This window comes from Actinobacillus succinogenes 130Z (assembly GCF_000017245.1).
GTDB lineage: Bacteria > Pseudomonadota > Gammaproteobacteria > Enterobacterales > Pasteurellaceae > Exercitatus > Exercitatus succinogenes.
This window is the reverse complement of sequence record NC_009655.1, coordinates 230,687-1,153,432: the sequence shown is the minus strand read 5'-3', so window position 1 is coordinate 1,153,432 and position 922,746 is coordinate 230,687. Positions and strand designations below refer to the sequence as shown.

Sequence of the window (922,746 nt, the reverse complement as noted above, 5' to 3'; positions counted from 1 at the left end):
TCTTTCCGTACTGCTTCGTTCCGGTGCGCTAATCGCGCCGATTCAAATTGTCGAGGAGCGGACGGTCGGTCCTTCACTGGGGGCGCAAAACGTAGAACAAGGGCTGAAAGCCGGTCTCTGGGGTTTAGCTATCGTGATAGTTTTCTGTTTAATTTACTACAAACTATTCGGTTTCATCGCCTGTCTGGCCTTATGCGTCAATATGATTCTAGTAGTGGGATTGATGTCTCTGTTACCGGGCGCAACGCTTACTATGCCGGGTATCGCGGGTATCATTCTGTCCGTCGGGATGTCAGTGGATGCCAATGTATTGATTTTCGAACGAATAAAAGAAGAAATACGTAACGGCCGTCCGATTCAGCAAGCCATTGATGAAGGTTATAACGGTGCTTGGACATCTATTTTCGATGCCAACTTAACCACGATCTTAACCTCTATCGTTCTGTACGCGGTGGGAACCGGTCCGGTTAAAGGTTTTGCCATTACCCTTTCGCTGGGGGTTGCGATTTCGATGTTTACCGCGATTACGGGTACGCGTATGCTCGTAAACTGGATTTACGGCGGTAAACGTGTTGAAAAATTATCAATTTAGTGCGGAGAACATATTGTGAGTTCAATAAAACAAAAGCACGAATATAAAGGCATCGGTTTACCGTTCAAATTAGTGCGCTTCATGCAATACCGAAAATGGGGCTATCTTTTCTCGATATTACTGACGACAACCTGCTTTTTCTTTATTTTTACCAAAGGTTTCAACTGGGGATTGGATTTCACCGGCGGTGTGGTAATCGATACCCATTTTTCTCAACCGGCAGATCTTGAAAAAGTGCGTTCGGCATTAAATCAAAACGGTATCGAAAGCGCGCTTGTTCAAACTACCGGTTCCACCAGTGATGTCATGATTCGTTTACCGGCAGCTGCCGGCGATGCGCAAATCGGAACCAAAATAAAAGAAATCATGACCGCACTTGATGCCGATATCGCTATCAAATCCGTAGAATTCGTTGGCCCGAACGTAGGCGATGAATTGGCGCAAAGTGCCGTCTATGCAACACTCACGACATTGGTGTTGCTACTCGGTTATGTCGCCTTACGGTTCGAATGGCGGTTAGGTGCGGGCGGCGTACTGGCATTAGCTCACGACGTAGTTGTAACATTAGGTATTTTTTCTTTCTTACAAATTGAAATGGATTTAACTTTTGTAGCGGCAATTTTATCCGTGGTAGGTTATTCTCTCAACGATAGTATCGTCGTATTCGACCGTGTACGTGAAAACTTCCGTAAAATTCGTCGTTTGGAAAGTGATGAAGTGATTAATATCTCGTTAACGCAAACCTTATCACGCACCATGATGACTTCTGTGACCACATTATTCGTGGTTATCGCCTTATTGTCTTTCGGCGGTCCGACTATTTACAGCTTCTCATTGGCATTGTTAATCGGTATTGCGTTCGGTACCTACTCATCCATATTAGTCGCGATTGCGTTGGCGTATGACCTCGGTTTAAAACGCGAACATATGCAAATTAAAGTGGCGGAAAAGGAAGACTTTGAAGAAGGTTTTTAATTAATTCTTGCCATAGCATGCAAAAAGCGATGAACTTGCTTCATCGCTTTTTGCTGTCGGACAATACCGATTAATTCTTGTAAAAAAATGGCAGCGATTTAGTCGCCGCCATTTTCAGTACAGTCATATATTATGCGGAGTGACGTTCGGCCACTTCTTTTAATAGGGTTTGTAATTCGCCGACCTGAAACATTTCCAATACAATATCGCAGCCACCGACCAATTCGCCTTCAACCCACAGTTGCGGAAATGTCGGCCAATTCGCAAACTTCGGTAATTCGGCACGAATATCGGCGTGCTGTAAAATATCCACATAACCGAACGGCACCTGGCAATTCATTAACGCCTCTACCGCACGGGCGGAAAAACCGCATGCCGGTAATTTCGGCGAACCTTTCATGTAAATTAAAATCGGGTTTTCTGCAATTTGTTTTTTAATTTTATCTAATGTTTCCATTCTGTTTCCTTGTTGTTACGATTCGGTAAAGTGCGGTCATTTTAGCATAAGTTTTTAAGAAACCAAGTGAAATTATAAGGTATTACCAACTTCCGCCGGCACCGCCACCGCCAAAACCGCCGCCTCCGAAGCCTCCACCGGAACCGCCGCCGAAGCCTCCGAATCCTCCGCCAAAACCACCGCCGCCCCCACGGCGATTACGTCGGCTGTTTTCAATCATAGAAGCAATAATTGCCGTATTCTGCAAATTGTTATGATTGGATGTCGGACTGATATAAGGTTTTCTGCGCCAATTCCATTCTGCCAGAATCACAAAGAACACAAATAACGCAATCATCACAAACGGAATATATTCATCTGCCGTGCTTTCTTCCTGTGCTTGCGGGGCAAATTCGCCTTTACTTGCCGCAATGATATAATCCAACGCTTTACTGATGCCGCTGGCATAGAATTCCTGACGAAAATTAGGCAGCATAACTTTACGGATCACTTGTGATAAAAACGCATCCGGCAACGCCCCTTCCAGGCCTTGTCCTGTCGCAATGAAGACTTTGCGATCATCTTTAGCAACCAGCATTAACACGCCGTTATTGTCATGTTTACGGCCAATACCCCATTTATCTCCCAACTCAAAGGCGTATTGAGAAATGTCATATTCGCCCGTACTCGGAATCAACACTACGGCGATTTGCGAACTGGTTTCTTGACCGTATTGAATCAGTTTATTTTCCAAGGCGTTTTTTTCATTTCCCGTCAACGTATGAGTATAATCGTTTACATAACGAAACGGATTCGGCGAACTCGGAAATTCTACCGCAGAAGCCAATGAAGAAAAGAAAATCAAACAGAAAATGACCGCACTTTTTAACCATTTACTCATGAATAATCACCTCGTTCGGTAATTCATTCACATTATCCGGATGACTCGGGTAATGCTCCGCCAGTTCTTTTGTAATCCGATAGATTGCTTGCACCACACCGTCGGTGTAATGTTCTTGTTTAAACCGAGCAATCATCGATTCCGTCGTCTGTTGCCAAAACTCATTACCGACAAACTGATGAATACCGATATCCCCGATGATGGCACATTGACGATCTTTATGGGCAATATAAATCAATACGGCGTTACGTGCCTGGGTTTTGTCCATTTCCAATTCATTAAACACCTGCAAAGTGCGATCTAGAACCGGTATATTTTGTACATGGCGCTCAATATACACCCGTAATTCGGCCGAAGTTTGTTGCTCTAGTCTGACGATTGCCTGTTCAATAGGCTGTTTGTCGAAAGGAATTCGGGAAAATAAAGACATGATTTTCTCGCCTTATAAGAAAAAAGGCGTGCAATTACACACCTTTTAGAAATTACTGAAAATTGACGGATGGCGCGTTTTCCGCACCGGCTACGGATTTAAAGTAAGGTTTTTCTTTAAAACCTAAAATCATGGCAGCCAATTTAGTCGGAAAGCTTCGGACTTTCGCATTATAAACTTTTGCCGCTTCGTTAAATTTATTACGTGCGACATTAATTCGGTTTTCCATACCTTCAAGCTGGGCTTGTAATGTCATGAACGCTTCACCGGCTTTTAATTCGGGATATTTTTCAACTGTAACCAATAAACGGGATAGTGCTGAGCCTACTTGGTTTTGAGTTTGCTGGAATTGAGCCAGTTGTTCTTCCGTTAAATTTGCCGGATCAATTTTGGTTTGAGTCGCTTTGGCACGCGCTTCCATTACACTGGTAAGGGTTTCTTTTTCAAAATTTGCCTGACCTTTTACGGTATTTACTAAGTTTGGAATTAAATCCGAACGATGTTGATATTGCGTTTCAACATTCGCCCAGACCGAATCGATTTCTTCTTCCGCTTTCACCAAACCGTTATAGCTAGACATCAGCATAAAACCGGCAATGACAGCAACAATAATCACGACTAACCATTTTTTCATTTTTCTATTCCTATTAGAGAAAACAATCTTATATGACAAAAGACCTAAACCGAGGTCTAGGTCTTTTTAACTGAGTTATCTAATCACTTAGATAAGTCCAAATTACATAGTAGCTTGTTTGTTACCTTGAACTTGAACTTCAACACGACGGTCCGGTGCTAAACAAGCAATTAATGCTTTACGACCTTTAACTGCATCACAAGTGTTGCCAGTTACCGGGTTAGCTGAACCGTAACCGGTCGCTGTGATTGCGTTAGAATCAACACCTTTAGAAACTAAGTAGTTAGCTACAGTTTCAGCACGACGTTGTGAAAGTTTTAAGTTAGCTGCATCTTTACCGATACGGTCAGCGTAACCGTTAACTGCTACTGCCGGGCTTGATACTTGAGCGATTTCGCTATAGATACCGTCTAAAGTTGATGCTGCTTCAGGTTTCAATGTTGATTTGTTGAAACCGAATGTTACATCACTGTTTAAAGTGAAAGTTTTGTTTACAACTTCAGGCGCTGCAACCGGAGCCGCACCTTGACCGAAGCGATAAGATAAACCGGCTGTTACAGAGTGAATATCCGGGCTGTAACGTGCGTTAGTACCGTTATAACCAGCGTCTTCTAAAGCAGAATCTAAGTTACCTGCTTTGCTTAACCATTGGTATTCTAAACGTGCTGCCAATTCAGGAAGAATTGCATATTCAACACCGGCACCTAAAATTAAAGATGCTTTAGTTTTGTTGAATTTCTCTGCATCACCGCTGGCACTAAGAGTTTCAGCTTTGTACATGTTACGAACTAACGCAACACCTACTTTACCGTAAACATCTAAGTCCGGGTAAATTTCGTAACTAGGTTTTAATGCTAGGCTTGCACCGTGTGCTGCGTGGTAGCCTGCTGCATCCGCTTTAGTTTTACCGAAGAAATCGTAACCTAATTCAGCTGCTAAACCAAAGTTATTTTGGTTTAAAATTTGATAGCCACCAAACACACCGTAAGTTACGGAATTACGGTTTAAGCCGCCATCTGTTACAAATTGATCAGCAATACGGTCTACGCCGTGATGCATTGCTGACCAACCCACACGGGCGCCAGCATAGAATGTGTTTTCTTGTGGAGCTGCTTGCGCAACTGACGCTGCTGCTAAACCAGCGATAGCTAATGCGATTGCTGTTTTTTTCATTGTGATGATCCTCTTTTAAATTTTAGTCATCTTAATTAAAAAATTATCAGCTGATATAGCTGAAAACCTAATACAGTCCCCTGTATTATTTGTTTATCTTAAATGTTTTTAGCAAAAAAGTGAACTTTTTTCTTCATTTTACATCTAAGACCTCGTTTGGAAAGGGATGACTTTACCCCCAACATCTTTTGACAAATTAGCGCTTTTATTAAAATGATGAAAACGCAAAAATGCTTCAAAAGTGTGCGTATTATCTATCATATAAATAGAAAATCAATTTTTTTTTCTTATTTTTGTTCATTTTTTAACCAAACAGTCCAAAATAATGAATGAACGTTCATTAATTTCCACAAAATTTTCCTCAAAATTGATCTATCGTAAATATCGCTATTTTATTCCTTATGTTAAAATCTCGTCACTTTTTGTTTTTTATCTAGAGTGATGATTTATGCTTCCCCGTTTAAAAAATGTTCCCCGACTTACGCCGTTAGCGGCAGATTTTTTAGCCGATTTAAAAAAACAGGCTTTTGAAGGCGATATTGCTTCCGCTTATTCAGATCGCCTGAGTCTCGCTACTGATAATAGCGTATATCAAATTCTGCCGCAGGCGATTATATTCCCGAAATCGGTGGCCGATGTGGTGCGCCTGACCAAATTAGGACAACAGGAAAAATATTCATCGCTTACTTTTACGCCCCGCGGCGGTGGCACAGGAACCAACGGACAATCGCTGAATAATAATATTATTGTGGATTTATCCCGCCATATGAACGGCATTCTCGAATTAAACGTAAAAGAACGCTGGGTTCGGGTGCAAGCCGGTGTGGTAAAAGATCAGCTTAATCGCTATTTGAAACCGCACGGTTTGTTTTTTGCACCGGAATTGTCCACCAGCAATCGTGCCACTTTAGGCGGTATGATTAACACCGACGCATCGGGACAGGGTTCATTGCAATACGGCAAAACGTCCGATCACGTGCTGGGGTTGAAAAGCGTACTGATTAACGGTGAAATTTTGGAAACAAGTGCGGTTAAAACACAAAACCTTTCTGAAAATTTACCGCCAAATCTGACCGCACTTGGTCGTCGACTACATGAGGAAATCTTCACCCGCCTCAAAGAAAAACGCCAAATCATCATTCACGACTTGCCGCAACTCAACCGCTTTCTCACCGGTTATGATCTGAAAAACGTCTTCAATCGGGACGAAACGGAATTCAATCTTACCCGGATTCTCACCGGCTCTGAAGGTTCTCTGGCATTCATTTGCGAAGCCGTATTGGATTTAACTCCTATTCCGCAATTTCGCACACTGATCAATGTAAAATACAGTTCCTTTAATGCAGCACTGCGTAATGCGCCTTTTATGGTGAAAGCCGATGCTCTTTCCGTGGAAACCGTGGACAGCAAAGTGCTGGGATTGGCAAAAGAAGACATTGTATGGCATTCCGTTAAAGAACTGTTAACAGAAGAAGAAAATAACCCGATTCTGGGGTTGAACATTGTGGAATATGCGGGCAATGATCAGACAAAAATTCAACAAAATGTGACCGCACTTTGTCACGCCCTAGACGAAAAAATTGCGAAGGGCGAAGACAATATTATCGGCTATCAAGTGTCGTCGGATTTAGCATCTATCGAACGCATTTACGCTATGCGTAAAAAAGCGGTGGGCTTATTGGGCAATACGAAGGGGGCACAAAAACCTATCGCCTTCGTAGAAGACACCTGCGTACCGCCGGAAAATCTTGCCGACTATATTTTGGAATTCCGTGCTTTGCTGGACAAACACAATTTGCAATACGGTATGTTCGGACATGTCGATGCCGGCGTATTACACGTACGTCCGGCGTTGGATTTAACCGATAAAGCACAGGTGAAACTGTTTAAGCAAATTTCTGACCAAGTCGCCGAGCTCACCCGCAAATACGGCGGTTTAATCTGGGGTGAACACGGCAAAGGCGTGCGTTCTCACTACGGCGAAAAATTCTTCACCCCGGAATTATGGCAGGAATTGCGTTACATCAAATTTCTGTTTGACCCGTATAATCGCCTGAATCCGGGCAAAATTTGTTCGCCGCTCGGTTCCGATGTGCCGCTTTACGATATACTGTCACCGATGCGGGCGGATCAAGATCGCCGAATTCCGATTAAAATGCGCGAAGAGTTCAGTGGCGCCATGAACTGCAACGGCAACGGTTTATGCTTCAACTTCGATGTTCACAGCACTATGTGCCCGTCTATGAAAATCAGCCGCAACCGCGTATTTTCTCCGAAAGGACGTGCCGGCATGGTACGCGAATGGCTACGCTTAATGGCGGAGCAAAATGTCTCGCCGCAACAATTGGATTTTCGCCGTACAGAAATCAAACTGTCCGAATTCGTGCAAAAGGTCAAAAACAGCTTTAATAAAAAGAAAGAATACGATTTTTCTCACGAAGTGAAAGCGGCAATGGACACTTGCCTCGCCTGTAAAGCCTGCGCCAGTCAATGTCCGATTAAAATTGACGTAGCAAGTTTTCGCTCAAAATTCTTCTATTTTTATCATCAACGTTACTTGCGTCCGGCAAAAGACTATGTAGTGGCGAACTTAGAAATCGTCGCACCTTATTTAGCTAAAGCACCTAGGTTCTTTAATTTTTTCAACCGCAATAAACTGGTACAAAATGCGGTGGAAAAAACCATCGGAATGACGGATTTACCGTTGCTTTCCACACCGAATTTGCAAACTCAACTGGTGGAAGTAGGTTATCGGGGCAAATCCCTGGAACAGCTGGAAAACTTAAGCGCTGTAGAAAAAGAAAATATGTTGCTGGTGGTGCAAGATCCTTGGACATCCTATTACGATGCCAAAGTGGTGGCGGATTTTGTGACGTTATGTCAGAAATTAGGTTACCAGCCGATTTTATTACCGTTCAAACCGAACGGAAAAGCGCAACACATTAAAGGCTTCTTAAAGCAGTTCACCCGTACGGCGAAAAATCAGGCGGAAATGTTGAATCGCATGGCGAAATTGGGTATACCGCTGGTGGGCGTCGATCCCGCTATCGTATTGTCCTACCGTGATGAATATCAAGAAGTGTTAGCAACCGAACGCGGCGATTTCCATGTAATAACGTCTCACGAATGGCTGTGTTCGCAACTCACGGCGAAACGCTTGCAAAGTGCGGTCAAAAACATGCAAAAATCCGACCGCACTTGTCACGAATGGCATTTATTCCCGCATTGTACGGAAGCGACGTTTATGCCGACCAGTCCTAAAGAATGGCAGCAGATTTTTACCGCATTCGGCGAACATTTGCAGATTCAGAATGTAGGCTGTTGCGGCATGGCGGGCGTATTCGGACACGAAGTGCAAAATCAAGTCATGTCGAAAGCTATTTATGACGCCTCTTGGGGTGAGAAATTAACCGGCAAAGATCCGAAATATTGTCTGGCGACGGGATATTCCTGCCGCAGTCAAGTAAAACGCATCGAACAACAAGTGCTTAAACATCCGGTACAGGCGTTATTAACGCTGTTTTAATCGTTCTGACAAACCGACTCATACGGCATGTACGGGTCGGTTTTCATTTTCTAAGCTTTATTTTTGAAATCCCTAATAGTCAGCACATATTGTGCAATTTTATCGAATTCATGCGTCGCGATATCATCCCACACAATATCGTAATAAGGCGCCAGTTCGTCTGCCGTACGATTGGCATTCAAACGCTCATCCAGACTGGCTAAAAATACCAGACAACGCCCTTTATTTTTCTCACGAAAACTGCTGACGCATTTCGTTTTAATGTCTTCAAATTCTTCCGGGCGATCAATTTTATGCTGTAAAGTTTCATTCGGGAATAAATCCGGATTAAATAACACTTGTTTAATCCCGCATAGAAACCCTATTCGCTCCGCCCAGTATCCGCCTAATCCCAAACCGCAAATCAGCGGTGATTTGTCTTCGCTGCGGGAAATCAGTTTATGTACTTCTTGCAACAAATGTTGCATATCGTGACGCGGATGCATGGTGCTGTAATTAATAAAACGCACATCTTCGTCAATATAATGCAGTTGCGTCATTTTTTCATAATCATTGGCATGACTTGAAGAAAAACCATGTAAATAAATAATCATCGGCACCCCTCCTGTTAATCCGTTCTGCTCATCTTACGCTAAAGTGCGGTTAAAAATCTTTATATTTTATCCGATTTGTGATCTTCGTCGTCAATTTGATACAAAATATCAATCGAACTATTCGGTAAAACCCGCTTTTTTCTTTTATCGGGAATCGGTAAAATACGGAAAACTTTAGGGTTGTTTATCTTTTATACCGACTGCGTTGCCATCTAAAACAGACCGCAGACCAGGAGTAAACGCCGTAAATAACAACCCTATCAACAAATTTTACAACAACGTATGCAGCTATTTTAGGCTCAACCCGAAGGGATGAGCTTATTTTTCGCTTGCTCCGCGTTGAAAACCGTTTGTTTCGAATGACTAAACGGCATATTTTTCGCCCTGATTTGGCGAAAATAAACGTCGTCACACCCATTTAAAAAGATAAACAAACTTACTCAAGGAGAAAAAAAACTATGTTTACAGTAATTTTTGGTCGCCCCGGCTGCCCTTATTGCGTACGAGCAAAAAATCTGGCAGAAAAACTGAAAAATGAAGTGGCGGATTTTGACTATCGTTATGTTGATATTCACGCGGAAGGTATCACCAAGGAAGATTTATCTAAATCAGTGGGCAAACCGGTTGAAACCGTTCCGCAAATTTTCATTGACGAAAAACCGATTGGCGGTTGCACCGATTTCGAAGCCTTAATGAAAGAAAAATTCGGTATCGTCGCTTAATCATCCGTCTCTCAATAAAGTGCGGTCAGATACCGCACATTTTGATTAAACCATTACCTTGATTCCACTACTGCCGGATCCGAAAGCAACTGTTCAAAATTAACATCTTGATACCAATTAAAAACCTTTACGTCATCAGGTATTTCTGAGAAAAACTGATAGCCGTTACTGAGTGTTTTTTCCTGAATTCCCAGCCAGTGGGCAAAACCATAAATAAAGTTAAATGCCGAACGTTGGGTTTTTATGATTCGTCGCTCCGAATCATCACCGGAAATACGAATAAAAGGTACTTGATAATTTTCTTTATGCTCATTACCTACCTGCAATGTCATCTTCTTGCTTTCTTTATCCCGATGAGATAAACCATGATCAGAAAAATAAATCAGGCTGTAATCATTACCTTCGGCTTGAACTAAATCCACCACATTTTTGATTAGCGCGTCAGTTTGTCGCAAAGTTTCTAAATAGCAAGACATTTCATTATTCTTAAACCATATAAATGGCGACATATCGATTCGACGGCAAAATACAGGATGAGATCCCATTAAATGAAGTACGAATAGTCTTGGCATTTCATCACTTTTCTGCAGTTCCGTTCTAAAAATTTGAAGTAACGTTTTATCATTAATATTGATTGAATCCGATGACAATTGGGTAAAATGCGATTTATCGCTTCCTACACCGACTCTTGCTGCAACCGAATCAAATTCCCCTGAAAATCCTTGATTTGACAACCAGTAAGTTTTGAATCCGGCTTGTTTCGCTAGGGTAATAATATTATTTTGGAATTGCGTGTCATTTTCTTTGTAAAGATATAAGGTTCTCGCCAGCGAAGACTGGGTATTCGGTGCCGCAGAAATATAGCCATCGATAATCAATCCTTTGGTTTTGGCTAAAAACGGTGTGGTTTCTATCGGATAACCGTACATAGAAAGATAATCCGCTCGCATACTTTCACCAATAATCACGACATAATTTCTATATTTAGGGCTAACTGAAGAAATCTCCCAAGTGGATTGTTGGTTTTTTACCGCGATCATTTCGGATTTTTGTCGCAAATAATCTTTAATTAAATGATAATTCACCCAATAAAAACCAATCAGCGAAACGCGAGTATCAGTCAACCGAAAGTCTCTACCTTTATGATAATTACTCCAGGGTTTATAAAGAACAGCAATAACAATCAAAAAAATCAGAGTGCTAACTGTGGTTTTCTTCATCGGCAAAAATTTCACTTTCAAAGCAAATACGGCAAACCCGACAGAAAACAATAAAAATAATAGCGAGATCACATAACTGTAAAGCGGTAACGATTGCAAATATTCCCAACTTTCCTGCATGTTGGTTTCAAATAATGAAGCAATGATTCCTACCGATGGCGAACCATAAAAAATGGCCTCGGGGATATAAACGGAACAAATCAGGCTATGAAATAATAAAACGGTAAAAAATAGAAACTTAGATAATCGAAACGCTAAAAATAACAATAAAAAATTACCGGCAAGGGCATAAATATTTGGCGGATAACCAAGAGAATAATTAGAAAATAGCGAATAAAGGATTAATAAAAAACAGAATATGTTTGTTTGTTTGTTTGTTTGTTCCATAGGATAACTCAAATAAAAAAGAAGGGGGAAATACTCCCCCGAACGTTAATGATAAGAAATTATAACATATTTTTTTCGCCACGAGAAAGGCTAATCAAGCCGGAACGGACAATTTCCAGAATACCGGTTTCTTCTTTCACCGCACTGACAAAAGCATCCAATTTATCTTTTGTCCCGGCTAATTGAATAGTGTAGGACTTGGTAGTGACATCCACGATCTGGCCGCGAAAAATATCGGTCAAACGCTTAATTTCATCACGTGTTGCGCCTGTTGCGCGTAATTTCAACAACATGACTTCTCGTTCCACGTGATCACAATCACTTAAACTAATCACCTTAAAGACATCAACCAGTTTATGTAATTGTTTTTCAATCTGTTCCAACACCTGTTCGTCGCCGGACGCTTCAATCGTCATACGGGAAAGCGTCGGATCATCCGTCGGTGCAACCGTTAAACTTTCAATATTAAAGGCACGTTGTGAGAATAAGGCGACAACACGAGATAATGCACCTGTTTCGTTCTCTAATAATACAGATAAAATTCTACGCATTTTGTACTCCTTATTTTGCTTCCGGTTTGCCTAATAACATTTCATCCATGGCGCCGCCACGAATCTGCATTGGATATACGTTTTCCGTCGCGTCAACACGTACATCTACGAAAACCAGACGATCTTTAATCGAGAATGCCTGAGTTAATTTTTCTTCCAATTCATCGGCTGTGTCAATTTGAATTCCGACGTGTCCGTAAGCTTCCGCTAATTTAGCGAAATCCGGCAAAGAATTCATGTAAACCTGCGAGTGACGGCCGGCATAAATCAAATCCTGCCACTGTTTTACCATACCAAGGAAACGGTTATTCAGGCTGACGATAACAATCGGAATATTGTACTGCATTGCCGTAGATAATTCCTGAATATTCATTTGAATGGAACCGTCACCGGTAACGCAAACCACCGTATGTTCCGGATGAGCGAATTTCACACCGATAGCCGCCGGCAGGCCGAACCCCATGGTACCCGCACCACCGGAATTAATCCAGCGACGCGGTTTATCAAACGGATGATGTAACGCCGTAAACATTTGGTGTTGTCCCACATCCGAGGCAATATATGCATCACCGTTCGTTAAACGGTAAATCATTTCAACGACAGCCTGCGGTTTAATATCTGCAGAAGTGCGGTCAAATTCCAAGCATTTTTTCGCTTTCCATTCATCAATCCGTTTCCACCAATCGGTTAAATCAGACTGCGATTTCATTAAATTTTCATCTTGTAATAAAGATAAAAATTCGGTAAATACATTATCTACACTACCGACAATCGGAATTGAAGCGGAAACATTTTTTGAAATTGAAGTCGGATCAATATCAATATGAATTACTTTGGCATGCGGGCAATATTTAGCCAGATTATTGGTCGTTCTGTCATCAAAACGAACGCCCACACCTAAAATCAAATCAGCGTTGTGCATAGCGGTATTGGCCTCAAAGGTGCCGTGCATACCCAGCATACCCAGCCATTGTTTGTCCGTACCCGGGAAACCGCCCAACCCCATTAAAGAAGCCGTTACCGGTAAATTCAATAGTTTGGCAAATTGTGTAACTTTTTCGCTGCAGTTATCAATGATCACGCCGCCGCCAATGAATAGTACCGGTTTTTTCGCAACCAGTAAGGCTTTTAATGCTTTTTTAATTTGTCCTTTATGTCCTTGAACGTTCGGGTTATAAGAACGCATGGAAACTTCGCTTGGATATTCATAAGTAAATTTATTCGCCGGGTTGACCATATCTTTCGGAATATCAATCACCACCGGTCCCGGACGTCCTGTGGACGCTATATAGAACGCTTTTTTAATGGTTGCCGGAATTTCTGCCGGATCACGAATAATAAAACTGTGTTTGACCACCGGACGGGTAATCCCGATAGTGTCGCATTCCTGAAACGCATCGGTACCGATTAAATTAGAAGGTACCTGACCGGTGAGAATAACTAACGGAACAGAATCAGCATAGGCCGTGGCAATCCCGGTGACAGCATTAGTCGAACCCGGTCCGGATGTCACCAGTACGCAACCTACTTCACCGGTAGAACGGGCGTAACCGTCCGCCATATGAACGGCGGCCTGTTCATGACGTACAAGCACATGTTCAATACCGCCAAGAGTATGGATGGCATCATAAATATCCAAAACGGAACCACCCGGATAACCAAATAAATATTTAACCCCTTGATCACGCAATGACTGTACAACCATTTCTGCGCCTGATAGTTTTTTCATTGTCTTCTCCATTATTACTTTAGATTGCTGATGAGGCTAGTTTACTGATTCAAAACACTTTGTCTAATAGTTTTTATTATTAAAATAATTAAATTTAAAGTATAAAAAACCAAAAATAACAAAATATTCAGACGAAAATAAAAAACATACCCTGAAAATACAAAAAAATGCGACTTTATGCCGCATTTTATAAATTACACAAAATAAAATTTTTTGTTTAAAAATGTGATTCAGATCACATTTACTACCGCTTTTTAGTCAATAAAATTAAAATTAACAAAATCCCACCGGTTGTCGCAAAACCTAATGTCCCCAATTTAGTAAATCCCACTACGAGATAACCCGACATACTTGCCAGCGCAATAATCAATGCGTAAGGCAGCTGAGTGGTAACGTGATCAATATGATTACACTTCGCACCGGTGGAAGAAAGAATGGTTGTATCCGAAACCGGCGAACAATGATCGCCACAAACCGCACCGGCCATGACTGCGGACAAACAAGGTAACAATAATTCAGGTGCCGCATTTGTCGCTATTGCCGCAGCGATAGGCAGCATAATCCCGAAAGTTCCCCAACTTGTTCCGGTTGAAAACGCCATCAGCGCACCAAGAATAAATAATAACGGCGGTAGAAATGCCGGGTTAAGATTACCTGAAATCAAACCGGAGAGATATTTACCCGTTTGCATATCGCCTACAACTTTATTGATCGTCCAGGCAAAGAATAAAATCGCAATCGCTCCTAACATTGATTTCATCCCAAGCAACCAGGACTTAGCATAATCGGAAGGTGTTGTCAGGCGATCAATCATAATCAAAACAGTGGAAATAATGACCGCACTTATACCGCCGGCTACAAGCGAAATCCCCACGGAAGTATTTTCAAACGCACCTAACACGCTAAACGCTTTACCATCAGCACTCAGCGCTTGATTTCCAGTGTACATCATCATAGAAACCGTACCGATAATCAGTGCTAAAATCGGTAAAATCAAATTACGGACATGCCCTTTAGTTTCATTTTGCGTATTTTGTTCATGATTCATCTGTTCCATTGCCAGTTTTTCATGGCGCGCCATCGGTCCGATATCAAAAGAAAAATACGCCACAATAAATACCGTCACTATAGAAAAAATAGCATAGAAATTCATAGCGCTCATAGTCATAAATGCACTGAACGGGGTATACCCCGTAATAGCATGTTCAGCCAATAGCCCGGCAATTAATGTCATGATATAAGCCCCCCAACTGGAAACCGGCATCATCACACACATTGGCGCAGCTGTTGAATCTAAAATATAGGCAAGCTTAGGACGGGATACGTGGAATTTATCGGTTACCGGACGGGCAATAGCACCTACCGCCAGACTATGGAAATAATCGTCAATAAATGTGACGAAGACTAAACACGCCGCCATAATTTTTGCGCCCCGACGATCTTTGATATGCTTTTGCGCCCACTCGGCAAAAGCTTGATTACTGCCGGATACGCTTAAAAGTGCGGTCAAAATTCCAAGTAATAATAAAAACAGAATAATACTTAAGTTGCTATCGTTTAATATGTGTTCTTCCACATTGTAAATCAATGCTAAAATTCGATCTGCCAAATAAGTTATTGCCATACCAATATGACCGTCAGTCAACATTAAAGCTCCAACAACAATACCGACGCTAAGCGATATTAATACTTTGCGTGTAAGGATAGCCAAACTCAATGCAAGAAGCGGTGGTAAAATTGACCATATTGACGCAGAAAAATCAGTGATTTCCATGTAATTCCCTAGTGTTATTTTAAATAAAAAGATAAAAAAGAAGATTACAACAAGATCACAAAAAAACCAACCCAAAATCATACTAATCCTGCATAGAAAAAAATAATTTACTTTAAATCATATTTTTCTTATTATTTGAAATCAGTAACAACACTCTTGTAAAAAATACATTTTGGAGAATATTATGTCTTTTAGTAAAGGTTTAAATAATATCCGAACATTGCGTGCTGCCGTCAATGAGTTGGGTTTGGAAAAATCGGAAGAAGCATTAAAAAAATTAACTCAAATTATTGCAGAAAAAAGAGAAAAAAATGCGGCATTAATTGCCGAACAAGAAGCGCGTCAGGCATTAATTGAAAAATATAAAGAAGAGTTAAAAGAAAACGGAATTAGTTTAGCTGAATTAGGATTAACCCCAACGGAATCAAAAGCCCGTAAAATCCGCCAACCTATGCCGGCTAAATATAAATATATTGATGAGAAAGGTGAAACCAAAACCTGGAGCGGTCAAGGCCGCAAACCTAAACCTATTCAAGACGCATTAAATGCCGGTAAATCACTTGCTTCGTTTGCAATTTAATAAATTATAAAAACCCATATATGAATGAATAATATATGGGTTTTCCTTGTTTTGAAATAACTAAACTAAATACAACAATGATTGAAAATAAGATTTTACTAACAGACTGTCCTGACGATAAAGGCTTAATCGCAAAAATTACAAATATTTGTTATAAACATCAATTGAATATCTTACACAATAATGAATTTGTAGATTTTGAAACTAAGCATTTTTTTATGCGTACCGAATTACAAGGTATTTTTAATGACGAAGTATTACTCGAAGATTTAAATTTTAGTTTACCCAAAGGAACAAATTGTCGCTTAATTAATGCCGATTGCCGTAAAAAAGTTGTTATTTTAGTTACGAAAGAAGCACATTGTTTAGGGGATATTTTAATGAAAACTTATGATGGCGGATTAGATGTAGAAATTGCTGCCGTTATAGGTAATCATGATAATTTACGCACACTTGTAGAACGTTTCGATATTCCATTTCATTGTGTCAGTCATGAAGGGCTAACGCGTATCAAACATGATAAAATGTTAGCGAAAACTATCGACCAATATAACCCTGATATTATTGTATTAGCTAAATATATGCGTATACTCAATCCTGAATTTGTCGCACGCTATCCTAATCGGGTAATTAATATTCATCACTCATTCTTACCGGCCTTTATCGGTGCCAATCCATATAAACGCGCCTACGATAGAGGGGTAAAAATTATCGGTGCAACTGCACATTTCATTAATAATGAGCTAGATGAGGGGCCGATTATCATGCAAAATGTTATCGATGTAGACCATACATACTCAGCTGAATCAATGATGAAAGCAGGTCGTGACGTGGAAAAAACGGTTTTAAGCCGTGCTTTAGACTTAGCATTGCATGATCATTTATTTGTCTATCAAAATAAAACTATTATTCTTTGAAAAGCCTGTAAGTACACAACTAAATGCTGTCGATCAAGTTTGATCACAGCTTTTTTTAGGCTTTAATACCTTTGGTCAACTATTTTATCTACTATAGTGTCATCTTCTTGGGGTTATATCAAAAAGCAATGACAATTGATGTTAAAAATATTGTGAGTGCGGGATTTAAAAAAACAGAAATCCGAAATGAATTAACCCGTCAGAGAATTTCAGCCGTCGAGAAAATAAAAAATTGTTATCCTTGATATAAAGAGACTCGCTATTATTCACGTTAAATTCTTAGAGCGTTTTAAGAAAAAACTGTCACGCTATTTTTCAACAAGCGATGCGTTCCGTATTATAAAAAACCCAAAAACCCCGGCTCATTTCTGAACCGGGGTTTCTTTATCGCTACCTGGCGGTGCCCTACTCTCACATGGGAATATCCCACACTACCATCGGCATTACGGCGTTTCACTTCTGAGTTCGGCATGGGGTCAGGTGGGACCACCGCACTGTCGCCGCCAAGATAATTCTGTTGTTCTCCGCTTATCCGCAACGCCTCTACCTCTCGATAGCCCGCGCCGCTTCCTTTAAAATTCGAAACAAGCCGAAAACATTTGAGCGTTGTATAGTTAAGCCTCTCGGGCAATTAGTATGGGTTAGCTCAACGTCTCGCAACGCTTACACATCCCACCTATCTACGTCGTCGTCTACAACAACCCTTACAGACCTAAAGTCTGGGAGAACTCATCTTAAGGCAAGTTTCGTGCTTAGATGCTTTCAGCACTTATCTCTCCCGCATGTAGCTACCCGGCAATGCGTCTGGCGACACAACCGGAACACCAGGGATGCGTCCACTCCGGTCCTCTCGTACTAGGAGCAGCCCCTTTCAATTCTCCTGCGCCCACGGCAGATAGGGACCGAACTGTCTCACGACGTTCTAAACCCAGCTCGCGTACCACTTTAAATGGCGAACAGCCATACCCTTGGGACCTACTTCAGCCCCAGGATGTGATGAGCCGACATCGAGGTGCCAAACACCGCCGTCGATATGAACTCTTGGGCGGTATCAGCCTGTTATCCCCGGAGTACCTTTTATCCGTTGAGCGATGGCCCTTCCATTCAGAACCACCGGATCACTATGACCTGCTTTCGCACCTGCTCGACTTGTCCGTCTCGCAGTTAAGCTTGCTTTTACCATTGCGCTAACCTGACGATGTCCGACCGTCATTAGCAAACCTTCGTGCTCCTCCGTTACTCTTTGGGAGGAGACCGCCCCAGTCAAACTACCCACCAGACACTGTCCGAGAGCGTGTTTTCACTCCTCGTTAGAACATCAAACGTTAAAGGGTGGTATTTCAAGAATGGCTCCACTGTCACTGGCGTGACCGCTTCAATGCCTCCCACCTATCCTACACATCAAAATTCAAGGTTCAGTGTCAAGCTATAGTAAAGGTTCACGGGGTCTTTCCGTCTAGCCGCGGGTACACCGCATCTTCACGGCGATTTCAATTTCACTGAGTCTCGGGTGGAGACAGCCTGGCCATCATTATGCCATTCGTGCAGGTCGGAACTTACCCGACAAGGAATTTCGCTACCTTAGGACCGTTATAGTTACGGCCGCCGTTTACCGGGGCTTCGATCAGGTGCTTCTCTTGCGATTACACCATCAATTAACCTTCCGGCACCGGGCAGGCATCACACCCTATACTTCCACTTTCGTGTTTGCAGAGTGCTGTGTTTTTAATAAACAGTTGCAGCCAGCGGGTCACTTCGACCGGTTCAACCTTCAAGAGTCTATCTCTACAATTTATCCCGGCGCACCTTCTCCCGAAGTTACGGTGCTATTTTGCCTAGTTCCTTCACCCGAGTTCTCTCAAGCGCCTGAGTATTCTCTACCTGACCACCTGTGTCGGTTTATAGTACGGTTCAGATAAACCTGAAGCTTAGCGGCTTTTCCTGGAAGCATGGTATCGGTTACTTCGGCTCCTTAGAGCCTCGTCATCACTTCTCGGTGTTATTAAAGAGTCCGGATTTGCCTAAACTCTCCACCTACCGGCTTAAACAGACATCCAACCGTCTGATAACCTAACCTTCTCCGTCCCCGCATCGCAGTTTATCCAAGTACGGGAATATTAACCCGTTTCCCATCGACTACGCTTTTCAGCCTCGCCTTAGGGGCCGACTCACCCTGCCCCGATTAACGTTGGACAGGAACCCTTGGTCTTCCGGCGAACGGGTTTTTCACCCGTTTTATCGTTACTTATGTCAGCATTCGCACTTGTGATACGTCCAGCAAGCCTCTCGACTCACCTTCTTCCGCTTACACAACGCTCCCCTACCCAACAATGTCTCCATTGATGCCGCAGCTTCGGTGACTAGTTTTAGCCCCGTTACATCTTCCGCGCAGGCCGACTCGACTAGTGAGCTATTACGCTTTCTTTAAATGATGGCTGCTTCTAAGCCAACATCCTAGCTGTCTAAGCCTTCCCACTTCGTTTCCCACTTAACTAGTACTTCGGGACCTTAGCTGGCGGTCTGGGTTGTTTCCCTCTCCACGACGGACGTTAGCACCCGCCGTGTGTCTCCTGAGTATCACTCTTCGGTATTCGCAGTTTGCATCGGGTTGGTAATCCGGGATGGACCCCTAGCCGAAACAGTGCTCTACCCCCGAAGGTGTCCGCTCAAGGCTCTACCTAAATAGATTTCGGGGAGAACCAGCTATCTCCCGGTTTGATTGGCCTTTCACCCCCAGCCACAGGTCATCCGCTAATTTTTCAACATTAGTCGGTTCGGTCCTCCAGTTAGTGTTACCCAACCTTCAACCTGCCCATGGCTAGATCACCGGGTTTCGGGTCTATACCTTGCAACTCCACGCCCAGTTAAGACTCGGTTTCCCTTCGGCTCCCCTATGCGGTTAACCTCGCTACAAAATATAAGTCGCTGACCCATTATACAAAAGGTACGCAGTCACCCCATCACTTAATCCCACTGCTTCTTTTGAAGGTTTGACTCGCTTCGCTCGTCTTACCATCATTAACGTGCGGTTAATTTCCATCACTTTCCAATTGGATTAAGTGATGGGGCTCCCACTGCTTGTACGTACAGGGTTTCAGGTTCTCTTTCACTCCCCTCGCCGGGGTTCTTTTCGCCTTTCCCTCACGGTACTGGTTCACTATCGGTCAATCAGGAGTATTTAGCCTTGGAGGATGGGCCCCCCTTCTTCAGACAGGATTCCTCGTGTCCCGCCCTACTTCTCGTCAGCTCAGTACCACCGCTCAGACTTCGAGTACGGGGCTGTCACCCTCTGTCGCTTGGCTTCCCAGCCAATTCCTCTGTCTATGCCGCTATCACTGACCGGCTGCTCCGCTTTCGCTCGCCGCTACTCACGGAATCTCGGTTGATTTCTTTTCCTCGGGGTACTTAGATGTTTCAGTTCTCCCGGTTCGCCTTTCATTACTATGGATTCATAATGAAATGATGGATTCTTCATCCATCGGGTTTCCCCATTCGGACATCTCGGATTAAACGCCTCTTATCGGCTCATCCGAGCTTTTCGCAGATTAGCACGTCCTTCTTCGCCTCTGATTGCCAAGGCATCCGCCCTGTACGCTTAGTCGCTTAACTATACAACCTCAAATGTTCTCTTTACTGTCTTTTGCAAGAAAGTGCCTTCAATTTGAAGTCGGTTTTTTAAACTAAACACTTGACTGCTTTTGTTCAGTCAAGATTTTTACTACTCAGACTTTCTTTCGAAAATCTCTTCAGTTTTTCAGCTTGTTTCCAATTTTTTAAAGAACAACGATTATGTCTTTCGACTATCATCATGACTAAATAAACAAAGTACGTCCAAATGCCGTCGAGCCTTCTTTTATAAGGCTGTCTTTATTTAACGCTTTATTTACTTAGTCATGATGATTGGTGGAGATAAGCGGGATCGAACCGCTGACCTCCTGCGTGCAAGGCAGGCGCTCTCCCAGCTGAGCTATATCCCCGTTATCACAACTACGCTTGTCATTTACCCTTTCGCTTTTCACTCATCATTCGGCTTGCCACTCGTATGAGTGGTGGGTCTGAGTGGACTTGAACCACCGACCTCACCCTTATCAGGGGTGCGCTCTAACCACCTGAGCTACAGACCCAAAAGGACGTCGCGTTAATACACGTTCGCTTTGCTTTCTTCTATCAAACAATCTGTGTGAACACCGGTAATCCGTTCTTTAGTAAGGAGGTGATCCAACCGCAGGTTCCCCTACGGTTACCTTGTTACGACTTCACCCCAGTCATGAATCATACCGTGGTAAACGCCCCCCTTTCGGTTAAGCTATCTACTTCTGGTACAACCCACTCCCATGGTGTGACGGGCGGTGTGTACAAGGCCCGGGAACGTATTCACCGCGACATGCTGATTCGCGATTACTAGCGATTCCGACTTCATGGAGTCGAGTTGCAGACTCCAATCCGGACTACGACGCACTTTCTGAGATTCACTCCCCCTCGCAGGCTCGTTTCCCTCTGTATACGCCATTGTAGCACGTGTGTAGCCCTACTCGTAAGGGCCATGATGACTTGACGTCATCCCCACCTTCCTCCGGTTTATCACCGGCAGTCTCCTTTGAGTTCCCATCTCTACATGCTGGCAACAAAGGATAAGGGTTGCGCTCGTTGCGGGACTTAACCCAACATTTCACAACACGAGCTGACGACAGCCATGCAGCACCTGTCTCTCAGTTCCCGAAGGCACTCCGATATCTCTACCGGATTCTGAGGATGTCAAGAGTAGGTAAGGTTCTTCGCGTTGCATCGAATTAAACCACATGCTCCACCGCTTGTGCGGGCCCCCGTCAATTCATTTGAGTTTTAACCTTGCGGCCGTACTCCCCAGGCGGTCGATTTATCACGTTAGCTTCGGGCACCAGGCTTATCGCCCAATCCCCAAATCGACAGCGTTTACAGCGTGGACTACCAGGGTATCTAATCCTGTTTGCTCCCCACGCTTTCGCACATGAGCGTCAGTACGTTCCCAAGGGGCTGCCTTCGCCTTCGGTATTCCTCCACATCTCTACGCATTTCACCGCTACACGTGGAATTCTACCCCTCCCTAAAGTACTCTAGCTACCCAGTCTGAAATGCAGTTCCCAGGTTAAGCCCGGGGATTTCACATCTCACTTAAATAGCCGCCTGCGTGCCCTTTACGCCCAGTTATTCCGATTAACGCTCGCACCCTCCGTATTACCGCGGCTGCTGGCACGGAGTTAGCCGGTGCTTCTTCTGTGGCTAACGTCAATCGAATAAGCTGTTAACTTATTCGCCTTCCTCACCACCGAAAGAACTTTACAACCCGAAGGCCTTCTTCATTCACGCGGCATGGCTGCGTCAGGGTTGCCCCCATTGCGCAATATTCCCCACTGCTGCCTCCCGTAGGAGTCTGGACCGTGTCTCAGTTCCAGTGTGGCTGGTCATCCTCTCAGACCAGCTAGAGATCGTCGGCTTGGTAGGCCTTTACCCCACCAACTACCTAATCCCACTTGGGCTCATCTTATGGCGGGCGGTCCGAAAATCCCACCCTTTAGTCCTTAGACATTACGCGGTATTAGCGACAGTTTCCCGTCGTTATCCCCCTCCATAAGCCAGATCCCCAAGCATTACTCACCCGTCCGCCACTCGTCAGCATGGAAAGCAAGCTTTCCACCCGTTACCGTTCGACTTGCATGTGTTAAGCCTGCCGCCAGCGTTCAATCTGAGCCATGATCAAACTCTTCAGTTCAAAAAGTTTTTTCGCTCAATATACTGACATTCATTAATGTATTAACTTCGGTCAGCACCTTAAGTCTTCATTTATTTTTTCTAAACGAATCTTTCCGGTGCCCACACAGATTGTCTGATAAATTGTTAAAGAGCAAAATTGGTCGGCGAGATAGGATTTGAACCTACGACCCACTGGTCCCAAACCAGTTGCGCTACCAAGCTGCGCTACTCGCCGTCGGAATCTTAATAAATAAGATGGGGTGGCTAATGAGACTCGAACTCACGACAACTGGAATCACAATCCAGGGCTCTACCAACTGAGCTATAGCCACCATTGATTTTATTGCATATACGCTGACTCTGGCGCGCTCGACAAGATTCGAACTTGCGACCTTTGGCTCCGGAGGCCAACGCTCTATCCAACTGAGCTACGAGCGCTCTATGCGTCGTTGCGGGGCGTATATTAAGGATTTTCGTTATGCTTGTCTAGCGTTTTTTTGAAAAAATTAAACATTTATGTTCTTTTGTTGCTTATTTATTCAAATTGTTTAATATTCAATAACTTTTTGGTTAAACTTTAGCTCATACTTTGATTTTTCTTTTCTTCTAACAGTTCCCAACGTTCAAACGCCAATTCTAATTCCCGTTCTTGTTCGGTTAATTCCTGTAATTTTGTCGTCGTATATTCATGTGATTGTTGGAAAAATTCAGGGTTGTTTACTTCATTCTGCAGTGCGGTTAATTTTTCTTCTAATTGTTCTAATAACTGAGGTAATTGTTCCAGTTCTCGCTGTTCTTTATACGAGAGTTTCACCGCTCGTTGACGCTCAGGTTGAAAAACCGGTTTAATTTCGACCGCACTTTCCGTGACTCTTTTCTGCTTAGACTGAGCTTCCGAGCGCTTTTGAGCCAACACATTTGCCTGTTGCTGTTTGGCATCAAAAAAACCGCCGACATATTTATTTACTACACCGTTTCCTTCGAATATATAACATTCTGTTGCCACATTATCAATGAACTGACGATCATGGCTGACAATAATTAACGTTCCTTGGTAATCCGCTAAAATTTCTTCTAGTAATTCAAGGGTTTCCACATCCAAATCATTGGTCGGCTCATCCAAAATAAGCAGGTTATTCGGTTTCAATAATAATTTTGCCAATAACAGACGATTACGTTCACCGCCGGACAATGCTTTGACCGGAATCATCGCTCGTTTCGGCGGAAACAGGAAATCCTGTAAATACCCCAATACATGACGTTTTACACCATTAATTTCAATATCCTGTTTACCGTCCGCTACATTATCCATCACGGTTTTTTCCGGATCTAAATCCACTCGATATTGATCAAAATACGCAATATCTAATTTTGTTCCGCAACGAATAGACCCCGAAGTTGGTTTCAGTTGACCTAATAATAGTTTAATAAAAGTAGTTTTCCCGCAACCGTTAGGTCCTACCAAAGCAATTTTATCGCCGCGCAAAATTGTGGTACTAAAACGAGAAAGCAAGGTTTTATCTTCAATTTCATAACCCGCATCTTCCACTTCAAACACAATTTTTCCCGAACGGCTTGAAGAATCCAACTGCAGTTTTACCGAACCCGGTACATCACGGCGTTGCCGACGTGCTTCACGTAATGCTTTCAACGCGCGTACACGGCCTTCGTTACGGGTACGTCGTGCTTTAATACCCTGTCGAATCCACACTTCTTCTTGTGCTAATTTTTTATCGAATAACTCGTTTTGCAAGACTTCTACCCGCAAATTTTCTGCTTTTGCAGTGAGATAAGTTTCATAATCGCCCGGATATGACACCAAATGCCCGCGATCCAAATCTACAATTCGGGTCGCCATTTTTTTGATAAAAGAACGGTCGTGCGAAATAAACACAATGCTGCCGCTAAACCCCAGCAGAAACTCTTCCAGCCATTCAATGGCATCCACATCCAAGTGGTTGGTCGGTTCGTCCAGCAGTAAAATATCGGGCGCGCGCACCAACGCTCTCGCTAACGCCGCTTTACGTAGCCAACCGCCGGATAATTCGGAAAGCGGCGTATCCGCGTTTAATTCCAATTTGCCCAAAACATCCTTAATTTTATTTTCAAACTGCCAACCATTTTCATGTTCCAGTTTTGCCTGCACTTGCGAAAGCCGGTTCAGCACGGCTTCGTCATATTGGGTTTCCAACCGTACCGAAATTCGATGATACTCTTTCAATAAATCCGCCAGGTGACCGATGCCCTCCGCCACATAATCAAACACATTTCCTTCCGCATGACGAGGCGGATCCTGTTCTAAGCGAGAAATTACCAAATCTTTTTCAAACAGCAGTTTGCCATCGTCCATTACTACATCACCGGATAAAATCTTTAACAAGGTGGATTTGCCGGCACCGTTACGACCGACCAAGCAAACCCGTTCGTTCGGTTCGATATGTAAATCGGCGTGGTCTAACAGAGGGGCGTCGCTAAAAGAAAGATATCCGTTGGTTAAGCTAATCAGTGCCATAAAAGAAAAATTCCGAGTAAAACATAATTTCGAAGGATTTTAGCATTTTTCAAACAAAAGTGCGGTCAAAATCTTTATCATTTTTTGACCGCACTTATCGTATTTTAAATTTTACGCGCCGTTTAGGCTTCCGGCATAAATTTTAATAACCGGTTGGCATTGGTGGCGACGGTAATGGATGAACACGCCATTGCCGCGCCGCCTACCATCGGATTCAACAGCACACCGAGAAACGGATAAAAAATACCGGCCGCCAACGGAATGCCCAGACTATTATAGATAAAGGCAAAAAACAGATTCTGCTTCATGTTACGTAAAGTGCCTTTGGACAAACTCAAGGCATCGGCGACCCCATGAATACTGTGGCGCATAAGCGTTAATTCCGCCGTTTCAATCGCTACGTCAGAACCGGATCCCATAGCGATACCGACATTGGCTTGGGCCAGTGCAGGAGCGTCGTTAATGCCATCCCCCACCATCACGATTTTTTTGCCCTGTCCCTGCAGTTGTTGAATGGCTTGCGCCTTACCTTCCGGCAACACTCCGGCAATAACCTGATCAATACCGGCTTCCTGGGCAATAGCCTGCGCCGTTTTTTCCTGATCGCCGGTTAACATGACCAAACGATAACCCTGACGATGTAAACGGGATAACGCCGCCACCGTGTCGTCGCGTAACGGATCGCGAATCACAAACATTGCCGCTAACCGCCGTTCTGCTGCCAAAAACACCACGGTAGCGCCTTTTTCGCTTTCCTGTCGGAACAGAGATTCGGCTTCTGCAATAACAATTGAATGCTGTTCTAACAACGCACGATTTCCCAATAAAACAGATTTATTATGAACCGTTGCCGTCACCCCCAAGCCATTTAAAGTGCGGAAATCCGTTACCGCTTGCGGTGAAATCTGTAAATCAGAGGCGTACGCTATAACCGCTTTGGCTAACGGATGGTTCGAACCCTGTTCTAAATCTGCCGCAAATTGCACCGCACTTTGGCTATTAAATCCATTAAACGTATAAAGTGCGGTCACTTTGGGCTCACCTTTTGTCAGCGTGCCTGTTTTATCGAACACTACCGTATCGGCGTCCGCCGCTTTTTGTAAGGCGTCGGCATCCCGCACTAATACGCCTAATTCCGCCGCCCGCCCCACACCGGCGATAATCGACATCGGTGTCGCCAGTCCCAACGCGCAAGGACAGGCAATAATCAGAACCGTCGTTAATACTACGAAAGAATAAGAAATTTCTTTCGTTACCGCATACCAAATCACGGCGGAAATAAACGCAATGGCTATCACTATCGGTACGAATACGGCGGCAATGCGATCCGCCAGCTGGCCGATTTGCGGTTTGCTGCTTTGTGCCTGTCGTACCAAGCGAATAATATTCGCCAATGTGGTTTTATTGCCGACTTGTTCCGCCTGAAATAACACCGAACCGTCCGTCACTAAAGTGCCGGCACTGATTCTATCGCCTTCTTGTTTATGTACCGGTAAAGGTTCGCCGGTAAGCATGCTTTCGTCCAACCAGGCTTCGCCTCGGGTAATAATACCATCCACAGAAACGCGGTTTCCGGTTTTCAACCGTAAAGTCATACCTCGTTGAACCCGGGTTAAAGGAATTTCACGTTCGCCCGCTTCTTCTACGATTAATGCGGTTTTCGGGGTGAGATCCAGCAATCGTTCCAAGGCTTTGGAAGAACGCTGTTTAGCCTTTGCTTCCAACATTTTCCCTACATTGATCAGGCCGATAATCATCGTGCTGCTTTCAAAGTACAAATGATGTGCGGTTTCGGGGAAAAAATCCGGCGCCAGAGTCACCGTCATGGAATAAAGCCAGGCGGCACCTGTTCCCAATGCCACCAACGTATCCATGGTTGCGGTTTTGTTGGTAAAACTCTTCAATGCCCGTTGATAAAAATGTCCGCCGGTGAAAAACATCACGATTAAAGAAATTATACCAATCCATATCCAGTTATTGCGATTTTCGGCGGTCACTTGCATTTGTCCGCCGGCCAGTCCCCAGAAAAGCAAACCGAACCCCATAATCAACGCTACAATCGCCTGCCATTTCCGTTGCCGGATTTCATGCTCCGTTTGCAAACGCTGTTTATCGCGACGTTTTTTTTCATCCTCAATCAATTCCGCTCCGTAACCGGCTTGAATAACCGCATCAATTAAAGATTCCGGCGAAACATTCCCCGTCACAAAAGCCGTCTGTTCCGCGAGATTCACCCGGGCTGTTTGAACGTTTGGCACTGCCTGTAATGCCCGTTCCACTTTCAACACACAGGCTGCGCAACTTAAACCGCTTAATAATAACGTGGTTTGCTCACCGGAAAACGCCGCCTCCGAAGATAACGCAACCGTCACTGATTCGGCCGTTTCTGCCAATTGTGACGGTTGTTCAGGCTTTGGGCGTCGGTCAATCTTTACCTCATCAATCGCCACCTTTTCAGACTTTTGGGGGATATTTTCAAGCGATGCCGCAAAGCCTGCCTCCACGATAGCCCGAATCGCCGTTTGCGGATCCGCTGCGCCATAAATTTTCGCCATGGTTTTGCTGACATCAAAAACTTCGACATTTTCCACCGCACTTAATGCTTTTTCGGTGGACTTAATACAATGTCCGCAATTTAATCCGTTTAACGCCAAGGTGAAATCCGGTTCAACCGGTTTCGCCTGATAGCCGGCGTCCGCCACGGCTTTAATCAAAATATCCGGTGCCACATCACCCGCTACTTTAGCGAAATGCAAGGTCACTTCCGCCGTTTCCACACCGTTGATTTTTTCCAATGCCGTTTTAACCGCTTTAATACAATGCCCGCAAGAAAGATCGCCGAGCGCTAAAATTGTTGTCATACCGTTCTCCTGACTTTTTTCAGTGATCATAAGATAAACCTTGACGTAAGGGTAAAGTCAATATATTTTCTAAATCCCGATCAAATTCAGATAAAAAATTATGAACATTACAGAAGTTGCTCAGAAAACTCAGCTTACGCAAAAATCCATTCGTTTCTATGAAGAAAAAGGGCTCATCACACCGCCAACCCGCGGCGTAAACGGTTATCGACAATATAATGCAAGCCATATTGAAGAACTGACGTTGATTCATCAAGCGCGTCAGGTAGGATTTTCATTGCCTGTTTGCAAAGAGCTGCTGGAATTATACAAAAATCCGCACCGCCGTAGCGCGGACGTCAAAGCGCGGACAATGACGCGAATTGCAGAGATCGATACGCAGATTCGGCAGTTACAATTTATGCGTGAAAAACTAATGAGTCTGGCACAGCAATGTCCGGGAGACGATTCTGAAAACTGCCCGATTATCAATGGGTTGTCTTGTCCTCATTGCGGTTAAACCGTTACTGTTCTTAATCGCCTGGTAAATTTAACCGACTTTTTAACCGCACTTCCAACTCATGGCGTTCGCTTTCCGTCAAAGCCTGATTCTGCAAATTGGTCAGCCTGAAAAAGTCTTCCGCTTTTTCGCCCGTAGTGGTAATTTTAGCGTTCAGCAAATTTAAATTCAGATCACCGAAAATTTGACTGACTTCCGCCAATAAACCGGCTTTATCCAGCGCAACCAACTCCATTTCCGTGTGCGTCTCTTTTTCCGTATTTAAGAAACGTACCTCGGTTTTCACATGGAACGGCTGTAATTTATGATTATGCAAAGTGGCTCGTTTCAAATTTTCAGCGTAAGTTAACGCTTCGGTAATGGCTCTTTCCAGCTCGCGACGGCGATCGCTTTTCAGTAACGCGCCGTTCAGTTCCGTTACCACGAAAGTATCCAGTACGTAACCGTCCAGACTCGTACTGATTTGTGCACTGTGAATACTGAGTTTTTTGGCACCGATAGTGGTGACGACTTTATGGAAAAGCTGCGCTTGATCCCGACAGTACAAGAACACTTCCGTTCCGCCCTGTGAAAATCGGTTACTGATTTTCACCAGCATATCGCCCTGAAAATCCGTCAATAACGTCGCATGCCATGCCAATTCTTTCGGTGTACTGCGCAGGAAATAATCGTCCGGACAACGTGCCCACAACGGCCCGACATCCTCTAAAAAGCCTTGGTTTTGTAAAATCGCCAACGCCTGCCGTTTATTTTTTTCCGCCTGTTCTTCGCTGTCGAGTAATTGATCCATACCTTGTTCGAATTGTTGGCGGGTATATTGATAAAGTGTGGCGAACAACGCGCGTTTCCAATCGTTCCACAAATTAGAATTGGTGGCGCAAATATCCGCTACGGTCAAACAAATCAGCAAATCCAACCGCACGGTATTGTGCACTTCTTCCGCAAACGCCATAACCACTTCCGGATCATGAATGTCGCGTCGTTGTGCCGTGACGGACATCAACAAATGTTTTTTCACCAGCCAGCACATAGTCTCGATTTCCCGTCCGTCGAAACCGTGCAGAGTAGCGAAAGATACCATATCCTGTGCGCCAAGTACCGCATGATCGCCGCCACGCCCTTTGGCGATATCATGAAACAACGCTGTAATATACAGTAAAGTGCGGTCGGAATTTTGCGAAAAAACGGCGCAACAAATGGGATGAATATCCCGCGTTTTTTCATCAAGAAAACTTTCCAAGTGTAACAACACGCGAATCGTGTGCTCGTCCACCGTGTAAGCGTGAAACAGATCAAACTGCATTAATCCGACAATGGCTTTCCATTGCGGGATATACGCCGTCAATACGCCGTATTGATGCATAGGCACCAAAGCACGGGCAACAGCTTTCGGTTGACCGAACAGGCGCAGAAATTTTTCCCGGGCTGCGGGCAGTTCGCACAACGGCGTTTGCTGCTGACGCAACGCAATATACAATTTGCGCAAGGTATCCGAATGAATTTCCGCATGGGGATAAGCGGTTAAATGATAAAACAAATCCAACATCACCTCAGGTTCCCGCTCAAAAATATCCTGTTGCATCAGCTGAATTTCGTTATTTTGTAACAAAAAATGGCGATCTAAAAAAATCTGTTGAATGTCCGCCGCACTTTTATCTTGCAGAAAATGTTCGCGATAATGGCGGGTTAAAATATCGCTCAGACCGGAAATATATCTCAAAGCCCGAAAAAAACGTTTCATCATCTGTTCGACGCCTTGATTACCTTCCCCGTGGAAATCCAGTAATTCGGCGACTTTAATCTGACGCTCGAACAGCAAGCGGTTATCATAACGCTTCAGAATCAAATGCAGGGCGAAGCGTACCTTAAACAAGAATTGCTGACTTTGCTGCAGCATCTCGTATTCTTCCGGATAAATAAACCCCGACTGTAAAATTTCTTCCAGCGTTAAAGTATTATTGTGTCGAAGGGCAATCCAGTAAATAAAATGCAAATCGCGTAAACCGCCCGGACTGTACTTAATGTCAGGTTCCAGATTATAGCTGGTGTTATGATAACGGGCGTAACGTTCGGTTTTTTCCTGCACCTTCGCGTTAAAAAAAGCCTCACGATTCCAAAAATCAGGTTGACTTAAAAGTGCGGTCAGTTTTTGAAAGGTTTTTTCGTTACCTATCAGCAGACGGCTTTCCAATAAATTGGTAGCGATAGTAATATCCGCTCTTCCTTCGCTGCCGCATTCCGCCAAAGTCCGCACGCTCGCGCCTACATCAAAGCCGCAATCCCATAAAAACTGAATAAAATCGGTAATCCTCCGTTCGACTTCCGGCGAATTTTTCTGTTCGCTTAAAATCAAAAAATCCAAGTCCGACAACGGAAACATTTCTTTGCGTCCGTAACCGCCCACCGCAATCAAGGAAACATTCGCTTGAGCCAATTCGAATTGCTGCCAAAGATGAAGCAATAAATCGTCATAAAATGCCGTGCGCCGGCGAATGAGCTCATTCACATCCGTTTGTAGAAAATGTTCGAATTCCGCTTGTTTTAAGCGCCGGAGTTTGGATTTAATGTCGTTCGGACTGAATGAAACCATGGACGTTCACCTGAATACAAAAAGGCGAACCCGTAAGTCCGCCTCAAATGTTATTACGCATTTACCATGAAACGGGAAATGCGACCTTCTTTTTCTTCCTCTTCACGAATCGTCATCACTTCGCAACCGTCGTCCGTGACGACGATTTCATGTTCGTATTGTGCGGAATGGCTGCGATCTTTGGTTTTAACCGTCCAACCGTCCCCCATCAGGCGCACTTCCTTTTTGCCGGCGTTAATCATCGGTTCAATAGTGAAGACCATGCCTTTGCGTAAAATCACACCGCCATCGTCCGCATAATAATGCAGCACTTGCGGTTCCGCATGATACACATCGCCAATACCGTGACCGCAATATTCGCGTACTACGCTAAAACCTTCTTTCTCCGCATACTCCTGAATAGCCTTGCCGATGGAATTTAAGCGAACACCCGGTTTTACTGCGCGAATGCCTTGATACAAACATTCCTGCGTCACCTCGCACAAACGCTTGTCGCGCGTGCCGGGTTCCCCCACGACATACATTTTAGAATTATCGCCGTAATAACCGTCTTTAATTACAGTAACATCAAGATTCAAAATATCGCCTTTTTTCAGTTTTTTCTCAAAACTCGGAATACCGTGACACACCACTTCGTTTAATGAAATGCAAGTGGCGTGTTTAAAACCGTGATAACCCACATTCGCGGGTTTACCGCCCTGTACCTTTTCGATATATTCATGACAAATGCGATCCAGCTCACCGGTGGTAATTCCTTCTTTAATGTGCTCTTCAATCATTACCAATACATCCGACGCCAATTTGCAGGCAATACGGATTTTTGCCAATTCTTCTTCTGTTCTTAATGGAATAGCCATAATTATCTCCTAAAAATATCGCGCGTATCATAGCACTAAACGGACACGAGTGAAAATATCCTTGAACGAATCAGTCGGTTATTAGATAATACACGGATTAATTTTTTGAGTAGAAAGTAGGAAAGCGATTATGACAGATATTTCGGTGCCGCTCACCTTTACTGACGCAGCGGCCAATAAAGTAAAAAGTTTAATTACCGACGAAGAAAATCCGAATCTAAAATTACGCGTTTACATTACAGGCGGTGGTTGCAGCGGCTTCCAATACGGTTTCACCTTTGACGAAAAAGTCAATGAAGGCGATTTAACCGTAGAAAATGCCGGCGTTCAATTGGTTATCGATCCTATGAGCCTGCAATATTTAATCGGCGGTACGGTAGATTACACCGAAGGTTTGGAAGGTTCACGTTTCGTGGTGCAAAATCCGAACGCATCCAGCACCTGCGGTTGCGGTTCGTCTTTCAGTATTTAATCGTTCGTCAGTTACCCGATGGATTTCCGATTTACCTCCCTGCAAGGCCATATTGTGGCGCAATGTTCTATGGAACATATTGCGCTGGCGAATTGGTTCAACACCGAAGTGCGGTTAAATTCCCCATTAATTTCTACCGCACTGGCGGAAACCGTAAAAGCAAAAAATTATAACGGTGCCCAGGAAACCCGCCTCATCGGCACGGAATACAGTCTGTTTATTCGTGCCGATGAAGTCGTTATAAAAGCGAACAATCTCTGCATTGCAGATAACCAAGAACGGGAATTGGAGCAGAATTTCCATTATTACGATGCGGAAAGTATCGCATTTTGCGGTTTAGAAGATTTCGAACATTTCTTACGTTCTTATCAGGACTTTATTCGATAGCCCATCCGCTTTACTCATCCCGATAACCGCCCCGCCCATTAACAAAGTGCGGTTATTTTTTTACTTGTTTTTTAGAATAATATGCTAAAATTCTTTCGTTCCTGAGAAAAATGAACGTTAAAAATGGCATTAAACATGGCAGACGAAAAACAAAATAATCCTAAAAAGCCTAACGACAACGCAAAAAACACAACGTCTTGGAGAAAAAGCCGAAAAATGACCGCCTTAAAAGTCGCATTTACCGGCGCAGTATTATTTGCGTTTTACGGCATTTATTTAGACGGGCAAATCCGTTCCAAAATGGACGGACAAGTCTGGCGTTTACCTGCCGAAGTATACAGCCGGATTCAGAGCATCCGTTTGGCGGACAGACTGACGCTTGAGCAAATCAAACGGCTCTTACTTGATAACGATTACCGCCAAACCACACTGGTCGCCGCACCGGGTGATTTCAAAATAGAAGACAATACCATCGTATTGCTACGACGCGCCTTTCCTTTTCCCGAGCATCCCGAAGCACAACGGGTTTTCCGTTTGCGTTTCGACGGCAATAATAAATTGGCGGTCATTGAAGATTTAATCAATCTGAAAGCTATCGACGAATTCCGCCTGGCACCGAAATTAATCGCTATGCTGCAATCGGAACAAGAAAAAGAAGAACGCTTGGCAATACCGCTGCAAAATTACCCGCGCTTGTTAATTGACACGCTGCTCCTCACCGAAGACCGGCGTTTTTATGAACACGGCGGCGTCAGTCCGCTGGGAATCGCACGTGCCATGTACACAAATTTCCGTGCCGGTCATACCGTTCAAGGCGGCAGTACGCTAACCCAACAGTTAGTGAAAAATCTATTCTTAACCAACGAACGGTCTCTCAGCCGTAAAATCAACGAAGCCTTTATGGCGATTATGCTGGATTTACGTTATGACAAAAATACCATCCTTGAAACCTATTTGAACGAAGTTTATCTCGGACAAAACGGTGATTCGCAAGTACACGGTTTCGAATTGGCAAGCCATTTTTATTTCGGATTACCGGTTCGTGAAATAAAACTGGATCAAATCGCACTTTTGGTGGGCATGGTAAAAGGTCCGTCGTTGTATAATCCTTGGCGTAATCCGAACAATGCCGTCGAACGGCGCAATGTCGTACTGCGTTTAATGCTGGAACACCGAATGATCGACCAGGAATTGTACGATACGCTCAGCAAACGTCCTCTTGGCGTACAAGATCGAGGAAAAATCGCTCGCCGTTATCCTGCATTCATTCAGGCAATGCAGACGGAATTACGGGCGAATCTGGGCGAGAACCGTGAAGGCCGCTTACAAGGTGCGCGAATTTTCAGTACATTGGATCCGAAACAGCAAAGCTATGCCGAACAAAGCGTAATCAACGCCACTGCGGAATTACAGTTACGTACTAAAAATTCGGCATTACAGTCCGCAATCGTCATTGCCGATTATAAAAAAGGTGAAATCCGCGCCATAGTGGGTGGCACCCAAACTAATTATGCGGGTTTTAACCGCGCCACTATGGCACAGCGACAAATCGGTTCGTTGGTAAAACCATCCGTTTATTTAACCGCACTTACGCAACCGGAATCTTTCCGCTTAAATACGCCGTTAAACAATCGTCCGATTACGATTAATGTAAAAGGCAGTCCGCCTTGGCAACCCCGTAATTATGACAAACATTACGGCGGTTCCGTCCTGATGGTTGACGCGCTGGCACGCTCTCTTAATATTCCGACTGTAAATCTAGGGATGAAAGTCGGTTTGAAAAAAGTCATCGAAACCCAACAGGCAATGGGCTGGGATAAAGTAAAAATTCCCCGCGTACCCTCTATGTTGCTCGGCTCATATTCCATCTCGCCTTACGACGTGACGAAACTTTATCAGGTTATCGCCAACAACGGCGGAAAGATTCCGCTTTCTACCATTGAAAGTATTAACGATCGCCAAGGTAACGTTATTTATCGACACAACACCGAAGCGGAACAGGTCGTGCCTGCCGAAGCGGCGTTCCAAACCCTTTACGCTATGCAACAAGTAGTGGAGCGCGGTACCGGCCGCAGTTTACAGAAAGACCATGCGAACCTGCATCTGGCGGGGAAAACCGGTACTACCAATGATGCGCGCGATACCTGGTTCGTCGGTATCGACGGTGAAAATGTCACGACGATTTGGCTGGGACGCGATGACAACGGCGAAACTAAACTTACCGGCGCCAGCGGTGCATTATACTTATATAAAGATTATTTAAAACGTACCGAGGCAATACCGCTAAAACCAAACAAACCTAACGACATAAAATGGGTAGGAATTAACAGCTACGGCGGCTGGGATTGTTATAGCCCCGTCAGAAATATTCCGGTTTGGGCGGATAAAAACCAGAATTTTTGCATTAGTGCCAGACCGGCAGTGGTAGAGGCTCAACCGGGCGGTGCCGCTCCGATTATCGTACAACCCGCACAACCCGTCGCTCCGCAATATGTTCCGATTGAAGATGCCAAACCGGCGGGTTAATCCGTCTGCTTGTCAAATCATTCGATGAAAGCCCATCCAAAGTGCGGTCAAATCCGACCGCATTTTTATGCCCGCAAACCTCTTATAAAATCAATTCCCGCCGCCATAAAAAACAGGCAAAAAAAGACCGCACTTTCATGCGGCCTGATTCATTCGGAATATAAAGAATTAGCCTTTGTAGTTATAAATGTGAGCTACTAAGTCCAATACTTTGTTTGAATAACCGGTTTCATTATCATACCAAGATACTAACTTCACGAAAGTATCGGTTAATGCGATACCGGCATCAGCATCAAATACGGAAGTTAATGCGCAACCGTTAAAGTCCGTAGAAACTACAGCATCTTCAGTGTAACCTAAAACGCCTTTTAATTCGCCGTTGAAAGTTTTACCTTCAGCCGCATCCTTGATTGCCGCTTTGATAGTTTCGTATGAAGCGGCTTTTTCCAAGTTAACGGTTAAGTCAACGACAGAAACGTTTGGAGTAGGAACACGGAATGCCATACCGGTTAATTTACCGTTTAATGCAGGTAATACTTTACCTACGGCTTTAGCGGCACCGGTTGATGAAGGAATGATGTTTTGAGCCGCACCGCGACCACCGCGCCAGTCTTTCATTGAAGGACCGTCAACTGTTTTTTGAGTTGCCGTCGTTGCGTGAACCGTTGTCATTAAACCGTCTTTGATACCGAAGGTTTCATGGATAACGCGTGCTAACGGTGCCAAGCAGTTAGTTGTGCAAGATGCGTTAGATACGATATCTTGACCGGCATAAGCATTAAAGTTAACGCCGCGTACAAACATTGGAGTTGCGTCTTTAGAAGGACCGGTCATAACTACTTTTTTCGCACCGGCGGTAATATGTTTACGTGCGGTTTCGTCAGTTAAGAATAAACCGGTTGCTTCCACTGCGATATCAACACCGATTGCCGCCCAGTTTAAGTTTGCCGGATCACGCTCAGCCGTTACACGGATTGTTTTGCCGTTAACTACTAAGTTACCGTCTTTCACTTCAACCGAACCATCGAAACGACCGTGAGTTGAATCGTATTTTAACATGTACGCCATGTATTCAACGTCGATTAAGTCGTTGATACCTACAACTTCGATATCATCGCGTTGTTGTGCGGCACGGAATACGATACGACCGATACGACCGAAACCATTGATACCAATTTTAATTGCCATAAGATTTTCACCTTCTTTTTAAGTTAAACAAAATTATTACAGTCCGATTTACTCATTATTGAGTATCTAGCTGTCACCTTTGCGATTATAGCACGGTTTCTTTTCAGAACAATCCAGACTATGGAAATAACTATAACAGATAAGTATTTCGTGATCTATGTCAAATTTTTCTTGTACAAATTCTAAACACTTAAAAATCTTAGAAAATTTAACCGCACTTTTATACAAAATTTGGCATAATGAAACAAAAAAGAACAGAGGTAAAACCATGTCTCAAGGTAATTTATACATTCTTTCCGCCCCAAGCGGTGCGGGGAAATCATCGCTTATTACGGCATTATTGGAAAAAGATACGCGAAACTCAATGATGGTGTCCGTTTCCCATACGACTCGCCGTCCCCGTCCCGGCGAACAAAACGGCGTACATTACCATTTTGTGGAAGTTGACGAATTCGAAGCACTGATTGAACAAGGGGCGTTTTTAGAGTTCGCCAAAGTGTTCGGCGGTAATTATTACGGCACTTCACTACCCGCAATCGAAAAAAATCTCGCCGCCGGTATTGATGTTTTTTTGGATATCGACTGGCAGGGCGCCCAACAAATCCGCGAAAAAGTACCGAATGTCAAAAGCATTTTCATTCTTCCGCCATCTTTACAGGAACTGGAACGGCGTCTTATCGGACGGGGACAAGACAGCGCCGAGGTAATCGCCGAACGCATGTCGAAAGCGATAGATGAAATTTCTCATTACAACGAATATGATTATGTGATTGTAAACGATGATTTCCAACAGGCATTGGCGGATTTAGTTCATATATTGCGTGCGGAAAAATTAACATTAACTTACCAAGAAACACAAAATCACGCATTAATTCAGGAATTACTGGCAAAATAGACCGCACTTTAGTATTATTAACAATCCGTTAAAACGAACTTAAAAGAATAAAATTGGAGTAAATAATTATGGCGCGCGTAACAGTGCAAGATGCAGTGGAAAAAATCGGTAACCGTTTTGATTTAATTTTAACCGCAGCCCGTCGAGCAAGACAGCTACAGTTAAACCATCGCGAACCATTGGTGCCGGAAGATAACGATAAACCGACAGTGATCGCATTACGGGAAATCGAAAAAGGTTTAATCAACAATGACATTATGGATGCGCAAGAACGTCAGGATGCGTTAATGCAGCACCAAGCGGAAGATGCCGCCGTATCTTTATTGACGGCTTAATTATTACTATTAATTTAAATTTAAAGTGCGGTCGATTTTTGAATAATTTTAAGGGGGACTTATGGATTTGTTTGAACCTTTAGAGCATATTATTCAGGAATATTTGCCTCCCGAGCAAATCGAATCAGTGAAACGGGCTTTCCTCATCGCCCGCGACGCTCACGAAGGACAATTTCGTTCCAGCGGCGAACCGTACATCACCCATCCCGTCGCCGTCGCCGCTATTATTGCGCAAATGCGCCTCGATCATGAAGCGGTTATGGCGGCACTCCTGCATGATGTTATCGAAGATACTCCCTATACCGAAAATCAGCTTGCCGCAGAATTCGGACAAAATGTTGCCGAAATCGTGGACGGCGTGTCTAAATTAGATAAACTGAAATTTCGCACCCGCCAGGAAGCACAGGCGGAAAGTTTCCGTAAAATGATTCTCGCCATGACGAAAGATATTCGCGTGGTGCTGATTAAACTTGCCGACCGTACGCATAATATGCGGACGTTGGGTGCTTTGCGTCCGGACAAACGCCGCCGTATCGCCAAAGAAACGTTAGAAATTTACAGCCCGATTGCTCATCGTCTCGGCATCGAGCATGTAAAAAATGAACTGGAAGATTTATGCTTTCAGGCCATGCATCCCAAACGTTATGCCGTACTGAACAAGGTAATTGAAAATACCCGCGGCAATCAGCACGAACTCATTGAACCTATTCTGGAAGAACTGGAACAACGCTTGCGTGCCGCCTATATTCCGTCACGGGTATATGGGCGCGAGAAACCGTTATATTATATTTATAAATCCCTGCGCCAACGGGAACAAAAATTCCGTTCGATTCTGGATATTTACAACTTCCGCGTGGTCGTTACTACCGTAGACGACTGTTATCGGGCATTAGGTTGTATTCACAGTTTCTATAAACCGAGACCGGGGCAAATTAAAGATTACATCGCAGTGCCGAAATCCAACGGTTATCAGGCATTACATACGTTCACCATCGGGCCGAAAGGCGTGCCGGTTGCCGTACAAATCCGCACGGAAGAAATGGATCAAATCGCAAAAATGGGGGTGACTGCGCACTGGGTTTACAAGCAAGACGGTAAGAACGACGGCACCACCGCCCAAATTAAAGCGCAAAACTGGCTGCAGAATATCATTGATTTACAACAAAGTGCGGGCAACTCTTTTGAATTTATCGAAAGCGTTAAATCCGATTTATTCTCTCACGAAATTTACGTATTCACGCCTAAAGGACGAATTATCGAGCTGCCCGAAGGTGCGACACCGGTGGATTTCGCCTATGCGGTACATACCGATGTAGGTAATTCTTGCGTCGGTGCAAAAGTGGAACGTGCCGATTATCCGCTGTCTCAACCGTTAGTTTCGGGGCAAACCGTCGACATCGTCACCGCACCGAATGCCAAACCGAGAGCCGGTTGGTTAAATTTCGTAGTAACCGGACGTGCTAAATCGAAAATACGTCAAACCCTAAAAACACTCGAAAATCCGACCGCACTTACCGGTAATAAACTACCGCTTCATTATGCGAAATGCTGTCACCCGATTCCGGGCGATCCTGTTGCCGGTTACGAAAATGCGTCTAAAGAAATTACCGTACATCATCAGCAATGCGCCAATTTACGCCGGCATAACGATCATCTCGTAGCCGTATCGCTGGATAACGAACAAAACGAATTCGAAGTGGAATTACGCATTCAAATGCAAACGCAATCCACTTTAGGGCGGCTGATGAACGCGATTTCCGCCGCACAAAGCGCAGTGCACAGCATCTGGACTGAAGAGGCGGATGAAAAAAGTCTGGCGATTTTATTAGTCACGGCAAAAGACACGGAACATTTAGCGCGCATTGTGCATCTTATCCGGCGCGTATCCGGCGTAACCGCCGTTAAACGTAATATTAACGCCTGACCCGAACAAAAGCGATGACAAACCAATTACTTGATGCCGTTCCTCTCACTACACTGTCAGGTGTGGGAACGGCGATCGCTGCCAAATTAAGCCGAATCGGCATCAATAATTTACAGGATCTGCTTTTCCATCTGCCTATCCGTTACGAAGATCGAACACACATCACTCCTATCGCCGATATTCGTCCCGATCAATACGCCACCATCGAAGGCATAGTGCAAACTTGCGACGTGCAGTTCGGACGTCGCCCGATTCTAACGGTTAGCCTGTCTGACGGCAGCTCAAAAATCATGCTGCGTTTTTTCAATTTTAATGCCGGTATGCGCAACAGTTTTCAGATTGGCGCACGGGTAAAAGCTTTCGGTGAAATCAAGCGCGGTCGGTTTATGGCGGAAATTCACCATCCCGAATATCAAATTATTCGCGATAATCAGCCCATTCAACTGGAGGAAACCCTCACTCCGATTTACGCCGCCACCGAAGGCTTAAAGCAAGCCTCCCTGCGTAAACTGACGGAGCAGGCGCTGGCACTACTGAATAAAGTCCAACTGACGGAAATATTACCTGACGCATTTAATCCGTATCCGTTCAGTCTGAAAGATGCATTGCATTTTCTGCACCGTCCGCCGCCGGACGTATCGCTGGAAATGCTGGAAAAAGGACAACATCCTGCACAAGTGCGGTTAATTTTCGAAGAATTATTGGCTCATAATCTGGCTATGCAGAAAGTGAGAGTCGGTACGCAGCAGCATTATGCCGTACCGTTGGTTCATCAAACGGATTTAAAACAACGTTTTCTGGCGCAACTGCCCTTCCGCCCCACCAACGCTCAGTTGCGCGTTACTGCCGATATCGAGCGGGACTTAGCGCAATCTTATCCTATGATGCGGTTGGTACAGGGAGACGTCGGTTCAGGTAAAACTTTAGTTGCAGCCTTGGCCGCCATTGCCGTTATCGATAACGGCAAGCAAGTGGCGTTAATGGCGCCGACAGAAATCCTGGCGGAACAGCATGCGGAAAACTTCCGTCGCTGGCTGGAACCCTTTAATATCCGCGTAGGCTGGTTAGCCGGTAAAGTGAAAGGCAAAGCGCGACAAGCTGTGCTGACTGAAATTCAGCGCGGTGAAGTACAAATGGTGGTCGGTACCCATGCACTGTTTCAGGAAGAAGTGAAATTTGCCGATCTCGCCTTAGTGATTATTGACGAACAACATCGATTCGGCGTTCATCAGCGTTTGATGTTACGTGAAAAAGGCGAAAATTCGGGTATTTATCCACATCAATTGATTATGACCGCCACCCCGATTCCCCGCACCTTAGCCATGACGGTTTACGCCGATTTGGATACCTCCGTCATCGACGAACTCCCGCCGGGACGCACGCCCATCACCACGGTGGTCGTATCGGAAGAACGCCGAGCGGAAATTGTCGCCCGCGTACATAACGCCTGCACCAATGAAAAACGCCAAGCCTATTGGGTGTGTACGCTTATTGAGGAAAGTGAGGTATTGGAAGCCCAAGCGGCGGAAGCTACGGCAGAAGATTTACAAAAAGCCTTACCCCATTTACGTATCGGGCTGGTTCACGGGCGCATGAAACCTGCCGAAAAACAAGAAATCATGGCACGTTTCAAAGCTGCGGAGCTGGACCTGTTAGTTGCAACGACAGTCATCGAAGTAGGTGTGGACGTACCTAATGCCAGCTTGATGATTATCGAAAACGCCGAACGCCTGGGTTTGTCACAGTTACACCAATTACGCGGACGGGTCGGACGAGGCAGCACGGCCTCTTTCTGTGTATTAATGTACAAACCGCCGCTGGGCAAAATTTCCCAAAAACGATTGCAAGTTTTACGCGACAGTCAGGACGGCTTCGTTATTTCGGAAAAAGATCTGGAAATCCGCGGACCGGGCGAAGTGTTAGGTACCAAACAAACCGGTATAGCCGAATTCAAAGTGGCGAATTTAATGCGTGATCGCCGTATGATCCCGACAGTACAGCATTACGCCAAACAGCTTATCGTGAAACATCCTGACATCGCCGAAGCTTTGATTAAACGCTGGCTGAACAACCGCGAAATTTACAGTAACGCCTGATATCGATATTTCGCAAAAAACGTTTCAAAAACAACAAAAAAATCGACCGCACTTTGAATCGGTTATCAAAGTGCGGTCAAAAAATACGATGTTTTTGATCGAAATTATTACAGCGCTTTCAGAATATCATCCACACGTTCTTTGGCATCGCCGAATAACATTTGGGTGTTTTCTTTGAAGAACAATGGATTCTGCACGCCGGCGTAACCCACCGCCATTGACCGTTTAAATACGATCACATTTTGCGCTTTCCATACTTCCAGCACCGGCATACCGGCAATCGGGCTGTTCGGATCATCCAATGCCGCCGGATTCACCGTGTCATTGGCACCGATAACGAGAACCACATCGGTATCTTCGAAATCATCGTTGATTTCATCCATTTCCAGCACCACATCATAAGGCACTTTGGCTTCCGCCAATAATACGTTCATATGTCCCGGCAAACGTCCCGCCACCGGGTGGATACCGAAACGCACGTTCACACCGCGCTCACGCAGTTTTTGGGTCATTTCCGCCACCGGATATTGCGCTTGCGCAACCGCCATACCGTATCCCGGCGTGATAATGACCGAACCGGCGTTTTTCAGCAATTCCGCCACTTCTTCCGCCGTTGTTTCGCGATGTTCGCCCTGCTCTGCATCGGAAGCAGAAACCGTATCATTACCGAAACCGCCCGCAATCACACTGATGAAAGAACGGTTCATGGCTTTACACATAATGTAAGACAGAATCGCACCGGAAGAACCGACTAGTGCGCCGGTGACGATAAGCAAGTCATTGTTTAACATGAAACCTGCCGCGGCAGCCGCCCAACCGGAATAGGAATTCAACATGGAAACCACCACCGGCATATCCGCGCCGCCGATAGAGGCCACCAAGTGCCAACCAAAGGCAAGAGCAATTGCCGTCATCAACAAAATCGGGAAAATATTTTCCGGATTATTTAAGAATGCCGCCATCAGCAACGCCGAAACCACTAATGCCGCTAAATTCAATTTATGACGATGCGGCAACATGAGTGCTTTGGAATTGATAATACCGCGCAATTTACCGAATGCCACTACGGAACCGGTGAAAGTTACCGCCCCGATGAAAATGCCCAAAAATACTTCCACATTGTGAATATTATTTAATACGGCCTGTTCCGCATCAAAGGCTTCTTTTGCCGCTTGTTGCGCCGCTTCACTGACGAATGCCGTACCGACCGGCGCCACAAATTCCGGTTCGATATGCAACCCGAAACTGTTAAAACCGACTAAAACGGCAGCCAAACCCACAAAGCTGTGCAAAATCGCGACCAATTCCGGCATTTCTGTCATTTCCACTTTTAACGCACGGTGAATACCGATGATCGCACCGATAATCATGGCTACGATAATCCAGAACTGACCTTCGGTTTGCGGTCCGAAAATTGTTGCGATTAACGCAATGGTCATCCCCACGATACCGTACCAGCAACCCGCTTTCGCCGTTTCATGTTTAGAAAGACCCGCCAGGCTCATAATAAACAGTAATGCCGATACAATGTATGCGGCTTGCACTAAACCTACTGACATTATATTTCTCCTTAACCTTTTCTAAACATGGAAAGCATACGCTGAGTGACTTTGAAGCCGCCGAAGATGTTAATGCTGGCAACTAAAATCGCGATAAACGCCAGAAGGCTGACATAGAAACTGCCCTGTGCAATTTGCAATACCGCCCCGACGATAATAATGCCCGAAATGGCATTGGTTACCGCCATTAACGGCGTATGCAACGCATGACTGACGTTCCACACCACGTAATACCCCACCACACAAGACAACACGAATACCGTGAAGTGAGATAAGAACGCCGCCGGCGTCACTGCCGCCAGCCACAGGAACAGCACGACGATTGCCGCCATAATACCGTATTTCACCCGCGGATTCGTCGGTTCTTTTTCTTTCTTCTCCACCGGAGCCGCCGCCGCTTTTTGTTGCGGTTGAGCGGAAACCTGAATCGGCGGAGCCGGCCAAGTCACTTCACCGTCGCGAATAACGGTTACGCCACGCAACACCACATCTTCAAAATTAATATCGATTTGACCGTCTTTATTCGGCGCCAGTAATTTCAACAGATTAACCAGATTCGTTCCGTAAAGCTGAGAAGACTGGGTCGGCAGGCGTGCCGGAAAATCCGTATAACCGATGACTTTTACCTGATTTTCCGTGACAACCACTTCACCCGCTTTGGTATATTCGCAGTTACCGCCGGTTAACGCCGCTAAATCCACAACCACCGACCCCGGTTTCATGGAATCCACCATTTCCTTGGTAATTAAACGCGGAGCCGGTTTGCCCGGAATAGCGGCAGTGGTAATGATAATATCCACGTCCTTCGCCTGTTCCGCATAAAGTGCCATGGCACGACGGTTAAATTCTTCCGACATCACTTTAGCATAGCCGTCGCCCGAACCGCCTTCTTCTTCGAAATCGATTTCCAGGAAATCGGCGCCCATGGATTTAACTTGCTCTTTCACTTCGGGACGAGAGTCAAAAGCACGTACGATAGCACCCAAACTGTTTGCCGCGCCGATAGCCGCCAAACCGGCGACCCCCGCACCAATCACCAGCACTTTCGCCGGCGGCACTTTACCTGCCGCAGTGATTTGTCCGGTAAAGAAACTCCCGAAGGCATTCGCCGCTTCAATGACGGCGCGATAACCTGAAATATTCGCCATGGAAGACAAAGCATCTAGCGCCTGAGCCCGGGAAATGCGCGGTACCGCATCCATTGCCAGCACATTAATTTTTTTCGCCGACAATTTTTCCATTAACTGCGGATTCTGCGCCGGCCAAATAAAGCTGACTAAGGTTGCGCCGTCTTTCATCAGCGCTATTTCCTCATCCGTCGGTGCATTCACCTTAAAAATAATATCCGCATTCCAGACATCCTGTTGGGAACCCACGGACGTACCGGCTGCGGTAAAGGCGTTATCCTCAAAACTCGCTTTAAAGCCGGCATCGTTTTCGACGATGACATCAAAGCCGAGCTTTTTAATCTGTTCAACGGTTTTCGGCGTCGCCGCCACGCGAGTTTCACCGTTGAGCCGTTCTCTTGGTACACCAATTAGCATAATGTTTCCTTCATTTGTTTGGTGATATTTCGTTTAAAGCAACCTGACGACCGCTTCAAACCCCCATAAGTCTCAAAACCCAGTGTTTCCACTTTATCATTAAAAACAAGAAAAAAGAAAAGTATTTTTGCCACAAAAAGCAATTAATTTAAAAGTGTAAACCGATTAAATTCCATCGCAAAAATGCACAAAATTCTGACCGCACTTTTTTATCCCGACGTAGGTTATTGAACGGATTGGATTTTACGAATTTTAACCCTAAGAAAACTTTTAACGTAAACTATTTTCAATTACAATAACCGTCCTTTAATTCCAAAACCTGATTGTTGAAAAAATTATGTTTACCGTTACCGATGTCACTTTCAAAGTGCCCTCCCGAACATTGCTATTCCCGATTTCCCTTTCTTTTAAACAGGGAAAAGTATACGGCTTAATCGGACATAACGGTTCCGGCAAATCGACATTGATCAAATTGCTTGCCAAACAAAATCCCTATTCTTCTGGCTTAATCACCTTCAACAATAAACCATTGCCGCAATGGACATCTCGAGAATTTGCCAAACAGGTTGCCTATTTGCCGCAGAATTTACCGCAAGCGACGAATTTAACCGCCCGAGAACTGATCGCCATGGGGCGTTATGCCTGGAACGGTTTATTCGGCACCGACAAAAAGAAAGATACGGACGCCATTAATCGCGCGCTAAACCTTACGCGAACGGAAAAATTTGCCGATCAACTTGTGGATACCTTATCCGGCGGAGAACGTTCCCGAATTTGGCTTGCTATGCTGCTTGCCCAACAAAGTCGTTTTTTGCTGCTTGACGAACCCTTGGCGGCATTGGATATCGCTCATCAGATTGAAGTGATGGAGTTGGTGACAAAATTAGCTCACGAGCTGAATTTGGGCATTATTATCGTGATTCACGACATCAATCTCGCCGCACGTTATTGTGATCACCTCATTGCCCTGCATAACGGCAAATTACTGGCGCAAGGTAATGCTTTCGATATGGTGAATACGACTAAGCTGCAGGAAATCTACGGCGTACGTCTGAATGTTATTGCACACCCCGAAACCCGACGTCCGGTGAGCTTTTACTAATGCGCATGCGGTTTAACCTTTTGCCGGCTTATAAACTGTCTGCCAAATGGCTGGCTGTTCTGCTTGCATGCTTGGCTTTGCCGCTGCAAGCCGCCTCGTCTCATCTCCGCATTGCCACGCTGGACTGGACGGTCGCCGAAACGTTAATCGCATTAGGTGAGCCGCCAATCGCCGTAGGTGATGCCAAAAGTTATCATCAATGGGTGACACAACCGCCATTGCCGATGAATACATTGGATCTCGGTGTAAGAATGCAGCCGAATCCGGAGTTGTTAATTCCACTGTCGAAAACAAACCGAAAAACCTCACTAATCTTTATTAATACCGGTTTTTACGCATCCGCCGCACCGTTACTGCAAAAATTCGCCGAACAGGTTCATAGCGTAAATTTCTACGGTGAAGGCGACGCCTGGCAAAATATCCTCACCGCAAGCAAACAGGTCGCCGTTCTCATTAACCGCCCGCAAGCCTTCGAGCAACTTATGCAACGTTATCGGCAAAAACTCGCCGAAATCCGACCGCACTTACAGCCTTACCGTGATCGTCCTCTGGCGCTGGTGCAGTTTATCGACAGTCGCCACTTGCGTATTTACGGCAAGAACAGTCCTTTCGGCGCGGTGTTGACACAACTCGGCTTGCGTAATGCCTGGGCGGGTTCGCAAAATATTTGGGGATTTGAAACCATCGATGCCACCCGACTGGCAAAACTGCCGAAAAACAGTCGTTTTGTCGTGATTAAGCCTTATCCCGTCAATATTCCGACGGCATTAAAATACAATACCTTATGGCAACGTCTGGCAATGGCGCGTGATCCGTTAATTTTGCCCGCTATTTGGACATTCGGCGGAATCCCGTCGGCACAACGCTTTGCGGAAGCCTTGGCAAACGGGCTGCAAAACGGAGGTGAAACATGGTAAAAAAACGTTTTATCACCTTCGGTGCATTGAGTTTTATCCTGTTTACCGGATTATTGGTTTTCCTGTTGCATAGTCAACTGCCCGCTACGGTATATTTCACCCGATTATGGGCAGCCGATGACAACCTTGAGATTTTATTAATAAACAGTTATACCTTGCCTCGAATCGGTATGGCTGTGTTGGCGGGCGGGCTTCTCGGCTTTGCCAGTTTATTGCTACAACAGGTAACGGCGAATCCCCTTGCTTCGGATAACACGCTGGGCATCAGCAGCGGCGCTCAATTCGCGTTATTTCTTTGCGCTATAGTCATGCCGGAACAATTGGAAAACGGCTCCGCCGTTATTGCCGTTTTAGGTGCGGCATTCAGCCTGATATTGGTGCTGACCCTCGCCATGCGGAAATCCATGTCCCCGTTATTATTGATTTTAGCCGGTTTAGTGATAAATCTGTATTTCGGTGCTTTTTCATCCATGATGATGTTATTTTATCCCGAAGAATCCCGCGGTTTAGCGCAATGGGGTGCCGGTTCGCTGGTTCAGGAAAGCTGGCGGGACAGCCAAGTGTTATGCCTGCAAGCCATACCGGCTTGCGCGATTATCGCTTTATTAATTCGTCCGTTAACTATTTTGACACTGAACGATGCTAATGCGCAAAGTTTGGGCGTGCCGGTGGGAAAACTACGTTTAATCGGCGTAGCCGTAGCGGCATTCTTAATTGCCGCCGTGGTGTCCGCCGTAGGAATGTTAGGTTTTTTGGGGCTTGCTTCCGCCACCATCGTGCGCCAACTCGGCGTACGAACCTTAAAAGGGCAGCTGGCTGCGTCATTCGTTACGGGCGCATTGTTGCTTGGCATAACGGATTTGTGTCTGCAACTGCTAGCGCAATTTAAAGGAATTAGTCTGCCAACCGGTGCCGTCACCGCCCTGCTCGGCACACCGTTGCTGCTTTGGTTAATGTTTCGCGCACTGTCGCATACCGGGCGTTTACAATCACAAACGGTAGAAAAACGACGAAATTTTTCACCGCACTTTTTTGCCATCATCCTTATTTTATTAATAATTTCCACCGTCACCGCCTTAATGTTAGGACAGAGCCTACAAGGCTGGCATTGGCTGGACATCGCTGACCAATGGGATCGGCAAATTTTTGTCTTACGCTATCCGCGCGTGCTAACCGCTTTATCCGTCGGAATTTTACTTGCCGTAGCCGGTGTCATTCTGCAGCGGCTAACCCTTAACCCGATGGCAAGCCCCGAACTGTTAGGCGTTTCATCCGGCACGACAATGGGCATTCTGGCGGTAATATTCCTGTTTTCCGCACAACAAACTCAATGGTTCTGGCTGGCGGGTATTCTAGGCGCGTTGATTGCGCTGTTTATTCTGGTCGCAATTAATCAACGTCAGGGCATGTTGCCGGAAAAAGTGCTACTGACGGGGATCAGTCTGTCCGCCTTATTGGATACGTTACAGCGATTAGCCATTGCCGGCGGTGATCCGCGCGTAAATCAATTAATCGCCTGGACATCGGGTTCCACGCAAAATATTCACCAGGATTTTGCGCTCGGTTATCTCTGCCTCAGTTTGTTGCTGTTAGCGGCAAGTTTAATTTTTTGCCGTTGGTTGGAACTGCTGGCATTACAAACGCCAATGGCGCAGGCTTTAGGATTAAATTTACCACGCACCCGTTGGATCCTAATATTTTTTACGGCAATTTTGACCGCACTTGCCACCCTGATTATCGGTCCGCTGACCTTTATCGGCTTATTGGTACCGCAAATCACCACGCTATTAGGGGTGAAAAGGGTGCGCAATCAATTATTGATTTCCGCTTGTTTAGGCGGATTCATTATGATGTCTGCGGATTGGCTCGGCAGACAGATTTTATTTCCCTATGAAGTGCCGGCAGGATTGGTCGCTACACTCATCGGCGGAACTTATTTTTTACTGACGGTAAGAAAAATTTAATCGTTAACTTTAGGAAAACAATCATGAAAAGAGCTTTCATCAATACTAGTATTGTAAGTGCGTTAGCACTTACCGCGTCTGCAGCTATGGCGGAAGAGACCGAACAACTGAACGAAATTGAAGTGGTCGGTTCCGTTGCCAAAGCAGGCAAAGTAGACTACATGACGCCGAAATCCGTCGATGTAATCGGCGAACAGCAAATCGCCGATGAAAACGCGCAAAAAGTGGATCAGGCTCTGCGCTATCAGGCGGGGATTGTCACCGAACCTTACGGCGGCGATAACGACACCGATTGGTTTAAAATCCGCGGTTTTGATGCGTCGATGACATTAGACGGCACGGCGTTGGGTAAAAACGGTTTCTTCGTATGGTTACCGAACACTTACGGTTTAGAAAGTATTGAAGTAGTGAAAGGCGCCGATTCCTTCACTTACGGCGCAATGGAAACCGGTGGTATTGTGAACTTAGTGAGTAAGCGTCCGGGCAAAGATCCGAAAGGCGAGATCAAACTGACTGCCGGCAATAAAGATGAACGCGGTATCGGTTTCGATGTCAGCAATAAATTTACAGACAATTTACGTTATCGTGTAGTAGGCGATTACAACAAACGCCACGGACAAGTGAACGGCACCTGGCTGGAAAGCTATTACTTCGCACCGAGTTTGACTTGGGACATCTCCGACAAAGCGGCATTCACTTTACTGGCAAGCGTACAAAAAGACGTAGGCGTGCCGGTTAATCCGTTCCTGCCGGCTTACGGTTCGTTAATCGACACACCGAACGGCACGATTAAACGTGGCATTAATCTAGGAGAACCGGATCAGGATTACACCGATCGCAGCCAATATTCTATCGGTTACGAATACAACAACAAATTCGCCGAAGGCTGGACATTTGCGCAAAACTATCGTTTCAGTCGTTTGAATATCGATCAATATAATACCTTTGCATGGAGTTCCGACACAATTTCCAACGCTTATCGCGGCTATTCTTACACCGTCGGACATACCACCAATCACACGATTGATAACCGTCTCAGCAAAGCCTGGAAACTCGGTGATGTGGAAAATCTCACTACGGTGGGCGTGGATTATCAACATTCCGAAACCAAAGGGTTGAATAACGGTTTTGGTACGGTAAATCCAATCAATATGTTCCACCCGGTGTATAACCAAACACCTTACAACCCAACGGGAACCGATTACAATCTGAAAAGTATTCAGTTAGGCTTATATGCGCAAAATCAATTACGTTACCAAAATCTGACATGGAACGTTTCCGCGCGTCACGATAAAGCCCGTGCCGACTCGGAAGCCAACGGCGCCGATACCAGTTACAATGTCAGTCATAACTCTTATTCCAGCGGATTGATGTATCAATTCGACAACGGCTTAGCACCTTATGCAAGCTATAGCGAATCCTTCCGAGCTATTGCCGGCAATGACGGTTACGGTCGCGCATACAAACCTTATGAAGGTAAACAATACGAAGTGGGTTTAAAATATTTGCCGAGCTTTGTAGACGGTACTTTCTCCGTCGCATGGTTTGATCTGGAAGAAAAAAATACCTTGGTGAACGATCCGTCTCAAATTCAAGTGCAAGCCGGCAAACAAACCAGCCATGGCGTAGAAGTGCAAGCCAACCTGGCTTTCAGCGACAACATTTCAGGGCAATTCGCCTATACTTATACCAAAGCAAAAACCGATTTAGCCTACAACCAAACCGTACGCACCGCATTAATTCCGCGCCACGCTTATTCGGCTAAATTAAATTACCGTTTCACCGACAATCTGCTTAGCGGTTTAACCGTCGGTGCGGGCGTTCGCTATACCGGTTCAACGGTGGACGAACAATATTACAAAGGTTATAAAGTCGGTAACTACACTCTTGCCGATCTTTTCGCCAAATATGAATTTGCCGATAACTGGATTGCACAACTTAACGTAGACAATCTGTTCAACAAAAAATATCTCGCCAGCTGTAGTTATTACTGCTACTACGGCGAAGGTCGTAAATTAACGGCTAATCTGACTTACAAATTCTAAATACGATAAAAAAGAAAGGCTTATTGCATTCGACAGTAAGCCTTTTATTTTCCTTTCCGCTGAAAAATTTCAATCGAAATAACCTTTTTCCCGTTATACTATAATAAAAAATTCATCACAATCAGGAACCGACTATGCAACTGCCTCTTCTTCAACCCGCGATTTTTATTCGTCGTTACAAACGTTTTATGGCGGATGTGGAATTGCCGAACGGCGAAATTCTGACTATCCACTGCGCCAACACCGGCGCCATGACGGGTTGCGCGGAAAAAGGCGATACGGTTTGGTATTCCGATTCAAAAAGTACTACAAGAAAATATCCTTGTTCCTGGGAACTCACACAACTGTCGAACGGCAGTCTGGTTTGCATCAACACCCATCGTTCAAATCAGTTAGTACACGAAGCCCTGCAAAATAAAGTGATTAAAGAACTCGCCGACTATTCGGAAATTTACCCTGAAGTCAAATACGGCGAAGAAAACAGCCGAATCGACTTCTTGCTGAAAGGCGAGGGTTTGCCCGATTGTTATGTGGAAGTGAAATCCATCACCTTGGTGAAAAACAGCATCGGTATGTTTCCCGACGCCGTCACCACGCGCGGACAAAAACACGTGCGCGAATTACTGGCTATGAAAAAACAGGGCCATCGTGCCGTAGTGCTATTTGCCGGCTTACATAACGGATTCGATTGTTTCAAAATCGCCGAACATATTGACCCCGAGTATGACCGCCTGTTAAAAGACGCCATGCGACAAGGGGTGGAAGCTTACGCTTACGCCGGAGCATTTGAAAAAACACAAGAAATTCCCACCGCCCTTTCGCTCACCGGTAAAGTGCCCTTTATCGAATGACGGAATATATTGGTAAACACATGATAAAAAGTGCGGTCGAAATTTCGTTTATTTTTTGATTAAAAAATACTTAAAATTTCGACCGCACTTATCGGTTTTAACAACTGCCGTTTTTGCCGTCACAACGATCACAACCGCAACATAGTTTGTTTTTCGCCGCTTCAGACTTAAACACGAACTTGCGTAATACATACAATATACACAAGCCGACGATGATCCCCACAACGATATATTGTCCCATTTTAGAAAACCCTTATGGAAATTTGATAGACCAAAAACGAAAAGACATAAGCTAACGCAAACAAATAACCTGCAATCATCAAGGTTTTCTTCGTCGAGTTAACTTCCCGTTTAATTACCGCCAGCGTCGCCATGCACATCGGCGCATAAACGTACCAAGCTAAAAAAGCCAGCGCCGTCGGAATTCCCCACTGTTCGTGCACAATCGGTATTAACGCATTCTGAACGGCTTCATCGGAACCGCTCGCCGTCACCGCATAAACCGTCCCCAACGCCGCAACCACTACTTCACGGGCGGCAATACCCGGGATCATCGCGATACACATTTGCCAAGTGAAACCTAACGGGGCAAAAATCGGTTGAATAAGACTACCCAGCATACCGGCAAAACTGTAATCAATCGCCGCGGCTGTCGCACCTTCCGGGGTTCCCGGAAAACTGACTAACGCCCATAAAATCACACTTAAGGCAAATATAACCGTACCCGCCCGTTTCAGGAAAGCCGCCACTTTATCCCACAAACTTGCAAAAATATGTTTGAAATTAGGCAAACGAAACGTCGGCAATTCCATTAACAGCGGGAATTGACGGATACTGCCTTTTCGATGTGCCAGCCGTTTCATAATATAAGCGACTAATCCCGCAGATAACACACCGATAAAATATAACCCGAATAAAACCAACCCTTGCAAGTTAAAAACGCCCCAAACCGTTTGTTCCGGAATCACCGCGCCGATAATCAAGGCATAAACGGGCAGCCTTGCAGAACAGGTAAGAATCGGCGCAATAGCAATAGTGACCAATCGTTCACGGGGATCCTGAATGGTTCTGGCAGACATTACCGACGGCACCGCACAGGCAAAGCTGGATAACAAAGGTATGAACGCCCGTCCGGATAGTCCGCTGAGGGATAACAGATTATCCAGCAGAAACGCCGCACGCGGTAAATAACCCGAGTCTTCCAGCAACAGAATAAACGCAAACAAAATGGCAATTTGCGGAACAAATACCAAAACGCTGCCTACCCCGGCAATCACGCCGTTTAACATTAAATCCTGCAATATGCCTTCCGGCATTAAAGCGGCGACCGACTCTCCCAGATTGGCAAAAAGTTCTTCAATACAATCCATAATAGGCGCCGACCAGGAATAGACCGCTTGAAAGACGAGCAATAAAATCAGCGATAACAGCACAAATCCCCAAAACGGATGTAAGGTGAGACGATCTAACTTTTGGTGCCATTGCGGCATCACCATTTCGCTTTTGATCGTTTGTGCCAGAATATCTTCTACCTGCTCATATAAAGTATTACTATCAAGCGATTCCAACAGTTGCGCCGCTTGTTCAGCGTTAATTTTCGCACTATTTCGCGACAGATTGGCGATAGCGTTTTTTACGCCGCGAATGCCGTCGCGCCGAATTGCTACCGTTTCCAGCACAGGAACCCCCAACAGTTCGCTAAGTTTTTTCTCATCAATCCTTAAACCGCGGGAACGGGCGACATCAATCAGATTTAACGAAACCACCATAGGCAGCCCGAGCATTTTTAATTCCAGCACCATACGCAATGTCATGCGTAAATTGGTTGCATCGGCAACGGCGATAATACCGTTAATTTTTCTGCCGTATTTCCCTAAAATTTCATCTCGGGCGACGGCTTCGTCAAGCGTCGTCGTGCGTAAACTGTAAGTACCGGGCAAATCAATAATGCGCACCGAAGGATCATCAACGAACACCCCTTCACGCCGTTCAACCGTGACACCGGGATAATTAGCCACCTTTGCATGTGAACCCGTTAAGCCGTTAAAAAGTACGGTTTTCCCACAGTTCGGCGCACCGACTAAGGCAAAACAGGTCTGGTTATCTTTATTCATTATGTTACTTTAGCTGACCATTAATAATGAGAAAATCATTAGTGTATTCCATACCGAATACATTGATTAGTTATTTATTTGATATCACAGAGAATTTTACTTGCTTCCGCAGCACGTAAAGAAAATTGAGAGAGGTTACTTAACCTTACGGCAAAAGGGCCTTTGCCAAAAACACCGACAGCTACCACTTCCAGCGGCATACCTTTAGAAAAGCCTAAATCCGCCAAACGACGACCGACCAGCGCATCCAACTCGCCAAATTCATGATTAGCGACGATAGAATCAATACATGCGACCTTTCCTTTGGTTAATTGGGATAAAGGAACAACCATTATAATATCTCCGTTTTAGCTTATTTATCCGAGGAGAGAATTATACATCGACATCAAGCATAATAAATGATAATTATTACTAATTTTGATTTTGATCAGTTTTTAGAGGGCATTAATCTCTTTCGCCGTCAGCCTAAAGAAGCTCAGACGGTTGTTTTTATCAGCCATCGCTGTACTTTTTAATGATGCCGCCTTTCAAGCGAAGCAGCCTTGCATGTTAACGTCCATTCCACCTTGCACGACAATCAGTCCGGATTGCTCTTCCACTTGAGCGTAATTGACTTTCCCTTTGTTCATGGAACTGCCGGCATAAGCGTTACTGCCCGAACCGTAAACGGCAATACTTGCACCCGCATTGGCTTGGCTTTGTTTGCTGTCGTAACGGTTGCTGTCCTGAAGGCTTTCGACGGTGAGATTACCGCCGATGTCCGCATGCAGTTTGTTCGCATTCACCACCGCACCCCGTAATGCGGTGTCTTGTCCGGAATGCAGGCTGACTTGGCTGCCCGTAATATGCGTGTTCACCTGTGTTATCGTGTCGCTGTTTTCCCTGCCTTTGCCCACTGCGCCCGAACCTTCGATACCGAAGCCGTAACTGCCGTCGCTTTTGCCGGCGAACACACCCGCCGACCAACTGCTGTTTTTGCGGTCGGTGCGGTGGGTTTCGCTATTTTGCACGGATGTCAGCAACAGGTTTCGAGCCTATGATAGCGCGCGTCTCCCGACGTGTGCTCTAATGAAGTGACTACAACAGATTGGTGTTAAAAGCACGCGTCAGGAGACGCGTTATCAAGGGGCTGCGCCATAAGATTGGCGGAGGTGTTGACCTTATCGCTTTCATCGGTGGTCATCGGCGGACTAGATAGCTCTAAACAAAAAATCCCCTTTTAAGTTTATAACCCATTGAATATAAGATTTCTTCATAATTATTCTTATACTTTTGTTTAAACATAAAAAGTATAATAATCAACTAATCCAACAGTTATATTTACTGCCTGTAGTAAAAATTATTTTTTCTTATAAATACTCGTACAGTGCTTAAAGGCGTCCATTACTGCTTTTCCTAATTCTTCATCAGATAAATTTATAGAATACCTAAATTCCACAGAATTCCCAACGTTATCTTTCACTGAAGTAAACGTTCCTAATCCATCTTGGTGAGTAGGTCTTATTATAAGATTATTATCGATTACAGAAACAGTTAAATAAACGGCATCTTTACAAATAGCTTTCACACTTTTATACCCATAACTCAACATTATTTTTTTTTCTTCATTTTTATTAAATAAAGACAAACCTGCGTCATCATTAAAATGATATATAAAAAATTCCTCTGAAATTATTTTGCTTTCACTTAATTTTTTCCTTATTTCTACACCAAAATCAGAAAAACTCACATCAGGCGCCAAATACTTTAAATTTTGTTTTGTATTCAAAAGGCTTATTCTACCAATCCAATAACTGCTTATTGATATATATTTACCTGTTTTCTCAATAAAAATCTGCTTCTGTAACATTACTTAATCTCCTTCACTATAAGTTTAACACCTTGTATTTTTGCATAATCAACTGATTTATTAATAGCTTGTATTTTTTCTTTAGATGTTCCATAAGGAATAGCCAAATACATTTCCTTAGATAAAATTTGTTCGCTCGAAATAACTCTCCCGCCCCGTTTACCATCTTGTTGAAATTTAACCATATCATCAACATATCTGTTTAACTGAGACGTAATTCGTCTCGGATTTTTATACCCTCCAACAGTATCCATCGTTTTTGCACTAACTGCCGTTCCATCCGGTAACAAATGATCAAATGCTTTAAAATTCGGCTTAATCGAATTCAGGTCGATAGTTCCTTCTGGTAAAATCGTTTGTAAGTAACTTTCCCATGCTTTACCTTGCTTCTGAATCGGTCCCCATTCAATCTTCACCTCTTTATTAGAAAGTACGCCTGTTTTCAAGGTTAACTTACCGACACCGTCTAATCCCAGTTTCGCTATTTTCGGAACCGCTTTCGCTATTCCGCTGACGCTGCTGATAACACCCAATTCACCTGATAAATACACTTCCATTCTCACCAAATCGGCTTCTCTTATCCGACCTTGTGCTTCCAGTTGTTCTGCTTCCGTGAGTTTTGCCGAAACTTCTGTGGAAATACTCTCTACTGGTGATTTAGCAAATTCTACAATAGCATTACCCATGGCTCTCACTTGCTGTTGGGCTTCATCATCGCCACCAACCGCTTTTGCGGTGATGGCAATTAATTCGGCGCTGTCTGTGAGCGTATCGACCGTAATTTTTTGCAAGGCTTCTTTTGCCACATCTTCCATATACTCGCGTCGTTTCTCTCCAAACTTCTGCGAAACATCCAGATATTCCGAACGTGTCGCCGGATCTTTAATTTCTATATCCGGATTGTCATAGCTGCGAAATGCCTGTTCTAAGGTGATCAATTCTTTCGCACAACTGCTCGTCATTCCGCTATAACAAGCTTGGGCTAAATTTCGATCTCTTTGTTCATCCAGTTTAACAATTTCAACCTCTTTATCTTTAATTGCCTGACAGTTTAAACCGCCGTTATTCACACATTCGGAATATTCTTTTCTTAATCGATTAAGCTCAACAACTTCTTCTTTAAAGAGATAATTATTCTCCACCGCCCGTTTCCCAATCTCCGTCGCACTCACTACACTTTGTGTGCTGTCGCCAATAACCACACCGGCTAAGCCGGCGGTAACTTGGCTTAATGTGGCAACCACTTGTTTTTGGTCGTCGGTGAGGTGATTGGAATCGGTGTGATAAAGTTGTTCGGTGATAAGTTTTGCCGCGACTTCGCTTGTGACGGCACCCGCCGCACCCGCGGCGGCGTGATTATCGGTAGCATAAGCTTCCAATGCGCCGAGGACGGCGTGCGCCATCAGGTTGGCGGCGGTGTTGACCTTGCCCTGTTCGTCCGTGGTGTATTGTTTGATAAGATTATTGGCATACGGTGATAAGCCGTTTACCCACGCGGCGTTTGGATTGCTCGTCGCCAAGCCCTGCAATACGCCGGTGACGGCGCGTGCCGCCAGTTGGTAGTCGCCGCCTTTGCCGTATTGTTGAATCACAGTTTCAGCCTGATTGAGTTCGACTTGGGCTTGGCGTTGTTGTTCTCTCGTAGCGGCTTTATCCTGCAACACAGCTTCCGCCTGCGCTTTCGTCGCTTCCGCCTCCCGCACTTTCGGCGTCCAATAAATATCGATTTGGTTTTGGCTGATGTCGCCGATAACCTGCGCCATTTCCAATCGCTCTTCGTAGTCCGCTTTGTCGAACTGCTGCACTTTGGCGTTGCTGTGTTCGGTGTCTCGCAAAAGTGCGGTCGGAATTTCACCCGTTTTGACTTCCAACTTGATATTGTCGCCGATAGCACTACGGGTGAGGGTTTTGTCGTCTCGGTTGACGCCGCCTAAAGCATTGACGACCGCAGACCAGCCGTTTGCCGAACCCAGTTTGCCTAGGCTGCCGACCATATCGCCGCTGAACATGTCGGTAGACATGCCGCCGCCCAGGCTCTGCAGGCTGATTTCGCTGTGATTTTCGATGTTTTCCGCCGTCAGACTGCCGGTAATGAAACGGTTGTTTGCCGCCGGCGCTTCGCTTCGGATAATGCCGCCCTCCATCCGATCTTTATCTGTCATATTGGAAATACCGTGTGCATACATTCTGGATAAAACTTATATCTTTAAACAATAAAGTGCGGTCAATTTTCGATAGTTGTAGTTAAAAATAAACTGAAAATTAACCGCACTTTTATCCTATACATAGATTAGAATATTCCTTTTAATTTACTTTCTGTACTTGTCATAGACCTTGCATTCTTCTTTTCTATGATAACAATAAAAAAAATCATTAGTCTTAAATCTATATCCTTTCTCATATAAACATTTACCATATCTATCTTGTGTAAATTCATTATTTTTATTTACTTTATCAAAGCAATCGTTTCTAACTTTCAATGATGCTATTTCTTTCGAATAAACATGCTCCCAATAAGCCATTTTATCAATAGTATAACTATCTCTGTAAGTTAATAAATCAACACATCCTGATAAGAATAAACACAACAAAAAAGAAATTATTCTCATTGTCCCTCCCCTACAACATTATATTGTCTAACACCATTATTATGAGTTTTATTTAAAATATTTAATTTATATTTAATGGTTTCTTTATCATCAACAAATTTTAAATTATTGATATTCTGATTAGCATCCGAATGTGCCTTACTAAAACTAAGCCCTTTAACTTGTGTAGCATTTTTATTATTCCCGATAAAATGACCGCCTAATATACCCGAATAAACCCAGTCTCCATCCACGCCGATATAACGGGTGTTAGCATTCTTAAAAATTCCTTTTGCCTGACGGTCAATCTCTTCCGACGAATAAGAACCGGCGGCATGTAAGTAATCCACTTCGGTATTTTTGTAATCCTGATTTAAATATTCAGACCAATTCAGCATATTTTTATTCTCCGATACCCCCAGACTATGTGCCGTATCCCGCAATTTATATTGCGCTTTGCTGTTTGCGGCGGCGTAGGCGTTATATTCATCCAGTTTCTTGGCAATTTGGGCATGGTCTTTTGTGGCATTGGAAGCGCCAAAAACCATCGGCATATTCACCCAGGCTCTGAACCGTTCAAAACCGGCATACAGTAATTCATTCCAATACCCTGCATTCCTCTGTTCAGAATCACCCCCAACTCATCTAAAGAAGCTAAATCGTCACCATATAAAATAGCGCTTGCCACTTTCTCTTCTCGCGTAAAATTAAGCATGCCTGCCATAGAAACCTTACTCAACAACTTAGCTTGTTCTTCCGTTAAAATATCATCACTGTAAATTAACGCTTTTAATTGCGGTGAATTGGCATTTTCTATATCTAAACAAGAAATATGTTCGCAATCCGACATCTTTTTACTCGTTGTGAAACTGGAATCTTCATTCTTTTCCGCGTTGTAATAAAGCTCGTCACCAGAACCCGAGATGTTTTTCACTAACGCAGTTGCTACATCCAAATCCCGTTCTAAATCCGATTTAACTTTTTCCACATCGGTTTTATTGACCCTTTGATGAAGATTTTCTCGATTAAGTTTGTGAATGGTTTCTTCCGAGCTTTCACCGAATAACCGCTGTTGACTTTCACCATCCCTGATTAAAATATTGTTAGTATTGACCGCACTTGTCGTGATGCCGGAGTCTCGTCCTTTATTCTGGAGAATAATCTAGAATAAAAACGCAGCCAACTTTGAATTTTAATTAAAAAAACTTTTAAAAGTTGATTGCGATTTAATTTATAAATAATGTTTAAATAGACTTGTAAAAGAAAAACTATCTAGAATATTTATTTTCATGTCGACATATATAAGTATTTCTATTGTTGGAATAAGAACACCATCCTAGCTCAGGTTTAAACCTATACCCTTTTTCATACATACAATTAGCCACATAAGGTGATTTTTTTTGTAGAATATACTCTCTTTGAGAGTATGGATATTTATTATAGTTTTTTAAAATAGAAAGTTCCTTACTAGTTAAAACCTCATTTGCTCTTTCTGAACACTTATTAAATATAGGAAATGAATATTCATTATTTTTCTTCCATTGTTCAACTTCACCGGGAACTCCTAAACCAATATGACGAACCTCTATACATCCTAATAATAAAAATACAGAGAAAATAAATATTATATGTTTCATAAAGACTCCTTATTTACTTATCAATGTTTTAATTTCAGGACCGAACTCTACTGAATCTTTATTTCTATTCCAAATACTCTGAAGATCAGGTTCTCTATATTCTTGACCATAAAAATTCAAAACTTCTCTATCCTTTACATAAGATACATGATGTAACAACAAATCCACTAACGGCATTCCAATCTTTGTATTTTCTGCCGTTGATGCCGTTCTGCCGATTAATAAACAGGTGCCAATGCAATCTCTCGGTGCAATCGAATAATCCAATTTTGTTTTTCCGAATAACCCGGTTGCCGTATCGAAATAACCGGTTTCAATATCGCTGGTTATCGGGTAAGACGTACCAAGTGCCGTTAAATTGGCGGTCAGGTGATTAAAGTTCATATCCTGTAAATTCGCCCAGTTCATCGCATTTTTCGTACCGGATACGCCGAGACTGTGCGCGACATGGGTTAAATTAACTTGATCAGCAGGGTTCACTTGATTGTATTGATTTAACTTATCCCAAATCGTCGCCTGATCCCGGCTGGCATTAGATGCCCCGAATATCATCGGAAGATCAAGACCTGCTCTTATACGTTCAAAGACAGCGTAAGTTAATTCTTCCGCCACACCCGCATACGCTTTACGAACCAGTATCGACGCATTATTTAACGTATCGGAACCGCCGTATAGAATACCGCCTTCCATCCGATCTTTATCTGTCATGTTGAAAATACCGTGTACATATATTCTGGATAGGATCTGAGCTTCTTCGTTGGTCAGTTCTTTATTTTTAATCCTGTCCATATCCAGCTCAAAAGTACGTAAACAACTCGGATCCGTACATCCTTCGGACTTATATTTCACCACAATATTGTTTTGTTTTTTCTCTACTTCGTAATAGAGCTTATCTCCTATTTGATTTAAGTTATTGACGAAATCCTGACTTATGTCTAAATCTCTTTCAATTTTAGATTTAATATCCTCTATATTTACTTTATTTACTGTACGATGTGTATTTTCCTTATCTATTTCAGATATCGTTTCTTCCGTAGTTAAACCGGTTAATTTCCGCTGCTCATCTCCGTCTCTAATAATGATGTTTTTTGTATTAATGCTACTTTTAGTCATACCGGTTTGGTTACCTTTATCACTAACTTGTCCTAAGACCGCTGAGGATAATGCTTTTGCAATTCCCCAGTTACCTTGACTAAAGATGCCTGCAACACCATTTAACTGTACGTTATCAACCACATTTTTATCTTGTTTATTTACATTCTTCGATATTTCGCGTCCACCCATATTCTCAATAGTTTGAACAACCCTTTTATCTTTATCTGTTTCAACTGTTGCTGAAGATATATTATCTGTATTGGATCCATTGTCTGATCGACCGCCTAATGGAATCGTAAAATCTCCCTCTACAGTAAAACCACCGCTTAAACCAAATCCTTTTGCGTCATAATTGCTGTAATTTTGAATATCCGCATAACTTAAGGTGCCGGTTGACAACATATTTTTTCCCGTCATTTCGGCTTTGTTCGTCGAAGTGATAACGGCGCCTTTTAAATCCGTATTATGCGCAATGTCGATTTGGTAACCTTCATCTCCCGCATAAATCCCGGATTGTTCCACGACGCTGGCATAATCCGCATCCGTTTTAGACCGATTATAGCTACCTGAAGCGGAGAATCCGTAACCCACCGTGACTTGTCCGCTCATATTCTGTTGCTTGCCTTCATAGGTCATGGTTTCCTGCAAACTTTCAATCCACAGGTTCTCTGCGTTCACTTTAATTCCTTTGCCCTGAATTTGCGCTCCTTGGATATGAGTATCTTGTCCGCTCCGTAACAAGGTTTGACTAGCACTATCACCTACATGGCTATATGCGTAAGTCACTTCGTCACCGTTACCGTATCCCTTGCCGTAGTTACCGCCTGCCGTCACGCCCATGGCAAAGCCGTTCTGTCCATAAGTAACGGAAACGCCGGCATTAAATCCTTCGGATTTATTCTTACTTCGCTCCTGATGGGTTTGTTTCGCTGCACTGATGAGAATATCATTATCCGCCGATAAATAGGTGCCTTGTTTGCCGCTGATGTCTGCGCCGATAATATGAATATCCGAACCGTTTTCATCACCTTTAGCAACAATATTCACCTGTTTGCCCGCATTAATTTTAGACACTGTTGCCGTCGAACCTTGCGTATGCGTGCTATCGACGTTTTTCTGCTGACCGTATGTTAACGATATACCGACATTTGAATTTTCCATATCGCCGCTAAGCAATGCCTGTGTCGGCGCAATAGCACTTCCGATACTTTCGGCTGCACGAGCCGCCTCCCAAACCGTATTTGCTCCCGCCATGAGATTAATACGTCTATTTTCGCTCTTACCTATTTGGGACATAGATTCTAACGCACTGTCTGTTGCCTGAATCGCCGAAATCACCGGCGCCGTTAAGGCTATCGTTAGCCCTTTCTGTTCATAAGTCTGCTTGTAATTGGTTTCATATCGGTCATCTGCTGCAACAATATCCACCTGTTTACCCGCGATATTCACATTGCCGTCCACTGCCGTTACCTGACTGGCTTGCTGGCGGTATTGATTTTCTGCGGTAAGACTTACGTCGCCGTTTAAGCTACCCACCTGACTACCGCTTGCATAATATTTGGTTTGGTCGGTTTCAAGCGTGGTTTTGCGTTGCCCGATAGTCAATCCTATTCCGCCTGAACCTAATAAGCCCGATTTCTTGGTTTGTTCATAATTTTCTTCATAAACCGCATTTTCCGCTTCTCGAATCAGAATATTTTTACCTGATATCGTTAAACCGTTTTCCGCCACCACATCGCTACCCGCAATCGTTACATTGCCTTGTGCGGAAGAAATCTGAATACGGTCGGCATCCAACTGCGAACCCTGTGCTAAATCGTAGTCGTGTTCGTGTTGTTTGATGGTGGTTTGTCGGGTTAAGAGTCCGCCGATAGAATCTTTCCACCCTGTAGAAAGTCGCTCTTGTTTACGGGATTCTTTAATACTGATGTCTCCTTCCGAAATAATTCGCAAATTACCGTCATGATGTGAAAAAACACCCGTTAAACTGACCGCACTTTTCCCTGTCAAATCGGTATCACCGGTTACATTTATCCGATTACCGATCTCTTCTTTCTGATCCAATTTATAATAATTATCCGCATTTTTTACATAATATTCTTTGTTCTCGGTTTCTATAGTTCCCATATCCAGTTTATTCAGTGCCGTCAAATCCGCATGACCGCTAATATTCATCTCAGCACCTTTTACCGTGATATTTTCATTAGCAAATAATATTGCTTTTCCCTGATTATTTTCTCCTACCGTAACGGTGGCGGTTTGCCCGATACCTTTATGGTAAAAATTATCGGTAGCAGGACTTTCTGCCGTCGTCGTTTCAATATGAATATTATTCGCCCGTGCGACTAATTGATTTTCAGCAGAAAGCGTGCCGCCTAAATTCACCAAATTATTTTTGGCAAATAAATAAAGCTCGCGACCTTGTAACCGCCCTCCGATATTTTCAATATTGTTCGCCGCCAAACCTGTAAGATTGCGACCGACAATCACACCGTTGTTTTCCACATTGCCTTTGGTGTTGATGATAATATCGTTGGCGGAAATCACTGCGCCTTGATTGTCAATATCCATATTACGGGAGACGATATAAACCTGAGGCGCTAACACTTCCATTTGCGTCCCGTCTGCCAGCGTCACTTCTTTTTTGACCAGCCAGACCATATCCGTTGTCAATTCCTGCATTTGAGCTGCGGTTAACGCAACACCCGGAATTAAATTGAATTTTTCCGCATATTCCAATCCGCGATCCATTAACGCTTTGTATTGTTCATAATCCGACGAGTAATTCTCTAGAAAACGCCGACCGGTAAGCTGATTGATCTGTTCGTTGATAAGCCGCTGTTCATAGAAACCGTCGCCCAGACGTTTAAGCATTATTTGGGAATCGGTACGCAAAGCATTCAGCATATAATCGGAACTTAACCATTGATGGCGATCGGCAAAACGCGGATCGGTTTCAATTAAATACTGCCCGGCATGAGGATTAATTTTATACAAACTTGCCTGTGGTAAACGAATATCCAAATAGGATTTAACTTTAGATAAATCAGGTTGTTGACCGAATTGATACGGTACGCTAACAGGATTTAACGAAATCGCATTCGCTGATGATTGGATATTAAGGGAAGAACCTCCTGTAAACAGCGGTTTTTGATTGCTGACATAATCCCACAAACCGAAATGTTTCGGTTCGATTTTTACCGAGCTATATCTATACGTATCCGATTTGGTCGTATCGTAATGATCAATACACGAACCAAATACTTTCTTAGCGCAAGCCCGTCCCCGATAGAAATTCCTCATTTCACCGTTATCCGTAGTAACGATTTCGCCGACGGTCTCATGATTGTCAAGATGTCCGTCTTTGACTTGAATATTACCGCCTGCAATAATCTTACTGTCGTAATTTTTGATATTCGCATCCGTAAAATTGATATTTCCGCCGCTTAAAATTTTGGCTTCGCTATATTTAGACGGAACAGGCATTGACTCATTAACGGTACGGATATAATCATATTCCTGCCAGTGTTCGCTTTCCCGCCCATCCGGTAAACGTAATGCATAAAGATTTTCAATTTTTTTATTGAAACTACCGCGATCACCGCGTTTAATAACGGTTAATCCCGCCGTTCCTTTATCATAACGAGTTGTCTCATTATCAAAGGTATACTCGTATTTATGCGTCTTGGAAGTTTCTTGCATTTCAATCTTTAAAAAACGATGAAGGTTTTCCAGGTTTTTTGTATTGAAGGAAATACTACCTAACGCTTCAATCACGGCATTTTCATTATGTACATAGTCGGATCTTTGTTGCGCATAACCTTGGTTATCCAAGGTAAGACCAAAAGATATATCGCCTAAGCTCATGATCAGACTATTATTCCGATTGAGAACCCGCTGAACGCCGATGTCCAATCTTTCCCTTGCGGCAATGGTCGCCGAAGCATTGTTTTCCTCTATATTGTTTAATGTTCGTCCATGCAAAGAAACATGATCGCCATAAATTCGTCCCGTGCCGATATTGGTGATTTCATCACTTTCAAGACGAGTTTGATGACCGTCTATCAAACCTCTGTTAAGCAGACGTTGCGCCGTTATTTCGGTATCCGTCGCAGATATTTCGCCGTTCGCAACATTCTCAATAGCATGAGCGGAAATTGCTGCTTTAGCGCCTACCCGTAAAACCGTATTGTTTTTCAGGTTACCTTCCGTACTGAAAGTCAGATTTCCATTTACACCAAAAGCCTGATTAAGCGTAAAATCATCCTGTAGTGCAATATTCGCATCACCCTGCGTTTTGATACTACCTTCATGTTCCAGCGTTTTCGCCTGTAACGTTAACTGATTACCCGCTTCGATTTTTCCGGCGGCATTATCCACCGTCAACCGCCCCTGTCGGTTAGTGATGTCTACCGCATTGGCGGAGAGCATTTCGCCCTGCATATTCCGTAAATGCTCTTCAACCGTCGTCTGCAGGCTGTCTTCCGCATATAATCCGCCCTGTTGGTTATTCAGTCGATTCGCCCAAATAGCCAGTTTACCGCCTAGAATGCCTTGGGTCGGAACGGTTTGGTCGGCTTTGGTATTTTGGTTGTTTAAAGTGTCGGCACGAACGGTAACATTGTCTCCGTTAATCAGAGAACCGGTTTTACCGATTGCCTGATTGTGAAGCGTTGAAGCGGTCAAATTAAGTGTGCTCGCCGCTATCATGCCCTCGCGATTATCCAGCGTCTGACCGGCGGCATCGAAAGTTTGCGCATAAATCCGCCCTTTTCGGTTATCTAAATATTCACTGTTCAAATCGATATTATCGGCATAAATTTCACCGTTGCGGTTATCCAGTTTTCCGGTTGCGGAGAATTGCGGGCTGTAGATCATGCCCTGACGGTTTTCAATGGTATCCGCTTGCGCGAATAACGCACCTTGTATCATCAATGCGCCTTGATTGTTTTTGATCTGTTGCGCATGAAGATTAAAATCACCGTTACCCGTTTGCGCCCACACGCCATAATCGGAATCAAAAACCTGTTGTCGGGTGACGAATTGTTTTGCCGTCACCTGGCTGTATTGGGCGGATAAAGTTTTCGGCGTACCGAACGTTAAACTTTCTTGCGCGGTTAAGTTGGCACGGTTCGCCTGAATATCCCCTTGACGAGCCGAGAGGTCAATGTTGTTCGCCGCGGTTTGGCTGTGATTTAAATCTATTTCAGAGCCCGTCACCGCTATATTCCCGGCGGCGATATTGTTGCCGTTCAACGCGACTTGCCGTTCGGCATTAATTGTTAAATCTTTGCCGTTATTGCCTTGTGCGGATAAAGTTCGCGAGACGCCTTGCACCGATTCTTTCACATCCACACCCGCCGCTAATAAAGCGGAACGGTCTGCTTGAACACTTTGCGCCTTAATGCGGATTTTGTTGCCTGCAAGCGTTTCTCCCGATTGCTTCACTTTGCCCGCAGCACGAATATCTACGTTCCCTTGACGCGCCACGACGGAGCCGCCTTGAGCAATGTCTTTGCCGCTGTCCAGCCGAATCTCACCCCGTTTACTTTCAATATTACCCTGATTATGAATATTTTTCTGCGCGCTTAACGTTACATGATGCGGGCTGTTGATAGTCCCCTGATTCACAATCTGCCCGCGGCTGTCGATTTTGACTTCGCCCGCCGTGGCACCGATATGACCGGCGTTGCGCACGCCCAATCCGTTATCGTTATCCACTAAGCGGATTTTACCGGCGTACATACCACCCAGTTCGCTCACATCCACGGCGTAACGGGCGGCGGAAGTGCGGTCGGTTTTTTCGTTGTTTTTTTCCGCCTGTTTATCTCCCACATACACCACATCGTCATTGCTGCGGTTCACTCGGTTTTGTCCGGTGGTGATTTTCAATTCCTGCGCCCACACGCCGCCTTGAATTTCCACTTCTTTGGCGATAATGTCCGTGTAATCCGCTCTTGAAGTGTCCATACCTTTGCCGGATATCGTCACTTTGCCTTTTTGAACATTAAATCCCTTTAGGTTGCCGTTTTCCAGTTCCGCTTTTCCGGTGGTGAAACCGGCTCTGCCCGCATTAATCACCCCGCAGCCGTCACAGTGAATGCCGGATGGGTTAGCAATAATCACATCCGCTTTTTTACCCGCCACTTCCATATAACCTTTCAAACGGCTCGGGTTGTTGGAATTCACTTCGTTCAGAATCACTTTGGCTTCGCCCGCCGCCAGATTCGGGTTGCCCTGCACCCAACCCGCCAATCGGGTTTGGGCGGCTTTGCGGGCATTATTGAAAATTGCGCCTTTCTCCGTTACATCCAGTTGTGAATAGACATTACGCGACACGCCCCCGGCACTCGGGGTTTGAATATTAACCTGCGGTAAACCGTTGGCGGTTTGCAAAACCGTCGCCTGTCGGTTACCGGGGGCGGTTTTGTCGGCATGAATCGCTAAATCCGCCGCTTGAGTTTCATTAATAAAGACGAAGCCCAACATTAAAAACAACGCAAAATTGACCGCACTTAAACCGCCGTTAAGCCCTTTTTGCACCGCGTTGCGGCTGAAAAGTGCGGTCGGATTTTCACCTGTTTTTTCCGACGCGCAACATGCGGCGACACTTTTTGACAATTCGGAGGTCACCACCAAACGTTGCAGGGTGCGGCTAAAAATCACCCGATAGCGATATTTGTTCATGTTAAGCCCTTAATTTATATAAAAAACAGAAAACTAAAACGATTCGATAAAACGATTCAGTGAATTCGTAATGTTAAAACCGGTAACTCAGATTAAAACCGGTGACCGCATGGGAAGTTTTAAACCCTTGCGGTTTATGTATCGGCATGCCCACGAAATAATCGTAGTTCAATCCGAAAACGCTGCCGCGCAGCCCCAGCACTCCGCCAACCAGGCGATGCCCTAATTGTTCTTCCTGTCGGCGGGCGCGCACTTCGCCCTGGTCGACGGCTAAATACAGCTCTTGTCCCCAATTCGCCACATTCCAACCCAATTCGTTACGCCATGTCCAACCGTTATCGCCGGATAAAGTCCATTCACCGTCAAATCCGCGCACACTGTAGCGTCCGCCGATGTCCAGTCTGTCCTGCAAAATCAGCGGGGTTTTACTCCATTGGGCATGCCAGGCGGTATTAAAACGCAACGGTTTTTGAACAGGCTGAAAGGATAATTAAAGACGACTTCCGCCGTCACAATTTTCGGCCGGGCGGTGCCTTCGCCGAAAGCCTCCTCCGGTGCGTGCAAGCTGTTCAACGCGCCGGTTCCCCGTTTATAACCGAATTCGAGATTCAGCGTGGATTGTCCGAAATATTCCAAATGCGATAACGTCGCCTGCCAGCCCGCCATACGACGGCGTTGTACATGAATTTCCGTATCGTTGATAAAATTGGAAGAACGGCGGTGCCACAAAGAAAATGCGAAGGTGGTTTTGCGTCGCTCGTCGCGGTACAGCAAACGGCTCAGCGTCCCTTTCAATTGATGGCTTTTACCGCTATAACGATAGTTTTCATAAGCGCCCGCAATAGTTTGACGATATTGATAATCGGAACCGGTTAAAGTGAGTTGCCAATATTTCCACGGCACGGAATAATACATGCTCAAATTATGGTTGCCGTGACTTCCTTCCGCCCCGTCACTGTGCCGTTTAATCCCTTCGCTGAATCCGACGTAAAACAAATCGTTCAGGGTGAACAGATTATCCCAGGACCCGGTGATACTGTATTGCAATCGCCCCGTGGCTTTGGTACCGCTGTCGTCCAGTCCCAGCGTTAAATGGACGGGACGGGTTTGTTTGTAACTGATAATGACATCGCTTTCCCCTACCTTTTCCGTAGTTTCAATCTGTATATCCGCCTCGGCGCTCGGGTTGCGTTTTAAATTTTCCAGCCCCTGTTCAAGATCCCGTAAATTAAGGATGTCGCCGTTACCCGTCGGCATCGCAAACCAGCGGGTGGCTCGGGTGGCAAAGGGAATTTCGCTGCCGTCCTGCAGTTGCAGTTGGCGGATGCGCCCGGGTATCACCGTAATAATCAGTCGCCGGCTGCGCAAATCCTGCGGTTGCACCACCACGCGCGTAGTGACGAATCCCTGTTCGATTAACCGGTTTTGAATGCGTTTTAATAAAATATTGATAGTTTGACCGCCCATACAATGGGGCAATGAAAAGTCTTTTTCGGCATAAACCGCATTTAAGGCGGAACGGAACTGACTGGTCGGCAGTCGGGCGCTCGGAACGGAAGAAAAATCGGTGATATGTTCGGAATAATCGGTCAGTAAAATCTGATTGACGGGATAACAGGGCGTTTCATGAGGCGGAATTGCCGTCGCTTCGGATTGCCGCGCAGTCAATCTCACCTCTCGGGGATTCACCTGTTGGCGCCGGCGGGCTTGTTCCTGTTCCGTCTGACGCTGTTGCTGAACGGCATCCATTCGGTTTAAATTTTGTTCATTCGGTGCGGAATAAGCGATGACCGGCAACAACATGCCCGCCGCTAAAGCCGTTGACTTCATGTATGATTTGTCCCTTAACGTTATAAAAAAATATACACATAACGGAGAATCCGTTTATGGCGGCTAAGCATAATGAAAATAAAAGCGGCGTCAACCTGTTTTTACATTAGACTTGAAAAATACAAAAACGAATACATATTTGTAACGTTGTCGTGATTAATTTTAACCGATAAAAAAAGCCGCAAGCTAATCGCTTACGGCTTATAAAAAGTGGCGGAGGAACTGAGATTCGAACTCAGGGAGGGCTCGCACCCTCGCCGGTTTTCAAGACCGGTGCATTCAACCGCTCTGCCATTCCTCCGTCGAAGTGCGGAGAAATATAATATAGTTTTGCAGTAAGGTAAACTAAAATATCAGAAATTTGTCTTAATAGACGATATTTTATTCAGTATTGTCGAAAATATCGTCAACAGCATAAAAATATTTTGACTTTTATCAATTTTAACCTTAATTTAACAACAATTTTATTTACTCTATTGAAGGAAAGACTATGCAACAATCCCGTATCGTTTTTGACTCGCGCGATCAGGCTTCTTTATTGTTAAGCACGCATAAAGTGTTGCGTAATACCTATTTTTTATTGGGTCTGACGCTCGCTTTTTCTGCGCTGGTCGCTTACATTTCCATGTCGTTTAATCTGCCGCGTCCGGGTATCTTGATTACCTTGGTAGGTTTTTACGGTTTGTTATTCTTAACCCATTCTCTGGCGAACAGCGCAGCCGGCATTTTGGCGGCATTCGCATTTACCGGCTTCCTGGGTTACACCATCGGCCCGATTCTTAATATGTACGTAGGCGCCGGTTTGAGCGATTTGGTCGTATTGGCTTTAGGCGGAACCGCGGCGGTCTTCTTTGCCTGTTCGGCTTATGTCCTGACGACGCAAAAAGATATGTCGTTCCTGTCCGGCATGATGTTTGCTTTATTCATTGTATTATTGCTCGGGATGATTGCCAATATCTTCTTAAATATGCCGGCGTTGCATGTCGCCATGAGCGCACTGTTCGTGGTGTTCTCCAGCGCGGCGATTTTGTTCGAAACCAGTAATATTATTCACGGCGGCGAAACCAACTATATCCGGGCAACGGTAAGTTTATTCGTCTCGCTTTATAATCTGTTTATCAGTTTATTGAATTTATTAACGATTTTCAGCCGTGATGATTAATTTGTCACAAATTACAGTAAACGCCCCGCTTCGGGGCGTTTTTGTTCTTCATTAGGGATAAGGAATACGATGTTAACGGTTAACCAACAACAGATTGAAACCGATCCGGCCGGTTATTTAATGGATTTGACTCAGTGGACGCCGGATGTTGCCCGTGCCATTGCGAAAAAAGAAGGTATCGAACTAACGGAAGCGCACTGGGAAGTCATTTATTTTGTGCGTGATTTTTATCAGGAATACAAAACTTCGCCGGCCATTCGCATGTTGGTAAAAGCCATGGCGAAAAAACTGGGGGAAGATAAAGGCAACAGTCGCTATTTGCAACGCCTTTTTCCTGACGGACCGGCGAAACAGGCGACCAAACTGGCAGGTTTGTCAAAACCGGCGAAATGTCTCTAATCGTCCGTTATGGCATAATTCTCAGCTCAGCGACGAAACGTAATTCCAAGGTGCGGTCTAAAAACATAAGATTTTTCGACCGCACTTTTTCTTATTTAGGGTTCGGCGGTTTACACTAACGTTCGATGGTAAAATCGCTGAATACCCGTCCGCCCGTGTATTCCTGTTCAAGTAAATTCGTCACTTCCGCCGTAGGCGGCCCCTGCTCCAGCCAGTCTCTGAATGCGGCGACTTGCCGGTCGGAACCTGCGGCAACAACCCGCACCGAACCGTCGGCTTGATTTTTCACATAACCCTGAATGCCTAATTTATTGGCTTCGCGGGCGGTAAAAAAACGAAAACCCACGCCCTGCACACATCCGTAAACGGTAAATTGTCGTTGTATCATCACGCCACTCCTTGATTTATTTCAGAAATTTGCGATTTTTTTACGGCTAACTATTCCTATTTCGTTGAAATTAGCATAGCATACAAACTAACACTTTCATCATTAAAGTGCGGTTTTATGTTTTATTTCTCCCAAGGAGTCACTATGAAATTTCGTTTAGCTGCCGTTGCTGCCGCAGCATTACTCGCGAGTTCCGCCAGCTTCGCAGGCATGGTTACCGGTTCATCGAATATTGATTTTTTAGCCGTAGACGGACAAAAAGCAAACAGATCTTTATTAAAAGAAACCCGTTCGTTTAATATCAATGATACTCACACTCACCAAGTAGTCGTGCGCGTATCCGAATTAATCCGTGAAGGTTCCGATCGTACTTTATTCGAAAGCGATCCGATTGTGGTGACATTCCAGGGTTCTACCGAAGATATTCGGATTTCCGCTCCGCGTTTAACCAACGAACGTGAAGCCAATAACTTTAAAGCGAATCCTAAAATCACCGTGAAAACCGTTTCCGGTGCGGAAATTGCCAGCAAACAGGATTATCTGAAACAGGAAGGTTTCCTGCCGGGCGTGAATTTAGAAGAAAACCTGTCTAACTACAACCAATCCGGCGCCACCGCTTCCGTTGCGGGTTTTGCGACTGCGTCTATGCCGGCGACCGTGGGTACGGTTCAAAACGGTAAAGTGAAAAAAGGCAAAGTCACCGTTCAAGGTGAAAACGCCGCAGAACAAATGCTGCAATACTGGTATCAACAGGCAGATAAAGAAACGCAGGAACGCTTCTTAAACTGGGTGAAAACTCAAAAGTAAGTTTTAACTGACGAAAAAAGTGAGCCTTGCTCACTTTTTTATTAGCGGTTTAAAACGGTTCTTGTTTATCATCGGTTTCGAAAAATTCCGTAATTTTTGACCGCACTTTGAAGACTTTTAACCTCCGATTGAAGACTATGGCTCTGATTCTCAATATTTTAAATTTTGTTCTCGGCGGGTTTGCCGTTACCTTAGGTTGGTTAATCGCTACGGCCTTCAGTGCTCTGCTGATTATTACCCTGCCTTATACGCGAAGTTGCTGGGAAATTACCAAAATGTCTCTCATGCCCTTTGGTAACGATATTATTCATGTAAAATACCTGGAACCGAAAAGTACGATGCAAAATACCCTCGGTTCCGTACTGAATATCGTCTGGTTTGTTCTCTTCGGCTGGTGGTTGTGCCTCGCCCATATTTTGGTAGGTATTGCCCAGTGTGTGTCTATTATCGGTATTCCCACCGGTTTGGCTCATTTTAAATTGGCACCGATTTCGATCTTCCCCGTAGGGCAGCGTGTGGTATCCAAAGAAACCGCCCGACTGATTCGCCGATACGCGGCAGAAAAAGAATTTGAATTAAAACGCAATGCTTAATACCAAAGTCATTACTTCTCTGCCTATGTTTATCGCCGTAAATATTGCGGCGTTATTAGTGTGGGGCTTGAATATTTCGCAACAAAGTATGCCGTTAGTGCTAGGCGTTATCGCCGGCGGCTTAGTGGATTTGGACGATCGCTTCAGCGGACGGTTACGTAATATTTTTTATACCCTGCTCGCCTTCACGGTTTCCTCTTTTCTTTCTCAAATTCTTATCAATCAAGGTATTTATTTCATCATCATGATGACCTTGATAACCTTTATTTTCACCATGGTCGGCGCCGTGGGGCAACGTTACAGCACGATAGCTTTCGGTACGCTTGTCGTATCCCTCTATACTACGCTTACTTATTTGCCGGAGACGGTTTGGTATATGAATCCGCTTATGATTCTGGCGGGTACATTGCTGTATAGTGCGGTAGCGGTGATAATTCACCTTATTTTTCCTAATCGTCCGGTGCAGGACAGCCTGATGAGATCTTTTCTGGCTCTGGCGGATTATTTAGCTGCCAAATCGGATTTTTTCGACCCCGACGATATCGAGCAGTTGACACAAAAGCAAATTTCTTTGGCAATGAATAACAGTCGACTGATTGCCGCCTTTAATCATTGCCGTAATCTGTTATTTAACCGTATGCGCAGCCAGCACCGCCATGCGCATACCAATAAAATGCTGCGCTACTATTTCGCGGCACAGGATATTCACGAACGCGCCTATTCCAGTCATTCCGATTATCAAGTTCTTGCCGGCAAGCTAAAAAATTCGGATTTAATCTTCCGTATGCAACGCCTGTTAGAACTTGAAGCGCAGGCCTGCCGAGATATTGCTACGGCGTTACAAACCAACAGTGACTACCGTTACAGCCCGCGCTTGGAGCGCACCATTGCGGGTACGCACCAATCTTTTGAATTATATGCGAAAACCTGTCAATCTCCGGAAGAAAAAAACAGTCTGCAAACCATCCGCACTTTGCTGGAAAATTTGCAGAATATAGACTGTCAATTACGTAATCTGGCGCAATCTCAACACAGCGAACAACAAAACGAACATGCCCGAATTCACACCGAACATATTTCCGGTTTAGGTAACATTTTCAGCCGAATTGCCGACCATTTCACAGTAGAATCCCAATTATTCCGCCATGCCGTACGCCTGTCCGTTACCGTATGTATTTGTTGCTGTTTGGTCGAAATTTTGGATTTACAGGCAGATCGCGGTTACTGGATTTTGTTAACTGTCGTATTCGTCTGTCAGCCCAACTACTCCGCCACAAAAATACGGGTAAAACAACGGATCGTCGGGACATTGCTCGGTGTATTAATCGGTTCCTGTTTGCCTTATATGACATCCACCTTAGAAGCCAAACTGGCAATGGTTGTCATCAGCAGTACCTTGTTTTATTTTTTCCGTACCAATAATTACAGTTTCTCGACTTTTTTCATCACCATTCAAGTGCTTGCCAGCTTTGATATTATGGGTTTTGATATTTATCAAGCTACCTTGCCGCGCCTGCTTGACACCTTAGCGGGTTCCGCCTTAGCATGGCTTGCCGTATCCTGTATATTTCCGGATTGGAAATATCTGCAGCTGGACAAAGTCAGGCACCAGGCCGTTATTAATAATGCGCGGTATTTATTGCATATTGTCGGACAGCTATTATTCGACGGCGGAGACGATTTGAAATACCGTATTGCACGCCGTCGCGCCCATGAAAGCGCCATGGCATTAAGCGCCGCACTAACGGCAATGAATACCGAGCCCCAAAAATACGCAGCATATCTACAGAAAGGCTTCGACTTTTTACAGATTAACACGACGTTATTGGGTTATATCTCCGCTTTAGGCGCATTCCGTCGGAAAATGCGCGAAATTAACCAAGACCGCGATTTTCTCAGCGAATTCTATCCCATTGCCAAACAGGTTATTTTGTTGCTGGAAAAGTCAGAGCGAATATCCGATGATGAATTTAACCGCCGTTACCGTCAGGTAGAAATGAAATTACAGCGTTATACGAAACAAAATCGGTACAAAAATCAACCGCACTTTAATGTGCCGTTGCAACAAATCCGGATGATTTCACAACTGCTTCCGCAACTGCGGCAAGCCGCAAAATAAAAAAGGCCGGATAATTCCAAGCCTTTTGTTTGATGTATCGAGACTTTATTCCGCTTCGTCCAACTCATCCGCCATCGCCGCCAATATTTCACGGGAAAGCTGTGCCAACGCACGATAAAACGGCAAACCGGCGGCCGCTTCCACTTTCGCTAAAAACGGATTGGCGCAGGGCAGCAAGAACTGTTCGAACAGTGTTTTCTGCGCTTCGACAGAATCAAGATTATCCTCAATCCAAGATGCGGTTAAAAAAACCAAGCCGAAATGATCCGCACTTTCCGCCGCAGGCATATTGCGTTCTTCGCGAAATGCCGTAAAAGCTTCTGCGTCAATGTTGTAGGCCGAAATTTCAACAGGAACGGCATTTTTTTCGGCGTCGAACAATCGTTGATATTCCGTATCCAACACGGCGGGCTCTATCGCCATCTGCAGGCTCTCCACAGCCCTGAGGCTATCTTTATCCGTATCCAACGGCCAAACCTGTTCCAGACCTTTTTGCTGTAACCAAGTAAAAACACCGTTAAGTACCGGATCTGACGGCGAACGATAAAATAAATTCCCGAATAACCGGCTGATTAATGAAAAATTGTTAACAGTTTCTGACATGATTTATCCTAATTCACGGCGTCCCAAAAACGAATGCGTCAAGGTTGTGCCGTCCACCGTTTCCAGTTCCCCGCCGACCGGAATACCGTGCGCGATCCGACTCACTTTGATATTGCGCTGCATACACATTTCGGCAATATAATTCGCCGTGGCATCGCCTTCAATAGTCGGATTGGTGGCTAAAATCACTTCGTGAAAATGCTCGTTTTGCAATCGTTGCTGTAACAAATCCAAACCGATTTCGCGCGGACCGATACCGTCTAAAGGGGATAAATGCCCCATTAACACAAAATACCGACCGGAAAACTGACCGGTCTGTTCGATCGCCTGAATGTCCGCCGGCATCTCTACCACACATAATAAACCTGAGTGCTGACGGCGAGGATTATCACAAATAGCGCAGGTTTCCTGTTCCGTAAAGGTACGGCATTGGCTGCAATGACCGATTTTCGACATGGCATCCGTTAACGCACGGGCTAAATTCATGCCGCCGCTGCGATCACGCTGTAATAAATGATATGCCATACGCTGGGCGGATTTCGGCCCGACGCCGGGCAGACAACGCAAATGCTCCACAAGATTTTCCAACAGCGGACTACTTTGCATAAAATTTCCTAAAAAATGGTGAAAAAATAAACCGCACTTTTGATATGACCATAAAGTGCGGCCACAAAACGCAACGTTTTGTATATCGATTCGATAATACTTCCCCGCAAAATCAAGCAAGGAGACGACAAATTAAAACGGCATCTTGAATCCCGGCGGTAATGACATACCCGCAGTCACCGAAGCCATTTTTTCTTTCTGCATTTCTTCCGCACGGCGTACGGCGTCATTAAATGCGGCGGCAATTAAGTCTTCCAGCATTTCTTTATCTTCTTCCATTAAAGAAGGATCAATCTCGATACGACGACAGTTATGCGCACCGTTTAAAGTTATTTTAACCAGTCCGGCGCCGGATTCTCCCGTCACTTCAAGTTGAGCAATCTCATCTTGCATTTTCTGCATACGTTCTTGCATCTGTTGGGCTTGTTTCATCAAGCCGCCTAATCCGCCTTTCCCAAACATAATTTTTCCATTTATATCTATTCAGGTATCGTTCATTCTGGTAAACGATACGTCATCAAACAAAAAGTCCGCTTAAGCAAACTAAGCGAACTTTTCAACAAAGTTAATCATTAAAAAATGATTATTTTTTGAGTGATAAAACTTCCGTTTCACCGGCAATCACGGACCCCACGCGTTTTTCGATATGGCTGATTTCATCCATATTGGAAATCACAATCGGCGTTAATACTGATTTCGCTTTTGATTTTAATAAATCCAAATCGAATTTCAATACGACATCACCGCGTTTGACCGTTTGACCTTCTTGAGCTACACGGGTAAAGCCTTCGCCCTTCAGTTCAACAGTATCGATACCGAAGTGTACGAATAATTCTACACCTTCGGTAGATTCCATAGAAAATGCATGATTAGTTTCGAAAATTTTACCGATAACGCCGTCTACCGGTGCGACAATTTCATTACCGGTCGGGTTAATCGCAACACCGTCACCCACAATTTTTTCTGAAAATACAACATCAGGAACATCTTCAATGCTCACGATTTCACCTGATAATGGTGCATATACTTTCACTTCCACTGCCTGACTTTCTTTTGAGCCAAATAATTTAGCAAAAAAACCCATTATAAACTCTCCATAATGATTGAAATCTCCGCAATATTTTAGCGCAAAAATTTCAGTTTGTATCTAGTTTAATGCTTTTTCTTTCAAGAAATCATCGACTAATTTTTCAATTTCAGCCGCAGTCGGAACCTGTAACGCTTTTTCAGCTAAAATTTGCGCATCGGCAAAGTTTACATTACGGATTAATTTTTTAATCCGGGGAACGGAAATCGCACTCATACTGAATTCATCCAAGCCCATACCTAACAACAATAAAGTCGCACGTTCGTCACCGGCTAATTCACCGCACATACCGGTCCATTTACCTTCGGCATGAGAAGCGTCGATTACCTGTTTGATCAGGCTTAATACTGACGGAGACATAGGGTTATATAAATGAGAAATTAATTCATTACCCCGGTCTACCGCTAAGGTATATTGGGTTAAATCGTTTGTACCGATACTGAAGAAATCCACTTCTTTAGCTAAGAATTTAGCATTCACCGCCGCAGATGGCGTTTCAACCATTACACCGATTTGGATACTTTCATCGAATGCTTTACCCTCATTGCGAAGCTCTTGTTTCAGCACTTCGATCACGGCTTTTAACTCACGAATTTCCTCAACAGAAATAATCATCGGGAACATCACCGCGAATTTACCGAATGCTGAAGCACGCAGTACGGCACGTAATTGCGCATGCAAAATCTCACGGCGATCCAAGGCAATACGCACGGCACGCCAACCTAAGAACGGATTCATCTCTTTCGGTAGATTCAAATACGGTAATTCTTTATCGCCGCCGATATCCATCGTGCGTAATACCACCAAACGACCGTTCATGGCTTCCACCACTTCTTTATAAGCGGTAAACTGCTCTTCTTCCGAAGGCAGGCTGTCGCGATCCATAAACAGGAATTCGGTACGGTATAAACCGACACCTTCCGCACCGTTACGATCCGCCCCTTCGCAATCACGAATCGTTCCGATGTTTGCAACCACATCAACCTGATGACCATCCAATGTTAATGCCGGCAAATCTTTTAATTTTGCCAATTCCGCTTTTTCCGCCGCAAGCTGTGCCTGCTGCGCTTTTAAGCTATCGATTTGTTCTTGAGACGGATTCACATAAACCGCATTGTTTACCGCATCCAGAATCAGGAAATCGCCGGTGTTGACTTTTTCCGTTACATTATTGGTACCTACAATCGCCGGTAACTCCAAGGAGCGCGCCATAATCGACGTATGAGAGGTGCGACCGCCGATATCGGTAATAAACCCTAATACTTTATCTAAATTTAATTGTGCCGTTTCGGAGGGGGTTAAATCGTAAGCTACCAAAATAGCTTCTTCATTAATTTCGCCCAAATCCACAATATACATTCCTAAAATATTTTTAAGCAGTCGATTACCGATATCCCGAATATCACCCGCACGCTCTTTTAAATATTCGTCATCAATTTCCGACAACATAGCGACTTGCTGATCGATAATTTTACTCGCCGCCGCCGCCGCATTAACTTTGTGCGAACGAAGGTAATCAATGATTTCTTCTTCCAATTCTTCATCTTCCAAGATCATTAAATGACCTTCAAAAATCGCCGCTTTATCTTCACCGAGCGATTTCAATGCACGATCGCGGATAGAACTTAACTGTTCCACTGCCGCAGCGCGCCCCTCATAGAAACGCGCTACTTCGGCATCCAGTTGATCGTCGCCGATTTTGCTATGATCGATAACAATTTTTTCTTCTTTAAGTACAAGTGCTTTACCGAAAACGATACCTGGAGAAGCTGGAATTCCTGAAATCATAATTTACCCTTCCAATATAATTAAGATACGTGTAAAAATAATAGCCATAACACAAGGTTTTCCATCACAAAGTAACGAAAATCCAATGTTATGGCTATCAAATCATTATTCTAAAGTCGGCATTAAAGCAACTAAATGATCAACGGCAGTTTGTTCGTCTTCACCTTCAGCCGAAATTGTAATGACGGTACCTTGCGTTAGACCTAAAGTTTGTAATTTAAATAAGCTTTTTGCGCTTGCACTTTTACCTGCTGATGTGACAGTAATGTCAGATGCGAATGCTTTTGCTTCCTTTACGAATTGTGCGGCGGGACGGGTGTGTAAACCGGCGGCAGCTGTAATTTCAACGTCTTTTGAATACATGATTTTACCTCGAGATAAAAGTTTAATAGAAAATTTTAACAAGCTGAAACGACTTATTAAATGAATATATCCGCCCGAAGTGCGGTCAAAATTTTAGTGATTTTCAATTACCTAATTTCAACAATAAGTATCAATATTCTGCCTAAATAATCAAGCTTAATCGTGACAATTTTTGAGTTAGCGCATAAAAAAGAGTTAAGTCTGATTATTTTTTAAGCTAAACATAATAAAAATTTTAAATATTATAAGATAATTTTATACCCTTTTCCGGTTACATCGTAAAGTGTCGCTGAGATTTTGCCTCATCTTTACTTGAAATCAATCGGTGATAATTATCAAAGCGTACGGGATGTATTTTCCCTTGTTCTACCGCTTCCCGCAATGCACATTGCGGATCGTTCAAATGCTTGCAATCCCGGAATTTACATGCGCCTAAAAAATGTCGAAATTCACGGTAGCCTTTGGTAATTTGATCCGCGTCCAAATGCCATAAACCGAATTCGCGAATACCCGGACTATCGATTAAATCGCCGCCTTGGGGCAAATGATATAAGCGGGATGAGGTCGTAGTATGTTGTCCCAAGCCTGAATTTTCGCTGATTTCGGCCGTTTGTGCGTTCACTTCCGGCATAATTTGATTTACCAGGCTGGACTTTCCTACCCCGGATTGCCCGACAAAAATAGAAGTGCCTTGCGACAAAAGCGCGGTCAGTTTTTCCATATTTTCGCCGGTTTCCGCTGAGATCATTAAAGTCCGATAACCGATATCCCGATAGATTTTTAACTGCTGCTCCGCTTCTTGACGGGCTTCGGCGGACAGTAAATCAATCTTATTCAATACTATCACCGGCGGAATATTCGCCGTTTCGCAGATAACCAGATAGCGATCGATAATGTTCAAAGACAGCGCCGGCAATACCGCCGAGACGATAATAATGCGATCGATATTGGATGCCATCACTTTCAATCCGTCATAATAGTCCGGACGGGATAATTCGTTTTTACGGGGTTTTACCGCTTCAATTACACCGCTGATACCTTGCAATTTTTCATGCCCTTGGCGCCAAATCACCAGATCGCCCACCACCACACCGGCTAACGTGCGACGTAAATTACAGCGAAAAACCTCACCCTGCGCATTTTCCACATCCGCATGCATGGAATAGCGCGTCACTACTACGCCGTCCTGCGTTTCGCCCAGCATATCTTCCTGCCAGTCAATCTGCTTCTTGGTTTGACGACGGTGACGATCCAACGCTTTGGCATTATTGGAATGGATGCGGCGTTTTTGATTTTGGGTTAATTTTTGTTTTGCCATTTAAAGTGCGGTCGGTTTTCGAGTAGAATTATTAACGTACATGAATTATAGGATACTGAAATTATGGCTCAAGATAAAGAAAATCTGATTTGGATTGATTTGGAGATGACAGGGTTGGATCCCGAACAAGAACGTATTATCGAAATCGCCACCATCGTAACGGATAAAAATCTCAATATTTTGGCGGAAGGTCCGGTTTTAGCCGTTCATCAACCGAACCAACTGCTCGACAAAATGAGCGATTGGTGCATTAAAACCCACACCGCCAACGGGCTGGTCGAACGGGTAAAAGCCAGCAAACTGACCGAACGCGCCGCAGAATTGCAAACCATTGATTTTCTGAAATTATGGGTGCCGAAAGGCGCCTCACCTATTTGCGGCAACAGCGTGGCGCAGGATAAACGGTTTTTATTCAAATACATGCCGGATTTAGCGGATTATTTCCATTACCGCCATCTCGACGTCAGCACGCTGAAAGAACTGGCGCGCCGCTGGAAACCCGAAATTTCAGACGGCTTTCAAAAAGCCAACACCCATCTGGCGTTGGACGATATTCGGGAAAGCATTAAAGAACTGGCATATTATCGCGAGCATTTCATTAAATTAGATTAAAAAATCAGCAAGCGGTTATTTTTATGAATTTTCCGCTTGCACGTCATGGAAACTTCCGTATAATACGCTCTGTTTTCGACGATAAGTCGTCTGCGGGAATAGCTCAGTTGGTAGAGCACAACCTTGCCAAGGTTGGGGTCGCGAGTTCGAGCCTCGTTTCCCGCTCCAAATTTTAAAGGACGTTTACAACGTCCTTTTCTTTTATCTCAAATTTAAAACGTCTCCTTTAAAACGTAAACCTAAGAACAAAAAAATGTGCCGTTTTTCGACCGCACTTTTCCGCAACGTATAGCCGCAACAAAATTATATCTATGGCAAAAATGAAAAATGCGGTACAATTTTGCCTATTTAATCCGTGAGTTACCAGCTTATGTCCACTATGTCTTACAGTCGTTTTTTAGCTGACGAACAAGCAACCCTCGACTTCGGTCGTATGTTGATTCAGGCCGTTTGCCGAATCACTTCTCCGCACGGGATCACCCTTTACCTTAACGGCGGGCTGGGTGCGGGCAAAACTACGCTCAGCCGCGGAATGATTCAGAGTTTAGGGTATCAAGGCAAGGTAAAAAGCCCGACTTATACGTTGGTTGAAGAATACCACCTGCAAGGCAAACATATTTATCATTTCGATTTATACCGTTTGAGCGATCCGGAAGAATTGGAATTTATGGGTATTCGCGACTACTTCAGCGCCGACAGCATTTGCTTGATTGAATGGGCGGAAAAAGGTATCGGTCTGCTTCCCGACGCCGATTTATCGGTCAATATCAATTACGCGGACGACGCGCGCCGAATCGAATTAATCGCACAAAGTTCTCAAGGTGAAAACATTATTCAATTACTAAAATAGCCAATGAAACAGATTTTATCCCTTTTATTCAACACCACCGATACATTCGTCCGATACGGCATTGAGGCCAGTAAAAAATTCGGACAAAAAACACTGTTTATTTTAACCGCACTTTGCTGCCTGACGGTTTATTCCCAACCGGCGCAGGCGGAAAAATGGACTATCGCCATCGATCCCGGTCACGGCGGGAAAGATCCCGGCGCTATCAGCCGAAACTTACGCATTTACGAAAAAAACGTCACGATTTCTATCGCGCGCGAATTAAAGGCATTCTTGGATAAAGATCCGAATTTCCGTGCCGTGTTAACCCGTAAAGGCGACTATTATATTTCCGTACCCGCCCGTTCGGAAATCGCCCGCCGTCAAAAAGCGAACTATTTAATTTCCATTCATGCGGATTCCTCCGAGAATCCGGCTTTACGCGGTGCATCCGTCTGGGTATTGTCAAACCGCCGGGCCAATGATGAAATGGGTCAATGGCTGGAAGATCACGAAAAACAATCGGAATTACTCGGTGGCGCGGGAAACGTACTTTCCAATCACAACAACGAAAAATACCTTAATCAAACCGTGTTGGACTTGCAATTCGGACACAGCCAGCGGGTCGGTTACGAACTGGGAAACGCGATTTTACGCCATTTCTCTAAAATTACGACGCTCAGCCGTAGCCGTCCGCAACATGCCAGTCTCGGCGTATTGCGTTCGCCGGATATTCCGTCGGTCTTGGTGGAAACAGGTTTTTTATCTAATCCCGAGGAAGAAGCGAAACTGAGTTCGCCGTCCTACCGTCGCCGTATTGCCTACATTATTTACCAAGGCATAGTAGACTACCGAAAACGTCACGGCGGTTTAGAAGTCAACACCGTGGTGCGCTCTGCAAGCAATCGGAATAGTGCTCAAACCGATAACGGGAAAGATCAAACCGACGGTAAACGGGAAAAGGATACAATAAAAGACAGCGGTGTGATTTATACCGTTAAATCCGGCGATCGTTTGAATAAAATCGCCAAAAAATACGACGTAAAAGAAAACGACATTGTCGAATTAAACAAACTGAAACGTAAAACCCTGCTTATCGGACAGAAACTCCGTATTCCGGACAACGGGAAAAGTGCGGTCAAAAATAACGCCAAATCCGATACAGCGAGCATAAAAGACAGCGGTGTGGTTTATACCGTTAAATCCGGCGATCGTTTGGATAAAATCGCAAAAAAATACGACGTAAAAGAAAACGACATTGTCGAATTAAACAAACTGAAACGTAAAACCCTGCTTATCGGACAGAAACTCCGTATTCCGGACAACGGGAAAAGTGCGGTCAAAAATAACGCCAAATCCGATACGGCGAGCATAAAAGACAGCGGTGTGATTTATACCGTTAAATCCGGCGATCGTTTGGATAAAATCGCAAAAAAATACGACGTAAAAGAAAACGACATTGTCGAATTAAACAAACTGAAACGTAAAACCCTGCTTATCGGTCAAACGTTGAAAATTCCGGCGAATAACAAACAAACCGCTAAAACTAATACTAAAACCGCAATAAAAGAAACGGCGCAGGATAAACCGAAACAAACGCCGAAATATCACGTTATTGAAAAAGATCAGACAATTTACGCCGTCGGTCGTTTATACGGTATTTCGCCGAATAAAATTTTAAAACTGAATCCAAACTTAAAAGACGGGAAAGTCCGTGTAGGTCAAAAAATTCAAATTAAGGAATAATTATGCCGATTCAAATTTTACCGCCACAACTCGCCAACCAAATCGCCGCAGGTGAAGTAGTTGAACGTCCGGCGTCGGTGGTAAAAGAATTGGTGGAGAACAGTTTGGATGCCGGCGCCACCCGCATTCAAATCGATATTGAAAACGGCGGCGCAACGCTGATCCGCATCCGGGATAACGGTTTCGGGATCCCCAAAGAGGAATTAAGTCTGGCGTTAGCCCGTCATGCTACCAGCAAAATCGCCACTATTGACGATTTGGAAGCGATTCTCAGTTTTGGCTTCCGCGGCGAAGCCTTAGCCAGTATCAGCTCGGTTTCCCGTTTAACTCTGACCTCCCGCACAGCCGACCAACAGGAAGCTTGGCAGGTTTTCGTACAGGGACGCGAGCAGGAAAGTACGGTCAATCCCGCCTCACATCCCGTCGGTACTACGGTAGAAGTGGCGAATCTATTCTTTAATATGCCCGCCCGCCGCAAATTTTTACGTACCGATAAAACGGAATTCGGACATATCGACGAAGTGATTCGACGTATTGCCTTGGCAAAATCCCACATTGCATTTACTTTGACTCACAACGGAAAAATCGTACGTCAATACAAAAGTGCGGTGGAAGACACCCAAAAATTAAAACGTCTCGCGGCAATCTGCGGTAACGATTTTGTACGTCAAGCCCTGTATATCGACTGGAAACACGATAATCTGCATTTATCCGGCTGGGTGACGACCCCGACGTTCGCCCGTCAGCAAAATGATTTGAGTTATTGCTACGTGAACGGTCGTATGGTAAAAGATAAAGTCATTAATCATGCTATCCGGCAGGCTTACGCCGAACACTTGGGAAGTGAGCGGTATCCGGCTTTCGTGCTGTTTTTAGATTTGAATCCGAACGACGTAGACGTGAATGTTCATCCTACTAAACATGAAGTGCGTTTCCAGCAAAGCCGCCTGATTCATGATTTTATCTTTCAGGGCGTCACAAACGCATTACTTTCGGCCGAACAATTCGATTTTTCCGCTTCAACCGAATCAGAAAAAAACAACGAAATCCGCGAACCTCAAGCGGATTATCAAAATGTTACGCCGACTATTCGCCCAAACCGAGCGGCTGCCGGTCAAAATATGTTTGAACTGAATTCACCGACACAAACAAAACAAACGAATGTACCGATTACCACAAAGGCTTATCCGACACCGGCACATTCAGGGCAAGCAGGCTATTCGACAACCCCGTCAAATCCGCCGCCGCACTTTATGCCGCAATCAGCGCGTTCGGTTTCGCCGTTTGAGCGGGAAAAAGTCACTAAAACGGAACAACGCATTTATGCCGAATTGCTCAAAACACCGGAAGTTGAAGCACCGCCGACGTCAATTCAGTCCTCGCTTTTATCATCAAGTTCATTGTTGCACGCTGTTGCTCTAGTGAATAATCAGGCTTTATTGTTGCAGCGGGATACCGCTTTTTATTTACTGCCCCTGAACAAACTGCAAAAAATGCGGTTAGAACTGCTGCTTACATTACCGAATACGCCCCAACAAATGTTGCTGATTCCCGTAGTTTTTCGTTTGTCGGATAAACAACAAGCCCAATGGCGACAACAAAAAATCTGGTTTGAACAAAGCGGATTTGAATTTATCGAAAATCCGGTTCAACACCGCATTACATTAAACGCAGTACCGCAATGCTTACGTCATCAGAATTTACAAAAAATTGTCATCGCGTTACTTAATCGTTCCCTGCAAAAAACGGAGAAATTTTTGACCGCACTTTTGGATCTGGTAGAACTTCCCGATTGTCAGGTATTGGCAAATGCCGTTAATATTTTACAGGAAACCGAACTGTTATTAGATCAGCAAACCACGATGAAACTTGATAATTTGCTGATACCCATTGATTTTTCATCTTATTTATCATAGCTATGCAAAATAATTCGACTTCATTTCCCACTGCGATTTTCCTGATGGGCCCCACCGCTTCGGGAAAAACGGATTTAGCCATTAAACTGCACGAAACCCTGCCGGTAGAAATTATCAGCGTAGACAGCGCATTAATTTATAAAGGTATGGACATCGGCACGGCAAAACCGAGTAAAGAAGAACTGGCATTGGCGCCGCACCGTCTAATCGATATTCTGGATCCTGCCGAAAGTTATTCGGCCATGAATTTTCGCGCCGATGCTCTGCGGGAAATGACCGACATTACCGCGCAAGGAAAAATTCCGTTGTTGGTCGGCGGTACGATGCTGTACTACAAGGCCCTGATAGAAGGTTTGTCGCCGCTGCCTAACGCCGATGAAAAAATACGTTCGGAAATTGAAGCGAGAGCGCAACAAACGGGGTGGGCGGTATTACATCAGGAATTAGCTAAAATTGATCCCGCTTCCGCTGCACGAATTAATCCCAATGACAGCCAACGTATTAACCGTGCACTGGAAGTATTTTATCTCACCGGCAAATCCCTCACCGAACTCACCGCGCAAAAAGGCGACGCCTTGCCTTACAACGTTTTGCAGTTCGCCATCGCGCCGGAAGATCGCAGCATATTACATGAACGTATAGAATTACGATTCAAAAAAATGGTAGAACTCGGCTTTAAAGCGGAAGTGGAAAAACTCTATGCCCGCTCCGACTTAAGTCCGGATTTACCTTCTATCCGCTGTGTAGGTTACCGTCAAATGTGGGAACATTTACGGGGCGATTACGGATTTGATGAAGCCATTTACCGCGGTATCTGCGCCACCCGCCAATTAGCTAAACGGCAAATCACTTGGTTACGCGGCTGGAAAACGCCGATTCGGTGGCTGAACAGCTTACAAAACGAAAAAAATCAAAAAAAGATCCAACAAGTATTTTATTTGTCTATGCAAAACCGTTAAAAATTGATATATTTGTCCCGACTATGAGACATAGTCGTAGACTATTCTAACTACAATAAATAATAAGAAGGAAAACAAGATGGCAAAAGGGCAATCATTACAAGATCCTTATTTAAATGCGCTTCGTCGCGAACGTATTCCCGTTTCTATTTACCTTGTCAACGGCATTAAATTACAAGGACAAATCGAATCTTTCGATCAATTCGTGATTTTATTGAAAAACACCGTTAATCAAATGGTTTATAAACACGCTATTTCTACTGTTGTACCGGCGCGCAGCGTATCACATCATAACAATAATGCGCAGCAGCAATATCAGCAACAGGCCGCTCAAGCCGCATCGGCACAATCAAACGAAACGTCTTCTCAAGCGGAATAATCTTGAATAGCGAAACATCCGTTCCAAGTGCGGTGGAAAATACTTCAACTTCCACCGCACTTTCCTTATCTGAAAACGGGCATGACAAAGCGATCATCGTCCACGTTTTTTTCTCACAGAATAAAAATTCGGAAGATCTTGCGGAATTTCAACTTTTAGCTCAATCCGCCCAAGCGGATATTCTACAAACCGTCACCGCCAATCGTTGTGCGCCGCAAGCCAAATATTTTGTGGGGCAAGGCAAAGCGGAAGAAATCGCCGAACTCGCGAAGCAGTTAAATGCCGATGTCATTTTAGTCAATCATCAGCTTACGCCTGCACAAACCCGTAATCTGGAAAGTTTATGCGGATGCCGCGTGGTTGACCGAACGGGTCTGATCTTAGATATTTTCGCTCAACGGGCGCGCAGCCATGAAGGCAAATTGCAAGTGGAACTGGCTCAGCTTAAACACTTATCCACCCGCCTCGTACGACGCAAAACCGGCCTGGATCAGCAAAAAGGCGCCGTCGGATTACGCGGCCCCGGTGAAACCCAATTAGAAACAGATCGCCGTTTAATCAAAGTCCGTATTGCTCAGCTGCAAAACCGCCTGGAAAAAGTATCCAGGCAACGTAACCAGAATCGTCAAACCCGGCAAAAAGCCGATATTCCCACCGTTTCATTGGTGGGCTACACCAATGCGGGAAAATCCACGTTATTCAATCGTTTGACGCAAGCGGACGTCTATGCCGCCGACCAGCTTTTTGCCACCCTGGATCCCACCTTGCGCCGTTTATCCGTTCAAGATGTGGGCACGGCTATTCTTGCCGACACTGTGGGCTTTATCCGTGACTTACCTCATGATTTGGTCTCCGCTTTTAAATCCACCTTGCAGGAAACCACAGAAGCCAGTCTGCTGCTACACGTGATTGACGCTGCCGATATGCGAAAACAGGAAAACATTGCAGCGGTTAACGCCGTGCTGAACGAAATTCAGGCGGATAATGTACCGACGTTGTTGGTGTACAACAAAATCGATCGCCTCAATGGCGTCCGACCGCATATTGAATTTAATGACGAACAACAACCGATCGCCGTTTACATTTCCGCACAAGCGAACGTGGGAATCGATTTATTATTCGACGCCATACGCCAACGTTTACGCAATGAAATTTTATCCTTAACCGTTTCATTAAAACCCGATCAGGGAAAAATCCGCCACGCATTTTATCAACTCGACTGCATCCGCCGCGAAAATACCGGCGAGCAAGGTGAGTATCTGTTAAAGCTTGAAATCGATAAAATCGAATGGCTGAAACTGCTTAAACGCTTCCCCGAACTGGCCCCCTTCAATCCCATTAAAAATCAGTGATAAAAAAGACCGCACTTTTAATTAATCCTAAAAGTGCGGTCGAAATTTTCATCGTTTTCCGGATTATTTTTTGTCTAATTGCGGTACCACGGCATCTTGACCTGCCGTAAGCAGACCGGCCTTCGAATAAACGCCGAGTTTATTACGCGTATCCGTTACATCTAAGTTGCGCATGGTTAACTGGCCGATACGGTCGATCGGATCAAACGGCGCATCTTCCACTTTTTCCATACTCAAGCGTTCCGCTTCATAAGTTAAATTCGGCGATACGGTATCCAGGATTGAATAATCGTTACCGCGACGTAATTCGAGTTTCACTTCGCCGGTAATTGCTTTAGCGACCCAACGTTGCGAACTTTCGCGCAACATTAATGCTTGCGGATCAAACCAACGACCTTGATACAATAAACGACCTAAACGCAATCCGTTGATACGGTACTGTTCGATAGTATCTTCGTTGTGAATACCGGTCAGTAAACGTTCGTAAGCGATATGGAACAACGCCATTCCCGGCGCTTCATAGATACCGCGGGATTTCGCTTCAATAATTCGGTTTTCGATTTGATCCGACATACCCAAACCGTGGCGACCGCCGATACGATTGGCTTCCATAAACAATTCCACCACATCGTCAAAACGTTTGCCGTTTAATTCCACCGGCACCCCTTCTTCGAAACGAACGGTAACCACTTCAGGTTTGATTTCAACGCTTTCGTCCCAGAAAGCCACACCCATAATCGGTTTAACGATGTTGATACCGGTGCTTAAATCTTCCAAATCTTTCGCTTCGTGGGTTGCGCCCAACATGTTGGAATCGGTGGAATACGCTTTTTCCACCGACATTTTGTAGTCGAAACCGTTGGCGATTAAGAATTGAGACATTTCGAAACGACCGCCCAATTCGTCGATGAATTGATCGTCCAGCCAAGGTTTGTAAATTTTCAAATTCGGGTTGGTTAGCAAACCGTAACGATAGAAACGTTCGATATCGTTACCTTTAAAAGTCGAACCGTCGCCCCAGATATTCACATCGTCTTCTTTCATGGCGGCGACCAACATCGTACCGGTTACGGCACGACCTAAAGGCGTAGTGTTAAAATAGGTGACACCGCCGGTTGAAATATGGAACGCTCCGCATTGAATGGCGGCGATACCTTCCTGCGCCAGTTGTGTGCGACAGTCGATTAAACGGGCGTTTTCCGCACCGTAAGCCATAGCTTTTTTCGGAATGGCGTTATAATCGTCTTCGTCAGGCTGACCTAAATTCGCCGTATAAGCATAAGGCACGGCACCTTTTTGACGCATCCATAATAATGCGGCGCTGGTATCTAAACCGCCTGAAAATGCGATACCGACTTTTTGACCTTCAGGAAGGTTTTGTAAGATTGTGTTTGACATTTTGGATCCTGCTTTTGTTGAAGTAAACGTTTGCTAAAAATCGGCTTATTATGCGTGAAAACCGCAAAATTTTCAACCGCACTTTATAAATTCGGATACTGATAAACGAAATCCAAATCCGCACAAATTTTATCCCCGCAAATCACGCGATTAGGGTCATCTTCCGAACAGATAAAATGAGGCGGTTTCACGTGAAATTGTTCCGCTGCCGCGGCATAATACTGCGCCCGCGCCGGATGATACGGCGCCACCAGATGATACAAACGGCACCCGCCCGACGTTTCCAGCAATAATTGCACGGCACGCGAACAGTCTTCCGCATGCACCAGGTTCACCGGCGTATTACCCTGTTTAAGACGTAACCCGCTCATGGAACGAACCGGATGACGGTCCGCACCGATCAAACCGCCGAAACGCAAAATATCCACATCAATTTGCTGTAAATGTTGTAACATTTGTTCCACCTTAAATAAGGCTTTTGCCGCCGGGGTTTTCGGCTGCGGCGTGCAACTTTCATCAAACTTACCGGTTTCATCACCGAATACCGAGGTGGAACTGATGAAAATAAAATGATTCACCCCGCACAATAACGCTTCCTGCACCAGATTCTCGATGCTTTTCTCGTAACTTTCCGGTTCGAAAAAATAATCGCTGGGCGGAATATTAATTACCAAGCTGTCCACGGAAAGCAGCACTGTTAAATCATCGGGATCCGCATTAATTTCCGGTGTCAGTTCAAGCTGATAAGTTTCCAGTCGCCGCAAACGCATTTCATCCACGCCTTCGTGAGTACGTTTACTGCCCTTCACCTCCCAGCCGAGATTGCGTAAATCCCGCGCTAACGGTACCCCGAACCAACCTAATCCGACAATCGCCACCGATCGCATATGTGCCTCTCAACTAAAAAAGTGCAGTCAAAATCATCACGAATTTCGACCGCACTTTACGCTTATTTCGTTAATAAATCCAAGGCTTCCTGATATTTCGCCACGGTTTTTTCAATCACCTCCGCCGGCACTTTCGGGGCTGGCGGTTGTTTATTCCAACCGCTTTGTTCCAGCCAGTCGCGTACGAATTGCTTGTCGAAAGACGGCGGATTGGTGCCTTCCTTATACGTATCCACCGACCAAAAACGGCTGGAATCCGGCGTCAGCACTTCGTCCATTAAAGTTAAAGTGCCGTTTTCATCCAAACCGAATTCAAATTTGGTGTCGCAAATAATAATGCCTTTGGTTAACGCATACGCCGCCGCTTCTTTGTAAAGGGCGATAGCCGCATCACGCACCTGCGCCGCCAATTCTTTGCCGATTAAGCGTTCGCATTCCGCATAACTGATATTAATGTCGTGATCACCCACTTCTTCTTTGCTGGACGGCGTGAAAATCGGTTCCGGCAGTTTACCGGCTTCCACCAATCCCTTCGGCAATTCCAATCCGCAAATAGTGCCGGTTTGCTGATAATCTTTTAGACCCGAGCCGGTTAAATAACCGCGCACGATAGATTCGATTTTAATCGGTTTCAGGCGTTTCACCACCACCGCGCGGTCTTTCAGCAAATCCGCCTCCGCTTTCGGCAACACATCGTAAACCGAATCTCCGGTAAAATGATTCGGCATAATATGAGCCAGTTTTTTGAACCAGAAATTGGAAATTTGGGTCAGAATTTCACCTTTGTGCGGAATCGGATCGTCCAAAATAACATCGAAAGCGGACAGACGATCCGACGCTACCATCAGCATGCGTTTATCGTCGATTTCATAAAGATCACGCACTTTACCGGAATAAATTTTTTTAAGACTCAGTTCAGCCATTGTGTTCGCCCTTTTGTAATAAGTAAAATTCGCGGCTAATTATAACGTAACCGGCAAACGATTGCATACGGATTTTTATGACAAAAACACAGAGAAAACTCATGAAAAAATAACCGCACTTTTCTCCAACTGTCGGCGATACGGGTTTTCAACGGGAAATTTCAGGGGGATTTATCCTTGCGAAAAGCCTGAAAATAACCGAAAATACGCCCCAATTTTAACCAAGTAAGAATCAATCATGTCATATCCACAAGAAGTCGATAAACGTCGCACCTTTGCGATTATTTCTCACCCCGATGCGGGTAAAACCACTATTACGGAAAAAGTGTTACTGTACGGAAACGCCATTCAAACCGCGGGTTCGGTGAAAGGCAAAGGGTCGCAGGCACACGCGAAATCCGACTGGATGGAAATGGAAAAACAACGTGGAATTTCTATCACTACCTCCGTCATGCAGTTCCCTTATAACGATTGTTTGGTGAATCTGCTCGATACCCCGGGACACGAAGACTTCTCGGAAGACACTTACCGCACGTTAACCGCCGTAGACAGCTGCCTGATGGTGATCGACGCGGCGAAGGGGGTGGAAGATCGCACCATAAAACTAATGGAAGTCACCCGCTTACGCGATACCCCGATTTTAACCTTCATGAATAAGCTCGACCGCGACATTCGCGACCCGATGGAATTATTGGACGAAGTGGAAAGCGTACTGAAAATCCATTGCGCGCCGATCACTTGGCCTATCGGTTGCGGAAAATTATTTAAAGGCGTGTACCACCTTTACAAGGACGAAACCTATTTATACCAAAGCGGGCAAGGTTCCACCATTCAGGAAGTGCGCATTATCAAGGGCTTGGACAACCCGCAACTGGACGCCGCCGTAGGCGCAGATTTAGCGCAACAACTGCGCGAAGAACTGGAATTGGTGCAAGGCGCGTCCAATGAATTTGATCAGGAATTATTTATCGGCGGTGAATTAACGCCGGTGTTTTTCGGCACTGCATTGGGCAACTTCGGGGTGAATCACTTCCTTGACGGCTTGACGCAATGGGCGCCGAAACCGCAAGCGCGCAAAGCGGATACTCGCATCGTAGAAAGTGCGGAGGAAAAATTCACCGGTTTTGTATTCAAAATTCAGGCGAATATGGATCCGAAACACCGTGACCGCGTGGCGTTTATGCGCGTGGTTTCCGGCAAATACGAAAAAGGGATGAAACTCAAACATGTGCGTATCGGCAAAGATGTGGTGATTTCCGACGCCCTTACTTTTATGGCGGGCGATCGCACTCACGCGGAACAAGCCTACGCCGGCGATATTATCGGTTTACACAACCACGGCACCATTCAAATCGGCGACACTTTTACCCAAGGCGAAGATTTGAAATTCACCGGTATTCCGAACTTCGCACCGGAACTGTTCCGTCGTATCCGATTACGCGATCCGCTCAAACAAAAACAATTGTTGAAAGGTCTGGTACAGCTTTCCGAAGAAGGCGCGGTACAGGTATTCCGTCCGCTGGCGAATAACGATCTCATCGTGGGTGCGGTGGGCGTGCTGCAGTTTGACGTGGTGGTCGCGCGCCTGAAAACCGAATATAACGTGGAAGCCGTTTACGAAAACGTGAACGTAGCGACCGCCCGCTGGGTAGAATGTGCCGACGAGAAAAAATTTGAAGAATTCAAACGAAAAAACGAACAAAATCTGGCGCTGGACGGTGGCGACAATCTCACCTATATTGCGCCGACCATGGTGAATCTGAACCTGTCGCAGGAACGTTACCCCGACGTAACATTCTTTAAAACCCGCGAACATTAAAAACGGGTGAAAAACAAAGCCAAAAACGACCGCACTTTTATAACTAATCCGTTATAAAGTGCGGTCATTTTTTCGCCTGTTTTTGATTCTCCAAAACAGCGCTAAATCTCACCGCACTTTGCCTGATATTTGTGATAGAATACCGCTCTTTTTAACGGCTTGCCTTCCGGCAGGCTACTGACTTGAACTCAGACAAACGGAAAATTTATGACATTCAAACCCGAACTGCTCTCTCCCGCAGGCACATTAAAAAATATGCGTTACGCTTTTGCTTACGGCGCAGACGCCATTTATGCGGGACAGCCGCGCTACAGCTTACGCGTGCGCAACAACGAATTTAATCACGAAACCCTAAAACAAGCCATCGACGAAGCGCACAGCTTAGGCAAAAAGTTTTACGTGGTGGTGAATATCGCACCGCATAATTCAAAATTAAAAACTTTCGTCAAAGACGTACAAAAAATCGTCGAAATGAAGCCGGACGCCTTAATCATGTCCGATCCGGGGTTAATTATGCTGGTGCGCGAAAACTTTCCGGAAATTGCCATTCATCTTTCCGTGCAAGCCAACGCGGTAAACTGGGCGACGGTAAAGTTCTGGAAACGAATGGGCTTAACCCGCGTGATTCTTTCGCGCGAACTTTCCATCGACGAAATCGCCGAAATCCGCCGACAAGTGCCGGATATAGAACTGGAAATTTTCGTGCACGGCGCTTTATGTATGGCCTATTCCGGACGCTGCCTGTTATCCGGTTACATCAATAAGCGGGATCCCAACCAAGGCACCTGCACTAACGCCTGTCGCTGGGAATATAAACTGCAGGAAGGTAAAACCGATGATGTAGGCAATATCGTGCCGAAATTCGAACCGGAAATCGACGTCAAAAACGTAGTACCGACTTTAGGCGAAGGCGCGCCGACGGATAAGGTATTCGTTTACACCGAACCGAAACACCCTGACGAACCGATGACGGCATTCGAAGACGAACACGGTACTTACTTTATGAATTCCAAAGATTTACGCGCCGTACAACATGTGGAAACGCTGACCAAATTGGGCGTGCATTCGTTAAAAATCGAAGGACGGACCAAATCCTTCTATTACTGCGCCCGCACCGCCCAGGTTTACCGTAAAGCCATTGATGACGCCGCCGCCGGCAAGCCTTTCGACGAAAGCCTGTTAACCACATTGGAAAGTCTGGCGCACCGCGGTTATACCGAAGGATTCCTGCGCCGTCATACTCATGACGAATACCAAAACTACGATTACGGCTATTCCATTTCCGAACGTCAGCAATTCGTCGGCGAATTTACCGGTAAACGCAACGAACAAGGCATGGCGGAAGTAGCGGTAAAAAACAAATTCCTGCTGGGCGACGAAGTGGAAATGATGACACCGAAAGGCAATATCGTATTCAAAATCAATCGTATGCTGAACCGTAAAGGAGAAATGACGGAAGCCGCCTTAGGTGACGGACATTTTGTCTATTTAGACGTGCCGGAAGACATTCGGTTGGATTACGCCTTATTAATGCGTAATTTGAAAGGTACCAATACCCGTAATCCCCATCAAAAATAATTTAGCCGAAGTCCTTTTTCGGTTTTTCGGAAAAGGACTTTTCTGTTTCTATAATTATTCCGAGAAAATTTTGACATATATCAAGTAAAAGCCAGATCAGGCTTTTCAAGCTGAAACTTTTCCGCTATTATCCGCCTCGTCAAGTAATTGCTTGATATTCATAAAGTTCCTAAATAAAATAATCATAAATAAATAGCTAAACTACTTTCCTACCGTCCTTTTGGACGGTTTTTTTTCGGTCGGAATTTGGTAAAATCGGATAAAATCCGACCGCACATTTTCACTAATTAATCCGATAAATCGCTTACAAATTCTTATGATTTCCAGTAAAATGCAGCGCTTAATTTAAATCATAAAGATGGAATCCGATATGTCATCACAATTTGTTTTTACTATGCATCGCGTAGGCAAAGTTGTTCCGCCGAAGCGTCATATTCTTAAAGATATTTCGTTAAGCTTCTTCCCCGGCGCGAAAATCGGCGTGCTCGGCTTAAACGGTGCGGGTAAATCCACCCTTTTACGCATTATGGCCGGCGTAGACAAAGAATTCGAAGGTGAGGCCCGTCCGCAACCGGGCATTAAAATCGGCTATCTGCCGCAAGAACCGAAATTAGAGCCGACACAAAGCGTACGCGAAGCCATTGAAGAAGCGGTTTCCGAAGTAAAAAACGCTCTGACCCGCTTAGATGAAGTGTATGCCGCTTATGCGGATGAAAACGCGGATTTTGACAAACTCGCGGCCGAACAGGCAAAACTGGAGGCTATTATTCAGGCGCACGACGGTCACAATCTTGATAACCAATTAGAACGTGCGGCGGATGCGTTACGTTTGCCTGAATGGGACGCCAAAATCGAGCATTTATCCGGAGGTGAACGCCGCCGTGTGGCGCTTTGCCGTTTATTGCTGGAAAAACCGGATATGTTGTTATTAGACGAACCGACCAACCACTTGGATGCGGAATCCGTAGCGTGGCTGGAACGCTTCTTACACGACTACGAAGGCACTGTGGTGGCGATTACCCACGACCGCTACTTCTTAGACAACGTAGCAGGCTGGATTTTAGAGCTTGACCGCGGCGAAGGTATTCCTTGGGAAGGCAACTATTCTTCCTGGTTGGAACAAAAAGAAAAGCGTTTAGCGCAAGAACAAGCGGCGGAATCGGCACGCCAAAAATCCATTGAGAAAGAATTGGAATGGGTGCGCCAAAATCCGAAAGGCCGTCAGGCGAAAAGCAAAGCGCGTATGGCGCGTTTTGACGAGTTGAATTCCGGCGAATATCAAAAACGTAACGAAACCAACGAACTCTTTATTCCGCCCGGTCCGCGTCTGGGCGATAAAGTAATCGAAGTGGAACACTTAACCAAATCTTACGGCGATCGTACGTTGATCGACGATTTATCGTTCTCAATCCCGAAAGGAGCGATCGTGGGGATTATCGGGGCGAACGGTGCGGGGAAATCAACCCTATTTCGTATGCTTTCCGGACAAGAGCAACCTGATTCAGGTTCAATCGTAATGGGCGAAACCGTGGTGTTGGCTTCGGTGGATCAGTTCCGCGATTCCATGGACGATAAAAAAACCGTGTGGGAAGAGGTCTCGAACGGACAAGATATTCTCACTATCGGCAATTTCGAAATCCCAAGCCGGGCTTATGTTGGTCGCTTTAACTTTAAAGGCGTGGATCAACAAAAACTCGTGGGCGAATTATCGGGCGGCGAACGCGGACGTTTACATTTGGCAAAACTGCTGCAACGCGGCGGCAACGTGCTGTTATTGGACGAACCGACCAACGACCTGGACGTAGAAACTTTGCGGGCTCTCGAAAATGCGATCCTGGAATTTCCGGGCTGTGCCATGGTTATTTCCCATGACCGCTGGTTCTTAGACCGTATCGCCACTCACATTTTAGATTACGGCGACGAAGGCAAAGTCACTTTCTACGAAGGCAACTTCACCGATTACGAAGAGTGGAAAAAGAAAACCCTTGGTGAAGCGGCAACCCAACCGCATCGTATGAAATATAAACGGATTGCGAAGTAAGCTACCTTAAAGTGCGGTCGATTTTGACCGCACTTTTTGCTATACTCCCCCACGATTTTTCTATTCAAAAAAACTCGGTGGAATCTCACCGCACTTTAAGCAATTATTATGACAGTAAACGATTACGATTCTATTAATATTACGGTGCTGAAAGGCTTGGAGCCCGTGCAAATTCGTCCCGGCATGTATACCGATACCACACGCCCGAACCATTTGGGCCAGGAAGTCATTGATAACAGTGTGGACGAAGCGTTGGCCGGATTTGCGTCAAAAATCGAAGTGGTTTTGCATAGCGATCAATCCCTTGAAGTCACCGATAACGGACGCGGTATGCCGGTGGATATTCATCCGACGGAAAAAATCTCCGGTGTCGAAGTAATTATGACCAAACTGCATGCAGGCGGTAAATTTTCCAATGCCAATTACGAATTCGCCGGCGGTTTACACGGCGTCGGCGTTTCCGTGGTAAATGCGCTCTCCGAACGGGTGGATGTCACCGTACGCCGTGGCGGCCAGGTTTATCACATTGCCTTTGCCGACGGTGAAAAAGTGGAAGAACTCGAAGTGGTCGGTACCTGCGGACGCCGTAATACGGGAACGTCGTTACACTTCAAACCCAATCCGAAATATTTCGACAGCGACAAATTTTCCGTCAGCCGCTTGCGCCATTTATTACGGGCTAAAGCGGTACTGTGTTCGGGGTTAGAAATTAAATTTACCGATCAGGTCAACAATACGGAAGAAAGTTGGTGCTACCAAGACGGACTCTCCGATTATTTGTCGGAAACGGCGGCTGAATTCGTCACTGTGCCGGAAACACCGTTCGTAGGCGAATTCAAAGGTTCCGGCGAAGCGGTGGAATGGGCGTTATTCTGGTTACCCGAAGGCGGCGAGCTGACGACGGAAAGTTACGTCAATCTGATTCCGACCATTCAAGGCGGTACCCATGTTAACGGCTTGCGTAAAGGCTTGATCGACGCCATGGCGGAATTCTGCGAGTTCCACAATTTACTGCCGAAAGGGGTGAAATTAACCGCCGACGATTTGTGGGATCGTTGCGCTTACGTGCTTTCGCTGAAAATGCATGACGCCCAGTTTGCCGGTCAAACCAAAGAACGCTTGTCTTCACGGGAAAGCGCAGTATTTGTCGGCGGTGTAGTAAAAGACGCTTTCAGCTTATGGTTGAATAACAATATGGAGCCGGCGAAATTACTGGCGGAAATGACGATTAATTCCGCTCAACGCCGTTTACGTGCCGCCAAAAAAGTCGTGCGCAAAAAACTCACCTCCGGTCCGGCATTGCCCGGTAAACTTGCAGACTGCTCGCAACAGGATTTGGAACGCACGGAACTGTTTTTAGTGGAAGGTGATTCTGCGGGCGGCTCGGCGAAACAGGCGCGCGATCGCGAATATCAGGCGATTTTACCGTTACGGGGAAAAATTCTGAATACTTGGGAAGTGTCTTCCGAACAGGTTTTAGGTTCCGAAGAAGTGCACAATATCGCCGTTGCCTTGGGGATTGATCCCGACAGTGACGATCTCAGCCAGTTACGTTACGGCAAAGTCTGCATTTTAGCGGATGCCGACAGCGACGGTTTACACATCGCCACCTTGTTATGCGCGTTATTCCTGCGCCATTTCCCTAAACTGGTTGAAGACGGACACGTTTATGTGGCTATGCCGCCCCTTTATCGCATCGATTTAGGCAAAGAAGTGTATTATGCCTTGGACGAAAACGAAAAAGATGCGGTACTCGATCGCTTAAGCGGCAAAAGAGGCAAGCCGAATGTACAGCGTTTCAAAGGACTGGGGGAAATGAATCCGAGTCAGTTACGGGAAACCACCATGGAACCCAGCACCCGCCGATTAGTGCAATTAACTTATGAAGAACCGATAGCGACGGAAAGTGCGGTCAAAAATTCCCAACAAAATGAGACTATCGAATTAATGGATATGCTGCTCAACAAAAAACGGGCGGAAGACCGTAAAAACTGGCTGCAAACCAAAGGTGATCAGGCTGATTTAGAGGTTTAAGCCGGCGCCGTTCCATCCGACAGAATTACGGAGTGCTTATGAAAAACACATTATTAACCGTTTTGCTCGCTTCTCTTTTCATGGTTTCCGCCTCGTCGCAGGCAAATGATCAAAGCGAAAAAACAATCGAAAAACCGACCGCACTTTTCGGTGATTCGGCAACAGCGGATTTGCCCGTTATAGAAGCCGAACTCACTTTCGCGCCTAATGTGCCTAAACCCATCACCCGCAAAGCGCCCGCCCGTGTAGTGGTAAAATTAGAAGCGCTGGAAAAAGTGATGGAAATTATGGACGGTGTACAATTCAAGTACTGGACATTCAACGGCGCAACACCCGCACCCTTTATCCGCGTACGAGAGGGCGACATGGTAGAAGTGCAACTCTCTAATCCGGTGAACTCGAAACTGGCGCACAGCTTGGATTTCCATGCCGTCGCCGCGCCGGAAGGCACGTCGTTAATCAGCAATACTCAACCGGGTCATACCACCACTTTTGCCTTTAAAGCATTGAATCCGGGGTTATATCTTTACCATTGCGGCGCCTTTCCCGGCCCGGCGACCCATATAGGGAAAGGCATGTTCGGTTTATTGTTAGTGGAACCGAAAGAAGGCTTGTCGCCGGCGGATAAAGAATTTTATATCGTACAAAACGAATTCTATACCCGCGGCGGTTTCGGCGAAAAAGGCCTGCAAGTTACCAGCATGGAAAAGGCCGGCTACGAATTGCCGGATTACGTCGTATTTAACGGACACATCAACTCGCTGATGGGCGATAATGTGCTGAAAGCCAAAACCGGCGAAAAAATCCGTTTCTTTATGGGCAACGCGGGGCCGAATAAAATCTCCTCGTTCCATTTAATGGGTAAAACCTTCGACACGGTCTATGTGGAAGGCGGCGATTTGAAAAATCATCATGTCCAAACTACGTTAATCCCTGCCGGCGGCGCTACAATCCTTGAATTCCAAATTAACGTGCCGGGGCAATACACCTTCCTCGACCACAGCATTAACCGCACGGAAAAAGGCGCAAAAGGCATGTTAGTGGTAGAAGGTAAAGAAAATCCGGAAGTTTTCAGCGGCAAAATTAAAGATGAAATTTACAACAAACGAAATCCCGAGGCTGATGTAGACGTGAATTTTCATATGAAATAACCGAAAAACACGTCTTGATTTCGATGCCGTTCTTCGCTTAATTAATATTTTCTACAAAATTTTAAGTCGCTCAGGCATCTCTGATGGAAAATTTGATTAATTATAACGAAAAAGTGCGGTCAAAAATTTAAACGTTTTAATAAATGATTTAAAGATTCCCCTGTCTTTAACGCCCTTTTTTAGAATTGATTTTTAGCTAAATTTCGTTGTTTGAGCGAAGCGAGTTTAGGAATTTAGCGTGAAAAAAATCAAAACTAAAAAAGGAAATAGCGGCAAAATCGGGGCGTATTTCTTTTGCCTACTTTGCTTTGCTCGGGCAAAGAAAAGTAGGTCGCCATCGGCGAAATTCGATATAAATAACCAAACAATTAATAAGTAATCCGCATATAACGGAAATAAAAATGACCAACATCAACTATGAAGGCATCGAACAAATGCCGTTGCGCACTTTCACCGAAAGTGCCTATCTGAATTATTCCATGTACGTCATTATGGATCGTGCGCTACCCTTTATCGGCGACGGCTTGAAACCCGTACAGCGGCGGATTATTTACGCCATGTCCGAATTGGGTTTAAACGCCGCTGCGAAGTACAAAAAATCGGCTCGTACCGTGGGGGATGTATTAGGTAAATTCCACCCGCACGGCGATTCCGCCTGTTATGAAGCCATGGTGCTTATGGCTCAGCCTTTCTCCTACCGTTATCCGCTGGTGGACGGACAAGGAAACTGGGGAGCGCCGGACGATCCGAAATCTTTCGCCGCCATGCGTTACACCGAATCCCGCTTGGCAAAAATTTCCGAAATGCTATTAAGTGAACTGGGACAAGGCACGGTGGATTATCAACCGAACTTTGACGGTACGATTGCCGAACCGCAGTACCTGCCGGCACGCCTGCCTCATATCCTATTAAACGGTACCACCGGTATCGCCGTGGGCATGGCAACGGATATTCCGCCGCACAATCTGAATGAAATCGCCGATGCCGCCGTGATGTTATTAGACAATCCGCACACCACATTAGATGATTTGCTCACGGTCGTACAAGGACCGGACTTCCCGACCGAAGCGGAAATTATCACGCCGAAAAGCGACATTCGAAAACTATACGAACAAGGTCGCGGCTCCGTTAAAATGCGTGCCGTCTGGAAAAAAGAAGACGGCGAAATCGTTATTACCGCCGTGCCGCATCAATCTTCGCCAAGCAAAATTCAACAACAAATCGCCGATCAGATGAATGCGAAAAAACTGCCGATGGTAGAAGACATACGGGATGAGGCGGATCAGGAAAATCCGGTACGTTTAGTCATTGTGCCCCGTTCGAACCGCGTGGACGTTGATGCATTAATGAATCACCTGTTCGCCACGACGGATTTGGAACGCAGTTATCGCGTTAATATGAATATGATCGGGCTGGATCACAAACCGGCGGTGAAGAACTTAGTGCAAATTCTCACGGAATGGTTGCAATTCCGCCGCGCCACCGTCACCCGCCGTTTGCGCCACCGTTTGGATAAGGTATTATCCCGCTTGCATATTTTAGACGGTTTGCTGATTGCATTTCTGAATATTGATGAAGTCATCGACATCATCCGTCACGAAGACGAACCGAAAACAGTATTAATGGCGCGATTCAAGTTAAGCGACGAACAAGCGGAAGCGATTTTAAATCTGCGCTTACGTCATTTAGCAAAACTGGAAGAAACGGAATTAAAAGCGGAAAAAGCCCGGCTTGAAGAAGAACGCCAACATTTAGAACAGATTCTGAGCTCAGAACGTCGGCTTAACACTTTGATAAAAAAAGAAATTCAGCAAGATGCCAAAACCTATGCCAGTACGCGCCGTTCTCCGTTAGTCGAACGTGAAGAAGCTAAGGCCATTTCCGAAACGGAAATGATGCCGGCAGAACCCGTCACCGTCATTTTATCGGAAATGGGATGGGTGCGTTGCGCTAAAGGACATGATATTGACGTCCAGAACTTGAATTATAAAGCCGGCGACAAATATCTCGCTCACGCTTACGGCAAAAGCAATCAGCCGGCGGTATTCATTGACAGCAGCGGGCGCAGTTATGCCGTGGATCCGCTCAGTCTTCCGTCCGCCCGTTCGCAAGGCGAACCGTTGACCGGTAAATTAAATCTGCCTGCGGGCGCTTCAATGGAACAGGTTTTGATCGAAAATGAAAATCAGCCTTTATTGATGGCATCCGATGCAGGCTATGGTTTTATCTGTCAATTTGAAGATTTAATCGCCCGTAACAAAGCGGGAAAAGCCGTGCTAACCTTGCCGGAAAACGCTAAAGTGCTACCGCCGAAAATCATTAAAAATTCGACCGCACTTTTGCTGGCGTTAACCCACGCGGGGAGAATGCTGATGTTCCCGGTACAGGAGCTGCCTTCGCTGTCTAAAGGAAAAGGTAATAAAATCATCGGTATTCCGGCTGCCGATGCCAAAGTGCGGTCGGATTTTGTGGTGAAATTATTACTCATTAGTGAAAATGCCAGTTTAGTTTTCCATTCCGGAAAACGCAAAATCACTTTAAAACCGGAAGATTTACAAAAATTCCGTGCCGAACGCGGACGGCGGGGTTCTAAATTGCCGCGCGGTTTACACAGCGGTGTAAAAATTGAGGTGATCGAACCTAACCGGGATTAAATTTGCCAAAGGCTAAGAAAAAGCGTCGTATTAAAATTTACGACGCTTTTTTATTTCTTTGTTGCCCATAGTAACATCACCAAAAACAAGCCCGAAACGGCGAATTCGATTAATCCTACTTGCTTGGCATTCAATTTTTTATGAGGCAGCCAAGCCGCTCGGATCAACGCCGGAGCAAATGTCAATGCCAGCCGCCAAGATTGACAACAACTCATTGCTACCACGCAGGCGAGGTGAAACCCGACGGAAAGACGAAAATACCGCGGATTTTTCCGTTCGCGTAGCATGGATTTCACATAAAAAGTAATGCCGATGAAAAACAGCGCAGGATAAACCGCCACTTGCAAAGCTTCGGCATTCAATTGCGCCGAACCGAAATAATACGCAGCGACACCGGCTAAAGCAAAAACCGCGATGCCGGCGAAATCGTTCAATAATGCCCGTTCATTCTTGGTTTTCGTATAATAAATATTAACCAGCAACAACGGCAACATTGCCACGCCGAACCATAAAATCTTACTGTTACACCGCAAAACGGGGACACAAAAGACCGCACTTGCCGCGCCGTAAATCCAACTCCAGCGTACATATTGTCGTTTATCTTTAATTTGCGGTTTGAACAGATTCAGAAAAGGATAGGTAAATAAATACAGCGCGCTCCATGCCAACAACAAAAACAGATGCATCCAACGGGGTTGCCCCAGCAGTAAACCGTACAAAAACGGTAACATCGCCATGACGATTGCGCCGTATTGATTTGAAACAAGCAATTTCATTATTGAGAATCATTCCTAAATAAAAGGATTTTAACGACAAAAACCTTAAATTGCTATAATTCCGAGGAATTATTTTGAGAAGAATATATGGACGAAAATTTAATAATGACATTTTAACGAATCAACTACGAAGCGGTCATTCGCTAAAGAACAGTTTATTTCAAAGCAAACGCCGGACCTATCCGCTTGTAAATAGTACCGACGGTAATTAATCAGCGGCCGTGAGAATTCAGTACACATAAGCAAAACATATTGATATCCGGATTTTCTGACCGGGATAGCGGATTACGACGATATAAATTAAGCTTAATATTGTTAAACATCTCAGGTAAATTCAAGTTACACGCCAGTGTGATTAATAAAATCAATATCACTTATATAATTGGCAAAATAAGACATATTTTGGCAAATCGACTTTCTAATTTCTTTGTCCCCAAAACTCTTTTTATATTAGGCTACATTCTTTTTACAACGTAGAAATATTATAGAGAAACATAGTAGCAGAATTATTTTGTGAAATAGATCACAAAACCCAAAGCTCCCCTTTGCAAGCGGTCGTTTTTTTCGCTAGATTTACAAATGTTAAAACACTTAGGGTGTTACGTTAATTCGGCAAGCCTAAGCAAATCGCGTTTAATACGTTGATTTGCTTAGGCTTTTTTATTGCCTTAAAGATTTGAAACTTTAAGAGGAAATGATTATGGCTAAAGATTTTAGCAAACTCGCACAAGAGATTCTCCGATTCGTCGGCGGAGAACAAAATATTCATTCGCTGGTACACTGCGCCACCCGTTTGCGCTTTGTATTGAAAGAACGTGCCAAAGCGGATAAAGCACGGCTGGAACAAACCGCCGGTGTTATTAGTGTGGTAGAAAGCGGCGGGCAGTTCCAAATTGTGATCGGCAATAATGTGCCGAAAGTATATGCGGAGATTATGAAAATCGCAGACATTCAAGCAGGCGATGCCGCCGATTTGCCTAAACCGTCATTGATAAATCGAGGAATCGATTTTCTTGCCGGTTCATTTACTCCTCTTATCGGGGTGATGGCGGGAGCCGGTATTTTAAAAGGCTTAATTGCAATTTTGCAGGTTTCGGGCTTATTGGATCCGGCTTCAGGCACATTCACCGTGCTGGACGCGGCAGCCAGTTCAACCTTCTATTTCTTACCTATTTTGCTCGCCATTACTTGTGCGGCCAAAGTGAAAGCCAGCCCTTATATTGCGGTCGCAGTTGCCGCAGCGTTAGTTTACCCGAGTATTGTTGAGGTGAGCTCAAGCGGCAAACCGTTAGACTTTTTAGGTTTTGAATTAGCTACGATGACTTATACCTACAGCGTAATTCCGATTCTGATTGCGGTATGGGCTCAATCTTATATTCAACGCTTTTTCGAAAATCTTTGGCACGAATCTGTCCGCAATTTCTTTGCTCCCGCCTGTACCTTGTTAGTTGTAGTACCGCTCACTTTAGCCGTTATCGGGCCTGTCGGCGGTGCTATCGGACATGGAATCGCAACGGTATTGGCTTGGCTATATGCCGCCAGCCCGATAGCCACCGGTCTTGTTGTCGGAGCATTATGGCAAGTATTGGTGATCTTCGGCATCCATTGGAGCATCGTACCGATTATGATCAACAATATGGCGGTTGTCGGTTTCGATTTAATCGGCCCGTTAACGGCAGCTGCGGTGTTAGGACAAGCGGGGGCAACTTTCGCCGTCTTCCTGAAATCACGCAATAAAGAGATTAAATCACTTGCCGGTTCAACCACATTCAGCGGCGTGCTTGGTATTACCGAACCCCTTATTTACGGCATCACCCTACGCTTTAAAAAACCCTTTGTATGCGGTGTGCTAGGCGGTGCTATCGGCGGTGCGGTTATCGGTTGGGGCGGCACTAAAATGTTTGCTTTCGGCTTCTCCGGTTTATTGCTTTACCCTGTTATTATCGGCGAAGGTTCAAATATTGTGATGTACACCGTTGGAATGGCCGTTGCTTTTATTGTAGCAGGCATACTGACTTATCTGTTCGGTTACAGCGATACAATGCTGCCGCAACAAACTGCGGATACGGCAACAAAACCTGAAAAACCGAATAACGCCCGGGTTTCTACGATTCCACTCGAAAAATTTAATTTAGTCAGCCCATTAGAAGGCAATATTCACAAATTAACGGATATTCAAGATCCGATGTTCGCCTCTGAAGCGTTAGGAAAAGGGGTGGCGATTGAACCGACCAAAGGCGAGTTAATTTCGCCGGTAAACGGCACGATCAGCTCCGTATTTCCAACTAAGCACGCCTACAATATTGTGTCTGACGACGGTTTAGAAATCTTAATTCATATCGGAATGGATACGGTACAGCTAAACGGAAAACATTTTGAAACTTTCGTGAAAGACGGCGATAGAATTCAAGTCGGACAACGGCTCGGCACCTTTGATATTAATGCTATTAAAGCGGCAGGTTACAGCATAGTAACACCGGTGATTATTGCCAACAGCGAAGATTACCTTGACGTTATCGCCAGCCAAGAGCCGCATATTTATCAAAACGAGCCGTTGATTAAAGTATTGCTTAATAAATCATAATCTTACAAGCGGTTAGATTTTTAGCACTTTTTGCAAAATAAATTATAAATTTAACCCCTTGTTTTTAGGAGAAATAATGAAAAAAATTATTTTTTTAGATGTGGACGGCACTTTAGTAAATTATCAAAATGAAGTGCCGAAATCTGCGGTTAAAGCTATTCAAACAGCTCGTCAAAAAGAACATAAAGTTTTTATCTGCACTGGACGGAGTCGGGCGGAAGTTTCGCCTGATCTGTGGGCAATTGGTCTTGACGGAATGATTGGCGGCAATGGCAGCTATGTGGAATATCAAAATGAAGTGGTGATGCACCAGCTGATCCCCGCAGAAACGGCGCATAAAGTGGTCGATTGGCTCACGGCAAGAGGCTTGGCTTTTTATTTAGAAAGCAATAACGGCTTATTCGCCAGCCCCGATTTTGAAGAAAAAGCCGAACCTGTGCTGGAAATCTACACCGCCCGTAAAGGAATGAAAAAGGCAAGCGTGCGTGAACTCATGCACGGCATTATTTTCGGCGGCGAACTCTACCGCAACGATTTAAACAAAGTGAGTTTTATCTTAAACAGCTACCAAGATCACCTGGATTCCGCCGCCGCTTTTCCGGAACTGAAAGCCGGCACTTGGGGCGGCGTGGGCGAAACCGCACTATTTGGCGATTTAGGGGTAAAAGAGATTGATAAAGGTTATGCGATTTCCGTTTTACTTGATCACCTTGGCGCAAGCCGGGCGGATACTTTTGCTTTCGGCGATGCCAAAATCGATATTCCGATGCTGGAATATTGTGCTATAGGCGTGGCGATGGGTAACGGCGGTGACGAAATCAAAGCAATGGCGAATTTTGTGACTGACGATGTGGATAATGACGGGTTATATAAGGCATTTGAAAAATTCGGACTTCTGTAATTTATTTTGTGAGGCGGATCACAAAACAGCATTATCCCCTTTGCAAGCGGTTAAATTTTTCGTTAGATTTACAAATAGTAAAAACACTTAGGGTGTTACGTTAATTCGGCAAGCCTAAGCAAGATAAAACACTACTTCAGTACTTTATCTTGCTTAGGCTTTTTTGTTATAAAAACAAATTGAGGATTTCAAAATGAGTAGCTTAAAACCATTTCCAACCGATTTTTTATGGGGCGGAGCCACCGCAGCCAACCAAATTGAAGGTGGCTTTGATCAAGGTGGAAAAGGGTTATCATCGGCAGATATGGTAGCCTATGTACCGAAAGCGGAACGAGGCGCCCACAGTGCGGCGATTGAGGTCGGTTCACAGCGTATTGACGATATTTTATCCGGTAAATTCCGAGCCCGTTTCCCAAAACGGGAGGGGATAGATTTCTATCATAAATATAAAGACGATATCGCCCTGTTTGGTGAAATGGGCTTTAAAATGTTCCGTATTTCCATTCATTGGGCGCGCATTTTCCCGAACGGATATGACGAGCAACCGAATGAAGCGGGTTTACAATATTACGACGATATGTTCGATGAAATGCTCAAACACGGCATTCAGCCGATGGTAACGCTATGCCATTATGAAATCCCGCTTGGTTTGGTGCAAAAATATAACGGCTTCGTTTCACGCGAAGTGGTCGGGCATTTTGTGCGCTATGCCGAGACAGTATTTAACCGTTATAAAGAAAAAGTAAAATATTGGCTGACTTTTAATGAAATCAATATGATTACAATGCACAGCCCCTACACCGGCGGCGGAATCGTGCTTGATCGTATTCCGGAAGCAGAACGTGAAAATGCGAAATATCAAGCACTTCACCATCAATTTGTCGCTAGTGCATTAGCCACCAAAGCCCTGCACGAGATCATTCCTGATGCGAAAATGGGTTGTATGTTAGCTCGCCAACTTCACTATGCTTTAACCGCAGATCCGCAAGATCAGCGTTTGGCTCAATGGGGCAATCAACAAAACTTATTCTTTACTGATGTACACGTTCGTGGCGAATATCCACGCTATATGTTACGCCACTGGGCGGAAAACAATGTGCATATCCAAAAAGAAGCAGGTGATGATGCCGTTTTAAAACAGTATCCTGTCGATTTTATTTCTTTTAGCTACTATATGTCGGTTTGTGTAACAACGCATGACGAAGGGGAAAAAGTAGGTGGTAACTTAATTGAAGGGGTAAGAAATCCGTATCTTACCGTTTCGGATTGGGGCTGGCAAATCGACCCTGTCGGGTTGCGTATTACCCTAAACGACTTATATGATCGCTACCAAAAACCGCTTTTTATTGTGGAAAACGGATTAGGTGCTTACGACAAAGTCGAAGCGGACGGGGCTATTCACGACAGCTACCGTATTGATTATCTCCGCTCTCACATCGCTCAAATGCAAGAAGCGATCAGTGATGGCGTTGAGTTACTCGGTTATTTGGAATGGGGTCCGATTGACCTTGTCAGTATGTCTACCTCGGAGATGTCAAAACGCTACGGATTTATTTACGTTGATATTGACGATGACGGCAACGGCACCGGTAAACGTTCGCCGAAAGACTCTTTCTATTGGTATAAAAAAGTGATTGCATCAAACGGTGCGGATCTGTCTTAATCCTTATCGACACAAGCGGTTGAATTTTGTAGAATTTTTACAAAATCCGACCGCTTGGCGAGGTTTTATTATGCTTAAAATTACCAAGATCTTTAATAACAATGCGATTCAAGCTGAAAATGAACTTCAAACCGAGCTTGTTGTGCTTGGAAAAGGTGTCGCATTCGGTAAAAAAGTCGGTGATTCGGCAGACGAAAGTTTGGTAGAGAAAACCTTTAGCCTTAATAAGAGCCTGTTTGCCGGCCGTTTAACCGAAATTTTAAGCGAAATTCCGCAAGAATATTTTCAACTCACCAATTGCGTAGTCGATTTTGCCAACCAACAACTTGGTACGACTCTGTCAAACAGTATTTTTGTCAGCCTGCCCGATCATATTTTCCACGCCGTCGAACGAGCCAAACAGAATCAAACCGTGCCAAACGGCTTATTGTTTGAAATTCAACGTCTTTATAAACAAGAGTTTGCCATCGGTTTATATACTCTGCAGTTAATTGAAAAACGTTTTGGCGTGCAAATGACGGAAGATGAAGCGGGTTTTATCGCGCTGCATATTTTTAATGCCCGCACCGACGGCTCGACAATGGCGGATACCTATAAAGCCACTCAAATGATCAAAGATATTTTAAATATGGTCGGCTACCATTTTAATTTAGTGTTAGATGAAAACAGCTACGATTACGCTCGTTTTCTCACCCATTTACAACATTTCGCCCAGCGTTTCTTTGTAAATTCCGAGCCTGCCTCAGGCGATGATTTTCTTTACCGACAAACAAAAATCGCCTATCCGAAAGCCTATCAATGCGTTGAAAAAATTAATAAATATCTTACTGCAAACTATCACAAACCGTTAAATGAGGATGAACAACTTTATTTGATGATCCATATACGGCGTATAATTTCGCATCAACAATAACTAGCTGAATTTACCGAAAATTTCAGTATTACGTACCGGTTGCGCAAACTCGGATCTAATATTAGCCACAGAAAGCTTAATCACTCCCGCCGAAAATGTTATAAAAAATCCTTCGGAATAAAGTTTCTTGTTAAGCTCCTGATAAAAATAACTTATCGGGAACCGATGATTGCTTAATTAGTTAATCATTACACAATGATTTACATGTCTATAAACCTTCAAAAACGGAAAAGTGTTCTGTCTCATAAAACTTATAACCGATTTTAGCTTATCAGGCCTATTATTTTTATCGTCACACCGGACGAATACTGTCCAAATCCAGATGCGCGTCGAATGCCTGCTGCAGTAATTTTACCTTTTTATCCGCCTGTAAATCCTGCCGTGCCCGCTCGCTGAGTTCATGATAAATCTGACGTCGATAATCCAGTGGCGTCGGTCGTCGTTCGTCATCGTTCAGTTCGATTTTTAGCCGCAAATCTTTGCCGTAATAAACTTTCAATGCTGCTTGCAAAGCTTCTATGGCACTTTCACGTTGCAGATGTTTTTGGTTGGAACGCAATCCCAGCACAATTTCAGAATCGGTTTGTGCCAAAATCACGGAATTCAACGCGATTTGTTTAACCAATTTCAAATGATCCAACCCTAAATGTTCCACGGTTTTTGTCCAATCATCCCGTTCTTCCGCCAGAGCAATGACCTTTTTCACCAGCTCGGGCGTTTTTTCTTTTAAAATCGCCTGTTTGATTTCCGAAGGACGAATCACATTCTCCGCTTCCGCCATTTCGGGATTTATCCACTCCCATCGGTAAGTCTCGGCAAGATTGGCATCGTCACTATCATCCTCATTCTCCGTTTCCTGCGTACTATCGGAGACGGGTTTCGAAACCGATTTACGCTTTACAGCGGGATTTAGGTTGTCCTGCGCTTGTTGTGCAAGACTTGCCAAACGGTCAATTAAATCCGTTTGCGGACGTTCTTTCTGCGGCATAGAAACCACCGGCAACTCATGCGCCTGTACAGCCGGCTGAGGTTGTTCGAAACCGGTTTTTTCTTCAGTTGATGCTGCGGACCGCACACTGGCACGCAAACGCTCAATTTGCGCTAAAGCATTTAGTGCGTTTGAAGTTGATTTACCGGAGAGATTACCGGGAGGGGATTGCTCGCGTTGAGGCGTAGCGGAAACACGTAAATGCTGATTATAAACAGGCATTTCCACCAAATTAATTGTTTTTTTGACCGCACTTTCCTTTTCCGGGTGAGCGCGTGCCGAGTCTTGTACGGTAGAATTTACTTGATGTTCAGCGGGCTCTGCCCGACTAAACTTTGGGTGGAAAGCTAACGCTCGCAATAATGTCATTTCCGCCCCGATGCGCCGATTCGGTGCAAATGCCAATTCTTTGCGACCCATGGTGACAATCTGGTAGAAAAATTGAATATTCTCGGGAGAGATGTGTTTTGCTAAAAATCCCAACTGACTTTCTTCGTCGATACGGTTCGGCAGCAATTGCAACATGGCAATTTGGTGCAAAGCCTCGCCCACTTCAATCAGCAATTCATCCCAATCCGCCCCATTATCCGCAACGGCTTGAATACCCTGCATGAGTTTTTCGCCGTTTCCTTGATGTAAGGCGTAAAGGATTTCGATAGGTTGGTTATCATCCAACAACCCTAGCATGATATTAACTACATCGACCCGAATATCGGCATTAGACATAGCAATAGCCTGATCCGTTAAACTTAAGCTATCGCGAACGCTGCCCTGCGCCGCTTTGGCGATCTTACCAAGTGCGGTCGGTTCGAAGGGAATTTTTTCCTGGGTAAGAATATTCGCCAAATGCTGAGCGATTTGCTGCTGAGACAATGCTTTCAGGTGGAACTGCATACAACGCGATAAAATCGTAATCGGCAGTTTTTGCGGATCCGTCGTGGCCAACAGGAATTTTACATATTCCGGCGGCTCTTCCAAGGTTTTTAGCAATGCATTGAAAGAATGGCGGGAAAGCATATGTACTTCGTCTATGAGATAGACTTTATAACGCCCCTGTACCGGCTTATACTGAACATTGTCAAGCAATTCGCGGGTGTCTTCCACTTTAGTACGGGAAGCGGCGTCGATTTCAATCAAATCGATAAAATTTCCGTTTTCAATGGCTTTGCAATGTTCGCATTCACCGCAAGGCTCGGCAGTCACGCCGTGAATACAGTTCAGCCCCTTGGCAAGCAACCGGGCGATGGAGGTTTTTCCTACGCCGCGCGTGCCGGAAAATAAATAAGCGTGATGCAGGCGGTTTTCTTTCAAGCCGTTAGCCAATGCGGTCAAGATATGCTCTTGTCCGATAACCTGATGAAAATTTTGAGGACGCCACTTACGGGCTAAAACCTGATAACTCACGCTTCTTTCCTGATAAAAATAAAATTAGTGACCGGCAAAATCCACTAAAGTAAAAGGCTCTACACCCTGTTTGCGTAACCGTTCACCGCCACCTAAATCGGGCAGATTGATAACAAACGCAGCATGCTTTACATCGCCACCGAGACGATTCACCAATTTAATGCATGCTTCCACCGTGCCGCCCGTTGCCAGTAAATCATCAATCACTAACACATTGTCGCCTTTCTGAATGGCGTCCGCATGGATTTCCAATTTATCTTCTCCATATTCCAGTTGATAGCTTTGTGAAATCACTTCGCGCGGCAGCTTGCCCGGTTTGCGCACCAAAATAAACGGCAAACCCAAAGCAACGGCAACCGGCGCACCGAATATAAAACCGCGGGATTCGGTACCGATGATTTTAGTGATACCTTTATGACGAAACGCTTCGGCAATCAAATTAACCGTTGCGGTAAACGCTTCCGGAATTTCCGTCAAGCTGGTAATATCACGGAAAATAATGCCTTCCTTAGGGTAGTTGGGAATAGATTTAATTGATGATTTAATAAGATCTAATTGTTTGTTCATAATATTGATAACAAAAGTGCGGCCGAAATTCCGACCGAATTTAATTGGAACCGAATTCTATCACAGCTAATGATAAATATCTTCCCCGTTTTTACGGGTTCTTAATAATTGTAAAATCCATACGTACTGCTCCGGTTGCGGAATGACAAAACGTTCGATTTCTTCATTCATGGCGCGTGCCGATTGTAGCGGGTCATCACTTAATTCCATAGGCGGATGAATTTCCATTTCATATTTTCCACGTTCGGCGTTGTATCGCGGGAACATGGGGATCACCACCGCTTTTGCCAGTTTCGCCATTTTATTCAAGCCCGGTAAGGTCGCTTTATAGGTGCCGAAAAAATCCACGAACTCACTGGCTTCCGCACCAAAATCTTCATCCGGCAAATAGTAACCCATATCGCCGTTGCGAATCATGGTTAAAAACGGCTTAATCCCGTTCTGACGGGCGTGCATTTTACCGCCGAAACGTTCTCGGGTAGCCGTCCAAAGCCAGTCTATCAAAGGATTGCGGTGAGGATTAAACATGGATGTCATCGGCATACCGTGGGTATGCAGTATAATTCCCGAAGCATCGATTGCCCAACCGTGCGGCACCATCAAAATAATATTTTTACCTTCGGATTTCGCCCGTTTAATGTATTCTATGCCGATAAATTCGCTACGCTTTTGCAAATGCGCTTTGGAACGAATGGCAATTTCTCCGATCCCCAACATGACCTGCGCAACGGTGGCAAACATTTTATCGATAACCCGCTCGCGCTGTTGTTCCGTCCAGTCGGGAAAGCAATAGGTTAAGTTTATTTGCGCGCGCCGGCGCTGTTTACGCGCTTTACGACCGATAATAACACCGAGTTTCGCCGCCAGACGATCTCGCCAGCGGAAAGGTATATATGCCAGTATGAGTAAGACTGCTACCCCCAGCCAAGTACCCCAATATTTCGGATGCAAATACGACCACGAGAAATGCGGCTCATATCCGACCCGTGCCGTTAAACGCATGTTTTCCTGTTCTGTCATTAGCCAAACCATCCTTGTTCATACGCCATTTTCGCCGTCATTACAAATGACATTAATACAACCATCGGACGAATTAATCCTTTTCCCTTACTGAGTACCATTTTCGCTCCCAAATGCGCACCGACAATTTGCCCGCACATCATGGCAATCCCTACCGACCACATGATTTGTCCGCCAATCAAAAAGCAAATCAACGACGCAAGATTCGAAGTAAAATTTAACACTTTGGTATAAGCCGTGGCTTTGATGAGATTAAACCCCAGTAACGTGACGAATACCAAGCTCAAAATCGATCCCGTTCCGGGACCGAAGAAACCGTCATAAAATCCCAATCCTAAAGCGGCTGTCAGCGCAAAAGTATGAAACGACAAACGTTGTCGGCGATCTTTTTCACCAAGTTTCGGGGTCAATAAAAAATAGAATCCTACAGCCAATACTAAAAAAGGAATCACTTTCTTTATTAACGAACTGTTTACCAGCTGAATTAAAACGGAACCTATCACCGAACCGGTGAAAGTACATAATAAAATAAACCAAATCGCCCGTAAATCAACAGCTTTCTTCCGAATGAAATACAAACTGGCGGAAAACGAACCACCGCATGCCTGTAACTTATTGGTCCCCAACGCCATTGCCGGCGGCATTCCAGTCATTAAAAGGGCGGGAATAGTAATTAATCCGCCGCCGCCCGCCAAAGCATCAATAAACCCCGCGACTATCGCTACCCCGAATAAAATTCCGATTAATTCGATACTGATTTCCACCGCACTTTCCTCTATTTTGAGCAAAGAACTAATCTAACCACTGATGGCGGTTCGGTGAATTCAGCACCTGGCGGCATAAAAACGGTTCGGGCGGAATCACTTTCGGTCGGTTTATCGTGGAAGACGGCGCTTTCGGTTCAAACCAAGAATACAATTCCGCACCGCAGCCGTCGCCGGCGGGAACAGGTGCCTGATTTTCACAGTGGCTTGCATCCTGCGGACAGGTTAACCGCACATGAAAATGACTATCATGACCAAACCACGGGCGGATTTTGCGCAACCAACCGCGATCGGAATGTTCCGATTGACATAATTTCAGTTTAATCGCCGGGTTTACAAAAATACGGGTGACAGCGGGATCCTGTGCGGCCAGTTTAATTAAATTAAAGTGATTTAAGTTCCAAATGTTCTCGTCCACCCGTTGTAAAGCGCGATTAACCACCAACAAGCCTTTACCGTCGGAATTCAGCGCATCCTGCTCGGACATTGCACCCATTCGCAACCAAATATCGGCATCCAACCCCATTTGATGACTGGCATGCCCGGTAAGAAAACGTCCGCCACCCGGCATAGCGATATCACCGATTAACATCGTCGGTAAGCCCGCCTGTTTCACCTGCTTACCGAGACGTTCAAGATAACGAATCATATTCGGATGACCGTAAAAACGGTTTCTATTCATTCGAATTACCTGAAACCCCTCTCCTTTTGCCGGCATCGGTACGGAACCAAGAATGCAGCCGTTACTATAGGTACCAATCGGTTCCGCCCGTCCCGACTGACTTGGAATAGGGCGTTTAATCGCCTGCCAGTCCGCCGGTGCAGCCTGCACCGTTAACAAACCTAAAACGGCGGAAAAAATGACCGCAGTTAAAATCTTTTTCATATATTCCTTCTGTCTACACGGATTGTTGAGGAGCGCGCCTCCATCTTTAATCGACTAAAACCGTCGTAAAACCGACCGCACTTTTATTTACACTGCGCTTTAAAGCGTAATAAGTGATCCAACAGAATAATCGCTACCATCGCTTCCGCAATAGGTACGGCGCGAATGCCTACGCAGGGATCGTGGCGTCCTTTGGTAATCAATTCTACCGGTTTATTATTTATATCCACTGTACGTCCGGGAATCGTAATGCTTGAAGTCGGCTTCAACGCAATGGTGGCGATGATCGGCTGACCGTTGCTGATGCCGCCTAAAATACCACCCGCATGATTCGACAGAAATCCCGCCGGTGTCATTTCATCGCGGTGTTCCGTACCCTTTTGCGCCACTACATCGAAACCGTCACCGATTTCCACGGCTTTCACCGCATTAATGCCCATTAATGCATGCGCCAATTCCGCATCTAAACGATCAAATACCGGTTCGCCCAGACCTACCGGCACATTTTCTGCCACTACGGTTAACTTCGCACCGATAGAATTGCCTTCTTTTTTCAATTTGCGGATTAATTCGTCGAATTTTTCCACCGCACTTTTATCCGGACAGAAGAACGGATTATCAGCCACTTGTTGCCAGTTGATTTTAGTCACATCCGCTACGGTTTGAGGATCAATTTTCACCTCCCCGATTTGCGACAAATAACCCCGGATTTCAATGCCGAACCGTTCGCGCAGATATTTTTTGGCAATTGCTCCCGCCGCTACACGCATAGCCGTTTCCCGTGCGGAAGAACGTCCGCCGCCGCGATAATCGCGAATGCCGTATTTTTGCTGGTAGGTATAATCCGCATGACCGGGACGGAATTTATCCATAATATCGCCGTAATCTTTTGAACGCTGATCCGCATTCTTAATGATTAACCCGATGCTGGTACCGGTGGTTTTTCCTTCAAATACGCCGGATAAAATCTGTATTTCATCCGCTTCCCGACGCGCAGTCGTATAACGGGAGGTTCCCGGTTTTCGACGATCGAGATCAGGTTGAATATCCGCTTCGCTAAGCGCCATATTCGGCGGCACACCGTCCACAATACAGCCTAAAGCAATGCCGTGGGATTCGCCGAATGTCGTCACTCGAAACAACTGTCCGATACTGTTTCCTGCCATGAATGGTTCCTTTTATTTTTTAAATTCTACCGTTTCACCGACTTTCACTTCTTCGTTGGTAGTCGGGTTCTTAATAAAAATATCTAATTGATTGAACGCGATTTCGATATTATTTTCCGCCAATAACTGATTAATCCGACGGTTGAGATAATCCAAAGTCGGATTTCGATCACCCACATGACCGACATAAACGCGCAACTCATGATCCAAGGTACTGGCGCCAAAATTCAGGAAATAAACGACCGGTGCAGGATCTTTCATTACTAATTCGCAATCGTCGGCAGCCTGTAACAATAATTTTTTGGTTAATTCCAAATCGGCGCCGTATGCGACTCCGACGTGGGCGATAACGCGTGTCACTGTATCAGACAATGCCCAGTTCACCAATCGTTCCGTTACAAAAGATTTGTTCGGTACAATCACTTCTTTACCGTCAAAATCCACCAATGTCGTGGCCCGAATTCGGATCTTCGATACGGTTCCGCTGAATTCGCCTAAGGTAATAATATCGCCGATTCGAACCGGTCGTTCAAATAAAATAATGATACCGGAAACAAAATTTGCAAAAATCTCCTGCATACCGAACCCTAACCCGACGGAAAGTGCGGCAAACAGCCATTGCAATTTACTCCACGACATCCCTAATGCTCCGAAAGCAAAAGTTGCACCGAATGCGATAATGGCATAGGTAAATAAGGTTGTAATGGTATAAGGCGTGCCTTGAGACAACTTAGTGTGAGAAAAAATCAAAGTTTCCAGTAACCCGGAAATATTCCGTACCAATACATAAGTCACTACAATAATGGCAATGGCGATAAATAGATTCAGCAATGTGATAGATTCCGTTACCGTGCCGTTCTCACCCACTGTCGTTTGCTGCCAAAGAGAAATACTGTCCAGGTAATAAGCTACTGTGACCAAATCCCACCACGCCCAATAGAACATGGCGAATAAGGCAATCCAAAGAAAGAAATCCGCCACCCGTAACATCTGAGCCCTAATTTCACTGATGGCAATACTGTCATCATACTGGATTTCCTGCATATCCGGACTAAGAGAACTGTTAGCTTCCGCAATCGCCTTAGCCTGTAATTGCTCCCGTTTTTCTTTCGCACGACGATACGCCATACGACGTGCCGCTACCGCAAAACCGCGATAGGCCAAGTTACGAATCAGCCACCATGTCATTACCACGAAATAAGAGGAAATGGCATGTTCGATCAAAACAATCGCCGTATAGTAGTACCCCATAACTGTTAAGCCAATCAGCACAAACGGGGCCAGTAGCAACACGACACGCAATATGGGTAGAAAATATTGACTCGTTACCGTTTGTTCTTTTGCTGATTTCTGATAACTCGACATTGCCTCACGGAAACGGGGTACCATAATCAATACCACAGTAATCAACACTATAATCATTGATGCCTGACCGATCACGTCATAGCTTAAACCTAAATCAATATGGCTGAAAATCGATACGTTCAACAACAACGCAATGATCCACGCCGAGCGTTTCAGCATATTACGGAACGCCTCATTGCTTTCTTTCGGCATATTAAAATGGTAGTGTCCGATACCGTTCGGGCGCAACATACCCAACATAAAAACAAAGCTCCACCAATATGCCGCCATTTTCATCCCCCAAGACCAAACCGTTGCAGGATCTTTAAAGCAAATTCCCGTTACCAAAATAAAGCCGGCTAAAAACAGGAAAGTACTCGGCAGACTTAATATAGCCACCCAGAAAATAGCTTTCGGCGTATGCCATTGGGTATCCGTAGCATAAATATTAATTTGCTGATTCAGTTTACTTAAACGCTTTTTAATATTTTCTTTTTTACGGCGAATAAGTGTAGTCAGAATCAGTAACAAACCGCTCATACCTAAAGCAGGCAACAGATTTTCTTTCCAATTGGAAAAGTCAAAATTTTTCTTTAATGCCCGACGTTGAAAATTCATGCTCACAGGAAAGGATTTAAACCAATCCAAATCCATTACCGAATTACTTTTAACCCAAAAACTTTGCTGTTGTAGCTTATTCTGCAACGAATCGCTGATTGATTGAACTTGTTGTTGGTTCAATTCAATATTAATCGACAAATTCAATTGGTTATTCAATAAACTTAAGTAATCCGCCAGCAATTTACGGCGTTCCTCAACCAAATCAATCAATTGAGCCCGATCTTTAGCCGAAAACGAAATTTTTTCCGTCTGTTCCAAGTCTTTAATATACTCGTCCGTATCATAAAGTTTATCGCGAAATTCGGTAATATCGAAAATCTTTACCCGCAAATCCGCAATACGTTTTCCTAACCCTGAAATCATTTTATCCTGAGGCAGAGATTGACGTTGTTTATTAATGATGCGGGAAAGTACCAAGGTACCTTGCAGAGAACTAATCTGTTCCTCGATATTACGTTGGGTCTGCTGTAAATTGTCCAGTACATTTTTAATGCGCAGATTGTCCTGCGACAAACTGTTCATTTGTGCGGTTTCTTCCAGAATACCTTTACTGATTTGTGTATTAAAATTCAACTGCGCCGCCACTACGGGATTGGCATTGGCTTCCGCATTTTTTTCCTGATTTTGCGTAGCCTGTTCGACTTGTTCTCTGGAAAGTTGCAGATTTTTTTCGTTAATCGCCGATTGCAGAGTATTTAATTCGCTCTGCAGCTGTTGTTGCTGTAATGTCCGCTCTTCGACGATTAGAGAATAAAGCGACGTCAAACGTGTCGTTCCCTGCAACAATGTCTGGTTATAACTGTTTTGCAGATCGAGTAATGCCTGTTCCGCTTCAAGACGCATTTTTCTGGATTTTGCCAGATTATCGTCAATTAATACCTGATTAATCGCCTGTGTCCGTTTAGCATTTTCCGTTAAAATCTTCTGAGCGCGTTCCGGGGAGGAACGTTGGGAAACCAAATCGGTATTTACCTGAGCCAAGGCCTCCTGCACGCGTTGCAATGCAATTTGTTTTTGTTCCAGTTTTTGTTGTAATTCCTTTAACGAATATTTGCTCAACTCCGTAACGGTCGGCAGTTTATCCGCTTTTAATTTGGCGATGTTAGTCTGTGAGGTAGCAATACCCTTATCCGCATTTTCAATACTTTTCACCAATTTGGCATTTTGCTCTTTCTGTTTGGCAATATCCGAAATAAAACGCTGAGTCGCCTCTAAATCTTTAACCAGGTTTTTACTGACCTCGTCAGTTTGCTCCGCCTGTTTTGCCTTTTCCAGCTGATTTTCAATCTCACGTGCCGAAGGCAAAGCGGAATATGCCGCCTGCGGCAATACAGCAATCAATAAAACACTCAATAATAATTGAGTTGCAACACGTCGTGTCCAAATAATTAATCGCATGATTTTATTCCTAATATCTTATTTAACTCTTGTTTTAACCGCACACGTGACAGTTTAATATTACCCTGTTGCGCCAGCGTTGCCGTATCAAGCGGAAAATACCGCACCGGCCGTTTGAATTTCTCTAATTTGTCGGCCAGCCAAACCTGTAAATTTTTGACCGCACTTTTGCTAAAACAGGATTTAAATTGCACCATGGCTACGGGGCGCTGCCCGAATTCCTCATCGTCAATCGGTAAAACAAAGGCCACTTCAACCTGATCATGGCGTTGCAGAATCCGTTCGATTTCTTCCGGTTGAATGTTTTCGCCGCCGGAAATAAACATATTATCCAAGCGTCCTAAAACCTGCAAATTTTCACCGTCCCAGACGCCTTTATCTTTAGTTTGCAGCCAGCCGGCGGAATTGGTCAACGGAACGGGTTTACCCTTTAACCAATACCCTAACCCCAATCCGGCACCGCGTAATTGGATTTCTTCATTCACCAGCTGAAATTCACGTCCGCGTAAAGGCCGACCGACACCGGCTTTACCGTCATATTCTTTAGCAAACACAGTGGACGCCATTTCCGTCATACCATATCCCACATAGGTTCGAATCCCAAGTGCGGTCAAATTTTCGGAAATTTTTTTCGTAATATGCGATCCGCCCAATAAAATATGCCGAATGTTGACCGCACTTTTCACGCCGTACGAAGTACGTTCCGCCAAATATTGCAGCAAACGCTGCGCCTGCGTCGGTACTAACGAGGCATGACTTGCCGTTATGACGCCGTGATAAAAATCTTCAGCCGGCAACTGTAACTCCGCACCTTGCAATAACCAACGCCATACGATTCCCTGTCCCGATACATGGTATAGCGGCAAAGAAAGCAACCACGACGAATCACGGGAAAAGTGCATTAATTCACAAACCCCCCGCGCATTATCCAAATGATTTCGTACCGAATGCAACACCGCTTTAGGCATACCCGCGGAACCGGAAGTCAGTGTCATAGTGCAAGCCGGCAATACAGAATCAATACACTCGCATTCGGCAACATTCTCGTTTTCGGATTTGATGAAAACCGATTTCGATTGCGTAAAATCAATCATCAGATCAATCGCATTTTGTCGGCAAAGTGCGGTCCGTTTTTCATGGCAAAATGCCGGGTTTAAGACTAAAACCCGCGCATTCAGTTGTAATCCCGCCAAATAGCAACACAGCAGGGCAAAACCGTTTTTACCGCATAACGCAACACCGGACTGAGTCCTAACGCCTTGCGCCACCAACATTTCAGCCGTCGAAGCAATTTTCTCCGTCAATTGTGTCCAAGTAAAAACTTCGCCCTGCGAAAAATCCCGCAAGGCGATGTTATGTTTATGGCTCGACCCGGCATTAATTTGCCAAGGAAACGGATGTGTGGTCATAAAAATATAAGAAATCAATTCACAATAAAGTAACCGCGGATATCTTCGATCAGCTCATCGGGCAATTGCATACCGTGCATTACGCCTTCCAGCATAATCATTTTGCGTCCGCTGTTATTATTGGTGATAACCCAATACGGCGTGTCCGGAATCTGTTTCGGTTTGGTATGCGTACCCGCCGCTAATAACGTGGCTTCATCCCGGGCAAAATAAACCCGCGTACGCCCCTGTACCTGTTCGCTTTCAATCGCCAGTGAAAAACCTTCGGGATTGGTACGGTAAAGTGCAGTCAAAATAGCCAAAAATCTCACTACCGCTTTAGTTTCATGCTGAAAAGCTTCGGATTCAATTACTTGTCGCACTTTGTTGACGATATGGCAAATAACCTGCTCAGGCTGTTTTTTAACCGTTTTTTCAAGCGAAGATTTCTCCGCTACCGGCTCTAAAACGAAATCATTTTTCACCGCGCTTGGCGTTTCAGGATTCGCCGCTTCGGCAGATTCGACGGCAACCGTTTCCAATGCAACCGAACTTACACTGGAAGTGGGTAAATTCAGTAACCGGCGCAAAATATCCGAGGCGCTTTCGCCGATAGATTGCGTGTGGCTTGCGATAAATTGGTAGAGTTCTTCGTCAACTTCAATAATCTTCATTTTTAGCTCTGACTTGAATTAGAAACAAATTTTCCGCATTATAACGTTTTATTGACAAATTCTCTATCAAAAAAAATGGCGACCAAACGACAACTTAATTATCAATTTCAACCCGCTACCAATCACCCCCATAACCCCGTTTTAGTTTTCCTGCACGGGTTATTCGGCGACATGAACAACCTCGGCGTCGTTGCCAAAATCTTTGCGGAAGATCATTCTATTTTGCGCGCGGATCTACGTAATCACGGGCGCAGTTTTCATGCCGACGAAATGAATTACGCAGCAATGGCAACGGATGTAATCCGGCTATTGGAGGATTTAAACATTTCTGATGCCGTTCTGATAGGACATTCCATGGGAGGAAAAACCGCCATGACGGCGGCGGCGCAACGTCCCGATTTAATTGCAAAAGCGGTGATAATCGATATTGCGCCGGTTGATTATAATATCTTGCACAACGATAATGCGCATGCGCAGGAATTTCAGGCATTATTTGCATTGAAAACGGCAAATGTCGAAACTCGTCAACAGGCAAAAAACGTGCTTGCGAATTATCTGAATTCCGAAGATACCATTCAATTTTTACTGAAATCTTTTGATGCGGCCGCGCCGCAAAAAACGCGCTTCAATTTAACCGCACTTTATACTCACTATGCACAAATCATGGGTTGGGAAAAGGTGCGTTACACTCGCCCCGTGCTGTTTATCAAGGGCGGACAATCCGACTATATTTTGCCGCAATACGGCGAAACGATTCTGGCCCAATTCCCGCAGGCGACATCATTTACTATTGCGGGCGCACACCATTGGGTGCATGCGGAAAAGCCTGAACTTGTCGCCCGCGCAATCACAAGATTTATCCAATCAAATTAATCGGGGATTATAGTTTAAATCCCCGGGGAATTATGCTATAGTCCATGAGAATTCCTTACAGTAGAAATCATTCTCAACATGAGAATGATTTTTAACAAATCAGCAAATTTACACATGGCAAAACAAAGCGCAGATTGCATTACGCTTGATCTATTCGCGGATGAACGCCGAGTCGGACGCCCCAGAAGTAATCCGCTGAGTCGGGAACAACAAATCCGGATTAATAAACGGAATCAACTCCGTCGGGATAAATCAAGCGGGTTAAAAACGTGTAGAATTAAAATTACACGTCTCGTTAGTTCGACAATTAGAAGAATTGGCGTCAACGCTCGACATTTGCCGGGCGGAATTAATCGAAAACATTTTACAAAATTACTTTAATAAGCAAGAAAACAAGAATAAATAGGTAAACAGAATGGCTATTGTTGGTTTATTTTACGGCAGCGATACGGGCAATACGGAAAATATTGCTAAAATGATCCAAAAACAATTAGGCAGCGAATTAGTGGATATCCGCGATATCGCCAAAAGCACGAAAGAAGATATCGAAGCTTACGATTTCTTATTATTCGGTATTCCGACTTGGTATTACGGGGAAGCTCAATGTGACTGGGATGATTTCTTCCCGACCCTGGAAGAAATTGATTTCACGGACAAACTGGTGGCTATTTTCGGTTGTGGAGACCAAGAGGATTATTCGGAGTATTTCTGCGACGCCATGGGTACTATTCGCGATATTGTTGAAACACGCGGTGCGATTATTGTGGGTAATACCTCAACGGAGGGTTATACCTTTGATGCCTCCCGCGCACTAATTGACGACAATACCTTCGTCGGCTTATGCATTGACGAAGATCGTCAACCTGAACTGACTTCGGCTCGCGTAGAAAATTGGGTAAAACAAATTTATGACGAGATGTGCTTAGCAGAACTTGCTTAAGGAGCAATTATGTCGGAAGAAAACATTAAATTATTAAAAAAAGCGGGATTAAAAATTACCGAACCACGCCTCACCATTTTAGCGTTAATGCAAGCGCATAAAATGCAGCATTTTTCAGCGGAAGACGTGTATAAACTTTTGTTGGAACAAGGGGAAGAAATCGGTCTGGCAACGGTTTACCGCGTACTTAATCAATTTGATGAAGCGCATATTCTTGCCCGCCATAATTTTGAAGGCAACAAATCCGTTTTTGAGCTGGCACCGTTGGAACATCACGACCATATAATTTGTGTGGACTGCGGTAAAGTTTTCGAATTTAACGATAAAGTTATTGAAGAACGTCAGAAAGAAGTCAGCAAAGAACACGGTATTCGGTTAGAATCTCACAGTTTATATCTGTACGGAAAATGCGCCGATATCGAACATTGCGATAAAGATAAATAACCAGAGAAACAAAAAACCGTTGAATTTGATTTCAACGGTTTTTTGATTTTATTTACCGATTCCGTATTGTTTCAATTTGTTGGCTATCGCCGTATGGGATATACCTAACCGTGCAGCCATTTTACGGGTGCTCGGATACTGCGCGTAGAATTTACGTAGCAGCCGGCTTTCAAAATCCGCCATAATTTGCTCTAACGATAGATTATCGAACCGTTCAAGCAAAAATTCATTCTCAATAAGATTGTTACCCGACGACAAATTCAGCCCCATAACAGTAAGCTGATTATTTTCCGCCAACGAACAGGCGCGATACAAAACATTGTGGAGCTCCCGCACATTGCCCTGCCATTGATAATTCCTTAAATAATCAATAAATGCCTGATCAAAGTGCGGTCGGGAAATATCCAGATTTTGACTAATTTGCGTGACAAACCAATTCGTTAACGGTTCAATATCTTCCTGCCGGTCATGCAGTGTCGGCAATTCAAGACTGAGGACATTTAACCGGTGAAACAAATCCTTACGTACCTTACCCTGTTCCACATATCGGACTAAAGGAACTTGTGAGGTGCAAATCACCCGTACATCCGCATAATGTTCCCGCTCTTCTCCCACCCGACGAAAAGTGCCGTCGTTCAGAAAGCGCAATAATTTCGCCTGTAATGATAAAGAAAGCTCGGCAATACTGTCCAATAACACCGTTCCGCCATTCGCATATTCAAAAAAGCCCTGAGTTGTTTTATCTCCTTTCGCCTGACCGAACATTTCGCTTTCCGCGTCTTCACCTGGCAAACCGGCACAATTCACCGCAATAAACTTATTATGACGACGTTCGCTGTGCTGATGACAGGCTTTCGCCAATAAATCTTTTCCGGTTCCCGTTTCGCCTTGAATTAATAGGGGCGCATCAAGCAATGCAAATTTTTTCGCTTGTTCGACTACCGCCTTCATTTGCGGACTTTCTGTAATGAAATCATTAAAACTTATTTCAGTTGCCAATGTGCGTATCCTATTTTCAGTCATTTCGTTCTGCGATAAATTTATTCTGTATCATACCGAAAAAAATAAAAACGTAAAAGCAATACGTCAACTTATCTTTACACGTTTTGCTTTTTTCGGGATTTATCGGATCTCAATACCACGCTTTTCAGACTAGTCAGTAATTCCCGGTGAATATGACTTAAACGGGGTTTTTCATCCTTATTGAATGTCAGCGGACGGCAAAATTCCATAGTTTTAATCCCTAGTCGTGCCGTCAATAAACCCACTCCCAACCCTTGCCCGATTCGACCGGAAAGCTTAGCGGTAATATCCTGTGATAACCAATCCAAACCTATATCCTGCACCAGCTCCGTCGCACCGGTAAATGCCATATTGATGAACACCATACGCATTAAACGTAAACGACTCCAATAACCTAATTCAATACCGTAAATATTGGCGATGCGATTAATCAAACGTGTATTACGCCAGGCCAAAAACAACATATCCACAATAGCCAGCGGGCTGATTGCTACAACAATGCCGTTTTCAACCGCACTTTGAGTAATCAATTTTTTGGCTTTGTTATCAATCGGATACAACACATTCTTACTGAAAAGTTCGCCCACTTCCCGAGCCGTCAAGCCATCATTCAATTGTTTTTGCCACTGTATAACAGTGGGGTGTTGCGCATCCATCCCTAACGAAGATGTAATTTCCCCGCATAATTTTTTAGCTTTATCTATCTCAAAATCGTCTTTAAATTCGACCGCACTTTCAGCCCGTAATGCCAAATGTTGCCGCAATTTACGCAAACGTAGAAATTCTCTGCCCAAAGCCGACAAACCTAGCCCGACAACCGAACAACCGACTACGGCGAAAGCAAAATAAATCCATTGATTAGCCTGCCAAGTATCGATTAACCACTGTACCGACTGTGCGACCGTCGCCCCTAAAAACAATACTGCAACGGCAATTACCGCGCGTTTCCACCACCGAAACCGAGGTCGCACCGCCTGTTCGAACTGTGAAGCCAGCAATTCGCCCTCCAATGCCTGCTTTTCCTCGCGTTCATCGTCAAGTGCGGTCAAATCCGGGATAATTTCTGCCGTTTCGGAAAACTCACGCTTTACCCGAAAAACCTCTTCTTCATTACCGGCGTTATTTTCTACATGATTGAATACCCGTTTATCGTTCATTTTTTTCTCCTGTTTTTGTGATTTCAGCAAAAATTACCCGTATACCGATTTAATGATCTAAATCACAAAAACTGTAATTCGTCCTATCCGACCTAACTCCGAAGTGTTAGAATCGACGTATATTTTACTTTAATCCAATAATAGATAGGTGATTATTATGACATTTCGTATTGAAAAAGACACTATGGGCGAGGTTCAAGTTCCTGCGGATAAATATTGGGCCGCACAAACGGAACGTTCACGCAATAACTTTAAAATCGGACCTGCAGCGTCAATGCCACACGAAATTATTGAAGCATTCGGTTATTTGAAAAAAGCGGCCGCTTATGCCAACGCGGATTTAGGCGTATTGCCGGCTGAAAAACGCGATTTGATCGCACAAGCCTGCGATGAAATTCTGGCTCGTAAATTAGATGATCAATTCCCGTTAGTTATCTGGCAAACCGGTTCGGGTACACAATCCAATATGAATCTGAACGAAGTTATCGCTAACCGCGCACATGTGATTAACGGTGGTAAATTAGGTGAAAAATCTATTATTCATCCAAACGACGATGTAAACAAATCTCAATCTTCAAACGATACTTATCCGACAGCAATGCACATTGCCACATATAAGAAAGTGGTTGAAGCAACGATTCCGGCCATCGAACGTTTACAAAAAACCTTAGCGGCGAAATCCGAAGAATTCAAAGATGTGGTGAAAATCGGCCGTACGCACTTAATGGATGCCACCCCGTTGACATTGGGTCAGGAATTCAGCGGTTATGCTGCACAATTAAGTTTCGGTTTAGCGGCAATCAAAAATACCTTACCGCATTTACGCCAACTGGCATTAGGCGGTACGGCAGTGGGTACCGGTTTAAATACACCTAAAGGCTATGATGTAAAAGTAGCGGAATATATCGCCAAATTCACCGGCTTGCCGTTTATTACCGCCGAAAACAAATTTGAAGCATTAGCAACACATGACGCTATCGTTGAAACTCACGGCGCATTAAAACAAGTTGCGATGTCCTTATTCAAAATTGCAAATGATATCCGTTTATTGGCTTCAGGTCCTCGTTCTGGTATCGGTGAAATTTTAATTCCTGAAAACGAACCGGGTTCATCCATCATGCCGGGTAAAGTTAATCCGACCCAATGCGAAGCGATGACAATGGTTGCCGCACAAGTATTAGGTAACGATACCACTATTTCATTTGCCGGTTCGCAAGGTCATTTCGAATTGAACGTATTCAAACCGGTTATGGCGGCAAATTTCCTGCAATCCGCTCAATTAATCGCAGATGTTTGCATTTCTTTCGACGAGCACTGTGCAAGCGGCATTAAACCAAATACGCCGCGCATTCAACACTTACTTGAAAGTTCATTAATGTTAGTGACCGCATTAAATACTCATATCGGTTATGAAAATGCGGCGAAAATTGCGAAAACTGCGCACAAAAACGGTACAACATTACGTGAAGAGGCTATCAACTTAGGTTTAGTGTCCGCCGAAGATTTCGATAAATGGGTTCGTCCGGAAGATATGGTTGGCAGCTTAAAATAAGCGGCAGATATGAATAAAAATTGAAAGGCGACAGAAGTCGCCTTTTTTTTCTGGCTAGAGTTGGTATAATTTTGCCAATTCGTTTATCTTGGATTCTTTATGAAATTGAAATCACTTTTTATTGCCATTTTATGCTTAATTCCCACCGCACTTTCGGCGAATTGGCTGCAAGTGGGAAAAGCAGATTATAACTGGGGTCCGTTCCACGTTTATACTATATCAGTATTCACCGAAGACGGTCAGTATAAAGAAAACCAAACCCCGCTTATGCTCTCGTTCGACTTCGGCAAACCGGTGGAAGGCAAAAACTTTTCCATTATTATGATCAAGGAAATGGCAGCTCTCGATGTCGATCCCAAACAATCTGAAACCTGGCTTGCTCGATTACAGAACACATTGCCTGATTTATCGCCTAATGATCGCTTGAATTACATTGCTTTGCCGGATACGGGTTATTTCGTTGTAAATGATCAAGTATTGGAACAACAGTTTGATCAAGCTTTCAATCAAGCTTTTATTAATATTTGGTTGTCAGGAAAAACAAACTTTGCGGCATTAAAAGATCAGCTTACGGGTAAAGAAAAATCCAACGCTACAGGCATTCGCCATAAAGTTCCCCCCAAGGTGCCGATGACCGAAGACGATGCCAATCCGCAAATTCCGCCTACTTATGAACTACGGCAAAAACGGATTCCGGAAATTTAAGCTTATTTGATATATTCTCTAAACAAGAAAAGAGTCGATTGAACCGACTCTTTTTTATTATCCGAATCTTAAGCCCATGGCGCGATTTTCATAAGCAAAAAATTTTATCCTGTCTGATTGCAAATTTACAGTATAAAAAAAGCCGCTTTAACAGCGGCCTTAAAATAGTATTTATCAATGGTGCCTAGGGTCGGACTCGAACCGACACACCCGCAAAGGCGGCGGATTTTGAATCCGCTGCGTCTACCAATTTCGCCACCCAGGCTTCATTGATAAATATCATTCAGTTTGTGTGCTGTGCATTATACGGGTATTCATCGTGCTTGCAAGCAGAAATTGTTATTTTTGATTTATTCGCTTTAAAATTCACCAACTTTTGACCGCACTTCGCAAATAACGGCAAAAGTGCGGTCAAATTTATTATTATTTTTAATCCCGTTTACGGCTGAGCAGCCACCAGGTAATCACAAGAAAGAGAATACTCGGCATTAGCGCACCGACAATAGGCGTCACATTATAAACCAAACTTAGCGGACCAAAAATTTCATTAATCACATAAAACAGAAATCCGAAACAAATTCCAGTGACAATACGTGCGCCGGCAGTAACACTACGCAACGGGCCGAAAATAAATGACAGCGCCAGCATCATCATCACACCCACCGAAATAGGTTGAAATAATTTCCGCCAATAGGTCAGTTCGAACTTTTTGCTGTCTTGTCCCGTTTGGTGCAAAAATGCAATATATTCCGACAAACCGGAAATGGAAAGCGAAGTAGGGCGTAAAGATACAATGCCCAATTTATCCGGCGTTAATGAAGTTTTCCATTCCTGCGAAACATAATTTTTAGTGAAAATTTGCTCCGCTTGAATATCGGATACATTCAACTGATGCAGCTGCCATTTACCCCTCTCGTAAGTCGCACTATTGGCGTGGCTGAGACGCTGTAGCTGACGATTGTCAAAATGATAAATGTAAACATCCCTCAGATTCGCATCTTCCCGCACCTGACGAACAAAAATAAAATCATTGCCGTCTTTCGCCCATACACTGTTTTTCACAGACATTAAGGAACCGCCGGAAATCGCTTTTGCACGCATATCACGGGCATACTGTTCCGTTTGCGGAATTCCCCACTCACCGATAACCATGGTAATCAACACCAAGGGAATAGCGGTCTTCATGACGGCGATCCCGATTTTCAAACGAGAAAATCCTGCCGACTGCATAACGATTAATTCACTGCGGCTTGCCAGATTACCTAAGGCAATCAATGCACCGAGCAATGCCGCCATCGGGAAAAAGGTTTCAACATCTTTCGGTATGGTTAAAATCGTATACAGCACAGCCTGCAAGCTGTCGTAAGTGCCTTTTCCCACCGAACGGAACTGCTCCACGAACTTAATGATGGCGGACAATCCAACCAAAGTCAGCAAGGTGGCAAAAATCGTGCCTAAAATACTTTTGCCGATATAACGTTCCAAGGTATTCATACGTTACTTCCCTGCCGCCGCTTGATTACTAAACATACTGCGAATCTTATACATAAATGCGCTTTCCCAACTATTGAGTACAATGCCCAGCAACAGAAATACTATATTGACTAACGGCATAAAAATACCGGCATCCAATTTTCCCGCCGTTCCGGCAGATTTTAACGAACTCTGTGCCAGAAAATAGATTAAATACAATAATAATGCCGGCAACATTTTGGCAAAACGTCCCTGGCGGGGATTTACACGGCTCATCGGCACGGCAATCAACGCCATTAACGGAACGGCTAAAATTAAAGTTAAACGCCAATGTAATTCGGTTTTCGCCGCCGGGGTATTTAATTGGGTCAAGGTATTAAAATCCAATACTTCCGCTTCATTCTCTATCGCTCCCGCAGATTGATGGCCTAAATACGCCTGATATTCGTCAAAACGGGTAATTCGGAAATCCGGTAATGCGGCAGACCCTTCAAACCGCTGACTGTTCGCCAAGCTCAAGATTTGATCGCCGTTCGGTAAAGATTTAAGTTCTCCTTTTTCCGCCGTTACTACCGACGGTTTGGCATTTCCTTTCTGGCGGGTTTGAAACAGGTATACGTCGTTGATTTGGTTATCTTTGATATTATTGATAAACAATACGAAATCGTTATTATTCGACACCATAAACTGACCTGCCGACAATGCCGCCATACGTGGATTAGCTTTCGCGTCTTCAACGATTTCCGTTTGCTTCTGAATTGCCCAAGGAGACAGCCATAATGCGTTATAAGCGGCAAGTATGGCAGTAAAAAACGAAAGTAGTAAAACCACCCGCACCAAAATTCGCTGTCCCACACCGCAAGCGCGCATCACGGTAATTTCGCTCTCCGCATATAAACGTCCGAAAGTTAATAAAATGGCGATAAACAAGCATAAAGGCAACATCAGTTGCGCCATAGCGGGCATACCTAATCCGAGCAGAGAAAAAACAAGATCCGCCGGTACATTCCCGTTAGCTGCCGAACCCAATACGCGGACAAGTTGCTGGCTAAAAAATATCAATAACAAAATGAACAAAACCGCCGCCTGACTTTTGAGCACTTCCCTGGTTAAATATCTGGTTAAAATCACGTTATCTTTTTTCCGCTTGCAATTTATTGAAAATTCGTTAATCCTACGAACCGTATGTCAACCATGAACAGTTTCTCTCGTAAAGCTTGATAGGATTTGACCGCATATCATAGCTTATTTTCACGTTTAAAAACAGTAGGAAGAAAAATGAAATACTCAGCAAATTTGACTGCACTTTTACAGACGGATACCGTTTTAGTCGCCGTTTTTGAAGACGGCAGCCTATCACCAAGCGCACAACAATTTGATGGACAAGGCGAGGTATCCGCATTATTAAAATCCGGCGATATTTCAGGAAAAATCGGAGAAATTGCTACATTTCGCCGTCAAAATCAGCGTATTATTGTGGTGGGCGCCGGCAAACCGAACGACATCAATGAACGCCAATTCAAACAAATTACGCAAAAAGCCTTTCAAGCCGTAAAACCGACTTCCGCTCAAACTCTTGCCAACGCATTGACGGAAGTGCAAATTAACGGACGTGACCTCTACTGGAATATTCGCTTCGGGTTGGAAACGATCGCGGCAGAAAGTTATATTTTCGATGAATTTAAAAGCAAAAAAGCGGATCCTGTCAAACTCCGGAATGTGATTTTCCATGCCGACGATAAACAAGCGCAACTGGCCGTTCAGCATGGTTCGGCAATTGCCTTAGGCGTGAAACTGGCGCGCGATATTGCAAATTGTCCGCCGAACGTATGCAATCCGAATTATTTAGCGGCACAAGCAAAAAAACTGGAAAAACAGACCGCACTTTTAACCACGGCGGTGCTGGGCGAAAAAGAAATGGCAGAATTAGGCATGCATGCTTATTTGGGCGTTTCCCAAGGTTCAAAAAATGAAGCTCAACTTTCCGTAATGACCTACAAAAACCATCCTGATCCTCATGCAAAACCTATCGTTTTAGTGGGAAAAGGGTTAACTTTCGATGCCGGCGGTATTTCTCTTAAACCCTCGGCAGATATGGATGAAATGAAATACGATATGTGCGGTGCGGCGTCTATTTTCGGTGTGATGAACGCTTTAGTGGAATTACAACTACCATTGAATGTCATCGGAGTGATGGCGGGGTGTGAAAATCTGCCGGACGGCAATGCTTATCGCCCCGGCGATATTTTAACCACCATGAACGGATTAACCGTTGAAGTACTCAATACCGATGCGGAAGGGCGTTTGGTATTATGCGACACTCTGACCTACGTGGAACGTTTCGAACCGGAATGCGTAGTCGATGTCGCCACCTTAACCGGCGCTTGCGTAGTGGCATTAGGTCAGCATAACAGCGGCTTGATTTCTACTAATGACGAACTTGCCGAACAACTGTTCCGCGCATCGCAACAAACTCAGGACAAAGCCTGGCGTTTACCGTTAAGCGACGAATATCAGGAACAGCTGAAATCGCCATTTGCCGACCTTGCCAACATCGGCGGACGTTGGGGAGGCGCCATCACTGCCGGTGCTTTTTTATCCAACTTCACCAAGCAATACCGCTGGGCGCATTTGGATATTGCGGGAACAGCATGGCTGCAAGGCGCGAATAAAGGCGCAACCGGTCGTCCGGTAAGCCTGCTAACGCAATTCCTGATCAACCAGTGCCAATAAATAAAAAAGGGCGTAAAACGCCCTGATTATAATCGTTAATATTCACAAAAGTGCGGTCGAAAAAAACAGTATTTTTCACCGCACTTTCCATCGCTTCAATCTTATCATGCCGGTTGCGACAGGCTGTTTCGCGTTTTCTCCTCCACCTCATCCAGCATTGCACTACGGGCTGCGTCATCAATCACATACAAACTGCCGAATAAACTGTGCCGAATATCCGTAATTCCGCAGAAATTAAACAATCCGTTCACCAAACAAACATCCAGTCCCTGCGCATAACCGTTTTCCTGATAGGTTTGTACGTTACTGCCGATGTTGATGAATTGTTGCATTTTCTTACCGCTCAGCAATCCCACCGAACCTGTTTCATCGGTTTTATAGGCAAAACCGTGCGTGAGAACCCGATCAAGATAACCTTTCAGAACGGCCGGAAATCCCATCCACCACAACGGATAAATGAGCGTAATAAAATCCGCTTCACGAATATATTGTTGCTCCTGTAAAATTTCAGGCGGAACATCCCCCTTCAATTCCGCCAAAGATAAAACAGGATTAAAATTCATGTTATATAAATCCCGAACCACGGCTTTAACGCCTTGCCGGACGGTCGCCTCCACCACGCGTGTCGCCATGGCCCGCGTAAAACTATCGGAATTAGGATGGGCAAAAATAATCAAATGTGTCGTCATGATTTAAATCTTTTTCACAATTAGCGTAATACCTTTCACCGCCAATACTTCTACCGTGTCGCCGACAGTAAGCTCCGAACCTTCAATTCGCCATGTAGTATCACCGAAGCGACCACGACCAATACCGTTTTCACCAATATCCTGTACTACTCCGCGACTTGCCAGCATGGCATTATTCCGCTGATTCAACACGGAAAGCTTTTCATCCGCCAAATCGCGTTTATGCTGATACTTCCACCATAGAACGCTGAAGATCGTTGCCAGTATGGCATATATCATCCCCAGAACGGGCAACGTCAATGCCGTAATGAACGCCATTAATCCCGCCACTACGATTGCCGCCAAGCCCCACCAAAGTAAAAAAATACCCGGAATAAGGATTTCGGCAATCAACAGCACAAAACCTAAAATCAGCCAGTGCCATGCCGTCCAAATTGTTAGCCACGCCATCCTGTATCCTTATTTTTTATCGCCTTTTAATAATTCTGCGACACCGGCTACGGAACCGATTAAATTACCCGCTTCTAGCGGCATTAATACCACTTTACTGTTACTGGCGCCGCCGATATCTTTCAACGCCTCAGTATATTTTTGCGCAATAAAGTAATTAATCGCTTTGGTATCGCCGTTAACAATGGCTTCCGATACCATTTGCGTCGCTTTAGCTTCCGCCTGAGCCGCACGTTCACGGGCTTCCGCCTGTAAAATCGCTTCCTGTTTTTCCCCTTCCGCGCGTAGAATACGGGATTGTTTTTCTCCTTCCGCACGCAAAATTTGTGCCTGACGCACCCCTTCCGCTTCCAAAATTTCCGCCCGTTTATTCCGTTCCGCCTTCATCTGTGCATTCATGGCTTCGCTTAATTCCCGTGGCGGGCGTACGTCGCGGATTTCAATACGGGTCACTTTCACGCCCCACGGATTTGTCGCTTCGTCCACAATAGAAAGCAACCGCCCGTTAATGCTGTCCCGTTGCGAAAGCATTTCGTCCAATTCCATTCCGCCCAATACGGTACGGATATTGGTCATCACCAGATTGATAATCGCCTGTTCCAAATGGTTCACTTCATATGCGGCACTGCGTGCGTCAATGACTTGCACGAAACACACCGCATCAATGGAGACATTGGCATTATCTTTTGAGATGACTTCCTGTGACGGAATATCCAGCACCTGCTCCATCATATTGATTTTTCGCCCTACGCGATCCACAAAAGGCACTACGAAGTTCAAACCGGGAGAGAGTGTCTTAATATAACGACCGAAACGCTCGATAGTCCAATGATACCCTTGCGGCACGGCTTTAATGGTAGAAAGCAGTGCTACAAAAACTAAAATGACAAATACTGCCGCAACGGGGTAAGTATCAAAAATATCCATAAATCAGTTCCTTCTATCGCCGAATTCTGACAAAACTATAGCAAATCAGACCGCACTTTGTACATATTTATAACTTTCGTTATCGGGTACGAATTCAAACATATGGGTGATACAATTCGGTGCATCCTGATCCTGATGAGAAACGAACAATAGCTGGGTTTTACTGTTGGTTACCAGCTGTTCAATAAAACTTTTCACCAGTTTACGGTTCACACCGTCCAATCCTTGTAACGGCTCGTCCAAAATTAACACCGGAGGATGTTTTACCATGGCTCGGGTAATCAACAGTAACCGTTGTTGTCCCCAGGATAACGAACGAAAAGGTTTCTTCGCCAATGCGTTCAAATTCAGCCGGGCTAACCACTGCATCGCTTTCACTCGTAATGCGTCGGGTGTCTGCCGATAGACACCTATACTGTCAAAAAAGCCTGAAATAATCACATCCAGTACGGAACAATTAACCCGATAATCCATATGCAACTGGCTACTGACATAACCGATTTTGGACTTGATATCCCAAACCGTTTCGCCACTGCCCCGCTGGCGTCCGAACAACACCACATGATTATTGAACGCTTGAGGGTGATCACCGGTAATCAACGACAGCAGAGTCGATTTCCCTGCGCCGTTCGGACCTTTGATCCACCAGTGCTGGTTCGGTTCAACACGCCATGATAAACGATCCAAAATAACATTATCGCCATACTGAACCGTGACATTCCGCAAATCAAAGTGCGGTTGATTTTCCGGTAGTTTTTGTAACGGTGCCGCCGCCTCCGGCAATGCCGCATCCACTGCATTTTCCGCATAAGCCAACTGCTGAAAAATACTTTGTTGTTCTATTTCCCGCCGTTCGCCCTGTAAAATTAACTCCAGATTTTCTAAAACGGCAATTTTTTTCGCCGCTGTCGGAATATCACCGAAGCGGTTGACTATTAGAACTAACGCCATTTTTTCCGTCAACTGATCGAGCAACCTCATCCAATCCTTTACCGATTGGTGATCCAAACCTTCAAACGGTTCGTCTAAAATCAGCACGTCTGGCTCGCTTACCAATGCCTGTGCTAACAATACTTTGCGGCTTTCGCCGGTGGAAAGCTGCATAAACGGACGTTCTAACAAGGATTCGATGTGCAGACTTTTGGCATATTCTTCGCACAAGGCGTTTTTATCCGAACCGTTTAAAATCATCTGGCGGGCGTTTTTTCCGAAATCATCAGGACTCACCATGTCGTTATTTCGATCTTTAAAAGTTTGTTCTAAAATCTGCTGTTGTTTTTCAAAGGAAAGCAGATGTATATGCTGAAAATCCTTTTCACAATGTCCCGAATACAGTGGCAACGAGCCTTCCAACGCCAGTGAAAACGCTGTTTTACCGCTGCCGTTACTGCCCACCACGACCCAATAATCGCGCGCGGAAATCTCAAAGTGCGGTAAAATCAAGAAACGGTTTTGGTACAACTTGAATCGTGCATTATCGAAATTAAGCATGTCATTTCTCCGAATACAAAAAAAGCGGATAACGAATCATCCGCTTTTTCAAAAAATAGAATTATGCGTTATTTTTACGCTCTTCCGCCATACATACCGCTGCTGTAAATAATACATCGGTCGACGAATTTAACGCCGTCTCCGTCGAGTCCTGTAAGACGCCGATAACGAAACCGACCGCAATCACTTGTGCCGCTACATCACCGGAAATACCGAATAAGCTACATGCTAACGGAATCAATAATAACGAACCGCCCGCCACACCGGAAGCGCCGCATGCACATACGGCAGACACTACACTCAATAAAATCGCGGTAGGAATAGAAACCGGAATCCCTAATGTTTGTACAGCGGCTAAAGTCAATACCGTAACGGTAATCGCGGCTCCGGCCATATTAATGGTCGCTCCTAACGGAATAGAAACGGAGTAAGTTTCTTCGTCTAATCCCAATTCTTCCGCAAGATCGATGTTTACCGGAATGTTAGCCGCCGAGCTGCGGGTGAAGAAAGCGGTTAAACCGCTCACACTGATACATTTCCAAACTAACGGATATGGGTTGCGGCGAATTTTCCAATAAACGATAAACGGGTTAACTACCAACGCCATAAATAGCATAGAACCCAGTAATACTAACAATAAGTGGGCATAATCCCAAAGTGCTCCTAACCCTTTGTCGGCAAGAGTTGCCGCGACTAAACCGAAGATGCCGAACGGAGCGAGACTAATAACTAAATGTACGATTTTCGATACGGCTTCGGCAAGATCATTCACCGCATTTTTTGTAGCTTGTGCCGCATGGCGTAACGCGATTCCCAGAGCAATCGCCCAAGCCAAAATACCGATGAAATTACTGGTTGCCAATGCTTCGATCGGATTGGCAAAAATATTGGAAATCACTACGACAAAGACTTCCGAAACACTGTTAGGTGGTGTTAAGGAATCCGCCACAGTAGTTAGCGGAATATACATCGGGAAGGAAAAACTGGCTAAAACCGCAACAATAGAGGCACCGAATGTCCCGATAATATAAAGCATTACAATGTCTTTCATATTGCTTTTAGAACCGACTTTTTTATTCGCAATCGCTGCAATAACCAATACAAAGATTAAGATTGGTGCGACAGCTCGCAGACCTTTAACAAACAACGAACCTAAAATGCCGACTTTTTCAGCAAGATTAAATCCCAAAACCGGTTCCAAATCCGGGCTGATTAATGCGGTAACCACGCCAAGGACTAAGCCGACAATAATACGCTTCACCAAACTGCCGTGAAAAAAAAGAGAAATAAAACGTGAAGTATTCATAATAAAACAAAAAATTTATGCAAGCGTTTGCCTGCCAGTTAAACACAATGATCTCGCGATCCGATAAAACGTTCTAAAGATAACGGAAAATCCCCCCGTTGGGAATCAAAAATTAATATTTTCTGCCATTCAATTTTTATCCGTTAAAAAAGATCTAAAAATACTGTTGACACCCTGTTTAAGAAAACAGTAATATACAACTGTAAATTAAATCACACTGGTTTTATTTTTAGTACCCTAAGGAGATTCATCATGAACTATGCGATTCGGGCTCAAAATGATTTTTCATATCAACCTATACCGTTTTTCGAAGATCATGCAATGACATCCAACTACAGTCGAAAACTGGATCTGAATTTATACTGCATTAAACGCCCGCAGCAAACCTGCTTTATTCGTGTAACCAATCCTGACATGCTGGCATGGGGAATAGAACAAGGCGATATGTTGGTAGTTGAGAAAAGCGAAGAATTAGCGGTCGGCGATCTGGTCGTAATTGAAAGCGGGAATAAAATGGAGATTTATGAATTCGTTACGCAAAATAACGGCGAATTTGTATTATTTTCACTCAGCTCGAAATCAACTAACATTAAAACCCATAATTTAACGTCTCTAAACATTGTCGGCGTGGTAACCAATACGATTCATCAAATAAAGCCCCGTCGCAATACGATAAAATTCGTTGCATAACAAACTAAATTGCAATTCAAGAACGAATTTAACGAAGATACCTAAATGTAAAAGTGCGGTCAAAAATTCAACTATTTCCAACCGCACTCATAATTTACGTTCAATAAATTTTGAAAATTACATATTATAAAACCCGGCGGGATTGCGTATAAGTTCTTGACCAATAGCTTTCGTTCAACGAACTGATTGTGACACCCTGACTTGAACTGGCATGCATAAATTTATTATTCCCTATATACACACCCACATGATTATTACGACGGAAAAAAACTAAATCACCTTGTTTAAGCTGATGTTTTTGAATACGCTGTCCTAAAAAACGTTGTTCGGAAGTCGAACGAGGCAGGCTCATACCGAAAGCGGTAGCAAATGCCGTTTGCATAAATGCCGAACAATCGATACCGCCTCGTCCCGTACCACCTAAACGGTAACGCGTACCTACCCACTTATTATAAACTTGCGCTAATTTTTGTCCTCTTTGCGCCGGAGAAAAGGTTGAAGAATGATGACCGAATGGGTTAGAAGTGATAGATTGATGAGGACGGTTTGTTTTTAATTGACCGATAAAAGAACTAAGCTCGGCATCATTTCTTTCATCAACGGACGGATAAGCTGCCGTATTTAATTTCGAAGACGATGAACAGGCCACTAAAAATAATGTACCGCAAATAACTAATAATTTTTTTAGCATGGTAAAAAGAAGGCTATATAATAAACATGGATAAAACTTTGTCATTGTATCAAATAACCCTGTTTATTACCAGTTTCCATGTAATTTTTATCATATTTTGTGAGATAAATCACATTTTATATCAAATTAGAAATAAGCAACCAATTTCCATTTTAAATCCAAACGAAAAACCGCACTTTTTTAAAAAGTGCGGTCAAATTATTTACTGTTTTTACAGATTATTTTTTCTTGGCTTTCGCATTTGGTAAATCCGTAACGGAGCCTTCAAATACTTCCGCCGCCAAACCGACCGATTCGTGTAAAGTCGGGTGGGCGTGGATAGTTAAGGCAATATCCTCCGCATCGCAACCCATTTCGATGGCTAAACCGATTTCACCCAGTAATTCGCCGGCATTAGTACCGACAATCGCACCACCTAAAATACGGTGCGATTCTTTGTCGAAAATCAATTTCGTCATACCGTCAGCACAATCGGAGGCGATAGCACGACCGGATGCCGCCCATGGAAATGTCGCCACTTCATAATTCAGATTTTCAGCTTTGCACTCTTTCTCGGTTTTACCTACCCAAGCCACTTCCGGTTCGGTATAAGCGATGGAAGGGATTACTTTAGGATCAAAATAGTGTTTTTTGCCCGCAATTACTTCGGCAGCAACATGACCTTCATGTACGCCTTTGTGCGCTAACATCGGTTGTCCGACAATGTCGCCGATAGCATAAATGTGCGGCACATTCGTGCGCATTTGTTTATCGGTACGGATAAAGCCGCGTTCATCCACTTCTACTCCGGCTTTTTCCGCATCTATCAGCTTACCGTTCGGTGTACGGCCGATAGCCACCAATACTGCATCATAAACACGGGTTTCGTTTGCCGCTTTACCTTCCATGGAAACATGAATACCGTCTTCTTTCGCTTCAACGGCAGTTACTTTGGTTTCAAGCAATAAGTTAAATTTATTTTCGATACGTTTAGTAAAGATCTTAACGATGTCTTTATCCGCCGCAGGAATTACTTGATCGAACATTTCCACCACATCTATCTGCGAACCTAAAGCACTGTAAACCGTTCCCATTTCCAGACCGATGATCCCACCGCCCATAACGAGTAATTTTTTCGGTACTTCACGTAACGCGAGGGCATCCGTAGAATCCCAAACGCGTGGGTCCTCATGCGGAATAAACGGAAGTTGAATCGGACGAGAACCCGCCGCAATAATCGCATTGTCAAATTTAATTGTAGTCGCATTACCTTCACGATCCGTCGCCACCAGGGTGTGGCTATCTGCAAATTTTGCCAAGCCTTCCACTACGGTAACTTTACGCATTTTTGCCATACCGGCCAAACCGCCGGTTAAACGGCCTACCACGCCGTCTTTACCGGCTCGGATTTTATCCAAATCGATTGTCGGTTCACCGAATACTACGCCGTGGTGTTCGACGTGTTTAGCATCTTCAATTACTTTTGCCACGTGCAATAAGGCTTTGGATGGAATACAGCCCACGTTTAAGCATACTCCGCCAAGCGTTGAATAGCGTTCGACCAATACGGTTTCCAATCCTAAGTCCGCACAACGGAATGCGGCGGAATACCCCGCAGGACCTGCACCCAACACGACAACTTGTGTTTTAATTTCTTTGCTCATTTGTTTTCCTCAATTCAAAAACGTGCGGATTTTTCACCGCACTTTTCGGAATAACCATTACATGGCTAAGCGACGTAAGTCGGAAAGCACACCGTTAATAAAAGTAATAAAGCGTGCACCGTCCGCACCGTCGATCACTCGGTGGTCGAAAGATAATGACAACGGAAGCATTAAGCGCGGCATAAATTCTTTACCGTTCCACACCGGAGCCATTTCGGATTTAGATACCCCTAAAATTGCCACTTCAGGCGCATTAACAATCGGTGCAAAGTGAGTCGTACCCAAACCGCCGATACTGGAAATGGTGAAACAACCGCCTTGCATATCGGATGCGGTTAATTTACCCTCACGGGCTTTTTTCGAAACTTCCATCAATTCGCGGGAAAGTTCGATAATGCCTTTTTTGTTAACATCTTTAAATACAGGTACCACTAAACCGTTCGGTGTATCCACCGCTACGCCGACATTGATATATTTTTTCAGAATCAGACGTTGCGCATCTTCGGTAATTGAGCTGTTGAAACGCGGGAACGCTTCTAAGGCTTTTGCCACCGCTTTCATAATAAACACAACCGGTGTAATTTTCACACCCAGTTTTTGTTTTTCCGCTAAAGCATTTTGTTCTTTACGGAACGCTTCTAAATCCGTAATGTCCGCGCGATCAAAGTGGGTTACATGAGGAATCATCACCCAGTTACGATGCAGATTTGCACCGGAGATCTTGTTGATACGGGTCAATTCGATTTCTTCTACTTCGCCGAATTTGCTGAAATCGACTTTCGGCCATGGCAACAAGCCTAAACCGGCGCCATTTGCCGCACCTGTCGCAGCACCGCTTTCCAGTTGTTTAAGGGCATTTTTCACATATTCCTGAACGTCTTCTTTCAAGATACGTCCCTTACGACCGGTACCTTTTACTTTATCCAGATTCACGCCGAATTCACGCGCTAAACGACGAACGACCGGTGTTGCATGGACAAATGTTGCGCTTGATGTTACCGCATCCTGACTGGCTGCCGGCGCGGATACAGGGGCGGCGGCAGGTGCGGATTGTGCCGCCGGAACCGCTGCCGCAGGTTGAGATACCGGTGCAGGTGCGGCTGCTGGCGCTGCTCCCGCTACTTCAAAGCGCATAATTAATGAACCGGTTGACACTTTATCGCCGGATTTCACGATAATTTCTTTTACCACGCCGGCAAACGGTGCCGGTACTTCCATTGACGCTTTATCGCCTTCAACGGTGATTAATGATTGTTCTTCCGTCACCGTGTCGCCGACTTTTACCATGATTTCGGTTACGTTGACTTCGTCACCGCCGATATCCGGTACGTTAACATCTTTTACCGCGGCCGCTGCAGATGCCGCCGGAGCCGCTACCGCAGGTTGATCAACTGTAGCCGCAGGTGCGGAACCCGCTACTTCGAATTTCATGATTAATGAACCGGTTGACACTTTATCGCCGGATTTCACGCTGATTTCTTTCACCACGCCGGCAAACGGCGCCGGTACTTCCATTGACGCTTTATCGCCTTCAACGGTGATTAATGATTGTTCTTCCGTCACCGTGTCGCCGACTTTTACCATGATTTCGGTTACGTTGACTTCGTCACCGCCGATATCCGGTACGTGCACATCTTTCACTTCGGCAACTGCAGGTGCCGCTGCCGGAGCGACTTCGGCCTGGGGTGTAGGTGCTGCGGAGGCTGAACCTGCGGCTTCCAATATAAACATCGGAGTGCCGGTGGTGACTTTATCACCGACTTTCACTAATAATTCTTTCACGACGCCGGTTTCCGGAGAAGGAACTTCCATTGATGCCTTATCGCCTTCTACATTAATAATCGATTGATCGACTTCAACGATATCACCCACGTTTACCATCACTTCAGTAACCGTAACTTCATCCGCACCAATATCTGGAATTTGAATTTGTTTTGACATGATTTATTCCTTTTAAAGTGCGGCCAAAATTCTCATTATTTTGACCGCAGTTTCTCTTTATTATGCGTATAACGGATTTGCACGATCTGCTTTAATGTCGTACTTAGCGATGGCTTCCGCCACCACTTTCGCATCGACTTTGCCTTGTTTCGCTAATTGCGATAGTGCGGCAATCACCACATAATGTGCATCCACCTCGAAAAACTCACGTAAGTTTGCACGGCTGTCCGAGCGACCAAAACCATCGGTACCTAATACGTGATAATTTTGTGCCGGAATAAACGCACGAACCTGTTCCGCATAAAGTTTCATGTAGTCGGTTGCGGCAACGGCCGGCTTATCGGACATCACTTGCGCAATGTAAGGTACGCGTTGTTGTTCGGTCGGATGTAATAAATTCCAACGAGCCGCTTCCGCACCTTCACGGGCGACTTCGGTAAATGACGTCACGCTGAATACATCGGAAGTAATACCGTAGTCATCAGCCAAAATTCGAGCCGCTTCACGAACATGGCGTAAGATTGCGCCGGAACCCATTAATTGAACTGCCGCTTCGCCTTTACCGACGGTTTCAAATTTGTAGATACCTTTACGGATACCCTCTTCGGCACCGGCCGGCATTGCCGGTTGATCATAAGTTTCATTTAATGTGGTGATGTAGTAGAACACGTCTTCTTGTTTTTCACCGTACATACGGTTAATACCGTCTTGCATAATCACCGCAACCTCAAACGCGAATGCCGGATCATAAGATACGCAGTTCGGGATCACCGACGACTGAATGTGGCTGTGACCATCTTCATGCTGCAAACCTTCGCCGTTCAATGTCGTACGGCCGGAAGTACCGCCGATAAAGAAGCCGCGGGCTAATTGGTCGCCGGCTAACCACATCATATCGCCTACACGTTGGAAACCGAACATGGAGTAATAAACGAAGAACGGAATCATCGGCAAATTATTTACGGAATAAGATGTTGCGGCGGCAACCCAAGATGAAGTCGCACCTAATTCGTTAATTCCTTCCTGCAATACCTGACCGTCTTTCGCTTCTCGGTAATAAGCCACTAAATCCCGGTCCGAAGGTACGTAATTTTGTCCGTGCGGATTATAAATACCGATTTGACGGAATAAACCTTCCATACCGAAAGTACGCGCTTCATCCGCAATAATCGGTACGATTTGTTTACCGATATTTTTATCTTTCAGTAAAGTATTCAATACGCGAACAAAGGCCATAGTCGTTGAAATCGGGCGCGCTTGTGCGTCTAACAACTGGGCGAAGTCCGTTAATGCAGGCACTTTAAACTCAGTATCGAATTTTGCTCGACGTGCCGGCAAATAACCGTTTAACGCTTTACGTTGACCGTGCAGGTAGTTATATTCGTCAGAACCTTCAGGGAATTTAACGTATTCTAAGTTTTCAACCTGCTCATCCGTTAATGGTAACTGGAAGTAGTCACGGAAACCTTTAAGGCTTTGTTGAGACATTTTTTTCGATTGATGAGCGGTATTTTTACTTTGCGCTTCAGGAATTTTATAACCTTTCACTTGGTGAGCTAAAATGACAACCGGTCTGCCGGCAGTTTGCGCTTTAGCATATGCCGCATACATTTTTTCCGCATCATGCGCACCGCGGCGTAATGCCCATATTTCATCGTCTGTCATATCCGCCACTAACGCTGCGGTTTCAGGGTAGCGACCGAAGAAGTGTTCGCGAACGTAAGCACCGTCTTTAGATTTAAAGGTTAAGTAATCGCCGTCCAGAACCTCCATCATCAACTGAGTCAATTTACCGGAGGTATCTTTAGCGAATAATCTATCCCAGTTGCTGCCCCACATGACTTTAATCACTTCCCAGCCCGCACCGGTAAATAATCCTTCTAATTCTTGTACGATTTTACCGTTACCGTCGACCGGACCGTCTAAACGTTGCAGGTTACAGCTGATTGTGAAAATCAAATTGTCTAATTTTTCACGGGCAGCAAAAGCTAATGCTCCCTTAGATTCGATTTCATCCATTTCACCGTCGCCTAAGAAAGCATAGACTTTTTGGTTAGAAGTATCTTTCAAACCGCGATTGGCAAGATATTTCAGAAAACGAGCCTGATAAATGGCATTTACCGGGCCCAATCCCATAGAAACGGTAGAAAACTGCCAAAATTCGGGCATTAAACGCGGATGAGGATAAGAAGATAAACCGTCGGCAAACGCTTCCTGACGGAAATTATCCATTTGCTCTTCAGTAATACGGCCTTCTAAAAATGCGCGTGCATACATACCCGGTGCGGCATGGCCTTGGAAAAATACTAAATCACCGCCGTCTTGCTCGGTAGCCGCTTTAAAGAAATGGTTAAAACAAACCTCATACATAGTTGCGGCCGCTTGATAAGTAGAAATATGGCCGCCTAAATCAAGATCTTTTTTCTGACTGCGCAGAACCGCCATAATCGCATTCCAACGTACAGCGGAACGAATGCGGCGTTCAATTTTTAAATTGCCCGGATAAGCAGGTTGTTCTGAAAGCGGAATAGTATTGACATAATCCGTGGTAATTGCTTCGCCGACAGGCAAACTGACATTCTGACCGTGTGCGTGATGCATTAGTTTCTCAATAATATACTGAGCGCGTTCAACGCCTTCCTCGCGAATAATGGAATCGATAGCTGATAACCAATCCTGAGTTTCGATTGGATCTACGTCATTCTTTAACATTTCTGACATAGTTTTTTCCTTCTTAATTAGTTGATAAATCATTTAGACCGCAAGCCTAAACACGGATGATCACTAAATACTTAACAAATCAAATAAATTTTATAAAAAAATTTGAGCTAAAGATAGCTAAATTTCATATTTTTAACAATTTTATTACATTTTGATGAAAATGCACCAATTTTCGACCGCACTTTCGTGCGGAAATACAGTATATTTAACAGAAAAATAACGCTAACAACTTACAACGTTCAAACTCTATTTAACATAATAAAAAAACCCTTCAGTATAAAACTAAAGGGTTAAGTGAAATAGTGAATTATTTTGCTGCAGCGGCCGGTTGCTCACCGTATTTTTTATCTAATTCGGCACCAAGTTCGGCAAATTCTTTCACAGCTTTTTGTAAATCGGCCACCTCTCCCTGAATTTTTTGCATTTCTTCCGGAGAAGGTTGTGCAATGGCGGATTTAGCGCCTGCCGACGTCACCGCTTTAGAACGTAATAAAACATCTTTGGTTTTTGCTTTAAAAGGTGCGATTTCTTTACTTTTCACTTCAACTTTATCAAGTGATTGAATAATTGCATCGGTACCCGCTTCATAAGTTTTAATCGCTTCATCCGCAGCTTGCGCATTTGCATTCGCTTTTGCAGTCGCAATATTCTGTTGTAATTCGGCAACGATTTTTTGTTGCGGTTCGGCTTGTTGCTGATTCCATTCGACCAATTTTTTGTAATCGGCTTTCGGATCTTCATTGTTACAAGCAGCCAAAGTTAATGCAAACAGTGCAACCGCACCCATTTTTAATAAGTTTTTCATGTACTATCCCTTATTTAGTCAAATAGCCCACCCAAATGCATAAAACGCAACCAATGCAACGGCAATAATCACTGTTCCCGCATTCAAGTTTTTCATATCGCCGGAAACGATACGTCCGATAACCAACGTAGCGAACCCTAGCATAATACCCGTAACGATATTGGCGGTCAATACAATAAATACCGCACAAACCAATCCGGACATTGCGCCGACGAAATCGTCAAAATCCAATTTAGCGACGTTACTGAGCATTAACAATCCCACATACATCAATGCCGGTGCGGTTGCATAATTCGGAACAAGTGTTGCCAACGGTTGGAAAAACAACATCAGCAGAAAACCCAATCCCACCACAATGGCGGTAATTCCGGTCTTACCGCCTGCCGCAGTTCCGGCGGCTGATTCAATATAAACCGCCGCCGGAGCCGTACCGAATAAGCCTGAAAAAATACTACTGACGGAATCCGATGTCAACGCTTTGCCACCATTAATAATTTGCCCGTCTTTATCCAGCAGATTACCTTGCCCCGCCACGGCACGAATAGTTCCCGTCGCATCAAATACCGCCGTCATAACTAAAGCGAAAACTACAGGTAAAATTGCCGGCTGTAGCGCCCCCGGAATATCCAATGCAAGGAAAAGCGATTTTTCACCGAAACTTGGTATCTTAAAGACTTTACCGCTGAATATTACATTTGGATCGAACATCAAACCAATAATCGTAATAGCGATAATCACCCATAAAATTGCGCCTTTTACCTGCAATTTTTCCAAACCGACAATCAACGCCAGACCAATCAACGCCATTAATACGGGGAATGAGGTAAAATCACCTAATGCGACAAGAGTACCGGTTCCGCTGGCTTTTATAATGCCTACTCCGCTCGTTGCAATCAGCAATAAAAATAAACCGATACCGATGCCGGCGCCGTGTGCAATGCTTGCAGGTAAATTACGCAAAATCCAGGAACGGATACCTGTTGCCGAAATTAAGGTAAATATCACGCCCATTAGGAATACGGCACCGAGAGCTACGGGAATGCTGACTTGCTGCCCCAATACCAAGCTGAATGCAGTAAAAGCGGTTAAGGAAATGGCGCAACCAATCGCCATCGGGGCATTCGCCCACAAACCGATTAAAACAGATCCCAAACCGGACACCAAACAAGTGGCGATAAAGACGCTTTCGGCCGGAAAACCGGCCGCACCCAGCATATTCGGTACCACAATTACGGAATACACCATGGCGAGAAACGTGGTTAATCCCGCAATAATTTCTTGACGAACATTAGAGCCACGAGCCGTAAGTTCGAAAGTTTTTTCTAGAGACATAACTATCCTATATGATTAAATAAAGAACGATTAACAAAAATTGCGCGTATTCTACCCTATTTTGCTCATAAAAAAACCTGCCGAAGCAGGTCTTTTTACTATCAAATAATATTTGCTCTATTTATCGATTTGGCTGCCGATTAAACCGCCTAATGCCGCGCCGCCCAGCGTCGCACCGGTCGAATTACCGATTACATTACCGGCCACACCGCCGACAGCCGCTCCGATGGCGGTATTTTTTTGTGTTTTACTCATACCGCCACATGCTGTAACTGCAGTCGCAACCAATGCAACTGCGAATAATTTTACGATTGTTTTCATTCAAATAAACTCCATTTTTCCGAGTAACGTAAACGGGACCCCCTGCTTACACTGCATGAGACAAAATAAAGGTTCAAAAGTTCACTGTCAATATCAAAAACAGTTGTATTTTTTACGTTTAAATTTAGACCACTTTTTCGTCAAACAAAACAGAAAATGTGATCTAGTTCAAATTTTCAGAAAATAACTATCGCTGAAACGTGCAAAGCAACTTAATTATCTTTAGAATACGGACAATTTTGAAAACTAACAAAGGAGTCGGTTATGACTATCGCGATTATCATCGCAACTCACGGTACGGCGGCTAAAGAGCTGCTGAAAACTACCGAGATGTTGATTGGTGAGCAGGAAAATGTGGCGACCATTGACTTCGTTCCCGGGGAAAATGCCGAAACGATTATAGACAAATATCAAGCTTTAGTAGAAGGATCGCTGTCAAGTTGCAAGCAAATTCTGTTTTTAGTTGATATGTGGGGAGGCAGTCCGTTTAATGCGGCAAATCGCTTCCAGGAAGGAAAAGCCGGTATGGATGTGGTAGCCGGTGTCAACATTCCAATGCTGGTGAATACCTGCATGGCACGTGACGATGTAGAAAGCCTGGAAGAATTGGTGGAAGTCGCGCTCGAATCGGGTTCAACGGGCATTAAAGCGTTAAACAATCAACCTGAAGAAAAACCGGCGGTAGCTGCGGCTGCGCAAACTCAAGCTTCACCGGCCGTAGTAACCGATAAAGAAGGACATCTAGTGATCGGTTTGGCGCGTATCGACGACCGCTTGATTCACGGACAAGTAGCAACCCGCTGGACAAAAGAAAGCCGTGTAACCCGTATCGTGGTGGTAAACGACGACGTGGCGAAAGATTCCGTGCGTTCCACCATGTTAAAAAGCGTAGCGCCTCCCGGCGTAACGGCTCATGTGGTGGGCGTGGATAAAATGATCCGCGTTTATAATAATCCGGAATATGCCGACGAACGTATGATGTTATTATTCACTAATCCCTCCGATGTGGTGAAATTAATGGAAGCCGGTGTAGAATTTAAATCGATCAATATCGGCGGTATGGCATATAAAGACGGTAAACAAATGATCACCAGCGCCGTTTCTGTGGACGACAAAGATATTGCGGCATTCAAAGCACTTGATGCGAAAGGCATTGAATTGGATGTACGTAAAGTCTCCAATGACGCACGTCAATATATGATGGATTTATTAAAGAAAAATAATTTAATTTAAGGTAAACAAATATGGAAATTTCAACTTTACAAGTCATCCTTGTGTTCCTCGTATCCTGCGTATGCGGTGCAGGTTCAATTCTTGATGAGTTCCAAACTCACCGTCCGTTAATCGCCTGTACCTTAATCGGCTTAGTATTAGGCGATATGAAAAGCGGGATTATCGTCGGCGGTTCCCTTGAGCTATTAGCTTTAGGCTGGATGAACATCGGTGCGGCACTGGCACCCGATGCGGCATTAGCTTCCGTCATTTCAACCATCCTCGTTATCGTAGGTAAACAGGATATTTCAACGGGTATCGCTGTCGCCATTCCGCTTGCGGCTGCCGGTCAGGTATTAACTTATGTCGTACGCGCCATTACCGTGGGGTTCCAACACGCAGCGGATAAATCCGTACAAGACGGTAACTTAGCCCGTTTGGACTGGTTACATTTCGGTGCGTTGATGTTACAGGCCATGCGTATTGCAATTCCGGCTTTAATCGTAGCATTAACGGCGGGTACCGATGTGGTACAAACCATGTTAAACGCCATTCCAGAAGTGGTGACTACCGGTCTTAAGATTGCGGGCGGATTTATCGCCGTTGTGGGTTATGCCATGGTTATCAACATGATGCGTGCCGGTCATTTAATGCCATTCTTCTATGCAGGTTTTGTTATTGCGGCATTTACCGATTTCAACTTAGTGGCGCTTGGTGTATTAGGTACCGTCATGGCGGTAATTTACATCCAGATTCATCCGAAATATAACAAAAGTCAACAAGTGGTCGTAACGGCGGCAGCTAACAATGACCTTGACAACAGATTAGATTAATAGGGAAAACAAAATGACAACCGAAATCAAAAAAGTAACGCAAAGTGATTTAAATTCTGTTGTTCTTCGTTCTAACCTTTTCCAGGGGTCATGGAACTTTGAACGTATGCAGGCATTAGGATTTATGTACTCGATATCTCCGGTGATCAAACGTTTATATCCGGATCCTAATTCCCAAGAACGTAAAGATGCTATAAAACGTCATCTTGAATTTTTTAACACTCAGCCTTTCGTTGCGGCACCGGTATTAGGCGTTACCATCGCTATGGAAGAAGAACGAGCGAACGGTAAAGAAATCGACGATGCGGCAATCAACGGTATCAAAGTAGGTTTAATGGGGCCGTTAGCTGGCGTGGGTGATCCGATTTATTGGGGCACAGCGCGTCCTGTATTCGCGGCATTAGGTGCCGGTCTTGCCTTAAGCGGTAGCATTTTAGGACCGTTGTTATTCTTTGTCTTATTTAACCTAGTCCGTTTAGCCACCCGTTACTACGGCGTAACCTACGGCTATAAAAAAGGTTTGGACGTCGTAAAAGATATGAGCGGCGGCTTACTGCAAAAACTTACTGAAGGCGCTTCCATTCTCGGTTTATTTATTATGGGAGCTCTGGTACAAAAATGGACCAGTATTAATGTACCGCTTGTAGTATCCACCATTCAAAAACAAGACGGTACAACCGAAATCACTACCGTACAAACCATTCTGGACAGCTTAATGCCGGGTTTACTCGCGTTATTGCTCACCTTCGCCTGTATGTGGTTATTACGTAATCGCGTGAATGCCCTCTGGATTATCGTCGGCTTCTTCGTCATCGGTATTTTAGGGGCATGGACCGGAATTCTTGCATAATTTCGACCGCACTTTTTATGAGGGGCGAATATAATTCGCCCCTACACTACAAATCATTAAATAAACATCATGATTAACACCCTCTTAATCCTTTCCATTGTCGCCTATTTCGCCTACGCATTTTTCGAACAATTCGGTATCGATCGACTTAAAGGCAAAACACATTTAAAAGTGCGGTTAAAAAAACGCACGAAATTAGATAGTCTGATTTTTATCGCTTTAATCGGTATTATCATTTGGCAATCGGAAGGACAAATCGAACCCTTCACGCTTTACTTACTCGGTTTTCTGATTCTTCTCAGCCTTTATACCGCTTTTTTCCGTACGCCGATGTTAGTGATTAAACATAACGGATTTTTCTTTGAGAATATTTTCATCACTTTTGATAAAATCCACGCGATTAATTTAGCGAACGATTACAAACTGGTTTTCGATCTCAAAAACGGCAAGCGCATGATAGCTCAACTCACTAATCGGGCGGATACCGATGCGGTCGTTGCACTACTCGGCGGCTATAAATAAAGGACTTTCAATGACAGGCATTTATCCTCTAACCGGAACGTTACAACATTATGTTTGGGGCGGTGAAGATTATCTTCCTCGCCTGCTTCACCTCAATAAACAACCTCATACCCAATACGCCGAATGGTGGCTTGGCGCGCATATTTCTTCTCCGTCAACGATTAAAGTCGACGGTAAATTACAGTCGCTTACCGAATTTTTAACTCAAAATCCGACTGCACTTGGTGAGCAAAATCGTGCAGTTTTTGGTGACGAACTGCCTTATTTACTGAAAATTCTGGATGTAAAAAAACCGCTTTCCATTCAGTTGCATCCTACCAAACAACAAGCGGAAGCAGGCTTTGCGGAGGAAAATGCCCGTGGTGTGCCGTTAACCGATCCGCAACGGACTTACAAAGACAGCAACCACAAACCGGAAATGATGATTGCATTATCGGATTTCTGGTTGCTACACGGTTTCAAAACCAAAGCTAAAATCCTTGCCGCGTTAAAAACTCAGCCGAGTTTGACCGCACTTGCGGATAAACTGGCAAACCAAAGTCTGCATGACTTTTATGCGGATATTATGCGGGCACCGCAATCCGAGTTGGCTGCTTGGTTATTACCGGTTTTAGATGCGAATCAAGCCGCTTACCGGGAAGATAAACTGGATTTACATCAGCCCGAATACTGGATTTGTTACGTCACCGAATCCATGGCAATAGCACGCGATAAACTGGATGCGGGCTTAATGTGCTTTTATTTGTTCAATATCGTACACCTCCAAACGGGCGAAGGCATATTTCAAGATGCCGGACTTCCCCACGCTTATCTGCGCGGACAGAATATCGAATTAATGGCCTGTTCCGATAACGTAATTCGCGGCGGTTTAACACCCAAGCACGTGGATATTTCCGAATTATTGAAAATAGTGGATTGTCGCGAAGTGGAACCTGAAATTATTCCCGCCGCCCCGCAACATACCGGTTCATTCACATATCAGACGCCGGCACGGGATTTCGCGCTGGAAAATGTTCGTTTCGATTCGGGTTTCAGTGTAAACGGCACGGCCCAAAACGGCACGATTTTATGTGTGATGGAGGGCGTGTTACGGTTAACCGAAAACACCACGACACTTGAATTAAAACAAGGCGAGTCCGCTTTCATCTGTGCGCAAACCGGTTACCGAATCACCGGTATAGAAAACGGTTATTGCGTATTAGCCAAATTACCGTCATAAACGTATCGTATTATCGAACAGCAAGAAATCCGCCGAAACTGATCTGCACCCCAAAAGTTGAACTAAACTACCAACTGATTAAGGTGCGGATTGTTATTCCACATAAATCTAAGCGCAAACCGAATAAACCTTAAACTTATTAGTTTTCGCCAACACTTGGTGACTGCCGAAATGTTCGTCCAATAAATCGGGATACGGCAAAAAGGCGTTTGCCACAATGCGCAATTCGCCGTCCTCTTTTAATCGCCAACGCGCCTCTTTAATCAATTCGCTCACTGCGCGGTAGGCGGTACCGATACCGTCATGAAACGGCGGGTTGGAAATAATCAGATCGAACTTACCCTGAATATGGGAAAAAACGTCGCTCGCCAACACCTTACCCGCCAAACGATTTTCTGCTAAAGTACGCTCGGCAGACGCCAGTGCCATAGCATGAATATCCGTCAACATCACCCGAGCCTGCGGGTTTTGTTGTTTTACATAAGCGCCGAGAACACCGGCTCCGCATCCCAAATCCAGCACATCGCCGCGAATATGGGTGTTAATCGTAGATAACAATAATTCGGTCCCCCCATCTAATTCGTCGGCGCTGAAAACCCCCGGCAGGCTGTAAACGGTTAACGCGTCCAATTTAGGATTTCGATAGGTTTTCCAATAGGCATTGATATCGAAGTGCGGTCGTTTTTTCAAACGGAAATGGTACAGCCCGCAACGACGAGCCGAATCTATTTTTCCGATATCGCCGAAAGCGCTCAGCATTTTCTCCGCCGAACGCACACCGCAGCGATTCTCGCCAACGATCAAAATTTCCTGATTATCCCGCCCGTTCGCCAGTAGTTGCATTAACTGAAACTGCACTTCCGCTTTATTTTTCGTCCAGTAATACACAATCACATCCACCTGTGTGTCGCAAACGGGCGAAAAATCGACCGCACTTTTCCGACCCTGTGCATTCGCATAATCAAAATACCAAGACCATACCGTTACGGTTTTGGCTATTTTCTGAATCTGAACGGGAAAATCATCATTTACACCACCGGCAAATAACAGTGTTTTATCGGCAAAAATCGACAAATGGCGTTCTAAAACTTGGCTTTCAAGAGAAATCATGTTGGGAAATCCTGGGAGATAGGTTAAAATTATCGGCATTATAATAGAAAACGGAAGCCGAATGAACAAACGTGATTTTATCTTATGCGAAATGGGCATTATTCAGTGGGAACTCGTTCGTCCCGACGTATTGAAAGGTGCGGTGAATATTCCTATTTCCGAAAATATTCGGCTTATCGTTATTTCCGATAACCTGCCCGAGCGTCAGAATTGTTTACTGCAAGATATTTTACGCAGCGTTGAATTAAACCAATCCGAATGCCTGTTTACCGATTTCGCTCACATATCCCATTTGAATATTCGGCATCCGCTTAAATATTGGGTCTTAACTGAAAATCAGGAAAAAATCGACCGCACTTTGCCTCTGTGTAAACAGGCCGAGAAGATCTGGCAGTCTGCCGATTTAACTCGGCTCAGTGCCGACGGAAAACTCAAACGAGCGCTGTGGAAGCAGATCTGTAAGCTTTGATTGTACAGTTTTACCGCAAACGAACACTGTTTTTCAATTTTTCCTTGCAATATGTGCTGAAACGAGTATATTACCCCCATCGGACGCGGGGTGGAGCAGCTTGGTAGCTCGTCGGGCTCATAACCCGAAGGTCGTTGGTTCAAATCCGGCCCCCGCAACCAGATTTAAAAAAGGCGTTCCTGAAGAACGCCTTTTTGCTTTTCTATTACTAACTTCGCACCGTATAATCACCTGTCGCCACCCATTTATAAGTGGTTAACGCTTCCAATCCCATCGGGCCGCGCGCATGCAGTTTTTGTGTACTGACGGCAACCTCTGCTCCCAGCCCGAATTGTCCTCCGTCGGTAAAACGCGTACTGGCATTCACATAAACCGCAGCCGAATCCACCTGAGCCACAAACCGACGCGCCAATTGCAGGGATTCCGTTAAAATCGCTTCGGAATGCTGACTACCGTATTCACGGATATGCGCTACCGCCGCTTCAATATCTTGCACAATCACTACATTCAAATTTGTGCATAACCATTCTTTACGCAAATCATCCTCTGTCACCGCCAAAACCTCCGCTCCGGCGTGGTGCAGAATAGAATACGCCGTTTTATCGGCATAATATTTTACCGGTAATTCGGCGGCCAGTTTCGGTAAAAATTCATGCGCAATACTTTCCTGTATCAATAAGGTTTCCAACGTGTTACACGTACTCGGACGCTGGGTTTTAGCATTTTTAATGACCGAAATCGCACGATTTTGATCCGCACTTTGCTCAACAAAAGTGTGACAAACGCCGATTCCGCCAATAATTACCGGAATCGTAGCATGCTGTTTGCACAATGCGTGTAAACCGGCACCGCCGCGCGGAATAATCATATCTACGTAACGATCCAATTTCAGCAATTCCATTACTAGCGCACGGTCGGGATCGGTAATCGCCTGCACGGCTGTTTTTGGCAGTCCCGCCTTCTCCAGGGCATTTTGCACCACTTCCACCAAGATTCGGTTAGAATGGCGGGTTTCTTTACCGCCGCGCAAAATCACCGCATTGCCGGTTTTCAGACAAAGACTTGCCACATCAATCGTGACATTCGGACGCGCTTCGTAAATTGTACCGATTACGCCCACCGGCACGCGGATCCGTTCCAACTTCAAACCGCTGTCCAGTATACCGCCGTCAATTAACTTGCCTACCGGATCCGCCAATGATATGACATGACGTACATCGTTTGCTATGCCTCGCAGACGCTCCGGCGTTAACAATAAACGATCGATAATAGCGTCGTTTAATCCGTTTATCCGCGCCTCATCAATATCACGCGCATTTGCCGCTAAGATCTGTTGCTGCTGAGATTCCAACTGTTCCGCAATCATTTGCAATGCGTAATTTTTATCTCCGGCGGACAACTGGCTTAATTCAAATGCCGCCTGACGTGCCGCTTTTCCCATTACCTCTAAATTCGTCATTATTTTTATCCCTATTCGATTTTTTTTACAGCATACCCGATCTTAAAATATAAAAAAAGTACGGTCAAAAAAGAGCTAAAATTCAATACGCTAAATAGAGAAATACATTCTCAGATTATTTCACAAAAAATAAGCCTCTGATTCTTTTTCAGAAAAATCAGAGGCTCTCTAAACAATGTTAAGTTTATCTGTTTTTATGCTTTTCCAAAGACTTATGCTGAATCTTCACATGCTTGCCTTTATCCTGAAAATATTCGCCCAACTGTTGCGCAATATAAACCGAACGGTGTTTTCCACCGGTACAACCGATGGCAATAGTTAAGTAACTGCGGTTGTTTCGTTCCAGCATAGGCAACCAGGTTTCGATATAATTCCGAGTGGTATAAATAAAATTCGCCACATCTTCATATTTGGATAAAAAATCAATTACGGGCTGTTCCAGCCCTGTCATTGGCCGCAATGACGGATTCCAATGGGGATTAGGCAAAAAGCGAACGTCGAAAACATAATCGGCATCCAATGGTAAGCCGTATTTAAAACCAAAAGATTCCACTACGATTTTCAGTTCTTTATCCGAATTACCCCGCAAAAATTCGCGTAATCTTTCCGCCAATTCGTGAGTAGAAAGCACTGCCGTATCAATAATCAAATTGGCGTGCTGAATTAAGGGATCAAGTTGAATCTGTTCCGCATCAATGGCGGCCTCCAGACTGAGGTCCTGATTCTGAACGGATAGCGGATGAAGGCGACGGGAATCGCTATAACGTCGAATCAGCGTACTGCGATCCGCGTCTAAAAAGATAATTTTGATTTGGTGTTTATTCTCTAATTCCGTCAAAATTTCATCCAGATGCTGGCTGGAATTCGGTAAATTTCGAATATCCAGACTAATCGCAGCAGAAGCCTGACTTTGCGAGAGAATATCGGCTAACTGAGGCAGTAAATCAATCGGCAGATTATCGACACAATAATAACCGATATCCTCCAACGCACGTAATGCAACTGACTTACCCGCTCCTGAACGCCCACTGATAATAATGAGTTCCATAATTCGCCTACTAAAAACTAATTGTTTGTTACGGCAGCTTCCTCTTTGCCGCCCTCATCCAAATAAACATCGGCAAATTTAAAAACCTGCCAAATATCCTCCGCACTTTGTGCTGCGCGCAGTTTTTTAGTCAGACTTTTATCGGTCAATTTTTCCGATAATTCGGATAAATTCGCACTATAACTTGCACACATATCTTCCGGTACCAATACCGCTAAAATGAGATCCACTTTACGTTTATCCGGCGCATCGTAATCTACCGGCTCGGCCAATTGTAAAAAAACAGCGATAGGTTTATCTCCCGCCGGCAACCGTGCACGCGGCATCGCTACACCGTTACCGATAGCGGTACATCCCATTTTTTCTCGACCGAACAAACTCTCGAAACACTTTAGACTACTAAATCGTTCCAAATCCACTTGCTTGCCGACAATTCGTCCGATAAATTCCAATAACGCTTTTTTACTGGAAGAAACAACGCCCTGACGTATATTGTCGGGCGTTAATAATTCGGTAAATTTCATAGCTTATAATTTAAATCCCTCACCGAGATATACTTGTTTTACATGCTCGTTGTTCATGACTTCCGCCGGTGTTCCCGTCGCAATCATTTGCCCTGCGCTGACAATGTAAGCGCGCTCGCATACATCCAAAGTTTCACGCACATTATGGTCGGTAATAAGCACACCCAAACCGCGATCCCGTAAATCCTTAATAATTTTTTTAATATCGATAACCGAAATGGGATCCACCCCGGCGAAAGGTTCATCCAATAAAATAAATTTCGGATTTGCCGCCAACGCCCGCGCTATCTCCACCCGACGACGTTCGCCGCCCGATAAAGACTGTCCCAGGCTATCGCGAATATGTTCGATATTAAATTCTTCAATTAACTCTTGGGCGCGATCATGGCGCTGCTCCGGCGTTAAATCTTTACGAATTTCCAGCACCGCCATTAAATTATCATAAACGCTTAAACGACGGAAAATCGATGCTTCCTGCGGTAAATAACCGATTCCTTTTTGCGCCCGATTGTGCATAGGCAACAGACTGATATCTTCGTCATCGATACGAATCTTACCTTCGTCGTGACGGACTAAGCCCACCACCATATAAAAAGAGGTGGTTTTTCCGGCGCCGTTCGGCCCGAGTAAGCCCACTATTTCATTGGAACGTACGGTAAAACTCACATCGGAAACGACTTTACGCGCTTTATAACTTTTCGCTAAATGTTCGGCATAAAGAACGGTCATTCATCGTCTCCTTACTTCTTCTTATCGTTTAATTGAGCCGGAATTAAAACGGTACGTACGCGGGATTTCGCACTGCCGGTGGCTTTAAGCTGCTGTTTTTTCACATCATACGTGATAACATCACCGTTAATTTTACTATCCAGCTGTTTTAATTCGGCATTTCCCGTCAAGGTAAGAAATTCCGTGCCCAAATCATAATGGACTTTATTGGCCTTACCGTCGGCCGGTTTGCCGTCATCCAGCATCTGATGAAAAGTGACGGGCGAACCGTATGCATCCACCGTTTCTTTCTTACCGGAATTTTCCGGCGGGCGGGTAATCACCACTTTGTTCGCTTTAATTAAAATAGAACCCTGAGTGATCACCACATTATCGGTAAATGTCACTACACTGTTCTCCATATCTAATTCCTGATTACCTGAATCGATATTAATCGGTTTATCGGTGTCACCTTTCAAAGCGGCGACAGACAAGGACGTCATTAATAAGACTGCCGCCAGTAAAATTTTATTTGTTGATTTCATAATGAGTTTTCACTTGTTCCTTTAACGTTGCAATTTGCTGTTTCAGATTGCCGTCCAATTTTAGTCCCGAACTGACAAAATTCAGACCACGGATTGTTACTTCTTTATCCGAAGTAATGTCCTGAGTAGTTAAATTCACCGTCGCACGTTCGCTTTCCACCCGTTGCAAACGGGATTCCGGCAATAAACTTTGCGCCACCACCCTGCCGGTTAAATTCAACATATTATCTTTGGTTAGTTTCGCTTTGACCGCAGTTAATTTCCAGCTTTGCTTTAAATCCGTTTCGCTTTGTTCTGATTCGTCGGAAGTCGGATCATCCAACACAAACACGACGGGATTAAAAAAATCCGTATGTCCGTCTTCACTGTAGTATTCTACTTTATCCGACTTGGCAATATACTGCTTTTGACCCGTAGGAGAGAAAATAGTTGTCTCCATATTCCGCCCGATATACTCAGGACTGTCAGATCTTTTAATAAGATGATTTAACGAACCGTCTTCTTGATTTAAACTATAAAACCAAGCCAGCAACGCTAATGCAATCACACCTAAAATTAAATTCCAACGAAAATTCATCAACCGAATCATACTCTTGATAAAAAAATAATGGTGAATAATAGCATATTTTTTCAGAACAAAAGAAAAGTGCGGTCAAAAATTTTCAGATTTTTGACCGCACTTTGATCCGCCTGTAAAAAATTATTCAAATAATTCCGCGTGTAATGAGCGAACCACATCATCCGCCTGATTGCTGTGAACCAGCATACAGATGTTATTTGTGCTTGCACCGTAGCTAATCATACGCACGTTATAAGGTTCCAAGGAATTAAATATACGTTTTGCTACGCCGCCCGCTATATGTAAATCATTACCGATTAACGCAACCAATGCCAATCCCGTATCTACTTTCACCGTACACACTTCGCTTAACTCGGTCAATAATTCGTTAGACAGTAAATCCGCACCGGAAGAAGCGGAACCGGTTTTATCCAAGGTTAACGCCACGCTGACTTCAGATGTGGTAATGGTATCTACGGAAATTTTGTGTTTTGCTAAAATATTAAACACATTCGCCAAGAAGCCTTGTGCGTGTAACATATTTAAGCTGGAAAGGGTTAATAAGGTTTGATCGCGACGCAATGCGATGGCCCGGAATGTCGGGCGTGGTTGCGGGTCGCGCGTTACCCAGGTACCGCCGTCCTGCGGCGCTTTGCTGGAACCGACGTAAACCGGAATATTACTGCGTACCGCCGGCAATAACGTCGCCGGGTGTAATACTTTCGCTCCGAAAGTCGCCATTTCCGCCGCTTCGGCAAAGCTCATGGTATCAATACGTTTTGCCGACGGCACAATGCGCGGATCCGTCGTATAAATACCCGCCACATCCGTCCAGATTAACACGTCTTTGGCATTTAATACTTCTGCAATCAGAGCCGCCGAATAATCCGAGCCGCCACGACCCAACGTGGTGGTTTTTCCGTTTGGATCACGCCCGATAAACCCTTGAGTGATCACCAGTTCTCCGCGGTTAATTAACGGTTTTAAAATATTATCGCTGTTTTTCTGAGTTTGCTCATCATCCGGAGCCGCTTTACCGAAATTACTGTTGGTTGCGACCAGCGATCGTACGTCCAGCCATGTAGATTGTGCATTTAATTCGCGTAATACTTCTACAAACAAACGGGTAGACATCATTTCACCGTGACTGATTAATTCATCCGTTAACGCCGCTGAAGTCGCCAGACTTGCCGCTTCCGCTAAAGAATCGACATTATCCAGCAGACGTTCGATTTCGGGGCGGACAAAGCTGTCATCCTGCAATTCGGTCAAGATATTTTCCTGAATCTGACGAATATCGCCCAGCAATTTGGCACGTTGTTGCGCATCCGCACCGTTGGCTAACGCCACCAATAAATTCGTGACGCCGGAAGAGGCGGAAAGCACCACAACCCGGGTATTGGGATCGGCAATAACAATTTTGGCGCAAGCCGTCATCGCGGCATGATTCGCAACACTGGTGCCGCCGAATTTCGCAACAGAAAGATGAGACATACATAACTCCTGAAAACTGAAAATAAAAATATTTGATGACTTATACAAATAAAGACTTGTCGTCGTTTTGTCAAATAAAATCTAAGGAAAAGCGTAAATTTTTAAGGTTTCCCTCAATTTAAGGTTAAATTATTGTGAAATTCTTGAAAATTCATCAAAAAATGTCGGGAAGGTTTTCGCCGTACATTTCGGATCCAATATTGTCACCGGCGTGTCGGATAAGGCAATTAATGCAAAACACATGGCCATACGGTGGTCATTATAGGTTTCAATTTCCGCATGCTTAAATTCCGCTAACGGTAAAGGCTGTATACGGATAAAATCTTCGCCTTCTTCCACTGTAGCGCCAACTTTACGTAATTCCGTCGCCATTGCGGCTAACCGATCGGTTTCTTTTACCCGCCAATTATAGATATTGCGAATCACGGTTTCGCCTTTGGCAAACAATGCGGCAGTTGCGATAGTCATTGCCGCATCGGGAATATGGTTCATATCCATATCCACCCCCGAAAGCTCACCCTGCTCCGCCCGGATAAAATCCTCGCCCCAGGTAATCTTTGCGCCCATAGCTGTCAATACATCGGCAAACAAGCGATCGCCCTGAATGCTGTTTTTACCGACGCCGGTTACTTTTACACAGCCTTTAATCGCACCGGCAGCCAGAAAATAGGAGGCGGAAGAGGCATCGCCTTCCACTAAAAAAGTTTTCGGTGATTGATACTGCTGGCAACCTTTTACCGTAAAACGCTGATAATTCCGGTTTTCCACTTCAACACCGAAAATTTTCATCATATTCAGGGTGATATCGATGTAAGGCTTGGACACCAAGTCCCCGATAATTTCAATCTCGGTGTCGGCGGCGGACATCGGCGCCGCCATTAAAAGAGCGGTCAAAAATTGCGAAGAAACCGAACCGTCGATTTTCACCTTTCCGCCGTGCAGACCTTTATTGCGAATTGCCAGCGGCGGATAACCGTCTTGTTCCAAATACTCTATCTCGGCCCCCGCCTGTAACAGCGCATCGACCAAATGTTTGATGGGACGTTCTTTCATACGCGGTTCGCCGGTAAGTACAATTTCAGCGGGACTTTCGTTGCCTGAATTCGCCAGACACAAAGCGGCGGTTAACGGACGCATAGCGGTGCCGGCATTTCCTAAAAAAAGTGATAAACCGTTTTGCCATTCGAAAGCCCTGCCTAATCCCTGTACCTCACATACGGTTTTATCGTCGGAAAGCGTATAACTCACACCGAGCCGTTTTAGTGCGTTAAGCATGTGACGCACGTCGTCACTGTCAAGTAAATTGGTCACTTTCGTCGTACCCTTCGCCAGCGCGGCAAGTAATAAGGCGCGATTGGACAAGCTTTTCGAACCCGGCAGATTAACCGTACCCTCAACGCGGGCGATAGGATTTAAGGTGATTTTTTCCATGTTTTTCTATAAAAATGAGGGCGCGAATCTTGCGACTCGTGCCTGAATATTAATAAGCGACGCCCATTAAAAATGCGCGCCGAAAGACTGTCGATAGCTAATTTATTTCAAATTTAAAATTTTAATTAATGCGCTGAACAAACGATCATTTTCCTGCGGCAAACCGATGCTGACCCGCAAATGATTCGGCATACCGTAACCGGCTATCGGACGCACAATCACACCTTCGTGCAATAAGGCATCGTAAATCGATGCCGCCGGACGCTCAAAATCAATAGTAATAAAATTACCTTTGGACGGAATGTATTTCAATCCGTATTGCTGGCAAAATGCTTCATAACGTTTTAGTTCGTGACGGTTGTTCTCCGCCACTTTATCCACAAAAGCGTCATCGTTTAACACCGCCACCGCCGCAGCTAACGCCAAACTGTTCACATTAAAGGGTTGACGCACACGATTGAATAAACCGGTGATTTCTTCGTTCGCCGCCGCATAACCGATTCGCAATCCCGCTAAACCATAGGCTTTGGATAATGTACGGGATACGACTAAATTCGGATATTTTTTTAATAATGCGAAAGAATCCACGCGTTCCTCTTTAGCGGTAAATTCAGTGTAGGCTTCGTCCAAAACCACAATAATATCCGAGCGCACTTTTGCCAGAAACGCATCAATTTCGTTATGGGTTAAGAAGTTCCCCGTCGGGTTATTCGGATTAGAAATGTAAATTAATTTGGTTTTTTCATTGATCGCCGCTAAGAAGCCGTCCAAATCATGCCCCCAGTTTTTTGCCGGAATTTCTCGGGCGACGGCATTAATCGCTTTGGTAATCAACGGGTAAACGATGAAAGCGTATTGGGAAAAAATCACTTCGTCATGCTCTGAAACGAAAGTATGGGCAAACAATTCCACCAAATCGTTAGAACCGTTACCCAATGTGATTTGTTCCGGCTTTAAGCCGAATTTTTTAGCAATCGTCTGTTTTAAGGTAAAACCGTTGCTGTCGGGATAACGGGTGAGGGAATCCAATTGTTCGCGAATAGCGTTTTTGGCACTTTCAGGAAAACCGAAAGGATTTTCGTTGGAAGCCAGTTTAATGATGTTTGTAATACCTAACTCGCGTTCAAGTTCTTCGATAGGTTTTCCCGCTTGATAAGGAGAAAGGGATTGGACGCCCTGGTTGGCTCGTTGTAAAAATGTCATAATTTTCGACCGCACTTTTTTAAAGATTACCGGGCACAATACCGCCCGTCATAACTATTTGAAATCGAACGAATCGCATTCATCCGAAATTTATTATGCGTTTTCCGCTTCGAATTTTTTCATAAACTCGATTAACGCCTGCACGCCTTCAATCGGCATAGCATTATAAATAGAAGCCCGCATACCGCCTAATACCTTATGCCCTTTCAGTGCGTGTAAACCGGCCGCCGTCGCTTCGGCTACAAATTTCATGTTGAGTTCGTCGTTATCGGTGGTGAAAGTGACATTCATTACGGAGCGGTTCGGTTTCGCAATATAATTACGGTAGAATTTATTTTGATCTAAGAAATCATACAGCAGTTCGGCTTTCGCCGCGTTACGTCGGGCATAAACTTCGATACCGCCTTCCGCCAGCATCTGCTGGAACACTAAGGCGCATAAATACCACGCGAATGTCGGCGGTGTGTTGATCATAGAATCCGCGTCCACCTGCACTGCGTAATTCCAAATTGACGGCGTTACCTGACGGGCATGGCCGATCAAATCTTCACGCACAATGACTAAAGTAATCCCGGCCGGCCCTAAATTCTTTTGCGCGCCGGCATAAATCAAACCGAATTGGCTGATATCGATTTGTTTTGACATGATATCCGAGGACATATCCGCTACTAAAACCGCATTCCCTACATTCGGCACTTCTTTAATCTGCACGCCGGTAATAGTTTCGTTGGTACAGTAATGCACGTAATCGTATTGTTGCGCAATATCGCTAAAATCCGTGCGAGTCACGCCGATCACGCCGTTTACGTCTTTTCCGGTAATATTGATTTCATCGATTTCACAGAAGTTTCGCGCTTCTTTCGCCGCCATAGCGGACCAGTGACCACTGTTCAAATAAAGAGCCTTTCCTTTTGTACCGATTAAATTCATCGGCACTGCGGCGAACTGACCGCGTGCACCGCCTTGCAAGAAAAGGATTTTGTAATTATCGGGGACATTAAACAGCTGACGCAGGTCTTTATCCGCTTGCACGATTAAATCCATAAAATACTTGCCGCGATGACTGACTTCCATTACGGAAGTGCCTTGATTCCGCCAATTCAATAATTCTGCTTGCGCTTTTCTTAAAACCGCTTGCGGCATCATTGCCGGACCCGCGCTGAAATTAAACACCTGTGTCATAATTTGCATCCTGATTGTTTTGAGTATAATTCGGTATTTTTACCACCTTGAGTCCGTCTAGGCAACGAATTTCAGGCAAATTCGCAGAAAAAATTGATCTACTCCACAAATTCTTTTTTAACACTTTGACGCCATAATAAAAAAACGTTAGATTACTTTTATCTTTATCCAACCCTTAGTGAGTAAAATTATGGAAAATGTGAACAAACAATCCTTCCAAGAAGTTTTAGAATATGTCCGAATTAATCGTCAACGTAATAAATTATTACGTGAAATCGGTGACTGCGAACGTAAAATCCGCGACAACAAAAAACGCGTTCTGTTGCTGGATAATCTCACCGACTATATTCAAGACAATATGACTATCGAGGATATACGGGCAATTATCAATAACATGCATGATGACTATGAAAACCGTGTCGATGATTATGTGATTAAAGCGGCGGAATTGTCCAAGCAGCGTCGTGATTTGAAAACACGTATGAAAGAATTGAAGGCCTCGCATGCGGCATTGGCAAAAAAAGGAAAAGAATAAAACAAAAAAAGTGCGGTCAATTTTGACCGCACTTTTCACTATATTCCGGAGAATTAATTCCCGCCGCGTTCGTAGATAGTTTCTACGCCTTCATCATCTTCTTCCGACCAGTCGTCCCAGAAATCATCGTCTTCATCAACCGCACTTTCCATCGCTTGTTGGTGATAATCATCCCATTTGAATTTGACTTCGTCAGCCGGTTTGTCTTCTTCCGTTTCACGCGGATGGGCTTCAAGGAAATCCATGATATCATGGGTTAATTCGGAAACATTTTTGCCCGTTGCCGCCGAAATCAAGAAATAGTTATCCTCATAGCCGAGGCGTTCGACAATTTCTTCAACACGTGCCGTCGCCTCTTCGTCACTCATAGTGTCAATCTTATTGAATACCAACCAACGCGGTTTATCCGCTAACTTTTCGCTATACTGGAATAACTCGTTCTCTATAATAGCAATATTGTCGGCGGGATCACTTTCGTCAAGCGGCGCAATATCCACCAAATGGATCAATACGCGGCAACGCTCCAAATGTTTCAGGAAGCGAATTCCGAGTCCCGCCCCTTCGGATGCATTTTCAATCAGACCGGGAATATCCGCCACCACGAAGCTGCGATCGGAACCGACCCGTGCTACGCCTAAGCTCGGTACCAATGTGGTGAACGGATAATCCGCCACTTTCGGTTTTGCTGCGGAAACCGCCCGAATAAAAGTGGATTTACCGGCATTCGGCAAACCGAGCATACCCACATCGGCAAGTAACATTAATTCAAGCTGTAAATCGCGTTTTTCTCCCGGCGTACCCATGGTTTTTTGGCGCGGTGCACGATTTACCGACGATTTAAACCGGGTATTACCTAAGCCGTGGTAACCGCCTTTCGCTATCAACAGTTTACTACCGTGCTTAGTTAAATCCCCCAAAATTTCTTTAGTGTCATGATCAATCGCACGGGTTCCTACCGGCACGCGCAGGGTAATATCTTTCCCGCGCTTACCGGTACAATCCGAACTACGGCCGTTTTCACCGCGTTCGGCGGCAAAACGTTTCTCAAAACGATAGTCGATCAATGTGTTTAGGTTTTCATCGGCAATGAGATAAACATCGCCGCCGTCACCGCCGTCCCCACCGTCCGGTCCGCCTTTCGGAATATATTTTTCACGCCGGAAACTCACACAACCGTTGCCGCCGTCTCCCGCTTCAATACGAATCAAAGCTTCATCAATAAATTTCATTTTTATACCTTTTTATACTTGAACAATTTATATCCCACCGCAGAGATAATTGCTCCTAATACTACAACAAATGCCCCGATATAACTAATGTTATTAAGATGAGGCATAACAAAATGTTCCGGATTAATCTCATGTAAAAGATGAGAAAATAAAATAGTAAACAGCGGTACTAAAGTAATCACCACGCTGACTTTCGAGACATCCCACCGATTTAGCGCTTCAGCATAAGCACCGTAGCCAATCAGCGTATTTAAACAACAATAAATAAAACAGCCTAAAGTAAAACCGTTTAATGCTTCAATTTGTGAAAATTTTGCGAACGGGGTAAACACAATCACGCATCCCGCATACATAATCAATAGAATTTGCTGAGCGGTGAATACGCGCGACATCAATTTTTGCGCCATCCCGTACCCGACCCAGATGATAGCGGCCGATATGCTTAACATAATTCCCGTAGAATATCTATTAACACCGAACAACATAGTGAATTTATCATTAAAAAATAAACCCAATCCAAGAATTAAGATCGCCAAACCCAGTTTTTGATGAAATCCCAATTTTTCTTTGAATACAAAAACGCCACAAATTAACATCATAAAAGATGATAAATGAATAAAAATCTGCGCTACGGAAGGTTCGATATACTTCAGTGAAGAATTAAACAGAAAAAAGTTTCCCGCCAGCCCCAAAATACCCATTACGGATAATTGCCAATATCTTGAACTGAACTGTGTGAGACTTGGTAATTTTTTCTTCCACACCAATAATAGAAATAAAGCAAAAGACGCCACTAAAAAGCGATACCATACGATGCTTTCCGCATTCATTACCCGAAGCACATTTTGCAATGCAATAGGTAATGAACCCCACGCCATCGCAGTAATTAAGGCAAATATAAAGCCTAAAACAGGTTGCCGATTCATATTTTCACATTAAACAATATAAAAATGCCCCACAAAACTGTGGGGCATCCTAAATTTCATACAATTCGAAATTATTACGTTTTATCGATTACTCAGTAACGATACTGACGTATTTACGGCTTTTCTCACCCTTAACTTCAAATTTTACTTTACCGTCTGCAGTTGCGAATAAAGTATGGTCACGACCCATACCGACGTTACTGCCTGCGTGGAATTTAGTACCACGTTGACGAACGATAATGCTGCCTGCTAATACGGATTCACCACCGAAACGTTTAACACCAAGGCGTTTAGCTTCAGAATCGCGACCGTTACGAGTTGAACCACCAGCTTTTTTAGTTGCCATCTACTTGCTCTCCTCTGAAATTATGCTTGAATCCCAGTGATTTTCACTTCTGTGAACCACTGACGATGACCTTGTTGTTTACGACTGTGTTTACGGCGACGGAACTTAACGATTTTAACTTTATCGCCACGCCCCTGAGCCACAACTTCAGCCACTACTTTTGCGCCGGAAACAACCGGTGCACCGATTTTTACATCTTCGCCGTTAACGACCATCAACACTGAATCGAATTCAACTGTTTCGCCAGTTGCCAATTCAAGTTTTTCTAAACGAACAACTTGACCTTCGCTTACACGATGTTGTTTACCGCCACTTTGGAAAACTGCGTACATAAATACTCCGCTAATATCGTGCTTATAACATCACTTTGTTTATAGCACGTCAAAACCATATAAATAGGTCGCAAATTCTACGGAAAAATCCGAGGGATAGCAAGCGTTTCTTTATAAGAAAATAAAAAAATTGTGAAATCCGTCGGTTTCATTTTAGATATGATAAAAAATCGGTTAAACTTGACCGCACTTTTCATCAATCGACGCCCATTTATTCACGGATCGGCATAATGACAACACATAATAACCTCATGGACATTAAAGCGATTCAGGCTTTGATCGAGCCGGATATGCAAAAAGTGAACACGGAAATTTTAGCACAGCTCAATTCCGACGTCGCTTTAATTAACCAACTCGGTTTCTATATCATTCAGGGCGGCGGCAAACGTATTCGTCCGATGATCGCCCTACTGGCCGCCCGCGCATTGAATTACGAAGGCGAAAAAATGCCGGTATGCGCCGCCTTTATTGAATTTATTCATACCGCAAGCCTGTTACATGACGATGTAGTGGACGAATCGGATATGCGCCGCGGACGAGCCACGGCAAATGCGGCATTCGGAAATGCCGCCAGCGTCTTGGTGGGCGACTTTATCTATACCCGAGCATTTCAATTAATGGCTAAACTCAACTCATTGAAAATGTTAACCATTATGTCTGACGCCACCAATGTATTGGCGGAAGGCGAAGTACAGCAGTTAATGAATGTGAACGATCCGGAAACCACCGAAGAAAATTACATGAAAGTGATTTACCGCAAAACCGCTCGCTTATTTGAAGTTTCCACTCAAGCGGCGGCGATTATGGCAAATGCAGATGAAAAAATCGAATCGGCGTTGCAGCAATACGGGCGTTATCTCGGTACGGCTTTCCAATTGGTGGATGACGTATTGGATTATAGTGCCCAAGCAGAAACTATGGGTAAAAATGTAGGTGATGATTTAGCGGAAGGTAAACCGACTTTGCCTTTGCTGCACGCAATGCGTCACGGCACGGAGGAACAATCAGCACTTATTCGATCGGCAATCGAACAAGGCGGCAAACGGGAAATTATTGCCGAGGTGCTTGCCATTATGGCACAACATAAATCGCTCGATCACGCCATGGAACGTGCCAAAGCGGAAGCGCAAAAAGCGGTAGATGCGCTAACGATCCTGCCGGATAACGAATATAAACGAGCACTGATATCCCTGGCTTATCAATCCGTGAACAGAACGTATTAATCAGCATTTCGGGGCGTAAAAAACGCCCTTATTTTTTAGGAAAGTGTGATGACCGAAAAGAATATATCCGCACAAAGTGCGGTCGACAAAGACAATATTTCTTCCCGTTCCGAACAAATACAAAACGGACAATCTTCAACCCAACAGATAACGGGTTCCTTTGAACCGAAACGAAAAAAACGCAAACGGGATCCCGATGCACCTTATGTCCGTCCTCAACTCGAACTGCCGAACGGACATCGAAAATTACTACTACACACCTGTTGCGCGCCTTGTGCGGGCGAAATTATCGCTGCGGTAATGGCGTCCAATGTGGAATTTACCATTTTCTTTTATAATCCCAATATTCATCCGCATAAGGAATATTTAATCCGTAAAGAAGAAAATAAACGCTTTGCGGAAAAAAATAACATCCCTTTTATTGATGCGGATTATGACCGTGCAGAATGGTTTGAACGGGTGAAAGGATTGGAACACGAACCCGAGCGAGGTGCCCGTTGTACCAAATGTTTCGATATGCGTTTAGAACGTACAGCGCTTTACGCCCATGAAAACGGATTCCCCGTTATCGCCACCAGTCTGGGTATTTCCCGTTGGAAAAATCAGCAACAGGTTTACGATTGCGGACGTCGTGCCGCCGCCCGTTATGACGACGTGATATTCTGGGATTTCAACTGGCGTAAAGACGGCGGTTCCGCCCGTTCAGACAGAATCCGTAAAGAGGAAGGATTCTACAAACAGGAATATTGCGGCTGCGTTTATTCCCTGCGGGATGCCAACCAATGGCGCGAATCCAAAGGATTAGGCAAAATCGAAATCGGCAAAACCTTCTATTCTTTGGACGAAAAATAGTTTTAACTGATACATAAAAAACTGACCCAAAAAGCACCGCACTTTTTATTCCGTGCGGTGCTTTTGCACATTTTTACACGATTATGCTTGCGATTTAGCGCGCGCACCCAAAACCAAAGCGACAATAAAGGCTACGCTGAAAGAAATCGCCATGCCCACGGCATACATTCCCCAATCGCCCGCACGAATAGAGGCTATACCCACTAAACCGGCGGCACCGAGTGCGGTGGCTTTAACGTTAAAATACGCGATAAACGCCGCCGCCAAACCGGAACCGATCATCGCCGCATAGAACGGATAACGGAAACGTAAATTCACCCCGAACATCGCCGGTTCGGTAATACCTAATAAAGCTGAAATACCTGACGGCACGGCAAGTCCGCGGGTTTTCGCATCCCGGTTCAACACGGCAACCGCCAAACAGGCGGCACCCTGTGCGATGTTCGACATGGCGGCAATCGGGAAAATAAAGGTCGCCGCCGTACTTGCCAATAACTGGGTTTCAATCGCAATAAAGGTTTGATGCATACCGGTAATGACAATCGGTGCATACAAACCGCCGAATACGCCGCCCCCGATAAAACCTAAGGTATCATACAGCCAGGTTAACCCGGAACTCAGCAATTCCCCGGCGTCCCGCCCGAAAGGACCGATGACGGTAAACGCTAATAACCCGGTGATAAATAAAGAAAATAACGGCGTAATCAAATTATTTAATACGGACGGCACCACTTTAACGAAGAATTTTTCCAATGTCGCCAATACCCAGGAAGCTATCAGAACGGGAATGACCGTACCCTGATAACCGACTTTTTCAATACTGATCAAATCCAGAATATTCCAGGTTTGCAATGTTCCGTTTTGTACCGCTTCCGCATAACCGTAAGCATTGGTCAATGCCGGATGCACCAACAACATTCCCAGCGTTGCGCCCAGATACGGATTGCCACCGAATTTTTTAGTCGCCGTAAAACCGAGTAAGATAGGCAGAAACACGAAAGGCGCATTGGCGAAAGTATCGATTAATGCGGCGAGATCTCGATATTGCGGATAAAGATCCAGCAAAGACAGCCCTTCCCGAAACAAATCTTTGGCGGTAAAAATATTACCAATCCCCATCAGCAAACCGCCGGCGACGATAGCCGGAATAATCGGGACAAAGATTTCCGATAACCCTTTAATTAACCGCTGCACGATATTTTGCTGCGGTACGTTAGCGGCGGCCGCTTCTGCCGAGGCGGAAGATTCGCCGCCCATAATTTTCGCCATTTCCGCATGTACTTTATTTACCGTACCGGAACCGAAGATAATTTGATATTGTCCGGAAGTGGAAAACTGACCTTTTACGCCGTCAATATTTTCAATCGCCGCTTTATCAATTTTCGACTCATCGGCAATAGTCAAACGCAAGCGGGTCGCACAGTGAGCTAAAGTCGCTATATTTTCTTTGCCGCCGAGTTTATCAATAACCTGTCGGGCAATTTGCGGGAAATCCATAAAAAATCCTCCTGAAACGATTAAGTTATAGGAATTTTAACGAAAACAGGCGGATTTAACTAGAATAATTTTGTATTTTATTTGTTTATTGCAGAAAAATGCGGTCAAAAAACGCCGTGTTTTCCAAATTTAAGATGTCAATAGCTGTGAAAAGGCAAACGATTTACGGCACGTAACAATAATATAAAAAAACAACTGTTTTGAAGATTATTTCAAATTTCGACCATAAAAAAAGCCGGACTAAGGGAATCCGGCGTAAAAAGGGGTTTTATGAATAAAATACTTATATTCGTTTAACATCATCACAACGTTAAACGCGGTGAATTGTAAGGTTAATGTAAATCTATGTCAAGAAATTTATTCAAAATAATCTCAATATTTTGTAAAAATAATTTAAATGCTTATTTATCAATAAGTTATTAATCTTAAAATATATTAAAAAATAAAGCCGGTAATAACCGACTTTTAATTTATTAATTCTTCAACGTTAGAAATCAGAATGCCGCCAATGCTTTTGCGAGTTTTTCAATTCCCGTCATCACCTCTTCCTGTGAAATATTCAGCGCCGGCGCAAAGCGCAATACATTCGGGCCTGCGACTAAAATCATTAACCCGTTATCAGCGCAAGCTTTAACGAATTCTGCCGCTCTGCCGTGATATTTTTCGATTAACTCGGCGCCAATCAACAAACCTTCACCGCGCACATCGGTAAATAAATCGAACCGTTCGTTTAATCGGCGTAACTGAGCTTTAAAGAACTCGGAAGTGCGGTTAACACCGGCTAAAAATTCCGGCTGCGCAATAATATCCACCACTTTCGAGCCGATAGCGCAAGCCAACGGATTACCGCCGAAAGTCGTGCCGTGAACGCCCGGCGCAAAACTCTTAGCGATGTCGGCCGTAGTCATCATCGCGCTAATCGGAAATCCGTTCGCCAAGGCTTTTGCAGACGTTAAAATATCCGGCGTCACGCCGAATTTTTGATAAGCATATAATGCGCCGGTACGTCCGACGCCGGTTTGCACTTCATCGAAAATCAGCAGCGCATTATATTCATCGCAAAGTTCCCGTAAGCCCTGCAGAAATTCTTTTTTCGCGGGAATCACGCCGCTTTCACCTTGAATCGGTTCCACGATAATCGCACAGGTATGATCGTCGATCACTGCTTTTACGGCCTCTAAATCATTAAACGGCACATGAATAATGCCCGCCGGTTTCGGACCGAATCCATCGGAATACTTCGGTTGTCCGCCCACGCTGACAGTGAATAAAGTCCGACCGTGAAAACTCTGTTTGAAGGAAATAATGTTGTATTTTTGATAACCGAAACGATCTACCGCATAACGCCGAGCCAGTTTCAGCGCTGCTTCATTGGCTTCGGCACCGGAATTGGCAAACATCACACGTTCGGCAAAAGTATTGGCGACTAATTTATCGCCGAGTTCCAATGTCGGTTCGCTGGTGAACCAATTACTGGAATGCCATAATTTTTCGCCCTGCTCCTTTAATACGGCAACAACTTCATCCGCACAATGACCCAAGGCATTCACTGCGATTCCGCTGGTAAAGTCGATATATTCACGCCCGTTTTGATCCCACACTCGACTCCCTTTTCCTTTTACCGGTACAAAATTGGCGGGATTGTAGTTGGGTATCATTACTTCATCAAATTTACTGCGGGTATATTGTGTCATTTGTATTGTCCTTTTGGATGATGATGTTTGGTGGTAGGTTACGCCTTTTTGATTTATTATGCAATTATTTTGAATAAAAATTCAATTTGTTATTTACGTTCTTGCCCGTGCAAGCAAGTAACCAAAGAACACGCCCGACTTCGATGCGGCTCTTCGCTTGATTAAAATTTTCTTAACGGAAAATAAGTAAACTCGCTTGGCTCAAACAAACTTATTTTCCTGAAAATTTTAAGTCGCTCAGGTATCTCAGACGGGAGACGCATATTTTTGATCGAACACAGCAACAAAGTGCGGTCAAAAATTTAAATGTTTTTATAAACAATTTCAGAATGGAATTTTAGTGACAGCTCGACCCCGTTTTCGCTTACTTTTTTCTTTGGCAACGCAAAGAAAAAAGTAAGTTCCTATCACTGAGATTCGATTTCAATAAAAAAAGAAGAACTTAATTCGTTCCGCCCACAGTGATTTTTTCAATCTTACAAACCGGCTGGCCCACACCGACGGGAACGCTTTGTCCGTCTTTGCCGCATACGCCGATGCCGTGATCGATTTCCAGCTCGTTACCCACCATGGAAATCTGCTGCATCACTTCGATACCGTTGCCGATCATGGTAGCGCCTTTCACCGGTTTGGTGATTTTACCTTTCTCAATCAAATAGGCTTCCGACATGGAAAAGGTAAATTTACCCGAAGTAATATCCACCTGTCCGCCGCCGAAATGCGGCGCGAAAATACCGTAATCCACCGACGTAATAATGTCATCAAAACGGCTTTCGCCCGCCAGCATATAAGTATTCGTCATACGCGGCATCGGTAAATGGGCGTAACTTTCACGCCGGCCGTTACCCGTCGGCTGCACGCCCATCAAACGCGCATTCATTTTGTCCTGCATATATCCCTGCAGCACGCCGTTTTTAATCAGCACATTGCATTGGCTTGGTACGCCTTCATCATCAATAGTCATAGAGCCACGACGGTTTTGCAAGGTACCGTCGTCCACAATGGTACACAACGGCGATGTCACCAACTGCCCAATCTTGCCGCTGAACAACGAACTTTGTTTGCGGTTGAAATCCCCTTCCAAGCCGTGTCCTACCGCCTCGTGCAATAACACGCCCGGCCAGCCCGCTCCCAGCACCACCGGCATTAAACCGGAAGGTGCGGCAACGGCACCGACATTCACCAATGCCTGACGAACCGCTTCTTTGGCAAAATATACGGCACGCATTTCACCGTTGAAATCATCGAAGAACCAATTCAGACTAACCCGTCCGCCGACCCCTGCACTGCCCCGTTCCCGTTTGCCGTCTTTTTCCACCAGCACGGAAACCGATAACCGCACCAGCGGACGGATATCCGCCGCCAGCGTACCGTCGGTCGCCGCCACCAGCACTTCTTCGTAAAGTGCGGTCAAATTTGCGCTCACTTTTGTGACATATCGGCTTTCGGCACGCGCGGTGCGATCAACCAGACGTAATAAATCGATTTTCTGTTCTTTAGTTAAAGTATCCAACGGATTAATCGCGGCATAGCGTTGCACCGCTTGCACAGGCGTTAACATCACAGGCTGAATAATACGTTGTTCGCTCGTTACCGCAATTCCTTTCACCGCATTGGCACATTGGCACAAACTTGCCGAATTAATTTGATCGGAATAGGCAAAGCCGGTTTTCTCACCGCTCACCGCCCGCACACCGACCCCGCGATCAATATGAAATCCGCCTTCTCGGATAATTCCGTCTTCCAGCACCCAATTTTCATCCCGGCTGAGCTGAAAATAAAGATCCGCGTAATCAATACGGCGGTGAGACATTAAATCAAAAATATTCGGGATATCGGTTAAGGAGAGGTTGCTGTTGGTCAGTAAAGAACTTTGGACGGTATTTAACATATTCTTCTCTAAATAAAAAAATGATGATTCACGGCTTTTATTGAAGATTTATAAGTACAAAAGCCATAAAAAAGTGCGGTCGATTTTAACATAATTTTAAAACCTTGGAAAAAATCGACCGCACTTTGTTACACCACTGATGAAATTACATCACCACAACATCAAATTGTTCCTGGTGGTAAAAAACTTCGGATTTAATCTGCACTCGTTTACCAATAAAGACTTCGGTTTCCGCCAGCAAACCGTGGCTTTCTTCATTGATCAAATATTCCGCCACCGCCGGCGAAGCGTAAACCGTAAATATCTCACTGGCAAACAGATGATGAACGCGGATAATTTCACGCATAATTTCATAGCATACGGTTTCCACGGTTTTCACGTGTCCACGGCCCTGACAGGCGGGACAATCACTGCACAGAATATGTTCCAAACTTTCACGGGTACGCTTACGGGTCATTTCCACCAGACCTAACTGAGTGAAGCCGTTAACATTGGTTTTAACACGATCGCGCGTTAAAGCCTCTTCCAAGGAACGAATCACGCGGTTACGGTGATCGTCCGTTTGCATATCTATGAAATCAATGATGATAATACCGCCTAGATTACGCAATTGCAGCTGCTGGGCAATGGCTTTGGTAGCTTCGATATTGGTATTGAAAATCGTCTCTTCCAGATTACGGTGCCCTACAAATGCGCCGGTATTAATATCGATAGTGGTCATCGCTTCCGTTTGTTCGATAATGAGATAACCGCCGGATTTCAGGTTCACCCGTTTATTCAGCGCAGCATTAATTGCCGATTCCACACCGTACACATCAAACAGCGGTTGATTATTACCGGAATACAGCACTAATTTATCCGTCAGCTCCGGCATAAATTCTTCGGTAAATTCTTTCACTTCATTGAAACAAAGCTTAGAATCGATTCGGATTTTTTCGATACCTTGACCGATGAAATCCCGCAACACCCGTTGTGCCAGCGCCAGCTCGCCATAAATCATGGAACGGGTCGGATATTTACGTTTACGTTCCAATACTTTCAGCCATACACGCTTTAAAAAATCCGCGTCTTGTTTTAATTCCGCTTCCGTCACCCCTTCCGCCGCGGTACGAATAATATAGCCGCCTAATTCGTCACAATAAGGTTCTACCAAGGCTTTCAAGCGAGCCCGTTCTTCTTCGCTTTCAATGCGTTGCGACACGCCCACATGGCTGTTTTCCGGCATAAACACCAAATAGCGGGACGGCAAGGTAATATCGGTAGTTAAACGGGCGCCTTTGGTGCTGATAGGATCTTTCACTACCTGAACTACCAAATCCTGCCCTTCCCGCACCAGTTCCACAATATCTTTTACTACGAACTGCTTTTGTTCGTTTTCATCGACGCATTCCGTGTAACTGACAATATCCGATGCATGTAAAAATGCCGCTTTATCCAAGCCGATATCCACAAACGCCGACTGCATACCCGGCAATACCCGTGTTACCTTGCCCTTATAAATATTCCCGACAATCCCGCGTTTTGCCTGACGTTCAATATGCACTTCCTTTAATTCCGCATTATCCATTAATGCCACGCGGGTTTCGTTCGGCGTTACATTGACTAACAACTCTACTGAATTCATATACTACCTGAAAATTACATCTGATTAATCTTATAAGGATAACGAAAAGCAAAATAGAAAAACAAGCGGAATTCATGTAAAATGTGACCTTTCTCAAATTTAGCGTAAAAATCACCCTTCCATCGCCGTATACCGGTGCGGTCACAAAAAGCAAAACTTTTTGAATCAAACGCTGACTTTGTCGACGGACTAAAAGGGTGAGCAATTCTTTTTCAAGGATTACCAATAAAAAATCATAATTTCCGGAGTTTTTCATGTTTGGACTTGATCCAACCCTTATTACGTTTACTGTTTATATCATGGGTATGATAGCCATCGGCTTCCTCGCCTATCGTTACACCTCTAATCTTTCCGATTATATTCTGGGCGGTCGTCGCTTGGGTAGCTTTGTCACCGCCATGTCCGCCGGTGCCTCGGATATGTCCGGCTGGCTGTTAATGGGGCTACCCGGAGCGGTTTATGCGGCCGGATTAATCGAAGGCTGGATTGCCATCGGACTGACTCTCGGCGCCTATTGCAACTGGCGTTTTGTCGCGGGACGTTTACGCGTTCACACGGAATTTAACGACAATGCGCTCACGTTGCCCGAATACTTCCACAGCCGCTTCGGTACCAGCCATAAATTGTTAAAAATAACTTCCGCCACAATTATTCTGGTGTTTTTTACCATTTATTGCTCATCCGGTGTCGTTGCCGGAGCCAAACTGTTCCAAAACCTGTTTTCGGTGAATTATCATACCGCCCTCTGGTACGGTGCGTTGGCAACCGTTATTTATACGTTTATCGGCGGCTTTTTAGCGGTAAGCTGGACCGACACCATTCAAGCCACATTGATGATTTTCGCCCTGATTCTTACTCCGGTTTTCATTATCATCAACATCGGCGGATTGGATGCTTTCACATTCACTATCGCCCAGGCGGAACTGGCGGCAAACAAGGATTTCACCGACTTATTCACCGGAACGACGCCTCTCGGTTTATTCAGTCTGGCCGCATGGGGATTAGGTTATTTCGGACAACCTCATATTTTAGCGCGTTTCATGGCCGCCTATTCCGCCAAATCGCTCAATAAAGCCCGCCGTATCAGTATGACATGGATGATACTCTGCTTACTCGGCGCCATCGGTATCGGTTTTTTCGGCATCGCCTATTTTCATGCCAATCCGGAAGTTGCAGCTACCGTTAACGCTGAACACGAACAGGTCTTTATCGAACTGTCAAAATTATTGTTTAACCCTTGGATTGCAGGAATTCTACTGTCCGCTATTTTAGCCGCAGTAATGAGCACGCTCAGTTGTCAATTATTAATCGCCTCCAGCGCCATTACGGAAGATTTTTACAAAGGATTTATCCGTCCCGGGGCGTCCGATAAAGAATTGGTATGGCTGGGACGTATCATGGTGTTAACCATCGCGGGACTCGCCATTTGGATTGCGCAGGACGAAAACAATAAAGTATTGAAATTGGTCGAGTTTGCCTGGGCGGGTTTCGGCAGCGCATTCGGTCCGGTAGTGTTGCTCTCTTTATTTTGGAAACGTATGACCTCAAGCGGCGCGATGGCAGGTATGTTGGTCGGTGCCGTTATAGTTTTCGGCTGGAAACACTGGGTACCGGCAGACAGCATTTGGCATGGTGTTTATGAAATGATTCCCGCTTTCGGCTTAGCGTCGCTAAGCGTCATTATCGTATCATTACTGTCGCCAAAACCTGAGCGGCAAATTGAAGAGACCTTCAACCGAGCCAACCAAGCCTATAAGGACGCCCAATGATCGATTTTCGTCCGTTTTATCGGCAAATTGCCACCTCTAATTTATCCGCCTGGCTGGAAACCTTACCGTTACAGCTGAAAAACTGGGAAAAAAACACTCACGGCGAATATGCCAAATGGGCAAAAATCGTGGATTTTTTACCGGAATTAACAGCGGATCATCTTGATCTCAAAAATGCGGTCAAATCCGACCGCACTTTGCCGCTTTCCGAAGGCGAACGGCAACGTATTATTCACCATTTGCAACAACTGATGCCGTGGCGCAAAGGCCCTTACCATCTATACGGTATTCATGTGGATTGCGAATGGCGTTCCGATTTTAAATGGCAACGAGTACTGCCTCACTTAGCGCCGTTACAGGATCGCACCGTGTTGGATGTGGGTTGCGGCAGCGGTTACCACATGTGGCGTATGGTGGGCGAAGGAGCAAAAACGGTGGTGGGCATCGACCCGACCGAACTGTTTCTGTGTCAGTTCGAAGCGGTGCGTAAACTGCTGAATAACGATCGTCGCGCTAATTTAATTCCTTTAGGTATTGAAGAAATGCAACCTCTCGGCGTGTTTGATACGGTATTTTCCATGGGCGTGTTGTATCATCGCAAATCACCGCTGGATCATCTCACCCAACTGAAAAATCAATTACGCAAAGGCGGCGAACTGGTGCTGGAAACCTTGGTTATTGACGGCGATGAAAATACCGTCTTAGTGCCGGCAGACCGTTACGCCAAAATGAAAAACGTCTATTTCATTCCGTCGGTAGCCTGTTTAATCAACTGGCTGGGCAAATCGGGCTTCACTAATATTCGCTGCGTCGATGAAGCGGTCACTACCCTTGAAGAACAACGGAAAACCGATTGGCTGAACAATGAAAGCCTGATTGATTTTTTAGACCCGCAGGATCACAGCAAAACTATCGAAGGTTATCCGGCGCCGAAGCGGGCGGTGATTATTGCCAATAAATAAGCAAAAGTGCGGTCAAAAAAAGAAAAGTTTTTTAGGCAATAGGTTCGTCCTACATCATAAAAACACAAGAAACGCTTTCAACGGATTACAAAGCGATTTTGGCTGACAAAACAAATCGATAAAATCACATTTTTTCAAGATTATCCCTTGACAGCCACAGCCTAAATCCGTATTATTCACCACGCTTAAATCGCGGAGGAATGGCAGAGCGGTTGAATGCACCGGTCTTGAAAACCGGCGAGGGTGCGAGCCCTCCCTGAGTTCGAATCTCAGTTCCTCCGCCATCTCATTTAAAAAAACGGTACGTTACAGAACGTGCCGTTTTTTTGTTTCGTCTAAATTTTATTTTGCGTTAATATTCTGAATAGTTGAATTAATTATAAAGAATAAACCGAATGTTTATTAAGCCGATGGTTAATAAAGTTGAGGCAATACCAGACAACCAGACTCCCTCTTAACTAATTGTTTTAAAATGGGAATCTGAGATTTTATATTACTGTAATTAAAAACGCTATTCTCATTATTTAAATACTGTTCAAAATGCGCTTTGGGAATGCCGTTAAACTTGCGTAAATGGCGTTTTGCTTGGTTCCCCAAATTCTCAATTCCGTTATTCGGCAAAATGTGTGTTGTGATTAATACAAATTTACATTCACAAGCTCAGCAGCTGTTCGAGCAGTAACACCGGCAACTGAAAGCTCAATAAGTTTGTTTTGTTCATACTGACTTAGGTGACTTTTTCTCATCGGAATAATTTATTCTAAATGGGATATTTGTCAGTTATCTAATATAATCCCAATATTTATTATTGAAATAATACGAATAAAGCTTTCAAATCCTATTCGAATTTAAATGGTAGTTTATATAATATTTTTAATAGCCTTAGCAAGGCGGCTAACCGAGCTTTTATCGCGATCTAAATACAACGCAGGTTCAATCAATTCCAATTCATTCAGCAAAAAACGTTCCCCGATAATAGTGCCGTCCACCCGTGCGTAATTCGGCATTTCGGGCAATGTAGTTAAAACGTTTTGAGCTTGTAGGATAATATTTTCACTCACTTTTTGAGCGGAAATCTGTACTCCATAAGCAGAATTCGCCCGCCATTCATTTTCAGCTGGTTGGCGTTTAATAGCGTGGCTAAATTCCCCGCCGAAAAAGATCAGGCTGGTTTCGCCATTGCTTGCGACTTCAGGAATATAGGGCTGCAAAATAATGCCCGATTGATAATGATCTAGCTCTACAATCGATTGATTTTTAAAAACTTTTTGTACAAAACGACCGCTTTGCCCGATTGCAGGTTTAATTACTGCCTCTTGCCAGCCTTGTTGAAGCAAGGTTTGCTGTAGAACATTCTGATCTGCAGGTAAAATTTGACTAGGAATCACATCAATACCCCACTGTTGCAAATCCACTAAATAACGTTTATTCATATTCCATTGCATTAAGGCTATGGAATTAAGAAAAACAGCCCCTTGTGCCGACATTTTATGCAACCATTGCTGAAACAGTTCGGGTTGATCGGCATAATCCCACGCACAGAGCGGCAAAATCACATCGCTTTGTGCCGTATTCTGCCAAGGGCTGATTTCCACCTTGAAATCACAGCTAAGTTGATTAACTAAAGGCTGTAAATTTTGCGGTAGTTGAGGGTATTTTCGGCAAGTTGTGAAAGCCAGTGTTTTCATTCGGATAACAGGGTTTAAAAAGCACAAGCATTCGATGCCTGTGCTTTTATTTAAAATAAATAGTTATTCAACCAAATCCATATAATCGAACAAACGTCCTTTATTTTCTTTGGTGCGTTTCTCGATTTTCTCGACTTCTTTTTGAGCTTGTTCACGGTTTACCGCTTTACCTGCTTGGATAATACCGCTCATATTCATTGTACGGTGTGGCGGGCAATAGTAAACATATACGCCTTCATGCGTGAGCGTGATAGTAAATTCTTCATCTTCTTTAGATAAAAATTTCTCCGCCCCTTCCGGAATTGCTCGGCTTTGTACCCAATGCCCTTTGTGAGTCGGCACGAACGTAACGGTATCGCCTACTTCCGCTTTTAGGTAACCCGGCTCAAAGACCATTCCGCCTTCGGCATTATTATCTAACATTTTGATTTCGTGATGTGCAGCCATTGCAACTCCCGAAAAAGCCACAAGGGTGGCCAATAATAATTTTTTCATTGTTATTTCCCTCTAAATTATCAGGTTTTCTTTTTACGTAACGGGCGAATCACCGGTTGCCCTGTGCGATCGTATAAAATTTCGGTTTCGACATTATACAATCGGCTGATTAAATCTGCCTGTAAAACTTGTTTTGCGTCTCCAAAACCTTGTAGTTTGCCGTTACCAAGCAAAATAATATCATCCGAAAATTGTGCCGCTAAACTTAAATCGTGTAGTACCATAATCGTAATCAGTTGATTTTGCTTTGTGTACTCGCAAACATGTTCAAGCAGGTTGATTTGGTGGTGCATATCCAACGCACTCACCGGTTCGTCCAACATTAAAATTTGCGGGCTTCGTAGCAATACTTGTGCAAACATTACCATTTGCCGCTGCCCGCCGCTGAGCCGCATAATATCTTTATGAGCTAAATGAGCAATGCCCAATTTTGCCATAATGGTTGCAGCTTCGGTTAAAAGTTCATCACTCACGTGCATATTAAGGGCATCTAATCTGCCGAGTAAAATCACTTCCAATGCGGTTAAAGAGGCTTCCACTTGAGTATCTTGCGGCATATAGCCAATCGCTTTTCGCCAAGCTAATAAATGGTGTTTATTTAATGTTTTATCGTTAAATTGGATATTCCCCGTAAAGGGAACTTCGCCAAAAATCGTTTTAATCAGCGAAGATTTTCCTGCTCCGTTTGGGCCTAAAATCGTATAGATTTTGCCACGTTCTAAATTAAACGACAAATCTTCGGCAATCACTAAACTCCCACGTTTAATCTGTAAATTTTCCAGTTTTAACATTATCCGCCCCGTTTGCTCAGCACAATCCAGAAGAAAAACGGCACACCGACAAAAGAGGTAATAATACCGACAGGGAATAACGCCCCCGGAATAATCACTTTCGATAACACCGATGAAATGGATAAAAACGCAGCCCCGACTAGCATTGCTCCGGGTAAGAAAAAGCGTTGATCTTCGCCTAATAACATTCGAGCCACATGCGGTGCCACTAATCCAATAAAACCGATAATACCGACAAAGCTAATGGCGGTGGCGGTCATAATTGCCACGATAATCAAGGTTTTTAAACGCAATAACTGCAAGTTAATACCAAGGCTTAATGCTCGTTCTTCCCCCAAGCGTAAAGCGGTCAATTTCCACACATCTTTTGCAAGTAAGGTGGTACAAACAATAGTAACCACCGTTGTAACGGCTAAATTCTCCCACGTGGCTTTGGTTAGACTGCCAAACAACCAGAATAAAATCTGTTGGGAAATTTCAGGTGCGGCAATAAATTGAATCAGTGAAAGCAACGATTGAAATAAGAAAAGTAATGCAATTCCGACTAACACCAGCATTGCCGAATTAAAACGCCGCATTGAAGCGAAAATAAAAAGCACAGCCGAGGCAATCATTGTCATTACAAATGCCCCAATCGGTACGGAAATAGAAGAAGGAAGCCCAAAACCGCCGAAAGCAATTACCGCCGAGGCTCCAAGCCCTGCCGCTGCTGCTAAACCTAAGGTATAAGGGCTTGCCATCGGGTTATTCAGCAAAGTTTGGATTTCTGCCCCACCTACACCCAGAGCGGCACCCACCACTAACGCCATTAACGCCATCGGTAAACGCAGGTTATAGACAATCACATTAGTTGTTTTTTCTACTTCACCGATATGAAATAAAGCCCAAACCACTTCATCAAGCGGTAACATTGAAGGGCCTGTTACAATATCAAAGATCATTCCGACTAAACTAATCACAAGGAAAGTAAGCACGACAAGCCAACGTTTACGTTCAAGTAAACGTTGGCTTTGGACGATCTGTTCAACTGTTCCCTGAACGTTATCAGTTGAAGCTTGCATTACTTACTCTCTGGCTCTAAGTAGAATGCACCTTTAGGTACGATAGGAAGATATTTTTTATAGAATTCGACGTAGGTTTTGGTCGGGTCAATATCTTTAAATAATTCAGGGTAAATCGCTTTTGCGATAAATTGAATTGATGCACCGTCGGAAACCGTACGGGAGTTTGCGTGATAAACACCGTACAATCTGTTATTTTTAATTGCCGGCAATTCAGACCAACCCGGACGTTTTGCAAAACCGGCTAAGCGTTTACGGGCTTCTGCTTCATCAATATTAAAGCCTGCAACCATTGCATCCGGATTTTTCTTCAACTCTGTTTCACGACCGCTGATAATAACCACATCAGGTTTTGCTGCCACCACTAATTCAGGGTTGATAGGGCTATAAAATTCCACCGCATCTTTGGCGATATTATCACCTCCGACTAAATTAACCATCGCCCCCCACATACTCTTACCGAAAGTAAAGCTATGCTCTGCCGGACCTTTGTTACCGAATTCAACATAGACTTTCGGTTTTGGCAGATTTGCTTTCGCTACCCGGTCTTGAATCTCTTTGGTTAATGCAGAATATTCTTCGTTAATTTGTTTCGCTTTTTCTTCTTGTCCGGTTAATTTACCGATAATCTCGGTCGATTGAACGTGTTTATCCACCGTTTGCGCAAGATAATCAACAATAACAACCGGAATACCCGCTTCTTCTAACGGCTCCAAATCCGAATCTAAAGCTTCAAACTGCCATTTTGCCATCAATACATAATCCGGCTTTAACGCTAATACTTTTTCGACGGAGAATGTGCCGACTTCAACCTCACCGACATCTTCCAATTCATTTAATTTTGGCACGGCTTTAGTAAACTCTTCCCAGCTTGCCGGAGCCCAATCCGACCATACCGCTTTAGAAAAGCCGACCACATTATCTAATGCTTTTTCACCGCCGACTGCCATATAGTCTTGATAGTTAAATGCTAACACCACTCGTTTTGCGGGTAATTCGACGGTAAGTTTACGATCCATTACATCGGTAATTTCAACTGGGGCAGCTAATGCCGAGCCTGAAATTGCAAGTAGGGTCGAAAATGCGATAGCGCTGAATTTCATATAATACTCTCCTGTTACTTTTACAAATCGAAATGATTATAGCTTAAATAAATTTTCATAAATAGGAATTATTATCATATAGTATAAATTATTTGATTTATGTCACATAATTAAAAAAATCACAATAAAATCATCATGTTACCAGTTATAATAAAATCACCTACAGAGAAGATCATAAGGAGTACCTATGAACATTCCATTCTGCTTACCTGAAAAACATTAGCCCTGAAACGTTTTTGCGTGAATACTGGCAAAAACAATAAAAGTATTCAAACAGCGTTTAATCGAATTATTACAAAATTCCGAGCAATTTGATGATCTCTTTATCCATAGCGTTGCAACAGCCGCAAGCGCACGACGTTATGAGCTGTTACAAACTTCTAATGAATACTACCCTGATGAAGTACAGGAAGTATTAGAAGAAGGCGGTTGGCTCCAACAAGATACAAATGTAAAAATGCTCAAATGTAAAAATGCTCTATACGGAAAACCCACAACGTATCTATGTCAATGGAGAATGGATTGATGAACTCAATGAAGCGGAAATGGCGTTACTCACACGTATAGCGAACGGAGACTCCATTTCTTGGAACAAACTGGCTTCAAAAATGCAAGATCAGACAGAATTAGAACTAATGCTTGATTCCATCTGTGATTGGTTAGACAGCGGTTGGATCGTATTAAAAGAAGCCGAATAGGCAAAACACGCCCTACAAGCGGTTGAATTAGTAAAAATTTTTGCAAATTCGGCCGCTTGTTTATTTTTAATGAGGAAGTATGAAATGCAAATCGAACAATATCAACAATGGGTGCGAAAGTTTTATCAGAATCAGGGCTGGTATGAACGTAACCCCTTTATGCGAATGACTTATTTAGCAGAAGAAATGGGCGAAGTCGCCTGTGCGGTGAGGGCAATCGAAATCGGGCGCGAAAGGCCCGATGAAACCGAAGCCTCTCAACAGCAAAAGCGCGAGAACCTAATTGAGGAACTGGGCGATGTAATGGATAATTTATTTGTACTGGCCGATAAATACGGTATCTCAATGACGGAAGTTATTCAACGCCATCAAACAAAATTTGAAGCGCGCTATTTGCAAAATACTAAGAAAAAATAACCACTTGCAAGATTTATAGCTATTTGTTCGATCATTCTCCGGCAATCGTATTACACAGCCAGTGTAAAAAAACAATTAACCTATTTCAAATTAATAAAAAACGTACCTTTTGGCTCAACAGGCAAATAATTGCGGTGGAAATCTAAATAGGTTTTCTCAGGATCAATATCCGCGAAAAGTTCAGGATAAAGTGCTTTAGCCATAAATTGAGCACTTGCTAAATCAGCAAGAGAGCGAGATGCGGTGTGGTATAAACCAAATACTCGCCCTGTTTTTACTGCAGGCAACGTTTGCCAGCCGGTACGATTAACAAAGCCTTTTAGACGGCGCTGGGCATCTTGTTCTTCAATATCAATCCCCATCGCCATAATCTCTTGGTTCTCTTTTGTACCAGCCTCTGTACCTGAAATCATAATAACATCCGGCTTTGTAGCAAGCAGCTGCTCAGGATTAATCGGCCCCCAGTTTTCTACAAAAGGTGCGGCGATATTATCGCCTCCAACCGTGTTAGCAATCGCTCCCCACATATTGTTACCGAAAGTAAAACTATGCTCGCTTGGGCCTTTATTACCAAACTCGATATAAATTTTAGGTTTAGCAACTTTGGCTTGGGCAATACGATCTTGAATCAGCTTAATACCTTGTGCATATTCTGCAGCGACTTTTTCGGCACGTTCTTCTTTACCAGCTAAAACACCGAAAATTTTCGCACTTTGGGTATGACGTTCTACAGTTTGTGCATTAAAATCAACCACAACAACAGGAATGCCGGCTTGTTCTATACGAGGAATTTCACTGGCTAAGGTTTGATATTGCCAATCTGCAAGAATCAGTACATCCGGATTTAAGGCGAGTGTTTTTTCAGTTGAGAATGTACCGGTATTGATATTGCCTACATCGGCGATATCTTTTAATTTAGGCATTTTTTCACTAAATAATGCCCAACTGCCGGCGTTAAATTTTTCCCAAAACTCACGAGAAATACCAACTACATTATCGAAATTTTCTACGCCAGTGGTGGCGATATAGTCCGGATAATAAAATGCCAACACGGCACGTTTAACCGGCACATCGACTTTAACATCACGCCCTAACACATCTTGAATGGTTTTGATTTCAGCTTGAGCGGAAAATGCTCCGAGTAAAAGCGAACAAGCAAATAAACCGCGATATAAATGAGAAAAGAAAGTTGATTTCATATAGTCTCCAAATAAAAAATTCGAATTGATTGTAACCAACTCTACACACCCCCTCAATGAGAATTATTATCAAAATCATTAATAATTGTTAGGCAAGCGATTAAATTTCTTAAAAATTTTGCAAAACCGCAAATAACAGTTTAACCAAAATAGGATAGAAGTTTGTGCGGATATTCGTCTTTTCTGTTTTTGCGGCAAATTGAGGGAACCAAGTGAGTAACTGTTGCTGAATAAACTCTTTTGCTTCCGTTGTTTTATTTTGTTCGAGCAACTTAATCAATACTTCTAAATAAACAACCAGATGATCGCTTGGCTCATTGGTTTGGCGGTTGATTTGTAGCTGGAAATGTTCAAGGTATCGATCCATTTTTGCCAGATTTTGTTTTAGGCTCTGCCCATCTAAATAGGCTGAAGCATAAGGCAAAGCACTGACTTTACCTTCAAGTAAGAAACATTGGGTAAAATCGGCGGCTAACTCTAAACGAGGGTGTTGGAATAAAGCGATTTTTTGAATCTCTTGTTGCAGGGCCGAACTTTGCTTCTCAAAGCCGATTTCAGCTAAAAATGCAAAAAACTGAGAAAATTCGACCGCTTGTAAGGTTTGTAATTGCTCGTCTGAGAGTTCCCGAGCGAGCAGATTACGTAACCAGTTTAGAATAAGCAGTTTTTCATCTTTTTCTAACGCAATCATTGGTGGGTCACCTCAACAGGGCCGGTAAAACCGTTCGGTACAGGTACATCGCCTTGCCATTTTTCCACATTGACTAAACAGGTGCTGACACAAGTGGCTTGTGAAAGTTTTGAAGCCCCGATATCAAGGGTAAGCGTATTCGGGCAACCGTAGGTATCTAATGCCCCAATGCTTTCATCGACAGGCGAATACCACGCTCCTTCTTGTAAGCGAACCACACCGCTTGGGAAATCATCGGATAATACCGCCCCAACCAGCACTTGTCCTCGCTCATTAAATACCCGCACTAAATCGCCGTCTTTTATACCCAGTTTTTCCGCATCTTGCGGGTTCATATAAAACGGCTCTCTGCCTTGTACACTATATGTTTCACGTAAATTTTTAGCTTCACAAAGTTGTGAATGCAAGCGTTTGTCAGGGTGAACAGACTGCATCCAGAACGGGAATTTGTCTGATTTTGGACCGCCGTGTGAACGCTCGTCTTTTTCAAACCACATTGGATGACCTTTACAGTTATCATAGCCATAGTTCGCAATTTTGGTACTGTAAATTTCGATAAAGCCGGACGGTGTGCCTAAAGCGTGTAATTCCGGATCTTCACGGAAATCGGCGTGGCGAACCCAAGGTTTGCCTTCAGGGAATAACACGTAGCCGGTTTTCCAAAACTCATCAAATTGTCTCGGCATTTTAAATCTGCCACGGTTAGCACGACGGCATTCGGTATATAAACGGTTCAGCCAGCCCATTTCATCTAAGTTTTGGCAATATTCTTCCGCTTTTCCTTCGCCATAACGGCTGCATAAATCTTTGAAAATCTCAAAATCGGAGCGAGATTCATACATCGGCTCAACCAGCTTGTGCATTGCTAATACACCACGATTGCTATAAGAACCGTAGGTATCAATATCATTGCGTTCAAATGGGGTGCAGGCAGGCAACACAATATCGGCAAAGCGACAGGTTGCCGTCCAGCTATAATTTAGCGTTACTACGGTTTCTAACTGCTGAAATGCCTTTTTCATTTTATTCAGATCGGACTGTCTGCCCCATTGGTTACAGCCTGTGAAAATTGCCATTTTATAAGGGGCATAAACAATTTTCTTACCGTTGTAATCAATGCTTTCCCCGGGTTGTAAAAGTGAATCGGTAACACGAGCAACAGGAATCACATCGCTATAACCTTTGTAATCTTTATTGGTATATTTCGGGGTTTGTTCTTCACCTAAATTAGACGGGAATGATCCCGGCGTTGCCGCTCCAGAGGTTGGCACGCCGATAGAACTATAATGATGTGCATAGCTAATGCCGCCGCCCGGTAAACCAATCTGCCCGAGCATTGCCGCCAGAACCGCTCCCATCCAGTAAGGCTGTTCGCCGTGTTGTTGGCGTTGAATTGCCCAGCCGAAAATTAACTGAGTACGTTTGCCAGCCAACATTCTTGCAAATTCACGAATTTTTTCCGCCGAAATACCGCAAATTGGTACCGCCCATTCCGGTGTTTTTTCGATTTTATCTTCGGTTTCCCCTAACAAATACGGTACAAATTTTTCAAAACCAAGGGTATAAACATCAAGAAATGCTTTATCGTATAAATTCTCTTTATATAGAGTGTGGGCAATCGCCAACATAAACGGCATATCCGCTTGCGGATTGACATAAAGCTGTTCACAGTCTAAGAAATTCTGGGTTTTGCTTTTGACTGGATCAACGGAAATAACATTGATTTTTTTCTCTGCCACCTTCTGTTTTAGCTGCTCTAAATAAGCGTAAGCCTCATGCGTTTCACAGTTCCAACCGACTTGCAGATTTTTTACCGGATCACTTGCCCAGAAGATTAAATTTTCCGTTTCTTTTAAGATAATCTCCCACGAAGTCCCTTGCGAATAGACTTCGGTATCGCCCAATACATACGGCAGAATAGTTTGGCCCGCTCCGGTAGAATAGTCACTGACTGTACCGACACTTGCCCCGTGCATTGCAATCGCCCGAATCATATGATTACCGCAACTGTGGAACTGCCCTGACGAACGCCAGCCAACGTTACCCGTATGCAATGCCCACGGGCCGTAATCTTTCTGCATACGCTCAAGCTCTTCATAGAATAGATCTAACGCCTCTTTCCAGCTGACTCGCACAAAACGGTTATCGCCACGGCGTGAGCGGTCGCTATTTTGACGGTTCTTCAGCCAATCCACCCACACCATCGGATAACGCACACGGGTTTCGCCATAGAGAATATCTTTAATACCGTTAATCATCTCGGTTGGGTGTTTATCAAATTCAAAAGGTTTGATTTCGCTGACACGTCCATTTTCCACCTTGGCTCGCACAGCTCCCCATTGACAACCTGTTACCTTCCATTCTGGTGTAGGCAGTTGAGCATTCGCTTCACGAGGAATTAAAAAACTCGGCATCGCGAAGCTGCCTGCTATAATAGACATATTTTTTAAAAATTGACGGCGAGACTGTTGCATAATTCTTTCCTTTATTTGGCGGTGTCTGCATCAGAAGCATTCATTTGAAGATAGCGAAGCACCTGCTTTTGTATTTCTTCATCCATATCGGTAAAACCGACCATCCCATTAAAAACAGCAACCCATTCATTGGCATTATGCATTTTAGTATCGCGCTGTTTATGGCAAACGCTGCATTCGCTCTTAAAGGTATTTGACGCATTTGCCCAAAAATCGGTTAAATCATTGGTAAAATCTGACTTTTTAACCCAAGCGTCCATTTTTACTCTTTGCCACATTAGGCCTGTGTTCGGGTCTTCTTTTTGTTCGATAATTTCTAAAGGCGGATTATTTTGCATAAATTCTTTACTCAGAACGACATCGGTAATATTTTTAGCAAAACTATGATACCAAACTCGCCCAAAGCCTTTAGTCTTTCGCCATAAATTCAGCTCAATTTGACTGGCTTTTGCGGTGGATTGCACTAATTTTATTTCAGCCCCGGCTTCTAATTGCCCGATTTCTTGGCTTAAATTTTCATCGGCAAATAAAGGAATAACTTCTTCCGTATAGAGAGGAGAATGTGCCGACGTACCATTCGGAAAAAATAAGCCGATTGGCATTAAGAGCAATATGACCTGTAATAACTTTTTCATTCGTAAATCTCACAGAAATTAATTTTATGATAGATTGTATATTACACAACTTTGCTAAAAAGTGCGTTGATTTACATCACAAAATAAGATTTATTCTTATTTACGAAAATTTTTGCTAAAAAATGACCGCTCACAGCTATACATAAAACTATAATAATCAGCATTTTTGAATATTTTCGTAATAAATTAAGGGACTATCCTAGATATCTAGGATAGTCCCTTAATTAAAAGGCTTTTTGAACAAAGAGTGAGTAAAACCCACACTTTTATCCATTATGCCTAATTATCAACCTACTCCCACTCAATCGTTGCTGGCGGTTTTCCGCTGACGTCATACACCACGCGGGAAATGCCGTCTACTTCGTTGATAATGCGGTTGGAGATTTTACCTAATAAATCATACGGCAGCTGCGCCCAATGTGCGGTCATAAAATCGATGGTTTCTACTGCACGTAAACTGACCACCCAGTCGTATTTACGCCCGTCGCCCATCACACCGACCGATTTCACCGGTAGGAATACGGTGAATGCTTGGCTCACTTTGTAGTACCAGCCCGAGTTGTACAATTCTTCGATGAAAATGGCGTCGGCTTTACGCAGTAAATCGCAATATTCTTTTTTGATTTCACCCAATACACGTACACCTAAACCGGGACCCGGGAACGGGTGGCGGTTGAGCATTTCGGCAGGTAAGCCGAGTGCCAAGCCGATTTTGCGTACTTCGTCTTTGAACAATTCACGCAACGGCTCGACCAAGCCGAGTTTCATATAATCCGGCAAACCGCCGACATTGTGGTGCGATTTGATTACGTGAGCTTTGCCGGTTTTACTGGCGGCGGATTCGATTACATCCGGGTAAATCGTACCTTGCGCCAACCATTTAACGCTGGTTTGTTTGTGAGATTCTTCGTCGAATACGTCCACAAATACTTTGCCGATCATTTTACGTTTAGCTTCCGGATCGTGAATACCTTTCAGAGCGTCTAAGAAGCGTTCTTCCGCATTTACGCGAATAATGTTCAAACCGAATTTATCACCGAACATTTCCATCACTTGGTCGCCTTCGTTAAGACGTAATAAACCGTTATCCACGAATACGCAGTGCAGATTTTTGCCGATGGCACGATGTAATAACAATGCGGTAACGGAGGAATCCACGCCGCCCGATAACCCTAAAATCACTTCATCGTCGCCCACTTGCGCTTTAATACGGGCAACAGCGTCCTCGATAATATTTTCAGGCGTCCAGTTGGTGGCACAACCACAAATGTTAACAACGAAATTAGTTAACAACGCTAAACCGCTTTTGGTATGGGTGACTTCCGGATGGAACTGTACACCGTAGAAATGACGCTTTTCGTCGGACATCGCGGCGATCGGACAAGTCGGTGTGGTTCCGGTCACCTGAAAACCTTCCGGTAAACGGGTTACTTTATCACCATGGCTCATCCAAACGTCTAATTTCGGTTGAGCTGAATCTAAATCATCATTTAATTGTGCGAATAAACTGTCCGTTGCCTGTAAATCCACTTGTGCATAACCGAATTCTCGATGAGCCGAACCTTCGGTTAACCCGCCAAGCTGCATCGCCATAGTCTGCATGCCGTAACACACACCTAGCACCGGCACGCCGGCGTCGAATACATATTCCGGCGCTCGCGGACTGTCATTTTCCGTGGTACTTTCCGGGCCGCCGGAAAGGATAATCCCGGTCGGGTTAAATTCACGGATTTGTTGCTCCGTTACGTCCCACGCCCAAAGTTCGCAGTAAACCCCGATTTCGCGCACACGGCGTGCGATCAGTTGGGTATATTGTGAACCGAAGTCGAGGATTAAGATTTTATGGTTGTGAATGTTGTCCATTTTGTTCTCTGTTTTATCAAAAATGCTAAAAATTTAACCGTCTGCTATAAGCCTAATTTAGCTAAAAACTCTTTTTCCGTTAATTTAGGCACATCATTGCCCAAATAATAAAAACCTGGTTTTTTATCAATATAAATTTCTTGTTCTAAATTAAATTCATTTTCCGCTGTAAATAAACCGACGGATAATTCATAATTATCCGTGCCGAGCAAATGATAGTACAAATGTGTGCCGCATTGTTTACAAAAAGCACGTTCGGCCCACTCGGAAGACTGATAACATTGAATAAAGTCAGCCCCTGAAATATCCGGTTTCTGTTGACAGCTCAACGAAAATAACGGGCTGCCGCTCCATTTAATACACATTCCGCAATGGCAGGCATGAACATTTTTATTTTTCGGTACGGTTACAGAGACCGCTCCACATAAACATTGACCTTTCATTTAGTCGCTCCCTGATATTACGCTAACGCATTGAAATTTTTACTGTAAAACAGTCTTATTCTACTTTATCCCGATACGCCTGAATATTATTTTCTCAACGCAATAAAGCATCCGAGCATAACCGATATCATGGCAATCACCTGATAAAAACTGACGGTTTCGCCCAGCATAATAAAACCGATAATCGCGGTGGAAACAGGCACCAGTAATTGCAAAATATTGAAGAAAACCAATCCTTGTTTTTGCACGATGTAAAAGGCTAAAAACATCCCCGTCATCAAACAATAAATACCCGCCACTATCAGAATAATTAACATAGACGAACCGACTTCGGATAACTGATATATCACACCGGTCCGGCTGGCTGTAGCCAGATAAATTAAGCCGGACAGGGTTGCCGTTGAAGCGCTGATGACAATAGAATGAATATTTTTCGCTACTTTTTTCACAATAAGATTCTGAATCGGTTGAACAACGATCCAGCCGGTCAGCAACAACGTACCTTTCACCAAATCGATACTTTCGCCCTGATTATCGTTACCCAACACAAAAGCGAAAGAACTGATAAGCGCGATTAAAGCGCCCAGATAAAAACGTGATGATTTTAAATGTTCGCGCTCGTCTCGATAAAAAAACGCAGCCATAATCATTGCTACCGGCATCATAATAATACCGAAGATACTGCCCGTCAGCGCTGTCGTATATTTCAGTCCTTCGGTGGAAAGATAAATGTTAAAAAACATAATCACGGCAATGATCAACAAATTAAACATCACCTTAGGATTTCTTAATACGTACTCGACCTGTTGTCGGAATTTCCAAAGGGCAATAAAAATAAAAACAATACCTGCGGATAAAAGCCTTACCGCATTATTATTTAATACATGAAAATGCAAACTGACATAACGAATAATCGGAAATGCCAATCCGCTAAGCACCATATAAACGATGGCAATAACAAAACGGTTATTCATGTTTAATTAACGTAAAACTGAAATTCCCGGCAAAAACTTTACAAATTTCAACCGCACTTTAACTCAAAAAGGTGGGCTAACAAGCCCACCCTACGGTTAATTTAAACGCTTAACCCATACGATAATTCGGCGCTTCTTTGGTAATGGTCACATCGTGTACGTGACTTTCTTTAATCCCCGCTCCGCTGATACGGACGAATTCCGCTTTGGTACGTAACTCATCGATGGTTGCGCAGCCGGTTAAGCCCATGCACGAACGCAAACCGCCCATTTGTTGCAGAATGATTTCTTTGAGGAAACCTTTGTAGGCAATGCGGCCTTCAATACCTTCCGGTACCAGTTTATCGGCGGCATTGTCGGTTTGGAAATAACGATCGGCGGAACCTTTCGCCATGGCGCCTAATGACCCCATACCGCGGTATGATTTGTAAGAACGGCCTTGATATAATTCGATTTCGCCCGGCGCCTCTTCCGTACCGGCAAACATAGATCCCACCATCACACAGGTCGCACCGGCGGCGATCGCTTTAGCGATATCGCCGGAAAAACGGATACCGCCGTCGGCGATAACCGGAATACCGGTGCCTTCCAAGGCGTCCGCCGCCTCAGAAATTGCGGTGATTTGCGGCACGCCGACACCGGTTACGATACGGGTGGTACAGATAGAACCCGGTCCAATCCCCACTTTTACCGCACTGGCACCGGCTTCTGCAAGAGCTTTTGCGCCTTCTGCAGTAGCGATATTACCGGCAATAATCGGTAAATCCGGATATTTCGCACGGGTTTCGCGCACCCGTTGCAATACGCCTTCGGAATGACCATGTGAAGAATCGATTAACAGCACATCCACGCCCGCTTTGACTAACGCTTCGATACGCTCTTCGTTACCCGCACCGGCACCTACCGCCGCACCCACACGCAAACGGCCGAATTCGTCTTTACAGGCGTTAGGTTTTTGTTCCGCTTTCTGAAAATCTTTAACAGTGATCATACCTTTTAATTTGAAGTTATCGTCCACCACCAGCACTTTTTCTACGCGGTGGCTGTGCATTAAAGCGATAATATCTTCGCGTTTCGCCCCTTCTTTCACCGTAACCAGTTTGTCTTTCGACGTCATCACTTCCGCTACGGTTTTGTTTAAATCTTTGACAAAGCGGGTATCGCGTGCGGTGATAATGCCCACCAAATTATCATTTTGATCAATAACGGGATAACCGGCAAAACCGTTTTTCTTCACTAATTGTGCCAGTTCGCCAAGAGATAATTCAGGAGAAACCGTGACCGGTTCGGACACGATACCGCTTTCAAATTTTTTCACCCGACGTACGCGATCCGCCTGACGTTCGATAGACATATTTTTATGGATAAACCCGATACCGCCCTCCTGCGCCAGCGCAATCGCCAATTTCGCTTCCGTCACGGTATCCATCGCGGCGGAAAGCATCGGAATATTCAAGCGGATTTCTTTGGTTAATTGAGTGGAAAGATCTGCGGTGTTAGGCAGTACGGTAGAATGTGCAGGGACAAGAAGCACGTCGTCAAAGGTTAAAGCTTCCGTTTTAATACGTAATGACATTGCAATATTCTCTCTGAATTTAAGTTGAAGTTAAAAAATATTGCGGACGGATTATACAGATAATAAATTCCCTTGTGAACGTTTTTTTCAAGAAAAATTTATCTTTTTATGTAATTTGTGATAAAAAATGCTAATCGTTTGCTGAAAGGAATTTACATGACTTCATTGTTAGACATTCTGGCGGACTGCCAGCCTCATTCTTTTGAAAATCTGACCGCACTTTTTGCCTGTTCCGACAACGAATTACTCGACCGTATCCGCACATTGCAGGAGCAAGGCTTTCTAATCGACACCGGTTTCGGCGAAATACGGTTAATTCCGCAAACTCCGTTATTAAGTGCGGCCCAAATTCAGCAAGTTTTTCCACACCAAAAAATCATGTATGCGCCGGTGATTGATTCCACCAACCGCTTACTGCTTACCAACATGAGCCGTCTGAACAAAGGCGATATCTGCATGACGGAATACCAAAGCGCGGGACGCGGACGGCGCGGACGACGCTGGCAATCACCCTTTGCCGCCCAGGCGATTTTCAGCATGGTCTGGCAGGTGGACACAACCGTCCCCACGGACGGGCTAAGCTTAACGGTGGGTATGGCGATTCATCGGGCAATCCGTAAATTGGGTTCTGATCAAACAAAATTAAAATGGCCGAACGATCTGTTATTACACGGACGCAAACTGGCGGGAATTTTGATTGAAACGGCGGGAACGGAAAACGGCAGGTTGAATCTGGTCATCGGTGTCGGCATTAATGTCGCCGTCCCGCGTGATAACAATCAAATCGATCAGCCTTGGGCAAATCTGCACGAAATATTGCCTAAAATCGACCGCACTTTGCTGCTGATTACCGTATTTGAGGAATTAATTCGGGCGTTAACCGCATTTGAACGGCAAGGCATTACACCCGAATTCCGCCAGCAATGGCGGCAAAATGACGCATTCTTTCAGGACGAAGTGAACATTATCACGGAAAGACAGGTTATTTCCGGCATTGAGCAAGGAATTGACGAACGCGGATATTTACGTTTACAGGTCGGAAACGAGCTGATGACCTTTAACGCCGGCGAAGTTTCCTTGCGAAAAAACGTCGGTTAATCCTTCTTGCGTAAAAAAACATGCTATTTTTTAACCGCACTTTATGCCTAAAATCCGCTTCGGCGGATTTTCCTCTATTCGCTGGGTTCCGTTAAATTCTGAATCAGTATTTTCGAACGACGCTGATAATTGTAATGGTCGCGCTTATCTTTCGGCAAATCTTCCACGTTTGCCATGTGAAAGCCGCGTTCCTGAAACCAATGCACCGTACGGGTGGTGAGTACGAACAATTTCTCGATATCCAGATTTTTCGCACGTTTCCGAATTTCCGCCAGCAGAACATCCCCGCGGGAAGAACTGCGATAATCGGGGTGCACGGCAACGCATGCCATTTCCGCCATTTTTTCATCTTCGTACACATTCAGTGCGGCGCAGGCGATAATCACGCCGTCGCGATCGATAATAGTATATTTTTCAATGTCCATTTCCAACTGTTCGCGCGAACGCTTCACCAAAATCCCCTGTTGTTCCAACGGATGAATCAGTTCAAGCAGGCTTGGAATATCGCGTGCCGTAGCAATCCGAATATCTTCCGAACTTTCCATAGAAAGCTGGGTTCCGACCCCGTCACGGGTGAATAATTCCTGCAATAACGAACCGTCCTCTTCATAACTGAGCAAATGGGAACGGTGCACGCCGGCACGACAAACATCAATCGCCGCCTGCAAAAAACGCGCCTGCGAGCTGTGATATTGATCCCGTTCAATAAATTGTTGCAGATAATTCGCCGCTTGCTGCGGCAATAAATCGGGAATGGATACGCCGTCTTTATCCAAAATCCCCTGGGTATTACTGAAACCGATGAGTTTTTCCGCTTTCAGCTTAATCGCCACCTGCGTCGCTACTTCTTCGAAAGGTAAATTGAAACTTTCGCCGGTAACGGAAGGGGCGACCGGACCGATCAACACGATGGCGTCATTTTCCAGCTGTTGTTTGATATTTTCTACTTCAATTCGGCGAAGTTTGCCGCTTAGCATATAATCTACACCGTCGTCTACGCCGATAGGCTGCGCCAGAATAAAGTTACTGCTCACCACATTCAGCAACGGCGAATGGGGTAAGCGCATGGAAAGGCGGGACATAATGTCGTAATTGAGTTGGCCGGCGGCTTGCTTCACCAGTTCCAATGTGCGGAGATCCGTTACGCGGATATTTTTATGGTAAACAGGCCGGATATGGTTTTTCATCAATAAATCGTTAATCTGAAATCTGGCTCCGAACACGATAATCAGCTTAATTCCCAAACTGTGCAGCAAACGTATATCACTGATAATATTAATGAAATTTTCACTTGCAATGGTGTCCCCATCCAACATGATGACGAATGTCTTGCCACGGTGCATATTCACATAAGGGGTGGATTGACGGAACCATTGGACTAATTCTGTACTTCGCATAGGCGTCTCGATAAATAATTATTCATTTATTATGAATTTATATGCAAATTAAATAATATGCAAGCAAAAAGTGCGGTCAAAAAAGCCACGTTTTTTCATCAGCCGTTTTCCTTTTCCGCGAAAATCTCCGCCGCAAGCGGGAAATAACGATAGCCTACGATTTTATCGCATTCTTTTCACCCGATAAACCTGCTATAATCGCGGCAATTTTTTGATGAACAGAGAAACCCGATGAAACCACTTTTCGCCACCTGTGCCCGCGGCTTTGAAGAATTATTGAAAACCGAACTGACCGAACTCGGGGCGCAGGATGTCCGTATCGCCCAGGGCGGCGTCCATTTTGGCGCAGACGATGAAACCCAGTACAAAACCTTATTATGGTCGCGTCTGGCGTCCCGTATTTTATTGCCTATCGCGCAAAGTAAAATCTACAGCGATTTAGATCTCTACTCTACCGTCGTCAGTCAAGCATGGTTAGAGCATTTCGACGAAAGAACACATTTTTTTGTAGATTTTAACGGCACAAACCGCGAAATTCGCCACAGTCAATTCGGCGCTATGCGGGTCAAAGACGGCATTGTGGATTATTTCGAACGCCACGGCAAAGCCCGCCCTAATGTAGATAAAGAAAATCCCGATGTGCGCATTCATGCCTATTTAAATCGCGACGATTTAATTCTTTCGCTGGATTTAAGCGGCGAAGCGCTGCATATGCGCGGTTATCGCGAAGACAGCGGACAAGCGCCGTTACGGGAAACCTTAGCGGCGGCATTGGTGTTGCGTTCCGGCTGGCAAAAAGGTACGCCGTTGGTGGACCCCATGTGCGGTTCCGGTACCTTGCTGATTGAAGCCGCACAAATGGAAGCGCAAATTGCGCCGCAATTACACCGGTCGCACTGGGGATTCGATTTCTGGAAAGGACACAATCAGGCGGTTTGGGAAAAGGTAAAAGCGGAAGCCGTCGCCCTGGCGGAAGCGCAAATGGAGAAAAATCCGCTGCGAAACGGTGAAAAAGGAACGGTTCTGTGCAACCCGCCATACGGTGAACGATTAGGGACCACGCCGGCGTTAATCGCCCTATATTCTGTGTTTGGACAGCGTTTAAAACAGCAATTCGGCGGCTGGAACGTATCTGTTTTCAGCTCGGAACAAGGTCTGCTGGATTGCCTGCGCATGCGTTCATTCCGTCAGTTTAAAGCGAAAAACGGTCCGCTGGATTGCGTGCAAAAAAACTATCGAATTTCCGACCGCAGTTCGGTACAAACCGACGAACGTGCGGCGGAAAATCCGGCAGTTTCCGCCGACAGCGCTCACACCGATGTAGCGACGGATTTCGCGAACCGCTTGCAGAAAAATATTAAAAAAATTGAAAAATGGGCGCAACAGCAAGGCTTAGATGCCTATCGGCTGTATGATGCGGATTTACCCGACTATAATTTAGCCGTTGATCGTTACGGCGATCACATTGTCGTACAGGAATACGCGGCACCGAAAAATATTGATGAAAATAAAACCCGTCAACGCTTATTGGATGCGGTAACCGCCACCCTTGCCGTCACCGGCGTAGAAACCAGCAAGTTGATTTTAAAAGTACGCCGGAAACAAAAAGGCAGTAATCAATACGAAAAACTGGCGAATAAAGGCGAGTATTTTTATGTGACGGAATACGGGGCGAAATTATGGGTAAATCTGACCGATTATTTGGATACCGGTTTATTTTTGGATCACCGTTTAACCCGTAAAATGTTAGGCGAAATGGCAAAAGACAAAGATTTTCTCAATCTGTTCGCCTATACGGGATCCGCAACGGTACATGCGGCCCTGGGCGGTGCAAAATCCACTACCACTGTAGATATGTCGAATACCTATTTGAACTGGGCGGAGCAAAATCTGATACTGAATGATGTGGACGGTAAACGGCATAAACTGATTCAGGCGGATTGTCTGCAATGGCTGATGCGCTGCGATAAGCAGTTCGATTTAATTTTTGTGGATCCGCCGACATTTTCCAATTCCAAACGCATGGAAGACAGTTGGGACGTACAACGCGATCACATCAAACTGATGAAAAATCTGAAACGGATTTTGCGCCCGAACGGCACCATAGTGTTCTCCAACAACAAACGCGGGTTCAAAATGGATTTCGACGGTTTGGCGCAATTAGGCTTAAACGCGCTAGAAATTTCCGCTAAAACCCTGCCGTTGGATTTTGAACGCAACAAGCAAATTCACAACTGTTGGTTACTTACCCGCAAGGTCTGATTTAGGCTTTATTCGGTAAAGTGCGGACAAAAAACGGCGAATTTTTCGCCGTTTTTTATTGTGATCCAATTCACATTTTGCCGAAAAGTCGATTGCAACCCCGTGGCTACGAACCTAGGATAGTAACAGAATTTTGCAAACAAGGAGTATACGTTATGACCGGTATATCACTCATTATTTGCTTTGTTATCGCCATTATCGTCATGATTCTGATGATTTCAAAGCTCAAAGTTCACCCGTTCTTAGCCTTGATGACCATTTCTCTCGCCCTCGCGTTCGCAGCGGGCATAGGCCTGGCCAAAATCCCCGGCATTATCGGGGACGGTTTCAGCGGAACCTTTAAAAGTATCGGTATTGTAATTATCTTCGGTGCCATTATCGGTACCGTATTGGAAAAAACCGGCGCCGCCCTGAAATTGGCGGATATGGTAGTAAAAGTAGTCGGCCAGAAACGCCCCGAACTCGCCATGCTGATTATGGGCTGGGTTGTCGGTATTCCGGTGTTCTGCGACAGCGGATTCGTCGTACTGAATCCGATTAGGGAGGCCATTCACAAAAAAATCGCCGCCAATCCTGTAGGTATGGCGGTGGCATTAAGCGCCGGTTTGTATGCAGCGCATGTTTTTATCCCGCCGACGCCCGGTCCTATTGCCGCAGCAGGCGCAGTCGGATTAAGCGGTAATATTTTACTGGTCATGGTTATGGGTGTAGCGGTTTCTATTCCCGTATTGCTTTCCAGCTATCTTTTCGCTAAATACATCGGTCCGAAAACTACGCTCGACGAATCGGAAACCGACGAAGTCATCAGTAAAAGTTATGAAGAACTGTTGGAACATTACGGTAAACTGCCAAACGGCTTTGTAAGCCTGGCACCGATTTTCATGCCGATTTTATTTATGGCGCTCGGTTCCATCGGCAAAATTATGGGTATTGAAGGGGAAGCCGGTATCTTGCTGCAATTTTTAGGAAATCCGATTATCGCTTTGGCAGTAGGCGTGATTTTCTCTATTTTTCTGTTGCTGAACACCGACAAAATCAGCGAATTCGATGCCTTAACCAACGACACGCTCAAAATTGTCGGACCGATCCTGTTCATCACCGCCGCCGGTGGCGTGTTGGGCAAAGTAATTACCGAAGCGGGCTTTGTGGAATATATTAAACAAAATGCAATCGCTATCAGTTCCGCCGGCATTTTCTTCCCCTTCATTATTTCGGCAATCTTGAAAACCGCACAAGGCAGCTCGACCGTCGCCATTATTACTACCGCATCCATTATGGGAATGTTTAATGCGGACGATTCCTTGATGACCGCCTTGAACCTCACCACCGAAATGGCGGCGGCATTAACCGTTATGGCGATCGCCGCCGGTGCCATGTGCGTGTCTCATGCTAACGACAGCTATTTCTGGGTAGTGACTAATTTCACCAAAATGACGCCGCAACAAGGCTATCGCACTCAAAGTATGTTGACATTCATCATGGGGATGGTCGGTATATTGACGGTTTATGTTCTTTCTTTAATATTATTATAATTTACCGTTACGTTCTCCGTAACGGTAGGAATTACCCGCTCCGTTATAATAAAAAACCGAACTCCGTCTGACGGAGTCCGGTTTTGACAAATCTTTCCATCTTATCGAAACAAAAGTGCGGTCAAAAACATAAAAGATTTTGACCGCACTTAAATACTATTTTCCGAAATTATTTTTCATAACGGCGGAAAACCAGGGTAGCATTGGTACCACCGAAACCGAAACTGTTAGACATCACGGTTTTCAAGCCGGCGTTTTCTTTAGTTTCAGTAACAATGTTTAACCCTTTCGCCTGTTCGTCTAAGGTTTCGATATTGATGCTCGGCGCAATGAAATCATTGTGTAACATTAATAATGAATAAATAGCTTCGTGCGCACCCGCCGCACCCAATGAGTGACCGGTCATGGATTTCGTAGAAGAAATCGCCGGCGTTTGCTCGCCGAATACCGCTTTAATCGCCGCTAATTCTTTCACGTCTCCAACCGGAGTTGAAGTACCGTGGACATTGATATAATCAATCGGGCCGTCAATATCTTTCATGGCTTGACGCATGCAGCGTTCCGCACCTTCACCGCTTGGCGCCACCATGTCGTAACCGTCGGAAGTCGCACCGTAACCCACGACTTCCGCATAAATTTTCGCACCGCGGGCTAATGCGTGTTCCAATTCCTCAACAACCACTACCGCACCGCCGCCGGCGATAACGAAACCGTCACGATTTGCATCATAGGCGCGAGAAGCTTTTTCCGGCGTTTCGTTATATTTGGTCGAAATCGCACCCATGGCATCAAACTGAGCCGCACCTTCCCAGGATAATTCTTCCGCACCGCCGGCAAAAACAATATCCTGTTTACCTAACTGAATTAATTCTACCGCATTACCGATACAGTGCGCAGAAGTCGCACAAGCGGAACTGATAGAATAGTTCACGCCTTTAATTTTAAACGGTGTCGCCAAACAGGCAGAAACGCTTGAAGACATGGTTTTTGTCACCGCGTAAGGTCCAATGGCTTTCACGCCGCGCGGACTGCGTACCGCATCGGCCGCTTTCACCTGATAATGTGCGGAACCGATACCCGCACCGATAACCAAACCCGTACGTTCGTTAGAGACTTGTTCTTCCGTTAACCCCGCATCCTCAATGGCTTCTTTCATGGAAAGATAAGCATACGACGCCGCATCGCCCATAAACCGGTAAATTTTACGGTCAATTAATTCCGCCGCATTTAATTTAATCGTTCCCGCAACATGGCTACGCATGCCGATTTCGATAAATCCCGGAACGGTTTCAATTCCGGATTTACCCGCTTTCAATGACGCTAACACTTCTTCTTTATTGTTACCGATGCTAGAGATAACCCCGAAACCGGTGATAACCACTCTTTTCATTCTGTCTTCCTTTAGTTGGATTAAATAAATTCACCTTACACTTGTAAGCTGAATGCTAATTTACTATGAAATCGAAATATTGCAAGCATTTATTGCCATATTCGACCACTTTATGCCGGCAGAGGATTATAATAAACGGTGAAATCAGAAAAAAGGAATAAAGACATGCATCATATTCAAACCGCCGATTTACGCTTCAGCGCCGACAATACGCCGGTATCCGACCGTTTTGACGATATTTATTTTTCCACCCAAGACGGTGTGGCGGAAAGCCGTTATGTTTTCCAACAAGGCAATGCTCTGTGGGAACGTTGGTCAGCCTGCCAAGATATCCATTTCGTCATCGCGGAAACCGGATTCGGCACCGGATTGAATTTCTTCGCCGTCACAACCTTGTTTCGTCAGTTCCGGCGGCAAAACCCGCAATCGCCGTTGTCACGATTACACTTCATTTCCTTTGAAAAATACCCGATTTCCGCCGAACAATTAGCCATAACCTATCAAACTTTTTCCGAATTTTCCGCATTGGCGGCACAGTTACAACAATGGTGGCAAATTAACGGCATACCGATCGAAGGCTGTTACCGTTATCATTTCGGTGAAACCACTCTGGATATTTGGTTCGGTGATGTTAATACCCAATTACCGCAACTGGGCGATTATATGCAAAACCGCATCGACGCTTGGTTTTTAGACGGTTTCTCGCCAAGTAAAAATCCCGATATGTGGAACGAAACGGTTTATCGTCTGATGTACCGTTACACCAAACCGCAAGGCACATTCGCCACCTTTACCGCCGCAAGTGCGGTCAAAAAAGGATTGGAATCCGCAGGATTCCGCGTCGAAAAACGTGCGGGTTTCGGCAAAAAACGGGAATGTCTGTACGGTGAAAAACCGGCGGAAAACGCACCGCACTTTACCGCCTCGCAAGTCAATACGCCTTGGTTTTTACCGCAAGCCGCGAAATTTGACGGAGCCGCCGATGTGGCGATTATAGGCGGCGGTATCGCCTCGCTGTTCAGCGCTCTGTCGCTGCTCGAACGAGGTGCCGACGTCACGCTCTATTGTGAAGACGATGAATTGGCGCTTAACGCTTCCGGCAATAAACAAGGTGCGTTCTATCCGCAACTCAGCGATGATGACGAACGCAATATCCGTTTTTACATTCATGCCTTCGCTTACGGTCTGCAACGACTGCAATGGGCCGTCGCACATAACGTTCCGTTCGAACACCGGTTTTGCGGCGTAGCGTTATGCGGCTACGACGAAAAAAGTGCGGCCAAACTGGATAAAATTTCCGCTTATCAATGGGATAAAAAACTATATGCCGGCATGAATCGGGAAGAACTCGCGCAAACCGTCGGTTTGCCCTTGCCGTGCGGCGGCGGATTTATCCCGAACGGTGGCTGGCTGGCACCGCGACAATTTGTACAAAATGCTTTTCGGTTATTAGAAAGTTCGGGTTTATCCGTAAAAACGGCACAAAAAATCACCGCACTTTCGTCGACGAAAAATGGTTGGACGCTACAAAATGCGCAAGGTGAAACCTTCCGGCATAATATCGTAGTATTGGCAAACGGACACCGATTACACCGTTTCGAACAAACCGCCCGTTTGCCTCTTTATCCCGTACGGGGACAAGTAAGCCAAATAGCCACCGGCGAAAATCTGCTCAAGCTGAACAGCGTGATTTGTTACGACGGTTACATGACGCCGGCAGACGAGGCGAAAACCAGCCATTGTATCGGTGCAAGCCATGTGCGGGATTGCGAAAACCGCGAGTTCAGCACAACGGAACAACAGGAAAATCAGGCGAAAATTCAGAAAAATCTCGCTATGGACTGGACTCATGATGTGGATACTTCAGATAATCGCGCACGCGTCGGCGTGCGTTGCGCGGTGCGGGATCGTATCCCGATGATGGGTAATGTACCGGATTTCGACCGTCAAACGGAAGAATACCGCAATCTGTTTAATCTGCGTCGTCGCAAACAACCGGTACTCGTCGCAGCGAATTTCGAAAATCTGTATTTAGTCGGTGCGCTGGGATCGCGAGGATTAACATCAGCCCCGATTTTAGGCGAATGCCTGGCATCCTTGATTTACGGCGAACCCTTGCCTTTAAGCGAAGATATTATTCACGCACTTTGCCCTAATCGCAGTTGGATGCGTAAATTATTGAAAGGCACGCCGGTGAAATAACAAAGTGCGGTCAAAATCTCTAATGTTTTGACCGCACTTGATTTGATTTCGTTAAAATCAGCAACAGATTATGCCGCAACCATGACCATTGCAGGACGAATAACGCGACTGTTCAGCAAATAGCCTTTCTGTAAAACAGTCGTAATTTGATTAGTTTCAAATCCTTCCGTCGGTTGCATGGAAATAGCTTGGTGAAATTCCGGATTAAAGCTTTCGCCCACTAAACCTACCGGCTCAATACCGAAACGTGCTACCGTGGCAAGTAATTCTTTTAGCGTTAATTCCACACCGTCGAATAAACCTTTCACGCTTTCGTCTTCCACATTTGCCGGCGTAGCCAATGCGCGTTCAAGATTATCGATAGTGTTTAAAAGGTCTTTCGCGAATTTTTCCAACGCAAATTTATGGGCTTTTTCTACGTCCTGTTCCGCACGACGACGCATATTATCCACTTCCGCACGGGCCCGCAACAATGCGTCCTGTTCTTTTTTCGCCGCATCCGCCAACTGTTCTTCCAGCTCCTGTACGCGTGCAATGGCTTCTTCTAACGGATCCGTCACGTTTTGTTCGGTTTGTACATCCGTTTCAGTTACCTCTTCAGGCTTTTGCGCCGAATTTTCAGCTGCATTTTCAATCGGTTGTTCTTGTTTCTGCTCTTGTTCTGACATGTTTTACTCCGTTCAATAGCGAAAAGTGCGGTCATTTTAACAAAGGATTTCAGGAATGTTAATCTTTGCGCGTCTACCGTTTCGATGTAATATAAGGGCTAATCGTGATTATTCAAGAGAAATCTATGAAAACGCAAAAAAAGTCCGTCGATACATTACATACGTCTTTCAAAATCATCGGTTTGGTCGGGCGCCCCCGTAACGACGTCACGCTGCAAATGCACCGTAACATTTTTCAGTGGTTGCGAGAACAAGGGTATGAAGTACTGGTGGAAGACAGCGTAGGTGAAGCGTTAAAGCTATCGCCGGATCACATTGCCTCACTGGAACAAATCGGTCAGCGGGCTCAACTTGCCATTGTTATCGGCGGTGACGGCAATATGTTGGGGCGTGCCCGAGTATTATCCAAGTTTGATATCGTTATGATAGGTATTAACCGGGGAAATCTGGGTTTTCTTACCGATATTGATCCGAAAAATGCCTACGCTCAATTGCAGGCTTGTCTGAACGGTGAATTTTTTGTAGAAGAACGTTTTCAGCTTGATGTCGACATCATACGCGACGGCAAAGTCATTGCCAGCGGTAATGCGATTAACGAAACGGTTATACACCCGGCAAAAGTCGCGCATATGATTGATTTTCACGTATATATTGATGATAAGTTTGCTTTCTCACAACGTTCCGACGGTTTGATCATCGCCACGCCGACAGGTTCCACGGCTTATTCGCTTTCCGCCGGCGGTCCGATCTTAACTCCCCAGCTAAATGCTATCGCCTTAGTATCCATGTTCCCGCATACGTTATCTTCCCGCCCGTTGGTTATCGACGGTAACAGCAAAATATCCCTACGTTTTGCCGAGTATAATACGCCGCAACTAGAAGCAAACTGTGACGGACAATTCGCCTTGCATTTTACCAGTGATGATATTATTACAGTAAAAAAAGCGCCTCATCCGCTGCGTTTACTGCATTTAAAAAATTACAACTATTACAACGTATTAAGTTCAAAACTGGGTTGGTTAAAGAAGCTGTTTTAACTGTACTTTAAAAAACACTTTACTGTATATCCATATGATATATAATATATTTATACAGTACAAGAGGTTCACAGATGCTTATACAACTCACTATCAATAATTTTGCCATCGTTCGTCATTTGGATATTGAACTGACAAAAGGCATGTCCGTTATTACCGGCGAAACCGGAACGGGCAAATCGATTGCTATCGACGCTTTGGGATTGTGCCTGGGTCAACGAACCGACGCGTCAAGGTTACGTAACGGGCAAGAGCGGACAGAGGTCTGTGCAACCTTTTACATTGCGCCACAAAGTCCGGCGGCTCATTGGTTAAAAATGCAGGAATTAGAAGATCAGGACAACTCGGAAAGTTGTATTTTACGGCGTATCATTAATAATGAGGGGCGCTCCAAAGCCTTTATCAATGGCACGCCCGTTTCCGCCGCATTATTAAAAGAATTAGGACGATATCTGATTCACATCAACAGCCAGCACGCTTCTCAATTACTGCTGAAAAGCGATTATCAACTGCAACTACTGGACAATTTCTGCGACCACCGAAATTTGCTGTCGCAAATGAACGATGATTATCAACACTGGAAAGCATTACAACACCAACTTACCGTTTTTAAACAAAAAGTTACCGAAAACGAAGCCAAAAAACAATTGTTGCAATATCAGGTAGACGAATTAGATGAATTTAACCTACAAACCAATGAATATTTAGAATTAGAAGAGGAACATAAACGCCTTTCAAACAGTGAAGAATTGACCGAGCTAACCCAATCCGTATTGCAAGTACTCAGCGAAAATCAAACGGTTAGTGCCGACAGTTTAATCTATCGCGCTACCCAACAATTAGATGAGCTGGTCGAATTGGATTCGCAATATGCCGGTGTAAAAAACATGTTAAACGAAGCGCTGATCCAAGTGCAGGAAGCCGTCAATGAAATGCAAACACTGGCTTCCGGTATTGAACAAGATCCGCATTTGCTTGAAGAAATAGAAAACCGAATGAGCCAGGCTATTCATTTAGCCCGCAAACACCATGTACAACCGGAAAAGTTGGTAGAATTTCATCGCACCTTAAAAAACGAATTGATACGGTTAGTGGATTTTTCCGAAAGCGAGGACAAATTACTGGCTCAAGAAAAATCGGCATTCGAAAAAATGCAAAAAACCGCAATGGCGCTGCATCAAAGCCGTCAGACGGGGGCGGATAAATTAGCGCAAAACGTAACAAAATCTATTAAACAATTAGCCATGGAAAATGCACAATTTTTTATCGGGCTTAAAACGGATTTTAATAAAATAAGCGCAAACGGTGCGGACACTATCGTTTTTAATCTACAAAGTAACCTGGGACAAAATGTTCAACCTCTGGCAAAAACCGCCTCCGGCGGCGAACTGTCCCGTATCGCCTTGACATTACAGGTTTTAACCTCCGATAAGAGCGCAATTCCTACACTGATTTTCGATGAAATTGATGTCGGCATCAGCGGCGCTACGGCCAATGTGGTCGGTAAATTATTGCGTCGGCTGGGACAAAAATGTCAAGTGCTGTGCGTCACTCATCTCCCGCAAGTAGCTTGTCATGGCAATCAACATTTTTCCGTTGAAAAAATTACCGTTGACGGAAAAACCGAAACCAAGATGACCGCACTTTCTCCGCAACAACGGGTAAAAGCATTGGCAAAATTATTAGGCGGAACGCAGATAACCGACAACGCCCTGGCTAATGCGCAGGAATTACTAAATTCAGCCGGTTAATAACTTTTATCGCAGGAGAATGCCTTACTCGTTCTCCTTTAATTTATTCCTCTCAAATTCCCTATATTGGCTGGTTTGCAAACACCTCAACCCGCTTTAAATCAAAATGAATAACTTTAGTGATTTTTGTATAAAATGAGTATAATCTTATCAATTTTGTAACAATTCTAAATTTAAGGATCGCAATGGCAATGCCAATTAATTTCACTCAACTCTTTCGCGACAGCTGGAATTTTATGCGTAATCAACGCGGATTCGTCATGAAATTTATGCTGATATTACTCATCGCCTCCGCCGGGATGAGCTTGCTTGCTTCAACTCTACAATCCTCCGTGACGAATCCGGAGCAAATGGATCAAACTCAATTAGCTCAGGCGATGCTTGAACAATCACAGCAACCATCCAGACAGTTATTTTTCTTATTTAATCAAGGCATAACACTGTTTATCTCCAGTTGGGCATTAGCGGTTATTCATTCAATCAATCAACAACGCGGTATAAATCTGGTTACATCCGCCGCTTTCACGGCTCGCCGTTTTGTTGGTGTCGCGTTGTTAAGCATTTTAAGCGTTTTTCCGTTATTTATCGGATTATGGTTTGCATTCGGCAACATGAGTAATAATCAATCACCATCAATCCTGTCATTAATGTTGATGATTGCCGGCATCATTCTGTTTATTCGTCTCTGCCTGGTTTCGGTTGAATATTTGCTCCAACCGGTCTCTATGCAAAGTGCGGTCAAAAATATTTTAATTTTAGGCGCCAAACGGACAGGTACGCTGTTTTTTTACTGCCTAATCGTAAACTTTTTTCTACCGCTTATCGGTATACAGCTTTCCGCAATGGCAGTTAATACGGTATTCAGCGTGATTGTATTAGCGGCCATCGCTTTAGTCAGCCTCTTTTCGTTAATTTTTACTTATCGTTTTTATTCTATTTTCAGTAATCAGGCGATGTAATATGAAACAATTACTCGAATTTATTCCTCTTATCCTATTTTTTACGGTTTACAAATTATCCGGTATTCGTGACGCGGCCATAACTTTAGTCATTGCCACCATCGTACAAATGCTTATTCTTAGAGTTAAATACGGAAAAATCGAAAAACAGCAAGTCATCATGGGCGTTGCCGTGGTCTTTTTCGGTTTGTTGACGGCTTATTTTAATGAGGTTAAATACTTACAGTGGAAAGTCACCATAGTATACGCGCTATTCGCCGCCATCTTGTTAATAGGACAATTTGTATTCAAAACCCCGTTAATCCGGAAATTGCTCGGAAAAGAAATTGAACTTCCCGACACCGCTTGGCAAAAACTCAATTTAGGCTGGGCAGGATTTTTTGTGCTCTGCATGCTTGTCAATATTTATATCAGCCAATATTATTCGGAAGACATCTGGGTCGATTTCAAATCATTCGGCATCATCGGCATGACGCTTCTTGCCACACTGATTACAGGTGTGTATATTTATCGCTATCTTCCAAAGGACAAAGACTGAACATGACAGAACAAATTAATTTCCGTCAACCGGAAGGTGCCCTGATTTTACGAACGCTGGCGATGCCTTCCGATACTAATGCGAACGGTGATATTTTCGGCGGCTGGATTATGTCGCAAATGGATATGGGCGGGGCCATTTTGGCAAAAGAAATAGCCAAAGGACGTGTCGTAACCGTCTGTGTAGATAAAATTACGTTTTTACGTCCTATTTCCGTAGGCGATGTGGTATGTTGTTACGGTAAACTGGTTAAAGTCGGACGCACTTCTATGCAGGTTAAAGTAGAAGTTTGGATTAAACAAGTATATACCGGTGTGCGTGATCGTCATTGTGTAACCGAGGCCTTGTTTACTTATGTCGCCATTGATGAAAAAGGGAAACCTCGCGCCGTACCGCAGGAAAACAATCCTGAATTAGAACAAGCGATTGCATTAATGAATACCTGATTTTCAGCAACATGAAGGAAAATAAAATGGAATATTTTGTTATTTTTGCCCAAGACAAACCGAATACGCTGGAACAACGTCTGGCAGTACGTCCGCAGCATTTAGCCCGCTTAGAGCAATTGAAAGCCGAAGAGCGACTATTGACGGCGGGGCCGAATCCTACGGTAGACGGCAAAAGCGTTACCGGTTCGACCGTGATTGCAAAATTTGCCACATTAAAGGACGCCCAAGACTGGGCGGCAAAAGATCCTTATGTAGCGGCGAACGTTTACGGAGACGTCATTGTCAAACCGTTTAAACGCGTATTCTAATGCCTAAATATAAGTTTGAATGTTGAGGGCTGCAATGCCCTATTTTTTATGATCTAAATCATAAAATTTACGGCTAATTTTCAGATTTCGTATTTCTTACTTGTTACAAGAATGTTACATAGGTAAAATCCTCTTCCAGAAATACCCCATATTAGGGATAAAAATTTAATAAAGGAAATAAAAAATGACAACGCCTCATATTCTTGTGGTTGAAGACGAAACTATTACGCGAAATACCTTAAAAAGTATTTTCGAAGCCGAAGGCTATCACGTTTTCGAAGCAACTGACGGTGCCCAAATGCACCGTGTTTTAGCCGAACATACCATCCATCTAGTGGTAATGGATATCAATCTGCCGGGCAAAAACGGATTAATGCTTGCCAGGGAATTGCGTGAAAACGCCGATATCGCCTTAATATTCCTAACGGGGCGCGATAATGAAGTGGATAAAATCCTTGGTTTGGAAATCGGCGCTGACGACTATTTGACCAAACCGTTTAATCCGCGTGAACTGACCATCCGGGCTCGTAACTTACTGCAACGTACCATGAGCGAGCATAAAAGCGCGGTAGAAAATACTGAAATTTTCCGTTTCAACGGCTGGACTTTAGATTCCAATCAACATGCCTTAATCACCCCGGAAGGAGAAGCGATTAAATTACCCCGCAGTGAATTCCGTGCTATGCTGCATTTCTGTGAAAATCCGGGAAAAATTCAAACCCGCGAAGAATTGCTACGTAAAATGACGGGACGGGAACTGAAAGATAACGATCGTACGGTTGACGTCACCATCCGGCGCATTCGCAAACATTTTGAAAATCACGGTAATACGCCTGAAATTATCGCTACTATCCATGGCGAAGGCTACCGTTTCTGCGGCGAACTGGAATAATCCGCAACCTGTCTTGAAAGTGCGGTCAAAATGTTAAGGATTTTGACCGCACTTTATCTTTTTACGCGGAAATTGTGTTCATTCCGCTTATTCGGTACAATTCCGGCAAATTAATTAATCACAACAATTATGGCAAAGAAAAAAAATAAAGCGGGCGACAATACGATTGCATTAAACAAACGCGCCCGTCACGACTACTTTATAGAAGAAGAAATTGAAGCGGGACTTTCCCTGCAAGGCTGGGAAGTCAAATCTATGCGGGCGGGTAAAGCCAACATTAGCGATAGCTACGTTATTTTTAATAACGGCGAAGCTTTCCTGTTCGGTGCGACCATTCAACCGCTTTCTGTCGCCTCCACACATGTGGTTTGCGATCCGACCCGCACCCGCAAATTATTACTTAATGAACGCGAACTGGCGTCCTTATTCGGCAAAGCCAATCGGGACGGTTATACGCTTGTAGCGCTTTCTCTTTACTGGAAAAACGCTTGGGCGAAACTCAAAATAGGCTTAGCCAAAGGGAAAAAACAACATGATAAACGCGAAGATATTAAAGATCGCGAATGGAAGGTACAAAAAGATCGCATCATGAAAAATGCTCATCGAGGCTAATCCTCCTACCTGCGAAAAATACAGTATATTTTCCGAATATACTGTATTTTTTGTATTCGTAGGTTGTATATATAGTAAAAACTGTATAGAATATCAATCATTGTATACAACCACAGGGAAATATTATGTCATTAGTCAAACCACTTACCGCGCGCCAGCAAGAAGTTTATAACTTCCTCAAACATTATATCGAAACAACCGGTATGCCGCCGACACGTGCTGAAATTTCTCGCGAATTAGGCTTTCGCTCCCCCAATGCGGCGGAAGAACACTTAAAAGCTCTTGCCCGCAAAGGTGCCGTGGAAATTTTAGCCGGAACCTCTCGCGGAATTCGTTTATTACTTGATGCGGCCAACGACGAACCGGAAGGTTTACCGTTAATCGGTCAGGTTGCCGCCGGCGAACCGATTCTGGCAGAACAACATATTGAAGGCACTTACCGTGTAGACCCCGACATGTTTAAACCACAAGCGGATTTTCTGTTAAAAGTAAACGGACAATCTATGAAAAATATTGGTATATTAGATGGCGATTTACTGGCTGTACACAGCACAAAAGATGTACGCAACGGACAAGTTATTGTCGCGCGTATTGAAGATGAAGTAACGGTAAAACGTTTGGAACGTAAAGGTGACGTTATTTATCTCCATGCGGAAAACGAAGAATTTGCCCCGATCGTCGTTAATTTGCGCGAACAAGAACGTTTCGAAATTGAAGGTATCGCTGTAGGCATCATTCGTAATAATGCGTGGATGTAAATTTCGTTATTCGGGAACGCGCGCCGGAAACGACAAAGTGCGGTAAAAAAACGTTTTTATTTACTTTAATAACAATACTGTTAATTACCTTATAGTTAATAGGATTTTCAACCGCACTTTAATTATTGTCTCAGCACATATCGTCGATAAATCAAAAGCGGATTTTGGTCACGCCGAACGCTGCATTTTAATCCTGTCGGTAACCTGTATCTTCTAATGTCGGGTTCTCCGCTCCCTGTTTTGCAAGTTCATCGCACATTTCATTTTCACGATGACCGGAATGTCCCTTCACCCAACGCCAATGAATCGTATGAGGCTGAATGGCGGAATCCAATGCTATCCATAAGTCCTGATTTTTAACAGGTTTTCCCGTACTGGCTCTCCAATTATTTTTTTTCCAGTTGAAAATCCATTGGGTTATACCGTTTTTCATATACTGACTATCACTGTGCAGAATAATCTCACAAGGTTCTTTCAATAAGTTTAATGCCTCAATAACGGCGCGTAATTCCATGCGGTTGTTTGTAGTTTGAAAATAACCTTTCGACAAAGTTTTTTCATGCTGTTTATAACGTAGCACCACGCCGATCCCACCGACTCCCGGATTACCGAGACAGGAGCCATCAGTAAAAATTTCAATCTGTTTTCGCATAATCTGTTACAATCATCTTATAAAGTGCGGTTGATAATACCGCAATTGAACCAAAATAGACAGAGAGCCCAATGAAAGAAGAAAATGAAATTATTCGCCAAATAGTACTCGATACCGAAACGACGGGCATGAATCAGTTTGGTGCGCATTACGAAGGACATTGCATTATTGAAATCGGCGCGGTAGAGCTGATTAACCGTAAATATACCGGACGTAAATTACATTTGTATGTCAAACCTGATCGCCCGATTGATCCCGAAGCGATAAAAGTTCACGGCATCACCGACGAAATGCTTGCCGATAAACCGGATTTTTCTACCGTTGCGCAGGAATTCATTGATTTTATCAAAGATGCGGAATTGTTAATACACAATGCACCGTTCGATGTTGGATTTATGGATTATGAATTCCGTAAACATCATATTGATATCAAAACGGCAGATATTTGTACAGTAACGGATACGCTCCAAATGGCGCGCCGACAATATCCCGGTAAACGCAACAATTTAGATGCCTTATGCGATCGCCTACATATTGACAACAGTAAACGAACCTTGCACGGGGCATTGCTGGATGCGGAAATTCTGGGTGACGTTTATTTAGCGATGACCGGTGGTCAAGTCAGTCTGTTTGCCGAAGAAGAGACCGAAATATCGGTTCAGAAAACAGAAGAAATTGAAGAAGAGTTTATTCCCGTGCAAGTTTCCTCGGAAGGCTTAATCGCTTTACCGCTCACTGAAGAGGAATTAGCCGCCCATACGGAATATCTTTCGCTAATCAACAAAAAAAGCAAAGACAACTGTATTTGGATAAAAAGATTGTCGCCAGATTCCCATGAAACCGTGCATTAATTAAGCAAGCAAAGCGAAAGGACAGAAAAAACAGTTGACGAAAGCGCTTATGACAAGTATTATTCGCAACACTTAGCGGAGTGGTAGTTCAGCTGGTTAGAATACCTGCCTGTCACGCAGGGGGTCGCGGGTTCGAGTCCCGTCCATTCCGCCAACTTTTTCAATTTGATTCCTTACGGATTAGCTGCGGAGTGGTAGTTCAGCTGGTTAGAATACCTGCCTGTCACGCAGGGGGTCGCGGGTTCGAGTCCCGTCCATTCCGCCAACTTTAAAAAAGCACAGTTTAGGCTGTGCTTTTTGCTTTTATGAAATATAAAAACGCCTAGAAATCTGATATACTTCCACGAATTTTATTCCGAATTTAAGAGATATTTTTTATGACAACTCCTGTTGTGGCGCTCGTTGGTCGCCCTAATGTAGGTAAATCTACCTTATTCAACCGTCTAACACGCACACGCGATGCCTTAGTTGCGGACTTTCCCGGTTTAACGCGTGACCGTAAATACGGTCAAGCCAATATTTCGGGTTATGATTTTATCGTAATTGATACCGGAGGGATTGACGGCACCGAGGAAGGCGTCGAGGAAAAAATGGCGGAACAATCTTTACTTGCAATCGAAGAAGCGGATGTCGTACTGTTTTTAGTGGATGCGCGAGCAGGTTTAACGCCTGCCGATATCGGTATTGCAAACTATCTGCGTCAACGTCAGAGCAAAACCACAATCGTAGTCGCTAACAAAACCGATGGTATTGATGCCGATTCACATTGTGCGGAATTCTATCAGCTGGGATTAGGTGAGATCACCCAAATAGCGGCAGCCCAAGGTCGCGGCGTCGCACAATTGATGGAAGCCGTTTTAGCGCCATTGGCCGAAAAAATAAAAAAAAATACGGAAGAAATTGAGGATACTAAAGATTCGGATGAATGGGAGCAAGGATTCGATTTTTCCGACGAAAACGATACGGCATTACTAGATGAAGCCTTAGAAGAGGAAAATACAAAACCGGATCACAGAAACATTAAAATCGCCATCGTCGGACGTCCTAATGTCGGGAAATCCACGCTCACCAACCGTATTTTAGGCGAAGATCGCGTAGTGGTTTACGACTTACCCGGTACAACGCGCGACAGTATTTATATTCCGATGGAGCGCGACGGACAGCATTATACGATTATCGACACCGCCGGCGTACGTAAACGCGGTAAGGTTCATTTAGCCGTAGAAAAATTCTCCGTCATTAAAACCCTGCAAGCAATTCAGGATGCGAATGTGGTGTTATTAACTATCGATGCTCGAGAAGGTATCTCCGATCAGGATTTATCATTATTGGGCTTCATTCTGAATGCCGGCCGTTCATTGGTCATTGTAGTAAATAAGTGGGATGGTTTGGATCAGGATATTAAAGATCGGGTTAAATCCGAACTCGACCGACGTTTGGATTTTATCGATTTTGCTCGGGTGCATTTTATTTCCGCTTTGCACGGTAGCGGTGTCGGCAATTTATTTGAGTCGGTGCGTGAAGCCTATGCTTGCGCAACACAAAAAATGACGACCTCATTACTTACTCGAATTCTACAAATGGCAACGGATGAACACCAACCGCCGATGACAGGCGGCCGCCGTATTAAACTGAAATATGCACATCCGGGCGGTTATAACCCGCCGATTATTGTGATACACGGTAATCAAATGGACAAACTGCCCGACAGTTACAAGCGTTATCTGTCAAATTATTATCGCCGTAGTCTGAAAATCATAGGTTCGCCGATTCGTATTCAGTTCCAGGAAGGCAGTAACCCGTTTGCCGGCAAACGCAATAAATTAACCCCAAATCAATTGCGTAAGCGTAAACGTTTAATAAAATTTATAAAAAAATCCAAACGTTAAAAAAGTGCGGTCAATTTGACCGCACTTTTTCGTTGCGATTTGCCCCGAAACCACATGAGGTGCAGGGCTTTATTACCATACGTTATATGAAATACTGTGAACGGCACCATCCCCAGCATACCAATCAACGCCTACAAAAACAATATTTGCCAACCCTAAAAACAGCATGCGCTCAGCTTATCGTTCAACAGCGTCGGTACCGGGCATTATAAATGCCCGAATAAACCGCCATGGCAATAATCCGCCAATAGCCAAGACGGTCAAATTTTAAGCGTTAGGCATCATCTAAACTTTTCACGTAGAAAATCTTTTAACTGATGGCGAAAATCGCGATTGAATTTCACTTTGTATTGGGGAGACTTGCAATCACCGAAAAAATGTACCGGTAAAGTCAAGCCTTTATAACGCACGTCATTAGATGAAACGTATGTCATAAAATCGCAGGAACCCGTAGTTAAATCTACATCCCCTTGACCTTGCGCCGTAAAGTTGCGATGTAATAATCGTGTATTTTCAACGCGAATACCTTCAGGTTCCCATTGAAATTGCGTTTCCAATAAATCAAACGACGTTTCGATATTCTTATCATTCAACACGGTTTCATCATAATTAATCGGCACATACTGGCTAATCAATGCCGCCAGTCCTACCCCTTTTAATTTGCCGTCCGATACCAAGCCGGCAAACGTACCGCGCCGAGGCAAAGCATCATGTGAAAATAAATCCGCTTCTACAGACACATTCCCCGAAACCACATCCGGAATATCGAACGCTTTCAGCCAATCCGCCAGCACTAAATCCTGAGCGGAAATCATTAAATGATGCGAATCCGGCTGCGTTTGTTGAGTTTGAGATTCAAACTTTACGGCTAATCTGCCGGAATCCGATATGGCCGGAAACCGAATATCGCCGTTAAACCAAGGCTCGGTTTGAATTCGCGCATTTACATCATTCAACGCAACATTATTCAAGACCGCCGCCTTCAAATTGACAATATAACCTTCTTGCGGCAAGCGTAAAACCTCACCATTCCTCCAGCTTAAGGCGACCCGTTCGGCATGAAATAAGCGACGTTTTTTCAGCTGAATCGTCGCCGCCACGTCATTTAAATGAGCGCCTGATGAAATCGGTTTTAATCTGCCGGTGAAAGTCCATTTATCCTCTTCGGCATTCAATCCCGTAAAATCCACAAGTAACTCAGGCATATTTTCGGGGAAAACACCGTCTTGATGATGTTCTGATAATAATGCGGGCAACGATGCCCATTTTAGATTTTTCGGCGTAATCACCGCATTAATTTGATGAAAATGCAAATTATTCTTTGAACCTGACCGCACTTCGCCCCTTTCCAGTCGAAGCTCATCAATTTCTGATTGTCCGAATAGTAATCCCCACCAGCTCAGGTTTAAATGAATCTGCTCGGCAGATAAAGAAAAATCGTCCGTAATATAAACCGCCCGCATCAAATCAATACCCGGCGAAGGCAACCAACTCACATGAGATTGCGCGACTTGAATATGATTATCCCGCAAAAGTGCGGTCAGTTTTTGTTCGATTTTGCCTTTCTGCACATACACAAAAGCCAAAAAGGCAAAGACGATCGCAAGAAAGCCAATGCCTAATTTTTTCATCATTATCTATCCTGATTAATACGGCTTGCCACCGCACTTTGTTGGTTTTTATATTTTGCATCCTGCCGGCTGTTATAAGGACGAGCCGCCGGTCCGCTTAAAACTTCAAAGCTTAATGCACCGATAATCATATTGGGGCGCAAAGCGAGCGGTAATTTGCCCGAATTATAGAATTCCAATACGATTTTACCTTCCCAGCCCGGATCAATACGATGTGCCGTGACATGCACCATCAGGCCTAATCTCGCCAAGGAAGAACGTCCGTCCAGCCAACCGATAATATCGGCGGGCAATTTCACGCTTTCCAAAGTTGTCGCTAACGCCAATACGCCGGGATGCAGAAAGAACGCTTCATTATCCGCAACGATAATTTCATCGCTCATCACCCGCTCAAGTTGCTCCGCTACAGCCTCCTTCGGCCCGCTTACATCAATATAAGGCGCGGAGTGTTCGCGAAATACCCGAAAAGAATTACCCAGACGTAAATCAATGGTCGCACCGTTGATTTTGCCGTTATCCGGACGCGGAGAAATGGTGATAATGCCTTCATCCAAATGTTTTTCAATGTCAGTATCACAAAGTCTCATCTTATTTTCCTAATAATTTTAAAATTTGTGCTTTTAACAATTCAATAGCGACCCTGTTTTTGCCGCCACGCGGAATAATTACGTCCGCATATTGCTTGGACGGTTCGATAAACTGCATAAACATCGGTCTGACCGTCGTTCGGTATTGCTGAATAACGGATTCCATAGAACGTCCGCGCTGCACCATATCCCGCTGCAAACGGCGGATAAAGCAAATATCCAGCGGCGTATCCACGAAAACCGACATAGACAATTCGTTGCGTACGCGTTCATCGGTAAGCAGCAAAATTCCCTCTAAGATAATAATCTTGCGCGGTTCAAAACGGGTTATTTCTGCGGAACGGTTGTGCTCGGCATAATTATAAACGGGAATATCCACTGCATTGCCGGCTTTCAACGCGCGTAAATGTTCGATGAGCAAATCGCGATCCATAGAATTCGGATGGTCGTAATTGGTTTTGGTACGGGTTTCAAAATCCAAGTGACTTTGATCTTTGTAATAACTGTCCTCCGTAATAATACCGATGTCGCCACAACCTAATTCGCGTAATAATTCATCATGAACCGTGGAGGCGATTAAACTTTTTCCTGACGCGGATGCGCCCGCAATGCCGATAATGATGCAAGATATCTCTGCCATAAATCCTGACCTGAGTAGGGTAAAATTGAGAGAATTATACGGGAAAATTGTGCTTTTTGATAGCTATAGACATAAAGTGCGGTCAAAATCACAGGAATTTTGACCGCACTTGGGTTATTCGTATTCATCCAGCCATTTTAATAAAACAGCTTCAAGAATTTTTTCGCTGCTGGCTTCGGGATCATCGTCAAAGCCGTCCAATTCGCAAATCCACTGATGCATATCGGTGAAACGAACGGTTTTCGGATCTAAATCCGGATCTCGATCATACAAGGCTTCCGCAATTTCTTGGGTATCCGTCCACTTCATTAATGCGCCGCCTCATTGACTTGGTTAATATTATATTTCGGAATTTCCACCACCAGATCTTCATCACCGATAACACATTGACAAGACAAGCGGCTTTCCATTTCCAATCCCCAGGCTTTATCCAGCATATCTTCCTCTTGGTCGCTGGTCTCGTTTAAGCTGTCGTATCCTTCGCGAATCACTACATGACAAGTCGTACAGGCGCAAGAACCGTCACAGGCATGATGAATTTCCACGCCGGCATTATGCGCCACTTCCAGTAAATTATCACCGGCTGCCGCATCCACCACCATGCCTTCGGGGCAAAATTCCTCATTGGGAAGAAATACAATTTTTGGCATAATACTTTCCTATAAATTATAAACTGTCTACCGACTGGCCGGACAAGGCGCGTCGGATGGATTTGTCCATACGGCGGGCAGCGAATTCCTGCGTTGCCGCATCCAGCGCTTTAATGCCTGCTTTGATGGCCTGAGTGTCTGTTCCCTGCTGTAAATTATCCAGCGAAACCAAGGCATTTTTGACCGTACTTAATTCCTCGTCATTCAGTAAATCCTGATCGTCCAGCAAAGCGGATAATACGGCTTCAATCACTCGACGGGCTTCAACCCGCTGTTCCGCCAGCATACGGGCACCAATATCTTCTTTGGCATTTTCCATCGACGCTTTCAGCATTTGGGTGATTTCATCATCGGTTAATCCATAAGAAGGTTTCACTTGAATACTGGATTGTACGCCGGTGGATTTTTCCATAGCCGTGACGCTTAACAAGCCGTCCGCATCCACCTGATAAGTCACGCGAATATGCGCCGCACCCGCCGCCATCGGTGGAATGCCGCGCAAGGTGAAACGCGCTAAAGAACGACAATCGCCCACCAATTCGCGTTCACCCTGCACCACGTGCACCGACATAGCGGTTTGTCCGTCTTTAAAGGTAGTAAATTCCTGCGCCCGCGCCACCGGAATAGTCGTATTGCGGGGAATGATTTTTTCCACCAAACCGCCCATGGTTTCAATTCCGAGAGATAATGGAATAACATCCAGCAGCAACATTTCGTTGTCGGGTTTATTGCCTACCAGAATATCCGCCTGAATCGCCGCGCCTAAGGCTACAACTTTATCAGGATCGATAGAGGTTAATGGTCGACGTTGAAAAAACTCGCCCACTTGGTCGCGTACGAAAGGAACACGGGTGGAACCGCCCACCATTACGACTTCCTGTACCTCGGACTGACCGATTCCCGCATCTTTCAAGGCGCGACGACAAGCCATTAACGAGCGTTTTACCAAACCCGAAATTAGTCCGTTAAACTCCTCGCGTTGCATTTCGCCCTGCCAACCTTGGTATGAAAGGCTGACTTGCGGTTTGTCCGTTAATGCGATTTTGGTACGTGCCGCCAATTCAATCAACAGCCGTTTTTGCTGATCGTCCTGCGGTTGAATACCGGATTTTTCGCTGATCCAATCTGCGATCAAATGGTCAAAATCATCACCGCCCAGTGCGGTATCTCCGCCTGTCGCCAGTACTTCAAATACACCTCGGGATAAGCGCAGAATCGAAATATCAAAAGTACCGCCGCCTAAATCATAGACGGCAATCACACCTTCACGCCCGCTGTCGAGACCATAAGCAATGGCTGCCGCAGTCGGTTCGTTTAACAGACGCAATACGTTTAATCCCGCTAACTTGGCGGCATCTTTCGTGCTTTGGCGTTGTGCGTCATCAAAATACGCCGGCACCGTAATCACGACACCCAATAATTCGCCGTTTAAACGATGCTGCGCAAGTGCGGTCAGTTTTTTCAGGATTTCACCGGAAACTTCAATCGGACTGACATTTCCTTGCGCTGTTCCCAGCAAAGGCAGTCCGTTTTCGCTCCGCACAAACCGATACGGTAAATTTGGGTAACGCGCTTGCACGTCGTTCAGGCTGCGCCCTATCAAGCGTTTTACCGAAATAATCGTATTCTGCGGATCCCGACTCGCTAATTCGCCCGCGTCATAACCTACCGTTACGTTATCACCGTAATGCACGATAGAAGGGGTTAGCGGTCGCTCTTTTTCATCGAGTAAAATTTCCGCTTGCCCGTTACGTACCGTTGCCACCAGACTGTTAGTAGTACCGAGATCGATACCGATTGCTAATTTATGCTGATGCGGAGCCGCACTTTGTCCCGGCTCGGCAATCTGAAGTAATGCCATAATGCTTTAAAATCCTGAAATCTGTTCTTCTACCCGCTCAACTTCACTGTTAAGCTTTTGCATAAAACGTAAACGATCGTTAATCTGTTCCGCCAACGGCCAGTTTTGTTCGTTAAGTGCGGTGGAAATTTCCGTTAAATTTTCCTGCTGCACCGCGTCAATGTCCCGCATAAAATCCGTCAAAGCATCCAAATCCTGCGCTTGTTCAATCTCTTCCAATCGTTCGCGCCATTCTAACTGTCGCATTAAAAATGCCATATCACGATTGCTTTTTTGTTCAATGTCCTGCACCGTCGGCATATGTAAACGAATAATGCAATCCGCACGACTGACGGGATCTTTTAAGATCTGCAACGCGTCATTGACTTCCGCTGATTTCTGCATGGCCAAACGCTGTTCTTGCGGTGAACTATGGGCAAAATTATCCGGATGGAGGGATTTCTGCAACGTCAAATAACGGCTTGTCAGTAAATTGCTATCAAGCCGAAAATCAACCGGAAGATCAAAAAGTTCGAATGGATTTGACATAGTCATTTTTGCACAATATTACACACTGAAACTTTCACCGCATCCGCATTGATCTTTAATATTCGGATTAGTGAATTTAAAGCCTTCGTTTAAGCCTTCTTTGACGAAGTCTAACTGTGTACCGTCAAGGTAAACCAGGCTTTTTTTATCTACGATGATTTTGACGTCATCCTGTTGGAAAATCTGATCCTCGTCGCTTAATTGATCAACAAATTCAAGTACATAGGCCAATCCCGAACAGCCTGATGTTTTAACGCCCAGACGCAAACCGATACCGCTGCCGCGATTTTGTAAAAAGGTTCGAACGCGGTTTAATGCCGTTTCACTTAATGTTATTGCCATCTTCATGCCTCACAAAGGTTGAAAGTGCAGTCAGTTTTTTATCGGTTTTTGACCGCACTTTAAAATTATTCGCCTTTTTTCGCCTTATAATCCGCGATTGCCGCTTTGATGGCGTCTTCCGCCAGAATTGAGCAGTGGACTTTCACCGGCGGCAATTCAAGCTCTTCGGCAATTTGGCTGTTTTTGATCGCACCCGCTTCATCCAGCGATTTTCCTTTCACCCATTCGGTAATCAGCGAACTGGATGCAATGGCGGAACCGCAGCCGTAAGTTTTAAATTTCGCATCTTCAATAATACCGTTATCGTTTACTTTGATTTGTAACTGCATAACGTCGCCGCAAGCCGGCGCACCCACCATACCGGTGCCCACATCCGATGCTTTTTTATCAAATGAACCCACATTACGCGGATTTTCATAATGATCGATAACTTTTTCACTATATGCCATGTTCTGTTCCTAATTTTCAATAAAAATAAATGATGTTGCTAAGGTTATTAATGAGCGGACCATTCAATTTTAGACATATCGACGCCTTCTTTGAACATATCCCATAACGGCGATAATTCGCGCAATTTTTTGACCGCACTTTTCACCAGTTCAATGGTGTAATCAATTTCTTCTTCCGTGGTATAACGACCGACGGTAAAACGAATTGAGCTGTGTGCCAATTCATCGTTTAAGCCCAATGCGCGCAACACGTATGAAGGTTCAAGACTCGCCGAAGTACAAGCCGAACCGGAAGACACGGCGATATCGCGTAACGCCATCATTAGGCTTTCGCCCTCCACATAGTTGAAACTGATATTTAAATTGCTGTCCACGCGATGTTCCATTGAACCGTTTACGTAGGTTTCTTCAATGTCTTTTAAGCCGTTGTATAAGCGGTCGCGTAATGCTTTTAAGCGCGGCATTTCCGTCGCCATTTCTTCTTTACAAATACGATACGCTTCCCCCATGCCTACGATTTGATGGACCGGTAACGTGCCGGAACGCATACCGCGTTCATGACCGCCGCCATGGATAATCGCTTCCAAACGGATACGCGGCTTACGGCGGACATATAATGCGCCGACGCCTTTCGGTCCGTATAATTTATGTCCGGACATGGAAAGCAGATCCACTGATAATTCCGCCAAATTAATAGCGATTTTCCCTACGCTTTGCGTCGCATCCACATGGAAAATAATTTTGTGCGCACGACAAATTTCACCGATCGCCCGAATATCCTGAATGACACCGATTTCGTTATTCACGTGCATAATCGAGGCTAAAATAGTGTCCGGACGAATCGCCGCTTTGAATTCGTCAAGATCAATCAGACCGTCGCATTTCGGTGATAAATAAGTCACTTCGAAACCTTCGCGCTCAAGCTGACGACAAGTATCCAGTACCGCTTTGTGTTCGGTTTTACAGGTAATAATATGTTTACCTTTGGTTTGATAAAAATGCGCCGCGCCTTTGATCGCTAAGTTATCCGATTCCGTCGCACCGGAAGTAAAGACGATTTCACGACTGTCCGCACCGATTAAATCCGCAATCTGGTTACGAGCGATATCCACCGCTTCTTCTGCCTGCCAGCCGAATTTATGAGAACGTGAGGCCGGATTTCCGAAAACTCCGTCAATCGTCAGATAATTCATCATTTTTTCCGCTACGCGTTCATCCACAGGGCAAGTCGCCGCATAATCTAAATAGATTGGTAATTTCATTTTATTTCTCTTAACTGTTTACAACTAATAAATTCTCAACATCCGCATTAGGTCTGCGGTGCTTTTGTTTGCTATGATGTTTTTTAACCAGTTCCGCCAAAGTAATTTTATCTAAAAAGTCTTCAATCCGATGGCTTAACTCCGCCCACAGCGAGTGGGTTAAACATTCCGTACCGTTTTGGCAGTTACCTTTACCCAAGCATTTGGTCACGGCAATATTTTCATTCACAGCGGCAATAATCATACCGATGGAAATTTTATCCATAGAATGCCCCAACTGATAGCCGCCTCCCGGACCTCGTACACTTTTTACTAATCCGTGACGACGCAATTTGGCAAAAAGCTGCTCCAGGTAAGATAACGAAATATGCTGCCGTTCCGAAATATCGGACAACGTTACGGGACCGTTCGTACCGAATAAGGCTATATCCAAAATTGCGGTGACGGCATAGCGGCCTTTTGAGGTTAATTTCATGTCACTTTCCTTTTCAAATCGACGATGGTTAGTTTACACATAACCAACCAAATTAATCAACTATTATTCTCCGTTAAAATTAAACGTTTTTCCACCGCACTTAGCATGCCGCGAAGAATATTCAATTCGTTCTTTTCAATATCCGCACGTTGGTATAACCGCCGTAATTTATGCATAACCGATTGATTTTGAATAAAATTCAATTGCGTATATAAACGTTCCAAGTGCTCATAAAAATATTCCAGTTCCCGTGCTGTCGCTAACGGACTCGGCATTTGATTCATATTTTCTATTACAGAAAAAGGCATTGTTCGCACCTTTAAATAAGCCATTCGCAATTCGTAACAAACCAACTGCACCGCCATCGCCAAATTTAAAGAAGAATAATCGGGATTGGCGGGAATATTCAGATGGTAACGACATTTCAATAACTCATCATTGGTTAAACCGACACGTTCACGTCCGAAAACAATAGCGATTTGACCGCACTTTGTCGCCGCCTCTATAGCTTTCTCACCGCATTCGCGCGGTTCAATCAACGAACTTTGCAAATGGCGTAATCTCGCACTGGTACCGATAACTAGCGAACAATCCGCTACAGCTTCGTCAAAAGAGGGAACCAGCACGGCATTTTTTATCACGTCCTCAGCCCCCGCCGACAAGGCGACAGCCTGTGCGTCAATCCGAGATTTGGGCGCGACTAAATAAAGATTCGTCAACCCCATGGTCTTCATCGCTCTTGCGGCGGAACCGATATTGCCGGAATGCGAAGTTTCCACCAGAACAATACGGATATTCTTTAACATATTATTTACATTCAAAGTAAAAATTGTGGTTATTCTAACATAATAACCTTGAAAGTTAGTCAGATTTTTTTATTTTTTTCGGTAGAATTCGGTATGAAAAATCACTATAATGTTTCACCGTTTATATGCGGGCGGATTTACGTCCTTAATCGTTCTTTTCACAATCTATCTAATGGACAAGTTATGAACCCTATGTTAAATATCGCTATTCGTGCGGCACGAAAAGCGGGCAATATAATTGCTAAAAGTTATGAACGCCGCGATGATATTCAAACTACGGCCAAAGGCCTAAATGATTACGTTACCAATGTAGATAAAGCGGCAGAAGCGATCATCATTGAAACAATCCGCGCCTCTTATCCCGAGCATACTATCGTGACGGAAGAAAGCGGCGCTTTAGCAGGTCAAAACAGCGATATTCAATGGGTGATTGATCCGTTAGACGGAACCACTAACTTTATCAAAGGTTTTCCACATTTCGCCGTTTCTATCGCCATTAGAGAAAAAGGCCGTACGGAAGTAGGCGTCGTTTACGATCCGATTAAAAACGAATTATTTACCGCCGTACGTGGCGAAGGCGCTAAATTCAACGAACTTCGACTGCGGGTAGCGGAACGTCGCGATTTACAGGGCGCCGTATTAGCCACCGGTTTTCCGTTCAAACAACCGAAATTCATGCCGATTCAGTTTGCAATGATGAGCGCGTTATCCGCCGAAGCAGCCGATTTCCGTCGTACAGGTTCAGCCGCCCTGGACGTATCTTATGTGGCGGCCGGTCGTGTGGACGGTTTCTTTGAAATGGGTTTGAAAGCCTGGGATATCGCCGCCGCCGAACTTATTGCGCGCGAAGCCGGCGCTTTGGCTTGCGATTTCAATGCCGGTCACCAGTTCTTGAAAGAAGGGCACATTGTGGTTGCCACACCGCGAGTGGTAAAAGCAATTTTAAATCTGATTCAGCCTTGCCTGGGCAATGAGTTTAAAGCATAAAAATCGGGGAGCCTATCGGCTCCCTGAATTATTTTCTTTCTTCATTCCGCATTTGCAATGCCGACTTCTCAGATATTGCAAACTTCGGTTTTCCGCTGTTTCCAGCTCAGTCATCCAGCCCAATAAATCCGCTTCCCAGTTCATTGCTTCACCATGTTGAATATGATCCGCCAACGACTGAACTTTGTGCAATCCCATACTGCCTGCCGCGCCTTTCAGTTTATGCGCCGCCTGACAAAGTTGCTCCTTTGTCCGCTCATTCGGGTGCAAACGAAACTGTTCGTAAACGGGACGAATATTTAATTCATCATTACGCGCCCGTTGATAATGAGCGAGATTTTGGCAATATGCTTGCCAACCAATAACGGCCGTTAATTCGTCGATATGGTTAAAATTAATATCCTCTGCATAAGCAGGATCAAAATCTCGCCCGAATTCGACCGCACTTTTCACCTGGTCACCAATATGCTTTCCCGTCGGTATCGCCGAATCATCAAAGTATCGGGCCAGACATTCCGTCAATGCCGCTACCGAAAGGGGTTTACGCAACACATCGTCCATTCCTTTTACCCGGAATACGGATTTATCCTGCATGACGTTGGCGGTAAGCGCCACCAGCGGCGGCAAATAATCATACAGACCCGTTTCATAGCCGCGTCTCAGAAAATGCGCCACTTCAAATCCGGACATATCGGGCAATTGAATATCCAGTAAGACCAGATCGTAATCATTCTTCTCGAAACGATTAATCGCTTCTTCACCAGTCATCGCCACATCTACACGATGACCTAATTTTTCCAGCAGTGATTTTGTCACCAAAATATTGAGCTCAATATCTTCCACTAAAAGAATGTTCAGATTGGAAACAACCGAAACTGCAGATATCGTATGCAGTTCTTCCAAGGGTTCCGCTTTAATCGTCAAAATAAAAGTCGAGCCTTTTCCTTCTTCACTGGAAACCGTTAAATTGCCGTTCATCAAATTGGCAATATTTTTTGAAATGGATAAGCCGATTCCGCTGCCCGCCGCTTTTTGTTTGTTCTCCACCTGATAGTACATACCGAAAATTTTAGCTAATTCGCCACGGGGAATTCCCAGCCCCGTATCGCTGACGGAAAATTGAAAGTTTTTCGGTGAAAGCCGCTGAATATTCAATGTGACTTTCCCTTTTTCGGTAAATTTCACCGCATTGCTGATTAAGTTCCACAAAATCTGATTCAGGCGGGTTGCATCAATCAATAAAAAGTGCGGTAAATCCGGCGAGGTTTTTAATTCAAAGGTAAGATTTTTCTGTCCGGCTAAGAATTGCGCGATATGATTAATATCGTTTATAAAACTGAAAAAATCCGTTTCTTTTTTGTATAGCTCCAATTTACGCGAATCGATTTTTTCAAGATCAATTACGTCGTTAAAAATATTACCCAAAGAGACCGCACTTACATTAATGGTGTTCAGATAATTTTTTTGTTCCTCGGTTAACGGCGTATCCAGCAAAATCCGGGTAAGCCCTACAATGCCGTTTAGGGGCGTGCGTAATTCATGGCTGATTGTCGCCATTAAATCCGTTTTATCGCGAATGAGCCGTGCAAGATCCTGGCGGGACAATTCTAATCTTTCCACCAACACCGTGAAAAAATAAATCACAAACGGGGCCGAAATTAACCCGAAAATAATGGAATAACCTAAGCTTTCCCAGTGAATCCCGCCGATAACAATAAAACTTAAAATGATATGGGTAAGCAGGGCAAAAGCCGCCAGAACCAGAAAACCCAGCACGGAAAATTTTATGCGACCGAGTTTGATTACCCAGTCAATATAACGTTGTGTAAAATGTCGGACGTTTTTCATAAAGCGGTTTCAATAAATAAAGTTGAACTATTCTAACAAAAATTCATCCATAATTAGTAAAGACTTTATTACCCTTACCTTATTTAACTTTATAACAACTTTAACACAAGGATGATAATCAACATGCCGGATTCTTCGCGTAAAGTTAGAATCTCTCTGATTTTCGCTCTGATGATGGGACTCGGACTCAATTCCGTTTCTGCCAGGGCCGATGAAAATGACACTGCGATTCTGCAGCTTCAGCAAACTTTCCGCTCTGCAGAATTATCTCAAAATAAAGAAACGGGACTGGCATTGGATATTGCCCGCCATTTTTATCCCGTCGAAGTCATTAAAGCGTTTATTGATACCATCCATAATGCAGGCGGGACATTCCTGCACCTGCATTTTTCCGACCATGAAAATTATGCCCTGGAAAGTACCGTTTTGAATCAGCGTGCTGAAAATGCGACACGGGATAAATACGGAGTCTATATCAACCCTAAAACCCATAAACCGTTTTTAAGTTATGCCCAGCTGAAGGACATTACCGATTATGCTAAAAATAAGAATGTCGAACTGGTTCCCGAATTAGACAGCCCTAATCATATGACGGCTATTTTTGATTTGTTGGAAAAAGAACGAGGCAAACCTTATACGCAACAACTCCGTTCTAAATGGACGGATGAAGAAATCGACATTACCAATCCCGATAGCATAGCTTTTATAAAATCGTTGATCGCGGAAGTCATTGAGATTTTCGGCGACAGCAGTCGACATTTTCATATCGGTGGCGATGAATTCGGTTACGGTACGGACAATAATCATGAATTTATTACTTACGTTAATACATTAGCCGAATTTCTTCAGCAAAAAGGGCTGAAAACCAGAATCTGGAATGATGGGCTGATTAAAGCGACCATTCATCAGCTCAACCCCGATATTCAAATTACTTACTGGAGTTATGACGGCAATCCGCAAGACGAACAAGAAGAGCGGCGGCGACGGGAAATCCGTATGAGTATGCCTGAATTGATTGCACAGGGATTCGCCGTTCTCAATTATAACGCCTATTATTTATACTTCACGCCTCAGGAAGATGCGACCACTTCCCATGACAGCAATTTCGCCACGAGAGATGTCCTGAAGAACTGGGATCTAACCATTTGGGACGGTCAAAATTCACAAAATAAAATCCGAGACCGCCATAAAATTATGGGATCGGCATTATCAATTTGGGGTGAAAAAGCCGGTTCGCTGAGAAGCGATTCCATTCAGAAATATACGGCGCCACTGTTAACGGCAATTATTTATAAAAGTAAAATAACAGGCGAGCATGACAAAACCAACCGACATCTATATTCATTAACGGAAAACGATTTTGCCTCATTACACAGTACCACTTATATCGACCTGTTACAGCTTAGCGATAACGAATTCATTTCCCTGAAAAACCATCGGCAAACCGTCCGTTTATTACAGGAGAATCAACTGGTTGAGCGAAAAATCAGTTTTTGGCTGAACGGTTCGGATAAACATCAAATCCGACTGAATGGGAATTGGTATAAAACAGAAAAAACGCAACAACGAGACGGCAAAAGCTATCAAGCTTACGACTTTCAGGGAAATACTTTATGGCTGGATAAAGAAATTACGGTTTCTACACCATGACGGTAACGAAAGTGCGGTCAAAAATCCGATAGTTTTACGTCCGATAAAAACACAGCAAAAACCGACCGCACTTTATATCCGAACATAAATCAAAAAGCACAATTTCTTGTGCTTTTCATTAATTAGTTCTGCTGATGAAGAACCAAACGTTTTGACGGTTTTGCAATGAACGACCAAATAATTGCGACCAGCAATAACGCCACCGAGCTTGCAAACATAAAAACGACAATGTCGGAGAAGAAATAATGTTCAAAAACCGGATTGGTAAAAATCTTTTGTGAATAACGAATGATCGCGTAAGCGGTATATCCCCACAAAGACCACGTCACCAAGCTTAGAAACATACTTTTCAGAATCAAAGCCAACGGTAATTCTTTTGCCTGTTTTTTAATAATCATTAATTTCTGAAGTTCCAATTCATACCCCTCTATCCGGACTCGTCCAGACAGCCAACTTGGACTTGTTTCTAAAAATCGCTTTCGGAATACCGAAAACGAGCGTCAACATATTTAGTAACCAGTACACGTACGGATACCAAATACAATACAAAGAATAACGAAATAACCCTTTCTCATAGCGACTGTCGATATACAGACTGAATATGTACTGCCAGAAAAAGGAGAAAAACAATACGGTCATCAGCACCCGAAATACGGATACATTAAAGGTTCCTTGCGTAATCTGAATATAAGTATTAATACATAATACGGCAATAAGCGCATAGGCCCAAACGGCGGTAACGAAATATTCAAGATACATCGGCCATAAACGCCGATTACCTAAACGCCACACAATCGGAAAATATTTGATGATGGTTTCGGCACCGCCCTGAGCCCAGCGCAAGCGTTGTTTAAACAGCCCGCGAATCGTTTCGGGCATAAGTGTCCAGCATAAAGCTCTCGGTTCGTAAACGATATTGTATCCTGCGGTTTGCAGTTTCCAGCTCACGTCAATATCTTCAGTGATCATATTGGTACTCCAACCGCCGATTTTCTGCATGGCTTCCGCCTTAAACAAACAACATACGCCGGATACGGTAAAAATGGTTCCCATCACACTTTGCGCCCGTTTAATCAAGCCGATGATGGAACTGAATTCCGAAGTTTGCAAACAACCTAAAATCGTACTGCGGTTACGCACCCGGGGATTACCTGTCACCGCACCGTATTGAGGATTGGATTCCAATGCCTGAACCATATAATCTACAGCGCGATAATCCAATACGGCATCGCCATCAATACAACCGATATATTTACCTTTGGCAACGGTTAATCCGTAATTCAGAGCACTTGCTTTACCGGCATTTTCTTGGTGTAACGCAACAATACGGTTGTCTTTTTGCGCCCAACGGTCAATAATTTCCCCCGTTTCATCCTTACTGCCGTCATTAATAAAAATAAGTTCGAACTTCGGATATTTCAACTTAAGCAAATAAGGAATCGCATCATCTAAATTATCGGCTTCGTTATAGCACGGGATCATAATAGAAACCATCGGAATATCGGCCATATCCATTTTTGAGAATTTAGGGGCGGTAAATTTTCCTTCAATAAAGAAATAATAGTAACCGGCAGCAATCGTCCAATAAATCGCCATAAGAGCGGGATACATGAATAACATTATGTTTAATATATCAAACCAAGACATAATGCCCCCTTATTTCAATCCGATATTTCTATTTATTGAAAAGTGCGGTCGGATTTTTTTCAATTCCGGTTGATCAAGTTGAAAATTATCCGGGTAATAACCAAAGTTATAAACTTTGCTTTCCTCCTGAAGAACTTTCATCCAGTCTACCAGCTCATTAGTCGACACCTTTTGTCCGGTTCGTTCATCCGTCGTTTGTAGTTCAAAGGCGAGCTTATCCTTTGCTATGTAAGGCGTCGTACTTTTTACAACGTTCTTCACCCAATTCTTCGCTTGACTTCCGGTAAAGTCGGAATTATGCCCATAAGGCGAGGCAGCGACCGTAACAAAGTCATAACGTTCCGCAAAACGCGTCAGCCGTTGACTAAACTGCAGCTTATTTTGAGCCGATAAATTCAACGGAGCCGAAATCATACCTACTGTTTTGAAAAGTTCGTTTCCCCATAATGTATAAGGCGATATGATTTTTTCTATTTCGTTGGAAATTTTAAGTAACGATTCATCGTCATCCACAGTTTTTTCATCACTTAACAAAATTCCTTTAAATTTTGTGTAAAGAGATAAATCTTGATAAACGGATTTAACCATCTCCATTTTGTGCTGATCAATATTCGTTAAATCAAAAACCGAAATCGGTAACCAGGCATATGGTTCAAGACCTAATCTCGCTTGAATAATCCATGCTACTCGGCTAAAAAGATCGGCTCTAACCGGTAAATATTTATTCGGAAAATACAACGAATCGGCAATACCATCGTGATTTGCATCGGAAAAAGCCTGAATATACACGCGCGAAATACCTTGACGATGAATACGTTCAATCAGCTGATCCAGATTTTTATTTTGTTTAACCGGATTCGGATCGTAAATATCGTCTAATTTAATTCGAAGAGAACGCTGTATTGTTAAGTCCGTATTCTTATTTTTCAAATAATTTTCAATTGTAGTAATCGACGTTTCCGAATCTAACAATAATCGGCCTAAATGCGCATTACCGGGAACATTCGTTTTTGTATCGATAAGCGACATATGCACATCAAAACCTACATCTTTCGCAATATTTACAGATGTTGCGGTAAAGTGGCCATAAGGCCAAATCATTGCGCGTGGCGCCACGCCTACATTTTTCTTTAACAAATCATAAGATTGTTGGAAATCTTTACGTAATTTATTTTTATACTCTGTTGAGGTTTCATATTTACCATTGCGATATGCAGGTGCAATAACCGCCGGCAAGCTGCTGCCCGCCGGATTAGCTTTTATACCATGGTGCAAATCATTAGTATGGGAAGCCATTTCCACTAAACCGCTTGCTTGCATTTCTCGTAATTGTCGCCATGTCACAAACTCACTCCGGTTAAGCTTCTGACTACCGTAAGAAATTTTTCGATTACTTGGCGTATTAATCCAATCAGTAACAATGGCATAAACGGCAGGATAGTTATAAGCTTTCAATAACGGATAAATCACTTTATAAAAACTTTCATAACCGTCGTCAAAAGTGAGTAGTACCGCCTTCTTGGGAAGAGGTTGCCTACCGTTTCGGGCATCCATTATTTGTTGCAGACTGACAGGTTTATACCCATTATTTCGTAACCAGTTAAAATGAGTAATTAATGTTTGAGCAGAAATGGTTTGCGGAAAATATTGTTGATGCTTATTCGGTACGCTCTCGTCAATAACATTATGGTAACAGAGGACACCTAAATGCTCGTTCAAAGCAAAAGCCGGTATATTTAAAAGTAATAACACAATTAAATACACAAAATTTTTTATGTATTTTTTACACATATAAACCCTTAGATAGAAATTTTATAAAAATCAAAAAGAAACAGATAAACCTAGATTAATAAAATTATTAAATTCAGGATCTCCATCATAAATGGATCTCTTTCGCCCTATATCATAAGAAATACTTAAACCTTTACCCAAACGCCATTCATGGCCATAGGCGATAGACCAAATTTCACTGCTTTCAAAATTATCTTGCCAGTAATACCCCGCTCCCCCTTTAAGGTGATGTGTTAAAGTGATGCGGTGATTAAATGGCTGGAAATAAGATAAATCCAAATTACCTTCTGCCGAACGACTTTTTGACGGATTATAGTAATAGGCTTCCGGTATATCTTTATTGCGTTCATAAGAAGCAAACAAACTGCCGTCCAAATTCCAGCGGTTATGCTTAAATAGATTAAAATTAGACCAAATAGAAAGGTCTTTGCGTAAATTGCCGTCATCAAATTTCATCACGGAAACATGACTACCGAGTTCAAACCGATTAGAATATTTATAACCGACCGAAAAACCAAAATCTTTAGCGTAAGTATCTTGATAAAGTGCTTTTACCGGTGTGTTTATACTATTCAAACTACCGCGCACATTAAAATTCCAATGTTGATTCAAACGATATTGAATATTAGTGGAAAAATAAGCCTTATCATTTAACCGAATTCCTTTGCCCGCTTCAGTTGTGATAATAACAGGATAAAAGTTTGCCTCAATTCCCGCACCAAGTCGTTGTTGTTCGAATTTCAAACCGTCATCCGGCGATTTAGTCGTAAGATAATGAACAAATACATTATGCCCCTCATCCGTTTTAGGGGAATAGAGATAGTATTCTTGGTTACTTTCATTTTCTCCGGCAGGAGAAGTACGGTGAGAAATCCCACCGGAGGCCACCAAACGGGCGGATTTTGCCTGTTCATATCGCTCTAAAAAGGACGTAAGATTTTCTTTTTGCTCTTGCGACCAATTATTAACTATATGACTGGCTGCTCTCAGATTATTTACAGATAAAGCGACATTGGCTTTCGTAACATCAACCCAAGTCGGTTCGCCAGACAAAAATTCTTGAGCCTTTTCAATCCAGTTCAGCGCATCATCTGAACGTTCCCGAGCACTTTCCAATTCGGCTTTAGTCAGCATTATCCATCCGTCGCCGGGAGTAACGGATAATCTTTCATCAAGCAGTTGCATTGCGCCTGATAAATTTCCTTTCCATGCCTGCAGATTTACCTTACTAGCAAAATAACTATCATAATCAGGATTTTCTATTTTTCTTGAGTGCGTAAAATCCATGACATAAAGCGACGGTTCCGCTATTTCAGATTCTAAATAACGTTGAGCCTCCGAAAACATTGCTGCATCACTTAAGGCATTAACAATTTTCAACTGCAAGGAAAAGGGTGCTTTTTGTTTCTGAACAAGATAACTCTGTTCTATTTCACTATACAGTTCTAATGCAGAGAAAGGTGACCCCGAAGCCAGTAAGTAATCCGCATAAGATTCTTTTACATAATTCGGTATAGGTTGTTCCGACTTTTGCAAACGTATATAGTTTTTTTCAATGTAATGAGTATTATTCAGTTTAGATGCAATAACCGTCATATCATACAACGATTGTCGCTTAATAGGATGATGTTCAGGCGCCTCGTTATAAGTTTTCTCAAGAGTGGAATAAGAAGCCCTTAATGCTTGTCGGCTTGGCGTATTTTTTACTGCGCGCACCGCATTCTCATGCAGTAACCATAATTTATCGGTTTCATTAAATAAAGCCGGATAATCAGAGATAAGTTTTTCTTGAAGAGGCGAGATATTTAATTGAGCCGCGACACGGTATAGTTTTTTAGCCGATTCAACATCATCAGGATTCTTAGCCAAATTATTACTTAAACGGTGTAACTGGGAAGTCAAAGGCTCACTACTATCTAACAAGTAGGTATTTGCTTGTTCATACTCTTTATCAATACCAAATTTTCTTTTATATTGAGAAAGATATTTTTGCGAGTTCTCAAAATGAGATATATCAGTACTCACTAAAGCTAATCCTAACAGTCCGTTAGGATTTTCAGATGCGACACGTGTCAACTGATGATAAAAAGATAAAGATTGATCAAATTGTCGTTCATTTCTGGCCGCTTTGGCTAAAACCTCCAGCTCATTCTCCGATAGTTCATCTAACCGACAATGACTACACACTGATAAAGCTTCTTTGAACTGGTTTTGTCTGACTAAAAGTGTAATTAGATCATCACGAACTTTATAATCATGTGTACTCCGATATAAATCGGCGAGTTGTTTCGTTCCCTCAACTAGCTGTACATCACCTAATCGGGAATACCGAATAATATTCTCTCGTTGTTCATCTATCGAAGAACTTACCGCATTCTGTGCGCACAAAATTCCACCGATAAGAAAAGCGAATACACTAATCCTATTCATTAATAAACCCCAAAATATAAAAATAAACGACAACGAATTAAACAATTCATTTAGTTAATGATTTGCTTAATTAAGAATAATTTACACGTAAGCAATCTTATCACAAATGGCAATAAAAGAATATAGAACCCAAGGTCTATTTATCGTTCATATACGGCTCTTAATTTTAAAAAAGTGCGGTCAGATTTTGTCGTGTTTTTTTAAAAATATGGCAGATAAGTATCAAAATATGATAAACAGCTCAAAACCCTAAAAACCCAAAAACCCCGGCTCATTTCTGAACCGGGGTTTCTTTATCGCTACCTGGCGGTGCCCTACTCTCACATGGGAATATCCCACACTACCATCGGCATTACGGCGTTTCACTTCTGAGTTCGGCATGGGGTCAGGTGGGACCACCGCACTGTCGCCGCCAAGATAATTCTGTTGTTCTCCGCTTATCCGCAACGCCTCTACCTCTCGATAGCCCGCGCCGCTTCCTTTAAAATTCGAAACAAGCCGAAAACATTTGAGCGTTGTATAGTTAAGCCTCTCGGGCAATTAGTATGGGTTAGCTCAACGTCTCGCAACGCTTACACATCCCACCTATCTACGTCGTCGTCTACAACAACCCTTACAGACCTAAAGTCTGGGAGAACTCATCTTAAGGCAAGTTTCGTGCTTAGATGCTTTCAGCACTTATCTCTCCCGCATGTAGCTACCCGGCAATGCGTCTGGCGACACAACCGGAACACCAGGGATGCGTCCACTCCGGTCCTCTCGTACTAGGAGCAGCCCCTTTCAATTCTCCTGCGCCCACGGCAGATAGGGACCGAACTGTCTCACGACGTTCTAAACCCAGCTCGCGTACCACTTTAAATGGCGAACAGCCATACCCTTGGGACCTACTTCAGCCCCAGGATGTGATGAGCCGACATCGAGGTGCCAAACACCGCCGTCGATATGAACTCTTGGGCGGTATCAGCCTGTTATCCCCGGAGTACCTTTTATCCGTTGAGCGATGGCCCTTCCATTCAGAACCACCGGATCACTATGACCTGCTTTCGCACCTGCTCGACTTGTCCGTCTCGCAGTTAAGCTTGCTTTTACCATTGCGCTAACCTGACGATGTCCGACCGTCATTAGCAAACCTTCGTGCTCCTCCGTTACTCTTTGGGAGGAGACCGCCCCAGTCAAACTACCCACCAGACACTGTCCGAGAGCGTGTTTTCACTCCTCGTTAGAACATCAAACGTTAAAGGGTGGTATTTCAAGAATGGCTCCACTGTCACTGGCGTGACCGCTTCAATGCCTCCCACCTATCCTACACATCAAAATTCAAGGTTCAGTGTCAAGCTATAGTAAAGGTTCACGGGGTCTTTCCGTCTAGCCGCGGGTACACCGCATCTTCACGGCGATTTCAATTTCACTGAGTCTCGGGTGGAGACAGCCTGGCCATCATTATGCCATTCGTGCAGGTCGGAACTTACCCGACAAGGAATTTCGCTACCTTAGGACCGTTATAGTTACGGCCGCCGTTTACCGGGGCTTCGATCAGGTGCTTCTCTTGCGATTACACCATCAATTAACCTTCCGGCACCGGGCAGGCATCACACCCTATACTTCCACTTTCGTGTTTGCAGAGTGCTGTGTTTTTAATAAACAGTTGCAGCCAGCGGGTCACTTCGACCGGTTCAACCTTCAAGAGTCTATCTCTACAATTTATCCCGGCGCACCTTCTCCCGAAGTTACGGTGCTATTTTGCCTAGTTCCTTCACCCGAGTTCTCTCAAGCGCCTGAGTATTCTCTACCTGACCACCTGTGTCGGTTTATAGTACGGTTCAGATAAACCTGAAGCTTAGCGGCTTTTCCTGGAAGCATGGTATCGGTTACTTCGGCTCCTTAGAGCCTCGTCATCACTTCTCGGTGTTATTAAAGAGTCCGGATTTGCCTAAACTCTCCACCTACCGGCTTAAACAGACATCCAACCGTCTGATAACCTAACCTTCTCCGTCCCCGCATCGCAGTTTATCCAAGTACGGGAATATTAACCCGTTTCCCATCGACTACGCTTTTCAGCCTCGCCTTAGGGGCCGACTCACCCTGCCCCGATTAACGTTGGACAGGAACCCTTGGTCTTCCGGCGAACGGGTTTTTCACCCGTTTTATCGTTACTTATGTCAGCATTCGCACTTGTGATACGTCCAGCAAGCCTCTCGACTCACCTTCTTCCGCTTACACAACGCTCCCCTACCCAACAATGTCTCCATTGATGCCGCAGCTTCGGTGACTAGTTTTAGCCCCGTTACATCTTCCGCGCAGGCCGACTCGACTAGTGAGCTATTACGCTTTCTTTAAATGATGGCTGCTTCTAAGCCAACATCCTAGCTGTCTAAGCCTTCCCACTTCGTTTCCCACTTAACTAGTACTTCGGGACCTTAGCTGGCGGTCTGGGTTGTTTCCCTCTCCACGACGGACGTTAGCACCCGCCGTGTGTCTCCTGAGTATCACTCTTCGGTATTCGCAGTTTGCATCGGGTTGGTAATCCGGGATGGACCCCTAGCCGAAACAGTGCTCTACCCCCGAAGGTGTCCGCTCAAGGCTCTACCTAAATAGATTTCGGGGAGAACCAGCTATCTCCCGGTTTGATTGGCCTTTCACCCCCAGCCACAGGTCATCCGCTAATTTTTCAACATTAGTCGGTTCGGTCCTCCAGTTAGTGTTACCCAACCTTCAACCTGCCCATGGCTAGATCACCGGGTTTCGGGTCTATACCTTGCAACTCCACGCCCAGTTAAGACTCGGTTTCCCTTCGGCTCCCCTATGCGGTTAACCTCGCTACAAAATATAAGTCGCTGACCCATTATACAAAAGGTACGCAGTCACCCCATCACTTAATCCCACTGCTTCTTTTGAAGGTTTGACTCGCTTCGCTCGTCTTACCATCATTAACGTGCGGTTAATTTCCATCACTTTCCAATTGGATTAAGTGATGGGGCTCCCACTGCTTGTACGTACAGGGTTTCAGGTTCTCTTTCACTCCCCTCGCCGGGGTTCTTTTCGCCTTTCCCTCACGGTACTGGTTCACTATCGGTCAATCAGGAGTATTTAGCCTTGGAGGATGGGCCCCCCTTCTTCAGACAGGATTCCTCGTGTCCCGCCCTACTTCTCGTCAGCTCAGTACCACCGCTCAGACTTCGAGTACGGGGCTGTCACCCTCTGTCGCTTGGCTTCCCAGCCAATTCCTCTGTCTATGCCGCTATCACTGACCGGCTGCTCCGCTTTCGCTCGCCGCTACTCACGGAATCTCGGTTGATTTCTTTTCCTCGGGGTACTTAGATGTTTCAGTTCTCCCGGTTCGCCTTTCATTACTATGGATTCATAATGAAATGATGGATTCTTCATCCATCGGGTTTCCCCATTCGGACATCTCGGATTAAACGCCTCTTATCGGCTCATCCGAGCTTTTCGCAGATTAGCACGTCCTTCTTCGCCTCTGATTGCCAAGGCATCCGCCCTGTACGCTTAGTCGCTTAACTATACAACCTCAAATGTTCTCTTTACTGTCTTTTGCAAGAAAGTGCCTTCAATTTGAAGTCGGTTTTTTAAACTAAACACTTGACTGCTTTTGTTCAGTCAAGATTTTTACTACTCAGACTTTCTTTCGAAAATCTCTTCAGTTTTTCAGCTTGTTTCCAATTTTTTAAAGAACAATAAGATAAACCCTAACTTGCGTTAGACGAAATCATCTTTAATTGGCGTCCCCACGGGGATTCGAACCCCGGTTACCGCCGTGAAAGGGCGATGTCCTAGGCCTCTAGACGATGGGGACAACAGCTAAAGATAATCTCTTTGTTGTCTTGCACTTCCGTTTCTTCGATTCTCATCTCGTCGCTCGACCTAGTAAGCAACCAAAAGTGCGGTCTTTTCTCTCTACTTTTCATCAAACAATCTGTGTGAACACCGGTAATCCGTTCTTTAGTAAGGAGGTGATCCAACCGCAGGTTCCCCTACGGTTACCTTGTTACGACTTCACCCCAGTCATGAATCATACCGTGGTAAACGCCCCCCCTTTCGGTTAAGCTATCTACTTCTGGTACAACCCACTCCCATGGTGTGACGGGCGGTGTGTACAAGGCCCGGGAACGTATTCACCGCGACATGCTGATTCGCGATTACTAGCGATTCCGACTTCATGGAGTCGAGTTGCAGACTCCAATCCGGACTACGACGCACTTTCTGAGATTCACTCCCCCTCGCAGGCTCGTTTCCCTCTGTATACGCCATTGTAGCACGTGTGTAGCCCTACTCGTAAGGGCCATGATGACTTGACGTCATCCCCACCTTCCTCCGGTTTATCACCGGCAGTCTCCTTTGAGTTCCCATCTCTACATGCTGGCAACAAAGGATAAGGGTTGCGCTCGTTGCGGGACTTAACCCAACATTTCACAACACGAGCTGACGACAGCCATGCAGCACCTGTCTCTCAGTTCCCGAAGGCACTCCGATATCTCTACCGGATTCTGAGGATGTCAAGAGTAGGTAAGGTTCTTCGCGTTGCATCGAATTAAACCACATGCTCCACCGCTTGTGCGGGCCCCCGTCAATTCATTTGAGTTTTAACCTTGCGGCCGTACTCCCCAGGCGGTCGATTTATCACGTTAGCTTCGGGCACCAGGCTTATCGCCCAATCCCCAAATCGACAGCGTTTACAGCGTGGACTACCAGGGTATCTAATCCTGTTTGCTCCCCACGCTTTCGCACATGAGCGTCAGTACGTTCCCAAGGGGCTGCCTTCGCCTTCGGTATTCCTCCACATCTCTACGCATTTCACCGCTACACGTGGAATTCTACCCCTCCCTAAAGTACTCTAGCTACCCAGTCTGAAATGCAGTTCCCAGGTTAAGCCCGGGGATTTCACATCTCACTTAAATAGCCGCCTGCGTGCCCTTTACGCCCAGTTATTCCGATTAACGCTCGCACCCTCCGTATTACCGCGGCTGCTGGCACGGAGTTAGCCGGTGCTTCTTCTGTGGCTAACGTCAATCGAATAAGCTGTTAACTTATTCGCCTTCCTCACCACCGAAAGAACTTTACAACCCGAAGGCCTTCTTCATTCACGCGGCATGGCTGCGTCAGGGTTGCCCCCATTGCGCAATATTCCCCACTGCTGCCTCCCGTAGGAGTCTGGACCGTGTCTCAGTTCCAGTGTGGCTGGTCATCCTCTCAGACCAGCTAGAGATCGTCGGCTTGGTAGGCCTTTACCCCACCAACTACCTAATCCCACTTGGGCTCATCTTATGGCGGGCGGTCCGAAAATCCCACCCTTTAGTCCTTAGACATTACGCGGTATTAGCGACAGTTTCCCGTCGTTATCCCCCTCCATAAGCCAGATCCCCAAGCATTACTCACCCGTCCGCCACTCGTCAGCATGGAAAGCAAGCTTTCCACCCGTTACCGTTCGACTTGCATGTGTTAAGCCTGCCGCCAGCGTTCAATCTGAGCCATGATCAAACTCTTCAGTTCAAAAAGTTTTTTCGCTCAATATACTGACATTCATTAATGTATTAACTTCGGTCAGCACCTTAAGTCTTCATTTATTTTTTCTAAACGAATCTTTCCGGTGCCCACACAGATTGTCTGATAAATTGTTAAAGAGCAAAAAACAACGACGCACCGCTTGATTTGACTTCTTCACAACGGCGCGTCGTTGTGTGGGGCGTATTATAGGGCTTTTAGAATCCTTTGCAAGCCCTTTTTGTAAAAAAATGTAAAAAAATATTCAATTGATTATTGATTACCCAATTTCGTCATAATTTTAACCAATTTCCAACAATTCCGATTCATCAAAGCCCCATCTTTTTAACGCTTGATAAAATTGTTGTTCAAAATTAAAGTCTTTTGTATAAAAAATACGATTATTCTTTTCTTTTTCCGAACGCACTTTGCTATTTTCCAGCAATGATTTTACTCTTTTAGCAATGGCATATCCCGAATCTAAAAAGAATTTTACCTGTGGTAAGCAGATTCGAATTTCTTCTTTAATAAGTGGAAAATGCGTACAACCTAAAATTACAGTATCAAGATCTTTCAAACATATCCACGCCTGTAATTCTTTTCTTAGCTGTAATAAGTCCACCGAATTTCCCTTGATTTTTTGCTCGGCTATTTCGGGCAAAACAGTTGAACCCAATCGTTCCACCCGACAATCCGTAGCATATCGTGCAATCAATGTATTAACATATTCACGTTTAACAGTGCCCTTGGTTGCCAGTAGCCCAATATGCTTGGTATGTGAAACGGATGCGGCGGGTTTTATTGCGGGCACGGTACCGACGATAGGAATAGAAAACGTTCGGCGCAAACTCGGCAACACTACGGTACTCGCCGTATTACACGCAATAACAATAAGGTCTAGCGGATAACGTATATCGATCGTCGTACAAATTTTTGATACCCGTTCAATCAGTGTTTCTTCACTTCTTTCGGAATAAGGGAAAAATGCATTATCAAAACAATACAAGTAATGACAATCGGGTAACAAGGATTTAACTTCACTATAAACACTAAATCCTCCGACTCCCGAATCAAAAAACAGGATGGTTGGCTTCATTTATTTATGATAAAAAACAAGATATTGAGGCTATGCTACGCTTTAAAGTTTTTGAATTCAAGCCTGCAGATTTCTAAATAAAAGAAAATGCCGCAAGTTATTACGACATCTGTAAAACGTTCATTGCTTACCAATAATAGGGATAATGTCGATGTCTATACCGTCCGACTCCGATTCCCACTCCTATATGAGGTTGAATTCGCGTCGTTCCTTGTGAAACCCGCTGATATTTATCACTTTGATTGAGCGGATTATCAACGCGCTTAGGTGTTGTTACCTGCTGTTCTTTCGGTACGGTATTGCCGGAATAGACCTTGTTGTTATATTCCTGCACAGCCCGCATATCTAACGGCGCTTGCGGGCGGTTATCTACTGATGACGAGCAGGCGACACATAAACAAACTCCCGCTAAGACAAAATAATTACGCATCATATATATCTCTCCTTACTGACAGACAATATCAGATAAGACGTCCGCACGCTCCTGTACATTGACTTTTGCTCTATATTTGCCGGTTTCCATTTCATCCTGACGTAATTTATCTAAGATATCTTTAGCTTTAATATTAAATACCGTCGTATATTGCATATCTTTGATTTGATTTAAAAATGAAACATTAGTTCGACTAATTATAGCATAATATTCTTCCGGGTTACGGACATAATAAGTTGTCGAATCCGTCAAATCCACCCCCAACTGATTACGATATCCCCGGCAAATACCGGCTCCTGATTGATACACCGTATGCGAATAATATTTTTGATTCATATTATAAACTTCCAGCTCAATGCTTTCTGCCATACGCTCCATATCATCAGAACAGCCAGGATTCAACTCATCCGTACTGCCTTTGGCAATAAAAGTACTTTTCGGACCGATTTGCCCAATACCCGCTACAGGAAATAAGATCAATAAAGTAAGAATAATTTTGAAATCTAACTTCATTTTTCATCCTTATTTTTCTTTTTTCTCTTCGGCTTGTTCAGCAATGGCATCTCGAGCGGAACGGATCGATTTCTCGATCAGATCGCGACGTGCATCGTCTTCCGGCATTAGTTTTAACATCATCGCCCATGTGACAGCTGCCATTTTATAGTCTTCTTTAGAGAAATAATAAAAAGCCAGTAAGCTCAATGCTTGCATGTTAGTATGATCGCGACGAATCACTTGTTTCAATAATTCTTCCCCCTGCATTTTCTCATTCGAATCATCGGACATCATCAGAATTCTAGCATAAGAAAGTTTATATTCCGTATTTTCAGGTTCTAATTTTGCAGCTTTGCCATAGGCATCAAAAGCTAAATTACCTTTATTTAAAGACATACCGACTTGCCCCAATAACCACCAGCTTTTGGCATCGGCCGGTTCATGCTGTAACTTAACTCTGAGAGCTGTAGCAAATTGCTGTAATTCCTGATCCGTTAACGGATTGTTGTCTTCATCTTTTACACGTTCATAAAAATAAGGCAGTTTTTCATAAGTTTTCGCGACCATGTCCTGCGCCTGCCAGGCACCGATCTTAAAATAAATCGCTCCGGCAATAATTAACAAACTTAAGAAACCTGAAACAAACCATAATTTACCGTAAGATTTATTTTCAAAACTGACCGCACTTTCAGGCGGAATATCTTCCAACAGGTTTTTTTGTAATTCAATCTTAACCTGTTCGGCATCCTCCACCAACCCTTGCTGCACATCATGATCTATTTCCTGTAAACGATCCAAATAAAATGCTTTATTCAACGTATCACGTTTTATCTGTGACGATTGTGACGTTCGGATTGATTTCTTCAACAAGGGATAAAAACAGATCAGTGCAATTACCAATGTTAACAGTATGCCACTCAGCCAAAAATTCATATTATTCCTTCTCGTTTAAAATAGATTGTAAACGCCGTTGTTCCGAATCATCCAAATCCTCCGGATTTTTTACCACGCATTGGCGTTCCGCGCCGTTCGTTGTTTGGACTTTTTTCCGGCGGACCACAAACCATGCACCTAATATCACGAATGCGCAGGGTAATAGCCACAGCCATAGCGTTGCCGGCGTCAACGGGGGATTGTAGGTGACGAAATTTCCATAACGTTCCACCATATAATCTACAACATCCCGCTTGCTTTTGCCTTCCTGCAGAAGCTCGAACACTTTAGCCCGCATATCGATCGAAATTTGTGCGTTACTGTCGGCGATATTATTATTCTGACATTGCGGACAACGCAATTCCTGCGTAAGCACATGATAATCTTGTTCCTGTTGAGCCGATTGAAAATTTAACGCATCAATAGCGGCAAATCCTGAACAAGACAACAAAAGTGCGGTCAAAAAAAGCATAATTTTTTGCATTATTTTTCCTCCGCCAGCTTGTCGTATAAAGGTTTCAAGGTTTGCAGCCAAACCTTTTCGTTAATATCACCGGCATAACGGTAACGAACCACGCCTTTACCGTCCACCACGAAAGTTTCCGGTGCGCCGTATACGCCGAGATCCAACCCCAGTGCGCCTTTTTCGTCTTTAATGACCACTTGATAAGGATTATCCAAATCTTTCAGCCATTTAACGGCTTTATCCGATTGATCTTTATAATCAATACCGATAATAATGACGTCCTGTTTAGCTAGTTCATTCAGGTATTGATGTTCCGCATAACACGTCGGACACCAAGTCGCCCAGACATTAACCAAAACGGGTTTGCCCTGTTGAAAAATTTCGTTTCCCAACGGTTTATTTTCAAATAAATCCGTCATTTGGCTGATCGGTATCGGTTTGCCTACCAGCGCACTTTCCAATGCCTTGGGATCATCACCCTGCGCGTTACGTTGCAATTGCACCACAAAAGCGACAATCAGTCCCAGAAAAATAATAAGAGGTAAAAATAGTTTTTTATTCATTTATTTTTTCTTTTACAATTTTTGAAAAACGGTAGCGACGATCGCTCATACAAAGCAATCCGCCTAATACCATAAATAAACCGCCGAACCAAATCCAACGGACAAACGGTTTATAATATAAGCGTAACGCCCAAGAACCGTCCCCTAGACTTTCCCCCAAAGCCACGTACAGGTCGCGGGTAAATCCCCAGTCAATCGCAGCTTCCGTCATAGTCATTTTACTCACGGTATAAAAACGTTTTTCGGCAAACAACGTAGCTTCCGGTTTATCATTCACAAAAATATCCACTTGTGCTTTTCCGCCGGCATAATTTGGACCGTTCGCCTCGCTGATACCTTTAAATTCGAACCGATAATCTTCGATTTGTACGCTGTCGCCCACGTTCATACGCACATCACGTTCAACGCTGTAATTCTGACTGAAAGCGACGCCCCAAATCGTCATCGCCACCCCCAAATGAGCGGCTATCATCCCCCAGTGGGAACGGGATAATTTACTTAATCCCGTCCAGAAGTCTGAACGATGGGTCGCCCGCAGATGTAACTCATACAGACTGAGCAACACAATAATCGCCGACATCATCACGCCCAATACGGCAGACACCGTAAGTTTATTCTGCAACAGTAACGGCAAGCCGAAACCCAGCAACGCCATAAGAATCACACTGATAATCACCGGCTTACGGATGGCCGAAAATTGATCCCGGCGCCACTTCACCAACGGGCCGATTCCTAATAACAACGCAAACGGCGTACAGATAATCAGGAACATTTGGTCAAAAAACGGTGCGCCGATAGAAATGGTGCCTAATCCTAATTGTTTATGCACCAACGGTAACAAGGTACCTAACAGCACAACAGAAAGTGCGGTCATCAAAAAGATATTATTTAATAACAGCATGCTTTCACGCGAATACCGTTCCGAGTTATCACGGGAACGGATTTGGTTTCCCTTAATCGCATACAAGGTTAACGAGCCGCCGATAACCACCACAAGATATGCTAAAATATACAAACCGCGCGTCGGATCCGAAGCGAAAGCATGGACGGAAACCAGAATCCCGGAACGTACTAAAAATGTGCCGAGCAAGCAAAGTGAGAAAGCCAAAATTGCCAGTAACACCGTCCAGGCTTTGAAAGAACCGCGTTTTTCCGTCACAGCCAAGCTGTGTAATAACGCCGTTCCCGCCAACCAAGGCATCAACGAGGCATTTTCTACGGGATCCCAAAACCACCATCCGCCCCAACCGAGCTCATAATATGCCCACCAGGAACCGAGTACAATCCCTAAAGTTAAAAACACCCAAGCCGCCATCGTCCAAGGACGAGACCAACGCGCCCATGCGGTATCCAGCTTTCCCGTCATTAATGAGGCAATAGCAAAAGCAAAAGCCACCGAAAATCCCACATAGCCCATATATAGTAAAGGCGGATGGAAAATAAGTCCCACATCCTGCAGCAACGGATTCAGTTCCCGTCCGTCCGCCGGGAAATCAGGAAAGGTGCGGACAAACGGATTGGAGGTAAACAGCACGAACAACAGGAAACCAATACTGATAATTCCCATAATACCCAATACGCGCGCCACCGCTTCCTGCGGTAACCGTTTACTGAACAATGCAACGGCGGTCCCCCATAACGTCAGCATCCAAATCCAAAGCAGCAAGGACCCTTCATGCGACCCCCATACCGCAGACAAGCGATAATGCAGGGGTAATGTGGAATTGGAATTATTCACCACATATTGCACGCTGAAATCATTTACCGCAAAAGCATAAAACAGCGCACCGAATGCCACGCTAAGCGATAAAAACAAACCGTATGTCATCGGACGCGCCAATGCCATAAATTGAATGTTACCTTTTTCTGCGCCCCATAAAGGAAAAATCACCAGAAAAACCGATACGGCTAAACTGAGTGCAAGCGCATAGTTACCTAATTCTGCAATCATTATCGGCTCTCTTTTTCCTGTTGATCCCGTTCACTTTCCCCTGTCAGGTCCGTATTACTGATTCCCATCGGTTTGTGAACTTTTTCCAGTTGTTCGCCCAGTTCCGGCGGAACGTAGTTTTCATCATGTTTAGCCAGCACTTCGGAAGCCTGCAGAACGGTCGGTTCAATCAATGTACCTTGGGCGACAATCCCTTGCCCTTCACGGAATAAATCCGGCAAAATTCCTTCATATTCTACGGTGATGGACGGGCCGATATCATTCACATCAAACTGGACTTTCAGCGTTTTCGAGTCACGTTTCACCGACCCCGCAACCACCATACCGCCCACACGAATACGCTGACCGACTTCCGGTTTTTGGCTTGCGTCGTTCTGTTTACCGTTGACCACTTCCGACGGCGTATAGAACAAATCAATATTCGAGCGTAACGCATACATCACCAAACCGGAGGCGATGGAAACACCGATTAAAATAAACAAAACAATCTTTAATCTGGATTTACGTCTCGGATTCATAGCCCACCTCTCGATTTATTCGCCTGTAAGCGTTGTTCGCGTACCTGTTCGCGTTTTACTTCCGCAAGAATCGAATGCTTACCTTTATAACTGTATACGATCAAGCCGATAATCGCCGCCAGCGATATGCCATAAGACAACCAAACGTAAAAACCGTAGCCGCCCATATTAAAAAAATCACTCCAGGACTGGAAAAACATATTTATCTCCCAAAACATTGAAAATTCCGACCGCTCTTTTATTTTACCAACGCTCGTACCCAAGGACGTTTAATATCCTCGCGTAATAAGGCGTTACGATAACGTACCAATGTCAGCCAAACGGTCAACGCCATAAAACCGAAAATACTGAAAATCAACGGAATCAACATCGGTGTGGCGATTGACGGTTTTTCAAATTTCGTAATACTGGCGCCCTGATGCAGCGTATTCCACCATTCTACCGAAAAATGGATAATCGGGATATTGATAACCCCTACAATACATAAAATAGCGGTAGCTTTCATGCCGGTATTGCGGTCCTGAAACGAGGAATAAAGCGCCATTACGCCGAGATATAAAAAAAACAAAATCAATGAAGCGGTTAAGCGCGCATCCCATACCCACCAGGTTCCCCACATCGGTTTTCCCCAAATGGAACCGGTCGCCAGCGCCAGAAAGTTAAATACCGCACCAATCGGCGCCATCGCTATAATAGAAAGATGCGCCTGTTTAATCTGCCATACCAAACCAATCACACCCGCAATCGCCATAGCGACATAAATGCTCATCGACCAAATCGCCGACGGTACGTGTACATACATAATTCGGAAGCTGTTACCCTGTTGATAATCAGCGGGTGCAAATGCCAAGCCCCATACCAGACCTATACCGAGCAGTAATACGGTCAAAACGGCAAAAAACGGACTCAATTTACCGCATAAGCGGTACTGAGTTTCAGGTTTAGCATAAGGATGTAACCATTTCCACATGAATATTTTTTCCTTTTAATTATCCAAACTCACACGCAACGCCGCCGCAACGGCAAAAGGTGCAAGCGTTAACGAGGCGACCATCATCGCGCCGAGAATCGCAAGTTGCCCCCGATAAGGCAAATTTAATGTTGCGGCATCCAATACGGATGCCGAAAAAATCAAAACCGGGATAAACAGCGGCACGACTAACAAACTTAATAACACGCCGCCTTTGCGTAATCCTACGGTTAACGCCACGCCGATCGCGCCGATGCAGCTCAATACCGGCGTACCGATTAACAAAGTCAACGCCAATGCCCGCCAAATATGTATATCCAGCGATAGCAATAAAGCCGCCGCCGGCGATAATAAAATCAGCGGTAATCCCGTCAAACACCAATGCGCGACGACTTTCGCCAATGCAATCAATGCCAAAGGTTGCGAAATTAACATTAATTGCTCCAGCGAACCGTCGACAAAATCGTCCCGAAACAAGCGTTCAAACGACAGTAAAGCGGAAAGTAATGCCGCCACCCAAGCCACACCGCCAGCAATTTTAGAGAGCAGATTAGGATCAGGCCCCACTACCAACGGAAACAGTGTAATCACGATCAGAAAAAACCATAACGGATTCAAAATTTCCGCCTGTTTCCGCATAGCGATACGCAATTCCCGTTTGATAATTTCAATAAATACCATTGCTTATTCCAAAAACTTGTAAGAATCCAACCGCACTTTACGCAATATTCTGCTCGGCACATCCTGATGACTGGTTAAGATCACGATTCCGCCGTTTTCCGCATGCCGCTCGAAATATTGTGTCAGTACTGCTACTCCGTGTTTATCAATGGCATTAAAAGGTTCGTCCAAAATCCATAGCGGTGCCCGGGATAACCATAAACGCGCCAAAGCAATGCGTTTTTGTTGGCCGGCGGAAAGCTGTCCGGCGACAATATCTTCACGTCCCGCCAATCCCACCATTTCCAACGCCTGCCATAATGCATCTTCACCTTGCTCGCAAGCGGAAATCTTTTGATAAAACAGCAAATTTTCCCACGCGGTTAATTCAGGTTTAACACCGGAAAGATGCCCCAAATACAATAAATCCCCGAGAAATTGTTCTCGGCACTGAGAAAGTTTCTCACCGTTCCAGCACACGTTACCCGTTAACGGCTGCGCCAAACCTGCAATAATCCGTAACAAACTGGTTTTCCCAATACCGTTATGTCCTTCAATCTGCACAAAATCCCCCGATTTAAAGATTAAAGACAAATCGGTAAATAAAACCTTATCCCCCCGTTGACAGGCAATTTGTTCTAATTGAAGTTGATTCGGCATAAAAAATCCAGCTTAAAATAATGTCAGATTCTAGCATAAGCTGTTAGGAAGTCGTAGAAAATTGAGATAGAAGACATTAACCATTTAGAGGTAATAACAGCAAAAATTGCGCTAAATCAAAAAGATCGGATTATCCGATCTTTTTTGCTAATAACCGTCTTCACTCATATTCGGTAGAAAACTGGCTTGTCGAATACGGCGGACATAGGTTTCAATACTTCCGTCGGTATGCAGTATAATTTCCCGCCAGCCGGGCTGTTGCGTATCCAAGGCGAAATGATTGGTATCCGGCTTAAATTGAATACAGGTGGAAGGTGTCGACATCACCCGATAACCGTTCCACAGGTCGTCCACCGTCTGATGAATATGTCCGTGAACAATGCCTTTTACATTATCGGACATCGCCAAAATTTGCGCCAACTCATTGGCATTACGCAAATTGTGTTGATCCAACCATGCGGAATGGGTTGAAAGTAAATGATGATGCAACACAATCAGCACATAACGGTCCGCTTGTGCTTTTAATTTATTCTGCAGCCAGTCCAACTGATATTCCGTCAGATTACCGTGCGGCACCCCGAAAACCTGACTGTCCAGTAACAATACCTGCCATTGTTCACCGGCCAAAATCTGCTTTTCGGCACAAATATTCCCGTGATTTTTATTCAGCAATTCATTCATTTTCGGTTGAAAATCATGATTGCCCGGCAACCAGAAAACCGGTTTGCCCAACGGTTGCACCATTTCGCAGAAACGCAGATAACCTTCGTCCGAACTGTCCTGCACCAAATCGCCTGTGGCCAAAACAAAATCCGCCTCGAACGGCGAAGCCTGAATCTCCGTTAAAACCTGGTTAAAGCTGGCGCAAGTATTTATGCCTAATAACTCGCTGCCGGCGTCCTTAAACAAATGCGGATCGGTTATTTGTAGAATGCGTATCTCATCCGAATCCGTGTCATATTGATACGTGTTAATCATGGGATTCTCCTGTTCCCCATCCAATGTCGCAATCGCAAGATTATCCGCTTCAGAAAAATTTGCATCCGTTAAAATACGAAAATGTTATAAAGATCATATTTCTGCGCAGACTTTTTGCTAAAAATGCCACATTCGTCACATTTTACAACCAAGCCTGTTGCAATTTTCTGTAATTGAGTTGCAACCACTGTAATCCTAGCACGGCCGTGCTGTTATCCACTTTGCCCTGCTCCACCCATGCATAAGCGGTCTCCCGTTCGAGTACATGGACTTTAATGTCTTCATGTTCTTCCGCTAATCCGTGCAGACCTTTTGCTTTCGAACTATCCACTTTGCCCGCAAACAAATGAATGCGTTCCACCGTGCCTCCCGGGCTGTCCCATACACTCAATACACGGATCAGATTCGTCACCTCGACACCGGCTTCTTCCCGGCTCTCACGTCCGGCAACCTCTTCCGGCAACTCGCCTTCTTCCACCATACCGGCTATCAGCTCTAACAACCAAGGCGAACCGGAAAAACTCGGATTATAAGCGCCGATACGCACTTGCTCTACCAAAATCACCGTATCCCGTTCGGGATCATAGGCAATCACGGCAGAAGCGGCGCCTTTCACGAGCAATTCCCGCACTACTTCGCCGCTCATCCCGCCGGCAAACAGTTTATGGCGAAAATGCACCCGTTTTAATTGAAAAAAGCCATGATAAAGTGGCTCTTCTTTGATAATTTCAATATCATTCTGACTAAATTGTTGGATATCGACCATGATTTTTCCTTATTTTCGAATAGCACTAAGAATACTAAAAAATACGAATATTTTTGCTATTTTTATTGAAAAATTTGAGGTTCGTCACAAAATTTTTGCATATACGGTTAAAAATTAACTGAATATTTGACCGCACTTTTGAGCGAATACGCGCAAAGCCCCCGTTCTGTTCCGGGCGACCAATGGAAATAACGGACATCATCCAATTCATTCCCCGCCGCAAATAATGCGAGGTAAAACGGTAATTCTTCAGAAAAAAACAACTGACCGGCAGGGCAATATGCCGTTCGAATCTGTTGCCGTTCCGGCAAATGCCGGACTTCGCTCAACTTCACAATACCTACCCCTTGCGATTTCAGTACGGCTTCGCGCAAACACCAGCAACGATAAAATCCTGCAACGATATTACTCTGTTTAGCCAGCCAGCGCTGTTCCGTTTGCGGAGCAAAATGAGCTAAAAGTGCGGTGAAATTTCGTTCTGTTTTTGCTATCTCGATATCGATGCCCACCGCCGGCTTGGCGGACGAAACCGACAATATTACCGCGACCCAATCGCCGGAATGGGAAATATTAAAATCAATTCGGTTTGAAGGGAATTCGGGACGACCGCTGGCGGTATAATAAATATGCGACAGCAATCCCGTATCGATTCCCGCCTGTCCGCATAAGCGCCACAGTAAAAAATGCGCCAGCCGGCGGCAGTGGTGCCGTTGCCGTACACGGGAATTTCCGTTAATGCTTTCGCCATCGGACGATAGATGCAACCGTTCGGGAACCAGTTCGGACGGAATAGTTTGAAACGGGTAATCCTGCCGAATATTACCCCACGCGACAAAAGTTGCCATGACTTTGTTTGATGACCCGATAAAATCTGAAAAACACCTAAAAAAATGACCGCACTTTCTCCGTTCCCGGTAAAGTGCGGTCATATAATGCGACAAATCTAGCCTGCAAGCAAGGTATTCACGCGTTTAATGAAAGCCGTCGGATTTTCCAAGGTGCCGCGCTCCGACAACATGGCTTGCTCCAACAGCAATTCCACCCAGTCGGCGAAAGCGGATTCATCGGTCAATGCCGCCGTTTTTTTCACTAAAGCGTGATCCGGATTCAATTCAAAAGTATATTTCACCTCCGGCACCGGCTGACCGCTCATCGCGAACAATTTCGCCATTTGAGTAGTCATTTGATCGTTATCCGTCGATACCACCGCCGGCGTATCGGTTAAACGATGGGTCAAACGCACATCTTTTACCCGTTCGCCCAGCAGGGTTTTCACCCGTTCGATGAAACCGCTTAAAGCTTCGTCCTGCGCCTTCTCTTTTTCCGCTTCGGTTTTATCCGCCAAATCGCCTAAATCCAAATCCGCTTTGGTGATGGATTGTAACGGCTTGCCGTCAAATTCCGTTAAATAGCTCAACATCCATTCGTCGATTCGATCGGACAACAGCAACACTTCAATGCCTTTTTTATTGAACAATTCCAAATGCGGACTGTTTTTCGCCGCGACGTAACTGTCGGCGGTAATATAGTAAACGGCTTTTTGTCCTTCTTTCATGCGGGCGATATAATCCGCCAGCGATACGCTTTGTTCGCTGCTGTCCGTGTGAGTGGAAGCAAAACGGAATAGTTTGGCGATTTGTTCGCGGTTGGCAAAATCTTCACCCACGCCTTCTTTCAGCACTAAACCGAATTCTTTCCAGAATGTCGCATATTTTTCCGCTTCGTCTTTCGCCAGTTTTTCCAGCATTTGTAAGGAACGTTTGGTTAAGGCTTTACGTAATGCCGCCGTGGTTTTATTATCCTGCAGAATTTCACGGGAAACGTTTAACGGCAAATCGTTGCTGTCCAGCAAACCGCGCATGAAACGCAGATAATTCGGCATGAACACTTCCGCATCATCCATAATGAATACCCGTTGCACATACAGCTTCAAGCCGTGTTTTTGCTCGCGGTTGAATAAATCCCACGGCGCTTTGGACGGCACATAAAGCAAACTGGTATATTCCTGATTACCTTCCACTTTGTTGTGCTGCCATACTAGCGGATCGGCAAAATCATGGCTGATATGTTTATAAAATTCTTGGTATTCTTCGTCGGAGATTTCACCTTTCGCCCTCGTCCACAAGGCCTGAGCTTTATTGATTTTTTCCCATTTTACGTCGCTTTCTTTGCCTTCTTCATCGAATTCTTTGGTCAGAATTTCCACCGGCAAACCGATGTGATCGGAATATTTGCCGATAATTTCACGCAGACGCCATTCGTTCAAAAATTCTTTTTCGTCCTCGCGCAAAAACAGCGTAATTTCCGTACCGCGTTCTTTTTTCTCAATATCTTCGACGGAATACTCGCCTTCGCCGGCAGATGTCCATAATACGCCCTGTTCCGCCGGCACACCCGCTGCACGGCTGCGTACTTCCACTTTGTCCGCTACGATAAAGGCGGAATAGAATCCCACCCCGAATTGACCGATTAACTGGCTGTCTTTGGCTTGATCCTGCCCAAGTGCGGTTAAAAATTCCTTTGTTCCGGATTTCGCAATGGTGCCCAGGTGTTCCGTCGCCTGTTCGCGCGTCATGCCGATGCCGTTATCGCTGACGGTCAGCGTACCTTTTTTCTCATCAAAACGAATGCGCACTTTCAAATCGCCGTCGCCTTCATACAGTTCCGGCGCGGAAAGCGCTTTGAAACGCAATTTATCCGCCGCATCGGACGCGTTGGAAATCAATTCGCGCAGAAAAATTTCCTTATTGGAATACAGGGAATGAATCATTAATTGCAGAAGTTGTTTCACTTCCGTTTGGAAACCGAGAGTTTGTTGATTATTGCTCATGTTATTTATCCTATTTGGTTAGGCTCGTTAAAACTACTTTGTTGATATAGGAATAATTTCACGAATTTCAACCGCATCTTAAGGAAAATATAATAATTCGGTTAAATTTTAGACAAAGAAAAAGTGCGGTCGGAAAAACTTCTGTTTTTTCCGCCGCACTTGAAAACGATCAGCTAATTGTTAAAGCTTAGAATGTATAACGTACGCCGACTTTCGCGCCGTATTGGTTGACTTTTACGTCACGTACTTCACCCAAACGGTTATATTCCGCCGCGACATTTAAATCCCACTGCGGTGCAAAATTGTAGCTTACCCCGGCAATCGCACCGTAACCGAATTCAGTGTTGGAATTCGAAAAATGGAAATAATCGGAAGCGTTATTAAAGTCACTATTAACTTTAATATGATTGGCGGAAATTCTCGCCCCCAGATAAGGCGTTAAACTGGTGCCGAGATCAAAATCATAATAAGCGGCAAGGCCGAAACCGTACGCTTTCACTTCATTTTCGCCCGAACCGCCCAAGTCGCCGAAACCTTCATCACCTTTACCGTAATAAGTATAATCTAAGGCAAAGCGCCAATCATTCACTTTATAACCTACGGCGACACTCGGAGAGAACGAACCGTCGCTGATTTTACTCGACAAACCGCCCGATGTTCTCAATTTGGAATACCCCGCATCGCCTTCAACATACCAGTTTGCGCTTGCTACGCTCGCAAATGCCAAGGCGCCTAATGCTATAGCTAATGTTGTCTTTTTCATAAACTCCCCCTTCGTTATTATGTTTAAAAGTTCAATATAAATATAGCACAATTTCCCCGTAACTTCACGGACAAATTTTGTTCACCGGTTCCAAACGTCCTTTACAATATTGACATAAATAGACCGCACGTTCCCGCTGAATTTTATTATGACGACGCACGGAAAGCTGATGAATGCGGCAACCGCAGCGGTAAGCAAAGGTTTTGCCCTGAACGGATTTCACATCAAATTGATGATAAGTTTCGGCGGGCAGTTGAAAGACGTTCGTCATCACGGCTTGCCATTCCTTACCGTGCGGCTTCACCCGTCCGAACAGTTGATACACAATTAAATGCGCCAATTCGTGCGGCACCACTTGATTCACAAATTCCGACGGATTTTCCAGCAATAAAGTGCGGTTAAATTTTATTGCGTTTTTTTGCAGATATGCCACACCCGCCTTTATGCCGCGCACTTCATAACTCACCGTCGGCACGGCAAAAGTGCGGTCAAAAAATTGCTCGGATTTTTGTAAACAGGCGTTCAGCTTACGTTGAATCTGCATTTTTAAATGACGGAATCGGGTTTGTTGTTCCATGGAAAATATTTCAGTTTTACAGAAAACAAAGGCACGCGTTAAAAACGCGCGCCGTTCATTTCTAGGGATGCAAATTAGAAACTGTAACGCACACCCACTTTCGCGCCGTATTGGTCGAATTTAACGCCATTTTCTTTGCCCAATCGATTATATTCTGCCGCTACGTTTAAATCCCATTGCGGTGCAAAATTATAACTCACACCCACAACGGCACCGTAACCGAATTTGGTTTCGGAATCCGAGTAACTGCCGCGACGAACTACCTTACCGGTGTTGTCGGAGTAAAGAGTGTAGTCTAGTTCGGACTTAATGTGGTTAACTGAAAGACGGGCGCCTACATAAGGTTTCAGACTGCTGTTAACGTTGAAATCATAATAGGCGGAAAGTCCGAAACCGTATGCTTTCATTTCTTCATTACCGACTTCATGTTCTTGGTAATACTGCCAGCCGTAGTTTTCATCGGCTTTACCGTAATAAGTATAATCCAATGCAAAACGCCAATCGTTAACTTTATAACCGATAGCGAGACTTGGCGAAAATGAATTGTCTTTGAGATCATAACCGTCGCCACCCGAAGTTTTCAGTCTGGAATAGCCGGCATTCCCCTCAACATACCAATTTGCGCTGGCAACACCACTAAAAACCAATGCCCCTAGTGCCATAGCTAATGTTGTCTTTTTCATGGATTACTCCTTATTATGTTAAAATTCGGCGCCAATATAGCATAATCCCACAGAATTTTCACGGGTAAATCTACATGCCGCGTTGCAAATGAAAAAGCACGCGCTTAAAAAACACGTGCCTCTCATAAATCATCGTTAAATTTATAGCCCGGCCGCCGCGCTTAATTCGGCCGCACGATCAATTTTTTCCCATGGGAATTGTTCGCGTCCGAAATGTCCGTAAGCGGCGGTTTCACGGTAAATCGGTCGAATAAGATCCAACATTTGGATTAAACCGTACGGACGTAAATCAAAGAATTCGCGTACCAGTTTCACCAATAATTCGTTCGCTACTTTACCGGTGCCGAAAGTTTCCAGCATGATGGAAGTCGGTTCCGCCACACCGATGGCATAAGAAAGCTGAATTTCGCAGCGATCCGCCAACCCTGCCGCCACAATATTTTTCGCCACATAACGGGCGGCATAAGCAGCCGAACGGTCCACTTTCGACGGATCTTTGCCGGAAAACGCGCCGCCGCCGTGACGCGCCGCGCCGCCGTAGGTATCCACGATGATTTTACGGCCGGTTAAACCGCAATCGCCCATCGGCCCGCCGATAACAAAACGTCCGGTCGGGTTAATAAAATATTTAGTGTCTTTATCTAGCCATTTCGCCGGCAATACCGGTTTAATGATTTCTTCCATTACGCCTTCATGCACCTCTTTTTGGCTGACGGATTCCGCATGCTGAGTGGAAAGCACCACCGCGTCAATACCTACGATTTTATTGTCTTCGTATTTAAAGGTGAGCTGGCTTTTGGCGTCCGGGCGCAACCAATCCAAGGTGCCGTCTTTACGCACTTTAGCCTGACGTTCCATTAGACGGTGCGCATAAGTAATCGGTGCCGGCATGAAAACTTCGGTTTCGTTGGTCGCGTAACCGAACATAATGCCCTGGTCGCCTGCGCCTTGGTCTAACGGATTTTCACGATCCACGCCCTGATTAATGTCCTGCGACTGCTTGCCGATAGCATTCAATACGGCGCATGAATGCCCGTCGAATCCCATATCCGAATGTTTGTAACCGATGTCGCAAATCACCTGACGAGTGAGATTTTCAATATCCACCCAGGCGGATGTGGTGATTTCACCGCCCACCAACGCCATACCGGTTTTTACATAGGTTTCGCACGCTACACGCGCTTTCGGGTCCTGTTTGAGTATTTCGTCCAATACCGCGTCTGAAATTTGGTCTGCAATTTTATCCGGATGCCCTTCTGACACGGATTCGGAAGTAAATAAATGGGTTGACATGTTCTTTCCTTAATATGAGTTTAGCCGTTTAGACGGCCATAATACGCGTTTTTATCCGAATTTCAATCTAAAAATAAAAAATCCCCGGAACAGGGTATCCGGGGGGATTTATTTCAACCGTTTTTAGCGCGGACAGATTTCAGATTCAACAAAGAAATAAGCGATTTCTCTGACCGCACTTTCTTCACTGTCCGAACCGTGCACCGAATTCCGACGTCGGCTTTCCGCAAAATCTTTGCGGATAGTGCCTTCCGCAGCCTGCTGCGGATCGGTGGCGCCGATTAACGTGCGGTAATCTTTTACCGCATTATCTTTTTCCAGCACGGAAACCACTACCGGCGCCGATGTCATATATTCCACTAAGCCGTCAAAAAACGGTTTGCCTTGGTGTTCCGCATAAAAACCTTCCGCTTGAGCTTGATTTAAACGTAACATTTTCATTGCCACAATTTGGAAACCATTTTCTTCAAAGCGAGAGAGAATTTTACCCACTAAATTACGTTCGACAGCATCAGGTTTAATAATTGATAACGTACGTTCTAACGCCATATCAGGCTCCTTTTTTCAATAATAAATTCGCAATGGTTTGCACCCCCAAGCCGGTTGCGCCTGTTGCCCATAAATCACTTGGCGATTTACGATAAGTGGCGGAACAATCGATATGTAACCAATTTTGTTGATAATCTTTCACAAAATGCGATAAAAATGCCGTTGCCGTACTCGCCCCGGCACTCACCGCCACTGACCCCGTGTTAGAAATATCCGCAAAAGACGAACTAATTTGTGCACGATGGAATTCTTCAAACGGCAAACGCCAGAACGGTTCTTGTTCTTCTTGTGCCGAACTCAATAAATCTGCCACAAGTTTATCATCCATAGATAATACTGAATGATAGTCATTGCCCACCGCCACTTTTGCCGCGCCGGTTAAGGTGGCGGCATCTAAAATAAATTGTGCCTTTTGCTCGCCCGCACAAATCAGCCCGTCAGCCAGCACTAAACGCCCTTCCGCATCGGTATTCATAATTTCTGCGCTCACGCCGTTACGATAAGTAATCACATCACCTAATTTGAATGCGGTACTACTCACCATATTTTCCGCGCAACATAGGAACAATTTCACGCGTTGTTGCAAACCACGGGTAATGGCTAAACCCAGCGCCCCCGTTAATAACGCCGCACCGCCCATATCGGATTTCATGCTATCCATGCTGTTGCTCGGTTTAATGCTATAACCGCCGCTATCAAACGTAATGCCTTTGCCCACTAAACAAGCCAACACGGGCGCATTGTCATCGCCTGTCGGGTTAAAATCTAATTGCAACATGGCGGGGGCATTAGCCGAACCTTTACCTACATTCCAAATGCCTTGATAATTCTGCTCGCATAATGCTTCACCGGAAATTATCTCAAATTTGACCGCACTTTCGAGCTCAACTTGTTCCGCTTGTCGGCAAATAAAATCTACAGCGCGTTGAACCAGTTCAACAGGTGTAATCACAGACGAAGATAAATTAATGATTTCACGTACAAAATCGCCGCATTGCAAACGCGCAAACAGTTCATCGTGATATTCGCCTAACTCAGGAAATTCCACCGCCCAATCTTGTTTTGCGGTGTAAAACCCTTGATAAAACGCCCAACAATTTTCTAATGACCAATCACTTCCCACCAATTCCACATCATTAATGCCTTGTCCACGCAATTTACGCGCGGCTTTTTGCACTAAAGTGCGGTCAGAATTGGATGAGAAATGAATGGTAGCTCGCTCGCCATGAAAACTCAACAGCGCTTTCTTGCCCCAGGATTCAGGGGCCGGTTCCGTTGAAAGCAAAATTTGCATTGCCATATAAAATCCTTCTAAAAAAGAAAACTGATATAGTGGGCGCTACTATATCAGTTTTTACTTTGCTTGTACTTGATTAATCAAATAAAACCGCGTCTTTGAGCAATTTGCCGGCAAGATCTTTTGTCGATAAACTCGGTTCGCCAACCAAATTCCACATAATCCCGACTGTCGGATCATTCCACAATAATGAATGCTCTGCTTTTGGGTTGTAATAATCCGTACATTTATAAGTAAATTCAGCCGTTTCACTCAGCACATAAAAACCATGGGCAAAGCCTTCCGGCACCCAAAGTTGGCGTTTATTTTCAGCAGAAAGAATTTCACCGACCCATTGCCCGAATGTCGGCGAGCTTTTACGCATATCCACTGCCACATCAAACACTTCCCCCTGCACCACGCGGACTAATTTGCCTTGGGTATTTTCCGTTTGGTAATGCAAACCTCGCAATACACCTTTTACTGATTTTGAATGATTTTCCTGCACAAAAGTGCGGTCAGCAACATTTTGTTTAAACCATTCATCACGAAAGGTTTCCATAAAGAAACCACGTTCATCCCCCAATACCGTCGGTTCTAATAATTTCACTTCAGGGATTTTTGTTTCTATAATTTTCATCTTACTTCTTATTTACAAAATGACGTTTATATTTAATATGGCTTTGAATATTCTTTTCTGCGTCTTTTTTATCCCAAACTTGTAATTCCCAAGGATAATAAAAGTTGCTGGAATTTTTAAAATAAATATGAATACCAATATATTCTTCTTTATCGCGTAAATACCAATTTTTTAACCCATATTGTTCTTTCCAATCATCAAGTTTTTCCATTATTTGAGCAATATCTTCGGTATCCACAATAATTCGCGCACCAAAAATATCATTCATAATACTATTCACCGGATAACCTTCTGAACGATGAGAAAAGCGTTCTATTTTGGCTAAAATCGACTCAGATGCCTTTACGCGATAAAAATAAGGAATATCATATAAATTGGCACGGAATAAATAATCATTAATAGATTCATGTAAATTTAAACGATATGCCAAAATATGCTCCACCGGCACTTTTGCAAGCGTATGTTTTAAATTTACTTTCTCTACTTTTCCCGTTTCAAAATAATCTTGAGAAAAAGCAAGATGAAGTTTATTAATTTCATCAATTAATCGCTCAACTTTACTAAGCATCATGCTCTCCTTTAGGCATACGCCTTAATATTTTTCAGTGCTTTTTGCCAATCGCTCGGTTTAATGCCAAAAGTGCGGTCAATTTTATCTAAATTTAGACGTGAATTGGCCGGGCGTTTAGCCGGTGTCGGATATTCATGCGTAGCAATCGCATTGACAAGCGGTGATTTTTCCAAGATCTTTTGCGAAACAGCTTCATTGAAGATCGCTTTGGCAAATTCCGCCCAGCTTACATAAGGTTTACCAGTGAAGTGATACACACCGAAAACATCGGTTTTGCCATTGATAATTTCATTGGCAATGTGAATTAATGCTGCCGCAATATCGCCTGCATAAGTTGGTCCGCCGAATTGATCGCCCACTACGCCTAGCACTTCACGTTCTTTGCCTAAGCGAATCATGGTTTTGACAAAGTTGTTGCCGCGTTCACCAAACACCCAAGCGGTGCGAAGCACAATATGTTTCGGGTTGGCTTGTTGAACCGCAATTTCACCTGCTAATTTAGTGCGACCATACACACCTTGCGGATTGGTTTGGTCGTCTTCTTGATATTCGTTTGTGCCGTTGCCTTCAAAAACGTAATCAGTGGAAATATGCAAAATTGCTGCACCGATTTCATTTGCTGCTTCAGCCAAATATTGAGGACCCTTGACATTAATTGCTTCTGAAAGCTCTACTTCAGTTTCAGCGCGATCCACAGCCGTGTGGGCTGCTGCATTGATAATAACATCAGGTTGAAAAGAAATTACTGCATTTCTGACCGCACTTTGGTCGGTAATATCCAACCCGTCACGATCAACGGCTAAAATTTCAGCTTTACCTGTAAGTTGTTGAGTTAAGCAATATCCGACCTGTCCTTTTGCACCTGTGATTAAAAATTTTTTCATTTTATTTTCTGATACTTGTAGGGTGCGTTGGCAAACGCACCATTATCGATTGATCTTTTAGTGCGTTAAATGCACCTTACTTCTATTTATTTTTAACCAATCGCAATAAATACTGCCCGTATTCATTTTTTGCCATAGGTTGAGCCAATTTTTCTAGTTGTTCGGTAGAAAGCCAACCATTACGCCATGCAATTTCTTCTAAACAAGCCACTTGTAAATTCTGCAGACTTTGTACTGTTTTCACGAAACTCGCCGCATCATGCAAACTGTCATGCGTGCCCGTATCCAACCAAGCAAATCCGCGGCCTAAAATTTGCACATTTAATGAACCGTCTTTGAGATAAAGATCATTTAGATCGGTAATCTCCAACTCGCCACGCGCTGATGGTTTCACTTGTTTCGCAAATTCCACCACACGATTATCGTAAAAATACAAGCCGGTTACTGCCCAATTTGATTTTGGTTTAAGCGGCTTCTCTTCAATCGACAACGCACGGAAATCTTCATCAAACTCCACCACGCCAAAACGCTCAGGGTCTTTCACCTGATAGCCAAAAACCGTTGCACCTTTTTCTTTGACAAATTCCGCGGCTTCTTTCAATGATTGTGAAAAATGCTGACCATAAAAAATGTTATCGCCCAACACTAAGCAAACCGAATCGTTGCCGATAAATTCTTCGCCAATTAAAAATGCTTGTGCTAAGCCACCCGGGCTTGGTTGAATGGCATAGCTTAAATTAATGCCGAAATCCGAGCCATCACCTAATAAGCGTTTAAAGCTTGCATTATCTTCAGGTGTTGTGATAATTAACACATCACGAATGCCGGCAAGCATTAGCACAGAAAGCGGATAATAAATCATCGGTTTATCGTAAACAGGCAAAAGCTGTTTTGATGTGCCACGGGTAATAGGATAAAGACGAGTACCCGAACCGCCTGCAAGAATAATGCCTTTCATTATAAGATTCCGTGTTAAATTAATATTTCATATTGTTGCAAAATACATTGCTTAAAATTATCACTACAACTCGCCCAATCAATAATATCTACTTTAAAAGGCAAATCAGATTCACTAAATGCCATTTCCAATTCAGATAACTGTCTGATTGTGAGCGGCTGTTTAGTCATAATCGCTAAATCCAAATCGGAATAACGTTTTGCCGTACCTTTAATTCTGGAGCCAAAAACCCAAACAGGACAATTTGGTACTTTGTCGTTTAATATTTCTTTCACAACAGAAAGATGTTCGGCAGATAAATCAAGCATAGCTATTTTTGTATTTTTGCAGTTGCAAAATTAAATATTGGCAGCTCAGCAAAAAATCAGCAATTTGTTGATATACTTGCCGGGCTTTAGATTGATCATAAGTATGTGATGTAATATTACGCATTTTACGATAATCAAACCAATCTTCAATATTTTCGATAAGACCAATCTGAGCAGCTGTACGTAAAATTTCTCTAAAGTCAGCATTATCAATATCTTGATCGTTTGAGGCTGTAAATTTAATATGACGTTTCATCATTTTTATCGCTAATTCATAAACAAATTCAAATTTTTGAATTGCACCGGCAATTAACGTATCTTGAATGATTAAATCTTGTTGCGAAAACCATTCGTAATTATCCAATTTTTCAATGGTTTGCTCTAAAGAAATAAATACATTTTCTAATGATGAAAAATCTAAATAATATTGTTCAGACATTTTAAGAACTTTTTTAGGCTATTTCACACCTAACCGCTCACGATTATACGAGCCATCCAACACTCGGCTCCACCATTTTTTATTGGCAAGATACCATTCAACGGTTTTGCGAATGCCAGTTTCAAAGGTTTCTTTCGGTTTCCAGCCAAGCTCTCTGCCAATTTTGGCTGCATCAATGGCATAACGCACATCGTGCCCCGGGCGGTCGGTTACATAAGTGATTAAATCTTCGTATTTTTCCACACCGGCAGGTTTATTTGGTGCAAGTTCTTCTAATAATGCACAAATGGTTTTCACCACTTCAATATTGGCTTTTTCGTTGTGTCCACCGATGTTATAAGTTTCGCCGATTTTACCTTCCGTAACCACTTTATATAAAGCTCGGGCATGATCTTCCACAAATAACCAGTCGCGAATTTGCGTACCATTGCCATATACTGGTAATTTTTTACCATCTAACGCATTTAAAATCATGAGTGGAATCAATTTTTCAGGAAAATGGAAAGGCCCATAATTATTTGAACAATTAGTCACAATGGTTGGCAAACCGTACGTACGTAACCACGCACGCACTAAGTGATCGCTTGATGCCTTAGATGCAGAATAAGGACTAGACGGCGAATAAGGTGTAGTTTCCGTAAACAAATCGTCCGTATCTTTTAAATCGCCATACACCTCATCAGTAGAAATATGATGAAAACGAAATGCAGATTTTTTGACCGCACTTAACCCATTCCAATAAGCACGAGCTGCTTCTAATAGCGTATAAGTGCCTACAATATTGGTTTGAATAAACGCCGCCGGACCGTCAATGGAACGATCCACATGACTTTCCGCCGCTAAGTGCATTACGGCGTCGGGCTGGTGGTCGGCAAATATGCGATCTAATGCTGCCCTATTACAAATATCCGTCCGTTCAAATGTATAACGAGGGTTATCGGACACAGATTCAAGGGATTCAAGATTTCCCGCATAAGTAAGCTTATCCACATTCACGACACTGTCCTGCGTATTGCGGATAATATAACGGATAACGGCGGAACCGATAAAACCGGCTCCGCCTGTGACTAAGATTTTCATTAATAAACTCTTTTACTTGTAATAAATAAAAAATGGCATTCTCTCAAAGATTATGCCAAATTTAATTTTTTTAATTGACTCATTGTTAAACCGCTAGGTAACATCTCTACCGAAGTTTCATATAAGAAATTCTTTAATATCAAGCTATCGTCCGATTCATAATAATTGACTAAATGCTCCATAAACTGTTCCTTATGAATATCAGGAATAGCTAAAACAGCCGCATTATCTTGTAGAAAAAGATGATTTGCCAACATTTGAGCCGTTCGCTTATTGCCATTATTAAACCACTGCCCACGGCTTGATAATGTGAAAATTTCTAACCCTTTATCAATCGGATTTTCTATTTTATTTACCCAATTAATCTGCTCTCGCACATTTTCGTAAGACGGAATCAACGGTATATAATTCGTTCCTGAAATACGCACAATTTGATCGCGCAATTTTCCCGGATTAGAATATAAACCGCCTTCCCCAATAATTCGGTTATATTCCGATGCTAATTGAAGATCAAGTGGGTAATCTAAATTATCAAATAAAAACATCCAAGCGCGTTTCAGATTATTCACCACAATAACCTTCTCAACATCCGCATTCGCAGGAATCCTCCCTTCAAAAATTTCTTGCGTTTCAGGAAAATTAATACCTTTCACCAATTCAATATTGGCACTTTTCCAAATACTATCAACCACAAGGCGCTTTGCTGCCTCAATAGCTGTTGTTCTGTTTATTTTTATATACTTAAAGTTCATAATTAATTATCTATAAAATCTCACTTATATTGTCGTCATCACAATTCCTACCATCTCATATTAGACAAAGTAAAGATAACTATTATTTTTTCTTTACCCATATATTTTCAATATAACGATAACTAAATTCGGAAGCTAAGAACATAGCAATTAAGGCTGAAATAAATAAAACCTTACCATTATTAATATTAATTACAGAATAGAAATATTTAACAATACACCATACTAAAATATGAGTACAAAAAAGCGCATAGCTTCGACTTGCGATATAATCAATAACACTGGCTAATATTTTATTTTCAGTATAAAAATGACCATTTCGACTTAAAGCTAAAATAAGCATAAATGCAGCTGTAAGACCACTTATTGTAATCTTAAGATTTGGATAAGAGGGAAATGCAGTCAATACAGCAGATAACGAGAGAACTAATAATAAAGATAAACTTACTTTTACAAAATAATTATGCGTAAAAATTTTAGCAAAAAAATCCCGACCTACGTAATCAAATAAATAGTAAGCTAATACACCATATAAGAGAGGGTCAAATCTAAATAACCAAGACATCCCCCCTCCCGGTCGATAAAACATTTGAATGCAACAAAGGACAATAGAAATATATAAAGTATATTTTCTACCTAATACTAAATAAATAATACTGAATATTACAAAAAACTGAAATTCTAATGAAATAGCCCAAAAGTAGCCTAAATGGGTAGGTTGAGCAGCTTCATTAAAATTTCTAAACCACAAAATGGTTGAAAAAAACTTTTGTGCCATCACTGATGGTTCTAAGAATAAAGCTTTATTATTTGTTATCACTGAAAATGTTAAAGCGATAAAAACCCAAAAATAGGCAGATGGGGCTAGTCGTCTAAATTTTTTAACAATAAATTCAATAATTAATTTAGTTGATATTTTCTTCTCGGTTGCATCAATATTTAGTTTTTCTAAGCTAGAAATCATAAAATAACCAGCCAAAACGAAAAATAATTCAACACCTGTTGAGGTATGAAATACCTTCCAAATTGCATTTTTCACCCCAGAATATTCTGTTGGAATAATGATAGGCGAATGGACAAAAATGACCATTAAAATCGCCCAAAACCTAAGTCCTTGTACCTCTTTAATCATATAATCCCTATTTATGAAGTATATTTTACTCGTAATGACATGAATGGCTTCTCAATCACATAAAATGTAAAAAATGAGACTAAGATTATAGGAATGAGCCGTATTAATGTCATACTCAAGGAATCAGTAACACTAGTAGCAAGAGACAAGTTCAATACCCTAGTTACCATCCCACCTATCGGCAAATGCAAAATATAAAGTGAAAAACTAATTTCCCCCAATTTTGCTAAGGATGTATCTATAAATTTCACTTTAGGTAACTTAACCACAAAATAAGCCACAGCAATTAATCCCCAGCAAATAGCTTCTATAGTAAAAGAAAAGTAAGTGTAAATAGCATCTGTTTTCTTAAACGTAAATAAATACATTAATACAATAATTGATGTAATAACAACTACCAGTGATACTAGTTTAGAAGAAAATAAAGAGAAATATCCTCTTTTCCAAAGTACAGCAAAAATCATGCCTAATACGAATTGATCTAAACGACCAAAAATGGAATGATAAAAATTCCAATACATTGGTTTACTAACTAGACTGTGGATATTAAATCTTAATGCTATAGATAATAAAACAATAGCGAATAGATATTTTAATCCATACCTAGATAAAAACAGAGCCAGGAATGGGAAAAGCAAATAAAATTGAAATTCTACTGCAATCGTCCATATTGGACCAGAAGGATAAAATTCATGTCCCCAGCCCGTATAAGAATGTCCCGTATTTAATTGTAAAGTTAATATTCTGAAAATATCCATTGGTGTAGAACCGGCTCTATTAACAGTTATAACAATAAAAGCCATCAACACCATCATAGGGAAAATACGTAAAATTCGATTATAAATAAAACCTTTATATTGTATTTTCTTTTCACCATATCCACTGATAATGCAAAACAAAAAACCAGTCAAAAATAAGAATAGACTAACGCCGGTAGAACCATTTATGAGCCAAGTTTTGATAAACAATGAGCTTGACGATATAATATCCATTGTCCATTGTCCATTGTCCAGCGATAGCTTTCCCCTAAAATGATGGAAAATTACCAATGTTGCAGCAAAAAAGCGCAAATGGTCTATTCTGGAAAAATAATCTGTGTTTAATGATTTCATTAGATTCCTTTTATAAAAATTTAATAAGCCCCATCCCTATTTAAAACAACATTCACCGTTTTAAACAAAATCGCAATATCATTCCATAAGGACCAGTTTTTAACATACCAAGCGTCGAAGTATACTCGAGTATCATAATCTACATCATTTCGACCGCTTACTTGCCATAATCCCGTCATACCCGGCTTCGCCATAAGGTAATAATCAACATCTTCTTGATAACGTTCTAACTCTTCTTTCACAATCGGGCGAGGACCGACAAGAGACATTTCGCCTTTTAATACGTTAAATAATTGGGGGAGTTCGTCTAGACTTGTTTTACGAATAAAAGCGCCGATTTTCGTAATTCGCGGGTCATTTTTCAACTTAAAATCCTTTTCCCATTCTGCTCGAGCTTCAGGATCTCGCGCCAATAGTTCTTCGAGCACTTCTTTAGAATTTACCACCATTGATCTGAATTTAAGACACTTAAATGTTTTTCCGTTACGACCGATACGGGGATGTCCATAAATAGCATCGCCTCCATCTTTTTTAACGGAAAAATATAAATAAAGCAGAATCGGAGATAATAAGACAATAATAATTAAAGAACCTAAAATATCCATTGTTCTTTTCATGAAACGGGAAGATCGCTTAGCCAAGTTATTATTAACACGCAATAACATCACTTCATAACTAAATATAAATGACATATCCGTGCTGTATAGCGGCAATCCGCGCAAAGTTGGTATAACGGAAACAGAACGATATTTATGGGTTGAAAAATATCTTAACCAAGAATCACGTAATTCGGTTTCGTCTTCCTCCAAAGCAAGTATAAATTGATCCGATTTTTTTGTTACCGATTTCCAAACACTTTGGCGCTTTTCATTTAAAATCGGTATGTTAAGTTCTTTAACTGTTGAATTTTCATCTTGAGTAAGAAAATATTTTATCTTAAATCCTAAATAGGATTCACTGGTTAAAGCATGGTAAGCGTCAATAGCATTTTGCCCGCCACCAATAATAATCGTATTGCGCAAATATAATCCTGATTTAATCAGAATTGTCTTCACACATACTCGCCCAAACGGCACAATAATTAGTGCAATAGCCCAAGTCAGCACCCATAAATAACGGGAAAAATAAAGTTTCGAAAAAGCAACCGTCCCCAATTCAATTACAGCCAAAACCACTAAAGTACGCAATACTTCTTTTAACTCAAACCAAAACGGCTTGCGGTAAGTATAATGGCGTAGTCGCATCCAGTACCAAGCCACCCCGAACATAGATAAAATGATATGAATATAAAAACGTTCCTCTATTTGTTCCGTGGGCACATAACGGCTTAACTCGCCTGTCCATGATTCAAGTCCATAAAAAGCCAGAACAATAGACGAACTAAGCAATAAAAAATCAGTCAATGCAAGCGTAAATTTACATACGAGGCTTCTTTTCATTATTGGTTTCCTTTAATCTCCATTTAAAATTAAGCATATTAAGATATGTTTAATTTTCTTAATATTTTAAACATATTTCATTTTACAGTGAAGTAAAAAAGCCCCACACCCACATGAGTTATATCATGTGCAGTAACCTATTTTCTAAAATTCAACTAAGTTTCAAAGCAACTAATTTGTCTATCACTAAACCAGCATAGTATTAACGATTCAGCTTCAACGTATAGTACGAAAACTTCTTCCGAACATCTCTACCACGTGCTGTTACTCTATATTTCTGATTGCGACTATTAGGAATAGTAGTTGCCATCTTCGGCATTCGCTAGAATTTATGCTAATTCAAAAGTTTTTATAGTACAAAACCAAGTCTATACAGTTAATTTTCTATTTAAGAAAAATGTACTTTTACACACTCTAACGCTTCAGCAATAATATTATGCATATCGAAATATTTATATTGTGCCAAGCGACCGCCAAAAATTACATTAGATTTTTCATCAGCTAATGCTTTGTATTTTGCATAAAGCTCATTATTGCGTCCGTCATTAATTGGATAGTACGGTTCATCTCCCTCTTCATATTCTTTCGAATGTTCACGGGTAATCACTGTTTTTGATTGTGTGCCATATTCAAAATGCTTATGCTCAATAATTCGGGTATAAGGCACTTCCGCTTCCGTATAATTCACGACTGCATTGCCTTGATAATTTGGCATATCCAATACTTCATTATCAAAACGTAAGCTACGATATTCTAATTTACCGAATTGATAACCGAAATACTCATCAATCATTCCTGTGAAGACGATTTTTTCAGCAAGATTTTCATAATGCTCACGCTCAGCAAAGAAATCTACACCAAGTTTTACTTCGATACCATCTAGCATTCTTTCAAAGATAGCGGTGTAACCACCAATCGGAATACCTTGGTAAGTATCATAGAAATAGTTGTTATCGTAAGTATAACGTACAGGTAAACGTTTGATAATAAATGCAGGCAGTTCCGTACATTTACGCCCCCATTGTTTCTCGGTATAACCTTTAATCAGTTTTTCGTAAATATCACGTCCAACTAAAGAAATTGCCTGCTCTTCAAGATTTTGCGGATCGGTAATATTTTCCTGAGCGATTTGCGCTTTAATTTTTGCTTCCGCTTCTTGTGGTGTAATCACACCCCACATTTTATTAAACGTTAACATATTAAACGGCAAGCTATAAAGTTCATCTTTATAACGAGCCACAGGCGAATTAGTAAAACGGTTAAACTCAGCAAATTGTTGAATATAATCCCAAACCACTTTATTACTGGTATGAAAAATATGCGCACCATATTTGTGCACATTGATCCCTTCGATATTTTGGGTATAGCAGTTCCCGCCAATGTGATCGCGTTTTTCAATCACTAAACATTTTTTTCCACGTTTAGTTGCCTCATGAGCAAAAATCGAACCGAAAAGACCGGCACCAACAATAAGATAGTCGTATTTTTTCATTATTTTTTCCTTATTTAAATCGGATAGATTTGTTTTTATATCTATTAGTAAAATTTAAGTCACATTAGTAAATATTTAACTATAAATTCCTCTGCTTATTTTTTCTAAGAATCTCCCTATCCATATAGAAATAAAAATAGAAAAAATCAAAAATATAGGAAACGCATAAGCTTGTTTTGGATAGTCTGGAATTTTATTAGGATTTAACTCTGTTAGTCCTAACATTTCAAAAATCACATTTATTAAAGTAAATGCAATTAAATGAAATGTCATAATTGACTTACTATTCTTACCAATAGTTCTAAACAGATTAAAATCACCGTATTTAGCCAACATATCAGAGATAACAAATGTAATATATATACCTGATAAAGCACCTAATAACGAAAAAAAGAACCCAAACTGATATTTACTCCAAGACATAATTAGTGAACCTATTAAGTTATCTGATTTCAAATAAACCAATAGTAAAAATAAAAAACAAGCAAATACTGGATTTAACATCTTCCATATATATGATTTAAATACAACCCCAAAATAAAAAAACATTGAACCAACCATAACCTGAGTTAAAATATTCCAGTATATAAGTTTATTTTCGTTATATATTGGAGATAGCACATCAATTCCAAGATATCCGATTAATAATGCAATACCAATAAGAAAAATATCATAGAATGCATTTTGCATTTTGCATTTTGCATTTTGCATTTTGCATTTTGCATTTTGCATTTTGCATTTTGCATTTTGCATTTTGCATTTTGCATTTTGCATTTTGCATTTTGCATTTTGCATTTTGCATTTTGCATTTTGCATTTTGCATTTTGCATTTTGCATTTTGCATTTTATTGAACATTTTTATAACAGGAAAAGCAATAGACAACACTATCATATAGGAAAATAAAAACCACCCAACCATAAAGAAGTAATTATTATGAAAATTTCCTGTAATTGCCAACTCAATAGTTTCAAAAATAGAATTTCCAAATATATTTCTTTTTTGAACTAAAAAATAGAAATGCAGTAAATTCGCACCAATACCCAAAATTAAATATGATAAAACAATGTATAAAAAATATTTCTTAAATATCCCAGTATAATATTCAATTGCATTTTTTCTTGTATTAAAAAGCATTCCGCCTAGAAAAAAGAATAGTGGCATATGAAACATATAAGACCGCATGATATTGAAAATATCACCTTTAGGGTGATGTCCGATTACAACCAAAACTATTCCAATACATTTTATATAATCAATAGCACATCTAGTCTGATGCTCTGTTCTGACTTAAGCTAACATATTTTTACCTTATAAGAATCTTAACTAAGTTGAGCAATTCGCCAAACTGTTTTAGCTTGATTCGCAAGCCATCTTTGCCAAGAAGCAATAGTTGCTGGTGTCCACTCAGCATATTGTTCCGATAATTTACGCGTTAGCACAAAGTTACTCTGTTCCAATACTGCTCGTTTTTGAGCATATTCAACAGTGCCTAAATCTCGATTGGCACTTGCTTGCAATAAGGTCATATTTCCCAAACGATAGGTCAAAGCACTCATTTCTTCATAACTAAAACCACCCCAACCATCCGGTGCATTTTGTGGGAGAATATGTTCAATATTGAAAGCATCACTGGAAAAATCAATTCCCGGATTATTTGATACATATTGCTCAAGTTCACATAAAATAAAACGCACAAGTCTAGTGCTTCTAGAATCTGTCGTTTTAATGACTTTCTCCGTGAAATCTTTGCTAAAGCGATCATCATCAATATAAATAGGTTTTAATAAACTTAATACCTGAGAAACACTCTCCACTTTGCTCTGATTTATTTGCTCAACCACATTATTATAAGCACGCTCTAAATCAGCAGGGCTATATGCGCCAATAGTGTTATATCTAAAAGAAATTACCATAATTGCACGAAGTAATGTAGTAAAACTATTTCTATCAAATTTTCGCTTTGCACTTAACAGTAATGAGAACGGCTGACGAACCCGAAAAAGTTTCAGGGCATTGACTAAATATTTATCATCAAGTGACCAATCTGATAGTTCCGGAGAAGATAATGCCAAATAGGTATCCAAATCTTCTTCCATACCTCGTATTAATGCAAAAACCGCTTCTCTGTCTCGAATATTATTTCTAATAACCTTGAACAATTCTGTGTGTCGTGTAAATTTATTTCGACTGTTCCAATAAATACGCAGAAAATCAGGAAACTTTTCTGATTGTAAGCGGCTAACTATATTTTCCCAACGTTCTTCCAAATTTCTTAATTCGTGATTATTCTCTGAATTTTTATCTAAAATCGAAAAAAGATAATTTTTCAGTAAATCTGTCGAAGAAAGTCGAACACCGCGAGAATTAAGCGTTTCAAATACTTTATAGGCATTTAATTCATCTGAAACCGTAATTACAGTAAAAAACAAATTATCACTGATATATTCAACTAATTGTGCTAATCGTTGTCCTTCATTACCATTTTCTTTTTTCAGATATTGGCTGACTCTCTGGTAGAACCATTCAAAAGCCTTACGTAATAAATGTTCAGAAGCTCGAAACCCTCGTTGTGGTAAATGCCCAAGAGGTATTAAATAATTTTGAAAATAATCATTATTATTACGGTTTAATGTTAATTTTGAACGGGATACTAAAGTAACGGGATCTAAATAGCCGATATAGGTTTGGCGAATTTGGTTTAGTCGCTGTGTATTAGCTTCCGCATCGACACCTGCTTTAATTAAATCTTGCAAATTTTTCAGAATTGCCAAAATAATTATCGTTGCAGTCGTTAAACGTTGCTGCCCATCAATCACATCAAAAGATTTATCATCTGTGGATTGCAGCACAAGATACCCCATATAATGGGCTGAATCATCGGAATCTTCAATAATCCCCATAATATCAACCCACAAATCTTCCCATTGCTCCGTCTCCCAACTATAATCCCGTTGGAATCGTGGAATTTTATAAGTTAAGCCATTGCCGATAAGCTTTCTTAAGGTATTATTTTCAGTTTTGAAGTTCGTTTTTGCCATATGTATATTACTTTTATAGATCGTCTTATTCAGGAATAATAGTAATAATGTAACTGTTCTCTTAACATATTTAAGAAGTTTTCATTTTAATAACCGAACATAAATAAACGTTCAGAATTAGAATCCAAAATACAACTTTGATAAGCATCAAATTTTACCTAAATTAATTCGTCTTTCTAATAATTCTCATTTGATGATAAACAGCATAGGCAATAATGGTACAAATAATTAAAAAAATGAATTCCAAAGAGAAAAATTTATAAATATCCCCATCTTTTACTCCTTTTCTAATAATATAGAAAAACCTAGCAGCGATTAATGACATAAAAAGATCACCACTGCTAATTGTATAACCTACTAATTTCACCCATCCCCCTAATAAAAAACCTAGAAATAACATAGCAAATGCACCAGTATATTTACCTAGATAGTAATAAAGGAGGGCTGGAGTAGAGTATACATAACGAGATAGTTTATCTAATTTCCATTCAAACCGTTCTGGTGTTGTATTTAATTGCATTACTTTATACATACCAACATCATATTGATTTAATTCATTATAATTTAAATAAATATTTAATTCTTTCTTAAGTTCATCTTTTCTAAAATCAGAATAATAATTTTTATATGTAGACCACCATAACTGCCCCTCCTGTGATAATCTTTGCTGAGTATAATCTAGTGGTTCAAACGATGGAAAGTAATACACATTAATATTAATAGCCGCAAATACAAATAGAGATACTGATAAACCAGCTACAAAAATTAATTTTAGCACCTTATCTCTAACAACTTTAATAACAAATGGCAATAAGAATAAATATAAAACTTCAACTAAATTCCAAAATTTATGACCTTTAAGTAAAAAAGCAAGCTCAATCAAACAAAGAAAGAAAATATAAATTTTCTTTTTTTCCTTAAGAAACAATAGTCCCAATCCAAAAGAAAAATAAAAAAGTATATTAGTAACCTGCCCGAATTTACCTAAAATTGCTTTATCATATTCAAACCTATCTACACCTAGAACCGGAGCCGGTTTATGTATTATAATTAACGAGTATGTTAATAACAGTAAAGATACTAAACCCAAAAGGAAAAATAATTTGTAATTAATTTTTGAAGTAGCTATTCTTTCTAAATTTTTCTCTCTAACAATTAAATTAATCCCTAATAAAAAAAACCATTGATATAAAAGTAACAATGGAATACTGTGTTCATAGCTAATATATTGTTCAACTTCATATAAATAGTAACTACTATCAATATGCTCAATAGCAAAAACACCTAATATGTTTAGCAATATCGCCAATATAGTTATAGAATTTACAAAATTTCTCTTAGGATTAATAACAATATCTAAGAGTAAGATACTTAAAAATATCCCCAAAAGCACAAAATCATTTATCTCATAAATATGCTCGATAGAGAACAAAGATAATGAGACAAATAAGACAGTTAAAATAAATTTCAGTAATACAAGCAATTGCATATTAAACTAACTTTGTTGAGTACGGTTCAAAACGTTTGGCATTTTTGTCACACTTATAATGAGATAATGCCAATGCCTGAATAAAATCATCACTTTCAGTATATAACTGAAACGGTAATACTGAAATATCAATATAAAACTCTCGGCTATGGGTTAAGTAATTTTTCATATCCGGACAAAATAAAACCACCGGAATACCACAATATAAGCAATCAAACATTGTTGAAGAATAGTCTGTAACTACCACAAATGCGTCATTGACCAACTGGTAAAAATCTTCGCCTCTATCTGCTAATTTAACATTACTTAATGATTTCGATAAATGAATTGTCCTGTCTGACGGATGAGCTTTAATAAAGAATGTTAATCCAAGATTTTTCATTACTTTATTAAGTTTTTCGACATCACAGTTCTTTTCAAAACAGAAAGAAGCATCATCACGCCATGTCGGTGTATATAAAACACATTTTTTTTCTTCTATTTTTTGATACTTTTCCTTAATCGTCTCAAGTCTAGGTGGAAAAGCTTCGATAAATACATCGTCTTGCACGTCAAATGCTGTTTTAAAACAAGATTTTTCATACTCTGAGCAAACTAATAAATAAGTCGGACGAACAAACAAATGTGGATAAATGTATTTAAAAATATACTCATATTTATTGCGGATAGAGTAAAAACCAGTAGTAACATCCCTCTCAATTTTTTTCAATGGTGTTCCATGCCATACATTAAACAACATCGCATTTTTAGACAGCCAAAATGAAATATCCGAAACATAACTAGAATAAACAAATGTTCCTGCTGTTAAAGAATGATAGATTCCTTTTAAAGAATAAAGATTATAGTAAATATTTTCTCCAGATAGCTTATCTAAGCTGTCTTTAATATTTGCATTACGATAAATAAAAATTTTCTGCTTATTCGGTTGATAAGCAGTATCTAAATATAGAGCTTTAACATTACCGCTCAAAGTCGCTGTATGAGTGCCAAAAACTATCTTCCCTTGATCTCTTCTAGCCAAGCCAGAAAACATATACACCAGCCAACCAACTAGAGCAACCAAAGTTGAAAGCCCTAATTTTACTAACTTCTTAATCATTCCAGCTCACTTTTTAATTGTTCTAAAATATCGAAAGCTTTTAAAATTTCTTCTTTAGAGATAGAAAAAGTTTTTAATGCTTGCTTAATTTGAGTCGATGAAATATCTTTTGTACGCTCAAGATAAACAACTTCACAATATTCTTTTAAGAAATCAAACTTCCCTTCCCAATCATTACCTATAGCAAAAATATCCACATCATATTTCTGAACATCTGTTATTTTCTGTTCCCAGCTGGATTCAGGAATCACTAAATCAACACACTTGATATTTGCAACAATTTCAGCTCTATGTTCATAAGGTATTACTGTAGTCTTGCCCTTTCCTTGATTAAATTCATCTGTAGACACGGCCACAATTAATTTATCCCCCAAAGCTTTTAAACGTTGTAATAATTTGAGATGACCAATATGAAAAAGATCAAATGTTCCATAAGTTATAATTGTTTTTGCCATAATTTGTTGCCTCTAATTTTCATAATACGGTAAATAAATACGAAAGATTCTGTGATTAGCACCATGTAAGCGACTGAATATAATGTTATTTGATTCAATAAAATTAATACTACTAAACCGGCTATGTGCAAGATCGATGCATAAATTACGCTCATATTGGCTTCTTTTGAATAACCTAATGCACCGAGAAATGGATATCCTAATAATATACTAGGAACAACAATCAAAGATGCAATTAGAAAAATATTAAATACCACTATAGATTCCATACCAATTTTCTGGGTAAAAAGAATTTCAAATACATCTTTTATAATAAAGAAGAGAATAAAAATACCTACTACATTCAAAATAACAGAAACTTTAAAAATTTTTTTGAATAAGCTAATATTTCGTTCTTTTGCAATATACGGATATAACACCTGTGACAAAGGTGTATAAAATGCTTGTAACGCTTTATAAAGTTGATCTGCTATTGCATAATAACCGACAACTGAATTTGATGAAAATAGACCAAGAACAAATGAGTTTGCCGAAGTATACATACTCAAAGAAGCTCTAGATAAAAAGAATGTTGAACTTTGCTTAAAATAAAACCATAAAGTAGCAGGTTTTTGCCAACTTATTGTTTGTTTTAATGATACATGAATAATCCACAATGCAATTAATGCTGCAATAACTAAACCAACACCATTAAATAAAGGTACTAATAGATAATCAGAGTTTTCATTAACAAAGATAAAAATACATCCTGTAAATAAAACTTTCGAGACAATATTTACTATTGTGATATATTTCATTTTTTCTATTCCCTGAAAATACCATATAGGAAATAATGCTTGTCCTACCACCCACAAAAAACTCAAATAATAGACGAATTTAGTTTCTGAAAATCTTTCAGAAAGATGAATAATTACAGTTAATAATACAAATGAAACAAGAATTAATAGACATTTAATAATCATAACCGAACTATAAACTTCTGTCAGTTTTTCCTTGTTATCACGATAAATCGCTACATCTTTTGTAGCTGAAAGGTTAAACCCAAAGTCAACCAGAATATTAAAAAACAAGATAAAAGACTGTGCAAACATTACCAAACCATAGGTTTCGACGTCCAGCACCCGAACAAGATAAGGTAATGTAAGAAGTGGTAATGCATAGTTAACCATTTGTAAAATAGTTAACGAAAAGAAATTACCAAATAATCTCTTTTTATGCACAGTATCAATATTACTCATTAGCTATTAAAAACTCTTCTCGTATTTCTTACCAAAAAACTTCGCCATTAAAAAAGCGGTTCCTTTCTTCAACCAATTAATTTTTTCACCGTAAACAAACGGAATGGCTTTTACTTTTAATGGTTTTGATTTGGAATATCGTTTTAGCCATACATTGAATAACAGCTCACTCACACGACCATAAAAACGGGCGTGGAATGAAGAATATTGTTCAGCTGGGATTCGTTTTTCCAGTTCAAAAAGTACAGGGAATAGCCAAGAGCAATAATCATTCACTAATTCTTTAGACATAATGAACATATTGAACATATGCCCACCACGCTGTTTCATTACTGCATCAAAACTCGTTAAATATTCACCGCACTTTTCGGCAATAATTTCACGTGTAACATCTAAATGTTCGGCGTGTAGCGTATTGGCATAATGTGAATAAAGCGTTTCAATATAGTAATTGCGTTTACTTGGTACAATTACGTCATATTCGCTTAATAATTGACTGGCTTCTTCATGCGTTAAATATAGCGTTTCTAACGGATTATTCTTGCGAGCTGAACGACTTTTTACGCTGAAAAAACGGCGATAATGAATTAATCCCAGATAATCATTCGGCAAGTTTTTCCACGCCCAATAAAGCCCTGTCAGTTCACAAAAATTCGCATTTTTTTCAGAAATATTCTCGCCAGTGTCATCACCTTGATAACCTAAATCAGTTTTACCTAATTTACCTACGTGTAATGGCAAATATATTTCATCAGACGGCATAAAATGCTGCTTGTGTGTAGCAATAATGATTTTAATATCTTTGTTATTCATTATTATTACCGCCTAAAATCTGTTTACCAATAACCCAGACACATCCCAAAATCCCACCTAACACAGCGCCAACAAGTAATAAAATCACACGTTTAGGCCAATCACGTTGAACCGGGTAACTTGGTGAGGCTTGATAAGTATAAGTTTGCGCTGTCAATCCTTTAACTGCATTTTGTAACGCTTTCAGTTGGTTAATTTGTCCTGTGATAATTCTTAATTGCATGCGAGAATAATCATCACCATAAACTAATAAAGCCATTGCTGGATCTAAAGCAGAATCTTGAGATGACTGGGAAGCGGAATTCAAATTGGTTTGAGGCAGAGACTGAGGAATAGCATTTAACGGTTTAGCATTTTCTGTATTCTGTTCTTTTTGCACCACTAACGATTCTTCAATTTCTTTTTTTTCATTGGTTAAATTATCAATTTGTTGTGCAATTTTCATTTGAAATTCGTTCTTATCTAATTCAAATGCTTTTTCATTAATAAAATCAACAAATTGTGCTAAAGTTTTTTGTGCATTCTCAGGTGTTTGGGCGGAGAAACTGATTTTATTACCAAACATATCCGCATTTTTCTTCGGATCCGGACGAACTACGGCTGTGTATTCTGTCGTTAAAGCAGATAAAATTTTACGCTGGGCTTTTTCATCTTGATCTTGAATCAACCCTTTATATTCATCGGATTGAGAAAAGAAATTTCTTCTCTCATTTTGAGAAAAGGCAAGACGATCAAATTTTGCATATAAACTTTTTGATACCGTATCTACTGTAATATCAGGTAATTTAGCAATCTGGGCGAAACGCAATTTTGCATTTCCGTAAGCCCCCATATCGACACCGGTAGGCGCAATGACCTCAGCCGTTGAAGTCCATTTTTCTGTTGCCGTAAAGGCATAAATAGCCGCAATTATCGCAAATAAAAAAGCAGACAATATCACTGTCAGTTTTTTCTTCCATAGAACCTTAATTAAATCAATCAGATCGATTTCATTACTTTGCTGAGGTATGCTTGGATGATTAGAAAATGTCATAAAACTCTCTCAAAATATAAGTTATTAAATAAAATCGGGTAGCATTAAAAGCTTATCGTCATTGGTTTTCTCAAATTAAAAGTATTTTATCCATGATATTGGCATTTGCGCTATCATCAAAAAATTAAGTTTTTATATCGATATTTAACGTTTATAAAACACCGTTTTTAAATAGTCTTCCGTCAGAATGAAGTCCGGATCTTTACCGCTGGCTTCTCTGACTAACGGTACAATCTTGGTTCGCACTCCCATGCCGCGGGAATCCACATAGCCGTAATCTTTCATCACTTCCATAATAATCGTATTCCGGGGCGAACGCTGCCCGGCTTTCATTTTTTCAATCGTCATCGAATTGGGCAAAATACCCGGGCTAATCACCTCTAGCCGATCAGAATAAACAATGACGTCAATCTCAATAAACCTTGTCCAGTCTCTATGTGCGACAGCATTAGCCAGCACTTCTCGAAGCGCTTCCCAAGGATATAACCATTTTTTAACCCGTCGCGCATTTTCATCAATGGAGTCGGACTCTTCGGAAATGAAGGGCGCTAATAACTCAAGCGCCTTCTCAATAAGACCTTTCTCAATAATTGTTTTATCAGTATCAATCCGCCCGACAATTGCGCTATCTAATAATGTATCTAATTTAGCTTGATAGACTTTATCCTTGCTATCAAAAACCATTAAACGTAATCCGGATTGCCGTAATTGGCGATGAGGCGATTTTCCAAATAACACCAATCCTGCAATAGTACAATAGATAGTATCGTTAGATTCCGTGATAAACCCTAAATTTAATAACCGATTTTTCCACTCATCTTTCGTGAGCGGCACTTCAGGGTCTCGCAAAACCACCGAAAGATAATTTTCTAAACGGGCAAAATCAAGGGAATCCATACTTGTATTAGGAACCGGCATTATTTCAGCATGCAACATTCCTCCAAGCTGAAATAATCGCGCTTGCTGCTCTCTTGTAGCAAGACGAGATGAACTCCCTAATCGAATATAAATTTCTTCTTTACCGTTATGTTTCATGACATAGGGTTTAGAAATTCCGGCTGGAAATTCAATAACTGCAATTTTCTTCCCATCAATGTCTACTGTTTCATAAAATGGAAGAATGATCGGATGAACTTTATTTTGAAATACATTTATCACCCATTCTTCTAAATTTTTGCGTTGAATTCCCGAAATAGAACCGTCATCTTCTACGCCGAGCAAAATTTTTCCACCCATAAAATTCGCCATCGCAACTATTTCTTTTGCCAATTGCTCCGGACGGATATCATCGCGTTTAAATTCAATAATCGAATTTTCACCGTTACGTAAAATTTCTAATAATTCATCTTTCTTCATTTATTGTTCCGAGAACTACACTAATAACGCAATTTAGCCGATAATCATTCCAACACCACTTTCCCGATAAACCCTAAATTACGATAACGTTGTGCATAATCAATGCCGTAACCGACCACAAATTCATCAGGAATTTCAAAACCGACCCACTTTACGGGAACGGAAACTTCTCGGCGGGAAGGTTTATCAAGCAGAGTGCAGATGGAAAGACTGGCGGGGTCGCGCAGGGCTAAAATGGCATGTACTTTATCCAGCGTGTAACCGGTATCGATAATGTCTTCCACTATCAACACGTGTTCGCCTTTAATGTCGCCGCTTAAATCCTGACTGATTTTTACATCGTGGTTTGAAGTCATACCTGTGCCGTAACTGGCGGTTGTCATAAATTCCACTTCCACCGGTAATTTCAATTCCCGCACCAAATCCGCCATAAATATAAACGAACCGCGCAACAAACCGACAACAATCAGTTTATCAATTTGTTTTTGTTGGTAAAATGCCGTAATTTCTTCGCCTAACGATTCAATTCTCGAGCGCACTTCCCGCTCGGAAATCAGCACATCCACATGATGCTTTTTCATTCGTTTACCCTTGCTAAAATTTTTTCGATTATAGCAAAAAAAAAACTGAAGTCATACAACTTCAGTTTTTACCCTAACGAATTTACTTTCTACTCTACCTGTCGGAGCATCTATGCCTTAACAGATACTCACAGTTTAAAGATAATGAGAATCATTGTCAACAACAATTTATAAGATTTAATTAATTCCCTGAAATCTTCATATTTTCCAACAGAATAGAACCGGTTTGAATATTGGAGCGATGTTCTATATCGTCCGCCACCGCAACGATATTTTCCAACATTTCAGACAGATTACCGGCAATGGTAATTTCCGACACCGGATATTGAATTTCACCGTTTTCCACCCAAAAACCCGATGCGCCGCGGCTGTAATCGCCCGTCACCATATTCACGCCCTGTCCCATCAAATCCGTCACCAGCAAACCGGTGTCCATTTGGCGCAAAAGTGCGGTCAAATTTCCCGCTGAATTCGGTTTCACCAACCAGTTATGAATGCCGCCGGCATGTCCTGTGGTTTGCATACCCATTTTTTTCGCGCTGTAACTGGTAAGTAAATAGCTTTGCAACACGCCGTTTTCGATAATCTCGCGAGCTTGGGTGCGAACCCCTTCGCTGTCAAACGGCGTAGACGCCAATCGGCCGATTAAATGCGGACGTTCGCTGACTCGGAACCAGGCGGGCAGAATTCGTTGTCCTAATTTATCGAGCAGAAAACTGTTTTTTCGATATAAACTGCCACCGCTGATTGCCGCCGCCAAATGCCCGATTAATCCCGTCGCCACATCGTTCATAAAAATCACCGGACATTGCTGTGTAGCGATTTTTTGCGGTTTCAGATGGGAAATAGTTTTTTCTGCCGCGTGTCGTCCCACCCATCCCGGACTTTCCAGTTCGTCAAGTTTGCGGGAAACCGTGTATTCGTAATCGCTTTCCAATTCGTCATCCGCACCGCCCAATACGGAGCAGGAAACGGAATAACGGCTGGACAAATAACTTTGTAACATACCGTAACTATTACCGTATACGCGCACTCCCTGATGAGAATTAAACGACGCACCGTTGCTGTTCACAATACGCTTGTCGTAATCCAAGGCGGCGGATTCCGCCTGTAAAGCCAGTTCCGCCGCGGCATCCACATCCACGTCCGACGGGTGGTATAAATCCAAATCCGGTGCGTCGAATGCCATCAGTTCTTTCGGCGCCAAACCCGCGCAATCGTCGGGGGACGTATATTTCGCAATCGCCAAAGCGGATTCCACCGCATTTTTAATGGCTTCGCGGCTTAAATCCGAAGTGGACGCATTCCCTTTTTGCTGCCCTAAATACACCGAAATACCCAACGCGCCGTCATTATTAAATTCCACATTTTCCACTTCGCGCAAACGGGTGGAAACGGACAAACCGCTCACCTTTGTGACAGCGACTTCCGCCGTCGCACCCGCTTTGGTCGCGATTTCGACGGCATAACTCACCGCCTCGCGCAATTCCTGTTCCTGCGCCTTCAAAAGTGCGGTCGGATTTTGTTCTGTTTTCATTGGTTTTCCTTAAAACGTAGGGTGGGCTTGCCAGCCCACCACATAACTTTAGGTTAACGGTGGGCTGGCAAGCCCACCCTACCGAATATTTGTCGCATTGTAGCTTATTTGCTAGAATGTCGCAAAATTCAAGAAGGTAGGAAAAACTTATGAAAAAACGCGGCAAAAAGCCCGAATTGGATTGGACGGACGACGAACAGGAAGAAATCATTTGGGTGAGCAAAAGCGAAATTAAGCGCGACGCGGAAGAATTAAAAAAACTCGGTGCAAGATTAGTGGAACTCTCGCAAGCCAATTTAGACAAAATTACACTTGCTGAAACCTTGCTTGACGCGGTGAATTTAGCGCGCCGTTCGGTGAAAGAAGCGAAACGCCGTCAGTTGCAGTTTATCGGTAAATTACTACGTTCCGCGACAGAAGACGAAATTAATCATATTCGCGAAAGCCTGGATAAAATCGCGAACAAGCATAATCAGCAGCAAGCCATGCTGCATAAATTGGAACAATTGCGTGATGAATTGGTTGTCGGCGATGACGAGGTATTAACAAAATTTTACGATGAATATCCGCAGGCGGATCGCCAGCATTTACGCAATTTGGTGCGCGCAGCGAAAAAAGAAAAAGAACAAAATAAAGCACCGAAAGCATACCGTGAAATTTATCAATATTTAAAAGATTTGATTTTAAGCGATTAAACGTAGGGTGGGCTTGCCAGCCCACCATTGAAATTAAATCAAATTTATCGGCGGACCGGTAACCCAACATTGGAATTGAATCAAACTTATCGGCGCGCAGGTAACCCAACATTGGAATTGAATCAAACTTATCGGTGGGCAGGCATGCCCACCCTACATTCATACTATAAAGCGTGCGAAAATCTCATCTAAATGCGTAATTAAACAATCTTTCCCGCCGATTTCTTCATTTTGCCAACCGGCAATCAGCACCTCACAATTAAACTGCTTTTTCGCTTGTTCCGCCAGCGGTAAATAACTGAGATGCCAAGGCTCGCGTCCCACCTCGAGCGGCTTTTGCGATTGCATAAACGGCAAAGCGAAATCGAATTTTGCCAAGTTGTCTGCCAGCCATGCGGTTAAATCCGCAAAGTAACCGCCTTGTTCGTATTCCCAAGGTTCAAGTTGCAACGACTGTTCTTCAGGAATCAAGTCGGGATCCCAAAAATCGATTTCCGTTCCCCAGTGATGACGGCTGGCGCCCGGCAATGCCGACCAGCGCAAAATCGCCTGGCACTTTTCCCAATCCGAAAGTGCGGTCAAATTTATCGCATTTCCGTAATCATCATGCACCTTGCGTTCGCCGTTAAACTTTCCGTTCCAAATCGACTGCTGTCGCTGAAAATCACGAAAACTGCTGGCGGGCTGTAAATTAAAACCGTTTTCGACCGCACTTTTCTGCAATGCCTGAAATGCCCGTACCGTTTGTGCCTGCAGAAAATGATTCGGCGAATAAAGGCAAGGCAGCGAAACTAAATGCGTGCGAACCTTACCGGTTAATTGTTCGGGGGTTAATTTCATGTGTTGTTATCTGCATTCTCGTCGCATTACGGTAACTTCTATTAATCAAGAAGGTTAACCAGCATTTGATTATAAACGGCGCCCAACGTGACTAAATCCGTTACGCTGACACGTTCGTCCACTTTATGAATGGTAGCGTTTAACGGGCCGAGCTCCACCACTTCCGCTCCCATTAAGGCGATAAAGCGTCCGTCGGACGTGCCGCCGCCGGTGTCCAGTTTAGGCTTAACGCCCGCAACGGATTCCAGGCTGTCTACCACGGCATCCACTAATTTTCCCGGTTCGGTGAGAAACGGTTTGCCGGATAAATTCCATTCGATACGATATGCTAAGCCGTGTTTTTTCAACATTTCCGCTACGGTATTTTTTATAAACTCATCCGTCACTTCCGTGCAATAACGCAAATTAAACTGCACGTACAATTCGCCCGGAATCACATTATTGGAACCGGTTCCCGCCTGAATATTGGCGATCTGCAAACTGGTGGGCGGAAAAAATTCATTACCGTTATCCCATTGGTAGGCGGTTAACTCCTGTAAAAACGGCAACGCTTTATGCACCGGATTTTCCGCCAAATGGGGATACGCCACATGTCCCAGAACGCCTTCGATATAGAGATTACCCGTGACGGAACCGCGACGTCCGTTTTTGACGATGTCGCCTAATGTTTTCGAGCTGGAAGGTTCGCCCACCATACAGAAATCAATCTTTTCTCCGCGTGCCATCAGGGTTTCCACCACGCGCACCGTGCCGTCTTTGGCTGCCGCTTCTTCATCGGAAGTAATCAAAAATGCAATCGTACCGGCGTGATTCGGGTTGGCTTTTACGTATTCTTCCGCCGCCACGACCATCGCCGCCAGCGAACCTTTCATATCCGCCGCCCCGCGTCCGTACAACATATCGTCCACGATTTCGGCTTCAAAAGGCGGATAAACCCACTGGCTCTTATCGCCGGTCGGCACCACATCCGTATGTCCTGCAAAAGCAATAACAGGTGCGCCGCAACCATGTTTCGCCCACAAATTCAGCGTATTGTTAAAGGGCATCCATTCAATGGTGAAACCCAGTTTTTCCAACCGTTGCGCAATCATTTGCTGACAACCTTGGTCATCCGGCGAAACCGACGGACGACGAATTAAATTTTGTGCCAATTCAATAATGTTATGTTTCATAAATCCTTTTTTACATCATTTGTAGGGTGGGCATGCCTGCCCGCCAATAAGCTATTATTCAAAATCAAAACGGAAAATTTCATTACCAATATCTCCACCCCAATCTTCATCAAAAATGCCGCGTCTGACATCACGATGAAATGATGAATATTGCCAATCGCTAACTTTCGTTACATATCCATGTTTAACCGGATTATAATAAATGTAATCCATATGATTGTTCAAATCCAAATCATCTCTGATCAAATGCTCCCAAAACCGCCTTTGCCAAATACCTTTTTCTCTCTTCTTTAATTGACTTGCTGTTTTATCCGTTCGATTCTTTATACGCCTCGAAAAATTTGTTTTAATCACACCAATTCGTCGGGAATAATGACTATCGCCTTCAGGCAACTGCATAATAATATGAAAATGATCAGGCAATACTACAATTGCAATAGTTTCAAAGGGATAATAAGATTGAACTTCGCGATAAGCTTCGCGAAAATCGGCAATAAAATCAGTTAACAATGTACTTTTACGATCTAATAATACTATCGTAAAAAAATACATTGCACCTTCAGTAAAATCACGACGATAGTTAGACATTCTCCATATTCCGTTAATTGGTGGGCTGGCAAGCCCACCCTACATAAATCCTTTCTACGTCAATAGGATGGGCATGCCTGCCCGCCGTTCAATCGACAACCCCATTATCCGGCGACACCGACGGACCACGAATTAAATTTTGTGCCAATTCAATAATGTTATGTTTCATAAATCTTTTTTTTACATCATTTGTAGGGTGGGCATGCCTGCCCGCCGTTCAATCGACAGTTTTCATAGACGGAAGGCTTGCTTATAAGCTTTCACATCAAACCCGATCAACGCTATATCGTCTTGTAAAATAATCGGGCGTTTAATTAAGGTGGGGTGCTCCGTCAGCACGCGAAGTGCGGTCGGTTTATCCAGTGTTTTTTTCGTGTTTTCGTCCAGATTTCGCCACGTGGTGCTGCGTTTATTCACTAACGCCTGCCAGCCGAATTGTGCTTCGGCGCGCGCGAGAAAATCGGGTTCCAAACCCTCTGTGCGGTAATCGTGCAAGCGGTATTCGATACCGTGTTCCGTCAGCCATTTCAAGGCTTTTTTCACGGTGTCGCAATTTTTAATACCGTAAACTATCATCATTTTAAGAAATCCTTATCTGAAATTACGCGAAGCGGTTGCATATCGCTGCCGCCCACAATAACACGCGTCGGATCGGAACGCAAACAGCTGCCGCCGTAATGCCCGCCTACGGTAAAAGTACAAATTTGGATATATTGTTCTTCCGCTTTCGGCAGGCACCAAAGCCGTTGGTAAATATTGGTTTGCGCCTCAAATTTGCCGAAAGTGCGGTCGGAAATCTCGCCGTTTTCGCCGATCAACTGTACATTGTCACCGCGACGTCCGCCAATCGGTTTTCGCGCATAGCCGCATTTTCGCAATCCGTCCGTCAGTTCGAAATCCGCTTCCAGCAAATAACGGTGATACGGAAACAACGACCACAGTACCGGCAGAATCGCTTTATTGCTCGGAATTGCCGTCCACAGCGGTTCGTATACCAGCACTTCCGGACGTAGCAATACGTCAATCAAGCGGACTTTATCTTCCGGATAACCCGTGCGGATCGGCGGCGCCACTTCGCTGTCCCCGGCATCTGCACGTAATTGTTCCAACACGGTTTCCCACGCCCAGGTTTTCCACACCGTACGGACCTGATTGTCGTCGTCATCCAGCAAATTACCGCGTATATCCCAATGCAACCCTTCCGTGCCGTGCATAATTTGGGTGGCGAATCCCGCCTGCGTCAAAGATTTTTGCATAAACAGCGCATGATAATCTTCTTCTAAATCATTATCCTGCATGATATGTACCAATGGTGTCGCCTGACTGTGTTTCCAGCAGTCCGCCAGCACATCGCGCAAATCCGCCCCCGGATTTTTGCCTGCGGTTAAGCCCGCCTGAACCGCCCATCGGTTCAGAATATCGCCCGCTTCCGCGTGGCAGGAAGCGCTGTCCGCATTGTATTCGTAAACTTTCAAGCCGTTTTTATCCATACAGAAATCCAATCGCCCGCTAATGGTTTGGTAACGGCGGTTTTGCCAGGATAAACGCAAACGCGGCCACAACAGTTTCGGAATATTGAACAGTTTCAGGAGATTATCGTCTTTCAGCACTTTATCGGTAGCATGCAAATACATTAAATGCAGTTCGTTGGTGGCGCGAATCAATTCCTGATGAGCGGATTCGGAAATCGTGAAATAACGGTATTGATCGGTGCGGCTGACACAATGTCCTTGCATTGCCGTGGCAAAGGCTTTTTCAAAATCGTTATTTTCATTCAGCCATTTGCCGTCGAATTGACCGTGATTTTCAATGTGATTCGCTTTGATTTCCAGTAAATCCCGTTCCGGCATAGGTTGCGGAATGCTGAAAGACGTGTCGTCCGTTTGAATCATCCAGCCCAGGATTTCCGTGTCGTCAAAAGTATCATGCAGCAAATAACCGTTTTCATCGACGGTCATCGGCAATTCCCGCGTCCATTGCTGACCGCTCGGCAGGCGGGAATGCAACACGTTTTGTTCCGCAATGCGGATTTTGTTATCCAACACTTCCGTAATAATCGCTACGTGTCCGGTATGTTTGAATTCGCCGCCGTCCTGCCAAATCAATAATGCGCCGGCTTCGGGCTTTTTCTGACTGCCGTTGGCGAATGCCTGTAACGGTAAAATAGCGTCGTTCACCACTTGACGCAGAAAACGTAAAGCAAAAATTTCATACGCCATGCCCACATCCGTAAACACCCAACCGTGATTGAGATAAAGATAGCGACGGGCGAATTCCACACACTGCCATTTGTATCCCATATATTCCCGCCCCACATAACTGCGAAACGCCGCGTCATCCGGGTATTCCTGTTTATCTGCGGTTTCATAATCCGACGAGTAAATCGCAATGCCGCCCGGTGCATAACCGAGCAGGCTGCCGAAAGGATCGTGGGTGGGAATATTGGGGGATATGTCAGGCATACTGCGCTCCTAACCGAAATGAATAAAGGAAAGAAAGCGTTAGTATAGATCCGATTAGGCGGGAAAACAAAAGTGCGGTCACAAAATCAAAAGATTTTTCGACCGCACTTTATCAGAATTTATAATGATCGCTTCAAATGATTATTTCAGCAGATATGCGCGCAATGCGGCGAAATCCGGCTCCATTTCATCGGAAAGCAACGGTAATTTATTGTGTTTGTCCAAGGCTTCCGGTAACGGCAATTCGATATTCAGAATGCGTTCGACGCTTTCTTTGAATTTCGCCGGATGGGCGGTACATAAAAAAATACCCGTTTCACCCGCCTGAAGTTGATCTTTCAAGGCTTGATAAGCAATGGCGCCGTGCGGTTCGCACAGATAACCTTCCGCATATTCCGCTTTTAAGGCGGCTTCCGTTTCCGCATCGTTCAAGCCGGCGGAAGCCAACTCTTTCAAATTCCAACCGTTGCGCTTGAACAATTCTTCCACACGCGGCCAATTGTTGGGACGGCTGACGTCCATAGCGTTGGACAGAGTGGCGACCGTTGCATGGGGTTCCCACTTACCGTCGGCTAAATAACGCGGCACGGTGTCGTTGGCATTGGTAGAGGCGATAAAACGCTTAATCGGCAGCCCTAAAGTTTTCGCAATTAAACCGGCGGTTAAGTTGCCGAAATTACCGCTTGGCACGGACACTACGATGTCTTTGCGTTTTTCTTTCGGTAATTGAGCGACCGCTTCAAAATAATAACAAATTTGCGCCAATAAACGGCTGATGTTAATAGAATTGGCGGAATTCAAACCGATTGCTTGCCGTAACGCTTCGTCGTCAAAGGCTTGTTTCACTAATGCCTGACAGGCGTCGAAATCCGAATTCACGGCAACGGTACGAATATTCCCGCCGAGCGTGCAGAATAATTTTTCCTGTAACGGGCTGATTTTGCCTTTCGGATACAAAATCACTACGTTAATATTTTCCAATCCGTAGAAAGCATGCGCGACCGCCGCGCCGGTATCGCCCGAAGTCGCCGTCAAAATAGTAATTTTACCGTCGCCGCGCACCGTGGCTAAAGCCTGCGCCATAAAGCGAGCGCCGAAATCTTTGAACGCCAGTGTCGGTCCGTGGAATAATTCCAAAGCGTAAATATTTTCATTCACTTTCGCCAGCGGTGCCGGGAAAGTAAAAGCATTCTTCACCATGGCGTTTAATTTTTCCGTCGGGATTTCGTCACCGATAACGGCGCCTAAAATTTTCTGACTGCGTTCCACCAACGGGAGATCCAATAAAGCGTCAACGTTGTCTAATTGCGGAATCACTTCGGGAAAAAACAAGCCCTGGTCTTTGCCCAGCCCCTGACGCACCGCTTGGGCGAAATTCACGCGTTCTTCAGGGTGTTTGATGTTGTATAGATTCATGTGTATATCCAAATTCTCGTTCAAATCCGACCGCACTTTACACCAATTCGAGGAATTGCACAAAAAGTGCGGTCAATTTTTTCATCGTTTTTTAACCTAATGTGCGCGCACCTTGATTATCCACCTTGCAAATATGTACGAAGCCTTCGTTATTTTGCAGGTAATGATCTTCCAGATATTTTGCTACTTTAGTTGCCGTTTGCAAATCCGGCGCGATGGCGAACATAGTCGGACCGGAACCGGAAATGCCGCATGCCAGGGCGCCGAGATCCCGTGTCGCCTGTTTCACTTCGGCGAAATTCGGCAACAACGCGGCGCGGTACGGTTCGGCAATGACATCCTGCATCATCATAGCGGCCAAGGCTTCCTGACGGGTATGACAGGCGTGCACGAAACTGCCCAGATGGCGACCGTGATCGATTACATCTTTGCGGGTATAACTTTTCGGCAGAATGGCGCGCGCTTCGGCGGTGGACACTTCAATGCCCGGATACGCCAACACCCAATACCAATTGTCAAAAAACGGCAAAGTCTGACTGATATTACCGAGACTTTCCACCATTAACTGCAAACCGCCCAAATAACAGGGCGCCACGTTATCGTAATGAATGGAATCGGAAATTCGTCCTTCCAGCTCGCCCATCATTTCCAGCAATTCCATTTTGGAAAAAGGCTCGTCGTGGAATTGATTTAACGCCACTAATGCCGCCACGATGGAACAGGCACTGGAACCCAAACCCGAACCGATAGGCATATTTTTTTCCAGCGTCAGGCGTAACGGTTTGACATTTACGCCGCGTAATTTCAACCGTTCGCTGAATAATACGTATGCCTGATATACGATATTTTTTTGCGGTTCTTTCGGCAATTTGCGTACGAAATACCCGACACTTTCCAATTCAAAACCGCCGGCGATTTCGTCGATTTGCACCACATCGCCCAATAGTGAACCGTCGATAGGCGAAATCGCTGCGCCCAGGGTATCGAAGCCGACACTGACATTGGCGCTGGACGCCGGAGCATAAATTCGTAACGACATCATACGCCTCCGTGTAATGTACGCAGAATATCGGCAAAAACGCCGGCGGCGGTAACGTCGGTACCCGCTCCGTAACCGCGCAATAACAGCGGAATCGGACTGTAATAACGGGTTAAGAAGGCTAAAGCGTTTTCACCGTCTTTTACTTTATAGAGAGGGTGATTTTCGTCCACCGCTTCAATGGCGACGCGACATTTAGAGCCGTTGATGGAGCCGACATAACGCAACACTTTACCTTCTTTTTTCGCCGCCTGCACCCGTTTGTCGAATTGCGCATCCAAATCAGGCAAAACGGTTAAAAACTCATCGCGACTCATACCGTCGGAGAAACCGTCCGGCAATACGCCTTCCACCTCAATATCGTCGAACTCAAGCGGCAAACCGGTTTCGCGCGCCAGAATCAACAGCTTGCGCGCCACATCGGCGCCGGACAGGTCGTCACGCGGATCCGGTTCGGTAAAGCCTTTTTCTTTCGCCAATAAAGTGGCTTGCGAAAGGGTTAATCCTTCTTCCAGTTTACCGAAAATAAAGGAAAGGGAACCCGATAAAATACCTTCGAATTTTTCCACTTCATCGCCGGCGGCAAGCAGGTTTTGCAGATTCTCAATCACCGGCAAACCTGCCCCCACATTGGTTTCATATAGGAATTTATGTCGCCCCTGACGCGCCGCTTCACGCAATTCCTGATAATAAGCGTAACTGGAGGTATTGGCTTTTTTGTTCGGCGTAACCACATGGAAACCTTCGCGCAACGCACGGGCGTACAGATTCGATACGGATTGCGCCGAAGTGCAGTCTACAAATACCGGATTGACTACATGGTGCAGTTTGATAAAGGATAATAAGACATCGAAATCCGACGGCTGAATAGCGTTCTGTAAATCGTTTTTCCAATTATCCAAATCCAATCCGTTTTCATCCAACAGCATTTTATTTACATTCGCTAAGGCGCAAACACGGATTTCAATATCTTTTTTGGCTAAAAACGCTTTTTGTTGTTTGATCTGCTCGATCAGTTCGCCGCCTACTCCGCCAACACCAACGAGGAAGACGTCAATGGACTTTTTATTGCCGAACAATCCCTGATGCGTGGCTTTTACCGCTTCAATGGCTTTATTCATCGGTACCACGGCGGAAATGGAACGTTCGGAAGACCCCTGGGCAATCGCTACAATACTGATATTGGCTTGTGCCAGGGAAGAGAAGAAACGCGCCGCAATACCTTTAGCGGTACGCATACCGTCGCCCACCACGGAAACGATGGATAAATCTTTGATAATATCCACCGGATCGAGATCACCGGATTGCAATTCCTGAGCAAACTCCGTATTCAGGACGTTCAGCGCGTTGTCCGCCAGTTTCGCCGGTACGCAGAAACTGATACTGTATTCCGAGGAAGACTGGGTAATTAAAATCACGGAAATTCCGGCTTTCGACATAGTTGAGAATACGCGCGCCGCCATGCCCACCATACCCTGCATGCCCGGGCCGGATACATTAAACATCGCGACATTATCCAAATTGGTAATGCCTTTCACCTGCAAACCTTCGGAAGCATTTTCATCACTGTCGATAACCGAACCCGGCGCCTCCGGATTGGCGGTATTTTTAATCAGGCAAGGAATGTTACTTTGCACCAACGGACCGATAGTGCGCGGATGAATCACTTTCGCGCCGAAATAAGACAATTCCATGGCTTCGCGATAAGACAAATGCGGCAGTAAACGGGCATCCGGTACCAGGCGCGGATCACAGGTAAAGACACCGTCCACATCCGTCCAGATTTCACAGGCATCGGCTTTTAAACAAGCGGCCAGGCAGGCGGCGGAATAATCGGAACCGTTGCGTCCCAACAGTACTAATTCGCCGTTTTCGTTACCGGCGGTAAATCCCGCCATTAATATTACGTTCTGTTTCGGAATGGACGCCGCATCCACCCGCTTGGCGGATTCCGCAAGATCTACGGAAGATTCCAAATAAGTACCGTGCGCCAGTAATTTTTCCACCGGATTAATCACCGTCACCTCATAACCGTTGGCTTCGAACCAGGCTTTCATCATGGCAATGGATAATTTCTCACCGCGACAATCAATGGTGGCTTTCAACGCATCTTCCACTTTTCCGGCAGCCCGGATTTGCTCCAATAACGTACCGATTCGGCTAAATTCCTGATCAATCAAAGCTTGCGTACCGGCAAGGTCGAAATTGTTATTTTCAGCATGCAATCCTTTAATGATGGTATAAAAGATATTAACGGCTTCGTCAAAATGGGAATCGGTAGGTTGGTTCAGGCTCGCTTTTTCGGACAGGGCGACAAGGTGGTTGGTGATTTTCGCGGGCGCCGAAAGCACGCCGGCGGCCTGTTCTTCCAAATGGGCTTTTTCGATTAACCGGGCGGCCTGTAAAAACCGTTCGGGGTTCGCCAGAGATGTGCCGCCAAATTTGAGTACACGCATAGGTTTTCCTTCTTATATGTTGTGATTTGTCAATTTTAGTTCCGCTGCAAAAAAGCCCGCACTTTTCAGGTTGCGGGCTTAATTGAATATCTTTCGTTCGCACTACCCCGCCATTATAAAGGTCATAATGGTGGTAATCGTCATCATGGTAAAAGTGCGGTCGGATTTCATGGTGTTTTTTCCGTTAAAAACGAATGTAGTTAGAAATACCTAAAAAGACGTTGTTTGTCAAATAGAAATTACGTTACAACCTATTTAATTACACCACAAGCCATTCTGGCACCGCCGCCGCCCAACGGCTGCGGATGATCGGAATGATTGTCGCCGCCGGCATGAATCATTAAAGAACGACCTTTGATTTCGGTTAATGTTTTCAAACGCGGCGCCAGAACCGGATTAAATGCATTACCGTCCGCATCCGCATAAAGTGCCGGCAAATCGCCTAAGTGAGCGTCGTCAGCCCAAGGATAACCGTGTCCTTCCGCTTTGTTCGGATCCCAGTGACCGCCCGCCGCCAAGCCGGCCGTCAGTTTACCGTCTTTTTCTTTCGGCTCGCAACTCGGATTTTCATGAATATGAAAACCGTGTAATCCTGCGGAAAGTCCCTTCAATTCCGGCGTAAAGACCAATCCGTAAGGCGATTCGGTGATCACTACTTTCCCCACGGACTGATCGCCTTTCACCGGATCCAATAATTGCACATCAACGGTTAAATTCTCGACGGATGGCGCCGTATGTTGATGTCCGTTTTCCGCCGCATTCGACGCAGCGGAAATGCCTAATGTTGCTAAACCTAATGCTAATAATGTTTTTCGCATAATTTCACCTACTAGAAAAAAACGAATTAAGTTAAAATAGGCTTCGCGACCTATTGAATCGGAAGCGATTTCAATATAAAGACTATTCGAAAAATATGCAATGAAAACTGTTTGGGCGGAGAAAAAATGACGATTCGGCAAAATCTTGAACACATTCACCAACAAATCGGACAAGCCTGTCTGGCGGCCGGACGCGATAAAAGTGCGGTCAAATTATTAGCGGTTTCCAAAACCAAACCGGTAACGGATATTCAGGCGGCTATCGACGCAGGACAACGGGCGTTCGGTGAAAATTACGTTCAGGAAGGTGTGGAGAAAATTCAGTTTTTCGCGCACAAATATCCGGAATTGGAATGGCATTTTATCGGCCCGCTGCAATCCAACAAAACCCGCTTGGTGGCGGAGTATTTCGACTGGATGCAGACGCTGGATCGCGCTAAAATCGCCGACCGTCTGAACGACCAGCGCCCGGCGGACAAAGCGCCGTTGAATGTGCTGATTCAAATCAACATCAGCGACGAGAGCAGTAAATCCGGCATTCAGCCGCAAGAAATGGCGGCGTTGGCAAAACATATCGAAAACCGACCGCACTTATGCCTGCGCGGATTAATGGCGATTCCCGCCCCTACCGACGATATTGCCGAACAGGAAAAAGCCTTAACTGCCATGAAAAAACTGTTCGAACAGTTACAGACGCTTTGCCCGAACCGGCCAATCGACACCCTTTCCATGGGCATGACGAACGATATGGCAAGCGCCGTCAAATGCGGTTCCACCATGGTGCGTATCGGCACGGCAATTTTCGGCGCGCGCAATTACGCATAACCGGCGTTATTTCACGCCTACAAAGCGCACTTTGCCGTGCTGTAGCAGCGTATTCATTAAATCCGCTTCCTGCGCGGCATTATTCACTTTGCCTTTCAGCGCGATTAACTGCAACCGCAGGTGATCGAGTTCGTGAATACGTTTCACTACGTCGCGGATGTGACGATCCAGCAACTCGCTCATTTCCGTTTTGGCGGCAGGCGCATTTTTCAATTCCAGCAACTGTTTGATCTCATGCAGGGAAATACCCAGCGAACGGCAATAGCAGATAAATGTCAGCCGTTCCAAATGTTCGTCGTTATACAGGCGGAAATTGCCCGGCGTCCGTTGCGGCGGCGGTAGCAATCCCTGCTTTTCGTAAAACCGTACGGCTTCCACCGAACATCCCGCAACCTGTGCCAATTTGCCGATTTTCATTTTTTATTCCTTAACATGATCTACCTCAAAAAAGCAGTATTTACGCCTTGACCCTGAAGTTACTTCATATTTTACACTATGCGCCGATTAAATATGAAGCCGTATTGGGAGTGTTCACATGAAAAAAACCGTATTTATTTTGACCGCACTTTTCGCCTTTCCCGCTCTGGCACACAACGTTTGGCTGGAAAAAGTACCGCAGCAGAACAGCGATTACGTATTGAAGTTCGGCCACGAAACCACGGAAACCTACCCGGAATCCAAAGTCAAATCCGTGCAGGCGATCAACGCCGACGGTAAACAAGGCAAGGTAGATTTAAGTTTTCATCCCGGGCAGGACGGCAAAGGCGAGACCCACATTAAAGCGGATAATGCCGCGATTGTTTATGTACAGTTCGACAACGGTATTTGGTCGAAACTGCCAAACGGTAAATTCGTGGAAAAAAGCAAGAAAGACGTACCCGATGCGGAATTTTCGCTGAATCCGATGAAATTCGGCAAAGCCGTTTTAAGCTGGAACGAACAGGCGACAAAACCGCATAACATGCGTTATGAACTGGTTCCGCAAGCCAAACCCGTGGCGGGCAAACCGCTGGCGATTTTAGTCTTGCACAACGGCAATCCCGTCGCCGGTATTCCGGTGGGAGCAGGCGAAGACCAACAAAACAATTTGAGCGATGAAAACGGCATTGCCTTGTTCACTCCAAGCCCGGGCACCAATAAAGTCCGGGCGGAATTCAACGAAAAAGCCACGGATAATCCCGATTATAGCGACCGCAGTATCGAATATATGCTGACTTTTGACACGGACGACAACAAATAATGAAAATCCGACGGATTTTGACCGCGCTTTTATTGGGCTTTAACGCCTCGGTTTACGCTCACGGTTTAGCCGTTTTCGCCCAATATGACGGCGAGGCGGTTACGGGCAAAGCCTATTATTCCGATCAAACGCCGGCGGCGGAAACCTACGTGGAAGCGGTTCGTGTCGGTGAAGCGGAACCGGCGGTCTACGGCAAAACGGATAAGCGGGGCGCCTTCCGTTTACCGATTCGTGAAAATGCCGACTTCATCGTCAATATTGAAGGAATGGAAGGACATAAAGCCAGTGCCAAAGCGAATCCTATTACGGATACGACCGGCGTTCGGGAAAGTACGGTCGATTCTTGTGCCGTATCCAATGAAGCGGTTCTTGCCTTACGGGAAGACATCAACCGCTTGAAAGATAAACTGTATTTCCATGATATTCTCGGCGGCGTCGGCTATATTTTCGGTATTGCGGGCGTGGTGGCGTGGTGGCGGTCGCGTAAACCAAAAGGAAATAACTAATGCATATTTCCGAAGGCATTCTGCACAGTCAAACGCTGATTATCGGAGCGGTAGCGGCGGTTATCGGCGTCAGCGTCGGTTTGCGTAAAACCGATTACCGACGGTTACCGCTGACCGCCCTATTCGCCGCGGCATTTTTTGTCGCCGGCACCATTCATGTGCCGGTAGGAATCGGTTCCGTACATTTAATTCTGAACGGTATGGCGGGATTATTTCTCGGTTGGGCGGTATTTCCCGCTTTTCTGATCGCCTTATTGCTGCAAGTGGTGTTCTTTTCTTTCGGCGGTTTCGCCGTGCTCGGAGTGAATCTGTGCGTCATGGCGTTACCGGCCGTCCTCGTTCATGCTTTGCTGGGACGCTGTTTGCGGCATGCTTTAAGCCGTACTGAATTCATCGTTTTAGGCGTATCCGCCGGCACTATCGGAGTCGGCGCCGCCGCGCTGCTTGCCTCGCTGATTTTGGCGTTCGACGGCGGCAAAACTTATTATGAGCTCATCAGTCTGCTGATTATCTCGCACATTCCGGTCTTTTTTATCGACGGCATCATCAGTGCGGGCGTTTTGTTGGCATTGAACAAAATGTCGCCCGAACTGTTACGGACGACGCCATGAAACAGGCAATTTTTCAACCGCACTTTCGCCTTATTATCACGTTTGTTTTAGGCTTAATCATCAGCGCCCTGCACAATCCGCAATGGCTGCTTGGTTTACTTTGTCTCACGGCGGGCGTACTGGCGATGGTCTTGATAAGGCAAAACAAACCGCTGCAGTTTTACCTTCGGCGCGCCATATTATTCAATCTGTTCACTCTGCTGATTTGGTTAACCCTCAGCTGGCGAATTACGTTAAACGGCATGGCATGGAATCCGGCAGGCGTGCATACGGCGCTGCTTATTACGTTACGTATGAACCTGATTTTATGCACAATTTGGCTGTGTTTACTGAATATAACCGACAGCATTCTGGTTCAGGCGGTGAGCAAACTGCCGTTGCCGGATAAACTGATTCAACTGTTTATTCTGACCGTCCGTTATATTTCACTAGTCGGCGAATTAAACCGACAAATGACGCAAGCCATGAAAGCGCGCGGATTTCAGCCGAAATTTAACCGCCGCACTTTTTCCGTCACTGTACAACGGGTGGCGTTATTACTGATTCGGGCTATGGTGCAAGTGGAAAAAAGCGAAATGGCGTTAAAAGCACGCGGATTCCGCTTTGCTTCCCGCTCATCATTATTGGATAAACCTTGGTGGAAAACAGTGGAAATTTCCACCGCACTTTTACTTGCTATCGGGATTTATTATGCTCAGCGTTAGTCATCTTTCCGTTCGACGGGGTAATCAATGGATTATCCGGGATCTCAGTTTTCGGCTTGAAGGGGGGCACCGCCTGTTTTTACAGGGCGAGATCGGTACGGGGAAAAGCACTTTACTGCAAACACTGCTCGGTTTTATCCCCGCCCAACAAGGCGAAATCCGTTTATTTGATACGCCGTGTCGAACGGAAAACGACTTTCAGCCCTTTCGCGGACGGGTGGGTTTTTGTTTTCAGAATCCGGATGATCAATTATTCGGTCCCACCGTGTTGGATGATGTGGCATTCGGCCCGCTTAACCAAGGACTAACCGAGCCGGACGCCTATGCCGTTGCGTTACGGCAACTGGAAAAGCTCGATATGGATTATCTGCGACATCGCGCCGTTAACGTGCTGTCCGGCGGCGAGAAAAATTTCGTGGCATTGGCGGGCGTATTGGCGATGCAGCCGGAAATACTGTTGTTAGACGAACCTACCAACGGTTTAGATAGCAAAAATACCGGAAAACTGACCGCACTTTTACGCGGTTTAAAGTTGCCGATGTTGATCGCTTCCCACGATGCCGCTTTCACGAAACAACTGGCGGATTCGGTACTTTGGCTGCAAAAACCGGAAAACGGCGCATAAAAAAGGCGGAACCCGCCCGCCCCGCTCTGATTTTCAATTATTCGGAAAAACGTTCGATTCGAGCGCCTAATCCGCGCAATTTATCTTCGATATGTTCATAACCGCGATCAATATGATAAATACGATCCACCACGGTTTCACCGCTTGCAATACAACCCGCTAACACCAAGCTGATTGACGCCCGTAAATCCGTTGCCATCACCTGTGCACCGGATAAGCTTTCTACACCGTGAATAATCGCCGTATTACCTTCGATTTCTCCTTTTGCTCCCATGCGGATTAATTCCGGCACGTGCATAAAACGGTTTTCGAAAATCGTTTCGGTGATTTTACTGGTTCCCTCGGCGACGACGTTTAATAACGTGAATTGCGCCTGCATATCCGTCGGGAACCCCGGATGCGGCATAGTGCGGATATTGACCGCTTTCGGACGCTGCCCTAAGGAATCCAGAGTAATGGTGTTTTCCGTCACGTCCACCTGCATACCGGCTTCACGCAATTTTTCAATTACCGCGTCAAGCGTATCCGCTTTAGTGTTATGACAAGTAATACGACCGCCGGAAATCGCCGCAGCGATTAAGAACGTTCCGGTTTCGATACGATCCGGCACAATGCTGTGCTCACAACCGGCTAACCGGCTTACACCTTCAATACTGATGGTATCGGTACCCGCGCCTGAAATTTTTGCGCCCATTTTATTCAAAAAATCCGCAGTATCGACAATTTCGGGTTCGCGGGCGGCATTTTCAATAGTCGTGACGCCTTCAGCCAAGGTTGCCGCCATAATCAGCGACAATGTCGCGCCGACGCTGACTTTATCCATATAAATACGGGTGCCGGTCAGACGACCGTTCACCGTCGCTTTCACATAACCTTCATCCAGTTCAATGGCGGCACCCATTTTTTCCAATCCGGAAATATGCATATCCACGGGGCGGGCACCGATGGTACAACCGCCCGGTAAAGACACTTGCCCTTCACGAAAACGGGTCAGTAACGGTGCTAATGCCCAGATTGAGGCCCGCATGGTTTTTACCAGTTCATAAGGCGCTACGTAGCGATCGATTCGAGAGGCGTCAATCAAGACGGTTTGCTCATCGGTGCGTTCAACGACAACGCCCAGTTTTCGTAAAATTTCGAATGTGGTGTCCACGTCTTTTAATTCGGGAACATTGGTTAATTTAACGGGTTCTTCCGCTAAAATAGTGGCAAAAAGAATAGGCAGGGCGGCATTTTTCGCCCCGGAAATCTGCACGTCGCCGCTTAATGTCGATTGCCCGTAAACACGGAATTTTTCCATTTTCGCCACCTCTTAATTTAATACGTTCAGAACGCGGTCGCGCGCCCATTTTGCTTTATCGTAGGTTTTAATGGTTAACGCATGAATTTCACCGGTTTCAAAGTGCGGCATCAGCGGCGCATAAATCGTTTGCTGTTGTTTGATACGCGATAGTTTTGCGATATCGTCATTGACGACGATGACACTGAAATGCGCATCTTCGCCTTGCGCATAAACTTCATCAAGATTGAGGGATTCTTTTAAAATACGTTCGATTTCTTGCGGTTCCATTCCAGAATTCCGTTGTAAGGTTAGTGAGTTTGAAGAAAATCCCGCAACCACTGATCTAAATCGAACAGTTCGGCGAGAGTCAGTAACTGTGAAGGAGCGTGTTCAATCGTCAGGCCTTTATCCCGCTCCTGAACTTTGCGCACGTGATGAATAAGTTCACAAAGCAGCGCAAACCCCGCACTGTCAATTCGAGTAATATTCGATAAATCGAAGATTACGTTTTGGCCGGCGATTTGCTTGTCCGATAAAACGGCAAAACGCTGTCGCCATAAGGGCAACAACGTATCGCGCGAAAGCTCTCCAATCAATTGGAGGGTCATTCTATCATCATTTTGCACTGCCGACCATGTAAGTTTTTCAGCTTGCGTCATAACATTATTTTTTGCTAAAAGTAACCGGAACGGCGGCGGCTTTTTGTACCTGTGCGGTTAAAGCGTCGATTCCCTCTTTGCGCAAAATATTGCTCCATTCCTGCTTCTTGGTTTCCACCATACTTACGCCTTCCGCCGTCATGTCGTAAACTTGCCATTTGCCGGTTTTACTGTTTTTACGCCATTGAAAAGTCAGATTCAACGGTTGCGCCTGAACCAGTTTCACTTTCACGCTGGCTTGGCTGTCGCCGTTCAACTGGGCTTTTTGCACTTGCACGTCCTGCCCGTTGTACATGGTTAACGCCTGTGCATAAGCCTGTTCGATAAACTTATCAAACGCAGCAAAAAAGGTTTCGCGCTGCTGCGGGGTGGTTGAACGGAAATATTGTCCCAACACCAATGAACCTGCGTAATTCACATGTACATAAGGCATTAAGTCGCTACGCACGATATTTTTCAACATATTCGGGTTGGATTTGATTGCCGCATTGTTAGACTTCAAATCCGCAAACAGTTTATCCGCCGCTTGTTGGGTCAATTCGTAAGGTCCTTCCGCCGCCATTACGGTTTGCACGGCAAAAAGTGCGGTGACCAATACGACCATTTTTGATAACCACGTTTTAAATAAAAGCTTCATAATGACTCCTAAACTTCGCTTTCCAAAATACTACGATTATCGGGCTGCGGGCGTGTCGTCCGCGGCACCGTCTTTGTTGTTCTTATCACCGTACAAAAACTGACCGATAAGATCTTCCAATACCATCGCCGATTTGGTATCCACAATTTTGCTTCCCTCTTTCAACATGGCGGTTTCGCCGTCATCAAAACCCACACTCAGAGAAATATATTGTTCGCCCAGTAATCCCGAGGTTTTGATGGAAAGCGAGCTGTTGTCGGGAATTTGATTGTATTCATCATTCACCGCAATCGTCACTTCCGGTAAATAGGTTTTTTCGTCCAATGAAATATCCGTTACACGACCAATCACCACGCCGCCCACTTTCATCGGCGCACGAACTTTAAGACCGCCGATATTATCGAAAGTTGCAGTGATATGATAGGATTTTGTTTCATTAAACCCTTGTACATTGGCGACTTTCAGGCACATAAACACTAACGCCGCAATGCCCAGCAATAAGAAAAAACCTACCCAAAATTCATATTTAATTGTTTGTCGCATAATTTTCAACCTAATTTCTAACGATGATCGTACGGGCTTGCCAGCCCAAAAACAGTTCCTTTTTCGACCGCACTTTGACCGACCAAAGCCGATCGCATTTTTATCAACCGCCGAACATAATGGCGGTTAATACGAAGTCTAATCCCAGTACCAGCAAAGAGGAATGTACTACGGTTTTAGTGGTAGCCTGACTGATCCCTTCGGAAGTCGGTACGCAGTCGTAACCGTTAAACAGTGCTACCCATACGACCGTGAAAGCAAACACGACGCTTTTAATAAAACCGTAAAGCAAGTCTTTACTCGCTACCGCATTTTGCATTACCGACCAAAAACTGCCGCCGTCGATACCTTTCCAGTCCACGCCGATTAAGGAACCGCCGATTACCCCCACCGCCGTAAATAATACGGCTAAAATCGGCATGGCGATCACGCCCGCCCAAAAACGCGGTGCAATCACCCGACGGAGCGGATCCACTGCCATCATTTCCAAACTGGAAAGCTGTTCCGTGGCTTTCATCAGGCCGATTTCCGCCGTTAACGCGGAACCCGCCCGTCCGGCGAATAACAATGCGGTGACCACCGGTCCTAATTCGCGCAATAACGCTAACGCCACCAACTGCCCCACATTTGCTTCCGCCGCAAAATCGACCAGCACCACATAACCTTGCAACCCCAGTACCATACCGATGAAAAAACCCGACATCAAAATAATCAGCAGGGATTGAACACCGAGCACATGCAGCTGTTTAATCAGTAACGGCGTATGCTTGCGGAACTGCGGCGTTCCCACCAACGCACCGAATAACATGAAGCCCGAACGTCCGAGTGCCTGTACGGATTTGATGACGGTCGCACCGAAACCAGAAATCAATTTCACAATCATTGAAACAAATCCCCCAGATAATCATTGGCGGGATAATGGAAACGCACCGGACCGTCCTCTTTACCTTGGATAAACTGCACCACTTGCGGGTCTTCGCTTTTCAGTAAATCCGCCGGCGTACCTTCCGCCACTACGTGTTTATCAGCGATAATATAGGCATAATCGGCAATGCTCAACACCTCCTGTACATCGTGAGAAACCACGATGGAAGTCAGATTCAACGCCTCGTTCAGGCGTTTGATTAAACTGATAATAACGCCCATACTGATAGGATCCTGCCCGGTAAAAGGTTCGTCATACATAATTAATTCCGGATCCAGCGCAATAGTACGCGCCAACGCCGCCCGCCGCGCCATGCCGCCCGACAATTCCGACGGCATTAAATCCGCCGCCCCGCGCAACCCTACCGCTTCCAGTTTCATTAACACCATTTTACGGATCACGGATTCCGGCAAACGGGTATGTTCGCGAATAGGAAACGCCACATTTTCAAAGGTGGAAATATCGGTAAACAGCGCACCGGACTGAAACAGCATACCCATACGCTGACGGATTTTATATAATTCCGAGCGGGACATTTTACAAATATCCGTACCTTCGAACAGAATTTCACCCCGTTCCGGATGAAGTTGCCCGCCAATCAGCTTTAACAGCGTGGTTTTACCGATACCCGACGGCCCCATAATAGCCGTGATGTTACCTCTTTCCACCCGCAAATTCAGGTTATCGTAAATGGTTCGTTCACCACGTTTGAACGTGAGATTGTTCACTTCAATCAGTGTGTTCTCACTCATCGCAATTTTCCATTTGGTTTTCTCAAAAATAAAAGGCGGATTCTGTCAAACCCACCTGTTTGCCCCGGTATTTATATGAATGTCTTTAAGCTATAGACCGCCTAAACAGGGAAATGTTCGGTGCGGTAAAAAACCTTCGTTTTTGTGACCGCACTTTTCCTGCCTTTATATGACGTTCTAAGCGCCGATCACTGCAAAGCTGATCTGCTCCAGCAAACGCTTATATAAATTCGTGGCGTCGTTCGGTCCGGCTTTAATTTCAATCACCGTCGCTTCTTTACGCATATACGCCTGTTTCAGCACGGAACCCAAATCCGCCCAAGTATAAGGACGGGCGTATTTCAGATCAAAAACCGACGCCGCTTCCGCAAAACCGAGATTATGCGGCAGACGATAATAAGCGTTTTTCGCCTCGGCCTCCACCGGCAGCATATCGAAAATCGCTCCGCCGTTGTTGTTAATCACAAACAGTACGAACGGCTGGGTTACTTTTTTCAATAGCGCCAAAGAGTTCAAATCATACAACGCGGACATATCGCCGACTACCGCGGCAACCGCCTGATTGGCACCGATACCGACACCTACGGCGGTAGCGATTAAACCGTCAATACCGCTGGCACCGCGGTTGGTATAAATCGGATAATTTTCGGTACGTTTGGTCAACGCGTCCACTAGGCGCACAAATAAACTGTTACCGAGGAATAATGCCGCATTTTTCGGGAACGCCCGTTCAATGTGGTGCGCCAACGAGGCTTCGTTCAAACTTCCGCCCACCTGTTGTTCGATAAAACTGGAACAGAAATTCGACAACGCCATCGCCTCCAGCAACCAGGGTTTCTGACGCAGCGGCGGATGAGCACGTAACCATAAATGCGCTTTGGCGTTAAAACGGGTTTGAATGTGGTGATAAGGGTCGAGCCGTTTCGGCGATTCGTCCACCACCCAGAATTCGCCCTTAAAATCCGATAAGAACTGGTTAATTCGCTTACTGACAAAATGCGCGCCCAGTTGTACCACCAGATCCGCCTGTAATAATTTTTCCCGCACGGTTTTGTTGGCCAGCCAGATATCCGCATAAGGTAAAGTCGGTTCCACACCGGACTGCACATCCGTTAACAGCACCCACCCCATGGTTTCCGCCCAAAGTTTCAACCCCATGCCGTGCCCCTGTGGCAGTTTACCCGCGACAATCACACCGCGTTTGGTACGCCAGTCGTCCCAATGTTCGTGCATGAGGACTTCCAGTTGCGGTTCCTGATATTCCGTCCACTTTTTATGTTGTCCTAACCAACGGCGCACCGGACCCAACCAAACGTGTTCGTCGATTTCGGTTACGTTCGCTTCATATAAAGGCTCGGCGAAAGGCACGTTGATGTGAACTACGCCCTTTTCTACCAACTGGCTATGACAAGCCTGATCCAAGGTGGAAATCAGCCATTTGGCTGCGTAATTCTGACCGGGTTTCGGCAAATTTACCGTTGCCACGGGATAGCTGGCGAACATATTTTCCTGCAAAATCGCCTGATTCGCGCCGCATTCCAATAATTCCGCCGGACGATCCGCCGTTAACACGATTAGTTTTTCACCGCTTTGGCGGGCTTCGATAATCGCCGGATATAAATTTGCCGCCGCCGTACCGGATGTCACGATCACCGCAACCGGCGAATTGGTGGATTTCGCCATACCCAGCGCTAAAAATCCTAAACCGCGCTCATCAAAATGGGTATGACAGCGCACTTCGCCGCGTTCCTGCAAACGGACGGCTTCAAGAGTTAACGGGGTCGAACGCGAACCCGGCGCAATACACACGTGTTTCACGTTATGACGAACCAAAGTTTCCAAAATCACTTTTGACCAACAACGGTTAAAGGTGCTGATTGACATAGTTACTCTCCACGATGTGTTAATAAGGTTAATAGCCCCGAGGCTTTGCGTTCGATTTCCTGCCATTCTAACAGGGGTACGGAACCCGCTACAATGCCCGCGCCGGCAAAAACGCGGATTTTATTCGATTCAATGAAAGCGGAACGGATAGTAACGCAGAATTCGCTGTGTTCTTTCGTCATCACGCCCAATGTTCCCGCATACCAAGTGCGGTCAAAATTTTCGGTATTTTTTAAAAAATCCAAGGCATTTTTTTGCGGTAACCCCGAAACCGCGGCGGTGGGATGAATCGCCCGCAAGCAAGCCGCATCGGAAAACGGCGGTTTCAATTCCGCCCGAATCCGGCGGCGTAAATGCTGCACGCGGCGCAATTGCTTTAAACCGACTTCGCCCACATCCGTCCGACGGACATAATCCGCTAAATTATCACAAATATCCTTCACTACCAGCAAATTTTCGTTGTCATTTTTCGGATCACTCAACAGCCACGCGGCTTCCCGTTGGTTTTGAATCGGGTCTTCGCTCATCGCGGCGGTCCCCGCCAAGGCTTCCGTCCGAATAAAGTTGTTTTGCCGTGCAAACAGACGTTCCGGCGTCGAGCCTACAAAAACCTGTTGCGGATTTTCTGCATACAAAAAATGATAACAGCCGGTATTTTGTTTTTCGCTTTCGGCTAAAAAATCTTTGCTGTCAATAGGATTTGACGCAATAAAACAGCTTTCGTTCGCCAATACCACCTTAGTGAAATCGCCCCGTTCTATGGCATTCACCGCTTTTTGCACCCATTCGCACCACCGGTTTTCGTCCGCTTTTTGCGACTCAAGCCGCAATGTTTGCCGAACCGGTAAAAGTGCGGTGTAATTCGACAGCGTTTTTACGGCATCCAATGCCGCCTGCCGTTCGTTTTGCGGAGGTTGTTCGCCGTCCGTATAAAGCGTGGCGTACAATTTGTTATTTTTTTGTTCCAGCACCATCCGCGGTAGCCAGAATGTCGCCCGTTTATCAAAGGTCAGTCCGCCCGCCACAAGCAAATCCGTTCGGCGGACAAATTGCTGCGCCGAAATCTCGTCGGAAAACGACCGCACTTTGCCGATAGCCGCTATACAGCGGGAGTTATCGCGGAAATTCAAATAATATTGCGGAAACATTACCTGTCCCTTCAGCCACGATAGCAATGAACCGACCGCCGCCGTTTCCGCCCGAAATGCGGTAATCGTTTGAGATTGCGGGGTGAAGGAATGCGTTTTGATTTGCTCGGACAACGCGTGCTGTAATCGTTCCATTTGTCTGCGACAGAAATTAATCCATAAAAAATGGCGGTTATTTTACCGCAAATAAAAATTTTTTTTTAGTAAATCTTTTATTCCGCCTGAAATGGGGGTAAAGTGCGGTTAATTTGCCGTAAGTTTTTTAGGGTCTGTTATCGTAAACGACTGCGTTGTCGCCTAAAATCGTCGCAAGCCAGGCGTAAAACACAGTTAATAGCGGCCCTATTGACCAGTTTTACAACGACGCATGCGGCGATTTAGGCCCCCCGAAGGGGCGGGCTTATTTTTCGTCGAATCAAGGCGAAAAACATGCCGTTTAGTCATTCTAAACAAACGGTTTTCAACACTGAATCGGCGAAAAATAAGCTTTGCCGCAGCCGTTTATAAAGGATAAACAACCCCTATTTCAACAGTAAGGAACGTTCAATGACTTTTTTTCCTAAATCCGACAAACTCGAACATGTTTGTTACGATATTCGCGGTCCTGTCCACCAAGAAGCATTACGCCTCGAAGAAGAAGGCAATAAAATTTTAAAACTCAATATCGGTAACACGGCGGCATTCGGTTTCGAAGCGCCTGACGAAGTCTTGGTGGATATTATGCGCAATATCGCCACATCGCAGGGCTATTGCGATTCAAAAGGCCTATATTCGGCGCGTAAAGCCATTGTCCAGTATTATCAGTCCAAAGGTATTATGGGGGCGACGGTAAACGATGTATATATCGGTAACGGTGCGTCGGAACTGATTACCATGGCTATGCAAGCGTTATTGAATAATGATGACGAAGTGCTGGTGCCGATGCCGGATTACCCGTTATGGACGGCGGCCGTCACCCTTGCAGGCGGCAAAGCGATACATTATTTATGTGACGAAGAACAGGATTGGTTCCCATCCGTTGAAGACATAAAATCCAAAGTCACGTCACGCACTAAAGCCATTGTAATTATTAACCCGAACAATCCGACAGGCGCGGTATACAGCAAAGAATTGCTGCAAGACATTGTAGAGGTGGCGCGTCAGAACGGCTTATTGATTTTTGCCGATGAAATTTACGACAAAATCACCTACGATGACGCGGTACATTATCATATTGCGGCTCTGGCGCCCGATTTGCTGACAATTACATTAAACGGTTTATCCAAAGCTTACCGGGTGTGCGGTTTCCGTCAGGGATGGATGATTTTAAACGGTCCGAAAGCGCAGGCAAAAGGCTATATCGAAGGGCTGGATATGATTGCGTCCATGCGGTTGTGCGCCAATGTACCGATGCAGCACGCGATTCAGACTGCCCTGGGCGGCTATCAAAGTATCAACGAATTCATCGTGCCCGGCGGACGATTATATGATCAACGGGAACGTGCCTATCAGCTGCTGAACGATATTCCGGGCGTCAGCTGCGTGAAACCGAAAGGCGCCTTATATATGTTCCCGAAAATCGATATTGAACGGTTCAATATTTACGACGACGAAAAAATGGTATTGGATTTATTGCGCCAGGAAAAAGTGTTGCTGGTACACGGTCGCGGATTTAACTGGCATAAACCGGATCATTTCCGTTTGGTTTTTCTGCCGCATATTCAAACACTGGAAGACGCACTGGGTAAATTCGCCCGATTCTTAAGTACATACCGGCAATAATCCCGGGTTCATACAAGGTAAAAAGCATCCGAGGATGCTTTTTATTTTATCCGGATAAATCTATTTATCCGTTACAAGCGGTAACTCCATGACAATCCGTAAACCGCCGAACGGACTTTTTTCCGCCCAAACCTTTCCCTGATGTTGCTGGATAGTATTGACGACAATCGCTAATCCCAGCCCGGTTCCGCCGGTAGTTCGGGTACGCGCTTCATCCACGCGGTAAAAAGGTTTAAAGATTTGTTCGTATTCCCGTTCCGGCACCCCCGCTCCGTTGTCGTCAACGATAATCATCATAAGATCGCTTTTCTTTAGCGTCATCAATGCGACGATTTTATTATTCGTATATTTTAATGCGTTCCGCAAAATATTCTCCAGCGCACTGGCTAAGGCTTCTCGATCGCCTAAAATGGAATAACGTTCGGGATGCTTAATTAATTGAATAAAGGTGAAATCGATTTTTCGGTGTTCCGCTTCGAATTCCGCATCTTCAATCACTTCATTCCAAATAGAATCCACGGTCAGGTAATTGCGTTCTAACTGCAAGCGTAACTGGTTTCGGGAAAGCAGCAATAAGTCGTTGATCATTTTATCCAAACGCTCGGATTCCGTTTCAATCCGCTTTGTTTCCGGATATTCCCCTACGCGACGGCGTAATAAAGCGACAGCCAACTGTAATCGGGTTAAGGGCGTGCGAAGTTCGTGAGAAATAGAGGAAACCAACCGTTGATGAGTATCCAATAACTCCGCCAATGAAACGGTCATATGATTTAAACTTTTCCCTACTTGGCGTAATTCCATCGGCCCCTTATTTTCCAAATCGGGGTTGGTGACAAACTGTCCGAGCGATACCAGTTCCGCGGCCTGTCTGAAACGCTTGATAGGCACTCCGATTCGCCATGCCAACAGCAGCAATACGGGCGTGGATGCCAATGCGATAATCAGCATAATTAAGAACGGATGCGCAAACAGATAAGATAAAAAAACGAGATGCGTATCCACCGGAGAAACAAAATACATTAAATAAGCCACATCCTTCGGTTCATTCCGTTCATTAATCAGATTGATATTAACGGAAAAGGGACCGGCGATACGTCTTTCATTCACAACCTGTATCATCGGATTTGAAAAATCGTTAGAACGAAAAATGAAATTCCGCACGTCTGAATGTTCTTCCGCCGATGTTCCTGCGATTTCTTGAGTATCCGGATTGAACAACACGGCATGCAAATCTCTCGTTTCCTCCGCAGGTAGAGGGTTCTTGGCGAACCCTAAAATACGATAAACCTGATTGGTCCGGTAAACGGAAAGAATTTGTTTATGATAGGTACGTAATTCCTCACTTTCCAGCTTCTCGGGCCTGTGGCTGTCCAGAAAGTGCAAAAGTACGAATGTGATACTCAGGGTGGTGAAAATAACCAACCAAAATGACGCAAGCAGCTGAACAGGAAGGCGGTTAATGCGTTGCAAAAAGGGAAACAAAATTTCCGCCTATTCCGTCAGTAAAATATAACCCCGTCCGCGCACGGTTTTAAACCAAGGCAGACCATGTTCGCGTTCGGGTAATTTTTTTCGTAAATTCGACATGTGCATATCAATAGTACGATCAAACGGTACTAATTCTTTCCCTAAAGCCTCCGAACAAAGACGTTCCCGGGATATGATTTGCCCCTGATATTTCGCCAGAACATATAGCAACGCAAATTCCGAGCTGGTCAGTTCTAAGGTCGAGTCGCGGTAAACCACCTGCTGGCGGGTCGGATAAATTTTCAGTCCGAAAAATTCCATATCCTGCATTTCATCCATTTTGGATGATAAACCCGATATCGGAGCGGCATTCGCCGTCCGGCGTAAAATCGCCTTAATACGAGCGACCAATTCTCTGTCGTTAAACGGTTTCGGCAAATAATCGTCGGCACCGAGTTCTAAACCGATAATACGGTCGATATCGTCACCGCGCGCGGTCAGCATTAAAACCGGCACAACGGATTTTTGACGAATTCGTTTCAGTGTTTCGATACCGTTTAATCCCGGCATCATAACGTCAAGTAAAACCAAACAAATACCGTCATCCAGTTTTTCCAGGGCCTCCAAACCGTTTTGCGCCGTCACTACGTCAAACCCTTCCAGCGACAACAGTTCTCCCAAAAGATCAGTTAACTCGATATCGTCATCGACTAATAAAATTTTCGTCATTAAAGTATCCTATTCATTTTCAACGTTTCGCTCGGAAAATCACTTCCAGAACTGCCACCAACTAGCCGATTCCTGCGCTTCCGCTTCGATAATAGCGTTATTTACCGCTTCTCGTTTGGTTTCCGGCAACGGTTTGTCCAGATTAAAATCCGTGACATTACCCGCCTGATTGAAATTCACCGTTAACGTATGCTGTTCCGGCGTTTCATAGGCTCTTTGTTGCAAATATACGTAATACCAGGTTTGCGTACTGAACGGATCCTTCAGCGCCGGCGTACCTAACAAGTATTTAACCTGCTCGCGCGTCATACCTACTTGCAATTGTTCGACTGTCGATTGTTCCAGATAGTTGCCTTGCGGCACATCGATACGATATACCACTTTTTCTACCGTCGAACATGCGGACACCGCAAACGATATGCAAAGTGCGGTCAAAATTGGTTTGATTTTCATTATTTTAGTCAGCCTTATTGTCCTAAACTATAGATAACGATGATACAGAAACTTCGGGAAATTGCCAAACTAATTCTCATGCGTCAGATTTCGCCGTAACTGATCACGCAGATTCGCCGGCAATCCGTGAATCGTCAAGCTGTCCGCCGCTTCATCCCAGATAATACGTTGATTGATTAATTCCGCATCGAAACTGATGGTAACACCTTTTCCCGAACCGGAAAATTTGGTCAGCGATTTTAATGTCGAACGCAGCGGCGGAATGCTTTCCTCCAAGCCGTAATCCCGTTCATGAGCAAAGGCGGCAAAAGATCGTTCATTTAGAGTAGGCAACTCCTCGGAAAGTTCCGCCAAAGCAATTTCATCGCCGCTGTTAATTTGTCCTTTACAGTAATCGAATACTTGTTTTTTCACTGCCTGCGTCTGTGCTTTATTCAATTCGCCCTGTTCGCAATAATCGCTTACCGCCTGCAACAGGCACTGATTTTGTACCTGCGGATTCAAGCCTTCGTCCGCCCCTAAAAAATCCATAAAGAAATCGCCGACTTTGCGCCCGACACGGCCTTTGATAAACGTCAAATAACGGTTGGACTGAGCGTTCAGGCGTAAATCCGTCAAATTAATCCGCGCCGCAATATCAAACTGGTTAATATTCAGATATTGGGTACGCTGAATCTCTAAGTTTTCATCCACCAACATACTGATTCGGCTGTCCAGCAGTGCAATGAACAGATAGTCCGTCGCCAAAAAGTTGTATTGGCACAACACCAGCGTACCGCTTTCTGCGAAAGTATATTTACCCAGCTCAGTCGCCAGTAATTTAGCGGCCTCGTAACTAAACGGCAAAAAATCCGTTTCCTGTTCCAATAATCGATTCAGCTGCCGTGCAAACAAAGATTCCTCTTTAAATACGCCGTAACCTTTGGCTTTGCCTTGATAAGCCTGGTGCAGTTCAAGCATCAACTGCTCCACTTCTGCACTGATTTGCAACAGATCATTGCGTAATACCGTGTTTAACTGCACATTTCCGTCTTCGGCGGCTTGCTTAACCAGTTGATGTAATACGATTTGATTGACTGTAATGCTCATTTTATCACCCGAATGAAAAGAAATTTATAAAACGACGCTAATTATAACCGCACTTTATATGAAAATGTGATAGGATCACGCAATTAAATCCACCGTATTTCAGATCTGGTTATGGCTAAAAATTCAAAATATTCGGACAAACAAGTTGATGCGGTTTTGCACGACATGATCGCCGTGTTGGAAAAACATCAGGCTCCTGTAGAATTATCGCTTATCGTCCTAGGCAATATGGTCACCAATTTACTCGCCAGCAGCGTAGGGACCCATCAACAAGCGGCACTGGCACAGGCATTTTCCGATGCGTTAATGAATTCGGTAAAAAAATAAACGACTGGTACCGGAACGCGTATGCTTTGGTTTAAAAACGGCAAAATCAAATTCGATCGGCAATATCGGGAACAAACCTCCCAGAAAATATCCTGGGGACACTGGTTTGCATTTTTCAATATCATTTGGGCCGTTTTAATCGGTTCCCGTTACGCATTCATTATTGACTGGCCGAATACTTTTTTTGGCAAACTGTACTTTTTCATTAGTTTGCTCGGGCATTTCAGTTTCGTCAGTTTTTCAATTTATCTGCTCGTTATCTTTCCGCTCAGCTTCATCATCAAAAACGAACGTACCTTTCGCGGCATTTCCGTGATTATAGCTACTCTGGCCACCACTTTATTATTGGTGGATACGGAAGTGTTCGCCCGTTTTAATCTGCACCTTACCTCCGTAGTGTGGAACTTGCTGGTAAACCCCGAAAACGGCGAATTATCCCGCGACTGGCAGATTTTCTTCACGCCCATGCCTTTTTTGCTACTCGTACAGATGGTCTTTTCCCGTTGGGCATGGCATAAACTGAGAAGTCTGGAACGACAGAAATGGATCCGTCCGGTCGGTTTCGGTTTTACTACGCTCTTTATTTTTTCCCATTTGATTTACGCCTGGGCGGATGCTGCAATTTATCGTCCGATTACCATGCAGAAATCGAATTTCCCATTGTCCTATCCGATGACGGCACGTTCATTTCTGGAAAAACACGGCTTCCTGGACAAAGAAGAACATCAGGCAAAAATAGACAAAGAAGGGCAGGTTGATGCGCCTGCCATTGAATACCCGAAAAACACCTTAACCTATAAAACCACGACGGAAAAACCGAATCTGTTAATCATTACTATTAACGGCTTGCGTCAAGATGCGGTTCAAATGGAAAAAATGCCGATGTTGAGCGAATTTGCTTCGCAATCCACTCGGTTTACCAATCATTATACCACCGGACTAACGGGCAACGGCGCCCTCACAGGGTTATTCTACGGGCTGACCGCCAACTATACCGGTAGTTTATTAAACCAAAAACTGTCTTCCGTTCTAGTGGATAAATTACGTCAGGAACAATACCAATTCGGTTTATTTTCCGCCACCAACTTTAAAGACAGCATATTCAAACAAGCCTTGTTTTCACAAATAAGAATGAAGCGGGGCAAAAAAACTAACGAAAGTGCGGTCAAAAATTGGCAGGAATGGTTTAACCGCCGGCTAACGGATACGCCTTGGTTCGGCTACATCAGTTTGGATTTGATCCAAACCATGCAGCAAAAGAACTATACGGATTTAGCGGCTGAACAACAGGCTTATGAACAGCAGCTGGCACAAACCGATCAATTATTACACCGGATATTATCCCGGTTGAGAGAACAGAATCAACTGGAAAATACGGCGGTAATTATTACCTCGGAACGCGGATATGTCTTCCGAAAGACAGAGAAGGAACAACTGGAATATTTCACGCCGGAAGCCGTAAAAGTACCGATGATTGTTGCCTGGAAAGAGCTGAATACGGGACTTGAAAACAAATTAACCAGCCATATCGACGTACTTCCCGCATTAATGTACAACCTGTTTTGGGTGAAAAACCCGAATACGGACTATACGTTAGGGCATAACCTGTTCGACCACACCCAACGCCCGACGGAATGGATTTTACTGGCGGATAACCGTCAAAACGTAATCATTGTAACGGACGGTACGCAGTACCATCTTGATCGCAAAGGAAATTATCAAAAATTTGACCGCACTTACGAAAAAACTTCATCGACCCGACCGCCTCTCGGTCTATTCCTGGATGTTTTTACGCAAAACCGATCTTTTATTGAAAAATAACGCTCGGACGATTATACTACCGACCTAGCATCAATAGAGACTAGACGACAATGTTATTAATGAAAAATCAGAGAGTTTTTTATAACATTCCTTTCCGTGTCACCGGCAAATCTTCGTCGGTTGGCGTCTTTTTTCATAGTCCCATCTGTCTATCGCTAATCTCATTTATTTCACCGATTTATTCTTTTTACGGAGTTATATATGAAGAATCACGTTCGTAGTTTTAAAACCTACATCCGAGACGAAATCATCAAAAAAGGCGGTTGGGTCAATGCTCACGCTCACGCCGACCGCGCTTTTACCATGACCCCCGAAAAAATCAGCATTTACCACAACAGCAATCTTCAACAAAAATGGGATTTAGTAGATGAAGTGAAACGAACATCGACGGTAGAAGACTATTATGCCCGTTTCTGTCAATCCATCGAATTAATGATTTCCCAAGGCGTAACGGCATTCGGTACCTTTGTTGACATCGATCCCGTTTGTGAAGACCGCGCTATTATAGCCGCCCATAAAGCCCGTGAAATTTACAAAAACGACATTACATTAAAATTTGCCAATCAGACATTAAAAGGCGTGATCGAACCGACAGCCAAAAAATGGTTTGATATCGGTTCGGAAATGGTGGATATGATCGGCGGGTTACCCTATCGTGACGAATTGGATTACGGACGTGGGCTGGAAGCTATGGACATTTTGCTGGATAAAGCGAAATCTCTCGGTATTATGTGCCACGTACATGTAGATCAATTCAATACGCCGAAAGAAAAAGAAACCGAACAACTTTGCGATAAAACCATCGAACACGGTATGGAAGGTAGAGTAGTTGCTATTCACGGTATTTCCATCGGCGCACATTCCAAAGAGTATCGTTATGCCTTATATGAAAAAATGCGACAGGCCAAGATGATGATGATTGCCTGTCCGATGGCATGGATCGACAGTAACCGTAAAGAAGAACTGATGCCGTTCCACAATGCATTAACACCGGCGGACGAAATGATCCCGGAAGGTATCACCGTCGCACTGGGTACGGATAATATTTGTGATTATATGGTCCCGTTATGCGAAGGAGATTTATGGCAGGAATTAAGTCTGCTGGCGGCCGGATGTCGTTTCCCTAATCTGGATGAAATGGTAAATATCGCCAGTATCAACGGACGTAAAGTCTTAGGATTAGATGTCTAACTTCCGTTTACTGATTAAAACCATCTTCAGATGGTTTTTTTATTCAGATTATCGGTAATAAAAAAGCAGGCATTCAGCCTGCTTTTAGCATATTTCGTGAATTAAAAATTAAGCGTTACCACCGGTGATTTTAGCCACTTCAGCTGCAAAATCTTCTTCCACTTTTTCGATACCTTCACCCACTTCAAAACGGATGAAACCGGATACTGTCGCACCGGCCGCCTTCAAAAAGTCACCGACAGATTGTGAAGGATCCATCACGAAAGGCTGCCCGGTTAACGAAACTTCACCGGTGAATTTTCTCATACGTCCTTCAACCATTTTTTCTGCGATTTCACGCGGTTTACCGGATTGCATTGCGATGTCTACCTGGATGTTACGTTCGTGTTCAACCACATCGGCAGGAACATCGGTCGGGTTTACATATTCCGGACGGCTTGCCGCAACATGCATTGCTACTTTTTTGAACAACTCTTCGTCACCACCCTGACCGGCAACCAACACACCGATTTTCGCACCGTGCAAGTAAGAAGCACGTGCATCATCTAAGTATTGTACACGACGGATAGTCATATTTTCACCGATTTTAGCCACTAATGCCGCACGTTTTTCTTCAAATTGTGCTGCTAATGCTTCAATTTCAGTGCCTTTGTTTGCCGCTGCAAAATCCGCTACTTCATTTGCCAAACCTAAGAAACCGGCATCTTTCGCGACGAAGTCGGTTTCGCAGTTCATTTCAACTAATACGCCGAAACCGTTTGCAATACGCGCAACGATAACACCTTCGGCCGCAACACGACCCGCTTTTTTAGCCGCTTTAGCCTGACCGGATTTACGCATGTTGTCGATTGCTAATTCGATATCGCCGTTCGCTTCAACTAACGCTTTTTTACATTCCATCATACCTGCACCGGTACGTTCACGAAGTTCTTTAACTAATGATGCTGTAATTTCAGCCATTTTCTTGCCCTCTAAAATTGAGTTGGAATTTGATTGAAATGCGACGTTTTAAAAATAACGTAAAAAAACACCGCACTTTAGAATTTGAAATAAAACAGGGAACCTTCGCTCCCTGTTTTTATGCCGGATTACTCTGCAGCCTCTTCAGAGAATTTTTCTTCAACTGCTTGTTCGGCTTTGCGACCTTCTTTAACTGCCGCAGCTGCCGCGGTTAAATATAATTGAATCGCACGAGTGGCATCATCATTACCCGGGATAACAAAATCAACATTATCCGGACTTGAGTTAGTATCTACAATCGCGAATACGGGAATACCTAAATTGTTGGCTTCTTTAATTGCGATGTGTTCGTAATCCGCACCGATTACGAAAATAGCATCCGGAAGGCCCGCCATATCTTTGATACCGCCAAGGCTTAATTCCAATTTAGCCATTTCGCGTGAACGATCTAACGCTTCTTTTTTGGTTAATTTTTCAAATGTACCGTCTTGAGATTGGGTTTCCAAATCTTTTAAACGTTTGATTGATTGACGAACTGTTTTCCAGTTAGTCAGCATACCGCCTAACCAACGGTGATTAACATAAAATTGCTGGCAATCTACCGCTGCCGCTTTAACCGCTTCGCTTGCCGCACGTTTAGTACCGACGAATAAAATTTTACCGTTGTTGTTTGCGATACGGGTTAATTCGGCTAATGCTTCGTTGAATAACGGAAGGGTTTTTTCAAGATTCACGATATGAACGCCGTTACGAGCACCGAAAATGAACGGTTTCATTTTTGGGTTCCAGTAACGAGTTTGGTGACCGAAATGTACGCCTGCGTTAATCATTTCACGCATTGAAACTTGTGCCATAATATTTTCCTTTTATTGGGGTTGAGCCTCCACATACCAAGTAAACCGACCGTTTGGCACCCCGATTTACCCGAACGATATGTGTGTGTTATTACTAAAATAAATTTGATTATTTTGGCAAGCCAAAAATAACCGCGCTTTTATATCATAAAGTGCGGTCAAAAACCAGCGAATTTTCGAAAAACAGCTAAAAAAACAGGGCGGCAAGCACCCTGTTTAACATTAATTACCACTGGTACATATAACCCGCACCGGTCATACCGTAACCGCGAGTATCCGCACCGGCGCTAAGCTTGACAATATGTTTACCGTTATCGGATAAACGAGAATAACCTACAGCCACCGCATTTTCGTTACGATAATTGGCAACGCCTACGCCGACACCGCTTGCCCCGTTTTTCGTCACTTGCGGAATATTCGCCATCGCACCGGCTTGCGCAATCCCCGCACGCAGTTTTTTATCTACCCTACGAACATTGGCATTAGCATTATTTATGCTGTTACGTAATTGGCTGACGTTAACCGCATCCGTGTCCGCCGTCCCTGCGACGACATTGGTGATTTTCTTATTATGCATATCAATACCGTCACTGCTGATAGTCGGACCGTTATTCACCTGTACCGTATCCGCCGTTACGCTATTCGCATTAATCGTAGTAGCCGTCACCGTATTAAATTCCGGATTATCGGACACCGCCACGTTGATTGTTTTGCCCGAACCGCTGATTTCCACATTACGTCCGGCATTTATCGTCACCGTATCACCGGCTTTGACGCTGTTATCTGTCGCCGTATAAGTGTTTTTGGTGGCATCGTTTGCAGTGGAACTATCAACGGAAGACGTAACATTCCAGCTAACATTATTTACGGCGTCAATAACATTCTGGACTTTCGCGATACTGTCCGTCGTCACATTACCGTCCGCAACGGCTTTACCGTTCGAAGTCGTCATATTTCCCGTATTTACATCCACCGTCACATTACCGTTATCGACTGTAATATTTGCAGTAGTACTGTTGATAAAATTTAACGAATCGCCATCAATCGGCGTTGATTTTTTATTAATTTCATCAGCTAATGTTGATGCAACCAAATAAAGCTGAGAACCGTTAATCGCATCTGTTGACGCCATTGAAATATTACCCGCCGCCACATTTTTAATTTGACGGTAAGTATTATTGTCAGACTTACCGACGGACACTACAAGTCCTTCACGCGCCGGTTGTCCTGCAAAACCGCTATAGGTAATACCGTTCACCGTTGCCGAAGTTTCAACAGTTGCCGTCTCGCCCGTTGCAGAACCCGAACCTAAGGCTACAGATTCATTTAAAGTTGCGCTGGCATAACGTCCTACCGCTGTAGAATAAGTGGCATCAGCTACAGTATGTGCACCTAATGAAACAGCATCAATACCGCTTGACTCCGTTTGATAACCCAATGCAACGGAAGCATTACCGGTAGAATTGGCTTGAACACCGATAGAAATTGCCGCGCCGTCTTCGGTGACTCCGCCGGCATTCGCTAAACGACCGATAGCAATCCCGGCTACAGAAGAAACACTGGCTGCATGACCGATAGCTACGGCATTTCGGGTTGAAATCGTAATATCCTGACCAAGTGCGGTCGAATATTGGGTAGAATTTGCATCGGAATTAATGGTATTGTTTGTGCCCACAGCGACGGAATTATGCGAGTTCACCCAGTTATTGGAACCGACTGCCGTCGCGTTGTTTGAAGCCACGGTTGAAAGTGTATTTAATGCGGTAATATTATTTGCAGAATCCGCACCGATAAAGGTTCCTACGGTATTGTGATAACCGTAACCGACGGATTGCGAACCGTTTACGTTATTGGTATCGCCGTACGCCTGCGCGTATTCCCCTAATGCCTGATTGCCGTCGCCAAAAGCGTTGGCATTACTGCCATTCACACTATTTTGATTACCGAAAACGCTGGAACTGTTTGAAGTTGTCAACACTTCATTGTATTGACCTACGACCGTATTACCATAACCGGTGCCTGTTATAGAGGCAACATAAGTCGAACCGTTGCTCATTGTTGAATTGGCCGGTGTAGTATATGCCGAACTAATTTCATTATTTTGCATAACACCATTAGCCTCAGTATTTTCTGCATAAATCAGCGTTGTGGTATCGGATGATGTTGCTGTTGTAGCTGCGAACGTAGCCACCATCCCCACAGTTAGTGCATTGAGTTTCATGCCTCCCCCCTTTTTTATTGGTTCCATTATTTTTTGAGCCCAAAAAAACGACTCACCCTTAACATTACTTTTTGAGTCAAAAAACGACTCACCCTTAAACTATATAATAAATCAATGTTACTTATTTATTGGTATGACCACGGGCAAAATCAGCTCTCACCGTTTTACCAAACTATTCTGTATTTCCGATATAAAAAACCGCCGAGAAATGATCTGCACTCCAAAAGTTGGACTAAACTCCCAACCGATTAAAGTACGGATTTTTATGACAAAATATAACTAGGCATTCAAACAAAAAGTGGTTGATTTTTATTTGAAAAATCATCATTTATCCTTAACCGCAAGCCGCTTTTCACTTCATAAAAGCCTGATTGAAAAACGACTTGCTCGATATCGATGCTCGGGCTCGGCAGGTTTGTTGCCCGGGCATGCCAAAATCTATTACACAACCGAGCGAAAATCAGCCATCGTTCAAGCGGTTAAAACAGGACGGTTGGCTATCAGACAAGCGGCAATGTAATTCGTTTTGTCCGGTCATACTATAATTATTCAATGATTGGAAAGCCTATGGCAAACAAGATATAAAGGGAACATGCTATTATGCAAAGCATGCCTCGTAAAAGGAATTGCTTAGATAATGCGGCGATGGAAAGTTTTTCGGGCGGTTGAAAGAAGAATGTTACTACGGACAAGCCTTTGATACCATTGAGGAATTAGAGCAAAGCATTCACGACTATATCCGTTATTATAATGAAGAACGGATACAGTTAAAATTAAAAGGACTGAACCCTATTGAATATAGGAAACAGTCCTTCAAATAACAGTCTAACTTTTGGAAGTCAGATCTTCTCGACGATACCATTAAGTATAAAAGGATTAATTATCTTCATTTTGCTTTATGAAAGATTCGTTAACTTCAATCTTCGCTTTAGCCCGTAGCGATTGTAACAAATGAAGCTGGGCATCACGCATTTTATCCTGTAACACTTGGGCGTCGAAACGCTGGCGTAAGGCGTTATCAACCTGGCCGTCTTCCACTTTATCCAATGCCACAATCATCACATCGCCGTTATTCGCTTTTGCCGCTTTATAGGCGGTTCCGTTTTCTTTCGGCTGCATAGTGAAAATAATATTGTTTAAAGCGGGATCTTTATTTTCCGCATAAACCCACTGTTCTTCCGCACCGAAGTTAATACCGGCCGGTAACGGTTTATCGGCATCCAGATCTTTTACAATGTTTTCAGCTTGAGCCAACATCGCGGTTTCCGCTTTCCGGCGTTTTAAGAAATCGGCGATTTCCTGATGAGCGTCTTCCAAACTTCTGGTACCTTCCGCTTTATGATCCAACACCCGGACAACAATGGAATGTTGCTCGCCCACATTCATCGGTTCGGAATTCACGTTGCCTTGTGACACATCGCCGTCAAACATCGCATTCACCACAGACGGGAAATTCAATTCCGCCGGCACTCCGTTACGCGGGAAATAATCGGTCTCTTTGATTTCCACACCCGCTGCTTTTGCCGCAGCAGCCAATGAAGTGCGATCCTCAAAAGCTTTTTCCGCGGCCTGTTTTTCCATCGCATAGAACTGATTGCCGACTAAATCCTGACGAATGGCTTGGGTAATCCGCTCTTTCACTTGTTCAAGCGGTAACAATGCGGAATCTTTACGCTCCAATACCTGAATAATATGGAACTGACCGTCTACATTTACCGGCGTACTGTAATGACCGACCTCAAGAATGGTTGCCGCATCTTCAAATTCTTTCGGTAAATCGCCGGTATTCAGCCAGCCTAAATCTCCGCCGTTTACCGCAGAAACTTTATCGTTAGATTTTTCTTTTGCCAACGTAGCGAAATCCGCACCTTTTTGTAAAGCTTCATAGGCATCCAACGCCTCTTTTTCGTTCGCTAACTGAATATGGGCAAGGCGTTCTTGTCCTTTGGTAGTGAAATCCGCTTTATGATCCTGATAATATTGTTGGATTTCCACATCGGTCACCTTCACCGTTTTTTCCGCTGCGGCTTGGGTTAAATCCAAATATTGCACTTTAATTAATTCCGGTACGGTAAAGGCGGATTTATTCGAATTGTAATAATTTTGAATTTCTTCTTCCGTCACCGTCTGTTTTGCAATTTCAGCCGCTAAGGGTAAATGCGCCAAACGCACGGCACGGGATTGGAAAAATCCTTTGGCGAACGCCTCCTGATTAGCCGGCAGTAAAAAAGCGGTATCCGTCAGTGCGCTTTGCAGTTGCGCCAAACGTAACGCTTCGCGCAAATATTGAGCGTAAGTATCGGAACTTAAATTGTTGTTACGCAAGAATAATTGATAAGTTTCGTTGCTGAATTTACCGTCCACTTGAAATTCCGGTGTGCGTACAATTTCCCGTTTAATTTGTTCGTCGCTTACGGCAATATTCAATTCATCACCGTATTGACGCAATAATTCCTGATCAATCAATCGGTTAAGTACGGTTTGACGTAACCCCGCGGTAAATTCCGGCGTATCCGATAAAGCGGCGAACTGCGGTCCTAACTGTTGTTCCAAGCGTTGAAATTCGTTGTTATATTGTTGTTGGAAATTTTGTTGGGAAATTTCTTCGCCGTTTACTTTTACCGCCGAAGAATCGGAAGACGAACCCAGATAACCGTACATACCCGAAACCACGAATGAGACGGCGATAGCGCCTAAAATCGCTTTTGAAACCCAGTTGTTGGCGGCATGGTGTAATTTTTCCATTAACATGGCTGTTAATCCTATTTTAAAAATAAAAAATCTCGTCGATTATAAAATAAAGTGCGGTGAAAAATAAGTAAATTTTTCACCGCACTTTTAATCTGCAAACAAATTTGCTGCAAACCCGTTAATTTGCAACGCGTTCAATCAATTGCTCAAACGCCATTTCATCGTAACCTTCCTCATAAAGCGCGTCATCGCCGGAATTACGCAGTTCCCGATTATTCAATGTGAGACAGCCGTACTGTTCGAGCTTGTTTTTGGTGAATGCCGAACGGAAAGCGGAGCTGGTATTGTTCAAGCTGATCACGCCGATAGTGGATTTGCGACATTGAAATTTATTAACGAAAACCAGATTATATCCTGATTCGCGGATGTATCCCGTTTTGTTCAGTGCTGCGCCGAAAATTTCCTCCCGCACTAATTTATTGGTATTTTTCACAAAAACATTGCGTTTACCCGCCCGGATGTAAGCCGCCGAAGTATCGGACAATGCTTGGATTTGCGGCTTGTTCAAAGAGTATTTGGCTAATTTTACCAAATCCATAACACTTGAAACATTGTTGCTGGATAAGCCCGAACTGTCAGTGAAACGGGTGGATTTCATGCCCAATTCTTTTGCTTTTTCGTTCATTTTACCGATAAACCGAATGCGCGACATCCCCGCCGAACGCGCCAATGCATGTGCGGCATAGTTATCGGAATGCACCAGCATAGCCTTCAGTAATTCATTACAGGGCATCGGTGTATATTTCGGTAATCTGGTATGCGTACCCTTAATATAATCGTTATCTTCATCCGTAATCGACGCCGTACAGTTTCGATTACGGTTATTTTCCAAAAATACGTTTGCCGTCATTAATTTTGTTACCGAAGCGATGGGCTGTACGGAATACGGCGAGCGGCTTTCCAGCACTTTATCATGGGTAAAATCATAAACCACATAAGACTGCGCCATAGCCCAAGACGGAAGAAGTAAAAGAATCGAAAAAGCTTTTTTTAACATAACTTTACGCATTGGATAAGAAATAAACGATTCATTCTAACAGTTTTTTTACAGCCTTACTATTATCGCGCACAATTAAACATCAAATATTTCTTAATATTTACAGCATAAAAAAGTGCGGTAAAAAAATCCTCCGTTTTTTCCACCGCACTCATGCTTTATTTAGTGACGGACGTCACTGTATTTTATCGGTTAGTTTACCGTCGGTTTGTTTTTAGGCGTTTTACGCGGACGCGGTACTTTCACCTGGTTGACCGGCGCCAATTTCACAAACTCCACGCCTTGCGGCGGGTTTTCCAACGCAATCGTCAACACTTCGTCGATGGTTTCCACCGCATGAATAGTCAGACTTTGTTTGGCATTTTCCGGGATTTCCTCCAGATCTTTGACATTATCTTTCGGAATAATCACGGTTTTAATACCGCCGCGATGTGCCGCCAGCAGTTTTTCTTTTAACCCGCCGATAGGCAACACTTTACCGCGTAAGCTGATTTCGCCCGTCATCGCCACATCGGCGCGCACAGGATTTCCCGTTAAACAGGAAACCAACGCCGTACACATGGCGATCCCCGCGCTCGGACCGTCTTTCGGCGTCGCACCGTCCGGTACATGAATATGAATATCGCGTTTTTCATGAAAATCGCCGGCGATTCCCAATTTTTCCGCGCGGGAACGCACAACCGTCATTGCCGCCTGGATGGACTCTTTCATCACATCGCCTAAAGAACCGGTGAAAGCCAGTTTTCCTTTACCGATAACGGAAGCGGTTTCAATGGTAAGCAAATCGCCGCCGACTTCCGTCCAGGCCAATCCGGTTACTTCTCCCACACGATTTTGCGTGTCCGCCAGACCGAAATCAAAACGTTTTACGCCGAGATAATCATGTAAATTGTCCGCATTCACGACCAGCGTTTTCGCTTTTTTATCAAGCAGTAAGTTTTTCACCGCTTTACGGCAGATTTTTGAAATCTCGCGTTCAAGTCCGCGTACGCCGGCTTCACGGGTGTAATAACGGATAATGTCTAAAATCGCACTGTCTTCAATAATTAATTCGCCTTTTTTCAGTCCGTTGCGTTCCATTTGTTTTTGCAGTAAATGGCGGGTAGCGATATTGAGTTTCTCATCTTCGGTATAACCGGAAAGACGAATTACTTCCATGCGATCCAGTAACGGTCCCGGGATATTCATGGAATTTGAGGTGGCCACGAACATCACGTCGGATAAATCGTAATCCACTTCTAAATAATGGTCGTTAAATTTCGAGTTTTGTTCCGGATCCAGCACTTCAAGCAATGCCGACGCCGGATCACCTCTGTGATCCATCGCCATCTTATCGATCTCATCCAGTAGGAATAACGGATTCTTCACGCCGACTTTTGCCATTTTTTGAATCAGTTTACCCGGTAACGAACCGATATAGGTTTTACGGTGGCCGCGAATCTCCGCTTCATCCCGCACGCCGCCTAACGCCATTCGTACATATTTACGGCCGGTTGCATTGGCAATAGATTGTCCTAAAGAAGTTTTCCCTACTCCCGGCGGTCCGACTAAACAAAGAATAGGTCCTTTGATTTGGTTCAGACGGCTTTGTACCGCAAGATATTCCAAAATACGCTCTTTTACCCGCTCCAAACCGTAGTGATCCGCGTCCAAAACCGCCTGTGCTTTCAAAATGTCTTTTTTGACTTTGGTACGTTTATGCCAAGGTACCTGCAACATCCAGTCGATATACCCGCGAATCACTGCCGCTTCCGAAGACATAGGCGACATCATTTTCAGTTTTTTCAATTCGCTTTCGACTTTTTCTTTCGCTTCCGCAGGTAATTTCGCCGCCTCTAATTTTTTACGCAGCTGATCGATTTCATTATCCGCTTCAGCTTCTTCATCGCCGTCTAACTCCTTGCGAATCACTTTAAGCTGTTCGTTCAAATAATAATCGCGCTGCGTTTTTTCCATGCGCTCTTTAACTTTGGAACGAATACGTTTTTCCACTTGCAGCAAGTCCGTTTCGCTTTCCATCGTACCGAGCAGATATTCCAGACGCTCCTGCACGTTGGCTCGTACCAAAACTTCCTGCTTATGACGTACCGCCACAGGCAAATGTGCCGCCAAGGTATCCGCGAAGCGATCCGCATCGTCAATACCGGAAAGTGCATTCAGCACTTCAGGCTGAATCTTCTTGTTCTGCTTCACATAATTTTCAAATTCTTTCAATGCCATTTGGCGCACGACATCAAGTTCTTTAGCATCGCTCCAAACCGTGTCCATCAATTCGACGGTTGCCGTAAACGCGTCCGTATCGCTGATACTGACAATGTTCGCGCGCTGTTGTCCTTCCACCAGCACTTTCACCGTACCGTCAGGCAGTTTCAGCATTTGGATGATATTTACGATCGTGCCGACGGTATATAAATCTTTAGCTTCGGGATCTTCGATTTCCGCCTGTTTTTGAGCCACAAGCAACAGCTGTTTGCCGGATTCCATCGCTTGTTCCAGGCTGCGAATGGATTTATCGCGCCCCACAAACAACGGCATCACCATATATGGGAAAACCACCACATCACGAAGCGGAAGAAGCGGCAATTCACGGCGTTCAATTTGTTTTGCATTCATATCTGTATACTCTTTCTTCTCTTTAAATCTGTAGATTAACTGGTAAGTGGGGACGAAAAATCAAACTTCAAGCTTAAACTAAAAAGTGCGGTCAATTTAACCGCACTTTTTAACGATAAACGAGAAACTATTTGAAAATCAATTTCGGCTTTTCGCCTTTTTCAATTACATCTTCATCAACGATAACTTTGGCTAAATTTTCTTGCGACGGCAAATCGTACATGGTATCCAATAAAATGCCTTCCACAATAGAGCGCAAACCGCGCGCACCGGTTTTACGCGCCAACGCTTTTTTCGCCATGGCTTTTAAAGATTCCGGCGTAAATTCCAGTTCGACATCTTCCAGCCCGAATAACGCCTGATATTGCTTAGTCAATGCGTTTTTCGGTTCGGTTAAAATAGAGATTAACGCATTTTCGTCTAATTCGCTTAACGGTGCGATGACCGGCAGACGGCCGATAAATTCCGGAATCATACCGAATTTGATTAAATCTTCCGTTTCAATTTGTTTGAACAAATCCGTCAGGGTAAGTTCATCCTGCTCGCCTTTGACTTCCGCGTTAAAACCGATACCGCTACCCACGTGCACGCGTTTTTCGATGATTTTATCCAATCCTGCAAACGCGCCCCCGCAGATAAACAAAATTTTCGAGGTATCTACCCGAATCATATCCTGTTGCGGATGTTTGCGTCCGCCCTGCGGCGGAACGGCGGCTATCGTCCCTTCGATCATTTTCAGCAATGCCTGTTGCACGCCTTCGCCGGACACATCACGGGTAATGGACGGATTGGCGGATTTACGGGTGATTTTATCGATTTCATCGATATAGATAATTCCCTGTTCCGCTTTTTCCGTGTCATAATCGCAGTTCTGCAGTAATTTTTGGATAATATTTTCCACATCTTCGCCTACATAACCGGCTTCAGTTAAAGTGGTGGCATCCGCCATAGCAAACGGCACGTTCAACATACGCGCGAGAGTTTGTGCCAATAAGGTTTTCCCGCTGCCGGTCGGCCCGATCAACAATACGTTACTTTTGCTCAGTTCCACCGCATCGGTTTTATGCCCGGAACGCAAACGTTTGTAATGATTATATAATGCGACCGCCAACACTTTTTTGGCGTAATCCTGGCCTATAACATAATCGTCCAAATGTTCTCGGATTTCATGAGGCGTCGGTAATTTCTCTTCGATTTCATCCGCACTTTCATCTTCTTCCGCTTCGATTTCTTCATGTAATAAAGTGTGACATAAATCGATGCAGTCACCGCAAATATAACCCGATGTACCGGCAATAAGTTTGCCCACTTCATCCTGTGATTTGCCGCAAAACGAACAACGTGTCTCTTTTTCGTCTGTCATGTTATCTCTCAATACTTAGCTGCGTTTTACTAAAACGCTGTCGATTAATCCGTAATTTTGGGCTTCTTCCGCCGACATAAAATTATCGCGGTCGGTATCTTTTTCGATTTGTTCCAAAGGTTGACCGGAATGGAAAGCCAAACGCTCATTCAGGGTATGTTTGATTTTTAAAATTTCCTGTGCGTGAATTTGAATATCCGACGCCTGACCGCGGAATCCGCCCAGCGGCTGGTGAATCATCACTCGGGCATTCGGCAATGCCGCCCGTTTACCCGCCGCACCGCCTGCCAATAAAAAAGCGCCCATGGAACAAGCCTGACCGATACAGAGCGTACGCACATCCGGTTTGATAAACTGCATAGTGTCGTAAATTGCCATTCCCGCCGTCACAGAACCGCCCGGGCTGTTAATGTACAGGTTGATGTCTTTATCCGGATCTTCCGACTCTAAAAACAAAAGCTGGGCGACAATCAAATTCGCCATATTATCTTCCACTTCGCCGCTTAAAAAAATAACGCGTTCTTTTAAAAGACGCGAGTAAATATCGTACGAACGTTCGCCGCGCGACGTCTGTTCGATCACCATCGGAACCAATGCCATAAAGTTCTCCGTAAATTCAGTAAAAAATCGTTCGCTTATTCTACCCGAAATCGGCGTGAAATGAAAAAGTGCGGTCAATTTCCGGTAAGTTTTAAAACTCACGTAAAATCGACCGCACTTTACGAATCAGTCAGCTAAATTATGCTTGCGGATTCATGATTTCATCGAATGACGCTGTTTTCTCGGTCACTTGCGCTTTCGCTAATACGGCGTCAACCGCTTGTTCTTCCAATACCACATTACGTAAATTATTCATTAATTCATTGTTTTTATTGTAGTATTCGATCACTTCCGCCGGTTGTTCATAAGCGGAGGCAATATCTTCGATCATCGCTTTCACGCGCTCTTCATCGGCTTTTAATTCGTTTGACGAAATGATCTCACCGAACAATAAACCGACTTGAACGCGACGTTTAGCCTGCTCTTCGAACAATTCGCGCGGTAATTGCGCAGCTTGCTGAGTATTGCCACCAAAACGTTGCGCCGCCTGACCGCGTAAGACTTCGATTTCCTGATCCACTGCAGCGAAAGGCACGTCAATCGCATTTTCCGCTAACAAGCCGTCGATAACCTGTTGTTTCACACGTGAAGTTAACGCATTTTTCAATTCGCGTCGCATATTTTTTTGGATTTCATTGCGTAAATCCGCCACAGTTTTAGTATTCGGACCGAATTTAGCTACAAATTCCTCCGTTAATTCAGGTAATACCATCACTTCCACTTTTTTCAAGGTAATCGCGAATTTTGCCGCTTTACCTTTTAAGTTTTCGGCATGGTAATCGGCCGGGAATGTGACATCGATATCGAATTGTTCGCCGGCTTTATGGCCGATGACGCCTTCTTCAAAACCGGGAATCATACGGCCTTGTCCCATAAACAATACGAAATCGGAGGCTTTACCGCCTTCAAACTCTTCGCCGTCGATAGTACCGCTGAAATCGATAGTCACGCGATCTTCGGCGTTCGCCGCTGCTTGACTTTCCGCCCAAGTGGCTTGCTGTTTGCGTAATACTTCGATCATGTTGTCGACATCCGCTTCCGTGATTTCAACAACCGGTTTTTCTACCTTAATATTTTCCAAACCTTTCAATTCAACTTCAGGATATACTTCGAATGTCGCAGTGAATACAACGTCTTTTCCGCTTTCTGCATTTTCAACGGCAAATGTCGGACGGCCCGCAAGGTTTAATTTTTCTTTAAACGCTAAATCAAAGAAATGACGCGGCAGTAAATCGTTTAACGCTTCAGAACGCGCCGACGAGCCGAAACGCTGTGCAATAATATGGTGCGGAACTTTACCTTTACGGAAACCGTCTACGCGTGCGTTTTTAGCAAAGCCTTTTAATTGCTCGCGAACGGCCGTTTCAACTTCGTCAGCAGGAATAGTGATAGAAACGCGACGTTCTAAACCTTGAGTTGTTTCAATTGTTGACATTCTTGTTTTCCTTTAAGTAAATTTGAATGAATTTGGCTATAAAACTGGCGAATTATAGCGAAAGATTAGGATTTCGTCGAGAAAAAATTTTATGCACAAAAAATCCCGCCTCGCGAGACGGGATAGGAGAAAACAAAACCTTATAGTGACTTCGGCAAACGGATTTTTTGCCCCGGGAAAATTTTGTTTTCATCTTTAATGACTTCTTTATTGGCTGCCACGATCGCGGTATATTTAGCGCCGTTGCCGTAGGCTTTTTCCGCTATTTTCCAAAGCGAATCGCCTTTTTGGATGATATAAAATTCGTCATCACCGCCCAGCGAACCGTTCAATACCTTGATTGCATCGATATTCACCGCTTCAATACCTTCAATGTTACCCGCCATCAGGATAGCCTTTTCCGCGGCTTCCGCCGTAGCGGCGACACCGGAAAGTTTTGCTACGCCGTTTTCAACGGTTACGGCCACATTATCAATACCCGGATTATCTTCGGCAATGTGATTTGTCACCGCCTGAGATGCGTCTTCTTCCTTATTGAAGATTTTTTTACCGATGTTTCCTACAAAATCAAATAAGCCCATTTTTCTTTCCTCTGTTAATATGCAAGGGAACGGTGAAACCGTACAATTTCTATAACGCGGTTATTGGCGTAAAAACCGTATAAATTCCGACCGCACTTTGCTATTTTAGTTCAGTTTATTCATTGATGTAAATCAATATGAATAATCTATGCATTGAAATGTCGTTCGTAAGCCGTCAGGGTATTCACCATCAACATGGCTACTGTCATCGGTCCGACCCCGCCGGGAACCGGCGTAATAAAGGCGGCTTTTTCCGCCGCTTTGGCATATTGCACGTCACCGCGTAATTTACCGTCTTCGCCACGGTTAATCCCGACGTCGATCACGGTTGCACCCGGCTTAATCCAATCCCCGTTAATAAATTCCGCTTTGCCCACTGCCACCACCAGAATATCCGCCCGGCGGACATGTTCTTCCAAATCCCGGGTAAAACGGTGGGTCACGGTGACGGTACAGCCGGCGAGCAGTAATTCCATCGCCATCGGTCGCCCGACGATATTCGACGCGCCTACAATCACGGCATGCAGACCATGTAAATCCTGACCGGTCGTTTCAAGCAGCTTCATGATTCCGTACGGTGTGCAGGCTCGTAAAGTCGGAATGCGCTGGCATAAACGGCCGACATTATACGGATGAAAACCGTCCACATCTTTATTCGGAGCGATACGTTCAATCACTTTGGTACTATCGATATGCTTCGGTAACGGTAACTGGACCAAAATACCGTCCACATTAGGGTTGCGGTTTAAATCATCGATAATAGACAATAGTTCCGCTTCCGTCGTGGTTTCCGGTAAATCGTAAGATTTGGAATCAATTCCGATTTCCGCACAGCTTTTGCGTTTACTGCCTACATAAACTTGCGATGCAGGGTCGGAACCCACCAGAATAACCGCCAACCCGGGAACCCGTCGCCCCAGCGATATATACCGCCGAATTTGTCCGGCCACTTCCGATTTTGTTTTCTTCGCCAGTTCCGTCCCCGAAATTACTTGTACCGCCATGAATTTTTCCTTTAAATTAAATAAACTACGAAAACGTTTGCTATTGTCGCAAAAATTCTGCACGAATGTAAACCCGTATCGGTTAAATTGACACAATTTTGACCGATCAGCGAAAAAAATAAAAAAAATGATTGACTGAAAAAGAAAGAAACTTATAATGCACACATCTTGTCGGCGAGTAGCGCAGCTTGGTAGCGCAACTGGTTTGGGACCAGTGGGTCGTAGGTTCAAATCCTATCTCGCCGACCACTTCTTTTTAGAACTCCTTTGCATTTGCTTAGAAGAAATATCCATTTGAATTGCGCCCTTAGCTCAGCTGGATAGAGCAACGCCCTTCTAAGGCGTGGGTCAAAGGTTCGAATCCTTTAGGGCGTGCCATTTTAATCCGTCGAAATTGCGTTGAATTCGACCGCACTTTTACTTTGTCGTTTGATTAGTTAAAATAGCCGTATCTTTTTCTCTTATCAGGTTATCTTTGAAAGGTTTAGTTATTCGAATCAGTGTGGCTCTGGCTCTTTTGCTGTGGGCCGTGGATATGGTTTTCCCTTGGCAGCAGATTATCCGTTCTGAAGCCAATCACTATGAGGCAATTCAGGAACGTGGCACGTTAGTCGTCGGCACGATCAATAATTCCGTCTCTTATTTTATCGATCCCAACGGTAACCCTGCGGGTTTGGAATACGATTTGAGCAAATCCTTTGCCGATTACCTCGGGGTAGAATTAGAGATAAAATCGCTGGACAACAGCGATGCACTATTTGATGCCTTACAAAATAACAAAATCGACATTGCCGCCGCCAACCTTTTACATCAGCAACGTTATCAAAAACAATTCCAATTCGGCCCGGCTTACACTTCCGCTTCATGGCAATTGGTTTACCGTAAAGGAAAAGATAAACCGCGTTCATTAACCCAGTTATCCGCCAAAGATAAATTGGTCATCACCCAAAGCGAAGAATTGCTCAACATTCTGTCGGCGCAACAAAAAAAGCAACCGACGTTAAGCTGGCAAATCAATTCGTTGCTGAGCCAGGAAGCGTTATTGTTACAAGTAGCGGAGGGCAAAATCGATTATACCATCGCCAATTCCATTGACGTTTCGGCAGCTCAGCAAATTAAACCGGAAATTGCCGTAGCCTTCGATATTACAGATGAAGCCGATGTGCATTGGTATTTACCGTCCAGTTCTTACAGCGAACTGCAAGCCGCTCTACTGGATTTTATGAACGGCGCTATTGAAAACGGATTGATTGCCCGCATTGAGGAAAAATATTTCAGTCATATCGCGCAATTTGATTACGTGGACATTAAATCCTATACCAATGCCATTGAAAAAATTCTGCCTAAATACACCGCACTTTTTAAAAAATACCAAGGCGAATTGGATTGGCGTTTACTCGCGGCGGTCGCTTATCAGGAATCCCATTGGAACGAAGATGCCACTTCGCCGACCGGCGTACGGGGTATCATGATGCTCACCAAGGCCACCGCCGATCGCATGAAAATCAACGATCGTACCGATGCCGAACAAAGTATTAAAGCGGGTTCCGAATATTTACACTGGTTGATTTCCCAGGTTCCCAACAGTGTGCCGCAGGAAGACAAAATCTGGTATGCGTTAACGGCGTATAATATGGGATTGGGACATATGTTGGACGTTCGCCGCTTAACCAAAAGTCTGGGCGGCGATCCCGATAACTGGCTGGAGGTGAAAAAAAATCTGCCGCTGTTGGCGGAAAAGCAATATTACAGCAAACTGAAATACGGCTACGCCAGAGGATATGAAGCCTTTCAGTACGTGGAAAATATTCGCCGTTACATGAACAGTATCATCAATTATCATCGCGTTCGGGACGATCAAATCTCCCGCCCCCTTGAAAAGGTGACGGATTCCATTATGATAACACCGCAGAATTCACAAGATTAAGGAAAAATATGGCCGTAAAACGCAGAACATTTTTACGTAAAAGTTCAACATTATCCCGTTTTGCACAGGTACGCCGGGCATTACGCCTTCGCCATTTAAAACGGCATAAGCGTAAAATCGCCGATCGCAAAACGACCCATTTTATGAACTTGGAAAACGATTAAAATTCCGACCACAGTTAAAACCGAAGTGCGGTCTGTTTTTATCTAACTTTTACTTGTTTTTTCAATGGATTTCTGTATAATCCGCGCTCTACAGTCACATTCGTTTTTTAGTTCCTTGCTTCCGCAGACTGGTGACTGGTCTATCGCCGGAGGCTGATTAACCCGTAAGGAGCAGTAATGCGTCACTACGAAATCGTTTTTATGGTTCATCCGGACCAAAGCGAACAAGTACCAGGTATGATTGAACGCTACACCGGTTCTGTAAAAGAAGCCGGCGGACAGATTCATCGCCTAGAAGATTGGGGTCGCCGTCAATTAGCATACCCAATCAATAAATTACATAAAGCACACTACGTGCTTATGAATGTAGAAGCGCCTCAAGAAGTCATCGACGAGCTAGAAACAACTTTCCGTTACAACGACGCAGTTCTTCGTAACGTAATCATTCGTACTAAGCACGCCGTAACCGAAGCGTCCCCAATGGCTAAAGCAAAAGACGAACGTAAAGTCGCTGTAGCTGAAGTTGAAACCAACAATTTTGAGGATGCTGAAGAGTAATTTGAAAATTGAGAACCGTTTATCGTTAATCGGTGTCACCGAAAGCGTAAAACGAAGTAAAAGCCCTAATGGTATCGAACACTGCCGTATTTGGCTCGAACATCGTTCCGAACAACAGGAAGCGGGATTAATTCGACAAGCAAGGTGTAAAATGCCGATACAAATTAGCGGCCATCAATTAATTCATAAAACTCAAGGCATTACGGTCGGCAGTAAAATTCTGGTTGTCGGATTCATTACTTCCCACAAACAAACTAATGGTTTGAACCAGTTAGTCTTACATGCCGAGCACATCGAATTATTAGATTAGGAGACTAGCCAAATGGCACGTTATTTCCGTCGTCGCAAGTTCTGCCGTTTCACAGCGGAAAACGTAGTTGAAATCGATTACAAAGATATCGCTACTTTAAAGAACTACATCACAGAAAGCGGCAAAATTGTTCCAAGCCGTATTACCGGTACTCGCGCGAAGTATCAACGTCAATTAGCCCGTGCAATCAAACGCGCTCGCTATTTAGCGTTACTTCCATACACTGACAACCATCAGTAATTAAGGAGAACGGTAATGCAAGTTATTTTATTAGACAAAATTGTTCACCTTGGTAATGTTGGTGATCAAGTAAACGTTAAATCAGGCTTTGCCCGTAACTTCTTAATTCCGCAAGGTAAAGCAGTTATGGCGACTAAAGCTAATATTGAATTCTTCGAAGCCCGTCGCGCTGAATTTGAAGCGAAAGCAGCAACCGAATTAGCGGAAGCGCAAGCGCGTGCAGAAAAGATTGCCGCGTTAGAATCTGTAACTATCGTATCTAAAGCAGGTGAGGAAGGCCGTTTATTCGGTTCTATCACGACTCGCGATATTGCAGATGCGGTGACTGCAGCCGGCGTTGAAGTAAGTAAGTCCGAAGTTCGTTTATCAACCGGTCCATTACGTACCACAGGAGATCACGAAGTTCGTTTCCAACTTCACGGCGAAGTATTTACAACATTAAACGTTGTTGTAGTCGCAGAATAATTATTTAATTATGTAATAATGAGAAAACCCGGCTTAAGCCGGGTTTTTTATTGTCCGTTTAATCTGTTTCAAAATTAAATATAAGGGGTTGGGGCGAAAGATGCGTATAAGCTGAATTAATACCACGAATAATAGACTAACTATAATGCGATTTGCGGAGAAAATTCTTCGGTTAATGCCACAAATTCCGACATCGAAATAAGTTTTACGGAGGCGGGAATTCTATCTTTTAATCCTCGCGCCCGAATATCGTTTTCCATGGCGCAACAGCAGGCGCGACAATCCGCAAACAGATGAGGATATTTCAATAATAAAACTACCCCATTTTGCCATAAAACAACGGCGTCACGCTCCGCTAAGAATTGAAAATAACGTTCCAGTTCAACATTGTCATAACCGGATTCGGAAAATGTGTAAAGCATGGAAAATATTTAGAATGTCATCACTTTTTCGGCCGATTGTAATTTTTCCAATAATTCTTCACGTTCCAAAGGCTCACAAACTAATGCGCATTCTTTATCCGACACGCCGAAATCCATAACCGAGTCAATACATAAATAGCGATTATTGATATCATAAACATCCAGAATTTTAAAGGCTTCGGCCACATCTCTTTGTAAGATATTCTCAGGCTCTTGATCCACTAATAAATTCAATACGCCCTCCCCCATGAAAAACACATCGATATCTTCTTCTTTAGTAAAAGCCGTAGCCGCCAATAATGCGTCCAAGCCTTCTCTGGCTCTGGCTGTCCCATGTGGTGCCGATTTAAATACAAAAGCCAATTTACTCATAACGTAATCACTCGTTCAGATTCTAAGATTGCCCGAATAAATTCACCTAATCCGGCGATAACAAAACCGTCGGCAAGATTAGTTAATTCAGAGTTAAGTGCGGTCAAATTATCAACTATTCCGCGTCGTTGGCCGGCTGAAACGCAGAGATGTAAAGGAATCCCGTAATCTCGACTTAATTTCTGCCAGGCTTTCGGTAAATTAAATTCATCCGTTGCAGGATAAACACAAGCGTTGCCGTTTGTCACCCCGTCCTGAAAAAAAAATATTTGTGTAATTTCATGTCCGGCTGCAAGTAAGGCAACAGCGAATTGATATGCGGTAAAAGCGCCTTGATGTCCATAAACCGGGCGACTTACCGCAATAACATAACGCATTATTCGTGCTCCTGCTTAATTTGACGAATATACAGATAAACCGTATGGCGGGAAATATTCAATCGTTCCGCCACTAAATTGATTGCGTCTTTGATATCAAAAATTCCTTTTTCATATAAAGACATGACAATTTGCCGATTTTTATTATTATTGGCAACCAACCGATCCGCCGTAATTTCTTCAATGGTCTGTTCGACGGTTTGTGTCACCAAATCTTCAACGGAACTGGCAAAATTAACCGACGAAGTTTCGTTCGATTCCGCTGCCGGCATCAATGCCTGAATAAACTGAGAAACGGGTATATCTAAATTAATGTTAATACACAGTAAACCGATAATTTTTTGTGATTTATTCCGGATAGCGATCGTGACGGATTTCATCAGGCCGTTACTTTTCGCCCGAGTAAAATAAGGCTTTGAAACACTGTCCGTTTTCATATTATGCAAAGATTGCAACGCGCGATCCGTAATCGGCGCACCTTCCTGACGGTTGGTATTGTGTCCGTTTGCGATATAAATTGCGGAACGTTCCAGATCTTCCAGTGAATGCAGAACAATCTCACAATGGTCGCCAATTAATGCGCTTACGCCGTCCACCACCGCACAATAAGAATTCAATATGGCACGATCATCTTCCGTAAATGGTCGCTTATCATTTAACATCATCATGAATGAAATTTCTAAATTATCGTTATTATTTTCGCTTTTAGAATAGGGGTAATATTAAAGTGCGGTGAGATTTAACCGCACTTTTCACCGCTCACTGCGCTAACGTTTACCCAACATACCGGCTAATCCGCCAAGATTACCCATTCCGCCACCCATTAAACCTTTCATACCGCGCATCATTTTTGCCATACCGCCGCTACGCATTTTTTTCATCATACGTTGCATTTCATCGAATTGTTTTAATAATTTATTGACATCCTGCACTTGGGTTCCCGAACCCTGTGCGATACGGCGACGGCGCGATCCCTTGATGATATCGGGATTCGCACGTTCTTTCAACGTCATGGAATTAATAATAGCTTCCATTTTAACGAACATTTTATCATCTACTTGATTTTTCACATGATCGGGTAAATTTTTCATTCCCGGTAATTTATCAAGCATAGACATCATGCCGCCCATCTTTTTCATTTCGACTAACTGCTCGCGAAAATCATCCAAGGTAAATTGATTCCCTTTTTTGAATTTTTTCGCCATCTTCTCGGCTTTCTCTTTATCTACCGAGCGTTCGAGATCCTCGATTAAAGAAAGAACATCGCCCATACCGAGAATGCGGGAAGCCACACGATCCGGATGGAACGGTTCAAGCGCTTCGGTTTTCTCGCCGACCCCCAGGAATTTAATCGGTTTGCCGGTAATCTGTCGAATAGATAATGCCGCACCGCCGCGCGCATCACCGTCAACTTTAGTCAGAATAACACCGGTTAAAGGCAGGGCTTCATTAAAGGCTTTTGCCGTATTCGCCGCATCCTGCCCTGTCATGGCATCCACGGTGAAAAGCGTTTCCACCGGTTCCAGCGCAGCGTGGATTTGCTTGATTTCATCCATCATCTCGCCATCCACATGCAAACGACCTGCCGTATCTACGATCAACACGTCATAAAATTTTAATTTCGCTTCCGCAACTGCCGCTTTAACAATATCAACCGGATTCTGATTCACTTCCGAAGGAAAAAAATCCACATGTACGGCTTGAGCTAATGTTTCCAGCTGTTTGATTGCCGCCGGACGATAAACGTCGGCAGAAACCACTAAAACTTTTTTCTTATGACGTTCGTGCAAAAATTTTGCCAGTTTACCGACAGAAGTGGTTTTACCCGCCCCCTGCAAACCCGCCATTAAAATAACCGCCGGCGGTTGCGTTGCTAAATTCAGACTTTCGTTACTTTCGCCCATAGCGGCTTCAAGCTCGGTCCGAACGACTTTTAAGAATTCCTGACCCGGCGTTAGACTTTTATTGACTTCTTCACCGATTGCACGTTCTTTGACTTTATTGATAAATTCGCGCACCACCGGCAAAGCCACGTCGGCTTCCAGCAATGCCATACGCACTTCGCGTAATGTATCTTTAATATTATCTTCAGTCAATCGCCCTTTCCCGGTAATATTACGCAGGGTTTTCGACAGACGATCAGATAAATTCTCAAACATGGTTTTCTCTCTTTTAAAGTCGAAAAATTGGATTGATTATACCTGAATAATTGCATGAATTGAAATTTTTGCTGTAGATCGCTAAAATAAAAACAATTCTCAAATTGAGGTGATCTTTTTATTTATGTCGTATGCAATTTCTTCCATAATTCTTTATGTTATCAGCATTCTGCTGATTGCGCCGATGTTAGCAAAAGCGCAAAGCAGTGAGCAAGCGCAAAAAAGCAATAAAATTTTCTTTATTTTGACCGCACTTTTAGCCATGATTTCGCATCACTTGTCATTCAAGGAAACTGCAGTGCCGACTTCAGAGGGCACTAGCTTTTCCTTGCTTGCCGTCAGTTCCATGATCAGCCTGGTCGTCTCACTGTTGGTGACGGTACCGGCGATATTTAGAGTTAAAACCCTTTCTTTTTTGTTACCGTTAGTTTATAGCTTCGCTATTATCAATTTATTGCTGACCGAGTTTTTATCCGCTCAAGCGGTGCAATGGCATCGTCACGTTTTATTCCATATCGCCCTGTCGTTATTAACCTATGCCGTCTGTTTCATCGCCATGCTTTACAGCATGCAGCTCCTCTGGCTGGATAATAAACTCAAACAGAAAAAAATGATGCCGTCTCCCGCCATTCCGCCGTTAATGATGGTCGAACGCCATTTTTTCCGGGTAATGCTGACCGGTTTTATTTTGCTCACCGCAACACTGATTTCGGGTTCCTTCTATTTATTGGATGCGCCGGATTCTTCCAACCTGCATAAAGCGTTGTTTTCTTTCTTCAGCTGGATCGTTTTCGGTATTTTGTTAATCGGGCATTGGAAATATCACTGGCGCGGAAAAAGAATGATCATTTATACGATTTCGGGTATGATTCTGCTTACTATTGCTTATTTCGGCAGCCGAATTATGTTGTAGTATGTACGCCGATTCGGATGCCGACGATAATCGAATAACATAAACAAATGGGCGCCTTGAGCCCGTATATACATTACGAAAGGACAGCAAGTTGGACAGTATTCCCCTTAGTACCCTGATTATTTCTCTTGTCATCTGTTTAATTTTATCCGCCTATTTCTCCGGCTCCGAAACAGGGTTGCTTTCCGCAAACCGTTATCGTACCCGTCATCTTGCCGAAAAAGGACATTCCGGTGCAAAAAAGACTGAAAATCTGCTGAAAAAAACCGACAAACTGCTCAGCCTGATTCTCATCTGCAACAACCTGGTAAATATTTCCGCCTCCGCCATCGCCACGATCATCGGTATGCGTTTGTACGGTGATGCCGGCGTGGCGATTGCAACGGGTACATTAACCTTTATCATGCTGGTGTTCGCCGAAATTTATCCGAAAACAATTTCCGCCATTTATCCCGAAAAAGTGGCGTTTTTGAGCAGCCACATCCTGACTCCGTTGATGAAAATATTCACACCGTTGGTATTTTTAATGAATATAATCATCAAAGTTCTGATTAAAATTACCGGTTTAAAGTCGGAAGCCAAAAATACCAATCTCAGCCCGGAAGAATTAAGAGCCATCGTGAATGAAAGCGGAAAATTCATCCCATCCGCCCATCAGGAAATGCTGCTTTCCATTCTGGATTTAGAAGAAGTCACAGTAGACGATATCATGGTGCCGCGTAACGACATTTCAGGCATTGATATTAATGACGACTGGAAATCCATCATGCGCCAGCTCAATCATGCTCCGCACGGTCGGGTACTGTTGTATAAAGATAATATGGATGAAAATCTGATCGGATTTCTCCGTATTCGCGAGGCATTCCGCCTAATGCTGGATAAAAACGAATTCACCAAAGAAGTGTTATTACGCGCAGCCGACGAAATTTACTATATCCCCGAAGGCACGGCATTGAACGCTCAATTGTTGAATTTCCGCAACAATAAAGAACGCATCGGTTTGGTCGTAGACGAATATGGCGATCTCAAAGGTTTAGTTACGCTGGAAGACATACTGGAAGAAATCGTCGGGGAGTTCACTACGTCCACCGCACCGTCCATTGATGAAGAAATAATACGGCAGTCAGACGGTTCCGTTATTATTGACGGTGCAGCTAATTTACGGGACATTAATAAACTCTTCGACTGGAATCTTAACACTGATGATGTAAGAACTTTCAACGGTCTGATTCTCGAACATCTGGAAGAAATTCCGGAAGAAGGCACGGAGTTTGAATTGGACGGCTTGCGGGTTACCGTCCTGGAGGTCGCCGATAACATGGTAAAACAGGCAAAAGTCGTCAAAATCTGACCGCACTTTTCATTAAAAAGGCTCTCGTAATGAGAGCCTTTCGGTATCCGGCAATTAGTCCAGCGCTTTGCCTTTCAGTTCCGGAATTAAGAATAATGTCGCAATCATATCCAATACATAAATTGCCGCTAAAAACGCAATGGCGACTTGGAACGAATAAGCGGAAACCACCGCGCCCACAACGATAGGCCCGAAACCGCCTACCGCTCTGCCCAGATTAAACAATACGTTTTGCGCGGTAGCTCTGGCTTCGGTAGGATAGGCTTCCGACATCAACGCACCGTAACCGCCCATCATTCCGTTCACAAAAGCACCAAGCGCCGCTCCGGCGAATAACATCACCGTCGGTTCGGTTAACTGAGAATAAGCGATAATACTGATAACCGCTCCGGCTTGAAAAAGTAAGAAACTCGGTTTACGTCCGATTTTATCCGCCAACCGACCGAAAATCCAAATTCCCGCCATCATGCCGAAAATCGTCACCGCTGTCCACACACCGGATTTGGTTAAACTGAAACCGAGCTGTTTGGATAAAAAATTCGGCAACCAAATCATAATACCGTAATACCCGAAATTTTGAACCGAAGTTAACACCACCACGCCCAAACTGACTTTCGCCGTCGCCCGGTCTTTCACCAATAGTTTAAAGGGCGATTGTTTCGGTTTATCAAGTGCGGTCTGTTTTTTTACAAAGACCTCCGGCTCATGCAAACGGGCGCGCAAAAACCAGGCCGCAAAAGCCGGCAAGATGCCCACTAAAAACATACCGCGCCAACCGATAACCGGTAACAGTAACGGCGTTAACAAAGCCGCCGCCAATACGCCGACTTGCCAGCCCAGTGCCACATAGGAGGAGGCTTTGGCGCGATGTCTTGCCGGCCAGGCTTCTGCCGCCAACGCCATACCGATACCGAATTCACCGCCTAAACCGATGCCTGCAATGGTGCGATAAATTAATAAATCCCAATATCCTTGAGCAAATGCGCATAATCCGGTAAAAACGGCAAATAGCACAATAGTCCAGGTAAGCACCCGTACCCGTCCGTATTTATCGCTTAACGCACCGAACACGATGCCGCCTGCTACTGCGCCAATCAGCGTCCATGTCACCAATGATCCCGCCTGAGCCGGTGATAAGGCAAGATCGGCGGAAATCGCAGAAAGCATAAAACCGAGAATTAAAAGATCAAAACCGTCCATAGCATAGCCTACGGCAGATCCCATTAGGGCTTTCCAGCCGTAACTATTTACTTTATTTGGCATAGAGAGGTCCTTTTGTTGCTCGCCGGCAACCTTTAAAGTTAAAGAAGAAAAAAGAGACTTTCCCCGCTGGAGAATCGGAGCGTAGTTTAGGCAATTCCGATTAATTTGACAATAAAAATCCCGTAAAAAAGACCGCGCTTTATAAAGTGCGGTCAAATTATCATCAATTTTTACGGATTATTCCACCGTTACCGCTTTCGCCAGGTTACGCGGTTGGTCAACGTCGGTACCCTTGATTAACGCGATGTGGTAAGAAAGTAATTGCAACGGCACGGTATAAAAAATCGGTGCGGTCACTTCATCCACTTTCGGTAATACGATAGTTTTAAAATTATCGGCATCGGTAAAACCGGCATCGCTGTCGGCGAATACATACAACTGACCGCCGCGGGCACGCACCTCTTCGATATTGGATTTTACTTTTTCCAATAAATCGTTTTCAGGCGCTACTACCACAACCGGCATTTCGCTGTCGATTAACGCCAACGGACCGTGTTTTAACTCGCCCGCTGCATAGGCTTCCGCATGAATATATGAAATTTCTTTCAATTTTAACGCGGATTCCATGGCGATCGGATAATATTCGCCGCGACCTAAGAACAAGGTGTGATGTTTTTCCGCGAAATCTTCCGATAATTTTTCAATCTGCTTATCAAATACCAATGCGCTTTCGATTTGAGCCGGTAAACGCTGCAACGATTGAATAATGTGGTGTTCCTGTTCTTCGGTCAAATGACCTTTCAAACGACCGATTGCCGCATTTAACAGCAACATGCAGGTTAACTGGGTGGTAAAGGCTTTGGTTGACGCCACACCGATTTCCACCCCCGCACGGGTTAGGAATGCGAAATCCGATTCGCGAACTAATGAAGAACTCGCCACATTACAAATTGTCATCGCGGACATATAACCGGATTCTTTTGCCAAACGTAAGGCCGCCAAGGTATCCGCCGTTTCACCGGATTGCGAAAGGGTGATCAACAAACTGTTCGGACGGGTTACGAATTTACGGTAACGGAATTCCGAAGCGATTTCCACATCGCAACTTACACCGGCAATGGACTCAAACCAGTAACGCGCCACCATACCCGCATTATACGAAGTACCGCAAGCCACGATTTGAACGTGTTCCACTTTGGCTAAAATATCGGCAGCATTCGGCCCGATGGCTTCAATATTCACTTTACCGTCTTTAATGCGACCGTCCAAAGTATTCATAATAGCGACCGGTTGTTCAAAAATTTCTTTCTGCATGTAATGGCGATAAGGACCTTTGTCCGCCGCATCCGCTTCAAAGTTACCTTCATGAATTTCGCGTTCTACTTTTTGACCTTCGCGAGTATAGATTTGTACGGATTTACGGGTAATTTCGGCGACATCGCCCTCTTCAAGATAAGCGAAACGACGGGTGACGCTTAATAATGCCAACGGATCGGAGGCGATAAAGTTTTCACCTACGCCGTAACCGATCACTAACGGACTGCCTGAACGGGCAACGATTAAATGTTCGGGTTCGTCTTGGTTCATGACGACCGTACCGTAAGCGCCACGTAACTGAACCACGGTTTTCTGTACCGCTTCCAATAGGCTACCGGCCGAACGAAGCTCCCATTCCACTAAGTGGGCAATAACTTCCGTGTCTGTTTGAGATTGGAATTCATAACCGCGTTCCTGTAACACGACTTTTAATTCTTCATAATTCTCGATAATACCGTTATGCACCACAGCAATTTTATCCGAACGATGCGGATGCGCATTGGCTTGAGTCGGCTCGCCGTGAGTCGCCCAGCGAGTGTGTGCAATACCGGTTCCGCCCAATAAAGGTTTTTCCGCAATAGCGTCATCCAAGGCTTTTACTTTGCCGACACGGCGAACAATTTGCATTTCATGCGTATTATTCAATACCGCTACACCGGCCGAATCATAACCGCGATATTCTAAACGATGTAAACCATCGACTAAAATTTCCGCCACATCACGTTGCGCTACCGCACCAACAATACCACACATAAGTTTTTCCTCTTAGTTGCCGTGGGACTTCCCCACTAAATGGTTAAATGTAAACCTGTTTATTATTTTGCCACAATGACTTCGACGTTATGCCGTTCAATAATTGCTTTATCTTTATCCGACAACAAATCGTCCGTGACCAGCACGTCAATCTGCGTCCAGTTTAATTCTAAATTCGGCATCTTACGCCCGAATTTCTGGCTTTCCGCCATCACGATCACTTCGCGGCTCACTTCCGCCATGACCTGACTTAAGCCCACCAACTCGTTAAAAGTGGTCGTACCGCGTTCCATATCAATACCGTCCGCTCCGATAAAAAGCTGGTCGAAATCGTAAGAACGCAACACCTGCTCCGCTACTTTCCCTTGAAAAGATTCCGAGCGCGTATCCCAAGTACCGCCGGTCATCAACAAAGTCGGTTCGTTTTCCAGTGAACGCAGTTCGCTTGCTACAGACAAAGAATTAGTCATCACCACCAACCCCTGTTTACTGTTCAACTGCTTGATCAGGGCTGCCGTCGTACTGCCGCTGTCAACAATAATGCGGTGGTGATCTTTAATCCTTTCAGCTGCCGCTTTCGCTATAGACAACTTTCGTTTCGAAAGGTTCTCATCCTGTGATTCGTCAATGAAATCTTTTGGCATTAAAATCGCCCCGCCATAACGTCGAACCAAGAAACCGTTAGCTTCAAGTGCGGTCAAATCTTTACGGATAGTCACTTCGGACGTATCAAAAAGCTGTACTAACTGCTCGACACTGACTTCTCCCCGTTCCTGCAACAACTGCATAATGGCGTGACGGCGTTGCTGCGTATTACGTACGGGAGAATTTCGTTTTATCGTTTCCATTGCTAAAGCTTGCCTCAAAAGTTTCGTTTCGGAATTATAAGTTATTTTTTCGAAATGTAAACATTCCGCTATAAAAAAAGCCACGATAAATACCGTAGCTTAAAATTCAGTTTATTTTTGGCTCGACTATTCACAAACATTAAAAAACGTTGCTTTTTATGACCGCACTTTTAGACTTCTTCGTCAAAATCGGCATGAGATAGACGACGGAAGTAATCCCGGGTTTCTTCCACAATTACTTTACGCAAGCCGATTAACGCAATTAAATTCGGGAACGCCATTAGACCGTTCACAATATCCGCCAAGATCCAGATTAAATCCAGCTTCAGGAATGCACCGCAAGCCACTAATAAAATAAAGATAGAACGATAGATTTTGATGCCGCGAATATCGAATAAATACACAAAACAACGTTCACCGTAATAACACCAGCCTAAAATCGTGGTGAAAGCGAAGAACAACAGCCCTACCGTCACAACCGTCGCCCCCAGCTGCGTACCCAATCCTAATGAGAATGCCGCATTCGTTGCCGCCGCACCTTCCGCTGCGGAATTCCACACGCCCGTAATAACCAATACCAAACCGGTCATAGTGCACACAATGATGGTGTCCAGGAATGTTCCCGTCATAGAAATCAACCCCTGACGTACAGGTTCTTTGGTATGCGCCGCCGCCGCCGCAATAGGCGCCGACCCCAAACCGGATTCGTTAGAGAAGATCCCGCGCGCAACCCCCGATTGAATAGCCCGCATGACGGTAATTCCCAATGCACCGCCTAATGCCGCTTCCGGATTAAAAGCGCTTTCGATAACCAACGCTAAAGCGGCCGGTATTTTATCCGCATTGATAATCAGAATAACCACGGAAGTAACCACATACAGCACGGCCATAAACGGTACGATTAAAGTCGATACCGAAGCAATCCGTTTCACTCCGCCCAGTATGATTAATGCCACTAAGACCGTCATCACCGCCGCCGAAACTACAACGGGCACATTAAAACTATCCTGCATGGCATGAGTAATCGCATTAATTTGCGGGAAAGTTCCGATGCCGAAGAACGCCACTAAAACACCAAAAATCGCAAACATTTTCGCCAGCCATTTTATGCCTAATCCGTTCTCGATATAATACATCGGTCCGCCCGCCATAAAACCGTTCTTATCGCGTACACGATATTTCACCGCCAGCAAGCCTTCTGCGTATTTGGTTGCCATTCCCAGCAATGCCACCAGCCACATCCAGAATAAAGCGCCCGGTCCGCCCGCTTTAATCGCTGTCGCCACCCCGACGATATTCCCCGTTCCGATAGTGGCGGATAAAGCGGTACAAAGTGCGGCGAAAGCGGAAACATCGCCCGCCCCGTCGCCTTCGCGTTTAAACATATACACAAAAGCCCGCGGTAAATGACGAAATTGAATAAAACCTAATCTCAACGTGAGGTACAAACCGGTACCGGATAACAAAATCAGTAAAGGCGGTCCCCAGATAAAGGAGTCGATAGCAGATAAAATTGATTCCATTTGTAAATTCCTGAAAATTGAAAAATACAAAGGCAGAAGAGATAAAAATGATAGGTGATAGAATCTCTTGCCCCTGTCCTTTTGCCTGAGCGTTTCAAGTGTCACCACTTTTTCGCCTTCGGCGTCCACGCATAAAATGCGAACGGCTCTCTCCAAGGGTTCGTCCAGTAACAGTCCCCGCAACAAATGTCGCACCTGAAAGATTTTGCTTCTTCGGTGTGAAGTCGATTCTTCACTCTCCAGCTACCTTCGTCCGAACAGTTTTTTATTGATATACCAATAAAAAGTGCGGTCGATTTTATCAAAATTTTTGAAAATTTCAACTGCGGGTTAAATGTAAGGGAAATATATAGCGCACTTACTTACCGGTCATTATTTTCCCAATGCAATTTTCACCGAAATATCCGCCAGTCTATCCCAGATATCGGCGCCGAAATCCAGTTTTGCGGTGCGTTCCAAATCCGCCAGTTGTTGGATGATTCGATACAGTTTGCGATAGGTCAGGCGTTGAAAGGTCAGCAAATAAAGGTTTCGGCGGTTTTGCCAGACTTTAAGACGATCGAATCCTTCACGGAGTTGAACTACCGGCAACGGCTCATCAATGCCGTTAAAACGCTGTGTCGGTTTGGACAGTTCCAATAAAGTCATCAATTCGCGCTGTAATGTCCGCAACAACACGACCGGTTGAACATCCTCCGCCCGCAAACCGTTCAAAATCCGTCTGGCGCGCGCTTCTTTACCTGCTAACACGGCATCAATCCATTGGAAAGCCGTGAAAGTCGAAGATTGTTCCGCCACTTTCTGTACCCGTTCAAAAGTGAGTTTTTTATCCGAATGCAATAACGCCAGTAATTCTAACGCCTGCTTCATTGCCAGCAGATTGTTTTCATAACTGTAGCACAATAACTGCAGTGCATCCTGCCCGACAGTCAATCCCATGGCTTTTACCCGATTCGCCGCCCAGCGCGGCAACTGTTCGGCCGTCGGCGTTTGGCAATTCACCTGTACAATCGACGTCTCATAGTTCAACGCCCGTTTATGCCACTCACTTTTCTCAAATAATTTGGAAATTCTGACGAATTGCACAATCAACAACACGTCTTCATTTAACACCGCCATGAATTCCGCCAGATTTTTCTGCAAAAGTGCGGTCAGATTTTCCGGTAAAATTAAACTGATGATTTGCTTGTTAAAAAATAATCCCCGTGACTGACAGCGTTCCTGCAAATCAATCCAATCCGTGGCGTTATCCACCGTCACCTCCCGGCGCTCGTCAAAGCCCTGCGCCGTGGCGGTTTTAATTATCAAATCCCGGCTTTCCGTCAACAATAGCGGATCCTGCCCGACCAAATAATAAAGGCTCGCTAAGCGTTGACTTAGCGAGCTGGCCAGTTGTTCGGGGAATATACGGGTTAAAGCCATTATTTTGTCTCGGAAGCCGGTTTGTGATCCACTTGATGTTGCAACGCCACCATTTTGGAGAGCAGCTGACGAGCCGCCTGTTCGCGCATATCGCGCCACATAATTTCTTTTTCGGAAGATTTCGCCAACGCCGCACGGGAATTGTCAAAGAAGGTTCTGTTAACTCGGGTGGAAATCGGGTAAGCCTCCTTATGCGGGAAACGAACGGTGGCGTTCACATCCAACATCAGCATTTTTTCCGCTTCGCGCCCTTGTTTGAACACCGACACCACTTCGTCATTCGAACTTATTTTAGTAATTTTCAGCACCGGCACATTTTCCGCGGCATCCACCAGTTTTATATTGTTCAGCTGCAACTGTCTGCGCATCGCCATAGACATATCGCTGTAAGGATCGCTACTTTCAAAGGTTAACGTTTGCAATTCCTTGGGCACTAACTGTCCGGTTTGAAAATGAAAACCGCAGGCGGAAAGGCTGAAAAGTGCGGCCCAAAATAAAGCTTTTTTGATATGTTTAGACATAGAATTCATCTCTATTTACAAATAATATTGAATAAAATACTGGCTTTTTCCTGAATATTCAATAGCGCAATATTTTTGCCCTGTTTGGCTTCCTCGGTTTTCAATTCATGTTGCAAAGTCGTATCGGAACCGGTGAAACTCGGCGTATAGCCGATCTCTTTCGGTGCATTGTCACGGCGCAGATTGACATTAATCAATGCGGTATAAAAATCGGTGAAACTGTTGCGCGGGTAATAATTAGTCGTCATCAGCAAATCCACCCCGGTTTTGCCTTTAAAATCCCGGCAAATCGCTTTTTTCGCCGTAAATCTGGCATGACTTAACCGCATTCCGCCAAACTCATAGAAATCGAAGGTCTTCGCCTGTGCTAACGCTTTCACGGCCGGTTCGTCATAAATATTCAATGACTTTCCGTCCAAAAGAAAAATAGTCGCCATTGCGCTATTTTCGCCCGCTTGCCCCAGCGGATACATTTCGCCGATTTTTTGTTTGGCTTTAAGATTTTCGCCCAAAGGCTTGGCGAGGTAAGCTACATGGGAATCTCGTTCTACATGCTTTCCGTCTTTCGTTTCCAATACTTTCCAGCTATAAAAACTGATTTCCCGAACGCTGCCGTCAATATCTTTAAACGGGCGCCAAGCGGGATTGGCAAAATCCGAACTCGTTGCACAGCCGGAAAGTGCGGTCAAAATCAGGCAGTTTTTTACGATATTTGAGCACTTCATACCCATTTTCCTGTGAACATAGCGGCGGGACAAGCCCGCCCGCCGATTTCGTATTTTATTTCGCCACAAAGCTGAACAATTTACCCGGCACATAGATGGTTTTTACGATATTTAATCCGCTCAGGAATTTTTGCACGTTTTCGTCCGCAAGGGCGGCTTGTTTAATGTCGTCTTCCGCCATATCCGCCGGCACGGTAATTTTACCGCGGACTTTGCCGTTCACCTGCACCACGACCAGCTTTTCCTCTTCCACCATTGCCGCTTCGTCCGCCTGAACCCACGGCGCAAAGTCGATGACATCTTCGTTACCCAGCTCTTTCCATAATTGGAAACAGACGTGCGGGGTAATAGGGTAAAGCATGCGCACCACCGCACTTAAGGCTTCGCCCATAATTGCACGATCCTGTTCGCCGGCTAATGACGCACGGGTTAATTTATTCATTAATTCCATGATTGCGGCAATCGCCGTATTAAAGGTCTGGCGGCGACCGATATCGTCGGACACTTTCGCAATGGTTTTATGGACACCGCGGCGCAAGGCTTTTTGTACGCCGGAAAGTGCGGTCGGATTTAGCGCAGTTTTTGCCGGATTTTTATTATATTCGAACACTAAATTCCATAAACGGCCTAAGAAACGTTTGGCACCTTCCACACCGGACTCCTGCCATTCAAGAGTCATTTCTGCAGGAGAGGCGAACATCATAAATAAACGTACCGTATCGGCGCCGTATTTTTCCACCATTTCCTGCGGGTCGATACCGTTGTTTTTGGATTTCGACATTTTGGTCATACCGGCGTGTACCAGTTCGCGCCCTTCATCATCTAACGCTTTAACGATACGGCCTTTTTCGTCGCGTTCCAGCGTCACTTTAGTCGGTGACACCCAAATACGCTCGTTAGTCGGGCTGGTGTAATAGAAGGCGTCCGCTAACACCATTCCTTGGCAAAGCAGTTTTTTAGTCGGTTCATCCGTCGAAACCAAGCCTGCGTCCCGCAGCAGTTTGTGGAAGAAACGGAAGTAAAGCAAATGCATGGTGGCGTGTTCGATACCGCCGATATATTGATCCACCGGCAACCAGTAATTGGCTTCTTCGCTGTCCAGCATACCTTCGTGATATTGCGGGCAAGTATAACGCGCATAATACCAGGAAGATTCCATAAAGGTATCGAAAGTATCGGTTTCTTTTAACGCCGGCCGACCGTTATAGGTGGTTTTCGCCCAGTCCGGATCCGCTTTAATCGGACTTTTCACGCCGTCCATTACCACATCTTCCGGCAGAACGATTGGCAAATCCTGTAACGGAGCCGGCACCACATCGCCGTTTTCCAGCGTCAGCATAGGAATCGGCGCCCCCCAGTAACGTTGACGGGACACGCCCCAGTCGCGTAAACGATAATTCACTTGACGTTTACCTGCACCCATTCGTTCTAATTTGTCCGCAATGCCGTTAAATGCCGCATCGAAATCCAAACCGTCGAATTCCGCCGAATTAACCAGCTTACCGTGTTCGGTAAACGCCGCTTTGCTTAAATCGATGTCTTCACCGTTCACCGGCGCAATAACCTGGTTAATCGGCAAATCGTATTTGGTGGCAAATTCGAAGTCGCGTTGGTCGTGCGCCGGCACCGCCATTACCGCGCCCGTACCATAATGCATTAATACAAAGTTCGCCACCCAAATCGGTACCGGTTTACCAGTAATCGGATGAACGGCGTTCAAGCCGGTAGCCATCCCTTTTTTCTCCATGGTGGCAAGTTCCGCTTCCGCCACTTTAGTATTTTTGCATTCCTGAATAAATTTCGCTAAATCGGGATTATTTTGAGCCGCACGTTCCGCCAGCGGATGACCTGCCGCCACCGCCATATAAGATACCCCATAGAAAGTGTCCGGGCGGGTGGTATAAACCGCTACGGTTTCATCCGAATTTTCAATTTTAAAGGTGATTTCCACCCCTTCGGAACGACCTATCCAGTTGCGTTGCATGGTTTTTACCATTTCCGGCCATTCGGGAAGCGTATCCAAACCGCCTAATAATTGTTCGGCATAATCGGTTATTTTAATAAACCATTGCGGAATTTCCCGTTGCTCCACCGGTGTATCGCAACGCCAGCAACAGCCTTCGTGAACCTGCTCGTTGGCAAGTACGGTTTCATCGTTCGGACACCAGTTCACTACCGACGTTTTTTTATACACTAAACCTTTTTTATAAAGCTCGGTGAAAAACCATTGTTCCCATTTATAATATTCGGGACGGCAAGTAGTGACTTCGCGCTCCCAATCATAAGAAAAGCCCAGCACCTTTAACTGGTTTTTCATGTATTCGATATTTTCGTAAGTCCATTTCGCCGGTGCGGTATTGTTTTTCACCGCGGCCCCTTCCGCCGGAAGACCGAATGCATCCCATCCCATCGGTTGCAACACATTTTTTCCGATCATCCGCTGATAGCGGGAAACCACATCCCCGATAGTGTAATTACGCACATGCCCCATGTGCAGACGGCCTGAAGGATACGGCAACATGGAAAGACAATAATATTTTTCTTTATTGGTATCTTTAATCGCTTTAAAGGTTTTGTTCTCTTGCCAATATTTTTGCACTTCGGCTTCAATCAAATCGGGACGATATTGTTCTTGCATAGTATTACCTTAAAAAATAACGAATTTTTGACCGCACTTCGGCGGTGAATTGGTATTTAAAAAATGGGGTATAGGATAGCGTAAAACAGGGGGAATGAACAGGATTTTTGCGGGAAATCATGCAGTTCGGTATTTGCCAATCCGCTTATATTCCCGCATTTGAAAGTTAAATTACGGAGCCGCTTGGAAGTAAGCCGTTCCTATTTCAATCCGAACATAAAACGGGTAAATCTCGTGCCGTTAACAATCAGATAGCTAATAAAAGACAGCAAATATCCCACCGTTACCAATAGCATAAAATAAATAAACGGCGTCATACCGGGCACGTCAAAATAATAACCGAATACGATCAATACCGGATGATGAAATAAATACACGATAATGGCGGAACGTACAAAAAACGCAACGGCTCGGGAAGGCGGAAAAGAGGCGGTAAAAAAGAAATCAAACAATAGTAAACTGACCGAAATCGCCGAGGCATGCTGAATAAACACATTGATCGCCCGCATAACAAAAGGCAGATTTTCTCTTCCTTCGCTTACCGTCAAAGTTTGATAACTTAACCCCGCTATCGTGATTACCCATAATACGGCTTTCACCGACTTTTTATTGAAAAAGCCGCGAAAAACCTCATTACGATAAATAATATAACCGATAAAAAAGTAAATACTGTAATACAATGTTTTTTCGATAAAATAAGAATACAAAGAATAAAATAACGGATGATCCGTCATGGATACAAACATATTCAGAACAAACTTAATGCCGAACGGCAAATACATGTAAAAAATAAACAGTCCGGCTTTTACCAACCCGTTAAATCCGTTTAAATAACTGAAAAATTTATCTATCGGTAATAAACAAATCAATGAAATAATCATCAAGGTTAATAAAAACCAAGAATGAACAATAAAACTTCCGATACTGATATTTTCCCAAGCGGTGATATTGTGATGAACGACAAACCAAACTTCGAATGAATTGATTAGCAGAATAGAAAAAACTAACGGCATTAATACTCGCAAATACCGCCCTTTTAAGAAATAACGCTTACCCTTTTTGACCAGCACCATTGCCGAAAAGAATCCGGCAATTAAGAAGAACGCTTCAACCCGGAAAAAGTGCGTCACATGAACAATATTATGAATCAATGCGTCTTGATATCTTTCGCTGTGATAATTCCATTGATAAAAAGGACTGATCACCGACGCCGCATGCGTGAGCACACCGATCAACATTAACAACGCTCTGAGTTGGTCTAATCCATAATAATATTCTTTTTTGGCAATCATTAAAACCGGCTTTCCTAACTTAATGTTTCATCGCTAAACGGATAAAACGAGGTTATTGACTAGATTTATTTGCTTTTCGCCGCAACTTTTCTCAAACCGGACAAACGGCAAACTTTGCCCAGTTTAATGAATAAAAACGACTTTACGAGTAGATTTACTTAATATTACTTAAAGCTTACAGATTAACCATCGAAGCTTACCTTATATAACATTATTTTTGCACTATCGCATGATAATGCAGCTTACCTTAAGGAGATAAGAAGCTTGAGATAGAAAATAAACTCACATTTTGTTTAAAAACTCATATTGACTTACTCCTATATCGTACTAAAATATAAAGTACGATATAGGAGTAAGTAATGAACTATTTTGATTCCCTGGCTGAACTCACCGCTCAGTTTTCACAAATCTATTCACATTATGCGAAAGAATACGGGCTCACCTTAAATGAGTTACGCTTTTTATACCACTTAGGCGTACACGGACAAACCACGCCGACAGAAATAGGGACAAAATGGGCTCTTCCTAAGCAAACGGTAACCTCTCTCTGCAAACAATTAGACCGCAAAGGCTATTTAGCTTTTACGCCCGATGAAAAAGATAAGCGGGGAAAAATCATTCGATTGAGTGCTGAAGGAACTGAAATAACCCATTTATTTTCTTCGAAAATTATTAATATTGAGATGCAGACAGCAAGTGATTTCGGTAGTGAGAAATTTCAATTATTGAATCAATATTTTGCTGAGTTACAGCAATTATTTATTCGCAATCTAGGCAAGTAGACAATGAATATTTACCCAATCGATAGTTCGTCATTAATGTTGCTAAAAGAAATCAGTATTCGAACATTTAAAGAAACATTTTCACATAGTAATACGCCGGAAGATATGGAGGTGTATTTAGCAGCACATTTTTCTACCGAACAATTACAGTCCGAGCTAGCGAATCCCCATTCAAACTTTTACTTCGCTGAAATTAATAACAAGGTCGTAGGTTATTTGAAACTCAATTTCTCTACCGCACAAACTGAAAGCTTTGATCTAAATGCTGTTGAAATAGAACGCATTTACGTTTTATCTCAATTCCAAGGAACGGGAATTGGAAAACGGTTATACCAACATGCATTAGAATTTGCAAAACAACGAATGGCTAAATATTTGTGGCTTGGCGTTTGGGAGCATAATTCAAAAGCAATTGAATTTTATAAAAAAAACGGGCTTGAAATTTTTGATAAACATATTTTCCGTTTGGGTGATGACGAACAAACGGACTGGCTGATGAGAATCGAATTAAATTAACTTTCTACATACTATTGAGGTTTTTATGTCACTTCCAAATGAAAAAACACTTGGGCTAGGTCAGTATAGCTGGTCGCAAGTTATTAAATGGCTTATGGTCGCTTTAGTCATTTATGCACTTTGCAGCGTATTTATTGCTAATCCGTTTTCAATATTCGTAGATCGCCACACGCCCGTAGATTATTCACGTATTATGTATTTCCATGGCTTAACGGTAAGTTTGGCCGGTATTGCATGTTTAAGTTTAACTCAAGTTTATAATCTTGCCCCGGTATATAAAAAAGTCATTTTTTACTGTACGGTAATTACAATTTTCTTCGGTATCACGGGCGGTGCCATTAACCGTTCTATGGAAGAAAGCAAAATTTATCTTTGGTATCAAACTATTTCATTTTTTGCCTTAGATGCTATTTTAATCGCTTTATTTATCGGTTTACTTCGGGTTAAAAACGATGAATTACGCGGTACAACCTCTTATTATTTAGTCGTTACATCCTCAGGAACCATGATCGTTGCCGCTTTAATCGGTGATCTCATGGGGGTATTGCTTGATTTTGGTGATCTTTGGGGAATGTATAGCTGGTATGCAACAAAAATTGGCTATACCGTTTCGCAATGGAACGATCAATTATTGCGCGCGCATTCGGACATGATTGTCATCGCTGTGATGGGGCTTATTGTATCTATGGTCGGTTGGAAATACGGTCGAGGTTTGACCGGTATCGCCAATCATTTAAAAATCACGGGGGAATGGGTAACTACCATAGGCTTAATTCTCATGTCACTGATTCTTGTCGTAGCAGGTTTTTGTGGGGTGAATTGGCAAATTCCGCATATTTTTACGGAACAAGGTTTTTATGCGCCGCGCGGACAAAGCGTTGCCGGAATTGATTTAGCGGACTTTGTTATCGGTACATTATTTTTCTTTGGCGGTTTAGCCATTATTGTTGCCGCATTATTCGGTAAACGTATCAATAATATTAAATTATCAAATAGTGCAAAATATACGCTTTCCGGGATTTTACTCACTTGGCTTTGTATCATCATTACAGTAGCCGGTATCGGTTTCTTACAGGAATACCAAGCAAACCTTTATAGTTCGTCAAATGAAGTGCCTTTAGCCGAATATGGATTCGCTTTCCGTATGCTACACTTAAATGTAAGTCTGGTGCTGTTCCCTGCCATTATGATGGTGATGCTTTTTGCGCAACATTTCTTAAAAGATAATCAAAATAAGTTCATTCAATTAATGCTACGTGTTGCCGTTGTGTTATGTACTATCGGGGCTTTGATTTATATGACATTGAATCCGACAGCATTTGGACCCGGTTATTGGATTGTTAGTATCGGTTTTGCTTTTGTCGTTATGGGAATGATTTATTTCTTTGTAAAAGCGAATAATACCGAAACTGAAAAGTTTGATTCTTAATAAGAATAAAACGGCTAATCGAAATCCGATTAGCCGTTTTTCTATTCCTGAACCACGGCGTGATAATGCAAATTATCAATAGCTTTGACTAATTGGTTGTCAGAAACTTTTTCATCGGCAATCACTTTCACTAAACGTGTATTAAAATCCGCTTTAGTGGAAACCACGCCGTCAAGATTGCGTAGCTCTTTATTCACCAGATACACGCACAGTTGACAGTTCATTTCTTCGATATGTAATGTGATGTTGCGTTCCGCCGCAAAACCAGTCGCAGCTGTTAAAAGTGCGGTCACAAAAAGAAACGTTTTTTTCATTCTGTCAGTTCCAAAATATAAGGCAGTACATAAGGATAAGTTAAAAAGAACAAAATCACTATCGCCATAATCCAATACAAAATTTGCAATGTCCTGCGCGAGAGATATTTGGTGCAGATAATTTTGTTAGAAAAATTCAGTAACCAGAACCCGTAACCGAAAGCCCCTAAAGAAATCATCAGCATAGGAATCTGTAAAAAAGCAAGCTCATTCAGGCTGACCAGCCAACCGCTTGAAATACCGAAGACCAGATAAATCAGCGGCGCAATGCAACAGAGCGTAGACGCCACGGCAGCACTGACCGCCGTGGCACAAATCGCCCAAAAAGTACGATTAGAGCTCTTTTGAGGTGAATTCATAACCGAACTCTTCAGCATCATAAGAATTTAACGGATCGCCGCCCACTTCCGCATAGGGATAACCGAAATTATTGAGCGGGGCGAGTTCCGGCATCGGATATAAGTTGAAATCCCGTGCATGGTTAAAGCCCATCCAGTTGGCTTCCCAGTTACCGAATAAATAGTCGGAAACCGCTTTCGTGCCCTCATCTTCCACGGATTTTTTCTCCGTTAAACGGTATTTCGCCACGTCTGCGGAATCCACCGGCACCCAGCCGAAGCCTGCCAAATAGAATTCCGCACGACAATGTTGCCCGCCGTTTTCGTTAGCGACCTTATCTTTCGCACTACCGAAAGCGGATTTGGAATATGCGCCCATTTTCACCGCTTGACCTAAACGGATACCGAACACTTCACGGGCGGGAATACCGGATGCGCGCGCCAATGCTACGAATACGGAATTAATATCGGTACATTTGCCTTTTAACTCACCGCCGGCGAGCATTTTTTCTACGTCGCCGTTACCGCAGCCCAATACGGAATTATCCCGTTCCATATTGTTTACGATCCATTGGTGAATCAACGCCGCTTTCTTTAACGGATTGGCTTCGTTAGCCACAATTTTATCGGCGAACTGTTTCACAATGCCGTCGGTTTTAATATGCAAAGTCGGTTTCAAATATTGCTGTACATCTACGGAATATTCAATTTTTTCAGGGACTTGATAATCTTTTAACAAGCCCTGTTTCATCGGTTCGCGATCTTTGGTTTCAACGATCAGTTTAACGTTTAAAGCGCGTTTAACCGCATCCTTATCCCAGGTCGCAAATAAGGTTTTTGCGCCGTATTGATTGTTTTCCGTAATGTAGGCTTGTTGATAGTTGCCGTCGAATTCGACCGATTTCACATTTTGGTAGTCATTGCTGAAAGGTAACGGCACCCACAATTTGGTTGTGCCGCTCGAACCTTTCGGTACTTGCAGATCGTAGCTTTGAGTGAATTCGTAAGTATGAATTGTGCTGTTTTGATTAGGTAAAGTTTGCGCTTGCGTAAATGCGGCAACCGCAGAAAAGGCGGTAGCTAAAACGAGTTTTTTCATGGAGAATCCTTAACAGTAAACAAACAAAACTTGTTATATTTAAGTTCAGGGCTGCAGGCAGGATGAACTGAATGCAAGAATAACGCAGAATTCAAGAAAATAAAATGACTTTATCGGGTTAAAGTGCGGTTATTTTCAGTGAAGTTTTATCGATGACATTTTTCATACAACGGCGATAATTCCCGCAGGGTTCGTACAATAAATTCAACCGCGTCGATATGCGCTAAATCGTTTTTTTCAACATTTTTACCAATGCACCAAAAATCTTCGTCGGAACGCAAATTCAGATCCGTCGGCGTCATTTGTTTTACCTGAGAAAAATCCGCATATTCGCTTTCATCGCCGCGCCAGATTTCAAAATCGGCAAACCGCTGAAAATCGAAATCCTGCAACCATTGATTGTATTGGCGAAGACTGATTTGCGAACGATCCGCTCGATAACAATGCCAATCCAGACTCGCCTGTAAACGGCGACGATTCAGCAATACGGACAAAATGGCGGCGGAATTTTTATTGAACTCATATTTGAAATAAGCGAAGAAATGAGCGCGCACCTGCCAACCGTTACACCATTTTTCAATATGAGGTTCGGCAAAAGAGGCACCAAGCTGTTTTGACACCTGCAAAATCGTATTTTTCCACTCATTCCACTGATATTTGTAATCGGCTTTAATACGAGGAATATCTTCAGGACAATATTTTTTCAGTTGAGAAAATTGGAAAAAAGGAATATTGAAAACATCACAGGCAGCGGGAGAAATCATTAAAAAACTCCTGTTTTTTTGACCGCACTTTGGCTGAAAATCCGCTTGTCGTCCCATCGCAACAATGTCATGCGATTCCCCCAGGCACAGCCCGTATCCAACGCATAAATATTGCCCGGCGTCGGGCAATCAACCAAACTTGCCCAATGCCCGAAAATAATATTTTCCGTTTTAAACAACGGATTATCGCAGGCGAACCAAGGCATTAATTCCGACGGCGCCTGCTCCAACGGTAATTTACAATCGAAATCCAAGCGATGATCCGCATAACAAAAACGCATTCGGGTGAAGACATTAATACTGTAACGCAAACGTTCGATGCCCTGTAAATCCGACGACCAGCGTTCGGGACGGCTGTCGTACATTTGACGTAATAACGCGCGGTAATCCCCTTGTCGCAGCACCGCCTCCACTTCTCGCGCACAAGCCTGTGCCGTCGCCATATCCCAATCCGGTGAAATGCCGGCATGCACCAAACTGAAATTGAAATGATCGTTATGCACCAATAACGGCTGCTGACGCAACCAATCCATTAATTCGTCAAAATCCGGTGCGGCGAAAAGTGCGGTCAGATTATCCCGCGTTTTGACTTTTTTAATACCGTAAGCACAAGCCAGCAAATGTAAATCATGATTGCCCAACACCGTCTGCGCCGATGTGCCGAGATTTTTCACAAAACGCAGGCATTCCAGCGATTTTTCGCCGCGGGCAATTAAATCGCCGGTGAAATAAAGCTTGTCTTTTACAGGATCAAACCGAACCCGTTCAAGCAGTTTTTGCAGTTCATCAAAACAGCCGTGCAAATCGCCGACAAAGTAGGTGGACATGATTTATTCTCTGGTTTTCCGTAAAACAACGGGGTTTAGGTGCATAAAATACGGGCAGGTAACGCTGTCCTGACGGATCATTCCGTCTCTTCAATTAGTTGGTTTGCGTTCGCCTCCGCCGGCGGATTATCATACAGCCAGTCTGCCAGCCGAACGTAATCGGCAATGGTGAGATTTTCCGCGCGAGCGGTTAAATCTACGCCAAGTGCGGTCAGATTTTCAGGCGAAAAGAGTGTCGAAAGCGCATTGCGCAAGGTTTTACGACGTTGGTTGAACGCTTGGCTGGTAACGCGGTTCAGCCAATATAAATCTTTCGCCGGGTGCGGTAACGTTTTGTGCGGAATCAAACGTACCACGGCGGAATCCACTTTCGGCGCCGGTTTGAATGCCGTCGGCGGTACTTCCAGCACCGGCATCACCTGACAAAAATATTGGGTCATAATGGTCAGACGACCATACGCCTTACTGTTTGGCGCCGCACACAAACGTTTCACCACTTCTTTTTGCAGCATAAAGTGCATATCCTGAATTTTGTCGTAAAACTTCAGCAAATGGAAAATTAACGGCGTGGAAATGTTGTACGGAAGATTACCGAACACCCGTAATTTCTGTCCTTGCTCAGCGAGATTTGCATCTGCGTATAATTTGCCGAAATCGAATTGCATGGCGTCGGCTTCGATCACATTCAGTTTTTGATGTAAAAACGGATGATGGCGTAAACGTTCTGCCAAATCGCGGTCCAGTTCCACCACGGTTAAACGTTCTAGCCGGTCGGCAACCGGTTCGGTTAACGCGCCTAAACCGGGTCCGATTTCCACTAAAAATTGCCCTTTCTGCGGATAAATCGCCGCGACAATGCTCTGAATGACATTGTCATCATGTAAAAAGTTTTGCCCGAAGCGTTTGCGGGCGGTATGTCCCAGGTGTCGTTTGGAATTACTCATAATAATTATGCTTAAAAATAAAAAAGAGTGGGCGAAACCGCCCACGGAAAATTCATTCAATAGGGCCTGCTTAGCTGTTATAGACAAACCCCGGATTTAATTAAGTAACCTGATTAAACTATTGAACTAAGTATTTGATTTCCGCATGTTTGCGTAACGCTTTAACCCAGTCTTTCGAATACTCACGAAGCTGTTCGTTAACCAACGTTTCATACGCTTTTTGGCGGTAAGCGACATCCGTTATATCCCCTTGCCGGGTATCCGTCACTTCCAGAATGTGCCAGCCGAATTCGGTTTTAAACGGCGCGGAAATCACGCCTTGTTTGGCTGTTGTCATCATTTTGGCGAATTCCGGCACATAATTCTCCGGGAATGCAAATCCCAAATCGCCGCCGTTGGCACCGGAAAGATAATCTTTCGAATAGTTTTTCGCCGCTTCCGCAAAGGTGGTTTTACCGGATTGAATATCCGCCCGAATTTGGGTCAGTTGCGCCTTTGCCTGTGCATCGTTCAGCAACGGGGTCAGTTTCAGCAGAATATGACGGGCTTTATATTGGGTAGCGGTGATCGCTTTCGGATTACCGCCGGCTTTCGCCTGTTGCAACATTTTGCGACTTAACTCTTCCACCTGTTCGCGACTTACATCCACACCTTTGCCAATGCTCCGATTACGCACTTCCGCCATCAGAATTTGATTGGAAATATTTGCCTTGAATTGAGACAGACTGATTCCCTGATAATCCAGGGCATCCAGTAATTGCCCATAAGTTAATCCGTTCTGATCCGCAATATTATGTACAATTTGGTTTACCTGAGCGGGATTCACTTTTACCCCGGATTCTTTCACGGCTTTTTGCACCAGCATATCATCGATGATTTTATCCACGGCGACACGACGATTACTCTCGGTATTTGCCCGCTTTCCCATTACCCGTTGCAGTTGACTTTCTAAAATAGGTTCGCCGTTCACTGTCGCCACCACTTGTTCGACTTTAACGGCTTGCGCACCGCTTGAAATGACAAACAATCCCATTGCGGCAAGGGCAATCGCTTTTAAAGATCCTAATTTCATATATTATCCAGATTAAGTTTAATAAATTTGCTTATTAGAGAAGAATACGATTAAAAAAGTTCCTTATTTCGATAATAAAGCCACTTCATAACAGCCGTCAAATTTCATAGTGCGAACCTGCACTTTTTCGCTACGGCTGGTCGGCACGTTTTTCCCCACATAATCGGCTCGGATCGGCAACTCGCGATGACCGCGATCCACAAAAATCACCAGTTCCACCTTAGAAGCGCGTCCGAAATCCACTAAAGCATCCAGTGCGGCCCGAATGGTTCTGCCGGTAAACAGGACGTCATCCACCAAAATCACGGTTTTATTCTGTACGCTGATGAAATCGGAAGAACCGTTATATACCGGCGATTGACTGTTCGGTTCGGCATATTCCAAATCATCGCGATAAAAGGTAATATCCAAATCGATAGAAGGAATTCGAGAACCGGTCAACTCGTTGATTTTCCGTTTAACTAATTCGGCAATCTCCGCGCCGCGGCGTTTAATTCCCACAATTACCAGATCGTTTAAATTCTTATGTTTCTCAATAATTTCATGGGAAATTCGTGAAATAGTGCGCATAAACTGGTCTTCATCAATGATGATTTTTTCCATACCGATGCGTTCTCCAGAGGTTAGTAATCAAAAGCTTTATTACTATATCAAAAATCTTGTGAAAAATGACCGCACTTTATGAAATTATTCGTCGGCATAACCCTTTTCCGGCAATAATTTGCCGTCTAAATAGGCTTTGCCGTCGATTTCCTGCAAACGACCGTCGATAAACCACTTTACCGCCAACGGATAAATGCGTAATTCCTGCGTTTTCACCCGCGCCTCAATATCCGCAATGTCATCGCCGGCAAAAATCGGCACTTTCGCCTGTAAGATAATCGCACCGCTGTCCAGCTCCGCCGTAACGAAATGCACGGTCGTGCCGTGTTCGCTGTCGCCGGCATTCAGTGCCTGCCGGTAAGTATGCAGCCCTTTGTATTTCGGTAATAACGACGGATGAATATTGAGAATTTTCCCCGCGAAGCGCGTCACGAAACTTTCGCTCAGAATTTTCATATACCCCGCCAACACAATTAAATCCGCACCAATCTTTTCGATGTAATCTCCGATAGCCCGATCCATCGCCCCGTTATCGGCAAAATCCTGACGTTCAAAAAGTGCGGTGGGAATTTTCGCCGTTTTTGCCCGCTCCAGTCCGAAGGCGGAAGCCCGATTACTGATCACCGCCGCCACTTCGGCATGAATATCTGCCGTTGCACAAGCGTCCATAATCGCCTGTAAATTTGTTCCTGTTCCTGAAATTAATACGACAATTTTTTTCATTGTTAAAAACCAAAAGCCCAATCCAAGGAGATCGGGCTTTGTTAAATTAATAACCGATTAACGGATAATCACTTGTTGTTCGCCGGCATTCAGCGCTTCAATCCGACCGATTAACCAGGCATTTTCACCTGCCGCACGTAAAATATCCAGGGCTTTGTCCGCTTCCGCCTGAGGCAAGGCGAGCACCATACCTACGCCGCAGTTAAAGGTGCGATACATTTCGTGACGGGTAATATTGCCTTGTTCCTGCAACCATTTGAACACCGGTTGCCAGTCCCAACTGGTTTCGTCGATAACCGCTTTTACATTTTCAGGCAGCACGCGCGGAATATTTTCCCAGAAACCGCCGCCGGTTAAATGGGCGATCGCGTGTACATCGGTTTTTTCAATTAATTCCAACACGGATTTTACGTAAATTTTAGTCGGCGCCAACACCTGTTCCGCCAACGGTTTACCGGCTAATTGTTCCGTTGCCGGATTCACGCCCGCGACCTCGATCACTTTACGCACCAAGGAATAACCGTTTGAATGCGGACCGCTTGAAGCCAATGCAATTAACGCATCACCCGCCTGCACTTTAGAACCGTCCAGAATTTTAGATTTTTCCACCACACCGACACAGAAACCCGCTAAATCGTAATCGCCTTCACGGTACATTCCCGGCATTTCTGCGGTTTCGCCGCCGACTAAAGCACAACTGGATTGCACACAACCTTCCGCGATACCTTTTACCACATCGGCGGCCACGTCCACATCCAGTTTACCGGTAGCGTAATAATCTAAGAAAAACAACGGTTCGGCACCTTGCACCACTAAGTCGTTTACACACATAGCAACCAAATCGATACCGATAGTATCATGTTTCTTCAAGTCAATCGCCAAGCGCAGTTTTGTACCTACCCCGTCGGTACCGGACACCAGAACGGGCTCTTTATATTTAGCCGGCAATGCGCACAATGCACCGAAACCGCCTAAACCGCCAATCACTTCCGAACGCGTAGTACGTTTCACATGCGGTTTAATGCGCTCGACTAATTCATTACCCGCGTTAATATCGACGCCCGCGTCTTTATAACTTAAAGATTGTTTGCTCACGGTAAATTTCCTTCTAAAGATTAGGTGAGTAAAATTTCGAGGCGTATTGTATCAGTTAACGTAATCGTTTGCGATAGTTTTTCCGTACGGCAGGAATAAAAATCCCGTCATAAAAAACGGTTATTTTTTAACCTGCGTTTTTCCCTGATAAAAATAAAAATCGCCCGTCTCGTCATACTGAATTTAACTTATTGATTTTTATTCATATTTAAAAACAAATATTTTCGGTTAACGACATTTTACGTCATTCTTTTCGATTTCAACCACAATGTTATCCACAAAAAAACTGAATAACTCGCAAAGACATCATCCTCCCTATAAACCGCACAAAATTTGCTTAAAACATCATCATATCTCCCCATAAAAAGTGCGGTCGATTTTCGCGTTAAATTTAACAGCGAAACTGAGTAACCCTTGTTATATTCTGAATTTATTGCAAGTTGTCATTTTCTGTCATCGGATTTTCCCCAAAGTTATCCACAATTCGAAAGAATGACGGCAGATAAACCGCATACAGTATTGGAGAAATCCGCCTGCTGTGACATAATCCGTACTTATGAATTTTTACAGTTAAGGTGAACGATAGTGATCGACTTCGATGGCTACCGTCCTAATGTTGGCATTGTAATTTGCAACCGCAAAGGGCAAGTGCTTTGGGCAAAAAGGTACGGGCAAAACTCTTGGCAATTTCCGCAAGGCGGCATCAATGAAGGCGAAACGCCCGAACAAGCGATGTTTCGGGAATTATTCGAAGAGGTAGGATTACAAAAAAAAGATGTCAGAGTGCTTTATGCGTCAAAGTTATGGTTGCGTTATAAATTGCCGAAACGGTTGTTACGCCACGACAGCAAACCGATGTGTATCGGGCAAAAACAGCGTTGGTTTCTGTTGCAGTTAGTTTGTCACGAAAAAGAAATCGATATGCACCGCACCAAATCTCCCGAATTCGACGGCTGGCGTTGGGTCAGTTTCTGGTATCCCGTACGTCAGGTGATTTCCTTTAAACGAGACGTATATCGGCGGGCAATGAAAGAATTTGCGCAATTTTTGTTCGATCCGACAAAAAATGATACCGCACTTTTTCAGCATCACGAGACAAAGAAAGCGGAAACCGGCAAAAAGCAGCCGTATTATCACAAATACGCCCCGCAAAATAAGAAAGGAAGAAAACGCAGATGATAACGTTATTTTTAATGTGTCTGCTGGTCGGTTGTCTGGTTGGTTTTCTGGCGGGATTATTCGGTATCGGCGGCGGATTAATTATTGTGCCGGTTCTGGTTTATTTACTGCCGTTGGCGGGCGTGCCGGATTCATTATTGATGACGACGGCGCTGGGTACATCTTTTGCCACTATTATCGTCACCGGGGCGTCGTCCGCTTATAATCACTACAGAATGGGCAATATTCGCTGGTCGTCACTGAAAGTGTTTGCGCCTACCATTATGATCGCCACTTATCTGGCAAGTCTGTTTGTAAGCAATCTGCCACGTGAACTGGCAAGTAAAATATTCGCCGCGTTAGTGGTTTATCTCGCCACAAAAATGATTTTGTCCGTCAAATCAAAAATGGGCGATAAACCGTTAACCGCACAGGCAGCCATTATCGGCGGTTCCGTCATCGGAATTTTATCCAGCGGGGCGGGCATAGGCGGCGGCGGGTTTATCGTGCCCTTTCTAAACAGTCGCGGTTACGAAATGAGACAGGCAATAGGTTCATCCTCATTCTGCGGTATGTTATTGGCGTTGTCCGGTACCCTGAGTTACATTACCAGCGGCTGGAACAATGTCAATATGCCGGACTGGTCGCTGGGCTATGTTTATCTGCCCGCTATGTTAGGCATTGTAGCGACTTCCATGTTTACCACCAAATTCGGTGTGATCACCGCAACCAACCTGCCGGTTGCCAAGCTTAAACGTTATTTTGCCGGTTTCTTACTGTTGATTGCCGTCAAAATGTTTATCGAATAAACGCTATTTATTCCAGGATTTTTATGACAAATTTTATTCATCTCCCTTACATCGATCCGGTTATTTTTTCTATCGGACCTATCAGTCTGCGCTGGTACGGCGTGATGTATTTACTGGGTTTCGCTTTCGCTTATTGGTTGGGCTTACGCCGGGTGAAAAAATCAAACGACGTCTGGAACGAAGACCAATTCGAACAATTGCTTTACAACTGTTTCGCCGGCGTGATTCTGGGCGGGCGTATCGGCGATGTATTTTTCTATAATTTCGATCTCTTTTTACAGGATCCCCTTTATTTGTTCCGGATCTGGGAAGGCGGAATGTCTTTCCACGGCGGCTTAATCGGTGTGATTATCGCCATGATGTTAACTTCTATCCGCCAAAAGCGTAGTTTCTGGCAAACCGCCGATCTGATTGCCCCGCTGATTCCGTTCGGATTAGGATTAGGTCGTCTCGGTAACTTTATTAATAACGAACTTTGGGGACGTCCGGTGGAAAACCCCGATGCCGTACCTTGGGCTATGTTCCCCTACGGTTATCACGGCGACGTACCGTTACACCCGTCCCAACTTTACGAAATGCTGTTGGAAGGCGTATTGCTGTTTATTATTCTTAATCTGTTTATCCGCAAATCCCGCCCTTTGGGTGCGGTTTCCGGTTTGTTTTTAATCGGTTACGGCATTTTCCGGTTCTTAGTGGAATATGTACGCGAAATAGACCACCACGTCAACACGGCAAGCGATCTTATTACGCGCGGACAAATGCTGTCACTACCGATGATCATTATCGGTATCGCCGTCATGGTTTGGGCTTATTCGCGTAAAAGTGCGGTCGAAAAATAAGGAGTTTTTATGCGCCAATATTTGGATTTGTGTCAACGTATTGTGGATGAAGGCGTCTGGCTGGAAAACCAGCGTACGGGCAAACGTTGTCTCACCGTGATCAACGCCGATTTAACCTATAATGCGGCGGCTAACGAATTTCCGATTATCACTACCCGCAAAAGTTATTGGAAAGCGGCCATCGCCGAATTTTTAGGCTACATCCGCGGATATGACAACGCGGCGGATTTCCGCAAACTCGGGGCAAAAACCTGGGACGCCAACGCTAACGAAAACCAAGCCTGGTTAAACAATCCTGTTCGTAAAGGCGTCGACGACATGGGACGCGTATACGGCGTACAAGGACGGGCATGGCGTAAACCTAACGGTGAAACCGTAGATCAACTACGTAAAATCGTGGATGACCTCAGCCGCGGTATTGACGATCGCGGTGAAATTCTCACCTTCTTAAATCCGGGAGAATTCGATCTCGGTTGCTTGCGTCCCTGCATGTACAGCCATACGTTTTCATTACTGGGCGACACGCTTTATTTAACCAGCTATCAACGTTCCTGTGACGTACCGCTCGGTTTGAATTTTAACCAGATTCAGGTTTTCACTTTCCTCGCCTTAATGGCACAGATTACCGGTAAAAAACCGGGTCAAGCGTACCATAAAATCGTCAACGCCCATATTTATGAAGATCAGCTTGACTTAATGCGGGACGTACAACTCAAACGCCGACCGTTCCCGTCGCCGCGCCTGGAAATCAATCCGGATATAAAAACGCTGGAAGACCTGGAGACATGGGTAACCTTGGATGATTTCAATGTAGTGGGATATGAGTGCCACGAGCCGATTAAATATCCGTTTTCAGTATAGGTTTATTTCTTACTTTCTTTGCTTCGCCAAAGGTTCCATACTTTTCTTTGCCTGCACAAAGAAAAGTATGCAAAAGAAAGTGCACCCCGACTTCGGTGCCGTTCTTCGCTTGGCTGAAATTTTCTTGACGGAAAATAAGTAAACTCGCTACGCTCAAACAAACTTATTTTCCTGAAAATTTCAAGTCGCTCAGGCACCTCAGACGGGGCCCCCTTGGAGCGTAATATAAAAGTGCGGTTAAATTTCTGAATGTTTTTTATAATTCGTTGAAAAGACTATAATTTTAATGCGTCGGTACTTTCCCCTTTTTGCCGCCTGAAAACGGTTAAATTGGTAGAAAATCTTGTTTGTCTGAGCGCAGCGAGTTTACAAGATTTTCGTGAAGCAAATTTAAGTATTTTCAGGAAACAAGGCAAAACGGGGTCGTCTTTCTTTGCTTACTTTCTTTGGCGAAGCAAAGAAAGTAAGAAGATAAGAAAGTAAGAAAATAAGAAAACCAGTTAGTAAGCGATTAAAATAAAAAACAATGAACACATCAATACCCCAAAATCAAACCACACTCGATGAATTCTTCATGAATCATGCCCTCGCGCTTGCCGATAAAGCACGAATGCTGGGTGAAATTCCCGTCGGAGCGGTGTTGGTGGATGAACATAATCAAATTATCGGCGAAGGCTGGAATTTGTCGATTATTCACAGTGATCCGACGGCCCATGCGGAGATTGTTGCGTTGCGCCGGGGAGCGCAAAAAATTCAGAATTATCGGTTATTGAATTGCACGCTTTACGTCACATTGGAACCTTGTACCATGTGTGCCGGTGCGATTCTACACAGTCGAATAAAACGGCTGGTATTCGGTGCGGCGGATGAGAAAACCGGAGCGGTCGGTTCCCGTTTCCATTTTTTTGAAGATTATAAAATGAACCATGTCATTGAAGTCACCGGCGGAGTATTGGCGGAAAAGTGCGGTCAAAAATTGAGCGATTTTTTCAAAATGCGACGACAACAGCAAAAAATGAAGAAATCGGCTCGCCAAGCAACGCTAAAAACCACCGAAGAAAATGAAGAAAAATAAAAAAATCCGCCTGCATGAGGCGGATCTTCCATAAAAGGTAGAAAACGCTACTCGTCTAAGAAACTGCGTAAAGTTTCCGAGCGACTCGGATGACGCAATTTACGCAGTGCTTTCGCTTCAATCTGACGAATACGTTCACGCGTCACATCGAACTGTTTACCCACTTCTTCCAGCGTATGATCCGTATTCATATCAATCCCGAAACGCATCCGTAACACTTTCGCTTCACGCGGTGTTAAACCTTCCAGCACTTCATGAGTTGCCACTTTCAGACTTTGAGCCGTTGCGCTGTCTAACGGCAGTTCTAGCGTACTGTCTTCAATGAAGTCGCCTAAATGGGAATCATCGTCATCGCCAATCGGCGTTTCCATCGAAATCGGTTCTTTAGCAATTTTCAGCACTTTGCGGATTTTATCTTCCGGCATGCCCATGCGTTCCGCCAATTCTTCCGGAGTCGCTTCACGCCCCATTTCCTGTAAACATTGACGGGAAATCCGGTTTAACTTATTAATGGTTTCAATCATATGAACAGGAATACGTATGGTACGCGCCTGATCGGCAATGGAACGGGTAATCGCCTGACGAATCCACCATGTGGCATAAGTCGAAAATTTATAACCGCGACGATACTCAAATTTATCTACCGCTTTCATTAAACCGATGTTACCTTCCTGAATTAAATCCAAGAACTGCAGACCACGGTTGGTATATTTTTTCGCAATGGAGATAACTAAACGCAGGTTCGCTTCCACCATTTCTTTTTTGGCGCGACGAGCCTTTAATTCGCCTTGAGAAATACGATCGCCGATATTCCGAATTTGTTCGATAGTTAAATGGGCTTCCTGTTCCAGGTTCTGTAATCTGGCAATGGATGCGCGAATATTATCCGCATATTTTGCCAATTTCTCCGCATAAGGTTTTTTACCGCCCAATAACTTGGTTAACCATGCGTCATTGGTTTCCTTGCCGGTAGAAAAAACTTTAACGAATTCGTCTTTCGGCATTCTGGCGTAATCGACCGCCCAACGCTGAATTTGGCGCTCTTCGGCGCGAATACGCTTCATCATCTTGCGCATCGGAATCACTAATACGTCAAATTGACGCGGCACCAAACGGAATTGGGTAAAAATCTCGGACAACGCTTTCATTTGCTCGCGCGCTTTCGCACTGCCGCGACCGTGTTTGGCAATCGTCGCGATAGTTTTGTCATGTTGATCTCTTAACGCATAGAATTTTTCACGAGCGACTTCCGGATCGATAGAATTGTCATTGTCGTCGGAGGAGCTGCTGTTATCGTTGTTATCTTCTTCATCTTCGTTTTCATCATCCAAATCCGCATCCACCTCGACATCCGCATCTTCGTCATCCGCTAAATCGTCACTGAATTCATCCGCGCTTTCTTCTACCGTCGGATCCACAAAACCGGTAATCAAATCCGCCAAACGAATACCACCTTCTTCCACTTGTGCATATTGATCGAGCAAATAAGTGATACCTTCCGGATATTCCGCAATGGCACTTTGCACTTCGTTGATCCCGTCCTCGATACGTTTGGCGATACCGATTTCCCCTTCCCGGTCAAGCAATTCCACACTGCCCATTTCGCGCATATACATACGCACCGGATCCGTGGTGCGACCAAGTTCGGATTCTACGCTGGAAAGCACCTGCGTAGCCTCTTCCACCGCATCTTCATCGGTATCGGTAATATTTTCGTTTAACAAAAGATCATCGGCATCCGGTGCGGTTTCCAACACTTGAATACCCATATCATTAATCATTTGAATAATGTCTTCGATTTGATCGGTATCCACCAAATCTTCAGGGAGGTGATCATTCACTTCCGCAAAGGTTAAATACCCCTGCTCTTTCCCTTGAGCGATTAACAATTTCAATTGAGATTGTGGATTGTGCTCCATAGTGATCCGCCTTTGATTAATTTGCTGTTCTTATAAAGAAATAAATTTTAACATTGTTATGACAGTTTACCTAGAACTGTTTTACTCCGGATTTCGGCTTAATAATTGTGCAAGTTCTTGTTTTTCATCCAAATCCAGGCCTAATTGACGATCTTTGGCGATCAAATCCTCAATGCGTTGCGATTGCAGTTGATTGGCGAAAAACGCAAGCGTATCGATAAATGTCACGGTAATATTGTCACTTTCAATTAAATGATCCCATACCGACAGGATTTCAAGGGGCTTGGCGTAATTTGTACCACGAAAATATTCCAGAATCTGCCCCATAGTAATACCGACGTTCTCACGGCAAAGTGCGGTCAGATTTTCCAACAAATCCAAACCGTTTACATCCGTTTTCAGTTCTTTAAAGGCATCCAGCGTATAAGGCAGTTGCGCCAATTCGGGATTTTGCAGTAACAACGCAATCAAAACCCGCATCGGCGTACGTTTCATTTCCGGTATTTTTTGGACCGCACTTTTTTCCGGTTGTCCGCCTTTAGCGAACAATTTTTCGATCTGAACCGGATCGAGAATACCGAGTTTCAACGCCAGCGTATTCTGCAAATACACCCGTAACATGTCGCCCGCCACACGATTAATCAACGGCACAGCCAAGGCGGCTAATTTGCTTTTACCTTCTTTGGTGGAAAGATCCACTTGCTGCAACAAATGATCAAACAGAAAATCATGCAGGGTTTGCGCTTTTTGAATATAGGATTCAAACCCCGCTTTACCGTATTGACGGATATAAGTATCGGGATCTTCTTTTTCCGGTAGAAAAATGAATTTTAACTGACGACCGTCCTCTAAATAAGGCAGCGCATTTTCCAATGCGCGCCAGGCGGCGGCACGTCCGGCACGGTCACCGTCATAACAACAAATCACCTGTTCCGTCGCTCTGAACACCAATTGGATTTGTTCGGGTGTCGTCGCCGTACCCAGCGACGCCACGGCATAATCCACACCGAATTGGGCAAGCGCCGCCACATCCATATAGCCTTCGACCACCACCAGCATTTCCGGCGATTCGTTCGCCTGCAACGCTTCGTATAACCCGTAAAGTTCGCGTCCTTTATGGTACGTCACGGTTTCCGGCGAATTCAGATATTTCGGCGTCCCGTCGCCCATTACGCGCCCGCCGAAAGCGATAACCCGTCCTCGGCGATCCCGGATCGGAAACATAATACGGTGACGAAACGCATCATAAAGCGCACCGCGTTCGTTGCGTTTCAGCATACCCAAAGCGAACAAACGTTCTTGTTCTTCTTTAGTCTTGCCGAAATTGCGCAAAACAAAATCGAAACTGTCCGGAACATAACCGATACCGAATTTTTTAACCACATCTTCGGACAAACCGCGTTGCTGCAAATAGGCTTGGGCGGGAATGGAGGCGGTAAGCTGATTTTGATACTGCTCGGCAATGTTCTGCATTAATTCATATAAATCGCGCTTAGTTTTAAAACTGACGGATGTTTTTGAATTTTTACGCTCGGCATACTGTTCCCGCGGAACATCCAGCCCCAGCATTCCGGCTAATTCCTCAACCGCTTCCACAAACTCCAGTTTATCGTATTCCATTAAAAAATTCAGCGCATTACCGTGAGCGCCGCATCCGAAACAATGATAAAACTGTTTGTTTTTACTGACGGTAAAAGAAGGCGTTTTTTCATGATGAAAAGGGCAGCACGCCTGATAATTATTAGTGCCCGCTTTTTTCAGTTTAACGCGGGAACCCACCACATCCACAATATCCGCTTGAGCGACAATATCATTGATGAAATCGCGTGGAATATGTCCTGCCATGGTAAATTCTCCTGCGTCTAAAGCAACAAAACCGCGATCCCACTGGCATCACGGTTTGTTGAACTCGGGTTTTAATTCGTTTACGTGACGAATTAGTATAAACGTGTGTTACGTGCGTTTTCGCGAGCTACACGTTTCGCATGACGTTTTGCACGAGTTGCGTTTTCACGTTTACGAATCGTTGTCGGTTTTTCATAGAATTCGCGAGCGCGAACTTCTGCTAAAATACCCGCTTTTTCGCAAGAGCGTTTAAAACGACGTAATGCAACGTCAAATGATTCGTTTTCACGTACTTTAATTACTGGCATATGCCATCACCTCTAGTAAAAAATTTGATAATAAGTTTAGTTAATTTTGCAAAATTACTGAGCAACTTACTCAATAAGGGTCGTAATTTTACTCCACCTGTCCTATAAAAGTAAAGTTTAAATTCGGATGTTTGCGTGAACTTTCGGCTAATAGGATAAATATAGCACAAAAGTGCGGTTCAAAAAACGAAAGTTTTTCAAAAACAAAGGCGGATTCACCATCCGCCTTGCCGTTTAATTAAAATTTGTAGGAAACGCTGAGTTTGTAGTTGCGACCCGGGTCGTAATCAACGGAATCATAATACTGAGTACTGTGATCTTTGTAAGCTTTATCAAAGATATTATCAATACCTGCGGTTAATTCTAAGCCTTTAATTTGTTTTGGCGACCAAGAAACATACATATTACTGACCGCATAACTTTCTTTAAGCGTAGAATCATCCATATCAATCGCACGCACATACATCGTATTCCAGCCCAATTCAACCTGCGCCGACGGAATATATTAACTTAAAGTGAAGTTATAGCGATCACCGGTATCGGAAAAAGCGGCTAAACCGGTAGATTTTTGTTCGCTTCTGGCGCGGGCATAACTAACGGAAAACGCCGTGTTGTCATAACGGTATTTGGCTGACGCTTCCACCCCTTTGACGTCGACTTCGCCCAGGCTACAGTAAATACTGCCGCTGCTTACCGCATTGGTATTTACACAACGATTAGCTCTAACGGTTTGGTTGATATTTTCATAATCGGTTTTGAAATATTTGGCGGTGAAGGAAAAACCGTCGACATCGGAAAACAGACCGTCTTTGGCATAGCTGAAACCGACTTCTTTATTATCGCCGCGTGCCGCTTCTAAATTACCGTCATAAGCACGGGTTCCGCGTAAATAGATCTCACCGGCATCCGGACCTTTGAACAATTCGGTATAGTTGGCGAATACCATCAAGTTATCCGTTAAGCTGTATTTCAACCCCAAGGCTTTTGAAAAACGATGGTAGGATTTATCGAAATCGCTGGCTAAATCCGCTTTATGGTGATCAAAACGAACGCCGGGAATAATCATCAGATTGCCTAGCGCGATCTTATCTTCAACATAAACCGAAGTGCTGTCCATATTTGCCACGTAGGCGTTATTCGCCGCACCTAATGCCTGTGCTTTAGTATTGTAATATTCGCCGCCGACTAATAGTTGATGGTTTGTTACGCCCAAATCGAATTCGGACGTATTGGAAAGCGTACCGCCGACCGTACGGACTTTAGACTTCGGCGAACCCATTGAAGCCGCTTCGGTTTCCGTATTATAGGCGTTCGCCTTGATATTAACCCACTTGTTGTTTTCCGGATTAAAACCGTAAGAAAGAGTATAGGTTTTACGGGTCAGTTCGGTGTAAGCTTTGCCATGGCTCGCCTCATTATACCCCTCCTCGCCCGGTTGCGGCACATCGCCCAGACACATCCCCATATTGGCACGATAACAGCTTAATGCCGTGTTGGTATAACGTTCGGCGGAAGCTTTAATCCATTGCTCGTTGCTGATATTGTACTTGGCTTTGAATAAATAGTTGGATAAATGACCTTTATTTTTGTTCTTCAGGCCGTTACCGTCTTCCCCGTCACGCTGGTGACGATAGTTGAAATAGCCCAATAAATCCAGATTACCGCTACGTCCGTACAGCATGGCAGTGCCTTGGTTGGAATCACCGTTCGAACCGTAACCGTATTTTACTTTACCACCGAAATTTTCACCTTCTTCCAACATATCTGCGGCATCAACGGTTTCGAATTTAATCGAACCGCCGAGAGAACCGGCACCGGTGGAAACGGAGTTCGAACCGACATCAACCTCGACCCGTTTTAAAATCTCAGGATCAATCCCGTAGTTACCGTTATGATGGAACGAATAACCGTTTTGACGGGCTCCGTCGATAGTAATATTAAGATATTCTTCGCTGACGCCGCGAATATTATAACGCTCGACCGCGGAACGCGCACCGTTAACGTTTACACCGGGAACACCGCGGATAACATCGGACATTTTAGTCGCCTGGCGAACTTTCGTAACCCCTTTGGCAGCGATATTTTCCGCCTGCGGAGAAAAGTTGTCACTCACCACATCGATAGTATCCAATTGCTCCGACGCGGCCGCCTGCACGGACATCGCCACAAACGCCGCCACAGGCAGCAATGCAAAATGTGTCTTTTTCATACTGTTTCCTCGGTTAACTTTTAAACAAAATAAAACGATAATAATTATTATTTATAATCTCATTTGAAGTCAAGAAAAATTTAACCGCACTTTTCTTGTGGGAAAAGGCAGGCAATCGGTTACGCCGAATCATTTCCCCCGACAACAGGCGACATTCCCGCCGGATATTGTTATAATCCCGCATTATTTTCGTGCAAAAGGGGGAAAGCCCATGAATTTATTAGATAAAACCTTGGATTTAAGTTATTGGAAACGCCTGAAAATCGCCTTCCAATATGTGATGCCGCAAAAATATCTCACTCAATTCGCCGGCTGGTTTGCCGAACGAAAATGGGGCGCCGTCACCCACTTCGCCATTAAAATGTTTGCTAAAAAATACGACGTCGATATGAGCGAAGCGGCAAAAGAAGACTTCAGCGATTATGCTTCCTTTAACGAATTTTTTATCCGTAAGTTAAAAGACGATGCCCGTAAAATCGATGAAAATCCCACCGCACTTTGCCAACCGGCGGACGGCAAAATCAGCCAGCGCGGACATATTTTCGACGAAACCCTGTTGCAAGCCAAAGGACACAGTTTCAGCCTGCGCGATTTATTGGCGGACGACGAAGAATTAACGGAAACCTTTAAAAACGGTGAGTTCGTCACCACCTATTTATCACCGCGCGATTATCACCGCGTTCACATGCCGTGCGACGCCACATTACGCAAAATGATTTATGTACCGGGCGATTTATTTTCGGTAAACCCGTTTTTAAACGAACATATACCGAATTTACTCGCCCGTAACGAGCGCGTTATCTGCGTGTTCGATACGGAATTCGGCAAAATGGTGCAAATTCTGGTGGGCGCGACCATCACCGCCAGCATCAGCACCATTTGGGCGGGAACGGTTAACCCGCCGCGCTTAACTCATGTAAAAAGCTGGAATTACGACGGCGAGCAAGCGGTAACATTGACGAAAGGCCAGGAAATGGGCGCATTCCGGTTAGGTTCTACCGTGATCAATTTATTTCAGCAAGACCGCGTGAAATTAGCGGAAAATTTAGAGGTCGACAGCGTAACGCGAGTCGGCGAAGTATTGGCTTTTAAAAACTAAGAAGGAAAAACAATGTCGATTTTTGATTCGGTAAAATTAGAGAGTGTCGCTGAGAAAGGCGGTTACGGCGTAGGTTTACAAATCGGTCAGCAGCTTGCGGACAGCGGTTTAGGCGTGTCCGCCGAAGCCGTCGCCAAAGGGATTTATGACGTGTTGAATCAGAATCCGCCGGCAGTGGATTTGAATGACGTCACCGCAGCATTACAGCAATTACAACAAGCGGCGCAGGAAGCGGCTCAGGCACAATTCAAGAAAATCGAAGAAGAGGGTCGCGCATTTTTAGTGGAAAACGCCAAAAAAGCCGGCGTCAGCGTTACCGAAAGCGGCTTGCAATATGAAATCATCACGGAAGGCAGCGGCGCCAAACCAAGCCGACAGGATAGCGTTCGCGTACATTACACCGGTACGTTAACCGACGGTACCGCTTTCGACAGTTCCGTCGCACGCGGCACACCGGCTGAATTTCCGGTCAGCGGCGTGATAGCCGGTTGGACCGAAGCGTTACAATTAATGCCGGTGGGCTCAAAATGGCGTTTGACTATTCCTCACAATCTGGCTTACGGCGAACGCGGCGCCGGCGCGTCCATTCCGCCGTTCAGCGTATTAGTGTTTGAAGTGGAGTTATTGGATATCCTTTAATGTCAACAAGTTAATTAAAAAGTGCGGTCAAAAATTCTTTCGTTTTTAATGACCGCACTTTTATTTTTTATTGCCCTAATGATTTCCCAAACAATTGTTTGTCCCGATTGCCGTTATTTTTTTACAATCATATCATCACGATGAACCGCCACCGCGCCGTATTCATAACCTAAAATTTCTTCAATCTCGCAGGATTTTTTACCTTTAATCAGCGCCAGCGCATCGCTGTTATAACGCGGCATGCCGAGTGCAATGTCCTTGCCGCCGACAGTACGGATTTTCACCACTTCACCGCGGGAAAAACGCCCTTCGACATGTACGATTCCCGCCGGCAACAAGGATTTGTGCCGGCTTAATACGGCTTTTTCCGCCCCCTCATCAATGATCACCACCCCCGCCGACGGTGCGGCGAATAACCATTGTTTCCGGCTTTCCAGATGTTCCGGCGCCACAGTGAATTTGGTGCCGATAGATTTTCCGTGCGCTAAATCCGTAATCACATCCGGACGGTTGCCGGGCGCAATAACGGTTTCAATGCCGGAACGGGTGGCGACATCCGCCGCACTGATTTTAGTGGACATTCCGCCGGTGCCGAGCGTTGTACCGCTGCCGCCCGCAATAGCGCGAATGTGATCGGTAATTTCATTCACCACGGTAATCAATTTCGCCTCGGGATTGTTACGCGGATCGCTGTCGAACAGTCCTTGTTGATCGGTCAACAGATAAAGCTGATCCGCCTGCACCAAAATTGCCGCCAATGCGGATAAATTATCGTTATCGCCTACTTTGATTTCTGCCGTCGCCACCGCATCGTTTTCATTTATTACGGGAATAATGCCGTTATCCAGCAACGCCTGTAAAGTGTCGCGCGCATTCAGAAAACGTTCCCGATCTTCAATATCCGCACGGCTCAGCAGAATTTGTCCGATATGAAGATCGTAAATGGCGAAAAGTTGTTCCCAGGTTTGAATCAACTGACTTTGTCCGACGGCGGCAAGTAACTGTTTTGAGGCGATAGTCGGCGGCAGTTGCGGATGATTCAGATAATCCCGCCCCGCCGCAACCGCTCCGGAGGTGACGATTACGATGCGAAACCCCGCCTGATGTAAACGGGTGATCTGCTGCACGATGGAAATCATGTGCGGGCGATTCAATTTTTTAGAGCCCTGAGTTAAGGTGCTCGTGCCGAATTTAACAACAATAGTTTTGCGATTCTGCGCCATAAACGTTGGTCCAGGAAGAAAAAATAAGCGTTAAAGTAGCATTAAACCGGACAAAAATCACGCAAAATCTGACCGCACTTTGCCGATGTTCTATGTTTCTGCAATATCCGTTTTCATCCGTTCGAAGATAAGCATATAATGCGCCTGATTAAATTTTTTACGGAGAACAATGATGACGGGAATTTCGCCCAAACAACAGGAAATTACGCGCTTGTGCGTACAAGCCGCCGCCATGCAGTTGCAGCACGGGCTGGAAAGTGCGCAAGTGGTGCAAATGACGATGCGCCTCGGTTCGGCATTGGGCGTGGACAGCGTAGAATGCGCGTTAACGCCTAATGCGGTAATCATCACTACCCTGCTGAACGGACATTGTCTGACCACCACCAGACGGGTGCTGGACAAAGGCTTGAATATGCAGGTGATTACGGAAGTACAGCGCATTATTATTACTGCCGAACATAAAATCTATAATATCAATATGGTGAAAGAAAAACTGAACCAAATCAAACCGTTACATTATAATCGATGGATAGTGGTGTTTATGATCGGTTTATCCTGCGCCTGTTTCGCTCACTTGGCGGGCGGCGATCGGACGATTTTTGCCATCACCTTTGCGGCTTCGGCATTGGGTATGTTTGTCCGCCAGGAATTCAGCAAACGGCATTTTAATCCGTTAATCGTATTTGCCGTCACGGCTTTTGTCGCTTCGTTGATTTCGGGACTGGCGCTCAAATTCGACCTTGGTAATAATCCGCAAATCGCCTTGGCTTCCAGCGTATTATTGTTGGTCCCCGGCTTTCCGTTAGTGAACTCTATCGCCGATATTCTGAAAGGGCACATCAGCATGGGGCTGGCACGCTGGTCGCTGGCTACGGTGCTGACGTTCGGCGCCTGCATGGGTATTGTACTCGCCTTAAACGTACTTAATATTTCGCAATGGGGAAACTGACATGGATCTGATTTTACATTTACTGGACGACATGATTTTCGCGGCGATTCCCGCCGTGGGTTTCGCACTGATATTTAACGTTCCGCCTAAGGCGTTAATTTACTGCGCATTGTTAGGCGCGCTCGGTCACGGTTTTCGAACATTATTGCTGTATTTTAACGTTCAATTGGTGCTGGCGACCTTTCTCGCCGCCGGCTTAATCGGTTTTATCGGCGTACAGATTTCACAACGTTATTTGGCACACCCGAAAGTTTTCACCGTTGCCGCCATTATTCCCATGATTCCGGGTATTTACGCCTACAAAGCGATGATTGCCATTGTGCAAATCAATTCTTACGGTTCCTCGCCGGAGCTGTTTCAGCAAATGACGGACAACTTTGTGAAAACCGGTTTCCTGCTCGGTGCGTTAGTATTTGGACTTGCCTTGCCTCGTCTGTTATTCTATCGTCAAAAACCGGTCGTCTAATTTGAAGGAAAATTATGTTATTCAGTCTTATCGTCGCCGCCACAAAAAATCAGGTAATTGGGAAAGACAACCAAATGCCTTGGCACTTGCCCGCCGATCTCGCCTGGTTTCGCCGAAATACCACCGGCAAACCGGTAATTATGGGGCGCAAAACCTTTGAAAGCATCGGACGTCCGTTACCGAAACGGATGAATATTGTGTTGTCACGCCGTCCTTTTGAACATGAAGGCGTCATTTGGAAAGACAGTCTGGAAAGTGCGGTTGATTTTGTGCAAGATTTTGATGAAATTATGCTGATCGGCGGCGGGGAACTGTTCAAACAATATTTGCCGAAAGCGGATAAGCTCTATCTGACGCAAATCCAAGCGGAAATCGAAGGCGATACCTTTTTCCCCGAGTTAAACTGGAACGAATGGGAAATCGAACATGAAGAACGACACTCGGCGGATGAAAATAACGCCTACGATCTGCGCTTTTTGATTTTACGCCGTAAATAAACCGACAAATACGCAATTTTAAAGCAAAGACCGGATTCGGCGCTTTGCTTATTGCCGTCCCGGATTAATCTTCGCCCCAAATTTCTTCGGCGATTTCTTCCACAAAACGGACTTTCGCCCATTGCTGTTCTTCCGTCAGAATGTTGCCTTCTTCGGTTGAAGCGAAACCGCATTGCGGACTTAAACAAAGCCGTTCCAACGGTACATATTGCGCCGCTTCGCGAATACGCGATTTAATAAATTCCTTGTCTTCCAGTTCCGGGAGTTTGGACGTGACCAAACCAAGCACTACCCGTCCTTTATTGCCCGCAAAATATTTCAACGGTTCAAACCCGCCGGAACGCTCATCGTCGTATTCCAGAAAATAACCGTCGTAATCGGTTTGCGCAAACAATGCATCGGCAATAGGATCGTAAGCACCGGTTAACAGGTAAGAAGATTTATAGTTGCCGCGGCAAACATGAGTGGTAATGGTCATATCCGCCGGTTTCACCGATAAAATCGTCTGAATATTTTCCAGTGCCTGCGCTTTATCCGCCGCAAATGAGGGTAAATCTTTGTTATTACACAAGGTTCCCCAGTACACGTCGTCAATCTGTAAATAACGACAGCCGGCCGCATAAAAGGCTTTAATCGCATCCTGATAAGCCTTTTGTACATCTTTCATCATGGCGGCCTTATTCGGATACACCGACGTATTCAATTGATAGTCATACATTAACTGATTCGGACTCGGAATGGTAAATTTAACAATGCCGCGACCGTTCACAATTTTCTGCAGCGAATTGAAATGCGCCAGAAAAGGATGATGGTCATTCCAGGATATTTTACCGGCACAACGGATATTATACGGTCGTACACTGACACTGCGGAAATTATAAGCTTCCTCCGGCACATATCCTTCTATACCGTTTAAATTTTCCAGAAAATCGATATGCCACCAAGAACGGCGGTATTCGCCGTCGGTAATCACCTGAATACCTGCATCCAACTGAGCCTGAACCAGTTTTTCGATTTCCCTATCCTCAATTGCGGTCAATTCCGCCTGTGAAATTTTGCCCGCGGCGAATTGAATTCGTGCCGCTTTTAACGGTGCCGAACGTAAATAAGAACCGACGGTATCCGCATGCAACGGTAAAGTTTTAATTGTCATTATTAAATTCCTTAATATTGATTTTTATTCCAAGCGATATCACTATAAGCAAAAGACTGCGCGAAAACAAGCTAAAACACGGTCTCGACGCAGTCTTTTTATTGATGATGAACATGAATTCAATTCATATTAATACTTTGCGCACAGGCATAAGCGGAACTCCACGCCCACTGAAAGTTATAACCGCCGAGCCAACCGGTGACATCCAGGACTTCGCCGATAAAATACAGGCCTTTCACTTTCAGGCTTTCCATTGTCTTAGAAGAAACTTCACGGGTATCGACGCCGCCCAGGGTAACTTCCGCCGTGCGATAACCTTCCGTACCGTTCGGTTGAAAATGCCAGTGATGAATCAAATCCGCCAGATTTTCCGACCGCACTTTGCTTATATTCGCCACCGTTTCGTCTTTTACCAGCCCCTGTTCCAACCAAATTTCCACCAGTTTTTTCGGCAACACGCGATTTAACAGCGTTTTCAGTTGAATTTTCGGCGAATCGGCTTTAGCCCGCCGCAATAAATCATGAATATCCGCCGCCGGCAGCAAATCGATGGTCAATGATTCGTTCGGCTGCCAATAATTGGAAATCTGCAGTACCGCCGGTCCAGAAATACCGCGGTGCGTGAACAATAACCGGTTAGCGAAACGTTGACCGTTTCGTGCGGTAACCGCCACCGGCAGTGAAATACCCGAAAGTGCGGTCAAAAATTTATCCGGTTCGCGATAAGTAAACGGCACCAAACCGGCGCGCGGCGGCAATACCCTCATGCCGAACTGTTCCGCCAGCCGATAACCAAAAGGCGATGCACCCAGTCCCGGCATAGACAGACCGCCGCTGGCAACGACTAAATTGTCGCATCGCCACAATTGTCCGTTGGCACGAATGATAAACCCCGAATGTTTAACCGAACCCGATTCGCCTTCACTTGCTTCCACGGATTCAATTTGCTGACGCAATGCAATATACACACCGCTTTGTGCGCATTGACGCGTCAGCATTTCTACAATATCTTCCGCGCCGTTATCGCAAAACAGCTGGCCGCTCTCCTTTTCGTGATAAGCGATGCCCGCATCAGCCACCATGGCAATAAAATCCCATTGACTGAATCGCGCCAAGGCGGATTTTACAAAATGCGGATTATGGGAAAGGTAATGCTGCGGCGTGACATCCAGATTAGTAAAATTACAGAAGCCGCCGCCGGACATCAGAATCTTGCGTCCGATTTTTTTACCGTTGTCCAGCACTGCTACGGTTTTGCCCCGTTTGCCGATTTGTGCCGCACAAAATAAGCCGGACGCGCCGGCTCCGATAATTATCGTATTGAAATATTTCATTATTTTTTTGCTTTCTGTAGCTGTGCCGCCATCTGCATGGTTTCGATAATTTTGCGGCGATCCACATCCTGTCGTCCGCTGTCCAGTAATTGTTGCCAATAACCGATTGCCTGTTCATAATCGGTTTTCAGAAAAGCCTCCGACGCCAACAACGACAAACTGGCCGTTTCATACTTATCTTGCCGTAACGCCGCATCGATTAACTGTCGCACTTTCGGCGTAATTTTTTGTCCCGCCTGATAATAAAGTGCGGTCGCCGCCAAACCCAATATTTCGGGCTTACTGCCGCGCAATCGTTCCGCATTGCCGTAGGCCGCCAGAGCATGGTCGAATTCGTTGTTCAGCACGTAAGCCTGCCCTAATTCCATCCAGGCATCCGCATCATTGGGATCCTTGCGCAATTTATTTTGCACGAAAGTAACATAATCCGTATTTCTTTCCGCCGCAGTAGCGGTTTGCAGTTGTTTTTGCTTATCCGCAAACGCTTGTTCCCCTTGTTTTACATAATCAAAACGGTTCAGAGAAAAATAATAAGCAAGCGGAACGCCAATTAATATCAGCCATAAAAAAGCGGAAAAAATCGAGCTGTTTTTGACCGCACTTTTTGTCTTCGGCGGCGCGCTTTCCTGCAATGCCTGTTCATCGGTAAGCAAACGCTGACTTAATTCATCCGCCAGTTCGGCGGAAGGACAATGCGCTATTTGTGTCTGATACAGTTCGATATTCTTCTGCTGACGATAGTTTTTCTGCCAGTTGGTTTTTGCCGTGAAAGGTACAAAAACCAACATAGCGAGCAAAGCGAAAATAAAAATGCCTACGGGTAATATCATTATTTTTTCTCTAGTAAATCCGTCAACGTCCGTTTTTGTTCGGGCGAAAGCGCGGTGGATTTCGGCGGTATGTTCGCCCGCTGCCGGGAATAACGCCATAATGCGTACAATGCCGTTAACAAGAGCAGTACCGGCAATCCCCACAATAACGCCGTCGTCCGTTGAAAAGGCGGTTTATACAGCACGAAATTGCCGAAACGCGATGTCATGACATCCACAATTTGTTCGTTACTTTTACCTTCATCAATCATTTTATACACTTCAAGGCGCAAATCATAAGCGATAGGCGAATTGGATTCCACCAAGTTTTGATTCTGACATTGCGGACAGCGCAAAGATTTTGCCAATGCCACCGCGCGGTTGCGATCCTCAACGGATTTGAACCGATAGGTATCCACTATTTCGGCTCGGACGGCGCTTACCATAAAAATTAACAAATAAAACAAAATTCTCATTTCAATGTTTCCAATTCAGGCAACAATACTTTTTCAATAATCTTGCGATCAAGCGCACCAGATTGGCGGTAACGAATCACGCCGTATTTGTCCACCACATAGGTTTCCGGCGCACCGTCCACTCCCAGTTGCATCGCCAGTTTGCCGCGACTGTCATCAATATTAAACAGAAACGGATTGCCCGAATGTTGCAAATATTCCAGCGCATTCTGTCGTTTATCGCGGTAATTCAGTCCCACAATTTGTACGCCTTGCTTTGCCAGTTCCAGCAATAACGCATGTTCCTGTTTACAATAATAACACCAGCTCCCCCAAATATTGATTAAATGCGCCGTTTTCGGCAGACTTTTATTGCTGACGATTTGTTCGGGATGCTGTAAATCCGCCTGAAAAAATTCCGGTACGGGTTTATCAATCAGTGCCGAAGCGATTTTTTTCGGATCCTGCCGTAAACCGACGAATAACAAGGCGCAAATGGTTAAAATCACGACCAAAGGCAAAAATAAAATAATTTTTTTCTTCATAATTCACATTTTTTCGAAAAAAGGGTTACTCCGCCCTGCAAAAACTCATATAATAAACGACGTTCTTTCGTGCCGACTTAGCTCAGTCGGTAGAGCAACTGATTCGTAATCAGTAGGTCGTCAGTTCGATTCTGATAGTCGGCACCATTTCTTTTTACTCTTTTTACTCTTTCTTCCCGCCGTTTCTTTTCAGGCTTAATGCCGCGCATAACGCACCGATAGCCATTAGCATGCCGCCTAACCAGAGCCAGCCGACGAAAGGTTTGTAATGCAGACGAAAAGTAAATTCTCCGCTATTACCGCTTTCGTAGGTTAATTTGTCACCCATAACAATATAAATATCGCCGAGCAAGCCCCAATTAATTCCCACTTCGGACATATTCATCGTACGTACGTCGTAATAGCGACGCTCGGGATAAAGTGCGGTCAGAATTTCACCGTTTTTTACTACCTCGAAATGGGCTTTTTCGCTGGTATAATTAGGGCCGATTTCATTAGTGAACCCAAAATAACGGAAATCATAACCGTTCAGTTGCTGGCTTTGCCCCGGTGCCAAACGTACGCCGAACTCGGAACCGAAATACCCGGACATCACGGCGCCGATTGTCGTCACCGCAACACCGCAGTGCGCCAACACCATGCCCGCACGTTTCATTGTCATCGCCCGCCAATCAGTCCAAATAGTAGCGGTAAACAGCCAAACGGCAAGGCTCAGCAAAGCGAAAGCCGTCGGATTAAATTTCAAACTCGGTTCTTGCAGCACAGTATGCCGAATCAGCGCATAAGCGACAATCACCGACGGTAACAGGCAAGCCAGTCGTTTAAACAAAAAAACGCGGTCGACTTTTTGCCATTTTGTTGCCAAGACAACCACCATGGCAATTAACAGAATGACGATTAACGGCAAGAAAATACTGTTAAAATACGGCGCTCCCACAGAAATGGAACCCCATCCCATGGCGGTGAACAACATAGGATAAAATGTCCCGATAAAAACACTGATCATCGCAACGGCAAATAAAATATTCGCCAGTAAAATCAAGGTTTCTTTGGAAACAAAAGAAAATCTGACCGCACTCTGACGCAAATTGGTTTTCACGGCAAACAGCGTCAGCGAACTGACGGTGATGAGGAAAAACAGAATCAATAATACGGAGCCGCGTTCGCCGTCTACAGCAAAAGCATGTACCGAGGTTAACACGCCGGAACGCACGATAAAGGTACCCAGTAAACTAAATGCGAAAGTAAGCAAAGAATACAAAATAGTCCAATAACCGAATACCCCTCGCTGTTCCGTAACAATCAAACTATGTAATAATCCAAGCCCGAGCAGCCATGGCATTAAGGATGCGTTTTCCACCGGATCCCAGAACCACCAGCCGCCCCAGCCTAATTCATAATATGCCCACCAGGCACCGAGCACGATACCGACGGTTAAGAAAAACCAAGAAACTAACGCCCACGGACGCATCCAGCGTGCAACGGCGGCATCTACATGACCGCTGATTAATGCGGCGATTGTCAGAGCAAAATTCACCGCAAATCCGACATAACCGAGGTATAACAACGGCGGATGGAAAATAAGTCCTATATCCTGCAACATAGGATTAAGATCCCGCCCTTCCGGCGGTAACGGAAATTGACGGATAAACGGATTGGAAAAGAAAACGATAAAAATACCGAATCCTAAACAAAGTAATCCTAAAACCGATAAAGTCCGGCTGGCGATAACAGGATCAATTTTACGGCTGAAAAAAGCGAACAGGCTCACCCAAATGCTTAATGAAAACAGCCAAAATAACATAGAACCTTCATGACCGCCCCAAGTCGCTGCAATTTTGAAAAAAGTCGGCAACTGGGAATTGGAATGCGCAGCGACATATTCCACCGAAAAATCGTCAACGGCGAAACTGTACGCCAGAATACCGATGGAAACAGTCGTAAAAACAGTGGAAACATAACTGAGATTCCACGCATATTGCGGTTTGCCGATAGTCGGGCAAACCGCCAGTAAAGCAAATGCGAGGGTGGCTATTATAAGAGCCAAAAAAGCAAGTTCGGGTAACATGAATCTTATAGTCTGTCGTTTCGTTTATTTGAATTCATAAAAAAGGGCGTTATAAAACGCCCTTATTTTACTATAAAAACTTTACTACGCGATGGTTAATTGCCCTGCGTATAAAATAAAATAACGTAAGCATAAAACACCGATCAGGTCAAAAACAGACACTAAAATAATAAACTTAGCGTTATATTTAAATTTATCGCTGGCAAATAAATTCGCAACAAGCGGAATCAGAATACCGATTAGCATAACACCGATCCAGAAAACCGCCCCCCAAAATCCGGTTAACGCATTATATAGCGAAACCACTTTCTGACCGCCGCCGAAATACAAACCGACGAAGAAACACACGATTAAACCTAATTCGGTCACCATAATCGGTACTTCAAATTTATGGATAAAATGCACTTCGTGGCTGTCACCTTTAATTTTTCCGGCAAGTAAAATACACAGGAATGTTGCGGCGATACCGGACGACGTACCGGATGCCAGGAACAATGCCGGCAGGACCGGGTTATTCAGCATCGGATAACTGATTAATGCGGAAAGCAAGAAACCGGTATAAGCTCCGAGCACGGCAGCCAGGATAAATAGAATCACTTCCGATATGCTGAAAAGCCATTCAATTTTTGTAATGATAGTGGTCACAAACTGAAGTTTTGGCGCAAAACGTTTTATTAACGCGTCAATTTCTTGTTTGAAGATAACCGCAATCCAAATCACCATGAATAACATATAGACTTGGAATAACATTACCCCCATCGACATTACCGAATTAAATTGATAATTGAACATTAACTTCCAGAATGTCCAAGGACGAGCCAAGTGGAAAATCAATAAGGTTAAACCGACTAAAGTCGGAATCGTGCCTAAAAATGCCGCACTCCGGATAACCCAGTTTTCACTCGGTTTTTCCAATTTATTACTGCGACGGTAAGCGATCGCTAATTGCACGGCGCCAGATGAAATTCCCAGTAAAAAGAGATAAATGGCAATCGTGCTATCCCAAACAAGGTTCGGGGTTTGGAATGGTACATATTCATTCATTATCTATGTTCCCCCTTGCCAAATGGAATATGATACAAATTCGGTTCGGTACCTAATTGTACTTTGGTACGATATACCGGATTTTCACGAACTTTACGTGCAACGGCACTATTACTGTCGTTCATATCGCCGAATGTTAACGCTTTGGTCGGACAAGCTTCTACGCAAGCCGGTTGCTTGCCTTTTGCCAGATTGGTATCGCGGCAGAAGTTACATTTATCCGCTGTTTTATGAACAGGATGAATGAAACGGACACGATACGGACAAACCGCTACACAATACTGGCAACCGACGCAAAGATCACGATTTACATCAACAATACCGGTTGTCGGATCAATGTAAGATGCGCCTGTAGGGCATACCGCTACACAAGGTGCATTAGTACAATGCTGACAAGACTGGCGGAAAAATTCATATTCCTGATTCGGAAATTCGCCGATAGGCTCGCTACGGATAATTTCCAAACGAGAAACACCTTCTGGCACTTGATTGGTTTCACGACAAGCTTCCATACACGCCGTACAACCGATACAGACTGATTCGTCATGCACCATTGCATAGCGTTTTGGTTTTTCTTGCTTTTCGCTTTCACCTTGTGCCGTTAAACTAACTGTTGTTCCCGTCGTAAGGATTAATGCCCCCATTCCAGAAACAAAGTTTCGGCGTGAGCAAGTTGTCATTGTTTATCCTTTTGTTCGGTCATCATTTGTTGAGCGGCTTCTTTACGTTTACGTTGTTCACCGTGACAATCAACACAAAGTTTTACGCGTTCTTTCGTTTTGATTTCTTTCATTGCTTCTTTTTCAGGATGCAACGTATGACAAGAGGCGCACGGCAGTTTCATGGCATGAACATCATGCGCCCAGAAGTTTTCACGTAGATCTTTCGGCTGGTGGCAAGAGAAGCACACTTGGTTTTGCTCTTCGGCTGTGTACATCGGTTTTTCATCACTGAAAATATCGCCGTCGAAACGCATAACGTCTTTCACGCCTCTACGGTGGTTTTCACTGATATTACCGTGACAACTTACACATGTAATAGGTTTACCTGTAGCAGGATTTTCTTTGGTTAAATGCACACCATGGAATTTCCCTGCGTGATTTGTCCCAACCGCCTGCTCTTTCGCGACATCAAGATTATGACATTGTGCGCAGTAATGATTGGGATCTCGCACGTTATCTAATTTTTGCTCGAAAGACGCAACCGGAGACTCTTGTTTGGCATCAGTTTTCGCCTGTTCGGCTTGAACTGTTGTCACAAATAGCATCACCCCGAATACGGCTGAGAGCTTTGCAAATTTTTTCAATACAGAGTTCATTTTCGTTACCTTAATCCTTTGACTGAAGTTACCGCACTTCAACGTTTTTTTCGAAGTTCAAAGTGCGGTCGCTTTTTTCATTATTTTTCCGGTGTTGTTGGAGGTGGAGTTAGAATCAGGCCTTTTTTAATTGCTTCTTTATTCCACTCAGGAATAACGGTTTTGATGAACTCTTCTTTATCTTTGCGTTCTTTCTCGATATCAATACCCATTACTTTCCACGCTTTTTCGGCTGTTGATATATCAGGATAATTGATAGGTTGTTGAACACCATGTTGTGCTAAAATTACTGCTAATTTAGCACGTGCATCCGCTGCACGATCCAAACCGCTGGCAATAATTTTCAATGCGACATCCGGTGCATGCATATGCATACCGTGACTTGCAGCAGAGAAGTCCCAGCGCCATTGCGCGTGACGAATTGCTTGCAACGCATCTTTCATTTCTTCTTTAGTCGCGCCTGCATCCCACGCCGCTTTCGCTTCGAAGTGCGATTTCACGATTTGATCTTCAAGTTTAATCATCACTTCGCGAACATCCGCTTTATGCTGTTCAACAGTTTTCACTAAAGTTTCTTGACTTTGATCATGACAACGTGCACAAGTATTCTGGAAATTATCTACAACCGGATTACCCACTACTTGGTGATCCGTAAAGACTTTTCCGTCTTTATCTTGTTTTTTCGCCATGTGACAGTCGATACAGGTTACCCCGTTTTTACCGTGCGTACCCATTGACCAGGTTTCGAAATCAGGGTGTTGAGCTTTCAGCATCGGTGCTTTAGACATGGAGTGAGTCCAGTCGGAGAATTCGATTTCGTCATAGTATTTTTCCATACTGTCTACGTCATGACCTTTATGCCATGGAAATACTACATTATTGGCGCCCGTGCTTTTATCGAAATAATATTCTACGTGACAGTTAGCACAAACCGCTGCGCGTTGATCGGTACGATCTGAAGTCGCAAAGGTTTTACCCACTGAGTCCAACGCACGTAAAACATGAGGTCGGGCGACGCGTAATGCCGGTTTACCGTCTCTAAATTCTTGAGACTGAGTATCGTGACAGTCCGCACAACCGATACTGTTAACAATTTCCGTACCGGCTTTCGCCCATTTACCGCTGAAGTAACCTTCTTCACCCCATTCGGCGATTAAACGCGGCACATCGGGACCTTTACAGGTCCAGCAAGCCATTGGTTGAGGACCATCGTTTTCATCTTTCGGTGCACCGGTACGTAGAATATTGCGCACATCGGTAACAGAATAGACGTGACCGCGAGGAGAATTGAATTCTTTAGCAAACGCATAACCGCCCCACATTACAATCATACGAGGGTCGTCTTCGACTTCACGGTGAAATTCCGTTTGTTCTGAAGTTTTCGCCCAAGTCTCGTATTGGCGAGGAAAATCTTTTGCGAATTTTTCGTTAACGGCGTCAATCTTCAAATCAGGATTGGCTTTCGTTAATTCCGCTTGAGTCGGTGCTCGTTTCGCCGCTGTTTCCGGTAAAGGTTGTTGCAATTGTTGCGTTTTTTCATGCGTAGTTTTTGGATAATCTTCCGCTGATGCCGAATTTACCATTGCGAAACCTAAACCGATCATCGTTAAAGATGATAGTGTTTTCTTGAGAATGTTCACGGTAATCACTCCATTAAAAATTAATAACCAAGGTTATATTTCGTATATACAAATTTTAGGTTTTATTTATGTTGTATTAATGCAAATTATTCATATTTACATTCGTCCGACATCAATAAAATGAAAACTATTCGAGGCTAAAAATAACAAAATCCGTAAGGGTTTTCACGACTATTTAACAAAATCTTGCGTTCGATCAAGGTTTTCTTAACACCATGTATTTTCTAAGGTTATTAATAGCTTACAAATACCTAACAATAGGTATAAGAACGAAAATTTGATTACCGTCACAAATATAAAAAGATAACTATAATAAGTTATTAACAAATAAAAAAACGGAGAACCTCAGTTCTCCGTTTTTTACAATCAGGGGGTATTATTTTACCAGCCCGCCGCTTGCTTGCAGATCAGCATGATAAGACGAACGGACAAAAGGTCCGCAAGCGGCATGTTCAAATCCCATTTCCGCGGCTTTTTCACGAAACTCGTCAAACTCTTCAGGTGAAACGTAACGCGCCACCGGTAAATGATAACGGCTTGGTTGCAAATACTGCCCCAGCGTCAGCATAGTCACTCCGTTAGTACGGAGATCGCGCATAACTTGCAGGATTTCTTCGTTGTTTTCGCCTAATCCTACCATCAAACCGGATTTAGTCGGAATATGCGGGAACATTGCTTTAAATTCACGCAATAATTTCAGCGACCATTCATAATCTGCTCCCGGACGGATTTCACGGTACAGACGCGGAATATTTTCCAGGTTATGGTTAAACACATCCGGCGGATTATTTTTCAGTTTCTCCAGTGCCAATTCAATACGTCCGCGGAAATCCGGCACTAAAATTTCAATTTTGATCTCCGGATTTAACGCGCGGATTTCCCGCACGCAATCGGCGAAATGTCCTGCCCCGCGATCCGGTAAATCGTCACGGTCAACGGATGTAATCACCACATATTTAAGTTTCATATCCTGAATAGTTTCCGCCAATTTTCTAGGTTCTTCGGGATCCGGCGGTAACGGTTTTCCGTGTGCGACATCGCAAAACGGACAACGGCGGGTACAAATCGCCCCTAAAATCATGAAAGTTGCCGTACCGTGATTAAAGCATTCATGTAAATTCGGACATGACGCTTCTTCGCATACGGAATGCAACCCGTGACGACGCATTCCGTTTTTAATGCTATCGATTTTTGCCGAACTGGCAGGCAATTTGATCTTCATCCATGAGGGTTTTTGCAATAATTCCCGATCGGGATCGATATTGGTTACTTTAATAATCGAAGTTTTAGCGGCATCGCGATATTTCACGCCGCGTTCCATTTTAAATGGCGTGCCCATACATTTTCCTAAATTATAAAAAAAGTTGAAATGTTAAAATTTTGTTGCATTATACCCCAAAATTTCAGCAAAGTGTGTAACTAATTTAGGCGATACCTCATCGCAGTCCGCTTCGCCGTTCTCAACAAAATCCGCCAACTGACACATTTCAAGTCCGGCATAACCGCAAGGATTGATGTGGTGAAACGGTGTTAAATCCATATTAATATTCAGTGCCAATCCGTGAAAAGAACAACCGTGGCGAATACGCAATCCTAATGAACAAATTTTCTTCTCTTGTCCGTCCGTGTTTACGTAGACTCCCGGCGCTTCGGCTTTCGGGTAAGCGTTCACACCATAACCGGCCAAGGTTTTGACAACTGATTGTTCAAGCGCGCTCACCAATTGGCGCACACTTATATCTCGACCATAAGCTTTGCCGCGTTTAATATCGATTAGGACATACATAATTTGCTGGCCCGGTCCGTGATAAGTAATCTGTCCGCCGCGATCGGACCGCACCACAGGAATAGCGCCCGGATTAAGCAAATGTTCCGGCTTTCCGGCCTGTCCTTGAGTAAATACGGGCGGATGCTGCACCAACCAGATTTCATCGGGCGTATTTTCATTGCGCTGATCAGTAAAATCCTGCATTTGCCGCCAAACCTGATTATAATCCTGCACGCCAAGCCGGCGGACAACCAACGGGATATTCATTGCTGCTATAACACCATTCTCACGCCTTCGATTTTGGCAAGTTCGGCATACAGCGTTTCCACCTGCTCAATATTTACGGCTAAAATTTCAATCGAAACGGAATTATACGTCCCTTTCGCACTACGTTGTTCCGTCGGGCTGTAATCGCCTTTTGCATGAATTTGCGTCACAGCAATCACATCATCTACCAAATCATCGCGATGCGTACCTACGACTTTAAATGTGAACGGGCATGGAAACTGTAATAAATCTTTCAGTTTAGCTTGTGGCATATCTTGTAAGTTAATCATTTTCTGCGTCATAAATTCACCTCGAAACAGATAAAAAAATCACCGCACTTTTACATAAAAAGTGCGGTCGTTTTTTGCTTTATTTTTTATATAAGATAAATAGTGTCCGATACAGGCATTTCAAGGTTAGTCAAACAAACTTTTTATCGTTAAAACCAACCAGTCCCAACCTTTGCCGATAAACCCGGCTTCGCCGACATCTTTCATAACCTGCAAATCCAGCTTCGCCATATCTTTACCGTCCAGACTATAAATCACCTTACCTACGGTTTGACCTTTCGCCAATGGCGCTTCCAAGTATTTCGTCGTAAATTCCATACGCGCTTTTAAATCCGCCTGACGGCCTTTCGGCACCGTAATAAAACCGTCTTGCAATACGCCGACCGCCACATCTCCGTCTTCCCCGTAATAAACCGGCTGCTCGCCGACGGCTTTGCCGGCTTCCAATGTTTTGAAGGTATCAAAGCTGTTAAAGCCCCATTGCAACAATTTTTTACTTTCCACCTCACGGCCTTTATAAGTCGGAACCCCCATCACCACAGAAATCAAACGCATATTATTGGCATTCGTTGCAGAAGCGACCAAGTTATAACCCGCCTGACTGGTATGACCGGTTTTCATACCGTCTACATTCATGCTTTTATCCCACAACAAGCCGTTCCGGTTAGGCTGTTTGATTTTGTTGAAAGTAAAATCTTTTTCTGCATAAATTTTATATTCTTCGGGTAAATCGTGAATAATGCGGATACCGATTAACGCCATATCCCGTGCGGAAGAGTACTGATTCGGATCATCCAGTCCGTGCGGTGTAGTAAAGTTGGTGTTTTTCAACCCGAATTGTTGAACATATTTATTCATCAATGCGACGAATTGCTCGGTGGAACCCGAAACATGTTCCGCTAACGCCACGCAGGCATCGTTACCGGACACCACAATGACGCCGCGGTTTAAATCCGCCACCGAAACCTGTTGATTCAGATTCAAAAACATTTTTGAAGACCCCGGGAAATTTTTCCCCCAAGAACTTTCACCGATAGTGACTTGATCATTCGGGTGAATTTTACCCTGCTTCATCGCATCACCCACCGCGTAACTGGTCATCATTTTGGTTAAAGACGCCGGATACTGACGCTGATCGGGATTGAACGCCGCCAAAACGGCCCCCGAATTATAATCCATTAAAATATAGGTCTGTGCGTTTAACTGCGGCGGAGTAATGCCGTATTGAACATCTTCGGCTGACGCAGCAAATGCCGCAGCCATTAATCCCGCCGTTAAGGCAATTTTTCTTTTTTTAAAGCTTATTGATAACATCTCTGTATTTGCAATCCTAATTTTTAACGATATGTAGTTTTTCGATCTTCACATTTCCGACGCCGGAACGGATCATGCCTAAATCAGAGGCGGCAGCGCGGGATAAATCAATAATGCGGGAACCGTGATAAGGTCCCCGGTCATTAATTTTCACCACGACTTTTCGGTTATTCCGCAAATTCGTCACTAAAGCGTAAGACCCCAGAGGCAAACTACGGTGCGCCGCCGTATATTTACGGGAATTATACACTTCTCCGCTTGCCGTACGGCGACCGTTAAATTTATTGTGATAATAACTCGCACGCCCGTTTTTGCTGTAATGCGCTACCGAACCGGATTTCGTCGAGTAAGTTTTTCCCCCGACTTTATAAACGTCATGATTAATGCTTTGATATTGATGAACCGGTTGTTTTTTCACCACTTTTCTCGCTTCAGCCGATGAAGTACAGCCGGTCAAAAATAACGCTAAAAGTGCGGTCAAAATAATCTTAAATTTCATCATAATTAAATTCTCAAGTCGCCCTAAGTGCCAACGAATAAATACAAAATTCGTTAACTAAGAGTAAAAAAATACCGATTAGTTCCCTTGGGAATAGAGAGAACGCTTATGGGTGTGGATCGACATGATCAATCCGAACCCGGCCATAATAGCCACAAATGACGTACCGCCGTAACTTATCATCGGCAACGGTACGCCGACAACCGGTAAAATACCGCTCACCATACCGATGTTAACGAATAAATAGACGAAGAAAATCAATGTCAACGCACCGGTTAAAATACGCCCGAATGCCGTTTGTGCCTGTACACCGATCATCAAACCGCGAATAATAATGAAAAAATATAACGCCAGTAAAATGATGACGCCCATTAATCCGTGTTCTTCGCTTAATACGGCAAAAATAAAGTCCGTATGCGGTTCCGGCAAAAACTCCAGCTGGGATTGCGTCCCCGACATCCAACCTTTACCCATTAGCCCGCCTGAGCCGATAGCAATTTTTGATTGTAAAATATGATAACCCGCCCCCAACGGATCTTTCTCCGGATCAAGCAGAGTTAACACGCGGGTCCGTTGGTAGTCGTGCATTAAATAAAACCACATTACCGGAATAAAAGCAGTCACGCCGACCAAAGCAATACCAATCAACCACCAGCTCATGCCCGCTAAAAATACCACAAATATTCCCGAAGCACTAACTAAAATTGACGTTCCCAAGTCCGGCTGAATAGCGACCAATAGCGTCGGAATAACGATTAACCCCAGTGAAATCATAGTATCGGTCAAAGTCGGCGGCAAAGGACGGTTACCCAAATAAACTGCAACCATCAGAGGTACGGCTAATTTCACAATCTCCGACGGTTGAAAGCGAACGACACCGAGATCAAGCCAACGCTGCGCCCCCTTACTCGTTGTTCCTACCGCATCCACCAATACCAATAATACAATACCGGCAATAAACAAATAAGGTGCGATACGCTGATAAAAACGCGGCGGAAATTGTGCCATCACTATCATCACCAGAAACCCTAAAAACACCTGAACCACTCGACTGCGGAACATGGCTTCATTGGCGCCGGACGCACTGTAAAGCACAATCAAGCCATAACCGGTAATCATCAACAAACCGATTAACAACCAAAAATCCAGATGAATTTTGCTCCAAAGGTTGGATAATAAAGATTTTTTTTCGTCCATTTCGCTATTCCGCCGCTTTATTCTCGGTTAACGGAAAATAGTGCCGTATACCGTGCTGTTCTTGCTTCATATTCTCTTCAAAATCTTGTTTATTTTCGACCGCACTTTCATCCGCATTATCCGAAGCCGGTAAACTTTCCGCTTCTTCCGGAACTTCGTTCGATACGACACCGTCATTTGTTGTCTGTTCTTCCGCCGCCATCAGTTTAGGCAACCGGTTATTCAGATAAAAATCCATAATCCGACGCACCACAGGCGCCGCATTACTGGAACCTCCGCCAGCATTTTCGAGAATAATAGAGACGATTATTTTAGGGTTCTCATAAGGTGCGAATGCCGTAAACCAAGCATGATCGTGCAAGAATTTTTTTAAATTGGCCGCGTTGTATTTTTGTCCTTCCTTCAGACTGAACACCTGCGCCGTCCCCGATTTACCCGCCGCCACATAAGAGGTGCCGGCGAAGGCTTTACGGCCCGTCCCGCCCGCACCGTTGATAACGCCGTACATCCCGCGTTTGGCGGCATTCCAGGCTTCCGCTTTCGGCTCCCGAATATCTTCGTACAACAGCGGATCTTTATAAGGTTCCGTTGTCGAACCGCGCGCTTCTTTCATGAGGTGAGGAGTATTCACCTTGCCGTTATTCACTAAAACCGCCGTCGCTTTCGCCAACTGTAACGGTGTCGCCGTCCAATAGCCCTGACCGATACCTACCGGAATCGTGTCTCCCATGACCCAAGGTTTCTTATGGCGTTTTTGTTTCCAATCCCGTGTCGGCATAATCCCCGGCGTGTCCTCATGGATATCCACGCCGGTCGGCATACCGAAACCGAAACGTCTCATCCAGTCGGACAACCGGTCAATCCCCATACGATAAGCCACCGTATAAAAATAAGTATCGGAAGATTCGGTAATTGCTTTTTGTAAATTTGTCGGACCATGTCCCGATTTTTTCCAGTCACGGAAACGTTTGGTGCTGTTCGGTAACTGCCAGTAACCCGGGTCGGAAATCGTCATACCCGGCGTAATTACACCTTCCGTCAACGCCGACACCGCAATGAACGGTTTCACCGTAGATGCGGGCGGATAAGCCCCTTGGGTCACGCGGTTGTACAGCGGACGGTTTTCATCGTTCAGTAAACGACGATAATCCGTACTCGAGATCCCGCCTACAAACAGATTGTTGTCATAGCTCGGACTGGATACCATAGCCAAAATACTGCTGTCTTTCGGATCCAGCACAACTACCGCCCCTTTTTGATCGCCTAACAACTGCATGATAAACTGCTGCAGCGGCAAATCGAGAGTCAAATGAATACTTTTACCGGCAACAGGCGGCTGTTCGCTTAGTTTACGAATCACTTTGCCGCGGTTATTGATTTCAACCTGTTCAAATCCCGCCTGTCCGTGTAACTGTTCCTCATAATAACGTTCAATCCCCAGCTTGCCGATATCCGTCGTTCCCGCATAAGCCGCTTCTTTTTCGGCATTTTTCAGCCGTTCGGCATCCTTATCGTTAATTTTCGCCACATACCCTAAAATATGCGTCAACGGTTCGCCGTAAATATAATGACGTTTAAAATAAGGACGCACGTCCAGACTCGGATAGTTATACTGATTAACCGCGAATCTGGCAATCTGTTCCTCCGTTAACCCGGGTTTCAGCAAAATCGGCGTATAACGGGAAGAGCGGCGGCGTTCTTTTTTAAACCGTTCGATATCTTGCTCGGTTAATCCGATGACCTCGCGCAACTCGTCAAAAGTGCGGTCGAGATTTTCTACTTTTTCCGGCACGATATACAAACCGAAAAAAGTCAGATTTTCCGCCAATAAGATGCCGGAACGATCATAAATCAGCCCGCGGGTCGGCGGAACCGGTAATAATTTGATACGGTTGCCGTTAGAACGGGTTTGATATTTATCGAAATCCACAATCTGCAAATGGTATAAATTTACCAATAAAACCGCCGTTAACACCAACGTCCCCATAAACGCCACTAACGCGCGGCGCGCAAATAAGTTCCGTTCCGCTTTATTGTCGCGGATCGGTTCGTGAGTAGGAGGCGAAAGCAATTTTCTGAGAAAATTCATAAAGCGCTGTTATTTCCGATTATTCGCGGTGGTAAGGATGGTTGGCCGTCAACGACCACGCACGATACAGACTTTCCGCCACGACGACGCGGACCAACGGATGGGGTAGCGTCAATGGTGAAAGAGACCAGCTTTGCTCCGCAGCGGCTTTGCATTCCGGTGACAGTCCCTCCGGTCCGCCGATGAGCAGACTCACGTCACGTCCGTCGTTTTTCCAGCTTTCCAGTTGTTGCGCCAGTTGGTGCGTAGTCCAAGATTTGCCGGGAATATCCAATGTTACGATTTTATTTTTACCGCAAGCCGTCAGCATAGCCTTGCCTTCCTGTTCCAAAATTCGGGCGATATCGGCGTTTTTACCGCGTTTTCCGGCGGTAATCTCGATTAATTCAAACGGCATATCTTTCGGGAAACGGCGTTGATATTCTTCAAAACCGGTTTTCACCCAGGCGGGCATTTTCGTTCCCACGGCAATCAGCTGAATCTTCATAAAGTGCGGTCGTTTTCGTCTGATTTTTTGAAAAATTAAGCCCAAAGTTTTTCGAGCTGATACATTTCCCGGCTATCTTGCTGCATAATATGCACCATCGCCTGCCCGAAATCCACCACCACCCAATCCGCCGTGGCTCTGCCTTCAGCTCCAAAAGTATCAAATCCCGCCTGTTTGCTTTCATCGATAAGCTTTTGCGCCAAAGCCGCCACATGGCGGCTTGAAGTACCGGTACAAATAATCATGTTATCCGTAACGGAAGACTTACCACGCACGTCAATAGTTAAAATATCGATCGCTTTTAACGCGTCCAGTTTTTCGGTTAAAAATTTTGTTAATACGGTTGCCATTTTCTTTCCTTTAAAAAGTATTGATTTTATCACAAATTTCTATTCCGGCGTAATCCAGTTCAGCGACCAGCTTCCCGTGCCTTCCGGTACCAGCACGTCGGTCAAATAAGGCAAAATCGATTTCATTTGCATTTCCAGCTGCCACGGCGGATTAATCACAATCATGCCGCTCGCCGTCATGCCCCGTTGTTCGGAATCGGGACGAACCGCCAGTTCGATTTGCAGGATTTTTCGAATGCCGGTTTGTTCCAAACCGCGCACAATACGCTTCGCCTGTTGACGCAATACGACAGGATACCAAACGGCGTAGATGCCGGTAGCGAAACGTTTATAGCCTTCTTCGACGGCTTTCACCACTAAATCGTAATCCTCTTTCAGTTCATAAGGAGGGTCGATCAGCACTAAACCCCGGCGTTCTTTCGGCGGCAAAGTGGCTTTCAGTTGCTGAAAACCATCATCACGTTTAGTGGTCACGTTAGGATATTCTTTAAAATTATTACGCAATAACGGGAAATCCGAAGGATGCAGCTCTGTCAATAACGCGCGATCCTGCGGACGTAATAACTGTATTGCAATCAACGGAGAACCGGCATAATAACGCAAATTTTTACCGCCGTAATTCAGGCGTTTAATCTGCTCTACATAACGTTCCACTTCCGGTGGCAAATCGTCACGCGACCATAAACGGGCAATGCCTTCTTCAAATTCCGCCGTTTTTTCCGATTCTTCACTAAACAAACGATAACGGCCCGCACCGGCGTGAGTGTCAAGATAATAAAATCCTTTTTCCTTAAGCCGAAGATTTTCAATAATCAGCATTAACACAATGTGTTTCAACACATCCGCATGGTTACCCGCATGAAAACTGTGGCGATAACTCAGCATAATTTTTCCTTATAAAATAAAAATAATGGAAAAACCGACCGCACTTACCGAAGTGCGGTCGATTTTCGAATAGATGTTAAAATAATTCCTGTTGCGAACCGTCAGGCGCTTTACCCAGTCTTTCCTGTAAGGCCGGCGGTACATAATAGGCCGGTCCGGCTTTTTCCTGCACATAAACCCGTTTAGGTTCGGTACCGACAATAAAATATTCGGTACGGCCTCCGCCGGAAGACAATAATCCCGAACGGATATCGATTTTTTTCTCGACAATATTTTTCGGTGTCGGCAACTCGCGTTCCGGTATGTCCGCCAGCGCCTGTTTCATGTACGCAATCCAGGCGGGCATAGCAGCCGTCGCCCCGGCTTCATGTCTTCCCAAGTTACGTTTATTATCGTCAAAACCAATGTAAATCGTCGTCGTCAGGTTAGCGCCGAAACCCGCATACCACGCTACTTTCGAGTTATTGGTGGTCCCCGTTTTACCGCCGACGTCCGTCCGTTTGAGTTGACTGCCCATGCGCCAACTGGTGCCTTTCCAGCTTAATCCCTGTTCACCGTAAATCGCCGTGTTCAAAGCGCTGCGGATTAAGAACGCCAATTCGCCGCTGATTACGCGCGGAGCATATTGTACGGAGGAATTCTCCGATTTACTTTCCGCCATGAAATCCAAATCCGTTTCTTTAATTTGACCGTCTTTGTTTTTAATTTCCGGATCTTCCGTCAGCTCGGCGGCTTCATCGATTTCATCGCTGTTATCGTCATCCGCCGTATTCTTTAACGGCACATTGGCGGCGGCATCGGCGACGGAAGCCTGAAAACCGTCAATTTTTTCATTGGTCGATGAATATATTGTCGGAATATCGTCACAAGCCGGGCAGGCAATTTTCGGATTTGCAACGAAAATCTCCTTACCGGTATTATCCAGGATCTTATCGATAATAAACGGATCGATTAAGAACCCGCCGTTATCAAATACTGCATACCCGCGTGCCATTTCAAGCGGAGTAAAAGAAGCCGCCCCCAGCGCCAAAGCTTCGCTGGCAAAATATTGATCACGTTTAAAACCGAAACGCTGTAGAAATTCCGCCGTAAACGGGATCCCCGCCATTTGCATGGCTTTTACCGCAATCATATTTTTAGATTGCCCTAATCCTACGCGCAAGCGCATCGGACCGTCATACCGATCCGGCGCATTTTTCGGCCGCCACGGTTCCTGTCCCGGTTTATTAATGACAATCGGGGTATCCTGCAATACGCTGGACAAAGTCAGTCCTTTTTCCAACGCAGCCGCATAAATAAACGGTTTAATGGATGAACCGACCTGTACCAGAGACTGGGTGGCGCGGTTAAACTTGCTTTGCTCGAAACTGAATCCGCCGACAACGGCTTCAATCGCACCGTTATCGGAATTAAGCGACACTAACGCAGAATTGACTTCCGGCAATTGTCCCAACGTCCAATGACCGTCATCAAGCTGACGAATCCAAATCTGTTCGCCCGCACGTACCCCTTTGTTACCGGCGAAACGAAGTGCGGTCGGATTCAGCGTCATTTTTTCGCCCGAAGTCCGCATGACTTCCGCACCGTCTTTATTTACGCTTAATACCACAGCCGGTACGAACGGCGCAGCATTCGGCAATTTCTGTAATACTTCATGGATTTTGCCTTCATCCCAAGGGGCTTCGCCTTTCTTCCAAAGCGCCGTAGCACCGCGATAGCCATGACGCATATCGTAATTAATAATGTTCTGAACCACCGCGTTCTGCGCATTCGTCTGAGCCTGGGACGAAACGGTGGTATAAACCTGATAACCGCTGTTGTAAGCGTTTTCTTCCCCGTAACGCTTAACCATTTCCAATCGCACCATTTCCGTTACATAATCCGCACGAAACTCCAGTTGCGCACCATGATATTGCGACATAATCGGTTCTCGAACCGCCTCATCGTATTCTTCCCGGGTAATATGGCGCATTTCCAGCATACGTCCCAACACCACGTTACGGCGTTCTTCCGCACGTTTTACGGAATAGAGCGGATTCATGGTGGACGGTGCTTTCGGCAACCCTGCGATAACCGCCATTTCAGATAAAGTCAACTCTTTCAAATCTTTACCGAAATAGGTTTTTGCCGCCGCCACCACGCCGTAAGAACGATAGCCTAAATAAATTTTATTCAGGTAAAGTTCCAAAATTTCATTTTTACTCAGCGTATTTTCAATATCGATAGCCAACACCGCTTCTTTGGCTTTTCGCATAATGGTCTTTTCGTTCGTTAAAAAGAAATTACGGGCAAGTTGCTGAGTGATGGTACTCGCCCCTTGCGAAGCCCCCCGGTTGGCAATCGCCACCCGGATTGCGCGGGCAATACCTACCGGATCCACGCCGTGATGATCATAAAAACGGCTGTCTTCCGTATCCAAAACCGCATCAATCAAACGTTTCGGCACGTCTTCCAACTTCACGGGAATTCGGCGCTGTTCGCCCACTTCCCCCATTAATTTGCCGTCTGCGGTATAAATCTGCATAGGTTGCTGTAAAGTCACGTTTTTCAAGCTTTCCACGTTCGGCAAATCCGCTTTGATTTTAGCGTAAAACAAGCCCGCCGCCACACAACATAAAATAATGACGGTTAACAAGCTACTTAAAATTAATTTTGCGATCTTCATTCCAGAATTCACTCTTGAGTAATGCGTTGGATTTTAATTTACGGAATACTGCCTCAATCCGATTTGGGCGTAAGTATATAGATTTTAGAGCCGTTAAGCGAAAGAAAATTCATTTTGAAGGGAAATTTCATGTTGGGGAAAAAACAAAAATATCAGGCAACGATTCAAATCGGCGTGTGGAAACAGGGCGATATTTGGGAAGCGGTTTGGTTTTTACCGAATCAGGAACAAAACCGACCGAACTTTATCCGTACGGAAGAATTTTTAACCGCTTGGTTCATCGAACATCTGACGACCAAAAAGCGTCCGTTGCGATTTAATTATGTCGTCAGCTTATTGCCTAACCATATTTGGTGCAAAACCCTGATTCTGCCGCAGGTTTTAAATACTCAGGAATGTGAACAGCAGGTTACGGCAACCATCGAAAAAGAATTGCCGTTACCTCTGGAACAGCTCTGGTTCGATTACCGCTCGGAAATGCTGAAACAAGGAATGAAACTGGAAATTTCCGTGGTTATACAGGAAACCGCAAAAAGCTGGCTTGAACAATATGCGCCGCTGTCCGTTTCCGTACTGGACAACACGGCACACGCCGTTTTTCGGGCATTTCGTTACCTGAAGCCGGAACTGCCGAACAACACCCTGTATCTTTATCATGATGAGCATTTTTGTCTTGCATTACAGGAAACCGTGCAGGAATTTTATGTCCTGCAACAACAATGCATGTCTTCCGCGTTGTTGTTCCAACGTTTTAAAGAACGTTACCAAACCGACATTGAACAAATCTGTATTTATCACCGAACGGATATTGAACGGCATCGGGAAGACAATTCCGCTGAAAGTGCGGTCAAAAATCATCAAATTTTGACGTCCGCCGTTTACCTTTCGGCGGAACTGCCTTTTATTGCACTGGGTAATGCGCTTTGGCGTACGGATTTACATCAACATGCCACCCCAAACGGTTAAAGCCTATGGTGAATTTACTGCCCTGGCGATTAACCGCCCACCGACAACGAAGCAGACAAGCCTTCAAACGACTGATGCTGGCTTTGAGCATATTCTTTGCGGCGGACATTGTATTATGGAGGCTTAATATTCACGCGGAAAGCGCCTTAAATCACAGCCAAAACGAACTCGAACAAATTAATCGGAAATTACCGCCGCTGATTGCGCAAGTGCGACGGCAACAGCAACATCTCATGAAACAGGAAAACAATCGTCCCGTTACCCGGGAACGGATTCAACAAACTATGGATGTATTACAACAACTGCCATTTATTCAGGGAGAATTATCGGATTTCACGCTTGACGCACAACGCATTACATTAAAAGGAGAGACCAAAAATCAGCAGGAATTCGAGCAAATTCAGCAATTTCTTAATAATTTACCGACGCTGGACAGTAAATTGCACCAATTTCGACCGCAACAAAACGAATTGCACTTTGAATTTCATCTTTTCGGAGAAAACGCACCATGATCAATCGCTACCTCCCGCATATCAACGCCCGTATCAGTCAATGGCGATATTTTGCCCAACCTTATAATTCCTGGGGGAAATGGATTTTATGCACTCCCGCGCAACAATATGCCGGTTTGTTGTTACTGTTCACTTTTCTGTCAAGTTTTCCTGCTTATCAATATTGGAAAAACTGTCGTTCTTTAACGGAAAATTTCATCGAATTGCAACAAAAACAGGAACAATTTACTCACCAATCTCGTCTGCTGGCGGCTCTACAGCAAAAAAATCAACGACATCTCAATAAAGCGGTGACGGCAAAACTGGCGACATTCCACCAGAAAATTCAATCGTTTGCCGTCGGTTTATCTATTATTCATTCTCAATGGCAAGTACAGAACGCTCCCGGTTTGGATTTAAAAGTCCAAGGACATTTCGCCGAAATACAGCAATTTCTGACCGCACTTTTACAGCAGATTCCCGAATTAGCATTACTCAGCTGGCATATCCAAAAAATTGAGGAAAACGATGAAAACCACCGCCGTGAAACGGGCGGAGGTTCCTCCATCGAAAGCAGTCTGTCTTTCCGACTTCACCTCAGCCAGGAGTAATTATGCGTGCTTTAAGTTTTATCTTTTTTATCTGTGCCGTCACGACGGTTTACGCTGCGGATCCCTTCGATAAAAACCGCCGAGGCGACGCGCCTCCCGAGCAAGCGATTGCTATTCCGTCGGCTCAACGCTGCCATTCCCATAATTCCGCCCTTGCCGAACACATAAATTTTAAACGGCTTAAACTGGTGGGCGTATTATTGGAAAAGGAGCGGCCAAAAGCGTTATTTCAAATTGACGAAAAGCAAATTGTAACGGCGAAACAAGGGGATTTTATCGCGCAGGAACATCTGCAAATTCAGCAAATTACCAAAACCGTCGTTCAATTAAACCGATGGAGGCTCGATTGCGATAACCCCGAACGACTAACTTTGAAATTTTAGGAGCGAAACATGAAACACTTGAACAATTTTACGACAAAGTGCGGTCTGTTTTTAATCCTTTTTTTGGTTTCGACTCAGGCTCAATCCGCGGACAACCACGTATTTTCCATCCGTTTGCAGCAAGCCCCTTTAGTGGCGACGTTACAACAACTGGCACTGGAACTGGATACCAATTTAATCATTGATGACGAATTGGAAGGTACGCTATCGCTGAAATTGGATAATACGGATTTAGATCAGTTATTGCGTTCGGTAGCGAAAATCAAACGATTGGATTTTTGGCAGGAAAACGGCATTTACTATATCAACCGCAAAAATTCATCTTCTGTGCCGGACGAGGCCTTCAATATAGCGGAAGTTGCCGATATTCCCGTGGCGCCGGCAGAACCTAAACCGGAAACCGCCACCGTGAAGCTGCATTATGCCAAAGCGTCGGAAATAATGAAATCGCTCACGGCCGGCAACGGTGCGCTAGTCAGCGACACGGGACGGCTGACGTTTGATGATCGCAGTAACCGACTGATCATTCAGGACAACAGACAGTCCATTCGTAATATTAAAAAACTTATCGCCGAATTAGACAAACCTATCGAGCAAATCGCCATTGAAGCGCGCATCGTCACTATGAATGATGAAAGCCTGAAAGAACTCGGGGTACGCTGGGGCATGTTCGAACCGACGGCTGGCGCACATAAAGTCAGCGGCAGTTTGGCGGCCAACGGATTCACCGACATCTCGAATAATCTCAATGTTAATTTTGCTACCGCGACAATGCCGGCCGGTTCCGTCGCATTACAAGTGGCTAAAATCAACGGCCGTCTGTTAGATCTTGAATTAACCGCCCTGGAACAGGAAAAAAATGTGGAAATCATTGCCAGTCCGCGCTTGCTCACCACCAACAAAAAAGCGGCCAGTATCAAACAAGGAACGGAGATTCCTTATGTAGTCACCAACGGCAAAAACGACACACAATCGGTAGAATTCCGTGAAGCGGTATTAGGGCTGGAAGTCACGCCGCATATTTCACAAAACAACGCAATTTTAATGGATTTAACCGTCAGCCAAAATTCTCCCGGAAACCGCGTTTCATACGGAGAAAACAGCGAAGTAGTCTCCATTGATAAACAGGAAATTAAAACTCAAGTCTTCGCTAAAGACGGCGAGACCATTGTACTTGGCGGCGTATTTCACGACACCGTAACCAAAGGCAGTAATAAAGTACCCGTTCTCGGCGATATTCCCGTCATTAAACATTTATTCGGCAATCACAGCGAACGCCGCCAGAAACGGGAATTGGTTATTTTCGTCACACCGCGTATTTTGAAAAACGGCGAAACCTTAGAACAATTAAGGCATAAAGACGGCTTGCAAAACCGAAAATTGTTACCCGTCCGCGACAAAATACCAGCGGATTCGCAACTAAGAAAAAACATTGCCAAAAGTGCGGTCGGAAAATGACGGTTTTTACTTCATTTAACTATGTTGCAATAATTGCCCGAAAAATATTTAATTAGATCAAATTTTGACGGATTTACCAAAAAATTAGTAGAGCCCTATGCGTTCTTGGTGTAATCTTACGGCGTTTCTCAATTCCGATATTTTTAAAATTAAAAGGTAAATTCCATGATCAAAAAAATTGCAGTCTTAACAAGTGGTGGTGACGCACCGGGAATGAATGCCGCAATTCGTGCCGTGGTACGTGCGGGATTATCCGAAGGATTAGAAGTATACGGTGTTTTCGACGGTTACCAAGGACTTTTTGAGAACCGTATTCAAAAACTTTCGCGCTATAGCGTGTCCGATGTCATTAACCGCGGCGGAACGTTTTTAGGTTCCGCCCGATTCCCTGAATTCAAACAACCGGAAGTGCGGTCGAAATGCGCCGAAATTTTACACTCGCACGGCATTGACGCTTTAGTGGTTATCGGCGGTGACGGTTCTTATACCGGTGCAAAATTATTAACGGAAGAACACGGTTTCCCTTGTATCGGCTTGCCGGGTACGATAGATAACGATATTCCGGGCACCGACTACACCATCGGTTATCAAACCGCATTGGAAACCGCCGTTGACGCCATCGACCGCTTGCGCGATACCAGCGGTTCTCACCATCGTATTTCCATTGTGGAAATCATGGGGCGACACTGCAGCGATTTAACCATTTGTGCGGCAATCGCCGGCGGCTGCGAATATATCGTCGCACCGGAAGTCGGATTCAATCAGGAAGAATTAATCCAACAAATCGAACTCAGTCTTGCCAACGGTAAACGTCATGCGATTATCGCCATTACCGAATTAGTCACGGACGTACACAAATTAGCCAAAGATATTGAAGCTCGGGTCGGCAACGAAACCCGTGCAACCGTGTTAGGCCACGTACAACGCGGCGGGTCCCCTTGCGCTTTTGACCGTATTTTAGCCTCCCGCATGGGCGTGTACGCAGTAGAATTATTGCTGCAAGGTCACAAAGGACGCTGCGTGGGTATCCAGCAGGAAAAACTGGTACATCACGACATCATCGAAGCCATTGACAGTATGCGCCGTCCGTTTAAATCCGATTACCTGGAAGTATCCAAAAAATTATTCTAATTCGGAATAGATAAAAAGTGCGGTCAAATTTGACCGCACTTTTCGTTAGCTGAATTCCCAATCCGTTATAATGAAATCTGTAACCGAGCGTAAGCCCGTGATGCTTTTTCCAACGCTTTTTCTACAGAAATATCGCGACTCAAAATTACCGCCATGCGGCGATGGCCGTTTACTTCGCCTTTACCGAAAATGCGCAAATCCGTATTCGCTTCCGCCAATACTTTGTCCAGATTACCGAATTGTACCTGATTGGATTGACCTTCCACCACTACGGCCTTAGACGCCGCCGGGCTAATCAGATTAATCGTCGGAATCGGTAGTCCTAAAATCGCACGGGCATGGAGAGCGAATTCCGATAATTCCTGCGAAATTAACGTCACCATGCCTGTATCGTGCGGTCGCGGCGAGACTTCGTTGAAAATGACGTCATCACCGCAGACGAACATTTCTACCCCGAAAATCCCGCGTCCGCCCAGCGCCGTGGTAATTTTTTCCGCAACGTTCCGCGCTTTTTTTAAGGCTGCCTCAGACATTGCCTGCGGTTGCCAGGATTCCCGATAATCACCGTCTTCCTGACGATGACCTATAGGAGCTAAGAATGAAGTCCCGCCGATATGACGTACGGTCAACAATGTGATTTCATAATCGAATTTCACAAAACCTTCCACAATGACCCGTCCGCCGCCGGCACGACCGCCTTCCTGCGCATAATGCCAAGCGCGCTCCGCATCCGCTAAGGATTTAATCACCGACTGTCCGTGACCGGAAGACGACATAATCGGTTTTACCACGCAAGGAACACCGATTTTTTCGACCGCGCTTTGAAAATCGGTAAAATTATCCACAAATTGATACGGCGAAGTCGGCAAAGCTAATTCTTCCGCCGCCAAACGACGAATGCCTTCACGGTTCATAGTCAGCATCGTAGCTTTTGCCGTCGGCACTACGGTAAAACCTTCCTGTTCCAGTTCAACCAAGGTATCCGTAGCAATGGCTTCTACTTCCGGGACAATATAATCGGGACGTTCTTTTTCCACCAGGGCGCGCAAGGCCGAACCGTCCAGCATGGAAATCGTATAAGCGCGGTGAGCGACTTGTTGCGCCGGAGCCTGTTCATAACGATCGACGGCAATCACTTCCACACCGAAACGCATTAATTCGATCGCCACTTCTTTGCCCAATTCTCCCGCACCAAGTAACATGACTTTCGTCGCTTTAGCGGTTAACGCCGTCCCTATTGTCGCCATTTTGTCGCTCCTTATTCGGTCAGTAAAGATTCGTCTAACAATAATTCTTCGTTTTTATTGATCCCGATTCCGCGCGTAATTACATGTTGCGCCGTAGCATGGGCATCACTAAGCGAGTGTTCGGTATAAGTCCCGCATTGATAAATATTCAATTCCGGAATTTTACTTTGATCCTGCACGTTCAAAATATCATGCATTGCCGCCAGCCATGCGTCCGCCACCCGGCGTTCGCTCGGCGCTCCGATAAGCGACATATAAAAACCGGTACGACATCCCATCGGAGAAATATCGATAATTTCCACTTCGTCACTATTCAAATGCGCACGCATAAATCCGGCGAACAGATGCTCAAGCGTGTGAATCCCTTTCGGCGACATGATTTCTTTATTAGGAACGCAAAAACGTAAATCGAAAACCGTAATCAAATCCCCTTTCGGCGTAGTCATGGTTTTGGCGATGCGGACAGCCGGTGCCTGCATTTTAGTGTGATCAACTTTAAAACTATCTAATAAAGGCATAAAAATTCCTTAAAAAAATTTGAACTTAATAAAAACCCATCTGTCCTAGAATACAAGCAACTTGCAGTTGTGATTAATAATAAAAAAATTGGTTCCTTAGGTTATATTCACCGCTCAATTCCGCAAGGAAAAGAGCGGTTTTTTTTTATGCTGCAAATCATGCCGCCGTTTTCCGCTTGTACACCTGCGATGAAAAATGTGCGGATAACGGCTACTCCCCGGCAAAAGTGCGGTCAAAAAATTAATCGTTTTTTATGTACGTTGTCAGATAAAACCGACGATCCTCGTCCCTGATTTCTCGCTGTACGCAACAAGGATTTCCCACCGCCAAACTGTTGGCCGGAATATCTTTGGTTACAACCGAGCCGGCACCGATTACCGCGTTATCGCCGATAGTCACTCCGCCCAGAATGACGACGCTGCCGCATACCCACACATTATTCCCAATAACAATTTTCCGTCCGTGTTCCCAACCTGCGTGACGAAGTTGTGCATCGAGAGGATGCTCCACCGTATATAAACTCACATTTGGACCGAACATTACATTATCGCCGATACGGATTCCGCCGCTATCCAGCATAGTACATCCGGTATTTGCGAAAAAATTTTCGCCCGTTTCGATTTGAAAGCCGTAATCGCAAAAAAACGGCGTGTTTATTTTGATATTCTCACCGGTTTTACCCAGAATTTTTTTGATTAATGCCGTTTTTTCCATTTTTTGTGAGGGACGCAACACATTATTATAATCGAATAACATTTCACGGCAGCGTAAACGCAAATCGGCAAAATCCGGTTTACCGGCAAGGTGAGCATACCCCGCCTGCATTAACATCAACGCCGTTGTCATTATGCGGCTCGCAGTATATTGGTGCGCACGTCAAATACGTCCATCCCGCCGTTTAATGCCGCCTGTATGCCGAGATCGGCATCTTCAAATACCAGACAGGATTGCGGACGAACGTCGACTTTCTCGGCACATTTCAGAAAAGTTTCCGGATCCGGTTTATGAGCATTCACTTCATCGGCATCCACGATAGCATTAAAATAAGGGCGTAGCTCGAATTTATCCAGCAACATATTCACCATATTTCGGTGCGAACCGGTACCGAGCGCCATAGCGCGCCGCCCTAAATTAGCCTTTACAATATTAAACGCCGGCAGCAACTCCGCATTCAATTCCACCATTTCAAAACCGAACCGGCGCTTTAGCCGAACGACTTCATCCAATAAATCCGCCGGAATACCGTAACGGCGACAGGTTTCCTGTGCAATAGTCCGTACCGGCGCACCACCCAATTCGTACATAATGTCGCCGGTAATCGGATAACCTAATTGCCGACCGACTTTTTCCCAGGCTTGAGCATGGCTGGGCATAGTATCGATGAGCGTACCGTCCATATCGAAAATTAAAGCATCATATTGATTGATAACAGATTGCGCTAACATTTTTATTCCCAATATTTCCAAACAAATTAAAGTACGGTCAAAAAATTATTTTTTAACCTTAAAAATGACTGATAAACAATGGATTTGATTATAAGGCATAATTCCATTATACGGAGCAAAAATTTACCAATAAACGAAATTAAAATAAACAGGAAAAGAAAAATTCAGATGAAAAGTAAAGATGGCGCACCCGAAAGGATTCGAACCTTTGACCGCTCGGTTCGTAGCCGAGTACTCTATCCAGCTGAGCTACGGGTGCGTATTGGTTTTAATAAATTACTTTTAATTCTCACTATTTAACTTATTGATAGAGTAAACCGTTAAATGGCGCACCCGAGAGGATTCGAACCTCTGACCGCTCGGTTCGTAGCCGAGTACTCTATCCAGCTGAGCTACGGGTGCAGAATTAAATTTAATCAATTAATTTGTGGTAAACAAACAAAATGGCGGTGAAAGAGGGATTCGAACCCTCGATGGAGTTTTTGACCCCATACTCCCTTAGCAGGGGAGCGCCTTCAGCCAGCTCGGCCATCTCACCGCAATCGGTTTGTGCGCCGTATGATACGGATTTCTGAGATGAAGTCAAACGCTTTTTATAAAAAAATGCCCGTTTGACTAAATACTCTACAATTTCGCTTTGGATTGCGCCAAGATAGCGCGCAGATTCGCAATATTGGCGGATGCCTTTTGCTGCTTTTGTTGTTCCGTCATCGGCGGTTTATCCCGTTCCCATTGTACGTCATCCTGTGGTAACTCTAATAAAAAACGGCTGGCTTCCGGTTTAATCAACTCGCCGTATTGACGACGCTCTTTACATAAAGTAAAACGCAATGTCCGTTGCGCACGGGTAATACCTACATATGCCAAACGGCGTTCTTCCTCGATATTATCCTCGTCAATACTGCTCTGGTGCGGTAACAGTCCCTCCTCCATTCCCACTAAAAACACATGGGGAAATTCCAATCCTTTTGACGCATGTAAAGTCATCAGTTGTACCTGATCACTTTCGTCGTCATCTTCACCCCGTTCCTGCATATCGCGTAATGTTAAACGCGTCACCACCTGATCCAGCGTCATCGGCTCACTATACTCATCGCCCTGCAACATGCCGCCCACCCATTCGAACAACGTAGCGACATTTTTACTTTGCATTTCCGCCGCTTTCGGGCTAACGGCATTTTCATATAAATATTCTTCGTAGTGAATTTGCGCCAGCATGCGTTTTACCGCCCGTTCCGGCTCGGAACGTAACAATTCGTCATTTAGTTCCACCAACCAACGAGCGAAATGCTGTAACGCATTGTAGGCTTTCGGCGTCACACGATGAATTAAATCAAAATCGAAAATGGCCTCAAACAGGCTGATATGCTTTTCATGTGCCAGCATTCCCAGTTTTTCCAGCGTTACCGCACCGATTTCCCGTTTCGGCGTATTGATAATCCGCAGTAGTGCAGCATCGTCGTCCTGATTTACCAGCACTCGCAAATACGCCATCATATCCTTAATTTCCATACGACTGAAAAAAGAAGTACCGCCAGAAATTTTATACGGGATACGGTTTTGCATCAGTATTTTTTCCAACAAACGGGATTGATGATTACCGCGATATAAAACGGCGTAATCTTTATATTTGGTTTTATGCGAGAATCGGTGGGCAATTAATTCCGCGACTACCCGTTCCGCTTCGTGTTCTTCATTTTTTGCTTCGATAACCTGTAAAGGTTCTCCTTCCCCCAAATTCGAGAATAATTTTTTCTCGAATACATGAGCGTTATTATCAATCAAAATATTGGCGCAGTGCAGAATGCGCTGGGTGGAACGATAATTCTGTTCCAGCTTGATTACCTTCAATTGAGGAAAATCGTCACGCAAACGTACCATATTCTGCGGTCGCGCCCCGCGCCAGGAATAAATGGACTGATCATCATCTCCTACTACGGTGAAACGCGCCCGCGTGCCTACCAGCAGTTTAATCAGTTCGTACTGACTGGTATTGGTATCTTGATATTCGTCTATCAGCAAATATTTAATTTTGGTCTGCCATTTCGACCGCAGGTCTTCGTTCTGCTTCAACAACAAGGTCGGCAACATGATTAAATCGTCAAAATCCAAAGCGTTATAGGCGTGCATTTGATTGGCGTAACGAACATAACAACGGGCAAAAACCTGCTGTTTTTGATCTTTCGCCGACGCCAGAGCTTGTTCCGGCAAAATCAAATCGTTTTTCCAGTTGGAAATCCGCATCACCAATTCCCGCAACAAATCCTTGTCTTCCTGCAGATAATCTGCGGTCAACTCTTTTAACAACGCCATTTGGTCGTGTTCGTCAAACAGCGTCATATTGGCCTTAAAGCCCAAATATTTGTATTCGCGCTTAATAATATCGAAGCCTAAAGTATGAAAAGTAGAGACAATCAATCCTTTGGTTTGCCCTTTGCCGATGGAATGGGCGACCCGTTCCTTCATTTCCCGTGCCGCTTTATTGGTGAAGGTGACGGCGGCGATTTGACGCGGTAAATAGCCGCACTTACCGATAAGATAAGCGATCTTATTAATAATAACGCGGGTCTTTCCCGAACCCGCCCCCGCCAGGACCAAACAGGGTCCGCTGGTAAATTCAACGGCGGTTTGTTGCTGAGGATTTAATTTCATTCTTGTTGCGACCAAACATAAGGTAACAAAGCGGTATCCAATAAAAACGAAAGAGGCAAGTCCAAAATCGGCAGCCCCCATTTCTGGGCCTGCTGCCAATCGTATCGCGTACCGTCATAAGCTTCGTATTTATTGGCAGGGTTAATCAACTGAACGACGGTTCCGCACCCGTTCAATAAAAGAAGTGCGGTCATAAAAAGTAACGTTTTTTTCATGTTAATAATGAGGCGGCGGCGTCTCTTCCGCCTGATCGGCAATATTCGAGGGTTGCATATCCTTCAATTTCGCCGTCAAATGGCGTAATTGCACCTGTATGCGATCAATCACAAATTGTTGTTGAACTAATGCAAGGTTTAGCTCCTCTAATAAATTATCTTGGAATGTAATTTTCATTTCTAATTCGGCGATTCGTTCTTCAAGATTTTGCATAATATTTTAAATAAAAAGGTTGTGCATCAGGGGATAAAGCTTTACTCTAATTCACTATTCTACCCTATACAGAGGAAAACACAGAGGAAAAACAATGTTAAAAATTCAAAAACTCTCAGCAGTCGCATTATTAGTCGGTGCTGTTTTTGTCACCGCAGCCTGTAATGAAAAAGACAAAGCGGCCTCACCGGCTACAGAAACTCAGGCGGCTCCGGTTGCTGAAAATGCGGATTTAGTGAAAGATCCCTCTTATGCCGTGGGTGTATTATTGGGTTCCGACCTGAAAGGTTTGGTAGATTCCCAAAAAGAAGTCATGAATTACGATCAGGATAAACTCGTTTCCGGCGTAAAAGATGCGTTGGCGGGTAAAGTGGATTTAACCCAAAATCAGGAATTGCAAAAAACCTTAACGGATTTAAACGATAAACTCAGCAAAGCGACGGAAGAAAAGGCCAAAGAAGACGCGGCAAAAGCGGCTGAAGCCGCCAAGCAGGCGCAAGCTGACGGCGAAAAATTCATTGCCGAATTCAAACAACAGGAAGGTGTGAAAGAAACCGAATCCGGTCTTTTGTATCGCATCCAAACTCCGGGTGAAGGTGATGTCATTAAACCGGAAGACAGCGTAAAAGTGCATTACACCGGTAAATTACCGAACGGCACCGTATTCGACAGTTCGGTAGAACGCGGACAACCTGCCGAATTCGCATTGAACCAAGTAATTCCGGGCTGGACGGAGGGTCTGCAATTAGTGAAAAAAGGTGGTAAAATCGAATTGGTCATTCCACCTAAATTAGCTTATGGCGATCAGGATTTAGGCACGATTCCGGCAAATTCAACCTTACATTTCGATGTAGAAGTGCTTGATGTCACACCGGCTAAAAAATAGTAAAAAACCGTAAAAAAATGACCGCACTTCGGGCGGTCATTGCTTAATTTTCCTTTACAAAATCAGTTCAAACACCGATTTCCGCGGATTCAGTTTAAACCCTTCCATTTCCAGAATATTGCGCTGTTGCTGATCCTGTTCCACCGTCAGAATATTCGACTGAGTAAAACTGACAAATTCTTTCGCTTTTTCAATCAAAGCCTTATAAATATCGTTTTTATACTTGCCGTCTTTCACGAAAATATCCGTCAACTGCCAGTAACGCTGTAACTGCAACGAAGACAAACGCGGATAAAGCTGGATAAACCCCACTGCCTTTTCGTGTTCGTTAATCGCTATAAAAAAAATACTTTCACTGAAACGGATTCGGTTATTCAAAAACGTTAAAGTTCGGTCGGGATTTTCCGACATTCCGTGGGCTAACCGGTATTCCTCAAATAACGGCAGAAGCACCGCCAGATTCCATTGTTCGGCTTTGAAAATACGCATAATGGGGTTCACTTAGTACAAAATTGATTAAAAAATAGCAAAAATACGCTGTGAATTCTACCCGCTAACGGAAAAATAATCACCCGTTAGATCAAAAAACTGTGAAAAAAGCCGAAAATGCTAACAAAAATTTGGTATATTAAACACGTTTGTTTTATTCACACGGAGATTAAAAAACATGGCATCTCGTAAACCATTAGTAATGGGTAACTGGAAATTAAACGGCAGTAAAGCGTTCACCAGAGAATTAATCGAAGGCTTAAAAACCGAACTGGCCGGCGTAGAAGGCTGTGACGTCGCTATCGCACCGCCGGTAATGTACTTGGCTGAAGCGGAAACCGCGCTTGCCGACAGCAAAATAGCCTTAGGTTCACAAAATGTGGACGTAAACGTAAAAGGCGCGTTCACCGGTGACATCTCTACCGAAATGTTAAAAGATTTCGGTGCGAAATATATCATTATCGGTCATTCCGAGCGCCGTACTTATCACAAAGAAAGTGACGAATTCATCGCGAAAAAATTCTCCGCCTTAAAAGAAGCGGGTTTAACCCCGGTTTTATGTATCGGTGAAACCGAAGAGGAAAATGAAGCGGGCAAAACGGAAGAAGTGGTTTCCCGTCAAATTGATGCCGTCATCAACGCTTTAGGCGTAGAAGCCTTTAACGGTGCGGTTATCGCTTATGAACCGATTTGGGCAATCGGTACCGGCAAATCCGCCACTCCGGCTCAGGCACAAGCGGTGCATGCTTTTATTCGCGCTCATATTGCGGCGAAATCTCAAGCGGTAGCGGATCAAGTCATCATCCAATACGGCGGTTCCGTAAACGATGCAAACGCAGCCGAACTGTTCACACAACCGGATATTGACGGTGCATTAGTGGGCGGCGCGTCATTAAAAGCTCCCGCGTTCGCAGTAATCGTAAAAGCCGCGGCGGCAGCGAAGGCTTAATAGCGGAAAATCTTCTCAAAGTGCGGTTAAATTTGACCGCACTTTTTTTATCTTTATACTATCGGTAGATTTTCCCGATTTCGGACAGCCATGCGCCATTTTTACACTCTATTAATGTATCTGCTGCAACCTTTTGTGTTGCTGTTTATGCTGATTCGCAGCCTGAAAGCCCCCGAATACCGTCGCCGTTTCGGCGAACGTTACGGTCTTTACCGCAATCTTACCCCGCCGCAAGCTCAAGGCGTACTGGTACATGCCGCATCGGTGGGTGAAGTGATTGCCGCCACACCGTTAATCCGTCGCATTCAGGCGGATTATCCCGAACTTGCCGTCACCGTCACTACCATGACTCCGACCGGTTCCGAGCGTGTCAAAACGGCATTCGGCGAAAGCGTCGCTCATGTTTATCTGCCTTACGATTTGCCTGACGCCGTTACCCGCTTCATCGCTTTTATCCGTCCGAAGCTCTGCATCGTGATTGAAACCGAATTATGGCCGAATCTGATACACGGGCTGTATCGCCGTCATATTCCGTGCGTTATCGCCAACGCACGGCTTTCCGCCCGTTCCGCCCGCCGCTACGGAAAATTCAAACATTCCCTGCAAGAAATGTTAAACGAAATCGAACTCATCGCGCCGCAGGATGATTTCAGCGCGAAACGTTATCGGGACATCGGCTATCAGGGTAAACTCCGCCTAACCGGCAATATCAAATACGACTTACATATCGGTGATGAATTACTGAATAAAATCAATATGTTAAAATCCGTTATAGGTAACCGCCCGGTTTGGATTGCCGCCAGTACTCACGAAGGCGAAGAAGAAATCATCTTAAAATCGCACCGCACTTTACTGCAAAAATACCCGAATTTATTACTCGTTTTAGTGCCGCGTCATCCCGAACATTTTAGAGCGGTGGCGGACATGATCGAAAGCGCCGGCTTTACCTATGCCCGCCGGGCCACAGACAATACACCGAATGCCGATACGCAGATTTTTCTGGGTGACACTATGGGTGAACTGATGTTGCTGTACGGTGTGGCGGACGTCGCCTTTGTAGGGGGCAGTCTGATTAAACGGGGCGGACACAATCCGTTGGAACCGCTGGCTTTTAAATGCCCGGTCATCAGCGGAAAATACACCTTTAATTTTCCCGAAGTTTTCGCCAAATTAAAGCAAGTAGGCGGCGTTATTGAAATCGAGGAAAACGATGCCGTACTTTCGCAAGCGGTAACCGATCTATTAGATAATAAAACACTGCGCGAACGGCTCGCTAATGCGGGTTACACCGTGTTAACGGAAAACCGTGGCGCGTTACAACGGTTATTGGATTTATTGAAACCCTATTTAGAGAAGTAATATGAAAACTGTGATTTACCCCGGCACATTTGACCCAATCACCAACGGGCATTTGGATATTATCGAACGCACGGCGGTGCTGTTTCCGCAAGTGATTGTGGCGGTGGCGGCCAGCCCGACCAAAAAACCGTTATTCGACCTGCAGGATCGCGTACAATTAGCGGAAGAAAGCGTGGCGCATTTGCCGAATGTGCGCGTTATCGGTTTTTCCGGTTTGCTGGCGGATGCGGTGAAAGAACACGACATCACCGCCATTATTCGCGGCATGCGCACCACGATGGATTTTGAATACGAATTGCAATTAGCCCACTTAAACCGCGTACTTTCGCAGGGCGTGGAAAGCTTGTTCCTGCCGTCCACCGAGCAATGGTCTTACGTTTCGTCCACCATTGTACGGGAAATTTATCTACACAACGGCAACGTGGATCAATTCGTCCCGCCGCCGGTATTAAACGCATTAAACCGGCGCAGAAAAGCCGATGCTTAACTCACCGCGAACAAAAAGTGCGGGCAAAAATTCTTTTGTTTTTTGGTATTATAGAGCACTCGTACAAAACAAATCCTCTCCACAATAGAATTTTATGCCCCTAACTTTATCTATCAAGTTAAGGGCATTGAATTTGTAGAGGGTTAGATTTAATGTGCCTTTATTATCTAAGATTTCGATACTGACCCGATAATTCCTCGACGTTCTCCACCACTTGATAATCCAAATCCGGATAATCCAAGCGTAAATAGTGGAAATTCTTACGGGCATAGGCAATTTTCAGCTGCTCATTTTCACGTAATTTGTCTTCATCTACGCCACTTTGAATACCTTTGCCGGTATTTTTGGTTTCGGCAACAAAATAGATTTTATTTTCTCCTTTAAACACCACTGCCCAGTCAGGATTGTAATTACCCAACGGAGTGGGGATTTTGAAACGTTCAGGCAATTTAAAATAAAATTCAATGTCTTCGCTGCTTTCGCAATGTTTGGCAAAGGTATATTCGGTGGTGGAGTCCAGCGAAATACAATCTTCATAAATGGTTTTCGTTTTATCGTTTACGGCGAAAGTATATGGGTTGGCATAAAACTCAAAATCCCTGAACAACGTCATTTCATAACTTTTCCCGGCAATTTTTCGATACTCGATGCCGTCTGCCATAATAAGTTGCAATACCGCATTGATTTTTTCCGCCACCAAATCTATAAAACGTTGCGGATTACGAAACACCTCTTGCAAGCGGTCAGATTGTTGCAAAATTTTGCAAAGGGTTATTCGGGTAAGTCCCGTTTTCTTTTGCAATTCATTCAGTAACGCAGGAATTGCCCATTGCGAATGGACGGTTGTTTCGCCTGCCGCACGATAATCGGTCGCAATACCGCTTTCATCAATGACCAATTTCGCTTTAGCGTGTTTAATTTTAGTCGCTTCAATGGCTGGCATTTTGTGGATTTTTTCCACCGCACGTTCAATCAATTCATCGTTACTGAAATTTACTCGATAAGTGGTTTGCTGCTTAATGCGCTCCCAAATTGCTACAAAATCAGGGTGCAAACTGAAATCTTTGCGATAACGTACTTCTCGTTTATCTTCCCGTTTTTTAATATGACTTTTAGCGAATTTCACGCCACAATCTTCTTCAATTTCACGTTGTAACGTTGCCGCAAATTGTTCATAACTTTCATTGGCAATTACCGTGAGCGTACTTTGAGCGCGATCATAAATACGCTGCCCATGCTGATTAACCGGCAGTCGCAAGCCCCGCCCAATTTCTTGGCGTTTTTTCATTTCGCTTGCAGTGTCGTTTAAGGTGCAAATTTGAAACACATTCGGGTTATCCCAACCTTCTCGCAAGGCGGAATGAGAAAAAATAAAACGCAACGGATTATCCAAAGAAAGCAATTTTTCTTTATCTCGCATAATCAGCTGATAAGTGTCATTGTCCACTTGCGTGGTGCCGTTGGTATCTTTCGCCACGCCTTTTTTATCTTGCGAAAAATAGCCGTTGTGTACGCCGCTCGGTTCTTCTTTCGCTAATTCACGATAAATTTCTTCAAACCATTGTGCAAATTTGCCCCCTGAAGGTTTTTCTGCAGATGAGCGGTAGTTATCTACTTTATCAATAAAAAATAGCGATAAAACTTTCACTCCAAGCGGCCGTAATTTCTTCTCTTTTTGCAAATGTTCGGCAACGGTTCGGCGAATTTGCATTTTTTGCAAATCGTCTTTTAGCTGAGAATGATCAACGCCTTGAAAAATCTGTGTGCCGTTAGAAAATTCTACCATTTGGCTTTCCGCATCCATTCCGCTCAAAATAAAACCGGAACGATACATTTCGTTTTGATTGGAAAAATCGTACAAATCCTGATTAGGTTTCACAGTCACGACTTTTTTCTTCATTGCTTTGCTATCGTTAAACAATAACTCAATTTTTGCCGACCAACTTTTTGCCGCAGTTTTGATCTCTTTTAACGCAAGATAAACGCCATTTACCTCATTTTCTGCCACTACACTGTCCACTTCGATCTGTTTCACCAAGCCTAGCTCATAAGCTTGCACAGGGTTTAAGCTGAAAATCGGGTTATAGGCATTTTTATGGGTTGCCGAATAACGCAAGGTAAACAGCGGATTTAAGCTCTCAATCGCATTGCGGCGAATGTCCGTTTCCATATTTTGCGGTTCATCAATGATGACAATCGGATTGGCTTTTTGAATATAGCTGATGGGTGCTTCGCCACTTTCGTTGATGGTATTAATCACATTGCTGTCTTTGGCAAAAGCATCAATATTCATCACCAAAATCTCAATATGATTACTGTTCGCAAAGGTTTTTAAACGGGAAAGCTGATTGCTTTTATATTCAAACTTCGGGCTAACGCTTGGCTTATCAAACACATGGTTAAAATGCGTTTGCGTGATGTCAAGGGTATGCAATACCCCCTCACGAATGGCAACGCTCGGCACCACAATCACAAATTTTTGCCAACCGTATTGTTTGTTCAGCTCAAAAATGGTGCGTAAATAAACATAGGTTTTGCCCGTTCCCGTTTCCATCTCCACGGTAAAATTTTTACCGTTTTCGCTAAGCAAAGTGCGGTCGATTTTTTGATAATTTTGCTGATTAGCTAAATTTTGCTGTAATTGTTCATCGCTGATTTGCAACGGTAAATTCGGGATAAAACGCAAATCATTTTGCGATCTTAACGCAAATCCACTAGTCGCATTCGGCTGCCCGATAAACAAATTCACCGCCGCATTTACGGCATTAAGTTGGTAATCTAAGGTTTCAAATTGGAGTTTCATTTTGCCCCCTTAAATCACAAAAAACGCAATATCCGCATCTTGCATTTGCAATTCGGTGTTTTTCTTTTGTGCGTCATTGCCGTTGAATAAACGGTCTAGGGTAACGACTTTTTTCGGCTGTGTAGCAATCACCTTTTCAATCATCTCATCATTGATTTCCGTAAGCATTAAGGCAAAAGTTTGTCCGTTTTCGTCTTCCACCCAAAACACCTGATTTTCCAATCGCACTTTTGCCGTCAGTTTTAAGCCCAACCGCAATAAAATTTCATAAAGCACTGCTTGCGTATCCGTTTGCTCGCTCACAGGATCGATAAACATTTCCAGTTGATCAGCTAAATTTTCTGCCGTAGGCGATTGCCATTGTTTAAAATGGCTTTCCGTGAGTTTAAATACCTTAAACCCCACATCAAGCGGTCGGTTTTCAGCATTATTTTGCAAAATGTGTTTACCGGCACGGCGGATGCGTTCTTTAGAAATCTCAGTTATATAAGATCTTAAATTATTTTCTTTGCAGAATTTATTTGCTACTTTTCCATTTTTGGTTGTTATATCTATTTCTTCTGGATATTGAACTGCTATAAATTTACGTTGACCACCATCAGAATAATTCAAATCTAAAACTGAATGTGGAAATGACGAACTTCCAGCAAAAAAATCTAAAGCAATAAAATATTTATCTTCAAATAAAGTTATTAAATGCTTTAAAAAATTAATATTTTTAGGTGCAGAAAATACAGGAATTTTGGTATTAAATAGTTCCTTTAAAAAAGTTCCTGCTGATGTAGTTTTGAGATCTAATTTATAATCAATTAATTTCCCATCGGATATAGCTTTATAAGATCTATTATTTAGCATACTTTTCATTCGTACTGTATCGCTAAAATTTTTCTCATAAATTTTATCTGCTGAGAATTCCAATGCTTCATCTTCATATAATTCTAAGATTCTAGATTTTGTATATGTATTTTCTACAAAATGCTCTCCAAAAAAAGAAACATATCTTATGTATCCTTGATTAATTAAATTATCATCTTTATCTAAAATATTAATTTCTGTTCTTATAATAAAATCGTCTTCATCTTTATTAAAATATATAGAATAGTGTTTATCTGAGCTAAAGTCAGTTACAAAGTTATTAAATTCATTTTCACCAACTAAAACTCGCTTACCACTTGAATGTACGTAGTTGCCATTTTCATCCTGCTTCATATCTTTTTCATTTTTAGGAATATTTTCTATGAAACATCCCTGTTCTTTATTTTTAGCATAAATGAGACAAAAGTCATTACTAATAGAAATATATTTAGAATTTTTTCTGCCTTTAGGATTGTTTTCAGTAGATAATATTGCCACAAAATTCTCCTCCCCAAACACTTCATCACATAATAATTTCAGTTGTGCCTGTTCATTATCATCAATAGAAATAAAAATCACGCCGTCATCGGTCAGCAAATTTTTGGCAAGGTGCAAACGGGGCAACATCATATTCAGCCAGTTGCTGTGATAATGCCCATTTTCCTTGCTGTTTCGCACAAAAGCACGTTTGAGCTTGCCGTCTGCGTCCAAATCACCCACTCTTTCGGCGTATTCGGCTTTGCTTTCGGCAAAATTATCCTTATAGATAAAATCATTACCCGTGTTATAAGGCGGGTCGATATAAATCATTTTGACGGAATTGAAATAGGATTTTTGCAACACCTTTAACACATCAAGGTTTTCACCTTCGATAAATACATTTTGAGTATGTTCAAAATCCACGCTCTCTTCGACACAAGGCGTGAGTGTTTTAAAGGTTGGGGTTTGTAAGGTTTGATAGGCTGCCGATTTACCCGCCCAATTGAGCATATAGCGGTCGGTGCCGGTGGTGATTTCATTTGAGAAAAGCTGTTTGAACTTCTCGAAGTCAATTTCGTTTTCACAAAAAATTTCAGGAAGAATGGATTTTAATTGTAAAAGTTGTTGATTTTTAAGTGAAAAATTGGCAAGGCTGTGCTGTGCTGTTAGGCATTGTAATGTTCCTTTTTAAAATGTCCATAATTAAATTTGCTATTTTACAAGTCCATTAACTTATGAAGCAACAATACAAGAGGTTAACTCTTAGATTTTTTTAATTTTACGAAAATAGAGCACGTTTTTGCCCTTTCAATTCTATTTCTTGATTTTTATTCGACTTAAACTATAGTTAACCCAATCCGTTGTCAGAAAATTTGTACGCCATAATAAAAAATTCCTTGTTTATTGGATGTATCAATTTCTAGTTAACCGGCCTTTATGCTAGTGCCGTATATTACCGAAAAATTCTTTCGTTTTTTTGACCGCACTTTACGTGATTCCATTTCTCCCTTCGGCATTAATTCCGCCACCAGGCGGCAAGCCCGATGACTGCGGCAAAAATCAGCAGCCAAACCAACTGAACTCTGGCATTTTGCTTATTTAACTCCCGATTGTGCAAACGGCGCTGTTCCAGTTTTTGTTTGTAAAGTTCAAGATCCGCCGCCTTGAAAGAAAAACCGCAATGAGGACAAATTTCCGCACTTTCGCTGATTTTTCGCCGACATTCTGGACATTTCCGTAGCGCCATATTCGATTTCTTCCGTTATTTCCCGCCCGCATGGCGATAAGTTAAAAAGTAATAGCAGCTTATGGCGAGAATCGTGCAGGTTCCCATCGTCAGCAGCATCGGTTTGGCGGTATCCATTTTCATCAACGCCACCAAAGATCCCACCGTCGCGCCCAAACCGAATCGCGTACTGCCGGCAATGGAATTCGCCGTGCCCGCCATATGGGGAAATTTTTCCAGAATCGAGGCCATGGCATTAGACGAAATCAACGGATTCGGCCCCACAAACAGCGCCACGCCTAAGGCCATCGGCCAAAACCCTAAATCAAACCACGCCACGCTAATCAAAAACAAACCGGCGCAACATTGAACGACCAAACCTATGCGCAGCATCCGCTCCGCCCCGACTTTCTGCACAAAGCGTCCGTTCGCCATAGAGGAAATCGTCATCATGGCGATATTCAGCATAAAGAAATAACCGAATTGATCCACGGGAACGCCGTACAACCCGATATACACAATGGAACCGGCGGTAAGAAAAGCGAAAATGCCACCGAAACCTAAGCCCGAGGAAAGCATATAACCCAGCACTTCTTTTTGCTGCCACAAGGTGACAAAATTACGCGCCACAATATTCAATCGCAAAGGAATGCGGTTTTCTCGGCGATGGGTTTCCGGAATAACCAGCAGCACCAATAACGCACTCAGCAAACCCATCATACAAATCACATAAAAAATCATGTGCCAATGGAAAAATTTCACGATATAGCCGCCGATAATCGGGGCAAGTAACGGCGCAATCATGAAAATTAACGTAATAATCGACATCATTTTCGATAATTCGTTTTTGTCGAATAAATCCCGTAATAAAGCGCCGACCAACACCACCGGCGCAGAGCCGAAAAAGCCCTGAGTAAAGCGAAGTGCGGTGAAATTTTGAATAGAATTTACACCGGTTAAAATGAACGCGACCACCGCCGCCACCAGCACGCCCAATAAAATAATCGGTTTACGCCCGTAACTGTCACCGACCGGTCCCCAGAACAACTGCCCCGTCGCCATACCGAAAGTAAAAAACGTTAATGTATGCTGAACCTGCTCCGCATTCACCTGAAGATCCTGCGCAATATGCAGAAAAGACGGTAAATACATATCTATACCGAGAGGCGGCAACATGGATAAAATGCCGAGAGTAATGATAAACAGCAAGCTCACTTTCCGTTCGCTCATAGCAATGCCTCTATTTCCTGTTGAGTTAAAGCACGAAATCCGCCTTCTTCCAAATCGTCGTCCAGCACCACCGTGCCGACCCGCCAACGATGTAATGCCACCACTTTGTTGCCTAACGCCGCAAACATACGTTTCACCTGATGATAGCGTCCTTCGGTGATGGTTAAATTTACATTATAATCGTCGATAATTTCCAGTTTTGCCGGCTTCGTCGCTTCCTTTTCGCCGCGTAATAAAATGCCCTGTTCGCAAGCCGACTGATAATTGCTTTCCACCGGATCCGCCAAGGTCACCAAATAAGTTTTCTCACAATAATGTTTCGGTGAAGTCACTCGGTGAGACCATTGTCCGTCATCCGTCAACAACACCAAACCGGTAGTATCCGCATCCAGCCGTCCTGCGGTATGCAGCTTGCCCGCCAGCGGATAATCGAAAAACTGATAAACCGTCGGATAATCGCCGTCCTCATGGGAACATACGTAACCTTGCGGTTTATTCAGCATAAAATATTGCAATCCTTCCAACCACGGCAAAGGTTCGCCGTCAAATACGATCTCATCCTGCGGCGAAACTTTCAAGGCTCCGCTTTTTTCCATATTACCGTTTACTTCCACAACACCCTGACGAATCGATTTGGTTGCCTGAGAGCGGGTTAACCCCGTTTGTTGTGCAATAAATTTATCCAATCTCATAATTTGCCTTATTTTAATTAATTTCAGGTATTTTACGCTAAAGTGCGGTTAAATTTTGTAAAATTTTTGTAAAATGATCTATAATGCCAAACGCTTGCTTTTATATTAATCACCACTCATAATTAAAAGGAAAAATCATGTCAGATTTAAGTCAAAAAGCACTCGATTTTCACGAATTTCCCGTCCCGGGTAAAATTTCCGTTACACCGACTAAACCATTAGAAAGCCAAGGCGATTTGGCTCTTGCCTATTCTCCCGGCGTTGCCGAACCTTGCTTAGCCATTCAACAGGATCCTGCAAAATCTTATCGTTACACCGCTCGCGGCAATCTAGTCGGCGTAATTTCCAACGGCTCGGCCGTCTTGGGATTAGGCAATATCGGCGCATTGGCGGGAAAACCGGTTATGGAAGGCAAAGGCGTATTATTCAAAAAATTTGCCGGCGTTGATGTATTCGATATCGAAATCGATGAAAGTAATCCGGAAAAATTCGTTGAAATCGTCGCGGCATTAGAACCGACCTTCGGCGGCATCAATCTCGAAGACATTAAAGCACCGGAATGTTTCTATATCGAAAAAGCCTTACGCGAACGCATGGGAATTCCTGTTTTCCACGATGACCAGCACGGTACCGCCATCATCAGTTCCGCGGCCGTATTAAACGGTTTACGCATTCAAAACAAAAAAATCGAAGATGTCAAATTAGTCGCGTCCGGTGCCGGTGCAGCCTCTATCGCATGCCTGAATTTATTAATTTCATTAGGCGTAAAACGCGAAAACATTACCGTATGCGACTCAAAAGGCGTAATCTTTGAAGGCCGTGATAACAAAATGGACGAAACCAAAAAAGCCTTTGCGCAAAAAGACACCGGAGCGCGCACATTAGCGGATGCTATTTCAAACGCCGATGTATTCTTAGGTTGTTCCGCCGCCGGTGCATTAACGCCTGAAATGGTAAAAACCATGGCATCCCATCCGCTGATTTTGGCATTGGCTAACCCTGATCCGGAAATTACTCCGCCTGAGGCGCATGCCGCTCGTGAAGACGCTATCGTCTGTACCGGTCGTTCGGACTATCCGAACCAAGTAAACAATGTGCTTTGTTTCCCGTTCATTTTCCGCGGCGCATTAGATGTAGGCGCGACCGAAATTAACGAAGAAATGAAAATGGCGACCGTTCGCGCTATCGCCGATTTAGCATTAGAAGAACCGACTGCAGAAGTGTTGGCGGCTTACGGCAACAAAGCCATGTCTTTCGGTCCGGAATATATTATTCCGACTGCATTTGATTCCCGTTTAATCACCCGTATTGCGCCGGCAGTGGCCAAAGCGGCAATGGACAGCGGTGTGGCAACCCGTCCGATTACGGATTGGGATGACTATGCGGCGCAATTGAAAGCGCATAGCCGTCGTTTAAAATAAATGTTGAATAAAGGTAAATTGCTCCGTTTTAGCGGAGCATTTTTTTAGAAAATTTACATTTTTAATGATCTAAATCAATTTTACTGCTAAAATGATCGTGCTTTTTACAAACACACTGGAAAACAAGGAAACTTTATGGCTTACACATTACCTGAATTAGGCTACGCCTATGACGCTTTAGAACCTCATTTTGATGCGTTAACAATGGAAATCCACCATACCAAACACCATCAAACCTATGTCAACAATGCAAATGCGGTATTGGAATCATCACCGGAAGCGGCGGCATTAGCAGCTGAAGGTTGCCCCGGTTCCGTATTAAAAAATTTAAATAAAATCCCCGCCGCTCAATTTACTGCGGCTCGTAATAACATCGGCGGCCACGCCAACCATACTTTCTTCTGGAAAAATCTGAAAAAAGGTACCGCTTTACAGGGCCCATTAAAAGATGCGATCGTGCGTGATTTCGGTTCCGTCGAAGCATTCCGGACGGAATTCGAAAAAGCGGCGGCCGGTCGTTTCGGCTCAGGCTGGGCGTGGTTAGTCCTGCAAGAAAACGATAAATTGGCTGTGGTTTCAACCGCTAACCAAGATTCTCCGTTAATGGGTAAAGAAATTGCCGGTTGCGAAGGCTATCCGATTATCGGTTTAGACGTGTGGGAACACGCCTATTACCTGAAATTCCAAAACCGTCGTCCGGACTACATTAAAGAATTCTGGAACGTGGTGAACTGGGACTTCGCAAACGAACGTTTCGAGAAAAAAATAGCAGACTAATCCCGGATAATAAAAACTCAAGAAAATCCGACCGCACTTTTACGGTCGGATGTCAAAACGACAAAAAGGGAGTTGCAAACTCCCTTTTTTAGTAAAATGAATTAGTTATTCTTGCCTTCTTCATACAGCCACCGGGCAACCTGTTTGGCAAAATAAGTCAAAATACCGTCCGCACCGGCTCGTTTAAAACAGAGCAAGCCTTCCATAATACATTCTTTTTCTTTCAACCAACCGTTTTGAATAGCGGCGCAATGCATAGCGTATTCACCGGAAACCTGATAAGCGAAAGTCGGCACGCCGAATTCTTCTTTAACGCGATAGACCATATCCAGATACGGCATTCCCGGTTTAACCATGACCATATCCGCCCCTTCCGCAATATCTAACGCCACTTCCTGCAGACCTTCGTTACCGTTAGCGGGATCCAGTTGATAGGTTTTCTTATCACCGCCCTTCAGATTACCGGAAGAACCGACGGCATCGCGGAACGGTCCGTAATAATTCGAGGCGTATTTTGCGGCATAGGCCATAATCAGTGTGTTGATGTACCCCTTTTCTTCTAACATTACGCGGATTTTACCGATTCGCCCGTCCATCATATCGCTCGGCGCCACAATGTCCGCACCGGCTTCTGCATGGGATAACGCTTGTTTTACCAGCACTTCGCTGGTCACTTCATTCAGCACATAACCGGTTTCGTCGATAATACCGTCTTGTCCGTGCAGGGTATAAGGGTCCAACGCCACATCCGTTAATACGCCAAGTTCGGGATATGCCGCCTTCAATGCGCGTACCGCTCTTTGTACCAAACCGTTCGGATTATAGGCTTCCTCCGCCATCAAGGATTTTTTCTCCTGACCGACTACCGGAAATAACGCGATAACCGGTACGCCGTATTTTACCAGTAAGCCGGCTTCCGTTAATAACTGATCGATGGTCAAGCGTTCCACCTTCGGCATAGAAGGTACCGGCTCGCGCTGATTTTCGCCTTCCATAATAAAGACCGGATAAATTAAATCATCTGCGGTCAGTTTATTTTCCGCCATTAAACGACGGCTGAAATCGTTTTTACGCATACGGCGTAAACGACGGCTTGGATAACCCGTAAAATATTGTTGAGCCATATCATCATTCCTTTTTATAAACAAACAGTGGGCATATTTGCCCACTTCCAAGAATTAAAATTCGGTTAATTTTCGACCGCACTTTGCTGATCATCATCGCCTCTCGGGCGATAAAATCTTGCACAAATCACGCCCACTTCAAATAACAAACACATCGGAATCGCCAATAAAGTCTGTGAAAAAATATCCGGTGGCGTCAGTAGCATGCCAGCGACAAATGCGGTAACAATGATATACGGACGTTTGCTTTTTAAATCTTCCGGCGTCGTCACGCCACTCCAACACAACAGTATAATTGCCACCGGCACTTCAAAACAGATGCCGAAAGCCAGAAACAGGGTTAACACAAAATCCAGATAACTGCTAATGTCCGTCGCCATCGCCACACCTTCGGGGGTGGTGCCGGTCAGAAAACTGAACACCAACGGAAAAACCACGTAATACGCAAAGGCAACGCCGAGATAAAACAAAATCGTACTGGAAATCAATAACGGGTAAACCAGACGTTTCTCATGCTGATACAGCGCCGGTGCGACAAACGCCCAGATTTGATACAGCAAAAACGGCACCGACAAAAAAATCGCCGCAATACCCGTCAGCTTAATCGGCGTAAAAAAGGGCGCCGCTACGTTGGTAGCGATCATGGTAGAACCTTGCGGCATCGCATTCAGCAACGGCGTGGCAATTAGATGATAAATATCATTGGAAAAATAAACCAACGCGCAGAAAACCAGCAAAATGCAAACTAGGCAACGCAATAAGCGATTACGCAGTTCCACAAGATGGGAAATAAGCGGTTGAGTTTCTTCCACCTGATTCATACGTTTTTCTCTGAAGAAGATACGGGTTGAACATCCTCGGCAGGATGGTATTGATCAATATACTTTGCTAACTGTTCGTCCAGCGAAGCTTCGTTTGACATGGTTGCTGCGGTATTTTCGGCGACTTCCGTCGTAGCGGTTTGCAAATTTTCACTTTCAAGTGCGGTCGCATTTTGCGGCGTTTTTTCTAACGTTTCCGCTACTTCATCCGCTTGGCTCTGAGATTGCCGGAAATTCGCTTCACGTACATCCTTAATCTGCTCTTCAAGGGTTTTGTTTGCATCCGACGCCTGCTTATCCAAATCCGCTTTCATTTTCTCCGCCGACGCTTTCAGTTCATCCACGGTTTTTGCCAAATCCGGCGAAAGGGTTTTCAGATTAAGATTTTCCGCTTTTTTAATGCTTTCCTGCAATTCCTGTAATTTCAGTTCCTGCGATAGCTCGTTTTGCACGTTGGCCGCTAAACCGCGAACGGTTCGCACCCATTTCATTACCGTACGGACGGCTACAGGCATACGTTGCGGGCCCAGAACCACCAGACCCACAATAAAAATCAGCAGTAATTCAGAAAAACCGATATCAAACACGGATTATGCCTGTTCTTTCTCTTTTTCTTCTTTTTTAGTTTGCGCCGTGTTTTCCGCTTTATCTAAAGACTTGAATTCGGCATCTTTCGGTTCTTCCGCCATCGCCTTTTTGAAGCCTTTGACGGATTCGCCCAGATCGGAACCCAGCGTACGTAATTTTTTGGTACCGAATAACAATACGACGATTGCCACAATAATCAGCAGTTGCCAAATACTAATACCACCCATAACGATATCCTTTAATAAATTAGTAAAAAGAAAGGTTTGCGTGAATATACCCTTTTTAAAACGCTTGAACAATAGCCCGCAGGGATTATTTTAGTTTTTTAAAATAATTTTTCTTACTCCCCCTTGAAAGCCGTTTTTTCTGCCCTATATAAAAAAAGCATGAAATCAATTCAATTTTCATAGGAGTATAAACATGGCAATTCGTCCTTTACACGATCGTGTAATTATTAAACGTGAAGAAGTAGAAACCCTTTCTGCCGGCGGTATCGTATTAACCGGTTCCGCAGCGACAAAATCCACCCGAGCCAAAGTCTTGGCGGTAGGTAAAGGTCGCGTGCTGGAAAACGGCACAGTACAGCCTTTGGACGTTAAAGTGGGCGACACCGTCATTTTCAACGACGGCTACGGCGTAAAAGCGGAAAAAATCGACGGCGAAGAAGTATTAATCATTTCTGAAAACGATATTTTAGCGATTGTCGAATAATACAAATAATAGAAGTGCGGTCGGTTTTGACCGAGTTTTGATAATTTAAAAAATTTCACAGAGGCGTACGACATACGTCATCATCAAATTAAAAGGAATATAAAAATGGCAGCAAAAGACGTTAAATTCGGTAATGATGCGCGCGTAAAAATGTTAGCGGGCGTAAACGTATTGGCAGATGCGGTAAAAGTGACCTTAGGTCCTAAAGGTCGTAACGTGATTTTAGACAAATCTTTCGGCGCACCGACCATCACCAAAGACGGCGTTTCCGTTGCGCGTGAAATCGAATTGGAAGATAAATTCGAAAACATGGGCGCACAAATGGTAAAAGAAGTGGCGTCTAAAGCAAATGATGCCGCGGGCGACGGTACCACCACCGCAACGGTTTTAGCGCAAGCTATTGTCAACGAAGGCTTAAAAGCCGTGGCGGCGGGTATGAACCCGATGGATTTAAAACGCGGTATCGACAAAGCGGTGGCGGCAGTGGTATCCGAATTGAAAGCCCTTTCCAAACCTTGCGAAACGTCGAAAGAAATCGAACAGGTGGGGACGATTTCCGCAAATAGTGACAGCATTGTCGGTCAATTAATCGCGCAAGCCATGGAAAAAGTAGGTAAAGAAGGCGTGATTACCGTTGAAGACGGCACCGGTCTGGAAGACGAATTGGATGTCGTTGAAGGTATGCAATTCGATCGCGGTTATTTATCGCCGTACTTCATCAACAAACCGGAAACCGCAACGGTTGAAATGGATAATCCGTATATTTTATTGGTGGATAAAAAAATCTCCAATATCCGCGAATTATTACCGGTTTTAGAAGCCGTGGCTAAAGCGGGCAAACCGTTATTAATCATCGCAGAAGATGTGGAAGGCGAAGCGTTGGCAACTTTAGTGGTTAACACCATGCGCGGTATCGTGAAAGTGGCGGCGGTGAAAGCGCCGGGCTTCGGCGATCGTCGTAAAGCTATGTTGCAAGACATCGCAATTCTTACCGCCGGTACCGTCATTTCCGAAGAAATCGGTATGGAACTGGAAAAAGCCGCATTGGAAGATTTAGGTCAGGCTAAACGTGTCGTTATTAACAAAGACAACACAACCATTATCGACGGCGTAGGCGATGAAGCGCAAATCAAAGGTCGTGTAGCACAAATTCGTCAACAAATCGAAGAATCCACTTCCGATTACGACAAAGAAAAACTGCAAGAACGTGTGGCGAAACTTGCCGGCGGTGTCGCAGTCATTAAAGTCGGTGCGGCAACCGAAGTGGAAATGAAAGAGAAAAAAGACCGCGTGGAAGACGCGTTGCACGCAACCCGCGCTGCGGTTGAAGAAGGTATCGTTGCCGGCGGCGGCGTCGCTTTAATTCGGGCTGCAAGCAAAGCGGCGGCAAATCTGCAAGGCGATAATGAAGAACAAAACGTCGGTATCAAACTGGCATTACGTGCAATGGAAGCGCCGCTTCGTCAAATCGTAGCCAATGCCGGCGAAGAAGCTTCCGTGGTTGCCAGCGCAGTGAAAAACGGCGAAGGTAACTACGGTTATAATGCCGGTACGGAAGAATACGGCGATATGATCGCAATGGGTATTTTGGATCCGACTAAAGTAACCCGTTCCGCATTACAATTCGCGGCATCTATCGCAGGTTTAATGATTACCACTGAAGCGATGGTAACCGAATTGCCGAAAGACGATAAATTAGACCCGTCTGCAGCAATGGGCGGCATGGGTGGAATGGGCGGCATGATGTAATCGCCAGATTCCATAGACGACACAGCCACCGAACACTATTCGGTGGCTTTTTTATGCCCGCATGTCAGGACGTTTCAAACAAAAAGTGCGGTCGGAAAAACGTTTATTTTTTCCACCGCACTTTTAACGTAACGACTTCGTTAAATACTGTTCGCCATTAAGGCTTCAATATCGTCAATTTCCTTCGGTGCCGCGCAGGTTAAAATTTTATTCCCGTATTCCGTAATCAATACGTTATCTTCAATCCGCACGCCGATACCTTTATATTGTTCCGGCACGTTAGATTTCGGCGAAATATACAGACCCGGTTCCACCGTTAACACCATGCCGACGTCTAAAGTGCGGTCGCGCTTTTTCGAGTTTCGGTCTCCGTTCTGATCCGCATTGCCGTAACTGCCTACATCATGCACATCCAGCCCCAGCCAATGTCCCAAGCCGTGCATATAAAATTCACGATGGGCGTCGGCGGCAATCAACTCCTCCGCATCGCCTTGCAAAATACCGAGTTCCAGTAAACCTTCGACTTTAATACGCACCACTTCATCGTTTGCCTGCTGAATGGAATTACCCGCCACCAACAATTCAATAGCACGTTTCTGCGCTTTTAAAACGAGCTGGTAAATCTCCCGCTGAGGTCTGCTGAATTTACCGTTGACCGGAAAAGTACGGGTAATATCGCCCGCATACATGGCGAACTCGCAACCGGCGTCAATCAGCACCAAATCGCCGTCTTTCAGCGGTTGATCGTTCTCGGTATAATGCAGAATGCAAGCGTTTTCACCACCGGCAACAATAGTGTTATAAGAAGGAAATCTCGCACCGAAGCGGTTAAATTCGTGCAGGATTTCGCTTTCGATTTCATATTCGAACCGATTCGGACGGGTTTCCTGCATGGCGCGGATATGTCCCAGTGCGGTAATCTGGCCCGCCTGTTGCATTAAACGGATTTCATTCGCCGACTTGAACAGACGCATTTCATCCAACATCACGCGCCAGCTCGAAACTTCACTAAAATCAACCGCACTTTTTTCCAGTAATGCATCGCCCCAAGGCTGAACGCCAACGGTATAATAGAATTTTTCCGTATGTTCCGTTATTTCGCCAAAGCGTACCACAAATTCGTCAACGGAGTAAGCCTGATCCAGCGTCAGCGTATTCGGCGCATTTTCCACGCCTAATCGACGTCCGTTCCAGGTTTCCATTAAGGGATCCTTCGGGCGCAGGAAAAGTGCGGTCAAATTCTGCTGATTTTTTTTCACCAACAATAATACCGCATCGGGTTCATTAAAACCGGTGAGATACCAAAAATAGCTGTCCTGACGAAAAGGATAAGTGCAATCGTTATTGCGGGTTTGCTCGCGTGCAGAAAAAACGACCGCCGCGGAATTATCCGCCATTCGGGCAAACAATTCGCTTCGCCGCGCTACAAATTCGTCTTTCGGCAATTCCGCCATATAGGTTAAATCCATTATCGCTCCTAATGTACGTTTTCAACCACATCCGTCATATCGTTTACACTCTTAAAATGGCTGTGAAACAGGTATGCTATCCCACGCAGATATTCAATAATATCTTCTAAGGTTGCCAGCAATTCCGCTTCATCTTCGTTTTCATCATAGCCCAACTGGCAAATTTTGTGTAAATCCATGACGGCCTCACCAATTCTGCCGTCCATTCGGCTGATTTTCGGACGCGCAAGACCGATACCGAGCAGAAAATGATTTGCCCAATCGCATACGGCTTCCGCTCTTACACTCAATTTATATTCTTCCGGCAACAATAATTGGAATTTAAATGCATCACTATCCGATAGCTTTATCCGGATATCTTCATACATCACATCCAAATCTTTCATTAATTCGGCAGGATAGGCGTGATTATCATTGGTAATTTGATAAAGCAAGGCATGCCATTTTTGCTGATCACGTATACCGCCGGTAAACAAACCGGTCAGAAAACCGTGTAATTCGGTAGGGGAAACGGCAATACCCGCCGCTTTAAGTTTTTGATTTAAAATTGAATATTCCGTCATATAAAATGTCCTGTTATGAGAGTTCGCGTCATTCTAGCAGATAATTTATGACGAAAATATTTCTCTGTGGCATAATAACGAAAAATTTCAACCCTATGGTAAAAATATGGCATTAAAACCGATTGAATTGAACTTTTTAGGTCAGGTTGTGCGTTTAAACGCACCGGAAGAACAACATAACGATTTGCGTGATGCGGCAAAAGAACTGGACAAACGGGTTTCGGAAATGAAAGATCGGATGCAGACCGTGCAAGTAGAACGTGCCGTGCATGTTGTGGCGTTAAACCTGTGTTTCGAATTGCTTTTGGAAAAACAAAAAACCAAATCTACCGAGCAAATCCTGCAAAATCAGATTCAGCAATTAAGTCATTCACTGGAAAATATTGCAGCTCGCTCAACAAATCAGCAACCGGCATATGAAATCCAATAAATATGGGGTAATTTCACAATTTGAACTGGTCAATTTTAGATTTTTCAGTTACTATTATTTTCAAAGATTACCTGAGATGCTCGCCAGCGGGTTACGTCCCTGAGCCGATACTTACATACTTCGAGTTGGTTCTCTACTGTTGGTGTGCAGGCTTAGTTTCACTAAGAAGCCTAAAAACGGTTACAACTGACTCCCTTGAACCGTCGGGTTCAAGGACCGACCACCCACGACGGCATCTCGGGGCCTAAACATACTATGAAATCCATTTCCGAACGCCGCGCTCAACTTCGCCGACAAATCAGAAAAACACGACAAAATCTGACCGCACTTGAACAAATCCGCGCAGCTCAAACCGTAACACAGAAAGCGCTCAACTTAATCGCACAACGTCATGCCGAACATATCGGCCTTTACCTTTCTTTCGATGGCGAAATTTCCACACGGCCGTTAATCGACGCACTTTGGGCGCAACGGAAAAACGTTTATCTTCCCGTGTTACACCCGTTTTGCAAAGGATATATGCTGTTTCTGCATTACACGCCGGAAACGGAACTGATGCCAAACGGATTAGGAATTCCCGAACCCCGTTTAAATGTAAAAAACATTTTACCGATTAATCGATTGGATATTATTTTCACCCCGTTGGTGGCATTCGATAAGCAAGGGAATCGACTAGGCATGGGAGGCGGATTTTATGACCGCACATTGCAGGATTGGCATGAAAAAAACTTTATTGCGGTGGGATTAGCCCACCAATGCCAGCAAGTAGATGAATTGCCGGTTGAAAACTGGGATATTCCCTTATTTGATATATTAGCGGGATAAGATTTTCACCGGAACAGGAGTTATCCCCATGCCCGTTCTATCAATACGTAAAAACAAAGAACAGGCATTAAGCCTGTCCCTATCAAAATTACAGAAAAGATTCGGCTAATTCTCTCGCTTGACGATCCACATCCAGCACATCGTCTACGCAAGAAATAATCTGCGGTTGAATTTTTTCTACTACCGTTGCATTCACTTTGGCGATATCCGTAAACTTAATTTGACGGTTTAAGAAAGCCTCGACCGTAACTTCGTTCGCCGCATTCATTGCCGTAGTGGCATACTGCCCGGCGGCAAAAGCATCTATCGCCAGTTTCAAATTCGGATAACGGCTGAAATCCGGCTGTAAAAAAGTTAAGCCGTTTAACTGATAAAAATCCAGCGGCGCCACAGCGGAAACAATCCGGTTCGGATACGCCATAGTTTCGGCAATCGGTGTACGCATATCCGGATTCCCCATTTGTGCGATGACCGAACCGTCCACATAACGCACCATAGAATGAATAATGGATTGCGGATGGATAATCACTTCCATATCATCCGCACCGGCATTAAACAACCAACGCGCTTCGATATATTCCAGCCCTTTATTCATCATGGTAGCGCTGTCTACCGAGATTTTCTTGCCCATGGACCAATTCGGGTGCGCTACCGCCTGTTCCGGTGTAATGCCGTCAAATTCGCTTAAATCCGTATAACGAAACGGTCCGCCCGAACCGGTCAGCACAATTTTGCTCACGCCTAATTCAGACAACGGACAAAATCCGATTTTCTGTTGCGCTTGCGGCGGTAAAGATTGGAAGATCGCATTATGTTCGCTATCCACCGGTAACAATTGCGCACCGTATTTTTTTACGGCATCGATAAAAATCTGTCCGCACGTCACTAAACTTTCTTTATTCGCCAACAGCACGCGTTTTCCTGCCTGCACGGCAGACAATGTCGGCAATAAACCGGCGGCCCCAACGATTGCCGCCATAATTTGATCCGCTTCAGGATGCGCTGCCAATTCGCAAATTGCTTTTTGCCCGCTTAACACCTGAGTTTTACAGCCAAGTGCGGTCAATTTTTCATGTAATTTTTTAGCCGCACTTTCATCGTCTAATGCGGCAAATTCGGGCTGAAATTTTACGCACTGTTCAGCCATTAAATCCGCGTTATGCCCGCCGACCAAGGCAAATGCCCGATATTTTTCAGAATTATGTTCAATAACGGAAAGCGTACTGGTACCGATGGAACCGGTGGAACCCAAGATCACTAAATTTTGTTTTTTCATTTTAAAACCAGGATAGAAATCGGGCGGACACCTTGGTCCGCCCTACAGCTTATTGATAATGAATTAGAAATCCATCAATTCTTTTTCTTTATCCGCCAATACTTCGTCCACTTTTTTCACGAAACTGTCAGTCAGCTTTTGGATGTCATCTTCCGCTTTACGCTGTTCGTTTTCGCTGATTTCTTTGTCTTTCAGTAAGGCTTTAATTTTTTCGTTGGCATCGCGACGTACGTTACGAACCGCGACTTTGCCTTGCTCGCCTTCAGCTTTAACCAGTTTGGTTAAATCGCGACGTCTTTCCTCCGTTAGCGGAGGAAGCGGCACTCGAATGGTGGTTCCCGCAGAAGACGGATTTAAACCTAAATCAGAAGTTAAAATCGCTTTTTCTACCGCTTGAATTAGCGAACGGTCGAATACGGTTACCGCTAAAGTGCGTGCATCTTCCGCCACCACATTGGCTAATTGACGTAACGGCGTCGCCGCACCGTAATAGTCCACCTGAATAGCATCCAATAGAGACGGTTGTGCACGCCCCGTGCGGATTTTCGAAATATGACCTTTTAATGCTTCAAGGCTTTTTTCCATTCTATCTTGTGCGTCTTTTTTAATTTCGTTGATCATTGTTTTTCCTTGTTATTTATAGGATGAGCGTTTTATCTCGCTATCTTAATCGACATAAATTCGGTAGGCTGACAAGCCCGTCCCATAGTAATTATTAAGAAATAATCGTGCCTTCGGTTAAACCGGTGACTACTTCGCGCAAAGCGCCCGGTTTGCCCATATTGAACACGCGAATCGGCATACCGTGATCGCGCGCTAAGGTAAATGCCGCCAAATCCATCACTTTCAATTCGCGCTCAATCACATCGGCATAAGTTAGCGTATTGAACAGTTCGGCTCCCGGATTTTTCGCCGGATCGCAGTTATAAACGCCGTCTACTTTCGTCGCTTTTAACACCACATCCGCTTCAATTTCAATTCCGCGCAGACAGGCGGCGGAGTCTGTGGTAAAAAACGGGCTGCCGGTACCGCCGGAGAAAATCACTACCCGTTTTTCGCGCAACATTTTAATCGCTTCCGACCAATTGTAAGTATCGCAAATTCCGTTTAACTGGAACGCCGACATTAGTTTCGCATTCACGTCCGCACGGTGTAAAGCGTCACGCATTGCCAAACCGTTCATTACGGTTGCCAACATTCCCATGTGGTCGCCCACTACACGGTTCATACCGGCTTTCGCCAATTTCGCCCCGCGGAACAGATTGCCGCCGCCTAAGACAACGCCCACTTCCACGCCCATGGCAATTAATTCTTTAATTTCCAGCGCCATTCTATCCAAAATCGACGGATCAATCCCGAACCCCTCGGCGCCTTGCAGCGCTTCACCGCTTAATTTTAAAAGAATGCGTTTGTAAATCGGATTGCTCATTTTCTTACCCCAGCTAGAATATTGGACATAAAATTGTTGTCATTATAATGTAACTTCACGCAACAACCAATAGAACGAATCAGAAAAATTCGGTGAAATCCGACCGCACTTTACATTTATGCCTAAAATTAATAGACGTTTTAATAGTAAAACCGCCTATTAATAATGTAAATTTAATCGTAAAAATTTATTGATTCGATAGGTTTACAGGTTTTCTCTCATCCACAATAATTTCAACGGAGCCGTCCTATATTTATCATATATTTTGAAGGAGATTATTATGTCTGAATCTAAATGTCCTTTTCATCATACGTCTTTAACGATGAACAATGGTGCGCCTGTTGTTGATAATCAAAACAGTATGACGGCGGGTCCGCGCGGTCCGTTGCTGGCTCAGGATTTATGGTTAAATGAAAAACTGGCAAACTTCGTACGTGAAGTGATTCCGGAGCGTCGCATGCATGCAAAAGGTTCCGGCGCCTTCGGGAAATTCACCGTTACAAACGACATCACTCAATATACTAAAGCAGCTATTTTCAGTGAAGTGGGGAAAGAAACGGAATTATTCGTACGCTTCACCACCGTCGCCGGTGAACGCGGTGCGGCGGATGCGGAACGCGATATTCGCGGTTTCGCCGTAAAATTCTATACGGAACAAGGCAACTGGGACTTAGTGGGAAATAATACTCCGGTGTTCTTTTTGCGTGATCCGCGTAAATTTCCTGACTTAAATAAAGCGGTAAAACGCGACCCTCGCACCAACATGCGTAGTGCTAATAATAACTGGGATTTCTGGACATTATTACCGGAGGCCCTCCATCAGGTAACTATTGTTATGTCTGAACGCGGTATCCCCGCCTCCTACCGTCATATGCACGGTTTCGGTTCGCATACCTACAGTATGATTAATGCGCACAACGAACGTTTCTGGGTGAAATTCCACTTCCGTACTCAACAAGGCATTAAAAACTTAACTAATGAAGAAGCCGCAGCTATTATTGCGAATGATCGTGAATCTCACCAACGTGATTTATACGAATCAATTGAAAACGGCGACTTTCCGCGCTGGACACTTTATATTCAGGTCATGCCCGAAACTGATGCGGAAAACGTCCCGTATCATCCGTTCGATTTAACCAAAGTATGGCCGAAAAAAGACTATCCGTTAATCGAAGTGGGTGTGATGGAATTAAACCGTAATCCGGCAAACTTCTTTGCGGACGTTGAACAATCTGCATTTGCACCAAGCAACTTGGTTCCGGGTATCAGCGTATCGCCGGACCGTATGTTGCAAGCTCGTTTGTTCAACTATGCGGATGCGCAACGTTATCGTTTAGGTGTGAATTTCAATCAAATTCCTGTGAATGCGCCACGTTGCCCGGTACACAGCAACGCGCGTGACGGTCAAGGCCGTGTAGACGGCAACTATGGCAGTACAATCCATTATGAACCAAACAGTTTTGGCCAATGGCAAGAACAAGCTCAATTTGCAGAACCGCCACTAAAGATCAATGGTGACGCAGCACATTGGGATTACCGTGAAAATGATTCTGACTATTTCAGCCAACCACGCACGCTATTCAATTTAATGACGGAGAAAGAAAGACAATCGCTGTTCAACAACACAGCCGACGCCATGGGCGATGCCTTGGACTTTATCAAATACCGGCATATTCGTAACTGTTATTTCTGCGACCCGGCCTATGGCGAAGGGGTAGCGAAAGCGTTAAGAATGACCGTAACCGATGCTATGGAAGCCTATAATACGGATCCGGCTTTAGGACAACCCGGGCTAATTAAACCTGATTTTTAATCGGAAATATGTTGAATTCGTAAAATTATTTTCACAGGCAACATGCTTAATTAAGGCGCTATCTCCGAATAGCGCTTTTCATTTATAAACCGGTGGTACCGTTTTTTCCTTTACCGTTAGCAAATATGCCGTAAAAAATCACATTACACTTGATTTAAACAAGCAAATCCTTGCACAATATGCAATTAAACATTTCCAAAAGAATAAAAATAAGGGAAACGCGTGTCCGCAAAATTAATTAATAAATTTATTTCCAATAGCACCGCAAAACAAATTGTGGCGGCAATATTAGCCTTAGCCTGCATCATTTTCGCCAGCCGTTTAATGTTGATCGGTTCCGGCTTTTTTGCCAGCCCCACCGTCAAACAAACGCTGTTAATGGCAATCTTATTCATTATTTTTAACGCTTCGAGAAAACTGTTTTGGTTCGTTGCCTTTCCGTTCGCCTTGCTACATGTTTTATATGCACCGATCGGCTTAACTTTCGGTCCGCCGTCTTATCAGTATATCGCGTCGGTATTCGCTACGGATTTATTGGAAAGTAAAGAATTTTTCTCCCAACTGCCACTGATTAACTTTATCTATCCCGCAGGCATTATCCTGCTGTTATACCTGTTTCGTTCGCTGACCCGGACTTTCCATCTTCATTTTTACAAAAACAAAATGTTTCTTGCTGCGGTTGCCGTCTTTTTAATCTGGGGATCCGCACCATTAAAATTCGTAACGGAAACCTATGATGCCGGAATGAAAGTGCAAAACGAATTAACCCTGCTGAACAGCCTGGCAATTGAAAGTAAATGGGGTAAATCCGATTTAATTGATGCGAAGTACGACGATTATGTATTGATTATCGGCGAAAGCGCACGAAAAGACTATCTGCATGCTTACGGTTACCCGGTACGGAATACGCCGTTTATGAGTACGGTAAAAGGTACGCTTATCGACGGATTTACCGCCGGCGGCACCAATACCATCGCGTCGCTTAAATTAATGCTGACCAAACCCGACACCCGGAACTGGGAAGGTAATTACTCTCTTAATATGATTGATTTAATCAAATCCGCCGGTATAACGACCTATTGGATTTCCAATCAGGGTTATTTGGGCGAATTCGACACCCCGATTTCCGCCATCGCCAATAAAAGCGACACCAAAATCTTTCTGAAATCCGGCGACAGTTTAAATTCCAACACCAGCGATTTCGAGCTGTTACCGGAATTTGCACGGGTTATCGAACAGCCGACGCAGGAAAAGCGTTTTATCGTGCTGCATTTATACGGTTCTCACCCTATTACCTGCGACCGTCTCAACGATTACGAAAAGATTTACAACGACGACCAAATCGACGAAAAATACTACAACGTCAACTGTTACGTTTCCTCCATGAAGAAAACCGATGAAGTGCTGGAACGCGTTTATGACGAACTGGTGAAAAATCGCGAAAAATCCGACCGCACTTTTTCAATGATTTACTTCTCGGATCACGGGCTGGCTCAGCATGAAACGGAAAGCCGCATAGATATTCACAACAGCGCGGGTAAAAGCAAACGTCATTACGATATTCCGCTGTTTAAAATTTCCAGTGACGACATAGAACGCCATGTATACGGCGTGTTCAAATCCGGATTGAATTTCACCGACGGCATCGCCAAATGGATTGGCATCAGCAACCCGCAACTTAATCCGAATGCGGATTTATTTTCCAATCAACCGGATCCCGACGATTACGGTTTAAAGACGGAAATCGAAAAAATCACGGCACCGGACGATCCCGCCATCGTCATTCCTGAAAAAAAGGCGGTGTAATGAACTTTGTTTTTTTACACGGTCTGCTCGGTACAAAAAACGATTGGCAAGCCGTGATCGATAAATTGCCGGACCGCCGTTGTCTGGCGTTGGATTTACCCTTTCACGGAGAAGCAAAATATGTCTCCGTGCCGGGGTTTGAGGAAACCTGCGAATATCTGTCGCAACAAATCCGAAGTGCGGTCAGAAACAAACCCTTTTTGTTGGTGGGTTATTCTCTCGGCGGGCGTATTGCGTTGTATTACGCATTACGGTATCAAGGTTTAAAAGGTAATTTACAAGGCGTGATTTTAGAAGGCGCGAATCTCGGTTTAGCCGACCAACGGGAAAAAACGGCCCGTTGGCTGAACGATAACAAATGGGCTGACCGTTTCCGTTCCGAACCGGCCGAAACCGTACTCAACGATTGGTACCGACAACCTGTTTTCGCTCACTTGAATGAACAAGAACGCGCGACATTAATTCGAAAACGTGCGCCAAACTGCGGCGAAAACATCGCTAACATGCTGATTGCCACATCCCTTGCCAGACAACCTTATTTCGGCCAAAAAGTGCGGTCGAAAAATCTGCCGTTTTTTTATTTTGTAGGCGAACGCGATACCAAATTCCGGCAAATGGCGGCTTTGCACCAACTGAATACCCGCTTAATCGCTCAAGCCGGCCACAACGCGCATTTGGAAAATCCCGCGGAATTTGCTATGCAGTTATATGATATTCGGAATTTATCTAAAAAATCGTAAAAATCCTGTCGTCAAAACCATGAAACTTCATTATGATTCAGCAGAATTTTCGCATTATTTAAAAGGAAAGTCATAATGTCTCAATTTCAAATTCATACTGTCGAAACCGCTCCGGAAGCCTCGAAAGAAACGCTTAAAGCCGTACAAAACGCTAACGGTTTCATTCCTAATTTAATCGGCGTATTAGCAAACGCTCCGACCGCTTTGGAAACTTACCGTACCGTCGGGGCAATCAACGGTCGCAACAGTTTAACCGCAACCGAACGCGAAGTGGTGCAAATTACGGCGGCGGTGGTAAACGGCTGCGGATTCTGTGTAGCCGGTCACACCAAAATCGCTTTAAAATTGCTGAAAGTGCCGCAAGAAGTGGTGAATGCCCTCCGGGCTACGGCGCGTATTGAGGCGGATCCGAAACTGGATACTTTAGCACGTTTCACCATGGCGGTTATTGGGCAAAAAGCCAAATTAACGCCGGCACAATTAGCGGAATTTTTTGCTGCCGGTTACGACCGACAAAATGCGATCGATGTGATTTTAGGCGTCAGTCTGGCGACTTTGTGCAACTATGTAAACAACCTTGCCGAAACCCCGATTAATCCCGAATTACAGGATTTTGCCTAATCCGCCTCGCTACATTCGTAGTAACAACGGCATATTCCGAAACCGGAAATATGCCGTTTTCTTTAGTGTCCCGCTTTAGCGCCGTCAAAACTTCCGCTATAATGACCGCACTTTTCATTAACTCAAAGGACTTACCATGTTATATCCAAGCGAAGAATTTCTTTACGCTCCGGTTGAATGGATGGATCACAGCGCAGGTTACAGCGACATTCGTTACCATAAATCCAAAGACGGCATTGCCAAAATCACTATTAATCGCCCGCAAGTGCGCAACGCATTCCGTCCGCAAACCGTAAAGGAAATGATTCATGCCTTCTCCGACGCCCGTTTTGACGAGAAAATCGGCGTGATAGTCTTAACCGGTGAAGGCGAATACGCGTTCTGTGCCGGCGGCGACCAGAAAATTCGCGGCGATTACGGCGGTTATAAAGACGACAGCGGCGTTCATCACTTAAACGTGCTGGATTTCCAACGGGATATCCGCACTTGTCCGAAACCGGTTGTGGCGATGGTAGCCGGTTACGCGGTGGGCGGCGGCCATGTTTTACACATGATGTGCGACTTAACCATTGCCGCAGATAACGCAAAATTCGGACAAACCGGTCCGAAAGTGGGGTCTTTCGACGGCGGTTGGGGCGCAAGTTACATGGCGCGCATCGTGGGTCAGAAAAAAGCCCGTGAAATCTGGTTCTTATGCCGTATGTACGACGCTAAAGAAGCCTTGGATATGGGCCTGGTAAACACAGTGGTGCCTTACGCGGATTTGGAAAAAGAAACCGTACGCTGGTGCCGCGAAATGTTGCAAAACAGTCCGATTGCCCTGCGCTGCCTGAAAGCCGCGCTGAATGCGGACTGCGACGGTCAGGCGGGATTACAGGAATTGGCGGGCAACGCCACTATGCTGTTCTACATGACGGAAGAAGGGCAGGAAGGACGCAATGCTTTCAACCAAAAACGCGAACCGGATTTCACTAAATTCCGTCGTAATCCTTAATTAACCTTATAAAGTGCGGTCAAAAATTCAAGAATTTTCACCGCACTTTTTTCATTTTCATCCTTTTTTGAATAATAAAATCATGACAATTCGAGAATATCATCTTTATCACTATTCCATTCCCGTAGACAGCCAACTGATTTTACGCAACCGTTTTTTAAAACGGCGGGAAGGGCTGCTGGTACAGATAAAATGCAAAGAAAACGAAGGTTGGGGAGAAATCGCTCCTCTGCCCGAATATAGTGCAGAAACATTGGAACAAGCGCAGGAGCAGGCGATACAATGGCTGAAAGATTGGGATGCTGCCCGCAGTCGCAATGAAAAACTGGCTTTTGACGGCCTATATCCGTCGGTAGCGTTCGGTTTAAGCTGTGCCTTGGCGGAAATGAAAGGCACATTGCAGGCAGAAGGCAATTATCAAGCGGCTCCGTTATGCTACGGCGATCCTGACGAACTTTATGAATCGCTGGATAAAATACAAGGCGAAAAAGTAGCGAAAATCAAAGTAGGTTTATACGAAGCCAACCGCGACGGTATGATCACCGATATGTTATTGGAAGCCATTCCCGACCTTAATTTACGCTTGGATGCCAACCGCAGCTGGACGCCTGCAAAAGCGGCGATGTTCGCCAAATATGTAAAACCGGAACACCGCCCGCGCATTCAGTTTTTGGAAGAACCCTGTAAAACCCGCGAAGAAAGCCGCCGCTTCGCCGAAGAAACCGGTATTCACATCGCCTGGGACGAATCGGTGCGTGAACCGGATTTCGACTTGATTGCCGAACCGTTCGTCAGTGCGATTGTGATTAAACCGACATTGGTAGGATCGCTGGAAAAATGCGTATCGCTGATTGAAAAAGCGCGCGGTTTAGGCATGAAAGCGGTAATCAGCTCTTCCATTGAGAGCAGTTTCGGTTTAACGCAGTTGGCGCGCATTGCCTGTCAATATACGCCGGATGTCATGCCGGGTTTGGATACGCTGGATTTAATGGAATATCAGGTGGTACGCCCGTGGCAAGGTTCGGATTTGCCGTTAGTCGGTCCGGATTCCGAATTTGTTACTCAAATTATCTAACAGATTTATTTTTCATTTAATGCAAAAGTGCGGTGAAATATCACCGCACTTTCATCGTTTCATTCTTAATTTAGCCGTGTTATCAGCTCATTCCGTATTTTTTCAGTTTTTTACGCAATGTTCCGCGGTTCACGCCTAACATTAATGCGGCGCGCGTTTGATTGCCACGCGTGTATTGCATCACCATATCCAGCATCGGATGCTCGACTTCCGATAACACTAACTCGTAAAGATCCGTCGCATCTTCACCGTCTAATTGAGCGAAATAATTTTTTAACGCTTGCTTGACCGATTCACGCAGCGGTTTGTTAGTGACTTGTGATTGAGAATTTAGCACTGAAACAATTAATGCTTCAGCCGGATTACGCTGTTGTTCTAACATTCTGGTTTCCCTTGCGAACTAAATTAAAAAAGTTTTCGAGTGCGATTAACTGCTTTTTTGCGTCAGTAATCGCATTGAAAGTTTGTCTGAAATCGGAATCGAATTGAATCCCTTGTAAATACCAGGCAATATGTTTGCGAGCAATACGGTAACCTTTTTGTTCGCCATAAAACCGATGTAATTCGTCAATATGGCGTAAAATTTGACCGCACTTTTCGTCTATGCCCGGTTCTGAAATGATCGAACCGTTTTCGATTAAGCCTGCCACGGATCGGAAAATCCAGGGCCGACCTAATGCGGCGCGTCCGATCATCACGGCATCCGCCCCTGTGTATTCTAAAACCAATCTGGCTTTTTCTGCAGATATTATATCGCCGTTGGCAATCACGGGAATGGATACCTGCTCTTTCACCGCCTTTATATTGTCATATTCGGCTTCGCCGTCAAACAAACATTCGCGCGTCCGACCGTGAACGGTTAACGCCCGAATGCCGCATTGTTCGGCAATTTTAGCAATATCCAGGCAATTACGGTGTTTACGATCCCATCCCGTCCGAATCTTTAACGTGACGGGCACGTCCACCGCATTGACCACGGCGGTGAGAATATCACGAATCAGCTCGGGAAACTGTAACAGGGCGGACCCCGCCAGTTTTCTGTTCACTTTCTTCGCCGGACACCCCATATTAATATCAATAATCTGTGCCCCGTATTCTACATTGACACGCGCAGCCTGTGCCATTTCCTGCGGATCAGAACCTGCAATCTGCACTGCATTAATTCCCGCGTCTTCATGATGCGCCAAACGCAGCTTTGATTTTTCCGTATGCCACACTTGCGGATTGGCGGACATCATTTCCGAAAAAGTTAAACCGGCGCCGTATTCCGCGCACAGTTTACGAAAAGGTTGATCGGTAATGCCTGCCATCGGCGCCAGTAAAACACGGTTTTTCAGCTGATAACCGCCTATGCGCATGTTCTATAACCCCCGATTCCCCACAATGATACAGAAAAAAGAAACCGAACATCTTGCAATGTTCGGCTATCGTAACCGATAAGGGCGTGTATCATACGCATTTTTCCGCCCTTTGAAAAGGGTAAAAAGTAAACAAAATTGACAAAATATTACATTTTTAGCGTTGACATTTTGTTTTAAATGAGTATTACGCCAGTTTACCGGTAATTCGGCACCATTCTTCGCGCACCGCGACCGGTTCCAGCTCGAATGTTTGCGCATAAGCCTCACAAACCGAGGCAGCCTGCGTTTTCAGAATACCGGATAAACCGAGATCGCCTTTCGGTTTCACTAATTGACTGATGACGGGATATAATTCTTTCAACGGACCGGCAAGAATATTGGCGACCACTACGTCCGCTTTCAAATCCGCCGGTTGCCGGTCGGATAAAAACAACTGAAGACGATCCGCCACGCCGTTGGCTTGCGCATTACTACCACTGGCAAGAATAGCCTGCGGGTCGATGTCGATACCGATGGCGTTCTTGGCACCTAATTTTAACGCGGCGATCGCCAGAATACCGGAACCGCAACCGAAATCGATCACGGTTTTACCGGTTAAATCCAAACCGTCCAGCCACTCCAGACATAAAGCCGTGGTCGGATGGGTGCCGGTACCGAATGCCAAACCGGGATCAAGCATCACATTCACCGCATTCGGATCCGGAATTTCACGCCAGCTCGGACAAATCCATAACCGTTTGCCGAACTGCATAGGATGGAAATTGTCCATCCATTCCCGTTCCCAGTCTTTATCTTCGATTTGCTCGATTTTGTAAGCAAACCCCTCCTCTAACAAACCGCTTTGCCGAAGTGCGGTCAACACCGGCTGCATTTCCGTTTCCGCGTCAAACAATGCGATCACATCCGTATTGCCCCATAAACGCGTTTCACCGGGCAAGGGCTCGAAAATCGGGGTATCCTGGCTGTCCATGAAAGTCACGGATACCGAACCCAGTTCTTCCAGAAAATCGCTGATTGCTTCAGCGCGTTCGTTTGTGCTGTTAAGGCGGATTTGGATCCAAGCCATATTATTTCATCCTTTTTAGTTATGTTACTTTCTTGTTCGTATAAGAAAGTAACCAAAGAACACGCCCTGATTTTGTAGTCGTTTCCTTTTTAGCATGAATTTTCTTTACGCTAAACTCGTTACCCTCAGATAAACGGAATTTAGCTAAAAATCAATGGTAAAAGCGGGCGCCCAAGACGGGAAAATTCGATTATTGGGTTCTTTGGTCTATCGCGTTATTTATATTTAAAGTGCGGTGGATTTTAACACAGTTTTTTATACCTTGCCTGCGACCATTATTCAATATTGCGCCGTAAAGTAAAAATGCGGTCGAATTCGACCGCACTTTTATGCTAATCGGCTTTATCGCCTAATCGGTTTCCGATTAAAAATGCGATTAACCCCCATACCAACGAAGGGACGATCTCGTGGAATTGACTGAACAGTTTAACGCTTTCCACTAAATATCGGATTGACCGGCTGACTGTAGTTAAATCCACCCCTTTCATTTGGGTGAGGAAAATGTATACGCCCAAACCGACAATCATGGAACTGATGGCGCCGGCAGCGTTAGCTTTATCCCAATAAATGCCGAGTACGATAACCCATAAAAACGCCGCTTCGAGTCCGCCGAAGGCGAATAAATTCAACCAGATAATCATATCCGGCGGATTTAATGCCGCCCAAATCAATAACGCGGTAATGGTTAAGGTGATTAAGGAAGAAAAACGGCTAATCCGCTTTTGATTGGCGGCCGCTTCAGGTTTCGCCGACAAATACAGATCTTTCACGAAAATCGCCGAAGATTGAATCAACTGAGCGTCAATCGTCGACATAATCGCCGACATAGGTGCGGCAAGGAAAATCCCCGCTACCAACGGCGGCAGCACCTGCAGCATTAATGACGGAATAACCTGATCGGGAATGGTTAAATCCGGTACCACGGCACGTCCTAACGCACCGGCAAGGTGCATGCCGAGCATAATAACGGATAATACCGCCGTTCCAATTAACATACCGCTGTGCAAGGCTTTGCTGTCTTTGAACGCCATGCAACGCACCGCCGTATGCGGCAGCCCCACCACCCCGAAACACACCAGCACCCAAAACGACGCCATAAACTGAAAGCCCAGCATATCGTTCGGACCGTAAGGGCTGACTAAGTGCGGATCAATTTCCGTTAGTTTTGCCACCGCACTTTCGGCGCCGCCCGCGGCATAAATCACGGCGCCCAGCAACACCAGCGTACCTAAAATCATCACCGTACCCTGAATGGTATCCGTCAGCACCACGGCACGAAAACCGCCGATAAAAGTGTAAATTCCCACGGTAACGGCAAAAATCAACAATGCCTGCGTATAAGGAATGCCGATAGTGGTTTCCAACAAACGGGCGCCGCCGATAAATTGCGCCATCATAGCAGCAAAAAAAGCGATTAACAGGGCGATACTGGCAATCCACACCAACCGACGGCTTTTATAGCGGTAAAGCAATAAATCGCTGATGGTCAGTGCGTTGGTTTCGCGGGAAAGCAGGGCGAATTTCTTACCCAACGCGCCTAAAGCCAGCCACACCGCCGGCACCTGAATCATAGAAAGCAGCACCCAACCTAAGCCGTATTTGTAAGCGGCGCCCGGCCCGCCCACAAAGGAACTGGCACTGGCATAGGTGGAAGCCGTAGTCATGGCGAGCACCAAGCCCGTCATCGAACGATTGCCCACATAATATTCCGTTAAAAAATCGCCTTTCGAGCGTTTGATGTAGGCATACAACGCCGCACCGAACACAAACACGAGATAAATTATCAAAGGAAGAATAATACCCAAATTCATTTTTCAAATTCCTTTACTGATTCTTTCGTCGAATGGTTCAAAGTGCGGTCGGGTTTTGCCGTATTTTTCGGTTCGATTTCAAGATTTATGTCCTGATATACAATCTTCACCAACCAATATGCCACCACCATAAACAGTACGGGCAAATAAATACAGGACAATTCAAACCACAACGGAAAACCGAGGGGGCCTTTTCCGCCTTCCGGCAAATAGGCGCACAGACACCAGCCGATCAAATACAGCACGGTTAACGCCAACGCCCAACGGGCTTCTTTTGCGGCTTGTTTATAACGTTGTTGCAAGCTCATTTTCATCTTTCATTTCCACACAAAAAATGGAGCGTAAGCTCCATTTCATCATTAATCGGTCAAACCCAATTTTTTCTCAAGGTAATGAATATTGGTGCCGCCTTTTTGGAAGTTTTCATCCTCCATTATCAAATTATGCAACGGGATATTGGTTTTAAGCCCTTCGATAATGGTTTCCGATAACGCATTCTGCATACGACGGATTGCACTTTCACGGGTATCGCCGTAAGTAATCAGTTTCGCAATCATCGAATCGTAATGCGGAGGTACGGTATAACCGCCGTAAATATGGGAATCCCAGCGCACCCCCAAGCCGCCCGGTGCATGTAAATGTACCACTTTACCCGGCGACGGCAGGAAAGTTTTCGGATCTTCCGCATTAATACGGCATTCGATAGCATAACCTTTTACTTTGATGTCTTCCTGTTTGAAAGACAACGGTAAACCTGAGGCTACGCGTAATTGCTCTTTCACTAAATCCACGCCGGTAATCATTTCCGTTACGGGATGTTCAACCTGAATACGGGTATTCATTTCAATAAAATAGAACTCGCCGTTTTCATACAAAAACTCGAAAGTACCCGCACCGCGATAACCGATTTCCACGCAGGCGTTAGCGCAACGGGAACCGATGTCGCGACGGACTTCTTCCGTAATCCCCGGTGCCGGCGCTTCTTCCACCACTTTCTGGTGACGGCGCTGCATCGAGCAGTCACGTTCCGCCAAATACACCGCATTACCGTGAGTATCGGCAATCACCTGAATTTCCACGTGACGCGGATTTTCCAGGTATTTTTCCATGTAAACCATGTCGTTATTGAACGCCGCTTTCGCTTCCGCTTTTGTCATGGCAATGCTTTCTTCCAAGCTGTTCTCGTCACGCACCACACGCATACCGCGACCGCCGCCGCCGCCGGAAGCTTTAATGATCACAGGAAAACCGATACGGTTGGCAATTTCTTTATTTTTCGCCATATCCGTTCCTAACGGACCGTCAGAACCCGGTACGCAAGGCACACCGGCTTTTTTCATGGCATTAATCGCCGACACTTTATCGCCCATTAAACGAATCACGTCTGCAGTCGGGCCGATAAAAGTAAAACCGGAACGCTCGACCTGTTCGGCGAAATCCGCATTTTCAGATAAGAAACCGTACCCCGGATGAATAGCGTCTGCGCCGGTCACTTCCGCCGCCGCAATAATCGCCGGCACGTTTAAATAGCTTTTCACCGACGGCGCAGGGCCGATACAGATGGTTTCATCCGCCAGCAACACATGTTTTAAATCGCGGTCTGCCGTAGAATGCACGGCAACGGTTTTGATACCCAGTTCTTTACATGCGCGCAGAATACGCAATGCAATTTCACCACGGTTGGCAATAACCACTTTTTCTAACATAAGATTATTCCAATTCGAAATTTTACGAGATAAAAATAGTGGGCAAGTCTGCCCACCCTACAAATTATTCAATAACGATTAACGGTTCGTCGAATTCCACCGCTTCGCCGTCGTTAACTAAAATCGCTTTCACCACACCCGCTTTATCCGCTTCGATACGATTCATCATTTTCATGGCTTCAACAATGCAAAGTGCGTCGCCGACTTTCACGGATTGTCCCACTTCGACGAAAGCTTTAGCTTCCGGGCTTGGACTGCGGTAGAACGTTCCCACCATCGGAGAACGAATCACGTGTCCTGATAATTCCGGTGCGGCGGCAGGCGCAGCGGCAACCGGAACGACCGCCGGAGCAGCGATTGGTGCCGGCGCGGCAGCCGGAACAGTATATTGAACGGAACTTGGTGCTGCAGAACCGCGGCTGATACGAACCGACTCTTCGCCTTCGGAAATTTCCAGTTCCATAATGCCCGATTCTTCAACTAATTCGATTAATTTTTTAATCTTACGAATATCCATTGCCATAATTGTTTTCCTGATTGAGAGATAAAAAGGTTACCGCACTTTCGGCTGCTTTTTTCAAGCTGAAAGTGCGGTCAAAATGAATTCTGTTTTTTACGCCCGCAAGATTACCTTAAAATAATCCGTTTTGCGAATATTTTCTACAATTTTGTCGATATTTTAACGAAATTCACGCTTTTTTTGCTAAAAATTCAGCCGCAAATACCAACGCGCATTCATAGCCTTTAGCCCCTAATCCGCAAATCACCCCTTCCGCAACATCGCTGAAATAGGAATGGCGACGGAACGGTTCGCGTTTGTGAATGTTCGACAAATGCACTTCCACAAAGGGAATCGACACCGCCAGCAAGGCGTCGCGCAAGGCGACGCTGGTATGCGTAAACGCGGCGGGATTAATAATAATGAAATCGACTTTTTGGAAACTGTCGTGAATTTTGTTGATCAGTTTTTCTTCGCTGTTAGCTTGAAAACATTCCAAATTCAGACCGCACTTTTCCGCCGACGCCTGAACGTTGGCTTCAATTGCCGCTAATGAAAGCGAACCGTAATGTTTCGGTTCGCGTGCGCCCAACATATTAAGGTTAGGACCGTTTAATAATAAAACTTTAGGTAATGACATATCGGCTCCTTTTTAATGGCGACGGATTATAACCCATTTCATACGGTGGTTGTACCGTTAATCGATTTCATCCGGCGGTTCTGGCGTCGGCGGCAGCATACGTTTGTGATGAGAACGGTTGTGCCAGAATTGAATCTGCTTTAACGCCTGCGGACTGACGGTTTCGCCGCGCAGATAGGCGTCGATTTCCGCATAACTGACACCCATTTCCCCCTCGTCCGTTTGCCCCGCCCATAAGCCCGCACTCGGTTTTTTCTCCAGCACGGATTTCGGTACGCCAAGATAACGCCCTAATTCGAATACCTGTTCTTTGCGCAACCTCGCTAACGGCAATACGTCCGCCGCACCGTCGCCGAATTTGGTGAAATAGCCCGTTAACATTTCGGCGGCGTTATCCGTACCCAATACGATAGAACGGTGGCTTTGCGCCGTGGTAAATAATGCGATCATACGTAAGCGCGCCATTAAGTTACCTTTCAATACGTTAATGCGTTCAGATTCCGCATTTAATGCGGGGGTAAGTTGTAGCATAATTAAATCGTACCAAGGAGCGATAGAAATAATCCGCCCGTCAATACCTGCACTTTCCAAGGTAATCTGAGCATCCGCCACATCTTCAGGGCTGGTGACTTCGGCGGGTAAAATCAATGCCTGTACGGGGGCGCCGGTGCGTGCCGCTAAATGGGCGCAAACGGCACTGTCGATACCGCCGCTGACCCCCAGCGTGTAGCCGTCCATACCGTATAATTCGGTACGCTGGGTTTCCAGCCATCGCACTAAATAATCTACGTATGCTGCCGTTCTCATGATTTTTTCCCCGAATGCCGTTCAATCAGACGTTGTTTTAACGCCCATAAATCCTGCGATAAATCCACATAGTAACCGTGCGGTTTTTCCAACCGACGTACTTCGCTCCATAAGGATGTCAATTCCTGTCGGCAATATGCGCGGCTTTCCGCTAAAGTCGGCGTAGATAGCACTCTTTTACCTTGCACGATCCATTGTAACAGCTTCTGTTCCGCCACAAAATTCGTCACCTGTTTGGTTTTCCAAGTATATTCGGGGTCAAACAACAGATAAGGTTGGCGGTTATCAATCTTTTCATCGTACAAGGTGATGACATCGGCAATGGCTTTGCGGTTTTGATCATACAATCGCCATAAATTTTTAAATCCCGGCGTAGTAGTTTTCTGCAAGGTTTCGCTGAGTTTAATTTTGGGAATAAGCTGTCCGTTTTTTTCCAATGCGACAATTTTATACACACCGCCGAAAACCGGTTCGCTTTTTGCCGTAATCAACCGTTCGCCTACGCCGAAACTGTCTATTTGCGCCCCTTGCAGCAGCAAATCTTTAATTAAATATTCGTCCAGAGAATTGGAAACGGTGATTTGAGTTTCCGTCAACCCAGCCGCGTCCAGCATTTCGCGTGCCCGAATACTTAAATAGGCTAAGTCCCCGCTGTCAATGCGAATACCCTTTAATTGATAACCCCGTGGCACCAAATATTCCTGATGAACCCGAATAGCGTTGGGAATACCTTGGTGCAGCGTGTCATAAGTGTCCACCAGTAAGACGGTGTTGGCGGGATAAGTTTTCGCATATTGCAGAAATGCTTCATATTCATTATCGAAACTTTGCACATAGGCATGCGCCATAGTACCTAACGCAGGAATGGCGCAGGCAAAATCGCTATATACGTTGGACGTACCGTCCACACCGGCAATATATGCCGCCCGCGCACCGAAATGCGCCGCATCCGCACCATGCGCCCGACGCGCACCGAATTCCAATACTTTACGCCCCTGCGCTACACTCACTATACGTGCCGCTTTGGTGGCAATCAGCGTTTGATGATTTAACGTCAGCAATAAAAAGGCTTCAATCAGAGTGCAATCGATAATCGGTGCCCGCACAATCAGCAACGGTTCGTTCGGAAAAACGACAGTCCCCTCTTTCGCCGCCCACACATCGCCACGAAAACGAAAATGACGCAAATAATCCAGAAAACCGGCGGAAAAAACACCTTTTTGCTGTAAAAATTCAATTTCTTGTTCAGTAAAATGCAGATTTTCCAGATAATCCAGCACCTGTTCAAGCCCGGCAAACACCGCATAACCGCCTTCGTCCGGCACTCGACGGAAGAAATAATCAAAATACGCCGCTTCATCTTGTCTGCCTTGCTCAAAATAACTGTTCGCCATGGTCAAAGCATAAAAATCCATCAATAACGCGCTATTTTGCATAATGCCTCCTGATTTAATTGGCAATCTTTGTTGCATACAGGCTACATTAAACGCCTTTATGGTAGGTTATTCAAGTTATTTTGTAGCAAACGAGATAAAAACTTGGTAAATTTTGACCGCACTTTGGACTTATCAGCGTACGGTAAGTAAAGTAAATTGATTGAAGCGCTATATTTCCGCCTGAATCCCCAAGCGGTCGAATGCAAATTTTACAGAAGACAGGTTTGCACAGCCTGAGGCGATGATGGTCAGTTGCATATTTTTCCTTATTTTAACATTCGGCGAGCGATTTTTTCTGCCGTCCATGTTCATCAAAATTTTCATCGGACAGCCATTTTTGAAAACGGCTTTTGCGGTTCTGCCACTCAATATCCAGCATTGAAAACCACGCCGTATCACGGGTTCTGCCGTTGTAAACCTGTGCTTGGCGGAATGTGCCTTCATAAGTGAAACCCAAGCGTAATGCCGCTTTTCTGGACGGCTCGTTCAAACTGTCACATTTCCATTCATAACGGCGGTATTGTAAGCTTTCAAAGACATATTGTGCCAGTAGGAACTGGGCTTCAGTAGCAATTTTAGTTCTTTGCAGTTTGGGGGAATAAATCACCCAGCCCACTTCGATCACGCGGTTATTCGGGTCGATTCGCATTAATGCAAATATACCGACCGCCTGCCCTGTTTTTTCATCAATAATCGCGAAATAATAGGGATCGGTTGAAGCACTAATTTGCTGTAAAAATTCGCTGAATTGTTTTTTATCGTCAAAAGGATCGAGCGGTAAATAAGTCCAATAACGCTCATCAGACGAATAAACCGCAAATAAATCCTCGGCGTGAGCGGGGGATAATTTCTCCAAACGGCAAAAACGACCTTGTAATAAGGTGACGTTTGGATATTCCCCTGCGGTGAAATTTGGCAGGGGATTGCCGATGGGTTGGTTTAAGTGGTTGTGGTGCATTGTTTTCCTTTGATATAAAAATTGACCGCTCTTTTTAGTGTCGGGCATAAATGCCCAACCTACATTTTCAAAGCTATCCAAATAAATTATGACCCTACAAAATCTTCATCGCCGCCTGTGCCGTGCCGACACTGGGCAATAATAATTTATCCGCCGATTGGATTTTGTCTAAATCACGGCTGATTTCCGCCTGAATCCCCAAGCGATCGAATGCAAATTTTACAGAAGACAGGTTTGCACAGCCTGTGTCGATGATTACTAGTTTGGTCATATAATATACTAACTCACAGTTATTCCTAACTCATTAAAAAAGTTTAACACAGCAGAATATGTATTATCATTTTTATTAAGTAACTTATTATCAAGATTTTTCTTTATATCTAAAGACTCAATTTTATACTCAAATAGTCCATGAATATTTTTTACCTTAAATTTTAACGCATTAATTATTTTAGATAAATTTTCATCTCCTGTTACAAATTTAAAACATAAATTTTTCTGGCATTCCATTTGTATAGTAAGGTAAGCCAGTAATAATAAATATCTAATATCCCCAAAAGAATTCTTAGCTTTATCTTGTGGTGAAGAATTATTTTTTGATTTAGGAAACAAAAATTTATAAAAGAAAGCATTATGTCCTGCAGAAAATATTGAAAATACTGTTATCATAATGACGAAACGACTAACGCCAGAAAAATCATATAATTTTATAGCATTAAATATATTTTTTTGGGATTCATTATTAGATAAGGTAAAAGTAAATTCTGCAGCCTTAGTATAAAAAAACTCTAAATACATATGTGTTCTATAAAATCCATTATCAATATTTGACATAGAAAATGGAACTTTTATAGTTTCAATAAATTCATCGTTTTTTATACTACGATCTTTATAAACATTAATTTTTTCAGATAATTGCTTATAAGCTTTATTAAATCTTGGTATATCATCTTTTAAAAGCAGCTCTGTACTTTCATTACATTGATAAAATCTTTCTATAAGATAAAATAGCGGAGAAAGAGTTTTATTACGTAAAGCAACACATATCTCTGGTATTTTCTTATTTTGCTCTATAGATATAAGGATATTTTGATCTACTAAGGTCAACTCTTTAGAAAAAACATTATTAGAATTAGATTTATTATCTTTTTCTAAATTAAATTCAAATATTCCGTTATTATTATATATTTCAACTATTGAGTAATACGGCATAATCAAGATCTCTTAAAATACATTCATTATCTTCATAAACGGTTTAATTTTCCAAAACCTTGCAAAATTTTAACTGTTCTTTTGTTAATCTCAGGCGGGGATAAACCCCGATCCTACTATTGATCATAAAACCCCTTTACTACTCGGCAATTCATTCCCTTCAATACGAATGCACTGTCTAAGTGTTCTGCCAAACACCTTAAACAGGCTTTCAATTTTGTGGTGCTCGTTATCACCTTCAACCGCAAGATGCAATGTTGCAAGCATAGTAAACGCAATAGATTGGAAGAAATGCTCGGTCAGTTCGGTGCTGAAATCGCCGACTTTATCCCGTTTGAAATCCGCTTTGAACTTGATAAATGGACGACCTGATAAATCCATTGTGCATTCGGCTTTACATTCGTCCATCGGCAATACGAAGCCGAAACGAGCAATGCCCCGTTTATCGCCAATCGCTTGTTTTAACGCGGTGCCAAGTGCGAGGGCGGTGTCTTCGACGGTGTGGTGTTCGTCAATCCATAAATCGCCTTTGCAAGAAACATTCATTCGGAAACCGCCGTGGGTGGCGATTTGGTCGAGCATATGGTCGAAAAAGCCGACGCCGGTTTTGATGTCGTTTACACCGGTTTCGTCCAGCCAAACCTGCACTTTAATGTCGGTTTCTTTGGTTTTGCGTGCTACTTCCGCATAGCGTGGGGTGCGGTCGCCGTTGTTGGTAACGCTTTCGCCCAACAGTTTTTCGGCAATCAGATCCCAGTTCATTTTTTCGGGGTGATATTGAATGGCACGAATGCCGAGATTTTCCGCCAATTGCACATCAGTGGCACGATCGCCGATCACAAAACTGGTGGCAGGGTCAAACAGTTCACGCTCGATATATTTTTGCAGTAATTTGGTCTGTGGTTTACGGCAATCGCAACCGTCTTCGGGTTTGTGGGGGCAAATCAGTACGTCGTCAAATTCAATCCCTTGCGAATTAAATAACGCCATCATCGCATTGTGTGGTTTGTCGAAATCCGCCTGTGGAAATGAGCTTGTGCCTAAACCGTCTTGGTTGGACACCATTACAAAACGGTATTTGTTTTTCAGTTTAAGCAGTGCCGGAATCACATTCGGCTCAAATTTGAGTTTTTCGAGACTGTCGATTTGAAAATCGGTTTTCGGTTCGTCGATTAACGTGCCGTCACGGTCGATAAATAAAATAGATTGTTGTGTCATAGTCTGTCCTGTAGGGTGGGCATGCCTGCCCACCAAAAATAATTAAAAATTTAACCGCACTTTGGATTCATAAATGGTGGGCTAGCAAGCCCACCCTACGATTAGGCAACTTTAATCGCCGCCACGGTTTTCTCCAACTCTTCACGTGTGCCAATAGAAATACGACTACAATTTTGTAGCCCTAACGCTTTGTGTTGATCACGCAGGATAATACCTTGCTCCCATAAGGCTTTAAACACCTGTTCGCCGTCGTTGAATTTGACAAGAACATAATTCGCTTCGGTATCAAAAATCTTTTCCACGCTTTGGATTTTTGCCAGTTCCGCAATCAGCCACGCACGGTTTTCCAGCACGTCCGCCACTCGTTTTCTCATCTCGTTTACACCTTGTTCAGTTAAGGCTTGGGCGGCGATGTCGGTTACCACCACCGGTTGCGGATAAGGGGCAATCACTTTTTGTAGCACGCTAATCAGTTCGGCATTGGCAAGGGTAAAACCACAACGCAATCCGGCGAGCGCAAAGGCTTTGGACAGGGTGCGGATAATCGCCAAGTGCGGGAAATTCGCCAGTTCCGTCACCATTGTCGCTTCGGGGCAAAATTCGATATAGGCTTCGTCCACCACCACAATGGCACGCCCTGCGGTCATTTGCAAAAGTTTGAGTAAATCAGACCGCTTGACCAATGTGCCGGTCGGGTTGTTCGGGCTGCATACAAATACCACTTTCACACCGTCGAGATTTTGCTCGATTGCCGCCAAATCCAGCTGAAAATCTGCCGTTAAAGGCACGGTTTTTAACGCCACGCCGCAAGTTTCCGCCGACACGCTGTACATTCCGTAAGTCGGCGGGCAGTAAAGCACGCTATCGTCCGCTTCGCAAAATGCTCGGATAATCAGCTCGATACTTTCATCGCCGCCACGGGTGGTAATGACCTGCTCGGGCTGCACACCGGCATAGGCGGCATAGCCTTCAATCACCGTCGCCGGCTGTGCTTCGGGATAGCGGTTGAATTGGTGCGAAGTTAAATCAAAGCGGGGCGAAGTCGGATATTCGTTGGCATTCAGCCACACATCGCCATTGCCCCCCAGACGGCGGGCGGATTGATACGGCGTTAAAGCCTGCACATTTTTGCGGGAAAGTTGTGAAATTGTCATATTATGTTCCTGTTTATTTTTTGTTTTGATCAGCAAGCGGTCTGATTTTTTCGACATTTTGCAAAACTCAGCGAAAACCGACCGCACTTTTAGGCCGTTTCTTTCACTGCCGTTTGTAATAATTTATAGCCCATAAAACCAAGTAAGGCACCGGCGATTTTGTCGATATAGAAAGCGACTTTACCGAATGTACGGCGGACTTTTTGTTGCGAAAGCACGAAAATAATCATCGTATCCCACGCAAAAACGAGCAGCGTCATCCATAATCCTAAACCGACCGACAACATCACGCCAGATTCCGGGGTCAGCACCACGGAAAACAGGCTCAGATAGAAAATGATGTTTTTCGGATTGGATAAGCCTGACCCCATTCCCAACCAAAACTCTTTCCAAAACGACGGGGCATTTCGCAAACGGCTTTGATCCTGTTCCTGGGCTAAAAACGCATAGTCGCTGCGGCGTGCTTTGAGCGCGTGATAGGCGATGTAAAGCAAAAAGCAGCCACCGATAATTTTAAGCGTTATCATCAGCCATAATGAATGGGCGATGGCGGAACCGACGCCGATAATACAAAGCCCGATATAAATCGCATTGGCAAGCGCAATACCGATAGAAACGCCGATTGCGCGCCGACGCGTATTCCGCAACGCACTGCGAACTACCATCAGAAAATCGGGACCGGGGCTGATAAGCGCCAGAAAATGGGCGAGTACGACTGTTGAAATAATGGGTAAAGCATCTGAAATCATTGTTTTTTTCTCCTGATTTTTCCTGATAGCGGTCTGATTTCGTCAGAATTTTACAAAACTCAGCGAAAACCGACCGCACTTTAGAATCATTGAATCTTCGCCAACCGAATACTCACCGCCTGTTTATGGGCGTCCAACCGTTCCGCCGCCGCCATCAGTTCGACGGTTTCGGCTAAATCTTTGAAGCCTTGCGGGGTGAGTTCCTGTACGGTCATGCGTTTGCTGAAATCCGCCAAACCGAGGCTGGAGTAGGTTTTGGTGTAGCCGTAAGTCGGCAGCACGTGGTTGGTGCCGCTGGCGTAATCGCCCATGGATTCCGGCGAGTAAGCGCCTAAGAAAATCGACCCGGCATTATCTAAATCCGCTAATAGTGCGCGGGCGTTTTCGGTTTGCACGATTAAATGTTCCGGCGCGTATTCGTTGCTGATTTCCACCGCTTGCCGCAAGCTCTCGGCAATAAACGTGCGGCTGTGGGCAAGGGCTTTACGGGCGGTTTCGGCTCGAGGCAGCAGCTCAACCTGTTTTTCCAGCTCGTCGTCCACCGCTTTAGCCAGTTTTTCGCTCGGGGTGACTAAAATCACTTGCGAATCCGCCCCGTGCTCCGCCTGGGAAAGCAAATCGCTCGCCACAAAAGCCGGGTCGGCAAACTCGTCGGCAATCACTAATACTTCGCTTGGACCTGCCGGCATATCGATTGCCGTGCCTTCCTGCACGACTTGGCGTTTGGCTTCGGTGACAAAAGCATTACCCGGGCCGAAGATTTTATCCACTTTGGCGACGGTTTCGGTGCCGTTCGCCATTGCGATCACCGCCTGCGCCCCGCCCACCGCATAAATGGTTTCCACCCCGCAAAGATTGGCGGTATAAAGGATTTCATCGGCAATCGGCGGCGGCGAGCACAGTACGATTTTTTTACAGCCGGCGATTTTGGCGGGAACGGCAAGCATTAATACGGTGGAAAACAGCGGAGCGGAACCGCCCGGGATATAAAGCCCCACGCGGTTAATCGGGCGGGTCACTACTTGGCAACGCACACCCGCCTGAGTTTCGATATCCACTTCTTGATTCCGTTGGGCTTTATGAAAAGTTTCGATATTCGCTTTCGCATTTTGAATCGCTTGTTTCAGTTCGGGCGAAATACGTTTTTCCGCCTCGCTAATCTGCGCTTGCGAGACGATCAATCCGTCTAATTTCACCTTGTCGAATTTTTCGCTCAGCTCGAATAAAGCGCTATCGCCGTTCGCCAATACGTTGGCTTTGATTTCGTCTACGGCTTTTTTGATACTGTCGCCGATAACCTGTGCCGGACGGGCGAGATATTGCTGTTTTTCGGTTTCTGTTAAATTGTTCCAAATCAGGGTTTGCATGTACTGTTCCTTTTTTGCTTTACCGTAGGGTGGGCGTAAGCCCACGAATTATCCGATTTTTGTCTTGTAACGTGGGCTAACGCCCACCCTACAGGGAATTTGTTTAGGTTATGCATAATTGAGCCACTCTGCGGCTCCGTTTTACAAGCGGTCGTTTTTTTCTAAAATTTTACAAAATCACGCCATCATTTTTTCAATCGGCAGTACCAAAATCGAGCTGGCGCCGACGGCTTTTAATTGCTCCATGGTTTCCCAGAACAGGTTTTCCTGACTGACGACGTGCATGGCGACGTGAGATTCGTCGTGGGCAAGCGGCAGAATAGTCGGATTTTCGATACCCGGCAGCAGCGCGATCACTTTTTCCAGTTTGTCTTTCGGGGCGTGCAGCATAATATATTTGGATTCGGAGGCTTGTTGCACGCCCTGAATGCGAGTGAGCAGCTTATCGACCAAGGCCTGTTTTTCTGCGGTAAGCGGTTCGGTACGTTGAATCAGGCAGGCGGTGGAACGATAAATCACTTCCACTTCTTTCAAACCGTTGGCTTCCAGCGTTGCCCCAGAAGAGACTAAATCGCAAATGGCATCGGCGATGCCCGCACTGGGTGCGACTTCTACCGAACCGTTCAGCAGAATGCTTTTAAACGGCACTTCCTGCTCTTTCATATAGCGTTTTAACAGATTCGGATAAGAGGTGGCGATAACCGTATTGGTGAGATCCTGAATGCCGTTGTAGCTGTGATCACGGTCAATCGCAAGCGAGAGGCGGCAACCGCCGAAATCTAACTGGCGAAGCTTTTTGTATTCCACGTTTTCACCGGCCGCCAAACGCCCCAGTTCCTCTTCTTCCAGCACGTTTTCGCCGATAATGCCGAGATCCACCACGCCGTCGAAGACCAAGCCCGGAATATCGTCGTCCCGCACCCGCAGGATTTCAATCGGCAGGTTTTCCGAGTAAGCGATTAAACGCTGCTCGTTCCAAGTGATTTTCACCCCGCATTGTTTCAGCAGTTCGTTGCAGTCTTTGCTCAAACGGCCTTTTTTCTGGAGGGCGATTCGTAAACGGCTATCGTTGGCTGTCATATTGTTTTCCTTCTTATTGTCTTAATTTTTGGGTAAAAAAAAATCTCTCGAAAGTAGAAAATCACTTCCGAGAGATTGAATATTTTAGAACTAACGCTTGCTCGGAAGTTTTCTTCCGAACACCGCATTATGCCCGAAAGAATGTTCAGGAATAATGACGGTGATGATGCAAAGTGTTATTAAAGTTCATAATCAATCCTATATAAGATTCATGGGTACTAACATACGGAAAAATTTTTCCGCTTGCAAGCGATTTTCACAAATTTTTTCTAATACGGGAAAGTTTTTTTCTCACTTTCACAAAAAACAATACGGGACGATGTTGTAAATCCTTAAATTCCGCCTGCCATTCCGGTTGTTCGGCAAGCATGGGTTCCCGTATGCTTTCGATAACAAAACCCGCTTCAATCAGGTTATTAATAATCGTCGCCGTAGTACGATGATAAGTTTTAAACGGCTGTTTAAACCAATTTCTGTTGCGTTCTCCCTCATCGCGGTAAAAATTCAAACGGTACGCGACCTGTTCTTTTTGTGCGTTTTTCTCCCAACGCTCACCGCCCTTATAAGCGGTAACAATGGGATGTTCCTGCGAAAAAACCAACGTTCCCTGCGGCTTCAGTTTCGTCGCAACGGCACGGAGTAATTTCGGAAAATCCTGCACATAATGAAAAGCAAAAGAACTGGTTATCACGTCAAATTCCGATTCTGCCAGTTGTGAGAAATCTTCCATAGATGCCTGATATAGCGTGAAGTGCGGTCGAAAATCCGCAAGATTTTTTTCCGCCTGCCGCAACATGGCGGCGGATAAATCCATGCCCGTCACAAAATCCGCACCGCGTTCCAGATATAAACGTAAATGCTCGCCGGTGCCGCAAGCCAGATCCAGTAATTTTTTACCCGTTAAATCAGGCAATAAAGATAACATCGTCGGCTTTTCTACAATATTGTTTAAGCTGACGGGATTTGCCCGTAACCGCTGATACAGTTCGAAAAAATTTTCCGTATCGTAAACGGATTGCCGTTCTGTCATTGTCGTCCGCTCGTTAACCTTTAAACACCGGCAACCAACCGAACTGTGCCGCCAGTTGCGACAAAATATTCAGTACGCCGAAAAAAATCACAAAATAGATCATCCCGTTACCGCCGAATACGGTGTATTCCCGTTGCGGGAATTTAGCTCGGCTGGCTTTGGCGAGCAACGCCGGTACGATTGCCGCCCAAATAGTGGCGGCTAATCCCGCGTAACCGATAGCAATGACAAAACCGTAAGGAAATTGTAAGCTCAGCAACAACGGCGGCAGGAATGTGACTAAAGCGGTTTTGGTTCTGCCCGCACGGCTGTCGTCAAACCCGCACAAATCGGCGATATAATCGAATAATCCTAAAGTCACGCCCAAAAACGAACTGGCAATCGCCATGTAAGCAAAGAAATTTAACGCTACATCGATATAATTCGTTTGAATATATTGTCCTAAAGCATTCAATAACGCCGCAATATCGCCGCCCTTTTCAATGACCGGTGCAAATTCGGCGCGCGGCAAATTGCCTTGAATAGCCAACTGCCACAAAATGTAGATCAATAATGCGAGAAACGTACCCATAAACACGGATTTCGCCACTTTTCCCGCATTTCGGTTGTAATATTTAACCAAACTCGGGACGTTCTGATGAAAACCGAAAGACACCAAACACACCGGTAACGCGACAAAAGCGTAAGATACATACCGCGGCTCCGCCTGAAGCGCGGAATCAAACAATACGTTGGCGGAAGCCGAGGAGATCAGCCCCGATACCGATAATAAAAACGAAATGATCATGCCGCCGATAAGAACCGTACTGAAGCGATCCACCGCTTTAGTGGAAAACCACACGAAAGCCGCCAAGACAAAAGTGAAAATCAACGCGCCGGAAGTACGGCCGATTTCCACCGCACTTTGTTCGCTGCTCAGCAGCTGATTCAACACGCCTTGCGTAATCCCGCCGCCGGAAGTAATGTAAGCATAAGTCAGAATGTACAGTACGAATGCCAAAGATAAACCGTTCAGCGCATTCCAGCCGTTGCCCAGCAAATCTTTTACAATAGTATCGAAACTGGCGCCGGTAGGATAATGCAAATTCGCTTCTAACAGCATTAATCCCGAAGACATCATACAAAACCAGGTGTAAATCAGAATTAATAACGAACCTGCAAACCAAACGCCTGCAGTAGAAATAGGATTAGCCAGCATGCCGGCGCCGATGGTACCGCCCGCAATAATCATTACGCCGCCCAATAAGGAAGGTTGTTTGTTCGCCATAGAATTTTTCCGTAAAATAAAATTTGCACTATTATAGTAGTGCAAAAAAGAAAAACAAGCTAAAAGTGCGGTCAAAATTCGAATTGTTTTTGAAAAATGCAAGAATAAACGGAATTAGCGGGAAAAGCGCGCCACCCACGCTAAAGTGAATTGTACCGCCCAACCGATGGACAGTGCGAAAATCAAGGTGCCGACGCCGACGGTTCCCCCCAGACAAAAACCGAGCAAACAGACCGTCACTTCAATGCAGGTGCGAACCATACCGACCTTCCAGCGAAACCGCTGGCATAATCCGACCATTAATCCGTCCCGCGGGCCGGCCCCCTGATGGCAAGTCAGATAAATGGCGGAACCTATACCGAAGCAGAAAATACCGATAAAAATATAGACGAAACGCCCCCAAAGTGCGGTCGGAACGGGCGCAGTTTTTACCGTCACTCCCAAAAAAAATGCGATAAGCACAATGTTCAGTATGGTGCCGAGCCCGATTCTCAGCTTCAGCGGAAACCACAGCAACATAACGGTGACGCTGATAAAAAAAGACGCCCAACCGACGCTGATACCGCATTGTAATGAAATACCTTGGGAAAGAATCGTCCAAGGAGCGGATCCCAAATCCGACAGAAGCAACAAGCCTTCGCCGATCCCCACAATGGTAAGCGACAGACACAACATCGCCAACGAACGCCATTCCAATGACCAAAGAGATAAGGCTGTCCAAGGGGTCTGCGGCAAAACTTTGTATTTCGACATAAAAACCTGTTAACAATAAATTCCGTCCAATGATAAAGAAAGTGCGGCTAAAATTAAACAAAAATCTAGCGATAACTTATAGCTAAATTGGCTAAAAAAAGCTAAAATTCAGCAATTTCATCATTTCGGGGAACCATAATGTCTGCACTAATCAGCCTCTTGGGTATGGTCGTACTGCTCGCCATCGCCTTCCTGCTTTCCAGCAACCGTAAAGCCATTAATTACCGCACGGTATTCGGCGCGCTCGCCATTCAAGTATTGTTCGGCGCGTTAATTCTTTATGTGCCGGCGGGACGTCATGCGTTACAATGGGTATCGGACGGCGTACAGAACGTGATTAACTACGGCTTCGAAGGGATTAAATTCGTCTTCGGCGGTCTCGCCGGCGACAAAATCTTTGAAGTAATGGGCGGCGACGGATTTATTTTCGCCGTACGCGTCTTACCAAGCATCGTATTCTTTTCCGCCTTAATTTCATTGCTCTACTACATCGGCGTAATGCAATGGGTGATTAAAATCATCGGCGGCGCCTTACAGAAACTGCTCGGCACCTCAAAATCCGAATCCATGTCTGCCGCCGCCAACATTTTCGTCGGTCAGACCGAAGCGCCGCTTATCGTCAAACCTTACATCAGCAAAATGACGCAATCGGAATTATTCGCCGTAATGTGCGGCGGTTTAGCCTCTATCGCCGGTTCCGTATTAGCGGGCTATGCCGGCATGGGCGTGCCGTTAACTTACTTAATCGCCGCCTCATTTATGGCGGCGCCGGCGGGGTTATTGTTTGCCAAAATTCTCTATCCGCAAACCGAACAATTTGATGACGACATGGCGCATGTAGAACTGGAAAAACCGTCCAATATTTTAGACGCTGCGGCGGGCGGCGCTTCGTCCGGCATGCAGTTGGCCTTGAACGTAGGCGCCATGTTAATCGCTTTCGTAGCATTGATTGCTTTAATTAACGGCATTCTGGGCGGTATCGGCGGTTGGTTTGATATGCCGGAACTGTCCTTGGGTATGATTTTCGGCTGGGTATTCAAACCTTTGGCGTGGGTTATCGGCGTGCCTTGGGAAGAGGCCAATATCGCCGGGCAAATGATCGGTACCAAACTGGCTATCAACGAATTCGTAGGTTATTTAGAATTTGCCAAATATCTCAGCCCGGAAAGTGCGGTGCAATTAGGCGATAAAACCAAAGCCATTATCACCTTCGCACTATGCGGCTTTGCCAATTTCAGCTCCATCGCCATTCTCATCGGCGGCTTGGGCGGCATGGCGCCGAGCCGTCGCGGCGATATAGCCCGTTTAGGCATTAAAGCCGTCATCGCCGGTTCTCTCGCCAACTTAATGAGCGCAACTATCGCCGGTTTGTTTATCGGCTTAAGCGGTGTCGCATTGGCATAATTTCTGCTATACTAGGCACCGTCATATTTAACAGAATACACAAAACCACAGCCAGTCTGTGGTTTTGTCACATTTAGACCAAGCTAAACGATTGCTTTATCCGAAACGCCCAGTTTTCGGAATCACCCTATTAAGGAGAAAGTCATGAAACGCGTACTGATTATGATGCTCGATTCGTTCGGTATCGGCGGAGCGGAAGATGCGGACAAATTCGGCGATAAAGGTGCAAACACCTTAGGACACATCGCTTCGCATCAACCATCGCTGAATCTGCCGCATTTAGAAAGTCTCGGTTTAGGATTAGCGGCGAAAGAATCCTGCGGCGAATTGCCGAAACATTTCCAAAATCAACCGCACTTAATCGGCGGCTACGCCTTTGCACGCGAAATTTCATCGGGCAAAGACACCACGTCCGGCCATTGGGAAATCGCCGGTGTACCGGTGTTGTTCGATTGGGGCTTGTTTCCCGATAAACAAAACAGTTTTCCGAAACCGTTGCTTGACCGAATCGTTGCCAAAGCCGGCATTAAAGGCTATCTCGGCAACTGTCATTCTTCCGGTACCGTCATTTTAGATCAATTAGGCGAAGAACATATGAAAACCGGTTTGCCGATTTTTTATACCTCCGCAGACTCGGTCTTCCAAATTGCCGCTCACGAAGAAACTTTCGGACTGAATAATTTATACGAACTGTGCGAAATCGTACGAACCGAACTGGAAGGTTACAATATCGGACGGGTTATTGCGCGTCCGTTTATCGGCAACAAAGCGGGTGCATTCAAACGCACCGGCAACCGGCGCGACTATTCCGTCGAACCGCCTGCTAAAACCGTTTTGCAGAAGTTTATCGAAGAAAAAGAGGGCATGGTGGTTTCCGTGGGAAAAATCGCCGACATTTACGCCCATACCGGCATCAGCAAAAAAGTCAAAGCGACCGGATTGGAAGAATTGTTCGATAAAACATTGGAAGAAGTCAAAAGTGCGGGCGATAATACGATAGTTTTTACTAACTTCGTAAATTTCGATGCGGATTTCGGTCATCGCCGCGACGTAACCGGTTATGCCAAAGGGCTGGAATACTTCGACCGTCGTTTACCCGAATTGCTCAGATTAATGAAAGACGACGATTTGCTGATTATCACCGCCGATCACGGTTGCGATCCCACTTGGCAAGGGTCCGACCACACCCGCGAACATATTCCGGTATTGATGTACGGCGCTCAAGTGCCCGCCCGATTCTTAGGCGCACGGGAAACCTTTGCCGACATCGGTCAGACCGTCGCCAAATATCTGGGCGTTTCGCCGATGGAATACGGGACGGCGATAATTTAACGCAGATGCGCTACGAACGCACCGAATTGTAAAAAAATAAGATTAAGGAAATTTTATGACTCCACACATCAACGCCCCTGCCGGCGCATTCGCCGATGTCGTCTTAATGCCCGGCGATCCGCTGCGCGCAAAATATATTGCGGAAACTTTTTTAGACCAGCCCGAACTAGTCACCGACGTACGTAATATGCTGGGTTACACCGGCAGTTATAAAGGTCGCCGCATTTCCGTTATGGGGCACGGCATGGGCATCCCGTCCTGTTCCATTTACAGCAAAGAACTTATCACCGAATACGGCGTGAAAAAAATCATCCGCGTCGGTTCGTGCGGTGCGGTGCGCCAAGACGTTCACGTACGCGACGTCATTATCGGCCTGGGCGCCTGCACCGACAGTAAAGTAAACCGTATCCGTTTTAGAGACAACGACTTCGCGGCCATCGCCGATTTCGGCATGGCGCAGGCGGCGGTTCAGGCGGCAAAAAATAAGAAAATTAAGGTACACGTCGGTAATTTGTTCTCCGCCGATTTATTCTACACGCCCGATGTGGAAATGTTCGACGTAATGGAAAAATACGGTATTCTCGGCGTGGAAATGGAAGCTGCCGGTATTTACGGAGTAGCGGCGGAATTCGGTGCTAAAGCGCTCAGCATCTGTACCGTATCAGACCATATCCGCAGCGGCGAGCAAACCAGTTCGGAAGAACGTCAAACTACCTTCAATGAGATGATTGAAATCGCGCTGGAAAGCGTTTTATTAGGGGATAACGATTAATTTTAAACCAAAGTGCGGTCAACAAATTTAAGATTTTATGCACGATACATTTTGGATATTGCGATAAAAATCTACCCGTTTTGCCGGAAATAAAGAAAAATTTCTCATTTTTTGACCGCACTTGCTTGAACTTCCCTTTCTCAACCTCATCTAATCCGCTAAACTAACGAAAATTTCCCGAATTAATTGGAGTGTTAAATGAATTTTATCGGTAAAGTGATCGGTTTCTTTCTGGGCTATCGCTACGGCGGCCTGTTCGGCGGGATTGCCGGCGCTATTTTAGGCCATTTGGCGGACAAAAAACTTTACGAACTCGGCAGTGTAAATTCGTCTTTTTTCAGTAAAAAACTGACACGCCAATCGCTGTTTATGCAGACGACTTTCGCGGTGTTGGGGAATCTCAGTAAAGCTAAAGGACGCGTAACGGAAAACGATATTGCACTGGCTAACAATCTGATGCAGCAGCTCAATTTGGACGAAACCAACCGCAAGCTTGCGCAGGACGCCTTTAACCGCGGAAAAGAAACGGATTTTCCGTTACGTCAAATTATCCGCGAATTCCGTATCGGCTGCGGTCAGCGTGCCGATTTATTGCGGATGTTTTTAAGCGTACAGGTACAGGCGGCGTTTGCGGACGATCATTTACACGACAACGAACAGGCGATTTTACGGACGATTGCCGAAGAACTGGGTTTATCCGCATTCCAGTTTGAACAAATGATTGCGATGGAAATGGCGCGTCGCCAATTTTCCAACGGTAGTTTTTTCGAACAGGCCTATCAACAATATCAGCAATACCAGCAAGGTTACTCGCAAAGCGGCGGTTATCGGCAATCCGGATCTCAGAGCGGTTATCGACCGCATTCCGGACCGACGATTCACGACGCTTACAAAGTGTTGGGCGTCTCTGAAAACGACGATCAAGCGGCGGTTAAACGCGCTTATCGCCGTTTAATGAACGAAAATCATCCGGATAAACTGGTATCCAAAGGTTTACCGCCGGAAATGATGGAAATGGCGAAAGAGAAAGCGCAACAGATTCAGGCGGCCTACGACTTGATTTGCAAAGCGAAAGGCTGGAAATAATGAGCACGCCTTTCCGCTCGTTTCCTGTTTTTTTAGCGATATTTTTGACCGCACTTTCCGTCTGGTCGGGGATTTCTCCTTTTTCGCGGGCGGTTTGGTATGCAGAAATCATTCCGGTTTTTATGGTGTTCAGCGCACTAATCATAACCTACCCCCGTTTTCAATTCAGTAACACCGCCTATTTTTGTATGTCTTTATGGTTAACCCTGCATTTAATCGGTGCACACTACACGTTCGAACATGTGCCGTTCCAATGGGGAAACCGCTTGCTTGCCGGCTGGTTGGGAGAAGGGCGCAATCATTTTGACCGTGTCGCCCACTATGCTGTCGGTTTTTATAGTTTTCCGATGGCAGAGTTTTTATTGCGCCGTCATTTAACCGGCCCTGTAATTGCCGGACTCTTCAGTCTGTTTTTTATTATGTCCGTGGCTGCCGGTTACGAGCTTATCGAATGGCAGTATGCCGTTATTGCCGGCGATGAAAAGGGTGCGGCATTTTTAGGTTCCCAAGGAGATATCTGGGATGCGCAGAAAGATATTTTGGCCGACACGCTGGGCGCAATCACGGCGCTCATTCTGTTCTATCTGGTTAGACCCCTTAGTTCGCCGATTGCTCACAGAAGTCAACGACTATGATTTGTGTATTTCCGAATTCGTCCGCGTAGTGGATCGGCTTTTGCCCGACAAAGTCTTTTACCGACTTTGTCCCGAACTGCAAAATCAAGGAAAAACGCCTTCCGGTACACCGGTTCGCGTACAACTGCTCGGACAATATCCCGACTGGCTGGCGGAAAACGCAGTACGCGCTATCGAATTGGGTTCTCACGGCATCGATTTTAACTGCGGCTGTCCGTCCAAAACCGTTAACGGCAGTAACGGCGGTGCGAGTTTGCTCAAAAATCCAGAATTAATTTACCGTGCTACCCGAGCCATTCGTCAAGCTGTCACGCCGGAACAAACGGTCAGCGTCAAGGTGCGGTTAGGTTGGGACGATATTTCGCAGGTATTTGAAATCGCCGATGCCGTGCAGCAAGGCGGTGCCGATGAAATCGCCGTTCACGGGCGTACTAAAACGGACGGCTACCGCGCCGATCGGATTAATTGGCAACAAATCGGTAAAGTGCGGTCAAAATTGCGCATTCCCGTTATCGCCAACGGAGAAATCCGGCATTGGGAGGACGGTGAAAAATGCCGTCAAATCACGGGTTGCGAAGATTTAATGATAGGGCGTGGCGCACTGAATATTCCCAATTTAAGCCGGGTTATAAAATTTAATGCGCCGAAAATGCCGTGGTCTGAGATCATTCCTATTCTGCAAAAATATGCACAAATGGAAAATATTCACGATACCGGTTTTTATCATGTGGCGCGTATCAAACAATGGCTGCATTATCTCAATAAAGAATACGAACAGGCGCACGCACTGTTTGACCGCATCAAAACCTGCCGCAATGCCGATGACCTGCGTTATCGTTTAACGCGTCGGGATAAACCGACAACCTAGATGCACGCTTGGGCGGTTTATTCAAGTGCGGTCAAAAATTCCGGTATAATGTTTATCCTATGCCTTTCATATTGCATACTTATGCAAAAAATATTAATATTATTGCAATTTTGCAAAAGTACAGAGAACAATTAAAACAATGGCTCTTAGCGTTAAAAACTTAAACTTTTTTTATGGTTCGAACCAAGCCTTATTCGACATCAATTTAACGGCGAATGCGGGCGATACGTTGGTTCTGCTCGGGCCGAGCGGTGCAGGTAAAAGCACGCTGATTCGAACCTTAAATTTATTGGAAGTGCCGAAATCCGGTTTGTTGAATATTGCCAACAGCCGTTTTGATTTATCGGGAAATACCGATCCGAAAAAAATTCGGGAATTGCGTCAAAACGTGGGAATGGTTTTTCAACAATATAATTTATGGCCGCACTTCACGGTGATGGAAAACCTAATCGAAGCACCGATGAAAATTTTGGAATTGGACGAAAACAGTGCTAAAAATCAAGCATTAGAACTATTAACCCGCTTACGTCTGGAAGAGCACGCGGAACGTTTCCCGTTACAGCTCTCCGGCGGTCAGCAGCAACGGGTCGCCATTGCCCGCGCGTTAATGATGAAACCGCAGGTTTTGTTGTTTGACGAACCTACTGCCGCATTGGATCCGGAAATTACGGCGCAAATTGTGTCCATAATCCGGGAATTGCAGCAAACGGGCATTATTCAGGTCATCGTAACCCATGAAGTCAGTGTGGCCCGCAAAGTGGCGACCAAAGTCATTTATATGGAACAGGGACACATTATCGAAAGCGGCGACGCGGATTGTTTCGAATACCCTAAAACCGAGCAATTTAAACAGTATTTATCTCATTCAGAATAGGATTAGCTATGAAAAAATTAATCATTGCCGTATTATTGGCAGGCGTAGCATTCGCTACTCAGGCACGGGAAATTCGTTTTGCCATGGAACCAAGTTATCCGCCCTTTGAATTAACCAATGAAAAAAATGAAATCATTGGTTTCGATGTGGATCTTGCCAACGCTATCTGTAAAGAAATTCAAGCGAATTGTACTTTCTCCAGTCATGCTTTTGACGGTTTGGTACAAGCGGTTAAACAAAAACGTATCGATGCTGCGATGTCGGCTATGGACATTACCGAAGCCCGTTCAAAACAAGTATTATTCAGTGATCCTTATTACGACAGCTCCGCCAGTTTCATCGCGGTGAAAGGCAAGGTGGATTTAAACAGCGCTAAAAATATCGGCGTACAAAACGGCACGACTTTCCAACAATATGTGGTAGCCGAAGCCAAACAATACACGCCGAAATCTTATGCCTCCCTGCAAGATGCGATTTTAGACTTAAAAAACGGGCGTATCGACATTATCTTCGGTGACACCGCGGTACTGGCCGACATGCTTTCCAAAGAAAAAGATTTGACCTTCGTAGGCGAAAAAGTCACCAATAAAAAATATTTCGGTAACGGTTTGGGCATCGCCGTGAACAAGTCCGCACAAGACCTCGCCGCAGAACTGAACAAAGGTTTGGCCGCCGTAAAAGCAAGCGGTGAATATCAAAAAATCTACGACAAATGGATGACGGCTAAATAAGCGATGTTCTTTGATTTTCTTCCTTTAATGTATTCCGCCGCGCTCATAACGTTAGCGCTGGCGGTTTCGTCATTAATTGTCGGGCTGATCCTATCAATGTTTTTCGTAATGTTGGAAACCAGTAAGTTTGCGTGCATCCGCAAACCGGTTTCCGTCGCTATTACCTTATTACGCGGTTTACCCGAAATTATTGTGGTATTGCTTATCTATTTCGGGTCTACCGAAGTGGTGGAAAAACTCACAGGCGAGTATGTAGAATTCAGTGCTTTCAGTTGCGGTGTCGCCGCGTTATCGCTTATTTTCGCCGCTTACGCCTCGCAATCCTTACGCGGCGCTATCCAAGCTATTTCGCTCGGGCAGTGGGAAAGCGGTGCGGCCCTGGGATTAAGTCGCGGTTATACCTTCATGCATATTATTTTGCCGCAAATGTGGCGCCATGCTTTACCGGGATTAAGTAACCAATGGCTGGTTTTATTAAAAGACACGGCATTGGTATCGCTGATTGGCGTAAACGATATTATGCGGCAAACGGATCTGATTAATACCAATACCCATCAGCCTTTTACCTGGTATGGTTTCGCCGCCTTGATTTATTTGGTAATCACCTTGATTAGTCAAGTGTTTATCCGTCGTTTGGAACAACGTTTTACCCGCTTTGAACGAGGGGGCAAATAATGGCTTACGATTACTTTAAAATTATTGCCCAAGGCATTCCTACCAGCTTAATTTTAACCGTAGTGGCGTTGGTGGTGGCTTTCTTTATGGCGTTGTTGTGTACGTTCCTGCTTTCCATGAACAACAAAATCGCCCAAAGTGCGGTCAAAATGTTTATCACTTTATTTACCGGCACACCGTTGTTGGTACAGTTTTTCTTAATTTATGCCGGGCCGGGGCAATTCCAATGGATAGTCAACAGTCCGCTGTGGTCACTGTTATCCAACGCCTGGTTCTGTGCTATGTTAGCGTTGGCTCTCAACAGCGCCGCCTATTCCACCCAACTGTTTCACGGTGCGGTGAAAGCTATTCCTAAAGGACAATGGGAAAGTTGTGCCGCTTTAGGATTAAGCCGCCTGCAAACTTTAAAAATTCTGATTCCTTATGCTTTAAAACGTGCGTTGCCGTCATACAGCAACGAAATTATTTTAGTATTCAAAGGCACCTCGCTGGCGTCCACCATCACGATTCTGGACATCATGGGGTATGCCCGCCAGCTTTACGGTACAGAATACGACGCTTTAACCATTTACGGCATTGCCGGCGTAATTTATCTGGTTATCACCGGTATCGCTACATTGTTGCTGCGTAAATTGGAAAAACGCGTGCTCGCCTTTGAACGTTTGGAAGTGGAAAACGCCGCTTAAGCCGAAAGCAGTTCGTCAAACGAACTGCTTTTTTACGGTTAACGGATTTCCAGGCACGGCTAGAAATAAGTGCGGCCAGAAAATGCAATGTTTTTTTCGACCCGTTTGCAACAAATACGGGAAATTCTATTTTCAGTAACAATACAGGATTTTTTATGGCAATTAAGAATGTAATTTTTGATATGGACGGCGTGTTGGTAGACAGCGAACCGCTCTGGGCAGAATCGCAAATAGAAATATTGGCGCAATACGGTGCCGTTATAACCGAACCGGATTGTGAAAAATATACCCGCGGCTTGCGGGTGGACGAACTTGCCGCAGTCTGGGTAAAAAAATTCCATTTAAACGTCGAACCGACGCTGTTGCGCGACAAAATCGTAGAACTGGTCTGCCGAAAAATTACGGAAAAATCCGTACCGATGGACGGTATTTACCAACTGCTTGATTTTTTAAAATCCAAACAAATTCCTACCGCACTTGCGACTTCGTCCAATCGAAAAGTAATCAAAACCGTTTTTGACAAACTGAAATTATGGGATTATTTCCCGATTCAATGTACTGCCGCCGACGAAGAACTGGCAAAGCCTCATCCGGCGGTTTATCTTTCCGCCGTCAAAGCGCTGGGTGCGACAGCTGGCGATTGCCTGATCATCGAAGACAGCGTCACCGGTTTAATTGCGGCTAAAGCGGCCAATGTTCGCACCTTTATTGTGAACCCCAAATTTGCCGATGAACGTTTCGCCATTGCCGACGAACGGATGGCGAGTCTACGCGACGTCCTGAACATTTTGCAGCAAGAATTATAAAATCTCCGGAACGGATTAGTCTTTCCGATGGAATTAAAGGTTTATCCTCAGCATAAATTGTGCCAAAATAAGACTAACCTCGAACTGATGTGATGGTTTAAGGAGCTTATTATGAAAAAATTCATCCCTGTCGTTCTTGCAACCTTATTATCGGCATGCACCTCGGTGGAGCAAACCAAACGTCCGCTGGTATCGCTCTCGCCGCCGGAAGAAACAGCGCCTGGATTCTTAAGAATGTCTCCTGCTTCATATTATTATGTGGATATCAGTTCGATCGTAGCGGAACCCGAACAAAAACATATCGTTCATTTTGATACGGTTATAAATTTGCGAAAGGGTAATTATATTTTCACCGATCCGGCAGTTTTCGCCCGTTCCATCCGCCAATCGAAAGTGCTTAATTGCCGGAATTACCAACTGAAACAGTTAAAAAGCGATTATTACAGCGATTTCTGGGGCGCCGGACAGCACACGCCCGTCAAAAAACAGCGGGAATATATTGTAAAACTGCGTCCCAGTTCATCGCTCTATACCCTAAGCGAAGTGATTTGTGTTAACGTTATGCGCTGAGTTAATACGAATCAGCATGACAACCGAACAAAGTGCGGTGAAAATTGTAAGGATTTTTACCGCACTTTGTTTTTATAATCCGCCAAAATACCGCGCCCAATCAAAATACTGTCCCGGATCGATTTTACGTCCGGGCGAAATATCGCAATGCCCCACAATTCTGTTGCGGCTAATTAACGGATAACAGTTTTGAATTTCTCGGGTTAATGCGGTTAACGACATATATTGCGCTGCTGTGAACGGTTGTTCGTTACTGCCTTCCAGTTCAATACCGATAGCGAAATCGTTACATCTCTCGCGTCCGTCAAAACAGGACAATCCCGCATGCCAGGCTCGATCCTTAAAATTTACATATTGCGTCACGCGTCCGTTTCGTTCAATCAGACAATGAGCGGAAACACGAATCTGATATATTTCCTCAAAATAAGGATGCTTGGTCGGGTCCAGTTTTCCCTGAAAAAAATCATCAATAAAACCGCCGCCGAACCGGTCGGGCGGAAGGCTGATGTAATGGATGACCAGCAAGGAAATATCTTGCGGATCAGGCCGCACGTCAAAATGAGGCGATAGAATTCTTCGGGTATTTTCCAACCAGCCGTCGGTAATTTTAAAAACAGTTTTTTGTGTCATAACGTGCGATTTTTGCGATCCTGATTCAAAAACGGGAACGACTATTTTGACAGGATTTTGACTTTATTTCAAAGTGCGGCTATCTGCTCTTCATCACTAAAAAGGAAAAACATCATGAAAACCGACCGCACTTTTTATCGCGCCTCATTCTCCGTATCCGGGTATAAGGGCTTCACCTTAATCGAATTAATGATTGTTATTGCCATTGTCGCGATTTTGGCCACCGTCGCCGTTCCGTCCTATCAAAACTACACCAAAAAAGCCGCCGTTTCGGAGCTGCTGCAGGCATCGGCACCCTATCGTTCAGAAGTGGAACTCTGTGTCTATAATACCGGTTCCGTCACAAACTGTACGGCGGGTTCAAACGGCATTCAGAACGATAATGCCGGTTTCGGTAAATATGTAGACAGCGTAAAAGTCTCGGGCGGTGTCATTACCGTAACGGGTAAAGGCAGCCTGAACGACACAAGTTACACGTTAACTGCCGGCGGCGACGCGTCTAAAGGCGTAACCTGGACGACCGCCTGCAAACCGGACGCCAGTATTTTCCCGTCCGGATTCTGTAATTAAGGAATTATCCTATGTCGGGCGACCACAAAACCGTCACCACAAGTACGGGAGAAACGATAGAAATTTCACCGCATTTGTGGACAAAGAATCAGGATCAACAAGCGTTACTCGTACGTTTTCTCGCCTTACCTCTGCAGGAAAACGACAGCATACTCTGGCTGGGATTAGACAGTTTAACCAATTTATCCGCTTGCGAAACCTTTGCATTTTTAACGGGTAAAATCATTGAGCCGGTGCTACTGACCAATCAGGAATTAAAACGTTGCTTGCAGGCATTATCGCCGCAAACCTTTCAAGTGGAAGAAAATCCGATTTTCTATACCGAGGAAACTACCGACGTTGAACAAAAATCCGACGATACCGTTATTCAATTATTGAATCAGATCTTTGAAAACGCCCTTCACCGGCAGGCTTCGGATATTCATTTGGAACCGCGTCCGGATTGTTTGCAAGTCCGCTTCCGCATTGACGGCGTTTTACAAAACCAAACACCGATTTCATCGGCATTTGCCAATCGCGTAATTTCCCGGTTGAAACTGCTGGCGAAATTAGACATCAGTGAAATGCGCCTGCCGCAGGACGGACGATTCCATTTTAAAACCACCTTTTCCGATGTACTTGATTTGCGCCTCTCCACACTTCCCACTAATCTGGGGGAAAAGGCGGTACTGCGGGTACAACAAAATAAACCGGTCACGCTGGCATTTTCCGATTTGGGGATGAATGAAAATCAACAGCGCATTTTCCGCTATGCCCTCAGTCAACCGCAAGGGCTTATTCTGGTCACCGGCCCTACCGGCAGCGGAAAAAGTATCACGCTTTATACCGCACTTTCCTCGCTGAATTCTGCCGAAAAACATATTATGACGGCGGAAGATCCCATTGAAATAGAACTGGACGGGATTATCCAAACCCAAATCAACCCGGCTGTCGGTTTGGATTTTAGTCGTCTGTTGCGAACGTTTCTGCGTCAGGATCCCGATATCATTATGCTGGGCGAAATTCGTGACGAAGAAAGCGCCGCTATGGCGTTACGTGCCGCGCAAACCGGTCATTTAGTACTTTCCACTCTGCATACTAACGATGCCTCATCAGCAATTTCGCGTTTACGTCAGCTCGGTATTCAGCAACACGAAATCGACAGCACTCTGCTACTGGTTATCGCACAACGATTAATCAGAAAATGTTGTCCGAAATGCATCACAAGACCGGACGACAATTATTTGGATACAGAAAAGTGCGGGCAAAAATCCGCTGATTCTTGTGATTGTCATCAAGGTTATAAAGGTCGTGTGGGAATTTATCAGCTATTACAGCCCGACTTTAGCAACGCTCAACAACAATATCGTTTGGATTTTCCCGACCTTTATCAGGCGGGGTTGGAAAAAATCAATACGGGAATCACCGATTTTACCGAAATTCAACGGGTACTGGGAGTAAAAAATGAAACTTAGCATGTACCGTTGGAAGGCAACGGATCGTTTCGATCAACAGCAACGGGGCGAATTAGTTGCGGAAGATGAAATCAAGGCCAAGCAGATTCTCTTTTCACGCCAGCTGCGAAACATCAGATTACAGCGAAACTGGCAACTTTCTCCCGCCCCGAAAAACGTCGAAATCTGCGACTTGCTGCAACAACTGGCTACCTTGTTGCAGGCTTCGGTTCCTCTGAAAAACAGCCTGCACATTCTGCTATCCAACTGCGCCAATATTCCGCTATATCAATGGTTACAACAGTTATTACGGGATATAGAAAGCGGACTGGCATTCTCTCAAACATTAAACCGACAACAAAAATTTCTGACTCATCAGGAATGTCAGCTCATCCGAGTAGGGGAAATGACGGGACAACTCGCCAAGGTTTGTCAGCAGATTGCCCTGTCCAAACAACAAGGCTTAGCATTGCAACGGAAGATCCAGAAAATTTTGCTCTACCCCATGATGATTCTGATTATTTCACTCATTTTGACCGCACTTTTACTGATTTTTATTGTGCCGCAATTTGCCGAAATGTACGGCGGAGAATCCACGCAACTTCCGCTATTCACGCAAATTTTAATGAATCTTTCTCAAACCTTGCAGCAATATTTTGTGCTGTTCTGTCTGGGATTAGCAGCAATAATTTTCTTCATAAAACACCGGCTTCGACATTCGCTTCGGTTACACCGACAAAAAAACAAATTGGTCGCTGTCATCCCCGTATTAGGGCAGATCGTCTCGCTTTCCCGCTTGGTTCGCTTTTGTCGCAGTTTGCACTTAATGCTACACGCCGGTGTGCCGCTTCATCAGGCGCTGCTGTCATTTCTGCCGACAGACAAGTCCGACACCGTTATTCGATATGACGTCGCTTTAATTCAAGAAGTACAGTTTATGCTGCAAGGCATTCAGAAAGGTTTCGCATTTTCCGCTTGTGTGGGCTCGGCGCTGTTTCCTATGCAGGCACAGCAAATGCTTCAGGTCGGCGAACGCGCGGGAAAACTGCCTCTGATGCTGCAACACATTGCGGATAACTACCAACAGCAATTGGATCACAAAATCGATCTGTTATCACAAATGCTGGAACCTTTTTTAATGCTGATTATCGGTAGTATTATCGGTTTGATTATGTTGGGTATGTATTTACCGATTTTCAATATGGGATCGCTGATTCAATGATTATCATACATTTTCTGCTCGGCGGATTATGCGGTATGGGAATTCGTTATTACTGCCGGCATTTTGCTCTTTGGATTGCACATGATGTTCATGCCTCCTACTGCGAAATATTTTCCCGGGAAATGGCTTTCGATGCCCGTCGGGCAATAATCAAACCGTTAAAGTGCGGTCATTTTTTGTGGTATTTTTTCTTGGGCGGAACCCTATTTTCCCTGTATTGGCTTTGCCTGCGCGAAATTACTGTCAGCCTTTATTTCGCCTGGTTGAGCGCATTACTGTATCTTATCGCTAAAATCGATTGGCACTATCGCCTGATTCCGCCCGATTTATGTCAATTAGTCGGTATATTCGGTATAATCGGCAGCGTTTTTCAGTTTCAACCGCAGTCACTTGAGCATGCGGTTCAAAGCCTGTTTATCGGATTTAGCGTATTCTGGGCGGTTTTCTACATCGCCCGTTTTATCTACCGACGGGAAGCCTTCGGTCGGGGCGACTACTGGTTAATCGGTGCGCTTTCCGCGTTCCTGCCCTGGCAACTATTGCCGCTGTTCATTTTCACCGCTTGCATCTCCGCATTGATTTTCACATGGGTTAGGCACGCTATCGGCAAAGGCATTAATATGATCCCGTTCGCACCGTTTCTGATTTGCGCAGGAATATCGACATTTATATGGAATGTGCTAGGATAAATGCACTGCTTTACATCGCGAGAAAATGTTATGACTTACGTCGTGGGATTAACCGGCGGTATCGGTAGTGGAAAAACCACTGTCGCCAATTTATTCGCCGAACTCAATGTACCGATTGTCGACGCCGATGTCGTCGCCCGTCAAGTCGTGGAAAAAGGTTCGCCTCTGTTAATGCAAATCGTCAATCATTTCGGTTCCGCCATAGTAACGGAAAACGGCGATCTGAACCGACCGGTATTACGTCAGCTGATCTTTCAGAATGAAGCGGAAAAAGACTGGCTGAATCAGTTGCTGCATCCGGCAATCCGGGCGGAAATGATCACTCAATTAAACAAACAGACTGCACCTTACACCTTATTTGTAGTGCCGTTATTAATTGAAAATAAGCTCACCGAGCTATGCGATCGCGTTTTAGTCATTGATGTGAAACCTGAAACCCAATTAATTCGTGCCAGCCGGCGAGATCACGACCAACGAGCGCTGATTCGAAAAATTATGGACGCGCAGGTGAGTCGGGATATACGTTTACGCTTTGCCGACGACGTAATCAACAATGACGGCGAACTGAGCGTACGCTACGACGAATTGCGCCGGAACGTGTTAAAATTACATCGAATTTATCTGAATTTAGCGGAGAGAAAAAATATGAACGACACCTTTAGCGTCGAATGCCCGACTTGCAAAAAAAAGGTAATCTGGTCTCCCCGGAGCCCTTATCGCCCGTTTTGCAGCAAGCGGTGCCAGCTAATCGATCTAGGCGAATGGGCGGATGAAGAAAAAGCCATTCCGTGCGAAACGGCGGATTTCGCGACCAACCCGGAATTTTCCGACGAATGGACCGGTCGATAAGGAAGAAATTATGAAAATTCATCATCAAAGTAATGAACAGCACGGCGAATTTTTCGTGCTTGATGATAACGGTGAGAAAATTGCCGAACTTACCTATTATTACCAGGACGAAAAAACCGTCAATGCTAATCATACCTATGTATCGGAAAGCCTGCGCGGACAAGGTGTAGCAGATAAACTCTATCAGGCGTTAATTACGTTTATCACAGAAAAACGGCTGAATCTAAACCCGACTTGCAGTTACATTGCGCACAAATGGAAACGGGATAGTCGTTAAAACCAAAAGTGCGGTCATTAAAATGATCATTTTTACCGCACTTTGATATTATTTGATTTGTGTTTCGATGATGCCGCCACCCAAACATTCTTCCCCTTGATAGAAAACCGCCGATTGCCCCGGCGTCACCGCGATTTGCGGTTCGTCAAAATGTACTTCCACCGTATCGTCATTCACCGGCACCACCTCGCAAGCAATATCCGTTTGGCGATAACGGGTTTTTACCGTACAATGCAAAGTTTTCCGCAACGGCTGTTCGGAAACCCAAGTCAATTGTTTGGCAATCAATCCGGAAGATTGCAAAGCGGAATTATCATGCCCTTGCGCCACAACTAACACGTTGTTCTTCAAATCTTTTTCTACCACATACCAAGCATTTTCATCTTTGCCTTTAATACCGCCGATGCCCAATCCTTTACGCTGCCCCAATGTATGATACATCAACCCTTGGTGACGACCGATCACCTCCCCTTCCGTGGTTTTAATATCACCGGGTTGCGCCGGTAAAAAGCGGGCTAAGAAATCTTTGAATTTACGCTCGCCGATAAAACAAATGCCGGTAGAATCTTTTTTCTTCGCGGTGATTAATCCCAGTTCTTCCGCAACGGCGCGTACCACCGTTTTTTCCACTTCACCCACAGGGAAAAGGCTTTGCCCCACTTGTTTTTTGCTGAGTGCATGCAGAAAATAGCTTTGATCTTTATTGTTATCTAATCCGCGTAAAAGGTGGGCGTCGTGATCCGGACCGGAACGACGCACATAATGCCCCGTTGCAATATAGTCCGCGCCGAGGTCTTCCGCCGCATATTCTAAAAACGCTTTGAATTTGATTTCTTTATTGCACAGAATATCGGGATTCGGCGTACGTCCCGCTTTGTATTCGCTGAGAAAATGTTCAAACACATTATCCCAGTATTCGGTGGCAAAATTAATTTTATGCAACCGAATACCCAGTTTGTCACAAACCGCCTGTGCGTCGGCTAAATCCGCCGCCGCCGTACAGTAATCCGTGTCATCGTCTTCTTCCCAGTTCTTCATGAAAAGCCCTTCCACCTGATACCCCTGCTGTTGCAGAATAAAGGCGGAAACAGAAGAATCGACACCGCCGGACATACCTACAATCACTTTGATTTTGCCGTTTTCGGCAAGTTGTCCCGGTGTGAGTTTTGGAAAATATTGGTTATAAGTTTTTGAACCGAGTATTGCTGAATGAGTCATATTTCTCCCGTAACTTCGGTTAAGGCGAAGCACATTTGGTTTATATGTTAATTAAATAACGGCGCATATCGTATACGCGCCGCTGAACGTATAGGCTGTATATTCGATACGCCCTATCGGCCGGATTACTTTACTTCATAGAATTGCGGCGCTTTATTGAATCGATCTAATTCCGAGGCATCCACTTCGCCTTTGGCGACTTTATCTTTCAAATTATCGCAAGGCTCTTCGCAATCACACATTTTCTTCATACCGAGCGCCGTAATACCGCCGCAACTGCCCTTGATAGTTTTCTTGTTAAGAATATAACCAATGGACATACCGAAAATAACCAGAATAAAAATTCCGAATGTAGCTAAAAATACTGACATAGTTTGTTCCTATTTTCTTTGTTCCGCCAAAAGTGCGGTGAATTTTGATGACAATTTCGTTTCAAAACCATTATCGGTTTTAATGATCAGATATACGGCAAGAGCATGCTGCTCCGCCACCCGCAATGCTTCGTCTTCACCCAGCACGAACAATCCCGTAGACAAGCCGTCCGCCGTCATTGAACTCGGATGCAACACCGTAATAGACGCCAAACGGTGTTGAATCGGATAACCGGTTTTCGGGTCAATTTCATGGGAAAAACGTTTTCCCCGCTCTTCAAAATAAATGCGGTAATTACCTGATGTCGCCATGGCTAAATCCTGTAATCCGATCACCTGTTCTACCGCCCGGGAACCGTCGAAATTCGGTTTTTCAATAGCGATTTGCCAGTGTTTACCCTCGATATTTTTACCTTTAGCACGAATTTCGCCGCCGATTTCCACCATATAATTCTGTACGCCGAATTGTTCCAACGCTTCTGCAACCTGATCTACACCGAAGCCTTTAGCGATAGAAGAGAGGTCAATATAAAGTTGCGGCACGTTTTTTTCAAGCACAAATTTACCGCTATTTTTGCTCAACTTCAGTTTATCTAACCCCACCCATTGTTGGCGCTCCGCTAATTGCTGCGCCGCCGGTTGACGTTCCGGGCGTTTTTCCGGACCGAATCCCCACAAATTCACAATAGGACCGACCGTCACGTCCAATGCCCCCTCGGTAATCTGATTTAACCGTACCGCTTCCTGCAACACGGTTCCCAATTCTGTAGAAATCTCTACCGGCACATTAACTTCTTTTGATTGATTAAAACGACTCAATTCCGAATTCGGATCGTAGGTTGACATTTTAGTATTTACATCTTTCAGGATATCTTCAATCTGCGCATGCGCTTCTTCCGCGTTTTTGTTCAGGCTGCCGTCGTCAATATATTTGATGTGATAGGTCGTGCCCATGGTTTTACCCACAAAAGAAATAATTTCGGCATCTTTCCGGCAACCGCTTAACGTTAAAACTACACAAAGTGCGGTCAAAAAAAACGATATTTTTTGTAAATCGAGTTTCCCTATCTTGCCGAAAAGAAAACGCAACGGCTTAATCGCCGTCCGTAAAGTTAAAATAATTTTATTCATATTTTGTATGGGGCTATCATATTCGCCCGATTTCCGCTCAGGTTTCAGGGTGCCTTGATATGCCCCGAGAAATCCTTTTCATGAATAAGCACAAACGGTCAAATTTACAAAATATCTGCAAATTTGACCGCACTTTTTAATGGGAAGGATTAAGATCAACCACCGAAGTCATCTAACAAGATGTTTTCATGTTCAACGCCTAAATCTTCCAGCATTTTAATTACTGCCGCATTCATGACCGGAGGTCCGCACATATAGTATTCACAGTCTTCCGGAGCTTCATGATTTTTCAGATAGTTTTCATAAAGCACGTTATGGATAAAGCCTGTATAACCGTCCCAATTGTCTTCCGGAAGCGGATCGGAAAGCGCAACATGCCATGTGAAATTCGGATTTTCGGCTTGTAGCTGATCGAAATCTTCCACATAGAACATTTCACGTTTAGAACGCGCACCATACCAGAATGAGATTTTACGTTTACTGTGCAAACGTTTTAACTGGTCGAAAATATGCGAACGCATTGGCGCCATACCGGCACCACCGCCGATAAATACCATTTCCGCATCGGTATCTTTCGCGAAAAATTCACCGAACGGACCGGAAATCGTCACTTTATCGCCGGGTTTTAACGACCAAATATAAGAAGACATTTGACCCGGCGGAACGTTCGGATTACGCGGAGGCGGCGTAGCAATACGCACATTCAGCATAATAATCCCTTTTTCCTCCGGGTATGACGCCATAGAGTAAGCACGGATAATATGCTCGTCCACTTTGGACACATAACGCCACAGATTAAACTTATCCCAGTCTTCATGATATTCTTCCGGAATATCGAAATCTTTGTAAGCTACGGTATGCGGTTCCGCCTCGATTTGGATATATCCCCCCGCACGGAACGGCACTTCTTCGCCTTCAGGAATGGCGAGTTTAAGTTCTTTGATGAACGTCGCCTTATTATCGTTAGAAATAACGGTACATTCCCATTTTTTCACGCCAAAAACTTCTTCCGGCAATTCCACGTCCATTGAAGATTTTACGTTTACCTGACAAGACAAACGCCAACCCTCTTTCGCTTCTTTTTTCGAGATATGTGATAATTCGGTCGGTAAAATTTCACCGCCGCCCGATTTCACTTTTACCCGGCATTGTCCGCATGAACCGCCGCCGCCGCACGCGGATGAAACGAAAATTCCTTTACTCGCCAATGCGCCGAGTAGTTTACCGCCGGCCGGCAATGTAATGGCTTTTGACGGATCGTCATTAATGGAAATCGTGATATCGCCGGAGTCTACTAATTTAGACTTCGCGATCAAAATCACTACCGCAAGCACCAATACAATGGCAGTAAATGCACCAATACCGAAAATAAAATTACTATCCACGATATGCTCCTTATAATTGAATGCCTGAGAATGACATAAAGCCTAATGCCATTAAGCCTACAGTAATGAAGGTGATACCTAACCCGCGTAAACCGGCCGGTACGTCAGCATATTTCATTTTCTCGGTTAATCCGGCTAATGCAACAATAGCTAACATCCACCCCGTACCGGCGCCGATACCGTAAACAACCGATTCTGTGAAATTGTATTCGCGTTGAACCATGAAGGATACGCCGCCGAAAATCGCACAGTTTACAGTGATCAACGGTAAGAAAATACCTAACGCACTGTAAAGCGAGGGTACGAATTTATCCAAAAACATTTCCAGAATTTGTACCAACGCCGCAATAACACCGATAAATGTGATGAAATTTAAAAAGCTTAAATCCACCCCATCAACTAATGCATTTTCTTTCAAAATATGGGTGTAAACCAATTGGTTCACCGGCACGGCAATGCCTAATACGACAATTACCGCAATCCCCAAACCGAATGAGGTCGAAACTTTCTTTGACACCGCCAGGAATGTACACATACCGAGGAAAAAAGAAAGCGCCATGTTCTCAATGAATACAGACTTCACAAATAAACTAATGTAATGTTCCATTGATTATTTCTCCTGCTGTGCCGGTTTCCAAGTTCTTAATCCCCAGATGATAAATCCGATGATGAAGAATGCACTTGGTGCCAATAAGAATAAACCGTTCGCTTGATACCAACCGCCGTTTTGAATTGTTTCGAATACGGTCACGCCGAAGATTTTACCTGATCCGATAAGTTCACGTAAAAACGCGACGATAAGTAAAATGGCGCCGTATCCCAAACCGTTACCGATACCGTCCACAAAGCTTTCTAACGGGGCAGATTTCATTGCGAATGCTTCTGCGCGCCCCATTACGATACAGTTTGTAATAATCAATCCCACGAATACGGAAAGCTGTTTGGATAAATCGTATGCGTATGCGCGCAAAATCTGGTCAACCAGAATTACCAGTGACGCGATAATCGCCATTTGTACGATGATACGAATATTGTTCGGAATATAGTTACGAATACAAGAAATAAAGAGACTTGCAAAGCCCGTAACCAGACTTACCGCAACTGCCATTACCAACGCAGTCTGTAACTGAGTCGTTACCGCCAATGCGGAACAAATACCGAGAATTTGTAATGCAATTGGGTTGTTATCGGCAATTGGCGATAACAATAATTTTTTAAGATTGCTGCCTGCCATTAGTTAGCCCCCCCTGCTTTGAATTTCGCTAAATACGGACCGAAACCCTGTGCTCCGAACCAATATTTGAATGAGCCGTCGACACCGTTTGATGTCAAAGTCGCACCGGATAAAGCATCAATGCCGTGTTCTTTATTGGATGATGCATTTTTACCGACAACTAACGCCACTTCGTTTTGCTCATTAAATAATTTTTTGCCTACGAAGTTTTTCTGCCAGTTCGGGTTGGCGATTTCACCGCCAAGCCCCGCCGTTTCGCCTTGTTCATAGTAAGTAATGCCATTGATGGTATTCGCATCAGGCTGTACTGCGACGAATCCGTACATAATAGACCATAAACCGTTACCATACATAGGTAATACAACTTGCGTAGTTTTACCGGCTTCGTCTTTTACAAGATAAACCTCGGCAAATTTCGACCGCACTCTAATACCGGCTTTATCGTCAGCCGGAGCGATTGCAATGCTGGTTGCCGGGTCTTTCGCCGAGGCTTTCGCATCAAAATCAGCCATGCCGTCAACGTAATCGCCCGTCGCCAAATCAACGATTTTAGGCTCGATGAATTTTGCATAAGTATCCTGAATATTCGTATTCTCATGCATTAAGCCGGCAGCTATCAGAATATTTTTTTGTTTATCAAGTTGTTTCTGAATCTCTTGTGTTGGTTTTAACAACACCGCAGCACCCGCCACGATAAAAGAACATACTAAACTTAACAGAACAACGACGGTTAATGTTCCGCCAACGCTATCTTTATTAAACTTAGACATTGCGAGCTCTCCGACGTTTGATATTTGCTTGAACGACAATATAGTCAAAAATTGGCGCGAATAAGTTGGCAAATAAAATTGCTAACATCATACCTTCCGGATATGCCGGATTGACAACGCGGATAATAACCGCCATCACACCGATAAGTGCGCCGTACCACCATTTACCGGTGTTCGTGAATGACGCTGAAACAGGATCCGTCGCCATAAAGAACATCCCTAAAGCAAAACCGCCTAATACAAGATGCCAATGCCACGGCATGGAAAACATTGCGTTTGTTTCCGAACCAATCAGATTGAACAATGTTGAAGTGATCACCATACCGACGAATACACCGGCAATAATACGCCAGGATGCAATACGGGCAAAAACAATAATTGCCGCACCGATGATAAGCGCCAGAGTAGAGACTTCCCCCATAGACCCCGGAATATTACCTAAAAATGCATCCATCCACGTAATCGGCTGATCTGTCGCAACATGTTTTAATGCGGCTTCACCGCCTTGCGACCATTGTGAAAGCGCGGTCGCGCCGGAGAAACCGTCCGTCGCAGTCCACACCAAGTCACCGGAAATTTGCCCCGGATAAGCGAAGAATAGAAATGCACGTCCCGCCAATGCCGGATTCATAAAGTTTTTACCAACCCCGCCGAATATCTCTTTCGCAACCACTAAGCCGAAAGAAATACCAAGAGCGGCCTGCCATAACGGTAATGTCGGCGGAACGATTAATGCGAAAAGAATCGTTGTAACAAAGAACCCCTCATTCACTTCATGACCGCGGACAATCGCGAATAGCAATTCCCAAAACATACCTACGGCAAACGCCACGATATAGATAGGTAAGAAGAATGTCGCGCCCAATAACATTTTGCTACCCCAACCGCCATTCTCAAGATCCGCACCTAATGCCTGCGCTAGAGAATAGTGCCAGTCGTTCGCCACTAAATCCGCTAAATTACCTAAACCCGCAGCCGCCGTAATAGATTGACCGCCCACATTGTACAAACCGTAGAACAATGCCGGAAATAATGCCAACCAAACGATGATCATCATACGTTTTGAATCGATAGCATCACGCACATGAGTGGTATTCTGTGTTGCCGTACCCGGTGTGTAAAGCAAAGTGTAAACCGATTCAAACAAAGGATACAATTTTGCATATTTGCCACCGGGTAAAAAGGCGGGTTCCATTTTTTCAAAAAGATTTTTCAACCCCATTTTTAACCTTCCTTCTCAATCTTGTCTAATGCCTGACGCAAGAATGAACCGTAATCAGCTTTACCGGGATCCACAAAAGTACAAAGCGCTAAATCTTCCTCATCTAGCTCTAAGCAACCCAAGGATTGTGCTGAATCCGTATCGCCCACTTCCAAGTCACGTAATAATAATGTCGGCAAAATGTCTAACGGCATAACTCGTTCATAAGAACCGATTGGCACCATCGCTCGATGACCGCCGTTTTCTGCCGTCGTGAAATTAAACAATTTTTTACCGAAATGTCCCAATACCGTACGCGTAATAGAGAATTTATTCGCCTGTGGCGAAATCCAACCGAAAAACTCTTTCTCGGTATCTTCCGCGAGAACGGAAACCTGTAACGCATAACGACCTAAATAATTATGCGGACCTTCCGCTTTTGCTCCGTACAATACGGAACCGGAAATAACCCGATTTTCGCCCGCATTTAGCTCGTTTTCGGTTAATTGAGTAAGATTCGCACCCGATACGGTACGCACCAAACGCGGATTTTTTACTTGAGGACCGGCTAAAGACACCACGCGCTCTACAAATAATTCACCGGTAGTAAATAATTTACCGATAGCAATGACATCCTGATAATTCAAATGCCATACGGTTTTAGTCAAACTGACGGGATCAATGAAGTGAATATGGGTTCCCACTAAACCTGCCGGATGTTTACCGCCGAATTCATGCACTTTAACGGCGCCGACCGCAGTAATATTACTTCCTGCCGATTTCACCAGATTCACCTTGTCATGTAAACGGGTTAATACGGTTAAGCCGTTGGTAAAATCTTCAGCATATTCATTAATGATAACCGCCGGATCCGCCGCTAACGGATTACTATCCATAGCATTGACGAAAATAGAAGACGGCACGGCATCAATAGCGGGTACTTTACTGAACGGACGGGTACGTAATGCTGTCCACAAACCTGAAGCCTGCAGATTTCGACGGACTTGTTCACCCGTTAATTGATTTAATGCGGCGACATCGTATTTTTCAAAAGTAACCTGTTCGTTACCTCCGACACGAATTACCACGGATTGTAATACACGCTTAGCACCACGATTAATCGCAGTTACAGTACCACTTGCAGGTGCGGTGAAAACGACACCGGGATTCTTTTTGTCTTCAAAAAGAACTTGCCCTTTTTTCACTGTATCGCCTTCACGAACTTTCATGGAAGGACGCATACCCACATACTCTTCACCAAGCATAGCAACTTCAGTCACGGCATTACCGTCACGGATTACTTGTTCCGGCTTCCCTGCAATAGGAAGATCCAAGCCTTTTTTAATCGTAATCATGTTTGCACTACTTTTCGTTAGGTTTAAAAATTAAGCCATTTTTACAAAAATGCGTAAAAAATGACCGCACATTGAGTAATGATTCTCTCGAATCATAAAAATAAAGACTCAAATTCGGGAATTTTGCCTGTTTTCTACTTACTTTTGAGTAATAAATACTCGAAAAACTGTGCATTAGACAAAAATAAACACTGCATTTTAACCGAAATACCGTGTTTTATCCACTTATTCCGTATGGCAATTTAACATTTTTTATACATCCTTAATGACCGCCCCCCAAACAATCGGTAGACGACGGTATCTGCCGGTTACGCGCCTGCCATTCCGACAACGTAAAGGTATGCAGTGCCAACGCATGAATGCCGTCGCTCAACGCCTGCGCCAGACATTGGTAAACCAATTTATGCCGGGCGACTCGGCGCAGACCGTCGAATTTATCGCTCACCAGTACGATCTTAAAATGGCTTTCTCCGTCACGATTCACGCTATGACGATGACTTTCGTTTTCAATGTGAAAAAAGTGCGGTCGAAATTCCTGCGATAATTTTTCCGTTAAATTCCGTTGTTTTGACATTATATTTCTCAATATTTCATTTTATTTATGGCTTAGTCGGGCAACAAAGGCTATACATTATTGTCGAAGTTTGCAAGAATAAACCGTTTTCAACTGTAAAAAGGAAAAATAAATGAAAATCATCAAAACCCTTTCCCTTGCCGCGGTAATAAGTTCTTTCTTTTTGGCTGCCTGCAGCGCACCAAGCAATACCCTGACTTTTAATCCCACTGCGCCGACGTCTTCAACGGCATTTAATACCGGCAACCAAAAAGCTATTGTGTCGGTTGTCACTAAAGACGAACGCCGTCAGCCGGAAATTTCCGCTTACACTCATGAAGGACAACTCCACAAATTATCGTCATCGCCGGACATTACCGCTCTGTTCCAACAAATCATTCAGCAGGATTTGAATGCGAAAGGTTTCCGCCTGTCCGATACCGGGGCTAACACTAACATACTGGTCACAGTAAAAGAATTTTACGCTAAAGTCGACGAAGGAACGATTCGCCATAAAATCACCTCGCGTATCCAACTGGAAATTCATGTGCAGGGCGCCAAAGGCAACTACACTAAAAACATGGGTTCCAGCCGTGTAGACGAAGGCGCATTGGGCGTAAATAATAAGGATATCCAGCAATCTTTAGACGCTACGTTAAAAGAAGTCGTCAATGCGCTGTATAACGATCAGGAAATTGCCAATGCTATCCGCCAGTACGCCAGCTAAAAACGCACGAATAATTATTTGCAATTTCGTAAACGAATTCGCTCACTTCTGACGGCGCCGCCGGCATAGACATTGTTCGAAAAACTTTATTTTTGTGACCGCACTTCCGATGCGGCAATATGATCCGGTCGAAAACAAATCAGGCTTAATACGCCGGCAAGAATGAATCCGATGCCGGCGAGTCCTGCGCCGTCCGGTTTCTGTCCGAAAACAAAATACGCCGCCACAGACGTTAAAATAATACCCGCACCGGACTAAACCGCATACACAACGCCGATAGGCAAAGTTTTCATAATAACCGGCAACCAATACAACCAAACAATAAACGCCATCGCCGCAACCGCCGCAGGTAGAGGTTTGCTGAAGCGCCGCCGGGCTTTAATGCAACTCAAACCAATCACAAGACTGAGCGGCATCCGGAGATTCATAAAATACCTTAATCAAACCGTTCCGTTATTCAATCGCAAGCAGACTTTCCAATTTTTCCTGCGTCACCAGCCAATTCATTTCCGCTTCTTCTAAGGCTTTCTTAGTTTGTACCTGTTGCGCCAAAAGTGCGGTCAGTTTTTCTTTATTTTCAGCGAGATAAAGTTCGCTATCCGCCAGTTGAGTTTCAATGTCGGCAAGCTGTGCGCTCAGCTTATCCATTTTCGCTTCAAACTCGGTAAGTTGCTTACGAAGCGGTGCCGTTTGTTGACGTAATTCCGCTTCACGACGTTTTTGTTCCTTACGATTGGCACTGGAATTTTCATTCGCGGATTGTTTAAAAACGTCGCTGTTTTTGACCGCACTTTTTTGTTCATTGCGTTGTTGGCTGTTCACCTCGTTCAACCATTTGGCGTAATCCTCCAAATCTCCTTTGAATTCTTCCACTCGCTTATCGTGAACCAGATAAAATTCTTCCGCCGTATTACGCAACAAATGGCGATCATGGGACACGACAATCAATGATCCCCGATAATCCACCAACGCCTCCGTTAAGGCCTGGCGCATATCCAAATCCAGATGGTTGGTCGGTTCGTCCAATAGCAGTAAATTCGGACGTTGCCACACAATTAAAGCAAGAACCAAACGCGCTTTTTCTCCGCCGGAAAATTGCTTTACGGGCTCCTTCACTTTATCGCCGTGAAAAGCAAAACTGCCGAGATAGTCGCGTAACGCCTGCTCCGTTTGTTGCGGCGCCAGTTTTTGTAAATGCCAAAGCGCACTTTCGTCGGCCCTTAGCGTATCGAGCTGATGTTGGGCGAAATAACCCAACCGTACGCCTTTTGCCTGTTGTACCGTGCCGGAAAGTGCGGTCAGCTCGCCCGCCAGAAGTTTAATCAAAGTGGACTTACCCGCTCCGTTTTTACCAAGCAAGCCAATACGCGAACCGGGTACCAGATTTAATTTGATTTTACTCAAAATTTCCACCGCTCGATCGCCTTCACCGTAACCGGCGGACGCTTTGTCGATCATAATCAACGGATTCGGCAATGAAAGCGGTTCACGAAATGCAAAGGTAAAGGGATTATCCGCATGAGCGGGCGCAATCAATTCCATACGTTCCAAGGCTTTTATGCGGCTTTGCGCCTGTTTCGCTTTACTGGCTTTAGCTTTAAAACGATCGATATATTTTTGCAAATGCGCAATTTTATCCTGCTGTTGACGGAAAAGTGCGGTCTGTTGCGACAGTTTTTCCGCACGCTGCAACTCGAAACTCGAATAATCGCCGGTATATTCGTTAAGCTTTTGGTTTTCAATGTGAATGATTTTATTGACAATCGGATCCAGAAAATCACGATCATGGGAAATCAGTATCAATGTACCTTGATATTGCGTCAGCCAGCGTTCAAGCCAAATTACCGCATCTAAATCCAAATGGTTGGTGGGTTCGTCCAGCAGTAATAAGTCGGACGGACAAAGTAATGCCTGTGCCAGATTCAAACGCATTCGCCAACCGCCCGAAAAGGATTTCACCGAACGGTTCAGTTCATCCTGTGAAAAACCTAAGCCGTGCAACAATGCGGCGGCACGGGATTGAATCGACCAAGCGTCGATAACATCGAGTTGTCCGTGAATACGGGCGATGGCGTTACCGTCATTATATTCGTTCGCCTGCGCCAGCTTTTTTTGTAACCGGGTATAAGTACGATCCCCCTCAATCACATAATCCAACGCAGAAATGTCTAATGCCGGCGTTTCCTGATTCACCCAAGAAACCGCCCAACCGGCGGGATAACCGATTTCCCCACCTTCAGGCTGGCTTTCTTTTTTTAACAAAGAAAAAAGCGAAGATTTACCACACCCGTTTTTGCCCACTAATCCGACCTTTTGTTTCGGACTAATGGTGGCGTTGGCATTTTCCAATAATAAATTTTGCCCGCGTTTGAGCGATAAATTCGAAAATAAAATCATAAAATTGTGTTAAATTGAGCTCATTTGTTTAGAATGACCAAACGGCGTTTTTTCACCTTGGTTCGACGAAAATAAACTTCGCCGTAACCGTTTATAAAAAAATAAACGCCCCTGATTATTCTCCTGTTTTTTTAGAGGCTTATTATGTTTGATTCGTTGCTTGTACAGTTTGTTGTGTTATGGGCGGTAATCGACCCGATCGGATCCATTCCCGTTTATCTGACCAAAACCGCAAGGCTATCGGCCGAAGAGCGGCATCATGTTGCGCTTAAATCCGTTTTAATTGCAAGCGGTATTTTATTATTTTTCCTACTTGTCGTGCAGGTATTATTCGAACTCATGCAAATTCCCCTTTCCGCTTTTCAGATTGCCGGCGGTTTGGTTTTATTTATTTTTGCACTCACCATGATTTTTGGCGAAGGCAAGCCTGAACACGAAATAAAAATGCATACCAATTTATCCGAATTGGCGGTCTACCCGCTTGCCGTGCCGTCGATAGCCTCACCGGGCGCCATGATGGCAATTGTGATGTTAACGGATAACCACCGCTTCAGTTTTACCGATCAGCTTATCACGGCGCTGATTATGCTGTCGGTACTCGGCATTACTTATGTATTATTTTTAATCGCGAATCGTATTCAAAAGCTTATCGGAAATACGGGAGCCGCCGTTATTAGCCGGGTTATGGGATTAATTCTGGCGGCGGTTGCGGTAAATAATATTTTAGTGGGGATTCACGATTTTTATATCCAATCCTTACACTAAGGTATTTTACATTAATATCCAAGAAAGTGCGGTCAAAATTCAAACGAATTTTTAGCCGCACTTTCTTTTTCGCGTAAAAAATGAGTGAAAACGCAATATTTACGTGATCAAATTCACAAAATTGACATAAATTATTTTGTTCTTTTATCCGTTTAGAGTATCTTTATTGCGCAAACAACCCGTTTGTTTTTTATTAGTGGAGGATTACTATGTTTGGTCCATTTAAGCCGGCACCGCACATTGCGGAGCTTCCGGCGGATAAGATCGATTCAACGTATAAACGCTTACGATGGCAGGTTTTCGCAGGAATTTTCTTCGGTTATGCAGCGTTCTACTTTGTTCGTGCAAATTTCGATTTAGCGCAAAAAGGGTTAATTGAAGCCGGCATGTACACTAAAACCGAATTGGGCATCATCGGTACCGGTGCCGGTTTGGCGTACGGTTTGTCGAAATTCATCATGGCAGGGATGTCCGATCGTTCGAATCCGAAAGTATTCTTACCGTTCGGTTTGTTACTTTCGGGTTTGTGTATGACATTAATGGGATTAATGCCTTGGGCGACCTCCGGTATCGCTATTATGTTCACACTAATTTTCCTGAACGGCTGGTTTCAGGGAATGGGGTGGCCGCCATGCGGTCGTACAATGGTTCACTGGTGGTCTAAATCGGAACGGGGAACCATCGTTTCAATCTGGAATTGCGCCCATAATTTAGGGGGAATGGTGCCGGGTATGATGGTATTATTAGCCAGCGCCGTTTACTTCAGCGAATACGGCGTTCAGGCTACGGCGAAAGACGTATGGCAACAGGCGTTATATTATCCCGGTGTTGCCGCTATGATTGCCGCCGTTCCTATTTACTTCGTGATGAAAGACACACCGCAATCCTGTGGTTTACCGCCGATCGAAAAATGGCGAAACGATTATCCGGACGATTATGATGAAAAAACCGCAGAAAAAGATTTAAGTACGAAAGAAATCTTCGTGAACTACGTACTGAAAAATAAATTACTGTGGTATATCGCAATTGCCAACGTATTTGTGTATTTAATCCGTTACGGCGTATTAAAATGGTCGCCGGTATATCTGGGCGAAGTAAAACACTTCAACATAAAAGGGACTGCCTGGGCATATACCATTTATGAACTGGCGGCAATTCCGGGTACATTATTATGCGGTTGGGTCTCCGATAAAATATTCAAAGGCAAACGTGGTATAACCGGCTTTGTATTTATGATTTTAACTACCATTGCCGTATTCGCTTTATGGAAAAATCCGGCAACTCCGGAAGCGGAATTAGCACAATATGCCGGTCGTCCGTTCTATGAAAATCCGTACCAGTTAACCGATTTCATCTTAATGACGACTGTCGGTTTCTTGATTTACGGTCCGGTTATGTTAATCGGTTTACACGCTCTTGAACTTGCGCCGAAAAAAGCGGCGGGTACTGCCGCCGGTTTTACCGGTTTATTCGGCTACTTGGGCGGAACGGTTTCCGCTTCGGCTGTGGTCGGTTGGGCCGCAGACAAATTCGGTTGGGACGGTGGCTTCTACGTTATGATTGCCGGCGGTTTATCGGCTGTTCTGCTAATGTTTATCGTCATGCTTGCCGAAAGCAAACATAAAGCTCAATTAGGCGACCATTACGGTAAATAATACTTAACCCTGAAAGGAAGAGCGTCGGTTCTTCCTTTTTCATTTTTCGGACGCTCCGTTTTCTCAGTCCTGAAAAACATGGCGTTTTTCCACCGCACTTTACGTGCCTATCTGCAAAACCGAAAGGGAGGTTTTATGAAACTGAAAATATTAGCCGCAGTCGTCGCCATGGCCGCCTTAACGGCCTGTTCTTCTCAATCGTCCGTATCGCGACAAGCGGTAACGGAGCAAAATAAAATCGTCATCGCTCACCGCGGGGCAAGCGGTTATTTGCCGGAACACACGCTGGAAAGCAAAGCCCTGGCATTCGGGCAAAAAGCCGATTATCTGGAACAGGATTTAGCCATGACCAAAGACAACCGTCTGATTGTGATTCACGATCACTTTCTTGACGAATTAACGGATGTGGCGAAAAAATTCCCGAACCGCAAACGTACCGACGGACGCTATTACGTCATCGACTTTACCCTGAAAGAAATTCAAAGCCTTGCAATGACGGAAAATTTCAAAACCGAAAACGGTAAACAGGTACAGGTATATCCGAACCGCTTCCCGTTGTGGCAATCTCATTTCCGTATTCACACCTTCGAAGAGGAACTGGAATTCATTCAAGGATTGGAAAAATCCAGCGGCAAAAAAATCGGCATTTATCCTGAAATTAAAGCGCCGTGGTTACACCGCAAAGAAGGTAAAGATATCAGCCAAGCCGTGCTTCAGGTGCTGAAAAAATACGGTTACACCCAAAAATCCGATCCCGTTTATCTGCAAACTTTTGATTTCAACGAGCTTAAACGGATTAAAACCGAACTCTTGCCGCAAATGGGCATGGATGTGAAATTGGTACAGCTTATCGCCTACACCGACTGGCATGAGACGGAAGAAAAAAACACCGACGGTAAATGGGTGAACTACGATTACGACTGGATGTTTAAAGACGGCGCCATGGCGGAAGTGGCAAAATATGCCGACGGTGTCGGTCCGGGCTGGTATATGCTGGTGGACGAAAAGCAATCCAAACCGGGCAGCATCGTATATACGCCGCTGGTTAACGAACTGAAGAAATACCGTATGGAACTGCATCCGTACACGGTACGTAAAGACGCCTTACCGGCATTCTTTACCGATGTAAACCAAATGTACGACGCATTGCTGAACAAAGCGGGCGCTACCGGTATATTCACCGATTTCCCCGATACGGCGGTAGAATTTTTACAACATAAATAAAGAGTAACACCACTTAACACAGTCAAGTGCGGTCAAAAAATCATGAAAATTTTGACCGCACTTTTCTGTATTTATACACAGATAAAATAAATTAAAATATTTTACTTTGAAAGATAACCTTTCATTTAAAAAGCATTTTTTGTGATCTAGATCACGTTTTTAGCAAAAAACACTGTCTTGATATACCTCTAAAGAAGTACAATTCTCCGCAGTTTCAGATTTAAAAATTTAACAACTTTAGGAGAAATCATTATGAATAACACTGTTGAAAATGCAGTCGGTCCGGCACAGACGGAAGTCAATTCGCTGGTAGAGAAAGGTTTGGTCGCACTGGAAAAATTCAGGGGACTCAATCAGGAACAGGTGGATTACATCGTCGCTAAAGCATCGGTTGCGGCGCTGGACCAACACGGCACATTAGCATTACACGCATTAGAGGAAACAGGACGCGGCGTGTTTGAAGACAAAGCGACTAAAAACCTGTTTGCCTGCGAACACGTGGTAAATAAAATGCGTCACTGGAAAACCGCCGGTATAATCAGTGACGATGACGTTACCGGTATCACCGAAATCGCCGATCCGGTTGGCGTGATATGCGGTATTACACCGACTACTAATCCCACTTCTACCACTATTTTCAAATCCTTGATCGCACTAAAAACCCGTAATCCGATTGTATTCGCCTTCCATCCATCGGCTCAACAATCCTCCGCTCACGCCGCCCGTATCGTGCGTGATGCCGCTTTAGCCGCAGGCGCACCGGAAGATTGCATTCAGTGGATTGAACATCCGTCCATGGAAGGAACCAATGCACTGATGAACCACTCGGGTATCGCTACCATTCTGGCTACCGGCGGCAACGCCATGGTACAAGCGGCGTACTCCTGCGGTAAACCGGCGCTCGGCGTCGGTGCGGGTAACGTACCGGCTTATGTAGAAAAATCCGCCGATATTAAACAGGCCTGCCACGATATCGTAATGTCGAAATCCTTTGATAACGGCATGATATGCGCATCGGAACAAGCTGCCATCATTGATGCGGAAATTTACGACGAATTTGTAAAAGAACTGAAATCCTACGGTGTCTATTTTGTCAATAAAAAGGAAAAAGCGTTGCTGGAAGCCTTTATGTTCGGTGTAAAAGGCAACAGCGCTAACTGCGCCGGCGCCAAATTAAACGCCGACGTGGTGGGAAAATCCGCTTACTGGATTGCACAACAGGCCGGCTTTGAAGTGCCGCCGAAAACCAATATTCTGGCGGCGGAATGTAAAGAAGTCAGTCCGAAAGAACCGTTAACCAGGGAGAAACTGTCTCCGGTGCTCGCCATTCTGAAATCCCGCTCGACGGAGGAGGGGCTGCTGATGGCGGAAGCCATGGTGGAGTTTCACGGTTTGGGTCACTCCGCCGCCATTCACACTAAAGACGCCGAATTGGCCAAACGTTTCGGTGAGCGGGTAAAAGCCATTCGCGTTATCTGGAATTCACCCTCCACTTTCGGCGGTATCGGTGACGTATACAACGCCTTTCTGCCTTCCTTAACGCTGGGATGCGGTTCGTACGGTAAAAATTCCGTAAGTAACAACGTCAGCGCCATGAATTTAGTCAATATCAAACGCGTAGGCAGACGGAGAAATAATATGCAATGGTTTAAAGTGCCTTCAAAAATCTATTTTGAACGTGATTCAATTCAATATTTACAATCCGTACCGGACATGAAACGCGTAGTGATCATAACCGACCGTACTATGGTGGACTTAGGGTTCGTGCAAAAAATCGCACACCAGCTGGAATCCCGCCGTGATCCGGTTTCTTATCAGCTTTTTGCCGATGTAGAACCGGATCCCAGCATCCAGACCGTACGCCGCGGAGTAGATTTAATCCGCAACTTCAAACCGGATAGTATTATCGCCCTGGGCGGCGGCTCGGCGATGGACGCGGCAAAAGTAATGTGGCTGTTCTACGAACAACCGGAAATAGATTTTCGCGATTTGGTGCAAAAATTTATGGATATACGTAAACGTGCCTTCAAATTCCCGTCATTGGGTAAAAAAGCCCGCTACATCGGTATTCCGACCACATCCGGTACGGGTTCGGAAGTTACGCCGTTTGCCGTAATTACCGAAGGAAATAAAAAATATCCGATTGCGGATTACTCGCTCACTCCTACCATCGCGCTGGTGGATCCGGCACTGGTGATGACTGTTCCTGCCAATGTCGCGGCGGACACCGGTCTGGACGTATTGACTCACGCGACGGAAGCCTACGTATCCGTGCTTGCCAACGATTATACCGACGGGTTGGCGTTGCAGGCGATCAAACTGGTATTCCGCTATCTGGAAAAATCCGTCAAAGAGAAAGATGCGGAAGCCAGGGAAAAAATGCACAACGCCTCAACCATTGCCGGTATGGCCTTCGCCAACGCATTTTTAGGCATGAATCACTCCCTCGCTCACAAACTCGGCGGTTATTTCCACACGCCCCACGGACGTACTAATGCGATTTTAATGCCGCATGTCATTCGTTATAACGGCACCAAGCCGACTAAAACCGCTACGTGGCCGAAATACAATTATTACAAAGCGGACGAAAAATATCAGGATATCGCCCGTTTGCTGGGTCTACCGGCAGCCACGCCGGCGGAAGGAGTAAAATCCTACGCGAAAGCGGTTTACGATTTAGCCGTGCGTTGCGGTATTAAAATGTCTTTTAAAGAGCAGGGACTGGACGAGCAAGCCTGGATGGATGCCCGCCATGAAATCGCGCTGCTTGCTTATGAAGATCAGTGTTCGCCGGCGAACCCGCGTTTACCGATTGTCGCGGATATGGAAGACATTCTGGCCAACGCTTACTACGGTTACGACGAAAATCAATATTAAACGGGAAAATTCGTTAAAAAACGCCCGCACTTGTTAAAGTGCGGGCGTTTTTTATGTATATTTTTTTCTAAATATCCGTAAAATCCTTGGACGCACCTAATTTTACATAAGCCTCATGCACGGGATCCGCACATTTCGACTTTTTAATCATGTTTTCAATGGTCGTACCTTGAACAAGAATAGAAAAGGTCACCACCGTATAGGTCATCAAGATAATGACATCCCGTACGTCAAGTTTTACCTCGCCGCCGGTGATAAAACCCGCTCCGGTCGGAATGGAAAGCGCCATGGCCAAGGCAAGCCCGCCACGTAATCCGCCCCAAGTCAAAATGCGAAGCGTATACGGATTATAGGCACGAAAACGCGACAGAATGCGGTAAGGAATCCATAAACTGATATAGCGTGCCGTCAGACAAACCGGAATGGCAAATAACATTAACAGAGAACTTTCAAAACTAAAATCCACCAATAAAAGTACTAAACCGATCAACAAAAACAGCAAAGAATTAAGCGAATGATCGATCATTTCCCAAAAATTATCCAGATACAACCGACTTTGCCGGGAGAATCCTTGGCGGCGGGTCCAGTTACCGATCATAATACCGGAAACCACCATAGTTAACGCCCCCGAAACATGCAGCAGGTTCGCCATACTGTAACCTACGGTCGGAATAGTTAAAGTAATGAGAATTTCCAAGCTGCCGTCATCCGTAGCGGAAATAAAACTATGCGCCACAAAACCGGTCAATAAACCGAATAAGATGCCGCCCACGGCTTCCTGCAGAAATAACCCCAATACTCCGCCGAACGTCGGCGACCGTCCTTCGAAAGCAACGGCGAAAATCGTCGTAAAAATCACCAAACCGATTCCGTCATTAAATAACGATTCGCCTTCTACCTGCATAGACATCCGTTTCGGTGCTTTGAGATTCTTGATTATGGCGAGCACGGCAATAGGGTCGGTAGGAGATATCAACGCACCGAACAACAGACAATAAATAAAATCGATATTCAACCCTAATAGATTCGCTATGGCATAGATTAAAAAACCGATAATAAATGTTGACGCGAAAGTCGAGAACAGTGCATAAACCGCAATTTCCCGCCGCTGCTCTTTCATTAACGGCAATTTAATCCCCAGAGAACCGGCAAATAACAAAAAACCGAGCATGCCGTCCAACAAGAAATGCTGGAAATCAAGTTTCTCCATAATGGAAATCGCCAGCTGATCCAGCTTAAACCAGCCGAATGCGCTGAGAACCCAAAGCAAAAGCGACCCCACCATGGCCGACGCGGTAATAATAATGGTAGATTGCAGATTTTCATTGATTTTCAGCGTAAAAAAATTAATGAACATTGCCAAGCCGAACAAAAAACATATATAAGAATAAATTTCCATTATTTTTTCCAGTTTTTCAACACATCGGCGAACGCATTATTAGCGAACCGGTTACGCGTCGGCTGGCGAGCGTCACAAGAAGAATTATCCCGCATGGAACGCGGTTTAGCGCTTAAAGTGCGGTCAAATTTATCCTGATTTTTCACCGCACGTTCTTCTAACCGCATGGTTAAGGCGATGCGACGGCGTGCCACATCCACGTCTAATACTTTGACTTTTACCACATCGCCGGTTTTCACCACTTGGTGCGGATTTTCCACGAACCTGTCCGACAGGCCGGAAATGTGCACCAAACCGTCCTGATGAACACCGATGTCCACAAACGCCCCGAAATTGGTAACGTTAGTAATCGTACCCTCCAAAATCATACCCGGTTGCAAATCCGTAATATCTTCCACCCCATCCATAAATACGGCGGTTTTAAAGACGCCGCGCGGATCCCGCCCCGGTTTTTCCAGCTCTTTGAAAATATCCATCACCGTCGGCAAACCGAATTGCTCGTCCGTAAACTGTTTAGCGTCCAACTGGCGAATCGCCGCGGCGTTACCCATTAAATCCTGAATAGACTGCGTCGTCGAGCGCAGAATTTTTTCTACTACCGCATAGGTTTCCGGGTGGACGCCTGAAGCGTCCAACGGATTTTTGCCGTTAATAATTCGCATAAATCCCGCACATTGTTCAAACGCTTTTGGCCCTAACCGCGGTACTTTTTTCAATTCGACACGACTGTTAAAACGCCCGTTTTCATCACGGTATGCCACAATATTCTGCGCCAGCGTTTTAGTCATGCCCGCCACCCGCGCCAATAACGGTGCGGACGCCATATTTAAATCCACACCGACGGCATTTACACAGTCTTCCACTACGGCATCCAGTTTACGGGCAAGCTGAATTTGATTGACGTCATGCTGATACTGTCCGACACCGATGGCTTTCGGTTCGATTTTCACCAATTCCGCCAACGGATCTTGCAAACGGCGCGCAATGGAAACCGCACCGCGCAATGACACATCCAAATCCGGAAATTCTTTCGCCGCCAATTCAGAAGCGGAATAAACCGACGCCCCCGCTTCGCTCACGACTACGGCTTGCGGTTTGTATTCTTTAATTTCTTTAATTACGTCTTTGACGAACCGCTCGGTTTCGCGGGATGCCGTACCGTTGCCGATGGCTATCAGTTCCACATGATGGTTTTTAATCAGTTTGTAAACCGTTATCATGGCTTCATCCGTACGTCCCGTATGGGGATAAATCGTCGCGGTTTCCAGCAATTTCCCGGTATTATCCACAACCGCCACTTTCACACCGGTACGCAATCCCGGATCCAGTCCCATGGTATTCTTTGCTCCCGCCGGTGCCGCCATTAAAAGTGCGGTCAGATTTCGGGCAAAAACGTCAATCGCTTCCTCTTCCGCTTTTTCGCGCAAACTACTCATCAGTTCGGTTTCCAAATGCAACGCCACTTTGATTTTCCAGGTCCAGGCGATAACCTGTTCCCGCCATTTATCGGCGGGTTGTCCGTTGAAATGAACATTTAAATGCTGACGGATAATCTCTTCACAATAACTGGAACGACTGCCCTCTTCCGCTTCGGGATCCGCATTCAAACTTAACTGTAAAATGCCTTCGTTGCGACCGCGAAACATTGCCAATGCACGATGCGACGGCACCTTGTTAAAGCGTTCCTGATGCTCAAAATAATCCTGAAACTTCGCGCCTTCCGCCTCTTTACCGTCTAAAACTTTGGATACAAGAACTGCACTTTGGGTTAAATAACGGCGAATTTTGGCTAATAATTCCGCATCTTCGGCGAACCGTTCCATTAAAATATAACGCGCGCCGTCCAATGCCGCTTTGCTGTCGGCGACACCTTTCTGCGCATCGACAAATTGCTGCGCGGCACTTTCCGGATCATGGTTCGGTTCCGACCAAAGCAAATCCGCCAAGGGCTCCAAACCCGCTTCCACGGCGATTTGTCCTTTGGTTCGGCGTTTCGGTTTATACGGCAGATATAAATCTTCTAATTCCGTCTTACTTTGCGTTTGCAGAATTTTATCCTGTAATTCATCGGTTAATTTGCCTTGCTCACCGATAGATTTCAAAATGGTTTGACGGCGTTCATCCAGTTCGCGCAAATAAATCAAACGGGTTTCAAAATGGCGTAATTGGCTATCGTCCAGTCCGCCGGTGACTTCTTTGCGGTAACGGGCGATAAAGGGGATGGTATTGCCGTCATCCAGTAATTGGACGGCGGCGAGAATTTGTTGCGGTCTAACCTGAAGCTCGGCGGCGATAATTTGGCTGATTTGTTGATTTAACATGATTTTCTCTTCAATAAAAAAGTGGGCATAGCATACTGTTTTTTTTGAGGGGGTTCAAATACAAAGACCGCACTTATAAGAAGTGCGGTCAGGTTTGAAGCTATTTCATGAATTATTTGATAATATTGCGGATTCGTGTCGTCACGCCTTTCAAATTGTAACATTCCGCATAATCACGGATTGGACGTTTAATATGATCAATTACATAGCGTTTACCATCAATGTTATTTTCTGCTAAATTCGCATATAATTTTGCAATTTCAGCTTTTACGGAATCATAATTATAGGTGTAATGTCCTGCGATATCCAAAATTTCTTCTGCAATTTTTGGATCCCTTGAAATTTCTTCAAGGGTGAGATTTTTTTGCTCTCCCACCATCCACTTTCTCCAACGCTCGCAACGAACGGCTTCTTCAAGTAATACTTGACGAATATTAGACGGATTTTCAATTAAACCGTTTTTCGCTAAGCGCGCCTCAACAGCCGCTAAATTTAAATATGCGCGGGTTTCTTCCGTACCATATTGCGGTGCCACGTTAGTTGCCGTGATTCGAGACGGGATATGCTCAAGCAGTGTTACATCATCAAGATAGTCACCATTATGTTCTTTCAACCCTACGCTATATTGTTTTGCCATTTTGGCCAGGCTGTAGGCATTGGCAAAATTAAATGTACCGACTTGTTCTGTTTTACGGGTTAGCGTACCTGTCTGTCCGACAATAAAAGTCGGCATCGGCAAACCACGTTTAGTTAGCTCATCACGCAATCTTAAAATGAACGTTTCATAGGTTTCGGTTGATGTTAAACCGCCATTGGTTTCTTCCGTACCGACTTCATAACCGATTTCAGGCAAATTACGGGCTTTACGCTCTTGCTCACAATAATCAATCAAATCAACAGTACGTTCTAATACCGTATCCAATGGGATAACTTTGCCGACTTCAAACGGATCTTTGGTAGGATCAATCATTAACAAATCAAACCCCGCTTCAATGTCGCCGATATAAGATCGTCGACCCAGTTTCATTGCTTCTTCCGTAGGTAAATGATCGTTACGTTCTTTATCCCGTTGCCAAGGGCCTCCATGATCGCGGCATAAATAGTATAAATTATCATAGCCTATTTCATCCGCTACATCTTTTACAGCTTGAGCGAAAGTAAACTGATTCCAACCATTTACATATCCGCCGCCAAGTTCATCTAAATCTACTTGATTCCGACTTGCAATAAACATCACCGGATAATCATCTTCTTGTGATAATTCTAAGGCCGCTTGCACACAATTTTTAGACATGGGCCCAATACCAAGTAATGTTGCACTGGCGCCCTTCTCTTGTAATTTCAATAGAGATTCTACAACGGTTTTGATCGGTAATTTACTCATAATATGCCTCACTTAAGCTTTATCTGATTCTAAATTTGGTTTGGTAAAGTGGAGAATAACAACTGAAACTAAGGTGCCGATAAGCATCGACAAGAAAAACCAAAGTTTGCCGTTAACTACCGGAAGAACAATTAAACCGCCGTGAGGGATAAGCGTTTCTACGCCATTTATCATGGATAACGCACCGCCAACCGCACTACCGATAATAATTGCGGGTAATACGCATTTCATATCTTTAACGGCAAATGGAATAGCCCCTTCAGTAATACCGATAAGCCCCATAAAGAAAGCCGAAATACCGAGATCTTTATCTTCCGACGTATATTTTTTGCGATCTATGAAAGTAGATAACGCCATAGCTAAAGGCGGAATAGCAACGGCAACACGATGTGCGCCGTTAGGCTCGAAAATACCTTCTGCCATTAGTGCGAGAGTAAAAGCTGTCGCCGTTTTATTAATCGGTCCTCCCATATCAATAGCCGTCATGGCTCCAATAATTAATCCGAGAACAATCGCGCTACCTCCTTGCAATTCACCTAAAATTTCAACTAACTGTTTCATTGCAAATCCGATAGGTTCGGCGACAATATAGATATACGCCATACCTAGTACAAACGTCGTAATCACCGGAACAATCAAGATCGGCATAATAGTTTTAATCGTATTTGGCACTTTCCATGTTTTACACCATTTCACAAAATAGCCGACTGCAATTCCCATGATAATAGCGCCAAGAAACCCTGTTTTAATGCCGCCTTCTCCAACCGGATTATTTGCGACATAACCTAAAATCATTGCCGGTGCCAGTGCGGGTTTGCCTGAAATAGAATTTGCGATATAACCTGCTAAAATAGGAATCATGACGGAAAAACCGGCAACACCAAGATCACTCAGATTTTTCATAAATGGATTAGTGACGCTCATACCCGCATCTGTCGCATCGCCTGTCGATAATGCTAATGCTAAGAAAATACCGCCGACAACCACTGCCGGTAACATAAAAGATACGCCCGTATTAAAAGCTTTTTGTAACTCCTGCATTACATTATTTAATTTAGCCATAATATGGTCTCCTTATGCTAAAGCCTCAGCTTTATCAATCAAATCAACAATGTGTTTGATCGCATTACCCGGCTCGATATCAATTACTTTCCCAAGGTCACGTTTTTCTTCAAAACGCTCTTCACCTTCAATGGCAATTGCAACGGCAAGAATCACAACATCCGCAGCGTCCACTTCGGATTGGTCCAATTCATTCTCAACTCCCATACTGCCTTGGGTTTCAACGCTAATTTGATGACCTCTTTTTTTACATTCTTTTTCAATAGCTTCTTGAGCCATATAAGTATGAGCCACGCCTGTAGGGCAAGCTGTAATTGCGACAATTTTCATAATGAACTCCTTTATCTATTCTCAAATTTCAATTTGGCTCAAATGGGCTTCGACTTGTTTCGTCGTCTCAAAATCAGCCAGTGCATTGCGATAATCGTCATCCAACAATTTTTTACTTAGCTGCGAAATAAATTTGAGATGAAGTACCACGTCTGCTTCAGGCACTCCGATCAGAAAAACATATTTCACCAGCTCTTCTTCATCCCAATAAAATGGTATTTTTAATCGTGCAAAACTGATAAAGGGAGATAAAACAGTATTTGATTTGCCATGTGGCATTCCGATGCCATAACCAATCGCTGTCGAAAATTGTTCTTCTCGTTGCTTCACTGTTTCAATAAATTGTCCTAAATCCGAGATATAACCATGCTCAAAAGCGAGCTGGGAAATCGCTTCAATGATGGTATTTTTGTTATCCGCATCTAAATCGAGAATGATGAGCTGCTCTGAAATAATTGATTTTTCCATTATCGACTCTCCCTATATTGCCGTTTGATTGGCATTCTATTCACCTACCAAACGTAAAGAAACATCAAAACATTGCAACAAGTGCGGTCGAATTTTGGTTCAATGTTGCAAAAAAAGATTTGTTAGAATACAGGCAGCGAGATTCCAAGCGGGGAAATCAAAAAATTACATGTTTATCTTGTCCGTCACGGAAAAACGCCTTGGAATGTGGAAAGCCTATGATTAGGAAAAGCACGCTGTCATGTGTAACTGAAGAAAATATTTTTAAACCGAAAAACAGGAATTGCATTAGCTTTGTTGCGGCTTATTCAAGAACATTGCTAGAAACTATTGATGCTCGTTATATCTTGGGCGACTGAAACATTTTATTCTTTTGATATTTAGAACCGGATGAACATTATTTCGGCAAATAGGAAGGTGTATTTGATGCGGATTTAAAAGAATTAACGATGTAACGCATTTGACTTAATTCAAGTAAAGCAAAGGATATCGGTATGCAATTATCCAAACGCCAAACAAAGCTGTTTCAGCTTTTAGATCATCAGGCTGATTACTGCACGATCAATCAGATTGCCCAACATTTAGGCGTATCAAAACGTAGTGTGCATTACGATTTAGCAAAACTCCACGATTTTTTTCTACAACAAGGAAAAGAGCTAAAAACCAAACCGAGTGTCGGCGTTAAAATCGTGACAACGGCAAAGAAAAACGAACATAAAGCAAACAATTTTACAAGCTCTCGCTTAACCGTCGATGCTAGACGCGTAGAAATTTTAGCTCAATTATTATTCGAAGAACGGATTGTAACGCAAACAGAATTAGCGGAACGGTATTTTGTAAGTAAATCGTCAATTCAAAATGATCTCCGGTCTATCAATCAACAATTTATCGAATTAAAAACCGACCATGACGGTACTTACATTGCAACTACGGAGGTAAATTGGCAAAAAGCTTTATTTAAATTTAATCAATATATTTCGTCGTCTTATGCCGAGCTATCAGATAAGGCAAGAGCATTAAACACCTATTATCCGCAAGAAATTATTGATTTTGTGAACAAACTTATTTCTCGGTATATCCTGAAAACAGGAATAAAACTCTCTGATTTTTATATCCAAAATATCATGCATATTCTGATTATTCTGGTTTACCGGATTCAAAAAGGCAATCATTTCCCTGAACGATCAAACAATGATGCGCTACCGAACATTGCATTAGAGAAAATGATAAACAATATCGAATCTGAATTTTCAATTCGATTCAATCAAGGAGATATGCATTTTCTACGACACCATTTTTTTCTTAACCGATTAGACGAAATTAATGAGAATGCCATAAATTGTGAAAATATAGTTCACCAATTAATCGCTGAAGTCGAACACTTAACAAATATTCCGTTTACTACGGATGAACAGCTTTATAAGCAGTTATTATTACACGTGCCGTCAATGATTTCTCGTTTGCAGGATGTGAATTATATGGAAAATCCTTATACACAGGAAATCAAAAGTGAACTGAGCCGTTCCTACAACATTTTGTTGATTGCGGTGCAAAAAATTGAAACTCAATTTCATATAAAATTTAATGAAGATGAAGTAATTTTTCTATCTCTATACTTTCAAGTTGCCCAAGAAAGATTACGAAAAAACAGAAAAATTTTAGTCGTTTGTCCTATGGGGACGGCTGCGTCAGAATTGGTTATCAATAGAATCAAACGGTTCGTCGCAGGACAAGATATATTAGAATCGGCATCATTAACCGAACTACAACATCTTGATTTAACACAATTTGATCTTATTCTAAGTACGGTCGAACTGGCGGATATCAAGCAAAAATGGTTCAAAATATCTTTATTTATCAATGAAAAAGATATTAAAATGTTACTCAATATTGAGCGGGATGAAAACAATTATAGGCAAATCAGTTCAAATGCGGTATTCTCTTCAGATATATATCATGAGATTCAAGGCAATTATTCGGATAAGGTAACCTTACTGCAGGATGTCATTGATGGTTTAACCGTTAAAAATCGGGTAAAAAACGGCTATTTACAATCCGTTTTAGAACGTGAAAAATTAAGTCCGACCGACTTACCCATGGGCATTGCGATACCTCACGGCATATCGGATTTAGTGAACAAAACAACCGTAGTAATCGTTAAGAATAAACGCAAAATCAAGTGGGATAATTATACCGTTGATATTATTTTCATGATTAATATCGCTCCACAAGATCGATATCAAACAAAAAATATCATTTCTGAAATATATAGCGTGATCGACTCCCCGGATCTGCTTAATACATTAAGAAATTCAATTTGAATAAACTGATGAAAATCAAGAGGTTAATATGACGACACAATTAGATGCATTAAAACAAATGACCGTGGTGGTTGCGGATACCGGCGATATTGAAGCGATGAAATTGTATAAACCGCAAGATGCCACCACCAATCCTTCTTTAATTTTAAGCGCTTCCGCACTGCCGCAATACGTCTCACTAATCGATGATGCCGTTGCGTACGCTAAAGCTAAAAGTTCGGACAAAGCACAACAATTAATCGATGCGGAAGATAAACTTGCGGTGAATATCGGTTTGGAGATCCTAAAACTCGTACCGGGTCGTATTTCTACAGAAGTAGATGCCCGTCTTTCTTACGACATTCAGGGGACAATTGAAAAAGCTCGTAAAATTATTGCGTTATATAACGAGGCGGGTGTTGCCAACGATCGCATTCTGATTAAAGTCGCTTCAACCTGGCAGGGTATCCGGGCGGCGGAAGTACTTGAAAAAGAAGGCATTAACTGCAACTTAACGTTATTATTCTCTCAAGCCCAAGCCCGCGCCTGTGCGGAAGCCGGCGTTTATTTGATTTCACCGTTCGTCGGTCGTATTCTTGATTGGTATAAAGCCAACAGCGACAAACAAGAATATGCACCGGCAGAAGATCCGGGTGTAATTTCCGTGACGCAAATTTACAATTACTATAAACAATACGGCTATAAAACTGTCGTAATGGGTGCGAGTTTCCGCAATATCGGCGAAATTACCGAATTGGCAGGTTGCGACCGTTTAACCATCGCTCCGCCATTACTGAAACAGTTACAGGAAAACGAGGCTCCGTTAGCCCGTAAATTGGAATATAAAGGCGAAGTACAAACTCGGCCTGCCCCAATGACAGAAGCGGAATTCTACTGGGAACATAATGCCGATCCGATGGCGGTGGAAAAATTAGCGGAAGGGATTCGTAAATTTGCCGCGGATATTGAAAAATTAGAAGCAATGCTTGCAGCAAAACTCTAATTGCTTAAACAAAAAATCTGCACCCCAAAGTCAGACTAACGACCGACTACAAAGGTGCGGATTTTTTACATTTAAAGAGACCCGGAATCTAATAATCTTCCATATACCCTAAGCTGCGCAACGCCCGTTCGTCATCTGCCCAACCGGATTTAACTTTCACCCATAATTCCAGATGAACCTTATTATCAAACAGACGTTCCATATCCTGGCGAGCCTCGGTGCCGATAACTTTGATTTTTTGTCCGCCTTGTCCGATCACCATTTTTTTCTGGCCTTCACGCTCTACCAAAATCAATCCGTTAATTTCATAAACGCCTCGTTCGTTTAATTTGAACTGTTCGATTTCTACCGTAACGGAATAAGGTAATTCTTCTCCCATAAAACGCATTAATTTTTCCCGGATAATTTCCGATGCCATAAAGCGTTGGGAACGATCGGTTATATAATCTTCCGGGAAGTGGTGAATTCCTGGTTTTAACGAACAACGTACGATCTCCTGCAATTTATGCACATTGTTCCCCCGCTGAGCGGAAATCGGTACAATATCGGCAAAATTAAATTTTCCGCTTAATTCCGTGATAAAGGGTAGCAACTCATCTTTATTTTTTACATTGTCGATTTTATTAATTGCCAGCACGACCGGCGCTTTCGCCTGACGCAATTTATTCAGCACCATTTCATCGTCTTCGTTCCAATGAGTACCGTCTACAACAAAAATAATCAAATCCACATCACCGATCGCACTGCTTGCTGCTCGATTCATTAAACGGTTAATAGCGCGTTTTTCTTCAATATGTAATCCCGGCGTATCGACATAAACCGCTTGATACGGACCTTCCGTATGAATTCCCACTATACGGTGGCGGGTCGTTTGCGCTTTACGGGAAGTAATAGAAATCTTTTGTCCTAATATTTTGTTTAATAAAGTGGATTTACCCACGTTAGGGCGTCCTACGATAGCAATAAAACCGCAATAGCTTTCTGCATTTTCACTTAAAGTTAAATCTTTATCTGTCATTTAATATCCAACACTTTCAAAATTTGTTCTGCCGCCACTTGTTCCGCTTTACGACGACTGCCCGCCACTCCGACAAATGTACGATCCAAATTTTCTACATGACATTCCACGGTAAAAGTTTGGCAATGGGCTTCACCTTGAATATCAGTTACATTATACGCCGGCAACGCCAAGCGTTTTCCTTGTAAATATTCCTGTAACCGGGTTTTAGGATCCTTCTGATTTTCACCCGGTTGAATATCCCGTAACAATACTTCGTACCAACGGCGTACAATTTCCATAGTTTTCGGTAAATTACTGTCCAAAGACATAGCGCCGATAATCGCTTCTACGCAGTCAGCTAAAATAGAAGCGCGACGAAACCCGCCGCTTTTCAATTCACCGGCCCCCAACGCCATATAGTTACCTAAATCAAACTGGTGAGCCAATTCCGCTAGAGTTTTTTCCCGAACTAACGTCGCACGCATACGACTTAATTCTCCCTCGTTACAATGGGGAAACTGCAAATATAACGCCTCGCCGATAGTTAAGTTCAGAATCGCATCACCTAGAAATTCCAGACGCTCATTATGGACTTTTGCCGCGCTACGGTGCGTCAGAGCCTGTTTTAATAGGGTAAGATTGCTAAACTCGTAGCCAATCTTATGCTGTAATCTATCTAAATGTTTCATATTAATTATTGAATTTTACTGAATAAACGTTCCGTACGAATACCGGTCGGCCACTGGTTCGGTTCTTTATCCAGACTCAGCCAAATATAAGTGGCTTTTCCTACAATATTTTTCTCCGGTACAAATCCCCAGAAGCGACTGTCTTCACTCATGTTACGGTTATCACCCATCACGAAATATTGCCCCTCCGGAACGACCCATTCCGTAATGTAATACTCCTGTTTGTCATACGCCTGATAACGAAATCCTTCCGAAATCGGTTCCGGAAACCAATGAATTTTATGATTGACATCTCCGGTTTCCGTCAGTTCCAACATGCTAGGACCATAAATAAAAGAACCGTCGGGATTTTTACCTAAAATAGCCTTAAACTCATCGTTCGGTACCGCTTCACTATAATTAAATTCTTTACTTTGACAGTTTTCCTCGCAAACTTTTCCGTTTTGTCCGTATACAATGGTCAACTTACGTTCGATCTCATTATACATTACGCGATCGCCGCCCACACCGATAACGCGTTTAATGTAATCGATATTCGGCTGTGTCGGTGCCTTAAACACGATAACATCGCCTCGTTTGACGCTACCGGTTTCAATTAATGTATTTTGAAACACCGGATCCTTGATACCGTAGGCATATTTTTCCACCACGATGAAATCGCCGACACGCAAAGTCGGTTCCATCGATTGGGACGGAATCTGAAACGGTTCGAACAGGAAAGAGCGCAAAACTAAAACGAAAGCCAAAACCGGGAATAATGATGCGATAAACTCTGCTCCCTCGCCTATCGGCTCGATTTTGGCTTTTTCCTCATCGCTCAGCGCCTGACCGCTACGCTGCTCCGCTCGGGTAATTTGGCGGTTTCGGCGAGGTATAACGGAAAATCGGTGGTAACACCATAAAATGCCGGAAAGTGCGGTCAGTAAAATCAACAAAATTGAGAATGTATTGGGTAATTGCAGTGAATCCAACACTTTCCAAACTGCAAAACCGACGGCTAATAAAATCGGAAGAAAGAGTTTTGACATAATTATCCTTTTAATCCTTACCTACGTGTAAAATGGCTAAAAACGCTTCCTGCGGCACTTCCACATTCCCCAGTTGTTTCATGCGTTTTTTCCCTTCTTTCTGTTTCTGCAACAGTTTTTTCTTACGGCTCACGTCACCGCCGTAACATTTTGCCAAGACGTTTTTACGCAACTGTTTCACGGTGGAACGAGCGATCACCTGATTACCGATTGCCGCCTGAATGGCAATATCGAATTGCTGACGCGGAATCAGTTCCTTCATTTTTTCCACTAACTCGCGTCCGCGGTATACCGCATTGTCTTTATGCACGATTAACGCCAGCGCATCCACACGATCGCCATTGATCATAATATCCACTCGTACCATATTAGCGGATTGGAAACGTTTGAAACTATAATCCAACGAGGCATAACCGCGAGAAGTGGATTTCAAACGGTCGAAGAAATCCAATACCACTTCACCCATCGGAATGTCATAGGTCAATGCAATTTGGTTGCCGTGATAAACCATATTGGTTTGTACGCCGCGTTTCTCCACGCAAAGTGTGATCACATTCCCTAAATATTCCTGCGGCACCAACATATTACATTCCGCAATAGGCTCTCGGATGTCGCCAATATTATTTAACGGCGGTAATTTTGACGGGCTGTCTACATAGACCACTTCACCATTAGTGAGTTCGACTTCATACACCACCGTCGGCGCCGTGGTAATTAAATCCAGATCATATTCCCGTTCCAAACGTTCCTGAATAATTTCCATGTGCAGAAGTCCCAGAAAACCGCAGCGGAAGCCGAAGCCCAACGCACTTGAAGTTTCCGGCTCATAAAACAGAGAAGCGTCATTCAGACTCAACTTACCCAAAGCATCCCGGAACGCTTCATAATCGTCCGAACTGACGGGGAATAAACCCGCGTAAACCTGCGGTTTTACTTTCTTGAAGCCCGGTAATGCGGCCGTTGCCGGATTATGCTGATGGGTTAAAGTATCCCCCACGGGCGCACCTAAAATATCTTTAATGGCGCAAACTACCCATCCCACTTCGCCGGTGGTTAATTCGGTTCTATCTACCTGTTTCGGCGTGAAAATTCCCAAACGATCCACGTTATAAGCCTGTCCGGTGGACATCACCTTAATTTTATCGCCTTTTTTCAACATACCGTTTTTTACGCGGACAAGTGACACCACGCCCAAATAATTATCAAACCAGGAATCGATAATCAATGCTTGTAACGGTGCATTCGGATCGCCTTCCGGTGCCGGAATTTTATGCACGATTTCTTCCAGCACCTCTTCAATGCCGAGTCCCGTTTTAGCGGAACAACGCACTGCTTCCATAGCGTCAATACCGACAATGTCTTCGATCTCTTCCGCAACACGTTCCGGATCCGCCGCCGGCAAATCGATTTTATTTAACACCGGTACTACTTCTAAATTCATTTCAATAGCGGTATAACAGTTCGCCAGAGTTTGCGCTTCCACTCCCTGCCCGGCATCCACCACCAATAATGCGCCTTCGCAAGCGGCAAGAGAACGGGAAACCTCATAAGAAAAGTCCACATGCCCCGGGGTATCGATAAAGTTTAACTGATAAGTTTCGCCGTCTTTGGCTTTATAGTCGAGTGTTACGCTTTGAGCTTTAATAGTGATCCCGCGTTCGCGTTCGAGATCCATTGAATCCAGTACTTGCGCTTCCATTTCCCGATCAGACAATCCGCCGCAGGTTTGAATTAGACGGTCGGAAAGCGTGGATTTGCCGTGGTCGATGTGTGCAATAATGGAAAAGTTACGAATGTTTTTCATAAATAAACGGTAAAAAATCAATAATAGAATGTGAAAATTTAATCGATGAATTGTACCTGAAAGTCGATGAAACGGCTAGAAGTGCGGTCGCAAATTAAAAGATTTTTGCAAAAAAAACAGCCCCAAAGTCACCTTTGGGGCTAAATTCATAAAGTTCACAAATCAATTATAGCGATTCAGTGAAAGTACGCGTAATAACATCACGTTGCTGTTCAGGTGTTAATGAGTTAAAACGTACCGCATAACCGGAAACACGGATGGTTAATTGCGGATAGTTTTCAGGATGTTTTACCGCATCTTCCAAAGTTTCGCGACGTAACACGTTAACGTTTAAGTGTTGACCGCCTTCTACTTTTACGGAAGGTTGAACGTCAAGCGGTAATTCACGGTATTCGAACTGACCTAATTCGCTTACGGCAACTACTTGGTCTTCAGCGAAACCGGATTTCGCCGCTAAACAACGGGCTTCACCTTTGTCACTGTCTAATAACCAGAATGAGTTTAATAAGCTGTCATTTGCCGCTTGAGTAATTTGGATACCTTTAATCATGAGTGCCTCCATTTGGCTGTTGGGAATTAAAATCTTCAAAAGTTGACGAAAATTTTATCAAAAAATTTGAGCAGATCAACCATTTTTTGACCAAAATCAAATTTATTTTCACGCTAAAATAATAAAGAATTTGATATAAATCAATCATATAATTTTAAAAAGCTTATTTTTCATAGGGTTATCGAGAATTCTTTGACAAAAGACTATCTAATCCGACCGCACTTATTTATAATTTAACGATAATTAACGGCAAAGGACGATATATGAAAACCTGGAAAGACGTCATCGGTAATGAAAAAACGCAACCCTATTTTCAGCATATTCTTGCGCAAGTGCATCAGGCTCGAGCCTCGGGAAAAGTCGTTTATCCGCCCCAAGCCGATATTTTTAACGCCTTTAAACTAACCGAATTTGATCAAGTGAAAGTCGTGCTGTTAGGGCAGGATCCTTATCACGGTCCCAATCAGGCGCACGGTTTGGCGTTTTCGGTGAAGCCGCCGGTCGCCCCGCCTCCGTCACTGATGAATATGTACAAGGAATTGTCAAACGAATATCCCGATTTTCATATGCCGAATCACGGTTCTTTGGAGCAATGGGCGCAACAGGGTGTATTGTTGCTCAATACAGTGTTAACCGTCGAACGCGGTCAAGCGCATTCCCACGCCGATTTCGGCTGGGAAACCTTTACCGATCACGTAATTCACGCGTTAAACGAACAACGGGAACATTTGGTCTTTCTGCTTTGGGGCAGTCACGCACAAAAGAAAGGACAATTTATTGATCGCAGCAAACACTGCGTATTAACGGCGCCGCACCCTTCGCCGCTATCCGCCCATCGCGGTTTCTTCGGCTGCGGCCATTTTACACAGACAAACGACTATTTACGTCGTCATCATATTTCCGAAATTAACTGGCAATTAGACAATATTTAAATTCTATGTTAGCAATTATTTCACCGGCAAAAACGCTGGATTATCAAAGCGCGGTGCCAAAACTCGCCGTTACCCAACCGCTCTTAACGGATTACAGTCAGCAACTGATCGACGTCTGCCGTCAACTGACACCGGCCGAAATCGGATCCTTAATGTCCGTCAGCGACAAACTCGCCGGATTGAACGCCGCCCGTTTCGCCGACTGGCAAAAAGAACATAACGAACAAAATGCACGCGCTGCCATTTATGCTTTTCGCGGCGACGTTTATACCGGTTTGGATGCAGACAGCTTAACCGCCGAAGACATTCAATTCGCCCAATCTCACTTACGTATGCTATCCGGGTTGTACGGCTTATTGCGCCCGTTGGATTTAATGCAGCCTTACCGGCTTGAAATGAGCACCAAACTCGCCACCGCAAAAGGCAAAGATTTATATCAATTTTGGGGTGAAATTATCACCGAATCGCTGCAAAACGCCTTGGACGAACAGGGCGACGACGTGCTGATCAACCTCGCGTCAGATGAATATTACAAAGTTGTAAAACCAAGTAAATTACAGGCTCGTATCGTTAAACCGGTTTTTTTGGATCACAAAAACGGAAAATATAAAGTCATCAGCTTTTATGCCAAAAAAGCCCGTGGCTTGATGAGCCGTTATCTAATCACTCAGCGTATTAATCGAATCGAGCAATTAAAACATTTTAATTTGGGCGGCTATCAGTTCGACGATTCCGTTTCTACGGAGCGGGAATGGGTGTTTAAACGCGATATAAGCGAGTAATTTATGAACAAAATTTTAACGTTTTTTTTGACCGCACTTTTGACCGGTTGTGTCAGCTCAACCACGTATAAAACGGAAAGTGAGTCACAACCGACGCTACAATTACAAGTACCGAAAACACTGAAACATAACGGCAAAACCTATTATCTGAAAAAACAAGTGGATCTCGGCCCCGTCGCCCGTTACCTCTATTTCGACAAAAACGAAAGCGCCAAAAACTGGAACAGTTTGATTGAAGTGTTTTTCGATAAAGACGAAAGCAGAACCCTTGCGGATCGTATCGAGTTACGCGAAAAAAGCTTTGCCGTAAGCGGTATTAAGCATTTTAACTTAACGGAAAAAGATCCCTATTTATATTCTTTTGTGATTCATTCGCCGTCGGAAAAATTCAATAACTGGCAAATTAACGTAGCGAAAGGCAAAAATGTAGCGGATTGCGGTTTCGTACAATATCAATATTCGCAAATTATGCCGAACACACGAAAATTAGCGAAAATGAGCAACGTTAAGCTGATCGGTTATCTGAAAAAATACGCCGTCGACAAAGAAATGACTTACCTTGCCACCCGGGACTGGGATTGGAAATGTACGAAATGACTTTCAAGCAATAAAAAATGCGCGCCCATTCACACGCATTTTTTATTCGTCCTGCTTTGATCATTTCGACACCTAAAGGGCGGTCAAAAATTCCTGAGTTTATCGCAATAAGACAGCAAACACCACGCACTCACTGATACCAACGCGATAATAATCAATGATGAACATTATGTCGGCAAGACTTTGTCGACAATCGACATATTCTGCACCAGGCTTAACACGTCCATAGCAATTCTGACTTTATTTTTTAGCCAGTAACGTTTCCAGTTTTTCCATCACCATTACCGGCGTAATATCAATCAGACTCTTATGATACCCTTCCGAACTGTCTGCTCCTTTACGGATTTTAATCAAACCGCCGTCAATTAAACGAATAATCACCGCTTTGTCCGATAGAGGGGGAGTGTATTGCGGACTAGTCGGACCATAAACCGCAACCAGCGGGCGATTTACCGCCGCGGAAATATGCATAAGCCCACTGTCGTTAGTCACCATCGCCGTACAATCGCTGATTAAATCCACCGCTTCGTTTAACTGAGTTTGTCCCGCCAGATTGACACAATAACGACGCAATGCTTCAGGCAAAGCCGAACGAATCTGCTCCCCCGCTTCCACATCTTTGGCGGAACCGAACAAATGAATACCGTAACCTTTTTCAATCAGCATTTCCGCTAACTTTGCATAATGATAATGCGGCCAGCGTTTTGCCGGCCCGAATTCGGCGCCGGGGCAAAAGCCGATTGCCGGACGATTTTCCGCCAACTCAAACTGGGTAGAGAATTTTTCTTTGGTTTTTTCCACCGCGCTTTGTTCGACGGTTAAACAAGGGGTTGGAATCGGCAGATTTTCCGCTGTCGGAACATCATCTTTTTCATAGGCTAACGCCACATAACGTTGTACCATCATCGGGTAATCGTTTTTATTGGCGCGTAAATCATTCAGGAAAACATAACGGGATTCCCCTTTCCAGCCACGTCGCACGGCAATTTTTGCGAAAAACGGAATAAATGCGGATTTCAGCGAATTCGGCAACACAATCGCCATATCATATTGATTACGCAAAGATTTTCCGATTCGATAACGTTCGGTTAAATTAAACGTACCGTGTCCGAGCGGCATGGTGATCGATTTACGCACTTCGGGCATGCGTTCCAACAAAGGTTTGCTCCAATTCGGTGCTAAGACGTCAATATGGCAGCCCGGATATTGCGCTTTCAGGACTTGGTACAGACTGTGCGACATCATCATGTCGCCGACCCACGACGGAGCGATAATTAAAATATTCATAACATTTAAAAGTGCGGTTAAAATTTTCCATATTTTAACCGCACTTCTTCCAATTCAAAAGTAATAAAAAACGCCGCAATATAAATGCGGCGTTTTATGCTTGATCAGAATTAAAGATAACGTTTACTGAGCACTTTCAGGTTATCGTCTAATTCATATACTAACGGTTGACCGGTCGGAATTTCCAAACCCATAATGTCTTCGTCGGAAATACCTTCGATATGTTTTGCCAATGCACGCAACGAGTTACCGTGCGCCGCCACTAGCACGCGTTTACCCGCTTTAATTGCCGGTGCAATTTGGTCTTCCCAGAACGGTAATACGCGATCCAGCGTCACTTTTAAGTTTTCGCAATCCGGAACCACATCCGCCGGTAAATGTGCGTAACGACGGTCGTTATGCGCTGAATTCGGATCTTTCGGATCCAAAACCGGCGGTAACACATCATATGAACGACGCCAGATACGGACTTGTTCGTCGCCGTGTTCGGCCGCCGCTTCCGCTTTATTCAAACCTTGCAGACCGCCGTAGTGACGCTCGTTTAAACGCCAGGTTTTGATTTGCGGCACCCATAATTGGTCGGATTCTTCCAACACTAAGTTACAGGTTTTAATCGCACGGGTTAATACGGAAGTAAATGCGATGTCGAATTCGAAACCGGCGGCTTTTAATTTACGCCCCGCCTCTTTGGCTTCTTCCACGCCTTTTTCGCTCAGGTTTACGTCTCTCCAGCCGGTGAAAAGGTTTAACGCATTCCATTCGCTTAAACCGTGACGAATAAATACTAATTGCATGAGGAACTCCTACTAAGTTAATGAATCTGTTATTCGCTGTACGTTATAGCAAAAAATAGGTAGATTTAAAAGCGGAAAGCGAATGTTTTCTGATCTTTCGCAAAAATAATGGTATATTTATGCACTAGTTATTATTCATAGGAATTCGTTTGAATGTTGTGCTTTTCGCCGTTTAAAACAGCCAAAAATCTGACCGCACTTTTATGCGGCTGTGTGCTTTTGTCGTTTTTCGCTCGGGCGGCGGATTTAAACCAAATTCAAAGTCAAATTAAGCAGCAGGAACAAAAAATCGCCTCCCAAAAACGCGAACAAAACAAACTGCAATCCAGCTTAAAATTTCAGGAAAACAAAATCAACGATCTGGTGGGATCGCTGCGCGAAACCGAAAGCTCGTTGCAAGAGACAAAAAAAATCATCGCGGATACCAATAAACAAATCAGACTGTTAGAGCAGCAGGAACGACAGCAAAAAAACAAACTGGCCCGACAATTGGATGCCATTTACCGTTCCGGCAACCCTAATTCCGTCATTGAACACCTGCTCTCCGACGATGCGAAAAATAACGATCGCATGATGGTATACTCCAAACACATGAACAAAACCCGTTTGGCGTTAATCGACAAACTGAAGGCTACGCGTACGCAGTTAGAGGAACAGAAAAACTACCTGGCGGAACAGCAAGCCGAGCAACAACAGCAATTATCCGAACAGAAAAAGCAACGGCAAGCGTTACAAAAAGTCCGCAATGAACGTCAAAGCACATTAACTCAATTAAACAGAACCTTACAACGCGATCAAAACAGACTGGAAACGCTGAAAGCCAACGAAAATGCGTTGCGGGCGGAAATCAACCGCGCGGCACAGGCCGCCCGGCAACAAGAAAAACGCGAACGGGAACAACTGGCACAGAAAAAACAGGCGGAAGAAAAACGTACCAATAAAACCTATCAACCGACCGTACGGGAAAAACAACTTATGCGCTCCGGTAACGGTTTGGCCGGTAAATATCCGTTTCCGGTGGCAGGTAAAATTCTGCATAAGTTCGGCTCAGTTCAGGCGGGCGAAGTAAAATGGAAAGGTATTGTCATCGCGGCAGGAACAGGGACGGCGGTGAAAGCCATTACCGGCGGACGCGTCATTTTAGCCAGTTGGCTAGCCGGTTACGGACAGGTAGTGGTCATCGATCACGGCAAAGGTGATATGTCGCTGTACGGCTATAATCAGGCGGTTTTCGTCCGTTCCGGTTCTCTGGTGAACGCCGGACAAAAAATCGCCGAAGTAGGTAATAGCGGCGGACAAGGTCGTTCATCGCTGTATTTTGAAATCCGCCGCCAGGGTAATGCGGTAAATCCGATGAATTGGTTGCGCTAATGAGCCGTTTATTCCCGCTTCCATCCGTCAAAAGTGCGGTCAAAAAAATTACCGTTTTTTCGACCGCACTTTTCTCCTTGTCTGTTTCGGCACAACCAGCCCGATTTGTTGCGGCTCAACCGCACAAACTTGCCATCGTAATCGATGATATAGGTTATCATCCGAAAGAAGACGCACAAATTCTCGCTATGCCGAAAGCGGTTTCGGTGGCGATTATTCCCGTTGCGCCTTATGCGGCACAGCGCAACCGACAAGCGTGGCAGCAAGGACGGGATATTTTAATCCATATGCCGATGCAGCCCGTGAATAATATGAAAATCGAAGAAGGCGGTTTATCGGTCGGCATGTCGCAACAGGAAGTGGAACAACGGGTTCAACGCGCCAAACAGATCGTCAGCCATGCTATCGGCATGAACAATCATATGGGCAGCGCCGCTACCGCCGATCCCACATTAATGACCCGTTTGATGCGTATTTTGCAGCGACAGGGGCTGTTCTTTTTGGACAGTCGAACCATCGGAAAAAGCGTCGCCGGCAAAATAGCGAAGCTGGAGGGCGTGAGTGTACTGGAACGTCATGTTTTTCTGGATGACAGTGATAATTTCGGCGATGTTCAGCGTCAATTCCAACGGGCATTACAACATGCCCGTCAACACGGCGTAGCGATTGTTATCGGCCACCCGCGTAAAAATACCATCGCGGTACTGCAGGCGGAATTACGGCATTTACCGGCGGATATCCAATTAGTCGGTATGGGACAGCTGTGGCGCAACGAAAAAGTCACGCCGCCGAAACCGTTTATTTTACTGTTCAGCGATTTACCGGCGCCTACTTCGCAACCGCCGTTTAAATACGAACCTCTGCTGCGCGGCGTGCCGCAATAATTAGCGCAACAAATCAAAAAGGAGGCAATATGGCTGATCCACATATTCGATCGCCGATGGATTTTCTGGACAAACTCACGGTTTGTCTTTATCGTTCGGGTTTTATTGTTGCGGCTTGCGCGCTTGCCCTGCTGCCTTATTCGGCTCAATGGGGGTATTTCGGTTTATTGGTCGCCGCCGCATTATGCGCGTCATCATTGCATATTTACCTTAAATCTTTCCGGCTATTACTGCAAATGGCAACCTGGCTTGCGTTGCTTTGCCACGCCTTCGGGCAAACGGAGCTGGCCCTCGGCGGCGTATTACTGACGCTCGGCGGACTGGCGTTTAAAGAATATTTCTGCTTCCGGGTTTGGGCGCTGAATTTTATGCCGCTTCTTGTAGCATTGCTTTGGCTGTGTACCGTTATATCGCTTTCATTGCCGCAAAAAATCCTCAGTGCAGCCTGTGCCCTGTTGTTTACCGTGTTATTTATCCGGAAAATCAGAATGCCGTTGCACTTTGACATCGGCGATAAAACCAAATATCAGGTTTAAAATGCCGATAAATGAAACTCCGAATGCCGTACCAACAGAATTCAGTTCCTTACATTTAATTAGGGTCCGTTTATCTTTCATAAACAGACCCTAGAGAATAAATGAGAAATTTTAACCGTAAAATTAAAATCCTGCACGTTTTTCCAATTCTTCCACCAACTGTTCATCTAAGCCGAGAGCTTGAGCCAGATTAGCTAAGAACACGATTTCTTTGCGATCCAGCTCTTTACACACCACTCGGGCGGCTAAATAAACCTGCGCGGCCAGTGCGGCGTCATTTCCTACTTGAGCGGCAATCTGCGCCGGCGTCGCAGGTGAATTGATCGCCTGTTCCAACCATAGTTGCACCTCCGCATCATTATCGGCTTCATTCAAAATCGCCTGTTTTTCTTCTTCGCTAATCGCACCGTCCGCTGCCGCCGCCGCAATCATCGCCTGTAAAATCACTTGACCGGCATCCGAATTTCGAGCGCTTTCGGTAAAGTCGGTTTCTTCAACCTGCGGAGCCTGCTGACCTTGCTTGGCCTGGTAAGATTGATAAGCCTGATAAGCAAGGCTGCCTAATGCGGCAAGCGAACCTAGTTTGGTTAAACTCGCACCGCCGCTGCGACCGAAAATCATAGATAAAATCCCGATAGCCGCCGCTCCGCCGCCCGCTTTGGTAATTTTATCCATGGTGCTATTGCCGCTCATGGTTTTACTGACTTGTTCTTGTGCGGTAGTTAAAACCTGGTTCAGAATTTTATTAAAATCCATAGTATTCTCCAATAAATAGCGATTTAACAAATTACGAATATTAGACCCTGTGAGAATAACTTGGTTCAATATGCAGCCATACATATGCCGCATCATATTTTGTCCTGACAGCTTTCGTTACCGGCGGAAGGATCCGTCAAAAAGTGCGGTCAAAAAAGGGAACGTTTTTGTTCCCTTTGATAAATAGCTTAATCTGTGATGATGGTCGACGGTTTAATACTTCACTTCATGTCCGTAACTTTCGAGCAAAGCTTTAATGTGTTCCATGGATTCTTTGGTCGGCGGTTTTACATCTTCAAGCTGATATTTATCGCCTAATACCGCCCATTTGTGAGCCCCCAAACGGTGATAAGGCAATAACTCGATTTTCTCGATATTTCTCATATTTTGGGTAAATTGTCCCAGCAGATGTAAATCTTCGTCATTATCCGTATAACCGGGCACCACGACATGGCGAATCCAAGTACGCTGATTGCGCTTTTCCAGATACTTCGCAAAATCCAGCACACGTTTATTCGGCACACCGATCAGGCTTTGGTGGACGCGATCATTCATTTCTTTCAAATCAAGCAGAACCAGATCCGTCACATCTAACAGTTCGTCAATCAACTCGTAATGGCGTACAAATCCGTTAGTGTCCAGACAAGTGTCGATGCCTTCCGCTTTACAGGCACGGAACCACTCAAGCACGAATTTCGGCTGTAAAATCGCTTCGCCGCCCGATGCCGTAACGCCGCCGCCGGAAGCCCGCATGAAAGGTTTGTACGTGACCACCTCTTTCATCAGTTCTTCTACGCTGATTTCTTTTCCGCCGTGTAAATCCCACGTATCACGATTATGGCAATACAGACAACGCATCAAACAGCCTTGCAAAAAGAGAATAAAACGAATACCGGGTCCGTCCACCGTACCGCAGGATTCAAATGAATGGTATCTTCCTAAAACTGACATAAATAAGCGTTCCTTTCTGACTAAATAGCAATAGGTCTGTAAATGTTTTAAAAATCCTTTTTTGACAAAAAACTCTTCGTCACAACCGTTTAGGCAGGATAAACAGACGTTAATATTGTATCAGAAAGTGCGGTCGTTTTTTTTATAATTTTTTTGCATTTTTACCACTGACGACGATATCCGCCGTCTTCGCACAAAATTAAATCCTGCAATTCAAGATCCAGTAGCTGAATCAGAAGCGCTTCTACGCCTAATCCCGTTTGCGTCGCCAATTCGTCCACGCTGATCAAATCATGTCCGATCAGTTTGAATAAATCGGGATGCTGCGGATCCGGATGACGAGCGGAAGGCGGTCGCGGGTTCGGACAGGGTACGGTCGCTTTCAGTACATCTTTCACATCCCGAAGCTGCATATTGGTAAAACCGTAATAGGGAATATTTTCAATAACGTCTTTAGCATTTTCCACCAGCATTGCCCCCTGCTTGATCAATTTATGGCACCCTCTGCTGAAATCGTTGTTGAGATTACCCGGAATAGCGAACACCTCGCGGTTTTGTTCCAAAGCAAAACGCGCAGTAATCAGCGAACCGCTGCGTGCGGATGCTTCCACGACCAGCGTTGCCAGAGACAATCCGCTGATTATTCGGTTACGGCGGGGGAAATTGGCGGGAAGCGGCGGTTGATCGGGAATAAATTCCGTTACCAACGTTCCATCGTTATCCAAAATCGCTTGCGCAAGCTTTCGGTTAACGGCCGGATAAATTTGGTTTAATCCGTTTCCTAACACTGCAACGGTTTTACCCTGTACATCCAGCGCCGCCTGATGACTGTAGGCGTCAATCCCTTTAGCCAACCCGCTGGTGACGGCAAAACCGGCGGCACACAATTCCGCCGCAAAGTATTTTGCCCAATAACTGCCGTAATCGCTGCAATAACGACTACCGACGATAGCGATTTGCGGATGAATTAACAACCCCGTGTTCCCCTGTACAAACAGTACGGGCGGCGAACTTTCAATTTGCTTAAGTAAATAAGGATAGTCCAAATGGAAACAATGGATAATCTGATTACCGCGTTTTTGTCCCCATTCCAGTGCGGGATCGATATATTTACGTTCCGGCTTAAACCAACGTTTGATCTGATATGTCGTCCAACCGATGGCGTAAAAGGCGTCGGCATCGTAAGACAGCAGGGTGTTTAACTCGATGGTGGTGAGAATCTGACTGACGGTGTTCGCGCCCAGCCGGGGAACTTGCAATAAGCGCAATAAGGTTTCCGTATATTTATCCATAAAATCGACCGCACTGTTACCGATATGGGAGATTAAAAAATCATTAATAATTGTTGTAGAAGAGTATGAAAGTGCGGTCGGATTTCGCCAAGTCTTTATAGTAAAATCCGGAATACAAATCACAGAATTAATCGGGCAGGCATTGCCAAAAAGCCTGAATCAGCGGTAATTCCAAACTTTTTTCTGTGCGCAGAACCCTAATTCAAGCGGAGCAATAGCGGTATCAAAGGTTAACGAGGAAATTTGCGTATTCATCGGACTGTTTTTAATCACCACATCGGGTAGCAACGCCAACCCGCAGCCTAATGCCACCATGGGTACTATTCCTTCATGGCCGGATACCGTGGCATAAATTTTCGGATGTTTGATTTTTTTCTGGCGGAACCATTGATCGATCCTCTGCCGGACCGGTCCTTCCACCGGTAGAATAAACGGCATTTCCTGCCAATTCACCGGCTCTTGCTGTAATAACTGGGTGGCGGGACAGGCTACTCTCGGCGCAATCAGCGCAAGCGATACCTCATCGATAGGATGAAAAACCACGGCATTCGGCAAATTTAACGGTTTTCCCGCCAGGGCAAGATCCACTTGCTGGGTTTGCACCAACTGGATTGCCGAAGCCGCGTCTCCCGTGGTAAGTTGAATTTCCACCTTCGGATAGCGTAATCGGAAATTTTTCAGTACTTGCGGCAAATGGCTGTAAGCGGCGGTAACCGAACAGAATAATTTAAGTTCACCCGATAATTCTGCCGAATTCGAGCGCACTTGGCTTTGAAAATTCTGCCAATCCGCCCGGCTCCGTTTGGCAAATTGCGCGAATTGTTCGCCTAATTCCGTCAGTTGCACCTGACGGTTATCTCGCAAAAACAATACACCGCCTAATTCCTGTTCCATCCGTTGAATTTGGCGGGACAGCGTAGAAGGCGACATATGGCTTTGCCTGGCCGTTTTACTGAAATTCTTGGTTTCCGATAGTTGTAAAAAAAGGGAAAGATCATTGAAATTCATAAAAATTCTCTAAATTTGGTAGATCTCTAACGGCAATCCGTCGGGATCTTTAAAAAACGTAAATTGTTTACCGGTTAATTCGTCAATTCGAATCGGTTCGCATTCCACCTGATTTTCTTGTAAAAAATCCACCGCGCTTTGTACATCCGCCACCCGAAATGCCAAATGGCGCAAGCCGCAGGCTTCCGGTCGGTTCGGACGCGCGGGCGGAGCGGGAAAACTGAACAATTCAATTTGTGAACCGTCGGCAAAAGCAAGATCCAGTTTATAACTTTGACGGGCGTTCCGGTAAGTTTCCGCCAGAATTCGGGCGCCGAGAATCTGCGTATAAAAGACTTTGGATTTTTCATAGTCGGAAACAATAACGGCAATATGGTGAAAACCAAGAATCGGATTGGACATAAAAACCTCTTTTAAATTGCACAAATCACAATAACAAATTCCGATAATATCAATTTACGCAACATAAAAAAAGCGTATAATCGTTTGCATATTTCATCCGGTAAAAAAAGGAAAACACCATGTCTAATTATTTTAATACGCTGAATTTACGTGAAAAGCTTGATCAATTAGGTCGTTGCCGCTTTATGGATCGCAGCGAATTTTCCGACGGTTGCAATTTCTTAAAAGGTAAAAAAATTGTAATCGTAGGTTGCGGCGCCCAAGGTCTAAACCAAGGTTTAAATATGCGCGATTCCGGCTTGGACATCAGCTATGCTTTGCGTAAAGCGGCGATCGAAGAAAAACGCCCTTCATTCCAACGCGCAACCGAAAACGGCTTTAAAGTAGGGACATATGAAGAATTAATTCCGACTGCCGATTTAGTCATCAACTTAACACCGGATAAACAGCATTCAAAAGTCGTATCCGATGTAATGCCGTTAATGAAACAAGGTGCAGCATTCGGTTATTCTCACGGTTTCAACATCGTTGAAGTGGGCGAACAAATTCGTGAAGATATTACCGTTGTAATGTCCGCACCAAAATGCCCGGGTACGGAAGTGCGTGAAGAATATAAACGCGGGTTCGGCGTGCCTACTTTAATCGCCGTTCATCCGGCGAACGATCCGAAAGGCGAAGGTATGGCGATCGCAAAAGCATGGGCGAGTGCAACCGGCGGCGACCGTGCGGGCGTATTAGAATCCTCATTCGTTGCGGAAGTAAAATCCGACTTAATGGGCGAACAAACCATTCTTTGCGGTATGTTACAAGCAGGTTCGATCGTATGTTACGACAAATTAATCGCAGACGGTAAAGATCCGGCTTATGCGGGCAAGCTTATTCAATACGGTTGGGAAACCATCACCGAAGCCTTAAAACAAGGCGGTATTACATTAATGATGGATCGTCTGTCCAATGCGGCGAAACTGCGTGCATTCGAGCTTTCCGAACAAATTAAAGAAAAATTAGGTTTCTTATACCTGAAACACATGGACGACATCATCAGCGGCGAATTCTCCCGCGTTATGATGGAAGACTGGGCTAACGGCGATAAAGATTTATTGGCTTGGCGCGAAGCAACCGGTAAGACCGCTTTCGAAAACGCACCGAAAGCCGACGGCATCAAAATTTCCGAACAGGAATACTTTGATAACGGCGTATTAATGGTTGCGATGGTAAAAGCCGGCGTAGAAATGGCATTTGATGCCATGGTGGCAAGCGGTATTTACGAGGAATCCGCATACTACGAATCCTTGCATGAATTGCCGTTAATCGCAAATACTATCGCCCGTAAACGTTTATACGAAATGAACGTGGTTATTTCCGATACGGCGGAATACGGCAACTACTTATTCTCAAACGTTGCCACTCCGATTCTGGCTAAAGAAATCATTCCGGCTTTACAAAAAGGCGACTTGGGGGAACCGACTCCGGCGGTAGATATCGACAATGTGACATTACGTGACGTTAATGATGAAATCCGTAACCATCCGGTGGAATTAATCGGTTTAGAATTACGCGGTTACATGACCGATATGAAACGCATTTCTTCTCAAGGTTAACCGCAACCATACAGCAAAACCCGGCGAAAGTCGGGTTTTTTATTGTTATAATAATAAGATGAATAACAAGGAAAAGGATTACCTGAATGAATATCTTGCTTTCTAACGATGACGGTTATCATGCGGAAGGAATCCAAACATTGGCGACCTATTTACGTAAGTTCGCTAATGTTGTGATTGTCGCACCGGATCGCAACCGCAGTGCGGCATCGAGTTCGTTAACGCTAGTGGAACCGTTACGTCCCCGTCAACTGGATAACCGTGATTATTGCATTAACGGTACGCCCGCCGATTGCGTGCATCTAGCGCTAAACGGTTTTTTATCGGGACGGGTTGATTTAGTGGTATCCGGTATTAATGCGGGCGTAAATTTGGGAGACGACACGCTCTATTCCGGTACGCTTGCCGCTGCATTAGAGGGGCGTCATCTAGGCTTACCGGCTATTGCGGTGTCATTGGACGGACGGCAACATTATGAAAGTGCGGCGAAAATCGTATGTGATTTAATTCCTAAATTACACGGACAACTGTTAAAAAGCCGTGAAATTTTAAATATTAATGTGCCGGATTTACCTTATGAGAACCTCAAAGGATTGAAAGTGTGTCGCCTGGGACATCGTTCTTCCGCGGCGGAAGTGATAAAACAGGCGGATCCGCGCGGAGAAGCCATTTATTGGATCGGCCCGGCGGGGCTACCGGAAGATGAAGCGGAAGGTACGGATTTCCATGCGGTACAACAGGGTTATGTATCGATTACCCCGATTCAACCCGATTTGACCGCACACCATTCACTTCGTTCTTTACAAACTTGGTTAGAACAGGAATAATACGACATTTATTTTAACAATACGATCGAAAGGGAAGCTTATGAATGTTTTTGGGGCAATGTATGACAAAACCATGGCGTGGTCCAAACATCGCCTGGCGACATATTGGTTAGCATTTGTCAGTTTTATCGAAGCCATTTTCTTCCCGATTCCGCCGGACGTCATGCTGATTCCGATGGCGATGTCCAAACCTCAAAGTGCGGTCAGATTTGCAATAATTTGTACTATAGCCTCGATTGTCGGCGGTATGATCGGTTATTCCGTCGGTTATTACGCTTTTGATTTCGTACAGCAATATATCGTGAAATGGGGGTATCAAACTCAATGGGATAAAGCCATTTCATGGTTTGAACAATGGGGCATACTGGTAGTTTTTGTTGCCGGTTTTTCGCCGATTCCCTATAAAATTTTCACCATCGCCGCCGGTGTCATGCAAATGATGTTCATCCCCTTTGTTCTCACCGCTACGATTTCCCGCGCAGCCCGTTTTTTATTGATTGCTAAATTAGCGGCATGGGGCGGAACTAAATTTGCAGATAAACTGCGCCGTTCCATTGAAGTGATCGGCTGGTCTGTGGTTGCTTTAGCCATAATTGCCTATTTAGTTTTAAAATAAAGGAAATAAAATGAAAAAAATCATTTTTTTGTTGTCTATAATGACAATCCTAACAGCTTGTTCATCCGAACGTTCCGCTGAAAAAGATCCTAATGTATTGCCCGACGGCATTATGCAACCGGTAGCAGGAACGGGTGCAATGGAAGGCGGCGGCTTTATACCGACGGTCGAACAAAGCGATATGCCCGATAATATGAAATAATCCCCAAGGAAAGCGAAAAATGAAGAAATCTTTTTTATTACTACCTCTCGCCGCAGCCGTATTGGCGGGATGTTCCTCATCCACGCCCGCACCGGTCGATAGTGTAGACGGAACGCTATCACCGTCAATTCCGCAACCGGTCGACGGTTCTTCGAACAGTACATGGGAACCGCAGGTTCAACAAAGCGCAATGCCTGAAAATATGAATAGTCCGGTTGCCCCCCAACCGGTAGCAAATCAGGCCGGAACTTTACCGACTGCCGCGACAACGGCTCAACCGTCCCTTCAGCAAACCCAGCAGCAACCGGCGATGACGACTAAAACCGTGTGTAAAACCGTTGAAGTACCGGCGGCCGGCAATAAAGCAAGTAATCAAAGTCAAACCGTAGAAATTCCGCGTAATGCCGAAACCAATGCACCGGATTACAGCAAAATCGACAAAGGCTTTTATAAAGCGACGGAATATACGGTAAAAAAAGGCGACACAATGTTCTTAATCGCCTATATTGCCGGCATTGACGTAAAAGAATTGGCGGCATTAAACGGCATGTCGGAACCCTATAATCTGAAAGTCGGGCAGACTCTAAAAGTATCCAGCGGTACCGCAACGGCGGCAACCACTACTCAACAGCAATGCACCGAAGTTCAGGTGCCTGCGGAACCGCAAGTTTCCTACACCGCGGGGCCGAACGGTACCCAATACGGTTCGGACGGTACGGTAACAGGCCCGGTTAAGGCCGCCAGCGGAACAGTCGCACCGACTGCCGGAGTGACGGCAGGAACCGGTACGGCTCCGACAACTCCGACCGGAGGCATCGTTGCCGGCGTCGGTACGGCGGGGGCGACAACAGGTACGGTCGTTGCCGGAACAGCGGGATCTCCAGCATCAGTGACGGCTCCGGCGTCAAATTTGAAATGGCAATGGCCGACTACCGGTAAAATAACTCAAGGTTTCTCAGCCGGCGACGGTGGAAACAAAGGTATCGATATCGGCGGTTCGAAAGGGCAGGCGGTATACGCCGCCGCACCGGGGCGTGTCGTTTATGCGGGCAACGCATTACGTGGTTACGGTAATCTGATTATCATCAAACACGATGATGATTTCTTAAGTGCCTATGCCCATAATGACAGCATTTCCGTTCGTGATCAGCAGGAAGTGAAAGCCGGTCAGCAGATTGCTAAAATGGGAAGTAGCGGAACGAACCGTGTGAAACTCCATTTTGAAATCCGTTACAAAGGTAAATCGGTGGATCCGACCCGTTATCTACCGCGCCGTTAAAGTCACGAACGGCAAAATTAAAAAGTGCGGTGAAAAATTTTAACATTTTCACCGCACTTTGCTTATGTTCTTAAAAAGAATTGCTTGAAGTACTTAAACTTCAAGCAATCGGTCGATACGATACTATCTGAAAGAATCTTTTAAACGTTCATCCGCACGACGGGCTTCCCCTTTATGCTGTAGTTTATTCAGCTGTTTTTCTAATTTTTCTTCTACATTATTGATGGCGACATACATATCGTCGGATTCTGCGGTGGCAAATAAATTACCGAACGGCGTGCCGATTGTCGCTTCCACCCCGAAACCCTGCGGTAGTTTACTCAATACAAAGTGGGGATTGATTAACTGCGTTTGCCATTTTTCTAATTTTGCGAGACGTTCTTCAATATGAGAACGGATTGCAGGGGTGATGTCCATTTGTTTGCTTGCGATATTAAGTGTCATAGCAGTTACCTCTTTTGCTGTGAGAGTGCTTTGCGGCACCCGTTTTACATCCTTTGTTAACAAAATATGCTGATTAACTTCGGTTTGCAAGTAATTTCTTACATCCCTTCAAACAAATTTTTACAAAATGTGATCTAAGTCGAAAAAGTACAAAAAACCGTTTTTTCTTATGATAAAAATCAATTAAGCTTAACGAGCTGAAACGACGGTGATGTCTCTAATCCGATAATGAATTCAATAAATTTAATACAAATTCCAACCGTACTTTCGGTTGTTCTAAATTGTGGGAAAAACGGAATTTGGTCGGTCCGTCAAATTTAAACACTGCCGGTTGTTGCTGAATAAGATTCAGGAATTTCATCGGTTCAATATCCGCCGTCGGGTTAAATTCAATAAAGCCGCCGGTTGCCGTGCCGTCAATTTTGATAATTTTAAGCTGTTTTGCCAAAGTGCGTAATTCCGCAATCCGCATCAGATTTTGGGCCGCCTCCGGCAACAAACCGAAACGATCGATTAATTCTACTTTTAACTCGTCCAAAGCCGTTTTATTTTCCGCCCCGGCAATGCGTTTATAAAAGGACAAGCGCATATTGACATCGCCCAGATAATCTTCCGGTAATAACGCCGACACCCGTAAATCAATTTCTACCTGCTGTTGCGTGAGTTCGTCCAGACTAGGTTCGCGTCCTTCTTTCATCGCCGTCACGGCGGCTTCCAATAATTCCATGTATAATGAGAAACCGATACTTTCAATCTGCCCGCTCTGCTCGGAACCCAGTAATTCGCCCGCACCGCGGATTTCTAAATCATGCGTAGCCAAAACGAAGCCGGCCCCGAGATTATCCAGACTTTCCAACGCTTCCAAACGTTTCAGCGCGTCTTTGGTCATCAATTTCGGCGGCGGCGTCAGCAAATAGGCGTATGCCTGATGATGAGAACGCCCTACCCGTCCGCGTAATTGGTGTAATTGAGCCAAACCGAAATTATCCGCCCGTTCGATAATAATGGTATTGGCGGTAGGCACATCAATGCCGGTTTCGATAATGGTAGAACAGACCAGCACATTGAAACGCTGATGATAAAAATCCGTCATCACCCGTTCCAATTCCCGTTCCCGCATTTGTCCGTGCCCTACGGTAACGCGTGCTTCCGGCACAAGTGCGGTCAATTTTTCCGCACAATTTTCAATACTTGCCACATCATTATGCAGATAATAAACCTGTCCGCCCCGCAAAATTTCGCGCAAAATCGCTTCGCGAACGGTGAGATCGTCCTGCTGACGCACAAAGGTTTTAATGGTTAACCGACGCGCCGGCGGCGTAGAAATAATGGATAAATCACGAATTCCGTTCATCGCCATATTCAGCGTACGCGGAATCGGCGTGGCAGTTAACGTGAGAATATCGATATTGGCGCGCAGTTGTTTGATTCGTTCTTTTTGTCGAACGCCGAAACGGTGTTCTTCATCAATAATCAACAAACCTAAATCGTGGAATTTGACATCGGATTGAATCAGTTTATGCGTACCGATCAAAATATCCACTTTGCCGTCGGCAAGATCCGCTAATACTCTTTTCTGTTCTTTAGCCGTTTTAAAACGCGACAGAACTTCGACGTTAACGGGAAGATTGGCAAAACGATCGCGGAAATTTTCATAATGTTGCTGTGCCAGCAAAGTCGTCGGTACCAGCACGGCAACCTGTTTGTGATTCATCACCGCTAAAAATGCGGCGCGCATGGCGACTTCGGTTTTACCGAATCCCACATCCCCGCAAATTAAGCGATCCATCGCTTTCGGCTGACACATATCGGAAATCACGGCATTAATTGCCAACGCCTGATCAAAAGTTTCTTCAAACGGAAACGTAGCGCTAAAAGCCTGGAATTCTTCGCGCTCATATTGGAAAGCGAAACCTTTCTGCGCTTCCCGTTGGGCATAAACATCCAATAATTCCGCCGCTACATCGCGAATTTTCTCAGCCGCCTTGCGGCGTGCTTTTGACCAAGCATCGCTGCCTAATTTGTGCAACGGCGCGGTTTCTTCGTTACCGCCCACATAACGGCTGATTAAATGCAAACCGGCGACGGGCACGTAAAGTTTGGCGTCATTGGCATAAGTTAATAGCAAATATTCCGCTTTAACACCGCCGTTTTCCAACGTTACCAGTCCGCCGTAACGCCCGACGCCATGTTCGAGATGAACTACCGGTTGTCCGATTTTCAGTTCGGCGAGATTACGGATTAAGGCATCCGGATTTACGGTTTTGCGTTTATCGCGACGCCGCTGCTGTACTCTGTCACCCAATAATTCCGTTTCACAAATAACGGCTATTTTAACCGCACTTTGAGATTCCAAAATAAAACCGTGATCAAGAGAACTAATCCATAGACTGATATGCTGCTCTTCCGCCTCCTCTAACCGTTTGATTTGTTTCGGCTTAAGCTTGCCGGGCGAAAGCAAATCCAAAAGGGTTTCCCGTCTCCCTTCCGTTTCCACGGAAAACACGATTTTACCGTCAAAGGATTCGATAAATCGGCGTAACGCCTGCAACGGTTCTTTTTGCTGAGCCTGAATTTGCAGCGGGGGCAGAGGGACAAGCGGGAGATTTTTCCGGCGCACGGACGAGCGCACTTTTTCCGTTTTAAACGTCATACGGGAATATTGTTTCAGATGGCGGTTAAGTTCGTCCGCCCGTAACCACAGGGTTTCCGGCGGCAGAAGCGGGCGCATAGGATCCACCTTACGGCTTTCAAAACGTTGTTCGGCATCCGCATAAAAACGGATCGCCTGTTCCGCGTTTTGTTCCGACTCCACCAGTAAACTGTTCGCCGGCAGATAATCAAACAATGTACCCATTTGCTCAAAAAACAACGGCTGCCAGTATTCGATTCCCGATACCAACGTACCTTTCGAAACCTGTTGATAAATATGTTCCGGATCCCGTCGGATTTCACCGAAGGTCGCGCGAAAACGGGCACGGAAAAATTCAATACCTTTGCTGTCCGTCGGAAATTCATGGGCAGGCAACAAATTGATTTGAGGGATTTCCGCTAAAGTACGCTGGGTTTCCACATCAAAAGTGCGGATAGAATCAATTTCATCGTCAAAGAAATCCAAACGGAACGGCAACGGACTCCCCATGGGGAAAAGATCTAACAATGATCCGCGCACCGCAAATTCACCGGGTTCCAACACTTGTTCCACCGTGCGATAGCCTGCATTTTCCAGTTGCAAACGCAGACGTTCGATATTGAAACGGTCACCGTTTTTAATCAGTAGCACATTCTGCTGCAAAAATGACGGCGGGCAAACGCGTTGCATTAGGGTGGTAACCGGCAACAGCAGAATACCCCGATTCGCCTGTTGCAGATAAAATAACGCACTCAGACGGGCGGAAATAATCTCCTGATGAGGAGAAAACGCGTCGTAAGGCAGGGTTTCCCAATCGGGGAAAAGACAAATTTCGGTTGCCGTAATTTCACGCAAAACTTTCTCTAAACGCACCGCACTTTTACTGTCTTGGGTGACGATGACGGTAAGCCCCTTGTGCTGTGCGGCGATTTCGGCAATAGCCAGACAATCCGCCCCCGCCAGTACATTGCCGAGAATTTTGTGATCATTCGATTGAGTAGGAATATCAAGCGTAAAATATTTCGTTGTCATAATATTAAAGTGCGGTCATTTTTTGCGTTATTTTTCGCCGGCGACTAAATAATTGATTTGCCAATGCAGTAATTTTCGGTAAGCCTGAATATGCTGCCGTTTACTTTCCGGCAGCGGAACCGGCGGATTCACCCATAAATTATCCGGATAAAGTGCGGTCGCATTTTGCCATGGAAATTGGAATCCGCTGTCCGCCACGCCTTCCACGACGCCGTCCGCATCCGCCCACAGACTTTCGTTAACGGCGAATGCATATTTTTCGTCATCCTGCTGCGCCAATAAATTGCGCCCGCCTAAATTCCAGTATTCCGCGTCGGACAAACTTAATGCGTACAACGTCGGCATAATGTCTTTGTGGGAACCGAGCCGGTTCGGTTCGAAGCGGAGGGGTACCGCATATTTTACCGCCTCCGGCACGCGCAGGTAAAACGGCACGCCTTTCGCCATAAAGTTTTCTTTCGGCGCCTCAAAACGTACGCAACGTACGTGATGATCGCCGGTCACGGCAACAACGGTATTTTTTCCGTTTTCCGATTTGTTCAGATTGGTAATGAAATCACCTAAAGCGTTGTTGGCGTATTGATAGGTCGTCAAGGATTTACGGTTTTCCTGTTCGGAACCGAATTTACCGTCCAGCACAGCGGGATTAATCCGCTTCGCCTGATAGTGGGGCGGTACGTCGTAAGGCGGATGATTAGTGATACTTAAGAAATTAATAAACAGCGGTTCCTGCGCTTCCCTCAGTAATTTTTCCGCCAGCGCCAGCGCATATTCGTCGGCGATTCCCCAGTAAGACAGCGAAGACTTAGCTTCGGGAAACGCTTCAATAATGTCGTTTTGATCGTACAGTTCGTCCACCCCCTGTAACGGCAGATAATTACCGAAATTACGCCACATCATGCCGCCGGAGGTAATAAAAATCGTGCGGTAGCCTTGCCGTTTATAGGTTAAAAACGGACTGTACGGTAATGCGGTTTGTTGTGCGGAAGATTGGCTGATATTTTGAATCGGACTATAAAAATACAAAGAAGCTAAGGTTGGGGCAGTACCGTCGTAATCGGAAATAAACCGTTTGAACACCATGTCGCGTTCAAAGTGCGGTCTAAAATTACCCAGTAAATCATTGGATTGAGGATCGTCCGAAAGCAAATAATTGGTGCCGAAACTTTCCATTACGGCAAGAAATACGTTAGGTTTCAAAGCGGCGAGAGCGTCGTTGTGCGGCGTGCGGTCAATTAAGGATTCGGTGCCGAAAACCCGTTGCATCAACGCTTTTCCTTCGCTCAAATCTACCGGCTCGAAACGAATATTACGTTTGCGGTCGCCAAACGCCCATTCCATGGCAATCACCCCGTTAGGAACCAGCTTGTTAATGACGGCGAGCGACGCTACTTGTGCATGATTCTTACCCAACGGCGTAGAATGAATCGTGCCTCGGGCAAAAAAAACGAGAATGCATAAGGTACCGATAAACAATAGAGACGACCACCACGGGTTGAGATCGGGCTGCCAATTTATCAAGGCATAATGCGTCAACCAACCGGGAATGAACGCTAACGCAAAAACAGCCGAAAAGCCGGTAATAACGGGATAATCGTCATAAATATTTTTCAGCACCGCCTGCGTATCGTCTTCCATCAAACCGAACATAAACATGTCGTAATAATTATTGTAGGTTTTAAAGTAATAGAAATTACCGACTACAATACCGATAAGCGCAAAAGCGAAAACAAAAACGTACATAGACCAAATAAGTGCGGTCGAATTTACGCTTAAAAACGAGAAAGATGCCGCACCGAACAGAAAAAACGGTGCCAGTATAATCGCGATAACTTTAGCGTCGAATTGTGCGCCGCGTTTCAGCATGCGACTAAGCGCGGATTGATATTGTACGCTGCGTCGAACATCACGGGGAATAAAGGCATTCATCATTTTCAGGCGGTGAAAATGGAGAATCAATTGAAAATAAGCGAATAAGATCCAGATAACGAAAATGATGCTTGCGAGAGACAAAATACAGTTCCTGCGAGAATAATAATTAAGGGTCGCAGTATAACGAAATTAAAGATGAAGTTCAAAGGAAAGAAAATAAATGGTGGGCGATACCGGTCTCGAACCAGTGACCCCCTCCTTGTAAGGGAGGTGCTCTCCCAACTGAGCTAATCGCCCTAAAAATTTTCGTTACTGCAGCCTTAAATGACCTCGCCGTACTCTCATACCGCTTGTAATCATTTGTCCCGCACTAACTTTAAATTTCACAGGTTTAGATTCGTAGGCTTTAAGTGGTGGGCGATACCGGTCTCGAACCAGTGACCCCCTCCTTGTAAGGGAGGTGCTCTCCCAACTGAGCTAATCGCCCGCTTAAAGAGCCTTAAAATCAAGGGATAAACAGCAAGATACACCATAAAAGTGGTGGGCGATACCGGTCTCGAACCAGTGACCCCCTCCTTGTAAGGGAGGTGCTCTCCCAACTGAGCTAATCGCCCGCTGTTTGTGGGGCGTATTATAGGGAATCCACAATTACAGTCAACCTCTTTTTGTGAAATTTGCATTAATTGGCTTAAAAATAGGCATAAGTTTAAAATTTCTAGTCATTTTTTAGATAAAAAACGAGTACAATAATGAAGTTTTTGTAATGAATTAAGGCAATAAGATGAAATTAGAACCATTATTTGATTTAGATCCCAATGTAACAGTCCGCACTCGTTTCGCGCCAAGTCCTACCGGCTATCTGCATGTAGGCGGTGCGCGTACGGCACTTTATTCCTGGTTATTTGCAAAGCATCATCACGGCGAATTCGTGCTGCGAATTGAAGATACGGATTTAGAACGTTCCACGCCTGAAGCCACCGCCGCTATCATTGAAGGAATGGAGTGGTTGAATCTTGCCTGGGAACACGGTCCTTATTTCCAAACCAAACGGTTTACTCGTTACAACCAGGTGATCGATCAAATGATCGAGCAAGGTCTGGCATACCGTTGTTATTGTACAAAAGAACGGCTGGAAGAATTACGTCACAGCCAAGAAGCCAACAAAGAAAAGCCGCGTTACGATCGTCATTGCCTGCACGATCACAGTCATTCGCCGGACGAACCGCACGTAGTACGTTTCAAAAACCCGCAGGAAGGTTCCGTGATCTTTGACGATGCGGTGCGTGGCCGTATCGAAATCAGCAACAGCGAATTAGACGATTTAATCATTCGTCGTACCGACGGTTCGCCGACTTACAATTTCTGCGTAGTGGTAGACGACTGGGATATGGGCATCACTCATGTTGTGCGTGGTGAAGACCACATCAATAACACGCCGCGTCAAATCAATATTTTAAACGCCTTGGGGGCGCCGATCCCGACTTACGCGCACGTTTCCATGATTAACGGCGACGACGGTCAAAAATTATCCAAACGTCATGGTGCCGTGAGCGTCATGCAATACCGTGACGACGGCTATTTACCTGAAGCCTTGGTGAACTATTTGGTTCGCTTGGGGTGGGGACATGGCGACCAAGAAATTTTCAGCCGCGAAGAAATGATTAATTTGTTCGAACTGGAACACGTGAGCAAATCCGCCAGTGCATTCAATACGGAAAAACTGCAATGGTTGAACCAGCATTATATGCGCGAATTACCGGCGGATTACGTGGCGAACCACTTGGCGTGGCAATATCGGGATTTGGGTATAGATACCGCAAACGGTCCGGCCTTAACCGACATCGTTTCCATGTTAGCGGAACGCAGTAAAACTCTGCGGGAAATGGCATTGTCCAGCCGTTATTTCTTTGAGGAATTCGAGACCTTTGATGAAACGGCGGCGAAAAAACATCTGAAAGCGGCAGCCGTTCAACCGCTGGAAAAAGTGAAAGAAAAACTGACCGCACTTTCCGTCTGGGACGCACACAGCACTCATGAGGCCATCGAACAAACCGCTGCCGACTTAGACGTAGGCATGGGTAAAGTCGGAATGCCGTTACGCGTTGCCGTCACCGGTGCCGGACAATCCCCTTCCATGGATGTGACTCTTGCCGCAATCGGACGCGAACGCGTATTGGCGCGCATCGACAAAGCCATTGCCTTTATCAAAGCCAAAGCTGCTTAATTTTTAGGCTATTGTTGCAATCATTTTTGATTAATGGTTGACAGCGGATGGGGTTAGTCATTATGATACGCCACATCAAACGGGGATATAGCTCAGTTGGGAGAGCGCTTGAATGGCATTCAAGAGGTCGTCGGTTCGATCCCGATTATCTCCACCAAATTTAAAGCCTTGAAACCGATGTTTCAAGGCTTTTTTGTTATAACTGATTTCTAAAGGCAAAAGATATAACGGACAAAAGTGCGGTCATAAAAGCGGGCGTTTTTTAATTCCCGTAATGTCGGCTTATCCTTCATAAACACCGTTCACCAACAGTTCGGCAAGCGCGTCCGCCGCAATGTCGCCGAAATAATGTTTAACATTCATGCGTTCGAATATCGCCAGTACCGCGTTTTTTTCATATTTCACGCCGGTTAACGCTTGTTCCAATTCCGCCATTTCTCCCATACCGAAAAAATCGCCGTAAATTCGGATGGCTTTAATATGTCCTTGTTCCACATTCAATTTGTATTCCACCAAACCGGCGGGAAATTTATGCGCATATTCCAGCGTAAATTCCGGTGATTTGCCGTAATTCCAGTCCCAGTTAGCGAATCGTTCTTCTCGCAGTTTATACACTTTCTGCCATTCTTCATCCGTCAGCACATATTCTTTCACATCTTCCCGTTTTGCTACGCCGAAAATCTGTAACAACAAACGATCACGAAACTCAAAGGTATTTAACGCTTGGTATTCGGCGGCAAGATAAGGTTTAATATTGGTAATCCGTTTACGGATAGACTGAATACCGTGCGACTGGATTTTTTCTTTACGCGGCTTTAACGCGCGGGTGACTTCTTCCAAATCGGAATCGAACAAAATCGTGCCGTGCGCCGTCATACGGCGACCTTTAACATACATAGCGTTGCCGGAAAACTTTTTACCGTCGATCAGCAAATCGTTTCGTCCTTTCAGTTCCGCACCCGTCGCCCCTAATTGATGCAACGCCTGAATAATCGGTTTGGTAAAACCGGCAAAATCGCCGATACCGCCTTGATTATCCTGAATAAAACAGAAATTTAAATTACCCGAATCATGATATACCGCGCCGCCACCGGACATTCTGCGTACCACTTGGATATGTTTTTGCTCCAGATACGGCTGGTTCACTTCGGCAACGGTATTTTGATGCCGTCCGATAATAATGGACGGTGCGTTAATATAAAACAGTAAAATCGGCTCGTCCACCAGGCGGTTTTCCACCAGATAGGTTTCCAGCGCGATATTGAGCGAAGCGTCGGTAATCTCATTGTTGGCACTGACGAAATACATAATATGTCCTTTTGCAATTCGAATAATCGGATCATATAGGTTGAAGATAACTTGTCAAAGATTTTTACGAAAAGTGCGGTCGTTTTTTAATCTGTTTTTTATAATTACGGCTGCTCCGGGAAATTTTATAAACATGAATTTATGCGATTAATGCAACATACCTTTGCAGATTATATTATTTTAAGCAAATAAAAGAACGGGTATAATTGAATCATATTTATAGCGGTTGTATCACAATGACCGTCGGAAACCGGACAAAGGAGAGAATATGAATCCCCAATTTAACCCGTTATTTCAGTCTTATACTTTAAACAATCAGGTCGAAATCAAAAACCGTCTGGTGGTAGCGCCCATGACGCATTTCGGCTCCAACCCGGACGGCACCTTAGGTGAAGCCGAACGCGAATTTATTTCCAACCGTGCGCAGGATATGGGAATGTTTATCCTGGCGGCGACATTAGTACAGGACGGCGGTAAAGCCTTTTATGGTCAACCCGAAGCGGTTAGTGCGGAACAACTGCCATCCTTAAAAGCGACGGCGGACATCATTAAAGCTCAGGGCGCAAAAGCTATTTTACAGCTTCATCACGGCGGCAAACTGGCTGTAACGGAATTACTGAACGGCAAAGACAAAATTTCCGCCAGTGCGGACGAAGCCAGCGGCACACGCGCCGCGACGGCGGAGGAAATTCATGCTTTAATCGACGCATTCGCCCATGCTGCGGATTTAGCCGTTCAGGCGGGGTTCGACGGTGTGGAAATTCATGGTGCCAACAACTACTTAATTCAACAATTCTATTCCGGTCATTCTAATCGCCGTACCGACGAATGGGGCGGTTCCCGTGAAAAACGGATGCGTTTTCCGCTGGCGATCGTCGATCGCGTATTAGAAGTGAAAGCGAAACACGGCAAAGACGACTTTATCGTGGGTTATCGATTCTCGCCGGAAGAACCCGAAGAATTAGGTTTAACCATGGAAGACACTTTTGCGCTTATTGATGCGCTAAAAGGCAAAGCCTTGCAATATCTGCACATTTCCCTGCACGAGTTCTATAAAAAAGCCCGTCGCGGTGCGGACAGCAATGCATTCCGTATGCAGCTGGTACATGATCGAATCGGCGGAAAATTACCGCTTATCGGCGTAGGCAACTTGTTCACGGCGGAGCAAATTCTACAAGCCTATAACACCGGCTGGGCGGAATTTATCGCATTAGGTAAAACCGTGATGATTAATCCGACCATCGCTACCTTGATTAAACAAGGCAAAGAAGCCGAAATCGTGACCGAGCTTGATCCGAACAAAGCGGATCAATACGGCATTAAAGGCTTATTGTGGGATCTGTGCGTAAAAGGCGGTGCTTGGTTACCACCGTTAAAAGGCGACCAAAACTGGCATGCCGTTGATATTTAAGTAATTTTTTGTTGTTCAACGGTCTGAATGCGGTTCCGGCACGATGCGGTAAAGCTGATGAGCGCCTGCAAAATCCGAGATAAACGATTGGTGTGAAATCCTTAAAACAGCTATAAACCTGATAAAGAGCGGTTCGAATTATCCGGGCCGCTCTTTCTTCGTTTCATCTCCCGACACAAATTATTTATCGGGCAGACTTTACTTTTTTGTGATCTTTATGATAAAGATCTTACTGCAAGTGCGGTTAAAATAAACACAATTTTTTAGTTTGTTAAATCCGAAAAATGGTACCGTCCGAACAAATAAACCGTTTCATTTCGGCGTATCATGAACGATGTAATGCCCCATAAAAGGAGAAAAAAATGCAACAAATTAATACTCGCGAAGTCGGTTGGATTGGTTTAGGACAAATGGGCGAACCGATGGCGGCTCATCTGTTGGAACACGGGGTGAAAGTCGGCGTTTATAATCGGACGGCGGAAAAATGTCAAAATGTGGCGGCAAAAGGCGCCTCAGTTTACTCCTCCGTATTGGAACTGGTGAAAGCATATGATGTTATTTTCGTGATGGTGGCGGATTTTCCGGTCATCGAATCCCTGTTAAGCGAAGAAGTGCTGACCGCGTTGAAAGGCAAGTTGGTTGTCAATATGAGCACGGTTTCGCCGACCCAAAACCAACAATTGGAATTTTTATTGGCTAAACACGGCGCAGAATTTATCGAAGCTCCCGTTTCCGGTTCCAGTAAAGTGGCGGAAGCGGGCAAATTATTGGTGCTGGCGGCAGGTAAAGAGGAAATCGTTGAACAACTCAAACCGCTGTTTGCCGCATTCAGCACGCAAACATTCTATTACGGCGAAGTAGGCAAAGCGGGCGGCGTGAAACTGATGATCAATTCCCTGCTCGGTATCTTTATTCAAGCTTACGGCGAAGCGTTACTGTTCGCAGAACAGTTCGGTATTCCGAAAGATCAAGTGATTGAGATGATTTCCGGTTCCTTTATGAACAGTCAGATTTTCCAGGCGAAAGTGCCGATGTACAGACAAAACGATTTCTCGCCGGCATTCATGATGAAGCATATGACCAAAGATTTTAATCTGGCGAAATCGGAAATAGCCAAAATGGGTAAAGCCTTTCCGCTGATACAGCAGGCTACCGTCAGTTACAATCAAGCGAACCAATCAGGTTTAAGCGAAGTGGATATGGCGGCAATCTATCAGTATTTGGCAAAATGACGCCAAAAGTGCGGTCGAAAAAACAACATTTTTTATGACCGCACTTTTTCTACCCGTAAGAAACGTCGCTGTTAAGGATGTCGAAATTCATGAGTGATATTGATTTTCACTACCACCACGCCCACCATTACAAAATTCAGCATTATAGCCGAAAAACGTTGTGGCTGTCCCTTGTACTGACCTTTATATTTGCGCTAGTTGAGTTGGCGGGAGGCATGATAAGCGGATCATTGGCGCTGATTTCAGATTCCTTCCATATGTTTTCCGATGTTTTGGCACTAACGTTGAGCATGATTGCCATTTATTATTCGGCAAAACAACCCACGGATAAATTCACTTACGGTTATGTGCGGGTCGAAATTATCGCGGCTTTTTTAAACGGCGCGGCACTAGTTTTCATTGCGTTAGGGGTGGCATTTGAAGGAATTCGACGGCTGCTTCACCCCACGCCGGTAGATTTTCGCTCGATGCTGGCGGTGGCGAGTATCGGTTTGCTGATTAATATTCTGTTAACTCTGATGTTGATGAACAGTTTAAAACATGAGAAAAACCTGAATATTCAAAGCGCATTTTGGCATTTTTTCGGCGATTTACTGAATTCCGTCGGGATTCTCGTCGCCGCGTTGCTGATTTATTGGACGGGCATCATCATAATCGACGCTATTGCCAGTTTAGTGATCAGTATAATCATTTTCTGGGGCGGCTATAAAATCTGCCGTCGGGCCGGCATTATTTTAATGGAAGCGGTGCCGCCGGAATTAAAAACAACGGCAATTCATCAATCCGTTCTCGCCATTCCGAACGTGAAGGAAATCCATGAATTCCATTTGTGGTCTATCGCCGACGGATTATACAGTCTGTCGTTTCATGTGATTTTAGAGCGGTACCGGGGCGTGAACGATTACGAACTGATTAAAAATATCAGTAACATGCTAAAACACAAATATCACATCGAACACGTCACCATTCAAATCGAAAATCCGCAGGTGAATGCTCATTAAGCCGATATGTAACGCATGACGTACGTAAGTTACGCTGCAAAATACATAAAATGATCAGTTTGTTGGTTTAGTTTCTGCCAATACCTCATATTTTCCGTTCATTTCCGATGTCCAGGCTGTTAGATTCGGGAAATGTTCGGCAAGATTATAACCAAGTGTATCTGCACGGAATTGCCACCAGTCGATGAGGCAAACAGCGGTAAGGGTGCCGATGTTCAGTTCCGTACCGAAAGGTTCGATCGCTTTCTCCAGTTGTGAGAAACTGCGAATATTGCGTGCCATTAACTGTTCGTGGCGGCTTCTCCACCATTCGTTTTCGGGACGAAACATTCGTTCCGCCGTCATCGGCATAGTGTTTTCCATGATGCCGTCCGCCAGATTATGCAACGCTAACGCCGCCCAACGCGGTTTTCCGCTTTCGGGAATCAGTTTCGGCCGATGACCTTTTTGATCAAGATATTCGCAAATTAAAAGACTACCGAACAGCCAGTTTCCGCAGTTGCGTTGCAATGCCGGCACGCGACCAAGGGGATTATCCCGATTGTGGGGCGAATTCGGATCGAAGGATGAACCGATTTTCAACAGTTCGGTTTTACCTTCCAGTTGTTGATATTTTAAGGTTATCAGCACTTTACGCGCGAAAGGGCTGGTAGTGGAATACCAAAGTTTCATATGGTTAACTCTCCTCTATAATGCCATCCGTTCTGAAAACTCGGCGGAATCAAAAACTATCGATTTTTCGACCGCACTTTTACAAAAAGTGTAAGTATTATAACGCTAGTTTTTTACCTTGCCAGGCACTTTCGAAAGCCTTTTCGATAATGTGTAAAACGAAAGCGACCTGTTCCACCGTGACTATCGGAGCGGCGTCGTTTACGACAGCATCATATAAATTATCAATCAATCCTTGATAACTGACGTTAATGTTGGGATAAGGTTTACATACGATTTCACCTTCGATTTCGGTATGCAAAACGCCCCATAACTCTTCCGCTTCCCGATACCAGTCTCCCGTCGGTACGATTCCTTTAGCCAACCGTGCTTCCTGAATATCGACGCCCCGTTTGACATAAGAACCCAGCTTACCGTGTAATGAAAAAGCCGGTGCCGGTTCGCGTGCGTATTTGCTCGCCATGACGGACACTTTTAAGCCGCCGTCATAATAAAGATGAATATCGAAATTATCGTCGACCAACGCACCTTCGTGCTGATAACGAATATCGGCGAAAACCGCTTGCGGTTTGCCGAATAAACAAACCGCCTGATCAATCAAATGTACGCCCAAATCATAGACCAATCCCGTTCCCGCATCACCCGTTTCTTTCCAGGCTTTCGGATTTTTTGTTTTAGCAAAACGTTCAATGCGAATTTCACAATCCACCGGCTCGCCCACCAAACCTTGCGCCAGAATCTGTTGTGCCGCCAAAATATGACTGTCCCAACGCCGATTTTGATACACATAAAGTACGACGTTTTGTTTGTCGGCAAGTTCAGCCAGTTCCATAGCTTCCGACGAAGTCGCCACCAATGGCTTTTCAACCAAAACATGTTTACCCGCTGACAATGCGGATTTCACCATATCATAATGGGTTTGATTCGGCGTAGTGATGACAATTAGATCAATATCCGGCGTGAGCAATTGTGCGTAATCATGCACGATCTCGGCGTCAGCTACCCATTCTTTGCCGCGTTCAGTGCTGCGTTCAAAAAATTTTTTAATGTTAAAACGTGGGTCGGCTTTAAAAAACGGTACGTGGAACAGGCGGGCGGAATAACCGCTGCCGGCTATGGCAAGATTAAGCGTATTCATCGAAATACTCCGGTTTGTTTTAATATGTGAATATCAGTTTAACGGATTTCGCCGCAAAATGCGCTTTTTATGTCATATTTTATTCGTTTGATGGCGGAAGCCACAAAGGCGCGATTTGACAGATGGATTATTTTTATGTAGCATGACCGAATTATGAAAGTTGAAATTATATTATTTATGCTACATAAATAGGTGTTTCGATATTTATTCCATCGGCTTTTCAGTCGTCAATTAAACGTTGCTTTCTACAATCTGACATCATCCCCTGTTTACAGGGTAGTATCATTGACATAAATAAATTTTCAGTTTTATCTTTAGAGAGAAACTACGCAAAAGTGCGGTCGAAAAACCGCGAATTTTGAGCGTTGGCTTCGTTTGTAAAAATGACAAAGTCATTCTCTATTTAGCGTCTCAGTCGCTATTGAATTTTTACATTTTTGGAGAATATTGTGAGCGTATTACAGCAATTTCGTGCGACAAGCACGTTAAAAAGTCCGATTTTCGTCCCCACGGTAATTTTCGTCGCTATTGTGGCGATTTTCTGTTCTGTGTTTCCTGAACAGGCACAAACCACATTAAATGCCGTTAAACTGTCCGTATTTGCCAATTTTAGCTGGTTCTATATTTTTGCCGGCTCAATATTTTTTCTGTTTTTAATGTTTTTATGCGTCAGTAGTTTAGGCGGTATTCGTTTGGGGGCAGACACGGACGAACCTGAATTTTCCTTTCCTTCTTGGATAGCCATGTTGTTCGCCGCCGGCATGGGGATCGGTTTGATGTATTTCGGAGTGGCGGAACCCGTATTACATTATTTACAGCCGCTGGAACAAGGACTGACCGAATCCGAACGTATGAAAGATGCCATGATGATGACGTTTTATCACTGGGGTATTCATGCCTGGGCAATTTATGCCGTAATTGCGCTGGCATTGGCATATTTCGGCTTCCGCTATAAATTGCCGTTAACTGTACGTTCCGGATTTTATCCGTTAATGAAGAACCGAATTTCCAACTTTTGGGGTCATGTAATTGACGTAGTAGCTTTATGCAGTACGATCTTCGGTTTAACGACCACTCTGGGTTACGGCGCCATGCAGGTAAATGCGGGTTTTAATAATCTGGGATTATTGGACGGTAACAGTTTCAATGTCTTGGCAATGATTGTGATTGTCGCCATGACATTAGCCGTGATATCCGCTATTTCCGGCGTAGGCAAGGGCGTAAAAATTCTTAGTGAAATCAACCTTGTATTTGCCGGCCTGTTACTCGTTTTCGTCATTACCGCCGGACCGACGTTGTTACTGTTCTCAGGTCTAACCGAAAACCTGGGCTATTACTTTAGCTCGCTATTGGAGGTTAGTTTCCGTACCTTTGCCTACGAACCTGAAAATCAGGAGTGGTTGAGCAATTGGACGGTTCTATACTGGGCATGGTGGGCGTCATGGGCACCATTTGTCGGTATGTTTATCGCCAAAATATCCAAGGGCAGAACAATTCGTGAATTTGTTTTAGGCGTGTTGTTTGTACCGTCTTTGTTCAATATTTTATGGATGACCAGTTTCGGCGGATCCGCAATCTGGGTTGATCAACAAACGAACGGTGCGTTGGCCGCTATCAGTAGTAATACCGAAGCACTGTTATTCGGCTTTTTCGATCAACTGCCGTTCGGGATAATAGCTTCCGTGATTGCGGTTATTATAATTTCCATTTTCTTTGTGACTTCGGCGGATTCGGGCATTTTTGTCTTAAATACCATAGCCTCGCAAGGCGAAGAAAAAGCACCTAAATGGCAAAGTATATTATGGGGTATTTTACTGACGGTATTAGGCTTGTCTTTGCTGTATTCCGGCGGTCTGGCTTCACTGCAAACTATGACGTTGATCATCGCGTTACCGTTTATGGCGATTATGATTGCCTTATGCTTCGGGTTATGGAAAGGCTTAATGGTAGACAGCCAATATTCCAGCAAAGCATTTTCACAGGGCAGCGCCACCTGGACCAGTGGAGACTGGAAAGTGCGATTGGAAAAAATTGTTAATCCGACTAATCGAAAAGATATCCGCCGATTCCTGATTAAAACGGCCCGTCCGGCATTTAAAGAATTAGTGGAGGAATTTGAAACTCATGATTTAACCGCCCGAATGAACTTTATTGACGGTAAAAATCCGAAAATAGAATTTGAAGTCGTAAAAGAAAATCTCCGTAACTTCTTATACGGTATTGAATGCCAATCCCGCGAGTTGTCCGATTTAGTGGTGGAAGACGGCAACGTACCTAATATGGACGAAAATAAAATCTATGAACCGATTACTTATTTCTTTGACGGTCGCCAGGGTTATGACGTACAGTACATGACTAAAGATGAATTAATTGCCGACGTATTAAAACAATACGAACGTTTCATGAATCTTGCCATGGACGACAGCCACGACTTAATGACGGCAGATGTAGAAAACATGGGGGAATCAACGGATCCTGAACAATAATGTCCGAAACTTTTATTCGCTTTTGCATGGTTTTTAAGCTGGAGGAAACCATGCCAATCATTGAATCGAAGCATATTAACAATATAAGAAAGACATAAATAAAACGGATTAAGCTTTTAAAGACTTAATCCGTTTTTTATTAAAACTTTTATTTATTAGATTCTTTCGAATACATCAAAAAATTTATTTTTTCTTACTTGGACGTTCCCAATCTGCAGTATGACGTTGCGGCACGCGCGTCGTAACCAATTCGCCGGCGGCGACGTCTTTCGTAATAGTCGAACCCGCACCGATGGTCGCCCCGTTATTCACTTTCACCGGAGCTACCAACTGTACGTCAGAACCCACGAATACGTTATCACCGATCAGAGTTTTGAATTTGTTTGCACCGTCATAATTACAGGTAATCACGCCGGCTCCGATATTACAACCGGAACCGATTTCGGCATCGCCCACATAGGTTAAGTGATTGACCTTAGTGCCTTTACCCACCACCGCTTTTTTGATTTCAACAAAATTACCGACATGGGTTTCCGCCGCCAGTTCCGCCCCCGGTCGTAAGCGGGAAAAAGGACCGATTGCCGCTTGCTCTCCCACCGAACTGTCCTCTAATACGGAGTAAGGTTTAATTTCGGTATTATCGCCGATAATCGCATTTTTCAGTACGCAACCCGCACCGATTTTAACGCCGTTACCTAATTTAACTTTTCCCTCGATAATGACATTCACATCAATTTCCACGTCTTTACCATGTTCAAGTTCTCCGCGCAGATCGAAACGTTCCGGATCCGCCAGACTCACGCCCGCCAATAACAGAGCAGTCGCCTGTTTACGTTGGAAATAACGTTCCAATGCCGCTAACTGCAAACGATTGTTGGCACCTTCCACTTCCATCATATCGTCGGCCGTCACCGCCGCTACTTTGAAACCGTCCTGATTCGCCAACCCTATGACATCCGTCATATAATATTCGCCTTGAGCATTGTCATTATCCAAACGAGCCAGCCATTTTTTAAAGCTCGCACCATCGGACACCATCACACCGGTATTCACTTCGGTAATTTTTAACTGTTCCGGCGTTGCGTCTTTTTGTTCTACAATAGCCACTACCGAACCGTTTTCACGAATAATACGTCCGTAACCTGTCGGATTTTCTAATTCCACCGTTAATAAAGCAATACCGTTTTCCGGTTTTGCCGCCACTAAACGTTCCAAAGTTTCTTTTGTAATCAACGGCGCGTCACCGTAAAGCATTACGATATTTTCGTCATCTTTAAAAAACGGAGCCGCTTGCTGCATTGCATGTCCGGTTCCTAACTGTTCCGCTTGGAATACCCAGTTCACCGGCTCGTCCGCCAGACGTTCTTTTAATAAATCCGCACCATGCCCATAAATTAAGTGAATTTGCTCCGCACTTAACTGTTTAGCCGTATCAATAACATGTTTCACCATCGGTTTGCCGGCAACTTTGTGCAACACTTTCGGTAAATCCGAATACATACGGGTTCCCTTGCCGGCGGCAAGAATCACAACACTTAATTTTGACATGTAATATCCTTAATTAAAAAGAAATCTCTCCCGTCTGAACAGGAGAGAAATAGGTTAGATTTATTTAATTGACAATATTTAATCGATTAAAGTTCATTTATGCCAGTAATTTTGCGTGCAAAGACTGAACGGAATAGACATCGCAACCGTCAAGGCTTTTCACGCCTTCCGCTAAGGCTTCCGCCGCCGCCATAGTGGTTTGCAGGAATACGCGTTGTTGTAAAGCACTGTGACGGATAGAATGGCTGTCGGCAATACTTTCCGGCAGACTGCCCGAGGTGTTGATCACCATAGCGATTTCGCCGTTTTTGATAGCATCCACAATATTCGGACGCCCTTCACGCACTTTATTGACGATTTGCGTAGTAACACCGTTTTCACGCAGAAACTTAGCCGTCCCCATGGTTGCACACAAACCGTACCCCTGTTCCTGTAATGTTCGGGCAACCGGTAACAACCGTTCTTTATCTGCATCGTCCACTGACAAGAATACTTTACCGGTTTTAGGGATGCGTTCATTGGCACCGAGTTGCGCTTTTAAGAAGGCTTCGGAGAACGTTGTTCCCACGCCCATTACTTCTCCTGTAGAACGCATTTCAGGTCCCAGAATCGTATCCACTCCCGGGAATTTAATGAATGGGAAGACCGCTTCTTTCACACTGCAATACTGAGGAATAATCTCGCCCGTAATACCTTGTTCTTTCAGATTAATTCCCGCCATTACTCGGGCGGCGATTTTAGCCAACGGACGACCCGTAGCTTTACTTACGAACGGTACCGTACGGCTGGCGCGAGGATTAACTTCCAATACGAAGATAACGTCATTTTGTACGGCGAATTGCACGTTCATCAATCCCACAACATTTAATGCTCTCGCCATTGCCGCGGTTTGACGACGAATTTCATCCTGCACGCCTTTTGGTAATGAATAAGGCGGCAATGAGCATGCCGAATCACCGGAGTGAATGCCCGCCTGCTCGATATGCTGCATAATACCGCCCATTACCACATCCGTACCGTCACAAATACAATCTACATCCACTTCAATGGCGTTATTTAAGAAGTGGTCAAGCAGAATCGGACTATCGTTGGAAACCGATACCGCCTCTCGCATATATTTATTGAGTTCATCCACATTATATACGATTTGCATCGCACGTCCGCCTAACACATAAGACGGGCGAACAACTAACGGATAACCCACTTCATCCGCCAGCGTCACCGCTTCTTGCGCATTACGTGCGGTACGGTTATTCGGTTGTTTCAGATTCAAATCTTGCAAGATTTTTTGAAAACGTTCGCGATCTTCTGCAGCATCAATACTATCTGCCGAGGTACCGATGATATTCACACCGTTGTCATGTAATGCATTAGCCAGTTTCAACGGAGTCTGACCGCCGTAATGTACAATGACTCCCCACGGCCGTTCGGTATGCACGATTTCCAGCACATCTTCCAATGTCAACGGTTCGAAATACAAACGATCGGAAGTATCAAAATCGGTAGAAACGGTTTCCGGGTTACAGTTCACCATAATAGTTTCAAAACCGCTTTCCCGCAAAGCAAGCGCTGCGTGAACACAACAGTAGTCAAATTCGATCCCCTGCCCGATACGGTTCGGTCCGCCGCCTAAAATCATCACTTTTTTACGATCGCTCGGATTCGCTTCACATTCCTCTTCGTAAGTAGAATACAAATAAGCGGTGTCGGATTTAAATTCGCCGGCACAGGTATCCACACGTTTATAAACCGGATGTAAATTCAATTCGTGGCGTTTAGCACGCACTTGATCTTCGCTGACATTAGTTAATTGCGCAATACGTTTATCGGAGAAACCTTTGCGTTTCAAACGGCGCAATTCCGCGTAATCCAATTCCGCGAAACTGCGTTTTTCCAAGGCTAATTCTTCCAACACTAAATCCTGTACCTGAATTAAGAACCAAGGATCGATCTTGGAATAATGATGGACTTCTTCCAATGAAAAACCGGCGCCGAAGGCATCCGCCACGTAAAGAATACGATTCGGACCGGGATTACCCAATTCGGTACGAATTTTTTCAGGTTCTTCAGAAAGCAGGTTAAAACCGCAAATACCGGTTTCCAAACCGCGCAGAGCTTTTTGTAAACTTTCCTGGAAAGTACGTCCCATCGCCATCACTTCACCCACGGATTTCATTTGCGTGGTTAAACGGTCGTCCGCTTGCGGGAATTTTTCAAAAGCGAAGCGTGGCACTTTAGTCACCACGTAATCGATTGAAGGTTCGAAAGACGCCGGAATTAAGCCGCCGGTGATATCGTTGCGCAGTTCGTTTAGGGTGTAACCCACCGCTAATTTTGCCGCCACTTTGGCAATAGGAAATCCCGTCGCCTTGGAAGCTAACGCTGATGAACGGCTCACGCGCGGGTTCATTTCGATTACGATCATCTCGCCGTTTGCCGGATTCACCGCAAATTGCACGTTGGAACCGCCGGTATCCACGCCGATTTCACGCAATACCGCCAACGAGGCGTTACGCATAATTTGATATTCTTTATCGGTTAAGGTTTGTGCCGGTGCGACGGTAATTGAGTCGCCGGTGTGCACGCCCATCGGGTCGAAATTTTCGATGGAACACACGATAATACAGTTATCCGCTTTATCGCGCACCACTTCCATTTCGTATTCTTTCCAACCCAGAACAGACTGTTCGATTAATAATTCGTGAGTCGGCGAAGCATCGAAACCGCGCTCGCAAATAGCCTGGAATTCATCACGGTTATAAGCGATACCGCCACCGGAACCGCCCATAGTGAATGACGGACGAATTAAGGTTGGAAATCCCACTTTTTCTTGCGCTTTCCAGGCTTCGTCAAAAGTGTGACAAACGAAAGATTTCGGCGTATTCAAGCCGATTTTCGCCATCGCTTCTTTGAAACGACCGCGGTCTTCCGCTTTATCGATGGCATCTTCCGTGGCACCGATTAATTCCACGCCGTATTTTTTCAATACGCCGTTTTTGGATAAATCCAAGGCGCAATTCAACGCCGTTTGTCCGCCCATCGTCGGTAAAATAGCGTCAGGACGTTCTTTTTCGATAATCTTTTCAACGATCTGCCATTGAATCGGCTCGATGTAAGTGACATCCGCCATATCAGGGTCGGTCATAATGGTCGCCGGGTTGGAATTCACCAACACGACTTTATAACCTTCTTCACGCAAGGCTTTACACGCCTGTGCGCCAGAATAGTCAAATTCACAAGCCTGACCGATCACAATCGGACCGGCACCGATAATAAGGATTGTTTTTATATCGTTGCGTTTTGGCATTTTCTTATCCTTCTGTAGGGTGGGCTTGCCAGCCCACCACACAATATTTCTTGTCATTATTGGTGGGCTAGCAAGCCCACCCTACAAAATTGTTAAATTTTTGACCGCGCTTTAAGCTTTGGCTGCTCGCATTGCATCAATAAATTTATCGAACAAATAAGCCACGTCATGCGGGCCGGGGCTGGCCTCCGGATGTCCCTGGAAGGAATACGCCGCTTGGTCGGTTAGTTCGATACCTTGTACTGAGTTGTCGAATAATGAGCGATGTGTCACGCGTACGTTTTTCGGCAAGCTGTATTCGTCCACTTCAAAACCGTGGTTTTGGCTGGTGATCATCACTTTTTGGTTGGCTAAATCCTGTACCGGATGGTTGGCACCGTGGTGGCCGAATGCCATTTTCTTCGTTTTACCGCCACTCGCCAAACCGAGTAATTGATGACCTAAACAAATACCAAACACAGGCTTTTTCGTCGCTAAAATTTCTTTAATGGCGTTAATTGCATAATCGCAAGGTTCCGGATCGCCCGGGCCGTTAGACAGGAAAACGCCGTCCGGGTTAAGCGCCAGCACCTTTTTGGCCGAAGTTTTCGCCGGCACTACGGTAACATGGCAACCGCGTTCCGCCAGCATACGCAAGATATTGCGTTTTACGCCGAAGTCATAAGCGACGACATTAAATTTCGCTTGTTGCTGTTCAACATAACCCTTGCCTAATTGCCATTCGCCCTGCGTCCATTGATAGGTTTCTTTGGTAGTCACTTCTTGGGCTAAATCTTTACCCGCCATAGAACCGAAACTTAACGCCAATTCAAGAGCTTTTGTCTCATCGACTTCGCCCGTCATAATACAACCTGCCATCGCCCCTTTATCGCGTAACAAACGGGTTAGACGACGAGTATCGATATCCGCAATCGCCACCACGTTATTATCTTTTAAATAATCGGAAAGGCTTTGATTTGAACGGAAATTGCTGTGAATCATCGGGAGATCGCGAATAATTAAACCTGCCGCATACACGCCGTCGCTTTCGAGATCTTCAACATTGGTGCCGGTATTACCGATATGGGGATAAGTAAGAGTGACGATTTGTCGGAAATAAGAAGGGTCGGTAAGAATTTCCTGATAGCCCGTCATAGCGGTATTGAACACCACTTCACCGATGGTGTGTCCTGCAGCACCGATGGATGTGCCATGGAAAACGCTGCCGTCCGCCAGGACGAGAATTGCAGGTTCAGACATAGAATATCTCCTATAAATTATTGTTCGGTCGAACACTTGCGAATGTTCATTAACCACGAATCTCAGTAAAAAACGACCGCACTTTTCACGTATTTTGCTTATCGCGTTATGCGGACGCGATAATTTACCGGATTCGCTGATAAATTTTAGCTGACACCGGCTAAATTCTGCTTATTTTAAAGGACAACGCCACTTGATTCAAGCAAATTCGCAAACGCTTAAATGATTATTTATGCTTTATTTTTGCATAAAAATTCATTTCATGGAAGATAAGAATGAAAAAAGTGCGGTGAATTATTTGCCAATTCCGGAATAACTCATTTACAATGCCGGTATTGTTTTTACCACAGGATACCCTCATGAAAAAAACTCTCCTTTTAATAACCGCACTTTTAGGCGCCGTCACGCTAACCGGTTGCAGTAACACACTAGATCCCGTTACGGGTGAACGAAACGATCCGTTACAGGGGTTTAACCGTACCATGTGGGATTTCAATTACAAGGTACTCGATCCCTATCTATTAAAACCTGCCGCTAAAGGCTGGGACGCTCTGCCTGCTCCGCTAACCACCGGCTTATCCAATGTTGCCGATAACCTTGACGAACCCGTCAGCTTCGTGAACCGTTTATGGGAAGGCGAAGGCCAAAAAGCCATGGTACATCTAAACCGCTTCATTATTAACTCGACTTTCGGGTTAGGCGGTTTAATCGACTGGGCAAGTTACAGCGATCCGCTTAAAATCGAGCATCAACGTACCTTCGGCGACACCTTGGGCAGCTACGGCGTCAATCCCGGCACTTATATCGTTTTGCCGGTGTACAATGCCACCACACCACGCGAATTAACCGGTGCGGCGGTAGACAGCGCTTATACTTATCCGTTCTGGCATTGGGTGGGCGGCGCTTGGTCGTTAGCGAAATACGGCGTACAGGCGGTGGATAATCGTGCCAAAGCTATGGATAAAGAAGCTTTACTGGAGCAAGCGACGGATCCGTATATCACGTTCCGTGAAGCTTATTACCAAAACTTAGAATACCGTGCTACGGACGGTAATGTGAAAGCAAAAGAAAGCGGGCTTTCCGAAGAAGATTTAAATAGTATCGATTAGGAGTAATCAGTATGGAAATGACCACCACACAACGTTTGATTTTGGCAAACCAATACAAGCTCATGGGATTGCTTGACCCCGCCAATGCGAAAACCTATGCCCGTTCGGAAGCCATTGTCCGCGGCGGTTTCAGTCTTGAATTGAAAGCACTGGATAATGAATTTAACAATCTTTCCGTAGAAGAATGTCAAACCGTGCTTGATACGCTTGAAATGTATAAAGCATTGCAGGTTTCTTACAACAATTTAACCGACAAGGCGGAAGTCACGGAACATCGCCTGAAATTCGCCGGTTATTGTGCCGTACGCGAGAAAAAATATCTGAACTATCTGCGTTTTATCACCGGTACGGAGGGTAAATATCAGGAATTTATGCATTGCGAACACGGTTGCGATTCGCAAACGCCTATGTGGGATAAATACACTAAAATGCTGGATGTATGGCGCAACTGTCCGCACGGCTACCATTTGAGTATTCAGGAAATCCAGAAAATTCTGAATGCTTAAACTTTTGCGGTTTAATTATTAATTAAAGGATTGAATTCTTAAAATTCAATCCTTTTGATTATGAGACTTAGATTGCGGTTTATTCATAGCAAACTCAGTCGTGAAAAAGCAAAAACCCGTTAGTCTTTCGACTAACGGGCCTTCTAAATATGGCTCCTCCTGCGGGACTCGAACCTGCGACATATGGATTAACAGTCCACCGTTCTACCGACTGAACTAAGGAGGAATAGATGGTGCCTCGAGGCGGAATCGAACCACCGACACGGGGATTTTCAATCCCCTGCTCTACCGACTGAGCTATCGAGGCATTTAACGCTCATCGCGTCAACACGGGGCGTATTAAACCGTATTTCAGACTTCAGGTCAACACTTATTTTTTAAAATAATATAAAAAAATACCGTTTGATTGTTTAACGCTCAAAAAGCATAAAAAGCAATCAGGATTTGGTTAAAATTTACCGTTATGATGAATAACAAACCGCATCACCGAATTTTATAACAAAATATCCGTGATTTTGACCGCACTTTTCTTCATTCTGCGGCGACAAAAAATCCTTACGGCATATACCGTAAGGATTTTTACTATATTATCCGATTTATCTTACACGGCGATAACTACGCTGCGCTTTATCCACTTTCACCAAATAATTTCTTGCCTGAGCGGACGGATGACCGGTGGTTAAAATACGGTAAACCTGTTCCGGTTGCATTCTATTAATGATGTAAATCGCCTCGTCCGGATCATCGCTGAATACCCGTAACACTGCGCCGGCACCGCTATTATAAGCCGAAATCATAGCATAACGCATTGATGTCGGATTCTGAATACCGGCCAAATATTCATTTCTCAGTAACCACAGGTAAGAAGTTCCCGCATCCACGTTTTTAGCCGGATCGAACAGATAGCTTTTACTTGGCTGACCGCTGCGGCCTTTCATTTTGAATATGTCACGTCCGGCGGAATGCGGTACAACCTGCATCAAACCGATAGCATTGGCATAGCTGATTGCGTACGGGTTAAAACTTGATTCCGTTTGCATAATGCCCAGAATCAGGCTTTCATCAATACCGTATTGACGCGAAGCCTTGCGGACGAACGGCAGATATTTTCTGGCACGGATGTTCACATGGTTTGCGATCATCTGAATAGAAACAAATTGTACGGTACGCCCGTTGTTTAAACGACGTTGCTGCAATTTATTCTGAATCAGGTAGGTAGCGAAATTATTCGCAACATTTACGTTCGTAATAGACTGCCCGAAATTATTCACTACCTGGCCTACCAAGAAAGGGCGGGAGCTGATCGGCGTATCACCCGAAGCAAACAAATCGATACCTTTCGCGTCGGATCCCATTAATAACGTATGCACAATTGCACTGTGCAAACGGTTCACATCCGCCAGCGTTTCAATGGTAATCATACCTTCGTCAAAGCTGATATGGCTACGGGTATAATAACTATCGTTGTATTTTACGTAGTCTTTACGGCTTGCTACCAATAACTCGTTCACACCCCAAATCTGATCGATATTTTGTGAAAATTGCCCGGTCAGTAAATCCAGACCATGCGTATCCTTGGCAAACACGTCATCATAATTTGCACGATCTGACGAACAGGCATACAAAAACGGTACAATCGCTAGAATCAGTAATTTTTTTAACGTAATCTTCATATTTCTGAATTATTTTTCCGGTGGAACATAGCCTTCAATATGCACATCTTTGCCTTCAAATAAAAAATTTACCATTTCCTGTTCAAGTAATTTACGATGTTCGGCATTCATCATATTCAGTTTTTTCTCATTCACCAGCATAGTTTGTTTTTTCAGCCAATCGCCCCACGCCTGTTTGCTGATATGCTCGAAAATACGTTTACCCAACTCGCCCGGATATAATTGAAAATCCAGGCCTTCTGCTTCTTGCTTTAAATGTTCGCAGAATACGGTTCTAGCCATAACTATGTCCTTTTTTAAATTGAAGTAATAAATTTTTGACGGGGGTTGCCAACCCGATTTGATCAGGATTTTGCAAATCATACCAATATTTGACCGCACTTGATACCGAAGATTGGTATTCTCGCGGGTTTTCTTCGATTTTTTTCCAATCGCTGCGATCTTCGTCACGTTTTTTCGGCGTAAGTTCAGCATAAATAGGATAAATATCCAAATGGAAATGACTGAAAGTATGGCGGAATCCCGTCCACTCCCGATATGTTGTGACGCCCTGCTGACGCAGATAATCCAGCAATTCGGATTTGCTGTCGAACTGAGGAAAACAATACAATCCGCCCCACAATCCCGTACTCGGTCGCTGTTCCAGTGCAATTTTACCCTCATGTTCCAATAACAGAAAATAACCCGTTCGTTCCGGCAGGCTTTTCTTCGGTTTTTTCGCCGGATAATCTTTCCACGCCTCCGTCAAACGTGCGCCGCACTTCTCTCTCAACGGACAAAGAGCGCATTTCGGCTTGGAACGGGTACATACCAACGCGCCGAGGTCCATCATCGCCTGATTAAAATCCGCAGTACGATCTCTGGGTGTCACCTCGGCACTTAACCCCCACAACCGATCTTCCACTTTTTTATCGCCCGCCCAGCCTTCAACCAGAAAATAACGGGCAAGCACCCGCTTCACATTGCCGTCTAAAATCGGATAAGGTTGCCCCAATACGGAAGACAAAATCGCGCCCGCCGTGCTACGACCAATGCCAGCCAGCGACCACACCTGTTCAAATTCCGTCGGAAATTCGCCTCGAAATTCATCCCGAATCTGCTGAGCTGCCTTATGCAGATTGCGAGCGCGGGCATAATAGCCTAATCCCATCCACAAATGCAGTACTTCGTCCTGTGAAGCATCCGCAAGTGCGGTCACATTCGGAAAGGTTTCGATAAACCGTTCAAAATAAGGAATCACCGTCGCCACTTGAGTTTGCTGCAACATGACTTCCGACAGCCATACACCGTACAGGGTTTTATGCTGCTGCCACGGCAAATGCTTGCGTCCGAACTGTTCAAACCAAGCCAAAACGGCGCGGGCAAAAAGCGAAGATGAAAAAGATTGAGCTTGCATAAAAATCCTAATCCTAAATTGAAGGCTGAAAATTCTAACACAGCTATAAAACGAACAAAACGTGAAAAAATTTGACCGCACTTTGCAAAAAACGGTAAAAACCGTATAATCCTCCGCCAATTTAACGATAACGAAAAATTTATGACAGAACTCAAAAAGACTTTTGCCGATCAAAAGCGAAAAACCGTCGAAACCGCTGAATTTACCGAGGACGGACGTTATAAACGTAAAATCCGCAGCTTCGTTTTACGTACCGGACGTTTAAGCGAATACCAACGTCAAATGATGAATGACAATTGGTCGAATTACGGCTTGGACTATCAAACCGAACCTTTTGATTTTCCGGCTATTTACGGTAACCACAACCCGGTCATTCTGGAAATCGGCTTCGGCATGGGAAAGTCTCTGGTGGAGATGGCACAACAAAATCCCGATAAAAATTATCTCGGCATTGAAGTGCATACGCCGGGGGTGGGCGCTTGTCTGGCCTACGCGCTGGAAAAAGGGATAAAAAATCTACGGGTGATTTGTCATGACGCCACGGAAATTCTGCGCGATTGTATTGCCGACCGTTCCCTTGGCGGTTTACAACTGTTTTTCCCGGATCCCTGGCATAAAGCGAAACACCATAAACGCCGCATTGTGCAACCGCAGTTTGTGAAAACCGTGACACAAAAACTCACATCCGGCGGCTTTATTCATTTCGCCACCGACTGGCAAAATTATGCCGAACATATGCTGAACGTGTTACAATCCGTGCAAAGTGCGGTCGGAATTCGCAATATTTCCGAAACCGGTGATTTCATTCCCCGTCCTGATTTTCGTCCGTTAACCAAATTCGAACAACGCGGGCAAAAACTCGGGCACGGCATTTGGGATTTATATTTCATCAAAAATTAACCACCACATAACAGGAGAATATTATGGCTATCAAACGTAATGCGCGCCAACGTAAAAAAATGCACTTGGCCGAATTCCAAGAACTGGGCTTCTTAGTAAACTGGCAATTTGCGGAAGGCACCGCCATTGAGACCGTCGACGAAGTGGTGGATCGCTTTATTCGCGAACTCATCCAGCCCAACGGTCTGGCTTATGAAGGCAGCGGTTACTTACGCTGGGAAGGGTTGGTTTGTCTGGAAAAATTAGGCAAATGCGATGAATCTCACCGCAAATTAGTGAAAGACTGGTTGGAAGCCAACGGCGTTCAACAAGTGGAAATCAGTGAATTATTTGATATTTGGTGGGATTATCCGGTTAAAAACGCCTGAATTCCGGCACCTAGTGCCATCATAAAAAACAGCACGGTAACGTGCTGTTTTTTTTACGGTATTATTTTGGGGATTCGGTTTGAGCAGATTCCGTCATAGAATACAGTACAAACGCTAAAAAGAAATAAAACATTTGCGTGGCGTGTAAAGAGAAAAAGGCTTCGCTCATGCCGTAAAACAACACGGCGACCACATGAACAACGCCTAACGCACCGATAGTTTTTTGATTTAAATCCGCAGATTTAGCCGTCCGCCAGAATTTACGCAAAGGCACGAAAAATACGAGCAATAACGATAACAAACCGAAAATTCCGTTTTTCGCCAAACTGTCCAGATAAAGATTATGGGCATGAGCATAAATACTGGCGGATTTCGCCATTTTGCCTTCCGTCGCATAGCGTTTAAAGTGCGTTTTGAACGCATCTTCTCCCACACCGGCTAACGGATGTTCCTGTGCTATCATTAATGCGCCTTTCCACATTTCAAAACGCGCACCAATAGAGGTATTCGGGTTATTTTTCTCGAAATAATTTACAATATCGCTATGTGCCTGATGAATACGCTGGCTTACTTGCGTTTGCGGAATCATAAATAATACCACGGCCCCTACAACCACCAATGTACACAAACCGGCTAAGAATTTTTTAGAAAGTTGCTGACGAAAAATATAAATCAGTACAAGCAGTACCGGTGGCAAACTAATCCACCCGCCGCGTGCTGTGGACAGCACGCTGGCGCCTAACCCGCCCAAGATACCGAGTAAGCAAAGTGCGGTCAGAATTTTCTGTTTTTTCTTCAGTGCATAAAAGAATAAAGGAAAAGATAACCAGCCTAAAGATAACGCCATATCACCGGCTTGAATATGAATCATATTACCGAAGGGTAAACGTAAACCGAGATACAGACGATCATAAGCAGCAACGACAAAGCCAATGACGGCACTGCACGGAATGGCGATAAATAAGGCGTTCAGACAAATTTTAAATTTCCGCAACAGGAAATATGTAGGTAAAAACGCCAATAACTGGCTTACGACATCCACGTGTCGCCAACGATCATCATGAAAACCGAACGTAATCAAACGGACGATAATATAAAACAATACGGCATAACAAAACCATTTATCTTCTTTTGTTAACGCGAAGGATTGTTTATTTTTCAAAAGCGTAAAACTATATGCCAATCCCAGCAACACTAAAGCGATGAACGCTGCGTTATGCACGGGTTTAAGGACAAAAACGGTTAAAATAAATGCTGCCGTGAGCACGTTCAGCCAAATAGGCAATTTTTTAAATCTAAGCAGTTGCATAACGGATCCCGTAAAACAAAAAAGACCGCACCTTTATACCGAAGGTGCGGTCTTATTCTAGCCTATTTTAACAGGAATTATAATACGTCGACGCAGTTTAAATCTTGGAAAGATTTTTCTAAGCGTTTAGACATGGATTCTTCCATCTTACGTAACCAAACACGCGGATCATAGTATTTTTTATTTGGTGCGTCAGGGCCTTCAGGGTTGCCTAATTGACCTTGCAGGTAAGCTTCGTTTGCTTTGTAGAATTGAAGAATACCGTCCCAAGCCGCCCATTGGGTATCGGTGTCAATGTTCATTTTGATGGCACCGTAGCCGATGGCCTCGCGAATTTCTTCGGTTGAAGAACCTGAACCGCCGTGGAATACGAAATTAATCGGTTTGGCCGCAAGATTGCGTTCTTTCGCTACGAATTCCTGGGAAGCCCCTAAGATAGACGGTTTTAATTTTACGTTGCCCGGTTTGTAAACGCCGTGTACGTTACCAAATGCCGCAGCCACAGTAAAACGGGAACTTACCGGATTTAATTGATCATAAACATATAATACGTCTTCCGGTTGGGTATATAAACGTGATTCATCCACATCAGAATTGTCTACGCCGTCTTCTTCACCACCGGTAATACCGATTTCGATTTCAAGGGTCATACCCATTTTGTCCATGCGTTCCAGATATTTACGGCAAATCGCCATATTTTCTTCCATTGGCTCTTCCGAAAGATCCAGCATATGCGAAGAGAACAACGGTTTACCGGTTTCGGCAAAATGTTTTTCACCTGCGTCTAATAAGCCGTCCACCCATGGCAGTAATTTTTTTGCGCAGTGATCGGTGTGAAGAATCACCGGCACGCCGTATTCAGCGGCTAAAGTATGTACGTGTTTTGCACCGGCGATAGCACCTAACACATCCGGACGAATGCCGCTTGCAGGTTTCACGCCTTTACCTGCGTAGAATGAAGCGCCGCCGTTAGAGAATTGAATAATTACAGGCGCTTTTACACGTGCTGCAGTTTCTAAAACAGCGTTGACAGAGTCTGAGCCCACACAGTTTACTGCAGGAATTGCGAAGCCGTTTTCTTTTGCGTATGCAAATACTTTTGAAACGTCATCGCCAGTTAATACGCCGGGTTTTACGATGTCTAATAATTTAGCCATTTTTGTTTTTCCTTTTATGTAGGGTGCGTTTGCCCACGCACCGTAAAATAAAAATTGTACTTATTTTCCCCTGCTGCAGAAAGAGGGGGGAAGTTAAAAGAAATTAACCGTTTGCACGTTTCTCTAAAATTTCAACTGCCGGCAAGACTTTACCTTCCACGAATTCTAAAAATGCGCCGCCACCGGTTGAGATATAAGAAATTTTATCTTTGATACCGAACAAATCGATTGCCGCTAATGTGTCACCGCCGCCTGCGATAGAGAATGCGCCGTTTGCCGTTGCTTCTGCGATAGCATTCGAAACCACTTCAGTCCCTTTACGGAAGTTCGGGAATTCAAATACCCCCACCGGACCGTTCCAAAGAATAGTTTTCGCCGATTTGATGATTTTCGCTAATTCTTCAGCGGATTTGTCGCCGATGTCAAAGATTGATTCGTCCGCCCGTACTTCAGTCACGGATTTTTCAGTCGCCGGTGCGCTTTCGGAGAATTCCGTACCGACGCGTACATCAACCGGCACCGGAATGTTAGTGGCAGCGGCTAAACGTTTCGCTTCCGGGATTAAATCCTCTTCATATAAAGATTTACCCACATTATGACCTTCCGCAGCAATAAAAGTATTCGCGATACCGCCGCCCACGATTAATTGATCCGCAATTTTTGAAAGAGAATCCAACACAGTTAATTTCGTGGAAACTTTTGAACCGCCCACAATCGCCAACATCGGACGTTGCGGTTCTTTTAACGCTTTACCTAATGCGTCTAGTTCCGCCGCTAATAACGGACCGGCGCAAGCAACCGGTGCATATTCCGCTACGCCGTAAGTCGAAGCCTGCGCACGGTGTGCCGTACCGAAAGCGTCCATGACGAATACGTCGCAAAGTGCGGCATATTTTTTACCTAATTCAGGATCGTTTTTCTTTTCGCCTTTGTTAACGCGTACGTTTTCAAGCACCACGATTTCGCCTGCTTGCACATCCACCCCGTCCAGATAGTTTTGCACTAAGCGGACAGGCACGCCAAGCTCCGCATTATTTAAGTAATCAACCACCGGTTGTAATGAATCTTCCGGTTTGAATTCGCCTTCGGTCGGACGACCTAAATGAGACGTAACCATCACTTTCGCGCCTTTTTCCAACGCAAGTTTAAGTGTCGGGATAGTCGCGCGGATACGTGCATCGGACGCCACTTTACCGTCTTTTACCGGCACGTTTAAATCGGCGCGAATAAAAACACGTTTTCCTGCTAAATCCAGGTCGGTCATTTTGATTACTGACATAATTTATCCTCTTCTGGTTAAATAATAAAATTTTTGCATTTAAATATTATACTCAGTTATGGCTAGGTTGTAACTGTTTCAGATCAAATAATTGAGATTTATTTGCAAATACGCTTAATCGTTTCACCTTCAACGGGACGGGCAATTTATCGCGTTCCAGTTTAGATCGTAACAGATAAAAAGTTCCTGACGGCTGGCTTGCATAAACACGTTTTTCAGCGGCGGATTATGCTGTTTCATCCAACGGAATAAGGCTTTGCGATCCATATTCTGTGTCGGCAAAGTTAAACTCCGGAATAACTGCCGTTGCTTTTGGAAATAGGCGTCCGCCGATTGAAAGGCGCAAGCGCCGTGCTTTTCCCATTCTCCCTGCAATAAAACCGCACTCGGACTATCTGATAAATACTTTTCAATTACCCGAGAATCCACCGGAGGCAAATCACCGCGGCAAAAACGCGGATGATCCGCCGTCCCGCGCGCCGCGCGGTTTTGCGGCCACAACCCGTGGATCACCCAACCGTATTGGCGTTGCATCCCGCATTGTTGCTGTACCGAAGGCGGCAGATTGCCGCCGAATTTTTTGGTTTGAGAATCACAAAATGCCGGCGACCAAGACAGCACTAACATGTAATAATCCACAGGAGCATGGGCATTTTGTCCGATCGCATCGTCGCGCATGTTGTAATCGTAATCCGCCGAAACATTGGCTTGCTTACGCGTATCCGTCTGTCGGCGATTAGTCGTCGCGTCATTACTATCAATTGAATCGGCTGCTGAAAAAACATCGTTTTTTCTGACCGCACTTTGCGTTTTTTGTCTCGTTTTATCCTGTTTTTGCTGCTGTTGCGGCAGATTTTCTGGTGTCGTTTCATTGGGAATTAACCGTTGCGAAAAATAAAAATACGCCGCCAGCAACGCCACCGCTCCGATACGAATCCATTTCAAATATTTTTGATTCATTTTTTACCTTTAATTTTAGCCCTGATTTCTTTATAATCGCCGCACTTTTTGTTAACCGAAGATCACCATGGCATTACTCATTACAGACAAATGCACAAACTGCGATATGTGCCTGCCGGAATGCCCGAACGACGCCATTTCCGTCGGTGACGAAATCTATGTAATCGACCCCGCGCTGTGCACGGAATGCGTCGGTCATTATGACACGCCGACCTGCCAAAAAGTTTGTCCCATCACAAAATGTATTATAGCGGATCCTCAGCATGTGGAAAGCAACGACGAACTATGGGAAAAATTCGTGCTGATTCACCATGCGGACAAACTTTGATTATCAGAAGAATCCCCAAAGTGCGGTCAAAAAAACGAGAGTTTTTTGAACTTTATGTTATCGTCGATTACAAATTTTTTACGGGCAAAACGAATTGTTAAGCCGTAGTCGCGTACCGACGAATTTTGCTATACTACTTTGCCCGCAACCTCTCATTGCGGGCGTACCGATTCAAAGGAGAACTTCATGTATTTAGACCAAATCAAAACGGAATTACTAGAAGCGCAAGACGTGCTGCAAAAATTTATTGCGGACGAAAACAATATTAAATTAATTCAACAGGCGGCATTACTGATTTCCGACAGTTTCAAACAAGGCGGTAAAGTGCTTTCCTGCGGCAACGGCGGTTCCCATTGCGACGCCATGCACTTCGCCGAGGAATTAACCGGCCGTTACCGTGAAAACCGTCCCGGTTATCCGGCTATCGCCATTTCCGATGTCAGCCATTTAAGCTGTGTCAGTAACGATTTCGGTTACGATTACGTATTCTCCCGTTATGTGGAAGCGGTCGGCAAACCCGGTGACGTATTGTTCGGTTTATCCACATCCGGCAATTCCAAAAACGTGTTAAACGCAATTCAAGCGGCAAAACAAAAAGACATGAAAGTGATCGCGATGACAGGGAAAGACGGCGGGGAAATGGCGGGTTTAGCCGATGTGGAAATCCGCGTACCGCATTTCCGTTATGCGGATCGCATTCAGGAAATTCACATTAAAGTGATCCATATTTTGATGATGTTGATTGAATTTGAAATGGCGAAAGACGTTTAATTGTCAAGAAACTTTTCTAACATACAAAAGTGCGGTCGGAAACGATCGCATTTTTTATTTCATTAAATTTCCCTGAAAACAGGCAAAAAAATAACCGCACTTTAAAAGTGCGGTTAAAACTTAACGCATTTTTACACTGAATTAGTGGCTTTCGCCCTGACTGATTCTCGGTGCGTTTTCATCGAATTCCGGTAACGGTTCGTGATCGGATCCCAGATAAGTGTAAATCACCGGTAACACGAATAAGGTAAACAAAGTACCGATAGCCAGACCGGCTACCACCACAACCCCCATGCTGAAACGCATGACGGCACCGGCGCCGGAAGCATAAAGCAACGGCACGAGACCGGCAATCATCGCCGCCGTCGTCATTAAGATCGGACGCAAACGTAATTGCGCGGCGGTCATAATAGCTTCCATCTTGTTTTTACCGTGATTAAGCTGTTCTTCTTTCGCCACTTCGCACATTAAGATACCGTGTTTGGTGATTAAGCCGACCAGCGTAATCAAACCGACTTCGGAGTAAATATTGAGCGTAACCCCCGTTACACCGAAGAAACTGAGCAAGTTCAAGACCAATAATGCGCCTGAAATCGCCAACGGTACGGAAACCAAAATGACCATCGGATCACGAATGGATTCGAACTGAATCGCTAATACCAAGAAGATGATCAGCACCGCCAAAATAAAGGTGGTTGCCAATGCGTTACCTTCCTGCACCAGCTGACGGGCTTCGCCTTTCCAGTCGTAAGAATAACCTTGCGGTAAATCCTTCGCCGCCTCCTGCAACCATGCAATCGCATCACCTGTCGTTGTCGTCGGTGACGGTACCATTTGAATTTCAGCCGCATTCAACTGACTGAAACGCGGTAACGAATACGGTTGCGGTTCCAGCGTGACATCCAACAAGCTGCTTAACGGCACGCTTTCACCATTGCTTGCGCTGATGTAATAATTCTTCAAACTTTCCGGCGATAAACGGTTTTCGCGTTTCACCTGAGAAATCACTTTATAGGCACGACCGTCGATATCCACTCGGGTAATTGTCGCTTCCGATAGATAATAACCCAAGGTGCTTGCAATCTGCTGCATGGTAATACCGTAGGTTCCCGCTTTCTCTTTATCTACTTTAATACGCATTTGCGCAACGTCGTATTTCAAGGTTAAGTTTGAATATACGAATTTACCGGATTTACGGATTTTGTCTAAAAACGTCTCGGCAACTTGCGCCAATTCCTTGGTGCTGCCCGGCGAACTTAACACGATAACTACCGGCGGTCCCTGTTCCCCGGTTTCAATTTCAGGGAACGCAAAAGCTGAAATGGATACTTCGGGAATTTCTGCTGCTTTCGCCGTTAATTCGGCCATTACTTCCGCCTGAGTACGACTACGTTCGGACCAATCCTTTAAGGTAGTAATAACCAACGCTTGATTGGTATTCGGCGCACCGGCAATCACCTGAGAATATTGTTTTTCCGGCGTGTTATCCAATATTTCTTCATATGGTTTGGTTGCCTGCTGCACGTAATCTACGTTAACGTTGGACGGTGCCGTAACCATCCCCAGAAAACCGCCTTTATCTTCCGTCGGTGTTAGCTCACTGGATAAAGCGGTAAACAACACCGGTAAAGTGGCGAAAATAATTACTGCAAACAATAAAATGGCCTTACGGGTTTGCATAACCAAGCCGAGTATATAAGTATAAATGTTGGTTATCTTGGTTAAAGTGCGGTTAACTTTCTCCTCGAATTTCGAACTTTCATGTTTCAACATTTTGCCCGACATCATCGGCGAAAGCGTTAAGGCAATAATCCCCGAAATAAATACCGCTCCCGCCAGCGTTAAAGCGAACTCTTTAAACAAGGTACCGGTAATTCCCCCCATTAACGCCATAGGCGAGTATACCGCCACCAAGGCAATGGTCATGGAAATAACAGGAACGGCAATCTCGCGGGTACCGATAATCGCAGCCCGGAACGGCGTTTCGCCTTCTTTGATATGACGATCGACATTTTCCAGTACCACAATAGCATCATCCACCACCAAGCCGATAGCGAGGATCATGGCAAGCAAGGTCATTAAATTAAGTGAAAAATCCAATGCCTGCAGTAAAAATACCACCCCGATTAAGGAAATCGGAATAGTAATAATCGGAATCAAAATAGCGCGTAACGAACCGATAAACATCATAATCACCACCAACACAATCACCACCGCTTCCACAATGGTGTGAATTACATCGTTGATAGAACTGTTAATGGCTACCGTACGGTCATAAAGAATATCCGATTCAATACTGTTCGGCAGATTCTTTTTAATGGTGTCATATAGCGGACGAATCTTATCGGCGACATCTAACGGGTTTGCATTGGATGTCGGCTCGATCCCCAATACCACCGCATCGGAGCCGTTTGCCGCTGCACGGGTATTATCGCTTTCTTTATTTAACTCTACATCGGCGACATCTCGTAAACGAACCAGTTTTTCACCGTCGGAATAAACGATTAAATTACCTAAATCTTCCACCGTATTAGTGGTAGTTTCCACTTTGTTACGGTAAACGTTAAAGTAACCTTTGTCGTTACCTGCTGCAGTCTGTACGTTATTATTAGCTAACGCGGTAGCAATTTGAGAAGCGGAAAGATTTTGTGCCGCCAATTTTTGCGGATCCAGCCAAATACGCATGGCGTATTCCGCCGCCCCGTACACGTTTACCTTCGCCACACCTTCAACAGTAAACAACTGCGGTTTCACTACGCGTTCAATATAGTCGGTAACTTGGCTTGGATGCAGTTTATCGGAACGGAAACTAATATACATAATCCCCGAACCGCCGGTTGAAGAGGTTAATGTCGGGTCTTCAATACCGCTCGGTAATTCTGAACGGACAGACTGTACCTTGGATAATACGTCGGCCAAGGCTGAAGCCGGATCGGTATTCAGTTTCATTTTTACCGTGATGGTAGAAGAACTCGGTGCACTACTGGAAGATAAATAATCGATGTTATCCGCCTGCGCAATGGCCTCTTCAAGCTTTGATGTCACGAATGCCTGAATTAAGCCTGCATCCGCCCCTGCATAAGTCGTACTCACGGTAATTACCGTAGTCGTCATTTTCGGGTACTCACGTACCGACAATTTTGAAATAGCCTGCAAACCGAGAATGACGATCAGCAGACTAATACAAATCGCCATCACCGGACGCTTAATAAAAATATCTGTAAATTTCATTCAAACAATCCTGAAATTAAAGGTTGGTTTTGGTTGCAGGCTGAACGGTACCGACGCCTTCTTTATCGGCGACCGTTACCAGACTGCCGTTACCCAAACGCTGTTGTCCGCCGGTGACGATAATATCGCCGGCTTTCACTTCGTCACCTTTCAATTGTGCATAAATACCCTGACGGTCTTTCGTAAATACGGTAATTTGCTGGGCACGATACATTTTGCTTAAGTTTTCGTTATCTTTCAGTTTTTCTTTATCTTCATCGGATAACGGCCGTAACACATAAGCCATTTCACCATACATATTGTAGGTAATCGCCACCTGCGGAATCACAATTTGTTCTCTTTCCGTCGGTAGAGCCAAACGCAAACGGGTGAACATACCGGATAACAGTTTTTTGCCGTCTTCCGGTTCAAATGTCGCCTGTACATCAATTAAGCCGGTGGACTTATTGATTGCCGGTTCAATCGCTGTAACTTTCGCCGCAAAAGTTTCCCCTAAACGGGCATCGGACGTAGCCGTTACTTTCTGACCGATATGCAGATTCTCCAAATCGTTTTGCGATACGGAGAAATCCACTTTCATGGAACTAACGTCTTCTACCCGTACGATTTCCGCGCCGGTCGAGATATATTGACCTTCGTTGACTTGAACGATACCGGTGACACCATCATAAGGCGCAACGATTTTACGGCGTTCAATGGTAGCTTTTAAAGAATTAACGTTTGCCACTAATTGATCTAAAGTCGCTTTCGCATTATCCAATTCGGTCTGTGATACGCTTTGTGATTTGATCAAGTTCGCATAACGTTGATAAGTTAAACGCGCTGCCGGCACTTGCGCTTCAGCGGCACGTAAACTTGCCACTTCCACATCATTATCAAATTCGACCAGCACATCGCCCTTTTTCACAATTTGACCCGATTTAACCAGAATTTTCTTAATCGTTCCCGAAGCTTGCGCGCTTAACATAGATCCTTGATTAGGACGAACCAGACCGGTGGTATTAATCACCGGTGTCCATTCACGCGGTGCAACCGTCATTGCCGTTACCGGACTTGCTGTTTCCGGCATATTGGCAATAGCTTTGCCAATCATAATTTCTTTAAATTTGTTCAAACCGATGACTAGCGCGAACACTAACACCGCAACAGCTAGCCCTACTTTCAAAAAGAAAGTATGCGAACGTTTCGGTTTGTTCGTTTGAAGTTGAGACATAAAAACTCCGTAAAGTTAAATTACAATTTATTTTTTCAGGGAACGCCAACTGCGCTCAATAATGTTTTCCAGAACGTCATCTGCAAGTTCAAGCTTAAAATAAATTTTATCTTTTGCTAAATTTACTAAATGCTCAAGCCCTAATGAAAACAACACTTTAATCGGCAAATCGCACATTTCATTTGCAGCGATTGCTTTTTGACAAAAAATAGCCCAATGACTTTCTTGATCCAGTTCCGCACAAATATCAATAAAAGTGGGTAGAGACCAATATTGGCTCATATTCTTCAACTGAATAGGATTATTCAATAGATAATGCCAAACATTCCACCACATTGTTCGATATTGTTCAAAATAAGATACGTCTTCATCATAATTTTTTTCCAGCTCTTGGTTGAAAAGCGTGAATACGCGACGCGCAAGCTGTTCTAACAATTTATCTTTACTTTCAAAGTAAAGATAAATGGTACCGGCTGAAATTTTTGCCTGCTTGGCAATTTTTTGCATCGATAGGTTCTGCAACCCTCTGTCCGCAATTAATTGTTCCGTTGCAACCAAAATTTGCTCCGCCATATCTTTATCAGATTGGTGCATAAGACAAATCCTAAGTGAGATTAAACATAGAACAAAAAGCGGCAGAAATGCCGCTGAATGAACGTTCGTTCATTTTAATGATTTTTTGTTGATAAGCAAGCGTTAAGATGAAAAAAGTGCGGTCAAAATTTTTTATTTTTTACCGCACGTTCAATTTTATGAACCTAATTACATCCCGATAATCACGCAACTCGCCACTGAGCCGGCTTGTTGTTGTGCGCCTGCAGCCGCCTGACGATCGCCGATCGGACCAACCAACACACGGTTCCATTTGCCGCTTTCGGTAATGCGCGCATTCAACCCTGTCATCGCTAGCTTCGCCTGCAAAGCTTCCGCTTTCGCGCGATCGTTAAAGGCGCCGCACTGTAAACCGAATTTACCGCCGGAAGCTTTAGCCGAATTGGATTTGGCGGTTTCGGCTTTTTTCGCCGCCTGTTGTTTGGCTAATTCGGCCTTTTTGCGCTCTTCCTCTTTTTTAGCTTGCTCTACGGCTCTTTTTTCGGCTTCCGCTTTTGCCCCTGCTTCATCCGCTATACCTGCCGCCGGTGACGTAGCCGTTGCCGCAACGGAAGTCGCATCTGTTACCGGAACGGTTTGCTGAGCACCGTTTTCCGCCGCTTTAGTCGCCCGTTCCAGCGCCGCTTTTTTCTCGGCTTCTTCCAAACGTCTTAAATCTTCTTTTTGTTTTTCACTTAATTGCGCTACTTTTTCCAAGGACGCCTGACTGTTATCCGTCGGCACGGTGCGGCGCTCCAATTCTTTAATGTACGACCAGCTTTCTTCCGGTCGGCTGGGTAATTGGCTTTTCGGTTTCACCTGTTCCACCGCTAATTCTCTAGACTGCGGTTCCGGCGCTTTTGTGGTTAAAAAATAAAGCCCCAATGCAAATCCCAAAACCACAACGCAGGCGATAGTTAGCAAGACGGATTTTCCTAATCCGGCTGATTTTTTCTTTTTGGTGCTGCGCGCAGCATAATCTCGTTGTGCCACAATAAAACCTTAATATTTTCCGAAAAAATGAATAGACTCTGTTTATTTTTGATATAAATGCGCTTAATTCTACTCAAATTTCGTCAATGTGACTAGTCCGTCGTCTTATTCTTTCATTAAGTTCGCGGGAAAAAGCGTCGATCAAGTCAGATCCTGCGGATCTACATCTAAATTTAACCGCACTTGTGACGGTTTATTTTCCCAGTTCCGATAAAAATCCGCCAATGCCCTTTGCAACCAAGCGCGTGACGGATGTTGTAATAACAACTGCCAGCGAAATTGATCCGCTTTTTTGGCGAAAGGTGCCGGCATTGCGCCCAAAATCTGTAAGTGCGGTTGATTTTTCGCCTGTTTCCATCGTTGGAAATAATCCGCAATCTGAGTGAGTAATCGCTCAGCAGCTGCAGATTGTCGGCTTTGCGCTTTAAATAACGCCTGAAAACTAAAAGGCGGCAATCCCATTGTACGACGCATGTCTAACGCTTCACGGGCAAACGCGGCGTAACCGTCGTTCAACAAACGCCGCAATAGCGGATGCTCCGGATAATGGGTTTGTAACAATACTTCGCCCGGTTTTTCCGCTCGGCCCGCTCGCCCCGCCACCTGTACGTAAAGCTGCGCCAAGCGTTCTTCGGCACGAAAATCCATACTGAACAGACTGCCGTCCACATTAATCAGCGCCACCAGCGTCACATCCGGGAAATGATGACCTTTCGCCAGCATCTGCGTGCCAATCAGAATCCGGCTTTTGCCTTGCTTAATATCATCCAGATGGCTTTCCAGTGTGCCTTTACGCGCCGTGCTGTCACGATCGATACGGGTAATACCGTAATGCGGAAAACGTTCTTTCAACGTTTGCTCCAACTGTTCGGTGCCAAGCCCTGTGGTGATTAAATGGGTCGAACCGCAATCCGCACACTGCATGGGAATCGGGCGCTGCGATGCGCAATGATGACAGCGCATAACCCGTTGCCGTTGATGATATGTGAACGGTTTATCACAATGAGGACAGCAGCACATCCAACCGCATTCATGACATAGCAACACGGGTGCAAAACCGCGTCGGTTCAAAAACAGCAACACCTGATTTCCCTTTTGCAGATGTTCATCCATTTTACGCAGCAAGGTACCCGACAAACCGTTTACCACCGATTGTTTTTTTAAATCAATCAACTGACTTTCTGCTGTTTTCGCTTGTCCGGCGCGTTGCGACAAAACGATGTGGGTATATTTCCCCTGATTCACATTGTGCAGACTTTCCAAGCTGGGGGTCGCCGAGCCCAACACCACCGGAATATCCAGCTGCTTGGCGTAAACCACCGCCAAATCACGGGCATGATAACGCCACCCGTCTTGCTGTTTGAAAGAGGCCTCATGTTCTTCATCCAGAAGAATCGCGCCTAGATCACGAAATGGGGTAAACAACGCCGAACGGGTACCGATAACTATCGCGCTTTGCCCGTTTTTTGCCCGTCGCCACACTTGTAGTCGCTGAGAATCGTTTAAATTGGAATGCAATACGTCAATTTCTACGTTAAAACGCGCCCGAAAGCGACGGACCGTTTGCGGAGCTAAACCGATTTCCGGCACCAGCACCAAAACCTGCCGGTTTTTTTTCAATGTTTCTTCAATAAACTGCAAATAGATTTCCGTTTTACCGGAACCTGTTACGCCGTCCAGCAAAAATGCCTGAAAGCCTTGCTGAAACAACAACCGGCTTAACGCCAACGCCTGTTGTTTATTTAAGGTTAAACGATTTTCCGTTTTGGTTAGCGCTAATTCACCTAACTTTTTTTGCCAATCGACGGATTCCACCGCCTGCTCAAATTCCGTAATCAAAGCTTTCTCTTTCAAAGCCGACCAGATGCTCGCGGCGAAAGGATTATTACCTTTTTCCAACGGAGCTAAAATCAGTGATCTTGCCGCTTCCAGCTGTTTTTTCGCGCGATTCAGCGCACCGTCCGTTAACGCCTGTTCGCCAAGTGCGGTCAATTTCCAAAAAATTTTCGATTTTTCCACCGCACTTTCACCGTTACGCAATTTCACCGGCAACGCCGAAAATAAAGCTTCTCCCAGCGGTGCCTGATAATACCCAGCCGCCCAGTTCAGTAATGACCAGAGCGGCGCATTAAAGATTGTTTTTTCATCCAATACCGCCAGAATTTGTTTCAGTTGTTCGGCGGGCAATTCGCTTTGAAGCGGGAAATCCACTGCAATCGCCACCCGTTTCTGCCGTCCGAACGGCACCACAACCCGGCTTCCGATCTCAAGCGAAAGCCCGTCAGGCAATAAATAATCAAAAAAACGCATTAACGGCACCGCCAGCGCGACACGAACAAATTTCATTTTAAGTTTGTAATTCCAAAAATAAATCTTTACCATATGCAGGGTAAAGGAGCAGATTATGGCAATCAATCAATCAATCAATCAATCAATATTCTTATCATTAATTTAAAAAAATCAACTCAACGCCGTCAATTCATGCAGAAACAATTTGACGAATTGCAAAAATGCTTTCCTGATTTTCATCTTAACTACCAATTTTTTACTGGTGTAAACGGTAATGAAGAAGCAAATCATCCTCTCTTTAAAAAATATAACTCAAAAAAACGATTAGCAAGAAAAGGGCAGGATATGTCACTTTCACAGCTTGGCTGTTTTGCCAGCCATTATCTTCTTTTAGAAAAATGTGTTCAATTAAATGAGCCGGTTATTATATTGGAAGATGATGCTATATTACTTGACGGATTTTATGATGTTCTCAAATATGCGCCAACTGTAGCAAATTATTTTGAATTTTTCAGGCTAAGTAACCGTTCTGGCGGAAATAATGTAAAATCAGCGCCATTATTTCAAATCCCTAATACGAATTTAATTATTTCTCAAGTATATAAAGGATGGGCTAATACCACAGGTTATTTTGTTACTCCTAGAGCGGCAAAAAAATTTTTAACTCAAATGAAAGAATGGATTTACAACGTCGATATTACTATGGATAGATATTGGGAAAATAAAGTACATTTTTGTGCCTTATTACCTAATGTCGTTCGCCCACAAGATGAATTCTTAAGTCAAATCCAAATGAATAAAACTAAACGTAGTATCAGTGTAAAGTTAAAGCGAGAAATCTTTGCCGCTTATGATCGAGTAAACAAATGCTTATTTGATCTTCTCCACTAAACAGTCTTGAATAATGTATTTTTTTCGGTATAATTTGCCGTCTAATTTCCGTGCTGCACCGTGCAGCGTAATATTAACTTCGTATGGTGTAAGGTGGCTTGCGGGCCGACGTTATGGCGATACGGCTTCTGACAGAGGTTTTCCAATGAAACAAGGTATTCATCCAGAATATAAAGAAATTACTGCGACTTGTTCTTGCGGTAACGTAATCAAAACACGTTCAACTTTAGGTAAAGACATTAACTTGGACGTATGCGGCAACTGCCATCCGTTCTACACCGGTAAACAACGTGTGGTAGATACCGGCGGTCGTGTAGAACGTTTCAACAAACGTTTCAGCATTCCGGGTACCAAAAAATAATTTGAATGCCGAATAAAGCCCTGCTTTTGCGGGGCTTTATTGTATTTTGCGAAAAGTAAAGCAACGGAAGGGAAAGTATGAAAGTTGCCATTAATACCTTAAATTTTCGACGGGGCGGCGGAGTTGAACGTTATATTCTGGATATAATCAACGGATTTCATCAGCAAAACCTGCGCCCGCGGATTTATACCGGCAAGGCGGATTGCAGCCTGCCGGAAAATCAATGGATTGACTTAATCAAAGCCAATATTTCCTTTATTCCGCGCAAACTGCGTCACCGTTTCCTTTCATCGTTCGTACGTAAAAACCGCCGGGATGATGAAGTGATTTTTTCGCTGTTTTTTCTGTATTGCGATATTTTCGTGTGCGGCGGTAATCATCAAGGCTATCTGAACGCCTTGCACAAAACGCCGAATTGTTATGAAAGATTCATAAAAATTCCATACGAATATAAGGTACTTAAGGAATGTCAAACCGTCATTGCTCATTCGCGGCTGATGAAAGACGAACTCATTAAATTTTACGGCGTACCTGCGCAAAAAATTCAGGTGGTTTATCCGCCGGCGGATACGCAAAAATTTATTCCGCCCCCCCCCCGGCAGCGTCAGCTATTACGCCGGAAATTCGGCTTTGCCGATGATGAAGTTATTTACCTGTTTCCTTCAACGGGACATAAACGCAAAGGCTTCGAATTACTAAAAAATTTCTTTAACGCCTCGGATTTACCGATTAAATTGGTGGTGGCGGGAACACCGGTAGAAAACAGCCGGAATGTGCGCTCGCTAGGTTTCAGACAAGATATGCCGGAACTCTATCAGGCGGCGGATTTCACCATAATGGCATCCTTTTATGAGCCTTTCGGTTTGGTTGGATTGGAATCCGTCCTGTCCGGTACGCCGATTATTTTTTCGGAAAATATGGCTTGCCTGGAAGTTTTTCAAAACCGGTTCGGTTTTACTTTTAACCGTCATGATCCCGGTTCGCTGAAAAGTGCGGTCGAAAAATCCGTTGATTTAGTCAAGGGAGGACAGGCCCGGATTGAAAATCCTAAACATTGTTTAAACTATGATCCGGAACTCTCAACCCATATTGCCCGCTTGTTGGAAATTGCAAAAACAGTGAAAAAAACGACCGCACTTTCTTAAGAAACGATCTCAATACCGCCATAAAAAATGCCTGCCCGAAAGAACAGGCATTTCGTTTATTTACGCGGCTTGTAATATTTCATCGCTTCCGGCAATAAGCGCTGTAAGTTTTCCTGACGGAATTCGTCGCTCGGGTGAGTAGAGAAAATGCTCGCACCATTTGAACCGCCGGCTGTCTGCATTTTCTTCCAAAGTCCCGGTGCTGCCTGCGGGTTATAGCCTGATTTCGCCATCAGAATTAACCCGATTTCGTCCGCTTCGGTTTCGTTGCTGCGGGAAAACGGTTTGTTAGTCATCAAGTCAACCGTACCGCTCGCCAAACCGCCGGTATCCGCCCCCAATGCCGCTGACACACCTATTTCCGCTACGGCGCCCAAAATGCCGGTCGCAATACCCACATTATGGGAGGCTTTGCCGTGTTCCCTTAAAGCGTGAGCCATTTCATGTCCCATCACCACGGCGATTTCATCATCGGTCAGCTTAAGGCGGTCGACCAAACCGGTATAAAACATCATTTTACCGCCCGGCATGGCCCATGCGTTCAGTTCGTTACTCTTGACTACCGTAATTTCCCAATCGAAACGTTCGCCGGTGTGATTTTCCGCCGTGGCATAAGGTACCATTCGGTTAAAGACATTTTTGATGCGAACCGCAGTAGCGGAAGTAGTGTCTACTAATTTTTTAGCTTTCGCCTGTCGAACCACTTGCGCATATTGGGATGCCGACTGTCGATTGATTTCCGCCGAAGAAGCGCAACCCACAACCAAAGCGGCGACAAAAGAAAGAACGGCCAGTTTTCGTAATAATTTCATCATATTAAAACTCAAATCAAAAAAATACCGCCCTTAACCAAGGACGGCAGTAAAAAACGCTTATTTTTTCGCACGTTCAAAGGAATCCAAGATTTCTTTGCGGGCCGACTCAACGCCTTCCCAACCGTCAACCTTAACCCATTTACCCGCTTCCAACGCTTTGTAACTTTCGAAGAAGTGCTGAATTTGTGCCTTTAACAGTGCAGGTAAATCGTTCACATCTTTAATGTGATCATATTCCTTGCTGAGTTTAGTATGCGGAACCGCGATAACTTTCGCATCTTGTCCGGATTCGTCGGTCATTTTCAATACGCCTACCGGGCGGCAACGGATCACGGCTCCCGGTTGTAACGGATAAGGAGTAGGCACTAGCACGTCTACAGGATCGCCGTCCAAAGATAACGTGTGGTTGACATAACCGTAGTTCGCCGGATAGAACATTGCCGTAGCCATGAAACGGTCAACAAACAGCGTACCGGTTTCTTTATCTACTTCGTATTTAATAGGATCCGAGTTTGCCGGAATTTCGATGACCACATAAATATCGTCTGGCAATTCTTTACCCGCTGGAACGATTTCTAAACCCATTTTAGCCTTCCTTATTATTAATTTGAGTGAATAAAACGGTCTGATTATAGCGGGAATTTTACCGTTTTGCTAGGCAACCTTTTACGATATGGCTATAATCTCAAAAGTTTACGAATTTTGACCGCACTTTAAAGAGAATGACTATGAATAAAATCCCTGTTTCCGTCACTATGCTGGTAAAAAATGCCGAGAAATATCTGCGAACCGTGTTGACGGCGCTGGCGGATTTTGACGAAATTATCCTGTTGGATAACGGTTCCACGGATAGCACGTTGGCGATTGCGGAACAGTTTGAAAATGTAAAAATTCATTTTCACGAATTTAACGGTTTCGGCCCCATGAAAAATCTGGCGGCGAGCTTCGCCCGGCATGATTGGATTATCAATATCGACAGCGATGAAGTGTTTCCGGCGGAATTAGTGGAGGAAATCCGTCGGCTGGATTTTAACGATGTCAATAAAGTATATGCGATGTTGCGCATTAACCATTACCGCGGCAAACCGATTAAAACCTGCGGCTGGTATCCCGATTACGTGAAACGTCTGTACAACCGTACGGTGGTAAATTTCAACGATAAACAGGTACACGAAGGTTTGGATATTCCCCGAAACGTGGAATTGATAAAACTGCAAAACGCTTTTAACCATTATTCCTTCGAAAGTGCGGTCGGTTTAATCGACAAAATGCAGCAATACACTACGCTGTTTGCGGAGCAACAAAAATTCCGCAAACGGGCATCCGTGCCGTCGGCGATTTCTCACGGTTTTTCCGCCTTCTGTAAAAATTATCTGTTAAAACGCGGTTTTATGTCCGGCGCGGACGGTTTTGTGATTTCCTTTGCCAACGCCTGCGGCGCTTACTATAAATATGTGAAACTGGCGGAGGCGAATCAAACGTTGACCGCTTCGTTAATCGTGACCACCTACAACCGTCCGGATGCCTTACAGCTAGTGTTAAACTCCGTATCGGCGCAACGGGTATTGCCGGATGAAGTGATTGTGGCGGATGACGGTTCTACACAAGAAACTAAAGCGGTGATTGACGCATTTGCAGCACGTTGTCCTGTGCCGGTAAAACACGCCTGGCAACCCGATGACGGGTTCCGTCTGGCGGAATCCCGTAATCGGGCGTTATCTATGGCAACCGGTGATTATATCGTGATTATCGACGGCGATATGGTGATGCACCCGGAATTTATCGCGGATCACAAAAAAGCGGCCAAAAAAGGCGTGTATATACAGGGCGGGCGGATTGTATTGCCGGAAGGAAAAACAGCTGAATTACTGACCGCACCTGACAGTTACCGAGCGCTAAAATGGTATGAAAAAGGCTTGGAAAAGCGCTTTGAAAAACGTTTTTCAGCGATTCATTGTCCGTTACTGGCAAATCTCTTATTAAAAAAGGAAAAGCGTCATTTTTACAAAAATATTCGCGGTTGCAATATGGGCTTTTTCCGCGAAGAGGCGTTGGCAATTAACGGTTTTAATAACGATTTCGTCGGTTGGGGAAGAGAAGACAGCGAATTCGTTGCGCGTTTTTTTAATAACGGCGGCAAAATTGCGACCATTAAATTTGCGGCGATAGCCTACCATTTATGGCATAACGAAGCACCGCGCGCCGCCTTGCCGGAAAATGATCGCCTGTTAGCGAACGCGATGAAGAGCAACGTAATTCGGGTCGAAAACGGAGTGGCTCAAATCCGCTAAAAATACGCTAAAATTAACCGCACTTTTACCGTTTACGTGCAGGTAAACCTTGCTTTTTAAGCTCAAGAATGTATAATTCTTGGGCTTTTTGTCTATATACACAGAGAAAAAAGTAAGCATTCCTGCAGCGCTCATGCAGGTTTTCTTTTATTATTAAATACTTAGAGGAAGGTTATGGTAACCATTCGTTTATCTCGTGGCGGAGCTAAAAAACGCCCATTTTATCAAATCGTTGTAGCTGACAGCCGTTCACCGCGTGACGGTCGTTTCATCGAACGCGTTGGCTTCTTCAACCCGTTAGCAACCGGTAAAGCCGAACGTTTACGTTTAGATTTAGACCGTGTTAACGCATGGGTTGAAAAAGGTGCGTCTTTATCTGATCGCGTTTCCGCATTAGTTAAAGAAGTGCAAAAAGCAGCTTAATTCATTGATTTGAATTGATAGGTGGTATAAATGGAACAACAACGTATTGAAGTAGTTGGCAAACTCGGTTCAACTTACGGTATTCGTGGTTGGTTACGCATTTATTCATCAACAGAATACGCAGAAAGCATTTTTGATTATCAGCCTTGGTTTTTGAAAATTAAAGGTCAATGGCAACCTGCCGAGTTAGAAAGCTGGAAACATCATAATCACGAATTAATTGCCAAATTGAAAAACGTAGATGATCGTGATGCGGCACAGGCTTTAACCAATGTCGAGATCGGCGTGGATTTGTCTGTTTTCCCGAAACTTGAAGAAGGCGATTATTACTGGCACGATTTAATCGGCTGCCAGGTCGTCAATCTACAAGGGTATACCATGGGAACCGTTTCCGAAATGATGGAAACAGGTTCAAACGATGTGTTGGTTGTCCGTGCAAATGTCAAAGATGCCTTCGGCAAACAAGAGCGTTTAATTCCGTTCTTGTATGAAAAAGTAGTTAAAAGAGTCGATCTCACCACAAAGACGATTGAAGTGGATTGGGACGCTGGTTTCTAATCTCAGGTATGCTGTAGCGCTTTAAGTCGTAACACGAAGGATAAATTATGTTTATAGGGATCGTCACCCTGTTTCCTGAAATGTTTAAAGCAATTACAGAATTTGGGGTAACAGGTAGAGCTGTTAAACAGAACCTGCTGCAAGTGCGATGCTATAATCCGCGGGATTTTACTCACGATAAGCACAAAACCGTAGACGATCGCCCTTATGGCGGTGGCCCGGGAATGCTGATGATGGTACAACCGTTACGTGATGCAATCCACTCGGCCAAAGCTGAAGCAGGTGAAGGCGTAAAGGTAATTTACCTTTCGCCGCAGGGACGTAAACTCGAACAATCCGGCGTAACGGAATTAGCCCAAAATAAGAAATTAATCTTGGTATGCGGACGTTACGAAGGTATTGACGAACGATTGATTCAAACCGAAGTCGATGAAGAATGGTCAATCGGGGATTACGTGCTGACCGGCGGAGAACTTCCTGCAATGACATTAATTGATGCCGTTGCAAGATTTATTCCGGGTGTTTTAGGCAAACAAGCCTCGGCGGATGAAGATTCCTTTGCCGCAGGATTATTGGATTGTCCGCATTACACCAGACCGGAAGAATTAGACGGCTTAACCGTTCCTCCCGTGCTGATGTCGGGTAATCACGAACAAATTCGTAAATGGCGGTTAACACAATCGTTAGAGCGAACGTGGTTACGACGCCCTGAGCTACTGGAAAAACTAGCTCTGACTGACGAACAAAAGAAAATACTGAATCAGATAAAATCTGAAACAGTTTAATCAGTTAACACTAGTTACACAAAAGGTAAAAAAATGAGCAACATCATTAAACAACTTGAAGAAGAACAATTAAAACAAAACGTACCTAGCTTCCGTCCGGGCGACACATTAGAAGTGAAAGTATGGGTAGTTGAAGGCGCTAAAAGACGTTTGCAAGCATTTGAAGGCGTAGTTATTGCAATTCGTAACCGTGGCTTGCACAGCGCATTCACTTTACGTAAAGTATCTAACGGTACCGGTGTTGAGCGCGTTTTCCAAACACATTCACCGGTAATCGACAGCATCACCGTGAAACGTAAAGGTGCGGTACGCAAAGCCAAACTTTACTACTTACGTGAACGTTCCGGTAAATCTGCACGTATTAAAGAACGTCTTGGTGCATAATTCACAGAATTATGCTCAAAACAAAAGGCTTGGAGAAATCCAAGCCTTTTGTTTGTTATGCCACATTTACGTAACGTTATGAATAAAAATACAATCAAAATCGACCGCAATTTTGCTTTTCAAATTCATTATTCCGCATTTAATTCATCTAAATCCAACGGTTCCTGAGAAAGGATAATACCCGTTAAATCCGCATAAATATAATCCTCCGGAAAGAACGTTACACCGCCAAAATTGACCGGAATATCGCTTTCGCCGTAATTAGATTCATCCGCACTCACAGGAATCGGCGCTAACGCATGGATACCGATTTCAATATTTTCTAATTCGGAAAGCTGGCGAATCGCACCATAGACAATAATCCCTTCCCAATGATTATCCGCAGCGAGTCGAGCGAGCTCCGCATCAATCAATGCTCGACGAATCGATCCGCCACCATCAATAACCAATACGCGCCCTTCTCCGTTTTCTTCCAGAATCTCTTCAATTAACCCGTTAGTTTCAAAGCATTTCACCGTTGTGACCTTGCCATAAAATGCCTGCACACCACCAAAACTTGAAAAAATAGGATCCACGACATCCACTTGATCGAGATAAATATCGCAAAGTTCTGAAGTATCAATTCGCATATAATTTCCTTTCTTTCGAAACAATAAACGTAAGTATATGCCCGTTACGGTAACATTAGCAAGCCTAAACTGAAAAGCACAGTGCTGATAAGCGCCAACATCGACATTTTCGCCAACATAGGACGCAATGCTGACGGATCTTTATGGGTGACAACAAATTTTGCATGTCTTGCTAATAAAAAAGCAATAACACCTATGACGCTCAACAAAATAGGTTTATATTTTAATGCAAAAAGTGCGTAACAAAGCACTGCTCCCAATAATAAGAAACAATGATAAATTCGTCCTTTTTCCGGGCCGATTCGAACAATTAACGTATTTTTCCCCGCTTTTTTATCTTGTTCAATATCCCGTAAATTGTTGATATTCAGTACTGCGGTAGAAAGCAGTCCGCAAGCCGATGCCGGCAGAAAGATATCGCCGCTCAATTCATGAGTTTGCAAATAATAGGTTCCGCAAACCGATAATAAACCAAAAAATAAAAAGACAGAAATATCACCTAATCCCAAATATCCATAAGGTTTTTTGCCGACGGTGTAAGTAATTGCCGCCAAAATGGCAAGCAGTCCTAATCCACCGAATACAATGAGATCTTTAATATCTTCATATGCGATGGCAATCAGCAATACGCCGGAAACAAAACTTATCGTGATAGCAACAATTAACCCCTTTCGTAGTTGTGCTGCCGTCATTTCTCCTTGCTGAATACCGCGTAACGGCCCGATTCTTTCTGCCGTATCCGAACCTTTCTGATAGTCACCGTAATCATTGGCAAAATTAGACACTATCTGAAGTAACGTTGCCGTTAACAAGCATAACAACGTCACTGACCAGCTGAAACTTCCCCGCCATTGGGAAAGTGCCGAACCGGTTAAAATTATTGCCAATGCAAGCGGAAGCGTTTTAGGGCGCGCGGTATCAAGCCACGCTTTAAATGATGTTTTAGCCATAAAAATCTACAAAATTTCTGACCGCACTTTTGCGGTTTCAGGTATCATACGAAAAACGAAGTTTACCATAGATTAGAAATGATGTCTGACTTAACCTTAACGCCAATTGCAGTAATCCATACGCCTTATAAAGAAAAATTTTCCGTTCCTCGCCAACCTGACTTAATACAGGACGGAACCGGTGTCCTAGAGTTATTGCCACCCTATAATATTCCTGAAAGCGTGCGAGGATTAGAACAGTTTTCGCATTTATGGCTCATTTTCCAATTCGATCGTATTGAACGCGGCAAATGGAATCCGACGGTAAGACCGCCCAGATTAGGTGGCAACCGAAGAATGGGTGTCTTTGCCACACGCTCAACTCATCGCCCTAACCCGCTTGGATTATCCAAAGTAGCATTAAAAAAGATAGAATGTGAAAATGGAAATGTAAAATTATATTTAGGCGCCGTGGACTTAGTTGACGGTACGCCCATCCTTGATATTAAACCTTATATCGCTTATGCGGATCAAGAACCCAATGCCATTTCAGGTTTTGCTCAGCATAAGCCTAAAAACAATTTAGCCGTTACTTTTACCGAGGAAGCTAAAAATATTCTTACCCGGATTCAACAAAAATACCCGTTTATACAACGGTTTATTACAGAAGTCTTACAACAGGATCCCCGTCCTGCCTACCATCAAGAAAAAAATTCAAAGAAAATATATGGAATCAAATTATATGACTACAACATCCGTTTTCAATTTGACGGCCATATCGTTAAGGTTATTGACATTATATAATAATACTTATTCGTAAAATAAACGCTTGCTGCACCACTAGCAGAATCCGCTTTAATTAATAATCCTTAACTTTTAAGAAGTGCGGTCAGATTTTGTCGTGTTTTTTTAAAAATATGGCAGATAAGTATCAAAATATGATAAACAGCTCAAAACCCTAAAAACCCAAAAACCCCGGCTCATTTCTGAACCGGGGTTTCTTTATCGCTACCTGGCGGTGCCCTACTCTCACATGGGAATATCCCACACTACCATCGGCATTACGGCGTTTCACTTCTGAGTTCGGCATGGGGTCAGGTGGGACCACCGCACTGTCGCCGCCAAGATAATTCTGTTGTTCTCCGCTTATCCGCAACGCCTCTACCTCTCAATAGCCCGCGCCGCTTCCTTTAAAATTCGAAACAAGCCGAAAACATTTGAGCGTTGTATAGTTAAGCCTCTCGGGCAATTAGTATGGGTTAGCTCAACGTCTCGCAACGCTTACACATCCCACCTATCTACGTCGTCGTCTACAACAACCCTTACAGACCTAAAGTCTGGGAGAACTCATCTTAAGGCAAGTTTCGTGCTTAGATGCTTTCAGCACTTATCTCTCCCGCATGTAGCTACCCGGCAATGCGTCTGGCGACACAACCGGAACACCAGGGATGCGTCCACTCCGGTCCTCTCGTACTAGGAGCAGCCCCTTTCAATTCTCCTGCGCCCACGGCAGATAGGGACCGAACTGTCTCACGACGTTCTAAACCCAGCTCGCGTACCACTTTAAATGGCGAACAGCCATACCCTTGGGACCTACTTCAGCCCCAGGATGTGATGAGCCGACATCGAGGTGCCAAACACCGCCGTCGATATGAACTCTTGGGCGGTATCAGCCTGTTATCCCCGGAGTACCTTTTATCCGTTGAGCGATGGCCCTTCCATTCAGAACCACCGGATCACTATGACCTGCTTTCGCACCTGCTCGACTTGTCCGTCTCGCAGTTAAGCTTGCTTTTACCATTGCGCTAACCTGACGATGTCCGACCGTCATTAGCAAACCTTCGTGCTCCTCCGTTACTCTTTGGGAGGAGACCGCCCCAGTCAAACTACCCACCAGACACTGTCCGAGAGCGTGTTTTCACTCCTCGTTAGAACATCAAACGTTAAAGGGTGGTATTTCAAGAATGGCTCCACTGTCACTGGCGTGACCGCTTCAATGCCTCCCACCTATCCTACACATCAAAATTCAAGGTTCAGTGTCAAGCTATAGTAAAGGTTCACGGGGTCTTTCCGTCTAGCCGCGGGTACACCGCATCTTCACGGCGATTTCAATTTCACTGAGTCTCGGGTGGAGACAGCCTGGCCATCATTATGCCATTCGTGCAGGTCGGAACTTACCCGACAAGGAATTTCGCTACCTTAGGACCGTTATAGTTACGGCCGCCGTTTACCGGGGCTTCGATCAGGTGCTTCTCTTGCGATTACACCATCAATTAACCTTCCGGCACCGGGCAGGCATCACACCCTATACTTCCACTTTCGTGTTTGCAGAGTGCTGTGTTTTTAATAAACAGTTGCAGCCAGCGGGTCACTTCGACCGGTTCAACCTTCAAGAGTCTATCTCTACAATTTATCCCGGCGCACCTTCTCCCGAAGTTACGGTGCTATTTTGCCTAGTTCCTTCACCCGAGTTCTCTCAAGCGCCTGAGTATTCTCTACCTGACCACCTGTGTCGGTTTATAGTACGGTTCAGATAAACCTGAAGCTTAGCGGCTTTTCCTGGAAGCATGGTATCGGTTACTTCGGCTCCTTAGAGCCTCGTCATCACTTCTCGGTGTTATTAAAGAGTCCGGATTTGCCTAAACTCTCCACCTACCGGCTTAAACAGACATCCAACCGTCTGATAACCTAACCTTCTCCGTCCCCGCATCGCAGTTTATCCAAGTACGGGAATATTAACCCGTTTCCCATCGACTACGCTTTTCAGCCTCGCCTTAGGGGCCGACTCACCCTGCCCCGATTAACGTTGGACAGGAACCCTTGGTCTTCCGGCGAACGGGTTTTTCACCCGTTTTATCGTTACTTATGTCAGCATTCGCACTTGTGATACGTCCAGCAAGCCTCTCGACTCACCTTCTTCCGCTTACACAACGCTCCCCTACCCAACAATGTCTCCATTGATGCCGCAGCTTCGGTGACTAGTTTTAGCCCCGTTACATCTTCCGCGCAGGCCGACTCGACTAGTGAGCTATTACGCTTTCTTTAAATGATGGCTGCTTCTAAGCCAACATCCTAGCTGTCTAAGCCTTCCCACTTCGTTTCCCACTTAACTAGTACTTCGGGACCTTAGCTGGCGGTCTGGGTTGTTTCCCTCTCCACGACGGACGTTAGCACCCGCCGTGTGTCTCCTGAGTATCACTCTTCGGTATTCGCAGTTTGCATCGGGTTGGTAATCCGGGATGGACCCCTAGCCGAAACAGTGCTCTACCCCCGAAGGTGTCCGCTCAAGGCTCTACCTAAATAGATTTCGGGGAGAACCAGCTATCTCCCGGTTTGATTGGCCTTTCACCCCCAGCCACAGGTCATCCGCTAATTTTTCAACATTAGTCGGTTCGGTCCTCCAGTTAGTGTTACCCAACCTTCAACCTGCCCATGGCTAGATCACCGGGTTTCGGGTCTATACCTTGCAACTCCACGCCCAGTTAAGACTCGGTTTCCCTTCGGCTCCCCTATGCGGTTAACCTCGCTACAAAATATAAGTCGCTGACCCATTATACAAAAGGTACGCAGTCACCCCATCACTTAATCCCACTGCTTCTTTTGAAGGTTTGACTCGCTTCGCTCGTCTTACCATCATTAACGTGCGGTTAATTTCCATCACTTTCCAATTGGATTAAGTGATGGGGCTCCCACTGCTTGTACGTACAGGGTTTCAGGTTCTCTTTCACTCCCCTCGCCGGGGTTCTTTTCGCCTTTCCCTCACGGTACTGGTTCACTATCGGTCAATCAGGAGTATTTAGCCTTGGAGGATGGGCCCCCCTTCTTCAGACAGGATTCCTCGTGTCCCGCCCTACTTCTCGTCAGCTCAGTACCACCGCTCAGACTTCGAGTACGGGGCTGTCACCCTCTGTCGCTTGGCTTCCCAGCCAATTCCTCTGTCTATGCCGCTATCACTGACCGGCTGCTCCGCTTTCGCTCGCCGCTACTCACGGAATCTCGGTTGATTTCTTTTCCTCGGGGTACTTAGATGTTTCAGTTCTCCCGGTTCGCCTTTCATTACTATGGATTCATAATGAAATGATGGATTCTTCATCCATCGGGTTTCCCCATTCGGACATCTCGGATTAAACGCCTCTTATCGGCTCATCCGAGCTTTTCGCAGATTAGCACGTCCTTCTTCGCCTCTGATTGCCAAGGCATCCGCCCTGTACGCTTAGTCGCTTAACTATACAACCTCAAATGTTCTCTTTACTGTCTTTTGCAAGAAAGTGCCTTCAATTTGAAGTCGGTTTTTTAAACTAAACACTTGACTGCTTTTGTTCAGTCAAGATTTTTACTACTCAGACTTTCTTTCGAAAATCTCTTCAGTTTTTCAGCTTGTTTCCAATTTTTTAAAGAACAATAAGATAAACCCTAACTTGCGTTAGACGAAATCATCTTTAATTGGCGTCCCCACGGGGATTCGAACCCCGGTTACCGCCGTGAAAGGGCGATGTCCTAGGCCTCTAGACGATGGGGACAACAGCTAAAGATAATCTCTTTGTTGTCTTGCACTTCCGTTTCTTCGATTCTCATCTCGTCGCTCGACCTAGTAAGCAACCAAAAGTGCGGTCTTTTCTCTCTACTTTTCATCAAACAATCTGTGTGAACACCGGTAATCCGTTCTTTAGTAAGGAGGTGATCCAACCGCAGGTTCCCCTACGGTTACCTTGTTACGACTTCACCCCAGTCATGAATCATACCGTGGTAAACGCCCCCCCTTTCGGTTAAGCTATCTACTTCTGGTACAACCCACTCCCATGGTGTGACGGGCGGTGTGTACAAGGCCCGGGAACGTATTCACCGCGACATGCTGATTCGCGATTACTAGCGATTCCGACTTCATGGAGTCGAGTTGCAGACTCCAATCCGGACTACGACGCACTTTCTGAGATTCACTCCCCCTCGCAGGCTCGTTTCCCTCTGTATACGCCATTGTAGCACGTGTGTAGCCCTACTCGTAAGGGCCATGATGACTTGACGTCATCCCCACCTTCCTCCGGTTTATCACCGGCAGTCTCCTTTGAGTTCCCATCTCTACATGCTGGCAACAAAGGATAAGGGTTGCGCTCGTTGCGGGACTTAACCCAACATTTCACAACACGAGCTGACGACAGCCATGCAGCACCTGTCTCTCAGTTCCCGAAGGCACTCCGATATCTCTACCGGATTCTGAGGATGTCAAGAGTAGGTAAGGTTCTTCGCGTTGCATCGAATTAAACCACATGCTCCACCGCTTGTGCGGGCCCCCGTCAATTCATTTGAGTTTTAACCTTGCGGCCGTACTCCCCAGGCGGTCGATTTATCACGTTAGCTTCGGGCACCAGGCTTATCGCCCAATCCCCAAATCGACAGCGTTTACAGCGTGGACTACCAGGGTATCTAATCCTGTTTGCTCCCCACGCTTTCGCACATGAGCGTCAGTACGTTCCCAAGGGGCTGCCTTCGCCTTCGGTATTCCTCCACATCTCTACGCATTTCACCGCTACACGTGGAATTCTACCCCTCCCTAAAGTACTCTAGCTACCCAGTCTGAAATGCAGTTCCCAGGTTAAGCCCGGGGATTTCACATCTCACTTAAATAGCCGCCTGCGTGCCCTTTACGCCCAGTTATTCCGATTAACGCTCGCACCCTCCGTATTACCGCGGCTGCTGGCACGGAGTTAGCCGGTGCTTCTTCTGTGGCTAACGTCAATCGAATAAGCTGTTAACTTATTCGCCTTCCTCACCACCGAAAGAACTTTACAACCCGAAGGCCTTCTTCATTCACGCGGCATGGCTGCGTCAGGGTTGCCCCCATTGCGCAATATTCCCCACTGCTGCCTCCCGTAGGAGTCTGGACCGTGTCTCAGTTCCAGTGTGGCTGGTCATCCTCTCAGACCAGCTAGAGATCGTCGGCTTGGTAGGCCTTTACCCCACCAACTACCTAATCCCACTTGGGCTCATCTTATGGCGGGCGGTCCGAAAATCCCACCCTTTAGTCCTTAGACATTACGCGGTATTAGCGACAGTTTCCCGTCGTTATCCCCCTCCATAAGCCAGATCCCCAAGCATTACTCACCCGTCCGCCACTCGTCAGCATGGAAAGCAAGCTTTCCACCCGTTACCGTTCGACTTGCATGTGTTAAGCCTGCCGCCAGCGTTCAATCTGAGCCATGATCAAACTCTTCAGTTCAAAAAGTTTTTCGCTCAATATACTGACATTCATTAATGTATTAACTTCGGTCAGCACCTTAAGTCTTCATTTGTTTTTTCTAAACGAATCTTTCCGGTGCCCACACAGATTGTCTGATAAATTGTTAAAGAGCAAAAAACAACGACGCACCGCTTGATTTGACTTCTTCACAACGGCGCGTCGTTGTGTGGGGCGTATTATAGGGCTTTTAGAATCCTTTGCAAGCCCTTTTTGTAAAAAAATGTAAAAATATTTTCTTTTGATGAATTTGCAAACAATCCGGTTTAAACATCCGCAAATTCCGCTGCAAAAATTGCCACTTTATTCCAATCCGTATATTCGATCTCAGCCGACGGATCCGTTTCTCCGCCCGTAATTTTCATTATGAGTCGGATCATAGTTCGATCAAAAAAATTATATCGCGGATAACGTAACGCGCCGGCAAAAACGGCAGAAAGGGTTGGTTGCCATGAAATTCGCTGTAAAAACTTACGCACATAAACATTGGTTTCCGGCGTATTTTTTTCTGCTTTTCGCGCCGTCAAATTCACACCGAAGAACGCTGTAGTTTTTCGATTCAAAAGTGCGGTCTGTTTTTCAATAAATTTATAAAGAGCTTTGTTGAAATGACCATAACGAATAGACGCTCCGATAATAATGCGTTCAAAATCGTCTAAATTTTTGACCGCACTTTGCTCAAGAGCAATCACTTCGGCATTAATTTTCTGTGCAATAAATTCAGCAATCTTCTTCGTTTGTCCGTCATAGCTTGAATAAATAATCAAGGTTTTCATTATGTTCTCCAAAACGCCGGGCTGAATAGAGCCAATAAAGTAAAAATCTCAAGTCGACCGCACACCATTGCGCCGGTAAGAATCCATTTTGCGCTATCCGGTACGTCGACAAAATTACTGCTGACAATGCCCATCCCCGGGCCTAAATTATTCAAACACGCCAATACGGCATTAAAGGCGTCAAAGGGTTCCAATCCGCAGGCAATAACCGAAAGCAGACAGATTACAAAAAGCAGTACATAAGCGGAAAAAAATGACCAAATACTGGAAATGACACGATTGTCTAAAATAACCTTTCCCCATTTTATCGGATAAACCAAATTGGGATGTACGAATAATTTCAGTTCTCGCAAACCTTGCAAAGAAAGTACTAACACCCGCGCCACACGCAATCCGCCGCCGACAGACCCCGCACAGCCGCCGATAAAGGAGGCAATAATTAACAGCATAGGAATAAAAGAAGGCCAATGGGTAAAATCGGCAGTAGTGTAACCTGTAGTAGTAGAAATAGAAACCGCTTGGAAAACCGCTTGCTCGACATTTACCCACCAATCATCGGCTGTATGATGACGGACTAACGCAAAAGAACATAAGGCAATAAGCACAATTTGTATCCGAATAAAAAAGCGAAACTCAGGATCCCGCAAATAAATCTTGAAAAAATTACCTTCTCGAATTTCGGAAAACGCACGAAAGTGCAACGCAAAGTTACAGGCGGATATCAATAAAAATACCACCGTAATCATATTAATTGTCGGGCTATCAAAATAGCCCATACTGGCATCATGTGTAGAAAAGCCGCCAATCGACACTGTGGAAAAACTATGACTGATGGCATCAAACCCGGACATTCCGGCCCAATAATAAGATAATGCGCAAAGCACCGTGAGCGAAGCATAAATGAACCATAAGGTTTTAGCCGTTTCGGCAATCCGCGGTTGCATTTTTTGTTCTTTCATCGGCCCTGACATTTCAGCCCGATAAAGCTGCATGCCACCGATTCCTAATAAAGGGATAATCGCAATCGCCAGCACGATAATCCCCATTCCGCCTAGCCATTGCAAAAACTGACGATAAAACAAAATCGCTTTCGGTAAATTATCTAATCCTGTAATCGTCGTCGCTCCAGTGGTAGTTAACCCTGAAAAAGCTTCGAAAAACGCAGATGCCAGCGTAAGATTGGGTTCATCGAACAACATAAACGGTAAAGCAGCAAGGCTTCCCAACACAACCCAAAACGATACAACAATGAGAAAGCCTTCGCGGGAACGTAATTCTTCCTTATGTAAGTGGCAACTCCACCATAGACTCGCCCCAACGGCAAGACTAATAAAGAAAGACTGAATAAATGCCGTACCGCCGCCGTCTCCATATATTAACGCTATAAATGCCGGCGCAAGCATGGCAAAGGAAAAGCACATGACTAAAATGCCGACAATCCGAATAATGGTAAAAATATGCACAAAATTTCTCTATTTATCTATTTAATTTGATTCAATACTAATTGTCCCGCGGAACGTTCGGTTAACTCTTGATTAAATGCCGCAAGTCTATCATCGCTTATTGCCAGGATAAATTGCACCTTTTCCTGAAAATTCTGGTTTTCGATCACAATATCATATTTTTCACATAAAAATTGTAACCAATTAATTTGCCCGTAATCACACCGTAAAACATAATATTGGCGTTCAACTTTCAATTCGGTTTCCAATAGTTTCAAAGCCTGTTGCACACCGTTACCGTAAGCCCTTACCAAACCGCCGGTACCAAGCAGAATTCCGCCGTAATAACGTACCACCACCGCAGAAATCTCACCAAGTTTACTGCCCAGCAATGCAGCAAGCATCGGTTTACCTGCCGTTCCCGCCGGTTCGCCGTCATCGGAAAATCCAAGCGCTTGTGAGTTGGTCGGTTGGGCGGCAACCGCCGCCCAGCAATGATGTCGCCCGTTAGGATGATTGTTTCTCACTTCCGCCCAAAAGGTACGTGCCCGTTCCAGTCCATCCGTATGCTGAAGATAGGTGATAAACCGGCTTTTTTTAATTTCTTCTTCAAAAACGACCGTACTTTTAGGAATTAAATATTGCATAAAATCATCTTAATTTTTGACCGCACTTTATCAGAAAGCTATTATACGCGCTAATCAATACAAACCTGAATTATACCAATGAACAATAACATCATCCACTACACGCTCGATACTTTAGGACTTCGTTGTCCGGAACCCGTTATGCTGGTACGCAAACAAATCCGACATATGCAAAACGGCGAAATGTTACTCGTCATCGCCGACGATCCCGCCACCACACGCGATATTCCCGGTTTCTGTCAATTTATGGAACATACGTTAGTACGTGCCGAAATGGAACGCCCCCCCTTTCGTTACTGGGTAAAAAAAGGAAAATAAGGCAAGATAACCGAAACCGTACATGTCAGAGAAATAACGACATCAAGTGTGAGACAGTTTAATTTGCCGGTTAAAATATCCATTATAGTCTAATTATGTTGTGTGATCTTTCTCACAAAATCAAACGTCCCGCATTGATTAGCTTAACGGATAGGTATAGATTATTTTTATTTACAATTCTTATCGGGAGTAACGACATGAAAATTATGGCGGTATGCGGGCACGGAATCGGCAGCAGCTTTATGATGGATATGAACATCAAGAAAGTCTTGAAAAAATTGAATATAGAGGCTGAAGTGGAACACACGGATTTAGCGTCCGTCAACGCGAACGATGCCGATTTATTTATCATGGCAAACGACATTGCCAATAGCAGCGGTTTGCCTAAAGATAAAATTTTAGTTATAAAAAATATCGTCGGTACTAAAGAGCTCGAAGAAAAACTCTCCGCCTATTTTAATCAATAATGTCGCCTGCCGGGTATAAGGAGAAATCGTATGGACGGTTTACTTTTCTTTATTTTAGACATCCTAAAAGTCCCTTCCGTATTGGTAGGATTAATCGCTCTTGTCGGTCTGATTGCCCAGAAAAAAAGCCTGCCCGATACCATTAAAGGTACGGTCAAAACCATTCTCGGTTTTATCGTGCTCAGCGGCGGAGCGACAGTACTGCTCACATCTCTGACACCGCTCGGTAATATGTTTGAATATGCCTTTAATGTACAGGGCATTATTCCGAACAACGAAGCTATTGTGTCAATGGCTATCGAAAAATACGGTACGGCGACCGCTCTTATCATGGCATTCGGTATGGCGGCTAACATTATCGTGGCACGTTTTACCCGTTTAAAATTCATTTTTTTAACCGGCCATCACACTTTCTATATGGCCTGCATGATCGGTGTCATTCTAACCGTTGCGGGATTTGAAGGCGTACAACTGATTTTTGTAGGGGCGTTAACATTAGGCTTAATTATGGCATTTTTCCCAGCGTTAATTCATCGTTATACCCGCAGAGTCACCGGCACCGATGAAGTGGGATTCGGACATTTCGGTACATTAGGTTATGTGCTATCCGCTGTAATCGGTAGTGCTGTGGGAAAAGATTCCAAATCCACGGAAGAAATGGATCTGCCGAAAAATCTCAGTTTCCTGCGCGACAGTTCTATTTCTATTTCGCTTACGATGATGGTGATCTATTTCATCTTGGCTGTCGCTTCAGGCAGCGAATATGTTACCGTCCATTTAAGTAATGGTCAGCATTATTTGGTTTATGCCATGATTCAAGCTATTACTTTTGCCGCCGGCGTATTCATTATTTTACAGGGCGTACGTTTAATTTTGGCCGAAATCGTGCCGGCGTTTACCGGCTTCTCGGAAAAATTAGTACCTAACGCGCACCCGGCATTAGACTGCCCTATCGTATTCCCTTATGCGCCGAATGCCGTACTGATAGGTTTTCTTGCCAGTTTTGTCGGCGGTGTCGTCGGATTGGTTTTATTAGGACAATTAAACTGGGTACTGATTTTGCCGGGCGTAGTTCCCCACTTTTTCTGTGGCGCTACGGCGGGTGTCTTTGCTAATGCCACCGGCGGACGACGCGGCGCAATTATCGGTGCATTCGCCCATGGTTTACTCATTACATTCCTGCCGGTGTTTCTGCTGCCGGTATTGGGTTCGTTAGGTTTTGCCAACACCACATTCTCGGATGCCGATTTCGGCGGGGTGGGTATTGTGTTAGGCTACATGGCGCAATACTTATCGCCCAACATGATTACCTCCGTGATTGTCGGTATTTTCGCCTTGTTGGTTATTTATAATTACGTGGCTAAACAGCCGCAACCGCCAGAAAGCGACGAATAAGCGATATATTTCACAACCAAACTCCAGTAGATTTTGCTACTACTGGAGTCTTTAATTTCTTAGCCCAAAATGACCGCACTTGAACGCCTTTTTCATGCGATTTTATTTGAACTTCTGGCAATTATTATTTCCATTCTTGCCGTAAAACTAGTGACGGATTACTCCACAGTCGAAACCGGCATCGTAATTGTGCTGATTTCCGTTATCGCCGTATTCTGGAATATATTGTTTAACTGGGGATTCGATAAACTTTTTCCCGGTGCACGTGAAAAACGCCGCACATTATTAAGAATATTTCATACACTGGCATTTGAAGGCGGTTTATTGTTTTTTACTTTACCGCTGGTTGCTTTCGTCTTAAAAATCAGTTGGTTAGATGCATTCATCATGGATATCGGTCTTACTTTATTGATTGTAGTGTATACTTTTTTCTTTAACCTGATTTACGATCATCTGCGTGCTGCAATTTTACGACAAAGCTAGTTTTGGCATTTTGCCGTTTATCGGGTATCCTTAGCGCAACCAAAAGGAAACATTATGTCTGAAATTAAACTGAATTATCACAAAACCCGTTTTCTGACCAGCGCGGCAAACATCAAACAGTTGCCGGAAGACAGCGGAATTGAAATTGCATTTGCAGGACGATCCAACGCGGGAAAATCCACCGCGCTGAATGCGTTGACCAACCAAAAAAATCTGGCACGTACTTCCAAAACCCCGGGACGCACGCAATTAATCAACTTGTTTGAAGTGGAACCGAACTGTAAATTAGTAGACTTGCCGGGTTACGGTTATGCCGCCGTGCCCGAACAAATGAAACTGCAATGGCAAAAATCGCTGGGCGAATATTTGCAAAAGCGCGAATGCCTTGGCGGAGTCGTCATTCTGATGGACATCCGTCATCCTCTGAAAGCGCTCGATCAACAAATGATCGAATGGGCGGTATCTGCCGATTTGCCGCTTTTATTGTTACTGACCAAAGCGGATAAACTCAGTCAGAGCGCTCGCAGCAAAACCGTAAAAATGGTACGAGAAGCGATCCTGCCGTTTCAAGGCGACATTCAGGTTGAAACGCTTTCCGCACAAAACAAATTAGGTGTCGATCGTTTGTCGGCAAAACTGGATGCATGGTTTGCCCCGAATTTTGCGACGGAATAAAATAAACGCCCAATTTTGTGATCATTATTCCAAATTACAATAAAACCTTTTCAAATTTGACCGCACTTTTCTTATAGTTCTCCAAAATCGTCGTTTTGGAGAACTTTATGTCCCTCGCTATTGTTTACAGCCGTGCGTCCATCGGAGTTCAGGCTCCGCTCGTGACCATTGAAGTACATATCAGCAACGGAAAACCTGCATTTGTTTTGGTCGGTCTACCGGAAAAAACGGTTAAAGAAGCACAGGACCGCGTACGCAGCGCATTGATTAACGCTCAATTTAAATATCCCGCCAAACGTATTACGGTTAATCTGGCACCTGCGGATTTACCTAAAGAAGGAGGTCGTTTCGATTTACCTATCGCCCTCGGTATTCTGGCGGCATCGGGGCAGATTGAAGCTAACCACCTACGCCGATTCGAATTTCTCGGCGAACTGGCGTTAACCGGCAACCTGCGTGGCGTACAAGGCATTATCCCGGCAATACTGGAAGCTCAAAAAGCCAAACGGCAAATGATTATTGCTCCGCAAAATGCCAATGAAGCATCGCTGATTTCCAATCAGGAAACCTATTACGCCGGTTCGTTACTGGATGTGGTGCAGTTTTTGAATAATCAGACGGCGTTGCCTTCCACTGATCAGCTGGCTCAACAAAGTGCGGTCAATTTTTTTAAAGGAAATCAAGCGGATTTAACGGATATTATCGGCCAACAACATGCCAAACGCGCTTTAACTATCGCCGCCGCCGGACAGCACAACTTACTGTTTCTCGGTCCGCCCGGCACAGGCAAAACCATGCTGGCAAGCCGCTTGACGGGATTATTACCGGAAATGTCCGATCAAGAGGCCATAGAAACCGCCGCCGTTGCCAGTTTAGTACAAAATGAATTAAATTTTTCCAATTGGAAACAACGCCCTTTCCGTGCACCGCATCACAGCGCTTCCCTGCCGGCATTAGTCGGCGGCGGCACCATTCCTCGTCCGGGGGAAATTTCTCTGGCCCACAACGGCGTATTATTTTTGGATGAATTACCTGAGTTTGAACGGCGGGTACTGGATGCCTTACGTCAACCTTTGGAAAGCGGCGAAATCATTATTTCCCGTGCCATGGGTAAAATCCGATTCCCCGCCAGATTCCAATTAATTGCCGCGATGAATCCCAGTCCTACCGGCAACTATCAGGGTACGCACAATCGTACGACTCCTCAACAAATTATCCGTTATTTAAATAAACTTTCCGGTCCGTTCCTCGATCGGTTCGATCTATCCATTGAAGTCCCGCTACTGCCGCAGGGCGCGTTGCAAAGCAAGGATGATCGTGGAGAAAGCAGCCTTGAAGTGCGGTCAAAAATTTTAAAGGTTCGTGAAATTCAGTTGAATCGGCAAGACAAAGTAAACGCGCACTTAGGCAGTAAAGAAATCGATCGGTTTTGTCAATTAAACGAAGCGGATGCCGTTTTTTTAGAACAGGCATTGAACAAACTCGGACTGTCGGTGCGGGCATACCACCGTATTTTGAAAGTTTCGCGTACCATCGCCGATTTAGCCGATGAAGAACGAATCAACCGTATGCATTTAGCAGAAGCATTGGGTTATCGGGCAATGGATCGACTATTGATGAAATTACACGACGGACGCGAATAACGGAGCAAATCCCGTTCCCGCAAGAAATTTACAAAAAACCTTTCTTTTCTTATAGCTGCAAGAAAGGTTTTATTAAAATTAAGGACGAATATCGCGTAAAATAGGATTTTGCATAGAAATCAGCGTCTCAGTCGATTGAATCTCGTCAATCAACTGAATTTTAGTTGCCAACACGCTATGCAGTTCAGCTATGGTGTGGGTCATAACTTTAATGAAAATAGAATAATTCCCCGTAGTATAATAGGCCTCTACCACTTCATCAAAAGCTTCCAACTGTTTAATAACTTTGTCGTAATCTTTCGCCGATTTCAGGATAATCCCAATAAAACAGCATACGTCATAACCTAATTTACGCTCGTTAATTCGTACTTTAGTACCTTCAATAATGCCGGATTGACGCATTTTTTCCACTCGTACATGAATCGTTCCCGGGCTGACACCGAAATTTTTTGCCATTTCCGCGTAAGGTGTTCGGGCATCTTTGGTTAAAACGCGTAAAATTTGTTGATCTAGAGCATCAATTGTCTGCATAACATCACCTCGCCATCGCATCATAATAAATTTTAGATTTTATTTAATTTTTAGATATATTATTTAAATACATTCATTATTATAACATTTTTTGCTAAAAAGTGTTGAATTTAATCCTTTAGATGTTAAATAATATGTAACAGGCGTTGACACTACGCAGTATTTTATTTATTCAAAGGTATTCCCATGAAAAAATCATTTATTTTACAACAACAAGAAATCAGTTTCGCCAAAAACACATTTACAACAAAACTGGCAGAACACTTAGGACTGGTTGAAGTTCAAGGTCCGATCTTAAGTCAGGTCGGTAATGGGATTCAAGATAATTTATCCGGTAAAGAAAAACCAGTGCAAGTTAACGTGAAAATGATAGAGGACGCTACGTTTGAAGTGGTGCATTCGTTAGCTAAGTGGAAACGCCATACATTAGCCCGTTTCGGTTTTGCGGAAGGCGAAGGTTTATTCGTGCATATGAAAGCGCTGCGTCCGGATGAGGATAGTTTAGATCAAACCCACTCCGTTTATGTGGATCAATGGGACTGGGAAAAAGTGATTCCGGCAGGACGCCGCAATTTAAATTATTTAAAAGAAACCGTACGTTCAATCTATGCCGCCATTGTGGAAACGCAAGAAGCGGTAGAACAAAAATTCGGTTTAAAAGCCTTTTTACCCAAAGAAATCACCTTCATCCACAGTGAAGATTTAGCCCGCGATTATCCGCACATGACGGATAAAGAACGGGAAAACGAAATCTGTAAAAAATACGGCGCCGTGTTCTTGATCGGTATCGGTGGCGATTTACCGGACGGCAAACCGCATGATATGCGCGCACCGGATTATGACGACTGGACAACGTCGTCGGAAGGCGAATATAAAGGCTTAAACGGTGATATTTTAGTCTGGAACCCGGTTTTAAACCGCGCTTTCGAACTTTCTTCTATGGGAATCCGCGTAGACGAAACCGCATTACGCAGACAACTTGCCCTCACCCACGACGAAGAACGATTAAACTTTGCATGGCATCAGGATTTAATTAACGGCCGTATGCCGCTTTCTATCGGCGGCGGAATCGGCCAATCCCGTTTAGCGATGTTATTGTTACAAAAACACCATATCGGTGAAGTACAATCCAGCGTATGGCCGAAAACTGTGATGGAACAGTTTGAAAATATTCTGTAATTCGAATTTTCCGGATAAAAATAAAAAGAGTTAAATACCGACAATCAAAAAAGGGGAATCTAATCTATCTTCCCCTAAATCAACTAAATTAATTTAAGGACTCAGTTCCGTATTGTACCGAACCGAGTCCTTTTTCGTTTAATCCGCTCACGTTACGCCTCCACAAAACTTAACGCCGTTCGCACAACCTCCGCATCCGCACCCGGTTTGTAGGCATTTTCACTGAGATAACGACGCCATTGGCGCGCCCCTTTACAGCCTTGAAACGCGCCCAATATATGACGTACGATGTGATTCAGATACACCCCTCGATTCAGCTGTTGTTCAATATAAGGGAACATGTTTTCCACCGCTTCGCGCGCAGTGACAATCCGAGCGGTCGGATCAAACAATGCCTGATCGATATACCCCAGCAACGACGGATTTTGATAGGCTTCGCGCCCCACCATCACGCCGTCCACCTGTTGTAAATGTGCGGTCATTTCTTCGATAGTTTTTATCCCGCCGTTAATACTGATTAAAATATGCGGAAAATCCCGTTTGAGCTGATACACCCGCTCATAATCCAACGGCGGAATTTCACGGTTTTCTTTCGGACTGAGACCGGAAAGCCAGGCTTTGCGGGCATGAACGATAAGCTCTTGACAGCCGGCATTCGTTATCTTGTGCACAAAATCATACAAAAATTCATAGCTGTCCAGCTCATCAATGCCGATACGGGTTTTCACGGTAACCGGAATCGAAACCGCCGCCTGCATTTTTGTTACGCATTCCGCCACCAAATCCGCTTTTGCCATTAAACAGGCACCGAACATGCCGTTCTGAACGCGATCCGACGGGCATCCCACATTTAAGTTAATTTCCCGATAACCCCGCTCTTCCGCTAATTTAGCGCAGTGCGCCAGCTGGACAGGATCGCTTCCGCCCAGTTGCAGAGCAACGGGATTTTCTGCCGTATCAAACGCAAGATGATCATAACCGGCATGTACAATCGCCTGCGTTGTTACCATTTCCGTATATAACAACGCGTGGCGGCTGAATTGGCGATGAAAATAACGGCAGTGTCGCGTCGTCCAGTCCAGCATGGGAGCGACGGAAAAACGTCCGCGATAAAAGTATGAGGGATTTTGCATAAAAACATCCTTGAAAATTTTTTCACGGATTATACAGAATGGCGAATAGAGAAAAAAGTGCGGTCAGAAAAACACCTGTTTTTTAAAGGAACGTTTCCGCTATAAACAGGTTGAATAGGTTTAACCTTAATTTTGACCGCACTTCGACGCGTTAAAGCCCTTTTAAGCGTTGATATAACTGTGCATATTTCGCCCGTTTTTCCGCGTAATAGGCAGCGCGTTCGGCGCGCGGCCGATATACGGCTTCCAACGGCAGCGGTTGACACAAATCGGCAATATTTTCATTCGGATTCAAAGCGATTTGCGCCAATTTTGCCGCGCCAAGCGCAGGTCCTACGTCGCCGCCGGTGCGATATTCCATGGTTCTGCCTGAAATATCCGCAAGCAGTTGCCGCCAGTAAGCGCTTTTCGCACCGCCGCCGATTAACGCGATATTATCGGCCGTCACGCCCGTTTCATGCAATACGTCGATACCGTCGGCAAGAGCGAAACTGACGCCTTCCACCACCGCTTTTGCCATACTGGCTTGGTTGTCATTATGGTTTAATCCCCAGAATACGCCTTTAGCATAAGCGTCATTATGCGGCGTACGTTCGCCCGAAAGATAAGGCAGGAAAACGGTCTCGGAATCCACCGCACTTTTTTCCGCTTGCTCAAACAAAGTTTGAATATTAGCGATACCCGTGACTTTTTGCACCCAATCCACCGCAGAGGCCGCGCTTAAAATCACCGACATCAAATGCCAGCGATCCGGCAAGGCATGACAGAAACTGTGTACCGCTTTTTGCGGGTTAGCGGTAAATTTATCCGTCACCACAAAATACACGCCTGACGTCCCGAGTGAAAGCATCGCTTGCCCGCTTTTATACAAGCCGATACCGATGGCGCCTGCGGCATTATCGCCGCCCCCCGCCACCACCGGCACGATATTCATTTTCCAGCTTTTTGCCAGTTCCGCACGTAAATAACCTGTGATTTGATTGCCTTCAAATAATTTCGGCATTGCGTTTTCATCCAAACCGCAAGCGTTAAGCAAAGATTTATCCCAATCCCGTTTTGCCACATCCAGCCACATGGTGCCCGAAGCGTCAGACATATCGGAAGCGTATTCACCTGTCATTTTTAAGCGTAGATAATCTTTTGGCAATAAAACTTTACTGACTTTTTCTGCTACCTCGGGTTCGTGATTATCCACCCATTTAAGTTTTGGTGCGGTAAAACCCGGCATCATGAGATTACCGGTGATTTCACGGGAATTCGGTACTAATTTTTCTAATTCCGCACATTCAGCTGCGCTACGACCGTCATTCCACAAAATCGCCGGACGCAAAACATTATCTCGATTATCCAATAAGGTAGCGCCGTGCATTTGCCCGGTTAAACCGATGGCTTTCACCGCCGATAAATTTTGCTCACGAGAAAGCGCAAGCATGGCAAGATTTGCAGCATCCCACCAATCTTTCGGGTCTTGTTCGGACCAAAGCGGATGCGGGCGGGAAATAGGAAGAGCTTGTTGAACAGTAGCGAGAATCTGTTGACTTTCATCTAACAGCACCACTTTTACGCCGGAAGTGCCTAAGTCGATACCGATATACATAAAAACTCCTTATACTAAAAGTGCGGTCCAAAAAACAAAAGTTTTTCAACCGCACTTTACAATGGAATTAACGATAAATATAACTATTCACTAAGTTTTCAAGATATTCTTGTTGTCCTGAAACCGGTTGCGGTTCAAGGTGTTGGGCCGCCTGAGCCAAAGCTTCCAGCGAAGATTTGCCGTTCAGGATTTGTTGGCCTAATTCACCGTTCCAACCCGCATAACGTTGCTCCACGATATGTTGTAACGTTTGATCTTCCAGCATTTTCGCCGCTCGACGTAAAGACAATGCAAGCACATCAATGGCTCCGATATGAGCATGAAATAAATCATACGGGTCAATACTTTGACGACGAATTTTCGCATCGAAGTTTAAGCCGCCGGTGGTTAAACCGCCTGCTTTTAAGATTTCATAAATTGCAAGGGTATTTTCTTCCACGCTGTTCGGGAATTGGTCGGTATCCCAGCCTAACTGCGGATCACCACGATTGGCGTCAATAGAGCCTAAAATATCTAACGCCGCCGCAGTAGCGATTTCATGCTGGAAAGTATGCCCCGCCAAGGTTGCGTGATTCGCTTCAATGTTAACCTTGATTTCTTTTTCCAAACCGAATTGTTTTAAGAAACCGTAAACCGTCGCCACATCGTAGTCATATTGATGCTTGGTCGGTTCCTGCGGTTTGGGTTCGATTAATAATGTCCCCTTGAAACCGATTTTATGTTTATGTTCCACTACCATTTGCATGAAACGACCGATTTGCTCGCGCTCACGACGTAAATCCGTATTTAACAAGGTTTCGTAACCTTCCCGACCGCCCCACAATACATAGTTTTCACCGCCTAAACGTTTGGTTGCGTTCATTGCGTTAAATACTTGCGCACCTGCACGGGCAAAAATTTCAGGGTTCGGATTGGTTGCCGCCCCGGACATATAACGCGGATTAGTGAAACAGTTCGCCGTTCCCCATAACAATTTAATACCGGTTTCCGCTTGTTTTTGTTCTAAGACATCCACAATCGTGTTGAAATTATTCACATATTCTTGATAAGAATTGCCTTCGGGTGCGATATCCACATCATGGAAACAATAATAAGGCACCCCTAATTTAGTTAAAAATTCAAATGCTATATCCGCTTTTTGTTTTGCTCCGGCAAGCGGATCGGTTTGTTTTTGCCAACTGCGATCCAGAGAACCGACCCCGAACATATCGTTACCGTTCCAGCAGAAAGTATGCCAGTAACAGACAGCCAAACGTAAATGATCAGCCATGGTTTTGCCTAAGATCACTTCATTCGCGTTGTAGTATTTATATGCAAACGGATTAATCGAATCCGCACCTTCATAGTTCACTTTTTCAATTTTGTCGAAGTAGTTTGTCATGATGATTTCTCCTAAATGAACGAGACTGGAAATTTAATGCGAGCTCATCTTCGTCAAAATTCGCCGGTTCTTCAATTATGTTATTTGGTTTTTCCGTTCTGATAATTGGTAATTGTGCCGCAGATCACAAAAGCGAAAAAACGTAATCCCAATACGAAATATGATAATTGTTGTGAATGTAAATTTTCTGCAACACTTCGCCAAGAGTAAAGCGTTACTCTGACTATCGATTATTTTCAAGGAGTATCATTATGAAATTAAAAACAACTTTATTAACTCTGGCGGCAGCGATCGCCGTTTGTGCAATCCCTGCTCAGGCTAAAGATCTCACGATCGGTATGTCCATTGATGATTTGCGGTTAGAAAGATGGCAAAAAGACCGCGATATTTTTGTTAAAAAAGCAGAAAGCCTTGGCGCTAAAGTATTGGTTCAATCCGCAAACGGCGATGATTCCGCGCAAATTTCGCAAATTGAAAACATGCTGAATAAAAACGTAGACGTTTTAGTCATTATTCCGCATAACGGCGACGTATTAAGCAATGTGATTTCCGAAGCAAAAAAAGAAGGTGTGAAAGTGTTAGCTTACGACCGCTTAATTAATAATGCGGACTTGGATTTTTACGTTTCTTTCGACAATGAAAAAGTAGGCGAATTGCAGGCAGATGCAATTATTAAGGAAAAACCGGAAGGAAATTATTTCTTAATGGGCGGTTCGCCGGTGGATAACAACGCAAAATTATTCCGAAAAGGTCAGATGAAAGTGTTACAACCGTTAATCGACAGCGGCAAAATTAAAGTGGTGGGCGATCAATGGGTTGACAGCTGGCTGGCGGAAAAAGCGTTACAGATTATGGAAAACGCCTTAACCGCCAATAAAAACAACATTGATGCGGTAGTCGCGTCTAACGATGCCACGGCCGGCGGCGCTATTCAGGCATTAAGCGCACAAGGTTTATCGGGCAAAGTCGCCATTTCCGGTCAGGATGCGGACTTAGCGGCGATTAAACGGATTGTAGAAGGTACACAAACCATGACGGTGTACAAACCGATCACCAATCTGGCGGACAAAGCGGCGGAACTTTCGGTGGCTTTAGGAAAAGAGGAAAAACTGGAACCTAACGCAAAATTAAATAACGGTTTGAAAGAAGTAGATGCGTATTTATTAGATCCTATCGTCGTCACCAAAGATAACATCGACAGTACCGTAATCAAAGACGGATTCCACAGCAAAGAGGCAGTTTATAAATAATTCGCCGGCTTAACTTCCCGAAAAGTGCGGTCAAAATTTGCACATTTTCGACCGCACTTCCAACAAAAAATCAGAGGATGTTTTTATGGCTCAATTATTAGAAATGAAAAATATCACTAAAAAATTCGGTGATGTGACTGCTTTAAATAATATTTCGATTTCGTTAGAAACCGGTGAAATTCTCTCTTTATGCGGTGAGAACGGTTCGGGTAAATCCACCTTAATGAAAGTATTATGCGGCATTTATCCGTACGGTGATTTCAGCGGAGAAATTACTTTTTCCGGCGAACCGTTAATCGCCAAAGGTATTAAAGATACGGAAGAAAAAGGCATTTCCATTATTCATCAGGAATTAACCCTGGTTAAAAACATGACGGTGCTTGAAAATATGTTTTTGGGCAATGAAATCGTAAAATCCGGCATTACCGATGACAATGAAATGTACCTGCGTTGCAAAACCCTGTTGCAACAAGTGCAGCTGGATATTGATCCGAATACCAAAGTGGGCGAACTGGGATTGGGTCAGCAGCAATTGGTGGAAATCGCCAAAGCCCTCAATAAACAAGTCCGCCTTTTAATTCTTGACGAACCCACCGCCTCCTTAACGGAAAAAGAAACCGCCGTTTTATTGGCGTTAGTCAAAGATTTAAGCGCCCATAATATTGCCTGTGTATATATTTCCCATAAATTAAATGAAGTAAAAGCGATTTCCGACAAAATTTGTGTGATTCGGGACGGTGAACACATCGGCACTCGTCCTGCCGAGAGCGTATCGGAAGACGATATTATCACCATGATGGTAGGCCGTGAAATCACGTCACTCTATCCTTACCAAGAACACCAAATCGGTGAAGAAGTATTGCGGGTGGCGAATATCACCGCCTGGCATCCGATTAATACCCATATTAAACGGGTCGACAATGCAAATTTCAAATTACATGCGGGTGAAATCTTAGGCGTTGCAGGACTTGTAGGTTCCGGACGAACCGAAATGGCGCAATGCATCTTCGGTTCTTACCAAGGGAAATCTCAGGGCGATATTTTTATCCGCAATCAAAAAGTCAAAATCCGTAATTGTGAGGAAGCGATAAAAAACCAAATCGTGATGGTACCGGAAGACCGTAAAAAACACGGCATTATCCCAATTATGGGGGTCGGTAAAAATATTACGCTATCCTCACTCAGACAATTCTGTTTCGGCGGAAAAATCATTAATGAACCGTTAGAAGAAACCATAATTAACCAATCCATCGAGCGATTAAAAGTCAAAACGTCCTCCTCTGAATTAGCTATCGGACGTTTGAGCGGCGGTAATCAGCAAAAAGCCATTTTAGCCAAATGCCTGCTGCTGAACCCCCAAATTTTGATTTTAGACGAACCGACCCGCGGTATCGACGTGGGCGCGAAATATGAAATCTACAAACTCATTAATCGGTTGGCGCAGGAAGGGATGGCGGTGATTGTCATTTCTTCCGAATTACCGGAAGTATTAGGAATTAGCGACCGGGTATTGGTGATGCACCAAGGACAGATTAAAGCGGATTTAATCAATAATAATTTAACCCAAGAACAAGTCATGGAAGCGGCGCTTAAGGAGTAACCTATGTCTAAGTTTAAATCTATAAATTTACAAGTTTATATTATGTTTATCGCCATTGTGGTGATTATGGCATTCTTCTTTGTTACTACCGACGGAGCGTATTTAAGCGCTCGTAACATTTCTAATTTATTGCGCCAAACGTCCATCACCGGGATTTTAGCTATCGGGATGATTTTCGTCATTATCTCCGCTGAAATTGATTTATCCGTCGGTTCCATGATGGGATTATTAGGCGGTTTCGCCGCAATCGCAGACGTGTGGTGGGGCTGGCCGTTACCGTTAACCATAGTCGTCACATTAGCGGCCGGCGTGCTGTTCGGCACCTTTACGGGCTGGTGGGTGGCATACCGTAAAGTACCGTCGTTCATTGTTACCCTGGCCGGCATGTTGATTTTTCGCGGAATGCTGGTGGGTGCAACCAACGGTACAACGGTTTCGCCAATCAGCAAAGAAATGACCGCCATCGGGCAAGGTTATCTTTCCGATACGACGGGAATGATTTTAGGTATTGTTGCCGTAGTCTGTTTTTTCCTGTGGGGCAGTTATCAACGCAAAGCCCGCAAAAATCTTAATCTTACCGTGCCGAATGCCGGTAAAGAAACCATGAAATACGGCTTATTCACCATTTGTGTGTTAGGGGCGATTTATCTATTAAACGACTACCGCGGCATCCCGTTTCCTGTATTATTACTCGCGCTTCTTGCCGTAATCGGTATGTTTATTGCGCGCAAAACCGCCTTCGGTCGTCATATTTATGCCATCGGCGGCAATATTGAGGCGGCAAGACTATCGGGAATTAATGTGGAAAAAATTAAGTTAATGATTTTCTCCATGAACGGGTTTATGGTAGCGATTGCCGGATTGATTTTAAGTTCTCGTTTAGGTGCCGGCGCACCGTCAGCCGGTCAAAATGCCGAACTGGATGCTATCGCCGCCTGCGTTATCGGCGGTGCCAGTTTAGCCGGCGGTATCGGCAGCGTATACGGTGTTGTTATCGGCGCATTAATTATCGCTTTGCTCGATAACGGCATGAGCATGCTGGATGTCCCGACTTTCTGGCAATATATCGTTAAAGGATCGATTTTATTACTTGCTGTATGGATGGATACTGTGAGTAAGAAAAAAATGTAATTCATTAAAAAACGTTTAAATTTTCGACTGCACTTTACGCTCTCTTTTTGTATTTTTTTAAAAGTGCGGTCGAATTTTTCATACTTTTTATCTTGCTTCTTAATGCCGGTTTGAACTCCGGTATGTATGCCTATATAACCGCTTCTTTTTTATTCAAAATTCATACAAATCAGAAATTGCAATTACGATATTTCATTTTTTTATTGCGATTATTAACTTCTGCGTAACAAATCACAAAAAGTGAAAAACGTAAACTCAAAATCAAATTTCTAAATTGAAGAAATCCAATGGGATATGAAAAATAGTATTCAAATATTTACAATATAAGAGGTATATATTATGGCGAGAACAAACTCATACGTGATTGGCGTGACGCTGGTCGCTACCTTAGGCGGACTTTTATTCGGTTACGATACGGCTGTGATTTCAGGCACGGTATCATCCTTAGATACGGTGTTTATCCAACCTAAAGGCTTACCTGAAATTTCAGCGAATTCATTGTTGGGGTTTTGTGTTGCCAGTGCGCTGATTGGCTGTATCATCGGCGGAGCGTGCGGCGGCTACTTGAGCAGTAAATACGGACGCAAAAAAGCCTTAGTGATTGCGGCGGTATTATTTTTGCTTTCAGCATTCGGTTCCGCTTATCCCGAATTCGGTTTAACCGAAATAAACCGAACCAACGATGTACCTTATTATCTCAGCAACTTCCTCACCCAATTTGTGATTTACCGTATCATCGGCGGCATTGGGGTTGGAATCGCTTCCATGATTTCACCGATGTATATCGCAGAAATCGTTCCGGCACATATTCGCGGCAAAATGGTGTCCTTCAACCAGTTTGCCATCATTGCGGGCCAACTCGTGGTGTATTTCGTAAATTATTTTATTGCGTTAAACGGTGATAATACATGGCTTAATATGCTGGGTTGGCGCTATATGTTTTTATCAGAAATGGTACCGGCCGGATTATTTCTAACGCTTCTTTTCTTTGTACCGGAAAGTCCGCGTTGGTTAGTATTACAAAATAAACTCACACAAGCCGAAGTCACTTTATTAAAATTATTAGGTGAAAAATCAGGTAAAAAAGAATTACAAAACATTGTTTCTTCGTTAGAACATCGTGTGGCGAAAGGCAGCCCGTTGCTGTCCTTCGGTATTGGTATTATCCTAATCGGCATTGCACTTTCCGTTTTTCAGCAATTTGTCGGAATCAATGTGGCGCTTTATTATGCCCCTGAGATTTTTAAATCTTTAGGCGCAAGTACGGACAGCGCATTGTTACAAACCATTATCATGGGGGCGATCAACCTTTCTTGTACCACTATTGCTATTTTTACTGTAGATAAATATGGTCGTAAACCATTACAAATTGTCGGTGCATTAGGTATGGCGGTAGGCATGTGCGTATTAGGCACCGCCTTCTACGCTAATCTTTCCGGTTCGATTGCATTAACCGGCATGTTATTCTATGTAGCCTCTTTTGCCATCTCTTGGGGACCGGTTTGCTGGGTATTATTAGCCGAAATTTTCCCGAATGCGATTCGCAGTCAAGCCTTGGCAATCGCCGTAGCAACACAATGGATTGCGAATTATATTGTTTCCTGGACATTTCCGATGATGGATAAAAGTTCGTATTTACTTGAACATTTTAACCACGGTTTCGCCTACTGGGTTTATGCTTTTATGAGTATTTTAGCTGCGTTATTTATGTGGAAATTCGTACCTGAAACCAAAGGCAGAACATTGGAAGAGGTGGAATTATTATGGCGTAAAAAATAATATTCATGCCCGAATCGAAAAACGCCGGTCTGCAACGACTGGCATTTATTTTGCCTTTCGCTTATGATTAAAAAAAGAAAAGACGAGAAGGTATATGAATGGCCGTGGATCAAGAATATTATCGCGTTGCGCTCCTGTTTAACGCCAATAAAGTTTATGATCGAGGAGTAATTGAAGGTGTCGGGCAATACTTACAAGCTTCCCAATGCACATGGGATATTTTTTTAGAAGACGACTTTATTTATCATAAAGAGGAAATTAAAAATCTTTCTATCGACGGTATCATCGGTGATTTTGATGATCTTGAAACCGCCGCAATCCTAGCAAATATTGACGTACCCGTCGTAGCCGTGGGCGGTTCATATCAAAACGCCGATTATTATCCCGATTTGCCTTATATTGCCACCGACAATGAAAAATTAGTCGAAATGGCATTCTTACATTTAAAAGAAAAAGGCTTAACCCGGTTTGCTTTTTACGGACTCCCCGTTACTACGAAAAAACATTGGGCGAATGAACGTTTGGCAACTTTTCAGCGCTTAATGGATAAATATGAGTATAAAAGCGAAATTTACCTTGGAGACAAAACTAATTCTCGAAACTGGCTCACCGCCCAAGCAAACTTATGTCAATGGTTGCAAACATTACCGAAATATACCGGAATTATTGCGGTAACCGATGCCAGAGCCCGTCACTTGTTGCAAGCCTGCGAATATTTAAAAATCGCCGTACCGGAAGAACTTTGCATAATGGGAATTGATAATGAAGATTTAATTCAGCATTTGTCCCGGATCTCGCTTTCTTCGGTGGAACAAGGCACAACCCAAATCGGTTATCAGGCAGCCAAACAGTTACACCGCTTACTAGGAGGACAAACCGTTCCCCACCGTCCTTTGATTGTTCCGCCCGGCAAAGTCATTGCACGCCGTTCTACGGATTATCGATCATTGCAAGACCCTGTTGTGATCCAGGCCATGCACTATATTCACCATCGCGCCAGCCAAGGTATAAAAACCGAACAAGTTCTCGATCACTTACGGATTTCCCGTTCGAATTTAGAACAACGCTTTAAGGCCGAAATGAATAAAACCATTCATCAAGTTATCCATGAAGAAAAACTGGATCGCGCCAAAAACATGTTAAAGTTTACCGATGTACCGATTCAGGAAATCGCAGAGATTTGCGGTTATCCTTCATTACAGTATTTTTATGCGGTATTCAAGAAAGAACACCGACAAACCCCCAAAGAATTCAGAGAACAATTTTTAGCTTATTAAACGAGATATATGGGTAAAATCACGAAAAAACCAACGCTTTGATCCATTATGTCTTACCGTTTTGAACAAAAAAGCATAATGAATAACATTATGCTTTCCGGTTCTATTTATAAGCTACGTCATTCCAACGCAGTTCATTTTTCAAATCAGCCAATTCCGTTTTGGCATGGATATGAATAAATTCAATTCCGAAATATTCCGCAAAAGTTCTGAGCATGTCCGCATCAATATCCAAACTGAATACATTGTGGTGTGCGCCGCCGGCTAAAATCCAAGCCTGCGTACCCGTATCGAAATCCGGTTCCAGTTTCCAGAATGCATGACCGACCGGTAAATTCGGCATATCCTGCGGTTTGGCAATGGCTTGCAATTCCGCCGTAATCATTCGGAAGCGGTTCCCCAAATCCACAATAGTCGAAGCGGTGGCACAGCCCGCTTTAGACGTGAAAATCAGACGGGTCGGGTCTTCTTTACCGCCAATACCTAACGGTTTTATGTCGAGAATCGGTTTGTCTTCGGCGATTGACGGACAGACTTCCAGCATATGTGCGGCAAGCACCACTTCGTTATGATCTTCGAGATTATAGGTGTAATCTTCCATAAACGAGCAACCGTTCGGTAAACCGTAGCTCATGACTTTTATCGCCCGTACTAACGCTGCGGTTTTCCAATCGCCTTCCGCACCGAAACCGTAACCCTGTGCCATTAAGCGCTGAACCGGTAATCCCGGAAGCTGTTTCATACCGTATAGATTTTGGAAAGTGTCGGTGAAAGCTTTGAATCCGCCTTTATCTAAGAATGCTTTTAAACCTAATTCGATGCGGGCGGAATCAATCAGTGATTGGCGCTTCTCACCGCCTTCTTTCAGACTGTCCACCAGTTGATAATCAGCTTCATATTCTTTCACCAAGGTGGCTATATCTTCCTCTTTAATCGCATTAATACTGTTCACCAGTTGATATATGCCGTAACCGTTTACGCTGTAACCGAATTTGATCTGTGCTTCAACTTTATCCCCTTCGGTTACGGCGACTTCTCGCATATTATCGCCAAAGCGGGCGACTTTCAGATGTTGTTGATCATAAATGGCCGCCAATACGCGCATCCAGCGATCCAATTTTTGTTTAACCGATTCGCTTTGCCAATGCCCTACAACTATGGTTCGCGGTTTACGCAGACGGGAAACCATGAAACCGAATTCACGATCGCCGTGGGCGGTCTGGTGTAAATTCATATAATCCATATCAATTTCATTCCACGGAATATATTTATTGAACTGGGTATGGAATTGTAATAGCGGTTTGTCTAATCGGGTTAAGCCTGCAATCCACATTTTGGCAGGAGAGAAGGTATGCATCCAAGCGATGACTCCGGCACAGTTTTCCTCATAATTTGCCGCCCGGCAAATAGCAAGAATGTCTTCCGGTGTGGTGGCTAACGGTTTTAATTTGATCTGAATAAACGGATTCCGACTGTTTAAATATTGCGTAATTTGTTTCGCATTGGCATACACTTGTTTCAGCGCTTCATCGCCGTATAAATCTTGGCTGCCTACTATAAACCAGACTTCAAGTTTTTTAATAAATTCCATAATATTTCTCCCGACTCGTTTTAAATTTCATAATGGAACGCATCAACTGCCGCTCGGACGACAGGGATACCTTTTTGATAAGTTCGAATAAATTCCGCATAACCTTTCGCCATTTCCGCATCGGGCCGGGTAATTTGAATTTCCGACCGGACAAAAATCCGGTTATCAAGATAGTCTTCCAAAGATTCTCCGGCTTGATAAGCCGCTAAATAATTCGCTAAAAGTGCAATTCCCCATGCTCCGCCTTCATTAGCAGTCTTCATTACCGCAACGGGAACATTAATTGCCGAGGCAAGGATTTTAGACGCTACATTCGGCGTTTTGAAAATACCGCCGTGCGCTAAAATTCGGGCGATCTTGACTTTTTCCCGTTGAATTAAAATATCCACGCCTAATTTCATTGCGCCGAATGCACTGTATAAATGAGAACGGATAAAGTTCGCCAGAGTAAAATTCGAATTAGCCGGATGCATAAAAGTCGGACAACCTTCGGATAAACCCACGCTGTGCTCGCCGGAATAAAAGCCGTAAGCTAATAAATTACCGCAGTTCGCCTCGCCTTCTAACGCTTTAAGGAATAAGGTTTCGTATAACTTATCCGGTTCGACTTCCAAACCAAAAACCTTTAAATTTTCGCCGAACAAATTGATCCAGGCATTAATGTCGGAAGTACAGTTATTGGCATGCGCCATAGCCACCAATTTGCCCGCAGGCGTTGTCACCGAATCCAGTTGTTCGTAAACTCGGGTAAGCTCTTTTTCCAATACAATCATGGCGAAAGCGGAAGTGCCGGCGGAGATATTACCCGTATTGACTTTAATACTGTTGGTCGCCACCATGCCGGTTCCCGCATCACCTTCCGGCGGACAAAGAGGAATACCCGCCTGTAATTGTCCCGTCGGATCGAGCAATTTTGCGCCCTGTTCGGTTAATTTTCCCGCAAACTGACCAGCCGTTAAAACCTTCGGTAAAATTTCCGTAATTTTCCAGGGATAAGAATAAGGCGCGACCAATTCATCAAACCGGTTCAGCATGCTTTGATAATAAGAACCGGTTTTCGGGTCGATCGGAAACATACCGGATGCTTCGCCGACGCCCAATACTTTTTCGTCCGTTAACCGCCAATGTACATAACCGGCCAGCGTCGTAAAGAAATCAATCTCGCCGACGTGTTGTTCCCGATTAAGTATTGCTTGATATAAATGGGAAACACTCCAGCGTTGAGGAATATTATAGTTAAAAAGTGCGGTCAGTTTTTGCGAAGATTTTGCCGTAATGTTATTCCGCCATGTTCTGAACGGCACGAGCAAACCGCCCCGTTGATCGAAAGGCATATAACCGTGCATCATGCCGCTAATGCCGATAGCTTTGGCTTTGGTCACGGAAAGACCGTATTTTTCTTTTACATTATCGGTGAGAGCGCGATAAGCAGCTTGTAAACCTTGCCAAATTTCATCTTGCGGATAAGTCCAGATACCGTCAACAAAATGATTCTCCCAAGTAAACCCGCCGGTCGCTAAAATATCGCCTTGAACATTGATAAGAACCGCTTTTATCCGCGTCGAACCGAATTCAATTCCGATAGACGCCTCGCCTGAGGTAATCACTGCTTGTACATCGCGCATATTTATTACTCCTGATTCCGTCGTAACAAAAGTAACGGCGGTTTGTGGTGTACCGCCATGATGTTATAACTGTAGAGTAGATCTTATTGCATATAACCGTTAGCGTTGAATATGCTATATATATGGATAATAATGCTACGAAAAATAAGATGCGAACTAGATCACTTTTTTCAAAAGTCCAATATTTTCGGACCGCACTTTACAACACGAAATTAACGGGAATTTCGGTAATCCGACGGACTTAATCCGACATAACGTTTAAAAATCCGGGAAAAATAAAGTTGATCGTCATAGCCTAATTGTCTTGCAATCGCATAAATAGGTGCGCCTGAAGTATGGAGTAAATGCTGCGCCTTAATCATGCGTTGCTCTTCACGCCATCTGATAATGCTGGATCCCGTTTGCTGTACGAAAAGGTGGGTCAAACGAGAAGGCGAGATGTGGACATGCTCGGCGATTTCGGTAATTTTATGATTCAAATGCAGATTGGCGGAAATAAAATGGCAGGTCTCTAAAATTCTGGGATCCAGCATTCGTTGAATGTTGACGGGATCTAATTTTATGCATTTGATTAACAGCTGCTCCAATAAACACATGGACATAGCTTGAGAGAACATATCTTTATTGCCGTATTCCCGTTCGATTTGTTTAAATAAGGTTTCTATTTCCCGGTATGTTGTCAAATCGGTAATCTTCAGACGCCCAACATGATCCGTCACACGGCTCCATTGCAACCAACTCGCCCAAAACGAACGCGGTCTGAAATAAATCCATTGATGATGCCATGAACTTGCAGATTCGGAACGATGATATAAATGTTCGGCATTGGGCGGAAAGAGTAACAAATCGCCCTTGCTACAAGTAAAGGCGCGTTCACCTTCAAATACCGCACCTTCTCCTTGCGTAGTAAGGTTGATAATGTACCCTTTCATGCCGTTCGGACGACGAATAGTAAAATCTATTTCGCTTCCCCGCTCAATCGGCGTGCAACCCGCCACTAAATACGAGCCGAACTGATACCCGGGTAATAACGGATTGGTTTCCGATTGAACTTCATGTCGTCGCTTCATTCCTAAGCCTTAAGATTTGATAATTTTCTGTTTATATTTATCAAAAATAACCGCAATCAACAAGATGAGGCCCCTCACCACATATTGCGCGAACGGCGAGATATTTAATAGGTTCATGGCATTTTCAATAGTGCCGAGAATTAACACGCCGGCGATGATAAATGAAATTTTCGCCACTCCGCCGTTCAGCGAAACGCCGCCCAGCACACAAGCCGAAATCGCCACCAGTTCAAACCCCACGGATGTCATCGGTTGACCGCTGGTCATACGGGCGGCCAAAATAACGCCGGCGAGAGCGGAAACAAAACCGGATACCACAAAAATAATTAACTTTGTTCTGTCCACATTGATACCCGCCAAACGGGACGCTTCCTGATTACCGCCTATCGCCAGAGTATTACGTCCGTAAGTGGTTTTACTGAGTAAAAAACCGAAAACGGCGATACAGATAACAGTAAAAATGATCGGTAAAGGCACACCGAAAATATCCTGGTAACCCAGTTCGAAGAATTCTTCTTTGGTAATCCCCACCGCTTTACCGTCCGAAATAATATAGCCGAAACCGCGGGCGATCTGCATGGTCGCAAGTGTAGTGATTAATGAGTTGATTTTTAGTTTTGCAATGACAAAACCGTTAATTAATCCGACCGCAACACCCAGACCGAGACCGGCAAGAATACCGACCGTAACGCTTTGCGTCATATTAATCGCTACCGCCGTCACGACCCCGGCACAGGCGATAACGGAAGCCACGGAAAGATCGATTTCCCCCGCCGCCAAACAGAACAACATACCGCAGGCAACAATCCCGCTCATAGAAATGGCCAACCCTAAGCCCCTCATATTGACGACGGTAGCAAAATTAGGAATGAATAAACAAGAACCGATAAAAATCACGGCAAAAATAAGGAGCATGCCGTAAGAGTTCCAAATTCTACCAAATGAACCCACTGTTTTTTCCTGAGTTATTGAAGTCATAATCAATCTCCTGCATTAAGCCGCTTTACTTTCTACCATAGCAAGTTTTAATATTTTTTCTTCCGTGGCCTCTTCACGCGTTACTACGCCGGTAATTTGATGACCACGCATTACCATAATTCGATCCGATACGCCGATTACTTCCGGTAAGTCGCTGGATACCACAATAATGGCGAGTTTTTCATCGGCAAGTTTAAAAATCAAATCGTAAATTTCCGATTTTGCCCCGACATCAATACCTCGCGTCGGTTCATCCAACAATAAAACTTTAATGTCTTCGGACAACCAACGTCCCAAGATGGCTTTCTGTTGGTTACCACCGGACAAATTAACAATAAGTTGTTGAATGGACGGGGTTTTTACATTCATTTGCCGGCGTTGTCGTTCGGCATTTTCTTTTTCCCACTTTTCGTTAATAATAAATTTGAAAAAATTATGGGAACGTCTCGCACTGATATTGATATTTTCCGCTACGGTTGCCGTCGGAATAATCCCCTCTTTTTTACGATCTTCGGGACAAAGCACAATCCCCTGTTCTATCGCTTCTTTCGGATTGCGTATACAAACGGTTTTACCGTCCAATTCGATTGTACCTTCAATATTCGGATCGGCGCCGAAAATCACTTTTAACAGTTCCGAACGCCCGGCGCCCACCAAACCGAATAAACCAAGTACTTCGCCCGCCCGAACGGTTAAGTTAAAGTCGCCTTTCAGTTTATGTCCGGACAAGCGGCTGATTTTTAACCGCTCTTTTCCTACATCACGGGGACGATAATGATAAATGTCGCCTAAATTACGTCCTACCATGCTGCGAACCAGATCGTCATTGGTGATTTTGGAGAGAGAAGAGAAAGTTTCCACATATTGCCCGTCTTTTAACACGGTAATTTCATCACTAATACGGAAAATTTCTTCCATACGGTGAGAAACATACAGAATCACTTTGCCTTCATCCCGTAACTCATTAATTACCGAAAATAATTTCTCAATCTCAGGTGCGGAAAGACTGCTGGTCGGCTCGTCGAAAGCAATAATCTTTGCTCCTCGGCTCAATGCTTTGGCAATTTCAATCATTTGCCACTGACCGATAGATAATTCTTTTAAAGGGGTGTCGGGTGAAATATTTAAATCTAATTTATCAAGATATTTCTGTGTTCTTTTTACCAATTCCGATTTATCGACGATTCCGAAAGAATGGGGAAACTGACCTAAACACAGATTTTCGGCTACCGTCATTTCCGGCACGATATTCAATTCCTGGTAAATAATGGCCACTCCGGCCAATAATGCTTCCTTGGTATTACGAAAAACCAACTGACGTCCGCCGATACTTAATTTGCCTTCGCTCGGTAAATAGTTACCGCTTAAAATTTTCAGCAACGTGGACTTACCCGCACCATTTTCCCCCATCAGCGCATGAACCCTGCCTTCGTAGCATTTAAAGGAAATATTCTGTAATGCTTTAACACCCGGAAAGCTTTTACTCACATTATCAAATTCTAAATACGGAACTTGCATTTTCTCCTCCTTGCCAGGTCTGTTTATGGGCAATAAACAGACCTTATTTCAATATATTAAAGACCTTTTTTAGCCAGTTCTTCTTTGAAATTTTCACGCTTCAGGAATACAACGTCCTGAACTGCAATGTATTTTTCCGGTTCCACACCTTCTCTAATCCATTTACTGAGGAGCTCGACGCTGCGATAACCGTGAATATCGGGACTCGGCAAAAGAGAACCTAAAAAACCGGTAGCTTTCGGTTTGGAAAGTTCGTTAACCGCATCTACGCCGTTGATACCGATAGCCACTACGTTTTCCGGTTTAAAACCTTGTCCCTCGGTCGCACGCACGCCGCCTAATACGGTGTTATCGTTCATACCGACGATAAGCCAGTTTCTTACTTCCGGGTGCTGTACCAACATAGAATTCGCCGCATCAAGTGCGCCCGGAATATCGTTACTTTTGGTCGGAGATTTATAAATTTTTTCTTTAGGGAAACCTGCTTTGATTAAGGCGTCCATAGAGCCTTCGGTGCGGCGACGTGCGGTATCCAGTTCATCGGCGGTGATAGCTAAAACCGCTGTATCTTTCACATCCCATTTGCGGTTTTGCATTTCTTTATAAAGTTCTTCACCTTGCCGTTGACCGATTTCCGTCGCCGCCATCATAATTAAAGGCACATTAGTCATCGGCTCGCCCGCTGCATTTAAGAATTGGTCATCAACCGCAATCACTTTTAGATCATGAGAACGGGCTTTCGCCATAATAGCGGGACCCAGCTTGGGGTCCGGCGTACAAATAACAAATCCTTTCGCCCCATTAGCAGCTAAATTATCAATAGCATTTAATGTTTTTTCACCGTCCGGTATGGCAATTTTGATAATTTCCACGTTACCGAGATCTTTGGCCGCTTTATCTGCAAACGCCCATTCTGTTTGAAACCAGGGCTCTTAGGGTTGTTTTACCAGAAAGCCCAATTTAATAGATTCCGCCGAATCGGAATATGCCGGGTTAGAATTTAATCCCGTTACAGCCAGAATAGACGCTGCAACCAAAGATTTAAGAAATGTTCTTTTGCTTAATTTCATTGTTCTGTCCCTCTCTATATTGTTTTTCGTTTATCAATGAACCAAGAGTATTGATAGTGAATTGCTACGGTAAGCATGGCTTATATTAGTGACCTTAATCGGTAAAAAACTCGATCTGGATCACAATCCAAAATCATAGCTGAATAATCCATGTTTTTAGCTAAATTAACGTAGGATATGTTTATCAGAATCATATTTAAGCCAATAAAAAAGGAAGTATTTCTACTTCCTTCGGATAAAATTATCATTGTTACACGCTGTCTCGGCTACATAAAAAGTGCGGTCACAAAAAAAGAATTTTTGACCGCACTTTATTGCAAATGAACAAACTTATTTGGTTAGATAGGCCACTAAATCTTCAATTGTCACTACGGCATAATTAAATTCCTGCGCAAATTTAACTAATTGAGGCGCACGCGCCATAGTGCCGTCATCATTGGTAATTTCACAAATCACTCCCGCCGGTTTATATCCCGCCAACAGTGCTAAATCCACTGCCGCCTCAGTATGTCCGCGCCGCGTTAATACGCCGCCTTTTGCCGCACGCAAAGGGAAAATATGACCCGGACGATGTAAATCCGACGGTTTGGCATTATCCGCCACAGCGGCTTTTACCGTTGTCACGCGATCTGCCGCCGACACGCCGGTAGATACGCCCTGTGCTGCTTCAATGGTAACAGTAAATGCAGTTTTATTAACACTGCTATTATTTTGCACCATAGGCGGTAAATCCAGTTGTTGACAAAGTTCGTCCGTGATACAAAGGCAGACGATACCGCTGCCGAAACGGATAAGTTTTGCCATTTGCTCGGTCGTAATCGTTTCCGCCGGGAAAATTAAATCCCCTTCGTTTTCGCGATTTTCATCGTCTAAAACGAGTACGCCGTTGCCCTGTTTAAATGCATTAATTGCCTTGATAACGCGTTCTTCGGCTGTACCGAATTGCGCAAGTAGAGACTGATTCATAGTAAATTCCTTGTAAAACATCGTACCAGAATCAGGGCTGGAAATGGGAAATACCGTTTTACTAACGCAAAACGGTTTACTCTCTTTCATCCAGACTGTAACTGTTGGCTTTGGAATTTCACCAAATCTGCTGACTTTGCCTTATAACAAACGCTCGCGGGCTTGACCGCCAGTAGGGAATTTCACCCTGCCCTGAGAATGCGGCGATAGTATAGCGTAATTTATAGGGTGAAAAAACGATTTTATTTATTGAATTAAATTACATACAATAGACAAATAAGTCTATTTTTCAGCGCACTTGCCGTTTTGTGCTACATTTTGGCAAAGTGCGGTCAATTTTTTGAGGATTTTTGCTATGTCGTCCGAATATGCTTATCTGCAGGAAAAACGTAAACAATTAAAACTGAAAGTGAATGAAGTTTGCGAGCAAGCCGGCATCACGCGTGCTTATTTTAATCAGTTAGTAAGCGGAAAAATTAAAAACCCAAGTGCAAACAAGCTTTCCGCTCTACATCGCGTATTGCAGATTTCCGCCCAAAAAGATAAGCGGGTCGGTGTTATTTTTGGGAAGTTTTATCCCGTGCATACCGGACATATTAATATGATTTATGAAGCGTTCAGTAAAGTCGACGAAGTGCATGTGGTAGTATGCAGTGATACGGAACGCGACCTAAAATTATTTTATGATAGTAAAATGAAACGCATGCCGACAGTGCAGGATCGTTTACGCTGGATGCAGCAGATTTTTAAGTACCAAAAAAATCAAATTTTTATTCATCATTTAGTAGAAGACGGGTTGCCGAGTTATCCAAACGGCTGGGAAAGTTGGTCGAACGCGGTAAAAAAACTGTTAAAAGAGAAAAACGTCAATCCGACTTTAGTATTCAGTAGCGAAATTCAGGATAAAGCACCATATGAAAAATATCTGGGGCTGGAAGTTTCATTAGTTGATCCGCAGCGACAATTCTTCAATGTATCCGCGACAAAAATTCGCACTAATCCGTTTCATTATTGGAAATTTATTCCCAAAGAAGTGCGTCCGTTCTTTGCCAAAACGATTGCCATTCTTGGCGGTGAAAGCAGCGGTAAATCCGTACTTGTCAATAAATTAGCGACTGTTTTTAATACGACTTCCGCTTGGGAATATGGACGTGAATACGTATTCGAACAATTAGGCGGTGATGAACAGGCAATGCAATATTCGGATTATCCTCAAATGGCATTAGGACAACAGCAGTACATTAATTATGCCGTTCGTCATGCTCATAAGGTCGCCTTCATTGACACGGATTTTATTACAACGCAGGCATTCTGTATTCAATACGAGGGAAAAGCTCATCCTTTTCTTGATTCGATGATTAGAGAATATCCTTTTGATGTAACTATATTATTAAATAATAATACACAATGGGTCGACGACGGACTAAGAAGTTTGGGAGATGCAAAAGAGCGTCAACGATTTCAACAACTGCTGAAAAAACTTCTTGATAAGTATAATGTTCCCTACATTGAGATTGATTCACCGAGTTATCTGGATCGTTATAATCAGGCAAAACTCATTGTGGAAAAAATCTTAAATGAAGAAGAGATTTCGGATTTAACGCACGATAATAATTCTGACTTTGAGAAATAGGAGGTAATATGATTCTTTTTGCGGGAGATCCTCATGGCCGCTATGATCATTTATATCCGTTTCTACAAAGAAAAAATGAAGAAATTGCATTAATAATTTTAGGCGATTTACAATTAACCGATTGTAATGAATTAGATAAGCTTAGCAAATGGTGTGAAGTTTGGTACATCCATGGAAATCATGACAGTAAAACACCGGCAGCCTATGACTCGCTTTGGAATAGTCAATGGAAAACACGCAATTTACATGGAAAAGTTGTTGAAATTCAAGGAAAACGTATTGCGGGACTCGGGGGGGTATTTCGGGGACAAATTTGGATGCCCCCTAATAAGCCGTTATATTTTGATCCAATCCATTATTGCCAGTATTGTCCACCGGAAAAACTTTGGCGAAGAGGAATTCCGCTGCGCCATAGAACCTCAATATTTCCCCTGGATATAGAAATACTAGAACAACAACAAGCGGATATTCTAGTCTGCCATGAAGCACCCGAGCCTCATCCTGCAGGCTTTTATGCAATAAACAATCTGGCAACTAAAATGGGGGTGACACAGGTCTTTCATGGCCATCATCACGAAAATTTTGATTATCACGGAATAAATAAAAACAAATTTGAGATAATTAACGTAGGTTTTAGAAGTTTGGCTGATTCAATGGGAAATTACTTAATAAAAGGGTTAGATGATCGCTAAATTAATACGTTATTTAGTGAAATAAACAATAAAAAGCTCACAAATCTTGTGAGCTTTTCTAATTTATGATGAATTATTCCGTTGTTGCCGTTTCAGTTGAAACTTCCGGACGATCTACTAATTCAATGTATGCCATTGGAGCATTATCGCCTGCACGGAAACCACATTTTAAGATGCGAGTATAACCACCTGCACGTTGTGCAAAACGTGGACCTAATTCATTAAATAGTTTAGCAACAGTTTCAACGTTGCGAGTACGTGCAAATGCCAAACGGCGGTTTGCTACGCTATCTTCTTTTGCTAATGTAATTAACGGTTCAACTACACGACGTAATTCTTTAGCTTTTGGCAATGTAGTCTTAATGATTTCGTGACTAACTAAAGCACTAGCCATATTACGGAACATCGCTTGGCGATGGCTGCTATTACGGTTTAGTTGACGACCACTCTTACGATGGCGCATGATCTTATCCTTCTCAGAAAAATCTTAATCTTTAGGCCGATTAATCTTCAGCAATACTTGCTGGCGGCCAATTATCAAGACGCATACCTAATGACAGGCCGCGTGAAGCAAGTACATCCTTAATTTCAGTAAGTGATTTCTTACCAAGATTAGGTGTTTTCAATAACTCAACTTCTGTACGCTGTACCAAATCACCGATATAGTGAATTGTTTCTGCTTTCAAACAGTTAGCAGAACGAACTGTCAACTCTAAGTCATCAACAGGACGTAATAAAATCGGATCAAATTCCGGTTTTTCTTCCTTGACTTCAGGCTGACGAACATCACGCAAATCAACGAATGCATCAAGCTGCTCTGCTAAAATTGTTGCTGCACGACGAATTGCTTCCTCGGGATCGAGCGTGCCGTTTGTCTCTAACTCAATAACTAATTTATCTAAGTCAGTGCGTTGCTCTACACGTGCTGCTTCTACATTGTAAGCAATACGATCTACAGGGCTATAACAAGCGTCTACTAACAAACGACCAATAGGACGTTCTTCATCTTGAGAATGTGCACGAGCTGACGCTGGTACATAACCTCGACCACGCTGAACACGAATACGCATACTAATTGATGCGTTTTCATCCGTGAGATGGCAGATAACATGCTCAGGATTTACGATCTCAACATCACCGTCATGGGTAATGTCGCCAGCAACAACAGGGCCAATTCCAGATTTGTTTAGTGTCAGAAAAACATCATCTTTATTCTGAACTTTAACCGCGAGGCCTTTCAGGTTTAAAAGTACTTCAAGAATATCTTCTTGAACGCCTTCTTTACTACTATATTCATGCAACACGCCTTCAATTTCTACCTCAGTTACAGCACAACCCGGCATTGAAGATAGAAGAATACGACGCAATGCATTTCCTAGAGTATGACCGAAACCACGCTCTAACGGTTCTAAGATCACTTTAGCATGTGTTGAACTAATTTGCTCAATATCAACTAAGTGTGGCTTTAAAAATTCTGTAACAGAACCCTGCATTTTATCCTCTCTTTGCTTTTAAGCTTTAACTATTATTTAGAATAAAGCTCAACGATGAGATGTTCGTTAATGTCTGCTGATAAATCAGAACGTTCAGGAACACGTTTGAATACACCTTCCATTTTTGCAGAATCAACTTCTAACCAAGTCGGTTTTTCTTTTTGTTCTGCTAATTCCAGTGATGCTTTTATACGAGCTTGTTTTTTCGATTTTTCACGAATAGCGACTACATCATCAACTGAAACTTGGAAAGATGGGATATTTACAACACGACCATTTACAACAATCGCTTTGTGACTCACTAATTGGCGAGCCTCTGCACGAGTAGCAGCAAATCCCATACGATAGACTACATTATCTAATCGACCTTCAAGCAATACTAATAAATTTTCCCCAGTATTACCTTTCAAACGATTCGCTTCTTTATAATAATTACGGAATTGACGTTCTAAGATACCGTAGATACGGCGAACTTTTTGTTTTTCACGTAACTGACTGCCATAGTCAGACAGACGTGGTTTACGAGCACCGTGCTGACCTGGCGCTGTATCAATTTTACATTTAGAATCGATAGCACGCACGCCAGACTTAAGGAATAAGTCTGTGCCTTCACGACGGCTTAGCTTGAGTTTTGGACCCAAATATCTTGCCATTTTCTTTCTCCAATTATCCTAATTTCCGATTAAACACGACGTTTTTTCGGTGGACGACAACCGTTATGAGGAATCGGAGTCACATCGGTAATATTCGTAATACGGAAACCCGCTGCATTTAATGCACGAATAGTTGATTCACGACCAGGACCCGGACCTTTAACCATAACTTCCAAATTCTTTAAACCAAACTCCTTGACCATTTCAGCACAACGCTCTGCGGCAACCTGTGCAGCAAATGGAGTCGATTTACGAGAACCACGGAAACCTGAACCGCCAGCAGTAGCCCATGCTAAAGCATTACCTTGACGGTCAGTAATAGTCACGATTGTATTATTGAAAGAAGCGTGAATGTGTGCTACGCCATCTACAACTTGTTTTTTTACACGTTTACGTGCACGAACTGGTGTTTTAGCCATTAATATTTACCCCGACTATTTTTTGATCGGCTTACGAGGACCCTTACGGGTACGCGCATTAGTTTTAGTACGTTGACCACGTACCGGTAAACTACGACGATGGCGTAAACCACGATAACAACCTAAGTCTAAAAGACGTTTGATGTTAAGTGTTACTTCTCGGCGTAAGTCACCTTCAACGGTAAATTTACCAACTTCGTCACGCAGTTTATCAATCTGCTCTTCAGACAATTCGCTGATCTTAACATTTTCAGCAATACCTGCCGCAGCACAAATAGTCTGTGAACGAGTTTTGCCAATACCGTAAATCGCTGTTAAAGCAATTACTGCATGTTTATGATCAGGAATGTTAATGCCTGCAATACGGGCCACTATGCACTCCTATATTTTAACTAATTTGACATACTGATCTTGAAAAGCCCGTTTCAGGATACTCAAACAGTATGCCAAGGATATAAATGAGCTGAGCAGTATAACTGCTCAACCTGTTCTTTGCAAGATATTTATCAATTAACCTTGACGTTGTTTATGTTTAGGGTCGGTACATAAAACACGTACGACACCTTCACGTTTAACAATTTTACAGTTACGACAGATTCTTTTTACGGAAGCACGAACTTTCATTGCTTATCCCTTTTTCTTTAAACCGGACTATTGTCCGAAACCTTTAAGGTTTGCTTTTTTCAACGCAGATTCATATTTACTTGACATCAAGTGACTTTGAATCTGAGCGATGAAATCCATAATAACCACTACGACGATCAACAAAGACGTACCACCAAAATAGAATTGAACATTCCATGCTGACATCATAATGTAAGGAACCAAACACACGAAAACCACATATAAACCGCCAATTAGCGTCAAACGGGTCATTATTTTATCAATATAACGTGAAGTTTGTTCTCCTGGTCTAATTCCCGGTATAAATGCACCAGATTTTTTTAAATTATCTGCGGTATCGCGAGGATTAAATTGCATTGCCGAGTAAAAAAAGCTGAAAAACATGATTGCAATCGCGTAAACGATCAAATAAATAGGCTGACCTGGCTGCAACATCATTGAAAGATTTGTCAACCATTCAAGGCTAGAACTCTCACCAAACCAAGACACCAATGTCGCTGGGAACAAAATAATACTTGAAGCAAAGATAGCAGGCATAACACTTGCCATATTCACTTTTAATGGTAAATGAGTCGAATGCCCACCTAAAATTTGTCGTCCTTGCTGACGTTTAGCATATTCAACTTTAATACGTCTTTGTCCTCGTTCTACGAAGACAACAAAATAAGTCACCGCAAAAACAACTGCAGCAATTAATAAAAGCACCAGAGGATGCATTTGCCCTTGACGAGCCTGCTCAATTGTTTGACCAATAGCAGACGGCAATCCCGCCACAATACCAGCAAAGATAATGAGGGAAATACCGTTACCAATACCTCGTTCAGTAATTTGTTCACCCAACCACATTAAAAACATGGTGCCGGTAACTAAACTAACTACGGCAGTGAAATAAAAACCGAACCCCAAGTTAGGAACCAACCCAGGTAGCATATTCGGTAAACCTGTTGAAATCCCAATTGCCTGCAAAGTAGCAAGACCTAAAGTTGCATAACGCGTATATTTACTAATTTTACGACGTCCACTCTCACCTTCTTTACGTAACTCCCCTAACGTAGGAGATACAGTAGCTAAGAGCTGGATAATAATCGATGCCGAAATATATGGCATGATTCCCAATGCAAAAATAGACGCACGACTCAAGGCGCCACCAGAGAACATATTAAACATGTCAATGATGGTACCTTTTTGTTGCTCAATCAATTGGGACAATACGGCCGCATCAATACCAGGAACCGGGATGAAAGAACCAATACGGAAAACGATCAATGCACCTAATACGAAAAGCAAACGGCTTTTCAGTTCATTACCACCGTTTTGGGTGCTTCTATTTTGATAACCTGGTTTTTTAGCCATTTATTAATTATTCCTCAACTGAACCGCCAGCAGCCTCAATAGCTGCTTTAGCACCTTGAGTTACGCGTAAACCGCGAATAGTCACCGCATTATTGATTTCACCTGCTAAAATAACTTTAGCAAATTGAATATCTTTAGTAATTACGTTTGCAGCTTTTAATGCTTCTAAAGTAACGATATTACCATCAACTTTAGTTAAATCATTCAAACGAATTTCTGCAGTTACTGCCGCAATTTTAGACGTAAAACCAAATTTTGGTAAACGACGGTATAAAGGCATTTGACCACCCTCGAAACCACGGCGAACTTTACCGCCTGTACGAGATTTTTGTCCCTTATGACCGCGTCCACCCGTTTTACCTAAACCGGAACCAATACCGCGACCAAGGCGCTTCGCACTATGCTTCGCACCTTCAGCCGGGGATAGAGTATTTAAACGCATTCTCTTACTCCTCCACTTTAACCATATATGAAACTTGGTTAATCATACCACGTACTGCCGGAGTATCGATCAACTCAACAGTATGGTGCATATGGCGAAGACCAAGACCACGTAACGTAGCTTTATGCTTCGGTAAACGAGCAATTGAACTACGAACCTGTGTTACTTTAATAGTTTTAGCCATTATCAATTACCCCAGGATTTCATCAACGGTTTTACCACGCTTAGCAGCAACCGTTTCTGGTGATTTCATATTTGCAAGCGCATCAATAGTTGCACGAACAACATTAATTGGATTGGTTGAACCGTATGCTTTAGAAAGAACGTTGCGTACACCTGCAACTTCTAATACTGCACGCATTGCACCGCCCGCAATGATACCCGTACCTTCACTGGCTGGTTGCATAAATACACGAGAACCAGTATGAACACCTTTAACGGGATGTTGTAACGTACCATCATTTAAAGCTACGTTAATCATATTGCGACGAGCCTTTTCCATTGCTTTTTGGATTGCTGCCGGAACTTCGCGCGCTTTGCCGTAGCCAAAACCGACTCGACCATTACCATCGCCCACTACTGTTAAAGCAGTGAAGCTCATGATACGGCCACCTTTTACAGTTTTTGATACACGGTTTACCGCGATTAGCTTCTCTTGCAGTTCACCAGTTTGTTTCTCGATGTTTGACATCTCAATATCCTCTATTAGAACTGTAGACCAGCTTCACGAGCAGCGTCCGCTAAAGATTGGACACGACCATGATATTTAAATCCGGAACGATCGAAAGCAACGTCTTTAACGCCTTTCGCTAATGCGCGTTCAGCTACTAGTTTACCAACTACCGCTGCAGCATCTTTATTACCGGTATATTTAACTTGCGCACTGATTTCTTTTTCTACTGTTGAAGCAGCGGCAAGCACTTCTGAACCGTTCGGTGCAATCACTTGAGCATAAATATGACGCGGAGTGCGGTGAACTACTAAACGAGTTACACCTTGCTCTCTCATCATATGACGAGCACGAGCTGCACGACGGATACGAGCTGATTTCTTATCCATAGTGTTACCTTAAATTATTTTTTCTTAGCTTCTTTAGTACGAACAACTTCATCAGCATAGCGAACACCTTTGCCTTTGTAAGGCTCTGGTTTACGGTATGCTCGAATATCTGCAGCCACTTGACCAATTAATTGTTTGTCAGCACCTTTCAATACAATTTCTGTTTGAGATGGACATTCTGCAGTAATACCTGCAGGTAAAGTGTGCTCCACAGGATGAGAGAACCCTAAGTTTAGGCTGATTGAATTGCCTTTAACTTGCGCTCTGTAACCTACACCCACTAGTTGTAGTTTTTTAGTAAAGCCTTCAGTAACACCAATAACCATTGCATTAACTAATGCACGTGCTGTACCTGCTTGTGCATCTGCACCCGCAAATCCTTCACGTGGAGCAAATGTCAATGCACCGTTATCTTCCTTAACTTCGACTGAATTATGAATAGTACGAGATAATTCGCTATTCTTACCTTTCACCGTTAATAGCTGACCGTTCAAAGAAACTTGAACTCCGGCAGGAATATTAACAGGTGCCTTAGCAACACGAGACATTTTCCTACCTCTCTATTAAGCTACATAACAGATGATTTCACCGCCTAAACCCGCTTGGCGAGCAGCACGGTCAGTCATCACACCTTTAGATGTAGAAACTACAGCAACACCTAACCCACCCATAACTTTTGGTAATTCGTCTTTACGTTTGTAAATACGAAGACCAGGACGGCTTACACGTTGAATGCTTTCTACAACCGGTTTACCTTGGAAATATTTTAAAGTAATTTCCAATTCAGGTTTTGCACCTTCTAAAACTTTAACGCTTTCAATATAACCTTCAGCAGCTAATACGTTGGCAATAGCCACTTTTAGCTTGGAAGAAGGCATACTGATCGCAACTTTATTCGCAGCTTGACCGTTACGAATACGGGTCAACATATCTGCGATTGGATCTTGCATACTCATTGTATTTTATTCTCCGATTCCAAAATAAAGTGGTAAATTACCAACTTGCTTTTTTAAGACCTGGGATCTCGCCACGCATTGCTGCTTCGCGGACCTTGATACGGCTTAAACCAAACTTACGAAGAACGCCGTGAGGACGTCCGGTTTGGCGACAACGGTTACGTTGACGGCTCGGGCTAGCATCACGCGGTAAAGACTGTAATTTTAATACCGCATCCCAACGATCTTCATCTGATGAATTAGCGTCAGAAATGATTTTCTTCAATTCCATACGTTTAGCATAGAATTTTTCAGCCAATTTAACGCGTTTAACATCGCGTGCTTTCATTGATTGTTTAGCCATTGTAACCTGCCTTATTTACGAAATGGGAAATTAAAGGCAGCGAGTAGTGCTTGACCTTCTTCATCATTCTTCGCTGTAGTGGTGATAGTAATATCTAACCCACGTACGCGATCCACTTTATCATAATCGATTTCAGGGAAGATGATTTGCTCACGCACACCCATGCTATAGTTACCACGACCGTCAAAAGACTTCGCACTTAAACCGCGGAAGTCACGGATACGCGGAACAGCAATTGTAATTAAACGTTCAAAGAACTCCCACATACGTTCACCACGTAGTGTTACTTTACAACCGATTGGATATCCCTGACGGATTTTAAAGCCTGCAACAGATTTGCGCGCTTTAGTAATTAAAGGTTTTTGACCGCTAATTGCTGCTAGATCTGCTACCGCATTATCTAGAAGTTTTTTGTCGGTCAATGCTTCACCCACACCCATATTCAGGGTAATCTTTTCGATTCGTGGGACTTGCATGACAGATGCGTAGTTGAATTTAGTTTTCAATTCATTAACTACTTGATCTCTGTAGTAATCATGCAGTTTCGCCATCGCATTACTCCAGTTTGTTAAATAATTTCATTGTTAGATTTAAAGAAACGTACTTTTTTACCATCTTCAAATCTAAAACCTACACGGTCAGCTTTATTTGTTTTCGGGTTGAAAATCGCTACGTTCGACGCATCAATCGGAGCTTCTTTCTTCACTAAACCGCCTTCTTTACCTAAAGCAGGTACCGGTTTTTCATGTTTAGTGATGATTTTAACACCTTCAACAATCACTTTACCATTTGGTAACACTTGTGTTACCTTGCCGCGCTTGCCTTTGTCTTTACCAGCAAGTACGATTACTTCGTCATTTTGACGGATTTTAGCAGCCATTACGTTCTCCTTATAGTACTTCTGGAGCCAAAGAAATGATCTTCATGAATTTCTCAGAACGAAGTTCACGAGTCACAGGTCCAAAAATACGAGTACCGATAGGTTGCTCAGTGTTATTGTTTAAAATTACACAAGCATTGCCATCGAAACGAATAACTGAGCCATCTGGGCGACGAACACCCTTCTTGGTGCGCACAACTACTGCTTTTAACACATCACCTTTTTTTACTTTACCGCGTGGAATTGCTTCTTTCACAGTAATCTTGATGATATCGCCAATAGCAGCGTAACGACGGTGCGATCCACCTAGAACCTTGATACACATTACGCTGCGAGCCCCTGAGTTATCAGCAACATCCAGCATAGTCTGTTCTTGGATCATATTAGTGCTCCGTTAATTTAATAAAACACCCTTTCGGGACCACCTGCCCAATGCAGGCAGTTCGCGGAGTTTATCAGATTAAGAAACCGAGATCAACTCCATTTTAGTAAATCAAAAACAGTCAAAAAACATATCAATTTTTAACCGCACTTTACATACAAAAAAACCCTAACATTGCTGATAGGGTTTAAATTTCAAGTATAGAAATTAAGCAATAGTTGCTTTTTCTACTACACGAACTAAAGTCCAAGATTTAGTTTTTGATACAGGACGACATTCTTTAATTTCGACCCAATCACCCAATCTTGCTTCGTTGTTCTCATCATGAACGTGTAATTTCGTTGTACGACGGATAAATTTACCTAAAAGAGGATGTTTTACCTTACGCTCGATTGCGATTGTAAAAGATTTATCCATTTTATCGCTGATTACACGACCTTGAACAGTACGAATTTTATCAGTCATTACTCACCCGCCTTTTGATTTAATACAGTTTTAACCCGTGCAATATTACGACGCACTTGTTTTAACTGGTGAGTTTGTTGAAGCTGACCGGTGGCTGCTTGCATACGCAATTTGAATTGCTCACCTAAAAGGTTATTCAATTCAGCATTCAGCTCTTCAACATTTTTGTTACGTAGTTCTTGAGCTTTCATTACATCACCGTCTTAGTTACGAACGTTGTTTTAATCGGAAGTTTCGCTGCTGCTAATGCAAATGCATTGCGGGCAATTTCTTCTGAAACTCCGTCCATTTCATAAAGTACTTTACCTGGTTGGATTAAAGCAACCCAATATTCCACGTTACCTTTACCTTTACCCATACGAACTTCTAATGGTTTTTCAGTAATCGGTTTGTCTGGGAATACGCGAATCCAGATTTTACCTTGACGTTTAACTGCACGAGTCATCGCACGACGAGCCGCTTCGATTTGACGAGCTGTTAAACGACCGCGACCAACCGCTTTTAAGCCGAATGTACCGAAACTAACTTCAGTACCGGCAGCTAAACCACGGTTACGTCCTTTATGGACTTTACGGAATTTTGTACGTTTTGGTTGCAACATTTAGCAGATCTCCTTACTTACGACCTTTGCCGCGTGGTGCCTTTTTAGGCGCAGCCGGTTGTTGTTCTGGTTGTTGTGCAATTGCAGCCATACCACCAAGAATTTCACCTTTGAAGATCCATACTTTAACGCCGATCACGCCGTATGTAGTATGTGCTTCTGCAGTGTTATAATCGATGTCCGCACGTAATGTATGCAATGGTACGCGACCTTCACGATACCACTCAGAACGTGCAATTTCTGCACCACCTAAACGACCGCTTACTTCAACTTTGATACCTTTGGCACCTAAACGCATTGCATTTTGCACCGCGCGCTTCATGGCACGACGGAACATTACACGACGCTCTAATTGTGAAGCAATACTGTCCGCAACTAATTTTGCATCTAGCTCAGGTTTTTTCACTTCAGCGATATTGATTTGAGCTGGTACGCCTGCTATTTTCGCTACTGCGGTGCGTAATTTCTCAACATCTTCACCTTTTTTACCGATAACGATACCCGGGCGAGCTGTATGAATTGTTACGCGAATGCTTTTAGCCGGACGTTCAATTGTGATACGTGAAACTGAAGCATTCATTAATTCTTTATTTAAGAATTTACGTACTTTGAAATCGCCGTCTAAGTTATCGGCGAAGTCTTGTGTATTCGCAAACCAAGTAGAGCTCCAAGGTTTAACAATACCAAGGCGAATACCATGTGGATGGACTTTTTGACCCATTTGTTATTCCTCTACGATTAACGATCTGACACAACCACTGTAATGTGGCTTGTACGTTTTAAAATACGATCTGCACGACCTTTAGCACGTGGCATTACACGCTTCATGCTAGGACCTTCATCAACGAAAATCTTAGCAACTTTAAGATCATCGATATCTGCACCGTCATTATGCTCTGCATTTGCAATAGCTGATTCTAAAACCTTCTTCACTAAAGCTGCCGCTTTTTTGTTAGTGTAAGTTAAGATTTCTAATGCTGCCGCAACTTTTTTGCCACGAATTAAATCCGCAACCAAACGAGCCTTTTGCGCTGAAGTGCGAGCGTAACGATGTTTTGCGATAGTTTCCATCTATTTACCTCTTACTTCTTAGCTTTCTTATCCGCAGCATGACCGCGGTATGTACGAGTCGGTGCAAATTCACCTAATTTATGTCCGATCATTTCGTCTGAAACATAAACTGGAACGTGCTGACGACCATTATGGACTGCGATGGTCAAACCAATCATTGATGGAATGATCATTGAACGACGGGACCAGGTTTTAATTGGTTTTTTATCCCCGCTTTCCACCGCCTTCTCTACCTTCTTCAACAAGTGTAGGTCAAGGAAAGGACCTTTCTTGAGAGAACGTGGCATGGCTTATCCTCTTAATTAAATTTATTATTTGCCACGACGACGTACGATATATTTATCAGTACGTTTGTTGTGACGAGTTTTCTTACCTTTGGTCTGAACGCCCCAAGGAGTTACCGGGTGTTTACCGAAATTACGGCCTTCACCACCACCGTGCGGGTGATCTACCGGGTTCATTGCTGTACCACGAACTGTCGGACGGATACCTCTCCAGCGATTAGCACCAGCTTTACCCAGCACACGAAGCATGTGTTCGGAGTTACCGACCTCGCCAATCGTTGCTACACATTCAGCTAACACTTTACGCATTTCACCTGAACGTAAACGTAAAGTCACATAGTTACCTTCACGCGCAATGATTTGTACGTATGCACCTGCAGAACGAGCGATTTGACCACCTTTACCAGGTTTTAACTCAACGTTATGCACAGTTGAACCAACCGGAATATTACGCATTGGTAGTGAGTTACCAACTTTAATCGGCGCATTTACACCGGCTTGGATTTCATCGCCTACGGACAAACCTTTAGGTGCCAAGATATAACGGCGTTCACCATCTTTATAAAGCACCAAAGCAATATTCGCAGAACGATTCGGATCATATTCAAGACGCTCAACAACCGCTGGGATATCTAACTTGTTACGTTTGAAATCGACTAAACGGTAATGTTGTTTATGTCCACCACCGATATGACGAGTAGTGATACGTCCTAAATTATTACGGCCACCAGTTTTAGATTTAGTGTCTAATAATGGCGCGTAAGGTTTGCCCTTGTGTAATTCAGGGTTCACGATTTTAACAACGTGACGACGACCAGCGGAGGTCGGCTTACATTTAACGATAGCCATAGTTATTTATTCCTCCGTTATTACTCTGCTGCACCTTCAACGAAGTCAAGTGATTGACCTTCTTGAAGAGTAACATAAGCTTTTTTCCAGTCACTGCGGCGACCCATTTTATTACCGCGGCGTTTGGTTTTACCTTTAACAACAACTGTACGAACTGAATCTACTTTCACTTCAAAAAGTTGTTCAATTGCGTTAGCAATGTCAACTTTGTTTGCATCTAATGCAACTTTGAATACGATAGTATTTGAAGTCTCTGCGTTGTTAGTTGCTTTTTCAGAGATATGTGGTGCTTTAAGCACTTTTAGCAAACGTTCTTGTTGAATCACGCTAACATCTCCTCAATTTGTTTCACTGCATCAACAGTTACAACCACTTTATCGAAAGCGATTAGGCTTACGGGGTCGATACCTTGCACATCACGTACATCAACTTTGTATAAGTTACGTGCAGCTAAGAATAGATTCTCATCTAAGCTTGCAGTGATGATAAGAGCGTCATTTAACGCCATATCTTTTAATTTTTGTGCTAATACTTTAGTCTTTGGCGCATCAATTTCAAATTTTTCAACAACCACCAAACGGTCTTGACGAACTAATTCGGAAAGAATGCTTTTGATTGCACCACGGTACATTTTTTTGTTCACTTTTTGGCTGTGATCTTGTGGTTTCGCCGCAAAAGTGATACCGCCTGAACGCCAGATTGGTGATTTGATATCACCGGAACGAGCACGGCCTGTACCTTTTTGACGCCAAGGTTTTTTACCTGAACCAGACACTTCAGCACGAGTTTTTTGAGCGCGTGAACCTTGACGAGCACCTGCCGCATACGCAACAACTACTTGATGGATTAACGCTTCGTTAAACTCACGTCCGAAGGTAGTTTCAGAAACAGTGAGTGCGTTGTTCGCACCTACAACTTGTAATTCCATCTCTATCTCCTAGACTTACGCTTTAACTGCCGGTTTTACGATAACATCACTATTAGTTGCGCCGGGAACAGCACCTTTAACTAATAATAATTTACGCTCAGCATCAACACGAACAACTTCAAGTGATTGAACGGTTACACGTTCGGCACCTAAGTGTCCGGCCATTTTTTTACCTTTAAACACACGACCCGGAGTTTGGTTTTGACCAATAGAACCAAGTACACGATGTGATAAAGAGTTACCATGTGTAGCATCTTGGGTACGGAAGTTCCAACGCTTAACACCACCTTGGAAACCTTTACCTTTAGAAGTACCGGTAACATCAACTTTTTTAACATCCGCAAAGATGTCAACGTTAATTTCTTGACCTAAAGTGAATTCTTCACCTTCAGTACGAAATTCCCATAAACCGCGACCAGCTTCAACACCTGCTTTCACGAAATGACCAGCTTCAGGCTTAGTTACACGACTTGCTTTTTTAGAGCCAGTAGTAACTTGAACTGCAGTATAGCCATCGTTTTCAAGAGTTTTAACTTGAGTTACGCGGTTGGCTTCGATTTCGATAACGGTAACTGGAATGGACACGCCGTCTTCAGTGAAAACGCGGGTCATACCAACTTTACGACCGACTAAACCAATCATTGTAATAACCTCTTAATTAACCTAGGCTGATCTGCACGTCAACGCCGGCAGCCAAATCTAAACGCATTAATGCATCAACAGTTTTTTCTGTTGGCTCAACGATATCAACTAAACGTTTGTGCGTACGAATTTCATATTGGTCACGCGCGTCTTTATTCACGTGTGGCGAAATTAATACAGTAAAACGTTCTTTACGAGTTGGTAAAGGGATTGGACCACGAACTTGTGCACCGGTACGTTTAGCTGTTTCTACGATCTCCGCAGTAGATTGATCGATCAAACGATGATCAAAAGCTTTTAAGCGGATACGGATTCTTTGGTTCTGCATTAGACCAGAGCTCCAATAAAATTTAGCTATAAAAAAACTGACACCATCGCCTTTAACATCTTAATAAAGGGAAGTGCAGCAGACCTATTTAGTTCCCTGATCGGGAACATTGTTATAGATTACTTATCGTAATCTTACGTTTAATAAATGATTACATTAAACGACTTTCATCTCGAAAGTCCGCAAATTATACTGAGTTATCCGTTAAATGCAAGCCTTTTCTGAAAAAAACGCTCAAAATTCCGACCGCACTTTTTATAAATTATAAAGGACTTTCCACTTGTAATTGTTGATAAATTTCCGTAACCGTCAAAATCAAGCAAGAACGCACCAGTTTTTCACGGCGTTGAATTTTCACTTGTCCCACTAACGAATCCGGCGCTTCCGTCATTTCATGTTGCGGCAACATGGCTTTGTCTTTGAACAGCTTTAATTTATGAGTAAATGCGACGATCAACTCATCGGAAAAATGATATTCCCGACTGTCTTCATTCAGTTTGTCTTTTAGCTGCATGAACGCCGAAATATCTTCAAACGCTTCTTGGGATAAAACGCCTAACCCTAACAATACTTTGAGCCGAATACTTAAAGCGGCCAACGGGCCCGAAGTTTCAAACAAGCTGTCGATTACCGATTTCACGGCAAAATCATTTTTGCGAAAGACCCGATTAATGAGCAGATCCACCAATTCGTCAAAGATTGCTACGCTTGCCGTCACAAATCCACGAATAGACGGTACGTCATTGAGTTTTTCATAGATAGGATCTTCCGATACCACAATAAAATCCTTTACAAAAATGAACACAACTGAAAAGTGCGGTTAAAAAAATAGTGTTCTTTCCGACCGCACTTTGCCTCTGAAATTATTGTGCGTTATATGTCGCAACAATACGCTCGATTACCGATTCATCCTCTAATTCGGTATATTTTCTCAGGGTCGCCGCCACACCGCTATCGGCAATAGATTTCGCCAACTCTAACGCTTGCGGATCATGTTCGTTACGATAGGAAAGCGCAATCGCAACGGCGCGAATCAAATTATCATTCGGTAAACCGTATTCCAGCGTGCCGCGCAACGGCTTAATCAAACGATCGTTATAACTTAACTTACGTAACGGTTCGCGACCCACACGATCCACATCATCCACTAAGAACGGATTGGCGAAACGTTTTAAGATTTTTTCGATATATGCCGCATGCGCCTGCGGATCAAATCCATAGCGCTTAATCAACACCGCACCGCTCTCCTGCATAACGGATTTCACAAAGGCTTTCACTTCCGCATCTTCAATGCTTTCTTTTACGAATCGATACCCCTTGGACTTACCGTAATATGAGGTGACGGCGTGTCCGGTATTCAAGGTAAATAATTTTCGTTCGACAAACGCCATCAAATTATCCGTTTGTTCCATGCCTTTAATATCCGGAACGGTACCTTTAAACTGGGTTTTATCCACTATCCATTCGCTGAATTCTTCAACCGTCACCAATAACGGATCGTTCGCATCAGGCTTAACCGGTGGCACAATTCTATCAACTGCGCTGTCCACAAAACCGATTAATTGCTCAACTTGATCTTTTACCGCCGGATTTAAATGCGTAAATACTTGCTCTTTTAAGAACGTTGTACCGCGCACCATATTTTCACAGGCAATAATATTTAGCGGTTTAGTATTACCACCCGCTAAACGTGCTTCTAACGCTTTCGCCACTGTACCGGCAATGATTTTTAGGACATTAGGACCAACCGCAGTCGTTACTAAATCCACTTCGTTAAATAACGTGACAATCGCAGCCTCATCCGTTGAATTCACACCGGAAACATTGTTAACCCGTTCAATCGTATTAATGCTGTCGCCTACGATTTTCACACCATAAGTGCGGTTAGTTTTCAGCAAATTTATAACGGATTCGTTTACATCTGCAAAAATCACTTCCACACCGCTGTCCGCCAGTAATTTACCGATAAAACCCCGTCCGATATTGCCGGCACCGAAATGTAATGCTTTCATATTATTTCCCTTTGTAGGATGGGCTTGTTAGCCCACCGAATTATTGAAGTGAGAAAAGGTGGGCTAGCAAGCCCACCCTGCGCTAATTATGCTTTTAACAATTCCAGAACTTTATTTACATCGTTAGTCGAGGTCAGTAATTCAATCGCTTCATCGCTGTCCAATGCGTTCGTAATTGCCGATACGACCTGAATATGTTCGTTATTGCGAGCAGCGATACCGATAACCAGTTTGGCCACGCCGTCTTCTTCATCCGTAAAACGAACACCTTCAGGATATTGACAAACCACTACCCCTGTTTTAATTACAGCATCTTTCGCTTCGATAGTTCCGTGCGGCACCGCAACCCCTTCTCCTAAGTAGGTGGACACCAATTTTTCTCGCTCAAACATCGCATCGACGTAACTTGGTTGAACAAAACCCGCTTTCACTAATTGCTCGCCGGCAAAACGGATAGCATCAAATTTATCATTCGCTTTTAGACCTAAGAAAATCTGTTCCGGCATTAAACTGAATGTCACCCCGGTTTCTTCTGAACCGTTGCCTTTCGATGTAGCGACCGCCGCCTCCGTACCGCTTTCTTCGTCAAAGCCGGCTTTTAAGTCATTTACTAAGCCGTCATAGAATTTATTATCCAGGAAATTAGTCAACGAAAAATGCATTGCGTTCGGCACTTGTTTTTTTGCGCGTAACGTTAAATCTTGATGAGTAATCACCATCCGGGCATCGCTCGGCAAGTCATTAATTGCGCAGTTAGTTACCTCAATCGGCAAACCCGCATCTTTCACTTTTTTACGCAGCATACTGGCGCCCATTGCGCTGGATCCCATACCTGCATCACAAGATACGAAAATTTTGCTCAACCCTTTATAGTCGGTTACCGGTTGCTGTGCCGCCGCACCGCCTTTCATCGCTTTAGAAACGGCCTGCGCTTCTTCCAAATCCCCCACATCTTCTTCTTTTTGTAATTTCACAAAGAAAGCGGCGATAACAAAAGACACGGCACAGGCGGCAACCACGGATGAAATCACCCCCAGGAACGAGGCTTTCGGCGTCATCGCTAACACGGCAATAATTGAACCCGGAGACGCCGGCGCCTGTAACCCCGCATTAAATAAAACTAAAGTGAAGACACCGGTCGCGCCGCCTGCGATCACCGCCAAAATCAAACGCGGATTCATTAATACATAAGGGAAATAGATTTCGTGAATACCGCCGAAGAAGTGGATAATCGCCGCACCGCCGGAAGTTTGTTTGGCAGAACCTTTACCGAACAACATATAAGCGAGTAATACCCCCAAACCCGGCCCCGGATTCGCTTCAATCAGAAAGAAAACGGATTGACCGAATTCTTGGGATTGCTGAATCCCCAACGGCGAGAACACGCCGTGGTTAACCGCATTATTCAGGAATAGAATTTTTGCCGGTTCCACAAAGATAGAAGTCAACGGTAATAAATTATTTTGTACTAATACGTCAACACCCGCCGCTAACGCTTGAGATACCGATTTTACTACCGGGCCGATCACCCAGAAGAACAAAATCGCTAAAATCATCCCGATAATACCGGCGGAAAAATTGTTAACCAACATTTCAAAACCGCTTTTAATCTTACCGTCCGCCCATTTGTCGAAACGTTTAATCGCCCAACCGCCGGTCGGACCGGCAATCATGGCGCCTAAGAACATCGGAATATCGGTACCGACGATCACACCGGCAGTGGTAATCGCCCCCACAACCGCACCGCGGTCGCCGCCGGCTAACTTACCGCCGGTATAACCGATTAACAACGGCAATAAATACGTTACCATCGGACCGACTAATTTAGCCAGTTCCTCATTCGGCAACCAACCCGTCGGGATAAAAAGCGCGGTAATAAATCCCCACGCAATAAATGCGCCGATATTCGGCATCACCATATTTGACAAAAAGCGTCCAAAACTTTGAACCTTCAATTTTGCATTTGCTGATAGCATATCGCTTTCTCCATAGAACAGAAAAGACTGTGTTTTTGATGCGCAAAAAATAGCACAGCTGTCTTCAAACAAAAAATTTTTTCATTTGAAAATGTGAACTGGATCACAAAATATTTTTTAGGTTCATTTTTTAAAATGTGATCTTGATCACATTTTTATATTTACTCGCCATTTTTTGTGATCCAGATCACAAAAGTGCGGCCATAAAAATATTGTTTTTAACTTTATAGTTGATTGATAACAACAGCGCTGTAAAGCAGTCCTGTAAATAAAAAATGTGAAGTTTTTTCACCGCACTTTCGTCTTTCTCGGTATAATTTTTCCCATTCATACTATCTTTATTCCAAATTATGCAACATCATTCTTCTGTTAGAGCCGGATTTCGTTATATTCTGCACAAAAAATTGCGTCAGACTCACCGCATTTCTCATAAAACCATCGAATTCACCTGTTTGCTGATCGGGGCAGCCCTTGTGGCGCTGTTTTCCTTAGGATTTGCTAAGCTGGCAGATTTAGGGTTGGAATGGAATACGCAATGGGCAACCCGCTACCCTATCGCCGTTTGGTTTGTATTACCGTTCGGTATGGCGGCGCTTGCCTGGTTTACCCCGCGTTATACACCTTATGTCGGAGGCAGCGGTATTCCACAGGTTATCGCTTCGCTCAGTCTGCCTCACGGTGCACAAAAAAGCCGATTGATTACTTTTGGACAAACGCTGTGGAAAATTCCGCTCACATTTTTAGCCATGCTTATCGGCGCTTCCGTCGGACGTGAAGGACCTTCCGTTCAGGTGGGCGCGGCAGTGATGTTGGCGTGGGGTAATTTATGTCGTCGTTACGGCATGGCATTCACCGGACTTAATGCCAACGAATTAATGGCTGCCGGTGCGGGCGGCGGTTTAGCCGCGGCTTTTAACGCGCCGTTGTCCGGGGTAATTTTTGCGCTGGAAGAATTAGGACGCGGCATCTTATTACGCTGGGAACGGCGCGTATTGTTCGGTGTATTTGCCGCCGGCGTCATTTTGGTCGTTATTGAAGGAAATAACCCTTACTTCCCGCAATATCAAGGAGCAACATTAGTTAACAATATGTTGTTATGGGTATTGTTGTGCGGAGTAATATGCGGGATACTCAGTGGAATTTTCGCACGCCTTTTGGCAAAAGGCATTGCAGGGGTATCTCCGACATTTTTACGCGGTTGGGTGCGCCGTCATCCGGTTATCGTGGCACTGTTTTTGGGAATAATTCTCGCCGCGCTCGGCACTTATACCCACGGACAAACCTATGGCACGGGTTATCATGTGGTTGCCAACGCTTTAGCAGGAGAAGTTATTCAACCCGAATCCCTCGGCATTGCTAAATTATTTGCCACCGTCAGCACTTACTGGACAGGTATTGCCGGTGGCATTTTCACGCCGTCTCTCACCATCGGCGCCGGAATCGGTGCACATATTTCGGCGTTTACTCAGGGATTAATCGACCCCCGCCTGTTGGTTTTACTATGCATGGTCAGCTTTTTAGCGGGCGCGACCCAATCCCCGCTGACCGCCGGTGTAATAGTTATGGAAATGACGGGTAGCCAGCCGATATTAGTCTGGTCATTAATCGGCGGTTTAATCGCCTCTTTCGTTTCCCGTCAAATTATGCCGAAACCGTTCTATCATTTTGCCGCCATGCGGTTCCGTCAACGAGTGGTAGAAGAAAGCAAGAGCAATTCCGAAAACAACACCGCTACGGTATAAAGCTATAAATCTTCAAAGTGCGGTCGGAAAAACATTATTTTTTCGACCGCACTTTTGCCGTTACGCCATATCCGACAAACCGTCATCCGTCCACAATTCTTCCAGAAACCGCATAAAGCGTTCTCGTTCTTCCTTATCCTTAAATCCTGTCACTTCTACGCCGGCGGCACTGGAAAAGCGCACTCGCACATTTACTTCCTTAAAAACTTCACTAATCCGCTCCGCTAAGCAGGTTTCCAATTGCGTTATTATTACCGCTTGTTGTGCGGCCTTTTGGCTGTCCCGCTCCTTGACAAATTTAATATCCAACTGTTTCATACAATCACTCCGCCGCTAGAAACTGATTTTATATACATAAAAAATTAACAAACACTTATTGTACTGTCAATATATAATGAATAAATAATCAGTTATTTAAAATGTAAATAGAATAACAAATGTGTTCTACTGGCACGCAATCGTTTTTTCTGTTAGATTGAACGTTTATTTTTATTAGATACTCCCAAAGGATGTATATGATTTTTGATACTTATGAAACCCTGGCTCTTGCCTGTTTGGTTTTATTATTAGGTTATTTTTTAGTCAAACGCATTCGCGTGTTAAACGAATTTAACATCCCGGAACCTGTTGTAGGCGGGTTTATTGTCGCTATTTTATTAACGGTAGTGCACGAGCTATGGGGAACCAGTTTCGGGTTTGATAAAAACTTACAAACGACCATGATGTTGGTTTTTTTCAGCTCTATCGGTTTAAGTGCGAATTTTGCCCGCTTGGTAAAAGGCGGCAAACCGCTGATTGTGTTCTTGATCATTGCGGCGGGGCTTATCTTTATTCAAGACTCCGTCGGTGTTTTCGGAGCCATGGCATTAGGATTGGATCCCGCTTACGGTTTAATCGCCGGTTCGGTAACGCTAACCGGAGGACACGGAACCGGCGCTGCCTGGGCGGATACGCTGAGCAAGCAATTCGGTATTTCCAGCGCAATGGAAATTGCCATGGCATGCGCAACCTTCGGATTGGTCTTCGGCGGGATTCTCGGCGGTCCGGTGGCAAAATTCCTGTTAAAACGTATGCATAAAGACGAAGTGGCGGAAGACGAAAATATCGACGATGTGGAAGAAGCCTTCGAGAAACCGGTTTACCGCCGTAAAGTGAATACGCGTACCATCATTGAAACCATTACTATGATGTCCATCTGCCTATTCGTGGGCCAGCATCTGGATATGGCGGCGAAAGGTACGGCATTTCAATTACCGACTTTCGTTTGGTGTTTGTTTACCGGGGTGATTATTCGCAACAGTCTGGCTCATATTTTTAAATTCAAAGTAGCGGATGAAGCGGTGGACGTATTGGGTACGGTAGGATTATCGATTTTCCTTGCTATTGCCCTGATGTCACTGAAATTATGGGAATTAGCCGGCTTAGCCTTACCGATTTTTGTCGTCTTAGTCTCACAAATTATCGTTATGGTACTATATTCCGTTTTCATCACTTATCGCGCCATGGGTAAAGATTACGACGCCGTGGTATTGAGTGCCGGTCACTGCGGTTTCGGACTGGGCGCAACACCGACCGCCGTCGCCAATATGCAAGCGGTTACGGCTCATTTCGGTCCTTCTCATAAAGCGTTCTTAATCGTACCGATGGTCGGGGCGTTTTTTATCGACTTATTAAACGCTACCGTACTGAAAATCTTCCTAATAATTGTCAATTACTTCCATTAACTCCGGATTAAGACCGCCAAAGTGCGGTCATTTTCTCTAATAATTTGCGTTCATGAAAAACTATCGTTAGACTAACGTTTTCTTTTCCCCAAATGAGAAATACTATGAAAAATCTCCTTTCATTCAATACTTTCGGGATTGCGGCCAATGCCAAGAATATCGTTGAAATCACCGAATTATCGCAATTGCACACTGCCTGGCAAAATGCGCGCGACGTCGGTCAACCTGTTTTATTTTTGGGACAAGGCAGCAACGTACTGTTTTTAAAGGATTTCCGCGGAACGGTTTTAATTAACCGATTGCAGGGGATTGAGCACAAAGAAGATGCGGATTTTCATTATTTACACGTTAACGGCGGAGAAAACTGGCATAATCTGGTAGCGTGGTCGCTGGAGCAAGGCATTTTCGGACTGGAAAACCTCGCCTTAATTCCGGGCTGCGCGGGTACGGCACCGGTACAAAACATCGGTGCTTACGGCGTAGAATTTAAAGATGTCTGCGATTATGTGGAAGTATTGGATCTTGTTCAGAACAAAATCTTTCGGTTAACCAAGGCAGAATGCCGATTCGGTTATCGCGACAGCGTATTCAAGCACCAATATAGCGGTGATTTTATGGTGATTGCCGTCGGTTTAAAATTAGCTAAAAACTGGAAACCGGTACTGAAATACGGAACATTAAGCGAGCTTGATCCGAGTGCGGTCAGCGCCAAAAGAATTTTTGACGAAGTATGTGCTATTCGCCGCGCCAAACTGCCGGATCCGCAACAAATCGGTAACGCCGGCAGCTTTTTTAAAAATCCGATTGTCACGGAAGAACAATTCCGAATATTACAGGCAGAATACCCTGCCATTCCTCACTATCCGCAAGGTGACGGCTTCGTCAAACTGGCGGCGGGCTGGCTCATCGACCAATGTCATCTGAAAGGTTATCAATTAGGCGGTGCGGCGGTACACGAAAAACAAGCGTTAGTCTTAATTAACAAAGGCAATGCCACCGGTTCCGATGTAGTAGAACTCGCCCACCATATTCGCCAGGCGGTAGCGGCAAAATTTGATATTTATCTTTCACCGGAAGTACGTTTCATCGGTGAAAACGGTGAAGTTAATGCGGAAAACGCTATCGGTTAGTAGTAAAAGAGAAGTAAGAATATGAATTTCAATACGATTTTAGAAACCTTACCAGGTATCGATCATTTGAGCGGTTTAAATGTTTTAAACGGAGAAACGGTAATTCACCACATTCCCGCCGCTCCTGGCAAGTTAGGTTCGCTGCGGGTTTATTATGCGCTTGCGCAAAAATTCGATGCCAAACTTGACCGCACTTCCGCCGAAAAAGGCTTGGAACTGTTTGCAGAACATACTGTCGATGCTAAAATTCATCCCGGCAAACATCCGAATATCGATTTACTAATGGACGTCATTGCGGAAAACGACTGCTATCTATTACAACCGCTGACGAAATAAGCAGTTGCGAAAAACATACAAAAACATGATAATTCATCTGAACTTTTTCGCCGGATATACAGTCTTATTTAACATAAAATTGAAAGTGAAATTGGTGCTTTCGATTTTTTATGTAATAATCAGATGACGCAGTTCATCAAGAACTAAGAAGGAAGATAATGAATAAAGAAGCTCAAATGATGTTAGTCCCGCAAGGTAATCTTGAAGGTTATATCCGTGCCGCCAACGAATATCCTATGTTGACTGCGGAACAGGAAAAAGACTATGCAGAGCGTCTATACTATCAGGACGATTTAGACGCGGCTAAAGCGTTGATCCTGTCACACCTTCGTTTCGTCATTCATGTGGCGCGCGGTTATGCCGGATACGGTCTGCCGCAAGCGGATTTAATTCAGGAAGGAAATATAGGTTTAATGAAAGCCGTACGCCGTTTCAATCCGGAAATGGGGGTACGTTTAGTATCATTCGCCGTACATTGGATTAAAGCCGAAATTCACGAATACGTGTTGAAAAACTGGCGTATCGTCAAAGTCGCGACCACCAAAGCGCAACGCAAATTGTTCTTTAATTTGCGTAAAACCAAACAACGTTTAGGCTGGTTCAGCGAAAATGAAGTGGATTTAGTGGCTAACGAACTCGGCGTATCCAAAGAAGATGTGATCGAAATGGAAAGCCGTATGACCGGTGCCGACATAGGTTTTGATTTGCCGGCAGACGACGCCGAAGAAGAAACTTTTGCACCGTCAATGTATTTGGAAGATAAAAGCTCAAACTTCGCGGCCGAACTGGAAAACGAAAATTTCGAAACTCAAGCAGTGGATCAGTTAACCGTCGCCATGGAAACGCTGGATGCTCGCAGCCAAGACATCATCAAAACCCGCTGGTTAGATGAAAATAAAGCAACGCTCCACGACTTAGCGGCGAAATATAACATCTCTGCCGAACGCGTCCGCCAACTTGAAAGCAATGCATTAAAAAAACTAAAAAGCGCGGTCAATTTTTAATCCGTTTTAAATTCACTAAATAAAGCAGCGTTCATCGCTGCTTTTTTATTATTGAGCCGTTTTTAACAGCGATTCGTTTTATACGGAAAAATTGCTATTCATAGCAATCCGTTCTTTGTTCATATCTGAGATATCCCTCTATTTACATTGATTTATTTTCCTCACAATGAATTAAATAAATCAATTTTGTGATCTTGTTCACAGTTTAAACCATTTTTTATGGTTATACTCCGTCTAGCTTGGACATCAAGTGATTACTTTCAATCAAAAATTACAAAATACAAAGTAAACACCGGTTTAGCTTATAGCTGTAAGCGATACGGTAGGAATCGGCCCGACAATAAAATATGTCCAAGTAAAGACATTAATATCGTCAACCCGTTTTCTCCCAATACTGTTTTTCATCGGGCGGATAATTTAGGCAAATTTAATATGGCAACCGTGATATATCACGACCAACACCGCATACCTATCAAGTTAATCAGCCCGAAAAACATTGTAAATATCATCGCCGGATTACTCCTATAAATATCACGGTACCAGCACTTCCTAGTGCTGGAAAATGTAGTCGGGAGCAGTATGACGGTAAGTTTATATCTCGACGCTAAATAGCAAATATTTAACAATTAAGAGGATGATTACTATGGCTACCACAAACCAAACGGAACAATCGATTATCCCTTTATATGACGGAATGAACAAAATACCCGGAGGAGCAATGGTTATTCCGCTAATTCTGGGCTCAATAGTCGGAACGTTTTTTCCTGAATTTTTAGGGTTGGGGTCGTTTACCACCGCACTTTTCAAGTCATCGGCGGGCCCTTTGATCGCATTGCTTATTTTTGCTACGGGTATGCAGATTACGGTTAAAAGTTCAGGCCCCGTTCTTGCCCATACCGGGGTTATTTTATTATGTAAAACGCTTATACCGGCCGCATTGATAACCATTCTGGGATTTTTTATCGGAAATGACGGAATTATCGGTATTTCATTACTGGCCATGCTTACCGTAGTAGCCAATTCCAACGGCGGTATTTGGCTGGCATTCACCGGTAAATACGGCGATTATCGGGATCAGGGCGCTTATATCGCCTCCGCCGTCAATGACGGTCCTTTCTTCGTATTACTATTTTTAGGCGCATCCGGGCTTGCGGATATTCCGTTATCCTTAATGCTTGCCGCCGTTATTCCGCTACTGGTCGGTATGGTTATCGGCAATCTTGATCCTAAATGGACAAATTTAATGAAGCCGACCGGTTCAATCGTCATTCCTTTCTTTGCGTTTGCCCTGGGAACCGGAATTAATCTCCAGGCTATCGTAACAGGCGGGCTGACCGGAGTTATATTGGGAATTATCGCCTCGTTACTGACCGGTTTTTTGGTTTTTATCGGCTATAAAACTATTTTAAAGCGCGGGAATCAATCGGGTATCGGTTTTGCAGCGGGTACAACGGCAGGTAATGCGATTATCACACCGGAAATCGTTGCCCAGGCGGATCCGAATTTCGCACCGTTCGTTCAAACTGCTACGGCACAAATTGCCGCGGCCGTACTTGTTTCTGCAATTCTTGCACCACTTTTTGCCGCTTGGGTATTAAAACGTCAAGGCGGTTTAGCACAATCACCAACAGGAGGAAATTAATATGAAAAATGACAAATTGCTTGTGATTGCCGATGATTTAACCGGTGCGAACGATACCGGCGTAATGTTTGCCGAAGCCGGATTTAATACTCTCTTGGAAACCAATATCCATTCCCTTGAATCAACAGACATTGCCGATGCGGAAATATTTTCCGTATCAACGGATTCAAGACCTATAGCAGAAAAGGCAAAACGTAAAACCAAGGACACAGTTTTAAAAGGGATTGAAAAAGGAATTAATCGGATTTACCTTAAAATAGATTCTACTATGAGAGGTTCCGTATCTCATCAGATTGAAGGTGCCCTGGCGGCTTGGGAAACGCTGTATCCGGATAGTAAGGCCGTTATCTGTCCGGCCTACCCAGAAATGGGAAGAACCATCGAAAACGGGAATTTATATGTTAACGGCGTACCTGTGAATGAAACGGCTTCGGGAAAAGATGCAATATGCCCGGTAACGTCTTCGTCAATGCAAGATTTATTACCCGAAGCTATTTGCCTTGCCTGTTCGAATAGCCATGAGCTGATTAAACAAATTAACATGGTACAAAACAGACAAATCGTAATTGATGCTAAAACGGAAGATGATCTTTCGATCATAGCCGACACTATCAGTCAGTTGGGAAACAAAATTATCCCGGTAGGCTCCGCAGGGCTGGCTCAAAAGTTAAAACTATCCGCTAAGGGCTCGGTTAAAAAAGAAAAAATAGATTTGGGCCGAGCGCTGATTCTGGTTACGTCTATTCATGAAACGAGCCAAAACCAGGTAGATCAATACATATCCGGCGTCGGCGGCAAATCTATCGTCTTTAATCCGTCTCCGTCACAACTGATTAATCATGAACTTTCCGGCCAAGCTTTAATTTCACAGCTCACCGCTTTAATTCATTCCGGTGATGAAAATGTGATTATTAGAGCTAATCCTGCAAAAGTCGTTAATCATACGTTTGGTAATATTAATGAAGTCGCCAGAAAGATTGCCGAATATTTAGCCGAGTTGGGGCTATATGCGTTAAATAATGAAAAATTTGACTCGCTGATTTTATTTGGAGGCGACGGAGCGGCAACATTGCTGGAAAAAATGGATATTTCCGAAATGAAAGTTTCTTATGCTGTCGTTCCGGGCGTACCGTTATGCACTATCACCGGAGGTCCTTATAAAGGCCTGAATGTCATGACCAAATCAGGCGGATTCGGCAATGATTCATTATTGATCGATATGTTAACATCCTGACAGTACAATCAACACATCATAACCCGAAAGTGTGGGTAACTTCCCACGCTTTCGTCTGTTTTACCTTGGCTTTCCCGTCTACACGGATTCATGAGTAAACAACGCGTCGATAAATTCGTCTGCGTCGAAAGTGCGTAAATCTTCGATTTTTTCACCGACACCGATGTAACGAATCGGCAGATTGAACTGATCGGCGATAGCAAAAATCACGCCGCCTTTCGCCGTACCGTCCAGCTTAGTTAGACTGATACCGGTTAAACCCACGGCTTCATTGAATAATCTCGCCTGGCTGACCGCGTTTTGCCCCGTGCCGGCATCCAGTGTCAGCATAATTTCGTGCGGCGCGCTTTCATCGTATTTTTTAATAACGCGAACGATTTTTTTCAACTCGTCCATCAGATTGTTTTTGTTCTGCAAACGTCCCGCCGTGTCGGCGATTAAAATATCAATGTTACGCGCTGAAGCGGACTGCATAGCGTCAAAAATCACCGAGGCCGAATCGGAACCCGTACTTTGTGCCACCACCGGAATATGATTGCGTTCGCCCCAAACCTGAAGCTGTTCTACCGCCGCCGCACGGAAAGTATCGCCCGCCGCCAACATCACAGACTTACCCTGCTGTTGGAATTGACGCGCCAATTTACCGATAGTGGTCGTTTTTCCCACGCCGTTCACGCCCACCATCAGAATCACATACGGCTTTTTCGAACCGTCGATTACAAGAGGTCGCGCCACCGGTTTTAGAATTTCCGCCATTTCCTGTTTCAACTGCTGATACAGTAAATCCGCGTCTTTCAACTGTTGACGGGTTGCATGCTGCTCCAGATTTGTAATGATTTTAGAGGTAGTCGGTACGCCGATATCGGCGATTAACAATTGTTCTTCCAATTCTTCAAACAACTCGTCATCAATTTTCTTGCCGCTGAAGAAAGAACGGAATCCGGCGCCGATATTCTGTTTGGTTTTTACCAAACCTTTCAATAAACGGCTGAAGAACCCGCCTTCACTCGGTTTTTCCCGGGTTTCCACCGGTACGGCAAGTTCGTCCTTTTCCGAAGCACCCGACACGACTTCATCTTCCGAAACCGGTGAAAAATCCACCGCACTTTCTTGTGTTCCCGCCGCCGTTTCCTCGGTTAGAGCAGCACTTGCCGCCTCGTTATCCGCAGAAGTTAAATGTTCTTCTGCTTGGTTCAGCGTTTTTACCGGCGTCGGATGAACATCCGCTACTAATTGTTCCGTTTGAACCGGTTCAAGTGCGGTCGGATTTTGCAAAGAATTTTGTGTTTCCGATTGCACAAAATGTTCCAGCTGCTCAACGGTTTCTTCGCTAAGACGTTGTTCCGCTTCATCAAGTTTTTCATCAAGCCGTGCTTGAATCTGTTCTAACCCTTCTTCGACTTTATCGCCTATTTCCTCGAATTTATCTTCGATTCTGTCGGCAACCTCATCAATCTTGTCGCCAGCCTCATCAATTGTATCTTTTATCTCGTCAACGATATCATCAATTTTATCCGCAACGGCTTGTTCTTCTTTCTTTTTACCCAAGCCTAACCAAGACCAAAAACCGCCTTTTTTCTTATCCTCTGCCATAATGCTCTCTTTTTCTGTTAAAATGCGTCAAAATTTCGCATAGTCTATCATTTATCCGTATGAAAAAACACACAAAACCACGAAATACAGCGGCTCAAGCGGCGAATCCGAAAGGTGAGGTACGCATTATTGCGGGGCGTTGGCGCGGACGTAAATTGCCGGTGCTGAATGCACAAGGTTTACGCCCGACGGGTGATCGGATAAAGGAAACGCTGTTTAACTGGTTAATGCCTTATATTGCAGGTGCGAATTGTCTGGACGCCTTTGCCGGCAGCGGTTCTCTCGGTTTTGAAGCCTTATCCCGGCAGGCGAAATCCGTGACATTTTTGGAGTTGGATAAAACCGTAGCGCGCCAGCTCAGCAAAAATCTGCAGACGCTGAATTGTGATAAAACGCAGGCAAGCGTATACAATCAAAACAGTTTGGAATTTCTAAAACAAGTGCAGAATCGACCGCACTTTGATGTGGTCTTTCTCGATCCGCCCTTTAATTTCGGACTGGCGGAACAAGCAATACGGTTGCTGGCGGAAAATAACTGGTTGCGACCGGATGCATTGATTTATGTGGAAACCGAGCGGGAAAAACAACCGGACGTGCCGGAAAACTGGATGCTGTTAAAGGAGAAAACTTCCGGGCAGGTCAGTTACCGCCTCTATCGGATCTGATTTAGAGATACAAAAAAACCGAGGTAAACATCTCGGTTTTTTTGTGTGAAACTTAGCGGGTTTCGTCTTCAGGATCCGGCTGACCGGTAATGCGGTTACGCAAATCGCGGCGGATAACCTCAATAGTCCAGAACCAGAAAATATGACCGACAATTTCGGAAACGTGTTCATATAATGGCCATTCGGATACCGGCGGAGTCAAATTCATTGCCGGAAACACAATGTAGTGAACTGCGATACAAGCCAACAACCCGGCACCGATACCTTGCCAGAACTTAATTTTCGGGAACACTTCAGCCACTAAACAATAACCGATAGCAAACACTAACGAGAAGATAATGTGAGTGACACCAATCCAGTTAAACGCTTGATCCGCAAAGGTAAATGCCGCTTGAGTAGGGTCGATACCCAGATAATCGCGCAAGAAGACATGCGGAGGATTTAAGAATGCACGGGAACATTGTTGTAACGCACCGTCCATTGCTAAAGCGCCTGAATTTAATGCATCCAATACCGGTTGCGGACAGGCTGCGGAAAATAAATCGATTGGACTGCGCGGCGGGAATGGGTGTTCGGCCCCCCATTTAACGAACGCAGAAATAAGACCGCCGATGATACCCACAAAAAAGGCAACACCGTAGCGACGTTTTGATGGCTGAGTAAATAATGCCATAACAAGACTCCGAGAGTAAAACTGTTGAATTCGCCGTATAATTACGGCGACACCATTTATTCATATATTCATAGGAATAAACTACGGTAAATTCTATGCCGGCGATCAAAATAGTCAAGTTATTCCTATCCAAAAGCGGTAGAATTCGCATGCTAATGCGCGAAAATATCGCGGTCCCGCAGTAAATGCACATTACCTTTACGACGCAAAAAACCGCAGCGATCAAAATACTCCGCCAACTGCACCGTTAATTTACGCCCGAACGGCAACTCGTCACGCAGCTGATTCACCGAAATCGCGCCTTGCGCTTCAATTAGGGCTTTAATTTTCTCGGCATATCGATAAACGGTTTCCGTTAAAAAGAAGCGATCTTTCACCACCGCCGTCAAATAACCCAAATTCCCCGCCTTATAACAGAAATTACGCATCAGGGTTTCCTCAATATTCAGTGCCGTGGCCAATTCGCGCACCCACAAGGCTTGTCCGTTTTGTTCCGCAAACTTCTCCGCCACCTGTTGCCACAGGGCTTGTTCCGCTTCGTTGAATTGAATGCGGTGTGTCGGTAAATGCAGCCAACCGCGACTTTGTTGCAGGCGTCCGTCCGCCAGCAACTGCCCGATCAGATGATAAATCAGTTCTTCCGGTTGCTGTAAGGCGGCAATGCGATACAAACGGGCTTTTCCCAACCCCGCTTGATCGCTGTGCGCCTCGTGATAATGCTCAAGCGCCGTTAAAATGTGATGAATTTGTGTCTGTTGATAATCCCGGTTAAAACACCATTCCTGAAAATGCGTCAAATGTTGTTCCGTCATTAAAGCATCAAGTTGCGAAGCGGTCAGTTGTTCAATCCACATTAACCGGGCAGCGTTCACCGCTTGCGACTGCAAATATAAAACCAGCCGCTCACCCGCGGTTTGCGCATGCTGTAAATCCGTTAAAAAATTTAACCGCGCTTCGCTGCGTTTATGCCGTTTCGGCGAATACACATCCAGCACCCGAGCACCTGCCAACAACTGCTTGTTATCACCGCTGCGCAAAATCAGTTTATCGCCATACGTTAAAAACAACGGTTTATCCAGCAACACTTCCGCCAAAACTTCGCTGGTTTTGACCGCACTTTTCGCCGTTAACAAACCCAGTTTGCCCACCACATGGCTCGCCGCATGATATACATGTACCGGTTGAGTTTCATTCAATCGTGTTTCAGCATTTAACACCACTGTGAAACGATCCGTCGGCGCCCAAGGCGCTTGCGAAAACAGCCAGTCGCCTCGTTCAATCAAAGCGCGGTCAAAATCCGCATTAATATTCAATGCTAAACGCTGACCGGCAAGCCCTTCGGCGTTTTGGCGGTTTTGTGCATGGATATTTTTCACCCGAACTTTTGCACCGTTGGAAAAATAAAGCTCGTCATCAATTTCCACCTTGCCGCTAAATGCCGTACCTGTCACCACGGTGCCCGCGCCTTTTACGGTAAAAATACGGTCGATGGCATAACGGAAGGGTTTATTTTGCTCCGCCGGATTCGGAAGTGCAGTCAAAAATTCCCGTAATTCCGCAATGCCCTGTCCCGTTGCGGCAGAAGTAACAAAAAACGGACATTCCGCTAAAAACGGATAATTTTGTTTGATTTTATACCGAAGATCGTCGATTTGGGCCGAATCCGCACGATCCGCTTTAGTGATCACCACCATAATTTTGTCTATCTGCAACAACCGCAAAATAGCCAAATGTTCTTCCGTTTGTGCACGCACGCCTTCATCCGCCGCCACAATCAACATGGCGTAATAAATGCCGCCCAGCCCCGCCAGCATATTGGCGAGGAATTTTTCATGGCCCGGCACATCGATAAAGCCTAAAATTTTATCTTCTTTTTCGCTATCTTTTACGGACAAATAGGCATAACCCAAATCAATGGTCATTCCCCGTTTTTTTTCTTCGGGCAAATGAGCGGTACTCACGCCCGTTAATGCCTGCAACAACGCGGTTTTTCCATGGTCGACATGACCGGATGTGACAATAATCATAATCTTATTTCTTCGCTATTTTAATTCATCTAAGGTGATTAATAACTTTTCAAAGCTGGCAAGAGAACGTAAATCCAGCCAGATTTTGTTGTTTTCCACCCGGGCGATAATCGGACTGGAAAGCTGTTTGAAACGGGTTAAAAGTGCGGTCAGTTTTTGCGAATTTTTTTCCGCAACGGTGACGGCGACAGAGGGAATTCTTGCCATAGGCTGGGAACCGCTGCCGATTTGTGCCGAACTGGCTTCGATTTGCAGCGAAAATTCATTTTTCAGCATATTTTCTAATTTAGTTTTTAATTGTACCGCTTGCTGTTGTAATTGTTCTATCGGTTGTGTGAGTAAATACAAACTCGTGAGTTTTTCAGCCAATTTTTCAGGTTGCAAATACAAGCGCAAAGTGGCTTCTAAACCTGCCAGAATCACTTTATCGCACCGTAAAACCCGTTTCAGCGGGTGGGATTGCAGTTGTAGAATCAGCTCTTTTTTGCCCGCAATAATGCCCGCCTGCGGGCCGCCTAATAACTTGTCGCCGGAAAATGAAATTAAATCCACACCTTGCGCCAGTTTTTCCTGCACCGTCGGTTCTTTCGGCAGATTGTATTGAGACAAATCCGTTAATGCGCCGCTGCCGAGATCGCTGATGACAGGAATTCCGAATTCTTTGCCCAACGCAGCCAATTCTTGTTCGGAAACCTCGCCGGTGAAACCGCAGATTTGATAGTTACTGCTGTGAACTTTCATTAAAAATGCGGTATTTTCATTAATTGCGTTGCGATAATCCTGTAAATGGGTGCGATTGGTTGTCCCCACTTCAACCAATTTACAACCCGCCTGCGCCATAATATCGGGAATACGGAACGCACCGCCGATTTCGATTAATTCACCGCGGGAAATCACCACTTCTTTGCCTCGGGCGAAAGCGGCAAGTATTAACAGCACCGCCGCCGCATTGTTGTTTACCACGCAAGCGGCTTCGGCACCGGTCAGTTGACGAATCAGTTCGCTGATATAGTTATCCCGATGACCGCGTTTTCCCGCGTCCAAATCATATTCTAACGCCACATTGTCATGCATCGCCGTTAACGCCGCTTGCTGTGCGGATTCCGCCCACAAGGCGCGCCCTAAATTAGTGTGCAGCACGGTACCGGTGAGATTATGAACGGATTTGATTCGTACTTGGGTTTGTTGCTGCAAACGCCGCTCAATTTCAGCGAATACGGCATTATCCTGCAGTAAAAAATCGGGAAGTTGTCGGTTTTCCCGAATAAATTCCCGACTTTGCCGTAATAAAGCACGACAAACGCGCACTACCGCCATATGCCCGAATTTTATCATCAGTCGTTGCCCTTGCGGGGCATTTATCAGCTTATTAACTGAGGGGAGTTGTTGGAAAAGTGCGGTCATTTTTTGTCCTTTTTTCGACAGAATACTGATCGCATTATACATGAGAACGGCGAAATTCGGGTGCTAATCTACGATAATTACGCGAATCCCCTTTTCAATCAACGCAGCATGAATACTTTTATCGAGCCCGTCATCCGTTACGACGACATTGATTTTTTCCAGCGGACAAACGATATTCGGACTGCGGCGGTTAAATTTGCTGGAGTCCGCCAGCACAATAATTTCCCGTGCCGCATGACACATGGCTTTACTGACGCCGTGCACTTCATTGAAGGTCGTGAGCCCTACGTTTAAATCAAATCCGTCGGTACCGATAAACAGCTTATCGAAAGTGAATTTTTCTACGGTACTTTCCGCCAGAATACCGTGAAACGATCCGGATTTCGGACGATAAGTTCCGCCGCACATTAACAGCTCGAAATCCAATTCCAACGCTGTTAACGCATTAATAATATGCAAGCTGTTGGTCATGATGGTAAGGTTTTCAAACCGACTTAAATTCGGCACCATCTGCAACACGGTACTGCCTTGATCCATGATAATGGAATCGCCGTTTTTAATCAGATCCGCCGCGGCGCGTCCGATTTTACTTTTGATCTCAAGATTGATGGTTGTTTTATTGGTGAGGGGTAAATCGATTTCATCGCTGGCGGCGGCTAATACCACGCTGCCATAAGTACGTAACACTTTGTTATCCGCTTCCAAGACGGTTAAATCTTTACGGATAGTGGTACCCGTCGTTTTAAAATGGTCGGCGAGTTGATCCACGGGCGTGCGACCGTGAATCTGCAGATAATCTAAAATAGCTTGTTGTCTTTCTCTTGGTTTCATAACGAAATGTGCCTATTTTAATCGGAGTGCCTCAGACAGAGCTTCCTGTGCATTTTTATCATTCGGAAAAATCACCTGAGGACGGATGTCATCATAATGTAATCCTTTTAAAGGCGGAACGGAGCGGGGTTTACTGAACACCGTCCAGCCTTTCATCATGATCGAATCCGCCACTCGGCGGTTTTCATCGAAAGCAAGCGCAATGACCACCTTAGCTTTAAACCGCCCTCGGGTACGGCCTATCCCCACATTGCCCTGCTCGCTCAGCCATCCAAATGCGCGATTAAACCGGTTAACCTGCAACCAACCCAAGACTATTTGCAGTAACCAGGCTATTACAGCCAATAAAATCAACGCATTTGTTGCATTCTGCATAGATTATCTCACAAATTAAAAGAAATTTATTAAAAACATCTGCTAAAAAACTTACAAATGTTTCAAAAACACATAACCGATATATTCAAAGACATATTCCGTTACAGCAATGTACTGCGTTGATACGCATTTTGCCAGTCCGCTTCAAATTTTTCCACGGCGGCAAATACCGCCGGATCATTCAAGAAAGCCAGCGCAATATCAGGCGGCAACGTGATGGACTGACAACCGGCCAGTAAACAGTCTAAAGCTTGGCGCGGCGTCCGGAAACTTGCCGCGCAAATCAAAGAATCCGGTGCGTGTTGATCCAGTAACGCCTGTAATTCCCGTACCACATCGATACCGCTGCCGCCCTGTGCATCGATACGGTTCACATAAGGGGCGATATATACGGCGCCGGCCAAGGCTGCTAAAAATCCTTGCGCCGCACCGTATACCGCGGTTCCCAAAACGGGTACGCTCAATCGGGTTAACTCCTTAATAGCGACCAAACCTTCGGGAGTAACGGGGATTTTAACCGCGATAGTCGGTACGATTTCCCGTAACGCCAAGGCGTCATCTATCATTTCCCGGGCGGAACGGCCTAGTGTCTGAGCAAAAAGCTGACCGTTTTCGCCGATAATCTGTTGAATCGCCTGCAAAGTTTCAGCTACAGGCTGTTTCTCTTTCGCCAGAATACTGGGATTGGTGGTTACGCCTTGCAGCGGTAAAGTGCGGTGAAATTTTTTAATGGTTTCGAGGTTTGCCGTATCGAGATAGAGTTGCATAACATCCTCCTGAAATAAAGGCGGGTAAATCGCCCGCCTGACCGTAAAATAAAGGTTAGAACATGACCTGACCGCCCGTAATGTTAATCATTTGTCCCGTGCAATAAGACGCTTCTTCGCTGGCATAAAATTTTAACACATTCAGCACGTCCTGATAGTCACAACCACGTTTAAGCGGCACTTTGTCGATATAAACCTGTTCCACTTCGCTTTCCGGAATGCCCAGTTTTTTCGCATATTGCGGAATTAACGACTGGAACATCGGCGATTTCAGTAAATTACCCAACATTAAGGAATGTACGGTAATGCCTTTGTCCGCCAAGTCCAAGGCTAAAGATTGGGTTAACCCGACACCGCCGAATTTCGCCGCACTGTAACCGGAATTAAATTTACTGCCTACTTTACCGGATTTGGAATTAATCTGAATAATCCGTCCTTTAATGCCATCGCGAATCATTAAACGGGAAAAATGTTTAGCCGATAAAAAATAACCGATTAAGTTCACATTAACGGAAACGTTAAAATCTTTCAATGCAAAATCCCAGATTGGCGACGCTTTTGCCGTACCGGCGCTGTAAACCAGTAAATCCACACGTCCGAATTTATCGTCGGTGGCTTTCGCCAGGGCTTCTACGCTGGATTCATTGGTTGCATCCACTTGTGCGCCCAGCGCATTATCCGCGCCGTATTTGCCGTTAATGACCGCCGCCACGGCGCCGGCATTATCGCCGTTTAAATCCGCGACCACCACACGATACCCGGCATCCGCCAGTCCTTCGGATAAAAATGCGCCTAAAGTTTGACCGCCGCCCACCACAACCGCTACTTTTTTAACATTGTTCATAATTTATTTTCCTATATTAAATTTTCATCAATTCGCTTATGCGGTGACTATTCACCGCGTTTAATCCGTAAAACACTGCCTTCTTTGACCGCACTTGGAATCGTGCCGCGAACATGAATCGTGCCCGGATACTCCGCATGTTCCGCACCGTCGAAACGCCAGGTAACATGTCCCAATTCCTTCAAATTGAAAGAAGCCACTTCGCCCACTGCGGTGACGGGATAATCCACGCCGTCAAACTCGGCGATGTCTCCCTGCCGTATATCGGTATCCAATACGCCGTGGCTGTGAATAAAACAATAATCCTCTAAATCCGCTGGTGCGCCTTGTTTAAAGGTAATCAGCATGCCTTCCTCTAAAGCGTCGCGGGCAAAATTTCCTACTTTGGTAAAGGTAGTTTGATAAATAACCGTCATAATTTGCTTTCCTCTTACAAGAACGATGAACCGTTCCGTTATATTCTTTCGTGCGGACGGATGGTTCCGTTCCGCGCTTCATTTATTGATAAATAAAACCGGAAACCGCCCAAGCGATAAGAACCGTCGGCGCACCGGTTAAGAACCGACTGACCAACACCGCAGGGACGCCTACCCGCACGGTATCCTGTTTGGCTTCCGCCATGGAAAGACCGACGGGAATAAAGTCGCAGGCAGCTTGTGCGTTAATCGCGAACAATGCCGGTAACGCTAAGGCAGGCGGAATATTGCCCAAACCGATTTGTGTACCTACTAATACCCCGATAACCTGAGCTATCACCGCGCCCGGCCCCAAGAACGGGCTGAGCAACGGGAAAGAACAGATTAGCGCCAATGTAACCAAGCCGATGGGATTACCCGCCAACGGAGTTAAACCGTTGGCAATCCAGTCACCCAATCCGGAGGCGATGATAATGCCGATCAAAGCGGAGACGAACGCCATAAACGGCAGAATGGTTTTTAATACGGTATCGATGGTATCCCGTCCGGCTTGAAAAAATACCGCTACAACGGAACCCATTCCCATCCCTATTCTGGCGAGCAGACCATCGCTTTGTTCAGTAATTTTTTTCGAACTGTCATAATCTTTAACCGCGCTTTTCCCGTTATCCGCCGATTCGGTTTCAACGGTTGCGGTCGGTACCGTTTCCGTTCCGTCGCCTTCAATCAGTTTGATATTGTTTTCTTTCACCGCAGAAACATAAATATCTTCTACAATAAATTCCGCTAACGGCCCGGATTTACCGGTAGCATGAATATTAATGGTCGGAATACGGCGTTTCGGATATAACCCGCAGCGCAACACGCCGCCGCAGTCAATAATTGCAATGCCGATTTCTTCCGCCGGCGGTTCTCCGTTTTTAAAGCCGTCCACGGCTTCCCAGCCGGTTAATTCCGTCAATTTGTCTACAATAGCGGGACGCGTGCCTGCCGTCATATAAAGAATCTTTTTACCGTCCGTCACCGGCAAGGTTAAAGGACCGCCCCAACCACCGTTGCCTTTTTCAATAAGAATGGATTTTGTTGCCATTTTTTGCTACCTCCGTTCGGTCCGAAGTTTTATATTCGAACCCAACATATTGAATTTATTTACCTAAATGTACTTCACGGTCTAACTGAATATTCATCCGTTTTTCAAAATACGCCGTAGTAAAATCGGTAATCCAGCCGCGGAAGAAGTTAGTAAACATCCCGACCAGCAAATAACTGACGGCTAAAGGTCCGAGCGGCAAACCCAAAGTGGTCAGCCCGCTGGCGATACCCAAATAAACGAATAATTCTCCCGGATTAATATGCGGAAATAACCCGTTCATAGAATGACAGCTGTAAGATGCCGCGGCGTAATAGCTGGGTTTATACCGTTCCGGTAAAAAACGTCCTAAACTTAATGTCATCGGATTACAGAAAACGAACGTACCGATAACCGGTAAAATCAGGTAACGAGAAATAGGATTACTCGCACTGTGTTGCGCCAAACGTTCAATCCGTTCCTGACCGACAAATTTAATCAGCGCGTTCATCACCACCAAAAGCGAGATAAGAAGCGGTAAAATTCCCGATATCATTCCTACCAGTGTTTCTCCGCCCTTTTGGAATAATCCGATAAACCATTCCGCACCGTATGTGATATATTCCATAACACAATCTCCAAAGTTTCAATTTAAAAGTTAAAACACCACCAATCAATCACTATGATTAATTAGTGAGCTAATAATATTTCAAAATAAAAGATTAAACTGTGACAAAGATCACAAAACAGAACAAAACTTTTATTTCGAAATAAAATAATGATTTATTTTAAAATAAAAATATAGAAAGAAAGGAGAAAATGAAACTTTTACGCTTTGTTTTTATCTAAAAAAGGAAAAGTGCGGTCAAAATAACAAGAATTTTGACCGCACTTAATCGGAAAATTAATTAACGACATTCAAAACTGTCTGCTTTGCCGACATCGCCCCCTTTGTAAGTGGCAATCTGCGGATAGGCACAAATAGGCATGGTCTTGTTTTTATCCGGTAACGCCTTACCGGCTTTACCCAGCAAATACGTCGGAGCCTGATCATTTTCCACCCACAGCTCTAAGGCGGTTAGCGGATCGATATCCTCAAATGCCGGCCCGCCGCCGCAATGATTCATGCCGGGAATCATAAATACGCGGGCAAATTGATCGGCATTTTGCATATCTGTCTGCAACTGCTTATACCAATCCCGTAAATCATGGGCGGAGAAAACCGGATCGGACACTCCCTCAAAGATAACCATCTTACCGCCGCGGGACTGGAAGGTGGATAAATCCGTTTTATCCGCATCGTTAATACCTGAAATCTGCATGACTTTGGCAGGATCTTTATCAAAATCGAATTTCATCGTATCAAAATCCGGATTGCGCGGAGTCATAAAATATTCCTTCAGACTTGCCGCCCCCATGGTGAAATTGCGGGAATTCGGTTGCGCCGTTTGTGAATCGCCGTGTTTCCACTGGCGCCAGCCTTGCGTATTGATTCCCGCATCATAAGGCCAGGAACTGTACACATTTTCGCCGCGGCTGTTTTTGGCACCGTTGAAAATAGCATTCAGCAACGCCACTTTTTCGGCCCCGATTTCGTTTTCTACCATTTCCGGTTTGAAATCGCAGCTTTCCCATGCGTTAATAATACCGTCCGTTAAGCCGTCTTTCCCGTCGCAGCGGGCGAGCACGCCTTTGACGACAGCGTCCAAATCCGCCTGAGTTAGTGCGTTCGCTACGATTTTCTCGCCTTGTTCATTACTCGGCGCAAATTTCATAAACTGTTGATTATCCCAGGCTTCTCCCATGGCGGCACGGGATAAACGAAACCCCGGATTGCCCGCCACTACGCCGTCGAATTCCAACGGATAACGCATAGCGGCATTCATGGCTTCCCGCCCGCCGTTGGAACAGCCCATAAAATAACTGTGTTCGGGCTGAGCTTGATACATTCGCTCAATCAGCTGTTTAGCCGTCGTTGTCACCTTGCCGGTGGACGCGTAGGCATAATTCAAGCGCGCCTGCTGATCCGCGGTAAACGCCGTATCGCCCGCCCCCTGATGTCCGCCGTCCATAGTTACTACCGCATAACCGCGCATCAACGCCGGCACCGCACCGGAACCGCGTACCGGCACGGCACCTACCGCCGGCGCCACAAAACCGTCCAGCCCGCCGCCGCCCTGAAACAGGAATTTTTTATTCCAGTGCTGCGGCAAACGTAACTGAAAACCGATAGCATAGGGTTTACCGTCCGCCCCCTGATATTTTTCAATCTCACCGTTTACCACGCAATGCGCCGCCGCTTTCGTTTGGTTCTCGGCGGTACCGGTGAAACTGGATTGTTCGTCCGGTGGCAGCATACCGCCCGCAAACCATTTTACGGAGGTAATCTGTGTATTCGGAATGACAACGTCCTTTAACGCCAGACATTGATTCCGTTCTGTTTGCGCCATCGCATTTTGTACGCTGCCAGCCAAAGCTATGAGCGTTGCAAGTGCGGTCAGTTTTTTCATGATTTTCTCCTTAACGGATAAAATAAAAGCTGAAACCGCCCGTAAGGTGTGTTTCAGCTTTGCTTGATTAATTATCAGTTTTTAAGCGATTCCAGTATTTTTCATAAGTATCTACGGCATCCCCTACATCAGCCTGAAAAATACCTTTTTTTACTTCGTTTTCCGGAGGAAACAGTAACGGATCCGCCGCGTCTTCCGGTTTTAACAGGGCCTTCACCCCTTCATTCGGCATAGAATAGCCTACACGTTCGATAACCACCTTCGCATGTTCCGGACGCAACATGAAATCGATAAATTTGTGCGCCGCCTCCACATGTTTCGACCCTTTCGGAATAGCGTAATTGTCCATCCAGAAAATAGCGCCTTCTTTCGGATAAACAAACTCAATATCCGGATTCTCACGTTTCGCCGTATAGGCCGAACCGTTCCAAATCATACCCAAATTCACTTCGCCCTGAATATACGGTAATTCCGGCGTATCGGAATTAAAAGTCGCCACATTCGGCAGAAGTTTGGTCAACCATTCGTATGCCGCTTTAATCTCCTCTTCATTTTGGGTATTCGGCGAGTGACCGTTTAATAATAAGGCGATATGAAATACTTCGCGCGCATCGGCGGTTAACAACACCTGTCCTTTGTATTCCGGCCGCCACAAATCCGCCCAACTGGTTACTTTCGCCGGGTCGATAACGCTTTTATTGACACCGATGCCGGTTAATCCGTACACATAAGGCAGCGAATAATCGTTATTCGGGTCAAAATCCTTATACAGCAAATTGACCGGAATCTGTTTAAAATTACTCAGTTTACTGTGATCAATTTTCTCCAGCATACCTTCTCCCGCCATCTTACCGATGTAATAACTGGAGGGAAACACTAAATCATACCCCGTATTTTTCAGCAGTTTCAGTTTCGCATACATTTCCTCGTTACTTTCGAAAGTGGAATAATTCACATCAATACCGGTTTCGCGAGTAAATTTGGAAATTAAATCGGAAGGAATATAATCGGTCCAGTTATAAATACGGATTACCTCCGCCCAACAGGACGCGGAAAACAGCGCGACGGCCGAAACCATCAGACTTTTCAGGCAACAAGATAAGGATTTTTTCACGGGAGAACTCCTAATCGAGATAAAGTGCGGTCAAAAAACAATGATTTTCCCCCTTGACTCGGTTTATTCTTTTAAAAAAGGAAAAAACAAACCGTACATCGTTCGTTTGCTCGGATAAGGGATAAAATCCGTACCGATTATAACACAGTCCGCCCGCTTCCGACACCGTTCCGGCAGATAGCGCAACTACTGCGTTCTTGACACACGACGGCAGTCGGAACTTAAATTCAGGGTGAAAATCAAATCGCCGGAATTTCCGCCGCAAGCCTTAATGCCGCCTTTTCCACCCTGAATTCAACCGATATTATGCTAAATTTCGCCCATCAGGAGCACATTCGCGGCTCTTTACGCTCGCTCAACTATTGTTTAGGGCTGGCAAAGCCTGTCTGAACGCAAGGGTACGGATTTTTGAACTTCTCCCTTAATAGATCTGCGGCTCCGCGATGAGCAAGTGACGATTATCACCGGTAAACCCCGTATCACCGCACGACATGCCGCCATCGCCGTTTACGCATATTCGAAGAACTCAAAATTCCGTCGCTTTACGGCGGTAACCGGGGAAGATCCGGTACTGAAAATCGGACTTCCCTATTACAAATTTTTAAATAAATACCGCTAAAACCGAAAAGATTAATCTATCGAAGTCCTAACCGGCGAAACAGCCGTTTTATTTCCGATTCCGTCAGTTCGCGATACTGCCCGCTCGGCAGACCGTGTAAGGTCAATCCGGCGGTTGCCGCCCGCACTAAACGCAAGGTGGGAAAACCGATATGCGCCGTCATACGGCGAACCTGACGATTCTTGCCTTCGCCGAGCTGAATTTCCAGCCAGGCGGTAGGAATGTTTTTCCGTTCGCGAATAGGCGGCACGCGCTGCCATAAATCCGGCTCGGCAATCGACCGCACTTTTGCCGGCTTGGTCATACCGTCCTTTAATTCCACGCCGCGACGCAACCTCTCTAAATCCGCCTCCGTCGGCTGTCCTTCCACTTGCACCCAATAAGTTTTCGGCAGCTTGAATTTAGGATTGGCCAAACGGTGTTGCAACTCGCCGTTATTGGTTAAAATCAGCAAACCTTCGCTGTCTCGATCGAGCCGTCCGGCGGCATAGATACCGGGCACGGGAATAAAATCCTTCAGGGTTTTCCGCCCGCTTTCATCGGTAAACTGCGTCAATACATCGAAAGGTTTGTTGAACAGAACAACTTGAGTTTGCGCCAAATCCGGCGCTGTTTTTTTACGATGAAAATCGTTACGCAAACCGACCGCACTTTTGGCTCGATAAGCTGCGTTTCGCGCCCGTTTTTCGCCGGAACGGTCGGCTGACGGAGATTTTTCAGGCGGATTTTTTCGCAATTCGGTTCGCATAACGTCATCTCCGTCCTAAATAAGCGGAAGATAAATATCGAAGCGGTGATTTTTGGTTTCGCGCGAAAAGTGCGGCGGGGTTTGCGCCAGAAATCCCGCATAATCCGGGCGTTTCACCACCACCCGTTTACGCGCCAGCTTTCGCGCAGGTTCAAGCAGTGCGTCCGCATCCGAATCCGTACCCACTAAATGCTGAAACACGCGCATTTCTTTCTTCACCAGCGCCGATTTCTGTTTATGCGGATACATGGGGTCAAGATACACGGCGTCGGCAAAATCCCGGGCGGGATCGAGTTCGGCAATATGGTTAACCGTCAGCAGCTGCATATTCCGACGCATGCTCTCGCCGATTTCGGAATCGTCGTAAGCACGGCGTAAACCGTCCTGCAACAACAGACGAACTACGGGATGGCGCTCCACCAAACGCACCCGACAGCCGACGGACGCCAACACGAAGGCATCGCGCCCCAGACCGGCGGTGGCATCAATCACCGTGGGCAATTCCTCCCCTTTCACGCCGATGGCTTTCGCCACCGCTTCACCGCGTCCGCCGCCGAATTTACGCCGGTGCGCCATAACGCCGCCCGCAAAATCCACAAATACCGCGCCCAATTTGGGTTCGTCTAATTTGCGCAATTCCAAACGCCAATCATGCTCGCCCATAGCCGCTTGTACTAATGCCAGCGGACTGGTTTCGTCATGAATTAAGCCCGCCGCTTCGCATTGCCGGCGAAAAAGTGCGGTCAGATTTTCGTCCGTTTTTATTTCGCTGCGTAATTGAATCATCATTTTCGCATCAGCCACACGCCCGCTTCCATGTGTTCGGTATACGGGAATTGATCAAATAACGCCGCCCGTTCGATACGGTGAGTCTGACTTAAAATCTGCAAATTCTCGCATAAGGTCTGCGGATTGCAGGAAATATACAGGATACGATCATATTTCTGCACCAGTTTCACCGTGTCGGAATCCAATCCCGCCCGCGGCGGATCCACAAAAATAGTGTGGCATTCGTACGCCTGCAAATCAATGCCTTTCAGGCGGTTAAAGGCCCGCACGCCGTTCACGGCTTGAGTAAATTCTTCCGCCGACATACGGATAATCTGCAGATTATCCACTTGATTCGCCGCAATATTGAATTGAGCGGCCGCTACCGACGGTTTAGCGATTTCCGTCGCCAGTACTTTGCGGAAATTTTGCGCTAAGGCAATGGAAAAATTACCGTTACCACAATACAGTTCGAGTAAATCGCCTTGACTGTCGCGGGTGCAGTCTATCGCCCATTCCAGCATTTTGCAGTTCAGCGCCGCATTCGGCTGAGTGAAACTGTTTTCCACCTGCCGGTACACATACTTTTTATCGCCCACCGACAATTCTTCATCTACAAAATCCTGATCCAGACAGATTTTCTGTTTGGTTGCGCGTCCGATAATCTGTACCGAAAATCCCAAATTCCGCAACCGCACTTTTAACGCTTGCGCCGCTTCCTGCCATTCGTCGGTTAACGTTTTGTGATACAGCAGGCTGACAATAATTTGCTCGCTCAACGTGCTGAGGTAATCGATCTGAAACAGCTTGCGGCTGAGAACGTCCTGTTCTTTCAGCAACGGCAAAATGGTCGCCATCATGCGGTTAATCAGTTGCGAGGCAACGGGAAATTGATCCACCCGATAACGCTGCTTGGTGGTTTTATCGAACATGATGTGATAAAGATTGCCGCCGCGGTTTTCGCTGTAATCGTGCCACAAGCGAAATTCCGCGCGCATGCGGAAATGTTGGGTAGGCGAAGGGAAAACCGTTAACGCCGGCGCGTCGAAAGGCGCCAAAAGTGCGGTCAGTTTTCGACATTTTTCCGCTAATAATTCGTCGTATTTTTCGATGGGTAACTGTTGCATGTCAGAATTCGGTTGAAGTAAAAATTGGCGGGATTTTAGCACAACAGGAACAAAAAGGCTTGATTTCTCAAGCCTTAATCCTTTACGGAGAATTATTTACGCACGGCGATGGCTTCGATTTCCAAGCCCACGTCTTTCGGCAAACGCGCCACTTCCACGCAAGAACGCGCCGGAAAATTCGGATGGTTGTTTTCTTTGAAAAAACGTTCGTACTCGGCGTTCACTGTCGCAAAATCATTCAGATCTTTCACAAACACCGTGGTTTTCACAATATCCGCCACCTGCAAACCGGCTTGTAGGATAATCGCTTTAATATTTTCCAGCGACTGACGGGCTTGCGCCGTGATGTCCGCGGGCACCTCGCCCGTTGCCGGATTCACCGGAATCTGGCCGGATGTCATCACTAAATTGCCTAAATCCACGGCTTGTACGTAAGGTCCGATTGCCGCCGGCGCATTTTCGGTGTGAATAATTTTTGTCATGATTTTTCCTTTCTGTTGGTTTACTTTGCACGATTTTACACGCTAAACGGATAAAAACAATGAAAAAACGATCGCACTTTGAGAGACGGTTTATCGCTTACCCGCCACGCGCCCGAAAGCGTTTCGCCCCGGAACACTTAGCCGATCCGACCGGCGGAAATCAACCGACGCGCCGCTTCAATCACCACCGCAACCGCCTTTTGTTCCGTACTTTTTATGGTCGCCTCGTTCGGGATTTCCTGCTGCGTGCGGTTTACGATCACGCCCGCTACCATGCCGGCTTTCAAGCCCAGCGCCGCGCACATGGTAAATAAGGTGGCGGATTCCATTTCATAGTTCATCACGTTTAAATCCTGCCATTGTTTCAGGCTGCCTTGATACGCCGGATAAACCTTACCGCTGAACGTATCGTAACGTTCCTGTCCCGGATAAAACGTATCCGACGACGCGGTAATCCCGACATAAGGCGTAATACCCTGCGCCACCGCGGCGCTATACAACGCGTTAGTACAGGAAAAATCCGCCACTGCCGGATATTCCAACGGGGCAAAATGACGGCTCGCCCCGTCTAAACGCACGGCGCCCGTCGTCACCAACACATCGCCTACATTAATGTAGGGTTGAATCGCGCCGGTGGTGCCGATACGCAGGAAGGTTCCGACACCAAGCTGTGCCAATTCTTCCACGCAAATGGACACCGACGGTCCGCCGATTCCCGTTGAACATACCACCACGGGTTCGTTTTCAAGATAGCCCAACCACGAGGTAAATTCCCGGCTCGAGGCAAGAAATTCCGGTTTATCCATTCGCTGCGCAATACGTTCGCTGCGCGCCGGATCGCCCGGTATGACGGCGATTTTAGCGCCCTTCAACATGGCTTTAGTCAAGCCTAAATGAAATACTTCCGACATACCTTCTCCTTATTATCAGTCACGCGTTTATTATCAGTTTAACCCCGCGATATCCGTCATGCAACTTACAATGTCCGAAATAAAAAAGTGCGGTCAAAACCGACCGCACTTTTTGAATTCATATCGCCGAACTTTATTTCACGGCGAAACTGAGCGTAAATTCATGTACTTCTTTATCGCACACTTTCGGATCTTTGCCTTGCGTTTCCACCTCGGAAGCCAAATACCAAGGACCGGAAGTCAGCGCTTTAAAGCTGAATTCGCCTTTATCGTCCGTGGTGGCGGAAAACGCATGAATTTCCAAATCGTCAGTATCAAACCCTGCCGGCGCGCCGACGACTTTCACACCTTCCACCGATTCGCCGTCACGGGTAACTTTGAATTTCGCCACCTCATTGGCTTTCAACGCATTCAACGGTGCCAACGGCGTAATTTCATATCCCTGTGCAAGCGGTTGAGTGGAAAACGCCGCGTCATCGTCAATCACCACAAAACTTTTACCCTGCATGGTGTATAATCCGCATTCTTTCGCCTGTGCGACGTCTTGACGAGTTTTTCCCATTTCCCATTTGCCGTCGGTTTTCTCCGTCCAATAGGTCGGTTTGTAATTCGCCACCAAAATGTGCGTGCCTTTACCCAGTTTGGCGCTGTGTTTATAGTGGTAATTTTCTCCGCTTTGCGTCAGCGTTATCGTGCCGTCTTGGCTCACCACTTTCAACGGTTCAAATAAAGACAGGCGTTTTGCCGGAATTTTTTCCGGATGCGGGAAATCGTGTCCGTACAGAATATCCGCCTCAAACACCTCTTTATTTTCGCCCAACGCCCATAAACTGTGCGCCGAAGCCGTGGTCGCCGCACCAAGCAATAACGATGTTAACAACAAATTGAATTTTCTCATATTTTCTCCTTGGATGGATTGAACAAGTAATATCGTAGGGATGTTATTATAAATGAGAATTATTATCAATAAATATATTTATCCGATATTGCTTAAGTTGATAAAAAATACGAGCCCTTTGATCAAAACTGCTTTAGACCGATTCAAAATCCTCCGTTTATAACCAAACACAGAGAAAATCCACCGCACTTTTCAGACAAAAAAGGAAAAAGTCGGTTTTCTTTTTATCGGTTTATTTTGAAAAAATTAAGTAGTGCGCCCGCTATAGTGCAAAATATTCGATTTCCAATCCCAAATAACTGTGCGCAAGCTGTTCCGTAATACTTCGGTGACTTAAGCCGCCTTGACTTTCCGCCATAACAATCCGACTGACGGGCACGTCGGACAAACCGCTTAAACGCCGATAATTCAAGGCACACTGCAACGGCAGAAAACTGGGATTAAATGCCGCATTTTCCGCATAACGCCCCGTTATGCTCTGCGTTCCCACTTGCAATGCTACGCCGCTCAACGCCCGACTGTACGGCGCATAAGCCTGTTCCGCGGCATCTGCCGCCGCCTGAACCAGCGGATCAGCATGAGTGAAACCGAAGGAATGCGGTTGCGGATCAAACAAAACGCGGCTGATATTCAAATCTTTCGGCCCGAAGGCATCGGGCAAATAGCTGTGCAACCGATTATTCCGACTGTGAGGCAAATGAATTTGCAGCCGATCGGCACTATTCAATTCATTCATAAACTGGCGACAATGACCGCAAGGCGTGTAATTCACCACCATATCCGTCAGCGCAACTTCCCCCGCCAACCAGGCATGGCTGACCGCGCTTTGTTCCGCATGAACCGTTTGCTGCACCGCATCGCCCGAAAATTCCTGATTCGCCCCGAAATAGAATGCGCCGGACTGCCCGACGGCAACCGCCCCTACGTTAAAATGCGAAACGGGCGCCGACGCATAACAAGCGGCAACAGGCAAACAACGCAACGCCAGCTCTACCGCCGTAAGATTGAAATCGTCACCACATCGGCGAACCCAATCCTGTGAAATCCGGGCTTTTCCATTTTGCTCGAGAATCTGCCCCACAACCCGCTTCAACACCTCATCCTGCGATTCGTTGATTAACTTATCTAATCTTTTACCAATACAATCATTCATCTTAGTCTCCTTAATTTTCTTATTATAGAAAATTCACTGCCGACTATCCGTGATCAAGATCGGATTTGTCAAAACTGTTAAAAAAACGACCGCACTTTAGGGGTTACACTACGATAGTGCGCGTCTCCTGACGCGTGCTTAATTTAAGATATAAAAAAGCTCGCGTCGGGAAGCGCGCGCCATCGGGGGAGATTTGGAAAACAGGAACAAAAAATCAATCATAATCAGTTTTTACAAATACGAAAAATATAGATTGTTTTCATAATTTCAATTAACGCAACTAATATATAAAAAATATAAGCAATTACAGTAAAGTTATCCTTTCCTAAAAATAACCATTGAAATATATTTGTTAAGAAAGGTATTGTCGTTATAAGTGATATAACCCGGAATGGAGTTTGAAATAAAACGGCCCATCTTACCTTATAGCTTTGTTTAAAATACAACCAAATTGATAAAAATAAAGAAAGATATACAATAAGAAAAGGGGTAGCCATCACATAAACATACGACTCACTTTCCTTTATCCCCTCCCCAAATCTTGACGCCAATTGATTCATCTGAATAAAATCGGAATAAAAAGGAATTCTCGATTCTATCAGTTGTATAACTAAATAATTACACAAAGTAATTAAATCAAAAATCCCCAAAATAAAATAACCTATCTTTTTCAATCTAAACTCTCCAGCAAATCTGGTTCCCATCTCATTCTAAAATTACCGTCTTTAAGTAATTCTGGCAAGTATGTTTGATCAATAGTGCGCATTTCCCCGGCAATGTGAAGAAATTATCTGTTCGGGTGGTCGGTAACGAACGAATCTTGGCGCCGTTAAATCAGCGATGAGACAGCTTTTTCTTGGACACGCTAACCGTCAGTGAGGATTTTATGACGGAACGGGAAAATTCGATTCCCCATGATAGCGCACGTCTCCCGACGCGTGCCATCGGGGATTTGGCAAAGAATAGCACTCTGACATGTGCTTTAACCTATACATTATTCTATACTTGTTGTAACTATTGTCTTTACACCATCAACATCCTTAATTTCAGAGAAAAAATTGCCATTATGAATAAGTATTTTTCTATCATGTGGTACATTAGGATAATTTTTCATATATGCATAATCAATATATTCTGTGATTACTGGGACAAAGTTATTTGTCTGGTCAAATAATTTTAAAGATAGTGCTACAGTGACATAAATAGTGAATATTCCCATCATATGAAGACTGCTTATAATCCAGTTATCAGAATATTGTTTTAGTGAACTACCAAATATGGAGACTGACAATAAAAAAGCTATATATTTTAAGATAAAATTGATCATTAAGTATAACAATATAAATAATAAAGCGACTAATATCCAACAAGGAAAATATAATATTGTCGCTAATACTAATTGAGTATTAGTAAAATCTGATGCAGGTAAACCTAATCGAGTAACAATACCTATATTTGACAATAAAGCAGATAATGGTAAAGATAGAAAACCTGTCACCCAAAAAAGAATTCTTGCTATAATATTTTCACTATATTTTATATATAACTTAATTAACCAAATTATTGCTCCTATAGCAAAACAGCTAAAACCTAAATAATTCCCAACCAAGTCATCTCGTTTAAAAGCTAAAATAAAAATCATTCCTAATATATAAAATATAATACTAGGCAGATCATCTTTTAATTTGTAGAATTTATCTCTTAACCATATTTTAAATCTATTCATTAAATCACCATTAATAATATAAAAAAGGATATTAACTAACATTAATATCCTTTTTAATCTACAAAATCAATTACTTCAACGCCACCCGCGCATTTCTAAACAACCGCATCCATGCCCCGTCTTCGTTCCAGTCTTCCGGGTGCCATGAGTTGCTGACGGTGCGGAAGACGCGTTCCGGGTGCGGCATCATGATTGCCACGCGTCCGTTGGCGTTGCTGAGGGCGGTGATGCCCTCTACGGAACCGTTCGGGTTTGCCGGGTAAATGTCTGTCGGCTGAATGTTATTGTCTACAAATTGTGCGACAATTAACCCCTGATCCCGTAAGCCTTGCAGTTGTCCTTCGTGTTTGAATTCCACCCGTCCTTCACCGTGAGATACGGCGATTGGCATATGGGAACCCGCCATGCCTTGGAACCAGACGGAATTGCTTTCGTTAATGCGAACTAACGCCGCGCGTGCCTCAAAACGTTCGGAAGTATTGCGTACGAAACGCGGCCAGTTTTCCGTGCCCGGAATAATTTCCGCCAAATTGGATAACATTTGACAGCCGTTACAAATCCCGATGGCTAGGGTGTCTTCGCGATTGAAGAAGGTTTCGAATTGATCGCGAAGTGCGGTGTTAAATAACACGGATTTTGCCCAGCCGCCGCCGGCACCCAATACGTCGCCGTAAGAGAAGCCGCCGCATGCCACTAAGGCGTTGAAATCTTTCAAATCATGGCGCGCGGCGTGTAAATCGCTCATGTGTACGTCCACCGCTTCAAAGCCGGCACGGTCGAAAGCCGCCGCCATTTCTACATGGCTGTTCACGCCCTGTTCGCGCAGAACGGCAATGCGCGGTTTGGCGCCTTTGGCAATGTATGGCGCGGCAATGTCTTCGTTAATGTCGTAAGTTAAATGGGCGCTGAAACCTTTGTCCTCGGCATTTTTCTTGGCTTCGAACTCTTGATCGGCGCATGCCGGATTGTCGCGCAGACGCTGCATTTGGTGAGTTAATTCCGCCCAGATTCCGCGTAATTCGGAACGTTTTTCACTGAGCAACACTTTGGTGCCACGTACGATTTCAAATTCGTCGTTGGCGTTAACCGTACCGATTTCTTTGGTCAAATGAATTAATCCGTGTCGGCTTAATACCTCGCGCACGGCGTTCACATCGCTTTCTTTCACCTGAATCACGGCACCCAGTTCTTCGTTAAACAACACCGCCAAATCGTTGTCTCCCAGAGCGCTGATGTCTACGGACACCCCGCAGTGACCGGTGAACGCCATTTCCGCCAAGGTGGTGATTAAACCGCCGTCGGAACGGTCGTGGTATGCCAATAATTTGCCCTGTTGCACCAAGGTTTGCATGGCGTCGAAGAAGCCTTTCAAGGTCGCCGCATTTTCCACATCCGCCGGTTCGTCGCCTAATTGTTTGTAAACCTGCGCAAGTACGGTCGCGCCCAGACGATTTTTTCCTTCGCCCAAATCAATCAGCAATAAGCGGCTGTAACCTTTGTCGGTGCGCAATTGCGGGGTGACGGTTTTACGCACGTCTTCCACCCGGGCAAAAGCGGAAATCACCAATGACAGCGGGGCGGTGACGGTTTTTTGTTCGCCGTTTTCATGCCAAGTGGTTTTCATGGACATGGAATCTTTCCCCACCGGCACGGTTAAACCCAACGCCGGGCAGAGCTCTTCGCCTACGGCTTTCACCGCTTCATACAAACCGGCGTCTTCGCCTTGGTGACCTGCCGCCGCCATCCAGTTGGCGGATAATTTAATTCGTTTAATGTCGCCGATATTGGTAGCGGCAATATTCGTGACGGATTCCGCCACGGCAAGACGAGCGGAAGCGCCGAAGTCCAGCAATGCCACCGGCGCACGTTCGCCCATAGACATAGCTTCGCCGTGATAGGTATCCAATGCGGCGGTGGTGACCGCCACATCGGACACCGGAATTTGCCACGGTCCCACCATTTGATCGCGCGCCACCATGCCGGTGACGGAACGGTCGCCGATAGTGATCAGGAAGGTTTTTTCCGCCACCACCGGCAGGCGCAATACGCGGTGCAGCGCTTCTTTAAGGTCGATACCGTCCTGTGAAACAGGCGGATTTTTGACCGCACTTGATTGTACGTTACGGGTCATTTTCGGCGTTTTGCCCAGCAATACGCCCATCGGTAAATCAATCGGATTATTATCGAAATGATCGTCGTGTAAGGTTAAATGTTCTTCCGCCGTGGCTTCGCCGATAACCGCATAAGGTGCGCGTTCGCGGCGGCACAATTCTTCAAACACCGCCAGATTTTCCGGCGCCACCGCCAATACATAACGTTCCTGCGATTCGTTACACCAGATTTCCAACGGCGACATGCCGCGTTCGTCGCTTAAAATTTTACGCAATTCGAATTTACCGCCGCGACCGCCGTCGTGTACCAACTCCGGCATGGCGTTGGACAAACCGCCCGCGCCCACATCGTGAATGAAGGCAATCGGGTTGTTTTCGCCCATTTGCCAGCAACGGTCGATCACTTCCTGACAACGGCGTTCCATTTCCGGGTTGTCGCGCTGCACGGATGCGAAATCGAGATTTTCTTTGGATTTACCGGAAGTCATGGAAGACGCCGCGCCGCCGCCCAAGCCGATATTCATCGCCGGACCGCCCAACACGATGAGTTTCGCGCCCACCGGAATTTCGCCTTTTTGCACGTGTTCCGCACGGATATTGCCGATACCGCCCGCCAACATAATCGGTTTGTGGTAACCGCGTATTTCTTCGCCGCCGAAGCTGTTCACTTTTTCTTCGTAAGTACGGAAATACCCCAACAATGCCGGACGTCCGAATTCGTTGTTAAACGCCGCGCCGCCGAGCGGGCCTTCAATCATAATATCCAGCGCGGAAGCAATACGGTTCGGTTTGCTAAGCGGCGCTTCCCAAGGCTGTTCAAAGCCCGGAATAACCAGATTGGAAACGGAAAAGCCCACCAAACCCGCTTTCGGTTTTGCGCCGCGACCGGTGGCGCCTTCGTCACGGATTTCACCGCCGGACCCCGTCGCCGCACCCGGAAACGGTGAAATGGCGGTCGGGTGGTTGTGGGTTTCCACTTTCATTAAAATGTGTGCGTTTTCGTTGTGATAACGGTATTGACCGTCCGCATCCGGGAAGAAGCGCCCCACTTTCGAGCCTTCCATCACCGCCGCATTGTCTTTGTAAGCGGACAACACGTAATCCGGCGTCTTCTCGAAAGTATTTTTGATCATTTTGAACAGCGATTTTTCCTGTTTCTCACCGTCGATCACCCAATCCGCGTTAAAAATTTTATGACGACAGTGTTCGGAGTTGGCTTGGGCGAACATATACAATTCGATGTCGTTCGGATTGCGTCCGAGTGCGGTGAAATTTTCCACCAAATAATCCATTTCGTCGTCCGCTAAAGCTAAGCCCAATTCTACATTGGCGGTTTCCAGCGCTTTGCGCCCGCCACCCAACACGTCTACAGTGGTGAACGGTTTCGGTTCCTGTTGATCGAACAGTTTTGCCGCCTCTTCCGCACAGCGCACCACGTTTTCCATCATGCGGTCGTGAATATGCGACACCAGTTTCGCCTGTTCGTCTTCCGTCAAAGTGCGGTCGAATTCAAAATAGAATGCCAAACCGCGTTCCAAGCGGATCACTTTTTCCAAGCCGCAGTTGTGGGCGATGTCGGTGGCTTTAGACGACCAGGAGGAAATGGTGCCGACACGCGGAATCACCACAAAACATTCGCCTGTCGGTTCGTGTTGGGCAAGGGTCGGACCGTAATGTAACAATTCTTCTAGTTCTTGAGTTTCGTCTGCGTCTAACGCCGTTGCAAGATGGGCAAAATGTAAGTATTCCGCATAGCAGGATTTCACCGGTAAATCCGCTTTTTGAAAGCGTGTCGCAAGTTGGCTTAAACGGAATTCGGACAAGGCTGGCGAGCCACGGAAAATTTGGAACATAGGAATATCCTTTGTTAGAGAGAAACAGGGTAAAAATCGGGCTTATTATAAAGGAATTCAACCATAAAAGGAATGAAAAACGGAAACGTTTGCGTGCAATCGTTTTAATAGAAAAACCGGCGGAAAAAGAAAAAAGTGCGGTTATTTTGACCGCACTTTTCTGCGCTGAAATCAGGCGACGCCGAACTGTTCGCGATAAGCCTTCATCGACGGCAGATACCGGCTGTATTCACTGTCGGTTTCGAGGAAAGCGAGTAAATCGTCCAACTCGATAATGGACAGTACGCGGCATTGATAATCCCGTTCCACTTCCTGAACGGCAGACAGCTCCCCCTTACCGCGTTCTTTACGGTTTAAGGCAATCACCACAGCGCTCAGCGTTGCGCCGTTTGCCGCGATAATATCCATGGCTTCGCGAATAGCGGTGCCGGCGGTGATCACATCGTCCACCAGCAACACGTTGCCCTGCAACGGCGAACCGATAAGATTGCCGCCTTCGCCGTGATCTTTCGCTTCTTTGCGGTTAAAACACACGGGTTTATCCAGCCCGAACCGATTGAACAACGCGACGGAAACCGTCGTGCCGATAGGAATGCCTTTGTAGGCGGGGCCGAAAATCACGTCGTAAGCCAGCCGATTGGCTTGAATCGCCGCCGCATAAAATTCGCCCAGACGGGCTAAATCCGCACCGGTATTGAACAAGCCCGCGTTGAAGAAATACGGGCTGACGCGACCGGATTTCAGTTTAAATTCGCCAAAGCGTAATACGTTACGACTTAAGGCAAATTTAATAAATTCGATTTTGTAATCCTGCATAAAAAACTCCTGAAAAACCGACCGCACTTTAGTCGGCTAACGCCGCGCGTTGCGCTTCGAAAATTCGCTTGCAGCCTTGTTTCGCCAGATTTAGCAAAGTTAACAGTTCTTCGTGGCTGAAAGGTTCGCCCTCCGCCGTGCCCTGCACTTCAATCATACGTCCGTCTTCCATCATCACCACGTTCATGTCGGTTTCCGCGGCGGAATCTTCCACATATTCCAAATCGCACACCGGCGTACCGTCCACAATGCCCACGGAAATGGCGGCGACCAGGCCTTTCAGCGGGCTGACCGTTAAAGTACCGTTGTCCACCAAACCGTTAACGGCGTCGATTAACGCTACACAGGCACCGGTAATGGATGCCGTACGGGTGCCGCCGTCCGCCTGAATCACATCGCAGTCCAGGGTGACGGAACGTTCGCCGAGCGCTTCCAAATCGACCATGGCACGCAAAGAACGAGCGATTAAACGCTGAATTTCCATAGTACGTCCGCCTTGTTTGCCTTTCGCCGCTTCACGCTGCATACGGCTGTGAGTGGAACGCGGCAACATACCGTATTCCGCCGTCACCCAGCCCTGCCCCTGTCCCTTCAAAAAACGCGGCACGCTTTCGTCCACCGTCGCGGTGCACAACACTTTGGTGTCGCCGAATTCCACCAATACGGAACCTTCCGCATGCTTGGTGTAATGACGGGTGATTTTAATCGGACGGGGTTGATTGATTGCTCTGTTATTCGGACGCATTCTGTATTCCTTGATTGTGCTAAAAGTGCGGTCATTTTAGCATGCAAAATGCTATAAACGAAATTTCATACACGTAAATCCCTTACAAATTAAGCGTTTTTCTTTGCGACGTTTCACAGTAGAATAGGCGCGGTAAATTGATATATGAAAAATCGGGAGAAAAATATGATTTACAGCATGACCGCCTTTGCCCGCCACGAAATGAAAAAAGACTGGGGCAACGCCGTGTGGGAAATCCGTTCGGTCAACCAGCGTTATCTGGAAAATTTTTTCCGCCTGCCGGAACCGTTCCGCGGCTTGGAAAATACTCTGCGCGAAAAACTGCGGCAAAATCTAACCCGCGGCAAAATCGAATGCAGCCTGCGTATTGAAACCAAACAGGCTGCCGCCACACAGTTAAATCTGAATAAAGAATTCGCCGAACAGGTCATTCAGTCGCTCAAATGGATTAAAACTGCGGCGGGCGAAGGCGAATTAAGTTTAACGGACGTGTTGCGCTATCCCGGCGTAGTCGAAGCGCCCGAGCAGGATTTGGACGCTATCAGTCAGGATTTATTGGCGGCATTCGATCAATTATTACAGGAATTCATTGCCATGCGCGGACGTGAAGGCGAGAAACTGCATGCCGTTATTCAGCAACGGTTGGACGCCATTTCCGTGGAAGCGGACAAAGTGCGGTCGCAAATGCCGGCGGTTTTACAATGGCAGCGCGAACGTTTACTGCAACGTTTCGAAGAAATTCAGCTGCAACCGGATCCGACCCGATTAGAACAGGAAATGATTTTACTGGCGCAACGGGTGGATGTCGCGGAAGAACTCGACCGACTGCAAATGCACGTGAAAGAAACCGCATCTATTCTGAAAAAAGGCGGTGCCGTCGGACGCAAACTGGATTTTATGATGCAGGAATTAAACCGCGAATCCAACACGCTGGCGTCAAAATCCATTAACGCCGACATCACGGCGTCCGCCGTGGAACTGAAAGTATTAATCGAACAAATGCGCGAACAAATTCAAAACTTGGAGTAAGTATGACGCAATTCATCGAATTAAGCCAATATACGTTAATCCGCGTTGAAGGCGATGACGCGGAAAGCTATTTACAAGGGCAACTGACGGCGGATGTCACCGCTCTTGCGGCGGGCGATTCCACCTTCACCGCCCACTGCGATCCGAAAGGCAAAATGAGTGCGGTTTTCCGTTTGATCCGACTGTCGGAAAAACGTTTTTACGCGTTAATCCGAACCTGTTTGCTGCCTGCCGCCCTTGACCAGCTCAAAAAATATGCGGTGTTTTCGAAAGTGGCCTTCACACAGGAAGAAGCCGAACCGGTGGGCATAATCGGTGAAACGGAGCTGCCCGTACAAGCGAAATTCAACAATCGCGCGATTTTAATCAACCCTCAAAGTGCGGTCGCTTTTAACGCCGATTCTGCCCTTTGGGATTTGGCGGATATTCAGCAAGGCTATCCGATTTTAACGGAACAATCCCAGTTCGAATTTATTCCGCAAGCCTTGAATTTGCAGGCAATCGAACAAGCGGTTTCCTTTCATAAAGGCTGTTATATCGGGCAGGAAACGGTGGCGCGTGCCAAATACCGCGGTGCTAACAAACGGGCGATGTACGTCTTTAAAGCCGCGACGGATTCCATTCCGGAATGCGGCGGCGAAATCGAAATGCAACTGGAAAGCGGCTGGCGTAAAACCGGCACCATTCTCTATGCTCTTCACGCCGACGGCGAATTATGGCTGCAAGTGGTGTTAAACCGCTTTGAAGATAACCCGGCATTCCGCCTGGCGAAAAATCAGCTTCCTCTCGAATTACAGCCTTTGCCCTATGATTTAGACGCTTAAAACGAACGGCAAAAAAGAAAAAAGTGCGGTGAAAAAACGTTTATTTTTCACCGCACTTTGTCTATCCGCTCTAATTTAGCGCTTGCCGTTACAGCAGAAAATAGCGGTAAGCCGGGCTGTCCGTGACATCCTGATAACCGTAACCCAGTGCTTGCAAGTGCTCGTTAAACGCCCGTAAATCACTGTCTTCGATTTGGAAACCGGCAAGCACATCGCCATAATCCGCGCCGTGTCCGCGATAATGGAACAGCGAAATATTGGCTTTGGTGGTACCCAAGGTTTCCAGAAATTTTAACAACGCGCCTTTCTGTTCCGGAAATTCGAAACTGTAAAGTCGCTCCTTAAGCAGACTGGACGAGCGTCCGCCGATCATATAACGCACATGGGTTTTGGCGATTTCGTCATCGGATAAATCCTGCACGTCATAACCGCCCTGTTTCAGTTGCGTCAGAATCATCGCTTTTTCTTCGCCGCCGGTAATCCGCACTCCCACAAAAATGCGCGCCTGCAGTTCGTCCGTATAACGATAGTTAAATTCCGTCACCGCATTTTGTCCTAAAATCTGACAGAATTTTAAGAAGCTGCCCCGCTGTTCCGGAATGGTGACGGCAAATAAAGCTTCGTTTTGTTCGCCGATTTCGCAACGTTCGGACACATAACGCAAAGTATGGAAATTCAGGTTGGCGCCGGAAAGCACGTTCACCAGCGTTTCGCCTTTGATGCGATGGGTTTTCACGTATTTTTTCAAGCCCGCCAGCGACAACGCGCCGGACGGTTCGGACACCGCACGCACATTTTCGAACATATCTTTCATCGCCGCGCAGATTTCGTCGCCGTCAACGGTTATTACATCATCCAGATATTGCCGGCAAACGCGGAAAGTTTCGTCACCGATTCGTTTCACCGCCACGCCGTCCGCAAACAGCCCGACGCGTTCCAAATCCACCGGTTTCCCCGCTTCCAGCGCGGCCTTCAGACAGGCGGAATCTTCCGCTTCCACACCGATTACTTTAATTTCCGGCATTAATTGTTTGATCAGCACGGCAATCCCCGCCGCCAAACCGCCGCCGCCCACCGGCACGAAGACGCGATCGACACGGCTGTTCTGCTGAATAATCTCCATACCGATAGACCCCTGACCGGCTATCACGGCGGGATGATCGAAAGGCGGAATAAATGTCATATGTTCGCTTGCGGAAAGCTCCAGCGCTTTGGCTTTGGCTTCATCAAAGTTGGCGCCGTGCAACAACACTTCTCCGCCGAAAGCGCGGACGGCGTCCACCTTAATGGACGGCGTATTCTGCGGCATCACGATTAACGCGCGAATACCGGCGTTTTTGGCGGATAACGCCACGCCCTGCGCATGATTGCCGGCGGAAGCGGTAATAACACCCGCCGCTTTTTGTTCCGGCACCAGCCCCGCGATCATGGCGTAAGCTCCGCGTAATTTGAAACTGTGCACCGGCTGGCGGTCTTCCCGTTTGACAAAAATCCGATTTTCCAGTTTTTCCGATAATTTCGGCATAGCCTGCAACGGCGTGACTTGCGCCAAGTCATACACTTTAGAACTTAATACCGCTCTGAGATATTCCGAGCCGATAGGTTGTTTTGATAAGTTGTTCGTCATAATTTATTCCGTTTTTCTTTTTATTGTTCGCATAACCGCCGAAACGCTTTTTTCGTTTTCCGTATGTTAAACCGTCTTCAAAAATGTTGAAATTTCCGACCGCACTTTTAGCCCAACGCCACGTCTAACACCATCATCACCACAAAACCCAGCATTAACCCCATGGTGGCGCTGTCGCCGTAACCGTTACTTTGAGATTCGGGAATCAGTTCTTCCACCACCACGAAAATCATCGCGCCGGCGGCAAACGCCAGAGCGTAAGGCAAAATAGAAGTCACGGACATCACAAAAGCGGCGCCCAATACGGCACCGACAGGTTCCACAACGGCGGACATGGAACCGTACCAGAAAGCCTTCCGGCGACTGTTGCCTTCGGCACGAATCGGCAACGACAACGCCGCGCCTTCGGGAATGTTCTGTAACCCGATACCTACCGCCAAACTGACGGCACCCATTAAGGACAAACTCATATCCGCCGTTTGTGACGCCAAGGCGCCGAAAGTGACGCCGACCGCCAAACCCTCGGGAAAATTATGAATGGTGATGGCCAGAAACAGCAAGGTGGATTTCGACAGTTTTTTCTTGTATTCCAGCAATCCTTCCGCCTTTTCCACAGGCATGTTTAAATGCAGGTGCGGTACGAATTTATCGAGCAATCGCAAGCAATAACCGCCGACAATAAAACCGATCGCCACCGGCACCCAGGCCCAATTTCCGTAATCCGCTTGCGCGTAATCCAACGCGGGGTTGAGTAACGACCAAAAGGAGGCGGCAATCATCACCCCTGCCGCGGCACCCATCAGAATGTCGAGCAATTTGCGGTCTACATGTTTGAAAAAATAGACAAATGCCGAACCGAAAACGGTACATCCCCAAGTGAACAAGCCGGCGACAAACGCCTGACAAACAGGATTCAACGACAAGAAATAATCAACCATTCACATCTCTCCATGTCTATTCATGCCCTGACACAAATAAAAGTGCGGTCAAAATAACCGCACTTTTTCGCTTAAAGTTTTGTTTTATCGCGCACCGCACCTTTGTCCGCCGATGTAGCGAAATGACCAAAGATTTTCAATGCGGTGGAAACTTCGCGCCGACGGTTTTCCGGTTGCCATGCGCGCGCACCTTTGGCTTCCATAGCCGCACGACGAACCGCTAGTTCTTCATCCGGAAGCACCAGATTGATGGCACGGTTCGGAATATCGATTTCAATGATGTCGTCGTTATTAACCAAGCCGATAGCGCCGCCGGAAGCCGCCTCCGGCGAAGCGTGGCCGATGGATAAACCGGACGTACCGCCGGAGAAACGACCGTCCGTCAATAATGCGCATTTTTTACCCAATCCCATAGATTTCAGATAGCTGGTCGGATACAGCATTTCCTGCATACCAGGGCCGCCTTTCGGACCTTCGTAGCGAATCACCACCACATGACCTTCTTTCACTTTGCCGCCCAAAATACCGGCAACGGCGTCTTCCTGACTTTCGAACACGATGGCTTTACCGGTAAACTTCCAGATGGATTCGTCTACGCCCGCGGTTTTCACGATACAACCGTCTTCCGCAATATTACCGAACAGAACCGCCAATCCGCCTTCTTCCGTAACCGCATGGGCCCGATCGCGGATACAGCCGTTGGCGCGGTCGTCGTCCACCGTATCCCAACGACAATCCTGAGAAAACGCTTCCGTAGTACGAATACCCGCCGGACCGGCGCGGAAGAATTTGTTCAATTTTTCATCTTTGTTACGTATGATATCGTATTGATTAAGCTGTTCTTCCATGGTTAAACCCAAAATGGTTTTCACCTTGCGGTGAATTAACCCGGCACGATCCAATTCGCCGACAATCCCCATAATACCGCCGGCGCGGTGAACGTCTTCCATATGATATTTATTGGTATTCGGCGCGATTTTGCTTAGGCAAGGCACCACGCGGGATAAACGGTCGATGTCCGCCATTTTGAAATCTACGCCCGCTTCCTGCGCCACCGCTAACAAGTGAAGTACGGTATTGCTGGAACCGCCCATGGCGATATCCAGACTCATGGCGTTTTCGAAAGCTTCAAAGGTTGCGATGGAACGCGGAAGAACGCTGTAGTCGTCTTGTTCATAGTGACGTTTGCAGATTTCTACGATTTTGCGCCCGGCTTCCAAGAACAGTTCTTTACGATCCGCATGAGTCGCCAGCATAGAACCGTTGCCCGGCAGGCTTAACCCCAGCGCTTCGGTCAGACAGTTCATGGAATTGGCGGTAAACATGCCGGAACAAGCGCCGCAAGTCGGACAGGCGCTTTTTTCGATGACGTCCACATCGGCGTCGGATACGTTGGCGTCCGCGCTTTGAATCATAGCGTCGATCAAGTCTAATTTGATTAACTTATCGGAAAGTTTGGTTTTGCCCGCTTCCATCGGACCGCCGGATACAAAAATCGTCGGAATGTTCAGGCGCATTGCCGCCATTAACATTCCCGGGGTGATCTTGTCGCAGTTGGAAATACAAACCATGGCATCCGCACAGTGGGCGTTCACCATGTATTCCACGGAATCCGCAATCAAATCGCGGCTCGGCAAAGAATAAAGCATACCGCCGTGCCCCATGGCGATACCGTCGTCCACCGCGATGGTATTGAATTCTTTGGCGACGCCGCCCGCTTTTTCAATTTCGCGGGCGACCAGTTGTCCCATATCTTTTAAGTGAACATGCCCCGGCACGAATTGGGTGAAAGAATTGACCACCGCGATAATCGGTTTACCGAAATCGTTTTCTTTCATTCCCGTTGCACGCCATAATGCGCGTGCGCCTGCCATATTACGACCTTGTGTACTGGTCGCCGAACGTAAAACCGGCATAATAATCTCTCCAAGTAAAATTGTTAGGTTCGACCGTCTTCAAAGTGCGGTCAAAAAACAAACGTTTTTTATTGCTTAATTTCTAATCCTGCTCAGCGACGAGAAAAGGTTAATGCCGCCGCTGTTACTGCGAACGGGTTTATTCGCAGCTTTCGCAGGTCACGTCCACCACATCGAACAGTTTCGCAATCTGTTTCATCAATTGGCAGGCGTCGCGATCGCTGGCGACGGTTAAATCCAACCAGACTTTTTCGTTTTCCAGCAGCATTTTCAGACAGGTGACGGTAAATCCGCGATGACGTACCACGCGTAAAATGCGTTCCAATACTTCAGGGCGGTGATTTGCCACGATGGTCATTTCGGTTTGTATCATGTTTAGTTCCTTGCTTAACTCATTTCTTCAATCATATCCGTGTTACAGGCGCCCGGCGGCACCAGCGGCCAGACGTTTTCGTCTTCATGAATGCAGACATGCAGGAAATAAGCGTCTTCGGCGTTCAGTAAACGATCCAGGGCATCGCTGACTTCGTTTGCTTTTTCAATGCGCTCGCCCGCAATACCGAAAGCGGAAGCCAAGGTAACGAAATCCGGATTGTCATCCAACACGGTGGCACTGTGGCGACCGTGGAAGAACAGGGACTGCCATTGACGCACCATGCCGAGACGTTGGTTATCGAGTAACAGAATCTTAACCGGTACATGCCCGGATTTCACCGCACCCAGTTCCTGAATATTCATCATAATGGAGCCGTCGCCGGTGACTAAAATTACATCGTCTTCAGGACGGGCTTTTTGCGCGCCGATAGCCGCCGGTAAACCGAATCCCATGGTGCCGAAACCGGCGGATGTAATGAAGTTTTCCGGCGCGAAATGCCGCATGTGTTGCGCCGCCCACATTTGATGCTGTCCCACATCCGTCACCACTACGGCATTTTCCGCTTTGCGACGGGACAAAGTATGCAGCAACCAGTTCGGGTTAATATCGCCGTCACCCTGATTTTCCTGATAGGTAAAATCGAAATCCTGTTTTAACCGCAACACGTCTTCGCGCCAAGGCTGAATATCCAACGGCATGGCAAGCCCTTCCAGCACTTGCTCCAAATCGCCTTTCAACGCCACATCCGCACGGCGTAATTTACCGATTTCCGCCGCATCAATATCCGCATGAATCACTTTGGCATCGGAGGCGAAAGAGGTTAATTTGCCGGTGACGCGATCATCAAAACGCGCGCCGAGTACGATAAGTAAATCCGCTTCCTGGGTAGCATAATTGGCTGCCTTTGTGCCGTGCATGCCGATCATCCCCATATAATACGGATCCGTCGGTAATACCGCGCCCAATCCTTTTAACGTGGAAACGCTTGGGATTCGGCTGATTTCCAGAAAACGACGTAACGCCGGTACCGCATGCGCCATACCGACGCCGCCGCCCACATACACCACCGGACGTTTGGAAACTTTCAATAATTCCACCGCACTTTTCAGTTCGTCGGCATTCACGGCGGCAGGATTTAATTTCTCCAGCACGACCGGTTGTAATTGGGTTTCGGCGAATTGAACGTCTTTCGGAATATCAATCAGAACGGGGCCCGGTCTGCCGCTTGAGGCAATTTGGAAGGCTTTGGCGAACACATCGGGCAATTCGTCGATATTACGCACGATGAAACTGTGTTTGGTACAACCGAGGGAAAGGCCCAGCACATCCGCTTCCTGGAATGCGTCGGTACCAATCAACCCGCGTCCTACCTGTCCGGTGATGGCGACCACCGGAATGCTGTCCATTAAGGCGTCGCCCAAGCCGGTAATCAGGTTGGTGGCGCCGGGGCCGGAAGTGGCGATACAGACACCGACGGCGTCATTACCGCGTGCCCGTGCGTAACCGATCGCCTCTATCGCCGCCCCCTGTTCGTTACGACAAAGGAAATGTTCGATACCGCTGTCATACAGCGCATCGTATACGGGCATGATCGCCCCGCCCGGATAGCCGAACACAGTGGTTACGCCGTGAGCTTTCAAACATTCTGTGACTAGTCTTGCACCGTTCATTGAAATTCCTGTAAATATGATTTGTTATTATGCATCTATGGATGAAAGGTTTCATTATAGCGATCTTTCGTCTGATTCCTATCATTTATTGATTAAAGTGCGGTCAAAATTTACATAAATTTGATATGATACAAAAAATTTTTAAGCATAAGGATGTCAAGATGAAACAATTTCCCTTTCGCACCTTTGTTTCCGACATGGACGGTACGTTGCTGAACGACCGGCATGTAGTAGGCGATTTCACCCGTACTACGCTGGAAAAACTCAGCGGACGCGGCGTTGATATCATTCTCGCCACCGGTCGCGGTTACACGGACGTCTCGTTTATTCTGAACAGCATGGATGTAGAGAATGCCGCTATGGTCACCGCCAACGGCGCAGAAGTGCATGATTTAAAGGGTAATTTAATTTACAGCAACTACCTGCCGGAAGAATTGGCATTCGATATCATGCAGGAAAGTTTTAATACGGACAACATCTGTCTGAACACCTACCAAGGCGACGAATGGTTCATCAACGTGGATTTACCGGCTTTGATGAAATACCACAAAGAATCGGGCTTTAGCTACCAAGTGGCGGATTTCGCCGCCCATCACGGACGCCAAACCCAAAAAGTATTTTTTATCGGACGTTCTTTGGAAGATTTACTGCCGTTGGAAAAACGCTTGCGGGCAAAATACGGCGAACATACTTCCATTATGTATTCCACTCCGCAATGCCTGGAAATAATGAACAAAAACGTCTCAAAAGCCACCGCACTTTCCGCCTTGGTAGAACAACGGGATTACGAACTGACGGACTGTATAGCTTTCGGCGACGGCATGAACGACATCGAGATGCTTACCGAAGTGGGCAAAGGCTGCGTCATGGGCAACGCGGACGTACGCATGGCGGAACAGGTGCCCCATTTGGAACGCATCGGATTCAACAAAGACGAAGCGGTAGCGAGTTATGCCCGCGCCGTTTTCGGGATTTACTGATATGTGGCAGTCACTGTTACTGGTCGGCGGCGGCGCGGCATTAGGCGCTTCCGCCCGCTGGGTGTTGGGCGTGTGGCTGAATCCGCTGTTCGGCCATCTCGCTTTCGGCACGCTGATTGCCAACTATACCGGTTGTTTCATCATCGGCGTTTGCACCGCATGCTTCTGGCAATTCCCGCAGCTCAGCGCCGCCGTTAAGTTATTTATGATTACCGGTTTTCTCGGCGGTCTCACCACGTTTTCCTCCTTTTCCGCCGAAGTGGTGGAAAACGTTCTGCAGGGCAAAATCGGCTGGGCCTTCGCTATTATGAACCTGCACCTGCTCGGCTGCCTTGTTTTCACATTTTTAGGCATTTTTCTGACCGCACTTTGCTGGAAATAGCCCGTTTCCGACAAACAAAAAAGTCTGAATTCTTTCGAATTCAGACTTTTCTTTTTTCATTAGCGGTTATTGCAATAAGGAAATATCCGCCACCTGCAAGAACAGATTGCGCAACACATTTAACATTGCCTGACGGTTTTGACGCAGTTTTTCATCTTCCGCATTCACCATCACTTTATCGAAGAAGTTATCAACGACTTCGCGTAAACACGCTAAACGATCCAACGCCGTTTGGTAGTCCCCTTTGGCAAATACCGGCGCCAGTTCCGATTGCAATGCCAGCACTTGTTCCGCCAAGGCTTTTTCCTCCGCTTCCAGCAACAAAGTGCGGTCGATTTCCGAACGGATTTCACCGGCTACTTTGGCAAGAATGTTGCTGACGCGTTTATTCGCCGCCGCCAGGGCTTCCGCTGAATCAAGCGTGCGGAAATGGGACACCGCACGCACACGGGCATCAAAGTCCGCAGGTTTGGTTGGACGACGAGCGAGTACGGCTTGAATCACGTCCACCGCAATCCCTCCGTCTTGATACCAGGCGCGGAAGCGTCCAAGCATAAAGTCCACCACATCATCAACCACATTCGCATTCGTTAATTTATCGCCGAACAGTGCCGCTGATTTTTTCACTAAATCGGCTAAATCTAACGACAGGTTTTTCTCCACGATAATACGCAACGCTCCTAATGCCGCACGGCGTAAAGCGAACGGGTCGGCACTGCCTTTCGGGGCCTGCCCGATACCGAAAATCCCGGTGAGCGTATCGAATTTATCCGCGAGAGCGACACTACTCGCCACCAAGCTGTTCGGCAAATTATCGCCGGCAAAACGCGGCATATACTGTTCGTTTAACGCCACCGCCACTTCTTCGTCTTCACCGTCGTGACGTGCGTAGTGCATACCCATCACGCCTTGGGTGTCGGTAAATTCGAATACCATATTGGTCATCAAATCACATTTTGACAGCAAACCCGCACGCTCCGCTTTAGCTTTATCCGCCCCGATTTGGCCGGCGATTTCGCCCGCGAGCGATTGAATACGTTTGGTTTTATCGAGTAATGTGCCTAATTGTTGTTGGAACAACACGGTTTGCAAACGCGGTAACAGATCTTCTAAACGCTGTTTTTTATCGGTATTGAAGAAGAATTCCGCATCGGACAAACGCGGGCGAACCACTTTTTCGTTGCCTTCGATAATCGGCATTGGGTCGACCGGATTAATATTTGATACAAAAATAAAGTGCGGTAATAATTTGCCCTCTTTATCGTAAATCGGGAAATATTTTTGGTCGCCTTTCATGGTGTAAACCAAGGCTTCCGCCGGCACCGCTAAGAAACGCTCTTCAAATTTCGCCGTTAATACGTTCGGGAACTCAACAAGCGATGTTACTTCGTCTAACAAATCGTCTTCAATATCCGCTACGCCGCCAAGTGCGGTCGCTTTTTCCTGAGATTTTGTCAAAATCATTTCGCGACGTTTATTGAAATCGGCAATCACGCAGCCTTTTTCTTCCAATAAAGAAGGATATTGGTCGGCGTGGGAAATTTGAAATTCTCTTTCGCCCAAGAAACGGTGTCCACGAATCGTTCTGCCGCTTGCAATACCTAAAATTTCACCTTCGATTAATTCACCGCCAAGCAATAATGTGACCGTATGTACCGGACGCACAAACTGCACGTTTTTATCACCCCAACGCATGGTTTTCGGAATCGGCAGATTCGCCAGCGATTTCGCGATGATATCGAGCATTAAATTTTTAGTCGGTTGTCCTTCGATTACGGCACGGTGCACCAACCATTCGCCTTTATCGGTTACAAGACGTTCGGCTTGATCCACAGTAATACCGCAACCGCGAGCCCAACCTTCCGCCGCTTTGGTCGGTTTGCCTTCCGCATCAAACGCCGCTGACACCGCCGGTCCGCGTTTTTCGATTTCTTTACTCGGTTGGTTGGCTGCAAGGTTCAACACCTTCACCGCCAAACGACGAGGTGCGGCAAACCATTCTACTTTGTCGAATGCTAAGCCCGCTTGCTTCAATTCGTTTTCTACATTTTCCGCAAACGCGGTTGCGAGTTTTTTGAGCGCCTTCGGCGGCAGCTCTTCTGTGCCGATTTCGGCGAAGAAGTTTTCGGTTGTCATTGGTTTTCTCTTTAAATTATCTGTAAATATCTTATATCTAACTTCGTTTTAAGTTCTGCTAAGTAACTCCTAACCCCTCTTTAGTAAAGAGGGGGAACTGGGTTTTGTGCGTTGTTTAAGTATTGCAGGCTAATCCACATTTTAAAATTTCAATTGATGATGAAGAACACCAAATCTTAAATTTTTGACGATCCGCCCCCTCTTTCATAAAGAGGAGGTTGGGGGGATTTAAACCTACTTCTTACACCCCGGAAAACCAAGTGCCTCACGGCTCGCATAATAGGCTTCCGCCACGCCTTTGGTCAGCGCGCGGATGCGTAAGATATAGCGTTGACGTTCGGTGACGGAAATCGCTTTGCGGGCGTCAAGTAAGTTGAAGCTGTGTGCCGCTTTTAAAATACGTTCGTAAGCCGGTAACGGTAATGCGGTTTCCACCCAAATTTCTTTGTCGTTTTCCATGCGAGGTTCTTGTTTCAACAGAAATTTAGCTTCTTGTTCGTATTTATTGAAACATTCGAACAGGAAATCCACATCGGCATATTCGAAGTTGTAGGTCGATTGCTCCACTTCGTTTTGATGGAATACATCGCCGTAGGTGGTTTTACCGAGCGGGCCGTCAGACCATACTAAATCGTACACGCTGTCCACGCCTTGAATATACATCGCCAAACGTTCTAAACCATAGGTTACTTCGCCGGTAACCGGTTTACATTCTAAACCGCCCACTTGTTGGAAATAGGTAAATTGGGTGACTTCCATTCCGTTTAGCCAGACTTCCCAGCCTAAGCCCCAAGCGCCTAAGGTCGGGTTTTCCCAGTTATCTTCCACGAAGCGAATATCGTGTTGAGTCGGATCGAAGCCGAGCATTTTCAGCGAGCCTAAATACAGCTCTTGAATGTTGTCCGGGGAAGGCTTGATTACCACTTGGAATTGATAATAGTGTTGCAGGCGGTTCGGGTTTTCACCGTAACGACCGTCGGTCGGACGGCGTGACGGTTGCACATAAGCGAACGCCATCGGCTCAGGGCCAATAGCGCGGAGAGCCGTCATCGGGTGCGAAGTGCCGGCGCCTACTTCCATATCGAAGGGCTGCACAATAGTGCAGCCTTGTTGCGCCCAGTAATCCTGCAGGGCGAGAATCATACCTTGGAAAGTTTTAACGTTAAATTTTGCGTCCATAATCTCTATTTCTATAAAAAACGGTGAAAAATGCGGGTATTATAGCCTAAAAAGGCAAAAGTGCGGTCAAAATTTAACGGGTTTTCATAAAACCTCGAAATTTTTGACCGCACTTTTTATTGATATGTCGTAAAACCGAATCACAGGACGCGATAATTTAACGGTTTTACCTCATTTTTTAAACTGCCGTACCGTGAGCAAAACCAGCAAGCGATTAGTCTCTGCTTTCTAATAAAGCACGATAAATTAATCCGCCGATAATACCGCCTACGATTGGTGCTACCCAGAAAACCCATAATTGGTCCAACGCCCAGCCGCCTTGGAATACGGCAACTGCGGTGGAACGCGCCGGGTTCACGGAAGTATTGGAAACGGGAATACTGATTAAATGGATTAAGGTTAAAGCCAAACCGATGGCGATTGGCGCAAAACCTGCCGGAGCGCGTTTATCCGTTGCACCGTGGATGATAATTAAGAAAAATGCGGTTAACACGATTTCCGCAATCACCACGGCACCGAAGGAATAACCGTTAGGCGAATGTTCTCCGAAGCCGTTTGAAGCAAATCCGCCGGCAACCGCATCAAAATCCGCTTTACCGGACGCAATGGCATAAAGCACTGCCGCACCGACGATCCCGCCTAATACTTGCGCAATGATGTAACCGACGGCATCTTTGCCTTGAAAGCGGCCGCCGGCAACCAAACCTAAAGTGACTGCCGGATTAAAATGACCGCCTGAAATATGACCGACCGCATAAGCCATGGTTAATACGGTTAAACCGAAAGCCAACGCCACACCGGCAAAGCCGATGCCTAATTCCGGATAAGCCGCGGCTAATACGGCGGAACCGCAACCGCCGAATACCAGCCAGAATGTACCGAAGAATTCGGCAAATATTTTTTTCATAATAAACCTCCTCGTTAAGAATATGACGCGTCATTATGATTGCGCGCGAGTTATTAGTCTAAACTATTTGTAAAAAGTTTTGTGACTTTTGTCAGTTTTTACAAAATTTTTACTTTTGGCAGTCCATACGTCCAGATTGAGATTTGCCTGTTTTTTGATTAAAATACCCACAAAATTTTCAATGATTAGGATCTAACATGGCGAATTGGGACGGGAAATATATCAGCCCTTACGTAGAACACGGTAAAAAGAGCGAACAGGTGAAGAAAATCACGGTGTCGATTCCGATTAAGGTCTTGGAGATTTTGACCAACGAACGTACCCGACGTCAAATTAAAAACCTGCGTCACGCCACTAACAGCGAATTGTTGTGCGAAGCGTTTCTGCACGCTTTCACCGGACAACCGTTGCCAACGGACAGCGATTTGCTGAAAGAACGCCATGACGAAATTCCCGAGTATGCCAAACAAATAATGCGCGAATCGGGCGTTGATCCGGAAGAATGGGAATATTAAAAAAATCCCGCTGTGTAATATCAGCGGGATTTTTTTATTATCACTTTGATTCTTTTCTTTTATTATCAATCCTCGGAGGAATTGCCCTAGAGATTATCGGCAAAAAGTCGGCATAAAAACACTGCGTTTTTTGACCGCACTTTGTGTGTAAACTCAGTGACAAATTTTAGGCTTTACCGTTGGTTGTCCGCTTTTTTGTCGCTGTCGTTTTCTTCGTTTCCGTTTTTTTAGCCGTAGACTTGGAAGCGACGGATTTTTTGTCCGTTATCTTTTTTTCTTTTTTTACCGGCCACCCGGCTAAAATCACGCCGTTTTTATCCGCCCATTCGGTTAATTTGGCTGAAAAAGTGCGTCCCATCGGACTCGGATCGCCGGTGAATAAGGCTTGCAAACCGTTATTTTCGATAATATGCAGACGCAACGCCAGACGTTCAGTATGATTTTCCGCCAGACGGACGGCGCGTTCCACATATTCGTCCACCGTCTTGGCAATCAGCCATTCCGGCAAACCGAGACGTTTAAACAAGCCTTCGTCGATGTGCTCGTGTACTTCCGGACCGGTTTTGCACACGCCTACCAAACCCAATGTCACCATGTCGATAATGCCGTTAGTATTACCGAACGGGAACGGGTTCACCATCATGTCACAATGATTCAGAATTTCCAGATACTGATGATACGGTGTATGCGGATGAGCCGTGGCATCATCGCCTAAATACGACTTGATGAAACGCGTGACATAGGGATGAGTGATACCTTGCGATTGCCCTAACGCAAAGTGGAAGTGCACTTTCACTTTCGCGCGATCGCGAATGGCTTTTAAGGCTTCTAAAAAGTACGGATTTAATTTCATTGTGGTGGAAGCAATTCCGATGTTCACCACTTCAGGATTTTCCCGCAACTTATAATTTACCGCTTTCGGTGCAAGTGCGGAAGGCACGTAAGGCAGTGCGTCTTTCGGTAAACGCAACAGGGTTTCGCTAAAACAGTCTTCCGACCCCACATAATCGTCTTCCACCACCACATATTCAATATATGGCGAATGCGTGGTCGCCGGATGTCCTAAGGCAATCGCCTGAATCGGCGCCAAGCGCGTATTGCTCAGGAAAATCGGCAGTAAATCCATGCCGATGGACGGCATATAAAGAATTGCCGCAGCGAATTCTTCGCAGATGTTACGCACGAATTCCATTTTATCTTTCAGGCTGTTCCCCTGTATTTGGCGAAATTCGTCGAACACATCGCGACCCAACTGATCCACCGCTTCGCCGCCGATACCGAGCAGATAAAAATGTTCGCGCGCCGCCCGCATAGAAGTGGAATGGGTACGGTAAATGGAATGAGCGGAATGGAAATGTTCCAGCACCACGACCATAACCGGTTTACCGTTTTTATTACCGATGCGGGAAACATCGCGATCCTGCCAGCCGAGCAGTTCGATATGGCGACGAATAACTTGATTTAAGGCGTGTTTCACCTGATGTTTATTGGCGGCGACATCATAACTGCAGTGCATATACACATCGTGGGAAATAGCGCTCGGTACATTGTTCAAATCCGGTAGGGTTGCCAATCGGGCAGGGAACCATTGCAGAATAGTGTTTCGTTTGGAAAATGCCGCTTGAGTACCGATAAAACGCGGTGACTGCAGAGCAAAACATAAAGATGCGCAAAGGGTCGGATTTAAATTCCACAGGATATCCAGATTTACATTTAAATTCGACTCCGGCAAATACATAATACAGAACTTTACCAATGAAGCGGGGTTGTTATCGATGCGGATATCCGATGAACCCGGCTCCGAATTTTGGTTATAAACCTGCAAAATGTGATCCGCATTGATATAAGGCGAACTGGCGAAGATCAAAGAAAGCCAACGTTGAAACATAAAGAAACGCTGCGCGCCGGAATCGGAAACCGACAAAGCTTTATCGCTGAACAAAGCGGTGATTGCCGTCGCCATGCGGGTACAAAAATAAACATGTTTATCCTGTACCAGATTTTCATTTGCCAACTGAATCGGCATTCGGCAGTCAATGCCCGTGATATTGCCGAATTGGCCGTCGATTTTCGCCAAAATATTCAGTAACTCCGTACAAGCCGCTTCATAGTTTTTTTCTACGACAGCTTGTTCGAAGAGTTCGACGCTTGGATTTTTTTTCTGCTCCGTCATGAGATTTTCCTCAGTTTGATCTAACAAGTTCCCCACAGATCATATTCGTCTGCCCGGGTAATTCGGACATCAATAATGTCACCAATTCTGACCGCACTTTGGCCCACATTATCTACATAAACCACGCCGTCGATTTCCGGTGCGTCCGCCATGGAGCGACCGATAATGCCTTCTTCATCGATCTCATCCACAATGACTTTCCATGTTTTCCCGATTTTTTGTTGCAGACGCGCCGCAGAAATTTCCTGTTGTAACTGCATGAAGCGCTGAAAACGCTCTTCTTTCACCTCTTCCGGCACTTGGTCGGGCATGTCCGTGGCCGTTGCGCCGTCCACCGGACTGAATTTAAAACAACCGACGCGATCAAGCTGCGCTTCTTTTAAAAAATCAAGCAATAACTGAAAATCTTCTTCGGTTTCACCGGGGAAACCGACAATAAAAGTTGAACGTAAAGTCAATTCCGGACAAATTTCACGCCAGTTTTTAATACGTTCCAGTACGCGTTCTACGGAGCCGGGGCGTTTCATCGCTTTCAGAATTTTCGGGCTGGCGTGTTGCAGCGGAATATCCAAATACGGCAAAATTTTGCCCGCCGCCATTAACGGGATTAAATCGTCTACATGCGGATACGGATAAACATAATGCAAACGCACCCATACACCCAGCGTTCCCAACATTTGGCATAAGGTAATCAGATTATTCTTAATCGGTATACCGTTCCAGAAAACGGTTTTATTCTGCGTTTCTTTGCTTTGATCCAAGGAATATGCCGAGGTATCCTGCGACACCACTAACAGTTCTTTTACGCCGGAATCCGCCAACCGTTTGGCCTCATCCAGAATTTGCGTAATCGGACGGCTGTCCAAATCACCGCGCAATGACGGAATAATGCAAAAGGTACATTTGTGATCGCAACCTTCGGAAATTTTCAAATAGGCATAATGTTTCGGCGTAAGTTTTACGCCTTGACTCGGCACCACGTTGATATACGGATTGTACGCAGGCTTCGGCACATATTTGTGCACGTGCTCCATTACCGCTTCATAACTGTGCGGGCCGGTAATCTCCAATACTTTCGGGTGAACTTCGCGGATTCGGTCTTCTTTCGCACCCAAGCACCCCGTTACCAGCACTTTACCGTTGGCTTCCAACGCTTCACCGATGGCTTCAAGGGATTCCTGTACCGCGGAATCGATAAACCCGCAGGTATTAACAATCACTAAATCGGCATTTTCATAGGTAGGGATAATGTTGTAACCGTCGCTGCGCAGTTCGGTCAGAATACGTTCGGAATCCACTAAATTTTTCGGACAGCCCAAGCTGACGAAGCCGATATTAGGCACGGAGTGAGTCATAAAAAATTATCTCAATAACATAAAACTAAACTGAGACCAGTCCTCCGACCACTCCCAGCAAAAACGGTGCTAATTGTACAAAAATCATCCAACAGAGGCAAGCTGTATTTACATGAAATATTGATAAACTAATCATCGTTTATTCCACGGACATTTTGCCAACAACACCGCCATTCCGCAAAAACCCGATATACCGGCGAAAACCAACCCTGCTCCGACCAATCCGCTTAGCAAAAATCCCCAAGGCGACACCCCATAACCCAACAGCACGCCCAACAATACCAAACTGCCCGCTGCAATTTGCACTTGACGCATTAACGGCAAAGGTTGCGCTTTATCTATCACAGTCGCAAGGCCCGCTTTTTTCCATGCCGCTAATCCGCCGTCTAAAATATACACTTCGCCGACATGTTTCGTTATTTTGGTTAACCGTTCAATATTCGCCTGGGTACGCATACCCGACTGGCAATGAAACACCACACAGGGCGCATCGGTTTCAATGTCTTGTTTCAGGCTGTCCAGAGGGTGGCACCGTGATTGTTCGATATATTCGCGACAATGTTCGTCCGCATTACGAATATCGATAAGCAATGCGCCCCGCGCAAGTTTTTCCTGTAATTGATAAGGCGTGATTTTTTTAATGTCCATCATAAGTTCCTTTTTAGCTTGCATAAATAACAATTCCGACATATCGGATACCGTAACCCCCTTATAATAGAGATTTTCCGTGTCGGATTAAAACTTTTTTAACCGAGCGGAAAATGGTTAATTGATAACCCGCCGATATTATCGTTAATCACATAATCCGACGCTTAGGCGGTTAAAAATAAAGTGCGGTCAAATTTCGCCAAGTTTTTTTCAAAAATTTGAAGCTCATCACATTTATTACAAAAATGTTGCGTAAATGTAAATTTACACTTTACGGCATTTACAATCGGGGCGTATAGTACAAATATCAATCAGAAATTGCTGATTTGATAACCAATGACGAATTTGATTTATCAGTTTCTTGTGGAGGTAGTGATTATGTCAACATATTATTTTTTACCAACCAGAAATGTATTCGGCGAAAATGCAGTTGAAGAAGTCGGCACATTAATGAAAAGTTTAGGCGGCAACAATCCTCTGATTGTTACCGATGCTTTCCTCGCCAAAAACGGTATGGCGGATCAATTAGCCGCCGTATTAAGTAACGCAGGTTTAAAACCGGTGATTTTCGGCGGTGCCGAACCGAATCCGACAGACAAAAACGTAGAAGAGGGTATTGTGTTTTATAACGAACACGGTTGCGATTCCATCATTTCTTTGGGCGGTGGTTCCTCCCACGACTGTGCCAAAGGTATCGGTTTAATCGCCAGTAACGGCGGACGCATTCAGGATTACGAAGGCGTCGATCGTTCCCACAATGCGATGGTACCGCTGATGGCGGTCAACACCACGGCGGGAACGGCGTCTGAAATCACCCGGTTCTGTATTATTACCGACACGGCGCGGAAAGTGAAAATGGCGATTGTAGACTGGCGCATCACTCCGCAAATCGCGGTGAACGATCCATTGTTGATGAAAGGCATGCCGCCAAGCCTGACCGCAGCAACCGGTATGGACGCCCTGACGCACGCAATCGAAGCCTACGTATCCACTGCCGCCAACCCGCTCACGGATGCCGCAGCGCTGATGGCGATCACCATGATTCAGCAATACCTGCCGAAAGCGGTAGCGAACGGCGACTATATGAAAGCCCGCGATAAAATGGCATATGCGCAATATTTGGCAGGTATCGCTTTCAATAATGCCTCTCTCGGCTATGTTCATGCGATGGCACACCAACTGGGCGGTTTCTACAACCTGCCGCACGGTGTGTGTAACGCGATTCTGTTGCCTTATGTGGAAGAATTCAACCTCATCGGTAATCTCAACCGTTTCCGCGACATCGCCAAAGCTATGGGTGAAAATATCGACGGTTTATGCACGGACGATGCGGCACTGAAAGCCATTGGCGCGATTCGCCGTTTAAGCAAACAAGTGGGAATCCCGGCAAATCTGCAACTGCTCGGCGTGAAACCGGAAGATTTCGACGTGATGGCGGAAAATGCGATGAAAGACGTGTGTATGCTCACCAATCCGCGCAAAGCCACCAAACAGCAAGTCATCGAAATTTTCCAACGGGCTTATGACGGCGATTAATTCGTCAAAACATATACCTGTTAAACGGATAAGAAAAAAGTGCGGTCAATTTGACCGCACTTTTGCTTTGATTTAAATGAATTTATAAAGCGTCGATAAAATTCGGCAACCAGTTTTCCGCGGCTTGTTCGTGATCCGCCTGCGTTAATACGTCAATCCGCAGGGAATCGCAAAGCCGGGTCGCACCTTGACCGAGCAGCAGATTTTCCACTTTATCCACCGCCAAACAGAAAGTGTCGTAATCGGAATTCCCCAACCCCGCCACCGCAAAGCGAAGCGCCGACAAATCGGTTTTTTCTTCGGCGATTCGGTTCATCAGCGGCTTGAGGTTATCCGGCAAATCGCCGGCACCATGGGTTGAAGTGACCACCAGCCAGATTTTATCCTCAATAACGTCGTCTAAAGTCGCGGCATTTTGTACGGTGACGTCAAACCCTTTTTGTTGTAATAGATCGCCTAAGTGATCGCCCACATATTCGGCGGCACCTAAAGTCGACCCGGTAATAATTGAAATTTCTTCTGACATTTCAAAGCCTTATATTTCATATTCGGAGGATTGGTCATTTACGGTTTAACCACGCCATATACTCCGCCACCCCTTCGGCAACGGATTTGAATTTTAAATTACAGCCGGCGGCGCGCAATTTGGTGAGATCCGCCTGCGTGTATTCCTGATAACGGGATTTTAGGTGATCCGGGAACGGAATAGTTTCAATCGCACCCTTACCATGGTGTTTAATCACCGCTTCCGCAACGGCTTTAAAACTTTCGGCATGACCTGTACCGCAGTTGAAAATACCGGAAATTTTATTTTGCCACGCCCAGATATTGACGGCGGCGACGTCGCCGACATAAACAAAATCCCGCAGGAAATGCTCGCTACCGGCAAATAATTTCGGATTTTCGCCTTTCAGAATTTGATTGTTCAGATGGAATGCCACGCTGGACATACTGCCTTTGTGTTGTTCACGCGGTCCGTAAACATTGAAATATTTGAATCCGCAAACCGGCGAGGAAGCGTTCGGTAAAATTTCGCGTACATATTGATCGAATAAGAATTTGGAATAACCGTATACGTTCAACGGACCTTCAAATTGACGCTCTTCCACAAATTCCGTTTTATCGCCGTAAGTAGCCGCACTTGAAGCATAGAAAAACGGAATTTCGCGATCTAAACAGTAATGCAACAATTCTTTGGAATATTCATAATTGTTGTGCATGATGTATTTGCCGTCCCATTCGGTGGTGGCGGAACAGGCCCCCTCGTGGAATACGGCATCGATATCGCCGAAATCATCACCGGCGATAATTTGTGCGATGAAATCTTCTTTATCGCAGTAATCCGCAATGTCTAAATCCACTAAGTTGATAAATTTAGTACCGTCTTTCAGATTATCCACCACTAAAATATCTTTGCGGCCTAAATCATTTAATGATTTAACGATATTACTACCGATAAAACCTGCGCCGCCTGTCACGATAATCATAATGCTGTCCTTTTTTGTGTATTAAACCCAGTAAGTATTGTAATAGATTTTGATTTATTCAGGCAGGAAAATTTTTATCAAAAATATACTTTTTTCACTAAAAAACCCTGAGGATTTAACCATGAAAATCAAGTCTTACAGACTTTTACAAATCTTTGCACTGCCTAAATAATAAACATTAAACTATTGATATACTTATAAATACATTAAGAGAAAAGTTAACATAACTTTTAGTTACAGCTTATTTTCGGTTTTCGCCGTTTGATCTTAGAAAATCTCTATAGTAGGCTGAAAAAGCATCATATAAAAGGAGGATGCCATGATTAGACAATTGATTGCTCTGATAACGCTGTCCGTTGCCATGACCGCGGTTTCTGCCAATACGCAGAATGTCACGATATCGGGAAGCGTTATTAACAAGTCTGATTCTGCAGGAAAGGCGTCTATTAACGTCGGTTCTAACGTAGGCCGGGTTGTCGGTTCGAACAATTCGCAAACGGTAGTCGTTAACGGTTCGCTTATCAACACCGCTTCGGGTGGCGGGAAAGCCGCGATTAACTTAGGTTCTTCGGTGAATTATGCCGGCAGTAATAATCAGGTTGTATCGGTCGGTACCATTGTTAATTCAGCCTCCGGCGGCGGTGAATCCGAAGTGAATATCGGTTCGGTCGTGAAAGATTAATACCGATTTTTTGCAAGAATTATCTTATGTAAAATTATTCTTTTGAATTTTATTCAAATAAGGGGTTTTTATGAAAAACTTAATGAAAACAGTGCTTACAGCAGGACTTATCGCTACATTTTCTGTAGCAACAGCCAATGCCAAGGTTACAATTAAAGGTGATAATAAACAGACTGCAGAGTTAAAAGGCGGCGCTATAAATATGGCTATGGGTAGTGGTAAAGCGGTTCAAAATGTGGCATCCAATCAAGGTAAAGTGACTATTAAGGGGAATAATGATCAATCTGCAACGGTTACTGGGGTAGCAATGAATATGGGTATGGGAAGTGGCAAAGCGACTCAGAACTTAGCATCTAACCATGGTAAAGTACAAATTGATGGTAATAACAAACAATCTGTAAATATTACAGGTGCTGCAATAAATATGAGTACGGACGGTGATGCCATACAAAATCTGTCATCTAACAGTAGCGAAGATTATTAATTATTCTTCGTTTAACCTCGGGAGCCAATTGATTGCTCCCGGAGTTTTCTTCATTTAGATGGGAGATTGCCATGAAAATGAATAAATCTTTTTATATTTGTGTTACAGCCTGCTTATTCGTATTTTCGACTTCAGTTTTTTCTGCGTCCCCCCAGTCTCAGGAGCTCGTACCAAGACAAGGGATGTCCCCCTTAGATAAAGCAAAAGTCCATTCCGTACAGGCTCAGAACTGGGCGAAAATGGGAAAATCGGGCTATGATGCCGAAGAAGTGACGGAAAGAACCACGGAAGGCAGTTCGGTAAGCGGTATCGGCTCCAAAAGTTGTGTGACGAATATCGGTACGACAACGGCGACAAGCGGCGTAAGTTCCGGTAAATACGGACCAAGCAAAAATTCCGATAATATCGTAATTATCAAAGGCGATGTTGTCAGTCTTTGTAAATAACCTTCTCCAATAAAGATATTATTTTATCATTTTTTAATTTTTACTTAAGGGAATCATTCTGTGAAAATCCATCATGTGTTTCTTTCATATGTTGCCGCGTCGGTTTTAGCCGGTTGTTCGACGGGTACGCAATTACACGGCGACAGGCCTTATATCGAATCCACTACCACCCATACCCGTCCGGTGTCGGAGCCGGTCAGAGCCATGACCAGTTTCAGCGACAGCTTAAACTGTATGGATAATTTATTATTACAAAGCAATGCGGGGCAAACAGTTGTCGCCATAAAAACCATCAACGATCCGTCCGGCAAAGCGTTAGTCGCCGCAAACGACATGATTGTGACCGCACTTTCACAAATGTCCCGTACCAGCGGAGCATTCAGAGTGGTGGATTTTGAAATCAATCCGATGAAACAGGATACGGTACAAACCTTATCAAGCCTGCTTTTACCGACCGGCAGTATGCAGATTCCGGCGCCGCAAATTTATATTTCTGGTGCTGTTTCTTATGTAGATCAGAATGTTCTGAAAAAATCCGACAGTGCGGGTATTTCGGTGAGTGACGATGTAGAACTCGGTATTTCCGGCGATTTAATTACCACCGCCCTGGGCATGGAGTTACACATAGGGGATTTCCTCACCCGAACTTTATATCCGGGCATTGATTCGGCCAATGAAATCGTCGCCGCCAACAAAGGTTTCGGTTTAGATTCCGGTGCGAAGATCCGTAAAGTGGGTATTCAATTCTCTTTCGAACGTAATTTATCGCAAGGGGTCGGTTCGGCGGTACGTACTCTCACGGACTTAGGAATGATCGAGCTGGTGGGTAAATATGCGCAGGTGCCGTATTGGCAATGTTTGTCTTTGGATCAGTCTCATCCGGAATTCCAACGTCAGTTATTGGATTGGTTTGAAGGCATGGGTGAAACGGAAAAAGTGAAATTATTCCAAACTGGATTGCGTAACCTCGGTTATTACAACGGTCGCGTAGACGGCAAACCGACGACGGCATTTAAAGAAGCGTTAACCTTATTCCAAAAAGATAATAATGCCACACCGTCCGGCGTAATTAACTTCGAAAGCTATGAACGGATAATGAAAAATTACACGCGGGTTGACGGCAGCGGTAATATCAGAAAAGCCGGTTTACAGCCTTCAGGTAAAAAAGATGAAGACGGTTCGAACGAACCGCGCAACGGTTATCCGTATTTTTACACGGACAAAGGAGATCCTATTAGCTTGAATATGTCGTCGGATAAATCCCAATATCGGGTCGGCGACAAACTGTCTCTTGCCATTAACGCCGACAAAGAAGGTTCGCATGTAAGCTGTTTTTACCAGGATGCAAGTAACAGTATTGCGCAGATTTATCCGAATCCGTTAGAAGCGGAAGAAAATCTCTCGGCGGAGAAAACGCTGAATCTACCGAGCACTAATGCTTATTCTTTGGATTTAAGCAGTGCCGGAAACGAATCGGTAATGTGTATCGCCTCCTATTCGTCTTTAGCATCGCGTTTAAGCCAGACATTAGGCGAACCGTTTAACCCGATCAATGTCAAAGATATGGCGGAACTCTCCGCGAAGCTAAAAGAAGTCTTTGGCGATGAAATTAAAGGTATGCAAACCGTTTCTTACAGGGTTAAGTAATAAGGAGGAGAATATGTCGACGTATTTTCGCCGCTTTCCCTTAAATCACATCGTATTTACATTGAGTAGCGTCTTAGTCGCTATTCACTGTGAAGCGGCAATTGTGATTAATAAACCGCCTGTGAGTTCAAGCGAATATGTTCCGATTCAGGCTCCGGCGGCGGTAATGCCGAACGAAGACGACGAGTCGGATCGAATCACCGCGCTCGGACAGGCGTTCGAAGCCTATAAACGGGAAAATTATTCTTACGCCTATAATATTTTTTCCCATTATGCCGATATGAGCGAACCGCACGGCATGCTGGCAACAGGATATTTCCTGTTTATGGGCTACGGTACCGCACCGGATTACGGTCAAGCGAAACGTTATCTGGAGCGGGCGAACGGTTTGGGATTCGTGCGGGCAACCACCTTATTGGGTTTATTGGAACAACGCACTAACCCGCAACCCTCTAATCAAACCGCACTCCGTTTATTGATGAAAGCGGCAAACATGGGCGATTCGGTGGCGGCCAACGCACTGGCAAATCTGTATTACCGCCGCGGCAATATTACCGACGCTGTTGTTTGGAACGAAAAAGCCATAGCATTAGGTAGCTATGCGGCAAAACGTAATCAAAAGAACCTGGCGACGGCGCCGAACAGACCTCAACAGATTGTCAGCGTAAATAATAACGAACATTTGCAAAAATTACGGCAGGAATCGCAAGCCGGCAACGGACAAGCCAGTTATGAATTGGCAACACGCTACCACAAAGGGGCGGGGGTGCCTCAGAATTTCGGTGAAGCCATCCGATTATATCGAATCGCCGCTCAACAAGGGAACGAGCAGGCGCGAAAAATATTACCTATCATCCTGTCTAAACAAAATGCATCGGGAAACAGCTTGAACAGTTTATGGATGCAGGAAACGTCAAATATGGTGACGACACCGCCTATCGTATTGGCACCGGCCGGGCAGGACGGTAAATCGGGAAAAAGCTCGTCTTCCGCCGCCGGCACTAACAGCTTGGCGGAAGATGATCCGTTGGAAAACTTACTTTTGCTGGAACCCAATCGTTCTATGATAATCAATAAATAAGGGAGACAATATGACAATGTTAATTAAAGCCGCGCAAACCGCCGCATTAACCCTGATGGCGTCAACCGTCGCATTTGCGGCGGATAACCAACAAAGCGTTTCGGTGCAGGGTACCATCATCAACAAAGCGGTCGGACCGAATGCGGTTTCCGAACAAAATATTCCGGGTCGTCACACCGTGGCGAAAAACGCGACGATAAAAACCGTTAACGGAAAAACCACGGTGATTCCTAATGATAAAGCGGATTCCATACCGCTGGAAGCCCGTGAGGATTTCATTAACGCAAAATTAGCGGGACGAAACCTTTCTAACAAAAACTTTGCCGGTATGGATTTTACCAATGCCAATTTGGCACGTACCAATCTGCGCCGTGCTAATCTGCAAAACGCGGTACTGATTAATGCGGATCTGCGTAATGCGGATCTCTCCGGCGCGAATTTAAAAGGCGCGGATTTAACCAATGCCCGGTTTGACGGCGCAAAAACCGACGGAACGGTTTGGAAATAACGTCCCGGGTGATTTACGTTCGATAAAAAAGCTTGGTCTTAATGCCAAGCTTTTATTTTATGCGCATAAAGTGCGGTCAGAATTCGATATGTTTTTCTATCCGATATCCTTGAAAAGAGCGCAACCAGCTTAGGAACTTATCGCAGAAGACGGCATAAAAAACCATATTTTCGACCGCACTTTCCGTCTATTCACCGATTAACTTATAAATTTCCGCATCTTTACGATCAAGATAATGCATGGATTGAATACGCCGAATCGTGCGGGATTTACCGCGAATCAGTAAGGTTTCGGTGGTGGCTAAATTTCCTTTGCGTTGAATGCCCTTGAGCAAATCGCCGTTGGTAATACCCGTTGCCGAAAACACAAGATTATCGTCTTTGGCGAGATCGTCCAATTTCAACACCGTATTCACTTCCACACCGTTTTCATGACAGCGACGGATTTCTTGTTCGCCAACCTTTCGATTTTCAGGCGTATCCTCTTTCACTTGATTACGCGGCAGTAAACGTGCTTGCATATCGCCGTGCAAAGCGCGAACCGCGGCGGCGGATATCACGCCTTCCGGCGCGCCGCCGATGCCGTAAAGTATATCGATACCACCGTCCGGTAAACAGCATAACAATGACGCCGCCACATCGCCGTCCGGAATACACATTACGCGGGCGCCCAGATTCTGAATACGAGTAATCACTTCTTCATGGCGGGGTTTGGCAAGCACGGCGACGGTTAATTGTGTGACGGATTTCCCCAAACGCTGTGCGACGCGCCGACAGTTCTGTTCGATAGGCAGATTCAAATCGATCATGCCGTTTAATTCAGGACCGACCACCAATTTTTCCATATACATATCCGGTGCACGCAGGAATGTATTTTTACCGCCCGCCGCCAACACGGCAATGGCATTTGCCTGCCCCATTGCCGTCATTCGCGTACCGTCGATAGGATCCACTGCAATTGATACCACTTCCCCCATGCCGGAACCCAATTTTTCACCGATATAGAGCATCGGAGCCTGATCGATTTCGCCTTCACCGATAACGATTTCCCCATCCATGTGAATTTGGTTCAGCATAAAACGCATAGCTTTGACGGCGGCGTCATCAGCCGCATTTTTATCACCGCGTCCCAACCAGGCAAAAGCGGCAAGCGCTGCGGCTTCGGTAATACGTGAAAATTCAATGGCTAAAGCTCGATTCATCTGTCTGTCCCCTTTGTTTGATGAAATTGGAGTAATTCTAACACTCCGGCAAACGGTTGCGGAAAAAATATTTCCGGATCCAAAAAAATTCTGTTTCGGTCGTTCAAATTTGTACAGTTCTAGAGTAGAATACTCACACTTTATTTTGTTTTATCAAAGGGAAATCACCATGTCATCAGAAATTTTAGATCAATTAGAAAGCAAAATCCGCCAGGCGGTAGAAACTATCCAGTTGCTTCAGTTGGAAGTGGAAGAGTTAAAAGAAAAAAATGATCAAGCGCAGCAAGCCAATGACGCATTACGTAACGAAAACGAACAACTTAAGGTCGAACATAATAACTGGCAGGAACGTTTACGGTCATTATTAGGTCAAATCGACAACGTTTAGTTTATTATCTAAAAAACGATCTTAACGGATCGTTTTTTAATCGTAAAAACAGAGGGAAGCCGGTTTTTAGTGCGAATGCATCGCCCCTCTGGCAAGCATACGTAATTGCAGGATGAGGCGTTCTTTCAGCTGTTCCCGTTCTTTCGGATTCATATCCAAAGCATTCGCGCCGGCGGTAAACACCAATGTAACCATACCTTCCGCCTGAACATAAGCGATATATTGGGAATAACCGTGTTTGTTCGCAATATATTCCGCCAGTTCGTCGGCAAAATGCTTGATTTCCCGTGCCGCCGCCGTACGAAATGCCTGAGAGGTCCCTGAACTTTCACGCAACAACAAGCGAAATACATTGGGACTGCTATTAATAAATTCAAAAAATGTTTCTACCGAAATAGCGATAACACTGCCGCCTTTTTCAATCCGTTTACGCGCCTGTCGCATCAACTGACGCAAAGTCAAACCCGCTTCATCCACCATTACCAATCCGAGCTCGTCCATATCTTTAAAATGACGATAAAACGACGTTGCGGCGATATTAGCTTCGCGCGCCACTTCACGCAGACTGAGATTGGAAAAACTTTTTTCCGCATTAAGCTGATTGAACGCTGCATCAACCAGTGCACGCCGGGTTTTTTCCTTTTGAATTGCGCGAACCCCTGCCATGTTAATCCCCCTCTAAAATCGGTCTTACCGCTTTTTTAACCGCATTCGCCACACGTTCATAGCGGGCGCGTAACGGCGAACCGGGACGATAAATCAGGGCTATAGTCCGTTGCGGTTCAGGATTAATACAAGGGATGTATTTTACGCCCCGACGCTGGCCTTCATTTAACACCGCCAACTCCGGCATGAGCGTAACGCCGGCATTGGCGGCAATCATATTACGCAGCATTTCCAGACTGGTAGCCTGAAAATGCGAATTTTCCGATGCCCCGGCGGCAAAACAGTAACCCAATGCCTGCTCCCGAAGACAATGGCCGTCGTCCAGCATTAGAACTTCCGTACCTTTCAGATAATCCAAAGGAATATTTTTTTCTTTTGCCCAAGGGTGGGCTTCGGATACGGCAATCAACATTTTTTCATTAAATAACGGCACCTGAATAAACGGTTCCGTTTCGACAACCATGGCGACAATAGCGCAATCCAGACGTCCCGTCTCCAGTTGATCCACTAACTGGTTGGTTTGCGCTTCATACAGAAACAGTTCCAATTCCGGAAACGATTCTTTCAACACCGGCATGATATAAGGCAGCAAATAAGGTCCGACGGTAGGAATGACACCCACATGCAACGGGCCCGTCATATCCTTCCCCTGATTGCTTGCCATTTCTTTCAGCAATTTAACTTCACGCAATACTTGTTTGGCCTGTGCCACTAACAGCAATCCCGACTGAGTAAACAAAACTTTGCGACTGGTACGTTCAAGCAAAGTAATACCCAGTTCATCTTCAAGTTTTCGAATTTGACCGCTCAGAGTCGGTTGGCTCACATTACAGGCATCTGCGGCACGACGGAAATGTTTGAATTCGGCAAGCGAAACGAGGTATTCTAAATCACGGATATTCATAGCAATAATAACTCTTAATATAGAAAAAAACGATTGAATGAATAGAAATTAATTGATTGTAACGATATCATAAAAGTAACTATAATTCACCCCGTAAACAGAAAATCACATATCCAAACAGGAGAAAATATTATGAGTATGGAAGGTAAAAAAATTCCACAAGTCACATTCCACACACGCCAAGGCGATGCTTGGGTCGATGTTACCACATCCGAATTATTCGACAATAAAACTGTTGTCCTGTTCTCTCTTCCGGGAGCGTTTACGCCTACCTGTTCATCAACGCATTTACCGCGTTACAATGAACTGGCTTGCGAATTTAAAGCGTTAGGCGTTGACGATATTATCTGCATGTCCGTTAACGATACTTTTGTTATGAATGCCTGGAAAGCGGATCAGGAAGCCGAAAATATCACGGTTATTCCGGACGGTAACGGCGAATTTACCGAAGGCATGGGCATGTTGGTCGATAAAGAAGAGCTCGGGTTCGGCAAGCGTTCATGGCGTTATTCTATGCTGGTAAGAAACGGTGTAGTGGAAAAAATGTTTGTCGAACCGAACGAACCGGGTGATCCGTTCAAAGTTTCCGATGCCGATACCATGATTAAATATCTCAAACCGGATTGGACGGCGAAACCGTCGGTATCCATTTTCACCAAACCGGGATGCCCGTTCTGTGCCAAGGCAAAAGGATTGCTCAAAGTGAAGGGTTACACCTTTGAAGAAATCGTCCTGGGTCGTGACGCATCCACAATCTCGGTACGTGCCATTACCGGTAAAACGTCCGTACCGCAGGTCTTTATCGGCGGTGAATATATCGGCGGCAGCGAAGATTTGGAAAAATATTTCGCTTAACCGGGAGCGTAAATCCGAAAAAACGCTGTATTTCTAACCGCACTTTAATCCGCTCGCCATTCCGACGTGTATTTTTAACGAAGGAATAGCGGGCGGATTTTTTATCGGAGAGAGGATTGAAGATAAAAAACCGGATACGGAAAAATCCCGATAAGGTATCGTTCCGACGTTTAATCATTGAGCGGTTTTGGGTATAATTGCTCCGATTTTTTGCAAAGAGACCGAACAATGATTCATTTTCAGAATGTCAGCAAGGCGTATTTGGGCGGAAAGCCCGCCTTGCAGGGACTTACATTTCATTTACCCGTAGGCAGCATGACCTATCTTACCGGGCATTCCGGCGCGGGGAAGAGTACATTATTAAAGCTCATCATGGGGATGGAGCGCGCTAACGGCGGGCAAATCTGGTTCAACGGACACGATATTACCCGTCTTTCCCATTACGAATTACCTTTCTTGCGCCGTCAAATCGGTATGGTACACCAGGATTACCGGTTGTTGCCTGATCGTTCCGTAGCGGATAACGTAGCATTACCGTTAATTATCAGCGGCATGCACCCGAAAACCGCACGTGAACGCGCACTATCTTCTTTAGATCGCGTAGGATTGTACGAACGCGCCAATCATTTGCCGGTCCATTTATCCGGCGGTGAGCAACAACGGGTGGATATCGCCCGTGCCGTGGTACATAAACCGCAATTACTACTGGCAGATGAACCGACGGGTAATCTCGACAATGCATTATCTCTGGATTTATTTAATCTGTTCGAAGACCTCAACCGCATGGGCATGACCGTGTTGATTGCTACACATGATGTCGGTCTAATCAACCAAAAACCGAATCCCTGCCTTGTTCTGGAACAGGGCCGTTTGCGTTAAAATCGGAGAAATTTACTATGAGTTCAACACAAAAAGCTCCATTTTGGGTGCAAATGAAATATGTTTTAGCCTACGTCCGGGCGGATTTAATCAAGAAAAAATACGGCACGCTGCTAACCGTCTTGGTGATTGCCGTGTCGTTAACCATTCCGACCGTCAGTTTTTTACTGTGGAAAAATACCCATAACGCCATTACCCGATTTTCCCCGGACAGCGAGTTGACGGTGTATTTACACAAAAATCTCAATGAGGACGATGCTAACGGCGTAGTGGAAAAAGTCCGATCACAGGAGGGCGTAGAAAGTTTGAACTACGTGTCCCGCCAGGAAAGTCTGAAAGATTTCCGCGCATGGTCCGGCTTCGGTGAAGAATTAGATATTCTGGATGATAATCCGTTACCGGCCGTAGTAATGATTAAACCGACGGAGGAATTCAAAGCCTCGGAAAAACGTCAGGAACTACGGGAAAATCTCGCTAAAATCAAAGGGGTGGAAGAAGTACGTATGGATAACGATTGGCTGGAAAAACTCACCGCGATCACTTGGCTGATAGCCCATGTCGCCATTTTCTGTGCGGTATTGATGACGCTGGCGGTATTTCTGGTTATCGGTAACAGCATTCGTTCCGACGTATACAGTAGTCAGGCGGATATTCAGGTAATGAAATTACTGGGGGCGACGGATCAGTTTATTTTGCGTCCGTTTTTGTATACCGGCATTATTTACGGCTTTTTCGGTGCGTTTTTCGCCTGTTTTTTCAGCGCCTTACTCATCGGATATTTCACCAGTGCAGTGAAATATGTGACGGATATTTTTGCCGTCAGTTTTAATCTCGGCGGCTTGGATTTCGGCGAAATGCTGTTTTTGTTAGTGATTTGTTCCATTGTCGGTTACGCCTCCGCTTGGATTTCCGCTACCCGCCATATCCGTCTGTTGGACAAATAATTCAAGTGCGGGCAAAATTCTTTCGTTTTTTGACCGCACTTTTCCTTTCAGCCTTTGAAAATCCGCTCACTGCGGTTATACTTAACTCCTCTTTTTTATCATTAATCTATTGAGAACAACATGGAAGAATTTTTAACGCTGGCTACGCCTTTTATTAAAAATCATACGTTAATGGTCGTCGGCTGGGTTGCAATTTTTATTGCCTTTATCTACGTAAATTTCAAAGCGATCACCAGTAAAGTGAAATTGGTGTCCAATGCCGAAGCGGTCGCATTGATAAACAACCAAAACGCCGTAGTGATCGATTTACGTACCATCGAAGAATTCAAACGCGGACACATTGTGAACAGCAAAGAATTCGTCCCTTCGGATATTAAAAACCACAACCTGGGGAAACTGGAACAACACAAAGACGTGCCGGTCATTTTAGTCTGTGCCAGCGGCATCACCGCCCGCTCTTCAGGTGAAATTCTAGCCAAACAGGGCTTTAATCACGTTTACGTATTACAAGAAGGCATTGCTGGTTGGAATGCCGAAAATTTACCGTTAGTAAAATAAGGACTTCAACATGACAGATGAAAATCAAGCCGCACCGGCGGAACAAGCTCAAGAACCCGTATTACAAATTCAACGCATTTATGTAAAAGATGTGTCATTTGAAGCACCGAATCTGCCTGATATTTTTCAACAGGAATGGAAACCGAATTTAAACTTCGATTTGGGGACGGAAGCCAAACAATTAGGCGAGAATTTATTCGAGGTAACATTAAACGTATCGGTGGAAACAACACTTGAAGACAGCGGCGACGCCGCCTTTATCTGTGAAGTGAAACAAGCCGGCGTATTCACTATCGGCGGTTTAACCGATATCCAGTTAACCCATGCGTTAACCTCGCAGTGCCCGAATATGCTGTTTCCTTATGCCCGCGAGTTAGTGGCGAGTTTGGTCAATCGCGGTACATTCCCGCCGCTGAATTTAGCCCCGGTTAATTTCGATGCGCTTTTCCTTGAACATATGCGTCGCGTAGAAGAAGAATCTGCGCCGGAGGAACAGCCGACCCTCAATTAATTGTTCCGGATATCGGCAATGCTCACGTTTTCGGCGTGGGCTTTTCTTTAGGTGGAAATATGGTAAATCAATCTCCGATCACTATTCTGGGTGCCGGTTCTTACGGTACGGCATTGGCGATCTGCTTTTCCCGCAACGGTTACCCTACCACATTATGGGGACATAACCGCGAGGAATGTCAGCATTTGCAGCAAGAACGGCAGAATCGCCGTTTTCTGCCGGATATTGCCTTTCCCGACTCTCTAACCATTGAAGCGGATTTAGCAAGTGCGGTCAAAAAATCGAAAGATTTGTTGATTGTGGTGCCCAGTCACGCTTTCGGCGAAGTCATTCATCGGATTAAACCGTTCTTGCGTCCGGACAGCCGCATCGCATGGGCAACCAAAGGATTGGAACGAAACAGCGGACGCTTGTTGCAATCCGTGGTGGAAGACGAGCTGGGCAAGGCATACCCGTTGGCGGTGTTATCCGGTCCGACTTTTGCCAAAGAATTAGCCGCCGGTATGCCGACCGCAATCGCTTTAGCGGCAAACGACGAACGGTTCGCCCGGGAGTTTCAGACGCGCATTCATTGCAGTAAACACTTTCGGGTATACCTCAATCGGGACATGATCGGCGTACAACTGGGCGGAGCGATAAAAAACGTCATCGCCATTGCGGCAGGTATGTCGGACGGTCTGGGATTCGGCGCCAACGCACGTACTGCGCTGATTACCCGGGGACTGGCGGAAATCAGTCGTTTAGGCGTATCATTGGGGGCGAATCTGAAAACATTCACCGGCATGTCCGGCTTAGGCGACTTGGTGCTTACTTGTACCGATAATCAATCGCGCAACCGCCGTTTCGGTATGATGCTGGGACAGGGAGTTTCCGCTCAGGCGGCGATGGAACAAATCGGACAGATAGTGGAAGGTTTCTACAATACTAAAGAAACCATGGCATTAGCGCAGCGTCAGGGGGTGGAAATGCCGATCACAGAACAGATTTACGCCGCATTGTTCCATGGTAAAAATCCGCAGGAAATGGCGACCGCACTTTTACAGCGCGAACGAAAAGACGAATATTAAGGAACCGAAATGGCAATTAAAGTTTGGAAACAAATCCGGAAAGAGGCGCAGTGTCTGGTGAATAAAGAACCTATGCTGGCAAGCTTTTTCCATTCGACCATTTTAAAGCATAAGCATTTAGGCGGCGCACTGAGTTATATTCTGGCGAACAAACTGGCGACGACAACCATGCCTGCCATCACATTACGCGAAATTATCGAAGACGCCTATGCAGCCAAACCCAGCATTATCGAAAGTGCCGCCTGCGATATTACCGCGGTACGCCAGCGCGACCCGGCGGTAGATTTATGGTCGACGCCGTTGCTGTACCTGAAAGGATTTCACGCGTTGCAAAGTTACCGAATTACCCACTATTTATGGCAGGAAAACCGTCGTTCTCTGGCGATTTATCTGCAAAATCAGATTTCCGTAGCTTTTGATGTGGATATTCACCCGGCGGCGCGTATCGGCTGCGGCATTATGTTCGACCACGCCACCGGTATCGTAGTAGGAGAAACCGCAGTCATCGAAAACGACGTTTCTATCCTGCAGGGCGTGACGTTGGGCGGTACCGGTAAAGAATGCGGTGATCGTCATCCGAAAATCCGCGAAGGCGTGATGATCGGCGCCGGTGCGAAGATTCTGGGTAATATAGAAGTAGGCAAATATGCCAAAATCGGCGCTAATTCCGTGGTGTTACAACCGGTGCCAGAACATGCTACGGCAGCCGGCGTACCGGCGCGGATTATCGGCAAAGATCACGATTCCAAACCGGCGTTTGAAATGAACCAATATTTTATTGATGACGCGGCGATGCTGAATATTTAACGGAAAAGCCGTCTTACTAATCCGAGCGGGTTATCCCGCTCTTTTTATTTATATGGTAAAGTATTCTTCCGATAATTACAGGAGAAAAACGTGACATTAGCGGATTATGTTGAAACTTTACAGGCAGAACATCGCATGGAACGGGTTTATTCCTTTCAATTCGAAGGAAAATCTTACTGGCTGAAACAGCCGGAACATCCTAAAGGCATTCAACGTTTGCTCAAGCCGTTTTCCCGTGCCGCATTTAAACGGGAAATTCAACGCATAAAATTGCTGATTTTCCAGAAAGCGCCGATTCCACCGGTGAAAATTATCAATTCCCGTTGTTTGGTAATGGAGGATGCCGGACGTACCGTACGCTCTTGGTTGGAAAGCGATATTACAGACGAACAAAAGCAACGGATTCTGGACGACTGCGCAAAAACACTGGCTAATTTACATGCTCGCAATATTGTGCACGGACGTCCGTTATTAAAGGATATTTTGTGGCAAAACGGCAAAGCATCCTTTATCGATTTCGAAGTGGCTTCCCGTTCCCGTAAACTGGCGCAGCAAAAAACGCGTGACGCCCTACTGTTTATTTACGGCGTATGCCGGGAACGAACCACCCCCGCTCAGATTCAGCGTACCATCAATACCTTCATCCATTACGAAGACAGCCGTGTATGGCATTACGCCTTATCTTTGGTGAAAAAGCATCGTATTCTCTATTACGTCCTGCTCCCTTTCAAATCGCTGGCGAAAACGGATTTACTCGGTTTTTATGTGTTATTCGAAACGCTACTGACGAAGTTTTTATAATAAAATAAACAGAGAATAAAAGTGCGGTCGAAAACGCTTTCGTTTTTGACCGCACTTTAGGGTTACACATTAAATAATACGCGAGAACTGTTGCCGGCGAGCCTGTTGGCGTGAGTACGTATCGAAGCACAGACAGATGTTTCGGATCAACAAACGCCCCTTTGAGGACACCGTAATGCCGTTAGGCCGAATATCCGCCAAACCGTCTTCCGCCAACGGCTTCAGCAATGCTAAGTCCTCGGCAAAATGCGTATTGAAATCAATGTGATATTGCTGTTCGATAGCGGCATAATCCAATTTAAAATTGCAAATTAAAGCTTTAATCACATCCCGGCGCAGGCAATCCTCTTCCGTTAACGTCAGTCCTTTGTGTAACGCAATACCCTTTTCATCCACATCGGCGTAATATTGTTTCAGTTCTTTTTGGTTTTGCGCATAACTGTCGCCCAACAGGCTGATAGCCGAAACGCCTAATCCCAATAAATCGCATTCTTCCTGCGTGGTGTACCCCTGAAAATTTCGATGCAGAACGCCGTTTTGTTGCGCGATTGCCAGCTCATCGTCCGGTTTGGCGAAGTGATCCATACCGATAAATTTATAACCGGCGGCAGCTAAGGTTTCGATGGTATTTTGCAAAATACTGAGTTTGGTTTCCGGCGACGGCAAATCTTTGTCTTTGATTTTCACTTGTCCCGCGAAACGGCTCGGCAGGTGAGCGTAGTTGAATACGCTCAGGCGATCGGGATTCAATTCAATCACTTTTTGTAAGGTAAACATGAAGCTTTCCACCGTTTGGAACGGCAAACCGTAAATTAAATCCAGATTAGTCGATTGAAAACCCAGTTCGCGCGCGCGTACCAGTAAGGCGCGAATAAAGTCTTCATCTTGCTCGCGGTTGACGGCTTTTTGTACTTCTTTGTTGAAATCCTGTACGCCCATGCTGATACGGTTAAAACCGATATTGCGTAAGTGCTCCAACATGGATAATTCGATTTCGCGCGGATCCATTTCAATGGAAATCTCGGCGTTCTCCGCAATGTTAAAATTAGATTTCAGCATATCCATCAAACGGGCGGATTGCGCTTCGCTCAAATAAGTCGGCGTGCCGCCCCCCCAGTGAATTTGGGTGGCGGTACGGTTTTTGAATAAAGGCGCGCGGTTGGTTATTTCTTTTTCGAGGAAATCCAGATAAATATCCGCCTTATGCTGGTGACGGGTAATCACTTTATTGCACCCGCAGAAATAGCAAAGCTTATGACAAAACGGAATATGCACATACAAGGACAACGGACGGTCGGGATAGCGCGCCGCTGCCGTTTCAAAATCGTTTTCGCTGTAATTTTCGTTAAATTCCAGCGCCGTAGGATAACTCGTATAACGAGGCCCGGATTGATTGTATTTTTGAATCAGGGCGAGATCAAAAGTAATATCGGTCATATCGTCAGGTTAAATTTATGGTTACAGAGTAGATTGTTACGTCTCGGGCAAGTCTACGGCAATTCGCTTAACAGCAGTTTCGCTTCGGCTTTAATTGCCGCCTCCAACTCGATTTCTTTCGCTTCGCGTTCGAGATCCAACCTCATGCGCTCGTTTTTCTTTAAGGCTCTCCGCTCGTCATGAGTCGGCATATCACGTACCGTTTCATAAAGCCGCCACATGGCGGCATATTCTGTCAAGGTTTTCTGCCCGAGGGGGTCCAGCAGCATTTTCAACCGAATTACGCCTTCCGAATGATTACATTCGCCCGACTGCATGGCGCGGGCAATAATCCGGATGCTTTCTTTTAATCGTGCCACGCGCGCCTGCCGGGCTTGTTGGTACAGCCGTTGCTGTTTGTGTAATTGCGCCAACAGATAAACGGAATAAGCCGCCATTGCCAGCATAACTGCAACGCCGATTACAAATAATACGGTAGTCATCATAAATTAACGGAATTGATTAATATCGATTTTTTCAAAAGTACGCAGCAAATCGTCTTCGCCCTCTTCATCGTCGCTGATGCCCAATTCATCCATCAGTTGCGCAATGCGGGCTAAGCATTCGTCCACAAAAACCTGATCTTCTTTACTGAGGACTTTACCGGCATCCAGTTGATCCAGCAAATCGTTCAGACATTCGTTATTTTCCAGCTGTTCCAGCTCCGTCGCGGGATCAAGCGCGGTCGGTTTTTTCTCGGTTTTTATCGGTTGAATAAATTGTCCTTTTTCCGGCTTATTCACAAATTCTACCACCAGCGGCACTTTTTTACGGCTGCCGATACGCGGATCTTTTACTTCCGTTTGTTGATTTTTACCGCTATCCGAAGAGGCGCTGTGGCGCGAACCGGAATCCAAGCCTTTATGCTTGCGCTTGCGTTTTTCCTCGCGTGCTCTGGCATCCAATTCATAACGGGTTAATTTCTTGCCGGGACGCGCCTTAACCGCCCCGATTTCAGTTTTTTTATCGGCTTTACGCGTCGGCATAACATCGGTTAAACGACGGGATTTTTTCTGTCTGGACATGATTTTTTCAGCTAAATTAAATGTCCCGCGATTGTATCACAAAAGCGCAATGCTTGTTAGAATACTGTTAAATCTATTTTAACGAGGAAATTTCGAATGAACACCTTAAAACCCGGCGAAAACGCACCGCACTTTACCTTACCGAATCAACACAACGAACCGGTTTCCCTAACGGATTTTCAGGGCAAAAAAGTGCTGATTTATTTCTACCCGAAAGCGCTCACCCCCGGCTGCACCATACAGGCCTGCGGACTGCGCGACGCCAAAGCGGAACTAGATAAATCAGGTGTCATCATTTTAGGCATCAGCCCGGATTCGCCGAAAAAACTGGCGCAATTTGAAGAAAAGCAAGCGTTGAATTTCACCTTATTATCCGACGAAGATCACCAAGTTGCCGAGCAATTCGGCGTCTGGGGCGAAAAGAAATTCATGGGAAAAGTCTACGACGGTATCCACCGCATAAGTTTTTTAATCGACGAAAACGGCAAGATTGAACAAGTGTTCACCAAATTCAAAACAGGCGAACATCATCAGGTGGTGTTGAATTATTTAACGGAAAAATAACGGAAAATTTGACCGCACTTTATACTGCAATTAGTTTAATTTAAGAACGCAGAGTTCCAATCTGTGGAATGGCTCAAAATACGACCCAGTAGTTGTAGCTCCCTTTTTCATTTCGCAGTGCTATAATAATGGTTGCATAAATAAGGAGCAATATGGAGTTGTAGCTCCCTTTTTCATTTCGCAGTGCTATAATCTCAACGTAATTCAACTGGTACAGTTGTTTGTTGTAGCTCCCTTTTTCATTTCGCAGTGCTATAATTGCACGGTGCGATTAAGCCCATCCTTAATCGTTGTAGCTCCCTTTTTCATTTCGCAGTGCTATAATCCGTTAGCGAACGCCTGAATAACAGAACGAGTTGTAGCTCCCTTTTTCATTTCGCAGTGCTATAATAGGCTTTTTAAGGATGTCGAGCTTTCTAGCGTTGTAGCTCCCTTTTTCATTTCGCAGTGCTATAATAATAAAAAGCCCCGACGGAACTAATCCATCGTTGTAGCTCCCTTTTTCATTTCGCAGTGCTATAATTGGGACGCTGAAAAGCCTTGAAATATAACGTTTCAAGGCTTTTTTATTACTTAAAAAATACGGTTTAAAACAGCAAAAGTTGGTTGGCATTGACTTTTTTTTCTTGCAATTTTTTCTCGCCGACCAGGATTTCCATATTGGCGAATTGTTTTTCCGTGATGGAAATACAACGAATCGAACCTTCTTCCGGCAAATGTTCTACTAATCTTTTATGGTGCTTTTCCATTGAATCTCGCCCCCGAATAATACGACTGTAGATGGAAAGTTGCAGCATTTGGTAGCCATCTTTCAGCAAAAATTGGCGAAATTGGTTTGCCGCTCGCATTTTGGCTTTGGTGGTAACAGGTAAATCAAATAACACAATCATACGCATAAACACATTCTCACTCATATTGATGCTCCGCAAGTGGTATAATTTCAGGCAGTTTTAGCAAATCGGCATTGCGTTGGCTTAATGCCGTTTGAAAGGAGCCAACGCTTCGCTCAATCGCCGTTAAAGCATTCACTTTTTCTTGTTTAAATAACAGCTGATAATTCAACACCTTAATCAATCGTTGCTTTAAAATCGGCGACAAATTAGCCGAGAGCTTGTCTTCATTTTCCAGTTGCACCACCAATAAATCCACCAACGGACGGAATGGCTCAATAAAATCATCGGCAAGGTTAAAGGCATTGAGTTCGCTACGGTGAAATAAACCGATTTGCGGCAACCAACCATACAGCACCAACGCCCGAGCCACCGCCGAACGCATTACCGTATAGCCATAATTTAAGGCACTATTAACCGCACTTTCATCTTCGCTACGCTTAAAACCTTTGCCAAATAAAGTTTGGAAATAAATGACTGCACTTTGTGCTTCTAAATTCTCTTTATCGCCCGATTTCACTTTCTCCGCCATCTTCAACAAGCGGTCGGATTCTGCTTGAAATTTGCAAATTTTTAGCACACCAGCTTGATTACGAATTTTCTGTTGCACAATCGCTTGCCACAGTTGTTTTTTCTGCGGCAGACTGGCTTCCAACTGCAATTTGAGCGTTTTGAGCTGGCGATGATATTGATTAAACGGCAACCATTGTCCGCAGGGTAAAAATTGTTCATCACAAGTCAAAAAGGTAACGCCATGCAAACCAAAGGCGGACAACAACGGAATGGTAATCACTGTTTCCCGACTTTCCACCACCACAATCGCAATATCTTCTAACGGTACGGTAAATTCATTTCCTTCTTGCTGAATCAACATTTGATTTTGTTGCAACGAAAGTTTGCCGCCCTTGCTCATTAAAATACTACGCCACGTCATAGATTCTCCTTAATACAAAAAAATCCCCACACTCGTGAGAGTGTAGGGACTGATTTAACGCACGTGTTGTCGTTTTGTTGGACGACAAGGACGGATATTTTTACCGAGTTCATCGACTTGGTATTTTTCAAGGAAAAAAGCGGTTTTTACACCTAAACCACGATGAGAGCCATTTTTTCCTTTTGATTTTTCTAAATCGTGTTCTTCAATCTCAATACTGCCAGTAGCACGATCTAAACCATTAAAGTAACCAAAAATTTCCCCTTTTTTCGTTTTAACTTTAATTAAATCATTTTTATGCATTGAAAACTGAAAAACAGCATTTTCATCCATTTCTTCCCATTCGCTTTCATCTTTACCTTGAATAACCGCCTTATTCGGCAAAATCCCTTTCGCTACTTGCCAAGTATAAATCGGCACAAGGAAATATTTTCCACCTTTGGTAAAGACATCAACCCGTACTATTGAACCTGTTGCATTATCGGCGACACCATTGCCATTACGCACCAATACACCTGATTTCTGCGTTTGCTCTACTCGCACCGCTTTTACCAATGCACCACCTTTTTTATAGAAAGGTTCGGCAAAGGCTTTAGCTGGATCGTTACCAAACTGCTCCAAACATTCTTTTAAGGCTTCATACAGTGCCATTTCACGCTCACGATTGACCATTCGTTCTAAATCGCTCAGTTTAAGCTGCGTTAAAGGCACTTTTAACACGCTTAGCCCTTTATCTAAACGTTTCGCCGATTTCACCGTTTCCATATGTCCTTGCCCCGTCATTTTGCGAGTTGGCATACGAGAGACAAACAGCGGTTGCACAAATTCGTGATTGTATTGCGGATAATCAGGCAAGCGGTTTTCCAGTTCTAATTTCGGGTTTTCACTAAAAATGCGAATTTCCACATTTTCTTTAAAGAACTTCCACGGCGTTGGGAAATGGAGCGAAATAATCTCACCTGTTTCACGGTTAATACGTTCTCCCTTATACACTCCATCTTTTTTATCTTTAAATAATCTACCTTCTTTATATTTAACAAATTTAGTTATCTTATCTTGCATAGACTTTGTCGAACAAGCTACCACAACCGCATCTAGTGCATGATGACGATCATTGTTTTCACGAACTTTTTGTAGTCCCCAGCAACCACGTAATAAAGCTGTAATTTGTCCATTTGAAGCAAAAACTTTTCGTTTGCCTTTGCCTGTCAGCAACATATTATCGGCAATATGGTTGCACAAGAAACGAGCGACATAGCGAGTGTCATTTAAATTACGCTCAATAAAACTTTTTTCATCTAATTCTTGAATTAGAACCCGTTGTTTTTTCGCATAAGAAAAACCGCTGGTCTGCACTCGTGCCACAAAATGTTGCCAGCCTTCGCTGTTATTTTTGCCGTCTAACCATTCATAAGGCGTGGCGTTGCCTTTGTTTTGGTTTTCATTAGCAAGCACTAGCACTTTGTTATTAAAACTGTCGTCCCAAGTGCGAGAAAACGGCAGGGCGTGATCCACTTCCACGTAGCCTTTTTCCAACAAGCGATATAATTCCAACGATTTGCCTGAATATAGACATTTCGCTTGTTGCAACTCATACAAACGCATTTTCAGAATATCTTTACCTTTTGGCTCGCCAACAAAATTCGGAAAATATTCTTTGAATTTTTTCACCGCATTTTCACGCTGTTTGCGGTTTTCTTCCTGCTGTTTCTCCAACTTCTTACGATCTTGATAGGATTTGCCCACTTCACGCCCTGTTTCAATATGAATACGAGCAGGCGAACCATATAAACGCACCACCGCATTGATTACTTTACGAGCTTGGGTTAGCGTGCGTAACACCACAGGATTGCGGATTTCATCGGTGGGAATGTTCGGCAACAAGCGGTCAATTTCGTCCGATTTTTTACCATAATGATCACCATAAATCGCAGAAACCGCTTCATCATAACGTTGCCCTTGCAACATTAATGGCAAAATTTGTTGTAATGCTTTAAGCGAAAGCTGAATAAATTTATCGAAATTGAGATTTTCTAATAAGGCATTCAATACGCTTTCTGATAACTTGCCATCTAAATAACGATGAATATCGTCATCAGTTTTATACAGCGAAAATGCCGTGCCGATTTCATCTAACAACGCAGGATTATTTTTCAGCTCGTTCCACTCTGCTTTTAAATCCAACCCTTCCAAGGCTTTGCGAATTTGATGATAGGCTTTCACTTCCATTAAAGTCGTTTTCGTTTCCACGGCTTTTTTATCTTCGCCTTGATAACGTAAACCTTTAAAAATCGCCTCGTCCGATAAGCCAAGCAGTGTGCGAACTTGGGCGTAAGTCAGTTTGGCTTTTTCATAAGGCTGATCGAGTAACGCAAAACGTTCGTTATCAGTTAAAGCTCGCTCTGCGCCCTGTTCTAAAATGCGTAAATTATTCAGCTTGGTGAGCCAAACAAAACGCTCGGCTGAATAGCTATTTTTCGCTGCTTTATATTCAGTTGGCTCAAAAGTACATTTACCCAACATTTTCAAAATGGCTTCGCCTGCCAAGGCTGGCTTTTGCCACATCAATAAAGCGGTCAAATTTTCCAATAATTTTGTAGAAGTGTGCGGATTGCCCAATGTGGCTTGACGTTGGAATAATAATTCCATTTCTGCTAATAAATCCAAACGGCTAAACGTATGCGTATAAGCGCCACGCTGATTGCGAATATGTCCTTCTTCCGCTTGGAATTTGTTCACCGCAATTTCCGCAGGCGTGCGATATTCGGCAGATTGCAAAATTTGATGATTGATCGCCACACCTGACAACAAAGCCCCGAGTTCTTTATTTTCACTTTTGCTTTCGTTTTTGCGTTGCGATAAATAGCCGCGATGTTTTAATAAATGTAACAACACCGCCGCCCATTCTTGACGCTCCAACTTTTGATCTAAGCCTTTTACACGCAACTGCCACGCCTCGTTTGGCAAGATTTCATCGGCTGAAAGCAACAGATTTTCTGCTTTCAGTAAACGTTTAGCTTTCTTAATTCGTTCAGCACGACGTTTCACCAAACGGCGAGAAGAACGAGCTAAGCGACGAGCCAATGCCAAACTTTCGCCCGTTTTCAGCACTTCTGCACGGTCAAAGGTTCGCACGCCCACATCAATTAAACGCTGTGGATTTTCTTGCTCATCAATTTCCACCACAGCCCAACCAACTGAAGCAATACCAAGATCTAAACCTAAAATATAATTTAAATTCATGTTGTTCACAGCTCATCTCCCACAATCTAGAAAGTTGCTGGGATTGTAACAATTTTTAATCAAATAATAGAAATATATTGACGAAAAATTGAAGTAAATTTACAATTGAATTCATTGTAATGGCACTGCGAAATGAAAAACGTTGTTACAATAAGAGATAAATTTCTCGCAACGCTCTGCCTCCTGGGACTTCCTCAGGGGGCATCGTTTTTTATTATTATTCCTCATAAAAAATCAAGCGCAAAAACAACCGCACTTTGAGTCGTTTCAAAATAATTTTAGCTGTAGAGAGCGAAGCATTTTTACGCTAATCCCAATTAGAAAAAAGAATGGTTTTTATGTATTAAAACATAAACCTTCTTAAATTCCAGTCAAATTTTTAAAATTCAGATAATAAAACCAATTATTTTTTATATATAATTTAATAACAAAAAGCATTTTTTTCTTTTTTACGCCTCTCACCAAGAAATCGTTTGATTTTCCGTTTTGTTCTATTGCATATTAAGGACGAGCCGATAAAACGGCGTAATATTACAATGACAAGCATTCAACATTAAGAAGGATTTTATCATGTCAAACTCGGTAGCATCATTAGAAGAATTTTTAGCTTTGGTGGCAAAACGCGACGGTAATCAGCCGGAATTTTTACAGGCCGTACGTGAAGTGTTTACATCAATCTGGCCGTTCCTGGAAAAAAATCCGCAATATCGCTCACAAGCCTTATTGGAACGCTTGGTTGAACCGGAACGCGCTATCCAGTTCCGGGTGGCATGGACGGATGACAAAGGTCAGACTCAGGTTAACCGAGCTTTCCGCGTGCAATTTAACAGTGCGATCGGTCCGTTTAAAGGCGGTATGCGTTTCCATCCGTCCGTTAACTTATCTATTCTGAAATTCTTAGGCTTCGAACAAATCTTCAAAAACGCGTTAACTACATTACCGATGGGCGGCGGTAAAGGCGGTTCCGACTTTGATCCTAAGGGCAAATCCGACGGCGAAGTCATGCGTTTCTGCCAAGCGTTAATCTCGGAATTATATCGTCACGTGGGTCCGGATACGGACGTACCGGCGGGTGATATCGGTGTAGGCGGTCGTGAAGTAGGTTATCTTGCCGGTTATATGAAAAAATTATCTAACCAAGCCGCATGCGTGTTTACCGGTCGCGGTTTGTCATTCGGCGGCAGCTTGATTCGCCCGGAAGCCACGGGATACGGTTTGGTTTACTTCGCACAAGCAATGTTGGCGGAAAAAGGTCAATCTTTCGACGGCAAAACCGTGCTCGTGTCCGGTTCCGGTAACGTAGCGCAATACGCTATTGAAAAAGCGCTTCAATTAGGCGCGAAAGTGGTCACTTGCTCCGACAGTTCCGGTTATGTTTATGATGAAGCGGGCTTTACTGCGGAAAAATTAGCCGCATTATTGGAAATCAAAAACGTTCAACGCGGTCGTGTAAAAGATTATGCGGAAAAATTCGGCTTAAAATATGTTGCCGGTGAAAAACCGTGGACGGTAAAAGCCGATATCGCATTACCATGCGCAACGCAAAACGAATTGGATTTGGACGCTGCAAAAACCTTAATCGCAAACGGTGTGCAATTAGTGGCGGAAGGTGCGAATATGCCGACGACTATTGAAGCGACCGAAGCATTGCAACAAGCCGGGGTGTTGTTCGGACCGGGTAAAGCGGCCAATGCCGGCGGTGTGGCGACTTCAGGCCTCGAAATGGCGCAGGGTTCGCAGCGTGAATACTGGACGGCCGAAGTAGTCGACCAAAAACTGCATAACATCATGCTGGACATCCATGCCAACTGTAAAAAATACGGTACCGACGAACAAGGGAATATCAACTATGTTGCCGGTGCAAACATCGCCGGTTTCGTAAAAGTAGCCGACGCGATGTTGGCGCAAGGCGTTTACTAATCGGTTTGCCAATCGAATGTTGTTTGATTAAAAACTTTTAACCAAAAAGAGTGGGTAAACCCCACTCTTTTTCTATTATACCAATTTGCCCCGGCTGCACCCCAACCGAACAAGAACCGAATGAGCGTTCTTCTCTCCAGCGGTTCTTATCGTCGCCCTGACCGGTTTCTCCGGTTATTGTTTTAACACGGTTTTAGCTGACCAATTCCACCGCTTCGCGTACCAAGCGCCCGATTTCATCCCAGTTCTGCGACTTAATCAGCGCCTTATCCACAAACCAGGAACCGCCGCAGGCCACAACGTTCGGAACGGCGAGATAATCTTTGATGTTCGAAGGCGAAATGCCGCCCGTCGGCATAATCTGCAGGTTTGCATAAGGTCCGAGCAACGCTTTAATCATATTCACCCCGCCGCTGGCTTCCGCCGGGAAGAATTTCACCGCCTTCACGCCTAATTCCAATGCCGCTTCAATCGCCATCGGGTTGTTGACCCCCGGCGTAACGGGTAAGTCCAACGCTTGGCAAAGTCTGACGATATTCGGGTTAAATCCCGGCGTCACAATGCAATCCGCGCCGGCGTTTTTAGCCGCCACCGCTTGTGCCGGGGTCAGCACGGTTCCTGCCGCAATCAGTACGTCGGGAAAATGCTGACGGGTTAACCGAATCGCTTCTTCACCCGCCGCCGAACGGAAGGTGATTTCCGCCACCGGTAAACCGTTGTCCGATAAGGTTTGCACTAAGGGAATAATGTCCTTCGCCTCATCCACGGCTATCACCGGGACCACTTTCAGTCGGCTGAGTTTTTCGATAATTTGTTCGGTGCTGTAAGCCATAATCCGTCCTTAATTTTTCTATCTTGTATTTAATTAAACGCTGCGCGTAACGCTTCGGTGGCGGCAGGGTCGATTATCGCGCCTTTATGTTGAATCACGATGCCCGCCAGTCGGTTACCTTGCTCGCAACAAACGGTCAACGGTTTGCCCTGTAAATAGCCCGCCAGAAAACCGGCGTTGAAGGAATCGCCGGCGGAAGTGGTGTCCGTTACGTTTTCGACGGGAATCGTCGGAACGAAGGTCTGCGTGCCGTTTTCACAAATCGTGGCACCCAGACTGCCTTGTTTTACGATGATTTTCGGAATATCGAAGGCGGACAAGCGGGTGATAGTGGCTTGTTCGTCCGTATCCGACCACAGCATTTCTTCGTCGTCAAAGGTGACTAACGCCACATCCACTAACGGTAACAAGGCTCGATAACAGGCTTGCGCCTGTGCGAGGCTGTCCCATAATTTCGGACGGAAGTTGCTGTCGAAGGCGATTTCCACGCCGGCTTTTTTCAATTCGCGCAATTGTGCAATCAGCAAAGTGCGGTCGTTTTCCGGCAAGATTGCCAGACTGATGCCGCTTAAATAAATCATGTCCGCACTTTTCAGGGCGGAGAGAACCTGAGGATAATCCGGGTGTTGCAGCAAGTAACGGGCGGCGGATTGGTTGCGCCAATATAAAAACGTCCGTTCGCCTTGTTTGTCTAACTGAATCAGATACAGACCGGCGGAACGGTTTTCATCGCGCAGCACCCAATCCGTCTGAATGCCGTCCCCCTGCCAGCGGTCAATCATGCCCTGACTCAATTTATCCGTGCCCAAGGCGGATACGTAACATACCTGAATCCGTTCGGGCGAGCTGACGCGCGCCACATAAGTCGCCGTATTCAGCGTATCGCCGCCGTAAGTCTGACGCATAGTGCCGAACGGCTCGCCGTTCAGCTCTATCATGCATTCTCCGATTAGAGCGAGTTTTTTCATTTAATTACCACTCTTATTGAAATAATGGCTGTATTCTTTCTCAAAACTATCTTTATCCAGTTCGTATTGATATAAATGCCGCTCAATGCATTGAGTCGCCGTATCTTTGTCCTGGTTGTGAATAGCTTTCAGCAGAATTTTATGTTCTTCCAGTGTTTTTATAGACGGTTTTTTCTTAAAGATAGAGGTTCTTGCCCGGTCAAAATGAATATTCAACCCTTTCATTAATGCATAAATTCGATCTTTGTGGGTGATTTTGAAAAATAACTGATGAAATTCGTTATCCAACTCTAAAAATTTTTCATAATTACCTTGCTTCAAATAAAATTCCTGCAAACTGAGACTTTCATCTAAAATATGAAGATCCTTTTGGTAAGAATCTTCACATAATAGCGCAATGACTTCTTTCTCTAAGGTTTTTCGCAAAAAACGAGCCTCTTCCACGAGATCCGAATCTATCAATGAAATAAACGTTCCTTTTTGCGGTTGTATAGTAACTGCGCCGTTACGGGCGAGATCTATTAACGCTTCCCTAACGGGAGTCCGACTGATGCCTAATAAATTGGCTAACTCTATTTCACTGACTTTACTTCCGGGGACTAACTCCATGTTGACGATCATTTCTCTGATTACGCGATATGCGTAATCCCGCGAGGATTCTCGAAGCTTTGGCTCTATCATTTTACTACCTTAATTTACATATTTATGTAAGCTAGTTCTTACCGCCCCCACGCCTACTAATAATTCGTTGAAATATTGTTCAACTCTGCCCGCTAGACCGACTTCATACAGATCCACACCGAAAATGCTTTTATCCGATAAAATCGGTTTTAAGGTTGCTGATGATACTACACTTCCCAACGTTATATTAGCGAGTTTTGCTTTTAATTCGGTTAAACGCGGATCCGGACTGTTTTCGAACGGCTGACCTTCATCGTCAATACCCAATAAATAACGTAGCCAACCTGCAAAAATCAACGGAATAGCGACCAGACTATCTGTCGATTTACCGGCTTTCACGTAGGATTTAATCGTTTCGCCGAAGCGGATAGCCAGTTTTTGCGACGTATCCGTCGCAATACGCTGAGGCGTATCCGGAATGAAATCGTTGGAAAAACGAATATTAATGACTTCATCGAGGAATTGTTTCGGATTGATTAATTGCGGATCAATCACCACCGGTAAACCTTCCTGATAACCTAACTTCCGAATTAACGCCGACAAGTCCGCATCTTGCACTTCGGTAGAAATTTTGGTGAAACCGAGCAGACAACCGAAAATGGCCAAACCGGTATGCAACGGATTGAGACAAGTGGTCACTTTCATGGTTTCGATTTTATTCACGGTATCGCGATCGGCAAAAATTACGCCGACTTTCTCTAATGCCGGGCGACCGTTCGGGAAGTCGTCTTCGACGGCAAGATATTCTAATTCTTCCGCATTCACGAAAGGCGCGACATAGGTATTTTTCGACGTCACGACCGGCGCCAGATTTTCAATACCGTCGTTTTGTAATTGCTGTTGCACTTCCGTGTCGGGGCGCGGTGTGATTTTATCAATCATCGACCAAGGGAAGCTGATTTTATCCGAATTTAAATAATCTAAAAAATCTTGCGATAAATGACCGCACTTTTTCCATTGTTCGGCAAATTCCAAAATCACTTTTTGCAATTTTTCACCGTTTTTAGACATATTATCCATGCTGACGACCGCCAACGGTAACGCGCCGACAGCAAAGCGTTCGTGCAATAAGGCAATAATCTTACCGATATAACTCTGCGGTTTTGCCGGTCCCTCTTCAAAGTCTGCTTTCACCGCCGGATAGTATTCGCCGTCCAATCCTTTGATTAAATAGCCTTTTTCCGTAATGGTTAAGCTGACCATTTGCAGCGACGGCGACTGGAAAATCGCTTTCAAACGGCTGAAATCCTGTGTAAACGCCGGATCCATGCGCAAGCTTTCCACAATACTGGCCACCACGATTTTATCCACCGAGTGATCATTTTTTAATTTGGCGAATACGCAAAGGTTATCAAAGGGTTGATAGGCTTTCTCGATAATTTCGTAATCAAACCCTTCCGCGACGATAATCCCTTGTTGCGCGTCGCCCTGATTCAGCAAACGCTGTTGCAGATTGGCTAAAAAGGCGCGGAAAATATTGCCGGCCCCCAAATGAAGCCAAACCGGTTGTTGTTTTGTGTTACTTACTACATCGGAAATGCCGAATCGGGGCAATTGATACCCCTTTTCCTGCCATTCTTTTGAATTTAAAGCATCATATGAAAGTTTCATTATTTGCGTCCTTTTTCTTTTTCGTATGCGTCCCAAAGCCCTTCTACATACATAATTCCTAATGCGCGGTCATATAAACCGTAGCCCGGACGGCATTTTTCATCCCAAATGTGGCGCCCGTGATCCGGTCGCCAATATCCGTCGAAACCGACTTCATGGTAGGCTTTTACGATTTCCGCAATATCCAGAGAGCCGTCGCGGGTTAAATGGGAGGTTTCATAGAAATCTCCGTTTTCGAATACTTTGATATTGCGAATGTGCGCGAACGGAATACGTTTATGGAAAGTGCGGATCATTTCCGGCAAATTATTTTTCAGATTCGGGCCTAAAGCGCCGGAACATAACGTAATACCGTTTGCAGGGCTGTCTACCATATCTACGATTTTTTGGAAATCTTCATGGCATTTCACAATACGCGGCAAGCCGAATACGGAGAACGGCGGATCGTCCGGGTGAATCGCCATGCGAATACCCGCTTCTTCCGCTACCGGAATAATTTGTTCCAAGAAGTATTTCAAGTTTTCTCTTAATTTGTCTTCCGTCATACCTTTATAAAGGTCGAACAATTTATCCAAATGTTTCAAACGTTCCGGTTCCCACCCCGGTAAGGTGAGATCCTTAGAATTTTCTTCAAACTGTTTTACCAACACTTTCGGATCGATACCGTCGATACGGGCGTGTTCATAGAAAAGTGCGGTCGAACCGTCATCCGCTTCTTTAAATAAATCCGTGCGGATCCAGTCGAACACCGGCATAAAATTATAACACACGACTTTTACGCCGTATTTTCCCAGACTGCGCAGAGTGGTTTTATAATTTTCAATGTAAACGTCACGATCCGACGCACCCAATTTGATGCTTTCGTGAACATTCACACTTTCGACTACGTCAATACTTAAACCGTAAGGTTCGACTTGAGATTTCACTTCGGCAATACGTTCTTCCGGCCATATTTCTCCGGCGGGAATGTCGTGTAATGCCCAAACCACCCCGGTCATACTCGGAATTTGTTTAATATGGGCTAATGGAATCGTATCGTTGCCTAATCCATACCATCTGAATGTTGTTTTCATAAAATTAATCCTTTTTTTAACCGCACTTTATTACCATTCGAGTAATACTTTACACACCGTATTTTTTTCGTTTTTGATCACATCAAAGGCTTTTTCAATATCTTCGAACTTATAAGTATGCGTAATCATTTTTTCCGGCGTAACTTTATGTTCTTCGAATAAACGAATCACTTCAGGGAAACGTTTATTGTTTAAACGGGTACCGAAAACATTAATACCTTTTTTAGTAAATGCGACTTGCGGAATTTCCGACGGTGCGGCACCGGTTCCTAACACGACCAAACGACCGGACGGCGCAACAATATCCAACGCATCAAGAATGCTTTGCGGCGAACAAACCGCATCCACTACCACGTGCGCACCTTCGTCATCGGTAAACTCATTGACCGCTTGGCGCATATCGATATCTTTCACGTTAATCGCTTTGGTCGCGCCCATTTCCCGCGCTAATTGCAGACGTTCTTCGAAAATATCGGTAATCAGCACTTCCGCACCGCGGGCCCGTGCCACCTGCATCACCGCCAAACCGGCAGGACCGGAACCGAATACCACGACTTTATCGCCGGCAGCGATAGACGCCCGGGTATTAATTTCCACGCCGACGGCATAAGGTTCGATTAAACAAGCGGTTTTATGCGGGATTTTATTTGTATCCACTAAATAAACATTATCCGCCCGGGTTTTGGCGTATTCGGCAAAGCCGCCTTGTGAATGCACTCCGGTAACCTGTAGGTTTTTGCACACGTTGTGATGACCGGTACGGCAGGCGTAACAATGTCCGCAGCTGTTAACTATATCGCTCACCACATAATCGCCGACTTTAACGTGTGTTACGGCTTTACCCGTTTCCACCACGGTTCCCACAAATTCATGCCCGATAATGGCCGGATATTTGGCAAGGGAATTACCGCCGGTATAAATACCGATATCCGAACCGCAAATTCCGCCGAAAGCCACTTTAATAATCACATCATCATCTTTTGTCACGGTAGGCGCCGGCACATCGGCGACAGTTAATTCGAAAGGTTGGGAAACAGTTATTGCTTTCATTTTATCAATCCTTATTTAGTAAAAAATTCAAGTGGTATCATGAACGTACTCGGGAATACGATTAACACGAGCAGCACCACAACAATCGCAAGCAGGAAAGGCCATACTTTGCGCACGATACGTTCCATGTTGATTTTACCCGTACTGGCGGCAACGTTTAATACCGTACCTACCGGCGGCGTTAACAAACCGAAGACGCAGGTAATAATAAATACCACCCCGAAATAGACCGGATTAATTCCCGCCTGTTTCACTGCCGGCATTAATACCGGTGTTAAAATCAAAATAGTCGGTACCACGTCCATCGAAGTTCCCACCAGCAACACTAAACCGGCAATCACAAGCATTAACAGAATCGGCGAACCGATAAACGGATGAAGTAAATCCGTGACAATACGTGGAATATTACCGATGGTCATCAGCCAGGAAGACACCATCGCGGCGGCGGCCAGAAACATAATTGCCGCACTGGCTTTCGCGGAAGAAATGAAACATTCTTTAATGGCTTGGAAAGTTAATTCTCGGTACACAAACAAACCGATGATTAACGCATAAACAACCGCAACCACCCCGGCTTCCGTCGGCGTAAACATACCGCTACGCAAGCCTAATAAAAGACCGACCGGCATCAAAATCGCCCAAAGCGCTTCACGCGTAGCGCGTACCACTTCGCGGAATGATCTTTTCGGCAACGGTACGGCGGAATCGCGACGGGAAACGATAGCCCAAATCACACAAAGAGTCAGTGTAATATAAACGGCCGGTGCAATACCGCCCATAAATAAATCCGTTACGGATACGCCCGCGGTAACGCCGAAAATAATCATCGGCACGGACGGCGGCATAATCGGCGATAAAATATTACCCGCCGCAATCAACGCGGTAGCGCGATCACGGTTGTAACCGATAGTCGCCATCATCGGAATTAAAATTGCCCCTAAAGCGGCAGTAGACGCCACCGCGCTTCCCACCAAACTGGCGAACAATAGAATAGCGATAATCGCCACATACCCTAAACCGCCCCGGATATGCCCCACAAGTGCGGTCGCCGCATCAACGATTTTGTTGGTTAATCCGCCCCGGTTCATCAAATCGCCGGCAACCACAAAGAACGGAATGGCCATCATAGAAAAGCTGTCCGCACCGTTAAACAGATTTTGCGAAAGAATCTGTGAATTGAAGCCGCCCAGATAAAACATCAGCATCATGCCTGAAAACAGCAGCGAGAATGCAATCGGTACACCGATTACAATACCGCCTACAAGGCTGGCTAAAAAAATAAGAATGGTCATGGTTTTCTCCTAATCTGAATCTGCTTCACTCATCAATGCGGCTTGGTGAACAGATTTAGGATTTCTAATCACATCAATAATATTCAGTAACGCAATTAAAATAATTGCCGCTCCCGTCAATAATCCGATTCCGTACACAACGGATAAAGGCAAACCCGTTGCCGCCGCTTTCGCCGTATGCGATTGAACCACCATAGCCAGGCTACCTTTAAACAAGATAGCCATAACGACAATAATGATGACCCGTCCAACGACGAAAAGCAGCCATTTCAATTTTTCCGGTGCGTTTTTAATGAACGTATCCACGCCCAAATGGGCATTTTCCTTCATCGCCACAATCGCCCCGAGATAAATCACGTAAACAAAAACATATCTCGAGACCTCTTCCGACCAAACCAAACCGGAATTGAAAAAGAATCGAAGTATGACGTTAAAAAACACAAGGGCAATCATTACGGCGAGCATCACACCCAGCAATATTTGAATACCGTTGAACAATTTATCGGTAAAAGTTTTCATACTTCAATACTCCGTCTTATGATTATTGGGTATCTCTGACTTTATTGACTAAAGCTTCGGCCCAATCGTATTTTTTATACAACTCGTCATAAAGCGGCTGCATTTTTTCCACTAACGCCTTTTTATCCGCTTCAGTCGGAACGGTAATTGTGCCGCCTTTCTCCTGCACTAATTTTTTATCCGCTTCGATACTGTTCTGATAAAGATCCCAGCTTTTATCCGAGGTCGCTTTCGCCGCTTCATTAAAGATCGCTTTTTCTTCATCACTTAAATCCTTCCAGAAATTCGCGTTTGCTAATAATTCCAAAGAAGAAATCATATGATTGGTTTCATAAATATTTTTGTTTACGGAATAGAAACCTTGCTGCACAAAAGTAGACAACGGATTGTCCTGACCGTCTACCACGCCTTGTTCAAGTGCGGTGAAGACTTCGCCTAATCCCATAATCGCCACGTTCGCGCCTAACAGCTCCGCCACCTTCACGTGAATCGGATTGTTCGGCATACGCATTTTTTGACCTCTGAATTGTTCCGGATTAGACAGCGGTTTGCTGGAAGAGAAAACTCGGGCGCCGTTCGGCATCCAGGCTAAAAATTTAATCGGTTGGGATTCTTCAAAGCTCGCAGCGATTTCCTGACCGACCTCGCCTTGGTAAATATTACGGGCATGCGCAACGTCTCTGAATAAAAACGGAAAATCCGGTACGGACATTTTCGGTACTTCGGACCACATCACCGTCCCCAATACGGACATATCCACGATACCTTGGCGGGTGTAATCAAAGGATTGTTTTTCATCGCCTAATTGCCCGGAATCATAAATATCGATTTGATATTTACCGTTAGTTTTACTTTCAATCATAGGTTTGAAGACTTCTTTTAACGCAATGGTCGAAGGGTGGGTCGGGGCAACAACGGAAGAAACTTTCACAATTTTAGCTGATGAACTGCCGCCGTTATCATCGCAGGCAGAAAGTGAAAACAGCATCACACTCGCTAATAATGTTTTCAAGAAGGTTCTTTTTTTCATAGTCACTTTCCTTTTTATGGTTAGACATTCTAGTATACAAGCATTCTATAAATTAAAGATTAACAGAAAAGAGAAAAATAATGTGTGAGAGAGATCACAAAATTTGAAATTGGTCGGAAATTACTTGAAAAGAATTAAAAAGGAAAACAGACATTTGAAACCGGGTCGGTTTATCTTTCATAAACGGCGCCTAAAAGAGCGGTCAAAAAATAAAGATTTTTTACTATTTCAGGAAATTTTTTCTTCCCGAATCGATTAAAAAAACATCGCATTTTTTGACCGCTCTTTTCCACCGCAACGGAATCACCGGACATTTAACTCCAATCCGATTTCGATTAGATTTTTCTGTTCCTGTTTCAGATCCTGCCGTAGCAACGGATTGCGTGCCAGATAACCGGGCTCAAACTCCAACTGCCATAAAGTGCGGTCGGTTTTTAATGAGATTTTTTCCGCCGTTTCCGTCGCCTGTCGGGATTTATTCAGCAAAATCGCCAAACGCAGCAGGCGAACCGCCGACAGCACGTCCAACGGGGTATAACGGGCGAATTGTCCTATTTCGTCGCTATGAAAACCGTTTTGCTGATGACGTACCAACGTTGCCAACAGACGTTGCTGCTCCCTGTCGAATCCCGGCAATTCCATATTAGCCAGAATATAGGCGGAATGACGATGCATATTTTTGTGGTTTATAACGATGCCCACTTCATGCAACAACGCCGCCCAGAGAATAATTTCCTGCATTTCGTCGGCAAATTCCGAGGCCTGCCATTCATGGAACTGTTGCGCCAATTGCACTACGGATTTGCTGACCCGTTCGGCTTGTAACCGATCAATATTAAATTGTTCCGCCAATCCTTCCGCCGTACGGTGACGGATGTTTATCACCTGAAAATTCTGATCGAGGCTGTACATTACGCCCTCGCGCAGAGCGCCGTCGGAATAGCGCATCTGGCTAATATCGAAAGTATCGAAAATTGCGCTCAGAATCGCCAATCCCGGCACAAAAACGTCGGCGCGTTCTTCATTTAGACCCGCTATTTTTAATTGGTCGAAGCTGTTGAATTTCAACACGCGTTCAATCAAAAAATCCATTCGTCCCGCCGTGATGACTCCGTCCGGATCAAGATTCGCTGCGATAACTTGATGAACGGTTTTAATCGTGCCGGAAGAGCCCAACACATGCTGCCAGCCCAAGGTTTGAAAAGATTCCGCCAAGTCGGCGATACGGCTCAGCGCGGTTTGGCGCGCCCGCTCAAAAGCCTCGGGCGTAATTTCGCCGTTCGGGAATAAATGCTTAGCGAAACTTACGCACCCCATATCACGGCTTTGCGCGATAACGGGTTTAAAGTTGTCGCCGATAATCATTTCCGTAGAACCGCCGCCGATATCGATCACCAATTTGCGCCCGCTTTCCGGTTGTGTATGTGAAACGCCGGCGTAAATCATGAGCGCTTCGGTTTCACCGGAAATAATATTGATCGGATAAGGAAACACCGCTTTCGCCTGACGTAAAAATTCGTCGTTATTGACCGCACTTCGCAACGTATAAGTCCCTACGACATTAACGTTTTCCGGTTTGAATCCCTGCAACCGTTCGCCGAATAATGCCAAACAGTTCACGCCGCGGGTAATGGCTTCCTGATCCAGCAGCCCGTTTTTATCCAATCCTTTGGCCAGCTGCACTTTTTGTTTCAGGCGGGATAAAATCTGAATGGAACCGTTGACAATGCGAGCCACGATCATATGAAAACTGTTCGAACCTAAATCAATAGCGGCAATTTCACGAATATGCCGGTTATTTTCTAAGGAAAGTGCGGTCGCTTTTTTCATTAAATTTTCATAATTCATGTTGTTTCCTTAGAATTCGAACTGATATAACAAATCAAAGGCTTGGTTCACGCCTGAAACGGATTGCAGATAAAGTCGCGGCAATAGTCTATAACGTAACGTCACTTCCGCCAAGCCGTCAAATAATCCTACGCCGTATTTTACCTGTAAATCTTTGGTTAAATTGCCGCTGACCACCACTTTCGAACTGTCGCCCACACCGGCCGTACCGAGATTTAAATCGGAAATACCGAAAGTTTCGCCGATGTTTCCGACCACTTTTCCGCTTTTCGATAATCCCATACCCAATAATGCCGCCCCGATGGAACCGCCGGAACCGGCTTCGCCGCTGTTTTCCAGCGAGCGACCGGTCAAGATATAGGACAGCGCCTGATCCTGCGGCATGCTCGGTTCGGAAAATACCGTAACTTCCGGCGCATCCGCCAAACCGATTACTTTAATCCCTGCGGTAATTTTGCTGTCTTCCATCGCTTCCGGATTGCGAATGGCTTCGATGTTTAACATGGGCTGAGAAGGCAAACCGGAGAAGGTGATTAATCCTTTGCGGATCAGCAAATCCTGTCCGAAAGACGCATAACGCCCGTTTTTTAAATCAATACCGCCGTATAATCCTAACGCGCCTTTTGCCTGTTTAACCACTAATAAACCTTCCAACCGGCTATTTAATCCGTAAGCATTGATGTTCACGTCGTCGCCGATACGAATTTTCAGATCGGAACGGATTGCCATGCCGTCTTTAGTTTCGGCAGGAATATAAGTTAATTTGTTGCGCGCGGTTTTACCGTCCAGAATGACTTCGTCGCTACTGACGGAAACCGCGCTTTCCGGCAGACTTTCAATAGTAATACGGCCCCATGGAATATCCACCGAACCGGCCAGTTCCAATAAGCTCGGACCGGCCTTCATTTCCACATCCGGGCTGACTTTTAATTTCGCCATAGAAGGAATATTCAGATAGAAATTCTTTGCATTGGCATGCACGCGGGTATGCCAATTTTCCAGGCTTGTCCAATCGGCATCACCGTTTAACTCCAGACGGCTTTCCGGCGTTTGAATATGTCCGTTTAATATGGAACGGTTGCCGTGGAATTGCAAAGCAAGTTCGCCGTTACTGACCCTGAACGGCATGGCATTCACCATCGCTTTAATTCGGTTAATGCGGAAATCGCCGTTAAGCAGCGGATTCTCCAGACTGCCGCCAAATTTCAGGTCGGCATTCACATCTCCGGATACGTTTTCACCGCCGGATAGCAGTTGATTCACTAAATTCAGATTTAAGCCGCGAATATTCAGATTACCGCTCAGCTTCCGTCCCTGCGCAATATCCTGAATATTCAGATCGGCGTTCAGAGTGCTTTGATTTTGCAACTGAATATCCGATTTTGCATTCAGATTATTATTTTCCATTTTAGCGCTCAGGCTGAGTTTGGGCATACCGAGTTTAAAAGTACGGTAATCCAGTTTTTGCGCCAGCTGAATGTTATTGCCGTCTACTTTCACGTCCAGTTTCAAAGGCTTATCGGAAAACCACGCCACATTGCCCTGACTGCGTAAAGCCCCTTTCAGCATATCGCTTTCGGTTAATTTATTTACCAAATTCAAATCAAGTTTCTTTAAATCAAAGGTAATGTCACCGTTCTTGCCTGCATTAAAGGCTTTCGGGAAACACAATTCGATATCGGGATTCGTCCAACAATGGGCGGAAATATCAGCATTTACGGCTTTGTTGTCATAGACTGCATTAAAGCGATTGTTTTTAAAGTCGCCCAACGGCGTATAAATATCGGTTTGACTAATCACGCCTTTCCAAACCTGCGAAGTACGATCAAAACTTCCCGATAAATCAAGATTTGCCGCCACCGGTTCGCCTTGCGAACGCAAATGCAGTTCGTGATGTTTTTCATCGCCTCTGGCGGTCAACACGGCATGCTTTAACTGGATGCCGTCGCCATAACGGAAGCCGACCAAGGTAATATCGGTATTGCCGCGCACCAGCTTATCAGAACTGATTTTACTTTTCGCGTTAAGATTGGCGAGGTGTAAATCCTGAAAACGAATTTGTCTGCCGGTTAAATCCATATCTAAATCAGGCGCCGTAATTTGTCCGGTTAAGGCGATTTTGCCTTTCAGGGAAGCGGAAAGTTCCGGCAGTAATCCACTTAAATCCGGCGCATTAATATCAAGTCGGAAATCGGATTTTTCACTTAACACGCCCTTAGCGGTAATATTATTTTCACCGTAAACCAGCCGCAAATCCGAGAGATTCAGCAATTCATTTTGGTTGGCGGTAAGTTTGCCTTTTAACACAAGCGGGCGTTTACTCACCACGCCGTTAATATCTAATTCCGGCACGTTAATCAACCAGTTTTCGCCGCTTACCCGCCCGTCGGATGTCAACTTGCCCGATAATACGGCAGGAAAAGATTTAACATAAGCGCCTATATTAATTTTGCTTAAATCCACCGCACTTTGCCAAGTTACGCCCTCCTTCCAGCCGGCATTTCCCTTCATATTAAGGGAACCCTCTAAAGCATTCAGCTGTAATTTTTCAATCACCGCTTCATAAAGCCTGCCCGAACCGATAAAATCCAAATGGGTATTCGGCACCCCCATACCTTTTGCCTGTGCGCTGAGCGTAGCGTGATAATCCAGTAAATTACCCGTCACATTCAAATTCACATTACTGAGTTTTAACGGATCGGTACCGCTGAACGGATATTGCGCGGCACTGCTGGTTAACCGTAAAGAAAACGGCATTTTATCTTTAGCCGGTTCGACTTCGCCGACGAGGACCGCATTCAAAGCGCCTTTGCTATTCAGTGTAAGTGCGGTCACATTTTTAAGCGCTCCCGATAACGTCAGATCCAACGCACTTTTCGGTAAGAGAATCTGTTTATCGGCGATAATCGGTTCGATATCGGAACGAATACGGAAATCTACGGGCATTTCACCGTTTAACCGCATTTTACCGTCGCCCTTTAACGTACCGAGCGAGCTATTCACGACCAACGTTTGCAATACCACATCATAACCCGTGGCATCCGCCTGAATGCGGAATTCGGGAATCTGAATATTTTGGCCGGCCACAGCGTCCCGACGGGTTTCGTAAGACCAGCCTTTCCCCTGAATATCCGCGATATGAATATCGAAAGGTAACGTGATTTGTTTAATCCCTCCCAGAAATGCGGGCGTCAGCGTCTGTTCCAATGCCGTCCAGTCCATGGGCGGAGCATTTTTCGCCGCTTCCGCCGCCTGCAGCGCTTCACGTTCGGCATCTTCCGTTGTTGTCGTCGAAAGGAAACTAAAACCGTCAAGCAGAGTCGGTTCGAGGGTTAACCCATTTTCATTGTTCAAACTGACCGCGCTTTTGAATTGCGTTAAGGATAAATGATGATTATCAATATCCACGGATGCTTCGTCTATACCGATATTTTTCACCCGCACAAAAACCGGTAAATTTAAGCGTTCTATCGGACCGGATTCCGGCTCGGATTCGTGCTCCGACGGCGGAATCAGCGCGCTGTTAACGGCGACTTGCGGTTGTTGAATCCGGATGTCTTCCACGCAGATTTCACGGTGCAGCAAACAACGGAAATCCAGTTGAAGGCGGGCATAAGGTACGCGCACATCTACGCCATTGGTACTGAATACCGTATTTTTAAGGGTTAATCCTTGTTGTAACTTACCGCTTACTTCGCCCAAAGTTAATCCGTCCACCCACTTATCCGCCAAGCCTAACGCCCATTTAGTACCGCTTTCGGAACCGAGAATACCCGCAAGACCGGCAATGACAAGGCCCGCCAATACAGTCACAGAAATTAACGAGCAACGAATAACTCTACCGGCAAGAGACGACTTACGGCCTGTAGAAACATCGCTTTTTTTGACCGCACTTTGCGACGGTTTTTGTTCCTGGTGTGTCATTTTTTCGTCCTACAGTTCCGTACCTAAGCCTATGTAAAATTGGATATTTTTACTGTCATCTTTATCCCGCACGGGCGTCGCGATATCAAATTTTATCGGCCCGACCGGTGACGCCCAGCGCACTCCCACCCCCGCGCCGTAACGCAGTTCATCGCTGCTGAATCTATTAGCCGCAAAACCGGCATCAAAAAACGTCGCCGCCCACCAGTCTTGCACCACTTGGTACTGATATTCCAAAGTGCCCGTTGCTAAACGGGAACCGCCCACCAATTTGCCGTTACGCGAATCTTTCGGTGCGATTTTTTTATAACCGTAACCGCGAACACTGCGATCCCCCCCGGCGAAAAACCGCAAGGCCGGCGGAATTCGGTTGAATTCATCGGTATGCAGATAACCGATATCTCCGCGGGTTAAAAAACGATGATTGGTGGCGAAGGTTTTAATCCAGCCGGCATTGGCGCGAATGCGAAAAAAATTCACATCCGACGCCCACATTTTGCGCCCGAGATCGACGGTTACGCTAATCGTGTCGGCGCGATCGGCAAAAGTTCCGCCGCTGATACGGGAACGGCTGACTGTAGCGGTGGGATAAATCAACAGGGTTTTTTCATCTACATCCGCTTGCGTGAAGTTATCGTAACGGGCGCGCAAACCGGCGGAATATTGCCAACCGGTCGGGTGATTCCAAAAACGCAAAGCGGCGACTGTCGCCGCGGTGGATTGAGTATCGGTTTTCGTATCGTCTTCATGCTCAAAACCCGTTGAAAATTCGTAGTAATAATTTAACGGATTTTTCAGTAACGGCATTTTATAGGTTGCTTCAAAATTCTGTTTGGGCGAAGAAATATACAGATTGGAACGCACACTGTGTCCGCGACTGTTAATCCAAGGCCGTGTCCAACCGATTTGAGTATGCGGACCGGAATCCGAACCGTAACCGATTCCCAATTCCATACTGTTTTTCTTACGCGGACGCAACAACACCGCCAAATCCACCAACTTGCTATCCTCGTGTAACGTAGGCTTTACCAGCACCGATTGAAACCAGTTGGTGGAGGAATAATCGCTGGTCATACCGGAAACGTCGTTAATCAGATAAGGATCGCCCGATTGGATTTTGAGAATATTACGTAAATAATCTTCTCGGATTTGAGAACCGTGAAAAGAAATGTCGCCGTAATGATAACGTTGTCCGCTGTTAAATACCAAATGCCACCAGCCTTGGTTGGTCGACGGCATCACCTGCAGTTCGTGCACGGGAAAATCCGCATCAAAATAGCCGCGCTGACGGGCTAATTTTTCCAGTGAACTTTTATAATCGTCATAGATTTCGTGTTCCAGTACCGCACCTTTTGCCGGTACGTTTTTATCCAATTTCCGAAACTCTTCGTCTTCAGCGGCTTCTCCGGAAATTTCAATATCGGTACTGTCTATTCGCACCGGTTCGCCTACATTTACGGAAGCGATAAGTAAATCTTTTTTACCCGACCGCGGCTGTAAATCAAAATAAACCTGACTGTTGTAATAACCGAAAACCCGTAGCGCTTTACTTATATTTTCCCGTAACAAATACTGATGACGTTCCGAACCGTCCGCCTCATTTTTATCCATAGCCTCAAGATAAATACGCACGTTCTCACTCAATCGGTCATCCCGAATACCGTCCACACGAACATCTACTTTGGCAACCGACTCCGTGTCTTCTACAGGAGGAATCTCGAACGGTTCTTCCGCAGTATTTTGTTCCGCACCGACTTCTGTGTCCGTTTCTTCAGCTATTACCGCATGCGAACAGAGAAGTGCCGCTAAACCCGCAATAATAGCGGCAAAACGAATAAACAATGTCATAAATATTCCAATAATAACAATGCGTTTTTGACATATTCTAATGGTTGAATCCGGGTTGTTCAAGTTACGCCCGGTCGGCTATTATCCTTTCGCTTATCAAAAACTCTGTTTTTTATTTACGCCCGAGAATCGTTAACAAAACCGGCCTTCAAAAAGGCTGATTTTACGACCGCACTTTTGCCGGGACATTCCCGTCATATTCGATATTTTCTGTATTTTGGACAATAAAAAAGCACATTTTTCAATGTGCTTGCTAAAAAAGAATCAATTAGCTTTGTGTTCTAAATAAAGTACGGTAGCGGCAACACGCGAATGGACATTTAATTTACGTAACAGATTGCGGATATGAACTTTTACCGTTTCTTCCGAAATAAATAATTTACCGGCAATTTGCTTATTGGACAAACCGGTAGCAATTTGTTGCAACACGTCCATTTCGCGGTCGGTCAGGGAATAGATTGGGTCTTTGCTGGCATGACGTTCAAGCAGCAAATCTTTAATGCTGTCGCTTAACACCACCTCTCCGCCGGCAATGCGCTTCAACTGTACAAGCAATACATCCGGTTCCGTATCTTTCAGTAAATAACCGTCGGCACCGGCGTCGATTAACGCAAAAATATCGTTTTTGGCATCGGAAACCGTAAGAATCACGATTCGCGCGTCTACGCCTTCGTTACGCAACGCTTTCAGCGTATCCAATCCCGACAAGCCCTTCATATTGAGATCCAGCACGATTAAATCAGGCTCAAGCTGCAAGGCTAAGCTGATTCCGTCGTTACCGTTTCCTGCATCGCCAACCACTTCAAAAATTTCATCTAATTCAATGAGTTGTTTAATTCCTCGACGCATTAACGGATGATCATCAATTAATAGAACTTTCGTTTTTTCTGTCATTTTTGCTACCCATTTTGTGTGATTTGATAAATTATAGACCAATCTGTAATGATGATCTAGCAAGTCGCCTTACGGCGAGGGTATTCCTATAAAGTGCGGTCACAAAAAGCAACGCTTCTTGAACATTGGCTGTGCCTGCGTTCCGATAGAAGAGCAATCCCGCCCGAAAACTCCAATAAAAAATGTAACTTTTGTCCTAAAGTCGGCATTACGTATATTTTGCCTGCCGTTGAAACGGCACAATATGAACCGGCGGATTATTTCCTTCGTAATAACGGTTATGAATAATCCGATAAAACTGCGGATAATTGAAATTCTGTTGGATTATTCCGTACGGATTATTGCCGGAAGAGTCCGCATTGGTATAAATATAATTGATTTCGTTAATTTTCTGTTCTTTTTCGCCGTCACAGCGGTGATAAATTTCGACATGGTTTTTTTCGTCCAAAATATACACATTAAAGGTGTCATCGCTATTGTCTTCAAAGAAAAACTGTAAAAAACCTTCACTGGCAAAACTGTCGATTTCCGACGGATATTGTAATTTTTCCGGCATATTTTGTTCGTACCGAACAGGTAACACACTGTCGTTTTTATTAATTTCCGCGTACAATTCTTTATCCAGCTCGTTGACCGGTAACTCCTGATTTTCCGGCAATTCATGCAGACTGATACCCCGCTCCTCGAAAAAAAACTGCCAGTTTTTGCCCGCAACCCGTAACATACTTTGGCTGTTTGCAGCCTGATTCGTACCTAATTGAATATCAATACATTTCTTTATCAATGCAGTAACGATATTGGCAAGAGAATAGCGATAATTACGGCTATAGCTGTATACTTCAATATTCGCAAGTGCGGTCGAACCATGATGAATTTTATTGGATAACACTTTTAACGCCATCAAAATCGCATTCGGTCCCTCAAAATGCAAGGTACGGATTTCATTCCACAAATTGCGGTAAATAAAATCAATGGAACCCACTAAATTTTGCTGTTCCGAACCAAAACTGAACAAATCGCTTTGCTGAATCGGCATCTTGCTGTCCGTCAGCTGTTTAGTCGGATCATTGCTGAGATTAATCGCCACCATTAATTGGCGGATTTCGCAAGGATGATGCAAATCGTCATTAGTCGGCGGGAGGGCGTGAACAGGCAGGGTTTCCGCCAGGTTGGTAATAAACTCCTGCAAGATCGGCAGACTGACGTTAGGACTTTGAATATGCAGTCGGGTGTGCGGCATAAGTAATCCGTTAAAATACGCCGACGCCACCAGTTTGTGCAGGGTCGCGCTGTATTCCGTATAACGCGGATGACTGAATCCCGATACTTCAGGCGCCTGATTCAGCATGTACCAGCCTTTTTTTACAGGACGATCCGTCGCGGTCACTTCAACAAAAGTGAGGTAGGGTTCCGATAAATCCGTCGATATCTGCGGGTTAATCAGTAATACTTTGCCCGGCAGTTCTTCAAATGCAGTATAGATTTTACGGGTAAGAATACTGATGTCCTGCGGCACAATATTCGCGTCCACGTGGTGTTTGCGGGCAAAATCGATCAAATTCCGATAACTGACCATCAGCATTTGCATTAATTTATTGTAGGATTGCTTGACCCGTTTGATTTTCCAGAACGGACGCAGATTCAAATCCTGAATCGTCTCCTTCGACCAGCCCCAATCCTGCGCCAACCGGTTAATCAGATCCACCCGCCAATTGGATTCGTTACGATACCACCAGTCTTCCGTCGCTTTCAGATAAAAACAATGACGCATGTCGTCCAACCGTTTGAAATCTTTACGGTATGTCAGATAATCCGTTACCCGTTCAAGCATTTCAAGATAGGGGTCAAAATGATGATCCTCGGTATGACCCATCAATAAATGGAATTTAAAATCCGAGGCTATCAACCGTGTATTCGGATATTCCCAGGAATATTCTTCCAGTAACAGAATTTTGATGACCGCTTTATAAGGCGCATCGATTCCTTTATACAACTGCCATAAACTAGCACCGAAATATTCATTAGCGGAAAATTTTCCCAACCCGCCGAAATCCACCCATTCCAGCGGATCAATTTCACCGCGCCGGATTAAATCGTCCACTTCCGATTCGTAATTTTTCTCGTCTTCCACCAGTAAGTGCAACCATAACAACGGTTTGCCCGCCAACCGGATTGCCGAGCGGTAAAATTCGTCCAGTAACAACATATATTGTGTCGAACCGCAATTTTCTTTCGTCATTACACCGGAAGACTGAAAATTGCGGAAGCGGTTTTGATCCATCAGAAACAAGTTGACGTCAACTTCATATTGCTTCGCCCAACGCTGCAGTGCGGCGGCTTTCTGTTGCAGTTTTTCACGCTCGCGGGCTTTCAGTCCTTCACGCAGGCACACCCAAATATCCAAGTCCGAAGAGGTGGTTTGAGCAATTGATGCGATACTGCCCATAACATAAACGCCGTCGATCGCGTAAGATGTCCGGTCGAAAATCTGAGGAAATTGAATATCGGACGATTGCGCCAGTATCTCATGCAGATAATGACGCTGGTAATCGGTTAATTTGAAGTCAGCAATTCCTGTAGGCGCGTCGGCAACGAACCCGGGCAAATTAGGATGATTAGCATGCAGAAGCAAAGCGATGAGCTGGAATACATAACGGAATTCATCCGTCGTACCGGATAACGCCCGAAAAAGACGGAATTTTTCCAAATCAGCAACCTGCTTTCTGGCAAACTCAAGATCGTACTTCAATAAAGCTTACCTGTATAAATGAAGAGTCGGCAATACTTTAGCACTTTTCTCAGAATTAGCAAATTTATCCCCGCAAGGAATTGACGGAAATCAAGGAAAGTGCGGTTAAAAAAATATGAATTTTTTGACCGCACTTTATTTGTTATCGGGGCGAAAATTATTTCACCGCGACCCATTTCCCTTGTTGCGCACTGTCAATAATGGCGTCGACGATATGTACGATTTGAGCGCCGTCTTTGAACATCGCGAATTTTGCCTCGTCTTTTTGTGGATTTTTGCCTTCCGCGATGAAGGTATAAAACGCTAACATCATATTTTTAAAGGCATCCGGCCACCCTTCTATATGACCGCCGGGAAAATGGTTATAAGCACGCACGCACGGATTCACCAAACTCGGATCGTCGCATAAAATCCGATTCGCTTGTCGGCGATAACCGATTTTTAAATATTGCGGATTTTCCTGTTCCCAATGCAGGGATTTTTCGCTGCCGCTTAAATCAAAGAGCAGATCGTTTTTATGCCCCGCGGTGATTTGCGAAACCGTAAAGGATCCTTTGGAACCGTCTTCGAATCGCACTAAAACAGATGCGTAATCCTCCGTTTCCACCGGCTTTAATTCGTATGCCGAATCCACATCCGCCGAGGCAAAACTTTCCACTAGTTTACTGGCTTTGCGAGTCGGATACACAATACTCATATCGGCACAAACTTCCTTAATTTTTTTGCCCGTAACGAACTGTACCGTATCACACCAGTGAGAGCCGATATCCGCCACAGTTCGGGATTTGCCGCCGACTTTCGGATCCACCCGCCAGTTATAATCGGTTTCAAGCAGCATCCAGTCCTGCAGATAATGTCCGTTCACGGCGAATATCCGACCGATTTGCTGATCGCGCACCATATCCGCCGCTTGCTGCACCATAGCGAAATTGCGGTAAACAAAACCAACACCGGTGACTACCCCTTGTTTTTCCGCCAATGCCACCAATTCATCCGCTTCCTGCGAGGTGAGGCAAAGGGGTTTTTCCGAGAAAACATGTTTCCCCGCCAGCATAATTTTTTTATTGATGTCAAAATGCACGTGATTCGGCGTGCAGTTATGTACCACCTGAATATCCGGGTTCGCCAATAATTTATCTATGTCGTCATAAGCCAGCGGAATATTCAGTTCTTTCGCTTTTTTATCCGCCAATTCCTGATTGCTTTCTACCAACGCAATCACATCGACGAAACCAAGACGACGAACGGCTTCGATATGGGCGACACCGATAAATCCCGTTCCGACAACGCCTACTTTAATCTTTTTCATTCATCACTCCCTTATTTCAACCCCAACATGATTTTGGCTTGTTTTCTGTCATCGCCCGTATCGGCAAAGTTGTCAAAACTTTTTTCGGCAACCGGAATAATATGTTTTTGAATAAATTCCGCCCCTTCTTTGGCACCGACGGCGGAATCTTTCATACAGCATTCCCATTCCAGAACCGCCCAGCCCGTATAATCATATTGCGTCAATTTTGAGAAAATAGCTTTAAAATCGACTTGCCCGTCACCGAGAGAACGGAAATGCCCCGCCCGCTCCAGCCAATTCTGATAACCGCCGTAACAACCGGACTTGCCGGATTTCACAAATTCCGCATCTTTCACGTGAAATGCCTTAATACGTTCGTGATAAAAATCGATAAACCGCACATAATCCATGTTTTGTAGCAGCATGTGGCTCGGATCATAAAGAATATTGCAACGAGGATGATGATTAAGCTTGTCTAAAAAACGCTCGAAGGTCACACCGTCGTGTAAATCTTCCCCGGGATGCAATTCGTAACAAACGTCCACACCTTGTTCGTCGAAATGATCCAAAATCGGTTTCCAGCGTTTGGCCAGTTCATCAAAGGCCATTTGAATTAATTGTTCTTTGCGCGGCGGCCAAGGATAAAAATACGGCCACGCCAATGCGCCGGAAAAAGACGCGTGAGCATTTAACCCCAGGCGTTTGGACGCTACCGCCGCTTGCTTAATCACATTCATCGCCCATGCCTGCCGCGCCGCGCCGTTACCACGCACCTGTTCCGGAGCAAACCCGTCAAAAGCCGTGTCATAAGCCGGGTGAACGGCAACCAGTTGTCCTTCCAAATGAGTGGATAATTCGCTGATAACCAAACCGTATTGCGCTAAAACCCCTTTTACTTCATCGCAATACGTTTGACTTTGCGCCGCTAATTCCACATCGAAAATAGGTTTGTGGTTACAGGGAATCTGCAGGGCTCTAAATCCTAAACCGGCCGCCCATTGCGCTAAGCTGTCCAGTCGGTTAAAGGGCGCTTTGTTATCAATAAACTGCGCTAAAAATAAACCGGGGCCTTTAATCGTTTTCATGTTATGCCTCCTTTTTATTTTCTTTATAATTAAAGAAAATGAAGAAAATAACGGAAATTACGACCGCACTTACGGCAGGAATCCACCAGAATGTGCTCCAAGTTGAAAGTTCGGCATTATCGGCAAACATATTATTGTATAAACCGCCTGAAATTTGCGAACCCAGCAACATACCCAAACCATAAGTGAATAACACCACCAAACTTTGCGCTTGACCGCGGATTTTCTCGTCCGCCACTTTATCGGTGTACATAAAACCGACCACGAAGAAGAAATCGTAGCATACGCCGTGCAATAAAATACCCAAGTAAACCGCCCAGCGGATTTCGTCACTCACACCTAAAGCGAAGAAGGCATAACGCAGGAACCATGCAATCATCCCCGCCAGCAACATATATTTCACGCCGAGACGTTTAAAGAAGAACGGAATCAGTAACATGAAAACAATTTCGGACATTTGTCCCATAGACATTAAGCTGCCGATTTTTTCAAATCCCACCGCATCCAGGAATGGTGCCGCATAAGCGTAATAAGTACCTAACGGAATAGAAATTAAGGTGGCGCAAACGGCGAAAACCAAGAAATGCGGAATTTTAAATAATGAAATAGCATCGGCGCACATTAAATCCCGCATAGAGAACGGTTTACCTTTTGCCGGCGGCGGCGTGTTCGGCAAAGTAAAGCTATACACGCCTAAAATCAACGAACAAATTGCCGCCACCTGGAAAATCGCCGGACTAGCGGAAAGATCTGCCTGACCGATAAATAAGCCGGCAACAATCCAGCCGATGGTACCGAAAACACGAATGACCGGGAAGGATTTTTCACTGTCGGTAAGACTGTGGAAAGCAATATTATTGGTTAAGGCGACGGTAGGCATGTAACAAAGCATATAAGCCAACAAAGCGAAAACCAACGTGCCGCCCTGCTGACCGGTGATGAAATCGGGAATGAACCATAAAATTGCCGCACCGATTAAATGCAGAACCGCCAGCACTTTTTCCGATGGGAAAAATCTGTCCACCAGCATACCTAAAATAAACGGCGAAATAATCGAAGCGATCGGTCCCATGGAAAAAGCATCGCCAATCAGAGTGGATAAATCATATTTGGTCATCACGATCCCCAAGGTGACGGACCAAGAACCCCAAATAAAGAATTCCATGAACATCATCAGAGATAATCTCGGCACGATTAATGCCGGTTGTTTGGCTTCAGTATTCATATTGCCTCCTAAAGTAATCGATTACAAAATCAAATTAAGTGTAAAGTAATCGATTACATTTTTATTGAGAAGAAAAAATTTTCAACTTTGTGATCTCAATCACAAAATATTTAACTGGACTGTCGTCGCACAAATTTCCAAGGCAATAGATGATGAACGGTTTTTGCAAGAACATCGGAATGGATTTGCTCCAACAGTAACGAAACGGCTTTCATACCGATTTGTTCGCTGGGTTGTTGAACGGTGGTTAAGGCAGGTACGGTGATTTGACTGATGTCCACGCCGTCAAATCCCACGACCGCCACATCCTGCGGAATACTCAGTCCCGATTCCGTTAACGCCTGAATAGCGCCCGCGGCAAGCACATCGGAAATGGCAAAAATCGCATCAGGTTTGACCGCACTTTTCAGCAACGAAAATGTCGCTAGTTTACCCGCCATATAATCCAAATTTTCCGCATAACTAATGCGGGAATAGTCGAGCCCATGAAATTTCAACCGATTGAGATAACCCGATTCACGGTGCTGGGCATATTGATAAGCAAGATCATGATTAATCAGAGCGATACGTTTTTTACCGGATTTAACCAACTGATCCACCACATATTCCGAGGCGGCGACATCATCGATACTGACGGAAGAAACCGTCGAAAGCGGATCGTATTCCGCACACTGAACCCAAGGAAACGCACCGATAATATTCTGCAATTCGGGCAGTTCGGACAAAGCGTCCATGGTAATCACACCATCCACCATTTTGCCCGACAATAATGTCAAACAGGAACGGGAACGGGCTAAATCGGATTCCGTATTGCACAATAAAATCCGATATCCGTTCTTTTCCGCCGTTTTTTCGATACCTTTCACCACGGCGGCGCAAAACGGATTGGCAATATTGGAAACCATCACCAACAACATCCCCGTTTTTGCCGTTCTTAACTGGCGCGCCAGCAAATTCGGCTGATAATTGAGTTCTTTAATCGCCGCCAGCACCTTTTCTTTATTTTGCGGTTTAACCGACGGTTGATTATTCAACACTCTCGATACCGTCGCGACAGAAACACCGGCGCGGCGCGCCAAATCTTGAATGGACACAAAACTCTCCTTGAATGATTTTTCCTATATATTATCGGATGTTGAATAACTATCGCAAACAAGATGTTGATCAAATCCCCTGAATTTTATGTTAGGATAACTTCAACTTATAACAAAAATAAGATCCGGTGTTATGCAACAGGAAATATTAAAAATAGCCACCCGCCAAAGCCCGTTGGCATTATGGCAGGCGAATTTTGTGAAAGATCGTTTAACTGAAATTTATCCCGATTTAACCGTTGAATTGGTGCCGATGGTTACGAAAGGCGATGTGATTTTAGATACGCCGTTGGCTAAAATCGGCGGAAAAGGATTATTCGTCAAAGAATTGGAAAATGCTTTATTGAACGGCGACGCGGATATTGCCGTGCATTCGATGAAAGATGTACCGATGGAATTTCCCGCCGGTTTGGGGTTAAGCGTTATCTGTAAACGAGAAGATCCGCGCGATGCTTTCGTATCCAACCGATATCGTACTTTGGATGACCTGCCGCCCGGCGCTATTGTGGGGACTTCCAGTTTACGTCGCCAGTGTCAGTTAAAAAAACGGCGTCCGGATTTAAACATTCGGTCTTTGCGCGGCAATGTAGGTACAAGATTAAGCAAACTGGATCAAGGCGATTACGATGCCATTATTTTAGCGTCCGCCGGCTTGATTCGTTTAGCGCTGCCGGAGCGGATTGCGTCCTTTATCGAAACGGAAATTTCACTGCCGGCAGCGGGCCAAGGTGCCGTGGGTATAGAATGCCGTATCAACGATCAACGCGTACAAAAATTGCTGGCACCGCTGGCGGATACGGAAACCACCGCCTGCGTACTGGCGGAACGGGCAATGAATAATCGTCTGCAAGGCGGTTGTCAGGTGCCGATTGGCGGTTATGCCGTGTTAAACGGAAACGAACTGCATTTGCGTGCCTTAGTCGGTGCGTTGGACGGTTCAAAAATCATTCGTGCCGAAGGCAAAAGTGCGGTCGAAAATGCGGAAGTTTTGGGCATACAAATCGCAGAAAGTCTGCTCGCTCAAGGCGCGGATAAAATATTGGCGGAAGTGTATAACGGTTAAAAGAAGCAAACGGTTAAATTATGGCGGTTTTGGTCACACGTCCCGACAGTCGCGGCGAACAGTTAACGGAAGCGCTGAATAAAGCGGGCGTGGCTGCATTACACATGCCGCTTTTCAGTATTTCTGCCGGGCGCGAACTCAATGAATTACCGAATAAAATGTACCAACTGAAAGCCGGTGATTACGTGTTTGCCGTATCTAAAAATGCGGTGGAATTTGCCGCCGAAACCCTGAGTAATACGGGATTTCGCTGGCGTCAGGATTTAATTTATTTTGCTGTCGGGCAAAGTTCGGCGGAATATTTTTGCGAACAAAGCGAGCAGCCGGTGCATTATCCTTACGGACATGAAAACAGCGAAGGATTGCTGGCATTGCCGCAAATGCAACGGTTAACGGACAAAACCGTGTTGATTTTGCGCGGAAACGGCGGACGGGAACTATTTCCCGCACAAGCCGTCCGGCGTGGCGCGCAGGTGGAGATTATCGAATGTTATCGGCGTGTACCGGTAGAATACGATCCCAAGAAACAAACGGATTTATGCCAGCGCGCCGGAATTAACACGATTATCGCCACCAGCAGTGAAATTTTAACCCGTTTAACGAATTTCGTGCCGGCAGAAGAACGGGATTGGTTAACGCAGTGTCGATTGGTGACGGCGAGTTACCGAGTGGCAAAATCAGCCGAACGCGCCGGTTGGCAAAAACGGCAAATTTTGATTGCGCCAAGAGCAGATAATGCCACATTGGTGAAAATGTTAGCGGAAAAATAAGGAAACACGATGAGCGACAAAAAAGAGATTTCAAACGCAGAAATCAAAGCGGATGAGCCGATTTTAGCGAAAAAAGGGGATGCCAAAACCGAACAGCCTAAGAGCAAGCGGGAGCAGACGGAAAAAACGAATCCTTCATCTCACCGTGCGACACAAGCCGACCCGCCGAAACCTGAAACCGTCGTAGTAAAAAAAGGCGGTTCCGGTTTAGCTTTTCTTGCTTTGCTGGTAGCCTTGGGAGTCGGCGCGGCCGGTTATTATTTCGGTCAGCAGGAAGTGGCTAAAATCAATCAAAAAATGACCGCACTTGAAAATAAAATCGGCAGCGCCCCGGTTACTGAAACGACCGCCGATAGCCTGCCGACTATCGCGCAGGACAACGAACAGCTGACAAAACTGGTAAACGAACTGAAAGCGACCGACGAAAAACTGTCGAATCTGGAAGTAACATTGTCGGATAAGGATAAAGCCTTGTCAGCTTTGCAATCTCAGGTAACAAACGTAGCAAGCAATATGAACGCCCAACCGAGCGAATGGTTGCTGTCCGAGGCGGATTTCCTGCTAACCAACGCATTACGTAAACTGATGTTGGATAATGATGTAGAAACCGGCATTGCCTTATTGAAAATATCCGACGAAGTGCTGGCGAAAGTCTCCGAGCCGGAAGCAAAAACCGTGCGCGCCGCCATTAACGCGGATTTAAAACAATTATTATCCGTAGACAGTATAGATCAAAATGCGGTGATGCAACGTTTATCGCAACTGGCAAATTCCGTAGACGAACTGGTGGTAATGAACCTCAATTTCGGCGACCATGACGTGCAAACTCAAGACGAACAGGTTTCCGACAATGTAACGGACTGGAAAAACAATCTACAAAAAACCGCCACATCCTTTTTAAATCATTTCATCCGTATTTCCCCGCGTACAGATAAAGTTACGCAGGCGTTATTGGCGCCGAATCAGGACATTTATCTGCGTGAAAATATCCGCCTGCGGCTGCAAATCGCTATTCTTGCCGTACCGCGCCAACAGAACGAACTGTACAAACAATCGTTGGAAACCGTCGCCGCTTGGGTGCGCAGCTATTTTGATACCGACACCGAACTGGCAAAAAATTTTCTGAAATCGGTAGACGAACTGGCGGAACAATCCATTTATGTGGATGTGCCGAATCAGCTTAACAGTCTGAATGCACTGGATAAATTGTTAAACAAAAAACCGCAGGAGATACAAAAAATAGAGATTTCCGCCGATAAAGGTTTAACCGAAGCCAATCAGGCGGCGGCAAAAGAAATAAAAAGTGAAGAAAAATCCGAGGATACCAAAGCCGATATAAAATCTGAGGCAGTAACATCCGCCGTACCGAAGACTGAAGAATCAAAAGCCGAACAGCCGAAGGCGGATTCGCCGAAAACCGAAGATAAACCTGCTGAAAATCAATAAGGAGCAAGACCATGTTCAGAGTCTTATTTTTAATGTTAGCCTTGCTCGCCGGCTTGATTGCAGGACCATATTTGGCCGGAAAACAAGGTTATGTACTGATTCAGACCGAAAACTACAATTACGAACTGTCCATAGTCACCCTGATTATTTTTCTGGTTTTCGCTTTGGCCGTGATTTACGGAATCGAATGGTTGGTCAGCCGTTTTTGCCGTTTGAGTAATAGCACTTACGGCTGGTTCAGCCGCCGTAAACGGATGAAAGCGCAAAAACAGACGCTGGAAGGGTTAATGCGCATGAACGAAGGCGATTATTCCAAAGCGGAAAAACTAATCGGGAAAAATGCCAAACATTCCGAAGAGCCTATCTTAAACTTTATAAAAGCGGCAGAAGCCGCTCAGCAGCGGGGTGACGATTTTTCAGCCAACAAATATTTGATTGAGGCTACGGAATTGGCGGGATCAGACAATTTACTGGTAGAGTTGGCGCGTACCCGAATTTTGTTGCAACAACAAAAATTACCGGCGGCACGCAGTTCGGTGGACAGCTTGTTAATACTGGCGCCTAAAAATCCCGAAGTATTAAAGTTAGCCGTAGAAATTTACCGGAAATCAAAAGCTTACGCAGCCTTAGACGATATTCTGCAACAGGCGGAAGGCCTTTATCCGGATGCTGAATACACCGCACTTCAACGGGAAGCCGAAGACGGTTTGTTGGACGAAAAAATGAACGACGAAGGATTGGACGGACTGCTGGCATGGTGGGATGACCAATCACGCAAACGCCGTAATGACAATTACGTACGCGTAGGGTTAATCCGCCGTTTGATTGATTGCAACGATCATGAAAAAGCCTACGAACTGACCCTCGACACATTGAAAAAAGTGGAAGATGAACCGGAACTCAATAATGCGCTATTGACTCAGATCACTCGCTTACAACCGGTGGACAGCAGTAAGTTAATCAAACAGTTGGAAAAAAACGCGCTCAATCTCCCGGAAAACAAGCAATGCAATATTCAACGCGCTCTGGGTTATTTATTTGTACGTAATAATGATTTTATGCATGCCAGTGATGCTTTTAAGAAAGTGCTGGCACAAAAAGACCAGTGGCATCATTATGATGCGACCATGGCGGCTTATGTATTTGAGCAAATCGGCGATATTGTTACCGCGAAGGAAATTCGTCAGGAAATTCTGAAAAATGCGATGACACCGACAAAGCACAAACCGGTAAACATTACCGTAAAATCAACCGATAAATCAGAAAAACGCTGACTTTTCCGACCGCACTTTTAAAACCCTCAGATTTGGGGGTTTTCTTATTTCTACCTCATAATAAGTATACAATCCGATCCAGATCAATAAATTATTATATTCTCGTTTTCCTTCTTTTATTTCCGACTAAAACACTCTACAATTTTATTTAGTCTCCTACTTATTTAGTAGGTTTTATTTTATCTGTTATTTGGAGTGATTTTATGTACTGCGTACAATGCGAACAAACCATGATAACGCCGAAAGGCAACGGTTGCAGCTTTTCTCAGGGTATGTGCGGCAAAACGGCGGAAACCTCGGATCTTCAGGATTTACTTATAGCCTGTCTTCACAGTCTTTCGGCTTGGGCGGTAAAAGCCCGTGAATACGGTATTATTAATCATGAGGCTGATAATTTTGCACCTCGCGCATTCTTCGCCACATTAACCAACGTAAATTTCGATTCGGCTCGTATTGCCGGCTATGCACAACAAGCGTTAATTTATCGTAATCAATTAATTAAAGCCGTCAGCGCATTCGAATCCAATCCGACCCTTGACCATCCGTTAGCGAATATCGAATTAAACGGTGTTTCCGTTGATAAATTAGCCCGACAGGCAAAACAATTCGCATTGGATACCGACCGCGCAAAGATCGGCGAAGAAGCCCACGGGGTACGTTTGCTTTGTTTATACGGCTTAAAAGGCGCCGCTGCCTACATGGAACATGCGTATGTACTGGATAAATTCGATAACGATATTTATGCTCAATACCACGGTTTTATGTCTTGGTTAGGTACACACCCGAGCGATTTGAACGAATTATTGGAAAAAGCTCTGGCTATCGGCTCCATGAATTTTAATGTAATGGCAATGCTGGATGCCGGTGAAACCGAACATTTCGGCAATCCCGTACCGGCAATGGTTAACGTTCGTCCGGTAAAAGGCAAATGTATTTTAATTTCCGGTCACGATTTAAAAGATTTAAAAGAATTATTGGAACAAACCGAAGGCAAGGGGATTAATGTGTATACCCATGGTGAAATGCTGCCCGCTCACGGTTATCCTGAATTAAAAAAATACAAACACTTGGTGGGTAACTTCGGTTCCGGCTGGCAAAATCAGCAAAAAGAATTTGCCCGTTTCCCGGGCGCCATTGTGATGACTTCAAACTGTTTAATCGACCCGAATGTCGGCGATTATGCAGACCGCATTTTTACCCGCAATATTGTGGGCTGGCCGGGCGTGACACATCTTGAAGAACACGATTTCTCACCGGTCATTGAAAAAGCGTTGGAATGCGACGGTTTCCCTTATACGGAACTGGAACATTTAATTACCGTAGGCTTCGGTCGTAAAACCTTAATCGATGCCTCTGACGCCGTTATAGATTTGGTCAAAGCCGGCAAATTAAGCCACGTATTTGTTATCGGCGGTTGTGACGGCGATAAAGAAGAACGTCATTATTACACCGATTTAGCCTACGCATTACCGAAAGACACCGCCGTCTTAACCTTAGGTTGCGGTAAATACCGTTTCAACAAACTGGATTTCGGTACTATCGACGGCGGCCTGCCGCGTTTATTGGATGCGGGGCAATGTAACGATACTTATTCCGCCATCATGTTAGCGGTAACGCTTTCACAAAAATTAGGTATAGGATTAAACGAACTGCCGTTATCCATTGTGCTTTCCTGGTTCGAACAAAAAGCCATTATCGTACTACTGACGTTGTTAGCCTTGGGTGTGAAAAATGTCTACTCGGGACCGAGCAAACCCGCATTCTTAAATGACAATGTCATGGCGTTATTACACGAGAAATTCGGTTTAAGCGGGTTAACCACCCCGGAACAGGATTTCGGTCATATCATCGGTAAAAACGCATAATTATTTCTAGAACGTGGTATTTGCCCTAAACAACAATATGAATGTCAGATCGGACGTATGGGATACGCCCTTAGAAAGGAATAAAGCAAATGGCTAAAACAAATAAAAATCCGTTATGTATTAACGAATTACAGGTCTATTCAATCGTACAGGAAGCGCCAAAGGTTAAAACGATTAATTTTATCGCGCAGGACTTCTACCCTTATGAAGCGGGACAATACGCCTTAGTCAGTATTCGAAACACACCGCATATCACCCGTGCCTATTCATTGTCTTCCACTCCGGGAGAAAGCCGTTTTGTGTCGATCACCGTGCGTGAAATCGACGGCGGTATAGGTTCTAGCTGGTTAAACAATGAAGTGAAAGTAGGCGATCAAGTCTGGTTTTCAAACCCGATGGGCGACTTTTCCTGCCAAAAAATCATTGCCGATAACTATTTATTGGCGGGCGCAGGCAGCGGCATCACGCCGATAATGTCAATGACACGCTGGTTACTGAAAAACCGTCCGGAAGCCAATATAACCGTCATTCACAGCGTGCATTCGCCCGAAGGTGTGATTTTTAAATCCGAATGGGCGCAACTAAAAGCCGATAATCCGGGTTTAAACTTGGTGTTTAACGCCTCGGTGGACGCCACGGACGGATTTGAACATGGTCGAATCAGTAAACAAATGTTGGCGAAAGCGGTGCCGAATATTACGGATTACACGGTTATGACTTGCGGTCCGCAGACTTATATGAATGCGTTAAAATCCATGTTTCTGGCGCTTGGCGGTTCGGAACAACGTTTTTTTACCGAAGCCTTCTTCAATACCGCACTTGCCGACGACATCAGTTCCGACAAGAAAACTACGTTAACCGTAAACGGCGCCAAGCCAATCAAAACGGAAGTACCGGTCGGTATGACATTGCTTGCCGCACTGGAAGCGCAGGAACAACCGGTGGTTTCGGGTTGTCGTACCGGTTTATGCGGTTTATGTAAAACCAAAATCACAGGCGGTGAATACGAAACGGTTTCCACCGGTGACTTAACGGAACAAGAAATCGCCCAAGGCTACGTACTGGCTTGCAGCTGTCGCGTAAAAGAAAATGTGACTGTCGAGCTTTAATCCCTTTCAAAATAAGGGATTAAAAAGTGCGGTCGGTTTTTACCGAGTTTTAACGCTATCAGCAATAAACGGCATAGCCAACAAAAGTTGCTTTTCCCGCGATTTGTCTGCTGCGCCGTTATTTTATGCACAAAAAACGACCGCACTTTTGTGCTGAAGTGCGGTCGTTTCCGGTCGGATTTTATAAAATGAAACGGCTTAAATCTTCGTTATCCACCACATCATTTAACACCTCCGATACGTATTTTTCATCAATTACGACGCTTTCACCGGAACGTTCGCTGGCATCAAAAGAAATGCCGTCCATTAAGCGTTCAAGTACGGTATGCAAGCGGCGGGCACCGATATTTTCGGTTTTTTCGTTCACATGGAACGCCGCCTCGGCAATTTTACTGATACCGTCAGGGGTGAATTCTACCGTTACGCCTTCGGTTTTCATTAACTCTTTATATTGTAAGGTCAATGACGCACTCGGTTCGGTTAAAATACGTTCGAAATCTTCTTTGGTTAATGATTTCAGCTCCACCCGAATAGGCAAACGCCCTTGCAATTCCGGCAACAAATCCGACGGGCGGGCAACCTGAAACGCACCGGAACAAATGAACAAAATATGGTCGGTCTTTACCATACCGTGTTTAGTATTCACCGTCGAGCCTTCAATAATCGGCAGTAAATCCCGCTGTACGCCTTCACGGGAAACGTCGGCGCCGCCGCGATCGGATTGTTTACAGATTTTATCGATTTCATCGATAAACACGATACCGTTTTGTTCCACCGATTCAATAGCTTTTTGTTTTAAATCTTCATTGTTAACCAGTTTTGCCGCTTCGTCATCAATCAGCACTTTCATCGCATCTTTTACTTTCATACGTCTTTTTTTCGAATGACTCGGTGATAAACCTTCGAAAAGCGACTGAAGTTGCGACGTCATTTCCTCCATTCCCGGCGGCGTCATAATTTCCACATTCATTTGCGACGAAATATCCACTTCGATTTCGCTGTCGTCTAACGCGCCTTCGCGCAATTTTTTGCGGAACACCTGACGGGTGGCGGAATCTTTCTCATATTCGGTTTCGCCCCATTTGTTTTTTGCGCGCGGCAACAAAATATCCAAAATACGTTCTTCCGCCGCATCCTGCGCTTTCATACGGTTTTTTTCCACCTCGATTTTACGAATCTGCTTTACCGCCATATCCGTCAAATCACGAATAATGGTATCCACTTCTTTCCCGACATAACCTACTTCGGTGAATTTAGTGGCTTCCACTTTCACAAAGGGTGCATTGGCTAATTTCGCCAAACGGCGGGCAATTTCCGTTTTTCCCACACCGGTCGGACCGATCATCAAAATATTTTTCGGCGTGACTTCCTGACGTAATTCTTCCGGTAACTGCATACGGCGCCAGCGGTTACGCAACGCAATGGCTACCGCGCGTTTCGCTTCGCTTTGACCGATAATGTAAGCATCTAATTCAGACACGATTTCTCTTGGCGTCATAGTTGACATAATTTATTCCTTTCTTGTGTGATGCGCCGCATCTTAATAACTGAAAGGCACGAATAGATGTTCGTGCCGATAAAATTAAATTTCTTCGATAATATGATTGTGATTGGTATAAATATCAATATCGCCCGCAACGGTTAAGGCTTCTTTTACTATTTCAACGGCTGTTAAATTATTTTCGGTACGTAATAACGCCAATGCCGCAGATTTCGCATAATTACCGCCGGAACCGATGGCTAACACATCGAATTCCGGTTCAATCACATCACCACTGCCCGAAATTAATAGAAAATCCGTTTCGTCCGCGACAATCATCATAGCTTCCAAGCGACGCAGAGAACGTTCGGTACGCCATTCTTTAGCTAATTCCACCGCGCTCTTCACCAAATGTCCTTGGTGTAATTCCAGTTTTTTCTCAAACAATTCAAGCAAAATGAACGCGTCCGCCGTCGAACCGGCAAACCCGGTTACCACCTTTCCTTTATAGGTTCGACGGACTTTACGCACCGTGCCTTTTTCCACACTGTTGCCTAATGTCGCCTGTCCGTCACCGCCGATAGCGACTTTACCGTCTTTTCGTACACATACGATAGTTGTCATTATTCTGTCCTTTTTTATGGAAACTTGTTGGTTAAATGGGGAACGAAAAGCCTTTTTTCAAGGCGAAAAAGAAAAAATCCGCCTAAATTTTATTCGGGCAGATTTCTTTTTTAACGGATAAAGCGGTCCGGCGGATTAGTTTCTGTCTAAATCCAGATCCGCTTTATATTCGATGCGATGATGATCTTTTAATTCGATGGACACATCCAGTTCTTCGTCTCCGCGTTCGAATTTTAAATCCGCATCATCATGTTCGATATCTTTCTCTTCCAGATGAAAACCGCGGGCACGCGCATGACGAATCACTTCCCGCGCCAATTCCGGCACACTCACATCACGGGAATCCAGACGAAATTCCGCTTCGAATTCACCGTCTCCTTTGCGATCGGCTTTAACAATGTCCGCATCATATGGTACATAAATATCGCGCGGAATGTGCGCGGCGAAAACAGTCGCCGAAAAAAAACCGGCAAAGATTGCGATTAATGCCGCTTTTGCATTGAATTTCATAAAACGTCCTTTTATTGATTATTTAACGCTGTCTTTGCGTAAAGACCGAGAAGGAAAGTTCCTGAAAATTCAGGAAAATGAAACAAAAATGCGGTTTTGTTTCAGAAAAAACATTACTTTTTTCGACCGCACTTTTACTGGGAAAGAGACTGTCGCGACCGTTCAAACAAAGCTTTATGTTCTTTGATAATCGCCATAAAAGGTTGTGCGAAGCGATCCCATTTTATAGCGCCCACACCGTTAATTTGTAACATTTCCGCTTTGCTGGTAGGCAGATAAAGCGACATTTCCTGCAATGTGGCGTCACTAAACACAATATAGGGCGGAATATTTTCCCGTTCAGCAATTTTTTTGCGTAAAAAGCGTAAACGGGCAAATAAATCTTTATCATAATTAGTGACGGCGCTGCGTTGCGGTGAAGCAACCGTCGCAATAGCGGATAAGCGCGGTGTCGCCAGTTCCAGTTTTATTTCACCGCGCAACACCGCGCGGGCGCTTTCGGTTAAATGCAGCATTACGCCCACTTCGTTCATCACTTGACGGATAAAACCCAAATGAATCAGCTGGCGGATCACTGATTGCCAGTATTCTTTGCTTTTATCCTTGCCGATTCCGTATACACTGAGGGTATCGTGCCGGTGATCCCGGATTTTCTGATTATTCAGTCCTCGCAATACACCGATAACATACTGTACGCCGAAACGCTGGCCGGTGCGGTAAATGGCGGACAAGATTTTCTGAGCATCCAGCAAACCGTCATATTTTTTCGGCGGATCAAGACAAATGTCGCAATTTCCGCAGGGTTTTTGCCTATTTTCGCCGAAATAATTCAACAAGACTAAACGACGGCAAGTCTGGCTTTCGGCAAACTCACCGATGGCTTCCAGCTTGTGCAGTTTGATATCGCGTTGCGGCGATTCCGGTTCTTCCATTAAAATTTTATGTAACCAGCCGTAATCCGAAGGTTCGTAAAACAACACGGCTTCCGCCGGCAAATCGTCACGCCCCGCGCGCCCGGTTTCCTGATAATAGGCCTCAATGCTACGGGATAAATCGAAATGCGCTACAAAACGCACATTGGATTTATTAATCCCCATGCCGAACGCGATAGTTGCCACTACCACTTGAATATTGTCGTGTTGAAAAGCGCGTTGCACCCGTTCCCGTTCCGTAACGTCCATACCCGCATGGTAAAACTCCGCAGAAACGCCACGTTTTTTCAAGGCTTCGGTCACTTTTTCCGATTTATTGCGACTGTTACAGTAGACAATGCCGCTTTTTCCTTTCTGCGCCACCACAAAATTGCATAACTGTTCCACGGGTTTGAACTTTTCCACCAGCGTATAACGGATATTAGGACGATCAAAACTGCCTACATACAAGTGCGGTCGGTTTAAACGGAGATTTTGCAGAATATCCTGCCGGGTAGTGCTGTCGGCGGTGGCGGTTAACGCCATAATCGGCGCATCGGGAAAACTGGCTTTTAAACCGCCCAGTTGGGTATATTCGGGACGAAAATCATGTCCCCATTGGGAAATACAGTGAGCTTCGTCAATGGCGATAAAGCTCACCTGGCAGAGGGAAATAAACGAAAAAAAACTATTGGTCATCACCTTTTCAGGAGAAAGATAAAGCAATTTCAGTTGTCCGGAAATCGCTTTATTTTGCACCTGTTGCTGCTGCTCGAAGGTTTGAGTGGAATTCAGATAATCCGCTTCGATACCGTTCGCCAGCAGTTGATCCACCTGATCTTTCATTAACGAAATCAGCGGCGAGATCACCAGCGTTAATCCCGGAAAACACAGAGCCGGCAGTTGATAACACAGAGATTTGCCGTTTCCCGTCGCCATCACTACCAAGCTGTCTTGTCCTTGTAACGCTGCGTTAATCGCTTCTTCCTGCCCCAGACGGAACGCCTGATAACCGAAAACCTCTTTCAGTTTCTGAAGTGCGGTGGAAATTTCAGCTGTTTTATCCATTAAATGAAACTCACCTGTTCGCCGTGAGCCTGGCAAGCTTCCGTTAAGGCATCCCAAAAACGCACTCCCTGCCCGTTTACCCAATCGTTATTTTTCCAGGCAAAATGCAGTCCGCCCAAACGGCTTGCCAGCCATAGTTCGAGCAGCGGTTCCTGTTTATTCACCACGATTTGGCTGCGATCATCGAAGGTAATGGTAAATACGGAACCTTGACGGTCACAGTCCGCATCCGCATCCTGGGCTTCCAGTTGTTCTTCAATGCTATCCCAGAGTTGATCGATATTTTGGTGAAATTCAGCTACGTTCATTGTTTATCCTAAAGTAACGTTTTTAATTGATACAAATAAGCCAGCGCCTGTTTCGGGCTGAGTTCGTCAGGGTCGAGCTTTTCCAGCATTTCAAGCGCCGCATTTTTGCCGTCGTCTTCTTCCATCAATGCCAGTTCGCCCTGCATTTGATGAAGAGTTCTTAAATCCTGTAGTTTTTGATCCGCACTTTGCGCCGACAATTTTTCCAATTGCGCCAGTTTTTGTTTCGCCAGTTTAATCACTTGCTGCGGCACGCCCGCTAACGCCGCCACGGCTAAACCGTAACTTTTACTCGCCGCGCCGTCCTGCACCGCATGCATAAAAGCGATAGTGTTGTCATGTTCCAGCGCATCCAAATGCACGTTTGCCGTACCGGCAAACTGTTCGGGCAACACGGTTAACTCAAAATAATGGGTGGCGAACAGTGTGAGCGAACGCAATTTCTTCGCCAGCCATTCCGCACACGCCCAAGCCAGCGACAAACCGTCGTATGTGGAGGTCCCTCGTCCGATTTCGTCAATCAGCACCAAACTGTCAGCAGTGGCCTGATGCAGAATATTCGCCATTTCCGTCATTTCCACCATAAACGTGGAACGACCGGACGCCAAATCGTCACTGGCACCGATACGAGTAAATATGCGGTCGATCGGTCCGATCACCGCTCGTTCCGCCGGAACGAAACCGCCCATATACGCCATTAACGTAATCAATGCCGTTTGACGCATATAAGTACTTTTCCCGCCCATATTCGGACCGGTAATCACCAATAAACGGCGTTGCGGATTAAGACAGACCGGGTTGGCGATAAACGGTTCTTTCAATACCTGTTCCACCACCGGATGACGGCCGTTTTGAATTTCCACGCCGATTTCCGGGCTGAATTCGGGACAAACGTAATTCAGGGTTTCCGCCCGTTCCGCCAGATTAGTCAGCACATCCAGTTCCGCCAAGGTCATACTGGATAACTGCAGGGCGGCCAAATGAGGAAGCAGTTGGTCAAAAATCTCCTCATAAAGCTGTTTCTCTAATGCTAAAGCGGCACCTTTGGCTTTCAGCACTTTATCTTCATAGGTTTTCAGTTCGGGGATAATGTAACGTTCGGCATTTTTCAGGGTTTGCCGGCGCACGTAATGCATCGGCGCGTTATGTGCCTGTCCCTGACTGATTTGAATATAATAACCGTGTACCGCATTATACCCTATTTTTAGGGTGTCAATACCCGTACTTTCCCGTTCGCGCCGTTCCAGATCTGCCAAATATTGAGTAGCACCGTCCGCCAGCGAACGCCATTCGTCCAGTTCCGCATGATAACCCGGTGCAATTACGCCGCCGTCCCGAATCAGCAACGGAGGCGAATCAATAATGGCTCGCTGTAATAAATCGCAAAGTTCGGCAAATTCTCCCATCGGTTGGGATAGTGCGGTCAGATTTTGCAAAGTTTTGATTATTTGCTGCAATTGCGGAAGCTGTTCCAACGCCGTTCTCAGGCGGGTTAAATCGCGCGGACGCGCCGTTCGCAAGGCCACCCGCGCTAAAATCCGTTCCATATCGCCCACTTGCCGTAACAGCGGTTGCAGCTCATCGATTAAATCATCCTGCAAAATAGCGGCGATGGTTTGTTGCCGTTGCCGTAATTTTTGGATTTTACGAATAGGTTGATGGATCCAGCGTTTTAGCAAGCGACTGCCCATCGGCGTGACACATTTATCCAGCACCGATGCCAGCGTATTTTCCGTGCCGCCGCTCAAATTCCGAGTTAATTCCAGATTGCGGCGGGTGGCGGCGTCCAACTGCACCGTATCGCTATTTTGTACCAAACTGATGCTTTTAATATGCGGCAATGCGGTGCGTTGGGTTTCTTTGGCATATTGAAACAGACAACCCGCCGCGCATAGACCTAAAACGGCTTTTTCTACGCCGAAAGCTTTTAAATCTTTGGTACCGAACTGGCGGTTCAGCAACTGCACGGCGGTACCCAATTCGAATTCCCAAATAGGGCGACGGCGCAAACCTTTTGTCTGTTCGATAATTGCCATTTCGCTAAAATCTTCGCTATAAAGCAATTCCGCCGGCTGTAAACGTTGTAATTCTGCGTGCAGTGTTTCCGCATTTTCCGCTTCCGCAATCTGAAACCGTCCGGAAGACATATCCAGCGACGCCAAACCGAAACGGTCTTTTTCCTGATACACCGCCACCAACAGGTTATCCTGCCGTTCCGGCAATAGATTTTCGTCGCTGACGGTACCCGGCGTGACAATTCGCACGATTTTACGTTCCACCGGCCCTTTACTGGCGGCGGGATCGCCAATCTGTTCACAAATAGCGACGGATTCCCCCAGTTGCACCAGTTTCGCCAGATAACCTTCCACCGCATGATAAGGCACACCCGCCATAGGAATAGGCCGCCCCGCGGATTGCCCGCGTTTAGTCAGTGAAATATCCAACAACGCCGCCGCTTTTTTAGCGTCGTCATAAAACATTTCGTAAAAATCGCCCATACGATAAAACAACAAAATATCGGGATTCTCCGCTTTGATGGTCAGATATTGTTTCATCATCGGCGTATGAGCGTCAAAATTCGGCATAATAGTCTCTTTTCTTTAATATAAGGGGCGGATTATAACAAAAAGCGCGGTCGGTTTAGCCGTTATTTTTTCAGCGCACCCAGAATACCGCGCATAATCTGTTTGGTAATTTGGTTACGCATATTACGCCCCACGGATTTCACCACGCCGTTTACGATTTGTTCAGTGGGCGTGAGTTTTTCTCCGCGTTTTTTAGTGCCGAAAATCATGCGGCTTAAACTGCCTAAAATACCGTTTTCTTCTTCCTCCTGCGCCAGTTTCGCCTGTTGTTCGGCCACTTTGGCTAAATCCGCTTGTTGCTGTAACACTTCAAATGCCGAAATATTGTCTACGTATGCGCTGTAATGCGGATATAGCCCATCGTTTTTCACCCAAGCCTGACGCTGTTCTTCGGTTAACGGCGTCAGTCGGCTTTTCGGCGGATAAATCATGGCTATTTCCACCGGCGTCGGCATGCCTTTTTCATCCAGAAAAGAAACCAAGGCTTCGCCCACCCCCAAAGTAGTAATGGCTTCCACCACATTGACATCTTTATTGGAACGGAAAGTTTCCGCCGCCGATTTTACCGCTTTTTGATCGCGCGGCGTAAAGGCGCGCAGAGCATGCTGTACACGATTGCCCAGTTGTCCCAACACGCTTTCCGGCAAATCCAGCGGATTTTGCGTGACAAAATAAATGCCCACGCCTTTGGAACGAATCAGGCGCACCACCTGTTCCACTTTTTCCACCAGTACCGCCGGCGCGCCGTCGAACAACAGATGCGCTTCGTCAAAGAACATAACGAATTTCGGTTTATCCGGATCGCCCACTTCAGGCAAACGTTCGAACAATTCCGCCATCAACCATAATAAAAATGCGCTGTACATTTTCGGCGAATTGATTAATTTTTCCGAATTTAAAACATTAATCACACCTTTTCCGTCGCGGGTTTGCAGCCAATCTTCCAGGTTCAGAGCCGGTTCACCGAATAATTTGTCCGCACCTTGATTTTCCAATGCTAATAAAGCGCGCTGAATTGCGCCCACACTGGCGGCGGAAATATTGCCGTATTGCAACTGAAATTCTTTGGCATTATCCGCTAAATATTTCAGCATGGCGCGCAAGTCTTTCAAATCGATCAGTAATAAACCTTTATCATCCGCTACTCGGAACAGTATATTCAACAAACCTTCCTGGGTATCGTTCAGATTAAGCAGACGCGCGAGCAGCATCGGCCCCATTTCCGAAACAGTGGTCCGCAACGCAATACCGCTATTGCCGAATACATCCCAAAAAGAAACGGGATAAGCGTCCAAATAATCTTCGCCGCCCAATTCCAGTTTTTCCACCCGTTCCGCAATTTTACCCTGTAATGCGCCTTTTTGGCTCAATCCCGACAAATCGCCTTTCACATCCACCAAAAACACCGGTACGCCGTCATCACTGAACGCTTCGGCACATTTGCGTAATGTTACGGTTTTCCCCGTTCCCGTGGCACCGGCAATCAAACCGTGACGATTTGCCATTTTTTTATGAATACCGAAGGTTTCTCCCCGGGCATTGCGCGCGATGTGGTAAATATTCATAAACTATCCTTTTGGTTAAAGTGCGGTCGGAAAAAACGATGTTTTTATCACCGCTTCGGGTGATCGGTTTTATCGAAATAACACCGTCATTTATCCATAAAACATACTGTATTTTATGCTATCCTAACGGGAGAAAAAAGGAGAAATTATGACCGCACTTTGTCCTTGTCAGTCGGGATTGGATTATGCCGATTGCTGCGAACCCTTTCATTCGTTTAAAACCTGCCCGCAAACGGCGGAACAGTTAATGCGCTCCCGCTATTGCGCTTATGTGCTGAAAAACATTGATTATGTGATTCAAACCACCGTGCCCGGCCAACAGGCACAATTAGACAAAACGCTGTTGCAGGATTGGGCGAACGACACATCTTGGACGGGCTTGCAAATCGTACGTCATCAACCCGCAGTTTCCAAAATTCACAGTAAAGTGGAATTTAACGCCTTTTTTAAGGTGAACGATGAGAAACAGACGCATAATGAAAATTCGCTGTTTGTAAAAATTGACGGACGTTGGTATTTTGTAGATTCCACCGTGGAATTACCCAACCAAAAACACCCTTGTTTATGCGGTTCGGGCAAAAAATTCAAACATTGCTGCGGAGCTTATTTATGAAGACTGCTTTCACCCCCTTCGCTTCTTTCGGCAAAATTTTTCTGCAACGTTTCGGTCAAAACAAACTCTTGCTGGAAGCGGGCGCATTAACCTACAGTACCATGCTCGCCATCGTGCCGTTAATTATGGTGATATTTTCCATTTTTTCCGCCTTTCCCATTTTTAATGATGTCACCGGCGTATTAAAGGAATTTATTTTCACCAATTTTGCCCCTTCCGCCAGTGATGTGGTCGGACAATATATCGACCAATTCGTACAAAATTCGAAAAAAATGAGCGCGGTGGGCATTATCAGTCTAATTGTGGTGGCGTTAATGCTGATCAATTCCATCGATAATTCTCTGAACGGCATTTGGCGGACGCCTAAACGCGGTACGCTGTTCTCTTTTGCGGTTTACTGGACTATTTTGACCCTCGGTCCCATCATTATGGGCGTCAGCATTGCCATCAGCACCTATGTCACCAATTTAAGTTTGTTCCGCGGCGAATTGAATCTGCCTTTCGGCATCAAACTGCTCGGTTTTGTGCCTTTTATTCTCACCTGGCTGAGTTTCACGCTGATTTACGCCATTGTGCCGAACAAAAAAATCAACATTAAACATGCCGCCGCCGGTGCCTTGGTTGCCGCCGTTTTCTTCACTTTAGGCAAAAAAGCCTTTATGTGGTATATCACCACTTTTCCCTCTTATCAATTAATCTACGGTGCCATGGCGACCTTACCGCTCATGTTGTTGTGGTTGCAGTTAAGCTGGTTGTTTATTTTATTGGGCGCCCAACTGGCGGCTGTGTTAGATGAAATACAGCTTGAACAAAATAATGAAATCCATTCTGAACAAGTAAATAACAAGGATAAAAAATGATCGCACTGATTCAACGCGTCACACGGGCGCAAGTGGATGTGGACGGTAAAACCGCGGGAAAAATAGGCAAAGGATTGCTGGTGCTGCTCGGTGTGGAAAAAGAAGACAACCAAGCCCGTGCAAACAAACTGGCGGAAAAAGTGCTGAATTACCGTGTGTTTGGCGACGAAAACGATAAAATGAATCTGAACGTGCGACAAGCACAAGGCGAATTGCTGGTAGTTTCCCAATTCACTTTAGTGGCGGACACCGGACGGGGTTTACGTCCGAGTTTTTCCAACGGTGCCACTCCCGCTTTAGCGGATGAACTTTACCGTTATTTCATACGAAAATGCCGCGAAAAAATTCAGGTGGAAACCGGCGAATTCGCTGCGAACATGCAAGTCAGCCTCACCAACGACGGTCCGGTGACTTTTTGGTTGCAAAGCTAGACAGATAAAAAACTCGGTAAAAAACGACCGCACTTTTTCTATTACGTAAAAAGAGCGGTTAAAAAACCGAAGGTTTTTAGCTTATTTTATGTCCATGATGGTTGAAATATTTCCTGTCATTGTGCTCCGGATAATCTATAAAAATATTAATCTTCGGAATTATCGTCAACAGCTTTAACCACTGACAATTTATCCGTTTCCACATCGTTGTGCAGCAATTCTACTTTCGGCAGGGTTTTATTGGCTTTTGCCGATAAATCCTTAAAGCGTTCCACTTTACCTACCAGACCTTGCTGTCCCGCTAATGCCGTTACGGTTTCGTTATAACGGGTGTTAACGGTGGAAAGCGTGGCGCCGAGTTTTGCCAGCCGTTCCGCCACCAGACAAATCTGATTATAAATTTCACCGGCACGTTCGCTGATTTCACGGGCTTCTTCGTTACCCCGTTCCATCCGCCATAAATTCGCCACCGTACGCAAAATCGGCATTAGCGTAGTATGAGATACCATAATCACATTTTTGTTATAACCGAAATTAAACAACTCCGTATCGGTTTTCATGGCTTCGATATAAGCGGGTTCCACCGCAATAAACATGAGTACGAAATTCGGACTGCGCATACCGATCAGATTGCTGTAATCCTTTTGCGATAAATCGTTAATGTGATTGCGCACCGCTTTCACATGTTCGCGCATAAATTGTGCGCGTTGCGATTCATCTTCGCAATTCACCGCACTTTCATACGCCACCAGCGACATTTTGCTGTCGATAATCAAATGTTTGTTATCGGGCAGATAAATCACAAAATCCGGATAATTATTTTTACCCTGTTCGTCTTTAAAATGAACCTGAGTACGATAATGTTCGTCTTTCATCAAGCCGGCCAGTTGCAGCGCCCGTTCAAGCTGCACCTCACCCCAGTTGCCGAGGGTTTTCTTTTCGCCTTTCAAGGCGGAAGTCAGATTGTTCGCTTGCTGCGACATGGAAAGTCCGATATCGAGCACTTTTTTAATCTCCGATTCCAGCGCCGTATTGCCTTTCACATTTTCCGAATGAATTTCATTCGCCCGTTTCTGAAATCCCTCAATTTGTTCGCGGAACGGTTTCAACAAAGCGTCCAACGCGGTTTGATTGGATTGGCTGAAAGATTGGGATTTTTCCTCCAGAATACGGTTTGCCAGATTTTGAAATTCCACCGAAAGCTGTTGCTTGGATTGGGTGAAATTCTGCTGTTGTTCGGCAAAATTTTTCTCTTTTTCCGCCAGCGTAATCTTAAATGCCGTCAATTCCTGGGAAAGTGCGGTCAATTTTTCCCGCGTTTTGCTCAATTCATCTCGCTCCGTTTGCAATGCCCGATCCCGCTCGGCAATCTCATTATGCAGATAATCGTTACTGGTTTGAAAGCGCGCCACCGCTAAATCCTGCTGGTTTTTCAACGCGCCCAATGCATCGAATTTATCCGCCAATCGATTATAATCCTGAATATTTTTCGTTAAATCCTGTTGTAATTCCTGCGCATCCCGGCTGCGCCGCAGCAACATAAACAGTAAAATAAGACACAGTAATCCCAGTAAAAGTGCGGTCAGAAAATAAGGATTTTCGAGAAGTTGTTGCATAAAAATTCCTTCGTTTTAGGTTGTAGTATAAACCAAAACGGGTAAAATCAAGTGAGTATTTTTAATGGGAACAGATTAATGGCATCCGCACTTTTCGAACATACCAAACATCAGGAATTTTGCCCGCAATGCGGTTCGCCGCTGCAAATTCGTCAGAGCAAAAAAGCGCTGTTTTTAGGTTGTTCGGGCTATCCGAAATGTGATTATATTAAACCTTTGCAGCCTTTCAGTGAAAATAAAATCTTAAAACAGCTGAATGAAACCTGCCCCGAATGCGGTCGATTTTTACAGCTCAAACAAGGAAGTTTCGGCATGTTTATCGGCTGCAGCGGTTATCCCGATTGCCATTTCGTAGTGCACGACAAGGAAGAAGCGACAGAAGAAAGCGTGCCTTGTCCCGAATGTAAAAAAGGCGAACTGGTGGCGCGACGCGGACGTCAGGGCAAAACCTTTTACGGCTGTAACCGTTTTCCCGTCTGCAAGTATACCGTCGCCGGCAAACCTTATGCCGTAAACTGCCCGCAATGCGGCAGTTTGCCGGTGATGTTAAAAAAACAAACGGAAACCCGCCGCACTTTTATTTGCCTGAATAAAAGCTGTAAACATCAATTTGACATCAAATTATGAATTTCACTGAAATAGCCGAAAAACTAAAACAAAATCAAGTGGTTGCTTACCCGACCGAGGCGGTATTCGGTTTAGGCTGCAATCCGTTGAGCGAAAGTGCGGTTAAAAAATTACTCGATTTAAAACAGCGTCCGATAGATAAGGGGCTGATTCTTATCGCACCCGATTTACTTTATTTATTGCCGTTTATTGATACGGAACGATTAAATTCCAGACAAATTAGCCGTTTAACGGCAAATTATTCCCATCCCGTCACCTGGGTTGTGCCGGTAAAATTCGGTACGCCGAAATTCCTTACCGGACGCTTTAACAGTATTGCCGTTCGCATCAGCGATCATCCCGCCGTGGCGGAACTCTGCAGTTTAACGGGTTTTGCACTCACTTCCACCAGCGCCAACTTATCCGGTTTACCGCCCTGTAAAACGGCGGCTGAAGTGCGGTCACAATTCGGTCAGTTTTTTCCGGTACTGGATTATCCTGTGGGTCATGCGGAAAAACCGTCGGAAATTAGAAATTTACTCACAGATCAACTAATTAGAGAAGGTTAAATATGGACAATTATGCGGTTTGGGGGAATCCCATCAAACAAAGCAAATCGCCGCAAATTCACAAAATTTTTGCCGAACAGACAAAACAATGTATGGAATATAAAGCGATTTTAGGCGATCCGGAAAAATTCGAGACCGAACTCCTACGTTTTTTTGCCGACGGTGCCAAAGGCTGTAATATTACCGCTCCCTTTAAAGAACGGGCTTACAGTTTAGCCGACGAATACAGCGAACGTGCTTTAACCGCAGAAGCCTGCAATACTTTGAAACGCTTGCAGGACGGGCGTTTATATGCGGATAATACCGACGGCGCGGGCTTAGTCAGCGATTTGGAACGGTTAGGCTGGCTGAAATCCAAACAGTCCCTGTTGATTATCGGTGCCGGCGGCGCCACCAAAGGCGTATTATTGCCTTTATTGCAGGCGCAGCAAAATATCACGCTTTGCAACCGCACTTTAACCAAAGCACGGGATTTAGCGGATAAATTCGCACCCTACGGCAATATTCAAGCAATGAAACTCAGCGAAATTCCCGTACAAAAATTCGATTTGGTGATTAACGCCACATCCCTCGGTTTGCAAGGTAAAACCGTGGATATAGAACCCGAAATTTTACGTTTGGCGGGAGCGGTTTACGATATGCAGTATGACAAAGGCAAAGATACGCCTTTCGTAGCTTGGGCAAAAGCCCTCGGTGTGCAAAATGTTCATGACGGATTCGGTATGCTGGTGGGACAGGCGGCACATTCTTTCTATTTATGGCGCGGAATAATGCCCGATATCAAACCGTTATTAGAAAACGATTTGATTTAATACAAAAGTGCGGTCAAAAACTTTGTATTTTTTGACCGCACTTTTTGTTTATCTTAAATATCGTTCACTATTATAAATTAAACGGTTTCACATAAGGCAGCATACCTTTATCCAACATATCCACTAAACCGCTGTGGTGATCGTTCGGACCTAAACCGCGTAATTCCACCGTGAAATTTACGCTGTTGTCATACAGCGTATCTTTGCTGTCACTGTATTTACGCGTATCGCTTTCGCGCACCAAATAACGGCGCACACCCACACCGGCAGACCAACAACAAGTGTTGTAACGCACGCCGGCATATTGTTCCACCGCTTTATTCAGTGCGATGTCGTGATAATAACGTCCGACTACCGCCCAATTATCGGCAATTTCCCAGGCAACCGTACTACCCAATTGCTTAATATCCTGATTATAACGGTTAACGCCGGATGTCAGATTTTGGTCGATATATTCCTTACTGGCGTAACGATAATTTAACTGAATCAGATTATTCCGTTCGGGATTATATTCTAAACTGGTATTCATTAATGACACCGCATCCAAACGGGTATCGTATTGATAACTACCGCGCCAGTTCCATTGATTATTAATTTTCCAGTTACTTTCCAACGCCCATGAAGAGGAACGTCCGGTAGTACTGTTATTGCTGTTTTCATCAATACGGGAATCATTGAGATAAATAATTTGCCCTAAAGACACATTAAAACGTTCATTGGCATTTTCGTCATAAAAACGACTGGTACCGCCCAAGGTGAACTGATTGGCGGAAGCAATACGATCCAACCCGCTGTAGCGCCGATCACGGAATAATGAGAAATAATCCTGTTGTAATAAAGCGGAATCGTAACCTAAACCGAGATAATCTGAATAACGTTTGGAACCGATATTACTTTGGTTACGATAGGGACGATATAAATATTGCACATGCGGTTCAAGGGTTTGCGTATAACCTTTAATAAAGGTCTCATTGCTTGCCAAAACCGTCTGTAAATCCACCTTGACTTGCGGAATGGTACGATTGACGGATTTTTGAATATCCGCATCCACACCGGTTCCCGCTTTTTGCTGATAATGGGTGGCATACAATTTGGTTTCGATATTTAAGCTACCGTATTTATTCGCCAACGGAATATTCAGACTCGGTTCCGCATGATAACGCCATGCCGTCGGCATTGATTTGCTGTCGTTATCGAAATGTACCGCCTGAGCAAATAATTTAAAATCCAGCCAGCCGTTTGCCAGTCCGTTTTTATAATAATTGAAATCAATTTGCGGTAATGCCTTATACGGACCAATATCCACTTCATCAAAAATTTGGAATTGTTTCGCCGAAACGGTTAAATTCCAGTTCGGCTGATAATAAGATAAACGGGCGGACTGGGTGGCATAACCGTCCGTGCTATTTCCGTAATCGGAATCAAAATCAGAAAAATAACGTTTATCGCTCACTTTGGTGTAATCAATATTTAACCGCCAATCATCCCATAAACGGGCATCATGTTTCCAATAAAATAAATGACGGGAACGGTTTTCGCCGGTGTAATCATCATAACGATCGTCGCCTAAATATTCGCCGAAAATTTTCCCTTCCCCCAAAACGTTCAGATAACGGAATTCGCCTAACCACTGCCAGCCGCGTTGCGACATATATTTAGGCGTAATCGTCATATCGTAATTCGGTGCGATATTCCAATAAACGGGTTGGGCAAACCAATAGCCGTCACGACTGGAATGACCGGCACTGGGGATCAATAAACCTGATCGCCGACGATCGCCGATAGGCAACTGAAGATAAGGCGTATAAAAAACCGGTACGCCGCCAACTTTAAAACGCGCATGCCACATTTCCGCATATTCTTCCTTAATATGTTGTTTTATTTCGGAAGCGTCAATCTGCCATGAATTATCGTCCGGTAAGCAGGAAGTGAAAGTGGCGTTTTTCAATAAACGGTAATCATCGCGATTTTCGGAGCTTTCCGCCGTACCGCGTCCTTGTCTGCCCACAAACTGGTAATCGGAATTCGTTATATCCGCATCATTATTATTCAGATTGATTCTGGCGTTTTCACCTTTCAATAGGATCAGTTCGTCCCGGTAATTAAAAGCACCGTTAGCATAAGCATGACGTAACGCGTTCGCCCCTTCGCCCTTTTGCGTCACCACCACTTGCGGCGCCTGTAAATGACGGTTTCCCTGTTTAATATCTACATCACCACTGTAAGTAGCGCGGGAAGGGTTAATAATATCCGCACTGTCGGCCTCAATATAAACGGGTTGTTCGTTGGCATCGCCGGAAACCGGTTCCCCCGTGAACTGAGGCACGCCCGACAAACACCGACGATGTAAATTATCGGCATTCGCCCATGCACCGCCACTGTAAAGTGCGGTCAAAATCGCAAGAGAAATAAACGAATAAGAAGAATGTTTCATAGCTAATCGGTTAAACATAAAATTGAAGCAATTATACTTGATGTACTGAAATTTACCACGAAATTTGACCGCACTTTTGCGAGAACGTTTATGATCAATTATCTTTTTTTATTGAGATCAAGTTGTGAGTAACTTAATAAGAAAGTATGAAAAAACTGTATTTTTCCCGTTAATAAAATAAAACATAAATCTATCTGTGGATAAATCACCATTTTATACACAGCATTTTTGCTGTAAAGATCGAAATTTCTTACAAGATCCTTTTTCGGTTAACTTCTTTATTTTTATGCAAAAGATCCGTTTATACACAGGGATCAGGGGATCTTAATAATAGTCATAATAAGATCTTTATATATAAATTTAAGATCTTATTTTATTAGCTCCCCCATTTTTCTGTTTTTTCTCTCACTTAATACTTAATTGTGACTTTCAAGCCCGAATAAATTTCAGTAGAATAGCGCGTTACTTTTTATATTTCAGTCTAGGGATCGGTGAAAGCGATCGTACTCATTACATAAGGTTACTATGTTTTATACGGAAAATTATGATGTGATCGTAATCGGCGGCGGTCACGCAGGAACCGAAGCTGCGCTCGCTCCGGCTCGTATGGGGTTGAAAACTCTGCTTTTAACTCACAATGTAGATACTTTAGGCCAAATGTCCTGTAATCCGGCTATCGGCGGTATCGGAAAAGGGCATTTAGTCAAGGAAATCGATGCTATGGGCGGTTTAATGGCGACGGCAGCCGACCGGGCGGGAATCCAATTTCGTACTTTAAATGCCAGTAAAGGTCCGGCCGTACGGGCAACGCGTGCTCAAGCGGATCGCGTTTTGTACCGTCAAGCCGTACGTCAGGCGCTTGAAAATCAGCCTAATCTGGATATTTTTCAACAGGAAGCGACAGATATTTTATTAGAGCGGGAGCGCGCCGCCGGCGTTTCCACTAAAATGGGATTAACCTTTCGGGCTAAAGCCGTGATCTTGACCGCAGGAACTTTTCTAGCCGGTAAGATTCATATCGGTTTAACCAATTATGAAGGCGGACGTGCGGGTGATCCGGCATCGGTGACGCTTTCCCACCGGTTACGGGATCTCGGTTTGCGGGTGGATCGTTTGAAAACCGGAACTCCGCCGCGTTTGGACGCTCGCACTATTAATTTTGATATTCTGGCTAAACAATATGGAGATGCGGAATTACCGGTTTTCTCTTTTATGGGATCGACTGATCAGCATCCGCGACAAATTCCTTGTTTCATTACTCACACCAATGAACAAACACATGATGTGATCCGCAATAATCTGGATCGTAGTCCGATGTATACCGGTGTGATCGAAGGGATCGGACCCCGTTATTGTCCGTCTATCGAAGATAAAATCATGCGTTTTGCCGACCGTACTTCCCATCAAATCTATTTGGAACCGGAAGGTTTAACCAGTAACGAAGTTTATCCAAACGGGATATCTACCAGTTTGCCGTTTGATGTGCAAATGAAAATAGTCAATTCTATGAAGGGATTGGAAAATACCCGTATCGTTAAACCGGGTTATGCCATCGAATACGATTATTTTGATCCGCGCGATCTGAAACCGACTTTAGAAACTAAAGCGATCGGCGGTTTATTCTTTGCTGGTCAGATTAACGGCACGACAGGCTATGAAGAAGCGGCGGCACAAGGCTTGTTAGCAGGTATTAATGCAGGATTATTCGTCCGGGAAAAAGACGCTTGGTTTCCGCGTCGCGATCAGGCTTATGTGGGCGTGTTGGTGGATGATTTATGTACTCTCGGTACGAAAGAACCGTATCGTGTATTTACTTCTCGTGCGGAATACCGTTTGTTGTTGCGTGAAGACAATGCGGACAGCCGTTTAACACCGATTGCTCATGAATTGGGGTTAATTGACGAAGCCCGTTGGGCGCGCTTTAATCGAAAAATGGACAATATAACCAAAGAACGCGAACGTTTAAAACAGATCTGGATTCATCCGCAATCGGAACATTTGAACCATATTAACGGTTTGCTGAATGCTCCGTTAACTCGTGAAGCCAGCGGCGAAGATTTATTACGGCGTCCGGAAGTCAGTTATGAAAAATTGACAAAAACAGCGGCATTTTCACCCGCACTTGAGGATAAACAAGCTGCCGAACAGGTTGAAATTGCGATTAAATATCAAGGTTATATCGAACATCAGCAAGAAGAGATCGAAAAACAGAAACGTCATGAAAATACTCTCATTCCGGAACGTTTCGATTATTCTTTAGTTGCCGGTTTGTCCAATGAAGTACGCGCTAAACTAGAACAGCATCGTCCGGTTTCTATCGGACAGGCCGGCCGGATTTCGGGGGTGACGCCTGCAGCTATTTCTATTTTGCTGGTAAATTTGAAAAAGCAGGGAATGTTAAAACGTGGCGAATAATTTAGAACAAATATTACGCGAAAAACTGGAAATACTGCTCCAATCGACCGCACTTTCTCTGAGTTCTCAGCAAAAGCAACAATTAGTTAAATTGGTGTTGTTACTGAATAAATGGAATAAGGCTTATAATTTGACTTCCGTGCGTGATCCGCAGGAAATGCTGGTAAAACATATTCTGGATAGTTTGGTCGTTAGTCCTTATTTACGAGGAGAGCGTTTTATCGATGTGGGAACCGGTCCGGGTTTACCCGGTTTGCCGTTGGCGATTATTAATCCGGATAAAAAATTCGTATTGCTCGACAGCCTTGGTAAACGTATGAGTTTTATTCGAAATGCAGTACGAGAGTTAGAACTCACTAATGTGGAACCGGTGCTCAGCCGAGTAGAAGAATATATACCCGATCATAAATTTGACGGCGTATTAAGTCGCGCGTTTGCCAGTCTGAAAGATATGACAGACTGGTGCAGTCATTTGCCTGTGAATAACGGTCTGTTTTATGCTCTGAAAGGACAATATAACGAAGATGAAATAAAACAATTAGATGAAAAATTTACGATTCAGCAAGTGATTAAGTTAGATGTGCCGGAATTGCAAGGTAAGCGTCATTTAATACTGATTAAATAAAAACGCACTTTTTCTTGCTTCTGATCGAAAAATAATTAAAATGAATGAACATTCATTCATTAATGTTTTTTTATTTGAATTTTTTGCAATAAATTATGAAAAATAACTATTTATTTGTTGTTATTTTTCGGTAAAATTTTGACGATTTTTCAGAATAATAGAATGATATTTAACAAAAATTAAAAACAGTCTGGTTTTACCTATTTTGAGTAAGGCAAAGATTGCAATTGGAGTCTCAAGGCGTATAATCAAAAAACATTTTTGTTGATAGGGAAAGTCAATGTCTTTCGTTGTTAATCAAGCAAAACGGCACTATCGCAAAGCGTTATGGATAGAATCAGGAATCATTTTATTGGTAACGTTATTAGTGTTGGTTGCAAATTTTGATGCAACACTTTCACTCTTAACGGGATTATTATCCGGCTTTTTGCCATACTGCTTGTTTGTGTATTGGCTATTTTTTCGATATTCTCCTAAAAATCAGTCAAAAATGACCGCACTTTATTGTGGTGAGGGTTTGAAATGGCTGGCAACGATTGTATTGATTGCAGCGAGTTTTAAACTGATAACGAATTTAAATGTGTTAGCCTTTTTTATCGGCTACATAATGATGTTGATTTTCAATAATCTTATTCCCTTTGTTTTTTCAAAGGTCAAAAATTAAAGGACTATAATATTATGGCTGGAACAACCGCAGGATATATAGGTCACCACCTAACGTTCTTATCGTCAGGCGAAGGCTTTTGGGCAGTACATTTAGACACGCTGTTCTTTTCTATCGTTTCTGCTTTAATTTTCTTATTTGTATTCCGTAATGTTGCTAAAAAAGCTACTTCCGGCGTACCGGGAAAATTACAATGTATGGTTGAAATAGTGGTGGAATGGATTAACGGTATTGTGAAAGAAAATTTTCATGGTCCGCGTAATGTTGTAGCACCTTTGGCATTGACTATTTTCTGTTGGGTGTTCATTATGAATGCCATCGACTTAATTCCTGTTGATTTTCTTCCTCAACTGGCCGGTTTATTCGGCATTCATTATCTTCGGGCGGTACCTACTGCCGACATCAGCGCAACATTAGGTATGTCCTTATGCGTGTTTGCATTAATTCTTTTCTATACCGTGAAATCGAAAGGTTTTGGCGGATTGGTGAAAGAATATACGCTCCATCCCTTTAATCACTGGACACTTGTTCCGGTCAACTTTATTTTGGAAACCGTTACTTTACTGGCTAAACCTATTTCATTGGCATTCCGTCTATTCGGTAATATGTATGCAGGGGAATTAATATTTATTCTTATTGCGGTTATGTATTCCGCCAATGCAGCTATTGCCGCATTAGGTATTCCTTTACACCTTGCTTGGGCGATTTTCCATATTTTGATTATTACGTTACAGGCTTTTATCTTTATGATGCTGACTGTGGTGTATTTAAGTATTGCTTATAATAAGGCTGAACATTAATTTTTAACTAAACCTGCGCCCTTTCGGGCGCATTCATTAACTTAACGGAGAACATTATGGAATCTGTAATTACAGCTACAATCATTGGTGCATCAATTCTTCTTGCTTTCGCTGCACTGGGTACGGCTATCGGCTTTGCTATTTTAGGTGGTAAATTCTTAGAATCTTCAGCTCGTCAACCTGAGCTTGCTTCAAGTTTACAAACTAAAATGTTTATCGTTGCAGGTCTTTTGGATGCTATTGCGATGATTGCTGTAGGTATTTCATTATTATTCATTTTCGCTAACCCATTCATCAGTTTATTACAATAATTGTCGATTTTTTTTGAACTAAATTTACTCTTTTGAGTAATCGACAATATTAACAGAGGAGGGTGTTGTGAATTTAAATGCAACATTAATCGGTCAGCTTATTGCTTTCGCATTATTTACATGGTTTTGCGTAAAATTTGTTTGGCCGCCTATTATTAAAGCGATTGAAGAACGTCAAAGTTCTATCGCCAATGCCTTAGCATCGGCTGAAGCTGCAAGAAAAGAACAAGCGGATACGAAAACGTTAGCGGAAGAAGAAATTACCAAAGCTAAAATTCAGGCTCAGGAAATAATTGATTCGGCCAATAAACGTCGTAATGAAGTATTAGATGAAGTTAAGGCGGAAGCGGAAACGTTAAAAGCTAAAATTATTGAACAGGGTTACGCGGAAGTGGAAGCCGAGCGTAAACGCGTTCAGGAAGAGCTTCGTGTCAAAGTGGCTTCACTGGCGATTGCCGGTGCGGAAAAAATTGTTGGTCGTACCGTAGATGAAGCGGCAAACAATGACATTATTGATAAATTAGTTGCAGAACTATAAGAAGGTTGAGCTTATGTCAGAATTAACTACGATAGCTCGCCCTTATGCCAAAGCGGCATTTGATTTTGCCGTAGAACAAAGTGCGGTGGAAAAATGGCATGAAATGTTGGCTTTTATTGCAGAAGTAGCAAAAGACGAACAGATTCAGCAGTTTTTGACAAGTTCTTTATCCCCTGAAAAAGTAGCGGATACGGTAATTTCCATTTGTGGCGAACATCTTGATAAATCGGGACAAAATCTTATTCGGTTAATGGCTGAAAATAAGCGTTTAACTGTACTTCCTGCGGTATTTAACGAATTCCGACATTATATGGAAGAATATAATGCTATTGCTGAAGTTCAAGTTATTTCGGCTCAACCATTAAATGCAACGCAAACAGATAAAATTGCCGCTGCAATGGAAAAAAGACTTGCCCGTAAAGTTAAATTAAATTGCAGTGTAGATAATACTCTGATTGCAGGGGTTATCATTCGTACCGACGATTTTGTTATTGACGGTTCAAGCCGCGGACAATTAAACCGTCTGGCAAACGAATTGCAATGATAAGAGGATTAAAAAATGCAACTAAATTCAACTGAAATCAGTGAATTGATAAAAAAACGCATTGCCCAGTTTGATGTGGTGAGTGAAGCTCGCAACACCGGGACAATCGTTTCTGTGAGCGATGGAATTATTCGCATTCACGGATTAAGCGAAGTAATGCAAGGGGAAATGATTGCATTACCGGATAATCGTTATGCTATGGCACTGAACTTAGAACGTGATTCGGTCGGTGCGGTGGTGATGGGACCTTATATCGATCTCGCCGAAGGTATGGAAGTACAATGTACCGGTCGTATTCTTGAAGTACCGGTAGGTCGCGGTTTACTGGGTCGTGTAGTGAATACCTTGGGGCAGCCGATTGACGGTAAAGGCGAAATTAAAAATGACGGATTTTCACCGGTTGAAGTGATAGCGCCGGGCGTTATCGAACGTAAATCTGTTGATCAACCCGTACAAACCGGTTATAAAGCGGTTGACTCCATGGTACCAATCGGCCGTGGTCAACGTGAATTAATTATCGGTGACCGTCAAACGGGTAAAACCGCATTAGCTATCGATACCATTATTAACCAAAAAGATTCCGGGATTAAATGTATCTATGTAGCGATTGGTCAAAAAGCCTCAACTATCGCTAACGTAGTCCGTAAATTGGAAGAAAACGGCGCGTTAGCGAATACTATTATTGTAGTTGCTTCCGCATCCGAGTCTGCTGCGTTACAATATTTGGCACCTTATGCCGGTTGTGCAATGGGTGAATATTTCCGTGATCGCGGTGAAGATGCGTTAATCATTTATGATGACCTTTCCAAACAAGCGGTTGCATATCGTCAAATTTCATTATTACTTCGTCGTCCGCCTGGTCGAGAAGCATTCCCCGGTGACGTATTCTATTTGCACTCACGTCTATTGGAACGGGCGGCGCGTGTAAATGAAGAATATGTTGAAAACTTTACTAAAGGCGAAGTAAAAGGCAAAACAGGTTCATTAACTGCGTTGCCTATTATTGAAACTCAGGCCGGAGACGTTTCCGCTTTCGTTCCGACCAACGTGATATCTATCACTGACGGTCAGATTTTCTTAGAATCGAACTTATTCAATGCCGGCGTGCGTCCTGCGGTAAATCCGGGTATTTCGGTATCCCGGGTAGGTGGTGCGGCGCAAACTAAAGTCGTGAAAAAATTAGCCGGTGGTATTCGTACCGCGCTTGCTCAATATCGTGAGCTGGCGGCTTTCGCTCAATTCGCTTCTGATTTGGACGACGCAACACGCAAACAGTTATCACACGGTGAAAAAGTAACTGAAATGTTGAAGCAGAAACAATATGCGCCGTTAAGCGTAGCAGAACAGGCGGTACTTTTATTTGCCGTTGAATTCGGTTATTTAGATGATGTGGAATTAAACAAAATCGCTGATTTTGAGACCACACTTTTAGATTATGCAAATCGTACTAATGCCGAGTTTATGCGTGAATTAACTCAATCAGGTGATTACAACGATGAAATTAAAAATACCTTAGAAGGTATTTTAAATAATTTCAAAGCAAATAATACCTGGTAATAGGTTCGGAGAAAGACAATGGCTAGCGGAAAAGAGATAAAAACCAAAATTGCCAGTGTGCAAAGTACACAAAAAATTACTAAGGCAATGGAAATGGTGGCTACGTCGAAAATGCGTAAAACGCAGGATCGCATGGCGGCCTCTCGCCCTTATTCTGAAACGATCAGAAATGTTATCAGCCACGTGTCTAAAGCGAGTATCGGTTACAAACACCCGTTTTTAATGGAACGTGAAGTTAAAACAGTGGGTATGTTAGTGGTGTCGACAGACCGCGGTATGTGCGGCGGTTTAAATATTAACTTATTTAAAGCCGTACTGAACGAAATTAAAAAATGGAAGGAACAAGGCGTTACGGTTGAAGTCGGTGTAATCGGCGCAAAAGGTATTGCTTTTTTCCGTTCTTTAGGTTTTAAAATCAGAGCCCAGCATTCGGGAATTGGCGATAATCCTTCCGTGGAAGAATTGCTCGGTATTGCAAATGATATGTTTGATGCTTATAAAGAAGATAAAATCGACGCTTTATATTTAGCTCATAATCAGTTTATCAATACCATGTCGCAAAAACCGAGTGTTGCGCAGCTTGTACCGTTGCCCGAATTGGATACCGATAACCTAGACGAAAGACAACAGGTTTGGGATTATTTATACGAGCCGGAGCCCAAAGTTTTATTGGATAATTTGCTCACTCGTTATTTGGAATCCCAAGTTTATCAATCTGTGGTTGATAACTTGGCTTCGGAACAGGCAGCTCGAATGGTTGCAATGAAAGCAGCAACAGATAACGCAGGTAATTTAATCAATGATCTGCAGTTGGTGTATAACAAAGCCCGTCAAGCAAGTATCACAAATGAATTAAATGAAATTGTTGCGGGTGCCGCAGCAATTTAATGGAGAAAAGCGGTAATGTCAGCAGGAAAAATTGTACAGATTATCGGTGCGGTAATCGACGTTGAGTTCCCACAAAATGCAGTACCAAAAGTTTACGATGCATTAAAAGTTGAAGAAGGCGGTTTAACCCTCGAAGTTCAACAGCAATTAGGGGGCGGTGTGGTACGTTGTATCGCGTTAGGTACCTCAGATGGTTTAAAACGCGGTTTAGCGGTGAAGAATACGGGGAACCCTATTTCCGTGCCGGTTGGTACTAAAACCCTTGGTCGTATCATGAACGTATTGGGTGAACCGATCGACCAAAAAGGCGAAATCGGTGCCGAAGAAACTTGGGCTATTCATCGTGAAGCACCAAGTTATGAAGATCAATCCAACAGTACGGAACTCTTGGAAACCGGCATTAAAGTTATCGACTTGATTTGCCCGTTTGCAAAAGGGGGGAAAGTCGGCCTGTTCGGTGGTGCGGGCGTAGGTAAAACCGTTAATATGATGGAATTAATCCGTAATATCGCAATTGAGCACTCGGGTTTCTCCGTATTTGCCGGTGTAGGCGAACGAACCCGTGAAGGTAACGACTTCTACCACGAAATGACAGAATCGAACGTATTGGATAAGGTATCGTTGGTTTACGGCCAAATGAACGAACCGCCCGGTAACCGTTTACGTGTAGCATTAACCGGTTTAACCATGGCGGAAAAATTCCGTGATGAAGGTCGTGACGTATTATTTTTCGTGGATAATATTTATCGTTATACCCTTGCCGGTACGGAAGTATCCGCATTGTTAGGTCGTATGCCTTCTGCGGTGGGTTATCAGCCGACATTAGCGGAAGAAATGGGTGTATTGCAAGAACGTATCACTTCGACCAAAACCGGTTCAATTACCTCCGTACAAGCGGTTTACGTGCCAGCCGATGACTTAACCGATCCATCGCCGGCAACAACCTTTGCTCACTTGGATTCAACCGTGGTATTAAGCCGTAATATTGCGTCTTTAGGTATTTATCCGGCGGTTGACCCTTTAGACTCGACTTCACGTCAATTAGACCCGCAAGTCGTAGGTCAGGAACATTACGATGTAGCCCGCGGTGTACAAGGTATTTTGCAACGTTACAAAGAATTGAAAGACATCATCGCTATTCTCAGTATGGACGAACTTTCGGAAGATGACAAACTTGTTGTGGCACGTGCGCGTAAAATCGAACGTTTCTTATCACAACCGTTCTTCGTTGCTGAGGTGTTTACCGGTTCGCCGGGTAAATACGTATCCTTGAAAGATACGATTCGGGGTTTCAAAGGTATTCTTGAAGGCGAATACGATCATATTCCGGAACAAGCGTTCTATATGGTCGGTTCAATCGAAGAAGTTGTTGAAAAAGCGAAAAATATGTAATCACTTCAAGACTGATTACCAGAATTGAAGGAGAAAAACATGGCAACATTCAACTTAACCGTTGTAAGTGCGGAAGAAAAAATTTTTGAAGGTGCAGTAAAAAGTATCCAAGCTACCGGTTCTGAAGGGGAATTGGGTATTTTGGCCGGGCATATTCCTTTATTAACGGGAATTAAACCGGGCATCGTCAAAATTACCCGTGAAGATAATAGCGAAGAAGTACTTTATGTATCGGGCGGATTTTTAGAAGTTCAGCCTAATATAGTAACTGTGCTTGCTGACGTAGCTATCCGAGGTATCGAATTAGATCAAGAACGTATTCTTAATGCTAAACGCAAAGCGGAAGATAATATCGTGGCAAAACATGCCGATGTGGATCACAATTTACTGGTGGCAAAATTATCGAAAGAGCTGGCAAAGCTGCGAGCTTACGAACTGACCGAAAAATTAGTGAAAAACAAACGCTGATTTTAAGCGCACTTGAAGCCGTTCCTAACAGGAGCGGCTTTATTTTTAGCCGCTTGGTTGGTATTTTATCTGTTATTTGTTAAGCTGAATTCACTCAGTTTTTATAACAGGAAAATAAATATGCAATACAAAGCTATTTTCAGCGATATGGACGGTACTTTATTGAACAGCCGGCATCAAATCAGTTCGCGAACGGAACAGGCAATTAAATCGGTTATTAGCAAAGGAGTTCCGTTTATCCCCGTTTCCGCCCGCCCGCCTTATGCCATAACGCCTTATACGGATAAGTTACAAACCAACCAAGCTATTATTTGTTATAGCGGCGCATTGATTTTAGATCAAAATCTGCGGGAACTTTACAGTGTTCAAATAGATCAGACAGACTTAGCAATACTTAATCAAATTCTGACGGATTATCAATATCTTTCAATAAATCACTACGTCGGTTTAGATTGGTTCGCTAATGATTTAAACAATTATTGGACAAAACAGGAAGCGGATATTACGGGTTTGTCTCCTGAACGAATACCGACAAATCTCAAAAAAGCACATAAAATTTTGGTGATGGGAGAAGCGGATAAAATTCAACCGCTTGAACAAAAACTTAAGCAAAAACTACCGCACTTGAGCATTCATCGTTCTAAACCCGAATATCTCGAAATTATGAATAAAGCGGCAACCAAAGCCAAAGCCATTAGTTTCATGGAACAATATTTACATGTAAATGCCGATGAAGTGATTGCTTTCGGCGATAACTTCAACGATTTGGATATGTTGCAATACGCGGGTTTAAGCGTAGCTATGGGTAACGCGCCGGATGAAATAAAATCGGTAGCGAAAGAAGTGACTATGTCTAATGACGAAGACGGCATTGCTTTAGTATTAGAAGATAAATTTAAATAAAAAAATCTGCACTCCGGATTAATTTAGATTCGTCCTTGATGTGCAGATAAAAATATAAATATGAAAAAGACTATTAGAGGATTAATTCGAATTTACATTTTTTAAGAAAATTTGACGGGGCGATTTTAGCCCTAATTTTTCCGCTTCGTTAACCAGATTTAGAGCTTTATTTACATCTTTCGCTTTTAGCGCTTTGGTCACCGCTTGATTAAAATAGGCTTCGGTATCTTTATCTACGGCGGTAATTACCGCACCGGGATTTTGTACGGTTGAAGCAGCCGGTTTGCCTACGGGAGTCGAAGCTTTATCGGAGCTAAATATTTCCGTAGGTAATCCTATAAATTTAGTACCGTTTGCGCCTGATACATTAATTTCAATTTTGCCGTTTAAACTGTGCGCCACTTCAATGTCGTTAATGGCGGGTGGCTGTTTGCCGGTAGCTTTTGCATAGAGTTTGGCCGGGTGCGGCACAATTGTGGTTTTAGCTAAATCCTGTTGAGTGGTATAAACCAATAAGTAAATATAATCCTGGTTTATAGAAGGCGTTAAATTAAGTCTCGCGCCTAAACGATTACCTTTTAATCCCCTTTCTTCTTGCAATTTAAATTCGGAAGAGGGATAGGTTGCCGCCACATTAAAATTGCCGTCTAACACTACTGCGGTCGGTACAAAAAGATTTTTGTCCACCACCGGACTTTCGATTTCGATTTCCAATGTACCTTGGTTTGCAGGAATGCGATAAGCGGCGACCGGACTTGCAACCCCGGCAAATTGAGCGGTAAAAGCTTGTTTTTGTTGCTCCGTCAGGGTTGTTTTTACAGTTTGAGATAATGGCACATCCTGCCATTGAATTTGTGCTAATACCGTTGAATTAATATGAACGGGAGTCGTTGAATTATTTGCGACGGCGGGTAAAACAGTGACGATATTAGCCAATAAAAGTGCGGTTGAAAGTAGTGTTTTTTTCATATTAACCTCTAAAAAAACGTCGGGAAATATTATAGTAAATCAAGTTGTTAAATTGTAACCGCAGGAGGTCAGAACATCCTTGTTCATCAAAAAACCTCAAAAAATGACCGCACTTTTATGTGCAAACGGTGGATGGTAGATCCATTCTACGGTAACTAAGCGATTTTTTACCACCATGCTTCGAATTGTACACCAGCGACAAATTCGGCATCTTTTGCTTTGTAACCGGCATTGGTACGGTCGGTAATGTTGAATTTATCATTCCAGCGACCATAAGTACCGAATACACGTATTGCCGGGCGGGCCCAAATGCTGTCACCTGCTTGCCATTGTTGTGCAAGCGTTATTTTGGCCAAATCGTTTTTCTCACCGGACGATTGGTCTTTAATACGGTCGTAGCCCAGTTCAATCAAGGTACTCATTGTTTTATTCCATTTATACATAGGACGGATGCCTGCAGAGTACCAGGTTTTACCTTGATTATTATCCAAATCCGTTTTCTCATAAATTAGGGCATACATCATTTCCACTTTAGGACTGAATTGCACTACACCGTGATCTATCAAACGGAGCATATGACCATTGTTATTAACGGAACTGCCTTGTGAATGTCCCGTATTCCATGAAGTCATGGAGTCGGTTGCATATTGTGCTACAAATTTATTAAAACCACCGAAGAATTCGCCTTGTGTATGTTCTAAAGTGATCATATAACCGTTTTTACTTGCACCCGGTTCCAGATAATAGCCGTTTTTTGTATGCGCATTACCGTAATCGAAACCGATTTCTAATTTACCGTTAGGATTCACATTTAGTTCCGCTAACCGAATATCGAATACATCGTTGTAAACGTTTGCTTTACGCTCTTCAAATCTAGACTGAATTTGACCGTTATCATCGATATAATAAACTTTATCGGTACCGTAAGTAGCGGTAGCGCCGCCTTCAGTATTGCGGGTTACCGCCAAAGATAATTTACCGAAACCCAAATTAATATTTTCCACACCGGCACCCGGACCCGAAATATCCCAGTAATAGAAGTCGTTCATATGGACGTCATGACGTTGATAAAAACGTTTACCTGCCCATAATGTAGCATCCGGTAATAAATCTTCTGCAAAATTTTTAAATTGAACATTAATTTCTCGTAAGGCCGGATCTGTCGCTTCCCAGTCTACCTGTTGATCGACTGAATAGGCTATATTCGAATCCAGGTAAATAGATTTATTCCCTTCTTTGAATAATTCCTGACCTAATTTTAATTCTACATAGGTTTCGGTTTCGTTACCTAAACGGTATTTAGAACCTCCGCCGTTTACTTGAAGTGCCGTTTGCTCACCGCCACCGGATGTCCAACCTATACCGGAACGGGCATAACCGTGAAAATCTACCGCCGCAGCGCTTGTTGCAAACATCATTCCACTGATAGCAACCGCCAGAAGTGTTTTTTTATTGTTCATAATAGACCTCACTTAAGTCTTACTTAGGTTAATTATTAATTTTATGCTGGCTTAATACGATATATCCCCAAGGATCAATCTCGACTTGGTGAGATATTTCAAGCTGATAAGATCGTTGACTAAACCAATTTATGTAAATACCTTCAATGCCGTCGCATTGAAGTTTTAACATCTGTTTTTTATTGCTGAAATTCAAAATAGCAACAGCGCGATCTCCGTCACTTTCGCGATAAAAGGATAGAATTTTTTCACCCGAATTAGGGATTCTAATCATTTCTCCTCCACGCAGTCCGTTGCGTAAAGCCAGGTTTTTATGTTTCAGACTGAACAACATTCGATAAAGCTCACCATTGTTATGCGGTTTCCATTCAATAAGATCCTTATCAAAGAAAGCAAGCGAACGATCTAATCCCGCTTCCTGACCGTTATATACAAGAGGCATACCGTTAGCTAAAACGGTCATTACGGTGGCTACTTCAAGAGCATCGGCAAAGTTTTCGTATTGATTGCCTTCCCAAGCATTTTTGTCATGGTTATCGGTGAATAACATGCGGTAGGCATTTCTGGGAAATGTTTTCACATCATGCGCCATATATTCAATTAATGCGGGAAAAGCCTGATCGTTATATCCCCGCCCGTTCGCTACGGCTAACAATTTATTCCAAAGATCCCACCCATAGGTCATATCAAAAGCTTTTTGATGTAAATCACGACTTTCCCATTCCGCTAACATAAATACCGGTTTAATAGCATCAAGTTCTAAACGGACTTGATTCCAAAAATCCGTAGGAACAAATCCGGCTACATCGCAACGAAAACCGTCAATATCATAATTTTTTACCCAATATTTCATCGCTTCCGTCATATATTGACGTAATCCGGAATTGGTATAATCGAATTCAATAATGTCGCTCCAGTCATACCAAGGAGTCGGTTGAAAATTTCCCTGTTTATTTTTGCTGTACCATTCGGGATGGGAAAGGGTTAACACGTTATCCCACGCGGAATGGTTAGCAACCCAATCTAATATTACGAACATACCTAAAGTATGAATATCGTTGACTAATATTTTCAGATCTTCTGCCGTACCAAATTCAGGATTTACGGCATAATAGTCTTTAACAGCATAAGGGCTGCCTAATGACCCTTTACGATTTAGCTCACCTATCGGATGAACCGGCATCAACCAAATAATATCAATCCCTAAATTCTTTAATCTTGGTAAATGAGCCCTAAACGCTTGGAATGTACCTTCTGCTGTAAAGTGACGGATATTAGCTTGATAAATGACCGCTTTTTCTGCCCATTCGGGATGTTTTAATTCTACATAGGGTTTTGCTTGGTAAACGGACAAACACATTTTATTGCTCTCTTAATCAGATGCCTTTTTCTAAAAATAATCGTTTACAGGCGATACCGTCTTCTTTAAATAAATGACAGCGTTCAGGTACTATACCTATATTCATTTCATCTCCTTCATTGACTAAAACTACGTCGCTTTGGCGATAAATCAGAGATGGTTTTTTGATTTCAGGGATTTCTAAATGAATTTGCGTTTCATTACCTAATAATTCCACTACCTGTACTATTCCACGTAAGGTGATAGCTGTTTGATCCGATGGTACTAAGTGTTCCGGACGAATACCTAAAGAGAGATTATTCCCCACATTTACACCGTCTCCTGAAACGGGAATCCAGAAATTATGGTGGTTGGCATCGGGTAATTCTATTTTCACCCGTTCTTTTTCTACCGCAGTGACTTTTACGGGTAGGAAATTCATTTTGGGTGAGCCGATAAATCCGGCGACGAAACGATTTGCAGGATAATGATAAAGTTCCAAAGGTTTACCTACTTGTGCAATACCGCCCGCATTTAATACCACTATCTTATTGGCAAGCGTCATCGCTTCTACTTGGTCATGCGTTACATAAATCATTGTGCGTTTTAATTTTTTGTGTAATTTGGAAATTTCTACCCGCATTTGTACACGTAATGCCGCATCAAGATTTGAGAGGGGTTCGTCCAACAAAAATACCTCGGGTTGAGAGACCAGAGTTCGTCCTATAGCCACCCGTTGACGCTGACCGCCGGAAAGCGCTTTAGGTTTGCGATCCAACAAATGGGCCAGTTGTAGAATTTCCGCCACTTGGTTTACCCGTTTATCTCGTTCCGCTTTATTTATACCGGCTAATTTCAGACCGAAAGACATATTTTCAGCAACGTTTAAATGAGGATAAAGCGCATAAGATTGGAATACCATACCTATACCCCGTTTGGACGGTTCTACCTCGTTCATTAATTTATCGCCAATATAAAGTTTGCCTGTAGTAATATCTTCAAGTCCTGCTATCATCCGCAATAAGGTGGATTTCCCACATCCTGACGGGCCGACAAAAACGACAAATTCACCTTCTTTTATATCCAGATTAATATCTTTAGAGATACAGACATCGCCATAAGATTTACTTACATTGCGTAATGTTACACTTGCCATAATTGGACCTCTTACTACAATTTTTCACGTCTAATCATTCACTTTTAAGCGCAATAATAAATCATCCTACGGAAAAATTTTGAGGGGGGAGATTGATTTAATTATTTTTTATATAGAATAAAGGTATCAGTTTATTCATTAGTGCTTTTTTGTGAGATTGATCACATTTTTTAAAAAATATTTTGTGATCCCGATCACAAAATATTGCTGAAACGAAACAAAATTTGATCTTAGTCATATTTTTTTTATGGGGGGCATAGAAGGGGGGATGATAACAAAGCAGGGGGATTAACCATAATACTTTTCAAGTGAAAAGAATGTTTTTTCCTCTATTCTTACAGGTACCGTATATGAAATTAAATAGTAAGTCAAAAACTCTGTTTTATACTTTACTTTCAGGTTCAATCATATTTTTCTCTTTTTCCGCATGGGCTAAATTTGAGGAAGGTAAATTGGTTGTTTGGGGCGGAGGTAAAGGTCATCCGGTAATCGCGCAAATAGGCGAACAATTCGAAAAGGATACGGGTATTGCGGTTAAAGTCGAAAACCCGGGAAAACTTGAAGAAGATTATGCACAGCTGGCTTCAAACGGTGCGGGACCGGATATTATCATTTATGCTCACGATCGGTTCGGCGGTTATGCTAAAGCGGGATTATTAGCCGAATTAACGCCCTCTAAAGAATTTAAGGATAAGTTTTCCGGATTCGCATGGGATGCGGAAACTTATGAGGGTAAAATTATTGGTTATCCGATGGCTATCGAAGCATTATCGTTGATTTATAACAAAGCATTAGTTCAAACGCCGCCGAAAACATGGGAAGAACTGAAGGTACTTGATGACGAATTACGGAAAAAAGGAAAAAACGCTATTGTTTGGAACATTTCCGAACCTTATTTTACATGGCCGGTTTTAGCCGCCGATGGAGGTTATGCATTTAAGATAAATCAGGGAAAATATGATATATCCGATATAGGAGTAAACAATCCGGGAGCTAAAAAAGCGTTACAATTTGTAGTGGATTTCGTAAACAGCGACCATATTCGTGCCGATACCGATTATGCCATTGCGGAAGCCGGCTTTATTAGGGGGGATACGGCGATGATAATAAATGGTCCTTGGGCATGGGTTAATCTGGATAAAGCCGAAATGAATTATGGTGTAACCGCTTTACCGACCTTTAACGGAAAACCGTCCAAGCCTTTTGTCGGTATTATCAGTATAGGGATTAATGCTTCCAGTCCGAATAAAGATTTAGCAAAAGAATTTATCGAAAATTATTTATTAACTGACGAAAGTCTTGAAATAATAAATAAAACGAATACGTTAGGCGCCGTTCCGTTACTTTCTCTACAGGCAAAACTTGCCTCCGATCCCCGTGTCGCGGCAACTATGGAAAATGCGAAAAACGGTGAAATTATGCCGAATATTCCGCAAATGACATCATTCTGGTATTCAATGAAATCCGCGATAAACAATGCGATAACCGGGCGTGAAACGGCTTCACAAGCTTTAGATAACGCGGAACAACGCATTCGTTCGGGTATTAACAAATAACCAATCAAGGAGCTTATTTATGAAAAATAAACTTATCAAACTCACTTTAACCGCCGTTGCCGGTTTAGTTCTTTCCGCTTCCGTTACGGCTAAAATGACGGAAGGTAATCTGGTTATCTGGATTAACGGCGATAAGGGGTATAACGGTCTTGCGGAAGTCGGTAAAAAATTTGAAAAAGATACGGGTGTAAAGGTATTGGTAGAACATCCGGACAGACTTGAAGAAAAATTCGCACAAGTCGCGTCGACCGGTGATGGTCCGGATATTATGTTTTGGGCACATGACCGTTTCGGTGGTTATGCGCAATCGGGGCTATTGGCGGAAGTTAACGTAAGCAAAGAATTTAAAGATAAATTCGTTGACTTCGCATGGGATGCGGAAACCTATAACGGTAAAATCATAGGTTATCCCGTTGCTATTGAAGCTATTTCTTTAATTTATAACAAAGATTTAGTGAAAGAAGCACCGAAATCCTGGGAAGAAATTATTGAGTTAGATAAAAAACTCAAAAAAGATGGTAAAAATGCCATTATGTGGAATCTTTCCGAACCTTATTTTACTTGGCCTGTGGCTGCATCTAACGGTGCTTACGCATTCAAATATAACAACGGTAAATATGATGTAAAAGATATCGGTGTGAATAATGAAGGGGCTGTGAAAGCATTACAATTTGTGGTCGATATGGTAAAAAACAAACATATCAGTGCGGATATGGACTATGCCGTAGCGGAAGCGTCTTTTAATAAAGGTCAAACCGCATTGACCATTAACGGCCCTTGGTCTTGGGGTAATATTGATAAAAGCGGGGTGAAATATGGTGTAGCTGTTTTACCTACTTTAAACGGTCAGGCTTCCAAACCGTTCGTGGGCGTATTGAGTGCCGGTGTAAACAGTGCAAGCCCGAACAAAGATTTGGCAAAAGAATTCCTGGAAAATTACTTGTTAACCGATGAAGGTTTGGATACGGTGAATAAAGACAAACCGTTAGGTGCGGTAGCATTAAAATCTTATCAGGCAAAACTGGCGGCGGATCCGCGTATTGCGGCAACTATGGAAAATGCGAAAAACGGTGAAATTATGCCGAATATTCCGCAGATGACTTCTTTTTGGTATGCGGAAAAATCAGCTATAAACAACGCGGTAACCGGTCGTCAAACGGTGAAAGCGGCGTTGGATGATGCGCATGCCCGTATTCAAAAACAACAATAATTTTGTTAATTTGGGTGGGCGGTTTGCCCACTCCGTTTTCAAATTCACCCCAAAGTGCGGTCAAAATTCGAGGTGTTTTTTATGCCCATCCTAACTCAGTTCCAATCCACTCAATGGTTGAAATACCTGATAGCAGGCTTTGTGCTGTTACTTGATTTTTATCTGGTCGGATTAATGTATTTGCAAGGCGAGTATTTGTTTGCCATTTTAACCCTCGTAATCCTGACTTCGGGCGTTTATGTTTTTACCAACCCAAACGCTTATGCATGGCGTTATGTTTATCCCGGTATTATGGGGATGACTATTTTTATTTTATTCCCTTTAGTGGCGACCATAGCTATCGCTTTTACCAATTACAGCGGATCGAACCAGTTGTCTTTTGAACGTGTACTTTCCGTACTTACCGAACAACGTTATTTTTCCGGTGACAAATATAATTTTAAGCTTTACCCGCAGGCGGATAATAAATATAAAATCGTATTAACCAATCCCGCCACGGCGCAGACTTTCGTGTCAGAAAGCGTTGCACTTAATACGGAGAATGTGCCGGTTAACGAACAAGCTGAACCTGCAGGCGAGATTGCCCCGTTGAAAATTATTACTCAAAATCGTAGATTTCTTCAGGCAATGAAAGTAATCTTACCGAATAATAACGAACTGACCATGAGTTCATTGCGCCAGTTTTCCGAACAAAAAGCCCGTTATCAGTTTGATAAAGAAAATAATATCTTACGCAATAATGAAAACGGCAAATTATATAAAGCTAATGATGAAACCGGATTTTTTCAGGCTGTAAATGAAAGCGGTGATTGGCTAAACGAAACTCTCGAACCGGGTTATACGGTAGGTTCCGGTTTTCATAATTTTGTCAAAATTTTCACGGATAAAGGTATCCAAAAACCTTTTGTACAAATCTTTATTTGGACGGTGGTGTTCTCGCTGTTAACTGTGGTATTCACCGTTATTCTCGGTATGATACTGGCTTGTTTAATGCAATGGGAAGCCCTGAAAGGCAAAGCGGTTTATCGATTATTATTGATTTTGCCCTATGCTGTGCCATCTTTTATTTCTATCTTGATTTTCAAAGGGTTGTTTAACCAAAGTTTCGGTGAAATCAATATAATTCTGAATCAATTATTCGGTATCAGCCCCGAATGGTTTAATGATCCTTTTCTTGCCAAGGTGATGATTCTTATCGTCAATACTTGGTTGGGATATCCTTATATGATGATTTTATGTATGGGCTTATTAAAAGCCATTCCGTCGGATTTATACGAAGCCTCCGCAATGGACGGCGCTTCGACTTGGCAAAATTTCAGCAAAATTACCTTTCCGTTGCTGTTAAAACCATTGACTCCGTTGATGATAGCCTCTTTTGCCTTCAACTTTAATAACTTCGTTCTGATTCAATTATTAACCAACGGTCGCCCGGATATGATCGGCACGACAACTCCGGCGGGTTATACCGATTTGTTGGTCAGTTATACGTACCGTATTGCATTTGAAGGCAGCGGTACTCAGGATTTCGGCCTGGCAGCGGCTATTGCGACTATTATCTTCCTGTTAGTAGGCGGTTTGGCATTATTGAATATTAAAGCGACCAAAATGGAATTATAGAAATGTTTCGGGTTAAGGATTATCCTCAACCTCAATTGATTTAAGGAGTATCTATGGCGATTGTTCAATCTAAATCAGTACGTTATCGGGTATGGGCAACTCATTTTATTTTAGTTTGTTTTCTCGCTCTGATTATTTTCCCGTTATTAATGGTAATAGGTATTTCTTTGCGTCCGGGCAACCTCGCTATCGGCGATATTATTCCGAGTCAAATATCTTGGGAACACTGGCAAGCGGCGTTAGGTTTCGAAGTGACCCATGCGGACGGCTCGGTGACACCGCCGCCGTTTCCGGTATTACGTTGGTTATGGAATTCCATTAAAGTGGCGACGATAACGTCTATTGGCATTGTGACCTTATCCACAACCTGCGCATATGCTTTCGCCCGAATGAAATTCAAAGGTAAAAAAACTATTTTACAAGGTATGTTGATATTCCAAATGTTTCCGGCGGTACTGTCTTTAGTGGCGTTATATGCCTTATTTGACCGTTTAGGACAATATGTCCCTTTTCTCGGACTTAATACCCACGGAGGCGTGATCTTTGCGTATTTGGGTGGTATAGCTTTACATGTCTGGACAATTAAGGGATATTTCGAAACTATTGACGGTTCTTTAGAGGAAGCCGCGGCACTGGACGGCGCTACACCGTGGCAAGCTTTCCGTCTGATTTTATTGCCGCTTTCCGTGCCTATTTTAGCGGTAGTTTTTATTCTTTCCTTTATTGCGGCGATTACCGAAGTGCCGGTGGCGTCATTGCTGTTGCGTGATGTGAATAGCTATACCCTGGCAGTGGGTATGCAGCAGTATTTATATCCGCAAAACTATTTATGGGGGGATTTTGCCGCTGCGGCAGTATTGTCGGCCATTCCGATTACGTTAGTGTTTTTGCTGGCTCAACGTTGGTTAATCGGCGGATTAACCGCGGGTGGGGTGAAAGGTTAATTTTAATTAAGCTTAAAGGGAGAAGCCGATTAGTCTGATATTAAACAAACATAGACCGAAAACCTGCGCTATCTCGGAAACAGTAAAAGTGCGGTCAAAAATCGGTGTGTTTTTTAAGCCGGAAAAACTATTTTACAAATCAGGTTACTATGAAAAAATCGTTACTCTATTTTTGTTTGTTCACTTCCTCCGTCTCGTTTGCGCAAGGCTGGCAGCATACGCATTTCCGGTATTTCAACGATAGTGCCGAAACCAATTTATTTCAATCGCAAACGGCGTTGGAGAAAGGTTATTATCCTTTAACGTTCATCTTTGATAACCAATGCTATCAACCGCAAAGTGCGATGAAATTAAATCAAACGGTTTCATTGATTCCCTGTTTTGGTGAAGCGCCTCATATTCGTTTGTTTCGGCGGGGCAATTATATCGCTCAAATCGATATGCGCAGCGGTACGCCGACTCTGAAAATCGGTGTGCAACAGCAGCAAAGTAGTGATAAAAATGCGCTGAAAAGCTGCCCACGGTGGAATAAACAACCTATTGAAATAGATGTGTCTTCTACTTTTGCCGAGGGGGAATCGGTACGGGATTTTTATTCGAATCAAATAGCCGAAGTGAAAAACGGTAAAGTGATTATGATGCCGGCCGCCAACGCCGACGGTTTAATTTTATTGGAAAAAAGTGCGGTCGAAAAAACGGATGTTTTTGATTGGAAAAACGCTACCGTTTATTTTGTTCTTACCGACCGGTTTCACAACGGAAATCCCGCTAACGACAACAGTTACGGACGGCATAAAGACGGCATGCAGGAAATCGGGACTTTTCACGGCGGCGATTTGCAGGGATTAACGGAAAAACTGGATTATTTGCAGCAATTAGGGGTAAATGCGCTTTGGATCAGTTCGCCGCTGGAGCAAATGCACGGTTGGGTCGGCGGCGGTAATAAGGGGGATTTTCCGCATTACGGTTACCATGGTTATTATCACCTTGATTGGACAAAACTGGATGCCAATATGGGAACGGAGTCGGATCTGAGAAATTTGATTCAGCAGGCTCACCGGCGCGGTATCAGGGTGTTGTTCGATATCGTTATGAATCATACCGGCTATGCCACTCTTGCCGATATGCAGGAATTTAAGTTCGGCGATTTTTATCTAAAACCGGAAGAAATTACAGCTGTTTTGGGTGAAAAATGGACAAACTGGCAACCGGAAAAAGGACAAAACTGGCACAGTTTTAACGATTTCATCAAATTCGGCGATAGCAAGGCCTGGCAAAACTGGTGGGGAAAAGATTGGGTGCGAGCGGATATCGGCGATTACGACAGTCCTAAATTCGACGACTTAAGAATGTCGCTTTCCGCCTTACCGGATTTGAAAACGGAAAGCGAAAGTGCGGTCGAATTACCACGATTTTTTCAGCATAAAAACACTAATGCGAAAAAATTGGATAATGCCAAAGTGCGGGATTATTTGATTGTATGGTTAACGGACTGGGTACGTCGATACGGAGTTGACGGTTTTCGCGTGGATACTGCAAAACATGTAGAAAAATCTACCTGGCTTGCATTAAAACAAGCTTCCCAACGAGCGTTGAAGGAATGGCAACAGAAAAATCCGAAGGAAAGTTTCGGCGACGATTTCTGGATGACGGGCGAAGCCTGGGGGCATGGCGTATTCAAAAGCGATTATTATCAGAACGGTTTTGATGCCATGATTAATTTTGATTTTCAGGATCAGGCAAAAAATGCACTGGACTGTTTTGCCCGGATTGAACCCGTATATCAGGAAATGAATAACAAATTGAAAGATTTCAATGTACTGAGCTATTTATCTTCTCATGACACCCGATTATTTTTCCATTCCGACAGCGAACGGAATGTGGCAAAACAAAAAATAGCGGCCAATCTGCTTCTTCTTTCTTCGGGAGCGGTACAGATTTATTATGGTGACGAAAGCGGGCGCGAGTTCGGTGCCACCGGTTCCGATCCGGTGCAAGGAACCCGTTCGGATATGAATTGGACGGATTTGCAAAAAGATCGGAGCAAGCAGGCTCTACATCAACACTGGCAAAAACTGGCACAGTTCCGTCAACGTCATCAGGCCGTTGGGGCCGGTGTTCATCAAACTCTGAAATCCGAAAGTTATTTTGCTTTTAGCCGAACCCTTGGCGAAGATAAAGTAATGGTGGTTTGGGCCGGAAATTAAATAAATCCGAAAAGTGCGGTCAAAATTTGAATTTTTTCACCGCACTTTGATTTTAATTATAACCCATTAATATCAGCAATTCTTTGGTATAACTGATGGCTTCGTTGCGGTTGGTTACGCCGATTTTTTGATAAAGATTGCGAATGTGGGTTTTTATGGTGGTGGCGGCCACTTGCAATTCGTCGGAGATTTGCTCATTGCTGTAACCGGAATAAATCAACCCCAATACCTGCCATTCCCGTTGAGTCAGAGGGCTGATTTTTAAAAGCTCGGGAACTTTCGGATTGTTCAATAAACGATTGACGAAATCTTCGTCAAAATGAGCGAATTTATGCCGGTAGAATTGGTTAATATTACGTAAAATAAACTGCGCTTTGTGTAAAACCAGTTCGTCCAGCACATTTAATTGCAATAAATTACGAATTTGTTGCGCCATTACGTCGCCTTCAATCACAAAAGCACTGATAAAATTGGTTTGTCTCGTCAGTTTCAAGGCGGCGATTAAATCCTGTTGCGCCGATTCTTTCATTCCTTGTAGATGATAAAGGCGGTTACGTACGATCAGGGCGCGGTTTAAATCGCTAATCAGAGAAAAAGCTTCTGCCGTTTCGATTAACTTGTCTAAAATATCTTTCGCCTGTTCGTATTGGCCGAGTAAAATACGAGCCCGCGCAATATTACGCCACTGTATTTGGGTAAAATGGTTTTTATCCGAAACGGGCGCGGGATTTTGGATCAACCAATTGCGAACGGATTCGACATCGTTGGTCATTTGCCAATAAAATATATGGATCTGATCGGCGTTGGCTATCCAGTCGTGGTGATACGTATGGGTACCTTCCAGCTGTTCCGTTTCGTGTAATAGGCGAGCGGTGTTGTCTAAATGGCCTCTAACCAATGAAATTTTTGTCAACAGAGTCAGACATTGTAATTTATCTTCATTTTTCTGTAATACCTGCATGCCGGCGGTAGCCATGGATTCCGCTTTATCGAGATTGTACCATTCCCACAGAATTTTACCTTTCAAACGCAAGAGAAATTCATACATAGGTACTTTCTGCAGATGATTTTCTTTTACGAATTCATGGGCTTTATCCAGCATTTCGTAAGCGGCTTGCGAAAAACCCTGTGCCAATAAAATTTCGGACTGCTGTAAAAGGGACCAAAGAATGTTGTGATAAGTATGATGTTGCCGTGCCATTCGTTCGGCTTTTTGCAGCATAGCGAGCGCTTGAGGCAGATTAGCGTGACAATGGTGAGCCTCACCAATGATGGAGGTGGCGACGATATGAGCATAATAGGCGTTTTCCGATAGGTCTTTTAAAGCGTCGGAAGCTAATTGGAGCGCTGTATTTTCATCGCCTGAATTAATGGCTACCTGTGCACGCAATACGTTAAATTCCGCCTGTGCCGTTTTGCTTAATTCTATTTTGTTTTCCGTTAAGGTCTGAGAAAATTCCGCCAAAATGCCGCTAACTTCTGTATGGCGGTGCTGACTTTGCACCAACCAGGCTTTTAATAATACTAAATTGGTATATTTGCTTAAATGGCTATAAGCCAGCCTGTTCAGACTCTCTTCCAACTGTTTGAGCTCTCCTTGATGAAATAAGCTCCAACCGTGTTCTGCTAACAGATTGAGCAACAAGGTGGTATCGGATAATTGCATGGCATGATATAACGCTTCGGTAACATATCCTAGTTTTACCCAAGCGTTGGCGGCACGTCGATGTAGTTCCGGCAATTCGTCACGCAGCTCGTGGTGACAATGAAAATTCAGAAATGAAGCAAACAGCGGATGGAATTTCCACCAGTTATCATCTATGGATTGCCATTTGCTATTAGCCATTTGTTGTAAAAATAATCCCTGTTTTTCTAATGATTCCAATTTATTACAGCTGTTTTTTTCTCCTGTTACCGCTCGTACTAAATATTCGTTCATTGAATGCAGTACGGAACAGCGCAAAATAAATAAGCGCGTGTTATTGTCTACTTTATTCAGTACTTCGTCGGCCAGATATTCGTTAATATGATAGTTGTTGGAGACGGCAAGCCGTTTGGCGATATCCTGTAACGGTACCTGTAATGTACGGGATTTGTTTTTAGCAAAAAGGCTAATCAACTGCAATGCGGTCGGCCATCCTTCCACTTCATTACATAGTGCTATCATATCCTGTTGTTTAAGTTGTGAGCCTAGTCTGGTTTGGAAAAATTCAATGCATTCCGAATGATCAAACATAAGCTGATTCATATCTATTTCCAATAACTGTTCCTGTACGCGCAGACTAGCGATACCTAACGGCGGAACCGAACGGGATATCAATATCAGCGTCATGTTGGACGGTTGATGTTTAATCCAGTATTTTAAAGCTTCATGGATTTCATCGTTTTCTATTAAATGATAGTCGTCGATAACTAGGTACAGATGTTGCGGGAAACGGGAAACCTTAATTAATAATTGGTTGAACAAAGCTAACAAATTCGCTTGCCGTTTTTCTTCCGACAGCGGGTCCGTTTCGTTAGTCGCCGTGTAAAGCGCGGCACTAAAATAAACGGCAAAGCGATCCGTCTTATTGTCTCCCTCGTCTAAAGAATACCAGCCGACATTCTGTATATTTTCAATCCATTGGGAAAGCAGGGTCGTTTTTCCGTAACCGGCGGGAGCATTCACTAATACGACAGGATAGAGATAAGATTTATTTAACAGTTGCGTTAAACGCGTACGTTGCACACTGTTTTGTAAGCGGTAGGAACAGATAAGTTTAGATGGTATCAGCATAATGGATTTCAGTTTTTCTTTCATAGCAAAACGAAGATAAATCTCCCTCCTTTTGCACTTCAACTACTTCCCGATAATCATACTAAATAAGATGATTACAGGGATGATTTGATTTTATTCGGATTCCACATAATAAACGGCAATTAATTTCAACTAGGAGTTTCCTATGATGTTTCAGTCTATTGTAGAAAAATACTGCCGTTATTTCGATGTCGCGAATCCCAAACAATTCACCTTACAACAGTGGTATCGAATTGTTGCCGAAGGAACACTCGGATTAGCTTACAGTCAACCTGCCGCCAAGCCCGAGGATTCCCGTCATGTTAATTACCTGTCGATGGAATTTTTAGTCGGTCGTTTAACGGGCAATAACCTGATGAATTTGGGATATTACGAACAAATTCGTGACTATCTTAAACAATATCAGGTGGAATTAGTAGATGTTTTGGAACAAGAACGCGATCCTGCGCTCGGAAACGGCGGTTTGGGACGTCTTGCCGCTTGTTTTTTAGATTCTATGGCAGCGTTGGGGCAAAAAGCTACGGGTTACGGACTACATTACCAATACGGTTTGTTTAAGCAAAGTTTTGCAGGCGGGATGCAAAAAGAAACGCCGGATATTTGGGAGCGCGATAGCTATCCTTGGCATCGTTTCAATCCGTCTAAAACCCGAATCGTTTGTTTCGGGGGTAAAATCAAACACATTCAAGGAGATAATTACGAATGGTCGCCAAAACTGAGAATTCAGGGCAAGGCCTTTGATTTACCGGTTGTAGGTTACCGAAATAATCTGATTCAGCCTTTACGTTTGTGGCAGGCGGACAGCGATCAGTCTTTTAATTTTGATGCTTTCAATGAGGGAAAATTCCTCAACGCCGATAAAACTATCGTTAATGCCGCTGCGCTGACTCAGGTACTTTACCCGAACGACAATCATAAAGCCGGCCAGAAATTACGCTTGATGCAACAATATTTTCATTGTGCTTGTTCCGTTGCCGATATTTTAGATCGTCATTTTGCCGAAGGCTATCAATTGGCAGATTTTGCCAAACGTCAGGTTATTCAGCTTAACGACACGCATCCGACGCTGGCTATTCCGGAGTTAATGCGTCTGTTATTGGATGATTATCACCTCACCTGGGATCAGGCCTGGGATATTTGCACCAACACCTTTGCCTATACTAATCATACATTATTACCGGAGGCCCTTGAACAATGGGATCAACGGTTATTTAAACGACTGTTGCCGCGCCATTATAAAATTGTGGAAAAAATTAATGATATTTTCCATCAAAAAGTGCGGTCGGAATTCGGTGAGAATTCTCAAGTATGGGAAAAACTTGCGATTCTTTTCGATTACCGTGTACGTATGGCTAACCTTTGCGTGGTAACCTGCTTCCGGGTAAACGGTGTGGCGCAGATTCACTCGGATTTATTGGTTACGGATTTATTTCCCGAATATCACAAATTATTTCCGGGTAAATTCTGCAACGTAACAAACGGTATTACGCCCCGCCGATGGATTCGCCGGGCAAATCCGCAATTAAGCGATTTATTGGATCGTACTTTAAAACAGGATTGGAGCAAAGAGCTGGAATTGCTGGCGGGAGTAGAAAAATACGTGGACGATGCCGGTTTCCGCGAAGAATATCAACGTATTAAACATCATAACAAAATTGTGCTCGCCGATGAAATCAACCGTACTTTAGATTTAAAGGTGAATCCTGACGCTATTTTTGACGTGCAAATCAAACGTTTCCACGAATATAAACGTCAACATTTAAACTTGCTGAACATTATCGCCGATTATCAATCCTTAAAGGCCAATCCTAATCAGGATTATACGCCACGTGTATTCGTGTTCGCCGGTAAAGCGGCACCGGGGTATTATCTGGCGAAAAATATTATCCACGCCATTAATAATGTGGCGGATATTATCAATAACGACAAACAAGTCAATGATCGCCTGCAAGTAGCGTTTTTACCGGATTACCGCGTAAGTCTGGCGGAAAAAATTATTCCTGCCGCCGACGTATCGGAACAAATTTCCATGGCGGGGAAAGAAGCGTCCGGTACGGGCAATATGAAACTTGCGCTTAACGGCGCATTGACCTTAGGTACCTTAGACGGTGCAAATGTGGAAATCGCCGAAATGGTGGGTGAAGAAAACATCTTTATTTTCGGTCATACGGTAGACAGTGTGCGGGAATTGTTAGCCAAGGGCTACCGGCCGAAAGATTATTACAAAAAAGACGGCGTATTGAAAAATGCGGTGGATTTTTTAGCGCGGGGTAAAGCGTCCAAAGGTGACAGAGAGATTTTCAGATTGATGCTGGACAGTCTTCTTGAACGGGATCCGTTTTTGGTATTTGCCGATTTTTACAGCTACCGTTGTGCGCAGCAAAAAATCAGCAACGCATATTTAAATCGGGATGTCTGGTTACGCAGTGCGATTTTAAATACCGCCCGTTTGGGCGCTTTCAGCTCAGATCGCTCCATTCGCGATTATCAACAACGTATCTGGTTGAATAAATAATGACTTTCGGACGGCTGTGTTCCGATAGGAAGCCGTCTGCTTTTGCGGTTTACCTGAAGTATAAGTCATGGAGAAAAATAATGACTATAACAACCAAACAATTCCGCCGAGCGGGTATCATGCCTTATTTCTTCGATGAGCGGGGCGTAAAAAAATGGGCGCCGTATAATATTAAAAAAGCGCTTTTCAGATCTTTTGAAGGGAATATTCAGGCCTCTTGTGTCCCTATTCCGGCGGTAAAAATCCTTTATCAAAATCGACCGCACTTTTTGCCGATTAATTCGGCGGATAAAAAACGTCCGTTGAAAGGCCGTTGGCAACTGCAATTAGAAAATACTCAATCGGTGATTTCCGGATCTGTTACGGCGCGCGGAATTAACTTGCCGAGAGATTTGCCGCTAGGTTATCACCAATTGCAATTGCAAAGCGGCGGTAAAGTTTTCGACTGTACGATTATTGTTGCTCCGCAGGTTTGTTATCAACCGCAGGCATTGCGCGAGCACAAGAAGTTATGGGGAACCTTTTTACAGCTTTACACCCTAAAATCCGAGCAAAACTGGGGAATCGGCGATTTTGGCGATCTTAAGAAATTCCTGCAAAATCTTGCACCTTTTCAGGCGGATTTTTTAGGTTTAAACCCGATACATTCTCTTTTTCCCGCTAATCCTTATTCGGCAAGCCCTTACAGCCCGTCTTCCCGTCAATGGCTGAATATTGCCTATATCGATGTTAATCAGTTAGCCGAATTCCGACAAAGCGAAGAAGCGCAGGCTTGGTTTCATTCCGCCGAAGTACAGCAAAAGCTTACGGAATTGCGTCGGGCGGAGTGGTTGGATTACGGCAAAATTATTCCGCTAAAACTGGAAGGGTTACGTTTTGCTTTCAGAAAATTTAAGCAAAATCCGACCGCACTTTCTGTCCGGCAATTTACACAATTTGTACGACGGGGCGGTGAAAGTCTGCAGGTGCAGGCGACTTTTGACGCCCTTCATCAGCATTTGGCGGCGCGGTTTGATAATCAGTGGGGGTGGGATTTTTGGGCGAAAGAATATCAGGATTACCATTCTTCGGCGGTACAACGATTTCGAATCGAACATCAGGCGGAGATCGAATTCTATGCGTGGCTGCAATTTATCGCCGATCAGCAATTGGCGGAATGTGATACGGTTTGCCGGCAGCTGAATATGCGTATCGGTATGTATCGCGATTTAGCGGTCGGTGTGACGGGAAGCGGTGCGGAAACCTGGAACGATAAACGACTTTATTGTTTAAATGCTTCTGTCGGTGCGCCGCCGGATGTGTTAGGTCCGCAAGGACAAAACTGGGGCTTGACGCCGATGAATCCGCACGTGTTAAAACAACAGGCCTATCGTCCGTTTATAGCTCTTGTGCGCGCCAATATGAAATATTGCGGCGCATTACGTATCGACCATATTATGTCGTTGTTGCGGTTATGGTGGATACCAAAGGGTGACAGCGCGGCGAACGGCGCTTACGTCAGTTATCCGGTGGATGATTTAATTGCTATTCTCGCTCTTGAAAGCCAACGTCATCAATGTTTAATTATCGGTGAGGATTTAGGCACCGTGCCGAAAGAAATCATCGGTAAATTAAAAAATGCCGGGATTTTATCTTACAAGATTTTCTATTTTGAATTTGACGAACAAGGGCAAAGCCGGGATTTACGGACTTATCCTTATCAAGCCATGACTACGTTAAGTACACATGATTTACCCACTGTCAGCGGCTATTGGCGCGGTTATGATTTTGAACTGGGAGAAAAATTCGGTGTGTATCCTAATCCGAAAATTCTGGATATTTTACAGCGGGAGCGTGTTCGGGCTAAAACGCGAATTTTACAGCGATTAGCGCAACATTATGTACCGGTAGATACGGAAATTAATGCGGAATTAGGTTCGCCGGTGAATAATAAATTTATTCACCGGCTGCAGACCTACGTGGCTCATGTGAGTAGCGGTTTATTCGGTTTTCAACCGGAGGACTGGCTTGGTATGAGCGAACCGGTTAATATTCCGGGAACCAGCACTCAATACGCTAATTGGCGTCGCCGTTTAACTGCAAATATAACCGATATTTTTGCCGATACGGATATTCGGAAGCTATTAAAAGAGGTAAATGCTATTCGTAAGGAATAGATCATAGCGTTCATCTCTTAATAATCGGCGTTTAACGTAATTCGGTGACTTCCTTCGCTAACATGTTCTGATAAATCTTTCGCCCTCTCTTTATTAAGGACGGGGCGGATGTTACGGAATATCATGCCCTTGCGCGGCCACATAAACCTTAATCCACTCCTCTTCGGTGAAAGATATTTTCAGAGCATCCGCCGCGTTTTTCACTCGTTCTGTTTTTCCGGAACCGATAATCGGCATAATCTTCGCCGGATGAGCTAATAACCAGGCATAAACCAAGGTATCTAAACGGGTTTCGCTTTTTGTTTCCCCAATTTCAAGTAATGTTTTTTGTATTATCCGGAGGTTTTCATCATGATTGAACAAACGACCGCCGGCGAGAGGTGACCATGCCATAGGTTTCACCCTTTTTTCCAGTAAAAAATCCAAAGTACCGTCATCAAAAGCCTGACGGTGAAGAGGGGAAATCTCGATTTGATTCGTGATTAACGGTTGATTCACATAAGACTGTAACATGGAAAATTTAGCCGGAGTATAGTTTGATACGCCAAAATAACGTACTTTGCCGGATTGATGAAGTTCATTAAAAGCGCGGGCGATTTGTTCGGGATCGGCACAGGGGGAAAGACGGTGAATCAGTAACACATCCAAATATTCGCATTGCAGCTTTTCAATGGAACGTTGCGCCGACCATATAATATGCCGATAGCTGTTATCATAATGATGGGATTTAATCTGTGAAAGTTCGTCATTCGGGTACAAAATACCGCATTTGGTGACTAAAGTCAGTTGAGAACGCAAAGATTTGTCCAGTGCCAAAGCCCGGCCTAATTCGGCTTCTGCCGTAAAACTACCGTAGCAAGCGGCGTGATCGAAGGTATCAATGCCGAATTCCAGTCCTTGCTTGATAAAAGTGAGTAATTCCTGCGGTGATTTCTGCCAGCTTTTTAACCGCCAGAATCCTTGGATTAATCTGCTGAATGTTAAATCGGGAGCCAGTTGAATGTGTTGCATAAGGTACTCCTTTATTGATTAAGGGGATTGTAGCTCTTCCAAAGTGTTAAAGTTGCGAAAAGCGGATTTTTGTTGGGAAAAATCCACCGCAACGGCACGTCGGTTGTTTAGAAAATGCAGCATACGCCGTTCGCCCCGGACGAGATATTCGGAAAGGGCGGTCAATAATTGACGGGAAATTAAACAAAAAGTGGGGTGAGCGCGTTCGCCGTCAGTCGCATAAGCGGCAAAAACATCGGATTTTTCCACCGCACTTTTTAATTTTTCCACTAAATTTAATGGTAAAAACGGGCAATCGCAAGGTACGAACAATACGTAATCCGTTTGAGCTTTTTTTAATCCTGTGAGCATACCGCTCAACGGTCCTTGATAATCTGCAAGTTCGTCACTGAAAATCGGCAAACCGAATTTCTTATAATCCGTTAAATTGCGGTTGGCATTGATAAGAATAGTGGAAATCTGAGGTTGTAAGCGTTCGATTACATGCTGAATCAGCGGTTTTCCATGAAATTTTTGTAAGCCTTTGTCCGCGCCGTTCATGCGTCTTGCCAAACCGCCCGCTAAAATCACCGCACTTATCGTTATCATTGTTTGTCATTCGCCTCTAATTCAAGTATTATGCACCACCGCTAGCTGTTTTGTTTATATTAAAGGAAATAATTATGAAATGTCATCGTCTGAATGAAGTTTTGGAACTTTTACAGCCATATTGGTCTAAAAAAGACCCGGAAATGAGTTTAATGCAGATTTTGCAAAGTATTGCGGATGAAGCGGGATTTGACAAGCCTTTAACGGAATTGTCGGACGAGGTCATTATTTATCAGTTAAAAATGCGTGATGCGGATAAACTGGAACCGATTCCCGGTATTAAAAAAGATTATGAAGACGATTTTAAAACCGCGTTACTTAAAGCACGCGGTATTATTAAATAAGGATATTTTCATGAAAAAAACGCTTTTTGCCTTAATTTCGGCGGTGGCAGTTGTTATGTCATTGAATGTGCAGGCTGCCGAATTAAAAGAAGGTGAACAATATGTTACGGTAGCACAAAATCCTTCGGCCCAACCGGAAGTGATTGAGTTTTTTTCGTTCTATTGCCAACATTGTTACAGCTTTGAAATGCAATACAAAATTCCTGAAAAAGTGAAAGCAGAATTGCCACAAGGCACAATATTTAAACAATATCACGTAGATTTTTTGGGCCATCAATCTGAGAATTTAACCCGCGCTTGGGCATTAGCGATGGCATTGGGCGTGGAAAGCAAAGTGAAACAGTCGTTATTCGAAAGTGCACAAGCAAATGCTTTGCGTTCAATGGACGATATTCGCCAAAAATTTATCGATAACGGGATTACGGCCGAACAGTTTGACGGCGGTATCAACAGTTTTGCCGTCAACGCGTTAGTGAAAAAGCAACAAAATCTGGCAGAGCAATTTAAAGTACAGGGCGTACCGGATTTCTACGTCAACGGTAAATATCGCGTGAATCCCGAAGGTTTGTCACACGATGATTTTGTCGGTGATTACATCAAAACAACAATCGAATTATTGAAAAAATAAGTGAGGAATAAAAATGACAGAAAGTTTTAGTGTAGAACGCCGCTTCTTCGACGATAAAAATTATCCGCGCGGTTTCGCACGTCACGGTGATTATACAATTAAAGAATCACAGGCGTTGGAGCAATACGGTCAAGCGTTTAAAGCGTTGGATCTCGGCGAACGCGAACCGAAAACCGATGAAGAAAAAGCATTCGCAGCATTCTGCAAAGGTGAACGTCAACCGGAAACTTTCTTTGAAAAAACCTGGGATAAATACCGCACCCATATAGGTAAGACAAAACGGGTTTATACCCTTTCGGGCGTTGTGGGCGACAACTTAGACGAAATGTCAAATGTAGATTAATTTATGCAGACCGAAAGGCTTGGGTGTTCCAAGCCTTTGTTTTATGGTAATTTATATTTTCAGATGGAAGGAGACAATGATGACTAATGAAAAATTTATCGGTTTGGGGGTTGCGGGTAATTTTGCCGGACATCTTGAACAGGCGGGTGAGGCGGCGGATTTTGTAAATGTTAAAACCCAAGAGGCCGTTCAGCCTAAAGCTATTTTCCCGTTTTACATTCCCTGTGAAAATTTGGACGAACTAACCCGATTTTTATCGGTATATCCTCTTTCTGCCGAAAGTTTAAGTTTCCCTAAGGATGCTGACAATCTGCAAATCGAACCGGAAATTGCGCTAATTTGTGATGTGGAATATTCCGATAAAAAAGTGACCGCACTTCATCCTACCCATTTTGCCGCCTATAACGACTGTTCGATCCGTCGTCCTAACGCCCGTAAAATTTCCGAAAAGAAAAATTGGGGTGAAAATTCAAAAGGCTTGTGTTCTACCAGAATAGCATTGGATAAATTTGCTGCCGGCGGTAACATCGATACCTATCATATTGCCTGTTTTCATAAACGTGACGGTAAATTGAACGAATACGGACAAGACAGCCAGGCTGTGGGTTACAGTTATTTTCATCAAAAATTATTGGATTGGATTATAGATCGCATGAATAACCAGCCCGATGAAGGTCCGATGAATGATATTGCCCGTTTGCTGCAACAGGCGGATTATCCGACTAAAGCGGTTATCAGTATCGGCGCTACCCGTTATACGCCGTTTGGCGAAAGCCATTTTCTACAAGTGGGCGATACCAGTATGGTTATTGTTTATAACGGCGAAAAATACAATCATAAACAGATTGTAGAAATGGCGGAAAAAGAACAGTTTCCATCGGATATTTCCGCATTGGTACAAAAAGTCGTATAAAACATCGATTTTTTTGACCGCACTTTTATCCTGTTCGTTTGTTTTACGGAGAAAATATGAGCTATAACATCGGTAAAGTGAATCCCCTCAATCATAAAGAGCTGGCGGAAATCGACCGGTTACTGGCGCAGCAAGGTATACGGCGGGATCAGAACCTGGATTATACCTGCGCCATGTATGATGAGGATGATAACATCATCGCCACCGGCAGTTTATTTGCCAATAGCTTGCGTTGTCTGGCGGTATCGGAAGATCATCAGGGCGAAGGATTGATGAATCAAATCGTTACCCATCTGATTAACGAACAGTTCGAACGCGGTCATTTTCATCTTTTTCTGTATACCAAAAGTTGTGCGGTTAAATTTTTCTCCGACTTAAGTTTTTATGAAATTGCCAAAATAGAGGGCAAAATTGCTTTTATGGAAAACCGTCGTAACGGCTTTGCGGATTATTTACAGAAACTCGTCGATGAATCTCCCGAACGACAGACCGAAAAACGGATTGCCGCCATTGTGATGAATGCTAATCCTTTTACTTTAGGTCATCAATATTTGGTGGAGAAAGCCGCTGCGGAAAATGACATTGTGCATTTATTTATGGTCAGCGAAGATCAAAGTCTGGTGCCTTTTGATGTACGCAGAAAGCTTATTTTGGAAGGCGTGGCGCATTTGCCGAATGTAGTCTGCCACGACAGCGGTTCCTATATTATCAGTTCCGCCACCTTTCCAAGTTATTTTCAGAAAGACGATGATGCGGTAATAGAAAGTAATGCGCTGGTGGATGTAAATATTTTCGTCAAAATTGCACGAAAATTAGGAATTAAACGCCGTTATGTAGGCGACGAGCCCTTCAGTCATGTCACGCATATTTATAATAAGATTATGCAACGACAACTACCCGAATACGATATTGAATGTATCGTATTGGAACGCAAAACCGTTAACGGACAGATCATCAGTGCCTCAGCCGTACGTCAGGCTATAAAGGATGAAGATTGGGACAAATTAAAAGTGATGCTGCCGGTTTCGAGTTTACGTTTTTTTGAAAGTAACGAAGCAAAGCCGATTATTAATAAAATTAAACAAACATCGGATGTTTCTCATTAATTAATGATGAAAATTAAATTTTTCTGCTATTTATCCGAATAATTTAAAAATTAAGTTTATTTTGACCGCACTTTTTTAAATTATAGAAATACGCATAAAAACAAAAAAGCACAAAAACTTGTTATAGATCAAAAAATAATTGGCATAAAGCCTGTATTGTTAGATTAACTCTTATAGAGATATATATGAGTTAAGCAATGAAACAATTTTACCGATGGAGTTTTTTATGACCCCAAGTGCAATTACCCTTTGCTTCCTTGTTTTTGCGATCATCATGTTCGCATGGGAAAAATTACCCCTTGCCGTGACAGCGATGGTTGTCAGTGTCGGTTTAGCGCTAACGGGCGTTTTATCTGCTAAAGACGCATTTATGGGGTTTGTAGATACCAACGTGATTTTATTCGTTGCTATGTTCGTTATAGGCGGAGCGCTGTTTGAAACCGGTATGGCGAATAAAATAGGCGGTGTTGTCAGCCGTTTTGCTACCAGCGAACGTAAGTTAATGGTGGTGTTGATGGTGATTACCGGCGTAATGTCGGGTGTGTTATCCAATACCGGTACGGCGGCAATTCTGATTCCTGTTATTTTGGGCATTTCGGCAAAATCGGATTTCGCCCGTTCTCGTTTATTGATGCCGATGGCATTCGCTTCCACTTTAGGCGGGAATCTTTCTCTTATCGGTTCACCGAATAATTTGGTTGTACAAGGCGTTCTATCTCAATCCGGCGATAAATTCGGCTTTTTTGAATATGCTGAAATAGGGGTACCTATCTTGATCATAGGTATTATCTTTTTTGTCTTGATAGGTTATCGCTTACTGCCGACTCAATTAAATTTACACGTAGAACAGGAAGATTATCAGGCATTTCATAATCATCACAACCATATTCCAAAATGGAAACAGTGGCTTTCGCTGGCGGTATTGATTGCCACCTTATTGGCCATGGTATTCGAAGACTTTATCGGTATTAAACTGTATTTATCCGCTTGTGTCGGCGCTTTGATTCTGGTTATTATGCGCGTAATTACGGAAAAACAGGCTTATCAGGCAATTGACAGTCAGGTTGTATTTTTGTTTGCCGGTACTTTGGCGTTAGCCAATGCATTACAAACTACGGGTGCCGGAGCTCAGATTGCGCACACTATTCTGGGTTGGTTAGGGGCACAGCCGAACTCCTATTTGCTGTTGTTCACTATTTTGGTGTTAAGTTGCGTATTAACTAATTTTATGTCCAATACGGCGACAGCAGCATTGCTTGCACCAATCGGGCTTTCTATCGCCCATTCTTTAGGCGCGGATCCTAAGGCGGTGTTGATGGCAGTTGTTGTGGGGTCATCTTGCGCTTTTGCGACACCGATTGCCACACCGGCAAATACCATGATTCTTTCGGTGGGTCATTACCGTTTTGCGGATTATGCCAAAGCCGGTGTTCCGCTGATTGTTGTGACTATCGCCGCAGCAATGATTTTATTGCCGATTTTATTCCCATTTTTTCCGTCCTAAATTTGAATATTAAAAGGCGCGAGGTTTATCGCGCCTTTTAGCCTTTTAGGATGAAAGATGAAAACTTTAAGAATTTGATCTGAATCACAGCATTTCTACTCAATAAGGATTAAAATAACCGGATTGATATTTCTTTGTTAACAAAAAAGGACTACCCAATGACTCCAGCAGAACTCTTTGGTGAAGGGATTAACCTGATGCTTTCAGGTATGGGTTTCGTTATTACGTTTTTGCTCATTTTAATTTGGGCAATCACTACGATGTCAAAACTCATTAACCGCTTTTTCCCCGAACCCGTTAAACAATCTAAACCTTCGCAAAAACCGACCGCACTTTCCGCTGCGGTACAAGGAAATGATTTAGATCGTTTACGTCCCGTTATCGTGGCGGCTATCGCCCATCATCGCCGTTCTCAAGGCTTAAATTAAATGTAGAAGGATTTTTATTATGGCTAAAAAAATTAAAGTTACCGAATTAGTACTTCGTGATGCTCATCAATCTCTTTTCGCAACACGTTTACGCCTTGACGATATGTTGCCTATCGCAGCGGAATTAGACGATATCGGCTACTGGTCATTGGAAGCCTGGGGCGGTGCGACATTCGATAGCTGTATTCGTTTTTTAGGCGAGGACCCTTGGGTACGTTTGCGCGAGCTGAAAAAAGCCTGCCCGAAAACTCCGTTGCAAATGTTATTGCGCGGACAAAACTTATTAGGCTACCGTCATTATGCCGATGACGTGGTGGAGCGTTTTGTTGAACGTTGCGTGGCAAACGGTATGGATGTTTTCCGTGTATTTGATGCGCTAAACGATCCGCGAAATATGAAAGCCGCATTACAAGCAGTGAAAAAACAGGGCGGTCACGCACAAGGTACATTAAGTTATACCACCAGCCCGGTTCACACATTACAAACTTGGTTAGACACTACTGAACAATTATTGGAAATCGGCGTGGACAGCCTGGTTATTAAAGATATGTCAGGCATTTTAAACCCAATGGCTGCGGCCGAACTTGTAGGCGAAATCAAAAAACGTTTTGATATCGAATTACATTTACACTGCCACGCTACGACCGGTATGTCCGAAATGGCGTTGCTGAAAGCTATTGAAGCAGGTGTCGACGGGGTAGATACGGCGATTTCTTCAATGTCCGGTACTTACGGTCATCCGGCAACGGAAGCGATTGTGGCAACCTTGCAAGGCACAGCATTCGATACCGGATTAGACATTCCTCGTTTGGAGAAAATTGCCGCCTATTTCCGTGACGTACGTAAAAAATACGCAAAATTCGAAGGTCAGTTACGTGGTGTGGACAGCCGTATTTTAGTGGCGCAAGTGCCGGGCGGTATGTTAACCAATCTTGAAAATCAACTCAAACAACAAAATGCGTCGGATAAACTGGACAAAGTATTAGAAGAAATCCCACTCGTGCGTAAAGATTTGGGTTATATTCCGTTGGTTACACCGACTTCGCAAATTGTAGGTACACAAGCTGTTATTAACGTGTTAATGGGTGAACGTTACAAAACCATCGCCAAAGAAACCGCCGGCGTATTGAAAGGCGAATACGGTAAAACTCCGGCACCGGTTAATGCCGAATTACAAGCGCGTGTATTAGAAGGTGGGGAACCGATGACCGACCGTCCTGCAGATCACCTTGAACCGGAAATGGCTAACATCGAAGCGGACGTTATTGCACAAGCAAAAGAAAAAGGTGTGGCTTTATCAGAAAATTCCGTAGATGATGCGTTAATTGTGGCTTTATTCCCGCAAATTGCTTGGAAATTCTTGGAAAACCGTAATAATCCGGCAGCCTTTGAACCGGCACCTACCGCAGAAAGTGCCGCGGAAAAACCGCAGGAAAAAGCGGCACCGAAAGCCCAATCCGGTTCGGCCGTCTATACCGTTGAAGTGGAAGGTAAAGCCTTCGTAGTGAAAGTCAGCGAAGGCGGTGATATTTCGGCTATCGCACCGGCAACCGCTCCTGCTGCGGCTGCGCAAGCTGCTCCGGCCGCAGCACCGGCTCCCGCACCTTCAGCGGGCGGCGTGCAGGTTACCGCACCGATGGCGGGCAACATCTGGAAAGTGATTGCAACCGAAGGTCAAACTGTTGCGGAAGGAGACGTTCTGTTTATTCTCGAAGCAATGAAGATGGAAACCGAAGTTAAAGCGGCGCAAGCCGGTACGGTTCGCAATATCCAAGTGAAAGCGGGTGACAGCGTATCCGTCGGCGACGTTGTGATGACCTTGGCATAAGGAGCAAATAATGGATAGTATTATTGCATTAATCCAAGGTACGGGAATAATGCACATGGAATGGGGGCAAGCCGTAATGATTGCCATCAGTGTGCTGTTATTATGGTTGGCCATATCGAAGAAATTCGAACCGTTGTTGTTGTTACCTATCGGTTTCGGCGGATTGTTATCCAATATTCCGGAAGCCGGTTTGGCTATGACCGCATTGGAAAATCTGTTGCATTTGGGTTCGCCCGAACAAATCGGTATGATTGCCGCAAAACTGGGGGTGGCGGCTGATCCCGCCGCCATCAAATCGGCACTTTCTTCGGTACCGGCTTCAACGGTTAACCAGCTTGAAACCATGTCAATGGATATGGGTTATTCCGCCGGGATATTGGCTTTATTCTACAAAGTCGCTATCAGTTACGGCGTGGCTCCGCTCATTATTTTTATGGGGGTTGGGGCGATGACCGACTTCGGCCCGTTATTAGCTAATCCAAAAACCCTGTTGTTAGGTGCGGCAGCGCAATTCGGTATTTTTGCTACTGTATTGGGTGCTTTAACGCTGAACTATTTCGGTATTATCGAGTTTACTCTACCGCAAGCGGCATCTATCGGGATTATCGGTGGTGCGGACGGTCCGACCGCTATTTACCTGACCAGTAAACTGGCGCCGGAATTGCTGGGTGCAATCGCAGTGGCGGCTTATTCCTATATGGCGTTGGTTCCGCTTATTCAGCCGCCGATTATGAAAGCTTTAACGACGGAAGAAGAACGTAAAATCCGCATGACTCAATTACGTAGCGTTAGTAACCGGGAGAAAATTATTTTCCCGATCATCTTATTATTACTCGTCGCTTTATTACTTCCGGATGCGGCACCGTTGTTGGGGATGTTCTGTTTCGGTAACTTAATGAAAGTGAGCGGTGTGGTTGATCGCTTAAGCGATACGACCCAAAATGCGTTAATTAATATCGTTACGATAATTTTAGGATTATCGGTCGGTTCAAAACTGATTGCCGACAAATTCCTGCAACCGCAAACTCTGGGTATTTTGTTATTAGGCGTGGTGGCTTTCTGTATCGGTACGGGATGCGGCGTGTTAATGGCTAAATTGATGAATAAATTAAGTAAGACCAAAGTCAATCCGCTTATTGGTGCTGCCGGCGTATCAGCCGTACCAATGGCTGCCCGGGTCGCCAATAAAGTCGGGTTAGAAGCGGACAGCCAAAACTTTCTACTTATGCATGCCATGGGGCCGAATGTTGCCGGTGTTATCGGTTCCGCTATTGCCGCGGGTATTATGTTGAAATATGTTTCGGCATTTATTATGTAAGATAAAAAACGCGTAAATTCCGACCGCACTTTTGGGGGCAGATCAAAGTGCGGTCGTTTTTTTTACGTGTTTTAGCTTAAATAGTCGTTATTTTGTTTTTTGATATGTGCTAGCTGTCACTTATTTAGCACAAGAACAGCCGATTAATTTTACGAGAAAGCAAGTCGTGTAAATTAAGTATAAAAAACGATAGCGAAAACGACCGCACTTTAACGGGGAGTCTGCAAAGTGAAACCTTACAGGCTTGGTTAGTGTGAACGTAACCGTTGCAAAAACGCTTTGGTGCGCTCGTGTCGGGGATTATCGAATAATTGCTGCGGCGAACCCTGTTCTACGATCACACCGTCGTCCATCACAATCACCAAGTCCGCCACATCCAATGCGAATTTAATTTCATGAGTCACTACCACCATCGTCCAGCCTTCTTTGGCAAGAGATTTCATCGTGTCCAGCACATCCTGCACTAATTCCGGGTCAAGGGCGGAAGTCGGTTCATCAAACAACATGAGTTCCGGCTGCAATGCCAACGCGCGGGCGATGCCGACTCGTTGCTGCTGACCGCCCGAAAGCTGAAACGGGTACAAATCCGCTTTATCGGAAAGTCCGACTTTGTTGAGTAATTCCGATGCTTCCTGACGTGTCTGCTGCACCGATTTTCCCTGCACCTGAACCGGACCTTCCATCACGTTTTCCAATGCGGTTTTGTGAGGAAACAGATTGTAATTCTGGAAAACCATACCGGATTTACGGCGCAGAGCAAGAATGTCTTTTTTTGACGGTTTTGCTGCGAAATTTACCGATAACGGATTGGCATTATCAAATTCAATCGTACCCTGTTCAGGCATTTCCAACGCGTTTAAGCAGCGTAAAAAGGTGGTTTTGCCCGAACCGGAAGGACCGAGAATCACGACTACCTCGCCTTTGGTAATGTCTAAATCAATGCCGCGTAAAATGGTATTATCACCGAAAGATTTATGAATATTTCTGATTTTAATCATATTTTCTCCGTGACATCAGCGGGCGACATAACGCGCCATACGTTTTTCGAGGCGAGCCTGAATGAAAAACAAAATCCAGCAGAAACACCAGTAAACCAAACCTGCTTCAATATAAACCGGCAGGAAATCGTAAGACATATTTGCCATTTGCTGTGCTACGCGAAACATTTCCGTTACGGTGACAACGGAGGCCAGCGAGGTGTCTTTAAATAAACCGATAAAAGTATTGCTTAACGGCGGTACGGCGACACGGAACGCCTGCGGGGCGATAATGCGTCGAAAGGTTTGCATATAATTCATACCGATGGTATAGCCCGCTTCCCATTGTCCTTTCGGCACGGAAGAAATGGCGGCGCGCACGGTTTCCGAAGCATAAGCACCGATATTCAGTGAAAAACCGATAATTGCCGCCGGAATGGGATCGATAAAAATGCCGATTGCCGGCAAACCGTAAAATACTACGGAAATCTGCACCAACATCGGCGTGCCGCGGATAATGGAGATATAGATTTTCACCAATGCCAAAGTTATGCGGTGTAACACGCCGGTCACCGGCGTAATACGGATTAACGCCACGCCTACGGCAATAATCATGCCGATAATAAAAGACGCAATCGCCAACGGAATGGACACCAGAACGGCGGCTTCAACCATCGGCCGAAAAGCATTAATGACCAAGTCCGCACGGGACTCGGTCATAAAAGGCAGAGAAAGAAGAAGATTATTTAACACTGATATCTTTTCCGAAGAATTGTTCACCTAATTTTTTCAATGTACCGTCTTGTTGTAATTCAACGATGGCAGCGCTGATTTTGGCTAAGGCTTCGTCGTTACCTTTATTTACGATTAAACCGGAACCTAATTTTTCTTCAGCCGGCGCTTCCCACGGGGTTTTTAAACCGGCGTTCGGATTTTTCTTCAAATAGTCTAAAATTGCCAAACTGTCATTTAAGGTTAGATCCGCGCGTTTTTGCTGCACCACCAGTAAGGATTGCGCTAAACCGTCAACCGGTACTATTTGCGCCTGTTTTTCACGGGCAAGTTCGCCGTAGTTGCTGGTTAAAGACTGTGCCGCTTTACGGCCTTTAATATCCTCTAAAGTTTTAATGCTGTCGTCATCGGCACGTACCGCCATCATAGCGCCGGACCAACTGTAAGCTTCGGATTTATCGAATATGGCCCGACGTTCCGGTGTCGTTAACGCCACTTGGTTTGCCACCATGTCGAAACGACCGGCTTTTAATCCCGCCATCATAGAATCCCAGACAGTTTCTTTGAAATCCACTTTCACCCCTAATTTTTCCGCCACGGCGCGGGTGACTTCCACGTCGTAGCCGGTTAATTTGCCGCTGGCATCGTGATAGGTAAAAGGTGCGTAGGTGCCTTCCGTACCTACGGAAATGGTGCCTTTATTATTGATGCGGTCAAGTAAACTGTCCGCCGCCGCGACCTGGGTTGCGGTTGCTAATGCCAGCGCGGAGGCGGCCAATAATGTTAATTTCTTAAACATAGAACTTTCCTTTTAATAACGTTGAAATAAAATTTGCCGGCATTCTAATAGAATTCAGCAGGATTGCGAAATAAAAAAACGTCATATCTTATAACAAAAGCGCGGTTATTTTTTCACCTGTTTTTGACTTTTACAAAAGCAGTCGTTGAGATGATCATCCACTAATCCCATGGATTGCATAAAGGCGTAACAGGTGGTTTCGCCTACAAACACAAAGCCTTTTTTCTTCAACGCTTTCGACATCGCTTTAGAGGTTTCGGTTTTTGCCGGCACGTCGCTTAAATCCGGCACGTCGTTGATTTGTGGCTGATGATTGACAAAAGACCAAATAAAATCGCTGAAATTCTGACCGCACTTTTCCATTGCCAGATAGGCGCGGGCGTTTTTCACAATGGCTTCCAGTTTCGCCCGATGGCGGATGAGCCCGGCGTTCTGCATTAAGTTATCGATATCTTCCGCCGTCATTTGTGCGATTTTTTCCGGCTCAAACCGATAAAACGCAGCGCGGTACGCTTCCCGTTTTTTCAGCACGGTAATCCAGGAAAGTCCGGCTTGCTGCCCTTCCAGACAGATTTTTTCGAACAGTTTTCGGCTGTCGAATTGCGGTTTTCCCCATTCGTTATCGTGGTAATCCACGTAAATCCGGTTGTGGCCCGCCCAACTGCAACGCTTCATATTCATTTTTCTCCGGCAGAAAAAAATCGGCGAAAAACCGCCGATTAGAAAATATACGATTAATAGTAAGAATGTTCACCGCGCTGGTGTTCGGTGATGTCTTTCGCTCCCTTGAGTTCGCCGTTGAACATTTCCACCAGTTGTTTTTCTACTCCGTCTTTCAAGGTCACGTCCACCATCGAACAGCCGTTACAACCGCCGCCGAATTGCAGCACCGCGTAACCGTCGTCGGTAATTTCGATTAAGGTAATGCGACCGCCGTGGCTGGCCAGTTGCGGATTAATTTGTGTTTGAATTACGTAATCCACCCGCTCGATTAACGGTGCGTCGTCCGCCACTTTACGCATTTTGGCATTCGGTGCTTTCAAGGTTAATTGAGTACCCAGTTCTTCCGTGACATAATCGATTTCGGCGTCTTCCAGAAACGGATAGCTGATATCATCGATAAAGGCGGAAAATCCGTTAAATTTCAATTCGCTATCGTTTTCTTCCACATTGCTCGGCGGACAGTAAGAAACACCGCATTCCGCATTGGGCGTACCCGGATTGACAACAAAAATTCGAATGTTGGTACCTTCTTCTTGGCTTTCCAATAATTTGCGGAAGTGGGCTTGGGCCGCGTCTGAAATTTTAATATGTTCCATAAATATTCCTGATTTTTATCTGAGTTTTACGGTCGGAAATAATACGCTGATAGCGACGTTTATGCAAATTTTCACACTCATTCTTTAGCGTTTTACCTGCTATAATTGTAATAAATTGAACCTATCAGCGGGAATATGTTGGAAAAATACGACATTTTTTGACCGCACTTTAATGGAAAATCATGGCTAAATCGAATTACATTACCCGCCAGGGCTGGAATGCTTTGGATCAGGAATTGAAATTTTTATGGAAAGAGGAACGCCCGAAAGTGACTCAGGCGGTTTCTGATGCCGCGGCATTAGGGGATCGCAGTGAAAATGCGGAATATATTTACGGCAAACGCCGCTTGCGTGAGATCGATCGTCGCGTCCGTTTTCTGATGAAACGGTTGGAAGTGCTGCAAATTGTGGATTATCACAGCCGGCAGGAAGGCAAAGTATTCTTCGGCGCCTGGGTGGAACTGGAAAACGAAGACGGCGAAGCGAAACAATACCGCATTGTGGGGTGTGACGAATTTGATCCGGCGAAAAACTGGATTTCCGTGGATTCTCCCGTCGCCCGCGCTTTAATCGGCAAAACGGTAGACGACGAAGTGCGGGTGGAGACCCCCGCCGGTAAGGTGACGCTGTATATCAATGAAATTTGGTATGAAAAATAGTTATTCGAATACCGACAATAAATCTAACGGATAAGATTCGCCTTTCTGATAATCCTGAATCGCCTGAATCACCAACGGATTGCGTTCGCATTGTTGCGGTTGGGCAATGTAATGGTTAAATTCTTCCAATGTTAACCATAAGGCACGGGTAATATCGCTGTCGTGAGGCGTGGTCGCCGGCCGGTGGTCCAATTCCAGCGCGAACACGAAACGCAGGTAATCGGTTTGGCTGCGCGGTGCGTGCCACTGGTAAATTTTAATCAGTTTCTGCATATCGGCGCGAATGCCCGTTTCTTCGTAAAGTTCACGGCTTGCTCCCTGTAAAATGGTTTCGTCTTTTTCCAGGTGTCCCGCCGGTTGATTTAAGGTGCGCTTTCCGTGTTCGATTTCTTCTACGAACAAAAATTTGTCTTTGCAATGTACGACGCATGCCATAGTAATATTGGGTTTATGCATAATTTTCCTTTTAAACGGCTTTTCAACTTGAATCGTTGGGAATTTTGAGCTAGAGTTGAATTCTTTTCGGAAGGTCGTCGTCTCCGGTGAGGCGGCAGGATTTCAAATCCTGTTGAGGACGCCAGCGTTCTTGGGTGGGTTCGACTCCCATGACCTTCCGCCAAATCGCTTTTCCGGCTTCATTTTGTTATGCCTTCCGCTACATTTCAAGTATTTTGTGATCCCTATTCCGGTTTCATGATTATTTTTATCCGCTTTCTTGCTTTTCCGTTAAATTGTTCGAAAGTGCAGTCAAAATCGGGATATTTTTTTATGAATTTATTGGGATTTCGTTGTGTGCTGTGCGGCGGGCGTCTGGCATTGGCGCGTCACGGTTTGTGCAGTCGTTGTAATCGCTTGATTGAACGTTTCCCTTATTGCGGAAGCTGCGGGGCGCCGTTGGCGGTAAATGCCCGGCATTGCGGACGCTGTTTGCGTCATGAACCCGGCTGGGATCGGTTAGTGGTGATCGGGCGTTACGCCGAACCTTTATCCGTTCTGATTCACCGCTTTAAATTTCAGCATCAATTCTGGCTGGATCGCACCTTGGCGCGCCTGATGTTACTGGCGATTATTCGGGCTAAACGAGAGCACGGCTTGTCTTTACCGGAAGCGATTTTACCCGTACCCTTACACCATTTTCGCCAATGGCGGCGGGGTTACAATCAAACCGCGTTACTCGCTCGTTATTTGTCCAGATGGTTGGATATTCCTTGTGATTTACGCCGGATTGAGCGGATAAAACGGACGCCTAGTCAACGCGGATTAACCGCCGCAGCGCGCCGTTCCAATTTGAAAAACGCCTTTCGGGTGAATAGCGCCGTGCCGTATCGTTCGGTGGCCTTGCTGGATGATGTGATTACCACAGGGTCTACCTTAAATGAAATTTCCCGACAACTGCGCAAACAAGGCGTGCAGCATATTCAGGCATGGGGGGTGGCACGGGTTTGATTTTTTCTTTAGCCGGGATGAGTTTTTACTGTCCGCTGCGCGAATCGGTATTAAAAATTGTGGTTTTTGCGACCGCAGTTCTTTCTGTTGCCGGTAAAATTCGTTACAATTCTTGGCCTTAAAAGAAGGAAAAAAACATGGATTTTTTACATGAAATGCCGGATGTGTTGTTATCGTCTACACATTTTGTCATTTTGTTAAAACTGTTTATTGCGCTGCTGTTAGGCGCAATTATCGGTTTGGAGCGAGAACTGAAAAGAAAACCCGTCGGTGTGAAAACCTGCGCAATTATTGCCATTACCACCTGTATTTTAACGGTGGTCTCTATTCAGTCGGCGGAATATTATGCGCAGATTTCGGAAAATATCCGTACCGACCCTATGCGTTTGGCCGCTCAGGTGGTGAGCGGTATCGGTTTTCTGGGGGCCGGCGTGATTTTGCGTAAAAGTAATGATGCCATTTCGGGATTAACTACGGCGGCAATTATTTGGGCGGCGGCGGGCATCGGTATTGCCTCGGGCGCCGGTTTCTTCTTTGACGCCATTATGGCGACGGCGATGATTCTGGTGGCTATTCGTTTAAGTCCGATTGTGCAGCGTTTTGTTCACAGCCGTCAGAAAATAAAAGAGAAGAAAGCGATAATTCGGGTTTATGTGCCGCAGATTTCGGCCATGACCTACGTAACGGATTTATTGCTGGTAAATAATTTTCCTTTCGATAATTTCACTATGAAAGAACAAGGCAACGGCGAAATCAAATTATCTTACCGTTATAGCCCGCTGACGGCGGAAACTCTTGAACGGATTTATTCGCTACTGAAACAACAGGCACAGGTGTTGCGGGTGGAAGTGGAAAATTAGAGGATAAAAAATATTGCTTTTTGCGCTTAATCGCCGGTTGGCGATTGTTCGTCCCTTCGGAGCCGTGGGGGGAGCCGACGTTCAAAAAACTTAGCTTTTGCGACCGCACTTTTATGGATTCTGCTGAAATTTTGTGAAGTGCGGTCAGTTTTTCTGCGGTTTTCGGTTGCGCAGATTATTGCCGTCCTCCGGATGCAAACAGGCCATAATGCATGCCAACCCAACGGCAAACAGGGATGAAACCAGAAACGTGTGACTGAATGCGGAAGCTAAATCGTCCGTTTGCCCGAAATGTTCGCGAAACAGGGCGAGTATCACGGAAGAAATCGCAATTCCCACACCGATTCCCAGTTGTTGCATCATACTTAAAACGGTGGAACCGGAACCCGCCAGATGATCCGGCAAATCACACACCGTTAGCGTGTTTACCGCCGTAAACATCAGCGACATACAACAGCCGTACCACATCATAATCGGCACATACAGCCACAACGGTGTGTCCTGCGTGAACCGGGACATAGCGGCAATCGCCGCCGCCATCAGTATGGCGTTAACCACTAAACTATTGCGGTAACCGAACCGATAGAGAATTTTGGTGGCAAAGGATTTTGCCAGAATCGAACTGATAGCGATAGGCGCCAGCATAAAGCCGGCGGTTTGCGCATCAAAATTGAACGCAACCTGCCACATTAACGGCAACAGGAAGGGAACGCCGGAACCGGAAATACGAATAAACAGATTGCCGAGAATACCCAGATTGAATGTTCGGAATCGCAATAAAGACAAAGGAATCAGCGGGTTATTTACCCGTAAGGCGTACAGACCGTATGAAGCAAGTAAGAGTGCGCCGATGCTGATCAGCGTTATCGCTTTGCTTTTATTTGCCAGATTTTCGGCGATCACATCCAGTCCGTAAGTCGTCGTTACTAATCCCGCGGCAAACAACAGAAATCCTAACCAATCCAGTTTCCCGACATTGCCGTAATTGTTGGTCATGTATTTTCCTACCACCGTCATCCCGATTATACCGATGGGAATATTAATCAGAAAAATCCACGGCCAACTGGTGTGGGTGACAATCCAGCCGCCGAGAATCGGCCCTAATACCGGTCCGATTAAGCCCGCCATCGCCATTAAATTCCATGCTACGATAAGCTGGCTTTTCGCCACATTGCGGATAATGGCTAAGCGTGCTACGGGCAGCATTAACGCGCCGCCTACGCCTTGTAAGATGCGCGAAGCCACTAATGTGTCCAAGTCGGCGGAAAGTGCGCAAGCTAAAGAACCGAGAGTGAAAATGAATACCGCACCACGAAAGGTAAACAATGTGCCGAAACGGTCGGCAATCCAACCGCTTAAAGGAATGACCGCCGCCACGGTAAGGGCGTAGCTGATGATTGCCAGTTCCATTTCCAGCGGTGATTGATGCAGGCTGCGGGAAATGGCGGGCAACGCCGTATTTAAAATCGTAGCGTCGAGGGATTGCATAAACAGCGCCATAGCGGCAATCCACGCAAGCGAGCGATAATCCTGCGACGGTGTTTGTGTTTTTTCATGGGCGCTGTTCATGGTTATTTCTGTTGTTGGTAATAAGCAAAAATAAAGGCGGCGATTTGTGAAATCTCGTTAATATTTAACCGCACTTTATCGGTATTTAACGGATAATCCGTGGCGATGGCTAGCACCTTTTCATCAATTTCCGGCAAGGGCTTCGTCATGGCTTTGCGATGAAGCAGAATTTTCGGAATCGGTTCCTGTTTGAACCCTTCCACTAACACGAGATCCGTCAGATTCGGATCAAACTGCGCCGTCAGATAATCCAGCGAAACCGGCGCGTGCGGGGTTTCCGTCATTAACGCCCAACGGTTGTCGCACGCCATAATTACTTGGCCGGCGCCCGCTTCTTTCATGCGCCAACTGTCTTTGCCTTCTTTATCTACCGTGGCATTGTGATGGCTGTGTTTGATTACTGCGACGCGCACCCCAAGTGCGGTCAATTCCGGTACGATTTTTTCTAATAAAGTGGTTTTGCCGCTGCCGCTGTAACCGGTAATGCCCAGAATCGGAATCATTGCGGATTTTCCTCTTTCAGATTTTCGGCGACATAAGCTTGTAATTTTGCGATTTCACGTTTGGCCTTGTCGGATAAGACTTTGTTGTCCCGTAACATTTGTTCGCTTCGCGCCCGAATATAACGTAAATAATCCGGGTTTTGAGTGGTTTCAAACTGTTGTCGGGACAAATACATTTCGTGAAAGTCTTTATTCGCCTGCGCCAACAGCATTTTCTGCCCCATCAGCACAAACAGCGCCAACACCAAAGCAATAATGGAACCGTACTGCGTTACATACCATAGTAATCCTGCGATAATTAAAAGTGCGGTCACTAACGGCGATGAATTTTTTACGTAAGTTTCGCTCGGCGGCGGCTGGATGAGATCTTTGAGTTTCATGATGATCCTTTTAAAAAAAACGATGAAAAAATCGACCGCACTTTAGGCTTAAATAAAAACAGGGCAGTCAGAAGACTGCCCTGAATTATATCATGTTCCGGATATGTTAGGCCAAAATACCTAACCAGTAGCCTAAAATTCCCACACCGAATAAAGCGAAGATGATGTACATAGCGTTGACTTTTTTGCGTAACAACCACATACAGACGAAGGTCAGTAATAATGCCGCCAAACCAGGGAGTAGCTCGTCTAACACGCTTTGAACCGTGGTGACCACCTCTTCTCCTATGGCGTTTTTATAGCGTGAAAGTTCAAGCGGGATATTAATGCTCGTCCATTTCGACACCAGCGAGCCCATCACGAACAGACCGAGAATGGATGCCCCTTGAGTCACTTTCTGTAAACGACCGCCGCTCATATCGGACACGATTTCCGTCCCTTTGGTATAACCGTATTTAAAGCCGTACCAACGAGTTAACGCACGGAAAATATTGATACCGATAAAAAACAGAAGCGGACCGAGAATGCTGCCGCTGATAGCAAGACCGGCGCCCAATGCGGCTAACACCGGACGTAAGGTTCCCCAGAAAATCGGGTCGCCCACACCGGCTAACGGCCCCATAAGACCGACTTTTACCCCGCTGATTGCGGCGTCGTCGATATCCGCACCGTTGGCGCGTTCCTGTTCCATAGCCGCCGTTACGCCCATGATGGCGGAACCGATCCAAGGTTGGGTATTGAAGAATTCCAAGTGGCGCTTTAAAGCGGCGGCTTGATCTTCTTTATCACTGTAAAGACGTTTGATCGCCGGGATCATGGATACGCAAAAACCCATGGATTGCATACGTTCAAAGTTGAAAGAACCTAAAAGGAATGTTGAACGCCAGTAAGTTGAGCGAATATCGCGCGCAGTTAATTGTTTTTTCTCAGACATTTTCGTATTCCTTCTTATAGACCTTCAAGTTCGTCGTCCGCAAGTTCGCGTTTGGCATTGCCGACTTGTCCTGCGGATTGGTTAAATTGCGGATTTAATTGGATGTAGATTAAGGCTAAACACGCCCCCAAGAACCCCAAACCGACTAAGTTGTAGTTCGAGAAAGAGGCGATAACGAAGCCCATGAAGAAGAACGGCATTAACGCACCGGCACGCATCATATTGATAACCATGGCGTAACCGACAACTACGATAAATCCGCCGGCGATTTGTAAACCGCGGGTGACTACTTCAGGGATGGCGTTTAACGCTTCGGTTACGGTGTCCGTACCGGCAACCAATGCGACGAAGAATGTCGGAATGGCAACGCGTAACGCCTGTAAACTCAGACCGGCAAAGTGACAAAACTCAATGCCGCGGAAGTTGGCTTGTTCCGCATAATCATCGGCTTTGTGTTGCAGGAAAATGGTTAAAGTACGCACGAAGATAGTTAATACCTGACCTGCCGCCGCAACCGGAATGGCCACTGCGATAGCGGTTGCTTTATCCTGACCGCCTTTGATGACCAGAATGGCGGCGATAACGGAGGCTAACGCGGCGTCCGGTGCCATTGCCGCACCGACATTCATCCAGCCTAACGCCAACATTTCCAGCATACCGCCGACAATTATGCCGGATTGTAAGTCGCCTAATACCAAACCGATTAAGGTACAGGCAACTAACGGACGGTGGGTTTGACGTTCATCAAGTACGGAACCCATACCGCAAACAGCGGCGACGAGGGTTACTAAAATAATTTCTAATGTAGTCATAATGTTTTCCTGAATCAGAATTGAATTGCATCAAGTTTTTCTTGAGTGAGCGGTTCTTTACGGTTCGCGGCGACCTGCTGAAGCGACATATCCACGCCGAGTTCCAATAATTTTTTGAATGCCGCCACGTCGTCTTTGTTTACGGCAACTGCTTGTGAAATCAGTTTGTCACCTTCTCGATAAGTCATACCGCCTACGTTGACCGAGTTGATTTTCACACCGCCTTCGATTAAGCGCACAATATCTGCCGGATTGGTGACCAACCAAATGATGTTTTTGCCGGCATATTTCGGGTTGTGCCATACTTTGATGGCTTTCTCAACTGTAATGACATAACCTTTCAAATGAGACGGGACGATTTGAAGCAGTAATTCGCGACGAATATCATCTTTTGCCACTCCGTCGTTGATAGCGAAGATTGCCTCGCATTTTACGGCTTTAGCCCAAGAAGTCATGACTTGTCCGTGGATTAAACGGCTGTCGATGCGTAGCAATGAGATGTTCATATTGCCTTTTAAATTCGGATCGCGCGGTTCGGACGGAACCGGTGCTGCCGGTTTTTCTTCTGCTTTTACCGCAGGCCCGGCTTTCGGTTCCGGATTACGGAAGGATTTCACCGCTAGCATACCGACTTCTTTTGCCGTTTCGACCAATTCGTCTAAAGACGCGCTGTCTTTGGCATCCAATGTTTCCAGTAACATCGGCAGGCTGATACCGGTGACGATATCGGTATTTTCACGGTTGGTGGCGATGCGGGCTGCGGCGTTATAAGGGCTGCCGCCGAATAAGTCCACCATAAACAAGACAGGTTCGTTTTCAGGCAAAGTCTCGATGATTACGTTGTATTTTGCAACTAAGTCGTCACCGCCTTCGCCAGGTAAGAATGTGACAACATGGGTATTTTCATCTTCACCGAAAACCATTGCTGCAGAGTTTACGATTTCTTCTGAAAATTTACCGTGTGTCGCAACGATAAGATGAGTCATTTCAGATCTCCGTTTGTAATTAAAATTTATAATTGTCACGTTTCAGCACTTCGTCAAATAATAATGCAAACGGTTGCTGATTCCGGCAAGTCTAAACGGCAAGTAAAAATAGTCAAATTTTTTTTGCTTAAAATATGATCTTGATCACACAAAAGGAGTAGAAAAAAGTGCGGTCGGAATTTTAACCATTTTTTTCTGAAAAAACATGCCGGTTTTCGACCGCGCTTTTATTCGGCAAATGCCATAATTTCTTCATAAACGAAAGATAATTGAGTGACACCCTGGCGATCAGTGAAATGCTTGTAACCTTGCATAGTGACGTATTTTGCTTGCAGATTTACGGCCAGTTGTTCGCTGAAAGCGGGATTCACGATATCATCGTCCAGCGAGGCGATAACGGTACGTTGCGGGATATGCCGAATAAGCGCATTATAATCCGGTTTTTGTGCAGCGAAAGCGTTCAGTTCGGGCAGATTCGGTAGCGATTGATCAAATCCCGCCACTAAAATTAATCCGCTCACAGGCTGCGCTTGCTGTGCGAGAAAGTGTAACGTAGCAATGCAACCCAAACTGTGTCCGATAAAAATATCCTGTGGATACAGCTGAGGAATATGAGTCCGATGGTGTGTCAGCCAAGCGGTGGGATTCGGTTTATCGGCATCTGGCATATCGAAAACCGTCACGGAAAATCCTTCATTTTCTAACCGCACTTTTAGCCAGGGAAACCAATGTTTTTGCGAGTTTGCCGTGTAACCGTGAGTGATGAAAACGCGTTTTTGCATGATGTCTTCCGATGTGAAATAAAGCTATTTTAGCATAGTATGCTCAGAACGGCGTGATGCGACGGACGTCGAGTTTTATGCGGAATTTCCGCGTAACAGTCGAGCTTAAACCTTTTTGCTGACCAGTTTTTTATTGACTGATCGGATTTTTCCTTTATATTTTCTTATTCAATATCTTGACTTAATCTTTACTTATAACAACAAAGGGGTGTCAGAATGTCGAATTCTACACGTGAAACATTTTCCGGGCGTCGCGCTTTTATTATGGCGGCAATCGGCTCCGCCGTCGGGTTGGGAAACATTTGGCGTTTCCCTTATACGACTTATGAAAACGGTGGCGGCGCATTTATTATTCCTTATATTGTGGCGTTATTAACTGCCGGTATTCCGCTTTTATTCTTGGATTACGCTATCGGACACCGTCATCGCGGAGGTGCGCCGTTGTCTTACCGCCGCTTCAATAAACATTTTGAAACTTTCGGCTGGTGGCAAGTGATGGTGAATGTCATTATCGGTTTGTATTATGCGGTGGTTCTCGGTTGGGCGGCGACTTATACCTATTTTTCCTTTACCGGTGCATGGGGCAATGATCCCGTTCAGTTTTTTGTCAGCGAATATTTAAAAGTCGGCGATATTAATCAAGGTGTGAGCTTCGAGTTTGTGGGCATTGTTATCGGGCCGCTGATTGCGGTTTGGTTGGCCGCCTTGGGCGTGTTGGCTTTAGGCGTTCAAAAAGGGATTTCGAAATCCGCCAACATTATTATGCCTGTATTAGTGGTGATGTTCATTTTGCTTGTGGCATCTTCTCTTTTCCTGCCGGGCGCGACAAAAGGACTAAATGCTCTGTTTACGCCGGATTGGGATAAATTGTCCGATCCGAGTGTTTGGATCGCGGCGTACGGGCAAATTTTCTTCTCGTTATCTATTTGTTTCGGAATTATGATTACTTACGCTTCATATTTAAAGAAAGAATCTGATTTAACCGGCACCGGTTTAGTGGTAGGTTTTGCTAATTCCAGCTTTGAACTGTTGGCGGGAATCGGTGTATTTGCCGCGCTCGGTTTTATGGCCTCGGCACACGGACAGGAAGTGAGCGAAGTAGCGAAGGGGGGGATCGGTTTAGCCTTTTTTGCTTTTCCGACCATTATTAACGAAGCACCGTTCGGTGAAGTTATCGGCGTGTTATTCTTCGGTTCGTTAACTTTTGCGGCATTAACGTCATTCATTTCCGTTATTGAAGTGATTATTTCCGCCGTACAGGATAAATTACGCCTTCGTCGCTCGAAAGTCACTTTCCTGGTGGGGTTGCCGATGATGATGGTTTCCGTAATTTTATTCGGCTCGACTACAGGTTTACCGATGCTAGATGTAATGGATAAGTTTGTGAACTATTTCGGTATTGTTGCGGTAGCATTCGTTTCATTGATGGTTATTGTGGCGGATGAAAAACTCGGTGTACTCGGTCAGCACATCAACGAAACATCGTCTTTTAAAGTGGGGTTCGTTTGGCGTTTATGTATTGTGGTAACAACCGGGATTCTCGCTTTTATGTTGTTCAGCGAGGGAGCAAAAGTCTTTACGGAAGGCTATGAAGGATATCCTGATTGGTTTATTAATATCTTCGGCTGGGGCATGGCGATAACGTTGCTCGTGGTGGCCTTCTTGCTTTCCCGTTTAAAATGGAAAAATGAAGTAGTAACAGAATATAAGGAGGAACGGTGATGAATACCAGTGCAATCATAATGATGGTGGTGGCGCTTGCTATCATTTGGGGCGGATTAACCATTTCAATTATTAAGATGCCGAAAGAGTAAAAGAAAGCGAAAACCGACCGCACTTTTGTGATTGCACAAAGTGCGGTCAATTTTTGCAGAATTTTTAACGGTTTTGACTAATTTGTAAACGAACGAAAAATATTTTGAACTTTTTGCTAAAAACCCCTTGCAAAGGATTCTAAAAGCCCTATAATACGCCCCACACAACGACGCGCCGTTGTGAAGAAGTCAAATCAAGCGGTGCGTCGTTGTTTTTTGCTCTTTAACAATTTATCAGACAATCTGTGTGGGCACCGGAAAGATTCGTTTAGAAAAAATAAATGAAGACTTAAGGTGCTGACCGAAGTTAATACATTAATGAATGTCAGTATATTGAGCGAAAAAACTTTTTGAACTGAAGAGTTTGATCATGGCTCAGATTGAACGCTGGCGGCAGGCTTAACACATGCAAGTCGAACGGTAACGGGTGGAAAGCTTGCTTTCCATGCTGACGAGTGGCGGACGGGTGAGTAATGCTTGGGGATCTGGCTTATGGAGGGGGATAACGACGGGAAACTGTCGCTAATACCGCGTAATGTCTAAGGACTAAAGGGTGGGATTTTCGGACCGCCCGCCATAAGATGAGCCCAAGTGGGATTAGGTAGTTGGTGGGGTAAAGGCCTACCAAGCCGACGATCTCTAGCTGGTCTGAGAGGATGACCAGCCACACTGGAACTGAGACACGGTCCAGACTCCTACGGGAGGCAGCAGTGGGGAATATTGCGCAATGGGGGCAACCCTGACGCAGCCATGCCGCGTGAATGAAGAAGGCCTTCGGGTTGTAAAGTTCTTTCGGTGGTGAGGAAGGCGAATAAGTTAACAGCTTATTCGATTGACGTTAGCCACAGAAGAAGCACCGGCTAACTCCGTGCCAGCAGCCGCGGTAATACGGAGGGTGCGAGCGTTAATCGGAATAACTGGGCGTAAAGGGCACGCAGGCGGCTATTTAAGTGAGATGTGAAATCCCCGGGCTTAACCTGGGAACTGCATTTCAGACTGGGTAGCTAGAGTACTTTAGGGAGGGGTAGAATTCCACGTGTAGCGGTGAAATGCGTAGAGATGTGGAGGAATACCGAAGGCGAAGGCAGCCCCTTGGGAACGTACTGACGCTCATGTGCGAAAGCGTGGGGAGCAAACAGGATTAGATACCCTGGTAGTCCACGCTGTAAACGCTGTCGATTTGGGGATTGGGCGATAAGCCTGGTGCCCGAAGCTAACGTGATAAATCGACCGCCTGGGGAGTACGGCCGCAAGGTTAAAACTCAAATGAATTGACGGGGGCCCGCACAAGCGGTGGAGCATGTGGTTTAATTCGATGCAACGCGAAGAACCTTACCTACTCTTGACATCCTCAGAATCCGGTAGAGATATCGGAGTGCCTTCGGGAACTGAGAGACAGGTGCTGCATGGCTGTCGTCAGCTCGTGTTGTGAAATGTTGGGTTAAGTCCCGCAACGAGCGCAACCCTTATCCTTTGTTGCCAGCATGTAGAGATGGGAACTCAAAGGAGACTGCCGGTGATAAACCGGAGGAAGGTGGGGATGACGTCAAGTCATCATGGCCCTTACGAGTAGGGCTACACACGTGCTACAATGGCGTATACAGAGGGAAACGAGCCTGCGAGGGGGAGTGAATCTCAGAAAGTGCGTCGTAGTCCGGATTGGAGTCTGCAACTCGACTCCATGAAGTCGGAATCGCTAGTAATCGCGAATCAGCATGTCGCGGTGAATACGTTCCCGGGCCTTGTACACACCGCCCGTCACACCATGGGAGTGGGTTGTACCAGAAGTAGATAGCTTAACCGAAAGGGGGGCGTTTACCACGGTATGATTCATGACTGGGGTGAAGTCGTAACAAGGTAACCGTAGGGGAACCTGCGGTTGGATCACCTCCTTACTAAAGAACGGATTACCGGTGTTCACACAGATTGTTTGATAGAAGAAAGCAAAGCGAACGTGTATTAACGCGACGTCCTTTTGGGTCTGTAGCTCAGGTGGTTAGAGCGCACCCCTGATAAGGGTGAGGTCGGTGGTTCAAGTCCACTCAGACCCACCACTCATACGAGTGGCAAGCCGAATGATGAGTGAAAAGCGAAAGGGTAAATGACAAGCGTAGTTGTGATAACGGGGATATAGCTCAGCTGGGAGAGCGCCTGCCTTGCACGCAGGAGGTCAGCGGTTCGATCCCGCTTATCTCCACCAATCATCATGACTAAGTAAATAAAGCGTTAAATAAAGACAGCCTTATAAAAGAAGGCTCGACGGCATTTGGACGTACTTTGTTTATTTAGTCATGATGATAGTCGAAAGACATAATCGTTGTTCTTTAAAAAATTGGAAACAAGCTGAAAAACTGAAGAGATTTTCGAAAGAAAGTCTGAGTAGTAAAAATCTTGACTGAACAAAAGCAGTCAAGTGTTTAGTTTAAAAAACCGACTTCAAATTGAAGGCACTTTCTTGCAAAAGACAGTAAAGAGAACATTTGAGGTTGTATAGTTAAGCGACTAAGCGTACAGGGCGGATGCCTTGGCAATCAGAGGCGAAGAAGGACGTGCTAATCTGCGAAAAGCTCGGATGAGCCGATAAGAGGCGTTTAATCCGAGATGTCCGAATGGGGAAACCCGATGGATGAAGAATCCATCATTTCATTATGAATCCATAGTAATGAAAGGCGAACCGGGAGAACTGAAACATCTAAGTACCCCGAGGAAAAGAAATCAACCGAGATTCCGTGAGTAGCGGCGAGCGAAAGCGGAGCAGCCGGTCAGTGATAGCGGCATAGACAGAGGAATTGGCTGGGAAGCCAAGCGACAGAGGGTGACAGCCCCGTACTCGAAGTCTGAGCGGTGGTACTGAGCTGACGAGAAGTAGGGCGGGACACGAGGAATCCTGTCTGAAGAAGGGGGGCCCATCCTCCAAGGCTAAATACTCCTGATTGACCGATAGTGAACCAGTACCGTGAGGGAAAGGCGAAAAGAACCCCGGCGAGGGGAGTGAAAGAGAACCTGAAACCCTGTACGTACAAGCAGTGGGAGCCCCATCACTTAATCCAATTGGAAAGTGATGGAAATTAACCGCACGTTAATGATGGTAAGACGAGCGAAGCGAGTCAAACCTTCAAAAGAAGCAGTGGGATTAAGTGATGGGGTGACTGCGTACCTTTTGTATAATGGGTCAGCGACTTATATTTTGTAGCGAGGTTAACCGCATAGGGGAGCCGAAGGGAAACCGAGTCTTAACTGGGCGTGGAGTTGCAAGGTATAGACCCGAAACCCGGTGATCTAGCCATGGGCAGGTTGAAGGTTGGGTAACACTAACTGGAGGACCGAACCGACTAATGTTGAAAAATTAGCGGATGACCTGTGGCTGGGGGTGAAAGGCCAATCAAACCGGGAGATAGCTGGTTCTCCCCGAAATCTATTTAGGTAGAGCCTTGAGCGGACACCTTCGGGGGTAGAGCACTGTTTCGGCTAGGGGTCCATCCCGGATTACCAACCCGATGCAAACTGCGAATACCGAAGAGTGATACTCAGGAGACACACGGCGGGTGCTAACGTCCGTCGTGGAGAGGGAAACAACCCAGACCGCCAGCTAAGGTCCCGAAGTACTAGTTAAGTGGGAAACGAAGTGGGAAGGCTTAGACAGCTAGGATGTTGGCTTAGAAGCAGCCATCATTTAAAGAAAGCGTAATAGCTCACTAGTCGAGTCGGCCTGCGCGGAAGATGTAACGGGGCTAAAACTAGTCACCGAAGCTGCGGCATCAATGGAGACATTGTTGGGTAGGGGAGCGTTGTGTAAGCGGAAGAAGGTGAGTCGAGAGGCTTGCTGGACGTATCACAAGTGCGAATGCTGACATAAGTAACGATAAAACGGGTGAAAAACCCGTTCGCCGGAAGACCAAGGGTTCCTGTCCAACGTTAATCGGGGCAGGGTGAGTCGGCCCCTAAGGCGAGGCTGAAAAGCGTAGTCGATGGGAAACGGGTTAATATTCCCGTACTTGGATAAACTGCGATGCGGGGACGGAGAAGGTTAGGTTATCAGACGGTTGGATGTCTGTTTAAGCCGGTAGGTGGAGAGTTTAGGCAAATCCGGACTCTTTAATAACACCGAGAAGTGATGACGAGGCTCTAAGGAGCCGAAGTAACCGATACCATGCTTCCAGGAAAAGCCGCTAAGCTTCAGGTTTATCTGAACCGTACTATAAACCGACACAGGTGGTCAGGTAGAGAATACTCAGGCGCTTGAGAGAACTCGGGTGAAGGAACTAGGCAAAATAGCACCGTAACTTCGGGAGAAGGTGCGCCGGGATAAATTGTAGAGATAGACTCTTGAAGGTTGAACCGGTCGAAGTGACCCGCTGGCTGCAACTGTTTATTAAAAACACAGCACTCTGCAAACACGAAAGTGGAAGTATAGGGTGTGATGCCTGCCCGGTGCCGGAAGGTTAATTGATGGTGTAATCGCAAGAGAAGCACCTGATCGAAGCCCCGGTAAACGGCGGCCGTAACTATAACGGTCCTAAGGTAGCGAAATTCCTTGTCGGGTAAGTTCCGACCTGCACGAATGGCATAATGATGGCCAGGCTGTCTCCACCCGAGACTCAGTGAAATTGAAATCGCCGTGAAGATGCGGTGTACCCGCGGCTAGACGGAAAGACCCCGTGAACCTTTACTATAGCTTGACACTGAACCTTGAATTTTGATGTGTAGGATAGGTGGGAGGCATTGAAGCGGTCACGCCAGTGACAGTGGAGCCATTCTTGAAATACCACCCTTTAACGTTTGATGTTCTAACGAGGAGTGAAAACACGCTCTCGGACAGTGTCTGGTGGGTAGTTTGACTGGGGCGGTCTCCTCCCAAAGAGTAACGGAGGAGCACGAAGGTTTGCTAATGACGGTCGGACATCGTCAGGTTAGCGCAATGGTAAAAGCAAGCTTAACTGCGAGACGGACAAGTCGAGCAGGTGCGAAAGCAGGTCATAGTGATCCGGTGGTTCTGAATGGAAGGGCCATCGCTCAACGGATAAAAGGTACTCCGGGGATAACAGGCTGATACCGCCCAAGAGTTCATATCGACGGCGGTGTTTGGCACCTCGATGTCGGCTCATCACATCCTGGGGCTGAAGTAGGTCCCAAGGGTATGGCTGTTCGCCATTTAAAGTGGTACGCGAGCTGGGTTTAGAACGTCGTGAGACAGTTCGGTCCCTATCTGCCGTGGGCGCAGGAGAATTGAAAGGGGCTGCTCCTAGTACGAGAGGACCGGAGTGGACGCATCCCTGGTGTTCCGGTTGTGTCGCCAGACGCATTGCCGGGTAGCTACATGCGGGAGAGATAAGTGCTGAAAGCATCTAAGCACGAAACTTGCCTTAAGATGAGTTCTCCCAGACTTTAGGTCTGTAAGGGTTGTTGTAGACGACGACGTAGATAGGTGGGATGTGTAAGCGTTGCGAGACGTTGAGCTAACCCATACTAATTGCCCGAGAGGCTTAACTATACAACGCTCAAATGTTTTCGGCTTGTTTCGAATTTTAAAGGAAGCGGCGCGGGCTATCGAGAGGTAGAGGCGTTGCGGATAAGCGGAGAACAACAGAATTATCTTGGCGGCGACAGTGCGGTGGTCCCACCTGACCCCATGCCGAACTCAGAAGTGAAACGCCGTAATGCCGATGGTAGTGTGGGATATTCCCATGTGAGAGTAGGGCACCGCCAGGTAGCGATAAAGAAACCCCGGTTCAGAAATGAGCCGGGGTTTTTGGGTTTTTAGGGTAATGTAAAAGGAGATGTGTGATTGCAGGTGGGAATGTGATGTTGCTCAGAGTGTATAAATTTAAGCCAACTAGGTTATATTTTTGTGATGTAGATTCCAAAATTTAATTTTATCTATTGGCAGATAATAATTTTTCAGATAAAACTTCTTCTAGATCATGTTAAGTATAAATAGAAGGAGCCATTATTTATGAAACAACAAGTAGAAAACAAACAAGCAGAAAACACAGCTGTAATTCTCGAATTGCTACGTCGTTTATTAAATAGTAACGTGATTTCAAAACCTTTATTTATTGGACACGGAATTTTTTATGATGGAACGATGTTTGCAATTTATCAAAAACAAGAGTTGTATCTGAAAGCTGACGGTGATTTAGCTAATGAGTTATTAGCCTATGGTTCTTATCCGTGGGCATATATCCCAAGAAGTAATATGAAGACTGGTCCAAAATATTATCATATATCGGATAGTATCCAAAATGATGAGATTCTCTATAAGAGACTTGTCAAATTGTCTATTAAACAAGCTAAAGACCAAAAAAGAGATATTAAATTAATTAAAGAATCATCTATTAAATATTTATCGAATTTAACAGTAAAGCACGAACGAATGTTGGCTAAAATAGGCATATTTACAGTAAGTGAGTTTCGTGAAAAAGGAGCTATAGGAGCTTATGTCGAATTAATTAAATCAGGGATGTTACTTTCTATTAATGTGTTATGGAAATTTGTTTGTGCATTACAAAATCGCAATGTTCTGTTGTTAACGGATAAAGAAAAAGAAGAGATTGGCGTAAAACTTAATGAGGCGCTTACTAAAGAAGGATTAAGAGCAATAAAAATTAATTGAAGATGAAAACTATAGACGGTTAAATCTTGACAGGTTGTGTATTAATGTTTAGAATTCACCGTCTATCTTTTCGATGGTAGATGTTAAGTAACACTCATTCTTTTAGAATTTTATTAAAACTGGAGCTTAATTTAATGGCAACTATCAACCAATTAGTACGCAAACCGCGTGTGAAAAAGGTTGTAAAAAGCAACGTTCCTGCATTAGAGGCTTGTCCGCAGAAACGTGGCGTGTGTACTCGTGTATACACTACTACACCTAAAAAACCGAACTCTGCATTACGTAAAGTATGTCGTATTCGTTTAACAAATGGTTACGAAGTAACTTCTTATATTGGCGGCGAGGGGCACAACCTTCAAGAACACAGCGTTGTTCTTATCCGTGGTGGTCGTGTTAAAGATTTACCAGGTGTGCGTTATCACACTGTGCGTGGAGCGCTTGACTGTGCAGGCGTTAAAGACCGTAAACAAGCACGTTCTAAATATGGCGTTAAACGCCCTAAAGCTTAATGGTTCTCCGTTAAGTAAGGCCAAACGTCTAAATTTTAAAATTTACATCTAAACTCCAGTTATCTGTAGTTTTGGATTATCCTGAATAAATATCGGAGAAACTTACAATGCCACGTCGTCGTCGTATTGAACCTCGCAAAATTCTTCCAGATCCGAAATTCGGTTCAGAATTACTTGCAAAATTTATTAATGTTTTAATGGTAGATGGTAAAAAATCTATCGCCGAATCAATCGTTTATAACGCATTAGAAACTTTAGCTCAGCGTACAGGTAAAGATGCTTTAGAATCGTTTGAAATTGCCTTAGAGAATGTTCGCCCAACAGTTGAGGTTAAATCCCGCCGTGTTGGTGGTTCTACATACCAAGTGCCTGTTGAAGTGCGTCCGACTCGCCGTAATGCGTTAGGTATGCGTTGGATTGTTGAAGCTGCACGTAAACGTGGTGATAAATCAATGGCTTTACGTTTAGCAAATGAATTATCTGATGCAGTTGACAATAAAGGCGCAGCTGTTAAAAAACGTGAAGATGTTCATCGTATGGCAGAAGCGAACAAAGCATTCGCTCACTTCCGTTGGTAATCAGTTAGCAATTTTAATAAAGGGCTTCATCTCATTTTTGCGATGAAGCCTTACCCATATAAAGAATTTCAATATAAAACCCAAACAAGGTAATAATAATGGCTCGTACAACCCCTATTGAAAGATATCGTAATATTGGTATCAGTGCGCATATTGATGCGGGTAAAACAACAACTACAGAGCGTATCTTGTTCTATACAGGCGTAAGCCATAAAATCGGCGAAGTGCACGATGGTGCGGCGACGATGGACTGGATGGAGCAAGAACAAGAACGTGGTATTACCATTACTTCTGCTGCAACAACAGCATTCTGGTCTGGTATGTCACAACAATTCCCACAACACCGTATCAATGTTATCGATACTCCGGGACACGTAGACTTTACTATCGAAGTAGAACGCTCAATGCGTGTTCTTGATGGTGCGGTAATGGTTTATTGTGCAGTTGGTGGTGTTCAACCTCAATCTGAAACCGTATGGCGTCAGGCTAATAAATACCATGTACCACGTATTGCGTTCGTAAATAAAATGGACCGTACCGGGGCTAACTTCTTACGTGTCGTTGAACAATTAAAAACACGCTTAGGTGCAAATGCAGTTCCTCTTCAATTACCTATTGGCGCTGAAGATAACTTTAAAGGCGTAGTTGATTTGGTTAAAATGAAAGCGATCAACTGGAATGAAGAAGATCAAGGGATGACATTCAATTATGATGATATCCCTGCGGATATGGTTGATATTTGTGAAGAATGGCATAACAATTTAATTGAAGCTGCAGCTGAATCTTCCGAAGAGTTAATGGAGAAATACCTCGGCGGTGAAGATTTAACAGAAGAAGAAATTAAAGGTGCATTACGTCAACGTGTATTAGCAACTGAAATTATTCTGGTAACTTGTGGTTCCGCTTTCAAAAATAAAGGTGTTCAAGCCATGCTTGATGCCGTTGTTGAATATTTACCATCTCCGACTGATATTCCTGCGATTAAAGGTATCAATGAGGATGAAACTGAAGGCGAACGTCATGCTAATGATGATGAACCGTTTGCAGCGTTAGCGTTCAAAATCGCAACGGATCCGTTTGTAGGCAATTTAACATTCTTCCGGGTATATTCAGGTATTGTTGAATCTGGAGCGACAGTTTATAACTCAGTAAAACAAAAACGCGAACGTTTTGGTCGTATTGTTCAAATGCACGCAAATAAGCGCGAAGAAATCAAAGAAGTTCGTGCTGGTGATATTGCAGCCGCAATCGGATTGAAAGATGTCGGTACCGGCGACACATTATGTGATCAAAATGCACCGATTATCCTTGAGCGTATGGAATTCCCTGAGCCGGTTATTTCTGTTGCTGTTGAGCCGAAAACTAAAGCTGACCAAGAAAAAATGGGTATTGCTTTAGGTCGTTTAGCACAAGAAGACCCTTCATTCCGTGTTCATACGGATGAAGAATCCGGTGAAACGATCATTTCCGGTATGGGTGAGTTACACTTGGATATCATCGTTGACCGTATGAAACGTGAATTCAAAGTGGAGGCAAATATCGGTAAACCTCAAGTGTCTTATCGTGAAACAATTCGCACTCGTGTAAACGATATTGAAGGTAAACATGCAAAACAATCTGGTGGCCGCGGTCAATACGGTCATGTTGTTATTGATTTATATCCATTGGATCCGGAAGGTCCTGGCTATGAATTTGTCAATGAAATTAAAGGCGTCGTTATTCCTGGTGAATATATTCCTGCAGTTGACAAAGGCATTCAAGAACAACTTAAATCCGGTCCGTTAGCGGGTTATCCTGTTGTGGATTTAGGTGTGCGTTTACACTTCGGTTCATACCATGATGTGGACTCATCTGAGTTAGCGTTTAAATTAGCAGCATCAATTGCGTTTAAAGCAGCATTTGCTAAAGCAAACCCGGTATTACTTGAACCTATTATGAAAGTTGAAGTAGAAACTCCGCCTGAATATGTAGGTGACGTAATCGGTGACTTAAGTCGTCGTCGTGCAATGGTGAGTGGCCAAGAGGCAACTGATTTTGCAGTTAAAATTAATGCTGAAGTTCCATTATCAGAAATGTTCGGTTATGCGACGGACTTACGTTCTCAAACTCAAGGTCGTGCCTCATACTCAATGGAACCATTGAAATATTCTGAAGCACCGAAAAATGTTGCAGATGCAATCATTGAAGCACGTCGCAAATAATTTTATTTTTAACTAAAACGCCCCAAATTTGCACCGCACTTTTGGGGAATAACAAAAGGAAACTGAAAAGTGTCTAAAGAAAAATTTGAACGTACAAAACCGCACGTAAACGTGGGTACAATCGGCCACGTTGACCACGGTAAAACAACTTTAACAGCAGCAATCACCACAGTATTATCCAAACACTACGGCGGTGCGGCTCGCGCATTCGACCAAATCGATAACGCGCCGGAAGAAAAAGCGCGTGGTATCACCATCAACACATCACACGTTGAATACGATACGCCGACCCGTCACTATGCTCACGTTGACTGCCCGGGACACGCGGACTATGTGAAAAACATGATCACCGGTGCGGCACAAATGGACGGCGCAATCTTAGTGGTAGCGGCAACAGACGGTCCTATGCCGCAAACCCGTGAGCACATCTTATTAGGTCGCCAGGTAGGCGTACCGTACATCATCGTATTCTTAAACAAATGCGACATGGTGGATGACGAAGAATTATTGGAATTAGTTGAAATGGAAGTTCGCGAACTTCTGACCCAATATGATTTCCCGGGCGATGACACGCCAATCATTCGTGGTTCCGCATTAAAAGCGTTGGAAGGCGAAGCGGAATGGGAAGAAAAAATTCTTGAATTGGCGAACGCTCTGGATAGCTATATTCCGGAACCTGAACGTGCGATTGACCAACCGTTCTTATTACCGATTGAAGACGTATTCTCAATCTCAGGCCGTGGTACGGTAGTCACCGGTCGTGTAGAACGCGGCATCATCCGTACCGGTGACGAAGTAGAAATCGTCGGTATCAAAGATACGACGAAAACTACCGTAACCGGAGTTGAAATGTTCCGTAAATTACTGGACGAAGGTCGTGCGGGTGAAAACATCGGTGCGTTATTACGCGGTACCAAACGTGAAGAAATCGAACGCGGTCAAGTATTGGCGAAACCGGGTTCAATCACACCGCACACAGACTTCGTATCGGAAGTGTACGTATTGTCAAAAGAAGAAGGCGGTCGTCATACTCCGTTCTTCAAAGGTTACCGTCCGCAGTTCTATTTCCGTACGACTGACGTAACGGGTACAATCGAATTACCGGAAGGCGTAGAAATGGTTATGCCTGGCGATAACGTAAAAATGACGGTAAGCTTAATCCATCCGATTGCGATGGACCAGGGTTTACGTTTCGCAATCCGTGAAGGCGGCCGTACGGTAGGCGCCGGCGTGGTAGCGAGCGTCATCAAATAATAGGTTTGTCATCAGACATTCAAAAAGGGTACCTTAGGGTGCCCTTTTTATATGAGCTAGATTTTATCTAATTATATCCAATACAAATTTATATAATCTGCCTATTTTTTAGCGTGCAACTAATAAATTGGCTTTTTTTATAAAAAAGCTTGATTTTATCCCGTCTATCTTGTAATTAATTATTCTTACACAAACATAATCTTAATCATAAGGAATAAAATATGAAAAATGTTGGTTTTATCGGATGGCGTGGCATGGTCGGTTCCGTGTTAATGGATCGTATGCAGCAGGAGCGGGATTTTGCAAACCTTAATCCGATTTTTTTCACAACTTCGCAAGCAGGGCAACAGGCGCCGGTATTCGGCGGTAAAGAAGCCGGTACGTTGAAAGACGCCTTTGATATCGAAGAATTGAAAAAACTGGATATTATCGTCACCTGTCAGGGCGGTGATTACACCAACGAAGTTTATCCTAAACTGAAAGCTACCGGTTGGGACGGTTATTGGGTGGATGCAGCATCCGCATTGCGTATGGAAAAAGATTCCATTATCGTTCTGGATCCGGTTAACCAGCATGTTATTTCCGACGGTTTAAAAAACGGCGTGAAAACTTTCGTGGGCGGCAATTGTACCGTCAGTTTAATGTTAATGGCATTAGGCGGTCTATTCGAACGCGATTTGGTGGAATGGATTTCTGTGGCGACTTATCAGGCGGCTTCGGGTGCCGGTGCCAAAAATATGCGCGAACTTGTATCTCAGATGGGGTTATTGGAAAAATCCGTGAGTGCGGAGTTAGCTAATCCGGCGTCATCTATTTTAGATATTGAACGCAAAGTCACGGCCGAAATGCGTGCGGACAGTTTCCCGACGGATAACTTCGGTACGGCGTTAGCGGGTAGCCTGATTCCTTGGATCGATAAATTATTACCGAGCGGTCAAACTAAAGAAGAATGGAAAGGCTATGCGGAAACCAACAAAATTTTAGGATTAAGCGATAATCCGATTCCGGTGGACGGCTTATGTGTGCGCATCGGTGCATTACGTTGTCATAGTCAGGCGTTTACTATCAAACTGAAAAAAGATATTCCGTTAGAAGAAATCGAACAGATTCTGGCTTCTCATAACGAGTGGGTGAAAGTGATTCCGAACGACAAAGAAGCCACATTGCGCGAATTGACGCCGGCAAAAGTAACCGGCACATTAAGCATACCGGTAGGGCGTTTACGCAAACTGGCGATGGGTCCGGAATATTTGGCGGCATTCACCGTGGGTGACCAGTTATTGTGGGGTGCGGCGGAACCCGTACGCCGAATTTTGAAACAGTTAGTGGCTTAAAGAGAAAAAGTGCGGTCAATTTAACCGCACTTTTTCTTTTCACTTCTTTTAAATAAGAAAGAAAATCTATGTATCGAGAACCTCATTTCGGCAAATTCGCACTGAGCCGACTGCTTCCCTTTGCGGAACAGTTTCCCGTTCAATATATTGACGGACAAAACCACTGTCGTGTAGCGTATCGTCATTTTCATCATCAGACGCATCGTAAACTGGTGATTTTGGTAAACGGACGGGCGGAAAATTTACTGAAATGGACGGAAGTCGCTTATGATTTTTATCACCGCGGTTACGACGTGCTGGCGTTCGATCACCGCGGGCAAGGATTTTCACAACGTTTGTTGCGGGATAAACAGAAAGGTTATCTGGACGAATTTCGCTTTTATGCGGCGGATATGGCAAAAATTATTGAAAAAAATACCGCACTTTTTTCTTATCAAACCCAACATATTCTGGCCCATTCCATGGGGGGCTTGATTTCCGCCTATTATTTAGCGGATTATGACCATCATATCAGCAATGCTGTATTCTGCGCACCGTTTTTCGGCATGCCGTTAAAGCGCCCGATTCGGGATCAAGCGATCATCGGCCTGATGCTGTTGTTCGGACAAGGAGAGCGTTACGTATTCGGTAAGAAACCGTATAGACCGGTAAATGTTTCTGTAAATGATTTAAGCAGTTGTGCGACGCGGATGAAATGGATGAACCGGGTAAATCGTAAACATCCCGAATTGGGACTGGGCGGGCCGACTTTTCGTTGGGTACATTTATGCCTGCAAGCAATCCGGCGTTTACCGCAGATTTTGCCGAAAATCGACATTCCCGTGCTGATTTTACAATCGGAGCGGGAAAAGATCGTAGCGAATAAAAATCTCGAAAATCTGACCGCACTTTTGCGGCAAGGCAAATTGGAGCGAATCCCGCTGGCGAAGCATGAAATTCTGTTTGAAAAAGATGATGTGCGGGAAAACGCTTTACAGAAAATCTGGACATTTATGGATAATCCGTTAAATTGAGCAGGCACTTTTACACTCTGTGATTGTCATAATAAACACGTTAATGCGGTGCATTGGCGACATTCAATTTTTTTATCAGAAGGAAACTCAAATGGCGGCAGAACAAGCCCAGGAAGCCGTTCCGGCTATCAATGTGCAGGAACAGGCAAGTAAGATGATTGATACCGTAAGTTCTATGAATATGGATACTTTGCTGTACGATTGGATTATTCCATACGGCACCAAAATTTTATTAGCACTTGCTATTTATGTGGTGGGTAAATGGATTGCACGGTTCATCAGTAAGTTGTTAGGCAAGGCGGCGTTAGCGTCCAGTAAAGATGAAATGCTACAAAGTTTTGTATCATCCATCAGTTATTTTCTGTTGCTGTTAATCGTGGTGATTGCGGCATTGTCGCAACTGGGAATTAATACCAGTTCGCTGGTCGCTTTAATCGGTGCGGCAGGTTTGGCTGTGGGCTTAGCGTTACAAAATTCGCTGCAAAATTTTGCGGCCGGTGTAATGTTGTTGGTATTTAAACCGTTTCGTAAAGGCGATTTAATCGAAACCGGCGGTATGACGGGAACCGTAGAGCAAATGGGGCTATTGGTGTTGGAACTGCGTACCGCAGACAACAAAACCGTATTAATTCCGAACGGTAAGGTTTTCAGCGACAGTATAGTGAATAATTCTGCCAACAAAACCCGCCGTATCGATTTCATTTTTGATATTGCTTATGACGCGGATATTGCCGCTGCTAAAGCTATTGTTGCGCGCGTGTTGGACGAGGATCCGCGCGTACTGAAAACGCCGGCGCCGACCATTGCCGTCGGCGCGTTGGCGGCAAGCAGTGTGCAGTTATTTGTCCGTCCTTGGGTGAATACGCCGGACTATTGGGGCGTGCATTTTGATGTGACGGAACAAATTAAGCTGGAATTCGACAAAGCCGGTATTGAGATTCCGTTTGCGCAAATGGACTTACATTTACCGGAAAATACGACGATTTCAATGAAATAATCTTTTTGTTTACAACGTTATTGGTAGAAATCATTACGTTAAAAATAAAGGTCTGGCCTGTTACCAGACCTTTATTTTCGTTCGAAGACGTTTGAGATAAGGAGAATTTCTTTTTATTTAATATTTTTATCAGTTTTTTAAAAACAAATTTAACCTGTCTTTTATGAAATTTAACCCTGCAAAAATAAAGTATTTAGGATTAAAAATCTAACGATAGAGTATTTTTTAGCACGAAATATTTATAAAATCTGATTTTATTCTTATAACTGGATATTAACCTTATTTTATATATTGACATTATTCTGATTTAGCGCAATATTTAGTCTATCCGATTTAACCTGAAGGAATCCGCTATGCGCGCACTTAAACAGATAAGCCATTATCTTACAAAATTTACCGCTCTTTTTATTATTCTCACCGCCTGCATTACATTCTATGCGCCCGAGCTTTTCACCTGGGTAAAAGGTGATGCGCAAGTATTGGTTTTGGGCGTTATTATGCTTTCTATGGGAATGACACTCGGCGCCAACGATTACAAAATTCTTGCGCAACGCCCTTTTGATATATTTGTCGGCTCAATTGCGCAATATACCATTATGCCGTTTATTGCGATTACTATTGCCAACGTGTTCAACTTATCGCCCGGTTTAACTTTGGGTTTAGTGTTGGTGGGATGTTGTCCCGGCGGTGTATCTTCCAATATTATGAGCCTTTTATGTAAAGGCGATGTCGCTTTTTCCGTGGGTATGACCACTGTTTCCACGATTATTGCGCCGGTCATGACGCCGATATTGATCAGTTACCTTGTAGGCGAAAGTATTGATATGGACGGTTGGGCAATGTTCAAGTTTATGTTGTTAGTGACTATTTTACCGGTGGGACTCGGTTCAGCGTTTAACATTTTCTTTCATAAAAGAAAATGGTTTCATGACGTACAAGCTACTATGCCGGGCGTTGCCGTAATTGGGTTTGCCTGTATTGTTGGTGGCGTGGTTGCGGTTCATGGTTCGAAATTCCTGGAGTCAGGCTTAATTATTTTTGTTTGTATCGCCTGCCACAACGCTATCGGTTATGTACTGGGTTATTCGGCCGGTAAATTATTCGGCATGAATACCGCTAAAAAACGCACGTTATCTATTGAAGTGGGCGTCCAAAATGCCGGTTTGGCGACGGGATTAAGTTCTAAATTTTTCCCGACCAGTGCGGAATCCGCTATTGCCTGCGCCGTGTCCTGCGTATGGCATTCCATTTCCGGTACGGTTTTGGCAAACTTCTATTTATGGCTGGACAAAAAACAGGGAAAACCTGTTTCTACCGTTCATTCCGTCGCGGAAAGCTAATCTGAATGATCATTTCTTTTCAAAGTGCGGTCAAAATTCCAAGCGTTTTTTTACATGAAAAACACCGTGAAAATTGACCGCACTTTTACCATAGATCAATTTAAAATCATTTCTTTTTCACAACATCGCTTTTAACGCCGTAGTGAATTTCACATAACGCCGATATTTTTGCTGATAAGCGGCATAATTATCCGGATTCGGTTGAACTACGGTCATGCCTTTATTCAGAACTTTGCTGAAGTTCAGCGTAACGCCGGATGACTGCATGGCAATCGCTGCCGCACCGAGACAGCCGGTTTCTTCCACTTTGGGTATTTCCAAGGTCATGCCGGTGAAATCCGCCAGCATTTGCATCCAAACCGCCGATTTGGCGGAACCGCCCGTCACCCGTAATACATTGGTGTGAGGGAAGCGTTGTAAGATTCTGTCCAGATGATACATCAAGCTGAACAAAACGCCTTCATAAACGGCTTGCAACAAATGCGCCTGTTTGTGATGAGATTGAATACCGTAAAATCCTGCCTGCATGCCCAAACCGGCATTGGAACCGTATAAAAACGGTACGAATAAGACGGAACTGGCGGCGGGCGGCAGTGCGGCGATTTCTTCGTTAATTTGTCCGTAATCCAGATTCCATTGTTTGACGAACCATTCTAAATTACCGGCTGACGTCGGACTGGCTTCGTGTACGATAAATTTGTTTTTTTCCGCATAACGACCGTAAACGAAGGGCAGCGATTGATTGGCCGCGATGTGATCGGTAATGCCGCTCACCACACACCAGGTACCGAAAACCGTGTTCAGTTTGGTTTCGTCTTCCAAACCGGCGCACAGCGCGGTGGATACCACATCGAATAATCCGCCCGCCACTGCAGTGCCCGCCTTCAAACCGGTCAGCTCGGCGGCTTGTTGCGTCACATAGCCGGCGATTTGATCGGACCGGATTACCGGCGGTAATTTTTCAATTATGCCTTCCAAACCTAATAAATCCGCTAAAACCGGGTCATATCTCCCTTTTTCCATATTGTAGAGATTGGATTCTGAAATATTGGTTTCTTCGCAATGCAGCTCGCCGGTTAGGCAAAAACGAAGATAATCGTGGGACATCAGTACCGAACCGATACGGGCGTAACGGTCGGGTTCGTTTTCTTTTAGCCAACGCAAAATAGAAACAGGATGTCCCGTCCATAAGGTTTGGCGGGTCAGCGGATAGAGTTTTTCGGGAATGCCTTTTTGTTGCCATTGTTTGACAATGTCTAACGAACGTTGATCGGAAGATAAAATCGCGCGACCTAAAGGTTTTTTATTCTTATCTAATAAAAATGCGCCCTTGCCTTGCGCCGAAATACCGACCCCCTTGATAAAATCGGGCGAAATATTACTCTCGGCAATAGTTTGGCGTACTACGTCAGCGCACACTTGCCAAAGCTGCGGCATATCCCGTTCCGCGTAACCGGCTTTATCGCTCATCACCGGTACGTTTTCGCGGGCGATACCCTGTAAGTTGCCGGTTTCATCAAATAAAGCGGCTTTGACAAAGGTACCGCCGCAATCTATGCCAAGGTAGTAATTCATGATCTTATCCTTTTGTGAATAAAAGTGCGGTCAAAAAAACTAGAGATTTTTAACCGCACTTTTCGGGAGTTATTATTCGCCTAAAGCGTCAATTTGTTTGATTAGGCTGTCGCCGTTCGCATCAATAAAGGCCTTGCGGGTTTCCTGTTCCACCGCCGCTTTAAACGGTGCGGTATCCAGATTATCTACAAATTCGATGCCGGCTTTTTTCATTTTTTCAACAATACCCTGTTCGTTGTCTAAATTAAGCTGACGTTGATATTTGCCCGCTTCCTCTGCGGCATCCACAATAGCTTTTTGCAGTTCCGGCGAAAGCGCATCGAATTTCGCTTTGTTCATCACCACGATTAACGGGGTGTAGCCATGGTTGGTAAAGCTGAAATATTTTTGCACCTCGTACAGTTTGGACGACCAAACGATACCGATCGGATGTTCCTGCGCATCTACCGCTTTGGTTTCTAATGCGGTGTAAAGCTCGGATAACGGCATCGGCACCGGATTGGCGCCTAAAATACTGAAGGCTTTAATGTACATCGGATTTTGATTGGTGCGGACCTTTAAGCCTTTAATGTCTTCCGGTTTGGTGACCGGATGTTTGGAGTTGGTAAATCCTCTGAAACCCACTTCCCAGAAGGCGATTCCCTTCAACCCGTGCGCATCTAATTGGGCTAATAAATTCCGACCGATTTCACCGTCCAACACTTTGTAAGCATGAGCGCGGTCTTTAAAGATAAACGGAATATCAATGACATTTAATGCCGAAACCAATCCCGTGAAGTTCGACGAACTGGACATTTCCAAATCTACCGTACCGCCGCGTACCGCGCTGATCATGGTTTGCGCGTTACCTAAGGTGCTGTCGGGGAATAAATTCAATTTGATTTCACCGCTGGTTTTTTCTTTTAACAGATCGTTAAATTTTTTGGCGGCGATGTGCTGCGTATCGCTGCGCGGCGCTTCATAACCGAAACGTAACGCGGTTTCCGCTTGCGCCGATACGGCGGAAAATAAGGTCATACCTGCGATAAGTGCGGTCAGTTTTGTAAGAGAAAATAGTTTCATTGAACCCTCCATTCGTGAAGCGGAAGCGGTGACATTGCGCCACCGCTTGTTCAGGTCGGTTATTTCGCTAAAGCGTCGATTTGTTCCACTAACTCTTTACCGTATTTGTCGATAAAGGTTTTACGTACTTTTTCTTCAATTACCGCTTTGAACGGCGCTTGATCAACCTGTTCGGTCACTTCTACGCCTTCTTTACGTACATTTTCAATGATTTCTTTTTCATTTTTGATGTTTAATTCGCGTTGATATGCGCCCGCCTCTTTGGCAGATTCAAGAACGGCTTGTTGCAGTTCGGGCGATAAAGCGTCGAATTTCGCTTTGTTCATCACCACGATTAACGGGGTATAGCCGTGATTGGTCAAACTTAAGAATTTTTGTACTTCATACAGTTTGGACGACCAGAAAATACCCACCGGATGTTCCTGCGCATCCACCGCACGGGTTTCCAAGGCGGTGTATAGTTCGGATAACGGCATCGGTACCGGGTTGCTGCCTAGCAGGGTAAAGGCTTCGATATACATTGGGTTTTGGTTGGTACGCACTTTTAAGCCTTTAATATCTTCCGGTTTGCTTACGGAGTGCTTGGAGTTAGAGAAAGCACGGAATCCCACATCCCAGTACGCCAACCCTTTTAAGCCTTGCGCTTCCAAGTCTTTTAACAAACCCTGTCCGATTTCGCCGTCCAATACTTTAAACGCATGGTCGCGGTCTTTGAAAATAAACGGAATATCTATAACGTTCAGTTTCGGTTCCAAGCCGGTAAAGTTCGGCGAGCCGGACATTTCAATATCGATTGTGCCGCCGCGCACGCCGCTAATCATAGTTTGCGCATTTCCCAAGGTACTGTCCGGGAAAAGTTTTAATTTGATTTCATCTTTAGTTTTCTCTTTAAGTAACTCTGCAAATTTTTTGGCCGCGATGTGTTGAGTATCGGAACGCGGCGCTTCATAACCGAAGCGGAATGAGGTTTCCGCGGATGCAGAACCGGACATTACGGCGATACCTGCAACCAATGCGGCTAATGTTTTTAAATTAAAAAGTTTCATAGGATTCTCCTAATTATTGAGTAGTTTTTTTAATTCTTACTATAGATACAAAACGCCGTATCTATACACTGTTTACTGCATCCAACTTAGCGGAACTAACACTAATGATGGGAAAAAGACGAATAATAAAAGCAGCATGATCATCATGATCAGATACGGCATAATGCCTCTTGCCGCTTTATCAAACGGTAATTTTGATACGCCGGTAATCACATTTAAGACATTACCCACCGGCGGGGTAATCAAACCGATGGAGGTGTTCAGGATGAACAGTACGCCGAAATACACCGGATCAATTCCCGCTTCCTGAATTAACGGCATTAATACCGGCGTTAAGATTAGCACCGTCGGGGTTAAATCCATCACCATACCGACGACGAATACCGCTAACATTACAACAAGCAATAAGGTTGTCGGCGTTTCAATCAACGGTTCCAGTAACTCCGTTAGCATCATCGGCAATTCTGCAACGGTAATTAACCAACCCGTGACATTTGCCGCCGCTACTAAAAACATGACGACCGCCGTGGTTTTGGAAGCGGCTAAAACGACTTTGTACAAATCTTTGAATTTCAATTCGCGGTAAACGAACAATGAGACGATTAACGCGTAAAAAGTAGCGACTGCCCCGGCTTCTGTCGGGGTAAAAATACCGGTACGGAAACCGCCGATAATAATCACCGGAAGCAATAATGCCCAAATACTGTTTTTAAAGGAAATGCAAAGGTCCTGTCTGGTGGCTTTGGAAAAGGTCATCAGGTTTAACCGTTTTGCCTGCCACCACCAAAGCAGACCTAAACATAATCCCATGAAAATCCCCGGAAAAATACCGGCTAAGAATAATTTAGTGATAGACACGCCGCTGGCTACCCCAAATACGATAAACGGGATAGACGGCGGTATAATCGGTGCAATAATACCGGCGGTACCGATTAAGCCGGCAGAACGGGCTTCCGGATAACCGGTGGTTTTCATCATCGGTAACAACATTGCGGCGACCGCTGCGGTATCCGCTACGGCGGAACCGGAAAGACTCGCCATAATCATTGCCGCAAGAATAGCGACAAAGCCTAATCCGCCTCGTTTATGCCCCACAAGTTTCATCGGTAAATCGATAATACGTTTGGACAAGCCGCCTTCATTCATGAGCTCACCGGCAAGAATAAAGAACGGAATCGCCATTAAAGAAAAACTATCCGCCCCGCTTACAATTTGTTGGGCCAAGATCTGAGAATCGAACAAGTCCAAATGCAGCATTAACGCCACACCGCAGACGAGTAAAGAGAAAGCAACGGGAATGCCCAGAATGATCGCGCTTAATAAAACAGAAAGAAAAATTACTACGGTCATTTTGCTTCTCCCTTATTTAAGGTGAAAATACCGGTTATCATACGCGCTATGATAAGAATGCCGATTAACATACCGGCAATGGTACTGGCGAGATAAGTGATACCTTGCGGCAAACCGGAAATCGGTGCGAGGTTGTTCAGATTCAGATTAAATTGGAGCCAGCTGCCGTCTACAATCAGATAACAGCAAAACAACATCGCGGCATCCGTGACAATATGCAGCAATTTGCGCGCAACCGGCGACAGTTTTTCGACAAAAACCGTTACTCTCACGTGTTGATTGTCGTTAAATGCCAGCACGGCACCTAAGAAAGCCAGCCAGACAAACATATAACGGGACACTTCTTCGGTAATGTTTATACTACTGTTAAAGCCGTAACGTAATACGACGTTCACAAAAACCAAGATAGACATCGCAGACAGAATTATCACGCAAATGACTTCAATGGCTTTTTTCACAAAATGGGCTAAAGCATTCATAGACTCTCCTCAATCTCGCTAAGTGCGATTTTTACCACAATCTTACGAATTTTGCCGGAACCGTCGTAAATAGCCGCACGGTGGGTATCTTCAGGGAAAAATACGGCGAAGTTGCCCGGCTGACAATGTAATTCCTGTTCGTTCTCAACTTCGGCATAATATAAAATATCCCGTTCCGGATCATACTCAATCGCAACGGGGTTATTGCCCAAATCCGGAGACACCGCCATAATTTCCGTGCCGGCATGCAGATATTGAACATCGATAAAAGTGCGGTGAATTTCCGGCAAATATTCTGCTTTGGGTTTAGTTTCCAAATCCAATACTTGAACGTAAATTTTATCGCCTTTTAACGAATAACGTCCCGGCGTCATGGCGTCAAAGTCCGTTTTAGTCAAATACTCCAAGGCGAGTCGAATGGCTTGTGGGTATGGGTTGGGATTAACGTTTGAAATATGACCAAAAATCATCGGATGCCTCTTAACTATGAAATATCCACATCAGGTAGAAAGAAAAAATCGCTATAACGAAATATATCGTTCCCCGTCCGTACACAGAGGGGAACGAACAATTTAAAGAGATTTCAATTTAGCCCAAACCGTGTCGTTCACCGGAATACCGTTTGCCATATTATCCGCAAGGATAGTAGTGAATTCGTGTCCCGGCAATCGTACCGGCTGGTTAGGATCCACCGGTTCCGCAGTTTTAACATAATCTATAATACGGTTAAGTTTTTCATCTCTGGTTTTGCCGTCAATCAAACGATCCACTTCAATAGCGATGAATACTTGCGATACGCAGTATTCGTCATCTTTGTCTTCGGTTACCGCGGCGGTAGATTCGCCGTTAGAAAGCAGCGTGGCAATCATATCCAATACGATGGATAAACCGGAACCTTTCCAGAAACCCATAGGCATTAATCGACGGTTTTTCTCAACGGTTGCCGGATCGCGGGTCGGGTTGTCATTATCGTCAAAACCGGCATCCACGAATGTTTGACAACCCTGCAGACGATGAACTTCCAACATACCGTACGAATACATAGAGCAAGACATATCCACCATGGTAATTGGCGTTGTCGGCACGGCAACGATTAACGGGTTGGTGCCGATACGGCATTCTTTTGCCCCCCACGGCGGCATGACCGCTAACGCATTGGTCCAGCAGATACCGATATAGCCTTTTTCTGCTGCTTGCCAGCCGTATGAACCGCCTCGCATCCAGTGATTGGCATTACGTAACGCCACGATACCCACGCCGTTTTGAGCGGCTAATTCCATGGCTCTGTCCATCATTTTCTTAGCCGTTAAATTACCGATTGCCTGATGGGCATCCCATTGTTCGATTGCGCCTAATGAAAGTTCTTTAGTAGGTTGAGCTTCAGGTTTAATATCGCCGTTTTCCAATTGTTGGATGAAACGAGGAAAACGGTTTACACCGTGAGAATAAGCGCCTGCCTGAGTGGTATCGGCAAAAACGGTTGCACATTCTTCCGCAATATCTTCTCGCACGTTGCGTGACAATAACACGCGTTTAAACTCTGCTTTTAATTCTTCATAAGATACTTTCATTTTTGCTCTCCTGTTGGTATATTTCATATGTTGAAATTAGATTTCACATTTGTGACTATATGCTTTAAACGGGAAGATGTTAAGAATCAATTCTCTAATTTGTGATCTTGATCTCATTTTTCTTCATTCCGTATATTTAAGCTATTACGCACAATAAAAAAGAGAGTGTAGGTAGTATGGAAAAAAACAATGGTAATCAAAGCCTTATCCGGGGCTTACGTTTAATCGAAATTTTAAGCCGATTTCCTAACGGCTGTTCGCTGTTGCAGTTATCCAATGTGGCTGAATTGAATAAAAGCACTGTACACCGACTGTTACAGGGGTTACAGCAAGAAGGTTTCGTTCAACCCTCCACCCGGATCGGTAGTTATCGCCTCACCAGCAAGTGCCTTTCGATCGGCCAAAAAATGCTTTCTTCCGTCAATATCATCAGCTTGGTATCGCCTTATCTGGAAACATTGAATTTAGAACTGGGCGAAACCGTCAATTTTTCCATGCGGGAAAATAATCACGCCATTATGATCTATAAACTGGAACCTACCATGGGTATTATGCGTACCCGAGCCTATATCGGCCAACATCTTCAACTCTACTGTTCCGCCATGGGGAAACTCTATTTGGCATATGACCAAGCGGCCTATCTGGACCGTTATTGGCAGGAAAATGAAACACAAATAAAAATGCTGACCTGTAATACGATTACAAAATTGCCATTAATGAAAAAAGAATTGGAGGAAGTGAAGAAACTGGGATTTGCCGTTGACAGAGAAGAAAACGAAATCGGTATTTCATGTATTGCTTGTCCGATATTCGATTCTCAGAATCATGTAAAATACGCCTTGTCCGTATCTATCTCTACAGCTAAGTTGCAACAATACGGTATTGACTTCTTACTGAACAAAATTAAACCTACGGCACAGCTTATTTCGCAAGAACTGGGATGGACGGTTAACTCCCGCGATTAAAATTCGAGAAATGTCCTAAAGGATACGTATATTTATTATGACAAAACCGTTATTACAAATTGCGTTAGATTCCCTTACTTTAGAAAAAGCCGTAATAGATACCAAACAATGGGGGCATTAGGCGTAAAACAGGCCATTTGCCACCGTTCCCGTGATGCTGCGCTGGCAGGTAAAGGTTGGACGAAAGAGGATCTGGTAAAAATGAAAGCGTTAGAAGACATCATCGGATTAGAACTCTCGATTACCGATGGCAACCAACCGAACCAAATTATTTAAAGATCTCAAAAAAGCGAAAGTTTTCATTGCAGGACGTGCATTTGTTGGCGAAAATGGGGAACAAACCGTGGACGCAATGCGTGCCGAAACCAATAAATATTGGTAATTATATAACGTTACATGTTAATTTTAGAATTATACAAACTTGGTCAAGTTAGGAGAATAAAATGGCAGATCAAAAACAATTAGCAAATGCGATTCGCGCATTAAGTATGGATGCTGTTCAAAAAGCAAAATCCGGTCACCCGGGTGCCCCTATGGGAATGGCGGATATTGCCGAAGTATTATGGCGTGGTTTTATGAAACACAATCCGAGCAATCCGAAATGGGCGGATCGCGACCGTTTCGTGCTTTCCAACGGTCACGGTTCTATGTTGATTTACAGTCTTTTGCATTTAACCGGTTATGATCTTTCCATTGAAGATTTAAAAAACTTCCGTCAGCTTCATTCTAAAACGCCGGGACATCCGGAATACGGCTATGCACCGGGCGTCGAAACCACAACCGGTCCGCTTGGTCAAGGTATTACCAATGCCGTCGGTATGGCGATTGCGGAAAAAACCTTAGCGGCGCAATTCAACCGCGAAGGGCATGACATCGTTGATCACCACACTTACGTGTTCTTAGGCGACGGCTGTTTAATGGAAGGCGTATCCCATGAAGCCTGCTCGTTGGCGGGAACCTTGGGACTAGGAAAATTAATCGCGTTTTACGATGACAACAATATTTCTATTGACGGTCATGTGGACGGCTGGTTCACCGATAACACGAAAGGTCGTTTCGAAGCTTACGGCTGGCAAGTTATCGACAATGTCGACGGTCACGATCCGGAACAAATTGCTGCTGCAGTGAAATTGGCGCAAGCGGAAACAGAAAAGCCGTCCATTATTATTTGCAAAACCATCATCGGTTACGGTTCACCTAATAAATCCGCCTCTCATGATTGTCACGGCGCGCCGTTGGGTGAAGAAGAAATCGCATTAACGCGCAAAGCGTTAGGTTGGAATTATGCGCCGTTTGAAATTCCGGCGGATATTTACGCTGCATGGGATGCCAAAGCAGCCGGTCAGGCGGCAGAAGCGGCATGGAATGAAAAATTTGCCGCTTATGCCAAAGCTTACCCGGAATTAGCCACTGAATTCACTCGCCGTGTCAACGGTGAATTGCCGGCAAACTGGGCGGCGGAATCTCAGGCTTTCATTGAAAAATTACAAGCTAATCCGGCAGCCATTGCCAGCCGTAAAGCTTCACAAAATGCTATCGAAGCTTATGCCCGTATTTTACCTGAATTTTTAGGCGGTTCGGCCGACTTGGCAAGTTCTAATCTCACTTTATGGTCGGGTTCGAAACCGATTCGTGCGAAAGAAAATACGGATGGTAATTACATCAACTACGGCGTACGTGAATTCGGTATGTCCGCCATTATGAACGGTATCGCCTTACACGGCGGCTTCATTCCTTACGGTGCAACTTTCCTAATGTTCTACGAATACGCTCACAATGCAGTGCGTATGGCGGCATTAATGAAACAACGTGCATTATTCGTTTATACCCATGATTCCATCGGCTTGGGGGAAGACGGCCCGACTCACCAACCGGTAGAGCAAACGGCGGCATTACGTTTAATTCCTAATCTGAACGTATGGCGTCCGGCAGACCAAGTAGAATCCGCCGTTGCCTGGAAAGAGGCGGTTGAACGTCAAGACGGCCCGAGCGCATTAATCTTCACCCGTCAAAACTTAGCGCAACAAGACCGCACTTCCGCCCAATTAGCCAACGTGGCACGCGGCGGTTACATTTTGCGCGAATGTTGTGAAAAAGGCGATTGTCCGGATTTAATCCTGATCGCCACCGGTTCCGAAGTGGAATTAGCCATGAAAGCGGCTGACGTATTGGATGCTGAAGGCGTAAAAGTTCGTGTCGTGTCAATGCCGAGCACTAATGTATTCGACAAACAGGACGAAGCATACCGCGAATCCGTTTTGCCGAGCTCCGTCACCAAGCGTGTTGCTATCGAAGCACAAATTGCCGATTTCTGGTATAAATACGTCGGTCTTGAAGGCCGTATTATCGGTATGAATCGTTTTGGCGAATCCGCTCCGGCAGAGCAACTATTCAAACTCTTCGGTTTTACGGTAGAAAACGTAGTAGCGAAAGCCAAAGAAATTCTTTAATTTCGCATCAACAAAATCGTCGCCGTACATCGTTGCGGCGGCGATTTTTTACATCCGGTTTGTTAGCCGAACAAATTACGCATAACCTGATTTAAGCGGAAACAGGACAAAACATACCGGTTTTTGACCGCACTTTTATGGAAAATCACACGATCCCCTCCCGAATAAACTTGAAAAAACACCCGATTTATTGCGATAATTCACCAGTTTAGGTGATCCCTCTTTTTTCGCTTGAATTTTTGCATTTCAGGGATCAAATTTTATCAAGTCAATTTGAAGAAAAATAACAATGGCAGAAAAACGTAATATATTTTTAGTCGGTCCTATGGGGGCAGGTAAAAGCACCATCGGACGTCAGTTAGCTCAACAGCTCGGCATGGAATTTTTTGATTCCGACAGCGTCATTGAGGAACGCGCCGGCGCAGAAATCAGCTGGATTTTCGATATTGAAGGAGAAAACGGTTTCCGCAAACGCGAAGAACGAATAATCAACGAATTAACCCAAAAACAAGGAATTGTGCTGTCCACCGGCGGCGGAGTCGTCTTGTCAAAAGAAAACCGAAATCATTTATCCGCCCGCGGTATTGTGGTGTATTTACAAACTACGGTGGCAAAACAATTCGAGCGCACGCAACGTGATAAAAAACGCCCGTTATTGCAAGGCGTCGAAGATGCACGCCAAGTGTTGGAAAACTTAGCCGTCATCCGTAATCCGCTGTATGAAGAAGTCGCGGATATTACCCTGCCGACCGATGAACAAAGCGCAAAAGTCATGGCAAATCAAATTATTGATTTAATTGATAATTTCCATGGATAACCCTGCCGAAATCAAGTGCGGTCGAAAAAACGATGGTTTTTAACCGCACTTTTAACCTTTCAAGGACTCGCTTATGCAATGTGTAAATGTTGAACTCAAAGAACGCCGTTATCCCATTTATATCGGTGAAGGTTTATTGACGGATAGCTCGGTTTATCCGCTGAAATCCGGCGACAAAGTAATGATTGTCACAAACGAAACCATTGCGCCGCTGTACCTTGAAACTGTAACCGACACCTTGAACCAAATCGGTTGTCAGGTCAGCCATGTCTTATTGAAAGACGGCGAAAAATATAAGACTCTCGGTTCGTTAAATCAAATTTTCACAGCACTTCTACAAGAAAACCACGGACGCGACACCACGTTAATCGCTCTCGGCGGCGGCGTGATCGGTGATGTGGCGGGTTATGCCGCCGCCAGTTATCAACGCGGAATAAAATTCATTCAGATTCCGACGACTTTGTTGTCGCAAGTGGATTCTTCCGTCGGCGGTAAAACGGCGGTGAATCATGAACTGGGTAAAAATATGATCGGCGCGTTTTATCAGCCTATCACCGTCATTATCGACACGACCACTTTGAACACTTTGCCGAAACGGGAAGTGAACGCCGGTCTGGCGGAAGTGATTAAATACGGTGCGATTTTGGATTATCCGTTCTTTGAATGGCTGGAGCGGCATATCGATAATCTGGTAGCGCTGAATCAGCAGGATTTGCAATACTGTATCGCCCGCTGTTGCCGGATTAAAGCCGACGTCGTGGCTCGCGATGAAACGGAAAAAGGCGATCGCGCCCTGCTGAATCTGGGGCATACCTTCGGTCATGCTATTGAAACCCATCTCGGTTACGGCAACTGGTTACACGGTGAAGCGGTGGCCGCCGGCAGTATGATGGCGGCGGCATTATCGGAAAAACTCGGTAATTTAGCCCGAACGGACGTAGCACGTGTGGAAAAACTGTTCGCCCGCGCCAACCTGCCGACCCTCAGTCCGGACGGCATGCAACCGGAAGATTATTTGCCGCACATGATGCGTGATAAAAAAGTACTGGCCGGAAAGTTGCGCCTGGTACTGCTGAAAGCCTTAGGGCAAGCTTATGTCGCGACAGATACCGATCCCGCGTTGGTGCTTGATGCGATTTATGCCTGCACGCAAACCGATTGATTTTCATGACCAAGCATATCCGCAAAACCAAACCGACGAAATACCGCTCGTTTTTAAAATGGGCGGGCGGTAAATACCGCCTGACGGACGATATCAACAGCTTACTGCCGAAAAAGAAAAAATGCTTGGTCGAACCTTTTGTCGGTGCAGGCTCCGTGTTCTTAAACAGCCACTACGAACGCTATATTCTGGCGGACATCAATCCCGATTTAATTAATCTGTTCAACGTATTGAAACAGGATGTGGAATGCTATATCGCAGCACTTAAACCGGTTTTCTTTCATCCGAACGCTAACACACCGGACTATTATTACGCACGGCGTGAGGAATTCAACCAAAGCGGGGATGTATTTCTGCGTTCCGTTCTGTTTGTTTATCTCAATCGTTTCGGCTTTAACGGCTTATGCCGTTACAACGCCAACAACGAATTCAACGTGCCTTTCGGTTCTCATAAAACTCACTATTTCCCCGAAAACGAAATGCGTTATTTCGCCCAAAAAGCGCAAAGTGCGGTATTTATTTGCGGCGATTTTCAAGAAACTTTCCTCCTTGCCGACGAACATTCCGTTATTTATTGTGATCCGCCTTACGCCCCGCTTCACCAAGATAGCAATTTTACCAAATATGCCGGCAATAATTTTTCTCTTGAACACCAGAAAGCCTTAGCGGATCTGGCACATCAAACACGGATTGAACGCAGAATCCCCGTTGTGATTTCAAACCACGATACCCGCTTTACCCGTGAAATTTATCAAAAGGCCGAATTAAAAAAAATACGGGTGCAACGAAGTATCAGTCGAAAATCCGAGCGTCGCTTAAAGGTTAACGAACTTATTGCCGTATTTAATCCTAAAAGAAACATCATGCCTTAAACGGCGGATTTTCCGCACTCATTATTTCCGGCTAAACATACAATGTCCGATTGTGCGCATTCAAGGTAATATACTTTAATTTCAATTAATTAACCGATAAAACGGAATGCAGTTCACGTTTGCGATAAAAAATATAAAAAAAACTTGATACTGTGTTTTATACCAGTTAATATATGCACGAATTTACAGATAAACACTTAAAGGATTTCATATGGCAACTCCGAACGATAAAACCAAACCTAGCGCGGAAGAAAAATCAAAAGCATTGGCTGCCGCATTGGGACAAATTGAAAAACAATTTGGTAAAGGCGCAATTATGAAACTGGGCGATCGGCCGGATATGGATGTTGAATCCGTTTCAACCGGTTCCATCGGCTTAGACGTAGCGTTAGGGATCGGCGGTTTACCTATGGGACGCATCGTCGAGATTTTCGGACCGGAATCTTCCGGTAAAACCACGTTGACTCTTTCCGTTATAGCGCAAGCGCAAAAAGCCGGAAAAGTCTGCGCCTTTATTGATGCGGAACACGCTCTTGATCCTATTTATGCTGCTAAATTAGGTGTCGATGTAAAAGAACTGTTTATTTCTCAACCGGATAACGGTGAGCAGGCACTTGAAATCTGCGACGCATTAGTCCGTTCCGGCGCCATTGATGTGATTATCGTAGACTCGGTGGCGGCATTAACGCCTAAAGCGGAAATCGAAGGTGACATGGGCGATGCGCACGTAGGTTTACAGGCGCGTTTAATGTCTCAGGCATTACGTAAATTAACCGCCCAAATCAAGTCCTCCAATTGCCTGGTGGTCTTTATCAATCAAATCCGAATGAAAATCGGTGTAATGTTCGGTAATCCGGAAACCACTACCGGCGGTAATGCATTAAAATTTTATTCTTCAGTCCGTTTGGATATCCGTCGTATCGGTTCGGTCAAAGCCGGCGATGAGATTATTGGTAACGAAACCCGCGTGAAAGTGGTGAAAAACAAACTGGCGGCACCGTTCCGGACTGTAGATTTCCAAATTATGTACGGCGAAGGGATTTCTAAAAACGGTGAATTAATCGAATTGGGAGTAAAACAAAAACTGGTGCAAAAATCCGGTGCCTGGTTTGCCTATGAAGGACAAAAAATCGGACAGGGTAAAGCCAATGCGATGAAATGGCTGGCTGACAACCCGGAAAAAGCGGCAGAACTTGAAAGTAAGATCCGAGCGGAATTCCAAGAAAATCCGGAAAAAACGTTAATTGCCGAACTTGACGGTTCCGGTAAAAATACTGAACTTGATGACAGTGAAGATACGGTTAATTTCGAATAGAAATCGATCGGAACGCCCGCGAACATATAAATTGTGATGAGAGATAAGAGCGGTGAAAATATCAATAATTTTCACCGCACTTTTTTCATTAAAATCCCATTTTCAGATAAACGCTGACAGGGTAGGAATTAAACACGAATAAAATTCAAAAAATGTTATGGATACAGAAAGTCGCCCATCCAATCTCCAACTCGCTCTCGGTTATGTAGTGAATCTGCTCGCCCGTCGGGAATACAGCGAATATGAAATTCGTTGCAAAATGCAGGAAAAAGCCTTTGATGAAGAAGATATCGAAGCGGTAATCGCTCATTGCCAGCAGAAAAATTGGCAAAGCGATCGCCGTTTTACTGAAAATTATTTGAATTTTCGTGCGCAGCGCGGCTACGGACCGGTAAGAATCAAACAAGAACTCCGCCAGCTGAAAGGGATTTCTTCGGATATTATTGAAGAGGTATTATTAGAGAGTGATATTGATTGGAGTCAAATAGCACGTCTGGTACTTGATAAAAAGTTTCCGGCTTTCAGGGAAAAGCAAAATCCGCAAGCCAAACAAAAAATCTGGCGCTATATGCTTTCCCACGGTTTTCATTCCGATGATTTCGCCGATTTTATCGGTAACGGTGATAGTTTTGATTAAAACTACGTATTTCGCGATCGATGGAAAAATCATTGGATGGTTGAAAAATAAACGGTATAATGACTGCACTTCAAGGCAACAGAACTTTCATGTTGCCTTTATTTTTCGGTTAAGGTAATAACAAAAAGATGATTAATAAAATTTTTACATGGTTCGAAAGTCGTATTGACGCATATCCGGACGGACAGCCCGATCCTCCGCGAGAAGGGCTCGGGGGCTTTATCTGGTCAAGTCTGGACGGGTTAAAAGGCTGGATCGCTTTTTTTGCTTTTCTGACCATCGGTACCGGTGTTATTGAAGCCATGCTGTTCCAATTTATGGGAAAAATTGTCGACTGGCTCGGTACCTACACACCGGCAACCTTATGGTCGGAAAAAGGACATTATCTCATCGGCATGATGCTCGTTCTGGTGTTGAGTATCGGTTGGACATTTTTGACGTCCGCCGTACGTCTGCAAACCCTGCAAGGGGTTTTCCCTATGCGTTTACGGTGGAATTTCCATCGTTTAATGCTGGGACAAAGTTTAAGTTTCTATCAGGACGAATTCGCCGGACGGGTTTCGGCAAAAGTTATGCAAACCGCTCTTGCGGTACGGGATACCGTATTAACGGTCGCCAATATGGTGGTGTATGTCGGTGTCTATTTCATTACATCGGGTGCAATTCTGATCGCCTTCGACGGCTGGTTATTGGTGCCGTTTATTATCTGGATCGGTATTTTTACCTGTATTCTGTATTTTTTAATCCCTAAATTAGCCCGCACGGCGGAACGTCAGGCGGATGCCCGCTCGCTGATGACGGGACGCGTCACCGATGCTTATTCCAACATCACTACAGTAAAATTATTTTCGCACGGTGCGCGGGAGGCGGCGTATGCCAAAAGTTCCATGGAAGAATTTATGGTCACCGTGCATGCCCAAATGCGTCTGGCGACCGTGTTAGATACTCTGACTTACGCAAGCAATATTTTCTTAACCTTAAGCACCGCAATTTTAGGTATTATGCTTTGGTATCAAGGTGCCGTCGGTGTGGGGGCTATTGCTACCGCAACGGCAATGGCATTACGAGTTAACGGACTGGCACACTGGATTATGTGGGAATCCGCCCGTTTATTCGAAAACATCGGTACCGTCAACGACGGTATGACAACCCTGTCGAAACCGCATACTATTGTGGACAAGCCGAACGCCTCACCGTTAATGGTGAAACAAGGCGAGATTAAATTCGATCACGTTAATTTCGCTTACTCACCGGATAAACCGTTGTTGCAGGATTTCAATTTAACCATCAAACCGGGTGAAAAAGTCGGTTTAATCGGACGTTCTGGCGCCGGAAAATCCACTATCGTTAATTTACTTTTACGTTTTTATGAAGCGCAAAACGGTACTATTACCATCGACGGACAAAACGTATTAGACGTGAAACAGGAAAGCTTACGCGCACAAATCGGTTTGGTGACGCAGGATACTTCGCTGCTCCACCGTTCGGTACGGGATAACATTATTTACGGACGTCCGGATGCCACGGAAGCGGATATGATTTCTGCCGCGGAACGTGCCGAGGCCGCCGATTTTATCCCGCTGTTAAGTGATGCGCAAGGCCGTCGCGGTTACGATGCTCATGTAGGCGAACGCGGAGTGAAATTATCCGGCGGACAACGGCAGCGGATAGCTATTGCCCGCGTAATGCTGAAAGATGCACCGATTTTGTTACTGGACGAAGCAACCAGTGCCCTCGACAGTGAAGTGGAAGCGGCAATTCAGGAAAGTCTGGATAAAATGATGGAAAACAAAACCGTTATTGCTATTGCTCACCGTCTATCTACTATTGCGGCGATGGATCGGCTGATTGTGTTGGATCAGGGAAAAATCGTAGAACAGGGTAGCCATGCGGAATTACTGGCACAACACGGTTTATATGCCAAATTATGGCAACATCAGAGCGGCGGTTTTTTAACCGAACATGATGACTGATACAGGAAGCCTGGGCAATCGCTCGGGCTTTGTTTTAACGCATGTGGAATAGAGGATGAACAATTATTATCTCGGTATGATGTCAGGTACCAGTCTAGACGGCGTAGATTTGGCGTTAGTGGATTTTAATCACGACACAGCCCGCATTGTTGCTGTCGGCTTTATGCCGATGCCTGAAAATTTGCGGCAAAAACTGACCGCACTTTTACATGAAGGGCATTCCTCGCTACAAAATTTAGGGGAGATTGATCATCAACTCGGACTGCTTTACGCCCAAAGCGCCAATCAGTTTCTTGCCGAACATACCGTCTCCGCCGAACAAGTCCGAGCGATCGGCTGTCACGGACAAACGATTTGGCATTCGCCGCATGGTGATTTTCCGTTCAGCATGCAGATTGGCGATATGAATCTGGTTGCCGCGCAAACGGGTATTGCGGTAGTAGCCGATTTCCGACGCAAAGATATGGCATACGGCGGACAGGGTGCGCCCTTAGTACCGGCATTTCACCAAGCGGTTTTTGCCTCGCCGCAGTATTTAACCGTTGTTCTCAATATCGGCGGTATCAGCAATATTTCTATTCTGAATCCTCATGCCGTCACCACCGGATACGATATAGGGCCCGGCAACACTTTGCTGGATGCCTGGATTGAACGACATCTGGGACGGCGTTACGATAAAAACGGCGAATGGGCAAAAACCGGGACAATAAATCAGACATTATTAAACGCGCTGTTGAATGAACCTTTTTTCCGCCGAACCGCACCGAAAAGTACAGGGCGGGAACTATTCAATCTGCCGTGGCTGGTAAAAAAATATCCAAATCTGACCGCACTTTCAGCGCAGGACGTGCAACGCACTTTGGTGGAATTGACGGTGCAAAGCATTACCCGGGAATTAAACCGCATTCACACCGTTTTACCTTGTCGATTACTGGTGTGTGGCGGCGGTGCGCACAATCCGTTAATTCTACAAGGACTGAAAACCGGCTTGCCGCACTGGCAAACCGCCATCACTACGGAATACGGTATGCATGCGGATTATGTAGAAGCCGCAGCGTTTGCCTGGCTGGCTTATTGCCGCATGAACCGGCTGCCGAGCAATTTACCCGCCGTAACGGGCGCCGCAAGTGCGGTCAGTTTAGGCGTAATTTATCCGAAGGAATAACATGACAGAACAAAATTTACTGCAATCGCTGGCGCAAATGGTGACGGAACAACGCAATGCCAACTCTATAGACATTGACCGCCTGAATGCCGCTGAAATTGTAAAGATCATCAATCAGGAAGATAAATCGGTTCCCTTTGCCGTAGAACAATGCCTGCCGCAAATTGCGTTGGCGGTGGAAAAGATCGTCACCGCTTTCCGGCAAGGCGGACGTTTAGTTTATATCGGCGCAGGTACCAGCGGACGATTAGGTGTGTTAGATGCTTCGGAATGCCCGCCGACTTACGGCGTACCGTCCGACATGGTAGTCGGCATTATCGCCGGCGGCGAGCGGGCATTACGCCATCCCATTGAAGGCGCGGAAGACAATCCGCAGCAAGGACAAGCGGATTTGGAGAATATTCACTTTACCGCTAAAGATGTCTTGGTCGGTATTGCGGCAAGCGGGCGTACGCCTTATGTTATCGGTGCGCTGAACTATGCTAAATCTCTGGACGCAGTGACCGTCGCCATCACCGGTAATCCCGGCTCCGCCATGACACAAATCGCCGACATCGCTATTGAAGCCGTAGTCGGACAAGAAGTACTGACCGGCTCGAGTCGCATGAAATCCGGCACAGCACAAAAATTAGTGTTGAATATGCTGACCACCGCCAGCATGATTTTAATGGGAAAATGCTATCAAAATCTAATGGTGGATGTGCAGGCGAGCAACGAAAAACTGCGGGCTCGCGCCGTTCGCATTGTGATGCAGGCGACGGAATGCAGTAAAGACGTCGCGCAAGAAACATTGCAACGCGCGGATAACAACGCCAAATTGGCGATTATGATGGTTCTCAGCGGGCTGGAAAAAACAGACGCTGCGCAAGTATTAGACCGCCATCAAGGTAAATTACGTCAGGCATTGGCGCAATAAATAAAGTCATCCGTAAACTAAACTGATATCATCATGGATACGACGTTTTCTCAAAGGTTATTTTGCTGTCCTTGTTGATGGATAGTCTAAGTAAGAAGGCCGGTTTTCATGCTTTTACCGTACGTTGTCAGCTTACCGCTCGGCTTAACAAAAGTGTTGAATCAGCTTAGTCAGCAAATCTCGGGTCGGTCGAATAAATTCGGCGGACAGAAATTCATCGGGCTGGTGCGCTTGTTCGATAGAACCGGGCCCGAGCACTAAGGTCGGACACAATTCCTGAATATAGGGGGCTTCGGTACAGTAATTCACTACTTCACATTTTTCACCCAACAATTTTTCCACTACCCGAACCACTTGAGCGGAATGTTCACATTCGTAGCCGGGCGTAGGTTCATGCAGGTTTCGAATGGAAATACGGTCGCCGTATTGCGCGAACATCGGCGCCAGTTTTTGCCGTAACATTTCGTCTAAATCCTCCAACCGCATTTTCGGTAACGGACGAATGTCGAAATGCAATTCGCAGCAAGCGCAGATCCGGTTCACCGCATCGCCGCCGTGAATAGCGCCGAGATTCATAGTCGGATAAGGAATTTCAAAATCGGCGTGATGGTATTTTTCCCGTAACTCGTTACGCATTTGCAGCAAATAACCGGTGGCTTCATGCATGAGTTCAATGGCGTTAATACCTTTGGACGGATCGCTGGAATGGCCGGATTTTCCTACAATACGCAATCCTTTGCCGATATGTCCTTTGTGGGCGCGAACGGGACGAAGTGAAGTCGGTTCGCCGATGATGGCGCAATCCGGACGAATATGGGTGTGTTTCACGAACGTACGGGTGCCTAACATGGTGGTTTCTTCATCGGCGGTAGCCAAAATGCGCAACGGTTTGGTCAGCTTGGTTAAATCGATTTGCTGAACGGCGTCCAGCACAAAGGCGAAGAAACCTTTCATATCCGCGCTACCCAAACCGTAAAACTTACCGTTTTGTTCGGTGAGTTTAAAGGGATCGAATGTCCAGCGGCCTTGGTCGAAAGGTACGGTATCCGTATGCCCTGCCAGCAACAACCCGCCTTCGCCCTGGCCGTAAGTGGCAAGCAGGTTGTATTTATCATTGCTGCCTTCAACCGGCAAAATATCGGTTTTAAAGCCTAAGTCCGCCAGCCAGTTCGCCAGCAATTCAATTAAAGTGCGGTTGGAAATATCGTTATTTTTGTCGATGTCGCTGACGGTCGGAATGGCGATCAACTGCGAGTACATATCGAGAAATTGAGGATGCGATTTCATTGCGTTTGCCTGTAAATTAAAGGTTGATTTTTAAATATTTATGCAGAATAATAGCATAATTAATCACTAAAAAGGTTTTCTATACATTATACAGGATTGATTATGGCACAAAAAGCAATCGTTGTCGGGGCAAGCGGTTATACCGGCGCGGAATTAGCGAAAATCTTAACCCGCCACCCTGAATTCGAACTGGCGGGACTTTATGTTTCCACTCATAGTGCGGACGCAAATAAACCGATTTCGGCACTTTATCCTCAACTTCGTACGATTTGCGATTTGCCGCTGCAACCGCTGCCGGAAGATTTAACCGATATTGCGCAAAACGCGGATTTGGCATTTTTCGGTACGGCGCATGAAGTCAGTCATAATTTGGTGCCGGTTTTCCTGAAAAACGGTTGTAAAGTGTTCGATCTGTCCGGCGCGTTTCGTGTCGATAACGGTGAATTTTATCGCCAATATTACGGTTTTGAACATCAATATCCGGAACTGTTAAAACAGGCGGTGTACGGTTTGGCGGAATGGAATCGCGAGAAAATCGCGCAAACGAATTTGGTCGCGGTAGCCGGTTGTTATCCGACAGTTTCTCAGTTAAGTCTCAAGCCGTTGATTGAAAACGAATTGCTGGATCCCGACCAGTTGCCGGTGATTAACGCGGTGAGCGGTGTGAGCGGCGCAGGACGTAAAGCCAGTCTGACATCCAGTTTCTGCGAAGTCAGTCTGAACGCTTATGGCGTGTTCAACCACCGCCATCAACCTGAAATCGCCACGCATTTAGCGACGGAAGTGATTTTTACGCCACATTTGGGCAACTTCAAACGCGGTATTCTGGCAACTATTACGGCGAAACTGAAAGCTGGCGTAACGGAGCAACAAATTCGCGCCGCTTATCGGCAATATTATAACGGTTGTCCGCTGGTTCGAGTGTACGAACAGGGCTTGCCGAGCATTAAAGCGGTGGAATTTACCTCTTATTGCGACATCGGTTTTGCTACCAAAAACGGACATATCATTATTGTCGGCGCAGAAGACAATCTGTTGAAAGGCGCAGCGGCACAAGCGGTGCAATGCGCCAATATCCGTTACGGCTTCGACGAAGTATCGGGTCTAATTTAGACGATATGCGGTTTATGCGCTTCATAACAATATCAACCCCGGCGCGGCAATACGTGCCGTTATAGAAAAGAAGAAAAATATGAGACCATTAGTGATTAAATTGGGCGGCATCTTACTGGATACGCCGGCGGCGATGGAAAATCTGTTCAACGCACTGGCAAAATATTTGCAAAATTCCGACCGCTCTTTGCTGATTGTGCACGGCGGCGGCTGTGTCGTAGATGATCTGATGAAACGGTTGAATCTGCCGGTTCGAAAGAAAAACGGCTTGCGTGTGACGCCGAGCGATCAAATCGATATCATTGTCGGTGCCCTGGCGGGAATCGCGAACAAAACGCTGGTGGCGCAGGCGGCGAAATTCAAACTGAATCCCGTGGGGTTATGCTTGGGGGACGGCGAATTAACCGCGGCCAAACAATTCGATCCAGAATTAGGCCATGTAGCCGGCGTAATCGCCCGCAATCCCGCTTTGCTGGATAATTTGCTGTCCGGCGGTTTTTTACCGATTATCAGTTCCATTGCAGTGGATGAAAACGGTTTACTGATGAATGTCAATGCGGATCAGGCGGCGACAGCGATTGCATCGTTAATTGATGCGGATTTAGTAATGCTGTCCGATGTGGACGGCGTGCTGGATGCGGACAAAACCTTGCTGTCCGAATTAAACTCTGCGCAAATTGCACGATTAATTGAAAATAAAGTCATCACCGATGGTATGATTGTCAAAGTGAATGCGGCGTTGGATGCGGCTAAAATTCTCAATCGCGGAGTAGATATCGCCAATTGGAAATATCCCGAAAAACTGACCGCACTTTTTGCCGGTGAGATTATCGGAACGCGTATTGCGCCGTAACTAAAATAACGGGACACAGGCATTGCACCCGGGCAATCATTCCCAAACAACATATGATAAGTATTAAATAAAGGAAAAAATTATGGCTCTATGGGGCGGTCGCTTTACACAGGCAGCCGATAAGCGGTTCAAAGATTTTAACGATTCACTGCGTTTTGACTATCGTCTGGCGGAGCAGGATATCGAAGGTTCTATCGGCTGGTCAAAAGCACTGGTCAGCGTAAATATTTTAACGCAGGACGAACAGCGACAGCTGGAAAAAGCACTGAACGAGTTACTAATCGAAGTGCGGTCGAATCCGCAGGCGATTTTACAGGATGACGCGGAAGACATTCACAGTTGGGTAGAAAGTAAGCTGATCGATAAAGTCGGCAATCTGGGCAAAAAACTGCACACCGGCCGTAGCCGTAACGACCAAGTGGCGCTCGACATCAAAATGTGGTGTAAAGCGCAGGTGCTGGAATTACAAAAAACCGTACGCGAATTGCAGGCAAAATTGGTGTTGACTGCGGAAAATACACAGCATGCCGTGATGCCGGGTTACACCCATTTGCAACGTGCACAGCCCATTAGTTTTGCCCATTGGTGTATGGCGTATGTGGAAATGCTGGAACGCGATTACACCCGACTGGGCGACGCTTACCAACGTATGAACGCTTGTCCGTTGGGCAGCGGTGCGCTGGCCGGCACGGCGTATCCGATTGATCGCGAACAGTTGGCGCAGGATTTGGATTTCGCCTCCGCCACCCGAAACAGTCTGGACAGCGTATCCGATCGCGATCACATCATCGAATTGTTGTCTACCGCTTCTTTGAGTATGGCGCATTTGTCGCGTTTTGCCGAAGATATGATTATTTTTAACAGCGGTGAAGCGGATTTTGTGGAATTATCCGATCGCGTAACCTCCGGTTCTTCATTAATGCCGCAGAAGAAAAATCCCGATGCCTGCGAATTAATCCGCGGCAAAACCGGACGGGTCATCGGCTCGCTGATGGGTATGCTCACCACGGTGAAAGGGTTGCCGCTGGCGTACAATAAAGATATGCAGGAAGATAAAGAAGGTATTTTCGACGCATTGGATACTTGGCACGACTGCTTAACCATGGCGGCGTTCGTGCTGGAAGATATTAAAGTGAACGTAGAACGTACGCGCGAAGCGGCGCTGAAAGGCTATTCCAACGCGACGGAATTAGCGGATTATCTGGTGGCGAAAGGCGTACCGTTCCGTGATTCCCACCATATCGTGGGCGAAACGGTAGTGTATGCCATCAAAGTACATAAAGGCTTAGAGGATTTAACGGTGGATGAATTCCGTCAGTTCAGCGATGTGGTGTCTGACGATGTGTACGATATTCTGTCGTTACAATCCTGTCTGGATAAACGTTGTGCCAAGGGCGGCGTGTCGCCGCTGAGAGTGGCGGAAGCCATTGCCGACGCCAAACAGCGTATCGGATTAAACGCTTGAAAATCAGACCGCACTTTCGGAAAAACAGTGAAAGTGCGGTCGTTTTTTAGCTGATTTTTAATGTCGGATGTTAACCGATAATCCGCAATAAAACCGGCTGAAAAGCGGATTTTCGGGCTGCTTTGCGAGTAAAAATTTTTACAATGATAAAAGACAGTGCGGTCAAAAAGAAAATAAATATCGTGCGTATCAATTCGTTCGGCAGCCAGGCCTCACCGACGAATGTGGCGATAAGCAGCGTCACTAACGGTACCGCATAAAGCCAGAATGCAGACGCCATCAGCGAGCGTTCCGGCAAACCGATTTCCACCAACTGCCCCCGCTTAACAGGTGTCAGCGTTTCCACCGCAAATAAATGTTCCCCCTGTTCACCGGTTAACCCGGCAAGGGCCGCCGTACCGCAGGCGTTGCGAGCCGTACAGTTACCGCAGGCGCTTTTGGTTTGACATTTTACCGTCGCCTTGCCGTCGTCGTAATACACGACTACGGCTGTTTCCGTCATCATAAATGCTATATTCCCTTAAAATTTTAAATCTTGAACAATACGTTTTGCCGTACCGATAGGTAATTGTCCGATTAAAGTAATCTCTTTATCGTTCACCGTTTCGCTGTAAATGGTAACGGCGCCATGCCGTAACGAGCTGTTTTGTGCTTCGTCTTTTTGTCCGTCGGAGACGAAAATCTCAAAAGTAAACAAACCGTCGCTGTAAAACCGGCTTTCCGTGTTATTGCCTTCGTCATCCGTCGTTTCCGTTTTACGGATTTGTCGAAAACCTTGCGGCAACCAGTTTAATTTCCAGTTTGAGCTTTTACCCGGTCTGCTTTGGGCGCTAATTAACGGCGGAAACGGTAATTGTTCAACGCTTTCAACAAAAGGCAGCGGCGTCTCGCTGACGGCCAGTTGAATTATACGGAACTGATCGAGCAGTACGCCGTCTTGATCCAGCAAATCGCTGCGTAACAATAAATGCGTTTCTTCGTCAATAAAAGCGACATAACGGTAGCGAAAATTATCTTTCGGAGTAATCCGTACCATTTGCACCATGCGATCAGCGATGCGGTTGCGCCCCAGTGCGGTAAAATCATAATATTTCGCCAGTTTGTTGAAATTCGCTTGCATTAACGGCGGCAGGTTATCCACGATATATTTCGATTTCAGCGTAAAAGGTGCCATCTGAGGACGAAAATAACTCACCATATCGTCCCGTTGGATAATATCCCGTTTTACGCCGTCCATTGTTGTCATTTGTGCGTATTTTTTGTTTTCTTTAAGGCTGTAACGATATTGCAACGCGTGATTGTTGCCGTTGTCGTTCTGCACAAAAATGAACTGATAATTTAATTGCTGTTCTGCCTGTGTCATGGAGTTCAGTAACTGTTGCGGAGAAAGTTCCTCACCCGCCCAAACAGGGGCGGCGAGCAAAAAACTGAGTAAACAGGCGAAAAGTGCGGTCGGTTTTTGCAGGATTTTTAACATTTGCAGGGATTCCAATATGGGCGTTATCTGACAAATAAAAAATCACCACCCCGAAAGGTGGTGACGCTGTTAAATGGGAAAATTATTTTTGCTGCTGGCTGATGTCCACGCCTTCGGCATTGACACGACGTTGCAATTCATAGTTTTGTAACAGCGCACCGATACGCTTGTTTTTTTGTTCGAGCTGTTGCGATGTGACAATATCTTTTTCCGGTGCATTATAGCTTACCGCACGCACGCTGTTGTTAAAAGGTAAAGTCTGCAACACCGGCGTATCTTCGGTTTTATCCGCCTGAGATGCATTGAAAGACTGTACGCCTAACACCGCAACCAAACACACCCCTGCCGCTACGGCAACTTGCATCATCGGAGCGAACGTCGCTTTGATTTTTTGCATAAACGGTAAGGTTTTCGCCTCTTCAGGCGTAGGTTGGGAAATCATTGCCGGCTCGGCATCAATCAAGGCTTCCATTTTCGCCGTGAAATCCGCCCCTAAAAACACGGCGGTTTCATCACGCATGACGGAACGGATAGTATGGAAATTGCCCCAGCTTTTTTGCAGCTCCGCATCACGACATAATTCCGCAGTAAGTGCGTTACTTACGTTTTCACCGTCCATATAGGCTGAAAGTAACTCTTTTTGCATAATTTTTCCCCAGTTTATTCATTTAACGCTGAAGCAGCGGATTAATTTTGTTTTCCAGGATTTCCCGCGCACGAAAAATACGCGAACGTACCGTTCCTACCGGACAATCCATAATTTCGGCAATTTCCTCGTAACTTAAACCTTCCAGTTCACGCAGGGTAATTGCGGTTTTGAGTTCTTCTTGCATGCCTTCAATGGTATCGAATACCACTTTACGCAACTCGTTAGACAGTAATTCGTTTTCCGGCGTATCCACACCGCGCAAATTCCCGCCTACATCATAACTTTCGGCATCTTCCGCCAAAATATCTTCATTCGGAGGACGACGTCCTTGTGCCGTTAAATAGTTTTTTGCCGTGTTTACCGCAATGCGGTAAAGCCATGTATAAAAAGCACTTTCACCACGGAAAGATTCTATTGAGCGATACGCTTTAATAAAGGATTCCTGAACCACATCCGGAATATCGTTACGCGAAATATAGCGCGTCAATAAACCCGCCACCTTATTCTGGTAACGGGAAACCAATAGGTTAAAGGCTTTTTTATCGCCTTGCTGTACTCTTTCTACCAAGGCCTGATCTGTTAGCTGTTCAGCCATAATACTCCACTTTGTCAGCCCTAAGATTTCAGAGAAAAGCTTATTTGCTTTCTTAGAGCAAAATGATTCTAAAAAGTTCCTTTAGCATCAATAAAATTCTTAAGAAAATCTTAAGAGGTGATATTTAATTTCTGATGAATTTCGTCTACCATTGCCTGTAACTCGGCATCTGGTGCGGAAGTGCGGTTAAAAAACCATGAGAAAAGTTGCAAATCCGAACAAGCTAAAAGCCGTACAAATACGGCTTTTTTCTCGTCGGGCAAGGCCTCGAAATGCTGTTGATAAAATGGCATTATCACTTTATCCAGTTCCAACATGCCGCGACGGCAGTCCCATTCAAGACGTAATTTATTGTATTCCATATTTTTTCCTACGGGGAAAGGCGTTCTTTCACCCAAATCTGATTTTCCAAACGATAACGAATGCGATCGTGCAATCGGCTCGGACGACCTTGCCAGAATTCGATAGTATCCGGCTCTACGATATAACCGCCCCAATGCGGCGGACGCGGTACGTTTAACGGATGTTGCGCTGCAACTAACGCCGCTTTCGCCAACAACACATTTTTACCGGAAATAACCGCACTTTGCTCACTGGCCCAGGCTCCGACGCGACTGGTATAGGGGCGGCTGGCAAAATATTCGTCGGATTTGATTTCATCCAACTTCACCACATGACCTTCCACCCGAACCTGACGCTCCAATTCCGGCCAGAAGAAATTCAGGGCGGCAAACGGATTCGCCGCCAGGGATTTCCCTTTCCGGCTTAAATAATTAGTAAAGAAAACAAAGCCTTGCGCATTTACTTCTTTTAATAATACCACACGACTGGTCGGTTTGCCATTTTCCCCGACGGTCGCGATGTTCATCGCCGTCGGTTCGTTCACTTTTGCCCAAATCGCTTCTTTAAGCCACTTTTCAAACTGTTTAATCGGATCGGCGGCACAATGCTTTTCCGATAATTCACGTTTGGTGTAGTCTTCGCGAATGTCGTGTAATTCCATGTTATGCTCCGTTGTACTTTTTCTGCAGTATAAAGCGGTTTCGGTAAAATCGCAAAGTGCGGTCGTTTTTTCGCTAATTTTTGGAATTTCCGTTATAATTCGGGCGAAATTAAGTTTAAAAACAAATTGGCTGCCCTCGTGTCGCACATGAAGCCAATGGGATGGGAACTACCGTCATGAAAATAATTATTCTGGGCGCCGGACAAGTGGGAACGACGCTGGCTGAAAATTTAGTAGGTGAAGATAACGATATTACGCTGGTAGACAATGCGGAAGCGCGATTGGAACATTTGCAGGATAAGCACGATTTGCGCGTAGTGCGCGGTGTGGCGTCGTCTCCTGCGGTATTGCGCGAAGCGGGTGCCCCCGATGCGGATTTGCTGGTGGCGGTCACCAGTTCCGATGAAGTCAATATGGTCGCTTGCCAAGTGAGTTACACGCTGTTCAATACGCCGACCAAAATCGCGCGGATTCGTCAGAATGATTATTTACGCGAAAAGGATAAATTGTTTTTGCCGGAAGTGTTACCGATCGATCACATTATTTCACCGGAAAAACTGGTAAGTGATGAGGTGGTGCGTCTGATTGATTACCCCGGTGCGCTGCAAGTGGCTCATTTCGCCGATCAGCGCATCAGCTTGGTAGTGTGTAAAGCTTATTACGGCGGTCCGTTGGTGGGGTATGCCATTTCCGCGCTGCGCGAACATATGCCGCACATCAATTGCCGGATTGTGTCGATTTTACGCCAGGATATTACCATTCGTCCGCAGGGCTCCACCATTATCGAAGCTGGCGACGAAGTGACGTTCATTTGTGAAACCGCCTATATTAAAGCCGTGATGTCCGAATTGCAGCGTCTGGAAAAACCTTATAAACGGGTCATGATTGTGGGCGGCGGTAATATCGGTGCCAGCGTGGCGAAAAGGTTGGAACACAGTTGCATCGTGAAACTGATTGAACGTGATGCCGCCAAAGCGATGGTATTATCCGAGAAATTGTCAGACACTTTAGTCTTTCACGGCGACGCGTCGGATCAGTCTTTATTGTTTGAAGAACATATTGAAAATATCGATGCGTTTATTTCGCTTACCAGCGATGATGAAGCCAATATTATGGCTTCGTTGCTAGCAAAACGGCTCGGCGCGAAAAAAGCACTGGTATTGATTCAACGCATGGCGTACATCAACCTGATTCAGGGCGGAGCGATAGATATCGCCATTTCACCGCAACAAGCCACTATTTCCGCTTTGTTGGCCCACGTGCGGAAAGGCGATACGCCAAATGTCGCTACTTTGCGCCACGGTGTGGCGGAAGCTTTGGAAGTGGTCGTTCACGGTGATGAAGCCACATCATCGGTGGTAGGACGTAAAGTATCCGAACTGAAATTACCGAACGGTGCGATTCTGGGAGCGATTTTACGTCAGAATGACGTGATTATTGCCAAGAAAGACGTCGTGTTGCAGGATGAAGATCACGTAGTGGTCTACGTAAGCGATAAAAAAATGGTGCCGGACATTGAAAAACTATTCCAACCGAGTGCCTTTTTTATCTAAAAAACGAACAAATACCGCTATACAATGAACATCATTCCAGTATAATACAATTTCTTCTCATTACTATTAAGGACAAATTTATGAGTTTTATCAAAGAGTTTCGCGAATTTGCCATGCGTGGCAACGTGGTGGACATGGCGGTCGGTGTGATCATCGGCGGTGCATTCGGTAAAATCGTCAGCTCGTTGGTCGGTGATGTTGTCATGCCGGTATTGGGTATTCTAACCGGCGGGGTCGATTTCAAAGATATGAAAATGGTACTTGCTGAAGCGGTAGGGGAAACGCCGGCGGTTACGTTGAATTACGGCATGTTCATTCAGAACGTTTTTGATTTCATCATTATTGCTTTCGCTATTTTCCTGATGATTAAAGCTATCAACAAGCTGAAAAAACCGGCGGAAGAAGCGCCGAAAGGTCCGAGTCAGGAAGAATTATTAGCGGAAATTCGCGATTTGTTAAAAAAATAATCAGTAAAAATCTTCTCCGCAGGGAGGAGATTTTTTCTTTTGTAAAAGGAAAAAAGATGACGCATGCAACCCCGCAGGAATTACAGGCCGAAACCCGGGAAATTATCGAAAACCTGTTAAACGACGGCAGTGATCCGAATGCCCTGTATATTATCGAACACCATATTGCCCATTATGATTTCGATAAGTTGGAAAAAATCGCAGTAGATGCGTTCAAAGCCGGTTATGAAGTATCGGATGCCGAAGAACTGGAAGACGATAACGGTAAACCGCTGTACTGTTTCGACATAGTGGCGGAAGTGGAACTGAAAGCGGAAATTATCGACGCGCAACAGCAGCAACTCGTCCCATTGGTGGCCAAACACGGCGGTATTTATGACGGCTGGGGCACATATTTTGAAGATCCGAATGCCGACGAAGACGAATACGGTGAAGACGGCGAATTCTTTGATGACGAATTCGCCGATGACGACGAAAAACGTTAGTTCTTCGCTGTTATTTCAGCTAAAAAAACTATGCGCCGTATAGGGTTCTTTCTCCGGGCTGCATTGCAACTCACAATAGCGCGCCGAAAGCGCGGTTTAATTAACCGTGCTAAGAGATAAAATCGACCGTACTGTTAACCGAAAACTTCATCTAATAACGATTAATCCTCATGTTAAAGTGCGGTCAGATTTTAAGGAGTTTTTTATGAAAAAATTAGCGTTAATCCTATTGGCGGTGCCTTTCGCGCTGGCGGCTCAACCATCGGAGCGAGTTGCGGTAAACAACCGCATCGACTTTTCCGTAGAAGTTCAAAAAGAAGTGCCGATGGATGTGCTGCAAGTGCGACTGTTCGTACAGGAAGAAGGCAAAGACCTCAAAACTTTACACAAGACCGTCAATGAAAAAATCCAGTCCGCATTAAGTAAAATTAAAGCGCAACAGACGGTGACAATACAAAGCAATCAGCGCAATACCGCTGCGCGCTATGACGGGAAAGGACAAAAAAACGGTTGGATTGAACGCGCGGATTTTGTACTGGAAAGCAAAGATTTTTACGCTTTATCGCGACTGGCGGACGAAGTTTCCGACCAGCTTTCCATTGAATCTATTCAGGCATTGCTGTCAGCGGAAGCTAAAGCGCAACTGGAAGATGAAATGACACAGGCGGTACTGGTAAGATTCCGCAGTAAAGCCGAAGTAATTCGAACCGCTCTGCAGGCGAAAGGTTATTCGCTGGTGCAGCTGAATCTGCCGAAAATAAATACGGAACGATTCGAATACGATAATATGACGGCGACATCGTTGCGTATGGCCAAAATGGAAACGGCAAGCGTACCGGTTCAGCTGGAAAGCGGTACGACGCAAATTAAAGCGGTAGCGAATGCTACTATCGATTTGCAGTAACCCGCATTGTATATATGCGTAATAATGACAGAGGAAGATTAATCCGATACAATAGCGCGCAATTTAACTTGTAATTAAGGATCATAAATGAAAGCAGCAAAAAATGTAGTGGTGAGTATTGCTTACCAAGTCCGTACCGAAGACGGCGTATTAGTGGACGAAGCACCGGCGAACCAACCGCTTGAATATTTACAGGGTCATAACAATTTGGTCATCGGTTTGGAAAAAGCCTTGGAAGGTAAAGAAGTCGGCGATAAATTTGAAGTTCGTGTCAAACCGGAAGAAGGTTACGGCGAATACAACGAAAATATGGTGCAACGCGTACCGAAAGACGTGTTCGTAGGCGTGGACGAATTAGAAGTGGGGATGCGTTTTATTGCGGATACGGACATGGGGCCGTTGCCGGTGGTGATTACCGATGTGGCGGAAACGGAAGTGACGGTTGACGGTAACCACATGCTGGCGGGTCAGGAATTACATTTCACGGTTGAAGTGGTGGCGACCCGCGAAGCGACGCCTGAGGAAATCGCGCACGGTCATATTCATTCCGGCGATCATGATCACGGACACGGCGGTTGCGGTTGTGGCGGTCATGGTCACGACCATGAGCACGGTCACGGTTGTTGCGGTGGCCACGGACACGATCATGAACATGGTCACGTCGGTTGCGGCGGCCACGGGCATCATCACGACCATGAACATGCGCACGGCGAGGGTTGCTGCGGAGGACACGGCAAAAAAGAAGGTCACGGACACGGTGGCTGCGGCTGCGGCGGTCACGGACATTAGTCGTAAAAAATTTATATTACACCCTTTCAAATCTCATTATGTTGTTAGGGACGTCTGTTTCGATATTCTCAAAGGTGATTGCTTGTGTAATCACCTTTTTATTTTTAATAGTGCCATTGTTTGCTCAGACCACAGTATTTCTCATTATTTTGCGTATTTGAGGGATAAATCGAATCGTTATGTTCGCCGTTAATTAATCATTTGTGCTGCACTATATGAATCTATCTGCTATTTAAATCAGATTGATGCTTCGCAGCAGTATGATAAAGCGGACTACGAAGAACGATTGGAAATGGCGCAAGTTATCGGCGACATCAGCCAAAACCAAATCGACATTCAGTGGACTCACGAAAGTGAGAAAGGCGAAAACCAACCGTCAACAAGCAGAAGCGGTGCTAAACGACCGAAACGCCACGGCAACGGAAAAAGCCGAAGCACGGCAAATTAAAGCGCAGTCCGAGCAAATGTGACAGGTGAAGCGGTCACCAACCTCATCACCAAAAGATCGGTTTAAAAAGAAATGATGTTAGATTGAGACTTTTCAATATTGATTTATGTGTGTGAAAGCGCGGTCAAAATTCCAAGCGTTTTTACATGAAAAACACCGTGAAAATCAACCGCACTTTGGGGCGATGAATGTTATGGTTGTGCGGTTACGCCCAATATTGATTGATCTGTTCGCGAATGGCTGCGGCGGTTTGCTGACCTTTTTCTCCCACTAATGCGCGGCCGGCAATGAAGGCTTTGGCATTTGCGATTTCTTTGAATAAATGAATATCCTGCGGAACAATGCCGCCGGTGATAGAAAGCTGAAGGCCTAAATCCGAGAGTTTTTTCATTAATTCCACATCTTCCGGCGTCCAGCCTTTGCCGGCTAATTCCGCGTCGCGGGAACGGTGGTAAATGGCTTGTTGTACGCCTAATGCCACCCAGTCTTTGGCGTCGTCTAATGTCCAGTTGCCGTAAATTTCGATTTGGATTTCTTTTTTCACTTTCAGATCCGGGTGGGCGGCGTTAAATTCGTCCGCGACTTTTTTGCAGGCGGCTTTGGTGGCCGGGTGGGCGGCGGCGGAAACCGTTAACCAGTCGGCACCGGCTTCAAATGCCATTTTAGCTAAAATAGCGCCGCCGTCAGTGGTTTTTAAGTCGCATACAATGATGTGATTCGGGTGTAATGCACGTAAGACAGAAACGGCTTTCATGCCTTCGGCACATGCGAGAATAGTACCTATTTCGATAATTTCTACCGAATTTTCGGCTTGTTTGGCGTCGGCGACGGCTTTTTCCAGGGTGAGTGAATCTAATGCGATTTGAAGTAATGGTTTGCTCATTTGATTTTTCCTCTGTCAGATTTGAAATTATGGTAAAAGTGCGGTCGAAAATAACGATGTTTTTATTCGCTTAATGCGGCGTCAATGACCGCCAGCACTTCTTCATTGGTTTGGCAACGCAGGATTTTGCCGAGATCGACGCCGCTTTCGCTGTCCGGATCATCCAGCGTTTGGGTGATTTCCATTAAGCCTTCCATGTGTTTGTCGGAATCGCTGCCTGCCAGTGTGATAAATACGGAAACCGGTTCGTCTTCACCCTGGAAAGCGACGGGTTCTTTCAGTGTCACTAGGGCGAATGAGGTTTTGATGACGCCTTCTTCCGGTCGGGCGTGCGGCATTGCCAATCCCGGTGCCAGAATGATGTAAGGACCCATTTTTTCGATATTATCGATAATATGATCGTAATAACGCGGTTCGATGGTGCCTGCCGCCACCAATAAATCCGTGCCGATTTTAATGGCTTCTTTCCAATCGGCGGCGGTTTGGTTGAGTTTGATGGAATTATTTTCAATGAGTGATTCTTTTAGCATGCTAATCTTCCTCCTGTTTGCGGATAGTATCCGTTCTTTCCGCGATTAAATCGAAAAGAACGGTACGCGATTATTGTTCCGTATGTTTTTTGATGAGTTCTACTAATTCATCGCCGAATGAATTCGGATTCAGCATATTTTTCACGCCGAGCACGGATTTGCCTTCGCCGACGTCAATTTCATCGGCTAAATGCTGTGAGGCGACGATGATGTCGATTTCACTGAGTTTGCCTTTGTAATCGGTGACGGCGCAGGAATCCATGATATTCGGAATGCCGCGTTTATCCAAATAACCTTTAATTTTCATTTTCATCATCATGGACGAACCCTGACCGGAACCGCACACGGCTAAAATGCGAATCGGACGCACACCGTCTTGTTCGGCGACGGATTCTGCCTGCATGGTTTCCGTTTCGGCTTCTTCCTCTAAACCGTAACCGTCCATTTGTTCCAGTGTTTTACCGGCTGCGGCTGCGGCGGCTTCGTCTGCGCGTAATTTGCTAGAGGCAAAGTACATATAAATTAAAGACAGCGCAACTAAAATGAAGAAAAAGAATGGAATGCTGACAATACCTTGTAAGATTGGCGGGAATAATAACGCCCAGTCCGCCATACCCATCCAGCCGTTAAAGGTAGTACCTTGACCGGCTAACAGTTGAATAACCCAAGCGGAGCCTAAGACTTCGATGATCCCCATGACAAAACAGATTTTCATCACGGCTTTCCAGCCGCCGAAATGGTTGGAGAATACGCCGATGGTGGCGTTCGAGAAGAACATCGGGATAAATCCCGGGATGATCAGAATCGGTGCGCCCACAGCCAGCAGAATGCCCACTGCGACGAACTGACCGATAGCCCCCCACATGAAACCGAATACCATGGCATTCGGCGAGAAAGCGTAAATCGCCGCACAGTCGATTGCCAGCACGGCATTCGGAATTACGCGCTCGGAAATCCCTTTAAAGGCTTCGGATAATTCCGCTACGAACATTCGTACGCCCATAACGATAACCTGAATGGCAACGGCGAATTTTAAACCTGTTTCAAGAATATAGATGGTCCAATGGGTTTTTCCCGCCATGGATTGCAGATTTTCCAGACCGAAAGAAAGCAAAATGATGCCGAAGAATACGGACATGACAATGGCGGTTGCGGAGATACTGTCGTGGAAAATATGCAGCCATTTCGGTAAGTCCATATGATCAACGTTATCGTTTTTATCACCCAATTTCGGCGCGATTTTAGTAGCAATCCAGGACGCCACCTGCTGTTGGTGGCCGATGGAAAAACCTGCGCCGCCGGTGACGGACTGCGTGGCTTTATACATGATATTAGAGGAAATACCCCAATATAACGCCATAATTACGGCGGTATAAATCACGGTTTCCCACATGGAGGCGCCGATAATCATATAGAACACGGCAACCAAACCCGCCTGCTGAAACATGATATGTCCGGTCAGCATGATGGTGCGGATGCCGGTGAAGCGTCTGAATATCACAAACAAAATATTGATAGCCAATGCCAGTAATACGGCATAACCGACCCAGGCGTAATTTTCACCCATAGTTTGGATGGTCGCCTGCATACTGGTGTACGGGTCGATCACCGCGCCGGTTAAACCGTGAAATTTAGCCAGATTATCAATGATGGGTTTGAAGCCTTGCACCAAGGTGGCGGCACCTACCTGTACCAGCATAAAGCCGACGATGGTTTTAATTGTTCCTTTGATTACGGTAGCGGTATCTTTTTTTAGCAGAATGTAACCTATACAGGCAACGATACCCAGTAATAAAGGGGCTTTTGAAAGGATCTGTTCGTTGATCCACATAAAGATTTCCATAGCGATTCTCCTATGATGATGAGAAAAGGTATAGTTCATGCACGGTTTTACGGCCGAACATTACCTATCGGCATGCATGATAGCGGTTAGAATTTAATTATGAAAGATTATTTTTGATAATTTGTGAGCGAGATCACAATTTATTTTCTCATAAAAAATCAAAGAAAAAATGACCGCGCTTTTCTTATTTTTATTTTCATACATTAAAATTCAAATGGATTATCGGAATAAATAGCTGAATTCATGATATTTTATGTGAAAAATGAGATCTTCATCACAAAACACTAAAAAAGTGTTTTACAAAATTTTATGATTGTTTATGATTGTACGTGATTAATTTTTTATCATCCCGTCTATATAGAGGAGTTTAATATGAGTAAAGTGAACGAAATTACTCGGGAAAGCTGGATTCTTTCTACCTTTCCGGAATGGGGAACCTGGCTTAATGAAGAAATTGAGCAGGAAGAAGTACCGGCAAACAATGTGGCGATGTGGTGGTTGGGCTGCGTCGGTTTATGGGTGAAAACGCCGGGCGATGCCAATTTGTGTATTGACTTGTGGTGCGGCCGCGGCAAAGCGACGAAAAAAGTGAAAGATATGGTTCGCGGTCACCAAATGGCGAATATGGCGGGGGTGCGGAAATTACAACCGAATCTGCGTAATTCCGTCAGTGTGTTGGACCCTTTCGCCATTAATAATGTGGACGCTATTGTGGCGACGCATTATCACAATGACCATATTGATGTAAACGTCGCGGCTGCGGTGATTCAGAATCCGGCATTAAACCATGTGAAATTTATCGGTCCGCAATATTGCGTAGATATGTGGAAAAAATGGGGGGTACCGGAAGAACGTTGCGTGGTGGTTAAACCCGGCGACAGCGTGAAAATCAAAGATCTCGAACTGGTCGCATTGGATTCTTTCGACCGTACTTGTCTGGTGACATTACCGGCGCGCGGCGCGGAAGATAACGGCGGCGAATTGAACGGCATTTGCCCGAGCGATGAAGAAATGGGACTTAAAGCCGTTAACTACCTGATTAAAACACCGGGCGGCAACGTGTATCATTCCGGCGATTCTCATTATTCCATTTATTATGCGAAACACGGTAAAGATTACGATATTGACGTGGCGTTGGGCAGTTACGGCGAAAACCCGCTGGGTATTCAGGATAAAATGACGTCTATCGATATTCTGCGTATGGCGGAATGTTTGCGGGCTAAAGTGGTGATTCCGGTTCACCATGATATTTGGACGAACTTTACCGCCAGTACCGATGAAATTCTGGCGCTTTATCGCATGCGTAAAGATCGTCTGCAATATCAATTTCATCCGTTTATCTGGGAAGTGGGCGGAAAATACGTGTACCCGCGGGATAAAGATTTAGTGGAATATCATCATCCGCGCGGTTTTGACGACTGTTTCGAGCAAGAACCGAACGTGCCGTTTAAATCCATTCTGTAAGATTGATAATAAAGCCGCTTTTACACGCTTCTTTTACGTGCTAAAGGTGGCTTTTCTTGTTCATTATGATTTAAAATGATTAAAAAATTAGGGAATATAATAATGAACGAAAATTATCGTCACAAGCAGCTGCTTAGTCTATTGGATGAAAAAACGGTCCTTTCGACAACGGAAATTATCCGGCTCTTAGGTGTTTCCCCCGCTACCGCCCGCCGTGACATCAATAAATTGAATTCACTCGGTAAATTAGTGAAAGTCCGGAACGGGGCGGAAAAGATTAGTAAGGGAATTGAACTCGAACAAGCCCGAAACATTCGTAATCTGGAGGAAAAACGCCGGATTGCTCAGGCGGCCAGCCGGCTGTGTCGGGACGGCGAAAGCGTTTTACTGACCTGCGGTTCCACTATGCAAGTGTTAGGCGATTATTTGTGCGGTCGGAAATTGCAGATTATTACCAATTACCTTCCGTTGGCGAATTATCTGATTCAGCATGATCATGACGACGTTGTGATTATCGGCGGACAATACGATAAAAATAAACAGATTATGTTGTCGTTAAATAATCAAAACGAAGCAATTTATGCCGCCAATATTATGTTTACCAGCGGAAAGGGTTTTACGACGGAAGGTCTGTACAAAACGGACATGATTATCGCCAATTCCGAACAACAAATGTCGTCTAAAGCCAATAAATATGTTGTCTTATTAGATAGTTCGAAATTAGGCAAACAAGTGGGAATGTTGTTTAACGAATTGAAGAATATCGACATTCTGATTACGGGAAAAGAAGCGGATTCAGCTATCATAAAGGCATTAAGAGACAAGGGTTTGGAAGTGATTCTGGCTTAATATTTAAACAAATCGGAAGAATAGGAGATGCCGATGAGAAAACATAAATTAGGTATTTATGAAAAAGCGTTACCGAAAGGAATTAGCTGGCAGGATCGCTTGTCTATCGCCAAAGCCTGCGGTTTTGATTTTGTGGAAATTTCAATTGATGAAACCGATGAGCGATTAGCCCGTTTGGACTGGACGCAGGAAGAACGTATCGAATTAGTGTCTGCGATAATTAAAACCGGTGTAACGATTCCTTCCATGTGTTTATCCGGCCACCGCCGTTTTCCGTTTGGCAGCCATGACGAAACAATTCGCCGAAAAGCTTATGAAATTATGGAAAAAGCCATTAAATTAGCGGTGGATTTAGGCATTCGGACAATCCAACTGGCGGGTTACGACGTATATTACGAAGAGCGGGACGAGAGCACATTACAGCGTTTTCAAGAAGGTATGGAATGGGCGACGGCATTAGCCGCCGGCAATGAAGTGACTTTGGCGGTGGAAATCATGGATACCGAATTTATGAGCTCTATCACCCGCTGGAAAAAATGGGACGAGATCATTAAATCGCCGTGGTTTACCGTTTATCCCGACGTGGGTAATTTGTCCGCTTGGAACGATAACGTGGAAGAAGAATTAACCCTCGGCATCGACAAAATTTCCAAAATTCACTTAAAAGACACCTATAAAGTCACGGAAACCTGCAAAGGGCAATTCCGCGACGTACCTTTCGGCGAAGGTTGTGTGGATTTTGTCAATGTATTTCGTATTTTGGATAAATTAAATTATCGCGGTGCATTTTTAATTGAAATGTGGACGGAAAAATCAGACGAGCCGATTGCCGAAATCATCAACGCTCGTCGCTGGATTGAACAGAAAATGAAAGAAGGTGGTTTGCAATGTTAAAAGAGTTAAGAGAACGAGTGCTACAGGCTAATCTTGAGTTGCCGAAACACAAATTAATTACCTTTACCTGGGGTAACGTCAGTGAAATCGATCGCGAAAAAGGCTTGGTCGCTATTAAACCTTCCGGTGTAGATTATGATGTGATGACGGTGGACGACATCGTGATTGTGGATTTAGAGGGCAATCACGTGTGGGGTGATAAGAAACCTTCGTCGGATACGGCGACACATCTGGAACTTTATCGCCAATTTCCTGAAATCGGCGGTATCGTGCATACTCATTCCCGTCATGCTACCGCTTGGGCGCAGGCGGGCGAAGATTTGATCGCATTAGGCACGACTCACGGCGACTATTTCTACGGTGCCATTCCCTGTACCCGTAAAATGACGCCGGAAGAAATTGCCGGCGAATACGAACTGGAAACCGGCAAAGTGATTGTGGAAACTTTCCGCACTCGCAACATTAATCCGCAGGATATTCCGGCGGTATTGGTAAATTCCCACGGTCCGTTCGTATGGGGTAAAGACGGTTTCAACGCGGTACATAATTCGGTAGTGCTGGAAGAGATTGCGTACATGAACGCATTCAGCAAATTAATCCGTCCGAACGTTCAGCCGATGCAACAGGAATTGCTCGATAAACATTACCTGCGCAAACACGGTAAAAATGCTTATTACGGTCAGTAATATATCGATTCAGCTACAGCTAAACATAAAAAAGCGTTGATATTAAATCAACGCTTTTTGAGGAGCAGCATTAAAAATGCTTTCAAAAATGACTGTACTTTTTTAAAGTGCGGTCATTTTTTCTTAAGTTTTACTTTTAACCGACTTGGTTTTCGAACCGCTCATGCAGTTTGTTTGAGATTATTTTTGAACGGGAGCCGTTTGCGGAGCAGGTTGTTGTGTCGGTCTGACGAATCCTTTTTCTTTCATGCAAGCATCTAATTTTGCCTGATCCGGCTTACTCCCCACGGATTGCTGACAGGATTTTAAGGCTTCTTCCACTTGCGGATTAGCGCCCTGTCTCGGTGGCATTTGTTGACCTTGCTGAGGCATCGCCGTTTGATTCATGTCACCTTGAACCATCGCGTCTTGTTCCATCGGACCCTGCATAGGTTCCGGACGATCGTGGTGTGAACATGCCGCTAAAGTCAGTGCTGTCAGTGCAATGCCGAGTAGTTTTTTCATAATAAACCCCTTATTTAAAAATAAAAAAAGCGGATAGGAAATAGTACCTATCCGCTTCTTTAGAGTTTCAGAATGGCGATTAGTTCAGAAAACCGCCGATTCCGTTCTTTAAGCGCTACACATCATAAGTGGTGGAAGCCGTGTTACCGCCGCGACCCGTCCAGTTAGTGTGGAAGAATTCGCCGCGCGGTTTGTCGGTGCGTTCGTAAGTGTGTGCGCCGAAGTAGTCGCGTTGCGCTTGCAATAAATTCGCCGGCACGCGTTCGGAAGTGTAACCGTCTAAGAAAGTAATCGCGCTTGCCATACAAGGCATCGGAATGCCCACTTCGACGGACTTCGCCACCACTTTACGCCAATCCGCCATAGCATTTTCTAAAATGCCTTTGAAATACGGGTCGGAACCTAGGAACACTAAATCCGGGTTCGCTTCATAAGCATCGCGAATGTTGCCTAAAAATGCACTGCGGATGATACAGCCTTCGCGCCATAAAAGAGCGGTCGCGCCGTAGTTGATGTTCCAGTCGAATTGCTCGGATGCTTCACGGATTAACATGAAGCCTTGGGCGTAGGAAATGATTTTGGAGGCGAGCAAGGCTTTGCGTACCGCTTCAATCCACACTTTTTTATCGCCTTCAACCGGCGAAACGGTTTTGTTGAATAATTTTGACGCTTCGACTCGTTGTTGTTTGAATGAAGATACGCAACGGGCGAATACGGATTCGGTAATCAATGTCAACGGAATACCGAAGTCTAGCGCGTTGATCCCCGTCCATTTACCGGTACCTTTTTGCCCGGCGGTGTCTAAGATTTTTTCCACCAGCGGCTGACCGTCCGTATCTTTGTATGCCAAAATATCGGTGGTAATGTCCACCAGATAGCTGTCGAGTTCGGTTGTTTTCCATTGTTTGAAGATTTCATGCATTTCTTCGTAACTTAAACCCAAACCTTCTTTTAAGAATTGGTAAGCTTCGCAGATGAGCTGCATATCGCCGTATTCGATACCGTTATGTACCATTTTCACGAAGTGACCGGCGCCTTCTTTGCCCACCCAATCGCAGCAAGGTTCGCCTTTGTCCGTTTTGGCGGAAATCGCTTGCAAAATAGGTTTCACATAAGGCCAGGCTTCAGGATTACCGCCCGGCATGATGGAAGGTCCGTGACGCGCGCCTTCTTCACCGCCGGAAACGCCGGTGCCGATAAAGCGAACACCTTTTTCCGCCAACGCTTGTGTGCGGCGGTTAGTATCCGGATAATTCGAGTTACCGCCGTCGATAATGATGTCGCCCGCTTCCAAATGCGGTAATAAAGCATCGATAAAATGATCCACCACATCACCGGCACGCACCATTAACATTACTTTGCGCGGTTTTTCCAATTTCGCGGCTAAATCTTCCAGAGAATAAGCACCGATAATGTTTGTGCCTTTCGCCGCACCTTGTAAAAATTCATCCACTTTTGAGGTGGTACGGTTGAACGCCACGACTTTAAAGCCGTTGTCGTTCATATTTAAAATTAAGTTCTGACCCATTACCGCTAAGCCGATAACGCCGATGTCGCCTTTTTCTGACATGTTGATCTCCTGTTTTGGTTAATTTGTTACACGGAAAAAACGCTGAGAATTTTAACCGCACTTTTATTAAGTTAACTGGTAGGGTGGGTTTGCCAGCCCACCGTTGTAAATTTATAGAATAAGGGGTTTTACCGTATTAATAGGGATTCGTTCATCTTCTCCGTATATATTTTGTTCATTTAAGGAATTATAGTGAACTTCTATTGATATTTTATTTTTACTATCTGAAAAAGCGTTAATAAAACTTTCTCTGCATTGTTGGTATTGATGATTATATAAATACAAGATATCTTCAACGCGTTTTTGAATTTGTTCATCATTGATGATCGTATTTATATTTGATTGCCCATAGGTATCTTTCTCATTTATAACCGGTAAATCTGAAGTCCTTTCAGGGATAGTAAAAAAATTTAATATCGCATTTTCCTTAACAGCGCTCTTTTGCAAAGGGGAAAAATCAGCCGTAATATACGCCTTACAATGTTCCGATTTTAATTGATTGACCATAGTTGTTATGGTTTCTCTGTAATTACGCTCTTCAAAAGAGTAACGTTCATTATTTATATAGAGAATAGTTTATATCATGTTTTTTAATTTTATCTCTGTTTTTTTCAGTGGGATTTCCTTTCTATTAATGTTCGATGGAAGTGTGAACTATCAAAATATTATTAAATTTAACCGCACTTTTTTATTGGTGGGCTGGCAAGCCCACCCTGGGGTTTAGCTGCACTTTAATTGGTTTGAACGGTAGGGTGGGCTTGCCAGCCCACCATTGTATTACCCACGATGGCGTGCGTCTCCTGACGCGTGCCTTTGAACTATTTTTTAAGCACGCGTCAGGAGATGCGCGCTATCCCAAAAGCGCTATGCAAAAATTATTTGTTAAAAATCGCCGCTAACTGGTCTTTATCCAATACCACATCCCCATTATCCAATAGTAACGCCGGGATGCCGATGTAACCGTTTTGTTTGACGCTTTCGAAAGCCGGGTGATTGTCACGTAATTTCAAAAACGCTTTTAATCCTGCCGGGTTGCCCACCATATCCACTTTTTCCACGTCCGCATGCAAGCGTTCCAGTTCGGCAAAAAACGGGGCGGTGTCGGGGCACCAAGGGGCGAAATAAACAATGGGTTTCATGGGGTATCCTTATTCTTTTTCCAATACGAAATCCACCGCCATTTCGCTGTGCAATGCGGCGGTATCGAAAAACGGCAGTGCGGAATCCGTTTGATTGATGAGCAAGCCGATTTCGGTACAACCTAGAATAACACCTCTAGCGCCAAGTGCGGTCAATTTTTCGATAGTTTTCAGGTAAAAATCTTTGGATTCGGGTTTTATTACGCCCAGGCAGAGTTCGTCAAAAATAATGCGGTGGATTTCCCGTTGATCTTTTTTGTCGGGAACGATGGCGTTGATCCCCCGTTGCGTTAAACCGTCGCGGTAGAAATTATCGCTCATGGTGAAGGCGGTGCCCAGTAATGCTACGTGAGTTAAACCGCGCGCTTTAATGCGGTTTGCCACCACATCTAAAATATGCAGAAAAGGAACGGAAATGCGATCGGTAATCCGGTTGGCGACTTTGTGCATGGTGTTGGTGGCAAGCAGAATGCCGTCGGCGCCCGCCCGTTCCAGTAATTTCGCCTGTTCGGCGAGAATTTCGCCCGCTTTTTGCCAGTCGCCGGCTTTCTGGCATTGCACGATCTCTTCGAAATCCACACTGGACATCAGCATTTTTGCGCTGCGGTTGCCGCCTAACGCCCGATTGACCGCACGATTGATATTTACGTAGTAGGAAACCGTACTTTCAGGGCTCATTCCGCCTAAAATACCGAGTGTTTTCATGTAAAACTCCTTAATTTCTGACCGCACTTTTGCTGAGATCAATTGTTTATGTTACTGGCAAACATAGCATGTAGTTGATTGGGATCGAAACGCCAGCCTTCGGTGGATTTCTGTAACAGGTTAAAAACCCATTCGGAACAGAACATTTTGCTACGGCTTTGTCTGATCAGCAACTTAGTTCCGATAGCGCCGAAAAAGTCGTATTTCATGCCTTTGGTTTTTTGGTAATAGGCTTTCACGTCTTGTTCGGTTATACCGGTAAGTTCGATGAGATCCCATTTTGCCGGGTCCAATTCCGCCATTTTCTTCATGCGTACGCCACCGTCACGCGGGCTGGAACTGTAGATTTCGAACCATTTTTCCGCGCCCTCCGTTTTTTCTATAGCCAGTTCGCTGTGAGAATATTTTCCTTTAGTGAAAAAGCGGATAATTTTATCCACCCAATTCCCTTTGGCTTTATAGGACGCTAAATAGATTTTATCCATAGGTTCTTCCCGCCCGTGAGGTATATTCTAGTTTAATAGCTTTGCCGCATCCGCATCCAAATACCATTCCGTTATGCCGTTTTTTGCCTGAATGCGAGCGACAGGATATGGCAGTTGTTCCGCCGGGGTAGTTTGGATTTGTTTTAGTATTTCCGCTTTTGCCGCACCGGTAACCAGATAGGTAATGCGTTTTGCCCGTTCGATCAGTTTAGCGGTTTTGGAAATGCGGATTTGTCCGCTTTCCGGGTGTTTGGCGATTACGGCAAGATTCGGATCGTTAAAATCGGTTTGATGCGGGAATAAAGACGCCGTATGGCCGTCGCCGCCCATGCCGAGAATAATCCAGTCAAAAACACCGTCAGGAACGACCGCACTTAATTCCGCTTCAAAGCGTTTCAGTTCCTGTTCCGCCGGTTCTTCGCCGCGAATACGGTGAATATTTTGCGCCGGAATTTGAATGTGATCGAACAGCAGTTTCTGTACTTCGCCGTAGTTGCTTTCGGGATTTGTCGGCGGAACCATTCTGTCGTCGCCCCACCAAAAATGCAGATTTTGCCACCGAACATCGGTGTTAAACGGTGCTTGAGCCAAGGTTTTGAACAAAAGTTTCGGCGTCGAGCCGCCGGAAAGGGAAATATGCACCGGACGGTTTAATTGGCTGTAAAGCACGAATTCCTGTGCGATTTTTTCCACGGCATGTCGGGCGGTCGGGAAGGTAATGTAGTTCATCTTTCTGTCCTTCCCCATACGGGGTCGTATGGGGTTATTAAATCCGAGCCGATTTGCGGCTCTATAAATTTATTCCGACCCCAGCGGGGCCGGGATTATTGAACCCGGTACGGGTCATACCAGGTAAGGTTTACGCTTTTTTCTTCATGGAGCCCGAAGGTCTGCGCCATACGCGTCCTTCACGGGCGATAAGTTTATCCGCTTCCACCGGTCCCCAGGTGCCGGCTTCATATTCGTAAACGCGACCTTGGTTTTCCTTGTAATCCAAAATCGGCTGCACGAATTTCCAGCAGGCGTGAACGGCGTCGGTACGGGCGAATAATGTGGCGTCGCCTTTCATGGCGTCAAGCAGTAAACGTTCGTAGGCGGTTAATAAATTAGCGGAAGAACTGATATCCGCATAACGGAAATCCATGGATACTTCTTTAGCCTCGAAGCCGGCTCCCGGTTTTTTCAAACCGAAGAACATGGAAATGCCTTCGTCCGGTTGGATACGGATGATTAATTTGTTATCCGGCGCATTTTGGCTGAATACCGGGTGCGGCGTGGTTTTGAAATGAATGACGATTTCCGTCACCCGGGTCGGCAGGCGTTTACCGGTGCGCACGTAAAACGGCACGCCGGCCCAGCGCCAGTTATCGATTTGGCAGCGCAACGCCATGTAGGTTTCGGTGCCGGAATCGGACGGCACGCCCGCTTCCTCCAGATAACCCTTCACCGGTTTATCGTCAACGGTGGAGGCCGTGTATTGCCCTAATACCAGATTGTGTTTGAGATCTTCCGTGGTCAACGGATGCAGACAATAGAGCACTTTGGCGGTTTCGTCACGCATGGAATCGGCGTTAATAATCGCCGGCGGTTCCATGGCAACCATTGCCAATACTTGCAATAAGTGGTTTTGGAACATATCCCGCATTGCACCGGAACCGTCATAATAGCCGCCCCGTTGTTCTACGCCGATCTCTTCCGCGCCGGTGATTTCTACGTAATCGATGAAGTTACGGTTCCAAAGCGGTTCGAACAGGCCGTTGGAGAATCGCAGCACCAACAGATTTTGCACGGTTTCTTTGCCCAAATAATGGTCGATACGGTAAATCTGGTGTTCCTCGAAGAAACGGTGAATCTGAATATCCAGTGCTTTGGCGGTTTTAATATCGTAACCGAACGGTTTTTCCACGATAATCCGTTTCCAGCCGAATTCTTCCGTATTTAAGCCGTGAGCCGCCAGGCATTCCGGAATAACGCCGTACAGGCTCGGCGGAGTGGATAGATAATAAAGCGTATTGCCGCAGGTTTGGTATTTGTCGTGTAATTCATCCAAACGAGGCAGTAACTTTACGTAATCCGCCGAATCGGAGGTGTTTACCGCCTGGTAATACAGATGAGAACAGAATTTATCCAGCGTTTCGCCTTCGGCATTTTCTTGGGTAATCAGGGCGGTTCGCATTTTTTCACGGAAAATGTCATCCGTCATTTCTGTGCGGGCCACTCCCAGCACGGAGAAGTTTTCTTCCAACCGTCCGATTTTGTAAAGATTATAGAGTGCGGGAATTAATTTACGGTGCGTCAGATCCCCTGATGCGCCGAAAATCACGATACAATTATTTTCTGCTTTCATTTTTATCCTAATCCTTATCTGGAAAATAGTCGGTTAATAATGCCTGAATTCCGCTAAAAAATCTAATAGCTAAGGCAAATTAAATTGAAAGACGTTTTTCCAGTTTACCGAGGCATCGGCAGTGATGACGAAATCAGGATTGACAAAGGTTTCCCGTTGATTATAGGTGAGCGGTTGATAGTGCTCGTCCAGCGCGTTACCGCCCAGCTCTTCCAGTAACAGTTCGCCGGCGGCGGTGTCCCATTCGCCGGTTCTGCCGAGGCGGATATAGCAATCCGCTAAGCCGTCCGCCACCATCGTACATTTCAAGCCGCTTGAACCGTGAACCACAAATTCCGCCCGAATATTATCGTTTAAAATCGACCGCACTTTAGTAATGGCGGATTCGGAACCGATGGCGATTTTAAGCGGTTTGTTCAGATCCAGGCGACGTGCTTGCAATTGTTTGCGGCATCCCTGTTGCAAACGAAAGGCGCCGTAATTTTTCATGGCGTAATGGGTGAGTTCCGTTATCGGTGCGTAAATTACGCCGAGGGTCGGACGGTTGTGCTGGATCAGCGCAATCAGAATGGCGAATTGTCCGGTGTGATTGATGAAATGTTTGGTACCGTCCAAAGGGTCAATTAACCAATATTCCCGCCATGTTGACCGCACTTCCAACGGCATTTCGCAGTTTTCCTCGGAAAGCACGGGAATTTCGGGCGTAAGTGCGGTCAGTTTTTCCGTTAGAAACCGGCTGACAAACAAGTCCGCTTCGGTAACGGGCGTATTGTCGGATTTGGTGTGAACGTAGACGGAGCGGGTATAAAAACGCTTTAAATGTTCACCCGCCTGATGTGAAATAGCGATAACGGCTTGAAGTAAGTCTGGCGTGCATTGCATAGAAATTTCCGGAAGATTGGCGTGGTTTCATCTTATCAAAAAGTGGATGAAGTGCAAGGCTTGACGCGATTGTCGGGGTGATCTATCTTAAAACGAACAATACCAAAAAGGAGAAACAATATGGCGATTTTAGTGACAGGCGCGTCGGCGGGATTCGGTAAATCTACCTGTCGGACCTTTGTTAAGGCGGGATATTCGGTTATCGGCGCCGCTCGTCGGTTAGAAAAATTAGACGAACTGAAAGCGGAACTGGGTGATAAGTTTTACCCGTTGCAAATGGATGTGTCGGATCCGGCAAAAGTGGATGCGGCGTTGGCAAGCTTGCCGGCGGAATGGTCGGAAATCGATTTATTGGTGAATAACGCCGGATTGGCGTTAGGATTGGAACCGGCGTATGAAGTGAATTTCAACGATTGGCTTACCATGATTCAGACCAACATCGTGGGATTGACTTATCTCACCCGTCAGATTTTGCCGAATATGGTGCAACGCAACAAAGGGCACATCATTAATTTAGGGTCTATCGCGGGTAATTATCCGTATCCGGGCGGTAACGTATACGGCGCAACAAAAGCCTTTGTCAAACAATTCAGCCTGAATTTGCGCGCCGATTTGGCCGGTACGGCGGTTCGTGTCACCAATGTGGAACCGGGACTGTGCGGCGGCACGGAATTTTCCAACGTGCGCTTTAAGGGCGACGACCAAAAAGCCGCCAGTCTGTACGAGGGCGCGCATTCGATTCAGCCGGAAGATATTGCCAACGCCATTTTATGGATTTACCAACAACCGCCGCATGTGAATATCAATCGAATTGAAATCATGCCGGTAACCCAGACTTTCGCGGGGTTAAAAGTAACGAAAGATTAACGGGGTGGTATAACAGCGGAAAGTGCGGTCAAAAAAACGCAAGATTTTATGACCGCACTTTTTTATGAACGTCCGTCAAATAATCCCGCAGGGCATACAACGCCACTAAATTACGCGCTTCGCAAAAATCCGCGTCGCGGATTAATTCGTCGATTCTTGCCAAGGGAAAGCGAACCAGCTGCAACGGTTCCGGTTCGTCGCCCGCCAGTTTGGACGGATAAAAATCCCAAGCCAGCAGAATATGCATGGGGTTATTCATGTAACTTGGATTGGAATTCACCGTGCGCAAATGTCGGAATTTTCGCGCCCCTAAACCGATTTCTTCCTGCATTTCACGGTTTGCACTTTGTTCCGGCGTTTCGTCTTTTTCCATTAATCCTTTAGTGAATCCTAACTCGTAACGTTCCGTTCCCACCGCATATTCGCGCACCATTAGAATATCATCGCCGTCAATCGGCACCACCATCACCGCCGCACGACTTGCCGGCGTGAAGCGTTCGTAAGTACGCAATTCGCCGTTGCTGAATTTTAAATCCACCGCCTGAATTTCAAAAATACGGCTTTTGGCGGAAACGGACACCGCCAGAATTTCGGGTAACTGCTGAGTCATTTCCTGTTCTCTAAATTGACAAAATACGGAATAACGATACCATAAGCCTGATTCAGCGTTAAGGAAAAATTATGGCTAAAAATACGCAGAAAAAAGTGCAAAACGAAAACGACGATGTCCGTTTGGATAAATGGTTGTGGGCGGCGCGATTTTACAAAACCCGAACCATTTGCAAAGAAATGATCGACGGCGGTAAAGTGCATTACAACGGACAACGTACCAAACCGAACAAAACGGTGGAAATCGGCGCAAAAATTAAATTGCGCCAAGGCAACGACGAAAAAGAAGTAGAAGTGACCGCACTTTCCGCCCGGCGTCGAGGCGCGCCGGAAGCGCGGTTATTGTACCGTGAGACCGAGCAAAGCTTAGAGAACCGCGAAAAAATGGCACTAGCCCGCAAAATGAACGCCATGCCGCACCCGGACCGACGCCCGAACAAAAAAGAACGCCGGGATTTGATGCGCTTTAAACATCAGGGATAAACGTCCTGCTTCTTTTCTCTTTACTTCCTTTCTTTGACGAGGCAAAAAAAGTAAGATAAAGCTCCAGGTAAAGTAAACGGGATTAAAAAATTAATTTAGGAACAGAAAAGCAAATGACATATCAACAAGACAACGACAAACTCTATCGTTACCTCTTCCAAAACCGAGCTGTACGCGGCGAATGGGTGCGGATGAATAAAAGTTTCAGCGAAACGCTTAACACCCACCATTACCCGATTGCAGTGCAGAATTTGCTGGGTGAGATGATGGTGGCGACCGGTTTATTGACGGCGACCTTAAAATTTACCGGCCATATCACCGTCCAGATTCAGGGCGACGGTCCGTTGAAACTGGCGTTGGTGAACGGTACGGATAGCCAGCAAATCCGAGCTTTAGCCCGGCTGCAAGGTGAAATCAGCGATGATATGACGCTGCACCAAATGATTGGCAAAGGCGTATTAGTGATTACCATTGCACCGGAAGAGGGCGAACGTTATCAAGGCGTGGTGACGCTGGACAAACCGACTATTACGGAATGTCTGGAGGAATATTTCGAACGTTCGGAACAACTGAAAACCCAATTAATTATCCGCACGGGCGAGTTTAACGGCGAACCGGTGGCGGCGGGGATGCTGCTGCAGGTTATGCCGGACGGTTCGGGTTCGCCGGATGATTTCGAGCACCTTGCCGCATTAACCGCAACGGTAAAAGACGACGAAATTTTCGGACTGACGGCGGAGGAAATGTTATACCGTCTGTATCACGAAGAGCAGGTGGAAATTTACGCGCCGCAAGCCGTTACTTTCCATTGCGGTTGTTCGGCGGAACGTTCCGGTGCGGCGTTACTGTTGATTTCCGATGCGGAACTGGATGAGATCCTGGCGGAACATAACGGCAGTATCGATATGCAGTGCGAGTGTTGCGGTACCCATTATTTCTTTAATCGGGACGCTATCGATAAATTGAAAATGCAGCAATAGAGGAAACACGGTTTGTTTGAGTGAAAACAGCCGTGTTTTTTCATTTACCGCCATAAAAATTTGAAACGGATCACAAATCATGAAAAAAATACGTTCAAATTAGAACTAATTATCGAAAATTTGATCTAGTTAACATTTTTTAGGTATAAATAGTTTTAAAATAGATCTAGTTTGGATTTTTAATTTTAAATTATCAATGAGGTGAAGTATGACTGACTTAAACAAACTCGTTAAAGAACTTAATGACTTAGGGCTTACCGATGTTAAGGAAATTGTGTATAACCCGAGTTATGAACAACTTTTCGAGGAAGAAACCAAACCGGGTTTGGAGGGTTTCGATAAAGGGACGTTAACCACGCTTGGCGCGGTTGCCGTCGATACGGGGATTTTTACCGGTCGTTCACCGAAAGATAAATATATCGTTTGCGATGAAACTACGAAAGACACCGTTTGGTGGAACAGCGAAGCGGCGAAAAACGATAACAAACCGATGACGCAAGAAACTTGGAAAAGTTTGAGAGAATTAGTGGCGAAACAACTTTCCGGTAAACGTTTATTCGTGGTAGAAGGTTACTGCGGCGCCAGTGAAAAACACCGTATCGGTGTGCGTATGGTTACTGAAGTGGCATGGCAGGCGCATTTTGTGAAAAACATGTTTATCCGACCGACCGATGAAGAGTTGAAAAATTTCAAAGCGGATTTTACCGTGTTAAACGGTGCTAAATGTACTAATCCGAACTGGAAAGAACAAGGTTTGAACAGTGAAAACTTTGTCGCTTTCAATATTACCGAAGGTATTCAGCTTATCGGCGGTACTTGGTACGGCGGTGAAATGAAAAAAGGTATGTTCTCAATGATGAACTACTTCCTGCCGTTAAAAGGTGTGGCTTCCATGCACTGTTCCGCCAACGTAGGTAAAGACGGTGACGTGGCTATTTTCTTCGGTTTATCCGGTACGGGTAAAACAACGCTTTCGACCGATCCTAAACGCCAATTAATCGGTGATGACGAACACGGTTGGGATGAATCCGGCGTATTTAACTTTGAAGGCGGTTGTTACGCGAAAACCATTAACTTATCTCAAGAAAACGAACCGGATATTTACGGCGCAATCCGTCGTGACGCATTATTAGAAAACGTCGTGGTTCGTGCAGACGGTTCCGTTGACTTTGACGACGGTTCAAAAACAGAAAATACCCGTGTTTCATATCCGATTTACCACATCGACAACATCGTTCGTCCGGTATCGAAAGCCGGTCATGCAACCAAAGTGATTTTCTTAACCGCGGACGCATTCGGCGTATTGCCGCCGGTTTCAAAACTGACTCCGGAACAAACCGAATACTACTTCTTATCCGGCTTTACTGCAAAATTAGCGGGTACGGAACGCGGCGTAACCGAACCGACTCCGACATTCTCGGCCTGTTTCGGTGCGGCATTCTTAAGCCTGCATCCGATTCAATATGCGGACGTGTTGGTCGAACGCATGAAAGCCTCCGGTGCGGAAGCTTATTTGGTGAACACCGGTTGGAACGGCACGGGTAAACGTATTTCAATCAAAGATACCCGCGGTATTATCGATGCGATTTTGGACGGTTCAATCGAAAAAGCGGAAATGGGCGAATTGCCAATCTTTAATTTAGCGATTCCTAAAGCATTACCGGGTGTTGATCCTGCTATTTTGGATCCGCGCGATACTTACGCAGACAAAGCGCAATGGCAAGTTAAAGCGGAAGATTTGGCAAACCGTTTCGTGAAAAACTTTGTGAAATATACGGCGAATCCGGAAGCGGCTAAATTAGTTGGCGCCGGTCCAAAAGCATAAAACTGTAAAAGCATAGTATGTGCATGATTCGGTAAACTACCGAATAAAATCTGAAAAATAAAGGCTGAGTATTTCCACTCAGCCTTTTGTTTTGGAAATTAGAAGTTGTTTAGAAAGATAAACGGCGCGGCTTATTCGTCCGTATTATTTGGGGACATAAAAAACCCGTTGATAAACAACGGGTTTGTCATCTTAACAGGTTATTAGGCCGCCGGCACAAATCCTACTGCGTCATAAACCGCCTTCAAAGTTTTTTGCGCACGAACTTTAGCTTTCTGTGCGCCTTCCGCCGCAATGCGGGTTAATAAGGCTTCGTCATTACGGTAATGATGGAAACGTTCCTGAAGTGCGGTCAACATTTTTACCGTTTCTTCCGCCACTGCGCTTTTTAAGTGGCCGTACATTTTACCTTCAAATTCTTTTTCCAGTTCGGAAATGGATTTTTCGCTCATCACCGCAAGCATTTCTAACAGGTTGGAGACGCCGGCTTTATTTTGTACGTCATAACGAACGACAGGCGGTTCGTCACCGTCGGTTAATGCCCGTTTGATTTTTTTCTCCACGGATTTCGGATCTTCCAGTAAAGTAATCACGTTATTACGATTATCATCGGATTTCGACATTTTCTTCGTCGGTTCCTGCAATGCCATAATACGGGCACCGGCTTTAGGAATAAAGGCTTCCGGCACCACAAAACGCTCGCCGTATAATGCGTTGAAACGTTGGGCAATATCGCGGGAAATTTCAAGATGCTGGCGTTGGTCTTCCCCTACCGGCACTTGATTAGCCTGATACAGTAAAATATCCGCCGCCATCAGCACCGGATACGTGAATAAACCTACATTGATGTTGTCCGCGTGTTTCGCCGATTTATCTTTAAACTGAGTCATACGCCCCATTTCACCGAAATAGGTGTAACAATTCAGAACCCAGGCGAGTTGAGTGTGTTCCGGCACATGGGATTGAATGAAAATGGTACTTTTCTCCGGATCGATACCGCAGGCCAAATATAACGCCAGAACGTCCAATGTAGCTTTGCGCAGGGTTTCCGGATCCTGACGCACGGTGATGGCATGTAAATCCACAATACAGAACAGGCATTCGTAATCATCCTGCATGTTCACCCATTGACGCAGGGCGCCGAGATAGTTACCGATGGTTAATTCGCCTGACGGCTGTACACCGCTTAATACAACTGGTTTTGTCATTTTTATTCCTTAGTTTAAAAACTGGTAAAATTCCGACCGCACTTTACACGATATTCAGAATTTCTGCAAAATCGTCCAATACCCAATCCGGTTTGCTTTCCGCGATGGGAATGTTGTAGTTATAGCCGTAAGTTAAGCCGACGGCAGGGCAGCCTGCTGCGCGAGCGGCGAGAATATCGTTGCGGGAATCGCCCACAAACAGAACCTGATGCGGGTAGAAACCGAATTTTCCGCATAAATAGTAAAGCGGAGCGGGATGCGGTTTAATTGCCGGCAAGGATTGACCGCCTAAGGCTTCGCTGAAAAAATGATCGATGCCGAAGGCTTTCAACACCGGTTGAACGTGCTGAGTCGGTTTATTGGTGACGACGGCAAGTATAAATCCCCGGGCTTTCAGTTTGTCCAGCGTTTCCTTGACGTTCGGAAATAAACGGCTCACGTTACACAGATTTTCACCGTAGAAGTGATTAAAACGCGCTTTAAGTTGCACGGTTTCCTCTTCGCTGAGGGTTGTACCGGATTGCACGCTTGCCCATTCTACCCCGCGACTGATCAACACATCGGCACCGTTGCCGATCCAGGTTAATACCAAGGGTTCCGGTGCTTGCGGTAAACCGAATTCCGCTAATGCCGAATTGACGGATAAAGCAAGATCGGGCAGGCTGTTGACCAGCGTGCCGTCCAAATCGAAGCCGATTAATTTAAATTGAGAGGCCATTTTTCTTCCTATTTTTGTACTTTTGCTAATTCCGCCCGCATATCGTCGATGACTTTTTGGTAGTCCGGCGCATCGAAAATCGCCGAACCCGCCACGAACATATCGGCACCGGCGGCGGCGATTTGTGCGATGTTGTCGATTTTTACACCGCCGTCCACTTCTAAACGAATGTCGAAACCGCTGTCATCGATACGCTGACGCACTTGACGCAGTTTGTCGAGCGTCGCCGGAATAAAGGATTGTCCGCCGAATCCCGGGTTGACCGACATTAACAAAATCATATCCAGTTTATCCATGACGAAATCCAGATAATTCAACGGCGTGGCGGGATTAAATACCAGTCCCGCTCGGCAACCTTGATCGCGAATCAGCTGTAAGGTGCGATCGATATGCAGACTGGCTTCGCCGTGAAAGGTGATGGAAGTGGCGCCCGCTTTGGCGAAATCCACCACCAGCGAATCCACCGGCGTTGCCATTAAATGCACGTCGATGGGCGCGGTAATGCCGTATTCGCGCAGGGCTTTGCATACCGGTGCGCCGAACGTCAGGTTCGGCACGTAATGATTGTCCATCACATCGAAATGAATCAAATCCGCACCGCACTTCAGCACGTTTTCCACATCTTCGCCCAGACGCGCCAAATCGGCGGAAAGAATCGAAGGTGCAATTAAATAAGGTTTCATAGTTGCTCCCCTTTGGGTTGACAAAAGTAACCCTAGTGTACTACCGAACGGCTATAAATTTAAAGAGAAAGGCGGTAAAAGTGCGGTATAATTTTGTCGAATTTTTGTAAATCGTGCATGGGGAAAAAGGTGGTGTTTTTTATTCAGGGATTTTTGGTATGCGGCGGATTGATTATCGCCATCGGCGCACAGAATGCTTTTGTGTTGAAGCAGGGATTACTGAAACGCAATATTCTGGCGGTAGTTCTGACCTGCTTTATTTGCGATTTTGTCCTGATTTCTTCGGGTGTCTTGGGCTTGGGCTCGCTCATCAGCGGAAGTCCTGTCGCCACGGTGGCGTTGGCGATCGTGGGAGCGGTATTCCTGTTTGTGTACGGTTTACGCGCATTCCGTTCGGCTTATGCGGGAAATTCCGCATTGAATTTAAATGCCGAAAACAGTGTGCAATCCTCCACGTTGAAAGCAGTGTTGACAACCTTGGCGATTACGCTGCTGAATCCTCATGTCTACCTTGATTGCTTCGCCATTATCGGCGGTATTGCCGGTACTATTCCGGCGGCGCAAAAAACGTTTTTTCTGTTGGGCGCGCTCACGGCTTCGGCGTTATGGTTTTTTAGTCTGGGATACGGCGCACGTTTGTTGATTCCGTTGTTTAAACGTCCCGCCACCTGGCGTGTGTTAGACGGCGTTATCGGCGTGGTAATGTGGAGTATTGCCTATAATTTGGCTTGTTATGCGGTGCGGATTTATGGGGCGTGATAAAAAGTGCGGTCAAAAAACAATGTATTTTTTGACCGCACTTTTTTAGTGTTTAATCGTACTTATATTTTAGATATGCGAACGGATTTCCGTTTTGGCGGCGGCTAAATCGGATTGAGCTGCCGCTTGATCCAAACTGTCGATAAGTTTGTTCAGCTTCCAACTGACATAGTTCACGCCTAATTCCGCGCGACGGTTGTCCGAAGGTTCGCCGTAGTTAAAGGTTTGAGCCAGTGCCGCCGCTTTAGTTTGTTGCGCCAGTTCTTTGGCTTCGGCTGCCAACGCGTTGAATGCGTTCATTTCGGAAGCCTGATTTAACTGCACTAATTTTGAATTTAATTCTGATTTCAACGCATCATAACGGTTGTTTTCCGTTTTTACCGCTTGATGAGATTGATTGGAAATGTCGCGAACAATCCGGCGCTCCATGTGGCTTGCCGCCATAGCTTGTGTGGTGAATGCGGAAGCGATGAATGCGAAAGCTGCGGTTTTAATCATTGAATATTTCATAATCTGTATCCTTAAAATATGTTCGTTAATAATGGTCAAACAAACGACCTGTGTCGTTCGATGGCGCGCATTATAAAGATTTTAATTAATATGATAAGATTGCTAATCTATAATTTACAATTAACAAAAAGTTATTAATACTATGCAAAGTTCAATTTATGGTTATCTCACCTATTTTCATGAAATTGTTAATAAAGGTTCTATTGCGGCGGCGGCCAGAAAGCTGGAAATCGCTCCGCCGGCGGTAAGCAATGCGTTAAAGCTATTAGAACGACATCTGGGCTTGCCGTTGTTTACCCGCACCACTCGCAAAATGGAATTAACGGAAGCGGGACAGCGGTTGTTCGACTCCACGAAAGATATGATTCGCGGACTGGATTTGATGATGGAATCCGTTCGGGATTTAGCGGAAAAACCCGCGGGGGCGGTACGGATTACTACGTCTACTATTTCTTATTTATTGCTTATCCGACCGCATTTCGCCGAATTTTGCGAGCGCTATCCCGATATTCGGCTGGAGATTTCCGTAAATGACGGTATTGTGGATATTGTGAAGGAAGGGTTTGACGTAGGAATTCGTTTCGGTGATCGGCTGGAGCAGAATGTGGTGGCGAAAAAACTGCTCGACCCGATACGACTGGGGTTGTATGCTTCGGAAAGTTATCTCAGCAAATACGGTAAACCGGAATCCTTACAGGATTTAAGCCGTCATAAACTGTTGGGATACCGTTTCGTTACGGCAAACCGCACCTATCCTTTGACGTTAAATCAGAACGGCAGAGAAATTTCGGTGAATATGCCTTATTCCATATTAACCAATAATCTTATTGTAGAACTGGATGCCATACGCCAGGGCATAGCATTGGGAAGGTTATTTGAACCGGTAGTGAACGCTCTGCATGACAGCGAGAAATTTATTCCCGTGCTTGAGGAGAACTGGACGCATTATCCCGCTCTATATCTGTTCTATATGCAACACAGTCAGAAAGCCGGTCGGGTGCGGGTACTGATTGATTTTTTACTGGAAAAATCTCGGCCGAATAAATAAAGTGCGGTCAAAAAAAGCATAGTTTTTCGCATAGCCATCGACTTTATAGCGCCGATTGAGCAAAAATATCCCATAAGGCTTCCACCGTTTCGCTCATTTTCGCCGTCGGACGGTATAAGCGGATTTCAACGGGCAATCGAAAATCGGCGAGTTCCGTCGCCGGCATAATATCACCGTTTTTAATGTCTTGTTCCGCCAGCGTTTCCGGCAGCCATGCCACGCCGTCTCCTGATTTCACCATTGCCAGCAGGGTGGCGGCTAAATCGGAAGTAAATGTTAGCTGCAGATTATTGCCAATTCCGTTAATTGCCTCCGTATTGGCGATAATCCGTCCGATTCCCGATTCGTTACTGAAGGCCAAATAAGGTATTTTTTCCCCGCCGTCAATTTTCCATAAAGGCTGTTGCCCTGCCTGTTCGGTTTTACTGTACGGAATCAGTCGATCAACCCCCAAACGCAGGCTGGAAAAGTTTTCCGGCGCCAAATTGAAGCGCATATACGGATGATAATGACAAAGCAGAAACTGAGATTGCCCCTGCAACAGCGTGCGCTCACACGCCTGCAGAGTATCGGAAATTAAACGAAACGCCCCGAAGCGGGCAATATCGTGGTTGCGCCGTAATAATTCGGGGAAAAATGAAAACGATAAGGAGTGGGTGGCGGCGATAACCACATCGGGACGATGTTTGCCTGCCGTATCAAGCGCTTCGTTTCTGCCGTTATCAATCATTCGCAGAATTTCCGGCACTTTCGCACAGAATATTTCACCCGCAGGCGTCAGCCGCACATCACGTCGATTTCGGGCAAACAGCGGCGTTCCGATCCACTGTTCTAATGATTGAATCCGCCGGCTGAATGCCGATTGCGTGACATAACGCGCCGCCGCAGCCTGTGAAAAATTCAGTTTTTCCGCAAGCGCAAGGCAGTCTTTCAACCATGTCAGTTCTAAATTATGAGAATTTTGCATAACAGCATTCCTGATTAACATTGGACGAAAATTATCACAATCTTTAATATTTCCAACGAAAGTTAAAGAGAAAAGATCAATACAATCTTTTCGAGATTATATTTACAACGCAGTAATTATGCAATTTATGCATAAATCTAATTATCCCTTAGAGGAGGACGCTATGCGTATTACCGATATTCTTGAAATCACCAAACCTATTTCTTCCCCGATCCGAAACGCTTATATCGATTTCAGTCAAATGACCTGCAGTATGGTTGCCGTCGTAACCGACGTAGTAATTGACGGTCGTCGGGTAGTGGGATACGGATTCAATTCAAACGGTCGTTACGGACAAGGCGGGTTAATCCGCGATCGTTTCCGTGATCGCATTCTGAAAGCGGATCCGGACAGCCTGTTAAATGATAAAGGCGACAATCTTGACCCGCACCGTATTTGGGATGTAATGATGAGCAACGAAAAACCGGGCGGACACGGCGAACGTTCCGTGGCGGTGGGTACGCTGGATATGGCGATTTGGGATGCGACGGCAAAAATTGCGCAAAAACCGTTGTTCCAATTATTAGCCGATCGCGAAGGCATCCAAGCTAACCCGCGTATCTTTGTGTATGCCGCCGGCGGTTATTACTATCCGGGCAAAGATTTGAACGCATTGCAGCAGGAAATGCGTGGCTATATCAATCGCGGCTATAACGTGGTGAAAATGAAAATCGGCGGAGCCTCGTTGGAACAAGACCAACGCCGCATTGAAGCGGTGTTACAGGAAATCGACGGCGACGCACGACTTGCCGTAGACGCCAACGGCCGCTTCGATTTGGAAACCGCTATCGCTTACGCCAAAATGCTGCGCCAATATCCGCTGTTTTGGTATGAAGAAGCGGGCGACCCGTTGGATTACGCCTTGCAAGCCGCTTTGGCGGAATTCTATCCGGGTACTATGGCGACCGGTGAGAATTTGTTCTCTCATCACGAGGCTCGTAACTTGTTGCGCTACGGCGGCATGCGGCCGGATCGCGATTATCTGCAATTCGACTGCGCCTTGTCATACGGTTTGGTGGAATATCTCAGAACCCTTAAAGTCGTGAAAGACGCAGGTTGGTCTTGGTCGCGCTGCATTCCTCACGGCGGTCACCAAATGTCTTTGAATATTGCCGCCGGTCTCGGTTTGGGCGGAAACGAAAGCTATCCGGATTTATTCCAGCCGTACGGCGGTTTCCCGGATTCCGTACAGGTGGAAGACGGTCATATCGTCATGCCCGAATTACCGGGCATCGGTTTCGAAGGTAAAGCGGATCTTATCAAAGTCATGCGCGAATTGGCGGAATAACCTTATGTAACAGCCGATAAGCTCGCTGTCGGTTGATATTCGAAGTGCGGTCAAAAAACACGGATTTTTTATGCGTAATCGCCGGTGCGATTACTTATGGCTTCGCCAGCGTCGGCAAAGTCAACGTTCAAAAAGCGTCGCTTTTTGTGACCGCACTTGGATATTTAAAACCGTTATTTCAGTGTTAACAAGGTCAGCACCTCATAATGAGCGGTGTGCGGAAACATGTCGAAAAGCCGGATTTTCCGCATTTGGTAATGAGTAAGCGATTGCAGATCGCTTCCCATGGTGACGGCATTGCAGCTGGAATATAGCAAAAATTGCGGGCGCAGATTATTAAGAAATTCTGCCAACGGCTTGCCGATTCCGCGACGGGGCGGGTTGACGATAACCAAATCCGGTTTGTCATCCTGATTTAACGCGAAATTAGCGGCGTCCAAAGATTGAAAACTTACGTTTTTCAGACCGCACTTTTCCGCCGATAAGGCGGCGGAATAAATTGCCGACGGGGAAATCTCAATGCCTGTCAACGCTACATCGGGGGTGTTCGCTTGCAGCGCGGCGGCACAATGCAAACCGAATCCTCCTACGCCGCAGAACAAATCCCACAATCGCTGCACCGGTAAATTTTTTACCCAATTCTGCGCCGTGCCGTATAAGCCTTCGGCAACGGCGGGATTAGTTTGGAAAAAACCTTGCGGACGAATAAACAGCGGAATGCCGTTAAACCGTTCTTCCAACACCTGTTGTTCGGTAAGGAAAATCTCTTTTTGGCCTTCCAGAATCGCCGCATGTTGCGGTTGAATGTTCGCCGTCACCACGGCTAAATCCGGTATTTTTGTCGACAATCCCGCCAGTTCCCGTCGCATTAACGGCAGCTTCGTTTCGGATCGCAATACGAAACGCAACATCAGAGTCTGATTCGCGCGGCTCTCCGTTAATAAAATATATTTCAGCTCGCCTTTTTGTTTGGCAATGTTATAAGGCACTAAACCGGCACGCCCGATAAAATCTTTTAACACGGAAAAAATTTCGGCGAAGCGGGCGGGATACAGAGGGCAATCCGTCAAATCCGCAGGCTGATTTCGTTCATTGATAATTCCCAGAATCGGGCGTTCCACCGTACCGTTCACTACCATTTTGGCTTTATTACGGAATCCGGATTGTGCGGATTGAAACGGTGGTATCCATTCAAGTCGAGATTGATCCAATATCGAAATCTGTTGCTGCAAATGCGTTTGTTTTTGCGTTAGCTGATCGGCGTACGGCGTTTCGAGCCATCGGCAGGATATGCAGGTTTGGGTTTGGTAATGGGGGCAATTCATTTTATTCGTTTTATTTTTCTTTTATTAAGATAAAATTTTGTGTTTTATATCGGGTTTCGCCCGATGGGCGACTTACTTTTTCTTTGCTTGCACAAAGCAAAAGTAAGCAAAAAGAAAGTGCACCCCGACTTCGGTGCTGTTCTTCGCTTGGTTGAAATTTTCTTCACGGAAAATAAGTAAACTCGCTACGCTCAAATAAACTTATTTTCCTGAAAATTTCAAGTCGCTCAGGCACCTCAGACGGGGACCCCTTGGAGCGTAATATAAAAGTGCGGTTAAATTTCTGAATGTTTTTTATAATTCGTTGAAAAGACTATAATTTTAATGCGTCGGTACTTTCCCCTTTTTGCCGCCTGAAAACGGTTAAATTTGTAGAAAATCTTGTTTGTCTGAGCGTAGCGAGTTTACAAGATTTTCATGAAGCAAATTTAATTATTTTCAGGAAACAAGGCAAAACGGGGTCGCCTTTCTTTGCTTACTTTCTTTGGCGAAGCAAAGAAAGTAAGAGATCAACTTGATTGCCATTGCGCCTGAAGTGCGGTCAATTTCTGCGTATTTTTCAGCCATTTTTCGGTTTGCGTCAATTCGGTCCAGTTGAAAGATTTTTTCTTAAACAGGGTCTTTAACCGTTGCTGACGGGCTTCAAAGTGCGGCCGGGATTCGTTAAGTTTTAAATTGTCCAGCACTTGTACGACGCCGTCCGGTTCGTTGCAGAGCAACAATAAATCGCAACCGGCGCTGAGGGCTTTTTCGCTGCGAGTGACGAAATCTCCCATAAAGCCGGCGCCTTTCATACCGAGATCATCGGAGAAAACGGCACCGTGGAAGCCCAATTTTCGGCGTAAAATATCCTGTAACCAGTATTTTGAACCGCTGGCGGGTTGGTCGTCGCAATCGGTGTAGATGACATGCGCCGGCATTACGGCATTTAATTTGTTTTGAGCGATAAGCCGTTGGAACGGTCGAATATCCCGTTCGAAAATAACCGCACTTGGACGGTTGTCGAACGGCGTTTCCAAATGGCTGTCCGCTAATACGTGTCCGTGTCCGGGGAAATGTTTGCCGGTGGTTGCCATACCCGCGGCATGCATACCGTCGATAAAGGCGGAGGCCAGACGGAAGACGGACTCCGCATCACTGCAGAAACTGCGATCGCCGATGGCTTTGCATTCGTGCCCCAAATCCAACACCGGGGCGAAGCTGAGATCGATGTCTAACGCCGTCATTTCCGCCGCCATTTGCCAGCCGGCTTCTTTTGCTGTCGCAAGTTGTTGTTCGGGTTCTTGAATCAACGCGGCGAAAGATTGCATGGCGGGCAGTTTGGTGAAACCGTCGCGAAAACGCTGTACCCGCCCGCCTTCCTGATCCACCGTAATGAGTAACGGTTTTTTGACCCGTTGACGGATATCTTTCACTAACGCCTGAATTTGTGGGCGATCATAAAAATTTCGGGTAAACAGAATAAGCCCGGCAACCAGCGGGTGTTCGAGCAACTCGACTTCTTCCTGTCGCAGGGTTTGACCTTTCAGATCGATGAGTAATGTGGACATGTCAGTTTCGCAAATAGAGACGGTAATTCACGCTTTCCGGCGTCGGTTTTTGTAACGGCACGGCGTATTTTTGTTGCGGATTTAATAACAGGCTGCCGCTGTAAGCCTCCTGTGTTGCGCTGACGGGTTGAGTGACACCGTTTTCCGCATACCAAAAAATATCGTAGCGCAAGGCTAACGGTGCTTCGGTGTTATTTTTCACCCAGGCCGAATTTTCACCGACGTCGGCTTCAATGAAAGGATTGAGTTCCGCCGTGATATTTAAAATCGGTTTGTGAGTATGCACTAAATTAGGTTGCGCGGAACAAGCCGCCAGCAAAAGTGCGGTCACAAAAAGCAACGTTTTTTTCATCATGATTTCGCCAGCATTCTGCCTAACGGTTCGCCGCCGACCAAGTGCATGTGGATATGGAATACTTCCTGACCGCCGTGTTTATTGCAGTTAACGATTAAACGGTAACCGTCTTCGGCGATACCTTCCGTTTCGGCGATTTTTGCCGCGACGGTGAATAAACGGCCTAAGGTCGTTTCATCTTCGACGGTCGCGTCGTTAACCGTGGGAATCAGTTTGTTAGGAATGATTAACACGTGGGTTTTGGCTTGCGGTGCGATGTCGCGGAATGCGGTGACGAGCTCGTCCTGATAAACGATGTCCGCAGGAATTTCTTTGCGGACAATTTTGCTGAAAATCGTTTCTTCTGCCATGGGATTCATCCTTTGTTTACCGGGTTGGTGTTGCTGAAAAATCAGCGGTTATCGGGCGCAATTTTTATCAGAATTTAAGCAAAAACGCAATTTTGTTCGGGAAGATTTTGATCAAGCTCAAGTTTCTGGTTTTTTGCCGTTAAATCTTTTTTGCTTTCTTGATCTGATCCCCTATAATTAAAAAAATTTGTAAGATTTCAAAAATTTTTTAATTTGAGCCTGACTGGTAAATCCAGTAAAATAACCCAAAATAACTAAAACAAGGTAGCTGTATTCTGTGAAATGCGAAGAAAATCAGTCAACTGTGGCGGCAAGCCCCGCTCAGATGGCGCAAACCGGCGAAGACGTCGGTGCTTATAAGGCGACGAAAAATCAATTTTATTCTTTTCTTTCCGCGATTTCCGCCGGTGCTTTTATTGCGCTTGCGTTTGTATTTTATACCACCACCCAAACCGGTTCCGCCGATGCCCCTTGGGGATTAACCAAATTAGTGGGCGGGTTGGTGTTCTCTTTAGGTGTCATTATGGTTGTGGTATGCGGTTGCGAACTGTTCACCTCATCGACTATGACCACCGTAGCCCGAGTCAATAAACGGATTAGTACATTCCAAATGGTACGGAACTGGGTTGTCGTGTATTTCGGCAATTTTATCGGCGGTTTGTTTATTGTCGGCTTAATTTGGATGGGCAGTCAAACCATGGCGGCGAACGGGCAATGGGGATTAACGATTTTAACCACCGCACAGCATAAGATTCACCATACTTGGTCCGAAGCTTTTGCATTGGGCATTTTGTGTAACATTATGGTGTGTTTGGCGGTGTGGATGACATATGCGGGTAAAACCTTAACGGATAAGGCGTTTATTCAGATTTTACCGATCGGTTTATTCGTGGCGTCCGGTTTCGAACACAGCGTAGCGAATATGTTTATGATTCCGATGGGGATTATTACGGCTCATTTCAGTACGCCGGAGTTTTGGCAGGCAATCGGGCTAAATCCCGAACAATTTGCGGATCTGGATGTCTACCACTTTATAGTGAAGAATTTAATTCCGGTGACATTAGGTAATCTAGTGGGCGGGGGGATTTGTGTGGCGTTATTGCAGTGGTACACCAATAAACCGCATGCTCACTAAACATTTGGGGTAAGTGCGAAAATGCGGTAATTTTTGGCCGCACTTACAGGATTTCATTATCAATACTAGCAAAAGGAAGTATTACAATGGCTCAATTAACTGAAGCTCAACAAAAAGCATGGGAAGGATTCGTTCCCGGTGAATGGCAGGAAGGCGTAAATTTACGTGACTTTATCCAAAAAAACTATACACCGTACGAAGGCGACGAATCATTCTTGGCTGATGCGACTCCGGCGACCACTGAATTGTGGAACAGCGTGATGGAAGGCATCAAAATCGAAAACAAAACCCATGCGCCGTTGGATTTTGATGAACATACTCCGTCAACCATCACTTCCCACAAACCGGGCTATATCGACAAAGATTTGGAAAAAATCGTCGGTTTGCAAACTGACGCACCGTTAAAACGTGCAATCATGCCGTTCGGCGGGATTAAAATGATCAAAGGTTCTTGTCAGGTTTACGGCCGTACTTTAGATCCTAAAGTCGAATTCATTTTCACCGAATACCGTAAAACCCATAACCAAGGTGTATTCGACGTTTATACGCCGGACATTTTACGTTGCCGTAAATCAGGTGTGCTGACCGGTTTACCGGATGCTTACGGTCGTGGTCGTATTATCGGTGACTACCGTCGTTTAGCGGTATACGGTATCGATTACTTAATGAAAGATAAAAAAGCTCAATTCGATTCATTGCAACCGCGTTTAGAAGCGGGTGAAGACATTCAGGCTACTATTCAGTTACGTGAAGAAATTGCCGAACAACATCGTGCGTTAGGTAAAATCAAAGAAATGGCGGCGTCTTACGGTTATGACATTTCCGGTCCTGCAATGAATGCACAGGAAGCTATTCAATGGACTTACTTCGCTTATTTAGCTGCGGTTAAATCACAAAACGGTGCGGCAATGTCTTTCGGTCGTACTTCAACATTTTTAGATATCTATATCGAACGTGACTTAAAACGCGGTTTAATCACAGAACAACAAGCGCAAGAATTAATGGACCACTTAATTATGAAATTACGTATGGTTCGTTTCTTACGTACGCCTGAATACGATCAATTATTCTCCGGCGACCCGATGTGGGCAACCGAAACCATCGCAGGGATGGGATTAGACGGTCGTCCGTTGGTTACTAAAAACAGTTTCCGTGTATTACATACTTTATACACTATGGGCACGTCTCCGGAACCGAACTTAACGATTCTTTGGTCCGAACAATTACCTGAAGCGTTTAAACGTTTCTGTGCGAAAGTTTCCATCGATACTTCATCCGTACAATACGAAAACGACGATTTAATGCGTCCTGACTTCAACAACGATGATTACGCAATCGCATGTTGCGTATCTCCGATGGTTGTCGGTAAACAAATGCAGTTCTTCGGTGCTCGTGCGAACTTAGCGAAAACTATGTTATACGCTATCAACGGCGGTATCGACGAGAAAAACGGTATGCAGGTCGGCCCTAAAACAGCACCGATCACTGATGAAGTATTAAACTTCGATACTGTTATCGAACGTATGGACAGCTTCATGGATTGGTTGGCGACTCAATACGTAACCGCATTAAACATCATCCACTTCATGCACGATAAATACGCTTATGAAGCGGCATTGATGGCTTTCCATGATCGTGACGTATTCCGTACCATGGCTTGCGGTATTGCCGGACTGTCTGTTGCAGCTGACTCATTGTCTGCAATCAAATACGCGAAAGTTAAACCGATTCGCGGCGATATTAAAGACAAAGACGGTAACGTCGTAGCGTCAAATGTAGCGATTGACTTCGAAATCGAAGGCGAATATCCGCAATTCGGTAACAACGATCCGCGCGTCGATGATTTAGCGGTTGATTTGGTTGAACGTTTCATGAAAAAAGTTCAAACTCACAAAACTTACCGTAATGCCGTACCGACACAATCTATCCTGACTATCACTTCTAACGTGGTATACGGTAAGAAAACCGGTAATACTCCGGACGGTCGTCGCGCAGGCGCACCATTCGGACCGGGTGCAAACCCAATGCACGGTCGCGACCAAAAAGGTGCGGTGGCATCATTAACATCTGTAGCTAAATTGCCGTTTGCTTACGCGAAAGACGGTATTTCATATACGTTCTCAATCGTACCGAACGCGTTAGGTAAAGATGATGATGCGCAAAAACGTAACCTGGCAGGTTTATTGGACGGTTACTTCCACCACGAAGCGACAGTGGAAGGCGGTCAGCACTTAAATGTGAACGTATTGAATCGTGAAACATTGTTAGACGCAATCGACCATCCTGAAAAATATCCGCAATTAACCATTCGCGTTTCAGGTTATGCCGTTCGTTTTAACTCATTAACCCGCGAACAGCAACAAGACGTTATCACCCGTACATTCACTCAAGCAATGTAATTGGGGTAACGTAATAAAAATGTAATGAAATCCGACCGCACTTGGCGGTCGGATTTTTTCTTATTAGGAGGAAAATATGTCAATTACTGTTCTTGCCACTTTTCAGGTAAAAGCCGAAAAAGTAGAGGATTTTTTAACCGCATGCCGCGAACTGACGGAATACACCATGAAAGACAAAGGCGTGCAAACCTATGAATTACAGCGTAATAACGAAGATACAAATTTATTTGTTTTTGTGGAACGCTGGGAAAGCCAGGCGGATTTAGATGCGCATTTGGCGACGGAACATATCAAAAAGGCCTTCCCGATTTTCTTGGAATGCTGTCAATCGGAACCCGTCGTACAGGTTTTCAGCCCTGCTTTTTAATTTAAAAAGGGCAATTTCGCCCTTTTTTATCGAAACTTTGTGATCTGTCTCACAAAATAAATTCTTTTTCGCTCATTTATCTGTTCTAAAACGCGCATTTCTACTAGAATATATCCGTATTATTATTCATTTTTCTTTGTGGGGCATTTTATGGCAATGTCGTCTCTTTATCAAAATGCAGGTGATTTTTCGCCTGTCAGTACGGACGTAATTATTATCGGCGGCGGCGCTACCGGTGCAGGGATTGCGCGCGACTGCGCATTGCGAGGATTAAAATGTATTCTGCTGGAACGCCGCGATATTGCAACGGGCGCAACGGGGCGAAACCACGGTTTACTGCATAGCGGCGGACGTTATGCCGTGAACGATCGCGAATCCGCTGAAGAATGTATTAAAGAAAACCTTATTCTAAAAAACATTGCCCGTCATTGCGTGGATGATACTAAGGGCCTGTTTATCACGTTGCCTGAAGACGATTTGAATTATCAGAAAACCTTTATCGAAGCCTGTACCGCATCGGGCATTGAAGCGGTAGCTATCGATCCCGCTTTGGCGCGTCATATGGAACCGTCGGTGAATCCGGATTTGGTGGGGGCAGTGGTCGTACCGGACGGTTCTATCGATCCGTTCCGTTTAACCGCTGCCAATATGATTGACGCCACTGAACGCGGCGCACAGGTTTTTACCTATTGTGAAGTGACCGGACTGATTCGCGAAGGCGACAAAGTTATCGGGGTCGATGTGTATGATCATAAAAATGCGCTGAAACGCCGATTTTTTGCGCCGATAGTGGTGAATGCCGGCGGAATCTGGGGGCAGGGTATCGCTGAATATGCCGATTTAAAAATCAGAATGTTTCCGGCAAAAGGCGCATTGTTGGTGATGGGACATCGAATTAATAAATTGGTTATTAATCGCTGCCGTAAGCCGGCGGATGCGGATATTTTAGTGCCGGGCGATACTATTTGCGTCATCGGTACGACATCCAGCCGTATTCCTTACGATCAAATCGATAACATGGAAGTGACGCCGGAAGAAGTGGATATTTTATTCCGCGAAGGAGAGAAACTGGCGCCGAGTTTGCGTCATACCCGAGTACTGCGCGCTTATGCCGGCGTGCGCCCGCTGGTGGCAAGCGACGACGATCCCTCCGGCCGTAATGTAAGCCGCGGTATCGTATTGCTGGATCATGCCGAACGCGACGGTTTGGACGGTTTCGTAACCATCACCGGCGGCAAGCTGATGACTTATCGCTTAATGGCGGAATGGGCGACGGATTTAGTGTGTAAAAAACTTAACGTCAACAAAAAATGCGAAACGGCCGACCGCACTTTGCCGGGGTCGGAAGAGTCCCGCGATGAAATTAACAAGAAAATCATCAACATTCCGAAAACCATCAGTAGTTCCGCCGTATACCGTCACGGTACCCGCGCCAAACCGATGCTCGAGAACGAACGCTTAGACCGTTCCCTTGTATGCGAATGTGAAGCGGTGACAGCCGGAGAGGTCCGTTATGCGGTGGATAACTTAAATATTAATAATCTGGTGGATTTACGCCGTCGCACCCGGGTAGGCATGGGCACCTGTCAGGCGGAATTATGCGCTTGCCGGGCGGCGGGGCTCATGGCGCGTTTCGATGTCGCGACAGCGCGTCAGTCCACTTTGCAATTAGCCTCATTTATGGAAGAAAGATGGAAAGGAATCCAACCTATCGCCTGGGGTGACGCCATGCGCGAATCGGAATTTACCGGCTGGATTTACTACAGTTTGCTGGGTTTGAACGATGTACGACCGCAAGCTGTGGAAGGAGTGAATAATAATGAATTTTGATGTGGTGATTATCGGCGGCGGATTGGCCGGGTTAACCTGCGGGATTGCACTGCAGGAACAGGGTAAGCGTTGTGCGATTGTGAATAACGGGCAAGCCGCAATGGATTTTTCCACCGGGTCGATAGATTTATTGGGACGATTGCCGAACGGCGAAAACGTTCAAAAAGTTGACCGCGCTTTAGCCGGTTTGAGCGAACAGCTGCCGGCCCATCCTTATGCGAAATTGGGTGCCGAACGGGTATTGGCAAAAGCTAAACAATTCGAAGGAATGGCGGCGAAATTAAATCTGGGGTTAGCGGGCAGCGTTGAACAAAATCATGCCCGCGTTACCCCGCTCGGCGGTTTACGTCGTACCTGGCTTTCCCCGGACAGCGTGCCGACCGTCCGGCCAAACGAAGCTTTTCCGTACAATAATATCGTGATTTTGGGCATTGAAGGCTATCACGATTTCCAACCGCAGTTGTTGGCGGACAATCTGAAATTACAGCCGCAATTCGCCCATTGCGAAATTAAACCCGGTTTTCTGACCATTCCGGAATTAGACTTTTTACGTCGACAATCCCGCGAATTCCGTAGCGTACACATTGCGCAAACGTTGGAACAAAAAGTAAATCCGGCATCGTTGATAAATGAAATCCGCCAAGCGGCAAGCGGTGCGGATGTCGTTTTTCTGCCCGCCTGTTTCGGGCAAAACAGCCAAGCGTTCTTTAACGAATTGCAAGCGGCGACGGATTTCATGTTATTCGAATTACCGACCTTACCGCCGTCATTGTTAGGCGGGCGTCAGCATAACATTTTACGTCAGTATTTCGAACGTTTAGGCGGCGTAATGATGAACGGCGACCGTGCGTTACGCGCCGAATTCGAAGGTAACCGCGTGGTCAAACTGTTCACCCGTATTCATGAAGACGAGCCGCTGGCGGCGGATAATTACGTATTGGCGTCCGGCAGCTTCTTCAGTAACGGTCTTGTGGCGGAATTCGAAAGAATTTACGAACCGGTATTCGGTGCGGATATTGTGCAAACCGAACGCTTCGATCCGTCGGATCATTTCACTTGGACGACCCGGCGTTTTTCCGCTCCGCAGCCGTATCAGTCGGCGGGGGTGGTGATTAATACGGATTGCCGGGTGCAAAAGTGCGGTCGGTTTTTTGACAATTTATATGCCGCAGGCGCGGTTATAGGCGGTTTTAACGGCATCGAACTGGGCTGCGGTTCCGGCGTTGCAGTGGTGACGGCACTCACCGTGGCGGACGAAATTGCAGAGAAGAGCGGGGGTTGATATGAATATTCAAGAACTCATTGCAAAAGCACAACAAGAATTTGAAGCGCCCGTTATGCAGCATACGCATACCGACGAGTCTTTCGAACAATGTCTTAAATGCACCGCCTGTACGGCGGTTTGCCCGGTGACCAAAGTGAACCCGTTCTACCCGGGTCCGAAACAGTCCGGACCGGACGGCGAACGCCTACGCCTGAAAAGTGCGGATTTTTATGATGAAGCTCTGAAATATTGTTTGAACTGTAAACGCTGTGAGGTGGCTTGTCCTTCCGATGTGAAAATCGGTGATATTATCGTGCGTGCCCGTAATAAATATCTGGATCGGCAACACAAACCGTTGGTGCATAAATTACGCGATGCCATTCTGAGCAATACCGATATTATGGGTTCCCTTAATACGCCGCTGGCACCGATCGTGAATACCATCACCGGTTTAAGCGCTACCAAATTTTTGTTGGAAAAAACTATCGGTGTCAGTAAACACCGCGCTTTACCGAAATACGCTTTCGGCACATTCCGCAATTTCTATTTGAAAAAACTGGCGGCGGAGCAAGCGAAATATGAAACCAAAATCGCCTATTATCACGGTTGTTATGTGAATTACAATAATCCGCAACTGGGTAAAGAAGTGATTGACGTGTTCAACGCCTTGGATATCGGCGTCGTATTGCTGGAAAAAGAAAAATGCTGCGGTCTGCCGTTAATGGTAAACAGTTTTCCGGAACGGGCGAAGAAAATCGCACAATTTAATACCGATTATATCGGCAAAATGGTGGATGAAAACGGTTTGGATGTCATTGGCGAAGCATCAAGCTGTACGCTGAATTTGCGCGAGGAATACCATCACGTATTGGGTATCGACAATGCTAAAGTCCGCCCGCACATTCATCTGGCAACGGTATATTTGTATAAATTATTACAACAGGGCAAAGAATTGCCGTTAAAACCGTTGAATCTGAAGGTGGCGTATCACACCGCCTGCCATGTGGAAAAAGCGGGATGGGCGCCTTATACATTGGAAGTGCTGCGCCGGATTCCCGGCTTGGAAATCGTCATATTACCGTCGCAATGTTGCGGTATCGCAGGGACTTACGGTTTCAAAGCGGAGAATTACGAAAAATCCCAAGCCATCGGCAAATCTCTGTTTGACGCCATTAATGAAAGCGGTGCGGATTATGTGATTTCCGAATGCCAAACCTGTAAATGGCAAATCGATATGTCGAGCGATTTAACCTGCCTGCACCCGTTTACTCTGCTTGCCATGGCATTGGATAAATAACGGTTTTCCATAATGAAAAGTGCGGTCGGATTTTCTAAAATTTGGGGGGAAACGACCGTGCAAAATAGAATAGCCTTTGTTGCCGGTTATTTTCCGCCTTATTGGCATTTACCCCTCAGGATGTTCCTCAAACCAGCTTTCCAGAATCAGGCAGGCGGAAATACTGTCGACTTTGCCTTTTTTCAGGGCGCGGTAACCGCCGCGTTCGAAGATTTCAGTACGGGCTTGTGTGGTGGTCAGGCGTTCGTCTTGCCAAGCCACTTTGACGCCGAAGCGTCCGTTTAAACGGTGGCCGAATTTGCGCGCCCGCCGGGTGAGATCCTGTTCCGTGCCGTCCATATTCAGCGGCAAACCGACCACCACCATATCGGGTTTCCATTCCTTCAAGCATTTTTCGATATCAGCCCAGTCCGGAATGCCGTCCTGCGCTTTAAACGCCGGCAGAGATTGCGCCGTGCCGGTGATACTTTGTCCGACGGCGCAGCCGATACTTTTGGTACCGAAATCGAAGGCGATGACCGTCATACCCATTATGCCCGTCCCGCTTTGTCCGACAGATTATAGCTTTCGAATCCCAGTAGTTTTTGGGCGGCAAGCCAGCGTTGTTCATAAGGCGTATCGAAAAGAACGCTGTCATCCGCCGGTACGACCAGCCAATCGTTCCGACCGATTTCCTGTTCTAACTGACCGGGCACCCAAGCGGCGCACCCTAACACTACCAGATATTTTTCCGGTGAATCAGGCGAGCCGAAGGTTTCGATGATGTCGGCGGAAGTGGTTAAACTTAAACGATCGGTAATACGATAGCTGTGTTGCAACGGCTTACGAATCGGTGTGTGCAGAATAAAGCCGCGTTCCACGTTCACCGGGCCGCCCGCCAGTACCGCTTGGTTCGGTAAAGTGCGGTCGATTTTCATCATGAAATTCACTTTTGCCGCTAATTCGGTAATAGACAAATCCGTCGGTTGATTGATGACCAATCCCATCGTGCCTTGTTCCGTATGTTCGCAAATGTAGATGACCGCGCGGGAAAAATAATCGTCTTCCAAATTCGGCATAGCTACCAACAGTTGGTTTTGCAGGTTCATTTTTACTGTTTGTTTATCGTCCATTTCTACTTCTTTATCCGTCAACATATTGTTCAATATTACAAATCGCCGAAACAAATCTGTAACGCGGTAATCGCCGTTAAAGCGGCGGTTTCCGTGCGCAGAATCCGTTTACCGAGCAGAATTTCCGTGAATCCCTGCTGTTCGGTCAGTGCGATTTCCTGCGGCGATAACCCGCCTTCCGAACCGATTAGCAGGCGGATGCCTTCGGCAGGTATTGTCGGTAATGTTTTAATAGAATATTGAGCCCGAGGATGTAAATTCAACTTTAACGCGCCGTCATTTTCTGCACACCAGTCCTGCAGTTTCATCATCGGACGGATTTGCGGAATCACATTGCGTCCGCACTGTTCGCAGGCGGAAACGGCGATTTTCTGCCATTGCCGAATCTTTTTCGCCAGACGATCGCCCTCTAATTTCACACCGCAACGTTCGGACCACAGCGGCGTTATCACCTTAACGCCCAATTCCACCGATTTCTGAATGGTAAATTCCATGCGCTCCCCGCGGGAAATAACTTGTCCGAGATGTATCGCCAGCGGACTTTCGCGATCGTCCGAAATACGCTCCCGAATATTCACGGTCACCGTTTTTTTGTCCGCCCGGGAAATGACGGCGGGGTAAATATGATTGGAGCCGTCGAACAGTTCGAGCGCTTCGCCCGCCTGCATACGCAATACGCGCCCCACGTGGTTTGCCGCCTCTTCGCTTAATCGGCAGGACGATTGATTTAATAAGGATTCGGGATGATAAATTCGTGGAACTCGCATAATTTTTCCGGTTGAAAAAGTTATGCTTATGATAAAGGAAAGTGCGGTCAAAATCTTTAAAATTTTTGACCGCACTTAATGTCTCAGGCGGAGGTGGCGTGGGGGCGAGCCACAGAATGTCTCGCCACGATATGAGGTTTCAGCAATAAAGTGCGGTGTTTTTTTTGCGGATTTTTAATGCGTTCGAACAGCGTTTCTACGGCGATTTTTCCCAGTTCCGCCTTGGGTTGATGGACAGTCGTAAGCGGCGGCGAAAGGTAACGGGCGAGCGTGATGTCGTCGTAACCGATAACGGAAATATCTTCCGGAATACGCAAGCCGTGCTTCCAGGCGGTTTGGTAAACGCCGATGGCGATGGTATCGCTGCAGGCGAACACGGCGGTCGGTCGTCGGGGTTGCGCCAGTAACTTTTCCATGCCGGTAATCCCGCCGTCAAAGTCGAACTGACTTTCCACAATCCACTCCGGATTTTCCGTTAACCCGTTTTCCCGTAAAGCTTTTTTATATCCGTTCAGACGGTTCAGCGCCAGCGGTTTTTGCAGATTACCGGTGATTATGCCGATACGACGGTGCCCTTGTTCAATCAGCATGTTGGTGGCGAGATAGCCGCCCAGTTCCGAATCTTCGAAAATTTTATCCGCACTGAGATTCGGCCACCAGTCCATAATCACTGTCGGCACGCTGAGTTGCAGTGTTTCGTTTTGCTGTAGCTGGGTTTCCGTGCACATCAGCAGCAGCCCGTCCACTTGTTTCTGAATCAGCGTTTGCAGGCTTTTGTGCAGGCGTTCGCTGTCGCCGTCGGTGTTACACAGAATCAGGTTATAGTTATTCCGACCGCAATAACGTTCCACCGCGCCCACCACTTCGGCGAAGAACGGGTTGTTGCTCGCCGTCACCAGCATACCGATGGTTTGCGTCTGCTTCAGCTTAAAACTGCGCGCCAGTGCGGAAGGTTGGTAATTCAGTTCGTTTACAATGGCCAGGATTTTTTCACGGATTTCATCACTGACATAACGGGTATTGTTAATGACGTGAGAGACGGTCGAAGTGGAAACCTGTGCGCGTTTGGCGATATCCTTCATTGTGGCCATTGTGTTACTCCATTAAATGATGATGCGGTTTCCCGTCACCCCTGTTGTGCTAAAAAACGTAAAGTTTCGGCGCGACTCGGAATGGACGGTTGCGCGCCTTCGCGGGTGACGCTGAGCGCCGCCGCCGCATGCGCGAAAGTAATGGCGTTCGCCATGGTTTTACCGTCTAACAGCGCGGTTAAAAACGCACCGTTGAAGGTGTCACCGGCGGCGGTAGTATCCACGGCCCGAACGCGAAAACCGGCGACGATACCGCCTTTGCTTTGACGGCTGAAATAAACGCCTTTCGAGCCGAGCGTGATCAGTACGGTTTCAATGCCCTTGTCGTGAAAAACCTGCGCGGATTTGACCGCACTTTGTTCGTCGGTGACGCAAACGCCGGTTAAGATTTCCGCTTCCGTTTCGTTCGGCGTAATAATGTCGGTGTTCGTCAGCAATTCGTCCGGTAATGGGCGAGCGGGCGCCGGATTTAACACCACTTTGGTACCGTGTTTTTTCGCCAGTGCGGCGGCTTTCATAATCGCCGGTAACGGCGTTTCCAATTGCATAAGCAGATAATCCGCCGAAGTGATTTCGTCTGAAAAACGCTCCACCACCTCTTCGTTCAGATATGCATTGGCGCCCGGCGAAATTACGATACTGTTTTCGCCCGTTGCGGCGACCTGAATCATAGCGATGCCGGTAGTTTCGTCTTTCACTTCCACAATCGGCGCCACATTAATTCCGTCATCGGCAAATGCCTGTTTCATGGTGCGGCCGATACCGTCTTCGCCGATACAGCCGATAAAACTCACCGTCATTTGCGATTGATCACACAAACGCGCCGCCGCTACCGCCTGATTCGCCCCTTTACCGCCGTAAGCTATGTGATAATGGGAACCGGTCAGGGTTTCCCCGGGTTTGGCAAAATAAGGTACGGAAATTACATGATCCGCATTAATACTGCCTAAAACCGTCAGTTTTTTCATTATTTCAATCCTTAAAAGTGCGGTCGAAACAGCGGACGTTTTTGCCCGCTGTATAAATATTATTCAGTTACAACTTTTAATGCAACCGGGATTTTGGCATCGACTTTCTCACCTTTTAGGATTTTATCGGCGGTTTCAACGCCTAGACTACCAATTAATTCTGGTTGTTGCGCTACTGTTGCCGCTAACTTACCGCTTTTAACCGCTTTAACACCGTCCTCTGTACCATCGAAACCGACAACCAGTACCTTTTTCCCTGCGGCACTGATGGCGCGTAACGCACCTAACGCCATTTCGTCATTTTGGGCAAAAATCGCTTGGACTGATCCCTTGCTTGCCAATAGATTTTCAGTTACGTTTAAGCCTTTGGTTCGGTCAAAGTCAGCAGGTTGACTGGCTAATACATCAAATTTGTGAGCTTCAATTGCTTGTTTAAAACCTTCACCTCGTTCACGGGCAGCAGATGTACCTGCCAAACCTTCCAATTGAATTACTTTTGCGCCGTCACCTAATTTTTGAGCGATGAAGTCCCCCGCCATTTTACCGCCGGCAACATTGTCAGAGGCAATATGACTGACCACTTCGCCTTTTGCTGCACCACGGTCTAATGTGATAACAGGAATTTTATTGCGGTTGGCAATCGCTACCGCATTGCTGACCGCGGCGCTGTCGGTCGGATTAATCAACAATACTTTTGCGCCACGAACCGTTAAATCTTCTACGTTAGATAGCTCTTTGGACGGGTCGTTCTGGCTGTCTAGGACTACCAATTTATAACCTAGTTCCGTCGCTTTTTTTTGTGCGCCGTCTTTTAATGACACAAAGAACGGATTATCTAATGTTGATACGGTTAATGCTATTGTTTCCTGAGCTAACACCGAACCACTAACGGCAAAAGCTAAGACGAAAGATGAAGCTATGGTTGTGAGTTTTTTCATAATATTCTCCCTTAAGTAACTAATTATGCTTTTTACTGCCTAAATAATTATCCGCAAGCACAGCAGCTAAAATAACGAGTGCTTTGGCAATCATTTGATAATAAGATGAAATATCCAATAAATTCAATGCATTATTTAAAAATCCGATAATCAGCGCACCGATTAGTGTACCCATAACCCGACCTTTACCGCCCATCAGACTGGTTCCGCCCACGACAACAGCGGCAATAGCATCCAATTCGTAAGATACGCCTGCTGTCGGTTGTGCAGAGGAAAGACGAGATGTGACAATTAACCCGGCAAGTGCGGATAAAAAACCGCTTACGGCAAATACAAACACTTTGATTTTGTTGACATTAATACCGGAAAGCTGAGTTGCCGCTTCATTGCCACCCAAGGCATAGATATAACGACCAATACGGGTATGTTTTAAAATGTACCATGCTACAGCAAAGACTACCGCCATCAGCCAAATAGGTACGGGAATACCGAATAAATAACCTGTTCCCAAATAAGAGAATTGATCCGCTGCATCGGAAAAACCGGTGCTGATAGGACGTCCGTCGGTGTATACCATGGTGACGCCCCGTAATAATGTCATCGTTACCAAAGTTGCGATAAATGCCTGTACTTTCCCTTTGGCTACAATGACACCGCTGACGCCGCCGAGAAATGCGCCAATAAACAATACGGCAGGAATTACCAGTAGCATTGAAAATTCACTGCCTACCAACGAAGCGGCAATGGCACCGGTTAATGCCAATACGGAACCTACAGATAAATCAATACCGGCAATCAGAATAACAAAAGTCATTCCTACGGCGATAATCGCATTTACCGACGTCTGGCGTAAAATATTGAGAATATTATCAATGGTGAAGAAGTCGGGATTAATTGCCGAAACAATCCCGATTAAAACCAACAATGCTACGATAGAACGTTGTTCTAACAGAAATTTTCCTAATTTAAATGAATTTTGGGTATACATAAAAATATCCTAATTTTTGACCGCGCTTTTACCGATTGCAGCTGCTAATAATTTTTCCTGAGTGGCTTCCGAGCGGGAGAATTCCCCACTAATCCGTCCTTCACGCATGACTAAAATACGATCAGACATCCCTAATACTTCCGGCATTTCGGAAGATACAATGACAATGCTTAAACCGTCTTGTTTGAATTTATTAATTAGCTGATAAATTTCTTTTTTGGCACCGACATCTACCCCGCGGGTCGGCTCATCTAAAATCAGCACGTTCGGACGAGTCATTAAACCTTTAGCAATTGCTACTTTTTGTTGATTACCGCCGGATAGTAAACCTATTTGCTGATCTCTGCTTGGTGTTTTGATATTAAACATCAAAATGAAATCATCCACCGCCAGCTGTTCCGAATCATGACGAATCCGGCACATTTTGGAAAAATGTTCCAATGCCGTGAGCGACATATTTTCTTTTACCGACATACCTAAAATTAAGCCGTCGCCTTTACGGTCTTCAGAAATATATACAATGCCGTTGTTTAATCCGTCCTGAGGACAATTATTTGAAATTTCTTTATGATTTAACCGCATTTTGCCACTTTCTTTGGGTAATGCACCGTATAACACTTTCATTAGTTCAGTGCGACCTGCCCCCATCAGACCCGAAATACCAAGAATTTCTCCGCTGTGTAGCTGAAAGCTGACATCATGCACACCGCTGCCGGTTAAGTTTTTAACTTCCAGACGAATGTCACCCTTCGGTACTTCCACATAGGGATATTGTTCGTCTAAACGTCGCCCTACCATCATTTCAATCAGACGGTCTTCCGTTAAATCGGATACGGCGGATTCACCGATAAATTGCCCGTCGCGTAAAACCGTCACGTCATCGCAGATTTCAAAAATTTCTTTAATACGATGGGAAATATAAACAATTCCGCATTTTTCCGCTTTTAATTCGCGAATGACATTGAACAAGGCTTCCGTTTCGGTATCTGTGAGTGCATCTGTCGGCTCGTCCATAATAATGACTTTGCTTTCAAAACTCAGTGCTTTGGCGATTTCTACCATTTGCTGTTCACCGATAGAAAGTTCAGAGCATAATTGATGACTACTATGCGGAACATTAAGTCGAGCCAGTAATTTGTCCGCTTCGTCATACATTTTTTTCCAATTTATTGCACCCCATGCTGTGGTAAATTCACGACCTAAGAAAATATTTTCTGCGATAGTCAAATTACCGACTAAATTTAATTCCTGATGAATAATGCTGATACCTGCTTCTTGTGAATCTTTGGGACCGTTAAACGATACGGCTTTGCCGAGGTATTCAATAGTGCCGGCATCTTTGCTGTAAATACCGGTTAACACTTTCATCAGGGTGGATTTCCCTGCGCCGT

At 44.8% G+C, this 922,746-nt stretch carries 849 protein-coding genes, 29 tRNA genes, 12 rRNA genes, 1 other RNA gene, 13 pseudogenes, 1 CRISPR repeat array, 2 riboswitches and 2 other annotated features (2 of these 909 only partly in view); of the genes and pseudogenes, 344 read left to right on the top strand and 560 right to left on the bottom strand.

The window, feature by feature from the left end; translation table 11 throughout:
- Both secD and secF read left to right on the top strand, forming a co-directional pair.
- A protein-coding gene (gene secD / locus ASUC_RS05490; protein ID WP_012072794.1) for a protein translocase subunit SecD crosses the window boundary here: on the top strand, positions 1-592 show its final stretch. It extends 1,259 nt beyond the left edge of the window; 592 of the gene's 1,851 nt are visible here — the last part of the coding sequence; its start codon lies beyond the left edge, outside the window; the stop codon is at positions 590-592.
- Positions 593-607: 15 nt separating this feature from the next.
- Complete coding sequence (gene secF, locus ASUC_RS05485; RefSeq protein ID WP_012072793.1) at positions 608-1,567, top strand: protein translocase subunit SecF; 960 nt, start codon at positions 608-610, stop codon at positions 1,565-1,567.
- Between the two features lie 130 nt (positions 1,568-1,697).
- Here the strand turns inward: secF and grxD are convergent, their stop codons facing one another.
- The 5 genes from grxD to ompA form a co-directional block, all read right to left on the bottom strand.
- Positions 1,698-2,024, bottom strand: a complete 327-nt coding sequence (gene grxD, locus ASUC_RS05480; protein WP_012072792.1) for a Grx4 family monothiol glutaredoxin — start codon at positions 2,022-2,024, stop codon at positions 1,698-1,700.
- Between the two features lie 82 nt (positions 2,025-2,106).
- Positions 2,107-2,904 (bottom strand): TPM domain-containing protein, encoded by a 798-nt coding sequence (locus ASUC_RS05475; protein ID WP_012072791.1) that lies wholly within the window; start codon positions 2,902-2,904, stop codon positions 2,107-2,109.
- On the bottom strand, positions 2,897-3,334 hold the full coding sequence (locus ASUC_RS05470; protein ID WP_012072790.1) for a TPM domain-containing protein: 438 nt from the start codon (positions 3,332-3,334) through the stop codon (positions 2,897-2,899). The genes ASUC_RS05475 and ASUC_RS05470 overlap by 8 nt, the downstream gene beginning before the upstream one ends.
- Before the next feature lie 52 nt (positions 3,335-3,386).
- The gene (locus tag ASUC_RS05465; RefSeq protein WP_012072789.1) at positions 3,387-3,968 is read right to left on the bottom strand and encodes a LemA family protein; all 582 of its coding nucleotides are present in this window, start codon (positions 3,966-3,968) and stop codon (positions 3,387-3,389) included.
- Between the two features lie 102 nt (positions 3,969-4,070).
- On the bottom strand, positions 4,071-5,141 hold the full coding sequence (gene ompA, locus ASUC_RS05460) for a porin OmpA (RefSeq protein ID WP_012072788.1): 1,071 nt from the start codon (positions 5,139-5,141) through the stop codon (positions 4,071-4,073).
- A gap of 448 nt (positions 5,142-5,589) precedes the next feature.
- On the opposite strand from ompA, the gene ydiJ reads away from it, so the two are divergent.
- The gene (ydiJ, locus tag ASUC_RS05455) at positions 5,590-8,667 is read left to right on the top strand and encodes a D-2-hydroxyglutarate dehydrogenase YdiJ (RefSeq protein WP_012072787.1); all 3,078 of its coding nucleotides are present in this window, start codon (positions 5,590-5,592) and stop codon (positions 8,665-8,667) included.
- 50 nt (positions 8,668-8,717) lie between these two features.
- Here the strand turns inward: ydiJ and ycfP are convergent, their stop codons facing one another.
- On the bottom strand, positions 8,718-9,260 hold the full coding sequence (gene ycfP / locus ASUC_RS05450; protein ID WP_012072786.1) for an alpha/beta hydrolase YcfP: 543 nt from the start codon (positions 9,258-9,260) through the stop codon (positions 8,718-8,720).
- Between the two features lie 458 nt (positions 9,261-9,718).
- Between ycfP and ASUC_RS05445 the strand changes: the two genes are divergently transcribed.
- A complete protein-coding gene (locus ASUC_RS05445; protein ID WP_012072785.1) occupies positions 9,719-9,982 on the top strand; it encodes a GrxA family glutaredoxin in 264 nt (87 codons plus the stop codon).
- Between the two features lie 53 nt (positions 9,983-10,035).
- On the opposite strand, the gene ASUC_RS05440 is transcribed toward ASUC_RS05445, so the two are convergent.
- The 4 genes from ASUC_RS05440 to ASUC_RS05425 all read right to left on the bottom strand — a co-directional run bounded on the left by ASUC_RS05440 (position 10,036) and on the right by ASUC_RS05425 (position 15,643).
- Positions 10,036-11,589, bottom strand: a complete 1,554-nt coding sequence (locus ASUC_RS05440) for a phosphoethanolamine transferase (protein WP_012072784.1) — start codon at positions 11,587-11,589, stop codon at positions 10,036-10,038.
- 59 nt (positions 11,590-11,648) lie between these two features.
- Positions 11,649-12,140: an acetolactate synthase small subunit gene (gene ilvN / locus ASUC_RS05435; protein ID WP_012072783.1), complete on the bottom strand. Its 492-nt coding sequence runs from the start codon at positions 12,138-12,140 to the stop codon at positions 11,649-11,651.
- Positions 12,141-12,150: 10 nt separating this feature from the next.
- Complete coding sequence (locus ASUC_RS05430) at positions 12,151-13,869, bottom strand: acetolactate synthase 3 large subunit (RefSeq protein WP_012072782.1); 1,719 nt, start codon at positions 13,867-13,869, stop codon at positions 12,151-12,153.
- Positions 13,870-14,113: 244 nt separating this feature from the next.
- Entirely contained in the window at positions 14,114-15,643 is a 1,530-nt protein-coding gene (locus ASUC_RS05425; protein ID WP_041834618.1) for a Na+/H+ antiporter NhaC family protein, read from the bottom strand.
- Positions 15,644-15,824: 181 nt separating this feature from the next.
- On the opposite strand from ASUC_RS05425, the gene ASUC_RS05420 reads away from it, so the two are divergent.
- Both ASUC_RS05420 and purU read left to right on the top strand, forming a co-directional pair.
- The gene (locus ASUC_RS05420; RefSeq protein WP_172435807.1) at positions 15,825-16,223 is read left to right on the top strand and encodes an H-NS family histone-like protein; all 399 of its coding nucleotides are present in this window, start codon (positions 15,825-15,827) and stop codon (positions 16,221-16,223) included.
- A 77-nt stretch (positions 16,224-16,300) separates the two neighbouring features.
- The gene (purU, locus tag ASUC_RS05415) at positions 16,301-17,140 is read left to right on the top strand and encodes a formyltetrahydrofolate deformylase (protein WP_041834753.1); all 840 of its coding nucleotides are present in this window, start codon (positions 16,301-16,303) and stop codon (positions 17,138-17,140) included.
- Positions 17,141-17,532: 392 nt separating this feature from the next.
- Here the strand turns inward: purU and rrf (ASUC_RS05410) are convergent.
- From rrf (ASUC_RS05410) to ASUC_RS05365, 10 genes are all read right to left on the bottom strand, one after another.
- Positions 17,533-17,648 (bottom strand): 5S ribosomal RNA (gene rrf / locus ASUC_RS05410).
- Positions 17,649-17,750: 102 nt separating this feature from the next.
- Positions 17,751-20,749 (bottom strand): 23S ribosomal RNA (locus tag ASUC_RS05405).
- Positions 20,750-21,041: 292 nt separating this feature from the next.
- A tRNA-Ala gene (locus ASUC_RS05400) sits at positions 21,042-21,117 on the bottom strand.
- Between the two features lie 70 nt (positions 21,118-21,187).
- Positions 21,188-21,264: transfer RNA gene (locus ASUC_RS05395), tRNA-Ile, on the bottom strand.
- Positions 21,265-21,346: 82 nt separating this feature from the next.
- Positions 21,347-22,889 (bottom strand): 16S ribosomal RNA (locus tag ASUC_RS05390).
- Positions 22,890-23,028: 139 nt separating this feature from the next.
- Positions 23,029-23,105 (bottom strand) — tRNA-Pro (locus ASUC_RS05385).
- Between the two features lie 21 nt (positions 23,106-23,126).
- Positions 23,127-23,202: transfer RNA gene (locus ASUC_RS05380), tRNA-His, on the bottom strand.
- Between the two features lie 29 nt (positions 23,203-23,231).
- Positions 23,232-23,308, bottom strand: a tRNA-Arg gene (locus ASUC_RS05375).
- A 139-nt stretch (positions 23,309-23,447) separates the two neighbouring features.
- Complete coding sequence (locus ASUC_RS05370; protein ID WP_012072778.1) at positions 23,448-25,382, bottom strand: ABC transporter ATP-binding protein; 1,935 nt, start codon at positions 25,380-25,382, stop codon at positions 23,448-23,450.
- Positions 25,383-25,504: 122 nt separating this feature from the next.
- A complete protein-coding gene (locus ASUC_RS05365) occupies positions 25,505-28,243 on the bottom strand; it encodes a cation transporter (RefSeq protein ID WP_041834752.1) in 2,739 nt (912 codons plus the stop codon).
- Between the two features lie 100 nt (positions 28,244-28,343).
- Here ASUC_RS05365 and cueR point away from each other — a divergent pair, with 100 nt between their 5' ends.
- Positions 28,344-28,742 (top strand): Cu(I)-responsive transcriptional regulator, encoded by a 399-nt coding sequence (gene cueR / locus ASUC_RS05360; RefSeq protein WP_012072776.1) that lies wholly within the window; start codon positions 28,344-28,346, stop codon positions 28,740-28,742.
- A 13-nt stretch (positions 28,743-28,755) separates the two neighbouring features.
- On the opposite strand, the gene glnD is transcribed toward cueR, so the two are convergent.
- Together glnD and map are read right to left on the bottom strand one after the other, a co-directional pair.
- A complete protein-coding gene (gene glnD / locus ASUC_RS05355) occupies positions 28,756-31,332 on the bottom strand; it encodes a bifunctional uridylyltransferase/uridylyl-removing protein GlnD (RefSeq protein WP_012072775.1) in 2,577 nt (858 codons plus the stop codon).
- A 53-nt stretch (positions 31,333-31,385) separates the two neighbouring features.
- Positions 31,386-32,189 carry a type I methionyl aminopeptidase gene (map, locus tag ASUC_RS05350; protein ID WP_012072774.1) on the bottom strand — a complete coding sequence of 268 codons (804 nt, stop codon included), beginning with the start codon at positions 32,187-32,189 and terminating at the stop codon, positions 31,386-31,388.
- A gap of 130 nt (positions 32,190-32,319) precedes the next feature.
- Here map and erpA point away from each other — a divergent pair, with 130 nt between their 5' ends.
- The 3 genes from erpA (at position 32,320) to mrcB (ending at position 35,574) form a co-directional block, all read left to right on the top strand.
- Positions 32,320-32,661: an iron-sulfur cluster insertion protein ErpA gene (gene erpA / locus ASUC_RS05345; RefSeq protein ID WP_012072773.1), complete on the top strand. Its 342-nt coding sequence runs from the start codon at positions 32,320-32,322 to the stop codon at positions 32,659-32,661.
- Positions 32,662-32,679: 18 nt separating this feature from the next.
- Positions 32,680-33,048 (top strand): YacL family protein, encoded by a 369-nt coding sequence (locus tag ASUC_RS05340; protein WP_012072772.1) that lies wholly within the window; start codon positions 32,680-32,682, stop codon positions 33,046-33,048.
- 135 nt (positions 33,049-33,183) lie between these two features.
- Positions 33,184-35,574 carry a penicillin-binding protein 1B gene (gene mrcB, locus ASUC_RS05335; protein WP_041834751.1) on the top strand — a complete coding sequence of 797 codons (2,391 nt, stop codon included), beginning with the start codon at positions 33,184-33,186 and terminating at the stop codon, positions 35,572-35,574.
- A 168-nt stretch (positions 35,575-35,742) separates the two neighbouring features.
- On the opposite strand, the gene gap is transcribed toward mrcB, so the two are convergent.
- A complete protein-coding gene (gap, locus tag ASUC_RS05330) occupies positions 35,743-36,762 on the bottom strand; it encodes a type I glyceraldehyde-3-phosphate dehydrogenase (RefSeq protein ID WP_012072770.1) in 1,020 nt (339 codons plus the stop codon).
- A gap of 268 nt (positions 36,763-37,030) precedes the next feature.
- On the opposite strand from gap, the gene gmk reads away from it, so the two are divergent.
- The 4 genes from gmk (at position 37,031) to recG (ending at position 42,012) form a co-directional block, all read left to right on the top strand.
- Entirely contained in the window at positions 37,031-37,657 is a 627-nt protein-coding gene (gene gmk, locus ASUC_RS05325) for a guanylate kinase (protein WP_012072769.1), read from the top strand.
- 68 nt (positions 37,658-37,725) lie between these two features.
- Positions 37,726-37,992 (top strand): DNA-directed RNA polymerase subunit omega, encoded by a 267-nt coding sequence (gene rpoZ, locus ASUC_RS05320; protein ID WP_012072768.1) that lies wholly within the window; start codon positions 37,726-37,728, stop codon positions 37,990-37,992.
- Between the two features lie 61 nt (positions 37,993-38,053).
- The gene (locus ASUC_RS05315) at positions 38,054-39,916 is read left to right on the top strand and encodes a RelA/SpoT family protein (protein ID WP_012072767.1); all 1,863 of its coding nucleotides are present in this window, start codon (positions 38,054-38,056) and stop codon (positions 39,914-39,916) included.
- A 14-nt stretch (positions 39,917-39,930) separates the two neighbouring features.
- A complete protein-coding gene (gene recG / locus ASUC_RS05310; RefSeq protein WP_012072766.1) occupies positions 39,931-42,012 on the top strand; it encodes an ATP-dependent DNA helicase RecG in 2,082 nt (693 codons plus the stop codon).
- 107 nt (positions 42,013-42,119) lie between these two features.
- Here the strand turns inward: recG and pntB are convergent, their stop codons facing one another.
- A complete protein-coding gene (gene pntB / locus ASUC_RS05305) occupies positions 42,120-43,571 on the bottom strand; it encodes a Re/Si-specific NAD(P)(+) transhydrogenase subunit beta (RefSeq protein ID WP_012072765.1) in 1,452 nt (483 codons plus the stop codon).
- An 11-nt stretch (positions 43,572-43,582) separates the two neighbouring features.
- Positions 43,583-45,115, bottom strand: coding sequence for a Re/Si-specific NAD(P)(+) transhydrogenase subunit alpha (gene pntA / locus ASUC_RS05300; RefSeq protein WP_012072764.1), 1,533 nt, complete (start codon positions 45,113-45,115; stop codon positions 43,583-43,585).
- A 337-nt stretch (positions 45,116-45,452) separates the two neighbouring features.
- Here pntA and ASUC_RS05295 point away from each other — a divergent pair, with 337 nt between their 5' ends.
- From ASUC_RS05295 to sfsA, 5 genes are all read left to right on the top strand, one after another.
- Positions 45,453-46,217, top strand: a complete 765-nt coding sequence (locus ASUC_RS05295; protein ID WP_012072763.1) for an ABC transporter ATP-binding protein — start codon at positions 45,453-45,455, stop codon at positions 46,215-46,217.
- The gene (locus ASUC_RS05290; RefSeq protein ID WP_012072762.1) at positions 46,217-47,134 is read left to right on the top strand and encodes an iron-siderophore ABC transporter substrate-binding protein; all 918 of its coding nucleotides are present in this window, start codon (positions 46,217-46,219) and stop codon (positions 47,132-47,134) included. Before ASUC_RS05295 ends, ASUC_RS05290 begins: the two co-directional genes overlap by 1 nt.
- Positions 47,128-49,098 carry a Fe(3+)-hydroxamate ABC transporter permease FhuB gene (fhuB, locus tag ASUC_RS05285; protein WP_012072761.1) on the top strand — a complete coding sequence of 657 codons (1,971 nt, stop codon included), beginning with the start codon at positions 47,128-47,130 and terminating at the stop codon, positions 49,096-49,098. The genes ASUC_RS05290 and fhuB overlap by 7 nt, the downstream gene beginning before the upstream one ends.
- Before the next feature lie 23 nt (positions 49,099-49,121).
- Positions 49,122-51,143 carry a TonB-dependent siderophore receptor gene (locus tag ASUC_RS05280; RefSeq protein ID WP_012072760.1) on the top strand — a complete coding sequence of 674 codons (2,022 nt, stop codon included), beginning with the start codon at positions 49,122-49,124 and terminating at the stop codon, positions 51,141-51,143.
- Positions 51,144-51,277: 134 nt separating this feature from the next.
- On the top strand, positions 51,278-51,994 hold the full coding sequence (gene sfsA / locus ASUC_RS05275; RefSeq protein WP_012072759.1) for a DNA/RNA nuclease SfsA: 717 nt from the start codon (positions 51,278-51,280) through the stop codon (positions 51,992-51,994).
- A 97-nt stretch (positions 51,995-52,091) separates the two neighbouring features.
- Here the strand turns inward: sfsA and ASUC_RS11115 are convergent, their stop codons facing one another.
- The 12 genes and pseudogenes from ASUC_RS11115 to ASUC_RS05215 form a co-directional block, all read right to left on the bottom strand.
- Complete coding sequence (locus tag ASUC_RS11115; RefSeq protein ID WP_012072758.1) at positions 52,092-52,235, bottom strand: FeoB-associated Cys-rich membrane protein; 144 nt, start codon at positions 52,233-52,235, stop codon at positions 52,092-52,094.
- A 1-nt stretch (position 52,236) separates the two neighbouring features.
- Complete coding sequence (gene feoB, locus ASUC_RS05270; RefSeq protein WP_012072757.1) at positions 52,237-54,108, bottom strand: ferrous iron transporter B; 1,872 nt, start codon at positions 54,106-54,108, stop codon at positions 52,237-52,239.
- A gap of 74 nt (positions 54,109-54,182) precedes the next feature.
- A complete protein-coding gene (locus tag ASUC_RS05265; RefSeq protein WP_012072756.1) occupies positions 54,183-54,440 on the bottom strand; it encodes a FeoA family protein in 258 nt (85 codons plus the stop codon).
- Positions 54,441-54,635: 195 nt separating this feature from the next.
- Entirely contained in the window at positions 54,636-55,130 is a 495-nt protein-coding gene (locus ASUC_RS05260) for a hemagglutinin repeat-containing protein (RefSeq protein WP_041834617.1), read from the bottom strand.
- A 317-nt stretch (positions 55,131-55,447) separates the two neighbouring features.
- Positions 55,448-55,957 carry a contact-dependent growth inhibition system immunity protein gene (locus ASUC_RS05255; RefSeq protein ID WP_012072754.1) on the bottom strand — a complete coding sequence of 170 codons (510 nt, stop codon included), beginning with the start codon at positions 55,955-55,957 and terminating at the stop codon, positions 55,448-55,450.
- Positions 55,957-58,119 (bottom strand): endonuclease toxin domain-containing protein, encoded by a 2,163-nt coding sequence (locus ASUC_RS11110; RefSeq protein ID WP_172435787.1) that lies wholly within the window; start codon positions 58,117-58,119, stop codon positions 55,957-55,959. The genes ASUC_RS05255 and ASUC_RS11110 overlap by 1 nt, the downstream gene beginning before the upstream one ends.
- Positions 58,120-58,562: 443 nt before the next feature.
- Complete coding sequence (locus ASUC_RS11345) at positions 58,563-59,099, bottom strand: hypothetical protein (protein ID WP_245822034.1); 537 nt, start codon at positions 59,097-59,099, stop codon at positions 58,563-58,565.
- 2 nt (positions 59,100-59,101) lie between these two features.
- Entirely contained in the window at positions 59,102-59,533 is a 432-nt protein-coding gene (locus tag ASUC_RS05235) for a hypothetical protein (RefSeq protein WP_041834616.1), read from the bottom strand.
- A 280-nt stretch (positions 59,534-59,813) separates the two neighbouring features.
- Positions 59,814-60,182, bottom strand: coding sequence for a hypothetical protein (locus ASUC_RS05230; RefSeq protein ID WP_041834615.1), 369 nt, complete (start codon positions 60,180-60,182; stop codon positions 59,814-59,816).
- Positions 60,183-60,191: 9 nt separating this feature from the next.
- Positions 60,192-67,964, bottom strand: a complete 7,773-nt coding sequence (locus ASUC_RS05225) for a two-partner secretion domain-containing protein (RefSeq protein WP_012072751.1) — start codon at positions 67,962-67,964, stop codon at positions 60,192-60,194.
- A gap of 73 nt (positions 67,965-68,037) precedes the next feature.
- A pseudogene (locus ASUC_RS05220) lies at positions 68,038-69,431 on the bottom strand (ShlB/FhaC/HecB family hemolysin secretion/activation protein).
- A gap of 574 nt (positions 69,432-70,005) precedes the next feature.
- Positions 70,006-70,095: transfer RNA gene (locus ASUC_RS05215), tRNA-Ser, on the bottom strand.
- Between the two features lie 189 nt (positions 70,096-70,284).
- Here ASUC_RS05215 and ASUC_RS05210 point away from each other — a divergent pair.
- Positions 70,285-70,956 carry a Bax inhibitor-1 family protein gene (locus tag ASUC_RS05210; RefSeq protein WP_012072750.1) on the top strand — a complete coding sequence of 224 codons (672 nt, stop codon included), beginning with the start codon at positions 70,285-70,287 and terminating at the stop codon, positions 70,954-70,956.
- Positions 70,957-71,025: 69 nt separating this feature from the next.
- The gene (locus ASUC_RS05205) at positions 71,026-71,355 is read left to right on the top strand and encodes a TusE/DsrC/DsvC family sulfur relay protein (protein ID WP_012072749.1); all 330 of its coding nucleotides are present in this window, start codon (positions 71,026-71,028) and stop codon (positions 71,353-71,355) included.
- Positions 71,356-71,470: 115 nt separating this feature from the next.
- On the opposite strand, the gene ASUC_RS05200 is transcribed toward ASUC_RS05205, so the two are convergent.
- Positions 71,471-71,743, bottom strand: coding sequence for an acylphosphatase (locus tag ASUC_RS05200; protein ID WP_012072748.1), 273 nt, complete (start codon positions 71,741-71,743; stop codon positions 71,471-71,473).
- Positions 71,744-71,887: 144 nt separating this feature from the next.
- Between ASUC_RS05200 and ASUC_RS05195 the strand changes: the two genes are divergently transcribed.
- From ASUC_RS05195 to yccS, 3 genes are all read left to right on the top strand, one after another.
- The gene (locus ASUC_RS05195; RefSeq protein ID WP_012072747.1) at positions 71,888-72,550 is read left to right on the top strand and encodes a curli polymerization inhibitor CsgI-related protein; all 663 of its coding nucleotides are present in this window, start codon (positions 71,888-71,890) and stop codon (positions 72,548-72,550) included.
- A gap of 137 nt (positions 72,551-72,687) precedes the next feature.
- Complete coding sequence (locus ASUC_RS05190) at positions 72,688-73,143, top strand: YccF domain-containing protein (RefSeq protein WP_012072746.1); 456 nt, start codon at positions 72,688-72,690, stop codon at positions 73,141-73,143.
- Positions 73,136-75,262: a YccS family putative transporter gene (yccS, locus tag ASUC_RS05185; protein WP_012072745.1), complete on the top strand. Its 2,127-nt coding sequence runs from the start codon at positions 73,136-73,138 to the stop codon at positions 75,260-75,262. The genes ASUC_RS05190 and yccS overlap by 8 nt, the downstream gene beginning before the upstream one ends.
- A gap of 45 nt (positions 75,263-75,307) precedes the next feature.
- Here yccS and ASUC_RS05180 read toward each other — a convergent pair whose 3' ends face one another.
- The 7 genes from ASUC_RS05180 to rsgA form a co-directional block, all read right to left on the bottom strand.
- Positions 75,308-75,865, bottom strand: coding sequence for a TorD/DmsD family molecular chaperone (locus ASUC_RS05180; protein WP_012072744.1), 558 nt, complete (start codon positions 75,863-75,865; stop codon positions 75,308-75,310).
- Between the two features lie 3 nt (positions 75,866-75,868).
- Positions 75,869-76,471, bottom strand: a complete 603-nt coding sequence (gene recR, locus ASUC_RS05175) for a recombination mediator RecR (RefSeq protein WP_012072743.1) — start codon at positions 76,469-76,471, stop codon at positions 75,869-75,871.
- Positions 76,472-76,603: 132 nt separating this feature from the next.
- Positions 76,604-76,933, bottom strand: coding sequence for a YbaB/EbfC family nucleoid-associated protein (locus ASUC_RS05170; protein WP_012072742.1), 330 nt, complete (start codon positions 76,931-76,933; stop codon positions 76,604-76,606).
- A 121-nt stretch (positions 76,934-77,054) separates the two neighbouring features.
- Entirely contained in the window at positions 77,055-77,555 is a 501-nt protein-coding gene (gene crr / locus ASUC_RS05165) for a PTS glucose transporter subunit IIA (RefSeq protein WP_012072741.1), read from the bottom strand.
- Positions 77,556-77,618: 63 nt separating this feature from the next.
- Positions 77,619-79,346 (bottom strand): phosphoenolpyruvate-protein phosphotransferase PtsI, encoded by a 1,728-nt coding sequence (ptsI, locus tag ASUC_RS05160; RefSeq protein ID WP_012072740.1) that lies wholly within the window; start codon positions 79,344-79,346, stop codon positions 77,619-77,621.
- Positions 79,347-79,451: 105 nt separating this feature from the next.
- Complete coding sequence (gene ptsH, locus ASUC_RS05155) at positions 79,452-79,709, bottom strand: phosphocarrier protein Hpr (RefSeq protein WP_012072739.1); 258 nt, start codon at positions 79,707-79,709, stop codon at positions 79,452-79,454.
- A gap of 271 nt (positions 79,710-79,980) precedes the next feature.
- Entirely contained in the window at positions 79,981-81,027 is a 1,047-nt protein-coding gene (rsgA, locus tag ASUC_RS05150; RefSeq protein ID WP_012072738.1) for a small ribosomal subunit biogenesis GTPase RsgA, read from the bottom strand.
- Positions 81,028-81,090: 63 nt separating this feature from the next.
- Here rsgA and orn point away from each other — a divergent pair, with 63 nt between their 5' ends.
- The 8 genes from orn to hflX all read left to right on the top strand — a co-directional run bounded on the left by orn (position 81,091) and on the right by hflX (position 88,820).
- Positions 81,091-81,639 carry an oligoribonuclease gene (gene orn / locus ASUC_RS05145; protein WP_012072737.1) on the top strand — a complete coding sequence of 183 codons (549 nt, stop codon included), beginning with the start codon at positions 81,091-81,093 and terminating at the stop codon, positions 81,637-81,639.
- Between the two features lie 92 nt (positions 81,640-81,731).
- Positions 81,732-81,807: transfer RNA gene (locus ASUC_RS05140), tRNA-Gly, on the top strand.
- Positions 81,808-82,009: 202 nt separating this feature from the next.
- Positions 82,010-82,489: a tRNA (adenosine(37)-N6)-threonylcarbamoyltransferase complex ATPase subunit type 1 TsaE gene (tsaE, locus tag ASUC_RS05135; protein ID WP_012072736.1), complete on the top strand. Its 480-nt coding sequence runs from the start codon at positions 82,010-82,012 to the stop codon at positions 82,487-82,489.
- A gap of 3 nt (positions 82,490-82,492) precedes the next feature.
- Entirely contained in the window at positions 82,493-84,214 is a 1,722-nt protein-coding gene (locus ASUC_RS05130; RefSeq protein WP_012072735.1) for a LysM peptidoglycan-binding domain-containing protein, read from the top strand.
- A gap of 2 nt (positions 84,215-84,216) precedes the next feature.
- Positions 84,217-86,130 (top strand): DNA mismatch repair endonuclease MutL, encoded by a 1,914-nt coding sequence (gene mutL, locus ASUC_RS05125; protein WP_012072734.1) that lies wholly within the window; start codon positions 84,217-84,219, stop codon positions 86,128-86,130.
- A 2-nt stretch (positions 86,131-86,132) separates the two neighbouring features.
- A complete protein-coding gene (gene miaA, locus ASUC_RS05120) occupies positions 86,133-87,089 on the top strand; it encodes a tRNA (adenosine(37)-N6)-dimethylallyltransferase MiaA (RefSeq protein ID WP_012072733.1) in 957 nt (318 codons plus the stop codon).
- A gap of 79 nt (positions 87,090-87,168) precedes the next feature.
- Positions 87,169-87,468: an RNA chaperone Hfq gene (gene hfq, locus ASUC_RS05115; protein WP_012072732.1), complete on the top strand. Its 300-nt coding sequence runs from the start codon at positions 87,169-87,171 to the stop codon at positions 87,466-87,468.
- On the top strand, positions 87,468-88,820 hold the full coding sequence (gene hflX, locus ASUC_RS05110; protein ID WP_404799673.1) for a ribosome rescue GTPase HflX: 1,353 nt from the start codon (positions 87,468-87,470) through the stop codon (positions 88,818-88,820). Before hfq ends, hflX begins: the two co-directional genes overlap by 1 nt.
- 63 nt (positions 88,821-88,883) lie before the next feature.
- On the opposite strand, the gene argG is transcribed toward hflX, so the two are convergent.
- The 3 genes from argG to ASUC_RS05095 form a co-directional block, all read right to left on the bottom strand.
- Positions 88,884-90,218, bottom strand: coding sequence for an argininosuccinate synthase (gene argG, locus ASUC_RS05105; RefSeq protein ID WP_012072730.1), 1,335 nt, complete (start codon positions 90,216-90,218; stop codon positions 88,884-88,886).
- A gap of 83 nt (positions 90,219-90,301) precedes the next feature.
- Positions 90,302-91,105 (bottom strand): NAD-dependent epimerase/dehydratase family protein, encoded by an 804-nt coding sequence (locus ASUC_RS05100; protein ID WP_012072729.1) that lies wholly within the window; start codon positions 91,103-91,105, stop codon positions 90,302-90,304.
- Between the two features lie 62 nt (positions 91,106-91,167).
- The gene (locus ASUC_RS05095) at positions 91,168-92,028 is read right to left on the bottom strand and encodes a phosphoribosylaminoimidazolesuccinocarboxamide synthase (protein WP_012072728.1); all 861 of its coding nucleotides are present in this window, start codon (positions 92,026-92,028) and stop codon (positions 91,168-91,170) included.
- A 238-nt stretch (positions 92,029-92,266) separates the two neighbouring features.
- Here ASUC_RS05095 and prfC point away from each other — a divergent pair, with 238 nt between their 5' ends.
- The 6 genes from prfC (at position 92,267) to parC (ending at position 103,305) form a co-directional block, all read left to right on the top strand.
- Positions 92,267-93,847, top strand: a complete 1,581-nt coding sequence (gene prfC / locus ASUC_RS05090; protein WP_012072727.1) for a peptide chain release factor 3 — start codon at positions 92,267-92,269, stop codon at positions 93,845-93,847.
- A 207-nt stretch (positions 93,848-94,054) separates the two neighbouring features.
- Positions 94,055-95,425 carry a prephenate-dependent tRNA uridine(34) hydroxylase TrhP gene (gene trhP / locus ASUC_RS05085; protein ID WP_012072726.1) on the top strand — a complete coding sequence of 457 codons (1,371 nt, stop codon included), beginning with the start codon at positions 94,055-94,057 and terminating at the stop codon, positions 95,423-95,425.
- Between the two features lie 370 nt (positions 95,426-95,795).
- A complete protein-coding gene (gene ettA / locus ASUC_RS05080; RefSeq protein WP_041834613.1) occupies positions 95,796-97,466 on the top strand; it encodes an energy-dependent translational throttle protein EttA in 1,671 nt (556 codons plus the stop codon).
- 108 nt (positions 97,467-97,574) lie between these two features.
- The gene (gene parE / locus ASUC_RS05075; protein ID WP_012072724.1) at positions 97,575-99,500 is read left to right on the top strand and encodes a DNA topoisomerase IV subunit B; all 1,926 of its coding nucleotides are present in this window, start codon (positions 97,575-97,577) and stop codon (positions 99,498-99,500) included.
- 38 nt (positions 99,501-99,538) lie between these two features.
- Entirely contained in the window at positions 99,539-100,651 is a 1,113-nt protein-coding gene (gene nirK, locus ASUC_RS05070; RefSeq protein ID WP_012072723.1) for a copper-containing nitrite reductase, read from the top strand.
- 401 nt (positions 100,652-101,052) lie between these two features.
- Complete coding sequence (gene parC / locus ASUC_RS05065) at positions 101,053-103,305, top strand: DNA topoisomerase IV subunit A (RefSeq protein ID WP_012072722.1); 2,253 nt, start codon at positions 101,053-101,055, stop codon at positions 103,303-103,305.
- 50 nt (positions 103,306-103,355) lie between these two features.
- On the opposite strand, the gene ASUC_RS05060 is transcribed toward parC, so the two are convergent.
- Positions 103,356-104,081 (bottom strand): YwiC-like family protein, encoded by a 726-nt coding sequence (locus ASUC_RS05060; protein WP_012072721.1) that lies wholly within the window; start codon positions 104,079-104,081, stop codon positions 103,356-103,358.
- A gap of 700 nt (positions 104,082-104,781) precedes the next feature.
- On the opposite strand from ASUC_RS05060, the gene ASUC_RS05055 reads away from it, so the two are divergent.
- The 4 genes from ASUC_RS05055 to licT all read left to right on the top strand — a co-directional run bounded on the left by ASUC_RS05055 (position 104,782) and on the right by licT (position 110,142).
- Positions 104,782-106,665, top strand: a complete 1,884-nt coding sequence (locus tag ASUC_RS05055) for a beta-glucoside-specific PTS transporter subunit IIABC (protein ID WP_012072720.1) — start codon at positions 104,782-104,784, stop codon at positions 106,663-106,665.
- A gap of 76 nt (positions 106,666-106,741) precedes the next feature.
- Positions 106,742-107,566: a Cof-type HAD-IIB family hydrolase gene (locus ASUC_RS05050; RefSeq protein ID WP_012072719.1), complete on the top strand. Its 825-nt coding sequence runs from the start codon at positions 106,742-106,744 to the stop codon at positions 107,564-107,566.
- 193 nt (positions 107,567-107,759) lie between these two features.
- Positions 107,760-109,229: a glycoside hydrolase family 1 protein gene (locus ASUC_RS05045; protein WP_012072718.1), complete on the top strand. Its 1,470-nt coding sequence runs from the start codon at positions 107,760-107,762 to the stop codon at positions 109,227-109,229.
- Between the two features lie 70 nt (positions 109,230-109,299).
- On the top strand, positions 109,300-110,142 hold the full coding sequence (licT, locus tag ASUC_RS05040; RefSeq protein ID WP_012072717.1) for a BglG family transcription antiterminator LicT: 843 nt from the start codon (positions 109,300-109,302) through the stop codon (positions 110,140-110,142).
- Between the two features lie 292 nt (positions 110,143-110,434).
- Here licT and dnaX read toward each other — a convergent pair whose 3' ends face one another.
- From dnaX to seqA, 9 genes are all read right to left on the bottom strand, one after another.
- The gene (gene dnaX, locus ASUC_RS05035; protein WP_012072716.1) at positions 110,435-112,534 is read right to left on the bottom strand and encodes a DNA polymerase III subunit gamma/tau; all 2,100 of its coding nucleotides are present in this window, start codon (positions 112,532-112,534) and stop codon (positions 110,435-110,437) included.
- A 24-nt stretch (positions 112,535-112,558) separates the two neighbouring features.
- Positions 112,559-113,101 (bottom strand): adenine phosphoribosyltransferase, encoded by a 543-nt coding sequence (gene apt / locus ASUC_RS05030; RefSeq protein ID WP_012072715.1) that lies wholly within the window; start codon positions 113,099-113,101, stop codon positions 112,559-112,561.
- 66 nt (positions 113,102-113,167) lie between these two features.
- Positions 113,168-114,121, bottom strand: a complete 954-nt coding sequence (lpxM, locus tag ASUC_RS05025) for a lauroyl-Kdo(2)-lipid IV(A) myristoyltransferase (protein ID WP_012072714.1) — start codon at positions 114,119-114,121, stop codon at positions 113,168-113,170.
- On the bottom strand, positions 114,121-114,885 hold the full coding sequence (locus tag ASUC_RS05020; protein ID WP_012072713.1) for a TSUP family transporter: 765 nt from the start codon (positions 114,883-114,885) through the stop codon (positions 114,121-114,123). Before ASUC_RS05020 ends, lpxM begins: the two co-directional genes overlap by 1 nt.
- A 28-nt stretch (positions 114,886-114,913) precedes the next feature.
- Complete coding sequence (gene mepA / locus ASUC_RS05015; protein WP_012072712.1) at positions 114,914-115,771, bottom strand: penicillin-insensitive murein endopeptidase; 858 nt, start codon at positions 115,769-115,771, stop codon at positions 114,914-114,916.
- A gap of 83 nt (positions 115,772-115,854) precedes the next feature.
- Positions 115,855-116,937 carry a chorismate synthase gene (gene aroC / locus ASUC_RS05010; protein ID WP_012072711.1) on the bottom strand — a complete coding sequence of 361 codons (1,083 nt, stop codon included), beginning with the start codon at positions 116,935-116,937 and terminating at the stop codon, positions 115,855-115,857.
- A gap of 12 nt (positions 116,938-116,949) precedes the next feature.
- A complete protein-coding gene (gene mscK / locus ASUC_RS05005) occupies positions 116,950-120,300 on the bottom strand; it encodes a mechanosensitive channel MscK (protein WP_012072710.1) in 3,351 nt (1,116 codons plus the stop codon).
- Positions 120,291-121,709: an o-succinylbenzoate--CoA ligase gene (gene menE, locus ASUC_RS05000; protein WP_012072709.1), complete on the bottom strand. Its 1,419-nt coding sequence runs from the start codon at positions 121,707-121,709 to the stop codon at positions 120,291-120,293. The genes mscK and menE overlap by 10 nt, the downstream gene beginning before the upstream one ends.
- A 14-nt stretch (positions 121,710-121,723) precedes the next feature.
- Positions 121,724-122,362: a replication initiation negative regulator SeqA gene (seqA, locus tag ASUC_RS04995; protein WP_012072708.1), complete on the bottom strand. Its 639-nt coding sequence runs from the start codon at positions 122,360-122,362 to the stop codon at positions 121,724-121,726.
- A gap of 75 nt (positions 122,363-122,437) precedes the next feature.
- Here seqA and ASUC_RS04990 point away from each other — a divergent pair, with 75 nt between their 5' ends.
- The 4 genes from ASUC_RS04990 (at position 122,438) to fur (ending at position 124,619) form a co-directional block, all read left to right on the top strand.
- A complete protein-coding gene (locus ASUC_RS04990; protein ID WP_012072707.1) occupies positions 122,438-123,235 on the top strand; it encodes an alpha/beta fold hydrolase in 798 nt (265 codons plus the stop codon).
- Positions 123,236-123,313: 78 nt separating this feature from the next.
- Positions 123,314-123,616 carry a LexA regulated protein gene (gene ybfE, locus ASUC_RS11105; protein ID WP_012072706.1) on the top strand — a complete coding sequence of 101 codons (303 nt, stop codon included), beginning with the start codon at positions 123,314-123,316 and terminating at the stop codon, positions 123,614-123,616.
- Positions 123,617-123,650: 34 nt separating this feature from the next.
- The gene (gene fldA, locus ASUC_RS04985) at positions 123,651-124,175 is read left to right on the top strand and encodes a flavodoxin FldA (protein WP_012072705.1); all 525 of its coding nucleotides are present in this window, start codon (positions 123,651-123,653) and stop codon (positions 124,173-124,175) included.
- A gap of 9 nt (positions 124,176-124,184) precedes the next feature.
- Positions 124,185-124,619, top strand: coding sequence for a ferric iron uptake transcriptional regulator (gene fur, locus ASUC_RS04980; RefSeq protein WP_012072704.1), 435 nt, complete (start codon positions 124,185-124,187; stop codon positions 124,617-124,619).
- 48 nt (positions 124,620-124,667) lie between these two features.
- On the opposite strand, the gene ASUC_RS04975 is transcribed toward fur, so the two are convergent.
- Together ASUC_RS04975 and ASUC_RS04970 are read right to left on the bottom strand one after the other, a co-directional pair.
- Entirely contained in the window at positions 124,668-125,642 is a 975-nt protein-coding gene (locus ASUC_RS04975; protein WP_012072703.1) for a sigma 54-interacting transcriptional regulator, read from the bottom strand.
- A gap of 74 nt (positions 125,643-125,716) precedes the next feature.
- On the bottom strand, positions 125,717-126,799 hold the full coding sequence (locus ASUC_RS04970) for a TIGR01620 family protein (RefSeq protein WP_012072702.1): 1,083 nt from the start codon (positions 126,797-126,799) through the stop codon (positions 125,717-125,719).
- A 157-nt stretch (positions 126,800-126,956) separates the two neighbouring features.
- On the opposite strand from ASUC_RS04970, the gene fumC reads away from it, so the two are divergent.
- Positions 126,957-128,351: a class II fumarate hydratase gene (gene fumC / locus ASUC_RS04965; RefSeq protein ID WP_012072701.1), complete on the top strand. Its 1,395-nt coding sequence runs from the start codon at positions 126,957-126,959 to the stop codon at positions 128,349-128,351.
- A gap of 99 nt (positions 128,352-128,450) precedes the next feature.
- Positions 128,451-129,056, top strand: a complete 606-nt coding sequence (locus ASUC_RS04960; RefSeq protein WP_012072700.1) for a hypothetical protein — start codon at positions 128,451-128,453, stop codon at positions 129,054-129,056.
- Between the two features lie 178 nt (positions 129,057-129,234).
- On the opposite strand, the gene ASUC_RS04955 is transcribed toward ASUC_RS04960, so the two are convergent.
- From ASUC_RS04955 to lptF, 3 genes are all read right to left on the bottom strand, one after another.
- A tRNA-Leu gene (locus tag ASUC_RS04955) sits at positions 129,235-129,321 on the bottom strand.
- 164 nt (positions 129,322-129,485) lie between these two features.
- Entirely contained in the window at positions 129,486-130,550 is a 1,065-nt protein-coding gene (gene lptG, locus ASUC_RS04950; protein WP_012072699.1) for an LPS export ABC transporter permease LptG, read from the bottom strand.
- Between the two features lie 3 nt (positions 130,551-130,553).
- Entirely contained in the window at positions 130,554-131,660 is a 1,107-nt protein-coding gene (gene lptF / locus ASUC_RS04945) for an LPS export ABC transporter permease LptF (protein ID WP_012072698.1), read from the bottom strand.
- 147 nt (positions 131,661-131,807) lie between these two features.
- On the opposite strand from lptF, the gene ASUC_RS04940 reads away from it, so the two are divergent.
- Positions 131,808-133,262, top strand: a complete 1,455-nt coding sequence (locus tag ASUC_RS04940; RefSeq protein WP_012072697.1) for a leucyl aminopeptidase — start codon at positions 131,808-131,810, stop codon at positions 133,260-133,262.
- A gap of 104 nt (positions 133,263-133,366) precedes the next feature.
- On the opposite strand, the gene ASUC_RS04935 is transcribed toward ASUC_RS04940, so the two are convergent.
- From ASUC_RS04935 to sstT, 5 genes are all read right to left on the bottom strand, one after another.
- Entirely contained in the window at positions 133,367-133,951 is a 585-nt protein-coding gene (locus ASUC_RS04935; protein ID WP_012072696.1) for an NAD(P)H-dependent oxidoreductase, read from the bottom strand.
- A gap of 3 nt (positions 133,952-133,954) precedes the next feature.
- Positions 133,955-134,401, bottom strand: a complete 447-nt coding sequence (locus tag ASUC_RS04930) for an NfeD family protein (protein ID WP_012072695.1) — start codon at positions 134,399-134,401, stop codon at positions 133,955-133,957.
- Positions 134,402-134,410: 9 nt separating this feature from the next.
- Entirely contained in the window at positions 134,411-135,328 is a 918-nt protein-coding gene (locus ASUC_RS04925; RefSeq protein WP_012072694.1) for an SPFH domain-containing protein, read from the bottom strand.
- Between the two features lie 45 nt (positions 135,329-135,373).
- Entirely contained in the window at positions 135,374-136,819 is a 1,446-nt protein-coding gene (gene modF / locus ASUC_RS04920) for a molybdate ABC transporter ATP-binding protein ModF (protein WP_012072693.1), read from the bottom strand.
- 61 nt (positions 136,820-136,880) lie between these two features.
- Positions 136,881-138,125, bottom strand: coding sequence for a serine/threonine transporter SstT (sstT, locus tag ASUC_RS04915; RefSeq protein WP_012072692.1), 1,245 nt, complete (start codon positions 138,123-138,125; stop codon positions 136,881-136,883).
- A 252-nt stretch (positions 138,126-138,377) separates the two neighbouring features.
- Between sstT and ASUC_RS04910 the strand changes: the two genes are divergently transcribed.
- Positions 138,378-138,815, top strand: a complete 438-nt coding sequence (locus ASUC_RS04910; protein WP_012072691.1) for a LexA family protein — start codon at positions 138,378-138,380, stop codon at positions 138,813-138,815.
- Positions 138,816-138,939: 124 nt separating this feature from the next.
- Here ASUC_RS04910 and ASUC_RS04905 read toward each other — a convergent pair whose 3' ends face one another.
- The 7 genes from ASUC_RS04905 to ASUC_RS04875 form a co-directional block, all read right to left on the bottom strand.
- A complete protein-coding gene (locus ASUC_RS04905) occupies positions 138,940-139,506 on the bottom strand; it encodes an NlpC/P60 family protein (RefSeq protein ID WP_041834742.1) in 567 nt (188 codons plus the stop codon).
- A 218-nt stretch (positions 139,507-139,724) separates the two neighbouring features.
- Complete coding sequence (gene lpdA / locus ASUC_RS04900) at positions 139,725-141,149, bottom strand: dihydrolipoyl dehydrogenase (RefSeq protein ID WP_012072689.1); 1,425 nt, start codon at positions 141,147-141,149, stop codon at positions 139,725-139,727.
- 57 nt (positions 141,150-141,206) lie between these two features.
- Entirely contained in the window at positions 141,207-143,090 is a 1,884-nt protein-coding gene (gene aceF / locus ASUC_RS04895) for a pyruvate dehydrogenase complex dihydrolipoyllysine-residue acetyltransferase (protein ID WP_012072688.1), read from the bottom strand.
- 60 nt (positions 143,091-143,150) lie between these two features.
- Complete coding sequence (gene aceE / locus ASUC_RS04890) at positions 143,151-145,811, bottom strand: pyruvate dehydrogenase (acetyl-transferring), homodimeric type (protein ID WP_012072687.1); 2,661 nt, start codon at positions 145,809-145,811, stop codon at positions 143,151-143,153.
- A gap of 307 nt (positions 145,812-146,118) precedes the next feature.
- The gene (locus tag ASUC_RS10995) at positions 146,119-146,616 is read right to left on the bottom strand and encodes a hypothetical protein (RefSeq protein WP_012072686.1); all 498 of its coding nucleotides are present in this window, start codon (positions 146,614-146,616) and stop codon (positions 146,119-146,121) included.
- 18 nt (positions 146,617-146,634) lie between these two features.
- Entirely contained in the window at positions 146,635-147,948 is a 1,314-nt protein-coding gene (locus ASUC_RS04880; protein ID WP_012072685.1) for an NCS2 family permease, read from the bottom strand.
- Between the two features lie 117 nt (positions 147,949-148,065).
- Positions 148,066-148,269 carry a glycine zipper 2TM domain-containing protein gene (locus tag ASUC_RS04875; protein ID WP_012072684.1) on the bottom strand — a complete coding sequence of 68 codons (204 nt, stop codon included), beginning with the start codon at positions 148,267-148,269 and terminating at the stop codon, positions 148,066-148,068.
- Positions 148,270-148,533: 264 nt separating this feature from the next.
- Here ASUC_RS04875 and manX point away from each other — a divergent pair, with 264 nt between their 5' ends.
- The 5 genes from manX (at position 148,534) to manA (ending at position 152,905) form a co-directional block, all read left to right on the top strand.
- On the top strand, positions 148,534-149,502 hold the full coding sequence (gene manX, locus ASUC_RS04870) for a PTS mannose transporter subunit IIAB (protein WP_012072683.1): 969 nt from the start codon (positions 148,534-148,536) through the stop codon (positions 149,500-149,502).
- Positions 149,503-149,513: 11 nt separating this feature from the next.
- On the top strand, positions 149,514-150,314 hold the full coding sequence (locus ASUC_RS04865; RefSeq protein WP_012072682.1) for a PTS mannose/fructose/sorbose transporter subunit IIC: 801 nt from the start codon (positions 149,514-149,516) through the stop codon (positions 150,312-150,314).
- Positions 150,315-150,327: 13 nt separating this feature from the next.
- Complete coding sequence (locus ASUC_RS04860; RefSeq protein WP_012072681.1) at positions 150,328-151,164, top strand: PTS mannose transporter subunit IID; 837 nt, start codon at positions 150,328-150,330, stop codon at positions 151,162-151,164.
- 69 nt (positions 151,165-151,233) lie between these two features.
- Positions 151,234-151,686: a DUF986 family protein gene (locus tag ASUC_RS04855; protein ID WP_012072680.1), complete on the top strand. Its 453-nt coding sequence runs from the start codon at positions 151,234-151,236 to the stop codon at positions 151,684-151,686.
- A gap of 10 nt (positions 151,687-151,696) precedes the next feature.
- Positions 151,697-152,905: a mannose-6-phosphate isomerase, class I gene (manA, locus tag ASUC_RS04850; RefSeq protein WP_012072679.1), complete on the top strand. Its 1,209-nt coding sequence runs from the start codon at positions 151,697-151,699 to the stop codon at positions 152,903-152,905.
- A 108-nt stretch (positions 152,906-153,013) separates the two neighbouring features.
- On the opposite strand, the gene rsmC is transcribed toward manA, so the two are convergent.
- Positions 153,014-154,015 (bottom strand): 16S rRNA (guanine(1207)-N(2))-methyltransferase RsmC, encoded by a 1,002-nt coding sequence (gene rsmC / locus ASUC_RS04845; RefSeq protein WP_012072678.1) that lies wholly within the window; start codon positions 154,013-154,015, stop codon positions 153,014-153,016.
- A gap of 61 nt (positions 154,016-154,076) precedes the next feature.
- Here rsmC and ASUC_RS04840 point away from each other — a divergent pair, with 61 nt between their 5' ends.
- Together ASUC_RS04840 and ASUC_RS04835 are read left to right on the top strand one after the other, a co-directional pair.
- The gene (locus ASUC_RS04840) at positions 154,077-154,484 is read left to right on the top strand and encodes a DNA polymerase III subunit psi (RefSeq protein WP_012072677.1); all 408 of its coding nucleotides are present in this window, start codon (positions 154,077-154,079) and stop codon (positions 154,482-154,484) included.
- An 84-nt stretch (positions 154,485-154,568) separates the two neighbouring features.
- Positions 154,569-154,645: transfer RNA gene (locus ASUC_RS04835), tRNA-Met, on the top strand.
- Between the two features lie 47 nt (positions 154,646-154,692).
- Here the strand turns inward: ASUC_RS04835 and proA are convergent.
- From proA to serC, 10 genes are all read right to left on the bottom strand, one after another.
- Positions 154,693-155,943, bottom strand: a complete 1,251-nt coding sequence (gene proA, locus ASUC_RS04830) for a glutamate-5-semialdehyde dehydrogenase (RefSeq protein WP_012072676.1) — start codon at positions 155,941-155,943, stop codon at positions 154,693-154,695.
- Positions 155,944-156,127: 184 nt separating this feature from the next.
- A complete protein-coding gene (rapZ, locus tag ASUC_RS04825; protein WP_012072675.1) occupies positions 156,128-156,991 on the bottom strand; it encodes an RNase adapter RapZ in 864 nt (287 codons plus the stop codon).
- 17 nt (positions 156,992-157,008) lie between these two features.
- On the bottom strand, positions 157,009-157,515 hold the full coding sequence (ptsN, locus tag ASUC_RS04820) for a PTS IIA-like nitrogen regulatory protein PtsN (protein WP_012072674.1): 507 nt from the start codon (positions 157,513-157,515) through the stop codon (positions 157,009-157,011).
- A gap of 3 nt (positions 157,516-157,518) precedes the next feature.
- Entirely contained in the window at positions 157,519-158,244 is a 726-nt protein-coding gene (gene lptB / locus ASUC_RS04815) for an LPS export ABC transporter ATP-binding protein (protein WP_012072673.1), read from the bottom strand.
- Positions 158,245-158,255: 11 nt separating this feature from the next.
- Positions 158,256-158,768: a lipopolysaccharide transport periplasmic protein LptA gene (lptA, locus tag ASUC_RS04810; RefSeq protein ID WP_012072672.1), complete on the bottom strand. Its 513-nt coding sequence runs from the start codon at positions 158,766-158,768 to the stop codon at positions 158,256-158,258.
- The gene (lptC, locus tag ASUC_RS04805) at positions 158,752-159,345 is read right to left on the bottom strand and encodes an LPS export ABC transporter periplasmic protein LptC (RefSeq protein ID WP_041834612.1); all 594 of its coding nucleotides are present in this window, start codon (positions 159,343-159,345) and stop codon (positions 158,752-158,754) included. Before lptC ends, lptA begins: the two co-directional genes overlap by 17 nt.
- A 123-nt stretch (positions 159,346-159,468) precedes the next feature.
- A complete protein-coding gene (lysC, locus tag ASUC_RS04800) occupies positions 159,469-160,821 on the bottom strand; it encodes a lysine-sensitive aspartokinase 3 (protein ID WP_012072670.1) in 1,353 nt (450 codons plus the stop codon).
- Between the two features lie 129 nt (positions 160,822-160,950).
- Positions 160,951-162,252 carry a 3-phosphoshikimate 1-carboxyvinyltransferase gene (gene aroA, locus ASUC_RS04795; RefSeq protein WP_012072669.1) on the bottom strand — a complete coding sequence of 434 codons (1,302 nt, stop codon included), beginning with the start codon at positions 162,250-162,252 and terminating at the stop codon, positions 160,951-160,953.
- Positions 162,253-162,354: 102 nt separating this feature from the next.
- Positions 162,355-163,455, bottom strand: a complete 1,101-nt coding sequence (gene hisC, locus ASUC_RS04790; RefSeq protein ID WP_012072668.1) for a histidinol-phosphate transaminase — start codon at positions 163,453-163,455, stop codon at positions 162,355-162,357.
- A 93-nt stretch (positions 163,456-163,548) separates the two neighbouring features.
- Positions 163,549-164,637, bottom strand: a complete 1,089-nt coding sequence (gene serC / locus ASUC_RS04785) for a 3-phosphoserine/phosphohydroxythreonine transaminase (protein WP_012072667.1) — start codon at positions 164,635-164,637, stop codon at positions 163,549-163,551.
- Positions 164,638-164,827: 190 nt separating this feature from the next.
- On the opposite strand from serC, the gene ASUC_RS04780 reads away from it, so the two are divergent.
- Positions 164,828-165,172 carry a DUF496 family protein gene (locus ASUC_RS04780; protein ID WP_012072666.1) on the top strand — a complete coding sequence of 115 codons (345 nt, stop codon included), beginning with the start codon at positions 164,828-164,830 and terminating at the stop codon, positions 165,170-165,172.
- A 53-nt stretch (positions 165,173-165,225) separates the two neighbouring features.
- Here the strand turns inward: ASUC_RS04780 and cgtA are convergent, their stop codons facing one another.
- The 4 genes from cgtA to rplU all read right to left on the bottom strand — a co-directional run bounded on the left by cgtA (position 165,226) and on the right by rplU (position 168,005).
- Positions 165,226-166,401, bottom strand: a complete 1,176-nt coding sequence (cgtA, locus tag ASUC_RS04775; RefSeq protein WP_012072665.1) for an Obg family GTPase CgtA — start codon at positions 166,399-166,401, stop codon at positions 165,226-165,228.
- 2 nt (positions 166,402-166,403) lie between these two features.
- Complete coding sequence (locus ASUC_RS04770) at positions 166,404-167,327, bottom strand: DMT family transporter (RefSeq protein WP_012072664.1); 924 nt, start codon at positions 167,325-167,327, stop codon at positions 166,404-166,406.
- Positions 167,328-167,415: 88 nt separating this feature from the next.
- A complete protein-coding gene (gene rpmA / locus ASUC_RS04765) occupies positions 167,416-167,673 on the bottom strand; it encodes a 50S ribosomal protein L27 (RefSeq protein ID WP_005760959.1) in 258 nt (85 codons plus the stop codon).
- A 20-nt stretch (positions 167,674-167,693) separates the two neighbouring features.
- Positions 167,694-168,005: a 50S ribosomal protein L21 gene (gene rplU, locus ASUC_RS04760; RefSeq protein ID WP_012072663.1), complete on the bottom strand. Its 312-nt coding sequence runs from the start codon at positions 168,003-168,005 to the stop codon at positions 167,694-167,696.
- Between the two features lie 251 nt (positions 168,006-168,256).
- On the opposite strand from rplU, the gene ispB reads away from it, so the two are divergent.
- Positions 168,257-169,228, top strand: a complete 972-nt coding sequence (gene ispB, locus ASUC_RS04755; RefSeq protein WP_099045229.1) for an octaprenyl diphosphate synthase — start codon at positions 168,257-168,259, stop codon at positions 169,226-169,228.
- A 48-nt stretch (positions 169,229-169,276) separates the two neighbouring features.
- On the top strand, positions 169,277-170,080 hold the full coding sequence (locus ASUC_RS04750) for an epoxyqueuosine reductase QueH (protein ID WP_012072661.1): 804 nt from the start codon (positions 169,277-169,279) through the stop codon (positions 170,078-170,080).
- A gap of 81 nt (positions 170,081-170,161) precedes the next feature.
- Here the strand turns inward: ASUC_RS04750 and ASUC_RS04745 are convergent, their stop codons facing one another.
- The 4 genes from ASUC_RS04745 to rng all read right to left on the bottom strand — a co-directional run bounded on the left by ASUC_RS04745 (position 170,162) and on the right by rng (position 176,786).
- Positions 170,162-171,577 (bottom strand): sucrose-specific PTS transporter subunit IIBC, encoded by a 1,416-nt coding sequence (locus ASUC_RS04745; RefSeq protein WP_012072660.1) that lies wholly within the window; start codon positions 171,575-171,577, stop codon positions 170,162-170,164.
- Between the two features lie 494 nt (positions 171,578-172,071).
- The gene (locus ASUC_RS04740) at positions 172,072-173,271 is read right to left on the bottom strand and encodes an aspartate aminotransferase family protein (protein ID WP_012072659.1); all 1,200 of its coding nucleotides are present in this window, start codon (positions 173,269-173,271) and stop codon (positions 172,072-172,074) included.
- A gap of 442 nt (positions 173,272-173,713) precedes the next feature.
- The gene (gene tldD, locus ASUC_RS04735) at positions 173,714-175,162 is read right to left on the bottom strand and encodes a metalloprotease TldD (protein ID WP_012072658.1); all 1,449 of its coding nucleotides are present in this window, start codon (positions 175,160-175,162) and stop codon (positions 173,714-173,716) included.
- Between the two features lie 145 nt (positions 175,163-175,307).
- Entirely contained in the window at positions 175,308-176,786 is a 1,479-nt protein-coding gene (rng, locus tag ASUC_RS04730; protein ID WP_012072657.1) for a ribonuclease G, read from the bottom strand.
- A gap of 254 nt (positions 176,787-177,040) precedes the next feature.
- Between rng and putP the strand changes: the two genes are divergently transcribed.
- The 3 genes from putP to ASUC_RS04715 all read left to right on the top strand — a co-directional run bounded on the left by putP (position 177,041) and on the right by ASUC_RS04715 (position 179,801).
- Positions 177,041-178,555, top strand: a complete 1,515-nt coding sequence (gene putP, locus ASUC_RS04725) for a sodium/proline symporter PutP (protein ID WP_012072656.1) — start codon at positions 177,041-177,043, stop codon at positions 178,553-178,555.
- Positions 178,552-179,517 carry a tRNA 5-methoxyuridine(34)/uridine 5-oxyacetic acid(34) synthase CmoB gene (cmoB, locus tag ASUC_RS04720; protein ID WP_012072655.1) on the top strand — a complete coding sequence of 322 codons (966 nt, stop codon included), beginning with the start codon at positions 178,552-178,554 and terminating at the stop codon, positions 179,515-179,517. Before putP ends, cmoB begins: the two co-directional genes overlap by 4 nt.
- Positions 179,518-179,711: 194 nt before the next feature.
- A tRNA-Ser gene (locus tag ASUC_RS04715) sits at positions 179,712-179,801 on the top strand.
- A 130-nt stretch (positions 179,802-179,931) separates the two neighbouring features.
- Here ASUC_RS04715 and ASUC_RS11100 read toward each other — a convergent pair.
- From ASUC_RS11100 to ASUC_RS04690, 6 genes and pseudogenes are all read right to left on the bottom strand, one after another.
- Positions 179,932-180,157 (bottom strand): annotated as a pseudogene (locus ASUC_RS11100) (hypothetical protein); the annotation flags it as partial.
- Positions 180,158-180,377: 220 nt separating this feature from the next.
- Entirely contained in the window at positions 180,378-181,205 is an 828-nt protein-coding gene (locus ASUC_RS04710; protein WP_012072654.1) for an ATP-grasp domain-containing protein, read from the bottom strand.
- Between the two features lie 63 nt (positions 181,206-181,268).
- Positions 181,269-181,700, bottom strand: a complete 432-nt coding sequence (locus ASUC_RS04705) for a pseudoazurin (protein WP_012072653.1) — start codon at positions 181,698-181,700, stop codon at positions 181,269-181,271.
- A 20-nt stretch (positions 181,701-181,720) separates the two neighbouring features.
- The gene (locus tag ASUC_RS04700; protein ID WP_012072652.1) at positions 181,721-182,491 is read right to left on the bottom strand and encodes an ABC transporter ATP-binding protein; all 771 of its coding nucleotides are present in this window, start codon (positions 182,489-182,491) and stop codon (positions 181,721-181,723) included.
- Positions 182,491-183,552 (bottom strand): FecCD family ABC transporter permease, encoded by a 1,062-nt coding sequence (locus tag ASUC_RS04695; RefSeq protein ID WP_012072651.1) that lies wholly within the window; start codon positions 183,550-183,552, stop codon positions 182,491-182,493. Before ASUC_RS04695 ends, ASUC_RS04700 begins: the two co-directional genes overlap by 1 nt.
- Entirely contained in the window at positions 183,552-184,655 is a 1,104-nt protein-coding gene (locus tag ASUC_RS04690) for an ABC transporter substrate-binding protein (protein ID WP_012072650.1), read from the bottom strand. Before ASUC_RS04690 ends, ASUC_RS04695 begins: the two co-directional genes overlap by 1 nt.
- A 253-nt stretch (positions 184,656-184,908) precedes the next feature.
- On the opposite strand from ASUC_RS04690, the pseudogene ASUC_RS04685 reads away from it, so the two are divergent.
- Together ASUC_RS04685 and ASUC_RS04680 are read left to right on the top strand one after the other, a co-directional pair.
- Positions 184,909-185,353: pseudogene (locus ASUC_RS04685) on the top strand (winged helix domain-containing protein); the annotation flags it as partial.
- A gap of 84 nt (positions 185,354-185,437) precedes the next feature.
- Positions 185,438-185,770 carry a MazG nucleotide pyrophosphohydrolase domain-containing protein gene (locus ASUC_RS04680; protein WP_012072649.1) on the top strand — a complete coding sequence of 111 codons (333 nt, stop codon included), beginning with the start codon at positions 185,438-185,440 and terminating at the stop codon, positions 185,768-185,770.
- A gap of 80 nt (positions 185,771-185,850) precedes the next feature.
- Here ASUC_RS04680 and ASUC_RS04675 read toward each other — a convergent pair whose 3' ends face one another.
- From ASUC_RS04675 to guaB, 8 genes are all read right to left on the bottom strand, one after another.
- Positions 185,851-186,969 (bottom strand): ABC transporter substrate-binding protein, encoded by a 1,119-nt coding sequence (locus tag ASUC_RS04675; protein WP_012072648.1) that lies wholly within the window; start codon positions 186,967-186,969, stop codon positions 185,851-185,853.
- A 109-nt stretch (positions 186,970-187,078) separates the two neighbouring features.
- Entirely contained in the window at positions 187,079-187,660 is a 582-nt protein-coding gene (gene torD, locus ASUC_RS04670; RefSeq protein ID WP_012072647.1) for a molecular chaperone TorD, read from the bottom strand.
- Complete coding sequence (torA, locus tag ASUC_RS04665) at positions 187,657-190,134, bottom strand: trimethylamine-N-oxide reductase TorA (protein ID WP_012072646.1); 2,478 nt, start codon at positions 190,132-190,134, stop codon at positions 187,657-187,659. Before torA ends, torD begins: the two co-directional genes overlap by 4 nt.
- A gap of 11 nt (positions 190,135-190,145) precedes the next feature.
- Complete coding sequence (locus tag ASUC_RS04660) at positions 190,146-190,769, bottom strand: hypothetical protein (RefSeq protein WP_012072645.1); 624 nt, start codon at positions 190,767-190,769, stop codon at positions 190,146-190,148.
- 291 nt (positions 190,770-191,060) lie between these two features.
- Positions 191,061-192,632 (bottom strand): glutamine-hydrolyzing GMP synthase, encoded by a 1,572-nt coding sequence (gene guaA / locus ASUC_RS04655; protein WP_012072644.1) that lies wholly within the window; start codon positions 192,630-192,632, stop codon positions 191,061-191,063.
- A 44-nt stretch (positions 192,633-192,676) separates the two neighbouring features.
- A complete protein-coding gene (locus ASUC_RS04650) occupies positions 192,677-193,075 on the bottom strand; it encodes a GFA family protein (RefSeq protein ID WP_012072643.1) in 399 nt (132 codons plus the stop codon).
- 86 nt (positions 193,076-193,161) lie between these two features.
- Positions 193,162-194,049 carry a DMT family transporter gene (locus ASUC_RS04645; RefSeq protein ID WP_012072642.1) on the bottom strand — a complete coding sequence of 296 codons (888 nt, stop codon included), beginning with the start codon at positions 194,047-194,049 and terminating at the stop codon, positions 193,162-193,164.
- A gap of 109 nt (positions 194,050-194,158) precedes the next feature.
- Positions 194,159-195,625: an IMP dehydrogenase gene (gene guaB, locus ASUC_RS04640; RefSeq protein ID WP_012072641.1), complete on the bottom strand. Its 1,467-nt coding sequence runs from the start codon at positions 195,623-195,625 to the stop codon at positions 194,159-194,161.
- A 156-nt stretch (positions 195,626-195,781) separates the two neighbouring features.
- Here guaB and birA point away from each other — a divergent pair, with 156 nt between their 5' ends.
- Entirely contained in the window at positions 195,782-196,723 is a 942-nt protein-coding gene (gene birA / locus ASUC_RS04635; protein ID WP_012072640.1) for a bifunctional biotin--[acetyl-CoA-carboxylase] ligase/biotin operon repressor BirA, read from the top strand.
- 74 nt (positions 196,724-196,797) lie between these two features.
- Here birA and argA read toward each other — a convergent pair whose 3' ends face one another.
- Positions 196,798-198,120: an amino-acid N-acetyltransferase gene (argA, locus tag ASUC_RS04630; RefSeq protein WP_012072639.1), complete on the bottom strand. Its 1,323-nt coding sequence runs from the start codon at positions 198,118-198,120 to the stop codon at positions 196,798-196,800.
- Between the two features lie 231 nt (positions 198,121-198,351).
- Between argA and rlmKL the strand changes: the two genes are divergently transcribed.
- Together rlmKL and ASUC_RS04620 are read left to right on the top strand one after the other, a co-directional pair.
- Positions 198,352-200,382, top strand: a complete 2,031-nt coding sequence (gene rlmKL, locus ASUC_RS04625; RefSeq protein ID WP_012072638.1) for a bifunctional 23S rRNA (guanine(2069)-N(7))-methyltransferase RlmK/23S rRNA (guanine(2445)-N(2))-methyltransferase RlmL — start codon at positions 198,352-198,354, stop codon at positions 200,380-200,382.
- A 155-nt stretch (positions 200,383-200,537) separates the two neighbouring features.
- A complete protein-coding gene (locus ASUC_RS04620) occupies positions 200,538-201,914 on the top strand; it encodes a GntP family permease (protein WP_012072637.1) in 1,377 nt (458 codons plus the stop codon).
- Between the two features lie 169 nt (positions 201,915-202,083).
- Here ASUC_RS04620 and fabB read toward each other — a convergent pair whose 3' ends face one another.
- The gene (gene fabB, locus ASUC_RS04615; protein ID WP_012072636.1) at positions 202,084-203,304 is read right to left on the bottom strand and encodes a beta-ketoacyl-ACP synthase I; all 1,221 of its coding nucleotides are present in this window, start codon (positions 203,302-203,304) and stop codon (positions 202,084-202,086) included.
- Between the two features lie 165 nt (positions 203,305-203,469).
- Between fabB and mnmC the strand changes: the two genes are divergently transcribed.
- Complete coding sequence (mnmC, locus tag ASUC_RS04610; RefSeq protein ID WP_012072635.1) at positions 203,470-205,506, top strand: bifunctional tRNA (5-methylaminomethyl-2-thiouridine)(34)-methyltransferase MnmD/FAD-dependent 5-carboxymethylaminomethyl-2-thiouridine(34) oxidoreductase MnmC; 2,037 nt, start codon at positions 203,470-203,472, stop codon at positions 205,504-205,506.
- A gap of 68 nt (positions 205,507-205,574) precedes the next feature.
- On the opposite strand, the gene grpE is transcribed toward mnmC, so the two are convergent.
- Positions 205,575-206,174 carry a nucleotide exchange factor GrpE gene (gene grpE / locus ASUC_RS04605; RefSeq protein ID WP_012072634.1) on the bottom strand — a complete coding sequence of 200 codons (600 nt, stop codon included), beginning with the start codon at positions 206,172-206,174 and terminating at the stop codon, positions 205,575-205,577.
- Positions 206,175-206,299: 125 nt separating this feature from the next.
- Here grpE and ASUC_RS04600 point away from each other — a divergent pair, with 125 nt between their 5' ends.
- The 9 genes from ASUC_RS04600 (at position 206,300) to lexA (ending at position 213,478) form a co-directional block, all read left to right on the top strand.
- Positions 206,300-207,211, top strand: coding sequence for an NAD(+) kinase (locus ASUC_RS04600; RefSeq protein ID WP_012072633.1), 912 nt, complete (start codon positions 206,300-206,302; stop codon positions 207,209-207,211).
- A gap of 74 nt (positions 207,212-207,285) precedes the next feature.
- A complete protein-coding gene (gene recN / locus ASUC_RS04595; RefSeq protein ID WP_012072632.1) occupies positions 207,286-208,962 on the top strand; it encodes a DNA repair protein RecN in 1,677 nt (558 codons plus the stop codon).
- Positions 208,963-209,147: 185 nt separating this feature from the next.
- A complete protein-coding gene (locus ASUC_RS04590; RefSeq protein WP_012072631.1) occupies positions 209,148-209,921 on the top strand; it encodes a hypothetical protein in 774 nt (257 codons plus the stop codon).
- A gap of 1 nt (position 209,922) precedes the next feature.
- Positions 209,923-210,459 (top strand): septation protein A, encoded by a 537-nt coding sequence (locus tag ASUC_RS04585; protein WP_012072630.1) that lies wholly within the window; start codon positions 209,923-209,925, stop codon positions 210,457-210,459.
- A 2-nt stretch (positions 210,460-210,461) separates the two neighbouring features.
- Entirely contained in the window at positions 210,462-210,905 is a 444-nt protein-coding gene (gene yciA / locus ASUC_RS04580) for an acyl-CoA thioester hydrolase YciA (protein ID WP_012072629.1), read from the top strand.
- Between the two features lie 26 nt (positions 210,906-210,931).
- Positions 210,932-211,216: a YciI family protein gene (locus tag ASUC_RS04575; RefSeq protein WP_012072628.1), complete on the top strand. Its 285-nt coding sequence runs from the start codon at positions 210,932-210,934 to the stop codon at positions 211,214-211,216.
- Between the two features lie 184 nt (positions 211,217-211,400).
- Positions 211,401-212,108: a two-component system response regulator ArcA gene (gene arcA, locus ASUC_RS04570; RefSeq protein ID WP_012072627.1), complete on the top strand. Its 708-nt coding sequence runs from the start codon at positions 211,401-211,403 to the stop codon at positions 212,106-212,108.
- Between the two features lie 129 nt (positions 212,109-212,237).
- Positions 212,238-212,720 (top strand): SsrA-binding protein SmpB, encoded by a 483-nt coding sequence (smpB, locus tag ASUC_RS04565; protein ID WP_012072626.1) that lies wholly within the window; start codon positions 212,238-212,240, stop codon positions 212,718-212,720.
- A 125-nt stretch (positions 212,721-212,845) separates the two neighbouring features.
- Positions 212,846-213,478: a transcriptional repressor LexA gene (lexA, locus tag ASUC_RS04560; protein WP_012072625.1), complete on the top strand. Its 633-nt coding sequence runs from the start codon at positions 212,846-212,848 to the stop codon at positions 213,476-213,478.
- Positions 213,479-213,665: 187 nt separating this feature from the next.
- On the opposite strand, the gene rnhA is transcribed toward lexA, so the two are convergent.
- Complete coding sequence (gene rnhA / locus ASUC_RS04555; protein ID WP_012072624.1) at positions 213,666-214,130, bottom strand: ribonuclease HI; 465 nt, start codon at positions 214,128-214,130, stop codon at positions 213,666-213,668.
- A gap of 71 nt (positions 214,131-214,201) precedes the next feature.
- Here rnhA and dnaQ point away from each other — a divergent pair, with 71 nt between their 5' ends.
- From dnaQ to der, 4 genes are all read left to right on the top strand, one after another.
- Positions 214,202-214,981, top strand: a complete 780-nt coding sequence (dnaQ, locus tag ASUC_RS04550; RefSeq protein ID WP_012072623.1) for a DNA polymerase III subunit epsilon — start codon at positions 214,202-214,204, stop codon at positions 214,979-214,981.
- A 77-nt stretch (positions 214,982-215,058) separates the two neighbouring features.
- A tRNA-Asp gene (locus ASUC_RS04545) sits at positions 215,059-215,135 on the top strand.
- Positions 215,136-215,169: 34 nt separating this feature from the next.
- A tRNA-Asp gene (locus ASUC_RS04540) sits at positions 215,170-215,246 on the top strand.
- Between the two features lie 112 nt (positions 215,247-215,358).
- A complete protein-coding gene (gene der, locus ASUC_RS04535; RefSeq protein ID WP_012072622.1) occupies positions 215,359-216,870 on the top strand; it encodes a ribosome biogenesis GTPase Der in 1,512 nt (503 codons plus the stop codon).
- A gap of 281 nt (positions 216,871-217,151) precedes the next feature.
- Here the strand turns inward: der and ASUC_RS04530 are convergent, their stop codons facing one another.
- The 12 genes from ASUC_RS04530 to trmJ form a co-directional block, all read right to left on the bottom strand.
- Positions 217,152-218,504, bottom strand: coding sequence for an AsmA-like C-terminal region-containing protein (locus ASUC_RS04530; protein WP_041834611.1), 1,353 nt, complete (start codon positions 218,502-218,504; stop codon positions 217,152-217,154).
- The gene (dcd, locus tag ASUC_RS04525; protein ID WP_012072620.1) at positions 218,504-219,088 is read right to left on the bottom strand and encodes a dCTP deaminase; all 585 of its coding nucleotides are present in this window, start codon (positions 219,086-219,088) and stop codon (positions 218,504-218,506) included. The genes ASUC_RS04530 and dcd overlap by 1 nt, the downstream gene beginning before the upstream one ends.
- 1 nt (position 219,089) lies before the next feature.
- Positions 219,090-219,728, bottom strand: a complete 639-nt coding sequence (gene udk, locus ASUC_RS04520; protein ID WP_012072619.1) for a uridine kinase — start codon at positions 219,726-219,728, stop codon at positions 219,090-219,092.
- A gap of 114 nt (positions 219,729-219,842) precedes the next feature.
- A complete protein-coding gene (gene iscX / locus ASUC_RS04515; protein ID WP_012072618.1) occupies positions 219,843-220,037 on the bottom strand; it encodes a Fe-S cluster assembly protein IscX in 195 nt (64 codons plus the stop codon).
- On the bottom strand, positions 220,037-220,378 hold the full coding sequence (fdx, locus tag ASUC_RS04510; protein ID WP_012072617.1) for an ISC system 2Fe-2S type ferredoxin: 342 nt from the start codon (positions 220,376-220,378) through the stop codon (positions 220,037-220,039). Before fdx ends, iscX begins: the two co-directional genes overlap by 1 nt.
- 16 nt (positions 220,379-220,394) lie before the next feature.
- Positions 220,395-222,239 (bottom strand): Fe-S protein assembly chaperone HscA, encoded by a 1,845-nt coding sequence (gene hscA, locus ASUC_RS04505; protein WP_012072616.1) that lies wholly within the window; start codon positions 222,237-222,239, stop codon positions 220,395-220,397.
- A 6-nt stretch (positions 222,240-222,245) separates the two neighbouring features.
- Positions 222,246-222,767, bottom strand: a complete 522-nt coding sequence (hscB, locus tag ASUC_RS04500) for a Fe-S protein assembly co-chaperone HscB (protein WP_041834739.1) — start codon at positions 222,765-222,767, stop codon at positions 222,246-222,248.
- An 18-nt stretch (positions 222,768-222,785) separates the two neighbouring features.
- A complete protein-coding gene (gene iscA, locus ASUC_RS04495) occupies positions 222,786-223,109 on the bottom strand; it encodes an iron-sulfur cluster assembly protein IscA (protein WP_012072614.1) in 324 nt (107 codons plus the stop codon).
- Positions 223,110-223,174: 65 nt separating this feature from the next.
- Positions 223,175-223,558 carry a Fe-S cluster assembly scaffold IscU gene (iscU, locus tag ASUC_RS04490; RefSeq protein WP_012072613.1) on the bottom strand — a complete coding sequence of 128 codons (384 nt, stop codon included), beginning with the start codon at positions 223,556-223,558 and terminating at the stop codon, positions 223,175-223,177.
- A 47-nt stretch (positions 223,559-223,605) separates the two neighbouring features.
- Positions 223,606-224,820 (bottom strand): IscS subfamily cysteine desulfurase, encoded by a 1,215-nt coding sequence (locus ASUC_RS04485; protein WP_012072612.1) that lies wholly within the window; start codon positions 224,818-224,820, stop codon positions 223,606-223,608.
- Positions 224,821-224,830: 10 nt separating this feature from the next.
- Entirely contained in the window at positions 224,831-225,295 is a 465-nt protein-coding gene (gene iscR / locus ASUC_RS04480) for a Fe-S cluster assembly transcriptional regulator IscR (RefSeq protein WP_012072611.1), read from the bottom strand.
- A 56-nt stretch (positions 225,296-225,351) separates the two neighbouring features.
- Complete coding sequence (gene trmJ / locus ASUC_RS04475; RefSeq protein WP_012072610.1) at positions 225,352-226,101, bottom strand: tRNA (cytosine(32)/uridine(32)-2'-O)-methyltransferase TrmJ; 750 nt, start codon at positions 226,099-226,101, stop codon at positions 225,352-225,354.
- Positions 226,102-226,284: 183 nt separating this feature from the next.
- Here trmJ and suhB point away from each other — a divergent pair, with 183 nt between their 5' ends.
- The gene (gene suhB, locus ASUC_RS04470) at positions 226,285-227,088 is read left to right on the top strand and encodes an inositol-1-monophosphatase (RefSeq protein WP_012072609.1); all 804 of its coding nucleotides are present in this window, start codon (positions 226,285-226,287) and stop codon (positions 227,086-227,088) included.
- 12 nt (positions 227,089-227,100) lie between these two features.
- On the opposite strand, the gene ASUC_RS04465 is transcribed toward suhB, so the two are convergent.
- Positions 227,101-228,936, bottom strand: coding sequence for an ATP-binding protein (locus tag ASUC_RS04465; RefSeq protein ID WP_012072608.1), 1,836 nt, complete (start codon positions 228,934-228,936; stop codon positions 227,101-227,103).
- A 123-nt stretch (positions 228,937-229,059) separates the two neighbouring features.
- Here ASUC_RS04465 and ASUC_RS04460 point away from each other — a divergent pair, with 123 nt between their 5' ends.
- Positions 229,060-230,586: a family 20 glycosylhydrolase gene (locus ASUC_RS04460; protein WP_012072607.1), complete on the top strand. Its 1,527-nt coding sequence runs from the start codon at positions 229,060-229,062 to the stop codon at positions 230,584-230,586.
- A 122-nt stretch (positions 230,587-230,708) separates the two neighbouring features.
- On the opposite strand, the gene ASUC_RS04455 is transcribed toward ASUC_RS04460, so the two are convergent.
- The 54 genes and pseudogenes from ASUC_RS04455 to pmbA form a co-directional block, all read right to left on the bottom strand.
- On the bottom strand, positions 230,709-231,002 hold the full coding sequence (locus ASUC_RS04455) for a hypothetical protein (protein WP_049752180.1): 294 nt from the start codon (positions 231,000-231,002) through the stop codon (positions 230,709-230,711).
- Between the two features lies 1 nt (position 231,003).
- Complete coding sequence (pgaC, locus tag ASUC_RS04450) at positions 231,004-232,182, bottom strand: poly-beta-1,6-N-acetyl-D-glucosamine synthase (RefSeq protein ID WP_449678310.1); 1,179 nt, start codon at positions 232,180-232,182, stop codon at positions 231,004-231,006.
- A gap of 60 nt (positions 232,183-232,242) precedes the next feature.
- The gene (gene pgaB, locus ASUC_RS04445) at positions 232,243-234,024 is read right to left on the bottom strand and encodes a poly-beta-1,6-N-acetyl-D-glucosamine N-deacetylase PgaB (protein ID WP_012072604.1); all 1,782 of its coding nucleotides are present in this window, start codon (positions 234,022-234,024) and stop codon (positions 232,243-232,245) included.
- Positions 234,025-234,054: 30 nt separating this feature from the next.
- Entirely contained in the window at positions 234,055-236,454 is a 2,400-nt protein-coding gene (gene pgaA, locus ASUC_RS04440) for a poly-beta-1,6 N-acetyl-D-glucosamine export porin PgaA (RefSeq protein WP_012072603.1), read from the bottom strand.
- Between the two features lie 301 nt (positions 236,455-236,755).
- Positions 236,756-236,871, bottom strand: a 5S ribosomal RNA gene (rrf, locus tag ASUC_RS04435).
- Between the two features lie 102 nt (positions 236,872-236,973).
- Positions 236,974-239,972: ribosomal RNA gene (locus tag ASUC_RS04430) — 23S ribosomal RNA — on the bottom strand.
- Between the two features lie 217 nt (positions 239,973-240,189).
- Positions 240,190-240,265: transfer RNA gene (locus ASUC_RS04425), tRNA-Glu, on the bottom strand.
- Positions 240,266-240,415: 150 nt separating this feature from the next.
- A 16S ribosomal RNA gene (locus tag ASUC_RS04420) occupies positions 240,416-241,959 on the bottom strand.
- A gap of 292 nt (positions 241,960-242,251) precedes the next feature.
- A complete protein-coding gene (murI, locus tag ASUC_RS04415) occupies positions 242,252-243,046 on the bottom strand; it encodes a glutamate racemase (protein WP_012072602.1) in 795 nt (264 codons plus the stop codon).
- A gap of 127 nt (positions 243,047-243,173) precedes the next feature.
- Positions 243,174-243,479, bottom strand: coding sequence for a hypothetical protein (locus tag ASUC_RS04410; RefSeq protein ID WP_012072601.1), 306 nt, complete (start codon positions 243,477-243,479; stop codon positions 243,174-243,176).
- A 12-nt stretch (positions 243,480-243,491) separates the two neighbouring features.
- Entirely contained in the window at positions 243,492-243,992 is a 501-nt protein-coding gene (locus ASUC_RS04405; protein ID WP_012072600.1) for a hypothetical protein, read from the bottom strand.
- A gap of 9 nt (positions 243,993-244,001) precedes the next feature.
- Complete coding sequence (gene ccmI, locus ASUC_RS04400; RefSeq protein ID WP_012072599.1) at positions 244,002-244,907, bottom strand: c-type cytochrome biogenesis protein CcmI; 906 nt, start codon at positions 244,905-244,907, stop codon at positions 244,002-244,004.
- Between the two features lies 1 nt (position 244,908).
- The gene (locus ASUC_RS04395) at positions 244,909-245,391 is read right to left on the bottom strand and encodes a cytochrome c-type biogenesis protein (RefSeq protein WP_012072598.1); all 483 of its coding nucleotides are present in this window, start codon (positions 245,389-245,391) and stop codon (positions 244,909-244,911) included.
- Entirely contained in the window at positions 245,391-245,936 is a 546-nt protein-coding gene (locus ASUC_RS04390; protein ID WP_012072597.1) for a DsbE family thiol:disulfide interchange protein, read from the bottom strand. The genes ASUC_RS04395 and ASUC_RS04390 overlap by 1 nt, the downstream gene beginning before the upstream one ends.
- Complete coding sequence (locus ASUC_RS04385; protein WP_012072596.1) at positions 245,929-247,887, bottom strand: heme lyase CcmF/NrfE family subunit; 1,959 nt, start codon at positions 247,885-247,887, stop codon at positions 245,929-245,931. The genes ASUC_RS04390 and ASUC_RS04385 overlap by 8 nt, the downstream gene beginning before the upstream one ends.
- The gene (ccmE, locus tag ASUC_RS04380; protein ID WP_012072595.1) at positions 247,887-248,405 is read right to left on the bottom strand and encodes a cytochrome c maturation protein CcmE; all 519 of its coding nucleotides are present in this window, start codon (positions 248,403-248,405) and stop codon (positions 247,887-247,889) included. Before ccmE ends, ASUC_RS04385 begins: the two co-directional genes overlap by 1 nt.
- Positions 248,402-248,605: a heme exporter protein CcmD gene (ccmD, locus tag ASUC_RS04375; RefSeq protein ID WP_012072594.1), complete on the bottom strand. Its 204-nt coding sequence runs from the start codon at positions 248,603-248,605 to the stop codon at positions 248,402-248,404. Before ccmD ends, ccmE begins: the two co-directional genes overlap by 4 nt.
- A 38-nt stretch (positions 248,606-248,643) precedes the next feature.
- Positions 248,644-249,375 (bottom strand): heme ABC transporter permease, encoded by a 732-nt coding sequence (locus ASUC_RS04370; protein ID WP_012072593.1) that lies wholly within the window; start codon positions 249,373-249,375, stop codon positions 248,644-248,646.
- Positions 249,376-249,390: 15 nt separating this feature from the next.
- Complete coding sequence (ccmB, locus tag ASUC_RS04365; protein WP_012072592.1) at positions 249,391-250,056, bottom strand: heme exporter protein CcmB; 666 nt, start codon at positions 250,054-250,056, stop codon at positions 249,391-249,393.
- A gap of 3 nt (positions 250,057-250,059) precedes the next feature.
- Positions 250,060-250,695 carry a cytochrome c biogenesis heme-transporting ATPase CcmA gene (gene ccmA / locus ASUC_RS04360; protein WP_012072591.1) on the bottom strand — a complete coding sequence of 212 codons (636 nt, stop codon included), beginning with the start codon at positions 250,693-250,695 and terminating at the stop codon, positions 250,060-250,062.
- Positions 250,696-250,842: 147 nt separating this feature from the next.
- Complete coding sequence (cpdA, locus tag ASUC_RS04355; protein ID WP_012072590.1) at positions 250,843-251,673, bottom strand: 3',5'-cyclic-AMP phosphodiesterase; 831 nt, start codon at positions 251,671-251,673, stop codon at positions 250,843-250,845.
- A 142-nt stretch (positions 251,674-251,815) separates the two neighbouring features.
- The gene (gene nudF / locus ASUC_RS04350) at positions 251,816-252,439 is read right to left on the bottom strand and encodes an ADP-ribose diphosphatase (protein ID WP_012072589.1); all 624 of its coding nucleotides are present in this window, start codon (positions 252,437-252,439) and stop codon (positions 251,816-251,818) included.
- A gap of 107 nt (positions 252,440-252,546) precedes the next feature.
- Positions 252,547-253,284: a 4'-phosphopantetheinyl transferase family protein gene (locus ASUC_RS04345; protein ID WP_041834610.1), complete on the bottom strand. Its 738-nt coding sequence runs from the start codon at positions 253,282-253,284 to the stop codon at positions 252,547-252,549.
- A 98-nt stretch (positions 253,285-253,382) separates the two neighbouring features.
- Complete coding sequence (gene htpG / locus ASUC_RS04340) at positions 253,383-255,269, bottom strand: molecular chaperone HtpG (protein ID WP_012072587.1); 1,887 nt, start codon at positions 255,267-255,269, stop codon at positions 253,383-253,385.
- 187 nt (positions 255,270-255,456) lie between these two features.
- On the bottom strand, positions 255,457-256,032 hold the full coding sequence (locus tag ASUC_RS04335) for an opacity family porin (RefSeq protein WP_012072586.1): 576 nt from the start codon (positions 256,030-256,032) through the stop codon (positions 255,457-255,459).
- A 64-nt stretch (positions 256,033-256,096) separates the two neighbouring features.
- A complete protein-coding gene (locus ASUC_RS04330; RefSeq protein ID WP_012072585.1) occupies positions 256,097-256,609 on the bottom strand; it encodes a SprT family zinc-dependent metalloprotease in 513 nt (170 codons plus the stop codon).
- Positions 256,610-256,683: 74 nt separating this feature from the next.
- Positions 256,684-257,292: an opacity family porin gene (locus ASUC_RS04325; protein WP_012072584.1), complete on the bottom strand. Its 609-nt coding sequence runs from the start codon at positions 257,290-257,292 to the stop codon at positions 256,684-256,686.
- 141 nt (positions 257,293-257,433) lie between these two features.
- Positions 257,434-258,585: a methionine adenosyltransferase gene (gene metK / locus ASUC_RS04320; protein ID WP_012072583.1), complete on the bottom strand. Its 1,152-nt coding sequence runs from the start codon at positions 258,583-258,585 to the stop codon at positions 257,434-257,436.
- Positions 258,586-258,708: 123 nt separating this feature from the next.
- On the bottom strand, positions 258,709-259,134 hold the full coding sequence (gene ndk / locus ASUC_RS04315; protein WP_012072582.1) for a nucleoside-diphosphate kinase: 426 nt from the start codon (positions 259,132-259,134) through the stop codon (positions 258,709-258,711).
- Between the two features lies 1 nt (position 259,135).
- Complete coding sequence (pepB, locus tag ASUC_RS04310) at positions 259,136-260,428, bottom strand: aminopeptidase PepB (protein WP_041834734.1); 1,293 nt, start codon at positions 260,426-260,428, stop codon at positions 259,136-259,138.
- A 79-nt stretch (positions 260,429-260,507) separates the two neighbouring features.
- Positions 260,508-261,050, bottom strand: a complete 543-nt coding sequence (gene rfbC / locus ASUC_RS04305; RefSeq protein ID WP_012072580.1) for a dTDP-4-dehydrorhamnose 3,5-epimerase — start codon at positions 261,048-261,050, stop codon at positions 260,508-260,510.
- A 1-nt stretch (position 261,051) separates the two neighbouring features.
- Complete coding sequence (locus ASUC_RS04300; protein WP_012072579.1) at positions 261,052-261,618, bottom strand: nucleotidyltransferase family protein; 567 nt, start codon at positions 261,616-261,618, stop codon at positions 261,052-261,054.
- Between the two features lie 11 nt (positions 261,619-261,629).
- Positions 261,630-262,511: pseudogene (rfbD, locus tag ASUC_RS04295) on the bottom strand (dTDP-4-dehydrorhamnose reductase); the annotation flags it as partial.
- Between the two features lie 76 nt (positions 262,512-262,587).
- Positions 262,588-263,463 carry a glucose-1-phosphate thymidylyltransferase RfbA gene (gene rfbA / locus ASUC_RS04290; RefSeq protein ID WP_012072577.1) on the bottom strand — a complete coding sequence of 292 codons (876 nt, stop codon included), beginning with the start codon at positions 263,461-263,463 and terminating at the stop codon, positions 262,588-262,590.
- Between the two features lie 14 nt (positions 263,464-263,477).
- Positions 263,478-263,771, bottom strand: coding sequence for a nucleotidyltransferase family protein (locus tag ASUC_RS04285; protein WP_012072576.1), 294 nt, complete (start codon positions 263,769-263,771; stop codon positions 263,478-263,480).
- Positions 263,764-264,210 (bottom strand): nucleotidyltransferase substrate binding protein, encoded by a 447-nt coding sequence (locus ASUC_RS04280; RefSeq protein WP_012072575.1) that lies wholly within the window; start codon positions 264,208-264,210, stop codon positions 263,764-263,766. The genes ASUC_RS04285 and ASUC_RS04280 overlap by 8 nt, the downstream gene beginning before the upstream one ends.
- A gap of 18 nt (positions 264,211-264,228) precedes the next feature.
- Positions 264,229-265,290, bottom strand: a complete 1,062-nt coding sequence (gene rffG / locus ASUC_RS04275) for a dTDP-glucose 4,6-dehydratase (RefSeq protein WP_012072574.1) — start codon at positions 265,288-265,290, stop codon at positions 264,229-264,231.
- Positions 265,291-265,340: 50 nt separating this feature from the next.
- Positions 265,341-266,042, bottom strand: coding sequence for a Fic family protein (locus ASUC_RS04270; RefSeq protein WP_012072573.1), 702 nt, complete (start codon positions 266,040-266,042; stop codon positions 265,341-265,343).
- An 82-nt stretch (positions 266,043-266,124) separates the two neighbouring features.
- The gene (locus ASUC_RS04265) at positions 266,125-267,174 is read right to left on the bottom strand and encodes an acyltransferase family protein (protein ID WP_012072572.1); all 1,050 of its coding nucleotides are present in this window, start codon (positions 267,172-267,174) and stop codon (positions 266,125-266,127) included.
- 11 nt (positions 267,175-267,185) lie between these two features.
- Positions 267,186-268,286 carry an acyltransferase family protein gene (locus ASUC_RS04260; protein WP_012072571.1) on the bottom strand — a complete coding sequence of 367 codons (1,101 nt, stop codon included), beginning with the start codon at positions 268,284-268,286 and terminating at the stop codon, positions 267,186-267,188.
- A gap of 20 nt (positions 268,287-268,306) precedes the next feature.
- Positions 268,307-269,725, bottom strand: coding sequence for an undecaprenyl-phosphate galactose phosphotransferase WbaP (gene wbaP / locus ASUC_RS04255; RefSeq protein ID WP_012072570.1), 1,419 nt, complete (start codon positions 269,723-269,725; stop codon positions 268,307-268,309).
- Positions 269,726-270,113: 388 nt separating this feature from the next.
- Positions 270,114-271,217: a UDP-galactopyranose mutase gene (gene glf, locus ASUC_RS04250; RefSeq protein WP_012072569.1), complete on the bottom strand. Its 1,104-nt coding sequence runs from the start codon at positions 271,215-271,217 to the stop codon at positions 270,114-270,116.
- A gap of 75 nt (positions 271,218-271,292) precedes the next feature.
- The gene (locus ASUC_RS04245; protein WP_156770515.1) at positions 271,293-271,928 is read right to left on the bottom strand and encodes a hypothetical protein; all 636 of its coding nucleotides are present in this window, start codon (positions 271,926-271,928) and stop codon (positions 271,293-271,295) included.
- On the bottom strand, positions 271,888-272,466 hold the full coding sequence (locus ASUC_RS11235; RefSeq protein ID WP_404799672.1) for an acyltransferase family protein: 579 nt from the start codon (positions 272,464-272,466) through the stop codon (positions 271,888-271,890). Before ASUC_RS11235 ends, ASUC_RS04245 begins: the two co-directional genes overlap by 41 nt.
- Before the next feature lie 71 nt (positions 272,467-272,537).
- The gene (locus tag ASUC_RS04235; protein ID WP_012072567.1) at positions 272,538-274,256 is read right to left on the bottom strand and encodes a DUF262 domain-containing protein; all 1,719 of its coding nucleotides are present in this window, start codon (positions 274,254-274,256) and stop codon (positions 272,538-272,540) included.
- Positions 274,257-274,419: 163 nt separating this feature from the next.
- On the bottom strand, positions 274,420-275,745 hold the full coding sequence (locus ASUC_RS04230; protein ID WP_012072566.1) for a DUF6418 domain-containing protein: 1,326 nt from the start codon (positions 275,743-275,745) through the stop codon (positions 274,420-274,422).
- A 1-nt stretch (position 275,746) separates the two neighbouring features.
- Complete coding sequence (locus ASUC_RS04225) at positions 275,747-276,844, bottom strand: CDP-glycerol glycerophosphotransferase family protein (protein ID WP_012072565.1); 1,098 nt, start codon at positions 276,842-276,844, stop codon at positions 275,747-275,749.
- A complete protein-coding gene (gene tagD, locus ASUC_RS04220; protein WP_012072564.1) occupies positions 276,841-277,299 on the bottom strand; it encodes a glycerol-3-phosphate cytidylyltransferase in 459 nt (152 codons plus the stop codon). Before tagD ends, ASUC_RS04225 begins: the two co-directional genes overlap by 4 nt.
- Entirely contained in the window at positions 277,281-278,537 is a 1,257-nt protein-coding gene (locus tag ASUC_RS04215) for an oligosaccharide flippase family protein (RefSeq protein WP_012072563.1), read from the bottom strand. The genes tagD and ASUC_RS04215 overlap by 19 nt, the downstream gene beginning before the upstream one ends.
- 6 nt (positions 278,538-278,543) lie before the next feature.
- Entirely contained in the window at positions 278,544-279,350 is an 807-nt protein-coding gene (locus ASUC_RS04210; RefSeq protein ID WP_012072562.1) for a DUF4422 domain-containing protein, read from the bottom strand.
- Positions 279,343-280,383: an LPS O-antigen chain length determinant protein WzzB gene (locus ASUC_RS04205; protein WP_012072561.1), complete on the bottom strand. Its 1,041-nt coding sequence runs from the start codon at positions 280,381-280,383 to the stop codon at positions 279,343-279,345. The genes ASUC_RS04210 and ASUC_RS04205 overlap by 8 nt, the downstream gene beginning before the upstream one ends.
- Positions 280,384-280,527: 144 nt before the next feature.
- Positions 280,528-281,739 carry an RNA-binding domain-containing protein gene (locus tag ASUC_RS04200; RefSeq protein ID WP_012072560.1) on the bottom strand — a complete coding sequence of 404 codons (1,212 nt, stop codon included), beginning with the start codon at positions 281,737-281,739 and terminating at the stop codon, positions 280,528-280,530.
- Between the two features lie 44 nt (positions 281,740-281,783).
- A complete protein-coding gene (hpt, locus tag ASUC_RS04195; RefSeq protein ID WP_012072559.1) occupies positions 281,784-282,320 on the bottom strand; it encodes a hypoxanthine phosphoribosyltransferase in 537 nt (178 codons plus the stop codon).
- Positions 282,321-282,501: 181 nt separating this feature from the next.
- On the bottom strand, positions 282,502-283,857 hold the full coding sequence (pmbA, locus tag ASUC_RS04190) for a metalloprotease PmbA (protein WP_012072558.1): 1,356 nt from the start codon (positions 283,855-283,857) through the stop codon (positions 282,502-282,504).
- A 149-nt stretch (positions 283,858-284,006) separates the two neighbouring features.
- On the opposite strand from pmbA, the gene yjgA reads away from it, so the two are divergent.
- A complete protein-coding gene (yjgA, locus tag ASUC_RS04185; RefSeq protein ID WP_012072557.1) occupies positions 284,007-284,552 on the top strand; it encodes a ribosome biogenesis factor YjgA in 546 nt (181 codons plus the stop codon).
- 159 nt (positions 284,553-284,711) lie between these two features.
- On the opposite strand, the gene ASUC_RS04180 is transcribed toward yjgA, so the two are convergent.
- The 9 genes from ASUC_RS04180 to sodC form a co-directional block, all read right to left on the bottom strand.
- A complete protein-coding gene (locus ASUC_RS04180; RefSeq protein ID WP_012072556.1) occupies positions 284,712-285,392 on the bottom strand; it encodes a M15 family metallopeptidase in 681 nt (226 codons plus the stop codon).
- Between the two features lie 41 nt (positions 285,393-285,433).
- Complete coding sequence (dapE, locus tag ASUC_RS04175) at positions 285,434-286,564, bottom strand: succinyl-diaminopimelate desuccinylase (RefSeq protein ID WP_012072555.1); 1,131 nt, start codon at positions 286,562-286,564, stop codon at positions 285,434-285,436.
- A gap of 54 nt (positions 286,565-286,618) precedes the next feature.
- Positions 286,619-287,152 (bottom strand): REP-associated tyrosine transposase, encoded by a 534-nt coding sequence (locus ASUC_RS04170; RefSeq protein WP_012072554.1) that lies wholly within the window; start codon positions 287,150-287,152, stop codon positions 286,619-286,621.
- Between the two features lie 231 nt (positions 287,153-287,383).
- Positions 287,384-287,731, bottom strand: coding sequence for an ArsC family reductase (locus ASUC_RS04165; RefSeq protein ID WP_012072553.1), 348 nt, complete (start codon positions 287,729-287,731; stop codon positions 287,384-287,386).
- Complete coding sequence (gene gss / locus ASUC_RS04160) at positions 287,728-289,614, bottom strand: bifunctional glutathionylspermidine amidase/synthase (RefSeq protein ID WP_012072552.1); 1,887 nt, start codon at positions 289,612-289,614, stop codon at positions 287,728-287,730. Before gss ends, ASUC_RS04165 begins: the two co-directional genes overlap by 4 nt.
- A gap of 141 nt (positions 289,615-289,755) precedes the next feature.
- Positions 289,756-291,030, bottom strand: a complete 1,275-nt coding sequence (gene thrC, locus ASUC_RS04155; protein WP_012072551.1) for a threonine synthase — start codon at positions 291,028-291,030, stop codon at positions 289,756-289,758.
- Positions 291,031-291,121: 91 nt separating this feature from the next.
- Positions 291,122-292,069 carry a homoserine kinase gene (gene thrB / locus ASUC_RS04150; protein WP_012072550.1) on the bottom strand — a complete coding sequence of 316 codons (948 nt, stop codon included), beginning with the start codon at positions 292,067-292,069 and terminating at the stop codon, positions 291,122-291,124.
- Positions 292,069-294,525, bottom strand: coding sequence for a bifunctional aspartate kinase/homoserine dehydrogenase I (gene thrA / locus ASUC_RS04145; RefSeq protein ID WP_012072549.1), 2,457 nt, complete (start codon positions 294,523-294,525; stop codon positions 292,069-292,071). The genes thrB and thrA overlap by 1 nt, the downstream gene beginning before the upstream one ends.
- Before the next feature lie 45 nt (positions 294,526-294,570).
- Positions 294,571-294,689: a sequence feature (Thr leader region), on the bottom strand.
- Between the two features lie 87 nt (positions 294,690-294,776).
- On the bottom strand, positions 294,777-295,343 hold the full coding sequence (gene sodC, locus ASUC_RS04140; protein ID WP_012072548.1) for a superoxide dismutase family protein: 567 nt from the start codon (positions 295,341-295,343) through the stop codon (positions 294,777-294,779).
- Between the two features lie 126 nt (positions 295,344-295,469).
- Here sodC and ASUC_RS04135 point away from each other — a divergent pair, with 126 nt between their 5' ends.
- Complete coding sequence (locus ASUC_RS04135; RefSeq protein WP_012072547.1) at positions 295,470-296,168, top strand: YggS family pyridoxal phosphate-dependent enzyme; 699 nt, start codon at positions 295,470-295,472, stop codon at positions 296,166-296,168.
- A gap of 6 nt (positions 296,169-296,174) precedes the next feature.
- Here the strand turns inward: ASUC_RS04135 and ASUC_RS04130 are convergent, their stop codons facing one another.
- Entirely contained in the window at positions 296,175-296,585 is a 411-nt protein-coding gene (locus ASUC_RS04130) for a Cd(II)/Pb(II)-responsive transcriptional regulator (protein WP_012072546.1), read from the bottom strand.
- A 118-nt stretch (positions 296,586-296,703) separates the two neighbouring features.
- Between ASUC_RS04130 and ASUC_RS04125 the strand changes: the two genes are divergently transcribed.
- From ASUC_RS04125 to ASUC_RS04105, 5 genes are read left to right on the top strand one after another with little or no spacing between them, the layout of a single operon-like run.
- The gene (locus ASUC_RS04125; protein WP_012072545.1) at positions 296,704-297,408 is read left to right on the top strand and encodes a DUF4198 domain-containing protein; all 705 of its coding nucleotides are present in this window, start codon (positions 296,704-296,706) and stop codon (positions 297,406-297,408) included.
- Positions 297,408-297,914 carry a hypothetical protein gene (locus tag ASUC_RS04120; RefSeq protein ID WP_012072544.1) on the top strand — a complete coding sequence of 169 codons (507 nt, stop codon included), beginning with the start codon at positions 297,408-297,410 and terminating at the stop codon, positions 297,912-297,914. Before ASUC_RS04125 ends, ASUC_RS04120 begins: the two co-directional genes overlap by 1 nt.
- Complete coding sequence (gene cbiM, locus ASUC_RS04115; RefSeq protein WP_012072543.1) at positions 297,914-298,525, top strand: cobalt transporter CbiM; 612 nt, start codon at positions 297,914-297,916, stop codon at positions 298,523-298,525. Before ASUC_RS04120 ends, cbiM begins: the two co-directional genes overlap by 1 nt.
- A complete protein-coding gene (locus tag ASUC_RS04110; RefSeq protein WP_012072542.1) occupies positions 298,522-299,229 on the top strand; it encodes an energy-coupling factor transporter transmembrane component T family protein in 708 nt (235 codons plus the stop codon). The genes cbiM and ASUC_RS04110 overlap by 4 nt, the downstream gene beginning before the upstream one ends.
- Positions 299,216-299,854, top strand: coding sequence for an energy-coupling factor ABC transporter ATP-binding protein (locus tag ASUC_RS04105; RefSeq protein ID WP_012072541.1), 639 nt, complete (start codon positions 299,216-299,218; stop codon positions 299,852-299,854). Before ASUC_RS04110 ends, ASUC_RS04105 begins: the two co-directional genes overlap by 14 nt.
- Positions 299,855-299,891: 37 nt before the next feature.
- Here the strand turns inward: ASUC_RS04105 and murA are convergent, their stop codons facing one another.
- The 9 genes from murA to ASUC_RS04060 form a co-directional block, all read right to left on the bottom strand.
- On the bottom strand, positions 299,892-301,154 hold the full coding sequence (murA, locus tag ASUC_RS04100) for a UDP-N-acetylglucosamine 1-carboxyvinyltransferase (protein WP_012072540.1): 1,263 nt from the start codon (positions 301,152-301,154) through the stop codon (positions 299,892-299,894).
- 12 nt (positions 301,155-301,166) lie between these two features.
- Entirely contained in the window at positions 301,167-301,424 is a 258-nt protein-coding gene (locus tag ASUC_RS04095) for a BolA family protein (RefSeq protein WP_012072539.1), read from the bottom strand.
- A 20-nt stretch (positions 301,425-301,444) separates the two neighbouring features.
- Complete coding sequence (locus tag ASUC_RS04090) at positions 301,445-301,744, bottom strand: STAS domain-containing protein (RefSeq protein ID WP_245822045.1); 300 nt, start codon at positions 301,742-301,744, stop codon at positions 301,445-301,447.
- Between the two features lie 55 nt (positions 301,745-301,799).
- Positions 301,800-302,435 (bottom strand): phospholipid-binding protein MlaC, encoded by a 636-nt coding sequence (gene mlaC, locus ASUC_RS04085; protein WP_041834607.1) that lies wholly within the window; start codon positions 302,433-302,435, stop codon positions 301,800-301,802.
- Between the two features lie 33 nt (positions 302,436-302,468).
- Positions 302,469-302,975, bottom strand: coding sequence for an outer membrane lipid asymmetry maintenance protein MlaD (gene mlaD / locus ASUC_RS04080; RefSeq protein WP_012072536.1), 507 nt, complete (start codon positions 302,973-302,975; stop codon positions 302,469-302,471).
- Between the two features lie 103 nt (positions 302,976-303,078).
- Positions 303,079-303,858 (bottom strand): lipid asymmetry maintenance ABC transporter permease subunit MlaE, encoded by a 780-nt coding sequence (mlaE, locus tag ASUC_RS04075; protein ID WP_012072535.1) that lies wholly within the window; start codon positions 303,856-303,858, stop codon positions 303,079-303,081.
- The gene (locus ASUC_RS04070) at positions 303,855-304,652 is read right to left on the bottom strand and encodes an ATP-binding cassette domain-containing protein (RefSeq protein ID WP_012072534.1); all 798 of its coding nucleotides are present in this window, start codon (positions 304,650-304,652) and stop codon (positions 303,855-303,857) included. The genes mlaE and ASUC_RS04070 overlap by 4 nt, the downstream gene beginning before the upstream one ends.
- A 177-nt stretch (positions 304,653-304,829) precedes the next feature.
- Entirely contained in the window at positions 304,830-306,536 is a 1,707-nt protein-coding gene (gene menD / locus ASUC_RS04065; RefSeq protein WP_012072533.1) for a 2-succinyl-5-enolpyruvyl-6-hydroxy-3-cyclohexene-1-carboxylic-acid synthase, read from the bottom strand.
- A 2-nt stretch (positions 306,537-306,538) separates the two neighbouring features.
- Positions 306,539-307,819, bottom strand: a complete 1,281-nt coding sequence (locus ASUC_RS04060; RefSeq protein WP_012072532.1) for an isochorismate synthase — start codon at positions 307,817-307,819, stop codon at positions 306,539-306,541.
- A 411-nt stretch (positions 307,820-308,230) separates the two neighbouring features.
- Here ASUC_RS04060 and ASUC_RS04055 point away from each other — a divergent pair, with 411 nt between their 5' ends.
- Positions 308,231-309,445: a pyridoxal phosphate-dependent aminotransferase gene (locus ASUC_RS04055; RefSeq protein WP_012072531.1), complete on the top strand. Its 1,215-nt coding sequence runs from the start codon at positions 308,231-308,233 to the stop codon at positions 309,443-309,445.
- A 60-nt stretch (positions 309,446-309,505) separates the two neighbouring features.
- On the opposite strand, the gene cpxA is transcribed toward ASUC_RS04055, so the two are convergent.
- The 4 genes from cpxA to yejK form a co-directional block, all read right to left on the bottom strand.
- Positions 309,506-310,927 carry an envelope stress sensor histidine kinase CpxA gene (cpxA, locus tag ASUC_RS04050; RefSeq protein WP_012072530.1) on the bottom strand — a complete coding sequence of 474 codons (1,422 nt, stop codon included), beginning with the start codon at positions 310,925-310,927 and terminating at the stop codon, positions 309,506-309,508.
- A 9-nt stretch (positions 310,928-310,936) separates the two neighbouring features.
- Positions 310,937-311,641 carry a response regulator gene (locus ASUC_RS04045; RefSeq protein ID WP_012072529.1) on the bottom strand — a complete coding sequence of 235 codons (705 nt, stop codon included), beginning with the start codon at positions 311,639-311,641 and terminating at the stop codon, positions 310,937-310,939.
- Between the two features lie 39 nt (positions 311,642-311,680).
- A complete protein-coding gene (gene bamE / locus ASUC_RS04040; RefSeq protein WP_012072528.1) occupies positions 311,681-312,094 on the bottom strand; it encodes an outer membrane protein assembly factor BamE in 414 nt (137 codons plus the stop codon).
- A 69-nt stretch (positions 312,095-312,163) separates the two neighbouring features.
- Complete coding sequence (gene yejK / locus ASUC_RS04035) at positions 312,164-313,183, bottom strand: nucleoid-associated protein YejK (RefSeq protein WP_012072527.1); 1,020 nt, start codon at positions 313,181-313,183, stop codon at positions 312,164-312,166.
- Between the two features lie 111 nt (positions 313,184-313,294).
- Between yejK and ASUC_RS04030 the strand changes: the two genes are divergently transcribed.
- The 3 genes from ASUC_RS04030 to ASUC_RS04020 all read left to right on the top strand — a co-directional run bounded on the left by ASUC_RS04030 (position 313,295) and on the right by ASUC_RS04020 (position 316,522).
- Positions 313,295-313,510: a YejL family protein gene (locus ASUC_RS04030; protein WP_012072526.1), complete on the top strand. Its 216-nt coding sequence runs from the start codon at positions 313,295-313,297 to the stop codon at positions 313,508-313,510.
- Positions 313,511-313,531: 21 nt separating this feature from the next.
- Positions 313,532-315,331 (top strand): DUF3413 domain-containing protein, encoded by a 1,800-nt coding sequence (locus ASUC_RS04025; protein WP_012072525.1) that lies wholly within the window; start codon positions 313,532-313,534, stop codon positions 315,329-315,331.
- A gap of 201 nt (positions 315,332-315,532) precedes the next feature.
- Positions 315,533-316,522, top strand: coding sequence for an amidohydrolase family protein (locus tag ASUC_RS04020; RefSeq protein ID WP_012072524.1), 990 nt, complete (start codon positions 315,533-315,535; stop codon positions 316,520-316,522).
- 108 nt (positions 316,523-316,630) lie between these two features.
- Here the strand turns inward: ASUC_RS04020 and tsf are convergent, their stop codons facing one another.
- The 3 genes from tsf to ASUC_RS10990 all read right to left on the bottom strand — a co-directional run bounded on the left by tsf (position 316,631) and on the right by ASUC_RS10990 (position 320,557).
- Positions 316,631-317,482 carry a translation elongation factor Ts gene (gene tsf, locus ASUC_RS04015; protein WP_012072523.1) on the bottom strand — a complete coding sequence of 284 codons (852 nt, stop codon included), beginning with the start codon at positions 317,480-317,482 and terminating at the stop codon, positions 316,631-316,633.
- A gap of 128 nt (positions 317,483-317,610) precedes the next feature.
- Positions 317,611-318,336 (bottom strand): 30S ribosomal protein S2, encoded by a 726-nt coding sequence (gene rpsB, locus ASUC_RS04010; protein ID WP_012072522.1) that lies wholly within the window; start codon positions 318,334-318,336, stop codon positions 317,611-317,613.
- Between the two features lie 226 nt (positions 318,337-318,562).
- Complete coding sequence (locus tag ASUC_RS10990; RefSeq protein WP_012072521.1) at positions 318,563-320,557, bottom strand: YadA family autotransporter adhesin; 1,995 nt, start codon at positions 320,555-320,557, stop codon at positions 318,563-318,565.
- A gap of 585 nt (positions 320,558-321,142) precedes the next feature.
- On the opposite strand from ASUC_RS10990, the pseudogene ASUC_RS11095 reads away from it, so the two are divergent.
- Positions 321,143-321,378, top strand: a pseudogene (locus tag ASUC_RS11095) (IS3 family transposase); the annotation flags it as partial.
- A gap of 55 nt (positions 321,379-321,433) precedes the next feature.
- Here the strand turns inward: ASUC_RS11095 and ppiD are convergent.
- The 8 genes from ppiD to folD all read right to left on the bottom strand — a co-directional run bounded on the left by ppiD (position 321,434) and on the right by folD (position 331,901).
- Positions 321,434-323,308, bottom strand: coding sequence for a peptidylprolyl isomerase (gene ppiD, locus ASUC_RS04000; RefSeq protein ID WP_012072520.1), 1,875 nt, complete (start codon positions 323,306-323,308; stop codon positions 321,434-321,436).
- A 118-nt stretch (positions 323,309-323,426) separates the two neighbouring features.
- The gene (locus ASUC_RS03995) at positions 323,427-324,305 is read right to left on the bottom strand and encodes a D-alanyl-D-alanine carboxypeptidase family protein (RefSeq protein ID WP_041834729.1); all 879 of its coding nucleotides are present in this window, start codon (positions 324,303-324,305) and stop codon (positions 323,427-323,429) included.
- A gap of 192 nt (positions 324,306-324,497) precedes the next feature.
- The gene (lon, locus tag ASUC_RS03990) at positions 324,498-326,918 is read right to left on the bottom strand and encodes an endopeptidase La (protein WP_012072518.1); all 2,421 of its coding nucleotides are present in this window, start codon (positions 326,916-326,918) and stop codon (positions 324,498-324,500) included.
- 127 nt (positions 326,919-327,045) lie between these two features.
- Entirely contained in the window at positions 327,046-328,281 is a 1,236-nt protein-coding gene (clpX, locus tag ASUC_RS03985) for an ATP-dependent protease ATP-binding subunit ClpX (protein ID WP_012072517.1), read from the bottom strand.
- Between the two features lie 15 nt (positions 328,282-328,296).
- Positions 328,297-328,881, bottom strand: a complete 585-nt coding sequence (gene clpP / locus ASUC_RS03980) for an ATP-dependent Clp endopeptidase proteolytic subunit ClpP (protein WP_012072516.1) — start codon at positions 328,879-328,881, stop codon at positions 328,297-328,299.
- 139 nt (positions 328,882-329,020) lie between these two features.
- On the bottom strand, positions 329,021-330,316 hold the full coding sequence (gene tig / locus ASUC_RS03975; protein WP_012072515.1) for a trigger factor: 1,296 nt from the start codon (positions 330,314-330,316) through the stop codon (positions 329,021-329,023).
- 140 nt (positions 330,317-330,456) lie between these two features.
- Positions 330,457-330,897 carry a peptidoglycan-binding protein LysM gene (gene lysM / locus ASUC_RS03970; RefSeq protein WP_012072514.1) on the bottom strand — a complete coding sequence of 147 codons (441 nt, stop codon included), beginning with the start codon at positions 330,895-330,897 and terminating at the stop codon, positions 330,457-330,459.
- 146 nt (positions 330,898-331,043) lie between these two features.
- The gene (gene folD / locus ASUC_RS03965) at positions 331,044-331,901 is read right to left on the bottom strand and encodes a bifunctional methylenetetrahydrofolate dehydrogenase/methenyltetrahydrofolate cyclohydrolase FolD (RefSeq protein WP_012072513.1); all 858 of its coding nucleotides are present in this window, start codon (positions 331,899-331,901) and stop codon (positions 331,044-331,046) included.
- Between the two features lie 172 nt (positions 331,902-332,073).
- Between folD and ASUC_RS03960 the strand changes: the two genes are divergently transcribed.
- The 8 genes from ASUC_RS03960 to rplI all read left to right on the top strand — a co-directional run bounded on the left by ASUC_RS03960 (position 332,074) and on the right by rplI (position 335,565).
- Positions 332,074-332,150 (top strand) — tRNA-Pro (locus ASUC_RS03960).
- A 52-nt stretch (positions 332,151-332,202) separates the two neighbouring features.
- Positions 332,203-332,279, top strand: a tRNA-Arg gene (locus ASUC_RS03955).
- A 97-nt stretch (positions 332,280-332,376) separates the two neighbouring features.
- On the top strand, positions 332,377-333,828 hold the full coding sequence (mltF, locus tag ASUC_RS03950; RefSeq protein WP_012072512.1) for a membrane-bound lytic murein transglycosylase MltF: 1,452 nt from the start codon (positions 332,377-332,379) through the stop codon (positions 333,826-333,828).
- 8 nt (positions 333,829-333,836) lie between these two features.
- The gene (locus ASUC_RS11230) at positions 333,837-333,992 is read left to right on the top strand and encodes a hypothetical protein (RefSeq protein ID WP_156770513.1); all 156 of its coding nucleotides are present in this window, start codon (positions 333,837-333,839) and stop codon (positions 333,990-333,992) included.
- Positions 333,993-334,169: 177 nt separating this feature from the next.
- Positions 334,170-334,550 (top strand): 30S ribosomal protein S6, encoded by a 381-nt coding sequence (gene rpsF / locus ASUC_RS03945; RefSeq protein ID WP_012072511.1) that lies wholly within the window; start codon positions 334,170-334,172, stop codon positions 334,548-334,550.
- Positions 334,537-334,860 carry a primosomal replication protein N gene (gene priB, locus ASUC_RS03940; RefSeq protein ID WP_012072510.1) on the top strand — a complete coding sequence of 108 codons (324 nt, stop codon included), beginning with the start codon at positions 334,537-334,539 and terminating at the stop codon, positions 334,858-334,860. The genes rpsF and priB overlap by 14 nt, the downstream gene beginning before the upstream one ends.
- A gap of 12 nt (positions 334,861-334,872) precedes the next feature.
- Positions 334,873-335,100, top strand: a complete 228-nt coding sequence (rpsR, locus tag ASUC_RS03935; RefSeq protein WP_005759927.1) for a 30S ribosomal protein S18 — start codon at positions 334,873-334,875, stop codon at positions 335,098-335,100.
- A gap of 15 nt (positions 335,101-335,115) precedes the next feature.
- The gene (gene rplI, locus ASUC_RS03930; RefSeq protein ID WP_012072509.1) at positions 335,116-335,565 is read left to right on the top strand and encodes a 50S ribosomal protein L9; all 450 of its coding nucleotides are present in this window, start codon (positions 335,116-335,118) and stop codon (positions 335,563-335,565) included.
- A 140-nt stretch (positions 335,566-335,705) separates the two neighbouring features.
- Here rplI and tusB read toward each other — a convergent pair whose 3' ends face one another.
- The 5 genes from tusB to ffh all read right to left on the bottom strand — a co-directional run bounded on the left by tusB (position 335,706) and on the right by ffh (position 338,895).
- Positions 335,706-335,987: a sulfurtransferase complex subunit TusB gene (gene tusB, locus ASUC_RS03925; RefSeq protein WP_012072508.1), complete on the bottom strand. Its 282-nt coding sequence runs from the start codon at positions 335,985-335,987 to the stop codon at positions 335,706-335,708.
- Positions 335,988-335,996: 9 nt separating this feature from the next.
- Positions 335,997-336,359 carry a sulfurtransferase complex subunit TusC gene (tusC, locus tag ASUC_RS03920; protein WP_012072507.1) on the bottom strand — a complete coding sequence of 121 codons (363 nt, stop codon included), beginning with the start codon at positions 336,357-336,359 and terminating at the stop codon, positions 335,997-335,999.
- On the bottom strand, positions 336,356-336,736 hold the full coding sequence (tusD, locus tag ASUC_RS03915; RefSeq protein WP_012072506.1) for a sulfurtransferase complex subunit TusD: 381 nt from the start codon (positions 336,734-336,736) through the stop codon (positions 336,356-336,358). Before tusD ends, tusC begins: the two co-directional genes overlap by 4 nt.
- A complete protein-coding gene (locus ASUC_RS03910; protein WP_099045264.1) occupies positions 336,736-337,401 on the bottom strand; it encodes a helix-turn-helix transcriptional regulator in 666 nt (221 codons plus the stop codon). The genes tusD and ASUC_RS03910 overlap by 1 nt, the downstream gene beginning before the upstream one ends.
- A gap of 102 nt (positions 337,402-337,503) precedes the next feature.
- A complete protein-coding gene (gene ffh, locus ASUC_RS03905; protein WP_012072504.1) occupies positions 337,504-338,895 on the bottom strand; it encodes a signal recognition particle protein in 1,392 nt (463 codons plus the stop codon).
- Between the two features lie 124 nt (positions 338,896-339,019).
- Between ffh and ASUC_RS03900 the strand changes: the two genes are divergently transcribed.
- Positions 339,020-339,808: a cytochrome C assembly family protein gene (locus ASUC_RS03900; RefSeq protein ID WP_012072503.1), complete on the top strand. Its 789-nt coding sequence runs from the start codon at positions 339,020-339,022 to the stop codon at positions 339,806-339,808.
- 91 nt (positions 339,809-339,899) lie between these two features.
- A complete protein-coding gene (locus ASUC_RS03895) occupies positions 339,900-341,159 on the top strand; it encodes an HlyC/CorC family transporter (protein WP_012072502.1) in 1,260 nt (419 codons plus the stop codon).
- 54 nt (positions 341,160-341,213) lie between these two features.
- Here the strand turns inward: ASUC_RS03895 and ASUC_RS03890 are convergent, their stop codons facing one another.
- From ASUC_RS03890 to ASUC_RS03850, 9 genes are all read right to left on the bottom strand, one after another.
- The gene (locus ASUC_RS03890; protein ID WP_012072501.1) at positions 341,214-342,422 is read right to left on the bottom strand and encodes an MFS transporter; all 1,209 of its coding nucleotides are present in this window, start codon (positions 342,420-342,422) and stop codon (positions 341,214-341,216) included.
- Between the two features lie 177 nt (positions 342,423-342,599).
- Entirely contained in the window at positions 342,600-344,432 is a 1,833-nt protein-coding gene (gene glmS / locus ASUC_RS03885; RefSeq protein ID WP_012072500.1) for a glutamine--fructose-6-phosphate transaminase (isomerizing), read from the bottom strand.
- Between the two features lie 62 nt (positions 344,433-344,494).
- Positions 344,495-345,280: a DeoR/GlpR family DNA-binding transcription regulator gene (locus ASUC_RS03880; RefSeq protein ID WP_012072499.1), complete on the bottom strand. Its 786-nt coding sequence runs from the start codon at positions 345,278-345,280 to the stop codon at positions 344,495-344,497.
- A 170-nt stretch (positions 345,281-345,450) separates the two neighbouring features.
- Positions 345,451-346,803 carry an alanine/glycine:cation symporter family protein gene (locus tag ASUC_RS03875; RefSeq protein WP_012072498.1) on the bottom strand — a complete coding sequence of 451 codons (1,353 nt, stop codon included), beginning with the start codon at positions 346,801-346,803 and terminating at the stop codon, positions 345,451-345,453.
- Between the two features lie 63 nt (positions 346,804-346,866).
- Positions 346,867-346,969: riboswitch (glycine riboswitch) on the bottom strand.
- A 206-nt stretch (positions 346,970-347,175) separates the two neighbouring features.
- Positions 347,176-348,225 (bottom strand): DNA polymerase III subunit delta, encoded by a 1,050-nt coding sequence (holA, locus tag ASUC_RS03870; protein WP_012072497.1) that lies wholly within the window; start codon positions 348,223-348,225, stop codon positions 347,176-347,178.
- On the bottom strand, positions 348,225-348,746 hold the full coding sequence (locus ASUC_RS03865; protein ID WP_041834606.1) for an LPS-assembly lipoprotein LptE: 522 nt from the start codon (positions 348,744-348,746) through the stop codon (positions 348,225-348,227). Before ASUC_RS03865 ends, holA begins: the two co-directional genes overlap by 1 nt.
- Positions 348,747-348,757: 11 nt before the next feature.
- Complete coding sequence (locus ASUC_RS10985; RefSeq protein ID WP_012072495.1) at positions 348,758-349,471, bottom strand: hypothetical protein; 714 nt, start codon at positions 349,469-349,471, stop codon at positions 348,758-348,760.
- Positions 349,472-349,526: 55 nt separating this feature from the next.
- On the bottom strand, positions 349,527-352,109 hold the full coding sequence (leuS, locus tag ASUC_RS03855; protein WP_012072494.1) for a leucine--tRNA ligase: 2,583 nt from the start codon (positions 352,107-352,109) through the stop codon (positions 349,527-349,529).
- Between the two features lie 200 nt (positions 352,110-352,309).
- Positions 352,310-353,401, bottom strand: coding sequence for an acyltransferase family protein (locus ASUC_RS03850; protein ID WP_012072493.1), 1,092 nt, complete (start codon positions 353,399-353,401; stop codon positions 352,310-352,312).
- A 359-nt stretch (positions 353,402-353,760) separates the two neighbouring features.
- On the opposite strand from ASUC_RS03850, the gene ASUC_RS10980 reads away from it, so the two are divergent.
- The 3 genes from ASUC_RS10980 to ASUC_RS03835 are packed head-to-tail and all read left to right on the top strand — an operon-like array spanning position 353,761 to position 356,128.
- The gene (locus ASUC_RS10980; protein ID WP_012072492.1) at positions 353,761-354,183 is read left to right on the top strand and encodes a MarR family winged helix-turn-helix transcriptional regulator; all 423 of its coding nucleotides are present in this window, start codon (positions 353,761-353,763) and stop codon (positions 354,181-354,183) included.
- Between the two features lie 3 nt (positions 354,184-354,186).
- The gene (locus ASUC_RS03840; RefSeq protein ID WP_012072491.1) at positions 354,187-354,699 is read left to right on the top strand and encodes a GNAT family N-acetyltransferase; all 513 of its coding nucleotides are present in this window, start codon (positions 354,187-354,189) and stop codon (positions 354,697-354,699) included.
- A gap of 25 nt (positions 354,700-354,724) precedes the next feature.
- Positions 354,725-356,128: a hypothetical protein gene (locus ASUC_RS03835; protein WP_012072490.1), complete on the top strand. Its 1,404-nt coding sequence runs from the start codon at positions 354,725-354,727 to the stop codon at positions 356,126-356,128.
- Between the two features lie 41 nt (positions 356,129-356,169).
- Here the strand turns inward: ASUC_RS03835 and ASUC_RS03830 are convergent, their stop codons facing one another.
- From ASUC_RS03830 to purM, 10 genes are all read right to left on the bottom strand, one after another.
- Entirely contained in the window at positions 356,170-356,442 is a 273-nt protein-coding gene (locus ASUC_RS03830; RefSeq protein ID WP_012072489.1) for a heavy-metal-associated domain-containing protein, read from the bottom strand.
- On the bottom strand, positions 356,439-356,801 hold the full coding sequence (locus ASUC_RS03825) for a mercuric transporter MerT family protein (protein WP_012072488.1): 363 nt from the start codon (positions 356,799-356,801) through the stop codon (positions 356,439-356,441). Before ASUC_RS03825 ends, ASUC_RS03830 begins: the two co-directional genes overlap by 4 nt.
- A complete protein-coding gene (locus tag ASUC_RS03820; protein ID WP_012072487.1) occupies positions 356,776-357,879 on the bottom strand; it encodes a transglutaminase-like domain-containing protein in 1,104 nt (367 codons plus the stop codon). The genes ASUC_RS03825 and ASUC_RS03820 overlap by 26 nt, the downstream gene beginning before the upstream one ends.
- A gap of 146 nt (positions 357,880-358,025) precedes the next feature.
- Complete coding sequence (locus ASUC_RS03815; protein ID WP_012072486.1) at positions 358,026-358,643, bottom strand: glucose-6-phosphate 1-dehydrogenase family protein; 618 nt, start codon at positions 358,641-358,643, stop codon at positions 358,026-358,028.
- Positions 358,643-359,470 (bottom strand): bis(5'-nucleosyl)-tetraphosphatase (symmetrical) ApaH, encoded by an 828-nt coding sequence (apaH, locus tag ASUC_RS03810; RefSeq protein ID WP_012072485.1) that lies wholly within the window; start codon positions 359,468-359,470, stop codon positions 358,643-358,645. Before apaH ends, ASUC_RS03815 begins: the two co-directional genes overlap by 1 nt.
- Positions 359,471-359,547: 77 nt before the next feature.
- The gene (gene rsmA / locus ASUC_RS03805) at positions 359,548-360,414 is read right to left on the bottom strand and encodes a 16S rRNA (adenine(1518)-N(6)/adenine(1519)-N(6))-dimethyltransferase RsmA (protein ID WP_012072484.1); all 867 of its coding nucleotides are present in this window, start codon (positions 360,412-360,414) and stop codon (positions 359,548-359,550) included.
- A gap of 118 nt (positions 360,415-360,532) precedes the next feature.
- Entirely contained in the window at positions 360,533-361,486 is a 954-nt protein-coding gene (locus ASUC_RS03800; protein ID WP_012072483.1) for a peptidylprolyl isomerase, read from the bottom strand.
- Positions 361,487-361,549: 63 nt separating this feature from the next.
- The gene (pyrR, locus tag ASUC_RS03795) at positions 361,550-362,089 is read right to left on the bottom strand and encodes a bifunctional pyr operon transcriptional regulator/uracil phosphoribosyltransferase PyrR (RefSeq protein WP_012072482.1); all 540 of its coding nucleotides are present in this window, start codon (positions 362,087-362,089) and stop codon (positions 361,550-361,552) included.
- 84 nt (positions 362,090-362,173) lie between these two features.
- The gene (gene purN, locus ASUC_RS03790) at positions 362,174-362,812 is read right to left on the bottom strand and encodes a phosphoribosylglycinamide formyltransferase (protein WP_012072481.1); all 639 of its coding nucleotides are present in this window, start codon (positions 362,810-362,812) and stop codon (positions 362,174-362,176) included.
- 57 nt (positions 362,813-362,869) lie between these two features.
- Entirely contained in the window at positions 362,870-363,907 is a 1,038-nt protein-coding gene (gene purM / locus ASUC_RS03785; protein WP_012072480.1) for a phosphoribosylformylglycinamidine cyclo-ligase, read from the bottom strand.
- 585 nt (positions 363,908-364,492) lie between these two features.
- On the opposite strand from purM, the gene rppH reads away from it, so the two are divergent.
- The 5 genes from rppH to tadA all read left to right on the top strand — a co-directional run bounded on the left by rppH (position 364,493) and on the right by tadA (position 368,649).
- The gene (rppH, locus tag ASUC_RS03780) at positions 364,493-365,086 is read left to right on the top strand and encodes an RNA pyrophosphohydrolase (protein WP_012072479.1); all 594 of its coding nucleotides are present in this window, start codon (positions 364,493-364,495) and stop codon (positions 365,084-365,086) included.
- Positions 365,083-365,874: a sulfite exporter TauE/SafE family protein gene (locus tag ASUC_RS03775; RefSeq protein WP_012072478.1), complete on the top strand. Its 792-nt coding sequence runs from the start codon at positions 365,083-365,085 to the stop codon at positions 365,872-365,874. The genes rppH and ASUC_RS03775 overlap by 4 nt, the downstream gene beginning before the upstream one ends.
- Positions 365,875-365,897: 23 nt before the next feature.
- Positions 365,898-366,713, top strand: coding sequence for a prolipoprotein diacylglyceryl transferase (gene lgt, locus ASUC_RS03770; RefSeq protein WP_012072477.1), 816 nt, complete (start codon positions 365,898-365,900; stop codon positions 366,711-366,713).
- Positions 366,714-366,722: 9 nt separating this feature from the next.
- On the top strand, positions 366,723-367,574 hold the full coding sequence (locus tag ASUC_RS03765; RefSeq protein WP_012072476.1) for a thymidylate synthase: 852 nt from the start codon (positions 366,723-366,725) through the stop codon (positions 367,572-367,574).
- Between the two features lie 526 nt (positions 367,575-368,100).
- Positions 368,101-368,649 (top strand): tRNA adenosine(34) deaminase TadA, encoded by a 549-nt coding sequence (gene tadA / locus ASUC_RS03755; protein WP_012072475.1) that lies wholly within the window; start codon positions 368,101-368,103, stop codon positions 368,647-368,649.
- 47 nt (positions 368,650-368,696) lie between these two features.
- Here tadA and rpoD read toward each other — a convergent pair whose 3' ends face one another.
- The 5 genes from rpoD to ASUC_RS03735 all read right to left on the bottom strand — a co-directional run bounded on the left by rpoD (position 368,697) and on the right by ASUC_RS03735 (position 374,930).
- Positions 368,697-370,568 carry an RNA polymerase sigma factor RpoD gene (rpoD, locus tag ASUC_RS03750; protein WP_012072474.1) on the bottom strand — a complete coding sequence of 624 codons (1,872 nt, stop codon included), beginning with the start codon at positions 370,566-370,568 and terminating at the stop codon, positions 368,697-368,699.
- 81 nt (positions 370,569-370,649) lie between these two features.
- Positions 370,650-372,413, bottom strand: a complete 1,764-nt coding sequence (gene dnaG, locus ASUC_RS03745) for a DNA primase (protein WP_012072473.1) — start codon at positions 372,411-372,413, stop codon at positions 370,650-370,652.
- Positions 372,414-372,505: 92 nt separating this feature from the next.
- Complete coding sequence (gene rpsU, locus ASUC_RS03740) at positions 372,506-372,721, bottom strand: 30S ribosomal protein S21 (RefSeq protein WP_005701713.1); 216 nt, start codon at positions 372,719-372,721, stop codon at positions 372,506-372,508.
- A gap of 238 nt (positions 372,722-372,959) precedes the next feature.
- Entirely contained in the window at positions 372,960-373,202 is a 243-nt protein-coding gene (locus ASUC_RS11390) for a hypothetical protein (RefSeq protein WP_342745148.1), read from the bottom strand.
- Positions 373,203-373,226: 24 nt separating this feature from the next.
- Positions 373,227-374,930, bottom strand: coding sequence for a TonB-dependent receptor domain-containing protein (locus tag ASUC_RS03735; protein ID WP_342745149.1), 1,704 nt, complete (start codon positions 374,928-374,930; stop codon positions 373,227-373,229).
- Between the two features lie 211 nt (positions 374,931-375,141).
- Here ASUC_RS03735 and asd (ASUC_RS03730) point away from each other — a divergent pair, with 211 nt between their 5' ends.
- Together asd (ASUC_RS03730) and ASUC_RS03725 are read left to right on the top strand one after the other, a co-directional pair.
- Positions 375,142-376,029 (top strand): archaetidylserine decarboxylase, encoded by an 888-nt coding sequence (asd, locus tag ASUC_RS03730; RefSeq protein ID WP_012072472.1) that lies wholly within the window; start codon positions 375,142-375,144, stop codon positions 376,027-376,029.
- A gap of 12 nt (positions 376,030-376,041) precedes the next feature.
- Complete coding sequence (locus ASUC_RS03725) at positions 376,042-376,668, top strand: FKBP-type peptidyl-prolyl cis-trans isomerase (RefSeq protein WP_012072471.1); 627 nt, start codon at positions 376,042-376,044, stop codon at positions 376,666-376,668.
- 113 nt (positions 376,669-376,781) lie between these two features.
- On the opposite strand, the gene proB is transcribed toward ASUC_RS03725, so the two are convergent.
- Positions 376,782-377,891 carry a glutamate 5-kinase gene (proB, locus tag ASUC_RS03720; protein WP_012072470.1) on the bottom strand — a complete coding sequence of 370 codons (1,110 nt, stop codon included), beginning with the start codon at positions 377,889-377,891 and terminating at the stop codon, positions 376,782-376,784.
- 169 nt (positions 377,892-378,060) lie between these two features.
- Here proB and ASUC_RS03715 point away from each other — a divergent pair, with 169 nt between their 5' ends.
- The 3 genes from ASUC_RS03715 to folA are packed head-to-tail and all read left to right on the top strand — an operon-like array spanning position 378,061 to position 379,803.
- Entirely contained in the window at positions 378,061-378,840 is a 780-nt protein-coding gene (locus ASUC_RS03715; protein ID WP_012072469.1) for a threonine/serine exporter family protein, read from the top strand.
- 1 nt (position 378,841) lies between these two features.
- The gene (locus tag ASUC_RS03710) at positions 378,842-379,306 is read left to right on the top strand and encodes a threonine/serine exporter family protein (RefSeq protein ID WP_012072468.1); all 465 of its coding nucleotides are present in this window, start codon (positions 378,842-378,844) and stop codon (positions 379,304-379,306) included.
- A 14-nt stretch (positions 379,307-379,320) separates the two neighbouring features.
- Positions 379,321-379,803, top strand: a complete 483-nt coding sequence (gene folA / locus ASUC_RS03705; protein ID WP_012072467.1) for a type 3 dihydrofolate reductase — start codon at positions 379,321-379,323, stop codon at positions 379,801-379,803.
- 64 nt (positions 379,804-379,867) lie between these two features.
- Here folA and ASUC_RS03700 read toward each other — a convergent pair whose 3' ends face one another.
- The 5 genes from ASUC_RS03700 to ASUC_RS03680 form a co-directional block, all read right to left on the bottom strand.
- Complete coding sequence (locus ASUC_RS03700; protein WP_012072466.1) at positions 379,868-380,956, bottom strand: 5-methyltetrahydropteroyltriglutamate--homocysteine S-methyltransferase; 1,089 nt, start codon at positions 380,954-380,956, stop codon at positions 379,868-379,870.
- 119 nt (positions 380,957-381,075) lie between these two features.
- The gene (locus ASUC_RS03695) at positions 381,076-382,290 is read right to left on the bottom strand and encodes a BaiN/RdsA family NAD(P)/FAD-dependent oxidoreductase (protein ID WP_012072465.1); all 1,215 of its coding nucleotides are present in this window, start codon (positions 382,288-382,290) and stop codon (positions 381,076-381,078) included.
- Positions 382,290-383,120, bottom strand: coding sequence for a tetratricopeptide repeat protein (locus ASUC_RS03690; protein ID WP_012072464.1), 831 nt, complete (start codon positions 383,118-383,120; stop codon positions 382,290-382,292). The genes ASUC_RS03695 and ASUC_RS03690 overlap by 1 nt, the downstream gene beginning before the upstream one ends.
- The gene (nrfF, locus tag ASUC_RS03685; RefSeq protein WP_012072463.1) at positions 383,120-383,575 is read right to left on the bottom strand and encodes a heme lyase NrfEFG subunit NrfF; all 456 of its coding nucleotides are present in this window, start codon (positions 383,573-383,575) and stop codon (positions 383,120-383,122) included. The genes ASUC_RS03690 and nrfF overlap by 1 nt, the downstream gene beginning before the upstream one ends.
- Complete coding sequence (locus ASUC_RS03680; protein ID WP_012072462.1) at positions 383,572-384,099, bottom strand: DsbE family thiol:disulfide interchange protein; 528 nt, start codon at positions 384,097-384,099, stop codon at positions 383,572-383,574. Before ASUC_RS03680 ends, nrfF begins: the two co-directional genes overlap by 4 nt.
- A 71-nt stretch (positions 384,100-384,170) precedes the next feature.
- Here ASUC_RS03680 and ASUC_RS03675 point away from each other — a divergent pair.
- Positions 384,171-384,246: transfer RNA gene (locus ASUC_RS03675), tRNA-Thr, on the top strand.
- A 16-nt stretch (positions 384,247-384,262) separates the two neighbouring features.
- Here ASUC_RS03675 and nrfE read toward each other — a convergent pair.
- The 16 genes from nrfE to ASUC_RS03595 form a co-directional block, all read right to left on the bottom strand.
- On the bottom strand, positions 384,263-386,167 hold the full coding sequence (nrfE, locus tag ASUC_RS03670) for a heme lyase NrfEFG subunit NrfE (protein WP_012072461.1): 1,905 nt from the start codon (positions 386,165-386,167) through the stop codon (positions 384,263-384,265).
- Between the two features lie 84 nt (positions 386,168-386,251).
- On the bottom strand, positions 386,252-387,211 hold the full coding sequence (nrfD, locus tag ASUC_RS03665; RefSeq protein ID WP_012072460.1) for a cytochrome c nitrite reductase subunit NrfD: 960 nt from the start codon (positions 387,209-387,211) through the stop codon (positions 386,252-386,254).
- Positions 387,211-387,891 (bottom strand): cytochrome c nitrite reductase Fe-S protein, encoded by a 681-nt coding sequence (nrfC, locus tag ASUC_RS03660; protein WP_012072459.1) that lies wholly within the window; start codon positions 387,889-387,891, stop codon positions 387,211-387,213. Before nrfC ends, nrfD begins: the two co-directional genes overlap by 1 nt.
- On the bottom strand, positions 387,888-388,529 hold the full coding sequence (gene nrfB, locus ASUC_RS03655; RefSeq protein WP_012072458.1) for a cytochrome c nitrite reductase pentaheme subunit: 642 nt from the start codon (positions 388,527-388,529) through the stop codon (positions 387,888-387,890). The genes nrfC and nrfB overlap by 4 nt, the downstream gene beginning before the upstream one ends.
- Before the next feature lie 80 nt (positions 388,530-388,609).
- Complete coding sequence (gene nrfA / locus ASUC_RS03650) at positions 388,610-390,169, bottom strand: ammonia-forming nitrite reductase cytochrome c552 subunit (protein WP_404799668.1); 1,560 nt, start codon at positions 390,167-390,169, stop codon at positions 388,610-388,612.
- Between the two features lie 376 nt (positions 390,170-390,545).
- Complete coding sequence (gene lipA / locus ASUC_RS03645) at positions 390,546-391,508, bottom strand: lipoyl synthase (protein WP_012072456.1); 963 nt, start codon at positions 391,506-391,508, stop codon at positions 390,546-390,548.
- Between the two features lie 33 nt (positions 391,509-391,541).
- Positions 391,542-392,204, bottom strand: a complete 663-nt coding sequence (gene lipB / locus ASUC_RS03640) for a lipoyl(octanoyl) transferase LipB (RefSeq protein WP_012072455.1) — start codon at positions 392,202-392,204, stop codon at positions 391,542-391,544.
- A 5-nt stretch (positions 392,205-392,209) separates the two neighbouring features.
- Positions 392,210-392,506 (bottom strand): DUF493 family protein YbeD, encoded by a 297-nt coding sequence (gene ybeD, locus ASUC_RS03635; RefSeq protein ID WP_012072454.1) that lies wholly within the window; start codon positions 392,504-392,506, stop codon positions 392,210-392,212.
- Between the two features lie 114 nt (positions 392,507-392,620).
- The gene (locus tag ASUC_RS03630; RefSeq protein ID WP_012072453.1) at positions 392,621-393,808 is read right to left on the bottom strand and encodes a serine hydrolase; all 1,188 of its coding nucleotides are present in this window, start codon (positions 393,806-393,808) and stop codon (positions 392,621-392,623) included.
- Positions 393,809-393,824: 16 nt separating this feature from the next.
- Positions 393,825-394,310 carry a septal ring lytic transglycosylase RlpA family protein gene (locus tag ASUC_RS03625; RefSeq protein WP_012072452.1) on the bottom strand — a complete coding sequence of 162 codons (486 nt, stop codon included), beginning with the start codon at positions 394,308-394,310 and terminating at the stop codon, positions 393,825-393,827.
- 75 nt (positions 394,311-394,385) lie between these two features.
- The gene (gene rodA / locus ASUC_RS03620) at positions 394,386-395,504 is read right to left on the bottom strand and encodes a rod shape-determining protein RodA (protein WP_012072451.1); all 1,119 of its coding nucleotides are present in this window, start codon (positions 395,502-395,504) and stop codon (positions 394,386-394,388) included.
- A 4-nt stretch (positions 395,505-395,508) separates the two neighbouring features.
- Positions 395,509-397,593 (bottom strand): penicillin-binding protein 2, encoded by a 2,085-nt coding sequence (gene mrdA / locus ASUC_RS03615; protein WP_012072450.1) that lies wholly within the window; start codon positions 397,591-397,593, stop codon positions 395,509-395,511.
- Between the two features lie 19 nt (positions 397,594-397,612).
- The gene (rlmH, locus tag ASUC_RS03610; protein WP_012072449.1) at positions 397,613-398,080 is read right to left on the bottom strand and encodes a 23S rRNA (pseudouridine(1915)-N(3))-methyltransferase RlmH; all 468 of its coding nucleotides are present in this window, start codon (positions 398,078-398,080) and stop codon (positions 397,613-397,615) included.
- Between the two features lie 35 nt (positions 398,081-398,115).
- The gene (gene rsfS / locus ASUC_RS03605) at positions 398,116-398,430 is read right to left on the bottom strand and encodes a ribosome silencing factor (protein ID WP_012072448.1); all 315 of its coding nucleotides are present in this window, start codon (positions 398,428-398,430) and stop codon (positions 398,116-398,118) included.
- 39 nt (positions 398,431-398,469) lie between these two features.
- Positions 398,470-399,315 carry a 23S rRNA (adenine(2030)-N(6))-methyltransferase RlmJ gene (locus ASUC_RS03600; protein ID WP_012072447.1) on the bottom strand — a complete coding sequence of 282 codons (846 nt, stop codon included), beginning with the start codon at positions 399,313-399,315 and terminating at the stop codon, positions 398,470-398,472.
- 76 nt (positions 399,316-399,391) lie between these two features.
- Complete coding sequence (locus tag ASUC_RS03595) at positions 399,392-401,980, bottom strand: penicillin-binding protein 1A (protein WP_012072446.1); 2,589 nt, start codon at positions 401,978-401,980, stop codon at positions 399,392-399,394.
- A 129-nt stretch (positions 401,981-402,109) separates the two neighbouring features.
- On the opposite strand from ASUC_RS03595, the gene pilM reads away from it, so the two are divergent.
- From pilM to pfkA, 6 genes are all read left to right on the top strand, one after another.
- Positions 402,110-402,946 (top strand): pilus assembly protein PilM, encoded by an 837-nt coding sequence (gene pilM, locus ASUC_RS03590; protein ID WP_012072445.1) that lies wholly within the window; start codon positions 402,110-402,112, stop codon positions 402,944-402,946.
- A 5-nt stretch (positions 402,947-402,951) separates the two neighbouring features.
- On the top strand, positions 402,952-403,458 hold the full coding sequence (locus ASUC_RS03585) for a fimbrial assembly family protein (RefSeq protein WP_012072444.1): 507 nt from the start codon (positions 402,952-402,954) through the stop codon (positions 403,456-403,458).
- Positions 403,455-404,048, top strand: a complete 594-nt coding sequence (locus ASUC_RS10975) for a hypothetical protein (protein WP_012072443.1) — start codon at positions 403,455-403,457, stop codon at positions 404,046-404,048. Before ASUC_RS03585 ends, ASUC_RS10975 begins: the two co-directional genes overlap by 4 nt.
- A 2-nt stretch (positions 404,049-404,050) precedes the next feature.
- Positions 404,051-404,431, top strand: coding sequence for a pilus assembly protein PilP (locus tag ASUC_RS03575; protein ID WP_012072442.1), 381 nt, complete (start codon positions 404,051-404,053; stop codon positions 404,429-404,431).
- A 9-nt stretch (positions 404,432-404,440) separates the two neighbouring features.
- Positions 404,441-405,889: a type IV pilus secretin PilQ gene (locus ASUC_RS03570; RefSeq protein ID WP_012072441.1), complete on the top strand. Its 1,449-nt coding sequence runs from the start codon at positions 404,441-404,443 to the stop codon at positions 405,887-405,889.
- Positions 405,890-406,054: 165 nt separating this feature from the next.
- Entirely contained in the window at positions 406,055-407,020 is a 966-nt protein-coding gene (gene pfkA / locus ASUC_RS03565) for a 6-phosphofructokinase (protein WP_012072440.1), read from the top strand.
- 65 nt (positions 407,021-407,085) lie between these two features.
- Here the strand turns inward: pfkA and purT are convergent, their stop codons facing one another.
- The 10 genes from purT to ASUC_RS03515 form a co-directional block, all read right to left on the bottom strand.
- Positions 407,086-408,267, bottom strand: a complete 1,182-nt coding sequence (purT, locus tag ASUC_RS03560) for a formate-dependent phosphoribosylglycinamide formyltransferase (RefSeq protein WP_012072439.1) — start codon at positions 408,265-408,267, stop codon at positions 407,086-407,088.
- An 11-nt stretch (positions 408,268-408,278) separates the two neighbouring features.
- Positions 408,279-408,785, bottom strand: coding sequence for an S-ribosylhomocysteine lyase (gene luxS, locus ASUC_RS03555; RefSeq protein WP_012072438.1), 507 nt, complete (start codon positions 408,783-408,785; stop codon positions 408,279-408,281).
- 241 nt (positions 408,786-409,026) lie between these two features.
- Positions 409,027-409,632: a sugar O-acetyltransferase gene (locus tag ASUC_RS03550; protein WP_012072437.1), complete on the bottom strand. Its 606-nt coding sequence runs from the start codon at positions 409,630-409,632 to the stop codon at positions 409,027-409,029.
- Entirely contained in the window at positions 409,632-410,231 is a 600-nt protein-coding gene (locus ASUC_RS03545; RefSeq protein ID WP_012072436.1) for a beta-phosphoglucomutase family hydrolase, read from the bottom strand. The genes ASUC_RS03550 and ASUC_RS03545 overlap by 1 nt, the downstream gene beginning before the upstream one ends.
- Before the next feature lie 182 nt (positions 410,232-410,413).
- Positions 410,414-410,490 (bottom strand) — tRNA-Arg (locus ASUC_RS03540).
- Positions 410,491-410,556: 66 nt separating this feature from the next.
- Positions 410,557-410,633 (bottom strand) — tRNA-Arg (locus tag ASUC_RS03535).
- 42 nt (positions 410,634-410,675) lie between these two features.
- Positions 410,676-410,769 (bottom strand) — tRNA-Ser (locus ASUC_RS03530).
- An 86-nt stretch (positions 410,770-410,855) separates the two neighbouring features.
- Positions 410,856-412,883, bottom strand: a complete 2,028-nt coding sequence (rep, locus tag ASUC_RS03525) for a DNA helicase Rep (protein ID WP_012072435.1) — start codon at positions 412,881-412,883, stop codon at positions 410,856-410,858.
- Positions 412,880-413,098, bottom strand: coding sequence for a YceK/YidQ family lipoprotein (locus ASUC_RS03520; protein WP_012072434.1), 219 nt, complete (start codon positions 413,096-413,098; stop codon positions 412,880-412,882). Before ASUC_RS03520 ends, rep begins: the two co-directional genes overlap by 4 nt.
- A gap of 1 nt (position 413,099) precedes the next feature.
- Complete coding sequence (locus ASUC_RS03515) at positions 413,100-413,312, bottom strand: SlyX family protein (protein WP_012072433.1); 213 nt, start codon at positions 413,310-413,312, stop codon at positions 413,100-413,102.
- A gap of 94 nt (positions 413,313-413,406) precedes the next feature.
- Between ASUC_RS03515 and fkpA the strand changes: the two genes are divergently transcribed.
- A complete protein-coding gene (gene fkpA / locus ASUC_RS03510) occupies positions 413,407-414,198 on the top strand; it encodes an FKBP-type peptidyl-prolyl cis-trans isomerase (protein WP_012072432.1) in 792 nt (263 codons plus the stop codon).
- A gap of 54 nt (positions 414,199-414,252) precedes the next feature.
- Here fkpA and ASUC_RS03505 read toward each other — a convergent pair whose 3' ends face one another.
- A complete protein-coding gene (locus ASUC_RS03505; protein ID WP_012072431.1) occupies positions 414,253-414,687 on the bottom strand; it encodes a hypothetical protein in 435 nt (144 codons plus the stop codon).
- A gap of 178 nt (positions 414,688-414,865) precedes the next feature.
- Here ASUC_RS03505 and tpiA point away from each other — a divergent pair, with 178 nt between their 5' ends.
- From tpiA to coaD, 3 genes are all read left to right on the top strand, one after another.
- Positions 414,866-415,636, top strand: a complete 771-nt coding sequence (gene tpiA, locus ASUC_RS03500; RefSeq protein WP_012072430.1) for a triose-phosphate isomerase — start codon at positions 414,866-414,868, stop codon at positions 415,634-415,636.
- A gap of 90 nt (positions 415,637-415,726) precedes the next feature.
- Positions 415,727-416,995 (top strand): lipid IV(A) 3-deoxy-D-manno-octulosonic acid transferase, encoded by a 1,269-nt coding sequence (gene waaA, locus ASUC_RS03495; protein ID WP_012072429.1) that lies wholly within the window; start codon positions 415,727-415,729, stop codon positions 416,993-416,995.
- A gap of 1 nt (position 416,996) precedes the next feature.
- Positions 416,997-417,482: a pantetheine-phosphate adenylyltransferase gene (gene coaD / locus ASUC_RS03490; protein ID WP_012072428.1), complete on the top strand. Its 486-nt coding sequence runs from the start codon at positions 416,997-416,999 to the stop codon at positions 417,480-417,482.
- A 163-nt stretch (positions 417,483-417,645) separates the two neighbouring features.
- On the opposite strand, the gene ASUC_RS03485 is transcribed toward coaD, so the two are convergent.
- The 5 genes from ASUC_RS03485 to rsuA all read right to left on the bottom strand — a co-directional run bounded on the left by ASUC_RS03485 (position 417,646) and on the right by rsuA (position 424,767).
- Complete coding sequence (locus ASUC_RS03485) at positions 417,646-420,285, bottom strand: restriction endonuclease (protein WP_012072427.1); 2,640 nt, start codon at positions 420,283-420,285, stop codon at positions 417,646-417,648.
- A gap of 9 nt (positions 420,286-420,294) precedes the next feature.
- A complete protein-coding gene (locus tag ASUC_RS03480; protein ID WP_012072426.1) occupies positions 420,295-422,130 on the bottom strand; it encodes a site-specific DNA-methyltransferase in 1,836 nt (611 codons plus the stop codon).
- Positions 422,131-422,635: 505 nt separating this feature from the next.
- Positions 422,636-422,866: a zinc ribbon domain-containing protein gene (locus tag ASUC_RS03475; RefSeq protein WP_012072425.1), complete on the bottom strand. Its 231-nt coding sequence runs from the start codon at positions 422,864-422,866 to the stop codon at positions 422,636-422,638.
- 15 nt (positions 422,867-422,881) lie between these two features.
- Positions 422,882-424,075 (bottom strand): Bcr/CflA family multidrug efflux MFS transporter, encoded by a 1,194-nt coding sequence (locus ASUC_RS03470; RefSeq protein ID WP_012072424.1) that lies wholly within the window; start codon positions 424,073-424,075, stop codon positions 422,882-422,884.
- Positions 424,072-424,767 carry a 16S rRNA pseudouridine(516) synthase RsuA gene (gene rsuA / locus ASUC_RS03465; RefSeq protein WP_012072423.1) on the bottom strand — a complete coding sequence of 232 codons (696 nt, stop codon included), beginning with the start codon at positions 424,765-424,767 and terminating at the stop codon, positions 424,072-424,074. Before rsuA ends, ASUC_RS03470 begins: the two co-directional genes overlap by 4 nt.
- Before the next feature lie 137 nt (positions 424,768-424,904).
- Here rsuA and ASUC_RS03460 point away from each other — a divergent pair.
- Together ASUC_RS03460 and sodA are read left to right on the top strand one after the other, a co-directional pair.
- A pseudogene (locus ASUC_RS03460) lies at positions 424,905-426,161 on the top strand (malic enzyme-like NAD(P)-binding protein); the annotation flags it as partial.
- A gap of 162 nt (positions 426,162-426,323) precedes the next feature.
- Positions 426,324-426,965 (top strand): superoxide dismutase [Mn], encoded by a 642-nt coding sequence (sodA, locus tag ASUC_RS03455; protein ID WP_012072421.1) that lies wholly within the window; start codon positions 426,324-426,326, stop codon positions 426,963-426,965.
- A gap of 101 nt (positions 426,966-427,066) precedes the next feature.
- Here sodA and hemB read toward each other — a convergent pair whose 3' ends face one another.
- From hemB to tatA, 4 genes are all read right to left on the bottom strand, one after another.
- A complete protein-coding gene (hemB, locus tag ASUC_RS03450; RefSeq protein ID WP_012072420.1) occupies positions 427,067-428,089 on the bottom strand; it encodes a porphobilinogen synthase in 1,023 nt (340 codons plus the stop codon).
- A 65-nt stretch (positions 428,090-428,154) separates the two neighbouring features.
- Positions 428,155-428,910 carry a twin-arginine translocase subunit TatC gene (tatC, locus tag ASUC_RS03445; RefSeq protein ID WP_012072419.1) on the bottom strand — a complete coding sequence of 252 codons (756 nt, stop codon included), beginning with the start codon at positions 428,908-428,910 and terminating at the stop codon, positions 428,155-428,157.
- Entirely contained in the window at positions 428,907-429,497 is a 591-nt protein-coding gene (gene tatB, locus ASUC_RS03440; RefSeq protein ID WP_012072418.1) for a Sec-independent protein translocase protein TatB, read from the bottom strand. The genes tatC and tatB overlap by 4 nt, the downstream gene beginning before the upstream one ends.
- 3 nt (positions 429,498-429,500) lie before the next feature.
- Complete coding sequence (tatA, locus tag ASUC_RS03435) at positions 429,501-429,725, bottom strand: Sec-independent protein translocase subunit TatA (RefSeq protein WP_012072417.1); 225 nt, start codon at positions 429,723-429,725, stop codon at positions 429,501-429,503.
- 193 nt (positions 429,726-429,918) lie between these two features.
- Here tatA and ASUC_RS03430 point away from each other — a divergent pair, with 193 nt between their 5' ends.
- Both ASUC_RS03430 and groL read left to right on the top strand, forming a co-directional pair.
- Positions 429,919-430,209: a co-chaperone GroES gene (locus tag ASUC_RS03430; RefSeq protein WP_012072416.1), complete on the top strand. Its 291-nt coding sequence runs from the start codon at positions 429,919-429,921 to the stop codon at positions 430,207-430,209.
- 105 nt (positions 430,210-430,314) lie between these two features.
- Positions 430,315-431,958 (top strand): chaperonin GroEL, encoded by a 1,644-nt coding sequence (groL, locus tag ASUC_RS03425; protein WP_012072415.1) that lies wholly within the window; start codon positions 430,315-430,317, stop codon positions 431,956-431,958.
- 140 nt (positions 431,959-432,098) lie between these two features.
- Here the strand turns inward: groL and pepP are convergent, their stop codons facing one another.
- Both pepP and ASUC_RS03415 read right to left on the bottom strand, forming a co-directional pair.
- The gene (gene pepP / locus ASUC_RS03420; protein ID WP_012072414.1) at positions 432,099-433,427 is read right to left on the bottom strand and encodes a Xaa-Pro aminopeptidase; all 1,329 of its coding nucleotides are present in this window, start codon (positions 433,425-433,427) and stop codon (positions 432,099-432,101) included.
- An 8-nt stretch (positions 433,428-433,435) separates the two neighbouring features.
- The gene (locus ASUC_RS03415; protein WP_012072413.1) at positions 433,436-433,990 is read right to left on the bottom strand and encodes a UPF0149 family protein; all 555 of its coding nucleotides are present in this window, start codon (positions 433,988-433,990) and stop codon (positions 433,436-433,438) included.
- 106 nt (positions 433,991-434,096) lie between these two features.
- Here ASUC_RS03415 and zapA point away from each other — a divergent pair, with 106 nt between their 5' ends.
- The 3 genes from zapA to ASUC_RS03405 all read left to right on the top strand — a co-directional run bounded on the left by zapA (position 434,097) and on the right by ASUC_RS03405 (position 435,245).
- On the top strand, positions 434,097-434,420 hold the full coding sequence (gene zapA, locus ASUC_RS03410; protein ID WP_012072412.1) for a cell division protein ZapA: 324 nt from the start codon (positions 434,097-434,099) through the stop codon (positions 434,418-434,420).
- 65 nt (positions 434,421-434,485) lie between these two features.
- Positions 434,486-434,668, top strand: a non-coding RNA gene (gene ssrS, locus ASUC_RS11090) — 6S RNA.
- 7 nt (positions 434,669-434,675) lie between these two features.
- A complete protein-coding gene (locus ASUC_RS03405) occupies positions 434,676-435,245 on the top strand; it encodes a 5-formyltetrahydrofolate cyclo-ligase (RefSeq protein ID WP_012072411.1) in 570 nt (189 codons plus the stop codon).
- 88 nt (positions 435,246-435,333) lie between these two features.
- Here the strand turns inward: ASUC_RS03405 and ispC are convergent, their stop codons facing one another.
- The 3 genes from ispC to pyrH form a co-directional block, all read right to left on the bottom strand.
- Complete coding sequence (gene ispC, locus ASUC_RS03400) at positions 435,334-436,521, bottom strand: 1-deoxy-D-xylulose-5-phosphate reductoisomerase (RefSeq protein WP_012072410.1); 1,188 nt, start codon at positions 436,519-436,521, stop codon at positions 435,334-435,336.
- A 63-nt stretch (positions 436,522-436,584) separates the two neighbouring features.
- Complete coding sequence (gene frr / locus ASUC_RS03395; RefSeq protein WP_012072409.1) at positions 436,585-437,142, bottom strand: ribosome recycling factor; 558 nt, start codon at positions 437,140-437,142, stop codon at positions 436,585-436,587.
- Positions 437,143-437,236: 94 nt separating this feature from the next.
- Complete coding sequence (gene pyrH / locus ASUC_RS03390) at positions 437,237-437,950, bottom strand: UMP kinase (RefSeq protein ID WP_012072408.1); 714 nt, start codon at positions 437,948-437,950, stop codon at positions 437,237-437,239.
- A gap of 280 nt (positions 437,951-438,230) precedes the next feature.
- Here pyrH and ASUC_RS03385 point away from each other — a divergent pair, with 280 nt between their 5' ends.
- The 6 genes from ASUC_RS03385 to menC all read left to right on the top strand — a co-directional run bounded on the left by ASUC_RS03385 (position 438,231) and on the right by menC (position 444,999).
- On the top strand, positions 438,231-439,763 hold the full coding sequence (locus tag ASUC_RS03385; protein WP_012072407.1) for a catalase: 1,533 nt from the start codon (positions 438,231-438,233) through the stop codon (positions 439,761-439,763).
- Between the two features lie 222 nt (positions 439,764-439,985).
- Complete coding sequence (locus tag ASUC_RS03380; protein WP_012072406.1) at positions 439,986-441,569, top strand: phosphoethanolamine transferase; 1,584 nt, start codon at positions 439,986-439,988, stop codon at positions 441,567-441,569.
- Entirely contained in the window at positions 441,569-442,309 is a 741-nt protein-coding gene (gene menH / locus ASUC_RS03375; RefSeq protein WP_012072405.1) for a 2-succinyl-6-hydroxy-2,4-cyclohexadiene-1-carboxylate synthase, read from the top strand. Before ASUC_RS03380 ends, menH begins: the two co-directional genes overlap by 1 nt.
- A gap of 75 nt (positions 442,310-442,384) precedes the next feature.
- Positions 442,385-442,930, top strand: coding sequence for a carboxymuconolactone decarboxylase family protein (locus ASUC_RS03370; RefSeq protein WP_012072404.1), 546 nt, complete (start codon positions 442,385-442,387; stop codon positions 442,928-442,930).
- A 136-nt stretch (positions 442,931-443,066) separates the two neighbouring features.
- Positions 443,067-443,924, top strand: coding sequence for a 1,4-dihydroxy-2-naphthoyl-CoA synthase (gene menB / locus ASUC_RS03365; RefSeq protein WP_012072403.1), 858 nt, complete (start codon positions 443,067-443,069; stop codon positions 443,922-443,924).
- A gap of 82 nt (positions 443,925-444,006) precedes the next feature.
- On the top strand, positions 444,007-444,999 hold the full coding sequence (menC, locus tag ASUC_RS03360; protein ID WP_012072402.1) for an o-succinylbenzoate synthase: 993 nt from the start codon (positions 444,007-444,009) through the stop codon (positions 444,997-444,999).
- Between the two features lie 82 nt (positions 445,000-445,081).
- On the opposite strand, the gene fis is transcribed toward menC, so the two are convergent.
- The 22 genes and pseudogenes from fis to yczE all read right to left on the bottom strand — a co-directional run bounded on the left by fis (position 445,082) and on the right by yczE (position 465,113).
- Positions 445,082-445,381 carry a DNA-binding transcriptional regulator Fis gene (fis, locus tag ASUC_RS03355; RefSeq protein WP_012072401.1) on the bottom strand — a complete coding sequence of 100 codons (300 nt, stop codon included), beginning with the start codon at positions 445,379-445,381 and terminating at the stop codon, positions 445,082-445,084.
- Positions 445,362-446,357, bottom strand: coding sequence for a tRNA dihydrouridine synthase DusB (gene dusB / locus ASUC_RS03350; RefSeq protein WP_012072400.1), 996 nt, complete (start codon positions 446,355-446,357; stop codon positions 445,362-445,364). The genes fis and dusB overlap by 20 nt, the downstream gene beginning before the upstream one ends.
- A 187-nt stretch (positions 446,358-446,544) precedes the next feature.
- Entirely contained in the window at positions 446,545-447,426 is an 882-nt protein-coding gene (gene prmA / locus ASUC_RS03345) for a 50S ribosomal protein L11 methyltransferase (RefSeq protein WP_012072399.1), read from the bottom strand.
- Between the two features lie 332 nt (positions 447,427-447,758).
- The gene (gene panF / locus ASUC_RS03340) at positions 447,759-449,237 is read right to left on the bottom strand and encodes a sodium/pantothenate symporter (protein WP_012072398.1); all 1,479 of its coding nucleotides are present in this window, start codon (positions 449,235-449,237) and stop codon (positions 447,759-447,761) included.
- A complete protein-coding gene (locus ASUC_RS03335) occupies positions 449,234-449,545 on the bottom strand; it encodes a YhdT family protein (protein WP_041834715.1) in 312 nt (103 codons plus the stop codon). The genes panF and ASUC_RS03335 overlap by 4 nt, the downstream gene beginning before the upstream one ends.
- Positions 449,546-449,596: 51 nt before the next feature.
- On the bottom strand, positions 449,597-450,943 hold the full coding sequence (accC, locus tag ASUC_RS03330; RefSeq protein WP_012072396.1) for an acetyl-CoA carboxylase biotin carboxylase subunit: 1,347 nt from the start codon (positions 450,941-450,943) through the stop codon (positions 449,597-449,599).
- Between the two features lie 64 nt (positions 450,944-451,007).
- Positions 451,008-451,460: an acetyl-CoA carboxylase biotin carboxyl carrier protein gene (accB, locus tag ASUC_RS03325; protein WP_041834714.1), complete on the bottom strand. Its 453-nt coding sequence runs from the start codon at positions 451,458-451,460 to the stop codon at positions 451,008-451,010.
- 172 nt (positions 451,461-451,632) lie between these two features.
- Positions 451,633-452,082 (bottom strand): type II 3-dehydroquinate dehydratase, encoded by a 450-nt coding sequence (gene aroQ, locus ASUC_RS03320; RefSeq protein WP_012072394.1) that lies wholly within the window; start codon positions 452,080-452,082, stop codon positions 451,633-451,635.
- A gap of 57 nt (positions 452,083-452,139) precedes the next feature.
- Positions 452,140-452,889, bottom strand: a complete 750-nt coding sequence (gene nadE, locus ASUC_RS03315) for an NAD(+) synthase (protein WP_012072393.1) — start codon at positions 452,887-452,889, stop codon at positions 452,140-452,142.
- Entirely contained in the window at positions 452,886-454,325 is a 1,440-nt protein-coding gene (locus tag ASUC_RS03310) for a nicotinate phosphoribosyltransferase (RefSeq protein WP_012072392.1), read from the bottom strand. The genes nadE and ASUC_RS03310 overlap by 4 nt, the downstream gene beginning before the upstream one ends.
- Before the next feature lie 171 nt (positions 454,326-454,496).
- Positions 454,497-454,583: pseudogene (locus tag ASUC_RS11225) on the bottom strand (imidazole glycerol phosphate synthase subunit HisH); the annotation flags it as partial.
- 13 nt (positions 454,584-454,596) lie between these two features.
- Entirely contained in the window at positions 454,597-455,283 is a 687-nt protein-coding gene (locus ASUC_RS03305; RefSeq protein WP_012072391.1) for a GNAT family N-acetyltransferase, read from the bottom strand.
- Positions 455,284-455,380: 97 nt separating this feature from the next.
- Positions 455,381-455,554 (bottom strand): annotated as a pseudogene (locus ASUC_RS11085) (imidazole glycerol phosphate synthase subunit HisH); the annotation flags it as partial.
- Between the two features lie 8 nt (positions 455,555-455,562).
- On the bottom strand, positions 455,563-456,495 hold the full coding sequence (locus tag ASUC_RS03300; RefSeq protein ID WP_041834603.1) for a hypothetical protein: 933 nt from the start codon (positions 456,493-456,495) through the stop codon (positions 455,563-455,565).
- 123 nt (positions 456,496-456,618) lie between these two features.
- Complete coding sequence (gene hisB, locus ASUC_RS03295) at positions 456,619-457,713, bottom strand: bifunctional histidinol-phosphatase/imidazoleglycerol-phosphate dehydratase HisB (protein ID WP_012072388.1); 1,095 nt, start codon at positions 457,711-457,713, stop codon at positions 456,619-456,621.
- A 101-nt stretch (positions 457,714-457,814) separates the two neighbouring features.
- On the bottom strand, positions 457,815-458,867 hold the full coding sequence (gene hisC, locus ASUC_RS03290) for a histidinol-phosphate transaminase (RefSeq protein ID WP_012072387.1): 1,053 nt from the start codon (positions 458,865-458,867) through the stop codon (positions 457,815-457,817).
- A gap of 89 nt (positions 458,868-458,956) precedes the next feature.
- Entirely contained in the window at positions 458,957-459,616 is a 660-nt protein-coding gene (locus ASUC_RS03285; RefSeq protein WP_012072386.1) for a LysE family translocator, read from the bottom strand.
- Positions 459,617-459,702: 86 nt separating this feature from the next.
- Positions 459,703-460,983: a histidinol dehydrogenase gene (hisD, locus tag ASUC_RS03280; RefSeq protein ID WP_012072385.1), complete on the bottom strand. Its 1,281-nt coding sequence runs from the start codon at positions 460,981-460,983 to the stop codon at positions 459,703-459,705.
- 177 nt (positions 460,984-461,160) lie between these two features.
- Positions 461,161-462,063: an ATP phosphoribosyltransferase gene (gene hisG, locus ASUC_RS03275; RefSeq protein ID WP_012072384.1), complete on the bottom strand. Its 903-nt coding sequence runs from the start codon at positions 462,061-462,063 to the stop codon at positions 461,161-461,163.
- Between the two features lie 35 nt (positions 462,064-462,098).
- Positions 462,099-462,230: a sequence feature (His leader region), on the bottom strand.
- An 89-nt stretch (positions 462,231-462,319) separates the two neighbouring features.
- Entirely contained in the window at positions 462,320-463,093 is a 774-nt protein-coding gene (locus ASUC_RS03270) for a class I SAM-dependent methyltransferase (RefSeq protein ID WP_012072383.1), read from the bottom strand.
- Positions 463,094-463,106: 13 nt separating this feature from the next.
- On the bottom strand, positions 463,107-464,360 hold the full coding sequence (locus ASUC_RS03265; protein WP_012072382.1) for an aromatic amino acid transporter: 1,254 nt from the start codon (positions 464,358-464,360) through the stop codon (positions 463,107-463,109).
- Positions 464,361-464,474: 114 nt separating this feature from the next.
- Positions 464,475-465,113, bottom strand: a complete 639-nt coding sequence (gene yczE, locus ASUC_RS03260; protein WP_012072381.1) for a membrane protein YczE — start codon at positions 465,111-465,113, stop codon at positions 464,475-464,477.
- A gap of 138 nt (positions 465,114-465,251) precedes the next feature.
- Between yczE and ASUC_RS03255 the strand changes: the two genes are divergently transcribed.
- From ASUC_RS03255 to ASUC_RS03200, 12 genes are all read left to right on the top strand, one after another.
- On the top strand, positions 465,252-466,517 hold the full coding sequence (locus ASUC_RS03255; protein WP_012072380.1) for a NupC/NupG family nucleoside CNT transporter: 1,266 nt from the start codon (positions 465,252-465,254) through the stop codon (positions 466,515-466,517).
- A gap of 144 nt (positions 466,518-466,661) precedes the next feature.
- Positions 466,662-467,849, top strand: coding sequence for a phosphopentomutase (locus ASUC_RS03250; RefSeq protein WP_012072379.1), 1,188 nt, complete (start codon positions 466,662-466,664; stop codon positions 467,847-467,849).
- A 55-nt stretch (positions 467,850-467,904) separates the two neighbouring features.
- The gene (gene deoD / locus ASUC_RS03245; protein ID WP_012072378.1) at positions 467,905-468,621 is read left to right on the top strand and encodes a purine-nucleoside phosphorylase; all 717 of its coding nucleotides are present in this window, start codon (positions 467,905-467,907) and stop codon (positions 468,619-468,621) included.
- Between the two features lie 198 nt (positions 468,622-468,819).
- Entirely contained in the window at positions 468,820-469,707 is an 888-nt protein-coding gene (djlA, locus tag ASUC_RS03240) for a co-chaperone DjlA (RefSeq protein WP_012072377.1), read from the top strand.
- A complete protein-coding gene (locus ASUC_RS03235; RefSeq protein ID WP_012072376.1) occupies positions 469,707-470,342 on the top strand; it encodes a DUF2238 domain-containing protein in 636 nt (211 codons plus the stop codon). The genes djlA and ASUC_RS03235 overlap by 1 nt, the downstream gene beginning before the upstream one ends.
- Positions 470,230-471,210, top strand: a complete 981-nt coding sequence (gene dusC / locus ASUC_RS03230) for a tRNA dihydrouridine(16) synthase DusC (protein WP_012072375.1) — start codon at positions 470,230-470,232, stop codon at positions 471,208-471,210. Before ASUC_RS03235 ends, dusC begins: the two co-directional genes overlap by 113 nt.
- A 139-nt stretch (positions 471,211-471,349) precedes the next feature.
- Positions 471,350-472,084: an arginine ABC transporter ATP-binding protein ArtP gene (gene artP, locus ASUC_RS03225; RefSeq protein ID WP_012072374.1), complete on the top strand. Its 735-nt coding sequence runs from the start codon at positions 471,350-471,352 to the stop codon at positions 472,082-472,084.
- Between the two features lie 8 nt (positions 472,085-472,092).
- On the top strand, positions 472,093-472,815 hold the full coding sequence (locus ASUC_RS03220; protein WP_012072373.1) for an arginine ABC transporter substrate-binding protein: 723 nt from the start codon (positions 472,093-472,095) through the stop codon (positions 472,813-472,815).
- Positions 472,816-472,818: 3 nt separating this feature from the next.
- Positions 472,819-473,490: an arginine ABC transporter permease ArtQ gene (gene artQ, locus ASUC_RS03215; RefSeq protein WP_012072372.1), complete on the top strand. Its 672-nt coding sequence runs from the start codon at positions 472,819-472,821 to the stop codon at positions 473,488-473,490.
- A complete protein-coding gene (gene artM / locus ASUC_RS03210) occupies positions 473,490-474,176 on the top strand; it encodes an arginine ABC transporter permease ArtM (protein ID WP_012072371.1) in 687 nt (228 codons plus the stop codon). The genes artQ and artM overlap by 1 nt, the downstream gene beginning before the upstream one ends.
- 155 nt (positions 474,177-474,331) lie before the next feature.
- Positions 474,332-474,982, top strand: a complete 651-nt coding sequence (locus ASUC_RS03205) for an HAD family hydrolase (protein WP_012072370.1) — start codon at positions 474,332-474,334, stop codon at positions 474,980-474,982.
- A gap of 111 nt (positions 474,983-475,093) precedes the next feature.
- Positions 475,094-475,552 carry a surface-adhesin E family protein gene (locus tag ASUC_RS03200; protein WP_012072369.1) on the top strand — a complete coding sequence of 153 codons (459 nt, stop codon included), beginning with the start codon at positions 475,094-475,096 and terminating at the stop codon, positions 475,550-475,552.
- Positions 475,553-475,624: 72 nt separating this feature from the next.
- Here ASUC_RS03200 and ampD read toward each other — a convergent pair whose 3' ends face one another.
- Positions 475,625-476,182, bottom strand: coding sequence for a 1,6-anhydro-N-acetylmuramyl-L-alanine amidase AmpD (ampD, locus tag ASUC_RS03195; protein WP_012072368.1), 558 nt, complete (start codon positions 476,180-476,182; stop codon positions 475,625-475,627).
- Positions 476,183-476,296: 114 nt separating this feature from the next.
- Between ampD and ppdD the strand changes: the two genes are divergently transcribed.
- The 7 genes and pseudogenes from ppdD (at position 476,297) to ASUC_RS03165 (ending at position 481,222) form a co-directional block, all read left to right on the top strand.
- Positions 476,297-476,752, top strand: a complete 456-nt coding sequence (gene ppdD / locus ASUC_RS03190) for a prepilin peptidase-dependent pilin (RefSeq protein ID WP_012072367.1) — start codon at positions 476,297-476,299, stop codon at positions 476,750-476,752.
- 11 nt (positions 476,753-476,763) lie between these two features.
- The gene (locus ASUC_RS03185) at positions 476,764-478,206 is read left to right on the top strand and encodes a GspE/PulE family protein (RefSeq protein WP_012072366.1); all 1,443 of its coding nucleotides are present in this window, start codon (positions 476,764-476,766) and stop codon (positions 478,204-478,206) included.
- Positions 478,196-479,407 carry a type II secretion system F family protein gene (locus ASUC_RS03180; protein ID WP_012072365.1) on the top strand — a complete coding sequence of 404 codons (1,212 nt, stop codon included), beginning with the start codon at positions 478,196-478,198 and terminating at the stop codon, positions 479,405-479,407. Before ASUC_RS03185 ends, ASUC_RS03180 begins: the two co-directional genes overlap by 11 nt.
- Positions 479,404-480,096, top strand: a complete 693-nt coding sequence (locus tag ASUC_RS03175; RefSeq protein WP_012072364.1) for a prepilin peptidase — start codon at positions 479,404-479,406, stop codon at positions 480,094-480,096. Before ASUC_RS03180 ends, ASUC_RS03175 begins: the two co-directional genes overlap by 4 nt.
- A 30-nt stretch (positions 480,097-480,126) precedes the next feature.
- Positions 480,127-480,744 (top strand): annotated as a pseudogene (gene coaE / locus ASUC_RS03170) (dephospho-CoA kinase); the annotation flags it as partial.
- Entirely contained in the window at positions 480,742-480,945 is a 204-nt protein-coding gene (gene yacG, locus ASUC_RS11340; RefSeq protein ID WP_245822096.1) for a DNA gyrase inhibitor YacG, read from the top strand. The pseudogene coaE and the gene yacG, both read left to right, overlap by 3 nt.
- Before the next feature lie 10 nt (positions 480,946-480,955).
- Complete coding sequence (locus ASUC_RS03165) at positions 480,956-481,222, top strand: GNAT family N-acetyltransferase (RefSeq protein WP_012072362.1); 267 nt, start codon at positions 480,956-480,958, stop codon at positions 481,220-481,222.
- A 48-nt stretch (positions 481,223-481,270) separates the two neighbouring features.
- Here ASUC_RS03165 and mnmA read toward each other — a convergent pair whose 3' ends face one another.
- The 10 genes from mnmA to ASUC_RS03115 all read right to left on the bottom strand — a co-directional run bounded on the left by mnmA (position 481,271) and on the right by ASUC_RS03115 (position 490,461).
- Positions 481,271-482,440, bottom strand: coding sequence for a tRNA 2-thiouridine(34) synthase MnmA (mnmA, locus tag ASUC_RS03160; protein WP_012072361.1), 1,170 nt, complete (start codon positions 482,438-482,440; stop codon positions 481,271-481,273).
- 125 nt (positions 482,441-482,565) lie between these two features.
- Entirely contained in the window at positions 482,566-482,811 is a 246-nt protein-coding gene (nqrM, locus tag ASUC_RS03155; protein WP_012072360.1) for a (Na+)-NQR maturation NqrM, read from the bottom strand.
- 9 nt (positions 482,812-482,820) lie between these two features.
- A complete protein-coding gene (locus ASUC_RS03150) occupies positions 482,821-483,942 on the bottom strand; it encodes an FAD:protein FMN transferase (RefSeq protein WP_012072359.1) in 1,122 nt (373 codons plus the stop codon).
- 155 nt (positions 483,943-484,097) lie between these two features.
- Positions 484,098-485,327, bottom strand: coding sequence for an NADH:ubiquinone reductase (Na(+)-transporting) subunit F (gene nqrF / locus ASUC_RS03145; protein ID WP_012072358.1), 1,230 nt, complete (start codon positions 485,325-485,327; stop codon positions 484,098-484,100).
- A 10-nt stretch (positions 485,328-485,337) separates the two neighbouring features.
- Positions 485,338-485,934 carry an NADH:ubiquinone reductase (Na(+)-transporting) subunit E gene (gene nqrE / locus ASUC_RS03140; RefSeq protein ID WP_012072357.1) on the bottom strand — a complete coding sequence of 199 codons (597 nt, stop codon included), beginning with the start codon at positions 485,932-485,934 and terminating at the stop codon, positions 485,338-485,340.
- A 3-nt stretch (positions 485,935-485,937) separates the two neighbouring features.
- A complete protein-coding gene (locus ASUC_RS03135) occupies positions 485,938-486,561 on the bottom strand; it encodes an NADH:ubiquinone reductase (Na(+)-transporting) subunit D (RefSeq protein ID WP_012072356.1) in 624 nt (207 codons plus the stop codon).
- Entirely contained in the window at positions 486,561-487,331 is a 771-nt protein-coding gene (locus ASUC_RS03130; protein ID WP_012072355.1) for a Na(+)-translocating NADH-quinone reductase subunit C, read from the bottom strand. The genes ASUC_RS03135 and ASUC_RS03130 overlap by 1 nt, the downstream gene beginning before the upstream one ends.
- Positions 487,324-488,553 carry an NADH:ubiquinone reductase (Na(+)-transporting) subunit B gene (locus ASUC_RS03125; RefSeq protein WP_012072354.1) on the bottom strand — a complete coding sequence of 410 codons (1,230 nt, stop codon included), beginning with the start codon at positions 488,551-488,553 and terminating at the stop codon, positions 487,324-487,326. The genes ASUC_RS03130 and ASUC_RS03125 overlap by 8 nt, the downstream gene beginning before the upstream one ends.
- A 2-nt stretch (positions 488,554-488,555) precedes the next feature.
- Positions 488,556-489,887 carry a Na(+)-translocating NADH-quinone reductase subunit A gene (locus tag ASUC_RS03120; protein WP_012072353.1) on the bottom strand — a complete coding sequence of 444 codons (1,332 nt, stop codon included), beginning with the start codon at positions 489,885-489,887 and terminating at the stop codon, positions 488,556-488,558.
- A gap of 262 nt (positions 489,888-490,149) precedes the next feature.
- Positions 490,150-490,461: a BolA family protein gene (locus tag ASUC_RS03115; protein ID WP_012072352.1), complete on the bottom strand. Its 312-nt coding sequence runs from the start codon at positions 490,459-490,461 to the stop codon at positions 490,150-490,152.
- Between the two features lie 112 nt (positions 490,462-490,573).
- Here ASUC_RS03115 and ASUC_RS03110 point away from each other — a divergent pair, with 112 nt between their 5' ends.
- Positions 490,574-491,167: a YajG family lipoprotein gene (locus ASUC_RS03110; RefSeq protein WP_012072351.1), complete on the top strand. Its 594-nt coding sequence runs from the start codon at positions 490,574-490,576 to the stop codon at positions 491,165-491,167.
- Positions 491,168-491,253: 86 nt separating this feature from the next.
- Here the strand turns inward: ASUC_RS03110 and ASUC_RS03105 are convergent.
- Both ASUC_RS03105 and ASUC_RS03100 read right to left on the bottom strand, forming a co-directional pair.
- Positions 491,254-491,595 (bottom strand): annotated as a pseudogene (locus ASUC_RS03105) (DMT family transporter).
- Positions 491,596-491,620: 25 nt separating this feature from the next.
- Positions 491,621-493,564 carry an ABC transporter ATP-binding protein gene (locus tag ASUC_RS03100; RefSeq protein WP_012072349.1) on the bottom strand — a complete coding sequence of 648 codons (1,944 nt, stop codon included), beginning with the start codon at positions 493,562-493,564 and terminating at the stop codon, positions 491,621-491,623.
- Positions 493,565-493,708: 144 nt separating this feature from the next.
- Here ASUC_RS03100 and ASUC_RS03095 point away from each other — a divergent pair, with 144 nt between their 5' ends.
- The 4 genes from ASUC_RS03095 (at position 493,709) to adhE (ending at position 500,085) form a co-directional block, all read left to right on the top strand.
- Positions 493,709-494,329, top strand: a complete 621-nt coding sequence (locus tag ASUC_RS03095; RefSeq protein ID WP_012072348.1) for a MarC family protein — start codon at positions 493,709-493,711, stop codon at positions 494,327-494,329.
- Positions 494,330-494,538: 209 nt separating this feature from the next.
- The gene (glpT, locus tag ASUC_RS03090; RefSeq protein ID WP_012072347.1) at positions 494,539-495,984 is read left to right on the top strand and encodes a glycerol-3-phosphate transporter; all 1,446 of its coding nucleotides are present in this window, start codon (positions 494,539-494,541) and stop codon (positions 495,982-495,984) included.
- A gap of 135 nt (positions 495,985-496,119) precedes the next feature.
- Entirely contained in the window at positions 496,120-497,208 is a 1,089-nt protein-coding gene (gene glpQ / locus ASUC_RS03085; protein WP_012072346.1) for a glycerophosphodiester phosphodiesterase, read from the top strand.
- 252 nt (positions 497,209-497,460) lie between these two features.
- Positions 497,461-500,085, top strand: coding sequence for a bifunctional acetaldehyde-CoA/alcohol dehydrogenase (adhE, locus tag ASUC_RS03080; RefSeq protein WP_012072345.1), 2,625 nt, complete (start codon positions 497,461-497,463; stop codon positions 500,083-500,085).
- A 67-nt stretch (positions 500,086-500,152) separates the two neighbouring features.
- Here the strand turns inward: adhE and ASUC_RS03075 are convergent, their stop codons facing one another.
- From ASUC_RS03075 to ASUC_RS03050, 6 genes are all read right to left on the bottom strand, one after another.
- Positions 500,153-501,484 carry a cation:proton antiporter gene (locus ASUC_RS03075; protein WP_012072344.1) on the bottom strand — a complete coding sequence of 444 codons (1,332 nt, stop codon included), beginning with the start codon at positions 501,482-501,484 and terminating at the stop codon, positions 500,153-500,155.
- Entirely contained in the window at positions 501,484-503,805 is a 2,322-nt protein-coding gene (locus ASUC_RS03070; RefSeq protein WP_012072343.1) for a Tex family protein, read from the bottom strand. Before ASUC_RS03070 ends, ASUC_RS03075 begins: the two co-directional genes overlap by 1 nt.
- Before the next feature lie 112 nt (positions 503,806-503,917).
- Positions 503,918-505,189, bottom strand: a complete 1,272-nt coding sequence (locus ASUC_RS03065; protein ID WP_012072342.1) for a class II D-tagatose-bisphosphate aldolase non-catalytic subunit — start codon at positions 505,187-505,189, stop codon at positions 503,918-503,920.
- Between the two features lie 12 nt (positions 505,190-505,201).
- On the bottom strand, positions 505,202-506,251 hold the full coding sequence (locus tag ASUC_RS03060; RefSeq protein ID WP_012072341.1) for a PTS fructose transporter subunit IIC: 1,050 nt from the start codon (positions 506,249-506,251) through the stop codon (positions 505,202-505,204).
- Positions 506,252-506,263: 12 nt separating this feature from the next.
- A complete protein-coding gene (locus ASUC_RS03055; RefSeq protein WP_012072340.1) occupies positions 506,264-506,581 on the bottom strand; it encodes a PTS fructose transporter subunit IIB in 318 nt (105 codons plus the stop codon).
- Between the two features lie 21 nt (positions 506,582-506,602).
- Positions 506,603-507,049, bottom strand: a complete 447-nt coding sequence (locus ASUC_RS03050; protein WP_012072339.1) for a PTS sugar transporter subunit IIA — start codon at positions 507,047-507,049, stop codon at positions 506,603-506,605.
- A gap of 494 nt (positions 507,050-507,543) precedes the next feature.
- On the opposite strand from ASUC_RS03050, the gene ASUC_RS03045 reads away from it, so the two are divergent.
- Positions 507,544-509,370 carry a BglG family transcription antiterminator gene (locus ASUC_RS03045; protein ID WP_012072338.1) on the top strand — a complete coding sequence of 609 codons (1,827 nt, stop codon included), beginning with the start codon at positions 507,544-507,546 and terminating at the stop codon, positions 509,368-509,370.
- A 28-nt stretch (positions 509,371-509,398) separates the two neighbouring features.
- Positions 509,399-510,352 carry a transaldolase gene (gene tal / locus ASUC_RS03040; protein WP_012072337.1) on the top strand — a complete coding sequence of 318 codons (954 nt, stop codon included), beginning with the start codon at positions 509,399-509,401 and terminating at the stop codon, positions 510,350-510,352.
- Between the two features lie 88 nt (positions 510,353-510,440).
- On the opposite strand, the gene era is transcribed toward tal, so the two are convergent.
- The 5 genes from era to grcA all read right to left on the bottom strand — a co-directional run bounded on the left by era (position 510,441) and on the right by grcA (position 515,423).
- Positions 510,441-511,370, bottom strand: coding sequence for a GTPase Era (gene era, locus ASUC_RS03035; protein WP_012072336.1), 930 nt, complete (start codon positions 511,368-511,370; stop codon positions 510,441-510,443).
- Entirely contained in the window at positions 511,367-512,041 is a 675-nt protein-coding gene (gene rnc / locus ASUC_RS03030; RefSeq protein WP_012072335.1) for a ribonuclease III, read from the bottom strand. The genes era and rnc overlap by 4 nt, the downstream gene beginning before the upstream one ends.
- A gap of 5 nt (positions 512,042-512,046) precedes the next feature.
- Positions 512,047-513,069, bottom strand: coding sequence for a signal peptidase I (gene lepB, locus ASUC_RS03025; protein ID WP_012072334.1), 1,023 nt, complete (start codon positions 513,067-513,069; stop codon positions 512,047-512,049).
- Positions 513,070-513,079: 10 nt separating this feature from the next.
- The gene (lepA, locus tag ASUC_RS03020) at positions 513,080-514,873 is read right to left on the bottom strand and encodes a translation elongation factor 4 (RefSeq protein WP_012072333.1); all 1,794 of its coding nucleotides are present in this window, start codon (positions 514,871-514,873) and stop codon (positions 513,080-513,082) included.
- A 166-nt stretch (positions 514,874-515,039) separates the two neighbouring features.
- Positions 515,040-515,423 (bottom strand): autonomous glycyl radical cofactor GrcA, encoded by a 384-nt coding sequence (grcA, locus tag ASUC_RS03015; RefSeq protein ID WP_012072332.1) that lies wholly within the window; start codon positions 515,421-515,423, stop codon positions 515,040-515,042.
- 263 nt (positions 515,424-515,686) lie between these two features.
- Here grcA and ung point away from each other — a divergent pair, with 263 nt between their 5' ends.
- The 3 genes from ung to ASUC_RS03000 are packed head-to-tail and all read left to right on the top strand — an operon-like array spanning position 515,687 to position 517,734.
- Positions 515,687-516,355: a uracil-DNA glycosylase gene (ung, locus tag ASUC_RS03010; protein WP_012072331.1), complete on the top strand. Its 669-nt coding sequence runs from the start codon at positions 515,687-515,689 to the stop codon at positions 516,353-516,355.
- A 5-nt stretch (positions 516,356-516,360) separates the two neighbouring features.
- Positions 516,361-517,137 (top strand): peroxide stress protein YaaA, encoded by a 777-nt coding sequence (gene yaaA / locus ASUC_RS03005; protein ID WP_012072330.1) that lies wholly within the window; start codon positions 516,361-516,363, stop codon positions 517,135-517,137.
- Positions 517,138-517,140: 3 nt separating this feature from the next.
- Positions 517,141-517,734, top strand: a complete 594-nt coding sequence (locus ASUC_RS03000) for a hypothetical protein (protein WP_012072329.1) — start codon at positions 517,141-517,143, stop codon at positions 517,732-517,734.
- Positions 517,735-517,974: 240 nt separating this feature from the next.
- Here ASUC_RS03000 and waaF read toward each other — a convergent pair whose 3' ends face one another.
- Complete coding sequence (gene waaF / locus ASUC_RS02995) at positions 517,975-519,021, bottom strand: lipopolysaccharide heptosyltransferase II (protein WP_012072328.1); 1,047 nt, start codon at positions 519,019-519,021, stop codon at positions 517,975-517,977.
- A 110-nt stretch (positions 519,022-519,131) separates the two neighbouring features.
- Positions 519,132-519,815 carry a 2,3-diphosphoglycerate-dependent phosphoglycerate mutase gene (locus tag ASUC_RS02990; protein WP_012072327.1) on the bottom strand — a complete coding sequence of 228 codons (684 nt, stop codon included), beginning with the start codon at positions 519,813-519,815 and terminating at the stop codon, positions 519,132-519,134.
- A 153-nt stretch (positions 519,816-519,968) separates the two neighbouring features.
- Between ASUC_RS02990 and envC the strand changes: the two genes are divergently transcribed.
- The 3 genes from envC to ASUC_RS02975 are packed head-to-tail and all read left to right on the top strand — an operon-like array spanning position 519,969 to position 522,606.
- Positions 519,969-521,186 (top strand): murein hydrolase activator EnvC, encoded by a 1,218-nt coding sequence (envC, locus tag ASUC_RS02985; protein WP_012072326.1) that lies wholly within the window; start codon positions 519,969-519,971, stop codon positions 521,184-521,186.
- The gene (locus ASUC_RS02980) at positions 521,186-522,070 is read left to right on the top strand and encodes a divergent polysaccharide deacetylase family protein (RefSeq protein ID WP_012072325.1); all 885 of its coding nucleotides are present in this window, start codon (positions 521,186-521,188) and stop codon (positions 522,068-522,070) included. The genes envC and ASUC_RS02980 overlap by 1 nt, the downstream gene beginning before the upstream one ends.
- A gap of 29 nt (positions 522,071-522,099) precedes the next feature.
- Positions 522,100-522,606, top strand: coding sequence for a DUF2301 domain-containing membrane protein (locus ASUC_RS02975; RefSeq protein ID WP_012072324.1), 507 nt, complete (start codon positions 522,100-522,102; stop codon positions 522,604-522,606).
- Positions 522,607-522,729: 123 nt separating this feature from the next.
- On the opposite strand, the gene ASUC_RS02970 is transcribed toward ASUC_RS02975, so the two are convergent.
- From ASUC_RS02970 to gloA2, 5 genes and pseudogenes are all read right to left on the bottom strand, one after another.
- On the bottom strand, positions 522,730-523,362 hold the full coding sequence (locus tag ASUC_RS02970) for a tellurite resistance TerB family protein (RefSeq protein ID WP_012072323.1): 633 nt from the start codon (positions 523,360-523,362) through the stop codon (positions 522,730-522,732).
- A 213-nt stretch (positions 523,363-523,575) separates the two neighbouring features.
- Positions 523,576-524,313, bottom strand: a complete 738-nt coding sequence (gene pflA, locus ASUC_RS02965) for a pyruvate formate lyase 1-activating protein (protein ID WP_012072322.1) — start codon at positions 524,311-524,313, stop codon at positions 523,576-523,578.
- A 161-nt stretch (positions 524,314-524,474) separates the two neighbouring features.
- Positions 524,475-525,605 carry a DNA-processing protein DprA gene (gene dprA, locus ASUC_RS02960; RefSeq protein ID WP_012072321.1) on the bottom strand — a complete coding sequence of 377 codons (1,131 nt, stop codon included), beginning with the start codon at positions 525,603-525,605 and terminating at the stop codon, positions 524,475-524,477.
- A gap of 127 nt (positions 525,606-525,732) precedes the next feature.
- Positions 525,733-526,613, bottom strand: a pseudogene (gene ilvY / locus ASUC_RS02955) (HTH-type transcriptional activator IlvY).
- A 9-nt stretch (positions 526,614-526,622) separates the two neighbouring features.
- Positions 526,623-527,015: an SMU1112c/YaeR family gloxylase I-like metalloprotein gene (gloA2, locus tag ASUC_RS02950; RefSeq protein WP_012072319.1), complete on the bottom strand. Its 393-nt coding sequence runs from the start codon at positions 527,013-527,015 to the stop codon at positions 526,623-526,625.
- A 119-nt stretch (positions 527,016-527,134) separates the two neighbouring features.
- On the opposite strand from gloA2, the gene ilvC reads away from it, so the two are divergent.
- The 5 genes from ilvC (at position 527,135) to ASUC_RS02925 (ending at position 531,540) form a co-directional block, all read left to right on the top strand.
- Positions 527,135-528,616, top strand: a complete 1,482-nt coding sequence (ilvC, locus tag ASUC_RS02945; protein ID WP_012072318.1) for a ketol-acid reductoisomerase — start codon at positions 527,135-527,137, stop codon at positions 528,614-528,616.
- Between the two features lie 86 nt (positions 528,617-528,702).
- On the top strand, positions 528,703-529,443 hold the full coding sequence (surE, locus tag ASUC_RS02940) for a 5'/3'-nucleotidase SurE (protein ID WP_012072317.1): 741 nt from the start codon (positions 528,703-528,705) through the stop codon (positions 529,441-529,443).
- Positions 529,444-529,483: 40 nt separating this feature from the next.
- Positions 529,484-530,059, top strand: a complete 576-nt coding sequence (locus tag ASUC_RS02935) for a YqaA family protein (RefSeq protein WP_012072316.1) — start codon at positions 529,484-529,486, stop codon at positions 530,057-530,059.
- 10 nt (positions 530,060-530,069) lie between these two features.
- A complete protein-coding gene (locus tag ASUC_RS02930; RefSeq protein WP_012072315.1) occupies positions 530,070-530,261 on the top strand; it encodes a membrane lipoprotein lipid attachment site-containing protein in 192 nt (63 codons plus the stop codon).
- A gap of 19 nt (positions 530,262-530,280) precedes the next feature.
- A complete protein-coding gene (locus ASUC_RS02925) occupies positions 530,281-531,540 on the top strand; it encodes a peptidoglycan DD-metalloendopeptidase family protein (RefSeq protein WP_012072314.1) in 1,260 nt (419 codons plus the stop codon).
- 123 nt (positions 531,541-531,663) lie between these two features.
- Here the strand turns inward: ASUC_RS02925 and raiA are convergent, their stop codons facing one another.
- From raiA to ASUC_RS02895, 6 genes are all read right to left on the bottom strand, one after another.
- Positions 531,664-531,984: a ribosome-associated translation inhibitor RaiA gene (raiA, locus tag ASUC_RS02920; RefSeq protein WP_012072313.1), complete on the bottom strand. Its 321-nt coding sequence runs from the start codon at positions 531,982-531,984 to the stop codon at positions 531,664-531,666.
- Between the two features lie 217 nt (positions 531,985-532,201).
- Positions 532,202-535,648, bottom strand: a complete 3,447-nt coding sequence (mfd, locus tag ASUC_RS02915; RefSeq protein WP_012072312.1) for a transcription-repair coupling factor — start codon at positions 535,646-535,648, stop codon at positions 532,202-532,204.
- A 27-nt stretch (positions 535,649-535,675) separates the two neighbouring features.
- Complete coding sequence (locus ASUC_RS02910; RefSeq protein WP_245822049.1) at positions 535,676-537,661, bottom strand: LTA synthase family protein; 1,986 nt, start codon at positions 537,659-537,661, stop codon at positions 535,676-535,678.
- A gap of 80 nt (positions 537,662-537,741) precedes the next feature.
- Positions 537,742-537,817, bottom strand: a tRNA-Val gene (locus ASUC_RS02905).
- A gap of 114 nt (positions 537,818-537,931) precedes the next feature.
- Positions 537,932-538,007 (bottom strand) — tRNA-Val (locus tag ASUC_RS02900).
- 51 nt (positions 538,008-538,058) lie between these two features.
- Positions 538,059-538,134 (bottom strand) — tRNA-Val (locus tag ASUC_RS02895).
- Positions 538,135-538,301: 167 nt separating this feature from the next.
- On the opposite strand from ASUC_RS02895, the gene gltX reads away from it, so the two are divergent.
- Together gltX and ASUC_RS02885 are read left to right on the top strand one after the other, a co-directional pair.
- Positions 538,302-539,744, top strand: coding sequence for a glutamate--tRNA ligase (gene gltX / locus ASUC_RS02890; RefSeq protein WP_012072310.1), 1,443 nt, complete (start codon positions 538,302-538,304; stop codon positions 539,742-539,744).
- A gap of 81 nt (positions 539,745-539,825) precedes the next feature.
- Positions 539,826-539,901: transfer RNA gene (locus ASUC_RS02885), tRNA-Ala, on the top strand.
- Positions 539,902-540,026: 125 nt separating this feature from the next.
- Here the strand turns inward: ASUC_RS02885 and ASUC_RS02880 are convergent.
- Complete coding sequence (locus ASUC_RS02880) at positions 540,027-541,052, bottom strand: lipoate--protein ligase (protein WP_012072309.1); 1,026 nt, start codon at positions 541,050-541,052, stop codon at positions 540,027-540,029.
- Positions 541,053-541,320: 268 nt separating this feature from the next.
- Here ASUC_RS02880 and ASUC_RS02875 point away from each other — a divergent pair, with 268 nt between their 5' ends.
- From ASUC_RS02875 to ASUC_RS02865, 3 genes are all read left to right on the top strand, one after another.
- Entirely contained in the window at positions 541,321-542,463 is a 1,143-nt protein-coding gene (locus ASUC_RS02875) for an NADH-dependent flavin oxidoreductase (protein ID WP_012072308.1), read from the top strand.
- A 362-nt stretch (positions 542,464-542,825) separates the two neighbouring features.
- The gene (locus ASUC_RS02870; RefSeq protein WP_012072307.1) at positions 542,826-543,695 is read left to right on the top strand and encodes an NAD(P)-dependent oxidoreductase; all 870 of its coding nucleotides are present in this window, start codon (positions 542,826-542,828) and stop codon (positions 543,693-543,695) included.
- Positions 543,696-543,784: 89 nt separating this feature from the next.
- Positions 543,785-544,696, top strand: coding sequence for a cation diffusion facilitator family transporter (locus ASUC_RS02865; RefSeq protein ID WP_012072306.1), 912 nt, complete (start codon positions 543,785-543,787; stop codon positions 544,694-544,696).
- A 54-nt stretch (positions 544,697-544,750) separates the two neighbouring features.
- On the opposite strand, the gene ASUC_RS02860 is transcribed toward ASUC_RS02865, so the two are convergent.
- The gene (locus tag ASUC_RS02860) at positions 544,751-545,368 is read right to left on the bottom strand and encodes a glutathione S-transferase (protein ID WP_012072305.1); all 618 of its coding nucleotides are present in this window, start codon (positions 545,366-545,368) and stop codon (positions 544,751-544,753) included.
- Positions 545,369-545,465: 97 nt separating this feature from the next.
- Positions 545,466-546,506: a Gfo/Idh/MocA family oxidoreductase gene (locus tag ASUC_RS02855; RefSeq protein ID WP_012072304.1), complete on the bottom strand. Its 1,041-nt coding sequence runs from the start codon at positions 546,504-546,506 to the stop codon at positions 545,466-545,468.
- A gap of 449 nt (positions 546,507-546,955) precedes the next feature.
- On the opposite strand from ASUC_RS02855, the gene ASUC_RS02850 reads away from it, so the two are divergent.
- Positions 546,956-548,992: a BCCT family transporter gene (locus tag ASUC_RS02850; protein WP_012072303.1), complete on the top strand. Its 2,037-nt coding sequence runs from the start codon at positions 546,956-546,958 to the stop codon at positions 548,990-548,992.
- A 183-nt stretch (positions 548,993-549,175) separates the two neighbouring features.
- Here ASUC_RS02850 and glmU read toward each other — a convergent pair whose 3' ends face one another.
- The 3 genes from glmU to carA all read right to left on the bottom strand — a co-directional run bounded on the left by glmU (position 549,176) and on the right by carA (position 555,086).
- Entirely contained in the window at positions 549,176-550,540 is a 1,365-nt protein-coding gene (gene glmU, locus ASUC_RS02845; protein ID WP_012072302.1) for a bifunctional UDP-N-acetylglucosamine diphosphorylase/glucosamine-1-phosphate N-acetyltransferase GlmU, read from the bottom strand.
- Between the two features lie 97 nt (positions 550,541-550,637).
- On the bottom strand, positions 550,638-553,847 hold the full coding sequence (gene carB / locus ASUC_RS02840) for a carbamoyl-phosphate synthase large subunit (protein WP_012072301.1): 3,210 nt from the start codon (positions 553,845-553,847) through the stop codon (positions 550,638-550,640).
- A gap of 111 nt (positions 553,848-553,958) precedes the next feature.
- Positions 553,959-555,086, bottom strand: a complete 1,128-nt coding sequence (gene carA / locus ASUC_RS02835; RefSeq protein WP_012072300.1) for a glutamine-hydrolyzing carbamoyl-phosphate synthase small subunit — start codon at positions 555,084-555,086, stop codon at positions 553,959-553,961.
- A gap of 359 nt (positions 555,087-555,445) precedes the next feature.
- Here carA and ASUC_RS02830 point away from each other — a divergent pair, with 359 nt between their 5' ends.
- Positions 555,446-556,195 (top strand): MlaA family lipoprotein, encoded by a 750-nt coding sequence (locus ASUC_RS02830; RefSeq protein ID WP_012072299.1) that lies wholly within the window; start codon positions 555,446-555,448, stop codon positions 556,193-556,195.
- Between the two features lie 11 nt (positions 556,196-556,206).
- Positions 556,207-556,701, top strand: coding sequence for a YfbU family protein (locus tag ASUC_RS02825; RefSeq protein ID WP_012072298.1), 495 nt, complete (start codon positions 556,207-556,209; stop codon positions 556,699-556,701).
- Positions 556,702-556,851: 150 nt separating this feature from the next.
- Here ASUC_RS02825 and ASUC_RS02820 read toward each other — a convergent pair.
- The 5 genes from ASUC_RS02820 to mutY form a co-directional block, all read right to left on the bottom strand.
- A tRNA-Asn gene (locus ASUC_RS02820) sits at positions 556,852-556,927 on the bottom strand.
- Positions 556,928-556,932: 5 nt separating this feature from the next.
- Positions 556,933-557,008: transfer RNA gene (locus tag ASUC_RS02815), tRNA-Phe, on the bottom strand.
- Positions 557,009-557,297: 289 nt separating this feature from the next.
- Entirely contained in the window at positions 557,298-558,374 is a 1,077-nt protein-coding gene (gene mltC / locus ASUC_RS02810) for a membrane-bound lytic murein transglycosylase MltC (RefSeq protein ID WP_012072297.1), read from the bottom strand.
- A 9-nt stretch (positions 558,375-558,383) separates the two neighbouring features.
- Complete coding sequence (locus ASUC_RS02805) at positions 558,384-558,656, bottom strand: oxidative damage protection protein (RefSeq protein ID WP_012072296.1); 273 nt, start codon at positions 558,654-558,656, stop codon at positions 558,384-558,386.
- Positions 558,649-559,770: an A/G-specific adenine glycosylase gene (mutY, locus tag ASUC_RS02800; RefSeq protein WP_012072295.1), complete on the bottom strand. Its 1,122-nt coding sequence runs from the start codon at positions 559,768-559,770 to the stop codon at positions 558,649-558,651. The genes ASUC_RS02805 and mutY overlap by 8 nt, the downstream gene beginning before the upstream one ends.
- Positions 559,771-559,911: 141 nt before the next feature.
- Here mutY and trmB point away from each other — a divergent pair, with 141 nt between their 5' ends.
- Both trmB and ASUC_RS02790 read left to right on the top strand, forming a co-directional pair.
- Positions 559,912-560,670 (top strand): tRNA (guanosine(46)-N7)-methyltransferase TrmB, encoded by a 759-nt coding sequence (gene trmB, locus ASUC_RS02795; RefSeq protein WP_012072294.1) that lies wholly within the window; start codon positions 559,912-559,914, stop codon positions 560,668-560,670.
- Between the two features lie 23 nt (positions 560,671-560,693).
- Complete coding sequence (locus tag ASUC_RS02790) at positions 560,694-561,038, top strand: YggL family protein (RefSeq protein ID WP_012072293.1); 345 nt, start codon at positions 560,694-560,696, stop codon at positions 561,036-561,038.
- Positions 561,039-561,099: 61 nt separating this feature from the next.
- Here ASUC_RS02790 and ASUC_RS02785 read toward each other — a convergent pair whose 3' ends face one another.
- From ASUC_RS02785 to ASUC_RS02770, 4 genes are all read right to left on the bottom strand, one after another.
- Positions 561,100-562,347: an O-antigen ligase family protein gene (locus ASUC_RS02785; RefSeq protein WP_012072292.1), complete on the bottom strand. Its 1,248-nt coding sequence runs from the start codon at positions 562,345-562,347 to the stop codon at positions 561,100-561,102.
- Between the two features lie 77 nt (positions 562,348-562,424).
- A complete protein-coding gene (gene fbaA / locus ASUC_RS02780) occupies positions 562,425-563,504 on the bottom strand; it encodes a class II fructose-bisphosphate aldolase (RefSeq protein WP_012072291.1) in 1,080 nt (359 codons plus the stop codon).
- A 103-nt stretch (positions 563,505-563,607) separates the two neighbouring features.
- Complete coding sequence (pgk, locus tag ASUC_RS02775; RefSeq protein WP_012072290.1) at positions 563,608-564,783, bottom strand: phosphoglycerate kinase; 1,176 nt, start codon at positions 564,781-564,783, stop codon at positions 563,608-563,610.
- A 129-nt stretch (positions 564,784-564,912) separates the two neighbouring features.
- Positions 564,913-565,743 (bottom strand): ribonuclease T2 family protein, encoded by an 831-nt coding sequence (locus ASUC_RS02770; RefSeq protein ID WP_012072289.1) that lies wholly within the window; start codon positions 565,741-565,743, stop codon positions 564,913-564,915.
- Positions 565,744-565,810: 67 nt separating this feature from the next.
- Here ASUC_RS02770 and ASUC_RS02765 point away from each other — a divergent pair, with 67 nt between their 5' ends.
- On the top strand, positions 565,811-566,071 hold the full coding sequence (locus ASUC_RS02765; RefSeq protein ID WP_012072288.1) for a YfhL family 4Fe-4S dicluster ferredoxin: 261 nt from the start codon (positions 565,811-565,813) through the stop codon (positions 566,069-566,071).
- A gap of 186 nt (positions 566,072-566,257) precedes the next feature.
- A complete protein-coding gene (gene lpcA / locus ASUC_RS02760) occupies positions 566,258-566,842 on the top strand; it encodes a D-sedoheptulose 7-phosphate isomerase (protein ID WP_012072287.1) in 585 nt (194 codons plus the stop codon).
- A 141-nt stretch (positions 566,843-566,983) separates the two neighbouring features.
- Here the strand turns inward: lpcA and acrB are convergent, their stop codons facing one another.
- The 5 genes from acrB to priA all read right to left on the bottom strand — a co-directional run bounded on the left by acrB (position 566,984) and on the right by priA (position 575,216).
- The gene (gene acrB, locus ASUC_RS02755) at positions 566,984-570,073 is read right to left on the bottom strand and encodes a multidrug efflux RND transporter permease subunit AcrB (RefSeq protein WP_012072286.1); all 3,090 of its coding nucleotides are present in this window, start codon (positions 570,071-570,073) and stop codon (positions 566,984-566,986) included.
- A gap of 16 nt (positions 570,074-570,089) precedes the next feature.
- Positions 570,090-571,286 (bottom strand): multidrug efflux RND transporter periplasmic adaptor subunit AcrA, encoded by a 1,197-nt coding sequence (gene acrA, locus ASUC_RS02750; protein WP_012072285.1) that lies wholly within the window; start codon positions 571,284-571,286, stop codon positions 570,090-570,092.
- Positions 571,287-571,313: 27 nt separating this feature from the next.
- Complete coding sequence (locus ASUC_RS02745; protein ID WP_012072284.1) at positions 571,314-571,880, bottom strand: TetR/AcrR family transcriptional regulator; 567 nt, start codon at positions 571,878-571,880, stop codon at positions 571,314-571,316.
- 168 nt (positions 571,881-572,048) lie between these two features.
- A complete protein-coding gene (gene ftsN / locus ASUC_RS02740) occupies positions 572,049-572,870 on the bottom strand; it encodes a cell division protein FtsN (RefSeq protein ID WP_012072283.1) in 822 nt (273 codons plus the stop codon).
- Positions 572,871-573,011: 141 nt separating this feature from the next.
- On the bottom strand, positions 573,012-575,216 hold the full coding sequence (gene priA / locus ASUC_RS02735) for a primosomal protein N' (protein WP_041834706.1): 2,205 nt from the start codon (positions 575,214-575,216) through the stop codon (positions 573,012-573,014).
- Positions 575,217-575,252: 36 nt separating this feature from the next.
- On the opposite strand from priA, the gene ASUC_RS02730 reads away from it, so the two are divergent.
- From ASUC_RS02730 to ASUC_RS02720, 3 genes are all read left to right on the top strand, one after another.
- Positions 575,253-576,050 carry a glycosyltransferase family 25 protein gene (locus tag ASUC_RS02730; protein WP_012072281.1) on the top strand — a complete coding sequence of 266 codons (798 nt, stop codon included), beginning with the start codon at positions 575,253-575,255 and terminating at the stop codon, positions 576,048-576,050.
- 145 nt (positions 576,051-576,195) lie between these two features.
- Positions 576,196-576,411, top strand: a complete 216-nt coding sequence (gene rpmE / locus ASUC_RS02725) for a 50S ribosomal protein L31 (RefSeq protein ID WP_012072280.1) — start codon at positions 576,196-576,198, stop codon at positions 576,409-576,411.
- A gap of 77 nt (positions 576,412-576,488) precedes the next feature.
- Positions 576,489-577,556, top strand: coding sequence for a glycosyltransferase family 4 protein (locus ASUC_RS02720; RefSeq protein WP_012072279.1), 1,068 nt, complete (start codon positions 576,489-576,491; stop codon positions 577,554-577,556).
- Between the two features lie 56 nt (positions 577,557-577,612).
- Here ASUC_RS02720 and ASUC_RS02715 read toward each other — a convergent pair whose 3' ends face one another.
- Complete coding sequence (locus ASUC_RS02715) at positions 577,613-578,368, bottom strand: M48 family metallopeptidase (protein WP_041834704.1); 756 nt, start codon at positions 578,366-578,368, stop codon at positions 577,613-577,615.
- A 60-nt stretch (positions 578,369-578,428) separates the two neighbouring features.
- Positions 578,429-578,956: an inorganic diphosphatase gene (gene ppa, locus ASUC_RS02710; protein WP_012072277.1), complete on the bottom strand. Its 528-nt coding sequence runs from the start codon at positions 578,954-578,956 to the stop codon at positions 578,429-578,431.
- A gap of 143 nt (positions 578,957-579,099) precedes the next feature.
- On the opposite strand from ppa, the gene ASUC_RS02705 reads away from it, so the two are divergent.
- The 5 genes from ASUC_RS02705 (at position 579,100) to rplS (ending at position 582,812) form a co-directional block, all read left to right on the top strand.
- Positions 579,100-580,662: a glycosyltransferase family 2 protein gene (locus tag ASUC_RS02705; protein WP_041834600.1), complete on the top strand. Its 1,563-nt coding sequence runs from the start codon at positions 579,100-579,102 to the stop codon at positions 580,660-580,662.
- A gap of 174 nt (positions 580,663-580,836) precedes the next feature.
- Positions 580,837-581,085, top strand: coding sequence for a 30S ribosomal protein S16 (rpsP, locus tag ASUC_RS02700; protein ID WP_012072275.1), 249 nt, complete (start codon positions 580,837-580,839; stop codon positions 581,083-581,085).
- Positions 581,086-581,115: 30 nt separating this feature from the next.
- Positions 581,116-581,643 carry a ribosome maturation factor RimM gene (gene rimM / locus ASUC_RS02695; protein WP_012072274.1) on the top strand — a complete coding sequence of 176 codons (528 nt, stop codon included), beginning with the start codon at positions 581,116-581,118 and terminating at the stop codon, positions 581,641-581,643.
- Between the two features lie 47 nt (positions 581,644-581,690).
- Positions 581,691-582,428 carry a tRNA (guanosine(37)-N1)-methyltransferase TrmD gene (gene trmD / locus ASUC_RS02690; protein WP_012072273.1) on the top strand — a complete coding sequence of 246 codons (738 nt, stop codon included), beginning with the start codon at positions 581,691-581,693 and terminating at the stop codon, positions 582,426-582,428.
- Positions 582,429-582,461: 33 nt separating this feature from the next.
- Entirely contained in the window at positions 582,462-582,812 is a 351-nt protein-coding gene (rplS, locus tag ASUC_RS02685) for a 50S ribosomal protein L19 (RefSeq protein ID WP_012072272.1), read from the top strand.
- 128 nt (positions 582,813-582,940) lie between these two features.
- Here the strand turns inward: rplS and rraA are convergent, their stop codons facing one another.
- Positions 582,941-583,441, bottom strand: coding sequence for a ribonuclease E activity regulator RraA (gene rraA / locus ASUC_RS02680; protein ID WP_012072271.1), 501 nt, complete (start codon positions 583,439-583,441; stop codon positions 582,941-582,943).
- 44 nt (positions 583,442-583,485) lie between these two features.
- Positions 583,486-584,391, bottom strand: coding sequence for a 1,4-dihydroxy-2-naphthoate polyprenyltransferase (locus ASUC_RS02675; RefSeq protein ID WP_012072270.1), 906 nt, complete (start codon positions 584,389-584,391; stop codon positions 583,486-583,488).
- Positions 584,392-584,472: 81 nt separating this feature from the next.
- Here ASUC_RS02675 and tsaA point away from each other — a divergent pair, with 81 nt between their 5' ends.
- The gene (tsaA, locus tag ASUC_RS02670) at positions 584,473-585,174 is read left to right on the top strand and encodes a tRNA (N6-threonylcarbamoyladenosine(37)-N6)-methyltransferase TrmO (protein ID WP_012072269.1); all 702 of its coding nucleotides are present in this window, start codon (positions 584,473-584,475) and stop codon (positions 585,172-585,174) included.
- A gap of 206 nt (positions 585,175-585,380) precedes the next feature.
- Here the strand turns inward: tsaA and rrf (ASUC_RS02665) are convergent.
- The 7 genes from rrf (ASUC_RS02665) to ASUC_RS02635 form a co-directional block, all read right to left on the bottom strand.
- A 5S ribosomal RNA gene (gene rrf / locus ASUC_RS02665) occupies positions 585,381-585,496 on the bottom strand.
- 102 nt (positions 585,497-585,598) lie between these two features.
- Positions 585,599-588,597, bottom strand: a 23S ribosomal RNA gene (locus ASUC_RS02660).
- 217 nt (positions 588,598-588,814) lie between these two features.
- Positions 588,815-588,890 (bottom strand) — tRNA-Glu (locus ASUC_RS02655).
- Positions 588,891-589,040: 150 nt separating this feature from the next.
- Positions 589,041-590,584, bottom strand: a 16S ribosomal RNA gene (locus tag ASUC_RS02650).
- Between the two features lie 284 nt (positions 590,585-590,868).
- Positions 590,869-591,378, bottom strand: a complete 510-nt coding sequence (gene hemG, locus ASUC_RS02645) for a menaquinone-dependent protoporphyrinogen IX dehydrogenase (RefSeq protein WP_012072268.1) — start codon at positions 591,376-591,378, stop codon at positions 590,869-590,871.
- Positions 591,378-592,799 carry a TrkH family potassium uptake protein gene (locus ASUC_RS02640; protein WP_404799670.1) on the bottom strand — a complete coding sequence of 474 codons (1,422 nt, stop codon included), beginning with the start codon at positions 592,797-592,799 and terminating at the stop codon, positions 591,378-591,380. The genes hemG and ASUC_RS02640 overlap by 1 nt, the downstream gene beginning before the upstream one ends.
- Positions 592,800-592,858: 59 nt before the next feature.
- Positions 592,859-593,467: a YigZ family protein gene (locus ASUC_RS02635; protein WP_012072266.1), complete on the bottom strand. Its 609-nt coding sequence runs from the start codon at positions 593,465-593,467 to the stop codon at positions 592,859-592,861.
- Between the two features lie 78 nt (positions 593,468-593,545).
- Between ASUC_RS02635 and tusA the strand changes: the two genes are divergently transcribed.
- The 6 genes from tusA (at position 593,546) to ASUC_RS02605 (ending at position 598,448) form a co-directional block, all read left to right on the top strand.
- Positions 593,546-593,785, top strand: coding sequence for a sulfurtransferase TusA (gene tusA, locus ASUC_RS02630; protein ID WP_012072265.1), 240 nt, complete (start codon positions 593,546-593,548; stop codon positions 593,783-593,785).
- A 197-nt stretch (positions 593,786-593,982) separates the two neighbouring features.
- Complete coding sequence (locus tag ASUC_RS02625) at positions 593,983-594,252, top strand: PTS sugar transporter subunit IIB (protein ID WP_012072264.1); 270 nt, start codon at positions 593,983-593,985, stop codon at positions 594,250-594,252.
- A 30-nt stretch (positions 594,253-594,282) separates the two neighbouring features.
- The gene (locus tag ASUC_RS02620) at positions 594,283-595,647 is read left to right on the top strand and encodes a PTS ascorbate transporter subunit IIC (protein WP_012072263.1); all 1,365 of its coding nucleotides are present in this window, start codon (positions 594,283-594,285) and stop codon (positions 595,645-595,647) included.
- A gap of 69 nt (positions 595,648-595,716) precedes the next feature.
- Positions 595,717-596,130: a PACE efflux transporter gene (locus ASUC_RS02615; RefSeq protein WP_012072262.1), complete on the top strand. Its 414-nt coding sequence runs from the start codon at positions 595,717-595,719 to the stop codon at positions 596,128-596,130.
- Positions 596,131-596,184: 54 nt separating this feature from the next.
- The gene (gene yihA, locus ASUC_RS02610) at positions 596,185-596,805 is read left to right on the top strand and encodes a ribosome biogenesis GTP-binding protein YihA/YsxC (RefSeq protein WP_012072261.1); all 621 of its coding nucleotides are present in this window, start codon (positions 596,185-596,187) and stop codon (positions 596,803-596,805) included.
- Positions 596,806-596,912: 107 nt separating this feature from the next.
- On the top strand, positions 596,913-598,448 hold the full coding sequence (locus tag ASUC_RS02605; RefSeq protein WP_012072260.1) for a YifB family Mg chelatase-like AAA ATPase: 1,536 nt from the start codon (positions 596,913-596,915) through the stop codon (positions 598,446-598,448).
- 78 nt (positions 598,449-598,526) lie between these two features.
- On the opposite strand, the gene asnC is transcribed toward ASUC_RS02605, so the two are convergent.
- On the bottom strand, positions 598,527-598,979 hold the full coding sequence (asnC, locus tag ASUC_RS02600) for a transcriptional regulator AsnC (protein ID WP_012072259.1): 453 nt from the start codon (positions 598,977-598,979) through the stop codon (positions 598,527-598,529).
- Positions 598,980-599,165: 186 nt separating this feature from the next.
- Between asnC and asnA the strand changes: the two genes are divergently transcribed.
- Entirely contained in the window at positions 599,166-600,158 is a 993-nt protein-coding gene (gene asnA / locus ASUC_RS02595; RefSeq protein ID WP_012072258.1) for an aspartate--ammonia ligase, read from the top strand.
- Positions 600,159-600,310: 152 nt separating this feature from the next.
- Here the strand turns inward: asnA and dusA are convergent, their stop codons facing one another.
- The 3 genes from dusA to xylA all read right to left on the bottom strand — a co-directional run bounded on the left by dusA (position 600,311) and on the right by xylA (position 604,269).
- Positions 600,311-601,291: a tRNA dihydrouridine(20/20a) synthase DusA gene (dusA, locus tag ASUC_RS02590; protein WP_012072257.1), complete on the bottom strand. Its 981-nt coding sequence runs from the start codon at positions 601,289-601,291 to the stop codon at positions 600,311-600,313.
- A 151-nt stretch (positions 601,292-601,442) separates the two neighbouring features.
- The gene (gene xylB / locus ASUC_RS02585; RefSeq protein WP_012072256.1) at positions 601,443-602,888 is read right to left on the bottom strand and encodes a xylulokinase; all 1,446 of its coding nucleotides are present in this window, start codon (positions 602,886-602,888) and stop codon (positions 601,443-601,445) included.
- 67 nt (positions 602,889-602,955) lie between these two features.
- The gene (gene xylA / locus ASUC_RS02580) at positions 602,956-604,269 is read right to left on the bottom strand and encodes a xylose isomerase (RefSeq protein ID WP_012072255.1); all 1,314 of its coding nucleotides are present in this window, start codon (positions 604,267-604,269) and stop codon (positions 602,956-602,958) included.
- 251 nt (positions 604,270-604,520) lie between these two features.
- On the opposite strand from xylA, the gene xylF reads away from it, so the two are divergent.
- From xylF to ASUC_RS02550, 5 genes are all read left to right on the top strand, one after another.
- Entirely contained in the window at positions 604,521-605,519 is a 999-nt protein-coding gene (gene xylF / locus ASUC_RS02575) for a D-xylose ABC transporter substrate-binding protein (RefSeq protein WP_012072254.1), read from the top strand.
- Between the two features lie 85 nt (positions 605,520-605,604).
- Complete coding sequence (locus tag ASUC_RS02570) at positions 605,605-607,119, top strand: xylose ABC transporter ATP-binding protein (RefSeq protein ID WP_012072253.1); 1,515 nt, start codon at positions 605,605-605,607, stop codon at positions 607,117-607,119.
- Positions 607,120-607,122: 3 nt separating this feature from the next.
- A complete protein-coding gene (locus tag ASUC_RS02565) occupies positions 607,123-608,250 on the top strand; it encodes a sugar ABC transporter permease (RefSeq protein WP_012072252.1) in 1,128 nt (375 codons plus the stop codon).
- A gap of 339 nt (positions 608,251-608,589) precedes the next feature.
- The gene (xylE, locus tag ASUC_RS02555; RefSeq protein ID WP_012072251.1) at positions 608,590-610,029 is read left to right on the top strand and encodes a D-xylose transporter XylE; all 1,440 of its coding nucleotides are present in this window, start codon (positions 608,590-608,592) and stop codon (positions 610,027-610,029) included.
- A gap of 98 nt (positions 610,030-610,127) precedes the next feature.
- A complete protein-coding gene (locus tag ASUC_RS02550; protein WP_012072250.1) occupies positions 610,128-611,306 on the top strand; it encodes a XylR family transcriptional regulator in 1,179 nt (392 codons plus the stop codon).
- Between the two features lie 103 nt (positions 611,307-611,409).
- Here ASUC_RS02550 and araA read toward each other — a convergent pair whose 3' ends face one another.
- From araA to ribB, 8 genes and pseudogenes are all read right to left on the bottom strand, one after another.
- Entirely contained in the window at positions 611,410-612,897 is a 1,488-nt protein-coding gene (gene araA, locus ASUC_RS02545) for an L-arabinose isomerase (RefSeq protein WP_012072249.1), read from the bottom strand.
- Positions 612,898-612,917: 20 nt separating this feature from the next.
- Entirely contained in the window at positions 612,918-614,522 is a 1,605-nt protein-coding gene (locus tag ASUC_RS02540; protein WP_012072248.1) for a xylulokinase, read from the bottom strand.
- A gap of 212 nt (positions 614,523-614,734) precedes the next feature.
- Complete coding sequence (araC, locus tag ASUC_RS02535; RefSeq protein WP_012072247.1) at positions 614,735-615,592, bottom strand: arabinose operon transcriptional regulator AraC; 858 nt, start codon at positions 615,590-615,592, stop codon at positions 614,735-614,737.
- Between the two features lie 9 nt (positions 615,593-615,601).
- Positions 615,602-616,570: an L-arabinose ABC transporter permease AraH gene (gene araH / locus ASUC_RS02530; protein ID WP_012072246.1), complete on the bottom strand. Its 969-nt coding sequence runs from the start codon at positions 616,568-616,570 to the stop codon at positions 615,602-615,604.
- A 15-nt stretch (positions 616,571-616,585) separates the two neighbouring features.
- On the bottom strand, positions 616,586-618,088 hold the full coding sequence (gene araG / locus ASUC_RS02525) for an L-arabinose ABC transporter ATP-binding protein AraG (RefSeq protein ID WP_012072245.1): 1,503 nt from the start codon (positions 618,086-618,088) through the stop codon (positions 616,586-616,588).
- Positions 618,089-618,144: 56 nt separating this feature from the next.
- Positions 618,145-619,008, bottom strand: a pseudogene (locus ASUC_RS02520) (substrate-binding domain-containing protein); the annotation flags it as partial.
- Between the two features lie 12 nt (positions 619,009-619,020).
- Positions 619,021-619,158 carry a hypothetical protein gene (locus ASUC_RS11335; RefSeq protein WP_281256843.1) on the bottom strand — a complete coding sequence of 46 codons (138 nt, stop codon included), beginning with the start codon at positions 619,156-619,158 and terminating at the stop codon, positions 619,021-619,023.
- A 330-nt stretch (positions 619,159-619,488) separates the two neighbouring features.
- The gene (gene ribB, locus ASUC_RS02515; protein ID WP_012072244.1) at positions 619,489-620,124 is read right to left on the bottom strand and encodes a 3,4-dihydroxy-2-butanone-4-phosphate synthase; all 636 of its coding nucleotides are present in this window, start codon (positions 620,122-620,124) and stop codon (positions 619,489-619,491) included.
- 74 nt (positions 620,125-620,198) lie between these two features.
- A riboswitch (FMN riboswitch) is annotated at positions 620,199-620,328 on the bottom strand.
- Between the two features lie 151 nt (positions 620,329-620,479).
- On the opposite strand from ribB, the gene nadR reads away from it, so the two are divergent.
- On the top strand, positions 620,480-621,757 hold the full coding sequence (gene nadR, locus ASUC_RS02510) for a multifunctional transcriptional regulator/nicotinamide-nucleotide adenylyltransferase/ribosylnicotinamide kinase NadR (protein WP_012072243.1): 1,278 nt from the start codon (positions 620,480-620,482) through the stop codon (positions 621,755-621,757).
- 8 nt (positions 621,758-621,765) lie between these two features.
- Positions 621,766-622,449, top strand: coding sequence for a metallophosphoesterase family protein (locus tag ASUC_RS02505; protein WP_012072242.1), 684 nt, complete (start codon positions 621,766-621,768; stop codon positions 622,447-622,449).
- 73 nt (positions 622,450-622,522) lie between these two features.
- Here the strand turns inward: ASUC_RS02505 and rplQ are convergent, their stop codons facing one another.
- The 31 genes from rplQ to ASUC_RS02355 all read right to left on the bottom strand — a co-directional run bounded on the left by rplQ (position 622,523) and on the right by ASUC_RS02355 (position 640,209).
- Positions 622,523-622,912 (bottom strand): 50S ribosomal protein L17, encoded by a 390-nt coding sequence (gene rplQ, locus ASUC_RS02500; RefSeq protein ID WP_012072241.1) that lies wholly within the window; start codon positions 622,910-622,912, stop codon positions 622,523-622,525.
- A 40-nt stretch (positions 622,913-622,952) separates the two neighbouring features.
- On the bottom strand, positions 622,953-623,942 hold the full coding sequence (locus ASUC_RS02495) for a DNA-directed RNA polymerase subunit alpha (RefSeq protein WP_012072240.1): 990 nt from the start codon (positions 623,940-623,942) through the stop codon (positions 622,953-622,955).
- Positions 623,943-623,974: 32 nt separating this feature from the next.
- Positions 623,975-624,595, bottom strand: coding sequence for a 30S ribosomal protein S4 (rpsD, locus tag ASUC_RS02490; RefSeq protein ID WP_012072239.1), 621 nt, complete (start codon positions 624,593-624,595; stop codon positions 623,975-623,977).
- A 29-nt stretch (positions 624,596-624,624) separates the two neighbouring features.
- Complete coding sequence (rpsK, locus tag ASUC_RS02485; RefSeq protein WP_012072238.1) at positions 624,625-625,014, bottom strand: 30S ribosomal protein S11; 390 nt, start codon at positions 625,012-625,014, stop codon at positions 624,625-624,627.
- Positions 625,015-625,029: 15 nt separating this feature from the next.
- The gene (gene rpsM / locus ASUC_RS02480) at positions 625,030-625,386 is read right to left on the bottom strand and encodes a 30S ribosomal protein S13 (protein WP_012072237.1); all 357 of its coding nucleotides are present in this window, start codon (positions 625,384-625,386) and stop codon (positions 625,030-625,032) included.
- A gap of 138 nt (positions 625,387-625,524) precedes the next feature.
- Positions 625,525-625,638 carry a 50S ribosomal protein L36 gene (gene rpmJ / locus ASUC_RS02475; RefSeq protein ID WP_012072236.1) on the bottom strand — a complete coding sequence of 38 codons (114 nt, stop codon included), beginning with the start codon at positions 625,636-625,638 and terminating at the stop codon, positions 625,525-625,527.
- Positions 625,639-625,665: 27 nt separating this feature from the next.
- Positions 625,666-626,991, bottom strand: a complete 1,326-nt coding sequence (secY, locus tag ASUC_RS02470; protein ID WP_012072235.1) for a preprotein translocase subunit SecY — start codon at positions 626,989-626,991, stop codon at positions 625,666-625,668.
- Positions 626,992-626,998: 7 nt separating this feature from the next.
- Positions 626,999-627,433 (bottom strand): 50S ribosomal protein L15, encoded by a 435-nt coding sequence (rplO, locus tag ASUC_RS02465; RefSeq protein WP_012072234.1) that lies wholly within the window; start codon positions 627,431-627,433, stop codon positions 626,999-627,001.
- Between the two features lie 4 nt (positions 627,434-627,437).
- Positions 627,438-627,617, bottom strand: coding sequence for a 50S ribosomal protein L30 (gene rpmD / locus ASUC_RS11080; protein WP_005543631.1), 180 nt, complete (start codon positions 627,615-627,617; stop codon positions 627,438-627,440).
- 6 nt (positions 627,618-627,623) lie between these two features.
- Complete coding sequence (gene rpsE / locus ASUC_RS02460) at positions 627,624-628,124, bottom strand: 30S ribosomal protein S5 (RefSeq protein ID WP_012072233.1); 501 nt, start codon at positions 628,122-628,124, stop codon at positions 627,624-627,626.
- 14 nt (positions 628,125-628,138) lie between these two features.
- Complete coding sequence (rplR, locus tag ASUC_RS02455; RefSeq protein WP_012072232.1) at positions 628,139-628,492, bottom strand: 50S ribosomal protein L18; 354 nt, start codon at positions 628,490-628,492, stop codon at positions 628,139-628,141.
- Between the two features lie 14 nt (positions 628,493-628,506).
- The gene (gene rplF, locus ASUC_RS02450; protein WP_012072231.1) at positions 628,507-629,040 is read right to left on the bottom strand and encodes a 50S ribosomal protein L6; all 534 of its coding nucleotides are present in this window, start codon (positions 629,038-629,040) and stop codon (positions 628,507-628,509) included.
- Between the two features lie 15 nt (positions 629,041-629,055).
- Positions 629,056-629,448: a 30S ribosomal protein S8 gene (gene rpsH, locus ASUC_RS02445; RefSeq protein WP_005759599.1), complete on the bottom strand. Its 393-nt coding sequence runs from the start codon at positions 629,446-629,448 to the stop codon at positions 629,056-629,058.
- A 37-nt stretch (positions 629,449-629,485) separates the two neighbouring features.
- Positions 629,486-629,791, bottom strand: coding sequence for a 30S ribosomal protein S14 (gene rpsN / locus ASUC_RS02440; RefSeq protein WP_012072230.1), 306 nt, complete (start codon positions 629,789-629,791; stop codon positions 629,486-629,488).
- An 11-nt stretch (positions 629,792-629,802) separates the two neighbouring features.
- The gene (gene rplE / locus ASUC_RS02435) at positions 629,803-630,342 is read right to left on the bottom strand and encodes a 50S ribosomal protein L5 (protein ID WP_012072229.1); all 540 of its coding nucleotides are present in this window, start codon (positions 630,340-630,342) and stop codon (positions 629,803-629,805) included.
- A gap of 17 nt (positions 630,343-630,359) precedes the next feature.
- Positions 630,360-630,671, bottom strand: coding sequence for a 50S ribosomal protein L24 (gene rplX / locus ASUC_RS02430; RefSeq protein ID WP_012072228.1), 312 nt, complete (start codon positions 630,669-630,671; stop codon positions 630,360-630,362).
- Between the two features lie 10 nt (positions 630,672-630,681).
- On the bottom strand, positions 630,682-631,053 hold the full coding sequence (gene rplN / locus ASUC_RS02425) for a 50S ribosomal protein L14 (protein WP_005548786.1): 372 nt from the start codon (positions 631,051-631,053) through the stop codon (positions 630,682-630,684).
- A gap of 207 nt (positions 631,054-631,260) precedes the next feature.
- Complete coding sequence (rpsQ, locus tag ASUC_RS02420; RefSeq protein WP_012072227.1) at positions 631,261-631,518, bottom strand: 30S ribosomal protein S17; 258 nt, start codon at positions 631,516-631,518, stop codon at positions 631,261-631,263.
- A complete protein-coding gene (gene rpmC / locus ASUC_RS02415) occupies positions 631,518-631,709 on the bottom strand; it encodes a 50S ribosomal protein L29 (RefSeq protein ID WP_012072226.1) in 192 nt (63 codons plus the stop codon). Before rpmC ends, rpsQ begins: the two co-directional genes overlap by 1 nt.
- Positions 631,709-632,119 (bottom strand): 50S ribosomal protein L16, encoded by a 411-nt coding sequence (gene rplP, locus ASUC_RS02410; protein ID WP_012072225.1) that lies wholly within the window; start codon positions 632,117-632,119, stop codon positions 631,709-631,711. Before rplP ends, rpmC begins: the two co-directional genes overlap by 1 nt.
- A gap of 13 nt (positions 632,120-632,132) precedes the next feature.
- A complete protein-coding gene (rpsC, locus tag ASUC_RS02405) occupies positions 632,133-632,840 on the bottom strand; it encodes a 30S ribosomal protein S3 (RefSeq protein WP_012072224.1) in 708 nt (235 codons plus the stop codon).
- A 17-nt stretch (positions 632,841-632,857) separates the two neighbouring features.
- Positions 632,858-633,190, bottom strand: a complete 333-nt coding sequence (gene rplV / locus ASUC_RS02400; protein WP_012072223.1) for a 50S ribosomal protein L22 — start codon at positions 633,188-633,190, stop codon at positions 632,858-632,860.
- A gap of 11 nt (positions 633,191-633,201) precedes the next feature.
- A complete protein-coding gene (gene rpsS / locus ASUC_RS02395) occupies positions 633,202-633,477 on the bottom strand; it encodes a 30S ribosomal protein S19 (protein WP_005539416.1) in 276 nt (91 codons plus the stop codon).
- 24 nt (positions 633,478-633,501) lie between these two features.
- Positions 633,502-634,323 carry a 50S ribosomal protein L2 gene (gene rplB, locus ASUC_RS02390; RefSeq protein ID WP_012072222.1) on the bottom strand — a complete coding sequence of 274 codons (822 nt, stop codon included), beginning with the start codon at positions 634,321-634,323 and terminating at the stop codon, positions 633,502-633,504.
- Between the two features lie 20 nt (positions 634,324-634,343).
- A complete protein-coding gene (rplW, locus tag ASUC_RS02385) occupies positions 634,344-634,646 on the bottom strand; it encodes a 50S ribosomal protein L23 (protein WP_172435798.1) in 303 nt (100 codons plus the stop codon).
- Positions 634,646-635,251 (bottom strand): 50S ribosomal protein L4, encoded by a 606-nt coding sequence (rplD, locus tag ASUC_RS02380; RefSeq protein WP_012072220.1) that lies wholly within the window; start codon positions 635,249-635,251, stop codon positions 634,646-634,648. Before rplD ends, rplW begins: the two co-directional genes overlap by 1 nt.
- A 15-nt stretch (positions 635,252-635,266) precedes the next feature.
- A complete protein-coding gene (rplC, locus tag ASUC_RS02375) occupies positions 635,267-635,893 on the bottom strand; it encodes a 50S ribosomal protein L3 (RefSeq protein WP_012072219.1) in 627 nt (208 codons plus the stop codon).
- A 16-nt stretch (positions 635,894-635,909) separates the two neighbouring features.
- Entirely contained in the window at positions 635,910-636,221 is a 312-nt protein-coding gene (gene rpsJ / locus ASUC_RS02370; protein WP_001181005.1) for a 30S ribosomal protein S10, read from the bottom strand.
- A 262-nt stretch (positions 636,222-636,483) separates the two neighbouring features.
- On the bottom strand, positions 636,484-636,999 hold the full coding sequence (locus tag ASUC_RS02365; protein ID WP_012072218.1) for an MltR family transcriptional regulator: 516 nt from the start codon (positions 636,997-636,999) through the stop codon (positions 636,484-636,486).
- Between the two features lie 85 nt (positions 637,000-637,084).
- The gene (locus ASUC_RS02360) at positions 637,085-638,233 is read right to left on the bottom strand and encodes a mannitol-1-phosphate 5-dehydrogenase (RefSeq protein ID WP_012072217.1); all 1,149 of its coding nucleotides are present in this window, start codon (positions 638,231-638,233) and stop codon (positions 637,085-637,087) included.
- 86 nt (positions 638,234-638,319) lie between these two features.
- The gene (locus ASUC_RS02355) at positions 638,320-640,209 is read right to left on the bottom strand and encodes a PTS mannitol transporter subunit IICBA (protein ID WP_012072216.1); all 1,890 of its coding nucleotides are present in this window, start codon (positions 640,207-640,209) and stop codon (positions 638,320-638,322) included.
- 350 nt (positions 640,210-640,559) lie between these two features.
- Here ASUC_RS02355 and ASUC_RS02350 point away from each other — a divergent pair, with 350 nt between their 5' ends.
- Positions 640,560-641,951 carry a chloride channel protein gene (locus tag ASUC_RS02350; protein WP_012072215.1) on the top strand — a complete coding sequence of 464 codons (1,392 nt, stop codon included), beginning with the start codon at positions 640,560-640,562 and terminating at the stop codon, positions 641,949-641,951.
- A 60-nt stretch (positions 641,952-642,011) separates the two neighbouring features.
- On the opposite strand, the gene ASUC_RS02345 is transcribed toward ASUC_RS02350, so the two are convergent.
- Complete coding sequence (locus tag ASUC_RS02345) at positions 642,012-642,269, bottom strand: DinI-like family protein (RefSeq protein ID WP_012072214.1); 258 nt, start codon at positions 642,267-642,269, stop codon at positions 642,012-642,014.
- A 197-nt stretch (positions 642,270-642,466) separates the two neighbouring features.
- Here ASUC_RS02345 and gltS point away from each other — a divergent pair, with 197 nt between their 5' ends.
- The 7 genes from gltS (at position 642,467) to ASUC_RS02315 (ending at position 649,021) form a co-directional block, all read left to right on the top strand.
- The gene (gene gltS, locus ASUC_RS02340; RefSeq protein WP_012072213.1) at positions 642,467-643,675 is read left to right on the top strand and encodes a sodium/glutamate symporter; all 1,209 of its coding nucleotides are present in this window, start codon (positions 642,467-642,469) and stop codon (positions 643,673-643,675) included.
- Between the two features lie 104 nt (positions 643,676-643,779).
- Positions 643,780-644,805: a UDP-N-acetylmuramate dehydrogenase gene (murB, locus tag ASUC_RS02335; protein WP_041834597.1), complete on the top strand. Its 1,026-nt coding sequence runs from the start codon at positions 643,780-643,782 to the stop codon at positions 644,803-644,805.
- A 21-nt stretch (positions 644,806-644,826) separates the two neighbouring features.
- On the top strand, positions 644,827-645,141 hold the full coding sequence (locus ASUC_RS02330; RefSeq protein ID WP_012072211.1) for a DUF2322 family protein: 315 nt from the start codon (positions 644,827-644,829) through the stop codon (positions 645,139-645,141).
- A gap of 158 nt (positions 645,142-645,299) precedes the next feature.
- Positions 645,300-646,145 (top strand): RNA polymerase sigma factor RpoH, encoded by an 846-nt coding sequence (gene rpoH, locus ASUC_RS02325; protein WP_012072210.1) that lies wholly within the window; start codon positions 645,300-645,302, stop codon positions 646,143-646,145.
- 219 nt (positions 646,146-646,364) lie between these two features.
- Positions 646,365-646,673 (top strand): 4-hydroxythreonine-4-phosphate dehydrogenase PdxA, encoded by a 309-nt coding sequence (locus ASUC_RS11385; RefSeq protein WP_083757683.1) that lies wholly within the window; start codon positions 646,365-646,367, stop codon positions 646,671-646,673.
- 115 nt (positions 646,674-646,788) lie between these two features.
- Positions 646,789-647,787, top strand: a complete 999-nt coding sequence (locus ASUC_RS02320) for a 2-keto-3-deoxygluconate permease (RefSeq protein ID WP_012072209.1) — start codon at positions 646,789-646,791, stop codon at positions 647,785-647,787.
- Between the two features lies 1 nt (position 647,788).
- On the top strand, positions 647,789-649,021 hold the full coding sequence (locus tag ASUC_RS02315) for a four-carbon acid sugar kinase family protein (protein WP_012072208.1): 1,233 nt from the start codon (positions 647,789-647,791) through the stop codon (positions 649,019-649,021).
- Between the two features lie 78 nt (positions 649,022-649,099).
- Here the strand turns inward: ASUC_RS02315 and ftsY are convergent, their stop codons facing one another.
- Complete coding sequence (gene ftsY / locus ASUC_RS02310) at positions 649,100-650,614, bottom strand: signal recognition particle-docking protein FtsY (protein WP_012072207.1); 1,515 nt, start codon at positions 650,612-650,614, stop codon at positions 649,100-649,102.
- Between the two features lie 59 nt (positions 650,615-650,673).
- Between ftsY and rsmD the strand changes: the two genes are divergently transcribed.
- The gene (rsmD, locus tag ASUC_RS02305; RefSeq protein WP_012072206.1) at positions 650,674-651,279 is read left to right on the top strand and encodes a 16S rRNA (guanine(966)-N(2))-methyltransferase RsmD; all 606 of its coding nucleotides are present in this window, start codon (positions 650,674-650,676) and stop codon (positions 651,277-651,279) included.
- A gap of 52 nt (positions 651,280-651,331) precedes the next feature.
- Here rsmD and ASUC_RS02300 read toward each other — a convergent pair whose 3' ends face one another.
- From ASUC_RS02300 to rph, 23 genes are all read right to left on the bottom strand, one after another.
- Entirely contained in the window at positions 651,332-651,952 is a 621-nt protein-coding gene (locus ASUC_RS02300; protein ID WP_012072205.1) for a YagU family protein, read from the bottom strand.
- Positions 651,953-652,104: 152 nt separating this feature from the next.
- Positions 652,105-653,979: a selenocysteine-specific translation elongation factor gene (gene selB, locus ASUC_RS02295; protein WP_012072204.1), complete on the bottom strand. Its 1,875-nt coding sequence runs from the start codon at positions 653,977-653,979 to the stop codon at positions 652,105-652,107.
- Positions 653,980-653,994: 15 nt separating this feature from the next.
- On the bottom strand, positions 653,995-655,383 hold the full coding sequence (gene selA, locus ASUC_RS02290; RefSeq protein ID WP_041834703.1) for an L-seryl-tRNA(Sec) selenium transferase: 1,389 nt from the start codon (positions 655,381-655,383) through the stop codon (positions 653,995-653,997).
- 63 nt (positions 655,384-655,446) lie between these two features.
- Positions 655,447-656,214, bottom strand: a complete 768-nt coding sequence (gene srlR / locus ASUC_RS02285; RefSeq protein ID WP_012072202.1) for a glucitol operon DNA-binding transcriptional repressor SrlR — start codon at positions 656,212-656,214, stop codon at positions 655,447-655,449.
- Between the two features lie 12 nt (positions 656,215-656,226).
- A complete protein-coding gene (gene gutM / locus ASUC_RS02280) occupies positions 656,227-656,589 on the bottom strand; it encodes a transcriptional regulator GutM (protein WP_012072201.1) in 363 nt (120 codons plus the stop codon).
- Positions 656,590-656,690: 101 nt separating this feature from the next.
- A complete protein-coding gene (fsa, locus tag ASUC_RS02275) occupies positions 656,691-657,356 on the bottom strand; it encodes a fructose-6-phosphate aldolase (protein ID WP_012072200.1) in 666 nt (221 codons plus the stop codon).
- Positions 657,357-657,411: 55 nt separating this feature from the next.
- Entirely contained in the window at positions 657,412-658,200 is a 789-nt protein-coding gene (srlD, locus tag ASUC_RS02270) for a sorbitol-6-phosphate dehydrogenase (protein ID WP_012072199.1), read from the bottom strand.
- Positions 658,201-658,247: 47 nt separating this feature from the next.
- Complete coding sequence (srlB, locus tag ASUC_RS02265; protein ID WP_012072198.1) at positions 658,248-658,616, bottom strand: PTS glucitol/sorbitol transporter subunit IIA; 369 nt, start codon at positions 658,614-658,616, stop codon at positions 658,248-658,250.
- Positions 658,617-658,698: 82 nt separating this feature from the next.
- Positions 658,699-659,706: a PTS glucitol/sorbitol transporter subunit IIB gene (gene srlE, locus ASUC_RS02260; RefSeq protein ID WP_012072197.1), complete on the bottom strand. Its 1,008-nt coding sequence runs from the start codon at positions 659,704-659,706 to the stop codon at positions 658,699-658,701.
- 55 nt (positions 659,707-659,761) lie between these two features.
- Positions 659,762-660,313 (bottom strand): PTS glucitol/sorbitol transporter subunit IIC, encoded by a 552-nt coding sequence (gene srlA, locus ASUC_RS02255; RefSeq protein WP_012072196.1) that lies wholly within the window; start codon positions 660,311-660,313, stop codon positions 659,762-659,764.
- Positions 660,314-660,593: 280 nt separating this feature from the next.
- Positions 660,594-662,195, bottom strand: a complete 1,602-nt coding sequence (locus ASUC_RS02250; RefSeq protein WP_012072195.1) for a tannase/feruloyl esterase family alpha/beta hydrolase — start codon at positions 662,193-662,195, stop codon at positions 660,594-660,596.
- 67 nt (positions 662,196-662,262) lie between these two features.
- A complete protein-coding gene (locus tag ASUC_RS02245; protein ID WP_041834596.1) occupies positions 662,263-663,309 on the bottom strand; it encodes an extracellular solute-binding protein in 1,047 nt (348 codons plus the stop codon).
- A 635-nt stretch (positions 663,310-663,944) separates the two neighbouring features.
- Entirely contained in the window at positions 663,945-664,676 is a 732-nt protein-coding gene (locus tag ASUC_RS02240; RefSeq protein ID WP_012072193.1) for a pseudouridine synthase, read from the bottom strand.
- A gap of 15 nt (positions 664,677-664,691) precedes the next feature.
- Positions 664,692-665,465 (bottom strand): class I SAM-dependent methyltransferase, encoded by a 774-nt coding sequence (locus tag ASUC_RS02235; RefSeq protein ID WP_012072192.1) that lies wholly within the window; start codon positions 665,463-665,465, stop codon positions 664,692-664,694.
- The gene (gene trmA, locus ASUC_RS02230; protein WP_012072191.1) at positions 665,462-666,571 is read right to left on the bottom strand and encodes a tRNA (uridine(54)-C5)-methyltransferase TrmA; all 1,110 of its coding nucleotides are present in this window, start codon (positions 666,569-666,571) and stop codon (positions 665,462-665,464) included. Before trmA ends, ASUC_RS02235 begins: the two co-directional genes overlap by 4 nt.
- 92 nt (positions 666,572-666,663) lie before the next feature.
- Positions 666,664-667,053: a RidA family protein gene (locus ASUC_RS02225; protein ID WP_012072190.1), complete on the bottom strand. Its 390-nt coding sequence runs from the start codon at positions 667,051-667,053 to the stop codon at positions 666,664-666,666.
- Between the two features lie 137 nt (positions 667,054-667,190).
- Positions 667,191-667,964, bottom strand: coding sequence for a uridine phosphorylase (udp, locus tag ASUC_RS02220; RefSeq protein ID WP_012072189.1), 774 nt, complete (start codon positions 667,962-667,964; stop codon positions 667,191-667,193).
- A 133-nt stretch (positions 667,965-668,097) separates the two neighbouring features.
- The gene (locus tag ASUC_RS02215) at positions 668,098-668,862 is read right to left on the bottom strand and encodes a DUF4198 domain-containing protein (protein WP_012072188.1); all 765 of its coding nucleotides are present in this window, start codon (positions 668,860-668,862) and stop codon (positions 668,098-668,100) included.
- Positions 668,863-669,124: 262 nt separating this feature from the next.
- The gene (gene cdd, locus ASUC_RS02210; protein ID WP_012072187.1) at positions 669,125-670,015 is read right to left on the bottom strand and encodes a cytidine deaminase; all 891 of its coding nucleotides are present in this window, start codon (positions 670,013-670,015) and stop codon (positions 669,125-669,127) included.
- Positions 670,016-671,009: 994 nt separating this feature from the next.
- Positions 671,010-671,783, bottom strand: a complete 774-nt coding sequence (locus ASUC_RS11280) for a hypothetical protein (protein WP_012072186.1) — start codon at positions 671,781-671,783, stop codon at positions 671,010-671,012.
- A gap of 28 nt (positions 671,784-671,811) precedes the next feature.
- Positions 671,812-675,705, bottom strand: a complete 3,894-nt coding sequence (gene purL, locus ASUC_RS02195) for a phosphoribosylformylglycinamidine synthase (RefSeq protein WP_012072185.1) — start codon at positions 675,703-675,705, stop codon at positions 671,812-671,814.
- 171 nt (positions 675,706-675,876) lie between these two features.
- Positions 675,877-676,521 (bottom strand): orotate phosphoribosyltransferase, encoded by a 645-nt coding sequence (gene pyrE, locus ASUC_RS02190; protein ID WP_012072184.1) that lies wholly within the window; start codon positions 676,519-676,521, stop codon positions 675,877-675,879.
- A gap of 28 nt (positions 676,522-676,549) precedes the next feature.
- A complete protein-coding gene (gene rph, locus ASUC_RS02185) occupies positions 676,550-677,266 on the bottom strand; it encodes a ribonuclease PH (protein WP_012072183.1) in 717 nt (238 codons plus the stop codon).
- Positions 677,267-677,431: 165 nt separating this feature from the next.
- Between rph and ASUC_RS02180 the strand changes: the two genes are divergently transcribed.
- Positions 677,432-678,295, top strand: a complete 864-nt coding sequence (locus ASUC_RS02180) for a YicC/YloC family endoribonuclease (RefSeq protein WP_012072182.1) — start codon at positions 677,432-677,434, stop codon at positions 678,293-678,295.
- A 2-nt stretch (positions 678,296-678,297) separates the two neighbouring features.
- Positions 678,298-679,119 (top strand): CAF17-like 4Fe-4S cluster assembly/insertion protein YgfZ, encoded by an 822-nt coding sequence (ygfZ, locus tag ASUC_RS02175; protein ID WP_012072181.1) that lies wholly within the window; start codon positions 678,298-678,300, stop codon positions 679,117-679,119.
- Positions 679,120-679,207: 88 nt separating this feature from the next.
- Here the strand turns inward: ygfZ and ilvA are convergent, their stop codons facing one another.
- The 5 genes from ilvA to ilvG all read right to left on the bottom strand — a co-directional run bounded on the left by ilvA (position 679,208) and on the right by ilvG (position 685,646).
- Entirely contained in the window at positions 679,208-680,746 is a 1,539-nt protein-coding gene (gene ilvA, locus ASUC_RS02170; protein ID WP_012072180.1) for a threonine ammonia-lyase, biosynthetic, read from the bottom strand.
- A gap of 107 nt (positions 680,747-680,853) precedes the next feature.
- Positions 680,854-681,684, bottom strand: a complete 831-nt coding sequence (locus tag ASUC_RS02165; protein ID WP_012072179.1) for a ZIP family metal transporter — start codon at positions 681,682-681,684, stop codon at positions 680,854-680,856.
- 71 nt (positions 681,685-681,755) lie between these two features.
- The gene (gene ilvD, locus ASUC_RS02160) at positions 681,756-683,600 is read right to left on the bottom strand and encodes a dihydroxy-acid dehydratase (RefSeq protein WP_012072178.1); all 1,845 of its coding nucleotides are present in this window, start codon (positions 683,598-683,600) and stop codon (positions 681,756-681,758) included.
- 139 nt (positions 683,601-683,739) lie between these two features.
- On the bottom strand, positions 683,740-683,973 hold the full coding sequence (gene ilvM / locus ASUC_RS02155; RefSeq protein ID WP_012072177.1) for an acetolactate synthase 2 small subunit: 234 nt from the start codon (positions 683,971-683,973) through the stop codon (positions 683,740-683,742).
- 14 nt (positions 683,974-683,987) lie between these two features.
- On the bottom strand, positions 683,988-685,646 hold the full coding sequence (ilvG, locus tag ASUC_RS02150) for an acetolactate synthase 2 catalytic subunit (protein ID WP_012072176.1): 1,659 nt from the start codon (positions 685,644-685,646) through the stop codon (positions 683,988-683,990).
- A gap of 161 nt (positions 685,647-685,807) precedes the next feature.
- Here ilvG and ASUC_RS02145 point away from each other — a divergent pair, with 161 nt between their 5' ends.
- Complete coding sequence (locus ASUC_RS02145; protein WP_012072175.1) at positions 685,808-686,626, top strand: Cof-type HAD-IIB family hydrolase; 819 nt, start codon at positions 685,808-685,810, stop codon at positions 686,624-686,626.
- Position 686,627: 1 nt separating this feature from the next.
- Positions 686,628-687,008 (top strand): fluoride efflux transporter CrcB, encoded by a 381-nt coding sequence (crcB, locus tag ASUC_RS02140; RefSeq protein ID WP_012072174.1) that lies wholly within the window; start codon positions 686,628-686,630, stop codon positions 687,006-687,008.
- Between the two features lie 66 nt (positions 687,009-687,074).
- Here crcB and glyS read toward each other — a convergent pair whose 3' ends face one another.
- The 3 genes from glyS to aqpZ all read right to left on the bottom strand — a co-directional run bounded on the left by glyS (position 687,075) and on the right by aqpZ (position 691,230).
- Positions 687,075-689,144, bottom strand: a complete 2,070-nt coding sequence (gene glyS / locus ASUC_RS02135) for a glycine--tRNA ligase subunit beta (protein ID WP_012072173.1) — start codon at positions 689,142-689,144, stop codon at positions 687,075-687,077.
- 234 nt (positions 689,145-689,378) lie between these two features.
- On the bottom strand, positions 689,379-690,323 hold the full coding sequence (glyQ, locus tag ASUC_RS02130) for a glycine--tRNA ligase subunit alpha (protein WP_012072172.1): 945 nt from the start codon (positions 690,321-690,323) through the stop codon (positions 689,379-689,381).
- Between the two features lie 214 nt (positions 690,324-690,537).
- Positions 690,538-691,230, bottom strand: coding sequence for an aquaporin Z (gene aqpZ, locus ASUC_RS02125; RefSeq protein WP_012072171.1), 693 nt, complete (start codon positions 691,228-691,230; stop codon positions 690,538-690,540).
- A 197-nt stretch (positions 691,231-691,427) separates the two neighbouring features.
- Here aqpZ and metJ point away from each other — a divergent pair, with 197 nt between their 5' ends.
- On the top strand, positions 691,428-691,745 hold the full coding sequence (gene metJ, locus ASUC_RS02120) for a met regulon transcriptional regulator MetJ (protein ID WP_012072170.1): 318 nt from the start codon (positions 691,428-691,430) through the stop codon (positions 691,743-691,745).
- Between the two features lie 166 nt (positions 691,746-691,911).
- Here metJ and ASUC_RS02115 read toward each other — a convergent pair whose 3' ends face one another.
- The 3 genes from ASUC_RS02115 to ASUC_RS02105 all read right to left on the bottom strand — a co-directional run bounded on the left by ASUC_RS02115 (position 691,912) and on the right by ASUC_RS02105 (position 695,963).
- Positions 691,912-693,918, bottom strand: coding sequence for a UDP-glucose:protein N-beta-glucosyltransferase (locus ASUC_RS02115; protein ID WP_012072169.1), 2,007 nt, complete (start codon positions 693,916-693,918; stop codon positions 691,912-691,914).
- Between the two features lie 20 nt (positions 693,919-693,938).
- Entirely contained in the window at positions 693,939-695,273 is a 1,335-nt protein-coding gene (rimO, locus tag ASUC_RS02110; RefSeq protein WP_012072168.1) for a 30S ribosomal protein S12 methylthiotransferase RimO, read from the bottom strand.
- 132 nt (positions 695,274-695,405) lie between these two features.
- The gene (locus tag ASUC_RS02105) at positions 695,406-695,963 is read right to left on the bottom strand and encodes a rhodanese family protein (protein WP_404799663.1); all 558 of its coding nucleotides are present in this window, start codon (positions 695,961-695,963) and stop codon (positions 695,406-695,408) included.
- Positions 695,964-696,299: 336 nt separating this feature from the next.
- Here ASUC_RS02105 and ASUC_RS02100 point away from each other — a divergent pair, with 336 nt between their 5' ends.
- A complete protein-coding gene (locus tag ASUC_RS02100) occupies positions 696,300-697,457 on the top strand; it encodes an iron-containing alcohol dehydrogenase (protein WP_012072166.1) in 1,158 nt (385 codons plus the stop codon).
- Between the two features lie 82 nt (positions 697,458-697,539).
- On the opposite strand, the gene mioC is transcribed toward ASUC_RS02100, so the two are convergent.
- Positions 697,540-697,983, bottom strand: a complete 444-nt coding sequence (mioC, locus tag ASUC_RS02095) for an FMN-binding protein MioC (RefSeq protein WP_012072165.1) — start codon at positions 697,981-697,983, stop codon at positions 697,540-697,542.
- 34 nt (positions 697,984-698,017) lie between these two features.
- Positions 698,018-698,944 carry an ADP-glyceromanno-heptose 6-epimerase gene (gene rfaD, locus ASUC_RS02090; RefSeq protein ID WP_012072164.1) on the bottom strand — a complete coding sequence of 309 codons (927 nt, stop codon included), beginning with the start codon at positions 698,942-698,944 and terminating at the stop codon, positions 698,018-698,020.
- 319 nt (positions 698,945-699,263) lie between these two features.
- Here rfaD and ASUC_RS02085 point away from each other — a divergent pair, with 319 nt between their 5' ends.
- The 6 genes from ASUC_RS02085 to ASUC_RS02060 all read left to right on the top strand — a co-directional run bounded on the left by ASUC_RS02085 (position 699,264) and on the right by ASUC_RS02060 (position 703,792).
- Positions 699,264-699,626 carry a hypothetical protein gene (locus ASUC_RS02085; RefSeq protein ID WP_012072163.1) on the top strand — a complete coding sequence of 121 codons (363 nt, stop codon included), beginning with the start codon at positions 699,264-699,266 and terminating at the stop codon, positions 699,624-699,626.
- Between the two features lie 70 nt (positions 699,627-699,696).
- Positions 699,697-700,110, top strand: a complete 414-nt coding sequence (locus ASUC_RS02080) for a hypothetical protein (protein WP_012072162.1) — start codon at positions 699,697-699,699, stop codon at positions 700,108-700,110.
- Positions 700,111-700,292: 182 nt separating this feature from the next.
- Positions 700,293-700,556: a hypothetical protein gene (locus ASUC_RS02075; protein ID WP_245822052.1), complete on the top strand. Its 264-nt coding sequence runs from the start codon at positions 700,293-700,295 to the stop codon at positions 700,554-700,556.
- A gap of 60 nt (positions 700,557-700,616) precedes the next feature.
- Entirely contained in the window at positions 700,617-702,203 is a 1,587-nt protein-coding gene (locus ASUC_RS02070) for a DUF4384 domain-containing protein (RefSeq protein ID WP_012072160.1), read from the top strand.
- A gap of 13 nt (positions 702,204-702,216) precedes the next feature.
- Positions 702,217-703,284 (top strand): tetratricopeptide repeat protein, encoded by a 1,068-nt coding sequence (locus ASUC_RS02065; RefSeq protein WP_012072159.1) that lies wholly within the window; start codon positions 702,217-702,219, stop codon positions 703,282-703,284.
- Between the two features lie 10 nt (positions 703,285-703,294).
- Positions 703,295-703,792 (top strand): pentapeptide repeat-containing protein, encoded by a 498-nt coding sequence (locus ASUC_RS02060; RefSeq protein WP_012072158.1) that lies wholly within the window; start codon positions 703,295-703,297, stop codon positions 703,790-703,792.
- Positions 703,793-703,979: 187 nt separating this feature from the next.
- Here ASUC_RS02060 and glpX read toward each other — a convergent pair whose 3' ends face one another.
- Complete coding sequence (glpX, locus tag ASUC_RS02055) at positions 703,980-704,993, bottom strand: class II fructose-bisphosphatase (protein ID WP_012072157.1); 1,014 nt, start codon at positions 704,991-704,993, stop codon at positions 703,980-703,982.
- Between the two features lie 169 nt (positions 704,994-705,162).
- Between glpX and zapB the strand changes: the two genes are divergently transcribed.
- On the top strand, positions 705,163-705,381 hold the full coding sequence (zapB, locus tag ASUC_RS02050; RefSeq protein ID WP_012072156.1) for a cell division protein ZapB: 219 nt from the start codon (positions 705,163-705,165) through the stop codon (positions 705,379-705,381).
- Between the two features lie 66 nt (positions 705,382-705,447).
- Here the strand turns inward: zapB and fabR are convergent, their stop codons facing one another.
- Positions 705,448-706,047, bottom strand: a complete 600-nt coding sequence (gene fabR / locus ASUC_RS02045) for an HTH-type transcriptional repressor FabR (RefSeq protein ID WP_012072155.1) — start codon at positions 706,045-706,047, stop codon at positions 705,448-705,450.
- 1 nt (position 706,048) lies between these two features.
- Positions 706,049-706,951, bottom strand: a complete 903-nt coding sequence (oxyR, locus tag ASUC_RS02040) for a DNA-binding transcriptional regulator OxyR (RefSeq protein ID WP_012072154.1) — start codon at positions 706,949-706,951, stop codon at positions 706,049-706,051.
- A 132-nt stretch (positions 706,952-707,083) separates the two neighbouring features.
- Between oxyR and ASUC_RS02035 the strand changes: the two genes are divergently transcribed.
- The 8 genes from ASUC_RS02035 (at position 707,084) to ASUC_RS02000 (ending at position 713,373) form a co-directional block, all read left to right on the top strand.
- Positions 707,084-707,806: a glutathione peroxidase gene (locus ASUC_RS02035; protein WP_012072153.1), complete on the top strand. Its 723-nt coding sequence runs from the start codon at positions 707,084-707,086 to the stop codon at positions 707,804-707,806.
- A 228-nt stretch (positions 707,807-708,034) separates the two neighbouring features.
- The gene (gene ftsE, locus ASUC_RS02030) at positions 708,035-708,685 is read left to right on the top strand and encodes a cell division ATP-binding protein FtsE (RefSeq protein WP_012072152.1); all 651 of its coding nucleotides are present in this window, start codon (positions 708,035-708,037) and stop codon (positions 708,683-708,685) included.
- A gap of 17 nt (positions 708,686-708,702) precedes the next feature.
- Positions 708,703-709,629, top strand: coding sequence for a permease-like cell division protein FtsX (ftsX, locus tag ASUC_RS02025; protein ID WP_012072151.1), 927 nt, complete (start codon positions 708,703-708,705; stop codon positions 709,627-709,629).
- A gap of 120 nt (positions 709,630-709,749) precedes the next feature.
- The gene (locus tag ASUC_RS02020; protein ID WP_012072150.1) at positions 709,750-710,187 is read left to right on the top strand and encodes a rhodanese-like domain-containing protein; all 438 of its coding nucleotides are present in this window, start codon (positions 709,750-709,752) and stop codon (positions 710,185-710,187) included.
- 10 nt (positions 710,188-710,197) lie between these two features.
- Positions 710,198-710,698 (top strand): protein-export chaperone SecB, encoded by a 501-nt coding sequence (gene secB, locus ASUC_RS02015; RefSeq protein WP_012072149.1) that lies wholly within the window; start codon positions 710,198-710,200, stop codon positions 710,696-710,698.
- A 59-nt stretch (positions 710,699-710,757) separates the two neighbouring features.
- Positions 710,758-711,765, top strand: a complete 1,008-nt coding sequence (gpsA, locus tag ASUC_RS02010) for an NAD(P)H-dependent glycerol-3-phosphate dehydrogenase (RefSeq protein WP_012072148.1) — start codon at positions 710,758-710,760, stop codon at positions 711,763-711,765.
- A gap of 9 nt (positions 711,766-711,774) precedes the next feature.
- The gene (cysE, locus tag ASUC_RS02005; protein ID WP_011979036.1) at positions 711,775-712,572 is read left to right on the top strand and encodes a serine O-acetyltransferase; all 798 of its coding nucleotides are present in this window, start codon (positions 711,775-711,777) and stop codon (positions 712,570-712,572) included.
- A gap of 90 nt (positions 712,573-712,662) precedes the next feature.
- Positions 712,663-713,373 (top strand): lipopolysaccharide kinase InaA family protein, encoded by a 711-nt coding sequence (locus ASUC_RS02000; RefSeq protein ID WP_011979035.1) that lies wholly within the window; start codon positions 712,663-712,665, stop codon positions 713,371-713,373.
- Between the two features lie 69 nt (positions 713,374-713,442).
- On the opposite strand, the gene hemN is transcribed toward ASUC_RS02000, so the two are convergent.
- The 3 genes from hemN to yihI are packed head-to-tail and all read right to left on the bottom strand — an operon-like array spanning position 713,443 to position 715,874.
- Positions 713,443-714,810, bottom strand: a complete 1,368-nt coding sequence (gene hemN, locus ASUC_RS01995) for an oxygen-independent coproporphyrinogen III oxidase (RefSeq protein WP_011979034.1) — start codon at positions 714,808-714,810, stop codon at positions 713,443-713,445.
- A 53-nt stretch (positions 714,811-714,863) separates the two neighbouring features.
- Entirely contained in the window at positions 714,864-715,295 is a 432-nt protein-coding gene (locus tag ASUC_RS01990) for a DUF2489 domain-containing protein (protein WP_011979033.1), read from the bottom strand.
- A 3-nt stretch (positions 715,296-715,298) separates the two neighbouring features.
- Positions 715,299-715,874, bottom strand: coding sequence for a Der GTPase-activating protein YihI (yihI, locus tag ASUC_RS01985; RefSeq protein WP_011979032.1), 576 nt, complete (start codon positions 715,872-715,874; stop codon positions 715,299-715,301).
- Positions 715,875-715,970: 96 nt separating this feature from the next.
- Here yihI and bcp point away from each other — a divergent pair, with 96 nt between their 5' ends.
- Positions 715,971-716,438, top strand: a complete 468-nt coding sequence (gene bcp / locus ASUC_RS01980) for a thioredoxin-dependent thiol peroxidase (protein ID WP_011979031.1) — start codon at positions 715,971-715,973, stop codon at positions 716,436-716,438.
- A gap of 91 nt (positions 716,439-716,529) precedes the next feature.
- Positions 716,530-716,961: direct repeats of the CRISPR family, unit length 36 nt; unit sequence GTTGTAGCTCCCTTTTTCATTTCGCAGTGCTATAAT.
- 64 nt (positions 716,962-717,025) lie between these two features.
- Here the strand turns inward: bcp and cas2 are convergent.
- From cas2 to cas9, 3 genes are read right to left on the bottom strand one after another with little or no spacing between them, the layout of a single operon-like run.
- Positions 717,026-717,352, bottom strand: coding sequence for a CRISPR-associated endonuclease Cas2 (gene cas2, locus ASUC_RS01975; RefSeq protein WP_011979030.1), 327 nt, complete (start codon positions 717,350-717,352; stop codon positions 717,026-717,028).
- Complete coding sequence (gene cas1 / locus ASUC_RS01970; protein WP_011979029.1) at positions 717,345-718,262, bottom strand: type II CRISPR-associated endonuclease Cas1; 918 nt, start codon at positions 718,260-718,262, stop codon at positions 717,345-717,347. The genes cas2 and cas1 overlap by 8 nt, the downstream gene beginning before the upstream one ends.
- 54 nt (positions 718,263-718,316) lie before the next feature.
- Positions 718,317-721,514 (bottom strand): type II CRISPR RNA-guided endonuclease Cas9, encoded by a 3,198-nt coding sequence (gene cas9, locus ASUC_RS01965; protein ID WP_041834594.1) that lies wholly within the window; start codon positions 721,512-721,514, stop codon positions 718,317-718,319.
- Between the two features lie 561 nt (positions 721,515-722,075).
- Here cas9 and gdhA point away from each other — a divergent pair.
- Positions 722,076-723,425 (top strand): NADP-specific glutamate dehydrogenase, encoded by a 1,350-nt coding sequence (gene gdhA / locus ASUC_RS01960; RefSeq protein WP_011979027.1) that lies wholly within the window; start codon positions 722,076-722,078, stop codon positions 723,423-723,425.
- Between the two features lie 193 nt (positions 723,426-723,618).
- On the opposite strand, the gene ASUC_RS01955 is transcribed toward gdhA, so the two are convergent.
- From ASUC_RS01955 to ASUC_RS01870, 18 genes are all read right to left on the bottom strand, one after another.
- Positions 723,619-724,257, bottom strand: coding sequence for a bifunctional 4-hydroxy-2-oxoglutarate aldolase/2-dehydro-3-deoxy-phosphogluconate aldolase (locus ASUC_RS01955; protein WP_011978808.1), 639 nt, complete (start codon positions 724,255-724,257; stop codon positions 723,619-723,621).
- A gap of 29 nt (positions 724,258-724,286) precedes the next feature.
- Positions 724,287-725,225, bottom strand: coding sequence for a sugar kinase (locus ASUC_RS01950; RefSeq protein ID WP_011979026.1), 939 nt, complete (start codon positions 725,223-725,225; stop codon positions 724,287-724,289).
- The gene (locus ASUC_RS01945; RefSeq protein WP_011979025.1) at positions 725,226-725,906 is read right to left on the bottom strand and encodes a GntR family transcriptional regulator; all 681 of its coding nucleotides are present in this window, start codon (positions 725,904-725,906) and stop codon (positions 725,226-725,228) included.
- A 9-nt stretch (positions 725,907-725,915) separates the two neighbouring features.
- Positions 725,916-727,517 (bottom strand): mannitol dehydrogenase family protein, encoded by a 1,602-nt coding sequence (locus ASUC_RS01940; protein ID WP_011979024.1) that lies wholly within the window; start codon positions 727,515-727,517, stop codon positions 725,916-725,918.
- Positions 727,517-728,590, bottom strand: coding sequence for a mannonate dehydratase (gene uxuA / locus ASUC_RS01935; RefSeq protein ID WP_011979023.1), 1,074 nt, complete (start codon positions 728,588-728,590; stop codon positions 727,517-727,519). Before uxuA ends, ASUC_RS01940 begins: the two co-directional genes overlap by 1 nt.
- A 30-nt stretch (positions 728,591-728,620) precedes the next feature.
- Positions 728,621-729,640 (bottom strand): zinc-binding alcohol dehydrogenase family protein, encoded by a 1,020-nt coding sequence (locus tag ASUC_RS01930; protein WP_011979022.1) that lies wholly within the window; start codon positions 729,638-729,640, stop codon positions 728,621-728,623.
- A gap of 11 nt (positions 729,641-729,651) precedes the next feature.
- A complete protein-coding gene (locus tag ASUC_RS01925) occupies positions 729,652-730,932 on the bottom strand; it encodes a TRAP transporter large permease (protein ID WP_011979021.1) in 1,281 nt (426 codons plus the stop codon).
- A 9-nt stretch (positions 730,933-730,941) separates the two neighbouring features.
- On the bottom strand, positions 730,942-731,451 hold the full coding sequence (locus ASUC_RS01920; protein ID WP_011979020.1) for a TRAP transporter small permease: 510 nt from the start codon (positions 731,449-731,451) through the stop codon (positions 730,942-730,944).
- Between the two features lie 22 nt (positions 731,452-731,473).
- Positions 731,474-732,481, bottom strand: a complete 1,008-nt coding sequence (locus tag ASUC_RS01915; RefSeq protein WP_011979019.1) for a TRAP transporter substrate-binding protein — start codon at positions 732,479-732,481, stop codon at positions 731,474-731,476.
- A gap of 303 nt (positions 732,482-732,784) precedes the next feature.
- On the bottom strand, positions 732,785-734,329 hold the full coding sequence (gene ppx / locus ASUC_RS01910; protein WP_011979018.1) for an exopolyphosphatase: 1,545 nt from the start codon (positions 734,327-734,329) through the stop codon (positions 732,785-732,787).
- Between the two features lie 9 nt (positions 734,330-734,338).
- Complete coding sequence (tamB, locus tag ASUC_RS01905; RefSeq protein WP_011979017.1) at positions 734,339-738,253, bottom strand: autotransporter assembly complex protein TamB; 3,915 nt, start codon at positions 738,251-738,253, stop codon at positions 734,339-734,341.
- Positions 738,254-738,262: 9 nt separating this feature from the next.
- Positions 738,263-740,101, bottom strand: a complete 1,839-nt coding sequence (gene tamA / locus ASUC_RS01900; protein WP_011979016.1) for an autotransporter assembly complex protein TamA — start codon at positions 740,099-740,101, stop codon at positions 738,263-738,265.
- Positions 740,102-740,365: 264 nt separating this feature from the next.
- Positions 740,366-740,995: a two-component system response regulator NarL gene (gene narL / locus ASUC_RS01895; RefSeq protein ID WP_011979015.1), complete on the bottom strand. Its 630-nt coding sequence runs from the start codon at positions 740,993-740,995 to the stop codon at positions 740,366-740,368.
- Positions 740,996-741,203: 208 nt separating this feature from the next.
- Positions 741,204-743,744 carry a class I adenylate cyclase gene (locus tag ASUC_RS01890; RefSeq protein ID WP_011979014.1) on the bottom strand — a complete coding sequence of 847 codons (2,541 nt, stop codon included), beginning with the start codon at positions 743,742-743,744 and terminating at the stop codon, positions 741,204-741,206.
- A gap of 157 nt (positions 743,745-743,901) precedes the next feature.
- Positions 743,902-745,053 (bottom strand): Gfo/Idh/MocA family protein, encoded by a 1,152-nt coding sequence (locus ASUC_RS01885; protein WP_011979013.1) that lies wholly within the window; start codon positions 745,051-745,053, stop codon positions 743,902-743,904.
- Between the two features lie 11 nt (positions 745,054-745,064).
- Positions 745,065-746,120 (bottom strand): sugar phosphate isomerase/epimerase family protein, encoded by a 1,056-nt coding sequence (locus ASUC_RS01880; protein WP_011979012.1) that lies wholly within the window; start codon positions 746,118-746,120, stop codon positions 745,065-745,067.
- Position 746,121: 1 nt separating this feature from the next.
- Positions 746,122-747,345: an MFS transporter gene (locus ASUC_RS01875; RefSeq protein WP_011979011.1), complete on the bottom strand. Its 1,224-nt coding sequence runs from the start codon at positions 747,343-747,345 to the stop codon at positions 746,122-746,124.
- Between the two features lie 110 nt (positions 747,346-747,455).
- The gene (locus tag ASUC_RS01870; RefSeq protein ID WP_011979010.1) at positions 747,456-748,439 is read right to left on the bottom strand and encodes a LacI family DNA-binding transcriptional regulator; all 984 of its coding nucleotides are present in this window, start codon (positions 748,437-748,439) and stop codon (positions 747,456-747,458) included.
- Positions 748,440-748,572: 133 nt separating this feature from the next.
- Here ASUC_RS01870 and hemC point away from each other — a divergent pair, with 133 nt between their 5' ends.
- The 6 genes from hemC (at position 748,573) to hcr (ending at position 755,966) form a co-directional block, all read left to right on the top strand.
- Positions 748,573-749,502: a hydroxymethylbilane synthase gene (gene hemC / locus ASUC_RS01865; RefSeq protein WP_011979009.1), complete on the top strand. Its 930-nt coding sequence runs from the start codon at positions 748,573-748,575 to the stop codon at positions 749,500-749,502.
- Positions 749,503-749,522: 20 nt separating this feature from the next.
- A complete protein-coding gene (locus ASUC_RS01860; RefSeq protein ID WP_011979008.1) occupies positions 749,523-750,272 on the top strand; it encodes a uroporphyrinogen-III synthase in 750 nt (249 codons plus the stop codon).
- Between the two features lie 9 nt (positions 750,273-750,281).
- Positions 750,282-751,718: a uroporphyrinogen-III C-methyltransferase gene (locus tag ASUC_RS01855; RefSeq protein WP_011979007.1), complete on the top strand. Its 1,437-nt coding sequence runs from the start codon at positions 750,282-750,284 to the stop codon at positions 751,716-751,718.
- 11 nt (positions 751,719-751,729) lie between these two features.
- On the top strand, positions 751,730-752,992 hold the full coding sequence (locus tag ASUC_RS01850) for a heme biosynthesis protein HemY (protein WP_011979006.1): 1,263 nt from the start codon (positions 751,730-751,732) through the stop codon (positions 752,990-752,992).
- A gap of 203 nt (positions 752,993-753,195) precedes the next feature.
- A complete protein-coding gene (gene hcp, locus ASUC_RS01845) occupies positions 753,196-754,857 on the top strand; it encodes a hydroxylamine reductase (RefSeq protein WP_011979005.1) in 1,662 nt (553 codons plus the stop codon).
- An 89-nt stretch (positions 754,858-754,946) separates the two neighbouring features.
- Complete coding sequence (hcr, locus tag ASUC_RS01840) at positions 754,947-755,966, top strand: NADH oxidoreductase (RefSeq protein WP_011979004.1); 1,020 nt, start codon at positions 754,947-754,949, stop codon at positions 755,964-755,966.
- Positions 755,967-756,147: 181 nt separating this feature from the next.
- On the opposite strand, the gene hslU is transcribed toward hcr, so the two are convergent.
- The 7 genes from hslU to ASUC_RS01805 form a co-directional block, all read right to left on the bottom strand.
- Positions 756,148-757,473, bottom strand: coding sequence for an HslU--HslV peptidase ATPase subunit (gene hslU / locus ASUC_RS01835; RefSeq protein WP_011979003.1), 1,326 nt, complete (start codon positions 757,471-757,473; stop codon positions 756,148-756,150).
- 75 nt (positions 757,474-757,548) lie between these two features.
- On the bottom strand, positions 757,549-758,070 hold the full coding sequence (hslV, locus tag ASUC_RS01830; RefSeq protein ID WP_011979002.1) for an ATP-dependent protease subunit HslV: 522 nt from the start codon (positions 758,068-758,070) through the stop codon (positions 757,549-757,551).
- 135 nt (positions 758,071-758,205) lie between these two features.
- Entirely contained in the window at positions 758,206-758,580 is a 375-nt protein-coding gene (locus ASUC_RS01825) for a hypothetical protein (protein WP_011979001.1), read from the bottom strand.
- Positions 758,581-758,714: 134 nt separating this feature from the next.
- Positions 758,715-760,559: a DNA helicase RecQ gene (gene recQ, locus ASUC_RS01820; RefSeq protein WP_011979000.1), complete on the bottom strand. Its 1,845-nt coding sequence runs from the start codon at positions 760,557-760,559 to the stop codon at positions 758,715-758,717.
- The gene (cyaY, locus tag ASUC_RS01815) at positions 760,559-760,867 is read right to left on the bottom strand and encodes an iron donor protein CyaY (protein WP_011978999.1); all 309 of its coding nucleotides are present in this window, start codon (positions 760,865-760,867) and stop codon (positions 760,559-760,561) included. Before cyaY ends, recQ begins: the two co-directional genes overlap by 1 nt.
- Positions 760,868-760,875: 8 nt before the next feature.
- Positions 760,876-763,452 (bottom strand): DNA mismatch repair protein MutS, encoded by a 2,577-nt coding sequence (mutS, locus tag ASUC_RS01810; RefSeq protein WP_011978998.1) that lies wholly within the window; start codon positions 763,450-763,452, stop codon positions 760,876-760,878.
- A 62-nt stretch (positions 763,453-763,514) separates the two neighbouring features.
- Positions 763,515-765,017 (bottom strand): helicase HerA-like C-terminal domain-containing protein, encoded by a 1,503-nt coding sequence (locus ASUC_RS01805; RefSeq protein WP_011978997.1) that lies wholly within the window; start codon positions 765,015-765,017, stop codon positions 763,515-763,517.
- 148 nt (positions 765,018-765,165) lie between these two features.
- On the opposite strand from ASUC_RS01805, the gene ASUC_RS01800 reads away from it, so the two are divergent.
- From ASUC_RS01800 to dtd, 3 genes are read left to right on the top strand one after another with little or no spacing between them, the layout of a single operon-like run.
- Positions 765,166-765,630 (top strand): YchJ family protein, encoded by a 465-nt coding sequence (locus ASUC_RS01800; RefSeq protein ID WP_011978996.1) that lies wholly within the window; start codon positions 765,166-765,168, stop codon positions 765,628-765,630.
- The gene (locus tag ASUC_RS01795) at positions 765,627-766,490 is read left to right on the top strand and encodes a virulence factor BrkB family protein (RefSeq protein ID WP_011978995.1); all 864 of its coding nucleotides are present in this window, start codon (positions 765,627-765,629) and stop codon (positions 766,488-766,490) included. The genes ASUC_RS01800 and ASUC_RS01795 overlap by 4 nt, the downstream gene beginning before the upstream one ends.
- Positions 766,487-766,921 carry a D-aminoacyl-tRNA deacylase gene (gene dtd, locus ASUC_RS01790; RefSeq protein WP_011978994.1) on the top strand — a complete coding sequence of 145 codons (435 nt, stop codon included), beginning with the start codon at positions 766,487-766,489 and terminating at the stop codon, positions 766,919-766,921. The genes ASUC_RS01795 and dtd overlap by 4 nt, the downstream gene beginning before the upstream one ends.
- A gap of 146 nt (positions 766,922-767,067) precedes the next feature.
- On the opposite strand, the gene rmuC is transcribed toward dtd, so the two are convergent.
- A complete protein-coding gene (gene rmuC, locus ASUC_RS01785) occupies positions 767,068-768,537 on the bottom strand; it encodes a DNA recombination protein RmuC (RefSeq protein WP_011978993.1) in 1,470 nt (489 codons plus the stop codon).
- A gap of 78 nt (positions 768,538-768,615) precedes the next feature.
- On the opposite strand from rmuC, the gene ASUC_RS01780 reads away from it, so the two are divergent.
- The 3 genes from ASUC_RS01780 to aroE are packed head-to-tail and all read left to right on the top strand — an operon-like array spanning position 768,616 to position 770,524.
- Positions 768,616-769,164 carry a DNA topoisomerase family protein gene (locus ASUC_RS01780; RefSeq protein WP_011978992.1) on the top strand — a complete coding sequence of 183 codons (549 nt, stop codon included), beginning with the start codon at positions 768,616-768,618 and terminating at the stop codon, positions 769,162-769,164.
- On the top strand, positions 769,161-769,712 hold the full coding sequence (locus tag ASUC_RS01775; protein WP_011978991.1) for a Sua5/YciO/YrdC/YwlC family protein: 552 nt from the start codon (positions 769,161-769,163) through the stop codon (positions 769,710-769,712). Before ASUC_RS01780 ends, ASUC_RS01775 begins: the two co-directional genes overlap by 4 nt.
- 2 nt (positions 769,713-769,714) lie before the next feature.
- Positions 769,715-770,524 (top strand): shikimate dehydrogenase, encoded by an 810-nt coding sequence (aroE, locus tag ASUC_RS01770; protein WP_011978990.1) that lies wholly within the window; start codon positions 769,715-769,717, stop codon positions 770,522-770,524.
- 70 nt (positions 770,525-770,594) lie between these two features.
- Here the strand turns inward: aroE and lptD are convergent, their stop codons facing one another.
- Positions 770,595-772,958, bottom strand: a complete 2,364-nt coding sequence (gene lptD / locus ASUC_RS01765; protein ID WP_041834592.1) for an LPS assembly protein LptD — start codon at positions 772,956-772,958, stop codon at positions 770,595-770,597.
- A 525-nt stretch (positions 772,959-773,483) separates the two neighbouring features.
- Between lptD and mnmG the strand changes: the two genes are divergently transcribed.
- The 12 genes from mnmG (at position 773,484) to ASUC_RS01705 (ending at position 784,063) form a co-directional block, all read left to right on the top strand.
- Complete coding sequence (mnmG, locus tag ASUC_RS01760; protein WP_011978988.1) at positions 773,484-775,373, top strand: tRNA uridine-5-carboxymethylaminomethyl(34) synthesis enzyme MnmG; 1,890 nt, start codon at positions 773,484-773,486, stop codon at positions 775,371-775,373.
- Positions 775,363-775,998, top strand: coding sequence for a 16S rRNA (guanine(527)-N(7))-methyltransferase RsmG (gene rsmG / locus ASUC_RS01755; RefSeq protein WP_011978987.1), 636 nt, complete (start codon positions 775,363-775,365; stop codon positions 775,996-775,998). Before mnmG ends, rsmG begins: the two co-directional genes overlap by 11 nt.
- Before the next feature lie 280 nt (positions 775,999-776,278).
- Positions 776,279-776,662: an ATP synthase subunit I gene (locus ASUC_RS01750; protein WP_011978986.1), complete on the top strand. Its 384-nt coding sequence runs from the start codon at positions 776,279-776,281 to the stop codon at positions 776,660-776,662.
- A 14-nt stretch (positions 776,663-776,676) separates the two neighbouring features.
- Positions 776,677-777,462, top strand: a complete 786-nt coding sequence (atpB, locus tag ASUC_RS01745; RefSeq protein WP_011978985.1) for a F0F1 ATP synthase subunit A — start codon at positions 776,677-776,679, stop codon at positions 777,460-777,462.
- Positions 777,463-777,518: 56 nt separating this feature from the next.
- Positions 777,519-777,773 (top strand): F0F1 ATP synthase subunit C, encoded by a 255-nt coding sequence (gene atpE, locus ASUC_RS01740; protein WP_011978984.1) that lies wholly within the window; start codon positions 777,519-777,521, stop codon positions 777,771-777,773.
- 67 nt (positions 777,774-777,840) lie between these two features.
- Positions 777,841-778,311, top strand: coding sequence for a F0F1 ATP synthase subunit B (atpF, locus tag ASUC_RS01735; RefSeq protein ID WP_011978983.1), 471 nt, complete (start codon positions 777,841-777,843; stop codon positions 778,309-778,311).
- A gap of 13 nt (positions 778,312-778,324) precedes the next feature.
- On the top strand, positions 778,325-778,855 hold the full coding sequence (gene atpH, locus ASUC_RS01730) for a F0F1 ATP synthase subunit delta (protein WP_011978982.1): 531 nt from the start codon (positions 778,325-778,327) through the stop codon (positions 778,853-778,855).
- Positions 778,856-778,870: 15 nt separating this feature from the next.
- A complete protein-coding gene (gene atpA, locus ASUC_RS01725) occupies positions 778,871-780,412 on the top strand; it encodes a F0F1 ATP synthase subunit alpha (protein ID WP_011978981.1) in 1,542 nt (513 codons plus the stop codon).
- Positions 780,413-780,430: 18 nt separating this feature from the next.
- The gene (gene atpG, locus ASUC_RS01720; RefSeq protein WP_011978980.1) at positions 780,431-781,300 is read left to right on the top strand and encodes a F0F1 ATP synthase subunit gamma; all 870 of its coding nucleotides are present in this window, start codon (positions 780,431-780,433) and stop codon (positions 781,298-781,300) included.
- 15 nt (positions 781,301-781,315) lie between these two features.
- Positions 781,316-782,692, top strand: a complete 1,377-nt coding sequence (gene atpD / locus ASUC_RS01715; protein WP_011978979.1) for a F0F1 ATP synthase subunit beta — start codon at positions 781,316-781,318, stop codon at positions 782,690-782,692.
- A gap of 39 nt (positions 782,693-782,731) precedes the next feature.
- Positions 782,732-783,160: a F0F1 ATP synthase subunit epsilon gene (locus tag ASUC_RS01710; RefSeq protein WP_011978978.1), complete on the top strand. Its 429-nt coding sequence runs from the start codon at positions 782,732-782,734 to the stop codon at positions 783,158-783,160.
- A 120-nt stretch (positions 783,161-783,280) separates the two neighbouring features.
- A complete protein-coding gene (locus ASUC_RS01705) occupies positions 783,281-784,063 on the top strand; it encodes a Cof-type HAD-IIB family hydrolase (protein WP_011978977.1) in 783 nt (260 codons plus the stop codon).
- 81 nt (positions 784,064-784,144) lie between these two features.
- Here ASUC_RS01705 and malM read toward each other — a convergent pair whose 3' ends face one another.
- The 4 genes from malM to malK form a co-directional block, all read right to left on the bottom strand.
- Positions 784,145-785,032 carry a maltose operon protein MalM gene (gene malM, locus ASUC_RS01700; RefSeq protein ID WP_011978976.1) on the bottom strand — a complete coding sequence of 296 codons (888 nt, stop codon included), beginning with the start codon at positions 785,030-785,032 and terminating at the stop codon, positions 784,145-784,147.
- A gap of 167 nt (positions 785,033-785,199) precedes the next feature.
- Positions 785,200-786,492, bottom strand: a complete 1,293-nt coding sequence (locus tag ASUC_RS01695; protein ID WP_011978975.1) for a maltoporin — start codon at positions 786,490-786,492, stop codon at positions 785,200-785,202.
- A 28-nt stretch (positions 786,493-786,520) separates the two neighbouring features.
- Positions 786,521-787,852 carry an alpha-amylase family glycosyl hydrolase gene (locus ASUC_RS01690; protein WP_011978974.1) on the bottom strand — a complete coding sequence of 444 codons (1,332 nt, stop codon included), beginning with the start codon at positions 787,850-787,852 and terminating at the stop codon, positions 786,521-786,523.
- A gap of 16 nt (positions 787,853-787,868) precedes the next feature.
- Positions 787,869-788,987, bottom strand: coding sequence for a maltose/maltodextrin ABC transporter ATP-binding protein MalK (gene malK, locus ASUC_RS01685; RefSeq protein WP_011978973.1), 1,119 nt, complete (start codon positions 788,985-788,987; stop codon positions 787,869-787,871).
- 350 nt (positions 788,988-789,337) lie between these two features.
- Between malK and malE (ASUC_RS01680) the strand changes: the two genes are divergently transcribed.
- The 5 genes from malE (ASUC_RS01680) (at position 789,338) to ASUC_RS01660 (ending at position 796,521) form a co-directional block, all read left to right on the top strand.
- Positions 789,338-790,543 carry a maltose/maltodextrin ABC transporter substrate-binding protein MalE gene (malE, locus tag ASUC_RS01680; RefSeq protein ID WP_011978972.1) on the top strand — a complete coding sequence of 402 codons (1,206 nt, stop codon included), beginning with the start codon at positions 789,338-789,340 and terminating at the stop codon, positions 790,541-790,543.
- Between the two features lie 19 nt (positions 790,544-790,562).
- Complete coding sequence (gene malE / locus ASUC_RS01675) at positions 790,563-791,753, top strand: maltose/maltodextrin ABC transporter substrate-binding protein MalE (RefSeq protein ID WP_011978971.1); 1,191 nt, start codon at positions 790,563-790,565, stop codon at positions 791,751-791,753.
- Between the two features lie 81 nt (positions 791,754-791,834).
- Positions 791,835-793,370, top strand: coding sequence for a maltose ABC transporter permease MalF (gene malF / locus ASUC_RS01670; RefSeq protein WP_011978970.1), 1,536 nt, complete (start codon positions 791,835-791,837; stop codon positions 793,368-793,370).
- Between the two features lie 53 nt (positions 793,371-793,423).
- On the top strand, positions 793,424-794,314 hold the full coding sequence (malG, locus tag ASUC_RS01665) for a maltose ABC transporter permease MalG (RefSeq protein ID WP_011978969.1): 891 nt from the start codon (positions 793,424-793,426) through the stop codon (positions 794,312-794,314).
- 149 nt (positions 794,315-794,463) lie between these two features.
- Positions 794,464-796,521: an alpha-amylase gene (locus ASUC_RS01660; RefSeq protein WP_011978968.1), complete on the top strand. Its 2,058-nt coding sequence runs from the start codon at positions 794,464-794,466 to the stop codon at positions 796,519-796,521.
- Positions 796,522-796,573: 52 nt separating this feature from the next.
- Here ASUC_RS01660 and malT read toward each other — a convergent pair whose 3' ends face one another.
- Positions 796,574-799,297 carry an HTH-type transcriptional regulator MalT gene (gene malT, locus ASUC_RS01655; RefSeq protein ID WP_041834696.1) on the bottom strand — a complete coding sequence of 908 codons (2,724 nt, stop codon included), beginning with the start codon at positions 799,295-799,297 and terminating at the stop codon, positions 796,574-796,576.
- Between the two features lie 166 nt (positions 799,298-799,463).
- On the opposite strand from malT, the gene glgP reads away from it, so the two are divergent.
- Entirely contained in the window at positions 799,464-801,833 is a 2,370-nt protein-coding gene (glgP, locus tag ASUC_RS01650) for a glycogen/starch/alpha-glucan family phosphorylase (RefSeq protein ID WP_011978966.1), read from the top strand.
- A gap of 80 nt (positions 801,834-801,913) precedes the next feature.
- Complete coding sequence (malQ, locus tag ASUC_RS01645) at positions 801,914-803,989, top strand: 4-alpha-glucanotransferase (RefSeq protein ID WP_011978965.1); 2,076 nt, start codon at positions 801,914-801,916, stop codon at positions 803,987-803,989.
- A gap of 111 nt (positions 803,990-804,100) precedes the next feature.
- Here malQ and ASUC_RS01640 read toward each other — a convergent pair whose 3' ends face one another.
- Both ASUC_RS01640 and mobA read right to left on the bottom strand, forming a co-directional pair.
- Positions 804,101-805,000 carry an aldo/keto reductase gene (locus tag ASUC_RS01640; RefSeq protein WP_011978964.1) on the bottom strand — a complete coding sequence of 300 codons (900 nt, stop codon included), beginning with the start codon at positions 804,998-805,000 and terminating at the stop codon, positions 804,101-804,103.
- A gap of 18 nt (positions 805,001-805,018) precedes the next feature.
- Positions 805,019-805,588 carry a molybdenum cofactor guanylyltransferase MobA gene (gene mobA / locus ASUC_RS01635; protein WP_011978963.1) on the bottom strand — a complete coding sequence of 190 codons (570 nt, stop codon included), beginning with the start codon at positions 805,586-805,588 and terminating at the stop codon, positions 805,019-805,021.
- 74 nt (positions 805,589-805,662) lie between these two features.
- Here mobA and ASUC_RS01630 point away from each other — a divergent pair, with 74 nt between their 5' ends.
- From ASUC_RS01630 to ASUC_RS01590, 9 genes are all read left to right on the top strand, one after another.
- Positions 805,663-805,932 carry a YihD family protein gene (locus ASUC_RS01630; RefSeq protein ID WP_011978962.1) on the top strand — a complete coding sequence of 90 codons (270 nt, stop codon included), beginning with the start codon at positions 805,663-805,665 and terminating at the stop codon, positions 805,930-805,932.
- 10 nt (positions 805,933-805,942) lie between these two features.
- On the top strand, positions 805,943-806,560 hold the full coding sequence (gene dsbA / locus ASUC_RS01625; protein ID WP_011978961.1) for a thiol:disulfide interchange protein DsbA: 618 nt from the start codon (positions 805,943-805,945) through the stop codon (positions 806,558-806,560).
- Between the two features lie 13 nt (positions 806,561-806,573).
- Complete coding sequence (locus ASUC_RS01620; RefSeq protein WP_011978960.1) at positions 806,574-806,903, top strand: DUF413 domain-containing protein; 330 nt, start codon at positions 806,574-806,576, stop codon at positions 806,901-806,903.
- A 79-nt stretch (positions 806,904-806,982) separates the two neighbouring features.
- A complete protein-coding gene (locus ASUC_RS01615) occupies positions 806,983-807,816 on the top strand; it encodes a DUF5718 family protein (protein WP_011978959.1) in 834 nt (277 codons plus the stop codon).
- 56 nt (positions 807,817-807,872) lie between these two features.
- Positions 807,873-808,922, top strand: a complete 1,050-nt coding sequence (citC, locus tag ASUC_RS01610; RefSeq protein ID WP_011978958.1) for a [citrate (pro-3S)-lyase] ligase — start codon at positions 807,873-807,875, stop codon at positions 808,920-808,922.
- Between the two features lie 226 nt (positions 808,923-809,148).
- On the top strand, positions 809,149-810,426 hold the full coding sequence (locus ASUC_RS01605) for an SLC13 family permease (protein ID WP_011978957.1): 1,278 nt from the start codon (positions 809,149-809,151) through the stop codon (positions 810,424-810,426).
- Positions 810,427-810,584: 158 nt separating this feature from the next.
- On the top strand, positions 810,585-810,854 hold the full coding sequence (locus ASUC_RS01600) for an oxaloacetate decarboxylase subunit gamma (protein WP_011978956.1): 270 nt from the start codon (positions 810,585-810,587) through the stop codon (positions 810,852-810,854).
- 19 nt (positions 810,855-810,873) lie between these two features.
- Positions 810,874-812,682 (top strand): sodium-extruding oxaloacetate decarboxylase subunit alpha, encoded by a 1,809-nt coding sequence (gene oadA / locus ASUC_RS01595; RefSeq protein ID WP_011978955.1) that lies wholly within the window; start codon positions 810,874-810,876, stop codon positions 812,680-812,682.
- 10 nt (positions 812,683-812,692) lie between these two features.
- Complete coding sequence (locus ASUC_RS01590; RefSeq protein WP_011978954.1) at positions 812,693-814,000, top strand: sodium ion-translocating decarboxylase subunit beta; 1,308 nt, start codon at positions 812,693-812,695, stop codon at positions 813,998-814,000.
- 248 nt (positions 814,001-814,248) lie between these two features.
- On the opposite strand, the gene ASUC_RS01585 is transcribed toward ASUC_RS01590, so the two are convergent.
- The 5 genes from ASUC_RS01585 to nfuA all read right to left on the bottom strand — a co-directional run bounded on the left by ASUC_RS01585 (position 814,249) and on the right by nfuA (position 817,827).
- Complete coding sequence (locus tag ASUC_RS01585; protein WP_011978953.1) at positions 814,249-814,998, bottom strand: amino acid ABC transporter ATP-binding protein; 750 nt, start codon at positions 814,996-814,998, stop codon at positions 814,249-814,251.
- Between the two features lie 15 nt (positions 814,999-815,013).
- On the bottom strand, positions 815,014-815,730 hold the full coding sequence (locus tag ASUC_RS01580; RefSeq protein ID WP_011978952.1) for an amino acid ABC transporter permease: 717 nt from the start codon (positions 815,728-815,730) through the stop codon (positions 815,014-815,016).
- On the bottom strand, positions 815,720-816,508 hold the full coding sequence (locus ASUC_RS01575) for an amino acid ABC transporter substrate-binding protein (RefSeq protein WP_011978951.1): 789 nt from the start codon (positions 816,506-816,508) through the stop codon (positions 815,720-815,722). The genes ASUC_RS01580 and ASUC_RS01575 overlap by 11 nt, the downstream gene beginning before the upstream one ends.
- 105 nt (positions 816,509-816,613) lie before the next feature.
- Positions 816,614-817,189, bottom strand: coding sequence for a DNA-3-methyladenine glycosylase I (locus ASUC_RS01570; RefSeq protein WP_011978950.1), 576 nt, complete (start codon positions 817,187-817,189; stop codon positions 816,614-816,616).
- Between the two features lie 53 nt (positions 817,190-817,242).
- Positions 817,243-817,827, bottom strand: coding sequence for a Fe-S biogenesis protein NfuA (nfuA, locus tag ASUC_RS01565; RefSeq protein ID WP_011978949.1), 585 nt, complete (start codon positions 817,825-817,827; stop codon positions 817,243-817,245).
- Positions 817,828-818,009: 182 nt separating this feature from the next.
- Between nfuA and greB the strand changes: the two genes are divergently transcribed.
- On the top strand, positions 818,010-818,486 hold the full coding sequence (greB, locus tag ASUC_RS01560; RefSeq protein WP_011978948.1) for a transcription elongation factor GreB: 477 nt from the start codon (positions 818,010-818,012) through the stop codon (positions 818,484-818,486).
- Here the strand turns inward: greB and ASUC_RS01555 are convergent, their stop codons facing one another.
- On the bottom strand, positions 818,487-818,942 hold the full coding sequence (locus tag ASUC_RS01555; RefSeq protein WP_011978947.1) for an NUDIX hydrolase: 456 nt from the start codon (positions 818,940-818,942) through the stop codon (positions 818,487-818,489).
- Between the two features lie 68 nt (positions 818,943-819,010).
- On the opposite strand from ASUC_RS01555, the gene ASUC_RS11220 reads away from it, so the two are divergent.
- From ASUC_RS11220 to ASUC_RS01545, 3 genes are all read left to right on the top strand, one after another.
- Positions 819,011-819,105, top strand: a tRNA-Sec gene (locus tag ASUC_RS11220).
- 149 nt (positions 819,106-819,254) lie between these two features.
- Positions 819,255-819,932, top strand: a complete 678-nt coding sequence (locus ASUC_RS01550; protein ID WP_011978946.1) for a DNA utilization protein GntX — start codon at positions 819,255-819,257, stop codon at positions 819,930-819,932.
- A 137-nt stretch (positions 819,933-820,069) separates the two neighbouring features.
- A complete protein-coding gene (locus ASUC_RS01545) occupies positions 820,070-820,792 on the top strand; it encodes an MgtC/SapB family protein (protein ID WP_011978945.1) in 723 nt (240 codons plus the stop codon).
- Positions 820,793-820,936: 144 nt separating this feature from the next.
- On the opposite strand, the gene ASUC_RS01540 is transcribed toward ASUC_RS01545, so the two are convergent.
- The 7 genes from ASUC_RS01540 to ASUC_RS01510 form a co-directional block, all read right to left on the bottom strand.
- Positions 820,937-822,361, bottom strand: a complete 1,425-nt coding sequence (locus tag ASUC_RS01540; protein ID WP_011978944.1) for a DHA2 family efflux MFS transporter permease subunit — start codon at positions 822,359-822,361, stop codon at positions 820,937-820,939.
- Between the two features lie 2 nt (positions 822,362-822,363).
- Entirely contained in the window at positions 822,364-822,864 is a 501-nt protein-coding gene (mobB, locus tag ASUC_RS01535; protein ID WP_011978943.1) for a molybdopterin-guanine dinucleotide biosynthesis protein B, read from the bottom strand.
- The gene (locus ASUC_RS01530; protein WP_011978942.1) at positions 822,861-823,244 is read right to left on the bottom strand and encodes a hypothetical protein; all 384 of its coding nucleotides are present in this window, start codon (positions 823,242-823,244) and stop codon (positions 822,861-822,863) included. The genes mobB and ASUC_RS01530 overlap by 4 nt, the downstream gene beginning before the upstream one ends.
- 106 nt (positions 823,245-823,350) lie before the next feature.
- Positions 823,351-824,178: a PTS mannose transporter subunit IID gene (gene manZ, locus ASUC_RS01525; protein ID WP_011978941.1), complete on the bottom strand. Its 828-nt coding sequence runs from the start codon at positions 824,176-824,178 to the stop codon at positions 823,351-823,353.
- 14 nt (positions 824,179-824,192) lie between these two features.
- Positions 824,193-824,990, bottom strand: coding sequence for a PTS mannose/fructose/sorbose transporter subunit IIC (locus ASUC_RS01520; protein ID WP_011978940.1), 798 nt, complete (start codon positions 824,988-824,990; stop codon positions 824,193-824,195).
- 14 nt (positions 824,991-825,004) lie between these two features.
- The gene (locus ASUC_RS01515; RefSeq protein WP_011978939.1) at positions 825,005-825,976 is read right to left on the bottom strand and encodes a mannose/fructose/sorbose PTS transporter subunit IIA; all 972 of its coding nucleotides are present in this window, start codon (positions 825,974-825,976) and stop codon (positions 825,005-825,007) included.
- Between the two features lie 227 nt (positions 825,977-826,203).
- A complete protein-coding gene (locus ASUC_RS01510) occupies positions 826,204-826,758 on the bottom strand; it encodes an RBBP9/YdeN family alpha/beta hydrolase (protein WP_011978938.1) in 555 nt (184 codons plus the stop codon).
- A gap of 216 nt (positions 826,759-826,974) precedes the next feature.
- Between ASUC_RS01510 and ASUC_RS01505 the strand changes: the two genes are divergently transcribed.
- The 16 genes from ASUC_RS01505 to ASUC_RS01430 all read left to right on the top strand — a co-directional run bounded on the left by ASUC_RS01505 (position 826,975) and on the right by ASUC_RS01430 (position 844,411).
- Positions 826,975-828,480: a sodium-dependent transporter gene (locus ASUC_RS01505; RefSeq protein WP_011978937.1), complete on the top strand. Its 1,506-nt coding sequence runs from the start codon at positions 826,975-826,977 to the stop codon at positions 828,478-828,480.
- Complete coding sequence (locus ASUC_RS11065; protein WP_041834591.1) at positions 828,480-828,572, top strand: methionine/alanine import family NSS transporter small subunit; 93 nt, start codon at positions 828,480-828,482, stop codon at positions 828,570-828,572. Before ASUC_RS01505 ends, ASUC_RS11065 begins: the two co-directional genes overlap by 1 nt.
- 352 nt (positions 828,573-828,924) lie before the next feature.
- Positions 828,925-830,467, top strand: a 16S ribosomal RNA gene (locus ASUC_RS01495).
- Between the two features lie 82 nt (positions 830,468-830,549).
- Positions 830,550-830,626: transfer RNA gene (locus ASUC_RS01490), tRNA-Ile, on the top strand.
- A 70-nt stretch (positions 830,627-830,696) separates the two neighbouring features.
- Positions 830,697-830,772: transfer RNA gene (locus ASUC_RS01485), tRNA-Ala, on the top strand.
- A gap of 292 nt (positions 830,773-831,064) precedes the next feature.
- A 23S ribosomal RNA gene (locus tag ASUC_RS01480) occupies positions 831,065-834,063 on the top strand.
- Between the two features lie 102 nt (positions 834,064-834,165).
- Positions 834,166-834,281 (top strand): 5S ribosomal RNA (gene rrf / locus ASUC_RS01475).
- 244 nt (positions 834,282-834,525) lie between these two features.
- Positions 834,526-835,185 carry a TfoX/Sxy family DNA transformation protein gene (locus tag ASUC_RS01470; RefSeq protein WP_011978936.1) on the top strand — a complete coding sequence of 220 codons (660 nt, stop codon included), beginning with the start codon at positions 834,526-834,528 and terminating at the stop codon, positions 835,183-835,185.
- 134 nt (positions 835,186-835,319) lie between these two features.
- Positions 835,320-835,694, top strand: a complete 375-nt coding sequence (gene rpsL / locus ASUC_RS01465) for a 30S ribosomal protein S12 (protein ID WP_034616415.1) — start codon at positions 835,320-835,322, stop codon at positions 835,692-835,694.
- Positions 835,695-835,801: 107 nt separating this feature from the next.
- The gene (gene rpsG, locus ASUC_RS01460; protein ID WP_011978934.1) at positions 835,802-836,272 is read left to right on the top strand and encodes a 30S ribosomal protein S7; all 471 of its coding nucleotides are present in this window, start codon (positions 835,802-835,804) and stop codon (positions 836,270-836,272) included.
- 98 nt (positions 836,273-836,370) lie between these two features.
- The gene (fusA, locus tag ASUC_RS01455) at positions 836,371-838,473 is read left to right on the top strand and encodes an elongation factor G (RefSeq protein ID WP_011978933.1); all 2,103 of its coding nucleotides are present in this window, start codon (positions 836,371-836,373) and stop codon (positions 838,471-838,473) included.
- Between the two features lie 69 nt (positions 838,474-838,542).
- On the top strand, positions 838,543-839,727 hold the full coding sequence (gene tuf, locus ASUC_RS01450; protein ID WP_011978750.1) for an elongation factor Tu: 1,185 nt from the start codon (positions 838,543-838,545) through the stop codon (positions 839,725-839,727).
- 221 nt (positions 839,728-839,948) lie between these two features.
- Entirely contained in the window at positions 839,949-841,061 is a 1,113-nt protein-coding gene (gene asd, locus ASUC_RS01445; RefSeq protein WP_011978932.1) for an aspartate-semialdehyde dehydrogenase, read from the top strand.
- A gap of 68 nt (positions 841,062-841,129) precedes the next feature.
- On the top strand, positions 841,130-842,074 hold the full coding sequence (locus ASUC_RS01440) for an alpha/beta fold hydrolase (RefSeq protein ID WP_011978931.1): 945 nt from the start codon (positions 841,130-841,132) through the stop codon (positions 842,072-842,074).
- A 91-nt stretch (positions 842,075-842,165) separates the two neighbouring features.
- The gene (locus ASUC_RS01435) at positions 842,166-843,071 is read left to right on the top strand and encodes a mechanosensitive ion channel family protein (protein WP_011978930.1); all 906 of its coding nucleotides are present in this window, start codon (positions 842,166-842,168) and stop codon (positions 843,069-843,071) included.
- A 353-nt stretch (positions 843,072-843,424) separates the two neighbouring features.
- Complete coding sequence (locus ASUC_RS01430) at positions 843,425-844,411, top strand: bile acid:sodium symporter family protein (RefSeq protein WP_011978929.1); 987 nt, start codon at positions 843,425-843,427, stop codon at positions 844,409-844,411.
- Between the two features lie 117 nt (positions 844,412-844,528).
- Here the strand turns inward: ASUC_RS01430 and ASUC_RS01425 are convergent, their stop codons facing one another.
- From ASUC_RS01425 to yiaK, 7 genes are all read right to left on the bottom strand, one after another.
- On the bottom strand, positions 844,529-845,986 hold the full coding sequence (locus ASUC_RS01425) for an FGGY-family carbohydrate kinase (RefSeq protein WP_011978928.1): 1,458 nt from the start codon (positions 845,984-845,986) through the stop codon (positions 844,529-844,531).
- 72 nt (positions 845,987-846,058) lie between these two features.
- Positions 846,059-847,048, bottom strand: coding sequence for a TRAP transporter substrate-binding protein (locus ASUC_RS01420; protein WP_011978927.1), 990 nt, complete (start codon positions 847,046-847,048; stop codon positions 846,059-846,061).
- 59 nt (positions 847,049-847,107) lie between these two features.
- The gene (locus ASUC_RS01415; RefSeq protein WP_011978926.1) at positions 847,108-848,094 is read right to left on the bottom strand and encodes a TRAP transporter substrate-binding protein; all 987 of its coding nucleotides are present in this window, start codon (positions 848,092-848,094) and stop codon (positions 847,108-847,110) included.
- 72 nt (positions 848,095-848,166) lie between these two features.
- A complete protein-coding gene (locus tag ASUC_RS01410) occupies positions 848,167-849,444 on the bottom strand; it encodes a TRAP transporter large permease subunit (protein ID WP_011978925.1) in 1,278 nt (425 codons plus the stop codon).
- Positions 849,441-849,923 (bottom strand): TRAP transporter small permease, encoded by a 483-nt coding sequence (locus tag ASUC_RS01405; protein ID WP_011978924.1) that lies wholly within the window; start codon positions 849,921-849,923, stop codon positions 849,441-849,443. Before ASUC_RS01405 ends, ASUC_RS01410 begins: the two co-directional genes overlap by 4 nt.
- Positions 849,920-850,393 (bottom strand): YhcH/YjgK/YiaL family protein, encoded by a 474-nt coding sequence (locus tag ASUC_RS01400; protein ID WP_011978923.1) that lies wholly within the window; start codon positions 850,391-850,393, stop codon positions 849,920-849,922. The genes ASUC_RS01405 and ASUC_RS01400 overlap by 4 nt, the downstream gene beginning before the upstream one ends.
- A gap of 102 nt (positions 850,394-850,495) precedes the next feature.
- Entirely contained in the window at positions 850,496-851,494 is a 999-nt protein-coding gene (yiaK, locus tag ASUC_RS01395; protein WP_011978922.1) for a 3-dehydro-L-gulonate 2-dehydrogenase, read from the bottom strand.
- 176 nt (positions 851,495-851,670) lie between these two features.
- On the opposite strand from yiaK, the gene ASUC_RS01390 reads away from it, so the two are divergent.
- The 11 genes and pseudogenes from ASUC_RS01390 to murQ all read left to right on the top strand — a co-directional run bounded on the left by ASUC_RS01390 (position 851,671) and on the right by murQ (position 863,766).
- The gene (locus ASUC_RS01390) at positions 851,671-852,459 is read left to right on the top strand and encodes an IclR family transcriptional regulator (RefSeq protein ID WP_011978921.1); all 789 of its coding nucleotides are present in this window, start codon (positions 851,671-851,673) and stop codon (positions 852,457-852,459) included.
- A 117-nt stretch (positions 852,460-852,576) separates the two neighbouring features.
- Positions 852,577-852,841: pseudogene (locus ASUC_RS11060) on the top strand (3-keto-L-gulonate-6-phosphate decarboxylase); the annotation flags it as partial.
- 61 nt (positions 852,842-852,902) lie between these two features.
- The gene (gene tkt / locus ASUC_RS01380) at positions 852,903-854,909 is read left to right on the top strand and encodes a transketolase (protein WP_011978920.1); all 2,007 of its coding nucleotides are present in this window, start codon (positions 852,903-852,905) and stop codon (positions 854,907-854,909) included.
- 289 nt (positions 854,910-855,198) lie between these two features.
- The gene (gene aroK / locus ASUC_RS01375) at positions 855,199-855,726 is read left to right on the top strand and encodes a shikimate kinase AroK (protein WP_011978919.1); all 528 of its coding nucleotides are present in this window, start codon (positions 855,199-855,201) and stop codon (positions 855,724-855,726) included.
- Positions 855,727-855,799: 73 nt separating this feature from the next.
- Positions 855,800-856,888, top strand: a complete 1,089-nt coding sequence (gene aroB, locus ASUC_RS01370) for a 3-dehydroquinate synthase (RefSeq protein ID WP_011978918.1) — start codon at positions 855,800-855,802, stop codon at positions 856,886-856,888.
- A gap of 5 nt (positions 856,889-856,893) precedes the next feature.
- Positions 856,894-857,760 carry a Dam family site-specific DNA-(adenine-N6)-methyltransferase gene (locus tag ASUC_RS01365; RefSeq protein WP_011978917.1) on the top strand — a complete coding sequence of 289 codons (867 nt, stop codon included), beginning with the start codon at positions 856,894-856,896 and terminating at the stop codon, positions 857,758-857,760.
- A 211-nt stretch (positions 857,761-857,971) separates the two neighbouring features.
- Positions 857,972-859,075, top strand: a complete 1,104-nt coding sequence (recA, locus tag ASUC_RS01360; protein WP_011978916.1) for a recombinase RecA — start codon at positions 857,972-857,974, stop codon at positions 859,073-859,075.
- Positions 859,076-859,232: 157 nt separating this feature from the next.
- The gene (gene recX, locus ASUC_RS01355; RefSeq protein ID WP_011978915.1) at positions 859,233-859,712 is read left to right on the top strand and encodes a recombination regulator RecX; all 480 of its coding nucleotides are present in this window, start codon (positions 859,233-859,235) and stop codon (positions 859,710-859,712) included.
- Positions 859,713-859,840: 128 nt separating this feature from the next.
- Positions 859,841-861,685 (top strand): ABC transporter ATP-binding protein, encoded by a 1,845-nt coding sequence (locus ASUC_RS01350; protein WP_011978914.1) that lies wholly within the window; start codon positions 859,841-859,843, stop codon positions 861,683-861,685.
- A gap of 55 nt (positions 861,686-861,740) precedes the next feature.
- Entirely contained in the window at positions 861,741-862,850 is a 1,110-nt protein-coding gene (locus tag ASUC_RS01345; RefSeq protein ID WP_011978913.1) for an anhydro-N-acetylmuramic acid kinase, read from the top strand.
- Between the two features lies 1 nt (position 862,851).
- Positions 862,852-863,766: an N-acetylmuramic acid 6-phosphate etherase gene (gene murQ, locus ASUC_RS01340; protein ID WP_011978912.1), complete on the top strand. Its 915-nt coding sequence runs from the start codon at positions 862,852-862,854 to the stop codon at positions 863,764-863,766.
- A 144-nt stretch (positions 863,767-863,910) separates the two neighbouring features.
- Here the strand turns inward: murQ and argE are convergent, their stop codons facing one another.
- On the bottom strand, positions 863,911-865,053 hold the full coding sequence (gene argE, locus ASUC_RS01335) for an acetylornithine deacetylase (RefSeq protein ID WP_011978911.1): 1,143 nt from the start codon (positions 865,051-865,053) through the stop codon (positions 863,911-863,913).
- 102 nt (positions 865,054-865,155) lie between these two features.
- Between argE and argC the strand changes: the two genes are divergently transcribed.
- The 3 genes from argC to argH all read left to right on the top strand — a co-directional run bounded on the left by argC (position 865,156) and on the right by argH (position 868,484).
- A complete protein-coding gene (gene argC / locus ASUC_RS01330; RefSeq protein ID WP_011978910.1) occupies positions 865,156-866,166 on the top strand; it encodes an N-acetyl-gamma-glutamyl-phosphate reductase in 1,011 nt (336 codons plus the stop codon).
- Between the two features lie 79 nt (positions 866,167-866,245).
- A complete protein-coding gene (argB, locus tag ASUC_RS01325; RefSeq protein WP_011978909.1) occupies positions 866,246-867,019 on the top strand; it encodes an acetylglutamate kinase in 774 nt (257 codons plus the stop codon).
- Between the two features lie 82 nt (positions 867,020-867,101).
- Positions 867,102-868,484 (top strand): argininosuccinate lyase, encoded by a 1,383-nt coding sequence (gene argH, locus ASUC_RS01320; RefSeq protein ID WP_011978908.1) that lies wholly within the window; start codon positions 867,102-867,104, stop codon positions 868,482-868,484.
- 70 nt (positions 868,485-868,554) lie between these two features.
- Here argH and ASUC_RS01315 read toward each other — a convergent pair whose 3' ends face one another.
- The 6 genes from ASUC_RS01315 to pdxH all read right to left on the bottom strand — a co-directional run bounded on the left by ASUC_RS01315 (position 868,555) and on the right by pdxH (position 872,208).
- Positions 868,555-868,989: a SoxR reducing system RseC family protein gene (locus ASUC_RS01315; protein ID WP_011978907.1), complete on the bottom strand. Its 435-nt coding sequence runs from the start codon at positions 868,987-868,989 to the stop codon at positions 868,555-868,557.
- 15 nt (positions 868,990-869,004) lie between these two features.
- Positions 869,005-869,961, bottom strand: coding sequence for a sigma-E factor regulatory protein RseB (rseB, locus tag ASUC_RS01310; protein ID WP_011978906.1), 957 nt, complete (start codon positions 869,959-869,961; stop codon positions 869,005-869,007).
- Positions 869,962-870,043: 82 nt separating this feature from the next.
- Positions 870,044-870,607 (bottom strand): sigma-E factor negative regulatory protein, encoded by a 564-nt coding sequence (locus ASUC_RS01305; RefSeq protein WP_011978905.1) that lies wholly within the window; start codon positions 870,605-870,607, stop codon positions 870,044-870,046.
- Positions 870,608-870,629: 22 nt separating this feature from the next.
- Positions 870,630-871,205 carry an RNA polymerase sigma factor RpoE gene (gene rpoE / locus ASUC_RS01300; RefSeq protein WP_011978904.1) on the bottom strand — a complete coding sequence of 192 codons (576 nt, stop codon included), beginning with the start codon at positions 871,203-871,205 and terminating at the stop codon, positions 870,630-870,632.
- Between the two features lie 110 nt (positions 871,206-871,315).
- On the bottom strand, positions 871,316-871,567 hold the full coding sequence (locus ASUC_RS01295; protein WP_011978903.1) for an FAD assembly factor SdhE: 252 nt from the start codon (positions 871,565-871,567) through the stop codon (positions 871,316-871,318).
- A gap of 8 nt (positions 871,568-871,575) precedes the next feature.
- Positions 871,576-872,208 (bottom strand): pyridoxamine 5'-phosphate oxidase, encoded by a 633-nt coding sequence (gene pdxH, locus ASUC_RS01290; protein WP_011978902.1) that lies wholly within the window; start codon positions 872,206-872,208, stop codon positions 871,576-871,578.
- A 176-nt stretch (positions 872,209-872,384) separates the two neighbouring features.
- On the opposite strand from pdxH, the gene trkA reads away from it, so the two are divergent.
- From trkA to ASUC_RS11215, 6 genes are all read left to right on the top strand, one after another.
- A complete protein-coding gene (gene trkA / locus ASUC_RS01285) occupies positions 872,385-873,761 on the top strand; it encodes a Trk system potassium transporter TrkA (protein ID WP_011978901.1) in 1,377 nt (458 codons plus the stop codon).
- 80 nt (positions 873,762-873,841) lie between these two features.
- Complete coding sequence (gene mscL / locus ASUC_RS01280) at positions 873,842-874,228, top strand: large-conductance mechanosensitive channel protein MscL (protein WP_011978900.1); 387 nt, start codon at positions 873,842-873,844, stop codon at positions 874,226-874,228.
- 56 nt (positions 874,229-874,284) lie between these two features.
- Positions 874,285-874,713 carry a ribonuclease E inhibitor RraB gene (gene rraB / locus ASUC_RS01275; protein ID WP_011978899.1) on the top strand — a complete coding sequence of 143 codons (429 nt, stop codon included), beginning with the start codon at positions 874,285-874,287 and terminating at the stop codon, positions 874,711-874,713.
- 205 nt (positions 874,714-874,918) lie between these two features.
- A complete protein-coding gene (locus ASUC_RS01270; protein ID WP_011978898.1) occupies positions 874,919-875,617 on the top strand; it encodes an SIMPL domain-containing protein in 699 nt (232 codons plus the stop codon).
- Positions 875,618-875,704: 87 nt separating this feature from the next.
- Complete coding sequence (slyD, locus tag ASUC_RS01265; protein ID WP_011978897.1) at positions 875,705-876,406, top strand: peptidylprolyl isomerase; 702 nt, start codon at positions 875,705-875,707, stop codon at positions 876,404-876,406.
- A 292-nt stretch (positions 876,407-876,698) separates the two neighbouring features.
- Complete coding sequence (locus ASUC_RS11215; RefSeq protein WP_156770512.1) at positions 876,699-876,854, top strand: hypothetical protein; 156 nt, start codon at positions 876,699-876,701, stop codon at positions 876,852-876,854.
- Between the two features lie 205 nt (positions 876,855-877,059).
- Here the strand turns inward: ASUC_RS11215 and ASUC_RS01260 are convergent, their stop codons facing one another.
- The 3 genes from ASUC_RS01260 to ASUC_RS01250 all read right to left on the bottom strand — a co-directional run bounded on the left by ASUC_RS01260 (position 877,060) and on the right by ASUC_RS01250 (position 880,110).
- A complete protein-coding gene (locus tag ASUC_RS01260) occupies positions 877,060-877,737 on the bottom strand; it encodes a 3-keto-L-gulonate-6-phosphate decarboxylase UlaD (protein ID WP_011978896.1) in 678 nt (225 codons plus the stop codon).
- A gap of 62 nt (positions 877,738-877,799) precedes the next feature.
- On the bottom strand, positions 877,800-878,267 hold the full coding sequence (locus tag ASUC_RS01255; RefSeq protein WP_011978895.1) for a PTS sugar transporter subunit IIA: 468 nt from the start codon (positions 878,265-878,267) through the stop codon (positions 877,800-877,802).
- 70 nt (positions 878,268-878,337) lie between these two features.
- On the bottom strand, positions 878,338-880,110 hold the full coding sequence (locus ASUC_RS01250; RefSeq protein ID WP_011978894.1) for a PTS ascorbate-specific subunit IIBC: 1,773 nt from the start codon (positions 880,108-880,110) through the stop codon (positions 878,338-878,340).
- Between the two features lie 372 nt (positions 880,111-880,482).
- On the opposite strand from ASUC_RS01250, the gene ulaG reads away from it, so the two are divergent.
- From ulaG to araD, 4 genes are all read left to right on the top strand, one after another.
- A complete protein-coding gene (gene ulaG / locus ASUC_RS01245) occupies positions 880,483-881,574 on the top strand; it encodes an L-ascorbate 6-phosphate lactonase (RefSeq protein WP_011978893.1) in 1,092 nt (363 codons plus the stop codon).
- 102 nt (positions 881,575-881,676) lie between these two features.
- Positions 881,677-882,423, top strand: coding sequence for an HTH-type transcriptional regulator UlaR (gene ulaR, locus ASUC_RS01240; RefSeq protein ID WP_011978892.1), 747 nt, complete (start codon positions 881,677-881,679; stop codon positions 882,421-882,423).
- Between the two features lie 33 nt (positions 882,424-882,456).
- On the top strand, positions 882,457-883,317 hold the full coding sequence (locus ASUC_RS01235) for an L-ribulose-5-phosphate 3-epimerase (protein ID WP_011978891.1): 861 nt from the start codon (positions 882,457-882,459) through the stop codon (positions 883,315-883,317).
- Complete coding sequence (araD, locus tag ASUC_RS01230; RefSeq protein WP_011978890.1) at positions 883,311-884,003, top strand: L-ribulose-5-phosphate 4-epimerase; 693 nt, start codon at positions 883,311-883,313, stop codon at positions 884,001-884,003. The genes ASUC_RS01235 and araD overlap by 7 nt, the downstream gene beginning before the upstream one ends.
- Before the next feature lie 180 nt (positions 884,004-884,183).
- Here araD and ASUC_RS01225 read toward each other — a convergent pair whose 3' ends face one another.
- The 9 genes from ASUC_RS01225 to cysQ form a co-directional block, all read right to left on the bottom strand.
- A complete protein-coding gene (locus ASUC_RS01225; RefSeq protein WP_011978889.1) occupies positions 884,184-884,507 on the bottom strand; it encodes a hypothetical protein in 324 nt (107 codons plus the stop codon).
- A gap of 115 nt (positions 884,508-884,622) precedes the next feature.
- Positions 884,623-886,077 (bottom strand): decarboxylating NADP(+)-dependent phosphogluconate dehydrogenase, encoded by a 1,455-nt coding sequence (gene gnd / locus ASUC_RS01220; RefSeq protein ID WP_011978888.1) that lies wholly within the window; start codon positions 886,075-886,077, stop codon positions 884,623-884,625.
- Positions 886,078-886,188: 111 nt separating this feature from the next.
- Positions 886,189-886,584, bottom strand: a complete 396-nt coding sequence (locus ASUC_RS01215; protein ID WP_041834590.1) for a hypothetical protein — start codon at positions 886,582-886,584, stop codon at positions 886,189-886,191.
- A 368-nt stretch (positions 886,585-886,952) separates the two neighbouring features.
- Positions 886,953-887,216 (bottom strand): hypothetical protein, encoded by a 264-nt coding sequence (locus tag ASUC_RS01210; RefSeq protein WP_011978887.1) that lies wholly within the window; start codon positions 887,214-887,216, stop codon positions 886,953-886,955.
- 9 nt (positions 887,217-887,225) lie between these two features.
- Positions 887,226-887,921, bottom strand: a complete 696-nt coding sequence (locus tag ASUC_RS01205; RefSeq protein WP_011978886.1) for an aspartate/glutamate racemase family protein — start codon at positions 887,919-887,921, stop codon at positions 887,226-887,228.
- A 38-nt stretch (positions 887,922-887,959) separates the two neighbouring features.
- Entirely contained in the window at positions 887,960-888,406 is a 447-nt protein-coding gene (locus ASUC_RS01200) for a hypothetical protein (protein WP_011978885.1), read from the bottom strand.
- A 27-nt stretch (positions 888,407-888,433) separates the two neighbouring features.
- Positions 888,434-889,135 (bottom strand): 6-phosphogluconolactonase, encoded by a 702-nt coding sequence (gene pgl, locus ASUC_RS01195; protein ID WP_011978884.1) that lies wholly within the window; start codon positions 889,133-889,135, stop codon positions 888,434-888,436.
- A gap of 130 nt (positions 889,136-889,265) precedes the next feature.
- Positions 889,266-890,753 carry a glucose-6-phosphate dehydrogenase gene (gene zwf / locus ASUC_RS01190; protein ID WP_011978883.1) on the bottom strand — a complete coding sequence of 496 codons (1,488 nt, stop codon included), beginning with the start codon at positions 890,751-890,753 and terminating at the stop codon, positions 889,266-889,268.
- 69 nt (positions 890,754-890,822) lie between these two features.
- Positions 890,823-891,635 carry a 3'(2'),5'-bisphosphate nucleotidase CysQ gene (cysQ, locus tag ASUC_RS01185; RefSeq protein ID WP_011978882.1) on the bottom strand — a complete coding sequence of 271 codons (813 nt, stop codon included), beginning with the start codon at positions 891,633-891,635 and terminating at the stop codon, positions 890,823-890,825.
- A gap of 120 nt (positions 891,636-891,755) precedes the next feature.
- Between cysQ and ASUC_RS01180 the strand changes: the two genes are divergently transcribed.
- Positions 891,756-892,502 (top strand): SDR family oxidoreductase, encoded by a 747-nt coding sequence (locus ASUC_RS01180; protein WP_011978881.1) that lies wholly within the window; start codon positions 891,756-891,758, stop codon positions 892,500-892,502.
- Between the two features lie 46 nt (positions 892,503-892,548).
- Here the strand turns inward: ASUC_RS01180 and nudE are convergent, their stop codons facing one another.
- A complete protein-coding gene (gene nudE, locus ASUC_RS01175; protein WP_011978880.1) occupies positions 892,549-893,112 on the bottom strand; it encodes an ADP compounds hydrolase NudE in 564 nt (187 codons plus the stop codon).
- A 71-nt stretch (positions 893,113-893,183) separates the two neighbouring features.
- Between nudE and hslR the strand changes: the two genes are divergently transcribed.
- The 3 genes from hslR (at position 893,184) to pckA (ending at position 896,399) form a co-directional block, all read left to right on the top strand.
- On the top strand, positions 893,184-893,594 hold the full coding sequence (gene hslR, locus ASUC_RS01170) for a ribosome-associated heat shock protein Hsp15 (RefSeq protein WP_011978879.1): 411 nt from the start codon (positions 893,184-893,186) through the stop codon (positions 893,592-893,594).
- Positions 893,595-893,707: 113 nt separating this feature from the next.
- On the top strand, positions 893,708-894,574 hold the full coding sequence (gene hslO / locus ASUC_RS01165; protein WP_011978878.1) for an Hsp33 family molecular chaperone HslO: 867 nt from the start codon (positions 893,708-893,710) through the stop codon (positions 894,572-894,574).
- A 208-nt stretch (positions 894,575-894,782) separates the two neighbouring features.
- Positions 894,783-896,399 carry a phosphoenolpyruvate carboxykinase (ATP) gene (gene pckA / locus ASUC_RS01160; RefSeq protein ID WP_011978877.1) on the top strand — a complete coding sequence of 539 codons (1,617 nt, stop codon included), beginning with the start codon at positions 894,783-894,785 and terminating at the stop codon, positions 896,397-896,399.
- Between the two features lie 203 nt (positions 896,400-896,602).
- On the opposite strand, the gene trpS is transcribed toward pckA, so the two are convergent.
- Genes trpS through rpe form a run of 3 tightly spaced genes read right to left on the bottom strand, consistent with a single transcriptional unit; the run spans position 896,603 to position 899,008 of the window.
- Entirely contained in the window at positions 896,603-897,607 is a 1,005-nt protein-coding gene (gene trpS, locus ASUC_RS01155) for a tryptophan--tRNA ligase (protein WP_011978876.1), read from the bottom strand.
- Positions 897,608-897,650: 43 nt separating this feature from the next.
- Positions 897,651-898,325, bottom strand: a complete 675-nt coding sequence (locus ASUC_RS01150; RefSeq protein ID WP_011978875.1) for a phosphoglycolate phosphatase — start codon at positions 898,323-898,325, stop codon at positions 897,651-897,653.
- An 8-nt stretch (positions 898,326-898,333) separates the two neighbouring features.
- The gene (rpe, locus tag ASUC_RS01145; protein ID WP_011978874.1) at positions 898,334-899,008 is read right to left on the bottom strand and encodes a ribulose-phosphate 3-epimerase; all 675 of its coding nucleotides are present in this window, start codon (positions 899,006-899,008) and stop codon (positions 898,334-898,336) included.
- A gap of 129 nt (positions 899,009-899,137) precedes the next feature.
- Between rpe and ASUC_RS01140 the strand changes: the two genes are divergently transcribed.
- Complete coding sequence (locus ASUC_RS01140) at positions 899,138-899,767, top strand: LysE/ArgO family amino acid transporter (RefSeq protein WP_099045265.1); 630 nt, start codon at positions 899,138-899,140, stop codon at positions 899,765-899,767.
- Positions 899,768-899,836: 69 nt separating this feature from the next.
- On the opposite strand, the gene ASUC_RS01135 is transcribed toward ASUC_RS01140, so the two are convergent.
- The gene (locus ASUC_RS01135) at positions 899,837-900,277 is read right to left on the bottom strand and encodes a hypothetical protein (protein ID WP_011978872.1); all 441 of its coding nucleotides are present in this window, start codon (positions 900,275-900,277) and stop codon (positions 899,837-899,839) included.
- 142 nt (positions 900,278-900,419) lie between these two features.
- Here ASUC_RS01135 and ASUC_RS01130 point away from each other — a divergent pair, with 142 nt between their 5' ends.
- On the top strand, positions 900,420-901,325 hold the full coding sequence (locus ASUC_RS01130; RefSeq protein WP_011978871.1) for a LysR family transcriptional regulator: 906 nt from the start codon (positions 900,420-900,422) through the stop codon (positions 901,323-901,325).
- Between the two features lie 43 nt (positions 901,326-901,368).
- On the opposite strand, the gene ASUC_RS01125 is transcribed toward ASUC_RS01130, so the two are convergent.
- The gene (locus tag ASUC_RS01125; RefSeq protein WP_011978870.1) at positions 901,369-902,292 is read right to left on the bottom strand and encodes a LysR family transcriptional regulator; all 924 of its coding nucleotides are present in this window, start codon (positions 902,290-902,292) and stop codon (positions 901,369-901,371) included.
- Positions 902,293-902,455: 163 nt separating this feature from the next.
- Between ASUC_RS01125 and ASUC_RS01120 the strand changes: the two genes are divergently transcribed.
- A complete protein-coding gene (locus tag ASUC_RS01120) occupies positions 902,456-903,619 on the top strand; it encodes a mandelate racemase/muconate lactonizing enzyme family protein (protein ID WP_041834589.1) in 1,164 nt (387 codons plus the stop codon).
- A gap of 173 nt (positions 903,620-903,792) precedes the next feature.
- Here the strand turns inward: ASUC_RS01120 and rlmC are convergent, their stop codons facing one another.
- From rlmC to hinT, 4 genes are all read right to left on the bottom strand, one after another.
- Positions 903,793-904,944: a 23S rRNA (uracil(747)-C(5))-methyltransferase RlmC gene (gene rlmC, locus ASUC_RS01115; protein ID WP_011978868.1), complete on the bottom strand. Its 1,152-nt coding sequence runs from the start codon at positions 904,942-904,944 to the stop codon at positions 903,793-903,795.
- A gap of 509 nt (positions 904,945-905,453) precedes the next feature.
- A complete protein-coding gene (gene nagZ / locus ASUC_RS01110; protein WP_011978867.1) occupies positions 905,454-906,494 on the bottom strand; it encodes a beta-N-acetylhexosaminidase in 1,041 nt (346 codons plus the stop codon).
- Position 906,495: 1 nt separating this feature from the next.
- Positions 906,496-906,849 (bottom strand): putative periplasmic lipoprotein, encoded by a 354-nt coding sequence (locus ASUC_RS01105; protein WP_011978866.1) that lies wholly within the window; start codon positions 906,847-906,849, stop codon positions 906,496-906,498.
- Positions 906,846-907,199 carry a purine nucleoside phosphoramidase gene (gene hinT, locus ASUC_RS01100; RefSeq protein ID WP_011978865.1) on the bottom strand — a complete coding sequence of 118 codons (354 nt, stop codon included), beginning with the start codon at positions 907,197-907,199 and terminating at the stop codon, positions 906,846-906,848. The genes ASUC_RS01105 and hinT overlap by 4 nt, the downstream gene beginning before the upstream one ends.
- 277 nt (positions 907,200-907,476) lie before the next feature.
- Here hinT and focA point away from each other — a divergent pair, with 277 nt between their 5' ends.
- The 6 genes from focA (at position 907,477) to glpC (ending at position 915,491) form a co-directional block, all read left to right on the top strand.
- Complete coding sequence (gene focA / locus ASUC_RS01095; protein WP_011978864.1) at positions 907,477-908,334, top strand: formate transporter FocA; 858 nt, start codon at positions 907,477-907,479, stop codon at positions 908,332-908,334.
- Positions 908,335-908,420: 86 nt separating this feature from the next.
- A complete protein-coding gene (pflB, locus tag ASUC_RS01090; RefSeq protein WP_011978863.1) occupies positions 908,421-910,733 on the top strand; it encodes a formate C-acetyltransferase in 2,313 nt (770 codons plus the stop codon).
- A gap of 76 nt (positions 910,734-910,809) precedes the next feature.
- Positions 910,810-911,100, top strand: coding sequence for a putative quinol monooxygenase (locus ASUC_RS01085; RefSeq protein ID WP_011978862.1), 291 nt, complete (start codon positions 910,810-910,812; stop codon positions 911,098-911,100).
- 150 nt (positions 911,101-911,250) lie between these two features.
- The gene (gene glpA / locus ASUC_RS01080) at positions 911,251-912,930 is read left to right on the top strand and encodes an anaerobic glycerol-3-phosphate dehydrogenase subunit A (protein ID WP_011978861.1); all 1,680 of its coding nucleotides are present in this window, start codon (positions 911,251-911,253) and stop codon (positions 912,928-912,930) included.
- Positions 912,920-914,212 (top strand): glycerol-3-phosphate dehydrogenase subunit GlpB, encoded by a 1,293-nt coding sequence (gene glpB / locus ASUC_RS01075; RefSeq protein ID WP_011978860.1) that lies wholly within the window; start codon positions 912,920-912,922, stop codon positions 914,210-914,212. Before glpA ends, glpB begins: the two co-directional genes overlap by 11 nt.
- 1 nt (position 914,213) lies before the next feature.
- The gene (glpC, locus tag ASUC_RS01070; RefSeq protein WP_011978859.1) at positions 914,214-915,491 is read left to right on the top strand and encodes an anaerobic glycerol-3-phosphate dehydrogenase subunit GlpC; all 1,278 of its coding nucleotides are present in this window, start codon (positions 914,214-914,216) and stop codon (positions 915,489-915,491) included.
- Positions 915,492-915,599: 108 nt separating this feature from the next.
- Here glpC and ruvX read toward each other — a convergent pair whose 3' ends face one another.
- The 8 genes from ruvX to rbsA form a co-directional block, all read right to left on the bottom strand.
- The gene (gene ruvX, locus ASUC_RS01065) at positions 915,600-916,022 is read right to left on the bottom strand and encodes a Holliday junction resolvase RuvX (RefSeq protein ID WP_011978858.1); all 423 of its coding nucleotides are present in this window, start codon (positions 916,020-916,022) and stop codon (positions 915,600-915,602) included.
- Entirely contained in the window at positions 916,022-916,579 is a 558-nt protein-coding gene (locus ASUC_RS01060) for a YqgE/AlgH family protein (protein ID WP_041834689.1), read from the bottom strand. The genes ruvX and ASUC_RS01060 overlap by 1 nt, the downstream gene beginning before the upstream one ends.
- A gap of 59 nt (positions 916,580-916,638) precedes the next feature.
- On the bottom strand, positions 916,639-917,370 hold the full coding sequence (gene rsmE / locus ASUC_RS01055) for a 16S rRNA (uracil(1498)-N(3))-methyltransferase (protein WP_011978856.1): 732 nt from the start codon (positions 917,368-917,370) through the stop codon (positions 916,639-916,641).
- A gap of 83 nt (positions 917,371-917,453) precedes the next feature.
- Positions 917,454-918,461: a substrate-binding domain-containing protein gene (locus tag ASUC_RS01050; RefSeq protein WP_011978855.1), complete on the bottom strand. Its 1,008-nt coding sequence runs from the start codon at positions 918,459-918,461 to the stop codon at positions 917,454-917,456.
- A gap of 35 nt (positions 918,462-918,496) precedes the next feature.
- The gene (gene rbsK / locus ASUC_RS01045; RefSeq protein ID WP_011978854.1) at positions 918,497-919,429 is read right to left on the bottom strand and encodes a ribokinase; all 933 of its coding nucleotides are present in this window, start codon (positions 919,427-919,429) and stop codon (positions 918,497-918,499) included.
- Positions 919,430-919,488: 59 nt separating this feature from the next.
- A complete protein-coding gene (gene rbsB / locus ASUC_RS01040; RefSeq protein WP_011978853.1) occupies positions 919,489-920,367 on the bottom strand; it encodes a ribose ABC transporter substrate-binding protein RbsB in 879 nt (292 codons plus the stop codon).
- Between the two features lie 19 nt (positions 920,368-920,386).
- The gene (rbsC, locus tag ASUC_RS01035) at positions 920,387-921,355 is read right to left on the bottom strand and encodes a ribose ABC transporter permease (RefSeq protein ID WP_011978852.1); all 969 of its coding nucleotides are present in this window, start codon (positions 921,353-921,355) and stop codon (positions 920,387-920,389) included.
- A 9-nt stretch (positions 921,356-921,364) separates the two neighbouring features.
- On the bottom strand, positions 921,365-922,746 hold the 3' portion of the coding sequence (rbsA, locus tag ASUC_RS01030; RefSeq protein ID WP_011978851.1) for a ribose ABC transporter ATP-binding protein RbsA. 121 nt of this gene lie beyond the right edge of the window; the window shows 1,382 of its 1,503 coding nt (coding positions 122-1,503); its start codon lies off the right edge, out of view — the gene reads right to left on this strand; it ends in the stop codon at positions 921,365-921,367.

Bases quoted from the DNA above. Each gene is read 5' to 3' on its own strand.
- yihA (WP_012072261.1), top strand. From the start codon at position 596,185: ATGTCTGAAATTAAACTGAATTATCACAAAACCCGTTTTCTGACCAGC.
- ASUC_RS02865 (WP_012072306.1), top strand. From the start codon at position 543,785: ATGAGTGATATTGATTTTCACTACCACCACGCCCACCATTACAAAATT.
- ASUC_RS01695 (WP_011978975.1), bottom strand. From the start codon at position 786,492: ATGAACAATAAAAAAACACTTCTGGCGGTTGCTATCAGTGGAATGATG.
- ASUC_RS03775 (WP_012072478.1), top strand. From the start codon at position 365,083: ATGATAACGTTATTTTTAATGTGTCTGCTGGTCGGTTGTCTGGTTGGT.
- ASUC_RS03100 (WP_012072349.1), bottom strand. From the start codon at position 493,564: ATGATTTTATTTTCGAATTTATCGCTCAAACGCGGGCAAAATTTATTA.
- argC (WP_011978910.1), top strand. From the start codon at position 865,156: ATGGCACAAAAAGCAATCGTTGTCGGGGCAAGCGGTTATACCGGCGCG.
- ASUC_RS02540 (WP_012072248.1), bottom strand. From the start codon at position 614,522: ATGCGCGATGTACAAGCAGTGATTACCTCAGGCGAGGCGTCTATCGGA.
- pmbA (WP_012072558.1), bottom strand. From the start codon at position 283,857: ATGAAAACAGAACAAAATCCGACCGCACTTTTGAAGGCGCAGGAACAG.
- arcA (WP_012072627.1), top strand. From the start codon at position 211,401: ATGACAACGCCTCATATTCTTGTGGTTGAAGACGAAACTATTACGCGA.
- ASUC_RS04230 (WP_012072566.1), bottom strand. From the start codon at position 275,745: ATGCAATTGCTTGTATTACTGAAATTTATTTTAACTGTCTTATTTGTC.
- ASUC_RS02505 (WP_012072242.1), top strand. From the start codon at position 621,766: ATGATTCTTTTTGCGGGAGATCCTCATGGCCGCTATGATCATTTATAT.
- trhP (WP_012072726.1), top strand. From the start codon at position 94,055: ATGACATTCAAACCCGAACTGCTCTCTCCCGCAGGCACATTAAAAAAT.
- tusA (WP_012072265.1), top strand. From the start codon at position 593,546: ATGAACAATAACATCATCCACTACACGCTCGATACTTTAGGACTTCGT.
- atpH (WP_011978982.1), top strand. From the start codon at position 778,325: ATGTCAGAATTAACTACGATAGCTCGCCCTTATGCCAAAGCGGCATTT.
- ASUC_RS04025 (WP_012072525.1), top strand. From the start codon at position 313,532: ATGCTTTGGTTTAAAAACGGCAAAATCAAATTCGATCGGCAATATCGG.
- rbsC (WP_011978852.1), bottom strand. From the start codon at position 921,355: ATGTATACCCAAAATTCATTTAAATTAGGAAAATTTCTGTTAGAACAA.
- mfd (WP_012072312.1), bottom strand. From the start codon at position 535,648: ATGACAACGAAATATTTTACGCTTGATATTCCTACTCAATCGAATGAT.
- asnA (WP_012072258.1), top strand. From the start codon at position 599,166: ATGAAAAAATCATTTATTTTACAACAACAAGAAATCAGTTTCGCCAAA.
- gutM (WP_012072201.1), bottom strand. From the start codon at position 656,589: ATGCAGAATGCAACAAATGCGTTGATTTTATTGGCTGTAATAGCCTGG.
- mlaD (WP_012072536.1), bottom strand. From the start codon at position 302,975: ATGCGACAAACAATTAAATATGAATTTTGGGTAGGTTTTTTCTTATTG.
- ASUC_RS02925 (WP_012072314.1), top strand. From the start codon at position 530,281: ATGAAGAAATCTTTTTTATTACTACCTCTCGCCGCAGCCGTATTGGCG.
- ASUC_RS02235 (WP_012072192.1), bottom strand. From the start codon at position 665,465: ATGATGATTCAATTACGCAGCGAAATAAAAACGGACGAAAATCTGACC.
- rpmD (WP_005543631.1), bottom strand. From the start codon at position 627,617: ATGGCTAAAACTATTAAAGTAACACAGGTTCGTAGTTCAATTGCTCGT.
- argB (WP_011978909.1), top strand. From the start codon at position 866,246: ATGAGACCATTAGTGATTAAATTGGGCGGCATCTTACTGGATACGCCG.
- lptC (WP_041834612.1), bottom strand. From the start codon at position 159,345: ATGAATTTTCGTTGGAATTTAATTTTAGGTGTGATTGCATTAGCGTTG.
- ilvG (WP_012072176.1), bottom strand. From the start codon at position 685,646: ATGAACGGTGCAAGACTAGTCACAGAATGTTTGAAAGCTCACGGCGTA.
- dcd (WP_012072620.1), bottom strand. From the start codon at position 219,088: ATGAGACTTTGTGATACTGACATTGAAAAACATTTGGATGAAGGCATT.
- ASUC_RS03515 (WP_012072433.1), bottom strand. From the start codon at position 413,312: ATGCAAAATCTTGAAGAACGAATCGCCGAATTAGAAATGAAAATTACA.
- ASUC_RS01260 (WP_011978896.1), bottom strand. From the start codon at position 877,737: ATGAGCAAACCATTACTTCAAATCGCATTAGATTCACTCACCCTGGAA.
- dprA (WP_012072321.1), bottom strand. From the start codon at position 525,605: ATGGATAAATATACGGAAACCTTATTGCGCTTATTGCAAGTTCCCCGG.
- ftsY (WP_012072207.1), bottom strand. From the start codon at position 650,614: ATGGCAGAGGATAAGAAAAAAGGCGGTTTTTGGTCTTGGTTAGGCTTG.
- hinT (WP_011978865.1), bottom strand. From the start codon at position 907,199: ATGGCAGAAGAAACGATTTTCAGCAAAATTGTCCGCAAAGAAATTCCT.
- folD (WP_012072513.1), bottom strand. From the start codon at position 331,901: ATGGCGGTACAAGTAATTTCGGGGACGGAACTGGCGAAGAAAACAAAA.
- ASUC_RS01800 (WP_011978996.1), top strand. From the start codon at position 765,166: ATGACCGCACTTTGTCCTTGTCAGTCGGGATTGGATTATGCCGATTGC.
- rlmC (WP_011978868.1), bottom strand. From the start codon at position 904,944: ATGAATTGCCCCCATTACCAAACCCAAACCTGCATATCCTGCCGATGG.
- ASUC_RS01505 (WP_011978937.1), top strand. From the start codon at position 826,975: ATGTCGAATTCTACACGTGAAACATTTTCCGGGCGTCGCGCTTTTATT.
- rpsS (WP_005539416.1), bottom strand. From the start codon at position 633,477: ATGCCACGTTCTCTCAAGAAAGGTCCTTTCCTTGACCTACACTTGTTG.
- luxS (WP_012072438.1), bottom strand. From the start codon at position 408,785: ATGCCTTTATTAGATAGTTTTAAAGTTGATCACACTAAAATGCAGGCA.
- ASUC_RS02970 (WP_012072323.1), bottom strand. From the start codon at position 523,362: ATGGATTTTAATAAAATTCTGAACCAGGTTTTAACTACCGCACAAGAA.
- ASUC_RS02990 (WP_012072327.1), bottom strand. From the start codon at position 519,815: ATGCAATTAGTATTTATTCGTCACGGTTTAAGCGAATGGAATGCGTTA.
- srlB (WP_012072198.1), bottom strand. From the start codon at position 658,616: ATGACGGTTATTTATCAAACTACCTTTACCAAAGTAGGAAATTTTGCC.
- apaH (WP_012072485.1), bottom strand. From the start codon at position 359,470: ATGTCCACCTACTTTGTCGGCGATTTGCACGGCTGTTTTGATGAACTG.
- dnaG (WP_012072473.1), bottom strand. From the start codon at position 372,413: ATGGCAGGACATATTCCACGCGATTTCATCAATGATATTGTCGCTCAA.
- nagZ (WP_011978867.1), bottom strand. From the start codon at position 906,494: ATGTCCACATTACTCATCGATCTGAAAGGTCAAACCCTGCGACAGGAA.
- rraB (WP_011978899.1), top strand. From the start codon at position 874,285: ATGACGCATGCAACCCCGCAGGAATTACAGGCCGAAACCCGGGAAATT.
- zapA (WP_012072412.1), top strand. From the start codon at position 434,097: ATGGCATTAAAACCGATTGAATTGAACTTTTTAGGTCAGGTTGTGCGT.
- malQ (WP_011978965.1), top strand. From the start codon at position 801,914: ATGACTATAACAACCAAACAATTCCGCCGAGCGGGTATCATGCCTTAT.
- ASUC_RS04165 (WP_012072553.1), bottom strand. From the start codon at position 287,731: ATGATGATAGTTTACGGTATTAAAAATTGCGACACCGTGAAAAAAGCC.
- hcr (WP_011979004.1), top strand. From the start codon at position 754,947: ATGGCTAAAACAAATAAAAATCCGTTATGTATTAACGAATTACAGGTC.
- ASUC_RS04105 (WP_012072541.1), top strand. From the start codon at position 299,216: ATGCTCAGCGTTAGTCATCTTTCCGTTCGACGGGGTAATCAATGGATT.
- ASUC_RS03725 (WP_012072471.1), top strand. From the start codon at position 376,042: ATGTCGATTTTTGATTCGGTAAAATTAGAGAGTGTCGCTGAGAAAGGC.
- ASUC_RS04935 (WP_012072696.1), bottom strand. From the start codon at position 133,951: ATGACGACACATTTGATTATTTTTGCCCATCCTAATTCCGATAGTTTT.
- nadR (WP_012072243.1), top strand. From the start codon at position 620,480: ATGTCGTCCGAATATGCTTATCTGCAGGAAAAACGTAAACAATTAAAA.
- ASUC_RS01520 (WP_011978940.1), bottom strand. From the start codon at position 824,990: ATGACTACATTAGAAATTATTTTAGTAACCCTCGTCGCCGCTGTTTGC.
- dusB (WP_012072400.1), bottom strand. From the start codon at position 446,357: ATGCGCATAGGCGGTTATCAGCTGAAAAACCGTGTTTTACTGGCGCCG.
- rplV (WP_012072223.1), bottom strand. From the start codon at position 633,190: ATGGAAACTATCGCAAAACATCGTTACGCTCGCACTTCAGCGCAAAAG.
- araD (WP_011978890.1), top strand. From the start codon at position 883,311: ATGTTAAAAGAGTTAAGAGAACGAGTGCTACAGGCTAATCTTGAGTTG.
- accB (WP_041834714.1), bottom strand. From the start codon at position 451,460: ATGGATATTCGTAAGATTAAAAAATTAATCGAATTAGTTGAAGAATCG.
- rimO (WP_012072168.1), bottom strand. From the start codon at position 695,273: ATGACTCACTCCGTGCCTAATATCGGCTTCGTCAGCTTGGGCTGTCCG.
- hisC (WP_012072668.1), bottom strand. From the start codon at position 163,455: ATGACATTTTTACAACGAGCCAACCAGGGCGTCCAATCCCTTTCTCCT.
- rng (WP_012072657.1), bottom strand. From the start codon at position 176,786: ATGAATTCAGTAGAGTTGTTAGTCAATGTAACGCCGAACGAAACCCGC.
- hfq (WP_012072732.1), top strand. From the start codon at position 87,169: ATGGCAAAAGGGCAATCATTACAAGATCCTTATTTAAATGCGCTTCGT.
- ASUC_RS03175 (WP_012072364.1), top strand. From the start codon at position 479,404: ATGATTATCATACATTTTCTGCTCGGCGGATTATGCGGTATGGGAATT.
- ASUC_RS04060 (WP_012072532.1), bottom strand. From the start codon at position 307,819: ATGGAACGATTACAGCACGCGTTGTCCGAGCAAATCAAAACGCATTCC.
- ASUC_RS01135 (WP_011978872.1), bottom strand. From the start codon at position 900,277: ATGAAATATTCAATGATTAAAACCGCAGCTTTCGCATTCATCGCTTCC.
- artQ (WP_012072372.1), top strand. From the start codon at position 472,819: ATGTTCTTTGATTTTCTTCCTTTAATGTATTCCGCCGCGCTCATAACG.
- gltS (WP_012072213.1), top strand. From the start codon at position 642,467: ATGATTTTTGATACTTATGAAACCCTGGCTCTTGCCTGTTTGGTTTTA.
- ASUC_RS03050 (WP_012072339.1), bottom strand. From the start codon at position 507,049: ATGGAAAAATCAATTATTTCAGAGCAGCTCATCATTCTCGATTTAGAT.
- ASUC_RS02350 (WP_012072215.1), top strand. From the start codon at position 640,560: ATGCAACATCATTCTTCTGTTAGAGCCGGATTTCGTTATATTCTGCAC.
- ASUC_RS03150 (WP_012072359.1), bottom strand. From the start codon at position 483,942: ATGAATAAAATTATTTTAACTTTACGGACGGCGATTAAGCCGTTGCGT.
- xylB (WP_012072256.1), bottom strand. From the start codon at position 602,888: ATGTATATCGGTATCGACTTAGGCACTTCCGGCGTAAAAGTGGTGCTG.
- ulaG (WP_011978893.1), top strand. From the start codon at position 880,483: ATGAGTAAAGTGAACGAAATTACTCGGGAAAGCTGGATTCTTTCTACC.
- ASUC_RS05470 (WP_012072790.1), bottom strand. From the start codon at position 3,334: ATGTCTTTATTTTCCCGAATTCCTTTCGACAAACAGCCTATTGAACAG.
- rpoH (WP_012072210.1), top strand. From the start codon at position 645,300: ATGAATAAAGAAGCTCAAATGATGTTAGTCCCGCAAGGTAATCTTGAA.
- ASUC_RS04120 (WP_012072544.1), top strand. From the start codon at position 297,408: ATGAAAATCCGACGGATTTTGACCGCGCTTTTATTGGGCTTTAACGCC.
- rsmC (WP_012072678.1), bottom strand. From the start codon at position 154,015: ATGATTTCTCTTGAAAGCCAAGTTTTAGAACGCCATTTGTCGATTTTT.
- ASUC_RS05255 (WP_012072754.1), bottom strand. From the start codon at position 55,957: ATGTTACAGAAGCAGATTTTTATTGAGAAAACAGGTAAATATATATCA.
- ASUC_RS03220 (WP_012072373.1), top strand. From the start codon at position 472,093: ATGAAAAAATTAATCATTGCCGTATTATTGGCAGGCGTAGCATTCGCT.
- ASUC_RS11110 (WP_172435787.1), bottom strand. From the start codon at position 58,119: ATGACAGATAAAGATCGGATGGAGGGCGGCATTATCCGAAGCGAAGCG.
- ASUC_RS04130 (WP_012072546.1), bottom strand. From the start codon at position 296,585: ATGAAAATCGGCAAATTGGCACAGGTTGCGGGATGTTCGGTGGAAGCC.
- lexA (WP_012072625.1), top strand. From the start codon at position 212,846: ATGTCATTAGTCAAACCACTTACCGCGCGCCAGCAAGAAGTTTATAAC.
- malE (WP_011978972.1), top strand. From the start codon at position 789,338: ATGAAATTAAATAGTAAGTCAAAAACTCTGTTTTATACTTTACTTTCA.
- deoD (WP_012072378.1), top strand. From the start codon at position 467,905: ATGACTCCACACATCAACGCCCCTGCCGGCGCATTCGCCGATGTCGTC.
- ASUC_RS02075 (WP_245822052.1), top strand. From the start codon at position 700,293: ATGTCCCCCTTAGATAAAGCAAAAGTCCATTCCGTACAGGCTCAGAAC.
- udp (WP_012072189.1), bottom strand. From the start codon at position 667,964: ATGTCGGAAGTATTTCATTTAGGCTTGACTAAAGCCATGTTGAAGGGC.
- priB (WP_012072510.1), top strand. From the start codon at position 334,537: ATGCTGAAGAGTAATTTGAAAATTGAGAACCGTTTATCGTTAATCGGT.
- hscB (WP_041834739.1), bottom strand. From the start codon at position 222,767: ATGTCAAATCCATTCGAACTTTTTGATCTTCCGGTTGATTTTCGGCTT.
- grpE (WP_012072634.1), bottom strand. From the start codon at position 206,174: ATGTCAGAACAAGAGCAGAAACAAGAACAACCGATTGAAAATGCAGCT.
- ASUC_RS03575 (WP_012072442.1), top strand. From the start codon at position 404,051: ATGCGTGCTTTAAGTTTTATCTTTTTTATCTGTGCCGTCACGACGGTT.
- coaD (WP_012072428.1), top strand. From the start codon at position 416,997: ATGAAAACTGTGATTTACCCCGGCACATTTGACCCAATCACCAACGGG.
- bamE (WP_012072528.1), bottom strand. From the start codon at position 312,094: ATGAAAATCAAACCAATTTTGACCGCACTTTGCATATCGTTTGCGGTG.
- ASUC_RS03475 (WP_012072425.1), bottom strand. From the start codon at position 422,866: ATGGCGCTACGGAAATGTCCAGAATGTCGGCGAAAAATCAGCGAAAGT.
- ASUC_RS03695 (WP_012072465.1), bottom strand. From the start codon at position 382,290: ATGAAATATTTCAATACGATAATTATCGGAGCCGGCGCGTCCGGCTTA.
- tatA (WP_012072417.1), bottom strand. From the start codon at position 429,725: ATGGGTGGTATTAGTATTTGGCAACTGCTGATTATTGTGGCAATCGTC.
- ASUC_RS04975 (WP_012072703.1), bottom strand. From the start codon at position 125,642: ATGACTGAAAATAGGATACGCACATTGGCAACTGAAATAAGTTTTAAT.
- ASUC_RS02020 (WP_012072150.1), top strand. From the start codon at position 709,750: ATGGAAGAATTTTTAACGCTGGCTACGCCTTTTATTAAAAATCATACG.
- atpA (WP_011978981.1), top strand. From the start codon at position 778,871: ATGCAACTAAATTCAACTGAAATCAGTGAATTGATAAAAAAACGCATT.
- ASUC_RS04020 (WP_012072524.1), top strand. From the start codon at position 315,533: ATGAAGAATCACGTTCGTAGTTTTAAAACCTACATCCGAGACGAAATC.
- hemG (WP_012072268.1), bottom strand. From the start codon at position 591,378: ATGAAAACCTTGATTATTTATTCAAGCTATGACGGACAAACGAAGAAG.
- ASUC_RS01620 (WP_011978960.1), top strand. From the start codon at position 806,574: ATGACAGAAAGTTTTAGTGTAGAACGCCGCTTCTTCGACGATAAAAAT.
- panF (WP_012072398.1), bottom strand. From the start codon at position 449,237: ATGAATTTGGGTATTATTCTTCCTTTGATAATTTATCTCGTGTTTGTG.
- ASUC_RS05095 (WP_012072728.1), bottom strand. From the start codon at position 92,028: ATGGCTGAACTGAGTCTTAAAAAAATTTATTCCGGTAAAGTGCGTGAT.
- ycfP (WP_012072786.1), bottom strand. From the start codon at position 9,260: ATGATTATTTATTTACATGGTTTTTCTTCAAGTCATGCCAATGATTAT.
- ASUC_RS01150 (WP_011978875.1), bottom strand. From the start codon at position 898,325: ATGGCCTCTCAATTTAAATTAATCGGCTTCGATTTGGACGGCACGCTG.
- ASUC_RS04265 (WP_012072572.1), bottom strand. From the start codon at position 267,174: ATGATTAAAGAGGTACAAGGACTTAGGTTTTGGGCGATTTTAATGGTC.
- ASUC_RS04460 (WP_012072607.1), top strand. From the start codon at position 229,060: ATGCCGGATTCTTCGCGTAAAGTTAGAATCTCTCTGATTTTCGCTCTG.
- ygfZ (WP_012072181.1), top strand. From the start codon at position 678,298: ATGACGCAATTCATCGAATTAAGCCAATATACGTTAATCCGCGTTGAA.
- nudF (WP_012072589.1), bottom strand. From the start codon at position 252,439: ATGGTCGATATCCAACAATTTAGTCAGAATGATATTGAAATTATCAAA.
- ASUC_RS01805 (WP_011978997.1), bottom strand. From the start codon at position 765,017: ATGAATATTTACCACATCGCGCGCAATGCCCGGGGAGAAACCTTCGGT.
- dsbA (WP_011978961.1), top strand. From the start codon at position 805,943: ATGAAAAAAACGCTTTTTGCCTTAATTTCGGCGGTGGCAGTTGTTATG.
- ftsE (WP_012072152.1), top strand. From the start codon at position 708,035: ATGATTCATTTTCAGAATGTCAGCAAGGCGTATTTGGGCGGAAAGCCC.
- ASUC_RS02675 (WP_012072270.1), bottom strand. From the start codon at position 584,391: ATGGCTAAAACATCATTTAAAGCGTGGCTTGATACCGCGCGCCCTAAA.
- mepA (WP_012072712.1), bottom strand. From the start codon at position 115,771: ATGAAAAAGATTTTAACTGCGGTCATTTTTTCCGCCGTTTTAGGTTTG.
- ASUC_RS03910 (WP_099045264.1), bottom strand. From the start codon at position 337,401: ATGATGTTAAATGATAAGCGACCATTTACGGAAGATGATCGTGCCATA.
- ASUC_RS01590 (WP_011978954.1), top strand. From the start codon at position 812,693: ATGGATAGTATTATTGCATTAATCCAAGGTACGGGAATAATGCACATG.
- hemC (WP_011979009.1), top strand. From the start codon at position 748,573: ATGCAACAGGAAATATTAAAAATAGCCACCCGCCAAAGCCCGTTGGCA.
- ASUC_RS03285 (WP_012072386.1), bottom strand. From the start codon at position 459,616: ATGATTTCAGATGCTTTACCCATTATTTCAACAGTCGTACTCGCCCAT.
- malT (WP_041834696.1), bottom strand. From the start codon at position 799,297: ATGCTGATACCATCTAAACTTATCTGTTCCTACCGCTTACAAAACAGT.
- ASUC_RS02720 (WP_012072279.1), top strand. From the start codon at position 576,489: ATGAAAGTTGCCATTAATACCTTAAATTTTCGACGGGGCGGCGGAGTT.
- wbaP (WP_012072570.1), bottom strand. From the start codon at position 269,725: ATGAAAAGAAGCCTCGTATGTAAATTTACGCTTGCATTGACTGATTTT.
- thrA (WP_012072549.1), bottom strand. From the start codon at position 294,525: ATGCGTGTACTCAAATTTGGCGGCACATCTCTGGCGAACCCCGAACGG.
- smpB (WP_012072626.1), top strand. From the start codon at position 212,238: ATGGCAAAGAAAAAAAATAAAGCGGGCGACAATACGATTGCATTAAAC.
- ASUC_RS02080 (WP_012072162.1), top strand. From the start codon at position 699,697: ATGAAAAACTTAATGAAAACAGTGCTTACAGCAGGACTTATCGCTACA.
- adhE (WP_012072345.1), top strand. From the start codon at position 497,461: ATGAATAACACTGTTGAAAATGCAGTCGGTCCGGCACAGACGGAAGTC.
- ASUC_RS04225 (WP_012072565.1), bottom strand. From the start codon at position 276,844: ATGATTAAGAAGTTAGTAAAATTAGGGCTTTCAACTTTGGTTGCTCTA.
- ilvN (WP_012072783.1), bottom strand. From the start codon at position 12,140: ATGCGTAGAATTTTATCTGTATTATTAGAGAACGAAACAGGTGCATTA.
- ASUC_RS02730 (WP_012072281.1), top strand. From the start codon at position 575,253: ATGCAGGGTAAAGGAGCAGATTATGGCAATCAATCAATCAATCAATCA.
- ASUC_RS01860 (WP_011979008.1), top strand. From the start codon at position 749,523: ATGGCGGTTTTGGTCACACGTCCCGACAGTCGCGGCGAACAGTTAACG.
- pflB (WP_011978863.1), top strand. From the start codon at position 908,421: ATGGCTCAATTAACTGAAGCTCAACAAAAAGCATGGGAAGGATTCGTT.
- cyaY (WP_011978999.1), bottom strand. From the start codon at position 760,867: ATGAACGTAGCTGAATTTCACCAAAATATCGATCAACTCTGGGATAGC.
- iscX (WP_012072618.1), bottom strand. From the start codon at position 220,037: ATGAAGTGGACGGATACCCAAGAAATTGCGGAAGCCTTGTATGATCGA.
- ASUC_RS02250 (WP_012072195.1), bottom strand. From the start codon at position 662,195: ATGAAAAAACTGACCGCACTTGCAACGCTCATAGCTTTGGCTGGCAGC.
- tamA (WP_011979016.1), bottom strand. From the start codon at position 740,101: ATGACATTGTTTATTCGTTTTGCCGCTATTATTGCGGGTTTAGCGGCA.
- ASUC_RS01270 (WP_011978898.1), top strand. From the start codon at position 874,919: ATGAAAAAATTAGCGTTAATCCTATTGGCGGTGCCTTTCGCGCTGGCG.
- ASUC_RS05210 (WP_012072750.1), top strand. From the start codon at position 70,285: ATGCAACAATCCCGTATCGTTTTTGACTCGCGCGATCAGGCTTCTTTA.
- fhuB (WP_012072761.1), top strand. From the start codon at position 47,128: ATGGTAAAAAAACGTTTTATCACCTTCGGTGCATTGAGTTTTATCCTG.
- ASUC_RS03800 (WP_012072483.1), bottom strand. From the start codon at position 361,486: ATGAAATTAGGATCTTTAAAAGCGATTGCCCTTGCCGCAATGGGATTG.
- tpiA (WP_012072430.1), top strand. From the start codon at position 414,866: ATGGCATCTCGTAAACCATTAGTAATGGGTAACTGGAAATTAAACGGC.
- ASUC_RS04215 (WP_012072563.1), bottom strand. From the start codon at position 278,537: ATGAGTAATATTGATACTGTGCATAAAAAGAGATTATTTGGTAATTTC.
- rpsK (WP_012072238.1), bottom strand. From the start codon at position 625,014: ATGGCTAAAACACCAGTTCGTGCACGTAAACGTGTAAAAAAACAAGTT.
- ASUC_RS01570 (WP_011978950.1), bottom strand. From the start codon at position 817,189: ATGAATATGAAGCGTTGCAGTTGGGCGGGCCACAACCGGATTTACGTG.
- ASUC_RS03880 (WP_012072499.1), bottom strand. From the start codon at position 345,280: ATGGAAACGATAAAACGAAATTCTCCCGTACGTAATACGCAGCAACGC.
- nadE (WP_012072393.1), bottom strand. From the start codon at position 452,889: ATGAGAACGGCAGCATACGTAGATTATTTAGTGCGATGGCTGGAAACC.
- rpsC (WP_012072224.1), bottom strand. From the start codon at position 632,840: ATGGGTCAAAAAGTCCATCCACATGGTATTCGCCTTGGTATTGTTAAA.
- ASUC_RS01630 (WP_011978962.1), top strand. From the start codon at position 805,663: ATGAAATGTCATCGTCTGAATGAAGTTTTGGAACTTTTACAGCCATAT.
- rpsH (WP_005759599.1), bottom strand. From the start codon at position 629,448: ATGAGTATGCAAGATCCAATCGCAGATATGTTGACCCGTATTCGTAAC.
- araG (WP_012072245.1), bottom strand. From the start codon at position 618,088: ATGCAAGTTCCGTATTTAGAATTTGATAATGTGAGTAAAAGCTTTCCG.
- yiaK (WP_011978922.1), bottom strand. From the start codon at position 851,494: ATGAAAGTATCTTATGAAGAATTAAAAGCAGAGTTTAAACGCGTGTTA.
- manA (WP_012072679.1), top strand. From the start codon at position 151,697: ATGACAGGCATTTATCCTCTAACCGGAACGTTACAACATTATGTTTGG.
- ASUC_RS01585 (WP_011978953.1), bottom strand. From the start codon at position 814,998: ATGATTAAAATCAGAAATATTCATAAATCTTTCGGTGATAATACCATT.
- rapZ (WP_012072675.1), bottom strand. From the start codon at position 156,991: ATGGAACTCATTATTATCAGTGGGCGTTCAGGAGCGGGTAAGTCAGTT.
- ppiD (WP_012072520.1), bottom strand. From the start codon at position 323,308: ATGTTAATGGAAAAATTACACCATGCCGCCAACAACTGGGTTTCAAAA.
- ASUC_RS02060 (WP_012072158.1), top strand. From the start codon at position 703,295: ATGACAATGTTAATTAAAGCCGCGCAAACCGCCGCATTAACCCTGATG.
- serC (WP_012072667.1), bottom strand. From the start codon at position 164,637: ATGACACAGGTGTTTAATTTCAGCGCGGGTCCGGCAATGATGCCGCAA.
- cmoB (WP_012072655.1), top strand. From the start codon at position 178,552: ATGATCGATTTTCGTCCGTTTTATCGGCAAATTGCCACCTCTAATTTA.
- glf (WP_012072569.1), bottom strand. From the start codon at position 271,217: ATGAAAAAATACGACTATCTTATTGTTGGTGCCGGTCTTTTCGGTTCG.
- ilvA (WP_012072180.1), bottom strand. From the start codon at position 680,746: ATGACGAACAACTTATCAAAACAACCTATCGGCTCGGAATATCTCAGA.
- orn (WP_012072737.1), top strand. From the start codon at position 81,091: ATGGCTCAAGATAAAGAAAATCTGATTTGGATTGATTTGGAGATGACA.
- ASUC_RS02355 (WP_012072216.1), bottom strand. From the start codon at position 640,209: ATGCTATCAGCAAATGCAAAATTGAAGGTTCAAAGTTTTGGACGCTTT.
- glpB (WP_011978860.1), top strand. From the start codon at position 912,920: ATGAATTTTGATGTGGTGATTATCGGCGGCGGATTGGCCGGGTTAACC.
- artP (WP_012072374.1), top strand. From the start codon at position 471,350: ATGGCTCTTAGCGTTAAAAACTTAAACTTTTTTTATGGTTCGAACCAA.
- ispB (WP_099045229.1), top strand. From the start codon at position 168,257: ATGGACATTAAAGCGATTCAGGCTTTGATCGAGCCGGATATGCAAAAA.
- ppx (WP_011979018.1), bottom strand. From the start codon at position 734,329: ATGAATTATGAAAATTTAATGAAAAAAGCGACCGCACTTTCCTTAGAA.
- thrB (WP_012072550.1), bottom strand. From the start codon at position 292,069: ATGTCGTTACGAATTTATGCTCCGGCGTCCAGCGCCAATGTCAGTGTC.
- menH (WP_012072405.1), top strand. From the start codon at position 441,569: ATGAACTTTGTTTTTTTACACGGTCTGCTCGGTACAAAAAACGATTGG.
- ASUC_RS02935 (WP_012072316.1), top strand. From the start codon at position 529,484: ATGAATGTTTTTGGGGCAATGTATGACAAAACCATGGCGTGGTCCAAA.
- sstT (WP_012072692.1), bottom strand. From the start codon at position 138,125: ATGAATACTTCACGTTTTATTTCTCTTTTTTTTCACGGCAGTTTGGTG.
- rplD (WP_012072220.1), bottom strand. From the start codon at position 635,251: ATGGAATTACAAGTTGTAGGTGCGAACAACGCACTCACTGTTTCTGAA.
- ASUC_RS01605 (WP_011978957.1), top strand. From the start codon at position 809,149: ATGACCCCAAGTGCAATTACCCTTTGCTTCCTTGTTTTTGCGATCATC.
- ASUC_RS05180 (WP_012072744.1), bottom strand. From the start codon at position 75,865: ATGTCAGAAACTGTTAACAATTTTTCATTAATCAGCCGGTTATTCGGG.
- ASUC_RS03700 (WP_012072466.1), bottom strand. From the start codon at position 380,956: ATGACAATTAAAACTTTACCGTTGCATGCGGATACCGTCGGTTCTTAT.
- ASUC_RS03270 (WP_012072383.1), bottom strand. From the start codon at position 463,093: ATGACAGAACGGCAATCCGTTTACGATACGGAAAATTTTTTCGAACTG.
- raiA (WP_012072313.1), bottom strand. From the start codon at position 531,984: ATGACACTTAATATCGCAAGCAAACAAATGGACATCACCCCTGCAATC.
- ASUC_RS03820 (WP_012072487.1), bottom strand. From the start codon at position 357,879: ATGAAAAAACTCGTTTTAGCTACCGCCTTTTCTGCGGTTGCCGCATTT.
- htpG (WP_012072587.1), bottom strand. From the start codon at position 255,269: ATGAGCAATAATCAACAAACTCTCGGTTTCCAAACGGAAGTGAAACAA.
- oxyR (WP_012072154.1), bottom strand. From the start codon at position 706,951: ATGAATATCCGTGATTTAGAATACCTCGTTTCGCTTGCCGAATTCAAA.
- asd (WP_011978932.1), top strand. From the start codon at position 839,949: ATGAAAAATGTTGGTTTTATCGGATGGCGTGGCATGGTCGGTTCCGTG.
- mnmG (WP_011978988.1), top strand. From the start codon at position 773,484: ATGTTTTATACGGAAAATTATGATGTGATCGTAATCGGCGGCGGTCAC.
- rnc (WP_012072335.1), bottom strand. From the start codon at position 512,041: ATGAAACATTTAGATAGATTACAGCATAAGATTGGCTACGAGTTTAGC.
- hisG (WP_012072384.1), bottom strand. From the start codon at position 462,063: ATGACAGCCAACGATAGCCGTTTACGAATCGCCCTCCAGAAAAAAGGC.
- ASUC_RS04055 (WP_012072531.1), top strand. From the start codon at position 308,231: ATGACTTTTTTTCCTAAATCCGACAAACTCGAACATGTTTGTTACGAT.
- rpsB (WP_012072522.1), bottom strand. From the start codon at position 318,336: ATGGCACAAGTTTCAATGCGTGAAATGATTAACGCAGGCGTACATTTC.
- rpsL (WP_034616415.1), top strand. From the start codon at position 835,320: ATGGCAACTATCAACCAATTAGTACGCAAACCGCGTGTGAAAAAGGTT.
- cbiM (WP_012072543.1), top strand. From the start codon at position 297,914: ATGCATATTTCCGAAGGCATTCTGCACAGTCAAACGCTGATTATCGGA.
- rplQ (WP_012072241.1), bottom strand. From the start codon at position 622,912: ATGCGCCATCGTAAGAGTGGTCGTCAACTAAACCGTAATAGCAGCCAT.
- surE (WP_012072317.1), top strand. From the start codon at position 528,703: ATGAATATCTTGCTTTCTAACGATGACGGTTATCATGCGGAAGGAATC.
- rsmA (WP_012072484.1), bottom strand. From the start codon at position 360,414: ATGAGTAATTCCAAACGACACCTGGGACATACCGCCCGCAAACGCTTC.
- groL (WP_012072415.1), top strand. From the start codon at position 430,315: ATGGCAGCAAAAGACGTTAAATTCGGTAATGATGCGCGCGTAAAAATG.
- ASUC_RS01305 (WP_011978905.1), bottom strand. From the start codon at position 870,607: ATGCAAAAAGAGTTACTTTCAGCCTATATGGACGGTGAAAACGTAAGT.
- holA (WP_012072497.1), bottom strand. From the start codon at position 348,225: ATGGCTTTAACCCGTATATTCCCCGAACAACTGGCCAGCTCGCTAAGT.
- ampD (WP_012072368.1), bottom strand. From the start codon at position 476,182: ATGACACAAAAAACTGTTTTTAAAATTACCGACGGCTGGTTGGAAAAT.
- ASUC_RS03630 (WP_012072453.1), bottom strand. From the start codon at position 393,808: ATGTTATCAATAAGCTTTAAAAAAAGAAAAATTGCCTTAACGGCGGGA.
- ASUC_RS04385 (WP_012072596.1), bottom strand. From the start codon at position 247,887: ATGATTGCAGAATTAGGTAACTATGCGCTTGCACTCAGTTTAGCCGTA.
- mioC (WP_012072165.1), bottom strand. From the start codon at position 697,983: ATGTCAGAAGAAATTTCAATTATTACCGGGTCGACTTTAGGTGCCGCC.
- lgt (WP_012072477.1), top strand. From the start codon at position 365,898: ATGACAAATTTTATTCATCTCCCTTACATCGATCCGGTTATTTTTTCT.
- proA (WP_012072676.1), bottom strand. From the start codon at position 155,943: ATGACGAATTTAGAGGTAATGGGAAAAGCGGCACGTCAGGCGGCATTT.
- ASUC_RS01920 (WP_011979020.1), bottom strand. From the start codon at position 731,451: ATGAAAACTTTTACCGATAAATTGTTCAACGGTATTCAAATATTGCTG.
- hemB (WP_012072420.1), bottom strand. From the start codon at position 428,089: ATGGCTCAACAATATTTTACGGGTTATCCAAGCCGTCGTTTACGCCGT.
- murA (WP_012072540.1), bottom strand. From the start codon at position 301,154: ATGGAAAAATTCCGTGTTTACGGGCAATCGACATTAAGCGGCGACGTG.
- rpoE (WP_011978904.1), bottom strand. From the start codon at position 871,205: ATGGCTGAACAGCTAACAGATCAGGCCTTGGTAGAAAGAGTACAGCAA.
- rph (WP_012072183.1), bottom strand. From the start codon at position 677,266: ATGCGTCCGAATAACAGAGCAATCAATCAACCCCGTCCGATTAAAATC.
- ASUC_RS02240 (WP_012072193.1), bottom strand. From the start codon at position 664,676: ATGCGAACCGAATTGCGAAAAAATCCGCCTGAAAAATCTCCGTCAGCC.
- ASUC_RS03115 (WP_012072352.1), bottom strand. From the start codon at position 490,461: ATGTCAAAACAACGGAATTTAACGGAAAAATTATCGCAGGAATTTCGA.
- gltX (WP_012072310.1), top strand. From the start codon at position 538,302: ATGAAATTAGAACCATTATTTGATTTAGATCCCAATGTAACAGTCCGC.
- rodA (WP_012072451.1), bottom strand. From the start codon at position 395,504: ATGGACGAAAAAAAATCTTTATTATCCAACCTTTGGAGCAAAATTCAT.
- ASUC_RS03830 (WP_012072489.1), bottom strand. From the start codon at position 356,442: ATGAAAAAAACGTTTCTTTTTGTGACCGCACTTTTAACAGCTGCGACT.
- ASUC_RS01060 (WP_041834689.1), bottom strand. From the start codon at position 916,579: ATGAACCTGCAAAACCAACTGTTGGTAGCTATGCCGAATTTGGAAGAC.
- ASUC_RS04740 (WP_012072659.1), bottom strand. From the start codon at position 173,271: ATGACACAATATACCCGCAGTAAATTTGATGAAGTAATGATACCCAAC.
- ccmI (WP_012072599.1), bottom strand. From the start codon at position 244,907: ATGAATTTTTGGCTGAGTGGCATACTGTTAACATTGGTAATTGCACTG.
- ybfE (WP_012072706.1), top strand. From the start codon at position 123,314: ATGAGAATGATTTTTAACAAATCAGCAAATTTACACATGGCAAAACAA.
- ASUC_RS01510 (WP_011978938.1), bottom strand. From the start codon at position 826,758: ATGCAAAAACGCGTTTTCATCACTCACGGTTACACGGCAAACTCGCAA.
- hslU (WP_011979003.1), bottom strand. From the start codon at position 757,473: ATGTCAACTATGACGCCAAGAGAAATCGTGTCTGAATTAGATGCTTAC.
- ASUC_RS03000 (WP_012072329.1), top strand. From the start codon at position 517,141: ATGAACAAAATTTTAACGTTTTTTTTGACCGCACTTTTGACCGGTTGT.
- nrfE (WP_012072461.1), bottom strand. From the start codon at position 386,167: ATGTTACCCGAACTTGCTTTTTTGGCTCTTATAATAGCCACCCTCGCA.
- lon (WP_012072518.1), bottom strand. From the start codon at position 326,918: ATGAATGCAAAACAAATTGAACGCCGTGAATTGCCGCTTCTTCCGCTT.
- argH (WP_011978908.1), top strand. From the start codon at position 867,102: ATGGCTCTATGGGGCGGTCGCTTTACACAGGCAGCCGATAAGCGGTTC.
- ASUC_RS03900 (WP_012072503.1), top strand. From the start codon at position 339,020: ATGTCGTATGCAATTTCTTCCATAATTCTTTATGTTATCAGCATTCTG.
- suhB (WP_012072609.1), top strand. From the start codon at position 226,285: ATGAACCCTATGTTAAATATCGCTATTCGTGCGGCACGAAAAGCGGGC.
- crcB (WP_012072174.1), top strand. From the start codon at position 686,628: ATGTGGCAGTCACTGTTACTGGTCGGCGGCGGCGCGGCATTAGGCGCT.
- ASUC_RS11230 (WP_156770513.1), top strand. From the start codon at position 333,837: ATGGCCGTAAAACGCAGAACATTTTTACGTAAAAGTTCAACATTATCC.
- ASUC_RS03165 (WP_012072362.1), top strand. From the start codon at position 480,956: ATGAAAATTCATCATCAAAGTAATGAACAGCACGGCGAATTTTTCGTG.
- tsf (WP_012072523.1), bottom strand. From the start codon at position 317,482: ATGGCTGAAATTACAGCATCATTAGTTAAAGAACTTCGTGAACGTACC.
- ASUC_RS05225 (WP_012072751.1), bottom strand. From the start codon at position 67,964: ATGAACAAATATCGCTATCGGGTGATTTTTAGCCGCACCCTGCAACGT.
- atpG (WP_011978980.1), top strand. From the start codon at position 780,431: ATGGCTAGCGGAAAAGAGATAAAAACCAAAATTGCCAGTGTGCAAAGT.
- xylE (WP_012072251.1), top strand. From the start codon at position 608,590: ATGGCGAGAACAAACTCATACGTGATTGGCGTGACGCTGGTCGCTACC.
- ASUC_RS04090 (WP_245822045.1), bottom strand. From the start codon at position 301,744: ATGACCCTCCAATTGATTGGAGAGCTTTCGCGCGATACGTTGTTGCCC.
- thrC (WP_012072551.1), bottom strand. From the start codon at position 291,030: ATGAATCTATACAACATCAAACACCCTGAAGAACGCGTGAATTTCGCC.
- ASUC_RS03300 (WP_041834603.1), bottom strand. From the start codon at position 456,495: ATGCCGTATTACTCAATAGTTGAAATATATAATAATAACGGAATATTT.
- ASUC_RS03600 (WP_012072447.1), bottom strand. From the start codon at position 399,315: ATGCTGAGTTATCGCCACAGTTTTCATGCGGGTAACCATGCGGATGTG.
- ASUC_RS01950 (WP_011979026.1), bottom strand. From the start codon at position 725,225: ATGAAAAAACTCGCTCTAATCGGAGAATGCATGATAGAGCTGAACGGC.
- erpA (WP_012072773.1), top strand. From the start codon at position 32,320: ATGACAGATATTTCGGTGCCGCTCACCTTTACTGACGCAGCGGCCAAT.
- ASUC_RS04970 (WP_012072702.1), bottom strand. From the start codon at position 126,799: ATGAACGATAAACGGGTATTCAATCATGTAGAAAATAACGCCGGTAAT.
- ASUC_RS05200 (WP_012072748.1), bottom strand. From the start codon at position 71,743: ATGATACAACGACAATTTACCGTTTACGGATGTGTGCAGGGCGTGGGT.
- ASUC_RS04095 (WP_012072539.1), bottom strand. From the start codon at position 301,424: ATGGAACCGCAAGAAATCGAACGTATTTTAAAAGAATCCCTCAATCTT.
- ASUC_RS05190 (WP_012072746.1), top strand. From the start codon at position 72,688: ATGGCTCTGATTCTCAATATTTTAAATTTTGTTCTCGGCGGGTTTGCC.
- araA (WP_012072249.1), bottom strand. From the start codon at position 612,897: ATGGAATTTATTAAAAAACTTGAAGTCTGGTTTATAGTAGGCAGCCAA.
- lepB (WP_012072334.1), bottom strand. From the start codon at position 513,069: ATGTCAAAACTCTTTCTTCCGATTTTATTAGCCGTCGGTTTTGCAGTT.
- ASUC_RS04745 (WP_012072660.1), bottom strand. From the start codon at position 171,577: ATGGATTTCCCGCAAATTGCCCGACAGGTTATTGATAAACTCGGCGGC.
- glnD (WP_012072775.1), bottom strand. From the start codon at position 31,332: ATGGTTTCATTCAGTCCGAACGACATTAAATCCAAACTCCGGCGCTTA.
- glpC (WP_011978859.1), top strand. From the start codon at position 914,214: ATGAATATTCAAGAACTCATTGCAAAAGCACAACAAGAATTTGAAGCG.
- lpdA (WP_012072689.1), bottom strand. From the start codon at position 141,149: ATGAGCAAAGAAATTAAAACACAAGTTGTCGTGTTGGGTGCAGGTCCT.
- ptsI (WP_012072740.1), bottom strand. From the start codon at position 79,346: ATGATTTCAGGAATTCCAGCTTCTCCAGGTATCGTTTTCGGTAAAGCA.
- parE (WP_012072724.1), top strand. From the start codon at position 97,575: ATGACAGTAAACGATTACGATTCTATTAATATTACGGTGCTGAAAGGC.
- secY (WP_012072235.1), bottom strand. From the start codon at position 626,991: ATGGCTAAAAAACCAGGTTATCAAAATAGAAGCACCCAAAACGGTGGT.
- ASUC_RS04335 (WP_012072586.1), bottom strand. From the start codon at position 256,032: ATGAAAAAGACAACATTAGCTATAGCATTAGGCGCCTTGGCATTTGCG.
- rsmD (WP_012072206.1), top strand. From the start codon at position 650,674: ATGAAAAAACACACAAAACCACGAAATACAGCGGCTCAAGCGGCGAAT.
- gnd (WP_011978888.1), bottom strand. From the start codon at position 886,077: ATGTCAGAAAAAGGCGACATCGGCGTTATCGGCTTAGCGGTAATGGGT.
- map (WP_012072774.1), bottom strand. From the start codon at position 32,189: ATGGCTATTCCATTAAGAACAGAAGAAGAATTGGCAAAAATCCGTATT.
- dtd (WP_011978994.1), top strand. From the start codon at position 766,487: ATGATCGCACTGATTCAACGCGTCACACGGGCGCAAGTGGATGTGGAC.
- rplS (WP_012072272.1), top strand. From the start codon at position 582,462: ATGAGCAACATCATTAAACAACTTGAAGAAGAACAATTAAAACAAAAC.
- ASUC_RS01420 (WP_011978927.1), bottom strand. From the start codon at position 847,048: ATGAAACTATTTTCTCTTACAAAACTGACCGCACTTATCGCAGGTATG.
- ASUC_RS02980 (WP_012072325.1), top strand. From the start codon at position 521,186: ATGAGCCGTTTATTCCCGCTTCCATCCGTCAAAAGTGCGGTCAAAAAA.
- ASUC_RS03815 (WP_012072486.1), bottom strand. From the start codon at position 358,643: ATGATTTCTCCCGCTGCCTGTGATGTTTTCAATATTCCTTTTTTCCAA.
- rplF (WP_012072231.1), bottom strand. From the start codon at position 629,040: ATGTCTCGTGTTGCTAAGGCACCTGTTAATATTCCTGCCGGAGTTCAA.
- tagD (WP_012072564.1), bottom strand. From the start codon at position 277,299: ATGGCAAAAACAATTATAACTTATGGAACATTTGATCTTTTTCATATT.
- ASUC_RS03305 (WP_012072391.1), bottom strand. From the start codon at position 455,283: ATGCACCACAACCACTTAAACCAACCCATCGGCAATCCCCTGCCAAAT.
- trmJ (WP_012072610.1), bottom strand. From the start codon at position 226,101: ATGTTAAAGAATATCCGTATTGTTCTGGTGGAAACTTCGCATTCCGGC.
- era (WP_012072336.1), bottom strand. From the start codon at position 511,370: ATGACAGATAAAGATTTAACTTTAAGTGAAAATGCAGAAAGCTATTGC.
- rpsR (WP_005759927.1), top strand. From the start codon at position 334,873: ATGGCACGTTATTTCCGTCGTCGCAAGTTCTGCCGTTTCACAGCGGAA.
- srlE (WP_012072197.1), bottom strand. From the start codon at position 659,706: ATGGCAACAAAATCCATTCTTATTGAAAAAGGCAACGGTGGTTGGGGC.
- ASUC_RS04465 (WP_012072608.1), bottom strand. From the start codon at position 228,936: ATGAAAAACGTCCGACATTTTACACAACGTTATATTGACTGGGTAATC.
- iscR (WP_012072611.1), bottom strand. From the start codon at position 225,295: ATGAAATTAACCTCAAAAGGCCGCTATGCCGTCACCGCAATTTTGGAT.
- ASUC_RS03310 (WP_012072392.1), bottom strand. From the start codon at position 454,325: ATGCAAAATAGCGCGTTATTGATGGATTTTTATGCTTTGACCATGGCG.
- ASUC_RS03265 (WP_012072382.1), bottom strand. From the start codon at position 464,360: ATGGCGAACAAACAACCTTCCTTATTGGGCGGCGTAATGATTATTGCG.
- aqpZ (WP_012072171.1), bottom strand. From the start codon at position 691,230: ATGAAAAAAATATTTGCCGAATTCTTCGGTACATTCTGGCTGGTATTC.
- ASUC_RS02065 (WP_012072159.1), top strand. From the start codon at position 702,217: ATGTCGACGTATTTTCGCCGCTTTCCCTTAAATCACATCGTATTTACA.
- fabB (WP_012072636.1), bottom strand. From the start codon at position 203,304: ATGAAAAGAGTGGTTATCACCGGTTTCGGGGTTATCTCTAGCATCGGT.
- aroA (WP_012072669.1), bottom strand. From the start codon at position 162,252: ATGGAAAAAATCACCTTAAATCCTATCGCCCGCGTTGAGGGTACGGTT.
- birA (WP_012072640.1), top strand. From the start codon at position 195,782: ATGACTTCATTGTTAGACATTCTGGCGGACTGCCAGCCTCATTCTTTT.
- dapE (WP_012072555.1), bottom strand. From the start codon at position 286,564: ATGAAACATAACATTATTGAATTGGCACAAAATTTAATTCGTCGTCCG.
- ASUC_RS02085 (WP_012072163.1), top strand. From the start codon at position 699,264: ATGATTAGACAATTGATTGCTCTGATAACGCTGTCCGTTGCCATGACC.
- malM (WP_011978976.1), bottom strand. From the start codon at position 785,032: ATGAAAAAAACACTACTTTCAACCGCACTTTTATTGGCTAATATCGTC.
- ASUC_RS01390 (WP_011978921.1), top strand. From the start codon at position 851,671: ATGGAAAAAAACAATGGTAATCAAAGCCTTATCCGGGGCTTACGTTTA.
- pepP (WP_012072414.1), bottom strand. From the start codon at position 433,427: ATGGATTTAACCTATATGGCGGAATTGCCGAAAGACGAATTTGTAGCG.
- nrfD (WP_012072460.1), bottom strand. From the start codon at position 387,211: ATGAATGAATATGTACCATTCCAAACCCCGAACCTTGTTTGGGATAGC.
- tldD (WP_012072658.1), bottom strand. From the start codon at position 175,162: ATGTTAAATACCGTCCAAAGTTCTTTACTGACCAACAGCAACCTCTCC.
- ybeD (WP_012072454.1), bottom strand. From the start codon at position 392,506: ATGACGCAGAAAATGATTAACTTACAAGATATGCCACAAGCTAAACTG.
- ASUC_RS05265 (WP_012072756.1), bottom strand. From the start codon at position 54,440: ATGGTTGTTCCTTTATCCCAATTAACCAAAGGAAAGGTCGCATGTATT.
- ASUC_RS01295 (WP_011978903.1), bottom strand. From the start codon at position 871,567: ATGGAATACAATAAATTACGTCTTGAATGGGACTGCCGTCGCGGCATG.
- ASUC_RS02320 (WP_012072209.1), top strand. From the start codon at position 646,789: ATGGCTACCACAAACCAAACGGAACAATCGATTATCCCTTTATATGAC.
- glmU (WP_012072302.1), bottom strand. From the start codon at position 550,540: ATGTCAAAATTAAGTGTTGTGATTCTTGCCGCCGGCAAGGGAACCCGT.
- nirK (WP_012072723.1), top strand. From the start codon at position 99,539: ATGAAAAACACATTATTAACCGTTTTGCTCGCTTCTCTTTTCATGGTT.
- rpsE (WP_012072233.1), bottom strand. From the start codon at position 628,124: ATGTCAAACATCGAGAAACAAACTGGTGAACTGCAAGAGAAGCTAATC.
- ASUC_RS03890 (WP_012072501.1), bottom strand. From the start codon at position 342,422: ATGCCAAATAAAGTAAATAGTTACGGCTGGAAAGCCCTAATGGGATCT.
- ASUC_RS04245 (WP_156770515.1), bottom strand. From the start codon at position 271,928: ATGCAAAATGCAAAATGCAAAATGCAAAATGCATTCTATGATATTTTT.
- ASUC_RS04135 (WP_012072547.1), top strand. From the start codon at position 295,470: ATGACGATTCGGCAAAATCTTGAACACATTCACCAACAAATCGGACAA.
- mltC (WP_012072297.1), bottom strand. From the start codon at position 558,374: ATGAAGATTACGTTAAAAAAATTACTGATTCTAGCGATTGTACCGTTT.
- ASUC_RS02790 (WP_012072293.1), top strand. From the start codon at position 560,694: ATGGCTATCAAACGTAATGCGCGCCAACGTAAAAAAATGCACTTGGCC.
- trmD (WP_012072273.1), top strand. From the start codon at position 581,691: ATGTTTATAGGGATCGTCACCCTGTTTCCTGAAATGTTTAAAGCAATT.
- gpsA (WP_012072148.1), top strand. From the start codon at position 710,758: ATGGTAAATCAATCTCCGATCACTATTCTGGGTGCCGGTTCTTACGGT.
- rplB (WP_012072222.1), bottom strand. From the start codon at position 634,323: ATGGCTATCGTTAAATGTAAGCCGACCTCCGCTGGTCGTCGTCACGTT.
- purU (WP_041834753.1), top strand. From the start codon at position 16,301: ATGATTGAAAATAAGATTTTACTAACAGACTGTCCTGACGATAAAGGC.
- ASUC_RS05445 (WP_012072785.1), top strand. From the start codon at position 9,719: ATGTTTACAGTAATTTTTGGTCGCCCCGGCTGCCCTTATTGCGTACGA.
- ASUC_RS05340 (WP_012072772.1), top strand. From the start codon at position 32,680: ATGGATTTCCGATTTACCTCCCTGCAAGGCCATATTGTGGCGCAATGT.
- rfbA (WP_012072577.1), bottom strand. From the start codon at position 263,463: ATGAAAGGCATTATTCTTGCAGGCGGTTCGGGTACTCGTCTTTATCCT.
- menC (WP_012072402.1), top strand. From the start codon at position 444,007: ATGACAATTCGAGAATATCATCTTTATCACTATTCCATTCCCGTAGAC.
- pckA (WP_011978877.1), top strand. From the start codon at position 894,783: ATGACTGACTTAAACAAACTCGTTAAAGAACTTAATGACTTAGGGCTT.
- cysE (WP_011979036.1), top strand. From the start codon at position 711,775: ATGGCAATTAAAGTTTGGAAACAAATCCGGAAAGAGGCGCAGTGTCTG.
- ASUC_RS04880 (WP_012072685.1), bottom strand. From the start codon at position 147,948: ATGTCTCTAGAAAAAACTTTCGAACTTACGGCTCGTGGCTCTAATGTT.
- glyS (WP_012072173.1), bottom strand. From the start codon at position 689,144: ATGACAACCGAAAACTTCTTCGCCGAAATCGGCACAGAAGAGCTGCCG.
- mobB (WP_011978943.1), bottom strand. From the start codon at position 822,864: ATGATTCCGATTCTGGGCATTACCGGTTACAGCGGCAGCGGCAAAACC.
- ASUC_RS04030 (WP_012072526.1), top strand. From the start codon at position 313,295: ATGGCTAAAAATTCAAAATATTCGGACAAACAAGTTGATGCGGTTTTG.
- yejK (WP_012072527.1), bottom strand. From the start codon at position 313,183: ATGAGCATTACAGTCAATCAAATCGTATTACATCAACTGGTTAAGCAA.
- leuS (WP_012072494.1), bottom strand. From the start codon at position 352,109: ATGCAAGAACAATATCGTCCCGATTTGATTGAAGCCGAAGTGCAAAAA.
- oadA (WP_011978955.1), top strand. From the start codon at position 810,874: ATGGCTAAAAAAATTAAAGTTACCGAATTAGTACTTCGTGATGCTCAT.
- ASUC_RS03250 (WP_012072379.1), top strand. From the start codon at position 466,662: ATGAAACGCGTACTGATTATGATGCTCGATTCGTTCGGTATCGGCGGA.
- ASUC_RS01710 (WP_011978978.1), top strand. From the start codon at position 782,732: ATGGCAACATTCAACTTAACCGTTGTAAGTGCGGAAGAAAAAATTTTT.
- ettA (WP_041834613.1), top strand. From the start codon at position 95,796: ATGTCATCACAATTTGTTTTTACTATGCATCGCGTAGGCAAAGTTGTT.
- waaA (WP_012072429.1), top strand. From the start codon at position 415,727: ATGCGCCATTTTTACACTCTATTAATGTATCTGCTGCAACCTTTTGTG.
- lptA (WP_012072672.1), bottom strand. From the start codon at position 158,768: ATGAAATCAACAAATAAAATTTTACTGGCGGCAGTCTTATTAATGACG.
- ASUC_RS05060 (WP_012072721.1), bottom strand. From the start codon at position 104,081: ATGAAATTGCTTGTTTCAAATCAATACGGCGCAATCGTCATGGCGATG.
- rmuC (WP_011978993.1), bottom strand. From the start codon at position 768,537: ATGCAACAACTTCTCGAAAATCCTTATTTTCTGACCGCACTTTTACTG.
- ASUC_RS04405 (WP_012072600.1), bottom strand. From the start codon at position 243,992: ATGAAGTTAGATTTCAAAATTATTCTTACTTTATTGATCTTATTTCCT.
- lysM (WP_012072514.1), bottom strand. From the start codon at position 330,897: ATGGGCTTATTTGATTTTGTAGGAAACATCGGTAAAAAAATCTTCAAT.
- rpmA (WP_005760959.1), bottom strand. From the start codon at position 167,673: ATGGCAACTAAAAAAGCTGGTGGTTCAACTCGTAACGGTCGCGATTCT.
- tkt (WP_011978920.1), top strand. From the start codon at position 852,903: ATGGCAGATCAAAAACAATTAGCAAATGCGATTCGCGCATTAAGTATG.
- ASUC_RS03200 (WP_012072369.1), top strand. From the start codon at position 475,094: ATGAAAAAATTCATCCCTGTCGTTCTTGCAACCTTATTATCGGCATGC.
- ASUC_RS05055 (WP_012072720.1), top strand. From the start codon at position 104,782: ATGGCTAAAGATTTTAGCAAACTCGCACAAGAGATTCTCCGATTCGTC.
- ASUC_RS01515 (WP_011978939.1), bottom strand. From the start codon at position 825,976: ATGACTCATCTTATCGTTGCGACACACGGTAAATTTTCAGAAGAAATC.
- rpoZ (WP_012072768.1), top strand. From the start codon at position 37,726: ATGGCGCGCGTAACAGTGCAAGATGCAGTGGAAAAAATCGGTAACCGT.
- rplE (WP_012072229.1), bottom strand. From the start codon at position 630,342: ATGGCGAAACTGCATGATTACTACAGAGATCAAGTAGTTAATGAATTG.
- ASUC_RS03110 (WP_012072351.1), top strand. From the start codon at position 490,574: ATGAAAATCATCAAAACCCTTTCCCTTGCCGCGGTAATAAGTTCTTTC.
- rpsD (WP_012072239.1), bottom strand. From the start codon at position 624,595: ATGGCAAGATATTTGGGTCCAAAACTCAAGCTAAGCCGTCGTGAAGGC.
- hslO (WP_011978878.1), top strand. From the start codon at position 893,708: ATGACATATCAACAAGACAACGACAAACTCTATCGTTACCTCTTCCAA.
- ulaR (WP_011978892.1), top strand. From the start codon at position 881,677: ATGAACGAAAATTATCGTCACAAGCAGCTGCTTAGTCTATTGGATGAA.
- hslV (WP_011979002.1), bottom strand. From the start codon at position 758,070: ATGACAACTATCGTATGTGTACGAAAAGACGGTAAAGTCGCTATCGGC.
- ccmD (WP_012072594.1), bottom strand. From the start codon at position 248,605: ATGTTTTTCCAGTCCTGGAGTGATTTTTTTAATATGGGCGGCTACGGT.
- mutY (WP_012072295.1), bottom strand. From the start codon at position 559,770: ATGCAAGCTCAATCTTTTTCATCTTCGCTTTTTGCCCGCGCCGTTTTG.
- ilvM (WP_012072177.1), bottom strand. From the start codon at position 683,973: ATGATACAAACCGAAATGACCATCGTGGCAAATCACCGCCCTGAAGTA.
- tusD (WP_012072506.1), bottom strand. From the start codon at position 336,736: ATGCGTTATGTTATTGCGGTAAGTCGCCCGGTTTATGGACATCAAGGC.
- ASUC_RS01250 (WP_011978894.1), bottom strand. From the start codon at position 880,110: ATGGAAATCTTTATGTGGATCAACGAACAGATCCTTTCAAAAGCCCCT.
- ASUC_RS03520 (WP_012072434.1), bottom strand. From the start codon at position 413,098: ATGAAAAAAACGTTACTTTTTATGACCGCACTTCTTTTATTGAACGGG.
- ilvC (WP_012072318.1), top strand. From the start codon at position 527,135: ATGTCTAATTATTTTAATACGCTGAATTTACGTGAAAAGCTTGATCAA.
- ASUC_RS03570 (WP_012072441.1), top strand. From the start codon at position 404,441: ATGAAACACTTGAACAATTTTACGACAAAGTGCGGTCTGTTTTTAATC.
- ASUC_RS01930 (WP_011979022.1), bottom strand. From the start codon at position 729,640: ATGAAAGCAATAACTGTTTCCCAACCTTTCGAATTAACTGTCGCCGAT.
- mscK (WP_012072710.1), bottom strand. From the start codon at position 120,300: ATGCGATTAATTATTTGGACACGACGTGTTGCAACTCAATTATTATTG.
- ASUC_RS11280 (WP_012072186.1), bottom strand. From the start codon at position 671,783: ATGTTAGTTAATATCCTTTTTTATATTATTAATGGTGATTTAATGAAT.
- hisC (WP_012072387.1), bottom strand. From the start codon at position 458,867: ATGACAATTTCACAACTTTCCCGCAAAAATGTGCAGGCTTTAACGCCG.
- grxD (WP_012072792.1), bottom strand. From the start codon at position 2,024: ATGGAAACATTAGATAAAATTAAAAAACAAATTGCAGAAAACCCGATT.
- ASUC_RS01200 (WP_011978885.1), bottom strand. From the start codon at position 888,406: ATGGATAAAATCTATTTAGCGTCCTATAAAGCCAAAGGGAATTGGGTG.
- recG (WP_012072766.1), top strand. From the start codon at position 39,931: ATGACAAACCAATTACTTGATGCCGTTCCTCTCACTACACTGTCAGGT.
- ASUC_RS03470 (WP_012072424.1), bottom strand. From the start codon at position 424,075: ATGAGCGAACGGAAAGTGAGCTTGCTGTTTATCATTACTCTCGGCATT.
- ASUC_RS04300 (WP_012072579.1), bottom strand. From the start codon at position 261,618: ATGCTTAGTAAAGTTGAGCGATTAATTGATGAAATTAATAAACTTCAT.
- mlaE (WP_012072535.1), bottom strand. From the start codon at position 303,858: ATGATTGTGAAATTGATTTCTGGTTTCGGTGCGACCGTCATCAAATCC.
- araH (WP_012072246.1), bottom strand. From the start codon at position 616,570: ATGACTTCAATAACTCAGGAAAAAACAGTGGGTTCATTTGGTAGAATT.
- ASUC_RS02620 (WP_012072263.1), top strand. From the start codon at position 594,283: ATGGACGGTTTACTTTTCTTTATTTTAGACATCCTAAAAGTCCCTTCC.
- atpB (WP_011978985.1), top strand. From the start codon at position 776,677: ATGGCTGGAACAACCGCAGGATATATAGGTCACCACCTAACGTTCTTA.
- sodC (WP_012072548.1), bottom strand. From the start codon at position 295,343: ATGCGAAAAACATTATTAGCATTAGGTTTAGCAACATTAGGCATTTCC.
- lptG (WP_012072699.1), bottom strand. From the start codon at position 130,550: ATGAATACCTTGGAACGTTATATCGGCAAAAGTATTTTAGGCACGATT.
- ASUC_RS04700 (WP_012072652.1), bottom strand. From the start codon at position 182,491: ATGTTAAAACTGGAAAATTTACAGATTAAACGTGGGAGTTTAGTGATT.
- pgl (WP_011978884.1), bottom strand. From the start codon at position 889,135: ATGAACTACATTACCTTCCCGACCGCCCGACATGCCGTGGAAAAAATC.
- nfuA (WP_011978949.1), bottom strand. From the start codon at position 817,827: ATGGAACATATTAAAATTTCAGACGCGGCCCAAGCCCACTTCCGCAAA.
- ASUC_RS03485 (WP_012072427.1), bottom strand. From the start codon at position 420,285: ATGAAACTCCAATTTGAAACCTTAGATTACCAACTTAATGCCGTAAAT.
- lpcA (WP_012072287.1), top strand. From the start codon at position 566,258: ATGTATTTAGACCAAATCAAAACGGAATTACTAGAAGCGCAAGACGTG.
- ASUC_RS04990 (WP_012072707.1), top strand. From the start codon at position 122,438: ATGGCGACCAAACGACAACTTAATTATCAATTTCAACCCGCTACCAAT.
- nqrM (WP_012072360.1), bottom strand. From the start codon at position 482,811: ATGTCAGTATTTTTAGCTACATTCGGAATTTTTATTCTGGTTATTTTC.
- ASUC_RS04710 (WP_012072654.1), bottom strand. From the start codon at position 181,205: ATGAAAACACTGGCTTTCACAACTTGCCGAAAATACCCTCAACTACCG.
- ASUC_RS03765 (WP_012072476.1), top strand. From the start codon at position 366,723: ATGCGCCAATATTTGGATTTGTGTCAACGTATTGTGGATGAAGGCGTC.
- rlmKL (WP_012072638.1), top strand. From the start codon at position 198,352: ATGAAACCACTTTTCGCCACCTGTGCCCGCGGCTTTGAAGAATTATTG.
- ASUC_RS02035 (WP_012072153.1), top strand. From the start codon at position 707,084: ATGAGTATGGAAGGTAAAAAAATTCCACAAGTCACATTCCACACACGC.
- prfC (WP_012072727.1), top strand. From the start codon at position 92,267: ATGTCATATCCACAAGAAGTCGATAAACGTCGCACCTTTGCGATTATT.
- ASUC_RS04910 (WP_012072691.1), top strand. From the start codon at position 138,378: ATGAACTATGCGATTCGGGCTCAAAATGATTTTTCATATCAACCTATA.
- ASUC_RS01225 (WP_011978889.1), bottom strand. From the start codon at position 884,507: ATGAAAAAACTACTCGGCATTGCACTGACAGCACTGACTTTAGCGGCA.
- ASUC_RS01600 (WP_011978956.1), top strand. From the start codon at position 810,585: ATGACTCCAGCAGAACTCTTTGGTGAAGGGATTAACCTGATGCTTTCA.
- ASUC_RS02215 (WP_012072188.1), bottom strand. From the start codon at position 668,862: ATGAGAAAATTCAATTTGTTGTTAACATCGTTATTGCTTGGTGCGGCG.
- ASUC_RS04645 (WP_012072642.1), bottom strand. From the start codon at position 194,049: ATGAATAACCGTTTTGTTATTGCCATCGTTTATATGGTGCTTAGCGGA.
- malG (WP_011978969.1), top strand. From the start codon at position 793,424: ATGGCGATTGTTCAATCTAAATCAGTACGTTATCGGGTATGGGCAACT.
- rplC (WP_012072219.1), bottom strand. From the start codon at position 635,893: ATGATTGGTTTAGTCGGTCGTAAAGTTGGTATGACCCGCGTTTTCACT.
- carA (WP_012072300.1), bottom strand. From the start codon at position 555,086: ATGTCTGAACCTGCAATTCTCGTCCTGGCGGACGGCAGCGTTTTCCAT.
- srlD (WP_012072199.1), bottom strand. From the start codon at position 658,200: ATGAACAATGTTAAAAAAGTAGCGGTTGTGGTGGGCGGCGGTCAAACT.
- ASUC_RS03850 (WP_012072493.1), bottom strand. From the start codon at position 353,401: ATGATTGCCAAAAAAGAATATTATTATGGATTAGACCAACTCAGAGCG.
- lysC (WP_012072670.1), bottom strand. From the start codon at position 160,821: ATGTCTCATCTTTCTGTTGCGAAATTCGGCGGCACCAGTGTTGCGAAT.
- ASUC_RS02640 (WP_404799670.1), bottom strand. From the start codon at position 592,799: ATGTGCTTTTCCTTTGCCATGCTTGCGCCGGCATTTATAGCGTTAATA.
- ASUC_RS04705 (WP_012072653.1), bottom strand. From the start codon at position 181,700: ATGAAAAAATTATTATTGGCCACCCTTGTGGCTTTTTCGGGAGTTGCA.
- ASUC_RS04260 (WP_012072571.1), bottom strand. From the start codon at position 268,286: ATGAAATCATTAAACACAGATTATTTTTCCAGAATAGACCATTTGCGC.
- mrcB (WP_041834751.1), top strand. From the start codon at position 33,184: ATGGCAGACGAAAAACAAAATAATCCTAAAAAGCCTAACGACAACGCA.
- acrB (WP_012072286.1), bottom strand. From the start codon at position 570,073: ATGAAATTTACAGATATTTTTATTAAGCGTCCGGTGATGGCGATTTGT.
- tal (WP_012072337.1), top strand. From the start codon at position 509,399: ATGACGACACAATTAGATGCATTAAAACAAATGACCGTGGTGGTTGCG.
- ASUC_RS03255 (WP_012072380.1), top strand. From the start codon at position 465,252: ATGTCTGCACTAATCAGCCTCTTGGGTATGGTCGTACTGCTCGCCATC.
- murI (WP_012072602.1), bottom strand. From the start codon at position 243,046: ATGAAGCCAACCATCCTGTTTTTTGATTCGGGAGTCGGAGGATTTAGT.
- manX (WP_012072683.1), top strand. From the start codon at position 148,534: ATGACTATCGCGATTATCATCGCAACTCACGGTACGGCGGCTAAAGAG.
- rpe (WP_011978874.1), bottom strand. From the start codon at position 899,008: ATGAAACCTTATTTAATTGCACCTTCGATTCTTTCCGCCGATTTGGCG.
- ASUC_RS02765 (WP_012072288.1), top strand. From the start codon at position 565,811: ATGGCATTACTCATTACAGACAAATGCACAAACTGCGATATGTGCCTG.
- ASUC_RS01915 (WP_011979019.1), bottom strand. From the start codon at position 732,481: ATGAAAAAAAGAACCTTCTTGAAAACATTATTAGCGAGTGTGATGCTG.
- ASUC_RS10985 (WP_012072495.1), bottom strand. From the start codon at position 349,471: ATGAAGTGCTCAAATATCGTAAAAAACTGCCTGATTTTGACCGCACTT.
- trmB (WP_012072294.1), top strand. From the start codon at position 559,912: ATGACAGAACTCAAAAAGACTTTTGCCGATCAAAAGCGAAAAACCGTC.
- cpdA (WP_012072590.1), bottom strand. From the start codon at position 251,673: ATGATTAACACGTATCAATATGACACGGATTCGGATGAGATACGCATT.
- ASUC_RS05365 (WP_041834752.1), bottom strand. From the start codon at position 28,243: ATGACAACAATTTTAGCGCTCGGCGATCTTTCTTGCGGGCATTGTATT.
- ompA (WP_012072788.1), bottom strand. From the start codon at position 5,141: ATGAAAAAAACAGCAATCGCATTAGCTATCGCTGGTTTAGCAGCAGCG.
- uxuA (WP_011979023.1), bottom strand. From the start codon at position 728,590: ATGAAAACAACATTCAGATGGTATGGATTAGGCAACGATACGATTCCA.
- mutL (WP_012072734.1), top strand. From the start codon at position 84,217: ATGCCGATTCAAATTTTACCGCCACAACTCGCCAACCAAATCGCCGCA.
- ASUC_RS01945 (WP_011979025.1), bottom strand. From the start codon at position 725,906: ATGATAGAGCCAAAGCTTCGAGAATCCTCGCGGGATTACGCATATCGC.
- lipA (WP_012072456.1), bottom strand. From the start codon at position 391,508: ATGGGCACGCCATTTAAAATGGAACGCGGCGTGAAATATCGCGATGCC.
- ASUC_RS02570 (WP_012072253.1), top strand. From the start codon at position 605,605: ATGGCTCAATTATTAGAAATGAAAAATATCACTAAAAAATTCGGTGAT.
- pyrH (WP_012072408.1), bottom strand. From the start codon at position 437,950: ATGAGCAATCCGATTTACAAACGCATTCTTTTAAAATTAAGCGGTGAA.
- ASUC_RS04840 (WP_012072677.1), top strand. From the start codon at position 154,077: ATGAACAAACGTGATTTTATCTTATGCGAAATGGGCATTATTCAGTGG.
- xylF (WP_012072254.1), top strand. From the start codon at position 604,521: ATGAAATTAAAAACAACTTTATTAACTCTGGCGGCAGCGATCGCCGTT.
- malK (WP_011978973.1), bottom strand. From the start codon at position 788,987: ATGGCAAGTGTAACATTACGCAATGTAAGTAAATCTTATGGCGATGTC.
- ASUC_RS03715 (WP_012072469.1), top strand. From the start codon at position 378,061: ATGATGACGGGAATTTCGCCCAAACAACAGGAAATTACGCGCTTGTGC.
- torD (WP_012072647.1), bottom strand. From the start codon at position 187,660: ATGATTGCGTTAGAAAAAGATGAAAAACTGCTTATTCTAAACTGGTTA.
- metJ (WP_012072170.1), top strand. From the start codon at position 691,428: ATGGCGAATTGGGACGGGAAATATATCAGCCCTTACGTAGAACACGGT.
- ccmA (WP_012072591.1), bottom strand. From the start codon at position 250,695: ATGCCGAATCAACTTCAATTAGAACAAATTGCCTGTCAACGGGGGGAT.
- mnmC (WP_012072635.1), top strand. From the start codon at position 203,470: ATGCATCATATTCAAACCGCCGATTTACGCTTCAGCGCCGACAATACG.
- ASUC_RS05295 (WP_012072763.1), top strand. From the start codon at position 45,453: ATGTTTACCGTTACCGATGTCACTTTCAAAGTGCCCTCCCGAACATTG.
- rplX (WP_012072228.1), bottom strand. From the start codon at position 630,671: ATGGCTGCTAAAATCCGTCAAAATGACGAAGTAATCGTACTTGCTGGT.
- hscA (WP_012072616.1), bottom strand. From the start codon at position 222,239: ATGGCATTACTTCAGATTGCCGAGCCGGGACAAAGTGCGGCTCCGCAT.
- ASUC_RS05430 (WP_012072782.1), bottom strand. From the start codon at position 13,869: ATGAAAAAACTATCAGGCGCAGAAATGGTTGTACAGTCATTGCGTGAT.
- ASUC_RS02805 (WP_012072296.1), bottom strand. From the start codon at position 558,656: ATGGCTAGAACCGTATTCTGCGAACATTTAAAGCAAGAAGCAGAAGGC.
- ASUC_RS04875 (WP_012072684.1), bottom strand. From the start codon at position 148,269: ATGAAAACAATCGTAAAATTATTCGCAGTTGCATTGGTTGCGACTGCA.
- ASUC_RS01255 (WP_011978895.1), bottom strand. From the start codon at position 878,267: ATGCTAAAAGAATCACTCATTGAAAATAATTCCATCAAACTCAACCAA.
- ASUC_RS01885 (WP_011979013.1), bottom strand. From the start codon at position 745,053: ATGAAAAAGATTAAAGTAGGCGTTGTCGGAACGGGATTTATCGGTGTC.
- menE (WP_012072709.1), bottom strand. From the start codon at position 121,709: ATGACCACACATCCGTTTCCTTGGCAAATTAATGCCGGGTCGAGCCAT.
- rplR (WP_012072232.1), bottom strand. From the start codon at position 628,492: ATGGATAAGAAATCAGCTCGTATCCGTCGTGCAGCTCGTGCTCGTCAT.
- ASUC_RS04585 (WP_012072630.1), top strand. From the start codon at position 209,923: ATGAAACAATTACTCGAATTTATTCCTCTTATCCTATTTTTTACGGTT.
- ASUC_RS03130 (WP_012072355.1), bottom strand. From the start codon at position 487,331: ATGTCTAAGTTTAATAAAGATAGCGTTGGCGGAACATTAACCGTCGTT.
- ASUC_RS05050 (WP_012072719.1), top strand. From the start codon at position 106,742: ATGAAAAAAATTATTTTTTTAGATGTGGACGGCACTTTAGTAAATTAT.
- ccmE (WP_012072595.1), bottom strand. From the start codon at position 248,405: ATGAATCCGAGACGTAAATCCAGATTAAAGATTGTTTTGTTTATTTTA.
- rnhA (WP_012072624.1), bottom strand. From the start codon at position 214,130: ATGCGAAAACAGATTGAAATTTTTACTGATGGCTCCTGTCTCGGTAAT.
- ASUC_RS03120 (WP_012072353.1), bottom strand. From the start codon at position 489,887: ATGATTACGATTAAAAAAGGCTTGGATCTTCCTATTGCAGGGAAGCCG.
- aceE (WP_012072687.1), bottom strand. From the start codon at position 145,811: ATGTCAGAAATGTTAAAGAATGACGTAGATCCAATCGAAACTCAGGAT.
- ASUC_RS03840 (WP_012072491.1), top strand. From the start codon at position 354,187: ATGAATATTTACCCAATCGATAGTTCGTCATTAATGTTGCTAAAAGAA.
- ASUC_RS02770 (WP_012072289.1), bottom strand. From the start codon at position 565,743: ATGAATCAAAAATATTTGAAATGGATTCGTATCGGAGCGGTGGCGTTG.
- glyQ (WP_012072172.1), bottom strand. From the start codon at position 690,323: ATGGACGCAAAATTTAACGTTAAAACTTTCCAAGGTATGATTCTCGCC.
- ASUC_RS05315 (WP_012072767.1), top strand. From the start codon at position 38,054: ATGGATTTGTTTGAACCTTTAGAGCATATTATTCAGGAATATTTGCCT.
- recN (WP_012072632.1), top strand. From the start codon at position 207,286: ATGCTTATACAACTCACTATCAATAATTTTGCCATCGTTCGTCATTTG.
- ASUC_RS04410 (WP_012072601.1), bottom strand. From the start codon at position 243,479: ATGATGCGTAATTATTTTGTCTTAGCGGGAGTTTGTTTATGTGTCGCC.
- ASUC_RS01540 (WP_011978944.1), bottom strand. From the start codon at position 822,361: ATGAACAGCGCCCATGAAAAAACACAAACACCGTCGCAGGATTATCGC.
- cdd (WP_012072187.1), bottom strand. From the start codon at position 670,015: ATGAATGATTGTATTGGTAAAAGATTAGATAAGTTAATCAACGAATCG.
- ASUC_RS04860 (WP_012072681.1), top strand. From the start codon at position 150,328: ATGACAACCGAAATCAAAAAAGTAACGCAAAGTGATTTAAATTCTGTT.
- ASUC_RS03180 (WP_012072365.1), top strand. From the start codon at position 478,196: ATGAAACTTAGCATGTACCGTTGGAAGGCAACGGATCGTTTCGATCAA.
- fusA (WP_011978933.1), top strand. From the start codon at position 836,371: ATGGCTCGTACAACCCCTATTGAAAGATATCGTAATATTGGTATCAGT.
- recA (WP_011978916.1), top strand. From the start codon at position 857,972: ATGGCAACTCCGAACGATAAAACCAAACCTAGCGCGGAAGAAAAATCA.
- ASUC_RS01925 (WP_011979021.1), bottom strand. From the start codon at position 730,932: ATGACCATTCTTATTTTTTTAGCCAGCCTTGTAGGCGGTATTGTAATC.
- ASUC_RS01550 (WP_011978946.1), top strand. From the start codon at position 819,255: ATGAATTTATTGGGATTTCGTTGTGTGCTGTGCGGCGGGCGTCTGGCA.
- ASUC_RS02360 (WP_012072217.1), bottom strand. From the start codon at position 638,233: ATGAAAGCATTACATTTCGGTGCCGGCAATATCGGACGGGGTTTTATC.
- ASUC_RS02565 (WP_012072252.1), top strand. From the start codon at position 607,123: ATGTCTAAGTTTAAATCTATAAATTTACAAGTTTATATTATGTTTATC.
- ASUC_RS01435 (WP_011978930.1), top strand. From the start codon at position 842,166: ATGGCGGCAGAACAAGCCCAGGAAGCCGTTCCGGCTATCAATGTGCAG.
- rsgA (WP_012072738.1), bottom strand. From the start codon at position 81,027: ATGGCAAAACAAAAATTAACCCAAAATCAAAAACGCCGCATCCATTCC.
- ASUC_RS01690 (WP_011978974.1), bottom strand. From the start codon at position 787,852: ATGTGTTTGTCCGTTTACCAAGCAAAACCCTATGTAGAATTAAAACAT.
- ASUC_RS02615 (WP_012072262.1), top strand. From the start codon at position 595,717: ATGACCGCACTTGAACGCCTTTTTCATGCGATTTTATTTGAACTTCTG.
- ASUC_RS01235 (WP_011978891.1), top strand. From the start codon at position 882,457: ATGAGAAAACATAAATTAGGTATTTATGAAAAAGCGTTACCGAAAGGA.
- manZ (WP_011978941.1), bottom strand. From the start codon at position 824,178: ATGTCTGAGAAAAAACAATTAACTGCGCGCGATATTCGCTCAACTTAC.
- ASUC_RS02930 (WP_012072315.1), top strand. From the start codon at position 530,070: ATGAAAAAAATCATTTTTTTGTTGTCTATAATGACAATCCTAACAGCT.
- pilM (WP_012072445.1), top strand. From the start codon at position 402,110: ATGTTGGGGAAAAAACAAAAATATCAGGCAACGATTCAAATCGGCGTG.
- ASUC_RS02975 (WP_012072324.1), top strand. From the start codon at position 522,100: ATGGCTGATCCACATATTCGATCGCCGATGGATTTTCTGGACAAACTC.
- nrfB (WP_012072458.1), bottom strand. From the start codon at position 388,529: ATGAACTCTGTATTGAAAAAATTTGCAAAGCTCTCAGCCGTATTCGGG.
- ASUC_RS01105 (WP_011978866.1), bottom strand. From the start codon at position 906,849: ATGATGAAAAAAACGTTGCTTTTTGTGACCGCACTTTTGCTGGCGGCT.
- pepB (WP_041834734.1), bottom strand. From the start codon at position 260,428: ATGCAAATTTTGCTTTCAACGGAACCGGCCCCTGAATCCTGGGGCAAG.
- yihI (WP_011979032.1), bottom strand. From the start codon at position 715,874: ATGTCCAGACAGAAAAAATCCCGTCGTTTAACCGATGTTATGCCGACG.
- ASUC_RS11335 (WP_281256843.1), bottom strand. From the start codon at position 619,158: ATGAAATTAAGCAAAAGAACATTTCTTAAATCTTTGGTTGCAGCGTCT.
- tamB (WP_011979017.1), bottom strand. From the start codon at position 738,253: ATGACACACCAGGAACAAAAACCGTCGCAAAGTGCGGTCAAAAAAAGC.
- modF (WP_012072693.1), bottom strand. From the start codon at position 136,819: ATGCTTAATTTCGATAATGCACGATTCAAGTTGTACCAAAACCGTTTC.
- mscL (WP_011978900.1), top strand. From the start codon at position 873,842: ATGAGTTTTATCAAAGAGTTTCGCGAATTTGCCATGCGTGGCAACGTG.
- tsaA (WP_012072269.1), top strand. From the start codon at position 584,473: ATGTCTGACTTAACCTTAACGCCAATTGCAGTAATCCATACGCCTTAT.
- ASUC_RS04045 (WP_012072529.1), bottom strand. From the start codon at position 311,641: ATGACGAAAATTTTATTAGTCGATGACGATATCGAGTTAACTGATCTT.
- ASUC_RS01350 (WP_011978914.1), top strand. From the start codon at position 859,841: ATGATTAATAAAATTTTTACATGGTTCGAAAGTCGTATTGACGCATAT.
- ASUC_RS10975 (WP_012072443.1), top strand. From the start codon at position 403,455: ATGATCAATCGCTACCTCCCGCATATCAACGCCCGTATCAGTCAATGG.
- ASUC_RS02315 (WP_012072208.1), top strand. From the start codon at position 647,789: ATGAAAAATGACAAATTGCTTGTGATTGCCGATGATTTAACCGGTGCG.
- cgtA (WP_012072665.1), bottom strand. From the start codon at position 166,401: ATGAAATTTATTGATGAAGCTTTGATTCGTATTGAAGCGGGAGACGGC.
- ptsN (WP_012072674.1), bottom strand. From the start codon at position 157,515: ATGAAATTTACCGAATTATTAACGCCCGACAATATACGTCAGGGCGTT.
- nudE (WP_011978880.1), bottom strand. From the start codon at position 893,112: ATGACTCAGCAGTTACCCGAAATTCTGGCGGTGTCCGTTTCCGCCAAA.
- murB (WP_041834597.1), top strand. From the start codon at position 643,780: ATGAAAAATCTCCTTTCATTCAATACTTTCGGGATTGCGGCCAATGCC.
- nqrE (WP_012072357.1), bottom strand. From the start codon at position 485,934: ATGGAACATTACATTAGTTTATTTGTGAAGTCTGTATTCATTGAGAAC.
- zapB (WP_012072156.1), top strand. From the start codon at position 705,163: ATGTCATCAGAAATTTTAGATCAATTAGAAAGCAAAATCCGCCAGGCG.
- pgk (WP_012072290.1), bottom strand. From the start codon at position 564,783: ATGTCAGTAATCAAAATGACCGACCTGGATTTAGCAGGAAAACGTGTT.
- putP (WP_012072656.1), top strand. From the start codon at position 177,041: ATGTTTGGACTTGATCCAACCCTTATTACGTTTACTGTTTATATCATG.
- ASUC_RS01085 (WP_011978862.1), top strand. From the start codon at position 910,810: ATGTCAATTACTGTTCTTGCCACTTTTCAGGTAAAAGCCGAAAAAGTA.
- ASUC_RS01130 (WP_011978871.1), top strand. From the start codon at position 900,420: ATGCAAAGTTCAATTTATGGTTATCTCACCTATTTTCATGAAATTGTT.
- ASUC_RS01780 (WP_011978992.1), top strand. From the start codon at position 768,616: ATGGCATCCGCACTTTTCGAACATACCAAACATCAGGAATTTTGCCCG.
- rfbC (WP_012072580.1), bottom strand. From the start codon at position 261,050: ATGAAAATTATAGAAACAAAAATCCCTGAAGTGAAATTATTAGAACCG.
- fbaA (WP_012072291.1), bottom strand. From the start codon at position 563,504: ATGGCTAAATTATTAGACATCGTAAAACCCGGCGTATTAACTGGCGAT.
- purT (WP_012072439.1), bottom strand. From the start codon at position 408,267: ATGGCGACAATAGGGACGGCGTTAACCGCTAAAGCGACGAAAGTCATG.
- rsfS (WP_012072448.1), bottom strand. From the start codon at position 398,430: ATGGCAACCGTATTAACAAAATTTTTAACCGAAAAACTGGACGCGTTA.
- licT (WP_012072717.1), top strand. From the start codon at position 109,300: ATGCTTAAAATTACCAAGATCTTTAATAACAATGCGATTCAAGCTGAA.
- waaF (WP_012072328.1), bottom strand. From the start codon at position 519,021: ATGAATATTTTAATTATCGCTCCGTCGTGGGTCGGCGACATGATGATG.
- lpxM (WP_012072714.1), bottom strand. From the start codon at position 114,121: ATGACAGAACAGGAAAACATGCGTTTAACGGCACGGGTCGGATATGAG.
- argE (WP_011978911.1), bottom strand. From the start codon at position 865,053: ATGAAATCGCATCCTCAATTTCTCGATATGTACTCGCAGTTGATCGCC.
- ASUC_RS01825 (WP_011979001.1), bottom strand. From the start codon at position 758,580: ATGAAATTCAATGCAAAAGCGGCATTAATCGCAATCTTTGCCGGTTTT.
- ptsH (WP_012072739.1), bottom strand. From the start codon at position 79,709: ATGTATTCAAAAGACGTTGAAATTACAGCTGCCGCCGGTTTACACACC.
- ASUC_RS02825 (WP_012072298.1), top strand. From the start codon at position 556,207: ATGGAAATGACCACCACACAACGTTTGATTTTGGCAAACCAATACAAG.
- ASUC_RS04125 (WP_012072545.1), top strand. From the start codon at position 296,704: ATGAAAAAAACCGTATTTATTTTGACCGCACTTTTCGCCTTTCCCGCT.
- ASUC_RS01440 (WP_011978931.1), top strand. From the start codon at position 841,130: ATGTATCGAGAACCTCATTTCGGCAAATTCGCACTGAGCCGACTGCTT.
- ASUC_RS01405 (WP_011978924.1), bottom strand. From the start codon at position 849,923: ATGAATGCTTTAGCCCATTTTGTGAAAAAAGCCATTGAAGTCATTTGC.
- rpsU (WP_005701713.1), bottom strand. From the start codon at position 372,721: ATGCCAGTAATTAAAGTACGTGAAAACGAATCATTTGACGTTGCATTA.
- ASUC_RS05100 (WP_012072729.1), bottom strand. From the start codon at position 91,105: ATGCGATCGGTGGCGATTGTCGGATTAGGTTGGTTCGGGGTACCGTTA.
- ASUC_RS03415 (WP_012072413.1), bottom strand. From the start codon at position 433,990: ATGACGGAATATTCAATTTTAAATCAAAAACTTAAAGCGGCGGGTATT.
- ASUC_RS04940 (WP_012072697.1), top strand. From the start codon at position 131,808: ATGAAATACTCAGCAAATTTGACTGCACTTTTACAGACGGATACCGTT.
- rsuA (WP_012072423.1), bottom strand. From the start codon at position 424,767: ATGAGATTGGATAAATTTATTGCACAACAAACGGGGTTAACCCGCTCT.
- ASUC_RS05195 (WP_012072747.1), top strand. From the start codon at position 71,888: ATGAAATTTCGTTTAGCTGCCGTTGCTGCCGCAGCATTACTCGCGAGT.
- ASUC_RS02705 (WP_041834600.1), top strand. From the start codon at position 579,100: ATGAATAAAATCCCTGTTTCCGTCACTATGCTGGTAAAAAATGCCGAG.
- ASUC_RS01410 (WP_011978925.1), bottom strand. From the start codon at position 849,444: ATGACCGTAGTAATTTTTCTTTCTGTTTTATTAAGCGCGATCATTCTG.
- hisB (WP_012072388.1), bottom strand. From the start codon at position 457,713: ATGACACAACAATCTATTTTATTTATCGACCGTGACGGCACGTTAATC.
- ASUC_RS02300 (WP_012072205.1), bottom strand. From the start codon at position 651,952: ATGGCATTATTTACTCAGCCATCAAAACGTCGCTACGGTGTTGCCTTT.
- ASUC_RS04905 (WP_041834742.1), bottom strand. From the start codon at position 139,506: ATGCTAAAAAAATTATTAGTTATTTGCGGTACATTATTTTTAGTGGCC.
- rlmH (WP_012072449.1), bottom strand. From the start codon at position 398,080: ATGAAGATTCAGCTGATTGCCGTGGGAACGAAAATGCCCGCCTGGGTG.
- argG (WP_012072730.1), bottom strand. From the start codon at position 90,218: ATGTCAAACACAATCTTACAAAACCTTCCTGAAGGTCAAAAAGTCGGT.
- glpX (WP_012072157.1), bottom strand. From the start codon at position 704,993: ATGAATCGAGCTTTAGCCATTGAATTTTCACGTATTACCGAAGCCGCA.
- ASUC_RS01180 (WP_011978881.1), top strand. From the start codon at position 891,756: ATGGCGATTTTAGTGACAGGCGCGTCGGCGGGATTCGGTAAATCTACC.
- ASUC_RS03070 (WP_012072343.1), bottom strand. From the start codon at position 503,805: ATGTTAAATCAACAAATCAGCCAAATTATCGCCGCCGAGCTTCAGGTT.
- rfaD (WP_012072164.1), bottom strand. From the start codon at position 698,944: ATGATTATCGTGACAGGCGGCGCAGGTTTTATCGGTAGTAATATCGTT.
- ASUC_RS01750 (WP_011978986.1), top strand. From the start codon at position 776,279: ATGTCTTTCGTTGTTAATCAAGCAAAACGGCACTATCGCAAAGCGTTA.
- iscA (WP_012072614.1), bottom strand. From the start codon at position 223,109: ATGGCAATAACATTAAGTGAAACGGCATTAAACCGCGTTCGAACCTTT.
- ASUC_RS01705 (WP_011978977.1), top strand. From the start codon at position 783,281: ATGCAATACAAAGCTATTTTCAGCGATATGGACGGTACTTTATTGAAC.
- ASUC_RS03125 (WP_012072354.1), bottom strand. From the start codon at position 488,553: ATGGGGTTGAAAAATCTTTTTGAAAAAATGGAACCCGCCTTTTTACCC.
- trpS (WP_011978876.1), bottom strand. From the start codon at position 897,607: ATGACAAAACCAGTTGTATTAAGCGGTGTACAGCCGTCAGGCGAATTA.
- ASUC_RS02860 (WP_012072305.1), bottom strand. From the start codon at position 545,368: ATGAAACTTTGGTATTCCACTACCAGCCCTTTCGCGCGTAAAGTGCTG.
- ASUC_RS04865 (WP_012072682.1), top strand. From the start codon at position 149,514: ATGGAAATTTCAACTTTACAAGTCATCCTTGTGTTCCTCGTATCCTGC.
- aroE (WP_011978990.1), top strand. From the start codon at position 769,715: ATGGACAATTATGCGGTTTGGGGGAATCCCATCAAACAAAGCAAATCG.
- cysQ (WP_011978882.1), bottom strand. From the start codon at position 891,635: ATGCAATGCACGCCAGACTTACTTCAAGCCGTTATCGCTATTTCACAT.
- ASUC_RS03680 (WP_012072462.1), bottom strand. From the start codon at position 384,099: ATGAAGAAAAAAATTATTTTATTTTTGCCTTTGGTCGTGATTTTAACC.
- ppdD (WP_012072367.1), top strand. From the start codon at position 476,297: ATGAAAACCGACCGCACTTTTTATCGCGCCTCATTCTCCGTATCCGGG.
- rpsQ (WP_012072227.1), bottom strand. From the start codon at position 631,518: ATGACTGATAAAATTCGTACTGTTCAAGGTCGTGTAATCAGCGATAAA.
- ASUC_RS05425 (WP_041834618.1), bottom strand. From the start codon at position 15,643: ATGGAAATCACTGATTTTTCTGCGTCAATATGGTCAATTTTACCACCG.
- yciA (WP_012072629.1), top strand. From the start codon at position 210,462: ATGACAGAACAAATTAATTTCCGTCAACCGGAAGGTGCCCTGATTTTA.
- ASUC_RS01120 (WP_041834589.1), top strand. From the start codon at position 902,456: ATGCGTATTACCGATATTCTTGAAATCACCAAACCTATTTCTTCCCCG.
- ASUC_RS03875 (WP_012072498.1), bottom strand. From the start codon at position 346,803: ATGGAATCAATTTTATCTGCTATCGACTCCTTTATCTGGGGACCGCCT.
- malF (WP_011978970.1), top strand. From the start codon at position 791,835: ATGCCCATCCTAACTCAGTTCCAATCCACTCAATGGTTGAAATACCTG.
- rpmC (WP_012072226.1), bottom strand. From the start codon at position 631,709: ATGAAAGCTCAAGAACTACGTAACAAAAATGTTGAAGAGCTGAATGCT.
- ASUC_RS11115 (WP_012072758.1), bottom strand. From the start codon at position 52,235: ATGGGACAATATATCGTTGTGGGGATCATCGTCGGCTTGTGTATATTG.
- ASUC_RS03545 (WP_012072436.1), bottom strand. From the start codon at position 410,231: ATGTTAGCGCAATCTGTTATCAATCAATATGATGCTTTAATTTTCGAT.
- pyrE (WP_012072184.1), bottom strand. From the start codon at position 676,521: ATGCAGGATTACAAAATCGAATTTATTAAATTTGCCTTAAGTCGTAAC.
- ASUC_RS10980 (WP_012072492.1), top strand. From the start codon at position 353,761: ATGAACTATTTTGATTCCCTGGCTGAACTCACCGCTCAGTTTTCACAA.
- glmS (WP_012072500.1), bottom strand. From the start codon at position 344,432: ATGTGTGGTATTGTTGGTGCGGTAGCGCAACGTGATGTGGCGGAAATT.
- artM (WP_012072371.1), top strand. From the start codon at position 473,490: ATGGCTTACGATTACTTTAAAATTATTGCCCAAGGCATTCCTACCAGC.
- fabR (WP_012072155.1), bottom strand. From the start codon at position 706,047: ATGGCAGGGGTTCGCGCAATTCAAAAGGAAAAAACCCGGCGTGCACTG.
- ASUC_RS02225 (WP_012072190.1), bottom strand. From the start codon at position 667,053: ATGACAAAAATTATTCACACCGAAAATGCGCCGGCGGCAATCGGACCT.
- seqA (WP_012072708.1), bottom strand. From the start codon at position 122,362: ATGAAGATTATTGAAGTTGACGAAGAACTCTACCAATTTATCGCAAGC.
- ASUC_RS04600 (WP_012072633.1), top strand. From the start codon at position 206,300: ATGAAAACGCAAAAAAAGTCCGTCGATACATTACATACGTCTTTCAAA.
- lipB (WP_012072455.1), bottom strand. From the start codon at position 392,204: ATGAATATCCCGTTGGTTGTCCGCCGGCTTGGCGTGCAGGATTATAAT.
- miaA (WP_012072733.1), top strand. From the start codon at position 86,133: ATGCAAAATAATTCGACTTCATTTCCCACTGCGATTTTCCTGATGGGC.
- fur (WP_012072704.1), top strand. From the start codon at position 124,185: ATGTCGGAAGAAAACATTAAATTATTAAAAAAAGCGGGATTAAAAATT.
- trkA (WP_011978901.1), top strand. From the start codon at position 872,385: ATGAAAATAATTATTCTGGGCGCCGGACAAGTGGGAACGACGCTGGCT.
- ASUC_RS02605 (WP_012072260.1), top strand. From the start codon at position 596,913: ATGTCCCTCGCTATTGTTTACAGCCGTGCGTCCATCGGAGTTCAGGCT.
- ASUC_RS03710 (WP_012072468.1), top strand. From the start codon at position 378,842: ATGGATCTGATTTTACATTTACTGGACGACATGATTTTCGCGGCGATT.
- ASUC_RS04695 (WP_012072651.1), bottom strand. From the start codon at position 183,552: ATGCAAGCTTCAACTGATAACGTTCAGGGAACAGTTGAACAGATCGTC.
- slyD (WP_011978897.1), top strand. From the start codon at position 875,705: ATGAAAGCAGCAAAAAATGTAGTGGTGAGTATTGCTTACCAAGTCCGT.
- ASUC_RS03235 (WP_012072376.1), top strand. From the start codon at position 469,707: ATGAGCACGCCTTTCCGCTCGTTTCCTGTTTTTTTAGCGATATTTTTG.
- ASUC_RS01365 (WP_011978917.1), top strand. From the start codon at position 856,894: ATGACCAAGCATATCCGCAAAACCAAACCGACGAAATACCGCTCGTTT.
- ASUC_RS01795 (WP_011978995.1), top strand. From the start codon at position 765,627: ATGAAGACTGCTTTCACCCCCTTCGCTTCTTTCGGCAAAATTTTTCTG.
- ASUC_RS03835 (WP_012072490.1), top strand. From the start codon at position 354,725: ATGTCACTTCCAAATGAAAAAACACTTGGGCTAGGTCAGTATAGCTGG.
- ASUC_RS04070 (WP_012072534.1), bottom strand. From the start codon at position 304,652: ATGAGTGAGAACACACTGATTGAAGTGAACAATCTCACGTTCAAACGT.
- pgaA (WP_012072603.1), bottom strand. From the start codon at position 236,454: ATGAATAGGATTAGTGTATTCGCTTTTCTTATCGGTGGAATTTTGTGC.
- ASUC_RS05465 (WP_012072789.1), bottom strand. From the start codon at position 3,968: ATGAAAAAATGGTTAGTCGTGATTATTGTTGCTGTCATTGCCGGTTTT.
- ASUC_RS04780 (WP_012072666.1), top strand. From the start codon at position 164,828: ATGGAAAATGTGAACAAACAATCCTTCCAAGAAGTTTTAGAATATGTC.
- ilvD (WP_012072178.1), bottom strand. From the start codon at position 683,600: ATGCCGGTTTTACGTTCGGCGACCAGTACACAAGGTCGTAATATGGCA.
- glpT (WP_012072347.1), top strand. From the start codon at position 494,539: ATGTTTGGTCCATTTAAGCCGGCACCGCACATTGCGGAGCTTCCGGCG.
- frr (WP_012072409.1), bottom strand. From the start codon at position 437,142: ATGATCAACGAAATTAAAAAAGACGCACAAGATAGAATGGAAAAAAGC.
- ASUC_RS03735 (WP_342745149.1), bottom strand. From the start codon at position 374,930: ATGAAAAAGACACATTTTGCATTGCTGCCTGTGGCGGCGTTTGTGGCG.
- aroQ (WP_012072394.1), bottom strand. From the start codon at position 452,082: ATGTCATTACCTAAAGTTTTATTATTAAACGGTCCTAACCTTAATATG.
- ASUC_RS03065 (WP_012072342.1), bottom strand. From the start codon at position 505,189: ATGAGTAAATTACCGATCAAAACCGTTGTAGAATCTCTATTGAAATTA.
- sodA (WP_012072421.1), top strand. From the start codon at position 426,324: ATGGCTTACACATTACCTGAATTAGGCTACGCCTATGACGCTTTAGAA.
- rpsG (WP_011978934.1), top strand. From the start codon at position 835,802: ATGCCACGTCGTCGTCGTATTGAACCTCGCAAAATTCTTCCAGATCCG.
- ASUC_RS03865 (WP_041834606.1), bottom strand. From the start codon at position 348,746: ATGTCTAAACATATCAAAAAAGCTTTATTTTGGGCCGCACTTTTCAGC.
- ASUC_RS03075 (WP_012072344.1), bottom strand. From the start codon at position 501,484: ATGGAAATTTATTCTTATATATGTTTTTTGTTCGGCTTGGCAATGTTC.
- ASUC_RS01345 (WP_011978913.1), top strand. From the start codon at position 861,741: ATGAACAATTATTATCTCGGTATGATGTCAGGTACCAGTCTAGACGGC.
- selA (WP_041834703.1), bottom strand. From the start codon at position 655,383: ATGACCGCACTTTTCCAACAACTCCCCTCAGTTAATAAGCTGATAAAT.
- ASUC_RS01530 (WP_011978942.1), bottom strand. From the start codon at position 823,244: ATGAAACTCAAAGATCTCATCCAGCCGCCGCCGAGCGAAACTTACGTA.
- guaA (WP_012072644.1), bottom strand. From the start codon at position 192,632: ATGGACAACATTCACAACCATAAAATCTTAATCCTCGACTTCGGTTCA.
- ASUC_RS03505 (WP_012072431.1), bottom strand. From the start codon at position 414,687: ATGCGTATTTTCAAAGCCGAACAATGGAATCTGGCGGTGCTTCTGCCG.
- ASUC_RS04680 (WP_012072649.1), top strand. From the start codon at position 185,438: ATGCAAATCGAACAATATCAACAATGGGTGCGAAAGTTTTATCAGAAT.
- ASUC_RS02115 (WP_012072169.1), bottom strand. From the start codon at position 693,918: ATGACGGAGCAGAAAAAAAATCCAAGCGTCGAACTCTTCGAACAAGCT.
- ASUC_RS03095 (WP_012072348.1), top strand. From the start codon at position 493,709: ATGTTTGATTCGTTGCTTGTACAGTTTGTTGTGTTATGGGCGGTAATC.
- ASUC_RS02785 (WP_012072292.1), bottom strand. From the start codon at position 562,347: ATGCAACTGCTTAGATTTAAAAAATTGCCTATTTGGCTGAACGTGCTC.
- ASUC_RS04205 (WP_012072561.1), bottom strand. From the start codon at position 280,383: ATGACATTTTCTAATCATCCAAGCATACCTCAGCAAAGTAATGAAATC.
- rimM (WP_012072274.1), top strand. From the start codon at position 581,116: ATGGAACAACAACGTATTGAAGTAGTTGGCAAACTCGGTTCAACTTAC.
- ffh (WP_012072504.1), bottom strand. From the start codon at position 338,895: ATGTTTGAGAATTTATCTGATCGTCTGTCGAAAACCCTGCGTAATATT.
- ASUC_RS05440 (WP_012072784.1), bottom strand. From the start codon at position 11,589: ATGGAACAAACAAACAAACAAACAAACATATTCTGTTTTTTATTAATC.
- pflA (WP_012072322.1), bottom strand. From the start codon at position 524,313: ATGTCAGTTTTAGGAAGATACCATTCATTTGAATCCTGCGGTACGGTG.
- ASUC_RS03135 (WP_012072356.1), bottom strand. From the start codon at position 486,561: ATGGCAGGCAGCAATCTTAAAAAATTATTGTTATCGCCAATTGCCGAT.
- ASUC_RS01850 (WP_011979006.1), top strand. From the start codon at position 751,730: ATGTTCAGAGTCTTATTTTTAATGTTAGCCTTGCTCGCCGGCTTGATT.
- ASUC_RS01400 (WP_011978923.1), bottom strand. From the start codon at position 850,393: ATGATTTTTGGTCATATTTCAAACGTTAATCCCAACCCATACCCACAA.
- ASUC_RS02165 (WP_012072179.1), bottom strand. From the start codon at position 681,684: ATGGTTGATTATTTCTTGTCGTTGAATCCTGTTTGTCAGGCGTTTGTC.
- araC (WP_012072247.1), bottom strand. From the start codon at position 615,592: ATGAAGCGACGACATGAAGTTCAATCGGAAACCAATCCGTTATTACCC.
- ASUC_RS03405 (WP_012072411.1), top strand. From the start codon at position 434,676: ATGAAATCCATTTCCGAACGCCGCGCTCAACTTCGCCGACAAATCAGA.
- ASUC_RS02880 (WP_012072309.1), bottom strand. From the start codon at position 541,052: ATGTATTTCGTCAGTGCCAACAATGAGATTACCGACGCTTCGCTCAAT.
- ASUC_RS01855 (WP_011979007.1), top strand. From the start codon at position 750,282: ATGAGCGACAAAAAAGAGATTTCAAACGCAGAAATCAAAGCGGATGAG.
- ASUC_RS03335 (WP_041834715.1), bottom strand. From the start codon at position 449,545: ATGAGCTTGCAACAACGTTATAAACAAGCCGCAAAAGAAGCCCGTTGG.
- rbsB (WP_011978853.1), bottom strand. From the start codon at position 920,367: ATGAAAAAACTCACAACCATAGCTTCATCTTTCGTCTTAGCTTTTGCC.
- ASUC_RS02105 (WP_404799663.1), bottom strand. From the start codon at position 695,963: ATGTCGGAATTGTTATTTATGCAAGCTAAAAAGGAACTTATGATGGAC.
- mnmA (WP_012072361.1), bottom strand. From the start codon at position 482,440: ATGACTCATTCAGCAATACTCGGTTCAAAAACTTATAACCAATATTTT.
- nrfF (WP_012072463.1), bottom strand. From the start codon at position 383,575: ATGAGAATTTTGTTTTATTTGTTAATTTTTATGGTAAGCGCCGTCCGA.
- rffG (WP_012072574.1), bottom strand. From the start codon at position 265,290: ATGAAAATCTTAGTCACAGGCGGAGCCGGTTTTATCGGTTCCGCCGTT.
- ASUC_RS04200 (WP_012072560.1), bottom strand. From the start codon at position 281,739: ATGAAGAAAGATGAATTATTAGAAATTTTACGTAACGGTGAAAATTCG.
- xylA (WP_012072255.1), bottom strand. From the start codon at position 604,269: ATGACAAACTACTTCGACAAAATTGAAAAAGTGAACTATGAAGGTGCG.
- fdx (WP_012072617.1), bottom strand. From the start codon at position 220,378: ATGCCAAAAATTGTATTTCTTCCCAATGAGGAATTTTGCCCCGAAGGC.
- pdxH (WP_011978902.1), bottom strand. From the start codon at position 872,208: ATGGAATTACACGACATTCGCGAAGACTACACCAAACGTGAATTATCG.
- dusC (WP_012072375.1), top strand. From the start codon at position 470,230: ATGCGCAGAAAGATATTTTGGCCGACACGCTGGGCGCAATCACGGCGC.
- ASUC_RS04235 (WP_012072567.1), bottom strand. From the start codon at position 274,256: ATGGCAAAAACGAACTTCAAAACTGAAAATAATACCTTAAGAAAGCTT.
- ASUC_RS01415 (WP_011978926.1), bottom strand. From the start codon at position 848,094: ATGAAACTTTTTAATTTAAAAACATTAGCCGCATTGGTTGCAGGTATC.
- yczE (WP_012072381.1), bottom strand. From the start codon at position 465,113: ATGTCGAAATACAAAGTTTTGCCGCAGACCCCTTGGACAGCCTTATCT.
- rbsK (WP_011978854.1), bottom strand. From the start codon at position 919,429: ATGAAAAAACTGACGGTTTTAGGCAGTATTAATGCGGATCATGTAATT.
- ASUC_RS04370 (WP_012072593.1), bottom strand. From the start codon at position 249,375: ATGTGGAAATGGTTACATCCTTATGCTAAACCTGAAACTCAGTACCGC.
- ccmB (WP_012072592.1), bottom strand. From the start codon at position 250,056: ATGGTATTTATTGAAATTATCAAACGGGAATTGCGTATCGCTATGCGG.
- ASUC_RS04270 (WP_012072573.1), bottom strand. From the start codon at position 266,042: ATGAACTTTAAGTATATAAAAATAAACAGAACAACAGCTATTGAGGCA.
- ASUC_RS02635 (WP_012072266.1), bottom strand. From the start codon at position 593,467: ATGCAATATTTAATTCCTAAAAGTACGGTCGTTTTTGAAGAAGAAATT.
- cueR (WP_012072776.1), top strand. From the start codon at position 28,344: ATGAACATTACAGAAGTTGCTCAGAAAACTCAGCTTACGCAAAAATCC.
- asd (WP_012072472.1), top strand. From the start codon at position 375,142: ATGAATTTATTAGATAAAACCTTGGATTTAAGTTATTGGAAACGCCTG.
- tadA (WP_012072475.1), top strand. From the start codon at position 368,101: ATGAACACATCAATACCCCAAAATCAAACCACACTCGATGAATTCTTC.
- asnC (WP_012072259.1), bottom strand. From the start codon at position 598,979: ATGCAGACAATTGATGCTCTAGATCAACAAATTTTACGCGTTTTAACC.
- der (WP_012072622.1), top strand. From the start codon at position 215,359: ATGACAACTCCTGTTGTGGCGCTCGTTGGTCGCCCTAATGTAGGTAAA.
- ASUC_RS02550 (WP_012072250.1), top strand. From the start codon at position 610,128: ATGGCCGTGGATCAAGAATATTATCGCGTTGCGCTCCTGTTTAACGCC.
- fkpA (WP_012072432.1), top strand. From the start codon at position 413,407: ATGTTAAAAATTCAAAAACTCTCAGCAGTCGCATTATTAGTCGGTGCT.
- ASUC_RS04590 (WP_012072631.1), top strand. From the start codon at position 209,148: ATGGCAATGCCAATTAATTTCACTCAACTCTTTCGCGACAGCTGGAAT.
- ASUC_RS05130 (WP_012072735.1), top strand. From the start codon at position 82,493: ATGAAACAGATTTTATCCCTTTTATTCAACACCACCGATACATTCGTC.
- purN (WP_012072481.1), bottom strand. From the start codon at position 362,812: ATGAAAAAAATTGTCGTATTAATTTCAGGAACAGGAACAAATTTACAG.
- atpD (WP_011978979.1), top strand. From the start codon at position 781,316: ATGTCAGCAGGAAAAATTGTACAGATTATCGGTGCGGTAATCGACGTT.
- carB (WP_012072301.1), bottom strand. From the start codon at position 553,847: ATGCCAAAACGCAACGATATAAAAACAATCCTTATTATCGGTGCCGGT.
- ASUC_RS03430 (WP_012072416.1), top strand. From the start codon at position 429,919: ATGGCAATTCGTCCTTTACACGATCGTGTAATTATTAAACGTGAAGAA.
- ASUC_RS03055 (WP_012072340.1), bottom strand. From the start codon at position 506,581: ATGAAAATTGTCGCAATTACAGCTTGCCCTACAGGCGTGGCTCATACT.
- rplI (WP_012072509.1), top strand. From the start codon at position 335,116: ATGCAAGTTATTTTATTAGACAAAATTGTTCACCTTGGTAATGTTGGT.
- envC (WP_012072326.1), top strand. From the start codon at position 519,969: ATGTTGTGCTTTTCGCCGTTTAAAACAGCCAAAAATCTGACCGCACTT.
- ASUC_RS04345 (WP_041834610.1), bottom strand. From the start codon at position 253,284: ATGGCAACTTTTGTCGCGTGGGGTAATATTCGGCAGGATTACCCGTTT.
- ASUC_RS01660 (WP_011978968.1), top strand. From the start codon at position 794,464: ATGAAAAAATCGTTACTCTATTTTTGTTTGTTCACTTCCTCCGTCTCG.
- dnaQ (WP_012072623.1), top strand. From the start codon at position 214,202: ATGAAAGAAGAAAATGAAATTATTCGCCAAATAGTACTCGATACCGAA.
- trmA (WP_012072191.1), bottom strand. From the start codon at position 666,571: ATGCAACAGTTACCCATCGAAAAATACGACGAATTATTAGCGGAAAAA.
- ASUC_RS04650 (WP_012072643.1), bottom strand. From the start codon at position 193,075: ATGAAAGGTCAATGTTTATGTGGAGCGGTCTCTGTAACCGTACCGAAA.
- ASUC_RS01205 (WP_011978886.1), bottom strand. From the start codon at position 887,921: ATGAAAACACTCGGTATTTTAGGCGGAATGAGCCCTGAAAGTACGGTT.
- ASUC_RS11385 (WP_083757683.1), top strand. From the start codon at position 646,365: ATGGTTATACTCCGTCTAGCTTGGACATCAAGTGATTACTTTCAATCA.
- ASUC_RS02715 (WP_041834704.1), bottom strand. From the start codon at position 578,368: ATGAAATTATTACGAAAACTGGCCGTTCTTTCTTTTGTCGCCGCTTTG.
- iscU (WP_012072613.1), bottom strand. From the start codon at position 223,558: ATGGCATATAGTGAAAAAGTTATCGATCATTATGAAAATCCGCGTAAT.
- bcp (WP_011979031.1), top strand. From the start codon at position 715,971: ATGAACACCTTAAAACCCGGCGAAAACGCACCGCACTTTACCTTACCG.
- ASUC_RS04395 (WP_012072598.1), bottom strand. From the start codon at position 245,391: ATGCAAAAAATTATGCTTTTTTTGACCGCACTTTTGTTGTCTTGTTCA.
- ASUC_RS02625 (WP_012072264.1), top strand. From the start codon at position 593,983: ATGAAAATTATGGCGGTATGCGGGCACGGAATCGGCAGCAGCTTTATG.
- ribB (WP_012072244.1), bottom strand. From the start codon at position 620,124: ATGAATCAGTCTCTACTTGCGCAATTCGGTACAGCCGAAGAACGCGTT.
- ASUC_RS05205 (WP_012072749.1), top strand. From the start codon at position 71,026: ATGTTAACGGTTAACCAACAACAGATTGAAACCGATCCGGCCGGTTAT.
- rplO (WP_012072234.1), bottom strand. From the start codon at position 627,433: ATGCGTTTAAATACTCTATCCCCGGCTGAAGGTGCGAAGCATAGTGCG.
- ASUC_RS04750 (WP_012072661.1), top strand. From the start codon at position 169,277: ATGACCGAAAAGAATATATCCGCACAAAGTGCGGTCGACAAAGACAAT.
- ndk (WP_012072582.1), bottom strand. From the start codon at position 259,134: ATGGCGTTAGAACGTACGTTATCAATTATTAAACCTGATGCTGTCGAA.
- ASUC_RS04180 (WP_012072556.1), bottom strand. From the start codon at position 285,392: ATGAAATTAACCCCCGAACAATTAACCGGTAAGGTTCGCACGCATTTA.
- ASUC_RS04390 (WP_012072597.1), bottom strand. From the start codon at position 245,936: ATGAATAAAAAACTATTTTTACCTCTTATTATTTTTCTGGGACTGATT.
- ASUC_RS04330 (WP_012072585.1), bottom strand. From the start codon at position 256,609: ATGGAACAACAAACCCGATTCCGTCATTTAAAAATGCAGATTCAACGT.
- apt (WP_012072715.1), bottom strand. From the start codon at position 113,101: ATGAACAAACAATTAGATCTTATTAAATCATCAATTAAATCTATTCCC.
- ASUC_RS03205 (WP_012072370.1), top strand. From the start codon at position 474,332: ATGGCAATTAAGAATGTAATTTTTGATATGGACGGCGTGTTGGTAGAC.
- cas2 (WP_011979030.1), bottom strand. From the start codon at position 717,352: ATGAGTGAGAATGTGTTTATGCGTATGATTGTGTTATTTGATTTACCT.
- lepA (WP_012072333.1), bottom strand. From the start codon at position 514,873: ATGAAAAACATTCGTAACTTTTCCATTATTGCACACATCGACCACGGC.
- rpoD (WP_012072474.1), bottom strand. From the start codon at position 370,568: ATGGAGCACAATCCACAATCTCAATTGAAATTGTTAATCGCTCAAGGG.
- accC (WP_012072396.1), bottom strand. From the start codon at position 450,943: ATGTTAGAAAAAGTGGTTATTGCCAACCGTGGTGAAATTGCATTGCGT.
- proB (WP_012072470.1), bottom strand. From the start codon at position 377,891: ATGGCGCAGAATCGCAAAACTATTGTTGTTAAATTCGGCACGAGCACC.
- glpA (WP_011978861.1), top strand. From the start codon at position 911,251: ATGGCAATGTCGTCTCTTTATCAAAATGCAGGTGATTTTTCGCCTGTC.
- yjgA (WP_012072557.1), top strand. From the start codon at position 284,007: ATGAAAAAACGCGGCAAAAAGCCCGAATTGGATTGGACGGACGACGAA.
- ASUC_RS02145 (WP_012072175.1), top strand. From the start codon at position 685,808: ATGAAACAATTTCCCTTTCGCACCTTTGTTTCCGACATGGACGGTACG.
- feoB (WP_012072757.1), bottom strand. From the start codon at position 54,108: ATGAATAAAGATAACCAGACCTGTTTTGCCTTAGTCGGTGCGCCGAAC.
- glgP (WP_011978966.1), top strand. From the start codon at position 799,464: ATGATGTTTCAGTCTATTGTAGAAAAATACTGCCGTTATTTCGATGTC.
- ASUC_RS04325 (WP_012072584.1), bottom strand. From the start codon at position 257,292: ATGAAAAAGACAACATTAGCTATGGCACTAGGGGCATTGGTTTTTAGT.
- ASUC_RS02875 (WP_012072308.1), top strand. From the start codon at position 541,321: ATGAATCCCCAATTTAACCCGTTATTTCAGTCTTATACTTTAAACAAT.
- gmk (WP_012072769.1), top strand. From the start codon at position 37,031: ATGTCTCAAGGTAATTTATACATTCTTTCCGCCCCAAGCGGTGCGGGG.
- ASUC_RS01215 (WP_041834590.1), bottom strand. From the start codon at position 886,584: ATGGTCAATCAATTAAAATCGGAACATTGTAAGGCGTATATTACGGCT.
- ASUC_RS01775 (WP_011978991.1), top strand. From the start codon at position 769,161: ATGAATTTCACTGAAATAGCCGAAAAACTAAAACAAAATCAAGTGGTT.
- ASUC_RS02870 (WP_012072307.1), top strand. From the start codon at position 542,826: ATGCAACAAATTAATACTCGCGAAGTCGGTTGGATTGGTTTAGGACAA.
- secB (WP_012072149.1), top strand. From the start codon at position 710,198: ATGACAGATGAAAATCAAGCCGCACCGGCGGAACAAGCTCAAGAACCC.
- hcp (WP_011979005.1), top strand. From the start codon at position 753,196: ATGTACTGCGTACAATGCGAACAAACCATGATAACGCCGAAAGGCAAC.
- ASUC_RS05170 (WP_012072742.1), bottom strand. From the start codon at position 76,933: ATGTTTGGGAAAGGCGGATTAGGCGGCTTGATGAAACAAGCCCAACAG.
- prmA (WP_012072399.1), bottom strand. From the start codon at position 447,426: ATGGCTTGGATCCAAATCCGCCTTAACAGCACAAACGAACGCGCTGAA.
- menD (WP_012072533.1), bottom strand. From the start codon at position 306,536: ATGTCAATCAGCACCTTTAACCGTTGTTGGTCAAAAGTGATTTTGGAA.
- lptD (WP_041834592.1), bottom strand. From the start codon at position 772,958: ATGAAACATTCTTCTTATTCGTTTATTTCTCTTGCGATTTTGACCGCA.
- recQ (WP_011979000.1), bottom strand. From the start codon at position 760,559: ATGGATAAAACAGCTGAAATTTCCACCGCACTTCAGAAACTGAAAGAG.
- lptB (WP_012072673.1), bottom strand. From the start codon at position 158,244: ATGACCGTTCTTTATGCCGAACATTTAGCGAAAAGTTATAAAGCGCGT.
- crr (WP_012072741.1), bottom strand. From the start codon at position 77,555: ATGGGTTTTTTTGCTAAATTATTTGGCTCAAAAGAAAGTCAGGCAGTG.
- priA (WP_041834706.1), bottom strand. From the start codon at position 575,216: ATGAAATTTGTTCGTGTCGCGCTGGCGGTGCCGTTAATGCGTTTTTTT.
- srlR (WP_012072202.1), bottom strand. From the start codon at position 656,214: ATGAAACCAAGAGAAAGACAACAAGCTATTTTAGATTATCTGCAGATT.
- ASUC_RS02745 (WP_012072284.1), bottom strand. From the start codon at position 571,880: ATGCACCAATCTGATAAAGATATGGCGGAGCAAATTTTGGTTGCAACG.
- ASUC_RS03625 (WP_012072452.1), bottom strand. From the start codon at position 394,310: ATGATGAAATTTAAGATTATTTTGACCGCACTTTTAGCGTTATTTTTG.
- djlA (WP_012072377.1), top strand. From the start codon at position 468,820: ATGAATTTTATCGGTAAAGTGATCGGTTTCTTTCTGGGCTATCGCTAC.
- recX (WP_011978915.1), top strand. From the start codon at position 859,233: ATGGATACAGAAAGTCGCCCATCCAATCTCCAACTCGCTCTCGGTTAT.
- menB (WP_012072403.1), top strand. From the start codon at position 443,067: ATGTTATATCCAAGCGAAGAATTTCTTTACGCTCCGGTTGAATGGATG.
- ASUC_RS01545 (WP_011978945.1), top strand. From the start codon at position 820,070: ATGGATTTTTTACATGAAATGCCGGATGTGTTGTTATCGTCTACACAT.
- ASUC_RS02330 (WP_012072211.1), top strand. From the start codon at position 644,827: ATGAATTTCAATACGATTTTAGAAACCTTACCAGGTATCGATCATTTG.
- torA (WP_012072646.1), bottom strand. From the start codon at position 190,134: ATGCAACAGTCTCGCCGTCAATTTTTAAAAAATATGTCTATTATAGCA.
- yccS (WP_012072745.1), top strand. From the start codon at position 73,136: ATGCTTAATACCAAAGTCATTACTTCTCTGCCTATGTTTATCGCCGTA.
- ASUC_RS02100 (WP_012072166.1), top strand. From the start codon at position 696,300: ATGTCAACATATTATTTTTTACCAACCAGAAATGTATTCGGCGAAAAT.
- ASUC_RS02830 (WP_012072299.1), top strand. From the start codon at position 555,446: ATGAAAAAAACTCTCCTTTTAATAACCGCACTTTTAGGCGCCGTCACG.
- sfsA (WP_012072759.1), top strand. From the start codon at position 51,278: ATGCAACTGCCTCTTCTTCAACCCGCGATTTTTATTCGTCGTTACAAA.
- rplU (WP_012072663.1), bottom strand. From the start codon at position 168,005: ATGTACGCAGTTTTCCAAAGTGGCGGTAAACAACATCGTGTAAGCGAA.
- ASUC_RS04210 (WP_012072562.1), bottom strand. From the start codon at position 279,350: ATGAATAACAAAGATATTAAAATCATTATTGCTACACACAAGCAGCAT.
- ASUC_RS04280 (WP_012072575.1), bottom strand. From the start codon at position 264,210: ATGTCTGAACAATATTATTTAGATTTTTCATCATTAGAAAATGTATTT.
- ASUC_RS05280 (WP_012072760.1), top strand. From the start codon at position 49,122: ATGAAAAGAGCTTTCATCAATACTAGTATTGTAAGTGCGTTAGCACTT.
- aroC (WP_012072711.1), bottom strand. From the start codon at position 116,937: ATGGCAGGAAACAGTATCGGACAGTTGTTTCGAGTGACGACATTCGGC.
- ASUC_RS04530 (WP_041834611.1), bottom strand. From the start codon at position 218,504: ATGATGAAAAAATTAGGCATTGGCTTTCTTGCGATCGTCTTTGCCTTT.
- tusB (WP_012072508.1), bottom strand. From the start codon at position 335,987: ATGCTTTACACATTTTCCGAATCCGGTTATGACAATGTTGAACTGGAA.
- greB (WP_011978948.1), top strand. From the start codon at position 818,010: ATGGCTAAATCGAATTACATTACCCGCCAGGGCTGGAATGCTTTGGAT.
- pntB (WP_012072765.1), bottom strand. From the start codon at position 43,571: ATGTCAGTAGGTTTAGTGCAAGCCGCATACATTGTATCGGCATTACTG.
- ASUC_RS03825 (WP_012072488.1), bottom strand. From the start codon at position 356,801: ATGAATTCACCTCAAAAGAGCTCTAATCGTACTTTTTGGGCGATTTGT.
- pfkA (WP_012072440.1), top strand. From the start codon at position 406,055: ATGATCAAAAAAATTGCAGTCTTAACAAGTGGTGGTGACGCACCGGGA.
- ASUC_RS01955 (WP_011978808.1), bottom strand. From the start codon at position 724,257: ATGGCTTACAGCACCGAACAAATTATCGAAAAACTCAGCCGACTGAAA.
- ASUC_RS05370 (WP_012072778.1), bottom strand. From the start codon at position 25,382: ATGGCACTGATTAGCTTAACCAACGGATATCTTTCTTTTAGCGACGCC.
- ASUC_RS03480 (WP_012072426.1), bottom strand. From the start codon at position 422,130: ATGCTCAATTGGGCGGGTAAATCGGCAGCCTATCAAACCTTACAAACC.
- acrA (WP_012072285.1), bottom strand. From the start codon at position 571,286: ATGTCTCAACTTCAAACGAACAAACCGAAACGTTCGCATACTTTCTTT.
- hpt (WP_012072559.1), bottom strand. From the start codon at position 282,320: ATGAAAAAGCATCATGTGGATGTGCTGATTTCCGAGCGGGAAGTGCGC.
- aroB (WP_011978918.1), top strand. From the start codon at position 855,800: ATGCAATGTGTAAATGTTGAACTCAAAGAACGCCGTTATCCCATTTAT.
- ASUC_RS04660 (WP_012072645.1), bottom strand. From the start codon at position 190,769: ATGAAAAAGTTATTACAGGTCATATTGCTCTTAATGCCAATCGGCTTA.
- ASUC_RS02855 (WP_012072304.1), bottom strand. From the start codon at position 546,506: ATGAATACGCTTAATCTTGCCATAGCCGGCAGCGGTTATTCCGCCCGC.
- ASUC_RS01880 (WP_011979012.1), bottom strand. From the start codon at position 746,120: ATGAAAACGATTAAAGGCCCCGGTTTATTTTTAGCGCAGTTTATTGAT.
- ASUC_RS04170 (WP_012072554.1), bottom strand. From the start codon at position 287,152: ATGTCTAACTATCGTCGTGATTTTACTGAAGGTGCAATGTATTTTTTT.
- cas1 (WP_011979029.1), bottom strand. From the start codon at position 718,262: ATGACGTGGCGTAGTATTTTAATGAGCAAGGGCGGCAAACTTTCGTTG.
- ASUC_RS04285 (WP_012072576.1), bottom strand. From the start codon at position 263,771: ATGCTTGATTTATCTGCCGAACATCTTTCTGTTGTGAAAGAAATATTA.
- folA (WP_012072467.1), top strand. From the start codon at position 379,321: ATGTTATTCAGTCTTATCGTCGCCGCCACAAAAAATCAGGTAATTGGG.
- ASUC_RS04925 (WP_012072694.1), bottom strand. From the start codon at position 135,328: ATGGATATTTTTGATACTTACCCCGTTGCGGCAGTATTTGTCATTTTA.
- aceF (WP_012072688.1), bottom strand. From the start codon at position 143,090: ATGTCAAAACAAATTCAAATTCCAGATATTGGTGCGGATGAAGTTACG.
- grcA (WP_012072332.1), bottom strand. From the start codon at position 515,423: ATGATTAAAGGTATCCAAATTACTCAAGCGGCAAATGACAGCTTATTA.
- ASUC_RS05045 (WP_012072718.1), top strand. From the start codon at position 107,760: ATGAGTAGCTTAAAACCATTTCCAACCGATTTTTTATGGGGCGGAGCC.
- ASUC_RS03585 (WP_012072444.1), top strand. From the start codon at position 402,952: ATGGTGAATTTACTGCCCTGGCGATTAACCGCCCACCGACAACGAAGC.
- ASUC_RS01990 (WP_011979033.1), bottom strand. From the start codon at position 715,295: ATGATGACTACCGTATTATTTGTAATCGGCGTTGCAGTTATGCTGGCA.
- malE (WP_011978971.1), top strand. From the start codon at position 790,563: ATGAAAAATAAACTTATCAAACTCACTTTAACCGCCGTTGCCGGTTTA.
- ASUC_RS04485 (WP_012072612.1), bottom strand. From the start codon at position 224,820: ATGAAATTACCAATCTATTTAGATTATGCGGCGACTTGCCCTGTGGAT.
- ASUC_RS03595 (WP_012072446.1), bottom strand. From the start codon at position 401,980: ATGAAGATCGCAAAATTAATTTTAAGTAGCTTGTTAACCGTCATTATT.
- rpsN (WP_012072230.1), bottom strand. From the start codon at position 629,791: ATGGCTAAACAATCAATGAAAGCACGCGATGTTAAACGCGTTAAATTG.
- parC (WP_012072722.1), top strand. From the start codon at position 101,053: ATGACCAACATCAACTATGAAGGCATCGAACAAATGCCGTTGCGCACT.
- narL (WP_011979015.1), bottom strand. From the start codon at position 740,995: ATGACAGAAAAAACGAAAGTTCTATTAATTGATGATCATCCGTTAATG.
- rpsF (WP_012072511.1), top strand. From the start codon at position 334,170: ATGCGTCACTACGAAATCGTTTTTATGGTTCATCCGGACCAAAGCGAA.
- nrfC (WP_012072459.1), bottom strand. From the start codon at position 387,891: ATGACAACTTGCTCACGCCGAAACTTTGTTTCTGGAATGGGGGCATTA.
- fsa (WP_012072200.1), bottom strand. From the start codon at position 657,356: ATGCAACTCTATCTCGATACGGCAAACCTCGAAACCATTAAAAAATTT.
- ASUC_RS11215 (WP_156770512.1), top strand. From the start codon at position 876,699: ATGGCGCAAGTTATCGGCGACATCAGCCAAAACCAAATCGACATTCAG.
- rsmE (WP_011978856.1), bottom strand. From the start codon at position 917,370: ATGCGAGTTCCACGAATTTATCATCCCGAATCCTTATTAAATCAATCG.
- ispC (WP_012072410.1), bottom strand. From the start codon at position 436,521: ATGAAAAAACAAAATTTAGTGATCTTGGGTTCCACCGGTTCCATCGGT.
- selB (WP_012072204.1), bottom strand. From the start codon at position 653,979: ATGATTATTGTCACATCCGGTCATGTCGACCATGGAAAAACCGCGTTG.
- fumC (WP_012072701.1), top strand. From the start codon at position 126,957: ATGACATTTCGTATTGAAAAAGACACTATGGGCGAGGTTCAAGTTCCT.
- ASUC_RS03995 (WP_041834729.1), bottom strand. From the start codon at position 324,305: ATGTTAAAAAAAGCTTTTTCGATTCTTTTACTTCTTCCGTCTTGGGCT.
- ASUC_RS11345 (WP_245822034.1), bottom strand. From the start codon at position 59,099: ATGCCGATGGTTTTTGGCGCTTCCAATGCCACAAAAGACCATGCCCAA.
- ASUC_RS04770 (WP_012072664.1), bottom strand. From the start codon at position 167,327: ATGAATCGGCAACCTGTTTTAGGCTTTATATTTGCCTTAATTACTGCG.
- ASUC_RS03045 (WP_012072338.1), top strand. From the start codon at position 507,544: ATGCAATTATCCAAACGCCAAACAAAGCTGTTTCAGCTTTTAGATCAT.
- rplP (WP_012072225.1), bottom strand. From the start codon at position 632,119: ATGTTGCAACCAAAACGTACAAAATTCCGTAAAGTCCATAAAGGACGT.
- ruvX (WP_011978858.1), bottom strand. From the start codon at position 916,022: ATGGGTATGACGGTCATCGCCTTCGATTTCGGTACCAAAAGTATCGGC.
- udk (WP_012072619.1), bottom strand. From the start codon at position 219,728: ATGGCAGAGATATCTTGCATCATTATCGGCATTGCGGGCGCATCCGCG.
- ASUC_RS04620 (WP_012072637.1), top strand. From the start codon at position 200,538: ATGACCGGTATATCACTCATTATTTGCTTTGTTATCGCCATTATCGTC.
- ASUC_RS01640 (WP_011978964.1), bottom strand. From the start codon at position 805,000: ATGCAACACATTCAACTGGCTCCCGATTTAACATTCAGCAGATTAATC.
- mobA (WP_011978963.1), bottom strand. From the start codon at position 805,588: ATGATAACGATAAGTGCGGTGATTTTAGCGGGCGGTTTGGCAAGACGC.
- ASUC_RS01575 (WP_011978951.1), bottom strand. From the start codon at position 816,508: ATGTTTAAGAAATTAACATTATTGGCCGCCTCCGCGCTGGCATTAGCA.
- aroK (WP_011978919.1), top strand. From the start codon at position 855,199: ATGGCAGAAAAACGTAATATATTTTTAGTCGGTCCTATGGGGGCAGGT.
- ASUC_RS01125 (WP_011978870.1), bottom strand. From the start codon at position 902,292: ATGCAAAATTCTCATAATTTAGAACTGACATGGTTGAAAGACTGCCTT.
- yacG (WP_245822096.1), top strand. From the start codon at position 480,742: ATGAACGACACCTTTAGCGTCGAATGCCCGACTTGCAAAAAAAAGGTA.
- ASUC_RS01050 (WP_011978855.1), bottom strand. From the start codon at position 918,461: ATGGCCACAATGAAGGATATCGCCAAACGCGCACAGGTTTCCACTTCG.
- gloA2 (WP_012072319.1), bottom strand. From the start codon at position 527,015: ATGTCCAATCCGATTCTTGGTTTTCACCATATTGCCGTTATTGTTTCC.
- zwf (WP_011978883.1), bottom strand. From the start codon at position 890,753: ATGAAAGCAGAAAATAATTGTATCGTGATTTTCGGCGCATCAGGGGAT.
- ASUC_RS01470 (WP_011978936.1), top strand. From the start codon at position 834,526: ATGAAACAACAAGTAGAAAACAAACAAGCAGAAAACACAGCTGTAATT.
- pyrR (WP_012072482.1), bottom strand. From the start codon at position 362,089: ATGGAAAAAATCATCATTGATGAAGACCAGTTTATGCGCACTATTTCA.
- gdhA (WP_011979027.1), top strand. From the start codon at position 722,076: ATGTCAAACTCGGTAGCATCATTAGAAGAATTTTTAGCTTTGGTGGCA.
- ASUC_RS03185 (WP_012072366.1), top strand. From the start codon at position 476,764: ATGTCGGGCGACCACAAAACCGTCACCACAAGTACGGGAGAAACGATA.
- gss (WP_012072552.1), bottom strand. From the start codon at position 289,614: ATGCCTGACATATCCCCCAATATTCCCACCCACGATCCTTTCGGCAGC.
- atpE (WP_011978984.1), top strand. From the start codon at position 777,519: ATGGAATCTGTAATTACAGCTACAATCATTGGTGCATCAATTCTTCTT.
- rpsJ (WP_001181005.1), bottom strand. From the start codon at position 636,221: ATGCAGAACCAAAGAATCCGTATCCGCTTAAAAGCTTTTGATCATCGT.
- clpX (WP_012072517.1), bottom strand. From the start codon at position 328,281: ATGACAGACGAAAAAGAGACACGTTGTTCGTTTTGCGGCAAATCACAG.
- srlA (WP_012072196.1), bottom strand. From the start codon at position 660,313: ATGGAATATATCACATACGGTGCGGAATGGTTTATCGGATTATTCCAA.
- glpQ (WP_012072346.1), top strand. From the start codon at position 496,120: ATGAAACTGAAAATATTAGCCGCAGTCGTCGCCATGGCCGCCTTAACG.
- ASUC_RS05290 (WP_012072762.1), top strand. From the start codon at position 46,217: ATGCGCATGCGGTTTAACCTTTTGCCGGCTTATAAACTGTCTGCCAAA.
- rpmE (WP_012072280.1), top strand. From the start codon at position 576,196: ATGAAACAAGGTATTCATCCAGAATATAAAGAAATTACTGCGACTTGT.
- clpP (WP_012072516.1), bottom strand. From the start codon at position 328,881: ATGGCATTGGTTCCGATGGTGATCGAACAGACGTCGCGCGGCGAACGT.
- fis (WP_012072401.1), bottom strand. From the start codon at position 445,381: ATGTTAGAACAACAGCGTAATCCGGCTGAAGCATTAATTGTTTCAGTG.
- fldA (WP_012072705.1), top strand. From the start codon at position 123,651: ATGGCTATTGTTGGTTTATTTTACGGCAGCGATACGGGCAATACGGAA.
- rep (WP_012072435.1), bottom strand. From the start codon at position 412,883: ATGAAATTAAATCCTCAGCAACAAACCGCCGTTGAATTTACCAGCGGA.
- ASUC_RS01430 (WP_011978929.1), top strand. From the start codon at position 843,425: ATGCGCGCACTTAAACAGATAAGCCATTATCTTACAAAATTTACCGCT.
- purL (WP_012072185.1), bottom strand. From the start codon at position 675,705: ATGTTCCAAATTTTCCGTGGCTCGCCAGCCTTGTCCGAATTCCGTTTA.
- ASUC_RS03550 (WP_012072437.1), bottom strand. From the start codon at position 409,632: ATGACAACGGCGTTGATGTTAATGCAGGCGGGGTATGCTCACCTTGCC.
- dusA (WP_012072257.1), bottom strand. From the start codon at position 601,291: ATGCAAAATCCCTCATACTTTTATCGCGGACGTTTTTCCGTCGCTCCC.
- ASUC_RS10990 (WP_012072521.1), bottom strand. From the start codon at position 320,557: ATGAAACTCAATGCACTAACTGTGGGGATGGTGGCTACGTTCGCAGCT.
- yaaA (WP_012072330.1), top strand. From the start codon at position 516,361: ATGTTAGCAATTATTTCACCGGCAAAAACGCTGGATTATCAAAGCGCG.
- hisD (WP_012072385.1), bottom strand. From the start codon at position 460,983: ATGCAAACCCTGATTTGGAACAATTTAACAGAAACCGAAAAACAGCAA.
- ASUC_RS03370 (WP_012072404.1), top strand. From the start codon at position 442,385: ATGTCTCAATTTCAAATTCATACTGTCGAAACCGCTCCGGAAGCCTCG.
- hemN (WP_011979034.1), bottom strand. From the start codon at position 714,810: ATGACCGATATTACTTTTGATCTCGCCCTGATTCAAAAATACAATCAA.
- ASUC_RS01555 (WP_011978947.1), bottom strand. From the start codon at position 818,942: ATGCATAAACCCAATATTACTATGGCATGCGTCGTACATTGCAAAGAC.
- gap (WP_012072770.1), bottom strand. From the start codon at position 36,762: ATGGCAATTAAAATTGGTATCAATGGTTTCGGTCGTATCGGTCGTATC.
- ASUC_RS04930 (WP_012072695.1), bottom strand. From the start codon at position 134,401: ATGGCGTGGCTAACAATTTGGACGGCATGGCACTGGCTGATTTTAGGT.
- metK (WP_012072583.1), bottom strand. From the start codon at position 258,585: ATGTCAACCCATTTATTTACTTCCGAATCCGTGTCAGAAGGGCATCCG.
- mrdA (WP_012072450.1), bottom strand. From the start codon at position 397,593: ATGAATTTTCTCAGAAAATTGCTTTCGCCTCCTACTCACGAACCGATC.
- ASUC_RS01615 (WP_011978959.1), top strand. From the start codon at position 806,983: ATGACTAATGAAAAATTTATCGGTTTGGGGGTTGCGGGTAATTTTGCC.
- ASUC_RS03060 (WP_012072341.1), bottom strand. From the start codon at position 506,251: ATGGCTAAATTAAATAATGTAATGCAGGAGTTACAAAAAGCTTTTAAT.
- ASUC_RS05475 (WP_012072791.1), bottom strand. From the start codon at position 2,904: ATGAGTAAATGGTTAAAAAGTGCGGTCATTTTCTGTTTGATTTTCTTT.
- ASUC_RS01875 (WP_011979011.1), bottom strand. From the start codon at position 747,345: ATGAATACTGAAGCCAAACAACCGGCATTAATCGTGCCGAGATTATCT.
- ASUC_RS02495 (WP_012072240.1), bottom strand. From the start codon at position 623,942: ATGCAGGGTTCTGTTACAGAATTTTTAAAGCCACACTTAGTTGATATT.
- ASUC_RS03385 (WP_012072407.1), top strand. From the start codon at position 438,231: ATGTCTGAATCTAAATGTCCTTTTCATCATACGTCTTTAACGATGAAC.
- ASUC_RS10995 (WP_012072686.1), bottom strand. From the start codon at position 146,616: ATGAAAAACTTATTAAAAATGGGTGCGGTTGCACTGTTTGCATTAACT.
- ydiJ (WP_012072787.1), top strand. From the start codon at position 5,590: ATGCTTCCCCGTTTAAAAAATGTTCCCCGACTTACGCCGTTAGCGGCA.
- ASUC_RS11065 (WP_041834591.1), top strand. From the start codon at position 828,480: ATGAATACCAGTGCAATCATAATGATGGTGGTGGCGCTTGCTATCATT.
- citC (WP_011978958.1), top strand. From the start codon at position 807,873: ATGAGCTATAACATCGGTAAAGTGAATCCCCTCAATCATAAAGAGCTG.
- ung (WP_012072331.1), top strand. From the start codon at position 515,687: ATGAAAACCTGGAAAGACGTCATCGGTAATGAAAAAACGCAACCCTAT.
- ASUC_RS02345 (WP_012072214.1), bottom strand. From the start codon at position 642,269: ATGAAACAGTTGGATATTAAATTTGTCAAGGAGCGGGACAGCCAAAAG.
- ASUC_RS04110 (WP_012072542.1), top strand. From the start codon at position 298,522: ATGAAACAGGCAATTTTTCAACCGCACTTTCGCCTTATTATCACGTTT.
- tatC (WP_012072419.1), bottom strand. From the start codon at position 428,910: ATGAATCAGGTGGAAGAAACTCAACCGCTTATTTCCCATCTTGTGGAA.
- hslR (WP_011978879.1), top strand. From the start codon at position 893,184: ATGGCTAAAAATACGCAGAAAAAAGTGCAAAACGAAAACGACGATGTC.
- tsaE (WP_012072736.1), top strand. From the start codon at position 82,010: ATGTCCACTATGTCTTACAGTCGTTTTTTAGCTGACGAACAAGCAACC.
- ASUC_RS04855 (WP_012072680.1), top strand. From the start codon at position 151,234: ATGATTAACACCCTCTTAATCCTTTCCATTGTCGCCTATTTCGCCTAC.
- ASUC_RS01425 (WP_011978928.1), bottom strand. From the start codon at position 845,986: ATGAATTACTACCTTGGCATAGATTGCGGCGGTACCTTTGTCAAAGCC.
- argA (WP_012072639.1), bottom strand. From the start codon at position 198,120: ATGCGAAGTACAGAATTAGTCCAATGGTTCCGTCAATCCACCCCTTAT.
- rpsP (WP_012072275.1), top strand. From the start codon at position 580,837: ATGGTAACCATTCGTTTATCTCGTGGCGGAGCTAAAAAACGCCCATTT.
- ASUC_RS02180 (WP_012072182.1), top strand. From the start codon at position 677,432: ATGATTTACAGCATGACCGCCTTTGCCCGCCACGAAATGAAAAAAGAC.
- ASUC_RS03690 (WP_012072464.1), bottom strand. From the start codon at position 383,120: ATGATATTACCCGTAGGCATTTTTATTTTCGCTTTGCTCGCTATGTTG.
- ASUC_RS04675 (WP_012072648.1), bottom strand. From the start codon at position 186,969: ATGAAATCAACTTTCTTTTCTCATTTATATCGCGGTTTATTTGCTTGT.
- guaB (WP_012072641.1), bottom strand. From the start codon at position 195,625: ATGTCATTACGTATTAAAACGGAAGCTTTAACCTTTGACGACGTGCTT.
- ftsX (WP_012072151.1), top strand. From the start codon at position 708,703: ATGAGTTCAACACAAAAAGCTCCATTTTGGGTGCAAATGAAATATGTT.
- ASUC_RS01940 (WP_011979024.1), bottom strand. From the start codon at position 727,517: ATGAAACTTTCATATGATGCTTTAAATTCAAAAGAATGGCAGGAAAAG.
- ASUC_RS04575 (WP_012072628.1), top strand. From the start codon at position 210,932: ATGGAATATTTTGTTATTTTTGCCCAAGACAAACCGAATACGCTGGAA.
- mutS (WP_011978998.1), bottom strand. From the start codon at position 763,452: ATGCCGAATTTTGACGCTCATACGCCGATGATGAAACAATATCTGACC.
- ASUC_RS05230 (WP_041834615.1), bottom strand. From the start codon at position 60,182: ATGAAACATATAATATTTATTTTCTCTGTATTTTTATTATTAGGATGT.
- murQ (WP_011978912.1), top strand. From the start codon at position 862,852: ATGACAGAACAAAATTTACTGCAATCGCTGGCGCAAATGGTGACGGAA.
- rraA (WP_012072271.1), bottom strand. From the start codon at position 583,441: ATGCGAATTGATACTTCAGAACTTTGCGATATTTATCTCGATCAAGTG.
- recR (WP_012072743.1), bottom strand. From the start codon at position 76,471: ATGCAAAGTAGTCCGCTGTTGGAAAATCTTGTGGAGCATTTGCGTTGT.
- ASUC_RS01210 (WP_011978887.1), bottom strand. From the start codon at position 887,216: ATGAAACCCATTGTTTATTTCGCCCCTTGGTGCCCCGACACCGCCCCG.
- pgaC (WP_449678310.1), bottom strand. From the start codon at position 232,182: ATGGCGATTTATTGGACGATTGCTGCCGGTTACTATTATTTCTTTATT.
- rpmJ (WP_012072236.1), bottom strand. From the start codon at position 625,638: ATGAAAGTTCGTGCTTCCGTAAAAAGAATCTGTCGTAACTGTAAAATT.
- rplN (WP_005548786.1), bottom strand. From the start codon at position 631,053: ATGATCCAAGAACAGACTATGCTGGATGTTGCTGATAACTCAGGGGCT.
- tusC (WP_012072507.1), bottom strand. From the start codon at position 336,359: ATGAGTAAATTGGCTTTTGTATTTAAATCGGCACCACATGGGACAGCC.
- ppa (WP_012072277.1), bottom strand. From the start codon at position 578,956: ATGGGTTTAGAAATCGTTCCAGCGGGTAAAGAATTGCCAGACGATATT.
- pntA (WP_012072764.1), bottom strand. From the start codon at position 45,115: ATGCTAATTGGTGTACCAAGAGAACGGCTCAACGGTGAAACTCGCGTG.
- pgaB (WP_012072604.1), bottom strand. From the start codon at position 234,024: ATGTGTAAAAAATACATAAAAAATTTTGTGTATTTAATTGTGTTATTA.
- tig (WP_012072515.1), bottom strand. From the start codon at position 330,316: ATGTCAACAATTGAAACAACTCAAGGTTTAGAACGTCGCGTTTCTATC.
- ASUC_RS01315 (WP_011978907.1), bottom strand. From the start codon at position 868,989: ATGATGACGGAAACAGCCGTAGTCGTGTATTACGACGACGGCAAGGCG.
- ASUC_RS04960 (WP_012072700.1), top strand. From the start codon at position 128,451: ATGAAATTGAAATCACTTTTTATTGCCATTTTATGCTTAATTCCCACC.
- ASUC_RS04690 (WP_012072650.1), bottom strand. From the start codon at position 184,655: ATGAAATTCAGCGCTATCGCATTTTCGACCCTACTTGCAATTTCAGGC.
- rseB (WP_011978906.1), bottom strand. From the start codon at position 869,961: ATGTTAAAAATCCTGCAAAAACCGACCGCACTTTTCGCCTGTTTACTC.